This is a genomic window from Pseudoalteromonas distincta, from assembly GCF_005877035.1.
GTDB classification, from domain to species: Bacteria; Pseudomonadota; Gammaproteobacteria; order Enterobacterales; family Alteromonadaceae; genus Pseudoalteromonas; species Pseudoalteromonas distincta.
Window position 1 is genome coordinate 1,845,490 of sequence record NZ_CP040558.1, and the last position, 922,746, is coordinate 2,768,235.

General features: G+C 39.2%; 776 protein-coding genes, 32 tRNA genes, 4 rRNA genes, 1 other RNA gene, 4 pseudogenes, 2 riboswitches and 1 other annotated feature (2 of these 820 cut by a window edge). Of the genes and pseudogenes, 327 read left to right on the forward strand and 490 right to left on the reverse strand.

All coding sequences use genetic code 11. The annotated features are described in order from the left end of the window. Positions 1-347: the final stretch of a glycoside-pentoside-hexuronide (GPH):cation symporter gene (locus tag FFU37_RS08220; protein WP_138489231.1), read on the forward strand. It extends 976 nt beyond the left edge of the window; the window shows 347 of its 1,323 coding nt (coding positions 977-1,323); the start codon falls outside the window, past its left edge; it ends in the stop codon at positions 345-347. A 62-nt stretch (positions 348-409) separates the two neighbouring features. Continuing rightward, positions 410-1,414: a LacI family DNA-binding transcriptional regulator gene (locus tag FFU37_RS08225; RefSeq protein WP_002959786.1), complete on the forward strand. Its 1,005-nt coding sequence runs from the start codon at positions 410-412 to the stop codon at positions 1,412-1,414. A gap of 64 nt (positions 1,415-1,478) precedes the next feature. Here the strand turns inward: FFU37_RS08225 and FFU37_RS08230 are convergent, their stop codons facing one another. Both FFU37_RS08230 and FFU37_RS08235 read right to left on the reverse strand, forming a co-directional pair. Continuing rightward, positions 1,479-2,147: a DUF2987 domain-containing protein gene (locus FFU37_RS08230; RefSeq protein ID WP_175413895.1), complete on the reverse strand. Its 669-nt coding sequence runs from the start codon at positions 2,145-2,147 to the stop codon at positions 1,479-1,481. Then, positions 2,140-2,946, reverse strand: a complete 807-nt coding sequence (locus FFU37_RS08235) for a glucosaminidase domain-containing protein (RefSeq protein WP_039488203.1) — start codon at positions 2,944-2,946, stop codon at positions 2,140-2,142. The genes FFU37_RS08230 and FFU37_RS08235 overlap by 8 nt, the downstream gene beginning before the upstream one ends. Before the next feature lie 248 nt (positions 2,947-3,194). Here FFU37_RS08235 and FFU37_RS08240 point away from each other — a divergent pair, with 248 nt between their 5' ends. Then, a complete protein-coding gene (locus tag FFU37_RS08240; protein WP_138489232.1) occupies positions 3,195-4,487 on the forward strand; it encodes an anti-phage deoxyguanosine triphosphatase in 1,293 nt (430 codons plus the stop codon). Between the two features lie 84 nt (positions 4,488-4,571). Here the strand turns inward: FFU37_RS08240 and FFU37_RS08245 are convergent, their stop codons facing one another. Then, positions 4,572-6,728 (reverse strand): prolyl oligopeptidase family serine peptidase, encoded by a 2,157-nt coding sequence (locus tag FFU37_RS08245; RefSeq protein ID WP_138489233.1) that lies wholly within the window; start codon positions 6,726-6,728, stop codon positions 4,572-4,574. Between the two features lie 164 nt (positions 6,729-6,892). Between FFU37_RS08245 and FFU37_RS08250 the strand changes: the two genes are divergently transcribed. Further along, on the forward strand, positions 6,893-7,207 hold the full coding sequence (locus tag FFU37_RS08250; protein ID WP_138489234.1) for an Mpo1-like protein: 315 nt from the start codon (positions 6,893-6,895) through the stop codon (positions 7,205-7,207). Between the two features lie 716 nt (positions 7,208-7,923). Next, positions 7,924-10,494, forward strand: a complete 2,571-nt coding sequence (locus FFU37_RS08255; protein WP_138489235.1) for a TonB-dependent receptor plug domain-containing protein — start codon at positions 7,924-7,926, stop codon at positions 10,492-10,494. 81 nt (positions 10,495-10,575) lie between these two features. On the opposite strand, the gene FFU37_RS08260 is transcribed toward FFU37_RS08255, so the two are convergent. The 3 genes from FFU37_RS08260 to FFU37_RS08270 all read right to left on the reverse strand — a co-directional run bounded on the left by FFU37_RS08260 (position 10,576) and on the right by FFU37_RS08270 (position 13,861). Further along, positions 10,576-11,571, reverse strand: coding sequence for a branched-chain amino acid aminotransferase (locus FFU37_RS08260; RefSeq protein WP_002959777.1), 996 nt, complete (start codon positions 11,569-11,571; stop codon positions 10,576-10,578). Between the two features lie 197 nt (positions 11,572-11,768). Then, the gene (locus FFU37_RS08265; protein ID WP_138489236.1) at positions 11,769-12,821 is read right to left on the reverse strand and encodes a fatty acid desaturase family protein; all 1,053 of its coding nucleotides are present in this window, start codon (positions 12,819-12,821) and stop codon (positions 11,769-11,771) included. Continuing rightward, complete coding sequence (locus tag FFU37_RS08270) at positions 12,818-13,861, reverse strand: flavin reductase family protein (protein WP_138489237.1); 1,044 nt, start codon at positions 13,859-13,861, stop codon at positions 12,818-12,820. Before FFU37_RS08270 ends, FFU37_RS08265 begins: the two co-directional genes overlap by 4 nt. 266 nt (positions 13,862-14,127) lie before the next feature. On the opposite strand from FFU37_RS08270, the gene FFU37_RS08275 reads away from it, so the two are divergent. From FFU37_RS08275 to FFU37_RS08295, 5 genes are all read left to right on the forward strand, one after another. Beyond that, positions 14,128-15,303 (forward strand): PQQ-dependent sugar dehydrogenase, encoded by a 1,176-nt coding sequence (locus FFU37_RS08275; RefSeq protein WP_138489238.1) that lies wholly within the window; start codon positions 14,128-14,130, stop codon positions 15,301-15,303. Positions 15,304-15,456: 153 nt separating this feature from the next. Continuing rightward, entirely contained in the window at positions 15,457-15,636 is a 180-nt protein-coding gene (locus tag FFU37_RS08280) for a DUF6435 family protein (protein ID WP_002959772.1), read from the forward strand. 611 nt (positions 15,637-16,247) lie between these two features. After that, complete coding sequence (locus FFU37_RS08285) at positions 16,248-17,132, forward strand: HEPN domain-containing protein (protein WP_138489239.1); 885 nt, start codon at positions 16,248-16,250, stop codon at positions 17,130-17,132. 121 nt (positions 17,133-17,253) lie between these two features. After that, entirely contained in the window at positions 17,254-17,811 is a 558-nt protein-coding gene (locus FFU37_RS08290; protein WP_138489240.1) for a HEPN domain-containing protein, read from the forward strand. A 111-nt stretch (positions 17,812-17,922) separates the two neighbouring features. After that, entirely contained in the window at positions 17,923-18,540 is a 618-nt protein-coding gene (locus tag FFU37_RS08295; protein ID WP_217496776.1) for a hypothetical protein, read from the forward strand. Positions 18,541-18,588: 48 nt separating this feature from the next. Here the strand turns inward: FFU37_RS08295 and FFU37_RS08300 are convergent, their stop codons facing one another. The 7 genes from FFU37_RS08300 to FFU37_RS08330 all read right to left on the reverse strand — a co-directional run bounded on the left by FFU37_RS08300 (position 18,589) and on the right by FFU37_RS08330 (position 23,016). Then, positions 18,589-19,041, reverse strand: coding sequence for a GNAT family N-acetyltransferase (locus FFU37_RS08300; RefSeq protein ID WP_138489241.1), 453 nt, complete (start codon positions 19,039-19,041; stop codon positions 18,589-18,591). A 52-nt stretch (positions 19,042-19,093) separates the two neighbouring features. Next, complete coding sequence (locus FFU37_RS08305; protein WP_007375475.1) at positions 19,094-19,687, reverse strand: DUF2238 domain-containing protein; 594 nt, start codon at positions 19,685-19,687, stop codon at positions 19,094-19,096. Positions 19,688-19,748: 61 nt separating this feature from the next. Then, complete coding sequence (locus tag FFU37_RS08310; RefSeq protein WP_138489242.1) at positions 19,749-20,540, reverse strand: SDR family oxidoreductase; 792 nt, start codon at positions 20,538-20,540, stop codon at positions 19,749-19,751. Positions 20,541-20,599: 59 nt separating this feature from the next. After that, positions 20,600-21,103 (reverse strand): Mpo1 family 2-hydroxy fatty acid dioxygenase, encoded by a 504-nt coding sequence (locus tag FFU37_RS08315; RefSeq protein WP_138489243.1) that lies wholly within the window; start codon positions 21,101-21,103, stop codon positions 20,600-20,602. A gap of 84 nt (positions 21,104-21,187) precedes the next feature. Then, positions 21,188-21,595, reverse strand: a complete 408-nt coding sequence (locus FFU37_RS08320) for a hypothetical protein (RefSeq protein WP_138489244.1) — start codon at positions 21,593-21,595, stop codon at positions 21,188-21,190. 71 nt (positions 21,596-21,666) lie between these two features. After that, on the reverse strand, positions 21,667-22,341 hold the full coding sequence (locus FFU37_RS08325) for a Crp/Fnr family transcriptional regulator (RefSeq protein ID WP_010553509.1): 675 nt from the start codon (positions 22,339-22,341) through the stop codon (positions 21,667-21,669). A gap of 3 nt (positions 22,342-22,344) precedes the next feature. Beyond that, positions 22,345-23,016: a hypothetical protein gene (locus tag FFU37_RS08330; RefSeq protein ID WP_138489245.1), complete on the reverse strand. Its 672-nt coding sequence runs from the start codon at positions 23,014-23,016 to the stop codon at positions 22,345-22,347. Between the two features lie 676 nt (positions 23,017-23,692). Between FFU37_RS08330 and FFU37_RS08340 the strand changes: the two genes are divergently transcribed. The 3 genes from FFU37_RS08340 to FFU37_RS08350 all read left to right on the forward strand — a co-directional run bounded on the left by FFU37_RS08340 (position 23,693) and on the right by FFU37_RS08350 (position 29,792). Beyond that, entirely contained in the window at positions 23,693-26,659 is a 2,967-nt protein-coding gene (locus FFU37_RS08340) for a TonB-dependent receptor (RefSeq protein WP_138489246.1), read from the forward strand. A 102-nt stretch (positions 26,660-26,761) separates the two neighbouring features. Further along, a complete protein-coding gene (locus tag FFU37_RS08345; RefSeq protein WP_138489247.1) occupies positions 26,762-28,312 on the forward strand; it encodes a tryptophan halogenase family protein in 1,551 nt (516 codons plus the stop codon). Beyond that, positions 28,305-29,792: a tryptophan halogenase family protein gene (locus FFU37_RS08350; RefSeq protein WP_138489248.1), complete on the forward strand. Its 1,488-nt coding sequence runs from the start codon at positions 28,305-28,307 to the stop codon at positions 29,790-29,792. The genes FFU37_RS08345 and FFU37_RS08350 overlap by 8 nt, the downstream gene beginning before the upstream one ends. Before the next feature lie 326 nt (positions 29,793-30,118). On the opposite strand, the gene FFU37_RS08355 is transcribed toward FFU37_RS08350, so the two are convergent. Further along, positions 30,119-32,695 carry a glycoside hydrolase family 3 protein gene (locus FFU37_RS08355; protein WP_138489249.1) on the reverse strand — a complete coding sequence of 859 codons (2,577 nt, stop codon included), beginning with the start codon at positions 32,693-32,695 and terminating at the stop codon, positions 30,119-30,121. Between the two features lie 240 nt (positions 32,696-32,935). Here FFU37_RS08355 and FFU37_RS08360 point away from each other — a divergent pair, with 240 nt between their 5' ends. From FFU37_RS08360 to FFU37_RS08370, 3 genes are all read left to right on the forward strand, one after another. Further along, positions 32,936-34,264, forward strand: coding sequence for a GH1 family beta-glucosidase (locus tag FFU37_RS08360; protein WP_138489250.1), 1,329 nt, complete (start codon positions 32,936-32,938; stop codon positions 34,262-34,264). Positions 34,265-34,296: 32 nt separating this feature from the next. Beyond that, positions 34,297-35,823 (forward strand): MFS transporter, encoded by a 1,527-nt coding sequence (locus tag FFU37_RS08365; protein WP_138489251.1) that lies wholly within the window; start codon positions 34,297-34,299, stop codon positions 35,821-35,823. Between the two features lie 76 nt (positions 35,824-35,899). Continuing rightward, complete coding sequence (locus FFU37_RS08370; RefSeq protein WP_002961833.1) at positions 35,900-36,901, forward strand: LacI family DNA-binding transcriptional regulator; 1,002 nt, start codon at positions 35,900-35,902, stop codon at positions 36,899-36,901. Between the two features lie 19 nt (positions 36,902-36,920). Here FFU37_RS08370 and FFU37_RS08375 read toward each other — a convergent pair. Continuing rightward, a pseudogene (locus FFU37_RS08375) lies at positions 36,921-37,055 on the reverse strand (LysR family transcriptional regulator); the annotation flags it as partial. 243 nt (positions 37,056-37,298) lie between these two features. On the opposite strand from FFU37_RS08375, the gene FFU37_RS08380 reads away from it, so the two are divergent. Then, positions 37,299-38,468 carry an MFS transporter gene (locus tag FFU37_RS08380; RefSeq protein WP_138489252.1) on the forward strand — a complete coding sequence of 390 codons (1,170 nt, stop codon included), beginning with the start codon at positions 37,299-37,301 and terminating at the stop codon, positions 38,466-38,468. Positions 38,469-38,542: 74 nt separating this feature from the next. Here the strand turns inward: FFU37_RS08380 and FFU37_RS08385 are convergent, their stop codons facing one another. The 8 genes from FFU37_RS08385 to FFU37_RS08420 all read right to left on the reverse strand — a co-directional run bounded on the left by FFU37_RS08385 (position 38,543) and on the right by FFU37_RS08420 (position 48,512). Then, a complete protein-coding gene (locus FFU37_RS08385; protein ID WP_138489253.1) occupies positions 38,543-39,058 on the reverse strand; it encodes a M23 family metallopeptidase in 516 nt (171 codons plus the stop codon). A gap of 89 nt (positions 39,059-39,147) precedes the next feature. Next, complete coding sequence (locus FFU37_RS08390) at positions 39,148-39,414, reverse strand: YrhK family protein (RefSeq protein ID WP_002961829.1); 267 nt, start codon at positions 39,412-39,414, stop codon at positions 39,148-39,150. 152 nt (positions 39,415-39,566) lie between these two features. Further along, the gene (locus FFU37_RS08395) at positions 39,567-40,907 is read right to left on the reverse strand and encodes an SPFH domain-containing protein (protein ID WP_039488168.1); all 1,341 of its coding nucleotides are present in this window, start codon (positions 40,905-40,907) and stop codon (positions 39,567-39,569) included. Further along, positions 40,900-41,238: a hypothetical protein gene (locus tag FFU37_RS08400; RefSeq protein WP_024595217.1), complete on the reverse strand. Its 339-nt coding sequence runs from the start codon at positions 41,236-41,238 to the stop codon at positions 40,900-40,902. The genes FFU37_RS08395 and FFU37_RS08400 overlap by 8 nt, the downstream gene beginning before the upstream one ends. A 236-nt stretch (positions 41,239-41,474) precedes the next feature. Then, positions 41,475-42,962, reverse strand: a complete 1,488-nt coding sequence (locus FFU37_RS08405; RefSeq protein ID WP_138489254.1) for a hypothetical protein — start codon at positions 42,960-42,962, stop codon at positions 41,475-41,477. A gap of 591 nt (positions 42,963-43,553) precedes the next feature. Next, positions 43,554-46,637 (reverse strand): pilus assembly protein, encoded by a 3,084-nt coding sequence (locus tag FFU37_RS08410; protein WP_138489255.1) that lies wholly within the window; start codon positions 46,635-46,637, stop codon positions 43,554-43,556. A gap of 555 nt (positions 46,638-47,192) precedes the next feature. Continuing rightward, on the reverse strand, positions 47,193-47,603 hold the full coding sequence (locus FFU37_RS08415; protein WP_004336087.1) for a hypothetical protein: 411 nt from the start codon (positions 47,601-47,603) through the stop codon (positions 47,193-47,195). A gap of 501 nt (positions 47,604-48,104) precedes the next feature. Further along, positions 48,105-48,512, reverse strand: a complete 408-nt coding sequence (locus FFU37_RS08420; RefSeq protein ID WP_024609350.1) for a hypothetical protein — start codon at positions 48,510-48,512, stop codon at positions 48,105-48,107. 378 nt (positions 48,513-48,890) lie between these two features. Between FFU37_RS08420 and FFU37_RS08425 the strand changes: the two genes are divergently transcribed. Then, the gene (locus FFU37_RS08425; protein ID WP_138489256.1) at positions 48,891-49,439 is read left to right on the forward strand and encodes a hypothetical protein; all 549 of its coding nucleotides are present in this window, start codon (positions 48,891-48,893) and stop codon (positions 49,437-49,439) included. Positions 49,440-49,515: 76 nt separating this feature from the next. On the opposite strand, the gene FFU37_RS08430 is transcribed toward FFU37_RS08425, so the two are convergent. The 3 genes from FFU37_RS08430 to FFU37_RS08440 all read right to left on the reverse strand — a co-directional run bounded on the left by FFU37_RS08430 (position 49,516) and on the right by FFU37_RS08440 (position 52,627). Continuing rightward, complete coding sequence (locus FFU37_RS08430; RefSeq protein WP_002963249.1) at positions 49,516-50,766, reverse strand: cation:proton antiporter; 1,251 nt, start codon at positions 50,764-50,766, stop codon at positions 49,516-49,518. Between the two features lie 291 nt (positions 50,767-51,057). Then, positions 51,058-51,465, reverse strand: coding sequence for a hypothetical protein (locus FFU37_RS08435; protein ID WP_138489257.1), 408 nt, complete (start codon positions 51,463-51,465; stop codon positions 51,058-51,060). Between the two features lie 349 nt (positions 51,466-51,814). Beyond that, entirely contained in the window at positions 51,815-52,627 is an 813-nt protein-coding gene (locus tag FFU37_RS08440) for an alpha/beta fold hydrolase (protein WP_138489258.1), read from the reverse strand. A 113-nt stretch (positions 52,628-52,740) separates the two neighbouring features. Here FFU37_RS08440 and FFU37_RS20540 point away from each other — a divergent pair. Continuing rightward, positions 52,741-52,986 (forward strand): annotated as a pseudogene (locus FFU37_RS20540) (S24 family peptidase); the annotation flags it as partial. 15 nt (positions 52,987-53,001) lie between these two features. Beyond that, the gene (locus FFU37_RS08450; RefSeq protein WP_138489259.1) at positions 53,002-54,030 is read left to right on the forward strand and encodes a RelA/SpoT-related domain-containing protein; all 1,029 of its coding nucleotides are present in this window, start codon (positions 53,002-53,004) and stop codon (positions 54,028-54,030) included. Between the two features lie 79 nt (positions 54,031-54,109). Here the strand turns inward: FFU37_RS08450 and FFU37_RS08455 are convergent, their stop codons facing one another. Beyond that, complete coding sequence (locus FFU37_RS08455) at positions 54,110-54,331, reverse strand: hypothetical protein (protein ID WP_138489260.1); 222 nt, start codon at positions 54,329-54,331, stop codon at positions 54,110-54,112. Positions 54,332-54,452: 121 nt separating this feature from the next. On the opposite strand from FFU37_RS08455, the gene FFU37_RS08460 reads away from it, so the two are divergent. Next, positions 54,453-54,818: a LexA family protein gene (locus FFU37_RS08460; protein WP_138489261.1), complete on the forward strand. Its 366-nt coding sequence runs from the start codon at positions 54,453-54,455 to the stop codon at positions 54,816-54,818. 8 nt (positions 54,819-54,826) lie between these two features. On the opposite strand, the gene FFU37_RS08465 is transcribed toward FFU37_RS08460, so the two are convergent. The 26 genes from FFU37_RS08465 to FFU37_RS08580 all read right to left on the reverse strand — a co-directional run bounded on the left by FFU37_RS08465 (position 54,827) and on the right by FFU37_RS08580 (position 95,651). Continuing rightward, positions 54,827-55,279: a hypothetical protein gene (locus tag FFU37_RS08465; protein WP_239022689.1), complete on the reverse strand. Its 453-nt coding sequence runs from the start codon at positions 55,277-55,279 to the stop codon at positions 54,827-54,829. Between the two features lie 114 nt (positions 55,280-55,393). Further along, on the reverse strand, positions 55,394-56,044 hold the full coding sequence (locus tag FFU37_RS08470) for a thioredoxin domain-containing protein (protein ID WP_138489262.1): 651 nt from the start codon (positions 56,042-56,044) through the stop codon (positions 55,394-55,396). A gap of 274 nt (positions 56,045-56,318) precedes the next feature. Next, a complete protein-coding gene (locus FFU37_RS08475; protein WP_138489263.1) occupies positions 56,319-56,699 on the reverse strand; it encodes a hypothetical protein in 381 nt (126 codons plus the stop codon). Between the two features lie 38 nt (positions 56,700-56,737). Then, on the reverse strand, positions 56,738-57,061 hold the full coding sequence (locus tag FFU37_RS08480) for a hypothetical protein (protein WP_138489264.1): 324 nt from the start codon (positions 57,059-57,061) through the stop codon (positions 56,738-56,740). A 434-nt stretch (positions 57,062-57,495) separates the two neighbouring features. Beyond that, positions 57,496-57,744, reverse strand: coding sequence for a hypothetical protein (locus FFU37_RS08485; RefSeq protein ID WP_138489265.1), 249 nt, complete (start codon positions 57,742-57,744; stop codon positions 57,496-57,498). Between the two features lie 534 nt (positions 57,745-58,278). Further along, complete coding sequence (locus FFU37_RS08490) at positions 58,279-59,190, reverse strand: cell division protein FtsZ (RefSeq protein ID WP_239022729.1); 912 nt, start codon at positions 59,188-59,190, stop codon at positions 58,279-58,281. Between the two features lie 27 nt (positions 59,191-59,217). After that, positions 59,218-59,370: a hypothetical protein gene (locus tag FFU37_RS20405; RefSeq protein ID WP_239022690.1), complete on the reverse strand. Its 153-nt coding sequence runs from the start codon at positions 59,368-59,370 to the stop codon at positions 59,218-59,220. Between the two features lie 58 nt (positions 59,371-59,428). Beyond that, the gene (locus FFU37_RS20410; RefSeq protein WP_239022691.1) at positions 59,429-59,848 is read right to left on the reverse strand and encodes a WYL domain-containing protein; all 420 of its coding nucleotides are present in this window, start codon (positions 59,846-59,848) and stop codon (positions 59,429-59,431) included. Positions 59,849-59,860: 12 nt separating this feature from the next. Continuing rightward, positions 59,861-60,406, reverse strand: coding sequence for a hypothetical protein (locus FFU37_RS20415; RefSeq protein WP_239022692.1), 546 nt, complete (start codon positions 60,404-60,406; stop codon positions 59,861-59,863). A 193-nt stretch (positions 60,407-60,599) separates the two neighbouring features. Next, complete coding sequence (locus tag FFU37_RS08500; RefSeq protein WP_239022693.1) at positions 60,600-62,567, reverse strand: EH signature domain-containing protein; 1,968 nt, start codon at positions 62,565-62,567, stop codon at positions 60,600-60,602. After that, the gene (locus FFU37_RS08505) at positions 62,557-63,219 is read right to left on the reverse strand and encodes an OmpA/MotB family protein (RefSeq protein WP_007585891.1); all 663 of its coding nucleotides are present in this window, start codon (positions 63,217-63,219) and stop codon (positions 62,557-62,559) included. Before FFU37_RS08505 ends, FFU37_RS08500 begins: the two co-directional genes overlap by 11 nt. A 1-nt stretch (position 63,220) precedes the next feature. Next, a complete protein-coding gene (locus FFU37_RS08510; RefSeq protein WP_138489266.1) occupies positions 63,221-65,497 on the reverse strand; it encodes a hypothetical protein in 2,277 nt (758 codons plus the stop codon). A 3-nt stretch (positions 65,498-65,500) separates the two neighbouring features. Beyond that, positions 65,501-65,839 (reverse strand): hypothetical protein, encoded by a 339-nt coding sequence (locus FFU37_RS08515; protein WP_138489267.1) that lies wholly within the window; start codon positions 65,837-65,839, stop codon positions 65,501-65,503. 80 nt (positions 65,840-65,919) lie between these two features. Continuing rightward, positions 65,920-72,222, reverse strand: coding sequence for a DEAD/DEAH box helicase family protein (locus FFU37_RS08520; RefSeq protein ID WP_138489268.1), 6,303 nt, complete (start codon positions 72,220-72,222; stop codon positions 65,920-65,922). 7 nt (positions 72,223-72,229) lie between these two features. Then, on the reverse strand, positions 72,230-75,475 hold the full coding sequence (locus tag FFU37_RS08525) for an STY4851/ECs_5259 family protein (RefSeq protein ID WP_239022694.1): 3,246 nt from the start codon (positions 75,473-75,475) through the stop codon (positions 72,230-72,232). Between the two features lie 295 nt (positions 75,476-75,770). Continuing rightward, on the reverse strand, positions 75,771-77,033 hold the full coding sequence (locus tag FFU37_RS08530; RefSeq protein WP_138489270.1) for a DUF2130 domain-containing protein: 1,263 nt from the start codon (positions 77,031-77,033) through the stop codon (positions 75,771-75,773). Between the two features lie 176 nt (positions 77,034-77,209). Continuing rightward, positions 77,210-78,226 (reverse strand): hypothetical protein, encoded by a 1,017-nt coding sequence (locus FFU37_RS08535; protein WP_138489271.1) that lies wholly within the window; start codon positions 78,224-78,226, stop codon positions 77,210-77,212. Positions 78,227-78,252: 26 nt separating this feature from the next. After that, positions 78,253-79,581, reverse strand: a complete 1,329-nt coding sequence (locus FFU37_RS08540; RefSeq protein WP_138489272.1) for an McrC family protein — start codon at positions 79,579-79,581, stop codon at positions 78,253-78,255. Further along, positions 79,581-81,725, reverse strand: coding sequence for a DUF8426 domain-containing protein (locus FFU37_RS08545; protein ID WP_138489273.1), 2,145 nt, complete (start codon positions 81,723-81,725; stop codon positions 79,581-79,583). The genes FFU37_RS08540 and FFU37_RS08545 overlap by 1 nt, the downstream gene beginning before the upstream one ends. Before the next feature lie 152 nt (positions 81,726-81,877). Continuing rightward, positions 81,878-83,830, reverse strand: coding sequence for a tetratricopeptide repeat protein (locus FFU37_RS08550; protein WP_138489274.1), 1,953 nt, complete (start codon positions 83,828-83,830; stop codon positions 81,878-81,880). A 1-nt stretch (position 83,831) separates the two neighbouring features. Further along, the gene (locus FFU37_RS08555; RefSeq protein ID WP_175413896.1) at positions 83,832-86,690 is read right to left on the reverse strand and encodes an ATP-dependent DNA helicase; all 2,859 of its coding nucleotides are present in this window, start codon (positions 86,688-86,690) and stop codon (positions 83,832-83,834) included. 168 nt (positions 86,691-86,858) lie between these two features. Next, complete coding sequence (locus FFU37_RS08560; protein WP_138489276.1) at positions 86,859-87,275, reverse strand: hypothetical protein; 417 nt, start codon at positions 87,273-87,275, stop codon at positions 86,859-86,861. A 78-nt stretch (positions 87,276-87,353) separates the two neighbouring features. Then, the gene (locus FFU37_RS08565; RefSeq protein ID WP_138489277.1) at positions 87,354-88,823 is read right to left on the reverse strand and encodes a restriction endonuclease subunit S; all 1,470 of its coding nucleotides are present in this window, start codon (positions 88,821-88,823) and stop codon (positions 87,354-87,356) included. After that, a complete protein-coding gene (locus FFU37_RS08570; RefSeq protein ID WP_138489278.1) occupies positions 88,820-90,442 on the reverse strand; it encodes an N-6 DNA methylase in 1,623 nt (540 codons plus the stop codon). Before FFU37_RS08570 ends, FFU37_RS08565 begins: the two co-directional genes overlap by 4 nt. Positions 90,443-90,531: 89 nt before the next feature. Next, entirely contained in the window at positions 90,532-94,068 is a 3,537-nt protein-coding gene (gene hsdR / locus FFU37_RS08575; protein ID WP_138489279.1) for a type I restriction-modification system endonuclease, read from the reverse strand. Between the two features lie 62 nt (positions 94,069-94,130). Beyond that, positions 94,131-95,651, reverse strand: a complete 1,521-nt coding sequence (locus FFU37_RS08580; protein ID WP_239022695.1) for a sigma-54 interaction domain-containing protein — start codon at positions 95,649-95,651, stop codon at positions 94,131-94,133. A 346-nt stretch (positions 95,652-95,997) separates the two neighbouring features. Here FFU37_RS08580 and FFU37_RS08585 point away from each other — a divergent pair, with 346 nt between their 5' ends. Beyond that, positions 95,998-96,645, forward strand: coding sequence for a hypothetical protein (locus FFU37_RS08585; RefSeq protein ID WP_138489280.1), 648 nt, complete (start codon positions 95,998-96,000; stop codon positions 96,643-96,645). Positions 96,646-97,812: 1,167 nt separating this feature from the next. Here FFU37_RS08585 and FFU37_RS08595 read toward each other — a convergent pair. Beyond that, positions 97,813-98,022: a hypothetical protein gene (locus FFU37_RS08595; protein ID WP_007583396.1), complete on the reverse strand. Its 210-nt coding sequence runs from the start codon at positions 98,020-98,022 to the stop codon at positions 97,813-97,815. A gap of 809 nt (positions 98,023-98,831) precedes the next feature. Here FFU37_RS08595 and FFU37_RS08600 point away from each other — a divergent pair. Then, positions 98,832-99,710 (forward strand): hypothetical protein, encoded by an 879-nt coding sequence (locus tag FFU37_RS08600; protein WP_138489281.1) that lies wholly within the window; start codon positions 98,832-98,834, stop codon positions 99,708-99,710. Between the two features lie 291 nt (positions 99,711-100,001). Here the strand turns inward: FFU37_RS08600 and FFU37_RS08605 are convergent, their stop codons facing one another. The 3 genes from FFU37_RS08605 to FFU37_RS08615 all read right to left on the reverse strand — a co-directional run bounded on the left by FFU37_RS08605 (position 100,002) and on the right by FFU37_RS08615 (position 102,578). Continuing rightward, the gene (locus FFU37_RS08605; protein ID WP_231620124.1) at positions 100,002-100,469 is read right to left on the reverse strand and encodes a hypothetical protein; all 468 of its coding nucleotides are present in this window, start codon (positions 100,467-100,469) and stop codon (positions 100,002-100,004) included. A 199-nt stretch (positions 100,470-100,668) separates the two neighbouring features. Further along, a complete protein-coding gene (locus FFU37_RS08610; RefSeq protein ID WP_138489282.1) occupies positions 100,669-101,061 on the reverse strand; it encodes a hypothetical protein in 393 nt (130 codons plus the stop codon). A gap of 365 nt (positions 101,062-101,426) precedes the next feature. Further along, entirely contained in the window at positions 101,427-102,578 is a 1,152-nt protein-coding gene (locus FFU37_RS08615; RefSeq protein WP_138489283.1) for a hypothetical protein, read from the reverse strand. Positions 102,579-102,913: 335 nt separating this feature from the next. On the opposite strand from FFU37_RS08615, the gene FFU37_RS08620 reads away from it, so the two are divergent. Then, positions 102,914-103,126: a hypothetical protein gene (locus tag FFU37_RS08620; RefSeq protein ID WP_138489284.1), complete on the forward strand. Its 213-nt coding sequence runs from the start codon at positions 102,914-102,916 to the stop codon at positions 103,124-103,126. A gap of 93 nt (positions 103,127-103,219) precedes the next feature. Here the strand turns inward: FFU37_RS08620 and FFU37_RS08625 are convergent, their stop codons facing one another. Beyond that, a complete protein-coding gene (locus FFU37_RS08625) occupies positions 103,220-104,521 on the reverse strand; it encodes a tyrosine-type recombinase/integrase (protein WP_138489285.1) in 1,302 nt (433 codons plus the stop codon). A gap of 156 nt (positions 104,522-104,677) precedes the next feature. On the opposite strand from FFU37_RS08625, the gene sbcB reads away from it, so the two are divergent. Next, positions 104,678-106,117 (forward strand): exodeoxyribonuclease I, encoded by a 1,440-nt coding sequence (gene sbcB / locus FFU37_RS08630; RefSeq protein ID WP_138489286.1) that lies wholly within the window; start codon positions 104,678-104,680, stop codon positions 106,115-106,117. A 737-nt stretch (positions 106,118-106,854) separates the two neighbouring features. On the opposite strand, the gene FFU37_RS08635 is transcribed toward sbcB, so the two are convergent. Further along, complete coding sequence (locus tag FFU37_RS08635) at positions 106,855-107,736, reverse strand: NAD(P)-dependent oxidoreductase (RefSeq protein WP_138489287.1); 882 nt, start codon at positions 107,734-107,736, stop codon at positions 106,855-106,857. Positions 107,737-107,857: 121 nt separating this feature from the next. Here FFU37_RS08635 and FFU37_RS08640 point away from each other — a divergent pair, with 121 nt between their 5' ends. After that, positions 107,858-108,418, forward strand: coding sequence for a glutathione peroxidase (locus tag FFU37_RS08640; protein WP_138489288.1), 561 nt, complete (start codon positions 107,858-107,860; stop codon positions 108,416-108,418). A gap of 100 nt (positions 108,419-108,518) precedes the next feature. Further along, entirely contained in the window at positions 108,519-109,499 is a 981-nt protein-coding gene (locus FFU37_RS08645) for a 2-hydroxyacid dehydrogenase (protein WP_138489289.1), read from the forward strand. A gap of 95 nt (positions 109,500-109,594) precedes the next feature. Here FFU37_RS08645 and FFU37_RS08650 read toward each other — a convergent pair whose 3' ends face one another. Further along, a complete protein-coding gene (locus tag FFU37_RS08650; protein WP_138489290.1) occupies positions 109,595-110,917 on the reverse strand; it encodes a sodium-dependent transporter in 1,323 nt (440 codons plus the stop codon). Between the two features lie 141 nt (positions 110,918-111,058). Between FFU37_RS08650 and FFU37_RS08655 the strand changes: the two genes are divergently transcribed. Next, positions 111,059-111,817, forward strand: a complete 759-nt coding sequence (locus FFU37_RS08655) for a 4'-phosphopantetheinyl transferase family protein (RefSeq protein WP_138489291.1) — start codon at positions 111,059-111,061, stop codon at positions 111,815-111,817. A gap of 33 nt (positions 111,818-111,850) precedes the next feature. Here FFU37_RS08655 and lysC read toward each other — a convergent pair whose 3' ends face one another. Both lysC and nhaD read right to left on the reverse strand, forming a co-directional pair. Then, complete coding sequence (gene lysC, locus FFU37_RS08660; RefSeq protein ID WP_138489292.1) at positions 111,851-113,242, reverse strand: lysine-sensitive aspartokinase 3; 1,392 nt, start codon at positions 113,240-113,242, stop codon at positions 111,851-111,853. A gap of 75 nt (positions 113,243-113,317) precedes the next feature. Next, a riboswitch (Lysine riboswitch) is annotated at positions 113,318-113,490 on the reverse strand. A gap of 101 nt (positions 113,491-113,591) precedes the next feature. Then, the gene (gene nhaD, locus FFU37_RS08665) at positions 113,592-114,839 is read right to left on the reverse strand and encodes a sodium:proton antiporter NhaD (protein WP_101217585.1); all 1,248 of its coding nucleotides are present in this window, start codon (positions 114,837-114,839) and stop codon (positions 113,592-113,594) included. 222 nt (positions 114,840-115,061) lie between these two features. On the opposite strand from nhaD, the gene FFU37_RS08670 reads away from it, so the two are divergent. The 4 genes from FFU37_RS08670 to FFU37_RS08685 all read left to right on the forward strand — a co-directional run bounded on the left by FFU37_RS08670 (position 115,062) and on the right by FFU37_RS08685 (position 120,319). Beyond that, positions 115,062-116,333: an MksB family condensin complex protein gene (locus tag FFU37_RS08670; protein ID WP_138489293.1), complete on the forward strand. Its 1,272-nt coding sequence runs from the start codon at positions 115,062-115,064 to the stop codon at positions 116,331-116,333. A 3-nt stretch (positions 116,334-116,336) separates the two neighbouring features. Continuing rightward, positions 116,337-116,885: a condensin complex protein MksE gene (locus FFU37_RS08675; protein WP_010553432.1), complete on the forward strand. Its 549-nt coding sequence runs from the start codon at positions 116,337-116,339 to the stop codon at positions 116,883-116,885. After that, on the forward strand, positions 116,882-119,659 hold the full coding sequence (locus tag FFU37_RS08680) for an Mks condensin complex protein MksF (RefSeq protein ID WP_138489294.1): 2,778 nt from the start codon (positions 116,882-116,884) through the stop codon (positions 119,657-119,659). Before FFU37_RS08675 ends, FFU37_RS08680 begins: the two co-directional genes overlap by 4 nt. 108 nt (positions 119,660-119,767) lie before the next feature. Further along, positions 119,768-120,319, forward strand: coding sequence for a DUF4136 domain-containing protein (locus FFU37_RS08685; RefSeq protein ID WP_024595193.1), 552 nt, complete (start codon positions 119,768-119,770; stop codon positions 120,317-120,319). Positions 120,320-120,758: 439 nt separating this feature from the next. On the opposite strand, the gene FFU37_RS08690 is transcribed toward FFU37_RS08685, so the two are convergent. Then, positions 120,759-121,247, reverse strand: coding sequence for a peptide-methionine (S)-S-oxide reductase (locus tag FFU37_RS08690; RefSeq protein ID WP_138489295.1), 489 nt, complete (start codon positions 121,245-121,247; stop codon positions 120,759-120,761). Between the two features lie 340 nt (positions 121,248-121,587). Between FFU37_RS08690 and FFU37_RS08695 the strand changes: the two genes are divergently transcribed. Then, positions 121,588-123,441: a TonB-dependent receptor plug domain-containing protein gene (locus FFU37_RS08695; protein ID WP_138489296.1), complete on the forward strand. Its 1,854-nt coding sequence runs from the start codon at positions 121,588-121,590 to the stop codon at positions 123,439-123,441. Between the two features lie 160 nt (positions 123,442-123,601). Here FFU37_RS08695 and FFU37_RS08700 read toward each other — a convergent pair whose 3' ends face one another. Continuing rightward, on the reverse strand, positions 123,602-123,865 hold the full coding sequence (locus tag FFU37_RS08700; protein ID WP_007375812.1) for a YkgJ family cysteine cluster protein: 264 nt from the start codon (positions 123,863-123,865) through the stop codon (positions 123,602-123,604). A 169-nt stretch (positions 123,866-124,034) separates the two neighbouring features. On the opposite strand from FFU37_RS08700, the gene FFU37_RS08705 reads away from it, so the two are divergent. The 5 genes from FFU37_RS08705 to FFU37_RS08720 all read left to right on the forward strand — a co-directional run bounded on the left by FFU37_RS08705 (position 124,035) and on the right by FFU37_RS08720 (position 130,674). Continuing rightward, positions 124,035-125,213, forward strand: a complete 1,179-nt coding sequence (locus FFU37_RS08705; RefSeq protein ID WP_138489297.1) for an efflux RND transporter periplasmic adaptor subunit — start codon at positions 124,035-124,037, stop codon at positions 125,211-125,213. 2 nt (positions 125,214-125,215) lie between these two features. After that, positions 125,216-128,365 (forward strand): efflux RND transporter permease subunit, encoded by a 3,150-nt coding sequence (locus FFU37_RS08710; protein ID WP_138489298.1) that lies wholly within the window; start codon positions 125,216-125,218, stop codon positions 128,363-128,365. Positions 128,366-128,508: 143 nt separating this feature from the next. Beyond that, on the forward strand, positions 128,509-128,682 hold the full coding sequence (locus FFU37_RS20280) for a hypothetical protein (protein WP_175413878.1): 174 nt from the start codon (positions 128,509-128,511) through the stop codon (positions 128,680-128,682). Positions 128,683-128,720: 38 nt separating this feature from the next. Then, entirely contained in the window at positions 128,721-129,677 is a 957-nt protein-coding gene (locus FFU37_RS08715) for an alpha/beta hydrolase (RefSeq protein WP_138489299.1), read from the forward strand. Between the two features lie 106 nt (positions 129,678-129,783). Continuing rightward, positions 129,784-130,674 carry a dienelactone hydrolase family protein gene (locus tag FFU37_RS08720; protein WP_138489300.1) on the forward strand — a complete coding sequence of 297 codons (891 nt, stop codon included), beginning with the start codon at positions 129,784-129,786 and terminating at the stop codon, positions 130,672-130,674. A 68-nt stretch (positions 130,675-130,742) separates the two neighbouring features. Here the strand turns inward: FFU37_RS08720 and rhlP are convergent, their stop codons facing one another. From rhlP to FFU37_RS08735, 3 genes are read right to left on the reverse strand one after another with little or no spacing between them, the layout of a single operon-like run. Then, complete coding sequence (rhlP, locus tag FFU37_RS08725; protein WP_138490022.1) at positions 130,743-131,537, reverse strand: rhombotarget lipoprotein; 795 nt, start codon at positions 131,535-131,537, stop codon at positions 130,743-130,745. A gap of 48 nt (positions 131,538-131,585) precedes the next feature. After that, on the reverse strand, positions 131,586-131,930 hold the full coding sequence (locus FFU37_RS08730) for a VOC family protein (protein WP_138489301.1): 345 nt from the start codon (positions 131,928-131,930) through the stop codon (positions 131,586-131,588). 13 nt (positions 131,931-131,943) lie between these two features. Further along, complete coding sequence (locus FFU37_RS08735; protein ID WP_138489302.1) at positions 131,944-132,879, reverse strand: LysR family transcriptional regulator; 936 nt, start codon at positions 132,877-132,879, stop codon at positions 131,944-131,946. Between the two features lie 133 nt (positions 132,880-133,012). On the opposite strand from FFU37_RS08735, the gene FFU37_RS08740 reads away from it, so the two are divergent. Together FFU37_RS08740 and FFU37_RS08745 are read left to right on the forward strand one after the other, a co-directional pair. Then, a complete protein-coding gene (locus tag FFU37_RS08740) occupies positions 133,013-134,038 on the forward strand; it encodes a zinc-binding alcohol dehydrogenase family protein (protein WP_138489303.1) in 1,026 nt (341 codons plus the stop codon). Between the two features lie 362 nt (positions 134,039-134,400). Then, positions 134,401-135,057: a nitroreductase family protein gene (locus FFU37_RS08745; RefSeq protein WP_004335410.1), complete on the forward strand. Its 657-nt coding sequence runs from the start codon at positions 134,401-134,403 to the stop codon at positions 135,055-135,057. Between the two features lie 80 nt (positions 135,058-135,137). Here FFU37_RS08745 and ribB read toward each other — a convergent pair whose 3' ends face one another. The 6 genes from ribB to dapB form a co-directional block, all read right to left on the reverse strand. Beyond that, the gene (gene ribB, locus FFU37_RS08750; RefSeq protein ID WP_138490023.1) at positions 135,138-135,791 is read right to left on the reverse strand and encodes a 3,4-dihydroxy-2-butanone-4-phosphate synthase; all 654 of its coding nucleotides are present in this window, start codon (positions 135,789-135,791) and stop codon (positions 135,138-135,140) included. 245 nt (positions 135,792-136,036) lie between these two features. Further along, positions 136,037-136,208, reverse strand: a riboswitch (FMN riboswitch). 76 nt (positions 136,209-136,284) lie between these two features. Beyond that, entirely contained in the window at positions 136,285-137,343 is a 1,059-nt protein-coding gene (locus tag FFU37_RS08755) for a S66 family peptidase (protein ID WP_138489304.1), read from the reverse strand. A gap of 158 nt (positions 137,344-137,501) precedes the next feature. After that, complete coding sequence (gene greA, locus FFU37_RS08760; protein ID WP_004335404.1) at positions 137,502-137,978, reverse strand: transcription elongation factor GreA; 477 nt, start codon at positions 137,976-137,978, stop codon at positions 137,502-137,504. Positions 137,979-138,026: 48 nt separating this feature from the next. Then, positions 138,027-141,245, reverse strand: a complete 3,219-nt coding sequence (gene carB / locus FFU37_RS08765; protein WP_039487473.1) for a carbamoyl-phosphate synthase large subunit — start codon at positions 141,243-141,245, stop codon at positions 138,027-138,029. A gap of 16 nt (positions 141,246-141,261) precedes the next feature. After that, the gene (gene carA / locus FFU37_RS08770) at positions 141,262-142,398 is read right to left on the reverse strand and encodes a glutamine-hydrolyzing carbamoyl-phosphate synthase small subunit (RefSeq protein ID WP_004335400.1); all 1,137 of its coding nucleotides are present in this window, start codon (positions 142,396-142,398) and stop codon (positions 141,262-141,264) included. A 361-nt stretch (positions 142,399-142,759) separates the two neighbouring features. Beyond that, positions 142,760-143,563 carry a 4-hydroxy-tetrahydrodipicolinate reductase gene (dapB, locus tag FFU37_RS08775; RefSeq protein WP_004335398.1) on the reverse strand — a complete coding sequence of 268 codons (804 nt, stop codon included), beginning with the start codon at positions 143,561-143,563 and terminating at the stop codon, positions 142,760-142,762. 354 nt (positions 143,564-143,917) lie between these two features. Here dapB and FFU37_RS08780 point away from each other — a divergent pair, with 354 nt between their 5' ends. The 3 genes from FFU37_RS08780 (at position 143,918) to FFU37_RS08790 (ending at position 147,367) form a co-directional block, all read left to right on the forward strand. Next, the gene (locus tag FFU37_RS08780) at positions 143,918-145,231 is read left to right on the forward strand and encodes a Na+/H+ antiporter NhaC family protein (RefSeq protein ID WP_004335396.1); all 1,314 of its coding nucleotides are present in this window, start codon (positions 143,918-143,920) and stop codon (positions 145,229-145,231) included. Between the two features lie 132 nt (positions 145,232-145,363). Beyond that, positions 145,364-146,152: a nucleoside-binding protein gene (locus tag FFU37_RS08785; protein WP_138489305.1), complete on the forward strand. Its 789-nt coding sequence runs from the start codon at positions 145,364-145,366 to the stop codon at positions 146,150-146,152. Positions 146,153-146,350: 198 nt separating this feature from the next. After that, a complete protein-coding gene (locus tag FFU37_RS08790; protein ID WP_138489306.1) occupies positions 146,351-147,367 on the forward strand; it encodes an alpha/beta fold hydrolase in 1,017 nt (338 codons plus the stop codon). A 111-nt stretch (positions 147,368-147,478) separates the two neighbouring features. Here the strand turns inward: FFU37_RS08790 and FFU37_RS08795 are convergent, their stop codons facing one another. Further along, positions 147,479-148,276 carry a M48 family metallopeptidase gene (locus FFU37_RS08795; protein WP_138489307.1) on the reverse strand — a complete coding sequence of 266 codons (798 nt, stop codon included), beginning with the start codon at positions 148,274-148,276 and terminating at the stop codon, positions 147,479-147,481. A 197-nt stretch (positions 148,277-148,473) separates the two neighbouring features. On the opposite strand from FFU37_RS08795, the gene FFU37_RS08800 reads away from it, so the two are divergent. Beyond that, complete coding sequence (locus tag FFU37_RS08800; RefSeq protein ID WP_004335389.1) at positions 148,474-149,676, forward strand: Bcr/CflA family efflux MFS transporter; 1,203 nt, start codon at positions 148,474-148,476, stop codon at positions 149,674-149,676. Positions 149,677-149,702: 26 nt separating this feature from the next. Here FFU37_RS08800 and grpE read toward each other — a convergent pair whose 3' ends face one another. Further along, positions 149,703-150,314 carry a nucleotide exchange factor GrpE gene (grpE, locus tag FFU37_RS08805; RefSeq protein ID WP_024597391.1) on the reverse strand — a complete coding sequence of 204 codons (612 nt, stop codon included), beginning with the start codon at positions 150,312-150,314 and terminating at the stop codon, positions 149,703-149,705. Positions 150,315-150,372: 58 nt separating this feature from the next. Beyond that, entirely contained in the window at positions 150,373-151,338 is a 966-nt protein-coding gene (locus FFU37_RS08810) for an HrcA family transcriptional regulator (RefSeq protein ID WP_004335385.1), read from the reverse strand. A 154-nt stretch (positions 151,339-151,492) separates the two neighbouring features. Between FFU37_RS08810 and nadK the strand changes: the two genes are divergently transcribed. The 4 genes from nadK to FFU37_RS08830 all read left to right on the forward strand — a co-directional run bounded on the left by nadK (position 151,493) and on the right by FFU37_RS08830 (position 155,117). Next, positions 151,493-152,377 (forward strand): NAD(+) kinase, encoded by an 885-nt coding sequence (gene nadK, locus FFU37_RS08815; RefSeq protein WP_004335384.1) that lies wholly within the window; start codon positions 151,493-151,495, stop codon positions 152,375-152,377. A gap of 77 nt (positions 152,378-152,454) precedes the next feature. After that, complete coding sequence (locus tag FFU37_RS08820; protein WP_138489308.1) at positions 152,455-153,012, forward strand: hypothetical protein; 558 nt, start codon at positions 152,455-152,457, stop codon at positions 153,010-153,012. A gap of 75 nt (positions 153,013-153,087) precedes the next feature. Further along, entirely contained in the window at positions 153,088-154,761 is a 1,674-nt protein-coding gene (gene recN, locus FFU37_RS08825; protein WP_138489309.1) for a DNA repair protein RecN, read from the forward strand. A 32-nt stretch (positions 154,762-154,793) separates the two neighbouring features. Further along, positions 154,794-155,117 (forward strand): hypothetical protein, encoded by a 324-nt coding sequence (locus tag FFU37_RS08830; RefSeq protein WP_004335381.1) that lies wholly within the window; start codon positions 154,794-154,796, stop codon positions 155,115-155,117. Positions 155,118-155,130: 13 nt separating this feature from the next. Here FFU37_RS08830 and FFU37_RS08835 read toward each other — a convergent pair whose 3' ends face one another. Then, complete coding sequence (locus FFU37_RS08835) at positions 155,131-156,153, reverse strand: GGDEF domain-containing protein (protein ID WP_239022696.1); 1,023 nt, start codon at positions 156,151-156,153, stop codon at positions 155,131-155,133. Between the two features lie 266 nt (positions 156,154-156,419). Here FFU37_RS08835 and FFU37_RS08840 point away from each other — a divergent pair, with 266 nt between their 5' ends. Continuing rightward, entirely contained in the window at positions 156,420-156,956 is a 537-nt protein-coding gene (locus FFU37_RS08840; RefSeq protein WP_039487450.1) for a hypothetical protein, read from the forward strand. 36 nt (positions 156,957-156,992) lie between these two features. On the opposite strand, the gene FFU37_RS08845 is transcribed toward FFU37_RS08840, so the two are convergent. The 3 genes from FFU37_RS08845 to gltB form a co-directional block, all read right to left on the reverse strand. Then, positions 156,993-158,321 (reverse strand): IS4 family transposase, encoded by a 1,329-nt coding sequence (locus FFU37_RS08845; RefSeq protein WP_039588252.1) that lies wholly within the window; start codon positions 158,319-158,321, stop codon positions 156,993-156,995. A 133-nt stretch (positions 158,322-158,454) separates the two neighbouring features. After that, a complete protein-coding gene (locus FFU37_RS08850) occupies positions 158,455-159,870 on the reverse strand; it encodes a glutamate synthase small subunit GltD family protein (RefSeq protein WP_138489310.1) in 1,416 nt (471 codons plus the stop codon). 9 nt (positions 159,871-159,879) lie between these two features. Next, positions 159,880-164,337 carry a glutamate synthase large subunit gene (gene gltB / locus FFU37_RS08855; RefSeq protein WP_138489311.1) on the reverse strand — a complete coding sequence of 1,486 codons (4,458 nt, stop codon included), beginning with the start codon at positions 164,335-164,337 and terminating at the stop codon, positions 159,880-159,882. Positions 164,338-165,035: 698 nt separating this feature from the next. On the opposite strand from gltB, the gene FFU37_RS08860 reads away from it, so the two are divergent. From FFU37_RS08860 to FFU37_RS08885, 6 genes are all read left to right on the forward strand, one after another. After that, entirely contained in the window at positions 165,036-166,289 is a 1,254-nt protein-coding gene (locus FFU37_RS08860) for an efflux RND transporter periplasmic adaptor subunit (RefSeq protein WP_138489312.1), read from the forward strand. Positions 166,290-166,331: 42 nt separating this feature from the next. Then, the gene (locus tag FFU37_RS08865) at positions 166,332-167,042 is read left to right on the forward strand and encodes an ABC transporter ATP-binding protein (RefSeq protein ID WP_004335374.1); all 711 of its coding nucleotides are present in this window, start codon (positions 166,332-166,334) and stop codon (positions 167,040-167,042) included. Positions 167,043-167,045: 3 nt separating this feature from the next. Next, positions 167,046-168,359, forward strand: a complete 1,314-nt coding sequence (locus FFU37_RS08870; RefSeq protein ID WP_138489313.1) for an ABC transporter permease — start codon at positions 167,046-167,048, stop codon at positions 168,357-168,359. An 11-nt stretch (positions 168,360-168,370) separates the two neighbouring features. Beyond that, a complete protein-coding gene (locus tag FFU37_RS08875) occupies positions 168,371-169,579 on the forward strand; it encodes an ABC transporter permease (protein WP_138489314.1) in 1,209 nt (402 codons plus the stop codon). 71 nt (positions 169,580-169,650) lie between these two features. Then, the gene (locus FFU37_RS08880) at positions 169,651-170,982 is read left to right on the forward strand and encodes a sigma-54-dependent transcriptional regulator (protein WP_138489315.1); all 1,332 of its coding nucleotides are present in this window, start codon (positions 169,651-169,653) and stop codon (positions 170,980-170,982) included. Continuing rightward, the gene (locus FFU37_RS08885) at positions 170,982-172,295 is read left to right on the forward strand and encodes a sensor histidine kinase (RefSeq protein ID WP_138489316.1); all 1,314 of its coding nucleotides are present in this window, start codon (positions 170,982-170,984) and stop codon (positions 172,293-172,295) included. The genes FFU37_RS08880 and FFU37_RS08885 overlap by 1 nt, the downstream gene beginning before the upstream one ends. Before the next feature lie 89 nt (positions 172,296-172,384). Here the strand turns inward: FFU37_RS08885 and FFU37_RS08890 are convergent, their stop codons facing one another. After that, positions 172,385-172,723: a Grx4 family monothiol glutaredoxin gene (locus FFU37_RS08890; RefSeq protein WP_004335359.1), complete on the reverse strand. Its 339-nt coding sequence runs from the start codon at positions 172,721-172,723 to the stop codon at positions 172,385-172,387. 266 nt (positions 172,724-172,989) lie between these two features. Here FFU37_RS08890 and FFU37_RS08895 point away from each other — a divergent pair, with 266 nt between their 5' ends. From FFU37_RS08895 to FFU37_RS08910, 4 genes are all read left to right on the forward strand, one after another. Further along, positions 172,990-173,571, forward strand: coding sequence for a superoxide dismutase (locus FFU37_RS08895; protein ID WP_002960323.1), 582 nt, complete (start codon positions 172,990-172,992; stop codon positions 173,569-173,571). Positions 173,572-173,781: 210 nt separating this feature from the next. Continuing rightward, the gene (locus FFU37_RS08900) at positions 173,782-175,704 is read left to right on the forward strand and encodes a PrkA family serine protein kinase (RefSeq protein WP_138489317.1); all 1,923 of its coding nucleotides are present in this window, start codon (positions 173,782-173,784) and stop codon (positions 175,702-175,704) included. A gap of 31 nt (positions 175,705-175,735) precedes the next feature. After that, positions 175,736-177,019, forward strand: a complete 1,284-nt coding sequence (locus tag FFU37_RS08905; RefSeq protein ID WP_007375849.1) for a YeaH/YhbH family protein — start codon at positions 175,736-175,738, stop codon at positions 177,017-177,019. Positions 177,020-177,038: 19 nt separating this feature from the next. After that, complete coding sequence (locus tag FFU37_RS08910) at positions 177,039-178,553, forward strand: SpoVR family protein (RefSeq protein WP_138489318.1); 1,515 nt, start codon at positions 177,039-177,041, stop codon at positions 178,551-178,553. Positions 178,554-178,651: 98 nt separating this feature from the next. Here FFU37_RS08910 and FFU37_RS08915 read toward each other — a convergent pair whose 3' ends face one another. Continuing rightward, on the reverse strand, positions 178,652-179,623 hold the full coding sequence (locus FFU37_RS08915) for a sensor domain-containing diguanylate cyclase (RefSeq protein ID WP_024592692.1): 972 nt from the start codon (positions 179,621-179,623) through the stop codon (positions 178,652-178,654). Positions 179,624-179,626: 3 nt separating this feature from the next. After that, positions 179,627-180,631, reverse strand: a complete 1,005-nt coding sequence (locus FFU37_RS08920) for a response regulator (protein ID WP_024590825.1) — start codon at positions 180,629-180,631, stop codon at positions 179,627-179,629. 233 nt (positions 180,632-180,864) lie between these two features. Here FFU37_RS08920 and tpx point away from each other — a divergent pair, with 233 nt between their 5' ends. Then, positions 180,865-181,446, forward strand: a complete 582-nt coding sequence (gene tpx, locus FFU37_RS08925; RefSeq protein ID WP_138489319.1) for a thiol peroxidase — start codon at positions 180,865-180,867, stop codon at positions 181,444-181,446. Positions 181,447-181,534: 88 nt separating this feature from the next. On the opposite strand, the gene adk is transcribed toward tpx, so the two are convergent. From adk to FFU37_RS08980, 12 genes are all read right to left on the reverse strand, one after another. Continuing rightward, entirely contained in the window at positions 181,535-182,179 is a 645-nt protein-coding gene (gene adk, locus FFU37_RS08930; RefSeq protein ID WP_039487425.1) for an adenylate kinase, read from the reverse strand. A 191-nt stretch (positions 182,180-182,370) separates the two neighbouring features. Further along, positions 182,371-184,284, reverse strand: a complete 1,914-nt coding sequence (gene htpG, locus FFU37_RS08935; RefSeq protein WP_138489320.1) for a molecular chaperone HtpG — start codon at positions 184,282-184,284, stop codon at positions 182,371-182,373. Positions 184,285-184,402: 118 nt separating this feature from the next. Next, positions 184,403-185,140, reverse strand: coding sequence for an RluA family pseudouridine synthase (locus FFU37_RS08940; protein ID WP_138489321.1), 738 nt, complete (start codon positions 185,138-185,140; stop codon positions 184,403-184,405). A 4-nt stretch (positions 185,141-185,144) separates the two neighbouring features. Continuing rightward, positions 185,145-187,046 carry an MFS transporter gene (locus tag FFU37_RS08945; protein WP_138489322.1) on the reverse strand — a complete coding sequence of 634 codons (1,902 nt, stop codon included), beginning with the start codon at positions 187,044-187,046 and terminating at the stop codon, positions 185,145-185,147. 133 nt (positions 187,047-187,179) lie between these two features. Beyond that, positions 187,180-187,788 carry a recombination mediator RecR gene (gene recR, locus FFU37_RS08950; RefSeq protein WP_002962308.1) on the reverse strand — a complete coding sequence of 203 codons (609 nt, stop codon included), beginning with the start codon at positions 187,786-187,788 and terminating at the stop codon, positions 187,180-187,182. A 7-nt stretch (positions 187,789-187,795) separates the two neighbouring features. Next, positions 187,796-188,122 carry a YbaB/EbfC family nucleoid-associated protein gene (locus tag FFU37_RS08955; RefSeq protein ID WP_002962306.1) on the reverse strand — a complete coding sequence of 109 codons (327 nt, stop codon included), beginning with the start codon at positions 188,120-188,122 and terminating at the stop codon, positions 187,796-187,798. A 60-nt stretch (positions 188,123-188,182) separates the two neighbouring features. After that, complete coding sequence (gene dnaX, locus FFU37_RS08960; protein ID WP_138489323.1) at positions 188,183-190,708, reverse strand: DNA polymerase III subunit gamma/tau; 2,526 nt, start codon at positions 190,706-190,708, stop codon at positions 188,183-188,185. Positions 190,709-190,711: 3 nt separating this feature from the next. Then, positions 190,712-191,257: an adenine phosphoribosyltransferase gene (gene apt / locus FFU37_RS08965; protein WP_002962303.1), complete on the reverse strand. Its 546-nt coding sequence runs from the start codon at positions 191,255-191,257 to the stop codon at positions 190,712-190,714. 171 nt (positions 191,258-191,428) lie between these two features. Continuing rightward, the gene (locus FFU37_RS20480) at positions 191,429-191,551 is read right to left on the reverse strand and encodes a hypothetical protein (RefSeq protein ID WP_002962301.1); all 123 of its coding nucleotides are present in this window, start codon (positions 191,549-191,551) and stop codon (positions 191,429-191,431) included. A gap of 72 nt (positions 191,552-191,623) precedes the next feature. Continuing rightward, positions 191,624-192,376, reverse strand: a complete 753-nt coding sequence (locus FFU37_RS08970; protein WP_002962300.1) for an HvfC family RiPP maturation protein — start codon at positions 192,374-192,376, stop codon at positions 191,624-191,626. 36 nt (positions 192,377-192,412) lie between these two features. Beyond that, on the reverse strand, positions 192,413-193,270 hold the full coding sequence (locus FFU37_RS08975; protein ID WP_138489324.1) for an HvfB family MNIO-type RiPP peptide maturase: 858 nt from the start codon (positions 193,268-193,270) through the stop codon (positions 192,413-192,415). Between the two features lie 67 nt (positions 193,271-193,337). Further along, positions 193,338-193,835 carry an HvfA family oxazolone/thioamide-modified RiPP metallophore gene (locus tag FFU37_RS08980; RefSeq protein ID WP_024596351.1) on the reverse strand — a complete coding sequence of 166 codons (498 nt, stop codon included), beginning with the start codon at positions 193,833-193,835 and terminating at the stop codon, positions 193,338-193,340. 226 nt (positions 193,836-194,061) lie between these two features. Between FFU37_RS08980 and FFU37_RS08985 the strand changes: the two genes are divergently transcribed. Both FFU37_RS08985 and FFU37_RS08990 read left to right on the forward strand, forming a co-directional pair. After that, positions 194,062-195,042, forward strand: coding sequence for a tRNA-dihydrouridine synthase (locus FFU37_RS08985; protein WP_002961717.1), 981 nt, complete (start codon positions 194,062-194,064; stop codon positions 195,040-195,042). A gap of 61 nt (positions 195,043-195,103) precedes the next feature. Continuing rightward, positions 195,104-195,430 (forward strand): TraR/DksA family transcriptional regulator, encoded by a 327-nt coding sequence (locus FFU37_RS08990; protein ID WP_002961716.1) that lies wholly within the window; start codon positions 195,104-195,106, stop codon positions 195,428-195,430. Positions 195,431-195,446: 16 nt separating this feature from the next. On the opposite strand, the gene FFU37_RS08995 is transcribed toward FFU37_RS08990, so the two are convergent. The 9 genes from FFU37_RS08995 to pyrC all read right to left on the reverse strand — a co-directional run bounded on the left by FFU37_RS08995 (position 195,447) and on the right by pyrC (position 204,291). Continuing rightward, positions 195,447-196,490 (reverse strand): DUF885 domain-containing protein, encoded by a 1,044-nt coding sequence (locus tag FFU37_RS08995; RefSeq protein WP_138489325.1) that lies wholly within the window; start codon positions 196,488-196,490, stop codon positions 195,447-195,449. A 61-nt stretch (positions 196,491-196,551) separates the two neighbouring features. Further along, positions 196,552-197,811 (reverse strand): tetratricopeptide repeat protein, encoded by a 1,260-nt coding sequence (locus tag FFU37_RS09000; protein WP_002961712.1) that lies wholly within the window; start codon positions 197,809-197,811, stop codon positions 196,552-196,554. Between the two features lie 11 nt (positions 197,812-197,822). Further along, complete coding sequence (locus FFU37_RS09005; RefSeq protein WP_007583869.1) at positions 197,823-198,440, reverse strand: energy transducer TonB; 618 nt, start codon at positions 198,438-198,440, stop codon at positions 197,823-197,825. Then, the gene (locus FFU37_RS09010) at positions 198,440-198,844 is read right to left on the reverse strand and encodes an ExbD/TolR family protein (RefSeq protein ID WP_002961710.1); all 405 of its coding nucleotides are present in this window, start codon (positions 198,842-198,844) and stop codon (positions 198,440-198,442) included. Before FFU37_RS09010 ends, FFU37_RS09005 begins: the two co-directional genes overlap by 1 nt. Before the next feature lie 14 nt (positions 198,845-198,858). Further along, complete coding sequence (locus FFU37_RS09015; RefSeq protein ID WP_002961709.1) at positions 198,859-199,383, reverse strand: MotA/TolQ/ExbB proton channel family protein; 525 nt, start codon at positions 199,381-199,383, stop codon at positions 198,859-198,861. Then, complete coding sequence (locus FFU37_RS09020; protein WP_002961707.1) at positions 199,383-200,747, reverse strand: MotA/TolQ/ExbB proton channel family protein; 1,365 nt, start codon at positions 200,745-200,747, stop codon at positions 199,383-199,385. Before FFU37_RS09020 ends, FFU37_RS09015 begins: the two co-directional genes overlap by 1 nt. 6 nt (positions 200,748-200,753) lie before the next feature. Beyond that, on the reverse strand, positions 200,754-201,524 hold the full coding sequence (locus FFU37_RS09025) for a DUF3450 domain-containing protein (protein ID WP_024590812.1): 771 nt from the start codon (positions 201,522-201,524) through the stop codon (positions 200,754-200,756). 1,072 nt (positions 201,525-202,596) lie between these two features. Further along, complete coding sequence (locus FFU37_RS09030) at positions 202,597-202,800, reverse strand: cold-shock protein (protein ID WP_002961702.1); 204 nt, start codon at positions 202,798-202,800, stop codon at positions 202,597-202,599. A gap of 438 nt (positions 202,801-203,238) precedes the next feature. Then, entirely contained in the window at positions 203,239-204,291 is a 1,053-nt protein-coding gene (gene pyrC / locus FFU37_RS09035) for a dihydroorotase (RefSeq protein WP_138489326.1), read from the reverse strand. 294 nt (positions 204,292-204,585) lie between these two features. Between pyrC and FFU37_RS09040 the strand changes: the two genes are divergently transcribed. From FFU37_RS09040 to FFU37_RS09050, 3 genes are all read left to right on the forward strand, one after another. Then, on the forward strand, positions 204,586-206,955 hold the full coding sequence (locus FFU37_RS09040; protein WP_138489327.1) for a bifunctional diguanylate cyclase/phosphodiesterase: 2,370 nt from the start codon (positions 204,586-204,588) through the stop codon (positions 206,953-206,955). A gap of 410 nt (positions 206,956-207,365) precedes the next feature. Beyond that, positions 207,366-208,253: a LysR family transcriptional regulator gene (locus FFU37_RS09045; protein ID WP_002961689.1), complete on the forward strand. Its 888-nt coding sequence runs from the start codon at positions 207,366-207,368 to the stop codon at positions 208,251-208,253. A gap of 54 nt (positions 208,254-208,307) precedes the next feature. Further along, the gene (locus tag FFU37_RS09050; protein WP_138489328.1) at positions 208,308-209,072 is read left to right on the forward strand and encodes a YdcF family protein; all 765 of its coding nucleotides are present in this window, start codon (positions 208,308-208,310) and stop codon (positions 209,070-209,072) included. 76 nt (positions 209,073-209,148) lie between these two features. On the opposite strand, the gene FFU37_RS09055 is transcribed toward FFU37_RS09050, so the two are convergent. Further along, the gene (locus FFU37_RS09055) at positions 209,149-209,901 is read right to left on the reverse strand and encodes a Nif3-like dinuclear metal center hexameric protein (protein WP_002961686.1); all 753 of its coding nucleotides are present in this window, start codon (positions 209,899-209,901) and stop codon (positions 209,149-209,151) included. 150 nt (positions 209,902-210,051) lie between these two features. Between FFU37_RS09055 and FFU37_RS09060 the strand changes: the two genes are divergently transcribed. Continuing rightward, positions 210,052-210,393, forward strand: a complete 342-nt coding sequence (locus FFU37_RS09060) for a hypothetical protein (protein ID WP_002961684.1) — start codon at positions 210,052-210,054, stop codon at positions 210,391-210,393. A 138-nt stretch (positions 210,394-210,531) separates the two neighbouring features. Here FFU37_RS09060 and FFU37_RS09065 read toward each other — a convergent pair whose 3' ends face one another. The 5 genes from FFU37_RS09065 to FFU37_RS09085 all read right to left on the reverse strand — a co-directional run bounded on the left by FFU37_RS09065 (position 210,532) and on the right by FFU37_RS09085 (position 218,766). Further along, complete coding sequence (locus FFU37_RS09065) at positions 210,532-213,711, reverse strand: amidohydrolase family protein (protein WP_138489329.1); 3,180 nt, start codon at positions 213,709-213,711, stop codon at positions 210,532-210,534. Between the two features lie 105 nt (positions 213,712-213,816). After that, entirely contained in the window at positions 213,817-214,641 is an 825-nt protein-coding gene (locus FFU37_RS09070) for a M90 family metallopeptidase (protein WP_002961680.1), read from the reverse strand. A gap of 353 nt (positions 214,642-214,994) precedes the next feature. Beyond that, positions 214,995-215,633 carry a chloramphenicol acetyltransferase gene (locus tag FFU37_RS09075; protein WP_138490025.1) on the reverse strand — a complete coding sequence of 213 codons (639 nt, stop codon included), beginning with the start codon at positions 215,631-215,633 and terminating at the stop codon, positions 214,995-214,997. Between the two features lie 136 nt (positions 215,634-215,769). Next, on the reverse strand, positions 215,770-216,810 hold the full coding sequence (locus tag FFU37_RS09080) for a Leu/Phe/Val dehydrogenase (protein ID WP_138489330.1): 1,041 nt from the start codon (positions 216,808-216,810) through the stop codon (positions 215,770-215,772). A gap of 429 nt (positions 216,811-217,239) precedes the next feature. Further along, positions 217,240-218,766 carry a fumarate hydratase gene (locus tag FFU37_RS09085; RefSeq protein WP_138489331.1) on the reverse strand — a complete coding sequence of 509 codons (1,527 nt, stop codon included), beginning with the start codon at positions 218,764-218,766 and terminating at the stop codon, positions 217,240-217,242. Between the two features lie 155 nt (positions 218,767-218,921). On the opposite strand from FFU37_RS09085, the gene pabB reads away from it, so the two are divergent. The 3 genes from pabB (at position 218,922) to FFU37_RS09100 (ending at position 222,340) form a co-directional block, all read left to right on the forward strand. After that, complete coding sequence (pabB, locus tag FFU37_RS09090) at positions 218,922-220,280, forward strand: aminodeoxychorismate synthase component I (protein WP_138489332.1); 1,359 nt, start codon at positions 218,922-218,924, stop codon at positions 220,278-220,280. 6 nt (positions 220,281-220,286) lie between these two features. Next, positions 220,287-220,862 (forward strand): NUDIX hydrolase, encoded by a 576-nt coding sequence (locus FFU37_RS09095; RefSeq protein WP_033021652.1) that lies wholly within the window; start codon positions 220,287-220,289, stop codon positions 220,860-220,862. 101 nt (positions 220,863-220,963) lie between these two features. After that, positions 220,964-222,340, forward strand: coding sequence for an L-serine ammonia-lyase (locus FFU37_RS09100; RefSeq protein ID WP_138489333.1), 1,377 nt, complete (start codon positions 220,964-220,966; stop codon positions 222,338-222,340). A gap of 76 nt (positions 222,341-222,416) precedes the next feature. Here the strand turns inward: FFU37_RS09100 and cysB are convergent, their stop codons facing one another. Further along, positions 222,417-223,394 (reverse strand): HTH-type transcriptional regulator CysB, encoded by a 978-nt coding sequence (gene cysB, locus FFU37_RS09105; RefSeq protein ID WP_002961670.1) that lies wholly within the window; start codon positions 223,392-223,394, stop codon positions 222,417-222,419. Between the two features lie 324 nt (positions 223,395-223,718). Between cysB and FFU37_RS09110 the strand changes: the two genes are divergently transcribed. Further along, positions 223,719-224,477 (forward strand): hypothetical protein, encoded by a 759-nt coding sequence (locus FFU37_RS09110; RefSeq protein ID WP_024606544.1) that lies wholly within the window; start codon positions 223,719-223,721, stop codon positions 224,475-224,477. An 82-nt stretch (positions 224,478-224,559) separates the two neighbouring features. Here the strand turns inward: FFU37_RS09110 and FFU37_RS09115 are convergent, their stop codons facing one another. Beyond that, positions 224,560-225,852 carry an NCS2 family permease gene (locus FFU37_RS09115; protein WP_010555089.1) on the reverse strand — a complete coding sequence of 431 codons (1,293 nt, stop codon included), beginning with the start codon at positions 225,850-225,852 and terminating at the stop codon, positions 224,560-224,562. A gap of 118 nt (positions 225,853-225,970) precedes the next feature. Here FFU37_RS09115 and FFU37_RS09120 point away from each other — a divergent pair, with 118 nt between their 5' ends. From FFU37_RS09120 to FFU37_RS09130, 3 genes are all read left to right on the forward strand, one after another. Beyond that, entirely contained in the window at positions 225,971-226,435 is a 465-nt protein-coding gene (locus tag FFU37_RS09120) for a tetratricopeptide repeat protein (RefSeq protein ID WP_002961427.1), read from the forward strand. A 298-nt stretch (positions 226,436-226,733) separates the two neighbouring features. Further along, the gene (locus tag FFU37_RS09125) at positions 226,734-227,168 is read left to right on the forward strand and encodes a SulA-like leucine-rich domain-containing protein (protein WP_002961428.1); all 435 of its coding nucleotides are present in this window, start codon (positions 226,734-226,736) and stop codon (positions 227,166-227,168) included. Between the two features lie 38 nt (positions 227,169-227,206). After that, entirely contained in the window at positions 227,207-227,686 is a 480-nt protein-coding gene (locus FFU37_RS09130; protein WP_039487357.1) for a YchJ family protein, read from the forward strand. Positions 227,687-227,760: 74 nt separating this feature from the next. On the opposite strand, the gene FFU37_RS09135 is transcribed toward FFU37_RS09130, so the two are convergent. From FFU37_RS09135 to FFU37_RS09145, 3 genes are all read right to left on the reverse strand, one after another. Further along, a complete protein-coding gene (locus tag FFU37_RS09135) occupies positions 227,761-228,678 on the reverse strand; it encodes a GGDEF domain-containing response regulator (RefSeq protein ID WP_138489334.1) in 918 nt (305 codons plus the stop codon). 193 nt (positions 228,679-228,871) lie between these two features. Next, on the reverse strand, positions 228,872-229,174 hold the full coding sequence (locus FFU37_RS09140; protein ID WP_002961433.1) for a DUF6172 family protein: 303 nt from the start codon (positions 229,172-229,174) through the stop codon (positions 228,872-228,874). 179 nt (positions 229,175-229,353) lie between these two features. Then, entirely contained in the window at positions 229,354-229,881 is a 528-nt protein-coding gene (locus FFU37_RS09145; protein ID WP_138489335.1) for a VC2046/SO_2500 family protein, read from the reverse strand. A 112-nt stretch (positions 229,882-229,993) separates the two neighbouring features. On the opposite strand from FFU37_RS09145, the gene FFU37_RS09150 reads away from it, so the two are divergent. Next, positions 229,994-230,078, forward strand: a tRNA-Tyr gene (locus FFU37_RS09150). Between the two features lie 49 nt (positions 230,079-230,127). Next, positions 230,128-230,212, forward strand: a tRNA-Tyr gene (locus FFU37_RS09155). A gap of 102 nt (positions 230,213-230,314) precedes the next feature. Here FFU37_RS09155 and FFU37_RS09160 read toward each other — a convergent pair. Next, on the reverse strand, positions 230,315-231,013 hold the full coding sequence (locus tag FFU37_RS09160) for a M48 family metallopeptidase (protein ID WP_138489336.1): 699 nt from the start codon (positions 231,011-231,013) through the stop codon (positions 230,315-230,317). A gap of 316 nt (positions 231,014-231,329) precedes the next feature. On the opposite strand from FFU37_RS09160, the gene FFU37_RS09165 reads away from it, so the two are divergent. Together FFU37_RS09165 and FFU37_RS09170 are read left to right on the forward strand one after the other, a co-directional pair. Next, positions 231,330-234,662, forward strand: a complete 3,333-nt coding sequence (locus FFU37_RS09165; RefSeq protein WP_138489337.1) for an MHYT domain-containing protein — start codon at positions 231,330-231,332, stop codon at positions 234,660-234,662. A gap of 3 nt (positions 234,663-234,665) precedes the next feature. Further along, on the forward strand, positions 234,666-235,658 hold the full coding sequence (locus tag FFU37_RS09170) for a response regulator (protein WP_138489338.1): 993 nt from the start codon (positions 234,666-234,668) through the stop codon (positions 235,656-235,658). Here FFU37_RS09170 and FFU37_RS09175 read toward each other — a convergent pair. Further along, positions 235,655-236,095, reverse strand: a complete 441-nt coding sequence (locus tag FFU37_RS09175) for a VOC family protein (RefSeq protein ID WP_138489339.1) — start codon at positions 236,093-236,095, stop codon at positions 235,655-235,657. The two genes, FFU37_RS09170 and FFU37_RS09175, sit on opposite strands and share 4 nt — an antisense overlap. 1 nt (position 236,096) lies before the next feature. Further along, positions 236,097-236,753, reverse strand: a complete 657-nt coding sequence (locus FFU37_RS09180; RefSeq protein WP_138489340.1) for an HD domain-containing protein — start codon at positions 236,751-236,753, stop codon at positions 236,097-236,099. Between the two features lie 140 nt (positions 236,754-236,893). On the opposite strand from FFU37_RS09180, the gene FFU37_RS09185 reads away from it, so the two are divergent. Then, positions 236,894-238,084 (forward strand): class I SAM-dependent methyltransferase, encoded by a 1,191-nt coding sequence (locus FFU37_RS09185; protein ID WP_002961441.1) that lies wholly within the window; start codon positions 236,894-236,896, stop codon positions 238,082-238,084. A 30-nt stretch (positions 238,085-238,114) separates the two neighbouring features. Here FFU37_RS09185 and FFU37_RS09190 read toward each other — a convergent pair whose 3' ends face one another. The 11 genes from FFU37_RS09190 to FFU37_RS09240 all read right to left on the reverse strand — a co-directional run bounded on the left by FFU37_RS09190 (position 238,115) and on the right by FFU37_RS09240 (position 253,339). Next, the gene (locus FFU37_RS09190; RefSeq protein ID WP_007581065.1) at positions 238,115-238,411 is read right to left on the reverse strand and encodes a PilZ domain-containing protein; all 297 of its coding nucleotides are present in this window, start codon (positions 238,409-238,411) and stop codon (positions 238,115-238,117) included. A gap of 9 nt (positions 238,412-238,420) precedes the next feature. Then, positions 238,421-238,801 carry a response regulator gene (locus FFU37_RS09195; protein ID WP_024597850.1) on the reverse strand — a complete coding sequence of 127 codons (381 nt, stop codon included), beginning with the start codon at positions 238,799-238,801 and terminating at the stop codon, positions 238,421-238,423. Between the two features lie 75 nt (positions 238,802-238,876). Further along, positions 238,877-242,764 carry an ATP-dependent RNA helicase HrpA gene (gene hrpA, locus FFU37_RS09200; protein ID WP_175413897.1) on the reverse strand — a complete coding sequence of 1,296 codons (3,888 nt, stop codon included), beginning with the start codon at positions 242,762-242,764 and terminating at the stop codon, positions 238,877-238,879. A 194-nt stretch (positions 242,765-242,958) separates the two neighbouring features. Beyond that, a complete protein-coding gene (locus FFU37_RS09205) occupies positions 242,959-243,990 on the reverse strand; it encodes an isoaspartyl peptidase/L-asparaginase family protein (RefSeq protein ID WP_138489342.1) in 1,032 nt (343 codons plus the stop codon). A 127-nt stretch (positions 243,991-244,117) separates the two neighbouring features. Next, positions 244,118-244,822, reverse strand: a complete 705-nt coding sequence (locus tag FFU37_RS09210) for a SapC family protein (protein ID WP_024597622.1) — start codon at positions 244,820-244,822, stop codon at positions 244,118-244,120. A gap of 336 nt (positions 244,823-245,158) precedes the next feature. Continuing rightward, positions 245,159-245,869, reverse strand: a complete 711-nt coding sequence (gene pgl / locus FFU37_RS09215) for a 6-phosphogluconolactonase (protein WP_024606581.1) — start codon at positions 245,867-245,869, stop codon at positions 245,159-245,161. Positions 245,870-245,871: 2 nt separating this feature from the next. Continuing rightward, a complete protein-coding gene (gene zwf / locus FFU37_RS09220; RefSeq protein ID WP_024597624.1) occupies positions 245,872-247,344 on the reverse strand; it encodes a glucose-6-phosphate dehydrogenase in 1,473 nt (490 codons plus the stop codon). A 269-nt stretch (positions 247,345-247,613) separates the two neighbouring features. Beyond that, entirely contained in the window at positions 247,614-249,260 is a 1,647-nt protein-coding gene (gene pgi / locus FFU37_RS09225; RefSeq protein WP_039487336.1) for a glucose-6-phosphate isomerase, read from the reverse strand. Positions 249,261-249,660: 400 nt separating this feature from the next. Beyond that, the gene (locus FFU37_RS09230; RefSeq protein ID WP_138489343.1) at positions 249,661-251,916 is read right to left on the reverse strand and encodes an aminotransferase class V-fold PLP-dependent enzyme; all 2,256 of its coding nucleotides are present in this window, start codon (positions 251,914-251,916) and stop codon (positions 249,661-249,663) included. Between the two features lie 135 nt (positions 251,917-252,051). Beyond that, complete coding sequence (locus FFU37_RS09235) at positions 252,052-253,128, reverse strand: AI-2E family transporter (protein ID WP_138489344.1); 1,077 nt, start codon at positions 253,126-253,128, stop codon at positions 252,052-252,054. Next, positions 253,121-253,339 carry a sulfurtransferase TusA family protein gene (locus FFU37_RS09240; protein WP_002961455.1) on the reverse strand — a complete coding sequence of 73 codons (219 nt, stop codon included), beginning with the start codon at positions 253,337-253,339 and terminating at the stop codon, positions 253,121-253,123. Before FFU37_RS09240 ends, FFU37_RS09235 begins: the two co-directional genes overlap by 8 nt. A 145-nt stretch (positions 253,340-253,484) precedes the next feature. Between FFU37_RS09240 and FFU37_RS09245 the strand changes: the two genes are divergently transcribed. The 5 genes from FFU37_RS09245 to FFU37_RS09265 are packed head-to-tail and all read left to right on the forward strand — an operon-like array spanning position 253,485 to position 257,004. Further along, a complete protein-coding gene (locus FFU37_RS09245; protein ID WP_024597628.1) occupies positions 253,485-254,150 on the forward strand; it encodes a hypothetical protein in 666 nt (221 codons plus the stop codon). Between the two features lies 1 nt (position 254,151). Further along, positions 254,152-255,609: a beta-barrel assembly-enhancing protease gene (gene bepA, locus FFU37_RS09250; protein WP_039487326.1), complete on the forward strand. Its 1,458-nt coding sequence runs from the start codon at positions 254,152-254,154 to the stop codon at positions 255,607-255,609. A 53-nt stretch (positions 255,610-255,662) separates the two neighbouring features. Next, positions 255,663-256,010 carry an arsenate reductase (glutaredoxin) gene (gene arsC / locus FFU37_RS09255; RefSeq protein WP_138489345.1) on the forward strand — a complete coding sequence of 116 codons (348 nt, stop codon included), beginning with the start codon at positions 255,663-255,665 and terminating at the stop codon, positions 256,008-256,010. Further along, positions 256,010-256,564 carry an NAD(P)H:quinone oxidoreductase gene (gene wrbA / locus FFU37_RS09260; RefSeq protein WP_138489346.1) on the forward strand — a complete coding sequence of 185 codons (555 nt, stop codon included), beginning with the start codon at positions 256,010-256,012 and terminating at the stop codon, positions 256,562-256,564. Before arsC ends, wrbA begins: the two co-directional genes overlap by 1 nt. Continuing rightward, on the forward strand, positions 256,561-257,004 hold the full coding sequence (locus tag FFU37_RS09265; protein WP_039487321.1) for a DUF2069 domain-containing protein: 444 nt from the start codon (positions 256,561-256,563) through the stop codon (positions 257,002-257,004). Before wrbA ends, FFU37_RS09265 begins: the two co-directional genes overlap by 4 nt. Before the next feature lie 78 nt (positions 257,005-257,082). Here FFU37_RS09265 and FFU37_RS09270 read toward each other — a convergent pair whose 3' ends face one another. Both FFU37_RS09270 and FFU37_RS09275 read right to left on the reverse strand, forming a co-directional pair. Next, positions 257,083-258,420, reverse strand: a complete 1,338-nt coding sequence (locus FFU37_RS09270; protein WP_039487320.1) for an ankyrin repeat domain-containing protein — start codon at positions 258,418-258,420, stop codon at positions 257,083-257,085. Between the two features lie 357 nt (positions 258,421-258,777). Continuing rightward, positions 258,778-259,371, reverse strand: coding sequence for an MlaC/ttg2D family ABC transporter substrate-binding protein (locus FFU37_RS09275; protein ID WP_024595677.1), 594 nt, complete (start codon positions 259,369-259,371; stop codon positions 258,778-258,780). 245 nt (positions 259,372-259,616) lie between these two features. Here FFU37_RS09275 and FFU37_RS09280 point away from each other — a divergent pair, with 245 nt between their 5' ends. Both FFU37_RS09280 and FFU37_RS09285 read left to right on the forward strand, forming a co-directional pair. Then, on the forward strand, positions 259,617-260,153 hold the full coding sequence (locus tag FFU37_RS09280; RefSeq protein ID WP_138489347.1) for an acyloxyacyl hydrolase: 537 nt from the start codon (positions 259,617-259,619) through the stop codon (positions 260,151-260,153). An 89-nt stretch (positions 260,154-260,242) separates the two neighbouring features. Then, the gene (locus FFU37_RS09285) at positions 260,243-260,389 is read left to right on the forward strand and encodes a DUF2897 family protein (RefSeq protein ID WP_138489348.1); all 147 of its coding nucleotides are present in this window, start codon (positions 260,243-260,245) and stop codon (positions 260,387-260,389) included. A 52-nt stretch (positions 260,390-260,441) separates the two neighbouring features. Here FFU37_RS09285 and FFU37_RS09290 read toward each other — a convergent pair whose 3' ends face one another. Next, positions 260,442-261,812 (reverse strand): YjiH family protein, encoded by a 1,371-nt coding sequence (locus tag FFU37_RS09290; RefSeq protein WP_138489349.1) that lies wholly within the window; start codon positions 261,810-261,812, stop codon positions 260,442-260,444. 66 nt (positions 261,813-261,878) lie between these two features. Continuing rightward, positions 261,879-262,940 carry an NlpB/DapX family lipoprotein gene (gene bamC, locus FFU37_RS09295; RefSeq protein WP_039487313.1) on the reverse strand — a complete coding sequence of 354 codons (1,062 nt, stop codon included), beginning with the start codon at positions 262,938-262,940 and terminating at the stop codon, positions 261,879-261,881. Positions 262,941-263,298: 358 nt separating this feature from the next. Between bamC and FFU37_RS09305 the strand changes: the two genes are divergently transcribed. The 3 genes from FFU37_RS09305 to FFU37_RS09315 all read left to right on the forward strand — a co-directional run bounded on the left by FFU37_RS09305 (position 263,299) and on the right by FFU37_RS09315 (position 264,775). After that, positions 263,299-263,832, forward strand: coding sequence for a glycine cleavage system transcriptional repressor (locus tag FFU37_RS09305; protein ID WP_007583906.1), 534 nt, complete (start codon positions 263,299-263,301; stop codon positions 263,830-263,832). Between the two features lie 11 nt (positions 263,833-263,843). Then, positions 263,844-264,323 carry a thioredoxin-dependent thiol peroxidase gene (gene bcp / locus FFU37_RS09310; protein WP_002963124.1) on the forward strand — a complete coding sequence of 160 codons (480 nt, stop codon included), beginning with the start codon at positions 263,844-263,846 and terminating at the stop codon, positions 264,321-264,323. Between the two features lie 266 nt (positions 264,324-264,589). Next, complete coding sequence (locus FFU37_RS09315; protein WP_239022697.1) at positions 264,590-264,775, forward strand: hypothetical protein; 186 nt, start codon at positions 264,590-264,592, stop codon at positions 264,773-264,775. 43 nt (positions 264,776-264,818) lie between these two features. Here FFU37_RS09315 and FFU37_RS09320 read toward each other — a convergent pair whose 3' ends face one another. The 3 genes from FFU37_RS09320 to queE form a co-directional block, all read right to left on the reverse strand. Beyond that, a complete protein-coding gene (locus FFU37_RS09320; protein ID WP_138489351.1) occupies positions 264,819-266,399 on the reverse strand; it encodes an SNIPE associated domain-containing protein in 1,581 nt (526 codons plus the stop codon). A 247-nt stretch (positions 266,400-266,646) separates the two neighbouring features. After that, complete coding sequence (locus FFU37_RS09325) at positions 266,647-267,390, reverse strand: class I SAM-dependent DNA methyltransferase (RefSeq protein ID WP_138489352.1); 744 nt, start codon at positions 267,388-267,390, stop codon at positions 266,647-266,649. Positions 267,391-267,616: 226 nt separating this feature from the next. Next, entirely contained in the window at positions 267,617-268,282 is a 666-nt protein-coding gene (gene queE / locus FFU37_RS09330) for a 7-carboxy-7-deazaguanine synthase QueE (RefSeq protein WP_024591014.1), read from the reverse strand. Between the two features lie 145 nt (positions 268,283-268,427). Here queE and queC point away from each other — a divergent pair, with 145 nt between their 5' ends. Next, on the forward strand, positions 268,428-269,084 hold the full coding sequence (queC, locus tag FFU37_RS09335) for a 7-cyano-7-deazaguanine synthase QueC (protein ID WP_002960416.1): 657 nt from the start codon (positions 268,428-268,430) through the stop codon (positions 269,082-269,084). A gap of 93 nt (positions 269,085-269,177) precedes the next feature. Here queC and FFU37_RS09340 read toward each other — a convergent pair whose 3' ends face one another. Continuing rightward, positions 269,178-269,627: a methyltransferase family protein gene (locus tag FFU37_RS09340; RefSeq protein WP_007378935.1), complete on the reverse strand. Its 450-nt coding sequence runs from the start codon at positions 269,625-269,627 to the stop codon at positions 269,178-269,180. Positions 269,628-269,824: 197 nt separating this feature from the next. Between FFU37_RS09340 and FFU37_RS09345 the strand changes: the two genes are divergently transcribed. Then, positions 269,825-270,067, forward strand: a complete 243-nt coding sequence (locus FFU37_RS09345; protein WP_010553668.1) for a hypothetical protein — start codon at positions 269,825-269,827, stop codon at positions 270,065-270,067. 4 nt (positions 270,068-270,071) lie between these two features. Here the strand turns inward: FFU37_RS09345 and FFU37_RS09350 are convergent, their stop codons facing one another. The 5 genes from FFU37_RS09350 to FFU37_RS09370 form a co-directional block, all read right to left on the reverse strand. Next, complete coding sequence (locus FFU37_RS09350; RefSeq protein ID WP_138489353.1) at positions 270,072-271,094, reverse strand: hypothetical protein; 1,023 nt, start codon at positions 271,092-271,094, stop codon at positions 270,072-270,074. Positions 271,095-271,195: 101 nt separating this feature from the next. Next, positions 271,196-271,876: a tRNA (adenine(22)-N(1))-methyltransferase gene (locus FFU37_RS09355; protein ID WP_138489354.1), complete on the reverse strand. Its 681-nt coding sequence runs from the start codon at positions 271,874-271,876 to the stop codon at positions 271,196-271,198. Then, positions 271,877-272,815, reverse strand: coding sequence for a class I SAM-dependent methyltransferase (locus FFU37_RS09360; RefSeq protein ID WP_138489355.1), 939 nt, complete (start codon positions 272,813-272,815; stop codon positions 271,877-271,879). A gap of 2 nt (positions 272,816-272,817) precedes the next feature. After that, positions 272,818-274,812, reverse strand: coding sequence for an excinuclease ABC subunit UvrB (gene uvrB / locus FFU37_RS09365; protein ID WP_039487290.1), 1,995 nt, complete (start codon positions 274,810-274,812; stop codon positions 272,818-272,820). Further along, positions 274,809-276,188: an MATE family efflux transporter gene (locus FFU37_RS09370; protein ID WP_138489356.1), complete on the reverse strand. Its 1,380-nt coding sequence runs from the start codon at positions 276,186-276,188 to the stop codon at positions 274,809-274,811. The genes uvrB and FFU37_RS09370 overlap by 4 nt, the downstream gene beginning before the upstream one ends. A 1,051-nt stretch (positions 276,189-277,239) precedes the next feature. Between FFU37_RS09370 and FFU37_RS09375 the strand changes: the two genes are divergently transcribed. From FFU37_RS09375 to FFU37_RS09445, 15 genes are all read left to right on the forward strand, one after another. Then, positions 277,240-277,316, forward strand: a tRNA-Asn gene (locus FFU37_RS09375). A gap of 21 nt (positions 277,317-277,337) precedes the next feature. After that, positions 277,338-277,414, forward strand: a tRNA-Asn gene (locus FFU37_RS09380). 21 nt (positions 277,415-277,435) lie between these two features. Beyond that, positions 277,436-277,512 (forward strand) — tRNA-Asn (locus tag FFU37_RS09385). A 29-nt stretch (positions 277,513-277,541) separates the two neighbouring features. Next, a tRNA-Asn gene (locus tag FFU37_RS09390) sits at positions 277,542-277,618 on the forward strand. A gap of 148 nt (positions 277,619-277,766) precedes the next feature. After that, positions 277,767-279,710: an EAL domain-containing protein gene (locus tag FFU37_RS09395; RefSeq protein ID WP_039487283.1), complete on the forward strand. Its 1,944-nt coding sequence runs from the start codon at positions 277,767-277,769 to the stop codon at positions 279,708-279,710. A 212-nt stretch (positions 279,711-279,922) separates the two neighbouring features. After that, positions 279,923-280,504 (forward strand): electron transport complex subunit RsxA, encoded by a 582-nt coding sequence (gene rsxA, locus FFU37_RS09400; RefSeq protein WP_008172491.1) that lies wholly within the window; start codon positions 279,923-279,925, stop codon positions 280,502-280,504. Between the two features lies 1 nt (position 280,505). Further along, positions 280,506-281,060, forward strand: a complete 555-nt coding sequence (gene rsxB, locus FFU37_RS09405) for an electron transport complex subunit RsxB (protein WP_007585357.1) — start codon at positions 280,506-280,508, stop codon at positions 281,058-281,060. A gap of 8 nt (positions 281,061-281,068) precedes the next feature. After that, positions 281,069-283,603 (forward strand): electron transport complex subunit RsxC, encoded by a 2,535-nt coding sequence (rsxC, locus tag FFU37_RS09410; RefSeq protein ID WP_138489357.1) that lies wholly within the window; start codon positions 281,069-281,071, stop codon positions 283,601-283,603. Continuing rightward, positions 283,600-284,658, forward strand: coding sequence for an electron transport complex subunit RsxD (gene rsxD / locus FFU37_RS09415; RefSeq protein WP_138489358.1), 1,059 nt, complete (start codon positions 283,600-283,602; stop codon positions 284,656-284,658). The genes rsxC and rsxD overlap by 4 nt, the downstream gene beginning before the upstream one ends. Continuing rightward, the gene (gene rsxG, locus FFU37_RS09420) at positions 284,655-285,296 is read left to right on the forward strand and encodes an electron transport complex subunit RsxG (RefSeq protein ID WP_138489359.1); all 642 of its coding nucleotides are present in this window, start codon (positions 284,655-284,657) and stop codon (positions 285,294-285,296) included. Before rsxD ends, rsxG begins: the two co-directional genes overlap by 4 nt. Further along, positions 285,293-285,991 (forward strand): electron transport complex subunit E, encoded by a 699-nt coding sequence (locus FFU37_RS09425; RefSeq protein WP_010553676.1) that lies wholly within the window; start codon positions 285,293-285,295, stop codon positions 285,989-285,991. The genes rsxG and FFU37_RS09425 overlap by 4 nt, the downstream gene beginning before the upstream one ends. Positions 285,992-286,040: 49 nt before the next feature. Continuing rightward, the gene (nth, locus tag FFU37_RS09430; RefSeq protein WP_138489360.1) at positions 286,041-286,673 is read left to right on the forward strand and encodes an endonuclease III; all 633 of its coding nucleotides are present in this window, start codon (positions 286,041-286,043) and stop codon (positions 286,671-286,673) included. Between the two features lie 182 nt (positions 286,674-286,855). Further along, positions 286,856-287,041, forward strand: coding sequence for a hypothetical protein (locus FFU37_RS09435; protein ID WP_024594843.1), 186 nt, complete (start codon positions 286,856-286,858; stop codon positions 287,039-287,041). A 255-nt stretch (positions 287,042-287,296) separates the two neighbouring features. Then, a complete protein-coding gene (locus FFU37_RS09440; protein WP_138489361.1) occupies positions 287,297-288,298 on the forward strand; it encodes a hypothetical protein in 1,002 nt (333 codons plus the stop codon). Between the two features lie 541 nt (positions 288,299-288,839). Next, positions 288,840-290,750, forward strand: a complete 1,911-nt coding sequence (locus FFU37_RS09445) for an aminotransferase class V-fold PLP-dependent enzyme (RefSeq protein WP_033021837.1) — start codon at positions 288,840-288,842, stop codon at positions 290,748-290,750. 372 nt (positions 290,751-291,122) lie between these two features. On the opposite strand, the pseudogene FFU37_RS09450 reads toward FFU37_RS09445, so the two are convergent. The 12 genes and pseudogenes from FFU37_RS09450 to FFU37_RS09505 form a co-directional block, all read right to left on the reverse strand. Next, positions 291,123-294,086: pseudogene (locus FFU37_RS09450) on the reverse strand (TonB-dependent receptor). Between the two features lie 522 nt (positions 294,087-294,608). Further along, entirely contained in the window at positions 294,609-297,641 is a 3,033-nt protein-coding gene (locus FFU37_RS09455; RefSeq protein WP_138489362.1) for a TonB-dependent receptor, read from the reverse strand. Positions 297,642-297,966: 325 nt separating this feature from the next. After that, entirely contained in the window at positions 297,967-300,699 is a 2,733-nt protein-coding gene (locus FFU37_RS09460) for a poly(beta-D-mannuronate) lyase (RefSeq protein WP_138489363.1), read from the reverse strand. Positions 300,700-301,150: 451 nt separating this feature from the next. Continuing rightward, positions 301,151-302,113 (reverse strand): class 1 fructose-bisphosphatase, encoded by a 963-nt coding sequence (locus FFU37_RS09465; protein WP_138489364.1) that lies wholly within the window; start codon positions 302,111-302,113, stop codon positions 301,151-301,153. Further along, on the reverse strand, positions 302,110-303,192 hold the full coding sequence (gene fbaA, locus FFU37_RS09470) for a class II fructose-bisphosphate aldolase (RefSeq protein WP_138489365.1): 1,083 nt from the start codon (positions 303,190-303,192) through the stop codon (positions 302,110-302,112). Before fbaA ends, FFU37_RS09465 begins: the two co-directional genes overlap by 4 nt. 14 nt (positions 303,193-303,206) lie before the next feature. Beyond that, positions 303,207-303,824, reverse strand: a complete 618-nt coding sequence (gene eda / locus FFU37_RS09475) for a bifunctional 4-hydroxy-2-oxoglutarate aldolase/2-dehydro-3-deoxy-phosphogluconate aldolase (RefSeq protein WP_002962275.1) — start codon at positions 303,822-303,824, stop codon at positions 303,207-303,209. Between the two features lie 229 nt (positions 303,825-304,053). Next, positions 304,054-304,986: a sugar kinase gene (locus FFU37_RS09480; RefSeq protein WP_138489366.1), complete on the reverse strand. Its 933-nt coding sequence runs from the start codon at positions 304,984-304,986 to the stop codon at positions 304,054-304,056. Between the two features lie 74 nt (positions 304,987-305,060). Next, positions 305,061-306,368, reverse strand: coding sequence for an MFS transporter (locus tag FFU37_RS09485; protein ID WP_138489367.1), 1,308 nt, complete (start codon positions 306,366-306,368; stop codon positions 305,061-305,063). 2 nt (positions 306,369-306,370) lie between these two features. Further along, on the reverse strand, positions 306,371-306,715 hold the full coding sequence (locus FFU37_RS09490; protein WP_002962963.1) for a cupin domain-containing protein: 345 nt from the start codon (positions 306,713-306,715) through the stop codon (positions 306,371-306,373). Between the two features lie 5 nt (positions 306,716-306,720). Beyond that, positions 306,721-308,937, reverse strand: coding sequence for a heparinase II/III domain-containing protein (locus tag FFU37_RS09495; RefSeq protein ID WP_138489368.1), 2,217 nt, complete (start codon positions 308,935-308,937; stop codon positions 306,721-306,723). 5 nt (positions 308,938-308,942) lie between these two features. Next, entirely contained in the window at positions 308,943-311,201 is a 2,259-nt protein-coding gene (locus FFU37_RS09500) for a polysaccharide lyase 6 family protein (RefSeq protein WP_138489369.1), read from the reverse strand. A 147-nt stretch (positions 311,202-311,348) separates the two neighbouring features. Next, positions 311,349-312,227: an NAD(P)-dependent oxidoreductase gene (locus FFU37_RS09505; protein WP_002962960.1), complete on the reverse strand. Its 879-nt coding sequence runs from the start codon at positions 312,225-312,227 to the stop codon at positions 311,349-311,351. A 626-nt stretch (positions 312,228-312,853) separates the two neighbouring features. On the opposite strand from FFU37_RS09505, the gene gloA reads away from it, so the two are divergent. Next, positions 312,854-313,255 carry a lactoylglutathione lyase gene (gene gloA / locus FFU37_RS09510; RefSeq protein ID WP_024594782.1) on the forward strand — a complete coding sequence of 134 codons (402 nt, stop codon included), beginning with the start codon at positions 312,854-312,856 and terminating at the stop codon, positions 313,253-313,255. A gap of 284 nt (positions 313,256-313,539) precedes the next feature. On the opposite strand, the gene FFU37_RS09515 is transcribed toward gloA, so the two are convergent. The 10 genes from FFU37_RS09515 to FFU37_RS09560 all read right to left on the reverse strand — a co-directional run bounded on the left by FFU37_RS09515 (position 313,540) and on the right by FFU37_RS09560 (position 318,722). Then, the gene (locus tag FFU37_RS09515) at positions 313,540-313,806 is read right to left on the reverse strand and encodes a DksA/TraR family C4-type zinc finger protein (RefSeq protein ID WP_002962957.1); all 267 of its coding nucleotides are present in this window, start codon (positions 313,804-313,806) and stop codon (positions 313,540-313,542) included. A 247-nt stretch (positions 313,807-314,053) separates the two neighbouring features. Beyond that, a complete protein-coding gene (locus FFU37_RS09520; protein WP_039489400.1) occupies positions 314,054-316,921 on the reverse strand; it encodes a M16 family metallopeptidase in 2,868 nt (955 codons plus the stop codon). 282 nt (positions 316,922-317,203) lie between these two features. After that, positions 317,204-317,279, reverse strand: a tRNA-Glu gene (locus FFU37_RS09525). 181 nt (positions 317,280-317,460) lie between these two features. Further along, positions 317,461-317,536: transfer RNA gene (locus FFU37_RS09530), tRNA-Glu, on the reverse strand. Positions 317,537-317,629: 93 nt separating this feature from the next. Next, positions 317,630-317,705, reverse strand: a tRNA-Glu gene (locus FFU37_RS09535). A gap of 93 nt (positions 317,706-317,798) precedes the next feature. Further along, a tRNA-Glu gene (locus tag FFU37_RS09540) sits at positions 317,799-317,874 on the reverse strand. Positions 317,875-318,056: 182 nt separating this feature from the next. Beyond that, positions 318,057-318,132 (reverse strand) — tRNA-Glu (locus FFU37_RS09545). A gap of 181 nt (positions 318,133-318,313) precedes the next feature. Further along, a tRNA-Glu gene (locus tag FFU37_RS09550) sits at positions 318,314-318,389 on the reverse strand. 144 nt (positions 318,390-318,533) lie between these two features. Beyond that, positions 318,534-318,609, reverse strand: a tRNA-Glu gene (locus FFU37_RS09555). Positions 318,610-318,646: 37 nt separating this feature from the next. Next, positions 318,647-318,722: transfer RNA gene (locus FFU37_RS09560), tRNA-Ala, on the reverse strand. Positions 318,723-319,897: 1,175 nt separating this feature from the next. Here FFU37_RS09560 and FFU37_RS09565 point away from each other — a divergent pair. The 8 genes from FFU37_RS09565 to FFU37_RS09600 all read left to right on the forward strand — a co-directional run bounded on the left by FFU37_RS09565 (position 319,898) and on the right by FFU37_RS09600 (position 323,189). After that, positions 319,898-319,973: transfer RNA gene (locus FFU37_RS09565), tRNA-Val, on the forward strand. Between the two features lie 152 nt (positions 319,974-320,125). Next, a tRNA-Val gene (locus tag FFU37_RS09570) sits at positions 320,126-320,201 on the forward strand. Between the two features lie 162 nt (positions 320,202-320,363). After that, positions 320,364-320,439, forward strand: a tRNA-Val gene (locus FFU37_RS09575). A 152-nt stretch (positions 320,440-320,591) separates the two neighbouring features. Then, positions 320,592-320,667: transfer RNA gene (locus tag FFU37_RS09580), tRNA-Val, on the forward strand. Between the two features lie 48 nt (positions 320,668-320,715). Then, a tRNA-Val gene (locus FFU37_RS09585) sits at positions 320,716-320,791 on the forward strand. 32 nt (positions 320,792-320,823) lie between these two features. Beyond that, positions 320,824-320,899, forward strand: a tRNA-Val gene (locus tag FFU37_RS09590). A gap of 61 nt (positions 320,900-320,960) precedes the next feature. Continuing rightward, positions 320,961-321,036: transfer RNA gene (locus tag FFU37_RS09595), tRNA-Val, on the forward strand. A 506-nt stretch (positions 321,037-321,542) separates the two neighbouring features. After that, complete coding sequence (locus FFU37_RS09600; protein ID WP_138489370.1) at positions 321,543-323,189, forward strand: tetratricopeptide repeat-containing response regulator; 1,647 nt, start codon at positions 321,543-321,545, stop codon at positions 323,187-323,189. Between the two features lie 4 nt (positions 323,190-323,193). Here FFU37_RS09600 and msrB read toward each other — a convergent pair whose 3' ends face one another. From msrB to FFU37_RS09650, 10 genes are all read right to left on the reverse strand, one after another. Next, complete coding sequence (msrB, locus tag FFU37_RS09605) at positions 323,194-323,634, reverse strand: peptide-methionine (R)-S-oxide reductase MsrB (protein ID WP_002958586.1); 441 nt, start codon at positions 323,632-323,634, stop codon at positions 323,194-323,196. A gap of 147 nt (positions 323,635-323,781) precedes the next feature. Beyond that, positions 323,782-324,222, reverse strand: coding sequence for a hypothetical protein (locus tag FFU37_RS09610; protein ID WP_138489371.1), 441 nt, complete (start codon positions 324,220-324,222; stop codon positions 323,782-323,784). Positions 324,223-324,224: 2 nt separating this feature from the next. Beyond that, the gene (locus FFU37_RS09615; RefSeq protein WP_138489372.1) at positions 324,225-324,743 is read right to left on the reverse strand and encodes a DUF2919 domain-containing protein; all 519 of its coding nucleotides are present in this window, start codon (positions 324,741-324,743) and stop codon (positions 324,225-324,227) included. 9 nt (positions 324,744-324,752) lie between these two features. After that, the gene (gene ligA, locus FFU37_RS09620; RefSeq protein WP_039489397.1) at positions 324,753-326,771 is read right to left on the reverse strand and encodes an NAD-dependent DNA ligase LigA; all 2,019 of its coding nucleotides are present in this window, start codon (positions 326,769-326,771) and stop codon (positions 324,753-324,755) included. 80 nt (positions 326,772-326,851) lie between these two features. After that, positions 326,852-327,619 (reverse strand): cell division protein ZipA, encoded by a 768-nt coding sequence (gene zipA / locus FFU37_RS09625; protein ID WP_024596342.1) that lies wholly within the window; start codon positions 327,617-327,619, stop codon positions 326,852-326,854. Between the two features lie 74 nt (positions 327,620-327,693). Continuing rightward, positions 327,694-331,095: a chromosome segregation SMC family protein gene (locus FFU37_RS09630; protein WP_138489373.1), complete on the reverse strand. Its 3,402-nt coding sequence runs from the start codon at positions 331,093-331,095 to the stop codon at positions 327,694-327,696. 67 nt (positions 331,096-331,162) lie between these two features. Beyond that, the gene (locus FFU37_RS09635) at positions 331,163-331,894 is read right to left on the reverse strand and encodes an RNA methyltransferase (protein ID WP_039489393.1); all 732 of its coding nucleotides are present in this window, start codon (positions 331,892-331,894) and stop codon (positions 331,163-331,165) included. A gap of 76 nt (positions 331,895-331,970) precedes the next feature. Beyond that, positions 331,971-334,007, reverse strand: coding sequence for an FUSC family protein (locus FFU37_RS09640; RefSeq protein ID WP_138489374.1), 2,037 nt, complete (start codon positions 334,005-334,007; stop codon positions 331,971-331,973). A 10-nt stretch (positions 334,008-334,017) separates the two neighbouring features. Further along, positions 334,018-334,878, reverse strand: a complete 861-nt coding sequence (locus FFU37_RS09645; RefSeq protein WP_138489375.1) for an efflux RND transporter periplasmic adaptor subunit — start codon at positions 334,876-334,878, stop codon at positions 334,018-334,020. 168 nt (positions 334,879-335,046) lie between these two features. Further along, positions 335,047-335,250 (reverse strand): DUF1656 domain-containing protein, encoded by a 204-nt coding sequence (locus FFU37_RS09650; protein WP_024605434.1) that lies wholly within the window; start codon positions 335,248-335,250, stop codon positions 335,047-335,049. A gap of 392 nt (positions 335,251-335,642) precedes the next feature. On the opposite strand from FFU37_RS09650, the gene FFU37_RS09655 reads away from it, so the two are divergent. Genes FFU37_RS09655 through FFU37_RS09665 form a run of 3 tightly spaced genes read left to right on the forward strand, consistent with a single transcriptional unit; the run spans position 335,643 to position 338,169 of the window. Beyond that, the gene (locus FFU37_RS09655; RefSeq protein ID WP_002958576.1) at positions 335,643-336,752 is read left to right on the forward strand and encodes a YjgN family protein; all 1,110 of its coding nucleotides are present in this window, start codon (positions 335,643-335,645) and stop codon (positions 336,750-336,752) included. A gap of 9 nt (positions 336,753-336,761) precedes the next feature. Further along, positions 336,762-337,784, forward strand: coding sequence for a M48 family metallopeptidase (locus tag FFU37_RS09660; protein WP_175413898.1), 1,023 nt, complete (start codon positions 336,762-336,764; stop codon positions 337,782-337,784). Continuing rightward, the gene (locus tag FFU37_RS09665) at positions 337,771-338,169 is read left to right on the forward strand and encodes a DoxX-like family protein (RefSeq protein ID WP_039489383.1); all 399 of its coding nucleotides are present in this window, start codon (positions 337,771-337,773) and stop codon (positions 338,167-338,169) included. Before FFU37_RS09660 ends, FFU37_RS09665 begins: the two co-directional genes overlap by 14 nt. Positions 338,170-338,222: 53 nt before the next feature. Here FFU37_RS09665 and speB read toward each other — a convergent pair whose 3' ends face one another. The 6 genes from speB to FFU37_RS09695 form a co-directional block, all read right to left on the reverse strand. Continuing rightward, a complete protein-coding gene (speB, locus tag FFU37_RS09670) occupies positions 338,223-339,146 on the reverse strand; it encodes an agmatinase (RefSeq protein ID WP_008138249.1) in 924 nt (307 codons plus the stop codon). Positions 339,147-339,149: 3 nt separating this feature from the next. Continuing rightward, positions 339,150-341,063, reverse strand: a complete 1,914-nt coding sequence (speA, locus tag FFU37_RS09675; protein ID WP_138489376.1) for a biosynthetic arginine decarboxylase — start codon at positions 341,061-341,063, stop codon at positions 339,150-339,152. A 547-nt stretch (positions 341,064-341,610) separates the two neighbouring features. Beyond that, a complete protein-coding gene (locus FFU37_RS09680) occupies positions 341,611-341,943 on the reverse strand; it encodes a YnfA family protein (protein WP_138489377.1) in 333 nt (110 codons plus the stop codon). Between the two features lie 77 nt (positions 341,944-342,020). After that, entirely contained in the window at positions 342,021-342,890 is an 870-nt protein-coding gene (locus FFU37_RS09685; RefSeq protein WP_138489378.1) for an MYG1 family protein, read from the reverse strand. A gap of 232 nt (positions 342,891-343,122) precedes the next feature. Beyond that, positions 343,123-343,584: a GNAT family N-acetyltransferase gene (locus FFU37_RS09690; RefSeq protein WP_002958569.1), complete on the reverse strand. Its 462-nt coding sequence runs from the start codon at positions 343,582-343,584 to the stop codon at positions 343,123-343,125. Between the two features lie 211 nt (positions 343,585-343,795). Continuing rightward, on the reverse strand, positions 343,796-346,048 hold the full coding sequence (locus FFU37_RS09695) for a sensor domain-containing phosphodiesterase (RefSeq protein WP_039489373.1): 2,253 nt from the start codon (positions 346,046-346,048) through the stop codon (positions 343,796-343,798). 310 nt (positions 346,049-346,358) lie between these two features. Between FFU37_RS09695 and cysZ the strand changes: the two genes are divergently transcribed. Next, entirely contained in the window at positions 346,359-347,069 is a 711-nt protein-coding gene (cysZ, locus tag FFU37_RS09700; protein WP_175413922.1) for a sulfate transporter CysZ, read from the forward strand. Positions 347,070-347,143: 74 nt separating this feature from the next. On the opposite strand, the gene FFU37_RS09705 is transcribed toward cysZ, so the two are convergent. From FFU37_RS09705 to hemA, 14 genes are all read right to left on the reverse strand, one after another. Continuing rightward, positions 347,144-347,665, reverse strand: coding sequence for a hypothetical protein (locus FFU37_RS09705; protein WP_138489380.1), 522 nt, complete (start codon positions 347,663-347,665; stop codon positions 347,144-347,146). A gap of 1 nt (position 347,666) precedes the next feature. Beyond that, positions 347,667-350,975: a PKD domain-containing protein gene (locus FFU37_RS09710; RefSeq protein WP_138489381.1), complete on the reverse strand. Its 3,309-nt coding sequence runs from the start codon at positions 350,973-350,975 to the stop codon at positions 347,667-347,669. A 16-nt stretch (positions 350,976-350,991) separates the two neighbouring features. Continuing rightward, complete coding sequence (gene rlmM / locus FFU37_RS09715) at positions 350,992-352,077, reverse strand: 23S rRNA (cytidine(2498)-2'-O)-methyltransferase RlmM (RefSeq protein WP_002958564.1); 1,086 nt, start codon at positions 352,075-352,077, stop codon at positions 350,992-350,994. Between the two features lie 17 nt (positions 352,078-352,094). Then, positions 352,095-352,463 (reverse strand): DUF423 domain-containing protein, encoded by a 369-nt coding sequence (locus tag FFU37_RS09720; RefSeq protein ID WP_175413899.1) that lies wholly within the window; start codon positions 352,461-352,463, stop codon positions 352,095-352,097. Positions 352,464-352,482: 19 nt separating this feature from the next. Beyond that, a complete protein-coding gene (locus FFU37_RS09725; RefSeq protein ID WP_138489382.1) occupies positions 352,483-353,118 on the reverse strand; it encodes an alpha/beta family hydrolase in 636 nt (211 codons plus the stop codon). 2 nt (positions 353,119-353,120) lie between these two features. Beyond that, entirely contained in the window at positions 353,121-354,023 is a 903-nt protein-coding gene (locus tag FFU37_RS09730; protein WP_002958561.1) for a transcriptional regulator GcvA, read from the reverse strand. Positions 354,024-354,144: 121 nt separating this feature from the next. Continuing rightward, positions 354,145-354,999 (reverse strand): 3-deoxy-8-phosphooctulonate synthase, encoded by an 855-nt coding sequence (gene kdsA, locus FFU37_RS09735; RefSeq protein WP_002958560.1) that lies wholly within the window; start codon positions 354,997-354,999, stop codon positions 354,145-354,147. 9 nt (positions 355,000-355,008) lie between these two features. Continuing rightward, positions 355,009-356,262, reverse strand: a complete 1,254-nt coding sequence (locus FFU37_RS09740) for a DUF819 family protein (protein WP_024595290.1) — start codon at positions 356,260-356,262, stop codon at positions 355,009-355,011. Positions 356,263-356,276: 14 nt separating this feature from the next. Continuing rightward, positions 356,277-357,104, reverse strand: coding sequence for a tetratricopeptide repeat protein (locus FFU37_RS09745; protein WP_002958558.1), 828 nt, complete (start codon positions 357,102-357,104; stop codon positions 356,277-356,279). A 149-nt stretch (positions 357,105-357,253) separates the two neighbouring features. Continuing rightward, complete coding sequence (locus FFU37_RS09750; RefSeq protein WP_002958557.1) at positions 357,254-357,628, reverse strand: SirB2 family protein; 375 nt, start codon at positions 357,626-357,628, stop codon at positions 357,254-357,256. Positions 357,629-357,657: 29 nt separating this feature from the next. Further along, a complete protein-coding gene (locus FFU37_RS09755; protein WP_002958556.1) occupies positions 357,658-359,202 on the reverse strand; it encodes a response regulator in 1,545 nt (514 codons plus the stop codon). A gap of 54 nt (positions 359,203-359,256) precedes the next feature. Next, on the reverse strand, positions 359,257-360,096 hold the full coding sequence (gene prmC, locus FFU37_RS09760; protein WP_138489383.1) for a peptide chain release factor N(5)-glutamine methyltransferase: 840 nt from the start codon (positions 360,094-360,096) through the stop codon (positions 359,257-359,259). Positions 360,097-360,098: 2 nt separating this feature from the next. After that, positions 360,099-361,184: a peptide chain release factor 1 gene (gene prfA / locus FFU37_RS09765; protein WP_002958554.1), complete on the reverse strand. Its 1,086-nt coding sequence runs from the start codon at positions 361,182-361,184 to the stop codon at positions 360,099-360,101. 7 nt (positions 361,185-361,191) lie between these two features. Next, positions 361,192-362,448, reverse strand: coding sequence for a glutamyl-tRNA reductase (gene hemA / locus FFU37_RS09770; protein WP_175413900.1), 1,257 nt, complete (start codon positions 362,446-362,448; stop codon positions 361,192-361,194). A gap of 83 nt (positions 362,449-362,531) precedes the next feature. On the opposite strand from hemA, the gene lolB reads away from it, so the two are divergent. The 16 genes from lolB (at position 362,532) to FFU37_RS09850 (ending at position 369,212) form a co-directional block, all read left to right on the forward strand. Next, on the forward strand, positions 362,532-363,119 hold the full coding sequence (lolB, locus tag FFU37_RS09775; protein WP_033020640.1) for a lipoprotein insertase outer membrane protein LolB: 588 nt from the start codon (positions 362,532-362,534) through the stop codon (positions 363,117-363,119). Between the two features lie 2 nt (positions 363,120-363,121). Beyond that, positions 363,122-363,979, forward strand: coding sequence for a 4-(cytidine 5'-diphospho)-2-C-methyl-D-erythritol kinase (gene ispE, locus FFU37_RS09780; protein WP_138489384.1), 858 nt, complete (start codon positions 363,122-363,124; stop codon positions 363,977-363,979). Positions 363,980-364,067: 88 nt separating this feature from the next. Continuing rightward, positions 364,068-365,015, forward strand: a complete 948-nt coding sequence (locus FFU37_RS09785; protein ID WP_002958550.1) for a ribose-phosphate pyrophosphokinase — start codon at positions 364,068-364,070, stop codon at positions 365,013-365,015. A 149-nt stretch (positions 365,016-365,164) separates the two neighbouring features. Beyond that, complete coding sequence (locus tag FFU37_RS09790) at positions 365,165-365,776, forward strand: 50S ribosomal protein L25/general stress protein Ctc (RefSeq protein ID WP_002958549.1); 612 nt, start codon at positions 365,165-365,167, stop codon at positions 365,774-365,776. A gap of 19 nt (positions 365,777-365,795) precedes the next feature. Continuing rightward, on the forward strand, positions 365,796-366,380 hold the full coding sequence (pth, locus tag FFU37_RS09795; RefSeq protein ID WP_138489385.1) for an aminoacyl-tRNA hydrolase: 585 nt from the start codon (positions 365,796-365,798) through the stop codon (positions 366,378-366,380). Positions 366,381-366,433: 53 nt separating this feature from the next. Then, complete coding sequence (ychF, locus tag FFU37_RS09800; protein WP_002958547.1) at positions 366,434-367,525, forward strand: redox-regulated ATPase YchF; 1,092 nt, start codon at positions 366,434-366,436, stop codon at positions 367,523-367,525. Positions 367,526-367,979: 454 nt separating this feature from the next. Beyond that, positions 367,980-368,056, forward strand: a tRNA-Met gene (locus tag FFU37_RS09805). A 46-nt stretch (positions 368,057-368,102) separates the two neighbouring features. Then, positions 368,103-368,187 (forward strand) — tRNA-Leu (locus FFU37_RS09810). Positions 368,188-368,226: 39 nt separating this feature from the next. After that, a tRNA-Gln gene (locus tag FFU37_RS09815) sits at positions 368,227-368,301 on the forward strand. Between the two features lie 5 nt (positions 368,302-368,306). Then, positions 368,307-368,383 (forward strand) — tRNA-Met (locus FFU37_RS09820). Between the two features lie 88 nt (positions 368,384-368,471). Further along, a tRNA-Leu gene (locus tag FFU37_RS09825) sits at positions 368,472-368,556 on the forward strand. A 40-nt stretch (positions 368,557-368,596) separates the two neighbouring features. Then, positions 368,597-368,671 (forward strand) — tRNA-Gln (locus FFU37_RS09830). Between the two features lie 71 nt (positions 368,672-368,742). Next, a tRNA-Leu gene (locus FFU37_RS09835) sits at positions 368,743-368,827 on the forward strand. 39 nt (positions 368,828-368,866) lie between these two features. Then, a tRNA-Gln gene (locus FFU37_RS09840) sits at positions 368,867-368,941 on the forward strand. Positions 368,942-369,012: 71 nt separating this feature from the next. Further along, positions 369,013-369,097 (forward strand) — tRNA-Leu (locus tag FFU37_RS09845). A 40-nt stretch (positions 369,098-369,137) separates the two neighbouring features. Beyond that, a tRNA-Gln gene (locus FFU37_RS09850) sits at positions 369,138-369,212 on the forward strand. Positions 369,213-369,253: 41 nt separating this feature from the next. On the opposite strand, the gene FFU37_RS09855 is transcribed toward FFU37_RS09850, so the two are convergent. Beyond that, positions 369,254-370,837: a putative bifunctional diguanylate cyclase/phosphodiesterase gene (locus tag FFU37_RS09855; RefSeq protein ID WP_138489386.1), complete on the reverse strand. Its 1,584-nt coding sequence runs from the start codon at positions 370,835-370,837 to the stop codon at positions 369,254-369,256. A 155-nt stretch (positions 370,838-370,992) separates the two neighbouring features. Continuing rightward, positions 370,993-372,162 (reverse strand): FAD-dependent monooxygenase, encoded by a 1,170-nt coding sequence (locus FFU37_RS09860; protein ID WP_239022698.1) that lies wholly within the window; start codon positions 372,160-372,162, stop codon positions 370,993-370,995. Positions 372,163-372,418: 256 nt separating this feature from the next. Here FFU37_RS09860 and miaB point away from each other — a divergent pair, with 256 nt between their 5' ends. Genes miaB through lnt form a run of 5 tightly spaced genes read left to right on the forward strand, consistent with a single transcriptional unit; the run spans position 372,419 to position 377,877 of the window. Next, positions 372,419-373,867 carry a tRNA (N6-isopentenyl adenosine(37)-C2)-methylthiotransferase MiaB gene (gene miaB, locus FFU37_RS09865; RefSeq protein WP_002958544.1) on the forward strand — a complete coding sequence of 483 codons (1,449 nt, stop codon included), beginning with the start codon at positions 372,419-372,421 and terminating at the stop codon, positions 373,865-373,867. Between the two features lie 50 nt (positions 373,868-373,917). Continuing rightward, positions 373,918-374,976 (forward strand): PhoH family protein, encoded by a 1,059-nt coding sequence (locus FFU37_RS09870; RefSeq protein WP_002958543.1) that lies wholly within the window; start codon positions 373,918-373,920, stop codon positions 374,974-374,976. Positions 374,977-374,980: 4 nt separating this feature from the next. Then, positions 374,981-375,439 (forward strand): rRNA maturation RNase YbeY, encoded by a 459-nt coding sequence (gene ybeY, locus FFU37_RS09875; RefSeq protein WP_002958542.1) that lies wholly within the window; start codon positions 374,981-374,983, stop codon positions 375,437-375,439. A 22-nt stretch (positions 375,440-375,461) separates the two neighbouring features. Continuing rightward, on the forward strand, positions 375,462-376,346 hold the full coding sequence (corC, locus tag FFU37_RS09880; RefSeq protein WP_002958541.1) for a CNNM family magnesium/cobalt transport protein CorC: 885 nt from the start codon (positions 375,462-375,464) through the stop codon (positions 376,344-376,346). Next, the gene (lnt, locus tag FFU37_RS09885; protein ID WP_175413902.1) at positions 376,327-377,877 is read left to right on the forward strand and encodes an apolipoprotein N-acyltransferase; all 1,551 of its coding nucleotides are present in this window, start codon (positions 376,327-376,329) and stop codon (positions 377,875-377,877) included. The genes corC and lnt overlap by 20 nt, the downstream gene beginning before the upstream one ends. Positions 377,878-377,931: 54 nt before the next feature. On the opposite strand, the gene FFU37_RS09890 is transcribed toward lnt, so the two are convergent. From FFU37_RS09890 to FFU37_RS09900, 3 genes are all read right to left on the reverse strand, one after another. Beyond that, positions 377,932-379,197: a hypothetical protein gene (locus tag FFU37_RS09890; RefSeq protein ID WP_138489389.1), complete on the reverse strand. Its 1,266-nt coding sequence runs from the start codon at positions 379,195-379,197 to the stop codon at positions 377,932-377,934. A gap of 41 nt (positions 379,198-379,238) precedes the next feature. Further along, the gene (locus FFU37_RS09895; protein ID WP_138489390.1) at positions 379,239-380,249 is read right to left on the reverse strand and encodes an RDD family protein; all 1,011 of its coding nucleotides are present in this window, start codon (positions 380,247-380,249) and stop codon (positions 379,239-379,241) included. 152 nt (positions 380,250-380,401) lie between these two features. Beyond that, positions 380,402-381,487 (reverse strand): alkene reductase, encoded by a 1,086-nt coding sequence (locus FFU37_RS09900; RefSeq protein WP_138489391.1) that lies wholly within the window; start codon positions 381,485-381,487, stop codon positions 380,402-380,404. Between the two features lie 180 nt (positions 381,488-381,667). On the opposite strand from FFU37_RS09900, the gene FFU37_RS09905 reads away from it, so the two are divergent. After that, positions 381,668-382,444: a hypothetical protein gene (locus tag FFU37_RS09905; RefSeq protein WP_138489392.1), complete on the forward strand. Its 777-nt coding sequence runs from the start codon at positions 381,668-381,670 to the stop codon at positions 382,442-382,444. 67 nt (positions 382,445-382,511) lie between these two features. After that, positions 382,512-383,036: a CIA30 family protein gene (locus FFU37_RS09910; RefSeq protein ID WP_138489393.1), complete on the forward strand. Its 525-nt coding sequence runs from the start codon at positions 382,512-382,514 to the stop codon at positions 383,034-383,036. A 21-nt stretch (positions 383,037-383,057) separates the two neighbouring features. On the opposite strand, the gene FFU37_RS09915 is transcribed toward FFU37_RS09910, so the two are convergent. From FFU37_RS09915 to FFU37_RS09935, 5 genes are all read right to left on the reverse strand, one after another. After that, positions 383,058-383,594, reverse strand: a complete 537-nt coding sequence (locus tag FFU37_RS09915) for a hypothetical protein (RefSeq protein ID WP_138489394.1) — start codon at positions 383,592-383,594, stop codon at positions 383,058-383,060. A 146-nt stretch (positions 383,595-383,740) separates the two neighbouring features. Continuing rightward, complete coding sequence (locus FFU37_RS09920; RefSeq protein ID WP_002958531.1) at positions 383,741-383,995, reverse strand: hypothetical protein; 255 nt, start codon at positions 383,993-383,995, stop codon at positions 383,741-383,743. A gap of 25 nt (positions 383,996-384,020) precedes the next feature. Next, entirely contained in the window at positions 384,021-384,497 is a 477-nt protein-coding gene (gene bamJ, locus FFU37_RS09925; protein WP_138489395.1) for a BamJ family beta-barrel-assembly machinery protein, read from the reverse strand. A 2-nt stretch (positions 384,498-384,499) separates the two neighbouring features. Then, complete coding sequence (locus tag FFU37_RS09930; protein WP_239022699.1) at positions 384,500-386,923, reverse strand: Lon protease family protein; 2,424 nt, start codon at positions 386,921-386,923, stop codon at positions 384,500-384,502. Positions 386,924-387,000: 77 nt separating this feature from the next. Continuing rightward, positions 387,001-387,459 (reverse strand): zinc ribbon-containing protein, encoded by a 459-nt coding sequence (locus FFU37_RS09935; protein WP_002958528.1) that lies wholly within the window; start codon positions 387,457-387,459, stop codon positions 387,001-387,003. Between the two features lie 175 nt (positions 387,460-387,634). Between FFU37_RS09935 and leuS the strand changes: the two genes are divergently transcribed. The 13 genes from leuS (at position 387,635) to lipA (ending at position 400,341) form a co-directional block, all read left to right on the forward strand. Further along, a complete protein-coding gene (leuS, locus tag FFU37_RS09940; RefSeq protein WP_138489397.1) occupies positions 387,635-390,223 on the forward strand; it encodes a leucine--tRNA ligase in 2,589 nt (862 codons plus the stop codon). Between the two features lies 1 nt (position 390,224). Next, positions 390,225-390,716, forward strand: coding sequence for an LPS-assembly lipoprotein LptE (locus FFU37_RS09945; protein ID WP_024594704.1), 492 nt, complete (start codon positions 390,225-390,227; stop codon positions 390,714-390,716). Next, a complete protein-coding gene (gene holA / locus FFU37_RS09950) occupies positions 390,716-391,753 on the forward strand; it encodes a DNA polymerase III subunit delta (protein ID WP_138489398.1) in 1,038 nt (345 codons plus the stop codon). The genes FFU37_RS09945 and holA overlap by 1 nt, the downstream gene beginning before the upstream one ends. A 21-nt stretch (positions 391,754-391,774) precedes the next feature. Next, the gene (gene nadD / locus FFU37_RS09955) at positions 391,775-392,410 is read left to right on the forward strand and encodes a nicotinate-nucleotide adenylyltransferase (protein WP_138489399.1); all 636 of its coding nucleotides are present in this window, start codon (positions 391,775-391,777) and stop codon (positions 392,408-392,410) included. 55 nt (positions 392,411-392,465) lie between these two features. Beyond that, entirely contained in the window at positions 392,466-392,783 is a 318-nt protein-coding gene (gene rsfS, locus FFU37_RS09960; protein ID WP_002958523.1) for a ribosome silencing factor, read from the forward strand. Positions 392,784-392,820: 37 nt separating this feature from the next. Continuing rightward, positions 392,821-393,291, forward strand: a complete 471-nt coding sequence (gene rlmH, locus FFU37_RS09965; RefSeq protein ID WP_002958522.1) for a 23S rRNA (pseudouridine(1915)-N(3))-methyltransferase RlmH — start codon at positions 392,821-392,823, stop codon at positions 393,289-393,291. Positions 393,292-393,300: 9 nt separating this feature from the next. Beyond that, complete coding sequence (gene mrdA / locus FFU37_RS09970) at positions 393,301-395,169, forward strand: penicillin-binding protein 2 (protein ID WP_138489400.1); 1,869 nt, start codon at positions 393,301-393,303, stop codon at positions 395,167-395,169. Beyond that, positions 395,166-396,272 (forward strand): rod shape-determining protein RodA, encoded by a 1,107-nt coding sequence (rodA, locus tag FFU37_RS09975; RefSeq protein WP_002958520.1) that lies wholly within the window; start codon positions 395,166-395,168, stop codon positions 396,270-396,272. Before mrdA ends, rodA begins: the two co-directional genes overlap by 4 nt. Next, positions 396,272-397,036 (forward strand): septal ring lytic transglycosylase RlpA family protein, encoded by a 765-nt coding sequence (locus FFU37_RS09980; protein ID WP_039489313.1) that lies wholly within the window; start codon positions 396,272-396,274, stop codon positions 397,034-397,036. The genes rodA and FFU37_RS09980 overlap by 1 nt, the downstream gene beginning before the upstream one ends. Positions 397,037-397,089: 53 nt before the next feature. Next, positions 397,090-398,253 (forward strand): serine hydrolase, encoded by a 1,164-nt coding sequence (locus tag FFU37_RS09985; RefSeq protein WP_002958518.1) that lies wholly within the window; start codon positions 397,090-397,092, stop codon positions 398,251-398,253. A gap of 174 nt (positions 398,254-398,427) precedes the next feature. Then, a complete protein-coding gene (gene ybeD, locus FFU37_RS09990) occupies positions 398,428-398,706 on the forward strand; it encodes a DUF493 family protein YbeD (protein ID WP_138489401.1) in 279 nt (92 codons plus the stop codon). 19 nt (positions 398,707-398,725) lie between these two features. Next, positions 398,726-399,379, forward strand: coding sequence for a lipoyl(octanoyl) transferase LipB (lipB, locus tag FFU37_RS09995; RefSeq protein WP_010554695.1), 654 nt, complete (start codon positions 398,726-398,728; stop codon positions 399,377-399,379). Continuing rightward, positions 399,376-400,341 carry a lipoyl synthase gene (gene lipA, locus FFU37_RS10000; RefSeq protein WP_002958515.1) on the forward strand — a complete coding sequence of 322 codons (966 nt, stop codon included), beginning with the start codon at positions 399,376-399,378 and terminating at the stop codon, positions 400,339-400,341. The genes lipB and lipA overlap by 4 nt, the downstream gene beginning before the upstream one ends. A 79-nt stretch (positions 400,342-400,420) precedes the next feature. Here the strand turns inward: lipA and FFU37_RS10005 are convergent, their stop codons facing one another. Beyond that, entirely contained in the window at positions 400,421-401,707 is a 1,287-nt protein-coding gene (locus FFU37_RS10005) for a VCBS domain-containing protein (protein WP_138489402.1), read from the reverse strand. Between the two features lie 255 nt (positions 401,708-401,962). On the opposite strand from FFU37_RS10005, the gene FFU37_RS10010 reads away from it, so the two are divergent. After that, positions 401,963-402,202, forward strand: a complete 240-nt coding sequence (locus tag FFU37_RS10010; RefSeq protein WP_002958513.1) for an RNA recognition motif domain-containing protein — start codon at positions 401,963-401,965, stop codon at positions 402,200-402,202. A 106-nt stretch (positions 402,203-402,308) separates the two neighbouring features. Here FFU37_RS10010 and FFU37_RS20285 read toward each other — a convergent pair whose 3' ends face one another. Further along, positions 402,309-402,458 (reverse strand): hypothetical protein, encoded by a 150-nt coding sequence (locus FFU37_RS20285; RefSeq protein ID WP_175413903.1) that lies wholly within the window; start codon positions 402,456-402,458, stop codon positions 402,309-402,311. A gap of 142 nt (positions 402,459-402,600) precedes the next feature. Here FFU37_RS20285 and FFU37_RS10015 point away from each other — a divergent pair, with 142 nt between their 5' ends. Next, positions 402,601-404,220 carry a M28 family metallopeptidase gene (locus FFU37_RS10015; RefSeq protein WP_138489403.1) on the forward strand — a complete coding sequence of 540 codons (1,620 nt, stop codon included), beginning with the start codon at positions 402,601-402,603 and terminating at the stop codon, positions 404,218-404,220. A gap of 36 nt (positions 404,221-404,256) precedes the next feature. On the opposite strand, the gene FFU37_RS10020 is transcribed toward FFU37_RS10015, so the two are convergent. From FFU37_RS10020 to FFU37_RS10140, 25 genes are all read right to left on the reverse strand, one after another. Continuing rightward, positions 404,257-405,204, reverse strand: coding sequence for a PDC sensor domain-containing protein (locus FFU37_RS10020; protein WP_024603579.1), 948 nt, complete (start codon positions 405,202-405,204; stop codon positions 404,257-404,259). 220 nt (positions 405,205-405,424) lie between these two features. Continuing rightward, positions 405,425-405,640 carry an EF-hand domain-containing protein gene (locus FFU37_RS10025; RefSeq protein WP_024597051.1) on the reverse strand — a complete coding sequence of 72 codons (216 nt, stop codon included), beginning with the start codon at positions 405,638-405,640 and terminating at the stop codon, positions 405,425-405,427. Between the two features lie 95 nt (positions 405,641-405,735). Next, entirely contained in the window at positions 405,736-405,942 is a 207-nt protein-coding gene (locus FFU37_RS10030) for a calmodulin (protein ID WP_138489404.1), read from the reverse strand. Positions 405,943-406,111: 169 nt separating this feature from the next. After that, complete coding sequence (locus FFU37_RS10035; protein ID WP_002958507.1) at positions 406,112-406,324, reverse strand: EF-hand domain-containing protein; 213 nt, start codon at positions 406,322-406,324, stop codon at positions 406,112-406,114. A gap of 597 nt (positions 406,325-406,921) precedes the next feature. Next, complete coding sequence (locus FFU37_RS10040; protein WP_138489405.1) at positions 406,922-407,137, reverse strand: TIGR02450 family Trp-rich protein; 216 nt, start codon at positions 407,135-407,137, stop codon at positions 406,922-406,924. Between the two features lie 80 nt (positions 407,138-407,217). Beyond that, a complete protein-coding gene (locus FFU37_RS10045; RefSeq protein ID WP_138489406.1) occupies positions 407,218-407,571 on the reverse strand; it encodes a cupredoxin domain-containing protein in 354 nt (117 codons plus the stop codon). A gap of 20 nt (positions 407,572-407,591) precedes the next feature. Beyond that, complete coding sequence (locus FFU37_RS10050; RefSeq protein WP_138489407.1) at positions 407,592-409,838, reverse strand: heavy metal translocating P-type ATPase; 2,247 nt, start codon at positions 409,836-409,838, stop codon at positions 407,592-407,594. Then, on the reverse strand, positions 409,828-410,271 hold the full coding sequence (locus tag FFU37_RS10055; RefSeq protein WP_002958503.1) for a MerR family transcriptional regulator: 444 nt from the start codon (positions 410,269-410,271) through the stop codon (positions 409,828-409,830). Before FFU37_RS10055 ends, FFU37_RS10050 begins: the two co-directional genes overlap by 11 nt. A gap of 509 nt (positions 410,272-410,780) precedes the next feature. Further along, positions 410,781-411,278, reverse strand: a complete 498-nt coding sequence (locus tag FFU37_RS10060) for a DUF2059 domain-containing protein (protein WP_138489408.1) — start codon at positions 411,276-411,278, stop codon at positions 410,781-410,783. Positions 411,279-411,408: 130 nt separating this feature from the next. Then, the gene (locus FFU37_RS10065; RefSeq protein WP_138489409.1) at positions 411,409-411,741 is read right to left on the reverse strand and encodes a Na+/H+ antiporter subunit G; all 333 of its coding nucleotides are present in this window, start codon (positions 411,739-411,741) and stop codon (positions 411,409-411,411) included. Between the two features lie 9 nt (positions 411,742-411,750). Continuing rightward, positions 411,751-412,020 carry a K+/H+ antiporter subunit F gene (locus tag FFU37_RS10070; protein ID WP_007378493.1) on the reverse strand — a complete coding sequence of 90 codons (270 nt, stop codon included), beginning with the start codon at positions 412,018-412,020 and terminating at the stop codon, positions 411,751-411,753. Then, complete coding sequence (locus FFU37_RS10075; protein ID WP_002958499.1) at positions 412,014-412,550, reverse strand: Na+/H+ antiporter subunit E; 537 nt, start codon at positions 412,548-412,550, stop codon at positions 412,014-412,016. Before FFU37_RS10075 ends, FFU37_RS10070 begins: the two co-directional genes overlap by 7 nt. Further along, a complete protein-coding gene (locus FFU37_RS10080) occupies positions 412,550-414,067 on the reverse strand; it encodes a monovalent cation/H+ antiporter subunit D (protein WP_138489410.1) in 1,518 nt (505 codons plus the stop codon). The genes FFU37_RS10075 and FFU37_RS10080 overlap by 1 nt, the downstream gene beginning before the upstream one ends. Further along, positions 414,064-414,417 carry a Na+/H+ antiporter subunit C gene (locus FFU37_RS10085; protein WP_138489411.1) on the reverse strand — a complete coding sequence of 118 codons (354 nt, stop codon included), beginning with the start codon at positions 414,415-414,417 and terminating at the stop codon, positions 414,064-414,066. Before FFU37_RS10085 ends, FFU37_RS10080 begins: the two co-directional genes overlap by 4 nt. Continuing rightward, positions 414,417-417,209, reverse strand: coding sequence for a monovalent cation/H+ antiporter subunit A (locus tag FFU37_RS10090; RefSeq protein ID WP_024603510.1), 2,793 nt, complete (start codon positions 417,207-417,209; stop codon positions 414,417-414,419). The genes FFU37_RS10085 and FFU37_RS10090 overlap by 1 nt, the downstream gene beginning before the upstream one ends. 215 nt (positions 417,210-417,424) lie before the next feature. Then, positions 417,425-418,600 carry a hypothetical protein gene (locus FFU37_RS10095; protein ID WP_138490028.1) on the reverse strand — a complete coding sequence of 392 codons (1,176 nt, stop codon included), beginning with the start codon at positions 418,598-418,600 and terminating at the stop codon, positions 417,425-417,427. Next, positions 418,587-419,465 (reverse strand): lipoprotein NlpI, encoded by an 879-nt coding sequence (nlpI, locus tag FFU37_RS10100; protein WP_002958493.1) that lies wholly within the window; start codon positions 419,463-419,465, stop codon positions 418,587-418,589. Before nlpI ends, FFU37_RS10095 begins: the two co-directional genes overlap by 14 nt. 141 nt (positions 419,466-419,606) lie before the next feature. Further along, positions 419,607-421,733, reverse strand: a complete 2,127-nt coding sequence (gene pnp, locus FFU37_RS10105) for a polyribonucleotide nucleotidyltransferase (protein WP_138489412.1) — start codon at positions 421,731-421,733, stop codon at positions 419,607-419,609. Between the two features lie 621 nt (positions 421,734-422,354). Continuing rightward, positions 422,355-422,624, reverse strand: a complete 270-nt coding sequence (rpsO, locus tag FFU37_RS10110) for a 30S ribosomal protein S15 (RefSeq protein ID WP_002958490.1) — start codon at positions 422,622-422,624, stop codon at positions 422,355-422,357. Positions 422,625-422,777: 153 nt separating this feature from the next. Continuing rightward, positions 422,778-423,737 carry a tRNA pseudouridine(55) synthase TruB gene (gene truB / locus FFU37_RS10115; RefSeq protein WP_002958489.1) on the reverse strand — a complete coding sequence of 320 codons (960 nt, stop codon included), beginning with the start codon at positions 423,735-423,737 and terminating at the stop codon, positions 422,778-422,780. Continuing rightward, positions 423,721-424,203 carry a 30S ribosome-binding factor RbfA gene (gene rbfA, locus FFU37_RS10120; protein ID WP_002958487.1) on the reverse strand — a complete coding sequence of 161 codons (483 nt, stop codon included), beginning with the start codon at positions 424,201-424,203 and terminating at the stop codon, positions 423,721-423,723. Before rbfA ends, truB begins: the two co-directional genes overlap by 17 nt. 109 nt (positions 424,204-424,312) lie before the next feature. Next, a complete protein-coding gene (infB, locus tag FFU37_RS10125) occupies positions 424,313-426,973 on the reverse strand; it encodes a translation initiation factor IF-2 (protein ID WP_002958484.1) in 2,661 nt (886 codons plus the stop codon). Between the two features lie 25 nt (positions 426,974-426,998). Then, positions 426,999-428,498 (reverse strand): transcription termination factor NusA, encoded by a 1,500-nt coding sequence (gene nusA / locus FFU37_RS10130; RefSeq protein WP_002958483.1) that lies wholly within the window; start codon positions 428,496-428,498, stop codon positions 426,999-427,001. Positions 428,499-428,537: 39 nt separating this feature from the next. Beyond that, complete coding sequence (rimP, locus tag FFU37_RS10135; RefSeq protein WP_002958482.1) at positions 428,538-428,993, reverse strand: ribosome maturation factor RimP; 456 nt, start codon at positions 428,991-428,993, stop codon at positions 428,538-428,540. A 281-nt stretch (positions 428,994-429,274) separates the two neighbouring features. Then, positions 429,275-429,351 (reverse strand) — tRNA-Met (locus FFU37_RS10140). A gap of 435 nt (positions 429,352-429,786) precedes the next feature. Here FFU37_RS10140 and FFU37_RS10145 point away from each other — a divergent pair. Together FFU37_RS10145 and FFU37_RS10150 are read left to right on the forward strand one after the other, a co-directional pair. Next, the gene (locus FFU37_RS10145; RefSeq protein WP_138489413.1) at positions 429,787-430,248 is read left to right on the forward strand and encodes a globin; all 462 of its coding nucleotides are present in this window, start codon (positions 429,787-429,789) and stop codon (positions 430,246-430,248) included. 288 nt (positions 430,249-430,536) lie between these two features. Further along, positions 430,537-432,093: a cryptochrome/photolyase family protein gene (locus tag FFU37_RS10150; RefSeq protein WP_138489414.1), complete on the forward strand. Its 1,557-nt coding sequence runs from the start codon at positions 430,537-430,539 to the stop codon at positions 432,091-432,093. Positions 432,094-432,153: 60 nt separating this feature from the next. Here the strand turns inward: FFU37_RS10150 and FFU37_RS10155 are convergent, their stop codons facing one another. The 9 genes from FFU37_RS10155 to FFU37_RS10195 form a co-directional block, all read right to left on the reverse strand. Continuing rightward, positions 432,154-432,600, reverse strand: coding sequence for an Hsp20 family protein (locus tag FFU37_RS10155; protein ID WP_024595972.1), 447 nt, complete (start codon positions 432,598-432,600; stop codon positions 432,154-432,156). Positions 432,601-432,837: 237 nt separating this feature from the next. After that, the gene (locus tag FFU37_RS10160; protein ID WP_039489283.1) at positions 432,838-433,368 is read right to left on the reverse strand and encodes a peroxiredoxin-like family protein; all 531 of its coding nucleotides are present in this window, start codon (positions 433,366-433,368) and stop codon (positions 432,838-432,840) included. Between the two features lie 113 nt (positions 433,369-433,481). Continuing rightward, complete coding sequence (locus FFU37_RS10165; RefSeq protein WP_082007326.1) at positions 433,482-434,879, reverse strand: sigma-54-dependent transcriptional regulator; 1,398 nt, start codon at positions 434,877-434,879, stop codon at positions 433,482-433,484. A 9-nt stretch (positions 434,880-434,888) separates the two neighbouring features. Next, entirely contained in the window at positions 434,889-435,263 is a 375-nt protein-coding gene (locus FFU37_RS10170) for an Hpt domain-containing protein (RefSeq protein WP_138489415.1), read from the reverse strand. A gap of 108 nt (positions 435,264-435,371) precedes the next feature. Further along, positions 435,372-436,112 carry a putative bifunctional diguanylate cyclase/phosphodiesterase gene (locus FFU37_RS10175; RefSeq protein ID WP_039489281.1) on the reverse strand — a complete coding sequence of 247 codons (741 nt, stop codon included), beginning with the start codon at positions 436,110-436,112 and terminating at the stop codon, positions 435,372-435,374. Positions 436,113-436,611: 499 nt separating this feature from the next. Further along, on the reverse strand, positions 436,612-436,902 hold the full coding sequence (locus FFU37_RS10180) for a hypothetical protein (protein ID WP_039489278.1): 291 nt from the start codon (positions 436,900-436,902) through the stop codon (positions 436,612-436,614). 686 nt (positions 436,903-437,588) lie between these two features. Further along, positions 437,589-440,399: a PAS domain-containing hybrid sensor histidine kinase/response regulator gene (locus tag FFU37_RS10185; RefSeq protein ID WP_138489416.1), complete on the reverse strand. Its 2,811-nt coding sequence runs from the start codon at positions 440,397-440,399 to the stop codon at positions 437,589-437,591. Then, positions 440,392-441,006, reverse strand: a complete 615-nt coding sequence (locus FFU37_RS10190) for a cysteine hydrolase family protein (protein WP_234047852.1) — start codon at positions 441,004-441,006, stop codon at positions 440,392-440,394. Before FFU37_RS10190 ends, FFU37_RS10185 begins: the two co-directional genes overlap by 8 nt. A 19-nt stretch (positions 441,007-441,025) precedes the next feature. After that, positions 441,026-442,063, reverse strand: a complete 1,038-nt coding sequence (locus FFU37_RS10195) for a response regulator (RefSeq protein WP_239022700.1) — start codon at positions 442,061-442,063, stop codon at positions 441,026-441,028. A 258-nt stretch (positions 442,064-442,321) separates the two neighbouring features. Here FFU37_RS10195 and FFU37_RS10200 point away from each other — a divergent pair, with 258 nt between their 5' ends. From FFU37_RS10200 to FFU37_RS10210, 3 genes are all read left to right on the forward strand, one after another. After that, positions 442,322-442,585: a GrxA family glutaredoxin gene (locus FFU37_RS10200; protein WP_024605333.1), complete on the forward strand. Its 264-nt coding sequence runs from the start codon at positions 442,322-442,324 to the stop codon at positions 442,583-442,585. Between the two features lie 160 nt (positions 442,586-442,745). Then, on the forward strand, positions 442,746-444,590 hold the full coding sequence (locus FFU37_RS10205; RefSeq protein WP_024606656.1) for a DEAD/DEAH box helicase: 1,845 nt from the start codon (positions 442,746-442,748) through the stop codon (positions 444,588-444,590). A gap of 232 nt (positions 444,591-444,822) precedes the next feature. After that, positions 444,823-445,413 (forward strand): hypothetical protein, encoded by a 591-nt coding sequence (locus tag FFU37_RS10210; RefSeq protein WP_138489417.1) that lies wholly within the window; start codon positions 444,823-444,825, stop codon positions 445,411-445,413. Positions 445,414-445,489: 76 nt separating this feature from the next. Here FFU37_RS10210 and FFU37_RS10215 read toward each other — a convergent pair whose 3' ends face one another. The 9 genes from FFU37_RS10215 to prmB form a co-directional block, all read right to left on the reverse strand. Further along, complete coding sequence (locus tag FFU37_RS10215) at positions 445,490-447,043, reverse strand: AbgT family transporter (protein WP_039489264.1); 1,554 nt, start codon at positions 447,041-447,043, stop codon at positions 445,490-445,492. Positions 447,044-447,186: 143 nt separating this feature from the next. Further along, positions 447,187-447,462, reverse strand: coding sequence for a YfcL family protein (locus tag FFU37_RS10220; RefSeq protein ID WP_024596509.1), 276 nt, complete (start codon positions 447,460-447,462; stop codon positions 447,187-447,189). Beyond that, complete coding sequence (locus FFU37_RS10225; protein ID WP_138489418.1) at positions 447,459-448,622, reverse strand: ATP-NAD kinase family protein; 1,164 nt, start codon at positions 448,620-448,622, stop codon at positions 447,459-447,461. Before FFU37_RS10225 ends, FFU37_RS10220 begins: the two co-directional genes overlap by 4 nt. Beyond that, a complete protein-coding gene (locus tag FFU37_RS10230; protein WP_138489419.1) occupies positions 448,612-449,166 on the reverse strand; it encodes an elongation factor P hydroxylase in 555 nt (184 codons plus the stop codon). The genes FFU37_RS10225 and FFU37_RS10230 overlap by 11 nt, the downstream gene beginning before the upstream one ends. 118 nt (positions 449,167-449,284) lie before the next feature. Beyond that, a complete protein-coding gene (locus FFU37_RS10235; RefSeq protein ID WP_167334961.1) occupies positions 449,285-449,746 on the reverse strand; it encodes a zinc-ribbon domain containing protein in 462 nt (153 codons plus the stop codon). A gap of 61 nt (positions 449,747-449,807) precedes the next feature. Then, positions 449,808-450,455: a glutathione S-transferase family protein gene (locus tag FFU37_RS10240; RefSeq protein WP_039489255.1), complete on the reverse strand. Its 648-nt coding sequence runs from the start codon at positions 450,453-450,455 to the stop codon at positions 449,808-449,810. A 106-nt stretch (positions 450,456-450,561) separates the two neighbouring features. After that, positions 450,562-450,939: a DUF4112 domain-containing protein gene (locus FFU37_RS10245; RefSeq protein ID WP_024591638.1), complete on the reverse strand. Its 378-nt coding sequence runs from the start codon at positions 450,937-450,939 to the stop codon at positions 450,562-450,564. Positions 450,940-451,058: 119 nt separating this feature from the next. After that, the gene (gene aroC, locus FFU37_RS10250) at positions 451,059-452,156 is read right to left on the reverse strand and encodes a chorismate synthase (RefSeq protein ID WP_002962170.1); all 1,098 of its coding nucleotides are present in this window, start codon (positions 452,154-452,156) and stop codon (positions 451,059-451,061) included. 64 nt (positions 452,157-452,220) lie between these two features. After that, on the reverse strand, positions 452,221-453,156 hold the full coding sequence (prmB, locus tag FFU37_RS10255) for a 50S ribosomal protein L3 N(5)-glutamine methyltransferase (RefSeq protein ID WP_002962167.1): 936 nt from the start codon (positions 453,154-453,156) through the stop codon (positions 452,221-452,223). A 152-nt stretch (positions 453,157-453,308) separates the two neighbouring features. Here prmB and smrB point away from each other — a divergent pair, with 152 nt between their 5' ends. Both smrB and FFU37_RS10265 read left to right on the forward strand, forming a co-directional pair. Then, positions 453,309-453,866 carry an endonuclease SmrB gene (gene smrB, locus FFU37_RS10260; RefSeq protein WP_007377742.1) on the forward strand — a complete coding sequence of 186 codons (558 nt, stop codon included), beginning with the start codon at positions 453,309-453,311 and terminating at the stop codon, positions 453,864-453,866. 27 nt (positions 453,867-453,893) lie between these two features. After that, the gene (locus FFU37_RS10265) at positions 453,894-454,823 is read left to right on the forward strand and encodes an AEC family transporter (RefSeq protein WP_138489420.1); all 930 of its coding nucleotides are present in this window, start codon (positions 453,894-453,896) and stop codon (positions 454,821-454,823) included. Position 454,824: 1 nt separating this feature from the next. On the opposite strand, the gene FFU37_RS10270 is transcribed toward FFU37_RS10265, so the two are convergent. Genes FFU37_RS10270 through sixA form a run of 3 tightly spaced genes read right to left on the reverse strand, consistent with a single transcriptional unit; the run spans position 454,825 to position 456,413 of the window. After that, positions 454,825-455,562 carry an SDR family oxidoreductase gene (locus FFU37_RS10270; protein WP_039489246.1) on the reverse strand — a complete coding sequence of 246 codons (738 nt, stop codon included), beginning with the start codon at positions 455,560-455,562 and terminating at the stop codon, positions 454,825-454,827. A gap of 8 nt (positions 455,563-455,570) precedes the next feature. Beyond that, a complete protein-coding gene (locus FFU37_RS10275; RefSeq protein WP_002962161.1) occupies positions 455,571-455,924 on the reverse strand; it encodes a RidA family protein in 354 nt (117 codons plus the stop codon). Positions 455,925-455,942: 18 nt separating this feature from the next. Beyond that, a complete protein-coding gene (sixA, locus tag FFU37_RS10280; protein WP_024593905.1) occupies positions 455,943-456,413 on the reverse strand; it encodes a phosphohistidine phosphatase SixA in 471 nt (156 codons plus the stop codon). A gap of 191 nt (positions 456,414-456,604) precedes the next feature. Here sixA and FFU37_RS10285 point away from each other — a divergent pair, with 191 nt between their 5' ends. Then, positions 456,605-459,328, forward strand: coding sequence for an insulinase family protein (locus tag FFU37_RS10285; RefSeq protein ID WP_138489421.1), 2,724 nt, complete (start codon positions 456,605-456,607; stop codon positions 459,326-459,328). Between the two features lie 54 nt (positions 459,329-459,382). Then, positions 459,383-461,635, forward strand: a complete 2,253-nt coding sequence (locus tag FFU37_RS10290) for a sensor domain-containing protein (protein WP_138489422.1) — start codon at positions 459,383-459,385, stop codon at positions 461,633-461,635. Here FFU37_RS10290 and FFU37_RS10295 read toward each other — a convergent pair. Both FFU37_RS10295 and efpL read right to left on the reverse strand, forming a co-directional pair. Further along, positions 461,632-461,826 carry a hypothetical protein gene (locus FFU37_RS10295; RefSeq protein ID WP_024604473.1) on the reverse strand — a complete coding sequence of 65 codons (195 nt, stop codon included), beginning with the start codon at positions 461,824-461,826 and terminating at the stop codon, positions 461,632-461,634. The genes FFU37_RS10290 and FFU37_RS10295 overlap by 4 nt on opposite strands. 352 nt (positions 461,827-462,178) lie before the next feature. Beyond that, positions 462,179-462,751 (reverse strand): elongation factor P-like protein EfpL, encoded by a 573-nt coding sequence (gene efpL / locus FFU37_RS10300; RefSeq protein WP_002962153.1) that lies wholly within the window; start codon positions 462,749-462,751, stop codon positions 462,179-462,181. A gap of 194 nt (positions 462,752-462,945) precedes the next feature. Here efpL and FFU37_RS10305 point away from each other — a divergent pair, with 194 nt between their 5' ends. Further along, positions 462,946-463,332, forward strand: a complete 387-nt coding sequence (locus FFU37_RS10305; protein WP_039489238.1) for an MmcQ/YjbR family DNA-binding protein — start codon at positions 462,946-462,948, stop codon at positions 463,330-463,332. A 35-nt stretch (positions 463,333-463,367) separates the two neighbouring features. On the opposite strand, the gene FFU37_RS10310 is transcribed toward FFU37_RS10305, so the two are convergent. The 3 genes from FFU37_RS10310 to fadI all read right to left on the reverse strand — a co-directional run bounded on the left by FFU37_RS10310 (position 463,368) and on the right by fadI (position 467,469). Continuing rightward, positions 463,368-463,877: a GNAT family N-acetyltransferase gene (locus FFU37_RS10310; RefSeq protein WP_002962149.1), complete on the reverse strand. Its 510-nt coding sequence runs from the start codon at positions 463,875-463,877 to the stop codon at positions 463,368-463,370. A gap of 74 nt (positions 463,878-463,951) precedes the next feature. Beyond that, on the reverse strand, positions 463,952-466,159 hold the full coding sequence (gene fadJ / locus FFU37_RS10315) for a fatty acid oxidation complex subunit alpha FadJ (protein ID WP_138489423.1): 2,208 nt from the start codon (positions 466,157-466,159) through the stop codon (positions 463,952-463,954). Further along, positions 466,159-467,469: an acetyl-CoA C-acyltransferase FadI gene (gene fadI / locus FFU37_RS10320; RefSeq protein ID WP_004335629.1), complete on the reverse strand. Its 1,311-nt coding sequence runs from the start codon at positions 467,467-467,469 to the stop codon at positions 466,159-466,161. Before fadI ends, fadJ begins: the two co-directional genes overlap by 1 nt. 306 nt (positions 467,470-467,775) lie before the next feature. Between fadI and FFU37_RS10325 the strand changes: the two genes are divergently transcribed. The 9 genes from FFU37_RS10325 to FFU37_RS10365 all read left to right on the forward strand — a co-directional run bounded on the left by FFU37_RS10325 (position 467,776) and on the right by FFU37_RS10365 (position 477,069). Next, positions 467,776-468,732, forward strand: a complete 957-nt coding sequence (locus tag FFU37_RS10325; protein ID WP_138489424.1) for an AAA family ATPase — start codon at positions 467,776-467,778, stop codon at positions 468,730-468,732. 3 nt (positions 468,733-468,735) lie between these two features. Continuing rightward, positions 468,736-469,680 carry a DUF58 domain-containing protein gene (locus tag FFU37_RS10330; protein WP_007377763.1) on the forward strand — a complete coding sequence of 315 codons (945 nt, stop codon included), beginning with the start codon at positions 468,736-468,738 and terminating at the stop codon, positions 469,678-469,680. 2 nt (positions 469,681-469,682) lie between these two features. Further along, positions 469,683-470,117, forward strand: coding sequence for a DUF4381 domain-containing protein (locus FFU37_RS10335; RefSeq protein WP_138489425.1), 435 nt, complete (start codon positions 469,683-469,685; stop codon positions 470,115-470,117). Further along, positions 470,110-471,096 carry a vWA domain-containing protein gene (locus tag FFU37_RS10340; protein WP_138489426.1) on the forward strand — a complete coding sequence of 329 codons (987 nt, stop codon included), beginning with the start codon at positions 470,110-470,112 and terminating at the stop codon, positions 471,094-471,096. Before FFU37_RS10335 ends, FFU37_RS10340 begins: the two co-directional genes overlap by 8 nt. After that, on the forward strand, positions 471,096-473,027 hold the full coding sequence (locus FFU37_RS10345) for a VWA domain-containing protein (RefSeq protein ID WP_138489427.1): 1,932 nt from the start codon (positions 471,096-471,098) through the stop codon (positions 473,025-473,027). The genes FFU37_RS10340 and FFU37_RS10345 overlap by 1 nt, the downstream gene beginning before the upstream one ends. Beyond that, a complete protein-coding gene (locus FFU37_RS10350) occupies positions 473,021-474,679 on the forward strand; it encodes a BatD family protein (protein WP_138489428.1) in 1,659 nt (552 codons plus the stop codon). The genes FFU37_RS10345 and FFU37_RS10350 overlap by 7 nt, the downstream gene beginning before the upstream one ends. A gap of 103 nt (positions 474,680-474,782) precedes the next feature. After that, positions 474,783-475,298, forward strand: a complete 516-nt coding sequence (locus FFU37_RS10355; RefSeq protein WP_004335617.1) for a sigma-70 family RNA polymerase sigma factor — start codon at positions 474,783-474,785, stop codon at positions 475,296-475,298. Further along, positions 475,298-476,050 carry a DUF3379 family protein gene (locus FFU37_RS10360; protein ID WP_138489429.1) on the forward strand — a complete coding sequence of 251 codons (753 nt, stop codon included), beginning with the start codon at positions 475,298-475,300 and terminating at the stop codon, positions 476,048-476,050. The genes FFU37_RS10355 and FFU37_RS10360 overlap by 1 nt, the downstream gene beginning before the upstream one ends. Before the next feature lie 164 nt (positions 476,051-476,214). Beyond that, positions 476,215-477,069: a Tim44 domain-containing protein gene (locus FFU37_RS10365; protein ID WP_138489430.1), complete on the forward strand. Its 855-nt coding sequence runs from the start codon at positions 476,215-476,217 to the stop codon at positions 477,067-477,069. A gap of 47 nt (positions 477,070-477,116) precedes the next feature. Here FFU37_RS10365 and ggt read toward each other — a convergent pair whose 3' ends face one another. Continuing rightward, complete coding sequence (ggt, locus tag FFU37_RS10370) at positions 477,117-478,790, reverse strand: gamma-glutamyltransferase (protein WP_138489431.1); 1,674 nt, start codon at positions 478,788-478,790, stop codon at positions 477,117-477,119. A 98-nt stretch (positions 478,791-478,888) separates the two neighbouring features. Further along, on the reverse strand, positions 478,889-479,431 hold the full coding sequence (locus FFU37_RS10375; RefSeq protein WP_138489432.1) for a GNAT family N-acetyltransferase: 543 nt from the start codon (positions 479,429-479,431) through the stop codon (positions 478,889-478,891). A 51-nt stretch (positions 479,432-479,482) separates the two neighbouring features. On the opposite strand from FFU37_RS10375, the gene FFU37_RS10380 reads away from it, so the two are divergent. Beyond that, complete coding sequence (locus FFU37_RS10380) at positions 479,483-479,848, forward strand: hypothetical protein (protein WP_024596750.1); 366 nt, start codon at positions 479,483-479,485, stop codon at positions 479,846-479,848. Between the two features lie 101 nt (positions 479,849-479,949). On the opposite strand, the gene fabB is transcribed toward FFU37_RS10380, so the two are convergent. Further along, positions 479,950-481,161, reverse strand: coding sequence for a beta-ketoacyl-ACP synthase I (fabB, locus tag FFU37_RS10385; protein WP_004335606.1), 1,212 nt, complete (start codon positions 481,159-481,161; stop codon positions 479,950-479,952). A gap of 179 nt (positions 481,162-481,340) precedes the next feature. On the opposite strand from fabB, the gene mnmC reads away from it, so the two are divergent. The 3 genes from mnmC to FFU37_RS10400 all read left to right on the forward strand — a co-directional run bounded on the left by mnmC (position 481,341) and on the right by FFU37_RS10400 (position 484,559). Next, the gene (mnmC, locus tag FFU37_RS10390) at positions 481,341-483,350 is read left to right on the forward strand and encodes a bifunctional tRNA (5-methylaminomethyl-2-thiouridine)(34)-methyltransferase MnmC2/FAD-dependent 5-carboxymethylaminomethyl-2-thiouridine(34) oxidoreductase MnmC1 (RefSeq protein WP_138489433.1); all 2,010 of its coding nucleotides are present in this window, start codon (positions 481,341-481,343) and stop codon (positions 483,348-483,350) included. A 67-nt stretch (positions 483,351-483,417) separates the two neighbouring features. After that, positions 483,418-483,741 carry a hypothetical protein gene (locus FFU37_RS10395; protein ID WP_138489434.1) on the forward strand — a complete coding sequence of 108 codons (324 nt, stop codon included), beginning with the start codon at positions 483,418-483,420 and terminating at the stop codon, positions 483,739-483,741. Between the two features lie 182 nt (positions 483,742-483,923). Next, complete coding sequence (locus FFU37_RS10400) at positions 483,924-484,559, forward strand: SDR family oxidoreductase (protein ID WP_138489435.1); 636 nt, start codon at positions 483,924-483,926, stop codon at positions 484,557-484,559. A 178-nt stretch (positions 484,560-484,737) separates the two neighbouring features. On the opposite strand, the gene FFU37_RS10405 is transcribed toward FFU37_RS10400, so the two are convergent. Further along, complete coding sequence (locus tag FFU37_RS10405) at positions 484,738-485,496, reverse strand: sulfite exporter TauE/SafE family protein (RefSeq protein ID WP_138489436.1); 759 nt, start codon at positions 485,494-485,496, stop codon at positions 484,738-484,740. A 186-nt stretch (positions 485,497-485,682) separates the two neighbouring features. Between FFU37_RS10405 and FFU37_RS10410 the strand changes: the two genes are divergently transcribed. The 3 genes from FFU37_RS10410 to FFU37_RS10420 all read left to right on the forward strand — a co-directional run bounded on the left by FFU37_RS10410 (position 485,683) and on the right by FFU37_RS10420 (position 488,282). Further along, the gene (locus FFU37_RS10410; RefSeq protein WP_138489437.1) at positions 485,683-486,687 is read left to right on the forward strand and encodes a YHYH protein; all 1,005 of its coding nucleotides are present in this window, start codon (positions 485,683-485,685) and stop codon (positions 486,685-486,687) included. A 35-nt stretch (positions 486,688-486,722) separates the two neighbouring features. Further along, the gene (locus tag FFU37_RS10415) at positions 486,723-487,019 is read left to right on the forward strand and encodes a hypothetical protein (protein WP_138489438.1); all 297 of its coding nucleotides are present in this window, start codon (positions 486,723-486,725) and stop codon (positions 487,017-487,019) included. Positions 487,020-487,175: 156 nt separating this feature from the next. Next, positions 487,176-488,282, forward strand: coding sequence for a hypothetical protein (locus FFU37_RS10420; RefSeq protein WP_239022701.1), 1,107 nt, complete (start codon positions 487,176-487,178; stop codon positions 488,280-488,282). A 98-nt stretch (positions 488,283-488,380) separates the two neighbouring features. Here FFU37_RS10420 and ssrA read toward each other — a convergent pair. Continuing rightward, positions 488,381-488,737: a transfer-messenger RNA gene (ssrA, locus tag FFU37_RS10425) on the reverse strand. Positions 488,738-489,001: 264 nt separating this feature from the next. On the opposite strand from ssrA, the gene FFU37_RS10430 reads away from it, so the two are divergent. Further along, complete coding sequence (locus tag FFU37_RS10430; protein WP_039489206.1) at positions 489,002-490,627, forward strand: flagellar assembly protein A; 1,626 nt, start codon at positions 489,002-489,004, stop codon at positions 490,625-490,627. Here the strand turns inward: FFU37_RS10430 and rnt are convergent. Beyond that, complete coding sequence (gene rnt, locus FFU37_RS10435; protein WP_138489440.1) at positions 490,611-491,315, reverse strand: ribonuclease T; 705 nt, start codon at positions 491,313-491,315, stop codon at positions 490,611-490,613. The genes FFU37_RS10430 and rnt overlap by 17 nt on opposite strands. 202 nt (positions 491,316-491,517) lie before the next feature. On the opposite strand from rnt, the gene FFU37_RS10440 reads away from it, so the two are divergent. Then, positions 491,518-492,396: a flagellar protein MotY gene (locus FFU37_RS10440; protein ID WP_024595663.1), complete on the forward strand. Its 879-nt coding sequence runs from the start codon at positions 491,518-491,520 to the stop codon at positions 492,394-492,396. A 68-nt stretch (positions 492,397-492,464) separates the two neighbouring features. Here FFU37_RS10440 and FFU37_RS10445 read toward each other — a convergent pair whose 3' ends face one another. After that, positions 492,465-493,358, reverse strand: a complete 894-nt coding sequence (locus FFU37_RS10445; RefSeq protein WP_138489441.1) for a DMT family transporter — start codon at positions 493,356-493,358, stop codon at positions 492,465-492,467. Between the two features lie 216 nt (positions 493,359-493,574). On the opposite strand from FFU37_RS10445, the gene FFU37_RS10450 reads away from it, so the two are divergent. Further along, positions 493,575-494,777, forward strand: coding sequence for an aromatic amino acid transport family protein (locus FFU37_RS10450; RefSeq protein WP_138489442.1), 1,203 nt, complete (start codon positions 493,575-493,577; stop codon positions 494,775-494,777). 74 nt (positions 494,778-494,851) lie between these two features. Here the strand turns inward: FFU37_RS10450 and FFU37_RS10455 are convergent, their stop codons facing one another. The 4 genes from FFU37_RS10455 to FFU37_RS10470 form a co-directional block, all read right to left on the reverse strand. Next, complete coding sequence (locus FFU37_RS10455; protein ID WP_002962951.1) at positions 494,852-496,042, reverse strand: amino acid aminotransferase; 1,191 nt, start codon at positions 496,040-496,042, stop codon at positions 494,852-494,854. A gap of 80 nt (positions 496,043-496,122) precedes the next feature. Next, positions 496,123-496,782, reverse strand: coding sequence for a GAF domain-containing protein (locus FFU37_RS10460; RefSeq protein ID WP_138489443.1), 660 nt, complete (start codon positions 496,780-496,782; stop codon positions 496,123-496,125). Positions 496,783-496,838: 56 nt separating this feature from the next. Further along, positions 496,839-498,488 carry a SpoIIE family protein phosphatase gene (locus FFU37_RS10465; RefSeq protein ID WP_002962949.1) on the reverse strand — a complete coding sequence of 550 codons (1,650 nt, stop codon included), beginning with the start codon at positions 498,486-498,488 and terminating at the stop codon, positions 496,839-496,841. Next, entirely contained in the window at positions 498,488-498,793 is a 306-nt protein-coding gene (locus FFU37_RS10470) for an STAS domain-containing protein (protein ID WP_002962948.1), read from the reverse strand. Before FFU37_RS10470 ends, FFU37_RS10465 begins: the two co-directional genes overlap by 1 nt. A gap of 135 nt (positions 498,794-498,928) precedes the next feature. Here FFU37_RS10470 and FFU37_RS10475 point away from each other — a divergent pair, with 135 nt between their 5' ends. Beyond that, positions 498,929-499,258 (forward strand): SUI1 family translation initiation factor, encoded by a 330-nt coding sequence (locus tag FFU37_RS10475; RefSeq protein ID WP_002962947.1) that lies wholly within the window; start codon positions 498,929-498,931, stop codon positions 499,256-499,258. Between the two features lie 12 nt (positions 499,259-499,270). On the opposite strand, the gene FFU37_RS10480 is transcribed toward FFU37_RS10475, so the two are convergent. Continuing rightward, a complete protein-coding gene (locus FFU37_RS10480) occupies positions 499,271-502,285 on the reverse strand; it encodes a bifunctional diguanylate cyclase/phosphodiesterase (protein WP_138489444.1) in 3,015 nt (1,004 codons plus the stop codon). A 192-nt stretch (positions 502,286-502,477) separates the two neighbouring features. After that, positions 502,478-502,595 (forward strand) — a sequence feature (Phe leader region). Between the two features lie 44 nt (positions 502,596-502,639). Between FFU37_RS10480 and FFU37_RS10485 the strand changes: the two genes are divergently transcribed. Next, positions 502,640-503,797, forward strand: coding sequence for a chorismate mutase (locus FFU37_RS10485; protein WP_002962945.1), 1,158 nt, complete (start codon positions 502,640-502,642; stop codon positions 503,795-503,797). A gap of 62 nt (positions 503,798-503,859) precedes the next feature. Here the strand turns inward: FFU37_RS10485 and tyrA are convergent, their stop codons facing one another. The 6 genes from tyrA to ffh form a co-directional block, all read right to left on the reverse strand. Continuing rightward, positions 503,860-504,993: a bifunctional chorismate mutase/prephenate dehydrogenase gene (tyrA, locus tag FFU37_RS10490; RefSeq protein WP_002962944.1), complete on the reverse strand. Its 1,134-nt coding sequence runs from the start codon at positions 504,991-504,993 to the stop codon at positions 503,860-503,862. A gap of 248 nt (positions 504,994-505,241) precedes the next feature. Continuing rightward, positions 505,242-505,601 (reverse strand): 50S ribosomal protein L19, encoded by a 360-nt coding sequence (rplS, locus tag FFU37_RS10495; RefSeq protein WP_002962189.1) that lies wholly within the window; start codon positions 505,599-505,601, stop codon positions 505,242-505,244. Between the two features lie 33 nt (positions 505,602-505,634). Beyond that, a complete protein-coding gene (trmD, locus tag FFU37_RS10500; RefSeq protein WP_002962190.1) occupies positions 505,635-506,402 on the reverse strand; it encodes a tRNA (guanosine(37)-N1)-methyltransferase TrmD in 768 nt (255 codons plus the stop codon). Beyond that, complete coding sequence (gene rimM / locus FFU37_RS10505) at positions 506,402-506,938, reverse strand: ribosome maturation factor RimM (RefSeq protein WP_024596584.1); 537 nt, start codon at positions 506,936-506,938, stop codon at positions 506,402-506,404. The genes trmD and rimM overlap by 1 nt, the downstream gene beginning before the upstream one ends. Before the next feature lie 17 nt (positions 506,939-506,955). After that, positions 506,956-507,204, reverse strand: a complete 249-nt coding sequence (rpsP, locus tag FFU37_RS10510) for a 30S ribosomal protein S16 (protein WP_002962192.1) — start codon at positions 507,202-507,204, stop codon at positions 506,956-506,958. 260 nt (positions 507,205-507,464) lie between these two features. Then, complete coding sequence (gene ffh, locus FFU37_RS10515) at positions 507,465-508,844, reverse strand: signal recognition particle protein (protein WP_002962194.1); 1,380 nt, start codon at positions 508,842-508,844, stop codon at positions 507,465-507,467. 252 nt (positions 508,845-509,096) lie between these two features. Here ffh and FFU37_RS10520 point away from each other — a divergent pair, with 252 nt between their 5' ends. Both FFU37_RS10520 and FFU37_RS10525 read left to right on the forward strand, forming a co-directional pair. After that, positions 509,097-509,903 (forward strand): cytochrome C assembly family protein, encoded by an 807-nt coding sequence (locus FFU37_RS10520; RefSeq protein ID WP_002962197.1) that lies wholly within the window; start codon positions 509,097-509,099, stop codon positions 509,901-509,903. Between the two features lie 61 nt (positions 509,904-509,964). Next, positions 509,965-511,233 carry an HlyC/CorC family transporter gene (locus tag FFU37_RS10525; protein ID WP_002962198.1) on the forward strand — a complete coding sequence of 423 codons (1,269 nt, stop codon included), beginning with the start codon at positions 509,965-509,967 and terminating at the stop codon, positions 511,231-511,233. Positions 511,234-511,263: 30 nt separating this feature from the next. Here the strand turns inward: FFU37_RS10525 and FFU37_RS10530 are convergent, their stop codons facing one another. The 3 genes from FFU37_RS10530 to gshA all read right to left on the reverse strand — a co-directional run bounded on the left by FFU37_RS10530 (position 511,264) and on the right by gshA (position 515,055). Next, positions 511,264-512,592, reverse strand: a complete 1,329-nt coding sequence (locus FFU37_RS10530; RefSeq protein WP_039588252.1) for an IS4 family transposase — start codon at positions 512,590-512,592, stop codon at positions 511,264-511,266. Positions 512,593-512,718: 126 nt separating this feature from the next. Continuing rightward, positions 512,719-513,330: a transglycosylase SLT domain-containing protein gene (locus FFU37_RS10535; protein ID WP_002962200.1), complete on the reverse strand. Its 612-nt coding sequence runs from the start codon at positions 513,328-513,330 to the stop codon at positions 512,719-512,721. 147 nt (positions 513,331-513,477) lie between these two features. Then, on the reverse strand, positions 513,478-515,055 hold the full coding sequence (gene gshA, locus FFU37_RS10540; RefSeq protein ID WP_138489445.1) for a glutamate--cysteine ligase: 1,578 nt from the start codon (positions 515,053-515,055) through the stop codon (positions 513,478-513,480). 589 nt (positions 515,056-515,644) lie between these two features. Between gshA and FFU37_RS10545 the strand changes: the two genes are divergently transcribed. Beyond that, positions 515,645-517,192: a methyl-accepting chemotaxis protein gene (locus FFU37_RS10545; protein WP_138489446.1), complete on the forward strand. Its 1,548-nt coding sequence runs from the start codon at positions 515,645-515,647 to the stop codon at positions 517,190-517,192. Positions 517,193-517,243: 51 nt separating this feature from the next. Here the strand turns inward: FFU37_RS10545 and clpB are convergent, their stop codons facing one another. From clpB to rluD, 3 genes are all read right to left on the reverse strand, one after another. Beyond that, on the reverse strand, positions 517,244-519,820 hold the full coding sequence (clpB, locus tag FFU37_RS10550) for an ATP-dependent chaperone ClpB (protein ID WP_138489447.1): 2,577 nt from the start codon (positions 519,818-519,820) through the stop codon (positions 517,244-517,246). A 96-nt stretch (positions 519,821-519,916) separates the two neighbouring features. Then, positions 519,917-520,648: a peptidoglycan editing factor PgeF gene (gene pgeF / locus FFU37_RS10555; protein WP_138489448.1), complete on the reverse strand. Its 732-nt coding sequence runs from the start codon at positions 520,646-520,648 to the stop codon at positions 519,917-519,919. Further along, complete coding sequence (gene rluD / locus FFU37_RS10560) at positions 520,648-521,625, reverse strand: 23S rRNA pseudouridine(1911/1915/1917) synthase RluD (protein ID WP_002962209.1); 978 nt, start codon at positions 521,623-521,625, stop codon at positions 520,648-520,650. Before rluD ends, pgeF begins: the two co-directional genes overlap by 1 nt. A gap of 141 nt (positions 521,626-521,766) precedes the next feature. On the opposite strand from rluD, the gene FFU37_RS10565 reads away from it, so the two are divergent. Next, the gene (locus FFU37_RS10565; protein WP_002962210.1) at positions 521,767-522,531 is read left to right on the forward strand and encodes an outer membrane protein assembly factor BamD; all 765 of its coding nucleotides are present in this window, start codon (positions 521,767-521,769) and stop codon (positions 522,529-522,531) included. Positions 522,532-522,589: 58 nt separating this feature from the next. Here the strand turns inward: FFU37_RS10565 and glnB are convergent, their stop codons facing one another. After that, positions 522,590-522,928, reverse strand: a complete 339-nt coding sequence (gene glnB / locus FFU37_RS10570; protein ID WP_002962211.1) for a nitrogen regulatory protein P-II — start codon at positions 522,926-522,928, stop codon at positions 522,590-522,592. Between the two features lie 160 nt (positions 522,929-523,088). Between glnB and FFU37_RS10575 the strand changes: the two genes are divergently transcribed. Both FFU37_RS10575 and FFU37_RS10580 read left to right on the forward strand, forming a co-directional pair. Continuing rightward, a complete protein-coding gene (locus FFU37_RS10575; protein WP_138489449.1) occupies positions 523,089-523,652 on the forward strand; it encodes a GspH/FimT family pseudopilin in 564 nt (187 codons plus the stop codon). A gap of 79 nt (positions 523,653-523,731) precedes the next feature. Continuing rightward, the gene (locus FFU37_RS10580; RefSeq protein WP_024596577.1) at positions 523,732-524,262 is read left to right on the forward strand and encodes a GspH/FimT family pseudopilin; all 531 of its coding nucleotides are present in this window, start codon (positions 523,732-523,734) and stop codon (positions 524,260-524,262) included. Between the two features lie 6 nt (positions 524,263-524,268). On the opposite strand, the gene FFU37_RS10585 is transcribed toward FFU37_RS10580, so the two are convergent. From FFU37_RS10585 to murJ, 13 genes are all read right to left on the reverse strand, one after another. After that, entirely contained in the window at positions 524,269-524,685 is a 417-nt protein-coding gene (locus tag FFU37_RS10585; protein WP_024596576.1) for a type IV pilin protein, read from the reverse strand. 9 nt (positions 524,686-524,694) lie between these two features. Continuing rightward, positions 524,695-527,916: a pilus assembly protein gene (locus FFU37_RS10590; protein WP_138489450.1), complete on the reverse strand. Its 3,222-nt coding sequence runs from the start codon at positions 527,914-527,916 to the stop codon at positions 524,695-524,697. 1 nt (position 527,917) lies between these two features. Continuing rightward, on the reverse strand, positions 527,918-528,421 hold the full coding sequence (locus tag FFU37_RS10595) for a hypothetical protein (protein ID WP_024596574.1): 504 nt from the start codon (positions 528,419-528,421) through the stop codon (positions 527,918-527,920). Then, on the reverse strand, positions 528,409-529,386 hold the full coding sequence (locus FFU37_RS10600) for a PilW family protein (protein ID WP_138489451.1): 978 nt from the start codon (positions 529,384-529,386) through the stop codon (positions 528,409-528,411). Before FFU37_RS10600 ends, FFU37_RS10595 begins: the two co-directional genes overlap by 13 nt. A gap of 1 nt (position 529,387) precedes the next feature. Next, positions 529,388-529,948 (reverse strand): type IV pilus modification protein PilV, encoded by a 561-nt coding sequence (gene pilV / locus FFU37_RS10605; RefSeq protein WP_024596572.1) that lies wholly within the window; start codon positions 529,946-529,948, stop codon positions 529,388-529,390. A 184-nt stretch (positions 529,949-530,132) separates the two neighbouring features. Continuing rightward, positions 530,133-530,834, reverse strand: coding sequence for a LytR/AlgR family response regulator transcription factor (locus FFU37_RS10610; RefSeq protein WP_138489452.1), 702 nt, complete (start codon positions 530,832-530,834; stop codon positions 530,133-530,135). Beyond that, positions 530,831-531,865 carry a sensor histidine kinase gene (locus tag FFU37_RS10615; protein ID WP_138489453.1) on the reverse strand — a complete coding sequence of 345 codons (1,035 nt, stop codon included), beginning with the start codon at positions 531,863-531,865 and terminating at the stop codon, positions 530,831-530,833. Before FFU37_RS10615 ends, FFU37_RS10610 begins: the two co-directional genes overlap by 4 nt. 29 nt (positions 531,866-531,894) lie before the next feature. Continuing rightward, positions 531,895-532,824: a 4-hydroxy-3-methylbut-2-enyl diphosphate reductase gene (ispH, locus tag FFU37_RS10620; RefSeq protein ID WP_138489454.1), complete on the reverse strand. Its 930-nt coding sequence runs from the start codon at positions 532,822-532,824 to the stop codon at positions 531,895-531,897. After that, on the reverse strand, positions 532,824-533,264 hold the full coding sequence (fkpB, locus tag FFU37_RS10625) for an FKBP-type peptidyl-prolyl cis-trans isomerase (RefSeq protein WP_002958231.1): 441 nt from the start codon (positions 533,262-533,264) through the stop codon (positions 532,824-532,826). The genes ispH and fkpB overlap by 1 nt, the downstream gene beginning before the upstream one ends. Continuing rightward, complete coding sequence (gene lspA, locus FFU37_RS10630; protein ID WP_002958230.1) at positions 533,261-533,761, reverse strand: signal peptidase II; 501 nt, start codon at positions 533,759-533,761, stop codon at positions 533,261-533,263. The genes fkpB and lspA overlap by 4 nt, the downstream gene beginning before the upstream one ends. Before the next feature lie 12 nt (positions 533,762-533,773). After that, positions 533,774-536,602 carry an isoleucine--tRNA ligase gene (gene ileS / locus FFU37_RS10635; RefSeq protein WP_138489455.1) on the reverse strand — a complete coding sequence of 943 codons (2,829 nt, stop codon included), beginning with the start codon at positions 536,600-536,602 and terminating at the stop codon, positions 533,774-533,776. 5 nt (positions 536,603-536,607) lie between these two features. Continuing rightward, on the reverse strand, positions 536,608-537,558 hold the full coding sequence (gene ribF / locus FFU37_RS10640) for a bifunctional riboflavin kinase/FAD synthetase (RefSeq protein WP_138489456.1): 951 nt from the start codon (positions 537,556-537,558) through the stop codon (positions 536,608-536,610). A gap of 84 nt (positions 537,559-537,642) precedes the next feature. Further along, a complete protein-coding gene (gene murJ, locus FFU37_RS10645; RefSeq protein ID WP_039487232.1) occupies positions 537,643-539,181 on the reverse strand; it encodes a murein biosynthesis integral membrane protein MurJ in 1,539 nt (512 codons plus the stop codon). A gap of 295 nt (positions 539,182-539,476) precedes the next feature. Here murJ and rpsT point away from each other — a divergent pair, with 295 nt between their 5' ends. After that, a complete protein-coding gene (rpsT, locus tag FFU37_RS10650) occupies positions 539,477-539,737 on the forward strand; it encodes a 30S ribosomal protein S20 (protein ID WP_002958225.1) in 261 nt (86 codons plus the stop codon). Between the two features lie 108 nt (positions 539,738-539,845). Here rpsT and FFU37_RS10655 read toward each other — a convergent pair whose 3' ends face one another. Next, positions 539,846-540,229: a response regulator gene (locus tag FFU37_RS10655; RefSeq protein ID WP_002958224.1), complete on the reverse strand. Its 384-nt coding sequence runs from the start codon at positions 540,227-540,229 to the stop codon at positions 539,846-539,848. Positions 540,230-540,342: 113 nt separating this feature from the next. Here FFU37_RS10655 and FFU37_RS10660 point away from each other — a divergent pair, with 113 nt between their 5' ends. Together FFU37_RS10660 and FFU37_RS10665 are read left to right on the forward strand one after the other, a co-directional pair. After that, the gene (locus tag FFU37_RS10660; protein ID WP_024603734.1) at positions 540,343-540,786 is read left to right on the forward strand and encodes a hypothetical protein; all 444 of its coding nucleotides are present in this window, start codon (positions 540,343-540,345) and stop codon (positions 540,784-540,786) included. A gap of 106 nt (positions 540,787-540,892) precedes the next feature. Then, complete coding sequence (locus FFU37_RS10665; protein WP_002958222.1) at positions 540,893-541,138, forward strand: hypothetical protein; 246 nt, start codon at positions 540,893-540,895, stop codon at positions 541,136-541,138. A 194-nt stretch (positions 541,139-541,332) separates the two neighbouring features. Here FFU37_RS10665 and FFU37_RS20290 read toward each other — a convergent pair whose 3' ends face one another. Both FFU37_RS20290 and FFU37_RS10670 read right to left on the reverse strand, forming a co-directional pair. Beyond that, positions 541,333-541,479, reverse strand: a complete 147-nt coding sequence (locus FFU37_RS20290; protein ID WP_002958221.1) for a hypothetical protein — start codon at positions 541,477-541,479, stop codon at positions 541,333-541,335. 96 nt (positions 541,480-541,575) lie between these two features. Beyond that, positions 541,576-542,496 (reverse strand): 2-hydroxyacid dehydrogenase, encoded by a 921-nt coding sequence (locus FFU37_RS10670; protein ID WP_138489457.1) that lies wholly within the window; start codon positions 542,494-542,496, stop codon positions 541,576-541,578. Between the two features lie 129 nt (positions 542,497-542,625). Here FFU37_RS10670 and olsF point away from each other — a divergent pair, with 129 nt between their 5' ends. Continuing rightward, positions 542,626-544,332: a bifunctional ornithine lipid synthase OlsF gene (olsF, locus tag FFU37_RS10675; RefSeq protein ID WP_002958219.1), complete on the forward strand. Its 1,707-nt coding sequence runs from the start codon at positions 542,626-542,628 to the stop codon at positions 544,330-544,332. 411 nt (positions 544,333-544,743) lie between these two features. Further along, a complete protein-coding gene (locus FFU37_RS10680; RefSeq protein ID WP_039487096.1) occupies positions 544,744-545,397 on the forward strand; it encodes an OmpW/AlkL family protein in 654 nt (217 codons plus the stop codon). Between the two features lie 80 nt (positions 545,398-545,477). Here FFU37_RS10680 and FFU37_RS10685 read toward each other — a convergent pair whose 3' ends face one another. Beyond that, entirely contained in the window at positions 545,478-546,011 is a 534-nt protein-coding gene (locus FFU37_RS10685) for a thioesterase family protein (RefSeq protein WP_138489458.1), read from the reverse strand. 106 nt (positions 546,012-546,117) lie between these two features. Between FFU37_RS10685 and FFU37_RS10690 the strand changes: the two genes are divergently transcribed. Continuing rightward, positions 546,118-546,612: a hypothetical protein gene (locus FFU37_RS10690; RefSeq protein WP_138489459.1), complete on the forward strand. Its 495-nt coding sequence runs from the start codon at positions 546,118-546,120 to the stop codon at positions 546,610-546,612. Positions 546,613-546,640: 28 nt separating this feature from the next. On the opposite strand, the gene tyrR is transcribed toward FFU37_RS10690, so the two are convergent. From tyrR to bcsE, 3 genes are all read right to left on the reverse strand, one after another. Beyond that, positions 546,641-548,197 carry a transcriptional regulator TyrR gene (tyrR, locus tag FFU37_RS10695; protein ID WP_002958215.1) on the reverse strand — a complete coding sequence of 519 codons (1,557 nt, stop codon included), beginning with the start codon at positions 548,195-548,197 and terminating at the stop codon, positions 546,641-546,643. Between the two features lie 188 nt (positions 548,198-548,385). Further along, positions 548,386-549,966: a cellulose biosynthesis protein BcsG gene (gene bcsG, locus FFU37_RS10700; RefSeq protein ID WP_138489460.1), complete on the reverse strand. Its 1,581-nt coding sequence runs from the start codon at positions 549,964-549,966 to the stop codon at positions 548,386-548,388. Positions 549,967-550,135: 169 nt separating this feature from the next. Beyond that, positions 550,136-551,758, reverse strand: coding sequence for a cellulose biosynthesis protein BcsE (gene bcsE, locus FFU37_RS10705; RefSeq protein ID WP_039487103.1), 1,623 nt, complete (start codon positions 551,756-551,758; stop codon positions 550,136-550,138). A 114-nt stretch (positions 551,759-551,872) separates the two neighbouring features. Between bcsE and bcsR the strand changes: the two genes are divergently transcribed. The 12 genes from bcsR (at position 551,873) to FFU37_RS10765 (ending at position 571,859) form a co-directional block, all read left to right on the forward strand. Next, entirely contained in the window at positions 551,873-552,052 is a 180-nt protein-coding gene (bcsR, locus tag FFU37_RS10710) for a BcsR/BcsP family cellulose biosynthesis protein (protein ID WP_002958211.1), read from the forward strand. A gap of 32 nt (positions 552,053-552,084) precedes the next feature. Then, positions 552,085-552,801 carry a cellulose biosynthesis protein BcsQ gene (bcsQ, locus tag FFU37_RS10715; protein ID WP_138489461.1) on the forward strand — a complete coding sequence of 239 codons (717 nt, stop codon included), beginning with the start codon at positions 552,085-552,087 and terminating at the stop codon, positions 552,799-552,801. A 1-nt stretch (position 552,802) separates the two neighbouring features. Next, positions 552,803-555,472, forward strand: a complete 2,670-nt coding sequence (gene bcsA / locus FFU37_RS10720) for a UDP-forming cellulose synthase catalytic subunit (protein WP_138489462.1) — start codon at positions 552,803-552,805, stop codon at positions 555,470-555,472. Next, positions 555,465-557,711, forward strand: a complete 2,247-nt coding sequence (bcsB, locus tag FFU37_RS10725; protein WP_138489463.1) for a cellulose biosynthesis cyclic di-GMP-binding regulatory protein BcsB — start codon at positions 555,465-555,467, stop codon at positions 557,709-557,711. The genes bcsA and bcsB overlap by 8 nt, the downstream gene beginning before the upstream one ends. Beyond that, on the forward strand, positions 557,711-558,841 hold the full coding sequence (gene bcsZ / locus FFU37_RS10730) for a cellulose synthase complex periplasmic endoglucanase BcsZ (RefSeq protein WP_138489464.1): 1,131 nt from the start codon (positions 557,711-557,713) through the stop codon (positions 558,839-558,841). Before bcsB ends, bcsZ begins: the two co-directional genes overlap by 1 nt. Beyond that, positions 558,832-562,647, forward strand: coding sequence for a cellulose synthase subunit BcsC-related outer membrane protein (locus FFU37_RS10735; protein ID WP_138489465.1), 3,816 nt, complete (start codon positions 558,832-558,834; stop codon positions 562,645-562,647). Before bcsZ ends, FFU37_RS10735 begins: the two co-directional genes overlap by 10 nt. A gap of 247 nt (positions 562,648-562,894) precedes the next feature. Next, a complete protein-coding gene (locus FFU37_RS10740; protein ID WP_024598453.1) occupies positions 562,895-564,388 on the forward strand; it encodes a peptide MFS transporter in 1,494 nt (497 codons plus the stop codon). A gap of 147 nt (positions 564,389-564,535) precedes the next feature. Continuing rightward, positions 564,536-567,265 carry a metallophosphoesterase gene (locus tag FFU37_RS10745; protein ID WP_138489466.1) on the forward strand — a complete coding sequence of 910 codons (2,730 nt, stop codon included), beginning with the start codon at positions 564,536-564,538 and terminating at the stop codon, positions 567,263-567,265. A gap of 318 nt (positions 567,266-567,583) precedes the next feature. Beyond that, positions 567,584-568,630, forward strand: a complete 1,047-nt coding sequence (gene hppD / locus FFU37_RS10750; RefSeq protein WP_002958202.1) for a 4-hydroxyphenylpyruvate dioxygenase — start codon at positions 567,584-567,586, stop codon at positions 568,628-568,630. Between the two features lie 136 nt (positions 568,631-568,766). Beyond that, a complete protein-coding gene (gene fahA, locus FFU37_RS10755) occupies positions 568,767-570,080 on the forward strand; it encodes a fumarylacetoacetase (RefSeq protein ID WP_039487124.1) in 1,314 nt (437 codons plus the stop codon). Between the two features lie 143 nt (positions 570,081-570,223). Beyond that, on the forward strand, positions 570,224-571,387 hold the full coding sequence (locus FFU37_RS10760) for a M23 family metallopeptidase (RefSeq protein ID WP_039487126.1): 1,164 nt from the start codon (positions 570,224-570,226) through the stop codon (positions 571,385-571,387). Then, the gene (locus FFU37_RS10765) at positions 571,377-571,859 is read left to right on the forward strand and encodes a bactofilin family protein (protein WP_002958196.1); all 483 of its coding nucleotides are present in this window, start codon (positions 571,377-571,379) and stop codon (positions 571,857-571,859) included. Before FFU37_RS10760 ends, FFU37_RS10765 begins: the two co-directional genes overlap by 11 nt. Before the next feature lie 21 nt (positions 571,860-571,880). Here the strand turns inward: FFU37_RS10765 and FFU37_RS10770 are convergent, their stop codons facing one another. Then, complete coding sequence (locus FFU37_RS10770; protein WP_002958195.1) at positions 571,881-572,354, reverse strand: hotdog fold domain-containing protein; 474 nt, start codon at positions 572,352-572,354, stop codon at positions 571,881-571,883. 183 nt (positions 572,355-572,537) lie between these two features. Here FFU37_RS10770 and FFU37_RS10775 point away from each other — a divergent pair, with 183 nt between their 5' ends. The 3 genes from FFU37_RS10775 to FFU37_RS10785 all read left to right on the forward strand — a co-directional run bounded on the left by FFU37_RS10775 (position 572,538) and on the right by FFU37_RS10785 (position 574,909). Beyond that, a complete protein-coding gene (locus FFU37_RS10775; protein ID WP_002958193.1) occupies positions 572,538-573,737 on the forward strand; it encodes a multidrug effflux MFS transporter in 1,200 nt (399 codons plus the stop codon). After that, the gene (locus FFU37_RS10780) at positions 573,734-574,378 is read left to right on the forward strand and encodes a LysE family translocator (protein ID WP_024589445.1); all 645 of its coding nucleotides are present in this window, start codon (positions 573,734-573,736) and stop codon (positions 574,376-574,378) included. Before FFU37_RS10775 ends, FFU37_RS10780 begins: the two co-directional genes overlap by 4 nt. A gap of 66 nt (positions 574,379-574,444) precedes the next feature. Further along, positions 574,445-574,909, forward strand: coding sequence for a methylglyoxal synthase (locus FFU37_RS10785; protein WP_138489467.1), 465 nt, complete (start codon positions 574,445-574,447; stop codon positions 574,907-574,909). Between the two features lie 19 nt (positions 574,910-574,928). Here FFU37_RS10785 and yegD read toward each other — a convergent pair whose 3' ends face one another. The 6 genes from yegD to FFU37_RS10815 all read right to left on the reverse strand — a co-directional run bounded on the left by yegD (position 574,929) and on the right by FFU37_RS10815 (position 582,090). After that, positions 574,929-576,293 (reverse strand): molecular chaperone, encoded by a 1,365-nt coding sequence (gene yegD / locus FFU37_RS10790; RefSeq protein ID WP_138489468.1) that lies wholly within the window; start codon positions 576,291-576,293, stop codon positions 574,929-574,931. 62 nt (positions 576,294-576,355) lie between these two features. After that, a complete protein-coding gene (locus tag FFU37_RS10795) occupies positions 576,356-577,198 on the reverse strand; it encodes a DNA ligase (protein WP_138489469.1) in 843 nt (280 codons plus the stop codon). Positions 577,199-577,231: 33 nt separating this feature from the next. Beyond that, positions 577,232-577,888 carry an HAD family hydrolase gene (locus FFU37_RS10800; RefSeq protein WP_138489470.1) on the reverse strand — a complete coding sequence of 219 codons (657 nt, stop codon included), beginning with the start codon at positions 577,886-577,888 and terminating at the stop codon, positions 577,232-577,234. A gap of 238 nt (positions 577,889-578,126) precedes the next feature. Continuing rightward, positions 578,127-578,426, reverse strand: a complete 300-nt coding sequence (locus FFU37_RS10805; protein WP_002958185.1) for a hypothetical protein — start codon at positions 578,424-578,426, stop codon at positions 578,127-578,129. 105 nt (positions 578,427-578,531) lie between these two features. Next, positions 578,532-580,814, reverse strand: a complete 2,283-nt coding sequence (locus FFU37_RS10810) for a TonB-dependent receptor (protein ID WP_138489471.1) — start codon at positions 580,812-580,814, stop codon at positions 578,532-578,534. A 415-nt stretch (positions 580,815-581,229) separates the two neighbouring features. Beyond that, a complete protein-coding gene (locus FFU37_RS10815; RefSeq protein WP_138489472.1) occupies positions 581,230-582,090 on the reverse strand; it encodes a mechanosensitive ion channel family protein in 861 nt (286 codons plus the stop codon). Between the two features lie 196 nt (positions 582,091-582,286). Between FFU37_RS10815 and FFU37_RS10820 the strand changes: the two genes are divergently transcribed. The 5 genes from FFU37_RS10820 (at position 582,287) to FFU37_RS10840 (ending at position 588,022) form a co-directional block, all read left to right on the forward strand. After that, complete coding sequence (locus FFU37_RS10820) at positions 582,287-582,493, forward strand: hypothetical protein (RefSeq protein WP_002958182.1); 207 nt, start codon at positions 582,287-582,289, stop codon at positions 582,491-582,493. A gap of 214 nt (positions 582,494-582,707) precedes the next feature. Next, positions 582,708-584,843 (forward strand): M3 family metallopeptidase, encoded by a 2,136-nt coding sequence (locus FFU37_RS10825; RefSeq protein WP_138489473.1) that lies wholly within the window; start codon positions 582,708-582,710, stop codon positions 584,841-584,843. A 114-nt stretch (positions 584,844-584,957) separates the two neighbouring features. Then, positions 584,958-585,809, forward strand: coding sequence for a carboxylate/amino acid/amine transporter (locus tag FFU37_RS10830; RefSeq protein WP_175413904.1), 852 nt, complete (start codon positions 584,958-584,960; stop codon positions 585,807-585,809). A 69-nt stretch (positions 585,810-585,878) separates the two neighbouring features. Continuing rightward, positions 585,879-587,204 (forward strand): glycerophosphodiester phosphodiesterase family protein, encoded by a 1,326-nt coding sequence (locus tag FFU37_RS10835; RefSeq protein ID WP_138489475.1) that lies wholly within the window; start codon positions 585,879-585,881, stop codon positions 587,202-587,204. A gap of 83 nt (positions 587,205-587,287) precedes the next feature. Continuing rightward, positions 587,288-588,022: a dienelactone hydrolase family protein gene (locus tag FFU37_RS10840; protein ID WP_138489476.1), complete on the forward strand. Its 735-nt coding sequence runs from the start codon at positions 587,288-587,290 to the stop codon at positions 588,020-588,022. 19 nt (positions 588,023-588,041) lie between these two features. Here FFU37_RS10840 and FFU37_RS10845 read toward each other — a convergent pair whose 3' ends face one another. After that, entirely contained in the window at positions 588,042-588,965 is a 924-nt protein-coding gene (locus FFU37_RS10845; RefSeq protein ID WP_039487155.1) for a LysR family transcriptional regulator, read from the reverse strand. A gap of 157 nt (positions 588,966-589,122) precedes the next feature. Between FFU37_RS10845 and FFU37_RS10850 the strand changes: the two genes are divergently transcribed. From FFU37_RS10850 to FFU37_RS10875, 5 genes are all read left to right on the forward strand, one after another. Next, complete coding sequence (locus FFU37_RS10850; RefSeq protein ID WP_007581292.1) at positions 589,123-589,806, forward strand: type 1 glutamine amidotransferase domain-containing protein; 684 nt, start codon at positions 589,123-589,125, stop codon at positions 589,804-589,806. Positions 589,807-589,922: 116 nt separating this feature from the next. Then, positions 589,923-590,504: a rhomboid family intramembrane serine protease gene (locus tag FFU37_RS10855; RefSeq protein ID WP_010555361.1), complete on the forward strand. Its 582-nt coding sequence runs from the start codon at positions 589,923-589,925 to the stop codon at positions 590,502-590,504. A gap of 87 nt (positions 590,505-590,591) precedes the next feature. Further along, a complete protein-coding gene (yghU, locus tag FFU37_RS10860) occupies positions 590,592-591,437 on the forward strand; it encodes a glutathione-dependent disulfide-bond oxidoreductase (protein ID WP_138489477.1) in 846 nt (281 codons plus the stop codon). Between the two features lie 259 nt (positions 591,438-591,696). Continuing rightward, positions 591,697-593,637 (forward strand): putative bifunctional diguanylate cyclase/phosphodiesterase, encoded by a 1,941-nt coding sequence (locus FFU37_RS10865; protein WP_138489478.1) that lies wholly within the window; start codon positions 591,697-591,699, stop codon positions 593,635-593,637. Positions 593,638-594,139: 502 nt separating this feature from the next. Beyond that, a complete protein-coding gene (locus tag FFU37_RS10875; protein ID WP_138489480.1) occupies positions 594,140-595,519 on the forward strand; it encodes an FG-GAP repeat domain-containing protein in 1,380 nt (459 codons plus the stop codon). 88 nt (positions 595,520-595,607) lie between these two features. Here FFU37_RS10875 and FFU37_RS10880 read toward each other — a convergent pair whose 3' ends face one another. Both FFU37_RS10880 and FFU37_RS10885 read right to left on the reverse strand, forming a co-directional pair. Next, positions 595,608-596,063, reverse strand: coding sequence for a hypothetical protein (locus FFU37_RS10880; RefSeq protein ID WP_138489481.1), 456 nt, complete (start codon positions 596,061-596,063; stop codon positions 595,608-595,610). Positions 596,064-596,075: 12 nt separating this feature from the next. Then, positions 596,076-596,351: an EF-hand domain-containing protein gene (locus FFU37_RS10885; protein WP_007581281.1), complete on the reverse strand. Its 276-nt coding sequence runs from the start codon at positions 596,349-596,351 to the stop codon at positions 596,076-596,078. 301 nt (positions 596,352-596,652) lie between these two features. Between FFU37_RS10885 and FFU37_RS10890 the strand changes: the two genes are divergently transcribed. Beyond that, positions 596,653-597,510: a PA4780 family RIO1-like protein kinase gene (locus FFU37_RS10890; protein ID WP_002958167.1), complete on the forward strand. Its 858-nt coding sequence runs from the start codon at positions 596,653-596,655 to the stop codon at positions 597,508-597,510. A gap of 24 nt (positions 597,511-597,534) precedes the next feature. Here FFU37_RS10890 and FFU37_RS10895 read toward each other — a convergent pair whose 3' ends face one another. The 6 genes from FFU37_RS10895 to FFU37_RS10920 all read right to left on the reverse strand — a co-directional run bounded on the left by FFU37_RS10895 (position 597,535) and on the right by FFU37_RS10920 (position 604,554). Then, complete coding sequence (locus tag FFU37_RS10895) at positions 597,535-598,209, reverse strand: response regulator (RefSeq protein ID WP_138489482.1); 675 nt, start codon at positions 598,207-598,209, stop codon at positions 597,535-597,537. A gap of 38 nt (positions 598,210-598,247) precedes the next feature. Next, on the reverse strand, positions 598,248-599,693 hold the full coding sequence (locus FFU37_RS10900) for an ATP-binding protein (RefSeq protein ID WP_024598252.1): 1,446 nt from the start codon (positions 599,691-599,693) through the stop codon (positions 598,248-598,250). Continuing rightward, positions 599,693-600,223 carry a hypothetical protein gene (locus FFU37_RS10905; protein ID WP_002958164.1) on the reverse strand — a complete coding sequence of 177 codons (531 nt, stop codon included), beginning with the start codon at positions 600,221-600,223 and terminating at the stop codon, positions 599,693-599,695. Before FFU37_RS10905 ends, FFU37_RS10900 begins: the two co-directional genes overlap by 1 nt. Before the next feature lie 9 nt (positions 600,224-600,232). Continuing rightward, entirely contained in the window at positions 600,233-601,894 is a 1,662-nt protein-coding gene (locus tag FFU37_RS10910; protein ID WP_138490031.1) for a YHYH protein, read from the reverse strand. Between the two features lie 76 nt (positions 601,895-601,970). Beyond that, positions 601,971-603,902 carry an alpha/beta hydrolase family protein gene (locus tag FFU37_RS10915; protein WP_024598254.1) on the reverse strand — a complete coding sequence of 644 codons (1,932 nt, stop codon included), beginning with the start codon at positions 603,900-603,902 and terminating at the stop codon, positions 601,971-601,973. 43 nt (positions 603,903-603,945) lie between these two features. After that, positions 603,946-604,554, reverse strand: a complete 609-nt coding sequence (locus tag FFU37_RS10920) for a flavin reductase family protein (RefSeq protein WP_138489483.1) — start codon at positions 604,552-604,554, stop codon at positions 603,946-603,948. 120 nt (positions 604,555-604,674) lie between these two features. Here FFU37_RS10920 and FFU37_RS10925 point away from each other — a divergent pair, with 120 nt between their 5' ends. From FFU37_RS10925 to FFU37_RS10935, 3 genes are all read left to right on the forward strand, one after another. Beyond that, positions 604,675-606,192 carry a cryptochrome/deoxyribodipyrimidine photo-lyase family protein gene (locus tag FFU37_RS10925; RefSeq protein ID WP_138489484.1) on the forward strand — a complete coding sequence of 506 codons (1,518 nt, stop codon included), beginning with the start codon at positions 604,675-604,677 and terminating at the stop codon, positions 606,190-606,192. Positions 606,193-606,194: 2 nt separating this feature from the next. Next, positions 606,195-606,335 (forward strand): DUF2256 domain-containing protein, encoded by a 141-nt coding sequence (locus tag FFU37_RS10930; RefSeq protein WP_002958154.1) that lies wholly within the window; start codon positions 606,195-606,197, stop codon positions 606,333-606,335. A 124-nt stretch (positions 606,336-606,459) separates the two neighbouring features. Next, positions 606,460-606,897, forward strand: coding sequence for an OsmC family protein (locus FFU37_RS10935; RefSeq protein WP_024593544.1), 438 nt, complete (start codon positions 606,460-606,462; stop codon positions 606,895-606,897). Between the two features lie 76 nt (positions 606,898-606,973). Here FFU37_RS10935 and FFU37_RS10940 read toward each other — a convergent pair whose 3' ends face one another. Beyond that, positions 606,974-607,156: a 2TM domain-containing protein gene (locus FFU37_RS10940; protein WP_138489485.1), complete on the reverse strand. Its 183-nt coding sequence runs from the start codon at positions 607,154-607,156 to the stop codon at positions 606,974-606,976. A gap of 217 nt (positions 607,157-607,373) precedes the next feature. Here FFU37_RS10940 and FFU37_RS10945 point away from each other — a divergent pair, with 217 nt between their 5' ends. Then, entirely contained in the window at positions 607,374-608,150 is a 777-nt protein-coding gene (locus FFU37_RS10945) for an EAL domain-containing protein (protein ID WP_138489486.1), read from the forward strand. Between the two features lie 47 nt (positions 608,151-608,197). On the opposite strand, the gene FFU37_RS10950 is transcribed toward FFU37_RS10945, so the two are convergent. Further along, positions 608,198-609,685, reverse strand: a complete 1,488-nt coding sequence (locus tag FFU37_RS10950) for a dipeptidase (RefSeq protein WP_138489487.1) — start codon at positions 609,683-609,685, stop codon at positions 608,198-608,200. 136 nt (positions 609,686-609,821) lie between these two features. On the opposite strand from FFU37_RS10950, the gene FFU37_RS10955 reads away from it, so the two are divergent. After that, on the forward strand, positions 609,822-610,013 hold the full coding sequence (locus tag FFU37_RS10955) for a DUF2986 domain-containing protein (RefSeq protein WP_138489488.1): 192 nt from the start codon (positions 609,822-609,824) through the stop codon (positions 610,011-610,013). A 2-nt stretch (positions 610,014-610,015) separates the two neighbouring features. On the opposite strand, the gene FFU37_RS10960 is transcribed toward FFU37_RS10955, so the two are convergent. After that, complete coding sequence (locus FFU37_RS10960) at positions 610,016-610,978, reverse strand: TDT family transporter (protein WP_138489489.1); 963 nt, start codon at positions 610,976-610,978, stop codon at positions 610,016-610,018. Positions 610,979-611,189: 211 nt separating this feature from the next. Beyond that, on the reverse strand, positions 611,190-613,355 hold the full coding sequence (locus tag FFU37_RS10965) for a TonB-dependent receptor (protein WP_138489490.1): 2,166 nt from the start codon (positions 613,353-613,355) through the stop codon (positions 611,190-611,192). Between the two features lie 404 nt (positions 613,356-613,759). Between FFU37_RS10965 and FFU37_RS10970 the strand changes: the two genes are divergently transcribed. Further along, the gene (locus FFU37_RS10970) at positions 613,760-615,679 is read left to right on the forward strand and encodes an alpha/beta hydrolase family protein (protein WP_039487201.1); all 1,920 of its coding nucleotides are present in this window, start codon (positions 613,760-613,762) and stop codon (positions 615,677-615,679) included. A gap of 219 nt (positions 615,680-615,898) precedes the next feature. On the opposite strand, the gene FFU37_RS10975 is transcribed toward FFU37_RS10970, so the two are convergent. Beyond that, complete coding sequence (locus FFU37_RS10975) at positions 615,899-617,197, reverse strand: methyl-accepting chemotaxis protein (RefSeq protein ID WP_138489491.1); 1,299 nt, start codon at positions 617,195-617,197, stop codon at positions 615,899-615,901. A gap of 360 nt (positions 617,198-617,557) precedes the next feature. Here FFU37_RS10975 and FFU37_RS10980 point away from each other — a divergent pair, with 360 nt between their 5' ends. Further along, positions 617,558-618,763 carry an MFS transporter gene (locus FFU37_RS10980; RefSeq protein ID WP_138489492.1) on the forward strand — a complete coding sequence of 402 codons (1,206 nt, stop codon included), beginning with the start codon at positions 617,558-617,560 and terminating at the stop codon, positions 618,761-618,763. A gap of 76 nt (positions 618,764-618,839) precedes the next feature. Here FFU37_RS10980 and FFU37_RS10985 read toward each other — a convergent pair whose 3' ends face one another. The 4 genes from FFU37_RS10985 to FFU37_RS11000 form a co-directional block, all read right to left on the reverse strand. Continuing rightward, positions 618,840-619,886 carry an NAD(P)-dependent alcohol dehydrogenase gene (locus tag FFU37_RS10985; RefSeq protein WP_002958143.1) on the reverse strand — a complete coding sequence of 349 codons (1,047 nt, stop codon included), beginning with the start codon at positions 619,884-619,886 and terminating at the stop codon, positions 618,840-618,842. 141 nt (positions 619,887-620,027) lie between these two features. Beyond that, positions 620,028-620,741: a DUF1499 domain-containing protein gene (locus tag FFU37_RS10990; protein WP_138489493.1), complete on the reverse strand. Its 714-nt coding sequence runs from the start codon at positions 620,739-620,741 to the stop codon at positions 620,028-620,030. A gap of 106 nt (positions 620,742-620,847) precedes the next feature. Further along, complete coding sequence (locus FFU37_RS10995; RefSeq protein WP_138489494.1) at positions 620,848-622,188, reverse strand: DUF1501 domain-containing protein; 1,341 nt, start codon at positions 622,186-622,188, stop codon at positions 620,848-620,850. Positions 622,189-622,197: 9 nt separating this feature from the next. Further along, on the reverse strand, positions 622,198-624,105 hold the full coding sequence (locus FFU37_RS11000) for a DUF1800 domain-containing protein (RefSeq protein WP_138489495.1): 1,908 nt from the start codon (positions 624,103-624,105) through the stop codon (positions 622,198-622,200). Positions 624,106-624,275: 170 nt separating this feature from the next. On the opposite strand from FFU37_RS11000, the gene FFU37_RS11005 reads away from it, so the two are divergent. Next, the gene (locus FFU37_RS11005; RefSeq protein WP_138489496.1) at positions 624,276-624,491 is read left to right on the forward strand and encodes a hypothetical protein; all 216 of its coding nucleotides are present in this window, start codon (positions 624,276-624,278) and stop codon (positions 624,489-624,491) included. A gap of 49 nt (positions 624,492-624,540) precedes the next feature. Here FFU37_RS11005 and FFU37_RS11010 read toward each other — a convergent pair whose 3' ends face one another. The 4 genes from FFU37_RS11010 to hrpB all read right to left on the reverse strand — a co-directional run bounded on the left by FFU37_RS11010 (position 624,541) and on the right by hrpB (position 629,844). After that, positions 624,541-626,106: a diguanylate cyclase domain-containing protein gene (locus tag FFU37_RS11010; protein WP_239022702.1), complete on the reverse strand. Its 1,566-nt coding sequence runs from the start codon at positions 626,104-626,106 to the stop codon at positions 624,541-624,543. 395 nt (positions 626,107-626,501) lie between these two features. Next, positions 626,502-626,846, reverse strand: coding sequence for a hypothetical protein (locus FFU37_RS11015; RefSeq protein WP_138489497.1), 345 nt, complete (start codon positions 626,844-626,846; stop codon positions 626,502-626,504). A 15-nt stretch (positions 626,847-626,861) separates the two neighbouring features. Then, the gene (locus tag FFU37_RS11020) at positions 626,862-627,326 is read right to left on the reverse strand and encodes a nuclear transport factor 2-like protein (protein ID WP_138489498.1); all 465 of its coding nucleotides are present in this window, start codon (positions 627,324-627,326) and stop codon (positions 626,862-626,864) included. Between the two features lie 91 nt (positions 627,327-627,417). Continuing rightward, entirely contained in the window at positions 627,418-629,844 is a 2,427-nt protein-coding gene (gene hrpB, locus FFU37_RS11025; protein ID WP_138489499.1) for an ATP-dependent helicase HrpB, read from the reverse strand. 285 nt (positions 629,845-630,129) lie between these two features. On the opposite strand from hrpB, the gene FFU37_RS11030 reads away from it, so the two are divergent. Continuing rightward, positions 630,130-630,327 carry a CsbD family protein gene (locus FFU37_RS11030; protein WP_002958133.1) on the forward strand — a complete coding sequence of 66 codons (198 nt, stop codon included), beginning with the start codon at positions 630,130-630,132 and terminating at the stop codon, positions 630,325-630,327. Between the two features lie 62 nt (positions 630,328-630,389). On the opposite strand, the gene FFU37_RS11035 is transcribed toward FFU37_RS11030, so the two are convergent. The 8 genes from FFU37_RS11035 to metA form a co-directional block, all read right to left on the reverse strand. Beyond that, positions 630,390-632,651, reverse strand: coding sequence for a xanthine dehydrogenase family protein molybdopterin-binding subunit (locus tag FFU37_RS11035; RefSeq protein WP_138489500.1), 2,262 nt, complete (start codon positions 632,649-632,651; stop codon positions 630,390-630,392). Continuing rightward, complete coding sequence (locus tag FFU37_RS11040; RefSeq protein WP_007376163.1) at positions 632,648-633,145, reverse strand: (2Fe-2S)-binding protein; 498 nt, start codon at positions 633,143-633,145, stop codon at positions 632,648-632,650. The genes FFU37_RS11035 and FFU37_RS11040 overlap by 4 nt, the downstream gene beginning before the upstream one ends. A gap of 187 nt (positions 633,146-633,332) precedes the next feature. Further along, on the reverse strand, positions 633,333-634,088 hold the full coding sequence (locus FFU37_RS11045) for a hypothetical protein (protein WP_138489501.1): 756 nt from the start codon (positions 634,086-634,088) through the stop codon (positions 633,333-633,335). A gap of 318 nt (positions 634,089-634,406) precedes the next feature. Beyond that, positions 634,407-634,775: a hypothetical protein gene (locus FFU37_RS11050; RefSeq protein WP_039487230.1), complete on the reverse strand. Its 369-nt coding sequence runs from the start codon at positions 634,773-634,775 to the stop codon at positions 634,407-634,409. A 189-nt stretch (positions 634,776-634,964) separates the two neighbouring features. After that, complete coding sequence (locus FFU37_RS11055) at positions 634,965-636,293, reverse strand: IS4 family transposase (RefSeq protein WP_039588252.1); 1,329 nt, start codon at positions 636,291-636,293, stop codon at positions 634,965-634,967. Positions 636,294-636,442: 149 nt separating this feature from the next. Continuing rightward, positions 636,443-639,073: a methionine synthase gene (metH, locus tag FFU37_RS11060; protein ID WP_002958120.1), complete on the reverse strand. Its 2,631-nt coding sequence runs from the start codon at positions 639,071-639,073 to the stop codon at positions 636,443-636,445. A 9-nt stretch (positions 639,074-639,082) separates the two neighbouring features. Beyond that, complete coding sequence (locus FFU37_RS11065; RefSeq protein ID WP_039486821.1) at positions 639,083-640,156, reverse strand: homocysteine S-methyltransferase family protein; 1,074 nt, start codon at positions 640,154-640,156, stop codon at positions 639,083-639,085. Further along, positions 640,146-641,093, reverse strand: coding sequence for a homoserine O-acetyltransferase MetA (gene metA / locus FFU37_RS11070; RefSeq protein ID WP_002958117.1), 948 nt, complete (start codon positions 641,091-641,093; stop codon positions 640,146-640,148). Before metA ends, FFU37_RS11065 begins: the two co-directional genes overlap by 11 nt. A gap of 222 nt (positions 641,094-641,315) precedes the next feature. On the opposite strand from metA, the gene ettA reads away from it, so the two are divergent. From ettA to FFU37_RS11090, 4 genes are all read left to right on the forward strand, one after another. Further along, positions 641,316-642,989, forward strand: coding sequence for an energy-dependent translational throttle protein EttA (gene ettA, locus FFU37_RS11075; protein ID WP_039486820.1), 1,674 nt, complete (start codon positions 641,316-641,318; stop codon positions 642,987-642,989). A gap of 154 nt (positions 642,990-643,143) precedes the next feature. Next, a complete protein-coding gene (locus FFU37_RS11080; protein ID WP_002958114.1) occupies positions 643,144-643,509 on the forward strand; it encodes a PilZ domain-containing protein in 366 nt (121 codons plus the stop codon). A 53-nt stretch (positions 643,510-643,562) separates the two neighbouring features. Continuing rightward, positions 643,563-644,471, forward strand: a complete 909-nt coding sequence (locus tag FFU37_RS11085) for a histone deacetylase family protein (RefSeq protein ID WP_138489502.1) — start codon at positions 643,563-643,565, stop codon at positions 644,469-644,471. A gap of 62 nt (positions 644,472-644,533) precedes the next feature. After that, complete coding sequence (locus tag FFU37_RS11090; protein WP_138489503.1) at positions 644,534-645,037, forward strand: TlpA family protein disulfide reductase; 504 nt, start codon at positions 644,534-644,536, stop codon at positions 645,035-645,037. 1 nt (position 645,038) lies between these two features. On the opposite strand, the gene FFU37_RS11095 is transcribed toward FFU37_RS11090, so the two are convergent. Continuing rightward, positions 645,039-646,040 carry an AraC family transcriptional regulator gene (locus FFU37_RS11095; RefSeq protein ID WP_138489504.1) on the reverse strand — a complete coding sequence of 334 codons (1,002 nt, stop codon included), beginning with the start codon at positions 646,038-646,040 and terminating at the stop codon, positions 645,039-645,041. Further along, entirely contained in the window at positions 646,024-646,944 is a 921-nt protein-coding gene (locus FFU37_RS11100) for a GGDEF domain-containing protein (protein ID WP_002958110.1), read from the reverse strand. The genes FFU37_RS11095 and FFU37_RS11100 overlap by 17 nt, the downstream gene beginning before the upstream one ends. A 296-nt stretch (positions 646,945-647,240) precedes the next feature. On the opposite strand from FFU37_RS11100, the gene FFU37_RS11105 reads away from it, so the two are divergent. From FFU37_RS11105 to FFU37_RS11120, 4 genes are all read left to right on the forward strand, one after another. Then, on the forward strand, positions 647,241-649,544 hold the full coding sequence (locus FFU37_RS11105; protein WP_138489505.1) for a TonB-dependent receptor plug domain-containing protein: 2,304 nt from the start codon (positions 647,241-647,243) through the stop codon (positions 649,542-649,544). Positions 649,545-649,605: 61 nt separating this feature from the next. Beyond that, positions 649,606-650,580: a metallophosphoesterase gene (locus FFU37_RS11110; protein ID WP_138489506.1), complete on the forward strand. Its 975-nt coding sequence runs from the start codon at positions 649,606-649,608 to the stop codon at positions 650,578-650,580. Positions 650,581-650,591: 11 nt separating this feature from the next. After that, positions 650,592-652,574 carry a phytase gene (locus FFU37_RS11115; protein WP_138489507.1) on the forward strand — a complete coding sequence of 661 codons (1,983 nt, stop codon included), beginning with the start codon at positions 650,592-650,594 and terminating at the stop codon, positions 652,572-652,574. Between the two features lie 174 nt (positions 652,575-652,748). Continuing rightward, complete coding sequence (locus FFU37_RS11120; RefSeq protein ID WP_138489508.1) at positions 652,749-653,414, forward strand: hypothetical protein; 666 nt, start codon at positions 652,749-652,751, stop codon at positions 653,412-653,414. On the opposite strand, the gene pdxR is transcribed toward FFU37_RS11120, so the two are convergent. Further along, a complete protein-coding gene (pdxR, locus tag FFU37_RS11125) occupies positions 653,415-654,872 on the reverse strand; it encodes a MocR-like pyridoxine biosynthesis transcription factor PdxR (protein WP_138489509.1) in 1,458 nt (485 codons plus the stop codon). Positions 654,873-654,978: 106 nt separating this feature from the next. Between pdxR and FFU37_RS11130 the strand changes: the two genes are divergently transcribed. Together FFU37_RS11130 and FFU37_RS11135 are read left to right on the forward strand one after the other, a co-directional pair. Continuing rightward, the gene (locus tag FFU37_RS11130; protein ID WP_138489510.1) at positions 654,979-655,554 is read left to right on the forward strand and encodes a GNAT family N-acetyltransferase; all 576 of its coding nucleotides are present in this window, start codon (positions 654,979-654,981) and stop codon (positions 655,552-655,554) included. Continuing rightward, positions 655,554-656,141 carry an FMN-binding negative transcriptional regulator gene (locus FFU37_RS11135; protein WP_138489511.1) on the forward strand — a complete coding sequence of 196 codons (588 nt, stop codon included), beginning with the start codon at positions 655,554-655,556 and terminating at the stop codon, positions 656,139-656,141. The genes FFU37_RS11130 and FFU37_RS11135 overlap by 1 nt, the downstream gene beginning before the upstream one ends. Before the next feature lie 61 nt (positions 656,142-656,202). Here FFU37_RS11135 and cyoE read toward each other — a convergent pair whose 3' ends face one another. From cyoE to FFU37_RS11220, 17 genes are all read right to left on the reverse strand, one after another. Further along, a complete protein-coding gene (cyoE, locus tag FFU37_RS11140; RefSeq protein ID WP_002958102.1) occupies positions 656,203-657,087 on the reverse strand; it encodes a heme o synthase in 885 nt (294 codons plus the stop codon). Positions 657,088-657,096: 9 nt separating this feature from the next. Continuing rightward, a complete protein-coding gene (gene cyoD / locus FFU37_RS11145) occupies positions 657,097-657,453 on the reverse strand; it encodes a cytochrome o ubiquinol oxidase subunit IV (protein WP_138489512.1) in 357 nt (118 codons plus the stop codon). After that, entirely contained in the window at positions 657,453-658,079 is a 627-nt protein-coding gene (cyoC, locus tag FFU37_RS11150) for a cytochrome o ubiquinol oxidase subunit III (protein ID WP_002958100.1), read from the reverse strand. Before cyoC ends, cyoD begins: the two co-directional genes overlap by 1 nt. Then, the gene (gene cyoB, locus FFU37_RS11155) at positions 658,076-660,064 is read right to left on the reverse strand and encodes a cytochrome o ubiquinol oxidase subunit I (protein WP_138489513.1); all 1,989 of its coding nucleotides are present in this window, start codon (positions 660,062-660,064) and stop codon (positions 658,076-658,078) included. Before cyoB ends, cyoC begins: the two co-directional genes overlap by 4 nt. Before the next feature lie 2 nt (positions 660,065-660,066). Then, complete coding sequence (gene cyoA / locus FFU37_RS11160; protein ID WP_039486806.1) at positions 660,067-661,026, reverse strand: ubiquinol oxidase subunit II; 960 nt, start codon at positions 661,024-661,026, stop codon at positions 660,067-660,069. Positions 661,027-661,348: 322 nt separating this feature from the next. Continuing rightward, complete coding sequence (locus FFU37_RS11165; protein WP_002958097.1) at positions 661,349-661,768, reverse strand: hypothetical protein; 420 nt, start codon at positions 661,766-661,768, stop codon at positions 661,349-661,351. Positions 661,769-663,074: 1,306 nt separating this feature from the next. Beyond that, positions 663,075-663,287, reverse strand: coding sequence for a (Na+)-NQR maturation NqrM (gene nqrM, locus FFU37_RS11170; RefSeq protein ID WP_007376137.1), 213 nt, complete (start codon positions 663,285-663,287; stop codon positions 663,075-663,077). 101 nt (positions 663,288-663,388) lie between these two features. Continuing rightward, positions 663,389-664,420: an FAD:protein FMN transferase gene (locus FFU37_RS11175; RefSeq protein WP_138489514.1), complete on the reverse strand. Its 1,032-nt coding sequence runs from the start codon at positions 664,418-664,420 to the stop codon at positions 663,389-663,391. A gap of 109 nt (positions 664,421-664,529) precedes the next feature. Then, positions 664,530-665,759, reverse strand: a complete 1,230-nt coding sequence (nqrF, locus tag FFU37_RS11180) for an NADH:ubiquinone reductase (Na(+)-transporting) subunit F (protein WP_002958895.1) — start codon at positions 665,757-665,759, stop codon at positions 664,530-664,532. A gap of 18 nt (positions 665,760-665,777) precedes the next feature. Beyond that, the gene (gene nqrE / locus FFU37_RS11185) at positions 665,778-666,386 is read right to left on the reverse strand and encodes an NADH:ubiquinone reductase (Na(+)-transporting) subunit E (protein ID WP_002958896.1); all 609 of its coding nucleotides are present in this window, start codon (positions 666,384-666,386) and stop codon (positions 665,778-665,780) included. Positions 666,387-666,396: 10 nt separating this feature from the next. After that, positions 666,397-667,029 carry an NADH:ubiquinone reductase (Na(+)-transporting) subunit D gene (locus tag FFU37_RS11190; RefSeq protein ID WP_002958897.1) on the reverse strand — a complete coding sequence of 211 codons (633 nt, stop codon included), beginning with the start codon at positions 667,027-667,029 and terminating at the stop codon, positions 666,397-666,399. After that, positions 667,029-667,781 (reverse strand): Na(+)-translocating NADH-quinone reductase subunit C, encoded by a 753-nt coding sequence (locus tag FFU37_RS11195; RefSeq protein WP_002958898.1) that lies wholly within the window; start codon positions 667,779-667,781, stop codon positions 667,029-667,031. The genes FFU37_RS11190 and FFU37_RS11195 overlap by 1 nt, the downstream gene beginning before the upstream one ends. Continuing rightward, positions 667,774-668,976 carry an NADH:ubiquinone reductase (Na(+)-transporting) subunit B gene (locus FFU37_RS11200; protein ID WP_002958899.1) on the reverse strand — a complete coding sequence of 401 codons (1,203 nt, stop codon included), beginning with the start codon at positions 668,974-668,976 and terminating at the stop codon, positions 667,774-667,776. Before FFU37_RS11200 ends, FFU37_RS11195 begins: the two co-directional genes overlap by 8 nt. Positions 668,977-668,980: 4 nt before the next feature. Then, positions 668,981-670,324 (reverse strand): Na(+)-translocating NADH-quinone reductase subunit A, encoded by a 1,344-nt coding sequence (locus FFU37_RS11205; protein WP_024596562.1) that lies wholly within the window; start codon positions 670,322-670,324, stop codon positions 668,981-668,983. Between the two features lie 677 nt (positions 670,325-671,001). After that, entirely contained in the window at positions 671,002-672,195 is a 1,194-nt protein-coding gene (fabV, locus tag FFU37_RS11210) for an enoyl-ACP reductase FabV (protein ID WP_138489515.1), read from the reverse strand. A 113-nt stretch (positions 672,196-672,308) separates the two neighbouring features. After that, positions 672,309-672,620, reverse strand: a complete 312-nt coding sequence (locus FFU37_RS11215) for a BolA family protein (protein ID WP_024596564.1) — start codon at positions 672,618-672,620, stop codon at positions 672,309-672,311. A gap of 61 nt (positions 672,621-672,681) precedes the next feature. After that, a complete protein-coding gene (locus FFU37_RS11220) occupies positions 672,682-673,293 on the reverse strand; it encodes an alpha-ketoglutarate-dependent dioxygenase AlkB family protein (RefSeq protein ID WP_039486798.1) in 612 nt (203 codons plus the stop codon). A 42-nt stretch (positions 673,294-673,335) separates the two neighbouring features. On the opposite strand from FFU37_RS11220, the gene FFU37_RS11225 reads away from it, so the two are divergent. From FFU37_RS11225 to FFU37_RS11240, 4 genes are read left to right on the forward strand one after another with little or no spacing between them, the layout of a single operon-like run. Further along, complete coding sequence (locus FFU37_RS11225) at positions 673,336-674,478, forward strand: methyltransferase (RefSeq protein ID WP_024604970.1); 1,143 nt, start codon at positions 673,336-673,338, stop codon at positions 674,476-674,478. Continuing rightward, positions 674,479-675,039: a YajG family lipoprotein gene (locus FFU37_RS11230; RefSeq protein ID WP_002958905.1), complete on the forward strand. Its 561-nt coding sequence runs from the start codon at positions 674,479-674,481 to the stop codon at positions 675,037-675,039. Between the two features lie 2 nt (positions 675,040-675,041). Then, entirely contained in the window at positions 675,042-675,662 is a 621-nt protein-coding gene (locus FFU37_RS11235) for a peptidylprolyl isomerase (RefSeq protein ID WP_138489516.1), read from the forward strand. A gap of 49 nt (positions 675,663-675,711) precedes the next feature. Continuing rightward, on the forward strand, positions 675,712-677,091 hold the full coding sequence (locus FFU37_RS11240) for an AmpG family muropeptide MFS transporter (RefSeq protein ID WP_138489517.1): 1,380 nt from the start codon (positions 675,712-675,714) through the stop codon (positions 677,089-677,091). 70 nt (positions 677,092-677,161) lie between these two features. Here the strand turns inward: FFU37_RS11240 and FFU37_RS11245 are convergent, their stop codons facing one another. Beyond that, a complete protein-coding gene (locus tag FFU37_RS11245) occupies positions 677,162-677,401 on the reverse strand; it encodes a helix-turn-helix domain-containing protein (protein WP_002958908.1) in 240 nt (79 codons plus the stop codon). 446 nt (positions 677,402-677,847) lie between these two features. Here FFU37_RS11245 and FFU37_RS11250 point away from each other — a divergent pair, with 446 nt between their 5' ends. Continuing rightward, a complete protein-coding gene (locus tag FFU37_RS11250) occupies positions 677,848-678,036 on the forward strand; it encodes a hypothetical protein (RefSeq protein ID WP_024596569.1) in 189 nt (62 codons plus the stop codon). 49 nt (positions 678,037-678,085) lie between these two features. On the opposite strand, the gene erpA is transcribed toward FFU37_RS11250, so the two are convergent. After that, a complete protein-coding gene (gene erpA, locus FFU37_RS11255) occupies positions 678,086-678,424 on the reverse strand; it encodes an iron-sulfur cluster insertion protein ErpA (RefSeq protein ID WP_002958911.1) in 339 nt (112 codons plus the stop codon). A gap of 321 nt (positions 678,425-678,745) precedes the next feature. Between erpA and FFU37_RS11260 the strand changes: the two genes are divergently transcribed. From FFU37_RS11260 to FFU37_RS11280, 5 genes are all read left to right on the forward strand, one after another. After that, entirely contained in the window at positions 678,746-680,428 is a 1,683-nt protein-coding gene (locus tag FFU37_RS11260) for a chloride channel protein (protein WP_002958912.1), read from the forward strand. A gap of 15 nt (positions 680,429-680,443) precedes the next feature. Then, positions 680,444-680,878: a CopD family protein gene (locus FFU37_RS11265; protein ID WP_002958913.1), complete on the forward strand. Its 435-nt coding sequence runs from the start codon at positions 680,444-680,446 to the stop codon at positions 680,876-680,878. A 114-nt stretch (positions 680,879-680,992) separates the two neighbouring features. Next, entirely contained in the window at positions 680,993-682,009 is a 1,017-nt protein-coding gene (locus FFU37_RS11270) for an aspartate carbamoyltransferase (protein WP_002958914.1), read from the forward strand. Between the two features lie 33 nt (positions 682,010-682,042). Next, a complete protein-coding gene (hemL, locus tag FFU37_RS11275) occupies positions 682,043-683,323 on the forward strand; it encodes a glutamate-1-semialdehyde 2,1-aminomutase (RefSeq protein WP_024596268.1) in 1,281 nt (426 codons plus the stop codon). Positions 683,324-683,502: 179 nt separating this feature from the next. Continuing rightward, positions 683,503-685,344, forward strand: coding sequence for a methyl-accepting chemotaxis protein (locus tag FFU37_RS11280; protein ID WP_138489518.1), 1,842 nt, complete (start codon positions 683,503-683,505; stop codon positions 685,342-685,344). 230 nt (positions 685,345-685,574) lie between these two features. Here the strand turns inward: FFU37_RS11280 and mrcB are convergent, their stop codons facing one another. From mrcB to FFU37_RS11300, 4 genes are all read right to left on the reverse strand, one after another. After that, complete coding sequence (gene mrcB, locus FFU37_RS11285) at positions 685,575-687,917, reverse strand: penicillin-binding protein 1B (RefSeq protein ID WP_138489519.1); 2,343 nt, start codon at positions 687,915-687,917, stop codon at positions 685,575-685,577. 150 nt (positions 687,918-688,067) lie between these two features. Next, positions 688,068-689,297 carry an ammonium transporter AmtB gene (locus FFU37_RS11290; protein ID WP_024596272.1) on the reverse strand — a complete coding sequence of 410 codons (1,230 nt, stop codon included), beginning with the start codon at positions 689,295-689,297 and terminating at the stop codon, positions 688,068-688,070. Between the two features lie 9 nt (positions 689,298-689,306). Further along, positions 689,307-689,645 (reverse strand): P-II family nitrogen regulator, encoded by a 339-nt coding sequence (locus FFU37_RS11295; protein ID WP_004587162.1) that lies wholly within the window; start codon positions 689,643-689,645, stop codon positions 689,307-689,309. A gap of 211 nt (positions 689,646-689,856) precedes the next feature. Further along, positions 689,857-691,080: a diguanylate cyclase domain-containing protein gene (locus tag FFU37_RS11300; RefSeq protein ID WP_002958922.1), complete on the reverse strand. Its 1,224-nt coding sequence runs from the start codon at positions 691,078-691,080 to the stop codon at positions 689,857-689,859. Between the two features lie 365 nt (positions 691,081-691,445). Between FFU37_RS11300 and FFU37_RS11305 the strand changes: the two genes are divergently transcribed. Then, positions 691,446-692,963, forward strand: coding sequence for a S10 family peptidase (locus tag FFU37_RS11305; protein WP_138489520.1), 1,518 nt, complete (start codon positions 691,446-691,448; stop codon positions 692,961-692,963). Positions 692,964-693,002: 39 nt separating this feature from the next. Here FFU37_RS11305 and FFU37_RS11310 read toward each other — a convergent pair whose 3' ends face one another. The 4 genes from FFU37_RS11310 to FFU37_RS11325 form a co-directional block, all read right to left on the reverse strand. Beyond that, entirely contained in the window at positions 693,003-695,234 is a 2,232-nt protein-coding gene (locus FFU37_RS11310) for an ATP-binding protein (protein WP_138489521.1), read from the reverse strand. Continuing rightward, the gene (locus FFU37_RS11315) at positions 695,221-696,030 is read right to left on the reverse strand and encodes a phosphate/phosphite/phosphonate ABC transporter substrate-binding protein (protein WP_024589294.1); all 810 of its coding nucleotides are present in this window, start codon (positions 696,028-696,030) and stop codon (positions 695,221-695,223) included. The genes FFU37_RS11310 and FFU37_RS11315 overlap by 14 nt, the downstream gene beginning before the upstream one ends. Positions 696,031-696,117: 87 nt before the next feature. Beyond that, the gene (locus FFU37_RS11320) at positions 696,118-696,783 is read right to left on the reverse strand and encodes an START domain-containing protein (RefSeq protein WP_138489522.1); all 666 of its coding nucleotides are present in this window, start codon (positions 696,781-696,783) and stop codon (positions 696,118-696,120) included. After that, a complete protein-coding gene (locus FFU37_RS11325; RefSeq protein WP_024596277.1) occupies positions 696,784-698,307 on the reverse strand; it encodes a CYTH and CHAD domain-containing protein in 1,524 nt (507 codons plus the stop codon). A 307-nt stretch (positions 698,308-698,614) separates the two neighbouring features. Between FFU37_RS11325 and FFU37_RS11330 the strand changes: the two genes are divergently transcribed. After that, positions 698,615-699,220, forward strand: a complete 606-nt coding sequence (locus FFU37_RS11330; RefSeq protein ID WP_138489523.1) for a TIGR04211 family SH3 domain-containing protein — start codon at positions 698,615-698,617, stop codon at positions 699,218-699,220. 31 nt (positions 699,221-699,251) lie between these two features. Here FFU37_RS11330 and FFU37_RS11335 read toward each other — a convergent pair whose 3' ends face one another. The 5 genes from FFU37_RS11335 to FFU37_RS11355 form a co-directional block, all read right to left on the reverse strand. After that, entirely contained in the window at positions 699,252-700,313 is a 1,062-nt protein-coding gene (locus FFU37_RS11335; protein WP_024598984.1) for a DUF21 domain-containing protein, read from the reverse strand. A gap of 55 nt (positions 700,314-700,368) precedes the next feature. Continuing rightward, positions 700,369-701,721, reverse strand: a complete 1,353-nt coding sequence (locus FFU37_RS11340) for a magnesium transporter (protein ID WP_024589298.1) — start codon at positions 701,719-701,721, stop codon at positions 700,369-700,371. 314 nt (positions 701,722-702,035) lie between these two features. After that, positions 702,036-702,785 carry an RIO1 family regulatory kinase/ATPase domain-containing protein gene (locus FFU37_RS11345; RefSeq protein WP_138489524.1) on the reverse strand — a complete coding sequence of 250 codons (750 nt, stop codon included), beginning with the start codon at positions 702,783-702,785 and terminating at the stop codon, positions 702,036-702,038. A gap of 133 nt (positions 702,786-702,918) precedes the next feature. After that, positions 702,919-703,434, reverse strand: coding sequence for a MarR family winged helix-turn-helix transcriptional regulator (locus tag FFU37_RS11350; RefSeq protein ID WP_223231670.1), 516 nt, complete (start codon positions 703,432-703,434; stop codon positions 702,919-702,921). A gap of 106 nt (positions 703,435-703,540) precedes the next feature. Then, positions 703,541-705,208 carry a methyl-accepting chemotaxis protein gene (locus FFU37_RS11355; RefSeq protein ID WP_138489525.1) on the reverse strand — a complete coding sequence of 556 codons (1,668 nt, stop codon included), beginning with the start codon at positions 705,206-705,208 and terminating at the stop codon, positions 703,541-703,543. Positions 705,209-705,693: 485 nt separating this feature from the next. Between FFU37_RS11355 and FFU37_RS11360 the strand changes: the two genes are divergently transcribed. From FFU37_RS11360 to pelG, 7 genes are read left to right on the forward strand one after another with little or no spacing between them, the layout of a single operon-like run. Beyond that, positions 705,694-708,402, forward strand: a complete 2,709-nt coding sequence (locus FFU37_RS11360) for an endo alpha-1,4 polygalactosaminidase (protein ID WP_138489526.1) — start codon at positions 705,694-705,696, stop codon at positions 708,400-708,402. After that, positions 708,402-711,689, forward strand: coding sequence for a tetratricopeptide repeat protein (locus FFU37_RS11365; protein WP_138489527.1), 3,288 nt, complete (start codon positions 708,402-708,404; stop codon positions 711,687-711,689). The genes FFU37_RS11360 and FFU37_RS11365 overlap by 1 nt, the downstream gene beginning before the upstream one ends. Positions 711,690-711,703: 14 nt before the next feature. Continuing rightward, a complete protein-coding gene (locus FFU37_RS11370) occupies positions 711,704-712,219 on the forward strand; it encodes a hypothetical protein (protein WP_002958938.1) in 516 nt (171 codons plus the stop codon). After that, entirely contained in the window at positions 712,216-713,514 is a 1,299-nt protein-coding gene (locus tag FFU37_RS11375; RefSeq protein ID WP_138489528.1) for a PelD GGDEF domain-containing protein, read from the forward strand. Before FFU37_RS11370 ends, FFU37_RS11375 begins: the two co-directional genes overlap by 4 nt. Then, entirely contained in the window at positions 713,511-714,494 is a 984-nt protein-coding gene (locus FFU37_RS11380; RefSeq protein ID WP_138489529.1) for a HEAT repeat domain-containing protein, read from the forward strand. Before FFU37_RS11375 ends, FFU37_RS11380 begins: the two co-directional genes overlap by 4 nt. Then, positions 714,487-716,004, forward strand: coding sequence for a GT4 family glycosyltransferase PelF (gene pelF, locus FFU37_RS11385; protein WP_138489530.1), 1,518 nt, complete (start codon positions 714,487-714,489; stop codon positions 716,002-716,004). The genes FFU37_RS11380 and pelF overlap by 8 nt, the downstream gene beginning before the upstream one ends. Beyond that, a complete protein-coding gene (pelG, locus tag FFU37_RS11390; RefSeq protein ID WP_010554451.1) occupies positions 715,992-717,356 on the forward strand; it encodes an exopolysaccharide Pel transporter PelG in 1,365 nt (454 codons plus the stop codon). The genes pelF and pelG overlap by 13 nt, the downstream gene beginning before the upstream one ends. Before the next feature lie 269 nt (positions 717,357-717,625). Here pelG and FFU37_RS11395 read toward each other — a convergent pair whose 3' ends face one another. From FFU37_RS11395 to FFU37_RS11405, 3 genes are all read right to left on the reverse strand, one after another. After that, complete coding sequence (locus FFU37_RS11395; protein ID WP_138489531.1) at positions 717,626-718,627, reverse strand: D-Ala-D-Ala carboxypeptidase family metallohydrolase; 1,002 nt, start codon at positions 718,625-718,627, stop codon at positions 717,626-717,628. A gap of 11 nt (positions 718,628-718,638) precedes the next feature. Further along, a complete protein-coding gene (locus FFU37_RS11400) occupies positions 718,639-719,964 on the reverse strand; it encodes a L,D-transpeptidase family protein (RefSeq protein ID WP_138489532.1) in 1,326 nt (441 codons plus the stop codon). Between the two features lie 210 nt (positions 719,965-720,174). After that, complete coding sequence (locus tag FFU37_RS11405; protein WP_002958945.1) at positions 720,175-721,152, reverse strand: DNA topoisomerase IB; 978 nt, start codon at positions 721,150-721,152, stop codon at positions 720,175-720,177. A 313-nt stretch (positions 721,153-721,465) separates the two neighbouring features. On the opposite strand from FFU37_RS11405, the gene FFU37_RS11410 reads away from it, so the two are divergent. Next, entirely contained in the window at positions 721,466-723,352 is a 1,887-nt protein-coding gene (locus tag FFU37_RS11410; RefSeq protein ID WP_138489533.1) for a hypothetical protein, read from the forward strand. Between the two features lie 206 nt (positions 723,353-723,558). Then, positions 723,559-724,389, forward strand: a complete 831-nt coding sequence (gene purU, locus FFU37_RS11415) for a formyltetrahydrofolate deformylase (protein ID WP_002958947.1) — start codon at positions 723,559-723,561, stop codon at positions 724,387-724,389. A gap of 100 nt (positions 724,390-724,489) precedes the next feature. On the opposite strand, the gene FFU37_RS11420 is transcribed toward purU, so the two are convergent. Both FFU37_RS11420 and acs read right to left on the reverse strand, forming a co-directional pair. Then, positions 724,490-725,140 (reverse strand): response regulator transcription factor, encoded by a 651-nt coding sequence (locus FFU37_RS11420; protein ID WP_002958948.1) that lies wholly within the window; start codon positions 725,138-725,140, stop codon positions 724,490-724,492. A gap of 104 nt (positions 725,141-725,244) precedes the next feature. Next, positions 725,245-727,185 (reverse strand): acetate--CoA ligase, encoded by a 1,941-nt coding sequence (gene acs, locus FFU37_RS11425; RefSeq protein WP_039486744.1) that lies wholly within the window; start codon positions 727,183-727,185, stop codon positions 725,245-725,247. A gap of 442 nt (positions 727,186-727,627) precedes the next feature. Between acs and FFU37_RS11430 the strand changes: the two genes are divergently transcribed. Both FFU37_RS11430 and FFU37_RS11435 read left to right on the forward strand, forming a co-directional pair. Then, positions 727,628-728,794, forward strand: a complete 1,167-nt coding sequence (locus FFU37_RS11430) for a DcaP family trimeric outer membrane transporter (protein WP_024600614.1) — start codon at positions 727,628-727,630, stop codon at positions 728,792-728,794. Between the two features lie 267 nt (positions 728,795-729,061). Further along, a complete protein-coding gene (locus FFU37_RS11435; protein WP_138489534.1) occupies positions 729,062-731,170 on the forward strand; it encodes a TonB-dependent siderophore receptor in 2,109 nt (702 codons plus the stop codon). Between the two features lie 255 nt (positions 731,171-731,425). Here the strand turns inward: FFU37_RS11435 and recA are convergent, their stop codons facing one another. Next, positions 731,426-732,469 (reverse strand): recombinase RecA, encoded by a 1,044-nt coding sequence (gene recA / locus FFU37_RS11440; protein WP_002958952.1) that lies wholly within the window; start codon positions 732,467-732,469, stop codon positions 731,426-731,428. Positions 732,470-732,536: 67 nt separating this feature from the next. After that, positions 732,537-733,025, reverse strand: coding sequence for a CinA family protein (locus FFU37_RS11445; RefSeq protein ID WP_039486736.1), 489 nt, complete (start codon positions 733,023-733,025; stop codon positions 732,537-732,539). A 21-nt stretch (positions 733,026-733,046) separates the two neighbouring features. Here FFU37_RS11445 and mutS point away from each other — a divergent pair, with 21 nt between their 5' ends. Next, positions 733,047-735,632 carry a DNA mismatch repair protein MutS gene (gene mutS / locus FFU37_RS11450; protein ID WP_138489535.1) on the forward strand — a complete coding sequence of 862 codons (2,586 nt, stop codon included), beginning with the start codon at positions 733,047-733,049 and terminating at the stop codon, positions 735,630-735,632. Between the two features lie 91 nt (positions 735,633-735,723). Here the strand turns inward: mutS and rpoS are convergent, their stop codons facing one another. From rpoS to FFU37_RS11505, 11 genes and pseudogenes are all read right to left on the reverse strand, one after another. Then, positions 735,724-736,698: an RNA polymerase sigma factor RpoS gene (gene rpoS / locus FFU37_RS11455; protein ID WP_138489536.1), complete on the reverse strand. Its 975-nt coding sequence runs from the start codon at positions 736,696-736,698 to the stop codon at positions 735,724-735,726. 35 nt (positions 736,699-736,733) lie between these two features. After that, positions 736,734-737,559 (reverse strand): annotated as a pseudogene (locus FFU37_RS11460) (peptidoglycan DD-metalloendopeptidase family protein). A gap of 41 nt (positions 737,560-737,600) precedes the next feature. Continuing rightward, a complete protein-coding gene (locus FFU37_RS11465) occupies positions 737,601-738,179 on the reverse strand; it encodes a YqaA family protein (RefSeq protein WP_002958957.1) in 579 nt (192 codons plus the stop codon). A 9-nt stretch (positions 738,180-738,188) separates the two neighbouring features. Further along, complete coding sequence (locus tag FFU37_RS11470) at positions 738,189-738,827, reverse strand: protein-L-isoaspartate(D-aspartate) O-methyltransferase (protein WP_002958958.1); 639 nt, start codon at positions 738,825-738,827, stop codon at positions 738,189-738,191. Next, positions 738,817-739,581 (reverse strand): 5'/3'-nucleotidase SurE, encoded by a 765-nt coding sequence (surE, locus tag FFU37_RS11475; protein ID WP_024600608.1) that lies wholly within the window; start codon positions 739,579-739,581, stop codon positions 738,817-738,819. Before surE ends, FFU37_RS11470 begins: the two co-directional genes overlap by 11 nt. After that, positions 739,562-740,614: a tRNA pseudouridine(13) synthase TruD gene (gene truD / locus FFU37_RS11480; protein WP_039486727.1), complete on the reverse strand. Its 1,053-nt coding sequence runs from the start codon at positions 740,612-740,614 to the stop codon at positions 739,562-739,564. The genes surE and truD overlap by 20 nt, the downstream gene beginning before the upstream one ends. Then, positions 740,611-741,108 (reverse strand): 2-C-methyl-D-erythritol 2,4-cyclodiphosphate synthase, encoded by a 498-nt coding sequence (ispF, locus tag FFU37_RS11485; protein ID WP_024604077.1) that lies wholly within the window; start codon positions 741,106-741,108, stop codon positions 740,611-740,613. Before ispF ends, truD begins: the two co-directional genes overlap by 4 nt. Beyond that, positions 741,105-741,806: a 2-C-methyl-D-erythritol 4-phosphate cytidylyltransferase gene (ispD, locus tag FFU37_RS11490; protein ID WP_138489537.1), complete on the reverse strand. Its 702-nt coding sequence runs from the start codon at positions 741,804-741,806 to the stop codon at positions 741,105-741,107. The genes ispF and ispD overlap by 4 nt, the downstream gene beginning before the upstream one ends. Then, positions 741,796-742,083 carry a cell division protein FtsB gene (ftsB, locus tag FFU37_RS11495; RefSeq protein WP_002958963.1) on the reverse strand — a complete coding sequence of 96 codons (288 nt, stop codon included), beginning with the start codon at positions 742,081-742,083 and terminating at the stop codon, positions 741,796-741,798. The genes ispD and ftsB overlap by 11 nt, the downstream gene beginning before the upstream one ends. A gap of 37 nt (positions 742,084-742,120) precedes the next feature. Further along, on the reverse strand, positions 742,121-742,756 hold the full coding sequence (locus tag FFU37_RS11500) for a hypothetical protein (protein WP_138489538.1): 636 nt from the start codon (positions 742,754-742,756) through the stop codon (positions 742,121-742,123). A 75-nt stretch (positions 742,757-742,831) separates the two neighbouring features. Further along, complete coding sequence (locus tag FFU37_RS11505; protein ID WP_002958965.1) at positions 742,832-743,311, reverse strand: DUF2947 domain-containing protein; 480 nt, start codon at positions 743,309-743,311, stop codon at positions 742,832-742,834. A gap of 60 nt (positions 743,312-743,371) precedes the next feature. Here FFU37_RS11505 and FFU37_RS11510 point away from each other — a divergent pair, with 60 nt between their 5' ends. The 3 genes from FFU37_RS11510 (at position 743,372) to FFU37_RS11520 (ending at position 745,963) form a co-directional block, all read left to right on the forward strand. Beyond that, the gene (locus FFU37_RS11510; protein WP_138489539.1) at positions 743,372-743,611 is read left to right on the forward strand and encodes a DUF1653 domain-containing protein; all 240 of its coding nucleotides are present in this window, start codon (positions 743,372-743,374) and stop codon (positions 743,609-743,611) included. Between the two features lie 52 nt (positions 743,612-743,663). After that, positions 743,664-744,509, forward strand: a complete 846-nt coding sequence (locus FFU37_RS11515; RefSeq protein WP_138489540.1) for an AAA family ATPase — start codon at positions 743,664-743,666, stop codon at positions 744,507-744,509. 266 nt (positions 744,510-744,775) lie between these two features. Further along, complete coding sequence (locus FFU37_RS11520; protein ID WP_138489541.1) at positions 744,776-745,963, forward strand: vWA domain-containing protein; 1,188 nt, start codon at positions 744,776-744,778, stop codon at positions 745,961-745,963. 209 nt (positions 745,964-746,172) lie between these two features. On the opposite strand, the gene FFU37_RS20295 is transcribed toward FFU37_RS11520, so the two are convergent. The 7 genes from FFU37_RS20295 to tkt form a co-directional block, all read right to left on the reverse strand. Further along, the gene (locus FFU37_RS20295) at positions 746,173-746,868 is read right to left on the reverse strand and encodes a hypothetical protein (RefSeq protein ID WP_175413905.1); all 696 of its coding nucleotides are present in this window, start codon (positions 746,866-746,868) and stop codon (positions 746,173-746,175) included. Between the two features lie 35 nt (positions 746,869-746,903). Continuing rightward, positions 746,904-747,314, reverse strand: coding sequence for a GNAT family N-acetyltransferase (locus FFU37_RS11530; RefSeq protein WP_138489543.1), 411 nt, complete (start codon positions 747,312-747,314; stop codon positions 746,904-746,906). Between the two features lie 19 nt (positions 747,315-747,333). Continuing rightward, positions 747,334-747,789: a GNAT family N-acetyltransferase gene (locus tag FFU37_RS11535; RefSeq protein ID WP_138489544.1), complete on the reverse strand. Its 456-nt coding sequence runs from the start codon at positions 747,787-747,789 to the stop codon at positions 747,334-747,336. A gap of 64 nt (positions 747,790-747,853) precedes the next feature. After that, positions 747,854-749,029, reverse strand: coding sequence for an NRAMP family divalent metal transporter (locus tag FFU37_RS11540; RefSeq protein WP_138490034.1), 1,176 nt, complete (start codon positions 749,027-749,029; stop codon positions 747,854-747,856). A 202-nt stretch (positions 749,030-749,231) separates the two neighbouring features. Next, on the reverse strand, positions 749,232-749,588 hold the full coding sequence (hpf, locus tag FFU37_RS11545; protein WP_007376058.1) for a ribosome hibernation-promoting factor, HPF/YfiA family: 357 nt from the start codon (positions 749,586-749,588) through the stop codon (positions 749,232-749,234). Between the two features lie 177 nt (positions 749,589-749,765). Continuing rightward, positions 749,766-750,080, reverse strand: a complete 315-nt coding sequence (ppnP, locus tag FFU37_RS11550; RefSeq protein WP_002958974.1) for a pyrimidine/purine nucleoside phosphorylase — start codon at positions 750,078-750,080, stop codon at positions 749,766-749,768. A gap of 184 nt (positions 750,081-750,264) precedes the next feature. Further along, entirely contained in the window at positions 750,265-752,256 is a 1,992-nt protein-coding gene (tkt, locus tag FFU37_RS11555; RefSeq protein WP_138489545.1) for a transketolase, read from the reverse strand. A gap of 304 nt (positions 752,257-752,560) precedes the next feature. On the opposite strand from tkt, the gene metK reads away from it, so the two are divergent. From metK to FFU37_RS11585, 6 genes are all read left to right on the forward strand, one after another. Continuing rightward, positions 752,561-753,712 (forward strand): methionine adenosyltransferase, encoded by a 1,152-nt coding sequence (gene metK / locus FFU37_RS11560; RefSeq protein ID WP_002958976.1) that lies wholly within the window; start codon positions 752,561-752,563, stop codon positions 753,710-753,712. Positions 753,713-753,887: 175 nt separating this feature from the next. Then, positions 753,888-754,436, forward strand: a complete 549-nt coding sequence (locus FFU37_RS11565) for a hypothetical protein (protein WP_024595234.1) — start codon at positions 753,888-753,890, stop codon at positions 754,434-754,436. 18 nt (positions 754,437-754,454) lie between these two features. Further along, positions 754,455-755,051, forward strand: a complete 597-nt coding sequence (locus FFU37_RS11570) for a 5-formyltetrahydrofolate cyclo-ligase (RefSeq protein WP_138489546.1) — start codon at positions 754,455-754,457, stop codon at positions 755,049-755,051. Positions 755,052-755,104: 53 nt separating this feature from the next. Beyond that, positions 755,105-755,758 carry a ribose-5-phosphate isomerase RpiA gene (rpiA, locus tag FFU37_RS11575; protein ID WP_138489547.1) on the forward strand — a complete coding sequence of 218 codons (654 nt, stop codon included), beginning with the start codon at positions 755,105-755,107 and terminating at the stop codon, positions 755,756-755,758. Positions 755,759-755,767: 9 nt separating this feature from the next. Next, complete coding sequence (gene serA, locus FFU37_RS11580; protein WP_024595232.1) at positions 755,768-756,997, forward strand: phosphoglycerate dehydrogenase; 1,230 nt, start codon at positions 755,768-755,770, stop codon at positions 756,995-756,997. Between the two features lie 123 nt (positions 756,998-757,120). Continuing rightward, entirely contained in the window at positions 757,121-758,449 is a 1,329-nt protein-coding gene (locus FFU37_RS11585; RefSeq protein ID WP_138488897.1) for an IS4 family transposase, read from the forward strand. A 38-nt stretch (positions 758,450-758,487) separates the two neighbouring features. Here FFU37_RS11585 and panP read toward each other — a convergent pair whose 3' ends face one another. Further along, complete coding sequence (gene panP, locus FFU37_RS11590) at positions 758,488-760,113, reverse strand: pyridoxal-dependent aspartate 1-decarboxylase PanP (RefSeq protein ID WP_002958981.1); 1,626 nt, start codon at positions 760,111-760,113, stop codon at positions 758,488-758,490. Between the two features lie 266 nt (positions 760,114-760,379). Here panP and FFU37_RS11595 point away from each other — a divergent pair, with 266 nt between their 5' ends. Next, a complete protein-coding gene (locus FFU37_RS11595; protein ID WP_033020723.1) occupies positions 760,380-762,260 on the forward strand; it encodes a bifunctional diguanylate cyclase/phosphodiesterase in 1,881 nt (626 codons plus the stop codon). A 6-nt stretch (positions 762,261-762,266) separates the two neighbouring features. Here the strand turns inward: FFU37_RS11595 and trmB are convergent, their stop codons facing one another. The 5 genes from trmB to mpl are packed head-to-tail and all read right to left on the reverse strand — an operon-like array spanning position 762,267 to position 766,612. After that, positions 762,267-762,938, reverse strand: coding sequence for a tRNA (guanine(46)-N(7))-methyltransferase TrmB (gene trmB, locus FFU37_RS11600; protein ID WP_039489682.1), 672 nt, complete (start codon positions 762,936-762,938; stop codon positions 762,267-762,269). After that, positions 762,938-763,705, reverse strand: coding sequence for an ABC transporter permease (locus FFU37_RS11605; protein WP_002961025.1), 768 nt, complete (start codon positions 763,703-763,705; stop codon positions 762,938-762,940). Before FFU37_RS11605 ends, trmB begins: the two co-directional genes overlap by 1 nt. Next, on the reverse strand, positions 763,706-764,635 hold the full coding sequence (locus tag FFU37_RS11610; RefSeq protein ID WP_024595485.1) for an ABC transporter ATP-binding protein: 930 nt from the start codon (positions 764,633-764,635) through the stop codon (positions 763,706-763,708). Further along, a complete protein-coding gene (locus tag FFU37_RS11615) occupies positions 764,635-765,255 on the reverse strand; it encodes a flavin prenyltransferase UbiX (protein WP_002961027.1) in 621 nt (206 codons plus the stop codon). The genes FFU37_RS11610 and FFU37_RS11615 overlap by 1 nt, the downstream gene beginning before the upstream one ends. A gap of 1 nt (position 765,256) precedes the next feature. Continuing rightward, positions 765,257-766,612: a UDP-N-acetylmuramate:L-alanyl-gamma-D-glutamyl-meso-diaminopimelate ligase gene (gene mpl, locus FFU37_RS11620; protein ID WP_138489548.1), complete on the reverse strand. Its 1,356-nt coding sequence runs from the start codon at positions 766,610-766,612 to the stop codon at positions 765,257-765,259. Between the two features lie 251 nt (positions 766,613-766,863). On the opposite strand from mpl, the gene FFU37_RS11625 reads away from it, so the two are divergent. Continuing rightward, positions 766,864-767,652 carry a hypothetical protein gene (locus tag FFU37_RS11625; RefSeq protein ID WP_002961030.1) on the forward strand — a complete coding sequence of 263 codons (789 nt, stop codon included), beginning with the start codon at positions 766,864-766,866 and terminating at the stop codon, positions 767,650-767,652. An 88-nt stretch (positions 767,653-767,740) separates the two neighbouring features. Here FFU37_RS11625 and FFU37_RS11630 read toward each other — a convergent pair whose 3' ends face one another. The 3 genes from FFU37_RS11630 to folB are packed head-to-tail and all read right to left on the reverse strand — an operon-like array spanning position 767,741 to position 769,386. Continuing rightward, positions 767,741-768,541, reverse strand: a complete 801-nt coding sequence (locus FFU37_RS11630) for an undecaprenyl-diphosphate phosphatase (RefSeq protein ID WP_024604058.1) — start codon at positions 768,539-768,541, stop codon at positions 767,741-767,743. Continuing rightward, positions 768,538-769,026, reverse strand: coding sequence for a 2-amino-4-hydroxy-6-hydroxymethyldihydropteridine diphosphokinase (gene folK, locus FFU37_RS11635; RefSeq protein WP_024604057.1), 489 nt, complete (start codon positions 769,024-769,026; stop codon positions 768,538-768,540). The genes FFU37_RS11630 and folK (FFU37_RS11635) overlap by 4 nt, the downstream gene beginning before the upstream one ends. Beyond that, entirely contained in the window at positions 769,027-769,386 is a 360-nt protein-coding gene (gene folB, locus FFU37_RS11640) for a dihydroneopterin aldolase (protein ID WP_024604056.1), read from the reverse strand. A gap of 230 nt (positions 769,387-769,616) precedes the next feature. Between folB and plsY the strand changes: the two genes are divergently transcribed. Beyond that, positions 769,617-770,228, forward strand: coding sequence for a glycerol-3-phosphate 1-O-acyltransferase PlsY (plsY, locus tag FFU37_RS11645; RefSeq protein ID WP_002961038.1), 612 nt, complete (start codon positions 769,617-769,619; stop codon positions 770,226-770,228). A gap of 20 nt (positions 770,229-770,248) precedes the next feature. Here plsY and tsaD read toward each other — a convergent pair whose 3' ends face one another. The 3 genes from tsaD to FFU37_RS11660 are packed head-to-tail and all read right to left on the reverse strand — an operon-like array spanning position 770,249 to position 772,237. Further along, positions 770,249-771,262: a tRNA (adenosine(37)-N6)-threonylcarbamoyltransferase complex transferase subunit TsaD gene (gene tsaD / locus FFU37_RS11650; RefSeq protein ID WP_002961039.1), complete on the reverse strand. Its 1,014-nt coding sequence runs from the start codon at positions 771,260-771,262 to the stop codon at positions 770,249-770,251. A gap of 38 nt (positions 771,263-771,300) precedes the next feature. Further along, the gene (locus FFU37_RS11655; protein WP_002961040.1) at positions 771,301-771,891 is read right to left on the reverse strand and encodes a YjaG family protein; all 591 of its coding nucleotides are present in this window, start codon (positions 771,889-771,891) and stop codon (positions 771,301-771,303) included. After that, positions 771,884-772,237 (reverse strand): putative signal transducing protein, encoded by a 354-nt coding sequence (locus tag FFU37_RS11660; protein WP_002961041.1) that lies wholly within the window; start codon positions 772,235-772,237, stop codon positions 771,884-771,886. The genes FFU37_RS11655 and FFU37_RS11660 overlap by 8 nt, the downstream gene beginning before the upstream one ends. A 75-nt stretch (positions 772,238-772,312) precedes the next feature. Between FFU37_RS11660 and FFU37_RS11665 the strand changes: the two genes are divergently transcribed. The 3 genes from FFU37_RS11665 (at position 772,313) to FFU37_RS11675 (ending at position 774,709) form a co-directional block, all read left to right on the forward strand. After that, complete coding sequence (locus FFU37_RS11665; RefSeq protein ID WP_002961042.1) at positions 772,313-772,735, forward strand: DUF2721 domain-containing protein; 423 nt, start codon at positions 772,313-772,315, stop codon at positions 772,733-772,735. 377 nt (positions 772,736-773,112) lie between these two features. Continuing rightward, positions 773,113-773,997: a LysR family transcriptional regulator gene (locus FFU37_RS11670; protein WP_138489549.1), complete on the forward strand. Its 885-nt coding sequence runs from the start codon at positions 773,113-773,115 to the stop codon at positions 773,995-773,997. Between the two features lie 91 nt (positions 773,998-774,088). Continuing rightward, complete coding sequence (locus tag FFU37_RS11675) at positions 774,089-774,709, forward strand: 2OG-Fe(II) oxygenase (protein ID WP_002961046.1); 621 nt, start codon at positions 774,089-774,091, stop codon at positions 774,707-774,709. Between the two features lie 38 nt (positions 774,710-774,747). On the opposite strand, the gene ubiA is transcribed toward FFU37_RS11675, so the two are convergent. Together ubiA and FFU37_RS11685 are read right to left on the reverse strand one after the other, a co-directional pair. After that, on the reverse strand, positions 774,748-775,626 hold the full coding sequence (gene ubiA / locus FFU37_RS11680; protein ID WP_138489550.1) for a 4-hydroxybenzoate octaprenyltransferase: 879 nt from the start codon (positions 775,624-775,626) through the stop codon (positions 774,748-774,750). Beyond that, entirely contained in the window at positions 775,623-776,162 is a 540-nt protein-coding gene (locus FFU37_RS11685) for a chorismate--pyruvate lyase family protein (protein WP_002961048.1), read from the reverse strand. Before FFU37_RS11685 ends, ubiA begins: the two co-directional genes overlap by 4 nt. 154 nt (positions 776,163-776,316) lie before the next feature. Between FFU37_RS11685 and FFU37_RS11690 the strand changes: the two genes are divergently transcribed. After that, positions 776,317-776,715 carry a flagellar basal body-associated protein FliL gene (locus FFU37_RS11690; protein WP_002961049.1) on the forward strand — a complete coding sequence of 133 codons (399 nt, stop codon included), beginning with the start codon at positions 776,317-776,319 and terminating at the stop codon, positions 776,713-776,715. 3 nt (positions 776,716-776,718) lie between these two features. Here the strand turns inward: FFU37_RS11690 and glpG are convergent, their stop codons facing one another. From glpG to FFU37_RS11720, 6 genes are all read right to left on the reverse strand, one after another. Further along, on the reverse strand, positions 776,719-777,537 hold the full coding sequence (glpG, locus tag FFU37_RS11695; RefSeq protein WP_039489665.1) for a rhomboid family intramembrane serine protease GlpG: 819 nt from the start codon (positions 777,535-777,537) through the stop codon (positions 776,719-776,721). After that, a complete protein-coding gene (gene glpE / locus FFU37_RS11700; RefSeq protein ID WP_010554397.1) occupies positions 777,534-777,851 on the reverse strand; it encodes a thiosulfate sulfurtransferase GlpE in 318 nt (105 codons plus the stop codon). Before glpE ends, glpG begins: the two co-directional genes overlap by 4 nt. A gap of 68 nt (positions 777,852-777,919) precedes the next feature. Continuing rightward, positions 777,920-778,945, reverse strand: coding sequence for an L-threonine 3-dehydrogenase (gene tdh / locus FFU37_RS11705; RefSeq protein ID WP_024595694.1), 1,026 nt, complete (start codon positions 778,943-778,945; stop codon positions 777,920-777,922). Positions 778,946-778,995: 50 nt separating this feature from the next. Then, positions 778,996-780,189 carry a glycine C-acetyltransferase gene (locus FFU37_RS11710; RefSeq protein ID WP_002961055.1) on the reverse strand — a complete coding sequence of 398 codons (1,194 nt, stop codon included), beginning with the start codon at positions 780,187-780,189 and terminating at the stop codon, positions 778,996-778,998. A 159-nt stretch (positions 780,190-780,348) separates the two neighbouring features. Beyond that, positions 780,349-780,912, reverse strand: a complete 564-nt coding sequence (gene gmhB, locus FFU37_RS11715; protein ID WP_138489551.1) for a D-glycero-beta-D-manno-heptose 1,7-bisphosphate 7-phosphatase — start codon at positions 780,910-780,912, stop codon at positions 780,349-780,351. Beyond that, complete coding sequence (locus FFU37_RS11720) at positions 780,912-781,970, reverse strand: glycosyltransferase family 9 protein (RefSeq protein ID WP_039489662.1); 1,059 nt, start codon at positions 781,968-781,970, stop codon at positions 780,912-780,914. Before FFU37_RS11720 ends, gmhB begins: the two co-directional genes overlap by 1 nt. Positions 781,971-782,092: 122 nt before the next feature. Here FFU37_RS11720 and FFU37_RS11725 point away from each other — a divergent pair, with 122 nt between their 5' ends. After that, entirely contained in the window at positions 782,093-782,821 is a 729-nt protein-coding gene (locus FFU37_RS11725) for a 3-deoxy-D-manno-octulosonic acid kinase (RefSeq protein WP_138489552.1), read from the forward strand. A 31-nt stretch (positions 782,822-782,852) separates the two neighbouring features. Here FFU37_RS11725 and FFU37_RS11730 read toward each other — a convergent pair whose 3' ends face one another. Then, the gene (locus FFU37_RS11730; RefSeq protein ID WP_138489553.1) at positions 782,853-783,938 is read right to left on the reverse strand and encodes a glycosyltransferase; all 1,086 of its coding nucleotides are present in this window, start codon (positions 783,936-783,938) and stop codon (positions 782,853-782,855) included. After that, positions 783,935-785,008, reverse strand: a complete 1,074-nt coding sequence (locus tag FFU37_RS11735) for a glycosyltransferase (RefSeq protein WP_024604042.1) — start codon at positions 785,006-785,008, stop codon at positions 783,935-783,937. The genes FFU37_RS11730 and FFU37_RS11735 overlap by 4 nt, the downstream gene beginning before the upstream one ends. 211 nt (positions 785,009-785,219) lie before the next feature. On the opposite strand from FFU37_RS11735, the gene FFU37_RS11740 reads away from it, so the two are divergent. Continuing rightward, positions 785,220-786,725: a capsule assembly Wzi family protein gene (locus FFU37_RS11740; protein ID WP_002961063.1), complete on the forward strand. Its 1,506-nt coding sequence runs from the start codon at positions 785,220-785,222 to the stop codon at positions 786,723-786,725. 99 nt (positions 786,726-786,824) lie between these two features. Here the strand turns inward: FFU37_RS11740 and hldE are convergent, their stop codons facing one another. Further along, positions 786,825-788,264 carry a bifunctional D-glycero-beta-D-manno-heptose-7-phosphate kinase/D-glycero-beta-D-manno-heptose 1-phosphate adenylyltransferase HldE gene (hldE, locus tag FFU37_RS11745; RefSeq protein ID WP_002961064.1) on the reverse strand — a complete coding sequence of 480 codons (1,440 nt, stop codon included), beginning with the start codon at positions 788,262-788,264 and terminating at the stop codon, positions 786,825-786,827. Next, the gene (locus FFU37_RS11750; RefSeq protein WP_002961065.1) at positions 788,264-788,854 is read right to left on the reverse strand and encodes an SIS domain-containing protein; all 591 of its coding nucleotides are present in this window, start codon (positions 788,852-788,854) and stop codon (positions 788,264-788,266) included. Before FFU37_RS11750 ends, hldE begins: the two co-directional genes overlap by 1 nt. 182 nt (positions 788,855-789,036) lie before the next feature. Between FFU37_RS11750 and waaA the strand changes: the two genes are divergently transcribed. Next, on the forward strand, positions 789,037-790,320 hold the full coding sequence (gene waaA, locus FFU37_RS11755) for a lipid IV(A) 3-deoxy-D-manno-octulosonic acid transferase (RefSeq protein ID WP_138489554.1): 1,284 nt from the start codon (positions 789,037-789,039) through the stop codon (positions 790,318-790,320). Next, positions 790,317-790,865, forward strand: a complete 549-nt coding sequence (locus FFU37_RS11760; protein ID WP_138489555.1) for a DUF1415 domain-containing protein — start codon at positions 790,317-790,319, stop codon at positions 790,863-790,865. Before waaA ends, FFU37_RS11760 begins: the two co-directional genes overlap by 4 nt. A 48-nt stretch (positions 790,866-790,913) precedes the next feature. On the opposite strand, the gene FFU37_RS11765 is transcribed toward FFU37_RS11760, so the two are convergent. From FFU37_RS11765 to purL, 4 genes are all read right to left on the reverse strand, one after another. Next, on the reverse strand, positions 790,914-791,243 hold the full coding sequence (locus FFU37_RS11765) for a YdbL family probable chaperone protein (protein WP_002961068.1): 330 nt from the start codon (positions 791,241-791,243) through the stop codon (positions 790,914-790,916). Between the two features lie 11 nt (positions 791,244-791,254). After that, positions 791,255-791,452 carry a YnbE family lipoprotein gene (locus FFU37_RS11770; RefSeq protein WP_007378800.1) on the reverse strand — a complete coding sequence of 66 codons (198 nt, stop codon included), beginning with the start codon at positions 791,450-791,452 and terminating at the stop codon, positions 791,255-791,257. Positions 791,453-791,454: 2 nt separating this feature from the next. Then, positions 791,455-793,905, reverse strand: coding sequence for an intermembrane phospholipid transport YdbH family protein (locus FFU37_RS11775; RefSeq protein WP_138489556.1), 2,451 nt, complete (start codon positions 793,903-793,905; stop codon positions 791,455-791,457). 277 nt (positions 793,906-794,182) lie between these two features. Then, positions 794,183-798,073, reverse strand: a complete 3,891-nt coding sequence (gene purL / locus FFU37_RS11780; protein ID WP_138489557.1) for a phosphoribosylformylglycinamidine synthase — start codon at positions 798,071-798,073, stop codon at positions 794,183-794,185. Between the two features lie 211 nt (positions 798,074-798,284). Here purL and mltF point away from each other — a divergent pair, with 211 nt between their 5' ends. Further along, positions 798,285-799,793: a membrane-bound lytic murein transglycosylase MltF gene (gene mltF / locus FFU37_RS11785; RefSeq protein WP_138489558.1), complete on the forward strand. Its 1,509-nt coding sequence runs from the start codon at positions 798,285-798,287 to the stop codon at positions 799,791-799,793. Positions 799,794-799,957: 164 nt separating this feature from the next. Next, entirely contained in the window at positions 799,958-800,125 is a 168-nt protein-coding gene (locus FFU37_RS20300; protein WP_002961076.1) for a hypothetical protein, read from the forward strand. A 2-nt stretch (positions 800,126-800,127) separates the two neighbouring features. On the opposite strand, the gene tadA is transcribed toward FFU37_RS20300, so the two are convergent. Beyond that, on the reverse strand, positions 800,128-800,643 hold the full coding sequence (gene tadA / locus FFU37_RS11790; RefSeq protein ID WP_138489559.1) for a tRNA adenosine(34) deaminase TadA: 516 nt from the start codon (positions 800,641-800,643) through the stop codon (positions 800,128-800,130). Positions 800,644-800,821: 178 nt separating this feature from the next. On the opposite strand from tadA, the gene FFU37_RS11795 reads away from it, so the two are divergent. Next, positions 800,822-802,126: an inosine/guanosine kinase gene (locus tag FFU37_RS11795; protein WP_138489560.1), complete on the forward strand. Its 1,305-nt coding sequence runs from the start codon at positions 800,822-800,824 to the stop codon at positions 802,124-802,126. Positions 802,127-802,162: 36 nt separating this feature from the next. On the opposite strand, the gene glsB is transcribed toward FFU37_RS11795, so the two are convergent. The 6 genes from glsB to FFU37_RS11825 form a co-directional block, all read right to left on the reverse strand. Continuing rightward, positions 802,163-803,086 (reverse strand): glutaminase B, encoded by a 924-nt coding sequence (gene glsB, locus FFU37_RS11800; protein ID WP_138489561.1) that lies wholly within the window; start codon positions 803,084-803,086, stop codon positions 802,163-802,165. 382 nt (positions 803,087-803,468) lie between these two features. Further along, positions 803,469-803,583 (reverse strand): 5S ribosomal RNA (gene rrf, locus FFU37_RS11805). Positions 803,584-803,645: 62 nt separating this feature from the next. Next, positions 803,646-803,760: ribosomal RNA gene (gene rrf, locus FFU37_RS11810) — 5S ribosomal RNA — on the reverse strand. A gap of 145 nt (positions 803,761-803,905) precedes the next feature. Further along, positions 803,906-806,795 (reverse strand): 23S ribosomal RNA (locus FFU37_RS11815). Positions 806,796-807,094: 299 nt separating this feature from the next. After that, a 16S ribosomal RNA gene (locus FFU37_RS11820) occupies positions 807,095-808,630 on the reverse strand. The 16S, 23S and 5S rRNA genes sit together here, the layout of an rRNA operon. Positions 808,631-809,249: 619 nt before the next feature. Beyond that, positions 809,250-810,107, reverse strand: a complete 858-nt coding sequence (locus tag FFU37_RS11825; RefSeq protein ID WP_138489562.1) for a tetratricopeptide repeat protein — start codon at positions 810,105-810,107, stop codon at positions 809,250-809,252. 111 nt (positions 810,108-810,218) lie between these two features. Here FFU37_RS11825 and FFU37_RS11830 point away from each other — a divergent pair, with 111 nt between their 5' ends. Next, entirely contained in the window at positions 810,219-811,529 is a 1,311-nt protein-coding gene (locus FFU37_RS11830; protein WP_039490437.1) for a M20 metallopeptidase family protein, read from the forward strand. Positions 811,530-811,596: 67 nt separating this feature from the next. Here FFU37_RS11830 and FFU37_RS11835 read toward each other — a convergent pair whose 3' ends face one another. The 4 genes from FFU37_RS11835 to pomA form a co-directional block, all read right to left on the reverse strand. Continuing rightward, complete coding sequence (locus FFU37_RS11835) at positions 811,597-813,537, reverse strand: DNA topoisomerase III (RefSeq protein ID WP_138489563.1); 1,941 nt, start codon at positions 813,535-813,537, stop codon at positions 811,597-811,599. A 42-nt stretch (positions 813,538-813,579) separates the two neighbouring features. Further along, positions 813,580-814,095: a hypothetical protein gene (locus tag FFU37_RS11840; protein ID WP_024603830.1), complete on the reverse strand. Its 516-nt coding sequence runs from the start codon at positions 814,093-814,095 to the stop codon at positions 813,580-813,582. Positions 814,096-814,299: 204 nt separating this feature from the next. Next, entirely contained in the window at positions 814,300-815,220 is a 921-nt protein-coding gene (locus tag FFU37_RS11845; protein ID WP_024597196.1) for a flagellar motor protein MotB, read from the reverse strand. A gap of 2 nt (positions 815,221-815,222) precedes the next feature. Further along, the gene (gene pomA, locus FFU37_RS11850; RefSeq protein WP_024597197.1) at positions 815,223-815,990 is read right to left on the reverse strand and encodes a flagellar motor protein PomA; all 768 of its coding nucleotides are present in this window, start codon (positions 815,988-815,990) and stop codon (positions 815,223-815,225) included. A 321-nt stretch (positions 815,991-816,311) separates the two neighbouring features. On the opposite strand from pomA, the gene FFU37_RS11855 reads away from it, so the two are divergent. The 3 genes from FFU37_RS11855 to dxs all read left to right on the forward strand — a co-directional run bounded on the left by FFU37_RS11855 (position 816,312) and on the right by dxs (position 819,412). Beyond that, complete coding sequence (locus FFU37_RS11855; RefSeq protein ID WP_002961738.1) at positions 816,312-816,554, forward strand: exodeoxyribonuclease VII small subunit; 243 nt, start codon at positions 816,312-816,314, stop codon at positions 816,552-816,554. A gap of 2 nt (positions 816,555-816,556) precedes the next feature. Then, complete coding sequence (gene ispA / locus FFU37_RS11860) at positions 816,557-817,444, forward strand: (2E,6E)-farnesyl diphosphate synthase (RefSeq protein ID WP_024597198.1); 888 nt, start codon at positions 816,557-816,559, stop codon at positions 817,442-817,444. A gap of 105 nt (positions 817,445-817,549) precedes the next feature. Beyond that, positions 817,550-819,412, forward strand: coding sequence for a 1-deoxy-D-xylulose-5-phosphate synthase (dxs, locus tag FFU37_RS11865; RefSeq protein ID WP_138489564.1), 1,863 nt, complete (start codon positions 817,550-817,552; stop codon positions 819,410-819,412). Positions 819,413-819,485: 73 nt separating this feature from the next. Here the strand turns inward: dxs and FFU37_RS11870 are convergent, their stop codons facing one another. The 14 genes from FFU37_RS11870 to FFU37_RS11935 form a co-directional block, all read right to left on the reverse strand. After that, a complete protein-coding gene (locus FFU37_RS11870; protein ID WP_002961745.1) occupies positions 819,486-822,572 on the reverse strand; it encodes a ligand-binding sensor domain-containing diguanylate cyclase in 3,087 nt (1,028 codons plus the stop codon). A 37-nt stretch (positions 822,573-822,609) separates the two neighbouring features. After that, complete coding sequence (locus FFU37_RS11875; RefSeq protein WP_002961747.1) at positions 822,610-823,095, reverse strand: phosphatidylglycerophosphatase A family protein; 486 nt, start codon at positions 823,093-823,095, stop codon at positions 822,610-822,612. Then, positions 823,092-824,066, reverse strand: a complete 975-nt coding sequence (gene thiL, locus FFU37_RS11880; protein ID WP_024596289.1) for a thiamine-phosphate kinase — start codon at positions 824,064-824,066, stop codon at positions 823,092-823,094. The genes FFU37_RS11875 and thiL overlap by 4 nt, the downstream gene beginning before the upstream one ends. A 46-nt stretch (positions 824,067-824,112) precedes the next feature. After that, positions 824,113-824,523 (reverse strand): transcription antitermination factor NusB, encoded by a 411-nt coding sequence (nusB, locus tag FFU37_RS11885; RefSeq protein WP_002961751.1) that lies wholly within the window; start codon positions 824,521-824,523, stop codon positions 824,113-824,115. 15 nt (positions 824,524-824,538) lie between these two features. Then, positions 824,539-825,003, reverse strand: coding sequence for a 6,7-dimethyl-8-ribityllumazine synthase (gene ribH, locus FFU37_RS11890; RefSeq protein WP_002961753.1), 465 nt, complete (start codon positions 825,001-825,003; stop codon positions 824,539-824,541). A gap of 100 nt (positions 825,004-825,103) precedes the next feature. Then, positions 825,104-826,216 (reverse strand): bifunctional 3,4-dihydroxy-2-butanone-4-phosphate synthase/GTP cyclohydrolase II, encoded by a 1,113-nt coding sequence (ribBA, locus tag FFU37_RS11895; protein WP_024603846.1) that lies wholly within the window; start codon positions 826,214-826,216, stop codon positions 825,104-825,106. A gap of 29 nt (positions 826,217-826,245) precedes the next feature. After that, positions 826,246-826,899, reverse strand: a complete 654-nt coding sequence (locus FFU37_RS11900) for a riboflavin synthase (protein WP_002961757.1) — start codon at positions 826,897-826,899, stop codon at positions 826,246-826,248. Positions 826,900-826,915: 16 nt separating this feature from the next. Beyond that, positions 826,916-828,049, reverse strand: a complete 1,134-nt coding sequence (gene ribD, locus FFU37_RS11905) for a bifunctional diaminohydroxyphosphoribosylaminopyrimidine deaminase/5-amino-6-(5-phosphoribosylamino)uracil reductase RibD (protein WP_039490424.1) — start codon at positions 828,047-828,049, stop codon at positions 826,916-826,918. Between the two features lie 166 nt (positions 828,050-828,215). Next, the gene (gene nrdR / locus FFU37_RS11910) at positions 828,216-828,665 is read right to left on the reverse strand and encodes a transcriptional regulator NrdR (protein WP_002961761.1); all 450 of its coding nucleotides are present in this window, start codon (positions 828,663-828,665) and stop codon (positions 828,216-828,218) included. Between the two features lie 415 nt (positions 828,666-829,080). Continuing rightward, positions 829,081-830,337: a serine hydroxymethyltransferase gene (gene glyA, locus FFU37_RS11915; RefSeq protein ID WP_002961763.1), complete on the reverse strand. Its 1,257-nt coding sequence runs from the start codon at positions 830,335-830,337 to the stop codon at positions 829,081-829,083. A gap of 269 nt (positions 830,338-830,606) precedes the next feature. Further along, the gene (thrC, locus tag FFU37_RS11920) at positions 830,607-831,890 is read right to left on the reverse strand and encodes a threonine synthase (RefSeq protein WP_138489565.1); all 1,284 of its coding nucleotides are present in this window, start codon (positions 831,888-831,890) and stop codon (positions 830,607-830,609) included. An 11-nt stretch (positions 831,891-831,901) separates the two neighbouring features. Continuing rightward, on the reverse strand, positions 831,902-832,837 hold the full coding sequence (gene thrB, locus FFU37_RS11925; RefSeq protein ID WP_138489566.1) for a homoserine kinase: 936 nt from the start codon (positions 832,835-832,837) through the stop codon (positions 831,902-831,904). 9 nt (positions 832,838-832,846) lie between these two features. Further along, the gene (gene thrA, locus FFU37_RS11930) at positions 832,847-835,264 is read right to left on the reverse strand and encodes a bifunctional aspartate kinase/homoserine dehydrogenase I (RefSeq protein ID WP_138489567.1); all 2,418 of its coding nucleotides are present in this window, start codon (positions 835,262-835,264) and stop codon (positions 832,847-832,849) included. A gap of 228 nt (positions 835,265-835,492) precedes the next feature. Continuing rightward, complete coding sequence (locus FFU37_RS11935) at positions 835,493-835,861, reverse strand: response regulator (protein ID WP_024596295.1); 369 nt, start codon at positions 835,859-835,861, stop codon at positions 835,493-835,495. A 355-nt stretch (positions 835,862-836,216) separates the two neighbouring features. Between FFU37_RS11935 and FFU37_RS11940 the strand changes: the two genes are divergently transcribed. Beyond that, the gene (locus FFU37_RS11940) at positions 836,217-837,986 is read left to right on the forward strand and encodes a sensor histidine kinase (RefSeq protein ID WP_039490417.1); all 1,770 of its coding nucleotides are present in this window, start codon (positions 836,217-836,219) and stop codon (positions 837,984-837,986) included. A 462-nt stretch (positions 837,987-838,448) separates the two neighbouring features. Further along, the gene (gene rdgC, locus FFU37_RS11945) at positions 838,449-839,366 is read left to right on the forward strand and encodes a recombination-associated protein RdgC (RefSeq protein WP_002962662.1); all 918 of its coding nucleotides are present in this window, start codon (positions 838,449-838,451) and stop codon (positions 839,364-839,366) included. A 355-nt stretch (positions 839,367-839,721) separates the two neighbouring features. Here rdgC and FFU37_RS11950 read toward each other — a convergent pair whose 3' ends face one another. Continuing rightward, entirely contained in the window at positions 839,722-839,958 is a 237-nt protein-coding gene (locus FFU37_RS11950; protein ID WP_002962663.1) for a YgjV family protein, read from the reverse strand. A 287-nt stretch (positions 839,959-840,245) separates the two neighbouring features. Between FFU37_RS11950 and FFU37_RS11955 the strand changes: the two genes are divergently transcribed. Then, positions 840,246-840,902 carry a Crp/Fnr family transcriptional regulator gene (locus FFU37_RS11955; protein ID WP_002962665.1) on the forward strand — a complete coding sequence of 219 codons (657 nt, stop codon included), beginning with the start codon at positions 840,246-840,248 and terminating at the stop codon, positions 840,900-840,902. 65 nt (positions 840,903-840,967) lie between these two features. Here the strand turns inward: FFU37_RS11955 and FFU37_RS11960 are convergent, their stop codons facing one another. Continuing rightward, complete coding sequence (locus FFU37_RS11960) at positions 840,968-841,534, reverse strand: phosphoribosyltransferase (protein WP_002962666.1); 567 nt, start codon at positions 841,532-841,534, stop codon at positions 840,968-840,970. A gap of 183 nt (positions 841,535-841,717) precedes the next feature. Continuing rightward, positions 841,718-843,013 carry an aminopeptidase PepB gene (gene pepB, locus FFU37_RS11965; RefSeq protein ID WP_138489568.1) on the reverse strand — a complete coding sequence of 432 codons (1,296 nt, stop codon included), beginning with the start codon at positions 843,011-843,013 and terminating at the stop codon, positions 841,718-841,720. Positions 843,014-843,136: 123 nt separating this feature from the next. Between pepB and sfsA the strand changes: the two genes are divergently transcribed. The 8 genes from sfsA (at position 843,137) to FFU37_RS12005 (ending at position 849,565) form a co-directional block, all read left to right on the forward strand. Continuing rightward, positions 843,137-843,856, forward strand: coding sequence for a DNA/RNA nuclease SfsA (gene sfsA / locus FFU37_RS11970; RefSeq protein ID WP_002962670.1), 720 nt, complete (start codon positions 843,137-843,139; stop codon positions 843,854-843,856). Positions 843,857-844,163: 307 nt separating this feature from the next. Then, a complete protein-coding gene (gene dksA, locus FFU37_RS11975; RefSeq protein WP_002962671.1) occupies positions 844,164-844,607 on the forward strand; it encodes an RNA polymerase-binding protein DksA in 444 nt (147 codons plus the stop codon). Positions 844,608-844,627: 20 nt separating this feature from the next. Then, the gene (gene gluQRS / locus FFU37_RS11980; protein WP_138489569.1) at positions 844,628-845,572 is read left to right on the forward strand and encodes a tRNA glutamyl-Q(34) synthetase GluQRS; all 945 of its coding nucleotides are present in this window, start codon (positions 844,628-844,630) and stop codon (positions 845,570-845,572) included. A gap of 78 nt (positions 845,573-845,650) precedes the next feature. Then, positions 845,651-847,132 carry a polynucleotide adenylyltransferase PcnB gene (pcnB, locus tag FFU37_RS11985; RefSeq protein ID WP_239022703.1) on the forward strand — a complete coding sequence of 494 codons (1,482 nt, stop codon included), beginning with the start codon at positions 845,651-845,653 and terminating at the stop codon, positions 847,130-847,132. A gap of 4 nt (positions 847,133-847,136) precedes the next feature. Next, complete coding sequence (gene folK, locus FFU37_RS11990) at positions 847,137-847,622, forward strand: 2-amino-4-hydroxy-6-hydroxymethyldihydropteridine diphosphokinase (RefSeq protein ID WP_002962677.1); 486 nt, start codon at positions 847,137-847,139, stop codon at positions 847,620-847,622. A gap of 30 nt (positions 847,623-847,652) precedes the next feature. After that, positions 847,653-848,447, forward strand: coding sequence for a 3-methyl-2-oxobutanoate hydroxymethyltransferase (gene panB, locus FFU37_RS11995; protein WP_002962679.1), 795 nt, complete (start codon positions 847,653-847,655; stop codon positions 848,445-848,447). Beyond that, entirely contained in the window at positions 848,447-849,295 is an 849-nt protein-coding gene (gene panC, locus FFU37_RS12000) for a pantoate--beta-alanine ligase (protein WP_138489570.1), read from the forward strand. The genes panB and panC overlap by 1 nt, the downstream gene beginning before the upstream one ends. A gap of 33 nt (positions 849,296-849,328) precedes the next feature. After that, on the forward strand, positions 849,329-849,565 hold the full coding sequence (locus FFU37_RS12005) for a hypothetical protein (RefSeq protein ID WP_002962684.1): 237 nt from the start codon (positions 849,329-849,331) through the stop codon (positions 849,563-849,565). A gap of 233 nt (positions 849,566-849,798) precedes the next feature. Here the strand turns inward: FFU37_RS12005 and FFU37_RS12010 are convergent, their stop codons facing one another. The 12 genes from FFU37_RS12010 to FFU37_RS12065 all read right to left on the reverse strand — a co-directional run bounded on the left by FFU37_RS12010 (position 849,799) and on the right by FFU37_RS12065 (position 863,893). Continuing rightward, positions 849,799-850,767, reverse strand: coding sequence for a PstS family phosphate ABC transporter substrate-binding protein (locus FFU37_RS12010; RefSeq protein WP_002962686.1), 969 nt, complete (start codon positions 850,765-850,767; stop codon positions 849,799-849,801). 115 nt (positions 850,768-850,882) lie between these two features. Further along, complete coding sequence (gene phoR, locus FFU37_RS12015) at positions 850,883-852,190, reverse strand: phosphate regulon sensor histidine kinase PhoR (protein ID WP_138489571.1); 1,308 nt, start codon at positions 852,188-852,190, stop codon at positions 850,883-850,885. 65 nt (positions 852,191-852,255) lie between these two features. Beyond that, positions 852,256-852,945, reverse strand: a complete 690-nt coding sequence (gene phoB, locus FFU37_RS12020) for a phosphate regulon transcriptional regulator PhoB (RefSeq protein ID WP_006791869.1) — start codon at positions 852,943-852,945, stop codon at positions 852,256-852,258. Between the two features lie 1,038 nt (positions 852,946-853,983). Beyond that, the gene (fba, locus tag FFU37_RS12025; RefSeq protein ID WP_002961523.1) at positions 853,984-855,048 is read right to left on the reverse strand and encodes a class II fructose-bisphosphate aldolase; all 1,065 of its coding nucleotides are present in this window, start codon (positions 855,046-855,048) and stop codon (positions 853,984-853,986) included. Positions 855,049-855,249: 201 nt separating this feature from the next. Further along, positions 855,250-856,425 carry a phosphoglycerate kinase gene (locus tag FFU37_RS12030; protein ID WP_002961525.1) on the reverse strand — a complete coding sequence of 392 codons (1,176 nt, stop codon included), beginning with the start codon at positions 856,423-856,425 and terminating at the stop codon, positions 855,250-855,252. A gap of 64 nt (positions 856,426-856,489) precedes the next feature. Beyond that, entirely contained in the window at positions 856,490-857,506 is a 1,017-nt protein-coding gene (gene epd, locus FFU37_RS12035; RefSeq protein ID WP_002961528.1) for an erythrose-4-phosphate dehydrogenase, read from the reverse strand. A 178-nt stretch (positions 857,507-857,684) separates the two neighbouring features. Further along, positions 857,685-858,347, reverse strand: a complete 663-nt coding sequence (locus FFU37_RS12040) for a peroxiredoxin-like family protein (RefSeq protein WP_138489572.1) — start codon at positions 858,345-858,347, stop codon at positions 857,685-857,687. 79 nt (positions 858,348-858,426) lie between these two features. Continuing rightward, positions 858,427-859,155, reverse strand: coding sequence for an SIMPL domain-containing protein (locus FFU37_RS12045; RefSeq protein ID WP_138489573.1), 729 nt, complete (start codon positions 859,153-859,155; stop codon positions 858,427-858,429). Positions 859,156-859,293: 138 nt separating this feature from the next. Next, on the reverse strand, positions 859,294-859,917 hold the full coding sequence (locus FFU37_RS12050; RefSeq protein ID WP_138489574.1) for a 3'-5' exonuclease: 624 nt from the start codon (positions 859,915-859,917) through the stop codon (positions 859,294-859,296). A 15-nt stretch (positions 859,918-859,932) separates the two neighbouring features. After that, positions 859,933-861,771 (reverse strand): DUF294 nucleotidyltransferase-like domain-containing protein, encoded by a 1,839-nt coding sequence (locus tag FFU37_RS12055; protein WP_138489575.1) that lies wholly within the window; start codon positions 861,769-861,771, stop codon positions 859,933-859,935. Between the two features lie 123 nt (positions 861,772-861,894). Beyond that, on the reverse strand, positions 861,895-863,619 hold the full coding sequence (locus tag FFU37_RS12060) for a sodium:solute symporter family protein (RefSeq protein ID WP_002961534.1): 1,725 nt from the start codon (positions 863,617-863,619) through the stop codon (positions 861,895-861,897). A gap of 10 nt (positions 863,620-863,629) precedes the next feature. Further along, positions 863,630-863,893, reverse strand: coding sequence for a DUF4212 domain-containing protein (locus tag FFU37_RS12065; RefSeq protein ID WP_002961535.1), 264 nt, complete (start codon positions 863,891-863,893; stop codon positions 863,630-863,632). A 414-nt stretch (positions 863,894-864,307) separates the two neighbouring features. Here FFU37_RS12065 and FFU37_RS12070 point away from each other — a divergent pair, with 414 nt between their 5' ends. Next, complete coding sequence (locus FFU37_RS12070) at positions 864,308-867,748, forward strand: PAS domain-containing hybrid sensor histidine kinase/response regulator (protein WP_138489576.1); 3,441 nt, start codon at positions 864,308-864,310, stop codon at positions 867,746-867,748. 132 nt (positions 867,749-867,880) lie between these two features. Here FFU37_RS12070 and FFU37_RS12075 read toward each other — a convergent pair whose 3' ends face one another. The 4 genes from FFU37_RS12075 to FFU37_RS12090 all read right to left on the reverse strand — a co-directional run bounded on the left by FFU37_RS12075 (position 867,881) and on the right by FFU37_RS12090 (position 873,750). Beyond that, entirely contained in the window at positions 867,881-870,511 is a 2,631-nt protein-coding gene (locus tag FFU37_RS12075; RefSeq protein ID WP_138489577.1) for a DUF2339 domain-containing protein, read from the reverse strand. A 126-nt stretch (positions 870,512-870,637) separates the two neighbouring features. After that, positions 870,638-871,999, reverse strand: a complete 1,362-nt coding sequence (locus tag FFU37_RS12080; RefSeq protein ID WP_138489578.1) for a hypothetical protein — start codon at positions 871,997-871,999, stop codon at positions 870,638-870,640. 163 nt (positions 872,000-872,162) lie between these two features. Next, positions 872,163-873,068, reverse strand: a complete 906-nt coding sequence (locus FFU37_RS12085) for a GGDEF domain-containing protein (protein WP_138489579.1) — start codon at positions 873,066-873,068, stop codon at positions 872,163-872,165. 97 nt (positions 873,069-873,165) lie between these two features. Further along, positions 873,166-873,750 (reverse strand): YqaA family protein, encoded by a 585-nt coding sequence (locus tag FFU37_RS12090; protein ID WP_138489580.1) that lies wholly within the window; start codon positions 873,748-873,750, stop codon positions 873,166-873,168. Positions 873,751-873,944: 194 nt separating this feature from the next. Here FFU37_RS12090 and FFU37_RS12095 point away from each other — a divergent pair, with 194 nt between their 5' ends. Beyond that, positions 873,945-875,180: a TMEM143 family protein gene (locus FFU37_RS12095; protein WP_138489581.1), complete on the forward strand. Its 1,236-nt coding sequence runs from the start codon at positions 873,945-873,947 to the stop codon at positions 875,178-875,180. 76 nt (positions 875,181-875,256) lie between these two features. On the opposite strand, the gene FFU37_RS12100 is transcribed toward FFU37_RS12095, so the two are convergent. The 5 genes from FFU37_RS12100 to FFU37_RS12120 all read right to left on the reverse strand — a co-directional run bounded on the left by FFU37_RS12100 (position 875,257) and on the right by FFU37_RS12120 (position 882,256). Beyond that, positions 875,257-878,394, reverse strand: a complete 3,138-nt coding sequence (locus FFU37_RS12100) for an efflux RND transporter permease subunit (protein ID WP_138489582.1) — start codon at positions 878,392-878,394, stop codon at positions 875,257-875,259. Between the two features lie 8 nt (positions 878,395-878,402). After that, entirely contained in the window at positions 878,403-879,638 is a 1,236-nt protein-coding gene (locus FFU37_RS12105) for an efflux RND transporter periplasmic adaptor subunit (protein ID WP_138489583.1), read from the reverse strand. Beyond that, the gene (locus FFU37_RS12110; protein WP_138489584.1) at positions 879,635-880,897 is read right to left on the reverse strand and encodes a TolC family protein; all 1,263 of its coding nucleotides are present in this window, start codon (positions 880,895-880,897) and stop codon (positions 879,635-879,637) included. Before FFU37_RS12110 ends, FFU37_RS12105 begins: the two co-directional genes overlap by 4 nt. 150 nt (positions 880,898-881,047) lie before the next feature. Continuing rightward, entirely contained in the window at positions 881,048-881,356 is a 309-nt protein-coding gene (locus FFU37_RS12115) for a hypothetical protein (RefSeq protein ID WP_039490315.1), read from the reverse strand. A gap of 81 nt (positions 881,357-881,437) precedes the next feature. Then, positions 881,438-882,256: a helix-turn-helix transcriptional regulator gene (locus FFU37_RS12120; RefSeq protein WP_138489585.1), complete on the reverse strand. Its 819-nt coding sequence runs from the start codon at positions 882,254-882,256 to the stop codon at positions 881,438-881,440. A 112-nt stretch (positions 882,257-882,368) separates the two neighbouring features. Between FFU37_RS12120 and FFU37_RS12125 the strand changes: the two genes are divergently transcribed. Further along, positions 882,369-885,455: a beta-galactosidase gene (locus tag FFU37_RS12125; RefSeq protein ID WP_138489586.1), complete on the forward strand. Its 3,087-nt coding sequence runs from the start codon at positions 882,369-882,371 to the stop codon at positions 885,453-885,455. A gap of 52 nt (positions 885,456-885,507) precedes the next feature. On the opposite strand, the gene FFU37_RS12130 is transcribed toward FFU37_RS12125, so the two are convergent. Further along, a complete protein-coding gene (locus FFU37_RS12130) occupies positions 885,508-885,954 on the reverse strand; it encodes a DoxX family protein (RefSeq protein ID WP_039490309.1) in 447 nt (148 codons plus the stop codon). Between the two features lie 483 nt (positions 885,955-886,437). Then, positions 886,438-887,583 (reverse strand): iron-containing alcohol dehydrogenase, encoded by a 1,146-nt coding sequence (locus tag FFU37_RS12135; RefSeq protein WP_002962851.1) that lies wholly within the window; start codon positions 887,581-887,583, stop codon positions 886,438-886,440. 185 nt (positions 887,584-887,768) lie between these two features. On the opposite strand from FFU37_RS12135, the gene FFU37_RS12140 reads away from it, so the two are divergent. Continuing rightward, complete coding sequence (locus tag FFU37_RS12140; RefSeq protein WP_138489587.1) at positions 887,769-888,665, forward strand: AraC family transcriptional regulator; 897 nt, start codon at positions 887,769-887,771, stop codon at positions 888,663-888,665. A gap of 50 nt (positions 888,666-888,715) precedes the next feature. Here FFU37_RS12140 and FFU37_RS12145 read toward each other — a convergent pair whose 3' ends face one another. After that, entirely contained in the window at positions 888,716-889,135 is a 420-nt protein-coding gene (locus FFU37_RS12145; protein ID WP_138489588.1) for a VOC family protein, read from the reverse strand. Positions 889,136-889,408: 273 nt separating this feature from the next. Here FFU37_RS12145 and FFU37_RS12150 point away from each other — a divergent pair, with 273 nt between their 5' ends. The 6 genes from FFU37_RS12150 (at position 889,409) to FFU37_RS12175 (ending at position 894,992) form a co-directional block, all read left to right on the forward strand. Continuing rightward, the gene (locus tag FFU37_RS12150; protein ID WP_002962854.1) at positions 889,409-889,714 is read left to right on the forward strand and encodes a hypothetical protein; all 306 of its coding nucleotides are present in this window, start codon (positions 889,409-889,411) and stop codon (positions 889,712-889,714) included. Next, complete coding sequence (locus FFU37_RS12155; protein ID WP_002962855.1) at positions 889,711-890,100, forward strand: hypothetical protein; 390 nt, start codon at positions 889,711-889,713, stop codon at positions 890,098-890,100. The genes FFU37_RS12150 and FFU37_RS12155 overlap by 4 nt, the downstream gene beginning before the upstream one ends. Positions 890,101-890,270: 170 nt before the next feature. Next, positions 890,271-890,753 (forward strand): DUF3015 domain-containing protein, encoded by a 483-nt coding sequence (locus FFU37_RS12160; RefSeq protein WP_002962856.1) that lies wholly within the window; start codon positions 890,271-890,273, stop codon positions 890,751-890,753. 79 nt (positions 890,754-890,832) lie between these two features. After that, positions 890,833-892,671 (forward strand): Lnb N-terminal periplasmic domain-containing protein, encoded by a 1,839-nt coding sequence (locus FFU37_RS12165; RefSeq protein ID WP_138489589.1) that lies wholly within the window; start codon positions 890,833-890,835, stop codon positions 892,669-892,671. Positions 892,672-892,877: 206 nt separating this feature from the next. Next, positions 892,878-893,642 (forward strand): substrate-binding periplasmic protein, encoded by a 765-nt coding sequence (locus tag FFU37_RS12170; RefSeq protein WP_138489590.1) that lies wholly within the window; start codon positions 892,878-892,880, stop codon positions 893,640-893,642. A 252-nt stretch (positions 893,643-893,894) separates the two neighbouring features. Then, positions 893,895-894,992, forward strand: coding sequence for a polysaccharide lyase family 7 protein (locus tag FFU37_RS12175; protein ID WP_039490305.1), 1,098 nt, complete (start codon positions 893,895-893,897; stop codon positions 894,990-894,992). Here FFU37_RS12175 and FFU37_RS12180 read toward each other — a convergent pair whose 3' ends face one another. After that, entirely contained in the window at positions 894,993-895,394 is a 402-nt protein-coding gene (locus FFU37_RS12180) for a nucleotide triphosphate diphosphatase NUDT15 (protein ID WP_024589726.1), read from the reverse strand. A gap of 186 nt (positions 895,395-895,580) precedes the next feature. On the opposite strand from FFU37_RS12180, the gene FFU37_RS12185 reads away from it, so the two are divergent. The 3 genes from FFU37_RS12185 (at position 895,581) to FFU37_RS12195 (ending at position 899,564) form a co-directional block, all read left to right on the forward strand. Next, entirely contained in the window at positions 895,581-897,464 is a 1,884-nt protein-coding gene (locus tag FFU37_RS12185) for a propionyl-CoA synthetase (RefSeq protein ID WP_138489591.1), read from the forward strand. Between the two features lie 187 nt (positions 897,465-897,651). Then, positions 897,652-898,509: an MBL fold metallo-hydrolase gene (locus tag FFU37_RS12190; RefSeq protein ID WP_138489592.1), complete on the forward strand. Its 858-nt coding sequence runs from the start codon at positions 897,652-897,654 to the stop codon at positions 898,507-898,509. Positions 898,510-898,616: 107 nt separating this feature from the next. Continuing rightward, positions 898,617-899,564: an alpha/beta hydrolase gene (locus FFU37_RS12195; protein ID WP_138489593.1), complete on the forward strand. Its 948-nt coding sequence runs from the start codon at positions 898,617-898,619 to the stop codon at positions 899,562-899,564. A gap of 237 nt (positions 899,565-899,801) precedes the next feature. Here FFU37_RS12195 and FFU37_RS12200 read toward each other — a convergent pair whose 3' ends face one another. The 6 genes from FFU37_RS12200 to FFU37_RS12225 form a co-directional block, all read right to left on the reverse strand. Further along, on the reverse strand, positions 899,802-901,094 hold the full coding sequence (locus FFU37_RS12200) for a sensor histidine kinase (protein WP_175413906.1): 1,293 nt from the start codon (positions 901,092-901,094) through the stop codon (positions 899,802-899,804). Further along, positions 901,091-901,774 carry a response regulator transcription factor gene (locus FFU37_RS12205; protein ID WP_024596691.1) on the reverse strand — a complete coding sequence of 228 codons (684 nt, stop codon included), beginning with the start codon at positions 901,772-901,774 and terminating at the stop codon, positions 901,091-901,093. The genes FFU37_RS12200 and FFU37_RS12205 overlap by 4 nt, the downstream gene beginning before the upstream one ends. Further along, entirely contained in the window at positions 901,774-904,962 is a 3,189-nt protein-coding gene (locus FFU37_RS12210) for an efflux RND transporter permease subunit (protein WP_138489594.1), read from the reverse strand. The genes FFU37_RS12205 and FFU37_RS12210 overlap by 1 nt, the downstream gene beginning before the upstream one ends. Then, on the reverse strand, positions 904,962-906,107 hold the full coding sequence (locus FFU37_RS12215) for an efflux RND transporter periplasmic adaptor subunit (RefSeq protein ID WP_138489595.1): 1,146 nt from the start codon (positions 906,105-906,107) through the stop codon (positions 904,962-904,964). The genes FFU37_RS12210 and FFU37_RS12215 overlap by 1 nt, the downstream gene beginning before the upstream one ends. Continuing rightward, complete coding sequence (locus FFU37_RS12220; RefSeq protein WP_138489596.1) at positions 906,104-907,465, reverse strand: TolC family protein; 1,362 nt, start codon at positions 907,463-907,465, stop codon at positions 906,104-906,106. The genes FFU37_RS12215 and FFU37_RS12220 overlap by 4 nt, the downstream gene beginning before the upstream one ends. 133 nt (positions 907,466-907,598) lie before the next feature. Continuing rightward, positions 907,599-908,516: a LysR family transcriptional regulator gene (locus FFU37_RS12225; protein WP_217496772.1), complete on the reverse strand. Its 918-nt coding sequence runs from the start codon at positions 908,514-908,516 to the stop codon at positions 907,599-907,601. An 80-nt stretch (positions 908,517-908,596) separates the two neighbouring features. On the opposite strand from FFU37_RS12225, the gene FFU37_RS12230 reads away from it, so the two are divergent. The 3 genes from FFU37_RS12230 (at position 908,597) to FFU37_RS12240 (ending at position 911,417) form a co-directional block, all read left to right on the forward strand. Further along, positions 908,597-909,736, forward strand: coding sequence for an alkene reductase (locus FFU37_RS12230; protein ID WP_138489598.1), 1,140 nt, complete (start codon positions 908,597-908,599; stop codon positions 909,734-909,736). 245 nt (positions 909,737-909,981) lie between these two features. Beyond that, entirely contained in the window at positions 909,982-910,746 is a 765-nt protein-coding gene (locus tag FFU37_RS12235; RefSeq protein ID WP_138489599.1) for a DUF6515 family protein, read from the forward strand. A gap of 170 nt (positions 910,747-910,916) precedes the next feature. Further along, positions 910,917-911,417: an RDD family protein gene (locus FFU37_RS12240; protein WP_002962012.1), complete on the forward strand. Its 501-nt coding sequence runs from the start codon at positions 910,917-910,919 to the stop codon at positions 911,415-911,417. 80 nt (positions 911,418-911,497) lie between these two features. Here the strand turns inward: FFU37_RS12240 and lptG are convergent, their stop codons facing one another. Next, positions 911,498-912,565 carry an LPS export ABC transporter permease LptG gene (gene lptG / locus FFU37_RS12245; RefSeq protein WP_024603537.1) on the reverse strand — a complete coding sequence of 356 codons (1,068 nt, stop codon included), beginning with the start codon at positions 912,563-912,565 and terminating at the stop codon, positions 911,498-911,500. Continuing rightward, on the reverse strand, positions 912,562-913,674 hold the full coding sequence (gene lptF / locus FFU37_RS12250; protein WP_138489600.1) for an LPS export ABC transporter permease LptF: 1,113 nt from the start codon (positions 913,672-913,674) through the stop codon (positions 912,562-912,564). The genes lptG and lptF overlap by 4 nt, the downstream gene beginning before the upstream one ends. A gap of 309 nt (positions 913,675-913,983) precedes the next feature. Between lptF and pepA the strand changes: the two genes are divergently transcribed. The 3 genes from pepA to FFU37_RS12265 all read left to right on the forward strand — a co-directional run bounded on the left by pepA (position 913,984) and on the right by FFU37_RS12265 (position 919,000). Then, entirely contained in the window at positions 913,984-915,495 is a 1,512-nt protein-coding gene (gene pepA / locus FFU37_RS12255; RefSeq protein ID WP_039490278.1) for a leucyl aminopeptidase, read from the forward strand. Between the two features lie 149 nt (positions 915,496-915,644). Then, positions 915,645-916,091 carry a DNA polymerase III subunit chi gene (locus tag FFU37_RS12260; protein ID WP_002962020.1) on the forward strand — a complete coding sequence of 149 codons (447 nt, stop codon included), beginning with the start codon at positions 915,645-915,647 and terminating at the stop codon, positions 916,089-916,091. A gap of 53 nt (positions 916,092-916,144) precedes the next feature. Then, positions 916,145-919,000: a valine--tRNA ligase gene (locus FFU37_RS12265; RefSeq protein WP_138489601.1), complete on the forward strand. Its 2,856-nt coding sequence runs from the start codon at positions 916,145-916,147 to the stop codon at positions 918,998-919,000. Positions 919,001-919,110: 110 nt separating this feature from the next. Here FFU37_RS12265 and FFU37_RS12270 read toward each other — a convergent pair whose 3' ends face one another. Beyond that, positions 919,111-920,352: an outer membrane protein transport protein gene (locus FFU37_RS12270; protein WP_002963222.1), complete on the reverse strand. Its 1,242-nt coding sequence runs from the start codon at positions 920,350-920,352 to the stop codon at positions 919,111-919,113. Between the two features lie 283 nt (positions 920,353-920,635). Here FFU37_RS12270 and FFU37_RS20420 point away from each other — a divergent pair, with 283 nt between their 5' ends. Then, positions 920,636-920,959 carry a hypothetical protein gene (locus tag FFU37_RS20420; protein WP_076914930.1) on the forward strand — a complete coding sequence of 108 codons (324 nt, stop codon included), beginning with the start codon at positions 920,636-920,638 and terminating at the stop codon, positions 920,957-920,959. Here the strand turns inward: FFU37_RS20420 and FFU37_RS12280 are convergent. After that, on the reverse strand, positions 920,919-922,133 hold the full coding sequence (locus FFU37_RS12280) for a cyclic di-GMP phosphodiesterase (RefSeq protein ID WP_039490270.1): 1,215 nt from the start codon (positions 922,131-922,133) through the stop codon (positions 920,919-920,921). The genes FFU37_RS20420 and FFU37_RS12280 overlap by 41 nt on opposite strands. Before the next feature lie 336 nt (positions 922,134-922,469). Between FFU37_RS12280 and FFU37_RS12285 the strand changes: the two genes are divergently transcribed. Next, positions 922,470-922,746, forward strand: partial view of a bifunctional lysophospholipid acyltransferase family protein/GNAT family N-acetyltransferase gene (locus FFU37_RS12285; RefSeq protein ID WP_138489602.1) — the start only. 1,487 nt of this gene lie beyond the right edge of the window; only the first 277 of its 1,764 coding nucleotides appear in the window; it begins with the start codon at positions 922,470-922,472; its stop codon lies off the right edge, out of view.

The window sequence follows — 922,746 nt, forward strand, 5'->3', positions numbered from 1 at the left end:
AGTTCTTTTTAGATATGGCAACCCCGTTGTTGTGGGCAAAAATGGCCGACACCATAGATTATGGGCATGAAAAAACAGGTGTACGCATTACGGGTTTAGTTTATTCAGGCGTTATATTTTTTATTAAAATGGGCGTGGCGGTAGGCGGCGCAATTGCAGGCTGGTTATTATCTTTTTACAGTTATCAGGCCGATGTAGTACAAACACTTGATACCCAACACGGTATTTTACTTTCATTCACTGTACTACCTGCTTTTGGCTCATTATTTGTTGCCTACATAATGAAAAAATATACACTGACTAATCAGGTTGTTGAAAATATTCAATCTAAACTAACAACTAGTTAAGATATATACTCTAAGGTATTATTTAGCCGAAGTAGTTAAGGATAAGCGAGTGAACAAATAACATGGCAACAATTTATCAAGTCTCAGAGCTTGCGGGCGTATCGTTAGCCACCGTTTCTCGCGTGATGAACAAAAATACCCGTGTAAGCGATAAAACCAAACAAAAAGTGCTTGATGCCATGGAGCAGCTTGGCTACAAGCCTAACTCAATAGCGCAATCTTTAGCCTCTAACTGTACTAACAGTGTCGGTATTTTAGTGTCTGAGTTACATGGTCCTTTCTTTGCCCAAATGATGGCAGGTATTGAGTCGGAGCTTCGAGCTGCGGGTAAACACGTTATTATTACCACCGGGCACAGTGAAGAAGACAAAGAACAAGAAGGCATTGAGTTTTTAATTAGCAGACGCTGCGATGCTATTATTTTGCACGTTGAAGCCGTCTCAGACGACTACCTAATAAAACTAAGTAAAGGCTCTACGCCCGTTTATTTAATGAGCCGTTACGTAGAGCAATTAAAAGATAACTGTATCAGTTTAGATAATCAATTAGGTGGCTACCTGGCCACTAAATCGATATTAAATCAAGGCCATACACAAATAGCGTACATTGCAGGTCCGCAGTTCAAAGCCGATGCTTTTAACCGCTTAGAGGGTCATAAACAAGCACTCACAGAGGCTGGTATTAAATTTGATCCTGCGCTTTATTACATTGGGGACTTTAACGAAACCGGTGGTAGTAAAGGCTTAAAACATTTTATTGATGAAAAGCTCAGCTTTACTGCACTAGTGTGCGCCAATGACGAAATGGCTTCCGGTGCTATGAAATATGCTCGAGAGCACGGTTATAATTTACCAAACGATTTATCGATTGTTGGATTTGATAACGTTATTTTTGCAAACTACCTGTACCCTACACTCACGACCATAGATAATCCGATCGGAAAAATGGGCGAAATGGCTGCTAAATTAGTGCTTAAAGATGTTTATCAAAATAAAAACCTTGTTATAAATCGCTTTTTTGAACCTACTTTAATGCAGCGCGATTCATCTGCACCACTTATCAAGTAAAAACTAAAAGCGAATACTAATTTTGGTACAAAAAAGCGGCTAAATGCCGCTTTTTATATGTGAGCTACTTAACAATCCAAGGTGTTACTTTAATAACGTTCGATATATCGCCAAGCACTGCGCTATCATCTTCCCAGTTATCTTCAACTGCAAAATAACACACTGACTTTTCACACGTTATGCTCTTATCATCAAATTGCATTGGGCTTTTAAATGTAACTGCTACGCCCTTTTGCTCTGGTAATAAAAACCACATTAATTTACTTACAAAAAAGCCCGATAAATCAGTTAACAGCTCATCAAGTTCTTCGTTAATGGTATATAACGACTGCTTTGAAAACGTTAAATCTTCAAGCTCGTTTGCTTCTATTTGAAGTTTTAATTGGCAATCATGATCTGGATTTTGTGGCTGCACCACGATAACAGCTTTATCTGTATCAAGTTGCTTATCGAACGGTAATAGTAATTGTGCTTTATCTGTAAAGTTAAGTGGGTACTCGTTTCTTTCAGTTAAAATAGTGCCGCTTTTAATGGCACACGCTTCGTTAGTTGCTATATCACTTATATAAAAATTAACTCGCGCATATTGAAAGTCGCCTTTGTTAACAACTTTTAATCGGTCATAAAAACCGTCATACGACATCACAAATTCTCTTGCATTAACATTAAATGCACTTATGCCCAGCAGCACTAACGCAATGGCGTTGGTGCAATTAAAAATGTATTTATTCATCAAAGTAGGCTCTATTTTGGCTAATCATCGTGTTTAGCTCTTCTATATACGCTTCACCGCGCTCAGAGTAAGACATTAAACCATGTGTAAGTTCAGTCGCTAAAATTGGTTTTTGCTCAAGACGTAAGTTTTCACGTATTGCGCGCAAATCTTTATAAGCAGGATGCGTATTTATGTTTTTAAAGTAAGAGTTTATAGCAGCTCTTACCGATTTAAACGCAGCAACTTCGTGTGCCGCTCCAGTATTACGGCGTTTTGGTACCATGCCACAACCTTTTGTGTAACACCACTGACCAAAAAAGTTAAGGCCAATACGTGCAAAACGCGATGTGCCCCACGCAGATTCATTCGCAGCTTGCATAAGCGCTAATTCTTTAGGAATTATATCAACACGGCGTAGTGCTTGCGTAAGTATTAGCGTATCAATGGTGGTTGGTAAGCCGTACGACTTTAATATTGCTGCAATATCTTTGCTTTGCTTTTTTTCTAAAGGTAATTCGTTTTGTAGCATCATGCGTGCTATTTCAAGCTTAGCGCGTTGCTGTAATATTTTTTTGTTTTCGGCTTCAACGTGCGGACGAATAAAGCTAAAAAATGCATGTTTTTTTTCTTTAACATCACTAAATTCTGAAAACTTTGGCAGTTTTACATTATGTAATGGTTTTTCTTTTTTCTTCACTTTTTTTGGTTGTTCTGACGTTTGTTCATCTAGCTCAACATCGTCACTTTGTATAAACGGGTAAGCAAGCGCCCATACAAAAAACACGGTTAGTAAAAGCTTAAAAATCGTTTTTAACATGTATTCTCTCTTTGAAACAACAACTATGCATGGTTAATACACAAGCATACGAAGGCGCATTATACCTAAGCCACTTTATAAACGCGAATAACTGGGGTTTGATGACCTTTTACGGTTGAATTTTCAGCAATGTATTTGGGTTTTAGATAAAACAGAGCCTATGTAGTGCATTTGTTCATTCGCAATTTATAAGTCCATGGGTATACTGAGCAAAGTTTAATAATATTAACTATGTGTGAGTAAGCAGTATGGATAAACAATGGCAAAGCCGAATAATAGAGCAATATAAACATCGCCCTAACGATAACCGCTCGCCGTGGCAGGTCGATCGTTCGCGCATTATTCATGCCGCTGCATTTAGGCGTTTGCAAGCTAAAACCCAAATTATGGGCATTGGCCTAAACGACTTTTACCGCACTCGCCTTACCCACTCTTTAGAAGTATCGCAAATTGGTACCGGCATATTGCGCCATTTAAAAGCGCAACATAGCGACTTTACGCACTTTCCATCAACTGGACTGCTCGAAACACTCTGTTTGGCGCACGATATTGGCCATCCGCCTTTTGGCCATGGTGGTGAAATAGCGCTAAATTACATGATGCGCGATCACGGTGGTTTTGAAGGTAACGCACAAACACTGCGCATAGTTGCAAAACTTGAGCCCTACAGTAATGGGCACGGCATGAACCTAACTCGTCGTACTTTATTAGGTTTTATAAAATACCCCGCGTTTATTAATACGCTTTGGCATACCATTCCCGATGCCACAACCGGTCGTGCATTTATAAAAGCAGATGATTGGCGACCTGCCAAAGGGTTATACAACGACGATGCAGCCATATTCAATTGGATAGTAGAACCACTGAGTCAAAACGATAAAACGTTGCTGGGTAACAATGCTGCTATTGATAAGTACCGCGCTAAAACAACGTATAAATCGCTCGACAGCGCCATAATGGAGCATGCCGACGATATAGCATACGCCGTACACGACTTAGAAGATGCCATTGCAACCCACGTACTCACATTAGACGATTGGCAAACTCATGCTCTGCCCCATTTAAAAACACTAAACTTTGACTGGCTAAACGCCATACTTGAATCGCTGACCCAGCGCTTGTTTTCAAAAAATGATTATGAGCGAAAAGATGCCATAGGTGAGCTGGTTAATACCTTTATTATTCATATACATTTGGATATTCAAAACGATAACTTTGAATGCCCTATTTTAAAGTACACCGCTAAATTAGATGCCCAATACGACAGTGTATTGCAAATACTTAAGCATTTTGTGTTTCAACGTTTAATACGCGACCCCGAAATGCAGCAAATAGAGTTCAAAGGTCAAAACTTACTAATAGAGTTATTTACCGCATTTGCTAGCGATCCGCTGCGTTTATTGCCCGAAACAACACAAGCACAATACATAGAAGCGCAAAAGCAAAACCAAGGGATGCGTATAATTTGCGATTATTTGAGCGGAATGACCGACGAGTACGCTTATAAAACATACCAACGATTGTTTTCACCTATGCAGTAGCTAACTGCTAACTGCTAACATTGAAAAGGCCGAGTAAATTTAATTTACTCGGCCTTTTTAGTTTTTATATTTAGTTGGAACGTTTTATAACGACTCTACGCCCATGTTGTATAACGTAAAACCAAATATATCAGCGTACTGCTCAATTGTTTTACTCGTTGGAGTACCTGCACCATGCCCCGCATTGGTTTCTATACGAATAAGCGTTGGATTATTACCCGTTTGCTTTGCTTGAAGCTCAGCGGCAAACTTAAACGAATGCGAAGGGACAACGCGGTCATCATGATCGCCAGTTGTGATCATAGTAGCTGGATACTCAACACCTGCTTTTACATTATGAAGTGGTGAATAACCTTTAATGTATTCAAACATTTCTTTGCTTTGCTCACTGGTACCGTAGTCGTATGCCCAACCAGCGCCCGCAGTAAATGTATGGTAGCGCAGCATATCAAGTACGCCTACAGCAGGTAGAGCCACTTGAAATAAGTCTGGGCGCTGCGTCATCACTGCGCCAACTAACAAACCACCATTAGATCCACCGCGAAGTGCTAAACGCTTTTTAGACGTGTACTTTTTATCTTTTAAGTACTCAGCTGCGGCAATAAAATCGTCAAACACATTTTGCTTTTGCAATTTAGTGCCTGCATTGTGCCAGTCTTTACCGTACTCACCACCACCGCGAATATTAGCAACGGCGTACACACCACCTTGCTCAAGCCATACTGCATTAACGGGGCTAAAGCTTGGCGTTAAACTAATATTAAAACCACCGTAACCGTATAAAATTGTAGGGTTTGAACCATCAAGCTTAATGCCTGTTTTATAGGTAATTACCATCGGTATTTTAGTACCGTCTTTTGATGTGTAAAACACCTGCTCAGACGTGTAATCATCACTATTAAAATCAATAGCCGACTTACGATAAACACCCGATTCACCCGTAGCTACATCAAACGTATAAGTAGTACCTGGTGTTTTGTAGTTAGTGAACGAATAATAAAGCGTTGTTTGATCTTTTTTACCGCCAAAACCACGTGCTGTACCCACGCCTGGCAATGTAATTTCGCGAATTAGCTCGCCTTTTTTGTTGTACTGTTTTACCTGCGAAATCGCGTCAACCATGTAGTTGGCAAAAAAGGTATCGCCGCCTTTTGTAAGGTTTAGTACGTTTTTGGTTTCAGGAATTAAATCAACCCAATTTTCTGGGCTTGGGTTGCTTGCATCAACCGTCACTACTTTTTTGTTTGGTGCATTAAGGTTAGTAACTAAAAACAGCTTGCTGCCTTCGTTATCAATAACTGATGTATCTGAATCAGTATTTCCCACAACCGTTACAAACTCACTGTTTTGCTTTGTTAAGTCTTTTATAAACAGCTTATTGCCTGAAGTAGACGTACTTGCTGAAATAAGTAAGTAGCGGCCGTCATGAGTTACATCAGCGCCTACATAGCGATGTTTTTGCGCATCAGTTTCACCAAATACAACACTATCTGCAGATTGTGCAGTACCTAGCTTATGGTAATACGCTTTATGCTGATCTGTTTTAGCCGAAAGCTCACTGCCTTTAGGTTTTTCGTAACTTGAATAATAAAAACCTTCGTTGCCTAACCACTCTATGCCACTAAATTTAACGTCAACAAGCGCTTCTTCAACTTGCTCTTTAGTATGTGCATCAATAACTATAATTTTTCGCCAATCGCTGCCACCTTCAGATATTTGATACGCGAGTAATGAGCCATCTTTTGAAAACGATAAACCCGACATAGACGTCGTACCATCTTCACTAAACTTGTTTGGATCTAAAAATACTTCAACGTCGCCGCCATCTTTACTGCGGTACAAAACATATTGATTTTGCAGACCATCGTTTTTATAAAAATAGGTGTAATCACCTTCAGTAAAAGGAGGGCCTATTTTTTCGTAATTCATTAGTTTTTCAAGGCGCTGCTTTAACTTATCGCGATAAGGAATTTGTTCTAAATAAGAAAACGTTAAATTGTTTTGCGTTTTAACCCAATCAGCAGTTTCGTCGCTCATATCATCTTCAAGCCAACGATATGGGTCACTAACGGTTTCTTCAAAGTAGGTATCTACTACATCGCCTTTTTTTGTTTCTGGGTATATAACTGCGTTAACTTGCTTCATAGGTGCTTTTACTTCTTCTTGAGTTACCGTATTAGTTGGCTCTGAACAGCCGCTAAGCGCTACAATTACAGCACACGCTAGAGTATGTTTAAACATCCCGAGTTCCATTCTTATTTATTAATAGTGCACCTAAGTTATTAACTTTTAGCCCTTTTGTCTATTTAGATGCGTTAAGCGCCATTTATCGCTGTAAACAAATGTAAACTTACGCTTTAATAGCACGACCCTCATTAAAATAAAAAACAATAAAAGAGCACACTATGCAAAGTACAAACCCCACGTTTAAAAGCTTTAAAGCTTTCTATCCTTATTATTTAAAAGAGCACCGCAACGTGACTTGCCGCCGCTTACATTTTATAGGAAGCACCCTTGTTCTTGCTGTAATCGCAATAGCATTATTAAGACAACACTACAGTTTATTGTGGCTATTACCTGTTATTGGATATGGGTTTGCGTGGGTCGGGCATTTCTTTTTTGAAAAAAACCGCCCTGCTACTTTTAAACATCCTTTTTACAGTTTGTGGGGAGATTGGGTAATGTTTAAAGACATACTTATTGGAAAAATTAAATTTTAACACTATTTCTAGCACTCTTTTTTATACCAATTACTTATAAAAACAAAATTACTTCATGCTTTAAAGTATAGGTTCTAATAAGTAGTACATAATTTATAATACACCCATTAAATGTTAATTTAGTTAACATTTAATGGGTGTATTTTTATTTTATATTTTTAAAAATATTTATAGCTCAACAGTTGTTTATCGCCAGCCCAATAAAAATGGCTTCCTACAAATAATTAGTTAAATCTACCAACCTCATCTTACCAGTTAATTAAACGTTAAATTTAATTTTTAAATATAATTCATTATCCATCAATTACTTAGCAATCACCTTCGCTATATAACTAAAACAATGGTCATTATAAAAAACAACCAAATATAATTATAAAAAACCTTAAATTAATTGAATGTTATTCAATTGACTGACTTTGTTAATTAAGTATATGTTCAAGGTAACAAAAAAGTTTATACCAATCCGCTTAATTAAGTGATCTATTTTGAGGATGGAAAAACGTGTTGATAGCTAGGCAAAAAATTCGCTATTTAGTTGTTCTCGGCAATTGCTCCTGCATTGCTCTACCTTCTGCATCCATGCAGTCGTAAATGAGAATTTTTTAACGCAGGTAACGGCACGTTTAGCCCCTAAAAATGATTAAGTATTATTGCGGGTTGGTATTAATCTTTTTGTGCAAAACTAAAATAATTCAATGGGTATGGGGAAATACAGCATGAATAGAAAACCGTTATTTAAATTACAGCAGTCGGTACCACAAATATTACTCGCCATGAGTGCATCAGCTGCGCTACTTGGTTCGCTCTCAGTAAATGCTGCAGAGCAAGACACCAAAGCAGAAGAAAACATCGAACAAATAAGCGTAATTGGCTCTCGCCGATTAGGCCGTACAGTAGAAGACAGTGCAGTACCCATCGATATAATTGGTGCAGATGCACTTAAAAACTCAGGCTTTACTGAAACGAATGCCCTACTTAGCAATTTATTACCTAGCTTTAACTTCCCGCAAGCATCACTTACTGATGGTAGTGACCATGTACGCCCTGCTCAACTTCGTGGTTTAGCACCCGATCACACTTTAGTGCTTGTTAATGGTAAACGCCGCCACAGTAATGCATTACTTAACTTAAATGGCTCAACGGGTCGTGGTTCATCATCAGTTGATTTAAATGCTATTCCAGCAAATGCTATCGACCGCATTGAAGTATTACGTGATGGTGCAGCAGCCCAATATGGCTCTGATGCTATAGCCGGTGTTATTAATATTGTGCTTAAAAGTGCCAGCAGCGGTGGCTCAGTGGCGGCTATATATGGTGCTAACGTAACCGAAATGGACGGTGTACCACAGCTTGAGTCTGTATCTGAAGGCAGTGATGGTAATTTAGCCTTTACCGAAGGGGGCGATCGCTCTTTAACAGACGGCCGAACACTAACGCTGCAAGGTAATATGGGTTTTGAACTTGGCGATAATGGCTTTTTAAACATTTCAACAGAATACCGCGACCGCCATTCAACTAACCGCTCTGACTACGATAATCGTGAAAACTACGCACGATTAGATGATGGCTCTCTCGATCCACGTGAACTTACCGTAAATCGATATAACCATAACTTTGGTAATGGCGATGTAGAAGACTTTTCAGTGTTTTATAACGCGGGGTATCAATTAACAAACGAAGTAGATTTATATTCGTTTGGCTCTTACAGCAAACGCGAAGGCGAAGGCGGTGGTTTTTATCGCCGTGCAAGCGATAGCCGTAATATAGAAGAAGTTTACCCTGATGGCTTTTTACCTGTTATCACCTCAGACATAGATGACTTTTCACTGGCACTTGGCGCTAAAGGTTTTGTAAGTGAATGGAATTACGATGTATCGGCTGTATATGGTCAAGATGCATTTGAGTTTGGTGTTATAAATAGCTTAAATACCTCATACGGCCCTACTAGCCAAACAAGCTTTGATGCAGGAACACTTACCTACGATCAACTTACTTTAAACGTTGATTTTAGCCGCGAAGTAGACGTCAGTTTTTTAGAAAGCTCGGTAAGTGTAGCTGTAGGTGCTGAGTATCGCCGCGAAGGATACCAAATAGATGCAGGCGAAGAAGCTTCATATGCACAAGGCACATTTGGCCCAGGAGGCGCAGTAACCGACCCTGTTGATGGCCCATTTGGCGCAGCGGGCGCACAAGTATTCCCAGGGTTTACACCCGAATCAGAGGGCGATAATAGCCGCCATAACGTGAGCTTGTATATAGACCTTGAAACCTACCTAACCGACGATTGGAATTTAGCGGTTGCCGCCCGTTATGAAGATTACTCAGACTTTGGCGATACACTTAACGGTAAAGTTGCGACTCGTTATTCATTAACTGAAGACTTAGCGCTGCGCGCCTCTGTATCAACTGGTTTTAGAGCACCTTCTTTGCAGCAACAATACTTTACCTCAGTAGCCACTGTATTTGTTGATGGCGAACCAACCGAAACAGGTACGTTCGCACCAAGCAGCGATGTAGCAAAAGCACTGGGCTCACCGGGTCTTGATGCTGAAGAAGCAACAAACTACGGCGTAGGTTTTACATGGTCTACCGACTTTAATTTCAGCTTATCGGTTGATTACTACCAAATATTAATTGATGACCGCATTGTGTTATCAAACAACTTATCGGGCGATGCTATTGCCGATTTACTTCAAGGCACAGGTGCTAACCAAGGTCGTTTCTTCTTAAATGCAATTGACAGTAAAACCCGTGGTGTGGATGTGGTTGCCTCTTATAATGTAGCAACTGATGGTTATGGCGATTTAGCCTTTAACCTAGGTTACAACTACGGTAAAAATGAAGTAACAAATATTATCGACCCACCAGCAGAGCTGCAAGGTGCAGGGTTTGATCAAGACAACTTGTTCTCAGGCACTGAACTGCGTCGTTTTGAAGTAAGCACACCGCGTAATAAGTACAACTTAAGCGCAACGTGGACTAACGACGACATACGTACAACGCTTAGAACAACACGTTACGGTGAAACTCAAGACCCTTCAGATATCCCAGAACGTAACGAAGTGCTTAAGCCTAAATGGATAACCGACTTAGATGTCGCCTACTCGCTTAGTGAAAACTTATCGCTGAGCTTAGGGGCTAATAACATTTTTGATGTTTACCCAGATGCAACCCGTGAAAATGTTGACGATGTAACCACCTTCTCTCGTTTATTTGCTTACTCTAGCTTCTCGCCGTATGGATTTAACGGACGCTACGTGTACGGCAAAATAGAAATGAAGTTCTAATAAGCGCAGCTTAAAGTAACCAAACACACAAAAGCCACCGATTAGGTGGCTTTTTAATGCAAGTTGATATTAAATCTATAATTAGATTTTAGTTAACCAGCCGTGTTTGTCTTCACTTTTACCCCATTGAATATCGTTCAATGCTTGGCGAAGGCGTGCAGTAGTTGGGCCTGGCTCGCCAGTACCTACTTTGTATTCTTTATCGTTATGAATAAAAGTACCCACAGCAGTTAGCACAGCAGCAGTGCCTGAAAGCGCCGCTTCAGTACCTGGTTTAGCAGCACGCTCTAATAGCTCAGTAACGCTAAAGTTACGTTCGCTTACCGTCATACCTAAATCTTTTGCAATGGTTAAAATACTATTACGCGTTACACCATGTAAAAACGTGCTATCAAGCGCTTTAGTAATAATTTCGTTGCCATCAATAAGTATAAAGTTAGCAGCACCGGTTTCTTGTACGTCGCCACCTGGGCAAAATAAAATTTGATCTGCTTGATACTTAGTTCGTGCAGCACTAATAGGTGCTAGAGCACTGGCGTAGTTACCACCACTTTTTACCATTCCCATGTGCGGGGCGCAGCGCATGCCATCTTCTTCAAGCAGTACACGCAGTGCAGTTGCACCACCGGCAAAGTAATCACCTACTGGCGATAGTAACGTGTACAAAAGCGAGCTCATTGATGGCGCTGCTGCTTTACCAATTGCAGCCTCAGTACCAATGTGCGTTGGACGAATATACATAGAGCCCGGCGGTAGTGGCGTTTCATCTGCGTATTCGCGCATAATATCGATAATCATCGTTTTTAGCATATCGCTGTCAAAACTCGGTAAGCTTAATAGCGCTGAGCTTTGTTGCATGCGTGCAATGTTTGCATCCATTCTAAAAAGATAAACAGAACCATCTTCATGGCGAAAGGCTTTTAAGCCTTCAAAACATGTACTTGAATAATGAAGAACGTGCGCACCAGCATGAAGTTCAAGTTTATCGGAAGGGACAATTGAGCTTTCGCTCCATTTATTATCAGAAAAACGAGCTTGAATCATCTGCGGCATAAACACGGTACCAAATGCGGCCATTTTAATCTCTCTTGTGTGGTCTATTTTCCTCCATTGTATGACAATCACACGCTGTTTAACCATAGCTAAAGTAAGGCTTTTTTAATTAACTATGAGAAATTTTTGCAAGTGCTGTTTACTAATCAACCGCATTGGGTGCTATAAACAAAAAAATCGGCTAATACAGTTGCACTAGCCGATTCTTAAAGGTAAATAATTTACTTGAACGAATATCTAATAATACGTTTTAGCACCGAGGTATACTGTTTAAAAAAGCTACCTGTATGGTAATCAATACCGTGTTTTTTCAAAACGGCTTGTACTTGAGGTGCAACTTCTTGATAGCGCGAAGACGGCATATCAGGAAATAAGTGATGCTCTATTTGGCAGCTCAAATGCCCTGTTAAAACATGAAACCAATGCGACCCTTTAATATTAGACGAGCCCAGTACTTGGCGATAATACCACTGCCCTTGCGTTTCGTTTACGCAGTCTTCTTGTTTAAAAGTTTGCGTTTCTTCTGTAAAGTGACCACAAAATATTATGGTTGATGTCCATAAATTACGGATTAAGTTTGCCAGTAAATTACCCGCCAATACCCATAAAAATAAAGGCCCTGCAAGTAACGGAAATATCGCATAATCTTTAATTAACTGGCGAGCGCCTTTACTAAAAAAGCGCTGCTTTAATGTAGAGTGTGATACAAGCCCTTCACGGTTTTCTTTCTTTTTACCAATAAAAACACGCTCTGCAGCCAACTCGTGGTACGACACGCCCCACTGAAATAACACACTTAAATTAATATACGTAAAAAACTGCCATACATTTTTAAAGCGCCACTTAAAATCATCGCTTAAACGCAACAAGCCATAACCAAAGTCTCTGTCTTTACCAATAATATTAGTATAAGTATGGTGCTCAAAATTATGAACGCGATGCCAACTTTGTCCATCGCACGCTATGTCCCATTCATAATGTTGTGAGTTAAGTTGCTTGTCGTTCATCCAATCGTATTGACCATGCATTACATTGTGGCCAATTTCCATATTGTCTAAAATTTTAGCAAGCGCTAATAGCAACACACCTGCAACCCACAATAATGGCTGAATAAAACCAAGCATTAGCAAAATTCGCCCGATCCATTCACACACTCGCTGTTTGCGCACAACAGAGCGAATATAGTCAGCATCTTGTTGGCCTACTTTGCCAAGGGTGTCCATTTTAATGGCATCTAGCTCGCTTGCGAGCATGTCGTAGTTAATGTTTTTCATAATTGTAACTCCAAATCACTAACAGGTTGGCTTACGCAAAGTTGTATTAATTGCTCGCCGTTGTCACTCAATTCACCTGTTTTTAAATTACGTACCACGCCTGACTTTTTAATACATTGGCATTGATGACAAATACCAATACCGCAACCACGTTTAACGGGTAGCTTTTTTTCTTCAAACTGAGGTAGTAAAACATCGTTGCCCGATACAACATGGGCACTGGCGTTAATTTTTACATTAAATTGGCTGTCGTCGTTTAAGCTAGGCAGCGCTAAACCAAATGCTTCTTGGTAGTAATTTAGCTTATGCGTTTTAGCAAAATCGCTCACCGTTTGCATAAATGCTGCAGGGCCACAGCAGTAAATGTCTGGGTTTTCCCACGGCTTAATATTGCTGGTTATATCGCTTGATTGCTCGCGCGTTAATAATAAAAACGAAAAATGCTCAAATTGCGCTGCCAACTCACTTAGCTCATCAACACATTGATGCTCAGTGGCTTTTGCGTAATACACCAACGACACTTTTTGCGTAGTTTGGCTTAAGTAATCATCAAGCATAGCCAGCATAGGTGTTATACCCGAGCCGCCTGCAATAAAAGTGGCTGGCGTGTGTGTGTTTTTAAACACAAAGTCGCCGCTTGGTGCAGAAATATTGCACCACAACCCCGCTTTTAATGCACTGCTGAGTAAGCCTGTAAAGCGCCCTTGCGCATTTGTTTTGATTAGTAAGCGCACCAAACCTGTATTTTTAAATTGCTGAGCGCTTGAGGCCACGGTAAATACGCGTGTTAATAATCGCCCATTAATTTCAACCGTTAAACTTATATGCTGCCCTGACGTATGTACCTGCCATTGTTTGCTTGGCTTAAGTTGTACACTTAAAAAACCGCCATCAAGTACAGCTGTACTAACTACTTGCGCTCTAAACTGCCCTGCACGCCACGCAGGTTTAAACACCTGCATTACGGGCTCTATGTAGCCTGCAAAACTTTGATGGTGTAAAAACCATTTTGAAAATTGGTTTAATACTTGAGTCATCATGGTTAAATCTCTATCAAATCTTAATTACTTTGAACTTACACGTGTACGCCCAAACTTCAGCGCACAAGTGTACGCTGAAATTTTTAGTTTTCAACCCCAATAGAGTAATTATTCAATTTTTATTAGCGCAATTTGCTAAAACAATTTCCTGTGAAGAAGTAATTTTAAAATATATAAGTGTGCATTTTTCATTCAACTCAACGCTTAACAAATTTATTTATGCCATGTTAAGGTTATGTAAGATTGGATTAATTTTGGAAGCCATAATGATAAATTTAATGTCACATAACACACTCCCTAAACTAATAAGTGCAGGCTTAGTCGTTGCTATATTTGCTATTAACGCACCCGCGCATGCAAAAAGCGATTACGTAAAAAACTATAAACAGCTCGATACTTTATCGCTTAGCGTTAACGCAGTAACAGCGGCAGAAGGTGTGGTTATACCTTGGGCTATTGAGCCTTTAGCTAATGGTGATTTACTAATATCTGAGCGCAGTGGAGCGTTATTTTTATTACCTAAAAATACCATTAAATTAACTAAGGTTTCAGGGCTTCCCGAAATTGACGCTAATGGCCAAGGTGGATTACTTGATTTATCACTACACACCGATAGTAAGCAAAACCAATGGCTGTACTTTAGTTACTCAAGTAGTGAAGGCAAAGTAAGCGGAAGTAACACCGCCTTAATGCGCGCCAAGCTAAGTAGCGATCATACGCAGCTATCTGATCAGCAATTGCTATACAAAGGCGAGCATAATAGTACCAAAGGCCAGCACTACGGCAGCCGTATTGTGTTTGATAATGAAGGTTATGTTTATTTTTCAATTGGCGATCGCGGCTCGCGCGACATAAACCCACAAGATCTCACCCGTGATGGCGGTAAAATTTATCGCTTACACGAAAATGGTAATATCCCAAGCGATAATCCGTTTGTTAAACAAAAAGATGCAAAACATGCGGCATGGTCTTATGGGCACCGTAATCCACAAGGCATGTGGTTTGATAATCAAAATAATATTTTATGGTCTCACGAACACGGACCACGCGGCGGCGATGAGCTTAATATTATAAAAAAAGGCGCTAACTACGGATGGCCTTTAGTCAGCTATGGCGTTAACTACAGCGGTACCAAGTTTACCGACCTTAAAGAAAAAGACGGCATGCAATCGCCCGTATTACATTGGACTCCTTCAATTGCCCCTTCCGATATGTTGTATGTAACGAGTGATAAATACCCAAAGCTTAAAGGTAAGCTATTATTAGCATCAATGAAATTTGCATTCATTAGCGCACTAGAGCTCTCAAAAGGTAAGGTTGTTAAGCAATATAAAATACTCGATGGAATTGGCAGAGTACGCAGCTTAGCCCAAGGCAGTGATGGTTTTATTTATTTAGGTATTGATGGTCAAGGTATTAAACGCCTAGAGCCAGAAACGTAAACACTAGAACTAGCACACAGTACGTTAATAATTACACCGTGTTTACTGTGCGCTTTAAAAGCGCAAAGTAAACATTTTCACCAAACAAAGAACTATTAAGCCCATTAATGCGTACACTAACTACATATAATTTAACAAATTAAGAGAATACTAATGTTTTCATTTTTAAAGCCTGACCCAATAAAAAAACTGCGTAAAGAATACGACGTAAAACTAGAACAAGGCATGCAGGCACAAAGAAAAGGCGACATTAAAAGCTTCGCCATGTTAAGTGCAGAAGCCGAAAAAATTTGGAGTGAAATAGAAACTCTAGAGGCTAAAAAAGCCAAATAATACCAATCGTGTTAAGTTATTAGACATTTATAGCGACGGATAAATAGAGTGATAACAAGGCATGAATTTCGACATGCCGTGTTCTACATGAGAAATTTATAACGCCGTTAACGCTTTATTTAGCACGCTAGAAAGGCTAAATATTTAAGTCGATTGGTATCAGTATATTTAAACGCGTCTGCCCTGTTTTAAAAGCAGGAAGACGCGTTTAGTAAATAATTTATGACCTCGTTTTTTACAGCTTCCAACATCCCTAAACCCCCTTTTATAATATGCTTACACAAACAAGCGTGCTTAAAGCGGTTACTTACGTTATCGCTGGCGTTTTTTAGTGACTATTAAATGATTTAAAATCAGATTTGGTTTTCATTTTAAATACTTAATTGCTGCATTTATATACCGCGCTGGAGCTTTTCCTCCTAAGTCAAAAAATGAGGACGTTTTCCTCTTTTTTGCATATTATTAAAAGAACAGCCCGACTTAAAGTTTAATACTCGCAATGTGTTACAGGATTTGTTATTAATATTAAAAATAATTAAGAGGACATACATTGCTCATAAAAGAGGAAAGTGTCCTCTGATAAAGCTTTTAGAATTCTTTAGAGTATAAATATGTCGCATTATTACGATCTTCCTGAAGAAGAGAAAACCATAACTTTAGCTGATTTAGAATCTAGACCAGTAGAGTTTCAAATTGAAGTCATGAGAACTTGGTTTTTCAGTAACTACCAAGATCCCGTGCACGAGTGCCCTTACAACGGACGAGAAGGTGGGTATCAATATATTTATGGTGGTCCTTATATAGCTGGAGAAGAACTATCTGAAGAATTTGCAAATATAATCGATGACGATGTTATTGAAAAACTTGCCAGTGAGCTTGAAGATGAATGTTATGAGTGGTCTGGCGTCTCAAGAGCAGAAAACTATGATGATTATCTTTTTGATCTTGTTGGAACAGTTGATAATCCTCATAAAGATCTTCTGGAATCTATTGAAAATTTAAACTCAATGATCTCAATGGATTTTGATCAAAAACATCAACAAACTATGTTGAAAATGGTTTTTACAAGTGCCATTACTTCTCTTGAGGCATATCTGTCAGAGTATTTCATAGGTCGTATCGAAAAGGATTCTCATTGCTTACGAAAGTTTGTTGAAACAAACACTGACTTTAAAAAAGAAAAATTCTCTTTATCAGAAATCTTTGCTAGAAAAGAAAGCATAGAAAAATATGCAAAAGAATATTTGGTTGATTTACTTTGGCATAATCTTCCTAAAATAAAGCCTATTTTTAAAAAAGCTTTAGATATTGAGTTTCCAGAGTCAATTGAAAATCTTGTAAAGGCAACTCACTTAAGGCATGACCTAGTACATAGAGGTGGTAAATCGAAAGAAGGGAAAGTCATTCTTTTGCACAAAAATGATGTAATTGAGTTAATAGCAGAAATTTTAGCTTTAGCTGAACATATTGAAAAAGCTGGTACTCCAGAATTCTAACAAGCACTTTAAACGGAACAAAAACAGTTGCCTACGTTCCGCTCCACTCCACAATTTTAGTTCGCTTAAGTGAGCGTTAGCCAGCAAGTATCAGTATTCAAAAATAAAATAGAGGTAATAAATGGAACTGGATTTCAGAAGACCACCAGTCTATCACTTTAAAAAACGTCTTCGCCGAATTAACGTAATTAAGCATATTAGTACGGATATCAGAGTAAACGAATGTAGTAAATATCAGTACAAAGATGCTGTATTAAACCAGTTTTACATTCTTTCAATGGTTGCTCTGTGGCAGGGGCATATTGAGTATACGACTAAATATTATTTAGAGAATATGTTAAAAGGCGAAAAAAACTCACGACTTTTGAGTGTGGTACATGAACGAAAAAATAAAATTATTCGCCAGTTCAATACACCGAGTGCAGAAAGTATAAATACAGTTTTTAAAGAGTTGTTTAATATTCCTAAAGTATTTAAAGGATTATCGAGTCAAGGGCTTGATAATAAGGCTACAAAAGATAAGTTAGAGCTGATTCTTGATTGTCGTCACGAGATAGCGCATACGGCGTTTTGTACATCGGTAGAGCTCACAGAAGAGGTACGCTTAGATTTTAAAGACTTCATCATCGAACTTGCTGAGAATCTAGAGCAGGTGCTAGTGAAAGAGTTTTCTGGCTAACAAGCCAATCCTGCGGGGCTAAAAACAGTTTGCTCAGTTTCGCTTCGCTACACATTTTAGCCCCTTATTGGGGGGTAGCAGTTCACAATTAACTTAGAGTTGAGATTTACAATGAGCATGGATTTATGGGAATGCCAACAAGATGAAGCGATGAGTGAATACTACGAAGAATTGTATTTAACTGAATTTAGAGAGCGTGCTATTGATGAATTTACTGCTGAAAGACTTAGTTCTTATTATATTGAAAACTCAAGTCTGTTAGCCGATTCATTTAGTGCATTAGAAGAAGCCAAAAAAGTATCTTCACTTTCTCCAACATCGGGTTTAATAATGGCTGCAATTTCTATAGAAATTGCACTTAAAATAGGCTTACTTAAACCTATTGTTTTTGGGTTTGTTCATAGTGAGGCTGTTGCCGAATCAATATCGAATACAGTAATTAAACAAACTGGCATTGACCGTTTTAAAGCTTTATTGGTTACTTTGTTAAAAGACATATCACAGGTTGATATAGCAACATATAAAAGATCTGGGCTGCAACTATCGCTTTGGGATGAGCGTGGGAAAGTGCAAAAATTGCGAAATATGATTTCTCATAAAGGCACTCTTAGTTCAGCGCAGGACTGTCAGTTTGCAATTGATGTTGCTGAAGAAATTCTCAATGGGCTTTTACCTAATGTATTAAGCTCTTTAGGTTTACGTTTGCAAAATAAAGTAATCGTCGAATAAAACTGCTAACAAGAACACTAGACGGAATTTGTTCTTCGCTCCCGTTTATTAGGTCTCACGATTATTTTTTTCATACACATTTTCAGGGTTTATTTGCATTAGTAGCCCTGGGTTATCTATTGGCTTAAATCCGTATTGTGTATAAAGGCTATGCGCATCAGAAGTTGCTAATAAAAAGCGCCTGAGCCCTTGCAGCTCAGGGTGCTCTACTATCGTTTTAATAAGTAACTTACTCAGCCCATTACCTTGCAAATCTGGGGTAATAAATACATCGGCTAAATAGGCAAAGGTTGCGTTATCAGTCACTACTCGGGCAAATCCAACTTGTTCGTTATGAGCGCTGTAAACACCAAAGCACATTGAGTTATCAATAGCTGATTGCATCACGCTTTTAGGAATGCCTTTGGCCCAATAGCTATTAGCAATAAAGTTATAAATAACGTTAAAGTTAAGTTTGCTTTTGTCTGTGCTAATTGAGTAATCACTAGTGTTTACTGTCATAAGTTAATAGTCTTTTTTACCAATGTTTTTATAAGCGTTTATATAACTTTTTCTATAAATAATCTTTAACGTTTTTTAGCTGTTTGTCGTGTACTCTTGAAAGTACTAATAGCGAGCAAATAGCCCCAAATAACGCCAGTCCCATATCTGATTGGGTATCCCACACGTAACCTTGCGTGCCTAAAAACGCTTCTGCGTTTTCGCCGCTTAATACTGCAACCCACCACTCTATTAATTCGTAAAAGGCGCTAAATGCTAAACATACCGAAATAACAAAGGTGATTAGCCAGCCTCGACCATTTACTACTTTTTTGCGCAGTAAAATTTCGCGTGCTAGTAGTGCAGGTACAAAGCCTTGAAAAAAGTGCCCTACTTTGTCGTAGTTATTACGCTCGCTACCAAATAGATTATCGAAAAAAGGGACTTCGGCGTAGGTGTAATGCCCGCCAATCATCAACACAATGCAATGCGCTAAAATAAATGTATATAAAATAGGAGTAAGTTTAAAGTGGCTATAGGTACTTGCTAGCAGCACTAAACCAATAATTGCGGGGATAACTTCAAGCAGCCATGTAAATTGATCTTTTGGGTTAATACCAGACCAAATTAATACAATAAAAAACAGGCTCAGCCATAAATACTTCATTTAGAATCCTTTTCTAAATTGATCAAATTTACGGCATTTTACGCCTTTGAAATAAACGACGCTACCTATAGTTTGTTTTTGCGGTAATGCGATTAAACAAAGTAGGGAAAAAGCGCTTAATTGTAGGCGCCCAACCACTTAAACCTTTGCCAATAATCACTTCGTCTTTTTTATTACTAATGGCACGAATCATTTTTGAAGCAGCTACGCTTACATCCATGCCATTTTCTATCGACTCTTCTGGTTTATTTTGCGCTATGCCTTGCTCGTTTAGTGAGTTATGCGCAATTGCTGTTTTAATAGAGCCAGGGCAAATTGTTAAGCAATGAATATTATGTTGTGCTACTTCTGCACGTAGGCAATCCATAAAACCAACCACCGCATATTTAGAACCCGAATAACCTGTTCTAAATTTTGAACCAACTTTACCCGCCACACTACTAATGGACACAATTGAACCACTGCGCCTTGTCACCATAGTAGGCAATACAGCTTTAGTAAGTGCAATTAAGCCAAAGTAATTAACCTCCATTAATTGGCGATACACGTTAAAGTCGTTTTCTAAAAATAAACTGCGCTGCGATACGCCGCCGTTATTAATTAAAATATCAACTGCAGGAAGCTCGTTCATTTTTGCTGTTATTGTACTCAGTACATGCTCTGGCTGGGCTAAGTCCAGTGGCACAACTAAGTGCCCTTCGCCTTTAAGCGTTGATTTTAAATCGTTTAGTTTATCTACATTGCGCGCCGATAAAATAACGCGCGCGCCAAGCTCGGCAAATTGTATAGCAAGCTCTTTACCAATACCTGATGATGCGCCGGTGATCCACACGGTTTTATTATTATATTGCATGCCCTATCTGCCTTTTATTATTATTTATTAAGTTTTATAAAGGTACTTAGAAAAGTATTTTACGCCTTTGTAGGGCCTGCTATTGCGTTTACTTCATCTTCTAATGTTTTGTAAAAACCCATTAAAAATAGTAGTTCAACAGTTACGTACAAAGGGCCAATAATTAAACCAATTAGGTCATCTACAAACGCTGGTTTTTTACCTTCGTAATAGTGCCCAATAAACTGCAGTACCCAACCAAATACAAACACACCTAGGCCAATACTCAACCAAGGCCAAAACGACATTGCCGCAATAGGCTGAGCACCAACAAGGAGTAAAGTGAATATCACGGCCATAATAAAGCCAAGCGAAAAGCTCAGCATAAAATAATAAACAACCGACGCTAATACAAAAAGTTGTGCACCATCAATTACAAAGCTACCAAGGGGTATTTGAATACGCGCAAGTAAACACAGCGCCGCAAATACAATGAGCGGAATACCAATAAAGTGCGTTAGTACATTGCGCTTAGAACGATGATACAAACCATATTTACCAAGTTGCTGTTGAAGTGTTTTCATTGTTTTGCCTTTATTTTTATCTATAAAACTAACTTTAACAAAAGTAAGCACAGCAACAATGTCAGGTATCCGACACTTTGTAAATTAAACAAATGCAGAAACTATTTTACCTAGCTCATGCTCATCTTGCATATCCGCTCGCTCGCGCCCTTTTTGATACTCTTGTTCAAGCATTTTTTGAAGTTCCTCTATTTTATCAGCAATTGTGCTAGGGTCTGCGCCCTCACTTTGCTGTTCTTTCATGAGATCTTCTATTGTTGCTTTTAGCTCGTCTATTTTGTTTTTGTTTACACCTAAGCGCTGATAAACCAGCGCTTCTTGAGCACTTTCTAAAAACGTTGGTTCTTTAGGGGCTGAGGTAATGCCTTTAACATCATTTGTTTTTTCATTAGGAAGGGTATTAGTTGCCGCAACTTCGCTTGGACCTGCCGCTTTATTTATACTCGATGAGTTATAGTTACTATATTGACTTTTAAAGGTTATTGTAGTCATTAGCTCAAATCCATTGTTGCGTTACATTATCTGTAGCAATTTTGGTTCCAACTAAATAAAGCAGCCTTTATTTAAGCTTGTGTAGCACGGGCCTGTAACTTTTGTTTATCTAAAACAGTTATGCGTTGATACCCCAAACTAATAGCTTGTAAGCTAACAAGCTGTTGCAGAATTTGATTAATAGTTTGGCGCGTTAGGTAGGTCATATCAGCAAGTTGCTGCTGAGATAAAACAAGTGGTGTTAAGTGCTCTGTATGTTCGCTAAGCATTAAAAGTCGATTGCATACTTTTTGCTCAGCACTAAGTAATGCGTGATCTTCCATTGAGGTAAACATTAGGCGTAACTTTTGTGCCAGCAATAAACCAAACTCTTGCCAATATTGTGGCTGTTCGTTTAATAGCTGTTCAAGCTCGCGTTGGGGCACGTAAAAAAGCACAACATCAGTTTGTGCATATACATCATGAGTACGTAGGCCACCATCAAACAAGGTAACTTCGCCAAACCACAGTGATGAATCAATAAAGCTCAGTACGGCTTCTTTGCCTTCGTTACTTACGCCACTAATACGTACCACGCCGCTAAGCACTGCATAAATTCCATCGTGCTTATCACCTCGCAAAAATAATGATTGCTGAGCCTTTAGCGAAAGCGTTTTGCCCTGCGTTAATAAAAAGCTTTTTAAGTAAGCGCTACGGTTTTTAAACCAATGCCCTTGCTCTATTACGTTTTGCTGCTGTGGAGTCATTATTTACTGCATTTGCTTATTAAACGGCTGTTTTTCGCTAACCAATTTTTTAGGGAAATTTAAATCGGTTGCTATAACAAAATCATCGTAAGGATCATTACCCGAAAACAACTCAGTAATTAATGTATCGTTTTTATAAACATTAACGGTTACACCACTGCCCATACCGCCTGAGTTAATAATATAGTAGTGATATTCGCCGTTACTAAAAAATAAAATACTCTCGCCAATACGTCCTACTTGCCTGTAGTAACTGCCAAATGGTGAATCTGGTGTAGCTTCTTTTTCAAGCCCTATGTCATTAACTCTACCAAATCGATAACTAAGCGATGAGTCATCTTTTGCAACGCAAATAGAAAGCACTTTATCGGTAGGCTCTAACTTGTAGGCTGTATTTTCATCTGGGTTACGCACAACTTTATTCATTTTTGCGTTAATGTAGGCTGCTTCATTACTTTTACAATGTGTTGCTAGCATACCGACCACTAAAGCGGGTTCGTTTGTTTGAGCTGCTGAAGGCGTGTTTACTTTGAGATTAGAGGGTGAGTTACTTACATTATTATTTAGCTGAGGACTACCTTGAATTGCCATACTTTGATCGTCACAACCAAACAGAGCAAACAAGAAGAAAGAATAAAAGCTCGCTAAAAATTTAATGCGCATAATAAAATCCATCTATGAGAGAGCCTTTAAAATAGCGATAAAACTAGCGACTCGCAACACCTTATGCGCAATACTTTATAAGTTTATTTTTAAACCATCTTCTGCAAAAACTACGTTACTTTTTAGTGATTTAATTAACGATTTTTTAAACAACTACTGGTTTTTAATGACCGATACATAAACTGAGATAGAACCGCCGCTTGATGCGTTTTCATCAATTGCGTTATACATAATCACTACATCGGCATTTTCGCTAAGTTAACAAATGTACCTATTTTTTGTTGAGTGACCAACGGCCAATTTATTAATTTTAGCTAGTATTAAAAGCTGATTTAAACACCTTATAAAAGTGTGTAAATAACTAAATTAATCAATAATTGGTTTTCTTATAATAAAATGTTGTTACCGCACTATTTCAAACGGTTTTTTATAACCAATTGTAATTTATAATTTAAATAAAATTAAATCCAAAAAACATACATTTTAAAAACAATTTAGTCTCATTTTATTAAAACAACAGTTGACCCTATTCAAAATATAAACTAGCATTTCTGGAAGCGCTTCCACAAATTCTAGTCAAACAGATCTTTCTGGAAGCGCTTCCACACATTTGACAATGTTTATAACTACACAATAACAGCCCCATACAAGCTGTTAATAATAATGATAAAAGCGCGAGGGAAACCGAATGTCCAACCATATTGTAAGAAAAACAAAGATAGCGACCAGCCTATCTCTGATTTTAGGCGCATCAATCTCTTTGCCTGTATATGCACAAGAAGCAAATACAGATGTTGAAGTAATCCAAGTTACTGGTTTTAAAAGCAGTATTAAAGAGTCGACTCGTTTAAAACGCGACGCCGCCGGTGTTGTAGATGCTATATCAGCTGAAGATATTGGTAAATTCCCAGATACCAACTTAGCCGAGTCGCTACAGCGTATTACGGGTGTGTCGATTGATCGCTCAAATGGTGAAGGCTCTAAAGTAACGGTTCGTGGTTTTGGCCCCGACTACAATATGGTAACCCTAAACGGGCGTACAATGCCGGCGGCATCTTTGCCTGCAGGCGGTGGTACACCCAGCTCTCGTGCTTTTGACTTTGCAAACTTAGCGTCTGATAGCGTTAAATCGGTTGAAGTATATAAAACTGGTAAAGCTAGCATTGCATCAGGTGGTATTGGCGCAACAATTAATATTAATACGGCTCGCCCGCTCGACAATCCAGGCTTTGTTTCAAGCATTGGCGTAAAAGCATTACACGACTCAACAAACCGCGTTGGTGATGACATAACACCAGAGCTTTCGGGCTTAATTAGCTGGACCGACAGTGAAGCTAAATTTGGTGCCTCGTTAACTGCAAGCATGCAACAGCGCGATAGCTCATCAACAGGTGCGTTTGTAAATCAATGGAATACATCAGCTTTTGACGGCACAATCCCACAAGCTGCAGACGATATTGTTTTAACTAATGCACCCGCCGTTGGCCAGCTTTATTCAATGCCATCAGATTTGCGCTACACCATTGCCGACAGAGAACGTACTCGTACAAACGCGCAATTAACGCTGCAATACAGCCCTATTGACGATTTAACAGCCACGCTTGATTACACATATTCTAAGCAAGATTTATTCGAAGCCCGTGCTGAGCAATCAATTTGGATGGATAATTACAAAAGCGCGCTAACATTTGACGACAACACAGTAAAAACTCCTATTTATTACCGAGAAGAACGTCGCGATCAGCAAACACGCGATTTAGGTTTAGCGTTTCAAGAGCTAAACCAAGTTAACCAAAACGACTCTATTGGTTTAAACGTTGAGTACTATTTCAACTCAGAATTGAGCTTTATGTTTGATGCGCACAATTCAAAAGCCACTAGCAAACCAGATGCACCTTACGGCAGCTGGGTAAACGCAGGCTTGGGCGCAAACGTAGTTAACGCACAAGAAGTTGATTTTAGCCGTGAACTTCCATCAATGAGTATCGATTTTGATGATTGCCGCCGAGACAACCTAAATTGTAATAACACATTAGATGCCTCTGATGTGGGTACGTCTATTTTAGATTCTAACTTTGCTCGCCAAGAATCTGAAATCACAGAATTTAGAATCCATGGTAAATACGAAATTGAAAACGGCGCAATTGACTTTGGTATAGAGTCTCGCTCTATGGAAAGCCATTCACTGCAATCACTTACACGTAATACAATGGGTAACTGGGGTATAGAAAACCCAGGCGAACTACCTGATGGCTACCTAAACCCAACAAACTTTTTAGCTGAGTTTGACGACTACGATACATCGGGCTCGTTCAACCAAGGTTATACTGGCAGCGCATCTCAAATTGGTTACTGGGCAGGTGAAGAATACGGTTTTAACTTTGCAGCCGATGGCGCATTTGCAACAAACCGCACCATTGAAGAAGACATAACCGCTGCGTTTGTGCAATTTACTTACAACGGTTACATTGGCGATATGCCATACAACATTGTAATTGGCGCGCGCCAAGAGTCTACCGACATTACTTCAACGGCTAATATCGATTTACCTAACGCAATAGCGTGGGAAGGTAATAACGACTTTAACGTTCGTTTTGGCTCGGCTAAAGAAGATTTCACGCTTAAATCTAGCTACGATCATTTTTTACCAAGCTTTGACTTTGACATAGAAGTAATCGAAAACGTAAAAGCGCGTTTTTCTTATAGCACGACAATTGCTCGCCCAACTTACGACAACTTAAGTTCAGCAGCGACTGTTGGTGTACCGGGTGCCCCTACTCTTTTAGCCGGTTCTTCACCGGCTACTGCGTCAACAGGTAATCCTGGTTTAGTGCCGCTTGAATCAGATAATATTGATGTATCGGCTGAGTGGTACTTTGCAGAAACAAGTTATGTGTCGGTAGGTTATTACACTAAAGACATCGAAAACTTTATTGGTTTAACACCCATGACGCAAAACTACTACGGATTACGTGATGCAACAGCGGGCCCTCGCGCTCAAGCTGCCATTGCTGAGCTAGAATCTCGCGGACTTGCTCTAACCGATTCAAACTTATTTCAAATGGTTGCCGCAACAGAAAATGGCGTTGACTTTGACTCTATGACTTACGAAGAGTTTGAAGCCGCTTACGATGTAATTGCCAACAGCGATGACCCATTACTAGAGTTTACAGCGCAAGTACCTACCAATAATAAAAATGCCACTATTGATGGTTTCGAAATTGCCTTTCAGCACTTTTTTGGTGAAAGCGGTTTTGGTGTGCAAGCAAACTACACCACAGTTAATGGCGACATAGACTTTGATGTAAACGCTGACCCTACTACAACACAATTTGCACTAGTGGGTTTAAGCGATACAGCTAACTTTATTGCAATGTACGAAAACGATGATTTTCAAGCACGTATTGCTTACAACTGGCGTGATAAGTTTTTAAATAGCGCAGCTCGATACGTAAACGAGCCAGGCTTTACTGAAGAATATTATCAAATCGACTTTAATGTTGCGTACAACTACAGCGAACAACTATCGTTTTTTGTTGAAGGCCTTAACATTACCGAGCAAAACAGCCGCGAACATGGCCGTACGTCAGTACAATTGTGGAACCTACAACAGCTAGGCGCACGTTACAATATTGGTATGCGTTACAACTTCTAAAGGTAATACAAAGTAAAGCCGTTAGTTTTTACTAGCGGCTTTTTTGTATTTAAAACAGTATTAATGCTAGTTTAATTGTTATCAACTTTAGGGTGTTAACTCATGACCAAACCAATAACAAAAATAGTCGTTTTAGGTGGTGGTACTGCCGGCTGGCTAAGCGCAGGCTTATTAGCCGCCGAACACCCGCACCTTAATGTAACGTTAGTGGAGTCGGAAAATGTGCCTATATTGGGCGTGGGCGAAGGCACATGGCCGTCAATGCGCAACACGCTACAGCGCATTGGCATTAAAGAAATTGATTTTATAACCCAGTGCGACGCGTCATTTAAACAAGGTTCTAAATTTATAAATTGGCGCAACCTCAGCGAGGGAGAAAACTACTACCACCCTTTTATGAATCCACAAGGCTACGAGCACACTAATTTACACGCCAGCTGGCAACGTATTGCACCTAATCAAAAATTTGCCGACGTTGTTAATATGCAAAGCTTTGTATGCCAAGCAGCACTTGCACCAAAGCAATTACAAACACCCGAATATGCAGCGGTCACCAACTATGGCTATCATTTAGATGCGGGTAAATTTGCTGAGTTTTTAAAAAATCACTGCGTTAAAAACCTAAACGTTACACATATTATTGACGATGTAACCGAGGTTATTAACGACGTACATGGCTATATTGCTTCATTAAAAACAAATAATAATGGCGATATAACAGGTGATTTATTTATAGATTGCTCAGGCTCTCGCGCTCGTTTAATTGGTGATCATTTTAATAGTGAGTTTATAGCGCAAGATCATATTTTATTTAATAACAGCGCTGTTGCGGCGCAAATACCTAATGCACACATCAATCAACCAATTGCCTCTGCTACGCTATCTACAGCGCAAAGTAACGGCTGGATTTGGGATATAGCCCTGCCAACACGCCGTGGCACAGGTTATGTATTTAGTAGTAAATATCAAAGTGATGAAAGCGCAACAAATACTCTAAAAAGCTACATAGCCAAAAGTACCAGTGAGCAACAAGCTGAGCAACTTACCTACCGTGTATTAAAATTCAGCCCTGGTTACAGGCAAAAATTTTGGATTAAAAACTGTGTTGCCGTAGGTATGTCAGCTGGCTTTTTAGAGCCTCTTGAAGCGTCAGCACTTGCCATGGTTGAGCTTTCAATTAGCATGATAAGCGAGCAACTCCCGCAAAACCGCACCCACATGAGCCAGCTTGAAACGCGTTTTAATGAGCGTTTTAGCACTCGTTGGCAGCGCGTTATTGAGTTTTTAAAACTTCATTATGTGCTAAGCGAGCGCGACGACACTCCTTATTGGCAAGATATTAGTAATTTAAATACCGCGCCCGAGCGCCTGCAAAACTTACTTAAACTTTGGCAATTTCAGCCCCCTAGCCGCTTTGATTTTATTGAAAACGAAGAAGTGTTTTCATCAAGCAGTTATCAATACGTTTTATATGGCATGGGCTTTAATACACAAACAGTATCTGCACAAAATACATTTAACGACCCACGTGCTGGGGATTACTATTATCAGCAAAATCGCGAAAAAATAGCGCAGTGTTTAAATGGACTGCCAAGTAATCGCGCGCTTTTAAATCACCTTTTATCAAATAATGGGCAGCCACATAATGACTAAAACAAACGCTGTTAAAAACGTAGTAATTGCTGGAGGCGGCACCGCTGGTTGGATGGCCGCAGCAGCACTTGCTAAACTAGTTGGTAACAATATAAACATAACCCTTGTTGAATCTGACGATATTGGCACTGTAGGTGTTGGCGAAGCAACAATTCCGCCGATTCGTACATTTCATAAATTGCTGGGTATAAACGAGCAAGCATTTATGAAAGCCACTCAAGCAAGCTTTAAATTAGGTATTAGCTTTGAAAACTGGGGCGATGAAAACACGCATTATATTCACTCATTTGGCGCAACGGGCAAAGAATGTTGGGCGGGTGAATTTCATCACTTTTGGCTGCAAGGTAAAACTTTAGGAATAAACAACCCATTTGGTGATTACTGCTACGAGCTGCAAGCGGCTAAAGCCGGTAAGTTTGCGTTTAATCAGCAAAACCCCATTAACTATGCCTACCATATGGATGCTACGCGTTACGCGCAGTTTTTACGTGAATTTTCAGAGCCATTGGGTGTAAAACGCATTGAAGGTAAAATACAAAAAGTAGTAAAAAGCACTAAAACGGGCCATATAGAATCATTGATTTTAAATAATGGCGAGCATATTAACGGCGACTTTTTTATTGATTGCACCGGCTTTAGAGGCTTATTAATAGAGCAAGCATTGCATACTGGCTATGAAGACTGGTCGCATTTACTACCGTGTAACAGCGCCATTGCGGTGCAAACAAAATCAACCAGCGATACCGTATTGCCACTTACCCGCTCTATTGCCCACAAAAGCGGCTGGCAATGGCGTATACCGCTGCAAAACCGTGTCGGCAACGGATTAGTTTATTGCAGCCAATATATGGATGACGAACAAGCCAAAGCGCTCTTATTAAATAAGATTGAAGGTGAGGCGCTTACAGAGCCCCGTATTATTAAATTTAAAACAGGGCGCCGCTTAAAAGGCTGGAACAAAAACTGCTTAGCGCTTGGCCTTGCTAGTGGTTTTGTAGAGCCACTTGAGTCCACCAGCATTCACTTAATTATGTCGGGTATTATTCGCTTTATGCGTTTATTTCCGTTTAATGGCATTACCAATCACGCAATTGACGAATACAACAAACAACTTAAAAGCGAAATTGAAAATATTCGCGACTTTATTGTGCTGCACTACAAAGTAACTAATCGCGATGACAGTGAGTTTTGGCAGCATTGTAGCGCCATGGAAGTGCCAAAAACACTTCAGCATAAAATTGATTTGTTTAAACAAACCGGCCGTGTATTTTTAGACGATGGCGATATTTTTAGAGTCGATTCGTGGGTGCAAGTTATGCTTGGTCAAGGTATTGAGCCTAATCAACATCACTTAATAGCCAGCATCATGAGCGCTGAAGAACTCACCCGTTTTTTACACGGTATTAAGCAACAAATAGAGCAACGCGTAAGCCAATTACCATCTCATCATGAGTTTTTAAAACAATATTGCCCAGCATAAAAAAAGCCCTTACTAGGGCGTGTTGTTCTTTGGTGGTTGAATTTGCAGCAGCATATTTGGTTTTTAGGCAAGGCAGAGCCTATGTAGTGTGGTTATTCCCCATAAATAGGCGATAACGTAGCATAAATGCCAAACATGCGCTGCCCGTAGGGTTCTGCCTAGGGGCAATTTATTCTTTGTTGCTCGGTTTTTACTTAGCCTATAGGTTACAAACCTCGCGCCGCGATTAAATTGCCCCTAGATTGAACAAATTTCAATCCACAAAGATCAACACGCCCTTAGGGCTTTGAGACAACACACAATAAACTCAACTTATAAACACGCTATTATTCACACTTAACCACGGCGCTTTTAGCGCTTTGTGGTTCAAAGCTAATATCTGCAACTGAAACGCTAAGCTCTCCTGCCGTTTTAATAATAAAAGGGCTGGTTACTCTGGCAAAATCAACGCCCTTTTTAGCAAAGCACGTTAAATCAATACTCATGGTTTGCCATGTATTTAAATCCGCATTTTTAAGCTCATTGGTAATATTAAGCTCGGCGCCACAGCCTTGTTCGCACTTCATTGCAAGGTATGTTTGTGAGCTAGGTATTTGGTTTACTTTATAGCTAAAGCTAAGGGCTGAATTTGCTTCAATGTAGGCCACTTTGTCTTCGGTAAAGTTACTATTAATTTCGATATAGCTGGCTGCAGTGCCATCAAAATTAAATTGCATCGCATCTTCTTGAATCGCTTTGTCTTCAGTGCGATAAGTAATGCCGCCAAGCTTTACACTGTTACTTGCTACTTGGTGCTGCTCGCTGTTTGAATTTAAAAACAAACGCCACGGTGTTTTAAAACTGCCATTAAATATAGATAACGGCGCAAGGTTACTAATATCAACACCTGAGTCTTCATTTAGATTATTGGCAAGCGTACTTTCGTCTTTATACGTTAAGCCAAAGCCATAGGGTAATAATGGCGAGTAATCAGCATCGCCCTTATTTACTGCGGTTTGAAGTGGCGATTTAGGCCACGAGAAAGACAATTTACCTTTAAAGTCATACTGTACCTTCCCATTTTCATCCGCTAATAAAACATCAGCAATGCCTTGTCCTTCAGTGCCAGGAAGCCATGCTGCTACAAATGCATCTGACGCGTTTAGCTCGCTGTTAACCCACATTGGTCTGCCTGATATAAACACAGAAACAACCGCAATACCTTGCTGCTTTAATGTTTTTAATATTTTAAGAGAGCGTTTATTGTTACGTTCAAACTCAAGGTTGTCTTTATCGCCATGTCCTTCTGCGTATGGTTCTTCACCAAATACAACAATGGCTACATCGGGTTTGGTATTAAATTCACCCGCTGGGCTTAAAATAGCGTTACCGCCAGCAGCCTCTATTTGCGTTTTTAGCCCCGCATAAATAGACGTTGCCCCAGGGAAATCTGCATTTTGATTATTAGTTCCCTGCCACGTAATGCTCCAACCGCCCGATTGCTTGCCTATGTTATCGGCCGCATCGCCTGCAATCAGTATGTTGCTTGATGGGTTAAGCGGTAATAAATGGTTGTTGTTTTTAAGCAGTACTAGCGACTCTTGTACCGCTTGGCGGGCAATATCGCGATGTGCTGGCGCACCTATTAGTTTTAATTTACCTGAATATTTTCGATTTGCGGGGCTTGGTTTATCAAATAAACCCGCGCGTAATTTAACGCGTAAAATACGTGCTACGGCGTCATCTATTCGCGTCATTGTTATTGTGCCCGCTTTTACTTGTTTAATTGTATTTTCATAAAGTGGCTTCCAAGCACCCGTTGGCACCATAAAAATATCAAGCCCCGCATTAACAGCTTGCGGGCAACTTTCATTTGTACAGCCTGCAACTTGTCCGTGTCCGTTCCAATCTCCTACAACAAAGCCATCAAAACCCATTTTTGTTTTTAATACATCGGTAAGTAAGTATTTGTTGCCGTGATTTTTTTTACCATTCCAGCTATTAAACGATGCCATAACCGACTGACTACCTGCGGTTAAGCCACCTATATAACCTTGCGCATGAATGTTATATAACACCTCTTCGCTATCAATGTTATCGCCTTGATCGTCACCATCTACTGTGCCGCCATCGCCTAAAAAGTGCTTAACGGTACTAATTACGCGTTTATCACTTAAAAAGTCTTCATCGGCTCTGCCTTGCAATCCGTTTACAATTGCGGCTGAATACTCACGTACAATTGCAGGGTCTTCTGAGTAGCCTTCGTACGTTCTGCCCCATCGGTCGTCGCGCACAACCGCAACAGTTGGTGCAAACACCCAATCTATGCCTGTTGCCATTACTTCTATTGCCGTAGCTGCTGCAATTTGCTCAATTAATGCAGGATTATTTGCTGCACCTAAACCAATATTGTGCGGAAATAACGTCGCCCCAATCACATTATTATGGCCATGTACGGCATCGGTGCCCCACATGGTCGGAATTTTACTGCCATCAATTGAGTCATCAACCGAGGCTTGGTACATGCTCTCAGCAAGTGTTATCCAATCTGCAGGCGTTGCATGCTTATTAGCATTCGGGAACGAGCCACCGCCATTTAAATACGAACCAAAACCGTATTTGCGCATATCTTCAACACTAATATCGCGAATTTCAGGTTGGATCATCTGCGCTACTTTTTGCTCAAGCGTCATTGTTTTTAAATACTGTGCAATTGTATTTTCAATTTCAGGGGTTTTAACTACCTTACTTTTAAGGGTTGGCCAAAGTGATAAATCACCTTGCTCGTGCTCAGTCTTTTTGACTACGGCGCTTTGGCTATTATTTGCGTTAATCTCTTGTTTATTACACCCACTTAAAACGCACAATCCTCCAATTAAAATGGGGAGCATGTGTAACCTGTTAGTGTTTAAGCTTTTTTTCATTTTTATAGCCCTGTGTTGTGTCAGTGTGTTTTTGTAAAACGCCTATTTGTTATTTAAATTTAACTATTGACCTGCTTAACAATAGCCACTAACCTAAATATGGAAGCGCTTCCTTAAAGTTATTAAATACCATACTTAGTGATTAATCAAATTAAATATGGAAGCGCTTCCAATGATGAATTTAATATACGCTCTATACAAAGCAAACTTTACCAAAAAAGAAGCAGAGGTTTTCTCTTAATGAAACAATTATCTTTACCTAGTGGCTCACCACTTTTAGCCAAAAATTTTACTTATGGTGTAGCTACGGCCTCATTTCAAATTGAAGGCGGCGCAGCTGATCGCCTGCCATGTATTTGGGATACCTTTTGCAGTAAAGAAGGAAAAATAGTCGATAATTCAAATGGCGATGTAGCCTGCGAGCACTACACTCGCTGGAAAGACGATATAAACTTAATTGAATCATTAGGTGTAGACGCTTACAGACTTTCGATTTCGTGGCCGCGCGTAATGACTAAAAGCGGTCACTTAAACCCGACAGGCGTTAAGTTTTATACCGACATTTTAGATGAATTAAAACGTCGTAACATTAAAGCTTTTGTAACGCTGTACCACTGGGATTTACCACAACATATTGAAGACGAAGGTGGCTGGCTTAACCGTAACACCGCTTACGAATTTGCACATTACACAGATTTAATTACCAAAGCTTTTGGGGAACGTGTGCACTCTTACGCCACCTTAAACGAGCCTTTTTGCAGCTCTTACTTAGGTTACGAAATAGGCGTACATGCACCTGGCATAGTAGGTCGCGAATTTGGTCGTAAAGCCGCGCACCACTTATTACTGGGTCACGGTTTGGCTATGCAAGTACTTGCTAAAAATAGCCCAAATACGCTAAACGGTATTGTACTTAACTTTACGCCTTGTTACTCAGTTACCCAAAGTGAAGACGATTTAAAAGCCACTGCATTTGCTGATGACTATATAAACCAATGGTACATGCAGCCTGTAATGCAAGGTAAATACCCTGATATTATTAAGCAATTACCTAAAGCCCACCGCCCAGATATTTTAGATGGCGACATGGAAATAATTGCTCAACCGCTAGATTACCTAGGGGTTAACTTTTACACCCGCATGCATTATCAAGCAAGCGAAACCGACTTTTACCATGAGCTGCCACATAAAGCGCCAATGACCGATATAGGCTGGGAAATTTATCCTAAAGCGCTGACAGAATTACTTGTATCGTTAAACGAAAAATACACCCTACCGCCTATTTATATTACCGAAAACGGCGCAGCCATGGCTGACGAATTTAAAGACGGTGAAATCAAAGACAACGACCGTATTGAATATTACCACGAGCATTTAAATGCCCTGCATAACGCAACCGAGCAAGGCGTAAAAGTAGATGGTTACTTTGCCTGGAGCCTAATGGATAACTTTGAATGGGCAGAAGGATATTTAAAGCGCTTTGGAATAGTACACGTAGACTACAACACACAAAAACGAACTGTTAAAGCCAGCGGTAAAGCGTACAGTAACCTAATAACTAGCCGATAATTTATCGGCTTATAACAATAAGAACACACACTGTGAACAAACTCCCTTTATACGAAAAAGTAGGTTACGCCATGGGCGATGCCGGCGCTAACTTAGTATGGCGCGGTGCGCTTGCTTATTTAGCGGTGTTTTACACCGATACATTTGGCATATCGGCAGCCGCCGCTGCCATGTTGTTTTTGGTGGTAAGGCTATCTGATGGCGTAACCGATATTATTATGGGTATGATTGCCGACAGAACGCAGTCGCGCTTTGGTAAATTTCGCCCGTGGATACTCTACTCGGCACCGTTTTTGGGCTTGTTTATGGTGTTGTGTTTTACTACACCCGACTTTAGCACCACCAATAAACTTATTTATGCCTACATAACTTACATAGGTTTAACGCTTGCTTACACCGTAAGTAACGTGCCCTACTCGGCACTTATGGGCGTAATGACACCAGACGATACAGAGCGTACAAAGCTCTCTGGTTTTAGGTTTGCAGGTGCGTTTACTGGTGGCTTATTGGTTATGGGTTTTTTACCTGAGCTAGTGGCATTTTTTGGTGGCGGCAACAACGCCAAAGGCTATCAGCTTACTATGTACTTATTTGCCAGCTTACTTATTATTTTAATGATTATAACGTTTGCGACTACCAAAGAGCGTGTAACACCGCACGCCTCAAATGAAGGGGATTTAAAATCAGAGTTGTTTGATTTAACCAAAAGCCTGCCATTTATAATCCTACCTCTACTTGCTACCACCCTGTTTTTTTATTACCGCGATTTATACAGCGGTGTATTTTTTGCCCTTGTTATGGCTGCAATGACATTCGTTATTAAAAAATTACTCAATAAAGATAAACAAAGCTTAACGGGCTCACAACGCGATATGGTTGATCTTCTGACCAACAAACCTTGGTTGGTATTACTCGGCATTGGTTTTTTAACCATGATGTTTAATGGCATAAAATATGGTGTAATTGCGTACTACTTTAAGTACCACGTAGCTAATGAACTCATGGCTGGGCAATACTTTATCGCTTTGCTGGTTGTATCTATATTAGGCGCACTTGCCACAGGTAAACTGGCCGAAATTATGGGTAAACGAAACCTATTTATTGCATCATTAATGCTAAGCGGCATACTCACTACTGCATTTTACTGGGTACCTAGTGATAACCTGGTTGCTGTATTTACCTTTGGTTGCGCTGCTGAATTTTTTGCCGCGATGATGCCAACATTATTTTTTAGTATGCTTGGTGATTCAGCCGATTATTCAGAGTGGAAGAACAAACGCCGCGCTACAGGCTTAATTTATTCAGCGGGTACATTTGTACAAAAAACCGGTGGTGGTTTTGCCGGTGCATTAGTATTAGTGGTACTTGCAGGCTACGGCTATAACGGTATGGATGAGCTAACAATTACGCAAGCTCTACCTGGTATGCAGTTACTTATGAGCTGGATACCTGCCGCATTTGCTTTTTTAGGCGCCGCATTGATGCTTATTTATCCGCTTACTTCAGCGATGACGCAAAAAATAACAGAAGACTTAGCAATTAGACGCAGTAATGTGTAAATTAACTTTTAATGACCCTTCGCATTTTATATTTTTTATAAAGCGCGAGTAAAAATACATATAAGCTAGGACATCAATGGCGACAATTTATCAAGTATCAGAAATGGCAGGTGTGTCTTTATCAACTGTTTCAAGGGTACTTAACGACAACGACTACGTAAGCAAAAAAACTAAAAAAAAGGTATTAGAAGCAATGAAAGAGCTAGGCTATCAGCCAAGTTCTATTGCTCGCTCTTTGGCGTCTAGCACTACAAACAGCGTCGGTATTTTAGTTTCTGAGTTGGATGGTCCGTTTTTTGGTCAAATGATGTCAGCCATTGAAGAGCACCTTCGTATTGCAGGTAAACACGTTATTATTACCCCTGGGCACAGTGACGAGAAAAAAGAAAAAAGCGGCTTTGAATTTTTAATAGGCCGTAATTGCGACGCTATTATTGCCCACGTAGAAGCGGTATCAAACGAGTACCTAATTGAGTTAAGTAAAGGCAAAACCCCTATTTACTTAATGAGCCGCTACGTTAAAGAAATTGAAGAAAACTGCATTAGCCTCGACAACGTAATGGGTGGCTACTTAGCCACTAAAGCCATGATAAACAAAGGTCATAAAAACATTGCGTACATAGCAGGTCCGCAGTTTAAAGAAGATGCGTCAAATCGTTTAAAAGGCCACAAAAAAGCCCTAGCAGAATACAACCTAACCTTTGACGAAAACCTATTTTACATAGGCGACTTTAAAGAAACTGGCGGCAGCGACGGCTTAAGGCATTTTATTCAAAATAAAGCGCAAATAACCGCCCTTGTATGTGCCAATGACGAAATGGCATCGGGTGCTATGAAATACGCCCGCGAACACGGTTTTAACCTACCAAAAGATTTAGCCATTATTGGGTTCGATAATGTAATTTTTACCAATTACCTCTATCCAACACTGACTACTATAGATAACCCAGTTCCCGAAATGGGCCGAGCTGCGGCTAACTTAGTACTTAAAGACATTTATAAAAAAAGCGGCATAACAGTAAAGCACGTGTTTCAGCCAAAGCTTATTTTAAGAGACTCAACACCGGATATTAATTAACTTTAAACCGAATTTAAATCTAGTTTAAATCTAAGTTATGTAATTCATTACGCACCCACTGCGTATTTAAATATTGCTCTACGTGCTGCTGCGAAAACTTTAAAAAGTGACGTGCAGCATGCGAGATGCGCCTATCTGCTTGCATTACAAAAAACTCTATTCAGACATAAATGCTCACAAATATAAAACAATATCCACATGAAAAAACTACAATAAAAAGCATAATAGATCCGATAATTTACCAAAGTGATCGTTTTAAAGTTTATTTATATTGTTTAATAAAAAATCACTTTACTTATTTTTAATTTGGCTCTAAATTCGCGCAAATTTTATTATTAAAGTAACCTCTCAAACTCTAAAACAGTGGTTATTTACCTTGATGAGTCGATAAACACACATGGCCGAATCAGCCGCCACAAGCACCTCTAATAACCCTTTAGCACCCGTTATCGGGCTGTCATTTTTTGCTATTGCATCAGGCTTTTTAATGAGCCTTATTCCGCTGTCGTTACCTGCATTTAAACTTGATGAAAACCTAGCGCCTTGGCTTGCGAGCATTTTTTACTTTGGCTTACTTATTGGCGCCACCACAATAGAGCGCATTGTGGTAAAAATGGGTCATCGCTTCGCCTTTATATTATTTTTAAGCTTATTAATAGTAAGTGTGCTTGCACAACTTGCACTACCAAATACCGTTAACTGGTTAATAGCACGATTTGTAGCAGGTGTTGCTGTTGCCGGTGTGTTTGTCGTTGTTGAGTCTTGGTTATTAATGACCAACACAGCAAAGTCGCGGGCTAAACGTTTGGGTTTATACATGACCTCACTTTATGGGGGCAGCGCGGTTGGTCAACTTGCTATAGGGCCGCTTGGCACCGAAGGTTCAACGCCTTATTTATTTGTAGCCTCGTTATTATTTTTAGCTATTTTGGCGCCTTTATTAATAACTAAAGGTCAGCCCGAAAAACAGCACCTTGAAAAACTACCACTAAAAGAAATAAAAACATTAAGCTACCCAGCTATGCTCGGATGCTTAGCATCGGGCTTATTACTGGGCCCTATTTACGGCTTAATGCCGGTGTATATTTCAGCACAAGCTGATCAAGCTCAGTACACAGGAACACTTATGGCGGTTATTATTTTAGGCGGCATGGTCGTGCAGCCGCTTGTGAGTTACTTATCTACTCGGCTTGAAAAAAGCTTATTGATGGGTATGTTTTGTTTAGTAGGCGCAGCCGGTGCTGTGGGTATACTACAAGCAAACACTTTAGCAGGATTAATAGTAAGCTACTTAATACTAGGCGCATGCAGCTTTGCACTTTACCCTATTGCTATAACACTTGCGTGCGACTCATTGCCAATGGCAAAAATAGTATCGGCAACTGAGGTAATGCTTTTGAGTTACAGTATTGGCTCGGTATTTGGCCCTATGCTTGCTGCAAATTTATCTGATGCACCCAATGGTATTGTGTTTTATTTAGCAGGCTGTTTAATCACTACCTGTATTTATATGTTTATTAAAAGCATTAAAAATATTCGCGCGGGTAAAACCCCAGTTGCAGGCTAATTTTTAGCTTAAATACACGCTTGCTTATTAACTAATTCTAGCTGTTAAACATCTTGATTTAACAGCTAAAACTATTATTTAGCAGTGAGTTTTTTATGTGGGCTCAAAAAAAACATCTTCTTCCACCCTTGGTTTTGCGTTGTAAAAAGCCACGGCATAGGCACTAACGATAAAATAGAATAATGCACATGAGGCTGTTTTCCTGCGGCATTTCCGGTATCGCCCAGTAAGCCAATTTGACTGTTTATGCTTACTACATCACCTGTACTTACCGAGTAGTCATTTAAATGTGCAAAATAATGCACGCGCCATTTAGGCCCAAGCACCGCAACCACTTTACCACCTCGGCTTAACTCACCTGCAAATATAACAACACCATTTGTTGAGGCTACTACAGGAGTGTTCTTTATGCCAAAAATATCAATTCCTTTGTGCACACCCGACCTACCCCAAGGCTCGTACCAAAACGTGTTATGATTCCAATCTTTACTTGTGGCACCTTGTACCGGAATCATTATTTTTTCGGGAATTAGTAAGCCTATAATTAGTAAAGTAGCTATTCCAATTGCAATCCACTTAAGTACTTTCACTTTTCTATCCTTGATATTTAAATAACTTATACTGGTAAATTATTAGCCATAATAACTGAACTCATCATGAGTCGTATTTATGGTTTTATTTATGAAGTTTTATTTGAATGAAATACCCGACTAACATGTACTAAGCTGATCAACTTCAAAACAGGTTTTATAAGCAATTGAGCACTGCCCGCTATAAACAGCCATGTGCCACTTTCTATTAGTGAGTCATTTAAAAAGAAAAAACTGCCAATTAAAAACCACACAGCAATCAAAAAATCGTTAAACGCTCCCAGCGCTTCATATCGCCGCTGAATGGTAATATGCTCTTGTCCTAAATCTAAAATAAACTGATTACTGGGGTCCATAAGTACTGCTCACTCTTTTATTTCATAATTTAAAAAGCTTGTTTTCACAAGCTAAGCCGCACCATACAATAACAAAATTTACGCAATAAAAAACGCTGGCCAATGCGAATCAGCCAACGTTTTTATTGTTTGTGCAATACTTAACTAATCGTTTATTTTTTCTCTTTTTCTAAACGCTTTTTAAGGCTTAATGCAGCATCGGCGGCTAATAAACGCATAAATTCAGAGCCATTACTTTGATCGCCTTGGCCTGCGCCTATTACAATTTCAGGCACTAAACGGCTATTACCTAGGCTTGTAAATAAAGCGGTTTGAATTTTAACTTCTGCTTTTAGCGTTTCATCAAATACATACTTTGGATCAAGTGCAGCAGACTTAGCTCTTAAACGAGCCTCAGCTAAAACGTCCATACCTAATGCTTCTAAACGTTGTTGCTTTAAAATCTCTTCTTGTTCTTTTGCAAGCTCCGCTTTTACAGCCACTCGTTGCTGTGCAGAAATAATGGCATTTGCCTTAATTCGTTCAGCATCAATTTGCTCTTTTATTTTTAGCTTTTCAGATTCAGCACGTTGCTTAGCAATTGCTTGCTCACCTAAAGCCACTTCAGTACGCGCTTGTTGCTCTGCTTTTTTAAGGTTTTGACGCGCTAGCGCTTCATCAGCAGCAGCCTGCTTTTGGGCTTCAAGGCGAGCATTTACTTTGCTTTCGTAGTCAATATCAATAATGCTGGCATCAACTACTGTAATACCGTAAGCGCCTAAAATAGGTGCGTTACGCAGTGTATTACCCTCATCATCCATTTTAATATTAATAGTGACGCGCTGCTGTTTACTTAAATTACCTAAGTCGTCAGATTTATCGCGCTCACCTGTACTAATAATTTGTTCAGTAACAAAAATACCGTTGGTTAATTGATCAGCAAAATCTTGGCTTAATTGACCATTACCACCAGAGTAATGTTGCTCTACAGACATCATACGCGCCGACGCTTTTACATTTTCAGTGGTTGCACGCATTAATAAATTAGATATTAATGTTTCTTGTGAACCAAACTCTTCGTGTATTTTAAGTAAACCACGTAGAGCACCCGACTCTGCTGCAGGTACATTGCCTGGTAATCTAAAACGAGAAACACCTCGTGCTCCACCTGTTGTGGTATCTAAAAATCGAATTGGTATTAGCGGTACAATTGCGCTTGCTGTTGCACCGGCATCGCCCGTAAAGTTAATCGAAATTACTTTTTTATAAGCAGATGTACTACCAAATGCTTTTAAGTAAGGGCCGGCTTGATTTATTACGGTTAAGTTACCTGTAAAAGCCGATTGATGTACTAAACGTTCATCTGCTTCATTCCACGAAACAACTTGCGATGTAAGGGTTGCTATCACTACCAATACAACAACAATTGATGACACTATAATTACATTACGACGACCAAATCGACTCATAAATGAGTCACTTTTTACTGCTGGGACTGCTTTTTCGCTATCCATTTTTATTACTCTCCATGTTTAATTTCTTTTTAACAAAGTAAATAATTTCCTGTTCACTCAAATGTGCGCAAAAGCTACCAGAGCGATGTAACTCAACAAATGTTGCAAGGATTTCTTCTTTACCTTTAGCTGTTTTATCTTGGTTTTCTTGTGTTTGATTTTTTTCTGTTAGTTGAGTGATTAGTTCATCAACTATCGTGTCTTTATCAAACAGTACGTTGTATTCCTTGGATTTTCTTACCCGACTTTTATGTACGTTGCTGTAAATTACATAAAGTGCAACGCATAAAATAATAACAAGTAAACTTAACCCTATAATATAAAAAATCATAAGCTCTACTTAAATTAGTTTAAATACTTAATGAGCAATAACAATTGTAAGCATCGCTTAACAAATGTTAACCCAGTAATTTTACAGTAAACCCGAATAAAAAACAGATTAAAAATAAAGTTCATCAGGTATACAGTTATAACCGCACATAAAAGTAAGCTTTTTCAAACAAAAAAATGCCAGTCAGTTATTAACTGACTGGCACTAAGCTAATATTTATTAAAGTGCTTTTTAAATTATTCGCATTGCACCCAGTCAACACCATTTTCACCGCACTCATGCAGCATTGTTCCATCTTCTCGGCGGGTATCTCTAAACCATTTCCCTTCAATTGTTTTAATAATACGTACGTTGTCTGTGGTTTTGTATTTACGCCAAAAGCTAGCATCAATAGATGTTTCGTCATCAAACTTATAGGGCATAGCAGCGAGTACGGTCACTAAATCTTGAGTTTCTAAGTCAGCAGCTTTGTCTTTAACATTTACCCAATTAGATAATGTTTGAAAGTCGGCATTTTCCTCCCTAAAGGCAAAGTCAGTTTGGTAAAACGATCCTGACTCAGTATAGCTAATGCTAAAACCTCGCTCGAACGGTGTATCTAAATTAGCACTAACGCATTCATCAGCTGTAGAAAAGTTAACCGATGGGCTTGTATTATCAACGCCATAAAGCACATTGCTTTGCTCAAAACTAACGTTCTCAATGCTAGAGCATCGGTAAGTACGATCGGCGTTAATGTAAACATTGTCTCTAACTGTTAATTTTCCATTTAACGATTCTTCGCCCCAAGGCGTATCTATTGAATCCAATCGAGACAAAATAACATCAATTTTGTCGAGTTCGTCTGTATTTTGAAGCTTTACTTGCTCATAAATAAGTTCAGCGCCTGCAAAAATAACTTTATCGCGGTACCATGCATTTTCAAATCCATACTCTGCATCTTTTGCTGTGTCCTGGTAAATTACTGCTCTTACTTCTTCTGCATCAGGATACTGAGCATCTAGCTCTTGCTTGAATTTATAGGCCGCTTTTAGTCCCTTAACAATTGCTTGTGCTCTGTCGTAAGCGTCGCTGTCGTTAGTAGCGATAAAATCTGAGTAAATTTGCTCTGTCGACAAATTATAATGCGCAACCAAGTTTTGCATAACATTTGTTATTTCGCTTTGAAGGTTTGCAAGTAGCTCAGTATTTTCTTTAAGTGCATCACAACTTAAATTATTGTTACCACTTTTTTGTAATTGAAGGCTCAACTGCTCCCAAATAACGGTTGTTAAAGGCGATATATTTCGAATATCTTCATCAGTCAAAGCCTCAATTGAGGGTGGAAATGACATTTGATACGCTTGTGTTACCTCTCCTAAATCCTCGTCAATTGCGCCAACAGGTACATCAACATACATAGTTGAATACGGCACACACAGCGCCTGCTCTTCTGTAAAATTAAAACTATAATTACCCGATTCTTCAGAGACTACAGAAGGTTCTGATTGCTCGTCAAAAGTACCATCGCCATCAATATCCAGCCATACTATTGCACCAGATACATAACCATCAATGACCTTTCCAGTAAGAGAGATAGTGTTAACTTCTACGGGGTCTACTTTTACGGGATCAGGCTTAGCTACAACTGGCTCTACAACGGCCGCTTTATCACCGCCACCACATCCAACAAGGCCTAGCGTAAACGCTAATGAAATAGCTAACTGACTTTTTTTAAAAAACATACAAAGACTTCCTTTTTTGCACTTTAATTATTATTAAAAATCATATTGTTATAAGTTACTTTAATACAGAATAAGTAATGCCAATCTGCTTATATATGGGTTCTAGTTAACGTTAAGAAAATTACGCTAGAACGAGGCAAAAATTTTTGTATCTAGTTGTTCTAAATAAAATTTTAACGACGTTATAGTGCAATTTAATTTGTTAAATTACTCAAAGATTTATGCAGGTTGGTATAAATTTAAACAACAGAAATTTATTGAATTTTTATGGGGGGATGGCAACAAGTTAACATGCCCTGTACCTATATAGTGACACAGCATGTTATATTTAGCTCTTACATTTGTTAATTAAATATAACAAATGCCAGCTATTCTTAACTAATATGGACTACAGGCACTCAATCTAAAGGGCTTGAGTGATAGGCAGTATTTTGTAAATGAATGTGTATTATACATAGGTTGGTTTAGAGCCATTCGAAAACTCTAAACCAATTATATAAGCAAACCATTAGCATTTTTGATTTGCTCTTAAAATTGAAAAGCCACCTAACTAAGGTGGCTTATGTTTATTGCATTGTGTTTTTAAAGTGCCTAACTATCGTTTTCTTCACGTTTATAAATATATGTTTGTTGGGTTTTAAAGCCAAAACCAATTGGTTCAGCGCCATTTACTAGCTTAACTTTTCCACCCTCAACATTTAAATTTGGTCCAAGTATTTCAATAGCTTTTATCGGCTTATCAGAACCTTTAACCCCAGGGCCTATTAAATAAAACTGACTAACTTGCGTTACATCCGTTGCATCATCCCAATCGCACTTACCATCCGCATCATTATCTGCACACGACGGGCCTTCCCCAAAAAATAGTTTCGGTGTATCTGGTACATCATTACTTGTTGCAAATTTCACATCGTCATAAACCTTCGTTCCATAATGCAAATGAAAGGCATAAAGCGAACCACCGCCACCTGTTAACGAACATTGGTTTTGCGTTGATGATGAAGATGCAGGCGTAAAGGAAGTAAAGTAAGCAACCCCTCCAACGACCGTTGCTGCAGCAAGGGACTTTTCGCCCGTCCCTAATTCATATCGCCATCCTTTAAATTCGGCTAACTTAACTTCAAGATTAACAAATTTATCTACGTCATCAAGTGCATTACCAAATGGGTCTTCATTCATTTTCATTAAATCATCTGGCACTATTGGGGCTGGAAATTCAGTAAATATTTTTGTTAGGGTGTTTTCATCACGGATCATATACAGCTGATCTTGCTCATTAGTAGCAAGTGGGTTTGAACGATTTCCGCTACCTATAACTATTGCGTCGTACGGGGTATCTAAACGGGTGGTGATCATTTCACCACCATAATTGGTTTTAGTGACTTTACTAAACAGCGTTCTAGCAACTAATGGTTTGTAAAAAAAACGTCTGTCTTGCGACGCTAATGTACTGCCAAGCTCCGCAAGTTTAAAATGGGTAATATCACCTTCATCTTCACTAGGAATATCTACTCGCCAAATATTACCGCCAGTATCGGTTGCATAAATTCGGTCGATATACCCGTCGTAATCTGAGTCAAGCGTAGTTACATCCGCTGCAATACTGTGCTCTCCGGTAAAACCATGTTCATCTGGAGTCAGCGCCCATACCTTTTCGCCAGTTTTAGCATTAACAATGTAGATACCTAGTCCGGTTTCATCTGTTGTTCTAATCGCATTATCTTTGTTTGTATCGTAGCCTGCGCCAAATATTAGCAGTGGATCCTCACCAAAGGCTTTAATGTATGCAATTTGAGGCTTAGACCATGTTTGCGCTAAATATTTAAATTCTTCTGAGCCACCAACAATAGGCTTATTCCATAATTTTTTAGGTTCGTTAGGGTCACTTATATCAAGCGCGTAGTAATTTTTACCGCCTCTGCGCATACCTGCAAATGCCCACACTTCATCACCATCACTTGCTCTAATAACACCATCGTTTAACCCTTCGCTATTTGAGCCTTTATTATTAAAGAACACACTTATAGGCCCATCCATGCCATACACTTTTGTATTTGCAAGATTACTACGCAAAGCAGGAATGTTTTTTAATAAGGCAGCAGGTGTAAAAGCCCACTTTTCTTCAACAGTATCGCCTTTGTCTTCAAACATATGTAAAAATCCGGCATTAGTACCAACAAGTATGTGAATACTTCCATCGCCGTAATCTATAGATACCGGCTTTGAATGCAAAGGGTCACCAAAAATATTGATTCGCTGATCTACTGATGAATTATCACCATCTTCATTGTCAACATCAACTCCTCGTGCCCAGCTAATATCACTCTCCTGTAAAGTTAGCCCGATATTAGGAATCAAATCAGGGGCAAGATCGGTAACTGTACCTGTCGCTAAATTTAAAATGGTTTGTACTTTATCAAAAGTAAAATCAATAATACTGCCCGTTTTATCTATGTAAATTTTACGGCTGTCAGGGTCTAGAGTTGATAAAAGTAAGTTTACGCCACCCTGGGCTACTAAATTCCCATCTGCAGGCTTATTAGTTGGCAGCCAAAAAGTTCGCGCTTTCTCATCAATTAACCCATTTTCATCAAGGGCTATTTTATCAGTTGAATCGACTATATTTGCGCCTGACACTTTTAGCTTTTTTAAATTCCCGCTCCAACGTGCGCCTGTTTCTGGGTAAAACATCGCAAAGTAAATTGACTCTCGGCTACGTGTTTGGTCAACATTATTACTTGCTACCGTAGGAGATGAAAAACTATCGTTAACTTCGCGTATTTTCGATATTGTATTATTAAGCGCTTCAGAAAGTTCAGTCGATGTATCGGCATGTAAGTACTCGCCGCCGCCCAATAAAGCGGTTTTTTCTAATAACTTTTTACCATTTGTGCTCATGCCACTACCAAAACCGATAGTAAAAACTCGCCCCGTATCGGCAACCTCTGGCGTAGTCTCGTACAAGTCAACTTCAACATCTCTTGTACCGTGTATTATTTGAGCTAAAGCGGCTAAATAGCTATTACTTGTAGTACTAGGATATGAACCAAAAGTAGATTTGTATAATGATTTGATATCATCATTTCGAGTAATATCTTGTGTTGGATCACCATCAGTCATTAATATTAAGCTAATTGAGTTATCACAACGCTCATCTGCACCAACAGCCTGTTGAAAAGGAGAAACATAACGAGGTATATCAGTACCACTTTGCTCTCTCTCAATCGTAGTATCTCGTTTGTCCGTATTTTGCCCATACCAAACCGTCTGCCCCGTCATATATAGGTAAGCTTCCCATAAGGTCTCAGTGATAGGTGTATTCCCGCTAGCAGGCAGCTTTTTTATTTGACCCAATATTTTGTCATGTGAGGAGCCTAGGCCAGCCATAACATAGCCACCATCATTGCCATTAAAACGCATCAAACCAAAATCAATCGAGCTGTTATCATTTACTAATTGGGTCATCGCGCTTATACCAGCATCAATTTTTCTAGGTCCACCATTAGGCAACTTAGTTTTCATACTTCCTGAAGTATCAAAAATAATAAGTACACGAGGGTTTTCGTCGGTTTCAACATTATGATTTACGTATAGTTCTATATCTTCGGCAAATACAGAAACGCTAATACCTACCCCGAATAACAAGGCAGCTATTTTTTTTAGTTTAAATTGCATTTTTAAATCCCTTTATTTGCGCTTTTTATTTTTATTGCGCAAGTTAATAACTACTCTATTCCCTGTTTAATTTTTAGTAATATTGAGGTGGGACTAAAAATAAAACAAAAGCCATATCTAGCTATTCATCACAAAACAGTGATTAGCATCCACGTGGCGTCAATGCTATAAAATATATATTACTTCGATTTTTAAATAAAAACAGGCTAAAGTCAAAGACATTAGGCTTTATTATCAATTAAAAACAACAGCTTAAATAAAACAATCCCGTTTTACTGCACAGTTGAATCATGCTAAAAAACTATATTTTTACCTATGTTTCTATATTTATAGATCTATGTTTTTGCTAACAAGTACTTACCAATATAAATTAGTCACGTAAGGCTCTAAAAATCACCTTTAAAAACACTATTATTCAGTAAAACTGTTTTATTAAAAGAAGTGTATTTATAGGTAACTACGGTTATTCAAACATACAAAAAAGCCCATATTAGGTGCTACCTAATATGGGCTTTTATACTCTCGCTAAATTATAAGCGCTTTATACAAGCATTCTTATAAAGATAACTCTTTTTTAGCGCGAGTTAAGTTATGTGTTACAAGTGAGTTTTTAGAAATTTGAACCGCTTCATATAAATCAGAAATACCAGCAGTGTCTTTTTGAGCCTTAATACGTGCTACACCACGGTTACTTAATGCAAACGATGTAAGTTCACGTACTTTTAAACGCGGACCATGGCTTTGCTTAAGCAATGCAATAGCTTGTGTACAAATAGCTTCTGCTTCTTCGTAGTTTCTTGCTTCAACATTTAAAGCACAGCTATTAAATGATTTTTCAAATGCGGGTGCTGCAGTTACAGAGTCTTCAATAACCATTAATTTATAATCACCTTGATTAGCCATTGCAGCAGCTGAGCAAGTTAATAATGAGCCAAGAGCGATGGTTTTTAAAAGTGTAAATTTCATGATTATATTCCTAATTAGTTAAGTCGTACTTGTTGCCGACAACTAAACTTTAGAGTGTTAGCTCAATTACCACAAACGATAAAAACAAACCTAATAAGTGAATAAATCTAACCTATAGACTTTAGTCTAACACCTGTAAAAATACTTAGTAATTACAATTAGTTAAAAACCATGAAAATCACTAAACAATAAATAGCAAAATACATTTTTTTATTTTTTAATAATACCAATTCGCTTAATTAAGTGATCTATTTTGAGGATGGAAAAACGTGTTGATAGCTAGGCAAAAAATTCGCTATTTGGTTGTTCTAAATGAGAATTTTTTAACGCAGGTAGCGACACGTTTAGCCCCGCAAAATGATTATGTATTATTGCGGATTGGTATTAACACAATACAAAGTTAATAAACACGAAAAAGCCGATGTTGGGGTTTAATCCAACATCGGCTTTATTACTCTCGCTATTTTATATTATGCTTTAGTAAGCACTTTATAAAAGACCTTATAGAGATAATTCTTCTTTAGCGCGAGATAAGTTGTGCGATACCATTGAGCTGTTAGACAATTTTGATGCCTCGTATAAATCAGCAAGTGCAGCTGTATCGTTATGCGCTTTTAAACGTGCAACACCACGGTTGCTTAATGCGAATGACGTAAGTTGGCGTACTTTAAATTTAGGGCCATCTGCGTCTTTTAAAAGTGCGATTGCTTTAGTACAAATTGCTTCCGCCTCAGCGTAATTTTTTGACTTAACATTTAGTGCGCAGCTATTAAATGATTGCTCAAGTGGCTGTGGCGCTGTTGCAGTTTCAATAACCATTAATTTGTAATCACTTTGATCAGCCATTGCAGCAGCTGAACATGTTAATAGTGAGCTAAGAGCGATAGTTTTGATAAGTGTAAATTTCATGATTAATTTCCTGTAAGTTAAGTCGTACTTGTTGCCGACAACTGAACTTTAGAGAATTAACACAACTCCGACAAACGATTAAAACAAACCTAATAAGTGAAGAAAATTAACCTATAGACCTTAGTCTAATACGTTTAAACTTTTTCTATATATTTAAATAACTTACGCATCAACAATCGTGCCTAAAATCGCTACTTTACGTTTTAAAATGTATATAATTATTTATGCTTTTTTTTAGTTGGTTTTATTTTAAACACCTTACTTTGGCATAGCTGAGTAACTATCAAACAAATTTGTACATTTAATTACATGCAATACTAAGTCATGTATTTATAATTACAGCTCTGGTAACTTTTCATCATTAATGGGTTAACTTTTTTGAAACACATACTTTCTCTTTTTGTTTTATTAAGCACGCTTTTATCATTTAGCCAAAATGCTAACGCAAGGCTTTTGCTCGGTAATGACATGCCTAACACCGGTATGTTTATAAAATCAGAATTTAATGGCGATAGCAGCATTACATCTGCGGGTGTAGAAATGATGGTTAAACAAAATTACAGTAACTTTGGTGTTGTTTTTACAAGCGCAATTGGCGCGGCTGTAATCGATAATAAACAAGGCGAGCAAGAAGAATTTATAACGTGGGACAATGGCATGAAGCTTGGTTATTTTAATGACTTTTTTATATACGCCGAGCTTGGCTTAGATCTGTTCGAACTCGCCTTTAAAAACGATAGAGGCGATAACACCTACCAAATAGAAAAATCGAACAACGACATAGACGGTTACGCAGGTATAGGAGCGGGTTATCACTTTAAGCCATTTAAAATAGAAGTATTTACTCGAGCACGCCAATTAGATGGCGACTACTGGGAAGCACAAGAACATATTTACAGCGGTGTGCAGCTCAGCTTTACGTTTTAATTGCCCTTTTTTTTATAAGAAAAATAAAAAGCGTGTGAAATACAGCTATTTCACACGCTTTTTAAAAAAATTATATTTAACGGATAGTTTTGGCTACTTTACCAATACTCAAACCCTGAATTAAAATAGAAAACACCACAACCGCATAAGTAAGAGCCAACAAAATATCGCGCTCGTTCCCATCAGGTAATTGCAATACCAGTGCCACCGAAATACCACCGCGCAAGCCACCCCAGGTTAAAACTTTCCACGCGCCAGATGGCAACTCTAATTGCTTATTAAATGTAGTGGTTGTTATACCCACAACAATTAAACGTGCCATTAACGCTATTAAAATTGTTAAGCCACCAGCAATAAACAAATTACTCGAAAATGCAATCATGACGACTTCAAGCCCTATGAGTACAAATAAAATGGCATTTAAAATTTCGTCAATCAGTTCCCAAAATAAATCAACGTAGTGGCGTGTTTTATCGCTCATAGCCATACTACGACCATGATTGCCCACCATTAGCCCCATCATTACCATTGCAAGTGGGCCCGACAGATGCCAATGGCTTGCAAGTGCATAACCACCAATAACGCCCGCTAAAGTAAGGAGTACTTCTTCTTGGTAACTATCAATACTTTTAAGTAAGTAATATAAAATACCACCTAATACCAAACCAAAAACAATACCGCCACCGGCTTCTACCGCCAGCGTGTGCGCTACATAATAAGTTGTAGGAATATCACCACTTGATAAAACACCCAATAAAAGCACAAAAATAACCACGCCAATACCATCGTTAAACAACGATTCACCCGCAATCACGGTTTCAATACTTTTAGGCGCACCCGCAGATTGTAAAATCCCCATTACCGCAATCGGATCGGTTGGCGAAATTAATGCGCCAAATAGTAAACACCAAATAAACGCTAAATCAAAACCAAGCAAAGGAAGTACTAAATAAAGCGCACCAGCAATAATAACCGTTGATAGCAACGTACCAACACAGGCCAAAATACCTATTGGCAATTTATAGCGCCTTAAGTCGCTAACATTTACGTGCAGCGCCCCAGCAAAAAGCAGCATTGAGAGCATGCCATCGAGCAAAACTTCAGTAAAATCTAACTGATCGAGCAAGCTCACTTCGTAATCTATAAGATCATCAAACCCTAAAAAGCCCAAAAATATAGCGCCGATAGATAAAAGCATCGAAATAACCATAACGCCAATGGTTGTTGGCAAGCCAATAAAGCGATGGTTTACATAGGTGAGTAACGCGGTAATTGATAAAAATATCGCACTTATTTCAAGTACGCTTAGGCTGGTTCCTGGTGCCATGGTTTAAATCTCAATATTTATTTAATGATGCCTTGCTCAAAATAAGCAAAGCAGAAGGGTTATTATTTTTTATACGGTTATCTCGCATTATATTCGCGTAGCCTAAACAAGCATACCCAAAATATTAATTATAAATACACCCTACTCTGTTAACGTATTTAAAGTATTAACTCACGCGTTAAATAAAACAAAAAAACCCATGTTAGGAATTAACCTAACATGGGCTTTTTTACTCTCGCTATTTTATTACATGCTTTTGGTAAGCACTTTATAAAAGCGTTTATAAAGTGCTTATAAAGAAAGCTCTTCTTTAGCGCGAGTTAAGTTGTGCGATACCATTGTACTTGTCGACATTTGGTTTGCTTCGTATAAATCAGCAAGGCCAGCAGTGTCGTTGTTCGCTTTTAAACGTGCAACACCACGGTTGCTTAATGCGAATGACGTAAGTTGGCGTACTTTAAATTTAGGGCCATCTGCGTCTTTTAAAAGCGCAATTGCTTTAGTACAAATTGTTTCAGCTTCTGCATAATTTTTTGACTTAACATTCAGTGCACAGCTGTTAAATGATTGCTCAAGTGGCTGTGGCGCTGTTGCAGTTTCAATAACCATTAATTTGTAATCACTTTGCTCAGCCATTGCAGCAGCTGAACATGTAAGTAGTGAGCTAAGAGCGATAGTTTTGATAAGAGTAAGTTTCATGGTCGTAGTCCTGTTATGCCAATTGTTTAAATTAGTGAGCTTTTTTAGCGTCAAGAAAATAGCTTAATAACAAGGCAAAAATTATGAAATATAGTCGTTCTATATAAGTAATTTTTAACGCAGTTAGTGAGTTATTTAATTAGCTAAAATGATCATGTTTTAATAAAATTGGTATTAGTTAAGCCGTGCTTGTTGCCGACAACTGAACTTTAGAGAATTAACACAAAACCGACAAACGATTAAAACAAACCTAATAAGTGAATAAATCTAACCTATAGACTTTAGTCTAATGCCAAATTACTAATTTACGGCAATTGGTATTTATACAATCAGCAAACAAACCAACACCTTATTTAGTGCGTTCAAGTAACTTAACTACTTGGGCTACAACCATTTCTGGCTCATCTTTTTGCGGGTAGTGATAGCTTTTATTTGTTATTACTATTTCACCTTGAGGAAATGCATTAGCCCACTTTGAATGTAAGTCGCCCCACATTTCACGCGCTTTGTCGGTAAAAAATAATACAGATGGCTTTTTATACTTTTTAACTGAGGCAATTACTGTCACGGGTATATCAGTAATTTGTGGATAATTAGGTAGCGAGCGTTTTGCCCAAAAATCTAAATACTGATTCGACATTCCATTTTTCATATCGTCGAGCTTTATTACTGCAATTTCTTTTTCAGCGCGTGGCAAATCAATCGCGCGCATAATATCTACATCGTGCTCTGATGCAGGCTCAATTAACATCAACGCTTTAATATGATTAGGGTATGTTGCAGCAAATACACGCGCAATATAAGCACCATAAGAATGCGCAACATACACAACAGGCTCTTCTATTTTCAGTGTTTTGAGTAATAATACAGCCTCAGCTGCATATTCTTCTGAGCTATAGTTTTTCTTTACTTGTGCAGAATCACCATTACCAATACGAGAATACCGTATAACTTTACCGTGCTTGGTAAGTGATTCAAAAACCGGGTCCCAATCACTTAAACCAGCAGAACCGCCCGCTTCAAGTAAAATTGTATGTTTACCTTTACCAGCTAGCTCGTATTCAAGGTCAAAGCCATTTACTTGAACTTTAGCCAGTCCAGCTAAGGCGCTATGTGAGATTAAAAGTGAGCAATAAATAATAACTTTTATTAATGATTTCATTGTTATAAATAGGAAGTGTCATTGAAATAATCTTACAATATTAAGCATTTTTATGTATAGTTTCTAGTAATATTAGGTACAAATAAAATTAGATCCTTTAGAGTTTAAAATACGTGAGCATGGTACTTAAGTTTAATGAGCATGATGTGGGTTTGTAGACCTTGAAGCAAAGTACTTTCTCGGTTCGTATGTACTAGCCCCACCTAAACGATAACTAAGCTACTTTTAAACAACTCATTATTGAAAATGGCCACAAGTTCCTAAAAGCCGCCAACCCCAACTGGCCAGAGCAACTAATACCGATTAATGGTAATTGCACGTTGGTGGGAAAAGTTATATTTACGGGTAAGTCACTTTGAAAATAAGGAAATAACATGAATATTGCAGAGATGGAATTAGACGTTTTTTTGTCGCGACACAATATTACTGCCGAAGATTTTGAAAAATGCGAACTTGACTGGGAATTAATACAAGCAATTGGTGCTGACCATCAATCAAAAGTACAGGGACTTGAAGATCTTGCGGATTCTTACGCAAAAAAAATTCAAAGCTTTAATAATGTTCACTCTGTTCGTTGGAGAATTAAAGATCCTGAGCACTTGATGGTAAAAATCATTCGTAAAACTACAAAAGATTCAGGCTATTACAAAGAAAAATATCTAGCTATATCTGTTGAAAATTATTTTAATGAAATTACTGATTTAATAGGTATTCGCGCATTACATCTATTCAAACAAGACTGTTTCGAAATAATTGATTCACTTGATGAAACATGGGAAAAAAAAGAAAATATTACAGTATATATTCGTAAAGGTGATCAAGATGACGATTTTAGTGATTGGAATGTAGAGCATCATAAAGCTGGTTATCGTTCAATTCACTTTATATTCTCAGACAAGCCATATAAAAAACTAGAGGTTTGTACTGAGGTTCAAGTTCGAACAATCTTTGAAGAAGGCTGGAGCGAGATTGACCATAAAATTAGATATCCAAATTTTTCTGATAACCAAGATATTGCCACTTTTCTTAACATATTTAATCGTTTAGCTGGTAGTGCTGACGAAATGGGCTCATTTGTAAAAGCTTTGAGCACTATGATTCAAGATAGAGATGCTGAAGTTAAAAAACTAGAAAATGAAAATACCAAGCATAAAGATAAAATTACAGAGCTATTAGATGAGCTCAAAGAAAAGACAAAATCGCCGGAAGTCTCTAAATTAGTGAGTAATTTAGAGACAGAACTTGTAGCTTCTAATATCTATAGCTACATGCATAATAGTGCTAACTTAAACTCGATTGTTAAATCAGGTAAAGATATGGCTAATGCCTTCCAATCATTCAACAAATATAAATCCGTAGTCGATCAAATAACAGAAATGTCTAACTTGAAGCGTAACTTATAAATCTGTTGTATTTTTATCAATAAAATATCTATTCTTTTACCAAATAAAGATACAAAAGGCCCGCTAAATGCGGGCTTTTTTAAGCTACATCGTAAATGTTTAATGCGTCATAAATTTTTTGTAGTAACTTCTTATCTACTTGTTCATTGTTTATAATTTCTATCAACCTATGCTCTTGAACTTTCATCACCGTTAAAAAATCCCACTGCAAATCGACTTCCTCTTTTGTAATTGGAGCGTCTATATATTTGCCATCGAATATTTTGCGAATCGCTTTTCTCGCTCTTACACTATTAGACATTGTTTTACCTCAAACATTAAAAACATATTTTGTCACTTATCTTTATTGCAATGAAGCATGAGCACTGCTTTTATATACAGTTAAAGCTATAATTAGCTTAGTTATAGCTTTAAGAAAGAATATGCTTATTCAAAATGTATTAATTGGCCCTGAAGTAAATAAGTTAGAGAAAACAATCGATGCTAACTTTTTAAGTAATTCAACATTTGTTGGCCGCGCTAGCGGTAGAAGTATGGAAGGCGTTGGGATATTTGATGGCGATGTACTCATTATTGATAGAGCAAAAATAGTTAAAAATTACGATATAATCGTAGCCTGCTTAAATGGTCAATTTATTTGTAAAGTTGCTGACTTAAAAAACAATTTATTGCTTTCAGCTAGCTCTGACCACAGTCCTGTTAAACTAACTAAGTTTGACCAGTACAATATTGAAGGTGTTGTAACTCAATCAATTAGAATGCACAGAGTTAACTTAAAACTAGGTTAGGCTACTACTTACATAAGCTTTAAAAAAGGCTTCTCTTTTACAATCACTTTTGTTCTATCTAATTCATTAAGCTCATTCGTATTTATGTTTAGTAAATTAGCTTCAACTTCAAATATGGCTTTTTGTGCTTCTTTATCAACACTCAACACTTTAACTTTTGCAAAAGTTTCGGCCTGTTGAGATCTAACAAGCGCCTCACCATCAAGATCACCAAATACAAAAAAGTTAGCATTATTTTTTGATTTTGATACAAACTCAACACCCTGCTTCATATCTTTCTTTTTTATCGCAAATGCATGAAAGTCGTTGTCGTTTTTACCAAATGAAATAACGACAGACTCATCTGGGCCTTGTAACAAATTTAATGTATCAACGCTTATATAAAGTATCTTCTGTTGAAAATCATAAATCTGGGAATAAATTATCAAAACTATAAATATTACGGAGGTAATTATTTTCATGGGAATGCGCTCTAATTAATATATTTTATACTATTTAGAGCATAGTTCATGAAAGGAAGAGTGTTCGTTGATGTCAGGAAAGTGTTAGAAACAGATAGTGGCTACCTTAAAAATTTACTGGGAGAATTTTTTAGATGCTAGGTTTTTCCGAAACACCACACTAGCACCTAATAATGAGATGCCAATTGCAAAAGCTATTCTTAGTTTATGTGAATTTAATTTTTTAATTAAATCAGGGTTTTCTAAAAGGTAATTTATTGCTTCATTGCTATTAGGGAAGATCTTTTCTGTCATATCAATAGGATGGTTTAAATCTAGCATTTTTGATACAGCTTGTTCTATTAAAACAGTTTCGCTAGTGTTCATCATTACACGGATAAGATTGCCGTTCATTTGAGAAAAAATGGTGTAAATTTCATCAACATGGTTTTCAAATTTGAAAGCCATAACTTCGTGTGCAATCAAATTTCTTAGTTTTCTTAGTTCATGTACTGCTAGATAGAGATCTTTTGGAATCAAATGACACAAATAAGCGATGTCAAGTTTAGATGACAATTCACCAAGAACCCCACGACCATCAAAAATGCGTTTTTTAATTTTAGTATTGGCATCATTTGGAGTAATAGTGTCGAATAGTGAAGTAAGTTCTTGATCGATCGCAGAAGCCCCAATTAGAACACACCCCATATCAGATTCATTAACCAATAAAGAATAATGCCTATGGAAAAATGCATCTGCTTTTTTATCATCAAATAAGTATGCCAAACTTGAAAACTCCTCGGTACGCCTACTAGACTGTAGAATAAGACCTATAGCAAAATTCAATTAAAAAATGAGTTCCTGTAATTTACTCTAAGCGTCTTTAAAGCATTAGGTAATGCATTTGGAACCCATAAAACAGTCTATTTTCTTCAACAAGAGTAACTCTACAGCCTCAACTCCTTGCTAAGCTGAAAATAATGGTTGGCTATAATCGCGAGGCGATGGCCAATTGTTATTTTTCCGTTTAAGCAACTTGTCACATTGCTGTTTATAAATGTTATTTTGTATCAATAACTTCAAATACGTATTTAAGATATTCTGAAAACTTTAAACTAGAAGAACACTCAGTATCTCCATAGTATTCTTCAGCAAAATCACCTAAACTTTGTATGTTTGATAAATCAATACCACCAGTTTTTTTTTCAAGACTAGCTTCGAGTTTATTAGGATACAGGTAATAATAGTTAATTAATTCAATGTCTAATTTAATCTCTGCTACAACAACTCGTGTTGCAGCATTTTCAATATATTCGTAAGTATAATAATCTTCATTTTTCAAAATTGTTTCATAATTGACATTTGCAACAGTTAATTCATCTTGTGAGGAATTAATAAGTTCATCCATCATTTCATATTCATTGGGGTATGACTCTGACATATATTTCCTAGATAATGATGCCAATGGAGGCGTTATGATTAAATTGCTGGATAGTTAGGGCAATCATCGCTCACAACCGACATCATAGATTTTAACATTTTAAAGTGCTCAAATCGCTTTAGACCCCACATAACAGCATAGTTATGACTGATTGTATGTGTATAAGCATTTTGCAAAATTAACAATTCCATCCCATCAGCTTTAACGTAATCACTCATTCTGATCCCGTAAACTAATGAATTTTGAGCCGTTAATTTTGCCCCATTGTGTTTAACCATGTGATTGACGGCAATACAACTTGCTATTTTTTGGACTTTTCGATTTTTGACCTTAAAACCTTCAGAAGCAAAAATAGATTGCACTTCCTTATGTAATTATCATTGGATGAAGCTTCATTTGAAAGAGCTGAAGCAGATAATATTAAGAACGCCAAAACTAGATATTTACTTATGATTATCCTTTAATCATAACAGCTTTATCAGAGGACAATCTCTCTCTTTTAACAGAAAACGTCCTTATTTTGTGAACTTATATCAATAACAAATAGTGTAAGTTATTGCCAGCTTTAAATATTATGCTTACTGCCGCTTATTTAAACATGTGGAAAGGGGTGAGTTTCCTCTTATTATTACAAAATTAATGATTATTATCTTAATGGACGGTTACCGCTGCCAGTTCGACCAAACTAGTTTTTAACAAGCTCATTTCCTATTGCTTTATCTATTAACTGGCAATAAAGCTCGTACTCTTCTAACAGCTCTTTTATCCAATCCTGTTTGTTGTATGTGGCAATTACTCAGCGCATTGTATGGCCTAACATTTTTTCGGACAAATGTGTTGCCACTCCATTCTCACTGAGCAATGTTGAAAGTGGGCGGCGTGCATCGTGCGATAAATACTTAGGCATTTTGTATTTTTCAAATAAGTGATCCCACATTCGGCAACAATAATGATTAATATTGTAGATGGTCATTGATTTGTGTGGATTACCACCTAGTATTAAATACCATTTGCGCCTATAAACCACTGCCAGTTTACCTATCATGTTTTCCATCTTGGCTGAACTTAGCCTGCGGATAGCTTTGTTTGTTTTTGAGCTTTCAGGAGGTACTGTCCAAGTGTTTTTAAAGTCGTAATGCTCTCTCTTAGCTAGAGGAACTCCAGATTGCCGTGCCTTTGTTATATGAAATTAACTTTAGTCATATTTCATACTCCGGTGGCTTTAGATCTTTCGATTAATTATCAATTTCACTCTAAATAAACCCAACTAAAACATCATTTCTCACCCAAACCTATAAACTCCCTCGCCCATATGCCATAATCTAAATAATTCAATATTTTAGTAACTTGGCGCGTATTTAGGCGCTTTTAAGTTAACTACTCAGGGTTTTCAGCATGGCATATCAAGAGCAAAATCAAGCAACAATCTATTGGCACGATTATGAGACCCCCAATAAAAATAAGCACCTCAAGGGTCATAAGTAATTTCTGCACACATTTCTGTACGCAGAATTATTTTTAACAATTTTAGAGCTACTTAGAGCTGTAAACTTTATAAAATAAGAGTTATAAGAAAATTTTATAACTCTTTTCGTGGGGCTGGCGATTTTGTCCTGATATAAGCAGGGATGTCAAAAATATCAGATGGCTTTGGCCTAGCTTTGTTAGCTTTTTCCTCAGGCTTTTTATCTTTACTAAAGTTATCAGTAACCATTTTAGTACTGGCTCCCGTAGCAATTACCATTAACTCATAGTTAGTCGCTAGGCTTTCTATTTTTGAAACACCACAAATAACTAACGCGTTTGGGCTTACCTGCTGGCGAACGGTGTCGGTAATAAAGTTATAACTACCTAGTGAAATTTCATCTTTACAGTTCACTTGTATTATCACACCCGTACTTGATGACATATCTACTTGATTAACCAGCGGATTGTTAAGTGCCCCATCAAGTGCAGTAGTAAGCTCGCTTTCTTCATCGCATTTACCAACACCTAGTACTGCATCACCCTGGCAATCCATAATTTTCGCAAAATCGTTTAAATCAACATTAATAAGTCCTTGAAAACACAACATATCGATTAATGATTTTATCAGTGAATGGAGTATTTGGTTTGAATGTTTAAACGCATCGAATAATCCTATATCGTTACCAAGCACTTCAATCAGTTGATCGTTTGGGAGTGTAATAACAGCATTAGCATGCTCTTTTAGATCATTTAGGCCGGTTTGCGCTATATTGCTTCTAAACTGCCCTTCACTACTAAATGGCAATGTAGCAACAAATATAATGGGCTTACCTTGCTCACTCGCAAGCTCTGCAATATACGGGCTAGCGCCAGTCCCAGTACCGCCACCCAACCCTGTTGCACACAGTATTATATCGCAGCCATTAATAAGCGTTAAAAGCTGCTCTTTACTCTCTTCCGCTGCTTGCAGCCCAACTTTAGGGTCTGCTCCAGCACCGTAACCATGAGTGAGCTCTGCACCTATAAGTACCGCTTCATCACTTTGCGTATGCTAAAGCACCACTTTGTCGGTATTAACGCTGTACAAGTGCGCCTGTTCAGAATCGCGCTGCTCAAAAATACTGTTAAGGGTATTACAGCCACACCCACCAATACCAAATACACCGATTGATAAACCATCATTTTGCTGAATTAATTGAAACATAACTACTCCTTAACTTTTAAAGGAGCATAACAAATAGGTGCGTCAATTTTTGACGCACCTACAAGTTGGAGTTATTTATAGATGTTAGCGGCCGCTTTAAGCTTTGTAGTGATTCTTTGCCGCAGCTTTCAGGTTTAATAACCTCAAGCCAATGGGCACATTTAAATAGCTCATCGACTAGTTGTTCAGTATCAATAGTTTGGTAGGTAAGTAATACACTTTTTTCATCAATATGTTGCTTGTCAGTCAGCTCACCAAGCTCAATAAACCCTTGATTAACTGCAGAGTGGCTAGGCACTTTTACAATTAACTCGATCGCTTCTTGCTTCATACCTTTATTAATCGCACTGCGTAACGACTTTAACTGCTCAGTGCTTGGCTCTCGTCGTATTTTTTGCAAAATTCGTACATTACGAATGCGGTAAACCGGCATCTGGTAACACTTATCGTGAAGCGTCCCCACCATAAACTGCGCCATTAAAACACCGCCTTAGTTGTAAAAACTCAACTCAGCAAACTTCAACCAATGTGCCTCATCGTAAAGTACTCTATAAAGCTCAGCGCTCACCGCACGCTTATGCTTAATCGCATGCTCAATTTGCGCCACTAACTGAGAATCAATATTCACTTTTAACGACGGTTTTGGCAGGGTTGCAAGCCAGTCAGGCACATGGCCATTAAAACGCTTAAGAGCCTGCTCTGCTTTAGTATGCACAGAGCGTTTCACATCGCTCGGTACAGATTGCGGTAGTAATTGCTCCAACAACAAAGAATGCTCTGCAACTTCAGTACTCATTACTTTTGAGTTACCACCTCTCCACAGCACATTAATAGACCAACCAAACGGTTTACTGCGCGTGTCTTTTTCAAGTCCAAAACAACCTTGATCGTAGAGTGATTGCAGATCACGTTGCAGCATGCGAGTTGAAATATCAAAGCCCCGCTCACTTAATCTGTGTTGTAATTTGTGAGTTGAAATAGAGCTAGGCGCTATTGGCACAAGCTCTAAAATTGATAAATGGCGGTGTGAAATCATTAAATTAAGTCGTGTGGAGTCACTTTTGAATTACTCTAAAATACTACTCTTAAATACCTTGTCCAAATATTAAAATTTTGACTCTTTTATAATTAACTTTTCTGGCTGAGTCTTCTGGTAATAACTGGACTTCCCAGGTTTCACTAGACAGTTTTTAACTCAGAATAGTACGCTTCCTCAAAAATAAACCGTCCTATAACTCCATTTTATTGAGTTTTTCCTCAACTTCAGCTTTAAGTTTAACTAATCGATTTGAATTTTTTCTCCGGCTTATTTCATCTAACAAATTATCGAACTCAACTTTCTTTGATAAAATTTCGTGACAAAGATATTCTAATTCATCTATTTTGAATGATAAAAATGGTCTTGGCCTTTTCAAGTTATCCTTAAACTTTTCCAAGACTATTCTATCTAACCCCTCACTTTCTGGTTTAAGCTTAAGGCCATATTTAGTTGCTAAATTAATAGCTAACTCGTAACCACAATCAGCCGACTTAATAACCCAGCCTTCTCCATCACGCTTTAAATCAGGAGAGTTTTTAGGATTATTAATAATATTCATCCCTAAGAGGTACATTGCTTCTGGGTTTCCTTTATTAGCGGATTTATGTAAATAAGTTTCATATACGTATTTATTTCCGTCTAATAAAGCATTTTTAGCTATAGCTAAATCACGATAGCTCTTTTTAACTAAAGGTGATACCCCTGAGTACTTTTCAGTTTTCTCCTCTTCATTCCAGAACCTTTCATTCCACTCAATTAAACGACTTTGTCGCTTCATCAAGCTTTCTTCAGATGGTTTTGCCATACCGTATTGATGATCGTATTTACCAATACTCTTTGGTAACCCTAAGAAGTGAGTAATGTATGAATTAGGAGTAATATTTAATTTTGTCCTGAGTAGCTTTTCAAATGCGAACTGCCATAAGTACTCGTGATCATGCACATACCCATAAGTCATGTTACGAATATCTTTTAAAGATAAGTTCTTATTTTCTAATAGCCTTGCAATATTTCGCTGAGAACGCTCAAAAACTCTAATTTCACTAGCTTGTCCTCGTAAAATTTCTACAATAATGTGCTCACCAATTTCAAAAATGCATGCTTCCGAATTTTCATTCGGCTCATCAGGTAGTATTATTAAATTTCGAGAATTAACAACTAGCCCTTCACTAATTACTTGATATGTATGCTTAGGCAAAAGTATTTTGATTTGATTAAATTTTTGACTATAGTTTTTCCAAAATACAGAACGAGCTCTTAATTGATTACTTTGGGTATCATCAATATTAAGGGCTGAGCTATTGATATCCTTGCTAAGTAACTTAACCAGTAATTCAAACAAGAAATAATTACTTATTTCATATTTTTCCTCTAACACCTTTCGCGAGGCAGGTTCTAATTCATACCAGAGGCTTTGATCTTCACTTGGTAAGCAATTCTCTTTTATCCATGTATCTAATATATTAGAAAACTGAATGTGGCTTTGGACCAGTTCATTGATTACAGATAACAGTTCAAATCGAGTTAATGGCGAAAATGAAGAAATTAACCATTCAGAACTAATAGTATCGAGTGCTTTAGGTAAACTATTAATAAGATTATTAATTAAACCTTTTCTTGTTGCGTTAGGTTTCGCAAGTTTAAGTTTATTAATAAAACATAACGTTTGACTATTATTAGCCAACGCAAGCTTATTGCAGGAAATATAGTCTGCTTTATAAATATTTGTAAGCCACTCAACTCTCCGATGATGTCTTTCATGTAGAAATGGCTTCACGATCGATAAAGTATCAAGTAATAACACAGGGTAAGATTTACGTTCTTTTTCAATGAACTGACTGGCTAAAAAGAAAGCCATATTTGCTACTACATCATAATTATTTATACACTTCCAAAGTAGTATGCTTATTTCTTGCTTTTCCAGTTCATCATCAATATAAATATCATTACAAAAAAGCATTAACCATTCACTTAATGTAATAGCATCTGCCATATCGTTTTTGATAACGTTTATTATTTGAGTATATGTTAGAGGGGGAAAGTTAGGCTCTATATTTGATACGTTGCTCTTTTCAAGACTTGAACTAGTGGGTATATTTTTCAAGCTATTTTCATTAGGTATGATAGGTGCCCTAAATTTAATACCGCTACTCAACATTTTTTAGACCACTCTGCTCAAATGACCCTAATAACTCCTGACCTTTAAACTGGAACCTAAACATTACTTTTCTATCAGCAGCATTATCAGAGTTTTTATCTGCATCAAGCGGCCCTCTGCCAGCTAGTAATGTTTTGTCAAAAAACTCCTGCTTCTTATCAAAATCCATATTATAAATATAATATGAAACACTATTAGCTCTCTTTACACTCAACTCCATATTGTAGCTAAATCCACCTTCGCGGCTTGAATGCCCCTCTACAATAATTCGAGAAACTTCCTCAGCTATATCTTCACTTTGAAAAACTACATTACTGTATATAGGAATAAACTTATCTAAAAATGTTTTGCCGCTATCTTTTAACGTATAGTCACCTTGCTCAAAAAGGACGGAGTCTAATATTGAAATATCACCAGTTACAGGATCTGCCTCTACCTCAATATTTGCTTCATTAAGTGCCTTATTAATTCCTTGAATAATTAGGATGCGCTTATTCTTACTGCTCTCTTGAGACTCTGATATTTGCACAAGTGCGCTTATTAATAATAATGCAAATATCATCAACAAAGCAGACATTAAATCACCTATGGATAACCATGCACCACTGTCATCTATTTCATCAATGTGTTGAGTACGTACAGAAGAAAGCATATTAAGCCTCACTCTCTGAAACTGATTTCTCTAGAGCTTTAGCTTCAATTAAAAAATCTGCGGCTTGAGCTAATCGATTATGTATTTTACTAGCGGCTTCATCAAACCCTTTAAAATAAAGCTCTGTACTTTGGTTTGCTTGCTCATAATACTTATGCATAGCTTTTGGTAAACCTTCAGTTATTTCTTTAAATACAGCACTTGCTTCTGTGTATTGCTTTTTAAGATCTCCTACTTGAATACCCGTGTTTCTTGCTATATCTTCAAGTTGAGAGAATGTAGATGACTCAGTGAGTCCAATAGCTTTTACCAGTCTTTCAATCGTAACAACACTGCTCTGTAAATGTTGATATTGTGCAGTAAGCTCTTGTAGTAAATTGTGGCGGGTTTGATACTCTTGCTCAAACACACCTTTAAACCTATCTACCACTTCTATTAAGTTGTTACGTTGCTTACCGAGTGTATCCTCTAGCAGGTTATTTTGTTGATTAAAGAAATCATTTAAATTTTCTTGATACTGAGATCTAAATGACTCAAGTTCACTTTGAACTGTCCTAGACATATTGAGAACTTTTGTATCTATATCACCCAAACCTATTTGTAATTGCTCTCGAGCGTTATTCATTAGTAGGCTAGCACTTTCACCTGTTTGACTAATAACCTTTGTTTGTTCTTCAAACGAAGCATTTGTCTTATCTAATAATGCCCCTAATCTATTTTCAATTTCTAGATATAGTTTAGCTTCCTGTTCTATCCTAGAGTCTAACGTTGCTTCTAAATTTTCACCCATTTTTTCAAATGCATCTGCCGCTTTTTCAGTACTACTATCAAATGCAGCCCTTTGCTCTTGCATACCAGTAACCGCAATTTGAAGTACTGAATCTATTTGATGGGTAACTTCAGACACTGCTTTTGACTGTGCTGCAAACGAATCACTTGTTTTATCTAATAAACTTTCTAATCTAAGTTCAAAATTTTGGTATAGGCTACTTTCTTTCTCAGCCCTTGTATCCAGTGCGCTTTCTAAATCAATGCTCATCTTCTCAAAAGCCCCTGCTGCTTTCTCACTGCTACTGTTGAAAGCAGCTCTTTGTTCCTCCATACCTTTAACCGCAACAGATAATATTGAATCAACTTGGGTCGTTATTTCTGTCATGGCAACCTGAGTTTCAGATTTAAATGATGACAAAACATCTTTTAGAGACAGTGCAAATTCTTGAAGTTTTTCCATTGTATTTTGATTAAAAGTATCAATTGTGGAAACAGTATTAGCTACTTCTGCCAAGGTTTTTTCAACATTTGTATTTAGTTGCTGATTAATTTCATTACTTTGTTTAACGGTATTTGCTGTATCGCGAAGCTGCTCTGTAACTGGCCTAATAAGCTTCGATTCCATTTCATTTATCAAGGATTCAACCAACTGCTTATGATTTAATTCATTGTCAGTTTTCAAAGTTTTCAATTCTTTAGTTAAATCGTTAAACACCGGCGCTATATTCTCTACCAATGAGTTATTAACTGCAGAAGATATTTTTTCAGAAATGACATTTCCATTAAACGACTCAGCTAATTGATTAAACTGCGTTAATTGCATGGACATATTTTCATTTAACTTATTAAAAGCACTACTTAAATCAACTTGTCCGCCAGAATTGGTATTGCTTGCGATCTCATGTAAAACATCTAAAGGAGTGGCTTCCAAGCAATTTTTCGAAAGGAAATGAGCTACATTTTTACGAGCTTTATTTGTACTTGATATGCGCCATTTAAGTATTACGATCATGAAAGCTGATGTAACAAGACCAGCTAACGAAGTCGCAAAAGCAGTTTTCATACCTGTAAGTAAAACAGCAGCAGAATGGAGTAAGGCTGTAGAGTCGTTACCTACATTCCCTAAATCAAAATCTGAGAGACCTATGGTAATGCCTAAAAAAGTACCTGCAACACCTATGCTTGTAAGGAGTGCTGGTATTGTTTTATTAGACGAGTCATAGTAATCACCTGCAATATGGTTTAGTGGTACATTCGTAATCAATAAATTATTACGTTCTAATAATCTGCCTTTCTCACTTACAAAGCAGTTTTTCAACCATGATTCATTATCAAAGCTTTTTGAGTTTACTAACCTTCTTAACTCTTCAAGCTTACTATTTTGGTTCTTAATGTAATTATTACTTTTAATCACTTCGGATACGGCTACATAAAGAAAAAGAAAAATTATGCAGGCGCTAAAAATTGCCGTTAGTGGGTCTTGAATAAAGAGCGAAAAAAAGCTCATATTTTATACTTCCTTATTAAAATATTTGTTTAACTCTTGGTTTGTAAATAATGATTCAGCCAACCTTTTAGGAATATGCTCTGCATCACTTTTAAGGCCGATACTTGTTTTAACTGGCTTAATCAGCCTAACACTGTAGAGAGCTTCATCGTGCATATTAGAATCTGTTGCTAAAGCCAAAAAGCTAGCCTCAGGATAAAGCCTGAGTAAATTAGCTTGCCAAGAAGATTTTTGCTCTCTTAGCGATATAGTGATTGGGCTACCTTTACCAAAATCATCCCGAGCCAGTTTCCATGCATGGTTAATAGCAATAATACGCTCAATAATTTGTTCGAACTTCATAACTCTCCCCCCCTTTTTTCAAAAAGGGGCTCCAATTTAAACCAAAAACAAAATAACTGTCAGAGTAATGCTGAACTTGTTTATTTTACTGAGCTAACTGTAAACCACGTTTCCCAATCAGCACTGTTAGTTACTTTTGCTCTTTCAAAAGCTTTGCAAAGACAAGCTAGCTGTTCTTTTGGATCTCTTTTAAAGTCAAGTTTATGCAACCCCCTATCAACCTCAACTCGCCAATACCCGAGTCCCTGATCAAAGGTAACTGTTACTTTATCACCAGAATCAAATTCTAGAGTAAGCGTTCTTCTATGCGGCACTTTATGTTTATCAGTTATTATAAGCTGTGCCTTTGGTGAACAGTTATGTTGCAACCAGGCACCAAAAATTGATTTGTAATCATCTTCATAAGCCCAATCATGTTGAATTGCATAGCCAAGTTGTCCTTTTTTATCTGCAAAACATGTTTTCACCTCAATAGTTGCTTCTTTACCTTTAGCTAATGCAGAGAGCAGCTCACAGAGCATCATCATGCTTGTCGGGCTTTGAATATAACGGTCGGTATAAGTGATGTTTTGCAATGAGCTCACACTCAATAGGTTTTTTAAATGATCATCTAAATCGGTTAAACGGTTTAATAACCGCACACCAAACCCAGCTAAGGGCCCATTTAATTCGCGAAGTGTGGGTATCTCTACGGCACCTGCTTCACCTATCAATTCAAAAGAGAGTGATTGCCCTTTTATTTCAGAAAAAGAGTTAGTTTGTACCGTTATATCATTACTATTTAACCAGTTTTCACCTGGTCGCGTTGCCTCTTCGTCAGCATTAGCAACTGTCGTACAAACGTCACCTTTGATCGATTGAAAAATAACAGGGTATTTAATATCAGCAATAAATATTTTAACGCCTATTTTATCTAACTCCGCTAAAAAATTATTTATACCTTCATTTAATTTTTCATCGGGAATAATTATTTGAATGTTAACTTCTTCAGCTAAGCAACTGTGGAATAGCGACTTAAAGTATGCCAGTGAGGTATCCCAATCATCACTATCTTTAGAGAAAACAAACTTTAATGTATCAGGTTTCATCCGTATTAATTCACTCAGTTTTTCTTTAAGTGAACTCGCCACATATTTTACAGTGATGTCACTGCCCAGCATTTTTTGGCAATTAACTGGCAATGCAATATAATCTCGTATGCTTTTATTTATCCAATCGAACGCTAACTTACGGTTTAGCTGATCAATATCATGGCGAGAATCAGACTCTAAAAGACACTTATGGCAAAAGCGTTCACAATTATCAACGCAATCCAAAATAGCGATTGTTTTCTCTAATATTTTTGCAATGTGCTCTTTTGCAGATGTTGCAAAGCCAGCCCCACCACTAACCATATCAAACAATTGAATAGCATAAGCTTGCTGACTTTTTTCTATTAAAGTTAATCTTGTGCTATAGCCTACCTCATTCACTGAGATACCTAACGTTTCGACCAATGCTTTTCGTATAGCAACGGCAATTGTTACTGCAATTGACTGTTCTGCGAGATATTCACTTGTATTTGGATTTCGTAAAATCAACTCAAATACATCAGTAGTTGAGTTATAACCTAAATGAATACCTTCTAAAATTTTACCTGTTGAATCACATTCAGGTTTACCTTTCTCATCTCGCTGAAATTTATTCGGCATCGGCGGCCTATGTGCCTTCTGTAGAGAAAGTTCTGGGGGAAGTTCGCTCGTAGAAGTCATTGATTCTGCTTTACCACAACTCAAGCAGATTCCATAACCTTTACCATGTAAACCTGAGCAATAATGAAATACGTGTCCAGCGTTATCATTTACCATATAGCCTAATTCAGGATTAGGAAGAGGTATATGTGCCCCCTTACCTATAACCCAAGGCTGTTGTACAGGTACATAATGTGTGTTCGCAATATTATTTGTAGGTGGATGATAATAATCAACGACAAAGCCCGTTGGTTGAATAACTCTGCGTTGGTTCTTTAACTTAATATTTGATGCGCACTGGGAGTTTGAACAGATTATCTCTGATTGTTTGGCTAAATCAGCTTCATAGCCTGTTTGCCCACAGCAATCACACCTCCATGCAATATCAAATTTTTGAGAGTCTTTTCCTCCTTCTACATGAATATTTTGCCAATTAAGTGAAATCCCCGCTGATTTATGCACCCGCCCATCTAAAACAAGCTCTGTTCCAGGCGCAAACTCGCGAATAGCTACCGCTAAATTCCTACTTGGCATTCCCCTGCTAAGTGAAACATTATCTTCACGCCCTATTTTATCTTTAGAGCGACTATTTTTTTGTTCTTTTTGGCGAATATAATCCGTTAAAGAATCTACCGAAAGATTAACTACATCTGTAGGAAAGCCATATCCAGGTAAGAATCCTCTAGTGGCCAGATCTCTTAGCAAGTACTCATTTTCAAGACGTTTCAAGTCATTACTTAATTTATACCCATAAGGGCTTTCTGCCTCGGTGCCATTCATTTCAGTTTGAATATAACTATGTTCATTTAACCAGCGAGACGCCAACTCTTGAACTTTAAGGTTTGTGTCCGCACATAATTTAACTTCTGAACTATCAGATAAAATAGTACCTTGTACCAATATAGATAGTTGATTTTTTAATGTCTTCTGACCAGCCTTAACCCAATCTATAAACTGCTCGTAAACTGCTTTATTTCCATCTTGTCTTAAATAGAACCAACTCAAATTTAAAAACAATTTTTCTTTTTTGGTAGTGCCAATTTTATCACGTAAAAAAGTTCCTAAAAGTAATGAGTTAACATGGCGTTGCACCAGCTTTTCTGAACTAAATGTAACAGTAGGAGCTTGAATTACCGTTATAAATGGCCATAGAGGTTGATTAAAAACGTACTGATCGTGCGGATTATTTTTGCAGATAGTAAAACCTATTGCTCTTGACTCGCTTGAGCGACCTGCACGCCCTGCACGCTGTAAGTAGTTGGCGGGGTGAGGCGGTACATTATTCATTACAACAGCAGAAATCCCGCCAATATCGACTCCCATTTCCATTGTGGTTGAACAATTTAAAACGTTTTTCTTTCCTTGTTTGAACATTTCCTCATAGCGCTCCAAATTATCGGATGATTGCTGCGCAGAATGCTCTGCAGTTGTATAGTAAAAACCGCCTTCTAAAGCTCTATCATTAATATCAGTCCACAAGTTTTGCTCACGCAGTTGCTTTACCTTAGAGTCTCCTGCTACATTTTTTCGTATATCATCAACAAAATTAGATACATCAGAGCTGGTATCAAACTCCCAAATTGAAGGTAGCTCTATAAGCTCACATGTATAATCTGATAACTCTTTATTCCACGGCAAGTAAGGCGTAATACCAGAAAATACAGTATCTATCAGTTTATTTGTAATCGGACATATATATGCATGTGTCAATAAACTAAACTCAACACTACTTAAATCTAGTTGATATTGCTTACCTGCATATTCATTCAATGTTTTCGTTTTTACTAAATCAATCCAAGCAGCCCTTAGCCAAGTATTTAATGTGTCTTCTTCTATTTTATTTATTGCTTTAAAGCTTGCAGCTTTAGCAAGTAACATCACTATACGCTGCTGGCGCTTTTTACCTGATTTGACCAATGGCCAACTTTTTACCCTATTTTCGTCTTTATCTTTTGAATCAGGGCTAATTAGTGATTTAGGATAAAAATGCATACCTACCCAGCGCGATATCTCACTAGAAACAGATACATAAGTATTTTCTCTTACAAAAAAATCCATACATACTTTCAAATAGTCTTTCCAATCTTGAAGTGTAAAATTATGCTCTGCCCACTTTTCAGGTATCTCCTTAATTGACTCAATCCCTGGATAGATAAGCTTAACTAATCCTTGTGTCTCAACGTTATTTCTATTTTTAGGTCTGCGTGCAATTTCACGAGTTAAAATCATTTCTGATAATTTTGTGGCATCACCGAGCTCAAAGACCTCAGGAGCAAAATAATGATTTTCCTGGGTCATCGAATTAGCAATGTTTTCATCATTCTTTAAAACATTAATGAGCTCTTTCCAAGAGAATGACATAGGCACTGGCTTAGTCTGTTTTCCAGCTTCTAAAAAGCTAAAGTATGTATCAAGAGCGACCGCATCTTCTGGCTTAACTTGTTTGATTTGAGGTAACACAAGGCGAAGAGTCTCAATTGACATAGATTGATATTCTTTTACTTTGTCTAATAGTTGAGGATCTATATTTAGCTTTTCTTCAACATGTTTACGTAACTCTCTAACAAGGGTTCCTCTAAAGTGAGACCTTTCAGCTTCTTGCTGCATACTCACTGAGATTTTCGCTGTTCCTTGGCGGCTATCAGTAAAAGTAATTAATCTACGGCCTCTTGCTGGCAATTCATTTGGCCCAAGTTGCTTTATGTCACTATATTTGTCGGGTTCAAAATCAGGACAATATTCTAAAATTGTGGGCACCGCATTGGTAGTATAAAAAGGAGCACCTAACATGGCACGTCTAAACGCATTAGCGTATTTATTTTTACCTTTAAAGCCACAACTAACACATTCTTGCCCATCAAGATCACGCATAGCTAAGACAATTTCACAATGCTCAACAGCTTTATCACTTTCTTTAGATATTTTACCATCTTTGCTTACATCGATTTCGTAGTAGTCATGCTCTTCATTGCTATGACCGCTAAATACAACTACTTGGGATGTTCTATCAGCAGAAATAATATCACTCTCATCATTGCTATCACTTATCTGTAAATCTTCTCTTTCGCCTTCTGTGAGTGCAAACTCATCTGTATGCCTATTCACCCATTGCTGAACATATGATTGATTATCATACACTCCCAGTAAGTGCGGCTCATTACACTCGTTACAAAAAGTTAACTCCAATACTGGCGCACCACAATCACAGTGCATTTTATGTTTTGAATAGACAGTACCAAAAGGCCAATTATTTTTTAGTTCAGAATGCTTTTTGTGTTCGCAATTTTTATCAATGCAAGACCATAAGCCTTCAAGCGTTCGTTGAAAATAATGCGCCCTAAGTTTTAAAAATGCTTCAGCATTAGAACTTGGTTTAGTGCCTGTACAAACATCAATCCATTTATAAATATTGTTTTCGCTTAAATCAAACTTTGATAGCGCTTGTTTTAATTCATAAATAGTTTTTGGAGGAGTATTATGTGCAGTTAACATTTCACGTATTGCTACGGCTACCTCGCTACTTTCTAGTGCTAAATATCTGAGTTTAGAAACGTGAGGATCTTGTTCCTCTTTTTTGTTATCTGGTAAGACCCCCTGAGGTTCAATTTGCTCAATTTCTTCTAGCGTTAAATTCTCCATACTCATTGAATTTAAAGCGGGTACTACACGTCTTCCACCTATTACATCAACCTGATCAACTGAGATATTTGCCAAGCTCGCTAGATATTTTTTTAAGTTATCCTCTGCTGCAGCTCCTGCAATAGTTGCTGACGTAGCTACAAAGCGAATATCTTCTGCTTTCACTTCAAATGCTTGCATTACGCGTCTCAACTGCAAAGCTAATTCTGCAGCTTGTGATCCTACATATGTATGTGCTTCATCAAGTATTATCCAACGCAATTTACCTTTAGACTTTTCAATAATAGGCGCATCAGTTTGCCTCACAAGCATGTACTCCAGCATAGTGCCATTCGTAACTAAAATTGGCGCAGGGCTTTCGCGAAGTCCTTCTCTACACATAACTTCCTGAGGTCTGCTTTTTTGTATTTGACGAGCTTTGCTTGATAAGTACTCTGGTGTTTTACCATTGAATAAACAAAAGCGGATATCTCCGTTAAAATGTTGTGTCCATGCATTTAAACGTTCTTGTTGTGAATTAATTAATGCATTTAAAGGGTATAAGAATATTGCATGGACCCCTTCAAGCTGTTGCTTTGAGGTTTTTACCTCACTATATAAATCTTCTAAAACAGGCACCATAAAACATTCCGTTTTACCCGAGCCTGTACCACTAGTAATAATTCTTGACTGAATATTAGATGATAATAAATCGTTCCATGCTTTATATTGATGTTTAAACGGGCTCCAAGTTTTATCAAATACATAGCGCCCATTATTCTTAGAGTCTAATGCATCAACAACTTCTTGAGATAACAAGCCTTTTTGCACTAAATCCTGCATTGTGTAATCAGTATTACGCTCCCAACTAAACATTTGCTCAAAAACAGGGCCGTGAATAAATTGCTCGTCTGTTTCCATTTTATTATTTAAGTGGTTTCTTAAATTTGGGTTATTAATGCCTAGCACACTCAAAGTAGCTTCTTTAGCACGTGAGTTTGCTTGTTTTTTTAGTGTTGAAAAAAATACATTCATCTAATTACTACTCCGAAATAAAAAAGCACAATGAGCATTGATATACTGAGTTAAACCAGTTTCGGTCAAACTCCATTAATTGCCGTAAAAGAAAATAATTAACATCGTTACTACTAAATACCTCCTCCCACGTTGTATCAGTTGAAGCAACGACTGCTGCAGCGAGTGGAAAATACATAACAGCACGCTGAAAATCATTTGGGACATTAAATATTGCTAGCTCAGGAAACTTAGCTGTCACCCAGCTGTAAAGTTGTTGGTTATATTGCTGTGGCCATCGAACACTAATATCTGCGTTTTCCCTTAGTAACTCTTCTCGCCAAATATTAATAAGTGCGTGGTACATAGCTTTTTTATCAGGTTGTAATAAAAAGATATCCGGCAGTGATATAAAATTACTAATATTTGCTGTTTTCTCATTTACATATTTAGTTATTAACATCTCTGGTAAGCCTATTTTTTCCAAATTTTTCTGGTATAGATCTAACCCACCACGCCACATTTCCAAAGGAATGAGTTCCCACACAATATTAAATTCAGTCTGTAAAACTTGGAGTACACTCGCGACATTTAGCTTTGTCGCAAATGGCAGTACAGCTAAACACTTAGGATGTCGGGCTAATGCTTTAAACGCCTCAAATGTTAGCATTGGCAAATGTGAATATTTATCTAAAAAGCAATCAAAATAACGCCACCCAGAATGTTCAATATCACTTGTCATTGCATCAAGTACTTTATCAAATGCAAACTTGTTATAAATCGGGTGAAAAGTTTCAGCAGATTTGCCAAGTGATTTAACTGATTTATGATCTAAATTACTTGTAGTTGGGGGAATAAATACAGGACGAAATTGAACACGAGAGCTTTCCTCAGGTACCGCGAGTTGTGGTGATTCACTTACTAACGGTAACTCAAATTTTCCAATACATGCCCCTGCCGATATTCTTTGCGCTAATTGCGTAGGCTTTTGCTCAGGATTTCCTAAATTAATTAATTCAGCTTTTAAGCCGGAAAAATCAATATTAGCTTTAGCTTCAAATGTAAGTAAATTTTCATCTTTTATACCAAATAAAGCAAACCAACCTATAGTGTATTGTTTTGTTTGCATTCCTGGGCCACTGATAATCATTCTTACAACTTCATCCAGTTCTGAAGATTGAGCGGTTGCTAATAACTCTTTTATTTTTTCTCGAAGATCAAATAGATTCACTTCTTCAATAAATTTATTTACTTGGTAATGGAATACATATGAAGCATTTCCCGAGGCACTAGTAGGGGCTTTTAATTCAATTTCAAATGAACTGCTTACTTTACCTGGTTGTTTAAAAAGATTAATCCTTGCACCTAACAAGCCATCAACTGAAAAGTGAAAAGGTAATTCACGTCCATTGCCATCAAATAAAATAGCGCCTCGGCTTGGAAAAGGTATCTTTAAATCAATAGGGTCAGAAATTAAATTAGCTTGAATCGTCATTTCAAAATGTGGAGGGGGAATTCCATCAGCGATTAAATTAATACGCTTACCGCCCTCTATCGATACAGCCTGCACTTTAAGATTATCCCCAACTTTATAGATAAACGCTTTTTCGCTATGTATCGATACACTACCTTGATTTGATTTTTGCCCAGCGAACAACTCCATATCAAAATCTTTTGGTAAAATTGCCAACTTACGCCTACAGAGCGTTTTATCACCATTTTTTACTCTTAAAACTTGTCGGCCATAAAAGTTGGATAAATTATTAACTTTACTTACTTCATTATCACCAATAAGAATACTGGTATTTGGAAAATCACAGCTAATTTGTGGAAGACCTTTAAATACTGGGTAACCTTTATCTGTTTCAAACTCGAACATTTCACCAGATATAGTAAGTAACTCTTTACTAAAACTGTCTTCTTTTGTAGATAACTCATATGTATCAGTATGATTATCAAAACTATAATCAATACTTAGCTCACCACTAAACGTTAGAAATCGATAATTACCTCTTTGTACATCAACAAATAGTTCAGCATTTTCTGAGGTTAATTTTGCATTTTTAGAAATAATAAGGTCTAAATTTTCAGACTTTTTACTTGTAGTACCACTACCAATTACAATATGCTTATCTTTACTTTTTTTAAGTAATATAGGCATTTCATCATGAGGTAACGAAGATTCTGGAATTTCCTCAATATGTCGAACCCGTCCTGCCTGCATTATTACAAGTTTTAATGGTGACTCATTTACAAAGCGCCTAAATACTGTATTTAGTTTTCGCATATGTAAAATAAGATTATCATCAAAAACCTCTGCTCGAGCTATGCCCAAATCAGCTATTTGAGAATGACCTTCGTACACTAAGACTTCAACTATGGGAGCTGACAAATCTTTCTTTTTTAGTGCGACAGGTAATTTACTATTTACTGTAATACTTGCAGAAAAAGAAAGCTCATCACTATCTATGAACCATTGCGAAAGTTTAAGCCGCTGCTCTCTCTTTTTAGATTCTTTACGCTGCTGCGCTGCAGAATGTAATAAACCCGATAAGAAAATATCTCCCGTTTTATTGTCTAGCGGAATAGGAAAGCTAATTCGCCATTTTGGCATCATTGAATCAAGATATTCGGGCGGGTTTGTTTTGTTATCTAACTCATAGGTATCAATTAAACCGTATAAATTACTCACCATGTCGTGAAGTAACGTTACGGTACTTTCTTCTTTAAATGCGTCCGGCATTCTGAGTAATTGTCGCTCAATTAAAGGTATTGGTGATTGGCCAAAAGTTTTTGCCTTATCAAATTCAATAAGCAATTTTTTAAACAATGTTTGAAAACGGCTACCTTCTGAAGCTAGCAACCCAAAAGGTAACCCTCCTTCAGAATATACTGAGCCTAAATAATCATTTCTATCGCTGCTATGTTTATTTATTGGGCGCTTCCAAAAAGTTAGCCCTTTTATAACGACAGTTGATCTATGATTAGCATCTAGTTCATAACCAAGTTGCTCAAAAATACCCAACCAAGCCCAACCAGATTTATACTCCCTGCGATACCATTCTGCACTAAACAAACAAAAACAAGCACACCAGTCTCTATCTTTAAAGGTTACTGTTGATGGTTTTCGGTATTTTAAAAATGACTTTAAATTAAAATATTCATTTTCAGATACGTGGAGCGTAAACAAAGGTCCGCCAGTTACTGAGTCTAAATTGCGAGAAGAAAGAAACTGAGAAATCCATTGAGATGGAGTTAAAAAATCATTTTGCACAGGGGATTCCCTCATCAATTGATGCATTAGCTTTATATAAAGCTACGGGTAGAAGGATGATTGGCTCGTTTGATATTTTTATTATCCGAGCAGAGCTATAAATAGAGGGGTAACGCTGGGGTATTATCACTGCAATTCCTTTTTACTGCTTCCCGACCTTGGGATAGTTATATACTACTAGTGTTAATCTACCATTCATTTTACTCAAATCAAGTGGTTAAGTGATTATTGAGACAAATCACCTTTTTTGAAGCTCAGTTAAGAGCAAAACATGCTCTTAACTGGTTTTTGTTTATTACTCTATAGCAGCTATCTCATCCAACATAGGCATACCACCATGCGAGAGGCCTTGCAGCTCACCGCAAATTGACATCATTTGCGCTGTGATACCTGTAATTTGCCCTTCACGCTTTTTCCAGATCCTTTGCATTGCGTTTCTTTCTTTATCAAGTTCAACTTTCATTTGTTCTTGATGATCTACAACAGCTTTTAAACGATGAACAAATTGAGGGCTGCATATGTAATCATAAATAGCTTCCATTTGTTCATTTTTACCCGCACTAACCGTTTTTTGGCGCTGTGACTCTAAAAGTACGATTCTAAGCGCCTCACTAAGCCCTTTTGCTAAAGCAGGTTTAACTAACCAAACTCCATCAACCATTAACATAGGTTCATTTGTATTTGCAGGAAATACGGTTGTTACTAGCACTCCAATATCACCAGCAGCATTTTGTACATCTGTTTTAAGTTTGCTGACCCAGGCGTTTGACCAATTTTCAGCTCGCTTTGTTTCCCACACTATTTTTCCGCATACAGTACCCGAGCGCATGCAAACCGTTTGTATAACATCTGCGCCTTTAGCTCCTTTTTTTACAGGTTCAATAAAATCTACTGGGTATAACTGAGCCAATGTAGTCTCTAGCTCAAGCTCTAAAACTTCACCTTGTAACTGTTGTGACCCTTGCTCTAGCTTGCGCTTAAGGTCGTTATTAGCTTTTGAAGCATCATCAATTTTTTTACGGTACTCAGCTTCTATCAATTTGAACTCATTTGCAGCATCATCACGAAGTAACTGCTTTTGCTCTTCAACTTTACGTGCTAATTCAAGCTCAAAGTTTTTTTGTTTATCTTCAAGCTCTGTTTTAGCTTTTCTGAGTTTAAGCTCTTCGTTTCTAAATTGATCTAATTGCTCATCTTTAGATTTAATTGACTCTTCTAGGCTTTGTTGTTCTAAACTGACAGCCTCTCTCACGCGCTGCTCTACTTTTGCTTTTTCAGATTCAATCTTAGCATTTAGTATTTCTGCACTTTGCTTACTATCTTCTAACTGCTCTTTTAATTGGGTTAATTGCTGCTGAAATATTTTTGACGCTGATCTTTCTGCCTCTTTTGTGGCTTGAGCTTTAAGGGAAGTTAATTGCTGGTTGAGTAGTTGCTCATACTCGTTTTCATGTTGCTCAATTAAATGCTTTGCTATCGCATCTTTTACATGAAAATCAGTATCACAATGAGGACAGGTTATTGAATCGTTTGCATTAAGGATAATTTTAGAAGTCATGGCTAAGCCTTATAATAGTTAAATACAAATAAACTATTACAAGCTTAATGCCAAAATATAAAACATTGTTTTATAAAGATTTAATCAAATAACTACATTGTGAAATGGTAATTAAATTACTTTTATGTGAATAAAATTACCATCAAATTAGCTATAGATATAAATTTATTTATTCGTTATGTCCTTTCGTAAATTTGTGTTCTGCTTAAAGTTTGAACGGTTTGATAAAGAGCCATATTAAACACACTTAACTCGCCAATTACCCCAGGACCGATATCTGCACTATAAATTGAGAGTGAATTTCTAAAATCAATTAAATTCACTTCAATCTTATTATCAACTACAACCTGAATATATTGGCTTTTATTCACTTCGTTTATACATTTGAGAAACTCACTAGAATCCACCTCAAATAGCACACCTAAATACCTACATAGTTCAAATGTGTGCCTGCCTTCAATAACTATATCGTTATTTAACACCGCATCTATAAAGTCTGGAGCTAACTTATTGTGTGGTTCAAGTGCATGATGATGATTTTTAACCAAGCTAAAAAATACATCACGGAGACAGAGCAAATGCTGATAAACATAAGCCGACATTTTCACCTGACTTTGAAAAGGTCGCTTAAACATTGCTTGAATGTTTATTTCTTCTGTTAACTCAACGCCTGAATTTAGCTCTAATACTAATTCATGCTTAGCATTTTGCTGTCTAACTTTAACTGCTCTGACGTAAGGCCTAACAAAAGTAAAATTAAGTTCAATAAACTCCTCTGTAATGTCTATTTCTATAAATTTTTTATCGTTACTAACAATCGAAGTAAGGTCTAACCTTTTGAAAAAATCACTCTCCGAAACCGCATCAGCTAGTTCATCTTCTAATCGATCAATTTTGTCCTGCTGGTCTTCAAACTTAGCAATTAGCTGACCGATAAGTTCTTCTATACCTAGTTCTTTAATTAGTGACTTAGCATAAACTTTATCTTTATTATCAAGTAAATCTATTAACCAAGGCTCATTGCTTTGAAGTAATGTATTGTTAGCAACGTTACCAAATTTATTTAATATGCTTAGGTTTCTGACTGTTGGGTTATTTTTGTAATTCCAATATAAAGTTCCCACATTGCTGCAACCAACGTTATCTAAGTCATGTACTCTCAACTCTTTGATCATTTCTTCTATTGGTTGCATCGATTGCTCCACTCGCAACGTTAATATTAAATAAGACCTATATTTAAACAGCTCAAATCTATTCTACTCTTACATTCAGCTTTTATATCGAAAGGAACAACCCAGAGCTTTAAAGCACCATCCTCATAGTTAAAGCTATGCGGGAATGCGTCACTAAACGTATCAGTTTTAGGGTAAATCAGGACTAAATCTCCTTTACCATTTAAGTAAGTATGACCATAGCCAAGCATTTGATAAAAATCAGCTTGAGAAAGCCCAAACTTGTCTTTCCGTTTAGAGTTTTTCTCGTTTATTAATTTCCATTTTGTATCAAGCACAATGTCATTATTTTTATCAATATCACCTTTGTGTGAGATATATAAATCCGGTTTTAGTAAAAAATAAGGCGTATTTCCATAATCAACTAAAGACTTACTGCTCACCTGGGCAGAGACCTCACCCAAACCTGTAATATGCTTTTTTAAATACTGAGCTACATAACTTTCAAACACCGCTTCCATAGGAAACAACAACGAAAATGCATTGCTCTTGCCCTGCAAAGTTAACGGAGAAAACCCATCAATAATTAGCTTTGTCCACGCCAGTGGGGCTTCATAATACTTCATCCCCCTATCTAGCTTAACGCTAGCAAAGTCATTTTTAACATTATTACTTAGTGGTATGTCTGCAAAAGCAAATAACAGCTCTTGCAGTAGTTTTTGGTTATTAGCACTGCGGCTATAGCCTTTCACCTTTACAAGTGCGGTGTGTATTAATCGATTAACCGGCCTGTCTTGTAAATACTCTTCGTACTCAACATAAAACTTATGTTTATTAATAAAGTTATGCTTAACTTGTTTACCTACCAAAAGCTTACCTTTTAAAAAGGCAACGTTATCTTCTTTTAGTACATAGTCACTTTTAAGCCCGCGCTTTATTAAGGTATTTACAGAGGCTAAAAACTGGCTAATAAAAACCTCTAGTAAAGGTATTTTATTTTCAGCTAAATTAGCGTTATTAGTTTGTAAGTGCCTAAACTGCTTAAGTGACTTAAGCATCATGAGTAATGACGCGCGAGAGGCGCTGTCATCACTATTTTTAGCTACTTTAGGTAATACTTCTATTTGGGTTCCATCGGGAGTAAAAATCACACCTGCATAGTTTTTAACTTGTAATACCTCACAGTTATCAACTTGTCTTAAGCGCATAAATCGACTTTCTGAGTCATCACATAAACATAATTTTTTTAAATAATTATATGCTTCTCCAGAAATAGGTTTTATCTGGAGCGATGCTTGTACTTTGCCACTTTTATCATCACTATTACCCAAATAGCCAAACTCAAAAACAGTAGTTTGCTTTTTAACTTCCGACATTACTGAGCACTCGAAGATGTAACTTCACCTGCATCAGCACTAATGCTCGTAGGGCTTTTAAGCAATGTATCGTCATAAATAGCTTGATAAGCTTTCGGGCTATTCCATGCTGAATCTTGAGCATTAAAATCAGCTAAAGTGAAAGTTGTTTTCGTGTCTTCGTAGGTTTCTAAACCATGATTCTCACCAAAAATGTCGTTATATTTTTCGTTTTTCGATTCCACAAAAATATATTGTTTTAATCCACTTTTTTCTTTTCGGTTGTCACCTAAAACTAAGCGAATTTTATTCCAGTCTTCAAAAAAGTATTCTTCAAGTAGCGGGATGATTTTATTTTTAAACGTGTTTTTTAATTCTCTAAATGCATTATTTTGTGCATTGTCGCCACCAACATTTAAAGCATCTAAAACAGGGATTAAAAAAGCATGCCCTAATGTATGCTCTCGGTCATATAGCACCTCAATACGCTTATTCATTATTTCAAGCAATAATTCAAGGTCAATACCTTTTACTTCTTTACCTTTAAACAATTCTGGCTGTGGCATCATTTCTATAAAGTCAAAACGGCGTCGCAATGCTGTATCCATCATTGCCAACGACCTATCAGCCGTATTCATAGTGCCAATAATATAAAGGTTATCAGGGACTGAAAATGGGTTTCCTGAATGAGGTAAAGTTACTTTTAATGTTTCTAGATTATTTTTCCCTTCTCGCTTAGATGGCTCAATAAGCGTAATAAGTTCACCAAATATTTTTGAAATATTACCTCGATTAATCTCATCAATAATTAAGACATAATTATCTTTAGTCTCTGGAACTGGCTTCTGGCCAAATGATATTTCATTTTTTTCCATAAGCTGAAAAAAGTCTGCTTCTGAAAACCTATCAAGCTCATAAACCGTTTTTTGAACTAGATTGGTATTACCATTTAAAGAATAAATATCAAGGTCAAGATCCGTTTTCAACCATTCAACAGGCAGAGTATGGCGAAAGTCATTTCTATCTAAAATCCCTTGTTCTTTATATTCGTAATCACCCTTAACAACACCAACAGCCTGAATAGTCTTCGCGCTACTTATACATAATAATAAGTCACCTTCATTAATTGCAGAACAAAACTGAGTAATAGTATTTTTATTTTGGCTAGTTAGCCCTTCAAAGTAAGCATTTTCTTCAGGAGAGCGCTCATCTTGTGCCATATCACCGGTATACCCCCAACCTATTGCAGCAACTTTATTTTCAAAACAATAGTTTTTAACCGTACTAGGCTTTACACCATCAATAGATATCTTCCAAATTCTCGGATTAGCATTCAGTTCCAAGCTTTTCTTAATATTTGTGTTCGCAGCATCATCACTGATTTTTTTAAATATACCTGGTAGAACTTTATATTCTATTTGCTTTTCTTCATTTGTAAGAGCACGCAACCCCTCTACAAACTCTTCATAACCATAACTTTGGTGGAAAGTTACAAAACGAATACGATCATCATCTACCAGAGATTTGTAGAGCTTTATGAGCTCTTCTCTTTGTGATTTTGCTGTACTCAATGCGGGGTTTCTTTTTAGCGCTTCGTATTTCTCTGGCTCAGCGGCTCTTACTGAGGCTTCAATTGTATGATAAGTCTTACCTGTTCCTGGAGGACCGTATAGGATTTGGTTTAAAGGAGAAGGTTGCATTTCATTAGCACATTTATCCGTGTCATTTGTCATAGCCATATCTGAACCCTTCTCACTTTTAAAATAATTAATTGGAGTATTTTTACTACCTTCCATTTTATGTCTAAGTTTACTTTTTATGCTGTCTAAAATAGAGCGAAGCTGATCAATGGTTACTAGATTTAAGACCCTATTTTCTTCTTTTACAACACCTTTCTTTAAAGAAACTCTCAAAGCTTCTTTAGTAAATTTTATTGTGATTTGTGGAGTCCCTTCAATTTCTTCTGAAGTCTTAATCCCGAATCTAAAGGCATGATTATAATTACCTTTTTCGTTATTAATTGCGTAACAATCGCATTGTGGAAAATACTCACGAATCAAATTAAAAGAATCAACAAACAATTTTTTTTGTTGATCGCTTTTAGATAATAAAAATGTCTTACTGTTGTCATCCATACATATTGTTAAAAACTCTTCAAATTCCATTTTTTATCCTTTTATTTTGCGTGCGTTGTACAAAAAAACACCTTTGCAAATAAATAGCGATGCGTGTAATACATCGCTATTTTTATAATTTACATTCTATAGTTCGTTTGAATTTTGCTCGTTTATTAACTGTTAACAGCTCTCATAGTTTGTTAGTCAACACCATCTATTGTTAGCGCCTTCCATCCCCATGTTGAGCGCTTTTTATTAAAGTTTAAAATAGCTTTACCTCTAACAATAAGCCCATCTTGAATATTAAATTTATCGACAAGATTTCGGTCAATAAATACATCTGTATCAGTAAAGCCAAGCCCATTTGAAACTCGCACCGCTTCGCTAAAAGGTTTAAGAATTTTTAAGCTAGGAGTTTCACTAGTACTGGAAATTTCTACAGAATAATATTTAATGCCATACTTAGTTTTACTTTTAGATAACTTGACGGAGATTGAATCCCCCACCTCATACTTTTGTGGCAACCGAGAAAAAGGAATAACAGTGTCTACATCCCTATCAAATATCACGTGTATTAATTTTTTATCTTCATTAACATTATCAACAACACCAACAACTAAAGAAAAAACATCCCAATGTGAACCATGTCTGTCTTCAAATTGAAATGCAGTAAAGTGATTCGTTGTTGGATCTAACTCGCCTTTAAACTGTATAGGCGTACCTTCACTAAATTTATTAAAAGGAAATCTGCGCTCTGGTAGAGTTATCTCTGTTGGAACTTGGCTGGCGGGGTTATAAAGGTATATTTTTCTTCTTTTTTTATTAGGTTTATCAGGTAACGAAAATGCCCCACCGAGGTTTGCTTTTATCCACGGCAAGTTTTGGAAAAGTACTTCTTCAGCTTGACTCGCAAATTTTTTATATAAGTCATCATTATTTTTTGTGGCTACAACGTCATCAAACCAGGATTGATTCAAAAACTCATTAACTTTTTCAGGTATGGCCCACCCCTCTTTATTTCTGCTTTCAACAATAGAGTTCACTTCATACTTAGCAGCAGAAAAATCTCCCTTTTCGGTTAATAACCGCGCCAGCTTCAACCTTAAATTAGCAATAAATTTTTCTTCAGGATTAGATGATAAAGCACGGCAATAACAATTAAACGCCTTATTAATATCTAAGTTTATTTGTATATCACCTAATAACTCCCACACCCAATAGTCGCCAATCTTTTGTTTGGCCACTTTAACAGCAAGTTCAAAGCTACTTTGGTAATCACCTAATAGGTTTAATGCTCTAGCTTTATTTAATTCTAACCAGATTTTCTCTTCTGATGTCTCTAAAACTTTATCAATCAGAGGCAACATCTTAGATAACAAATCAAGTTCACTCTGTTCAATAGCTTGTTTACTCGCATGTTGTATAACTTTAGCCGCTAAACTCGGATATACATTACCTGTGTTTATATCGTGATATCCCTCAAAGTCCTCATCACGAAGGTTCTCTATACCCCATACTTTAATAAAGCCCACTAAACTAAAGTTATTTTCCTTGGTTAATTTATCAGCAACGCCTAGTGCTAAAGAGTGTAACAACGAAGGTTTTTCACAATTAAGTTTTAAATAATCATTAAGTAATTTTTTAACAGCAAATACATTAAGGTTTTCAGAGTTAAATTGAAGCTTAGCTAATCTATAAAGCTCCCAACCGATGCTAGTCATTATTTCTTGGTTATCAGGCTGCTCATGAAGAACTTGCCTGTAGATGTTTATAGCTAGCTGATGTTGACCGTCTTTACTGGCTTTTTTGGCTTTTTGTAATTCTTTATTTGCTGGGTTTGATAAGTTATTAACAAAAGCAATTTGGTCATTTATTATTTTATCGCTTGGGTCAAACGAAAGATTATTTAGCTGAGTAAGATAAACATTTACCGCTTCAAAATTGTTGGCTTGTGATTCTCTTTTTACTAAATCAATCAAGCACCATCCTAAAGCTTTAACGTTCCATTCATCATTTGGTAAAGATTGAACCAATTTAAACCCTATTTGATACGCCTCATCTAAATCGCCAGCTTTTCGTTTGGCAAATACATCTTTACTTGTGAATGATGCAGAGTTGTTTAAGGTGTCACCCCCATGATTAATGCTGGCCATCTTATTTCAACGCCTCTTTAATCAGGTTTTCAACTGTGTCTAAAAACTCTAGTGAACTAGAAAGATTTTTCTGGCCCATAAATTTAGTAAATTGGCTTTTGCCATTATAAAAAACATCAACCACAGCAATCTCATTAAATTTTTGAAAACAATAACGCTGGGCAAAGCTTCTGGCTCTCACTTCAGGAATAGAAATATCATTTAGCGTAAATACTTCTGATAATTTTTCATGAAATTCCTTCAAAAACTTTTCAGGAAACTCTAACTGCGAAGGCTTGGTTTCCGTATACCCACTTATCAATATCCCCTCTAAATGGTTAAGGCGTGCTTTTATTAGCTCATCCAACGGGCTAGCTTGATTAAATGCAATTGAGCTAATCTTTTGTCTTGAATTATAAGCAATATGTGCAGTAGCGTACTCTTCAGCAAGCTGAAATAAATACACTTCCTGATACTGGTTATGAGTTATATTTTGTATCTCTACATTTGTGCCAATCAAAGCACTTTTAACCTCTGCAAATAACCGCGCTAAAAACACATTACCTTCAGGTATAATAACGTTTGGTTCCAAATTTTCATCATTAATAACTGAGCTATTACCTTCAGCAGCATTACTTTTGCTAACTGATTCAGCTGTCTCTACTTTTACTTCAGTTGATTTTTGTGTTGGATTATAAGAGTTATCTCCTACGTTTTTAAAATCATGCCAAGGCGTAACGTTAGGCGGGTCAATAACATAAAGCTGAGACGAGGTACGAGTTATTGCAGTGTAAAGCCAGCGGAAGTAGTCTGGGCTCAGTGTTTTAAGGTGAGAACTGCACTTCACAAATACATTTTGCCATTCACTACCTTGTGCTTTATGACACGTAATTGCGTAACCAAATTTAACTTTAAATGCGTTAAAGTAAGGGTCCGATAACAAAGCCATACGAAACTCATTGCGCTTAGCTTTTGTGCGCAAATCAGCATGGCGATTGCAAAAATCAACGTATAACGCTTTGTACTCGTCAGAACTCAAGGCTGGTTCATCGCTATAAAGTAAGTTTTCTACAATTTTAGATTTAAAAAAGCTCGCGTTCCCATATTCATCCCTAAAACCAAGTTCAACATCTCTAAATTGCAGTTCGACACTAATGGTAATGGTTTCGCCATCTTCTCCTTTTTTACGCAATACAACGTTTCGTATTTCAGGCTCAGACAAAACTTGCCTTACCATGCCAAATTCACCATTGGCAATGACCTTCTGATTTATATAATGATTGGCAACCGAAATAATTTTATCGCCTGAAACCACTTGCAGCTGAGATGGGAAAAAGTGTTCCCTCACCACTCTATTATATTGGCTTACTTGAGCATTAGAAGACGCAATTAAAATAGCGTTTTTAGTATTTGATATCTTATGGTTACAAACTTTCAAAAAGGTTTTTAACAAAGCATCCGTTGGTAAAACTTGTACATCTAGGTTGTTAACTTGAAACTCAAGTTTATTAAATAAGTTTGCATGCATAGCTTCACGTAAGATTCGCGCATTATTCATTACGCCGCTTTCAGCTTTTTGCCTAACCACCTCTGACAATTCACACTCTTTTGATGCTAACTGGTATTTGTCAAATAGGTATTGCTTACTCAATGCAGGTGAAAAACCCATACCTACTGGCGGCAACTGTGCATTATCACCAATAAATATGACTTTTTTCTGGTGATCGTTATGATCAAGGTTAATGTAGTTAAGTAAATCTTTTAATAAATAACCTGAGCCAAAACGGAAGAACTCTGAATCAGAATAGGTATCAGACAACATCGATGATTCATCAATAATGTATACAGCCTCAGAAGTATTCTGATTAACTTTTATTTCGGCATAGCACCGAAACGTTTCCGACCCTTCTATCCCCTCTAACTTATATTCTTTAACGTTTTCATAGTTATAAATAACACGGTGAATAGTGGACGCAGCTTGGCCAGTTTTATCACTAATTACCTTTGCTGCTTTGCCAGTCGGAGCCATCAATTCAAATTGTCGCCCAATCGCATTCAGGTATTGCGTTAGTCCTTCAGTGATGAAAGTTTTACCCGTACCTGCATAACCTTTTAACAAAAAAACTGACTCATGACTTTGATTCAAAAACTCATTTAACTGCTCAACTAAGTTACGCTGCCCTGCAGTTAGCGAGTGTTGTTTATAGCAGTCAAATATGTTGATATTTTTGCGAGTTACATTCATTTGCAAATCAAAACTAGACGCTGACTCGCTACTCGCAGCTTTAAACGCTGCTAACTCATCATTGTTATGCCTGGCAACAACATTCTTTTGAACCGTTTCAAGCTCTGTACGCAATGCTTCTAATTCTGTTTCGGCCTCAGCTAATGCCGCTGAGTTATTAGTAAGTTTTACTTGTAAGGCTTCATTTTTAGCAAACACCTCATTGTGATCGCTTTCAATAGGCTTTGGCTCAACATAATCAGGTAATTCAACTGGGCTATTAAGCATGGTTCGTACAAACCACTTGCCCACTAAAAAAGCTTCTTTAACTAGCCACAGAACCTGTTCAGTAGAGTGTTCTATATTGTCATGCGCCGCTTTATTACCGTGCATTCTTAAAGCGTGTAATTTAGCGATAATAGAGTGATCTACAACATCTTTAAAATCATAATGATTTAAGCGTTTATACAAATCGGCTTGCGGTTCAATCTCAATCGACAAAATTGAATATATATGCCCAACTAATGACTCTGTAAAACATCTTAGTTTAACCAGTGCAGCCTGAGGGTCACTGTAAACATAAGCTTCTGCCGAATACCCTAACTTTGCTAGCCTTGTATAATCTTTTTCTAAAAACTTAAAGTTTGAACCTGACATATCAACGTCCTTATTTCTTGGCCGAACTACTTTAAAACACATTCAGCTATATTCATCACAGCTATTTTTTTGCAGCACTTTCTAGCTTTTCGCGTAGTAGATCGCTTTGTGCCCATCAATGGTTGTTTATTCGCAACCATGTCGACAACAATGCCGACCTACAAAGTTCTATAACATTTCACCTTTAGTCACAAAAGCTTCAAACACTTTATCGGCTCTATTATCTGATAAAATATTTTTAATTGTTTCAATAGCTTTTAATTTTGAACGTTTATTTTTTATCATATAGGCATATACCAGCATTGCATGTCTGATATGCGTCATAGGTATGTCTACAGCTGAAAGTACGTCCAGAACAGTTGTAACAGCATTTGAATAACTAAAATCAGCCTCTTTTATCAGTGTTGTAACGGCTAAGTTTTTTACCTTTTGTTCCTGAGTATCAAAGTTAGTAGCACTCTTAGACGTATTATCATTTAAATAGTCATAATGTGATGACTCTGAGTAGCGGCCATCAGGTGAGTAACTTCCATTATCAATGTGTCTGCGTTCAATCTCAGCTTGATGTGATAGCTTTCTCGACATGTGCTTCCTCTAATTGTTTCTAATTTTGATTAAAATACTTAACCATGTCGGCATAAATGCCGACCTACAAATAGCGTGTTACTTCTTACTGGCTTTTGCTGCTTTTTTGGCGGCTTTTTCTAGCTTTTCGGCTTCAAGTCGGGCTGCTTTTATACGCGCTAATAACTTATCGGCGGGTTCGTCGTTTGGGTCTTGAGGTACAAGTTCACCGCGAAAGGCTTTGGCTAATATCGATTGCGTTAAGTTATCAACACGCTGTTTGGCATTCGCGAGGTTTTTTTCTAAGGTATCGGCTAAAGCGAAGTATTGTTCGACAAGACGGACGATTTCGGTTTGTTCTTCGATTGGAGCGAATGGAATCGCTAATACTCTCATATCTCTTAAATGTAAGTTTTTTATGGCTGTTCCCACAACTCGACTCGAAATATCAATGCCATTTACCCACTTACGAAGTGCTAAATCGACAAAGTGCATGTTTACTTCACTTGACGCTGGTTTAATCAATGCAACACTTACAAAAAGGTCAAATATATCATCCGTTTCTACAATTGCAGTTCTTCCAATAGTGCCACTTTTTGTAATTAATAAGTCACCTTTTTCTGGATTACATCTAGGGTGTATTTCTTTATGGGTTTCCTGACTAATGTACTTGCAAAAATCAAAGGTAATTTTCCCATTTTTAATATCTTTAACAGACATAAATGGGACGCCTTCCTCTGTATAAACAGGTTTGTGATGTACACCATCAACTATTTTTGAAGCTAATGAATCAAGCGAAACCCATTTCCAATTATCTGGAATTGGATACTCCTCATCTTTTAAGTGAGGTTGAGGAAATTTAGTTCTGGCAGTAACTTTTACACTTCTATCATTCAATATTTCTTTTATCGAATCCTCCACATCCGTCACATTATTTTCAATACGCCATTGCTCGGTGAGTTTACCGGAGACGGCGGCGGCGAGGACGGATTGGCGGAAGCGTTTGATGATATCCGGTAAATTGTTGAGGCGTTGTTGTATAGTGTCGACCTGCGCCAATAAGCTATCAAGCTTTTCAACAATGCGCTTTTGTTCTGGGAGTGGTGCCAGTATGAAGGGGGCCTTTTTACCATCCTTTGTGCCTAGCCTTGGCATATTCACACCATAACTAACCTCGTCAACATAAGCTAAAAATTTAGAGCTTTTAAGCCAATTAAACATGTAACGTGAATCAATCAAGGAATCATCACATCTAATAGGAATTATTTCGGACGAGCAAACACCACTATCATCCGCAATCACAACTTTATTCAAATAAGGGCGTAATTTCCCGTATAGTACATCGCCTTTTTCAAATTTATTTTTTGAACTCTTAGATTGCCTTGCTTCAAAAGTTAATCTTTTGAGAACTTTAGAAGATTGCTTTTCAATATCTTCGAGCTCCAATACCCAAGTATCCTTGTTGATTGATGAAACATCTGCCTTTTGTGTACTTCCATAATCTATGACATCACCTAGGCTACAACCTAGCCAATTACTAGGAAGCTCTAAAAAATTACCTTGTATCATTTCTCGGCCCCCGTAATGACTTTTTTCTCTAACCCAAACTCTTCTGCTAATAACGCAACTTGCCCTTCTGCTTGATCACTTGCCCCTAGCTCTATCATCAATTGGTTCATCTCTCGTAGCGCTTCGGTGAGCTCTGTCATGGCTTGTGTCGCTAATACATCGGGCTCAGGCAAATTTGCTGCATCGGTTACTGTGTTATCTTTTAGCCATGTTATGTCTAAGCTGTCGTTTTTAGCTTTAATAAACTCACGTGAGAATTTGCGCCAGCGAGCGTTTTCTATTAGCTCTGGGCTGTCAGTGTTTTTAATATCTTCATCGTTTACAGGTGTGGTGCAACCTAAAATATTGTAAACGCCTTCTTCTCGCTCTGCTTGGCCGTTAGCATCACTGCCGTAAACCGCCTCAAAGTTTTCAAGGTATTTATGAGTAAATGGGCTGCGCTTACCAAAGGTTTGCATGTTGGTACGTAAATCGTAAACCCACGTGTTTGTTGTACAGTCTTTATCTTGATGTGGGTTATCAACCGTGCCTTTTTGGAAAAACAACACATTGGTTTTAACACCTGCGGCGTAAAATATGCCGGTAGGCAAGCGTAAAATTGTGTGCAGGTTACATTTGTGCATTAAGTCGGTACGTATTTCAGCACCTCTGCCACCTTCAAATAATACGTTATCGGGTATGACCACTGCAGCACGGCCACCTGGCTCAAGGCTATTGTATATGTGCTGCATAAAACACAGTTGCTTGTTTGATGTTGGGTATACAAAGGTACGGGTAATATTAGTGCTGCTTGCCGAGCCAAACGGTGGGTTTGTAAGTATTACGTTGGCTTTTGGCAGGTTTTCGCCATCGTTACCTAAGCTGTTACCAAGGCGTATTGCACCGCCAAGCTCGTCATTGCCTTCAATGTCGTGTAATAAACAGTTCATTAATGCAAGGCGGCGGGTTTCGGGTACTAGCTCAAGCCCAACAAAGGCACGTTTCATTTGGAACTCTTGGGTGTCGTCGTCTAGGTCGTCTAAATCGTTGGTTTGGCTTTTAATGTATTTGTCGGCCTCGATTAAAAAGCCTGCGGTGCCTGCTGCGGGATCTTGAATAATTTCGCGCGGCTGCGGCTTTAGTAAACGCACCATTGTTTCTATTAGTGGCCTTGGTGTAAAGTATTGGCCAGCGCCCGATTTAGTTTCGTTAGCATTTTTTTGTAATAAGCCTTCATACATGTCGCCAAAGTCATCACGGGTTTTAACGATGTTTTCGCCCTCGCCGCTTTGGTACCAATCTAGGCTATCCATTGTGGTTACGAGCTCTGTAAGCTGCCCTGCATTGGTAATAGTGGTATTTACGTTTTGGAATATAGCACGCACAATAGCGTGTTTGTCATTACCTAGTTGTACTAGCATGTTGCGGTAGAACTGTAGTTGGTCGAGCCCTATTTTGCCTTTTAGGTCGTTCCAACGCATACCTTGTGGTAGTAAGTCGGTTTCGGTGCCTGTTTGCTCGGTCATTTTTAAAAACAGCAATGTGGCCAGCTCGTTTACGTAGTTTTGATACGACACGCCGCCATCGCGCAGGGTGTCACACATTTTCCAAAGTTTGGCTACTAAATCATTGTTGTTCATAGTGTCTCTTCATTTGTAGGTTGGCATTAAGGCCAACGCTTTACAGTGTTTGGTATTGTAATATAAGGGTTAAGGTAAACCTGCATTAATTAAGCAGGTTGCTCCCACATATAGTTATTAAATTGTTCTAACACTTGGTTAAGCTCGTTATTAAAGATAGCATCGAGCTTGCGCTTACCACCTCGGCGGCGGTAATTACCGGTTTTAAAGGTGTCGTCGTCAATGGCTACTTGCTCTTTTAAGCTATTGGCTAAGCGCTCTAACCACTGTAGCTGTTCGTTACTCCACGGTTTTTGCTGCTTTATTTTAGCCAGTGCATTATTTACACGCTCATCAAACGGTAGTAGAGCATCGCCCAATGCTGCGCGGCGAATATGCCCTATTAACCTTGCGGCAATATCTTGGTTGGTGGTTTTTTTCCATGCAACCCTAAGTGTTGACTCGTCAAACGATTGCGCATCAAACCATTCTTGCAGCTCTATTAATGCTTTACGGGTTAAGTCTTTTGGTTTGGTGATTACGGTTTGCAGCGCAGCTTGGCTGTTTTCGCTTTGCTCTACGAGTTTGTCGAACGCGTCTAAAAAGTCTGCGGCGTTGTCGTAATCGCCATAGCCTTCTTTAAATTCTATTAGCTCGTCTTCTATGTCGGTAAAAATAGGCTCGTGGCGTAGCTCGTTTATTTGCTTTTTAAGGTGCTCTAGGTTTTCGACCAGCTTTGGAAGTTGTGTAAAAATTTCGGCGCTTTGCTCTGGCCCTTTGGTTTTGAGGGTTTGAGCAAGGCTTGCAAAGTCGCAACCGGCAGCACCGGCCAATACGGTATCTAAGCGTTTTATTGATTGATCAATTTGGGCTGACTTGTCTTGATTAAATACACCATGACCGACAATGCGCTGTACTTTAGCAACCAGTTGCTCGTGGCTGTGATGTGCAAACGAGCGGCCATCGGCCTCTAATGTTTTATAAGTTTGTGAGTCGGTTATTTCGTTTACTAAGGTGTTTAACTCAACTTTTGGACGCACAACGACTGGGCGCATTGTATCTACCGATTCGAGCGAGTCGTATAAATCAACGGCATCGTAAATAGTAAAGTTTACTTTGCCAACCTCTGGGCATAAACGTGTGGCGCGCCCTTTCATTTGCTCGTACAAAATACGGCTTTTTACTTTACGTAAAAATACCAGATTACAAATGCTCGGTACGTCTATCCCTGTAGTGAGTAGATCTACCGTTACCACAATATTAGGTAAACGCTCTTTGTTGTAGCGGGTGATCATACTTTGTATTTTTTTAGGATCTTTGTCGCTTTCGCCGGTTATTTTAATAATGGCGTCGTGCTCAAGGTTTGGATAGTGCTTTTTAAAAGCTTCACGCAGCTCAATCACCATGTTATCGGCATGGGTGTTGTTTACACAAAATATGAGTGTTTTTTGCTTACCTGTTGGGTCGAGCTTTGTAGCTAATGACTCGGCAACTATTTTATTAAAGTTTGATGCAATAATATCGCGGTTAAAGCTGGCTACTTCAAAGTCGCGTTCGTCTTCAAGGGTGTCTTGAATTAGCTCCCCTTGAGAGGTTAAGCGTGTTACCTCTGAGCCTTTATCGATATAAATACCATTTTGGTTAAGTTTGGTAATAATTTTTATAGGCGGTGCTTGGTCTATTAAGTAGCCGTCTATCACCGCTTTGCGGTAGCTGTAACGGTATACAGGTAAACCAAAAATGTCGGTTGTGTGTAATGCGGGTGTTGCAGTAAGCCCTATTTTTACTGCATCAAAATGGTCAAGTATTCTGCGGTACGTTGATACGTAGTCGAGCTGGTTTCTAAATTCCATTTCGCCATCGGTTTGTTCTTTATCAAGAATATAACCACGGTGTGCTTCGTCTACTATTATACAGTCGTAGCGCTCTATTGGCATAAACTCATCGCTTTGTAGCGTGCGCTTAACTAGCGATTGAATAGTTGATACATGTATTTTAGTTGCGTCTGACGGAAACTTATCGGTCAGGCCTTTTATATTAAAAATGGTGTTAAAAGGCACATCGTTTATGCGTGTGTCATCAAAGGAGTTTAATGCTTGCTCACCCAATGAGCGCCTATCGACCAAAAACAAAATACGATTAAATCGACGTGACTGAATTAACCTGTACATTAGCGCAATAGCGGTACGAGTTTTACCTGTACCGGTTGCCATAGCAAGTAATATATTTTGCTGACCTTTTTTAATGGCTTGCTCGGTGGCTGTTATGGCTTCTTTTTGAAAATAACGAAGCCCTAGTCCTGTTGGTTCGTTAGTTTCGAGCCATTGCTGCGCGGCATCTATGTTGCCATCGAGCTTAGCTTTTAGCTCGCCAGGTGTATGCCATGCAGGTAATGCTTTAGCTTGGTTACTCACTTTACGAACATCGCGATACCAAATACCGCTTTTACTTAATGACTGGCGACGGTACTCTCGCCCGTTTGTTGAAAATACAAACGGTATTTTATAGCTTCGTGCGTTTGGCTCTTTGGATTCTTTCCACGTAATATGGTAGCTGTATTGAGTTTGTAGTTGCTCTGCTACTTTTTGATGCTCTGCATCGTTTGCAGCTCGCGCTTGAATTTCGGCGTTTAAATGTTCAAGGTTAAAGTAAATACTGTAGCGCTGCGCCTCGGCTAATTTGCCGCATACGTCGGTATTTATTTTTTTAGCCTCAACAACCCCTACCGGTTGTAAACCCACAAACAATACATAGTCGGCAAAGCCTGTTTTACCTGTTTCGTCGGTATCGGTTGGCCACTCTGCTATGGCTAGGTTTTTACCTATTTGTGGGCGCGTACCGTTTGCATAATTTAAAACAGGCGTGTCGGCAGACCAGCCTGCATCACGCAGTTGCTGATCAATAAGAAAGCGCGTTTCTTTTTCTGATAGATCTAAGCGGCGCGCTGCTGCACGTTGCGTGATTTCTTGCTTGTAGGCTTTGCGCTCTGCTTGTGTTTTTTGTGCAAGCTCTGCTTCTTTGGCTTGTAGCTGTGCTTCAAGCGCGTTTACTCGGTCTTGTGTTTGCTGCTCGGTTTCTTGCTGCTTGCCTTCTAAAATAGCAATATAGCCACTTAGTGCGGTAAGTTGATTTTTGTTTTGGGCAAGTTCGCTATCGGTTTGCGCGTTACTATTTAATGCTTGTTGTAGTGCTTGCTTTAGCTCTGTTACTTGGTGCTGATATTCGTTTTCTTGTTGGCCGTCTGGTAGTACAAATATAGGCGCTGCAAAATCAACGTCTTTTTTAATTAGCCGGTAATACCAAATGCTTAAACGAAATGCTAAACGCAGTGCCATTTCGGCATCGTCTAAATCGTTGTGATAGTCGTGAACAGCTTGATTGCCTACTTTACGCAGCATATGGAAAATATTGATTATGGAGTCATCAACCCACGATATTTTTGCAAGCTCTCTGATAAGGTCAACTTGCGTAGGGGGGAGTTCTAAATCAAGAAGTTTAGCAATGTGCTTGGCTGAGGCTTCTCCAAACATACGCAGTTTTACTAATGTGGTATTAGGATCGTCAGGAAAATTCTTTTCCGCAGCAAACGCTATGCGATAAAGAATATCGTTCACACCTTTTAAGAATTCAAAGTTTGATTTTTTCACTGGCTACTTCTCCTTTTACTCAATAGGTATTGGCAACTTATATACCAACACTATTGTCCTTTTTATTTTTCGTGTTTGATCTTTAGGCGCTTCATCCAATTGCTAAGCGTTTGGTGATCTTTTAAATTAAGCATTTGGGCCGCGTGGCTTTTAACATTCCCACTTGCTTTTAAAGCAGCTAAAACATAAGCTTTTTTATATTTATCAACTAATTGTGTAATATCTATTTTGTCGTCGTATGACAGTGTAACATCTGTAAAGCTTTCATTTTTAGCGCGGTTAATCATGGCATTTGCTAAGTCATTTTCAGTTATTGTTTGTGAGTCAGACCATAAAAATGCACGGTTTAATGTACTCCAAAGCTCTCTAATGTTCCCTTGCCAAGGCTGAGATAAAATAAACTTCATTCCCTTTTCGGAAATATTTTTACTTGTGTAGTCGGGATGTTTGCTACCGACTTTGTTTATTTGCTCTACAAGTTGATTAACAATAACAGTGATGTCTTCAATCCGCTCTCGCAGTGCTGGCATTTGAATTATGCCCACTGCTAAGCGGTAAAATAAGTCTTCGCGGAACTTACCTTCTTCTACTAGCTTTGATAAATCTTTATGTGTGGCTGCAATAACTCGAACATCGACATTAGTGGTTTGGGTGTCACCTAAACGGTTGATCTCGCCTTGTTGTAATGCCCTTAAAAGCTTTACTTGAATTTCGGGGGTTAATTCACCAACCTCATCTAAAAATAAAGTACCGCCGTCGGCCTGTTCAAAAAGCCCTGGGTGGTCTTTTTCAGCTCCAGTGAAGGCCCCTTTTTTATGACCAAACAAGGTTGAGTCAACGAGGTTTTCTGCAAATGCTCCGCAGTTAATTACTTTTAATGGCTTATTTGCTCGTAAGCTTCCTTTATGAATGGCGGTGGCCATTAGCTCTTTACCGGTTCCGGTTTCGCCAAGGATAAGTGCGGGTACTTCTGAGGCTGCAATTTTTTTAGCTTTGTTGACTACATTTTGCATTTGCACTGATTTTGCTGTGAGTGCTGAGAAAGCTTGCTCAACTTTAGGCTCAGAGGTTGCCGTATTCGCTATGTTTTTAGATGCCGACTTTACATACTCTTGGCCAAAATCAATGGGGATATCAACGTGTAGCAACTCATTATTTGGAGATGCTTGAAGGAATTGAACGTTCGATTTACCTTTACCGATAAGCACAGATAAAGTGGTCATTGCTGGCGTGCCAGAGGTCAGATTTATTGATAAGGAATCTGCCTCTTCACTTAATTTATTGATCCAAAGCGCTGTTACTTGGTGAATAGACTCATAATCAATTGGGCTGGCTATATTGGCTTTATGTACCTGAATATCTTGATGAGGCCTTCCAATTGTAGCCATTCGCTTTTTTACAAAATTTTCAAACTTTTCCCAATACTTATGCTGATGATTAGAAAGTATTACAATTTTATCAAAAGGAGTTTGAGAGTTAGTAGCGAGAGTTGATATTGAAGCATTTTTTTCACCATCGAGCATATTATCAATGTCTTTGGTGCCCAGCCAAGAAAGAAGTATATTCACAGTCCGTTTGCTCATATTGTTACTTTGTAAAGTATATTACATTAAATAATATAATTTACCCATAAAAAATAGCTACTTAACATTCTTTTTTATACAAAGATTAATACAAATGGATTGGTAAATTGTTTAAAAGCTTAGCTGGCTTGTTTTATGCCAATACAGCCTTTTTATGCGTTTTAATAAAAGAGGTTGCGATCCTATTTAATTTATTTAATAACCTTTTCAGAGCTTTACTGATGAGCTCGTTTCGCCCACTTTAAGCGCAGTCCTGTCGGATAATCATACTCTCAAATAAAAATAGTTAAACATTTAATATGCGTAATGTTAGTGGGCGGACGTAAGCATATTTAAGGTTTACACTATGAATCAGTTAGAACAATACTTTCCTTCTGGCCTGTCTATTTCTCGCGCCAAAAAAGATGCAAAAAAACTAAAAAAAGCAAAGGCAATCCCTTTAAACCAAGCACTAGATGAAATTGCTCAAAGTGAAATGAATTTAACTTGGGAGCAAGCATTAAAGGCTTTGTCGTCCAACGATTATGGACAAAATGAGCCCCTGAACGAGGAAATGTTAACGTTGCCAGAAGCAGTATTAAGTGCAGAACAAACATCGTCTGAAACAATGTCCGAAGAAAGTTGTGGACAGGCAGATACATTTATTTATCCTGCAAACGAAGTTTTCATTCAGGGTAATGGAAATGGTACTAAGCTGTGGCCGTCACCATTGGCTGCAACCGAAAGCAATGCAGACCTCTTCTGCGATATGCTTAATAAGTTCAGCCTACGTATTTTTGAGTATGACCTAATAGATACAATCTATGAAGACGAAATTGGTGAAACTTCTTATGGAATGTGGTATGAATCAAACTCTCCAATCTATGAATCTAGTGACTGTGAGCGCGAAATTACCGCAGACCCAGACTACATACATGTTAAATCACAGCGTTCACTATATTTCGTAATAAATATGGTTCGCTCCACCCTGATAAGCTGGGAATTAGAAATGTAGCTAGCGTAAATTTGCTGGCTTTACTTTCTCTATATTTTAATAAAGTAAAGCCATATGAATCGTATTACTGATATCTGGGAGCGAGATGATGCTCCCTTTATAAAAAAACACTTAAAAAAACAAAAACACAGTGTAATTTTGCTTTTAATGTTAATAAAACGACTGGACTAAATTTAAACATTGCAATTAAAAATGCCTATCTACTTCGAAAAAACCATTAAAAACCTACAAATATTGCCGTTCGTGTTATTTTTAAATTAAAAACAACTAAAGGCTTGCATTATAAAACAGGAGCATTTAAAGTTCGAAACATAAGAGGTTAGCAATGTTATTCCTCTGCAGTCTCCGTGGTAAATGGAGAATAATAAAAATATACAATTAGTTCATAAAAAATTAGTTAGCCTGTTGTGCTACTAAGTTGGGTTCCCCGCTTTGGCGGGGGTGAGCGACAAAACAATGTAGTAAAGAAAGTTTAGCCAGACAGTCGTGCTGCTAAATTGGTTTCCCCGCTTTGGCGGGGGTGAGCGACAAAACACTGTAGTAAAGAAAGTTTAGCCAGACAGTCGTGCTGCTAAATTGGTTTCCCCGCTTTGGCGGGGGTGAGCGACAAAACACTGTAGTAAAGAAAATTTAGTTAGCAATTGTAACTACTAATTTTTACCCTTTGCGTAAGCAGAGGTATATGAAAACTAATTTGTATATTCCTTGTGGTTGGTAGGTATTTTTACATACCTATCGACTCATTGACCCCCCCCTCTCGCTAAGTTACCCTCTCCTATTCAGTCGTATTTAATAGTTTTAAAAACTCATTTTTATATAAACCTTTATCTTTTTTATATGGTGACAGTCTAATTAATGCTTTCAACAAAAAAGCGCCCTAATAAAATCAGGACGCTTTGCGTTTAGGACAAATGAACAAGGATTATACAAATTTAAATAACAAATATTTGAGCGCTACCTTCATACTACGCTTATTACTTTGACAATATTTCTCGTAGTTAATTATGCCAATAGCAATTTTAGTGCAAAACAAACTCAGGGCGATAAGCCAAGCAAAATTTTGAGTCGACTTGTACTGTAAAAACAATATAGATGAGCCACTAAAAGTAATAGTCGAATAAACAATTTCTATTCGATATCGACTAATAGCTTTCAAAATTTTGGGCATTAAAAGCCGTCATCGAACGGGTCAAAAGCATCAAAACAGTCATCATTGTTTGAATCGGCTATCGAATCTTCAATCTCATAAACAGTCATTACTCTATTAGGCTGGCCTATCACATTGCCGCCAACGTCTACGATATTAGCGCTCGCATTTGTGATAGGTAATCCTGTTGTTGGGTTAATAGCTATGTCAGTAACGTCATTCTTTTTCATTTTTTAGACCTTCTTAATTATTAATTACACTTCACAATTTAATGATTTCGTGATAAAAAACAAACTCGTTTGACTGCGCAGCTCAGCAACAAACAGTTTGTATAAGGCATTAACTCCTCTTCTATTTTTACTTAATTTTTTTTAAGCAAAAAACCTTTCCTATTTATCTAAAAAATTCATTAATAAGTTTAATTTGAAGACGTTTTTTGTCTGAAAGACGCTCTTAAAACGCATTTTTCGGCACGAAAAACTGCAAAAAAGCGCCTCAGAATGAGGCCAACAAGCGCGTAATGTGTTGTAGGCGAAGCCGTAAATACATGGAGAAAGCGCGAATGTACAGGCTGGTCTGTACTAACCGCGATAATGTTTCGCATCAGCGAAATTCGATATTAATTTGGCACAAATTGATATCGAACCATCTATTTTCGTCAGAAAATAAAAGCGAAGAAAAATGCGGATAATGGGGCACCCATCGCATTGTCTGAAGCGGCAGTATGGCGGTTAGTACGGAGCGTAGCTCGTACATTCGCGCTGGGTCTACAACGCTAGCGCGATAGCGCGTCGAGTCAGCTCGTTGCGGAGCAACACCAGAGCTGGCGGGCGTTTTAGTCCCTATGGTTAAACAACGAAGTTGAGAGACCATCCGCTGAAAGCGGCTTTTGTTGCGATAATTATCGCGACAATGTTTCCGTGCATGCTGTCAGAGCATCTCGGAATGAAAAACGGCAATGTAATTATAAAATGATGATAATTTTTGTGTTGCGGTGCTAGTTAATTTTACTAATTAACTCATCAAAAGGACTTTTGAATTGACTCAGAAACCATCAAAAGATTTAGAAACGAACAACCTACTCCTCACTCACTACCCTCGCTATTTTGATATTGATATGCGGTATTATCCAGGCGCAAACAATCATCAAAAAGGGGTTAACCGAACACGATTAACCGTTTTAATTGCTATTCGGTTTTCTATTGTTACACCAGGCATTGTACGTTGGCTATATGCCATCAATCATCGGTTAGCTTTAGAGCATCTAAACCGGCTAGAAAAAGATGGGTTTTTGCGGGTGGTAAAAACACACCGAAGCCCTGATGGTCGCGTCTATGTACCCACGTATACTGCTGCCAAATTTGCCGAGGAGTTAATGGGCATCGACGTGTATTTTAGGAGTAATAAGAACCCTGCTCTGCAGTTCAATAGTAACCATATAATGCATAATCTGATTAACGCATTTGTCATGTTGCGCGGTATACATAATTATCACAGTGATGAAACGTACGCCCCAATGTGGAAGGGATTTATTACCGAGCCAGAATTTCAACGAATTAACGGCCTATCCGCTGCACGAACAGTGGATGGCGCTGTGCTACTTCCTGATGGCTCAATAGCCGCTATTGAGGTGGAGCACTCTTTTAAAAATAAAACTGCACGGCAGGTCATTTTGCTAAAATATTTGGCCTCGTTAAAAAAACGCGATTACAGTAAGATTTTTTTATTCTCTCAGTCGGTCAAAATTTTTGATGACATTAAACGACTCCACGAACAGTTATTTGAGGAGATGCCACAGCGTTTTGATAAAAAAACGCGAGCACCACTTCTCAGTGAAAGCGATGCTGAATTACTTCACTCATCTATTATTTTCCGTACTAAATTATGTGAAGAAATTAATGAAATGTTTTATCAATAAACGATAGATAAGCAAAGGGGGAATGGATGTTAATCTATTCCCCCTTTGCTTTTGGCCTATTTAAAGCCTTGCCAACATTATTATTAAATACACGCTTTTGTGAAGTAATAACAAGGCGCTATATTTGCATCACGCCTTCCCCTAGAGGTGTAATCTCTATTAATGAGATTGAGCTGCTTAAACCAGATTCCAGCTTAAGCAGTGAGCCTGCAAATAATGACTCATGGCATATTTTAGGGGTAATGATTAGGCAGTTATTTTATTATTAAAATAACTTATATTTGTCCTTTATTATTTATTTAGAAGACTGTTTATTGAATCTTGGATATTACGATCAATACGATCTTGCTCAAACTCGTCAACAAATTCATTTTCAATATCATTTTTATAGTGGTCTTCAAATTCATCCTCAAACTTGCTATCAAAAACTGAATCAAAGCGGTCCTCTGGCGCATCACTAAAGGCTTGATCTGGCTCTTCATAAAACTCGTCATCATAATCAGGATATGCTGTTACGGGTTGGTGTACATCGTTTATTAAACAAATCATTAATTTATATATCAGAACTTTTACGCCACGATAATTAAGGTGCTTTTTATTAAAAACTTGAGGCTCTACAATAGCCCATAAACCCTTAAAGTTTGGGTTGTCGGCACTTAGCATGAGTTTGTTTATTTTATGATCGTTATCCCTTACAACCGTTTTGACATCTTCTAACAGGGTGATAATGTCTAGAGTAGAGGTATATCTGCAAGTCATAGAATTTCCTTATCGTAAATTAATTTTGATAATTATTATCCGTTAATAATTACTTACTCCCCTTATTATGAGGTTATTTATAAATAGGCACTCTCAGGGAGAAATAGTGACTTTTTTTGTGAGTTTAAATTATTTATTTAAAACACAATTGGATCAGAATCTTTAAAACTAAAAAGCGAGCCTAAAGGCTCGCCAGAGTTTATGAGCTTTCTATTAACCGTAACCAACTGTCTTCTGCAGCTGCAAAATATACGTTGGGTTTTAGCATAAATAGCTGCTCAAATTCTGCACTAAACAAGCTGCAAAAGTTTGTTATGTCTTCAATATGTATGAGTAAAAAAGCATACATCTCAATACCTTCCAAATACCTCTCCGAGAACTCAGGATTAGCAGCTAGTAACTGTTGAGAAATACTAATACCCAGCACACTCCCCACGCTATCGCGGTGTAAATAAATGTAGTTTGTAAAGCCCAGCTCTAGTGTTTGCTTATCAACAACATCAGCTAGTAGCAAAATTGTAGAGCTGTCATCCCACGGTGATCTACTAGCGCGTACATATTGGCGAATAAACGGCGATTTTTGGTCTTTCATGGCTTTTCCTCGTTAATTTGTCCTAAAACTAACTAGGCATAAGTCAGGAGAAAAATTGAAAGATAATAGATAAACGACTTAAATTTGCAAAACACATCAAAATCATTAAAGTTGAAGTACTACTTCAAATATTGAGAATTTAAGATGAGTGATCTTATATGGTTATTACCGGCCGCTGTGCTGACGATAATTTTAATTAGACTTTTTAAGCCATCGAGTAGCAAAAAATAGAAGTTTTGACGTCAAGCTGCAATATGCTTAAGTAAAATTAGTTATACCCCACAAACGAAGTGCTAGCTCTTCGTTTGTGGGAATTGATGTAAGTTAACTTATTAAAAAGCTTTTAACTTCAGAATCTAACGTTGCTAAATATTAAAGTCGCAAGTTGAAACAGAATCTTTAGATACCCAAGTAACGTCATTAATAGACGTAAATTCATAGTTCATGGCACCACGTATTTTTCTATCCATTACCGAAAATGGTAAATTACCAAATGCAAAACCATCTTCACTTATAATTTTAGCTTTCCATAATACTTTCACTTTATCTTCAACAATATCTTCAATGAAGCCAACTTTATTATCAATATAACTGCATATTTTGTCACCTCTATTACTAGCATTTAATACACTGATACGGTTTTCCCAAACTTTTTTGTTAACTTTATTTTGTGAGGATAAAACGTTTATTTGGTGATTATTAAACTTTTCTTGAGCTAATTTTTCTAAACGAATTTTTTCTTCCGTTTTTAACCTCAGCTTCTCTTGCTTCCTCAGACGAAGGTTTTTTTGCTCTTCTTTATGCTTCTCACTACTTATTTTTTCATTCATTTTTCTTTTGTATCTAGTAATAAGTGTTTGCTCATCAGAAGACTCTTCAATAATAGAAATTAACTTCTCTAAAGAAAAATTATTATCTGGCTCTAAATGTATTCGTAATAAGTCTAATTTTGAATATTCAGGTCCTAAATTTGTATAAACTTGTTTATTTAATTTTTGATATTTCTTGGCCGCGGAGCTAACTCTAATAATATCTTCTCTATATTTTTCCCAGAATGGTAGTGTAACTATTGAAGTTCTTGCTACTTTTTTTTGATTTGTTGTTTCGCTGTAACGATAAGCCTTAGTTGTATAATAGTTCTGCAAGCTAAAAGTTGCGGTAAAATTATGCCCACGATCGTTTTTTTCATGATTATCAAACCGATCTTCATAATAACTAGCATAAGTAATACCGACGTCACAATAGTAATAATAGATTTGAGGGTATGCGGGGTTACAGTTATTACCTCTTATATTCTCTGGCACTACTTTAATATTAGTTATTTCTATTTCTTCTGTTTTAAATGGTTCAAATTTACCTGAAACATTAAAAACAATTTGAGGGTTAGATGGTATTATTTTGCGTATAGGTTTAATAGCCAAGCGAAAGTATTCTTCTTGTTCTTCTATATGAATATCTTTCATTACACCACAACCAGTTAAGGTCACTAATATAAATAAAACTACAATGTTCTTCATTACTTATTCCACGTTTAAAAAAATCGGCTCATTTTACTTAATACACGTTAACATTCAAACTATTACTTTAAAAGCAATCACTTAAACGATTAAATTTAAAACAAAGCTTTAGTTTATTGAATCAACATGCCCTCTAAAAACCGCACACAAGACGTTCATCAAGGTTATTAAAAAATTAATTTAAATAATTTTATACAAACCGTAATAGTTTGTTTAAGCCGAAACTACCTAAGCTGATTCGAAATTAATTTAAGAAATTAGCAAAGAATCACAAAAGTTCGCCTGGGTAAAACCTACTTAGGGCGAGGAAAAATTACTTTATGTGAGGATAGAAAATGAACTTATCTGAATTATTCGGCCCTACTATGTCACTGAAGCAACTATGCCAAGTTTTAAATATGTCTAGAACTAGTTATTACAATTACACACAAAGCAATCAAGACAATTCACAGTTTAAGCATGGCTTCCCTAAGCCTTTACAGAATCACAGAAAGAGAATTTTTATTACCGCACAAGTTGAAGAGTATATTTTGGGTCAGGCGGGTTAGTTATTGCCGGCAATTAAAATTAGTAAAGTTAACTTTAATTTAATAAGAGCTACTAACATCTATTTTTGTAGCTCTTATTAATAACAGCATTATTTAGCTATTAATTTTTTCAATTTCTACCTTTAACTTTGACCAAAGTAGTTCATAAGCCTCTAATTGCTCATCTAAATAATCGGCTTTGTTGTAGTGCTTCATAGTCCCTTTGAGTTTATGGCCTAACATACGCTCTGTTATTACTAACCATTTTGAATCAATTTCACAGAGCGTAGTTTGTAACATGCGCCTAAAGTCATGCGGAACAATTTTAGATATTTGGTGCTTCATAAATAGTTTAGAAGACATCCTTGTGCAAAAACGGTTTAAAGCATGGGTAGTAATTTCTTTATTGCTGTTGTCACCATCACCTTTAAAAACATACCCCGTTTTTCCATAAATAAGAGCTATTTCTTCTAGCAGTTCTTTGACTTTGCTTGGGATTGGATGCCTTTCTGGCCTTTGAGAGCTCACATCGCCTTCAAGAGCTCCCCGCCGAGTTGCTTGCTTTTGCCCCTTAGGCACAGGGATAGTCCAAATCATATTTACTAAATCTAAGTCTTCCCATTTCATATTACGCACTGTGCTATTTCTAGCGCCAAGCAAAATTATAAGTTTCAGACAGATTTTTGTTTGTGGTAGAGCTTTAGATTTATCAATTTCTAACCACATCATGGCTGCTTCGTATAAACTGGGAGTTCGCTCCCCAACATTAGGGGCTTTACCTACATCTTTTACTTTAAATAGTAGTAGGTTTGAATTTGATACTAACTCCCATTTAACACCCCAGGTAATAACAGATTTTAATAGTTTAAAGACTACGCCTGCCATGTTGGCGCTTTTTTCAGACTTTACCCATTCAAAAAAATCCATCCAATTTTGACTAGTGATCTCATCAAACGGCATATTAAGGTTTTTCTTGACCCACTTCTCTTTTAGCGGCTTTTTTATAGGTTCATTTAAAATCCACTTTCTTACAGTTGTGGCATGAGTTGCTTGCGTGTTTTCTTTGTGTTCAATAGCAGAAACTTTTTCTAACCACATTAAGCACAAACCTTCGAGAGTCATAATTTTTTTGCTTTTAGCCTGACGACTCTTGCCCATTACAGATTTAGGGTTTTTGCCTTCTTGAATACACTGCCTTAAGTCAGGAACCAAAGCTCTAGCTTGTGACAACGAAATTGCAGGGTAATTTCCAAGCGAAAGTCTGTCGGCCTTTCCGTTGTATCTGAACCTGTATTGCCAAGCAATTTTACCCTTCTGGGAGACTCGTATACTAAGCGAGTCTCGATCTGCAAGCTCAAAAGGCTTATCATGTGACTTATTAAGAAACTTTTTTAATTTACTGTCTGTTAAACTCATTTTTTTGTACACACCAAATCTTTTATCTGCACACGATAGTGTACACAAATTCAATTAATAGAAAAGCTATAAAATAAAGCTTTGATGAATTATATTTTCAAAAATTTAAAAATTATTCAGTAAATTCAAAAGATTGAAACACAAGGCTTTACAACTATGAACTTGAATGAACAAGCAACTATTTACTGGCACGACTACGAGACGTGGGGGGCAAGCCCTCAAAAGGATAAGCCAAGCCAATTTGCGGGTATTCGTACCGATCTTGATTTAAATATTATTGGCGAGCCGCTTATTGAATATTGTAAGCCGCAAGCGGATTACTTGCCCCACCCTGAGGCGTGTTTAATTACGGGTATTACGCCACAAGTAGCGATGAAAAAAGGCTTAGTTGAAGCTGAGTTTATAGCAAAAATTCATGCCGAATTTAGCGTGCCAAACACCTGTGTTGCCGGTTATAACAGTATTCGATTTGATGACGAAGTAAGCCGTTATAGCTTTTACCGTAACTTTTACGACCCATACGAGCGTGAATACAAAAATAATAATAGTCGCTGGGATATTATTGATTTAGTACGTGCTTGTTACGCGCTGCGCCCTGAAGGCATTGAATGGCCGTTAAAAGAAGACGGCAGCCCAAGCTTTAAGTTAGAGCATTTAACGGTAGCCAATGGTATTGAACACGCCGCAGCGCACGATGCACTAAGCGATGTAACCGCCACTATTGCACTGGCTAAACTAATAAAAGAAAAACAGCCAAAGCTATATAACTTCTTTTTTGGGCTGCGTAATAAAAAAGCCCTTGCTGAATTGGTTGATGTATTTAACATGACGCCGCTGGTGCATACCACGTCGCGCATACCTGCAACACAAGGCTGTACAAGCTGGGTTGCACCAATGAGCTTTCATCCGGTAAATAAAAACGCGGTTATTTGTTTTGATTTAACTCAAAACCCGCAAGTACTCATTGATTTAAACGTAGAAGAGTTACGCAAGCGTTTATACACCAAACGTGTTGATTTAGCCGAGGGTGAATTACCTGTTGGCTTAAAATTAGTGCATTTAAACAAGTGCCCTATTTTAGCCCCAGCTAAAACATTATTGCCTGAAAACGCCGCCCGCCTTGGGATTAATCGCGAGCAGTGCTTAGCTAACTTAGCTATTTTAAAAGCCAATACCGACCTTCGCGATAAAGTGACCGAAGTGTTTAACGAGCAAGGCGATTACAGCGCAACCACTAACGTTGACTACTTACTTTACGATGGGTTTACAAGCCATGCTGATAAAGCTAAATTTGCGATTATTCGTGATGCAAAACCAGATGAGTTAGCTGGGTTGAAGTTAGACTTTGAAGATAAAAAGTTTAATACGTTGTTGTTTAGATACCGCGCCCGTAACTGGCCTGAAACGCTAAACCAGCAAGAGCTTGATCAATGGCGCCAGTATTGCCAAAACAAGTTAATGCACGGAGAAGATCAACCGTCGATTAATGCGCAAGATTTTATGATCACCCTTGAAAACCTAGCGCATGAACATGACGACAGCGAAAAAAATCTTACAATTTTAAAGGCACTATATAACTACGCACAAAGCATGTAATTTTGTTTGTATAACGCATTAAAAACGCGACGCTTTAGCAATAAAGCGTCGCGTTTTTTGTTTATAAATATCTGTACCACTTCAAACAAAGCAAAATCTATTTCACAAAGAGAAGCGAATGAGGAGTAAATAAGAAGACATAAAAACAATAATTTTTTAGATCTATTACTTCCTCTAAAAGCGCAGCGTCTCATAACCTCTTTGTGAATAAATTACTTTACGGGCTTTGCCCGTCACGCAAGCAAGCTTCGCGTCTACAAGTAAAACTGATATCTACAGCTTGCTCACGTGAAAAGCACCGCTTTTAATTACTTAAATAAAACTCTATTCACAAAAAAAGAGCAAGAGGAGTAAATGAGAAGACATAAAACAACAATCTTTTTTATCTATCACTGCCTCTAAAAGCGCAGCGCCTCATAACCTCTTTGTGAATAAGTCACTTTTACGGGCTTTGCCCGTCACGCAAGCAAGCTTCGCGTCTACAAAAACAATCATAAATCTATACTTTGACGGTAGACGTTGAGCTTGCTCACGTGAAAAGCACAGCTTTTAATTACTTAAATAAAACTCTATTCACAAAAGAAGCGAATGAGGAGTAAATGAGAAAACATAAAGACCAACAACAATCTTTTTTATCTATCGCTGCCTCTAAAAGCGCAGCGCCTCATAACCTCTTTGTGAATAAGTCACTTTTACGGGCTTTGCCCGTCACGCAAGCAAGCTTCGCGTCTACAGCGTTACTTTTTATGTAGCGCTTCAATGCGTGCTAGTAAGCTTGAGGTGTCGTATCTGCCGCCGCCAAGTGCTTGTACGTCGGCGTAGTATTGATCGACCGTTGCGGTCATTGGTAAAGTAGCGCCGTTATTTTTAGCTTCATCGAGTGCAATGCCTAAATCTTTACGCATCCAATCTACGGCAAAGCCAAATTCGTACTCACCCGCCCACATTGTTTTGTAGCGGTTTTCCATTTGCCACGAACCGGCTGCACCTTTAGAAATGGTTTCTATAACTTTTTCACCATCAAGCCCAGCTTGCTTGGCAAAATGTAAGCCTTCGGCTAAACCTTGCACTACACCAGCAATACAAATTTGATTAACCATTTTACAAAGTTGTCCCGAGCCAACGCCGCCTAACAGTTGGCTAAAACGGCTAAACGCCGCCATAACTGGCTGCACTTTAGCAAATACGGCTTCGCTGCCACCCGCCATAACCGTTAATACGCCGTTTTCGGCGCCAGCTTGTCCGCCCGATACAGGCGCATCTATAAAGTCGATATTTTGCAGAGCCGCTTTTGCAGCCACTTCACGTGCTACTTCGGCAGAGGTTGTGGTGTGATCAACCAAAATAGTGTGCGGTAACATGCCCGCTAACACGCCGTCGTCGCCATACACTACTGAGCGTAAATCGTCATCGTTACCAACACACATAAATACAATGTCGGCATTACTGGCAGCTTCGCGCGGGGTTGATGCAAAGCTTCCTGAATGTTCTGCAGTCCACGTTTGAGCTTTAGCTTGAGTGCGGTTATAAACGCATACGCTGTGCCCTGCTTTTGTTAAATGCCCCGCCATTGGGTAACCCATTACGCCTAAACCTATAAATGCGACTTTCATTGACATAAAAATGACCTATTTAACTGATAACTTAGAAACTAGACCTCGATTATGTCAACCGGTCGATAAAAAAGCGAATGAAAGTCTTTATAAAATTTCCTTAACGGGAAAGGTAAGTAGGTAACCTATGGACAGTATTTATCAATTTAATGCACCACTTTATAACAGCGAAAATTTTCCTCTTAGCCAGTTACAGGGCAAAACCGTCCTTATTGTTAATACAGCGAGTAAGTGTAATTTTTCGGTGCAATTAAACGCACTCGAAAAGCTCTACCAGCAATACAAAAGCAATGGTTTTACTGTGCTTGCGTTTCCTTGTAACCAGTTTGGCCAAAATGAGCCGCTTGATAATTTAGCCATAAAAGACTTTTACCAAGATCAATTTAATATCTCGTTTGAGGTATTTGGTAAGGTAATGGTAAACGGACCAGAAACACATCCGTTGTTTAATTATTTAAAGTCGCATACGCGGGGTATTTCGCAAAACCGTGCAATTAAATGGAATTTCACTAAGTTTTTAATTAATTCACAAGGGCAACTTGTTGCACGCTATGCACCACGTACTAAGCCCGAAACACTTATACAAGTAATAGAAAATAACTTACTGCAAGCCGCAAAGTTAAGCGCTGCAAGAGGTGGTAAAAAGGTAGCATCAAAAATACCTTTGTTTACGTCGGCTAAGGCATAAATTAGGGCTTAATTTAAATCAATAAAATGCGCGTTACTAAAGCACAGGTTTATAAAGTAGTTTATTGTATTGATACTTATTAAGCGTTGAGGCTATTACCATGAATATTGCTTTTTTTAGTACTCAAAAGTACGAACTGCCTTTTTTTGAACAAAGTACACGCGATCACCGTGATATAAAAATAACGTATTTTGAGCAAGCTCTGAGCGAACAAACGGCTATTTTAGCAAACGGGTTTGATGCCATATGCGTATTTGTAAACGACACCGTAAACGCCACTGTTATTGAACAACTGGCAAGCCAAGGCATAAATACTATTTTGCTGCGTTGTGCAGGATTTAATAACGTTGATTTACCTGCAGCAAAAGCACATAACTTAAAGGTATTGCGCGTCCCGGCTTACAGCCCTGAGGCCGTAGCCGAGCATTGTATAGCACTTATGCTAACGCTTAGCCGTAAAACCCATAAAGCGTATAACCGCGTACGCGAAGACAATTTTGATTTAAACGGATTACTAGGCTTTAACTTGCACAATAAAACAGTGGGTATTGTAGGTTGCGGTAAAATTGGCCTTGCGCTGTGCAATATTTTAAATGGCTTTGGCGCTAATGTATTAGTGTGCGACCCATACGCACAACTTGGCAATTATACAATTACCGATATAGACACCTTACTTAGCCAAAGCGATGTGATTTCTTTGCATTGCCCTTTAACGGAGCAAACTCATCATTTAATAAATGATGAGGCGTTTAGTAAAATGAAAACCGGCGTTATGCTTATTAACACCTCACGAGGTGCACTGCTTGATAGCAAAGCATGCATAAATGCGCTTAAAACTAAAAAATTAGGGTATTTAGGGCTCGACGTTTACGAGCAAGAGTCGGAGCTATTTTTTAAAAACCACAGTGACGAAATAAACCAAGACGATATATTTTCGCGTTTAGTGAGCTTTAAAAATGTATTGGTAACGGGGCATCAGGGCTTTTTTACCCAAGAAGCACTAACCGAAATAGCAAACACAACCCTACTTAACGCGCTTGAAGTAAGCGAAGGTAAACCTTTAACTAATGAGGTTTTATAAATACTTTAGCTGTACCTAAATAATAGGCACAAAAAAAGCGAAGTGCGTTTTAAACTCACTTCGCTTTATTAATTTATTTTAGGGCTTAGATAAAATTAACCAAAGGCAACGTTTGCAAATACTAAGGTCATTAATATTGGGCAAACAAAACGAATATACTGAGCAAACCAATAATGTACGCCTGTTGTTGCTTGGTGTAATTTATTACCACGCTGCCACATCCACCCTACTGTAATAAAGTAAAATAAACCCATAAGCGGTAATTGGTATTGAGTAAATAGCATAATTACCAAACCAAATAACCAATCAAAATTTAATATAATTGCGCTTGCACACACAAGTACAACAGCGCTTACTGCCCATGTTGCTTTGGTGCGGCTAACGTTATGGTTTTCGACTAAAAACGCTACCGGAATTTCGGTGGTCGATATTGTTGACGTAACCGATGCGATAGACATTAATACAAAAAACAATAAACCAACTAATAAACCAATTTCGCCCATGGTGCTAAATAACTCAGGTAAAATAGCAAAAATTAGCTGCCCTTCGCCAATCAGTTTACCGCCACTAAATACTTCAACACCGTTGTGCTGCGCCACATAAATAGCAGGAATAATGAGTAAACCCGCTAAAAAAGCAACGCCAGTATCAAGTAGTGCAACACCTGCTGTGAGCTTTGGTAAATTAGCATCTGGTTGTAAATACGAGCCGTAAATCATCATACAGCCCACACCTAGTGAGAGCGAAAAGAACGCTTGCCCCATTGCCGCAATAATTAAATTAGGGTCGAGTATTTGGCTAAAATCAGGGATTAAATACGCAGCAAAGCCTTTGCTTGCGCCATCAAGTGTTGCAATGTAGGCAATTAAACCAACAAGCAGCACAAGCAACAGTGGCATTAAACGGCGCGACCAGGTTTCTATTCCCGATTTAACCCCTTTTAAAATAATACTGGCAGTTAAAATAAGCATAAGCGGCGTAAATACAAAATTACGCAGCACTGAGTCACTATGTAAAAATTCGCTTGCGCCTGTGAAACCTAAAAAGGTTGTTATGGGTTCAATAGCGTACGAAAGCATCCACCCTGCCACTATTGAATAAAAACTTAGCATAACAACTGCGCCCGCAAGACCTATGTAACCGGCTGCTGCACCTACTTTACGGCTAGTGTTTTGCCATGCATCGCCCAATGCTTTTACCGGGTTAGCTTGTGCTTTGTGACCTAAATAAAGTTCGGTATACAGCGCAGGAAGCGCAAGTAAAAATATAACAATAAAATAAACCAGTAAAAAAGCACCGCCGCCATGGTTGGCCGCTTGCGTAGGAAAACCCCAAATATTACCCAAACCCACTGCTGCGCCAGCAGCGGCTAAAACAAAACCAAGTCGGCTTTGAAACCCATCACGCACTTGTGCCATACATCTACAAATCTGTTATTATTTTGATTATTGTGAATTAAACCATATTTCATGCCAGCTGAGTAATAAAATTGTACCCAGCCTTTATTAGTGGCGTTAACCGCTCACAATATCAGCGACTTCTTTTGCTTTAGGGCTTTTATGACTGAACACTATTTTAAAAACGCCTTGAGTATTACTTCAACTCAATTGGCAAATTTGTCTTTAGCGAGTAACAGTATTTTATTATTTAATGCTAAAACACTTGAGCTTAGTGACTTTAATTTGCCCGATTGCTTAAGCCCATTTGAGTTAAACATTATAAACCGCCGTAAAAGCCCACAGGCTAAGCAAGAGTATTTAGCTACGCGGTTATTGTTAAAACACCTTATTAAAGTAACGCAGCCGCAACATACGCACGTACCCCTTAATAAAATGAGTACCGAATTTGACGAAGCAAGCTCAAAGCTGCAAATACATGTAAGTGGTGATGTTATAAATACCTGTATTTCGCACTCGCATGGTTTAGTTGGGGTCGCGCTAAATTTTGATAAAAGTGAGTTTGGGTTTGATATTGAAAAAGTAAGCCTAAAGCGCCCGTTTGAAAAGCTCGCTAAGCATTTTTATCATAATGATGAAATTACACTTATTACCGAGCCTACTAATACCCAAGCCCAAGCAGATACGTTTTTTAGAATTTGGACATTAAAAGAGTCACTTGCTAAAGCCACCAGCCGCCCTATTGCAAAATTACTTAGCCCTAATGTGTTTGACGAATTACATAGAGCAAAGCTGAGTGCTTGCAGTAATCGCGTTACTGTAGTTGATAGCAGTGACAACAATGTTTGTTTTGATGTGAGTGTGGTGCATAAAAAAAGCACCGACTGGCGATGCTTTTTATTAAATGACTTTATTAACTGATTTTACTCGTTAATTTCCCTGAATAACGATTACTTACGCAGCAAAATCGTTTTCTAATAAACGGCTATGGATAGACTGTACTACGTTATCTGACTCAGTTTGCTCTACTAAAAAGCACAGGTTGTGCTTACTAGCACCGTGACAAATTAATCGAATGTTAAAGTCTTTTAGTACACTCATTAAGTTCATTTCGTGTTGGCGTAATTGAATCTCAGAGCCAATAAGTGCCACCAATGTTAGGTTGTTTTCTACCGAAACATGGCAAAACTCTGCAAGCTTATCTAGGCATTCTTGATCAAGCTCTGGGCGCGAGGCGTTTTGCGCGTTATCAAGCGTTATAGCCACACTGATTTCTGATGTAGTTACCAAATCTACCGATATATTGTATTCACTTAATAGTGTAAATACGCGTGCTAAAAAGCCGCTTGCTAGTAGCATTTCTGGGCTTTTAAGGGTAAGCAATATTTGGTTTTTACGTTGCGTTACTGCGCGTATACCTGGTTGCTGCGATTTTTCACGCTCAATCCACGTACCGCCACGCTCAGGCTCTCGGCTAGAACCTACAAACACGTTAATGTGGCTACGACTCGCTGGTAAAATAGTTGCTGGGTGTAATACTTTTGCGCCAAAGGTTGCCATTTCAGCGGCTTCGTCAAAACTTAAGCGTGCAATAGGCGTCGCTTTTGCGCACAAACGCGGGTCGGTGCTAAAAATGCCCACTACGTCGGTCCAAATATGCACACTTTTAGCGTTAATCGCTTCTGCTAATAATGCAGCGCTGTAGTCTGAACCACCACGTCCTAGCGTTGTGGTGTGACCGTATTCGTCACTACCAATAAATCCCTGAGTTACAATTACCTGAGCGTCTAATAACGGAATTAAATGATCTTTAGCAGCTTGCGCTGTGGCTGCAACATTGGGCGTTGCTTTGCCAAATTGGCTGTCGGTTTTAAGCACCTTGCGCACATCAAAGCGATCGGCATTTAAACCTTGTAAACGCAGTACCTGAGCAAACAAATACGACGATAAACGCTCACCAAAGCTAAGTAGCTCGTCGTGTTGCTGATCGGTTGTTAGTGGCTCTTGAGCCAATGTTTGAAACGCTTTTAAGGTTTCGTTAAAGCCAACCGCTAAATCGGCATCTAGCGATAATTCATCTAAAATAGTTTGTTGAATAGCAAGCACGCCGTTTATGTGTTCTTGGCGCTCACTTGAGGTAATGCTTGATTTACACAGTGCAACTAAGTGATTAGTTACGCCGGCACTGGCGCTCACGGCAACAATACGTACGCTTTTATCTGCAACAATAATTTCGCTACAGCGACTCATCGCTTCAAAATTTGCAACACTGGTTCCGCCAAATTTGGCAACGATGTAATCTGATTTTGCGCCTGATACTGTTTGTGGCACTGATTGGGTAGTCATTTAGTCTCCTTTCGCGGTATCCAAACCGCAATAAAACAAGAAGAACTTGGCAAAGGAATGCTTGAAGATAAGTCCACTGCCAGAAGCTCTCCACCTATATTGGTGACAGTTTTGAGGATTCAGCCCCATAAACCGAAAAACAATGACGACGTATCATTATTTTCCTCGGCGAGTACTTCCCTCCTTAATGATCATCGGCTTTCGTCGCCTAACATTAAGTACCTAAGTATCGCACCTCTTCTGAATGCTTTATTAACCAGTGGCTAATAAAACAAAACCCCACTAAGTAGCGGGGCTTTGAAAGTTATCGTTTAGACGTCTAGCTGTCAAGCATTTAATAATTTATGAGTTAAATAAAACTGCCCATGTAATACGAGCCCGCATATCCAACCGTGTAACAAATTAATAAATGTAGCGATAAACGCAAGTAGCTCATAAAGGTAAGCGCTTTAACTTTACTCATGGCAATAATGCCCGCAGCCGAACCAATAATAAGCATTGAACCGCCCACCCCCGTTGCATACGTAAACGACAACCAGTGTTGTTGGCTCATTACTATATTGGCTTTTAATAATGCAGCGGTAAGCGGTACGTTATCGACCCCTGCTGATAATATGCCCATTAAGTAGTTTGCGTACTCAGGTGCCATTACCGTGTATAGGTCGGTAAATTTACTTAGCATACCAATTTCTTTAAGTGCGCCTACAAGTAAAAGTACGCCTACAAAAAACAATAATGTGTCGTATTCTATATCGCGAACAAAATCGATTATGTCTTTGTTTATGTCTTTTTTGCGCATTAAAAATTGCGCCACTAAAAACATCACTGATAAGCCAAACAAAAAGGTTAAGAGAGGCGGTACGCTGTAAATTACACTCAGCGTAAGTGTGCTCACTACGGTAGATAAAAATATAACAGCAATGGTTATGTCGGTTTTTTCAATGCGGGTTTTACCTGCACTAGCAAACTCAACACGCCCTTTCATACCGATAGACAGTAACGCGGCAAGCAGCATAACGCTTGCAAGTGCTGGCGCTATAAGTAGTAATAAATGAGCAATGGTTACTTTGCCATCTAAAAATATCATTAGTGTGGTTACGTCACCGGTTATTAGCGATACCCCACCTGAGTTAACTCCAAATACAATAAGCGTGGCGTATTTAACGAGCTTTTTAGGTTCAAGTTTTAACGACATAACAACCGCAAGCGATATAAGCGTCGCTGTTACGTTGTCTGAAATCGACGAAAACAAAAATGCAAATCCACCCACCAAAAACATGAGCTTTTTTTCGCTAATACTTTTTGGCATAACGCGGTGCACAATATTTTCTATAAACCCCTTTGAATTTAAATACGCTACAAAGGTCATTGCAGCCATTAAAAATAGCCATAATGAGGCAATTTCTAAAATATTTTCATTTAAAAGATGTTGAATCGTATCGGGGCTTTGCCCGTGTAGGGGGTATATAAAAAGAAGAATCCAGCAAAGCGTACCAAAAAACAGCGTGGTTTTAGCTTTATTTACGTGGATTATATCTTCTATAACGATCAGTAAAAATGCAATCGCTATCAGGGTTAGAATAATCGAGGAAACCATGGTAGTTAAACAACCTTTGATATAGTTTTAAAGAACACACAAATAACATTCCATTTCATGTGCCTATTTTCGGCGCGAATTTTAGCACTGCCTCTATGCAAAAACTATTATTAAATGGTCTTAAAAACGAATACTATATACAGACAAGGTTAATTAAAAATACGTAATAATGAGTCTTCTAAAAGAACTCAATAATAAAATACTAGGATGTTGTAACCCCTTATGATCCCAGCTAAAAAGCTGCTAAACACCATAACCGAACATTGGGGTGTATTAGCGCTATTATTTAAACGTTTTAAAATGGCTGACTTTAGCCTAAAAGACGTACAAAACGCGATTAAGCAAAAGCAGCCTACGTGGTCAAACGAACGCATTTATAAAGAAACAAATCGTTTGTTAAACCAAGATATTTTAATTCCGCTGGCTAAATCCTCTCAGCTTGAAATAAATCGTGCTATTGCTGATTTTGCTACTTTTTTACTGCAAGAAGAGCATTTAGGTTTAGCGCAAGAAATTAGCGTACTAGTAGAGGACCTAGCTCGTTTAGGTAACCGCCTAGATAACGCTGGCGAAATAGAAGACTTTGACGATTTACGCCGCTACAGCCGCATTATGGATGATCGGGTGCGTAAAATAATGAAGCTCTATACGCACAACGAAAACGCTATTTTAAATATTGTTGAACAAGCCAAATCAAATAATGCAGTGCAATCGCTGCAAAAGCGTTATAAAGCGGTAATAGAAGCCTTTGATGAATACATAGAGCCAATGCTTGAAATGGTTGATATTCGTGGTGAATTTCATGCGTGTTTTACCCTCATTGAAGAGCAAATAAGTAAGCAAATACTGCACATTGAGCGCTCAGGTAAAGCGTATAACGATAAACGTATGCTGGAGCAATTACGTACCCGTATACTCGAAATGCATTTAATAGGCCGAGAAAGCTTACGTAAAAGTGCCGATATGCTTATGCCACTGCGCGAGGAGCTACGCCGTAATAACTTAATTACTCGCCAAGCAGCCAAAGTACTTGGGCTTGTACGTAAAAATGGCGTAGACAATATGCTAAGTGCTGTACAGCCACACTTTGTGAGCGACGCACAGCGATATTCGCTTGGTCAGCAACGCCATATTGTGGCTTACATGGCAAGCTTGGTTGAATTTGAACACGAAGAATACCAATTGCCTGACCAGCAAGACGTGCCTGCATTTGTTACGCCTAATATTCCTGACTACAACGATGTTAAAACCAGCTTTGCTAAGCGCTTTAATAAAAAACGCAAAAAGCCGCAGCCCTTGCTGCAATTTTTAGACGAAAGCTATCCAGATCTCGATGCAGACGAAATGCTATTTTTGTATCAAAAATTAGTTAGCGACAGCGATATTAAAATAATTCAAAGCGATGAAAAAGCCCGCGTAAAAATTGCCGGTCAGCACTTTTCTTTATATCCATTTAATTCAGAGCCTCAGCCAGATTCAAAGGCAGGTAAATAAACCATGACACACATAAACTTAGACGAGCTAACCCATCTACAAGCCATTAATAAAAAATTAGTAGCGGGTTATCACATTTGCGAGCAAGACAACGTAATGTGGCAAGAGCTTGACCAACACATAGAAGACTACACCGCCCTATTTACCGCTTTAGGTAACGATTTAAAACGCGACAGCCGTGGCTTTTATTACTTTGGTAGCGACGAAAGCACACCCAATATGGGCAAAATATCTCGCGCTATCGCACTCACCATTTACATTTTAATTGAGCACTACGCCAATACGGGTAAAGATCCAATGCGTGCATTGTTTGACGACGTAAACGATTTAGAGCTTATGCAAACGCTGGTGCAAATTAACAAACATTTGTTTGATCAGCTTGAGATATTTTCGGGATCGGACCTACGTAAAGACGTTTACCTGCGCATGGTGCGCTTAGGTTTAGCCCGTGAAGTAGAAGGTGGCTTTATGCTACAAGCGCCAATTCACCGCTATATAGATGCACTCATGGAAGTAAACGAAGAAACCTACATTACAGAGGACGAGGAATGAAAAATCTATATGGACTAAGTAAACTCGCCCTACTTAACACCGCAGGCTATGCAAAATGTGTGATCCCGCTTGATAAAAGCAGCTCTATTTGCGCGCCCAATAACACAGGTAAAAGCTCGGTTATTAACGCCCTGCAGTTCCCGCTTATTAACGATTTACGCTTAACAGAATGGGACGGACACGATTTAGATGAAACCCGTAAGTTTTATTTTTCATCCGATCAGTCGTACATTTTACTCGAAGCTAACTTGCCTCATGGCTCGGTAGTAATAGGCGTTGCGGGACTTGGTAAAATTGCCGGTTACGCGCATCAGTACTTTTGTTATCAAGGAAAGCTTGATTTAGAGCAGTACACGCAAGGTAAAACTATTATTAAATTTACCAAGCTGTTCAACCATTTAAAATCGCTTAATTACAATCCTATTGAGCTTAAAGCACAAGAGCTCAACGCGCTACTTACTGGCGGCGCAACGCCTTTTGACGGCGACATTAACCTAAAAATGATCCCGCTTAATAATGTACAAGACTCCTCTATTTATAAAGAAATATTTAGACGTATTCTTAACTTACACAAATTAGGCGCAAGCGACGTAAAACGCTTTATGCTACGCGTGTTTGAACGCCATATGTCGAACTCTAAGGTCGATTTTTATGAAGTATGGCGTCGCTCATTTGATAAAGTAAACCGCTCAAAACGCGAATTAAAAGCCCTTGAGTCAATGCAAGAGCCAATAGCCGCGCTTGAATCAATGCTTGAAAACCAAACCGTGCTTAAAGGTAAATTAGCGGCGTACGCACCTAAAATTGACCAAGCATTGATTGATTTTGATACCTATCAAGAATCGCAACTTAATGAGCTGGGTATAGCGCTTGAAGATATAGAGCACGAAAAACACGAGTTTGAGCAAAAGCAAAGCCTATACGTACAGCAATCGCGTGATATAGAGCGTAGACAAACTCAAATTGAGCAGTGGTTTTTAGATTACGATGCGCTTAAAAGCGAGTTTGAACTGGTAAATAAAGCCACGCTCAAAACCAGCCTGACTCAGTTAAAACAAGATTACGAGTCGCTTTCGCACTCTATAACCAGCGCACAAGGACAAAGCCTACACACGCTTGACTACCGCATCAGCGAAACACAAAAACAAATTAAGAGCTTAAAGCTGCAACTTAAAAATCTTGAGTTTAATTTGTTTACCCGTATGCGCGAAGACCTCTCGTTAAAAGAAGTAGAGGAAATATCGCGCATTTTAAACCCAGATATTCTCTCGTTTGCGACCACCACTAATGGCGATATAACCATTGATGACGAAGATGCATTTGGGGAATTTTTATCGCTATTGAGTGAAAACGTAAAAGGCGGTGTACTAACGCTACCTGGCGCGAGTATTAAACTTAAAAAACTCTCCCCTGTGCAAATGCAAAGCGGCGAGAACAAAGAGCAATTAACTGCTCAGCTAAGCGCACTTGAGCATTCACTTAAAGAGTTTAAGCAACAACGCGATGTTGCTGCAAACGTTGCCGACAAGCAAAAAGAAAAAGACGCGCTATACGATGAGCTAATGAGCGCTGAGAGCGCGCTAAAACGCTTAGAACAGTTTGATGTAATGCAGCAGTCGGTTGAAGCGCAAGCCATGCTCAAAGAGCAATTATTAGCTGAGCGCGAACAAGTTGACGACTACTTGCAAGATATTCAAAAAAATAGTGGCTCAATTGCCGATCGTCGCTCGTTAATTAAATCGAAACAAGAGCAAATTAATCGCCAAACTGAGCGCTTACGCCAAGTTAAAAGCGAGCGAATTGACCACACGCTTGATTTATACAGCGGCAAAGTGACCCCGTACATGATTGATATTACGGTCGACTTTGATAACTTAAGCGACCTTGTTCATCACTTTAATAAAGACTGCCAGGAGCTGCGTAATTTTGACATAAACGTGCGTAATACCTATTTGCATGTATATAACGCGGGTATTACTAAATTCGACAACGAAAATGACGAATACACTAAATACCAAAAGCTAATAAGCGCCTTTCATAATATTGATAACGAACGCGATGCTGTTGAGCGCCAAGCTCGTGTTGCGCTTACAGAGGTTGCCGCAACTATTAAAGGCTTGCGAGAAGATTTAGACCGACTTCGCCGCGAAATGAACAGCTTTAATAAAGGCATAAGCCAGCACCGAATTTCAAACCTGCAAGCGTTTAAAATTAACGTAATACCGCGCAAAATGCTGGTTGATAGTATAGATACCATTATCAGCACGTCGCATCAGTTTGAACAAGGTGACACGCTTGATTTACTGAGCCAAGAACCGTACAGCGAAAGTGCAGTAAACGAAGCGAAAGATCACTTAATTAAACTTGCCTCAGATAAAGCGGGTTTAACACTTACCGATTTATTTGATATTCGATTTGAAGTGGTTAACCGCGCAGGTGAAACAGAGCACTTTGAAAAAATAGATTCGGCGGGTTCAAACGGCACACGTATTACGATTAAGTTATTGTGTGGCATGTTGTTTATTCGTTACTTATTAAGCGATCAAGAACAAAACCTATACCGTATACCTATTTACATAGATGAAGCGGCCGACATTGACCCGCAAAATCAAAAAGCGATTATAGAAACCGCACTAAGCTTTGGTTTTGTGCCTATATTTGCCTCAGTTAAGCCACAAATAAGTTGTGACTACATTGTGCCTATTCGTTCAGTAAAAGACGGTGCACAAAACTGGGTGGATGAAAAAGATTGGATTGAAGTTGAACACAATTAATTGGCCGTTAAGGCAAACCAACTAAACTAAAATATAGGACGTTTAAATAATACACATTTAAACGATGTGTGTTATTTTAAATTAATGCATTTTATTGGAGCAAACGTAATGAAAAATATACTTATTGTTGCAGCGCTAGCACTACTTACAGCCTGTACACAAACCCCTGATTGGGATTACGATAAATCAGCCAACTTTAGTAATTTTAAAACATTTGCTTGGGTAGAAAACGCCAGCCTAACTAAAGACACAAATAACTACCAAATTAATGGCCTAATGGAAAAACGTGTTCGCACTGCCGTTAACGCAGAACTGAGCCAAACACTAGGTATGAGCTTAGTTGATGCAGCAAATGCTGATGTACTTGTTAACTATCATGCATCGGTTGATAAAGAGCTTGAAGTAGATACATTTAATGTAAACTACCGCCCGCATTGGGGTTATTGGGGTACTGGTTTTCAACGTGATACAACCGCGCGTGAATACGAAGTGGGCACACTGATTATTGATATTGTAGACCGTGAATCTAACCAGCTTGTATGGCGCGGCGCGAAAGAAGGTCGATTAAAGAAAAATCAATCGCCAGAACAACGTGAAGCATCAATTAATAAAACAGTGAGCGAAATTTTAAGTAACTTCCCGCCGCAAAAGCAGCAGTAAATTAAAATTAGCTATAAGTAAGTTTTAAAAAAGCTCACAGTACGTGAGCTTTTTTGTGGATGTGTATTTTTGGGACTTTTAAAATAAAGTAATTACGAGCTACGCTCGTCACGTCAGCAAGCTGCACGTCTACAAAAAAACACCGCGTCAAACTTTACCTGTAGGCGCTAAGCTTGCTTGCGCGAGAAGCGATAGCTTCTAATTACTTTGATAGCGCTATATTCCATCTTAAATTACGAGCTGCGCTCGTCACGTCAGCAAGCTACGCGTCTACAAAAAAACACCGCGTTAAACTTTACTCGTAGGCGCTAAGCTTGCTTGCGCGAGAAGCGATAGCTTCTAATTACTTACTTTTTATAGCGCTATATTCAACCTTAAATTACGAGCTGCGCTCGTCACGTCAGCAAGCTGCACGTCTACAAAAAACACCGCGTTAAATTTACGATTTATACTTATGCAGTAACTCAAGCGGTATATGGCAATAGTCATCAGGGTGATTAGTTAAGCGGTCTTGATGCTCAGGATCGCTTGGCACGTAGTTAGTTAACAGCTCTACCCCTACCACAATTTTATCGGCATCACTGCGCTTGTTTATATAATTGCTTGCTGCATCTAAATGGCTTTTGTTTTTGCTGTAAATAGCAGTGCGGTATTTAGGGCCTACGTCATCCCCTTGTTTATTAATACTGTATGGGTCAATAATTTCAAAAAAGTAGTCATACAGCTTATTTAGGCTAACGACTTTTAAATCAAAAATGACTTTTACGCATTCGGCATAACCATCGTATTCGCCGTCAGTGGTTTTGCTTGTACCATTAGCGCGACCTGCTTCAGTACTTATTACGCCTGGTAAGTGCTTTAAAAACTCTTGTACGCCCCACAGGCAGCCACCAGCAAAGTAAATAGTATTATATTCTTTAGTATCCATTATAAATGTTACCTAATAAGTAATTATACCGATTGCATTAAAATAGTGTTCTATTATGGCGCCAAGAAAATAGCGCAATAACAAGGCGAAAATTATGACATATAGTTGTTCTATATAAATAATTTTTAACGCAGTGAGTGCGCTATTTAATACGATAGAATGACCATGTTTTTAATAAAGTCGGTATTACGTAAATGGTTATCAAATGCAGTTATTAACAAATTGATGTACAATCGCGCACAAAATGACTGCTGTTACATTTAGTTATTTTATCATGCTCAAATATAAGCTTTGAAATTAATTGTAACCGCAGCTACAAATAAAAAATGATGAGAAACACATGAATCGCACACCACACATTATAATACCTGCAATATTATGCAGCGTTACTGCATTTGCTAATGCTAATACGCTATCTGATGAGTCGGCAATCGAGAAAATAACGGTTGAGGCCTCACCCACTGCAAATAAGTTGCCAGTAGGTACATTCGACTCGCCTATTTCTAATTTAGAATATGACCCGCGTGTTGACCTTCAATCGCGTAATATGGCTGAGGCGCAAGCTGATGTAACTATTCGTGGTGGGATTTTTGAAAACACCGGTTTTAGAGTAGGAAGCGTTACCCTGCTTGACCCGCAATCTGGCCATTATTTTGCTGAAATACCCATTGCACCACAAATGCTAAGCAGCCCAGATGTTTTAACCGGTGCCGATAACGCACTTTACGGTATGAATAGCTCTGTAGGTACGGTTTCATTTGGTTGGAAACCGATTATTACTGGCGGTAGTGTTTCCCTTGGTACTGGTACAAACGACTTTAATCTGCAAAGTATTCACGCTGCTAAAAACACACAACTTGATAGCTTAGCTAACTATACTCTGGGCTTTGAAGGTGAGTATTCTCATTCGCAAAGTGATGGCACCATTGATAATGGCGATCATGACTTCTCGCGCGCCTCAGCTCGCGTGCAATTAGCAAGCGAGCACAGCCAAACAGATTTGTTTTTTGGCTCACAAGATAAGTTTTTTGGCTGGCCTAACTTGTACACCCCTTTTGGCGTTAACGAAACTGAAGATTTAGAAACCCGTCTTTGGATGCTTAATCACAAGCAAAACTACTCTGATAACAGCAACTTTGAAGTATCTGCTTATTATCGTACCCATGACGATCACTATATTTACTCGCGCGAAAATCCTAGTGCATTTGAAGCTTTTCATAAAAGCGAAGTTAAATCGCTTGGACTTTCGGGTCGCCATGCACAAAGCGATGCACTGGCAATAAATTACTCTGCACAGTTTATTGACGACTCGATTGAATCAACCACACTTGAAAACAACTTTACCTCTCGTAAGTATTATAAATTAAGCGTATTGCCTGAATACAAAATGGCGCTTGAGGATAATAAACAACTTACATTTCGTTTAGGCGCAGCCTATGACGATACAAATCGTGATGATGCTGAAGTATCAGCTATTGGTGACATAACCTTAAACACCCAAAATAGTGACGGCACAGCACAAACCCTTTACTTATCATACGCGCAAGCGAGTCAAGTTGCAGGCTACACAGCCATTGGCGGCAGTGATTCAGGCGGGTTATTTAGAAGTAACTACAACCTTGAGCGCGAAACCACATCAAACTTGGAGCTAGGTTTATTACTTGAAGAGCAAAGCTGGCAGTTAAACTCGGCTATTTTTTATCGAAAAGATAATAACTTAACCGATTGGACCTTTAATTTTGATTCAACCTCAGCGCGCTTTGCAAACCCAGTTGATATTGATACAGCAGGGGTTGAATTTTTAGCGACTAAGCACTTTGATACAGCAAAACTTATAGCAAGCTACACCTATTTACATAAATCAGAAAACTACGGCGCAGCCGATATTGATGCCAGCTTTTACGCGTTAAACTTTCCTGATCACCGTTTAACACTTGGCGCTGTGTACAACCCAACTGATATTTTAGAATTTAGAATAGATAACGAATGGCGTACACAACACAAAAATTCACTTAGAAACGGCAATGACAACGCGTTATTTACCCAGCTAACACTTAAAATAACGCCGCCACAATTGAGTAATTTATTTATCACCCTAGCGGCAGATAACTTATGGGATGAGTCGTTTGAAGAAATACCAGGTACACCAGGACGCGGTGAGCAATATACGTTAAGCGCAACGTATAGCTGGTAACTAGTAACGTAAGCAAGCTTCACGTCTGCAAAAACAGACACAAACCTACACTTTGGCGGTAGACGCAGAGCTTGCTCGCGTGAAAAGCGCAGCTTTTAATTACTTAAAATAAATACTCACTAATAGATAAGTGTAAATAGATGTGTATTTTGATAGCTCATTAAGTGAGCTCTTCAAGCTCTGTAATAAGCGCTAGAGCTTGTGCATTTGTTGATCCGCACACATCAAGCGTGGCGCTAAAATCGCTACATACTTTTGGGCGACTTTCATCACCAAATAACTTACATAAATTACGTTCGTCTAGCTGAATACAACGCTCTCCGGCTTTCTTACCATTTGGCATACCTGGAATAGGCGAACTAATACTCGGCGCAATACAACATGCGCCGCAGCCTAGCCTGCAATTCATCGATTCGGTTTTCATAATTTCCTCTGAATAAAAAACGCTTACTTTATTTTCTTTTTAGGCACTTAATTAGTCGCATAGTGAGTTGTAACACACACATGTAATGCTTTGTTACATCTTAAAACAGCTTGTAAACACTTTATTGCGTATTATTGCTCTGTCACCACCAATTATGAAGGAATGCCTTGTGGCTACTACAAAACAAATAATACTCCCAATCGCTGTTTTAGCAGGCGGTATTGCTTTAGCTTTCGCCTTTATGGCAATGAAAAAACCACCCGAAGAAAAGCCAGAGCAAGATTTACGTCCTTTAGTAGCAACACAAAGCGTACTTTTAGATTCTATAACGCTCGATGTTAAATCGTACGGCATTGTTAAACCAAAGTATCGTACCGAGCTAATCGCACAAGTTAGCGGGCAAGTTATTTCGGTATCAGATCAATTTGTTGAAGGCGCGTTTGTAAAGCAAGGCGATATTTTAGCACGAATTGATGCAAATGATTACGAGGCAGACTTTATTGAAGCGCAAGCGGGTTTAGCACAAGCAAGCTCAGCACTTGAAATAGAACGCGCGCAAGCACATGTCGCTCAAGCTGAGTGGGAGCGCATTAAGTCAGATTCAAGCGACGCTATCGCATCAGAACTTTATTTACGAAAACCACAGCTGGCCGAAAAATTAGCGCGTTACCGCTCTGCTCAAGCAAGTGTTAAACGTGCTAGCCGCAATCTTGAGCGTACTTATATTAAAGCCCCTTATGATGCCATTATTAATGAGCGCACAATTAGCTTGGGTTCAGTAGTAAACCCAGGTAATAGTTTTGGCGCACTAAGCGCAACCTCAGTTGCAGAGGTACGTTTACCGGTTGCCGATCAAGAACTGCAATATTTAAAAAATGGCGGCGTAGGCTCAAATGTTACATTTAGCGCAGAATACGCGGGTAAGCAAACAATGTGGCAAGCCAAAGTAATTCGCACCGAAGGTGTGGTTGATCAAACAAGCCGTATGAGCTACTTGGTTGCACAACTTGCAACACCTTATGGCGATAAAACACGTCCTCTTCGTTTTGGCTCATACATTAACGCTACCATTGAAGGTCGCCCGCTTGATAACGCAATTATTGTTGCGCACCACTTAGTTAAAGATAATAAAATTGTAATTTTAAATGACGATTTAACATTGTCGTTTAAAACCCTCAATATTATACGCGAACAAAACGGCATGATTATAGCCAGCCAAGGATTAAACAATGGCGAGCAAATTGTTACCTCAGCGCTTGAATACCCAACTGAAGGTATGGCAGTAAAAATTGAAGATATTGCGCCTGATAAAACTGATGTAACTCAACTTGCGCTGAAAGAGGAATAATCATGAACACTCGTGAAACAGGGTTAATAGCATGGTTTGCCCGAAATCCCGTTGCAGCCAACCTACTAATGATATTTATATTAGTGGGCGGTATTTTAATGGCGATGACCATTCGCAAACAAATGTTCCCACAGTTTGAAAGCAACTGGATAAGCGTACAAGCAGTTTACCCAGGTGCAGCCCCGCAAGAGGTTGAAGAAGGCATAACCATAAAAGTTGAAGAAAACCTCGAAGGTATTGAAGGCATTAAACGCCTAATTACGTACTCTAACCGTGGTTTTTCACAAGCCTGGATTGAAATAGAAGAGCAATACAACCCACAAGAAGTACTTGATGAAATTAAAGTACAAGTTGATTCAATAAACACCTTTCCTGCGGGGATGGAGCGCCCTGTTGTACGTCGTGATAAGTTTGAGCAAGAGGTAATGATACTCGCGCTTTACGGCGACATGAGTAACTACCAGTTAAAAGAGCTTGGCAACGATATAAAAGACGAGTTACAAGCACTGCCTCACGTTAACCTTGTTAATTTTAACGGCGGCTTAGAATACGAAATTGGTATAGAAGTCAGCCCTGATAAACTACGCGAGTACGGATTAACATTTAGAGATATTGCAGGCGCGGTGCAGAACTTTTCGGCAAATATGTCGGCGGGGCAAATACGCTCTGAAAATGGTTATATTTCGATGCGTGTTGAAAAACAAGCCTACCGTGGTTTTGAGTTTGAAAGACTGCCACTTATTACCCTTGCTGATGGCGCACAAATTTATTTAGGCGATGTTGCAACTATTAATGATGGCTTTGAAGAAGGTCTACAATATTCAAAATATAATGGTAAAAATTCACTCTCGTTTGAAGTAAACGCATCAAAAGATCAAGACATTACCGATGTAGCAAAAGTACTTAAAAGCTACATGGCAACTAAAGAGCCACTTTTACCTGCAGGCGTTAAGCTATCTCCTATTGTTGATTTAACTTACTACCTTGAAGGTCGACTCGATATGATGGTCGATAACATGATTTGGGGTGGCTTGTTAGTAATGATAGTGCTGGCACTATTTTTACCGCTACGCTTAGCATTTTGGGTAATGATGGGCTTACCGGTGTCTTTTCTGGGCGCCTTTTTGTTTATGCCTATTGGCTTTTTAGATGTAACAATTAACCTAGCCTCTCTTTTTGCCTTTATACTTGTACTCGGGATTGTTGTTGATGACGCCATAGTTGTGGGCGAGTCAGCCAGTGCCGAAATAGAAAAATACGGCCACACACTTGATAACGTAGTACGCGGTGTTAAACGCGTTGCGATGCCAGCAACCTTTGGTGTACTAACGACCATTGCGGCATTTTTACCTCAAACACTCGCAACCGGCCCTGGTGCTGCTTTTTCTAAGGCCATTGGTGGCGTTATTATTTTATGTTTGATTTTTTCACTCATTGAATCAAAACTAATTTTACCTGCGCATATTGCAGCAATGAACCCACGTAAACCAAATCCTAAAAACCTATTACATCGCTTACGTATGGTGATTGATAGTGGTTTAAAAGGCTTTGTGAATAACTACTACCTTCCTTTTGTTAGCCGCTGTATTCATTATCGCTATACAGTGATTGTCGGCTTTATGTGTTTGCTTATTGTAAGCGCAGGTATGTTTGCAGGTGGTTTAGTTAAGTTTGTACCAAACCCAAAAATACCGCACGACTTTCCGCGTATTGATATAGAAATGAACCTTGCCTCATCTGAGCAAGCAACGCTTGAAACCGCACGTAAAATAGAAAGCGTGTTGTTACAGGTCGATCAGCAACTACAAGAGCAATACGGTAAACCGATGATCCGCGATTTATCGGTAAGTCTGCGCGGACGAACGCAAGCAAATATTATGGCCATTTTGGTAGAGCCTGATTTACGCCCTATCGATACCTTTGCCCTGAGTGCGTTATGGCGCGAGCAAATGCCCGCCCTACCAGGCATTAAAACCATGACCATTCAAGACAGTATAATGAATGGCGGTCGAGATGATGGCGACGTTAGCTTTAAACTTGAAGGCAAAAATGCTGACGAGCTAAAAGAAGTGGCTGGTAAATTAAAAGCCAAATTACAAACAATGGAAGGCGTTGGCGACGTAAACGATTCAATGCAAAGCGCTACCGACGAAGTGCAACTTGATTTAAAACCACTCGCTTACAGCATGGGTTTAACGCTTGCTGATGTAGCGTCGCAAGTTAGCTTTAGTTACTACGGCTTAGAAGCGCAGCGAATATTGCGTGAAGGCGAAGAAATTAAAGTCATGATCCGCTATCCAGAAGACGAACGTAACTCAATAAGTGACATAGCAAGTGTGCGTATTATCACACCTACAGGCGCTGAAGTACCGCTAAGTGAGGTAGCCGAAGTTAAGCTGGTTGACGGTGTAAACCGTATTCGCCGCGAAAACTCTAAACGCACTGTAAACGTATGGGCTGCGGTAAATACCGACAAAGCCGAACCATTTGCGATTGCTGAGGAAATTCGTGACGAATACTTACCAACATTACTTAAAAGCTACCCTGGCGTTACAAGTGATGTAGCTGGGCGCATTCAAGAAGAGATGGATAGCGCTTCAGAGCAGCTTCGTGATTTTGGTATATCAATGATGATTATATTTGCCTTATTAGCCATTCCGCTTCGCTCTTACTCGCAGCCACTTATTATAATGTCGGTTATTCCGTTTGGTGTAGTAGGCGCGATGTTTGGCCATATGATTTTAGGTATGACTATGAGCAGCTTATCTATGTTTGGCATTATTGCGGTAGCGGGTGTGGTCGTAAATGACTCCCTCGTTATGGTTGATTTTGTAAACAAAGCCCGCGCCGAAGGTGTTGCAATTAAAGATGCAGTAGTACAAGCCGGTGCTCGTCGCTTTAGAGCAATACTACTCACCTCAATCACTACCTTTATTGGTGTAATGCCAATTATTTTTGAAACGAGTTTACAAGCTAAAATTGTTATCCCGATGGCTGTATCACTTGCTTTTGGTGTGTTATTTGCCACAGTAATTACACTGATACTTATACCGTGCCAGTATGTTGCACTAGAAGATGCTAAACGATTAGTTCGTAAAATGCGCGGCAAGCCGCCACTAGTAGATGCCCAACCAGCGCCTACAAATAGCTAAATTAAGTAACATCCCAACCAAAAAAGCTCGGCATATTATATGCCGAGCTTTTTATTTTTAGCTTAAAAATAATATTCACCTATTTGCCAAGTCTTTATCTTACTGATAGTTTAACTCTATAAATATAACCCTCAAAAGGAATAATGATGGGCACACTTCAACTTATTTTATTTATTGTTTTTGCTGTACTAACCACTCTTGGCTACAAAAAGAATAACCGCAACTTAATGCTATTAGGCGCCATTGCAATATCGTTTGCGTTTGTAGGGCTCGACTTTTTAATTGGCGTAGATGAAGGGATATCAGGCATTAATTAATCAATAAAAATTTCAGCTTGAAAATTAAAGGGACTTTAATGCGCTTATACATACTGATTATTTCTTTAGTTATTTTTTTAAGTGGTTGCCAGAGCTATATTGCTTATCAAATAACTAAGCCTCCGGAGAAAATTCTCCCTAAAGAATTTGAGAACTCCATCGCTTTATCTGGAGCACAAACCCATTACTGCAGCAGCGAAATAGGTTGTCTTGATTTTAGGATTATTTCACCTAAGGATATTGATAATTATCTACTAAGTGGCAATACGTTAACATTAACTTTAATTAGTAAAGGAAGCACTGAAGACGATACTTTTGAATATCAACTCAATGCTGATAATTTACCGAGTAAGTCAAACGATGGGCTTTTAATTATTTTTCCGGGATATGGCGTAAATAGTTTGGTTTATACCATGCAAGCCCGATGGCTAAGCCATATCACTGGAAAGAATGTAATAGTGATGCCTGCAAGTAATCAATACGATGAATTTAAGTATGGCTTAAACTCCCTTGATTTATTAGTAAAATATATAAATGAACACCAATACACCGACATTTCATTGCTTAGTTACTCAATGGGTGCAGTTGCAAGTATCGACCTCACAACCAAACTCAATATTAATAAGCATATACTTTTTGCTCCAATGATTAATTTTAAAGCCGCACTAAGAACAATTGCTAAGTTATCATACCCTGTTTATAGCAAACTGTTAGGTGATGATTATATAAACGAAGTCGCGGCTAAGGTAATTGAAAACAGTAAAGTACCTCTTAATAAACTCGACATATTAAATAATCTAAATAAGACCCCTTATGCAAGGCAAACTTACATCTTTTCAAGTAATGCAGACAAAGTGAGTCCATATAATGGGCTGCTTACTCTTAGTAACCCAAAAGTGAGCATTTATGAGATAAAAGATTTAAATCACCTTGAAATGGTTTCTTTAATATCCGCACAACAAAGGAATGTGCTCCTTTCCTTGCTTGATGGATAACTTTGGCAACAATCCTAATAATTGAGAGAAATATTGCTCGTTTTTTATCCCTAATACGTTATGGTATTTAAATAATAAATAGACATAATAAAGTTAAGGAACAGCCATGAATACATCCCCCTCTGATCACATTCCTCAAGAAGCCTTTGATTGGTATGACGAATACGCCCACGGTTTAATGGACCGACGTACTTTTATGAAAAAACTCGGTAGCCTTGCTGCACTTGGCTTTTCGATGGCTGTACTTACATCAGCATTATTACCTAACTATGCACTTGCTGAACAAGTGTCGTTTAATGACGATGATATTAAAGCAACATACGAAGAATTCGATTCGCCAGACGGGCACGGTAAAGGCAAAGGTTACTTAGCAACCCCTAAAAACATAGAAGGTAAGCTCCCTGTTGTTCTTGTGATACACGAAAACCGTGGATTAAACCCATACGTAAAGGATGTAGCAAGACGCTTAGCGAAGGTAGGCTTTATTGCATTTGCACCCGATGCGCTATTTCCACTGGGTGGCTACCCTGGTAATGATGATGAAGGACGCGCTATGCAAAAAACTATGGATCGCGCTAAAATTCAAAACGATTTTGTTGCCGCAGCGCACTTTTTAAAATCACATGCTAACAGTAACGGTAAGTTAGGCGCTGTCGGTTTTTGTTTTGGTGGCTACATTGTTAATTATTTAGCGGCAGTAGATAGTAATTTAATCAGCGCTGGCGTGCCTTTTTACGGCACTCCCGCCAGTGAAAGTTTACGTAAAAATATTAAAGCACCGTTAATGATTCAATTAGGCGAGCTGGATAAACGTGTAAACGCGTCGTGGCCACAGTACGAACAAGATTTAAAAGCTAATAATGTTGAATACACTATGCATATGTATAAAGGGGCAAATCATGGTTTTCATAACGACTCGACAGGTCGCTATGATAAAGACAATGCCGAACTTGCATGGCAACGTACCGTTGAGTTTTTTAATAAAAAGCTAAGTTAACGAATAAAAAATAATGCCACCAGCTCTAAGCCGGTGGCACTATTAAAAATACTTGGTTTTTATTAACTTTAATTTTTTTTGCTACGCATAACTAATAACGACAACAAAACGAGTAAATAAATACTCAAAGAGCCACCGCTACTAGAGCCATCTTTATTTTCGACTTTTGCAATTTTTTCTTCTTTAACACGTGTTTTAAACCTTGATAGCTCTGCATCTAAATTAGTAGTCATATCACTAACTGCTAGATTAAAACCTTCAGCCGACTTTTCAGATAACGTTTCATCAATACCTATTGCTGTTGTTCTTTTTTCAAGTTTACTTATACCTGGTGCTCTAAATAGCATTTTTCTACTTTTAATATCAAAAACAGCTGTATCCACAAAGGTTTGAATTGTATTTTCATTACCTGGAATAACGTACATACCCACTATTGTCCAATAAAGTAAGGCTGCATTATTTTCATACGATTGCGTAACTTGATCATATGAAACCAGTGCCATTACATCTACATCGTAAAGCCTCCCGACTTGCTCGAGTGTTGCAAAACCTTCACCTCCTTTTAAATAGGTACTTGGTATAACTTCAATGCGGTCAATGTAATCATATTGTAGAAATGACTTTTTTACTTTTTCGAGTAACTCGACTTGGTTTTGGGTCTCTAACCCGTCTGGCTGCCAGTTTTTAGACGGTACAAATGCAATTCCGACGGTAACAGGGAGTTTTAAAACAGGTATCTCAGGTTTATAGGTAGAGCGGCTTTGTTGATCAGGATATAAGAAGTCCATTAAGCTACTAGATTGCGTATTTTTACCTGTATTGTTACTCACAAGCGAACTACAAGAAGCAAGTAAGGTCGCCATAAAAATAATTATATATTTATTAAATTTCACATTTATTCCTTTTTATTTTTAATTTAATTCAGTTACGTGCCAAAGCTCACCCGATGGTCCCCATAAGTAAATAACGCTACCCCAAGGTTCTTGTTTTATACCCTCAAAGCGGATATCAAAACCGTTTAGGTTACTAATGAGTTCATATGCTTCATCTATATTTAACACACAAAGTTGCAGCATTAAGTTTTCAGCAAACGTTTTATTATAATAACGCTGTAAAAAGAACGTACATTCGCCAAAGGTACACACACATAAATCATTTGAGGCATCTTCAATCTTAAATCCAAGCGCTTTATAAAAACACTGAGATTGTTCATAATTTTTACAGGGAATAAAAACTCTAATATCATCAACTTGCATAACTCTTCCTTAATTAGCTCAGTACGCTTTTATCAATAATTCCTTTATTTACCAACTGCTGCAAAATAGCTTGGGATTTTGCTCTGCATGCATCACGTAGTAAACGCACCGCTGGGGTTATTGACTGCCTACTTGGGCAAATAAGCCAAAGTTCACCATTAACATGTTGATAATCTTGCATTACAGTAACCACCCTGTCATTGAGTAAATCATCGGCTATATCAAGGGCTGATTTTACAGCCAAGCCTTTACCCGCAACGCACCAGCGCCTTACTAAATCGCCATCGTTTGAGGCGCGCCTGCCGTTCATTTTAACTTTATATTTTGACTCACCATCGGTGAATTCCCACGTATTATTTATAATATCCTGCAACTGATAAAACAAACCTTGATGCGACGCTAAATCATCGGGATGCATGGGAGCCCCGTTTTGTAAGAGATATTCGTCAGTTGCACATAACAAGCGCGGTACGTTACAAATTTTGAATCCATAAACGCTAGCATCATTAGGTGAGCCATAACGAAGCGCTATATCAACTGAGTCACGGTAAAAGTCGATATTACTATCACTTATATGCGTTCTTAAACTTAGCTTTGGATAAGTGTCCATGAGTTCATCAATCCATGGGATCACTAAGTTACGGCCTAAGTCAGATGAAAGGGCAACACGCAGCTCGCCTTCTATTTCGTCGTGTTCACCTTTTAGATTTTGCTTTGCAAGCTCAAGTACAGCTAAAGCCTGCTCACATTGTGGTATGTAGCGCTCCCCAGCAGCCGATAACCTTAAATGACGTGTTGTACGAACAAATAGCTCACTACCAAGGGCTGCCTCAACACGTTTAATAGCAGCGCTTGCTGTGGCTGTACGCATATCTAACTTAGCAGCTGCGAGCGTAATACTTCTAAACTCAGCTACTTTTAAAATAAGTTTTAAATCTTCTATGTTCATATTATCTATTTTTATTTGATAATGATTCAACAATTATGCGGTTTATCTATATTAAAGCAAGGTCTACTATATATCCATCAGCTAGCCAAAGCATGGCTTGCACCTTATATGTAAACAAATTAGGACACTTATTATGAAAGCCATTGGTTATAAAAAACCTCTTCCTGTTTCTAATCCTGAATCGTTAATTGATGTTGAATTACCACAGCCAGTTGCAACAGGTCGTGATTTATTAATTAAAGTTAAAGCTATTGCAGTTAATCCAGCAGATTACAAAGTGCGTGCATCTATGCCCCCTGCTGATGGTGAAATAAAAGTTATTGGTTGGGATGCTGTTGGTGAAGTGGTTGCCATCGGCGATGCTGTAACGGCATTTAAACCGGGCGATGCTGTTTACTACGCAGGTGATATTACCCGCCCAGGTAGTAATGCAGAATTTCAATTAGTGGATGAGCGCATTGTAGGGTTCAAACCACAAAGCTTAAACGATGCTGAAGCTGCTGCATTACCCCTTACTGCAATAACAGCGTACGAATTATTATTTGAGCATTTAAACATTGTAAAACAAGCAGCTGATTCAACAACAAAATCAGACGACGTTATTTTAGTAACAGGTGCCGCAGGCGGCGTTGGTTCTATTTTTATCCAGCTTGCTAAAGCGATTACTGGCGCAACTGTGATTGCCACTGCATCGCGTGAAAGCTCACAAGCATGGGTTAAAAAACTAGGCGCAGATTATGTTGTTGATCATACAAAACCATTACCCGCTCAAATTGATGCATTAAACATTGGCTCGGTAACACATGTAGCAAGTCTGCACAGTACTGATACTTATTTTGAAGCGTATACAGAGGTACTTGCACCCTTTGGTAAAATTGCAATGATTGACGATCCTGAGTCATTAGATGTGAGTAAATTAAAAATGAAGAGCTTATCGCTACATTGGGAATTTATGTTTGCCCGCTCAATGTTTAATGCCAAAGATTTAATTGAGCAAAGCAAGTTACTAAATCATGTTGCTGAGTTAATTGATCTGGGCCATATTCAAACAACGATTGGTAAAAATTTAGGCATTATAAATGCGGCTAACCTGCGTATTGCACACGCAGAACTTGAAGAAGGTCGCTCTATTGGCAAAATAGTGTTGGAAGGTTTTTAATTCCATAAATACTAAATACGCGCTGCCTGAATTAATTGAAGGCACCAATGTAATTGGTGTCTTCAGCCAATATTTCGGGGTGGCTATGGCTGTATTTATATTTATTAAAGAAACTATTACCTAATAATATTTGATAATGATTCAACCATATACCTGTTTATCATATTGTAATAACCCACTACTATCCGTACCTAGCTATATTGATAGGCCTTACTTTACGTAGATATCAATTGAATTAAATAAGTAGAGTGATTTAAAAACACGATATTATTTTTGTAATAAATTTTTAAAAGGGTTTGTTTTTACTAAAACTGACTCAACATAGTAAATACTGGTAAAACACCTACTCAATGGAGAAACTAATGACTCACCCTATTATTAATGACTTAGAAAAGCGTTACACAGCAAAACGTTACGATGCAACGAAACGTGTATCTCAAGACGATTTAGCCGTTATTTACGAAGCTATGCGCCTATCTCCATCATCTATTAACTCGCAGCCTTGGAAATTCATCGTAATTGAATCAGATGAAGCTAAAGAGCGTATGCATAGTACATTTGCTAATAAATTTGCGTTTAACCAGCCACATATTAAAACAGCTTCGCATATAATATTATTCGCTCACAATCCTAAATATACCCGCGATGACTACGCACAAGTTATTGATGCAGATATTAAAAATGGCCGTACTAAAGCAGAAAATCGCGAACAAGCTTTTGGTGCTTATGCGTTTGTTGATATGAATACTGATGAGCAAGGCGTTAATGAAGAGTGGACTAAAGCACAAACTTACATTGCACTGGGTAACACTATGCATGCCGCTGCACGTTTAGGCATTGATTCAACCCCAATGGAAGGCGTAGATGCCGAGCTGATTGGCGAAGTCTTTGAAAAAGAACTTGATGGTTACGTATGCGACGTGGCATTAGTACTTGGCTATCATGATAGCGCTGAAGATTATAATGCTAAATTACCTAAATCTCGCTTAGCAAAAGAGCAAGTTATTCAGGTTTTATAAGTAATACGTTATAAACTTAAATGATAACAATATTAAAAAACCACTTATTTAAATAAGTGGTTTTTTTGCTTTAAAGCAGTTTAACTTACTTTGCGCTGTGCAGCCTGAATGTATTGCACTAAATCTTCAATAGAAACAACGGCCATACTATGTTTATTAGCATAATCACTCACCTCAGGTAAGCGCGCCATTGAACCATCTGGATTTGTTAGTTCGCAAATTACGCCAAATGGTTTTAAGCCGGCTAGTTGCATTAAATCAACGGATGCTTCGGTATGACCACGACGAACTAATACGCCACCCGTTTGTGCTTTTAAACCAAATACATGCCCTGGGCGCGATAAATCACTTGGTTTTGCATTATCCGCTGTCGCTGCTTTTATAGTAGTTACTCTATCAGCAGCAGACACACCTGTTGTTACGCCATGCTTAGCTTCAATAGTGACTGTATAAGCGGTGTTATTTTGACTCGTATTGTTAGCTACCATTTGCGGTAAGTCGAGCTGTTTAATGCGTTCCTCCCCCATGCATAAGCAAACAATGCCGCTGCCTTCGCGGATCATTTCGGCCATTTGAGAAGTCGTTAAATGCTCAGCTGAAAAAACAAAGTCGCCTTCATTTTCACGGTTTTCATCATCAACAACAAGTACGCCTTGGCCTTGCTGTAGTGCAGTGATTGCGCTTTGTACGCGGGTATGGCTTTCGCCGAATTGAGTAAGTAGAGACTGAATCATCATTATATTCCAAATAAAAATAATAGATTCAGGACTGTGAAAGGATCAGTAATACATCACTTAAATTTAAAGCGATCACTACCAAAACAGCTTAAATAAAATAACAAAAAGCACGCAGCAAAATGCAGCGCACACTGTTATACCAATAACATTAAATTAGTGACTAATTATAGCGCAAAGAAAATAGCTCACTTAACGCGATACAAGGATCATGTCTTTAATAAAATTGGTTTTAGTATAATAAGCCATATTCTCTTTCATCCGGACTGTAACCGTCGGCTCTGGCATCTCACCAGATCTGCTTGACCTTTACTTAACCTAAAATAAGTTAAATAAAGCGCTCGCGGGCTCGTTTAAGTCATAAAAAACATTAAACATACCGCCGGTGGGGAATTTCACCCCGCCCTGAGAATTTACAGTAAGCATTAGCACTTACTGTAGGCATATTATACGCTTGTATTTATTTGTTTTTCAAAACTAAATACAATAAAAACTACGATAGTTGAATATTTAATGATGCGCGATCTACTATACCTTCGTTTATATCAGCAACTAGCGTACAGGTAGCACCATTGACCAAATTTAAGTTAGGTTGAACGTGCCCTATATCCGCATCAAAAATTACAGGAAATAAACACCCACCTAGCGCTACATCTAACGCATGGCGATAATCAAAGGCATCGTAATGACCTTGTGTTATTTCACTTCGCCCTAAAACCAAGCCATTGATATCATCAAATATACCGGCTAATTTTAATGACAGTAAAAATCGTGCAACGGTTGTTGGTGTAAGTTCTGAGTTTTCGAGGTATAAAATAAGCCCTTCGGGCGCACTGTCCTTTTTAAACTCATGCAGCGCTAAAAATGGCGAGTCGAGCAATAAACCTACGGTATCTAAACACCCACCAAATAACCGACCAGACATTTCTATGGTACGTTTATCTGTGTAGTTTAAACATTGCCAGTTTGTAGGCTCACTCGGGCTGAGTAATTCGTTCGGATTTTGCGCGTAATTAGGCTTATTTTTTTGGTATAAAGAAGAAGGACCTTGCTCAAATTTACTACCGGCTTCGTAGGTCAGAGTTTCAAATATTTGTAAGCTATACGGATTTTTTTCATCTGGGTGTAACTGCATAAGATTGGCGCTGTGTAGGGTTGCCCATTGGCACTTAGCAGTGAGTGCACATGCAATAGTACTCACATCAGAAAAACCAACTAACCACTTAGGCTTTGCTTCTTTAATGGCGTTAAAATCAAGTAGTGGCAGTATTTCCATTGCCAGCTCTCCACCCATTGGCGGCATAATCGCATCTATTTCATCATCTAATAAAAAACCCATTAGCTGCTTAGCATGCGCTTTAGCATTAAGCTGTTCACGTGGTTTGTTTTGACGTAAAAACTCGCCTTCAACAACATCATACCCTCGTTGTTGTAGTCCATTTATAACTATATCTAATCGTCCGTGATACTTTTCTTTTAGCCCAGATGAAAGCGAGCAAATAGCAATTTTAGAGCCTACTTTTAAAGGCGCTGGGTAAAGTATATTAGCCATTGAGTGTTCCTTTTAATGAAGTGATTATGTACCTATATCATCATGCTCACTCTTTATGCAATATGAACACCCTTATCAGTATAGTGATTTATTTAGGGCATAAAAAAACCGATGTAAATACATCGGTTTTTATTTAAAACGTTAAAGTGAGTTATGCGTTAAAGATACTCAACTTCAATGATTTCGTACTCAACGATACCTTTTGGCGTTTGGATAGACACTGCATCGTCTACTTGTTTACCAATTAAGCCACGTGCAATCGGTGAATTAACAGAAATTAAGTTGTTTTTAATATCTGCTTCATCATCGCCTACAATACGGTATTTTACTTCAGCATCCGTATCTACATTTACTATAGTTACTGTGGTACCAAAAATAACTTTGCCCGTATTTGGCATTTTAGTTACGTCGATTATCTGAACATTTGAAAGTTTAGCTTCAATTTCTTGAATACGACCTTCACAAAAACCCTGTTGCTCACGTGCAGCGTGGTACTCAGCGTTTTCTTTTAAGTCACCGTGTTCACGCGCAACAGCAATGTCGGCGATAATTTTTGGACGGGTAACTGTTTTTAATTCGTTAAGCTCTTTGCGCAGTAAATCTGCGCCACGAACTGTCATCGGAATTGATTGCATACTTTTCTCACTTAACACCAAGGCCCTAGTTGGCCTTGGCACATTTCCTTAGTTCAATCGCAGGTGTAGCTCTTGAACTGACGTTACTTTACTACGGTCATCTGCTTTGTTAGCAGTACAGTTAGCAAAAGCCGCGTTCAAGGTTGTCGTATAGTTGGTTTTATTTTGCAATGCACCACGACGTAACACCTTCGAATCTTCGATCGCTTGGCGACCTTCGGTGGTATTAACGATATAGCTGTACTCTTTATTCTTGATATAATCAAGAATATGCGGGCGGCCTTCATATACTTTGTTTACACGTCGTACTTCAATGCCAGCTTCTTCAAGAGCTTGTGCCGTGCCACCCGTTGCGTCAAGTTCAAAACCTAAGTCGGTCATAATCTTGGCTAATTCAACAATGCGTGGCTTATCGCTATTACGAACAGATAATAACGCGCGGCCACCGCGTGGTAAAGTGTTGCTTGCACCTAATTGTGCTTTTGCGAATGCTTCGGCGAAAGTATCACCAACACCCATCACTTCACCCGTTGAGCGCATCTCAGGGCCACGAATTGGATCCACACCCTGAAACTTAGCAAATGGTAAAACAACTTCTTTAACGCTGTAATAAGGAGGGATCACTTCTTTAGTGATACCTTGGCTTGCCAAAGACTGACCCGCCATACAACGAGCCGCCACTTTTGCAAGCGCTACACCGGTTGCTTTTGATACAAACGGTACAGTACGAGCGGCACGCGGGTTAACCTCAATTAAGTACACTTTGCCATCTTTTACAGCAAACTGTGTATTCATTAAGCCAACAACACCAAGCTCAAGCGCCATATCGGTTACTTGCTTGCGCATTACATCTTGCACTTCTTGCGATAAAGAATGTGCTGGTAATGAACATGCTGAGTCACCAGAGTGAACACCGGCTTGCTCAATGTGCTCCATGATACCGCCAATAATTACTTGCTCGCCGTCGCAAATTGCGTCAACGTCAACTTCAATTGCGTTATCTAAGAAACGGTCCAGTAATACAGGTGCTTCGTTTGATGCAGATACAGCTTCGGTCATGTAGCGACGTAAATCGTCTTCATCGTATACAATTTCCATTGCACGACCACCTAGTACATACGACGGACGTACAACGAGTGGAAAACCAATTTCGACTGATTTAAGTAGTGCTTCTTCAGTTGAAGTTACTGTTGCATTTTCTGGCTGAAGTAAATTTAAACGCTCTACAAGTTGTTGGAAACGTTCGCGGTCTTCTGCACGGTCAATCGCATCAGGTGAAGTACCAATTACTGGAACACCATTCGCTTCAAGCTCACGTGCTAATTTAAGTGGTGTTTGACCACCGTACTGCACAATAACGCCTTTTGGCTTTTCAACACGTACGATTTCGAGTACGTCTTCAAGTGTAATTGGCTCAAAGTATAGTCTATCAGATGTATCGTAATCGGTAGAAACCGTTTCAGGGTTACAGTTAACCATAATGGTTTCATAGCCGTCTTCGCGAAGCGCAAGCGAGGCATGTACACAACAGTAATCAAATTCAATACCTTGGCCGATACGGTTAGGACCGCCACCAATAACCATGATTTTGTCTTTATCTGTTGGGTTTGCTTCACACTCTTCATCGTAAGATGAGTACATGTAAGCTGTGTCTGAGCTAAATTCTGCAGCGCACGTATCAACACGTTTGTATACTGGCACGATGTTTAATAGGTGACGTTTTTTACGAATTTCAGCTTCAGATACACCAGCAATTTCAGCTATACGTGGGTCTGCGAAACCTTTGCGTTTAAGTTTACGTAGGAAGTCAGCATTTAAACCAGCCATACCTACTTCACCAATTTTTGCTTCGTCTTTTAAAATATCTTCTATTTGTACTAAGAACCAGCGATTAACTTTAGTCAGCTCATAAACATCATCAACGCTCATACCATGGCGCATTGCATCGGCAATGTACCAGATACGCTCAGCACCAGGCTCGCGTAATTCGCGGATGATTTTTTCTTTAGCTTTAGGGTCATCAAGTGCAACTATTGGGTTAAAACCTGTTGCGCCCACTTCAAGACCACGTAATGCTTTGTGTAATGATTCTTGTTGGTTACGACCAATCGCCATTACTTCGCCAACTGATTTCATTTGCGTAGTTAAGCGGTCGTTAGCACCGGCAAATTTTTCAAAGTTAAAGCGAGGAATTTTTGTTACAACGTAATCGATTGAAGGCTCAAAAGATGCTGGAGTTTTACCGCCAGTAATATCGTTTTGAAGCTCGTCAAGCGTATAACCTACTGCTAGCTTTGCAGCAATTTTAGCAATTGGGAAACCCGTTGCTTTTGATGCAAGTGCAGATGAACGTGATACACGTGGGTTCATCTCAATGATAACCATACGGCCATCTTCAGGATTAATACCAAACTGCACGTTAGAACCGCCAGTTTCTACACCAATTTCACGTAATACCGCCATAGAGGCGTTACGCATAATTTGGTATTCTTTGTCGGTTAGCGTTTGCGCTGGTGCAACGGTGATTGAATCGCCAGTGTGAACACCCATAGGGTCAAAGTTTTCAATGGTACAAACAATAATACAGTTATCGTTTTTATCACGTACAACTTCTGTTTCGTACTCTTTCCAACCAATCAGTGATTCATCAATCAATAATTCGTTTGTTGGCGATAAGTCTAAACCACGTTCACAAATTTCTTCAAACTCTTCCATGTTGTAAGCAACACCGCCACCGGTGCCACCCATGGTGAAAGAAGGACGAATGATACATGGTAAGCCAATTCGGCTCATTGTATCTTTAGCTTCTTCCATTGAGTGAGCAATTTCAGCACGAGGACATTCAAGGCCAATGTTTTTCATTGCTACGTCAAAGCGTTCACGGTTTTCTGCTTTGTCGATTGCATCCGCCGTTGCACCAATTAGCTCAACGCCATGCTTAGCCAATACACCATGCTTGTCTAAATCAAGTGCACAGTTTAATGCTGTTTGACCACCCATTGTAGGCAATACTGCATCTGGCTTTTCTTTTTCAATAATTTTTTCTACCACTTCCCAGTGAATTGGTTCGATGTAGGTAGCATCGGCCATTTCAGGATCGGTCATGATAGTTGCAGGGTTTGAGTTAACTAATATAACTCTATAGCCTTCTTCTCTAAGTGCTTTACACGCTTGAGCACCAGAGTAGTCAAATTCACAAGCTTGACCAATTACAATTGGGCCTGCGCCTAAGATAAGAATGCTTTTTATGTCGGTACGTTTTGGCATTATTACTCCAGTTAAATTAGTGTTTACGCGCTTGCATCAAATCGATGAAGTGGTCAAATAATGGTGCTGCATCGTGTGGACCTGGACTTGCTTCAGGGTGACCCTGGAAGCTAAACGCAGGCTTATCAGTACGATGAATACCTTGAAGCGTTCCATCAAATAACGATTTATGCGTGGCACGAAGCGTACTTGGTAGGCTTGATTCTTGAGCTGCAAAACCATGGTTTTGAGCTGTGATCATAACTACATTACGGTCTAGGTCTTTAACTGGGTGGTTACCACCGTGGTGGCCAAATTTCATTTTTTCTGTTTTAGCACCTGAAGCAAGGGCTAATAACTGATGACCTAAACAGATACCAAAAATAGGTGTGTCGGTTTCTAAAAAGGCTTGAATGGCTTCAATAGCGTAAGTACATGGCTCAGGATCACCAGGGCCATTAGATAGGAAGATACCATCAGGGTTTAAAGCAAGTACGTCAGCGGCAGAAGTTTGCGCTGGTACTACTGTAAGTTTACAACCACGGTCTACAAGCATACGTAAAATATTACGTTTTACACCGAAGTCGTAGGCAACAACATGAAACTTTTCATCAGCAGCGTCAAGGGTTTTAAATCCTTCACCTAATGTCCAGCTTGATTCGCGCCACTCAAAATTTTCCTTGGTTGAGACAACTTTTGCTAAATCCATACCTTTTAAACCTGGGAAGGCTTGCGCGGCTTGTAACGCTTTATTTTCGTCTAGCTCGTCACCGGCAACAATACACCCGTTTTGTGCGCCTTTGTCACGCAAAATTCGAGTTAGCTTTCTGGTGTCGATGTCCGCAATACCTAAAATATTACGTTCTTTTAAGTAATCATCTAACGATTGCTCGTTACGAAAGTTACTTGCTAGCAGTGGCAAATCACGGATCACTAGGCCTTTAGCCCAAATTTGATTCGCTTCTTCGTCTTCGCTGTTGGTACCCGTATTACCGATATGTGGGTACGTCAAAGTTACGATTTGTTCCGCGTATGATGGATCAGTCAAAATTTCTTGATAACCAGTCATAGACGTATTGAATACCACTTCACCGACTGACATGCCGTCAGCGCCGATTGCAGTACCGCGAAACACTGTGCCGTCTTCTAGGACTAACAGAGCGGATTTAGTCAAGTTAAACCTCCTAACAGTAAAAAACGGGAGTAAGCAATTGCTTAACACCCCGCCAATACCCAGAGGGATCGTCAAAACCAGATTTTTGTGAGCTTAAATTGTTTTACGCAGTCTTAAATGATGCAGATGTAAAGCATTCAACCTTCAATCATTTTTCTTGCCTAAAACTATTTTCATTCCCACTGAAACCCTGGATTTACTAGCCACTTGGGTATAATTGGAAACACGCATTTAGTAATTTTTGGCAAATTGGCTGCATATTACATGAAGTTGCTATTTAGGTCTAACATTATTTGGTTAATTGTTACAAATAAGTCACTGTAGGTGAAATTAGACCCAAACAGTTAAAATAGTAACTAAACTACTTAAGATCTAGCACATCTTGCATATCATAAAGTCCAGCAGGTTTGTTTTTTAACCAGCTTGCAGCCCTTATAGCACCTAGAGCGAACGTCATTCTCGAACTTGCTTTATGTGTTAATTCAAGCCTTTCGCCCATTGTAGCGAAGTATGCGGTATGTTCACCTACTATATCGCCCCCTCTTAGGACAGAATAACCAATCTCATTTTGAGATTTCGCTGTTTCTACTTGGCTTCGGTCATATACCGCAACCTCGTCGTGATCCCAGCCTTTCGCTTGCGCGATTGACTCACCTATTGCCAGTGCAGTACCCGATGGTGCATCTATTTTATGACGGTGATGCGCTTCAAATATTTCGATATCTAAATCGTCACCAAATTTAGTCGCTGCAGTTTGCACAAGGTTAAGTAATACATTGACACCTACGCTGTAATTTCGCGCAAATACAATAGGGATATGTTTAGCGGCATCGTGTAATAGCGCCATATCATCATTTGTTAAGCCTGTTGTGCCAATTACCATAGGAATTTTTTGTGCAACAGCTGTTTTTAAATGGTTTTTCATACCCGCTGGCAGCGTAAAGTCGATTAAAACATCTACATCATCTATTGTACTTTCGTCGCTAAAGCTAACACTGTTATCGGCTGCGCTATTTACTTGATTTACATTAATGCCCAATAGCGATGAACCACTACGAACATATGCGCCTGTAAGTTGTGTTTGCTCTTTAATTGTCGCGGCTTCTAATAGGGCTAAGCCCATTCTGCCGTTAGCACCAAAAACACCTATTCGATTTGTAGTCATGGTTTTTACCTAATTTAATTTGAATCCGTTTATTAGCCATATATCCGGGCATTACAAAATACGCAGGTGGGTATTTTTATGCAGTTGGATAAATATTAATCGCTGAAAATCGCGTTGCTTTATAGATATTATCTAAAAGTCATGCAATAGTCAGGTGACCTTTTAATTTAATAATAATAACAATACCAGTTTACTTTAGCCATCTATACATTTAAACTTCTCTTTCGCGTCGATTTGGTCTTTGGCTTGCGGACGCTGCGGCTAACAACTTTTTAAAATAAAAAGTTGTACTGCTAAATTCAGCTAAAAGAGGAGTTTTGGCTGTGATAAATTTTACTGGTTATGAGGATTATGATGCAGCCATCATTTAATAAAAATAAAGCAATACTTTCTTTACTTCCCCTACTTACCTTTGTAGCGCTATTTTTAGGCTCCGGTTTGTATTTGCAATCGCAAGGGGTTGATTATGCTTTTTACCAACTACCTGCACCTGTTGCTATATTGCCCGCCATCATGCTTGCGTTTATTTTAAATAAAGGCACGGTAAACCAATGTGTAGAGACCTTTATTAAAGGTGCCGGACACAACAATATTATTACCATGTGTTTAATCTACTTACTTGCAGGTGCTTTTTCGGCTGTGGCAAGTGCAACCGGTGGTGTAGATGCGGTAGTAAATGCAGGCTTATCGCTTATCCCACCTTCGTTATTGCTCCCTGGTTTGTTTTTAATTGCGGCCGTTGTTTCTACTGCAATGGGAACGTCAATGGGAACAATTGGCGCCATTGGCCCTATCGCTTATGCGGTATCAATTAAAACAGGTATAGACCCAGCATTAATGGCAGGTACGATTGTATCTGGCGCTATGTTTGGCGATAACTTATCTATTATTTCAGACACCACTATTGCAGCTACGCGCACGCAGGGCTGTGAAATGAAAGACAAGTTTAAAGAAAATCTTAAAATTGCAGTCCCTGCAGCCATTCTAACAATCGCCCTGTTGTTTTATTTAACACCTGCTGCACAAGTAGTTGAAACTAAAGACTATGATATTTGGTTAGTACTTCCTTATGCCTTTATTTTAGTGTTAGCAGTTGCTGGCTTGAACGTATTTGTAGTGTTGTTTAGCGGTATTATTTTTGCCGCATTAATGGGCTTTACAGGAAGTTACGAAGGCGCAAGCTTTGTAAAAGACATTTACAAAGGCTTTACTGATATGCAGGAAATATTTTTACTTTCTATGTTTATTGGTGGCTTATCTGAATTTATTCGTATTAACGGTGGTCTTGATTACATTGCTCAAAAAATTCAAGCGATTACTAAAATCATTGCAAAATGGCACCGTAAAGTGGCAGACCAATTAGGTATCGCTGCGTTAGTTTTAACAAGTAATGTATGTATTGCTAATAACACAGTGTCTATTATTGTGGCCGGTCCTATTGCTAAAAAGCTAGCAGATGACGGTGAAATAAGCGGTAAACGCTCTGCCAGTTTACTTGATATATTTGCCTGTGTTACACAGGGTTCATTGCCATACGGTGCCCAAGCATTGTTATTAGGTGCTACGTTTAAAATTAGCCCGTGGGAAGTATCAACGTCTTCTTATTACTGCTTTATTTTAGCATTTACAGCCATTGCAGTTATTTGCTTACGCCGTAATAAAGCATAATTTAAACACCGATACTATGTTGCAGCTTAATAAGTAAGCTGCAACATATGTTAAAATAACACTCTACATATCAATCACTTTTGCTATAATGCGCGCCTTCGCGTGTCACTAAAATTATAGTTAAATACAGATATGAAATTTAAAAAATTACTTCCTCTCGTTACTTTTACATCAATTGCTTTATCGTCTTCTGCTTTTGCGGCTAATTGGAGCAGCACAGCACTACATATTAATAATGGCGACCAAAAAAACCCATTCACTGAGCAAGAGTCAAACACAACTGTTTACTCGGTTCAACATGCATCGGGTTACGATTACGGCGATAACTTCTTTTTTATCGATTACAGTAAAGACGATACCGATGATGGTTACCAAGATGCTGATTTTTATGGTGAGTGGTATTCAACGGTAAGCTTATCGGCCATTAACGGCGAAAAAATTGGCGCAGGCGCATTATTAGATGTGGGCCTTACCGGTGGTATTAACGTTGCTGGCGACGCTAAAGTAATGAAATACTTGCCTGGTGTTAAATTAAGCTGGGATGTACCTGGGTTTAACTTTTTTCAAACGCTGTTCACAGCTTACATTGACGATAGTGAAGGTGTAGCAAAAGGCGGGGCTCCTATTGAAACAAATAGCTGGATGCTTGATGTTGCCTTTGAATACCCTTTTAATATTGGCTCACAAAAATTTAGCTTTAAAGGCCACGCTGAATACATTGCAGAGCGTGAAGATGAATTTGGTAACGATGTAGAGGCGTGGATACTCGCACAGCCTATTTTAGTATGGGATATGGGCCACGCTCTTCAAATGAAAGAGAACACACTACTGTTGGGTATGGAATTACAATACTGGCACAATAAACTAGGTACTGAAGTCACTGAGTCAGTGCCACAAATCCATATTGAGTGGACGTTTTAAGCTTTAACGATACTCGTTTTACCCTACATTAATAAGCGAAGCTCTATTTTAGCTTCGCTTTTTTCATCTCCAAATTAAACAACGTTGAGCATGACAAAGCCTCAATTGAATAGTACTTAATGTTTGGTTACTATAATGAATTATTCTGAGTTTTATATATTAGAGCTCATATTATTTGTCCTTAATTGGAGTAACCAAATGTCGTCGATTAAAGTTATTTGCTTTTCTACTTTATTGTTATTAACAAACAATGCATTAGCGAGCACAACGCAAGATACCTCTTCACTTTCTTATGATGCACTTTTAAGCAGTTACCAGTACGATTTTAAAGTAAATTACTTTAACATTGAGTCACAAAAACAATCTCTTAAAATGGCCTATATTTACTTAAAGCCTACCAAATCCGACATGCCTACAGTGACGCTTATGCACGGCAAAAATTTTAATGCAGATTACTGGACTACCACTGCGCAATACTTGCAATCTTTAGGCTACGGCGTATTAATTCCTGATCAAATTGGTTTTGGAAAATCATCTAAACCAACTAATTACCAGTATTCATTTGCGGCTCTTGCTCATCATACCCATGCGTTAATGGACTCACTTAATATAGAAGAGTCAATTGTATTAGGGCACTCTATGGGTGGGATGCTAGCGAGTCGTTTTGCATTAATGTACCCAAACACAACAAGTAAATTAATTTTACTTAACCCTATTGGGCTTGAAAACTATCTGCAGTATGTTGATTACAAAGATACAAATTTTTTCTATAAAAACGAGCTTTCAAAAACGCCAGAAGGCGTAAGAAAATACCAACAAAAAAATTACTACGATGGTAAGTGGAATGCCACATATTCAGCCTTAACCGACTTTATAACAGGGCAAATACAAGGCCCAGATAAAGAACAAATGGCATGGGTAAATGCAAAAACATACGATATGATTTTCACTCAACCTGTAATAACCGAATTTAAAGATTTAGCAGTACCGGTTAAATTAATTATTGGTACACGCGATAGAACCGGCCCTGGCCGTAACTGGAAAAAAGACGGTGTTGATTACGAGCTTGGTCGATATGATAAATTAGGCAAACACGCTGCAACACTTATACCTGACGCACAATTATTTGAACTGGATAATTTAGGGCATCTGCCGCACATTGAAGATTTCGAACGCTTTAAAAATGTATTTAAACAAGCACTTGCTGCTGAATAACCACGCTTAAGAACTAAAATAAAACCCCTGTAGGTAAAATACTTACAGGGGTTTTATTTTAATTACGCATTAATACTAAACGCACACTACTTCAAATAGTAAAGCGCTTAACTACAGTGTGCATTGTGGGTTTTTACCCTGTGCTTTAGCAGTGCTTTGCTCGCTAAGTGCTTTACTCATTTGCGCTTGTAGATTTTTAATACGGTTACTTGGCGCTGGGTGAGTAGATAAAAACTCAGGGGTTGTACCGCTGCCCGCTGCACTCATATTTTCCCAAAGTGTAACCGACTCTTGTGGATTAAAACCCGCCTGTGCCATTAAATCCAGACCTATAGTATCGGCTTCTGATTCGTGAGAGCGGCTAAATGGTAAAACGACTCCATATTGTGCGCCCAAACCTAAGCCTTGCATAATTTCGTTACGGTATTGAATATTACCCATTTCAAGTGCAGCACTACCAAGCTGCATACCGGTATCTAAAATAGAGCTTTGTGAAACACGCTCATTAGAATGCTCAGCAATTACGTGCCCTACTTCGTGCCCTAGTACTGTTGCTAGTTGGTCTTGATTGGTGGCTATTTTTAATAAGCCCGTATGAACCCCAATGTAACCACCAGGTAGTGCAAAAGCGTTAGCAGATTCATCTTCAAATACCACTACTTCCCAATTTTGCGACGCGTATTCTTTTGGTAATACAGCGACTACTTTTTCAGCAATGCAATTTACATATGCATTTGTTTTTGCATCTTTATTAATTGGTTGGCTTTTTTTCATATCTGCAAAGCTAGCTGTACCCATTTCACTCATTTGTTGATCTGAGTAAAGCGCTATTTGAGTACGTCCTGTTGGTGACGTTTTACAACCGGCTAAAACGGCTGTCGCTAATACTGCAAGTACTAGTTTTTTCATGATAATTCTCTTAAGTAATGAATTTTTTATTGCTTGTAGAATAGCAAACACAGTACCAATTTAAAATATTTGCTTTATGTACCGTTATATTAAAAAAAAGCAATATGACGATAAACTTAGCGGGCAAACTAAGTTTATCCAAATACAATGCCCTGTTACACTATAGCCCTTGTTTTTAGTGATTGTTGAGTTTACACATGGACGCCTCAGCCTCGTCTTTTAATACCCGTATTTTATTGCCTTTATTAGCCAGTATCGTGGCGATTACGCCATTGGCGATAGATATGTACTTACCTGCCATGCTGGTAATTGCAAACGATTTACACACTAATATGCCCAATGTACAAATATCGTTGAGTATTTACTTAGCGGGCTATTCATTAGGGATGCTATTTTTTGGCCCCATTGCCGATCAAATTGGCCGCCGTAAGCTTGCACGTATTGGCTTAACCTTATTTGGTGCAAGCTCTCTTGCACTGGCATTTACCACCGAAATCCATGCTTTTTGGACTCTTAGAGCAGTGCAAGCATTTACGGGAGCGGCAGCAACGGTAGTAGTACCGGGTATTATTCGCCATATTTATCAGCAAAATACAGCTAAGGGAATGTCGTATGTGTCGATGATTATGATGGTAGCGCCGTTAGTTGCCCCTTCTGTTGGTTCGTTTATTTTAGGATTTTCTGTTTGGTCAACCATATTCTTGGTTCTTGCTGGGTATAGCTTTTTAATATTAGCATTTGTGCAAGTGTATCTAATTGATATTCCTATTCACAAAAACGAAAAAAAGGGTCTCGCTCTGTTTTTTGACAGCTATAAAACAGTACTCAGTAATAAAGATGCACGTGCCGACATACTCAGTTCTATGTTTGTATCGTTTGGATTTTTTTGCTTTTTAACATCAGTACCTTTTATATATTTAGATTTATATGAAGTGTCAGAACAGTTATTTGGTGTGTTATTTGCCTTTAACGTAATGGCGCTGATGTTTGGTAACTTTTTAAATACGCGAATTGTACCAAGGCTGGGCTCTCGAAAAATGCTCTATATTGGGCTTGTATGTGGGTTTGTATCGGGGCTGGCTTTGTTGACATTTAGCTTATTACACTTATCACTTTATTATATTGTGGCTGCTATTGCGCCATTAATGATGAGCTTAGGCGTCACTGCAAGTAATGCTGACTCGCTAATATTAATGAAGTTTGAAAAAAACACAGGCACGGCAACGGCCGTAATTGGCACACTTCGTTTTGGCAGTGGCGCGTTAGTTGGCCCACTACTCGCTATTATGCATGCAAAAAGCGCAGTGCCATTTTCAAGTCTAATGTTTAGCGCTGTGTTGCTTACTATGCTCGTACAGTTAATTCACTATAAAAAAGACAAAAAAAATGCCTCAATATGAGGCATTTTTTAAAACTAATAATTCAATTAAGCATCAGCAGCTTTAGAAACCATAACCATTGCAGGGCGTAATAAACGACCATTCAATGTGTAACCTTTTTGCATAACAGCAAGTACTGTATTAGGTGTTACATCGTTACTTGGTTGAATTGACATTGCTTGATGAAAATCTGGATTAAACTGCTCACCTTGTGGGTTTACAATTTCAACACCAAACTTTGCAACAGCATCGTTAAAGCTTTTAACTGTCATATCGATACCTTCAAGCAACGGCTTTAAAGTCTCATTTTCTTTATCAGAAAACTCAATAGCACGCTCAAGATTATCAATTACAGGTAGTAATTCGTTAGCAAATTTTTCTAGTGCAAACTTATGCGCTTTTTCTACATCTTGTGCTGCACGACGACGAATGTTGTCTACGTCTGCTGCAGCACGAACAACACCATCTTTTTGATCAGCAATAGTTTGTTTAGCAGCTTCAAGCTCTGCATATAGCATAGCTATTTCTGCTTCAGGGCTTTGCTCTTCTTCTGCATGTTGATCAGCGGCTTCTACTGCTGCTTCTACATCAGCCTGCATTTTAGAAATTTCTTCGTTTAATTCTACTTCTTGCTCAGGGTTTTGTGTCTGCTCAGACATAAAATACGTGCTCCAATTCTTTACAACTGCGGTAATTATGGGGATTGAATAAAAAGATTCAAGAGTTAGATGCCTCAATTAATTTAAATTCTCGAATTATTTCTTCGATTTGCGCTGATTTAGGGCAAATTATACAAAAGCGGCTTTGGTATTCTTGATTTTGAAAGTACGGCACGCTTATTACAATCAATTCATCACACTCAGTAAAAGGCAATTTTTCGCTATTAAGTACCGAGACACCGTTTTTAAAAGCGAGTTTATCTTCTACATAATTTAAAAACGAAACACCAATATTTAAACTTTGCTCACAATCGATTTGTTTATAGAGGTAATTTTCGCCAACTACAATACTATTATCTGAGCCTAATTTTTGACTTAGCTGTCGCGTCCATTGATTAAGCGAATCATGACAATTTCGAGGCGCTGTATTTGCCATCGCCTGCATACGATACAAACCCTCCATAAGAGTTTGTTGGCTAAATACGGTATTCAACCATGTTGCAAACTGATAACGAACAGAATCTGACGAATCATGAGGTTTATCAATACAAATGTTGTGGCTCTGCCCAGCCCTGTCTATTAATAGAATAAGCCAGTCGGTAGAATCAAAATCAAGCACCTCTACTCTAAACACTTGCTGCGAGCTGGCTTGTGGTAAACCAACACAACAACATATTTGGTATTTTTGGCTCAAACCATGTGCTAGTTCAACGAGTTGTGATTGCTCTGGTTGCCAATAATTAGCAATGTCAGCGAGTGGAAAAAACTCATCAAACCAATAATCAAACCCTTCATTTGTGGGCACTCGTCCTGCAGATGTATGAGGTGAATACAATAACCCCACTTTTTCTAAGCGAGCCATAGCATTACGAACCGTAGCCGAGCATACTGCCATGCCTTTGAGTTTGGCAATTTTTGTTGATGGAACAGGCAAGCCTTCACCATTACAGTACATGTTCATAACAGCTGAAAAAATTTGCTGATCTCGTGAGTTTAGTTTCATGGTATCTACATCTTGTTGCATGAAAGAGATATCGGGGCGTTTAGTTGTTTTTCAAGTCGTGCAGTTAACTCACTGCGAATAAAATTGAAGGTTTATAATATTGCTATAATCTGTATTTTCAAACACTTCTGTTTTGAGTTACTCTACAATTATTAAATCTTTTTGTGCGTACATTATGGACTCTCCTTTTAATACCATAGGCCTAATTGGCAAACCTAATCACCCGGGAGCCGCTGCTACCCTTCAGCGCTTACATACATTTTTACTTGCGCTTGGTTTTGAGGTAATAGTAGAAAAACGCACAGGGAGTCAATTAGACGATATCCCGCATGACAAACTTGTTAAGTTAGTCGACTTAGGAGAACAAGCCGATTTAGCTATTGTTGTAGGCGGTGACGGTAACATGCTTGGTGCTGCACGCGTGCTTGCGCGCTTTAACATTGCTGTTATTGGTGTAAATAGAGGTAACCTTGGCTTTTTAACTGATTTAAACCCTGAAGGGTTTGAAGCGAGCTTAGAGCAAGTCCTCAGTGGTGAGTACCTTGAAGAAAAACGCTTTTTATTAGAAGTAGAAGTATATCGCCACAACGAATTAAAGAGTGCAAACTCAGCCGTTAACGAAGCGGTACTTCATGCCGATAAAGTAGCGCATATGATTGAGTTTGAAGCTTTTATAAATAATGACTTTGTGTTTTCTCAGCGCTCTGACGGTTTAATAGTATCAACCCCTACTGGCTCTACGGCATATTCACTTTCAGGTGGCGGGCCAATTTTAACGCCAGAGCTAAATGCAATATCGTTAGTACCTATGTTTCCTCATACCTTATCTAGCAGACCTTTAGTGGTCGATGCCGATAACGAAGTACGCTTAAAGCTAAGCCTAGAAAATACAGATAGCCTACAAGTAAGTTGCGACAGCCATGTTGTGCTTGCCGTATTACCCGGCGATGAGGTAGTAATTAAAAAAGCGGATAAACAATTGCGCTTAATTCATCCAAAAAATTACTCGTACTACAACGTTTTACGTACAAAACTAAATTGGGGTAGTCGTTTGTACTAATTTTATTGCCAAAAGTTAAACGATAGAGCAAAATATTAGTAACAACTAAAAATTAAACATTTCAGGAACAAACGGCAATGACTTATGTAGTATTCTTTGCTTTACTGCTATTAATTACACTTTTATACAGTTACCTCAAAATTGAGAGTAATCGCAAAAAAGCAATCGAAGCTAGAAAAAAGCTATTTAATGAACGTGTTTCGCATGTAAATTCACGCCTTAAAGCAAAGCTTAATGATCTTCTTGATGCTAAAATAATTCGCCCAAAATACGCTCCTCGTATTCAAGCTATTGTAAATAATTTTTTTGTTGTGCAATCGCATACAGACGAGAATTTGCAACAGCTTGAAGATACCGCTGACCTACTAATTAATACGTTGTCCAATGAGTTAATTAAAGCTAATCAAACGAATGTAATCCAACCATTGATTGATAATATACAGTACTTTGTATCTGAGTTACCTCAGCAAGGAATTTTATACAATAAGAGTTTTTACCTAAATACTTTACCTCCACTTATCGGGCTACTTAAAACCGAAGACGTTATACAAGCTACTGATATTGTTGATGATCAAATTGATACCTCCCCAAAAACTTCTGACACACAATTTACTCAAGATGTAAGCGTTGCATAAATAATAAAAAATTAATTTGCAAAAAACCAAAACACTGTATAAATTAACAGTTAATTGACTGGATGGATAAACAGTATGTTAATTGGTTTAGAAGTTAAAAATTTTGCAATTGTTAGTAATTTAAGCACAGAATGGCGCAGCGGTATGACCGCAATCACTGGCGAGACAGGTGCTGGTAAATCTATTGCTATTGATGCGCTATCATTATGTTTAGGTGAACGAGCTGAAGCATCAGCAGTGCGCCCAAGCTCTGATAAAGCAGAAGTATGCGCTCAATTTGACCTAACAGATTTACCGCTAGCTCAATCGTTTTTAGAGCAACATATGCTAAACAATGACGATAATGAATGTCTATTGCGTCGTGTTGTTTGCAAAAATGGACGCAGTAAAAGCTATATTAATGGCAGTGCCGTTACCGCATCACAATTAAAAGAACTTGGTCAATATTTAATATCTATTCATGGACAACATGCCCACCAACACTTATTAAAAGCTGAGCATCAGTTACAGCTTTTAGATGCCTATGCAGGGCATCACAACTTAGTAAATGATGTAAATAACAACTATAAACAGTTTGCTAACTTACAAAAAGAATTTAAACATTTAGAGCAACAACAGCAGCAACAAGCAGCGCAAAAACAATTGTTAGAATACCAAGTTGCAGAGCTCGATGAGTTTGCCTTACAAGAAGGTGAATTTGATTTAATTGAGGCCGAGCATTACAAACTTAGTAATAGCCAAACAATATTAGAATCGTGCCAACGTGAATTACAATACTTATATGAAAGTGATCAACAAAATGCTTGTTCAATGCTGCAGCACAGTGCCCAACAATTCGCTGAGCTGGCTCAATACGACGAAAGCTTAGCGGGCGTAGCAGCGCTCCTTAGTGAAGCCGCAGTACAAGTTGAAGAAGCAAGCCGTGAAGTTCGAAATTATACTGAGCAAGCAGATTTAGATCCTGCTCGTTTAGGTGAAGTAGAAAATAGACTAAGCGGTGCGATGGATTTAGCGCGTAAGCATCACATAAAACCACAGCAGCTAGTTGAGTTTCATCAATCGATTGCTCAGGAGCTTGAGTCAATAAGTAATAATAGTAATCGTCTGGAGCAACTAGAGTCAGAAATAGAAAGCGCGTTACTTAGTTATAAGCAAGCTGCCGATGAACTAAGTAAAAGTCGCTATGAGTATGCTAATACACTTAACACACTAATAAGTGAAAGCATGGCTAATTTATCGATGGAAAACGGTGTATTTGAAATAGCTTTAACTCAAGAGAGTAGCCGCGTACCTAATAGCTTAGGGTACGATAATGTGTCGTTTTTAGTATCAACTAATCCTGGGCAGCCACTTCAGCCGTTAGCTAAAGTAGCCTCAGGTGGTGAGCTTTCGCGAATTAGCCTTGCTATACAGGTAATTATTGCCCAAAAAGTAACAACCCCAACGCTTATTTTTGATGAAGTTGATGTAGGTATTTCTGGCCCTACAGCATCAGCCGTAGGCAAACTATTGCGCCAGTTAGGTAAGTCTACTCAAGTGATTTGTGTTACTCATTTACCGCAAGTTGCTAGTAGCGCACACCAACAATTTTTTGTAGCTAAAGAAATAGCACAAGGCGAAACGTTCACTCATATGCTGCCTTTGAATAAAGATGGTCGTATTAATGAAATAGCTCGCTTACTTGGTGGTGATAATATTAGTAAAACAGCTAAAGCGAATGCTAAAGAACTAATAATGGCCCATGCCTAATATTGGTTAATAGAGCTTTGAAGGATTAAATAATGCACAGTACTTTAGTTAATTTTTGTATCATTTTAAGTTGGTTTTTATTAGCGCTAAGCAGCTGTTTAATAATTTTTAGTAAATATAAGCATACTTACTTTAAACAGCGTTTACTGAGGTTTTTAAATAGCTTTTTAGTTCTTCAGATAATCGCCGTAGCCTATTACTTTACTAGCGAAAAAATAAATAACCTAAGTGACTTAGGCATCAGTTATTGGCTATTAATTACAATGCAGATTGCCTGTAATGCAATGTGTTACATGAGCGTAAAGCGCAGAAAGGCTAAAATAAAGCCATCACTTGATTCGTTTTCAATGGATTAAAGTAGATAAACCTTTAAGAAGAACACGTTCTGTTTTTACCTTGCGCTTTTGCTTTATAAAGTAGTTCATCAGCACGCTTGATATCAAGATCAATTGAGCGTTCGGCACTTGCAGAGATAACACCAATACTTAGCGTAATATTGGTACTATCTGAAAATAAGCTCACAACTGAAGCTTTAAGGGCGTTGTGGATTTTTTCTGCAACTTGCTCCCCCTGCTCAACTGTTGCATCTGGAATAACAATTAAAAACTCCTCTCCGCCCCAACGTGATGCAATCGCATTTTTTGGAATACTTTTATCAAAGGTTTTAGCTAACTGAATAAGTGCTTCATCGCCAAAATCATGGCCGAATTGATCATTAATTTTTTTAAAATTATCTACATCAGCTAATAAAATTACAAAAGGAGTATTATTATCTTTCAGCTCACTTTTAAAAGCCACAAGCTTATTCATGGTATAGCGACGGTTTGGCAGGTTGGTGAGTGGATCTATAGTTGCTAAAAATTCATTCTTTTGACTCAAAGCAATTATTTTATTGCTGTATTTTTCTCTTGAACACTCGTAGTAGCCACTCAGCGACGCGACAATCATAAAGGCAATTATTATTCTTATAGGAAACTGTTCCGGACTATAGTCATATATGTTGAATATATCAGCACAGTAAAAGCCTAAAACAATCGCTAATAAAAACAAAATTATATCAAATGTACCTCGTTTAAGTCCGCGTATTGAATAAGTAACAGGAGACACTATGAATATCCATATAGGCCCTGTTCCTTGTGCTCCCCCAGTGAGAACTAGGTAAAACATTAGTGCATAAAGGTTGTATAAAATTATAGTGCCTGACTTCTCTACTCCCCTACTTATGCTAAATGCCAATAAATAAACAAACGAAGAAACAACCAGGGTACACGCTAATAAATAACTGCTATTAATAAATGCTAAGCTAGCCATCGAAAACGTTGCTATAAACCCTATTGAAGAGAAGAATCGAACAATGAGTTTCCTTTCCGATTTGTTTGAATATTCGTACATAATTTCTATTTATTTTATTAATGTATAAAAGCCTACTTGTATGTAAAAAGTAAGCAAACCGTAAACAGCGTGCGATAATGAACCAACTTTATATTTAAATCAACTCCAAAGATTAGTTATTTAGGCTTGATAAAAGCGTATATTTTAGTCATTATTTACCTTTATCAGGGATGAATACGGTTATTGTAATGTATGATCCCATGATGTAATACGCTTTATTTAAAAAAATAAAGCCTAGGATAAAACAATAACGTTAAGGATTAAAAATGAATAAACTTGCTCTTCTTGTTCCTGCACTAATAGTACTGAGTGGCTGTAAAAGTAATGATATAACTCGCGCAGTTAAAGATGGTATTAACGGTGCTGTAAATAGTGTATCTAGCTCTAGCAACCAATCAATTAACTCTTCAAATCAAAGTGCTTATACAACGACGCAAACAAAAGTTTTAGCGTATAAAGCAACAAAAGAAGCTAGAGATTATGGCCAAATAACGTTAGCTAGTACTGCTGAAAATCCAAAAAAACAAACTCGAGTTGCTATAAATAAGTGCCTGCATCCTCGTGTAGGTGAAGTAAAATGTAAGGCTTATATGTATGAGATTAGCCCTCAAGGCTGGTTAATAGATGCCCAAAGCAACCGTATTTGGCTCGAAACAAGAACAACCCACTATGACAAGGTAGTTCCTTCTGGTAGTTACTATATGAAAGTAAGAACGGAAGGTGTCGCTAAAGAAAGCTATGCTACAGGTGATATTAATATAATACCGTTTGTTACTAACTACGTTGACATTACATTCGAATAAAACAAATAAAAAAGCAAGCCAGTTGGCTAATGCCAGTCAGTTAAGCTGACTGGCATCTTTCTTTTTATGGGGATACTTAGATGGTTTTGGCTTAACCCATCGGGGATATCTTCTATCCTCTCGTCTAGCTGGAAGCTTAAATAAGACCAGTGTATCGAGTAAGTGCTGCCAGTGTATTGGAATGTTCCCTGGGCTCATTATAGATACTGACGAGAAATACTGAATGACAGCCATCGAACTGCTAGAGAAACTAAGCTGGTTAGGCCATATCCCTGTGACTGTCGCCGCCATCGTCATTATTCTTCGTATTAAATTATAGGCGAGTAACACGGCCCATAGCTCCTGACGCACCATGTCTGGACGCTTACTTCTTAAATGGTATGCGCTATCAAGCATGGTTTGTTTGATTTCTCTAAACCCAAGTTCTATCTCCCAACGATGACAATATAATTCAACAATTTCATTACCTGGATAACGCAATCTATCCGTCATCGAGGTTAATATACGGTAGCTTTTGCCCTTTATTGTTTTGCTGATTAATCTCGCTTTAATCGTTTCAGGAACATCGGGAAAGTTTTTTTGTGCATGCTTTGTGGTTTTCAATTCAATGATATGGTCATTTTTACCCGCGCTGGAGATGATTTCATACTGTAAGTCGGGCCTTGCTGGTATCAGCCAGTGCCTCATCTCCCCAGTTTGATGCCAACGGTTTAACAGGCCTAAAGAATAATATCCTTTATCAAACATAGTCAGTGAATTATCTGGTGTACGTTCAATTAAACGCTCAGCTAATTTCATCTCGTTGGTTTTATAGTTATCAAACTCGCTACTGAGAAGTTGATGGCTGGTCAATTCCATATGACAGACCATGCGTATTTGAGGAAAGGCTGTATCACCGTATTGGTTGCTACCTGAAGAGAAGGCTTTACGATTATCAGGCGTGTCGGCTGTTCGCCACACAACACCGTCAACAGCTAATAGGTTCAAACCATTCCATGTTTCGAATGACTGTTGCTTATACATTGATTGAGCAGATTTATTGAAAACGTGTTTAACGGAATCATCACCTAACCTTTGTCTAGCCTGTACCATCGCACTTGGAGCAACGAGTTGGTTCTTGCCAGGTAACATGATATCTAGCTTATTAGCGATATTCCAAACTGATTCTTTTCGAAACAATGCCATGCCAATAACTGACCACAAAACGGCTTCAAGCGGTAATCTTCGCTTACGAACGGTTGCAATCCCTGCTTGTTGAAAACCTTGTTCAATGATTTCAGGGTCAAGAATTTCTGATAATTTTTCAAAGGTATGGTATCGGCTGCTTTCTTCAAGTGTTGCTTGCAGTGCTTGTTCTATATTCACAAAAAAATCCGTAGTTAGTTTCCTAACTACGGATTTTGCATGATCGTTTGGATCGGTCAACCGGTCATTTTCTTAACTGATCGGCATTAAGCCAGTTGGCTTGCTTCTTACATCACTTTATTAATACGAACAATTAAACTTTTAAGTAATCCATAATACCTTCTGCAGCATTACGTCCTTCAAAAATAGCGGTTACCACTAAATCTGAACCACGCACAATATCGCCACCAGCAAATATTTTAGGGTTCGTTGTTTGATGTGTAAATTCACCTTGTTCTGGAGCATTAATGCCGCCCCAGTGGTTTACTTCTACATCGTATTTTTCTAACCAATCCATTTTATGAGGCTGGAAACCAAATGCCATAATAACTTGGTCAGCTTCTATCACATGCTCTGAACCAGGTACTTCTTCAGCACGACTTCTGCCATTTGCGTCAGGTTCGCCTAATTTAGTTTTAACCATTCTAACGCCAGTTACTTTACCTTTATCGTTCAATACAATGCCTTTAGGCTGAACGTTATAGGTAAATATAACGCCTTCTTCTTTGGCGTTTTTAACTTCACGTTTAGAACCAGGCATATTTTCTTTATCACGACGATAAGCACACGTTACTTTTGCAGCATTTTGACGAATAGACGTACGCACACAGTCCATCGCTGTATCACCACCACCAAGTACAACTACTTTTTGGTTAGCCATATCAATACACGGCTGCTTAGTCTCGTCATAGCCCATTACACGGTTAGTGTTACCAATCAAGAACGGGAGTGCATCGTGAACACCTGGTGCATCTTCATTTTCAAGACCTGCACGCATACTTTGATACGTACCAACTCCTAAAAATACGGCGTCGTAGTCTGCTAAAATTTGATCAAGCGTAATATCAACACCTACTTCAACATTTAACTTAAACTCCACGCCCATTTCAGTGAAAATCTCACGGCGCTTTTGCATCACTTCTTTTTCAAGTTTAAAAGAAGGAATACCAAACGTGAGTAGTCCGCCAATTTCTGGGTGACGATCAAACACTACTGGTTTTACGCCGTTACGAACTAAAATATCAGCACACCCTAAACCAGCTGGGCCCGCACCAATAATAGCCACTTTTTTGTCGGTCCATGTTACATAAGACATATCAGGCTTCCAGCCCATTTTAAATGCCTCATCGGTAATATACTTCTCAATATTACCAATTGTTACAGCACCAAACTCTTCATCTAATGTACACGAGCCTTCACACAAGCGATCTTGTGGGCAAACGCGACCACACACTTCTGGTAAACTGTTTGTACGATGAGAAAGCTCAGCTGCCTCTATAATACGACCTGTGCGTATTAACTTTAACCATTGTGGAATGTAGTTATGTACTGGGCACTTCCACTCACAATACGGGTTACCACAATCTAAACAACGATCAGCTTGTGAGTTAACCTGATTCTCTGAAAAGGGTTCGTAAATTTCTACGAAAGATTTTTTACGTGACGAGATTGGTTTTTTGCGTGGGTCTACACGCTGCACGTCTATAAATTGATATACATTTTCGCTCATACTGCCCCCTTATTGCGCCTGAACACGTAGTTCGGCACTACTGCGAGCGCGATGCCCGAGTAAACTTTTTACGTCGCTTGATTTTGGTTTTACTAATTTGAACATCGGTAAGTACAGTTCAAAGTTAGCTAAAATGCTTTCTGCTCTGCACGAACCCGTAAGCTCTAAATGCTCAGCAATTAAGCCGCGTAAATGCTCTTGATGCGACGTTAGTTCGTCTAGTGTTACTATTTCGACAAGCTCTGGGTTAATGCGTTTTTCAAAATCATTTCGCTCATCTAAAATATAAGCAAAACCACCAGTCATGCCCGCGCCAAAGTTAACACCTACATTACCAAGTACACACACAACGCCACCGGTCATGTATTCACAACCGTTGTCACCTACACCTTCAACAACCGCTTGCACACCTGAGTTACGAACTGCAAAGCGCTCACCGGCACAACCCGCTGCAAAAAGTTTTCCGCCTGTAGCGCCGTACAAACATGTGTTTCCGGCAATGGTTGCTTTATGGCTTTCAAAAGATGAGCCAAGTGGTGGACGAATAATTAACTTACCGCCTGCCATGCCTTTACCTACGTAATCGTTAGCATCGCCAACCAATGTCATTTCAAGACCACCGGCATTCCAAACACCAAACGATTGACCCGCCGTACCGTGTAATTCAATTGCTACTGGGTCTGCCGCCATACCTTGATTACCGTGTTTATCAGCAATATAACCCGAAAGCATTGCACCTACAGAGCGGTCAGTATTACAAATACGACTCACAAGCGAGATACCGCTTGACGTATCAATTGCCTCTTGCGCTTTAGCTAATAAACTTTCGTTTAACTTACCTAGGTAATGCGAACTGTTAGGCGCACTACAATACAGCGTTTCGCCAGTTGGGTTGTTCGGCTGAGCAATAACAGACGATAAATCAATTTTCTTCTGCTTTGCAGTTTTGCCTTCAATTTCTTCTAATAAATCTAAACGGCCAATTAAGTCAGTTAAATTTGCAACGCCTAGGCTAGCCATAATTTCACGCGCTTCTTGCGCTATAAACTTAAAGTAGTTCATCGCCATTTCTGGTAAACCGTGATAATGCTTTTGACGAAGTGTTTCGTCTTGTGTTGCAACACCGGTCGCACAGTTATTTAAGTGACAAATACGTAAATATTTACACCCAAGAGCAACCATTGGACCAGTACCAAAGCCAAAGCTTTCAGCACCTAAAATTGCCGCTTTAATAATATCTAAACCTGTTTTTAAGCCACCATCTGTTTGCAGGCGAATGCGATGACGAAGGCCATTTTCAACCAGTGCTTGCTGTGTTTCAGCAAGTCCAAGCTCCCATGGGCTACCCGCATATTTAACAGAAGTAAGTGGGCTTGCGCCTGTACCGCCGTCGTAGCCAGAAATAGTAATTAAATCGGCATATGCTTTAGCAACACCTGTTGCAATGGTTCCCACACCTGGCTCTGAAACAAGTTTTACAGAAATAAGTGCTTTAGGGTTTACTTGTTTTAAATCGAAAATTAGCTGTGCTAAATCTTCAATTGAGTAAATATCGTGATGCGGTGGTGGCGAAATTAACGTAACACCTGGTACCGAATAACGAAGTTTAGCAATATACGGCGTTACTTTTTCACCTGGTAATTGTCCACCTTCGCCTGGTTTTGCACCTTGCGCTACTTTAATTTGAATAACGTCAGCACTGCGTAAGTAATGAGGCGTTACACCAAATCGACCTGAAGCGACTTGCTTAATACGCGAGTTTTTCTCTGTTCCATAACGCAGTTTATCTTCACCGCCTTCACCCGAGTTTGAACAACCACCTAAGCGGTTCATTGCAATTGCTAGCGCTTCATGCGCTTCTGGTGATAACGCACCAATACTCATTGCAGCTGAGTCAAAACGCTTGTATAGGTTTTCTGCAGACTCTACTTCATCAATGCTTATACCTTGCTCAGGTAATTTAAGCGCTAACATATCGCGCAAAGTCGCAATTGGACGATTATTAACTAAATCAGCGTACGCACTGTAGTCTTTATAATCACCTGATCGAACCGCTTTTTGCAGGGTTTGAATAACATCTGGATTGTAAGCATGATACTCGCCGCCATGTACGTACTTAAATAAACCACCGTGGCTTAATAATTTACGCTTACTTAAAGCAAGTTTGTGCAAACTTTGCTGATCGTCATCAAAGTCGGTAAAGCATGCACCTTGTATACGACTTGCAACGCCTTTAAAACACATTTCAATAATCGCATCAGATAATCCCACCGCTTCAAACAACATTGAACAACGATAAGACGCAACCGTACTTATGCCCATTTTAGACATAATTTTGTATAAGCCTTTATTAATGGCTTTACGATAAGCAAGGGTCACTTCGCAATACGACTTATCAATAATTTTGCTGTCGCTCATCGCAACTAACGATTCATACGCAAGGTATGGATAAATTGCCGTAGCACCAAAACCTAATAGCACAGCAAACTGGTGCGCATCTCGCACGCTGCCAGTTTCAATGATAATGTTTGATTCACAGCGCAAGTTGTTATCAACTAAGCGTTTTTGTACCGCACCTACAGCCATAGCTGCTGGAATTGGTAAATTTATTTCATCAAAGTTACGGTCAGTTAAAATAAGCATGATACAGCCCGCAGCTGCTTTTTCTTGTGCTTGGTCACAAATACGCGTAACCGCGTTTTCTAAACCCTCTTCAACTATGTAGGTAATATCAATTTTACAGTAGCTGTAGTGCGCTTCATCAGCATTTAATAGCTGCTGCATGTCTGCGTACATTAAAATTGGTGTATCAAACTGTAGGCGCTTAGCGTGGCCCGTTGTTTCGTTAAATACGTTTTGCTCACTACCAATACAGGTTGCAAGCGACATTACATGGTTTTCACGTAGTGGATCGATAGGTGGATTTGTTACTTGCGCAAATTTTTGGCGGAAGTAATCATAAAGTGAACGATGCCCTTCACTAAGCACAGCAAATGGCGTGTCATCACCCATTGAGCCTGTCGCTTCTTGGCCGTTTTCACCCATTACACGAATAACGCTATCAAGCTCTTCGTTGGTATAACCAAACATTTTTTGATATTTAGCTAGCGTTTCGTCATCAAATGAGCGATTACCGGCGTCTTGCTCAGTAAGTTCTTCAAATGGAACTAAACGTTTAACGTTTTCTTCAAGCCATGACTTGTAAGGATGGCGAGATTTTAAATCCTGATCGATTTCATCCGAGTGCCAGATTTTGCCAAGTTTAGTATCAATAACTAATAATTCACCTGGACCAACACGGCCTTTTTCAACCACTTCATCGGCAGTGTAATCCCAAATACCCACTTCTGATGCAAGCGTAATAAAACCATCTTGTGTAATTACATAACGTGCTGGGCGAAGTCCATTACGGTCAAGGTTACACGCCGCAAAACGACCATCCGACATAACAATACCTGCCGGGCCATCCCATGGTTCCATATGCATAGAGTTAAAGTCGTAAAATGCACGTAAATCGTCGTCCATTGCACGGTTTTTCTGCCATGCAGGCGGAACGAGCATACGCATAGCGCGGAATAAATCCATGCCGCCAGCTAAAAATAGCTCAAGCATATTATCTAGGCTTGATGAATCAGAACCGGTTTCGTTTACAAACGGCGCTGCGCTTTGTAAATCAGGAATAAGCGGTGACGCAAACTTATAAGAACGTGCGCGTGCCCACTGGCGGTTACCTTCAATAGTATTAATTTCACCATTGTGTGCTAAATAGCGGAAAGGTTGAGCTAAAGGCCAACGCGGCTGAGTATTAGTAGAAAAGCGCTGATGGAAAACACAAATCGCACTCGTCATACGAATATCAGCTAAATCTAGGTAAAAATTAGGTAAATCCGCAGGCATCATTAAGCCTTTATAGATAGTTACCAAACCAGATAAACTTGCGATATAGAAAGCTTCATCATCAACAATGCGCTTTTCAGCGCGGCGGCGTGCTACATATAAGCGACGCTCTAAGTCTTTAGAACGCCAACCTTCTGGCGCGCTAACAAAAATTTGTTCAAAACCTGGTAATTGCTGTACAGCAATAGGACCCAACATAGATGGGTCGGTTGGTACAACACGCCAACCTAAAATGTTTAGCGTTTCTTTTTCTAATTCTTCGCTAAGTATTTGTTTTGCAGCTTGTGCTAAAACAGGGTCTGAATTTAAAAATATCATACCCACTGCGTAGTTTTTGCCTAAGTGCCAATTATGTTCACTGGCAATTGCACGGAAAAAGCTATCTGGTTTTTGTAATAATAAACCACAGCCATCACCTGTTTTACCATCGGCAGATATACCGCCACGGTGCTGCATGCGATCAAGCCCCGTAATAGCAGTACGAATAAGCCTATGACTAGCTTGACCATTAACTTGGGCTATTAAGCCAAAGCCACAATTTTCTTTTTCTAACTTTGAGTCGTATAACATAGACCCCTCCCCTTGCTGCACTGTTAGCGTGGATGAACTGCTCGACGATTTGCTAACAGACGGACAAAACTAGCCTCTATCTTAAATAGAGTCAATAGCACTTTGAATACATATTCACATTCTTGAATATTTCTCACTTCATAGCAAGATTTCTTTTTATCATTATTTTTAACATTTAGCGTTATTTTAACCACTATTTTTTCATGACACTGGTGTCAAGTTTAACATATTGTAAAAACACAAGCGTTAAAAGTCGCAGCTTACGTAAACGTAAAGAAGAGCTAAAGTGAATAAGTATTCAACGCATGAAGGGCTATTCAGTTAACATTTAGATAGTTTTATGCTATTTCATTACTTTAATGGCTTAACATCCCCGATTATTGCTGCTCATTAGTATAGTTATGAAAGTTCATGTCCTTTTTTGTACATTAATAGTGAATTTTTATTTAAAGCGGTGTCCGATGCGGACATAAAAACTGTCCGCGGACATCATTTTAAAGAACAAAAAATAAAAAGCACTTTAATATCAATGCGATAATAGTTGGCATATTAATCGTATAGCTTTACATATAATCGCTAATTGGAATTACCATGTTTACTCTAAGCTTATTTTTGCTCTCTCCTATTGCCGCCATTTGCACCGCAGCTTTATTACTGCTGTGCGAAAAATACATAAAAGCAATGTAGGGGGGAATTAAATGATTAAAGATACCAGCGCACAAGACGTACAAGTAAAGGCACCTATAAGCTATAAAAAATACGCGATAATCACTGCGGTTATTTTCATTGTGGTCTCAACAGTTGCTTATATTTTTTTAACGAGTCATAGCGCTAAAAGCTCTATTAGCCGCTCAAAAGTACAGGTTGCCAAAGTACACGTTAAAGCGCTCATTCGAGACATTGCCGCCAGTGGTAAAATTGTTGCTGCTAATGCTCCTAAAATCTACAGTCCAGAACGTGGATTTATAGATTTAAAAGTAAAGGCCGGCGATACAGTAAAGCAAGGCGATACACTTGCCCTGCTGCAAAGCCCTGAGTTAACTAACGAATTAAAGCAACAGGAGTCTGTACTTAAACGACTACAAGGCGAGCAGCAAAGGCAACATTTGCAAGCAAGACGCCAAACACTCACCTTAAATAAAACACTCGATATGGCACAAGTTGAGCTTAACGCCGCTGAGCGCGAAAATCGTCGCGCACAGTTATCAATTCAAAAGCACTTGATTAGCCAAATTGATCTTGAAAAAGCAGTAGATGATTTATCACGTGCAAAGCTCTCATATAAACATGCACAACAAGAGGTATTGCTTGCCAAAGACACGCTCGCTTTTGAACTACAAGCTGCTAAAAGTGATGTGACCCGCCAACAACTTATCGTTGATGATTTAATCAGAAAAGTAAGCAACCTATCTATTAAGGCTTCCGTTACAGGGATCGTGGGTAACCTATTAGTGCAACAAAAAGCCGCAGTGACGCAAAGCCAACCTCTTATGACACTCGTCGACTTAAGTAATTTCGAAGCGGAACTTCAAGTACCTGAAAGTTATGCGAACGAATTAGGACTCGGTATGGAAGTAGAGCTTAAGTTAGGCAATGAAACAGTGATGGGGAATTTATCCGCCATATCCCCAGAAGTTAATAATCGTGAAGTAACAGCACGCGTCCGATTTAAAGGTGTTACTAACAACATTCGTCAAAACCAACGCTTAACTGCACGTATTTTACTCGACAACCGAGAAGGTGTAATGCAGGTAAAACGCGGTGCTTTTATGCAGCAAGGCGGAATTTTTGCTTATAAGGTAGAAGGCAATATTGCAAAGCGCATACCTATTACAATAGGCGCCACCAGCATTAATGCGGTTGAACTTTTAAGCGGACTAAAAGAAAACGATGAAATTATTATTTCAAGCTACAGCGACTTTAAGCAAGCCAACACGATTTTATTAAATTAAACAGACGTTCTCAACCAACGCTAAAAATAATTAGGAACAACCATGTTACAAATGAACAATGTAAGTAAAGTATACCAAACAGAAATGGTACAAACCCATGCGCTTCGAGACTTTAACCTGCAAGTAAACGAAGGCGAATTTATTGCTGTTACCGGTCCTAGCGGCTCAGGAAAAACAACCTTTTTAAATATTGCAGGTATGCTCGAGCCTTTTAACGAAGGTGAATACCTGTTGGATGGCGTTAATGTTGGCAGCCTAAACGATAACCAACGTGCTGATTTACGTAATCAAAAAATTGGCTTTATATTCCAAGGCTTTAATTTAATCCCCGATTTAAATTTATATGAAAACATAGAAGTTCCTCTTCGCTACAGAGGGATTAAAGCAAATGAGCGAAAACGTCGAATTGAACAATGCCTTGAACAAGTTGGTTTAGCATCTCGCGCTAAACACTTACCTCAGCAACTCTCTGGTGGCCAGCAACAACGTGTGGCAATAGCTCGTGCGCTTGCTGGTGAACCTCGTTTTTTACTTGCCGATGAACCAACAGGTAACCTTGACAGCTTAATGGCGCGCCAAGTTATGGAGTTACTTGAACAAATCAATCGCGACGGTGCCACTATTGTAATGGTAACGCATGATAGTGAATTAGCCCGCCGTGCTCCGCGTAATATTCAAGTAGTTGATGGGCAACTTGCCGACTTTACACTTTATCAAGGCGCGCAAACTATAAAAACAGCATCGGGGGTTTAACTAATGTTTATTCATTATTTAGATTTAAGTTGGCGCAGCTTCAAGCGCACCCCACTGGTTAGCTTTTTAATGGTACTTGCCATTGCGATAGGTATAGGCATAACAATGACCAGCCTTAGTGTTTATCACATGATGTCGGCCGATCCTATCCCAGAAAAAAGCAGCCAACTTTACAGTGTGCAATTACAAACAATGGACGATGGTAGTACGTGGTGGACAGAAGATAACATGCCACTGCAACTGACCTATCAAGATGCAGAGAACTTATTAAACGCACCCACGTCAGAGAAAAAAGTGGCTATGATGCGTACCGGCTTTTCAGTTTATTTAGACTCCGACAAAATAAAACCTTTTATAGGTAATGCTCGCATGACAACGCCTGACTTTTTTAGCATGTTTAATTTGTCATTTCTATACGGAGGGGCTTGGAGCAAAGAGCAAGAAGACTCAGCCGCACCTGTCGTTGTTATTACCCAAGAGATAAACGATAAACTATTTGCAGGAAAAAACTCCGTCGGAGAACTGATTTACTTAGATGATGCAAGCTATCAAGTAGTGGGTGTTATTAACCATTGGCCTCTCAATATTAAGTATTATGATTTAAATAACGGTGCATTTAATCAAGTAGAAGAGTTATTTATGCCCTTTAGCTTAATAAAGGCAAAAGAGCTCGTAAGTTGGGGCAATAGCAATGGATGGAAACACGAAAACACACCAACCTTTGCAGATAAACTGCAATCTGAGCAAGTATGGATCCAGTTTTGGGCAGAGCTAAATACGCTTGAACAAAAACAAGCCTATCAAAATTACTTATTAGCCTATATGCAAGAACAACAAAAACGTGGTCGATTTAATCGTAAAGAACTTGAGTATAAACTTCGCGATGTAAACCAATGGATGCAATACAACAACGTCGTCACCGAAGACAATAAAATTTTAGTGGGCCTGAGCTTTATGTTTTTAGGTGTCTGCTTAGCCAATATTTTAGGTTTACTTTTAGCTAAGTTTTTACGCAGAGCGCCAGAAGTAGGTGTAAGGCGCGCATTAGGTGCTAGTAAAAGGCAAATATTTTTACAGCACTTAGTTGAGGTCGCCATGCTTGGCTTTATAGGTGGCATGCTAGGAATTGTACTAGCACAACTTGGCTTAATGGGCGTAGGGCAAAGCTATGACTACTATGAAAATTTAGCGACAATGGATTTAACCATGCTATTGAGCGCCCCATTGATTGCAATTACAACCTGCATTTTGGCTGGTTTGTACCCAGCTTGGCTAGTGTGTAAAACCAACCCTGCTATTTATCTTAAGAGCCAATAAGGAATGTCACAATGTTAGAAATAAAACCTATATTTAACGCCTTATGCCGCTCAAAGGTGGGCGCTGTATTACTGCTAATTCAAATTGCAATTACCACAGCCATAGTCAGTAATGCTGCGTTTATTATTCAAGATAGAATTAGTTATTTAAACCAAGAAACGGGCTACCCTGAACAAGATATATTTAAGTTTAATGTAATGACCTTTGGTACTGATATTAACTTAAGTCAGCAGTTTGAGCTTGATGAAAGCATGCTTAGAAAAATGCCAGGCGTGGTCGATGCCGCATTAAGCAGTAGTATTCCGCTATCAGGGAGTGGCAGCGCTTCGAGCTTTAATTTAAAACCTGCTCCACAAGAAGGCCTAAGTGTCAGGACCGCTTATTTTTTTATAGATGACCACGCAATTAATACCTACGGCGTTAACTTAATTGCAGGGCGAAACTTTACCGAAGATGAAGTGCTAGTTACAAACGAAATTACACAAAAGCGCACCAACGTCACTATAGTCACTAAAGCCTTACTTGATGAGCTCTACCCTGATGGAGATGGTTTAGGAAAAATAGTTTATTTTGGTGACCTACCACTTAAAGTTATTGGCGTAATCGGAAAAATGAAAGGCCCGTGGCTCAAAGACAGTAAACCCGATAATCTTGCGTTTATTCCTTATATTAAAGCAGCAAGTTATGCACAAGTTGCCGTTCGTACTAAGCCTGGTCAGCGAGCAGCTGTAATGAAAGAAATAGAAAATGCTATGCTCGAAAATTACAGCAAACGCGTTATTAACAACATTAAAGGGCTTGATGAATTAAAAAATGAGTATACCGCTCAAGATCGCCTTATGATGCGAATGCTCATAGTGTTAATCACTATTTTAGTGCTTATAACCGCTCTCGGTATTTTTGGCTTAACCTTATTTAATATTAGCAAACGTACTAAGCAAATTGGTACACGCAGAGCACTTGGCGCAAGAAAGTCAGCTATTGTTAGCTACTTTTTAGTAGAAAATGCATTAATTTGTAGCCTAGGTTTAGCCTTAGGTGTAGTAACAGCAATACTACTTGGGAAAATGTTAATGCAGTATTTTTCTGTAGCCGCACTACCGCCAAGTTATATAGCCGTTACCGCCATTGCCGTATTTTTAATGAGCTTACTTGCGGTATTAGCGCCGGCTAAACGCGCTGCTAATATTTCGCCCAGTATCGCAACTCGCACTATTTAATAATATGTAAATCACTATGCTACACTGCTTAGTAAGGCAGTGTAGCCATTAAAAAATTATAAAAATAACCTATGACTCATAAAATACTCATTGTTGATGATAACCAAGCAGTACTCGACGCACTTTCATTGTTGCTCGAGATCCACGACTTTTCGGTAGTCACTGCAACAAATCCGTTTGATGCTCTGCAAATAGTTCGCTATCAGCGAATTGAGCTTGTAATTCAAGACATGAACTTTACCAGTGACACCACCTCTGGTGAAGAAGGTAAAGCCTTGTTTTATGAACTACGAGAAATAAACCCACACCTCCCTATTATACTTATTACAGCCTGGACCGAACTTGCCACCGCCATTGAGCTTGTAAAAGCCGGTGCTGCTGATTACTTACCAAAACCCTGGGATGATGCAAAACTACTAGTTTGTATCGCTAACTTAATAGAGCTAGGCAGTGCTAAAAAAATAGTTGCTACACATAATCGCCATCAACAAGAGCGTGAAGGTACATTTAAAAGCGCAGACCTTGCCGGGCTAATATTTAAAAGCACGGCTATGGAACGACTGGTCACTATGGCGCTACAAGTAGCTAAATCTGATATATCTGCATTAATTACAGGCCCTAATGGGAGTGGTAAAGAGTGCATTGCGCATATCATTCAAAAAAACTCCCCACTTGTATCGCAACCTTTTATTAAGGTAAACGCCGGTGCACTACCGCAAGAACTTATAGAGGCCGAACTTTTTGGCGCTGAAGCCGGAGCATATACAGGGATAACCAAACAACGTATTGGTCGATTTGAAGCAGCTGATGGCGGTACGTTATTTTTAGATGAAATTGGTAATTTACCACTTTCAGGACAAATAAAATTACTACGCGTACTACAAACCGGCGAGTTTGAACGTTTAGGCTCAACACAAACACGAAAGGTAAATGTGCGGGTTATATCGGCCACTAACGAAAACTTACTACAAGCAATTCAACAAGGTAGATTTAGGGAAGACTTATATTATCGCCTTAATGTAATTGAGCTCAATGTGCCTGCCCTAAGCGAAAGACAAGATGATGTTTTAGCACTTATTAGCCATTTTTTACCTCACCGAGAGCTGACTATAAACACAGAGCAAGCACTTCAACATTACAAATGGCCGGGTAACGTTCGAGAGCTAGAAAACGCTTGTAAACGCGTAGCGGTACTAAAACCTACAGGTGCGCTTACAGTCGATGACTTTGTACTTTCGTCACCGGTTACTGCTCAACAAGAAGCAAAAGCAGAGCCGACCAAACAAGAAATAGAACACGCAATGCGCGCTCATCAAGGTGTTATAGCCAAAGTGGCCCGTGAATTTGGTTTAAGCCGACAAGCACTTTACAGGCGGTTACAAAAAATGGGTATTGATTATTAATGCCGAGCATTATTAGCAACTTTACCCTAAGCCAAAAGGTTGTATTAATTTGCGGGTTTTGTAGCGCGCTGCCTGTTGTTATTATTGCCGCGCTAAGTGGCTTTGATATTTACTACACTCTGTTTTTAATATTACTAACGCTTACATTTAGCACCCTGCTTTCAAGAGCTCTCTCCAAGCCAATAAAGCTTGGCATGCAATCGCTCGAAACCGGGTTGCTTAATTTTAAAGATGGTGAGCTCTCCAGTTTGCTTGCGTATAAAAGTAATGATGAACTTGGAAAACTATGCCAAATTTATAATCAAACCGCAAAACAGCTTCGCCAAGAAAAACAATGGATTTACCAGCGCGAGTTAATGCTTGATAAAGTATTGCAAAGCTCGCCGCAAGCGTTATTGCTGGTCAATGATAATAATACGGTGGTATTTAGTAATTTAATTAGCCGTAGTTTATTTAATAGCGCAACTCGCCTTGAAGGTATGCAGCTAAGTAAATTGCTCGAAAATTCGCCTCTGCAATTAGTAGCAGCTATAGAGCACGGTATTGATGGCCTCTTTAATATAGAAATAGAGAATCAAGACTCGCAAACTTGGCATTTAGCCACTGGGGAGTTTTTACTTAATAATCAAAAGCATCATTTATATATATTTAAACAGTTAACCCGTGAACTTAGTCGCCAAGAAGTTGCGGTGTGGAAAAAAGTAATACGCATTATTAGCCACGAATTAAATAATTCACTCGGCCCTATGTCATCCATGCTACACAGCGCACAATTGCTCGCAAATAAAGTTGATGAGCCTCGCCTTGCCCGTGTATTTGCAACTATTGATGAGCGAATTAGTCACTTAACTGAATTTGTACAAGGCTATGGCAAGTTTGCTAAATTACCTCAGCCACAAAAAACGCGGGTTAACTGGCAAAACACCCTCAATAATTTAAAAAATCACTGGCAATTTAGCTACGAAATAAAAAATTCACACAATGAATTACAAGCTGATCAAACACAACTCGAGCAGCTGCTGATAAACCTATTAAAAAATTCACACGAGTCAGGCTCCAACGCCAATGAAATACATATTCAGGTCGAGTTTGTACCCCAAGCATGTGTTATAAATGTAAGCGACTGCGGCAAAGGAATGAGCGAGCAAGTAATGGCAAATGCTTTAGTGCCCTTTTATTCAACAAAAAGTACGGGGAGTGGTTTAGGGCTAGCCTTATGCAGAGAAATAGCAGAAGCGCACCAGGGGCATATAAGTTTACATAACAAAATAGAGGGCGGCTTAAACGTACAAGTGAGCCTTCCTTATTCGTAAATTCACAAAAATTAAAAACAACAAAGCCACTTAAAAAGTGGCTTTGTGTTTAAAGAGCTTAATAACCTGAGTTCAGGTTGAGTAATAAATTACTCTGCGTCAGCTTCTTTGTATTTAGCAGCAGTTTCTGTAATTAACGGCTGTAATTCACCGCGTTGAAACATTTCGATAATAATGTCACAACCACCAACTAATTCGCCATCTACCCAAAGTTGTGGGAATGTTGGCCAATTTGCGTATGCTGGAAGCTCAGCACGAATGTCTGGATTAAGTAAAATATCAACGTATGCAAATGGTTCACCACATGACATTAACGCTTGCGATGCTTGTGAAGAAAAACCACAATTTGGTAATTTTGGTGACCCTTTCATGAAAAGGATTATTGGATTTTCTGAAATTTGCTGTTTAATTTTATCAATGGTTTCCATCTACAACCTCAAAGTAACGATAGCTAAATATATTTAGGTCTTGAAAATAACTCATCGTGACCACAAATATATAACTTAAAATGGGCAAATAAAGCCGCAATTGAAATAGTCTTTCGCAATAGCATTGCTGTTTGCTTAAACTTGAGTAAAATACTCAACAATTATAGTAACACTATATTACCGCTTGGTATAGGTAACTGCTCTGTTTCAACAGGCATTACGTATTACCAAATGGACTATCAACCAAAGAAGATGGAGATAAAAAAATGGCATTTGAACTACCGTCACTACCATATGCAATCGACGCACTTGAGCCACATATTTCAAAAGAAACGCTAGAGTTTCACCATGGCAAACACCACAACACTTACGTGGTTAAGCTTAATGGTTTAATCCCTGGTACTGAGTTTGAAAACAAATCTCTAGAAGAGATCGTATGTTCATCAGAAGGCGGCGTATTTAACAACGCAGCACAAATCTGGAACCATACTTTTTACTGGAACAGCTTATCTCCAAACGGCGGCGGCGAGCCTACTGGCGCAGTTGCTGATGCAATCAACGCTAAATGGGGTTCTTTTGATGCGTTTAAAGATGCATTAAATGACAAAGCAGTAAATAACTTTGGTTCAAGCTGGACGTGGTTAGTTAAGCTTGCTGATGGTTCACTAGACATCGTTAATACATCTAACGCTGCTACACCATTAACTGATGATGGCGTTACTCCAATCCTTACAGTGGATTTATGGGAACACGCTTACTACATCGATTACCGTAACGTTCGTCCAGATTACCTTAAAGGTTTTTGGTCGCTTGTTAACTGGGAATTCGCGAACGCTAACTTCGCTTAATTAGCCTTTAAACGCTAATGTAAAAAAGACGCTTAGGCGTCTTTTTTTGTTTGTTGTTTATCACACCTAAGCGCCTCATCATTTAATAAAACGCTTTTAGTAACATGATCTTTTTTCACTTAAATTTTTAATTTTATTGCACAAAAATACACATTCGTGACTAGACTTTAAAAGGTAAGCACCTTTTTACAGCGGGTTTCGGAGGTTATTATGACGATTTTTGAGCATTACCAAGCACGATACGAAGCGGCACAGGAAGAAGAATACAGTATCGCTGAATTTCTTGAGATTTGTAAAACCGATAAGTCTGCCTACGCCAGCGCACCAGAACGCCTACTCATGGCAATTGGCGAACCACACATGGTAGATACCGCAACGGATGCACGACTAAGTCGATTATTTTCAAATAGAGTAGTTGCGCGCTACCCTGCCTTTGCTGATTTTTATGGTATGGAAGACGCCATTGAGCAAATAGTCTCTTATTTAAAACATGCGGCTCAGGGGCTAGAAGAATGCAAACAAGTGCTTTATTTACTTGGACCTGTTGGTGGGGGTAAATCATCCATTGCTGAAAAACTAAAGTATTTAATGCAACAAGTGCCTATTTATTCAATTAAAGGGTCTCCTGTAAACGATCACCCCCTCTGCTTGTTTGATCCTATCGAAGATGCAGACGTACTCAGCAAAGAATACGGTATTAAACCGCGCTACTTAAAAACCATTATGTCGCCTTGGGCTGGCAAACGCTTAAAAGAGTTCAATGGTGATATTAGCCAGTTTAGAGTGGTTAAACGCTACCCTTCTATTTTAAACCAAATAGGTATTGCCAAAACCGAACCAGGAGATGAAAACAACCAAGATATTTCAGCACTGGTTGGTAAGGTCGATATTCGCCAGCTTGAGCACTTTGCCCAAAACGATCCTGATGCATACGCCTACTCTGGCTCTTTATGTTTAGCTAACCAAGGGCTGATGGAATTTGTAGAAATGTTTAAAGCGCCTATTAAAGTGCTGCATCCTTTACTTACCGCAACCCAAGAAGGTAACTATAACGGCACAGAAGGCATTAGTGCCCTGCCTTTTAATGGCATGATCCTCGCTCACTCGAATGAGTCTGAGTGGCAAACCTTTAAAAACAATAAAAACAACGAAGCATTTTTAGACCGTGTTTATATTGTAAAAGTCCCTTATTGCTTACGTGTAACTGAAGAAATTAAAATTTACGACAAATTACTTGAGCACAGCGAGCTATACAACGCGCCATGTGCACCGGGTACACTTAAAACTTTGGCGCAATTTACGACGCTATCACGTTTAAAAGAGCCAGAAAATTCAAGTATCTATTCTAAAATGCGGGTATACGATGGCGAGACCCTAAAAGACACCGACCCTAAAGCAAAATCGTATCAAGAATATCGTGATTACGCAGGTGTTGATGAAGGCATGACGGGGCTCTCTACTCGCTTTGCGTTTAAAATTTTGTCCCGAGTGTTTAACTTTGATACCACTGAGGTTGCTGCAAATCCGGTGCATTTATTCTATGTGCTTGAGCAACAGATAGAGCGCGAGCAATTTTCAAGTGAAATAGAAGAGCGTTATTTAAGCTTTTTAAAAGGCTATTTAATTCCACAATATGTCGAGTTTATAGGTAAAGAACTGCAAACCGCTTATCTAGAATCGTACTCGGAATACGGACAAAATATTTTTGACCGTTATGTTATTTATGCAGATTTTTGGATACAAGACCAAGAATATCGCGACCCCGATACAGGACAGCTATTTGACCGCGCAGCGCTAAACGCTGAACTTGAAAAAATAGAAAAGCCAGCGGGTATTTCTAATCCTAAAGATTTTCGTAATGAAATAGTGAACTTTGTACTGCGTGCCCGTGCACACAACAACGGTAAAAACCCACTATGGACAAGCTACGAAAAACTACGCACGGTGATTGAGAAAAAAATGTTCTCTAATACCGAAGATTTACTCCCTGTTATTTCGTTTAATACTAAAACGTCTGCAGAGGATCAGCAAAAGCACGAAGACTTTGTGAACCGTATGGTCGAAAAAGGCTATACACAAAAACAAGTTCGCTTGCTTTCTGAGTGGTATTTACGGGTTAGAAAATCGCAATAACCTTCATAGTCGTATTATATAGGAGGTCAATATGGCGCATTTTATAGATAGGCGTTTAAACGGAAAAAATAAAAGTACGCTTAATCGCCAGCGCTTTATTAGGCGCTATAAAAAGCAAATTAAAGAAGCGGTTTCAGATGCGATTAACAAACGCAGCGTTACCGATTCAAGCTCTGGTGAGAGTATTTCTATTCCACAACGCGATATCAGCGAACCTACATTTCATCAAGGGCAAGGCGGGAATAGAGAGCAAATTCACCCTGGTAACGATCAGTTTTCTACAGGTGATAAAATTGAGCGCCCTAAAGGCGGACAAGGCGGTGGTGCCGGTGAAGGTGACGCCAGCGATTCGGGCGAGGGACAAGATGAGTTTGTATTTTCAATATCAAAAGATGAATACCTTGATTTACTGTTTGAAGATCTAGAACTTCCTAACTTACAAGAAAACCAACTTGATAAGTTAGTGCAAATGAAAACCCATCGCGCAGGATTTTGTAGCGACGGCATGCCAAGTAATATTGACATTGTCCGCTCTCTTCAAGGCTCGCTTGCGCGGCGTGTTGCCATGAGTGCAGGTAAAAAACGCCGTTTAAAAGAGCTCGAAGAACAACTTGCTCTGCTGCTTGCTGGTCCACATAACGATAAAGCGGCAATTGCTTTGTTACAAAAAGAAATTGCAGCATTAAAAGTGCAAATTAAGTCGGTTCCGTTTATTGATAACTACGATTTACGTTTTCGTAATTACGAAAAGCGCCCTCACCCCACCAGCAAAGCCGTGATGTTTTGTATTATGGATGTGTCAGGCTCAATGGATCAGCCAACAAAAGACATGGCAAAGCGTTTTTATATTTTGCTCTATCAATTTTTAACCCGCAGTTATAAAGACATAGAAGTTGTTTATATTCGCCACCACACACAAGCTAAAGAAGTAGACGAACAAGAGTTTTTTTACTCCCAAGAAACTGGCGGCACTATTGTTTCAAGCGCACTTAAATTAATGAACGAAATAATAAAAGAGCGTTATCACGCAAATGAGTGGAATGTATACGCCGCACAAGCCTCTGATGGCGATAACTGGGCGGACGACACCCCGCAGTGTGGTGAAATATTACGTAATAAGCTCTTAAGCGCAGTACGTTATTTTGCTTATATTGAAATAACCACTCGTGCTCATCAAAGCCTATGGCGCGAATATGAATCTATAACACACAGCCATAATAATTTCGCCATACAGCATATTCAAAGCGTTGAAGATATTTACCCAATTTTTAGGGAGCTATTTAAAAAAGGTCGTCAACAGCAAAACTCTGCATAGCCAAAAGCGAGGTAGTATTATGAATGATAAACGATTGAGTGATGGCCCAGATTGGACCTTTGATTTATTAGATGAGTACCAAGGTGAAATTGCCCGTGTTGCAGCTCACTACAGGTTAGACACCTACCCTAATCAAATTGAAGTGATAACCGCAGAGCAAATGATGGATGCTTATTCAAGCGTTGGTATGCCTATTGGCTACAGTCATTGGTCTTACGGTAAGAAATTTATCCAAACAGAGCAAAATTATAAGCGCGGACAAATGGGTCTCGCTTACGAAATAGTGATAAATTCAGACCCTTGTATTGCGTACTTAATGGAAGAAAACACCCTACCTATGCAAGCGCTTGTAATGGCACATGCGTGTTACGGACATAACTCATTTTTTAAAGGTAATTACTTATTTAAAACCTGGACCGATGCAGGTTCAATTATTGATTACTTGGTATTTGCTAAAAACTACATAAGCCGCTGTGAAGAAAAGCATGGTATTACACAAGTAGAAGCCCTACTCGACTCATGTCATGCATTAATGAATTACGGGGTCGATCGCTACAAACGTCCACAACAAATATCGCTATTTGAAGAGCAAAAACGCCAACAAGAGCGCGAAGACTACCTTCAATCGCAAGTAAACGAATTATGGCGAACTATTCCTGAGCAACAGCAAGAAACCAAAAAGAAAGTCCGCCATTTCCCTTCTGAACCTCAAGAAAATATTTTGTATTTTATTGAAAAAAATGCCCCATTACTCGATTCTTGGCAACGTGAAGTGATACGTATTGTACGTAAAATTTCGCAATACTTTTACCCACAAAAACAAACTCAAGTAATGAACGAAGGCTGGGCAACTTTTTGGCATTACACCATCCTTAATCACTTATATGATGAGGGAAAGCTCACCGACTCTTTCATGTTAGAGTTTCTACAAAGCCACACCAACGTAGTTTATCAGCCACCTTATAACAGTAAATATTATTCAGGCATTAACCCATATGCTTTAGGCTTTAATATGATGGTTGATATTCGCAGAATATGTGAACACCCAACTGAAGAAGATAAACGCTGGTTTCCTGAATATGCAGGTAGTAACTGGCTAGATACACTGCATTTTGCAATGGAAAACTTTAAGGATGAGAGTTTTATTAGCCAGTTTTTATCGCCTAAGTTAATTCGTGATTTTAAATTATTTACTATTATTGACCATACTAATAATCCCCATCTAGAAATTGGCGCAATACATAACGACAACGGCTATAAGGCAGTGAGAGAAGCACTCTCAGCGCAGTACAATTTAAGTAATCATGAGCCTAACATTCAGGTATATGACGTTGATATTAGAGGTGACCGTTCATTAACCCTACGCTATGTACCTCATAACAATATTCCTTTAGCAAACTCGCACGAGGAAGTGCTTAAGCATCTTTACAGATTATGGGGCTTTAAAGTAAAACTAGAACAAGAGTTAAATTCTGGTGAGGTTTCAATGATTGGTCAATGCCCAATAGATGACTCTCGACACACAACACAATAATGAAGGGCAATACAATTTCCATACTGATTGGGTTTGCTCAGCAAATTGTAAAAACACGGTATTATTTAACCCTAAATTCTGGATATAAAAAATGACGCTTAAGCGTCATTTTTTATATCTTCGTAGGCTATTACTTTATTTCGCCCTGTATTTTTAGACTGGTACAGTGCTTTATCTGCAGCCTCTATCCAGCGCTCATGATTTTTAAAATCATTACTGCTACCAGCCAGCCCTATACTTACCGTCATTGTTATTTCAAAGTGTTTATACTTAACAGGGTTAGTTTCAATCAATACCCTTAAACGCTCAGCAAATACAAAAGCGCCTTCTTTATCTGTATCAAGCAATGTCACTGCAAACTCTTCACCGCCATAGCGCCCTGCAACATCAGTCTCGCGCAGCGTCGTACGTAGTAAGTTAGATAAATGACGAAGCGATTCATCACCACAGCTATGACCATATTCATCATTTATTTTTTTAAAGTGATCAATATCAAACATTAATAATGTACTACAGCCACCACTTCGCTTAACTCTTAAAAACTCTTGGCGTAGCGTACCTTCCCAGTGTCCACGGTTTGCAAGCTGCGTTAAGCTATCTGTTTGACTTACTTGTTCTAATTTTTTATTTAACTCTTCAAGCTCTTTTTTATTTACCGCGACATCTGTTACATCATACAAAATAATACAAATGTGGCTAACTTCGCCCATCGTATTGGTAAGAGGGATGAATGTCGCATTTTGATACATGTAATCAGCTTTACCAGTAATAGGTCGATAATTTTTAAACCTAAAAATGTATGGCTGCTGCTCCCAAATCGTAAAAGAGCGGTTTTTTAAAACAAAAACCGACTCAGATTTACTTCTAAACCATTTTTCGTCTATTGCAGGAAATAAATCAAATAGATCTTTATCTTTTACTGCGCTTGGTAGAAGCCCTGAATGGTTTTCCATAAAACCATTCCATACACACACCTTATAATCCCTATCGAGTACCACAAGGCCTACATCAACGGTATTAAACATATCCATTAACCAATGGATCTCATTCATTTCTAAATCAGCGGCCATAACTTAATCTTCTAATAGGTAAGCAACTTTGTATTTCAAAGTTTTAAGTGAATCTTCAGTAAATAACAGCATGAGGTCGCAATTTATATCATGGTTTTCAATACCGTAACTAATCTCTATTGCAAGGGTGCGTTGCCAACGTGACTTGTTTGATTTAACCAACTCAGATACATCTCTGTGTTGGCCAAGTACAATCGGGTGCCCTTGACTAAATGACATATCGAGCTGTTTTGAAAGACCCGTTAAAATCGCGCCTATCAAAATATTACTAATATCCATAAGCAGCTCAAGTTCAACTTTATCGTTTAACTCGCCGTCATAGTTCATCAAAGAAGCTATTTCTTTAAAGCTTGAATCATTTAAAAGTAATAGCGCCTCGCCCGAAATACCACCGCCAATAAAGCCCTGGCACACACCCGATGTAGCTGCGTTATTATCTATAGACTGCAGCGCCATATCGAGTTCATTAACTTCCAAAATATTCACATTAGGAATTGGTAGCTCTACAAATACATTAAGAAGACGTGCAAGTAAATCTCCAGCCTGCCCCATAGCAACGTTAGTTAGCTCTTGGTATATATCCCGAACATCAGGGTCGACTTGCTCTCCTAGCGAATGAGAGAGACGCTCACGCATGGCTTTATCTTTAATCCCATGGTGTTCAATTATGCTGGCTAGTTTTTCGGGGGAACATGGTTTTTGAATAAAATCGATAGCACCAAGCTCAAGTACTCTTTGGTGTGCACTTGGTTGTATATCACCAGAGACAACAACAGTGAGAATATTAAGCCCCTGTTCTTTCATAGCGATTAATACTTCATAACCGTCCATTTCTGGCATGTTTAAATCGAGAAAAAGTATCTCTGGTTCAATTAACTTTATTTGCTTTATACAATCAACGCCGTCAAGTGCAAATTCAACTTTAATATCCCAATCTTCAGGTAATGAGCGAGCCAACTGACGTCTAGCTAATTTCGAGTCATCACATATTAATACCGATGTTGACATATTATCTCTCTGTTTCTAAACCAGTAATGAGCATTAAAATCATTTTATGATGGTTTTTATTTTTATTATTGAAGATATCTTTTGTAACTTCATGTTAATCAAAGTTTAGCATAGTTACAATTTTTATATTTCAGAGCTAATACCCACTCTATTAAGCAGGTTTAATCACTTGGTAACTAAAGCCCAGTATAATACACTGACGCCCATTGCGTTAATTTAAAAGGAAATACCTTATGTTACGTTCACTTGCCTTTGCTTTGAGTGCATTTTGTTCTGTGGCTATTGCAGCCGACTATCCAGAAAACACACTTGATGCAGGAAAAGTATCCGCACAAGGCAAACCAGTCACTTTATTAGGTCAAGGTATCTCAATTGGAGATAGTGCGCCAAACTTTAAAGTTGTTGATGGCAACTTTATTCCAGTGAGACTTGAGGATTACAAAGGCCAAGCTGTATTAATAAGTGTAGTACCCAGCCTAGATACCGGCATTTGTAGCCTGCAAACTAAGCACTTTAATGAAAAAGTAGCCTCACAATTCCCAAGTGTAGTTATGCTAACAATTAGTGCTGATTTACCATTTGCTCAAAAGCGTTTTTGCAAAGCTGAAAATATCGATAAAATCACTACGTTATCAGATTCTGTTTGGCGTGATTTTGGTCAGAAATACGGATTGATTATTAAAGATATGGGCTTACTAACGCGAACAGTCTTTATTTTAGATGAAAGCCATAACGTCATTTATAAACAGTTAGTTAGTAGCCTTTCAACTGAACCAGAATACAACAGCGTAATTGAGAAACTTAAAACATTGTAAAGTCCATTAAGTAGCACTAATTAAGCAATGCTAAATAGCCTTAAAACAAAAAACCGCCAATTGGCGGTTTTTTAATGTGCTTTTATAATTAACCTAAAAGTTCACCAAGTTGTTGGCTAACAGTTTCAACAGCTTGTGTACCATCTAGTTTATGGTATTGAGTATTACCAGCAGCCGCTTCTGCTTGATAGTAATCAACCAATGGCATAGTTTGCTCGTGGTAAATACCTAAACGTTTACGTACTGTTTCTTCAGTATCATCAGCGCGAACAATTAAGTCATCCCCAGTTTCGTTGTCTTTACCTTCCACTTTTGGTGGATTATAAACAACGTGGTAAACACGACCAGAACCAGGATGAACGCGACGTCCGCCCATACGCTCAACAATGACTTCATCAGCCACGTCAAATTCAATAACGTGATCAACCACTACGCCATTTTCTTTCATTGCATCCGCTTGCGGGATTGTACGCGGGAAGCCATCAAGTAAAAAACCTTTCTCACAATCCGCTTTAGTAATACGCTCTTTAACTAAACCAATAATAATATCGTCAGAAATTAGTTGACCAGCATCCATTACTTTTTTTGCTTCTAGACCCAGTGGCGTGCCTTCTTTAATTGCCGCACGTAACATATCGCCAGTAGAAATTTGTGGAATACCGTATTTGTCCATTAAAAACTGAGCTTGAGTACCTTTACCTGCACCCGGCGCGCCCAAAAGAATAATGCGCATATTATTGTCCCCTAGTATGGATATTTATTTTAAAGCCTGAATTCTTCCACAAGCGCCGCCGATACTCAAGCAACTTATACTAATTGATGAGCCGTTGGGGTGTTTACAGGGCATTAAAAAAGGGAACACACGTTCCCTTTTATTTAAAGTACATAATTTATACTTTATTAACTGAGTAAATAGCTATTTGCTTATTTACTTAGTTCAAGCATCAATTTATTTAAGCGAGTAACAAATCCTGTTGGATCTTTAAGTGTACCGCGTTCTGCAAGTAGTGCTTGATCTAGTAAAACGTGTGACCACTGCGCAAACTTATCTTCATCTTGTTCGTCATTTAAGTGCTTAACAAGTTGATGCTCTGGGTTTAGCTCAAACACAGGTTTTGCTTCAGGGGCTGCTTGACCAACAGATTCCATTAGCTTTTGCATTTGTGAGCTCATGTCGTTGTCGTCGCTTACAACACATGCTGGAGAATCTGTTAAACGATGCGTAAAGCGCACTTCTTTAACGTCATCACCTAGTGCTGTTTTAATACGTTCAACAAGCCCAGCCATTTCTTTTTCAGACTCTTCTTGCGCTTTTTTAGTTTCTTCGTCGTCAAGCTTACCTAAATCTAAGTCACCACGTGTGATCGACTGTAGCTGCTTATCAGCGAATTCAGTTAAGTGACTCATCATCCACTCGTCAACACGGTCACTTAGTAGTAATACTTCAATGCCTTTTTTGCGGAAAATCTCTAAATGCGGTGAGTTTTTCGCAGCGGTGAATGTATCAGCTACTACGTAGTAAATTTTGTCTTGGCCTTCGTTCATGCGTTCAACATATTGCTCAAGCGACACATCTTGTGTTTCTGAGTCAGTGTGTGTCGAAGAAAAACGAAGTAGCTTACAAATAGCTTCTTTATTTGCAGCATCTTCAGCTGGGCCTTCTTTCATTACTTGACCAAACTCATTCCAAAATACTTGGTAATCGTCAGCTTTGTTTTTAGCCATACGCTCAAGCATTTTAATAATACGCGATGTACACCCTTTACGAATAGCTTGCGTTACTTTGTTGTCTTGTAGAATTTCACGAGATACGTTCAGTGGTAAATCGTTTGAATCTAGTAAGCCTTTTACAAAGCGAAGGTAGCTTGGCATGAATTGCTCAGCATCATCCATTACAAACACACGTTGTACGTAAAGTTTTAAACCACTTTGACGTTCACGGTTCCATAAGTCGAAAGGTGCTTTTTTAGGAATATATAAAAGGCTAGTGTATTCAGTTTTACCTTCAACCTTATTATGTGCCCAGCTAAGTGGCTCTTCCCAATCATGGCTTACATGCTTGTAAAACTCTTTGTATTCATCATCAGAAAGCTCTGATTTATCGCGTGTCCACAATGCAGTTGCACGGTTAATGCTTTCCCACTCACCTGGTACTGCTGGAATTTTTTCGCCGTCTTCACCTTCAGATTCTGGCACTTCTGCTTTAAACATTTGTACTGGCGTTGAGATGTGATCAGAGTATTTAGTAACGATACTACGTAGGCGCCAGTCATCAGCAAATTCTTTTTCTTCATCGCGAAGATGTAAAATAATGTCGGTACCACGGCCTTCTTTTTCAATTTCTTGAAGTGTGTATTCGCCTTCACCTTGAGATTCCCACTCATAAGCGGTTGTTTCACCGGCTTTGCGTGTACGAACAGTTACTAAATCAGCAACAATAAATGCAGAGTAAAAACCTACACCAAATTGACCAATTAACTGTGAATCTTTACTTTGATCACCCGTTAAGTTTTTGAAAAACTCAGCAGTACCCGACTTTGCAATAGTACCTAATGAGCTAATGATTTCATCGCGTGTCATACCAATACCATTATCTGAAATGGTAATTGTATTTGCTTCTTTATCTGCACTAATACGAACACGTAAATCGGCATCACCTTGGTAAAGGTCGCCTTGAGATAGCGCTAAAAAGCGTAACTTGTCTGCTGCATCTGATGCATTTGACACAAGCTCACGTAAAAATATTTCTTTATTAGAATAAAGAGAATGAATCATTAAGTTTAATAATTGTTTTACTTCTGTTTGAAAGCCTAATGTTTCTTTTTGTGCTGCAGTCATTTATATATCTCCAATTTGCAAAGTGTCTGCGTTATGCACTTAATATGGGGTGAGGTGTTAGAACTTCAAGGGAAAAATTTAAAAAAGGTGAAACGAAAACAAAGAACCATTAATTTGTTTAAAACGAATGCGGACAATTAATATGAATCTTTTCACCTGTTGTTGGATGTTCAAAATATAAATCGCTGGCATGTAATTGTAACCGCCCTGCCATATATTCACTTTGCGCACTTTTATATAAATCACAGCCTAAAATTGGGTGCCCTATAAACTGGCTGTGTATTCGTAATTGATGGGTACGCCCGGTAATAGGTGTAAATTGCACTAAGGTTCTGCACGGCTGCCTGAGCCGCTCAAGTACTTTATATTCACTCAGCGCTGTTTTACCTGTCGATTGGCAAATTTTAACACGCGGAAAAAGCAGTTTATCTTTTGCAATTGGCGCAGTAATTTGCCCATCATCAACAGCCAAGCATCCCTCTAACATGGCTACATAACGCTTTTGAATAGTGCGTGCCTGAAATTGCTTATTAAGGTGCTTTGACGCAATCGCGTTTAATCCAACAATCATAATGCCCGATGTGCCAAAATCTAGCCGATGCGGTAACTTAGCCTCTGTAAATGTAGCTGTTAAGCCCTTTTGACCATGTACTAAGCGGTAATGTACTGAGTCCCAATTAAGCGGATTTTTACCTGATAAACTTAGTAGTCCACTGGGTTTATTGATCAGTAGAATATCGTCATCTTGATATAATATTTCAATAAACCCGTCGCACTTAGGGGCTACAAAATCATCAACTATAGTGGGTTGTTCTGAAGGTGTATGTGATGTTGAGTTAGCCATTAAGTTAATCATTAAATTAGTCACTATCTTTTGAATGAAGCACTTTTAAAGCCAATACTTTTTCACGTAAATCATCTGCTACTACATTATCAGCAGCAATCGGGGCACCGACTGCAACCGACACCAAAGACCATTTAAATCGAGGCAATTGCCATTTAGCTTTACGACTAAACATGCTGCCCCATAACCCCCCTAAGTGCACAGGAATAACGGGCACAGGTGAGCGCTCAATAATACGCTCTATTCCACGGCGAAAAATATCCACTGAGCCGTCACTGGTTAGTTTTCCTTCAGGGAAAACACCAACAAGTTCGCCTTTATTAAGCGCAGCAGCCACTTCATCAAAGGCTTTTTTAAACGCTTCTGGATTGGTTTTTTCACTGTTAATGGGAATAGCCTTAGCCATTTTAAATAACCAATGTAGGGCCGGCGAATAATAAATAGGGGCAAATACCATAAACCGGATAGGCCTTGGTGATGCGGCTAGAATAAACATCCAATCAACAAAGCTGACATGATTACACACGACAACCGCAGCGCCTGCATCAGGTATATTACTTTCACCTTTTGTACGCACTCTGTACATACAAATACCTAAAATATATATAATAAATCGTAAAAAGAACTCTGGTACTTTGGTATAAATATAAACAGAGATAAGCAAGTTTAGCCCAGCAAGTAACAGTAGCAACTCTGAAATACTCCACTGAAAAACAGACAGCGTTACAATACTTAAAACAGCACTGCCCACCATAAACAGTGCATTTAATACATTGTTAGCCGCTATAACTCGTGAGCGACTCGACTCTTCAGTACGCTGTTGAATAAGCGCATACAGCGGTACAGTGTAAAAACCTGAGCCAATACCAATGCCTGCCATCCATACAAAGTGCCACACCATATCGCCTGTTTTTAATAGCTCCTGAAGCGTCATTAACTCAAGGTTTTGCGGTAAATAAGAGCTAATGGCTGGCTCTTGGCTCAGTAAGTATAAAAACAAGGTAATTAAAATAGCGCCAAAAGGCACAATTCCTAATTCTATTCGAGAGCGGGAAAGCTTTTCACACAGTAACGAACCAATCGCAATACTTAGTGAAAACACAACAAGCGCGCTAGTTACAACCAGTTCATCGCCGCCCATTGTGTGTTTTACATAATTTGGTAGGGACGTTAAAACGATGGCGCCAATTAACCAAAACCAACTGATCCCGAGGACTGATTTACCAACCGATTCTGTTTGCGAATTAAGTGCTGAAAATACGTTTTTTGTCGATGAAAATATATTATAGGTAAATTTTAAGTTAGGCTCGTTTGCTTCACTAGTGGGTATAAAGCGACTGCTCACATAACCCATCACGGCCAATACTAATACTGCAATACTTATAAGCGTAGGCCCTACTGATTGAGTAATATAATAAGTGCCAAAAATTGTACCCATTAGTATCGCCACAAACGTGCCTGATTCAACCAAACCATTCGCTTTTGTTAATTCATTCGGTGCTACGTGCTGCGGTAAAATAGAATATTTTAATGGACCAAAAAACGTACTTTGCACGCCCATTAAAAATACGGTGGCTAACATTAGCCACACATACTGCGTTAAAATAGAAACTGCCCCTACAACCATAATAGGGATTTCACATAGTTTTACGATTCTAATCAATTTTGATTTTTCTGTTTTTTCTGCAAGCTGCCCTGCCATCCCTGAAAATAAAAAGAACGGAAGAATAAATAACCCAGCAGCAATATTTGAATAAAGTGCGCCATCTGCAAGCGTTGCAGCCTGAAATATTAATAGAATAAGCACTGATTGCTTATACACGTTATCGTTTATCGCTGAGAAAAACTGCGTAATAAAAAGCGGTAAAAAACGCTTACTACCGAGTAATGCACCTTGATAGGGTTGGTTATCTTTCATTGTATTCCTTACTAATTAGAGACATAGCCCAAAAATAAATTAGATTGTTTTTAAGCTTACCTTAAAAACGAAAAAGCCTACATGATTTAATCATGTAGGCTTTAGTAATTTGTTTTCAAATAGTGACTTAGAGCTAGTCTTGAGTAACTAGGCGCCTGCCGCTAAAGGCATGCATAAGTGTTCTACCATCTACTAAATCAAGCTCACCTCCCACAGGAATACCATGGGCAATACGTGAAGCGCCTACTTTGTATTTATGACAAAGCTGAGCAATATAATGTGCGGTAGTATCGCCTTCAACGGTAGGGTTAGTCGCTAAAATAACCTCATTAATATCGCCTTGAGCAAGCTTTTGCTCTAAAACATCTAAGCCAATCTCTTTAGGACCAATACCGTCTATTGGCGATAAGTGACCCATTAATACAAAGTATAGGCCTAAATACTGACCTGTTTGCTCGATGGCAAGTACGTCAGTAGGCGATTCTACAACACATAATATACCGCTGTCTTGGCGTTTTGTACTTAAACAAATATCGCACTGAGCTTGTTCGCAAAAAGTACGACAAGACTGACAGTGCCCTATGGCGGTCATTGCTTTAGTGAGTGCATTGCCCAGCTGAGTGCCTCCCTTTCGGTCGCGCTCAAGCAGGTGAAAAGCAATACGTTGCGCTGACTTTGGACCAATGCCCGGTTGACAGCGCAGTGCTTCTATAAGCTGATTTAAACTATCTGAAAGTTGCATTATTTACTTAAAACGGCATTTTCATACCTGGTGGTAATTGCATACCGCCAGTTACTTTACCCATACGCTCTTGTGTTTCTTCTGCAACACGGCGAACAGCATCGTTACATGCTGCTGCAAGTAAGTCTTCAATCATGTCTTTGTCGTCTTCCATCAAGCTCTCATCAAGCTGAACACGACGTACATTGTGGTTACCAAGCATAGTTACTTTAACTAAACCTGCACCGGCTTCACCAACAACTTCAAGAGTTGCGATTTCGTCTTGGGCTTTTTGCATGCGATCTTGCATTTGCTGCGCTTGCTTCATCATGTTGCCCATTCCACCTTTAAACATAACTTTCTCTCTTTCTTTTAATACATTAATTAACATGAACATAAGGGCGATTGTAAGTAATTACAATGCCTGAATACTGTTTTCGTCAATTTCGGCGCTAAATACTTGCTGAAATTGTACTATGTTTTCATCCGATGTGATCACATCGATTGCTTGTTGATGACGTCCTGCATCTATTTTTTGCTGAATAAGATAAGGGGAATCAATAACTCCCTTAGCAAAATTAATACTTAACGACACGTTATGCTCATAAATACTCGACAATGCGGCATCTAATCTTTGGCGAAGCATCGGTGTATCTAGATGCTTTTGTGATTCATCAACGTCTATATGTAAGCTGTTGCCTTGCTTGGTAAATATTGAATGCAACGCAAATTGGCGCATACGACCACCCAGTCCCATACGTTTAATTAAATAAGCCCATTCATCTTGTTGATGTGCAAATCTAATTTCACTAATTGGACTTTGAAAATCATCAGGCACGGGAATGCTAATTTCCTCGGGCGCTGCTTCAGGTACTTTTTGAGGGTTTATTTGCTCAAGTAGCTCTGGCGCTAGATTTTCGGTAATTGTTTGATGTTTTTCTTTAAAATCAACTTTTCGTGCTGGTTTTGTATTAGCGTGACCATGTGCCTGGCTTTCGCTCCCTGTTGGTGGGAGCTCATGCTTTTTTTCACTTGCACCTGCACTATCAGTCACCCAAGGTGGGGGATCGCTAGGTGCTATGCTTGAAACGCTGTTGAGCTCGTTTGTATTTTCAGCGGTGCTACCTTGGTTAACACTTTGAGCTTTAGGCATTCTTGCGTGATGTTCTGGCTTTTTAGCGGGCGCTTGGTTTGGCTGCGCTGCTACATTATTTGCAGAGGTGCTTGTACTCTTGCTTGATAACCTACCCGCACCGGATATGTTTCTGTCACGTAAAATACGAGCAATGGCAGATTGCGCCTGCGCTTCTTGTTCAGCTATTGGCGTACTTGCATTGTGATTTGTTAAGGGCTCTGATTGAGGTTCTGAGTTTGTATTAGTTACAGGGTTAAAGCCCTGATCTACAGCGCTACTCATTATATCGTCAAATTGCGAGGCCAGCGTTTGTTCAGCATCACTATGGAGCATATAAGCTTCATCTTCGCTTTGTCGCTGGGCTTGAGCATCTGAAACAACATTAGTTTGTGGTTGCTCTTTAGCTAAAGCCTGTTGCTTTGAAGCGTTTTCACTTTGTTGAACCGGTTGCTCTACTGCAACTTGGGCAGGCTCATTATTACTTTGCACGACTTCATTATTTGATGACTGAGCGGCAGCGTTAGCTGAAGGCTCTATCTCAACGGCTTTAGGCTGCTCTGCATTGCTAACTGGCTTAGTATTATTTACAGGTACACTACTTTGGCCAGCTACGGTGTTTTGCGATGTTTTATTTTTATTTAATATATCTCGCAGTGCATTTGCACGGCCTTGTTTATTTGGGGCCGGCTCTTCGTTTGCTGTGTGTACAGTTTGTTGCACATCTGAAGGCTTAAATGCTAATAATCTTAGCATTATCATTTCAAAACCTAAGCGAGGCTCTGGTGCCCATTGTAAATCTTTTTTACCATTTAACAGTAACTGATAATAAATTTGAATTTGTTGTGGGCTCGTATGTTGTGCAACATGAGCAATATAATCTACATTTTTTTCATCTAGCCCTGCCGCTTCAGGCACTAACTGGGTTAGTTGAGTCAAATGCGTAAGTGCAATTAAATCATCAAGCAATGCCACATAATTAGGATTACGACTTGCTACCTGCGCAATCTCATCCATTAGCGCAGCGCCATCTTGTGCAAGTATTGCTGCAAGCAAGCTTTGGCTATAATGAGTATCCATTAAACCAAGCATTGTTTGTACTGCTTGATTATTAATATCACCATTTGTTTGCGCAATAGCTTGGTCGGTTAAGCTAAGTGCATCACGCATACTGCCATCAGCGGCTTTTGAAATAATGCTAAGTGCATCGGTATCAAAGCTAAGCTGCTCTTGAGTAAGTACGTGTTCAAGCTGTGTTTTAATTTCACTTTGCGACAAGGCATTTAAGTTAAATTGTAGACAGCGAGATAATATAGTAACTGGTAATTTTTGAGGATCGGTGGTCGCCAATAAAAATTTCACATGCTCTGGTGGCTCTTCAAGCGTTTTTAAAAGCGCATTAAAGCTGTGCTTAGAAAGCATGTGAACTTCATCGATTAGGTATACTTTATAACGTCCACGCGTTGGTGCATATTGAACATTATCAAGTATTTCGCGAGTGTCTTCTACTTTTGTACGAGAAGCCGCATCTATTTCGAGTAGGTCAATGTAGCGCCCTGCTTCTATATCCAAACAGCTGCTACATTGTCCACACGGATTTGCAGATATACCTTCATCGCAATTTAAGCTTTTAGCAAAAATACGTGCAATGGTGGTTTTACCTACACCGCGGGTTCCAGTGAATAAATAAGCGTGATGCAGTCTATTTTGCGTAAGCGCATTTACAAGCGCTTGCTTAACATGAGACTGCCCAACCAATTCATGAAAGGTTTGAGGACGCCATTTTCTCGCTAGAACCTGATAACTCATCGATTACTCGCCTTCGAATTCAACCAATTTTAGGATTTTAATACCCATTTTTTTGATGCGTTGCTCGCCACCAAGTTCTGGTAGTGATACAACAAATGCTGCATCTGTGGCTTCGCCACCTAGTTTATTAACTAACTTAGCAGTGGCTTCAATTGTGCCACCAGTTGCTAATAAGTCATCAACTAGTAATACTTTGTCGCCAGGTACAATTGCATCTACATGCAGTTCTAGCGTGTCTTCACCGTACTCAAGTAAGTAATCTTGGCGAATAACTTCGCGTGGTAACTTACCTGGTTTACGTACTGGAATAAACGGAATGCCTAACGCATAAGACAATGGCGCACCAAAAATAAAACCACGTGATTCTGTGCCTATGATTTTAGTAAAGCCCTGATCTTTATATTCTGCGATAAACGCGTCAATAGTTGCTTTAAAGGCTTCTGGATTTGCCATTAAAGTGGTTACATCGCGAAACATAATGCCCGCTTTTGGATAATCAGCAATTGTAGTTATGCTGTTTTTGATAATTGCTGGTGTTACTTGAGTCATAATTTTAACTGCTCAATTGTTTATATTACAAAGCAGGTGATTATAACCTTAACTAACCTTTAATTGCGAGTTTGGCGTTATTATAAAAGAAGTATTAAATATGGACGGGGTAATTAAAATAAAGTGGTTCAAGGCTGAAGTTAGCAACAGCCTTAATAAACGCTATACATTTTACGTTAAGCTAGTGATCCAGCCTAATATTGCATTTAAACAACCAATCCCTGCAAATACAGCTAAAAAAGCAAGAAAGTAAGTAGCGTTGAACGGATCTTTAAAGTCTTTATCATCTGACATTGGTACAACCTTTTATTAAGCACGGCAAATAAGGCTGCCATAATAGACGATGTAAAATCATCAATAAAGACCTTAGTCTTGATTTTTTGTCACAATTACTCCTCGTTCAACCATAGCATTAAGAGTAACCAGTGCACCTTGAGTAATTTGCTCTGCATTAAATTGTGGTGCATGAGCTAATACCTGTTGGCAGACGTTGTCAAATGTCGCGCCTTCGCTTGCCTCTATGATTGACAATAGCAAAGCTGTCATCGCATTCGTAGCCAGAAATTGAACGTCATCATCTTCATCTCTATATACAACAAAATAATTAGGCTGAGGTGATGGCTCTTTTGGTTTAAAGCGATTGCTAATATTTTGAACCGGAAATTGATAACTTAAATTTCTTGCCGTTTTCGATAAATATAAAGCTGAACTAGTAAGCGCTGTTGTTTGTAATTTTTTCTCTTGCTCATCTTCGTGTGCAATGGATACATCTAGCTCTACCCATTCATAATGGGCAAGCTCTAGCATAAACACGGGATCGTATTTTTTCATTTTATAATCACTTGATAAGTAATTAATAAACTCCCCTGCTATGTCTAAAAAGTACGGCGAATGACAATCATATTCGCTAAAAAACTGGCGTACGAGGGCTTGCCATTGCTTCTGGGTATATAACGTTTTTAATACCGGAAAACCTGATGATATAAAACCTTCAATGTTATTAAAAAATAGGTCGCGGTAAATAGCCATACGCCTGTCTTCGATACCGCTGGGCTTTTTATTTTTTTGAGGCTCGCGAATATGCGCCATAAATTCGTTTTGTATTTCAATAAAGCTCATAACTAGGCACTCTTTTAATGTTGATAAAGGCTTATATTAAGCTCGTTGTTTTGAAACAGTTGAATCAAAGTGTTTAGCTTGCAACCCATGAATTATATCTAACTCTTTGGTTAAAACATTCATGGTAGGAATATTAAAATCGCGCTCAAGCAAGGTTGGAAATACGCCATGCACTTCGTATGCTTTATCGAGTAGCTCCCAGACAGGATCAATCACATCAGCGCCATGTGTATCAACAATTAAGTCATCAGCCTCATTATAATGGCCAGCAACATGCCCATAGGCTATACGATTAGAGGGTAAACCAGTTAAAAATGCTTGCGCGTTGTAGCCATGATTTATCGAATTAACATAAATGTTATTCACATCAAGTAAAAGCTTGCAGTCAGCTTGCTCTAAAATAATATTCGTAAATTCAAGTTCTGATAATTGCTGTCCAGGAGCGCCATAATAGGAAACATTTTCTATCGCAATTTGCTGCTCTAGTATGTCTTGAACTTGTTTAATACGAGGTACAACATGTGCTATGGCATCTTGTGTAAACGGAATGGGCATTAAGTCATACATATGCCCTGTACCCGAGCAGTAACTTAAGTGCTCACTAAAAATTTTTATATTGTGCTCTTCAAAAAACACTTTTAAAGACTTAACAAATTCAACATCAAGAGGTTCTGGAGAACCGATAGACAGTGATAACCCATGACACACAAAATTATTAGCATCGGTTAATGTTTTAAATTGTTTTTTAAAGCGTCCACCTAGTTTTAACCAGTTCTCTGGCGCAACTTCTAAAAAGTCTACTTGATTAGGTACATGCTCAAGCAGCTCATCAAGCATTTCTCGTCGTAGGCCAAGGCCCACCATCCCAAAATCTTTACTTTGAGTTTGTATCATAACTACCTCTAACTTAACAAAAAAGGGCCTTAGGGCCCTTTTAGCATAACTTATTTAGAATAAGATATTAACGGCCACCACATTTACCTTCGCCGCACTTACCTTCTTTTTTAGTTTTTTTAGCGTCGCCGCCACATTTACCTTCACCACATTTGCCTTCTGTTTTAGCTTTTGCGTCTTTTGCATCGCCGCCACACTTACCTTCGCCGCATTTACCTTCTTTTTTATCTTTTGCGTCGCCACCACATTTGCCTTCGCCGCATTTACCTTCTTTTTTACCTTTTGCATCGCCGCCACATTTGCCTTCGCCGCATTTACCTTCTTTTTTATCTTTTGCGTCACCACCACATTTGCCTTCGCCGCATTTACCTTCTTTTTTATCTTTTGCGTCGCCGCCACATTTGCCTTCACCGCACTTACCTTCTGCAGCATCTAATTGGTAACCTGTTACTAGTTGTTGAAACTCAAATGGGTTAGCTTGTACATCTGCAGATACAAAACTTGCAGAGCCAACTACTACTGCACCTAAAGTTAACGCGATTGTATTTTTTTTAACTGTATTCATTTTATGACTCTCTTTAATCAAGGATTGTAAATCTCAGCAATAAAAATGTATTTTTAAATTGCTTGTATGCTTAAGTAGACCCGTACAAAAATAAAAACTTTCATTTATTTTCATAAAATTTACTTTTGCAATTTCTACATTAAATATGGTCGGTAATTACAGATTTATCAATGTGTGATTTACAGGTAAACTATGCCTCCAGTTTTTTATCAAAATTAATCTCTTTATGAAACTTGTTTTAGCACCTATGGAAGGTGTCGTTGATTTTAAAATGCGCCAATTACTCACAGACATTGGTGGGTTCGATTTGTGCGTTACAGAGTTTGTAAGAGTGGTTGAAACATGCTTACCTGACAAAGTTTTTCATCGATTTTGCCCTGAACTACATAATAATGGATTTACACGAGCAGGTACTCCTGTGCGTGTTCAATTACTCGGTCAAGAAGCAAATCCGTTAGCCGAAAATGCAATAAGAGCAATCGCATTAGGGTCCCATGGGGTCGACCTAAATTTTGGTTGCCCAGCAAAAACAGTTAATCGTAGCCGAGGAGGGGCTGTACTGCTTAAAGACCCTGACCATATGTATACGATTATTAAAGCAGTCCGAGATGCTGTAGATGATGAACATGAAGTAAGTGCAAAAATTCGCTTAGGCTTTGATGATGACAGTAACAGCCAAGAAATTGTTGATGCTGTGGTAAGCGCAGGTGCAAATAGTGTAGCTATTCACGCCAGAACCAAACGTGATGGTTATAACCCGCCAGCTTATTGGGAAAAAATTCCACCAATAATAAAAGGTAAGAATATTGCCGTTGTTGCCAATGGTGAAATTTGGCAAGTAGAGGACGCAATGCTTTGTCAAAAACGAAGTGGGTGCACTGATTTAATGCTTGGTCGTGGCGCCCTTTCGCACCCTGATTTAGCAAAAAAAATTAAAGCTCATGTAAATAATGAGCAATATGATGGCCTTGAGTGGGAGCATATTATTTATCACTTAATTCACTCAGCTATTCATCAAGACCCCGCGAAGGATGAAAAATACTTTGCTTCACGTACTAAGCAATGGCTTGGTTATCTAAAACGCCAGTACCCACAAGCTATCGATTTGTTTGACGAAATCAGACGTTTAAAAAGTAAAGAAGATGTGGCGAGCGTATTAAATAAATATGCCAAAGCACCGCAACTTGATTCAAATCATAACGACTAACTTAAAGACTCTAGATAATATCAGTATAACGTAAAGCCCATTTAATAAGGTTGTACTGATAATGCATCATCAAAAAAGACTTAACGATGAAATAGCACAAGTTAAATTAAATATATTAACCATGCTTTCTAAATCAGCTTACCCTGCACATCACCATTTAATACAAATTTTAGCTGATACAGCAAATAATGAATGGTTAGACTGCGCAGCAGAGAAGTTAGGCCCTGAGTATGCACTTTTAATCAGTCGCATGACCAAACTAGAAGCCGCACTAAGTCAAATAGAAATTGGCCAGTATGGCTACTGCTGTGATTGTGAAGAAAAAATATCAGCTGAGTCACTTGAACTAGACCCCGCAACTCAACGGTGTACAAAGTGCGCACAATAAGCGCACTTTCAAATCATTATATAATGTGTTGTATGAAGCTAAATGATTGCCCAGGGTAGAGAATTATATCTTCAACCAAGTACTGTGCTTCTTCTGGACTCATTTGTAGGCGCTTTATAAGGTTCACCTTTGCTTGAGGCAAAGTCCACGCATGGTAGTGAATACCTATATCTGATTCCATCATCGCAAGCATCAATGTTTTATCTTTATCAGACATATCCATAGCGCTCGCCATTGCAGGTAAGTCTTGATAGTTAGCTTGCCAATCTAAGCCTTCTATTAATTTTTCATCAGATAAATACTGAACTAAAAACGATTTTTGGTGAGAAGTTGGCAGCTTACTGTCGAATTCAACACGATCTAATACTTTTATTTTTTCGTTTAAAAGAGTAACCCATTCTAACGGTGAATGTACTTCGCCACTAAAGTAATTAAGTTTACTCTGATACCACTGAGTGCCATTTGGCAGACCTCTTAGACCCACACTTCCTCTTGGCTTATAACTAGCTAAATAATCGCTAAAAGCTCTTATATGGCTTTTAAGCGCTGGTTGAACATCGTTACTTGCTATCGCACTTAATAAATAGCTTTGTAACAATGTAAGTTCAACCTTGTTCAGCTTTAAATTGCTTTGTTGAGCACTGTCTAGGGTATCTTGGGTTAACTTGAGCCAAGTAATAACATTATCCGGTGTGTTTTTTGAGCCTTCAAAAGCAAGCATGTTTTTTAACACATTTACTTGGGCCGGCCAATTAAAGTAGCGTTCAGGGAAACGCTCTGCAATTACCAAATAGTTCACTTGCGCAATTTGATTTAGATTAAGCTCCATACCCATTAGGCTCTGATAAATAGTATGGCGTTTTGTTAAGTAAGCATCAGAGAAAACCAATTGATCTTTTTCAATGTTATTGCCTTTAGTCGCACCTGTTTGTACAAGCGCCATGTTTAAAGCTTTTAAAGCGACTTGTGCGTCCTCAAACGACTCATAAGGTTGAGGCTGCTTTGAACATGCAGCTAAAAATAGGCACAGTAATGATGATAAAAAGAGCTTCTTATACATAGTAGTTCCAATAAAAAAAGCCCCAGAGGGGCTTTTTATAAGTTGCTTAAGCTAATTAAAATTAAATTTTAACACCGTTGCGAGCGGCTTTATCTTTAATATATGTAGACCAACCTTTTGCAAACTTACGTGTGCGAGGGTCATCCATAGCTTTAGTAATTGCAGCATATGCTTGCTTATACTTACCTTGGTAGTAATACGCTTCAGCTAAATCTGAATAAATTGTGCCTTTTTTGTCAGAGCCAAGCTCTAATGCTTTGTTCAAGCGAACAATAGCAGCACTGAATTTTTCAGATTGTAAAAGTAATGAACCAGCTTTGCGGTAAAGCTCAGCGTCGTCATCAAATTTAGCAGCATCTTCGTAGTACTTAGCAGCTTTTTCTAAATCTTTAGAACGATGGTAATTACTCGCGATCGCGCTAACATTCTGCTTTGTACGTTCTACTTTTTCACTCTTAATAGCCTTTTCTAGCGTTACAGCTGCTTTATAAGGGATCTCATTTAGAGAGTAAAAGTTAGATAAGACTTTATACTCAACTTCATTTTCAAAGTAACCATTCTTGTATGCAACTTCCATAGTTGCTAAACCTTTAGAATAATCTTCAGTTTGTAGGTAATACTTACCTAAGCTAACCCAAGCTTTTTTATCATCAGGCCATACACGAACAATTTCTTCGCCAATTTTAACCATGTTTGCATAATCTTTAAGCTCAAAGTATGCGCCAAGTTTTAATTGGTAAGGGCCTTTGTTAGGCTCTTTTTGAAGTTTTATTGCCTTATCTGCTGGTTCAAAAACATCACGGTATTGCTCTAACTGATAGTTAGCTTGAGCAATACGTGTATAAACCGTAGGGTCCTCTTCACCGGTAAAGTCCATCCAAGCTACATATGCTTTTTTAGCTTCTTGGAACTTTTCTGTACCAGCGTATAAGTCACCTAACAACTTAAGAGTTTGTTCTTGATCAGCAAAGTTTAAAACATCAGGTGCAACGGCTTGCTTAGAGTACTTGATCGCTTCGTCATACTTTTCTTTTTGAGCGTACATGCTACCTAAGTAACGATTTACGGTCGCTTTATCAAAGTCATTCGAAGGCTCGATTTCTCTAAGCAAAACAATTGCTTCATCAACTTTTTCTTCGTTGTACAAATCAAATGCTTTAATTACTTTTTTACCAGTACGCTCGCCCATGATTTTAGTTTTTGCTTTTTTACGCTCTTCAATCTTTGCGTAATCCGGCGCTGCTAAAACAGATGCACTTAAAGTAGCACCCGACACAGACATAAGAATTGCAAGAGCAGTTACTTTAGAAAAATTTCTCATTACTCGCCTCCTTAGTTGCCTTGGTTAAGTTTAAAGTCTAATTGAACTTGTAAACCTGGTTGTTTCTGTGGTTTTCCGTCAATGATCTTAGGACGGTACTTCCACTTACGCAGTGCACGTTTAGCTTCACGGTCAAAGATACGTTTCGGATCTGCGTCAATTACTTCAACGTCAGTTACTCCACCTAGCTCATCAATTGTGAATGAAAGTTGAACCCAACCTTCTTTACCATCACGTGCTGCTTGCGTTGGATATTTTGGTTCTATACGAACGATAGGTGTCGCATCACCATCTCGTCCAAATGCACCAGGACCACTTAGTCCACCTGCCGAACTACCAACATCAATGCTTCCCATATTAAATGACATAGCACCAGGATTTGGATTATTATTTTCCGGCTGTGGCGGCTGCGGTTTAGGCGGCTGCTTTGGCGGTGGCGGAGGAGGAGGCGGTACACGCTTCCTCTCCTGCACCTTAGATTCAGGCGGATTCGTCATTATTTCGACTATGATCTGCTCTTTTTGTTCCGTATTACGGTCAGCCCCACCAGAGATGAGGAATGCCATGAAGTAGAACAAGCCGAAAGTAACTGCCCCACCTGCAATCAGTGAAAACAGAAAACGAATCATTACTGATCTCCAGCTATTGAAATTCTCAGGTTATCACCCGTCGCTTTAATCTGGTCCATAACTTTAACCACTACGCCGTGTTTTGCTTCTTTATCAGCTTGCAAAATTACAACTTCAGTAGGTTGTTCTGCTAATAAACTTTCGATTTTTGCTGAAATACGTTCAACATCAACCTGCTGTTTATCAATCCAGATCTCGCCGTTACTACGAATAGCAATAAAAATGTTAGCATTTTTTTGCTTAGTAGCTTGAGCCGCTTTAGGTTTATTGACCTCGATACCAGCCTCTTTAACGAACGATGTAGTTACGATAAAGAAAATAAGCATGATAAATACGATGTCAAGCATTGGCGTCATATCAACCGCTGCTTCTTCTTCTTCACGAAAACGTTGTTTACGTGCCATATTTAATTCTCTCTCTAGTGATGAGGCATACTATCAATAAGTTTGGCTTTCACCATTTTAGCTTTTGTCTCAAGACGTGAGCTAAAAAATACTCCAGATAATGCCGCAACCATTCCAGCCATTGTTGGGATTGTTGCCATTGAAATACCTGATGCCATTAAACGTGCGTTACCCGTACCCTGGTTGGCCATGGTTTCAAAAACCGAGATCATACCAGTAACAGTACCAAGTAAGCCTATTAAAGGACAAACAGCTACTAATGTCTTAATCAACAACATACGCTGATCTAATTTTTCAGACGCTTCAGAAATCCATGCTTCACGGATTCTGTGTGCGTACCAAGACGTAGTGTCTTGGCGGGCATCCCACTTTGCTACAATTTCTTTCGCTGTGCGAGGAAATTCTGCAAGTAGGAACCAATAGCGCTCAATCATTAAAACCCACATAAGAAAGAGTGCTATCGCGACCACGTATAAAACCTGGCCGCCTGTGCCAACAAAATCCCTGATAGATTCCCATATCTCCATCAGGACTAGCATTAGGCTTTCTCCTTCTCCGCGTGAGTAGCAACGATACCCGCGCTTTGCTCATCAAGGATGTGTAATACCGACTTACTACGACCAGCTACAAGAGCATGAAGTAGAATTAGTGGTAATGCAGCAATTAGACCTAGCGCTGTAGTTACAAGTGCTAGAGAGATGTTACCTGCCATGATCTTCGGATCACCCGTACCGAACAATGTGATTGTTTGGAACGTTAAGATCATACCGATTACTGTACCTAGTAGACCTAGTAACGGTGCGATTGCAGCAAGAATCTTAATTATATTGATACCAGCTTCAATGCGTGGCGTTTCACGTAGAATCGCTTCATCAAGTTTAAGCTCAAGGTTTTCAACATCTTGGTTCTTGTTGTCATGGTACACTTTAAGAATACGACCCAGTGGGTTATTTGTATTCGGTGTAGCAACATTTTTAAGCTGGCTCTTAATCTTACTAGTAGTAAGTGTAAGGTCAACAAAGCGGATTAGAGTAATTAGCATACCTAGGCCAAGTAAAGCCGTGATGATATAACCAACTACGCCACCTTGATGGAAGTATTCCATAAGGGTCGCTTTTTGAGTGTTGATACGTAAGATAGCACCACGAGTCGGATCTATGTAAACACCAGCGTAGTTATCTGGTGATGTATTTTCTAGAGCCGTGATACCGTCTAAGATATAACCGTCTGGTTGCTTACCTAGAGGCTGGATAGACTTAGTCTCTGGTGAATAAATTAAGTAACCATCGTCTGTAACTAAGTTAAAGTTACCGATACGTGTTACTTTTTTCATTGACGGGTTACCGTCAAGACCAGCAACTTCAGTTTCAAAAGTTGAAACTTTAGCTGATTCTGTCATTTCAGTTTGAAGTGAAATCCAAAGTTCTTCAAGTTCGCGAACTGTAGGAAGTTCTTTAGCAGCTGCTAACGAACGTAAGATTTCAGCACGACCTGGTTTTTCAGCACTAACTAGTGACGCTTCGATAGAACCGATAGCATCTTGAGCTGCACGACGTACAACACCAAACATCTCACCTAAAGTACCTTGGGCACTTTGAAGAGCTGCTTCTTTTTCAGCTAGCGTATTTTCGTTTTGTGCATATTGCTTAGCTAAGCTTTCACCACGAGACTTCTCAGAAGCAAGTTGGCTTTTAGCTTTGTTAAGTAATGCTTGCTTGTCAGCACGTTCTGATAAGAACTCTTGCTCACGTTGCTTATTGATTTTACCTTCAGAGATACGCTCTTGCTTTACTTGCTCAAGAATTTTATCTAGAGCTCCAGTATTTGCATGTGCATTAAGCGCGGTACCTGCAGAAACAGTTAGTACTGCTGCAACAGCAAAACCTTTAAATAGTTTCTTCATTATTGATTACTCCGCGCCAAAGATAGGTAGTTTAACAAGTTCTAATGTCGCTTGCTTACGCGCCATACGAATAACTTCTTTAACAGGTTTTAGGTATTCTTCGCCTAATTCTTTCCACTGTTTAGTGTTGTTATCCCACACCCAAGCATGTTTCAAGTCAAAAGACTGAGCAACGTAAGTGATACGACCTAACTGACCGATATCAACGTTAATGCTTTTACCATCAACTTCTAGAGTACCTTGTGAAGCAGATACAAGAGAGCTGTATGCTGTTTCAATAGTGTAAGCTTCAAGTACTTGACGGAATTTTTCAGACGTCGTTACAGACGCAGAAACCATGATCTCACGTAGTCTTTCAACACGTCCTAAACGCGTTTCAAGATTAAATGGAACGTCCGCTTTGATGAATTGCTCAAGCGTATCGATCATGCGATACATCAAAGGCACAACGTTTTGTTTAGTGTTATCAATAGTCGCGATTTGACGATCAAACGATTCAATTGAAGCGTTTTGGCTATCAACCAAGCGCGACACGTGATCGTTATACACTTTCATAAGTTCAGTCTCATCAACAACGCTACGGTACTCAGCGATTAGCTCCTGAGTTTGACCATATACATTGTCAATTTTAGTTTGAGACTTAACCGCAGCCTTTTGAATTTGTTGACCTGCTTTTTGCACGTCATTCAAAGGATCTGCAATCACATTGCTGCTTGCAAATGCAAATGCGCCAACCAACGCAGTTGCTACAAGACTCTTTCTGATTTTAACAGACATAGTTCCCAACCAATTAAGTAATGTTACTTTTATAATTTAATTATCCTCCGAGGAGAACAACCCTGATATCTTTTAATAGATATCAACCTTCCAATAATGCTAAATGCAATTAGCGCTGTCAACTTGATGTTTACTAATCTCAGTAAATAAATAGCTAAGTTAATGCTTAAACGAAAGTACCAGCCCACAACAGTTAACATTATTGCAACGAAGCTTTTTCTTAATATTTCTATTAAAGCCTTTTAAGGGGTGTATTTATTCGCACTGCACTGACATAAAACAACATTATTGCAACATTTAGCTAAAGCTGAATTCGCACTGAAAAAAAACTAAAAAAAATATAAATTGATATAACAAAAGTTATTTTTTACACGATTTTATCGTGTTTTATCACCTCAGTTACACTTCATCTGAAAAAACAAACCATTTGTCGCACAAAAAAACAACACTGGATAATATTTAATATCGGATACTCAAGCTTTATATACATAACTTTTAAAGCTATTTTAAAACGTGTTTTTCCATAAATAGTAATAATAAACTCAACAGTGCATTTCTCTTTTAGCAGCACAAAAGCTTTTAATAATTAAACAGGTCGTATTTACAGCTTTAAAGTATTCTTTAATACTATTTTAACGTTAAGGTTAATTCAGTAATTAAGTTAATCATGAAGAGTTACCCTACTTTATTAGTAATACACTATAAATGAAGCTTTACATTCACATAATAAAGTAATAGAAGCACCTAGAAGCCCTTCTCAATGAGTAGCCTTCGTCACACAGAGTAAGCTTGAAACAGAATTTGCATGGATTGATATTGAGCATCGATTTTATTTAAGCTGGTATCGGGCCCATTGAATAAATTCTTATGAATGGTTTTTAAAAGTATTAGAAGATTGTTTTGTTCGTTAGATTATTAGTTGTTTAGCTTTGCAAAGATAGAATGTTTGAGTAGTTTTTTAGATTTAAAAAAAGGAGAATTTGAGGTATTAAAATAAATAGATTTAAGGAAGGGGAATTATGGTGAAACAGAAACCTGCTTCACCAAGATGAACTAGAGTTCACATAATAAATTATGCTGCTTCTACGTTCTCAGCTTCAGGGCCTTTTTGACCTTGTTTGATGCTGAATGTCACTGCTTGACCTTCGCTAAGAGTGCGAAAACCAGAACCAGTGATTGCGCTGAAATGTACAAACACGTCAGGACCATTTTCTTGTTCAATGAAACCAAAGCCTTTAGCTTCGTTGAAAAACTTTACTTTACCAGTAACCGACATACTAAATTTTCCTGTAAGTCAATAATTAAAATTCAGCCATATTATTATGGCAATATCCTCCCTGAGTCAATGCTCAAAAATATGGAGGTACAGTACAGGAACAAGTAATAACCTAACCGGTAACCTTAAACGCAGCACAATATCCGTAAATTCAATACATAAAAACTCAAAGCAAGGTAAGATTAACACATTATATTTTTTTTCGCTCTATTAATTAGGAATTATTTCTTAAAAATATAAATTTGTTTTAAATCGCCTTTAACTGACTAATTTACAAGCAAAAAACTATAAGTATTATTGTAATATTTATTGCTGTAAGCGAGTTCAAAAGCCACCTACAACCACCCTGTCGTCGATTTACGCTTCAATAATATCAAAAGCACAAACAAAAAAGCCGCATTAAAAATTAAGCGGCTTTAGATTTAAATATATTATTGGTTATTCGACAGACCAATCCATTGTATTTTCAGCCTTTATAGGCACAACTTCAGAGTCGCCCAATGTATAACTTGCAGGTACTTTCCACGGCTTTCTTTGTAATGTAATTGTATCTGTATTACGCGGCAATTCGTAAAAATCAGGGCCAAAGTGGCTTGCAAACCCTTCAAGCATGTCCAAAGCTCCTGCATCCTCAAATGCTTCAGCATATAATTCAATAGCAGCATGAGCCGTGTATGCACCAGCACACCCACAAGCAGCTTCTTTTTTATCTTTATAATGTGGTGCAGAGTCAGTTCCTAAGAAGAATTTTTTATTTCCACTTATTGCTGCAGCCATTAATGCTTGCTGGTGAATGTTACGCTTGAGAATTGGCAAACAGTAATAATGTGGGCGAATTCCACCCGCTAACATATGATTGCGGTTATAAAGCAAGTGATGCGCTGTAATTGTTGCCGCTACATTGCTAGGTGCATTAACTACAAACTCTACTGCATCTTTAGTCGTAATATGCTCGAGTACAATTTTAAGCTCAGGAAAGTCATTTACTACATCTCCTAAAATCGTATCCAGAAATACTTTTTCACGGTCAAAAATATCAATCGACGAATCTGTCACTTCCCCATGCACTAACAGCAACATGCCTACATCTTGCATTGCCTTTAAAGCTGGATAAATATTTTTTACTGATGTAACACCCGAGTCAGAATTAGTGGTAGCGCCAGCAGGGTAAAGCTTAGCTGCTACTATTTTACCTGTCGCTTTAGCTTTTATTATTTCATCTGGTGTCGTTTTATCCGTGAGATACAAAACCATTAATGGCTCAAAGTTGCCTTGAGGATTTGCAGACATAATGCGTTCTCTGTACGACAATGCCGTATCTGTGCACGTTGCTGGCGGAACAAGGTTTGGCATAACAATAGCGCGGCCCATGTATCTGCTAATATCGCGTACAGTGTCTTTTAACTGGTCACCATCACGTAAATGTACATGCCAGTCATCAGGGCGAGTGATAGTAAGGGTTGTTACAGAGTTTGTATTATTGCTTGTCATTACTTTGTTCCACGGCTGAATTTATCCGATCATAGGCATATGATGTTTTCGAGTAAAGATTTTATTAAAAATAAAGTTTTTATATGGATAAAATTACTGAGGTACTATTTAAAAGCATCAATGAACAAATTCAATGTTATTAGCTTATTGTAATGATTTATGATTAATTAAAACTCGCTATCTTAAAACTTTACAGTGTATTGAAACCACTCATCGCTTTAATTTGTACAAAAACCCAAGATTAGGTTAACTTAACTGCGAATTTAAAAATAACAAGAATAATATAAATTGCCTATGTCTTATAAAACTGATGCTACTAGAGCACTTGAGATAAAAACTGATCAACTAAGTATCATTAATCAATTTTCATCGAGCCTATTGCAACTCGATACATTAGAAGAATTATTTAAGTATGTTACAACACATGTTGTAAATCGCTTAGGGTTTGTTGATTGTGTCATATATCTAGCTGACAATAATGCAAATACATTAAACCAAGTTGCATCAATGGGTATTGCACACGCGCGGGACAAATATCAAGCGGAACGTAAAATAATACGTTTTAGTGAAGGTATAACGGGCGCTGTTGCAACGACCGGAAAAGCGGTAATTATTAACGATGTAACGAAAGACAGCCGTTATATCGCTGATGAACGCCCTGCTCAATCAGAACTATGTGTCCCCCTCATATATAAAGAACAAGTTTTAGGTGTTATTGATTGTGAGCACCCTATCAAGGGTTATTTTACCAATGCACACCTTGAAATTCTTACAACCGTTGCTCACTTACTCAGTGCCAAAATTAACCAGGTTAATACAGTAAACAACTTACAAAAAACAGTTGAGCAACTCAACAATGCACAAAAATTAGAAAACAGCTTATTACAAATCGCTAACCTAACTTACAAAGCGAATGACCTAGATACATTTTTTAAAGCCTTGCATTCAATCATAAATAACTTACTTCGAGCCGATAACTTTTTTATCGCTCTATACGACAAAAAAGTAGATATACTTGACCTCGTTTACATAGTCGAAGAAGGCATAAACACTAAAACTCATCAAAAAATATCTAAAGAACAACTTAAAGATACCGCTTCATATTACCTTCTAAAAACAGAGCAAACCCTATTACTTAACAAAGATGCCTTTCAAAGTCACATTAATAACGGTGATTTTAAAATGGTAGGTCGGCAATCTGAGTCTTGGTTAGGTGTTCCATTTCAAACAAGTGATCGTATAAGCGGGGTTATCGTTGTACAAAGCTACGATAAAACACTGCATTACAACGAACACGATAGTGCTCTTCTAACGTATGTAAGTCGCCAAATAAGTATGGCAATTGATAGGCAATTAGCCCGCCAAGAACTTGAGCACAAAGCATTACATGACGAGCTTACAGGCCTTGCTAACCGCTCACTACTCATTGAACGTATAAAACATGCTATTTTACGTTTAACGCGTGCTAAAAAGAGTACTAGTCATGCCCTGTTGTATCTAGACTTTGACCGTTTTAAAAGTATTAATGATTCGCTCGGGCATGAAGTTGGGGACCACTTCCTTATAAAAATATGCGACTTGATTAAAGGTACAGTACGAAGCACGGATACATTTGCACGTTTAGGCGGCGATGAATTTGCAATTTTTATGGAAAACATCACGCATAAAAACCAAGTTAATGAAGCTTTAAACCGCATTAAAAACGCATTATCAAAACCTTTAAATATAGATAACCACTTACTCCAAGCATCAACGAGTATTGGGATTGCCTATACAGATAACGTAAACGACAAAGCTTATATATTACTGCAACAAGCCGATGCCGCTATGTATGAAGCTAAGTCAACCGGACGTGGTCAGGTAAAGTTTTTTAATAACACGATGCGTAAAAAACTTAAAACCCATGCCGATATAGAAAACGACTTACAACACGGTATTGAACACAACGAGTTTGAACTCTATTTTCAGCCAATTTTCACAATTAATACCAGTGAAGTTATCGGCTTTGAAGCACTTGTTCGTTGGCACCACCCTACAAAAGGGTTTGTACCCCCTAATGACTTTATACCGATAGCTGAAACTACAGGGCAAATTATAAATCTTGATTTACATTTACTTGATTTGGCGGCCCAGCATATTTCAAATTGGCACCAACAAGGCCATCGCTTTTTAAAAGTCACCGTTAATGTATCGTCACGACACTTTGCAAGCCTCGATTTTGTAGCGCAAATACATTCCATTTATAATAAGTACCAATTACCTCTAGGTTCTTTATGCTTAGAAATTACCGAATCTGGCTTAATAGAAAATCTAGAACTCGCCACTCAAATAATTGAAGGTCTTTCACCTTTAAAAGTAAAATTATGCCTTGATGATTTTGGAACAGGTTATTCAGCACTAGGCTACTTGCACCAACTGCCTATTCATATTTTAAAAATAGATAAAAGCTTTATTGACCATCTACAGGATTCTACTAACCCACTTGTTGAAGCCATTTTATCACTTGCGCAATCATTAAAACTTGAAGTTGTAGCTGAAGGAATAGAAACAGTTGAGCAATTAACTATTTTGCAATCCACCGCGTGCGACTATGGCCAAGGCTTTTTAAAATCGAAACCTGTTACTGCCAAAGAAGCCATATTACTAATTAATAAACCCTTATAAAAAGAGCCAGCGAGTAGGTCGCTGGCTTTGGTACTACGCATATACTCACCCATTGAGCTAAACTTAAGCTATAAGGCAAAACGACTCTAGCTTTTAAACCACAATCTAAATTATGCATTCAACAAATCTCACCTCATACCGTTATCAACATGGTTAAAACTCACGCTGAGCTAAAACACACAGCAATCGTTATATTTAAAATACAACATGAAGCAAACTCATCTAAAACTCATCAAACCAGTTTTCAAATGACTTTTATCATTACTAACCCTAATATTTTCACGATTCATAGCGATAAACTGCAATAAAATGCATTACTTTAGCCATCTAGACGTTGAAACGTTTTTTATATAGGCGTAGTATGTAATTAATCTGAGCTGAACTCACTTTTTCCATGAGAATTTTTAAAGATGATTGGTATTAAACATTTAAAAACCATAGCAACCCTAAAAGAAACAGGATCTTTGGTTAATACAGCACGAGAGTTATTTTTGACACAGTCTGCTTTATCTCATCAAATCAAAGATTTAGAGAATAAATTGGATTGCCAATTATTTGAGCGTAAAACTCAACCAGTCCGCTTTACCCCTCAGGGAATGCTATTACTTGAATTAGCTCACGAAATATTGCCAAAAATGGAAGCGACTAAATGTCGTTTAAAAGAAAGCTTAAACCAGCCTATTTCTCAACTGCGTTTGAGCGTGGAATGCCATGCATGTTTTCATTGGTTATTACCTACTATTAAAGAATTTAATAACTTTTGGCCTGATATAAAAATTGATTATGAACGTGGCTTTAGTTACGACGCTATTCCTGACTTACTAAGCGATGAGCTCGATTTAGTTTTAACGTCTGACATACGCGAACCCGACACATTAGAATACGCGCACTTATTTGATTTTAAATTGAAGCTTATTGTGGCGCCGGATCATGAACTTGCTAAAAAAGCGTATGTAACAGCGCTTGATTTAAAAAACGAAACTATTATTTCATACCCTATTCCGCGTGAACGCCAAGATATATTTAAGCATTTCATTCAAAATGCTCGTTTTGACGGTACATTAAAAACGGTTGATCAAGGACTCCTTATTTTTCAATTAGTGAGTGCTGGAATGGGCGTTGCCGCTTTACCTGATTGGCTAGTTACACCTTATGAAAGCCAAGGCTTAATTAAATCAATTCCTTTGGGCGCTCTTGGTCTTACTCGCCCTATGTATTTAGCGATGAAAAAAGACATGAAAGATAACCCTGTTTATCGTCACTTTTTAAATACCTGTAAGCTAAATAACGGTCGATAATCATCAATATAATAAGTAATATCGCTGTAATTAACTCTACAGCGTTTAACTCTTATGTTTGTTATTAAAAAAATGATTGGTGGTTTACTTATGCCACTGCCTCTATTTGGTTTATTTGCGTGCCTGATGCTCCTACTGGCATTTAAAGGCCGCAAATCAGCTCTCTTCTTATCTACTTTAAGCTTAATTCTATTACTTGCATTGAGCACACCCTTTATCGCCAATTTAATTATCCAAAATAATGAACCTGCGTCGCTTGCGTTTAATACTCTAAAGCATCCAAAAATAGACAAAATAGTTGTACTAGGTTGCGATATAAACCCAAATTCGGCTTTAAGTTCAAATAATCAATTAGGTAATTGTGCGCTAACGCGCTTAGTCGAAGGTGTAAAACTAGCGAAACACTACCCTAATGCAGAGCTTATCGTTTCAGGCGGGGGTTATAAAAATACCACTAATAGCGGGCTTATGTATCAAACGGCAATTAGTTTAGGCGTTAATAAGAGCCGTATTTTCCAAAATCCAAAAGCAATGGGTACAGGTGAAGAAGCTAAATTACTGGCATCAAAATTAGTCGACTTTAAAGTTGCACTAGTAACATCTGTACTGCATATGCCACGCGCAAAAGACTTATTTAATGCTCAAGGTATTGAAGTCATAACCGCAGCCACTGATTATCATAATTTTGCTGCACTGCCGTGGAGCAAACAGTTTATTCCCAATGCTCATGCCTTAGTTGTGGTTACGCAATACAGTCACGAAGTAGTAGGAAATATATGGATAAGTTTGCGCCGCTGGATAGATCCAGAGGCGCTGTAACTTATAGCCCTAACCTGAACTCTGGACAATAAAATCTATTTCAACCAAAGTTCAGGTTAGCTAATAGATAGCCTAATTAAACTGGGTTATCTATGTCTATAAATGTCACATCAAAACCATGCTCTTGAGCAAGTAACTCACCTAGTGCTTTTACGCCATAGCGCTCTGTTGCATGATGCCCAGCTGCAAAAAAATCAATGTTTTGCTCACGAGAACTATGAATTGTCTGCTCCGATGCTTCACCCGTTAAATAAGCATCAATGCCTTGATCTGCTGCTAAGTCAATATATCCTTGCCCACCACCAGTACACAGTGCAATGGTTTCTATTTTAGCTGAACGTACTAAGCTTGTGAGCGGGGTTCGATTAAGCACCTTTGCAATTTTATCTGCAAAATCTTCACCACTTAATGGTGTTTTTAAACGCCCTTTCATTGCTACGCTATTTGGAGTTGGCTCTAGCCCTGTTTCAATTTCAATATCTAATAACTTTGCAAGTTGTGCGTTATTGCCAACTGCTGGGTGAATATCGAGTGGTAAGTGATAGCCGAATAAATTAATATCGTTTGCTAGTAGCGCGCCTATGCGACGCTTTTTCATACCCGTTATTGGTTGAGACTCCCCTTTCCAAAAAAAACCATGATGAACCAAAATAGCATCTGCTTGTTGCTCAATGGCAGCTTCTATTAAGGCTTGACTTGCGGTTACACCCGTCACAATTTTTTTAATTTCGTTTTTACCTTCGACCTGTAAGCCATTTGGGCAAAAATCTTTTATTAAATGAGGTTTCAAAATGTCATTTAGGAGTTGGTTAAATTCTCTACGTTGCATACAACTTACCTTACTTAGCACTGAATTTTGTGCAAATTTTGGCGTTTATAGGCCTAAAATGGAAGGAAAATCGCAAAAAATTGAAAAACTGTTTTAAAATAGGTATAAATACCTCTTCTTTATCTGTGTTCACAACGTATAGGGTCTCTGATGAGCAAACTAGACAAAACAGAAGTGTTATCTGCCTTTGAAGCAGCGTACGAAACTGCCAATGGTAAAAAACCTGAAATCACAACCAAACCTGGTTGGTACAGCATTGATGGCGGTAAAAATTTACGCCTAGCTGACGTAGCAGAGCTTACTAAAAAATTAAACTCTGGTAAAACAACTAAAACGAAAAAACCAAAAGCAGCTGCTCCTGTTAAAGCACAGAAAAAAGCGCCATTCACTGTTGTTACCGAAAATGAAGAAGGTTACACAGCGGAAGAACTTTGGATTGTAATTTTAGCTCGTAAAGATCATGACTGTCGCTTACCGCGCGGTGTTGTTTAATCAACATTTATGATTTTTAAAAGAAACCGCGTTAAGCGGTTTTTTTATATCCGTTATTTGCCAAAAACATAAAGCTTTATAAGTTGTGTAAGGCTAAAAAAAGCGGCTATGTAGCCGCTTTAAAAAGTTTAAAATAAATTACAGTTCTTCAAAATAAAGTGGTTCGCGTTCTTTTTTACCCACTTCATTCATTGTCTCTGCATTGAATAGTCGACCATTGATCATGGTGTAATCTACTTTATCCGAATCTCGAATATTTTTAAGCGGATCGCCATCTATAACCATTAAATCAGCCAGTTTGCCCACTTCAAGCGAGCCTACGTTTTTATCAAGTCCTAAATACTTAGCCGGATCGAGTGTTGATGCACGTATTGCCTCAAGCGGTGTCATTCCGCCTTGTGCAAACATCCACATCTCCCAGTGTGCACCTAAGCCTTCACGCTGACCGTGAGCACCTAAGTTAACTAATACACCTAGGTCTTGCAGCTCGGCAGCAACGCGTGCGTTATTAAAGTGATTATAGTGATGATCGGGCGCTTTAATGCGGCGCATAGAGCGTGGTAATAATTGATTTTTTGGAACAAATTTACTTAAACGTGGATGATTCCACACATCAGTTTTATCATACCAGTAATTTTCACCCCAAATGCCACCATAAGCCACTACAAGTGTTGGTGTGTAACCTACATCACTTTGCGACCATAACTGCTTTATATCGTCATATATGTTCTCTACAGGGATTGAATGCTCAATACCTGTGTGTCCATCTACAATCATACTTAAGTTATGTTGTAATAATGAGCCACCTTCAGGGACAACCATCATTTCAAGTTCACGGCCTGCTTCAATAACTTGTTGGCGCTGCTCTCGACGTGGCTGGTTATACGATTTAACACTAAACGCCCCTACTTTTTTAAGGCGCTCTAAATGAAATTTAGCATCGTCTAACGAGTCAATATGCGACGTATAACCTGGCATATTTGCGCCATATAAAATAGTACCCGTTGAGAAAATACGCGGGCCAACAATCATGCCTGCCTTTTGCATTTCGCTTGCGGTAAATATTTCTGAGGTATCGTTTGATGGATCGTGAATTGTAGTTACACCCAGCGCTAAACCTGCAAAGTTTTTCCAGTTTTGCTCAGGTATAATTTCACCGCTTGCTTGCGAGCCATGTGCATGAGCATCAACAATACCAGGCATAATAGTTTTACCTGTTACATCAATAACCTCAGCACCTTTAGGGATGCTTATATCGCTTGCTGTACCAATTGCTTTAATATGCTTGCCATCAGTGATAATAACACCATTTTCAATAACCTTTTCGCCGTCCATAGTTATAATTTTTGCACCAGTGAGCGCAATCATGCCTTTAGGCTCTGCCATTTTTTTACTGAAACCGATATTATCGCCACTTTTCACTTTAAAGTCGGCATCTTCGGCTTTGTTAATGGCAAACATCCCCTCAAGGCTTGCATGATAAAGCTCAGGCCCTAATGTCCAATAAAGTTTGTTGCTCTTAGCACTCCAACTAATGTTTTCACCAGCACGTACCGATAACTGCTCTATTGGAAATTGACTATCTTTAGGCCCAATATTAATTGTTTTACCACTTTGAACAAACGGCGTTACAAATACTTTAAATCGCTCAGCAAAAGCGAGGTATTGCCCATCTGGTGATACTCTAAATTCTGTCGCATGTTCTGACTCGTACAGTTTACGAACTTTTTTACTTTCAAGCTCAACTACGCTAAGCGTTGGTTTTGGCCAAGGACTCATTATAAAAACGCGATCGTTTGCATCTCCAAATTGTGGTTGATAACCACTTTTTGAAATAAGCTCACTTTTACCGCCTTTTGCGCTTACGCTATAAACCCCCGGATTAAGTGACCACTTAGGGTTTAAAATACTGCCGCCAGTGGCTTTTCGATAAACAACCGTCTTTCCATCTGGGCTAAAAGTTGGCTCTACATACTTGCCTGGCTGCGTTGTAATGGTATCGCCACGGCCACTGCGCGCAGACACAACCCTTACAGACCCTTGTTTGTTATCATCCCATGTGGTGTAAACTATTTTTTTACCATCGCGAGAGTACTGTGGAAATAATTCGTAATGATCAGTTTGCTTTGTTAAACGCTTAATTTTACCTGACTCTAAATCGCGTTTATAAATATGCCCAAGCGCTTCAAAAATTGCCGTTTCGCCATCTGGGCTTACTTGTACATTACGTAGCATTTTTACATCAAACTCATCAGTATCTAAGTTTTGTGTAAAGCGCACCGCTTTTTGAATTTTTTTACTTGTTTGCACTTTAAAAGGAATGGTTTTAACAGATTTGTCTGCAACATCTAGCTTGTGAATTGTACCACCAGCCCAAAACACCAGTTCTTCGTTATCTGGTGTCCATGCAATGGTTGGGTATACACCATGAATAGCCCATGTTTCTTGCATATCTCGCTCAAGCTTATCGTAAAGCTTAGTGTGCTCACCGCTGGTTAAGTCATATAAATAAAGACTAGTTTGAAAGTCATCACGCTTTATATAAGCAAGCTTTTTACCATCAGGTGACGGTGTAGGCCTAATGGCACCGCCCATCGTATCGATTATGGTTTCAATTTCACCCGTTTCACGGTCGTAGCGCTTAATTTTATAAATGCCCGCTACAGAATCCTTTGAATAATGAAAGGTTTTACCGGGTGTTGCATCATGCGAAAAGTATACATAACGACCATCCGGTGAAAACATTGGCTCACCTAAATCTTTTTGATCGTTCTCGCGTTTTGTAAGCTGTACGCCCTTGCCACCCGCTTTGTGATACAACCACACTTCACCTGCTCCCAATGAGCGGCTAGCTGTAAAGTGTTTACGCGCAACTAAGTAGTCGCCATCAGGACTCCATGCAGGGCTATTTAGTAATCTAAAGGTTTCATCGGTAACAGCGTGTTGGTTTTCGCCATTTAAGTCCATTATCCAAATGTTATCGCCACCACCTTGGTCGGAGGTAAACGCAATACTTTTGCCGTTAGGACTAAAGCGTGGTTGCATTTGCCATGCAATATCAGAGGTGAGCTTTGTAGCTGTACCACCACTCATTGGCATAGTGTAAATATCGCCAAGTAAGTCAAACACCACGGTTTTACCATCAGGGCTAATATCTATATTCATCCATGTGCCCTGCTCAACGCTAATTGCAGCGTCAACAAATTGCCCCTTAGGTGAATCTACTTGCCATTTTTGTTCGTCTTTTTCAGCGGCATTTACCTGCCCTATCGCTAATGACACCGACACCGCCAATACTGTATGAAGCATTTTTTTCATGCGTTTCTCGCTTGTTATTGTTGCAGTAAAAACTATTTCACATGATTGCAACAAAAACAAACACAACTTGCCAGCGTTATATGATAAAGCGCGGTTTATGTAGGTTTAATGCCAAACAATAGGGTCAAATTGATAGTAATTAACGAGCATACTATAAATTTCAGGATCGTACCGGCGAAGCTCTGCGGGTTTTTCGAGGAAGGTTTCGGTGAGTACAGCAAAAAACTCAGCTTCGTTAGTCGCACCATAGCTGTGAATAACATGCGGCATGCTATAAGCAACATGACTTTTTAACTGGGTGAAAGCACGGCTAAATACTCGGCCCCACTCTTTGTAATCTGCTGAGCTTTTTAAAATGGGCGTACCCGTTGTTTTACCTGTTTCTTGATCAAGTTGATGCGCAAACTCATGAAAAACTAAATTATGTCCATCACTTGGCAAGCGGTTACCTTCAAGCACGTCATGCCAACTGAGTACAAGTGTGCCGCCAGGCCATGACTCGCCTAGTCTTACCGTATTGTGGTAACTCACAAGTCCTGCACTATCGCGAGTTGATTGCGGAGCATAATAAGCACTTGGGTATAATAAAATTTCTTTTACATTTCTATATAACGGCCACGGTTTATTAAGCACTAATACACACGCATCGGCGGCTACAATTAACTTCATTGCAGACGTTAGCCTTAAGCCATCACAACCGACAAAGCGTTTTTCGTTTAAAAACCACGTAATATGTCGCTCTAACTTTTCTCTGTCAGCGTCGGTCATTTTTTTATAGATGGGCATGCAACGCAGTAAAATATCTTTTTGCTGTGAATTTAAAGCAAAGTCTTTATATTTACTGCGCCATAATCGGTTTTGAATTGATGGCCAACGCCAGAAAATCACCACAAAAAGAATTAAAACAACAATTAACAGTCCATTTATCATGGGGATTTCCTGAGCTAAGGTATGGTATATAAATATGTCCAGCACACGTGCTTTTCAAGCATATAAGGTTATGCATTTGAATATAAAGTAATTCACATCGCATTGCTTATAGATTACTTAACCTGAACTTTGGTTAAGAGATTTACTAATGTATTGGATCATGGTGATATTTAAATTTATTTTCTCTAGCCAGAGATTTTTAGTGAAAACAAGGCGAATTTACGCGTCAATAGCGGGCCTATTGCAAGTAAATTCAACGCAGTTAGCGCTAAAAATAGCTGCTTGAGATAGATTTATTATCCAGAGTTCAGGTTAATTACTGCTTGCACTGCCGTTAAATGACGTGTTTAAGGTTAACCTTTGCAAAAGGAGTCAAATGTACCCTGCAATGTGTTTATAAATTTCGCTACGTGCAAACCATCCATTAATGAGTGGTGTACATCGATAGCTAAAGGTATTGTACCTGTGTGTTTATCAAACTGACCAAATACAAATTTAGGAATGCCTAAACTCTCCCCTTCACTAAATGCATGCGAAAACGCACTAAAATTCAGCCACGGCAAAACAGATATATGAATTAAGTCGGCCTGCCCTTCTGTTTGAGCAAATGCATCAGAAAATAACGGCTGTAATTTCGCTTTTTTGCTTACGTCACTTGCATGATTTGCAAACTCTTTAAAATCGCTTGCGCTGTTAAAATAACTAAAAACAAACGTATCGTTTTCAGACAACTCAACCACACTTGCGCGAACACTATTAAGTAGCCATGGCTTACTATCTATTATACGTAGCATTATTGAATCGTACTCATGGCACGCTTTTAAGGTGCAATATACATACGCTTGAAAAAAAGAAAATTGATTGGTTTTGCAATAGTTGTAAAGTGCTTGAGCATCTAAACGCACACACACATTAAAATAAGGCTGAGAAAAGTGTTTAAATAATTCAAAGTGTTGCTTTCTAGGCCAATTATCTAAATCGATAGGCTGCATGAGAGAAGTTGAGGGAGTCATAATTTGCCGCACAAAATTAAAAATAAAGTGTACCGCTGTTCAGTAACAATTGCATTAACTTAGAGATAAACAAAAGGCGTGCAATTGCACACCTTTATTGCATTTTAGCTTAAATTTATAAACCGTTTTTAATGATCTCTTGCGCTAATTCGTCAGCAATTAAATGCGTTGATTTTTGCTCTTTTTCGCTACGGGCAAAGATTTCAGTTAACGTATTAAAAATACCTTCAACATGTTTATTAGACGCTGCTGCACTGTAACCTTCTGGCGCTGTTTCGTAATAAACATTAATAATACCACCGGCGTTAATTACGTAATCTGGTGCATATAAAATGCCTTTTTCACGAATAACTTCACCGTGGCGAGATTCAGCTAACTGATTGTTAGCACAACCCGCAATAATAGTCGCCTTTAAACGCGGTATCGTTAAATCGTTAATAGTTGCACCTAATGCACAAGGTGCATATACATCAACATTTAAGTCGTAAATTTCATCAATGCCAACCGCAGTTGCGCCAAACTCATTAACAACACGATCAATAGCTGCTTGGTTAATGTCAGTTACAAACAACTCAGCGCCGGCATCATGTAAATGTTTACATAAACCATAAGCAACAGCACCTAGACCTTGAACAGCCACTTTCACACCTGCAAAATTTTGATGGCCACGTTGATGCTGTAGCGCTGCTTTAATTCCTAAAAAAGTACCGTATGCTGTAAATGGCGATGGGTTACCGCTTTTACCTTCAAGACCCAGTACGTAATTAGTTTCTTTATTCATAATAGCTACATCAGCACATGTGATGTTTACATCTTCTGCTGAGTAATAGCTGCCATTTAATCGCTCTAACTGACGGCCAAATGCACGAAATAATTGCTCAGATTTAATTTCTTTCGCATTACCTATAATTACAGATTTACCGCCACCAAAGGGTAAGCGCGCAACTGCATTTTTATAAGTCATGCCCTTTGATAAACGTAGCACGTCGTAAACAGCATCTTCGTCGTTTGCATAATCCCACATTCTACATCCACCAACTGCAGGACCTAGGTTGGTATTATGTACAGCAATAATTGCTTTTAAACCCGACTCTTCATCAGAACAAAAAACCACTTGTTCATGGTTATCAAATTCAACTCGATTAAACACAGCCACTTAAAATACTCCGAAATAGTTAACCCCTGAGAGGGTATGCGCGCTGGAAATTGCCGAGACTTTATCACTTCATATACGTGTTCGCTATACTCACAGATGATAAAACCAATGAAAACATTAAGCTTAAATTAAATAACCTAATTAAAACTTTTATATAGATAAAAAATTCACAAAACCGTCATTTGTAAGTTTTAAATACTATAAATATAAGAACCTCACCAACTTACGTTTACGTGAACGTAATACAATTGTTGCATGTAAAGTTTAATATACAAGTGCTACTTGGCCGCTACGTACCGCTGCCTATAGGTTTTTATCAAAAAGTGAGCTTTTTCGCAAACTGGTCAGAGCTGTAAACTTGCTAATAACTCTATTTAAAAAACAAAAAAGCGAGCACTAGGCTCGCTTTTTAAAAATACAAAACGTACGTTATTTTAGCTTGCTATCAAGCTCTTCTATTTTAGCTTTCCAGATTGCAGGGCCTTGTGTATGCGCATTGGCGCCTTCACTGTCTACTGCAACGGTCACTGGCATATCTTCTACTTCAAATTCATAAATAGCTTCCATACCTAAATCTTCAAAAGCAACTACGCGTGCTTTTTTAATCGCTTTAGATACTAAGTAAGCTGCGCCGCCTACAGCCATTAAATAAACAGATTTATGCTCTTTAATAGACTCAACAGTTGCAGGTCCACGTTCAGCTTTACCAATCATGCCTATAATGCCTGTTTTTTCTAGCATCATATCGGTAAATTTATCCATGCGAGTAGCTGTTGTAGGGCCTGCAGGACCTACTGCTTCATCGCGTACCGCATCCACAGGGCCTACGTAATAAATAAATTTATTATCAAAGTCTACGCCTTTTGGTAAACCTTCACCTGAGTTGATCATATCTTGCAAACGTTTATGCGCTGCATCACGACCGGTTAAAATAGTGCCCGAAAGTAAAACGGTTTCGCCCATTTTCCATTCTTGAACATCTTTTTTAGTCAGTGTATTTAAATCAACACGACGTGTGCCTTCGCCCACTTCAAATGTTACTTGTGGCCAATCTTCTAGTTTAGGTGCTTTTAAATTAGCAGGGCCAGAACCGTCAAGCGTAAAATGTACATGGCGAGTTGCCGCACAATTTGGGATCATTACTACAGGTTTTGAAGCTGCATGCGTTGGTGCTGTTTTAATTTTAACATCAACAACCGTTGTTAAACCGCCTAAACCTTGTGCGCCAATACCTAATTTATTAGCACGATCAAAAATTTCTAAACGCAGTTTTTCTTCAGTTGTTTCTGCGCCGCGTTCCATTAATTCATGGATATCAACCGGATCCATTAACGACTCTTTAGCCATTACTGCTGCTTTTTCAGCCGTACCACCAATACCTATTCCTAGCATGCCTGGCGGACACCAACCAGCACCCATTGTTGGTAGTGTTTTTTCTACCCATGCAGCAACATCATCTGACGGGTTTAACATAACCATTTTACTTTTGTTTTCAGAGCCGCCGCCTTTAGCCGCAACCATTACTTCTACTTTTCCACCCGCTACTAAATCAATATGCACAACCGAAGGCGTATTATCTTTAGTATTTTTACGCGTACCAGCAGGGTCTGCAACAATAGATGCACGTAAAGGGTTATCTGGATTTAAATATGCACGACGAGTACCTTCATCAACCATTTGTTGAACGGTTAAATCTGTTTTATCCCACTTAACATCCATACCTACTTTAACAAAACAGGTAATAATACCGGTGTCTTGGCAAAGTGGACGCTTGCCTTCAGCCGACATGCGTGAGTTAATTAAAATTTGTGCAATGGCGTCTTTAGCCGCTTTACTTTGTTCTTTGTTGTAAGCTTTTTCGAGAGCTTGAACAAAATCAAGTGGGTGATAGAACGAAATATATTGCAATGCATCTTCAATGCTATCAATAAAGTCTTGCTGACAAATTGTACTCATAGTGGTTCCTTAAGTTACCGTTACGCGTTGTCGCGTAATCTAAATCAAACCGGTGACGGTGGTTTGCACTGTTTTTTACAGCTTAGTGCTGCCAAAAAATTTGACTTATGATACCCTCCCAGCCCGTTTCGAGCCAGTTCTTAAAGGGGCAGTAAATGCTAAACAATAAAAAAAATTGTATTAAATTAGGCATAACACAAAACTGCATTGACGTTTTTGCGCATTTTTCACATTTGCCTTATGCAATTCTATTAGATTCTGCAAATAGTAATCATATAAACAGCCGTTTTGATATTATTGCCATTGAGCCGCAAAGTACCCTTGAAGTAAAAAATAATAAAAGCTTTTTAAATAATATAGAAAGTAGTGATAACTGCTTTGAAATTATGAATAATGAGCTTTCGCATCTTGATAAAACAAAAGCCGATTACGATTTACCCTTTAACGGCGGCTGGCTTGGCTACTTTGGCTACGACTTAGGGCGTACAATTGAAAACATCCCCACTCGTGCTATTGAAGACATTAATCTTCCCCAAATGGCTATTGGCCTTTACTTAGATGCCCTTATTTACGACAAGCAGCAACAAAGCTGGTTTTATGTATCGCAGCCAAACACCGATCGATTAGCGCTTTATGAGCAATACTTAAATACGCACGTTAACTCCCAAGTTAATACGCAGTCCTTTGCCCTAAACAGCGACTGGCAATCAAATATGAGCGAAACGGAATACGCTGCAAAGTTTGCCCAAATTCAGGAGTATTTAAAAAGTGGCGATTGTTACCAAATTAATTTAGCGCAGCGCTTTAACGCTCAGTTTGAAGGCTCCCCTTGGGCAGCTTACATTAAACTACGTGAAGCAAATAAAGCGCCATTTTCGAGCTTTATAAATCACCCTCAAGGGGCAATTTTATCAATTTCCCCTGAGCGCTTTATATCAGTAAATAATAACGTTGTAGAAACCAAACCTATTAAAGGCACACTGCCGCGAAAAGCGGATGCGCTGGAGGATCAACGCCAAGCCCAAATACTCGCAGCATCAGCTAAAGATCGCGCTGAAAATGTCATGATTGTTGATTTACTGCGTAACGACTTAGGCAAAGTGGCAAAACCTGGCAGCGTTCACGTCCCTTCCCTTTTTGCCATTGAAAGCTTTCCGGCAGTGCATCATTTAGTAAGCACGGTAACCTCAGAACTTGATGAAGGTAAAACAGCGGTCGATCAGCTAGAAGCGGCTTTTCCGGGAGGCTCAATCACCGGTGCGCCCAAAATTAGGGCGATGGAAATAATTGAAGAACTAGAACCACATCGCCGCAGCATTTACTGTGGTTCAATTGGTTATTTAAGTGCATGTGGAAATATGGATACGAGTATCACTATTCGTACCTTGGTATGCCACAAAGCGCAAATTTACTGCTGGGCTGGTGGCGGAATAGTCGCTGATTCTAAAGTCGAATTGGAATATCAAGAAACTTACGATAAAGTAAATAAAATCCTCCCTTTATTAAAACAGTAGGTCGTTTTGAATAGTGAACACATTATGGCGCGGTTTCTGTTAAGCCCTACAGCTGCGCCAAACCAGTTAAAAGACACGCGTAAAAAACGTGCTAGCGCTGTTATGCTGCCAATTATTGATATAGACAACCATGCACATATTTTACTGTGTAAACGCCCTACTTATTTACACCATCACCCTGGGGAGATTTGTTTGCCCGGAGGTAAGTTTGAAGTAAGCGACATTACCCTTCGCGCCACAGCCCTTCGCGAACTAAAAGAAGAGCTAAATATTGCCCAAAACAACGTTAATGTATTAGGTCACTTACCTGAGTATTCAACATTAACGGGTTTTAGTATTAGCCCCTATGTGGGTTTACTTAATAAAGGCACCACCTGGGAAAATGATTATAATGAAGTACAAGCGAGCTTTTTGCTCTCGGTCACTGAGCTAAATAACGAAGCTAACTGGCAACCCTTACCTTTTCAACGATTTGGGAAAACGGTTATTTTGCAAGGTTTTAAAACACCACATGGTTTACTTTGGGGTGCGACTGCAAGCATTATAAAAAACTTTACAAAACAACTCGCCTTACCAGTTTAAATCTTCGTTATTAGTAGTTACACAATCACAATTCCACGTTATCATGCTCGACCGTTCAAAGAGCAGCTTCGTGCTGATAAAACAAAGTAGAGACACACATTATGATCAGTGCATTTGATATGTTTAGCATTGGTATTGGCCCTTCGTCATCACACACCGTTGGCCCAATGCGCGCATCACGCTTATTTGTTAATGACCTACAAGAACAACAATTATTAGCAAATGTTACCGATATTAAAGTAGAGCTTTATGGCTCTTTGGGACAAACAGGTGTTGGCCATGGATCGGGTAAAGCCGTAATTCTTGGTTTAGCCGGTTATGACCCTGAAACTATAGATGCCGATTTAGTCGACGACATTTTAGCGACCATCGAAAAAGATCAGGTTATTTATCTAAACAAAACACACAAAGCTAAGTTTCCAAAACAAGGCGCTATTGTTTTTCATCGTCGCAAAACGCTGCCTAAGCACTCTAATGCAATGGAAATTATCGCCTCAAACAACGGCGAAAAAGTTTACAGCAAAGTATATTACTCTATTGGCGGTGGCTTTATTGTTACTGACGAAGAGTTTGAAAACGAAAAACAAGCAGCCATTGATATTAGAGAAGAAAACCCAGCCCCATTCCCTTTCAGTAGCGCAAAAGAGCTACTAGAGATGTGTAAAGAGTCAGGGCTTAGTGTTTCAAGCTTAATGATGAAGAACGAAAAAACACTGCGCACTGAAGATGAAATAAAAGACACGCTGTTTCATATTTGGAAAGTAATGATGGCCTGTATTGAGCGTGGTATGCGTACCGAAGGTATCCTACCTGGCGGCTTAAAAGTAAAACGCCGTGCGCCAAGCCTATACTTAAAACTAAATATAGAGGTCAGTAACGACCCACTTCGTGCAATGGACTGGGTTGATTTATTTGCCCTTGCCGTAAACGAAGAAAATGCGGCAGGTGGCCGTGTAGTTACCGCACCAACTAATGGTGCTGCGGGTATTTTACCGGCTGTGCTTATGTACTATCACACATTTGTGAAAGAAGTAGACCGCGATATAGCCACACGTTATTTATTAACGGCTGCTGCTATTGGTATTTTATATAAAAAGAATGCCTCTATATCGGGTGCTGAAGTAGGTTGCCAAGGTGAAGTTGGCGTTGCGTGCTCTATGGCAGCAGGCGCATTAACAGAAATTGTTGGTGGCAATGTTGTGCAAGTAGAAAACGCAGCAGAAATTGGTATGGAACATAATTTAGGCCTCACGTGCGACCCTGTTGGTGGCTTAGTACAAGTACCGTGTATTGAACGTAATGCAATGGGCGCGATTAAAGCAATTAATGCCTCACGTTTAGCTATTCGTGGCAGTGGCGAGCAAAAGGTATCACTTGATAAAGTAATTAAAACCATGCTTGAAACCGGCAACGACATGAAAACCAAATACAAAGAAACCGCTCGCGGTGGATTAGCAGTTAATATTATCGAATGTTAATCAGCTCGCTATAAAAAGAAAAAGCTGCCTATTTTAAAATAGGCAGCTTTTTTATTGTTCGTTCAATGCAATCACCTTATTTAACGGGTAACTCTATATCTGCAAATAACTTATCTACGTCATCTTGGTTACGTAACAAACTTGCTCGCTCCACGCGTTCTTTAGTTAAGTGCGGTGCAAAACGTTCAATAAAATCATACATGTAAGTACGTAAAAAGCTGCCCTTTCTAAAACCAATTTTGGTCGTGCTAGCTTCAAATAAGTGGCTTGCATCAATACACACTAAATCGGTATCGCTCACTTGATCTATCGCCATTGAAGCGACAACACCAACTCCTAAACCCAGTCGTACGTATGTTTTTATAACATCAGCATCGGTTGCAGTAAATACAATGTGTGGTTCAAGCCCGTGTGCGCTAAACGCTTTATCTAACTCTGAGCGGCCCGTAAAACCAAATACATATGTAATGAGTGGATATTGGGCAATGTCAGCAACAGTTAAACTATTTGCCTTTTTAGCGAGAGGATGGTCTTTAGCAACAACAATACTGCGGTTCCAATGGTAGCAAGGCAGCATAACTAAATCTGAATACAAATGCAGTGCTTCTGTTGCAATAGCAAAGTCGGCATCACCGCGTGCTGCAGCATCCGATATTTGCTGTGGAGTACCTTGGTGCATATGAAGCGACACCGCAGGGTATTTTTTCATAAACCCTTGAATAACGTTAGGCAAAGCATAACGGGCTTGGGTATGTGTTGTGGCAATATTTAACTTACCTTGATCAGGTAGCGTATGCTCATTAGCAACGGCTTTAATACCTTCTACTTTGGAGAGTATTTCACGAGAAATATTAATTATATCTTCGCCAGCACCGGTTACATGCGTTAAATGTTTACCACTGCGACCAAAAATTTGTACACCCAACTCATCTTCTAACATGCGTACTTGTTTAGAAATTCCTGGCTGCGAGGTAAATAAACTCTCAGCAGTCGCTGAAACATTTAATTTATGATTTTGTACTTCTACGATGTATCTGAGTTGTTGTAATTTCATGGCTGCAAATTTTAACGTTATTATTCATATTATTTATAAAGGCAATACCGCTTAAAACCAAGTGTTATTTGCGTAAAATATCACTTTAGGTCTTTAGGTGTGCAATTATCTGATTAGAGCTCAAGGCTAGCATAATAAATATGCTTCAGGTAGCGATGTTTATTCAGCTTTAGTTTATAAGCCCTTAGGGTGACTACGGTTTATAAAGAGCTCAACCTATCAATTTTTTGGTGTATTTTTTAAGTTAATCGGCGCAAAGCTACCCTGTTAACGTATATTTAATGTAAGATTAAATAATTAGGTTATATATCCGAGAATTACACCATGATCGTTTCTATTATAATAGTGCTTATAGTTGCATTGATTGTGATTGCACTTTGGGTAAGTGCTGTACAACAACACAAAGAAAAACAAGAAGCGGAACGCCGCAAAGAGCTAACAAAACAAAAAGCTATAATAGAAGAAACAGAAGAAGCACTAATGAATAGTGCCAATATACCTCTTTCTGAAAATATAATCCGTGTATTGCAACGCCGTATTTACGAAGCATTAAACACGATGGTTACTAGTTCGCCAACATCCAAAGCACTCAAAAGCCGCTTAGGTGAGGCTAAAACGCACCTCACCAATGCAGTTCTAGACAACAGCAGTGAAGCCCTAACGTTACCCAATAATGACAAACAGCTTGTTGGCCTAATTCAAGGTATTAAAAAATTACGCTCAATTTTACGCTCTGAACATAATAAAGGTCGTATTGATAGCCAAGTTTTTGTTTTAGAAGATAAACGTCTTGAAAAACTACAACTACGTATTAATATCGAAAGCCAAATAAAACGTGGCTTATCTGCCCGCTCAGCAAGTATGGTTGGCTCTGCAAGGCAGTATTTTGAAAAAGCACAGGCAACGCTCAATGCAGTTACATACACCGATGAATATGTAACAACAAAACGCCAAGAAGTTGAAGGTTACTTAGAAGCAATTAGTGTTGAACTTAGAGCTTCTAATGCAAGCGCACTTAAAAAGAAAACAGAAGAAGAGCAAGACGACTTAGATATATTGTTTGCTCCTAAAAAGAAATGGTAGCGTTTTTATACTAAAAATAAGTATTAAAAAAGCCTGCACAAATTTTAATTTGTGCAGGCTTTTTTGTGTTTTTTGTTAGCTATTAAGACAAAAATGCAAACTTGAAAACAAACAAGGCTGTTAATATCCAAACACTAATACTGACTTGATCTTGCTTACCACACAAGACTTTAACCGCCGTATAAGATATAAAACCAAGTGCAATACCGTGCGCAATCGAAAACGTTAATGGTGTCATTAGTAATACCACAGTAACAGGAATTGCATCGGTCATATCATCCCAATTTACAAACTTTAAATTTTGCAGCATCAGCACAGCGACATATAAAATAGCGCCTGCCGTAGCATAAGCCGGTACCATTTGTGCAAGCGGTGCAAAAAACATCATTAGTAAAAAGCAAATACCTACAACGACAGCCGTTAAACCAGTACGTCCGCCAACAGAAACACCAGCAACCGATTCTATATACGATGTAGTCGTAGACGTGCCTAGCATCGCACCTGCAATTGTTGCTGAGCTGTCAGCACTTAGTGCTCGTCCTAAACGAGGCATGTTACCTTTTTCATCAGCTAAACCAGCTTTTTGAGTGACCGCAACTAATGTACCCGAAGTATCAAAAAGATCGACAAACAAGAATGCAAAAATAACACTCATCATTGATATATCAAAAGCGGCGGCAAAATCTAGTTGCATAAAAGTAGGCATTATTGATGGTGGCATAGCCATAACACCGTGATATTCAACTAGCCCTAAACTTAGTGCAATGCCTGTCACTAATAAAATACTAATAAGTACACCGCTTTTAAAATCGCGGTATAAAAGCGCTGCAATTACAAAAAAGCTTAATATAGCTAATAATGGGCCTGGGGAAGTAATGTCGCCCAATTGCACTAGTGTTGCTGGGCTTGAGACAATAATGCCTGCATTTTTAAGGGCAATTAAGGCTAAAAAAGCACCAATACCTGTTGCGATAGCTCGCTTGAGTACCAGAGGTATGGCATTAATAATCCATTCTCTGACTTTAAATAAACTTAAAAATAAAAATATACAACCCGACATAAAAACAGCCCCTAATGCGGCTTGCCAGGTATAACCCATTCCTAATACGACGCCATACGTAAAAAAAGCATTTAGTCCCATGCCAGGCGCTAATGCTAATGGATAATTAGCCCATAAACCCATTATAAAACAGCCTATCGCAGCTGCTATACAGGTAGCTACAAATGCAGCCCCTTGGTCCATCCCTGCCTCAGCAAGCATAGCCGGGTTTACAAATACAATGTATACCATAGTGATAAAGGTCGTTAGGCCAGCAACGCATTCGCGTTTAACTGTTGAGTTATTTTCGCTGAGTTTAAATAAGGCTTCAAACATAATAAACTTGTGATAGTAAAAAGTGGCGAGATTTTAACATAAAAATTATCTTTTACAGGACATTTTACCTTGCTATATACTAAACTGTTAAAGTAGTTAAAATAATAAATGAACCAATATGCTTAAAACAACACCTTGTGAGCAAGACTTAGAGCAACAGCTAGACAACATTTTAGGTTTTGTTACTCAACCAGAAAGCAGCCCCGCGCCCATTGATAATAAAAAAGATGAGCAAAGTACTATTAATAAAGCCCTATATTATTTAAAAAATAATCAAGCTCCATTGGCTGCAAAATGGATGCGCCTTGCTGCAATGGCAGGAAACCATAGAGCACAGTTTTATTTAGGTTTATTTTTTGTAAAAGGTGAAGGCGTGCCACAAAGTGTATTTCATGCTGTAGCGTGGTTGAGCTTAGCGAGTAGCCAAGGGTACGCACCTGCCACTGCAGCGGTTACAGATATACGCAAACATATCGAAACTAAGCGATTTAAAGATGCTCAATGTTATGCAGCAAGTTTGTACGAACAAATCCACCAACTCCAGTTTTCTCATATGATCCCTCGCACCAGTGAAAACACATAAACTAACTAAGGTATAAGTACTGTATACAGTGTTGAAAAATACTGTATATAGTTACAAAGATACTCCTACACAGTATAAAACCCACAAACGAAAACATGACTCAAAAATTTATTTTAAAAATACCCTCTCAAAAACAAGCCTATAACAAGTTGATTAATAAAGAATTATAGATTTAAAAACAAAAAACAATGATCAAAAGCTGAATAACTGTACAAATAAATAGCATAAAATGCTTGCACGAAAGCACTGTATAAACTACTGTATATGAATACTGTATAAAAACCCAGTGAGTGAAATTATGTTACAGCCTATTACCGTAAGAACAGTTAAAAGTTACCAACAAGACGAGCAAAGCGATTGCGTAAATTTGATCCAAATTGAAGATGAAATTTCAGCGACCTTTGAGCTTTTAAAAGTATTACACCAATATAATAGCTCTAATGCATGGACGTTATTAATTGCGCCAGATCATGTACCGAGCAAAGCTTTACTTGACTCATGCTCTATTGATACAAGTAAATTACTTGTTATTAGACAGAAGCACCTAGTAAATCTAGAGTATGTATTAAATTCTGCATTACATAATGGAAACTTTGCAGCTGTAATTACCTGGACCGATATAGTTAATAACCAACTACTTACAAATCTATCGTTCGATTTAAGTAAAACGAATACAAAACTATACTGTTTTACTAAAAACGCTCAAACAACAGAGATACCACTCGCTCAATAAGCTTGTTAAACTAATGTTTTAGACTTTGTATTATTATTATGACTTCACTCAATACCACATTATGTTTTTGCAGCAGTGGGCACAATTATGCCGATTGCTGCGAGCCGCTTCACTTATCTGTTAAGCAAGCTGACACTCCTGAACAACTTATGCGCTCACGATTCAGCGCTTATGTTATTAAAAATGCAAAATATGTTTATCAAACCTACGCAAAAGAAAAACAAGCTGAGAATCCGGTTAAAGAAATCAATGATTTTGCTAACAGCTGTCGATTTATAAATCTTGATTTAATTGACTCAAGCCATGATGGCGATACTGGAACGGTAGAATTTAAAGCCCAATATTTTTATCAAAACTTATTTTGTGAGCTTCACGAAAAGTCGCTGTTTATTAAAGAAAACACTCAATGGCGTTATTTAGATGGCACTATATATCCTGTTGAAGATATTAAAGTAGGCAGAAATGATGACTGCCCATGCGGTAGCAATAAAAAGTACAAAAAATGTCATAGCATGTAATCAATAATCTTATTTAATATTTATTACCTAAAAGGTGTTTTTAAGTGGCAGAGTGATTTATTAGCTAACTAAACTTAAAAACACACTTTGTTACGCCCTTGCATTTTAGACTCATACATTTTTTCATCTGCGATCTGCAACGTGTTTTTGTTATTTACGTATGGTTGTAGGGTTGCACCGCCAATACTAATAGTCACAAAATCATATTCTGAATATTTGTGTAATATTCCTAAATCGGCCACATTCTGTTTAATTTTATCAGCAACACAAATTGCACCTTCAGTGCTTGTATGCGGTAGAACAACTACAAACTCTTCGCCGCCATAACGCGCAACAAAATCGGTTGGCCTTTGCAAACTATTAGTAATAGTTTGTGCTACTAGGTTTAACACCGTATCCCCCTGCACATGACCATAGATATCATTGTATTGCTTAAAGTAATCTATATCGATGAGTAATAATGCATAGTCAACTTTTTCTCGTAAGGCGCTTCGTTCCATTTTAGAAAAATGTGCATCAAAATAACGGCGATTGAATACTTTAGTTAAATCATCTAAAAATACTTTTTGATTGAGTAAGTCGTGTTGTAATTTTAACGTTATATGGGCACGAACCCTTCTAAATAGTGTTTCTTTTACAATCGGCTTTTTAATAAAATCAACAGCTCCGGCTTCCCAACACTCTTCTTCTTCGTTTTCAAAGGATGTAACAAAAATAACTGGGATATCCTGTGTTTCAGTATTATTTTTTAATTTTAAACATGTATCAATACCACTCATTCCACCCATACTAATATCGAGTAGGACTATATCGGGTACATTTACATTACAAATTTCAATTGCTTCTTCACCACTTCCAGCTGTTGTCACATTAAAATGCTCAGATAATATTTTTTTCAATACGATTAAGCTTAATAACTGATCGTCAACTATAAGTACTTTAGAATTCTTTAAACTTAGTTTTAATTGATGGTCAGAGTAATTTATTGGCATAGTAAAAATGTTTTGTTTTTTTAATTAAAAACAGCCTATAGCATCACATTTTGTTATGCAAATGTTAATTAAGAGGGGTTCTACTTATTGGTTACTAATAAAAATACTTTTTAGTAAATCTTTACTGCATAAAAACAAAAAATGAGCCACTTGGACTCATTTTATAACTTTGAATACTTAATTTAGTTAAGTATTATTCGTCATCATCTAAATCTAATTGCTGACGTTGAGCAGGTCGAGCTAAAATCTCTACGTAGAAAGAGGTCAAACCTTGCTTTTCAATTTCGCCAATTTGGTTACTTAATTCAGCAACGTGCACAACTTGCGCATCTTCAGCTGTGTTACCAAACTTACAGTCAAATGCCCAATAGTCAGCATCTTCAGGTAGCGTTTTATTACGCTCTCTTTTCAAATATTTTTTCACTTCGTGCTTTGCAGCATCAACCATACGAGGGTATTTGATTTTCTCGTGATTTAGCGTGAATGTTTTCTTCATTACGTTCCTAATTACCTTGGTTTAATGATAATGGCATTTCATGTCATACCATTTGACGCCATTATAGCAATTGCATTTAATTTTTGGATGCTTTTTTTTCATTAAATCAATTATTAGCAAATATATAAAGCAGACCCGTTATAAAGCATATATTAACTGATGATTATTACAATCATATATCACACCGCAATAAGCTGAAGTGGTTGATGTATTGCATCATTATTAAGGCTGTCGTAAAAAGCAGCTGCATCTATAGGAGGATTAGCAAGTTGTGTTTGTTCGCTTTTAATTCTTCTTCTGACAGCAAGCTCACAGTTATCTATTATATTAAGTGGAATATGCTTATCATCATTTCTAATCGCAAGTGGTTCAGGGCTTAAGCATTGCCTTAACTTAATACTTGTCATACCACAGCGCTCCCCTTCTTGAGATATTAATGAGGCATTAAACTGTCCAACCAACATATTGTATTCATCAGGGGCTAAAAGTTGCTTTGGACCTGCGCCAAATTGCTTTCTTAATGCCTCTTCTTCTATAACTAAATTATCTATTTCAGTTTTTGGTAAATGAAATTGGCTAAAGTCGAGTGCGTCATGTGACAGCATCGCTAATAATAGAGAAAATTCGCCACGGCGATTTTCATGCACACTATTATTGAGCCTACTGTTTAACTGACTCTCTGTGATTAACAAATCATCTATTTGCATAGTCTTTAGTCGATTGTGGTAACTGATAGATATTTATCGGCTTTATTTCAATTTTCTTTAGCTTTTTTCTTTACTTAAATACGCAATTTGCTATTATCAGCGCCGTTGCATTGGAGGGGTTCCCGAGCGGCCAAAGGGATCAGACTGTAAATCTGACGGCTCAGCCTTCGCTGGTTCGAATCCAGCTCCCTCCACCACTTTTCTTACCGCTAAGTTAAGTGGGGCCAAATGCAATAAAATTAGTGTGGAGGGGTTCCCGAGCGGCCAAAGGGATCAGACTGTAAATCTGACGGCTCAGCCTTCGCTGGTTCGAATCCAGCTCCCTCCACCACTTCTCTACTATTCCTATATTCCTATATTCCTATATTCCTATATTCCTATATTCCTATATTCCTATATTCCTATATTCCTATATTCCTATATTCAGGTAACTTCAAAATACCCATTGTAAACTCATACTGTTTTTCTTTAGCCATGTTGATGATGCTTTATAATTAGGAAAAAAACGATCAACGTGTTGCCAAAAAGCTTTGCTGTGGTTTAAGTGACGTAAATGCGCTAACTCGTGGACAATCACATAATCAATAGCATGATAAGGCGCTCCGATTAAATGCAAATTAAATGTTAGCTCTCGCTTACTATTACAACTTCCCCACTTTCGCTTATAAATAGCTACTTTTAGACTCGTAGGTAATTCTTCATCCATTTGTGCGCAGAAGTACGCTAAACGCATTTCTATATATGCAGTTAGTTGCTCTTTTAAATATTCTTCAAGAAGTTGCTGATATTTTTGCGAAGTATTTTTAACGCGCGAAGAGTGTGTAATAAGCAAGCTGTCGTTACAGTTTAGTGCTTCGGACTTAGTACCTTGCTTAAATTCTATGTTTACAATGCTATCAAAGATTAAAATTTGTTTGTCTTTGAACGGGTTCTGTCTGCTATCAGCAATATTGTGCTGTTTAGTTAATTGAGCATTTACCCACACCTGCTTGTCAAAAAGCCATTCTTGGATGTGTTTATTACTAACAAACTGAGGGGCATATACAGTCACCTTCTTGTTATGTACTTTAATGGCAACCGTTTTACGTTTTATACTTTTCTTTAACTGATATTCAAACACTTTCATACTCATTAATGATATTGCTACGAGAAAATTCACCAGCAACTAATAAAACCAAATAAGGTGTACTTTTCGCTTAGTTAAGCCAATTCATTAGTTTTCTTAAGGTTACTCGATAGAAACTTAAATATGACCATATAAATCTAACTTAGTCCTGTGACAGGCAATACATTAGAATAAAAAACACCAACTAAAAAACTAATCCCTGATAAATAAAAGAAAACTAAAAGTAATAAATTCGTTATTTTATTCACTTCATTGAATTAACGGTTTATTTATTAATTAATTAGATTAAACTTAATAAATAAAGATTATATTTTGAGCCATTATGTTATCAGCTTTTTTTATCACAGACCAAGATCCTAGCTTAATCATTAATGGCGTTTACGATCCTCTATTAGTTTCAATGTCATTGCTAATTGCTATTTTTGCAGCCTTTTTCACCATTAGACTTATAGATCTCGCAAAAGAAACTCAATTTCCTAGCTACCAACGTTTAGCAAATGTGACCGCTGCTACTGTTTTTTCGGCTGGTATTTGGAGTATGCACTTTATTGGTATGCTTGCCTTTTCACTGTGTACTAATATTGATTATGATCCAACAATCACTCTCCTTTCTTTTATACCAGCATTTATTGCATGTCAGTACGCTGTATCAATGCTAGTAAATAGTAAAGGGAATCTAAAAGTATTGTCGATTTGCTCCGTGTTACTAGGAGCCGGCATTGGCACTATGCATTATAGCGGCATGGCTGCAATGGATCTTGCTCCTTTACTTAGATATGATCCATTGATATTTGCGTTATCAATCATTGTTGCTGTAGCCCTCTCCTTTATAGCCCTTTACAGTCGCTTTAATCTTGAGCGTTTTTTACCCTCTTTATCACCTCTTCAAAATAACTCAATTAGCGCTGTTATTTTAGGGTGTGCTGTTGCTGGTATGCACTATATGGGTATGGCCGCTACACGTTTTGTAGCTACATCGCCACTAATCTATGATGATGCTAACGCAACCGCAGGACTAACTTTTATCGCCATTGCAGTCGCCACAGCAACTATCGCGATTACAAGCGTGGTTGGTGTAATAAATGGTATGGTTCGCTATCGCATGCTACTTGAGGATAAGTCGGCAAAAGAATCCCGTCTAAATGCTATTTTAGGCACCGCTATAGATGGCATTGTTACCATTGACCATACTGGTATTATTTTAAGTTTTAATGAAGCCGCAAGTAAAATTTTTGGCTGGCAAGAAAACCAAGTTCAAGGCAAAAACGTAAAAATGCTAATGGACGATAACATTGCCAAGCACCACGACGAATACCTCTTAAATGCTCACAATGTTGATCTAGGTAAAATAATAGGCATAAACCGTGATGTATATGCAAAACACATGAACGGACATGTTTTTCCTATTCGCTTAGGTATAGGCGAAGTAAATCAGCCGGGCCATAACCCTTTATATGTTGGCTTTATCACCGACTTGACCGAACAACGCGCTTTGCAGCAAAGTTTAGAAGAGAAAGAACAAAAATACCGCTCTCTTATCGATAACATGCCCGGAGTCGCGTTTAGATGCAAGTTTGATGACAACTGGACTATGTTATTTATTAGTCCAAATATAATTGAGCTTACAGGGTATAACCCAAATGAGTTTACAGAGCATTGTATCGAGTTTAATGACTTGGTCTTGAAATCAGATCAAAAACAAATAGTTGATGAAGTCACTAAAGCTGTTGATGCAAAGTCTCAATATTCTATTGAATACCGAATTAGACATAGAAACGGCAAAATTTTGTGGTTGTTAGATAAAGGGAGTATCGACTTTGATGCTCAAGGCAACCCAAAGTGGATTGATGGTGTTTTAGTCGATATTACTGAACGCAAAGAATATGAAGAAAAACTAGAGCAAGCTAAATTTAAAGCTGAAGAAGCTGCTCATGCAAAGCAATCTTTTATGGCTAATATGAGCCATGAAATACGCACCCCAATGAATTCTATAATAGGTTTTAGCGATCTATTAATGGATACCCCACTTGATCAAGAACAACAAAAGCACTTGGTTACCGTAAATAATGCAGCGCGTTCATTGCTAAGATTGTTAAATGAAATTCTTGACTCTGCAAAACTAGAACGCGGTAAGCTCACCATTGAGCCAGTCCACTTTAGCTTAAAACCAGTGATAGACAGTATTATTTCTACTTTTTGGCTAGAAGCTAAAAAGAAAGATTTAGAACTTAAACTCCATATTAAAGAATCAGTAAGTTCTACGTACTACGGCGACCCAGATCGACTCAGACAAGTACTCACTAATCTAATTGGTAACGCGATTAAGTTTACCGAAGAAGGCTCTGTCACGGTCACCGTTGGCATGACACAAAATCAGCATCTGTTTTTTGAAGTGCAAGATACCGGAATTGGTATTGCAAAAGATCGTATTCAAGCTGTATTTCAACCTTTTGAACAAGCCGATGGCACTACTACCCGCCGCTTTGGTGGTACAGGCCTTGGTACAACCATAAGTAAACAACTTGTAGAGCTTATGGGCGGAACAATAAACTTAGTAAGTGAGCTAGGTAAAGGCACCTGTTTTTACTTTTCATTGCCGCTTACTTTAGGTGACGAATCTAAAATAGATTATTTTGATGGTCTACACACCCAACTGCCTGCACTTAGAGTGCTAGTAGTTGATGATATAGAGCAAAATACAGAACTACTGTCTTTGCTTCTGTCACGCGATCAGCATTCAGTTACCAAAGCGTCAAACGGACTTGAAGCGATTAAAGTATTTGAAGAGCAAGACTTTGATGTCATATTAATGGATATACATATGCCATTGTGTGATGGCATACAAGCAGCACAAAAAATAAGAGCAATAGAAAACCAAAGGCAGCTTAAGTACACGCCAATTATCGCGCTCACAGCAAGCGTATTACAGCAAGATAAGCTTACGGCTAAAAAAGCAGGCATGAATGGCTTTGCCAATAAACCCGTCGATATAAATCAGCTTAACCAAGAAATAGCGCAAGTGCTGGGGCTTGGTATTGCAAAAGAAATGGTTATATCGCAAAGCGATCCTAAAGCGCAGCATATAGATTTTGAAAAAGGATTAGCACTTTGGGGTTCTAAGTGTAAGCAACTTACAGAGATTACTAAGTTTGTTAGTGATAGTGATAAGCGGTTTGAGAGATTATTTAATGATAAATTATCAAACATAAAAGATGTCGATAGCCTCATTCACACACTCAAAGGTGTTGCTGGTAACTTAGGGCTAACAACGTTAATGAAGTTATTAACCGATTTAGAGCACAAGCAAAGTGATGCTAAAGTTATTAGTCTTTTAGACGATATCAAAAACGAACTACTTATTATAACGCAACTGCTGTCATCAAATACTTGCGATGAGCCAAATAGCAAGCCTGAAGATAATAGCTCAGACACTCTATCAATTGATGAAATTAAGTCACTGTGTGAAACACTTCATCAAGATGCGCAAAACGCAGAATTAAATGATGAACTACTCGCAAAGTTGCAACGCGGCGCACCTTCTACCTTTCAAAATGAAGTTGATGATATAGCCGAAGCCTTTGATGAATTTGATTTTGATAAAGCACACGTAATACTAGAAACCTTACTTGAAAAACTAACAAACAATGAGTATTAATTAATGGATTTTACGACAGATAGGCCACGGGTATTAATTGTTGACGATGAGCCTGCAAATCTAAAAGTAATGCGCGAAGTGTTAGGTAATCAATATCGTATGTCGTTTGCTAAATCGGGTGATGCCGCACTAGCACTACTTGAAAAAGAGCTACCAAAGCTAATTTTGCTCGACATAATGATGCCAGATATGAATGGCTTTGAAGTATGCCAAATAGTTAAGAGAAATCCTAAAACATCACACATCCCAATTATTTTTGTAACTGCGCTTGGCGATGAAAGCGATGAATACAAAGGTTTTGAGTTAGGCGCAGTAGATTATATTACTAAACCAATAAGCCCTGCCATTGTAAGAGCAAGGGTTAATACTCACTTGTCGCTAGTACAAGCAGAGCAATTAAAGCAAGCTCATGTAGATTTAGTAGAACGTCTAGGCCGTGCAGCGGAATATAAAGACACCGACACGGGTGAACATATTGTGCGCATGAGCCAATACAGTAAAGTATTAGCGTTAGCACTCGGTATGGATGAGCAACGAGCAGAACTTTTACGTCAAGCTGCCCCAATGCACGATGTAGGAAAAATAGGTATTCCTGACGCTATCCTACTCAAACCTGGAAAGTTAACCTCTGAAGAGTTTGATCATATGAAAGAACACGCCACCATTGGCGCGCAAATTTTAGCAAACTCATCATCTCCTTTACTACAACTTGCACATACGCTTGCAATTGAACACCACGAAAAATGGGATGGCTCAGGCTATCCTAACGGGATCAAAGGCGAAAAAATATCAGTTGAAGGTAGAATTGTTGCTATAGCTGACGTATTTGATGCACTTACCTCAAAACGCCCTTACAAAGAGGCTTGGAGTGTAGAGAAAACAGTTTTGCATATGCAAGAGCAAGCAGGAACTCATTTCGATCCCGCTCTAATCGAACTATTAGTAAAAAACTTAGACGATATTATTGCTATAAAAAATGCAAATCAAGAAAGCTAATTCTTTTTAGCAGTGTGAGAGCCAAGCTCAATATTTGGGTAACAAGATTTTATATAACGATAGTCATGTGACGTAATTTCATGGCTATTGCCACTTTCGTCTTTAAAGTACATAGAAAACGTTACACCATGATCTGCTAAAACTACTTTTATATTTAAACTCTCAAGATGAATACGCCATTGAATAAATTGATCCCCTGAGGCCAAAAATGCAATCCCTTTACTGCGCCCCTCTCCTTCAAACAATGCTAAACGAGTGGTGAAACAAGCATCCTCAAGCGTTAAAGGGCCTCGCCCATGCTCATTCCAAAAGGCAAGCTCTGGCACTACGCTAAAACCTAAAACCCGCTCATACCACTTAACGGCATTAGCTAAGTTATCAACATTTAAATGGCAATGATCAATGCCAGATAATTTCGGTATGCTTGTATTATTCACGTTACTCACCAATTTCTGACTTTAATTGCTCTAAAAACTCATGCATATACCTTGTTCGTCTATTCGCCTCTGCTTTAGCTGATGGGGTATTCATACTATCGGCAATATGTAATAACTTTATGAAAAAATGATCAAGCGTGTATGTTTTATCATCAGCCTCGCGTTCAACACAAAAAGGGTCATTTGGGTTATATAATAACCGAGAAATTGAGCCACCAACTTTCATGCATCGGCTAACGCCAATAGCGCCCAACGCATCCATTCTGTCGGCATCTTGTACTATTTGCGCTTCAACTGTTTTAATTTTTATATTTGCGCTGAAGCTATGCGCTGCAATTGCATGATGAATCTCATCAAAAAGTGACTCGTCATAATTAATCGATTTTAAAAACTCCAATGCCTTATCAGCTGCCATAGTAGAGGCTTTTGCACGATCAGGGTGGTTTTTAGCCACCGCCACACAGTCGTGCATCCACGCTGCAGGTAATACTACTGACATGTTTGCCTGCTCCGCATTACATAACTGTATTGCAACGCGCACCACTCGCTCTATATGAGTAATGTCATGAGCAACATCGGCATGCACTAAAGAGGCGATAAACTCTCTACATTGTGAGTTAAGTATTTCTAAATCAGGGCTTAAAGCGACGTCAGACAAAGTTAGGTTCCAAAAAGCTAATTAATCAATGAATTATCCGTACTTTACCGTGCTTTATGCCCCCCTTGCAAAACATTCATTGTATGTTGCTCCTTGCTTGACTAAAATACAGCGCTTATTTATTACTACTGAGAAGCCTTATGTCATCTGCCGTTTACCTACAAGCTGGTCGCGATAAATCATTAAAAAGAAAACACCCTTGGTTATTTTCAAAAGCCATCAAAAAAATTAAAGGTAAACCTGGATTAGGCGACACAGTAACGATTCACGACAGCGAAGGTAAGTTTTTAGCAACTGCTGCGTATAGCCCTCACTCACAAATTCGTGCACGTGTTTGGAGCTTTGACGAAAAAGAAGTCATCGATCAACACTTTTTTGAACGCCGTTTACGTCGCTCATTAGAAGCCCGTAGCCAAGTTATTGAAGAAGGCGGATTAACAGGGTTTCGCTTATGTGCTGCTGAGTCTGATTACTTACCAGGCGTTACAATAGATAAATTTGACAACGTATTAGTGTGCCAGCTATTAAGCGCCGGTGCCGAGCGCCATAAAGGCGAGATTGTAGGCGCATTGATGTCTATTTTCCCCGGCTCTAGTATATATGAGCGTTCTGACGTAGATGTACGTACTAAAGAAGGCTTAGAACCAATTAAAGGCGCACTTTGGGGCAATGAACCAAAAGAGCCTGTGCTTATTGAAGAAAACGGCTTAAAAATCGAAGTTGATATAATTGAAGGTCACAAAACAGGGTTTTACTTAGATCAGCGTGACAGCCGTGCTGCACTTGAGCGCTTCTCAAAAGGTAAAACTGTCCTTAACTGCTTTAGTTACACAGGTACATTCTCGTTGTATGCCCTGCGTGGTGGATGTGAGCATGTAACTAACGTAGATGTATCGCAACCCGCTTTAGATACAGCAAAGCGTAATGTTGAGCATAATAACTTAGATTTAAACAAAGTGAGCTTTGTTAAGCAGGATGTATTTAAATTATTACGCCAATACCGCGACGAAGGTAGACAGTTTGATACCATCGTAATGGACCCACCAAAATTTGCTGATAATAAAGCGCAGTTAACGGGCGCGTGTCGTGGCTATAAAGATATCAACATGATTGCCATGCAAATACTAAAACCAGGTGGAACACTATTAACATTCTCATGCTCTGGTTTAATGGAACAAAACTTGTTTCAAAAAGTAGTAGCCGATGCAGCACTTGATGCAGGTAAAGACCTACTGATAATGGAGCGATTAAACCAGGCAGCCGATCACCCAATTGCTGGCAGCTACCCTGAAGGCTTTTACTTAAAAGGCTTAATCTGTAAGGTTTTTTAATATCTACTATTGAGTTTAACTGAATTCGATTTAGTTAAACTGAATGATTTCAAGACCTGCTGTTACCGTGCCATCATCTTCTTTGCTGGCACGTATTACTTTTGCTGTTGCATTTAAAGGCGCAATACTTGGATGAGTCGAATCAATGTTCACCGTCAGTAAGGTATTAGGTTCAAGCAATTCATCTAAATGAATTGATAAACCTGTTGCACTTAAATCCACGCACTCTGCGGCAAAACTTAAACCCGCTATTGGTTCTATCGTTGTTAAATTTGCAGGAGTGTTAATCTGCATGCGTCTAAAATTTCGCTTATCATCAGTAAACATATGCTACCTCTAAACAACCGTGTTAATTTCTTCCAACAAAGCACCCACTGAAAATGGCTTTACAACATACGCGTTACAACCAGCATCAAACCCTGCTTGTTTTTCAGATGGGGACTCTAGGCCCGATACCATAACAACAGGAATATTTTTTGTTTCAGGTGTGTGCTTTAGCATTCGGCATGTATCATAACCATCAAGACCAGGCATACAAACATCAAGCAAAATTATATCTGGCGGACTCGCAATTGCTGACGCAAGGCAGCTTTGCCCTGAATCTGCGTAACTAACATCAAATTTCGACGCTAGTGCGGCTTTGAGCATTTCAAAATTAAAATACTCGTCATCTACCACTAAAAGTCGCTTTGTTTTATGTTCAATCGATGAGGACATAACTATGTCGCTTCCTTTTCAAAACAAAAATAAATCCTTCTATTAAGGTACTAAGCTTAATAGAAAATGCAAGTTTTATTCTATCTCTTTTATCGCATTAAGTACCCGCTTGGCTGAAATTGGGTAAGGCGTTCCTAGTGTTTGAGCAAATAGCGACACTCTAAGCTCCTGTTGCATCCAAAAAATAGCGGTTACCTCTTGTGGTATAGGCAACCCTTTAGGCGTTTTATTAACTACTTTTTTATACTCTTGCGCAACTTTATCTAGCTCTAGTACGCATAACCTATCACGATTTGGATCCACTGGCAGCTTTTCTAAACGTTTTTGAATCGCTTTTAAATAACGAATTAAATCCGCTATTTTATCTGCGCCATGCGCGCTCACAAAACCTTTAAATATAAGTGACTCAAGCTGTGACTTAATATCGCCGTGCGCGGTTATCATGGTTAAATCAACGCGCCCTTTCATTTTTTTATGCAGCGCATGAGCAATACTTAATACTTGCTCAACTTGCGTTGCAATCGATACAACGGCATCACCCAGCTCACCGCGTATTTGCTCTTTTACTGTTTCAAATGCTTTTTCGTCGCGTATATCACCGTGTTTTACTAATAAGCTATCAACACCTGCGGCAATACAGTCATCAATTAAATCAGCTATTTTACCAAATGGGTTAAAGTACAAACCCAGCTTTGCCTTATTCGGTAAGTTTTGTTGTAAGTACTTAATTGGCGATGGCACATTTAATAGTACTAAACGGCGCAAACCTTGTTGATGTGCTTGCTGCGCTTTTGCTTCGCTATCAAAAAGCTCCACTGCAGCGGCTGATTTTTTATCCACCAGCGCAGGGTATGCTTTTATCTCATATTGACCTTGTTTTTTAACGTATGAAGCGGGTAACTCACCAAAATCCCATTGTGTTAGGTCTGATTTTTCAATGCCTTTATCGGCTACTTTAGACAGTGTTTCGGTTACTTCACCTTGCAGCTCTGCTTTGAGCTTGGCTAAATCAAGTCCTCGTGCAAGTAACTTATCGCTCTCATCACGTACTTCAAACTGTAATCGTAAATGCGGTGCTAATGCACTTAAATCCCATGCCTCGGGATCAACCCTCACACCTGTCATTCTTAATAAACGCGTGGCTAAAGCATCAATTAAGCTACCTTGCATTGGCTCAATAGCTGCCAGTACTGCATCAGCATAATTTGGTGCTGGCACAAAATTACGACGAAGCGATTTAGGCAATGACTTTATAAGCCCACTTATTAGCTCATGCCTAAATGCTGGTATGTGCCAGTCAAAACCACTTTCTTGTACTTGATTTAAAAGCGCTACTGGTATTTGTACCGCAACGCCATCAACTGCTTGGCCTGGGTCGAAATGATAAGCAAGCGGCAATATAATATTGTCTTGCTGCCATGTGTCAGGGTAGTCAAACTCAGTGATATTACTTGCACCATGCTGCATTAGCTCTTCACGAGTCATGTGTAGGTAATGCTTATTTTGTTGTTTTTGTGTTTTATACCATTTTAAAAATGCAGCGCGGTTATTAATTTCTTTGGGTATTTTTTTATCGTAAAACTCAAATAACGTTTGCTCATCAACTAAAATATCACGACGGCGTGACTTATTTTCCAGAACTTGAATATCTTCTATTAGCTCACGGTTAAACGCTAAAAAGCCCTCGTTTAAGCCCAGTTCTTGCTCAACTAATGCAGTGCGCACAAAAAGCTCTCGACTCACTTTAGGGTCTATGTTGCTATAAACACAGCGGCGTTTATTTACAACAAGTAAGCCGTATAAAGTTTGCTGTTCAAACGCGATTACCGCACCTGGCTTTTTCTCCCAATGAGGTTCTGTGTAACTACGTTTAACTAAGTGCTGTGCTAATGGTTCTACCCAGTTAATGTCTATTTTTGCATTTGTGCGGGCATATAATTTACTGGTTTCTACCAGCTCTGCCGACATAATCCATTTAGGACTCTTTTTAAATAAACCTGAACCCGGAAAAATATGAAACTGACTATTACGTGCACCTTTGTATATTTGCTTCTCATCTTTAAAGCCAATGTGGCTCAGCATTCCACTTAGTAACGCTTTGTGAATGAGTTCGCCATCAGCCGCTTGGCTGGTTGCTTTCATGCCCATTTCGTTACACACAGTACTTATTTGATAAACAATATCTTGCCACTCACGCAGGCGCATATAGGCTAAGAAGTCTTTTTGACACAGCTTTCTAAACTGGCCGTTAGTCAGCTCGCTTTGCTGCTCTTCTAGGTAATTCCATAAGTTTAAAAAAGCGATAAAATCAGAATCTGGATCATCAAAACGACCGTGCTTTTCATTGGCAGCCGCACGTTTTTCCTGTGGGCGTTCACGTGGGTCTTGAATAGACAACGCCGCCACAATAATAATCACTTCACGCAATGCGCCAAGTTTATGGGCTGTTAGCACCATTTTTGCTAAACGTGGGTCAACGGGTAATCGACTAAGCTCCCTGCCCGATTGAGTTAGGCTGGTTTCACTATCGCGTTTAGCTGGTTTTACCGCTTGTAGCTCTTCAAGCAATGTTAGGCCATCATTAATATTGCGGCTATCTGGCGCTTGTACAAACGGAAATTGCGCCATATCACCAAGCCCTAGCGCCAACATTTGTAAAATAACAGACGCAAGGTTAGTACGCAGTATTTCAGGGTCGGTAAACTCTGGGCGCGATAAAAAATCATCCTCAGAGTACAACCTAATACAAATACCCGCTTCAACACGTCCACAACGACCCATACGCTGATTAGCACTTGCTTGTGATATAGGCTCTATTGGTAGGCGCTGTACTTTTGTACGATAGCTGTAGCGACTTATACGCGCAGTACCTGGGTCTATTACATAACGAATACCCGGCACGGTGAGTGACGTTTCGGCTACGTTAGTCGATAAAATAATATGACGACGAGAATGCGGCGCAAATATACGGTTTTGCTCTGCGTTAGATAAACGCGAATAAAGTGGCAATACATCGGTGTGTTTTAAATTACGCTTGCTAAGTGCATCTGCGGTATCGCGTATTTCACGCTCACCATTTAAAAATATGAGAATATCGCCAGGGCCTTCAGTGCACAGCTCATCAACGGCATCAAAAATACCTTGTAGCTGATCGCCCTCCGCTTCCATATCATCTTTATTAATATCAGTGATAGGGTTGTAGCGCACATCAACAGGGAAAGTACGACCCGATACTTCTATAATGGGCGCATCATCAAAGTGCTTTGAAAAGCGCTCAGGATCAATAGTCGCTGAGGTAATTATTATTTTTAAATCAGGGCGTTTTGGAAGCAGGTTTTTTAAGTAACCTAAAATAAAATCAATATTTAAACTACGCTCATGCGCTTCATCAATAATAATCGTGTCGTATTGATTTAAAAAACGGTCTTGCTGAATTTCAGCCAGCAAAATACCGTCGGTCATTAATTTAATATACGTATTATTAGATACCTGATCGCTAAAACGAATTTTAAAGCCAACTTGCTGACCAAGTTCACACTTCATTTCTTCAGCAATACGATTAGCCACCGTTCGTGCTGCTAATCGGCGTGGTTGCGTATGACCAATTAAACCATCAACACCGCGACCAAGCTCTAAACACATTTTAGGTATTTGCGTTGTTTTACCTGAGCCCGTCTCACCGGCAATAATAACCACTTGGTTATTTGCAATGGCGTCTTTAATTAATTCCTTTTTTTGACTTATCGGCAATTGCTCAGGGTAAGTCACTTTAGGGAGGCCAGCTAAGCGTTTATCGCGTAATTCTTGGCTACGGGTTATATCAGCCGCTATTTTTTCAAGCGCGTTGGCATGCTTGTTTTCATCGGTTATTTTTTTTACGCCATGTAAGCGTTTTTTGAAAATGAATTGATCTTTTTTTAAGCACGTTTTTAGCTCGCCAAACAACTGACCTAGGTTTACCACCCGCATACCTTATAAAATTAGTTAAAGAGCCGTAATTGTATCAAATTAAACGGCTGGGGTTAATCCTACAAAATGCATAACGCGGGGTTGTTTGTTATATAAACGCTGCTATTGAACTAAACTGTGAATAATAAATTTATTTTAAACAATTATTTTCAGGGCTAACTACATTGAATAAATTAAATGACGTTGGCTTATTCGTCACTAAAAATGCCCACGTAGGTCGCTTGGGTATTCGATTTACTTGCCCGATACATGCCAGAGGTATTAAACGGTAAGCTAATATTACCCTTTGTATCAATAATAATTACGCCACCCGTGCCACCAATAGGCTTAAGCACACCGTTTATAACTTCATCCCCAGCTTCGGCTATGGTTTTACCTTGGTACTTAACTCGCGCACATATATCGCTCGCTACATTATAGCGAATAAAGTATTCACCATGCCCTGTTGCCGATACCGCGCACGATTCATTTTCAGCAAATGTTCCGGCCCCAATTACCGGCGCATCCCCCACACGACCATAACGTTTTGCGGTCATACCACCTGTTGATGTACCTGCCGCTAAATTACCATTTTTATCAAGCGCCACAGCGCCAACCGTGCCCATTTTGTAAGAGTTAGGTAATGCTTTGTGCGCGGCTTGGTACTCTTTACTGGTTGCTTTGGCTTTATCTAATTTTTGTTTTGCTTTTAAAAGCGCTTTGTAGCGAGGCTCGGTATCAAATAAGTTATTTTCGACAAGCTCAACACCTTGCTCTTTAGCAAACTCTTCAGCGCCTTGCCCACTAAGCATTACGTGTACAGAGTTATCCATTACCAAACGCGCTAAGTTAATTGGGCTCTCAATATGCTTTACACCCGCAACTGCGCCTGCTTCACGGTTTCGACCATCCATTATGGATGCATCAAGCTCATGCCCGCCATCGTAGGTGTATACCGCTCCACGCCCTGCATTAAAATAAGGGGATTGCTCTAATACTGCAATTGCTGCAGTCACCGCATCTAAACTTTCACCGCCTTGGTGTAATACTTTATAACCTGTCTCTACTGCTTGCGTTAATTTTGCCCGATACTCTTTTTCTTGAGCGGGTGTAAATCGTGCTTTTTCAATTGTCCCTGCCCCACCATGAATCGCAATGGCAAAAGGAGTCTCTGCAGCTAATGCACTATTGCTTAAAGCAACAAGGCTGCTCGCAAAAATGGCTAATAATGGTGTTTTCATAATGAGTTCTTTTATGGGGAAGTTATAAACTAATGTGAATGGTTACGGACTTAATTTCAACTAAAGTGAGTTTAATGGCATAAAAAAAGCGCCTTAAGGCGCTTTTTAAAATTTTACGTGTTTGTAATTAAGCTTGTTTAGCTTTTAAACGCGCTAAACGTGCTACTTGGTGAGTAGACGTTAAGAACGAGTAAATTGGTGCTAAGTAACCACGTTTACGAAGCTCTAAGAAATCAGCATCGCTTAACTCGTTTAGTTTTTTCTCATCGATAAGGTAAATACCGTTGATGTCTTTTTTCTCGCCTTTAATGTCTACTGTTAGCGTTTGCGCAATTAGTAGCTCTTTATCAGCAAGGAATTTAGTGAACGCTTCAGTTACTTGAGAAAACTCAATAAATGATACTAGCGCTTCTTTACGACGTTTTAGGTAATCTGTTTCTTCGCCGTTTTCAAATAATGCGTTACCTTCGTCTTCACCAACAAGCGCACTTGCTTCATCAATTACGATACCGTATTGATCTTGATCTGGGTGTTTAACTAAACCAAGTGGGTAACGAGTAGATGCCATAGGTGCAAATGCTGCAGTCCATTTACCATCTTCTACAAAAAGGTTTTCGCCTGGCTCAAGACCAAACATAGCAACTGCTTGAAAAGTGCCTGTTTCGTTGTTTTTAACGAATGACATTGGAAACTCGTTTGCTACACGTGCAAACTCATGTGCAACTACTGGCACTAAGTGTTGAGTTTTCATGAATTCTACATTGATGCCGTTTTGAATTTTAGTGTTGGCATGTTTTTCGTTGTGTAAAGGCTGTACTTGTTGCTCCGCCATGTTACTGCTCCGTTTATTTTAATTTATATGTTTCATTGTTAATGCCTTTAGGCTAATGCTTTTGAGCTAAAAAAGGAAGGGAAACTTTTATGACAACAACCATGAAAAAATAAAATTTAACTAAATCTGAACGTTGCTAAAAAACATACAGCTCAAACTCATAAACTTTGTTCAAAAACAACACACTTCGTGGTTGATTTTAATACAAACCAAAGTTATTCATTAACATTGGTTAACAGTTCAAAGCTATTTTTTTGCAGTGTTTAGGCTTAAATTTAAGCAAATAAAAAAGGCCGCTTATATAAGCGGCCTTTAAAAATTAAATTGGCATCTAAATTAAGGTGCCCAATATACTTCAATATTGATACTTGGGTGATTAAGCACAGCGCGTAGTGGCATGTCATTAACATCGCCGCCCGCTTTTGCTTGCTTATAAACAGCGAGTTTTTCTTCACCGCTAATTAAAAGCTTAACCACTTTAGATTGCGCAATGGCATTTAAAGTTAATGTCATTCTCTCAGTAATACTACCCGTCACATCACTTTGTATCGCATTAATTGCACATACTGTTTGCTCAGTTGTTAAACCATGCTCCAAACCGTCTGCATTTGGGAATAACGACGCTGTATGGCCATCTGGGCCCATACCTAAAATAGTTACATCATATGGGCTTTTTAGCTCGCTATAAGCCGCTTCACACTCTTGTGCGCCCTGTTGAGCCGTGGCTGCAGCGTTCTTCATAGTAATAAAGTTGGCAGCACTACCATGATTTTGTAATAAAGTACTTTTAATAAATGCTTCATTACTTTTTTCATGGCTTGGGTCTACCCAACGCTCATCAACCATAGCAACATCAACATGTTGCCAATCTAAATCAAGCGTTGATAAATGCTTATAAGCGGGCGCAGGAGACGAGCCGCCCGACACCATTAATACAGCACGGCCATCGTTTTTAATGCCATCACGTAATGATTGCTCAAGCGTTGCAGAAAGCTCAGCTGTTAACGCGTCTTTATCATCAAAAAACTTTTCAACTAGTGTTGCCATGCTTATACCTTATCGCCTGTGTTAAACCATACATGATTGTTTTCTGCCAATAATTCATCAGCATCATCAGGTCCCCAGCTACCAGCACGGTAAAGCGCAGGCTTGCCTTTGTCTTGCCAACGGTCGATGATTGGATCAATCCACTTCCACGCTTGACGAACTTCATCACGGTGAATAAATAACGACGGGTTATCAGCAGCGGCATCAAGCATTAAACGCTTGTACGCATCTGAGTGGAAACCATTGCTGTAAGCTTGTGAAAGCTCAATATTCATTGTTACTGGCTCAAGTTGCATTTGAAGATTATCAAGGCGCTTAGACATAAGCGTTAGTTGAATTGTTTCCTCTGGCTGCAAACGAATAACAAGACGATTTGGCTCGATATTACCCACGTTATCTTCATATATATTGTGAGATACTTTTTTGTATTCAACCACAATTTCTGCACAGCGCTTAGCCATACGTTTACCCGTACGAAGGTAAAATGGAACACCTGCCCAGCGCCAGTTATCAATATGCGCGCGAATAGCTACAAACGTTTCTGTTTTACTAGAACCTTCATTTAGCTCTTCTAAGTAACCCGGTACAATTTTACCGTTTAAGTCACCTGGTACGTATTGACCACGAACAATATTTTCATCAACATCACCATCTACCAGCGGGCGAAGTGCTTCTAATACTTTTAGTTTTTCGTTACGAATGCTGTTAGCGTTAAGCTTATTAGGCGACTCCATTGCAACTAAGCAAAGTAGTTGTAATAAGTGGTTTTGAACCATGTCACGAAGTGCACCGGCTTTATCATAAAAACCAGCGCGGCTTTCAAGGCCAACCGTTTCTGATAAGCTAATTTGAATATTATCAATAGATTTAGCATCCCACATATTTTCAAACAATGAGTTTGAAAAACGCAGCGCCATTAAGTTTTGTACTGTTTCTTTACCTAAGTAATGGTCAATACGGAAAATTTGCTCTTCATTAAAAAACTCTGCAATTTTTCCATTAATTGCTTCAGCAGAATCACCGCAATAACCAATTGGCTTTTCAACAACAACGCGTGATGTAGGGGTAATTAAACCTTTAGTCGATAATATTTCACAACATGTGCCGTAAACAGCAGGCGGAAGCGATAAGTAAAACACGCGAGACTTAGTGCTTTCGTGCTCATCTAAAATGCCTTTTAGTACATCCCAGTTGTCGTCTGCTTCTGTAACATTACTTACCACTGGCACTAAAAAAGTAGAAAACGCTTTCCAATCTTTAGCGTTAAACTCACCTTTGCTTAAAAATTCTTGTAATGCTTTATGCGCTGTTTCTATGTATTCAGCACGTTTCGATTCTTCGCGCACTGTTGGTAGAATACGTGAGCCTTCAGGTAAGTTACCTTCTTGATATGCTCTGTACATTGCAGGTAGCAATTTGCGTAACGCAAGATCACCACCGCCCCCAAAAATTATAATATCAAAAGGATTAAGCATAGTTACTCTCTACGTTGTGATACCCAGTACATTTTGTAAATGCGCGGGTATGCCTATTTATTGCTAGATTAGATGGCTTTTATAGCTGTATTTAAATAAAAGCCTGCTGAATTGTTCTGTATCGATGATTTATTATTATTGTTTATCATTGCGCTTATTAAATGAGCCTTAGGGGCCCTGTATCTCCTCTCACAAAAATACAGACCCTAAGCACTCCAGCGCTACCCGTTCAAAGGTACTCGGTTTACTTACTTGCGTAAGCGAATTTTTTACTGCGTACGGTTTTGTTTGTAGTACGCCATTAAGCCGTTTGTAGAACTATCATGAGCGTGTTTCACGCTATCATCAGTGAGTTCACTCTCAATTTTAGATGCTAAACCTTTACCTAGCTCTACACCCCATTGGTCAAACGAACATATTTCTAAAATAATGCCTTGGCAAAATATCTTATGCTCATACAGTGCAATTAAACGGCCCACTGTTTTAGCATCTACTGTATCTAATAGCATAGACGTTGTAGGACGATTGCCTTGATGAATTTTATGATTTAATAACTCATCAATCTCTGCTTGCGATTTACCCTTAGCGGTTAAATCAGCTGTAACTTGCGCTGCATCTACACCACTCATCATCGCTTCTGTTTGTGCAAAGAAATTCGATAATAAAATATCGTGATGCTTATCAACATTCACTTGTGGCTTAACTGATGCAATAAAATCTGCAGGTACAATTACATTACCTTGGTGTAAACACTGATAAAATGCGTGCTGGCCATTAATACCCGTCATGCCCCAAATAATTGGAACCGTAGTATAAGGTACCGTTTCGCCTGCAAAGTTAACGTGTTTACCGTTACTTTCCATTTCGCCTTGCTGTAAATACGCAGGCAACATATGCAGTGCTTGATCGTACGGTAATATAGCTTGCGCTGTATAACCTAAAAAGCTCGTATTCCATACACTAAGCAATGCCATAATTAATGGTATATTTTGCTCAAACGGCGCAGATTTAAAGTGCTCGTCTATTTCAAACGCACCTTCTAAAATTGCTTCAAAGGCGTCGTAGCCTAAATATAAAGCAATTGGTAAGCCTATTGCACTCCAAAGTGAAAAGCGACCACCAACCCAATCCCACATAGTGAATACGTTTTCGTCGCTGATACCAAAGGCTGCCGTTTTTTCTAAATTTGTACTTACTGCAACAAAATGCTTTGCAATTGTACTTTCATCTTTTGTTGTTTGTAAAAACCAGTCAACCGCCGTCTTTGCGTTTGTCATGGTTTCTGACGTCGTAAATGTTTTTGACGAAATAACAAATAATGTTGTTTCAGGGTCAATGGCTTTTAATATAGACGAAATCTGTACACCGTCAGCATTAGATACGTAGTGAACATTTAACGTATCATCAGCAAGTGCTTTTAATGCCTCAGTTGCCATTTGTGGACCAAGGTTAGAACCACCAACACCAATACTTACAACATCTTTTACCGCTTTGCCGGTATAGCCTAACCATTTACCGCTACGAACTTTTTCTACAAACACTTTAATTTTAGCTAATTCGTTGTCTACGGCTTGTGTCACGTTTTCGCCATCAACAATTAATGGAGTGTGAGCACGATTACGAAGTGCCGTATGCAAAACTGAGCGGTCCTCAGTGATATTTATTTTTTCACCGCTAAACATTTTATCGCGCCACGATGCAATATCGCATTCTTTAGCAAGCGACATTAAGTTAGCAAAAACATCGTTATCAATAAGTTGCTTAGAATAGTCGAATAATACGCCTGGTACTTGAGTAGAAAACTGAGAAAAGCGCGTGTCATCTTGTGCAAATAACGTTTTTAGATGTGTTTGTTTCATCTTAGCTGCACTTTGTTCTAGTGCTTGCCAACTTGCTAGTTGCGTTCGGTTAGACATGGAAATATCCTCTATTTTTTTCAATCAATTGATTTAAAAATGTTTTTTATAAAAGCAAAACTCTTAATACTACTTATTCACACTAAATTAAAGCGCAAATAGTATAACTAAAAATGCAAAAAAAGTGCTGTTTTTATAATTTTATGTGCAGATGATAACGCAATTTTTAGCTTTTGACACCGGTATCATAAAAATTTTATAAATTAATTTACCTGTAATTTTAAAGGCAACGGCATAGCTTAATCAATCAAAATGAAATATTAATGAATTTTTATAAGCGCTGCTAATTACTTTTCATAGTTATTCACTAATTACTGTAATTGTTTGCCTTGCAAACAAATAAACCTTAAAAACAAAAAATCGGCTCTAAAGCCGATTTTGTATAAATTAAAATCTTTGCTTAATTACTAAGCGCTAGCCCACCACTTAGGTTATAAACAGTTTTGTACCCTAGCTGCATTAAATTACTCGCAGCAATCTTTGAGCGGTTACCACTGCGGCATAATAAAATATATTTGTTATTTTTACTTAACTGCCCTTCAAACACCGCATTTGCCATTCTGCTAAGCGGTATATTTAATGTTTTTTCATCTAGTGTATTAAATAACTGAGCAACATTATTTGCTCCATGTTCATACGGCTCCCGAGTATCTATTAAATATGCATCGCTGGTGTTTAACATTGCTTTAGCGTCATCAAAATTTAATTGCTGTGTATCAATCTCAGGCAATGCATTTACATAACCACACAATTGCGTGTTATTTACTTGCTTTGAAGCGTCGTACTGCTGCTTTTGTATTGTAAATTCATCAACTGAAATACTGCCGCTTACTAACGCATTGAGTAATGGCGTTTGGTTTTGTTGTACAGCCCAGTTCATGGCAAAACATTGTTGGTAGTCGTGCCCTGAGCAAATAATACTGGTGCTATTTAGTTGCTCGCTTATTGCTAAAATAGAGCGAGCCATAGCTTTTGCATCCCCACCTATAAGCGATGTATTGCCAAGCCCTGCAGGCAAAATTAAATCACCACAAAAACAATAACGCGTTTCGCCATTACTATTTTTTAATAAATAACTTACGCTATCTTTGCTGTGCCCAGGTGTCGCTACTTTTTCAAGTACGTCATTTGCTAAGCTAATACTTTCTGCATTTACTGGCCAACCTAAAGCATCAACCTCACCTTTTACAACTCTTGATGCAAGAACACTGGTTAATAAATGAGTCGCTGACTCTCGCTCTTGATGCAGATGAGTATTAAGCACCGCTGATATAGTTAAGTTTTGTGTATTGGCTATTTTTTCAAAGCGCGGAATAAGCTCAACAATCGGGTCTATTATAACTGCGTATTTATCATCGCTTACATAAAGCCAACTACATGCTCCTTGGTGCCTAAACTGAGTAAGGCCAAGTGCGCACACTTCTTGTTGTGGTGTAGTGCTATCAGATACAATTAAACAGTTAGCCTGTAGTATTGCTTTAAGAGCGCGAATACGCACACAAGCATCATCAATATCGTGTTGTGTTGCTGCAGGTCCAAACGATAGCCTAATCGCGTTTTCGCTTTGCCACTTACTTGCACCCATTGCATCTAAAACAAAACTTGTTGATGCGCCCGTACTACAAGCCGAGCCACCACTTACGCGAATGCCCGCAGCATCAAATAAATCAATGACTTCTTTGCTCGTTAAGTCGTTTACCGCAAAGTTAAGTGTGGTAGGCACGCTATAAGCAAAATCATGATTGAATGTAATATCGCCAAAGGTGTCTTTTATCGCGCTTTGTAGCTGGCTTCGATAAGAGTTAAGTATGCTAATTGGTTTAAATGTATCGTCTGATTTATCAAGCAACATACTAAATAGTTTATTTAACCCTGCAATACCGGGTAGATTTTCGGTGCCTGAGCGCATTCCACTTTCTTGACCGCCACCCGCTATAAAAGGTGTGTACGCACTGCCACTACGAATATATAAAAAGCCAATACCTTTAGGTGCGTAAAGCTTATGCCCCGAAAAAGGAGCGTAATCAATAGTTGTATTACTCAGTGCGAGCGCTTGTTTACCGAGTGCCTGCACGCAATCCACCATCCACGATACATTTTTGTTACGGCTACGAATTACCTGCTCTATAGCGGGTAAATCTTGATATACACCGGTTTCGTTATTAACGGCCATGGTGCAAATCATCAAAGCGTTATTAATATGCTCTGCGATAAAATCTAAATCTAAAATACCGTTGCTATCAACCGGAATAGCAAGCACCTGAGCATTAACATCAAGTACGCTATTCCAGTGCTTGAGTGTATTTGGCACCGCTTTATGCTCAGTAGCGCCATATAATAATACAGGGTTTTTAATAGACTGCTTTTTAGCATTAATTAATGTAGAAACCACCGCAGTTTGAATACCCTCCGTTGCACCAGAGGTAAATAGGATATCGCCATTAGTTGCGCCAATAACCGTGCGTGCCTTTTGACGTGTTTGTTCTAATAAATGCTTGGCTTGAATACCTGTGATGTGCGGGCTTGAAGGATTACCAAAACATATTTGCATGGTATGAGAAACAACATCAGCAATACAAGGCAACACAGGGGTCGTTGCATTTGCATCAAGGTAAACTTGTTTTACTGGCTCATCGTGCAATAAAAACTCAGACATTAAAAAACGCACCTTATTACTAAAAAATATATCTTATTACCAATAGTACATAAATTTACAGGTAATGAGTAATAATCAATTAGCACTAGAGGTGCGTTTACTATGCTTTTTTAAACTAAAAGTCTGTTTGCTTAACTATTCACTGAGCTCTTTGCTGATCTCTTCGTGCGTTGACGACCAAGCTGTTATTAGCGCTTTTACTAATGAGGCCAACGGGATGGCAAAAAATACACCCCAAAATCCCCATAAGCCACCAAAAAATAATACCGCGACAATTATAAATACCGGATTTAAATCAACTGCCTCAGAAAACAACAGCGGTACAAGTACATTGCCATCAAGCGCCTGAATAATTCCATAAATAATTAAAATGGTCCAAAACTGCGTTTCTAATCCAAACTGAAACAGTGCAACTGCCGCTACCGGAATAGTGACGAGTGCCGCGCCAATAAATGGAATTAATACCGAAAAGCCAACAAGCACACCAAGTAAAGCTGCATAGCGCAAATCTAAAACAGTAAATGCAATGAAAGACACACCACCAACAATTAAAATTTCGAATACTTTACCGCGAATGTAATTCATAATTTGTTGGTTCATTTCGTTCCACACTTGTAAAATCAAGCGTCGTTGCTGCGGGATCAGTTTAGCTATACTCCCTGTCAGCTCCAGCTTATCTTTAAGCATAAAAAACACCAGTAATGGCACAAGTACCAAATATATAAGCCAAGCAACAACATCTTTTAAAGACGTAAGTGAAAACGATAATACCGCTTGGCCAAACTCAATAATTTTAGCTTCTACGGTTGCAACAATAGCTTGTACTTGTTCTATATTAATTAAACTTGGGTATTGTTCAGGTAAAGCCATTAAATAAGACTTCCCCTGCTCTAGCATATGCGGTGTTTCTTGCACTAAGTTACTGGTTTGCTTCCAAAGCACTGGGCCAATAACTAAAATAAGGGTGAGCATAATGCTAATAAATACCAACATTACAATAACTGTTGCAGTAAAACGTTTTAAGCCAACACGCTCTAAATGAACAACCGGCCAATCTAGTAAATAAGCGATAACCAGTGCAACAAGCACAGGAACAATTAACGCACCAAAAAAGTAAAGTAAGGCAACTGATACCAATAATAAAAATAATAAGGTAGACGAGTGAGGATCCGAGAACTTCCTTTCGTACCATGTTTTTACGTATTCAAACATGTAATGGCTCCACTAATAACAACCCACGTTGTTTATCAAAATTGTAACTATAAGCATTTTTTTGCAAAAAACGTTCAATGTCGTTCGCACTTTCACCTTTATTAAGACTAAAAGTGATGCGTTGTTTTGATGATTGCGCACTTCGAAGCGCAAGCTTGAACTGCACAAATTGCTGAGGACACTTAAACTCTTTTAAATCGCGCTCTACCATAACTACTTTATCCGTATAGTAAATGAATAATAAGTCGCATATTTACGGTCTACGTATTTATATACTCAAACCGTTGTAACTTTTTGTTAAAACAATTCCTGCAATAGTTTATCCTTATAACATAACTAGCAGTAAGGATAAGTTAATGCCTGGCACGCATAATAAAGCGCAACTACCAAGTAATCCAACACTCAAAGAGATTAATTGGTTTAAAAAGCAGATTAATTGGGGCGAACTACCTCCTTTTTATCACCTTGTTGCCTCATCAATAAGCGAATCAGAAGGAATTTTAGATCATGGGTTCGACAATGCAGTTAAACAACTTTTAGATAAACGCAATTGGAACTTAGATTTATTAGAAGGCTATGAAGATAACTTAGGTGAAATACATACCAAACATAAGCCACGTATTGCGCTGCACCAAGTATTTACCGACAGAGGCTTTGAGCTATGGGCACAGCCTTATGCTAAAGATGTTATTGTTGATCAATACATAAAAAATAATCGCTTTATGGAGTTTAGAGTGTGGGACCCACATTCAATGAAAAACTTGATCAGAATAAGTCAGTTACATAAGTTTATTGGCTTTTATTTTGAACGAGGCGACAAAGCAGATAAAGCCATTATTTTACATGCACACAAAGTAGTACATAAAATTATTACTTTTTTGCAGCGAGAATTGAACGTTGTAAAGCTTGATGGAGTCACAATAAAAGAACTATACCAATTGTGCGAAAAAGACAGCCGTGCAAGCAGTGACGAAATAGACATAGCCAAAATTGCAATTGGCGAACAAATTAACAAGGAATAAAATGCAGCTAAAATCAGCATTTATCACTTTATGCAGTGCTGCGCTTACGTTTAGCTTATTAATAAGCGAACCTTTAAAAGCGCAAACCAACTTTACGCTTCCTGATTTAGGAACATCTGCATTACAAGCACTGCCACTCGAAAAAGAACAAGCCATTGGCGAAGTAATGATGATGCAAATACGAGGCTCATCACCAGTTATAAATGACCCAGTGCTTGATGAATACCTCACAACTATTGGCCGTAAACTCGTTGCTAATGCTAATGACGTGCGCTTTCCGTTTTCGTTTTTTTGGATAAACAACTCAGAAATAAATGCCTTTGCCTTTTATGGCGGCCATGTAGGCGTGCATACAGGATTAATAGCGCAAGCCGATAACGAGAGCCAGTTTGCCTCAGTGCTTGGCCACGAAATTGCTCACGTAACACAGCGCCACTTAGCACGAAGAATACAGCAACAACAAGATAACAGCGCGCTGACTATTGCCGGTATGATAGCCGGAATATTAGCAACCGTTGTTGCACCAGATGCGGGTATTGCCATTATATCTGCCAGCCAAACACAATCTGCTTTTAGTCAGTTAACGCATAGTCGCTCAGCCGAGCAAGAAGCTGACCGCATAGGCATGCAAACGCTTAACAATGCAGGCTTTGATGCACGTGCATCGAGCGAATTTTTAACTAAACTTGCCGCGCAAATTCGTTATAAATATAAACCACCTGCGTTTTTACTTACTCACCCATTACCAGAGAGCCGAGTATCTGATGTACGTTTGCGTGCAGAGCAATTTCCTGTGCGTCATATGAGTGCCAGTCTTGAGTTTAATTTAGCTAAAAGCCGCGTGCTTGCGCGCTACGACAACAAACCAGAAAACGCCGAAGACCTATTTAGAAAACGACTACGCGAGAATAGCTACGATAACACCGCTTTAAAGTACGGTTTAGCTATTAGCTTACTTGATCAAAAAAAGCTTGATGAAGCAGCCCCAATACTAGATGAGCTTTTAAAAAACGATCCTAAAAACCTATTTTATATAGATACCCATACCGATTTACTCATCGCGCAAAAAAAGGCAGATGAAGCCGTAAAATTTTTAGCTGATTTAAATCAGTATCGCCCTAATAATCAGGTGATTACGCTTAACTATGCCAACGCAGCACTTGAAGCTGAGCAATATGAACTAGCCGAAAATATTTTGAAGAGTTTTTTACTCGAAAAGCCAGATCATAACCTAGGCAAGCAACTTCTTGCTGATGCGTATAAAAAACAAGATAAATTAGCCTCATATCACGAAGCGAACGCCGATGTATTGGCTCAATACGGTGCTTATTTAAAAGCCGCAGACGAAGTACAAAAAGCACTTAACTTCGTAGAGCCAACCGAACTTGTAAAGCAACAACGTTTAAAAGCACTACTTACCCAGTATCGACTTTTACAAAAAGAGCTTGCAAGACTTTAAGTCTGCAAGCGCTTACCCTAAAATAGACGCAATTCACACTTTGGAATCATTTTATGTCTGTTACTATTTACCACAACCCACGTTGTTCTAAATCACGCGAAACGCTAGCGCTACTGCAAAGTAAAGCGATAGAGCCAAGTGTTGTAGAGTATTTAAAAACCCCTCTTACTCACGAGCAAATTTCAACGCTTGTAATCCAACTTGGTTTTTCATCCGTACGTGAAATGATGCGCACAAAAGAAGATGACTACAAAGCGCTTAATTTGAAAGATGAAAAAAATGAGGACGCACTTATTAACGCTATGGTTAAATACCCAAAATTGATTGAACGCCCTATCGTAGTTAATAACAATAAAGCAGCGATTGGTCGTCCACCAGAAAACGTACTAAGCGTTTTATAATGAGTGCAACCATAGTGGTGCTTTATCACTCAAGCCATGGCTCAGTTGAAGCAATGGCTCACGAGATAGCAGAGTCGATAGAGCAACAAGGTGCTAGTTCACTACTTCGCACCTTTGTGGCTAAAAATGCGCACGATATTGTGATCACCAAAGATGATTTAATAAATTGCGATGGTTTAGCATTTGGTACACCAACCCGATTTGGCATGATGGCCTCTCAAGCAAAAAGCTTTTGGGAAACCACCAGCGACTTGTGGCTAAAAGGCCAATTAATCGATAAGCCAGCGTGTGTATTTTCGTCATCAAGTAGTATGCATGGTGGAAATGAAGCAACTTTACTTAACTTATCTTTGCCACTATTACACCACGGTATGATGCTTATGGGCGTGCCATACGATGTGCCCGAACTACTTGCAACACAAACCGGTGGAACACCATACGGTGCAACACACGTCGCTGGCAGCGCTAATAGTGCACAGCTAAGCAAAGACGAAATTAAAATATGCCAAAGCGTTGGTAAACGCCTTACTCACATTGCGAGAAAACTTAAATGACTACAGCTGACAGTCCAGCTAAAAAGCCGATTACGGTAAAATTTCAACGTGCCGCACTATTTGGCTATGTTGGTTTACTTGTTCTGATTCCTTTGTGGATGTATTTTGTACCCCCTCTAGACGGTAATACTAGTTGGGTGTCATTGTTTTTTCCTATCATTCCTTTACTGCTGCCGCTAAGAGGCATAATTAAAGACAACACATACACCTATGCGTGGGCTAACTTTATTGTAATGCTTTATTTTATCCACGGGCTTACTATGCTGTGGGCCGCTCCTGATGAATTAATTTGGGTGTTGTTAGAGCTGGTATTTGCATCATCTATGTTTATTGGTTGTACTTACTACGCAAGACATCGCGGACAAGAACAAGGTTTAAAAATCCGTAAGCTTAAAGAAGAATTAGCTGAAGAAAAAGCAGCAAATGAGCACGGTAAATAAGGCTTAACAATAACGCTATATACAAAAAACGCGCTTAAATTACTTTAAGCGCGTTTTTTATTAACTGTTTAAAACTAGCTAAACTAAATCGCTCAAGGCAGCTAGCACCACAATACTCGCCAACCCTATTTGAGCAATTAAGCTAATAAACGAAAAGCCTCTAAGCACAAATAAACCCCAAGGGTGTTTAATATGTGGATATAGAGCACAGCGTTTTAAAGTGGTCGCAAAGAAAAAACAAATCACCGCAGTCATAGTTAAACCCAGCGTCAGCTCACTTTTAATTGAGAGGGTTTCATCAAAAAAGAAAAACAACTGTAAAGGCAGCAATATAGTCACAATAGCATGTAGCACATGCACTTTTTTAATGCGATCGAACTGCCCTTCTGGCGAAAGTTCTTTAATACCAAAGTCACGCTCTAAACATTTAACTAAGTTATTAGCTTTAATACTCACCGCTAAACGGTAACAGCTTAAACCTTCTTTATTACGTGCTCTAAAATCGTATCCGGCTTTAATAAGCAGCACCATTAACGACTCATTTTTAGCAAACACAGCATAATGAAGCGCAGTATTACCTAAGTTATCTGTCGCTTTTTTGTCTTGCTTTGCAAGTAGCGTTTCAACCACATTTACAAAGCCTTTTTCGGCGGCCCACATAAAGGCTGTTTTATTGTTTTCATCAGCAAGTACACCAGTAGCGCCTTGTTCAATAAAACGCATAGCCATTGTTTGCTTAGCTGTTTTTTTACGTAAATGAGTAAGCAAAGCTTTTTCTAAGAGAACAACAGAGTCAACATCAGGAGAAACCTGCGTCAGCAGCGTAAAATAGTCTTTACCCGCAGCTACTTTTTCGCTGGCAAGTTCAGAGAGAGTATCTAAATCAGCAATAGACTCTGGTATAAACGCACTTAGGCGCTCTCTAAAATCAACTTCTTTCCAAAGCGCTAATGTGTCCTTTGCCGAGAGTTTACTTTTATTATTTAACGCATGCTCAATTAAGGTGAAGTAGCGTTTACTAAAAAATAAATCGACTAAAGACAGTGGCGTATCTATGGTATTTTGTGCAGCCACGCTTGCGTATTTTTCAAGGCGCTGGCACAGCATAAGTACTAAGCTTTCAGGGGTGTATTCATTATCGTAGTAATGGCTTTTAACCGCACTAATATACGCTTGTGCGTCTTCGTCATATTCAGAGATATGTTGAAAGTAACATTCTTCAAATGGCTCCAGCGGGGTTAGCCATGCCAAATAATAAATAGGTGGCAGCACGGTGGTGCATACACCATCGTCTTCATTTGTAGAACGACAAGCAGGCCAAGCTTCCAAAGCATCTAAAATAAAGGCACCGTTTTGTTCTACCAGTCCTTTAATAAGTAATGGGTATTCCTTTGGCCAAATCAGTACATTTTCCATTAAAACAACACAACTCCAGTGTGGCTTGGGGGTGGTAAGTTATATCAGTTTTAAGCTGACACCACGCTTAATCAAAGTGCCGATATTCTAGCACACCTTTGTTTTGCTGCTAGCGCAAAATTACGCAATAACAACAATCCTTTAGGATTATAACAATTCGCTTAATTAAGTGATTTATTTTGAGGTAGAAAACCGTGTGATAGCAAGGCAAAAATTTCGTTATTTAGTTGTTCTAAATGATTAAGTATTACTGTGGATTGGTATTGTCCTTAGCAAAAATATAAAAACGGCCAAGTACATAAGTAATTGGCCGTTTTTGAGGTTGGAGTTGGGCTTAATCAGAGCCAGACAAATAGCCTATTTACTTTTTAACTCGCTAATAACTTGCTCTAAACCCACATCAGAAATGCGTTGAATAATCTCTTTTTGTTTAGCACTTAATAGTGAAATGCCTTCAGCAACAATATCGTATACTTTCCACTCATTGTTTTTACCTAAACGAAGCTTAAAGCTTAAGTCGATAGTAGGCGCATTTGGCTCAATAATTTGCGTATTAACTGTTGCGTACTCAGAGTCACTTTTTGCGTTATTACGCTCAAATACTACTTTTTGACCCGTGTACTTCATTAGTGCACCGGCGTATGTGCCTGTTAAGTAATGCTCTACTGCATCTATAAATTGAACAGCTTGCTCGCGCTCAATACCTTTAATGTGTTTACCTAATAATTTAAACGACACAAACTTAACGTCAATATGTGGCATTAAACGTTTTTCAACAATGGCAGCCATCGCGTCTTTGCTGGCTGTACCTTTTGAGTTTACTTGGCCAATATCTGCAAAAAGCTTGTCGGCTACCGATTCAAGTAACTGATCTGGTGATTGCTGAGCTTGTGCAAATAACGAACTGCTAAAAAAAGCAGTGGCTAAAACGAATAGTTTAAAGAGTTTCATAATTGTATATGTCTGTGTGATTAAGATGGCTGTAATTTACGCGAACTATACGCAATAAAAAAGGCACAAATAAGCAACTTATTAATGCTCAATTAGCACCAATCAAATAAATAAAATAAATTCAAGCAGTTAGAAAACTCCATTAACAGCTCATATACAACCGGCATTTTGTCCTCATTGTAATTGTTAACAGGCCGCCCTTATCATTTAGTTATCAACTTAAATCAAACAAACATTTGGCACCTATGAAAACGTCACTTAAAACACTTATTATCTCTTTTGTATTAGTAGTTTCACTTTTTGGCAAGCTTGCTTTTGCTCAATCGGACCACGGTTATGCCGTTGACTTTCTCAAAGGCGAAGGTAACGTAAACGGCGTTAAGCTTGCGTATCAGTATCATGCACCTGGTATGCAAAACATTATTGGTGATGCACGCTTTTACTTTGAAACCAGCGTAAACATGTGGGAATACCGCCACGGCGATGAAACACAATCAAACCTAGTACTTGCTATGTCACCTGTACTGCAATTTCCTGCTTTTAGTTTTAACAACACCCCATTTTATGTAGAAGCAGGCATTGGTGTATCACTGATTGATGAAACGCAGTTTGCCGGAAAAAACATAAGTACTCACTACCAGTTTGAAGACCGCATAGGGCTTGTAGCCGATTTTGGCCACACCAATGTTGCCCTTCGCGTTATTCACTATTCAAACGCAGGCTTTAAAGAGCCAAACCCTGGGCTTAACTTTTTAACGCTTTCGGTAGCGAGACGTTTTTAACGTTATTGATTGTATTTTTGAGTAAATTAATTGCTGTTATAGCGCAAAGCGGTCACACTTAAACGTACTAAATATTAAGTGATACTGCGATGCAAACTTGGCATATTGTAATTATTGTCGCTGTTGTTCTTGCCATTATCATTGGTAATATTGCGCTGATTAGACTCTCTGCAAAACAGGAGTTTATAAAGCCCAACGCCAATATAAAAAATACAACAGACACAAAAAAGCCCTGATCAATCAGGGCTTTTTCAATAATACCAATTCGCTAAATATATTTTTGCTAATTTAGCCTACTAGCCAATGCGCCATTAGCGCAATAACAGGTAAAGTAATTAGCGTTCGCAAAATAAATATAATAAATAGCTCTAAAATATTTACCGGTATTTTACTGCCAAGTAAAAGTGCACCTACCTCAGACATATAAATAAGCTGAGTTACACTCATTGCGGCAATAATAAAGCGCGTTACGTCACTTTCGATAGTCCCTGCTGCTAATATTGACGGAATAAACATATCAGCAAAGCCTACCATAATAGTTTGCGACGCTGCGGCTGCTTCGGGTACTTGCAATAGCTCTAAAAATGGCACAAACGGCATACCTAAATACTGAAATATAGGCGTATGCTCAGCAATGATCAGTGCAAATGTGCCTACCGCCATAACTACAGGTAACACACCAAACACCATATCAAGCGCGTTATGTACGCCCTCTTTTATAGTGCCTTTAACACCCGTTGAATTATCTGCTTTAGCTAGTGCAACATCTAACGAATGGCCAAATAAAGTTTTATGACCCGGAATTGTTTCTGCGTCTCTATCTGGCTCAGTGCCATCAATGAGTAAATCTTTTTTAAAGCGCAGTGGCGGTAATCGCGGCACAATAATAGCGGCAACAATACCGGCTAAACATACCGTTGCGTAAAACGGAGCAAATAGGTATTCAAGTTTAACTTGCCCAAGCACCACTAAACTAAATGTAATTGAAACCGCTGAAAACGTAGTACCAATAATAGCCGCTTCGCGTTGTGTATAATGCTTTTGATCGTACTGCCTTGCAGTCATCAAAATACCCACACTGCCATCACCTAACCACGACGCAGTACAGTCAACCGCGCTTCTACCTGGTACACCAAATACAGGGCGCATTACTTTGGTCATTAACGTACCAGCAAGCTCTAATAGACCAAAGTTAATTAATAGCGGCAGTAATAAGCCCGCTAAAATAAATACCGAAAACAACACAGGCAATAAGTCATTTAATACCAGCGCGCCAGTATTGGCCGAGGTAATCATCTCGCTGCCTAGGCTTAGGTACGTCATTAAACCAAACGCCATACCAAATAAGCGCACCACCAGCCATGTCCAGCTCACATCAAATAAATGCTTTAACAAAGGTGAGTTACATATAGCGGCGGGTTTAAACACTTTAGTAATTACAGAAATAACCCCTGTAATACAAATAATGAGGGTAATAATTGCTTGAGCAGAGCCAAGCATCATTGCTTGAACCGCTTTTGCCATAACGGCAATAGGAATGGTCATCCCTTGCGAAGTACTAATGGGTGTCATAAATAAAAACACACCAATTAACGAAGGAACCAAAAAAGTAAACCAAGTGCGCCACGTATAGTGTGAACGTTCAGGTAGCTGAGACATATTGTTTAACCTATAAAAACCACAAAAAGAGCATAGCGCTCTTTTTGTGGTAAAACTTATTATTATTTAAATTTTAATGCCGCGCTGAATGAGTGCTGCTTCTAATGCTTGTTGTAAACCATTCATAGTACCTGGCTCAAGCGTTTCGCCTTTATCATCCATCCACGTTAAGCTAGTACCGCCTTCTTTAGTTTTGCTTACTAAAATTTGGTATTGGCCTTCATCAATAGGTAGTTGAGCTACGTCATCACCCCAAATTGAATCCCAAACGCTTGTTTCTGGTTTAGTATAATCTGCAGTAATTAAGCCCGTATCTGGGTTAATTTCAACAATAGAGAACGACAAGCGCTCTAAGAATCCAGAGAAACGGTCAAACACAGCGTCGTAAGATTGCTCAGTTACAAGTGCTGCATTACCTTTATTATCAAAGCCCATTTCAAGAGAAATAATACCTTGGCGTTTACGCATATCAACTTCAAGTTGACGGTAACGGTAATCAAACTCGCTCACTACTTGGTTAAGCGCACGTACTTCTAGCTGCTGCTTGAGTAAGTCTGTTAGCGTTTTATCACCTTTAAAATCAATCAGCTCTACACGTAAAGACGCAGTGCGTTGATGTGATTTTTCTTCAATAGTGAATCTAAACTTTTCTAAATCATCGTTAACTTCATCGCCCCACCACCAAAAACCTTCTTCGGTTTTAATGATTGAGTACCAATCAGTTTCAATAATACCAAGTAGCTTATCTTCTTTAGTAGTTCCTGCATTATTATCAGCGAGGACAGATTTAATCGTATCCCAAAGAAACTCATCTAAATCAGCAATGCCATCGTTTTTATCAAAATAAATACGCGCTTGTTTATCTGTCTCTTCTACCCAACTGCCTTTCGCAATTGTTAATACTTGTGCCGGTGGGCGGTAATTTGTAGCTTCAGGATTATTGTCGTATTGACCTACATCCATTTTATAAACTGGGTCTTGAGCTGGTTGAGATAACGACGCTGGTGCTTTTACAGGCTCATGCGTACGATAATTACGCTCGTCATGTGCCTTATTAATAAATACACTACACCCTGATAAACTTACCAATACACTTACTGCAAGTGCTTTTGGGATCCAATACTGCACAGATATTTCTCCTTAGCATACCCTTTAATTGTTTTAACAAATATATGAGTGGGTAATACCGATTTGGTTCAGTGTAAAATCAATATTAACTTTACATTTATTATTTGGCTGCCTAAATGCAATAAAGTTCAGCACTTCAACTTAGTAAGCAACTAAGCGCAAATAAGCAAATTTTAGCTATGGTACTTTCCCGTGCCAGTAAAAACAAGAAACACCGCACTTTAAAAGCGCTTAATTAGCGTGTGCTGTAGTTTAGAGCCCTTTTTGTGTTAAACTTCGCCGCCGTGCAACTTCTCGTGTGTATTTTTGGTGTTGCCAACTCGGTTGATATAATCCAAGTAACAAGGTATTTGAACTCATGACTGCATTTTCAAATCATCAAATTGTTTTAACAGCGATTGGCGAAGACAGACCCGGTATAGTAAGTGAACTAACCCAACTGGTTAGCGATTGCCACTGCAACATTATTGACAGCCGTATTGCTATTTTAGGCTGCGAATTTACCTTCATAATGCTACTTAGCGGCGACATGTCGGCAATAAGCCGCATAGAGCACGTACTGCCCACTAAAGCCATGGAACTTGGCCTGCTAACCATGATGAAGCGTACAGCAAGTCATACTCCTAGCGAGTTTTGTGCAGGTTACACACTAGAATACACAGGCATAGACACCCCTGGCACATTGAGCAAAGTAACGCGCTTTTTTGCCGACAATAATATTAGTATTTGCTCACTTAAGTCAGACACTTATTCCCAAGAAGACAACATTAAAATGCGTTGTGAACTTGAATTCAACATACCTGTTGATGTAGACATAGATCAATTTAAAATTAGTTTTGAGAGCCTTTCTCACACGCTAAACGTAGATTATATTTTTAAACGAATTCGTTAAGGATGCTAAACATGAACACAATTAGTCCATTACAAGCTGGCGATACTGCACCCGCTTTTAGCCTACAAAACCAAAACGACGAAACAGTAACATTAAGCGAGCTGTTAAAAGAGCAACAAGTGCTTGTGTACTTTTACCCTAAAGCGTCAACGCCGGGCTGTACTGTACAAGCCGAAAACCTACGCGATGAGCAAGCACAGCTTGCTAAATTTAATACCCGCGTTGTAGGTATTAGCCCAGATCCAATTAAGCGCCTTAAAAACTTTGAAACTAAAAAAGAGCTTAATTTTGATTTATTAGCCGATGAAGACCACGCCATTGCAGAAGCATTTGGTGTATGGGGCTACAAAAAGTTTATGGGTAAAGAATACGATGGTATTCACCGCCTAACGTTTTTAGTAGGCCAAGACGGTAAAATAAAACACCTATTTGATAAGTTTAAAACCAAAGATCACCATCAAGTAGTTTTGGACTATTTAGCTGCAGAATAAGCTAGCGGCACAGTAAGTTAGCTACCAGCTATTAGATAAATACAGAAAAGCGTTGCTCAAGGGTAACGCTTTTTTATGCCTATACATTTGCGCTATATAAAAACTTAAATAGTAATTGAGTAAATAATTTGTTAAAACTGCCAAAGCACTTATTATTAGCACCTTGCCAATTGGATATTTAAATCTTGAATAAAAGCCTAAAATTTAAACTTTATTTAACTGCCTTAATCATCTGTATTATCGGTTTTAACTTTTCAGAGCCAAGTATGCAATTTTACTCAAACCCGTTTTATATCGGTAGTTTTGTTTTTGCTATTGCGCTTATAATCTCTGTAATTAATTACGCCTGCCCTGCCTGTAAGAAAAACCAAGTAATGCGCTCTATTTCTAGTTATAAGCTCCCAACTAACGACTGTTATAATTGCGGGAAAGAGATTGATGAGAAAAACTAATTCACCTACTCTGTCTTAATACATGAAACTAAATAAGAAATAGTTAAGCAACCGCATTACATTGTAAGTTTTTCTCTATTGCTAAACTCTCACGGTACTCAGAAGCTTCAGCTTTTAAAGTCCAATGAACGTCTTTAATCCCATTGCCCTCTACAGCTTTCTTAACTTCTGATATTGTAGTTTTGAAAAATTCTTTCCTTGAATTTATCTTATTCACTGAGTAAATATCAAAACGGCGATGGAGTTCTTTTTCTAAAGATGGCGCATCTTCACTAAATATCATCGCATGAACATCAAAGGAAAAAGGAACAGAAGCATCGCCCAGTTCTTTGACACGATCCATAGGCTCAAGTCTTCGGGTCATACCAATTTTGAATACCTCTTCACCAAAACTGCCTACATTGCTTATTACGTATACATGCCCTCTTCGGGTTTGCTGTGCCATCGACATAGCTCTTTGACCTTTATCTTCCGCTTCTTTTAATTGTTTCTCTAGATCAAGTAATTTCGCTTCATAATCGGCCCGCTGCTCATCATTTGCAGTAGAAAGTTCTTCTCGTGCTTTTTTCAAAGCTTTCTGAAGTAAGCGTTCTTCTTTTTCGGCTTCTCTCTTTGCTTTCTCAATATCTCTTAGAGCCTTTTCTTCTTCCCTAATTTGAGCTTTAATTTCTGCTTGCTCTTCACGTTCGATTTTTTTTAATTCACTTGTAGCTACAGCCCACTTTAGTTCGATTAAACGTGCATTAAGGTATTTTTCATTAATTCTAGCTTTTCTAAAAGGAACGCCATTGTGGTTAACTAATGCGAACGCATCTAGTATTTCTTGGTTTATTTTCCCAAAATTATCATGTTTTACTTTAGATAAAGCACTATCTACTTTCCCGTTAAATGCATCTACTACAAAATGGATTGCATATGTTTTTCTATGTTGTTCAACATAGTCACAATCTCCAGCAAATCCTTCTTTTATCATTTGTCTAATATTTTGTCGTATTGACTTTAGCTCTGCTCCAGCTTCTTTATGACCAAAATCCTCAGCTAAATCATCTAAAACTGAGTGATTAGGAATGATATAGTCGTCCTTATAGCCTTCGATGGTATTTCGCATTGCTTTTATTGCTTGCTCGTAGGTATTAGCTTTTTCTTTCGCTTCATAAGCATCACCCGCAATCTCTTTAGCCCTTTGCTCTGCGAATAAAGTAATACGGTCAGCTTCTTGATTAGCATCCAACCTAATTTTTTCTGCTTTTTCCTTCGCTTCTCGAAGTCTTAAGCTCCCCTCTAACCTTTGTTCCTTTAATGACTCACTTAAAGTAATAGATTCATTTTTAACTTCATTAGCTAAATTTTCAGCAGTTTGCTTTATAGCATTTGCTTTTAGTTCCGCTTCATCTAATAAAGTTTGAGAGTAAGCTTCAGCTTGAATGATTGGGCTATATTTCTCAGTTAGTTCTTTATTTTTCAATGATTGCTTTTTAGCTTCTTCTCGCGCTAAAGCTAAAGAATCAGTTAATGCCTTAATATTTTTTTTAAACTGTATTTTTAAATTTTTTGTATGGTTGTACCAACCAAGACAAATCAATATGGTAATTATTAGTAGAAGAATTGATGCAGAGAGTTCCATTTTAAATTCCTTTTATCATTATTTAATCCACTATTTGAAAGTAGCATATATTTTAGAGTCGATGAAACTGAAATTAATATACAGAATTTTACGCGCCGAAACTCAAATAAGTTACTGTGTCTGATGGCGCTTCGCTTATCCGACCTACGCTTTCAAATATATAATGCGGGGGTTATTGGGTGTGGGTATTGGAGGTCGTTGGAGCTCGTTGGGTTTCGCTACGCTCTACCCAACCTACGCGTTTGCCTTAAATTTTTACGCAGACAAAAATGGCGTTGCCTGAGCGCTGTGCCCATGGGGTTATTTTGTCGTAGTCATGTTCAAATATGTGGATTTCGAAGTACGGTTTTAAGGCTTCTTTAAGCTCGGTATAACTAAAAGCCACCATTGGGTGCTCGTCGTGCCATACGAGTGTTTTATCTGCGGTGGTTTTTTCTATGCTGAGTTTTAATAACTGTTTACTACCGCTGCCACTATAGTGCCAGCCAGAGCGAAATGTGAAGAAGCTATTTTCGCTTGTTGCTGTGTGCTCTACAAATGAATCGCTGTAGATTTTGTTTTTATCAACCGTGTTAAAGCAAAATATTCCACCTACGTTTAATGCGCTGTGTATGCTGGCAAGGTATTCTTTTAGCTTATTAATGCCGTCGCAGTAGTGGATTGAATACAAAAAGCAGGTAATCAAATCCACGTGCTCAGTTACCTTAAATTCACTCATGTTTTGCAACGAAAATTGCGCTTCTGGGCAGCGCGTTTTTGCTTTATCTAGCATTGGCTGGTTTAAATCAAGCCCACTACTTTTATAACCGTTATCAATAAAGTGGCGCACATGCGGGCCGGTGCCACACGCTAAATCGAGATGGGTGTTTGCGCCATTACCAAAAATTTGGTGCAGCCTGTGAATAGAATTGCTTTGGGCTTGATAATTAATATCTGCACACATTAAGTCGTAGTAATCAGAAAGGTCGGTGTAAAGCGCATTTGCGGACATATAAGCCTAGTGGTAAGTAGTAGAATATTTTTAAGTCGCGCATAGTAAACTAGTTATGGCTATTAGCGAAGAAGATATGAGCTTTAAGGTTGTCGGGTGGTGCTTCGCTTATCCGACCTACGTATTTAAATATTATAAAACGTTATTAGAAAATGGTGCGGAAGTAGAGGTTTGTTGGGTTTAGCTTCGCTCTACCCAACATACGTAATATAACTTTAAGCTGGCTTTAACTAATTCCTAAATACTTATGTACTTGTATTGATAGGCGCCAGTTTTTGGCAATACAGGTGTCGATTGCTAATTTTGTTGCTGATACTTTTTGGCTAATTGGCTGTAAATAAACAAGCTTTGGGTTAACGCCTGTTTTAGCAAATAATTCTTCTAGCTCTTCTACGTGCTTTTGCATGGCAACGGGGTGTTTAATTTCGTTGGCACGCTTCATCGCGCTGGTAAGTACTTCATAACCGCCGCGCATATTGATTTTTGGCGATACCGTTACCCATGTTTGCTCTGGGGCGAGTATTTCAAACGTGCCGCTGGTTTCTATTTGTGTGCTAAAACCGTGTTCATGTAATAAGTTACATACTGGATTTAAATCAAACATGCATGGCTCGCCGCCAGTAATTACAACATGCTTTGCGGTGTAACCACGTGATTGAAACAGCGCTAAAATTTGCTCTGCACTGGCGTTAGCCCAATGATCTGAGTCGGCTTTTTTTTCTACGGTTTCATCCAGCGATACTTTATATACATTATCAACATCCCACGTTTGCTTAGTGTCGCACCAAGAGCAACCTACTGGGCAGCCTTGCAGACGTAAAAATATTGAGGGTGTGCCAGTAAAGCTAGCTTCACCTTGAATGGTTTCAAACACTTCATTAATTTTGTACAAAAGAGATCTCACTTACTACCTAGCAGCCAAATTGCTACTATTAAAAAACCAAAAAGCGCTGTGCAAAAATTGTTATTTAAGCTGCGGCCGTGTAGTATATCGCGCCCTGATATAAACCTCTATTAAAACTAAGAGCAAAACAGATATGACGCAAAAAGTAGTTGTTATTTATTCCGGCGGTATGGACTCATTTACCGTATTAAATAAAGCCCTGCAACAAGGCCATGATGTATATGCCCTTTCATTTGACTATGGTCAGCGTCATGTAAAAGAGCTTAAAGTAGCGGCAAGTGTGTGTGAAAAATTAAACGTTCCACATAAAATTGTTGATATTTCGGCGATTAACCAACTTATTGGTGGCTCATCACTTACTGATGATATTGACGTACCTGAAGGCCATTACGAAGAAGAAAGCATGAAAAGTACGATTGTACCTAATCGTAATATGATTTTGCTCTCGCTTGCTGTTGGCTACGCGGTATCACTTAAAGCTAGCCAAGTTTATTACGGCGCTCATTCTGGGGATCATGCTATTTACCCTGATTGCCGTCCTGAATTTGTGCAAAAAATGGATGATGTGTGTCGTATTGCTAACTACGACGCGGTAGAAATTTTTAGCCCGTATTTAAATAATACTAAAATTGGTATTTTAACCGACGGTATTGAAATGGGTTTAGATTACAGCCAAACGTGGACCTGTTATAACGGCCGTGAAAAGGCCTGTGGTAAATGTGGCGCGTGCCAAGAACGCCTTGAAGCATTTGCACTAAATAACATTACAGACCCGTTAGAATACGAATAAGCCGCAATTAATTAGTAATACAATTGCTGCAAACAAAAAAGGCTATCATCGATAGCCTTTTTTGTTTGTCCGGTTTTAAGTCAATGATATTGATTACAGCCAGCGTTTTACGCGCGCTTTGTAAGCGGTAAACTCTTCGCCAAATAATTTAGTGAGCGCACGCTCCTCGGGTATTATTTGAAAAAATGTTAAATAGGCAATAAACCCGATAATACATAAAAGCGCCCACAAGGAACTTAACCAAACACCCCACCCTGCTAAAATAAATGCAAAACCTACGTACATTGGGTTACGCGAAATTTTATAAATGCCGCTCGTAATAAGTTTTGATGCTTGCTCAGGTTTATTAGGATTTACTGTGGTGTTTGCTATTTTAAAGCTCGCCACACCTGCAATACAAAAAACACACCCAATAATGACCAAACTTGCTGCTAAGTAGGTAATAAATGCGGTAAAATCAATAACACTGTAATGCGCAATAAGCGCCATTATGCCTGCAAAAAACAGCACAACAATAACGGGAGGTATTTTATTATTTAACATGGCAACTCACTGTATTAACTAAAGTATGTTTATTTAAGTAGCTATTAAACAATATCTTAAGTGTATAAATGATGAACACGCTCAAAGCTGAATTAAATAAAGTATACAAATTAAGTTACAATTGTCAGCTTTATCAAAAGCGCTTAAAGGTTATACTTTAACCATAAACGAATAATAAAATGATAAGGAATGAGGTTATGTCTGGAACTACGATGATTGTACTTATTGTGCTAATTTCGGTTGGCTCAGGAGTAGTTTACGATATGTATAAAAAGCATCTTGAGTTTAAGCATAAAATGCAAAACAACAACAGCGATGCCCATAAACAACTAGCTGAAACAAACGCACAAGTGCTTGCATTAAAAGAGCGTGTACAAACACTTGAGGCTATTGTTACTGATTCAAGCTTTAACGTTAAAGATGAAATTAATAAACTTTAAGTTGTTATAAGTAATTTGGATATAAATGCGCATTTTCTGGCTGCTCAATGCCGTGGGCAGCTAAAAACCCACCAATAGCTTGCCCGCAGCCCTGTGGTGCTCGCCCACTGTCTATCTCAAAATTTAACTGATTAGCATGTTGCTTACCCATAGAGCAAAGCCCTACGGTACTTGGCGAGCGCATAGCGATACTTAGATTACCTATTTGTTCAACTGCAACGTGCTTACTAAAGCGGGCAAAACCTTTGTATTTAAACTGCTCGTTTACGTAGTCATTACTTGTGGCCACCAATGCCGCAATTAAGCCGTGTAAAAAACTATTAGCGGATGAGTCTGCTGTTAAAAACGCAATTGTTTTTTTATTAAACTCGCTAAGCTGGCAATCCTCACACAACAGTTCAACAGTATATAAATGTTGCTCGGCTACTTGCTGCTGACTTTTAAGCTCAATACTTTTTCCTGCAAATACAATACGTTTAAGCACTTCATCAACGTTACTTGTAACCGCTTCGCTTTTAACAAGTTCAGGGTTTTGCGCCATTACAGGTAAGTCGTGGTGATTGTTAAATGGCGTGCTTGTTGCGCCGCTTTGCATTAACTGAAAAAGCTCTCTTACTTCATGTTCTCGCGCTACTTTTAACGCTAAAAATGCGGTTTGAATAAGCTCTGAGGTAGGTAAGTTTTCCTCTACAATCCAGCGTCTGCCAAATAATAGTTTTTTAGCTTTGACTTCATTAGTAGATGCGCTTTTTTGGTAGTTATCAGGGCTCAGCACTGCTACTTGCAGGTAAATTTCTTCACCTTTTTGTGCAGCAAGCACTCTAAAGTGAGCCGAAAATTCAATACTCTCAAGTACTTCGTTTACGCTTTGAAGCGTGTGCTTGTAACGTAAAAAATGCTGTGGCACCACCCAATTACTATTAGCCAATTGCACAAGGGGTGCATAAGAAATAGGTTGCTCGTAACTGTGTTGCCATTTTTGCTCATTGCTAAGCAAATGATTAATGTGACTCTTGTTATCTGACATAAATAAACCAAATAAACTCGCGTTGTGCGATATAAACTATGAACACATTACGTCGTCAATGTCGTAATTAGATCACATGTACGCCCTACTTTTGGGCTTTTTTAACTATCGGTGAGTTCTTGATAGTCTGTTATAACTTTTTGATAGTATGGCTTATCTTTATTGAGCATTTTATTATAATGATTTATGAGTTGCCGTTGATACATAACGTGCTCTGTACTAGCAAAGTCCCACATTTTTTTGCCGGTATGGCTAATCCCATTATTGGTACTAAAGCTCACTTCAATCACTTCATAAAAACGTTTGTTGTCGTAAACTATTTGTTCACTTATAAGCCCTAAACCAAGTTGTTTTAAACCTACTCGCAACTTATAAGTGTGATGCACGGGGCATAAAATAAACCGAACATTATTTAAATGCTCCACTGCGTTATTAGCAATAATTTGTTGTACTAAACTTAACAACAGCTCACCGCCAACACCAGCTATTACAACTACTTGGCTTTTACTTTGAGCAATTTCTATTTTGCCTACATCCTGACATAAGACCTGCCACTGCGGGTTTTTATCACAGGTTTTTTGTAATTTATTAATAGATGATAATTGCGCTTCTAAATCGTTCATTAAAGTGGCGACTATATCTACAAAAATAACGTGGTTTGCAGCTGCGCGTTTTAATAGCGCCATGCCTAAATAACCATGGTCGCAGCAACAATCCCAAATAATATCGTGATGCTGCGAAATTAATGTATCAATGGCAGTTAGGCGTTTACTGAGCTTCATTTAAGCAGGTATTTGTGACGTTTTATAGACAAGCGCTTTTAAACTTTTGTCGCTGTCTACTTCAATAAAACGCTCGGTGGGGGCTAGGCGCTCAACAAATTCAATTGCGCCTTGGGTGTTCTCGTTTATTAATGCTTTAAACGCATCTTCGCTAAGCTCTGGGCTATTCGCACACAATAGCAATTGTGTGGTATCGCAAAGTAGCTCTGGCAACCTGCGCAGCACTTTTTGATAGTCTTTAGTTAATATAAAGCTGCCTTTTTGAAAGCTTGGCGGATCAACTATTATTAAATCAAACGGGGCTGCTTTTTTTAGTTTTCCAAACGATTTTAAAATATCGTGAGGTAAAAAACTGACGCCGCGCTCAAAACCATTTAGTTGATGGTTTTGCTTGCCGACTTTAAGCACGCCTTTGCTCATATCCATGTTCATCACATGATCTGCACCGCCTTGCATGGCGGCAAGCGAAAACCCACATGTATACGAAAACAAATTAAGCACTTTGCCATGCTTGCTGTTAGCCATTACAAATTCACGGCCGCTACGCATATCGGGAAATATTCCGGTATTTTGGCGGCTCTGTAAATCAACCAAAAAGCGAATGCCATTTTCGGTTACAACATGTGGGTTAGGTAATTGCCCATAAACCACAGTGTTTTGGCTTTGTACGCCAGCACGTTGCTGGTACACAAGTGACGTAATAAGCTCTGGCTGGTTTTCTTGCGCCCACTGCCACACAACATTGGTGAGCTCGCTTAGTGTTTGCTCGTCAATTTCGTCGTACGAAACCAAAAATAAACTTGGCGGGTAAAAGTCTAAATTAATATGGCTTAATGCTTCGACGCTGTGGCCTCGGCCATGAAAAACACGACACAGTTCATTTTTTAAAATTGGCGCGTCTTCAAGCGCAGTAATAAGAGGTGTAAAGTTTGCTGTCATTTTTAATTAATCAACTGTTGTTGTAGTTCATGTATTTCATCGCGAACAGAGCCCGCTTTTTCAAATTCTAGGTCGCTTGCGTATGCATGCATTTTGGTTTCAAGCTGCTTAATTTGCACGGCAATTTCTTTCGCACTAAGTACCTTTTTAGACTCTTTACGAATAAGTTTAAGGTTGTCTTTAGGAGCCGCTTCTTCGCCTACATCCATTACATCAAGTATTTTTTTAGCCAGAGCATGAGGCTCTATACCGTGCTCAACGTTGTATGCATGCTGAATTTCGCGTCTGCGTGCTGTTTCGTCCATGGCTTTTGCCATTGATTTTGTAATTCTGTCGCCATATAAAATAGCGCGGCCATCTAAGTGACGCGCAGCACGGCCAATGGTTTGTATCAGCGAGCGAGCCGAGCGTAAAAAACCCTCTTTGTCAGCATCAAGTATGGCAACAAGTGCCACCTCTGGCATATCAAGGCCTTCTCGCAGTAAGTTAATGCCCACTAACACATCAAACACGCCAGCTCGTAAGTCACGAATTATTTCTACGCGCTCAACGGTATCAATGTCTGAATGTAAGTAACGTACTTTTACATTATGCTCGCTTAGGTAGTCTGTTAAATCCTCAGACATACGTTTAGTAAGTGTAGTTACCAGTACGCGTTCGCCCTTCTCCACACTTTTGTATATTTCTGAGAGTAAATCATCAACCTGATCGCCCACAGGACGTACTTCTATAAGTGGGTCGAGCAGCCCTGTTGGGCGAATTACTTGCTCTGCTATTTCACCCGCACAGCGCTCTAACTCAAAGTCGCCAGGCGTTGCCGATACATAAATAGTTTGTGGTGCTATGGCTTCAAATTCTTCAAAACGCAGTGGCCTATTATCCATTGCGGATGGCATTCTAAAACCATACTCAACAAGGTTTTCTTTACGGCTTCTGTCGCCTTTATACATTGCACCAATTTGCGATACGGTTACATGCGATTCATCAATAATCATTAATGCGTCATCAGGTAGGTAATCAAGCAATGTTGGCGGTGGATCGCCTGGCGTACGCCCCGATAAATAGCGGCTGTAGTTTTCTATACCCGAGCAATAACCTAGCTCGGTCATCATTTCTATATCGTATTGCGTTCGCTGTGCTACACGTTGCTCTTCTACTAACTTGTTTGCACTGAGTAACTGGGCGCGTCGCTCTTTTAGTTCTTCTTTTATTTTTTCGATAGCGCCAAGTATTTTTTCACGCGGGGTAACATAGTGCGTTTTAGGATAAATAGTAGCGCGCACTATGTGCTTTTCAATTGCACCGGTAAGCGGGTCAAAAATACTTAAGCGTTCTATTTCATCATCAAACATTTCTACACGTACAGCAAAAGTGTCTGATTCTGCTGGGAATATATCAACTACTTCGCCACGTACACGGTATGTACCTCGGCTAAAATCTATATCATTGCGGGTATATTGTATTTCAGCAAGGCGGCGTAGCATGTCGCGTTGATCGACTTTTTCGCCCACTTTTAAAAGTAGCATCATTTTCATGTACGATTTAGGGTCACCCAAACCATAAATAGCCGATACCGATGCCACAATAATGGTGTCGCGACGCTCAAGCAATGCTTTGGTCGCACTTAAGCGCATTTGCTCTATGTGCTCATTTATCGAAGCATCTTTTTCAATAAATGTGTCGCTAGATACAACATAGGCTTCTGGCTGGTAGTAATCGTAATACGATACAAAGTATTCAACCGCGTTTTTAGGAAAAAACTCTTTCATCTCGCCGTATAGCTGCGCAGCCAATGTTTTATTGTGCGCCATTATTATTGTTGGACGATTTAAATCGCTAATAATATTGGCCATAGTAAAGGTTTTACCTGTACCGGTGGCACCTAATAACGTTTGGTGTGCAAGCCCCGCTTCTAACCCTTCGCATAGCTGTTTAATGGCGGTAGGCTGATCGCCTGCTGGTTTGAAATGTGATTTTAACTGAAAATGGTCGCTCAATTATTGCACTCCTGTAACGATTCGCCGCTCAGCGCTTCTAGTTTTTTCATAAACCATTTATATGCCACTATTGCTGTAAATAAATTACCTATGGCAGCGCCTATAAATAACCCTAATAATCCGGCTATTTCGTTGCCGATATAAGCAAATGGTACATAAAATATGAATAAACGAATAACGCTTAGTACCAATGCGTTCATTGGTTTGTGTAAAGCATTAAACGATGAGTTTGATAATATGATCACCCCTTGTAAGCCATAGCTTAGTGGGATGGTATAAATAAAGAGCTTAATTACATCTATTACGGCTTGTTCTTTACCAAATAATTGGCTTATTACACCTGAAAATGCAATTAGTAATACGTAAATGGCAAATTGCCATACCATCACAAATTTTAGTGTGCCGGTATACGCTTCTTTAACACGGCATAATTTGCCAGCCCCAAAGTTTTGACTCACAAATGGCGGTAATGTCATCGATAGCGCAAGTACTAATATACTTGCAATAGATTCTATCCGGCTTCCCACTCCAAATGCGGCCACGGCTTCTGGCCCATGATGCGCTACTAAGGCGGTCATTACAGCCATTGCAACGGGTGTAAGCATGTTAGCACCTGCAGCAGGTAAACCAATTTTTAATATTTTACGAATAGCGCCAGTTACAGTTTGCTTGCCCGCTTTGAGACTCAACAAACGTTTTTTAACCGCTAATATATATAAAATAATAACCACAGCGACCGACCATGCCACAACACTTGCAATGGCAGCGCCTTGAATTCCTAACGCGGGTACCGGCCCAAAGCCAAATATAAGTATTGGGTCAAGCACGGCGTTTATCAGCCCGGCTCCGCCCATTACTATACTTGGCGTTTTGGTATCACCGCTGGCACGCAGTACCGAGTTACCAATCATTGGAGTTATTAAAAATACGCTACCGATAAACCATACATTCATGTATTCGTGTATTAACGGCAATACTTGCGCCCCCGCTCCTAGCAAAGTAAATATGGGGTCAATCAGTAAATATCCAACAGATGACAACACAATAACCAGAACCACACCAACCATTAAAGAAATACTGGCATCAAAACGTGCTTCATCAATTTTATTACTGCCGAGCGCTTTCGCTATTACTGCTGATGTACCGATCCCCAGCCCTATTGCTAAGCTGATAACGGTAAAAGTAACCGGAAATGTAAAGCTCACGGCAGCTAGTGGTTCGGTGCCAAGTAAGCTTATAAAAAAGGTGTCTACAATATTGAACATCATTAGTGTGATCATGCCGAATATCATCGGTATGGTCATCGTCTTTAATGTAGGCAAGATAGGATCGTTTAGTAAATCTGGGCGAGTCTGAGATTTTGAAATTGCGCGCATGAAATAAATAGGCCTCTTTTACTGAACGGATCATTTTAAAGCATCAAGGCAGTTCAAGCCACGGATTTATCACTACAATTGATGTAATTACGGAAGTAAATATTCTAAAAAATAGTAAAACTTAGTTTTTACATCTTTTTGTTAAAATAGAGCCTAAACACGCCAAAAAACAATTAAAACACATTTTTATAACTTTTTTTACAAACACCCTGTGTTATCTGATGCTTTTTTACACAAAGCAACTACTTGGTTTATCGTTACGAAAAAATTCATTCATGGAGTTACATCTATTAGCCACCAAAACATAACCTACTGTTTTACAATGAATAAAAAATAGTGATTTAAAAGCTTGAAATCGTTGTAGCTCCCTAAAACATTGGTGCCGATGATGTTCTTAAACTTTCATAAACAGAGTTATCCACAGAAACCGTGGATAACTCATTCAAAGCCGCATTTATAAAGGCCTTGAGAGACTCGCAATTTTCGCTGAGGTCCAACCAATTGTTGATTTGCTAATTGTGGCATTTTTATAAACTCACACTGAAAACACAAGCTTGCCGATTTTTCTTCTTAACATAGTTATACGTTAGTAAATAAAAAACGTTTAATACAAAGTTAAGTTATTGATTGTTCTATTTTTGAGCGAAGATAATAAATGCTCAATTTATAGATCAAAATTGGATCACTATTAAGGGGGAAAATACTTTTATGACTATTCGTGCAGGTATATTTTTAGAAAATTAAAATAAAAAAGTAAATAAATACGAAGAATACCCCAAAGTAAAAAATGAAATTTTATGTTTTTGAGTTGTTTTTTAATTACAAGTGGCTTTAATGGCGTGTTTAATTTAACCAATTTAAAGACTCAACAATAATAAAACTCGCATTAGTATTCTTAAATTCTCAAAAAAATAGCTTTAATAGAGCTATAAATCACGCAGATCGAACACAAAAACAACGAATAAACCTCTTTTTTCAATTTATGACTTTTATATGTTGACACTTTGCGGCTCGGTCATTAATATTTCGCCCCGTTGAAAGGCAAGACGCTTCCCCCTTAGCTCAGTTGGTTAGAGCGACGGACTGTTAATCCGCAGGTCCCCCGTTCGAGTCGGGGAGGGGGAGCCAAGTTTTTCAACCATAAACGATTCCCCCTTAGCTCAGTTGGTTAGAGCGACGGACTGTTAATCCGCAGGTCCCCCGTTCGAGTCGGGGAGGGGGAGCCAAGTTTATGTTTATGATGTAGTTCCCCCTTAGCTCAGTTGGTTAGAGCGACGGACTGTTAATCCGCAGGTCCCCCGTTCGAGTCGGGGAGGGGGAGCCAAATCATCATAATAATATCAGCACTTTAGTTCCCCCTTAGCTCAGTTGGTTAGAGCGACGGACTGTTAATCCGCAGGTCCCCCGTTCGAGTCGGGGAGGGGGAGCCAATTCTAAGAATTTCATAGACATTCCAAGCTATTTCCACTACTCTTCTTTATATAACTAAAGCATTAGTTTAATTCTTTAATGCGCTGTACTTAGTTTATTAATCAAGGACTTGATTCCTTCCCTTTTGATTATTAAAAGACTGAAAACATGGCTGGATTTAAAAAACTTATTTTTATACAAATTATCTCTTGGTTATTGTGTGTTGCAGCAGGAAGCTACTTCATATCTATAAGCTTTGATACTGCGGTAAGTGATGCACAAAAAAATGCACAAACAACTGTTACTAAGTATATTAATGACCTTTCTTTAGACGATATTTCTGCTCAAAATTTAAAACAATCAATTGCAGATGGTAATACGTTTTCAAGCTTTACTCTAAGAGATTACCAAGGTGCTGAAGTATTTAGCATTAACCCCCCTACTCAATTACCAATGTTTGCTGATTTTGTACTCTCTAACTTTAACTCTGTACGCCCACAGTTTGCTGTAAACGATGCCGCAGATATAAAAGTTGAATTTGTACTTAACATTGAGCATTTAGCGTCGCAGCTACAAACGTCCCTTTTTATTGTTATTTTGATTTCTGCCATTTTAGTTATTATTCCAATAATTCTAATGAAATCTATTTTTTATCATTTAAATAAAAATATAAGTACAACAGTTGCTGACATTATCGATATTTATATCAATCAAAACCAACTTGATAATGATTTAGAAACAGCACTAGATGGCACTCGATTGAAAAAAATGGGAAAAGATTTAGTACCTAGTTTTAATCGGTTATCACATTTTTTAAAAAACAAAAACGAAGACATACAAAGCGCTGCTATGACTATCAAGCATGAAGCGTACAAAGATGTAATTACCTCGCTTGGTAATCGTAATATGTTTGTTGAGTACTACGAAAAAAATATTGAAAACACTGAGCAAAGTACATTTGGCTCTTTAGCTATGGTTCGTTGTAGCGAACTACAAGCTATAAACCAAAGCCGTGGTTATCAAAAAGGTGACGAGTACGTTAAAGGCGTTGCTGATATTATTAAGCACATAAGCGGCACTTACACGGGTAGCCAAGTATTTAGATTAAACAGCTCTGATTTTGCGGTAGTACTCCCCCACATTCCTTTAAAAGAAGCTGAGCGCTTTGGTGAAAACCTGCAATCGCGCTTCACGCAGTACCAACAAAACCAAGAGTTAAGCTCGGTAGCTAATACGGGTATTGTAGGTTACGAAAAAGGTAAACCGTTAGGCGAACTACTTTCTGTTGTTGATAACGCGATGAGCATGGCGCAGTCAAAGCAAGTTAATGCATGGCACGTACAACGCGAAACCGATTTAGTTAATAACGTAAGTGCGGGGTTTGGTAATCAAAACTGGCGTAAGGTTATTAAGGAAGTTATTGAATCTAAGCGTGTGCATTTAGTGATGCAAAACATTATGCCGCTTGGTAAAAGCATAAAAGCCTACGCTGAAGTACAAGTTCGATTTAAAACAGAAGACAATCAAGTACTGCCTACCGCTTCTTTTTTAGCAATGGCCGAAAAACTTGATATGGCAATAGAAATTGATCGCCTGATCATCGACTCTTCTCTTGAAAAAGTTAAAAGCCGTAATTTATCTGAAAAGTTTTTTGGTTTAAACGTAACAGCCTCAAGTGCACACAACGATCAGTTTGTAATTTGGCTAGAGCGCCGATTATTGAAAGATACGCATATTGCATCTAAACTAGTATTTGAGGTGAGCGAGTTTGGTTTACAGCAAAACATCAAAGCTAGTAAGCGCTTTATCGACATGGTTCACCGTGTTGGCGCACGCGTAACTGTTGAACGTTTTGGTGTTGGCTTAACTTCATTTAAGTTTTTCCGCGATTTAAAACCTGATTTTATTAAAATGGATGCAAGTTATACTCGCGGCCTAGAAGATGATAAAAATAATCAGTACTTTATGCGCTTAATGGTCGATTTAGCCCACCGCATTGGTGTTAGCGTATTTGCTGAAGGCGTTGAGAGCCAAGAAGAGAAACACATTATAGAAACGTTGTGTTTAGATGGCGTTCAAGGTTATTACATAGAAAAACCTAAAGACATTTAATTAGTTTTCAATTAATACAAAAAAGAGCATTCGTTGCTCTTTTTTTGTTTCTGCTATTTGACTAATCCCTTACATCAAAATCACATTAATTTTACAGCCTTGTGATCAATATGTTTGTCCTTGCGTTTATTTAACTGATAACGACTCGCAAATGTTGTTTATCGGGGCAGAAAAAAGGATAATAAGCAGGACTTTAATAGCGTGAGGCACACATGACAGAATATGTCTTGTTATTGATTGGAACCGTTCTGGTTAATAACTTTGTATTAGTACAATTTTTAGGCTTATGTCCGTTTATGGGCGTATCAGGTAAGCTTGATACGGCGATTGGTATGTCTTTGGCAACCACGTTTGTGCTTACCCTTGCCTCTGTAACTAGCTATTTGGTTAATCAATATATTTTAATCCCTCTGGATATCGCCTTTTTACGCACCATGAGCTTTATTTTAGTGATTGCCGTTGTAGTGCAATTTACCGAAATGGTTGTGCGTAAAACCAGCCCTACTCTATATCGTTTATTAGGCATATTTTTACCGCTGATCACCACTAACTGTGCGGTATTAGGTGTGGCTTTATTAAATATCAAAGAAGATCATTCGTTTTTACAATCTGCGGTATATGGTTTTGGTGCTGCGGTTGGTTTTTCTTTAGTGCTTGTATTGTTTGCAGCACTACGAGAGCGTTTAGCAGCTGCTGACGTTCCTACGCCTTTTAAAGGCGCCTCTATTGCAATGATCACTGCAGGCTTAATGTCGATGGCGTTTATGGGTTTTACTGGATTAGTGAAGTTTTAATATGACCTTGTTTTATGCCTTGATAGCGATTGGTTCGCTAGCACTCATTTTTGGACTTATTTTAGGGTTTGCAGCAATTCGCTTTCGCGTTGAAGGTAACCCTATTGTTGAGCAAATAGATACGATTTTACCGCAAACTCAATGCGGACAATGTGGCTACCCGGGCTGCCGCCCTTACGCCGAAGCCATAGCTAATGGCGATGAAATAAATAAATGCCCACCAGGCGGCGAATCTACCATGAAAAAGCTTGCCGGCTTAATGGGGGTTGATGAAAAACCACTTGCCGGTGGCGAGCAAGCAGAACCTATAAAAACAGTGGCTTATATTCGCGAAGATGAATGTATTGGCTGTACCAAATGTATTCAAGCCTGCCCAGTTGACGCTATTTTAGGCGCAACTCGTCAAATGCATACCGTGTTAATTGATGAATGTACTGGCTGTGATTTATGTGTTGAGCCTTGCCCTGTAGATTGCATTGATATGCTACCTGTAGCCGAAACTAAACAAAACTGGAAATGGCAGCTAGACGCTATTCCTGTTACACAAATAGATTAGAGGTTTGAGTGGACAAGTTACTTGAACAAATAAAAAAAGGCACCGTGTGGGCATTTCCTGGCGGCATACACCCACCACAACAAAAATCACTCTCTAATAGTGCGAGTATCACTCGCCTACCTTTGCCCGACAAACTCATTGTTGCGCTTAAGCAGCATATAGGCGCAAATGGTAAGTTACTTGTAGAAAAAGGCCAACACGTATTAAAAGGCCAACCACTAACAGAGCCTGCTGCTAACTGGTCGGTACCTGTGCATGCGCCAAGCTCTGGTGTGGTTACTGATATTGCACCTATGCCATCAGCACATCCATCGGCCCTGCCTGAACTAAGTGTTATTATTGAACCAGACGGCAAAGACGAATGGGTAGCTCTAAATAAAAATAAAAATCCTGCTGAGCTTAGTCATGACGAGCTTATAAATATTATTCACCAAGCCGGTATTAGCGGTATGGGTGGTGCTGGTTTTCCTACTTATGTAAAAGCAGATACCAAGCAACCTATCGAATTTTTGATTGTAAATGCAGTTGAGTGCGAACCTTATATTACTGCCGATGACGTTTTAATGCGCGAACACGCTAAAGAAGTTATCCAAGGCATTGAAATAATGCAGCAACTTTTAAACCCAACACTGTGCATTGTGGGTATAGAAGATAACAAGCCTGAAGCTATTGCAGCAATGAAGCAAGCAGCTGAGCATAACTCAAAAATTATTATTCAAACGGTGCCAACTATTTATCCATCTGGCGGTGAAAAGCAATTAATTAAATTACTTACTAACCGTGAAGTTCCTAGCATTGGTATTCCAGCCGATATTGGTATTTTAGTGCATAACACGGGTACTTTGTTTGCCGTACAACAAGCCGTTTATGAAGGTAAACCGCTGATTGAGCGTATAGTTACAGTAACAGGCAACACTATTCATAAACCTGGAAATGTATGGGCACTACTTGGTACTGAAATAAAGCATTTACTAGATTGCCAAGGCTTTTCACCTGTGCCGCAGCAAAGTGTTGTGATGGGCGGCCCAATGATGGGCTTTACACTACCCACAGTACGTATTGGCATAGTTAAAACAACCAACTGTATTTTAGCGCCTGATCATAAAGAGCTAGCGGAACCCGGCCCTGAAAAAGCCTGTATACGTTGTAGCGCCTGTGCTGATGCCTGCCCTGCTTCTTTACTGCCACAGCAATTGCAGTGGTTTGCTAAATCAAAAGAGTACGACAAACTACAAGAGCACAATTTATTTGATTGTATTGAATGTGGTGCTTGTGCATACGTGTGCCCAAGCGAAATCCCTCTTGTACAGTACTACCGTATAGCCAAAGTTGAAATTAAAGAACAACAAGCTGACAAAATTAAAGCCGACAGAGCAAAAGAGCGTTTTGATGCCCGAAAAGAACGTTTAGAGCGTGAGCAAGAAGAACGCCAAAACCGCCATAAACGCAAACCTGCTGCTAAATCTGCTGACGAAAAGCAAAAAGTAGCTGAGGCACTAGCCCGTGTTAAAAATAAATCAGATAACGGCGATGAAAAATCTGCTGTTGCTGCCGCTATTGCACGCGCTAAAGCTAAAAAGCAACAAGGCGAAGAACTAGAGCCAGACAACAGCGAAGTAGCAAAAGAGCGCGCACTACGTAAAGAACAAGCGCGTAAATATAAAGAGCAAAAATCGCAAACAGATGAATCGGCCGAGACTACACCCGTTGATGATAAAAAATCAGCAGTCGCTGCAGCCATTGCTCGCGCTAAAGCCAAAAAGGCAGCACAAGCATTAGATAACGCTGAACAAACAACAAATGAAGAGCCACAAAGCGCGGCACCCGTTGATGATAAAAAAGCAGCGGTAGCTGCAGCCATTACGCGTGCTAAAGCCAAAAAGGCAGCACAAGCATTAGATAACGCTGAACAAACAACAAGTGAAGAGCCACAAAGCGATACGCCTGTTGATGACAAAAAGGCAGCAGTAGCGGCGGCCATAGCTCGTGCAAAAGCTAAAAAAGCGGCTAAAGCATTAGAAGAAGCTGAGCAAACCCTGAGTGAAGCGCCACAAACTGATGCCCCTGTTGATGACAAAAAAGCAGCTGTAGCGGCGGCTATAGCTCGTGCAAAAGCTAAAAAAGCGGCTAAAGCATTAGAAGAAGCTGAGCAAACCGTGAGTGAAGAGCCACAAACTGATGCCCCTGTTGATGATAAAAAGGCAGCAGTAGCGGCAGCTATTGCGCGTGCTAAAGCTAAAAAAGCAGCTAAAGCATTAGAAGAAACCGAGCAAACCACAAGTGAAGAGCCACAAAGCGATACGCCTGCTGATGCTAAAAAAGCAGCTAAAGCACTAGAAGATACTGAACAAACTCAGCCCCAAGAGCTACAAGTTGATAGCGCAGCACCTAAGAGTGCAGAAAGTAACACCGATGACTCATCAGATCTTATTAACGCAGATAAACCTAAATCAGCCGACGATAAGAAAAAAGCCGCCGTGGCTGCTGCAATTGCGAGAGCAAAAGCTAAAAAGTTACAAAAAGAAGGAAATAATCAGTCATGAAATTAACCATGGCCAGTTCGCCGCATAATCACAGCCATAAATCGTTAACGCGATTAATGCTTAGCGTTATTGCTGCGTGTATTCCTGGGCTAATTGCTCAAGTTTTCTTTTTTGGAACAGGTGTACTTATTCAACTGGTACTAGCGCTTGTTGCTGTAAGCGTATTTGAAGCTGCAATAATGCTAATACGAAAGCGCCCTGTTTGGCCTGCATTAAGTGATGGCAGTGCGTGGCTTACTGCCGTGTTATTGGCACTGAGTATTCCACCACTTGCGCCTTGGTGGATAATCGTTATTGGCTGTTTATTTTCTATTGTTATAGTTAAACAGCTTTATGGCGGCCTTGGGTTTAACTTATTCAATCCAGCAATGGCGGCTTATGTACTGCTTTTAGTTTCGTTTCCGGTACAAATGACCGCATGGTTGCCTGTTACCGATTTAATAAATACGCCAATAGGCTTTGCTGATCAGCTAAGGCTAATATTCACCGATTTTACGGCCTCTGGGTTTAGCCTAGATCAAGTACGTGCAGGGGTTGATGGCCTAACAATGGCAACACCGCTGGATACTGTTAAAACAGACATAGCCCACGGTTTAACCGTTACCGAAAGCATGCAAAAACCATTATTTAACGAATGGGCTGGCCTTGGTTGGGTGTGGGTTAACTTAGGCTTTTTAGTGGGTGGTTTATACTTATTAAAAGCAAAAATAATTAACTGGCATATTCCTGTAAGTTTTATCGCAAGTTTAGCTATATGTAGTGCTATTGGTTATATCGCATCACCTGGTACAGAGCCGGGCACCCTATTTCACTTATTAAGTGGTGCCACTATGATGGGGGCCTTTTTTATAGCAACCGATCCGGTATCTGCAGCAACAACTAACAAAGGGCGCTTAATATATGGCGCGCTAATTGGCTTACTAATTTATTTAATTCGTACCTTTGGTGGTTTTCCTGATGCCATCGCATTTAGCGTATTATTGATTAATATTGCAGTGCCACTAATAGACTACTACACACAGCCACGTACTTATGGCCATGGAGCAGTAAAATGATCATTTCGTCAATGGCTAAAAATGGTGCTATTTTAACTGCGTTTGCATTAGCAACAACAGGCTTAGTTGCCTCGATCAATGCACTTACTGCCGATAAAATTGCAGAGCAAGAACAGCTACAACTTACTGCGCAGCTACAAGAAGTGCTCGACCCAAAATCGTACGACAATCAATTATCACAAGATTGCGTAGTTATTACTGACGAAAAACTAGGCCCACACGCAAACCAAGTAATTTACCGTGCTCGTAAAAACAATAAACCAGTCGCTGTTGTTATTAGGCATGTTACGCCAAACGGCTACAGTGGCGATATTAACTTATTAACAGCTGTATTGAGCGATGGCACTATTGCTGGCGTTCGTACGACTAAACACGAAGAAACCCCTGGTTTAGGCGACAAAGTAGAAGTTAAAAAATCACTTTGGATCACAACATTTAAAAGCTTAACGGTTGAAGGCGAAGAAGACGCTCGCTGGGCTGTAAAAAAAGATGGCGGCCAGTTTGATCAATTTACAGGCGCGACCATAACGCCACGTGCTGTTGTGGGCTCTGTTAAAAATGCCGTATTGTTCGCACAAACTAATTTTGATGATATTTTTGCAGCACCTAATGCCGAATGTATGGAGGTAGCTAAATGAGTGAGTTAAAAACATTATACAAAGAAGGTGTATGGGTAAATAACCCTGCCCTTGTGCAGCTTTTAGGTTTATGTCCACTGCTTGCCGTTACCTCAACTGTAACAAATGCCTTAGGTTTAGGCTTAGCAACTTTACTCGTACTAATAGGCTCTAATGTTACCGTATCAATTGTGCGTAACTGGGTGCCAAAAGATATTCGTATACCTGTATTTGTAATGATCATCGCGGGCTTTGTAACCATAGTTCAATTACTTATGAACGCTTATACCTTTGGTTTATATCAATCATTGGGAATTTTTATTCCGTTGATTGTAACTAACTGCGCCATTATTGGCCGCGCCGAAGCATATGCCTCTAAAAACCCTGTTCATTTATCAGCATTTGACGGCTTAATGATGGGCTTAGGCTTTATGGCTGTACTGTTAGTATTAGGTACTATGCGCGAATTAATTGGCCAAGGTACGCTGTTTGACGGTGCCGACTTATTACTTGGCCCATGGGCACAGAGCTTGCGCATAGAAGTATTTAACTTTGATAACCAATTTTTACTCGCAATTTTACCACCGGGTGCCTTTTTAGGACTTGGGCTGCTTATTGCTGCAAAAAACGTAATTGACGCACAAATAAAATCAAAGCAAATTGCACCGCCAGAGGCTGAAAAAGGCCCTCGAGCACGTGTTACTAGCTTAACTTAAGGGGAAAACGTATTAGAGCAACAATTAGCACTAATACGTTTTAAGTTGCATGAATAAAGAAAAACGTCACCAAATACTGTCGCGCCTGCGCGACGATAATCCGCACCCAGTTACTGAGCTTGAATATTCAAGCCCGTTTGAGTTACTAGTAGCAGTAACACTCTCAGCGCAAGCAACCGATGTAGGCGTTAATAAAGCCACTCGAAAGTTGTTCCCTGTTGCTAATACGCCACAAGCCATTTTAGATATAGGTCACGATACACTGCGTGATTATATAAAAACCATCGGCTTATTTAATTCTAAAGCTGCCAACGTTTACAAAATGTGCCAAATTTTGGTGGATGAACATAACAGCATCGTGCCAGAAAATCGTGAAGCCCTAGAAGCCCTACCAGGCGTTGGCCGTAAAACCGCTAATGTTGTACTCAATACCGCCTTTGGCTGGCCTGTAATAGCCGTAGATACACACATATTTCGTGTATCTAACCGTACAAAGCTTGCCATGGGTAAAGATGTTGTAGCTGTAGAACAAAAGCTTGAAAAGGTTGTACCAAAAGAATTTAAAGTAGACGTGCATCATTGGCTGATACTACACGGGCGCTACACCTGCGTAGCACGTAAACCAAAGTGTGGCAGCTGTATTATTGAAGACTTATGTGAGTTTAAAGATAAAACAGAGTAACTACAGGCTGCCTTGAGCGAGGAGCGGTCATTGGAAAAGTTAAATTTATTCTAGTGCTTTGAGTAGAAATCTAATTTTGTCCAATAACATTATTAGACGCCGTTTTGGTGTGTTATAAGCCGCCAAAATGGTGTTTAATAAGCTGTTAGTAAGACACGAATATTTTGCATATGGAGTTGCCAATGAATAACGAAACAAATAACCCTCGCATTAAAGAAGATGTTGAGCCAAAAGACCTAATTAAAATGCAAACTGAAGTCGGTTTAATTGAATCAATGCTTCAATCGAAGACGCTCACAGCTATAGTCATCATTGCAATTATTCTGTTGGGTGGCTTTTTCATGTTCTTGTCCAAGGTGACAGGTTAGCCGCAACAGAATGTATTGCTAACAAGCATCTAAATCCGACATTGCCAGCTGCCACACTTTTAGCAAGCAACGCAAAAAGCCCGCCAGTGCAAGGCGTATTAGCCGAGCGTTAACAATGTCCGCAATTGGCACTTTTGCGAAGATCGGCTGTGAGCGAAAAACAGACACTAAAAAAGTTATAGTTATTTCGTTTTGATGTGTTATGAACCACAAAAATGGTGTTCAATAAGCTGCTATATAAATGGAGGTGTTTCAATGGGTTTCGTGATCTATTTAGATCAAAATACATTGAGTGATTTACGTCAACGTAAAATAGATGAGTCTCCAAACGACTTATTCAGACTACTTAAACATGCTCTCAAATCTGAACAAATAACGGTCGTTTATTCTCATGTTACTCTTGATGAAATTTTGCAAATTCCAAAGGCTGAATATCGCCAAGAACATATCGATATTCTAGCTGAATTAGATGCTAAATATATTGAGCCATTACAACATACACTTAGCAACCAAGAGCCAGATAATATATGGTACGCACACCTAGAAAACAAAAAATCAAATGCAGACCTCGGTATTACTAGTCTAATGGAGATTAGCCAGTTATCTTCTCGTAAAATTTCGGGGTTGCCGATTGATGAAAGCTTTTCCGAAATCAACGAGAAGTTAAAGGTGAACTTGGGCACTTTAATTTTTAATTGTGAATCGCAATTGGATTCGATTGACCTCGAAAAACTTAATGAACCGTTAAGAAGCTATTTCGTAAATATGCATAGTCAACTGGATGAGTTGAGAACAAAATTGTCCTCGTTACAAGCGCCTAATATTGCTAATGAGCAACAATTAGGGCCTCAACAATTTAGAGAGATGCCGAGCATTAAAGCATTGGAAGTAAAAAGCATTGAGATCAAGGATGTGGTAAATGCTATTGAAGCAACGTTTAAATTGGAAAATAATAGTTTTGATTTTGCAGATTACTTTGAGGACACACCGCAAAATGCCGTTGCGCGTGCATATAGTCTAATGAATTGGGCTGGTTATCACGCTGATGATTTTACCAGAACCAAAAAGGGTAAAGATCGTTTCAATGCTTCAAATAATGATATGCAACATGCAGTGTCAGCTTTGGGGGTAAGCTTCTTGATTTCAGGTGACATAAACTTTGTCAAAAAGGCTAAAGCGTGTTTCGCATACGTTGATTGTTCGACAGTCGTGTGTAATCCGCAAGAGTTCATCGAGAAGCATTGCAACTTCATATAGCAAGAACATCATGCCGCATATGTTGGCGTTGAAGATTAGCTTCTGGCGCATATACGACAGTTAGATTTGATTGAGATCTGTTAAACAAATCTTAAAGTTTAATTTAAGACTTATTCATATTTCGAAATCCGCAGGGGTCGCGTCATGCAATGTACATTGTATAGATGACCAATGTCCGATCATGGCACTCTCCAGCCACTCGACAACATGAAATGCTGATAATAATTGGTAAGGTATTTTACTGTGTCGGATGGCGTTTCGCTTATTCGACCTACACTGGCACAAAACTACCCATCAAATAAGTATGATTTTTATACTTTAGTGGTATAAAACTTTAAGGGAGGTATATTGTCGTTGATAATGATCAAAATCTGTATGCTTACGATGCAAACAGAAAACACATGAATTTCATTGCGCCTCTTATTTGTAGTAGCCAATGAAATAAAACAATTATTAGAATATTATCAAAGTATTAATTTCACAAGTTACATTCCTTTGGTTATGCTAGTGAGCATTATAAAATTATATTGCGAAACCCTCTATGCTACCTCTACTTCGTATCTTGATAATTGAGCAAGACCCAGCCACCTTACAAGGGCTTTCAACTAATCTGTCAAAGACCATTCCTAACTTTGAGCGAGATGATATTCATATCGATATTATTGAATGCCTCGAGCTTAAACACGCGCTGGAATGTGTAGAGGAAGATGGTGATATTCAAGCCGTAGTTCTAAGCTGGGATATGCACAACAAAGTGGGTGAGCGGATGTATAGCCGCTTTATCGAGGATTTAAAGGCAATTCGTCTTGAGTTACCGGTTTATGTTATTGGCGACGACACTAAAGGGCTGGAGATCGTAAACGAATCAGAAGAAATCGAATCATTCTTTTTTAAAGATGAAGTGATTTCTGACCCAGAAGCTATTTTAGGTTATATGATTAACGATTTTGACGACCGCTCTGAAACCCCATTTTGGACGGCGTATCGTCGTTACGTTGGTGAAGCAAACGACTCTTGGCATACACCGGGTCATAGTGGGGGTTCTAGCTTTAGAAACTCACCTTACATCAAAGATTTTTATCAGTTTTACGGCCGCAATGTATTTGTTGGCGACCTGTCGGTTTCGGTAGACTCGCTAGGTTCATTATCAGACAGCACCAATACCATTGGTCGCGCTCAAGAATCAGCAGCGGCGACGTTTGAAGTTAAGCACACCTACTTTGTTACAAATGGTTCATCTACCTCAAATAAAATCATCTTGCAGACGCTCCTGCGTAAAGGAGATAAAGTAATTGTCGACCGTAATTGCCATAAATCAGTACACTATGGCATCTTGCAATCAGCTAGTTACCCCATTTACTTGGCGAGTATCTTAAATCCAAAATATGGCATTTTCGCGCCACCATCGTTGGCCGACATCAAGTTAGCAATTGAAAACAATACTGATGCTAAATTACTAGTGCTTACCGGTTGTACTTACGATGGCTTACTTAGCGACCTAAAACAAGTCGTAGATTATGCTCATCAATATGGTATTAAGGTATTTATAGATGAAGCCTGGTTTGCATACTCTTTGTTTCATCCTAGCTTTCGTCATTATTCTGCGATACATGCAGGGGCTGACTACATTACGCATTCGGCGCATAAAGTAGTATCGGCGTTTTCTCAAGCGTCTTATATTCATATTAACGATCCCGATTTTGATGCCGATTTCTTTCGAGAGATTTATAGTATCTACGCTAGTACATCGCCTAAATATCAGCTTATTGCATCGCTTGACGTGTGCCAAAAGCAATTAGAGATGGAAGGCTATAAGCTGCTCAATGCGCTGCTAAATCATGTTGAGGAGTTTAAACAACAGATGGCCTCGCTTAAGCAAATTAAAGTATTAGCTAAGCAAGACTTTATGGAAATATTCCCGCATTTTAGTGGTGATAATATGGGCCACGACCCATTAAAGATCCTTATTGATATTAGTGAGCTACCTTACTCATTAAAAGATATTCATAAATATCTACTGGATGAAATTGGGCTAGAGATAGAAAAATACACACACAGCACCATTTTGGTTTTACTGACGCTTGGCGGCACGCGCTCAAAAATAATTCGTTTGTACAATGCATTGAAAAAACTAGACAGCGGTAAAGTAAAACTATCGAAATCGACGCGTAGAGCTCGCTTACCTGAAAATTTACCAGCCATAGACTTGGCGTGTATTCCAAGCGATGCTTTTTATGGCGACCGCGAATCTGTGCCTATTAGCAAAAGTAACAACCGCATTTGTGCAGGTTTAGTTACTCCATATCCACCGGGCATTCCGCTTTTAGTCCCAGGTCAGCATATTACTGATGATCATGTTGAATATTTGCAAGAGTTGGCAAGCCAAGGACTGACTATTCAAGGCAGTTTCGATGGTGAAATTTATGTTCTTAAGGGTAAGGTTAAAAAATAAAGGTATTGGTTTAATACTATCTCGATAATAATACCAATCTGCTTATATACGGGGTCTATTTAACGTTAAGAAAATTGCGCTAGAACTAGGCAAAAATTTTTGTATCTAGTTGTTCTAAATAAAAAATTTTTAACGACGTTATAGTGCAATTTAATTCGTTAAATTGATCAAAGATTTATGCAGGTTGGTATAATTACTGGTGGCAGTTTCGCAAGACATTGCCGCTGTAACGGTATTGATAAGTAAAATACAAAGTGGAATAAATCATTTTTGTAAATGTTAACTAATTATAGTTAAAAAAAAGCAAGCCAGATGGCTTGCTTTTAGCGTCTTTAAATACACACACTTATAGACTCGATTTAACTATAACTTTTAAAATCTATAGCTTGCGCCAAATGTAATACGGCGGTCTGTAATACCTTGGAAACAAAGTAAAGCACCTTCGTTCACACAAGACTGGCTAACTTCTGACTCAGTTAAGTTAACGGCTTCAATACCGATATTTAGCTGATCGTTCACATCATAACTTATGCTGGCATTAAGCTGCCCTCTGTCTTCTTGTACAACAGGGAAACCCCATGGGAAGCTTGAAGTGCTACCAAAGTCAGTTGAACGGTACCCTTCGCGCCACGTGTAACGCGCTCGAGCAGATAGACCGTATTTCTCATAGTAGAATGTGATGTTATATGCGTTTTCTGACAAATCAATGAGTGATTGCTTAGCACTTATGTCTGCATCCGGGTTACCGGTTGTTAATGCAAAAACAGCATTTGCACGACTCGTTGCGGTGTCAAATGATTCACCACCAGAAAATTCTTGATAAGTATAGTTAGCAACCACACCAAAACCTGATGCCCAGCCTAGCTCTTTTTCAAAATTTGATAAGTCGTATTGAGCTGCAAGCTCGATGCCTTGCTGTGTTGTTTCACCAGAATCATTAATAGTAGTTTGTGTTGGTACACATAACCCTACACCAGCATCTGGGCCAAATACGTTTATGTCAGCAATTGGGTTAAATATGCCGCCGCCTTCACATTCTGGACCATTTGTATCGCGAAAGCCTGTGCTTGGGTCTTCAAATGGGTCAACTTGCTGTGTAACGTGCAAATCGCTACGTGTTTTATGAAAGTACCCCACACTTAATAAAGCAGCGGGTGCAAAATACCAATCAGTGGATATATCGAAAGAGGTTACTTCTTCTGGCTCTAAGCCTGAGTTACCTATTGAAACTGCACTATTAGGGCTGGTGCCAAACGTAACAGACGTAGATAGGTCATCAAAATCTGGGCATCTGATATCTTTTGACCAACCTAGACGAACAATCACATCTTCACTTACATTCGCGGCTAAATTAAATCGCGGTAAAAAGAAATCGTAATCACCTTTTGACGTTACTTGAGTCACCAGTTCGTTGCCACTTCCATCTTGAGTAACAGAGTTACCTAGCGATGTAACTTCAGTCTCTAAATAACGTAGGCCAAAGTTACCGCGAAACATGCCATACTCAAAATTAGCTTGTGCATATAAGGCATGTGTTTCTTCTTCAATATCAAAAAACGCATTTACTTGAGACGTTGGTGAACTTATTGGACCACGATCAGAACCCGTTATTGCATTATTAGCTTCAATCGCTTGGTTAAGTGCTGCTAATACAGCTTGTGGATCAGAGGATGCAAGCTCTGGGTTTATAAGTAAGAAATCACGAATATAAAGTGCTCGCCCATCACCATCGTTAAAGTTATCTGGGCCCGCTGTTAATAATTGTGCAAATAAATCACCCGTTGGACTATCAGCCATATTTCTTAAACCAACGTTAGAGCGAACTTGATCCGACATACTGCTCGTTTTGCTGTAGCGGTAACCAAAATCGACTGACGTTATTACATCATCTAAGTAATATGTAAAATCTGTACGAAACGCATCTTCTGTATTTTCTGACTCGTCTTGCCCTTGGTTTACATCACGTAGAACAACATTTGCAGGGTCGAGTAATTGAGCCATTGTTGGCGCGTTTGCCTCCCCCGTTGCAATACCAAATGTAAGTGCATCACCTGTAAGATCATACTCAAAAGGAGTACCGTTTTCATTTGACGAATTAGTAGCGACATTTGGATTTATAAAATTAAGCGTTGTATTAAAGCTTGGTGTAGTTGAATCAGAACGAGAGGTTGAGGCTTCAACACTTGCAAATAATCTATCGCCTTGCCATTCGCCCCCTATTCTAAATATTTTGCTCTTTGTAATGCGTGAATTAGTATCGCTAGAAAAACGTAAGTTAGGATCGCCACCACCGTCTTCAACTGGAATAACGCCTCTTACGGCCGCTTGTATGCTGCCTAGGTTTTGTCCGTCAAGTGAACCAAAATTAACTGTTTCAAATTCACTCGGTATTGATACATTTCTAAGATCACTTAGGCCAGATGCTTGTACTCTTGAGCTTTCTTGGCGGCGCTCTTGATCATTAACAACTGCATCAAAAAAGAATTTCATATTATCGTTTGGTGCATATTCAAATGTACCTGCGAAGTTTTTTGTCTCGTATTCGTAATTATCGTAATCTTGAATTAAAAATTGTACTGGTAGAAAATCAAACGATTGTGCACTTGCAGCACCACTATCAGCGGCTACCGAATTATCTCTATCAGCACGAGGACGAAATGCGGTTACGTCTTGCTCACTGTAACTACCACTAAATACAACACCAAACTTACCGCCCGAATCAAGCTCCCAGTTATCACCCCAAGCACCCGATACCCTAGGAGTAACACCATCTGTTGATAAGCTACTATCTTCACCTTGAACTCTAATTGAGCCTAGAGTTTCATTTAACTGTAACGGGCGAATTGTTTTAAGGTTTATTGTTGCGCCCACAGAGCCTTCGATTGTTTTTGCTTCAGGTGATTAAATTACTTCTACACCAGAGATGATTGCAGCTGATACATCTTCAAAACTAATGCCACTTCGCCCAGACCCAGAGCCAACTGTTGATACGCCGTTCACTTCTGTACGATTAGCATTGGTACCACGAATTTGAACGCCCGTACCTACCCCTGCTTCACGGGTAATTTGAATCCCCGTTACATTTTCAAGTACTTCTGCGAGGTTTTGATCTGGTAGCTTACCAATATCGACTGCCTCAATAATCTCAACAAGGCTATCTGCTGAACGCTTTTGTGCAAGTGCATTTGTAAGCGATTGTCGAATGCCTGAAACCTCAATCACCTCAAGATCGTCTGCAGCTTTTTTTGGAGCTTCTTGCGCCTGTGTAGACAAAGACATACCAAGTGCGGTTGCCGATATAACTGCCAGTGTAATTTTAGATAACTTGTGACTCATAGTTTTTTTCCTGTGTGTGTGAAATGCTATGTTTAACCAGCTACTTTATTGTTTTTATTAAAAGCCCTTAATTATTACAAACCCTTAACTTTATATTTACACCCAACTATAAAAAGGTCAACCTTTTGGTAGTAAATTTAGATCAAATATTATGCAATATGTTATTACCAAAATAGAAAAACTTAACTAACCTATAAATTAAAATCATAAGATGGATTTTAAGTTCATGTTATTTATTGATTTTAAATTTAATTAGAAATTGAGCTATCAATTACAAGGATTAAAAGAGTTAGTGTTTTAAAAATGAAATAATTTAGGCAGGAGAAACCGATGATGTTGTACGCGCTTAATAAATGGCATTATTGGTTAACCAATTTATTTTTGAGCCAAGAAGCGTTATTAGAGAGCGAGCTGTGTTGAGTGCTATTTATTAGCGTTATCAAAAATATAAAATTGAAGAATTTAGGGATCAAAAAAGGCGGTAAAACCGCCTTTTTAATGAGATTTAATGTTTAACCATTATTACAGCTTGTAGCTTAAGCCTAAGAATAAGCGTGGGCCGTAGTCATTCACTTCACCTAAGTTTCCTTCAACAAAGAAATCTTGTGATTTAGGTGCGCTGAACAAGTTAATTGCTTCTGCTTTAACTCTAAAGTGCTCATCGATTTTGTATGATGCGCGCATTTCCCACACACCTACGCCATCAACATAACGAAGTCGAGTACCGTTTGTAGTATATGGTTGGAAATACTCACTACGATATTTGTAAATAACGGCAGTATCAAACCCACCAATTTGGTAGTACAGCTGACTGCTAAATACATGCTTTGAGAAGCCAGGTACTGAAGCCGACTCAACAATACCGTCAGTTAATTGTGTAGTATTACCGTCTACATCAGTAACAAACGTATCGCCGTATAGGCTATCTTGGAACTCAAAGTCAGTGTCTGCATAGTTGTAACCAAATTTCATACCGATGCCATTATCCCAGCGGTAAGAAAATGAAGCTTCTAGGCCTAGTATTTCACTGTCCTCGTCTGACGTAACAGAGTTGGTGATTGGTAGTGAAACTGTTTCACCACCAACAGTAAATTCTTCAATTACGGTTTGTTGTTGAAAACCGCCATTGAACTGTTTGTAGTATAGGCTTAACGCTAAGATTGAATCTTCGTTAGGGTACCATTCAAACGCAGCATCGTAGTTCCACGACATAAGTGGTTGAGTGTCTGGATTACCAGAACCATTTACACCCACTAATAAATCGCTGATTGATGTTGCTGTACCTTCTGTATCTTCTTGGAATGTACGGCTATAGCCTAAATCAGATGGATCTGCGCGTGACATACCACGGTATATACCTGCACGGAATAAAATATCTTCACTGTAATCAATAACTAGGTTAAAGCTTGGTAAATACTTAGTGTAATCGCCACCACTTTTTATTTTATCCAGTGAACCGTTATCAGACTCAACTAGAGACAGTATACCTGTGTCGCTTGTTACTACGTCAAAGCTATTTCTAAATCCAATCGAAGTTACTTCTGTGTCTACAATACGAAGACCAAAGTTACCGCGAATGAATTTGCCAAACATTTCAGTATCGTAGTTAGCCATTAAGTACACTGATGTTGTTTTCTCTGTTACATCAATTGTACCTGCATTTTCATATTCCACTTCTGGGTAAGCAAACACACCATCAGCGTTAGAACCAGCTACAGCTTGTGAGAAACATACGTTGTCGTATGTAGCCCATGATGAGCCTGTACCGCTAGCTACAACGTTACCGTCGCTATCAATATTTGTTACGATATCACCATCAGATACACTCGATAAAAAGCCTGATTCAGGGAAATCGATTTGACAACCTTGTAATACGTCAAGCGCTTCAGTACCAGAGTCTAGTGTAAATTCGTTTCTTGAACCGTTACCTTGGCTACCACCATACTGTAGGAAGGTCATTTCAGATGTTCTAATGCCACCTTGAATACTTGTAAAAACGTTGCCATCTAGCGCATAGTCAAAATCTAGTCGCGCTGAGATAACTTCGTTTTCACGAACATTTTCACGGTCAAGTCGTGTTCTTAGGCTATCTGTAAAGTTTGAAATATCTGTTACGTCAAAATCTGTCAGTGTGAAATGAGGAATTTCATCGCCCATGTCCCAAGAAAAGAAATTACGACCTGATGTTCTACCACGGTTAGATATTTGAAGTTCTTCACGTTCAGTTTTTGAATACGCTAAATCTAAGTCAACAGTTAATCTATCGGTAACTGTATGTTCTATATTTATGCCATAACCTTGGTAGTTTTCTTCACGAGAAAATTGCTCACCCGCTGATTCAATACGCTCTTCACCTTCCCAATGTAAAATACCGCCTACATCGTTAGTTACAAGTGTTGGACCGGTTACACCTGGTGTTGCACGTTTTTGTAAAAAGATTAAATCGTGGCGTGCTTCTTGTTGTGTTCTATCTGAAATTTGTGCATCAAAGTTAACATCCCAATCAGCTGACGGTTGGTATTGCAGTGCAAAAAATACTGCATCACGTTCATCAGATGTCTCGTTTTGACGAAAGCTTCGGCTACTGCCAGTCCAAGCATAAGGAGTCCCATCACTTACTGCTTTACCTGTTTCTGGATCAATTTCTGTATCGTAACCTTGGTTACTACTGCCATTAACTTGGTCTTCACAGTCGCCTGCGCTGCTGCGATAAAAACCTTCATTGGTATTAGTCGGATCGTTTAAACACGCCCACAATGAAGAACCTGATGGGCTAGAGCTTCTGTATTCAGCCTCTGGTTGACTAATTTCTTGGCGCTGCACACCAAAAGACACACCAACGGCTTGGCCGTTATCAAATTCAAACTGATCAACATAACTAAACGTGCCACGGTAACCCGCGTCACTTTGTAGCGAGTTATCTACATTACCTTCATCAGGGTTGTAATTTAGTTTAACTTCAGCTGATACACGTTGTTTGCCAAAATCAAGTGGAGTTATAGTTTCAAGTGCAATAACACCTGCAACACCACCTTCAATCATTGAGGCATCTTGCGTTTTATATATCGCTACTTTTTTTACAAGTTCAGAAGGAAACTGCGAAAAGTTAACTGAGCGGTCACCACTACCATTAGTCGCTTCACGACCATTAATGTGTGTTGCACTTAAAAATGGACCAAGACCACGGATAGTGATTTCTGTAGCACCACCGTTTTCACGATGAGATGCAGCACCTGTAATTGATTCTAGTGCTTCACCGATAGACAGTGCTGGTAAATCACCAATATCTTCAGATGACAGGCCATCAACTACCGTTGTTGCTTCACGTTTAATTGCTATTTGGTCTTGAATCGTTCTACGTGTACCTGTAACACTAATTATTTCAACGTCTTCTTCAACTTCTGTCGCTTTTCCCTGATCTTCCTGTGCGCTTGCTGTAAATACGCAAGAACTTGCCATACCTGCGATGACCGCTGTTCTTACCCATTTTGCAACTGGGCGCATTGCAAACTGCCCTGTTGTAGAATTATTGTTATCTCGTGACTTCAACGACATTTGAATTCTCCGCTGGTTGTTGTTGTGTGATTTTAGTGTGTTAGCTTGTTATGCTGATGTATATTTTATGTGACCTTTGACATTAATATACTTAAACCCAGCACGATGATCAACCAATTTGACGTTTTAATATTACCATAAGGTATACCAATTTTAACTTAACGGCATTACCAGTAGGTCAGGCAGGTTTTTTACTAGAATATATATAGATCTAAACTAGTCGATAAATGGGTAATGTAGGTTGAGAAAAGTGTGGTGATTATTAATAAATAATAAAAAAGCCCCAAATTTGGGGCTTTTAAAAGTTAACTGATTATTTGGTTACTTAATCGTTTTGTATTTTCCATGTAGATCCAACACCTACTTCAGATGATTGAATATAATGAAGACCTTTAGCACCCGCCTCTGCCTGAAGGCCTGCAGGGTCAGTTTCTAATAACGTACTTGCTGCTGTAACGTACTCAAGCACTTCTTTACCATTAGTTGCTGGGTCTTGGTCAATTGCACCATCAGTATCGAATGCGCCATTACCATTTAGTTTTCTAATTTCAACCCAGTCACCGCTTGCATCGCCTGATACTCGACTATCCATATAACCAAAGTTGTTACTTAGCAGCGAGCTGTCATGATTAATTAAGTCACAGTCATATTCAAAAGCATGGTCACTATCAAGTGTATTTGGGTAAAATAGGCCTTGAGTTGTAGCACTGCTGCTTATTGTATCTGCGTCTGTTTGATCACCTAAACCGTTTGCAATTAAATTTCCATTAAAGTTTATAACAAACGCATTTTTGGTCAGCCCATAGAGTACCGGCGCATTCGCTGCGGTTAACTCATCACAGTCAGCAACAGGAGCGCGAGAACCAATTTCCGTACTAAATACAATAGGTTGCTGTGAATTCAAAACCGTATTATTTGTTACATTTAGTGTAAAGTCGCCAGCGCTATCAAGCACAGCTTGGTTACCCGAGTTTGGCACACCGCCGTCAGCTTGCGAAAATGGATTTGCCGTAAATACAATACCGCCCGCTTCTTTATTACCAGAACGAATACCAGCAATGTAGTTGTTACTCACAGTATGACCAAGTGGTGTGATCAATACCCCAGCAGGTCTATCACTTGAGCTTGCAATATCTGTAGTACGAATAATAATGTTGTCTGTAACACTATTAAATCCACCATCTTCTAATGAAATACCACCATTAGGATTTACGATTGTATTGCCTTTGATGGTTGCGCCAGAAGTTTGTACACGCATTAAACGACGACCCGTTACAAAGTTTTCTACGCGGTTATACTGAATAGTAAAGTTTGCGTTATCAGCTGCACCACTACCCGTTGTACTACCTGCATTGATTAAGTATAAACTTGATTGATCAAAGTTTGGATTATCACTGTCACTAAATAAATTATATTGAATAACGTGATCAGAGCTTGATGATGATATTTTTATCACAGACCCTTTTTCTGCTACATTTCGATTAGAGAACGTATTTCGCTCAACCAACGCACTTTGACCTTTTATCATCAGCCAATGATATTCAGAGTTATTGAGTGTCGCTTCTTCTCCATCCATCGTGTTTTGCGAAAAAGTAAAGTTATCCCCTTCTGAGTAAATAACAGCACCTTCTTCGGTTTCACAAAATGCACCCGCTTTAGTATCTATATTCTTAAAGGTAAGCCCTGTTAACCCAGCGCCATCTACTCCAGCAGCTACATGCACACATACTTCACCACTAAGTACAGGAGTTTGACCTTCTACAGCGCGAAGCGTTACTGCACTGGTTAATAAAATTGCGTCCATATCAGCATAAACACCGGTGTTTAAACCAATAACATCACCGTCAGCTAAACCGCCACTTATAGCACCAAGGAGTGCTTCAGGGTTACTAACTAATTGAGTGTAAACCAGTGTATCAAGTGAGTTTGTAACCTCACTCGCAAAGCCATCATTATCTGTATACGTGGCTTTTACTGACATTATTGAGCCAGCGTAATCAGAAGGTGTAAATGTTTTACTATTGCTCCCTGCTATTTCAACGCCATCAGCAGACCAAGTATAAGTAACGTTTGCCTCTTCAACGCCGTTGTTATCAGTTATCTCAGCGGTTAACTCGCCAGTTGTTAAATAAGGCACTACGCCCATAATGGCTACGCTACCGGCTTCGTCAACCGCAATAGCAGAAACAGCAATTGTTTCCTCTGATGTATTATCCTCGATAAACCCATTATCATCTGTATAAGCAACCTGAACACTTATCTTTTGACCTAAAAGTGATGCATCAACTGTAAAGGTGCTCTCTATTGCGCCATCTATCTCTTGTGCGTCAGCAAGCCATTGATAAGTGATATCTCCTGTTGCCCCATCGGTATCAGCAACTTCTGCTGTTAATATATTACCAACGGTTGGCGTGCCACTAATTGTAACTTCGCCTTCTGAGTTTGTTCGTGCTACAACCTCTGTACCGGCTGAAGTTACAGACTCGTTAAACCCACGGCTATCTTCAAAAGATGCACTAACTGTAATAACTGTACCAAACTGTGCGTCTGTTAACGTAAGCGTTGAAAGTGCTTCATCTGCAATCTCTATGTCATCAGCAAACCATTTATAAGTTACTGTATCGCCATCAAAGCCATTTTCGTCAGCTACATTGGCTGTTAGTTGCGAACCAACTAGAGCGTCGCCCGTAATAGTTAAACTTGCAGGGAATGCGATTGCGGCAACATCTGCGGTTGGATCTGTAATATGCGATTCATTGATACCGCCATCATCGGTATAAAGCCCTTGAACTGTAATTGGTAACCCTATCTGATCGTCAGTCAGTGTAAACGAAGCGCTATTTGCACCAGCAATTGCCTCACCATCTGCATACCAGTAGTAAGTCACGTCACCTGAGATACCATCAGGGTCACTAACTTCAGCTGTTAATGTTTGTCCGCTTGTAACAGTTCCACTAAGAGCAATAGAGCCCAAGTTGTTGTCATTGTTGTTTGAGTTTGTGTCACAACCAACGATTGCTGCTGCAATAGCGCATAGCGCAAAATGTTTGAATTTCATGGTGGCTCTATTCTCCAAATTTATAGTTTTAATATTTGGCTATCTATTGTGTGTGTTACCAAATAAATCATGTGTTTATTACCAAATTCATTTAAATTGCAAATGAATTGTTAACCAACTTGGTAATATAACCACAATAAAATAAGTTTTTCCACTATCCCCACCTAATTAAATAACAATAAATAAACACCAAGTTAACCTTGGGCTTTTATTGTTGGTTAAAAATTGAATTCAATTGTGAAAAATAACGTTGAAGATACATAGCGTTATAGTAAAAACTTAGTTTTATATAGGGTTTAGTAGGTAATATTATTAAATATATGTGAAGTATTCTTATTTGAAGACAATAAGAAAAGAAGTGAGTTTGTATAAAGAGGATGATTTACAAAGAGAATTAAAATTAAGGGTAAAACAAGGGGCAATTTTCTTACCCCTTTTTTTGAGTGCTGTTTTATAACATGGCGTTATTATAAAACTCTACAGGCTCATTTGAACCCAAAGCAACAGGCACACGCTGGTGCAAGCTAGTTGGCGCAATATCTAAAATTCGCGTTCCTCTAGAGGTTGCTTTACCACCTGCGTTTTCAACTAAAAGTGCTAACGGGTTTGCTTCATAAAGCAGTCTTATTTTTCCGTTATCGTTACCACTGCGTTTATCTTGTGGATACAAAAATAACCCGCCTCGGCATAAAATACGATGAACGTCGCCTACCATCGCTGCATTCCAACGCATTGAGCTTTTTTCAAAGCTTTCACAGGTGTATAGCAATTTATCAAAATACACTTGAGTTGGTTCGTCCCAGTAACGGTAGTTAGCCATATTTACGGCAAATTCACGACTTTGTTCTGGTACACTTAACTGCTTATTTGTCAGTAAGTAACCGCCGTGTGTTGAGTCTAACGTATAACAACGCGTAGGACCGCCAGTACTCATTACAAGTAATGATGAAGGGCCGTATAACACATAGCCTGCACATACTTGATTTACACCGGGCTGACTAAATTGCTCGTCGCTGTCAAAAGGAACATCATCACGGGCTAAGTAAATAGTAAATATAGTGCCTATTTGCCCATTAACATCAATATTAGAAGAGCCATCTAACGGGTCAAAAGCAACAATAAACTTACCTTCAGGGTGGCCACCTACCGCATGATCTTCTTCCTCTGATGCAACAGATCGTACACTGCTATCATCAAGTAGGATGTCTTTAAGTAGTTGGTTTGCGATTACATCAAGCTTTTTTTGAACTTCACCTTGAACGTTTTCATTCAAAGTTGAGCCTAAAACACCGGCTAATTCACCTTGGCTTACTCGAAAAGCAATTTCTTTACTGGTCGCTAAAATTGTGCGAATAAGTAAAATAAGATCGGTATCTATACCGTCTTCTTTCAATACTGTATTTAATCTTTTCATGCGCTATACCTGTTTACACAATTTAGATCGTCAAAGCATTGCTCTAACCTTGCAACCATACTTTGCTCTGAATGACGCAACCATACACGAGGGTCATAGTATTTCTTGTTTGGCTTATCATCCCCGTCAGGGTTACCAATTTGCCCTTGTAGGTATGCTTGCTTGTCTTTGTAGTAATCTAAAATACCTGTCCAACACGCCCACTGCGTATCGGTATCAATATTCATCTTCACTACGCCATACGTTAAAGACTCTGCAATTTTACTGTACTCAGAACCACTACCACCATGAAAAACAAAGTTAATTGAGTTACTTGGTAGATTAAATTTTTCTGATACGTAAGCTTGTGAATCTTTTAAAATAGTTGGCGTAAGAACAACGTTACCCGGTTTATATACACCATGAACATTGCCAAAAGAGGCTGCAATTATAAAGTTAGGGCTAATACGACTTAAGCGTTCGTAAGCAAATGCAACATCTTCAGGTTGAGTGTATAAAGCAGAACTATCTAAGTGTGAGTTATCAACACCGTCTTCTTCGCCACCCGTGCAACCAAGCTCAATTTCAAGCGTCATACCTATTTTTGCCATACGCGTTAAGTAACGTTCACAGATTTCGATATTTTCTTCTAAAGGCTCTTCTGACAGATCAATCATATGTGAGCTAAACAATGGTTTGCCAGTCAGTTCAAAGTGTCTTTCACCTTCATCAAGCAAACCATCAATCCAAGGTAGTAGCTTTTTAGCTGCGTGATCAGTGTGAAGCATCACTGCTACTTCATAATGTGCTGCCACTGAATGTACATATCTTGCAGCACTTACCGCCCCAAGCACAGCTGATTGTTGCTCTGGTAAAGATAAGCTTTTACCACAAAAAAATTGTGCTCCACCATTAGAAAGCTGAACAATAACGGGCGAGTTTTTCTTTTTAGCAGCTTCTAGCGTCGCATTAATAGATGTTGTACTAACAACATTTACCGCTGGCAACGCATATTGATGTGTACGTGCATGCTCGTACACAGCACTTACTTCGTCACCAACGATTACGCCTGGTAGTATTGTTGGGGCTAAATAATTCATTTATGAAATCCTTTCTATTTTAAAGCCTGGATACAAGAATCAGTAATTGCTTGCCAATTTTCTTGTTCAACCCATTCTTTTTTCGCTATCCAAGTACCGCCAACGGCGAATACATTATTTAAAGAAAGATAGTCCATTTTGTTACTTTCGCTAACGCCACCTGTAGGACAAAAGCTGACTGCTCTAAATACTGACGACACAGCTGACACAAAAGGAGCGCCACCGGCAAGCGATGCTGGGAATAATTTTTGCTCTTCAAAGCCATATTCAAGCGCCATTAAAATATCACCGGTGTTTGATACACCAGGAAGTACCGGCACATTACATTTAGCAAGTGCTTCAAGTAACGCAGGAGACACCGCTGGGGTTACAATAAAATCAGAACCCGCTTCAAGTGCTTGCTCCAAAATATCAGTATTGATGACTGTTCCCGCACCTACTTTTAGCTCAGGCACCTGTGCTTTAATAGCTTTTAATGCCTCTATTGATGCCTCTGTTCTTAGCACTACTTCAACTAAAGTAAGCCCAGCATTGGCCATAGCTTTCGCTATTTGAACACCTTGCTCTGGAGTATCTGCTTGAATTATAGGTAGCAGTGTTTGTCCTGCCATAAGTTCAGAAAAGCGAGTCATAACGTTGTTCCTTTATAAAAAGTAATGCGGCCGAGGTATGGCGGCCTTTAATGTTTAATTATTTTGTTATACCAATTGCATTAAATTAATGAGCTATTATAGCGACAAGAAAATAGCTCAATAACAAGGCTAAAATTATGATACATAGTTGTTCTATATAAATAATTTTTAACGTAGTTAGTGAGTTATTTAATACGCTAAGGTGATCATGTTTTTAATAAAATTGGTATCAGATCCCAGCTTCAGCCATTGCTAGCTGAAATATATCTTTTGGAGCAATAGCACCTGGTTGCTGTATAACAGTCCCTGCCGCTTTTGCAGCAAGTTGTACAGCACTTGAAATTGATTTATCAGATAAACGTGCACCTAAGTAAACACCGTTAAAGGCATCCCCTGCTGATGTTGTATCTACAACGTTTTTGACCGGTACAATAGTGTGGCTTTGAAGCGTATCGCCCTCTTTTGTCACTACCGATTCAGGGCCATTTTTAACAACAATTTCTTCAATTTGGTAAGGTTTTAAATATTCAACAACTGCTTCTACGCTATGAACGTCATAAAGTGTTGTTAAATCTTCAACGCCTGGTAGAGTAATATCTGCAAACGTAAAGGCTAAATGATACTGCTCTTTTGTTTCCTCTACACTATTCCACAAACGTGCTCTGTAATTAGGATCAAAAACGATTTTAACCCCAGCATCTTTAAGCTGCTTTACCACTTTCCAAAAGTCTTCACGTGCACTTTCTTCAATTATTGCTAATGAAATTCCTGAAAAGAAAAACATATCACCTTGGCTAAGCTGCTCGAGTGCATCAGCATCTAAAAAATCAACAACCTTTTTAGCTGCAGAATCATTGCGCCAATAAATAAAGCTACGCTCACCATGCTCATCAGTTTCTATGTAGTACATACCAGGTACTTTGGTGTCGTGAGCAAATACAAGTTGCGTATTTATTTGTTCACTTTCAAAGCGTTCTAGCATTTTTTTACTTAAATTATCTTGACCTAAAGCCGTAACAACCGAAGTAGTAACCTGCGGGAAGCAACGTTTTAAATACACTGCAGAATTATAAACATCGCCTGCAAATGATTGGTGCAGTGTTGCCGCGCTCATAGCTCTAAGCTCGACCATGCATTCACCGATAAAGTAAATATTTTTCATCTTGGAAGTTACCCTATGTAGTTAACTGCTATGCACTTATACAAAATATGTTGGCATAGCAGTTATTATCTAGATTATTGAGGCTTTTTAAGAGGTTCTATTTTTGGAATTAAAATCCAAACAGCTGCCATTGCTATGATGGCTAAAGAAGCACCAATTACAAATGCTGGTGTGTAGTTACCATCAGCAGTAAGAAAAGGTACTAGCGATGTAAGACCTACAGCACCAAGCTTTGCCGCCATACCAGAAAAACCTGATAATGTACCCACTGCTTTTTTACCTAACAAATCACTTGGTAGTGTTTGCACGTTACCAATTGCAGTTTGAAAACCAAATAAGATAACAGCCATAATTAGTACTGCTGTTGTTGGTCCGCCTGGATTTGCCATTGCAAGTAGCGCTGGTAACATAATTAAACAACCCAGCGTAATAGTAAGCTTACGTGTTTTATCTGTATTCCAACCTGCTTTAAGCCTGTTTTGTGCCAATAAGCCACCAAACCAAGCACCAAACATAGCGCCAACATAAGGTACCCAACCATATATACCAATAGATTTAACATCCATGCCGTATACTTCGTTTAGGTAAATAGGGATCCAAAATACAAATAACCACCAAATTGGGTCAATTGCGGCAGAGGCAATGATTACACCCCAGCTTTGCTTACGAGAAAGTAACTCAGCAGTTGTAGGGTTATATTCCTCTTCGTCTTCACCAGTTACATCACCGTTGTCATCAACACGTCTTTGACCCGTTAAGATATATTCACGTTCTTCGTCAGTCAGCCAAGGATGTGAGCTAGGCGGTGCTTTAACTAAAATTAACCATGGAACTAACCAAAGGAAACCTAATGCACCAACAAAAACAAACACCATTTGCCAGCTAAAGTAGATAGTTAAATAAGCAATTAAAGGAATAGCAATAATGCCACCAATTGCGGCGCCAGAGTTAAAAATACCCTGTGCTAAAGCACGTTCTTTAGTAGGGAACCATTCTGCGTTACCTTTAGCTGCACCAGGCCAGTTACCGGCTTCTGCTACACCTAAGATTGCGCGAAAAATACTAAGACTAAGTACACCTTGTGCAAATGCATGCGCAACGGTTGCAATAGACCAAACACCTATTGATAGTACAAAACCGAAGCGTGTGCCCACCCAGTCAAATATTTTACCAAAGATTGCCTGACCAAATGCATAAGCAAATACAAACACAATAGAAATATTAGCGTATATTTGTTTGCGTTCTAGCGCTGATTCATCAGGAAATAAATCTTCAACAATGTCCGGCCAAAGCACACTAAGTGCTTGGCGGTCGATATAGTTAATAATGGTAGCTAGCGCTATTAGCGCTATAACCCACCAACGTAAGCCTTTAAGTTGCATAATTAATCCTCAAGAAAGTCTTCACGCGCTGGGCTAAAAGTATCAATCAGGATTCCGCCTGTTGGGCAGGTAGCTCCATGATCAGCAAATGGTGGGATTAAGCAGCTATCACCCGGTTTTAAGATTTTAGTTACGCCATCAATGTTAAAGTGAAACTCACCTTCAACAACATACGTTACTTGAGAATGTCTGTGAGCATGGTTATAACCAATAGCCCCTTTCTCAAACCAAATTTTAACAGCCATTAGCTCTTCGTTATAACCTAGCATTTGACGTTTTAGACCATTTCCTAAGTCTTCTATTTCGGTCTCGTTACCAAATGAAAAGTTTGCGCTTTGCTTTTGCATCCTATTTACTCCTGATTATTGTTCATCATATAAACGCCTAATCGGCCATTTAAAGTGAACTCTTTATTTTGATAATTGAATGTGTTTTTAGCTGATGTTTGTGCTTTATTAATAGCCACTAAATATGAGTTGCCTTTAATATCAAGTTCAACAAGTGTTAAATCGCCCTGCTGACTATATTCAAGCTTTGTAACTCGACTAACAGCTTCTAGGGTATATTCTTTACTTGGGTTGTACTCACCATGTGGCTCTAATACAGATATAAACTTATGTTGCTTTTGACCCTCAACACGACGAATAAAACCATTTTCGTTGCGTAAATTAAAGTGAGGGTCATTTGCGCCTATTTGAGTAAACAAGAAAGACTCATCACCTTTAACCAAGCTCGTTTGCGTATAAAAACGACCATTTTCGTTTAGCCACGTTACTTTAGCTAAACCACTTTGAGGTTGCGCTTGAGCTTTAAGCCATAAATGTTGGTAGCCATTTTTAGTACCTAGCGCAGACAGCTGTGCTGCATTTGCTTTTAACTCAAAGCTGGTATCGATAAGCTGACCTTTATAATGCAAAGGCAGGTCAAGCTGATGCGCTTTATTTGCAACAACATCAAATATATCAAGTGCAACTGTGCTTTGTAGTTCAGGTAAGTTAATAAGTGCAAGCGTACGCTCAAGATCAACGCCTTTATAAGCTGTGCTTATTTCGCCGCTTGAAACCGTGCCATATTCATTCGTTTCGAAAAAGTTAAGTGTAGGGTAATTACTATTTCCTACTTCAACATTTGCATTAAAATGCGTTGTTTCGTCAACCACTACCGTATTGTGCGCAACAGTGTGTTTAGCGTAAGTTTCGTTTTCAGGTAAATAACGACCGCCGTATTTAGCTTCTACATTTAGAAAACGTGCTGCGCCATAATCAGATACAATTTCATTTCCGTGGTCATAAAACTGCCATGTTAATTTATCAAAATGACCATGGCCCAAACCTTGTGCAGCAGGTTTAAACAGTAGCGCTTGATCGCCACCTACCTGCGTTCTCATTACAACTAAAGCACCTTGTTTACCGTCATTACCATCACCGAAGGCAACAGATTTAAACGAATAAGGTTTTGTCATGTTGTTATCAAGTGCTTGAGCTACTTTTAGCCCATCACCAGAGAGAATTATTTGGTCTTGTTGCTTAGCAATATCTAAATAACCTGCATCGTTGGTTAAGCCGTACGCTGCCGTTACACCATTTACTAACTCAATGGTATCGATGCCTTTACTTTTTATTGCATCGTTAATTGGGAAAAACAAACCGTTGTAGCTAAGTTGAATCGTCGTATCAATCGCTTTTAATAATATGCCATCGCGATATTCAAATATTTTTCGTTGTGGTTCGTTGTTTTCAATCGCTTTAGCAAACGTTACAAATGGTAATAGTGCAAAGCGTTGATAGTAAGGACCTTCGTTATAGTAACCTTGTGGTGAAAACAGCATCTCTAGCTGCTTAATAAAGCCACCCTTACCCGATTTTTCTAAATCGTATAATGATTTTTCTACCCACTCAGGTTCGCCTAATACATACCCTGCCATGCCAACACCCGCTGTTGCCCATGTTCCATGGTTATGTACTTTATTAAATGTAGACGGTTGTCCTACAGATGTGAACAACGAAACAGGACGGAGTAAGTCATTCTCGATTGTTTTAATATTATCGGCATTTAACGAGTCATAAATTAGATCATAAGCTTGTATTGTGTACACAAGCCACATTGCTTCATTTAGGCTTTGCCAAAAGAATTTCCCTGGGTTTTGCGAGTCCATTTTACGTTTTGGATGCAGACCAAGCGTTGGGTATAATTTTGCATACTCAAGCAACATATCACGTACATAGTTTGCGTATTTATCATCTTGGCTTAATTGATAAATAATGCCCGCGTTGTACATAAGTTGGTAATTCTTCTTATGGCGCTCATGTGTATAACCACCACCGCCATCTTTTGGAACGGGTACAGTGATAGGCTGTGCAATTTGTTCATCTACTTGCGCTTTTAGCGATTCAAACGCAGTAGCAAACTTTGTGCTACCTTTGCTACTAATTGCTTGGCGCATTTGCTTAACATCATCAGTAGTAATCACTAAGTTTGGGTGCGCTGCATGCGCCCCCAATGATGTAAGTAATGTAATTGCAGCTACAGCAGCTATTTTAAAACGTGTTTGGCATTTTAATAAGTACATAGTATTTACCCTGCCTTATTTAAAATGTTGTTATTTTTTAATACTGCCGTGTGTGGGCCTTTAACTCTTAACTCTTTAACGCTTGGTGCTTTAGTTGCATTAAATGTATTGCCTGAGATTTCAGTTTTAGGCTCGCCTACTGTGTGCTCTACAACAATAGGAGCAGATTTAACAAATTTATTATCTTTAATATTAGTAACCTGAACACCGTGAACATAAATGCTCGCTTGCTCTTTGTTACGCTTACCAAGGCCAACGTTATTAAGCGTGTTATTTGTCATTTCAAAATGAGGACCAAATGTACTTTCATCAGTGCCACCACGGTAAAGCTTAAGTACACCGCCTTCTACATTATTAAATGTATTATTATTTACAATGACGTATTCCGCGTTATAAACACCTAAGTCTTCAATTTCAGTATTTAGACGTAAAATGTCACCTGTTACTGTATTAAAGGTATTACCTGTAACAATAATTTCGTCAGCCATTGCACCTTTACCAGTGATAAAGAAATGGAATGAATGATTAATATCTAAAGCATTTAACTCTGAGTTGGTCATTACAAAGCGGTAATTATCAACCATACCCCATTTTTGCGTACGAACAATGCTGTTACCTATTGCATCTGGCGCGTTTTCACCTGAAATTGATAAACCATCTAGTTTTAAGCTGCCGCCATCATGTATTTCAAACAAGGTAGAGCGTTGAAAAGTAAGTTTAGACTTTGTGTTCTGCTTTGCTTTAATTGTCAACGTTTTATCAATTTTAACCAGTTTAGACACATCATACTGGCCAGGCGCTAGCTCTAGAACATCGCCTGACTCTGCATTATCAATAGCGTCTAGTAATGCACTTACATCAGCTTTAACAGAATGTGTCTTACCAGAATCAAAATCAACTAAAGCAGGTACTTTTGCATACCAACTAACACCGGTATCTTCTTTTTTAAGTACTTTTAAATCGCGCTTTGCACCTACATTTAAACTTTTAGATGTTGGGTAAAGTAGACCATTACTTGCTTTTTCAAGCGTGATCTTATCTTTTTTTACACCGTACGTTAGCTCAGAAAGCACTTTTTTATCTGCAATGTTGTTACTTAATACTAACCCACTTACATCGTCGAATGTTGTAAATGGCTGTTCACCATCTTGGTTTATGATTAAGTTGTTTTTCATTACGCTATTTTTTGGGGCTGCGCTACGCTCAGCATCGCTACCTGCAGCAAGTTGAATATGACGCACATTTATAAATGTGTTGTTTTCAATTGTCGCATTTTCTACTTGGTGATAACGATTAATAGATGAATTTGGTACGCCGTTCATCACAGTAAAACCACTGCCAAAACGATAGCCTGTTAGGCCTTGTAGGTAGTTATTTCTTACAATTTGATCTTTATTGATAACGCGGATACCACCTGTGTGATCAACACCATTACCAATGAAGATATTTTCTTCTATAAGATTGCCGTTACCATGGCGCAGCGTTAATGTACCGCGCGCTTCATAAAATACGTTATTACGAAGGATATTTTTACCTGATTTAACCGAAACAATTTCGACTTCACCATTGGTACGTTCAAAGTAATTATTTTCAACCAATGTATGCGAATCAGTTAGTGAGTAATGGCTTGTGCCAATACGCAGGGTTTCACCACCGTTAGAACCAAAAGTAGGACGGTAGCCAAAATAGTTGTTATCTATACGATGATAGTTTTCCTGGCTTGCTTTAGTGTTTAAACGAACAGCAACTGTCACACCTTTATTTCGTTTGCCAACTAAATGACTATGATCAAAGCGGTTATGTTGTCCATATAAGGCAACCCAATAATCAGACTCTCGTTTGTCTGGATTACTGTAATTATCGATTACTATTTGAGTAACTCGTGAATTGTAGGCTAATTCATTTTTATTTTTACGAAATTCTATTACAGCTGAGCTCGGTGTGTAGCCGTCTTTAAATACTAAACCAGAAGCTTCAAGGTATTTACCTGCAAGTCTTAGGTTAGATTGACCTGATAGAATTACTTTTCCGTTAGTTTCAGCGGTTAATATAATAGGAGAGTTTTTTGTACCTTGGCCTTCAAGTAGAATTTCGAAGTCAGACCAAGTACCATTTTTAAGTACTACTTTGTCGCCAGCAACTAGATTAGCTGCGATATCATTAAAAGCTTGTTTATTTTCTATAAAATAATCTTTGGCCGCTACTTGTGTGGATATGCAACCGATGAGAACTAGACTAAGCTTTATTGTATTAATCAAACGCATAGTTAACTCTTTTTCGTTGTGACTGAAAGTAGTGCTTCATCAGAATTAAAAAAAGCTGACATTGCACAAAGACTTTAGTCAATTGGTGTCATGTGTGTTAAAGCGCTTTAAGTTAAAGCTCAAAGCGCTCAATAAGGTCGAGAAGTATTACTTTTCTAACTTTTTGAAGTAATCAAAAATTTCAGGAACGTTACCTTGACCCATACCAGCGTCAAACGCTGCTTGTAGGTTAGCTGATGAACCTTCAGCGATTTTTGATTCAGTACCTAGGTCTTCTACCATTTGTAGGAAGTAGCCTAAATCTTTGTTTGCATTAGCAATCGAGAAACCAAGGTCGCTAACATTATCAACTGCATAGTTTTTACAAAATTGCATAAACGGTGAGTTAGATGGGCCAGTCGACATAATGTCGAAAAGTTGTTGACGGTCAACACCAGCAAGCTCTGCCACTGCAAATGCTTGTGACATAGCACATACTGTCGTCATGCCCATGAAGTTATTGATAAGCTTAGTTGTATGACCTGCACCTAGCTCACCAAGATGGAAAACGTTTTCACCTTGATCTTCCAGTACTGGTTTAACTTTATTGAATGTATCAATATCGCCTGCAGCCATAATGTTTAAAAGACCGTCTTTAGCATGTGCTGGTGTACGACCTAGTGGCGCGTCGATCATGCCTGCGCCTTTAGCTGCTAAATCAGCACCAATTTTTTTAGTAGATGATGGGATAGAAGTACCAAAATCAACTAATACTGCACCTTCTTTAATACCCGCTAGGATACCGTCTTCTGCGTAAACAATTTTTTCTACAACGGCAGACGTCGTAAGACAAAACATAACAATATCTGAACCTTCAGCTAGCTCTTTTGCAGTGCTTGCTGTTTTTGCGCCTCTAGCAACACATGCTGCAACCGCATCTTTGCTAAGGTCCATAACAATTAGCTCATAGCCTTTGTTTTGTAAATTTTCGGCCATGTTGCCGCCCATTAAGCCTAAGCCGATGAAACCGATGACTGGTTTTGACATGAATAACTCCTAAATATGTGGCGCATACTTTTATAAGAACAAGTAAAATTTACTCTATAAATACGCTGTGTCTTTTGTTTCAATTTGTAGAGTAACTTTAAGCTTGAGTTATTTATAAATTAACCTGTGCAAAACGTAACTCTGATTAATTACCAATACATTGTATTCACTCAAACCAAGCAACTTACCAATTGGTATGCAAAAACTGTATTACCATACAGCTTTTTTGTCAACCAATAAGTTAACCAAGCAAACGCCATATTTTTACATATCACACAACAATAAATTTAATAACCCTATAAAAACAGATAGTTATATAGCAAAGACACAATTAAGCAAAGGTTAACTTTTGTTGAACAATCAGTAACTTTTTTTATACTAATAGGTTGACCAATAATCGAGTACTGGTTATTTAAATATTCAAAATTTAATAAAATGATTCATTAATTGGTAATTTATAAAGGTCGAACTCAAACTGTTTTAAGCCCACTCTCATATTAAGGTTGTGATTTATATATAATGCCTACATATATGGCTAATACATATAAACCCCCTAAAACGCGCTTAATAATAGCGCTTAATTAAAAATACCCTTAACTTTGAATAAATAACTAAAGGAACTAAAAATGCGTTTATTACATACTATGCTTCGTGTAGCCGATTTGGATAAATCAATTGCTTTTTATACTGAAATATTAGGTATGAAAGAATTACGCAGAGCTGATAACAGTGAATACAGATACACTCTTGCCTTTGTTGGATATGGCGACGAAGCAGATAACACAGTATTAGAGCTAACTTATAACTGGGACGAGGATAGCTACGACCTAGGTAATGGGTATGGTCACATTGCTATTGAGTTTGATGATATTTACAAAGCATGTGCAGATATTAAAGCTGCCGGTGGCAATGTAAGCCGTGAACCAGGGCCTGTAAAAGGCGGTACTACTGAAATTGCTTTTGTAAAAGACCCAGATGGCTATGCAATTGAGTTAATTCAGAAAAAAGAAGACATGAGTAAATTTTAAATTACTTAACAACTAATTCAAGTTATAACAATTTGCTTAATGCCAATCTGCTTATATATGGGGTCTATTTAGCGTTAAGAAAATTACGCTAGAACTAGGCAAAAATTTTTGTATCTAGTTGTTCTAAATAAAAATTTTTAACGACGTTATAGTGCAATTTAATTCGTTAGATTGATCAAAGATTTATGCTGGTTGGTATAACTATGGAGAGGTTTAATTTTATTTATTGTTCAAATGGTTATGCAGATTGGTATTAAATAAAAGGTGCTTTGCAGCACCTTTTTTTAACGCAACTGACTATCTTTGCTACCACGCCTATTAAACGATTTAGCGCTGGCACCATTACCTTCTATTGCAGCTTGGCATGCAACACAGTAGCGAACTCCTGGTAGCGCCAGCCTTCGTGCTTGTGGGATTTTTTCATCGCACTCGTCACATAGCTCAGCACTTGCACCAGATATTAAATTGCTTCTTGCATACTGTACGGCGTCGTTAACACTTGCATCAATTTGATCTTGAATTGCACCGTCTCGTGCCCATCCACTTGCCATAAATCCTCCTAATAAAGTTGGATGTTTAAATTTATGCTACCAAATTGAATCTTTATAAGTACTGAATAATAAAGCTAGGCATGGGGAGTTATTTGAAGGTTTAAACTACAAAATTATATTTTATATCTAAAGAAAGACGCTGTAGTTGCTCCTTGTAATCTACTTTCAAAAAGCTCAACACTCTAAAATCAGGCAAAAAAAAGCAGCTAAAAAAGCTGCTTTGTAATTCTAATTATTTATTTAAATATTAAAGGCTGTAATCAACAACCTTCATGCCTAATTTTTCAAGCTCTGGGCGAAGTGTTTTAGCATCACCCACTACTAAATAAATCATATCTTTAGTGTTTAAGTGTTTTTTAGCTAAGGCGTTAACTTCTTCTTTGCTAATATTGCTAACAATCTCATTTCTTTCTTTTACAAAGCTAGGTTTTAAATCGAACTCTAATATTTGTGCTAAAAAGCCAAGTTTTGCATTAGGCGTTTCGTATTTAAGCGCATCTTTTTGATTGATAGCTTTACGCATAAACATAAGCTCTTCATCAGTGACACCGTTTTGAGCATAGTTATTAAGCTCATTAGTAAACTCTGTAATAGACGCTGCAGTAGAATCGGCTCTCACCGCTGCAGAAGCTGTAAAGCCACCTGATGTTTTATCACCCCAAAAACGAGAGCGAGCACCGTAAGTGTAGCCTTTATCTTCTCGTAAATTTAAATTGATACGGCTGTTAAACGTGCCACCAAATGCAAAGTTCATTAAGTTAGCTTTAAAAAACTCACCTGTAATGTCTTCAACCATATCGCGTTTACCAATACGAATTTCTGATTGAGGGGCATCTGGTTTATCTACAAGATAAATGACATTAGTTTCGACTTTAGGTTCGCTGAAATCAACAGTAACTGGGCTCGATTTACCTTGCCAGCTTGCAAGGGTAGCTTTAACCTTTGGCTCAATTGTTGACTCTTGTAAATCAGAAACAATAATGACTTGCGCGCCCTGTGGTTTAAAGTTTGCGTTATAAAAAGCTTTAACGTCATCTAATGTAATAGCCTCAATACTATTAAGCGTTCCAGTACTTGGAAGTGCAGCTATATTGTCGCCATATAGTAATTTGCTGTATGTATTAGATGCTAAATACCCTGCATCCTTCATTGAATGTTGAATATTTTGAATGATTTGCTTTTTATTACGCTCAAAGTCATCGGCATTAAATGCAGGTTTAAATAATTTCTCTTCAACAAGCTTTAGCGTTGCATCTACATTTTTGGTTAAGCTAGAAACATACACATTTGTATGTGTTTTATCTGAGTAGATACTTACCTGGCTACCCAGTTTTTCAAGCGCGTTACTCATTTGCTCTGTAGTGTAGTTTTGCGTTGACTCGCTCATTAACGATGCAGTCATTGACGATAAACCCACTTTACTAGCTTGCTCATTATACAAGCCACCCGGAACTTTAATGAAAATAGCGGTGGTTGGCGTTTCTGTACTTTGCGTACCTAATATTTTAATACCGTTTTCGGTCTTAGTTTGCCAAAGAGAAGGAACATCAACAGCAGGATTTGCGCCGGCTACAGGGTGAACACTTCGATCAAATGTATCAACAGCTCTTCGTGCCACTAAATCATCAGCTGAAGTTGTAGATGGACCTCCAAAATCATGCGCTTTAGGCGTAAAGTTGTCTGGGGCAGCTATAAGTTGAGTTTGACCTTCTGGCACAACACTCATAATAACGGCAGATTTACCTTTGATATATTGATTAAAAACACGCATAACATCAGCTTTTGTAACTTTGTTATAACGTGCAATCTCATCTTTAGCTGAGTTTGGGTTACCTGTAAACGTTTCAGATGCGGCTAGTTGAGAGACTTTTCCTGATACGCTTTGCAGACCAAAAATTGCACCTGACTCTATTTTAGCTTTTACTTTATCTAAATCATCTTGTGTAACGCCACGCTCTTCAAATTCAACAAATGAATCACGAATGATTTTTTCCATATCAGCTAACGTTTTCCCTGCTGTAGGATTTGGTAAAGCATAAAGACTAATTGAACACGCTAACTCTTGGCATGGATGATTTGCACTTGCTTGAACAGCAAGTTGAGTTTTAACTAGGTTTTTGTATAGTAGTGAATTATTACCTCCACCTAATATTTCAGCAAGTATATCAAGAGGTGCTTCATCTTCAGAGCGAGCATAAGTCGTTGGGAAACTCATGCTTAATAAAGGTAAGTGAACCTTATCTTCCATTGAAATATATCTATCGGCATCTAGTATTACAGCTGTTTTTTCAACTTTAGGTATTTCAGGACCTTTTGGGATTGGTGCAAAGTATTTAGTAACTAATGGCAGTATTTCATTAGCGCTGATGTCACCACCAATGGTAAGCGTTGCATTATTTGGTCCGTACCATTTTAAAAAGAATGCTTTTAAATCATTTACATTTACGCGATTTAAATCGTCCATAAAACCAATTACAGGCCATGAATATGGATGGCCGTCTGGATACATCGCTTGAGCAACACGTTCACCTAAACGACCATAAGGGCGATTATCAACACGTTGGCCGCGCTCATTTTTTACTGTTTCGCGTTGTACTTCAAATTTTTCTTGGGTTACAGCATCGAGTAAAAAGCCCATTCGGTCAGCTTCTAGCCACAACATCTTTTCTAATTGATTTACAGGTACTGTTTCAAAATAATTTGTTCTATCAGAGTTAGTAGTACCATTTAAGGTACCGCCTGCTTCAGATATTATTTTAAAATGTTCCTCATCAGCAACATTCTCTGATCCTTGAAACATCATATGCTCAAAAAAGTGAGCAAAGCCTGACTTACCCAACTCTTCGCGAGCAGAACCTACGTGGTATGTTACATCAACGTGTACTAAGGGATCTGAATGATCCTCATGCACAATTACAGTTAAACCGTTATCTAGTTTATATTTTTTATACGGTATGTTGATTTCACCTGCATTAGATTTCACTGATTCAATAAGTGTAACGCCAGGAATTGATGTTTCTGTAACAATATTTTTATCAACAGCTTGAGTTGAGCTATTACATGCAGCCAACCCTGATGCAAGTAAAACAGCAAGTGCAATTTTTGTGAGTTTCATTTTTTAGTCCATATTTAAATTAACTCAATGAGTTTAAAGACTAATTAAAAGTACAACAAGGAATATGGAGTGATTATGGGTTTGGTTTTGTAACAAAGTGTAAATAGATTGATATAAAAATGAAATGTAAAATGAGGGTATTAATTTGTAGTTTTATTCTAATAACACTGCACTTTCCTATCTAAGTAGTAAATGACATATCTAAGAGATTGGTACTCTTGATAACGTCGTGCAAAAAGAGTGTTATGTAACACTGCTTTATACAATACTTAAAATAGTAAGTGGCGTCCCCAAGGGGATTCGAACCCCTGTTACCGCCGTGAAAGGGCGGTGTCCTAGGCCTCTAGACGATGGGGACACATAAATGTGTCACTAGGACAACTGAATTTTTAGACTCGTTTCAGGCGAGCTTTCTTAATAACACTACACTTTCCTATTAAAAGAAGTAAGTAGCGCCCCCAAGAGATTAGTACTCTTGATAACGTCGTGCATAGAGAGTGCGGTGTCACACTGCTTTACACAATACTTAAAATAGTAAGTGGCGTCCCCAAGGGGATTCGAACCCCTGTTACCGCCGTGAAAGGGCGGTGTCCTAGGCCTCTAGACGATGGGGACACATAAATGTGTCACTAGGACAACTGAATTTTTAGACTCGTTTCAGGCGAGCTTTCTTAATAACACTTCACCTCCCTATTAAAAATAAGTAAGTGGCGTCCCCAAGGGGATTCGAACCCCTGTTACCGCCGTGAAAGGGCGGTGTCCTAGGCCTCTAGACGATGGGGACACATAAATGTGTCACTAGGACAACTGAATTTTTAGACTCGTTTCAGGCGAGCTTTCTTAATAACACTTCACCTCCCTATTAAAAATAAGTAAGTGGCGTCCCCAAGGGGATTCGAACCCCTGTTACCGCCGTGAAAGGGCGGTGTCCTAGGCCTCTAGACGATGGGGACACATAAATGTGTCACTAGGACAACTGAATTTTTAGACTCGTTTCAGGCGAGCTTTCTTAATAACACTTCACTTCCCTATTAAAATAAGTAAGTGGCGTCCCCAAGAGATTAGTACTCTTGATAACGTCGTGCATAGAGAGTGCGGTGTCACACTGCTTTACACAATACTTAAAATAAGTAAGTGGCGTCCCCAAGGGGATTCGAACCCCTGTTACCGCCGTGAAAGGGCGGTGTCCTAGGCCTCTAGACGATGGGGACACATAAATGTGTCACTAGGACAACTGAATTTTTAGACTCGTTTCAGGCGAGCTTTCTTAATAACACTACACTTTCCTATTAAAAGAAGTAAGTAGCGCCCCCAAGAGATTAGTACTCTTGATAACGTCGTGCATAGAGAGTGCGGTGTCACACTGCTTTACACAATACTTAAAATAGTAAGTGGCGTCCCCAAGGGGATTCGAACCCCTGTTACCGCCGTGAAAGGGCGGTGTCCTAGGCCTCTAGACGATGGGGACACATAAATGTGTCACTAGGACAGTTGATAAGTTTAACTCACATCATGAGCTTTAAGGTAATTGCGTTTAATACAAGTAAAGACTCGAGCTTTAATTGTGACGCTATTTTCTCGGTAAAACCGCCTTTAACTAATAAAAGTTAAGTGGCGTCCCCAAGGGGATTCGAACCCCTGTTACCGCCGTGAAAGGGCGGTGTCCTAGGCCTCTAGACGATGGGGACACAGAAAACTGCTACCCTAGGACAAAACACTAATTTTTGGTGGAGCCATGCGGGATCGAACCGCAGACCTCTTCACTGCCAGCGAAGCGCTCTCCCAGCTGAGCTATGGCCCCAACTTAATCAATACTCGTCGTGATAAACACATCGTGTATCGCTTAGTGCGGGGCGCATTCTATGCACCACCCAAAATAAAGTCAACAGTTTTTTACCTAGCTTTATTTAAATGGTTTAATTTTCAACAAACTGGCTATCAAGCGTGCTAAAAAATACAATTTGAATAAGATTCTAGCCCTACTGCTTATAATAACATCACCATATTGCAGCGAATACTCAATAGCCCTCACTCCCCCATTTAATGAAACAAAATTGCATCAAAGCAAAGGTATACATTTATATGCAAATTAAACTTATCTAAAAGCTACCAATTAAGGCCCCGCCAATCGCCTTAATCTTTTAAAAGTTACAATTGCTTATAATAACCAAAACTTAAATGTAGATTTGAGAGTACCCGCAGCCTTTACTTGCTTAACAACCAGCGTAACTCGTACTAAAAAATTCGATTATTGTTTGAAGAGCATTTTTAAAAGAGCACTGTTGCTTCGTAATTCTATGTATAAAACTTCAAGGCGTGTTGATCTTTGGTGGGTGAAGCGGAAGCTTTGCTCGGTTTTTACTTATTCTTACATGGATGTAAGCCATTAGGGTAACGCAGGAGCAGTTACCGAGCCCACTAGGTTACAAACCTCGCGCCGCGATTTAATCGTCCCTAGATTGAACAAATTTGAATCCACAAAGGTCAACACGCCCTAGTTATATGTGATCTATTTAGTCTTAACCCGAAGGCTAGTAGCGAGGAATACATATTTACGAGATGGCTAGGTTGGCTTATAAAAATAAAGTAGGTACAAAATAGAGTTTAGAATGTTGAAAATAGTATTTGTTTTGGGAAGTTTAGATTAAATTCATTTTTAAAGGACCGCTCTATTCACTAAATAACTCGCCCTAATATTAATCCATCTTGCTCATAATCATAAAAACGACTCCAGTAAAAAAACAATGAGTATCGTAAAACTAAATTTAAGGTTAATAAAATACAATTCCCTACTCACTTTTAGGTGCTTAATTGAACTGCAATATCAAATTTGATGATAAAATAGACTTCAACCATATCCTATTGTTTATAAAACCTTCATTCAGCACATTTTTATCATTCAAGTGTTGACACATTTCCAACTCTATCTATAATAGCGCCCCACAACAACGCAGCAATGCAATGTTGTTTAGATGTGGGTGATTAGCTCAGTTGGGAGAGCATCGCCCTTACAAGGCGAGGGTCACTGGTTCAAGTCCAGTATCACCCACCACTTTTTAGTTAAAGTATTCACATCTAAATTCTATATGGGTCATAAGCTCAGTTAGAAAATAGAGAGCATTACCGCTACTTACAAGTAACGGCAAAGTTCACTGGTTAAAGTCCAGTACTATTTATTTAATAGTAGCGTTTTAATTTATATGTGGGTGATTAGCTCAGTTGGGAGAGCATCGCCCTTACAAGGCGAGGGTCACTGGTTCAAGTCCAGTATCACCCACCACATATAAAACCTATTACTATATTAATAGTCGTGTTTTAAAATTGTAATATGGGTCGTTAGCTCAGTTACAAGAAAAGAGAGCATCACCGCCTTTTATAAAAGATGGCGAAGTTCACTGGTTAAAGTCCAGATACTATCTATATCGGTAGTAGCATGTAATATGGGTCGTTAGCTCAGTTGGGAGAGCATCGCCCTTACAAGGCGAGGGTCACTGGTTCAAGTCCAGTACGACCCACCATTTTTTAAATGGTGCATATTACAAAAAATCTAAATGGTTCGTTAGCTCAGTTAGAAAAAAGAGAGCATCACCGCTATTTACAAGTAACGGCGAGGTTCACTGGTTAAAGTCCAGTACTATTTATTTTAATAGTAGCGTTTTAATTTATATGTGGGTGATTAGCTCAGTTGGGAGAGCATCGCCCTTACAAGGCGAGGGTCACTGGTTCAAGTCCAGTATCACCCACCACATATAAACCTATTATTATATCAATAGTCGCGTTTTAAAATTTAATATGGGTCGTTAGCTCAGTTGGGAGAGCATCGCCCTTACAAGGCGAGGGTCACTGGTTCAAGTCCAGTACGACCCACCATTCCTAGAATGGTGCATATTAAAATGTAATTTGGGTGATTAGCTCAGTTGGGAGAGCATCGCCCTTACAAGGCGAGGGTCACTGGTTCAAGTCCAGTATCACCCACCAAATTACATCAAGCGGTTAATTGATAATAAAGAATTAAATAACAGGCATACCTATTATATGTGGGTGATTAGCTCAGTTGGGAGAGCATCGCCCTTACAAGGCGAGGGTCACTGGTTCAAGTCCAGTATCACCCACCACATATAAATACCATTAAACAACTTCTCTAGTAATAACTATTCCTTCTCATATTAAACACATTTACGAACTTTATAAAAACTCAATATATAAATCGCATGTAATTAACTTAGCCGTAAGAAAAAGAGCATCACCACCCTTTACAAATAATGGCGAGGGTCACTGGTATCAAGCCAAGTAATCACCAACCACATATAAATACCATCAGACAACTTCTCTAGTAATAACTTTTTCCCATATTAAATACGTTTAACTCCTATTTTTACCTTAAATACATTTCATATTTTTATTAAAATCTAAATTTCCATATCAAAGCACTCATCAAATATAGCGTTTCCATTTTACTTATTTGGTTTTTAATTATGTTATTCGGCTCAGTACTTTCGTAGTGAGATAAACGTATTAGGCAAAGTTAAGTACCTAATAAATACAGCTATCATTTAAATTCCCTTGTAAGGAGTTAAACTGTTGATTATAGTCTGTGTTAAATACAATTACGCTTAAGCCAATGCCAACTAAGATCTATTCAAAAGCCAAAATACTTATAGTAGAGGAGCAGCCACTTGCTCAAAGCTATATGAAACAATCGTTAGAAAGGCTTGGCTTTCGGCAGTTGCGCTTTGCTGATCATGCAAACTCTGCAAAAGAGCAGTGTTTAAGTGAAGAATTTGATTTAATCGTTTGCTCATTCAACTTAAACAAACACCAAGATGGCTACCAGCTTTATGAAGAGCTACGAGTAAAGCAGCTCATAAAAAGTTCGACTGGCTTTATTTTTATCTCAGCAGAAACAAGTGGCTCACTCGTTCATAGTGTTCTTGAGCTGCAGCCAGATGACTTTTTAGTTAAGCCTTTTACAGTACAAGAGCTTAAAACACGCATTGAACGAATCTTAAAGCGTAAACACGACTTACAAACAGTGTATTCATTAATTGATGATGGTAACGATTCAAAAGCTATTAAATTTATTGATACCGCTCTGGATAAAAAAAATAATAATTACAGCCCTATCCTACTTCGCTTAAAAGGCGATGCCCTACTTCGCTTAAAGCGCGCTCAAGATGCAAAAGACTTTTTTAAGTCTGTTCTCGATATTCAAAAATTTGCTTGGGCAAAAGTAGGTTTAGTAGAGGCACTTATAGCGAATAACGAACATATTTTGGCGCAGCGAATGCTCAAGACAATGTTAGAGCGCCAAGAAACTCGTTTAGTAGCCCTTGATTTGTTGGGCAGATTAGAAATAAAGCTAAATCAGTTTGAACTAGCACAAAGCTTTTTAAGTCAAGCTGCAGACATTGCACCGCGAAACATCACACGCCAAAAATCGTTAAGTAATGTGTCGCTAATTAATCATGACTACGAAAAAAGCTATTTAACTCAAAAAGATATAGCCACCTTTGCAAAGCACTCAATACACGACCACCCCGATGTATATTTGAATGCAGCACGTGCCGGTATCGACTTTGCGTTAACGACTGATCAAACTGATCAAATTCAACGAATTTCTAGACAAACAAATCAGTACATTAATGATTTAAAAAAACAGTTTCCTAATAATGCAAATCAAGCTCAAATTGATGTACTTAATGCACGACTTCATTACTTAAAAGACGAGCATCAAAAAGCGAAAAAGCTAATTGAGCAGCTTGATGACGACGATACTCATATCCGATCGGTTGATGGAGCACTTGATAAAGCAAAAGCATTTCATGAACTGGGGTTTCATCAGAAGGCGCAAACCTTATTCACCCAAATAATTAGCCACTGTGAAAGACACCCTGCAGTTAGCGACACAACTTACTTGCGTTATATTCAGCAGCAGCAAAGTGAGCGACGCGATATTAAAATGGGTCCAAAAGAGCTTAATAATCATGCCGTTAATCAATTTAATAAAGGGCAGTTAAATACTGCGCTGGAGGCTTTTACGCAAGCGTTTAGAGTCATGCCTCGCAATCAGAGTATTGCACTTAATTTATTACAGTGCCTATTTGATTTAACCAAGCAATCTGGCAGCTCATTTAATATGGATCTTGCTAGAAGATGCTACGCCCTTCTTGATAAAACTAAATTACAAGCAGATCAGACGCAGCGTTTAGATAAGATTTTACATATAGCAAAAGAAATGAATTTAGATATTCAAAGCGCTAGTAAATAAAATATTAGAGCTTTTTCATTGCTGCGGCATTAACGCAATAACGTAAACCTGTTGGTAATGGGCCATCTGGAAAAATATGGCCTAAGTGCGAATCGCACACATTACAAACCACCTCTATGCGCTCCATACCATGACTTGTATCGTTTACATAACCAATCGCTTCAATTGTTGCAGGTTGCGTAAATGACGGCCAACCAGTACCACTATCAAACTTTTCATCGGCATCAAACAATAGGTTATCACAGCAAATACACACATACTTGCCAGGTTCGAGTAATGTACAACTACCCGAGCTATCTGGGCGCTCTGTTCCCTTCTTGCGTGTTACGTAATATTCATCTTCTGATAGTTGCATCCGCCACTGCTCGTCAGTTTTGACTACTTTTTTACTTGGGGTAGGATTGCCGTTGGTGGCAAAGTTAATAACATCATTCCACTTCAACATAATAGCCTCATTGAATAGTTGATTAACCGTACTTAATAAATTTATAAGAAGTACGGTTAATTATTACGTTATTTAATACACTAGAGATCAGCTAAAGAGTGTTGAGCGTTTAAAACTAAAACTCGTTCAATCTTAAAGGTAATCTCCTCAGCTAAAGGTAATATTTTGTTTTTCTGAGTCGGTAAGTATTCGTTTAATAAAACTATCTAGCTCTGCTTTTTTTACAGGTAAACTAACACTCATTTGGCGCTCGTTATTACTGTAAATTATTAGCTCATCATCCTTTGTTGTTATGCGTTCAATACTCTCAATAACTAACCAATTTGGACCATGCTTTTTATCAAAAAATCCCATCAAACTAAAAAGTAGTAAATGTTGGGCATCTCGCTGAATAAAATCCTCTAGCCTATTTCTTGATTTAAATAAGGGCGTTAGCCTATAAACGCTTGAGCAAAAAACAAATACCCACAACCCAAATAGCGCTTTAAACCACATAGACTCTAAAAGCTCAGTGCTAATCATTAAAATAATAAGCACTAACCCTATTAACGATATAGCTATCGCTATTTTTTTATTTACAGCGTCCACAACTAATCCCTTTTAAGTCGCTTTTTTTCTTCTGATGCTTTTTCTGTCGGCTCAGGCCAATCATTAAAAAAAACGGTTAAATAACGGCTTTTCACCAAATACCACAATACCCATAAAACAATCATCATTTGTACTGCTAAAAATGATGAAAATCGATAATGGCTATGCGCGGCTTGAATACTTAACCATGTTAAATCAACAACAGCACATACAATAAGGGGCCAGCGCATATGCCGCCATATTTTTGCTAACTTATCGCTCGCACTGTGTGAATCTCGTGGTCTGCGTAAACAAAATAAAATAGTCGGTATTATTGCGATACTTCCAATTGCTATTGCAATAAAAAAATCATTTTTATTTTTAAAAAATAACGACATTAAATCAAGTTCAGGCCTGCGACTTAAAGCCGCAATCACCCAAATAAAATAGCCACGTAATAGCACAAGCAAACTTAAGTTAAATGCAATAGGAGTTCGGTAACTTCCGTACTTATCCCAGTATTCTGGACCGTATCGGCTCATTGTTGCGTCCTAACCATTATGCTTTTGAAGCAGCTCAATTAATTCATCTTCCGTGAGTATGTCGATACCTAAATCTTGGGCTTTAGTCAGTTTTGAACCTGCTTTTTCACCCGCGACTAACGCATCAGTTTTCGCTGATACGCTACCAGATACTTTAGCACCTAGTTGCTGTAAGCGTGCTTTTGCGTCATTACGATTAAGCGTATTTAGCGTACCAGTAAGTACATAAGTAAGCCCAGCAAGCGGTTGTTCTTCTTCAGAAGGTGCACTCAACGCTGGCCAGTTTACGCCTTGCTCTATAAGCGCATTAACAACTTCTAAATTATGCTCTTCATCAAAAAAACCACGAACATGCGTTGCAACTATTTCGCCTACATCACTTACCTGCGTTAAACTATCAATGCTGGCATTTATTATATTTTCAAGGGTAAGGAAGTGATTAGCTAAATTTTGTGCTGTTGCCTCACCTGCTTCGCGAATACCTAATGAATATAAAAACTTAGCAAGCGTAGTGCCTTTCGCCTCTTCAAGGGCTGTTACTAAATTTTTGGCTGACTTAGGTCCCATTCGTTCAAGTGACTCAAAATGTCCTTGTTTTAAAATAAACAAATCAGCGGGCGTTTTTATAAGCTCTCTGTCTACCAGCTGATCAACAATTTTATCGCCAAGGCCGTCTATATCCAGCGCTTTGCGTGACGCAAAGTGTTTAATTGCTTGTTTGCGTTGTGCAGGACATACAAGTCCACCCGTACAACGAGCGACAGCTTCGCCTTCAACCTTTTCAACATGAGAGTCACAAATAGGACAAGTTACTGGAAATTCGATATCTCTGGCATCATCAGGGCGGCGCTCAAGTACAACTTGCGTTATTTGGGGGATTACATCTCCAGCACGGCGAATAATAACTGTATCACCTACTTTTACACCCAAGCGTGCAATTTCATCACCATTATGTAGTGTTGCATTTGATACGGTAACACCACCAACAAAAACAGGCTCTAGGCGTGCAACTGGGGTAATAGCGCCAGTACGGCCCACCTGAAATTCGACATCTAGCAGTTGGGTTATTTCTTCTTGCGCCGGAAACTTATACGCAATAGCCCATCGAGGAGCGCGTGCCACAAAGCCTAAACGCTCTTGTAAGGCCTTTTGGTTTATTTTTATTACTACGCCATCAATTTCATATTTAAGCTCGCCACGGCGCGTTAAAATGTCGCTGTAGTACTCAAGCGCGGCTTTAGGACCTTCAACTAATTTTGTTTCTGGGCACAGTGGCAACCCCCAGTCAGTTAACTTTTCTAATTGCTGATAGTGATCCTCAGGAATACTGCCATCAGCTACAAGCCCGGTACTATAGGCATAAAACATGAGTGGGCGTTTAGCTGTAATTTTAGAGTCGAGTTGACGCAAACTCCCCGCGGCTGCATTACGCGGATTAACAAATACTTTTTCACCGCGTTTTTGCGCTTCAGTATTTAATTTATCAAAGCCAGCGCTGTCCATAAATACTTCGCCGCGCACTTCAAGCTCTTTTGGGTAATCACCACGTAACTTAAGCGGTACATTACGAATAGTTTTAACATTTTGTGTAATGTTTTCACCGGTAAAACCATCACCTCGCGTAGCCGCTTGTACAAGCACACCATCACGATAAATAATTGATACGGCTAATCCATCAAGTTTTGGCTCACAACAAAAAGTAAGCTCATCAGTACTCATTAAACGCTCTTTTATACGGCGATTAAACGCAGTGAATTCTTCTTCACTAAACGCGTTATCAAGCGATAACATGGGTACTTGGTGCGCTACTTGCTCAAATTTACTCAGTGCGGCACCGCCTACTTTTTGTGTCGGAGAGTCGGCGGTTAAAAATTCAGGGTGCTGCATCTCTAGTGCGCTTAATTCGCGTAATAACCTATCGTATTCAGAATCAGGAATACTGGGGGTGTCGAGCACATAATAGTTATAGTTGTGTTGCTCTAATGTAGTACGAAGATGATTAATTTGCTCACTAATGCTGCTAGACATTTAAACCTCAATAAACATAAAAAAAGCCACTTTGACGATTCACCGTCCAGTGGCTTATAAAAATATAATGTATGCGTTATTTACGCTGAAAAAGAACGAACCTGTTCAACATATTGCCTGATGCGCTCTACTGTCATTTCATTGCGCTCAGCATCTAAAATTTGTGCACCAAATTCATCCGCTAACTTTTTAGCTGCGCTGTGCAACATATTAAATGCCGCTAGACCATCGCCGTCGCACGGTAACGTCATAAATAAACTTACCCCAGCGGTACTAAATTGTTCCATATTATCAATATCAAACGTACCTGGGTTGTACATATTTACTAATCTAAATAAAACAGGGCCTTGGCCAGCCGGATCTAAGTGGCGATTAAAAAAGCCTTCCTCTGAATATTTAAAACCTAAAGTATTAACTGCTGGTAATAGTTTACTGCCCTGCATACTAAGCTCTTCTGGCATTTGAATATGCACAATAACAAAGTCAGACATTTGAGCAGGCGCTTCTTCAGCACTTTGATCTTTTGTTTCAAGATCATCAACTATTTCTAAGTCATCTTCAATCGGTGTTTCTGGCACGCTTGTATCAATTTGCGGCTCATTTGCATCAAAGTTAAGCTCGCCAAATTGTGGCTCATCACGTTCGTCTTGCATTGGCTCTTTTGGCTCAGCCTCAGTACGAAACGGTTTAGATGAAGCTGGTGCGCTTTGTTGTAATGGCTCAACCCGTTCATTATCCGATACTTCTGGGCGGTCTTTTTTTCTAACTGACCACAATCCATGTATTAATAAACCACCAATGACAATTACACTGATAACGATTAAAACCCATCTTAATTGTTCGGCCATCCCCTCACCTTTTATTATTTGATATGCCTAAAACCTGTATATTAATGAAAAACTAATACACTTGTTATAAAAATTTATGCGTGTGCAAGTTGCACAGCTTGCTCTATATCTACAGCAACCATACGCGATACGCCAGGTTCTGCCATAGTAACACCTGTTAATCTACCTGCCATTTCCATCGCAATTTTATTATGACTAATATAGATAAACTGCACTGATTGTGACATTTCTTCAACCAAACGGCAAAAACGCACAACGTTGGCATCATCTAATGGTGCATCTACTTCGTCCAGCATACAGAAAGGAGCTGGATTGAGCCTGAATATAGAAAACACTAATGATAATGCGGTCAGCGCTTTTTCTCCACCACTTAACAAATGAATTGTTGAATTTTTCTTACCCGGTGGTCGTGCCATTATACTAACACCACTTTCGAGTAAATCGTCACTGGTTAATTCTAAATACGCGCTTCCACCTCCAAAAACTTTAGGAAATAGCTCAGCAAAGTCTTCGTTTACTTGATCGAACGTCGCTTTAAAGCGTGTTTTGGTCTCACTATCAATTTTACGAATTGCACCTTCAAGGGTGCTTAACGCTTTTGTTAAATCATCTAATTGATTATCAAGATAATCACTACGTGCTTTGGCTAAATCAAATTCTTCTATTGCCGCTAAGTTTACTGCACCTAATTTATCTAGCTGATTAGTAAATCCGGTTAACTGATTTTGTGCTGCACTTAAATTTAATGAATCTGGTAATTCATCAAGTATTGCTTTTAAGCTTTGTTTCAACTCTTCTAATGGCTCAAGCGCAACTTGCGCTTTTATTACTAAGCTTTGTTCTTCAATTGTTAGCTTTTGGTGTTGCTCTTGCAAGCCCACCAGCTCACCTTGTGAATTTTTAAGGCTTATTTGCTTAGTGTTTAAGCTCTCTTTCGCCTGAGCTAATTCTTTTTGTAGCAATACTAATGCCTGCTCACCTTTTTGATGCTGTGCTAAGAGCTGCGTAATTTTATCGCTAAGTTCTTGCTCTGGTATCAGCAGCTCTTCTATTTCACTAAGTAGTTCTTGCGCACCTTCTGATGCACTCACGTGCTCTTGCTCTGCATGGCTCAATTTGGTTTGGCTTAACTGCCATTCACTGCGTGCCTTTTGCTCTGAGAGCGTTGCCTTATGTGCTTGTGTTTTATATTGCTCAAGCATGCTTAATGCTTCGCTATAACTTTTATCACTTTGTGAGCGCAAGCTATTTGCAGCGTCTACTTCATCCGCTAAGTTAAGTTGCTGCTCATCCAACACTTCAAATTGCTCTGTTTGCTCATCAAGCACGGTACTTAATTGTAAAAGCTGATTTGTTAATTGCTGTTTTTGTTGTTGTAGCTTTTCTAGTTGTAACTTAAATTGTGCTACTTGCTGTTTGAGCATATCGCTGCGCGTACTGGCTACCGCTATATTTTGCGCAAGCTCATGTATGGCTTCTTTTAGCTCGCTTTGCTCGTTAACTAACTTTATTTGCTCAGCTGTATGTTCGTCACGAGTGTGTGTTACTTGTTGTAGCTCGTCCTCGGCATTAGTTAACTGCTGCGCTTTATCTTGCAATTGCTTATGCTTTAAAAGTAATGAGTTTTCTGCATTACATTCAGCATTTACATGCCAATTACGACCATATAAAGCACCGTTTTTATCCATAACGGCTGTATAAAAACTATCTTTTAGTATTTCTAAATCACCGCTTTCACTATAAGCAATACGTGCTAAATACTCTGGATAAACACCGCTTGTTATATATGTAGCTAAGCTATTTGTTGGCACACTTTTATCACTATTTGGCCACACACTGTTATCAGCTTGCTGCTCACTTACATTTAAGTGCTCTAAAGATTTAAGTGCTTGCTCTATTAGAAGCTCAAAGCCTTCTTTAACACTTAGCTGATTAAACAAACCATTAGTACGTTCACTTTTTTCATCAAGCCCTAATGTACTTTTAAGCCCCGTTATACTGGCTTTTAACTCGTTTATTGTTTGAGTGAGCGTCGAATATTGTGTTTGTGAATTATTAACAAGCTCATTTTGCACCTCAAGCTTAGCAGTGCACTTCGTATGTGCTGTTTGTTTAGCGGCAAGTTCTTGAGTTAAGGTTTGTGTTTGCTGTGATTGCTGTATTAACTGCTGCTCTACATCACTACTTTGTAGCTCGCTAAGCTGAACAGTTAACTGATCAATTTGCTCGTTAACGTGGCTTATTTGCTGCTGAGTTTGTTTAATATGACTACTATGTAGTTGCACGTTATTATTAAGCTGTTGCTGTTGCTCACACAAAGCTTGCCAATGAGTATGGTGGCGCTGCTTAAGTGTTAATAATTCCTCAAGTTCATGCGTTAACCCACTAACTTGCTCTTCACATATTAAGGCATTTTCACTTGCCTCTTGCAGGGCTTCGTTGAGCTGCTCGCACACAATTTGCTGCTGCGATTTTACCTCAGCACTTTGGATTTGGCGTTGCTGTAATTTAATTAAATTTTGTTTTAGCGTTTGGGTTTGCTGCTTTATATTTATTTGTTGTTGCTCAGCGCGAGTAAGCTCTGTGTGTATTACATGTTGCTGATGCTGTGCATCGCTTAGTTTATCTTGCTGGGCTTGTACTTGCCCCTCTAGGCTTGCAAGTACATCGTCATGCCCTGAGTTAGCGGTTTTAAAAAACGAAATTTGATCATTAAGTTTTTTAATTTTGGCGCTTTTTTCAAGTTGCTGCTGATGTAACTTTTGCCATTTTAAAACGGCAATTTGGCCTTTTAGCGTACGTTCTTGTGCTTTTAATTCGCGGTATTTTTTTGCATCAACCGACTGCACAGCCAATTTATCGAGCTGGCTTTGTAATTCTTTACGCACATCTAACAAACGTTCAAGATTTTCGCGAGTGCTCTTTATACGAGTTTGAGTTTCGCGGCGGCGCTCTTTGTATTTAGAAACGCCAGCGGCTTCTTCTAAAAATACGCGCAGCTCTTGTGGTTTACTTTCTATTAAGCGCGAGATCATCCCTTGCTCAATAATTGCGTAACTACGAGGACCAAGACCGGTGCCTAAAAATATATCGGTAATATCACGCTTACGGCATTTACTGCCATTTAAAAAATACAGTGACTGTCCGTCGCGCGTTACTAAACGCTTAATAGCAATTTGGTTTCGATCGGCAAATGTGTTTGAAGGACTTCCTTTATCGTTATCAAAAACAAGCTCTACAGAGGCTTGTGATATGGCTTTTCGATTAGTTGAGCCATTAAAAATAACGTCGGTCATGGCGTCGCCACGCAGGTTTTTAGCAGAGCTTTCACCTAGCACCCATCGTACTGCATCAATAACGTTAGATTTGCCACAGCCATTGGGGCCAACAACACACGTCATTTGATCAGGAAATGGAATTTTAGTGGGCTCTACAAAGGATTTAAAGCCCGCTAATTTAATAGTGCTTAAGCGCATCTTATTGTTATTACCGATTATTATTGTTATTGATTACAAACAATTTAACTCATTAACAGTTAAATTGTTAAGCTTGTCGTTTAAAATTATCTAAAATAATACCGGTCGCCATTGCCACATTAAGCGATTCTGCACCACCAAAAGCGGGGATGGTGATTTTATTAGTTACTAACTTTGCACATGTCTCGCGTATTCCATGCGACTCACTGCCCATTAGTAAAACGCCTGAGCCCGTAAATTGGGTTTTATGCACGCTTTGCCCATCTAAAAAAGCACCGTAAACAGGTAAATTTAAAGACTGTAGGTAATCAGGTAAATCTACTTGGCTTACCGATACCCTTACAAATGAGCCCATCGTGGCGCTAATAGTTTTTGGGTTGTAAGCGTCTGCGCTGTCGGTGCTAGTTACTATATGTTTAATACCGTACCAGTCTGCCACTCTTATTATTGTGCCTAAATTACCAGGGTCTGATACGCCATCAAGTGCGAGTATTAAGCCACTTGCTTGTGGTAAAGCTGCCTTTGGCATATCAACAATAGCAATGGCTGCATTATTGCTAACTAGGGTGCTGGCTTTGGTGAGGGTCTCTTCATCAGCTTCTATAAAGTTAGCTTGCGGATACTTACCTTGGTACGCATTTATAAATTCGTTTGTAGCAAAAATATTAACCACATTTAATGGGCTGTTTAATAACTCAAGTACGTTTTTCTCACCCTGTACAAGGTATTGATTATATTGCTTTCGGTACTTTTTTTGGCCAAGTTGGCGAATAAGTTTGAGTTGGTTTTTTGAAATCATAACAGCCCCATAAAATTATCCAGCAAGTATAACAGATTTCGTTATAACATCTGAACTCGAAAAGCAGCGAATGGGGCTAATTTATCTTACTCGCACTTCTTTCAAAGGTCAGATTAATGCGAATAAACATGCCTTTTATTGCTTCTAATTGATTTGAATCGTCAACCGTCTGAGCCAATTCCCCATAAAGATTATCTGACGCTTGCTTAAACTTATTATTAAACTTGCCCTTGGTTGCCAACATAAATGCATCGGCTAATGTACGCTGCCACTCATTTAAATACTTTAGCTTTGTATTACCAGCCAAATTTTCACAAATTGAGTTTAATCGAACCGACGCATGCCCTAAATTTAGAGCGGTTAGTGCAAGATCTGTAATAACGCGTGAGTGTGAACCTTGATCGTAATTAGTTAAGCGTATTAGCCTATCGGCCATGCGGCGGTTATACCAAATACTTGGGGTTGGATGGTTATTTATTTCGAGTAAATCTTTATAAGTAGCCTTAAAAACACGATGAACAAGTAATTGTACACTCGGACCTGTGAATAACTGAAAAATCCAAAATAAAATACTCACCCCCGCAAAAATTGCCATTGCAGAGCTAAGTGTGTAATCGATTGAAAACGCAAGGCTCATATCGGTACTGGGTCTTACCAAAATCGTAAATGGGATACAAAACCCCAAGCCATATGGCAATGTTTGTTGATCAGCTAGCAGCAGTAAACCCAGAAAATAAGGCCCTGCTAATACAAGTAGTAATATTTCTAATTGCCCACCACTTTGTGATAATAAATTGAGTGCGTAAAAAATAGTTACAATAGCAGCAACCACCACGCCTACCAATAAACGCTTTATTACCACCTGTAAAATAGCTAACGGTATTCTCGCCAACATTATCGAAAATATGACCGGTAAAATCATAATTAATAATGCAGCAGAAGAGCCTGTATTAATCCAAATAAATGCGCCGATAGAAAACACCAAAGCAGTTCTAAATCCAACAATTATGCCAGCTAATGGGTCTCGATATGTAAGCATACTGGGTGCATTTAATAATGTTTTATCACGCTCTTCTAACGCTCTGTATGCGCGTAGTAAAATTGTTAAGTCGGCTGCTACTTCTAAGCTCACATTGAGCATGTGAGATTCAAATGGCGAATCACACACCGTATTTGCTCTATAGTCGGTTAGCTCTTTACGCAGCGTTTTAACTTGTTCGGCGCAGTAATCAAAATCGTCAGACTCTTTAATTTGCGCAAATACTTGCTTAAGTTTACTTATTAATTTATCTAAAGTAGGTGTAATAAGGTCTTCGTGGTTTCGCTGTAGGCGACCAATTATTTGAATTAAGGCCAATAAAGAAAGTACTTTTTGCGACAACTGATTTGCAGCACGCGAGCGCCCTGGACCTTTTGGTCCTTCGTACCTTACTGCGCTGGAATCTTCGTTTATTGATCCCAGTGTTGCCATAATGCCATCTATTTGCTGGTGACGGTTTTCGTGAGAGCCCTTAGAATCAAGCTCAATAACTAAATAATGTAACGTTTGATTTATAACCGACCGCGCTTGTGTTTGCAGTAAATGTTTAACCTTTACAGGCCAAAATAGATGACTCACAAGCCCAGCACATACAGACCCTATTATTATTTCGCTTACTCGCGCTTGTGCAATATCAAATATACTTTGGCTGCTCACCATTGCCGGAGTAACCATGACTAAAAGTACAATAATGGCGGCTGTTACACCGGCCATAGCAAACGCATACACAAAGTTTGCTTGGCGTACCATTGCCGATAACGCAGAGTTCACCCCCAACCATAATGCAAGTGCACCGAGCGCTAAATAAGGGTAAAGAATTAGCTGAGTTAAAAGCAATATGCCAAATAAACCGCCCACTATGGTGCCTATTATTTGGCAAATTGCTTTTTCAATAACCAATCCGCTTTGCGGGCGTAATTGCAAAAAAATAGCCGAGACTAACGCCCAATAAGGCCTTTCAAGATTAAGCGACATAGCAATAGTCAGCGCCATCACCATGGCTATAACACCCTTAGTCGCAAAAATAATTGCCTGTTTTTTAGGAAAAAACAAATTTTGGAATACTACGCCCACTGTATTCCCCTTAGCGCGTAGCGAGATGTATAGTGGCGGTCATTCCTGCGCTAAGCTGTGTATTTTCGGGCAATGAATCTAACTTAATATCAACAGGAATACGTTGCGATAAACGTACCCAATTAAATGTTTGTTGCACTTGCGGTAAAAGCTGTCCGTTACTTTGTGTATTCGTATTTGCAATGGCTTTACCTACACTCACTACATGCCCTGTTAATTGCTTACCACCGCTTAGAAGCGCTATTTTAGCTTTTTGATCAGGATAAATAAGCGGTATTTTACTCTCTTCAAAGTAACCCGTTACATAAAATGAATCTGACTGAACAATAGCAAAAACAGGTGTGCCTTGAGCTACATAGTTGCCTTGGCGTAAATTCAAATTAATTATTTGCCCTGATGCAGGCGCAACAATTTTAGTCCGATCAACATTTAACTGCGCAATTGTTTGCTCTGTCTTGGCTAGGTTATAATTTGCCTCAGCAATTTTAGTATTAATACGTGTTGATTCTAGCGTTTCTTCACTAATTGCCTGTTGAGTGTTTAGCTCAACACGTCTTTCGTATTTGTGTTTGGCAAGTTCCCATGTATACAATGCGTTTTCTGTGTTTGCTTTACTTTTATCAAGCGCTGCTTGATAACGCTTTTTATCAACATTAAAAAGTACTTCGCCTTTTTGTACGTTTTGACCATCTTTAATATTTAAAGCAGTTACCCAACCCGACACGTCTGGAGCAACTGTAACTATGTCTGCTCGAATGCGACCGTCGCGCGTCCAAGGGGTATGCATGTAGTCAGTCCATACCCAACGCCCAGCAAAAACCGCAGCTATAACAACCAAGATAGTAAAAGTAATACGCAGATATTTAATCATTCAATTTATCTTCCACTTAGTAATACCAACCCGCAATAATACTTGAGTAATTTGAGGGCTTAAACCTGACGCTAACTGTGTTAAAAACTTCTGATATAGAACAACTAAATAACGAAATTTTTGCCTTGTTATCGACACGGTTTTCTTGCCTCAAAATAGCTCAATTAATTAAACAGATTGGTATAAATAGACGGCGAGTGCCAAGTAACAAACAAATAGTGACACCTCAAACCAAGCCACTTTCCAAATACGGTCATGCCAATCTAGTCGATGCAAAGCAAAACGAGTCAACGCCGTTAAAATAAATGCAATTGGGAAGTAAACAATCAGCGGGCTAAACTCTAATCCCCCTAACACGACTGCTTGAAACATAATAAATATCCTAATGTTATTTAAAGCGGTGATAAAAGCTGTAAAACCTAAATAAATTTACATCCGCACTACTCTTACAATCTATTATTTTGGCATATAAATCAATTAGCTTAATTGTACGTAGGTGTGCTTAATACATAATTAATGCCATTACATTTAAGCAGCACTAACTATGTATAGTAGCTAAATCGCATATTAAAAAGCTAAAGACCCCAGTTACCAGCCAAATACATAAACCAGCGAGGTTTATTTATAAAAAAGTATTAGAGTATTCAACTTAATACTTAAAACGCCTATTTATAGCTGCTTGCAGAAGGGTTGGATAATTATAAACATTGAGTTTTGCACTAAAAATGGGTAAATTAACAAAAAAACAACATGGATATAATTTAATGGAATCAATACACCCTACCCCATCTGAAACAACCCCACCAATAAATGAGCCTGCTGAACCAATTTTTAGCGGAAAAGTGCAATTTAGTGGTAAAGGCGGTGAGTTTTTTGGAATTTGGATTGTAAATATATTACTTAGCGTTATTACGCTTGGCATATATTCGGCGTGGGCTAAAGTACGTACGCATCGCTATTTTTACGGCCACACCCGTATAGATGGTCATAGCTTTGACTACTTAGCAACACCAATACAAATTTTAAAAGGTCGGATTTTAGCGGTTGTTGTATTTTTTATTTATACATTTTCTATTAGCTTTATGCCTATTTTAGGCCTGTTTATTGCTCTTGGTTTTATCTTTTTAATGCCATGGATTATTAACCAAGGTTTACGTTTTAATCTGCGTATGACCCGCCATCGTAATGTTCGCTTTGCTTTTAAAGGCAGTTATGGCGAAGCCTTTGTTAACTTTATACTTTTACCTATTGCAAGCATATTTACGCTTTATTTATTAATGCCTTACGTTATAAAGCGTATTGATAGCTATATACATAGCAATATTAGTTATGGCGACAAACCGCTTACTGTAAATCTAAAAGGCGAGACCTATTACCTCACAGCGCTTATTTGCTTTGTAGTGAGCTCTATCACCATGGTGGTATTTATGGGGATTTTAGGATTATTTGGCCTCAACTTAGTAGATATTGAAAACCAACAAAATTTAGAAAACTCTGCAGCTATGGTTATGCTTCCTATCTTTATGATGATTGCCTATGTGCTAATGATTGCCATTGTTTCTGCTGTATGGCACGCCGCTATTAGAAATCACATTTTTGATAACAGCCATTTTGAAGGCGTTGCTACATTTAAATCAGAGCTAAAACCAATTCCTTTCGCTGTTTTACTATTAACTAATATGTTGGCTATTGTATTTTCTTTAGGGCTTGCATACCCATGGACAAAAGTACGTACATCAAAAATGCTCGCTGATGTAACTAACGTCACTATTTATCCTGGTGCATTAAACCTAATTGATACCGCGCAAGAACAGCAATCATCGTTTGCTGAAGAAGCTGCAAACGTATTTGATATTGACCTTTCTCTAACTTAAGAGCTCACCATGCATGTAAAGGGACATTTTTTCCCCATAGCATCGAGTAACTATCAAGTGTGTGTTGCCACTATTAGCGACACACACATTGAGGTTATCAACGATGAACACGTTATCGCTCGCCACGTAATCTCAAGTCTTAAATTAAGCTCGGGGATGGCAGGACTTGCCGACGAACTAAACTTTGAAGATGGCAGTCGTTTTATTCCTCAAGATGTAAGTTACAGATGGCCATTTAAAGAAAATAACCATCACATAATGGAGCGCCTTGAAAAAAGTAAATGGGCAATTTTAGCCGCAGTAATATTTACACCGCTTTTTATGTGGTTAGTACTTTATAAAGCGGTACCGGCCATTGCTGTTTACAGTGTTGATACCCTGCCACGTAATGTTGTGGAACAGATGGGGGAGCAAAGTTTTACACTAATTAAAAAGATTGCGCTTGACCCAAGTGAGCTGCCCGCAGAGCAGCAAACTAAAGTACAAGCACATTTTACAAGTATGCTTAATGCGTTATCGCTTGATCAATCGGTTTATAGGTTATCGTTTTATAAATCAGACAGCTTTGGTGCTAACGCGTTTGCACTACCCCATGGCCGTATCGTGGTAACCGATGATTTAGCAAATTTACTTGCCGATAAACCCAATGCCTTAAAAGCGGTATTACTACACGAAATGGGCCATGTAGTCCACCAGCATAGCGTACGTATTACAGCACAGTCTGCCGCAAGTACAATTGTGTTAGCGGTTGTATTTGGTGATTTAGAAGGGGTTGCAGAGGTTGCGTTAGGTACAGGTGCATCGTTTGCTCAGCAAGGGTTTTCACGAGATATGGAACGCGAGGCAGATAGCTTTGCACTCACTCAATTAGAGTCGCTTGGGTATTCGAGTAATGATTTTGCTGATGCAATAGAAGCGCTGCAAGAAAGCCATACCAGCGAAAACGAACACCTAGAAAAAGTAAATGACTTATTAGAGTACTTATCTAGCCACCCAAGTGCACAAGAGCGTATTGACAATGCTAGGAAATAATCGCGGTTATATTCAACTTGCTCGCTACATAGTGAGTTTAAGTTGGATATACCACGGCTTTTTTCCAAAGCTTTATCACGTAGCTCCACTTGAAAAATTAATGACTGGCAGTGCTGGTTTTTCAGCCGAAGTGTCTGACTTAATTACACGTTCGGCGGGTGTTGGCGAAATTATATTTGGCTTGTGTTTATTTGTGTTTTATAAACATAAGCATTTGGTAGCTTTAAATATATTGGCGCTTATGGGGCTTTTACTTGCTGTAGTTGTAATGCAGCCACAATTGCTTATTGAAGCATTTAACCCTGTAACTACTAACCTGCCTCTTATTGGGCTAAGCGTTATTTGGTTAAAAGAAATTAAGCAGTTGAATAATCGATATCTCTAAATAAAAAAGGGTATGCAAATGCATACCCTTTTTGTAGTACAAAATTTGTAAAATTAGTACTTATTTTTATGCGTCCACAAATGCAGTAATTCGCTCGCAATGGTTGCTGCAGCAATTGCGGTAAGCTCACTTTGGTCGTACGAAGGTGATACTTCTACCACATCCATACCTACCATGTTTATGCCTTTTAGCGCACGCAGTACTTTAAGTACTTTATCTGACGTTAAACCACCACACACAGGAGTGCCTGTACCAGGCGCAAACGCAGGGTCTAAACAATCTATATCAAACGTTAAGTAAACAGGTAGGTCACCTACTCGCTCAAGTATTTGCGCTGCAATTTCATTTGCATGTAAATCGTTGGCTTGCATTGCATCAATCACAGCAAACTCATGTTTACTTTGATCAAAGTCGGTACGAATACCTATTTGTATACTGTGCTCAACATCAATCAGCCCTTCCATTGGTGCATGATAAAACATAGTGCCGTGATCAAATCGCGAGCCATTGCTATAAGTATCGGTGTGCGCATCAAAATGCACTAACGCCATTTTGCCATGTATTTTTGCATGAGCACGTAATAGCGGAAGCGTTACAAAGTGATCGCCCCCTAAACCTAATAGTGTTTTACCTTGGCGAAGTATTTGATCAGCAGCCATTTCTAGTTGCGCAGTAAAATACTCAGGATCCCCGACAGGGTAAGTAAAGTCCCCTGCATCTGCCACTTTTAAGCGCTCAAACAACGGGAAAGTCCATGGGTATTTAGTGTCTTCCCATGCTAAATGAACCGATGCACGACGAATTGCATCAGGGCCTAAGCGCGCACCAGGGCGGCCCGAGGTCGCTAAATCAAATGGTAAGCCTAAAACCACTACGTCTGCATCAATTGCATTAATGTTTTGCACCATAGGACGACGTAAAAACGTCATCCCATTTGAGTACAATGAGTGATCTGCGTGACCAAACAAAGTTGACATTGCTTATAACTCTTCTAAATAAGTGTAGCCATCAAGGCCGCTTTGCAACTCGTCTAAAACGCTTTGCTGTTCGTGTTTTTCAATTTTAGTGCTTACTAACTGCTCGTATGATTGCTGAAAACTTTCAACATCTAAATGTACATAGCGCATCATATCGGCAACAGTGTCACCTTGGTTTATCTCGGTAATACTTGCAACGCCTTGCTCATCCATATTAACAATTGCGCTGTGCGTATCGCCAAACAAGTTATGCATGTCACCTAAAATTTCTTGATAAGCACCCACCAAGAAAAATCCCATTAAATAAGGTTTATCAGCACTAAACTCTGGCACTGGTAGTGTACTTTCAATACCTTGTCCATCTACGTAATGCTCAAGTGCGCCGTCTGAATCACAGGTTATATCAAGTAATACGGCACGTTTTTTTGGCGCTTCAGTTAAGCCACTTAATGGCAATACCGGAAACACTTGATCAATGCCCCATGCATCTGGAAGCGATTGAAATAACGAGAAGTTTACAAAAAACTTATCGGCTAAACGTACGTTTAACTCGTCAATAATCGGACGATGAAAACGGTTTTTATTATCCATGTGCTTGTTGAGTTCATAACAAATACGAATATTAATTTGTTCAGCCCATGCACGCTGCGATAAGTCTAATAAACCGAGTGCAAACTGGTTATGCGCTTCAGCTAAGTCACCTTGGCTATCGTGATAAATTTCAATTAATGCACGGTCATCCGTTAAATCAGTTAACTGTACAAACGATGCCCACATATTTTTTAATAACAGGGGGGCATCTGCCGCTGGAGCTACTAACTCTTCTGGCGTGTAACTTTCAGTACCAATAACATTAGAAATAAGCACAGCATGATGCGCCGTAAGCGCACGACCCGACTCAGAAATAATAGTCGGCATTGGTTGCTCATATTGCTTACATGTATCACCAATGGTGTACACAATGTTATTCGCATATTCAGCTAAACTGTAATTCATAGAGTTATGTGACTGGCTACGCGTGCCGTCGTAATCAACAGCTAAACCACCGCCTACATCAAGACAATTAATTTCTGCGCCTAATTTACGTAGCTCACAGTAAAAACGCGCAGCTTCGCTTACACCTAAACGTACGTCACGAATGTTCGCCATTTGTGACCCTAAGTGAAAATGCACTAGCTGCAATAAATCAAGCTGGTTTGCGCCTTTTAAACGATTAACTACATGTAAAACTTGCGATGCAGATAAACCAAATTTTGATTTTTCGCCGCCACTCGCTTGCCACTTACCTTTACCTTGCGACGCTAAACGTACACGAATACCAATGCGTGGTTTTACGTTAAGCTCTTTTGCTTGGCTAAGGACCATGTCTAGCTCAGAAAGCTTTTCAAGTACGATATACACTTTATGACCTAGCTTTTCGCCAATAAGTGCTAAACGTACGTACTCTTTATCTTTGTAGCCATTACATACAATAACAGCGCTGGTTTTTTCAGCCAGTGCTAGTACCGTTAGTAATTCAGGCTTGCTGCCGGCTTCTAAACCAAGTTGCTTTTTTTCTACTTGTGCTTGGCTTGCTACTATTTCTTCAACCACTTCACGTTGTTGGTTTACTTTTATTGGGTAAACTAATAGGTAGTCTTTAGGGTAACCATAGTTTTCAATCGCAGTATTAAATGCGCCGCATAAGCTGTGTACACGATGGTGTAAAATTTGCGGAAAACGAACTAAGGCAGGTAAGCTTAAACCTTTATCTTGTAGTTGCTTTGCGATATCTGTTAGTGCAATGGTTTGCTCTGGGGCATGAGCCTTGGGCGCAACATACACATCACCTTGATCATTAATACCAAAAAAACCTTGGCTCCAATGACGAACATTGTAGCTCGTACGAGCTTGTTCTAGTGATGTTGTCTCTTTCATTTATCTTTCTCTTTTATTTAATTAATGCCGACTCGGCTAGTGCCGCGCATTAAAAGAAAAATAGAGATTCAAGTCCAACAAGTATTTTTACTCGTAACGAGTGATTTTTGATGTTAAAAAAATAACCAAACAACTATTGCCCGCTAGCATATATAAAACAGGACTTTGATGATTTTTAAAGATAAGAAAAGTTATAAAAAATGGCTATTTTTAAATGACTCATTATAAATTTTATTAGTAAAAATGAATGAGCTCGTTCAATAAAATTCATCTTGAGTTACTTTGTTTATAAAATTTACTTTTGATCGGTTAGAGCAAGGCGTTCTCAACACCTCAATTACTTACAGTTTAGCCAACGTGTTGTGGCCAAGTAATACCTATGTATTCTGCAAAGTGAATAAAAACTGCACGTCAAAAACGCTTAGCATACATCCACCAGCTTCAATCATTACTTGGCGCATATGTAGCGTTAGGTATTGCCTGTGGTATTGAAAGTGGGAAATTGCAGTAGTGTATAAGCGAATTCGATTAATTGAGTATAAGCTAGCTATGCACTTTTTGGGGCGAACATAATTATAGACATACCTAGCAGTGCAACTAGACCACCGATAATATCCCACATAGTAAGCTTTACGCCATCTACAACCCATAACCATAATAGCGCAACGCAAATATATACGCCGCCATAAGCTGCATACACACGCCCGGCAGCAGTAGGATGTAAAGAGAGCAACCATGCAAATAGTGCCAAACTTAACGCTGCAGGAATTAAAAGTAAAATGCTCTTATCTTGTTTTAGCCAAAGGTAGGGCAAATAGCAACCCACTATTTCTGCTAAGGCTGTAATAGTAAAAAGTGCGATTGTTTTTAATTCAAACATAATGCTCCGCGCAAAAATAACAAGCATAACAATCAATACAAATTGTTATGCTTAGTATTCGTTATGAATCTGCGTTGTTATTCGCTAAGCGCCATGGTGGCAAGTTTCATTGTGCTTTCAAACGACTTAGTGCCCGCTATAAATAAACCATTATGGCAAAACACAGCGTCATCAATACCTGTTTCATCTACGAACGCTTGATCAGATAAACCAGACCATGCTTTAGGAAGCGATTTTCTATCTTCAAACGAGCCAGGCTCAACGGGTACTGTTTGTAATATCCATTGCCCAGAATGCGATGGGTAAACCATGTATAGCGCCTCACTTGATAAAATATGCACTGTTTTTTTCCACGGTGTGTACTTTTCAAGCACGATTACTCTGGCATCGTCTGCATTTTCAATTGCTTTGGCGACAATCTCTTTTGCATTAACACTACCGTGAGCTGAGGCGATAAAACGAATGAGCATACGTGCTGCAAATTCAACGGCTTCATCAAAGCAGGTATCAAAGTTACTTTCTTCTTCCCATGTAGGGTTAAACATTGAAATTGTTTGGCTCAAGCTTATCCCTTTTGATACACCTTCAACATGACCACAATCAATGGCGTCAATAGTTGAAACTAAGCCTGAATCCACTCTATCAGCAACGGCCTGGTTATCATCACACAGTGCTAAGCCGTATTTTTTCCACACTAAACCAAATGATGAAAAAGGAATGCCATTTTCTCGCTCGCCTGCACCACCACGTTGATGATGATCAAAGCGATTAGTTTCAGGATCGTATTCCCCACCTACATCTATTACGTAGTCGGCACTTTCTATAAGCGCTTTATCGCGTGTGCGTACCAATTTAAACGTTGGCAAAACATGTTTAAGTACCGCAATACTAAAAACGTCATCTGCATGAAAATTACCATTGTGGGTTACTACTGTTATTTCGCTCATTTGTTTATTGCTACTTTTAGAAAAGATAAAAATTCTCGCTTTGTAAGTTAGTCACTAATTATCGAGGCAGATTTTATACGAAGACAGGTGTTAAAAACAGTGAAGTATTTTTGCATCACTATAAAAGCTGCTTTTATAGTTACTAGTTTGAGTATGACTTTTATTACAAGATAATAATGAAGGCAGATATTTACGACACATTAAGCTTTAACATGTCGCAGCGTTAATGAACTTATTTACTAAGCCCTAATTCCATAAAAACACTTTGTGGATTATCTACATATGAGCCAAAACTGCTACAGCGTTTAAAGCCTAAATTTTCATATAAATTGATTGATTTTATTTGTTTTGGGCCTGTTTCTAAGCGTATTAACGGGATTTGTTTTTCGCCAGCTTGATGCAATAAAATCTGCATAATACGTCTTGATAGCCCTTTACCACGATGACTTGGTTTTACATATAAACGTCTTATTTCGCCATAAGGCTGAGTATCAAATTTCTCTACAATCGCACCGCAGGCAATAATACCTTCTTCAGTTTTTAAACCAATAGCGTACACATTAGGTAAGGTTAATTCGTTTAACTCCAGAGACTGTGCGGTAGCAACAGGATATAAAGAGTTTATAAGTCGGTCTATATCATCAAATACATTTACCACGTCGGGATCATTCGGGTTCAAATCGACTAACTGCATAAAGCTTCCATTCATTGTTATAAGTTTATTAAGCTTTAAATAATATATTTAAGCGGTCATAGCTTAGCATTGTTTAATTAAAAAATCTTTACTCCTTATTTAGCATATGAGTTATAACATTTCACCAGCTAAAAGAGCAAAAGTGGCCTAGCAAGTGTGTGAATTTTGCTAGGTTATTACTAATTAATTAATAAATAGTAGTCTTCAAGTATTATTGCGCATTGGTATTAGCGCTATGCCATTTTGCATAGCCTTCTTTATCCATCGGCCTTGCAATTAAGTAGCCTTGCATGGCGTCAATATTCATTTTTTTAAGTAAGTCATATTGTTCTGTTGTTTCTACGCCCTCTGCAACTACCTCTAAGTTTAAGCTTTTTCCTAAACTGATAATTGTTTGCGCAATATTAAAGCCAACCGTGCTATCTAAAATTTTATCAATAAAGCTTTTATCTATTTTTAATTCTTTAACAGGAAACGCACTTAAGTACGCTAAGCAGGAGTAACCGGTTCCGAAATCATCAATCGAAAATAAAAAGCCAGCGGCAATGAGTTCTTTCATTTGTCTAATTGTATAATCTATATCGCTTGAGAGCATTGACTCAGTTATTTCTAACTTAATTTGCTGCGCTCGAATATCAAATTTATTGATAGTGCTAAACAGCTCTCCTTTTAAATTTGATGAATTAAACTGGCTTTGACTAATATTAATTGAAACACTAAACGAGTCGTCAATTATGTTATCTGCTTTAAGTTCGTTTATTAAAATACATATATCATGTAAAACAATATTTTGTAGTTTTTGAATAAGCCCGTATTGCTCTGCAATTGGTATGAATTCGTTTGCCGCTATTAACCCTTTTTGAGGATGGTTCCACCTAATGAGTGCTTCAGCACCAATAACATCACCATACGTATTTACCTGAGGCTGAAAATAAGCACAAAACTCATCAGATGCAATCGCTCTGACTATATCGGTTTCTAGTTCAGTTTGTTTTTCAAGCAGTGTTTGTAAGGCTGGATCGTAAAAGCTACTGCTATTCCCCCCTTTATTTTTAGAACGATACATAGCCGTGTCTGCAAATTTTAATATATTGCCTGCCTGCGCATTTACGCTATCAATTAGACAAATACCTATGCTGCAGCTTACTTGAAATGCAAGGTTGCCCACTTCAAATTTATCATGAAAAGCTCTTTGAATCTCTTTGGCTACTATTTTGCACTTGATGCTCGCCTGCTGTGTATTTTCTCCAACGTGTTTTAGTAAAATAATAAACTCATCGCCACCCGCTCTGGCCAACGTATCAGATCCTTTTATTATTGCGCTTAACCTTTTTGATAATTCCACAAGTACTTCATCACCCGCACTGTGCCCAAGTGAGTCATTAATACGCTTAAAATTATCTAGGTCTAAAAATAATAACGCCCCTATATTTTTATCTCGCTTAACACTCTCCACACACATGCTTAATCTGTCGCTAAGCATTCTTCTATTTGGAAGATTCGTTAATGGGTCGTAAAAGGCAAGCTTATGTACTTCTTGTTCGGCCTTTTTCTTTATTGAAATATCTCTGGCCATCCATACTACGTGCCTTTTTGTAGGACTATTGGGGTGGTAATGATCTAATGCAGCAGCCCTGCCTTCAAAAACTATATTGCCCTTTGGTACAGCTAATTCATATTCAAAAATTTGCGTCTCGTTAGTCGAGAGTGTTTTTTTAATAACGTCCATTATCATTTGTGCATCGTCTTGGGAGAGCAGGTCCTTAACACTTTGACCAATAAGGTCCTTGCTTGAATCAAGCAGTAACTCATTAGAGGTACCATACACATCGGTATAAATTCCCTCTTCACTTAAAATAAGGATGAGATCGGGCATTACCTTAGTGAAGGCTTTAAACTTTTCATTACTTTGCTGTAAATTCGCGAGAAGCTGTTTTGCTTTGTTAAATTCGTTACTTTTTTCAAGAGCGATACTAGAAAAGTGCACAAAAAAATCGATTAACTCTAAATCTTGCTTTGATGGTGATTTAGGAGTGCTGTGATAGATAGCAAAGGTGCCTAATAAATCGGCTTGAGTTGAAAAAATAGGCGTTGACCAACATGACTTAAGACCAAACTTTAGTGCTAAGTCTTTAAAGTCCTCCCACAGCGGTGAAGTTTCGATATTTTCAACAATAGTGCGCGATTTCGAAAATGCAGTAGTACCACATGAGCCCACTTTTGGCCCTATATAGACTCCATTAAGCAAACTACAGTACTCTGGATGAATATTAGGAGCTGCGCAATGAAAAAGCTGCTGGCCTTTAACTGATAAGATTGAACACCTAGCGGATTCATCATCAATAATCTGCTCGATTGATGAACAAATTTCAGTAAGCACCTCACTTAAAGGTACCCCTAATGCTATTTTAGATAAAATGCCTTGCTGGTGAGATAATAACTTTTTTAACCTATCCGTACCCATTTTCCTTTACCCGTATTATTTATACACATTGAAACAACAAAAGCTTTAATCAAGCGCTTTTTTCTTACGCAGTAAAGTTCAGTATAGTCATGATTAGTAAGTTTTTTATTTTATTGGCAAAAAATAATCGGGCCTGTCTTAAATAATCATAGTTGCATATTACTGAACACCTATTGTTACTATATAAACAAAACCACAATATTAAAGCTAACACTTTGTTACTTAAAAGTACTGTTCAAAATTTTTAAGCTATTTATACTATAAGTAATGGTAAATATTTTTTGAGGTTACAGTGCAGATCACACAAGGTATGGAATACTTTTTTTCGGGGTTTAAATTAATTAGCCAAAAAGGGCTAAAGCGTTTTGTCCTTATTCCGCTATTAATTAATATTTTGCTGTTTGGTAGCTCGCTGTTTTTTTTAGTTGGCTGGTTAAGTGATAGTTTTAGCTACATAAACATCATGCTCCCCGAGTGGTTAAGCTGGTTAGAGTGGCTAATGTGGCCTATTGCTGTATTAGTTGTTTTGTTTAGCTATAGTATGCTCTTTACAGTTATCACTAATTTTATTGCAGCCCCTTTCAATGCGCTCTTGAGTGAAAAAGTTGAGCTTCACCTAACAGGTCAAAAAATTAACGATGACGGCTTTACCGAACTAGTTAAAGATATACCTCGCATGCTTGCCCGTGAGTGGACAAAACTATGCTACTACCTTCCTCGCGCAATTGGCTTTTTTATATTGTTATGGGTTTTACCGGTCATTGGTCAAATACTATGGGTGTTGTTTACTTGTTGGATGTACGCAGTTCAATACGAAGACTATGCGTTTGATAATCATAAAATTGACTTTAAGCAAATGAAAGACGATTTAAAATCTAAGCAAGGTTTATCATACGGATTTGGTTTTGCTGTTATGTTGTTAACTGCTATCCCTTTTATAAACTTAATAGTTATGCCAGTCGCAGTGTGCGGCGCAACACGTTTATGGGTAGATAACTATCGTCCAAAATATCGCAGTTAATTAAAAGGTTGCTAACTTTTTTAATATCCGAAGGACACCGCACCCTAGATTAAAAAGCACCTAAGGTGCTTTTTTTAATCTATTTTTAAAGCAATAAACTCAAGCGATGCACGCCTTGGTAATGCATTGCTTTGTTTATCTACTTCTTCAAATTTTTTAATCAAAATACTAAAGCGCTGATTATTAATATTAACGGCTGTAACTTCACCAATTTTTATACTGTAGTTTTGCTGCTGATCAAACAGCTTTAGTATTTGACCTTTTACACGCTCTACGTATAAATAAGGTGTTTGGTCTGGCATCTTTAAACGAATGACATTGATTTTACTTAGTTCATGTACCGCGACCCAATGCTGACTCTGCATTAACGTATTATAACGGCTAATACCCTCAGGCTGATAAACAACATCTTGGCTTATAACGCATGTATTACAATCCTTTACTGATTCAATTCGCCAGTCAACAGCTGTATTTTTATAATACAAATTATCATTTTTTAGTAACCACTCACGTGCATTGTTAGTATCGCTACACGCTATTAGTAAGCTAAAAAAACTACTCAAGATAATAAACTTAGTGCTTAGCATTGGCTTCATACTATTGCTCTTTAATTGCTTTTAATTCAGCAATAATTGCACTACTTGGCTGTGCTTCTTTTATATAACTGGGCAGCGTTTCAATATTAGCAGGCGAGCTTTGTAAATTATGCACCTTACTGTTATTTGTATTTGGCACGCCAAATCGATTACCTGCACTTTGCATATAAAACTGTAAATTAAGCACGCTCCACTCATCTACATCACTCAGTATTGATATTGTATTATCTTGGTTAGTATCAAAGCTGGTTAAGCTTTCGGTGTTAATTGCATTACAATTAAAATCAACTGGTAGTGAGCTATTTCTATTTAACCCCTGTACTTCAAGTATGGTGCTTTCATTTAAATCTGCTGAACTACCATTTGAATAATCAATAATAAAATCATCCGTAGAGCCTAAATGACTATTAGTATTTGGTGCAATATCGCAACTAGCATTGCCTGGGTAAAAACGCTCATAGTAGCGATCGCCTTCGTTATTACCTATTGTTGATAAACCCGCTAATTGATATAAATAGTTCATAGAGCTTAAATGATTAGGCTTAAAATTAACTTCTTCATCACCGCCATGGTATAAACCTAAGTTATGACCTAACTCATGAAATATTGTTGATGCTTGATAATTATAAGTTACATTGGTTGCTACTTGCGTATCAAGCGTTAAACCCCAGCCTCCCATAGTTACCATTAAATCATTACCGCTTATCTCAGCAATACCCGACCCACTAATACTACCGTCTTCGTTACCACTACTTGCCATTAATAAATAATGGAAAATGGGCCTGCGAGTTATATCGCTAAATTCCATTTTATAAGCAAATAAATTAGGGCTACTTAAATCGTATTCAAACGGGGTATAGCTGTTAAAAGGGACAAGATTTCCGCCACCTAAATCAAAGTTTTGCGGTGCTGTATTTGTATTTCGATCAAACAAATCACCTACGTCAAAGTGGACTGTATAGCCTTTTCCTGCAAAAACAGTGGCTACTTTTTCAAGTGCAGTTCGATGTGGAGTAATACCTACATCAGTGCTGTCCATATAATCAACTTCAATAAATATATCTTTTTGTGAGGTACGCGCCCCCCACTCATAAAGTGGTAAACCCGCGAATGTTGTACCCTGTTGCTCAGCGCAATCAGGAATACCATCCTCATCATCATCTATTGTGCAATTTATATTGTTTGGCCCAGCGGGTGTGTTAAACACAGAATAACTCCAATCAGTACTTTGATTAGTGTCTGTCGCATTAAGCTCGCGCTTTAAGCTGCCTCCTTGCTCGGAGATGATTTGCTCTGCGTTACCACCTTGCCATTGTGATGGCGTTACTGGTTCTTGTACTGAGTTACCAAATTTTACAAAGTCGATTGTTTGTGTACCTGCACTATTAAGTAATTCTACGAAACCGTTTATGTACCAATAAGGTCTAATTTCATCACTAGCATTACCCACAAGCGCTATTTTAGGATTGTTAACTGATGCATTGACTAAAAAATCATCTCCAAACTTGCTTTGTAAAATAAGGTACTCACCATTTTCAAGCTCTTTATTGGGCAGTGAAAAAGTTGTCTGCGCACTAGTCGAGCTATTAATCATATTAATACTGCGGGTTTTAAGCGAATAACTCTGTAAGTTTACAGCAGCCCCTGTGCCGTTATAAATTTCAATCCAAGGTAAGTCGTTACTAAATTGCACAGAAGAAACTTCAGTTATTTTTATATCTTGGCTAGAGGTCGTAAAAGAAGTAGCTGTTTGCGTTTCAATGGCCGTATCATCAAAATTAGTTAAATCAGCTGTAACACGGACAATATATTGGCTATCTTCATTAAAGCTTGCGCTTACATTTACAGTATGAAAATAAGTACTTGTGTCACTAGTAGTACCCGACAAACTTTCAATATTTAAGGCCAAGCAAGTAGTAAAATCATCTACGGACACTTGTACACTTCCTGTACAAGCACCACTACTAGAATTAACTGCTAAAGTGCTCGTTAGCATAATATCTGAAAATGTAATACTAACAGGGCTATCTACAAGGACTGGGTCATTATTATTTTGGGGTGTTACATTACTAATTGTTGCGGGCGTTGAATCAACCACAGTAATATTCAGGGTAAATTCGGTTGTGTCTTTTGAATCAGACGCAGTTAACGTATAGCTTTGTGAAGTGATACTGTTTGCAGGAGGCGTGTAGCTAAAAAGTAAGGCTTGTGCATCAATAACACTAATTTGTGCACCATTTAAATCATCACCAAAATCAATCTGAACGGTATCGTTATCAGCATCGCTAACTACTAAACTAAATTCTGTGGCTTGATTATATTGCACGCTAATACTTACATCATCTGCAGCTGGTGGATTGTTTGGTGCTAATACTACAACTGTTTTTTGAGCGCTATTTGTAGCGTTATCGTCATCGGTTACAGTAACCACAAATGTAATATTGGTATTTTGTGCAACAGTGGGCGCATTAAAGTTAATGCTTGTTTGTGTTTGAGTAAGTTCAACTACAGGACCACTTATTTGCTGCCAAGTTATGCTATTAATACTACCATCGCTGTCTTGTGCATCTGCAACTAGGGTTACGCTGTCATCTTTTTCAGCTTCTTCCGGGCCTGTAACAATGACTGTTGGCGCGCTATTTACTTGATTAATTAAAACCGTTTTACTCGCTTGAGCGCTTTTACCTGCATTGTCAGTTACGGTTACGCTAAAACCTAGCGTTGTATTTTCAGATACATTAGGGGCGGTAAAACTAAGGACTCCATCAGTTTGTGAAAACTCAACATTGTCCCCAGCAGACTGAATCCAATTAATATTACTTATAGTGCCATCTGTATCTTGAGCGTTAGCAACTAAACTAACTAGTGTGCTGGCAAGTGCGCTACTTGGGCCTGTTATATTAACTGTAGGAGCATTATTTTGAGAGGTGATAGTGCCTGAAAAAACTTGTTGTGCAGTAGCACCTGAGTTGTCAGTAACTGTAACCGAAAAGCTAAAGGTCGTATCGGTTGTTACACTAGGTGCAGTGGCTGTAAGCGTGTTACCGTTAGAGGTAAACGTAAACTCGGGCCCGCTAAGTTGTTGCCATTGATAGCTGGCAATTTGTCCGTCGCTATCACTTGCAAGCGCTGTAATAGTAAATGATTGATTAGAAGTAATAACGTTACTGCTAACCGAAAGCGTAACACTGGGCGCAGTGTTACCAGGGGCCGTAGTTGAATCACTACCTTCGCCTCCCCCGCCACAACCTGTGATTAAAAGTGATAAAAAAAGTAAACTTAGCCATTTATTAATATTGTTTTTTACCACTTTTAGCCTCTACATATTAACTATACAAATTTTGTGGCACCTTAGTAACGTTTAAATGAACGGTTATTTCCTCACGATCATGATATAGATGTTTAGCTTGCAACTCATAATTGATACCTTGTTTCTCAAGCTCTTTTCTGATCATCGAAAGACATTCATAAACACTATCAAAGCGTTTTTTCATAGGCAGCTTTAAGTTAAATATAAACTCTTTTGCGTATGCATTTACTGCCCAGTCAATCATTAGCGTAGTCACTTTGGTCGGTTTTTCCACCATATCGCACACTAACCAAGTAATATTTCTTTTTTCTGGGCGATATTTAAAACCGTCGGCTCTAAAATGTTTAACTTGCCCAGTTTGCATTAAATCGTCATTCATTGGGCCGTTATCAATAGCACTTACAAACATACCACGGCGTACAAGCTGATAAGTCCAACCACCAGGGCATGCACCTAAATCAACACTGCGCATACCGGCAGCTACGCGTGACTCGCGTTGTTGCTCAGGTATAAATACGTTAAATGCTTCATCGAGTTTTAACGTTGAGCGACTCGGTGCATCGCTTGGCATACGAAGGCGCAAAATACCCATGAAAAATGGAGAATTATTAAAGCTATACGAGTAACCAACATAAGCCGTATTGTTTGTTAAAAACATGACATGCATTACTGGGCGATTTGCTTTTGGCTCACGTAGTACAGTATTTTGTTTTTCGAGGGCTTTTTTAAGCGGTGTTGAGATTTTTTTACAGAACGTTAAAAGCTCTTTGCCTTCGTTTGTGTCTGGCGTTTCAACGCGCAGTTCTGAGCACAATGTAAAATCTTTAGCAGCTTCAACTACTGCGCCCACACGGTCCTCTACTGGCATGTTTTCAAGTAATGTGCCGGCAAACCATTGACGTGCAAACACCATGTTTTTAAAATCAACTTTTTTGATTATTTCGTCGCTGTGATGCGCTTCAAAACATTCGTAAACAACATAACCTGTATTTGGTTTTGCTTTTACATACCCTGCAAAACCTTGCTCTGCAGCATGAAACGTTATTTCTGCAGCGGCATCGTTTTCAAAACCACTACGACAAAAAATCACAACACTAGACATATTACCCCTTAAACTCTTTAAAACTTAAATCGTGCAACTTGCACTAAAATAACAATCCAACCAATAATAAAGCACAACCCACCAAGCGGTGTTATAGGCCCAAGCCACTTCATTCCTGTTAGAGCGAGTAAATATAGACTACTACTAAAAAGTAGTGTGCCCGTTATAAAAAAGCCACCAGCCCAACTCAGGTTTATACCCCATTTAATTAAAATAGCCACCGCAATGAGTGCAAGCCCATGCACCATTTGATATTCAGCAGCCGTTTTAAAAACGCCTAATGAATACTCCGATAAGCGGCTTTTTAAACCATGGGCAGCAAATGCACCTAACATCACCGAAAGCATACAAAAAATACTACCGGTCATTAAAAATAATTTAATCATCTAACCCCCTGCTCGAGTCTTAACGTATCTCAATTTGTTGCTTAATAAATTCAACGGCACTTAACGCTGCTGTTTCTCTATTTTGCAGTTCAGTTACGCCACTTTTTTTACGTGGTTTTAATGAGTGATCGCCATCACTCAGCCAAGTAAACAAAGGCTGCTTTGGCATTTTCATAGTAAGAAGTTCTTCACGTGTACCAAATGTATCTCGCTCGCCCTGTAAGACTAAAAAAGGGCAAACAATATTAGCAAAATGATCGGTGCGCAATTTTTCTGGCTTACCCGGCGGATGAAATGGATAACCAAATGCTATAACACCTGAAAGGCTTTGCTCTGTACTACATGCAAGCATTGATGCCATGCGACCGCCCATCGATTTACCGCCTATAAACAACGGTAAATCTGGCTGCGCATTCGTTAGCACTCGTTCATAATAAATAAGTAACTTTGGTGCTCGCTCAGGAGGCCTGCGTTTATTAGTTTGTTTAGCGATTTGCATATATTCAAAATCAAATAAACCAACATCAACCCCCTGCTCGCTTATTAATTTTGCCATGTGCTGCATAAAGTCAGAATCGCTACCAGCACCTGCGCCATGTGCAAATATAAACTGTGCTATTGCAGGTTGCTCCGTGCTTTTAAACCATTCAATCATTATTAATACTCATGTTCTTGCTCATGCTCTACTAAGCTCAGCATCCACTCTTTAAACGAAACTATTTTACCAAGCTCTGTTTGCGACTCACGAAGCACTAAGTAATACGCATTTTTACTCTCTAGGCTATGATTAAACGGAATTACCAAACGCCCTGCGTCTATGTCGGGTTTAGCTAATACACTATTGCCAATTGCCACACCTTGTCCATGTACAGCTGCTTGTAACACCATAGAGGAGTGGCTAAATATAGGCCCTTGATTTACCTGGATGTTACGCACGCCTGCGGTTTTCATCCACGTTTTCCAGTTTTTACGTGTAGTGTCGTGTAATAGTGTGTGATGCGCTAAATCACTAGGTTGATCAAGCGGCTTTAACCCGCTTAATAACATAGGACTACAAAGTGGTACTAAATATTCGGTATGAAGCTTGTACGCTTGTACGCCATTCCAATGACCCCTTCCATAATAAATAGCAATATCTACGTCATCAGTGAGTGAGTTTTCATCTTGGTCTTGTGCTTTTATTCGCACATCTATCTCTGGATGTAACTCATTAAACAAACTCAAACGAGGCACTAACCACTGAATAGCAAAACTAGGGGTTAGGCTTACCGTTAGTGAGCCCTTAGCGCCACGAGCTAATAGCTTTTCAGTTGCATCAATAAGCTGAGTAAAAATCTCTTTAATATCTAAAAAATAGCCTTGGCCTTCTTCAGTTAATAATAAAGAGCGGTTTTTACGTAAAAACAACTTCAGCCCTAAATGCTCTTCAAGTGTTTTTATTTGATGACTTACTGCCGCCTGCGTTACATAAAGCTCTTCTGCAGCTTTTGTAAAACTTAAATGGCGTGCAGCCGCTTCAAAGGCTTTTAATGCGTTTAATGGAGGTACCCGTCTTGACATAATAACCAAGCTTAGAATTAGTTTTTCTTATGCGTGAGATTATATACATCATATAAGTTTGTGTATATTAAAGGCATAAAAAAAGCGACCTGAGTCGCTTTTTAATAAACATCATGCTTAATTATAAATCGCTTGCACTTGTATCAAGTGGGGCAAAACTTTTAATTAAATCATCAACCGCTTTCATTTGCGTTAAGTACCCTTCTAACTTGCTAAGCGCTAGCGCACATGGGCCATCACATTTAGCTTCGTTAGGATTTGGATGCGCTTCGATAAATAAACCAGCAATACCCAACGCCATACCACTGCGCGCAAGCTCTGCAGCTTGTGCACGACGACCATCAGCAGAGTCAGCTCGTCCACCAGGGCGTTGTAGCGCATGTGTTGCATCAAAAATAACAGGTGCCATTGCCTTCATGTCATCCATACCAAGCATATCAACCACAAGGTTGTTGTAACCAAAGCTAGAACCACGCTCACAAAGGGCTACGTTGTTATTACCAGCTTCATTAAATTTAGTAATGATATGGCGCATTTCGTGTGGCGCTAAAAACTGTGGTTTTTTCACATTAATAATTGCACCTGTTTTAGCCATCGCCACAACTAAATCTGTTTGACGCGCCAAAAAAGCAGGTAACTGAATTACATCAACAACTTCTGCAACAGGTGCAGCTTGATGCGGTTCATGTACGTCAGTAATTAGTGGAATTTTAAACGTGTTTTTAATTTCTTCGAATATTTTTAAACCTTCTTCCATACCTGGACCACGGTACGAATTGATTGAAGAGCGATTAGCTTTATCAAATGAGGCCTTAAATACATAAGGAATATTTAGTTTCGTCGTAACTTCTACGTAATGCTCTGCAACACGCATTGCTAAATCGCGAGATTCTAATACGTTAATACCACCAAACAATACAAACGGTTTGTTGTTTGCAAGTTCAATTTCATTAATTTTAATAATTTGGTCTTTCATTTAAATTCCTTAAGGTGCAACTGCTTGCATCATTAATCCACAAATATAAGCCATATAAGTACCCACACCGTAGCCTAGTACAGCTAACAAGACACCAACAGGCGCTAATGACGGATGAAACGCTGATGCTACAACAGGTGCTGACGCTGCGCCGCCCACATTAGCCTGAGAACCCACTGCCATATAAAATAACGGTGCTTTAATCAGTTTAGCCACAATTAACATGATGCTTGCATGCACTAACATCCAAATTGCACCCACTAAAAATAGCCCAGGGTTATTGAAAATAGCGGTTACATTCATGTGTAAACCAATCGATGCAACCAAAATATATAAAAAGCTAGAAGCTACTTTTGAAGCGCCAAACGCTTCTATTTGCCTCACTTTAGTAAACGATAAGCCTATACCAATCGTTGTTGATATAACAATTAGCCAAAAGAATTTACTGTTTAAGCTGTATTCTTTTGCCCATTCATAAGTAGTGCCAAAGTACGGCCCCAAAAAGTCAGCGCAAAAGTGTGCTAAGCCAGTTATACCAAATGCAATTGCAATCAGCGTCATGTAATCATTAAGAGTTGGGATGCGTGCATGTTCTGCGTGATATTCTTCTACACGCTTTTTCAAGTCTTCAATTGCGCTTGTATCAGCACCCGTCGCTGCATCAATCTTTTTATGATTTGCTGCCATTAACAATAAAACAGCCATCCAAATATTAGCGACAATTACATCTACTGTAATCATCACTGAGAATATATCACCACCAACTTCAAACATTTCTTTCATTGATGCTTGGTTAGCACCGCCGCCAATCCAGCTACCTGCAACAGTTGTCATACCGCGCCATACGGCATCTGGGCCATGCCCACCAACAATACTTGGGTCAAATGCGCTCACAACTAAAATAGCTAATGGCCCACCAATAACAATACCTAAAGTACCCACTAAAAACATAATAAGTGCTTTAGGGCCTAAGTTAATAATCGCTTTTAAATCAATACTAATGGTAAGTAGTATTAAACAGGCAGGTAGTAAGTAGCGCGAAGCCACATAATAAACATTAGATTTATTACCATCTACAATACCAAAGGTATTTAATAACGAAGGTAAAAAGTAACACAGTAATAAAGCAGGTACGTATTTATAAAATCGTTTTAAAGCTGGACGCTCACTGTTTGAGGTTTTAAAAATAAACCCCAAAATAATAGCAAGCAAACCAAGCACAACGGCATCATTTGTAATTAATGCGCTTTGAGTTTCAACCATAATTATTCCTATTCTTAATGGTGCGTTTTATTATTATCTTCTAGTTCTTCTATTTGGTGTTGAATAATCTCTATTGCAGGATCGTCCGGACACTCATCTACAAAAAACTGTAAATCATCACGTGCCATTTTAGGGCAACCGAGCTGATTTAATAAGTAACCTCTGTCGCGTCTCTCATACGGGTCGTCGCCTATTAACTCCATTAGCATCTCTACACAGGTTAAAGCATGACCAAATTTATTTTCGCTAATGAAAGACCATTTTTGCTGAGCTAAAAATAACTTATATACTTCGTCATCAAAAATCAGTTCTAGTGGCTCTTGCTCTTGACCATCATCTTCATCTGCGTTTTCAGGGATAATATACCAACTTTGTTGTCCACTGCTTGGCTCTATTATGTAGCCTTCTTCGTCACTAATCGCCACATGTACGCCAACATCACCTTGGGTAAGACTAAGGTTCGCGTCACAGTTAGCTTGTTGTAAAAAATGACAAAGTATAATTGCCAGTGTTGTAGGTGAACCACTGCGCATAGAAAGCGTATAGCTTAATGTATTTAATTTATATTCAGGCACTTTTAGACCTGATGCACTAAATAGCCAATCACTGTAAAACATATCTAATAATTTTTCGAGGCGATCGTGCTCATCACTCACTTTTAAACACAGCGCTGAAATTTGCTGTTCAAAGTCAGTTAAAGTTTCATAACATGGTGTTAAATCTATCTGAGGGTCCCACTTTGACTCTGCTTTAATACAGCGGTAAATCGCTGGAGGTGTAAATTCATCGTAAGCATCATCAAGATAAGATTCATCGTGTTCGTCAAACCCGAGGGTAGTCATTAATACTGCAACATTTTAGAAAACGAAGGCGTAGTTTACCTAACTTTAAAGCTATATACCAATATAGAGGTGTATTTGAATATTTTCTGAGAGGGAGTTGTATTTGAGCTTTACAAAACAACTATAAAGCTCAAATAGTCAGGTATTACTTAAAGCAAAAAAGCTGATTTAGACGTCGCTAAATAACCTATCGCTAAAATAACAGCAGTGTTAACTAAAACGTAAGCAACTTTAGCCGCCATTTTAGTTTGTCGGGCGCTTTTAGCCCCAATACCAATGTATATAACCACTAAAACTATTTTTTCTAATAGCCAATATTGTTCAAACGGATTAATTTTAGCCATAAATATAAGCGTAAGTGCAGACACTAATAACAAAGTATCTATACTGTGACTACCAATCATTATCGCTTTATTTTTTGCTAATTTACCACTGCCCATTCGCGAAAAAGCGCGAACATAAAATAATATTACACTTAACATCGCAATTGCCATGTGCGAGTGCTTTACTGCTAAATAATCCATATGCCCCTGTACTTCTGTTTTATAAAAATCTAATCAGGAAAACGGCTAAGAACCGCCTCTAACTCATCAAGCTTTTCGTTAAATACTTCAACCATTTTTGGTTCAAAATGTGTGCCTTTTTGAGCATTAATTTCATCAACCACATTTTGTAATGTCCAAGGCTCTTTATAACACCGTTTATGGCGAAGTGCATCGTATACATCAGCAAGTGCGACTATACGGCCAAATACATTAATTGCGTTTCCGCTTAGACCTTGTGGGTAACCAGACCCATCCCATTTTTCATGATGCTCTTTTGCAATAATTGCACCTGTACTCACAATTTCATGGGGAGAGTCTTTTAAAATAGTATAGCCTTTATCAGTATGGGTTTTCATTACTTCCCATTCTTGAGGTTCTAACTTTGCTGGTTTGTTTAAAATCGCATCAGGAATGCCCACTTTACCTACATCATGAAGAGGCGACGCCAACCTTACTAAATCTGCATCATGTTTAGATAAACCATAGCCCTCAGCTAAAATATGACAAATATGTGCTACACGTTTAACATGATTACCTGTCTCGGTTGATCGCTGCTCAACTGCTTCACTTAACCTATAAACAAGCTCTTGTTGTGTCGCTTCTATTTCAGACTGAAGCTGCACATTTTCAAAGGCAAGTTGCACATTTTGAGAAAATATTTTGATTAAATGACGCTGAGTATCCGTTAAATCCTTTGGGACACCTGATATGAACAGCATTGAGTTATGATTGTACTCACTACTGCAGTACGCAAATAAGTAATTATCTTTATAAATGATACTTTTATCATTAAGCGCCTGATGACACGCACTTAACTGCTCAGCTTGTAATACCTCATCAAGCTCTTTACCTTCACTTTTTTCAAAATCGCCAGTGCCAGAGCAAACTATTAGCTTTTTATTTTTTTCATGTTCTGGGTTTTGTGCAACTAAAGTGGTGGCATACATAGCTTGATCAGCAATACCCAATAAAGATGTTAATTGCTGCATAACGCCTTCAATAAAGTGCTCTATTGAATGCGCAGAAAAAATATCACGAGACGCTATAATTATTTTCTCAAGCCCTTCGCGTGATTGCTCAATCGAAATAATATCCCGATACGAGCGTAGGCTCGACATAATAACAGTAAATAATTTTTGAGCCGTTAGCTCCGTTTTCGATTTGTAATCGTTAATATCATAATTAATAATGACTTGACGTTCAGGTGCCTGGCCAGGTTGGCCTGTTCTTAAAATAATCCGTATATGATTATTTTTAGCTTCTTCACGAATAAACTTAGCAACCTGCAAACCAGCGTCGTCGGTTTCCATTACCACATCAAGAAGCACAATAGCGGCATCTGGATGCTCTTTTATGAGCTCTTTCGCTTCAGCACCTGAGTAGGCACTAATAAACTCTAAGCGTTTATTTTGAAACTCAAAATCACTCAGTGCTAGTTTTGTAACAGCATGAACTTCAGGTTCATCATCAACGATTAATACTTTCCAGGTACCGTGTTCAATCTCATCGATTGTTTCTTCTGGTTCATCTGAAAATAAAAAATCACCCATCATAGTCGAAATTCCTTCATGGCATTATTTAACGCACTAGTAGGCAATTATTATTCTCTAGGGCCACAGTGCAAGTGTTACACGGTCATTGTTACCAAGGTCTTTCACTGTTTTAATATTAACAAACGCCATTTTTTCAAAGAAATGACGAACAGCTTCACCTTGCTCAAAACCGTGTTCTATTAAAAGATAGCCATTAGATGACAAATAGTCACGTGATTGTGTAATTATTTGTTTAATATCAGACATTCCGCAATCATCAGCCACTAATGCAGATAGAGGCTCAAAGCGCACATCACCCTGATTTAAATGTATATCGCTACTTTCTATATAAGGAGGGTTAGTGACAATTAAATTGAATTTTTCGCCATGCAACTCACTAAACCAGTTACTCTGTTTAACATGTACATTATTAATCGCTAATCGCTGCTGGTTACGTGTAGCAAGTGCAACTGCATCGCTTACTCTATCTACTGCAGTAATTTGCCAACTAGGCATTTCACTACCCAGTGCCAACGCTATTGCACCAGTACCTGTGCCTAAATCAAGCACCTTTGCTGTAGCGGGTAGCGCTATTTCAAGTGCTTGCTCGACTAATGTTTCAGTATCTGGTCGAGGTATTAGGGTCGTTGCGTTAACTTCAAGCGATAAGCTCCAAAATTCACGCAGCCCAGTTATATGGGCTACGGGCTCACCTTTCAAACGTCTTTGGATAAATACATTAAACTGCGATTGTTGCTCATCACTAAGCGCATGTTCTGGCCAAGTAAAAAGGTAACTGCGAGGTTTTTGAAGTATATGAAGAAGTAAAACTTGTGCATCTAATTTAGCACTTTCGCTGCTAAGTGCTAATAAGTCAGCACCTGCAGCAATTGCTTGTTCAAGAGTGTGAGCCACAATTACTCGTCGCCCATGGCCGCAAGTAAGTCAGCTTGATGCTCTTGCATTAATGGGTCAATAATCGCACTTAAATCACCGGCTACCACTTCGTTTAAACGATAAAGTGTTAAGTTAATACGGTGATCGGTAATACGACCTTGCGGGTAGTTATAAGTACGAATACGCTCAGAACGATCGCCACTACCTACCAAGTCACGACGTTCAGAAGCTTCTGCCGCATGGCGTTTTTCATCTTCAGCTTGTTGCAGTCGAGCTGCAAGTACTGACATCGCTTTAGCGCGGTTTTTATGCTGCGAACGCTGATCCTGACACTCAACCACAACACCGGTAGGTATATGTGTAAGTCGAATAGCAGAATCAGTTTTATTTACGTGCTGACCACCTGCGCCTGATGCACGAAATGTATCAACTTTTAAATCTGCTGTATTAATTTGTATCGCTTCAGCTTCTGGTACTTCTGCCATAACCGCAACAGTACACGCTGAGGTATGAACACGACCTTGTGATTCAGTCTCTGGCACACGTTGTACGCGGTGTACGCCTGATTCAAACTTTAATTGACCGTAAACGCCTTCGCCACTGATATTTGCAATAACTTCTTTGTAACCGCCATGCTCACCTTCATTGGTGCTTACAACTTCTACTTTCCATTTTTTATTTTCTGCGTAGCGGCTGTACATACGAAATAAGTCACCAGCAAAAATAGCCGCTTCATCGCCGCCCGTCCCTGCACGTACTTCAACAAACACGTTGTTGTTATCTCGCGGATCTTTTGGCAACATTAATACTTGAATTTGATCTTCAATCACTAGTATTTGTGCTTTTGCTTCTTTATATTCTTCTTGCGCCATTTCACGCATTTCAGGGTCAGAATCTTTAAGCATTTCTTCTGCACTGGCTAAATCGTCTTGCGTTTCTTTATAGTTTAAAAACGTTTTTACAATCTCTTCAAGCTCAGAATACTCTTTTGAAAGCGCACGAAAACGGTTTTGATCACTAATGACCGACGGGTCGCTTAGCAGCGCTTGTACTTCTTCGTAACGCTCTACTAAGGTTTCTAATTTATTATAAACAGACTCTTTCATTTAACGGTTATTCCTGATCAATACCTAACATTTTTTTCAACTGGTTTAGCTGCGCCACTTCACCTTTTTTCGCTGCATCTTGTATTGCACGGGTAGGCGCGTGCATTAAGCGATTGGTTAATTTATTGGCGAGCTCTAATATAATTTTTTCTGCATCTTTACCTGTATTGAGCTGACTAACAGCACGCTCTACAAGTTCAGACTTAATTGTTTGTACATCATTTCGATAATGGCGGATTAAATCTACCGAATCGAGTGAACGCATCCACATTGCAAATTCTTTGGTGCGTTCAGTAATAATTATTTGCGCTTGCTGTGCAGCTTGCTCGCGCGCTGCCATATTCTCGCTTACAATGGTTTGTAAGTCATCAACGGAATATAAATAGGCAGCATCTAGCTCCCCAACTTGGCTTTCTATATCACGGGGAACCGCTATATCTATAAATAGCATAGGTTTGTGACGTCGCTGCTTTAGCGCTTGCTCAACCACCCCTTTACCAATAATAGGTAAAGTGCTGGCTGTAGAACTAATCACTATATCGGCTTTATGCAAACGCTCAGGCAATTGCGCCAAAGCAATCACATCTGCCGACACTTCGTCAGCTAAGTTACGAGCTCGCTCAATAGTTCTATTTGCAACAGTGATATTTTGAGGCTCATTTTGGTATAAATGTTTAGCAACCAATTCAATGGTTTCACCTGCGCCAATTAATAACACATTGGTCTTATCAAGCTTGCCATAAATATGCTTTGCCAAGTTAACTGCAGCAAACGCTACCGATACCGCACTTGCGCCAATATCGGTTTCAGTTCTAACTTGTTTCGCTACCGAAAATGTTTTTTGAAACAATCTATCAAACGTAACACCTACTGCATCGTGGTTTTTAGCACTAAAAAACGATTGCTTTATTTGCCCCAGAATTTGCGGTTCGCCCAACACTAAAGAATCCAACCCACACGCCACGCGCATTAAGTGATTAATAGCATCGTTATCTTCGTAACAATAAATGTTTTTGCTCAGTTCATGTTCATCCAAACCATGGAAACTGGCAAGCCAGCTCAACAGTGTTTGGGAATTTTGCTGAGCGAGGCTACAATAGATCTCGGTTCGATTGCAGGTAGACACAATAACCGCTTCATTAAAGTCGGCATGGCCACTTAATTGTTGCAACGCCTCTGAAATTTGCTCAGGCGAAAAAGCCACTTTTTCACGTAATTCTACGGATGCGGTTTTGTGATTTATACCTAGTGCTATTATGGTCATATTTGCCAAATATTGCTGAGCCCTACTTCAAAGGCGGTAATTTTACCAAAAATCAGCGGAATATGGAAAGTAAGGAACAACATTTGATTCGACAATATTTGATTTTATTCATGTTTTTTTTGTTTTTAGGTGGCTGTGCTCATCAAATTGATACAAAAACAACACTTTATGATGATTGGAAACCACGTTTAGCTGCTCAAAAAACTTGGCAAGTAGAAGGTAAACTAGCATTTATTAGCCCTGAAGAGCGTCAATCTGCAAACTTAAATTGGCAGCAAACAACAAATTCCAATAATTTAATACTGACTACTTTTATTGGTACTCGTATTTTGTCGCTTAAACAAACAGCTAACGGTGCTGAATTAGAGTTTGACGGTGAGCAATACTTTGATACTAACGCTGCAGAGCTTTTAAAACGATTAACGGGTTTTACACTACCGGTTGATAATGCCGATAACTGGCTTAAAGGCACTATTGACGATGAAAGTTTAATTGTTGATGAGCTTGGGCGTGCAAAGCAAGTATTATGGTTTGATAATACAGGCAAAAAATGGCAAATAGATTATGGCACTTATGTACAAAACGCAGGTTACTGGTTACCTACTAAACTGACGTTAAAGCACCAACAAATAAAAATTAAAATTCAACTATACGATTGGCAGTTTAAATAAGTATGAATAACAAAACCTCTTTTTCACTTATTGCTCCGGCAAAACTCAATTTATTTTTACATATTAATGCTCGCCGAGAAGATGGCTATCATGAACTTGAAACCTTATTTACTTTTTTAAATTTTGGTGATGAGCTGCATTTTGAGTTAACAACAGATGGGAGTATTTCTGTCGGTGGTGATACTAAAGACATCCCTCTAAATGATAATCTTATCTATAAAGCGGCTTTATTATTACAAACACACTGTAAAACCTCTTTGGGTGTAAAAATAAATTTAATTAAGCGCTTGCCGATGGGGGGCGGTGTTGGAGGAGGTTCATCTGACGCAGCGAGTACTTTATTAGCCCTAAATAAGTTATGGAAATTGGCACTAAATTTAGAAACACTAGCACAATTGGGGCTCAAGTTAGGGGCAGATGTTCCAGTGTTCATACAAGGTCAAAGCGCCATAGCGCACGGTATTGGTGAAAAACTACACCAAGTAACACTTGAACAAAAATGGTACTGCGTTGTACACCCTAACCAACATGTAAGTACCGCAAAAATATTTACACATCCAGATTTAAAACGCGACACACCAAAAATAATAGGCGACTGGAAACACCATACTTTGACCAACGATTGTGAGCCTTTAGTTAAAAAGCTTTGCCCCGAGGTTGAAAAAACCCTCCAGTGGTTGCTAAAATACGCCCCGTCGAAGATGACCGGAACAGGTTCATGTTGTTTTGTCGAATTTGCTAGCCAAGTTCAAGCACAAGATGTACTTGAAAATCTCCCCCATACTTGGCAGGGTTTTGTGGCTTCAAGCGCAAATGTCTCACCTGCTCATACGGAGTTAACCGCCATATTCGATCAATGAAGTAACGTACAAGTAATCATAAGTTAACCCGCAGTGATATTTATCATTGCCCGTTAGTCCAAATATTCAGTGCCTGAGGAACCCTACCGTGCCTGACATGAAGCTCTTCGCTGGTAACGCAACACCTGAGTTAGCTCAAAAAGTTGCAAAACGTTTATATATTGAATTAGGCGATGCTGTTGTTGGCCGTTTTAGCGACGGTGAGATCAGTGTTCAAATAAATGAAAATGTTCGTGGCTCGGACGTTTTTATCTTGCAATCAACCTGTGCCCCTACAAACGATAACCTGATGGAACTTATCGTTATGGTTGATGCTCTACGTCGTGCATCTGCAGGTCGTATTACTGCCGTCATTCCTTATTTTGGTTATGCGCGCCAAGACCGTCGTGTACGTTCTGCTCGTGTTCCAATTACCGCTAAAGTTGTTGCAGATTTCTTATCAAGTGTTGGTGTTGACCGTGTTCTTACGGTTGATTTACACGCTGAACAAATCCAAGGCTTCTTTGATGTACCTGTAGATAACGTATTTGGCAGCCCTGTATTACTTGAAGATATGAAAGAACGCGACTTTGAAGACGTCGTTGTTGTATCTCCAGATATTGGTGGTGTTGTACGTGCTCGTGCAATTGCAAAACTACTAAACGATACCGATTTAGCAATCATTGATAAACGTCGCCCTCAAGCAAATGTTTCTCAAGTAATGCACATTATTGGTGACGTTGAAGGTCGTGATTGTATTATCGTAGATGATATGATTGATACCGGTGGTACATTGTGCAAAGCCGCAGAAGCACTTAAAGAACATGGCGCTAAGCGTGTATTTGCATACGCAACGCACCCTATCCTTTCAGGTAAAGCAGCCGAAAACTTACGTGACTCAATGATTGATGAAGTAATTGTAACTGACTCAATTCCGCTATCTGATGAGCTTAAAGCCCTTGATAAAGTTAAGGTACTTACGCTTGCTGACATGTTAGCAGAGACTATTCGTCGTATTAGTAACGAAGAATCTATCTCAGCGATGTTTGAACACTAAAATTAAACATTCCTGAATATAAAAGCGCCTTTTGGCGCTTTTTTTGTAAGCGATGTTTATTTTATCTGGGCGTGGTGGTATGATAGCGCGCCTTTTGGCTAGGGACCTTGGTCGCAAAGGCCCTACACATTTAAATAACTGGAGACATCATGTCTAACAAAACTTATACGTATAACGCTGAACTTCGCGTAGAAACTGGTACTGGTGCGAGCCGCCGCCTACGTCGCGAAGACAAAGTTCCTGCAATCCTTTACGGAGCTGATAAAGAAGCTTTATCTCTTACTTTTGCTCATAAAGATATGATCAAAGCTCAAGAAGACGAAGGTTTCTACACGCATATCCTTACGCTTAACGTTGATGGCGAAGCTGTTGAAGTAATCTTAAAAGATATCCAACGTCACCCATTCAAGCCTAAGCTTACTCACCTTGATTTCCAACGTGTAGATGCTACTCATAAATTTCAAACTAAAGTTCCTCTACACTTCATCGGTGAAGAGATTGTAACTAAAGCTGGCGCAACTGTTGTTCACCAGTTAACTGAAGTTGAAATTACGTGTCTTCCAAAAGCACTTCCAGAATTCATTGAAGTAGATGTTTCTAAGTTTGTTGTTGGCGATTCAGTTCATATCTCTGACCTAACTTTCCCTAAAGGCGTTAGCTCTGTAGATTTAGCTAAAGGCGAAGGCCATGATCAGTCTATCCTGACTATCAAAGCAAACAAAGCAGCTCCAGTTGAAGACGACGCTGCAGCAGCAGAATAATATTTAAGGTCTCGCAACCTTGAATTCTATTCAAATGCTTGTGGGCCTGGCTAATCCAGGCCCCGAATACGCAAACACACGCCACAATGCAGGTGCTTGGTTCATCGAGCAAATCGCTGCACGCTATAACTGCACTCTAAAACACGCTCCTAAATATCACGGCCTTACAGGCAAAGTGATCATTCAAGGCCAAGAATTCAAATTATTGATCCCCACTACTTACATGAATTTAAGTGGTAAAGCGGTCAGTAGTTTAGCTAATTTTTTCAAAATCCCTGTCGAGGACATTTTAGTTGCCCATGACGAATTGGATTTAGACCCAGGCGTTGCCAAATTAAAAAAAGGTGGCGGGCATGGCGGTCATAATGGTTTAAAAGACATTATTGCAAAAATGGCAAATCAAAAAGACTTTATGCGCTTGCGCATTGGTGTAGGTCATCCGGGGCATCGTGAAATGGTAACTGGTTGGGTGCTTGGAAAAGCGGCCAAAGAAGACCAAGAAAAAATGGATGCTGCTGTTGATGAAGCAGTTCGTTGCATGGAAATACTTGCAAAAGATGGTGTGTTAAAAGCACAAAACAGACTACATTCGTTTAAACCCTAGTAACTTGGGTCCAAGTACACCGTTTAAACGAATTCTAAACAAGGTATCTTACTATGGGTTTTAAATGTGGCATCGTTGGCTTGCCTAACGTAGGTAAATCAACGCTTTTCAATGCACTAACTAAAGCGGGTATTGAAGCCGCTAACTTTCCTTTTTGTACCATTGAGCCTAATACAGGTGTGGTACCTGTGCCAGATCCTCGTCTAGACGAACTTGCTAAAATTGTTAATCCTCAACGAGTTCTTACCACTAGTATGGAATTTGTAGACATTGCTGGCTTGGTAAAGGGCGCATCTAAAGGTGAAGGCCTTGGTAACCAGTTTTTAGCTAACATTCGTGAAACCGATGCAATTGGCCACGTAGTTCGCTGTTTTGAAGATGAAAACATCATTCACGTAGCAGGCACTATTGACCCTGCTGACGATATTGACGTAATCAACACTGAGTTAGTACTTGCTGATATGGATAGCGCTGAAAAAGCCCTTTTCCGTAACGCAAAAAAAGCAAAAGGTGGTGATAAAGACGCCAAAGAGCAAAATGCCGTACTTGAAAAAGTAAAAGTGCATCTTGATGAAGGCTTAACTTTACGCGCTTTAGCATTAACTAAAGAAGAAAAAGCAGCAATCAGCTCTATCAACTTCTTAACTATTAAACCAACTATGTATATTGCAAACGTTGCTGAAGATGGTTTTGAAAATAATCCATACCTTGACCGTGTACGCGCTATTGCTGCAGCAGAAGATGCGATTGTCGTTCCTGTATGTGCTGCTATCGAATCTGAGCTTTCAGAATTAGATGACGAAGACAAGCTTGAGTTTATGGCTGATCTTGGCTTAGAAGAGCCCGGCCTTAATCTTGTTATTCGTGGTGGTTATGAATTACTACAATTACAAACTTATTTCACTGCGGGTGTTAAAGAAGTGCGTGCATGGACAATCCCTGTAGGTGCAACAGCGCCACAAGCAGCGGGTAAAATCCATACCGACTTCGAGCGTGGCTTTATTCGTGCGCAAACGATTGCTTTTGACGACTTTGTTGCCTTTAAAGGTGAAAGCGGCGCAAAAGAAGCAGGTAAGATGCGTCAAGAAGGTAAAGAGTACATTGTTAAAGACGGCGATGTAATGAACTTCTTGTTCAACGTATAAGTCAAATGAAACCAAATTAGTATTGGTAATAATTTTAAAGGCTCGTTTTTACGAGCCTTTTTTGTACCTCCAACGTTATAAACTTATAAAATTGATATAGCCCCAACCTAAATACCTACGTTTAATCTAAAAATACACCCTAAGCAGAAGATCAAACCTCAAAAATAAGTACCTCTTAAACAAATTAATGTTAAGATTTAACCAGAGCGTAATAATTTGTTGAATAATCAAACAGCTTCAAACGATTGGTTTTTGCTTTTTTTATTTAGCGACAAATTTTGTATGTGAATTGCACTCAAAAAATCATCATTTTTATTAAAATTTAGCCGCTTAGCTTAATTTTCCTGCAAACAAACACAGTTAAGTGTTTTTTTGCAAAAAAGGTGTTGACGAATTTGGGTCATATCAGCATAATACGCCCCGCACTCAGCGATGAAGTGCTAACAAAAAAGATGGCTAAGTAGCTCAGCTGGTTAGAGCACATCACTCATAATGATGGGGTCACAGGTTCAAATCCCGTCTTAGCCACCATATTTTTTTGTTGCTCAATGAAGAGTTTAAAATAACTACTTTGTGTGCGGGAGTGGCGGAATTGGTAGACGCGCTGGATTTAGGTTCCAGTATCTTAGGATGTGAGAGTTCAAGTCTCTCCTTCCGCACCATAATTCTTGATAAGAATTAAAACTATCAATTGTTATTGTTGGGATATCGCCAAGCGGTAAGGCACCAGGTTTTGATCCTGGCATTCCCAGGTTCAAATCCTGGTATCCCAGCCAACAATGGCTAAGTAGCTCAGCTGGTTAGAGCACATCACTCATAATGATGGGGTCACAGGTTCAAATCCCGTCTTAGCCACCATTTCTTTTTTAGAAGTGGCTCTGCAAGAGTTAAATTGCACTCAATGAAGAGTCTAAAATAACTACCTGTGTTTTATAACACAAACGATGCGGGAGTGGCGGAATTGGTAGACGCGCTGGATTTAGGTTCCAGTAACTTCGGTTGTGAGAGTTCAAGTCTCTCTTTCCGCACCATGTTCTTGATACGAACTAAAAATATCAATTAATTCTTTGTTGGGATATCGCCAAGCGGTAAGGCACCAGGTTTTGATCCTGGCATTCCCAGGTTCAAATCCTGGTATCCCAGCCAACTTCTTCTACCAAGGAAAGTTGAATAAAAGAATAACTCTTGCCTAGAGGTTAAATGAGCAAATTAGTGATGCGGGAGTGGCGGAATTGGTAGACGCGCTGGATTTAGGTTCCAGTATCTTAGGATGTGAGAGTTCAAGTCTCTCCTTCCGCACCATGTTCTGATAAGAACTAAAATTATAAAAGAATTCTTTGTTGGGATATCGCCAAGCGGTAAGGCACCAGGTTTTGATCCTGGCATTCCCAGGTTCAAATCCTGGTATCCCAGCCAACTTCTTCTACCAAGGAAAGTTGAATAAAAGAATTACTCTAGCTTAGAGGTTAAATGAGCACATTAGTGATGCGGGAGTGGCGGAATTGGTAGACGCGCTGGATTTAGGTTCCAGTATCTTAGGATGTGAGAGTTCAAGTCTCTCCTTCCGCACCATGTTCTTATTAAGAACTAAAATTAATATCAAATTTATAGTTGGGATATCGCCAAGCGGTAAGGCACCAGGTTTTGATCCTGGCATTCCCAGGTTCAAATCCTGGTATCCCAGCCAATTTGACTTCCTTCTCTAAAACTTCTCAATATTCATTAAATTCAGCTTACTTTTTCTGTACTTAAATATACATTTATAAATTCGTCTATATTTATTGGTTTGCTATATAAATACCCTTGTAAATAATCACAGTTCATACTCAATAGCGCTTGCTCTACTTCTTTGGTTTCTATTCCTTCAGCTACTACATCGCAATTTAATCGGCTCGCCAAAAACAACGTAGATTCTACAATAGCGTAATCAGGCGGATTAATGAGCATATCTTTGATAAACGATTGATCTATTTTTATCTGGTTTATGGGCAACTCCCTTAATAACGACAGTGACGAAAACCCCGTACCAAAATCATCAACACTAAATTTAAATCCACGCATACTTAACTGCTGCATCATTTTTCTTGCTGCGGGTATGTTTGTCATCATTGCCCCTTCTGTAATTTCAAATATTAGTGAATCACTTAAAGTCGGGTCAGTAGTAAGTAAGCTAATTATAAATTCGTAAAACTCGCTGCTTTCAATATCTTTCGTTGATAAGTTGACATGAATAGTACCGGTAAACCCAAACAGTTTAAGTTTTCTAATATGGTTAACTGCTTCTTGTACAACACATTTCGATAAAACAAAAATAAGCCCTGTACGCTCAGCTACACTTATAAACTTTTCAGGACTAATAAAGCTACCATCAGCTTGCGGCCATCGGATCAGCGCTTCTAGGCCATGCAATTGAATATCTTTGGAGTTCATTATTGGTTGTAAATAAAGCTCGAACTCCCCTTTGTGTAACGCGGCTTTAATTTTGACTGATAAATCAAAAAAGTCCTCAGCTCGTTTACCTATTTCAGATGAGTAATTTACTAAAGGTTGAAATGTCTTTTTTGCTTCATGCAGTGCCAAGTTGGCTTTTTTTAATAACTGGTCAGGTAATCGGCTATCATCTGGGAAACGGCTTACGCCTATACTTAATTGTATTTTAACCATTTGCTCATGTGTACAAAACGGAGCTTTGACGGCTGAGTTTATAATATTTACACAGTGAGCCATGCTTTCATCAGTATCGGTATTCAATAAGAACGCAAACTCATCCCCCCCTATTCGATATAATTTAGCAATGCCACATAGTTCTTTGCTTAACTTATTAGCAAAAGCAGCCAGTAGTTGATCACCACATTGATGACCAAACGCATCATTAATTTGTTTAAAATTATTTAAATCAATATAAAATAATGCAAATGAAGAAGGGTAATCGACTTGTTTACTCAAGGATTTAAAAAAGTTATTGCGGTTAGGTAAGGTTGTTAAGTTATCGTGCTCAGTTTGATATTTTTGATACTGCGTTGCTTGCTCTATTTTAAGGATGCTTTTTAAACTCAGTTTGACAACTAAGAAAACAAACCCTGCACCACCAAATAATATTGTGGCAACTGCATTTCTTATTATTGGTGCCGTATCGTAATTTGAAAAGTAATAAAGTATCCACCAATACCCTAAAATAAAACAGACAATAGCGCATAACAGTACACTCCACGCTCTTTGCGATGTTTTTTTACAAACTTTAAAGGTTGTTTTTAAGCTAGCAACTAGCAGTAGCGCACCTAAAATAATTATTACTGAAAAAAAATTATCCACACATAGGCTCTTTAAAATTATTAAATTGCGGTTTAGTGATATAACCCTAGTCAAATTAAAATTTCATTTAATATAACTGGGTCACTATTTGTTCACTTAAAAAACAGACATAAAAAAAGGCTCATAAATGAGCCTTTTTAATCTCTACTTTAAATTTAGCCTAAATCACCGCTAATTGCGTATTTTAAAACCCAGTTTTTTATAGGGCCTGTATTATTAGCCATTTTTAAAAACTGGCTACGTGCCCATTTAAGTGGCGCAACTTGGTTAGAAAAGCCAAAGTAACAGGCATCCATCATGCTCATCATTAATAAATTAGCCTTACGGCGAGCTCGCTCATATTCTTTAAGTTTTAGTGGGCAACCTATATCCCCTGCATTGTCTAAAACCTCAGCAAGTGCCACTACATCCTGAAAACCTAAATTTACACCCTGCCCTGCAAGCGGATTTATTGTATGAGCTGCATCGCCTACTAAAACTAAGCGCCCTTGTGAATAGTTGTTAGCATGTTGGCGAGTAAGCGGAAATATTGCATGAGTTTGTACTTCAAAGTCTCCAGCAAGTTCAGGAAATTTATTAAGTATGTGCATTTTTAGCTCAGCTGGGTTTAGCCCTTTAAATGCTTGCAGTGTATTTGCATCGTCGTACCAAATTAAATTAGCGTATGGTGCCTGCATTGGCAAAAATGCGAGTGGCCCACTTGGCGTAAACTGCTGCCATGTTTTAATTTGTTGCGGCGCATCGAGTTTAATTAATACCCCCATGCAATGTTGCTGATACTGCCAGCCGGTAATTCCTATATTAGCTTTAGCACGCAGCTGCGATTGTCCGCCATCGGCTGCAATCACTAAATCAGCGGTATAGGTTTGAGCTCCATACACAAGCGTAATTAAATCATCCGTTTGCTCTATTTTAGTAATAGGTGTGGCTTGCTCAATAACCTCAATTTTATAATGATCAAATTGCTGCCATAAACTTGCTTGAATTAAACTATTTTCAATTAAGTGGCCTAAATGCGTGGTGTTTATATCGGCGCAGTCAAACAATAAATTATCACCACCGCGCTCAAATGCCTCTAATTGCTGATAAGGCGCTATGCGGTTTTGCCTTAAAAGCGGCATTGCTCCTAATTCATCAAGTAAATTTTCTGAAAAACGATTAATAGCCGACACTCTAATATCAACCTTATCACTACTAAGAATCTGTGATGGGTCTATTAGGTGTTTTTCGATTATGCGTACGCCAAAGCCCTGTTGAGCAAGCTTTATCGCCATAGCCGCGCCAACCATGCCACCACCAACTACTATCACATTATTTTTAGTCATGTTTTTCATCATTTTATTATTACTTGAGTCTGTTTTGATTGTATCAAAATTAATTTGTTTTATACCAGAGGATATCCCTAACTGCTGATTAAACTCGCCTCGTATTGATTTGAGATCACAAACATGAAAACTATACTTGGATCTGGACGGGTATCCAGCTAAAATACGCCTCCTTTAAGTGAGCATGCTTGCTCCTTAATCCTGTTTCAAGCACATTTTTGTGCCACTATCGAATTGAACACGAGGCTATATTTCAATGAGCAAAAAGCTGCATATTAAAACTTGGGGTTGTCAGATGAACGAATACGACTCTCAGAAAATGGCTGAACTTTTAGATGCCACCAACGGCTACCAGCTAACTGAAGATGCAACAGATGCCGACGTAATCTTACTTAACACCTGTTCAATTCGTGAAAAAGCACAAGAAAAAGTATTTCACCAATTAGGTCGCTGGAAGTTATTAAAAGACGACAAGCCAGATTTAATCATTGGTGTAGGTGGTTGTGTTGCCTCACAAGAAGGTGACTCTATTCGCCAACGTGCGCCATTTGTAGATGTTATTTTTGGTCCGCAAACGCTACACCGTTTACCAGAAATGATTAAACAAGTGCAAGGCGACAAAGGCTCATCGGTTGTTGATATTTCATTCCCAGAGATTGAAAAATTTGACCGCCTGCCAGAGCCAAAAGCAGATGGCCCATCTGCTTTCGTATCAATTATGGAAGGCTGTTCTAAGTACTGTACTTTTTGTGTTGTACCTTATACTCGCGGTGAAGAAGTTAGTCGCCCAGTAGATGACGTACTACTTGAAGTTGCACAACTTGCAGAGCAAGGCGTACGTGAAGTAAATCTTTTAGGTCAAAACGTAAATGCATACCGCGGCGATACGCACGATGGCGAAATTTGTTACTTCTCTGATTTAATTCGTCTTATAGCAGCTATTGATGGTATTGACCGTATTCGTTACACCACATCGCACCCGGTAGAATTTACCCCAGATATAATCGACGTTTACGCCGATGTACCAGAGCTTGTAGATCACTTACATTTACCAGTACAAAGTGGTTCAGACCGTATATTAAACCTAATGAAACGTGGCCATACGGCAATTGAATACAAATCGACAATTCGTAAGTTACGTAAAATTCGTCCTAACTTAAGCATGTCGTCAGATTTCATTATTGGTTTCCCAGGCGAAAGCAAAGAAGACTTTGAAGCAACCATGAAGCTTATTAGCGACATAGGTTTTGATATGAGCTTTAGCTTTATTTACAGCGCACGCCCAGGTACGCCAGCGGCAGATTTGCCGGATGACGTAACAGAGCAAGAGAAAAAAGAACGCTTATACTTACTACAAAACCGTATTACACAAATGGCGCAGCAAATTAGTCGTCAAATGTTCGATACAGAGCAACGTATACTTGTTGAAGGTCCTTCTAAGAAGAACCCTATGGAATTACGTGGCCGTACCGAAAACAACCGTGTAGTAAACTTTGTTGGCCCGCACACAGTGATCGGACAGTTTGTTGATGTACGTATTACCGAAGCACTACCTAACTCTTTACGTGGTGACTTAATTCGTACAGAATCAGAAATGAATTTACGACGTGAAGTCGCTCCTTCAGCTATTTTAACTAAAGCTGCAGCTGCAGAGCCAAAACCAGACACTGTTAACGAAATTGGCGTAGCTACTTTCGTTCCTTAGTCACACAATTAGCGCCAGTTAACGCTGGCGCAGTACTATAGGAAGCAATTTTGAGTAATCAGTTAAAAACATTAGAGATTTATTTAGAACCTGCCGATAACAAACGCCTATCTTCTTTATGTGGCCCGTTTGACGAAAACATCAAACAAATTGAACGCCACCTGGCTGTTGAAATAATTCACCGTGACAACTTTTTTAAAGTAACCGGTAAACTACACAACTGCGCCGGCGCTGTAGAAATCTTAAAAAACCTTTATGTTGATACTCAGCCAGTTCGTGGTGTTTTAGGCGAAATAGAACCCGACGCCGTTCATTTAGCTATTACCGAATCAAAAGCCTTAGAGCAAGATGCATCCAGCAGCGCTTATGGCAAAGAAATGGTTATTAAAACCCGCCGGGGTGTTATTAAACCACGTAACGACAACCAAGGTGTTTATGTGGCTAATATTTTAAACCACGACATTACCTTTGGTATTGGCCCTGCAGGTACTGGTAAAACTTACCTTGCAGTTGCAGCCGCCGTCGACGCTCTTGAGCGCCAAGAAATACGCCGTATATTACTAACGCGCCCTGCTGTAGAAGCTGGCGAAAAGCTTGGCTTTTTACCTGGCGATTTAAGTCAAAAAATAGACCCATACCTGCGCCCTCTTTACGATGCTCTTTTTGAAATGCTAGGTTTTGAAAAAGTAGAAAAGCTCATCGAAAAAAATATCATCGAAGTCGCACCGCTTGCTTACATGCGCGGACGTACTTTAAACGATGCCTTTATTATTTTAGATGAAAGCCAAAATACCACCGCCGAGCAAATGAAAATGTTTTTAACCCGTATAGGGTTTAACTCAAAAGCGGTGATTACAGGCGATATTACACAGGTCGATTTACCTCGTGGGACACGCTCAGGCCTTCGCCATGCAATTGAAGTACTTGATGGCGTAAACGAAATTAGCTTTAACTACTTCAAAGCCCACGACGTAGTACGCCACCCTGTTGTAGCACGCATAGTTGAAGCCTACGAGCGTAACGACGAAAGCGAGCGACTTAAGCGCATTGAAAAGCAAAATGCAAAAGACGCACTCGCTGCTCTTCAACAGCCTACTACTAAAGAGTAATACTTTGACAACCGAACTTGATTTACAAATAGCCTGTGAGTTTGACAACCTCCCAAGCGAAGAACAATTTGCACTATGGGCCGACAAAGCCCTTAGCCAATACCGTGACGAGTCCGAACTCAGTATCGTTATTAGCGACGAAGCGCAATCGCAACAACTTAATAACGACTATCGCGGTAAAAATAAACCGACCAACGTACTGTCGTTCGAATTTGAAGCACCACCAGGAATAGATATTCCTTTGGTTGGTGATTTAATTATTTGCCCAGCCATTGTATTAGCTGAAGCAATTGAGCAAGAGAAGTCATTTCATGACCACTTTGCTCACATGGTTATTCACGGATGCTTGCATTTGCTTGGATTTGACCATATAAAGAGTGACGATGCTTTAGAGATGGAAAGCATCGAAAAGCAATTACTTGCAGAGCTAAACATAGCAGACCCATACCGGGACGATATTTAAATTAACGGAGCAATTAGACGCAATGAGCGACGGTAACTCGCAATCTAGCCAGGGTTCTTCTGGCAAAACGTGGTTGGGCAGAATAGCCCAAATGTTGCAAGGGGAACCCCAGAATAGAGAAGAGCTGGTCGAAGTTATTGCCGATGCGCAAGAACGAGACGTAATCGATCCAGAAACAAAAGAGATGATAGAAGGTGTGCTTGGCGTGTCTGAGCTTAAAGTGCGAGACATAATGGTTCCGCGCTCACAAATGATCACTCTTGAGATCGACAGCCCGCTTGAAGAACTAATTCCAATGATGGTTGACTCAACTCACTCACGTTTTCCAGTGGTGATTGAAGACAAAGATCATGTAGAAGGTTTTTTACTCGCTAAAGATTTATTGCCACTGATCTTAAATAAAGACGAGCATTTACCATCAATACGCGATTATTTACGCCCAGCAATGGTAGTACCTGAAAGCAAACGTGTTGATACATTGCTAAACGAATTCCGTCAGCAACGCTACCATATGGCTGTTGTTATTGACGAATACGGCGGCGTATCTGGCTTAGTAACGATTGAAGATATTCTTGAAATAATTGTTGGCGAAATCGAAGATGAGCACGACGAAGAAGAAGAACATCAAGATATTCGTCAACTTGCTAAACATGTCCATGTAGTGCAAGCACTCACACCTGTAGATGACTTTAACGAGCATTTTAAAACAGGCTACAGCACAGACGAAGCCGATACTATTGGCGGAACTGTACTGCACGCATTTGGCCATATGCCAAGCCGTGGTGAAACGATTGACATAGAAGGTTACCAATTTAAAGTAACCAACGCCGACAATCGTCGTATTTTGCAACTGCAAGTCACCGTTCCTAAGGCTGATGATAACGACAGTGAAGAAACTGCTAACTAGACTTACCCTATTAGCAAAAGATAAAAAAGCATGGCTCGCACTCGTTGCGGGCCTTGTTTTAACTTTTGGCTATGCCCCTTTTGAAATTTGGCCCATCGTATTTATTAGTCTTGGCGCCATAATTTTTTGCATTAATCCCAATAGTACCGGTAAAGCACACGCAAAAACCGCCGCTAAATATGGCTTTATATTTGGCCTAGGCTGGTTTGGTGCAGGTATAAGCTGGGTACATGTTTCTATTGCCACCTTTGGCGGTATGCCGCTTATAGCGTCGCTCTCGTTAATGGCTTTTTTGTGCTCATACTTAGCATTATTTCCCGCACTTGCCTTTTGGGCAACTACACGCTTTGCCAGTGGCCCTAAAAGCTTTGGCGCATTACTAATTGCCTGCTTTGCAATTAGTGAGTATTTACGTGGCACCGTACTTACCGGTTTCCCGTGGTTAAGTTTTGGCTACACACAAACCGATGGACCTTTAAGGCTGCTTGCCCCTTATATTGGCGAGTTTGGCTTAACACTAACGTGTGTGGCTATTGGCTTTGCACTATATAGACTTACCCAAAAAGATTTTAAAACCCCGGCGGTTACTGCGACAGCTGTTGCGCTTATTTTTACAGGCGCAAATACCACAGGCAGCATTCATTACACAGATAAAAACATGTCAGTATTGCTCGTACAAGGCAACATACAGCAACACCTGCGCTTTGAGCCAAGTGAGTTTTGGACCACAATGAGCAAATACCAAGACATGACACGTCCACATTGGGATGCCGACTTAATAGTATGGCCAGAAGCCGCAGTGCCTGAAATAGAAATGCTTGCCGATTCCTACCTAGCCAATTTAGACAGTGCCGCCTCGTTTAATAAAACCGCCCTTGTAACCGGTATTGTTGACTACCAGCGAGACACCAAAAATATATTTAACACCTTAATTGTTGTCGGTAATAAAGAGCGCGGCGACGAGCATGGGCATTACCATTACCTTGATAAAAACCGCTATCAAAAACACCAGCTACTACCTATTGGCGAATTTGTACCATTTCAAGACTTTTTGCGCCCTATTGCCCCATTATTCGATTTGCCTATGTCATCGTTTACCCGTGGCGACAAAGTGCAAAACAACTTACGCGCCAATGGCTATAACTTACTCCCTGCTATTTGCTACGAAATTGTTTTTGCCGACTTAGTACGCGGTAATTACAAAAGCGACTCTGACCTACTCTTTACTGTAAGTAACGATGCCTGGTTTGGCGACTCCATTGGGCCTTTGCAACACATGCAAATAGCCCGTATGCGCGCGCTCGAACTACAACGCCCTCTAGTGCGTGTTACAAACAATGGTGTAAGCGCCGTATACGACCCTATAAGCCACACTCAACAAACCATGCCTCAGTTTGAAGCTACAACATTGAAAGCCAATATTAAGCTTATAAAAGGCGACAGCGTGTACAGTCAATACGGCAACATGTTTGTATGGGGATTTGTGTTTTTGATGGGTCTTGGTGGTTTTGGGGTTAGGTTTAGAAGTTAAGCTCGCTATTTAAGATGTAGGGCCTACATATTTAGCTCTACATTTTTAAAGTGTTTAATTAGCTTCTAAAGCCATTTCTTCTAAAGATAACCTTAGTAAGTAGCTACACCATTCCCTTAAATTTAGCAGACTAACTTGGTAGTACTCTCTAGCGTTACTCATTGTATTGCTATCTAATAGTGGTACCACACTGCCTGAATATGAATTATCGACAAACCTAGTTCCTTGGTGAAGGTATCTTGATCTTAAACCGTAATATGAATTAATTATTTTAACTAATGGGTCATTATTGCTATCTTTTCCCACATAACTTCTCACTCTATTTGAGATTGAATGTACTTGTTGACCACAACTATCACACTTTTTACTCTTCGAAGCTCCAATCAACGACGCAACTTCTAATGAAGACATATAAAGTATCATTGCATCTTCACTTGATGATGGATGAAGTTTAGCTGCATTAGAGAATCTTAAATCGCTCTGAAAGTCAGTATTCCCCTCATCACTTGCCTCCCCTATTCTCGGAGTTGGGGAATATGTATCTAAGGTAAATGAATCTAAAGATCTGCCTGATGAAAAATGAGCATAAGAATTCAAGAGTAATTGAATTTCATAAGAGTAAATATCATTACTCAGTATGTAATCAATAAGGAAACAGGTTTTTTCTGAGATTTGAACTAAGCCATCAGCTATTGGTTTAGCATCAATCCAATTTATATCTTTAGAATATTTATTAATTTCTACACTAGAAAGCGATGAATCATTGTCACCCTGAGTATCTCGAATAATCAAAAAGTTTGTACTAACAGTTAAAATTTCAATAACCGTTTTAATTTTTTCTGATGCTTTAGCTTCTGCATCTACAGCATCATAACCATCAATATCAACTATCAATTCAATTGAACTATTACCTGTTGGTTGTAAAACAAAACTTTTACCTGAGTATGCGGCAATAGAGCCCCTAATAACTTCTAGAGAAATACTAAAGCTAAATTTAGAAATCAGTTTTTTATAATCTAAACTATTTTTAACTAGCTCTCTAATAACTTTTAGGTCGCTTATAATTTCATCACTTTCGATATAATCAGAGAACATGACCGCGACTAAATTTCCTTTTTGTTTATACCTGACCGAAACCTCGAAAGAACCTTTAGCTTTATAGTCCATACGTCCTAAAATTATTTGTTTAGAACCTAGCTTTTTATACGGAGAGTAATGCCAAGCACACTTACCAAAGTGATCTCTAATACTTGCCCATAAAGATCTCAAAAAATGATTACTTTCATTTTCATTATTTAATCCTTCAAGTAAGACTTCCAAATAGATATACCTATAGTTTAATTAAATTATGTTAATTGGAGTTAGTCCTTCACTGCTTCTTCTACCGTTTCAACATTTACAACTTGATTCAAGTTACCTTTAATAACCACAGTCGCTGATATTTTATCTTGAATGGCTTGTCTATTTGGGTCCCAATATATTTGTAAAAACCCTAACAAGCCTGTGGCAAAGCCTGCGCCGTAGCCGCCGTAGCGACCAAAACAATCTAATAAACCTAATGGCTCACCGCTTAAGGCAACCACACGAATATTACATACCTTTTTACCCGGTGTTTGGCCTCGCCAAAGTAACGAGAACAACGTAAAGTAAACAGCAGCCCAGCCAAAACCTAAGCCTAAGTCTTGAATAATGCCTTTGCTCCACTGCAAAATACTATTTGTGCTTGTTTGTGCAGGTTTTTCTTCTATTAACTGTGCAGGCTTTATTTCGTTATTTTCACTGAGCACTAATAGTTGTAAAAGTACGGTAGCAAGTTGTGGGCTTTGTAGGTCGTCCATTTCTGCTAATTTGGGAACTTGCCCAATTAAATTATCAAACGCGTTTTGTTGGCAAGGTTGCTCACAGCTTTCATCAGCTGTTTGCGCTAAATAAGTATTTACCCGTTGTTTTTCTGTGGGAGTAAGCTGAATTTCATCTTGTATTTTTACGCCCTGAACAGCTAAACCTTGATCAGCGTTATCGTCTTCTAGGTAATCAATGCCAATTGAAAGCACAGTAAGTGCGCTTACAAATAAAATACTTGCTGCCGTTATTTTTAAGATTCTTCGCCACACATTCGACATTTTTGGAAGGTATTGCTGTGCCGTACCTTTATAAAAAGCCATTGCAGCAACAAACGCTATTAAAGCAGCGCTGAGTTTGGCTGCTAAAAATATCAGTGCAACATCAATAATAATCGCTAATGCACGCTGAATAGGTGTAGCTAAAGGCAAGCCCAGTAAAGCACTGTCAATTTTAAAAGCGTAGGGTGTAATAACTTCTCGGGTTTCAGAATTTGATAATTCTAATTGTTCTATCTCTTTGGCTTTCATTTATTTTCTTGTTATTAAAATAGGTAACCAGGTTAACTTACGCGTTTTTTATTTTTTGCTCAAGGTAAAGCGATTAGAATCAATGCACAAAAAAGGGCTGCATAAAATGCAGCCCTTGATGTTTTTACTCAATGTTAATTACTTACTAGCAATTATACCGTTGGATAATCGGTATAGCCTTGTTCTGCGCCACCAAATAAGGTGTCGGGGTTGTGGCTGTTAAGAGGCTTGCCTTGCTTTAAGCGTGCTGGTAAGTCTGGATTTGATACAAACGGGCGACCAAAGCCAATCATGTCGGCCCAGCCTTCGCTAAGTGCTTTGTCTGCGCGCTCTTTGGTGTACTTGCCTGCGTAAATTAATACACCACTGTAGGCTTTGCGAATCGATTTTTTAAATTCAACACTCATTAAAGGTGCGTCATCCCAATCGGCTTCGGCTATATGCATGTAACCTACACCGGCTTTATTTAATGCCTCAGAAACCGCTAAGTAAGTTTCCTCAGGGTTTTCGTCTACTGTGCCATTAAGAGTTGTTAATGGGGCAAGTCTTACGCCTACTTTACTGCTACCAATTTCGTCACTAACAGCATCTACCACTTCAATTAAAAAGCGTATGCGGTTTTGCACACTGCCACCATATTCATCGGTGCGAGCATTTGACTCTGAGTCTAAAAATTGATTAATAAGGTAACCATTTGCAGCATGAAGCTCTATGCCATCAAACCCTGCATTAACTGCATTTTTAGCTGCTTGGCGAAATTCACCTATGACATGCGTAATATCTTGTTTGCTCATTTCGCGTGGGAGTTGGGTGTCTACAAACCCCGGTGCGCCGTTTGTATCTACAAATACTTTTACGTCTTTTGCAGCAATGGCCGATGCAGAAATAGGCTGCACGCCACCGGTGTTGTCACTATGAGTTACACGGCCAACATGCCAAAGCTGAGCAAACATCACTCCACCAGCGCTATGTACTGCGCTTGTTACTTTACTCCAGCCTGCAACTTGCTCATTTGAATAAATACCCGGAGTCCAAGCGTAACCTTTACCAAGCTCACTAATTTGTGTGCCTTCGCTTACAATTAGTCCGGCACTTGCGCGCTGTGCGTAATATGTTGCCATTAAGTCGTTAGCTATATCGCCAGGCTGTGTTGAACGCGAGCGAGTCATTGGGGGCATAACAATACGGTTTTTTAATGTTTTACCTGCAAGTTCTATTGGTTCAAAAAGTAATGTCATAATGCCTCCTAAGTTTGATTGCGCTCATAATAACGTAACCAAGCACATGCAAAAACAACAAAAACTGCAAAATAGTTTTGTTGTATCTGCAATAAAGCCACAAAGTAAAACACATTAACTTTAGGTGAACTAAATGTATTTTATTGACTCTTAACAGCACTATTAAGTTGAGGGTTTGATGTGAATAAAGGGAATGCATGGCCGTGGGTTATCTCGTTGTGTATACACGCTATTGTGTTGTACTTTTTGTTTTCGCAATCTATTAAAGTTGCGCCGCCAAAGGAGGAAAAAAGCGAAATAATACAGGCCTATGTTACGGTTAATTTAGCAAGCCTACCTAAGCCAAGCTCAGTTGTTACAACAACCAATGCGCCTGATATAAAAACTGTAAACACTAAAACTGATGCACCAAATTCAGCGACCTCTAACACTACACCTATAAAAAAAGATTCTACAAAAGCCAAAGTAAGGGTAACTAAAAAAACGCAAGCCAAAACCATCACGTTACCAAAGGCACAAACAGAGCTTAAAAAAGACCCTGTAAAACCTGTTGCTCCCCAGGTAGCCGCGCCTTCAGAGCCTACAACAAAAGCCTCTCAAACATTTAAAAAGCTTAATCCATACGCGCCGCTATTTGGCTCTCCTGTAAATAATATGACTCATAAAAAAATGGTCTCCTTTGGTGAAGATAAAAACTCTGAAAATGAAGAGATAAACAATGAGCCTACAATTAAAACACCAGTAAAATCTGATAATTCAGAAGTTATTAGCCAAAATACAACAGGCACACGACGATTAGAAAAATTTAACGGTAAATGCTATTTAATTGATACTTCCACCGTATTTGGTAGCAATGGTATGCCTCTAGGTAGCGGTAAACCCTGCCCTGAGGATAAAACTGATAAAGAAATTATGTTTGAAAAAATCATGAAAAAATGGAGCCGTAAAAATAATTAGCTTTAAATAAGTGAACAAATAATATGTTTATCCGTATTGATAAGCTTAAAGTAATTAGGAGTAAGCCATGATCACCAAACAACTATCCTCACTTTTTGTATTTAATTTGTTAGTTGTAAGTGCACAAGCGAATGCAAACCAGCGCTGGTACGTTATTAACGACTCAGTAATGGGCGGTGTATCTAATAGCCAAGTAACACAAACTCAAGAAAGTTTGCTTTTTACAGGCAATGTTTCGCTTGATAATAACGGCGGTTTTGCATCAATACGTACAGAGCTAAGTACACAAAGCCAAAATACTAAAGCTATAGCGCTGCGTGTTAAAGGTGATGGACAAACCTATCAGCTTAGGCTCAGAACAACTAATTACCTTGATGGCGCAGCGTACACTCACTCATTTAAAACAGTAAAAAATGAATGGGTAGATATAAACTTTGCTCAGAGTGATTTTACTTTAACGTATCGCGGTCGCGTGCTTGAGCAACAACCGATTATTGATTTTGATGATATAAAACAGCTAGGCTTTATGATTGCAGGCAAGCAAGAAGGTAAGTTTAAACTTGAAGTGGGTAAAATTGAGTTTAAAAGCTAACCCACCAACATGTTGGTCGCGCTAAATAGTATAGTCGTCGCCCCGCCTCTTTAGTTCACTAATAACCAGTTCAACCATTTGTTGCTTTATTGCCGCTTGCTCTGATTTTAACTCCCCGAGTTGCAGCTCTAACATATCTATTTGTTCTTGCTGTTGTGTGTTTTTATATTTTTTTGCACCTAGGTGCTCTGCATCTAAAGTTAAACTCGCATCACTTTTATTCAACTCACTTGCAGAAGTGTTTATAGTTAAACTACGTTGTACGGGGCTTTGTTTAAGTTTGTTAATTTGTTCTTGCAGCGCAATAACTCGCCCAGTGAAGTGCTTGTATACTTTTTCTAGGTTTTTATATTGATTGCCAAACGTAGCGTTATCTTCACTATACTCTTCGGCTTTGGTATCTAAAAACTTTGATAACGCATATTTTGGCTCTTCCTCATTCTCTTCCTCGCTCTTTTCTTCACTCGCTTTTTCAACAGTTAGTTTATCTGATTGCGCTAAAGGATGAGTATTTGAGCTGTGTACTTGGTATGGAATGGAAGCCGCTAAAATCTTCATTATTTTATCCCTAAAATAGCTTTGTAACTATTATGGGTATCGACCTCGTATTAAAATCCTTGAGTAAATTTTATTGTTAGCTAAAAGCAAAAAACCCCACTTTAGTAAAGTAGGGCTTATACCAATTTATTAAACTAACTCGTTGCTTACTTAGTGCTTTGGTTGTCTTGTGAGAGCGCAATAAGAGCAAGGGCTGCATTTAGACGAGTATTTAAATTATTATAAATAGTCATTCCAAACACACCGATAATACAAACTATTAAACCCATTTGTAGGTTAACGCTCATCTCCAGTAAAAAAACAGCTGCAACTAGTAAGCATAGCGCTAATGCATAAATAATAGATTGAAAGGTAAAGTTAATATCACCTTTGGCTATTTTAAGTAATTCATCTTTATTCATAATTTACTTCCTTGTTATTTAATCACTAAGACTCAATTGCCAGTAACTCTACTTCAAAAATAAGTACTGAGGCAGGAGGAATACTTCCTACACGTTTTTCGCCGTATGCTAATTGGTGCGGTACATAAAAGGTGTATTTATCGCCTGGGCTCATTAGTTGTAAGCCCTCAGTCCAGCCTTTAATCACTTGGTGCAAGCCAAAGCTAATCGGTGTTTTACGCTCTACTGAGCTGTCAAACACCGTGCCGTCGATTAGTGTGCCGTGGTAATGCACGTTAACCATACTTGTTGGGCTTGGTGTGTTTTCACTCTCACCTTTGTGTACTACTTTGTACTGCAAGCCAGAAGCTGTTTCTACTACACCTTCTACTTTTGCGTTAGCGGCTAAGTAATCTGCCCCTATTTGTGCATTTATGCCTGCTTGTTGTTTTGCTTTTTTACTATTTTGAAATATTAAAAAACAAAAAATGGCGATAACCACCGCCAAAATTATATTGATCATTATTAACCTTTTTCGTTATCTAGTTCTTCGTCTTTTTCGTCATCGTTATCGCCATTTACTATGTCGGCAATTTCTTTAAGGCGAGCAAGCGCAATTCCGTTTACTGAGTTTTCTGGATACTGGTCATCAATAATATCGCCAGCTTCTATATCCATTAACAGGTTAAGCGCTTGGTCTACGGTTTCAACTGCGTAAATATTAAATTTACCCGCTTCAACCGCATTAAGTATTTCGTCATCAAGCACTAAGTTAACTTGGTTTGATTTAGGAATGATAACGCCTTGCGAGCCTGTTAAGCCACGCATTTTACACAGTTTGAAAAAGCCTTCTATTTTTTCGTTTACGCCACCAATAGCCTGTACATCACCATGTTGGTTAATAGAGCCTGTCAGTGCAATTGATTGGCTAATAGGTAGGCTTGTAATAGACGAAATAAGCGCACACAACTCTGCCAAAGATGCACTATCGCCATCTATATAACCGTAGCTTTGCTCAATAGCGATATTAGCGCTAAGCGTTAAGCTAAAGTGCTGTGCGTATTTATTACCTAAATAACCGGTAAGTAGCATTACCCCTTTTGAGTGAATTGCTTTACCAAGCTCGGCCTCACGTTCAACATCTATTACGCCATCGGCGCCAGCATAAACTGTTGCCGTAATACGCGCTGGGGTACCAAAAGAGGTATCGCCAATGTGTAATACGGTTAAGCCATTTACTTTACCAATGGCTTGGCCGTCGGTTGCAATAAGTGTATGACCTTCTTTTATATCGCTTAGCATGTTTTCACTAATTTGGCCGGTACGGTATTGCTTACCTTCAATGGCTTCATCAATATGATGCGCATCTATAACAGTTAATTTATCCTGTTTTGCGTAGTAACTTGCCTCTGCAACTAATTCAAGTACATCAGCAAAACGCGCAGAAAGCTTATTGTGATGCTCTGCTTGGCGGTAGCTAAACTTAAGTAAACGCACCATAGCAGCTTGCGTGGTAGTGCACTTTAATGTTTGCTCGCAGTACTCGGTAACTTTAGTTATAAATTGGTACTGTAATTTATCGCTACTTGGTAAGTAGTAATCAAAGTCAGCTAATACTCTAAATAACTCTGCAAACTCTTCATCGTATTCACCTATGGTGTAATACAGTTCGCGCGAGCCTAATAAAATAATTTTCACGTCAAGCGGTATAAGCTGCGGGCGAAGTGTAAAACTACTGCCTACTGAGCTATCTTGATACGGTAAGTCGTTTTTAATTTGATGCGTTTTAAGCGAAAGTTTTAAACCATCCCACACTTGAGGGTTAGCCATTACCTTTTCAGCATCCATAATTAAATAACCGCCATTAGCACGGTGCAATGCGCCCGGCTGAATAGAGCGATAACTGGTAATTAAAGACCCTTGCGATGTGGAATACTCAATTTTACCAAATATATTACCAAATGTTGGATTGGGCTCGTACACCACGGGTGCTGCATCGTCTTCTTTAAACTCAACTAAAATATTAGGTGCAAAAAAGTCGGTAAGCATGCCTTTACGATCAAAGTCTTCTTTGCTTTCTTCGCTTTCGTCTTCGTCATCGAGCCATTCAAGTACCGCGTCTATAATTTCAACGCGTATATCTTTTAAATAACGCAGTACACCAATATGAGTTGCATATTTATGTTCTAAGTCTTTTAAAAGCGGTTTTGTGGCCTGCTCTGCAGTCGACTTTTTAAGATTACGCTGTTTTTCTTTTGATTCGCGCTTCCAGCGTGGCAGCTCAATTAACGCTTCTATTAATGCATCTTCTAGCTTTTCAATTTTTTCAAAAAACTCTTCGCGTAACGTTTCTTCAAGTTCGCCAAATTCGCCATCGCTTAATTGTTTACCATCTACAAGCGGTGCAAACCCAACTGAATTTTTTTCTTCGACTAATGCAACACTTTGCTCAAATGCCGCAATTTCTACTGCGGTAATAGCACTGTCGTAGGCATCGTTAAATTCACGATCGATTGATTTTTTTTTGCGTTGGTATCCTGGGTTATCAAATGCAGCAGGAAATGTGTCGAGTACTTCATCTAAAAATGAATCTATGTCGTCACTAAGTTGCTTGCTTTGCCCTGCATGCATAAACAATGCGATAGGCTCTCTGTGATCATCGTAATTATTTACGTATAACCATTCGTTTGGTGTTGGGCGGTCTTTTGCATGTTGCTTAAGTTTATCTTTAACAAGCGTAAAGCGCCCATGGGCAGCCTCGCCCATTACATAAACGTTATAACCCGGCAGTTCCATCCCTAAAGAGAAATCTAAGGCACTTTGGGCGCGTTGTTGGCCTATAAATGTTAGTTGCTCGGGGTATGGATTGCTCATACACGTATGTACGTGATTAGTAGAAATACTCGGTGCGAGCTTTGAAACAGATAGTGGCAGCAATTTTTTCGTCATTCTAACTTCTTTTTTTACCAACATATTCGCTGGCCTTTGGGCGTATTAAGTGGCCCGCAGCCACTTAATACTTATATTTAAGGGTGCAGCGCCTTACGACTAAAATAGATTCCATCACATTCAATACACGGTGTAATTTGTGTCGCGTGATAAACATCGTAACTATGGGTGCAATTCTTACATACTAATGTGCCCATGGCTATCCATTCGCCTGCGTGATACACACCATTGTGCTTAAAATCTTGACTAAGAGATTGCCACTCAAGCTGAGTTTTATCTTCTATGTGCGAAAGCTCAAACCATAATGATTCTTTAAGCTCTTGCCATGCAAGCGAATTATAGTGCGATTCGTTTTCTTGGACATGTTCTATATCGCGCTGTAAATAACTTTTATATAAAGCGTATCTTTCTTGCCCTAAATCTTTAAGTGCCTGCTCAGATTCAACAAATCGAGTAACTGCGTCTTTTACTTCATGATCTTTTACATCTTTTAGCCATTTGGTTAAATCGCCAAGCCATGCTTTATAATCTGCCATTTTTTACTCCTTCAAAATTGCTGTTAAATCACCCTATAACTTAGATAAGTATAGGTTAACCTGAACTGAAGGTTAGAATTTATCAAAACCGCGTTTTTGACGCTGTGAATAGCACTTTATTTGGGGTATCCTAATGGCAATTTTTTATTAGTTTGCAAGAAGTCTGGAACCATAGATGCAAGAGCAATATAACCCGCAAGATATAGAGTCAAAAGTACAAAGCTACTGGGAAGAAAACCAGGTATTTAAAGTCACTGAAGATGAGAGCAAAGAAAAGTATTATTGCCTTTCTATGTTTCCTTATCCGAGTGGTCGACTGCATATGGGTCATGTACGTAACTACACCATTGGTGATGTTGTTTCTCGTTTCCAGCGCCTGCAAGGCAAAAACGTAATGCAACCTATGGGTTGGGATGCGTTTGGTTTACCTGCAGAAAACGCTGCTATTAAAAACAAAACAGCACCTGCTAAGTGGACATACGAAAATATTGATTACATGCGTACACAGCTTAAGCAATTAGGTTTTGGTTATGACTGGGATCGCGAAATTGCGACATGTCATCCAGAATACTACAAGTGGGAGCAGTGGTTTTTCACTAAGCTTTACGAAAAAGGCTTAGTGTATAAAAAAATGTCGACGGTTAACTGGGATCCAGTGGATCAAACAGTATTAGCTAACGAGCAAGTTATTGACGGTCGCGGTTGGCGTTCAGGCGCTGTGGTTGAGCAAAAAGAAATTCCACAGTGGTTTATTAAAATTACCGACTACGCACAAGAACTACTTGACGATTTAGACAAGTTGGAAGATTGGCCAGAGCAAGTTAAAACAATGCAGCGTAACTGGATTGGCCGCTCTGAAGGGTGTGATATTGAATTTAAACGCACCGATAACGACGAAACTTTTAGCGTATACACAACTCGTCCAGACACCTTTATGGGTGTTACGTATGTTGCTGTTGCTGGTGGTCACCCTATTGCACAAGAAGCCGCTAAAAATAGCGATGCTGTTGCAATGTTTGTTGAAGAATGCAAAAACACCAAAATTGCCGAAGCAGACATGGCAACAATGGAGAAAAAAGGCATAGCAACAGGCTTTTACGCAACTCACCCATTAACGGGCGAGCAAGTACCAATTTGGGTCGCTAACTTTGTATTAATGCATTACGGCTCAGGCGCTGTTATGGCGGTACCTGCACACGACCAACGCGATTTTGAATTTGCAACGGCTTACGGCCTAGATATTAAACAAGTAATTGCACCGGTTGAAGGCTCAGATCTTGAAGTAAACCTTGAGCAAGAAGCATTTACCGACAAAGGTGTACTTGTAAATTCAGGTGAATTTGACGGTCTTGATTTTGACGCTGCGTTTAAAGCTATTGCCGACAAGCTTGAAGCACTCGGTGTTGGGGAGCGTAAAGTAAACTTCCGTCTACGTGACTGGGGTGTGAGCCGTCAGCGTTATTGGGGTTCTCCAATCCCAATGCTTAGCGACGAAGAAGGCAAAGAACTTGCAGCAACAGAAGATATGCTACCAGTTCGCTTACCAGAAGATGTGGTAATGAACGGTGTAACGTCACCTCTTAAAGCAGACCCAGAATGGGCTAAAACAACAGTAAATGGCGCACCTGCGTTTCACGAAACTGATACGTTTGACACCTTTATGGAATCATCTTGGTACTACGCACGCTACTGTAGCCCACGCTACGACGAAGGCATGCTAGATCCAGCGGCTGCTAACTATTGGTTACCAGTAAACCAATACATTGGTGGTATTGAGCACGCTATTTTACACTTATTGTACTCGCGATTTTTCCATAAATTATTACGTGACTTTGGTTTAGTAAATTCAGACGAGCCGTTCGACCGCTTACTTTGTCAAGGTATGGTGCTTGCTGAAACATTTTATCGTAAAGATGAAAAAGGCGGCGATGTATGGATTTCGCCAAGCGATGTAAATACCGAAACCGACGACAAAGGCCGCGTAACTAAAGCATGGCATAAAGAAGACGGTGAGCCAGTATTCTCATCAGGCATGAGTAAAATGTCGAAGTCTAAAAACAACGGTATAGACCCACAACAAGTAATTGCCCAATACGGTGCAGATACAGTGCGTTTATTTATGATGTTTACAGCACCACCAGAGCAAACGCTTGAATGGTCAGACTCAGGTGTTGAAGGCGCACATCGCTTCTTAAAACGTGTATGGAAATACGCAGTAGATGTTAAAACAGTAGGTTACCAAGCACTTGATAAATCAGCGCTCACTAACCCGCAAAAAGTACTACGTCGTGACTTACACAAAGCAATTGCTAAAGTGACTGATGATGTTGAACGTCGTCAAACCTTTAACACCGCTATTGCAGCCATTATGGAGCTTTCTAATAAGTTATTAAAAGCACCACTGAGCGACAAACAAGATGTAGCGATTGCTAACGAAGCACTTGAAGCATTAGTTATTATGCTTGCACCTATTACTCCGCATTTATCACATGAGCTTTGGAAAGAGCTTGGTAAAGAAGGCGAAATTTTAGATGCGCAGTGGCCAAAAGTTGATGAGTCGGCACTTGTTGAAGATGAAAAACTAATCATCGTTCAAGTAAACGGCAAGCTTCGCGCTAAGTTAACGGTTGCAGCTGATGCCACTCAAGAGCAAGTAGAAGCCCTTGCGTTTGCAGAATCTAACGTAACTAAATTTACGGATGGCGCAACTATTCGTAAAATCATTTACGTACCAGGTAAACTACTTAACGTGGTAGCTAACTAATATGGCTGCATTTAACGCCATTAAAAATGGACTAGCCTTAGTGCTAGTCTGTTTTTTGTTATCAAGCTGTGGCTTTCATTTAAAAAAAGCCTCTAGCTTGCCTGATAACTTAAAACAGCTAACACTTGTAGGCGATGATGAAAAATCGACTTTATTTACTGAGCTTAAAAAAGAGCTTAAAGCGAGTAACGTAGAGCTTGTATCGTCAGCTAAAGATAAAGCCCAATTGTATTTACGCAAAGAAAGTATTGAACGCCAAACACTTTCGCTGTTTCAAAATGGTCAGGTTGCTGAATACGAACTTGCTTATGGCGTGTCGTATGTAGTTAAACTCCCTGGTGAAAAAGCGATAGAAAAACGTTTTGAGCTTTACCGTAATTACCAAGACGATCCGGATCATGCATTAGCAAAAGCAAAAGAGCTTGAGCTACTCATTAGCGAGATTCGTGAGCAAGCCAGTCGTCGTATTGTTAGAGAGCTGTCGCAACTATAATGCGCTGCTACGCTAATCAACTACCGAATGAATTAAATAAAGGGCTAAAGCCCTTTTATTTAGTATTTGGTGAAGAGCCTTTTCAAGAAGCGCAATGCGTACAACAAATTCGCGACTGTGCTAAGCAACAAGGTTTTGATGAAGTAATTAAATTTACTTTAATGCAAGGATTCGATTGGCAAGAAATCATAGCCCAGTATCAGAGCATGTCGCTGTTTAGCGCCCGCACTATTATTGAGCTTGATTTAAACCAACAAAAGCCAGGCGTTATTGGCAGCAATACCTTTAAAAAAGTAGTTGAGCTGGTTAATCCCGATACTATTTTAATTGTTAAAGGCGCTAAAGCCAGTCAAGAAGTACAACGCGGTGCATGGTTTAAAGCCCTTGATAAACTAGGCGTGTTCGTACCTTGCTACCCACTTACGGGCTCTCATGTAAAACGATGGCTTGATGAGCAATGCCAACGTTTATCACTTAATATGCAAAGCGACGCCAAAGTCAGCTTAATAAATGCCACTGAAGGCAACTTATTAGCCTGTTTTCAGGAGCTTGAAAAGCTCTCGCTACTACACGGCAATGCATTAATTACTCAGCAACTAGTTATGCAAGGGCTGTTAAATCAAGCCAAGTTTGATATTTTTGATTTAAGCGATGCACTATTAAATGGCCACGCTAAACAAGCTATAAAAGTACTAAACAAACTTGCCAGCGATAACACCGAAGTGGTGAGTATTTTGTGGGCTATAACCAAAGAGCTTAATACACTTATAAGTGTGCAACTTGGTTTATTAAATGGCGAACCCATAGCAAATTTATTTAAACAAAAAGCAATTTGGAAAAACCAACAAGGTCCAGTTCAAAACGCAATTAACCGTTTAAATATGCACACACTAGAACAAATAAACAGTGATGTTGCGTTGTTTGATGCGAGTTACAAGCAAGGTAATTTAATTGCACCTTACCAAGCGCTTGCTCATATTTGTATTAAATTTTGCCAGCCGCTCAACATTCCTATGCCGTGCCACGCGGTTAATTAATAAATAACTAATGGGTGTTAAATGATCGCAATTTTTGGTGGCACTTTCGACCCCGTCCATTTAGGCCATCTAAATATGGCGCAGCAATGCGTTAATGCGTTTAAATTAGATACGCTTTATTTTATGCCCTGTGCACTCCCTGCACATAAAGCAGCGCCGGGAATTAGTACCCAGCACCGTATTAATATGCTCAACGCAGCCATTGCACCTTATCCTCATTTTGAACTCGATTTAAGAGAACTTAACCGAGCTGGTCCATCGTATTCGCTACTTAGTTTGCAAGAACTTCGTAAAGAGCACCCCACTACACCTATTTTATTTTTAATTGGTATGGACTCGTTTAACAATCTCGATAAGTGGTTTGAGTGGAAGGCAATAACGCAGCTTTGCCATATTGTGGTGTACCAGCGCCCTGCTCAACATTGCACTGTAAAAGGTGAGCTCAAAAGCTATATGCAACACGCAAATGCTGGCGAAGTAGCGGCACTTAAACACTCACTTGCAGGTAAACTTTATTTTTTACCGGGTGAAATGCTCGATGCGGCCTCAAGTACAATTCGCAAGCAGCTAAAAAAAAGTAATAAAAAGAATGAACTATTGCCCGACGCAGTGAGTCATTACATAGAAGTGCATCAGCTCTATCAAATTGATGCTTAAAAACTCCTAGCGTGTTAAAATGCGCGCCATTAAATTTTTAAATTGAGACAAAACCTTGGATTCAAAACAACTACTCGCCTTTGCTATGGACAAAATTGACGATATGAAAGCGCGTGACATCGTTCATATTGACGTAACTGAAACATCAGATATTACAGATTACATGGTAATTTGTTCTGGTACTTCTAAACGCCACGTACAGTCAATTGCCGATCACTTAGCAAAAGAAGCGCGTCATGCAGATTCAGAGCCACTAGGTTATGAAGGTGAAGGCGACGGCGAATGGGCACTGGTTGATTTAGGTGATGTGGTTGTACACGTGATGCAAAACGAAGCACGTAGCTATTACGATCTAGAAAAACTGTGGGGCTAAACGCTCACTCATTTTAGACAATGCTTGGAAGTAATACGTGAAAATACAAATGATTGCTGTTGGTACTAAAATGCCAGCATGGGTAGAAACGGGATTTGCAGAATATCAGCGCCGTTTCCCTAAAGATATGGCGCTAGAGTTAATCGAAATTCCAGCCGGTAAACGTGGTAAAAATGCAGATATAAAGCGTATTTTACACATTGAAGGTGAAAAAACATTAGCGGCTATTCCAAAAGGCAATCGTATTGTAACGTTAGAGGTAACAGGGAAAGCACTGGATACTCACCAACTTGCTAAAAATATGGAAAAATGGCAACTCGATGGCCGCGATGTAAGTTTACTTATTGGTGGACCTGAAGGACTTGCTCCAGAGTGTATTGCAGCGTCTGAGCAAAAATGGTCGTTATCTAATTTAACATTGCCGCATCCTTTGGTGCGTATAATTGTTGCAGAGAGCCTTTACCGAGGCTGGAGCTTAAATAACAACCATCCTTATCATCGCGAGTAACCTCTTGCCATGCTAAAACATAGACCCACTATTCGTGACCACTCCGCAGAAGCAAACTTATTTGCTAGGCGAGCATTCGTGGGTTTTGTTTTTGTATTAGGATTAGTCGCAGTATTGCTTTCTAATCTTTATACTATTCAGGTCGAAGATCACCAAGACTACCAAACCCGCTCCAACGATAACCGCATTAAAGTTATTCCTATTGCCCCCAACCGTGGTTTAATTTACGACCGTAACGGTGTGCTACTTGCTGAAAACAAACCTGTTTACAACCTTGAGGTCATCCCCGAAGAGGTAGATGACCTTGACGAATCGCTTGATCAAATAAGTAAAATAATTGCGATTACAGAGCAAGACAAACAAGACTTTTTAAAAGATATAAAACACACCCGTCGTTTTAAATCACAAGTATTAAAAGCTCGCTTAGACGAAACAGAAGTGGCGAAATTTTCGGTTAATCAACATAAATTCCCTGGTTTTAGCATTGAGGCACGCCTTGCACGCTACTACCCATTTGGCGACACACTAACGCATGCGCTCGGTTACGTTGCCAAGCTTAATAGAAAAGAGCTAAACCAATTAGAACAAGAAGACCGTGCAACCAATTACCGCGCCACACATGATATTGGCAAACTCGGCATAGAAAAATATTACGAAGAAACACTGCACGGTAAAGTAGGCTCACAACGGGTAGAAGTTAATAACCGTGGCCGTGTAATACGCACCCTGAGCATGACCCAACCGCAACCTGGTAGCGACCTAGTACTTACTTTAGACGTGGGCTTGCAACAAATAGCACAACACGCGCTAAAAGATATGCGTGGCGCTGTTGTAGTTATGGACGCCAAAGATGGCGGCGTGCTGGCACTTTATTCAAACCCAAGTTACGATCCAAACTTATTTGTACACGGCATTAGCAGCAAAAATTATAAAGCGCTGCTTAACCAAGACCGACCATTAATAAACCGTACTACGCAAGGTCGTTATGCGCCGGCCTCTACTGTAAAGCCTTTAATGGCAGTATTAGCGCTCGAAGAAAATATAGTAAATGAGTCAACATCAATGTGGGATCCAGGCTTTTTTGAAATACGAAACGTAGAGCATAAATGGCGTGACTGGAAACGTTGGGGCCATGGTCATGTAGATGTATACAAAGCCATTGAAGAGTCGTGTGATACCTATTTTTACGATGCGGCTTATCGATTAGGCATTACTAAAATAAGCGATTTTATGGCCCGTTTTGGCTACGGTGATTTGTCAGGTATTGATATTCACGAAGAAACTACTGCTATTCTACCTTCAAAAGAATGGAAAGAAGGACGCTTTAAAGAGTCTTGGTGGCCTGGTGACACAATTTCTGTAGGCATTGGCCAAGGTTACTGGACTGCCACACCAATTCAAATTGCAAATGCAACTAACATATTAGTTAATCGTGGTATTAATCATCCCCCTCATTTGGTGCAAGTGATAAAAAAAGATAACGATATAACGCAAATTAACAACGAAGAAAAACCCCCTGTTATTTTAAAAGATCCGCGTCATTGGCAAGTATCGTTAGATGCAATGCATAATACAGTACAAAAAATATCAGGCACAGCCCACAAAGCATTTAAAGGGACTAACTACGACTCGGCTGGTAAAACCGGTACCGCGCAAGTAGTTAGTATTGCCCAAGGTGAGCGTTACGATGCAGAATCTCTTAAAGAACGCCAACGCGATAATACAATTTATGTAGGCTTTGCACCTTATAGCGATCCTAAAATTGTGGTTTCTGTTGTGTTAGAAAACAACCACGGCGGCATTCAAATAGCTCGCCAACTTATGGATTACTACTTTGCAGCCAATCCTGTTAATCTTGCAAGGAACGAGACACCATGACCGCTTTGCACGATAAACGCTCTATTTGGATGCGTATGCACCTAGACCTACCGCTGCTTATTGCACTACTTATAATGATGGCTGGCAGCATAATGGTTGTTTACAGCGCAAGCGGGCAAGAGTCTTCTATGATGATTAGGCACATGACCCGCATGGGCGGTGCGATTGTTGCTATGATTGTTTTAGCCCAGTTTTCGCCTGCCACGTTAAAGCGGTTAGTGATCCCACTTTATTGTGTTGGGTTATTAATGCTAGTCGGTGTACTTTTATTTGGAGTAAGCTCAAAAGGCGCGCAGCGTTGGCTCAATTTAGGGGTGACACGGTTTCAACCTGCAGAATTAATGAAGTTGGCAGTCCCGATGATGGTCGCTTGGTATATAGGTAGAAATCACTTACCACCTCGCCCGCTACATTTAATTATTGGTTTTATGATTGTAATGCTCCCTACATTATTAATTAAAGAACAACCCGATTTAGGTACCGCTATACTTATTGCAAGCTCAGGTATATTTGTATTATTTTTGTCTGGGTTGAGTTGGCGTTTAATAGGGTTTTTAAGCTCGATTGTAGCGCTTGCTGCATGGCCATTTTGGCACTACGGTATGCACGATTATCAAAAACAACGTGTACTCACCTTTTTAGATCCTGAGAGCGATCCGCTTGGTTCGGGTTATCATATTATTCAATCGAAAATTGCTATTGGATCAGGCGGCATAGAAGGTAAAGGCTGGTTGCTTGGTACACAATCGCAATTAGAGTTTTTGCCAGAGCGCCACACCGACTTTATATTTTCGGTTTTAAGCGAAGAATTTGGCTTATTCGGCGTATGTGTTTTACTTAGCCTGTACTTATTTATTATTGGTCGTGGTTTATACATTGCTGTTAATGCACAAGATGCATTTGGTAAATTGCTCGCAGGCGCACTCACCCTCACCTTTTTTGTATATGTATTCGTAAACATAGGCATGGTATCGGGTTTATTACCTGTTGTAGGCGTACCTTTACCACTGATTAGTTATGGTGGTACATCGATGGTGACGTTAATGGCAGGATTTGGCATTATTATGTCAATCGCGACAGATAAAAGGATGCTTTTAAAATAATGCGACACACAAATCAGCTTATATTTACCACGTTATTAATTTTGCTTTTAAGTGCTTGTAGTAGTGGGCCAAGTAGCCGTTATAGTATGCGTCATGATGCAGCGCCATTAAGAGCCCCAACGACACTTGAGATGCAAGACGCTATAGTTACCGAAACCACTAAAAGTGCTAGCGCTAGCCGCCCATACACAGTGCTTGGTAAAAGCTATTCGCCCATGCTTGATGAGACGGGTTATAGTGAGGAAGGCATTGCCTCTTGGTATGGTCGTAAATTTCATGGTTATCACACCTCAAATGGTGAAACGTATGATATGTTTGCCATGACCGCAGCGCATAAAACGCTGCCACTACCTAGCTTTGTTAAAGTAACCAATACAGCAAATGGTAAATCGGTAATCGTACGCGTGAACGACCGTGGCCCATTTCATGACGATAGAATAATTGATCTTTCGTACGCAGCCGCTTATAAGCTTGGCTACTATACCCATGGTACAGCAAAGGTTAAGCTAGAGGCCGTTACGCTTGCGGGCGCAACTGCGCGTCAAACCTATATTCAGGTAGCTGCAGGTAGTACACTTGCTAATATTGAAGCACTTGCCAGCACATTGCGAGAGCAATACAAATTACCAACAAATATTGTGCAAAAAGACGATATTTACAGACTGCATTTAGGGCCAATAAAAGATACCCCTCATGCAAACGAAGTATTAAAAAAATTAAAAGAAAATCAATTTCAAAACGCGTTCTTGCTTTACACTCAGTAAGGCCTTTAGAATGGCGTAACGCGAATCTTTAACTTTAACCATTAATGAGTATGATGAAATCTATTAAACATAAAATCCTCAAAGGTGTATGCGGCCTAGTTTGTACAGCCGCCGTATTCTCAGCCAGCGCCCAAATTATTCCGGCACCACCTCAAGTTAATGCGAAAGGTTATTTTTTAGTCGACTTTACAACAGGTAAAGTTATTGCTGAAGGTGAAGCCGATACACAGCTTGCACCTGCAAGTTTAACTAAAATGATGACCAGTTATGTAATTGGTACTGAAATTAAAGCAGGTAATATTGCCACTACCGATATGGTAACGGTAAGCGAAAAAGCATGGGCTAAAAACTTTCCAGAATCTTCAAAGATGTTTATTGAAGTAGGTAAACAAATTAGTGTTGATGAGCTTAACCACGGTATTATTATTCAATCAGGTAATGATGCATGTGTAGCAATGGCTGAGCATATTGCTGGAAGCGAAAGCGCATTTGCTGATTTAATGAATGCCCATGCTGCTAAATTAGGTATGAGCAACAGTCACTTTATCAACAGCCACGGCCTTGATACTGACGAGCACTTCACAACTCCACGCGATATGGCGACACTTGGTGCTGCTCTTATTCGTGATGTGCCAGATGAATATGCACTTTATAAGCAAAAGTCATTTACTTATAACGGCATTAAGCAATATAACCGTAACTCATTATTATGGGATGAAAGCTTAGATGTTGACGGCATTAAAACAGGGCATACATCAGAAGCTGGTTACAGCCTAGTTACCTCAGCAACTAAAAACGATATGCGTTTAATTGCTGTTGTTATGGGTACCTCAAGCGAACGAGCTCGTAAAGTAGAAAGTAAAAAGCTACTTAACTATGGTTTTCGTTTTTATGAAACAATTACTCCGTACAAAGCAGGCGATAGCTTTGCAGAACAACGTATTTGGATGGGTAACAAAGAGAACGTATCTTTAGGTATTTTAGAAGATACACCAATTACTATCCCACGTGGTCAGCATAAAAACCTTAAAGCTAACTTTGAGCTAGATAATACGCTTGAAGCACCACTTGCTAAAGGTACTAAAGTAGGTACGTTATTCTTACAACTAGAGGGCGAAGATATTGCTCAATACCCACTAGTTACACTTGAAGAAGTGGAAGAAGGCAGCTTCTTTAGCAAAATTTATGATTACTTACGCTTACAGATCATGCAGTAATTTATATCTCCCCTATTAACTAGGTAACTAATTTAAACGTCTCCACTGTGAGGCGTTTTTTTTTGCTTGAAAAATGTTAGAATGCGCCCCATATAAGCAAGACTGCTAATTGCCTATCTGTATTAAGCTTCAAGCTTGCATAGAGTCCACACTTTTGTATGAGGAGTCACCGTCGTGGTTCAACCTGTTAAAGATACTAAATTTGATGAGTACCTAGAGTACCCTTGCCCATTTACATTCAGAATAATGGGTTTAGCTAACGTAAACTTAACTGATCAAATTTTAGCTAAGTTACAACCAATAGCACCTGGCGATTACGCCCCTAAAGTAAAACCAAGCAGCAAAGGTAATTACGAGTCAGTAAGCCTTGTAGCAACAGTTACTAGTGGCAATCACATTGAAGAAATTTACAACGTGATCAGCAATATTGATGACGTACGCCACATGCTTTAATCCATAGTTGAGATTTGTTGTGAACGAAAACACTTTGATCGTACGCCAACTGGGTCGTCAGCGTTATATGCCAATTTGGCAAAAAATGCAGGACTTTACCGACACCCGTGATGAAAATACGCCAGATGAAATTTGGCTTGTAGAGCACGAGAGTGTATTCACCCAAGGTCAGGCTGGTAAGGACGAACACTTACTAGCTCCTGGCGACATTGAGGTGATTAAAGTTGACCGTGGCGGGCAAGTAACTTACCACGGCCCTGGCCAGCAAATGATGTATGTATTATTTAATCTACGTCGTTTAAAGATTGGTGTACGTGAACTGGTTACGTGGCTTGAAGAGTGCATTATTGAATCACTCGCCGAGTATGGTATTGAAGCTTATGCTAAAGCTGATGCACCAGGTGTATACGTTAATGACAGTAAAATTGCATCCCTTGGTTTAAGGGTTCGTCGTGGTTGCTCGTTTCATGGCTTAGCATTAAATGTTAACATGGACCTAAGTCCATTTTTACGCATTAACCCATGTGGTTATGCGGGCATGAATATGGTGCAAACTAAAGAATTAGATGGTCCTCAAAACCTAGAAAGTGCGGGTGAAGGATTGGTGAAACACATGATCAAGAAGCTTAATGCAACACAGGTTAAGCATACTGAAGGGTTTGAAAACGAATGAATAAACCAGTCAAAATGGAACCAGGTGTAAAACTACGCGACGCAGAAAAAATGGCGTTGATCCCAGTAAAAGTTTTACCTACAGAAAAAACTGAAATGTTGCGTAAGCCAGAATGGTTAAAAATTCGCTTACCTAAATCAACCGATCGTATTGACGGTATTAAAAAAGCGCTACGTAAGCATGGCTTACACTCGGTATGTGAAGAAGCTTCGTGCCCTAACCTATCTGAATGTTTTAACCACGGTACAGCTACCTTTATGATTTTAGGTGCAATTTGTACTCGTCGTTGCCCATTTTGTGATGTTGCTCATGGTCGCCCATTAAAACCTGATGCCACTGAACCTGAAAAGCTAGCACTTACTATTAAAGATATGAAGCTAAGCTACGTTGTAATCACTTCAGTTGATCGTGATGATTTACGTGATGGTGGTGCACAGCATTTTGCCGATTGTATTCGCGAGATTCGTAAACATAATCCAACTATTACTATCGAAATTTTAGTACCTGATTTTCGTGGTCGTATGGACCGCGCACTAGAGATATTAATCGAGACGCCACCAGATGTGTTTAACCACAATCTTGAAACTGCGCCACGTTTATACAAACTAGCTCGCCCAGGTGCTGACTACAAATGGTCATTAGAATTACTTCGTCGCTTTAAAGAAGCTCACCCAGAAGTAAAAACTAAATCAGGCTTAATGGTTGGTTTAGGTGAAGAAATTAGCGAAATTGAAGAAGTACTTCGCGATTTACGTGCTCACAACGTTGACATGCTAACTGTAGGCCAATACCTACAACCTTCTAAGCATCACTTACCGGTTAAGCGCTACGTGCCACCAGTAGAGTTTGACGGGCTAAAAGCGTATGCAGACGAAATTGGCTTTACTCACGCGGCTTCTGGCCCGTTTGTACGTTCAAGCTACCATGCTGATCAACAAGCAGCGGGTAAAGAAGTGAAGTAATCACTTTCTCAAAAAATTAAAAAAGCCGTTAATGATGCATAATCATTAACGGCTTTTTCATGCTAATTGATAAAATAGCTTACTGCGCTATCTTACCTTTTGTAATAGATAAATCAGCAAACCTAACACGTTCTTCATCAGCGCGAAGGCTGTCGGTTTCAACAATTGAGCGGTAAATTCCCCACTTAGGACGAGCAAAATCATCATCACTAAAGCCGCGCCACATATCTATGTTTTGCTCGCTTATATTAAATATCTCTGCATTATCGCTTAAGCGCGTTAACGTCATATCAAACTTGCCATTTTCACTAAATGTAGCTTGTACAAATACCTCGACCCATTCATCTGTAATGAGTGACCAGTCGGTTTCAATGAGGTTTTTATCAAGCCCTGTGCTGTTACCGTTTTCATCAAAGCCTGCACTATACCGCACTTGCAACTGATTACCTGTGCTGTTTTTTTGAGCCCCAGAGAGCGTGATAATAGGCTGGTCGTCATTACCATTGGTGTTGTCGTTGCTATCATTTCGGGCTTTTATTTGAAAAAAATGGCTAAACTTACTCGTAAGCTCAAGCTCGCTGCTTACTTTAAATTTCCAGCTATATTGAAATGTCCCACCCTCAAACGCCAGTGTTTCTTGTGGTGATTTATCGTAGGTCTTTATTTCGTTACGTTGTCTATCACTTACGCCTTTGTCTTTATCTTGGTCATCATCTCGGTGAGCTAAAAAGACAAAATGGTTACCAATTATCGTATCGGTATCTTCGATAATATGGACAACACTTTGATGATTGCCAGCATATAGGTCTGGAGATTCAATTGACCCTTCGCCGAAGGCATTTTCAATAAGTGTGTATGCGTCAAGCCCCGAATCTACGCCATCTGAACGCAATAAAACGTGTGATATTTTCTCAAAGCCATCAGCTTGAGCTATTGGTGCACCTACAATTGTTATGATAATTTGTGCGCTAGTACCATCTACAGAGTTTACTGTTATTGTATCTTGTAGTGTTTCACCTTCACTTAAAGATGTTATTGATGCGTTTAAATCGTCAAGTGTGTATGACCAATCTCCACCAGCATTTAAGCTAAAAAAACCATAGCTTGTAGCGCTATTTTCTTGTGCTACAAAAGCAGCTTCACCTGATTGTTGATCCGTAATAGTTAATGAGCCTGTTATTGCATCATTACTATCGCTAATAACTTCACCTAGAGTGTTACCAGCAATTGTTGCAGGAGTTTGTGAAGAAATCGCTTCATTATTTTGTACCGTAGTATCAGAGCCTGAGCTGCCACAACCAGCAACTAAACAAGATAGAAGTATAGCTGTAACTGTATTGCACGGTTTAAAGGTATATTTAGACATGAGTAGCTCTGTGGTTAATAGTAAGTTAATTAAATATGAATTTACCAATTTATTGTACAAATAACCACAATTCAATTACCAATTAATATTACCAATTTACTGGTGTTTCAAATTTAATTATAAAATCTATTATTTTCATAATGATACAAAAAATTATTTCTATAGAGCGTTTATTTATATTTGTTTTAAAATAAAATTAGGTTAAACCTGAGTTACTTGAGATAATTAATACTGACATAATTATTTAGGTTCATTATGAAACTATTAGTTCGTAACTTGTCTCGTGCTACCACTGAGCATGAGCTTCGTACTTTATTTGCAGAGCACGGTAAAGTGACTACCTGTAACTTGGTACTTGATAAAGAAACTGGTCAATCTAAAGGTTTTGCCTTTGTAGAAATGCCAAACGACATAGAAAGTAAAAGCGCAATTACTGCACTTAACCAATCTACTGTTGATAAAAGTAAGATCCGCGTAAAACTTGCAGACGCATAAAGCTAACTGCAACTTATGCTAAAAAACCAGCTAATGCTGGTTTTTTGCTTTTAGTGCCAAGTATCGTATTTAAGCTTTATATTTAGCTAAAAAAACTAAGCGGTTATTAAATCGCTTTTTTTATACTTATAGTGCCCAGTATTATAAAAGAAGCAGACAGCACAAAAAATGTCTCCTGCTCAGCTAATATTGCAGCAGCAAAAAGTGCAATGCCACTAGCTATAAATAAATACCCACTTTTTTTACATTGGCCCATTATGTGCTCCTTTAGATTGTTCGTTATTTATACACCTTATAAAATCAATCTGCAATTGAATGAAAAGTTCTCTATAAAAATTCGACATCGCTGCGGTGCTTCCTTTATATTGAAAGCCTAATTAAATAACAATATGAAGACTATGGCATCTACTCTTATAAAAAGCGCTAGCCTCAGCTTGCTAGTTGCCCTCTTTGGCTGCTCAGAGCCTGCAAGCGAGAAAACTCCATTAGAAAATACAGCAGGTGTAAGCCTTAGCAATATTAAACAGCATATTAGAACGCTAGCCTCTGATGACTTTGAAGGCCGAGGCCCACTTACTCATGGTGAAGTAAAAACCGTAGGCTACTTAAGCGAGCAATATAAAGCGCTGGGTTTAACCGGTGCTTATAAAGGTAAATACTTACAGCCTGTAAAAATGGCAATGGTGACAGCTAATCAGGATATGCAGTTAAAGGTAGGTGATTTAAGCTTTGAATCAGGTAAAGACTTTACCGCACGTACCGAGCAACTTCAGCCATTAATTGATGTACGCAATTCTGACATTGTATTTGTTGGCTATGGTATTAATGCACCAGAATATAACTGGAATGACTATAAAAATATCGATGTAACTGGTAAAACTGTGGTTGTGCTAGTTAACGATCCAGGCTTTGCTACTCAAAACGACGCCCTTTTTACTGGTAATGCAATGACCTACTACGGTCGTTGGACTTATAAATATGAAGAAGCCGCTCGCCAAGGTGCAAAGGCTGTATTTATTGTTCATGAAACAGCACCTGCGGCATATCCTTGGGGCGTAGTTGAAAGTTCAAACACCGGCACTAAATACACGTTAATGGATAACAATTTAAACGCGTCTAAATTACCGGTTATGGGCTGGCTAACACTTGATGCGACTGAGAAAATGTTTAACGCCGCAAAGCTTAACTACCAAGATTTAAAACAAGCAGCATTAAATGATGACTTTAAAGCGACGCCACTTAACTTAAAAGCAAACCTTGCCTTTAAAAACGAAGTATCACATGCAAAATCGCATAACGTAGTTGCACAAATTACAGGTAGCGAATCACCTGACGAATACGTTGTTATTAGCGCTCACTGGGACCACTTTGGTACTAAACAAACTGATACCGGCCCTAAGATTTATAACGGCGCAGTAGATAACGCTTCAGGCACTGCAGCCACGCTTGAAATAGCACGTATAATGAGCAAAATGAACAAGCAAAAACCATTTAAACGCTCAATTATTTTTGCTAACTTTACAGCAGAAGAAACGGGGTTAATTGGTTCTGAAGAATTTGCATCGGGTGCGGTTGTACCTACAAAACAAATGGTCGGTCTATTAAATATTGATGGCATGAACGTGCTTGATGGCACTGACTATATTTTACAATACGGTAAAAATTTATCGACAATGGAAAACTATTTAGCAAAGGCTGCAAAATCACAAGGCCGTGTTGTTAAAATGGATCCTCGCCCGCAAAATGGCTTGTTTTTTAGATCAGATCATTTCTCACTTTCTAAGCAAGGCGTGCCTAGTTTATTATTTATGAGCCTGGGCGATACCGATCCTGAGTACATTGCGCATAAATACCATAAAGAAGCAGACGACTACTCAGCTGATTGGTCGTTAGGTGGTGTTAAGCAAGATATAGATCTTATTGTTGATATAGCCACACAGCTTGCAAATAATGGCGATTGGCCAAAGTGGACGAGCGAGTCTGACTTTAAAGCCAAACGCGCGCAAGATAAGCAATAAATAGCTATTAAATAGTTATGTAATATAAAAATCCTCCTACTTGGAGGATTTTTGTTTTAAACGAGCGCGCATTAATAGCGTTTCGGCCTTTGCCCCTAAATAAACATAAATAGCCAGTGCAATTAAAAGCCCTACCACTGCCAGCATCATCGCTATGGCCGGCATTAAATATTCCGATTGCCCCAACGCCGCTTTAAACATAGTTAACAGCGCCTCAATTGATATAGCAATCAACACAGTAGAGATAAACCGTGTAATAGTGCGCCGCGTAGACGAGTGCCTAAAAATATCCTTATGCATAAGGATTTCTTCTTCGAGTATTGTTTTACCTAAGTCGAATACTGCTAATGCTAGGGTGATGTAAATAATGATACTAAAGGGTTCAAGTGGGTCTGATGAGGTATCTACATGAGTTAATAGCGCGTATATATCACTAAAAACGATATTTAGTAGAAATAATACTAAACAAAATAAGCACGCCACAATAATACCGTAACCCGCTTTGAAGTAAGGCGACATATTAGCGCGCGCAGTATCACCCATTACAAACTCAATAAGCTGCGTTAAGCTCACATCAACGACCAAGTAATGCTGATTATTAATTGGTTTTTTTAGCTCTTTAATCGCCGATATACATAAATGGTTAGTCGCTATAGAAATATAGGGATCAGTAAAGCACACTTTATCACTTGCTTTAGCGTTCAAAAAATAGGGTCGCTCACTTAAATCTTGTTGATTACCACTTTCACCTAATTTTTTGCTGTATGCGCGTTTAAAGCAGACGTTATTACCCTGCTGCAAACCTTCTGCATTTAAACAATATTGTAATTCTAAAAATGGGTACTGCTTAATCAGATAGCGAGTATCACGTTCTTTAGTTAATCCGTCCTCAATACTCATTAAAATAGATTCAAGTAAACTGTGTATTACATGCTCATATTCGTGGTAGCGTTCAACACTACTGATATAACTCATTCGCGCCATTTTAAATACTCATTAACCTAAGTTATAAATAGATTTGCAAGTTTAAAACCAACAATAAAATAACTTAACAATCAGTAACTTGACACTATTCAAACTCAACTTTTGCACTACTTTGGTGACTAAAAAGTAATATATTAAATTAAATGCACAAAAAAGCAGCTAAGTATTAATTACTTAGCTGCTTTGTGAGTATGACTAGTAAGGTTCTACATAGAGCTTATTACTGAACCTTCGAAAACTCTTCTTTAGATAACTCGCCATTTCCATCTGTATCTAATTGATCAAAAAGCTGTACTAGTTGCGAGTTTACTTGGGCTTCTGTTTTGCTAATTACGCCGTCGCCATCTGTATCAAAAGAATCAAAATCTACCGCAGCAAACGCCGCTGAAGAAGAAGCTAGGGCTACAAGTGCTAAAGTTTTGTGTAATGTTTTCATAATCGTTTCCTTAGGCTTTGAGCCTGATTAGGGGTGACCTGATTAGAGGTAAGAAGTCCTTTTCAAAGATCCTTTAGGAGTAAAGTGTTTATAAATTAATATTCAAAAAAATCATTTTCTGTCGGGCCACCACTACTTTGAACATTCAGCTCGTCAAATTGCTCTATAACTTGCACCGATTCTTCAGAGCGACTAATTGAAGCGTTGTCGTCTGCATCGAGTGTTTCAAAGTCTGTGTTTGCAAAAACTACTGACGAAGAAACAATAGCCATAAGTACAAATGTTGATTGTAGCTTTCTCATAATTTAATCCTTCAAAAGTATGCGGTGTCCTAAATAAATTTGCTCTATAGTGCTCTCTAGTCACTTCCTGGTTATTCTTTTTAGTAGGCTCCCTTGCCTACTTAGGTTGTCTTTGGCAACTCAGAATTTAGATAACATCACAGAGCATTAACTGCTTAAGGCTTTAATTTTAGGCCTTAGAAAACTCATCTTCAGATAGCTCACCATCTTGGTTTGTATCGAGTTCATTAAACTTGCTTAAAAGCTCAGCATCTACTGAAGCTTCGGCTTGGCTGATTGCGCCATTACCATCTACGTCTAGCGTATCAAAATCTGTTGCTGCAAAAGCCGCTGATGAAGAAGCTAGCGCCATTAGTACTAATGTTGATTGAAATGTTTTCATAATAGTATTCCTTCATTGGGTTGTTGCGATTAAGGCCTTTGGCTTTCATCACGTTTTGCTTAATACACTCTAGGTATTACAACTTCGGTGCCACTTTTTATTTATTATTTAAAAACAATGAGTTAAATGATATAAAGCGAGAAAAGCTTAATTTGAGGAGGTGTTATTGTTGCTATTTAGCAACAGTCATTTAACTAAAAATAATAAACCATTATAAATCAATTGGTTAAGTTTAATTAAAAAGACACACTTTTGCTAAAAAGCCAGTAAGGGGGCGTTTAGGTTAGTCTTCAAAATAAACTGAATATGAACATGGAAATTACATCGGATTTATTTGCGGCTATTAAATAATTAATTTACTTATAATCAGTAAGTTACATTGTTTTTGAAATTTATTATAAAAATTTTGGAAGGATATTTTGAAATTAACTGTTTTGTTGCCAAATGGCGAATTTATTTAGGAAGGTTTCAATGCTAAAGCTAAGTTGTAGCATTAAACTCATAATTTAATGCGCTGTAAAACATAGGTTCGCTTGAGTTAAGCAAACCTACATCGTGTGCCAGCTATTGGAGTGAGGTAAATTATATAGATTTAAACTACTTCCACCCTTGCAGCCACTTTTGGTTATCTTTTAAATCTCGCCAACTAATTGGATATTGATTTTTTGACATAACAGCCTCGGTAATACATTCAATTACATTACCGTCTTCATCAAATTCCACCTCAACAATAATGAAGTGTTTTTCTTTATTTATAGCAGGTTTTGCGGTCCATTTACTATTCAATAATTTTTTAGGGTTTAGTTTATTCATTTAGTATAACGACTCCTACTCATCTATTTATACAGCTTATATAAGGCAATTATACGACCCCAACACCTACTTAGTTCAGGTTACTGAGCAACTAGCTTGCCCTTATACATTTGCATTTGGCAATGAAAGTCGTATTCACCGGCTTCAAGCGCGGGTAGTTTAACTGTATTGCCATCACCCATTGCCAGCGTTTTACTTATATCAAGCTGTGGAAATACCACTGTTTCGGCGCACGGCGCGCTGTCTTTTCTATCAAAGGTAAGTACAACCTCTTTGTTGGCTGCCACTATAATATGTCCTGGCTTATAAACACCGTTATCAACGACTATCGTTACTTTGTTGTCATCACTTTGTGTTTGCTCTGGTTTGTATAGCCAAAACCAATAAACAATTGCGGCTATTAACAGTGCACCACCTATATTAATCATCAACATAATGTACTCCTTAGCTTAAATTACGATTTATTTGGTTTGAAAAAACGTAAGCGATTAGCGTTACTTACCACCGTAAGCGATGAAAGTGCCATAGCTGCACCTGCAACAACAGGGTTAAGTAGTATGCCAAAAAATGGATACAACACGCCGGCTGCAATCGGAATACCCGCCACGTTATAAATAAAGGCACCAAATAGGTTTTGTTTAATATTTGAAATAGTTGCATTACTCACTGCAATTGCATCAGCAAGACCATGTAATGAACCACGCATTAAGGTAATGTCTGCACTTTCTATTGCAACATCGGTACCTGTACCAATTGCAAATCCTACGTCGGCTTGTGCAAGTGCGGGAGCATCGTTAATACCGTCACCTGTCATACCCACTATTTCACCGTTTGCTTGGCGCTTTGTTACTTCGTTTACTTTGTCATCGGGCATTACTTCTGCAATAAAGTCATCAATACCGACTTGCTTAGCAACGGCTTGTGCAGTGGCTTTGTTATCACCTGTTAGCATAACTAGGTGGATACCTTTATCTTGCAGGCGTTTAATAGCTTCAACTGAATCCTCTTTAATTGGATCGGCTACTGCAATAATAGCGTGGAGCTTATTATTACTTGCAAAATACATGGGTGTTTTAGCATCACTGGCAAGTGTTTGAGCTTGCTCGGTTGCATCACCAACGGCCACGTTGTATTTATCCATTAGCGCTTTATTGCCAAACAACAATGTTTGCCCGTCAACACTGCCAGTGACACCTTTACCTGTAATTGCGTTAAAGTCGGCTACTTTACTTAAAGCTAAGCCCTGCTTTTTAGCGTGTGCCGTAATTGCTTGGGCCAGTGGATGCTCTGAGCTACTTTCAAGGCTTGCAACAAGTTGCATTACTGTATTTTCATCACTGTTATTAAAGGTAACTACATCGGTAACTTGCGGTGTGCCTTGAGTAATAGTGCCTGTTTTATCTAAAATCATGGTGGTGATTTTAGATGTTGTTTGCAGCGACTCACCATTTCGAATTAATATTCCTGACTCTGCAGCTTTACCAATACCCACCATAACTGACATAGGGGTTGCGAGTCCTAACGCACAAGGACAAGCAATAATAAGTACAGTGGTAACCGCAACAACGGCATAAGCAATTGATGGCTCAGGTCCAAAGTTTAACCATGCAAGGCCCGCAAGTACTGCAATAATCATGACCGTTGGTACAAATATTCCTGATATAACATCAGCTAAGCGCCCTATTGATGGCTTAGAGTTTTGTGCACGCTTTACCATATTGATAATATTGGCAAGTGTGGTTTCGCTACCAATGTGCGTGGCTTTAAATAATAAAGTGCCACTTTTATTAATACTTCCGGCAACGACTTTGTCGCCCGTTTTTTTGCTTACAGCCATTGGCTCACCAGTAAGCATTGACTCATCAACCGTACTGCTGCCTTCAATAACATCGCCATCCACAGGGATTTTTTCACCCGGGCGTACGCGTACTTCATCATTTTTTACAACATCACTAATGTCGATGTCTTGCTCTTGACTATCGCGAATTACGCGTGCAGTTTTTGGTTGCAGGCCAATTAAGCGTTTAATTGCTTGTGAGGTGCGCCCACGTGCTTTTACTTCAAAAGCGAGCCCTAAACTAATTAAACCGATGATCATCGATGATGCTTCGAAATATACGTGTCTTGCAACTTGTGGTAATAAGTTTGGTGCTATTACCACAAACATTGAATACAGCCACGCAGTACCTGTACCAAGCGCTATTAATGTATCCATATTGGCAGCATGGTTTTTAAATGCCTGCCATGCACCGTTGTAAAATTGTTTACCTGATATAGCCATAACCACAAGCGTGACTATACCCACTAAAAACCATGCTATTCGTTGTGTGTCGGTGGTCACACTCATGTCAAAAATAAGCCCGTATATCATTAACGGCGCACCGACCCCTAACGCTAATATCATATTACGCATTAGCTTTTTATAATGTGCCTCATCCGACTTTGCTTTTTCATCAAGTGCATCTTGATCAGACTCGTTACTCATTGGCTTAGCTGAATAACCAATGTTTTCGACTGCTTTAATAAGCGTGCTTTCGCGGGCTTTACCTTCTACACGTACAGTACGCTGTGCAAAGTTCATTTCCACGTTTTGCGCGCCTTGCACGCTATTAAGAGCTTTTTCAATTTTAGCCACACAACTGCCGCAATTAGCACCTTCAATAATAAAGTTTTGCGCGGTGTCTTTTGTATTAGTCGTCATTACGCTGCTCCTTATTTGCAGAATCGTTTATTGGATCAACAAAAGATTCTATTAAACTACATACGTCACTGGCATTTGCACCATCGGCTGATGTATCCCATTGCGCCAGAGCTGCATGCATTCTGTTTCGTAATTTTAATGTTTCTTGAAATAGTGCTTCGGTTTCTTCTAGGCGTTTAGTAATGAGTTTACGCGTTAACGGACAAGGACAATTCCCCTGCTCAGACTCGCCTATAATGTGTTGAATATCTTTAAGTGAAAAACCAAGTTGACGAGAGCTAATAATAAACTTTAAACGCTGCTGGTCTTGCTTTGTATACTCTTGATAGCCATTTTCTTCACTGCGTATTGGGTTAAGTAACCCAATACGTGTGTAATGACGAACAGTATCGGCAGTCACGCCCATTAACTTAGCGAGTTGTTTAACATACATAATTTAGCTCCGTCGTGTTTCAGTAGCTTCATAATAAACCTAGGTGCAACACATAGGTCAATGACTATTTTAAAACTAATAAAATAATACCAATTCGCTTAATTAAGTAACCTATTTAAGACAATAAATCGAGTGAATAGCAGAGCAAAGGTTTCGTTATTTAGTTGTTATTATTAATTGCCTCTGCATCCATGCAGTCGTATATCAAAAATGTTTAACGCAGTTAACGCCGAATTTATTCCCTCAAATTGATTATGTATTGTTGCTCATTGGTATAGTGACACAAACATAATTAACTTAAGCTGATATTGGCCGTGTATTATCTGAAGGGGATGTAATTTAGCACAGAAGCGCCTAAGTAAGGCGCGTATTAATCTAAGGGCGTGTTGATCATTGGTGGTTTAATTTACAGCAGACTGTTTGGTCTTTAGGCAAGGCAGAGCCTATCTAGTGTGGTTATTCTCCATAAATAGGCGATAACGCAGCATAAATACCAAACATGCGCTGCCCTAGTTTGATTCGCTACGGCTTTGCTCTAATTCGTCGCTTAGTTGCTGCGCTAAAGTTTGTATTTTAGGCATAGCATCTTTCATTAAGCTTTGTGACATTTGCATAGACTCTTGCATTACAACAGGCATTTTTTCAAGTATTTTTTGCCCTGTATCTGTTTTATAAAACGCTAGCATATCGGCAATTTCTTGCTCACTAAAATGTTTGTCGTACACGCTAATCATCATCGGCTGCATTTTGGCCCAGCTCATTTCAGTTTTTAATACCGTCGTCATGTCGCTGTAGTATTTATCAAAAATTGCCTGTTCAGAAGGCTTAACGCCCATTTGGTCTGACATGCCTTTCATCATACCTTCAACCTGGCCGTACATAGAGTCAACCATTGAATCTAAATTCATTACATTAATGAGTTCATCTATTTTTTGCTGCTTAGTACTTTGTTCAGCATATAAACTACTAGAAAAAATTAGCAATGATAAAAGTAGTACCTTACCCATAATAATATCCTTTCATATAAATAATGGATTTATAGTCACATGAATAATTTGTATTGTAAAGGGTACAAGCAATCATTAAAAAGGCCGAATAAAATGAACTTATTCGGCCTTTTATAAATTAATTTTTGCGTTAGTCGTCTTCTACATTATCTAGGCCTTTAGTGCCTTCTTTGGCTTTTAGCTTATGATGAATAGCTGACTTTATTAGCATGTAACCACTAATCGGTGCCGTAATTAGTAAAAATATAGTAATGAGTATTTCTTTAACACTTAGGCCATGCCCTGAATGTGCAAAATAAACCATAGCAGCAATTAACATACTCGCCATGCCCAACGTGGTTGCTTTAGTTGGTCCATGTAAACGCATAAAAAAGTCAGGTAGTTTAATTAAACCTATTGAGCCAATTAAAATAAACGTACCACCAAATAACAATAATATTGATACAACCCATTCGCTGATCATGTTTTCACCTTATTCAATTATATCGCCACGTAGTAAATACTTACACACTGCAACCGTACTTATAAAACCTAGCATGGCAATAAGCAGTGCAGCTTCAAAATAAAGCCCTGTATCCATACTAATGCTGTATAAAATAATCAGTGCGATGACGTTAATGTACATAGTATCGAGTGCTAAAACACGGTCAGGCACTGACGGACCGATGATCAATCGCCATAAATTAAGCAATAATGATAAGCCAATCATCGAAAAAACAATGAGTAATACAGTATCTAACATTGAAATATCTCCTTTAGTGGAGCTTCGTAGCGTTGTTTTATTTGTTTGATAAGTGCTTCTTCATCTTTAAGATCAAGCACATGTATCAGTAAGTAGCGTTGCGTTGGCTCTTCACCTTCAGGTAGCGACTCAGCAATTGGATAAACCTCTGCACTCACAGTACCAGGTGTAAGCGATACACAACTAGCCAATATAGTAATTGGCATGTCGTGTGTTAAATCTATAGGAACTTTTATAAAGGCCGGACGCAATTTTTTTGATGGTCCAAGTATAAGTAAAGCCACTTGTAAATTTGCAACAACAATATCGTACAGCACTATAAGTAACTGCTTAAGCGCCAAGCCTGGCTTTAAAATCAGTGGCTGAGGGTCTCGAAACGAAAAACTTAGAATAGGGATAAGTATCGCAAAAATAGTCGCTAATACTAAGTGCCCTACCGATACGCTATTGTTTAACAATAACCAAACCATAAACAAAAATAAGCTACGAAATGGCGTTGGTAACCAACGAAAACGGGCTTGTAATCTCATCACATGCCTCCTTTAAGTACAGCATTAATACCGCCGCTTAGATCATGTAACTGAGTAGCAGCATTTAGCATATATTCACTTATTGGTCCGCCCAAAATAACGAGCAATGGCGAACATGCAAGTAAAGCTATAATTACTGTTACCTGCAACGGGTGTGCATTTGCACAATCGGCATTTTCGCTATTTTTGCTTCTATGCTCCCAGAACAAAGTTGTGCCAGCGCGCGAAAGCGCTACTAACAACGCAAAACTTGTTACTAAATATACTGGCCAAAATAGTAAAGCTTGCTCACTATTTAATGTCGCTTTAAGTATCCAAATTTTACCTACAAAGCCTGACAGTGGTGGCATACCAACTACCGTTAAGGACGCAATAATAAAGCATACACCTAATAAAAATGGCTGTTTTACAGAGCGACCAGCTACTAGTCTATCGCCAACTTTACCGCGCTGGATTGAAACTAAGTCTGCTAGTAAAAATAGTGCGGCACTAACAAGTGTTGAATGTACTAAATAATATAAAAGTGCAGCAGTGGCATTTACATTTTGCAATGCTATTAGCGCAACCAGCGTACCTACCGATACTAATACTAAGTTAGAGGTGAGTTTACGTAAGTCTTGCGCTGCCATCACACCAATTGCACCTACTATAATGGTCGCAATTGCTAAGCCCCAAAGCCAAGGCTGCGCCATGTGTTCAAGCGCTCCGGCTTGTTCACCAAATATCACAGTGTAAACACGAAGCATGGCGTAAACGCCTACTTTGGTCATAATCGCAAACAATGCAGCAACCACAGGTTTAGCACTTGCGTAAGTATTTGGAAGCCATAAATGCAGAGGTAATAGTGCGCCTTTTAAAGCAAATACTATTAATAGTAGTAAGCCGCCTGCTTTTGCTAGATATACATCATCACCTGTAAGTAGTGATACCTTTTGCGTCATGTCTGCAATATTAAGCGTACCAAGCACACCGTACAAAATACCCAAACCAATTAAAAATACGCTTGAGCCAACTAAATTCAATATTACATATTGCAATGCCGCGCGAGTATTTTGTTTATCACCTGCGTGCATTAACAATGCATAAGATGCAATCAGTAGCACTTCAAAAAATACAAATAGATTAAATAAATCGCCAGTTAAAAACGCACCATTTACACCCAATATTAAAAAGTGGACAAGTGGATGATAAAAGCTGCCTTTTTCATCATCGCCAGCACTACCATATAAAATAGCGCCCAAACCTAAAAATGAAGTTAACGTAACCAATAAGGTAGACAACATATCGGCTACTAAGACTATTCCAAATGGTGCAGACCAATTACCAATAGCGTAAACGTTAATACCTGTATTATTAACATGTACAAGTAAAAGCACACTAATGGCAAAAGTAGCTATTGCCATTACAATTGAAACTAAGCGGCGAATTTTGACGCTTTTACCACACGGCGGCAGCAATAAAATAACGGCCGTCAGCATAGGTAATAAAATAGGTAGCGAAGCTAAATGTTGGATCATTTTTGCTCCTTATTATCTGCCGAGGTGTTAGGCACATAACCATCAACATGGTCGCTACCTAAATCGGCGCGTCCACGTATTGCCAAAATAACCACGAATGCGGTCATCGCAAAACCAATAACAATAGCTGTAAGCACTAAAGCTTGAGGTAATGGATCGGCGTATTCTATACCAGTACCAAGTACTACCGCTTTATTAATAGTAAGGCGACCTGCTGAAAATAAAAATAAGTTAACAGCGTATGAAATCATAGTAAGCCCAAGTACTACAGGGAACGTACGAGCTCTTAGCAGTAAAAACACACCGCAACTGACCAATACTCCAACGCAAGATGCGTACAATAATTCCATTAAATATTTACCTCTTTTTTCTGGGTATCTGCCGTCATATTACCTAAGCTTGCTAAAATCATTAACGTAGCGCCTACAACAGTTAAGTAAACACCTAGGTCAAATGCAATCGCGCTGGCAAGCTCTGTTTTACCGACAAACGGAATATCAAAGTAGTCAAACCAAGTTGTTAAAAATGGCTTATCAAAGAACCAACTACCCACACCAGTGAACAGTGAAATACCAATGCCTGAAGCTATAATTTTGCGATAATTAACATCAAAACGTCCGTTTATCCATGCTGTACCATGCGCCATGTATTGCAAAATAAACGCGATTGATGTTACTAACCCAGCAATAAAGCCACCACCAGGTAAGTTATGCCCGCGTAAGAAAATATATGCAGAAACCAATAACGCAAGCGGTAATAAACTTTGTGAAATACTCGCCAGTAATATTGGATGGCGCTCTCGTGCCCATGGGCGCCCTTCACTGTCACTTGCTGGCATAAATAATGGGATTCGAGAAAGTACTTTAAATATACCTAATGCGGCAATGCCTAATACGGTAATTTCACCAAGCGTATCAAAGCCCCTAAAGTCGACTAAAATAACGTTAACTACATTAGTACCACCGCCACCAATTTTAGCGTTAGCAATAAAGAAGTCTGAGATTGAATCTAATGGACGTGTAAGTAATGCATAACAGATACTCGCTATAACTACACCTAACGTAGAGGCAATTCCTAAATCTCGAAGTACGCGTAATGAACTTGATTCTTTTGGCGTATGCTGGGGTAAGAAAAACAATGCCAGCATAAGTAAAATAATAGTAACAACCTCAACAGTTAGCTGTGTAAGTGCTAAATCAGGAGCAGAAAAGCGTGTGAATACAACCGATACCATTAACCCTACGATTGAGAGCATTAACAACGATACCATTCGAGAGCGATGCCAAATAACGGTAGCAAGAGCACCAATAATCAATAAGCCCGCACCAATTGCATTGTGCACATCAACAGGAGTGAGTGGCATGCTGCCGGCAAGTTGTTGCATTTCAAATAATGGCCAACCGGCACACAGTAAGACTACCGCTAACATAATTACTAGGTAGCGCTGCAGCGATCCATTTTCGATACTGCTTACCTTTGACTGACACCAAGCAACAACACTTAAAATTACACGTTCAAAGGTTTTTTTAGCGTTTAAAGGTGGTAATGACGCTTGAAACTGAAATAAATATTTACGATTAATATAAATAAATAAACCGCCAGCAATCGCCATTGCACTCATTAATAGAGGCAAGTTAAACCCGTGCCAAATAGCCAATTCGTAAACTGGCATTTCTTTTCCAAGTACAGCTAAAGAGGCCGCAGATAAAATGCCATCAATTGTAAAGTGTGGGAACATACCCACTAGCAAACAAATCACAACTAATATTTCTATTGGTACTCGCATATAACGTGGCGGTTCGTGCGGCGTGCGAGGTAAATCAATTGGTTCACCATTAAAGAACACGTCATGAATAAAGCGTGCGGAGTACGCAACAGCTAATGCGCCTGCAACCGTTGCCAGTACTGGAATTAACCACGACATAGAACCAAGCACTTGCTGATGCAGCGTTTCTGCAAAAAACATCTCTTTAGACAAGAAGCCATTAAGTAATGGAACCCCTGCCATTGCAGCCGCCGCGACCATTGCAAGCGTTGCAGTGTATGGTAAGTATCGCCACATACCATTTAATTTACGCATATCGCGCGTGCCTGTTTCATGATCGATAATACCAACGGCCATAAATAACGACGCTTTAAACGTTGCATGGTTAATTATATGAAATATAGCAGCAACAGTCGCAAGCTCAGTATCAAGCCCGAGTAATAGCGTTATTAAACCCAAATGGCTTATTGTTGAGTAGGCTAACAATCCTTTTAAATCGTGTTTGAATAATGCTATGTAAGCACCAAACAACAGCGTAGCTAAACCTGTTAATCCAACAAGTAAGAACCACGTATCAGTGCCAGCTAAAGCCGGATGAAAACGTGCTAACAAAAATATACCGGCTTTTACCATGGTTGCAGAATGTAAATACGCGCTCACTGGCGTAGGCGCTGCCATTGCATGAGGAAGCCAAAAATGAAATGGAAATTGTGCCGATTTAGTAAACGCACCCAATAGCACCAATACTAATGCTACTTCGTATAAATCGTGAGATTGAATTATCGCTTTACTCGCTAGGATAACATCTAGGTCATAACTACCAACAATATCACCTAATAGCATTAAGCCTGCAAGTAACGCTAAGCCGCCCGCGCCTGTTACAGCAAGAGCCATACGAGCACCCTTTCGCGCTTCAGACTTATGCCACCAAAAACTAATTAATAAAAATGAGCTGATGCTCGTTAATTCCCAAAACAACCACAGCTGAATAACATTGTTAGACATAACAATGCCAAGCATTGCGGTCATAAACAGCATTAAATAACTATATAACTTAGCCATTGAGTCGTTGGCACTGAGGTAGTAACGCGTGTAGAGAATAACGAGCAAGCCTATGCCTAAAATCATAAACATAAACAATAAACTGAGGCCGTCTAACCGCAGGGATAGGTCGAGCCCTATTGACGGGATCCAAGCGAAAGAGTAACGAATGGTTTCGCCCGCTAAAACTGCAGGTGCATGGTATAAAGTTATTCCCAAAGCCGTTAGAGGCGCAAGAGCCGTTAAACTAGTGCTTAAATTGCGGGATAACTTACCTGTGCATGCAGAAATAACACTGCCAATTAAGGATAACAAGGGTATCCAGAGCAAAGTCATAATGTAGGGCCTTTTATAATCATAAGTTTATCAGGGCATCTCTTTTTAATACTAAGGGATGCTTTTACTGCCTGTTTTTAAACGACATTAATGACTATAGTTATACTGAAAAACACTGATTTTGTCTATAAAAAGCGGTTCTGTATGGGTGTTTTTTAAACATGAACTAACAATTTATTAAGCCTACAAAAACAATTAATTAATACTGATAATTGTTAATTTAATATGGCCTTATTTGCAAATGTAAGCGCGCTGGAGTGGCGATAAGAATTACCATTGGTCATATCTAAATGCTTCAACCAAATCTCTCTATACTGCGCCGAGAGCCCTAACTGCTGATATTGCATAATAGACCAATTTTCACTAGGTTTATATGCAACACCACCTATCTGGCAACTCTTTGCTTTATGCCAGCCTATTGGGGGCGACTCATCATGAGAAATAAATAAATTAGGTGCCACAAAACCCGTTTTTGCACACAACCATGCTTGTTTAGCTTTAGGTAACGCATATTCATCTTCAAAACCGTTAAAATGCATCAACTCATGCAAAAACACACTGTATTTTGCTTTTGAGTTTATTAGCATTGTTCCTTTAGTAACATTAGCCGTTCCATCTTTTGGCATCATTACTATAAAATCAAAATTGTTAGGAAGCTGGTTATTGAGTTTAGCTGATTGCCAGTCACACTTTGCTATTTGATTAATGCTACTTTTACACTCAAGCATACCTGCAACGTAAACTGGTTTTGAAAAGCAAAAAATATTTTCACGGGGCTCTGGCTGTTTATTATAAGCATTAATAAACTCGGTGAGTTTATATAAGCCACTACGATGATCGCTCATAGCCAGCACGTTAAACATACATTGCTTATTAGGTTTGCTTATATTTCTTAAAGATGAAAAACCGAGAGCGTGGATAAACTCACTAGATACTTTACTCTGTGGTGTTTTTAACTGAAGTTTTAGATGATTTAGCACATCCCCTGCTGGTAATTTATTTTTACTAGCGAGTAACTTTAAATCGCCCCAACGTGAGTGCTCAAGTAACTTTGTTGCTAATATTTTACGCTCTGGGATTGTTAAGTCATTTATAGCGGAGAGCCAAAATTGTTTTGCAGTATCGCTCTGACTGTTTTTAATAAGCTTAAGAGAATACATATATTGGGCTGAAGAAATTTTACTGCGGGCGAGTATAGCTAAAGAAGTATTTGGTAACTGCTCTAAGTGATCAGAAAAATAACCAGGTGATTTCCAATAACTTTGTAGCACATTAGCTTTTGCGTTTAAAACATGCCAAAAGCCAATAGCGCCTAGGTGATTACTCGAGCCTGTAATTAACAAACAACATAGTAATACACCTATTAATTTAAAACGCTTAACTTGCGTCAACACCTTGCATCAACTCAAGCTCTAAACGCGCATATTTGTACTCAATAAACTCGTGTACATTAGTTGCTAGCGCAAGCCTAAAGTAGTCTGATGCTAAATACAGCTCACCTGCTGCCTGATGCATTTTAGCTAAATAAAAATAAGCTTCGCATAAACGCTGCGCATATTCTTGCTCAGTTCTAACACCATCACTAATGCCAGATAAAAATGCATGTTCACTCATATCACCCGTATAAAGAGAAATTAACTGGTACGCCCATTGTGATTCATCAAGCGCAGTGGCATTTTGTTTAAGTGCATCAAGCGCAACGGCTTTATCCTCTTGTGCTTGTGCTAAATAAACCCATAAAACTCGGTACGGATCTTTTGGAGAGCGAGCTAAAAATTCATTAAAATCATTTTTAGCAAGGCCTGCTCTGTCGCCGTAATACAGTGCGATACCACGATTTAAATAGGCGTATTCATGCTCTTCATCAAGCTCTAGGGCAGAATCGAAAAACTCATAGGCTTTTTCATACTGCTGCATAAGCGTATGTTGAATACCTAAAAAATTATACACTTCAGCTAAATCAGGCTTAAGCTTTACTGCGCGATTAAAATCAATACGCGAAAGAGTTGTCATACCTAGACTATCAAAAAGTACACCACGGTCGTAATAAAGTTTAGCTTGTTGTTCTTCGCTTAAGTCGGCTCTATTTAATAGCTCTGAGTAGCGTGCAATAGCAATTTCACTTCTAAAGTCAGAAGCTAAAGGTGCAGTAAATGGCACATTAACAATCGGGGTTGGTTCTGATTCTGTTGTAGTTTGGCAAGCGCTTAAAGACAAAATAGCAAAAGATGCCAAAGCTAAATGTTTGAGTATCATTAAAATCCTTAATACCAAGATATATCGCGATTAATATAAGACAGACCTTGTCCAATAAGGTTTCATTAAAGCATAAAAAAAGGGGCTAAACAGCCCCTTTTTTACTATCTAGCTAATATAACTAGATTAATAAGTTAGCAATTACGCGTCAGTTGGCGCGTCAGCTGCAGGTGCTGCTGATTCCATTGCTTCTTTAATACTTAGACGTACACGGCCTTGGCGATCTACTTCTAGTACTTTAACTTTAACTTCTTGACCTTCAGAAAGGTGATCAGCCACGTTATTAACGCGCTCAGTACTAATTTGAGAAATATGTACTAGACCATCTTTGCCAGGAAGAATGTTTACAAACGCACCGAAGTCTACGATACGTACAACTTTACCTTCGTAGATAGTACCTACTTCAAGTTCAGCTGTTAATTGCTCAATACGGCTAATTGCATTAGCTGCACTTTCGCCATCTGTAGCGGCAATTTTAATTGTACCGTCGTCACCGATTTCAATCGTGGTACCAGTTTCTTCAGTAAGCTGACGAATAGTTGCGCCACCTTTACCAATAACTTCAGCGATTTTCTTCTGTGGGATTTTCATTGTGTATATGCGAGGAGCAAACATTGATAGCTCTTCAGAAGGAGCAGAAATCGCTTCATCCATCACTTCTAAGATATGTAAACGTGCAGCTTTTGCTTGTTTAAGCGCAATTTGCATGATTTCTTGAGTGATACCTTCGATTTTGATATCCATTTGAAGTGCAGTAATACCTGCAGCAGTACCAGCAACTTTAAAGTCCATGTCACCTAAGTGATCTTCATCACCTAAAATGTCAGAAAGAACAACGAATTTATCGTCTTCTTTAACTAGACCCATCGCAATACCGGCAACAGATGCTTTAATTGGTACACCCGCGTTCATAAGTGCTAGAGAAGTACCACAAACAGACGCCATTGAAGAAGAACCGTTTGATTCAGTAATTTCAGATACTACACGGATTGAGTAAGGGAACTCAGTAAGTGTAGGCATTACAGCTGAAATACCACGCTTAGCAAGGTTACCATGGCCGATTTCACGACGCTTAGGAGAACCAACAAAACCAGTTTCACCTACACAGAATGGAGGGAAGTTGTAGTTAAGCATAAAGTGGTTTTTATGAGTACCAGTTAAATCGTCGATTAACTGTGAATCACGTTCTGTACCAAGTGTCGCTGTTACTAACGCTTGAGTTTCACCACGTGTAAAGATAGCAGAACCGTGAGTACGCGGTAATACGCCAGTCATTACGTCTAGTGCACGAATCATATCTGGTTCACGACCATCGATACGTTTTTCGCCAGCAGCGATACGGCCACGAACGATTTTCTTCTCAAGTGAACCGAAGATTTTGCCAATTTCTTGCTTGTCTAAAGACTCGCCTTCAGCAAGTTCAGCTGTTAATACTGCAACAACTTCATCTTTAGCTTCACCAAGAGCTTCTTTACGCGCTACTTTATCAGTGATTAAGTAAGCTGCGCCTACTTTTTCAGCAGCAATAGTTGCTACTTTAGCTTCTAGTGCAACATTTTTCTCAGGTGCAGTCCAATCCCAAGTAGGCTTGCCTGCTTGCGCTTTAAATTCTTCGATTGCAGTAATGATCGCTTGAGATTGCTCATGACCATATACAACAGCGCCAAGCATTACGTCTTCTGCAAGTACGTTAGCTTCTGATTCAACCATAAGCACCGCTTTATCAGTACCGGCTACCACTAAATCAAGTTGGCTTTCTTCAAGCTCTTTTAATGTAGGGTTAAGTACGTATTCGCCGTTGATGTAACCAACACGAGATGCACCAATTGGACCACTGAACGGGATACCAGAGATAGCAAGTGCTGCTGAAGTACCAATCATCGCAACCATATCAGGTTGGATTTCAGGGTTAACAGAAACAACAGTAGCAATAACTTGTACTTCGTTTACAAAGCCGCTTGGGAAAAGTGGACGAATTGGACGGTCAATAAGACGTGCAATAAGAGTTTCGCCATCGTTAGGACGGCCTTCACGCTTTAAGAAACCACCAGGGATACGACCAGCAGCGTACATACGCTCTTGGTAGTTAACTGTTAGTGGGAAAAAGTCTTGACCAGGTTGTGCTTCACGCTTACCAACAACAGTTACTAAAACTGAAGTGTCGCCAATGCTTGCAAGTACAGCGCCGTCTGCTTGACGAGCGATTGCACCAGTTTCTAGAGTCACTGTATGTTGACCTAGTTTGAATTCTTTAATAATTGCTTGCACTTAAAATATTCCTTAAATGTATTCTAATAAGTTGTCATCAAAGTACCAATTACAGTACATAATTGTATTCAGTTGGAAATCAATTAAGTACTACAATTGGCAATGATGTGAATAATTGCAGATAAACCTTTTTACCTACGCGCATAGTATATACCAAAGCTACTTCAAAATGCGAGTCTAGGGTGTGTTGATCTTTGTGGATTGAAATTTGTTCAATCTAGGGGCGATTTAATCACGGCGCGAGATTTGTAACCTAGTGGGCTAAGTAAAAATCGAGCAACAAAGAGTTAATCGCCCCTAGGATGAAACCGCAGGGCAGCGCATGTTTGGCATTTATGCTGCGTTATCGCCTATTTATGGGGGAATAACCACACTACATAGGCGCTGCCTTGCCTAAAGACCAAACATACAGCTGCAAAATTAATCACGAAAGGTCAACACACACTAGCTACTAGATTTAAGCTGGGCTAATGAGCGGGTAAATACAACGATGCTTGATAAGCTATGAAATAGGAGTTTTATAATATAATTCAATAAGTTTATATATTTGTTTTATTTTCAAACACAAATTTTAGGCACAAAAAAAGGAGCTAAAAAGCTCCCATTTCTATAATCTAGTTCTTAACGACGTAGGCCAAGTTCTTTGATTAGTGCAGTATAACTAGTGATATCTTTACCTTTAAGGTAATCAAGTAGTTTACGGCGAGTGCTTACTTTACGAAGCAGACCACGACGTGAGTGGAAGTCATGCTTGTGATCAGCAAAGTGACCTTGAAGCTTGTTGATATCATAAGTAAGTAATGCTACTTGTACTTCTGATGAACCTGTATCGCCTTCTGCACGTGCAAATTTAGCAATGATATCGATTTTTTCTTGATTGCTTAGTGACATAGTAACTCCAAAAATTAAATTTAAAAGGTGTCTTAGCCGATCACTAATTCAGCCAAAACGATTAAGCCGGCGTATTCTACCAACTGTGGGAATAACTACAAGTTAATTATTCCCATCTACAACTAATAAGCCACTGCTGGGCACACTAATTGCTTATTCAGGCTTTACGTAATCATCTTGCTGGCTAGCAAGACCACGTTTAACCTTTAAATGGCCACTTGAGTTGCGCTCGCCAGTACCAATAAACACACCATCCGCAACAACTTTAATTGCCCCCTCAGGTAAAGCTTCAGGTAACTCGACTGCTTGCCCATGACTAAATACTTTGCCCTGCTCTTTCGAAATTTCAATAACAGGTAAATCAGTTAAAGCAGTGTCTATAGGTAATAACAACGAGTCTAAATAAGTAGAAGGCGCAAGCTCTTCTGCTTTCGCTTTAGCAAGCAACGCTTCAATTTCATCAAGCGAAACCATTTTATCTGCCGGATACTGACCAACAGCAGTTCTGTGAAGCATTATAACGTGTGCGCCACACCCTAGGTTTTCGCCTAAATCATCAACGATTGTACGAATATACGTCCCTTTTGATACATGAGCCGTCATTTGTAATACGTTGTTTTGTTCATCAAATTCGTCAAACGATAAGCTAAACACATTTATTTTTCTGCATTTACGAGGGACTTCAATACCCTCTCGTGCGTATTTATATAATGGTCTACCTTGATACTTAAGTGCTGAGTACATTGATGGATATTGATCTGACTCTCCAACAAAAGCTGCAATTTCTTTTGTTAACTGCTCACGCGTCACATTCACATCTTTCGTGCTTACGATTTCGCCATCAGAATCTGATGTCGTTGTACGCTCACCCAGTTTTGCACGAACAATATAGGTTTTATCTGTATCGAGTAAAAACTGCGTAAACTTAGTCGCCTCACCAAAACAAATTGGCAGCATACCTGTAGCAAGCGGGTCTAAAGCCCCAGTGTGGCCAGCTTTTTGTGCAAAATAAACACCTTTCGCTTGCTGCAGAGCTTTATTTGATGAAATGCCTTGCGGTTTGTTTAACAACAAAATACCGTCAACTGCACGGCCTTTACTGCGCTTTGCCATCTGTATCAGTGCCTTCTTCGCTATCTGTATCTTCTACGTGCTTAGTACTTTGTTCACTATCTGAAATATCAGCATCAACACTTTCTACATCTTCATCGACATGCTTTGCGTTATCTTCGCGGATAATAGAATCCACTAAATTAGAAATACGCATACCTTCCATCAGTGAATTATCAACTACAAACTTTAACTCAGGCATTATACGAGCACGAATACGCTTACCAAGTAACGAGCGAATATAACCCGTTGCTTCATTAAGTACTTTAGCGCTTTGCTTAGCTGCATCTTCATCTTGTGTGTTAAACACAGTGATGAAAATTTTGGCATAAGATAAATCACGCGATACTTCTACCGCTGACACTGTCACCATACCTAAGCGTGGATCTTTAATTTCGCGTTGTAAAATTACAGCAATTTCTTTTTGGATTTGCTGTGCAACACGATCAGTGCGAGAAAATTCTCTCATTGCATTTGTCCTAAAATCATAACTTATTGAAATTTAATAATAAGCTAATTAAATAATGGATACACAAATGGGGGCTAAGCCCCCATTTATTAGTTTAGCGAGCTAACAATTAAAGAGTACGTTGTACTTCAACTGTTTCAAATACTTCGATTTGGTCACCAACACGTACGTCATTGTAGTTCTTAACGCCGATACCACATTCCATGCCGTTACGAACATCAGCAACATCGTCTTTGAAGCGACGAAGTGACTCAAGTTCACCTTCATAGATAACCACGTTTTCACGTAGTACACGGATTGGAGCGCTACGTTTAATAACACCTTCAGTAACCATACAACCAGCAATTGCGCCAATTTTTGGAGACTTGAATACGTCACGAACTTGCGCAAGACCAATGATTTCTTGTTTAAACTCAGGTGCTAGCATGCCTGACATTGCTTGCTTAACTTCTTCGATTAAGGCATAAATTACGCTGTAATAACGAAGGTCTAAGTTTTCAGTATCAATCACTTTACGAGCAGATGCATCAGCACGAACGTTAAAGCCAACTACAATTGCGTTAGACGCTGCAGCTAGTGTCGCATCAGTCTCAGTAATACCACCAACACCAGAGCCTACAATCTTCACTTTCACTTCATCAGTAGAAAGTTTAGTTAGTGAATCAGAGATTGCTTCGATAGAACCTTGAACGTCTGCTTTAAGTACCACGTTAACTTCAGAAACATCACCTTCAGTCATGTTAGTAAACATGTTTTCAAGCTTAGCTTTTTGTTGACGTGCTAGTTTAACATCGCGGAACTTACCTTGACGGTATAAAGCAACTTCACGCGCTTTACGCTCATCTTTAACTACAGTTGCTTCGTCGCCCGCAGCTGGAATACCAGAAAGACCTAAAATCTCGACTGGAATCGATGGACCTGCCGACTTGATGTCTTTACCGTTTTCATCGCGCATTGCACGAACACGGCCATACTCAAGACCACATAATACAATGTCACCTTGGTTAAGCGTACCAGATTGAACAAGTACTGATGCAACTGGACCACGGCCTTTATCAAGACGAGATTCAATAACAACACCTGCAGCCATACCTTCGGTAGGGGCAGAAAGCTCTAAAAGCTCAGATTGCATAAGTACGGCTTCAAGAAGGTCATCAATACCTAGACCAGTTTTAGCTGAGATATGAACGTACTGCGTATCGCCGCCCCATTCTTCAGGGATAACGTCTAGCTGAGCTAGTTCGTTTTTAACGCGATCTGGATCTGCGCCTTCTTTATCCATTTTGTTTACAGCAATGATTAAAGGAACGCCAGCTGCACGTGCGTGCTGTACCGCTTCTTTAGTTTGTGGCATAACACCATCATCTGCTGCAACCACTAAGATTACGATATCTGTCGCTTTAGCACCACGAGCACGCATTGATGTAAATGCAGCATGTCCTGGAGTATCTAAGAAGGTAATCATATTGCCGTTTACATCAACATGGTATGCACCGATATGCTGTGTAATACCACCGGCTTCGCCAGAAGCAACCTTCGCAGAACGAATGTAATCTAGAGTCGATGTTTTACCATGGTCAACGTGACCCATTACAGTTACTACTGGAGCACGAGGCTCTGACTTACCATCTTCATGGCGGTCGTTAAGTACTGTTTGCTCTAATTCGTTTTCTTTAACAATGATAACCTTGTGACCCATTTCTTCTGCAACTAGTTGTGCAGCTTCTTGGTCGATCACTTGGTTAATAGTAACCATGTCACCCATTTTCATCATTGTTTTAACAACTTCAGCGCCTTTAACAGCCATGCGTGATGCAAGCTCAGCTACTGTAATTGTTTCGCTAATACGCACTTCATTTTTAACATCAACAGTTGGTTTTTGGAAACCATGCTGCAGCGATGCTGGTGCTTTTAATTTAGACTTGTTACGGCCTCTTGACGCTGCAAATTTATCTTTTGCTGGCGCTTTTTTCTTTTTCTTAGCACGGCGAGTGCCTTGCTCATCACGAGCATCGGCAACATCTTCTGCTTCACGTGCATAAGTCGAAGTCGTAAGATGGTGATCCGCTGTTTCTTCGCGTTTCTTACGTTCTTCTTCTTCTTTCTTCCAGCGTGCTGAATTCTCTTCAGCTAGCTTTCTTGCCTCTTCTGCTTGACGTTTCGCTTCTTCTTCAGCTTTCTTCAATGCGGCCTCTTCTGCTTCTTTTTGCAGACGCTCAGCTTCTATGCGATCTTTCTCAGACTTAGCACTTTGCTCTGGGGTCATCTGCTTTTGTTTCGCTTTACGCTCTGCATCAGCTTTGCGTTTAGCTTCTTCTTTGGCTTTACGGTCAGCTTCTTCTTTCGCTTTACGTTCTGCCTCTTGTTTCGCTTTTAATTCTGCGGCTTCTTGTTCAGCTTTTTGTTGCTGTTCAAGACGGGCTTTTTCTTCAGCGGCTAAGCGTGCTTGCTCTTGTTCTTGTTCCATTGCGCTTTTCTTCACGTAGGTACGTGTTTTGCGAACTTCAACTTGAACATCTTTAGCTTTACCCGTAGAACCAGTCACACTTAATGTGCTTTTGCTCTTACGTTGTAAAGTCATACGCGCTGGGCCATCTGAACCTGTACCACCATGATGCTTGCTTAAATGATCAAGTAACGTTGCTTTTTCAGCTTCTGTTACGTTATCAGTTGCTTGCTTAGTGATACCTGCTTGTGAAAACTGCTGTAGCAATTTATCAACAGTTGTACCTATATCGCCGGCTAGTTTTTCAACATTTACTTCTGCCATAGTGTGTAATACCTCCGTTAATAAATTACTCGTCTGCAAACCAACAAATGTTTCGTGCAGCCATAATCAGTTCACCCGCTTTTTCAGATGAAAGTTCTGTGATATCAACTAATTCGTCAATACCTTGCTCTGCCAAGTCTTCAAGTGTAACAACACCTTTGCTTGCCATAACAAATGCTAAGTGACGCTCTAAGCCTTCAAGCGCAAGTAAGTCTTCAGCTGGCTCTGCGCCATCTAAGCTTTCTTCCGTTTTAAGTGCTTTAGTTGTCAATGCATCTTTTGCGCGTGAACGCAATAAATCTACAGTCTCTTCATCAAGACCATCAATTTCTAAAAATTCAGACGCAGGTACATACGCCACTTCTTCAAGTGTCGAGAAACCTTCGTTAATAAGTAATGATGCAAACTCATCATCTATATCTAAATTTTCAGTGAATAAGTTAAGTAACTTATCAGATTCAGCTTCATTTTTAGTACGCATGTCTTCAACAGTCATTACGTTTAGTTCCCAGCCAGTTAATTGGCTTGCTAAACGAACATTCTGACCATTACGACCAATTGCTTGCGCTAGGTTATCGGCTTCTACAGCGATATCCATTGAGTGAGTGTCTTCATCCATTACGATTGAAGCAACTTCTGCTGGCGCCATTGCATTGATAACAAATTGTGCTGGGTTGTCATCGTAAAGTACGATATCAACACGTTCGCCACCAAGCTCAGACGATACAGCTTGAACTCGTGCGCCACGCATACCAACACATGCACCGATTGGATCAATGCGTTTGTCGTTAGATTTAACAGCAATTTTAGCGCGTGAACCTGGATCACGTGCAGCTGCACGTAACTCAATCATCTCTTCGCCAATTTCTGGCACCTCAATGCGGAATAATTCCATTAGCATTTCAGGTTTAGAGCGCGTTACAAATAATTGTGCACCGCGTGCTTCAGGTTTAACTTCATATAAAAGACCACGGATTCGATCACCCGGGCGGAAGTTTTCACGTGGCAACATGTCATCACGGTAAATTACCGCTTCTGCGTTGTTACCTAAATCAAGTACGATTGCATCGCGAGTTGCTTTTTTAACAACACCCGTTACCAGCTCGCCTTCTTGATCTTTGTATGCTTCAACAACTAAAGCGCGCTCAGCTTCACGTACTTTTTGTACGATAACTTGCTTAGCCATTTGTGTTGTAATACGGTCAAATTTGATTGAGTCGATTTGTTCTTCAACATAATCACCCATTTGCAAATCAGGTTCTTCAACCTGTGCTGCTTCTAGAGTGATTTCGCTGTATGGGTTCTCTAATGAACCATCTTCTAATACAGCGGCAATTTGCCAGCGACGGAACGTATCGTAATCACCGGTTTTACGGTCAATTGCTACACGTACTTCAATTTCGCCATCGTGTTTTTTCTTTGTCGCTGTCGCTAGAGCGAACTCTAGAGCTTCAAAAATCTTTTCTTTTGGAACCGCTTTCTCATTGGAAACGGCTTCAGCAACCAATAATATCTCTTTTGCCATGGGTAATGCCTCGCTTGCCCTATTCCTTCGCACTCGAATTTAAAACTTCGCGATTAAATTCGCACGTTCGATGTTACTAAGCATGATCAGATGCTCTGCACCATCGCTAGATAGTGTGATCATATCGCTGCTAACTGCTACTAAGTCGCCTTTAAAATTACGACGACCATCCTGTGGAAGTTTAGTACGCACGCGTACTTCCTCTCCTTGCGCCTGCTCGTAGTGATCTTGTTTGAATAATAGACGATCAACACCAGGAGACGATACTTCCAAATCATATTCATTTGTAATTGGGTCTTCGACGTCTAAAATCGCACTAATTTGGCGACTGGCATCCGCACAGTTATCAACTGAGATCCCATCCTCATGAGCAATATATACTCTTAAGGTAGAATGGCGACCCGCTTGTACAAATTCAAGACCATGCAACTCAAAGCCTAACATTTCTACCGCAGGCGTTAACATGGTTACTAAATCTTGTTCAAGTTTTGTCACGAAAATCCTCCATACAAACAAAAAAAGGGCTTATAGCCCTAAAATACTGAGTTTAAATTTTAATTTGATAGCAATTGCCACAAATCGTAAGGTGCAGATACAACAACGCCCCGAACCAAGCGGGGCGTCACACCAATAAAGCATAAAACTGTGTGGCCGAGGGCCAAGCTTGGTTGCGAGTCAGTAAACTGACCTAATTAAACTACATAGCCTAAAACGCAAAACGCGCATTACTTAGAATGCGCGATATAAATTAGTAAGGTAATACCTACTAGTAGAATTGGTTGCGGGAGCCGGATTTGAACCGACGACCTTCGGGTTATGAGCCCGACGAGCTACCAGACTGCTCCATCCCGCGCCAATAGATATCAAACCTTAAATTTAATATCGCTGTTAGCTGTTATACAACACGCTAAACAATGGCCGCTATTATAAGGATGTACAGGATAATTAGCAACTATAATACGCAATTAGTTTATAAAATTTGCAATTCGTCAAGATGCTAATTTAATGTATATGTAAGTAACATAAGTAATCAGCCAACTTTATAAAATTCCCATACTTGAGTCATAAAATGTAGTAGCTTATTATTTCAGGATAAAAATCAGATAAACTGAAGTTTAATAACTCTTAAAATACGTTTTAAAGGCTCACTAATTACCAGAAAGTAAATAGATATAACAAAAAGCCATACTTTCACACTAAAAAAACGTGCAGAATTTGAACTGCCCGCTATAATCAACATTATTCCTACTTGATAATAATAGTTATTACTCACTGCAACGAGATAAAAATGAATCAACAACAATCAGCATTATTAAATAACTTAACAATTATTAAGCCTAACTTTCATGCGTTTACTGCTAAGTTTCATAGTAAATTAGCCCAATCTAGTATTGAGATGAATTACCCGACGGCCTTACAGTTTAACGAAAAGAGCTTTACCCTCTTTTGCGTATTAGAACGAATTGTTAAGCATTTAGATAAACCAGCATCGGTAGCTCCTTTTTTAGCTCACCATTTAATGTATCTAAAAAAAAGCGGCGCTTCACACAGTGACATTGCCCTTTTATCTAACGCTTTTTACGAAACCCTTGAAGAGCACCTTGGTAAACATTTTAATACTGAGAGTCAGCTCGCTTGGAAAAAAGCGCTTAGGTACTTTGAAAGCTTTGCAAGCAATGTTCTTTTCAACGTTACCAATGTGGTTTCGTTACAACAAAGAATGCAGCAAAAGCAAAGTAATAAAATTTAGATATTCAATTGGGGGGAGACTTAATTTACTTAATCTCCCCTTAATCAGGAACGCCTTGATATGCGGTTAAACTTTTTTGCCCTATTGCTAACAGCACAATGTATTGCGTTATTTACCGCCTCTATTCGTTTTACTAATCTATTATTAAACTCAAGAAACAAATAATCCCCAGCATTAAAAACAGCAAACTATTGTCGTTATGCACTTAATTACTCCTATTTGCTTGTTGTAAAATATTAAAACGATCGTTTAATTAACTATGCCCGTATAAAAAAATTTGGCTTTACTATGACCCATCATAAAACACTTAGATTAATACTAGGCGATCAGCTAAACCCATCTCATTCATGGTATAAACAAAAAGACGACGACACGCTTTATCTCATCGCAGAATTAAAACAAGAAACCGACTACGTTAAGCATCACATTCAAAAACTGTGTGCTTTTTTTAATGCTATGGAAAACTTTGCAACTGCATTAAAAACGGCAGGTTTTAATGTTTTGCATTTGACACTTGACGATACCGCTGACGACAAAGACTTAATTGAATTACTCAAGCGAATTGCCGATAAATACCAATGCGAAACTATTGAATATCAATATCCTGATGAGTTTAGGCTTAAGTCTCAATTAGCTAAGTTTAAAAGTGATGGCTCATTTGATGTAATTGCCACAGATACTGAACATTTTTTATTACCGTTCACCGATATAAAAACACGCTTTACAAAAAACAAGCATGTGACAATGGAGCACTTCTATCGTGCTATGCGTAAGCAGTTTAATATATTAGTTGATGATACTAAGCCAACCGGTGGCAAATGGAATTTTGACAGTAATAATCGTAATAAATTTTCCAAAGCTGACTTAGCGTGTATACCAAAACCTAAGCTATACAATAATGATGTTAAGAGCATCATTTCTCGCTTAAATAAGCACAAAATCGTTTACTTTGGCGAAATAGCCGATCAGAGACTAGAGTGGCCAACAACGCGTAAACAAGCTATTGAATCTCTCGAATACTTTTGCGAGCATTTACTTAGTTGCTTTGGTCACTTTCAAGATGCGATGACAGATCAAAGTAAAAATAATACCAGCTTGTACCATAGCCGATTATCGTTTGCCCTAAACGCAAAAATACTCCACCCGTTATATGTAATCAAACGTGTAATAAGAGAATACGAACAAAGACCAAGTGAAATATCCCTCTCCCAAGTAGAGGGCTTTACTAGGCAAATATTAGGTTGGAGAGAATATGTACGTGCCATTTATTGGATTAACATGCCCGACTACGCTGTTAAAAATCAACTACAAGCCAAAAACACACTACCATCTTATTTTTGGAACAGCTCAACAAAAATGAATTGCCTAAGCCACTCATTAAAACAAAGCCTTGAAACCGCTTATGCCCACCATATTCAACGCCTAATGGTTATTGGAAACTTTTGCATGCTTACAGGAATAAACCCTGATGACGTAGATAACTGGTACCTAGGTGTTTATATCGATGCCATAGAGTGGGTAGAGATGCCCAACACCCGAGGAATGAGCCAGTTTGCCGATGATGGAATAATTGCGACTAAACCTTATGCTGCAAGCGGTAACTACATTAATAAGATGAGCGATTACTGCAAAAGCTGTCAGTACGATGTTAAACAAAAAGTAGGTGATAAAGCTTGCCCGCTAAATAGCCTGTACTGGCATTTCATGAATAAACACAGAGACAGGCTAGAAAAGAACCCACGTATTGGTATGGTATATAAAAACTGGGATAAACAAGAAAAAACACTCCAAGAACAAACGCTGCAACAAGCAACCTACTACCTTAATAATTTAGAAGCGCTGTAAACAAAAAAGCCGCCTCGAATGAGGCGGCTAAGTAATCAGGGGAACATGTACTTTAGAAGATTATTTACCTTCTATTAGATTGCTATTACCAATTTCAATTTTACGTGGTTTTAGCGCTTCAGGGATTTCACGTTCTAAGTCAATACTTAGTAAGCCATTGGCTAAATCTGCGCCAAGTACTTTTACATGATCTCCTAACTGGAATTTACGTTCAAAGTTACGCTCAGCAATACCTTGATGAATAAATTTACGCTCTGCGTTTTCATCTTTATTTGCTTTAGTACCTGTAACTTTTAATGTGTTATTTTCTGACTCAATGGTTAATTCGTTATCGCTAAAACCGGCAACGGCCATAGTGATTCTGTATTTGTCTTTATCGAGTGCTTCTATGTTGTAAGGAGGAAAACTTGGCTGCTTATCTGTATTAGCTGCCGCATCCATAAGTGATGCTAAATGTTCGAAGCCGATAAATGAACGATAAAGTGGTGATAAGTCTACTGTACGCATAATAATATCCTCATATTTAAGCGATATTTTGCATGTGCTTTTCTATTGAACAAGCTCAAGCAAAGTTTAATTAATAATATAAATTTCAATTATTTAAGTTTAATTTAGGACCCATCAGGCGTCCTACTTAACTATATATGGACGGTAAAATTGTTTTCAAGAGATTAATTTTAAAAAAATTAAAAATAAATAAAAAAAGGCACTAAAAAGTGCCTTTTGAAACCATGAAAATGAATGTTATTTAATAAATGTGCCTCGGATTGGGTAGTCGTTTTCTCTAGAAAACTTAATTCCACCTAGCAGTTGCTCTAAATCAGGACGAACAAATGGGCTGTTTGATATATCGACCATTTGAAGCTGATTTTTTTCATTAAGTACAAAAATGCCTGGCTCAGCAAATGGATGATCAGTTTCTGCATCACTGCGAGGCTCGCTAATATGTAGCCCTAAATCGGTCATTTGTTCGATTGTTAAACCATAGTAAATTGGGAAGTTAATATCTATTTTTTCAAGATGTTTATTAAGCTGCTCATGGCTATCACCACTTACTGCAACCACTTCAACACCAGCATCTTTAAAGTCTTTATGAACTTTAGCAAGTTCGTTAAGTTGCGCAGTACATTTAGGGCAATGCTGACCTCGATAAACAACAATCATTTTCCAGGGAGAGTCACTTACTCTATCAACTAAATCTACCTTGTTCTCATCAACATCACTCACAACTAGTGATGGCATAATATCCGCAGGTTTTAAACTAGTGTTACTCATTGCGATCTCCTTTTACTGTTTCAGATTAAAAATTAATTTGCTCTTACCCATAGAGCTTAGGGTAACTTTTATTAATTCAACCTGAAAAGTGTAATTAAAAATCGATTATAACTTTAAGACCATCCCTTTATTTTTCTATAAATGGTAGATGCACTAACCCCTAGATAAGCAGCAGCAAGAGGAATATTGTCTTCACAGCTTTTAATTGCATTTTCAATCGCCCTTTTTTCAACTTGCCACAAAGGTTCTATATCGTGAACAGACATAGGCGATAATTGAACACTCTGCTCGTTTGTATTGTGAACTGACTTAGCGGATATCGAGTGCTTCACAGCGCCTAACCCAAATGAGCTTGGTAGCATGTCTTTTTCAATTACATCGCCATCATTAATAACGACGGTGTTTTCAATTACATTTTGTAGTTCGCGAATATTTCCTGGCCAATCGTAATTACAAAAAAGCGCCTTAACTTCATCAGAAAAACCAGTGAAATGCTTTGCATTACTATCGCTTTTTTGTTTCAAAATATACTCAGCAAGCAGTAATATATCGCCTCCGCGTTCTCTTAAAGGGGGGAGCTTTACGGGGATAACATTTAAACGGTAATATAAATCTTCTCTAAAACGCCCTTCTGCTACCTCTATGATTGGGTTTCTGTTTGTTGCACAGACTAAACGAACATCGCTGTGTAATACTTCACTACTACCCACCTTACTAAAAATGCCTGTTTGTAAAAAGCGTAATAACTTTGCTTGTAAGTTAAGTTCCATTTCACATAATTCATCTAAAAATAAGGTACCGCCGTTGGCCACTTCAACAGCCCCTTTTCGATCGCTTAATGCCCCACTAAACGCACCTTTAACATGACCAAAAAATTCTGATTCAAATAGCTCAGCAGGGATAGCTGCACAGTTTATGGCAATAAATGGTCCTGTATTTCTCGGGCTTGTATCATGAAGGGTTTGTGCGCAAACTTCTTTACCGGTTCCACTTTCACCTGTGATAAATACACACGCTTTACTTCTAGCTGCACTATCAAGTAATCTAAAAACGGTTTTCATTGCCAGAGATTCACCAACAAAATCTTGATTTTTATCCCTGTTTTTAACCAATGGTTGAACTTTAACTTGCTCTTTTGGCGTCAACGCACTTTCTACTGAGCTAATGAGTCGTTGGCTTGTGAAAGGTTTTTCTAAAAAATCAAAACCGCCTAAACGCATTGCTTCCACTGCAATATCAATAGAGCTGTTTGAGGTGATCATGACTACATTAGCAGGATTTTTCTGCTTATTTACAAATTGTAATACCTCAAGCCCACTTATATCTGGCAAGCATACGTCTTGTACTATGACCGCTGGCATTTTTTCTTTAATACCTACTAAAGCAGAGTACCCATCTGTAAAGTGTTTGCATTGGAAACCAGCCTGTTCAAGCTGACTTGCATATAAAGCACCACTGGCAATGCTATCTTCTACAATATAAACAAGACCTTTATCAATTATATCTGACACGGCTTTCTCCTAGATAGCTATACTATTACTCATTATTTGATACGCATCTCGGGTTTTATCCAAGTTGTGTTTAATAACAAGCGCTGCGTGCAAGTTTTCTTGTGTAGTTGACGGTGGCGAATCGTGTAATTGTGTTGCTAACGCAGCTAAAGCAGATGCACCATATAAAGCTGCTGAATTTTTTAAGACATGCATTACTTCTTTAATTTTTATAGTATCTTCACTACTAATTGCCGTATCTAATTGGTTAGCCATAGTAACTAATTCATCAATAAATAATTTAATTAAACGAGCTAACACAGTTGTCCCAACATCCTTTTCGAGTTGAGTTAATACATTTAGATCGGTAATACTTTTATCGACAAACTGCTCTGATATGGGCATAGATAACCTTCGTGTAAGTTAAAACTTCGTACACTAATAAAATGTAAGAGTTGTAGTTTAAGAGTAATTTGTTTTTTGCATTTTGCAAATCAAAATGAATATAAACATTTACAAAGCCCAAGTATCAATACTTTTAGTTAACGTTTGCGGCTTATCTAGCAGGTATCCCTGAGCTATATCGCAACCAAGTTGTTCTAATATTTGTAATTGCTCATTCTCTTCAATACCCTCTGCTACCGTTTGTAAACCCAATCGTTGAGCCATCGCAATAATTGCGCTACATAACGTAAAGTCTTCATTATTAGTTGCAATACCACTTACAAAACTGCGATCAATTTTTAAACCATCAATATCAAATTGACGAAGTAAACCTAAAGAGGCATACCCAGTGCCAAAATCATCAATCCACACCTTTACGCCTTCTTTATGGAAGTTTTCAAACGCCTTAGCTATTTTATCAGGACTATGAATGAGCGCTGTTTCCGTTAATTCGACTTTAATAGCCTGTGGTGGTATTTGGTGCTTTTCTAGCAAAGACATTACTTTTGAAAACACATCACCATCTAAGATTTGTACCGGTGAAATATTTAATGAAACAGCAATATCTGTCATACCAAACTGCCGCATATGTTTTAAATCAGACAAACATTGCTCAAAAATCCAGTCACCTAATTCTAAAATCATTCCCGATTGCTCTACATGAGGGATAAACTCATCAGGGCCAACAATGCCAAAGCGCGGTGATTGGCACCTTACTAGCGACTCAAAGCCGACCAGCTTTCCAGATCCCAATGATACAAGTGGTTGATAAACCATTTTAAAATAATTATTTTGCATTGAATCAGACATGATTCTCTCTAACTCATGCCATCTTGCTAGATTGACTGGTTTTTCCGATTCTAGGTATTTAAACGCACTCATGATTTTGCTCCGGTTTCACTATTAGTGACTTATTATATTAAAGAGCAATTTACAGGCCATTTTAAATACAAAAAAACAGAAATAAAAACCAATATATTCAAGTAGTTAAACTAGAAGATTAAATGGCTTTACTTCTCCCATTTCATTCGCATTTTGCAATTCAGTTTGCAATGCAGCTAAATTGGCAAGTGAGCGCTTAATCGAGCTTATAAAACACAGATAAGCCAGTTAATAGATACTGACCAAAGCTAATATTAGCAATTGTATATGAGAAAAGAGAAAGCTTTGATAAAACCCTGTTTAGGTTAAGCACCATCTAAATTTAAGAGAATATAAATAATTTTATGGGGAGGGATAAAAAATTAAATTGGTGCTAGGAACATAAAAAAACGCAGGCAACTATAAATAGTTACCTGCGTAAAAGTCTCTAGTTTGGAAGAGTGTCGTTATTTTCGTTTTTAGAAGCTGTTACATGTTGTGCATAGTTGGTATTTTGCGAGTCAAACGTATTACTCATCAACTGCGCGTTTTCAACATCAGCCTGTGTAAAAGTAATTGGCTGAATATCTGCCAGCGGTTCAATCGAATCGCTACCTCGTAAAACTGTTATACCTATTACTAAAGTGGCAACAAGCAAAATTGACAAAACCATAATTTCAGGTGTTAGTACCCAATTGTTACCTTTAGGCTGTTGTTTGGCTTTTGTGTTTGTTTGCATATTGCACCCCTTAAAAATTTAACTAAATTCGTCTTGATTTGATAATTAATATATTGCGAAAGTCGTGCCAACCAGATAACAACTTTACAAAAAAGTAAAAACCTTACAAAATCATGTCGTTAAAATAAATTAAAGGTATGATTGAGTATTTAAATAAAGTTCATAACATTTTATTTTTATTTTGAATTGCAATTTGCGAATCAAATTAAAAAAAACACACTAAAAACACTCATTAATTACTAAAAAATAAATTTAACTTACCCCTAAAATACTAGGTTAATTTCTCCGTTTATCAAGTTTTATGCAACACAAACCCACTTTTTATATTGTCTGTTGATTTTGCGGATTAAAATTCGTTCAAACTACAGGCGGTTTAATCGCGGCGCGAGGTTTATAACCTAGCGGGCTCGGTAGCTGCTCCTGCGTTACCCTACTGACTTACATCGATGTAAGACCGAGCAAAGCTTCTGCGTCCCGCACACGCCCCTTACCTACATCCATGTTGGCAACAAAGAGTAAATAGCCCCTGGGAAGATCCCTTTGGGCAGCGCCTGTTTGGCATTAATGCTACGTTATCGCCCATTTATGGAAAATAACCACACTGCATAGGCTCAACTTTGCCTAAATACCAAACACACTGCTACAAACTTAACCCTAAACGTTTAACAAACCCTAGCCTTCATTGCTCAACTCAGCTTTTCCCACACTTGCGCTAAACGAGAGAGCTTTAAATGTTTAGATTCAATAACCTGCTCTGGGGCATATTTATCAAGTAATAAATAAAGTGTCTCACTTACAATTGGCTTAGCTAAATAGTCATTCATCCCCGCGTCTATAAATCGCTCTTTATCACCATGAATCGCATTTGCAGTGAGTGCTATTATGGGGGTGGTTATACCTAACTTTCTGATTGCTTTAGTTGCAGAAATCCCATCGAGTATTGGCATTTGGATATCCATAAAAATAATATCAATTTCATCGTTTTGCGCCTTTATTATTGCCTCTTGACCATCACTAACAATATGCACACGGCAACCTTTTTGTTCTAAAAACTGCCGAATTACAATTTGATTATTCGTATTATCTTCAGCAACCAATACCTTGGTTCCGCTTAACTGAGTTAACCCTAAGGGGCTTTCTAAAGTTTCTTTTTGCTCACGATTGGTAAATATAATATCCAAATGAAACAGCTGCTCTTCTAATAAACTAATTGCCCGTAGTACATGCGATACTTTATAAGGGCCATTTAACCTGAGCTCTCTGTCGTTAATATTTTGTGGTAATAAGCTTTTACCTAGCAAATCTAGGATGAGTAAACACGGTGAATTAAGGGAGTTGTATGTATTTATACGCTCGCGTGTTTGGGCTAACATTTGAGGATCAGTTAGTACAATTGCATCAGGAAAACTATCGTACTTGGGTATATCTGGGCATACTTCGTAATGTTCAAAAGTGATAGAAAACCGAGTGAGCGTATGCTCCAAGGCTGTTTTTAGAATTTCGTGACTTCCTACTATCCATACTTTTGGCTTTTTACTTCGTGCTGCAAACCCTTCTCTTAAAATTGAGTCAGTTGTGTCTATTTGCAGCGGGTAATTAACTATAAACTCGCTTCCTTTATTAAACTCAGAACTAACCGAAATATCTCCACCTACCACATCACAAATTTGCCTACATATCGCAAGCCCTAAGCCACTACCACCATGCTTTCGAGTAATTGAATTATCGGATTGAATAAAAGGCATAAACATACTGTCAATTTTATTTTTTGCAATTCCCATACCCGTGTCTTTTACAGATATATAAAGGTTTAAATTATTACCTTCAATATGAGTGCACTTAACAGTAACCGTTATTACACCATGTTGAGTGAACTTAATCGCATTGGCTAATAAATTTATGACTATTTGTCTTATACGGGCATGATCACCAATTACTTGAGCTGGTACATCAGGATAAAAATCAAAAATAACCTCAAGCCCTTTTTGTAAAGCGCTTTGGGAAATTATATCTATTGCTTCTTCAATACACGTATCAATACTAAATGGCTGATTATTTAGTGTTATGGCTTGTGCTTCAAAACGTGAGTACGTTAATACATCGTCCAATACACTTAATAGCGCGTCAGAACTTGTTTTAATCATTTGTGTATAGCGCATTTGTTCAGAAGTTAAACCGGTATGATGCAAAATATCTGCAGATCCAATCACAGCATTTAATGGCGTGCGAATTTCATGGCTAATATTTGCCATGAATCGGCTTTTTGACTCCGCTAGGGTTTCTGCCTGATGTTTAGCATCAAGTAATATTTGCTCGCTTTCAATACGCTCTTGTATATCCACAAGTGTCGCAGCAATTGATGATAAATCACTTTCGTAGCCACCAACAATTGGAGTAAGTGTAATTTCGACCCAGTTATTTATACCTTGTGCATTAATTAAACGTATATCAAAGCGACGAATGTCACGCTTACCTTGTTTGTAATCAAGTAAAGTGCTACTAATTTTTTCTACATCTTCTTTTGCTATAAACTTAATTATAGGTAAGCCAAGGCTCTCATCTACCCTGCTGTGTAGCACTCGCTGCCATGCTTGATTTATAAATAATAGATTGCCAAATGTATCAAGGCGTAAAACAATATCAGGGATATTATCAACGACAGAGTGATAATTATATTCTATCTCTGCCATTGCTTGTTCGGCTTTAACTCGCTGCGTAATATTAGTTTCTATAGCGATAAAGTGCTTTACTTGGCCTTCATCATCCCGCACTGGGTTTGCATCAATAGCAACCCAATAAATATTACCGTTTTTATCGTAATTTGTAGTTTCAACTTGAAAAGGAAGTCCATTTTTTACGGCATGAGACATGACCTTACGGCTTTTTTCACATGTTTTTGGCCCTTGCAGTAATTGACCAGGACTGGTGCCTATAACCTCATCACAGGTGTAACCTGTAAGTACTTCAAAACTATTGTTAACCCACTCAATTACGCCAAATTTATCTGTAATTATCACTAAGTTATTTGTATGGCTCGCAACAAGCGATAAGCGTTTTACATATTTTTGCTGTTGTGTAAGCAAAAGTTGTGAGTCTTTATGACGTTGAATGTCATAGAGTGAACCTATAAAACCGCTTTTTTCATCATAAACTAGCCTCAACTCAAACCAGTTTAAGAGTCCGTGACTATTTTTTATTTGTATTTCTACACTAGGAGTCTGCTTTCCTTCAAGCAAACAACAACTGTATGCAACAAAATGCATAATATCATCGCAATTCATTAACTTAGTAATATTAGAACCAATTAATGAATCGCTTGAGTAACCTAGTTTCTTCTCCCACGCTTCGTTAATATAGGTAAGATTTAAATGTGTATCACACTCAAAAATACATTCATCTAAAATAGCTAATAGCTTTGCTTGACGTCGATTACTATTGGAGAGCTTTTCAACCAATGCATATTGAATTTGCACTTGTAGTTCATCGTAGTTATCCATGCTCTCTCCAATGCTTAATAAGAGTTTTGCTATCACAAACTCGCGCATAAAGAGGAAAAACCTCTTCACAGTAAAAAGTTTGTTCAAAAGGAGTGCGACTCGATGTGCAGTCACTTAAAATAGTGACGTTAAAACCAAGTTCAACAGCCGTTCGCGCAGTTGAGTCAATACAAATAGAAGTCACCGTACCGGCTAAAATTACATTAGTGACACCATGTTCTTTGAGCTTTTGCGCTAGAGCAGTATGTGTAAAAGCATTTAAACCTCTTTTCCCAGGCACCACTTCTATAACATTGCTAAAAAAATCTAGCTGCTCAATGGTTTGAGCGCCGTACGAACCTGCTTTAAATGCGCCCACATCTGCAATAGCTTTTAATATGCCAATAGGATTTTTAAGCTCACTGTAGTTTTGTGTAAAATGAATGGGTGTATTAACAACTAACGCAAATTGCTCTGCACAGGCGGCCAATAAAGAGAGTGTATTTTCTACCACGCCAGTAATTCTTGACGACTCTTCAACCACGTCATACAAAATACCTTTTGGTGAAAAGTAATCATTTTGAAAACCAATCAAAATAAGCGCTGTTTTAGAAAAGTCATGCATCATTGCCACCTTATTAACCAATTTAAGACGCTAATTGCCAAGGTTTAATAAACTTTTCGAGCACTGCTTTGGTCACTGGTTTTTGTAAATAGTGCGTAATACCTTTTTCAAATAACTCAGCTATCTGCTCATCCCCTGTTAGCCCCGTTAAAATAACTTTGGGTGTATTATTATTAGGGGTATTTTGACGCACCAATTGCTGTGCGACGTCACTGCCAAACATTCCTGGCATGCGCTCATCTAAGAGCAATAAATCAAATGGTTCATTTTGAGCAAGCGTTAAAGCACTAGCGCCATTTTCTGCACATGTTACTAAGCAGCCCAGCATTTCGAGCATCACTTTTGTTGCAATTTGGCTTGGTAAGCTGTCATCCGCCACTAATACAGATAAACGTGTTTGCGTATGAAATGTTGTTAAAATGGTAATGAGATCAGTATCAAAAAATGGCCAACCTAATATTTTTTTAGATAGTTTATTCTCTTGGCTCAGCTCACTGATGTCGCTAATAGTGCATAACTTTATGTGTCTATTTATGCTGTCACCATTTAGTTTATCAGTTAGCGCGTCACCACTAAGGTGACGTAAATCCTCAATCTGTACCGTTTCCTTAAAAGTGCTATTGAATAATTTAAAATTTAAGCCAAAGCGCTCATGGGTATTATCCGATGTTATTAAACAACTTTTAAATAACGCCTCACAATCAGTTAGAACGTCTATATTTTGGCTAATATCAAGTGCCAAACTAACAGACTCTTTTGTTGCTAAAAGCCCATGAAAATCCAGCGTGCTTACTTGCTCAGAATCATCAATCTGGTAATGAAGGCTAACGCCTTGTATATTTGCTTCTAGGTTAAGTAAAAAGCTCTGCTTTACAGATGCTAGCGCTGGAATCAGAAATTCCTCGCATTGCGCAATCATTTGCTCAAGAGGAATTTGCAAACAAACGTAGTTACATTGCAACTTGTTAATTAAAGTAACTGAAAAATTTCGATTTTGGGTTTCACAATATTTACCGATTACCCCTTGGATAATTTCTAAAACGTGACTATTAATATTCATAAAGTATTCTCGTTAACCCAATGTATACCTCTTAATCATCAAGTTATGTGCCACAAATTAATTCTTGTAAACACACTCGCATTCATATACTTAAGTATTAGACAGACAGCGCTTTAGTTTCTCATTCGCATTTTGCAAATCATATTGCTATGCAATATATGATTTATGGTTTTTATTAGAATGGTGCAATCGATTTTTTTTGCTTTAAATAATTTTTCAATCATTTAAACTGATTTTAATCAAATTGAGGAGAAAGCTATGTTAACTGTAATTTTTGGCCGTGAAGGTTGTCCATATTGTGTTCGTGCAAAAGATGTTGCGCAGCAACTATCAAATGAACGTGATGACTTTAAATTTCGCTACATCGATATAATTAAAGAAGGCATTAGTAAAGCCGACCTTGAAAAGTCAGCTGGTAAACCTTGCCCTACCGTTCCACAAATTTTTGTGGATCAAAATCACATCGGTGGATTTACAGAATTTGAAGCTTACGCAAAAGAAAACCTAGGCTTGTACAAATAAGCGTTGTATTAAATATGTTAACCAGTTTAATAAACCCTAAATTAAGCTGGTTAAATTCCGACCAACATCAAACACATAGAAATTAGTTTCAATTTATACAAGCATTTGCCTCGCGAATCCTATATAATGCGCGCCTCTTTAAATTCGTTGAGGCGTATTAATGTCAGAACCAGTCACGTTTGAATCTCTAAATCTTTCTCCTGCAATTTTGAAGGCAGTTGAAGAGTTGGGTTACAAGACACCATCTGAAATCCAAGCTCAATGTATACCGTTATTGCTAGAAAGAAAGGACGTACTGGGACTAGCTCAAACGGGTACAGGTAAAACCGCAGCATTTGCACTGCCATTACTAAATAATATTGACCCGTCTGTGAAACAGCCACAGATCCTTGTACTCACACCAACACGTGAGCTTGCGATCCAAGTTGCTGAGGCATTCGAACAATATGCTAAACATGTTCGTGGTATTGAAGTATTGGCACTCTATGGTGGCCAAAGCTACAGTATCCAATTAAGCGCACTTCGTCGTGGCGCTCAGGTTATTGTTGCAACTCCAGGTCGTTTAATCGATCACATTAACCGTGGCACTATCAAGTTTGATGCTCTACAAGCACTTGTACTTGATGAAGCCGATGAAATGTTACGTATGGGCTTTATCGATGATGTAGAAAGCATCATGGAAAAAACACCGCGCGAAAAGCAAACATGTCTTTTCTCTGCGACTATGCCTAAGCAAATTCAAAACATCAGCAGCAAGTATATGAACAATCCTGAACAGGTTCATATTTCTGCGCGTAACTCGACAGTATCATCTGTTGAGCAAGTGTTTTGGAATGCAAGCGTACATAAAAATAAAGCAATTGTTCGCTTCTTAGAAGCTGAGCAATATGAAGGTGCTATTGTTTTCGTACGTACGCGTAACGATACAGTACAACTTGCTGAGTTATTAGAGCGCGAAGGTTTCTCTGCTGCTCCACTTAACGGTGACATGAACCAGCAAGCACGTGAACGCACTGTAGATCGCTTAAAAAGTGGCATGCTAAACATTGTTATTGCAACAGATGTAGCGGCACGTGGTCTAGATGTTGACCGTTTAAGCTTAGTTATCAACTACGATATCCCACAAGATTCTGAAGCCTACGTTCACCGTATCGGCCGTACAGGTCGTGCTGGTCGTACTGGTAAAGCAATCTTATTCGTAAAACATAACGAACGTTATTTACTTAAAAATATCATTCGTCATACGAAGTCTGAAATTGCTCAAGTTGAATTACCTACAGCAAAAATTGTTGAAGAAAAACGTATCGAAGCGTTACAAGCAAAATTAACTATTGCGCTTGAAAACAAAGACATCACGTTCTTCAATGAAGTAGCTACTAACATGGCTGAAAAACTTGACCTTCCTCTTGAAAGCTTAGCGGGTGCGTTACTGTGTTTAGCACAGCAACAGTCGCCAATTAAAGTTGAAGAAGTTAAGATTCAACCTCGTGAACGTAACGAGCGTAACGACCGCAATTCACGCAACGATCGTGGTGACCGTGGACGTCGTAACGAACGTGGCGGCGAACGTGGTGGAGAGCGCGCTGAGCGTAAACCTCGCGAACGTAACAGCCGTGATGCAGGTCCTATGGATACGTACCGTATCGAAGTAGGTCGTGAACATGGTGTTCAGGTTAAAAATATTGTTGGCGCTATCGCTAACGAAGCTGACATCTCAAGCAAGTTTATTGGTGATATTCGTCTACACGACAATCACAGCACGGTTCAATTACCGCAAAACATGCCTAAAGATGTACTTGATCACTTCCAAAAAGTGTTTATTTGTAAACGCCCTATGGGCTTAACAATTACAACTGATCAAGGTCCTGCTGAACCACGTGGCGAACGCTCTGAGCGTCCAGCTGGTGATAAGAAACGCAGCTTTAATAAAGATGACGGCGCACGCGGTGATAAGCGCAGCGGTCCTCGTAAAGAACGTCGCCCTGTAAGCTTCACAGCTAAATAAGCAACGACTCTTTAATAAAAAAACCTTGCCACGAAAGTGACAAGGTTTTTTTGTTTTTAAGCTGCTACAGTGAAAAAAAGTAAACTTTCGCGTCAATTCAATAGCGGCTTGAGATAGTTTTTTTAGCCTGAGTTCGGGTTGCTTAATGCCTATAAATACATTTCTCTGATTTTTAAAATAACAAAAATTCTGTAAACTAGACAAAGGCTATAGTTCACGGACGAATTAAAAATTGAAAAAGATTTACGACAACTTGCTCTTTGTAGCAATAGTACTCCCCATTTTATTATGCATCACTATACCTATTTTAATGGACTTTACAGATCCACCATTCATCTCAAATGAACTATACGACGCTGTTTTCTTTATAACCCTCCCTATTATCTGTTGTGCACTATTTATCTATTTAAATATACTTATATTCAATAAATATAAACGCTGCAGTAAATATAGAGAATCACTTAAATACAATTTCTCAGATACTAAAATAAAATTAGCATCCATTTTCATGTACCCATTATCCCCTTTATTAATCTTTGGAACACTCTATGTTTTTATCTCTGATCCTATTAAATTATGGGCTTACTACACACAAGGCGACTATTGGTATAAAGAATACATCCTGACCGATGTACAAGAGTGTGGCACTGAGTATGAAGATAGCTGTACTCGTTTATACTTCAAAGACCCTAAAACGAATAAGATTCATGATTTTAGGTGGTATGACGATAAGTCTACAATAATGAACAACAAAAATGATTATGTGTATATTGTTGGAGAGGCCAGCTTATTTGGCTATATAGTGAGAGATTTAGAAAGGTAACTTAGACTTACTTTTACATTACAGGACTTTTATTTAAAAACCTCACTCAAGTGAGTGAGGTTCATAAAGGTTTAGGTTAAGGCAATGCTGGATAAATGTAGCTTGCATCTAAACCTAAAGGAATACCAAGTGCCCAATAACCTAATAAAAAGATACTCCAGCCAATCATAAAGGCGATTGAGTACGGCAGCATAATAGCAATTAAAGTGCCTATACCGGTGCCTTTGACATACTTTTGACAGTACACCACCACCAATGGGAAGTATGGCATTAACGGTGTAATAATATTAGAGCTTGAGTCACCTACACGATAAGCGGCTTGAGTTAAGTCTGGCGAAATACCGAGTTGCATTAACATCGGTACAAAAATGGGGCCAAGTAACGCCCATTTTGCTGAACTTGAACCTACAAACAAGTTAACAAAGCCAGTTAAAAAGATAATGCCTACAACCGTTACTGCACTTGGCAATTCCATCGCCTTTAATAACTGCGCACCTTCAATTGCGAGCAGTGCACCTAAATTTGATTTACTAAATGCAGCAATAAATAGCGAACAGAAAAACGCCATGACGATATAATATGCCATGCCGCTCATCGCTTTACTCATAGCATCAATCATATCTTTTGAAGTTTTAAAGGTACCTACCGTAAAGCCATATACAGTGCCCGGGATCCAAAAAAGTAAAAATATTAGTGGTACAATTGATTGCATTAAAGGAGAGCTAAAATTAGTAAGGGATCCATCACTACTGCGCATTGCAGAATCGTCTGGAGCAGAGACAAATGCTAATAACGCAAGTCCAGCAATCATCACGGTACTGGCTATATAAAAGGCACGTTTTTCATCACTACGTGCATCTTCAAATACAGGTAAATCCTCTTTAGCACCATCAACTGCTGTTTTTTGTAAACGTGGTTCAATAATTTTATCGGTAATGTACCAGCCTAATGCCACAATAAATAAGCTAGATGCTGAAGCAAATGCCCAGTTATTTAACGGGTTAATTGTTATTGCAGGATTAATTATTTGCGCCGCACTTTGGGTAAAGCTTTGTAGTAATGGGTCGATACCCGATGGAATAAAGTTAGCCCCAAAACCACCACTGACTCCTGCAAATGCAGCTGCAATACCCGCAAGCGGATGGCGTCCTGCAGCATAAAATATAACACCGGCAAGTGGAATAACTAATACATAACCTGCATCAGTAGCGGTATGGCTCACAATAGCCACTAAAATGATTGAAGGCGTTAATAGCTTTTTAGGAGTAACTTTAAGCATTAACTTAAGGCCGGTATTAATAAAGCCCGAATGCTCTGCAACACCGACACCTAACATAGCTACTAACACGACACCTAAGGGAGCAAAGCCAGTAAAGGTTTTTACCATAGAGGATAAAAAAGTAGCGAGCGAATCACTTGCCAGCATATTATTAATAATAATCGCTTCACCGGTACGTGGGTCTATTGCATCAAAGCTCACGCCTGAAAACCACCACGACAAAAACCAAATTAATAACATTGCAAATAGAAATATTACGGCTGGATCTGGAAGCTTATTTCCTACTCGCTCAACAAAATTTAAAAAACGCGCTACAACCCCTGAAGGTAAAGCGTCTTGATTATTATTCATTTTTATTGTTCCTAAAATTTATTTTAGTAACAATATCGCATAAAAACAAAACAGTAAATTAACATGGGAATGTGCTTTAAAAGTTTTGGGCACAAAAAAACACGATAGTGATAAACAAATCGTGTTTTTTTTGCCACTTAGGGTTAAGCGAGGGCTTTAACTTCATCCCACAAGCGTGCAACTAATGCCTTGTCTTCTTCGTTAAGCTCGCCGTTGCGATATGCTTTAACTAAGCTTTGCTCTACAGTTTCGTTTAGCTCATCTATACTGATTGTCAGCTTTTCTACTTCGGCATAACCAACTGCAAGATCAAAATGACCTCGTAAATAGCCGCCAGCAAATAACTCATCGTCAGTTGCTTTTATTACTAAATCATCGAAGTACTGCTGGGCTGCATCGATATAGTTCACTAAACTCATTTATTAATCTCCTGGTTTTGCAAAGCACCTGTATTTTCAAGGTTTTGGTGCCCTACTGCATACATAATATGGTCGTTAAATCCGGTGGTTACTTTAATATAACCGGTTAATTCATCATCTAATTCGCCATCGCCGGTGTCACAAATAAGGGGGCGGCTATTAAGCGCTTGTAGTTTTGTTTTTGTTGCTACTACAATAATGTTTTCTTTGCCAATTGCACGTATAAGCGCAGGGCTCAATTGCTGATTACCACGGCCAAAAATATGCCCTTGCCCGCCAATGAGCGTAATGACTAACTTAGTACTTTGATCATGTGTAAGCTCAAGTAATTGCTTAGCCGTTAAATCTTGGGCAACTAAGGTTTGATCTTTTATTAAATCAACACCAAGTAACGTATTTTCAAGCCCCATCTCTTCCATTATGGCTTCAACCGTTGAGCCGCTACCCATAATATAAAATGTGTCTTCATCCATTTGCGATACAACATGCGCTGCAATGTCGGCAAGTACGAGTTCGTCGGTTTCTTTACCGCCATTTTTAACCGCTTGCATATAGCGTACTTCGCTAGGTGTTTGCATTTCGCCGTAGCGTTTGGCTTTTACTGTGCCTTGCCTGAAAGCATCTTCATCTATATCCATTACATCTGCATCGGCTAAGGTAACTAACTCACCCTTAACCAGCATTTCGACTACGCGCCCTGCAGCCTTTGGCGTGATAGCGTAAACACCAGAATGAATTTTACAACCTGCGGGAATACCAAGTACGGGAATGGTATCCTCTATTGCATGGCAAATGTTACGTGCTGTACCGTCGCCTCCGGCAAATAAGACTAAATCAACACCAGAGTTTTTAAGTATTTTTGCGGCTTGTTCTGTGTCATCTGGGGTTGTTATTGCAGAAGTGTTATATACAACCTCTACATTAAAGCCCAAAGCTTTTGCTGTTTGCTCACCCATGTCACCGTTAACAGTGTAAATAGTTAAGCGTTCTTTATAAGGTAATAGCACCTCAAGCGCTGCTTTTGTTCGGCTATTTGCTTTTGGCTCTGCACCTAATTCAATTGCTTTAGCGGCTGTGTGCGCGCCATCACTGCCTTTTAAGGCAACTGTGCCACCTAAACCTGCTACAGGGTTTACAATTAAGCCTAATTTAAACGCCATTACAAAGCTCCTTTGGATGTTGCCAATTAAATTGCTGCGCTGTTAATGGCCACTGTGTATTGTAAAAATCAGACAGTGCTTTTAAAAATGACTCTGTACGAGAGTTAAAGCCATTTTCGATTAGCGATAATACCCGTGCATGTACGCGCTGCTGAAAATCAAACCGACACGTTTGTTCGCCGTTTAAGTTATCCACCGACACATTAAAATTAAACCCTGCTGCGGTGCTTAATAACCACTCTATAGCTTGGGGCTTTATTTCTACCTTTTCAAACTCAGCTTGTTTTTGTTTGTCGCGCCCGTCTGGGCAGTACCAATAGCCGTAATCTTCTAATAACCGACGTGCATCACCGGCCACCAGCCAGTGTGCTATTTCATGTAATGCACTGGCATAAAAACCATGCGCAAATACAACTTGGTGATATGGCACCTGCTCTGTTGCTGGTAAATACACAGGCTCACAATCGCCTTTTATCAGTCGTGTATTGTGACTTTGATAAAAAGTGCGCTCAAAAATTGAAATTAGATCAGCTATTTGATGCATAAAAATTGATTAATTCGTCTCGGTTACAGCGCCATATTAGCGCACTAAAAACGAGACGAATTGTACGGGCTTTTACAACTAAAGTAAAAATAAGGCGGGATAGTAAAATATAAGCGGATTAATCTTTCACTTTATTGATATTTTTAATAATACCTAAACAGTAAAGCGTATTGGCAAGTTCTTTACGCTGTGTTTTTTCACTTGAGGTTTTATTGGCTAAGCTAGTTAACATATCGTACCGTTTACGTAGAGTTAGTATATATCTGGCATGCTTACGGCATTCAAAACAACGTGTACAGTGTGAATCGACCCAAAAATCAAGTACCTCAAACCAATATTGCTGCTCTTGAGCAAAAAAAATAAATGCCTTAGAGCAACTTTCGCACTTCTCTTCAATATCAACATAAAGTGCCCGAGGGTCAATGGCATAGTTTTGCTTTTTTATATCTGCCAATATTACCGTATCAGGGAAGTATTTAAGCCTCGAGTAACGCCAGTGCGCATTCTCTATCGCCTCTATTGTCACTGAGGTATTGGTAGTTATCGGTTTATTGCCATACCTTGGGTGATTTAGATACATGAGCTGCCTAGTTTAAACTTATGATTTTAAGGCATAGAACATGCCATATGAAAAACAATAATTATACAGGCGTTCCTGCTTCATCACACTCTACAATATCGGTTTCGGTTAATGCCTGAGTGATCCATGCTTGCAATACGGGGCAACGCATAACAAAGTCACAATATTGTTGCGCCTCTGGCGATAACGTAATTTGATACGTTTTTAAACGCAATACAATAGGTACGTACATGGCATCAGCAATACTAAAGTCACCAAAAAACCACTCATTTGGAAACACATCTTGTTGCTGTGCAAATATCTCGTCTATACGGGCTATGTCTTTTAATGCTTCGCTCGATAGGTCTACTTTACGGGTAGCTCTTATATTCATTGGCATTTCGCTGCGCAGCGCCATAAAGCCTGAATGCATTTCAGCGCTTAGCGCACGCGCTTTAGCTCTTTGGGTAATATATTTTGGCCATGCAGCGCCCGATAAGTAAGCATCGTTAATATATTCACAAATTGCTAGTGAATCCCATACCTGTAAATCGCCATCAATTAACGCTGGAACTTTTTGCACAGCAAAGGTCTTTTTTAGTTCATTGTAAAAATCAGGGGTGTCGAGTACCAGCTGGGTTTCACTAAACTCAACATCAAATTTACTCATTAAATACCATGCGCGTAATGACCAGCTGGAGTAGTTTTTATTACCGATGAATAATTGCATATTGTAAATACCAAAGTGAATAGACGCTCCTACCTTACTAGGTGATTAAACAACCAACAACATTTTGTTTAAAGTCTCTTTGCTAACGGTTACTTAAAGCTATTAATTACTCACTTAACTGCTTGTTTAAATGTTTTTTCAATAGTTGAGTATTACGCGTGTTAGCTTTAAAAAACGCATCAAATATATCGCCAAAAAATGGCACTAAGCCGCCCACAAAATCTATGAGCATATTAATGATCATCTTAGTCTTTATACGTTTACTCACACCTAAACGCTGCGCTTCTATCAGCACATAGCTTGATAAAATTAGCCCTGCGGCATCACCTATTACAGGGATTAAACCAATCACCGCCTCCAAACCTATATTAAATTTAGTAAAAGGAATACCAATGCTGCTATCCGTTAACTTACTGAAACGTTCTAAGCGGGCTATTGCAGCTTGGGCTTTTATTTGTGAGTGTTCATTAATATTATCGTTCATGATTACGACCCTCCTTCTTGCAGTATATAGGGCTTACTTGAACAACTCCTGAAAGGCTTTAAACTAAATTACAGACATAAAAAAACGCGGTAATCCGCGTTTTTTATAATTATAAATACTTACACTGAGCCGTTAATTGGCCCGTGCTGATGATTTACATGCGGATTTTGTCCGCGTTGACGCAGTAAGTGGTCCATTAAGGTAATGGCCATCATTGCCTCAGCAATCGGGATTGCACGAATGCCCACACACGGATCGTGACGACCTTTAGTGATCATCTCTACCGCTTCGTTGCTTGTATTAATACTGTTACCTGGGATGGTAATGCTCGACGTTGGTTTTAGCGCAATAGAAGCAATAATATCTTGCCCTGTCGAAATACCCGCAAGTACGCCACCTGCATGATTTGATGTAAAACCTTCAGGGGTTAGCTCGTCACGATGCTCAGAGCCTTTTTGCTCAACTACGTCAAAGCCATCACCAATTTCAACGCCTTTAACTGCGTTAATACTCATTAATGAGTGTGCAAGTTCAGCGTCAAGGCGGTCAAATACTGGCTCACCAAGACCAACAGGTACATTGCTTGCCACTACTTTTACTTTAGCGCCAACTGAGTCACCTTGCTTTTTAAGGTCACGCATATATTCATCAAGCGCTTCAAGCTTACTTGCATCAGGGAAGAAGAATAAGTTATTTTCCACTTCATCCCAGTCAAACGTTTCCGCCTTGATAGGACCAAGCTGACTTAAACATGCTTTAACTTCAATACCATGAAATTGCTTTAAGTATTTTTTAGCAATAGCACCTGCCGCTACGCGTATCGCGGTTTCGCGTGCAGATGAACGACCGCCACCGCGATAATCGCGCAAGCCGTACTTATGCCAATACGTGTAATCGCCATGACCTGGGCGAAATACATCTTTAATTTTGCCGTAATCTTGCGAGCGTTGATCGGTATTTTCAATCAATAAACCAATGCTGGTACCTGTGGTTTTACCTTCAAAAACGCCTGCTAATATTTTTATTTGATCGCTTTCACGGCGCTGCGTTGTGTAACGGCTTTGGCCTGGTTTTCGGCGATCTAAATCAATTTGTAAGTCGGCCTCTGTGATTTCAAGACCTGCGGGAGTACCATCAACAACGCCGCCTAATGCAACGCCGTGGCTCTCACCAAAGGTGGACACTTTAAATAACTGCCCAATGCTATTACCTGCCATTAACTTTCCTCATTCCTAATGACTACCAATAGCCAAGCACAGGGCTTGGCTATTCATTTTTTACTTATTTTGCAAAATACTCGTCTAGCTGCTTTTTGCTAATTACAAATACACCTAAGCCGCCTTGTTCAAATTCAATCCATTCAAACGGCGCGCCCGGATACAGTGCATCCATATGTACCATAGAGTTACCAACTTCTACAAATAACAAACCGTTATCAGTTAGATGTTCACTCGCTTCGCTTAATATAGTACGGGTTACATCTAAACCATCGTGGCCTGATGCAAGCCCAAGCTCTGGTTCATGATGAAACTCACGTGGCAGGTCAGCCATATCTTCTGCATCAACATACGGTGGGTTTGCTACTATTAGGTCGTATTTTTGACCTGGTACACCGCTAAATACATCAGATTGAATAGGTAACACGCGCTCAGTTAACATGTAATCGTTAATGTTTATGTCTGTCACTTCAAGCGCTTCATACGATATATCTACCGCATCAACTTGTGCCTGCTCAAAAGCTTGCGCAAGTGCGATTGCGATACAACCCGAACCCGTACATAAATCTAATATACGGTTTACCGATTGTGGCTCTTCAAGCCACGGCGTAAAGCGATTACTAATAAGCTCGGCAAATGGTGAGCGAGGTATAAGTACACGTTCATCCACATAAAACGGCATACCCGCAAACCATGCAATGTTTGTTAAGTAAGGTACTGGTGTGCAGTCGTTAATACGTTCTGCAATAAGACCCGCAAGTCGGTTTTTTTCTGTGCTTGTTAAACGCGCGTGCATTAATTCTTTTGGCGCATCAACAGGCAAGCTAAGCGCAGGCAGTAATAAGCTTACAGCTTCATCCCATGCGTTATCTGTACCGTGTCCAAAAAATATACTACTACTTGCAAATTGGCTTGTAGTCCAACGTAACCAGTCATGTAAAGTTGACAGTTCTGCAACGGCTTCTTCGAGTGTTGCTTCTTCTATTTGTAAATCGCTCATATATTTTTACCTGTATTAGCTTACTGACTGTTTTGAGTCTTTAAGACGATTGCATTGCCTATCTGCGCTGGGCAAATTACAATTGCCCCTCATTTAAGTATTGTACCGCCTTTTGCGCTGCGTTTTTACGTTTTTTTGTTTAGGTAATAGTTATGAAAAAAGACACTCCATCACATTCGTCCCTAAGCAATGACGACATAAGCTTATTTCGTCAAACGATCACAGGCGCCAAAGTATTTAAACAAGATACTCATCGTTTTGATACAAAGCCTAAGGTGTCACAAGCTAAGCAATTTGCCCAGCAAAAAAAGCAGGCTCAATCTGAATTTTTCTTCTCAGACGTTTATATTCCCGATATAGACACCCACGGCACGGTTAAATATGTAAAACCTGGCCAAGATACTTTCCTAGCTAAACAGCTTCGCCGTGGTGACTTTGCACCCGATTTGACGCTAGATTTACACGGCTTAAATAAAGAACTTGCTAAAGACGAACTCGCTGGGCTCATTCACGAATGTAAAAAGCAGCATTATTATTGTGCATGTGTAGTGCATGGTATTGGTGGCGGCGTACTAAAGCACAAAGTGCCTCAGTACTTAGTACAACACCCTGACGTAATAGCGATGCACCAAGCCCCTCTCGAATATGGTGGAAGAGGCGCTGTACTCATACTAATTAATTTACCGCAAAGTGATGAATTTAGACGCTAACTTTAGCTATTACCAGGATGTAACTACGTGCATATTTTTTCAATTATTTTTCCGCTCATTTTTATTGTTGCGCTTGGTTATAGCTGTTGCCGATTAAAATTTTTCGACAAGCAGCATATCGCAGGCCTGAGTAAGTTTACTTTTTATATTAGTTTGCCTGCTTTTTTATTATTAAATATGTCGCAAATTAACTTACAGCAAAGTATTAGCCTTTTTGCATTTTTGAGCTTTTACATACCTGTTTTGAGTGTATTTGGGGTGGGTATATTAATTGATCGCTTTTATTTAAGTAAAAAACATTTAAAAAACTACCAACAACACGGTGTATTTGGACTTGCTTCTAGCTATTCAAATATGGTGTTAGTGGGTATTCCTATTGTTATTGCCTCGCTTGGCAAAGAAATGATAGCCATTGCATTTATGATCATTACTTTTCATAGCACATTGTTATTTGCACTTACATTTTTAATAGGCGCTAAAGGTAGCAGCGATAAATTTTCGTGGTCGCACTTTGGAAAAAGTATGGTGTTAAACCCAATAGTACTGAGTATTGGATGCGGGCTTATATTAAACATATTAGGAGTTACACTGTTTACCGACTTAGCAAATAGTTTGGAGCTATTAGCTAAACCAGCAATTGCCTGTGCGCTATTTGTACTTGGTGCAAATTTAGCTTTTTATAAAATAGCTGCAAATTGGCAACCGGCGTTAATAGCATCAGTTTTAAAAATATTTTTATTGCCTGCGTTAGTTTTATTGGTAGGCACTTATGTATTTAAGCTAGACACGCAAATACTTAATGTATTGGTACTTTTAAGTGCGTCCCCTGTTGGCGTAAATGCTTATCTTATTGCGACTCAAATAAAGCAGCATGAAGCCACGCTTGCTGGGGCTGTCGTACTTTCTACTATCTTAAGTGTTATTAGCTTTACGTTTTGGCTAGCTTTATTACTTTAGCTTACAAACCGCCGGCTACATCAACAAAGCTACCCGTTGTAAAAGAAGCGTGCTCTGAAGCTAAAAAGTAAATTGCTGCAGCAACCTCTTCGGGTGTACCGCCTCTGCCAAGGGGTAGTTTACTTTTAAGACGATCGACTCGATTTTCTTCACCGCCATCGCTATGCATATCAGTGTAAATAAGCCCAGGTCTAACCGAGTTAACTCGAATACCTTTACTTGCCACCTCTTTTGCCAAGCCAATAGTAAATGTGTCCATTGCACCTTTAGATGCTGCATAATCAATGTACTCATTAGGAGAGCCCGTTTTAGCGGCCCCCGATGAAACATTAACAATACTACCACTATTTCCCATTCGCTTTATTGCCTCACGGCTACATAAAAAAGCACTGGTAATATTTGTAGTCAAAACTTCGTTTATGCGCTCAGCACTCATTCCTAACAAAGGCATTTGTGGTTTTAAAATACCGGCGTTATTTATTAGTACATCAAGTTGACCAAAGACTTTATCTATATGCATAAATAAAGCTAAAACGTCAGCCTCTAGTGACACGTCACCTTGAATTACTTCAGCCTCAACTCCTAATTGCTTTACTTTTTCTGCCACCAATATTGCACTAGCTAAATCAGCTTTATAATTAATGCAAACATCATAACCATGCTTTGCAAAATATAGTGCGGTAGCTGCGCCAATACCTCGGCTAGAGCCTGTGATAAGTACAACGGGGGAGCGATTCATTAAAGCTATTATTCTTTTAAAGCTGCGACTACTGAAATTTCAACAAGTAGTGCATCACGTGCCATTTTAGCTTCCACGCAGGCACGTGCTGGTGCATAACCCTCGGGTACCCATGCATCCCATACTGCATTCATATCAGCAAAGTATTCCATGCTCTTTACATAAATAGTCGCGCTAAGCATGTGTTCTTTTGAACTCCCTGCTTCATCAAGCAGCGCCTCTACTTTATCAAGCATAGTTTGAGTTTGCTCTTTAATACCTTTTTGCGCGTCGGCGCATACCTGCCCACATAAATACACAGTGCCATTATGTTTTACTATGCGGCTCATGCGCGCACCTGTTTGTAAGCGTTCTATCGTCATATTACTTTTCTCAATTATTTAAAGGTTTTCTGGGGCATTTATACTTATATAACTACTACGCTGGGTTTGCTCATCATAACTAATAACAGCAACAGCACCTGTATTAAAAATTGGCATATTACCAGGGCTTAATTGATCCACTAAATAACTTACAATAGGCATGTGTGCCACTATAAGCCATGTATTGCATTGGGGATGAGTAGCAATAAGCGTTTCAAGATAGTCAGCAGCAATTTGAGGTTTGCCTTCGGGGATAATATCGGACGTGGTTTCGCTAAATTTAAATACGTTATTTTTAGCCACACCTGCAGCTGTTTGCTGTGCACGAATGTAAGGACTAACTAACAGTGCATCAGGGCAATGTGCTTTACTGAGCCAAAGGCCCATTTTTTCAGCTTCATCGTGCCCTGCTTGGGTTAAATTTCTACCTGCATCATCAGCCTGCATGGGTGTTGCTTCGCCGTGGCGCATTATTAGGATTGTTTTCATAAAAAATCAACCGATTAAAGAATATAAAACAGTAGCCAGTTTGCCCATTTGTCAGCTATATTAACTACATAAATCTATTTATTTCTAAATAATTCTTTCATGAGATTCAGGTAAATCTTTAAGCTGTATTTCGCTTTCCTGAAGCCATCATCTGTTGTTAACAAGTAAACGTTTAGTTTCAGGAGCATCATTTGAATATCAGCCGCAATGATAACAGAGCATACCGCGCCTTTACACTGGACAATGGTCTAAAAGTACTATTAGTGCAAGATAAAGATTCTACAAAAGCGGCAGCATCAATGGCAGTTAACGCCGGGCATTTTGACGATCCTCTTGATAGGCAAGGCCTAGCACACTTTTTAGAGCACATGCTTTTTTTAGGCACTGACCAATACCCAGATTCAGGCATTTTTAATAATTTTGTTTCACAAGCTGGCGGGAACACTAATGCGTGGACTGGCACTGAGCATACCTGTTACTTTTTTGATATTAATAACCAAGAATTTGAACAGGCGCTTACCCAATTTAGCCGTTTTTTTATTGCGCCACTTTTAAATTCAGCCGAAACAGAAAAAGAACGCAACGCAATTGAAGCCGAGTTTAAACTAAAAATAAAAGACGATGGTCGCCGTATTTATCAAGCCCACAAAGAAACGGTAAATCCAGCTCATCCATTTGCTAAATTTTCTGTAGGAAACCTACAAACCTTAGCTGACAGAGAGCGCTGTATTAGTGATGAGCTTCGCGACTTTTTTAATAGTCAGTACCAAGCTCAGTGGATGACTTTAGTTATTTGCGCAAACGAAACATTAGACACACTACAAAGCTGGGCACAAACTTACTTTGGCGCAATTAAGGGTAATAAAAACCTCAAAAAGCCAGAGATCAGTGAGCCACTCTATCGCAAACAAGACATAGGAAAAATACTTCATATTGAGCCGCATAAGCATATGCAAAAACTTATCATAAGTTTTGCTATGCCTAATATTGACGACTTTTATCGCCACAAAACAGTGAGTTTTATTGCCCATTTACTTGGCTATGAAGGCGCGGGTTCTCTTTATTCTATTTTAAAAGAGCAAGGCTGGATAAACGCGCTTTCTGCTGGCGGTGGTATTAATGGCAGCAACTTTAAAGATTTTAATATTAGCTTAGCGCTTACCGATGAAGGTATTGAATACTTTGAAGACATTATTGAAATGGTGTTTGAATACATTTGCTTAATTAACGATAACACCGAAAAATTGCCGCGTTTATATCAAGATAAAAAAAATCTATTACAAATAGCATTCGATAACCAAGAAAAGTCACGCTTGATTGATTGGGTCAGTAATTTAAGCATTAATATGCAGCATTACGATGAAGCAAACTACGTGCAAGGCGACTATTTAATGGAAGGCTTTAAAAAAGCGACCCACGAAATGGCCATGCAGTGGTTAACGCCACATAATATGCGCATCGTACTTATACATCCAGATGTAGAGCCTGAACATAAAACCGCATGGTACAACACACCATATAAAGTAGAACATATTTCACCTAGTTGGCTTGATGCACTTAGCGAGATAAATAAACCGCTGAGCGAAATGCTGCTGCCTACCGCTAATCCTTATTTAACAAAAGAAGTGGTGTTATTTGATGTCATAAAACCACAAACAAAACCCGAGTTATTAGTAAAAGAACCCGGTTTTGACTTCTGGTTTAAACAAGACAACACATTTCGTGTTGCTAAAGGTCATTTTTATTTGGCCATGGATTCTGATTTTGCCGTAAAAGATGTAAAACATATGGCACTCACCCGCTTATTTACAGATTTATTTATGGATAGCGTGGGCGAGCAATTTTATCCTGCAGAACTTGCGGGACTTAGCTACCACTTAACCTCGCATCAAGGTGGGTTAACTCTACATACCGCAGGGCTTTCATCCAGTCAGTTAGAGCTTGTTGATCAATTAATAGATGCTTTATTTAATGTAGAAATTTGTGCAAAACGCTTTGCTGAATATAAAAAACAACTTGTAAGGCATTGGCGCAATAGCAACCAAAACAAACCAGTCAGTGAGTTGTTTAGTATTTTAGGCGCAAAAATAATGCCTTGGAACCCTCAACCTGGGGAGCTTGCATCGGCATTAAAAAACACCTGTTTTCAGCAATTTAATGAGTTCAGAACAGACTTTTTTAAAGCACTACATGTTGAATCATTTTTACATGGTAACTGGCAGCAAAGTGATGCATTAGCCTTTCAAAAAAAGGTCGCCGAACACCTAAAAAACGCAGCCATAATTGAAGATTTAAGACGCCCTCTTTTTGAAATTAAAAAAGTAACTCGCTACGAGTTAGAACTTCCTTGTAGCGACCATGCCATGGTTGTTTACTATCAAGCGCAAACGGATTACGTGGCCGAAAAAGTAAAAATGATGGCGTTAAATCATTTAATTAATCAAGATTACTTTAACGAGTTACGAACAACACAACAGCTAGGTTATTTAGTGGGCGCAGGTTATGCACCTTTTAATACTCGTGCTGGAATAGCATTTTATGTGCAGTCACCTAAGTTTGATGCAAAAACATTATTGCATCGTCATAACAGCTTTATTAAAAAATACCTTGATAACATTGATGCACTTGATGAAAACGATTGGCAACAGCAAAAACATGGCCTTAGTACTCATATTGCAGAAAAAGATAAAAACTTGCGCCTGCGCTCACAACGGTTATGGCTTGCTATTGGTAACAGAGATCACGAATTTCATATGCAGCAGCGACTTTTAGATGCCCTAAACGCACTAACACTAAGAGAAGTAAAAGTTTATGCTCTAAGCCTATTTGATGATAATAGACCAAGATATGAGCTTTTAAGCTCGGCAAAAGTCAGTAAATCTCAAAATATGCCCGTTTACTCTCAATCTCTTTGACTCTAGGTTTAGCTTGTTTTAAATTATCATTTGTAAATTAGAAGTAATCAAAAAATGATAAAAACAATAATAAAACTAAGCATGCTTGTAGTACTTGCTTACTCATTTGAGCTTTTTGCCTTTGAGTCATCACTTAATTACAACTCAGACAATATACTTATACTAGCAAGCGCCATTATAGCGCTTGCTTTGCCCTACCTGTTATTTGTAATCCACAAACTTAGACGTTCACGCCGCCAACTTCGACTTTCGGAAAAACGCCTTAAAAGTACCGTAGAAGGTAGCGGCGATACACTTTGGGACTGGAACATAAAAACAGGCGAAGTTATTCGTATTAACGATAAGTATTTAATGGACTCAACTACGTTAATGGGGTTTCCACCAAATAAAGGCCTTATCCATCCTCACGATATTAATAACGTTGAGCACTTGCTAAAAGTGCACTTTGCAGAGCAGTCTGCTTTTTTTGAAGCCACCTACCGAATCAAAGATACTTTTGGTCGTTGGCACTGGGTGCTCGATCGCGGAAAAATAATTGAAAAAGACGCCAACTTATCACCCCTTAGAATGACAGGTACCGTTCGCGATATATCACAGTTAAAATCAACTGAAGAGCGGTTAAACCTTTTTGCAAAATGTGTTGAGTCGCTTACTGACGCCTTAGCAATTTACGATAAAAACTTTAAACTGGTTGATATAAACCCTAGCTTTTTAACCTTGTTTGGTGGCGTACGCGAACAATACTTAGGAAAAGATTTTAGCCTATCTGGGTATGAGCCAAGCTACACAAACAGAATTATTGAAATAGTAAAAGAGCGCGAACATATTCAACAAGAAGTGAAGCTTCGTAATAGTGAGCGTATTTTATTACCGATTGAAATATCCATAGATGAAATTAAAAACGATCAAAATCAAATAACTAATTATGTCGTTGTATATTCAGATTTAACAGAGCGTAAAAAAGCAGAATCGCAGTTACATAACTTATCGAATCGAGATCGCACAACTAGTCTGCCTAACCGAAATTTATTTTTTACTGATTTGCAAAAGCTAGTAAAGCTCAACTCGCATCACGCCTTGCTTGTATTCGATTTAGATAACTTTAAAAAAATAAATGACTCGTTAGGACATCAGCTAGGCGACAGCTTATTAGCTAAACTAGCAATGCGCTTAAATAAACTAACCCGCGAAAATGATGTGTTTTATCGTTTAGGCGGCGATGAGTTTGCTCTGGTAATGTCTGACACTAACGACATACATGTAATTACACGCATGGCTAAACAGTTTTTAGCAGCCATTGCTACACCATTTAAAATGGCAGGCCACGAACTAGCAATCACCTCAAGTGTAGGTATTGTATTATTCCCTGAAGACGGTAATACACCTGAACTGCTTTTAAAAAATGCAGATACCGCCATGTATCATGCTAAAAAGAAAGGTAACAGCTACTTATTTTTTAACGACACGATGAACCGCCAAGCCGTTAAACGACTGCAAATTGAAAACCTCATGCGCTTTGGTTTAAAAGAAGACCATTTTGAAGTGTACTACCAACCAAAAATGAATATTCGCACAGGCAAGCTAACCGGAATGGAAGCATTAGTTCGCTTTATAACCCCTAAAAAAGGCATTATTAGCCCTGGTGTATTTATACCTATAGCTGAAGAAACAGGCCAAATAATTGAAATCGGTGAAGTGGTATTAAACAAAGCCTGCGGAGACGTAAAAGAATGGCTAGATAGCAGTTTATTTAGCGGTCGAGTAGCTGTCAATTTATCAGCAAAGCAATTTAGCCTCCCCGATTTAACCTCTCGTATTGACGTTATTTTGCAAAAAAATGAATTACCTTCTTACTTTTTAGAGCTTGAAATAACAGAAGGTACTGTAATGGATGACCCTAAAGAAGCCATTGCAATTATGCGTTCGTTAAGTGCCCGAGGTATTCATTTAGCAATGGATGATTTTGGTACTGGTTATTCATCATTAGCGTATTTAAAGCAATTTCCGCTTAATACACTTAAAGTAGATAAAGCATTTATAGATGACATGACCAACGAACGTGGCCGTAATATGGTCGACTCAATAGTCACTATTGCGCATAACCTTGATTTACATGTAGTTGCTGAAGGTGTAGAACAAGCCCATCAAATTGATATACTCAAAAAGCTTAATTGCGAAACAGTACAAGGTTATTACTATTCTAAGCCTCTATCAAAAAGTGAATTTACTGAATTTTTAAAGCAACAACAAACTAAAGCAGCCCCAAGTTTAATTAGAAAAAATAAAAATGTGGCATCGATAAATTAAGGGCGCCATATACACGCATTTATTCCTACATTTCTTACTAAAGCACGACGATAATGTAGATTAAACAAGCACCAGGCTACAGGTCCAAGTAAACCGCCTAAAATCAGCCATCGCTTAATTGGCATGCCTTTTTTAATGGTTTCTAAATACATTAAAGCTATAAATGCACTGCTTAGTAAAACTATAAACAAAGCTACCCCTTAAAGTTGCTCAAAAATACGGCGCTTATTCTAACGCTAACGTGATTAAATTTAAAGCAACAAATCCCCCGCGCGCACAAAAAAGCCGAACCTGTTAAACACAGATTCGGCTTTTAAAATTATAATTTATACCAATCTGCTTATATATGGGGTCTATTTAACGTTAAGAAAATTACGCTAGAACTAGGCAAAAGTTTTTATATCTAGTTGTTCTCGGCAATTGCTCCCTGCATTGCTCTACCTCCTGCATCCATGCAGTCGTAAATAAAAAACTTTTAACGACGTTATAGTGCAATTTAATTCGTTAAATTGATCAAAGATTTATGCAGGTTGGTATTACAAGTTACTTTTCAGCACGACCCATAAATTTGTGTTCAACAGTATTAATACGGATACGGTCACCTGTTGAAATATGCTCTGGCACAGAAATATTTAAGCCAGTAGACATACGTGCAGGTTTTGAACGAGCACTTGCAGATGCACCTTTGATAGATGGGTCTGTTTCTTCAACAACAAGTTCAACACTTGACGGTAAATCAAGTCCTACTGGCGCGCCATCAATAACAATGACGTGTACGCCTTGCGTTTCTTCATTAACAAATAAAATTTCTTCGCTAATAGCATCTTTGTTTAAGTTGTAAGGCGTGTAATCTTCATTATCCATGAACACATACTCGTCGCCATCAATGTACGATAGCATTACTTCACGGCGTGTTAAATCAGCCAGCGTTAGCATGTCACTGTCTTTGAATGTTTCGTCAACTTTACCACCGGTTACCACATCGTATAAACGCATACGGTATAAACTACCACCAGCACGACCTTGCGGCACAGAGCGCACAATATCTTTTACAACTAAAACGCGGCCATTGAAGTCAATAGCAGTACCTTTTTTAACATCACTCGCCTTTGGCATGTGTGAATTCCTATTATTTTTTTGATTGGCAGAAACATACCACGAACTGGATTTTGTTCAACTAAAATTACGTTGGTTTTACGCTACATGTTGTATTAGCTTGTAAAATTTTAATTTATACTAAAATACATATAATCAAATGTGAAAAAAACTGCTATGGTAGCTTTACCGAGTATGACTTCAAGGAATGGATCATGGACCAGAAAAAAGTACATGAGTATTTAGTTAAAAAACCACTTGTTCAGGTTACAAAACCATTTGCGCAAGAGGTTGATGTATATAAAGTGAATCATAAAATGTTTGCGACTCTTGCTATTGGCAATGACGGTCAAACTAATGATGATGGTGAGGTTATTTGGTGGCTTAACTTAAAGTGCGATCCTGATGAAGCAATATCATTGCGTGATACTTTCCCGGCAGTGATCCCTGGTTACCATATGAATAAACGCTTATGGAACACAGTAATTTTAGACGGCACAATTGCACAAGGTGAAATTGAGAGAATGATTGATAACTCATTTAATTTAGTCGTAGAAAATATGCCAGAAAAAGACCGCAAAGCTATCGCACTTCACTTGTAGCACTTTTTGGGCTAGGCTACTAGCCCATTAAAACCTTAAACCTTAAGCGTATAAATTAAATCGTCATATAACTTTTCGCCTATTGTATGCACTTTAAAAAGTGTATCGGTATGGGTTAAGCCGCACTTACTAAGCACCTTTTCAGAACCAATATTGCCACGCGTTACAACTGCTTTAAACTGCCTAATACCACATTCTTTCCAAGCCCAATCAATTACAGCTCTTAACGACTCTGTCGCGTAGCCTTTATTAAAATACTCTGGCAATAATAAATAACCAAGCTCTGCGGTTTCTCCGTCATAGGCAAAGCCTGTAACACCCACTGGTTGTTTTGTTTTATTATTAATAATGAGTAAGCACAGTGGATGGCGTGATTTAGTATTCCACTTAGGTAAGCGTATCTCAAAGCGGTTTCTTATCAGTGACTCCATTGGCATATCAAAACAATACTTAAGGACCTGAGGATCGCGATGAAGCGCTAGAAAAAGAGGCCAATCAGACTCTTCTATTTGGTACATGCTCAATCTTTGTGTAAATAATGTCATTAAGCTCCTCATTTAAATATTAAAAATCATAAAAAAACCGCATTTAAATGCGGTTTTTATAAACAGTAGAAACTTTATTCTTTTGTTTCAACCTCTTTAGTAACTTCAGGCTCAGTGACACTTTGCTCTTGTGGCTCAGTGCTTTGTACTTCAGGAACTACAACCTCAACAGTTGCTGCATTATAAAAGGTAGTACCAGAGCTTGCCATTGTTACCAGTGACTCACATGGAGCAAAGTTAGCATCGCTGTTAGCTAATGTAGACATATCAGAGCTTATTTTACTTGCACCTAATTTATCCATATAGCTAAACGGGCCACCTAAAAATGGTGGGAAACCAATACCAAATATTGCACCAATGTCGCCATCACGAGGGCTTGCAATAATGCCATCATCTAAACAGCGTACTGCTTCGTTAAGCATTTTCGATACACATCGCTTAGCAATTTCGCTTTTGTTTAAACGTGGAGCTGGGGTAACACCCAACAGTTCGTAAACTGACTCATCAACCTTTTTGCCTTTTTTGTCGTATTCATAAAAACCACGACCCGACTTACGGCCAAGGCGTTTTGAATCAATCATACGCATAAATGCATCAGGGCCTTTAAAACGCTCACCTAATTCTTTTTCAAGAATTGGAGCAATTTTAGAGCCAATATCAATCCCTACTTCATCAAGTAGAGCCAGCGGTCCTACCGGAAAGCCAAACTCAACAAGCGCTGCATCAATCTTTTCAATTGGCTCACCCGCAAGCATTAAATTAGCAGCTTCATTTAAGTAAGGCGCTAAAATACGGTTTACGTAAAAACCGGCCATGTCTTTTACAACAATTGGCGTTTTACCTTGCTTACGTGCAAAGTTAACAACGCGAGCAATGGTCTCTTTAGATGTACCTTCGTGTGGAATAATTTCCACTAATGGCATTTTTTCTACTGGTGAAAAGTAATGTAAGCCAATTACATTTTCAGGACGAGCTGCCTGCGCTGCAATTTGCGAAATTGGTAATGATGACGTGTTACTAGCAAAAATTGTATTTTCTTGGCATTGCTGCTCTACGTCTGCAACCATACCTTGCTTAAGCGCAAGATCTTCAAACACCGCTTCTATTACTAAATCAATGTGTTTAAAGCCGCTGTAGTCTGTTGTACCTGTAATACGGTTCATTGTTAACTGCATATCAGCTTTAGACATAATACGGCGCTTAAGGCGCTTGTCTAAAATTTTGTAGGTGTAGCTCATTGCATTACTAATGCCCTGCTCTGCTACATCTTTAATACGTACCGGTACTTTAGCTTTAACAGCACTTACATGCGCAATACCTGCGCCCATTAGTCCACCACCTAAAACAGCAGTTTTGCTAATTGCGGGTGCGTCATCATTGCGCCACTCTTTTTTCATTTCAGTGGTTGCAAAGAAAATACCGCGAAGCGCTTTCGATTCATCACTCATTACAAGTGTTGCAAAGCTTTCAGCTTCTGTTTTATACGCTTTTAGCTCATCAAGCTCTACACTAGCACGCACAGCCTTAATAATAGCGAGTGGTGCTGGGTAGTGCCCGCCCGTTTTTTTAAGTACGTTTTCTTTAGCTTTTTTAAAGATAAAGTTACGACCAAACGGGTTTGACTCTAGTAATTTACTAATATTGTCGAGCTTTGGCTCTTTTGCTTGTGGCTTTTTCTTAGTCGCAAATTCTTTTGCAACTTTTAACAGCACACTGTGCGGTACGCAATCATCAAGCACGCCTGCTTTTTTAGCTTGCTTAGGGCGAATTTGTTTACCTGTTAGCATCCACTCTAGTGCTTTTTGAATACCAACAATTTTAGTTAAACGCTGCGTGCCGCCGCCACCTGGTAGTAAACCAAGTTGCACTTCTGGTAAGCCAATTTTTGTTAAATCGCTGTCGGTACCAACACGGTAGTCACACGCTAAAGCAAACTCTAAACCACCACCTAATGCAGCGCCATGAATCGCACTTACTGTAGTGTATGGCAGTTTTGTCATATCAAAAAATGCTTGATGACATAGTTCGCTAATAGCTAAAGCATCATCACGCTTTTGAACGCTATCGAGCATTTTTACATCGGCGCCCGCGATAAAGTTATCGCTTTTTCCGCTTATAAATACCATGCCTTTTACATTTTGCGACTTAGCGTCTTCTAATAATGCTTTTAAGTCATCGGCAAAACTACTGCGCAGGGTATTCATTTTCTCCCCTGGCACATCAATCGTTACTACGGCAATTTTGTTTTCATCTACCGCTAAATTAAATACTGAATCAGTCATTACGCGCTCTCCAATACAAAGGCTGCACCTAAACCACCAGCAGCACACGCTGTTGTTAATGCCAAACCGCCACCACGACGTTTAAGCTCGTGTAAGCTTTGCGTAATTAAGCGTGCACCTGTTGCTGCAAATGGGTGACCATATGCTAAAGAGCCGCCGTTAACGTTAAACTTATCCATGTTAATTTCGCCAATTGCTTTGCTGCGACCTAAATGCTCTTGTGCAAATTTGTCTGAGGCAAACATTTTCATATTGGCAAGTGTTTGCGATGCAAACGCTTCGTGCATTTCAATTAAATCTAAATCAGCAAGCGTAATACCCGCTCTATCTAGTGCAATAGGCGTTGAATGAGCTGGGCCCATTAACATGTCTTTTTCTACGCCAATTGCCGAAAATGCAAAGCTACGTACGTAACCTAGTATTTCATAGCCAAGTGCTTTTGCTTTGCTTTCGCTCATCATAAGTACGGCCGCTGCACCATCAGTTAATGGTGTTGCATTTGCGGCGGTAACAGTACCGTGCTGACGGTCAAAAACAGGTTTAAGCTTGGCGTAGCCTTCAACCGTTGAGTTTTTACGAATGTTGTTGTCTTCTGAAATAAAGCTTTTATATGGCGGTAAATGCGCCGTCATTACTTCATCTTTTAACTTTCCATCAGCCCATGCTTGCGTTGCAAGTGAGTGAGAACGATGCGCTAACGCATCTTGATCTTCACGGCTAATATTATGTGTTTTAGCCATTTGCTCAGCAGTTTGCCCCATTGAAAGGCCTGTTGAGTACTCTGCAACTGCAGGAGGCACTGGTAATAAGTCTTTTAAACGCAGTTTTGAAAATATTTTTAAACGTTGACCAAGCGTACGCGCTTTATTTAAATCAACTAAGCTGCCTGCTAGCTTTTTACTAACACCAATTGGTAGTACTGATGACGAGTCTGCGCCGCCTGCAATACCTACACTTACAGATCCCGCCATAATAGACTCAGCTACATTAGCAATAGCCTGAAAGCTGGTAGCACATGCGCGCGATACAGAATATGCATCAACCGATACCGGCATACCTGTGCCCAATACAATTTCACGTGCAATATTTGGCGCTTCTGGCATTTGTACTACTTGACCAAATACAAGTTGATCAATTTCTGACTTATTGAAATTTAATCGTTCAAGCATTTCGTTAACCACCAATTTACCCATATCAAGTGCTGGTACATGGTGAAACGCTGTTGCTTGTTTTGCAAAAGGTGTACGTAAGCCGCTAACGATGGCAATACGGTCGCCCTTTGGTGTTTTTAGTATGTTTTGCTCAGACATTTATGCTCTCCCGCTGACAGGTCTGACCTGTTTGTTTTCCTCGATTCTAAACAACCCGTGCCCTAAAGCCAATAGATAAACACAAATTTATATAAACAGTGTTTAATTACGACTATCACAATAGGCTTTTTTAGACGCATTTACAAAGTTTTGTGGTACGCTAAAATTCGTTAAAAAATAACGAACTATTTTAAAAAATACAGTCTAACTCTTGAGTTACCCAATTATAAACCTTATAAATAGGTCAGTATTTATCACCTAACACTATTAGGTACAAACCCAGCTGACGAGGACAGTCCACTTATTATGGCAGCTAACGCATTTTCACAATTAAAAACGTACTTAGATACACAAATCATTGGCCAGCCAGAGCTTACACAAGCGCTACTTATTGCTATTTTAGCTGATGGTCACTTATTAGTAGAAGGCCCTCCTGGGCTTGCAAAAACACGTGCAGTTAATGCACTTGCTAAAGGCATTGAAGGCTCATTTCAGCGCGTACAGTTTACGCCAGATTTATTACCAGCTGATGTAACAGGTACCGATATTTACCGCCAACAAACTAGCGAGTTTGTATTTGAAAAAGGCCCTCTTTTTCACAACCTAATTTTAGCTGACGAAATTAACCGCGCACCAGCCAAAGTACAATCAGCACTATTAGAAGCCATGGCAGAGCGACAAGTTACCGTGGGTAAAAATACCTATCCGCTTAGCGAACTGTTCTTAGTTATGGCAACACAAAACCCGCTAGAGCAAGAAGGGACTTACCCGCTACCAGAAGCCCAGCTGGATCGCTTTTTACTACACCTAAGTATTGGCTACCCTGGCGCAGAGCATGAGCTTGATATACTGCGTTTAACACGCGGCGAAGCGCTTAATGAACAACAACCAGTATTGCAAAAAATTAGTCAAAGCGATTTATTTTCAGCGCGTAAAGAAATATTAGGCCTTTATTTAGCAGAGCCGCTTGAGCAATATTTAGTACAGCTTATTATTGCCACCCGTGAAGGCGCTAAATTAGACGCGCAACTAGGTAGCTGGATTGAGTTTGGTGCAAGTCCGCGTGCAACAATAGCACTTGATAAATGTGCTCGTGCTCATGCATGGCTTCAAGGCCGTGACTTTGTAGCACCTGATGACATTCAAGCTGTTGTGCATAACGTACTGCGTCATCGCATTATTTTAAGTTACGAAGCCCAAGCCGATGGCATTACTAAAGATCAAGTAATAAGCCGTATAGTTGAACTTGTAGCCGTACCATAAGTTATGCAAAAACAATTAGAAACCCAAGCATGGCTCAAACAGAGCCATAGCCACGGTGTTAATTTAGCACTCAAAGAGCTGATGTATTACAAAGCCAAAGCGCAATTGCTTGAACTTGCCCCTAAGGTAAAAATAAAAAATACCTTAACAGGGCAATACCTTGCACCGCACAAAGGCCGAGGAATGGAATTTGCCGAAGTGCGACATTATCAGCAAGGTGACGATATTCGCTCTATTGATTGGCGAGTTACTGCGCGTACCGGCGAGACTCACACAAAGCTCTTTCAAGAAGAAAAAGAGCGCCCTGTGTTTGTGTTCACTGATTTTTCAAACTCAATGCTGTTTGGCTCAAAGTTACTGTTAAAGTCGGTGCAAGCTGCGCATATAAGCGCCCTTGTTGCATGGTCGGCGTGTCAGCGCGGCGATAGAATTGGCGGTATTGTGTTTAATCAGCACTCGCATTTAGAGCTAAAACCCAGCGCCCGTGAAAAAGCAGTCCTTAAGCTTTGTCATAATTTATGCGACAACCACCAGCAAGCGCTCAACAATATTGATAAAACAGCCCCTAACAACTTTAGCGATAACCTAAAGCGCCTTAATCATTTAGCAAAACCAGGTAGCTTAGTGTATTTAGTGTCTGATTTTAATGCTCTGGATGATGCCAGCTTTAAGCAACTTGAAATATTAAGCCGCCACTGCGAGCTCATTGGTTGCCACATAAGCGATCCGTTTGAGCATCAGTTACCTGCGTTTAAGCAAGCCGTTACTGTTAATGCAAATGGTCAAGATTTTGCCCTACCATTAATGGATAACAGCTTTAGAGAACGTTTTGCTAAAAATGCTGAGCAAGCATTTAGCGCACGCTTTAATCGCCTAACTAAATCGGGTCTTAATTTAATATCATTCAATGCAGCAACACCCCTTGAGCTGCAATTAGTGAGAAAATAACCATGCAAACCAATCCACTCGATGGCCTGCACGATATAATAGCGCCAAGCCAAGTTAATTGGTGGCCACTCGCCCCTGCTTGGTGGGTTATTATTGCACTGCTGTTTTTAGTACTGTGCGCAGCTATTTATATATTTTATAAAAAACATAAATTTAAAAAGCCTAAACGCTTCGCAATACAATTGAGCCAAAGTGAGCAAAACCCTCAGCAACTGCATATTATTTTAAAACGTTTAGTGATTGAATATTACGACAAGCGACTTGCTGCGCAATCTACCTCTAAATGGTGCACAACACTTAATACACTCACCGGTTTAAGCTTTACAGAACAAGAAATACTAAGCTTGTATAACCCCAACCAAAAAGATATAACACTGTGCGAAAAATTTCGCCAAGGTATTAAGCAATTTAAAATAAAGGAGTCAGTAAATGTTTGAATTTAGCTGGCCATGGTTATTTTTATTACTACCCTTGCCTTTGTTACTTTTACTATTAAAACCCGCTGCAAGTAATGCCAGTACGCGTTTACGTATACCCAGTTTTGCAAAGCACAATTTAACCAGCCAAAGCATTGAGCCACACGCACGACGTTTAAATCCCCTCGAATGGATAATTTGGTTATTACTTGTTACTGCCGCTGCTAATCCAACATGGTTAGATGAGCCAATCTCATTACCAAATGAAGGACGCGATATAATGTTAGCAGTCGATTTATCAGGCTCGATGACCGAACAAGACATGGCTTATAATGGCCAATATGTTGACCGCCTTACCATGGTAAAAGCCGTACTCAGTGATTTTATAGAACAGCGCCAAGGCGACAGGCTTGGGCTGATATTATTTGGCGACACCGCGTTTTTACAAACCCCCCTTACGCGCGACGTTAAAACAGTAAGTAAAATGCTCAGCGAAGCGCAAATTGGTTTAGTGGGGCGCGCAACAGCCATTGGTGATGCATTGGGTCTTTCGGTAAAACGCTTTGCCAATAAAGATGAAAGTAACCGAATTGTGGTGCTGTTAACCGACGGACAGAATACCGCTGGTAATTTAAACCCAGAAGATGCCCTACTGCTAGCTCGCGAAGAAGGTATTAAAGTGTACACCATTGGTGTTGGCTCAGATAATCCGCGCGGCTTTAGTCTCTTTAATGTGGGTGGCTCTAGTGGCAGTAATTTAGATGAAAGCTTACTTAAAAAGATTGCCGAGCAAACTGGCGGGTTATACTTTAGAGCCAAAGATGTAGCTGGCCTTCAACAAATTTACGCAGAGCTTGATAAGCTTGAACCTATTAGCGCTGACGAACAAACATTTCGCCCACAAAGCTCATTATTTTACTACCCATTACTTATCGCTATTTTACTGATTAGCTCAAAAGTAATGCTTAGTACACTGCGTGCATTAAAGGAGCCTAACTAATGGATTTTGAATTTATTCGCCCCGCTCTTTTATGGTTACTCATACCTGCTGTGGCATTATTTTTTGTTGCCTTAATTAAGCATAAAAAAACGACTAGTGAGCAGCTAATTGCACCTCATTTAGCACAATTTATAATGAGCGAAGCAAATACTAAAGCCAGCCAGCCACTTTGGTTAGTTGCTTTGTTTTGCAGCCTTGGCATTTTATTTAGTGCAGGGCCTAGTTTTGAGAAAAAACAAGTTCCTGTATTTCAAAGTAAAAGTGCCCGTGTAATTGTTATGGATATGTCGTACTCAATGTACAGCACCGATATTTTGCCAAATCGTTTAATGCAATCACGCTTTAAAGCGCTTGATATGATTGAGCTATTTAAAGAAGGCGATACCGCGCTTGTTGCTTACGCAGGCACGGCCTATGTAATTTCACCACTAACAAACGATGCCACAACACTCAGTAATTTAATTCCAAGCTTAAGCCCTGAAATAATGCCAGACAAAGGCTCAAACGTTTTAGCGGGTCTTGATATGGCCAAAGAGCTATTAACGCAAGCGGGTTATATTGATGGCGACATTATTTTAGTGACCGACGGTATTGACCAACAAGAACAAAGCGACGTGAGTAACTTTACCAGTAACACCCAATATAGATTAAATATATACGGTGTAGGTACCGCTCAAGGCGCACCAATTAAGTTACCTGAAGGCGGCTTTTTGAAAGACAGATACGGCCAAATCGTAGTACCTACAATTAATGCCTCTCAGCTTAAAAATTTAGCATCAAGCAGCGGTGGTAAATTTGCTAGTTACCAACCTAGCAATAACGACATAAATACGTTTGCCCCAAATGCGCAGAGTGAATTATTGAAAGACGAAAAACAAAGCCATGCGCTTTGGCGAATAGATGCAGGTATTTACGGACTCTTGTTATTACTGCCATTTGGTTTGTATTTATTTAGACGCGCTGCCTTGCTAGGCGCATTTTTAGCTTTTGGTTTTTTACCGCAGCAAAATGCGTATGCCGTAGAGCTCCCTACTCTTTTGCAAAATGCAGATCAACGTGCATTAGAGGCTTACAATAATAAAGAATACGATGCAGCAACACAGGCGCAATCGAGTGAGTTAAAAGGCGCGGCGCTTTACCAGCAAGGTAATTTTGATGCTGCACTTAATGAGTTTAGTAATGATAAGTCGGCTACCGGTTTATACAACTACGGTAATGCCCTTGCCAAAGCTGGTAAACTTGAGGACGCAATTGAGGCGTACAAACAAGCCCAAACCTTACAAGATGACTTTACGCAAGCAGCCGATAACCAAGCCTTAGTTGAGCAATTACTAAATCAACAAGAGCAACAAAACCAGCAAGATCAGCAAAGCGACGGCGACGACTCTCAAGACCAAGATGATAGTCAGAAAAAAGATGAGCAGAACCAAGGGCAAAATTCTGATGAGTCAAAACAGGATCAGCAACAAAATGGTGATAAAAGCGATTCTGAAAAAGGCGAAAACGAAAGTCAAAGCTCGAGCGATGAAAAATCAGATAAAGAGTCTGAACAATCAAAAGATCAACAAGGTGAGCCTGGCGAGCAATCAGATAAGCAAAATGAACCTGATATGCAAGCCCAGCCACAAAGCGAACAAGGGCAAAATAAAGACGCTGACCAGCCTAAAGAGGATGAGCAGCAACAAAGTAAGCCACAAGCAATAAGTGAGCAACCTGCCACTGATGAGCAAAAACAAAATGCTCAGCAACAAGCGATGCAAGCCCAAGCAAGTGAGCTCACTAATGAAGAAAAAGAAAAAGCACAACAGCTTAATCAACTACTTAGAAAAGTCCCGGACGATCCGGCTATTTTGTTACGGAATAAAATGCAATTAGAAGCCCAAAAAAGACAATACAAACGTCGCCCTACAGGAGTCGAAAAATCATGGTAATGCGATTATTTTGCTGTTTATTGCTATTAAGTGCGATGCCTTCGTGGGCTGCCACCAAATTAGAAGCCAGCGTAGATAAAAACCCTGTATTAGCGGGTGAATTTTTTATGCTTAATATATCGGTAGACGATACAGTTAAAGGCGAGCAACCAGACACCTCATCGCTGTTAAAAGACTTTGTTGTAGGCCCGACGAGCTTAAGCTCTCGTACCAACATTATTAATGGCAGCATTAATAAACAAACTACGTGGTCAGTTAAACTAATGACCCGTACAGAGGGTGATTACACGATTCCGGCATTTAGCGTTGCAGGGTTAACCTCACAACCTATTAAGTTAAAAGTGGCAAAACGCTCAGTTGATGCAGACAAAAATAACGAAATATTTTTAAAAACGTCACTCTCGAGTAATTCATTATTTGTGCAAGAAGCCGGTGTTTACACTGTTAAGCTCTACCTTGCCAAAGAACTGCTTGATGGCAGCTTAAGCACACCAAGTATGGAAGATGCTCAGCTAACCCAATTAGGTAAACAAACTGAGAGTTATGAGCTAGTTGATGGCAAACGCTACCTTGTTATTACTCGTGAGTATTTAATTCAGCCACAAAAAAGTGGTGCCTACACGATTGCAGGCCCCGCTTTTCAAGGGCGAGTACAGCAAAATTACCGCCAACTGGAGGTATCTGCTCTTGGCGATGATCAGCAAGTAGAAATAAAACCAATCCCGAGTGACTATAAAGGCGCATGGTTACCAAGCGAATTGGTTAACCTTGATGAAGAATGGCAACCTAACGACAACACAGTAGAAGTAGGTACGCCTATAACACGTACTATTACGCTTACCGCGCTTGGAGTTACCAAAGAGCAATTACCTGAAATCTCTATGCCTACTATTGATGGCATACGCAGCTATCCTGATAAAAAAGAAAATAACAATGCAGTGCGAGACGGACGCGTTGTGTCGCAGCAAACGGCATCATATGCCTTACTGCCGCAAAAACCAGGTACTTATACTTTGCCTGAAATAAAGCTGCCTTGGTTTAATACCAAAATGAACCGTATTAGCGTAGCCACATTACCAAAGCGTACTATTACAGTAACGCCAAGTACTACCGCGCCTAATACAGCCATAGCAAACCCACAACCCAGCACAAATAATTCACCTACTCTTGAAAATATTTCGAATCAAGCAACTGGCACACAACCTATTGAAACTAAAAGTGATACTCCTCTTTGGTTAATAGTTGTTGCCGCTTTAGGGTATATTTTATGGATTGGTACTGTAATTTTTTACTTAATAAGCCGTTCTACTAGAGATACGACTGAAAAATTACAGCTAAACACCCGTGGTACTTCTCAGCCAAGCTTAAATGAGCTTAAAGCATTAGCCAAAACACACGATGTGAAAGCCTTTTACACCGCATTAAATAACTTTTCTGTAAAGGTGACCCATAAAAATGTTGGCGCGATTGATGAGCTCTGCATCCGCGTAAACAGCAGCGAGCTTAATGGTCTCATTAGCCAATTGCAGGCACAACTTTACAGTAATAAAGGCGCAAACACGGATCTTAATGCTATTATTAAAATTCTTGAGAACTATCAAACTCAGGCATCAAAGTCGCAACAAGCTGTATTAAAAGACCTTTATGATTAATAACTACGAACCTTAGGTCTTTTTTTGCAATAACTAATAATTTTTAATTAAAAAAGTGCTTATGCTTGGAAAGAAAAAATCAAACAATCAGGTCTTAATCGATATGGCAGAGAAACAAAAGCGTTATGAAGCCTTGGTCCACGTTTACAATAAAGAGCTTTATCGCTTTGCTTATTGGTTATGCCGTGATCCACACATAGCAGATGATTTAGTACAGGAGACGTTTTTACGCGCATGGCGTTCACTCGACTCTTTACTTGATCAAAAAGCAGCTAAACCCTGGCTGCTTACTATATTACGAAGAGAAAACGCACGCCGATTTGAACGTAAACAGTTTGATTACAGCGACGTAGAAAACGATACGCTTGTTGATGAAACCAGCCATTCATTAGACGATGAAATGGAACAAACGGTAATTCAACGCCAGATTGCACTGCTATCTGATGAATACCGAGAACCATTATTACTGCAAGTTGTAATGGGCTGCTCTGGTGAAGAGATTGCAGGCATACTTAATTTAAATAAAAACACGGTAATGACTCGTTTATACCGTGCCAGAAATCAACTAAAAGAGGCTTTAAGCCGTGATGATGAACAACTTAAAGGGGCATCAAAATAATGGATGAACTTGAGTTTCGTCGCCGCACTATTGCGCAGCCAAACGACATTGACAAGGAGCTTATGGAGTTTGCTGACAATAACCCAGAGCGACAAAGTTTTATTAACGATATGAAAGATTTTGATAAATTCATTCAAGATTCTTTAGATATACCTGTGCCTGAAAATCTTGCAGACCGCATTCTTTTAAACACATCGTTAAAAGAAAAAGCACTCCAAGAAGAACAAGCAACTGGTAAAAACGTGGTTGATGCTCGATCGCGTTTTAAGTTTGATCGTGTACATCTTGCGTTAGCAGCGTCTTTTGTAGTGGCGATTAGTGCCTTCTTTTTTAGTACAGAGCAAAATATTGCACACGAAGCGGGTGAGCATGCGCTTGCCCATGTGTACTACGAAATTAATGCGCTTGATAAAAAAGAGCCCATTAGCCTGCAAAGCGTCAACGACAAGCTTGCAGTATTAGGTGGTCATCTTGATGAACTTCCTGGCGCTGTAACTTATGCCATGTTTTGTGATTTTAAAGGCGAAAAAGGTCTGCATTTAATATTTGAGTCTGACTTTGGTCCTATGACGGTATTTATAGTGCCTTCTGAAAATAAATCATTCGGTTTTGGGGATGACAACTTCCGTGATGAACGCTTTGAAGGTCACATTAATCGTGGCTCACAAGCTGATACTATTTTAGTGGCAAGTCTTGGAGCACCTCTAGATACATATAACGAACGCGTTACTGGCGCAATTCGTTGGCTTTAAAATAGACAAATTTACCGCTTAGTTTCTACTGAGCGGTTTTTTTATTAAACACCCTCTAATAAACCCTCCCTTTTATACCCAAAACCTCTGATTTTTAAAGTAATTAATTAAATTCCTAAAGAAAGTAAATTATAATCGCGGCTCGATTTTAATTAGGGAATTTCATGAAGAACATCATCGTTATTTTTTCATTATTGGCATTATTATGTACTGCCAGTTTTGATGCACACGCACGTAAAAAGTTTGGCAGTAGTAAACGCGGACAGACACCTGCAACACAACAAACAGCGCAAAAACAACAAACAGATACAACAACACCTAACGCTACACCTAAAGCCACATCAAATAAAAAAGGCATTATGGCAGGCGTTTTTGGAGGGCTTTTAGCGGGTGGCTTAATTGCAGCAATGTTAGGCGACGATTTTGAAGGTTTTCAGCTATTAGAAATGATTTTATTAGCTGGCGGACTCTTTATTTTATTTAAGCTAGTAACGGGCTTTTTACGTGCTAATCGTGCCCCACAACTTGCCAGTGCAAATACAAGTGCTCAGCAAAATGCTTTTAAACAAGCACCTATCGAGCAACCAACAAGTACAGGCTTTGCAAGCAATGCACCACAAGGTGAAAGTGTGCCTTTTAATTTACCACCTAACTTTGACGTTAATGGCTTTTTGCAAGGTGCCCGTAGTCATTACCATACGCTACAAACTGCATGGAACAATGCCGATTACACCACTATGGCTGAATACTTAAGCCCTGCACTTGTTGCCGAGTTTAAAGCTGAACGTGAAGCTATACAAAGCGTAGAAACAGAAGTGATGTTTATTGATGCCGAACTTGTGCGCGCAGATACAAACGCGCAATCGTGGCAGGTTAGTGTTCGCTTTAAAGGTAAGTACCGTGATTTAGGCGATAAAAAAGAAGAGCCTATTTTAGAAATTTGGCACTTAGAGCGTCTAATTTCAGACGACGCTCCATGGCTAATAGTGGGTGTTGAAGATTTAATTGATACTCAATAATTTTGTATTGTTTAAAGCACCGCGCTTTTAGCGCGGTGTTTTTTTATTTAAAAAACAATTGATTTACCACGTCCTGATGCTTCAGAAGCGGCATCTAATTGGCCCTCTTTATTAATAATAACGTGTAAGTCACCAAAGTGGTTCTCATCTATGGTGTAACCCATTTTTGTAAGCTCTGCTTTTACGCTATCGGTTAAACCTATGTGTGTTCTAATTATATTTTTAGGCCACAGTTGATGATGAAAACGAGGGCTATTTACAACCTGCTCTGCAGTCATATCAAACTCTACCGCATTTAAAATAGATTCGTACACAGAGCTAATAATGGTTGTGCCACCAGGCGAGCCTGTCACCATTTTAACGGTGTTGTCTTTAAGGAGTATTGTAGGCGTCATAGAGCTAAGCATACGCTTGTGCGGCTGTATTTCGTTAGCTTTACCGCCTATTGCACCAAACACATTCATAACGCCTGGTTTGGCGCTAAAGTCGTCCATTTCATCATTTAAAATAAATCCCGCACCTTCAACAACTACACCGCTACCAAACCCTAAGTTTATTGTGGTGGTATTTGCGACAGCGTTACCCATTTTATCAACGATTGAAAAGTGTGTAGTTTGCTCACTTTCTTTAAGGCCCGGTTTAATATTTTCGGTAGTAGAGATGGCGGTTAACGAAATGCCATTACTGCGCTCTTTGAGGTAGTTAATATTAGTTAATGCGTTGACTGGTACATCAAAAAAATCAGGATCGCCTAAATACTCCGCCCTATCTGCAAATACACGTTTACCTATTTCAGAAAGTAAGTGTACATACTGAGTAGAGTTATGCGCTAAGCCCGCATCTGGTTTTTGTAACTCATACATTTTAAGCCACTGTAAAATAGCAATACCACCTGAACTCGGCGGTGGAGAAGTAAGTACTTCATAATCATTCCAACTCGCTTTAATAGGTGTACGTGATTTAGCGGTGTAACCTTTTAAATCATCTTGATTAATTATACCGCCATGTTGGTGCATAAATTTAGCAATAATATTTGCAGTTTCGCCTTTATAAAACCCATCTTGGCCGTTATCACGGATACGCTTTAGCGTTGCCGCTAACTCGGGTTGCTTAAATACTTTATTAGCTTTTACATCAGCAAAGTATTTTTCGAAGTTTACATTTATTTTTTGCTCTTTTAGATGGGCTATATAATTGCTCACACCTTTTGCTAACTTAGGCGGAACTACAAACCCTTGCTCAGCCAACGTTACAGCAGGCTGTACTAGTGCTTCCCATTTTAAAGTGCCATGTTTTTGATGGGCAAGCCACATACCCGCTACACTGCCAGGTACACCGCTTGCATGAATACCATATATTGATTTGTTTGCAATAACATTGCCTTGCTCATCTAAATACATATCACGATGAGCCGCTGTTGGTGCTGTTTCGCGATAATCTATAAAATCGCCCTTGCCATCTTTTTGAATAAGCATAAATCCCCCGCCGCCAATATTGCCGGCTTCAGGAAGCGTTACTGCAAGTACAAATTGTGCCGTAATAGCCGCATCAACAGCATTACCACCTTGCTCTAATATACTTTTAGCAGCATCGGCACTGAACGAGTCAGGCATTGCTACCGCGCTTTGCGATGAAGGCTGCGCTAAAACACTAAAAGCAGCGAACTGTAAAACCAGCACACTTTTGACAATTAATTTACTTGGTGAAAAAAGCAATCCCATACAACATCCTTAATTTATTATTTTTTAGTTACGCATTCTTATTAATGCACGTCACTTAAGGACAGGTCAATATTTATACTGTTGATATTTAATCATCTTTAAACACTTTTTGAATAAAGCACCGCAGGTAAGCCGCCTTGCTCGTCTGTATGTGTATAATTTTTTATAAATTGCAGACCTAGCTTTTTCATTATGTTTATAGAGGCCGTATTATCTTTTAGTGCCGTTGCACTTATCGCCTTAACGTCATCTTGCTTTATAAGTTCATCACATAATGCTAAAGCCGCCTCGGTTGCATAACCATGCCCCCAACTTGCTTGCTTAAAGCGCCAGCCTATTTCAATATCACTGTAGTTTGGTGCATCAGTAAAAAAGCACATAGGCCTTATTAATACCCAACCTATAAATCTATTAGTTTGCTTTATAGTGATACTCCACAGCCCCCAGCCTTTAAGCTCATTTCGATATGCGAGCATACGAGGCACTCCCTCATTTTTTATTTGCTCTAAAGAGGTAGGTTCACCTCGTGTTAAATACTGCATTACAGCTGGGTCTTGGTCGAGTTCAAATAATTGAGGCCAATCATGCTCATTCATTAATTTAAAATTTAATCGTTTTGTTACGGGGGCGTTCATTTTCATTGTTGTATAGTCTGCCTCGAATTAATTATCAGTCTCTAAAGGAGATAGCACATGAATAAATTAGCAGGTTTAGCTTTATTAGGCACTTTAATTACATTAACTGGTTGTGAAGATGCCAACGAAGTAAAAGAAGATGCAAAAGATAAAAGCGCACAAATGCAAGAAAAGCTTGGTGATGCATGGAACGACGTTAAAGAGACAACTAACGATCTTAAAAATGACGAGTCTTTAAACGAGCTATTAGAGCAAAGTAAAGCAATGGGCTTAGACATGTACGACGACGGCAAAGAGATTGCGGTTGACGCATGGATTAAAAGCAAAGAAGCTGCTGGCGAGTTAACTGAAAAAACTAAGCAAAAAGCGCAAGAAATTGCAGACGAAATTGAGCAAGCGCGTCAAGAACATAACGAAGGTTAATTAAACTTTCGATAATAAAAAAGGAAAGCCTCGGCTTTCCTTTTTTGTTTTGGGCTATTTAGCCCAGTTATGCGTTTGCATATAGGGCTTATAAGCTCAAATTAACCTTTGTACTTACTCATAACTAAAGTCGCGTTTGTGCCACCAAAGCCAAAGCTATTAGACATTACAGTATTTAACTCAACATCACGACGCTCAGTAATAATATCTAAACCTGTCGCTTGCTCATCTAGCTCATCAATATTAATTGAAGGTGCTACAAAGCTGTGCTCTAGCATTAATAATGAGAAGATAGCTTCGTGAACACCTGCAGCACCTAGGGCATGCCCAGTCATTGCTTTAGTTGCACTGATCATTGGTGATTTGCCACCAAACACTTCTTGTATCGCACCTAACTCTTTAACATCGCCTACAGGCGTTGATGTGCCGTGCGTATTTAAGTAATCAATACTGTCTACATCTTGCATAGCTTGGCGCATACAACGTGCTGCACCTTCGCCAGATGGAGCAACCATGTCGTAGCCATCTGATGTTGCACCGTAGCCAACAATTTCAGCGTAAATGTGCGCGCCACGTGCAAGTGCATGTTCAAGTTCTTCAACTACAACAATACCGCCGCCGCCAGAAATAACAAAACCATCGCGATTAGCATCGTATGTACGAGATGCTTTTTCAGGTGTTTCATTGTATTTAGTAGAAAGTGCGCCCATAGCGTCAAATTCCATTGCCAATGTCCAGTGTAGCTCTTCACCACCACCAGCAAACACAACGTCTTGCTTGCCAAGTTGAATTTGTTCTACGGCATTACCAATACAATGCGCAGATGTTGCACACGCAGAGCTAATTGAATAGTTAACACCTTTAATTTTAAATGGTGTTGCTAAACAAGCAGATGTAGTGCTCGCCATAGTGCGTGGCACCATATAAGGCCCTACACGTTTTACGCCTTTTTCACGTAAAATATCAGCAGCTTCTACTTGCCATTTAGACGAACCACCGCCAGAGCCAACAATAATACCCGTGCGCTCATTTGATACTTGGTCGTCAGACAAACCTGAGTCTTCAATTGCTTGCGTCATTGAAATATAAGAGTAAGCAGCAGCATCTCCCATAAAGCGCATTGCTTTGCGGTCAACGTGTGCTTTAACGTCAATATCAATTTTACCCGATACGTTACTACGTAACTTATAATCGGCAAATTCTTGATTAAAAGCGATGCCGCTTTTGCCCGTTTTTAACGATTCTAATACTTCTTCTTTGTTGTTACCTATACTTGATACAACACCGATACCTGTAATTACAGCTCTTCTCATGGGTAATTCCCTTAGCTTAATACTTAATTGCATTCTATTTTACGCGAATTTAATCACCTAAGTGGTCAGCTTTCTAGCGTACACTTGTACTCTGAACTGCTAGCTTATAAATAACGCCAGACTATTTCAAAGAAAACCCGTAAAATAATTAAAAAATATATCTATAAAATTAAAAAATCATGATCAAAAATGCACATATACACTTTAATAATTTAGGTACACCTTTCGCTAATGACTTCGGTGATATTTATTTTTCTAATGACGATGGCTTAGCTGAATCGCATTATGTGTATTATGAGCAAAATAATATAGATGCACGATTACAAAATCATGACCAGCCACATTTTGTTATTGCCGAAACCGGCTTTGGTACAGGTTTAAACTTTTTAAATACATGGCAACGCTTTACTGACCACCTTGCACGTCAACAAGTTCAAAATCAATTAGATAATGGTGTTAAACGCTTACACTTTATTTCATTTGAAAAATATCCTCTGCACATAGACGATTTAAACAAAGCACTACAGGCATGGCCATCATTAAGCGCCTTTAGTAACAAATTATCTAAACAATACCCAATTAATTTAGAAGGATGCCACAGACTCGAATTTGACAATGGACTTGTTGTTCTCGATTTATACTTTGGTGATGCACTTGAATCAATACAAGCAATGAGCTATCCGCAAACAGGAATTGTTGACGCTTGGTATTTAGATGGTTTTGCGCCAAGTAAAAACCCCGAAATGTGGCAGCAAAGTTTATTTAATTCTATGGTCAATATATCAAGGGCAAGTGCAACCTTATCAACATTTACTTCAGCAGGTTTTGTTCGCCGTGGATTAATTGATGCAGGCTTTAATACTAAAAAAGCCAAAGGCTTTGGCCAAAAAAGAGATATGCTTGTTGGCCAACTAGATTGCGTAAATGATGCTCAATCAGCTCCTGCATATTTTCATCAAGATAGCAGCGCTTTAAAAAATGTAGCGGTCATTGGCGGCGGTATAGCCAGTAGCTGCATTTTATATAGTTTGGCTAAACGAGGCATAGCAAGCCAATTATTCTGCCAAGATGAAAAACCAGCTATGGGGGCATCGCACAATGTGCAAGGTGCTATCTACCCTCACCTACAAGCTAAAAATTCACCGCACAGTGAATTGTTCGCACATAGCTTTTTATACGCAAAGCGCCTATATAACAACTTACTTAGCAGTGGTTTTAATTTTGATTACGATTGGTGCGGCGTATTACAACACGCAGTAAAAAGGCCTCTGGCCGATAAACATGAAAACTTAGCACAAAAACAACTGTGGCCAACCCAGCTAATGCACAACGTAACCGCAGAGCAAGGCGACGAAATAGCCGGCGTAGAAACAGGTTATTCGGGCGTGTTTTTTGAGCAAGGCGGCTGGGTTAACCCTCCGCAATTAGTAAACGCCATGTTAAGCGCTGCAAATAGCATAAACCCATTTAAAAGCATATTTAACTGCAATATAAAACAGCTTAAAAAAACTGACAGCGGTTGGTTTTTATTAACGAATGATGAGCAGTTAGGTCATTTTAGTGATGTAATTATTTGTGCAGGCGAGCACAGTGATGCATTTGAGCAAACAAAAGCGCTACCAATAGTAGGCGTACGCGGGCAAGTTTCACATATTGAGGCAAGTGAGCAATCACGCAAACTTAAAACAGTGCTATGCCATAAAGGGTATTTTACCCCAGCCTATTTAGATCATCACTGTATGGGAGCCACGTTTGAAAAAAATACCAAAAGCCGTCAAGTTACAGCGCTCGACAATCAGTTAAACCAAGAGCAACTACTTAGCTTTTATCAGCAAAGTGAATTTGCCTCAACCCTTGGCAATATTACCTCGGCAAAAGCAGCTGTACGATGCACATTTATAGATCACCTACCAATGGCAGGGCAATGGTGCGAACAAAGTGATTACACTATGGCTTTTGCTAACCTACGTTTAGGTAAACGCTATCAATATGAAAAACTTAATAAGCCACAACAAGGCCTACATATTTTTACCGGCTTTGGCGCCCGCGCTTTATGTAGCGCACCGCTAAGTGCAGAACATCTCGTAAGCTGTTTAAATAACGAGCCTCGCCCATTAAGCGAACGTGTAAGCCAAGCTATTCACCCTGCTCGGTTTATAGTACGAGATTTAATTCGTAATAAAATTTAAATGACAAAGGTGCTTATTGAGGTAAAATGAGTACCAATAAATGGAATTTATTATTTAAAGGACTTTAATGAAAACTTTAGCATTTTTAATAATACTGCTATGCACTCTATCGTTTAATGTACTTAGCCAAAACGTCACTGAAATCCCACTTCCTGAAGAGTTTGTTACAACAATGGATGTAGCCGGCGAATATCCAATGGTTCGCACTGGTTATTTAACAGATTCAATTTCTGATATCGCTCGCTTTTATCAGCAAAAATTAGGAGAGCCGTTAAAAACAAACTGCAATAATACATATCGCACTTTGTTTTATAATTACCAAGAACATAAGGTTCGTATTAGTCTATATCGCCGTAGTTATGTGACCGAAGTGAGTATAATGGTTGAATAAAAAGTTCTAAAAAACACGCCAAAAGCAGCTAATTTTAATACTCAGTTAAGTATTGAATTTTAATTAAAGTATTTTTTGAAATTAGCTCATTTAAACTCTTTTTTACCCTTTAAAAATTATCCCCTACCCCAAGGTCTGTTTGTAAGCACATTACTTTTACTATTTATTGGAAGGAGTTAATTATGAGTAAGACCCTAATTATTGGCGCAAGCGGACAAATAGGTAAAATGGCAACTGAGCTACTTTTAGAAAATGAGCAAAACGTTGTGGCATTAGTGCGCGACAAGAATAAGCTAAGTGATTTAAACAGCTCTTTTTTAACTATTGTTGAGCAAGATCTTGAAGGCGATTTTGGTGATGCAATGAAAGGCTGTGACCAAGTGATTTTTGCTGCAGGTTCTGGCGGAAGTACGGGCGATGATAAAACTGTACTTATTGATTTATGGGCTGCAACTAAAGCAGCTACCTTTGCTAAAGAACATGGCGTTAAACACTTTATTATGGTCAGCTCAATCGGTGCAGACGACCCAGATTCGATTCAAGGTGATTTAAAACCTTACTTAGTTGCTAAGCACATGGCTGACGAGCACTTAATCAATAGTGGTTTAAATTACACCATTGTTCGCCCTGGTACACTGACTGATGATAGCGCTTCAATGCAAGTAACGACGCAGCGACCAAGTGATCGTTCTGAGGCTAAAATTAGCCGCGAAAACGTAGCCAATGCATTATTACATATTGCGACTAACTCATTTATTAGTAACCGCATTTTTGAGTTGTTTGATGGCGACAAACCAATTAAAGCCGCTGTTAAATAAGCTTTAATACCAATTTAATTAAACGTATGAACAATTATTGCAGGTTAGTATAGTTCATGGATAAGGCAAAAAATTACAGTGTAGTCGCTCTATATCAGTAACTTTTTGGCGCAATGAATTATTTAATCCGCTTAAGTGATTTATGTTTAATAAAATTAAATTTACTCCACTAATTAAATTAGTGGAGTAATATTTTAATACCTTGCCAACCGAGCTGTAGCGTTAATAACGTTAAAACGACTCTAAAAATACGCTTAAATTTATCCCCAGACATACTTTTAAGTAATTTAATTCCAAACCAAGTACCTACAGCACCACTTATTACCATAGCAATTACAAGCGGCATCCATTGCCAAAAGCTGAAGCCAACAGCACCATAAATTACCGCTTTTAATAAATGCTGCACACTCATAATGCTCGAAAACGTTGCCGTAAATTTTAACTTTTCGTAATTATTTATATATAAACAGCTACCAACTAATGGCCCGCTTGCCCCCACAAACATAGAAACAAAAGTCGTTATGCCACCGGCGACCATACGCCATAGCTTAGAGGTTAGTTTTACTGGCGGCGTTTTACCCCACAGTAAATAAATAACAAAAATAGCGACCACTAACTTCATAGCATCAAGCGATATATCATCAATAACAAAACTTGATAACCCCGCCCCTACTAAGCCGCCTAACGCAAAATATACAAACATGCTTTTATCAATATGCTTAAAGCTGAGTAAAAACCTATTTGCATTAGAGCCAAGCTGTACTAAACCATGCACAGGCACAACAACTGCCATAGGCATAAACGACGCCATAACAACAAGCAACATTAGCCCGCCACCCGCACCAAATGCAGCAGATATAAAAGAAGTAAAGCCAGCGGTGATCATCATTAATAGAAACAAAAATAAAGACATACTGTCGGGAAATAAAAAGTCCATAAAACTCCACTGCCTATTTAGGTACTTTAAAGTCGCAGTATTTTAAACAATAAAAGGTACAACATACACTTATAGCAAGCGTTATAAGCCTCTATTTCAGGCAATGTATTATGTTGCGTTGTTTTTGCACTTTGTTTGCACATTTAACAAATATTATACATTCAACTTCATTACCGGATATTTCTGATGAGAAAACTTAACGCACCAATTTTAGCACCGCTTGCAGTGTGCATACTTGCACTGAGTTTAGCTGCCTGTAACGGTAGCGATACTCAAAGTACCGTCGTAACTGAAACAACCACCGATGAGGGCACTACAACAGATACTTCAACCGATTTTGTTGTAGAAGTTGACCCTTTTAACTTTGAAAGCGATGCGCTCATTTCATCAATTACCACTCAAACATGTACGCTAAGTAATGGCGATGAAGCTTCATGCTACAAAATTGATATTGCCGGTGCGCCTTCAAATTACGAGATTGGTGTATTTTGCCCTCAAAATATCACCTCAACAGCTGACGAAGCCGGTATTTGGTTTGATGGTACCGGTGAGGTTTACGATATAACCGGAGACTTTATTTTAAATCTACCAACATTATATAACGATAGCCATTGGCAGCTATACGACGAAGGTACAGGCCTTGTAAATGTAACAGACACACAAGAATCGTGTGATGGTGCTGCACGTCCAAACGTAGAGGAGCAATACCAAAACCACTGCGTAGAATGCTCTATTGATTATGTTGATGGCGGTATATCAGAATCATTTTTAATACCAATAACGCCTGTTGCAACCACTCAAAATAGCAGTATTGGTAACGCTAATGTGGGTGTTGCTCTCAATGGTGTTGTACTTGCTGCACCCGCCCCTGTTGAGGCTATTTTAGGCGCATACACTATTGCAGCCTTTGATGATTGCGCAGGGCATATTAACTTAGTAGCAGGTTATCACTACCACGGTGAAGCTGGTTGTAGCCAAACACAAATCCAATCAGACGGTCATGCCGCCATGATGGGTTATGCACTCGATGGATTTGGTATATTTGGCATGCTTAACGAAGATGGATTAGAACCCACTGATTTAGACGAATGTAGAGGCCACACCGACGATACACGCGGTTACCACTACCATGCTGCCGATGTATCTGAAAACATGTTTATTGGTTGTTTTAAAGGTGCTACCGCAAGATAACTCGCATTCTGGCCAAATAATTAACTGAGATACTAATGAAAATATTTAACGTAATAAAAGCACTAACCACTGGCTTTTTACTTGCAACCTCATGCTCAGCGCTAAGTCATGCAGGCCACGGCTCAAAAGCGCCTTGGGAAGCATGTGAAGAAAAAGCCATTAATGAAGATTGCAGCTACACAAGCCATGATAAAAAAGCGACAGGCACATGCCAAGCAATGAACAAAGTACTTATGTGCGTTCGAAATAAACCACTTGAAACATTAATAGACAAAGCAACCCAACCAGCAAGTGATCAAAAGCAATCTGTAAAATCACTCGCTAAACGATAAAGTAACAGCTACACGCCAAAGCCTTAACGCTGTTTGTTAAGGCTTTTTTAATCGCAAATCATTAGAAAGCATACCCTTTATCTGTTAAGTTAGCTTTGTGTATCAAATAATAAAAATAAAATTCCAAAAATGGAATTACACAAGCAAGGTACTAACGTGAGCGCTACATTTAAAATTGTTTTTAATGGTCAGTTATATCAAAATACTGACCTTACCTCTGCCCAAGAACAACTCAGCCAACTTCTTAATATTCCTCATAATATTGCTGTTCAGTTATTTGATGGAAAAGCTTACGCTTTAAAAAAAGACTTATCGAGTATTGATGCTGTTAAAACAGAATCCTCACTTAAAAAGCTAGGATTAATTACTAAAGTAGAACCGCAACTCTCTACTGTAACCTCTCAATCTAAAAATAATCAAATAGCACTCACTGAGCACAACAAAAATACAGATAAACACATTAGTGAAAGTACTGACGGCAAAAGTATTTCAATACAAAACGAACGCCTAGATACAAACGAAGCCCCAAATACAGCTGCAGCTATTAAGCAAAGTTATAATAAATATAAATTACTGCGTAACACTTTAAAAAGCGCATTGTACTTTTGCTATTGCGCACTTTGTATTATTACCATAATGGGCGTAGTGATCAGCTTTAATGCACTTAAAAACAACTTTGGCATTCTAAATAATGGAACTACAAATAACACAACTACAAACAGCTTAAGTTACCAAAACTATAAACAATATTTGATTGATCAAAATAGCCTAAATCAACCAACACAAAAAGTAACAAACGAGCGAACAGCTAACCCTACACAGCAAAAAAGTAATGAATACTTTAGTCGCTTTTCATCACTAATAAATAGCTACGCGCAAAGTACAGGACAAACTGATATAAAAACGATGGGGGGTGATAAATTACAACAGCACCTACAAGAAATAGACGACCTAGGCCCTAAAAATGAATTTTGGCAGCAACTGATACAACTTTCAAAAGGCTTAGATAACGATAAGCATGTAATAGGGATGCTAAACAATACTGATCCCGCCAAAGTACAATGGATAAACGCGGTAGATTGGAGCAGCCAAAGCTATATTAGGCAACATCAAAACTCGCAAACTACAAACAACTCCCCTGTCACTACCTACGAGCCAAGTAACCCTATACTTAACCTAACGTTGTTAATAAGTATGCTGTCGTTATTTAGCCTGCTTGTGATTGCAATAAAAATGAAGCTACGCGCAATAAGACATTCTTAAACTTTATTTTATAAATTCCATAAAAAAACCCGCAAATTTGAATTAACAAATTTGCGGGTTTCTTATGGTTTTCGAATAACGAGTTCAAAAACCTTTATTGGTGGAGCTGGGGGGATTTGAACCCCCGTCCGAAAAGCCTCGACCGTCGGTACTACATGTTTAGTATTGTCATTTAATTAACCTTTAAGTCCCGGACAAACACGGTAAATAAAGGCGAGGCCGCTTAGTTTTAACGCTTCAACCCCGGCCAGGGTTTCCGTCGCGATCAGGTGTTAGGGTGACACTCCAAAATCCAGTCCACAAGAATACATGGAAGGAGCGCTAGCCAGCCTAAGCTGCTAGAGAGTAGTTATCGTCGTTTGCGATTACTTTAGGTTGCGGCTGTTTAACGAGGCAAACCGCACCTCGACATGCACCTTGGGCTTCTTGAATTCCGTCGAATCCTAATCAGCCCCTGAATTAGTAACTCAATTCAGAGCGTGCAAACAGTATAACTGAGTAAAGTACTGATACTCAAGGCCTAGTAACGCTTTATTTTAATTGCGTGCACTAACCGAGCATTAAGTAACCAAAATTTAGTTTATGCAAGCCCATATAAACATTTGCTTAACAATGTGTTTAACCTGTGTTCAAATAAGGAGTTAAGGTTTTTGTCATTTCTAAACCTTTAGTTGTAAAAAAACAAAAATAATAACAGGCATAGAGTAGGGAATTAATAAATGTCGGTTTTTTCATTTGATCAAAATACAGGGTTTGTCTCTTTAGTTAGTCACCCTATTGATAGTGGCTTTCCTGTTACGAGTACTCAGCTTACGCAAATGCTCGAACAATCTGAGTTTAGTGAGTACGAAGCTGTCATTGCCAATATTGGAAAGCTTTTTGCGCCAACTAAAAACTATCAGGAAGTATCACTTGTCGTTGCTAAAGCGGTAGATGCGTCGCTTGTCATTAATATTGATGAAAAAAACATGGTCGCAGAAGCAACATTAACTACCGCTAAAGGTGGTGCGCTTTTGTCTATGGAAGGTGCGCAAAAAGCGCTTGCTAATGCAGGTGTTAAAAAAGGAATAAGCCCACGCGCGCTTGATACCTTTTTAGGCCAGCAATTTGAAAAACCAGCAGGAAGCTCTTATAGCGCCATAATTGCACATGGGCGTAATCCTAAAAAAGGCAGCGACGCTAAATTTGTGCGTTTATGCTCAACAGCCCAAGACCGTGTGCTTAGCCCACAAGCTAAGGAAGGTGGTAAGGTTGATATGAAAAACCTTGGCGCTATTATCACCGTAAAACCTGGTACTCCCTTAATGCAGCGTATTGCCGCTACCCCTGGAGAAGATGGTTATACGGTATTTGGCGATTCAATTAGTGCAAAACCAGGTACAGATCACCAACTCCAGCCTTTCGAAGGTACAAAAGTAGATCCTAATAATCCTAATATGCTTATTGCCGACTGCAAAGGTGTGCCCGTTGCCCTACCCCGCGGTATGCGTGTAGATGACGTTTTGTGCTTTGATAACGTAGATGTAAGTACAGGCCACGTTGATTTTGATGGTAGCGTAATTATTACTGGCGATATTAAAGACGGCATGCGTGTAAAAGCCAATGGTGATATTACGGTACTGGGTTTTGTAGAATCAGGAGCTGTTGAAAGTAAAAGTGCGGTAACCATTATGCTTGGCGCAATTGGTAGAAAACGTGAAGGCGAGGAAGCATTTACATGCTCTATAACCGCTCAACGAACTATTTCTATTGGTTATGCTCAGTACTGCAATATTAAATCAGAACAAGATTTATTTATTGAACGCCAAGCTCTACATTGTGATTTAAGCGCTAGGCGATTAATACGTGTAGGCAAAGCAAACGATCCGCGAGGTAAAATTATTGGCGGTAATATTTTAGATGCTATGCGCATTGAAACGGGTGAGCTAGGCGCGCCAGCCGGTACTAAAACGCGCGTATTTTTAGCGCAACTCTGGTTTGAGCTTCGCCAAAAGCAAACACAAATAACCGATTTTGAAAAAGTACTTGCGACTAAAGTAACCGCTTTACAACAGGCTCGTGAAAAAGCGAGTAAAATTGCGGGGGCTGCTCAGCGCCAGCAATTCATGAATAAGATAACTGAAAATGAAAAGCATATAAAAATACGCTCTGCACATATTCATCGTCAAAAACTACTTATTAAGCAAAAAATAGTGCAATTACTTGCCAGTAGTCGTTTAAAAGTAAATGAATTAATGCACCCTGGTGTGGAGCTTAAAATAGCGAAAGATTCTAAACAATTTTCGCGTATTTACCCGCCCCACCTAGTTAAGCTAACTGAGGGTAAAATTACTCAGACGTTTTAGTTTCTTCGTTATTTTGTGTATCAGTTTCAACTTCGCCATTTGCGTCGCAATCATCAGTTGGCGCTAATGGCCAACCACCTAATTGCTGCCAGCGATTTACTATTAAGCAATAAAGCTCAGCTGTACGTTCTGTGTCGTAAAGCGCTGAGTGTGCTTGGCTGTTATCAAACTCGATACCTGCCGCTCTACATGCTTTTGCTAATACAGTTTGCCCTAACGCTAAACCCGCTAAAGATGTTGTATCAAAGCTTACGAACGGATGAAATGGCGTACGCTTAATGTTATTACGCTCTATTGCTGCATTTAAAAAGCCATGATCGAATGCGGCATTATGCGCCACAATAACTGAGCGTTGGCACCCAGCGGCCTTTTGCGCTTTGCGTACTACTTTACATATTTCTTTAATTACTTCGTCTTCAGGTACTGCGCCACGTAATGGTGAAAACGGGTCTATACCGTTAAAGTCGATGGCTGCTTGTTCTATATTAGCGCCTTCGAATGGCTGAACATGAAAATGAACAGTATGATCTATGCTGAGCAGTCCTTCGTCATCCATTTTTAAAACAGAAGCTGCTATTTCTAACAAGGCATCTGTCTCTTTGTTAAAACCTGCAGTTTCAACATCAATAACAACAGGAAAAAATCCACGAAAGCGTTTTGCGAAAGGTGTTTGCTCAGTATTTGCCATAGTCTTCTTTGTTTATACGTGTAAGCTAGCTATTATGTCAAAATTGATGCCCCCTAGGCTAGGGGATTTAAGTATTTATTGCTTTAAAATTGTAGGCACATAACTTGCTTTAACTTATAAGTTAGTTACGTAAAGAACAAACTAATCATTGCAGTCGTTAATTTGCCAAATTATTGGCATTCCCGGATAGCTGGAGAGCACCATGAAGTATAAGTTGTTATTTATTAGCCTTAGTATAAGTGCAGTGCTTTGCAGTACTCACTCGCAAGCTGCTATGCGCCAATACACAGCAACCCAAGACAACTCCAACTGGGAAGTCGTTAAAACAACGCGCTTACAATGCCAATTAAATCATGAAGTTCCTTATTATGGGGAAGCTATTTTTAAAGCTTCAGCAAGTAAAAATAAAAACTTAACGTTTAATTTAGATATGGTTGTACGCCCAGATAATTACGCAATTGCTGGTTTAAAAGCCGTGCCACCGTCTTGGCGAGCAGGCTTACCGGCCCGTGATATTGCAAATATGAAATTACTTAAAAAGTTTGATGGTGAGCTGGGTAATAAAACCGCATGGGAGATGCTTAGCGAGCTTGAAAAAGGCTACTACCCTACTTTTTATTATCAAGACTGGCAAAACAGTGCCGATAAAATTGCCGTTGGTATATCGAGTGTAAACTTTAAACAAGCTTACTGGGCTTTTTTACAATGCCGTGATGAGCTACTCCCTTACAGCTTTGAAGATATTTCGTTTACTGTAATGAACTATCAATCTAACAGCAGTAAATTAACTAAATCGTCGCAACAACGCCTTGATAAAATTGCTGAGTATTTAAAAAATGATGCAAGCATAGAGTCCATTAGTATTGACTCATACACTGATAGCTATGGCGGCCGCTGGAATAACTTAGATTTATCGCGCAAGCGCGCCAAAACTATAAAAGATTATATGGTGAGCTTGGGTGTCGATGAAGCAAAAGTGCAAACCACCGGCTTAGGCGAAAAACGCTTTGTTGATAATAACGATAACATTTTAGGCCGAGACAAAAACCGTCGTTTAATTATTCAAATAGAGAAAATGTAGTAAAACTAATTGTGTTTACTTTCTTTAGCTTTAAAAACTTATCATCAAATTGAAAAAATGCAGTAAAACTAATTTGCGCTTACTCTCTTTCGCTTTAAAAATTTATCACCAAATTGGAAAAAGCCTAGGCTAATTAAAATAATAACCGCACCAATTATTAGCTCCTGGCTTAATGGCTCATTGTTTAGCCAAGCTCCTAAGCCTAACGCAAAGCTAGGAGTTATGAGCGTAGTAAGTGATACCGTACTCGCATTTAGATTTTGCAGTACATGAAAATACGCCAAAGCCCCAACTAAAGATCCAAACACACCTAAATAACCAATTGCCCACAATGATTTTGCACTCCAGTTCTGTATATGCAACTGACCATCTAATAACCACCAAGCAATAAAAAAGAGTGGGGTTACAAAAACTAAGGCACCAAATGTTGTCGCCATAGGATGAATCGCAATCTGTACACGCTTGATCATCACACCACTTAAGCTAAAAAAGCAGACAGCCATAAACACATAAAGTAACCCGAGGCCTTGAGTTTGCGAGTTTTGTACTTGGTTATAACTAACAAAATATAAGCCGATTAAGGCGCACGCTAACGCCACTAATTTAATCGGGCTAAATTTAGGTTCATTTAATAACTGCTGAGCAAGCAACCCCGACAAGATAGGTGCAAGGCCAAACATAAGCGAAATAATACCCGAAGGGACTGTTTTAGCTGCCATATAGCTCAGTAACATACCGCCAAAAATACCTATACTCGAATAAAAATAAAGTAAGCACGCATTTTTGCTCCAAGGTACTCTAATGTTTGTTATGGCAACAATTAAACCACCTAAAAACAACCCCACCAGCATACGCATTAATACAGCAAGCGTTGGCGATACTGTTTCACTACTCCACACTATACCCAGTGGTGTAGTAGACCAAATGAGAACCATTAAAAAATACGATACTTTTACCGGCACATGCCAATCCTTAGCGTTTTATAACGCAATCCAACGTACATAAAATTATACCCTCACCACCCTATTTTAATACTTTTAAATGCATACAAGTCCTTAATAAATACAGTTGTAAATTGTAAGTTACATTTTAATACAGCTCTTTTATTACAAAACTATTTGAGATTTGAGTAACTAGTTATATCGTGCATGTATATTAATAATAATTAAGGTAATTAAGTGCTTAAAAATAAAACAACTGGAAGCATGTTAATTGTTGCAGGCACAACTATTGGTGCAGGTATGTTGGCATTGCCAATAGCATCTGCCGGGCTTGGGTTTAGTACTGCACTTGCATTAATAATTGCTAGCTGGTTACTAATGACCTACACCGCACTACTCATGCTAGAGCTACACCAATATGCACCACGCGATGCAACGTTAAATACGTTGGCTAAATTATGGCTTGGAAAGCGCGGACAATACATCGCGAATTTTTCGATGGTTTTTTTATTTTACGCTTTATGCGCTGCTTATATAGCAGGTGGTGGTGCACAACTTCAAGCGCGTATAAATATAGGCTTTGATGTAAATATAGCCCCACAGTTTGGCTCTGTGATCCTCGCTGTTATTATTGCAAGTGTGGTAACGCTGGGCACTAGCAAGGTAGATAAACTAAATAGAGTGTTATTTACAATAAAAATTATTGTATTAGCTAGTTTGTTTTACATGCTAACCCCTTATGTACAAGGTAAGCATTTATTAGAGATGCCTGTAGAGCAAGGGTTAATCCTTTCAGCTATACCGGTTATATTTACTTCGTTTGGCTTTCATGGCTCTATTCCTTCTATTGTTAAATATGTTGGTGTAGAAATAAAAGTACTGCGCAAAGTAATGATTGCTGGAGCCGCCCTGCCTTTAGTCATTTATATTTTTTGGCAACTACTTAGCCAAGGTATTATGAGCCAAGTTGACTTACTCAACAGCCAAGGCCTTAGTGGCTTTGTATCAAGCGTGGCAAGTATTGCGCATAACCCAGGTGTAGCAACGGCCGTTAAGTTATTTGCTGATTTAGCACTTGCGACATCATTTTTAGGGGTGAGTTTAGGGTTATTCGATTTTTTTGCTGATACATTTAAAAAAGGTGACAATAAAACAGACCGAATTAAAACGGCCTTAATTACGTTTATTCCGCCGCTTGGCTTTGCATTATTTTATCCTCAAGGCTTTATTATGGCTTTAGGTTACGCTGCAATAGCACTTGTCGTACTTGCAATATTTTTGCCCGTAGCAATGGTTTATAAACAGCGTACAACATCAAATAAAACAGGCTACAAAGTTAAAAGTGGGAATGTTGGGCTTGGTATAGCAGCTATATGTGGCATAACGATTATTGCTGCGCAGTTTATGCAAATGGCGGGGCTAATTCCTGCTATCGGTTAAAGCTTTTTTTTTAATTTAGATAATAAAAAAACCGCACATCATTAGATGTGCGGTTTTTTTTATATTAACTGCGTTTATTTACAAACGTCAGCTACAGCATTTGAAAAGTATTCAATATTTGACTGGCTAACACCTGCAACATTTACGCGGCTAGAACCAACAATGTAAATGCCGTATTCTTTTTGTAGGCGAGCAATTTGCTCTTTATTAATACCTAAGAAAGAAAACATACCGTTTTGGCGTTCAATAAATGAGAAGTCTTGCGCAATATCTTTAGTTGCTAAGCTTTCTTTAATTAAGCTACGTAAGCCATTTATGCGGCTACGCATTTCATCAAGCTCAGAGTGCCATAATTGTGTAAGCTCTGTACTGCTTAAAATAGTATTAACAATATCAGCACCATGCGCTGGCGGCATTGAGTAAATACTACGTACAACGCTTAGCATTACAGAGTTTGAAATATCTGCTGTTGCGCTATCTTTTGCAATTAGTGAACATGCACCAATACGCTCGCGGTATAAGCCAAAGTTTTTAGAACATGAAGAACAAATAATTAGCTCTTCTACTGCATCAGCTAAAATACGTAAGCCACGTGCATCTTCTTCAAGTGAAGCACCAAAGCCTTGGTATGCAATATCAACAAGTGGTGTAAAGCCAACTTCTTTTGCAAGTTCGGCAACTGTGTTCCACTGTGTTTCGTTTAAGTCCATACCGCTTGGGTTATGACAACATGCATGCACTAAAACCACATCACCTTTAGGCACTTGTTTAAGTGTATTGATCATTTCATCAAACAGTAAGTCTTTATTTTCGTAATCGTAATACGGGTATTCTTTTACTGTTAAGCCTGCAGCTTCAAACAAGCTAATATGGTTTGCCCATGTTGGGTTAGTTACCCATACTGTTGCATCTGCATTGCAACGCTTAATAAATTCAGCTGCAACGCGAAGTGCGCCCGTACCACCTGGCGCTTGCGCAGTACGTACGCGATTTGCTAGCAATGCTTGATGTTCGCCTAGTAGTAACTGCTCCATCTTTTGGCAGTAATCTAAGTTACCCGCTAAACCAATGTAAGATTTGCTCATTTCGTTTTCAAGACGAAACGCTTCAGCTTTTTTAACCGCTTTAAGAACCGGTGTATTGCCTTGCTCATCTTTGTAGACACCTACACCTAAATCAATTTTATTAGGGTTTGTATCTTGTTTATAGGCCGCCATAAGGCCAAGAATAGGATCTGTTGGTAATGGTTTTAATACTGAGAACATTGGCTATCTCTTATCGTTATTTAGGGGTTAGCTGTTAAGCTAAGCTTAACATAAAAGCACATCATGTTGACTAGCGTTATTTACACTAGAAAGTGAGGAATTTTAATACAACATGCAATTAAAACGGCAAGCGTCTTTTCATCAAAAAAATCATTTTTAAAGGCTTCAGCATCTACAATACCAACACATTCATTTTGTGTATTAAATAAAGGTAAGCAGGTTTCTGATTTAACTTTAGGATCGCATGTGTAGTATTCACCACCTTGTGATAAGTACTCTTCAACGTTATTAATAATACGGCCCTTGTGAGACAGCGCAACCTGTACGTTATTACTACCTGCCGCAAATGCTTGCGTTAAAGGGAACAACGGACGACTAGGCGCACCATGATAAGCCAATTTTAATAGTTGCTTACCTTCACTAGTATTAGTTGATTGATAAATACCATACCAATCAACACTTGTTTGTAGCTCAATGTAGCTCACAATACTTTGTAAATTAGCTAGCTTGAACTGGGTTTGCTCATCATTTTTAAGATAGTCAGTTAATTTGAATGGCTCATCTTGTAGGTAACCAAATAAACTACACGCACCGCCCTCGCCAAGCTCAGGTATTTGATACTCCCAACATACATCAGGCAAAGCTGTGTTTGCTAAATGTAGCTCAAGCTTTTCAAGCTCTGTTGAAATCAAAGCTGGATTAGCACTTAGTTGTGCTTTTTTTAGGTAAGAAGAAATCATTTGGCCATCCATACATCTAAAGTTTCGAGAATAATAGCATGGATATTTTTGCAGAGCTAGCTCAACTTGTAGCACATTTCAACTTGGTTACCGCTGGCGTTATAAGTTACTTTTTCGGCTATTTCTTCTAGTAAAGACACCCCTCTACCAAATTCATTATTAACCTTTGCCAACTCATCGTGCTTACTACTAAACCCTCGGCCTGAATCACAAATAATGAAATATAAACTGAGCGTGTCGGGGCAATAGCGCATATCAATAATAATCATCGCATCTGTAAGTTTAGCAAGAGCTGCCTCTCTTAATTCGTAATATCGAAAAAAGCCGTCTTCTTGTTTTTTAATCTCTGAGTTAAGCCCTAGTACACCATGATCAAGCGCATTGTTATAAGCCTCAGACAACAGTAAAAATATATTAGAACGATGGGCATTTAGCCCCCCAACACTGCTTAAAATATTAACAACGTCGTAAACGGGGTCTGTTTTTTTTATTTGTTCTGAGTTTAAACTCAAAGATAAATTAAACGCTAAAGTTGAGAATGCTTCTCGCTCTTGCTCCTCAGGAACTAAAGGCAGGCAGTTTAGTAAAACAATGCTTAAATCATCTTGCTGTTTAGTGCCATCTGCAAACTTAGTAACGTCAGCCACTATATCTTCGCTACTAATCATCGATTTACTTTTTAAGGTTTGTAAAAAACGCTCTTCCCCAAAAAATGTATCTTCTTTGTTTGCTGTTTCTATAATACCGTCGGTTGCTAATACTAGGCGTGTATTACTATTTGTTTCAAAGTGAATAACTTCATATTCAAATTCTTGATCGTCTAAAATCCCCAGCGCCATATGTTGCGACTCTAATGTTTGTTTTACATTACCGTCTTTATCTATTAGGTACGCATCTGGCAGGCCGCCCATCCATGCAGAAATACTTTTACCGGATGCACTAAGCTCTATAATGGTGGCAGCACAAAACATGTGTCCAGGTAGAAGGTTGTAAAGCAATGTATTTAGCTCACAGGCAATATCATTAATCGCCATGCCTTTTTGTACCATAGTATAAAAAACACGAGAGATAGGTAATGCACCAATAGCTGCCGCTAAGCCGTGCCCTGTAAAGTCTCCCAACATGCAATACAGATTGCCTATTGGACTTTGCGCCACTAAAAACATATCGCCGTTAAACATAGACGCCGGCGATAAATTAAAATCGAGGTATTCTTTAAACTTACCCTGATTCTCTAATGAGTTATTAAAAATATGCTCAATTATTTCGTGTTCACGTTCAATTTGATTGTGATGATATTCAAGCAGTTTTTTTTGTTGATTTGATTTTTTACTCAGCTCTCTGGTGCGGCTATGTGCTTTAATTTTTGCGTGCAAAATAACTTTTTCAAATGGTTTATGAATAAAGTCATCACCACCGACTTCGAGGCACCGCTCAAAACTTGCTTGATCGTCTAAGGAGGTTATAAAAATAATCGGTAAGTAAACTTCACTATACTGCTGCTTTATTTTTTCAGCGGCTTCAAAACCATCCATTACGGGCATTAAAACATCGAGTAATACAATGTCTATTTGCTCTCTTTTAAGTACATTAAGTGCATCTAGCCCATTGTAAGCCACTGAAATTTTGTAGCCTTCCTGCTCAAGCATTTTACTTAGTAAAATGCGATTGAGCGCCTGATCGTCAACAATCAACACATGTATCATTAGCTAATATCAAACTTTTTATCAAAACGTGAAATTTGTAGGATTTTTCTAAGCTGAGGCTGGCAATTACTTATTTCGATGGTTTTTACTTGGCTATCAATGGTTTTTTTCATGTTAAGTAACATGCCAAGTGCTGAACTATCCATATAATCAGTCTCTCTTAAATCGATAATAACCTTTACTGTTTTTTCGCTCATTTGAGCATAAGCTTGGCGAAAAGATTGCACTAAATTAAAATCAAACTTACCTTTAATTTGTATTGTTAATGTAGTGCCATCGACTGATTCATTCTTAGTTAAACTCATAGTAAACTCCAATAATATTTCCTTTGAACTAAATATAACCTGTTAAAAGTATTTAGCAAAAAGAAAAACACACAACTTCAAATTTGCTATCATTTACACCAGCATTTAATTCATTTTTATCCACAAAGGTAAGGTATGAGTGATAGTCACTTAGTATATTCAACCAGTACGGGTCGCATTGACCAGCCGAAACCAGAAAAAGAGTTGCACGCTAAACTTTTTAAAGATGGTTTTATTCGCATTGAGCGTCAAACAAAAGGGCGTAAAGGCAAAGGCGTAATGCTAGTTGTTGGCATTGATCCAAAAGATCACGATTTAAAAAAGTTAGCTAAAACTATAAAAAGCAAAATGGGCCAAGGCGGCGCAGTAAAAGAAGGCATTATTGAAGTACAAGGTGATGACCGAGATAAACTAAAAGGCATTTTAGAAGCGTTAAAATTTAAAGTTAAAATTGCGGGTGGTTAACCCGCAATTTTATTAACTAGTTACTTCGCTATTTGCGAGTTCATTTAACCTTTCATACAAATTCGGTAGTTCGTGCTCAGCAATTGGCTTACTAAAATAATAGCCTTGCACAACGAAGCAATTATTATTTTGTAAAAACTGCATCTGCTCTATTGTCTCAACCCCTTCTGCGACCACGTCTAGCTTTAACTTTTGCGCCATGGCAATAATAGCTGCAGTGATTTCCATATCATTTGTATCCTCTGGGATATCTTTTACAAATGAACGGTCAATTTTCAATATATCAACCGGGAATCGTTTTAAGTAACTGAGCGACGAATAACCTGTACCAAAGTCATCAATAGAAATAGATATACCTAATGCTTTAAGCTCGTGCAATTGTGTAATGGCTGCCTCTACATTACCCATTAGCATGCTTTCGGTCAGCTCTAAATGAAGGCGCTTTGCTGAAACACCCGACTTAATTATCATTTTGCTCAGTGTTGTAACTAAGCTTGAGTCTTTAAACTGGCGGGCCGATAAGTTTATCGATATATTATTTTCTAGACCTTGTTCTGCCAATCTTACGGCAAAATCACAAGACTCTTGAAGCACCCATTCACCTAATTCAACTATAAGGCCTGTCGCTTCTGCAATAGGAATAAATTTATCTGGAGGGATTGCGCCTTCAGTTGGGTGGAACCATCTTAATAACGCTTCATAACCAACGACCTGATGAGTACGGCTATCAACTTGAGGTTGGTAGTAAACTACAAATTGCTTTTCTTTGAGCCCTATACGTAACTCATTTTCAATAAATAAACGCTCATTTGCGGCCGCATTTAATTCTTGGCTATAAAAGTGGAAGGTATTACGTCCTTTTGCTTTTGCCTCATACATTGCCAAATCAGCATGTTTGAGTAACTGATCTTCCTCTAAGCTATCGTAAGGAGCCATAGTTATACCAATACTTGCACTGACAATAACTTCATTGCTACCTAGTTTTATAGGCACGTTCAGTGTTTTTTGAATTGTATTGGCAACATCAGCCGCGTGAGCTTGGCTTTCTATACCACTGAGCAACACTGCAAATTCATCACCACCTAAGCGCGCTATGGTGTCCTCGGCTCGTAAACGTTTTTTAAGTCTGTTTGCCACTTCAATTAATAATTGATCGCCAGCATCGTGGCCTAATGTGTCGTTAATACGCTTAAATTCGTCTAAATCAAAGTAAAACAAAGCAAATGCATAATGCCCGCGCTCTGCTAATGCCATTGATTTACGCAATTGCATTCTAAAAAATGTTCTGTTGGCAAGTCCCGTAAGGGTGTCAAAGTAAGCCAGTTGTTCCATTTTACGCTGGCTTTCTTTTACAAACGAAATATCTTGTGCTGATGCTACATAACTGGTTATTTCACCGCCCTCTTCACGAATTGGCGAAACACTTAAAGACACCCAAATTGGCTCTTTGTTTAAACCAGCTATTAATGTGTCCCCGCGCCAGTAATTACGGCTGCGTAGATCTATGTCTATATCTTCAACTAAAATAGACATTTCTGAGGCAATAATATTAAGTAGTGGTGCTCTATTAAAATGGCTTTCTGGATAGCCTGTCATTTCGAGCATTTTGGGGTTTACGTACTCAATGACAAAATTTTCATCGGTGATCACAACCCCGGTGCCCGAGAACGCGACCGCTTTAGATAAACGATTAGCTGCTTTTTCAGCAATTTCTTTTTCTGTAATTCTTTGGTTTAAACCATCAATAAGCTTGCGGATTTCTACCGTCATGTCTCTAAATGAGCCATTAAGGGTACCAATCTCATCTTTGTTTTCTGGCGGAAACTCTGTTGTTAGCTGACCTTTACCAAAGCTTGTTACTGCATAAACTAAAGTATGTAAACGGCGAAGTACTAGTTGATAAAGCGCCTGATGCAGCAATAAGGCAACTAATATTGCGTATAAAATAAAGAGTCCAAAAAACTTCAGTTTTAAATCTTGTAACGCAGATAACGTTGATGAACGTTTTTTATAAACCCCTATGTACCAATCTAAATCATCAATTTTACGAATATTAATAATGTGAGCTTCATCATTTTGTTCAAATGAATTGGCATATTCTGGTAACTTCACCGCAATTGCATCGTCAATAATTGACTGCAGTTCTGGGTTTACAAATTCGTTAGTAGCGAGTGCTTTATTGTCACTACCATAGTCAGCTAATAATGCAGGGTTTAGATTGGGATGGGCTAACAATTGCCCTTTACTATCAAATACAAGTAAGTGTTTTTCTTTATCGCCAACAGGTAAAAATGAAATAAGTTTGTTAAGGGAAATATCGCTTCCCGTTACACCTAAAAACTCGTTATCAACATACACCGGCACTAATAAGCTAATAACCCACTTTCGCCATACTGTATCGTAATAAACTTTTGACCATGCAGGCTCTCGCTCTGACCCCAACATACTTTTAATATATTTATACGTTGTACCTTGCGTAACTCTAAACTCGGCTGGTGCATTTAATGCCCAGTTTGGAGGAGAAACACGAATGAAATCGTCATCGGTAATTAAATAAAAGTTAAAAAAGTCGTGTACCAAAGTCGGAGAAATTATACGCCATAACATTTCAGAATCATTAAATAGGCGTTTATAAAAAGGTGAGTAATTTTGCTGTGGTAAAAATGCTGCTGATAATCCGTCAGCCGAGGCACTTCGAATCGTACCATCGCTATTAAACTGTAACTGTGATTTATTACCTAAATTAATTGGTGAATTAGATTGAAAAAGCTGCTCTGTCACTACGTTATTAGCTTGCTGAGCAATATTTATTTTTGTTTTAATACGCTCATTAAACTGCTTCACTAATAAATCTGTAGAGCTTTTTAACACCTCATGTTCTTCAAAAACAAGTTGTTTCTCTTCAGATTTAAGCATTAAGGCAGCCGCACATACCCCTGCTATTAAACAAATAGCAGATATAAGCAGTGAAAGTTTTACACTTAAAGAATTCAATCCAAAACGAGATGGAGGCCGTCTGTAAACCACGGGTCAACCTTAATTATTAATAATTGTTATTATTTGAACCAGTTAACGAAATATACCAGATCCGCATTCATATTTATAAATTATTTGTAAAGTTTCTATAATAACCACCTAAGGTAAATAAATAGTACCCTAAGCTTATTTAGATCTTTATTGACATTGTTGGCAACTCTCCATACATTAACCGTATGAACATATTTATCTCTCGCACTTTTATTTCGTTTTTTAGCTTCTTTATATAGAAGAGGCTTCCCTGTTTGTGAGATAAAATCAATCGAATAGTAAAGCCTCCCAACCGGGAGGCTTTTTTGTTTTTGCTGTGTAATAACAGCCTACTTTTGGAATGAGGATACCAAAATGACAAATGATGTATTAAATGCATTAAGACACGATATAAATGAGATAGACTCCGACTTACTCGTGTTATTAGCTAAACGCCGTCGCATTAGCCACGGTGTGGTTGAATATAAAATCGCCAACAACAAGCCAATTCGCGATGAAGCACGTGAACTCGCGCTTCTAGAAAAATTAATTGGTTATGGTAAGTCACTAGGTTTAGATGCTTACTACGTGAATAATGTTTTTCAAACTATTTTGGAAGACTCTGTTTTACACCAACAAGCAATGCTACAAAAAAACCTGAATCCAGATGCCCTTAGTGAAACACACCGTGTAACTTACTTAGGTGGCCAGGGTTCCTATAGCCAACTAGCATGCCATAAATATTTTAGCCGCCGCCCGGGGAAATTAATTGAAATTGGCTGTACATCGTTTGACGAAATAACAGGTAAAGTAGAAAACGGCCAAGCTGATTTTGGTTTATTACCGATTGAAAACACAAGCTCTGGTAGCATTAACGAAGTATTTGACTTATTACAGCACGCACAAGTCTCTATTGTTGGAGAAGTCACTCACAGTGTAGAGCATTGCTTACTCGCAAACCCTGATACTGAACTTAGCCAACTAACAAAAGTATTTGCACACCCACAACCATTTGCACAGTGCAGCCGTTTTTTACAGGGCTTAGGTGATTTACAACACGAAACATGTGACTCTACATCAAGCGCATTACAATCAGCTCTAAACACACCAAATAGTGCTGCAATTGGCTCTGCACAAGCAGGAAAAAATGTCGGCCTTGAAGTCATCAAATCAAACCTTGCTAATCAAAGCGAAAACCATAGCCGCTTTATTGTTGTTGCGCGTAAACCTCTGCAAGTGTCTAACCAAATTCCAACTAAAACTAGTTTAATCATGTCGACAAAACAGCAAGCGGGCTCACTAGCCGATGCGTTGATGATTTTTAAACAGCATAAGATTAATTTAGTAAAACTTGAGTCGCGCCCAACTCCGGGTAATCCGTGGGAAGAAGTATTTTATGTAGATCTTGAAGCAAACTTAGCTGATAGCCAAGTAAAAGAAGCGCTAGAAGAGCTTAAAGAGCACACCCAATATGTGCGTATTTTAGGCTGCTATCAAAGCGAGTCATTACAGGCAGTAAGCGTTAATACCTAATACACACTTCCATAAAATAAAAAGGGCCGATATCGGCCCTTTTTAGTAAAAAGTGACAAGTATTAGTCTAAAACTTTTGAATCATTCGCTTTATTTAATAAGCTTCGGCTTTGTGTTAAAAAGTGCTCTGTTGAGTCAGAAAAGTAAACTTTTGCCTGCGCAAAAGAATCTATAAGCGCTGCTTTATCTCCTGCTTTTAATTTTTCCAATGTACTTGCAAAAGTGTCTTGGTACTGTGCGAGCAGGCTCTCTACATCATCGAATTGCGCTAACATAATATCTGAGTACAACTCCGGCGACTGCGCAAATAAACGCCCTACCATCATTAGCTCTAGTTGATATATAGGTGACGAGCAACTACGTAACTCTTCTAGTGTATGACTTTGTTTTGCTAAAAACTGTCCGTACACAAATGTTGTTAAATGGCGCATAACCTGAATGATTTGCATTGCTTCGTCGTGTTTTTTAGCATCAAGCTCAACAAGCTGACAACCCCATACTTGTAACTGCTGTAACAAGCCTTTTGCCGCTTGGTGCTCTCGCCCTTCACATACAACGACTGTTTGTTTTACCCAGTGTGATATGTCAGGGCCAAACATAGGATGCAAACCAACCACAGGGCCACTATGCGCAGCTTTTAGTGCTTTGATAGGCGATTGCTTTACCGATGTAATATCAACTAGTAAACAGTCATCATCTAGTTTAGGTAACTTAGCAACTACTGCGTCCAATGCATTAATTGGTACGCTAATCATTACTAGCTTGGCACCTTTTAAAATATTTTGCGCATCGTTTTGCTGATCTTTATCTAAAACTTTAACTTCGTAACCTGAGCGAATAAACTGCTGAGCAAATAGCTGCCCCATAGCACCTTGGCCACCTACAATAACAATTGGCGAAAGCTCTGGCGCTGCACATGCAAGTTTTGCTTGTTGGTTTTGATAGGCTTCTCGCATCATGCGTCTTAGTATATCTTCAACTAGATCGGGGCTTACATTTTGATTTATTGCTTCTTGTCTTCTTGCCGCTAATAGCTCTGCTTCACGATTAGGTGCATGTAAAGGCGCGCCTGTTTGTTGTTTTATCTCACCAATTTTTTGCGTAATACCATTACGTTTAGCAAGTAAAGCAACAAGTTGTGCGTCGCATTCATCTATACCTTCTCTCAGCTGTGCTAAATCACTTATGTCAGCCACGTTCATACCACCTTAAAAAACAAATAACGTAAATATAAATTTACATAAAAGTAAACTAATCAATACGATAAATACTAACAGGATCAGCTAACTGATAAAAGGCTAAAGCTTAAATTTTACTAATAAGGAAATAAGAATTGAGAATTGAGAATTGAGAATTGAGAATTGAGATAATAATATTCTAAAACCAAAACGGGTTGCAACCCGAAGGATGCAACCCGTTTTTTTGCGTTGATAAACAGCGCGTATTAGTTAAGTTTTTCTCTAATACGTGCAGATTTACCAGAACGCTCACGTAGGTAGTAAAGCTTAGCACGGCGAACTGCACCGCGACGCTTAACTGCTACGCTATCAATAAGAGGGCTGTGCGTTTGGAATACACGCTCAACACCTTCACCGTTCGAAATTTTACGAACTGTGAATGCTGAGTGAAGACCACGATTACGCTTAGCGATTACAACACCTTCAAAGGCCTGTAGACGCTCTTTAGCACCTTCTTTTACTTTTACCTGTACAACCACTGTATCACCAGGGCCAAATGCAGGTACGTCTGTTTTAAGCTGCTCATCTTCAAGCGCTTTAATAATATTTTGGTTTACTTTTGCCATTATGTTTCTCACTTTCCTAGGTGTAACTGTCTTCTAGCCACAAGCTTTTTGGTACTCTTGCTGAAATTCTGCGAGTAATACCGCTTGCTCCTCAGTCAGAGCTAGGTTATGCAACAAGTCAGGACGTCGTAACCAAGTTCTACCTAATGACTGCTTAAGCCGCCACTTTGCTATCTCTTGGTGGTTTCCACTGAGTAATACAGCAGGAACCTGTTTGTCGTCCAATGTTTCTGGTCGTGTATAGTGTGGACAATCTAACAAGCCATCCGAAAACGAATCTTGTTCTGCTGACTGGTTATGACCTAACACACCTGGCACTAATCGCGCTACTGCGTCAATTAATGTCATGGCAGGTAGTTCACCACCACTCAAAATAAAATCACCAATTGACCATTCTTCGTCAACATATGATTCTATTATTCTCTCATCTATACCTTCATAGCGACCGGCAATCAAAATCAGTTTATTAGAGTTAGCGAGTTCGCTAGCGCCCTGCTGATCAAGTTTGCGCCCTTGCGGGGACATATAAATTACTTTAGCGCCATCACCAGCTGCTTTTTTAGCTTCGGCAATCGCTTTTTTTAATGGCTCAACCATCATTAACATACCTGGTCCGCCCCCGTAAGGACGGTCATCTACGGTTCTATGCTTATCTAAAGCGTAGTCTCGCGGATTCCAACAGTTAAAATCAATTAAACCATTTTTTACTGCGCGACCGGTAACACCTTGGTCTGTAATAGCGTCAAACATGTCTGGAAAAAGGCTTATCACCCCTACCCATAATGAACTAGTTTGCGTCATTAAAACCCTGGATCCCAATCTACGGTAATTTCTCTTGCGTCGTATTTAACTTCTTTAATAACTGAATCAGTTAAAAAAGGAATCAAACGTTCAGCTTGACCAAATGCGTCTTTACTATTTGCTTTCACAACTAGTACGTCATTTGACCCTGTCTCCATAAGGTCATCAACAATGCCTAAGCTATAACCTTTATCGGTTACAACAGACATGCCAATGAGATCTCGCCAATAGAACTCACCTTGCGGAAGTTCTGGTAAATGCGCTGCATCCATTGAGATTTCAGCATGGGTATAAGCCATTGCTTCGTCTCGGTCGTTTATCTGCGCAAATTTAGCGATAAAGCCTTTGTTGTGGCGACGCCAGTCGACCACTTCTAAGGACTGCCATTTACCTTGCTGCCCTATCAACCACGGGCTGAAATCGAAGATCCCTACGGGATCATCAGTAAATGAATGTACCTTAAGCCAGCCCTTTATACCATATGGGGCACCGAGCTTTCCTACGACAATTATTGATGAGGTGTTCTCTTGACTCATGGTTACACTTACGCCTATTAAGCCGCTTTACGAGCGTCTTTTACTAACTTAGCTACGCGATCTGAAAGAGATGCGCCCTGACCTACCCAGTGTTCAACACGTGGTAAATCTAAACGAATTTTTTCTTCTTGACCTGAAGCAATTGGGTTAAAAAAGCCTACTTTCTCGATGAAGCGACCGTCACGCGAGAAACGGCTATCCGCAACCACAATTTGATAGAAAGGGCGTTTTTTAGCGCCACCACGTTGCAAACGAATAGTTACCATACCGTCCTCTATAAAGATTGACTGTTTTCATTAATAAGATTTACTCCCCAGAATGGGGAGCTGGGGAATTGTACGAGTTTTTGGCAATAACGCAAGTAAGAAGTGAAGCAAAAAGACAGTTTAGTAGGTTAAACCGTGATCTCAACGACAAATTAGGGTTAAAGGTGTATTACATGCATAATTTATTCAACAAAAAAGGAGCTATTTGCTCCTTTAAATATGATTCGCTATTATTTTAAAAAATAACTCAAAAGTATTTTTTAAAACTTAGGACCACCGCCACCCATCATTCCAGGTGGTAACATGCCTTTCATACCGCGCATCATTTTAGTCATGCCGCCTTTACCTTTCATCTTTTTCATCATTTTTTGCATTTGCGTAAACTGCTTAAGCAACTTATTAATCTCTTGTACTTGTGTACCAGAGCCAGCTGCTATGCGTTTTTTACGCGAACCTTTAATGATTTCTGGGCGTGCACGCTCTTTTTTAGTCATAGAGCTAATAATAGCTTCCATTTGGATAAATGTTTTATCACCCATTTGACCTTTAACAGCATCTGGTAAGTTAGACATACCAGGGAGCTTATCAAGCATCGACATCATCCCACCCATGTTTTTCATTTGCTTTAATTGATCAGCAAAGTCGTCAAGGGTAAAACCGGCACCTTTAAATACTTTTTCAGCAACTTTGGCAGCTTGCTCTTTATCTACTTTCATTTCGACTTCTTCGATTAATGAAAGTACATCACCCATACCTAAAATACGCGACGCTATACGGTCTGGATGAAAAGGCTCAAGTGCGTCAGTACGCTCACCCACACCCATAAATTTAATTGGTTTGCCTGTAATATGACGAATAGATAAAGCAGCACCACCACGTGCATCACCATCGGTTTTTGTTAATATTACACCGGTTAGTGGCAGGGCTTCGTCAAATGCTTTAGCTGTATTTGCCGCATCTTGACCCGTCATTGCATCAACAACGAATAAAGTTTCAATTGGGTTGATTGCTTTGTGAAGATCTTTAATCTCGTCCATCATGTTGCTGTCAACATGTAAACGACCTGCGGTATCAACAAGTACTACATCTATAAATTTCTTTTTAGCATGAGAAATTGCAGCGTTTGCAATATCCACTGGCTTTTGCGAAATATCACTTGGAAAGAAATCAACGTCAACTTCTGTAGCAAGCGTTTCTAGCTGCTTAATCGCAGCGGGGCGATAAACATCGGCACTTACTACAAGCACTGATTTCTTTTTGCGTTCTTTTAAAAACTTAGCAAGCTTAGCTACACTGGTGGTTTTACCCGCACCTTGCAGACCCGCTACCATAACAACGGCTGGCGGTTGTGCATTTAGGCTTAGCTCTTCATTGGCCTCACCCATTGCTTTTTCTAGTTCTTCACGCACTATTTTTATAAATACTTGGCCTGGGCTTAAGCTTTTTGTAACTTCAACCCCAACTGCACGTTCTTTAACTTGTTTTACAAACTCGCGAACAACAGGCAGTGCCACATCGGCTTCTAAAAATGCCATACGCACTTCGCGAAGTGTGTCTTTTATGTTGTCTTCAGTCAGACGGCCACGGCCACTGATATTTTTTAAGGTTTTACCTAATCGTTCTTGGAGGTTCTCAAACATGTAACGGTTCCGATAAGACGTTTATATCAATCCATTAAAATTTTACGGTTAGTTTGATTTTCAATTAACCAGGATTGACTTATTAAGTTTCAATTAAAAGTAGTATACCGTATATGGCGTCTTACAATACAGTGTTCAAGTGCACCTTGTTGAGTTTCTTTTTTTAAGGTCTATGCATTTGCTTTGCTATAAAATACAATGGCTATATAACAACAAGGATTATTTTGTCTCAAATTAAGTGGCCCAAGCACAATGCTGATTATTAGTTTAACTATTATTGCCAGTTTATTTTATGTGTTAGCAACGTCTCACGTGCTCTCACGCCTGTTTCATCAACAAGGCCCTAGCCAAAAGGTAACCGTCATATTGAGCACGGTTGCTATAGTGGCGCATATGCTGCTGTTAGTTAACTCTGTTTTTAGATCCGACGGTCAAGACTTAAGTATTGTAAACGTCTCCCTTTTAACATGCTGGGTTATTGTAGTTTCAGTAACAGCTGTGTCGCTAAAGTTCCCTGCCACTTTATTATTGCCCGTTGTTTATGGTTTTGGTGCTTTACTTACAATTGCCAGTTTGTTTATTCCTCATCATATTTTACTGCAAAGCATTAATATTGAGGTTGGCTTAGTAACACACATTTCCTTATCCCTATTGGCCTACTGTATTTTAATTATTGCTACTTTATATGGTGTACAGTTCTACTTTATTGATAAACGTTTAAAACGTAAAGATTTAGCAATTGTGCATAGTCACCTTCCGCCTTTGATGGTTGTTGAGCGCCAGCTTTACCAACTCCTTAATTTAGGCACCATATTACTCACGTTCGCATTACTCTCGGGGTTTGTATTTCTTGATGGGATGTTTGCTAAAGAGTTCATTCATAAAACGATATTGTCGTTAGTTGCGTGGGCTATTTTTGCCATTGTAGCCATCGGGCATATGAAAAAGGGTTGGCGCGGTAAACCTGTGGTTATTACGATCATGGTCGCTGCATTTGTCCTCACACTCGCATATTTTGGCAGCCGTTTCATACAAGAAGTGATACTAAATAAGTTTTAACTTGACTCTGCTTGCTCACTCTAGCTTAATACGCATTGATTTATAAGAAAAGGATCCATCGTTGGACGACATATCGACAAGTACCCTATTTATCATTTTAGGTTTTTTGGTGCTTTTTTCTGCTTATTTTTCTGGTTCAGAAACCGGAATTATGTCAATCAATCGTATACGCCTGCGACACCTCGCTAAAGAGGATCATCGTGCAGCTAAACGAGTCAGTAAATTACTTAGCCGTCCAGATAGGCTCATCGGTTTAATCTTAATTGGCAATAATCTTGTCAATATAGCTGCAGCTCAAGTTGCTACCATTATAGGTATTCGCCTTTACGGTGACCTTGGTATTGCTATCGCTACGGGTGTGTTAACTTTAGTCGTGCTTATATTTGCCGAAGTAACACCTAAAACTCTTGCTGCCCTCTATCCTGAAAAAGTTGCTTTTCCAAGCTCAATAATACTTAAAGGGTTACTAAAAATTCTTTTTCCTTTTGTTGTTATCGTTAACTGGATGACCAACGGGATATTGCGGTTATTTGGTATTAGTGCCGCTCAAATCGACGAGCACAGCATGAGCAAAGAAGAATTAAAAACAGTGCTCAATGAGTCAGGCGCACTTATCCCTGCTCGCCATCAAAGTATGCTGACCTCAATTTTAGATTTAGAGCAAGTAACCGTTGAAGATATCATGATCCCACGCAACGAAATTGTGGCTATTGATATTAATGATGATTGGAAACTAATTAGTCGTCAGCTTACCCATGCACAACATACTCGCGTGTTGTTGTATCGCGACAATATAGATGACGCAGTAGGCTTTATTCACTCTCGAGATGCACTTCGTCTACTTACAAAAGAGCAATTTGATAAACCATCGTTGCTGCGTGCTGTACGCGAAATTTACTTTATCCCAGAGGGAACATCACTTAACACTCAGCTGTTAAAGTTTCAGCAGTCTAAAGAGCGTATTGGATTAGTAGTAGACGAGTATGGCGATATTCAAGGTTTAGTAACGCTTGAAGATATTTTAGAAGAAGTTGTTGGCGATTTTACAACTACACAAACTCGTACGCCAAGCGAAGAAGTAGAAACTCAAACTGATGGCTCTTGTATTGTAGATGGCGGCGCTAACGTACGCGATTTAAATAAAGAGATGGGTTGGGATTTCCCACTAGACGGCCCAAAAACTTTGAGTGGTTTAATTGTTGAATACTTGGAAGATATTCCCGATGCAAATATTAGTCTACGTATTGCGGGCTACCCTATTGAAGTACTCGAAGTAAAAGAGAATATGATAAAACAGGTGAAGATTCAGCCTAATAAGCGTTCTCGCTAAGTAAAAAAGGAGCCGATTGGCTAATGCCAGTCAGTTAAGCTGACTGGCATCTTTCTTTTTATGGGGATACTTAGATGGTTTTGGCTTAACCCATCGGGGATATCTTCTATCCTCTCGTCTAGCTGGAAGCTTAAATAAGACCAGTGTATCGAGTAAGTGCTGCCAGTGTATTGGAATGTTCCCTGGGCTCATTATAGATACTGACGAGAAATACTGAATGACAGCCATCGAACTGCTAGAGAAACTAAGCTGGTTAGGCCATATCCCTGTGACTGTCGCCGCCATCGTCATTATTCTTCGTATTAAATTATAGGCGAGTAACACGGCCCATAGCTCCTGACGCACCATGTCTGGACGCTTACTTCTTAAATGGTATGCGCTATCAAGCATGGTTTGTTTGATTTCTCTAAACCCAAGTTCTATCTCCCAACGATGACAATATAATTCAACAATTTCATTACCTGGATAACGCAATCTATCCGTCATCGAGGTTAATATACGGTAGCTTTTGCCCTTTATTGTTTTGCTGATTAATCTCGCTTTAATCGTTTCAGGAACATCGGGAAAGTTTTTTTGTGCATGCTTTGTGGTTTTCAATTCAATGATATGGTCATTTTTACCCGCGCTGGAGATGATTTCATACTGTAAGTCGGGCCTTGCTGGTATCAGCCAGTGCCTCATCTCCCCAGTTTGATGCCAACGGTTTAACAGGCCTAAAGAATAATATCCTTTATCAAACATAGTCAGTGAATTATCTGGTGTACGTTCAATTAAACGCTCAGCTAATTTCATCTCGTTGGTTTTATAGTTATCAAACTCGCTACTGAGAAGTTGATGGCTGGTCAATTCCATATGACAGACCATGCGTATTTGAGGAAAGGCTGTATCACCGTATTGGTTGCTACCTGAAGAGAAGGCTTTACGATTATCAGGCGTGTCGGCTGTTCGCCACACAACACCGTCAACAGCTAATAGGTTCAAACCATTCCATGTTTCGAATGACTGTTGCTTATACATTGATTGAGCAGATTTATTGAAAACGTGTTTAACGGAATCATCACCTAACCTTTGTCTAGCCTGTACCATCGCACTTGGAGCAACGAGTTGGTTCTTGCCAGGTAACATGATATCTAGCTTATTAGCGATATTCCAAACTGATTCTTTTCGAAACAATGCCATGCCAATAACTGACCACAAAACGGCTTCAAGCGGTAATCTTCGCTTACGAACGGTTGCAATCCCTGCTTGTTGAAAACCTTGTTCAATGATTTCAGGGTCAAGAATTTCTGATAATTTTTCAAAGGTATGGTATCGGCTGCTTTCTTCAAGTGTTGCTTGCAGTGCTTGTTCTATATTCACAAAAAAATCCGTAGTTAGTTTCCTAACTACGGATTTTGCATGATCGTTTGGATCGGTCAACCGGTCATTTTCTTAACTGATCGGCATTAGCCGATTGGCTCCTTTTTTATATCCATTAATAACTCTCTAGCCAAATATAAGACGTTCAAACCAACCTTTATCAAGCTCGTCTTCACAGCGCTTTAATTGCGCGCCATAACGGCTCGCTCTGTGTTTAACTTTGTTTGCTACACCCATTAACCACTTTTTCTTTTTATATGTGCCACGCTTATAGCCACCCCAACCTTCATGATAATTAAGGTATTGTGCGTAAGCATCCCATTTAGAGATTTTATTTACTTTATGCGTTTTATAAACAAACCACGCCATAAAGTCGATTGCATCGTCAAAGTCGTCTCTATCAGCACCATTGTTGCCTGTTTCACGAATATAATCTGACCATGTTGGTGTTTTAGCCTGTGAGTAACCATAAGCATCACTTGCGCGACCGGTTGGAATTATCCATAAGAAGTACTCCATAGGCGGAGCAGCATCATGCTTAAAAGAGCTTTCCTGGTACATCATACTCATGAGTACATGCTTAGGAGAACCCCATTTTTCTTGCGCATCTTTTGCGTCAAAATACCAATCAGGTTTTTCTTCAAAGATTTTACATAGATCGTTAGGTTGCTTTGGAGGCGCTGTTGCACAACCAGCTAAAGTAATGGCAAGAGATAAAATAATTGCATTTTTTTTCATTTTTCTAAGATCTCACAGAACTTTTCTAAAAAGTGTGGGTCTGACTCAATGAATGCAGCAGTACAGCATTAGTTCATCCCTGAATATATATTTACGCAGCCTACTTAGGCTGCGTTTTTTTTGCTTAAATTTTACTAAGTATTAAGATTATTTACCGCCAAAATACGCATCTAAAAAGGCGGTAAATGACTGAGTATCTGCTTGCTCAATTGCAGTTTGTGCTTCGTTAGACTCTACAACTTGTTGTTCCAGCCAAGGCTTTAAAAACTCACTGTAATCAGTGTCAGCGTGGCTTTGTTTGTATTTATTAGCCAGTGCTAGTGCAAAGTGACCGTTGTCTAAACCAGACTCTTTTAATTGCGACACGTAACGTCCAGAATAAGTAAGCTCTGGATTATGCACCCATGTTGCCATGCGCTTTATAGTATCGGAGTAATAATTAACACCATAAGCATTATCCATCCATTTAGCGACATCAGTGAGCTGTGCAAATATTTCATCGCCCCACGACTGAAGACTACGCCGTGTGTTATTAAAGTTAAGCATTAGCCCTTCTTCTCGACCTTGATTGACTACTGTGTCGAGGTTTTCAGTACTGCGTGCTTGTTCTTTCCAATCCATTGGAGCTGAATCTTTTAATAAACAATACGTTAAAAACACATCTAAAAAGTGAATTTGCTCAATATCAATACCAACTTCGCTAAACGGATTAACGTCTAATGCGCGAATTTCTACGTATTCAATGCCTGCTCGAAGCAGTGCATCCGTTGGCGTTTCGCCACTTTTAGCATTACGCTTAGGACGAATTGGCGAGTAAAATTCGTTTTCAATCTGCAGAATATTTTTATTTAACTGCTTAGGGTTTTCACTCTTATAGTCATCAAGATCACCATAAATTTCTGATGGTGTGTTGATTGCTTTTTTAAGGCCTGCTACATATTCATCTAACGAGTTATACATTACGCGTAGTGACGACTGAGCGCTATTCGTATAACCTAAATTTCCTAAACGCAGTGCCGTACCAACTTCTAAGTAAAGCGTACCTTTACCTAGTTTTTTAAATGGTAAATCGGTTTTTCGACCTTGTAAAAATGAGTTACACAATGCTGGCGATGCACCAAACATGTAACTTATTAGCCATAGTTCGCGTTTAAAGTTACGAATAAGCGCTAAATAACCTTCTGAAATAAAATCTTGAAGGCTTGCATTGCTTTTTTGTAACGAATGAAGCGATTGCCAAAGCGTATCTGGGAATGAAATATTAAAGTGAACACCTGCAATTGCTTGCATCATACTTCCGTAACGATTTTTTAACCCTTCACGGTATAGTGTTTTCATTTGACCAGTATTTGAACTACCAAATTGAGCTAAAACAATATCATCTTGGTGTTCAATAAAGCATGGCATACTAATAGGCCAAAGCAGTTCATCGTCCATCTTTTCTAGAGTGAACTTTTGAAGATCTTTTAATTGCTTAAGAGTTTGCGTTGACGACTCACTAACTGGAGTAATAAATTCAAGTAAAGATTCAGAAAAATCAGTTGTGATATGGCCATTAGTTAACGCACTGCCCACCCCTTTTGGATGACCTTTAGGTGATATAGCACCATTCTCTTGTATTCTTAGCGACTCTCGCTCTATGCCACGTTTAATGCCTTTAACTGCATGTTGGTGCTCATTTACTGATAACGCTTCAAGTGCGCTAGCTAAATCATGTGTTGTCAAAAAATCTTTCCTCGGGCCACGTGGCTTAATCATAAGGTTATGGGGACTAATTACTTAGACTCAAGATTAATACCAATTTTTATTGAAAATATGATCATTCTATCGCATTAAATAGCGCACTCACTGCGTTAAAAATTACTCATATAGAACAACTATATGTCATAATTTTCGCCTTGCTATTGTGCTATTTTCTTAGCGCTATAATAGATCACTTATTTAATGCAACTGGTATAAATTGCTAAGAACTATATAACTTTTCAAATTTAATAATTATTTCCCCACTCTATACATGCGCTTAATATGACCAACATCATTATATTAAGTCGTAATATTGCCATTGCTATGTGCATTATACAAATGCTTTAAATACGTATTTAATTATAAATCAAATAAGTAAAATATCAGCTTAAAGTAATAGACCGGAACTTATGCAAAATCAGTTCAATTTAGCTGTCCCGTATTTAAACTTGATCTAGATCAATAAATACAATTATTTGTCTTATGAGCATAGAAGGAAGGACGCTATTTTTTGCTTTGTAGAGTGTAAGCAATATAATGACTGCAACAATAAAGGATGATAATAAATACAATGCACAATGATAAAAGCTTAAAAAATGAAGAAGTATACTTTGATGAATCACAAGAGCTGGTTTCCACTACTGATCTTAAAGGTGTAATAACATACGTCAATCAAGCGTTTTGTGCTGTAGCAGGATATAGCGCACAAGAGCTTATCGGTCAGCATCATAATATTGTTCGCCACCCTGATATGCCAAAAGCAGCCTTTAAAGAAATGTGGGCAACATTAAAACAAGAACACTCGTGGCGCGGTATGGTTAAAAACCGCTGTAAAGATGGCCGCTATTACTGGGTAGATGCCTTTGTAACCCCCATTTTTGAACATGGCCGACTTGTTGGTTATCAATCTGTAAGAACCAAAGCAAGCTCTCAACTTAAGCAACGTGCACAAACACTTTACAACAAAATAAATACCAACAAGTCATTATTTAAACTACGAGAACACACCACAATACGACAAAGCCTTACTTTTATAAGTCTATTATTTTGGCTGATTTTTATTGCTGTCGCGGCATCAATCACCATTGCTGCAATTAGCCTATTTATTTGTGCTTTAGTTATTGTGCTAAATTATGACGAACTCATTGTTACCCCTAAAATATTACGCGAACAAAAAGCAAAAGCCGATTCAATCTCTCGTTATATTTACAGCGGCCATACACCGCACAGTGTAAGTGATTATAGAGAGCAAATGCTAAGTGCAAAATTGCGCACAGTTCTTGGCCGTATGAAAGACTCAACATTAAGCTTTAATGGCATCGCGACTGATTTAGACAAACAATCAACACTCACCGAAAAAGGCATTTCTTCGCAAGGTGAGCGTTTAGAACAAATTGCATCAGCGATGACTCAAATGAGTTCTACCATTGGTGAAATATCAGTAAATACCGCTCAAACAGCTGATAAAGTGAATAACACCCATCAAAGTTGCTCAGAGATAAAAGACCACATTGCAGATAATAGTAAAATGGTATCTGACTTAGCTTCTCAAGTAGAACAAGCAGCAAATACAGCCACCAGCTTAGCCACTGAAGCAGATAAAATTGGTAAGGTAATGAGTGAAATAGAGGGAATTGCCGATCAAACTAACTTACTTGCTCTTAATGCAGCGATTGAAGCAGCTAGAGCGGGAGAACATGGTCGAGGCTTTGCAGTAGTCGCAGATGAGGTAAGGACTCTTTCGTCACGCACTCAAAATGCTACGACACAAATCCATAGTTCTATTAAAGAAATACAAGACACTTTATTTAGCTGGTCCAAAGTAATGCAAAGCACTAAAGCACAAGCCGATAACTGTGTTTTGACAACCGATAAAACCCAAGTTGAATTAGAGGGTATTTTTATCCAAATCAGTGAAATATCTCACTTGGCAATACAAATATCATCCGCTGCAGAAGAGCAACAAATGGTTAGTAACGACATTAGTAATAATGTTTCGCAAATTAAAGACTTTGGCGATAACAACTTAAGTTTAAGCTTTAATGTGGCAAAAGGTGCAGCTGAGCTTGTTGAAGGCTCACGTAGAGTGAACGATTTATTACTAACTTTTAAAGTTTAACAAACATAAAAAGCCGCTATTTTAGCGGCTTTAGAGTTTAATTATTTACAATCAGCGTTTGGTAAATATCAAAGCGTCGTCATTTGCATCAATAACAATCACGCTACCTGGTATGTAGTCCCCATTAAGTAGCTTTTGTGCTAGCGGATTTTCAATCGTTTGCTGAATAGCACGCTTAAGCGGGCGTGCACCGTACACAGGATCAAACCCACTTGCTGCAATTCGCTCAAGTGCAGCATCGCTTATTTCAAGCAGATACCCCATCTCTGTTAAACGCTCACGTAATTTCATTAACTGAATATCAGCTATTTCTTTTATATGCTCGTTTGCTAACGGGTGGAATACAACAGTCTCGTCAATACGGTTAATAAACTCAGGTCTAAACTCATTAATCAATACTTCCATTACTTTAGCTTTAAGGGTCGTATAGTCATTATTACCCGCTTGTTCTTGGATAATATCTGAGCCTAAATTTGATGTCATGATAATAACCGTATTTTTAAAATCAACGGTTCTACCTTGTCCGTCAGTTAATCGGCCATCATCTAACACTTGCAGTAAAATGTTAAACACATCTGGGTGTGCTTTTTCTATTTCATCAAGCAATATAACTGAGTAAGGTTTACGACGAACAGCTTCTGTTAAATAACCGCCCTCTTCATAACCCACATAACCTGGAGGTGCGCCCACTAGGCGTGCAACTGAGTGCTTTTCCATAAACTCAGACATGTCGATACGCACCATGGCATCTTCGGTATCAAACATAAAACCAGCCAGTGCTTTTGTAAGCTCGGTTTTACCCACACCAGTTGGACCTAAAAACAAGAAAGAACCAATTGGGCGATTAGGATCTGCAAGTCCTGCACGTGAGCGTCTTATTGCGTTAGCAACAGCAACGACCGCTTCATCTTGCCCTATTACTTTACTGTGTAACTTATCTTCCATTTGCAGCAGCTTTTCACGCTCACCTTGTAGCATTCTTGCAACAGGAATACCTGTCCAGCGAGATAAAATTTCAGCAATTTCATCCTCACCTACTTGGTTTTTAAGCAGAGTCATTTCTTGCATTTCGGCTTGTGAGGCTAAATCAAGTTTTCGTTCAAGCTCTGGAATTCGCCCATATTGCAGCTCTGACATACGCTGTAAATCACTTGCTCTTCGCGCTACATCTAAATCTAATCTTGCTTGTTCAAGCTCGGCTTTAATTACTTGTGTACCTTGAAGCGATGCTTTTTCAGCATTCCAAATTTCGTCTAGCTCACGATATTGCCCATCAAGGTCGGTGATCAACTCTTGCATTTCGGTGCGACGCTTTTGACTCGCCTCATCTTTTTCTTTAGCAAGTGCATTATCTTCTAATTTTAATTGGATAATACGACGCTCAAGCTTATCTAACGACTCTGGTTTTGAATCAATTTGTAATCGAATCGAAGAACCCGCTTCGTCTATTAAATCAATTGCTTTATCTGGTAACTGACGATCGCTAATGTAGCGGTGAGATAACTGCGCCGCAGCAACAATCGCGGGATCAGTAATTTCTACTGAATGATGTAGCTCATATCGCTCTTTTAAGCCACGCAATATTGCAATGGTATCTTCAACCGACGGCTCTTCAATGAGTACCTTTTGGAATCGACGCTCAAGTGCTGCGTCTTTCTCTATATATTTACGGTATTCATCAAGCGTGGTTGCGCCAACACAGTGTAACTCACCGCGTGCTAAAGCTGGTTTTAGCATATTACCCGCATCCATTGCGCCATCACTTTTGCCTGCACCCACAATAGTGTGTATTTCATCAATAAATAAAATGACTTGGCCTTCTTCTTTAGCCAATTCGTTTAACACTGATTTTAAACGCTCTTCAAATTCACCGCGATATTTAGCGCCCGCAACTAGTGCTCCTAAATCAAGCGATAAAACACGTTTGTTTTTTAATCCTTCAGGTACTTCACCATTAATAATACGCTGTGCTAAACCTTCTGCTATTGCTGTTTTACCAACACCTGGCTCACCGATTAATACAGGGTTATTTTTAGTACGGCGTTGTAGTACTTGAATCGTGCGGCGAATTTCGTCATCACGACCAATAACAGGGTCAAGCTTACCTTGCTCTGCTCGCTCAGTTAGATCAATCGTGTACTTTTCAAGCGCTTGGCGTGTTTCTTCGGCATTTGGGTCATCAACTTTTTGACCACCGCGAATCGCTTTAATTGCGGTTTCAATTTTAGTGGAGGTAATATTTAACGATCTGAATATATCGCCAAGTGGACCTTTATCGTCGCATGCTGCCAGTACAAACAATTCACTTGATATGTATTTGTCTTTGCGTTTTTGCGCATACTTGTCACATAGGTTAATAAGTGAAGCCATATTATTTGATAGCTGCACGTCGCCACCTACGCCTTCTACTTTAAATAGTTTTTCTATTTCTTGAGAAAGCTTGGTGTTAAGTTCATCTGCGCTGACCCCCGTTTGGGCAAATAACGCACGCACACTGGAGCCGCTTTGCTGCAGTAATGAGTACATTAAATGTACGGGTTCAATAAATTGATGGTCGCGGCCAAGGGCTAGCGATTGCGCATCAGAAAGCGCAGATTGAAATTTACTTGTAAATCTATCTAAACGCATGGTGTTACCTATTAAATAATCTAATTGCTTAATTAATGGGTATGTTTAGGTGTTTGTTCAAGGTGTAGAGAGAAATATAATAGCTAAAGGTGCTAATTACTTGCGCCAGATCAAACTTGCCATACGTCCGGTTTGTCCATCCCGTCGATAAGAAAAAAATAAGTCACTTTGAGAGACTGTACAATAGTCGCCGCCTGTAATATTTTTAACGCCTTGCTGGGTAAGTAAAGTACGCGCAATGCCATAAATATCAGCAAGATATTTGCCATTAGCTTGTGGTGTAAATGCTTGAATAAATGAAGAAGACCTTTTTTGAAATAACTCAAGCACTTCAGCCCCAACCTCAAATTGAGTTGGCCCAATTGCAGGCCCTAGCCAAGCATTTATATTTTCATACTTTGAGCTAAAACATTCTAAAGTATTTTTAATAATTCCCTGCTCAAGCCCTCGCCAGCCGCCATGTATAGCTGCAACTTCCTTCTCATCGTCACTCACTAATAAAATAGGTAAGCAATCGGCAGTCATTATAGCCAAAGGCTGATTTAATAACTGAGTATAAAGCGCATCAGCATTGTGTAACTTATTAGAGTCAAAATGTTCATCAACAATAACAACATCAGAGCTATGAACTTGATTTAGCCACACGGCAGGTTTAGGTAAGTGTTTGGTTAATAGTGAGCGGTTTTTTGATACATGATCTTGATTATCTCCAACATGGTATCCCAAATTGAAACTTTTAAATGGGGTTTTTGAAACACCACCTCCACAAGTAGTACTTAACGTTCCTACTTTATGAAGGTTTTGCCATGTCGCTGACAATAAGTGCATTATCTATCGATATCAGGATTAGCTTTAGTATCTTCACGTAGTGCATGTGTCATAGCAACCATATCATCAGGGATAGGTGCTTGCCATGTCATCATTTCACCCGTGATTGGATGCGCAATGCTCAATTTTACAGCATGTAGTGCTTGGCGTCTAAAGCTACGAAGTAACTCAAATAACTCAGGTGTTGCACCTTTAGGTGGACGCGGACGGCCGCCATAAGATTGATCGCCAATTAGCGGATGATTTAAATGCGCCATGTGGACACGAATCTGGTGAGTACGGCCTGTTTCTAGGCGCAGACGTAAACGAGTATGAGCACGAAATTTTTCAGCAACACGATAATGTGTAATTGCCGGTTTACCCAGTTCATGTACGGCCATATGCGTACGCTGAGTAGGATGACGGCCAATCGCTTTTTCAACCATACCACCTGCAGTCATAGTACCATTACACAGTGCTTCATATTCACGCGTAAAGTTTTCACGCTTTTGCAGCGCTGTTACTAAATGCGTTTGTGCTGGAATCGTTTTAGCTACAACCATTAAACCGGTCGTGTCTTTATCTAAACGATGCACAATACCTGCGCGTGGCACGTTAATTATTTCAGGGTAGTAATGTAGCAATGCGTTTAACACTGTTCCATTAGGGTTACCCGCACCTGGGTGAACCACTAGGCCCATTGGTTTATTAATTACCAAAATATCATCGTCTTCATAAACAATGTTTAATTTGATATCTTGTGCTTCATATTCGCGTGGTGCTTCAATTGTTGTTTCAACACTTACAACTTCACCACCTAGTAGCTTTTCGCGTGGAGTGTTGAAAATTTCACCGTCTACAGTGATTTTATCATCCAAAATCCACGTTTTTATACGAGAACGTGAATAATCAGGGAACAATTGTGCTAATACTTGGTCTAGACGTTTACCACCTAATTCGGTTGGAACGTCGGCTTGAAGAGAAATTTGCTCTGACATTAGTAACTTTACCCAATTTACCAGTGCAAGCTTTGCTCGACTGGGTTAGAATCGCTTTTAATAAAAGCATAATATAATACGCATAGTTTACTCGGTTTTACCGACTTGGCCTAGCCGAAGACATCGAAGGTAACAAATAAAATGATAAATAAAATAGGGAAACGTGCATTTGCCATTGTTTTTTCAGTTTCTGTACTTAGTTTAGGCGCTTGTTCGTCTGCTCCAGACCAAGAAGACATTCAACGTGTACCGAATAAGTCTGCACACGCTTTATATGAAGATGCAAAAGAAACGCTAGATTCTGGTTTATATGCTCGTGCAATTGAACTTTTGAGTGCAATAGACTCTCGCTACCCGTTTGGCCCATTCTCTAAGCAAGTACAAATGGACTTAGTCTATGCACATTATCAATCAGGTAATACTGAACAAGCGCTTGCAACCATTGACCGCTTTATTCGCTTAAACCCAAATCATAAAGACTTAGACTACATGTATTACATGCGTGGTTTAGTAAACATTAAAGCAGATAAAAATGCGTTCCAAGAGTACTTTGGTGTAGATAGAGCCGACCGTGATGCTAACCGTACTCGTGTTGCATTTACAGATTTATCGACATTAGTAAAACGTTTTCCAAAAAGTGATTACGCGCCTGAAGCTAAGCGTCGTTTAGTGTGGCTTTTAAACCGCATGGCACGTTATGAATTAAAAGTAGCAACTTACTATTACGAACGTGAAGCTTATTTAGCTGCCGCTAATAGAGGTAAGTTTGTTGTTGAGCATTATTCACAAAGCAGTTACTTAGATCCCGCGCTTGAAATGATGGAGAAAAGTTACGACCAATTAGGTTTAACTGAGCTTAGTGAGCACGCAAAGCAAACACGAAAACTAAATAAAAGAACTAAATAAAAGCACTAAATAAAAAAGGCGCTTACTAAGCGCCTTTTTACTACATAGAAAAACAAGCTTAAATCGCTTCTTCATCTTCCTCTGCAGTACGAATACGTATTACACGCTCAACATCTGTGACAAATATTTTACCATCACCGATTTTTCCTGTTTGCGCCGTTTTTACTATTACTTCAATTGCACGGTCTACATCTTCATCAGTCAATACAATATCAAGTTTTACTTTAGGTAAAAAATCGACCATATACTCTGCGCCACGATATAGCTCAGTGTGACCTTTTTGACGCCCAAAGCCTTTAACTTCGCTTACCGTCATCCCCGTAATACCTACATCAGACAACGCTTCACGCACATCATCTAACTTAAAAGGTTTAATAATTGCTTCTATTTTTTTCATATTAATTACTTTTGAAAGCTTCAGTTGCCTCGATTTTAGACAATCATGATGTTCATAGCAAACAAAGCGATTGAATTACGGTGATAAAACAACCGATCGTGGTATAATTTATTATATAAAAATAGCTATACTTAAATGACTAGCAGTAAATGAGATTAATATGAAAAACAAACAAAACGGGTTCACCCTTTTAGAACTCATGGTAACCGTAGCTATCGTTGGCATTATTGCATCAATTGCGATTTGGAATAGCAGCGATATGCTAGAAGAAAATAGAGCTGAGAATTTTTTGTTGGAATTAAAAAGAAATATTAGCTACGCCCGTGCTCAAGCTGCAAGTACGGATGAAATTGTTATCATATGCCCTGCTCCTATAAGTAAAGTTGAGATTAATCGATACTTTAAATGTCAAAGTTCATGGGGGGAGGATTCAATCATAACTCTCTTTGTAGATACTAATAATAACGGAATATATAACTGGAAAAAAGATACTATTTTACGCACCATGGAGCAGATAAATAGTATAGACAAGGTTAAATTTACTGGTGATAGTAGCCTTCGCTTTAATACTAGTGGGCGCATTACAACAAACCTAAACACCAGCGGTAACTTTGCTGGCTTTGTATACTGCCCCAATAATGACAATGAAAACAATAAAGCGCTGAATGTATCAGTATCTGGTACTGCTTTTTACCTTGGTGACACCACTGAAAAGTGTGATTAAAAAACGTACAATTATATCTTGTCATATTTGTATCATTTACTAGACTGAGTTAATCATTTATTAACTCAGGTCTTCAAGGATGAGATTATCAATATCAAAAAGTAAGGGAGTAACACTTCTCGAATTAATGGTATCTATGGCTGTTGTCAGTATTATCAGCCAATTATCTATGTGGTTTTACCCAGATTTTTTAGCTAAAAACCGCTTAGATAACCACGTAAACCTCCTACACCGAAATATAAATTATGGCCGTTTATATGCCATTGAAAATACTACTTACGTCACGCTATGTGCACTAAAAGACAGTCAATGTACTAAAGACGAGTGGAATGGCCAAATGTCACTCTTTATCGACAAAGATAAATCAACCTCGTTAGATGATGATGAACTACTCTTGAGTACTTTTGAGGAGATCCATGAAGCTGACAGTCTTAAATACCCTCGCAGCGCAATTACGTTTCGTCCTGATGGTTCTTTGAATGGTTTTCAAAATGGTACTTTTATATATTGCCCCAACAGCAATAAGGCCAACCTCGAGGGGTTGGCCTTATCAGTAAGTCAAACTGGCAGAATACGTATTAAATCAACTGATAAGTGCCAGAAGAAGTAATCTAGGCTATCGACCCCAGCAATAACCAATATCGGTGTCTCCTTTAGACCCTTTTGCACCTTTGAGACCAATATCAGTGATTGAAAGCTCTTTACAATCAGTATCTCCTTTTACAGCACCGTCTATAGGCTTAGCTGTAATAGTGAAGGTATTACTATCAACTACGCTGATAGATAGTTCAAAGTGACCATTTTCGGTTTTACTTTGTAGCCCTAAGTCAGTAAAGGATTGCGTATACTCACGATTATCTACAAAATATTGCTCCTCTTTATTTGCAGCATCTAACAATGCTGCAGCAGCTTCAGCGCGCGAAGCACGCTTTACATATTCTGTATAATTGGGCAATGCAATTGAAGCAAGTATGCCTACAATTGCAACCGCTATCATCAGCTCAATTAAGGTAAACCCATGTTGTTTCTTCATTTAATTTCCTTAATTATTAACTTCGTCATTTTCTTCACGTTTATAGATATATGTTTGTTGAGTTTTAAAGCCAAACCCTACTGCATTGTCATTAACCAATACAACTTTACCATCAACAATTGTTAAGCCAGGGCCCTTTATCTCAACAGGCTTCATTGGGTTTTCAGCATTTTCACCTTTGATACCCGGCCCAATTAGATAAAACTGACTTTCTTGTGTTACGTCAACTGTTGGGTTGTCATCACACTTACCATCTCCATTACCATCTACGCATGAAGGGCCTTCGCCAAAGTATAACTGAGGTGTATCTGGTACATCATAGCTGGTTGTAAATTTAAGGTCGTCATACACTTTCGTACCATAATGTAGGTGAAATGCGTATAAAGAACCACCACCACCACTTAGTGAACATTGGTTTTCAGTCGATGTATCTGATGCAGGTGTGAAACTTGTAAAATAAGCAACACCTCCAACAACTGTAGCAGCAGCTAGTGATTTTTCACCCGTTCCTAACTCATATCTCCAACCATTAAATTTAGCCAAGTCGACTTCTAAGTCAACAAAATCATCAACGTCATCTAGAGCATTACCAAATGGGTCTGAATTCATTTGCATCAAATCAGCAGGTACAATAGTATCCGGTGCATTCGTTTTATATGATTTAGTAACTGTATTTTCATCTCTGATCATAAACAGTTGATCTTTTTCATTGGTACCGGTTGGTTTTGAGCGGTTACCACTACCAATAACTATTGCATCATACGGCGTATCTAAGCGTGTTATAACGGTACTACCATCAACTGTTGTCTCGCTTACTTTACTATAAATGGTTCGTGCAACGAGTGGTTTGTAAAAAAAGCGTCTGTCCTCAGTTGCTTTATTACTGCCAAGCTCAGCTAATTTAAAGTGACTAAATTCACTAGTACTAGTGCCTGGCATATCTATACGCCAAATATCTCCACCAGTATCTGCCGCATAAATTCGGTCTATATATCCATCATAATCTGAGTCAAGCGTGGTAATATCTGCAGCAATACTATGCTTACCTTTAAAGCCATTAATATCGGGTGTTAATGCCCATACTCTTTTACCTGTTTCTGCTTCAACAATGTAAATACCTCGCCCTGTACTATCTTCACTTTTAATCACCGCATCTTTGTTTGTATCGTACCCAGCACCAAAAATTAATAAAGGCTTGTCACCAAATGCTTTAATGTAGGCTATTTGCGGTTTTGACCATGTTTGCGCAAGCTCTTTAAAATCACCTTTTCCGCCTTCTATTGGTGCGCTCCATAGTTTTTTAGGCTGATCGGGATTTGTTATATCCAGTGCGTAGTAGTTTTTACCACCTCGACGCATCCCTGCAAAAGCCCATACTTCATCATCACCACTCGCATCAATAATCCCGTCGTTTAAACCATCGCTATTTAAGTTTTTATTATTAAAATAAACGCTGATTGGACCATCCATACCATATTTTTTACCCGTTTCTTTGTTGCGCAGCGGTTGAATAATGCTGTACAGATCTGAGGGTATAAATGCCCAGCTTTCAGATACTTCATTATTTGTATCATCGTCTTTAAACATATGCAAAAAGCCAGCATTGGTACCAATAAGAATACGAATATCATCATTACCGTAATCAAGCGCAACAGGCTTTGAATGCAGAGGATCACCAAAAATATCATCTCTTTGATCCGTGGTATCGTTATCGTTATCTTCATCATCAACATCAATACCCATAGCCCATTTAATATCTGAACTAGATAAGCTAATTGGGTTATTAGTTATTAAATCAAGAATGTCACTAACAATCGATGTAGTAAATCGTACTATATCGCCTTGTTTATCTGTATATAGTGTTCTTCGTTCTTCTGCGTTGGTTCCTGTTAAGGTACTTAGTTGATAATTAACGCCACCTTGTGCTACTAAGTTCCCATCTGCTGACTTACCATCAGGAAGCCAAAATGTTTTTGCATCAGTGTCTATCAAACCATTAGAATCAAGCGCTACATTGCCTGCTGAATCAACTATGTTACTACCCGATACCTTTAACTTTTTTAAGTTACCGCCCCAGCGGGTATTTGTCTCTGGGTAAAACATTGCAAAATAAATAGCATCTCGACTACGGGTTTGATCTACGTTGTTACTAGCAACAGAGGGAGATGAAAAGCTATCATTTACTTCACGAATACGAGAAATTGCACTGTTTAATGATTCAGAAAGCTCATCTGGCGTACTTGCGGGCAAGTTTTCACCACCACCTAAAGAAGCAGCTCTGCGTAAAAGCTCTTGTCCGCTCGCACTCATACCAGAGCCAAAACCGATAGTATATAAACGGCCTGTTTCATGAATATCGGGAGTCGATGGGTATAAATCAACAGTAGTGTCGCTTGTACCATGAATAATTTTAGCCATTTGGTGTAGGTAACTACTGTAGTAACTATCCGTATTCCAGTTTAATCCTTCCCCAAAGTACTTCTCATGCTCTGCACTAATTTGGCTGTCACTATCATTATCACCAGATGGGTCGCCATCGGTCATATAAATGATATTTATCGAGTTGTCGCAGCGCTTAGCCTCAGCGGTGCTATCTGCAAAAGGCGATATGTAAGTATACTCATAATTATTTGTAGTTACATTTTCACACTCATAACTCCAGCGGCCTCTATTTCTAACCCAACCACATTCAAGCTGTGTAAACTCACTTCCAGTTCTTAACTCGACACTCGTATCACGTTCAAGAATTGTGGCCTCTAAGCCATATTGAACTTTTTGCCCTGTAATATATAAATAAGCTTCCCATAGAGTCTCAGTAAGCGGGGTTCCACCATCTGCAGGTAAAGATGCAACCGACGAACGTACAACTGATGAATCACTACCAACACCGTTAACAATGTAACCACCGGTCGTACTTTTAAAGCGCATTAAACCAAAGTCGATAGTATCTTCGTTATCAGAAATGACTTTATTCATCGCAAACTGCGCAGCAGCAAGACGGCTATCAATACATAAATTATATAAGTTTAAAAAATTATTAAAACCACAGTTACCACCACTTGAAGATGAAAAAGCCATGCTTCCTGATGTATCAAAAATCAGTAATACTCGGGGCTTTTCTTCAACATCCACATCATGATTAACATAAAGCTCTATATCTTCAGCATAAACTGACGCACTTATTGTTAAGCCAAGTAAAGAGGCTAACACTTTGTTTAATTTTAATTTCATATTAAATCCCCTTACTTATGCTAGCCATTTCTTGCGCTACACCTGTAACAATGGTTAGTTCATGCTTACTTTTAGAGCCATATTCTATTGTCGTGGCGACCTGTAACATATTGCACGATATACCTGCTGTAAAATTAAAGCGTCGAGGACACTCTAGGTCAAGCGCACCTTTGTTTAGATTAACCATTTTGCTTTGCATACCATCATGTGTTGCGATCACCATGCCTTCTTTATCAGAGGCTGCAATCGAAGTGACTTCATCTGGACTCAAAAAAAACTGATTATTCGCACCTTTATTTGCTTCATCAGAAATCATGCGCTGTACTTCGCCAATAAGTTCATTTTCGGCCACTTCACGCTCTTGCGCTGCATTGGTAATTTTAATATCAATACTACTACTGCTCATAAGAGTCACCGCTATACCCGTCACTGCAATTACCATTATTAGAGCAGTGATCAGTACTACACCCTGCTGCTTTTTCTGTGATTGTTTTAAATACGCCATAAATTTGATCCAACATTATTTAATCGAATAGTCGTGGTAAACACTGTGCGTCTGAAACTATCTGTGAATTTCAATTCACGCTTGTCTTCATCTTCACCTAATATGTAAGTTTGGTTTTTAATTTTAACCCCAGGGTCTGGCTCCAATGCGCGTATTAATAAAAATACCTGTACTGTTAAAATACCCTTTCGATTTTCCCAATCAGTGTGCTCCATACTTTTAATACTTCGGTATGTATCTACACGATTGTCGCTGTTTGTATCGAGACCAAAAACAAACCGCATGTTCTCAACGCCTTCCATAATAGTTTCTGTGGTGATATTCCCACCAACTAAGCGCTTTCTCATTAATGCAGGTACAGTTAGGTTCTTGTTATTTACTTTATATGTTTGCTCTGAAATATAATAAACATGATGGCTATACGGCCAAATAGAGGCATTAACAGAACTTCCTGTAATTTCACCTCGCTTGAATTGGGCTCTCTCTTGCTCCGCTATGAAATAGTTTTCACTCGTTTGAGTCTCAGCTTCAGTTAATTGATCACCTTGTAAAAACTTTAACTGAATAATATCGGTACCTTTTACTGGACTCGTTACGCAGTTTAGTTCTTTTGAAGCATCTGCAACCTTCGCATAAATAGTTCTAAAGTTACTCGCAGTTGCCAAATCAGGAAAACTACCGTTATTTAGTCCTTCAAAACAGTCATTTAGCGGGTTTGATAATGCTTCTGTGTTTACCGAAGTAAAAGAATCATCATAATAAGTGCCCCAAAAGCCAATTTGTTCAATATCACGTTGCATTATGTTAATTGCAAGGCGTCCTGATTCTTGAAGTTCACCAATAGTCATCGTATCTTTAGTGGTTACTTTCATACCTATATAGGTAAACATAACGCCGCCTAAAATTAACCCACCAATAAATAATGAAATCATCATTTCTACAAGTGTAAAACCTTTTTGCTTCATGTTAGCTCCTAAGGTAAATATAACTAGTTAAAACAACTAAACGGCGCTTTTTATCAGCCGTTCCACACTTGATGTCTCCAGTCGTACTATTTGCATTAAACTCTTGACGCCCTTGCCAAGATACAACGACCTCTAAATTAAATGCTTTACCACCTGTACCTGCAACTGCAGTAGCCGCAATACATACAGTTGCGTCATCTAAAGAGCCTGTGTTTTCCCTTGCTTTTATAGCTCTTTTCCATTGCTCAAGGTCTAGGGCTGCAACTTGCGCTGCGCTACAAGTGCTTGTAAAACACGTCTGTGAGGTTTTAGTTGAGGCTTCGCTATTAAATGTTTGGGTATATAGGCTCGCTATTTGCGGGGTATCGTTAGCACGGATACGCTGCACAATATCATTACCAAGTGCAACTGCAGCAGCACGCTGCATAGAATCAAAGCTTGCTTGCTTTGCTTTTGCTTGCAAAGCAACTGCGCCTAAAAGGCCAAAACTAAGAATAATAAATGCAATTAGCACTTCAATCAGAGTGAAGCCTCTTTGCACTTTTACGTGAGGTGATTGCATAATAAAACCAAATAAAAATTATCTGATTATAAGTTTATGTTATTTATTTGAGGAATCAATGAGGACTAAGACAAGCGGTTATATTTGTTGATAAACGGTTAATTAAACCTGTTTATTCAATAACACCGTTGATAATTAAGACTCAAATATATTTAAATCAGGGGGAGGTAATTGCAAGGTAAGCCTAAAGCGAATTTTTTACTAATTTAAGCTCACGGCGGCTCACTGGCAATAACTCACTGCACCCTTGTAGCTCAATCATATGATTGCCATTCGCTTTTGAATGCAAAGCAATTACTTTTTGTTTATTAACCAATGTATTGCGATGAATTCGCAAAATATGTGTAGGATATTGTAACTCTAATTGTTTTAGACTTTGTTCAAGTAAAGCTTCTCCACCACAGAATATCATTTTGGTATACTTTTCTTCTGCACTAAAGTACAAAACATCATTTATATCAACACTACGTAGAGTACCAGCTAGCTGATAAGAGATTTTTACATTTTGTTGTTTTTGAATATGTACTTTATTTAAACGCCCGACTTGCTTAAGCACCTTTTGCAATGATTGCTCTGAAATAGGTTTAACTAAATAGCCTGCAGCGCTTAATTGTAAAGCATCGAAGGCATGCTCAGGGTGAGCAGTTATAAAAACAATAGCAGGAGGTAGAGTTAAACTATTGAGCTCATTAGCAACTTGTAAACCATTCATACCAGGCATATCAACATCTAAAAAAATCAAATCCGGCGTTTGCTTTTTAGCCAGTACTAGGGCTTCATTACCATTACTTGCCTCGCCTTGTACAACTATGCTTTTATCATGTGCCAACAAACGAATTAAGCGCGATCTCGCAAGAGGTTCATCATCAACAATGAGTACGTTCATACACTGCCCTCAATTAACTTAGGAATAACGACCTTGACCCTAAACACATCATTTTTATTAGTAATTGTTAGCTGCGCTTTATTTTTATAATAAATATTTAATCGCTGGCGAATATTTTCAAGCGCCATGCCGTTATTAGGCCTAGTTTGAGCATTAGAAATTGTTATAGGGTTAGAAACAATCATGGTTATATAGCCGGTAGTTATATGTAGCTCTACTTTTATTTCTGCACCATGCTCACTTGTTTCAACACCGTGGCATACTGCATTTTCAATTAATGGCTGCAGGGTTAAACAAGGAATGTTCAATGCAGGTAGTTCATTGGGTATTTGCCAATCAACGCTTAAGCGATTACCGAAACGCCATGTTTCAAGTGCTATATATTGCTTACTCAGCGTTACTTCATCGTCAAGAGATACATTTTTCCCTGAGTGCATCGCAGCCTGCGATAAGGCGGCTAGTGCTAAAATAGCCTGCTCTGCCGCATCGGCATCATGATGGGTAAGCTCTGCAGCGGTGTTTAAACTATTATATAAAAAATGAGGACGTATTCTAGCTTGCAAGGCATCAAGCTCAGCTCGAGAAAGTGCTTTAGTTTGTTGCTCTTTTTCAAAATGAATTAATAAAAATTGGACGAATAAAGCCGCCAATAAAGCCACTATAATACAATTACGAAGTGTGAAATAAATTAAGTTATCTGTATCATCTATATCAAAAGCAAAATGGGAAAATAAAATACTAAAAATGCATGTAGATAATAAAAAAAAGATAAAAAACAAACTTAACTGAAAAATTTGAGTGCGCGTTTGTAAGAAAAATCTACAAAAGTATAAAGAAGAGGTACCGACTAAAACAATTAAATGCATAAATAAACTGATGATCCCAAGTCGAAGCCAAATATCTCCTTCTACATTGGGTGCAAAGGCTAAAACAATAGCAATAACTTGAGAAACAATAAGCGAAGCTAGTACGCCTCGCTCATTAAAAAGAGCCGAAAAAAGCAAACCATCATTTTTTAGTGACTTGCTCATAACGACTCTCCTATAATCTAAATTTTAAATTAACGTAGCTCTACAGGAACAGCAAATACGATATTCTCTTCTTCGCCTGGGTTTTCAACAACCTGCGTACCACCAAGATCTTTTAATCGGCTTATAACTTGTTGCACAAGTACTTCTGGCGCAGATGCACCCGCAGTTACACCCACTGATTTAGAACCTGAAACCCACTGCTCTTGCACATCAGTTGCATCATCAATTAAATAAGCAACAGTGCCCATTTTATCTGCAAGTTCACGTAAGCGATTAGAGTTAGAGCTGTTTTTAGCGCCAACAACTAATAGCACATCAACTTTGTCAGCTAAGTCACGAACAGCATCCTGACGATTTTGCGTTGCATAACAAATGTCATCTTTACGAGGTCCGTCAATTGATGGAAACTTATTGCGTAGTGCGTCAATAACATCTGCTGTGTCATCAACTGAGAGTGTTGTTTGGCTGCAATAAAAAAGGTTTTCAGCATTTTTTACATTAAGCGCAACAACATCATCAACGGTTTCAACAAGATAAATGCCACCGGCTGAGTTATCATATTGTCCCATTGTTCCCTCTACTTCAGGGTGGCCATGGTGTCCAATTAAAATACACTCAATACCTTTACGACTCGCACGTGTAACTTCCATATGCACTTTAGTTACCAGCGGACACGTTGCATCAAATACTTTTAAATCACGACGTTTAGCCTCGCTGCGAACCGCTTGCGATACGCCATGTGCGCTAAAAATAACAATACTGTCGTCAGGTACTTGATCAAGCTCTTCAACAAATACCGCACCACGGCTTTTTAGTCCATCAACCACATAGCGGTTATGTACTACTTCGTGGCGAACATAAATTGGCTTTTCAAAAATATCTAAAGCGCGCTCAACAATACTAATAGCACGGTCAACACCAGCGCAAAAGCCGCGAGGATTAGCTAGTAATATTTCCATTAACCTTCCACCTCAATAATATCAACTTCAAACGTTAAACGCTGGCCAGATAAAGGGTGATTAAAATCAATCGTTACCGACTCACCTTGCACTTCGCGGACTAAACCAGGAAGCTCAGTGCCATCAGGTTGAGTAAACGCAATAATTGCACCTACCTTAGCTGGTGTTTCTGGACCAAATTTACTACGGTCAACGTAGTAAATATTATCTGGGTTTGGCTGACCAAAAGCATCTTCAGGTTCTAATTCAAACGTTTTACTTTCGCCTGCAGTTAGCCCTAATAAACACTTTTCGAAGTTTGCCGTTAAGCTGCCATCACCCATTGTTAATTTAGCAGGTTTGTTGTGCACCTTGGTAGAATCAGCGGCAGAGCCATCTTCTAATTTAATAGAAAAATGAAAAATAACTTGCGAGTTTTCACCAATTACAGCTTGGCTCATGCTTTATGCTCCTTTGGACTCTCGCCGGTGAAGGCGTCAAATAACAATAATGCTGCGCCAATACAAATAGCGCAATCGGCAATATTGAATACAGGAAAATGTGAGTCTTTATAAAAAACGTGAATAAAGTCGATTACATAACCATACGCAATACGATCGTATAAATTACCAATAGCGCCAGCAAGTACCAATGCATAAGCGCCGCATAGTACTTTATTTGTAGCAGGTAAGCGTTTTAGCCACCATACAAGCAAAGCACTAATAGCAACGGCAATTGCACTTAAAAACCAACGCTGCCAACCACCCGCTTCACTTAAAAAGCTATAAGCAGCACCATAGTTATGCACATAAGTAATACTAAAAACAGGGAGTAAGTTTATAGACTCTTGATAAGCCATAGTCCCTACAACAAGTGTTTTACTGGCAAAGTCTATTACTAAAAGTAATAGACTCAACCAAAGCCACACTAAACCACTTTTTTGGGCTAGTTTGCTCACTAAGAATAACTCCTAAGCGAATTGACGCTTTTCACCTTCGCCGTCAACATTACTTACACAACGACCACAAATTTCAGGATGAGCAGGCTCAACACCTACATCTTCGCTGTAATGCCAACAACGCTCACATTTAGCAGCATCTGTTGCAGCAACGCTAATGAACAAACCTTCAATTTCGGTAGCTTGTGTATCTGCAGGCTGGCTATCAACTTCAGTAACATTCACCGCTGATGTTAACAATACAAAACGCAGTTCATCACCAAGCGCGTTTAATTTAGCGGCAAGCTCTTTACCCGTAAATAAATTCACCGTTGCTTGAAGTGTTGCACCAATTACTTCTTCTTTACGTGCAGCTTCTAATAAGCGGTTTACTTCGTCACGTACAGTTAAAATCTCTAACCAATCATCGTTACTAAATTGGCTATTTGTTGGCGCTTGTAAGCCATCGTACCAAACTGATGTAAATACGTAGTCACTACGCTCACCCGGTAACGCTTCCCATATTTCTTGTGCGGTAAAGCTCATAATAGGTGCCATCCAACGCGTCATTGCTTCTGCGATATGATAAAGCGCAGTTTGACAAGAACGACGTGCATGGCTATCACTCTTAGCTGTATATTGACGATCTTTAATAACATCTAAATAGAACGAGCCAAGCTCACCCGTACAGAAGTTCATTAGCTTTTGAGTTACTAATAGCATTTGGTAGCTGTCGTATGCGGCTAAAATCTCGTCTTGCAACTGAGCTGCGCGGCCAACAATCCACTTATCAAGCTCAACCATATCATCAACAGCTACTTGATCTGTTTCTGGATTAAAACCATTTAGGTTAGCAAGCAAGTAACGGCTAGTGTTACGAATACGGCGGTAACGATCGGCTGAGCGTTTAAATATTTCATCCGACACAGTCATTTCTGCCGTGTAATCGGTAGAAGCCACCCACAAACGTAGAATGTCAGCACCTAGTTTATTCATCACATTTTGTGGTGAAATAACATTGCCTAACGACTTAGACATTTTACGGCCGTTTTCATCAACGGTAAAACCATGCGTAAGCACTTGCTTATATGGTGCATGTCCATTAATCGCAACTGATGTCATCATTGACGACATAAACCAACCACGGTGCTGATCAGAACCTTCAAGGTATAAGTCAGCTGGACCAACCAAGTCTTCACGTGCATCTACTACACAAGCGTGTGACACACCTGAGTCAAACCATACATCTAGCGTATCTTGCACTTTCATGTATTGCTTGGCGTCTTCTTCACCAAGTAAAGTAGCTGGTTCTAAATCGTACCATGCTTGTATACCAGACTTTTCAACAAGCTCTGCTGCTTGAGCAATTAGCTCTTGTGTATTTGGGTGAAGTGCACCGGTGTCTTTATCAACGAACAATGCAATAGGAACGCCCCAAGTACGCTGGCGAGAAATACACCAATCTGGGCGGCTTTCAACCATGTTAGAAATACGGCTTTCGCCCCACTCTGGTAACCACTGCGTGTTTTTAATCTCAGCAAGAGAATCTTGACGTAAGTTAGCCTGATCCATACTTACAAACCATTGTGGTGTAGCACGGAAAATGATTGGTGTTTTATGACGCCAGCAATGCGGGTAACTATGCGTAAGCGCATGATGATGCATAAGCGCACCACGCTCTTGTAATACTTCAATTACGCTCGCATTTGCCTTAAATACGTGCTGACCTGCAAAAAGTTCGGTATCTGGTAAATAAACACCATTTGCACCAACAGGGTTAGCCACTTCAAGGTTATAATTTAAACCAGCCACGAAATCTTCTTGACCATGGCCTGGGGCGGTATGTACAACACCAGTACCTGAATCAGTAGTTACGTGTTCTGCAACAATCACTGGTACATTAAAATCATAAAAAGGATGGGCTACTTGCAAGTTTTCAAGCGCTGCACCTTTTACATACCCTAGTACGTGAAAGTGATTAAAACCAAAACGGTCCATAGCATCTTTAACAAGCTCAGAACCTAAAATTAGACGTTGTTGTACGCCTTCATCTTCAACCTGTACTAACGCATACTCTAAATCGGCATGCACAGCCACAGCGCGGTTTGCAGGAAGCGTCCACGGTGTTGTTGTCCAAATAACAGTACCAACACTGCCTTCACCTTTATGACCATCAGCCAAATCAAAGGCACTAACAACAGCACCTTGATCAACAAATGTAAAACGCACATCTATTGCTGGAGACTGCTTATCTTGGTATTCAACTTCTGCTTCTGCTAATGCAGAGCCACAGTCTGTACACCAATGCACAGGCTTTGCGCCTTTATGCAAATGACCTTTTTCAATAATACGACCAAGCACACGAATTGCATTCGCTTCAAAGTCAAAGTTCATTGTTAAATATGGCTTATCCCAATCTGCAAATACGCCTAAACGTTTAAAATCAACTTTTTGACCTTCAACTTGTTTTTTAGCGTATGCACGGCATTTTTCACGAAACTCACTCGCAGTAACTTTTACACCCGGCTTGCCTACTTTTTTCTCAACCATTAACTCGATTGGTAAACCATGACAATCCCAACCTGGAACTAATGGTGAATCAAAGTCAGATAATGTTTTAGACTTAACAATAATATCTTTTAATATTTTATTAACTGAGTGGCCTAAATGGATATCGCCATTTGCATACGGAGGGCCGTCATGCAAAATAAAGGTTTTTTTACCTTTCTTAGCGCTGCGAATTTGACCATAAAGGTCGTCCTCATACCATGCTTTAAGCATTTTTGGTTCACGTTGTGCCAAATTGCCACGCATTGGAAACGGTGTTTCCGGTAAGTTCAAAGTATGTTTATAGTCGCTCATTTATCCTACATTCCGTCTCTATCGGCTACCTGATTTAAACCAAAACACTGCTTAGCGGCAGCAACATCAGTTGCTATTTGCGCCGTTAATTGTGTTAATGTCTCGAATTTTTTCTCATCGCGAAGTTTTTCTATTAACTCCACATGCATAAATTGTCCGTAAATATCCTGTGCAAAATCAAAAAGGTGAACTTCTAATAATGCACGAGTTCCATTAAATGTCGGCTTATTACCTACATTTGCAACTCCAAAAATCTGTTTTCCTGCAATCGTTGCTTGCACTGCAAACACTCCGTTGACAGGACACACTTGACGTTTTAGGGCAATATTTGCCGTTCTAAAACCGAGTTCACGTCCTCTTTTCCAGCCATGTATAACACGCCCAGAAATAGCATAATCGTGACCAAGCATTATTTTAGCACTCGCTAAGTCACCGGATGCTAAAGCATCTCGTATTAAAGTGCTGCTTACTCTAGCATTTAATTGACGAAAGCTCGCGGTGCTTTTTACATCCATGCCCGCTTGCTTACCCATGCTAGCAAGTAAGTGAAAGTTACCTTGGCGTTGCTTTCCAAACTTAAAATCATCACCAACAGTAAGTGCTTTAACACCTAACTTTTTAATCAAAATCTCATTAACGAATTGCTCAGCATGCATGTTTGCAAATTGCTGATTAAAGCTAATGCAAATAACTCGCTCAATACCTAAATCACTCAATAAACGTAACTTATCTCGTAAGCGCGTTAACCGTGCAGGGGCATTGTTTTTAGCAAAAAACTCTTGTGGCTGGGGTTCAAACAGCATTACAGTGCTAGGCAAACGATGCGCTTTAGCATCGCTAAGTAAACCTTTTAATACTTCTGCGTGACCTAAATGAACGCCGTCAAAATTACCAATAGTTAACACACAACCAAAATGGTGTGGGCGAATATTGTGTATACCTCTAATTAACTCCATGCCACCTAATGCCTTGTTTAGCGAGCTATTAATTACGGCTAAAAAATGATTAAAGCCGCAGAGTTGCCGATTATAATCTTTTTTTTAGTTTGATTCAGTAATTGCTACACTTTTTATCGTATTTAGTCTAACGCCCATCACAAATAGCATTGCAAAGTAGCTAATACCTGCCAAAGCCACTAGCGCTACTAATAATATTACTTGCTGTGTAAAGGCCCATGTAGCCCAATAATAGTAACTGCTCACAAACCATGTGACAGCTCCCATAACAATACTTGCAACAACACATTTAAGTGTAAAACGCATACTCATTGATGAGAACTGGTATACATTTTCTTTTTTAAGCTGTCTGTATAATAAAAATGCATTGCAGCTAGCCGATAACGAAGTAGCAAGTGCCAACCCTAAATAACCAATGAAAGGAGCCAGCATAATGTTAAACACCATATTAAGTACTAAGGTAATAATACCAATACGCACCGGTGTTTTTGTATCTTGACGAGCATAAAAGCCAGGAGCGAGTACTTTTATTAGCATAAAGCTTACAAGACCGACCGAATATGCGACTACGCCTAAGCTTACAGCTTTGACATGATCAATACTGTCTTCTTTAAATGCACCGTGGTCGAACAACACGGTAATAATAAGTGGACTGATGATCATTAAACCTACCATTGCTGGTAGGCCTAAAAATATAACAAAACGAACTCCCCAATCGAGAGTATGCTGAAAGTCGCTACTTTTTTTACTGCTATGTAGTTTAGAAAGCGCAGGTAAAATAACTGTCGCAATACCAATACCAAATAATCCCAGCGGAAATTCAATTAAGCGGTCAGAATAATAAAGCCACGCAATTGAACCCGTCATCAGTAATGACGCAATCATGGTATCGAGCAACAGATTAATTTGACTAATAGAGACACCAAACAAAGCCGGTAGCATAAGTTTTCGTACTTTTTTTACGTTTTCGTCTTGCCATGCCCAGCGCGGACGCGCCAACATTTTAGCGCGATACAAGAACGGTAATTGAAATAGTAGCTGCACTACACCACCAACAAATACACCTATGGCAAGTGAATAAGCACCTACCGAAAATTTATCATGTAAAAAAATTGCACACGTAATAATAGAAACATTAAGTAAAACTGGTGTAAATGCAGCAACAGCGAAACGGTTATACACATTCATTACCGCACCACTAAGTGCAACTAAGCTTACAAAAAATAAATAAGGGAATGTAAGTTTAAGTAGTGAACTTGCAAGTTCAAATTTTTCGGCATTAGGTCCGCCTTGCCACCAATCTATAAACCAACCGGTACCAAATAATGCTGCAATAACAGGAGAAGCAACAACACCTATAATAGTGACAATTAGTAAAATGGTTCCTAATGTGCCTGCGGCTTGTGCAACAAAAAGTCTGACTTTGTCGTCTCCTTGCTGTTCTTTAATTTCACTTAGCACAGGTACGAATGCTTGTGCGAAGGCACCTTCTGCAAATAAACGGCGTAAAAAATTAGGAATACGGTTAGCAAATAAAAAAACATCAGCCGCTGCACTTGCGCCTAATAAATTGGCAACGACAGCATCTCGAACGAGCCCTAAAATACGCGATATCATAGTCATACAACTAACAATCATACCAGAGCGAAATAAACCTTTTGACACCTTAAACCTACTCAAAAATCCTCAAGATAGGCGATTATGCCACAGTCTTTTTTATAAATCGCTTTAAAGCACTAGGCTGGGGGTCTGTGCTTTGTTACAATGTCTATATTAACTGCTAAAGCGGCAAATTGATGCTCGTTATATGGTGCAGTTTTTCTTGGATTGTTAAATTTAAATTGACATCCATGATAGAAACAGGCATATTCCACGGCCTTTAATTTAAGCTTTATTTTAAGATTGTTAGGAGCAAACCTTGGCTAACATCAAGTCTGCAAAAAAACGCGCTATCACAAGCGAAAAAAACCGTCAGCACAACGCAAGCCGTCGTTCAATGATGCGCACTTACTTCAAAAAAGTAATTGTTGCTATTGAAGCGGGCGATAAAGAAGCTGCACAGCAAGCTTTTTCTGTTGCTACACCTATCCTAGACCGTTACGCAACTAAGGGTCTAATTCACAAAAACAAAGCAGCTCGTCATAAGAGCCGTATAGCAGCTAAGATTAAAGCTCTATAATTTGTTTTTGATAGAATATAAAAAACCGGCTTTTGCCGGTTTTTTTTTATCTAAGATTTAATCTCGTACTTTAATAACAGTCGACATAAATATTTAAACAGATTGGTGTCATACATTTTCCAAGTCTGGATAAAATTTCTTAAGCATTGCCGCTATTTTTTTAGGTGTAAACGGCTTCACTACAAATCCTTTAGCGCCTTTATCAATTGCATCCTTAACATTTTCAATACCTGAATGCGCAGATACCATTACCACATTTGTCTCAGGGCTTAATTCATTGATTTGTGCAATCAAATCTTTGCCATCGCCGTCCGGCAGTTCTATGTCTAAAAAAATGATATTATAATTTGCAGCCTGGCACTCACTAATACATTGTGAGGCAGTAGATGCTTCCTTTACGTTATCTATCCCTAAGTGCATGAGCGTTTGACTCAAAAAACTACGCACTGTGCTAACGTCATCTACAATTAAAATTGATAGCTGCGTATTCATCTTTATTCCTCGTAGGCTATAAGCTAACTTTAAGTTATCATAATAATTAGCTTAGTATATAAATTTGCTCATTTAATTATAGAGACCTACGGAAAAAAGGCCAGATTTGCTTTATGTCTAAAACCCCAAATAAACAGTCGTTGCTAGGTAAAGCACCAACAAGAAAAAAAACAGCGCAAAAAAGAAAGCCGCAACGCCCTACTCAGCGCTCTATACCCGCAGAGGAAAAAACAAACATAAACAATGGCACTAGCCAAAAAACAAAGTCAAAAAAGGGGCTATTTATATCTCTGGCCATTGTTATTGTAATAATTTTAGCTTTTCCAAAACCAACCTTGCTCACCTATAAAAAATTAGGGATGGTAAGTGAGAGTGTTTACTGGCCTGGACTTTTGGGTTACGGAGCTACTTTAATTGATTCCAACTTGCACCCCAACTATGATTCTAGCCGTGAATCCCTTTATTTATGCAGTGATTTACAAAAACCACAGAGCTGTCAAAAGTATCAAGTAATTGCTGACAATGGTTTGTTTTCGGCAATTGGCAGTTACTTTTAGCATTAAAAAAACTAATCTGAAAATTTAAAATTACTTGGTTGAAAGGTGTGCAAAAGATCAACATAATGGCGCTCCTTTTTTCAACAACTGAACTATTGAAACGACCATGCTAAACGAGCTAGATTGGCTTTTAAATACTACACTACTTGCACTAGGTTTAGGTGCATTCTTTATTAACCAGATAACACTGCTGCGCGTTGCCGCCATTAGTGCATGTGGTTTATTGTTCTTATCATTTAGCCTAGATCTTATGTCGTCGAGCGTTATTTCAAATATGAGTTTAGTGTTGATCAACACTTTTTACTTGTTTAAAGTTTATACATTTGGGCAATTTAATGTAACCCAAAGTTAACAACTTTTCCTTAGAATATTTAATAGCCCAGCATTGCTGGGCTTTTTTATTGCTAATTTTTAAAATATTAGAAACACGTTAGATCAGGACAGTATTAAACGCCACTAAAGCACCACTGCAATAATGGTGCTGTGCATGTACTGTTGAGTGAAACGAGAAGAAAGACGAAAACTGAAAATACCTAATAAGCTAGGTTAATCTGCTATTGTTAATTCACTTTGGGTTTGTGTTTTAGATGGGCTATCTTCAGCGTTAGCCTGATTAAACCAAGCTGAAACACCTAGCACGATAATTGAAATAACAACGAGGCTTAATTTAGCCCCACTTTGACTGGATTTCATAACACCCTCTTTATATTTTTATTAGTGAGAATATCTTTTACACTAATGAAAATTACAAATGTTAACAAGCTGTTTTTTAAACTAATTAGCTATCAGCTAATAACCTTTAGTTCTATCCACTGAATTATTGAGTGCTAAGCCCTTATTCAAACGTTCAATATTATCGGCTATTTGGTCTATAACGCTATTTAAATCAGATAGCGCTGCACAATGTGGTGTAAGTGTTATTTTGGGGTTTCCCCAGTAAGGGTGGTTCTGCGTTAAAGGTTCTTGGTCAAAAACATCCAAGGTAGCAGCGCGTAAGCTATCGCTATTTAATGCATTTAATAAATCTTGCTCAACCACATGAGCGCCACGTGCCACATTAATAACAACAGCATGTGAAGGTAGCTTAGCGAGCATTGAGTGATTAATAATACCCTTCGTTGCCTGCGTAAGAGGTAATAAGCACACAAGATAATCAATCTTGCAAAGCATATCGCTAAGTCCTTCATCGCCATAATAAACCTCGACATTAGTCGTGTTTTTATTACTTTGCGCCCAAGCACTTACTTTAAAGCCATTAATTACAAGTTTTTGCGCACATGCTTTACCTAATTCGCCAAATCCAAGTATACCAACATGTTTATTACTAAAAGCTCGTTTTGGCTTCCATGTTTGCTGTGTTTGTTTAGTGTAATACTCTTTCAAGCGTGATTTTTGAGCTAAGACATGTGTAAGTACATATTCCGCCATATCTTCAGCTAGTTGCATGTCCACAATACGTACTACTTCAACACTTTCGTCGAGTAATGTTAAATCGATACTGTCTACGCCAGCACCAAATGACGACACAGCTTTTAAGTTAGGCAGCTGCGGCCACATAGATTCTGGCGCTTTCCACGCAAGTACAAAATCCACATTATTTGCGTTTTTGCAATCAGGCCATTGCTCTATCAATGTATTTGGTAATCGCTCTTGTAACTTCGTTATTAGCTTTTCGTTGTTGCGCCCCGTTATAGCCACCAATACCGACATAAATTCTCCTAGCAATTCACAGTTTATAATTTAGTACTTTAAAAAGTCACACTACTGCAAAGTAACTGTCACACCCTTTTTTTAATCTTACATGTATAGCGAATAGACCAAACGGAATATGAGGTTAATATGATAAGTGTTGATAAAGTAATTGCAGCAAACTTACCACAACTAGAGAACTCTCCAAAAGTAAAAGGTTTAGTAAAAAAGGGCTTAGGTTACTTATTGCATGAACAAGAGTTTATCACCTTTGGTAATACCTACCCTCACCTACAAGGATTAGAATTTGTTGAGCAAGTACTTGATGAACTCAATTTTGATACGCGCTATAAACCTAAGCAGATAGAACATATTCCTAACGAGGGTAAACTTGTTATTGTTGCTAACCACCCTATTGGTTCATTAGATGCTTTAGCACTTATCAAAGTACTCTCTACAGTAAGGCAAGATTTAAAAGTAGTCGCAAACCGCATGTTAATGTCGGTCAGCGCAATGCATTCTCTTTTACTCCCTGTTGATAACTTATCTGGTATGAGTAAAAAGCAAGAGCTTAGTAATATACAAAACCATTTAAAAGGTGGAGGTGCCTTACTTATATTTCCTGCAGGGGAAGTGTCGCGCCTAGGACCAACCGGCATTAAGGATTGCAAATGGAATAGCGGTTTTTTACGTATGGCAAAAAAAGCCAACTGCCCCATTTTACCTATTTTTATTAAAGCCAAAAATAGTCCACTTTTTTATGGTACATCAATGATTTATAAACCTCTGGCAAGTTTATTATTAGTGACAGAAATGTTTAAGCAGCGCAAAAAATCTTTAGAGTTTGAGATTGGTGCTTCTATCCCTCCTGAGTCCTACTTAATAGAAAACCTTAAAGATAAAGAAATTGTAAACCTCATACGTAAACAGCTTTATAGGCTTACAACTAAAAAAACACTGCCGCTAAAAACACAAACACCTATTGCTGTGCCTGAGTGTAGAAAAGAACTAAAAAGAGCAATTGAGCAATGTCAGCTTCTGGGTAAAACACACGATGGCATGCACATTCATCTATATCAATATGTAGGTAGTTCACCTATTTTTAGAGAGCTAGGACGCCTCAGAGAAATAGCATTTAGAGCAGTAGGTGAAGGAAGCGGTAAGCGTCGTGATATAGATAAATACGATATGGATTACCAACACCTTGTACTGTGGGACCCTATGCAACTAGAGCTAGTAGGTGCTTATCGATTAGCCTGTGCACAACAGATAATACAAAAGCATGGACGTGAAGGCTTATATACCGATAGTTTATTTTCTTACACCGACGCTATGACACCCTATCTACACCAAGGAATTGAGCTTGGTCGAAGTTTTGTACAACCTAAGTATTGGGGACGTAAGAGTCTTGACTATTTATGGTACGGTATTGGTGCTTTTATAAAAAACTACCCACAGTATAGGTATTTATTTGGGGCCGTAAGCGTGTCCAACGCTCTACCTGAGCAAGCCAAAGCCATGCTCGTTTATTACTATCAACATTACTATAAAAGCAGCATAGAACTAGCTACACCTAATAATGAGCTTAAATTAACTGAGCAACAGCTAACTCAATGCAATATTCTTTTTAATGGAAACGATGTTAAAGAAGATTTTGTAGAGTTAAAGCATGTGTTAGCTAATATGGGCGCTCAAGTCCCTACTTTATTTAAACAATATACTGAGCTTTGCAATCCTGGCGGCGTACAATTTTTAAGCTTTAGCATTGATCCCGATTTTAATAATTGTATTGATGGATTGGTATTAGTCGATCTTAAAAGTGTTAAAGAAAACAAAGCTAAACGTTATTTGGAATAACTATTGATAAGTAAAGTCAGTGCACCGAGTATTTTATGCCTTATAAAGTACTCGGTTTATATTTAATTATAAATACCGACTCAATCGCATTTAAGTCTTCCAATACTTTTTTAAGTGTCGGGTGTTTAAATTATTTTCGTTCCCTGCTAAAAAGATATTTTCTTGTTTATTAAGGCCCTTGGTTAAACACGAGATTATGGCAAGGCAGTGCCTGCCTTAATATATTCATGTGACTGTTAATTAAATAAATATGTCAATCTTTACAAAAGCATAACGACACTAAAATTAATCTAAATCAATAAAACATTTTATAAGCTTCAAATGCTTTTTAAACTTTGATCTAGAACAGGTTTTCATATTTATTGCTCGGTAATAATAGCGCCAATCAAACAGTAGTTCTTGGAGAACAACATGAAAACTCAAATTAGCATCGCATTATTAACCTCTTTATTAGCACTCTCTCCAGCTGCACACGCTAACTTTAGCGTAAATGTTGGCGCTATTAACGTAAACCCTGATAATAGTAGCTCAGCGATTAATGAAGCACCTACGCTAGGCCTTAAAGGTGATTCAGATACTCAACTAGGTATCACCGTAGATTATGCATTTAACGATCAATGGGTGTTAGAGCTGATAGCAGCCACACCGTTTTCACACGATGTAAATGGCGCAGGCGGCTTAGCAGGCAACAAAATTGCAGATATAAAACAACTTCCACCGTCATTGGTTGCACAATACCACTTTTTAGATACAAGCTATGCGCTAAGACCTTTTATAGGCGTAGGCATAAACTACACTGCATTTTTTGATGAGCAACCCTCTCAAGCACTTAAAGCAACACTAGGAACAGACGATGTAGAAGTAAAGTTAGATGATTCGTTTGGCTTTATGGCTCAGGTAGGTGCTAACTATAAAATTGATAAAAACTGGGGTTTACACGCTATGGTATCAATTATGGATATTGATACCGATGCCACTGTTTATGCTAATGGTGCAAAAGCGCTTACATCAACTGTTGAGCTTGACCCTGTTGTGGCTATGTTTGGTGTTAGGTACAGTTTTTAAAGCAAATATAAAGTAGTACATAGCTACCCAATTACAATGTGTGTTAAAAGGCCAAAAGGCCTTTTTTTCATTTGTAGAGATTAGGGCTGGTTACTTAACTTTTTCTGCTCTAACATTTCTTTCCAGTGCATTACTTCACTTGGCAATATAGGTGTTTGCCCATCAAAACCAGCAACTTCAAGCATTTCTTCAATACTTATAATACCCTTTTTACTTTTAAATACACCGCGTACATAAGCAATAGCATGTAAGCCTCGCTCTGAATGAAACTTTTGCTCAATATAAAAGTATTTATGATCCCAGCCAACTAACTTAGTACTTATTGTATATCGCTGCATAGGTTTAATATCGCGGATATAAGTAATAGCAGTTGCGTTAACAATCGGAAACCAACGACGCTTCATTATTTGCTTTAGTAAGCCAACACGCTCCGTCATCCACGTGCGAGATAAATCCATCATCGCAAGATAGCGTGAGTTCGTTAAATGTAGATTAATATCACAATCAGTCGGCAAAGCTTTGTAATCAATATCTACTGTATCAAGTAGATTTTGATATTGCTTATTGCGTTTAATTTTGAAAAATAATAATAAAAGTCGAATATATAAGTTCACAAAAAAGGTCTTACCAGTTTAATTTATTCGAGTGTAGCATAGCCCCTTGCGAAGACGAATATTCTACTTTAATCTTAAATCATTATTACAATAAAAAAGATAACTAATGAAATCAAAACTAAAAATCATCGCTGCACTGGCCCTATTAGTCCCCAGCTACAATGCTTTTGCCGATTTTTCGTTACCAGGTAAAGGCTCAGTAACTTACCCTACTGGTATAGTTAAAGAATTTAAATTTGGTTTTGAATGGCAGCAAAAAGCTGAGAAATTCACTATTGGATCTAAAAGTTACAATATGGAGCAAATTCCTAGCTCTTATTCTGTCGCCATCACGCTTTCAAAAGATGACAGCCAAGTATGGGTTCAAGAATTTAATAACGGGTTTATTGAGGAGTTTGAATGGCAAATTGGCGAACATACAGTCACTCTAGAAAAGCAGCAGTTTAGCGACCCGGTAAAAGGTGACTATGTTATTGAGCTAAATGGCCGTAGCTATTTTTTCACTCGTAATAACGCCAGTATCGTAATGAACTTTAACGAAGAAGGTATTGAGACGATTGCAATTGATGGGGTAACAAAAAATATGGGCACTAAAAATTAGTCCCCATATTTTAATTTCTTTAAGTCAATTACACTTTTACTGTTTTTCGATTAATCCCGTAATCACGTAACTTATTAGCTACAGCGGTGTGACTTAGGCCCAATCGCTTAGCTAACTGACGTGAGCTTGGGTAAGCAGGGTAGAGTTTGCGAAGTAAAGTCGCTTCAAAACGTTTAACAGCTTGATCTAGTGAGCCTTCAAAATCAGACTCTAAATACCCTAAATCATGGGTAAAAGTTGGTAACTGTAAATGCTCTACGCGAAGCTCGCTATCATCTAGTAACGACACTGCACGGTAAATTGCATTTTCCAGCTGACGCACATTTCCAGGCCACGGATACTCTTGTAAAAAGCTTAAACATTCTTGTGATAAAACAGGAATTGCATGACCATTTTGTTGTGCGTATTTTTGAATAAAATGCTCTGCAAGTGGCCCTACATCTGCTTTTCTATCTCTTAGTGGCGCTATTTCTAAAGTAAGCACGTTTATACGGTAATATAAGTCTTCTCTAAAAACCCCTTCTTGTACCATTGCAGGTAAGTCTTTTTGAGTAGCGGCAACAATACGTACATTTACTTTAACTTCGTTCTCATCGCCTACTTTTCTAAACGTACCATCTTGTAAAAAACGCAGTAACTTAGTTTGTAGTTGAGTCGACATTTCGCCAACTTCATCTAAAAATACAGTTCCACCATCAGCTTGCTCTAATACACCACGCTTTGGCGCTGCGTTTTCTTCGTACCCGGCATAACCAAATAATTCAGACTCAGCAACATCATCAGGAAGTGAAGCACACGATAGCGCAATAAAAGGCTTAACAGAGCGATTAGATGCGTAATGGCACGCTCTAGCTAATAACTCTTTACCTGTGCCAGTTTCACCAGTAATCAAAATAGGGGCTTCTAGTTGAGCCATTTTGCGTGCTTCGCGCACAACTCGGCGCATTGCCGTACTAAAGTTATGAATAGTAGCAAAGCTTTCTTGCCCGTAGCGTCTAAATGCACTGACCTGCTGCCCTAAGCGGCTTTGCGATTTAATGTTAATAACCGCACCCGCAAGCACATCACCCTCACTACCTTGAGGGACTGCAATTGGTAAAATGTCTGCAATAAAATCCTCACCCGCCACTTCAACGCGTGTGGTTTGCCCGAGCACTTCTTTACCTTCTAGCCAACGTGTAAAGTTAAACCCTTTAAGTAAGTTATTAATATTTGCACCAATAACTTCTTTTTCAATTAACTGTAAGTCCTTACATGCTGCATCGTTGCATAAGCGCACCCAACCTTTGGCATCAATAGAGATAACGCCATCAGGCAATGCGCGTAGCAAAGTATTTAATTCGTTGTGTTCACGCTCAGATGGTAAAAACGCAGTGGTACGCACGTCATGTACGCCGTCGATTAAACGTATCGATGGCATAATCTTTTGAAATTGTTCAAATTCTATTTCGGGAAAACTAACGTACATACGACAATTTACAGAATCAACTTCAATTCCTTTTAGATCAACGCTGTAGTTAACTAATATATTAAGGATTTCTTGAGCAATACCAATTCGATCAGCACAGTGAATATCTAGACGCATACATCCTCAAAGAAGGAAAAACTATATTAGCTGAATAATACGCTAAGTCGCTTTGAGAAGGTAGCTTATTGTAAACATTTTTGGACGAAACAGACTGCGAAAGCGATAAGTTGAAATGTAATTAAATGAAGAAAAGTAGCACTGATATTTAACTATACCAGTGCTATTTGTTAAATTTTATTATGTGACTACTTACCTTGTGGGTAAGCAGACCAATCACCACCATCTAATTGTATAAATGGTCTTTGGTTAACATACATCATTATTGTGCCTTCGTTTTCAGCAACCTTAGGTGCTGTAGGTAGGTTTTCAAGCAAATTAGCAACACTATTATTCCCACCAAATACATCAGTTTGCAGCGCCTTGCTTACCAGCTCTGAAAGCGCAAAGTAACTTGTTGAATCATCAACCACAATTTGCGAGTAGTTTTGTACGTCTGGGCCTATAAATTTAATTGCTACAGGTACCGACACAATTGCAGGGCTTGGGATTTCACGTAAACCTGCAAACTGTACTTTGTCACCTTTTAAATTAGCGCCGTGTTCAGGCACTATCATTAACATAACGTTGCGGCCACGCTTTTCTAATTTTTTTACAAATTGGTTAATATCAGCAAACAAGTTTTTATGTCTGATTGGGTATGTCTCTTTACTATTTACCCTTGGTTGATTCTCTAGCTGATTACCATCATGTAAACTTGTGGTGTTGTAGTACATCGCACACGGCTTACAATCATCAGCTTGCTCTAACCAACCATCCAGCACAGCTTCATCTGAGTAAATAGGACTATTATCAAAACCTCGTAGCGCCACTGGCATTGAATCGATATTAAATGGCGTGCTATCTAGACCACCGTACTTATTTATTAAACCTTTAAACTCATCAAAATGTCCGTCGTGATTCATCACGACATTATTTTGATAACCTAGTTTCTCTAGGTTTTTAAACAAGTGGCATTGTTCAGGTGCCTCTTTAAATAATGCTGTTTGACTCGTTTGCCCACAACTAGCGCGCAGCAGTCTTACCGCAGCGGGTCCACTGTATGACGTAGCCGAGTTAAAGTCTGAAAACACCACATCAAAGTCTTTATACATATCAGTAACACTTACACCAATAGCATTTAAATCAGCAACAGCCATTGAGCATATGTTCAAAATAATGACATCAAACAGCTCACCATTCACTTGGTTTGGAAAGTGGCTCATTAGTAAGCTTTGTTGTTGGTAAAAATCAGCTAATTTTTGATCAGGAGATTGCGCTGCCTGAGTGATCACTTGTGTTTGAGGATTACTTTGATTTTGAGTAACCGGTTCAGGGGTTGCCACATTATTAACGAATTGTGATTGAGAGTTATCTCCTTGCCACCCTACAACTAACAGCCCAACAATAGTCACGGTTGTAAAGCGTATCCATTGCGATGTATACCAAAAACACACACTAATTACGAACAAAGCCAACAACATATCAACGCTAATAACTCGGGTTAATAGCTCGATAAAGTAACCAAAACTAAAATCTTGAACGTTACCTGCTTGTTTAGTCAACCTGTTTATTGGTGGCAACCATGAGTCTTGATAAAGTAATACCACAGCAAACACAGCACCTAGTATATGTTTTGCCTTCTCTATTAATGGCTGTTTAAATTTAATCGCAAGCAATGCAGCAAAAGCGGCATTAGTTAGTACGTTAAAATCAATTGCACCGTAATAAAACAGAGCAAACTTAACTAAAAAATAAAGGTTCCAAACCCCTAAACCTGATAATTTCACTGCTTATCCTTTTTTACTGTATTTGGTGTATAAGGCTCTAGTACTTCATGTTTAAAAGTAAGCTTATAATAATATTTTGTTATTTGAGATAAAATGTATTTGCCTAGCATACAAAGCACCGCGCCAAGCACCATTGCAAGAAACACGGTAATTAAAAGCTGATTCATACTCATAAGTTATCTCTTAGTTTCATTATAAAAGGCTTAGCATCTGGGCGGCTTTTACTAGAAAATTCTGGGGTGTTAATATTTTCAGTAACGCTATTTGCTATATCAGGTGCAAATTTATAGCTATCATTCTCAGCAAGTTTTTGCGAGAAATCTACAACACTCTTACCTTTATAAAATCGCCTTAACTGTTTACATTCTTGTTGAATGTAAAAGTGGTCAGAAATTATATTTTGCTGTACAAAAAAATCACTCGTTTTTAATTTAAACAAATGCTTAATTGCATTATCAACGTCATTTTCTCTACAAGCATGCAAATATAAATAAACTGTATTATCTGCAATGCTAAATACATCACCTTCGCGCTTGATATGAAATAAATGCAAAGGATGAATAGGGTCAATTCTTGGTAGTAGCTCAAGTTTCACTAGCACACCACTAACACCTAAATTAACGGCTGAGTCACTATGAATTTCTACTTGTTTCGTAAACTCGATGAAAGGTAAATATCCTTTCGAAAAGGTATTTTCAGTGTATTTTAAAACATCCTCAACTGAGGAAGGTAAAGGCCTTGAAAACTTAAAACCTTGAATAGATTGCACTTGTGAAAGCAAACGCGAAGGCTCTGAAAAGCTATACAAAATTAGATTTACACCCAAGGTTAAAAATAAGCACTCATCTTGATGACGAATAACACCATCAACATTTTGAATAACAAGCTTTAACCATCGTCCGCAGTTTTTTCTAAGTTCAAAACACTGCTTACCCAATAGCGCCAAATCGGTGTAACGCGTAACTGCAAAAATTAAGGTGGCTGCTTCTACTTTTGGGCCTTTATTAAATAAATCATTATTATCTTTTACGCTTTTATAATGCATCGGTAACTTAGTACCTTCGGGCACAGCACTTTGCACGAGCCAAACATCGTCTTCATCGGCAAAGTCTGAGTGTTTAAGTGTTTTACTTTCGCTTGCCGTTCCAGTTTGAACAACAAACTGATTACCACTTAATAATATTTGGTAATGTTCACCAGCAATAACCCCCCTACTGTGACGCCAATAATCATATTCAAGTACTCGAACCGCAGAGTCGTTATCAACAAATACCAGCCCATCAAATACATTGTTTAATCGTCTAAATAAAAAGCGATAATTTGCAATATCAGGTCCCGAAATTAAAAATAATAATGTAGCTCCCGTACTACGAACAAAATCGTTGTACTGCCTCATCATCAACTCTAAGCTTTTCTCGTCAGTACTGCTTAACTGTGCTGTATTAAAATGAACAAAAATAAGCGCTTTGCTTAGGCGTTTATAAGCACTTATTTCTTTTATAATACCTGAATTAATTTTCTCTATAGAATGATTCTGTGTTTCTGAGGCCAACGAAAAAGGGTGTACTCTATTATGCTTATAAGCATAATTTAACGATGCAGAAAAAGAAGAATCAAAAAATGATTCAACCTCTTGGGAAACTATATATATATCATTAACCAAGCTTTGGTTAATTGAATGTAACGCCAATTCGATTACAAAATTGTCTAAAGGGGCTAAAACAGCATAACTTGAAGCCGATTTTAACTCTTTTGCAGCAGGCTCTAATCCCGTTATGTTAAAGTTATGCACTTAAAACGCCCTATAAAAAATACTTTTTTACTAGTTTTAACCGTTATTCTATATATAATAGCCAAATATTGTCCACTTTTAATCAAAATAATTAAAGTAACTGTAAAGGTAAGAATGAATAACTTGACGCCTAAAAACTCACAAACGTTAACATCAAGTGACATAGAAAACCTTGCACTACGTTTTGGTGGAAAGAGTGATGACTACATAGAAATTGTAAACAAGCAGCAAAATAATAATACAATTAATAAGTACGCATTACTTAAAGAAATAAACAACGAACTAAACACATAAGTTAGTTCAATTAAAGATAGGTAAAACATCCGTTGCAAAGAGTTTTCGTTAAAGGTATCAAAGGCGGTTTAGGCACTACCTCTGTGGTTGCAAATTTAGCGTGCGTGCTAAAAAAGTCTGACGTTGACGTTATTGCAATCGATCTAGATGCAAAAAGTGACCTAGGTTTACATTTTGGCTTGCCATGGAAATATACCAAAGGCTGGAGTAATGAAGCGAGCTTTGAAGATGCACTTGTGCATTTTCATCAAGATGACGATGGCATTATATTTTTACCATTTGGTGACAACACTGATACTAGCATCGATAACATCACTAAAATGGTAAATAGATGCAAAAACCTAAATTATAGCCAAGAAGCGTGGGTAATTTTTGACTGCCCTGCACATATTAACCTTCCGCACTATCCGTTAGAGAAAAACGATATTGTAATTGAACTGGTTAATTGCGACGCTATTTGTCACAGCTTAATTTATAGACGCCTACAAACACTCAAAAATTCAGATACTGATTGGAAGCATTACTTTTTAGTTAACCGCTATAACTCTGCATCTACGCTAGAATTTGACTTGTTTTCTCTTTGGCAATCTACGCTCCCCCTTATGGCTCCGTTTTTTATCAACAGTGACGAAGTTATTAAAGAGTCAACCGCATACAGAAATGTAGCGCTTAATTGCGCGCCATATAGTGTCGCAAACGATGACTTTGAAACACTAGCTGGTTGGCTAGTTAGTAAAGCGACCTTATAAAATGAGCATTACATTATTTTATCAGCGCCCTATTCACAGCACTTTATACTTGCTGCTGAGCATTTTATTTACTGATAAGTTAGTCCGGTACATTTTATTCAAGTTTCATAGCTACTTTAATCAACATAAAGTAAATGTTATTGAAGCTTTTATAATGCCTTTTATTACGCTTTTAAGCTCACTGTTTATAAATATTAAAAAGCACAAAATCAGCTTTGAATATACCCTTTATGACTACTACCCTCATTTAAGGTTGCCTTACCGAACCTACATTTACTCAAATATATTACGCTTTATTATACAAAGTGTTTTTTTAGTGTTTTTTAAAAACCAGCTTAAATCTAGTTCTGTAAAAGAAGATGCTGTTAATTATTTTTATGACGGCGTTAGCTACCTTTTAAGGCAATTACGTTGGTTTGATTTAAAGCTAGGTAGATTGTTAAAGCGCCTACTATCAAAAAACAAAAAAGGCCCTAAAAAAAGTGCGTTTAAAACCATGGCGGATGCGCGTGTATGGCAAAATAAACTAGTCAAATACGTCATTCTCGCGTTTATTCTATTTTTATTAGCAATATTTATTACAATTCCTTTTAGCTTGGAAGCTCAAGCCGTTTTTATAAGCTTTATTTTACTAGTTGCGTATGCGCTTAAACGAGTAAAAGGCCAAATGGCAACCATTGTCATGATTACTCTGTCAGTAACTACGTCTTCTCGTTACTTGTGGTGGCGTTACACTGAAACTTTAAATTGGGATGATCCACTTGCACTTGCACTAGGTGGTGGCTTATTACTTGCTGAAACGTATGCCTGGCTTGTACTGATTTTAGGTTTTTTCCAAACAATTAACCCGCTTGAGCGAAAACCAGTGCCTTTACCAAAAAACACTGACTTATGGCCAACAGTAGATGTATATATTCCAACTTATAATGAGCCGTTAAGCGTTGTAAGGCCCACTACTCTGGCTGCTCTAAGCATCGATTGGCCTGTGGATAAATTAAATGTTTATATATTAGATGATGGTAAGCGCCCAGAGTTTAAGGAATTTGCAGAGGAAATTGGAGTGGGCTATTTAGCTCGTTCGGATAACAATCATGCTAAAGCCGGCAATATGAATAGCGCTATGCGTTATACCGATGGCGAATATATCGCAATTTTTGATTGTGACCACGTTCCTGCTCGCTCGTTCTTACAAATGACGATGGGGCAGTTTTTAAAAGACAGTAAAGTATGCTTGGTGCAAACACCGCATCACTTTTTCTCTGCAGATCCGTTTGAGCGAAACCTTAACAACCATAGTCAAATTCCTAACGAAAACATGTTGTTTTATGGGCTTATTCAAGACGGTAACGACATGTGGGATGCGACCTTCTTTTGTGGCTCTTGCGCCGTATTAAAACGAGCTGCGCTTGATGATATTGGCGGTTTTGCGTTTGAAACAGTAACGGAGGATGCTCACACAGCACTTCGTATGCAGCGCGCTGGTTATAAAACTGCTTATATAAATATTCCACAGGCAGCAGGTCTTGCAACCGATAGCCTGTCAGCGCATATAGGTCAACGCATTCGCTGGGCGCGTGGTATGGCGCAGATATTTAGACTTGATAATCCATTAATGGGTAAGGGTTTAAGCATTCCTCAACGATTATGCTACATAAACGCAATGCTGCACTTTTTATCGGGTATTCCTCGTATTGTATTTTTAACAGCCCCTTTAGCGCTAATATATTTTAATGCATACATAATTTATGCCCCATTTTTAGCTATTTTTATTTATGTAGTGCCGACATTAATTCAAATAAAAGCGACTAACTCACGTATTCAAGGCAAATATCGTTACTCCTTTTGGGGTGAAGTGTATGAGTCAGTACTTGCTTGGTACATATTAAAACCAACCACCGTCGCTTTATTTAATCCCAATAAAGGTAAATTTAACGTAACCGAAAAAGGCGGTTTAAATGATGAAGAGCATTACGATTGGGGTATTTCTAAACCGTATTTAATTCTCTTACTTATTAATTTACTCGGTATATTAGTGGGTGTATTACGTCTATTTTTAGGTGACCCAAGCCAGATTGGCGTACTTATAATAAGTATGGGTTGGGCTTTTTATAATATTATAATTTTAGGTGCTGCGGTTGCTGTTGCTGCTGAAGCTCGTCAAGTGAGGCACTCGCATCGTATAAAGGCAAACTTTCCTGCCGGCGTTCGTTTAGCAAATGGTCATACTTTGAAAGTAAAAATAACGGATTATTCAGATAACGGCGTGGGCATAGAGACAGATCACGCGCATTTATGTCGTGTTAACGATAAAATTGAATTGTTAATGAGTCGTGGTAATAAGCAATTTTCGTTTACAACGTATGTATGTAATACCCGCAAAAAACAAATTGGCCTTACACTTAAAGATTTATCTCTCGAAAAACAGAGAGCTTTTATACAATGTACCTTCTCAAGAGCAGATGCTTGGCTAGATTGGCAAAATAACTTTAGACATGACCGTCCATCGTATAGCTTCAAAGAAGTACAAAAAACCAGTTTACGGGGCTTTAGTAATTTATTATTTCATGCTCCAAGAGCGTTACAACCAGTTATTAAGTTAATGACTAATATTGTCATTTACATAAATTCATTTACTCCAAAAAAACCGATAGTGCATAATAATTATGATTAAAAAGTTACTTAATACATTTCTAACATTGTTACTTATTAGTAGCGCATCTAAAGTGCTCGCTATCGAGCCTATGCACGACAAAACCCTGTTTGTAAATGGCTACCCTGAGAGTGCCCAGGTTTCTAGTTTACGCCTTAGCTTTGAAAAATTAGGATTCAATGACTATAAACTCGACGGCGTGAATAATAATTCTCGTGTCGATTTCACAAATAGAATTGATAAATTAAGCACTAATTTAAAGCTTAACTTTTCGTACACTAACTCACCTTCATTGCTGGCTAATGTATCGCACTTAAAAGTTTATTTTAACGATAACTTAGTAACAGTATTACCTATTAATGAACAGCTAAGTGTTGTAAAAAACACGGTAAGTCACAGCCTTGACCTAAATGCTAAATACATTCAAGACTACAACCAAATTCGCTTTGAACTAGTTGGTTACTATGATTTACGATGCCAAGATTACTTTAGCCGCTCAATTTGGACTGAAATAAACAAATCAAGCCACATAACGCTTGATCAAAAACAGTTAGCAATTGATAGCCGCCTTGAATATTTACCAGAACCATTTTTTGATGCTAAAGATTACAACAAATTAAACTTACCTTTTGTATTTGCAAGCACACCTAATACACAAGCAATAGAAGCGGCAGCCACTTTATCTAGTTGGTTTGGCGCACAAGCAGACTGGCGTGGCGCTAACTTTCCCGTAGTTTTAAATAAAGCACCAGAGCAGCACAGTGTGGTGTTTATTACTAATGACTCAAAACCTGATTTTTTAAACGATTATCCAGATGTTGAAAAGCCAACCGTCGAGCTAATTTCAAGCCCTATTCACAGATACAATAAAATGCTGCTAATTTTAGGGCGTGACGAAAAAGACTTAAAAACAGCGGTTACTGGTCTTGTGTTTGGTCATAAAATTATGACTGGCCGAAGTGCAAGTATCGAAGCAATTAACAAACTCCCACTGCGTAAAGCTTATGATGCGCCGAGATGGCTTAGAAACGATCGTCCCGTGCACTTTGACGAGCTTATTGACTATCCAACTCAGTTACAGGCTGAGGGACTTAACAACGGTCCTATAAAACTAAATGTTCGTTTTGCACCTGATTTATTTACTTGGCGTGAAAAAGGTATTCCTATTACTTTGCAATACCGTAATACGCCAGAGAGCGAAACCTTAAATTCACGTTTAAACATGTTAATAAACCAAGAGTTTATAAGTGGTTTTTTACTTGATAAAAAAGACACATCGTTAACTACCGCTAAAACCTTGCTGCCTTTAATCGCTAATACAGACACAACGCAAAGCGCTGAAGACTTTTCATTAGACGGTATTAATCTTGCCAGCCGAAATGAGTTAAATTTTGACTTTAGATTTGCAGTACTTAAAAAAGGCGAGTGTGCCATTGCTCCACCTGGTGGCGAATACGGCGTAATTGATGGAAACTCCAACATTGATGTAAGTGGGTTTGACCATTACATAGCTTTGCCTGATTTAAATGTATTTGCAAACAGCGGATTCCCATTTACAAAATACGCAGACTTACAACAAACTTTAGTATTGATAGATGAAGTTCCATCATCTAAAGCGCTATCTGTATTGTTTAATTTAACAGGCCACTTTGGTGCTATCACAGGTTACCCCGCTCATAGAATAAGCGTTGCTCACTTAAATGAAGATGCCAACTTAGATGATAAAGACATCTTAGTAATCGCCAAACCTAATAGCATTGCTAATAACTTAGATGAAGATGCGCAAACTAATATCTTGCTTGATAACAATCAGCGCGCTATTAAACAAGCTATATACAATGGTGCTTACGATGAGCAAACAACAGATAAAGTTCAAGTAAGTATAAAAAGTAGTGGTGATATTGCCGTTATTACAGGCTTTCAATCACCGTTTGATTCAGAGCGCTCAATAGTATCGCTCAGTGCAACATCACAAAAAGCCTTTACTCTACTAGATGATGCGTTAATGAGTTCACAAGCGCTTGCGCAAATTAAAGGCAGTGCTGCGGTCATAAACTCTCAAGGCATTAAAACAATTAAAACTGATGAGCAATATTTTGTTGGTCACATCCCTGTGCATACCCTAATTTGGTTCCATTTATCCGATCACCCGTTTGTACTGGCACTGTTGTCTATTTTAACACTACTGCTGATCTCATTTATTATATGGCGATTACTGCAAGCATTAACATACAAGCGCTTAGCTGAAGGAGATAAGTAATGAAGTCACTCATTAATGTATTTTTTACCGTGATTGCATTATTTACCTTTAATGCCAGTGCACAAATAGAGCAATGCCAACCATGGGATGCATGGCAAACGTTTAAAAGTAACTTTATAAGCCAAGATGGCCGCGTTATTGACTTGGGGAGTGAACAAAAAGTCACAACCTCTGAAGGCCAATCCTATGCGTTGTTTTTTGCTGTTGTAGCAAATGACAAAGCAATGTTTGACTTAGTGCTTGATTGGACGCAAGAGCATTTATCAGAAGGTGATTTAAGCACTCGTTTACCGGCATGGCAATGGGGTGTTAATAATCAAAATGTTGGCGGAATTTTAGATTCAAACCCTGCGTCTGATTCTGACTTATGGATAGCATACAGCTTATCGCAAGCAGCTATTCTTTGGGATGAGCGCCGCTACAGCATATTAGCAGCTGTACTTGCACAGCGAATAATGCGTGAAGAAACCGCTTATATCTCGGGCCTAGGTTTATCATTACTACCCGCTCCTACAGGTTTTGAATTTGATAATGAACGTTTTAAGTTAAACCCGAGCTACTCACCATTATTTATTTACCAGCAGTTTAAAAAGCTCTACCCACACTCGCCTTGGCATCAATTACACGAAGGCTCAGCAAAGCTAATTTTAGATACAGCAAAGCAAGGTGTTAGCCCTGACTGGGTAATGTTTGATGCGAATAATGGCTTTTACTACGATAAAAAAACGAGCGACTTGGGCAGTTATAACGCCATCAGAGTATATTTATGGGCAAGCATGATGGCAGACGACGCGCCTTATAAAAAAGAGCTATTAGCGCAATTCAACCCTTTTATTGAAACAATTAATAAACGTGGTTACGTGCCTTTAAATACCTTTGCTAAATCTGGAAAATCTGAAAAAAGAGGCCCTTTGGGCTTTAATTCAGCTTTATTACCTTTACTGGCGACTAATAACGATAATTCTACGGTAATGGCGATTCAGCAAAAACTAATGATTGATAAATCATTTACCCAGACTCGTTATTACGACAGCGTGCTTAACTTGTTTGGTACAAGTGCTTTAAATAAGCGTTTTTCAATTACAGCAGATGGGACGCTACAACCGGTATGGAGCACTGAATGCCGTTAAGGTTTGCCCTCGCTTGCACATTAGCACTTAGCTCTGGATTAAGCGCTAACACAGTCAACGATATTGATACGCAATCTGTTGATTGGTTACTAAGCCAAATAGGTATTGGTGAAGCACAGCAAAATAAAAAACTAGTTGAAGATAGCTTACGAAAGCTAGTCGCCATTGCCCCTGCCCGAATAGAAACGCAGTGCGCAGTAGCGCGTTATGATTTTGCCAATGGCGAATCAGTGAAAGCCAACCAGTTATTAAGCAAAATAGATAACGGGCTTACCAAACAGGCTCCGTGCGTTGAAAAGCTTAAAATACTCTCTCGTATTGAGGGTAAAGATAAGTCTTTAATTCATGAAGCTAGGCTACTTTCTCGAGCTGGACGTTATGAACAAGCCCGTGAAATATACAATAAAATATTTAAAAACACCTACCCTACACTTAATTACGAGCTTGAGCATTTAAGCTGGTATGGACAAGACAGCGACCAATGGGAAAGTGTTAAAAAAGGCTATGAAAAGTTATTAAAAAGCTATTCTAATATCGCTCAAGTAGAAATACCTTATGCTCGCCATTTACTGAGGAAAAACCCAGCAAATAGTAAAGCGATAGATATTTTAAGTAATTACGGAACTAGCCCTTCTTTTATTAATGAAGTTGAGTTTATTTGGCTTGCAGCTCTTAAGAGTATGGATCTTACTCAAAATACAGTTGAGCAATACCAACGTTACTTCTCTGTGTATCCATTTAGTAGTAAAGGTAAGTTACAATATGAAGATTTCCAACGAGATTTTAAAGTAAGACAAGCATTACTTGCCGATCCCGCGTATCAGCTTTGGCTCAAAGGCGATCGTTTACTTAATAATAAAAAATTAAAAGAAGCTGAGCCCCTACTATTAAATGCTTTAAAAGGGCGGCCAACCGATAAAGAAATTATGCGCAGCTTAGGGTATTTGTATTTAGCGAAAAGCGACTACAAAAAATCATATTACTATTTTTTTACCGCGCAAAAATATACACCTAACTTTGATGAGCGTGAAGGACTTAAAGAACTCGCGACAGTTGCGAAGTTTTGGCTGTATATGTCTGAAATGGAAGATGCTATAGAGCAATCTGATTTTAAAACAGCACAATTAAAACTAAATCTAGCTGAGCAATTAAATCATGACCAAGAAGCTTTTCTTTATAACAAAGGCCTATTATTAGTAGCTCAAGGAAATTACACACAAGCAGCTACCGCCTATCAAGCAGCCCTAAAAACCAATCCTTTGTATGAAAATGCCTTACTTGGCTTATTAAATATCGCGCAACTAGATCAAAACCAAAAATCAATTCGCAACTTTTATAATTCATTAAACGCAAAGCAACGAGATTTAATCTACCCCTCATATGCACTAGCTACCAGTAATACTCTAAGGGATAAAGCAAGCCAGTATACTAATGGTGGAGAGCTAGAAAAAGCAGAAGAATTACTTAAGCAAGCTATTGAGCTTTCACCTGAACAACCTTGGTTATATTACGATTTAGCTTTTATATACCAACAAAAAGGCCTGACTCAACAAGCACGTGATTTATTTAATAATGTATTGTGGCAGTTCCCGCTAAACCCCCAGATTAGATATAGCCATGCTTTATTTTTGCGCTCTATAAATGATTATGAAGGAGCTTTGGATACACTTAAATATATTCCTTTTAAAAATCGAGATACCGACATTATTGCTTTAGAACAGCAATTGTTGCTTAACGAGTCTCTTACTCAAAGCCAGCAATATCTTGATTTAAAAAACAAATCTGTCGCCATCTATCATTTAAGTAACTTAGAAGCGAGAGAGCTAACACCTGAAATGCAAGCTGAGCTTTCTAATAGTTGGTACAAAATTGATGAAAAACGACATGCTCTTAAATTGCTTTCAAGTGCCCTTTCATCTGACTCATCTTTGTCGCCTTATTGGCACCTTTTACAAGGCCAGTGGATACTAGAGCAAGATAACCAAGTTGAAATAAAACGCTGGTTTGAGGATTACGTGTTACCAGAGAGCGCTTCTGAAAACGAAACGGCTCAATATGTGCAGTTACAAAATAACTACCTCAACCAGTTTTATACCGGCAGTGACTTAATTGCTAAGCTCAATCAGCTTGATCAAAAATATAAAGATATTCCAGCAACAACAACTGCCCTTATTAATGCAAACTTAGCGCTAGAACAATATGAAGCAGCCGTTATCTTATATCAGCGAAAAGTACAAAGTAGTCAAACTATTGAGCCTCAAGCGCTTCTCGCTATTGCTAATGCATACATAGAACTTGGAGATGACTTTCAAGCAAAAGAAGTTACGCAAAAAGCGATAGCGCAAACCACATCGCAAGAGGGTTATTTACAACGCCAAATCATGTCATCTCTTAATGAGTTTAATTACTCAGGGGATGCACTTTATTTAGCTAAGCAACTTATTGAAAAGTCACCAAACGATCAAGAGTTACGCTATTTAGGTGCTCAAGTAGCCAGTAAGTTTAATGAAACCGAACAAGCACAATCTTGGTACGCACAAACCCTGTCACCTAATCGTACTTTAAACGAAAAAGAGCTTTACGCAGCGCTTTTAAAAATAGATGAAAACGATCAATGGTATGTAAACGGTGCTAAACGTGAGCTAATAAACGAGCAAAACAAAAACCAAGCATACATTGCCATTGGTGTTAACTTTAGTGGACAAACAAGCACCGAAAGTGAAGCAACACTTGGTGCGGGCTTAGTACCAATTGAAGCTTACTTTCCACTTTGGCAAGGCCAAGGTTTTATTAAAGTAGACCCGACTACTATTAGCGCACAAACAACTCGCTTTGATGAGCAGTTCGCTGGTAGTCGCTACGGACAAGGTGCTTTATGTATTTTCACTTGTTCAGTCGATGAAGTGACACCAGAGGAAAGTGGTGTAGATATAGGTATTGGTTGGCAAAACGAAAACTGGCGTGTAGATGTAGGCACTACCCCTCTTGGCTTTTTAATTGAAGACTTTGTGTGGGGTGTAAATTACGCAGACAGTTTTGGCGACTTTGGATACAGCCTAGAACTTGAAAAGCGCCCAGTTACAAATTCAGTGCTTTCTTATGCGGGCTTGAAAGATGTAAATACAGAAGTTTGGGGGGGCGTACGCTCTACAGGCCTAACAGCTAATGTATCACACGACTTAGGCGGAAAATGGGGTTTTTGGTCAAGCGCCGACTTTACTCTCTATAAAGGCCAAAATGTAAAAGACAACCAACGCTATCGTATGATGGGCGGTACTTATTACCGTGTAATAAGCAATCAAAAGCGTGAATTTATCGTAGGCGCTAGCTTATTACATTGGGCATACAAGTATAATTTAAGTGAAGAAACATGGGGCCATGGTGGTTATTACAGTCCGCAAAACTATGTTGGTCTATCCGTGCCTCTCACTTATGACGCGCGTTGGGGCGATGATTTTGTTTATCGATTAAAAACCGGTGTTTCGTACTCGCAAACAAAAACTCAATCTATTGATTTCTTCCCTAACGATAGCGATTTGCAAATAGCTGCGTATGATAGAGAATCAATAACAGGTGTTGACCCTGTATTTGAAGGTGAAACAAGTTCTGGTGTTTCATATAATCTTGAAGGTAGTTTTGAGTATAGAATAACGCCGAATTGGTTTTTTGGTGGCTACTTAGCCATCGATCGTTCTGACTTTTACGAACCAAACTTTGGTCAACTTTACATACGTTACTATTTTAACCCTGTTTATGGAACGCTTGAGTTCCCAGGTACCCCTATTGTTCCTTATGCTGAGTTCTAACTTGGCATAAGGTGATACACCGCGCAATACTTCCCCTAGCACTAAGGTATATGTATACTTGTGCCCAATTGTAACTAGGATAAGGGTGTGTCTCTTACCTTCTGGTGTTACTACCATATAGCAAATCATTATCTTAGCTACAAATAATAAACTGATGGTCGAGCATTTTAGTATGACTAAATACTAAGATAGCTAAAGCAAAAAATTATAAGGCCATTACAACAATTCTTAAAGTTAGGAAGTAAATATGAGTTCAGCTCCAGATAGTGGTTGGTTTGGCCACCCTAAAGGACTTTCGACATTGTTCTTCACTGAAATGTGGGAACGAATGAGTTATTACGGTATGCGAGCTATGCTCGTATTATTCATGACAGCAAGCTTACAAGAAGAAGGCCTTGCCTTTACTGTTGCATCAGCTGCTGCAATCTATGGTTTGTACACAGGCGCAGTATACTTTTTAGGCTTACCAGGTGGGTGGCTAGCTGATAGATTGTTTGGTGGTCAAAAAGCAGTTTGGTATGGCGGCATAATTATTATGATTGGCCATATTATTTTGGCTATTCCACATGATTATTCTTTCTTCGTTGGCTTAATATTTGTAGCAACAGGTACTGGTTTACTAAAACCAAATATCAGTGCAATGGTAGGCCAATTATATAGCGATGCTGATGAGCGTCGTGATGGCGGTTACGCTATTTATTACATGGGTATTAACATGGGTTCTTTAATAGGTTACTACGTATGTGGTTACTTTATGGAGAACGTAGGCTGGCACTGGGCATTTGGTGCGGCAGCTGTCGGTATGGCCATTGGTTTAGTGCAGTACAAACTCACACTTAATAACTTACCAAAGCACAGTGCTTTACCGGCTAATCCATTAGGCTCTAAAGGTACTTCACGTGCATGGGGCGGTATTGCTGCATTTGTAATTGCAGCTGCTGCAGTTACTACGGCTGCAATGACCGGCGCTATTGTTATTAATCCAACTGTAGTTGCAGGTTACACAGCCATTGTATTTACTATTATCTTTTTTGTTTATTTTGGAGTTATTTACTTTACAGGTAATTTAACAGATGCCGAAAAACAAAGAATGTGGGCACTATTTTTAGTATGTATTGCATCTGCATGTTTTTGGTCTGGCTTTGAACAAGCTGGTTCATCATTAAACTTATTTGCTCGCGACTATACTGACCGTCTTATTGGTACTTTTGAAATCCCTACAACGTGGTTTCAATCATTAAACTCACTGTTTATTATTGCTTTATCGCCATTTTTTGCAGCGCTTTGGATTAACTTATCTAAAAGCTTAGTATCACCTAGCTACAGCGTTAAATGTGCAATTGGCTTAATTATCATGGCATCAGGCTTTTTAGTTATGTTTATGGCGGCTCATTACGCAGCTGAAGGCTTAAAAGTTGCGCCTTACTGGCTTGTTACTACGTACTTTTTACATACAGTGGGTGAGCTTTGTTTAAGCCCTGTAGCATTAAGTGCTGTAAGTAAGTTATCGCCTAAACGTTACACTGGCCAAATGATGGGTGTGTTTGTATTAACTTACTCAATCGGTAACATCATCGCAGGTTTACTTGCTGGTAATTTCGATCCGAATAATGTTGATGAAATTCCTAACTTATACTTACAAATTGCATTATTTAGCATTGGTGTTGGTGTTGTTTTAGTACTAATGACTTTTAAAGCTAAAGTATGGGAAAAACAAGGTTTAGAAGAGAAAGTCTCTTAATTATTGTTTATTTCAAATGTAGCAATATAACCTAAGACAATTCCTCCATAGCTTCTATGGGGGAATTTTTTATTCAACTTTGCCCTGCCCCCGTTAACTGATATTATATCCTGATTGGTTATTGAATAGACTCAGGGACATCCGTAGATGCAATCGTTAACGATATCACGTGTTATTATATTTATATTTCTTAGCTTTATTCTAACTGCCTGTGGTAGCGGTGATGAAGTGACGGTTAATCCAAACGATCCTGTTGAGCCTGAACCTAGCAAATTAACGCTATCAAGCGCTAATGGTTTAGACGCTACTTTAGACGAAGGCAATTTTATATTTAATGCACCTTCCAGTGCTATTTCTAGTGATGTAGAGCTTACCTACGAGAAAACATTATTAGATGAGACGAATATACAACAAAATATAATTTCTGATTTACATGCGCTTACGCCCTCCACGCTTACTCTTGAAAAACCTATTACCATCACAATAAAAATCCCTGATGACTATGCATTAGGCGGACAACTGTTTATCGCAAAACTATCGGGCGCTAATTGGGATACTGTTACAAATTCAATAGTTTTAGATGGATTTGTTAGCGCTCAAGTAACAACACTGGGCACATATGCAATACAAATGCAGCGCAATGAAGCTTTTGCAAATATCGGCCCAACTTGTGACGCTAATGCAACAGAGCAGTCGGTAAGGTTTGTTCACGTTGCCGATTTACATGCTCGCTTTGGCTATGAAGAGCAATATTTCAGCCGGATAAAAGCCTACTACAACCAAGTAGCAAGCCAAACTCCGCACACCTTATTTACAAACGGTGGTGACGACTATGAAAAAGGCACCGTTGCTGAGCAATTATCACAAGGTACCGCGACAGAAGAAGCTATAAAAGCAATGCAGTTTGACCTGCGAGTCGTTGGAAATCATGATTATGCTTGGGGCCCTGAAAAATTACTAAGTTATTCCCAAGACGAGAATGCAATTGTACTTGCTAGTAATACTCGTTATGAAGCAGAGCAACTACAAGATTTTGCAGGCGTAGGATTTGCAAAAGTACAAGTAGGGTGTATTACACTTGGTGTCTTTGGCATGACCTCAGTGCCATGGAATGAGCTAGATGAACCAATTCAAGATGATCCGATCCCTGATTTTATTAAACAATTTAAAATGAGCTGGCAATGGCAACAAATCGCACAAAGCATCGTAAACCAATACAGTGATGATGTAGATTACATGATTATGTTGAGCCACTTAGGTGTAGGCCAAGATACTGATATGGCAACAAACGTACCCGGTATAGACTTAGTACTTGGCGGCCATACACACGGTGGGGAAAGCTACACAACCCTTGATAACGGCGCTATTGTTTTACAACCGGACTTTTACGCTAAAGGTATTACGGACTTAACGCTTAATTTTAATTTAGCTGATAAATCATCCCCAGTTGTTGATTACAAAACGATTGAAACCGATACAATTGATGAACGCGATGAGGCAACAAAACTAGCTATAGATGAGATAATGGGGCGTTATGCTCCCGATGCAGAAACGGAAATCGCTATTTCTGAAAACTATCCAACTGATGCGCAGCTAGCCGAAATCACCGCCTTAGCCGCAAAACATTCAAGCACAATTAGCGCAGCATTACTTAATCCTGAACTAGTACAAAAGCGCTGGACACCCGGCACACTTACTCAAGAAGACTTCCATAAAGCTTTTTACGTAGAAAGACAGCCATCAAATACGCCAGGGTTTAACTCTATTTATAAAGTAACAGTATCGGGAAGCGACTTAACAACGATGTTTGCAAGTCAACCAGATTGGTTTTTACTTAAACCTGAAGATATACAACCCACAAATAATTACGAAGTTGCACTATTTAAAGGAGCAGCTTTGAATCCTGATTTATTTTTTAATAGTGTTACATTCTCAAACGTAGAACCAATAGCTGAAGCTTGGTGGCTACTTGATAAATATGCACGTGCTAGAACAAGTCAGTGCCTACACCTTGACACTGACACCGAACTTTATTCATGCAACAACTTAGCAAATGTAACCGTATGGAACTTTGACGATACTAACAACCCGTTAGCAGCTGATTTTGGACCTTCGGTACTTAGCTACTTTGATCCAGATGAAACAAACTGGGGCACTGCAGAGACACAATATAGCACCACTACTCAATTAAATATTGATGATTTAAGTGATGGTCCTTCAGGTGTTATGGCGTTTTCTCGCCACGCTCCAACAGAAGGCTTACTTATTGATTTAAACACACCAGCAAATGGTGACTTTGCAAATGAAGGAATGGTGTCTGACTACACCTTGGTTATGGATTTATACTGGCCCGCAGAAGGTAAAGATATTTACCGTGCAATTATGCAAGCCAATACAACTGATTATCTTAATGATGACGCCGATATGTTTATTGACCCAAGCGGCGGCTATGGACAAGCAACTAGCGATAGCGGCTATTTTGGCAACACACAACCTGACTCTTGGCATCGTATAGCTTTTGTATTTTATACAGCACCAACCAACGGGGTATTTGAAGTCTATATAGATGGAGAACTTGCTGGCGTAAAAGAAGATGGCGAAATCGATAGTCGCTGGGCACTCAATCAATCTGTATTGCTTTTTACAGATAACAATTACGAAACAGTACCAGGGTACTTAAACTCGCTGCTTTATGCAGGACGTGCTATGACCAGAGATGAAATTAAAAGTATGGGCGGCGCACAACAAAAGCTGTCTTTTGAGCAACCGACGCGAGTGCTAAATCAAACCATTGAGCGCCATTACCAAGCAGCTCCAGCAATTAAAACTAACGTGTGGATAGAACAACGGAACAAGTTCTTTGGTAACGGCTCTTAAAGTGTAAACAATTACATACAAAAAGGCTTTTGCTTATTAATTGTAAAAGGAGGTTTAGCGCAGGTTAAACCTCCTTTTTAGTATTTAAATACAATAACTTAAAAACAAGCACTCCCACTTGAATTTATACCATATAACTTCATTTTACTTAACTGTATTACAAACACGTAACTTTATAATAACCGTCCTATAAAATTTACACATGCGCTACATACTAAATAGCGCCCTCCTCTTCCCCAAATTAAAAATCTGGTTGATTATCTACTGCAATATGACAACAACACATAATCGCAGTGCTTAATTGCGGGAGTAATAATAATGAGTGAAGTAAATAACTATTTGGGTTTAGTCGGTATTGAATTTACCGAGTACGCAACACCTGATGCTGATTATATGGATAAAGTATTTACTGATTTTGGCTTCTCTAAGCTTAAAAAATTCAAAGGTAAAGACATTGTTTATTACAACCAAAACGATATTCACTTTTTACTGAATAACGAGCGTGAAGGTTTTTCTGCAGAATTTGCTAAAAGCCATGGCCCTGCTATTTGTTCAATGGGTTGGCGTGTTGAGAATGCGCAAAAAGCATTTGAAACTGCAGTAGAACGTGGTGCAAAACCAGCGACCGACTCAACGCATAAAAATATGCCTTACCCTGCAATCTATGGTATTGGCGACAGCCTAATTTACTTTATTGAACAATTTGGCGACAAAGGCACTATCTACGAAAGTGATTTTGAAGACTTAGAAACGCAAAATGTTGTAGAAGATAAAGGCTTTATCCGAATCGATCATTTAACCAATAACGTTTATAAAGGCACCATGGAAAAATGGGCTAACTTTTATAAAGACGTATTTGGTTTTACTGAAGTACGCTACTTTGACATTAAAGGTCAAAAAACAGCGCTTATCTCCTATGCACTTAAATCGCCATGCGGCACCTTCTCTATTCCAATAAACGAAGGTAAAGGTAACGATAACAACCAAATTGATGAATACCTTGGTGAGTACAACGGCCCAGGCGTTCAACATTTAGCGTTTTTAACAGATGACTTAGTAAGCTCTCTTGATAAGCTTGATAAATCAACAATTGCCACTTTAGATATTATCCCAGAGTACTACGATACTATTTTTGACCGTGTACCTTGGGTTGCTGAAGATAAAGAAAAAATTCGTGAGCATCAGATACTCGTAGATAGCCAAAGTGAAAATTGTTATTTATTACAAATTTTCTCTAAAAACTTATTTGGTCCAATCTTTATAGAAATGATCCAACGCGTTGATGATGGTGGCTTTGGTGAAGGTAACTTCCAAGCATTATTTGAATCAATCGAACGTGACCAAGAGCGTCGCGGCGTTTTATAAAATATTTGAGTAAATTAAAAGCAGCGAACTTCGCTGCTTTTTGTCGTTTTAATATTTAAAAAGTATGGCGCCAAGTACAAGTATGATTAAATAAACTATACCTTGTAGCCATACAGTAAAATCCAAAGGAAATGTAATGAGCCTAATTAACGAAACCCACGATATTAATTTAACCAGCTGGGTAGAATCAGCTAATGTTGATAATTGCGACTTCCCGATTCAAAACTTACCGTTTGCAGAATTTCGTCGTAAAGGGTCTGATGAGGCCTTTCGTGGTGGTGTTGCAATTGGTGACCAAGTAATCGATTTAGCAAAACTGAGTAAATTAAATGTTTTAACAGGTGACGCTAAAACAGCCGCAGATGCAGCAAGTGAAGCAACCTTAAATACATTTATGGGTTTAGGAAAGCAGTATTGGTCAGCTCTTCGTTTAGCGCTTTCAAAAGCACTAAGAGCAGGCTCTGAGCACCAACAAGCGCTTAGCGATACATTGGTTGCACAGTCTGATATAGAGTTTTCTTTGCCTTGTCGTATCGGTGATTACACCGACTTTTACACTTCTATTTATCATGCTACTGCTGTGGGTAGTTTATTTCGCCCTGATAACCCATTACTACCTAACTATAAATGGGTACCTATTGGTTATCATGGTCGCTCTTCATCTATTGACGTATCGGGTCAAACATTTCATCGCCCTAAAGGCCAAACTAAAGCGCCTGATGCAGAAGTGCCATCATTCGGTCCTTGTAAACGCCTTGATTACGAACTAGAGCTGGGTATTTACTTAGGTAAAGGCAATGCACTGGGCGATGCAATCGCTATCGAAAATGCTGAAAACCATGTATTTGGCTTTTGTGTATTTAACGATTGGTCAGCACGTGACTTGCAAGCGTGGGAATACCAACCGCTTGGTCCATTTTTAGCTAAAAACTTTGCCTCAACTGTATCGCCTTGGATTGTAACAACCGAAGCATTAGCGCCTTACAGAACAAGCTGGACACGTGATGAAAACGATCCACAGCCTATGGACTATTTAGAATCAAAAGCGAATCGCGACCAAGGTGCTTTTGATATTCAAATGGATGTTAGAATTCAAACGCAAAAAATGCGTAGCGAAGGCCATAACCCAACGCGCGTATCAACATCTAGCTTTAAGCACTCTTACTGGACTGTGGCACAAATGGTTACTCATCACACAGTAAATGGCTGTAACTTTATGCCAGGTGACATGCTAGGTTCGGGCACTCAGTCAGGTCCAACGCACGAAGAAGCAGGTTCATTACTTGAGCTTTCTCGTGGCGGTAAAGAAAAAATTACGCTAAGTAATGGCGAACAACGCAGCTTTTTAGAAGATGGCGATAACGTTATTATGCGTGGCTGGTGTGAAAAAGAAGGCTATGCACGTATAGGTTTTGGCTCTGTAGAGAGTACTGTACTGCCGGCAAAATAATACGCATATTAAAAAATTTATTAAAAGGGCTGCTTACTAAAAGCAGCCCTTTTTTATTAATTTTTGAACAGTTACAATTTTTTTCTAGCTTTTTTAACTCAAATTGCTATCTTAATTCGGTTAATAGCCAGTGTTTATATGCCATGTCAGTATTTATAAAGTCTTTTTATCATAAATTTTTCCCTGCTCGTCAGCTACTTATTCGTCAAAATGGCGAAGTTAAGCATGTTGTTTTAGCCTCTTGGTTTCAACTTCTTGTAGCGTTGCTTATTTTAGTCACTTTTACTTGGCTGAGTATTTCGAGCTTTCGTGTTTATACACAAACAAATAAAATCTCTGACATAAAACAAAATCAAATAACCGAGCAAACGCTGTGGCAACAAAAAGTCAGTGAGCAACAAGCCCTTCAAGCAACGCAGTTAGAGCAACTTGCAATTCTTGAGCAAAAGCAGGCGCTACTGCAAAGCATGATAGAATCCCTTCCTGCTTCAATTAGCAAAGATGTTATTAAGCTTGATACAGAACTTGATGTACCTATTAATGAAAATGGCAATGAATTTCATGAACCATTAGTCGATGAAAATCAAAAAGGTAAACAAGCACAGTTAATCGCTCCAATTACATTCGCAACAAGAGTGGCCAACTTAAATAATCATTATGAGCAAAGCTTTACCTATTTAGATAACCAAATTAGTGAACGTCACCAAGCCATTTTAGCTATGGTCAAAGGCGCAGGAATTGAGTCTGCGCTTGAGCAACACCTAATATTAAGCGCCCAGACAACTGCGCAAGGTGGGCCACTTGATATTTTTAACGAAACAAAAATTCCAAGCCACTTTTTAGCCATCGTTGATAAGTTATTAATATTAAATAATTTAGAAAACTTTTTAACTGAGCTACCAAACACCCTGCCTTTAGCTAAAGCTAAATACTATATTTCGAGTAATTTTGGCCTTAGAAAAGATCCTATGAATAGTAATCATGCCTTTCATAAAGGAATTGATTTAGCCGGTTGGCATAAAACCGAAATATTCGCTCCAGCAGACGCTGTAGTTCTTCGTGCCGGTCGTAATGGTGGTTATGGTAACTTTATTGAGCTTGAACATAAAAATGGCTTAGTGACTCGATTTGGACACTTAAATAAAATTAAAGTAAAAAAAGGTCAATCAATCACTAAACATGATGTAATCGGACTAATGGGTAGCACCGGCCGAAGCACAGGCACACATTTACACTACGAAGTATTACTTAATGGTAAACAAGTCAATCCTCTAAAAATAACAAAGGCGCTTTCTCGTGTTTGGTAGAAAAAAACAAAAAACAGTTAGCTCTAATTTAAAAAGAGTGAATCACACACCGTCTATTATTTCTGAAGACGTACGTCTTACAGGCACTTTAGTTAGTCAAGGTGAAGTACAGCTTGATGGCCGTATTGATGGTGACATAAAAGTGGAGCATTTAGTTATTGGCTCAGCGGGAGTTGTTGAAGGTATTGTTGAAGCTAAAAGCGTTATTGTTAAAGGTAAAGTTATTGGGTCTATTAATGCCAGTGAAGTAAAAGTACAAAGTGGCGCTCATGTTCATGGCGACGTATTTCACGATACATTGAGTATTGATGCAGGCGCAGTAATTGAAGGCAGTTTAAAGCAACGCTTTGAAAAAGAAGAGCCGGAACTAATTTCGAAAGAACTAAAACCCGCAAAAGAAGTTAAAGCATTATTGAAAGAAGATGGCAGCGACTTATCATTTGTAAATAAACAAGCCGCTGATAAAAGCTAAGTCAAATCAGCTTTACGTAAGTTACCTTTTCTCAGTAATGTACATAGTAATATCTGCAGTGAAAACAAGCTCATTGCGGGTATTATACAGTTTCACCGGTACTACTAAGTCTTCTTTATCAATCCACTTGTGTGGTAAATCAATTTCAGCGACTGCTCGTACATCTGTATCTACTTTAGCCAAATACCTAACTGTCATCCCTTTTGGGATCCAACGGTGCGTTTTAACTGGCACTGTTGCATCAACCATTACACCTGCACACAATTCAGCTAAATTACACTGCGCAATAGCATGAATAGTTCCAATATGATTATGAACGCTGCGACGGTTTTTAACCACCGCACTACAATGGCCCTCTCTCAAATCGAGTACGTAAGGTTTCATCGAACCAAAATATGGCGCTTTAAAGCAAACAGCTTTAGTAAAAAGCCAATTCCCAAAAGGTAGGCGCTTAAATTTATGCCATGTTTGTACAAGTGCAGATTTATTACTCATTATTATTTTCCATCAACAGTTACTTTTTTAAAATTAACACATCAGACCAGTTTTAAAAAGTCCATTTATGCTGGCTTTTTAGCTTAATCCAATCAAAAAGTAAGAATGACGACCTATGTAGGGGTCATAAGCCCTTTCTTTTTTATGAGTGCCCACCTAAAATACTCGACAAAAGGAGACTCAATGCAAACACAGCCCGCTAAACCTAATATGACTTTGTTACTTATCTTAGCGTTACTCGTTATATTTTGCCCTATGGCAATCGATATTTACCTACCTGCTTTTCCAACTATTGCAGAACAATTTGCAGTTACTGAACAACAAGTACAGCAAACCGTTGCTATTTTTATGCTAACAGTGGGTTTAGGCCAATTAATTGCGGGCCCTTTAGCTGATAGATTTGGCCGAAAACCAGTGGCAGTAGTGGGCATTAGTTTGTATGCAAGCTCTGCATTACTCGCATACTACTCGCCTTCTTTTGAGATATTACTAATAGCACGTGCTTTTCAGGGATTTGGAGCGTGTGCCACATTTGTTGTCGCATTTGCGATAGTGCGTGATAAATATGGCAGTGAACGAAGCGGACAAATGATCACCTACCTTAACGGGATTGTGTGCTTTATTCCGGCAATGGCACCTATTTTAGGGGCTTGGCTTACCGTACAGTTTGGCTGGCGTATGAACTTTATGTTTTTAACCGCGTTTGCCATTTTGGGCCTTATTGTTACCCTATTCTTTTTTAGAGAAACGCGCCCTGCTGATAGTCATTATCAGGGGCATATTTTAGATTTACGTCGCTTTACTCCGATTATTAAAACACCGGTATTTTTGTTTAATAGCCTAATTTGTATGGTCTCAATGTCAGCCATATTAGTGTATGTAACGCTCGCACCAGGCTGGCTTATTACACATTTAGGGGGCACCGTAGCCGACTTTACTTTTTGGTTTACGTTAAATGCCGTAATAAGTATTGTCGCAAGTTTTATTTTACCAACCTACATTAAACGAAATAGCCAACGTGCTTTGCGTGTCGGTGTGAGTGTACTGGTTTTCTCAGGTATTTTAATGCTAGCCTTGAGTCATATAGAAACAGCATTTGCGCTTATGCTACCTATCTTAATTGCAGCATTAGGGTTTGCTTTAAGTTTAGGCTCTGCAGCAGGAATGTCTCTGTCTAGCTTTCCTAAACAAGCAGGCACAGCCTCTGCATTACTCGGTGCAATGCAAATGAGTGGCGCAAGTATACTCGTCGTTTTAACCCAATATTTAGGGCTAAGCACACCGTGGTTGATTGCTTTTCACTTATTATTACTAGTTCCGCTTTGGCTTATTTTAATGAGCAAAAAAGCACATACTTTACACCCAGCTAAAAGTACTCAATGATCAATCCTGACTTTCTAGTCTCGTTTTTATTAGCCAGCTTTTTAATGGCAGTAGCGCCTGGGCCATCAAATGCATTTTTGATGGCGCAAACATTTGCTAATGGTCGAAGTGCTGGTATGCAAAGTGCTTTTGGTTTTGCATTAGGTGGGGTTGTTCATACGCTATTTGCTGTTGTAGGCCTAAGCGCAGTACTGAAAGCTTCCCCTAGTGCCTATGCCGCAGTGCAATATGCAGGCGCAGCATACTTATGCTATTTAGGGTTTATGATGATTAAAGGCACGTTAAAGCAGCCAGAGCCGACACCTGATGACAAGCAAACCGATAAACCGCATATAAGTACCAGTAAAAAAAGTAATGTCATGTTTCAGGCCATGATGACTGAAGTATTAAACCCTAAAGTAGCATTATTCTTTATTGCATTTATTCCACAATTTGTAGATCCAACGCTTTCATCGGCTACTTTTCAGCTCGCGTTTTTTGGCTTACTTTACCCTCTTTTTGCTTTTCCGATTGACTGCACGTATATTTATTTTGGCGACAAAATTGCACAGTTTTTTAGACGTAACCCAAATAGCCAACTTTGGATTGATAGGATCACTGGCATTGTATTTATTGCCCTTGCTATCAATCTATTATTTTAACTAACCTGCACTTTGGTTAAGAGATTTATTCTTCCGAGTTTAGGTTCATCAATAAAAAGAATTAGCATGGAACAAAAAAAACAATCTCTTCCCGCACAAAAAAATATTGCTTTAGTGGCACACGATGGTAAAAAAGCAGCACTAAAATTATGGTGTGAAAAGCACAAAGAAATACTAAGTAAGCACACTTTATATGGCACAGGTACTACGGGGCATTTAATTCAAAAAACTACGGGGCTTGATGTAGTTCAGCTTTTAAGCGGTCCTATGGGCGGCGATCAACAACTTGGCGCTAAAATAGCAGAACATGAGATACATGTTTTAATATTTTTTTGGGACCCATTAGCATCACAGCCTCATGACCCTGATGTTAAAGCACTACTGCGTTTAGCAGCTGTTTGGAATATTCCGGTGGCGTGTAATGAGGTAAGTGCAGATATGTTATTAAGCTCACCGCTTATGGACGTAGAGCTTGAACGTACATTGCCAGATTACGAAAAATACCTCGCAACCCGACAAATAGATCTTTAAACCTCAATTGTAATCTAGGTTATTTATAAAGCATGCTGGCCCATTTAGTCAGGCCAGCGGTTACACTACCAAAGTGATCCCCGTTAACCATTTTTATATCGCCTAAGTGCTCACTTAAAGCCGCTTTAATCAATGGTGATTGTGCACTACCGCCTGTTAAATAGATAATGTCTGGCGTGGTCGCAGCGTCACTGATTGCTTGTTTTGCTAAAGTAACTATTTGGCTAATACTACTCTCAACGGCAACAGCTAAATCGCTTACCGATACATTTTTATTCAACCCACTATCTAAAAAGCTTAAATCGCAATCAAACGCACTAGCAGACGAAAGTGCTATTTTAGCCGCTTCACCTTGTTGTACTAACTGATGGCCTTGCTTGTTTTGCTGTAAATGTATTAAACGCTTATAAAGCTCAGGTGCACTTACATCACGTAATTGTGCGTTTAGCTCTCGGGTATGGCTTTCACTATAAAATTGGCTTTGTAAGTTTACATCGTTAATTTTACACGCTTGCCAAAACGCTTGATTAGGCAAAGGCAAACCCGATTTAAACGTACTACCTAAACCCAATAACGGCATTAAACCATGAAAGCTCAAAGCAATATCTAAATCGTTTCCGCCAACACGTTTACCACTGTGAGATAAAAAATCACTATCGCGCTGACTATTTCCTCTAAAGCTTGGGCCCATTTGTACAAATGAGCAGTCACTTGTACCACCACCAATATCAATAACGAGTACTTTTTGATCCTGAGTTAAATCACTCTCGTAGTCGATACCCGCAGCAAGTGGCTCATATAAAAACTCTACGTCTTTAAAACCAGCACGTTTAGCAGCACGCTCTAAAATACCGACCGCTTGTTGATTTGATTGCTCACCACCCACAGCTTGAAAGTTTACTGGACGACCAATCACTGTTTGTGTAAGTGTTTTACCTAAAGAGAGCTCAGCGCGTTGCTTAATTTTTAAGATCATCGCAGTTGCGATATCTTCAAAAAAGTTAATTTGACCTTGCTTTAAACCTGTTGCACCAAAAAATGATTTAGGGGACTTAACAAAATAGCCTTCTTCAGGAAACTGCACGTACTCGCTAATCGCTTCACGACCAATAAATAATGTTTCATCTGAAGGTTGTAAATCAAGGTCTGACTTAATACGAGGTAAGGTATTTAATAATGCTTGGCGCTGAGTTAAAAAGTCATGCTCATGGGCTGTGCCATGTAAATGCTTAGCAACAAAATCCACAACCAACGCACTGTGATGAGTGTAAAGTGTAGACGGTAAGTAATGTTTTCCTTGCTCTAGCGGTACTAATTGAACATTACCCTCGCTCATTACACCCATAGCACAATTAGAACTACCGTAATCAAAACCTACAAACATACTTCACCACACATTACCAAAAAGGCCGCGCAATTTAGCACACTTTGTAAAATTTATAAATGTTATAAACTATCTCTGACCCGTAAAAAACTGGCAAAACGCGGTAACCCATTTTTTGTTAAGCCATGAAATCGGTACGTTACAGTACTACCAATCTCCGGTGGGATAGAGCGCTGTGCATCATTAAACCCAGTACCAATAGAGAATACCTGCCCCTGCGCTGTTTTTACCCTTAATGCCCCTAACATACCTTGATATTTACCTTTGCCTGGTAAGTGCGCAATTACAACCGCTTCTGCATCTAAATAAGGTTTTAATTTTAGTAATACATTACTCCTTCCATTGCTGTGCTTAGCGCTGGCCAAATGAAGCATTACGCCCTCGCCGCCCTGCTTAGTTATGTTCTCAAAATACTCTGTAAGCTGCTCATTATTTGTAAAACTATATTGAACTACAGCACTAATGTGCGGCGAGTTTAGGCTAGTAATAAGCTCATTATAGTTTTTATAGCGAGTGCTAAAAGGCAGATTTTTATCTGGCATATCAAATACTTTATAAGTAATAGTTTGCCAATCATGATTATTAGGTTTTTTAGTTCTGACTATGCCACTAAGCGCAGAAAAGTGCTCACGTTTAGTCCACAGCTCACCATCAAGCCATACATTTGGCAATGGCGCTGTAAACCAACTTGGCGCATTGATAATATTACCCTTACGAGTGACAAACTCCGTGCCGGTCCAGATAGCTCTTACGCCATCATATTTTTCACTGACTAAATATTTACTTACATCATAATGCTTCGTTTCGTCATATACTTTAGCCAGTAAAACTGACGGTTGTGCTGCACTTATGCATTGCGTAAAAAGTACAATAACAATTAAAAGCAGGTGTTTAATAGTAAACATTGGCGCATCCAAGCACGTAAAAGTTGGCTTAAACTATAGTTGAGATTGCGCCCATTGCCAAAACTCATCTAAGTTGCTCATTTGATAGGTAGCTTGGCTAAAGTCGTGATCTTTAGTATGGCTATTGGCAATGGCTACAACACGTAACAAAGCATTGTTGGCCGCCGTAACGCCGGTAAATGTATCCTCAACAGCAATTGCATTGCCTGCCTGTATATTTATCTGCTCAAGTGCCAGTAAATATGGGTCCCCTGCAGGTTTAGGATTAGTTACATCATCTTTTGTAACCACCGTATCAAACAGCTCATAAAACCCTAAGCCTTTCAGTATTGGCATAGCTTCACTTTTAGCACTGCCTGTTACTAGCGCCATTTTTAAGCCACTCGCTTTTACAGCTTTCAATGTTTGCTCTGTAAATGGCATCAGTGGTGGTAAATGTGTTACTACATATTCACCAAATAAACGGTATTTTTCATCTGCTAAAAACTGTGCACTTACCGATAAGTTATGCTCTTGCTTAATTTCGATTGCGGCTTCTAAAGTGGGCCGTCCCGAAAAGCGCTGACAAAAATCATTTTCTAAATAACTAACACCGTAGGGTTTAAGTAATTTACTCCAGCATACAAAGTGCATGCTTTCTGAATCAACTAATGTGCCATCCATATCAAACAATATTGCTTTTAAAGTCATACTCATTCCTTATACCAACCTGCATAGATCTTTGATCAATTTAACGAATTAAATTGCACTATAACGTCGTTAAAAATTTTTTATTTAGAACAACTAGATACAAAAATTTTTGCCTAGTTCTAGCGTAATTTTCTTAACGTTAAATAGAACCCTTATATAAGCAGATTGGTATTATTTAACCTAAGCTAAATTTTGACAATAAAAAAAGGCGCCTTAAGCACCTTTTAAATAAATACAGTTATTGCGTTAAGCCTGCTGGCGGCTCACCCGTTGCTTCCTCACCCGTTTCAACATCAACAAGCTCGTAGCCACGCGTTTTACGTACAACTTTAAGTACTGGTTTATCAAATGCAGTTTTTAAACGCTCAGAGTCATCTTTCAACTCATCTAAGGTTGTTCCAAAAGGGGCTGCGCCAGTTTCTGACCAGTTAGTTACTTTACCATTTAGGTTATATTCTACTTCGTGTATTTGATATTGCGCTGCTTCGTCTTTCGTTGCTTCACAAAAAATTACACGGTAATTCCAAAATCCAGCCATCTTTTTATCTCTTTAAATTAATTAACGCTACTTTACCAGCTTTATAAAAACATAAAAGCCTGCACAAGGCAGGCTTTTAAAAATTAATATAATTTAAAGTTATCTTTAGAAGAAGTTAACTTTAAATTCAGCACCAACATAACGTTCTTCGTTAACCATTGCAGTGTTGTTATTAAAGTCGATTGCACCAATAGCAACTTGCTCATCAAATAAGTTGCGAGCAAATAAAGCTACTTCGTACTCATTATCATCTTGAGCCCATGTGTAACCGGCGCGCACACCTACTTCTGTTAACGGTTTGCCTTCAAACTCAACCGCTTCATATAAGAAGAAGTTAACTTTACTGCGGTACGACACATCTGTGTAAGCGTAGAAATTACCATCAGCTAATTCTTTAGAGTAGCGAAGTGTTAAGTTAGAAATAAACTCAGGAGCATTTGGTAAACTATTTCCGTCAATGATTGCTCTGCCATCAACTGTAGTGTCAGTTATATGAAGCGTGTCACGTACGGGGACCGGAATAGTAATGCTGTTATCTTTTAACTCAGTTTTATTATAACTAAAGTTAAACGTGGCATTAAGCTCATCGGTTAATACCCATTCTGTATCAAGCTCAAAACCATAGCCAGTGGTTTTATCAGCATTAAGTAGGCTGGTTGTATTTGCAGTACCACCAACAGCCGTTAATTGCTGATCGTCCATAGTAAAGTAATAAACGCTTGCATTTACACGGCCACGACCATCAAGTACGTCTGATTTAATACCCGTTTCGTACGATGTAACCGTTTCTGAATCAGCTGTAGTAACGTCGTCAGAGAACGTAATACGGCCTTGAATACTTGGTGCACGGAATGTATTTGCAACTCGTGCATATAAATTAACATCATCATTCAATTTATAAGACGCTGAAATATCCCAACTTACATGATCATCACTTACTTCTGTTGTACGTGTGATATCAGTTGTACATTGCATTAAGTTGTTTAAACAATCATCACTTATTGTTTTACGCACGGCTTCGAAGTCTTTTTCATCGTCAGAGTAACGCAAGCCAGCTGTTAGTTTTAAATCGTCTGATACCGTGTAATCTACAGAGCCAAATACAGCCCAAGCTTTCGTATCTTGCTGCTGGTTAACGTAACCGTTTAACGCGCCGCCAGCTAGAGTGTTATAGCCATAGTTTTCAATAGTTACTGACTCGTCGAAGTAAAATAAACCAGTTTGAAAGTTAATATCACCGTCGTAGTTACTTGCTAAACGCAACTCTTGAGTATATTGGTCATGGTCAGGCATTACACTTTCGCTTTCTGAAGGGAATGGAATTGAGCCAGGGCCATGGTAATCGCCTAGGAAATCAGCGCCATAACCACCATCAATATCACCGCGCGAGCTTACTTCTGCGCTCTCCCAACCAGATATAGAAGTAATGGTGTAATCATTAAAATCATACTCAAGCTTTAAGCTCATACCCTCTGCATCAACAGCTTGCTTTTCACGTGCTGCTGCATCGTGATAAACAACTTTGTAATCAAAGTCATCAACTAGATCGTTAGTGCCACTTTTGATTGCATTAGCACGAAATGGAATTGGTGTACCATCCATGTTACGTACGTGGTAGTTAAGAAGAGCACTGAAATCATCTTTTTCGTATAAAAATTGAATACGAGCAGCACGGTCTGTATATCCGCCAAGTACGTCTTCTTGTTCAAAGCCTGGTGCACGATTATCAATAAAGTTATCTTTATCTTGCCATAAAACAGAAACACGTGCAGAAAGGTTATCCGTTAAGCCACCACCTACAGCACCTCTAAAATCTACAGCACTGTCAGTGCCGTATGATACTGAGCTAAACCCTTCAAATTCTTGGCTTGGCTTAACCGAATCAAACTTAACAAGGCCTGCCGGCGTATTACGACCAAACAATGTACCTTGTGGGCCACGTAATACTTCTACGCGTTCGACGTCAAATACCGGGAAACCTTTTAAAATCGCATTTTCTTGTACAATATCGTCAACAACTAACGATACTGGCTGAGATGCATTCAAATCAAAATCGGTATTACCTAAGCCACGTACATAAAAACGCGGAAAAGTACGGCCATACGAAGACTCAATTGCTAAGCTTGGAATTTTCGCATTCATAAAGCGAATATCCATACCTGCAGAGCTATATGCATCAAGGTTATCACCTTGTAATGCAGATACAGCTACAGGTACTTCTTGTGCATTTTCTACGCGTTTACGGGCGGTAACTTGAATAACTTCTAGTTGATTGCTTTTTTTAGCCGTTTCTTCTTCAGCGGCGAATGCTGAAATAGATGTGCCAGCAGCAGATAGTAGTGCAGCGTTAATAATTGTCGCTATTGCAGATTTCTTTAATGATTTCATGTCGGGTATTAACCTTTAGTATGCACTCTTGTTCAACGGTTTTTTGTGTTGCGCAATGTATTCATTGCGGGCTCGTACAATTTTTCGCGACTTGCTATATGGCGCGCGGACCTCATCACCGAGAGTACAAAACGGAGTAACAAGGCTGAACGAACGATTAAGATTATACCATTGTGTAATAATTTTACTGCATAAATATGAACATAAATGGAAACTTTTTTGCAACATTTAACTACAAGATTACGTGTTTTTATCAATATTTAGATGCAAAAACCTAATAATGAGGACATATGTCCTTTATTGAAGATCGCGAAGTAAAGTAGGAAAAATGGATTGCTTTACATATTAACCCAAAATAGAAACGTTATGGTTACTCATAAAAAAAGTCACCCGCAAGCGACTTTTTTTATTAGAACTACGACCTTTTAAAAGCAATTTCACCATCTATATGAATATCGCGCTGTGGAAACGCAATCACTACATCATGCTCTTCAAATACAGCATAAATACTAAAACGAATATCACTGCGCACTTTTCTAAGCATGGTTTCAGACTCGGCGCATACCCAAAAAATAGCATTAAATACAAGCGAGTTATCTGCAAAGTCATCAAATAACACTGATGACTTTGGATTAACCAATATTGCATCATGATCATCAAGCACTTGCTGGATAAGCTTTTTAACCAGTATAACGTCTGAACCATACGCAACGCCGACACTGACCGATGAGCGTGCATTGCCATCTATCAGCGTCCAGTTTGTTACTGTATTTTCGAGCAATTGAGAATTAGGTATAAGCATATGTACGCCGTCATTTCGGCGAATACGTGTAGAACGCGTATTAATAGTTTCAACTACGCCCTTTGCGTTACCTACCTCTAAAAAGTCACCAATGCGAATTGGACGTTCCCACATCAATATCCAACCGCTGATAAAGTTATTAATAATGTTTTGTGCACCAAAACCTACACCAATAGCAATCGCACCGGATACAAAAGCAAATGCCGTAAGCGGGATGCTGAGCACTTCAAGCGATGTAAAAATTAAAATTGCGATACTTAAAATAAAGTAAATTCGAGTAAACAAATGCACTGCATCTTGGCTTATTTTTTTAGCGAGTAATGTTTTTTTAATAAGCTTGCCAATACGTGTGACTACAAACCACATAGCAAACAATATAAGTGGCACTTGAATTACTTTTGCTACTGTAATATTCACATCGTTATAAGTGAATATTACAAAGGCTAAGTATTGATTAATTTGTTCGAGGGTCATAAGTGTTCCCAATATTTTTTTTGATTGTTATTTGTTCACTAAAAATAAGTGTGGTTCAGTTTTCGCTAAGCTTAGCACGTCATAATATAACTAAAACGCCAAGTTAATAAGTTCAATATGAATTTTATAAACAATTTATTAACTCTTTATTGCACCGAGTGCTATATAAATAGTGTACAAGCACTGGAGATCACATATGACACAACTTACTCTAAATCAAAGACTCGCTACTTTGCAGCCGCAGGTAGATTTAAAATTGTTTGAAAGCAGCCTAGATTACCGAAATAAAGTTTTGTGCTTGCTCGCCGAACAAGAGCAAACTCTAGCAACTATTAATAAAGAGTTTGGGCAGCAATCTAATAGCTTTGGCTCAGAGAAAAAATTTGTTTTAGGTTATAACTAACCCCCCTCTCAAGCACACAATCGTATAATTAAGTAGCTTTAACGTTTAATTTTAGAGCTACTTTTACCCACCTTAATACTAATTATTAGCTAATTTGCGTTCAAATCCCCCTTAATACCGATAAACTTTATTGTATAAACCCACAAATTTGATAAGTTAACTAGGTTTTTCGACTCGCAAAGCCTATTTCGGCTAATCTTTTTATGGAGTTATTATGCGTAAAACCCTGATCGCCACGACTATTGCTAGTGCCCTAATCCTATCGGCTTGTTCTTCTAACGAACCTCAAGACATGGCAAAAGAGAGCGCAGCACAAGTGCAAGACATGAACGCAAACAATGTTTTATTCAAACCAAGCCCATTACAATACATGGCACCTGAGTTTGATAAGTTTGGTACAAAAGACTACGAAGCCGGCTTTGATGCTGGTATTGCTCAGCATACTGCGCAAATACAAGCTATTGCTAACAACCCAGCTCCTGCAACTTTTAAAAATACATTAGTTGAAATGGAAATGTCTGGCGAGCTATTAAACCGTGTATCAGCTGCTTTTTATAACCTTTCAGGTTTGATTTCTGATGACGAATACCAACGTATAAGTAAAAAAATGGCGCCGGTATTATCTGCTCACTCTGACGACATTTACTTAAATGGTGCATTATTCAAGCGCGTACAAACTATTTACGACAACAAAGACTCGCTTAATGCTGAAGATCAACGCCTTGTAGATTTTTACTATAAGCAATTTGTAAAAGCAGGCGCTAAATTAAATGACGCTGAAAAAGCAAAAATGCGTGAAATCAACTCACAACTTGCAGAGCTTTCTACTGCGTTTTCTCAAAACATTTTAAAATCGTTTAAAGAAGATGTCATTGTCGTTACCGATAAATCTAAACTTGCTGGCCTTTCTGAAGGTGAAATTGCAGGCCTTGCGGCCGCTGCTAAAAAAGCAGGTAAAGACGGCTACATGATCACGCTAGTAAATACGACTCAACAGCCAATTTTATCAAGCCTTGAAAACCGCGACCTACGTGAGCAAATATTTAAAGCCTCTGCTAACCGTGCAGCAAAAACTAACGGCCCAATTATTATTGAAGAAACAAACCTACGCGCTCAAAAAGCAGAGCTACTAGGGTTTAAAGATTGGGCATCGTATGTAATGACTTCGCGTATGGCACAAACAACTGACAACGTGTACGGCATTTTAGATGACCTAGCACCAAAAGCAGTTGAAAAAGCTAAAATTGAAGCAGCTGCTATTCAAAAAGTAATTAACGATTCAGGTGAAAGCTTTGAGCTTAAACCATGGGATTGGGCTTTTTACGCAGAAAAAGTACGTGCTGAAAAGTACGACTTAGATCCTGCCCTTGTTAAGCCTTACTTTGAAATGGATTCTGTAATTCACGATGGTTTATTCTTTGCAATGAACAAGCTATACGGTATTACATTTAAAGAGCGTAAAGACTTACCGGTTTATCATGAAGATGTTACAGCCTACGAAGTATTTAACGCTGACGGCAGCGCCATCGGTTTATTTTACCTAGACCCATACGCACGTGAAGGTAAGCGTGGCGGTGCATGGATGAGCGCTTACGTAAGTCAAAGCGGCTTAAAAGGCACTAAACCAGTTATTTACAATGCGCAGAACATTCCAAAACCTGCTGCAGGCGATCCAACGTTAATGACGTTTGACGAAGTGTCAACTATGTTTCATGAGTTTGGTCATGCGGCGCACGGTTTATTCTCTGACGTTAAATACCCAAGCTTAGCGGGTACTGCTACAGCACGTGACTTTGTTGAGTTTCCTTCGCAAGCGAATGAAGATTGGATGATTGAACCTACGGTACTTGCTAACTACGCCAAACACTACAAAACAGGTGAGCCAATTCCACAAGCTTTACTTGATAAAGTACTTGCATCGCAAAAATTCAACCAAGGTTTTGGTACCACTGAATATTTAGCAGCTGCTTTACTTGATATGGAATGGCACTCGTTTGGCTCAGATAAAAAAATTACTGATGTTCAAAAGTTTGAAAGCGATGCGCTAAAAGCACACGGTATTGATTACTACCCTGTACCACCGCGTTATAAATCAAACTACTTTAGCCATACATTTGCCGGTGGTTACTCTGCGGGTTACTACGCATACCTTTGGACTGAAGTATTTGCAGCCGATGCCTTTGCACACATGGAAAACAACGGCGGCTTAACACGTAAAAATGGTGATAAGTTCCGTAAAGAAATCCTATCTAAAGGTAACAGCCGCGACTTAATGCAAAGCTACATTGAGTTTAGAGGTCAAAAACCAACTACCGACGCATTACTTAAGCGCCGTGGTTTAGTTGAGTAAATAACTTAATTTATTAAGCTCACTTTTATAAAAGCCCGCTTGCGGGCTTTTATTGTTTATACCCTCACATATAACAGATAAACTTAGCTCAATATTTATTAAAAGATGATGGTTATGCAGTACTTATTTGCAGTCACTTTGCTTTGGGCGTTTTCGTTTAGTTTAATTGGTGTGTATTTAGCAGGCCAAGTTGACGCTTGGTTTAGCGTATTAATACGCATAGCACTGGCAACACTGATTTTTTTACCTTTTTTAAAGCTCAAACAAACGCCTAAACCTTTAGCCTTAAAGCTTATGCTGATTGGCGCTATACAACTTGGTGTTATGTATAGCTTTTACTACCACTCATTTTTATTTTTAACCGTTCCCGAAGTGCTGCTATTTACTGTAATGACTCCTTTGTACATTACCCTGCTAAATGATGGATTGAACAGACGCTTTAACCCACGCTTTTTTATAGTCGCACTTATTGCTGTAATCGGTGCAATTACTATTCGTTACGAAAACCTAAATAGCGATTTCATAATCGGCTTATTAATCGTTCAAGGGGCGAATATAAGTTTTGCTGTAGGCCAAGTTACCTACAAACGCTTAATGAATAACAATCAGCTTGATGACAAAGCCGTATTTGGATGGTTTTTTATAGGCGCACTTATTATTGCCACAATTTGCTATGCATTATTTGGTAACTCAAACAAATTACCAACCACTTTCACACAGTGGGGCATACTAATTTATTTAGGGTTGGTTGCATCAGGACTTGGTTACTTTATGTGGAATAAAGGCGCAACCCTTGTCAACGTAGGTGCTTTGGCAGTTATGAATAACTTGCTTATCCCAGCTGGGATTATAATTAACGTGCTGATCTGGAACCGAGATGCCGATATAGTTCGGTTAAGTATTGGGGCTGCTATAATGTTAGGTGCATTATTGGTCAATCAAATGCTTAATAAAAAAGTAAATTAATAAGCTTGTAGCAAAATCGTCATTAATAATCATTAAGGTAGTACAAATTTTACTTTTTAAGGATAAACAATGAAACGTATTACCTTACTTACAAGCTGTATATTGTTAGCCACACTTGCTGGCTGCGACGACGATGTAGAAATAGTAGAAAAAGAAGTGGTTGTTACCAACACCGAAGTGGAAATTGTTGAAGTACCTACACCCATTGTTGTAGAGGTTGCTGAAGGAGTAAATATTCAGCTAGGGACTCGCCCTGACTATTTAATTAACGATATGGCGCAAAGCACACTAAAAACAAAATTAGAGTCATGCAGCGAAGGTCCTTTTTACCGCACCGATTTTTCAATTGGTCATCGCGGTGCATCAATGCAATACCCAGAACACACTAAAGAAGCCTACATTGCGGCAGCAAGAATGGGCGCTGGCATTGTTGAATGCGATGTTACATTTACAAACGACAAAGAGCTTGTTTGTCGCCACTCTCAATGCGATTTACATACCACAACTAATATTTTAGCCATTCCTGAACTTGCAGCTAAATGCAGTGTGCCATTTACACCAGCCGACCCTGCTAATGGTATTACCGCTTCTGCAAAATGTTGTACCAGCGATATAAGCTTAGCGGAGTTTTTAACCCTTGAAGGTAAAATGGATGGTGCAAACACTAATGCAACGACCGTTGCCGATTACATGGATGGCACACCAAGTTGGCGCACTGATTTATATGCCACCAATGGCACATTGATGACCCATAAACAAAGCATTGCACTGTTTAATGAGCTAGGTGTAAAAATGACACCAGAGCTAAAATCGCCACAAGTAAGTATGCCATTTGATGGAATGACACAAGAACAATATGCGCAAAAAATGCTAGACGAGTACACGCAAATGGGTGTGCCAGCCTCAAAAGTTTATCCGCAATCATTTAACCTTGAAGACGTAAAATACTGGATTAACAATAACCCTGACTTTGCAGATAAAAGCGTTTACCTAGATGGTCGCGACAGTGAAGCCGGATTTGATCCAAGTAACCCACAAACATGGCAACCGGGTATGGATGAGTTAGTGGCTGACGGGGTGAAGATTTTAGCTCCTCCAATTTGGATGATGCTAACAATAGATAACGAAAGTAATATTGTGCCATCGCAATACGCTATTGACGCAAAAGCAGCAGGTTTAAAGCTTATTGCATGGAGCCTTGAGCGCTCGGGCCCGCTTAATGAAGGTGGAGGTTATTACTATCAATCAATTGCTGATGTTATAGATAACGATGGCGACATGATGACAGTAGTCGACGTACTCGCAAAGGACGTGGGGGTAATGGGTATTTTTTCAGATTGGCCGGCTACGGTAAGTTACTACGCCAGTTGTAATAAAATGCCTGCAAGTATTTAAATACTCGACAACAAAAGTCGTTTATTTTATCGCGCTCAGTTACCATATCAGCATGTATAATTTTATTTTACTGAGCGCTTTTTATGATAATCCAACAACATAATGCTGACTTGCCAACACCGACCGGTTTAATGCGAACAACTGTATATCGCCCTCAAGCGCAAGGACAGTTCCCTGCTATCATTTTTTATTCTGAAATATTTCAGCAAACTGCCCCCATCGCACGCAGCGCAGCTATTTTAGCAAGCCATGGCTTTGTAGTGTTAGTGCCTGAAGTGTTTCATGAGTTAAACCCTATAGGCACTGTGCTTGCTTATGATGATACAGGTAAAGACAAAGGCAATGCCGACAAATGGGCAAAGCCACTTGAGCACCACGACAGTGACACACAAACTATGATCGACTTCATTAGATTACAAAGCTATTGCACAGGCTCCGTCGGCGCAATGGGCGTATGTATTGGCGGTCACTTAGCTTACAGAGCGGCACTAAACCCTGAAATTAATGCGGCTTTTTGTTTATACGCAACTGATATTCACAGCAATACATTACCTGCGCAACCTGGAAATAACTCATTCGAGCGTATGGCTGATATACAAGGCGAAATTCACTTTATATGGGGCAAACAAGACCCGCATGTGCCAAAGGAAGGCCGCGCTAAAATATACCAACAATGTGTAAGCACGGACATCAATTACCAGTGGCAGGAAGTTAACGCACAGCATGCCTTTATGCGTGATGAAGGTGAGCGATACGATGCAGCACTTGCGATAAATATGTATCAACAAGCGGTGGCATTATTTAGCCGAACTTTATAAATGCTGTAAAAACTACTCATTAAGTACTTTTCAGCATACCTAAAGCGGTATGCTGTTTTACAAAGTATGCTTTTAAGTAATCAATAAACAATCGTAGCTTTTTAGAGCCCGCAGCCCCTGGCGGAAATACCCCGTAAAGCTCAATATCTTTGCTTTTATAATCATCTAATATTATTTCAAGCAACCCAGCTTGTACTTTTGGCCACGCATCGTAAAGCGGAATACGCCCGATGCCATGCCCCGCTTCAACAAAAGCAGTACGAGCAGCGGCATTATTGGTGCTTAAGCCGCCTTGCATTGTAATATCGTGTTTTTTGCCATCTTTTTGAAGTGTTAATGTTTTACTGCCCAATTGATAAACGACCCATTGGTGCTCTGCTAACTCTAAAGGCGTTTTAGGTTTACCAAAATGTGCAAAGTATTCCGGCGCGCCACAAATACAAGTGCTCATTGTAGTCAGCTTGGTTGCCTGCAAGTTAGAGTCACTCAGTGCCACGCCCCTAATTGCAAAATCAAACCCATTTTTAATAATATCAACCACATCGTCAGTAAGCTGTAAGTCTATTTGAATTTTAGGATATTGGCGCTTAAACGTATTTATTGCAGGCACAATTAACTGCATTCCCACATTTACTGGGCAACTAATTTTAAGTAAACCTTGTGGCTCGCTCTTTATATTTTCTATTTGCTGATTAGCCGCATTAGCTTGTTCGGTAATTATTCTACAACGCTCATAATAAGCAATACCTGCTTCAGTGAGCGCCATGGTACGGGTTGAGCGATTTAGTAAAGTAACTTCAAGCTGCGTTTCTAATTTTTTTAAATGATAACTTGCAACTGCTCGCGTAAGCCCTAGCTGTTTGGCAGCAGCGGTTAAACTGCCCTGCTCTACAATTTGTGCAAATACAACCATGCTCTTTAACTGCTCAAACGACACTTTCATAAATGCTCCGTAGTATGTTTTAAATTCAACCTTTTTATTGTATCAATTATTAAACCAATAAAGTTAAATTTATCATCGTTGTTTAAATCAGTGTTAGTGCATATAGTAATTGGTAGGCAAGATAAACTAATTTAAATCATCAGAAGGAATATATTCAATGTCTAAAAAAATACTTATGGTTCTTACATCTCACGCAGAACTTGGTAACACTGGCGAAAAAACAGGTTTTTGGGTAGAAGAATTTGCAGCCCCTTATTACGCCTTCGTTGATGCAGGCGTTGAAGTAACATTAGCGTCTCCAGCTGGCGGCCAACCACCCATTGATCCGACAAGTACACTTTCTGATTTTCAAACAGATGCAACTAAACGTTACGACGCAGACAGCGCGGCGCAAACATTAATGGCAAACACTAAAGTGTTGAGTGAAGTTAAATCTAGCGATTTTGACGCTGTATTTTACCCAGGCGGTCACGGTCCATTATGGGACTTAGTTGATAACACAGATTCAATTTCGCTTATCGAAAGCTTTGTAAAAGAGCAAAAACCTGTTGCTGCGGTATGTCATGCAAGTGCTGCATTTTTAAATGTTAAAGATGCCGATGGCAATGCACTAGTAGCGGGTAAAAAAGTAACTGGTTTTACTAACTCTGAAGAAGCTGCAGTGCAACTTACCGATATCGTGCCATTTTTAGTTGAAGACGAGCTAATTAAAAAAGGTGGCGATTATCAAAAAACTGACGACTGGGGTGTATTAGCACTAGAAGACGGTTTAGTAATTACCGGCCAAAACCCAGCAAGCTCTGAACTAGCTGCAAAAAAACTATTAACTAAATTAGGTTAATAGTGAGTAATAATTAAAATTAAGCACAGCATTTTATGCTGTGCTTTTTTAATTGCTTTTCATTAGCAAATACAATTCCTATACTGGCAACTCTTAAAGTCAATTAGGGCGATTATATGGCAACCAAGCCAACCACACTGTCATTACTAACTAGTACCCGTTTCGCAATATTTAGTATTGTTGTTATTTGCTTCGTACTACAGGTGATCAATAGTCTACCTGGCATAAATCTTAATGGTTTAGGCATATATCCACGCAGTATCCAAGGATTAATTGGCATACTATGCGCACCTTTTTTACATGGTAGCTGGTGGCACTTTGCCAGTAATATGATCCCATTTGTAGTATTAAGTTGGCTAATTTGCCAGTACAGCGTAAAACGTTTTTATAACGTATTTATTTTTACCGCTCTAGTCGGTGGACTTTTAGTTTGGGCATTTGGGCGCAGTAACATACATGTTGGTTTAAGCGGTGTTATATATGGTTTATGGGGCTTTATTCTATGCTACGGCTTAGTAAGACGCTCATTAAAATCAATTATAATTGCAGTTGTAGTGGCTATACTTTATAGCGGTTTTATATGGGGTGTTTTACCTCAGCGCTATCATGTATCGTTTGAAAGCCATTTATTTGGAGCGCTAAGCGGGTTGTTTTTAGGTTATAGATTAGCAAAAGCCGATAAATTAAAAGGTCGGTAAATTAAATATTTAGGGCCTTTAATTAATTTTTTATGGCCACATTTATGAGTAAGTATTAAACATTTCCATTTAACATTGAGGTTATTTATGAGTGATCAAAACGAATACACGCCACCAAAAGTATGGACGTGGGAAAGTGAAAGTGGCGGTAAATTTGCCAGCATTAACCGCCCAATTGCAGGCGCGACTCATGACAAAACTCTACCTATTGGCGAGCACGCATTTCAGCTTTATTCTCTTGCTACACCAAATGGCCAAAAAGCTACAATCATGTTTGAAGAGCTTTTACAGCTTGGTTGCACCGATGCAGACTATGACGCATATTTAATAAACATAGGTGATGGCGATCAGTTTGGATCTGACTTTGTTGATATTAATCCAAATTCAAAAATCCCAGCGCTAATGGATCATTCAACCACACCACCTACTCGCATCTTTGAATCAGGTTCTATTTTACAGTATTTGGCTGAAAAATTTGATGTACTCATCCCTAAGGATTTAAAAGCTAAAACAGAGTGTCGTAACTGGCTATTTTGGCAGATGGGCTCAGCGCCATACTTAGGTGGTGGGTTTGGTCACTTTTATAGCTACGCACCAAGTAAAATGCAATACCCTATTGATCGTTTCACCATGGAAACTAAACGCCAACTTGACGTGTTAAATCGTCATTTAAGCGAAAATGAATACATGGCGGGTGATGAATACTCAATTGCCGATATTGCAATTTGGCCCTGGTATGGCTCGCTTGTTTTAGGCGACTTATATGATGCAGCTGAATTTTTAGATGTTGCCTCATACACTCATGTTGTTCGTTGGGCAAAACAAGTTGCTGATCGCCCTGCTGTAAAGCGCGGTCGTCGCGTAAATCGCACATGGGGCCCTGAAGAAGATCAAATGGCAGAGCGCCATAACGATAGTGATTTCGAAGGCTAAATCTACTAAACAGCAAGTAAAGTCGTTAACACTTTAACCTGCTTAATAATTTTAAGGCTCATAATAATTATTTATTATGGGCCTTTTTACTGCGCTAACTTTTTTTTTTGCTTTCATAAACTATATTTATTCCTATACTCAGGATTAGAGCCTAACTAATCGATGTTTAATACGCTTTTGTTCATCTGGAATATTTGCAGTATTTCTTGAACGTTTCTCCATCGCTAGTTGGAGTGACTTTTGTATAAGGTTTTACTTAGTGCCATATAAAAATCTAAATAGTGAAGAACGCAGAGAATCCGTTAAAATTTTATACTCCAATGCCATCTCTGGCATTGCCATTTCGATTGTAGTCAGTTTTATATTAGTGTTTGCTTTTGATTTAAATAACCAGAAAATATCCTACGAAAAAAGTATCTGGCTAAGCATTATGGTTGTCTTATTAGCAGCTCGCGCTATTGATGTAATGTGGTTTTATAAAACCAAAAAGGATAGCCCGTTATTTAATGCTGACACATACTCAAAAAGATTTTCAACCGGGTGTATTTTAACTGCGCTATCGTGGTGTGGGTATGCACTTTGGTTTCATAGCACCTCATCAGCAATAGAGACGACGACCACGATTGCTATTTTATCTGCCTTCGCAGGAGGCTCTGCAAATCTGCTTTCAGGAAGCCGAGTAACCGCTGTACTCTATAGCATTATTTTATTGGCGCCTTACTCTTTTTTATTAACCTTTTCTAACGAAAACTACAACTCTGTCCTCGGTATTTTAGGCCTAGCATTTACTGCTATTATGGTGGCTTCATCGTACAAATCAGCCACATTTACACACAGCGCAATCAAGCTCAAAAACCAAAACAGAGAGCTGCTTAACGAAATGGAAAACAAGGTTGAGCAACGCACAGAAGAAATTTACCGTTTATCGAATACCGATCCACTCACAAATCTATTAAACCGAACCGCATTTTTAAAAAATGCAAACAGACAACTAGCAGACAACCCTCAAGAACCCTTTGCTTTATTATTTGTAGATTTAGATGGGTTTAAACAAATAAATGATTCGTTGGGTCATAAAGTAGGCGATAAAGTATTAAAAGAAATAGCACGAAGAATTAGTAATGTATGCAATCAACAGCTATTTAAATGCCGATGGGGCGGGGATGAGTTTTTAATTTTAGCAACGTATCAAAAACAAGCTGAGCTTATCGAGTTTGCAGATAAAGTACTTCAAAGCATTGGTGCCGAGCATGAAACATATAAATATCAAAAATGGGTATCTGCAACTATTGGTATTGCCATGTATCCTGAGCACGGGAGCGATTTTAATACTTTAATTCGCTCTGCTGATACTGCAATGTATCACCAAAAACGCATCGCGAAAGGCAATATCAATATTTATAGCGATTCACTCAAATTAATACAAGAAAGAGAGTATCTTTTGAGTCAACGCCTAGCCAGTGCCATAGAAGAAAATAGTTTAAGGCTAGTATTTCAACCAATTGTTGATAGCAAAACCTCAAAAGTAACCTCTTTTGAATCATTATTACGCTGGCAACTAGATGGTGAAAATATTTTCCCTGATGAATTTATAGCTATTGCCGAGCAATACGGTTTAATAACCGAGTTAGGTATTTGGGTAATAGAACAGGCATGTATACAAGCAACAAAATTAAGTCACTTACAACCACAAATTGCTATAAGCGTAAACGTATCGGTTATTCAGCTACAAGATCCTGATTTTGTATCTAAGGTATTAAAAATAGTAAATCGCCACCAGGTAGAACCTAAAAACCTACACATAGAAATTACTGAGTCAGTATTTGCCGAGGATAAACTCACATTTTTGACAGCCGTTAAAGCACTACAAAAACAAGGCTTTTGTATTTCAATTGATGATTTTGGTACAGGCTACTCATCACTATCAAGCATGCTTGATATTGGTGTAGATATAGTAAAAATAGACAGAAGCTTTATTCAAAATATGGATAAAAGAGGGTTAAGTATTATTCATGCAATTGTACAAATGGCCTCTACTTTAGATTTTACTGTTGTTGCAGAAGGCGTTGAAACTATTGAGCAAGCAAACACACTCACTAAAATTGGTGTATCTCACCTACAAGGTTATTACTTTTCAAAACCGATGGAAGTAGGTTTTGTAGATGCTTATTTAAATGAGCAAAATAAGCAATGTAGTTAATAACCAAGCACTTCTAAAAGCGCTTAGCTACCATATGAGTTATGCGCTACCTTTCTTATTAGGGCCTGTTTGTTTTTTGAGGTTAAATTTGCAGCAAACTGTTTGGTATTTAGGCAAGGTAGAGTCTATGAAGTGTGGTTACCCCCCCATAACCAGTTGATAACGTAGCATAAATGCCAAACATGCGCTGTCCGAAGGGTTCTGCCTAGGGAGATTGACTCTTTGTTACTAGGTTACAAACCTCGCGCCACGATTAAATCGTCCTTAGATTGAACAAATTTCAATCCTTAAAGGTCAACAGCCCCTCCCTAAAACATAATCTTACAATTGCTTACACCCAGTACATAGTAATTAGCGTAGGCTAAATATAATCCAACTTACATATGTATATTACGTTTAAACGAAAAAGCCCCAGCGCTGGATAGTAGGTGAAATTATGCGCTGATGCTGCTTAAATAATAAAAATTTTAACGATACAACTAAATATAAAAAAGGAATTTGCATGATAAAACCACTTTGCTATTCACTCATCACTTTACTTACCCCCATAAGCGTTATAGCTCAAACAATGGCAATAAAAACAACGGATGAATTAGTATCAACCGATTCAGAGATTTTATTTGCATATAATAAAGAATCAAAACAATTAGAAGCCATCAATTTACTTACATCACTTAGTAGTGAACTTGCTTTACCAAAAAACGCCATCGGGTTTGATGTGGCAACACTTGCTAACATCACCGATAAACAAGCACTCGTACTAACAAGTGATGGCGTATATAAAGCCCAAGCAGGTAAACCAACATTGTTGTTTAATTATGAGTCGGTTCTAAATCAATTAAAAATAGATAAATTTGAAAAAGTAGACTTTGTTTTCGATGCTAACAACGACGGTCTAAGCGATATTTTTATCCCTGGGTTAGCAAGCAGTACTTTATACATTCAAAATAAAGATGGCAGCTTTAAGCCTAACAAATTTAAACAAACGCCTAAGTATGAAGGCCGCTTTTCAGGAAAAGGGCTTTCTTTAGAAGTTAATATTAACAATAAACCTGTCGTTATCGATTTTAACCACGACGGATTAAACGACCTGGTTTTTTCAAATGACTTTGGAGCAGATGTACTACTTGCTAATTCAGAGGGCTTTGAGAAAAAGCTCACCTCAATTGATTTTAACATTGAGCTCGGCGAGCTAAGCAATGGCGAGACTCGCAAAATAAAGCAAATTATTGATATTAATAACGACGGATTTCTAGATTTTACAACCAGACAGTTTAAGCCAACACAAGGTATGGATTCGTTAGATATAAAAATAGCACATACTTTGTACCTAGGGAGTGCTAAAGGTTTTGCTAATACGCCCATTACCTTATTTGAAACACAGGGCCCTAGTGAGTTATTGCTCAAAACTGATTTTAATAATGATGGCTTAATTGATTTACAAAAAATGGACTTAGATATTGGCTTAGGTACTATCGCATCTATGGCATTAGGCGGTGGCAGTACTGATGTAGATGTAGAAATGAATCTTTATAAGCAGCAACCCGACGGCTCATTTGCCAATAAATCGAGTATTGAACTTGATTTAGAAATGGAAGTGGGGATGAATGGCGATGAATCAGAACCGGCTCTCTATTTAGGTGACATTAACGGCGACAGCTATATTGATGCGGTATACAAATACAGTAAAAAAACGCTGTATATTTATTATGGAGAGCAAGACTCACTGCTAAATGATAAACGCAAAAAATTAAAGCTAACGCTGCCTAAAAATAATAAAGATATTCTTCTAGTAGATATAAACCAAGACGGTAAAAAAGATTTTGTATTTAAATTTACCGAAGAAGATGGCACCAGCAAAATAGAAACACAGTTAAATTAAGCCAATAAAAAAGCCCAACAGAATTAACCGTTGGGCTTTGGACTTAAGACTTTCGAGTAACAGTCAGCTTTACTCTAAGTAATAACACCTAAGCAGTTACATTTAGCAGTGAATCGCCTTCACTTAAACCAAACTTCTCTTGCACTGATGCAAGGATTGATTCTTTATCTTCATCAGACAACTGGTTTGAATGTTCAGTTAAGAGCTCATCTAAATAACTCACTACCTCGTCTGTATCGACTGATTCTAATGAGTTTTGTGGCGGTGGCGGCGGTCTTTGACCTTCTGCTCTTCCTGCATCACCAATGCTTTTAGCATCAAACTCGAGTTCGCCCATTAAATCAGCAAGCTCTTTTGTTGGTTCAATACCTTGTTCTTTAAATGCCGCTTGAATACTTTGCGCATCGTCGCTAGTTAAGTTTTCGGCATCAAACTGTGCAAGCGTTTCTTTAACAAAATCACTTTGCTCTGTTGTTAATTTTGCAGCTTGATTACTTTGTTGCGGCACAAAACTCGCAGAGCTGCTGCCAATATTATTAATCATTTTAGTATCCTTTCAACGTTCACGACGAGGTGGTTTATGATCGCTAAGCTCTTGCTCACTAATTTCGCCATTACCATCGGCATCTATAGAATCAAAAATTGTTTGTGCATCACCGTGCGGTGGTTTTTTAGCACTAAACTCTTCAAAGCTGATTACGCCATCACCATCAGTATCAATAGTTGAAAAGTCAGGTTTTTCAGGAGGATTGTCACCGCCTCGAGCAGCTACATTAGCTGAAAAAGCAATAGATAATATTGCCACAGTGGCAAGAGTTGAAAAATGCTTCATAGTAATAACCTCGTATTTAAGAATTAAACTAAGCTTACGCTTTAAAAACGCAAACAATGTGCAAATAATGAGGAAGTAATAAATTATTTTTAATAAAAACTGATGATTCAAAAAAGTTCTGGTTGATTGCTTTGCAATCAATATATAAGCTAATAAAATAATACGATTAATTACTCTCTGGCAGTAGTGTTACTGCCCTTAATTCTCAAAGCTGATATACTGCTTGAGCCAATTAAACAAACAAATACAGAGCACTTTCATAAATAATGATTAATAACCAACCCTACTTAGCAGGCAATCTGTGAAAATACCTAAACGCCTACAACCTCTTGTTGATGATGGCCTTATTGACGAAGTAATAAGCCGACTAATGAGCGGTAAAGAAGCCGATGTATTTATTGTGCGTTGTGGTGAACATATTCGCTGTGCGAAAGTGTATAAAGATGCGGTTAAACGTAGTTTTAAAAAAGCGGCACAATATCAAGAAGGCCGAAAAGTACGTGGTGGACGCCAAGCGCGTGCAATGGGTAAACGCTCTAGCTATGGCCGCCAATTAGAAGAAGAAATTTGGCAAAATGCCGAAGTTGATGCGTTATCTCGTTTAGCTGGCGTGGGTGTACGTGTTCCTGATACTTACTTTTGTATTGATGGCGTGCTGCTTATGGAGCTCGTCTCTGATGAAGATGGTAACGTGGCCCCTCAACTAGGACATGTCGTTTTTAGTGAAGAGCAAGCGATTGAGCAGTATAAACTCATGATACATTACATTAAGCTTATGCTTTGCGCAGGTATAATACACGGTGATTTATCTGAGTTTAATGTACTTGTAGATAATAACGGCCCTGTAATTATAGATTTACCGCAAGCCGTTAACGCTTCAGCAAATAACAGTGCACAAGCTATGTTTGCACGCGATGTAAATAACATACGCCGCTACTATGGTGAATTTGCGCCAAGCATACTAAAAACTCAATACGCTAAAGAAATGTGGGCACTATTTGAAGAGGCCAATTTAACGCCTAATTCAACGCTTACAGGTGAATTTGAAGACAGCGACGAACTTGCTGATGTAGATTCTATTCTTGATGAAATTCAAGCAGCAGAATACGAAGAGTTTGACCGTTTAGAGCGAATTAAAAATGCTGACGATGATGAGTAACTCATCGTCATAGCTCATTTCACCTTACTGTGGATGCACAAACCGGTAACCAACCCCATAAACAGACTGGATAACACTTTCGGTTTGTGTCACTTCATCTAGTTTTTTACGCAACTTTTTAATATGGCTATCAATAGTACGGTGGCTCACAATACGCTGATCGGCGTACATAGTGTCCATTAAGCTATCGCGCGAATAAATACGATTTGGGTTGTTAAACAAAGGTTTAAATAGTTGAAATTCAAAGTTCGTCAATTCTATACTGTTTGATTTATATTTTACGCTGTAGCTGCTCTCGTCAAGCTTCATTGTTGACTCTGTAACGTCACTTGCGTTATTTAATCGCCTTAAAATAGCTTTTACGCGTGCCACCAGCTCAGCATAACTAAACGGCTTACAAATATAATCATCTGCACCTAATTCAAGCCCTAGCAGCCTATCTATTTCTTCTACTTTTGCCGATACCATAATAATAGGCACGTTTGAAAAGCGCCTGATTGCTTTACACAGTTCAATACCACTTTGACCTGGTAACATTATGTCTAGCAAGATTACACTCGGCCTGTTAATTTCAAGCCAAGGTAATACTTCATTCCCGTGATGTATTTGATGAGTAATAAAGTGATGGCTGCTTAAAAAGTCACTCATTAAGTTAGCTAGCTTTACTTCATCTTCCACAATTAGTATTTTTTCACTCATAGGCATCTCTGTAAGTAACCTTAACTTTATTTTATAAGCTAAATAGTTGGCAATCTGATAATAATAGCAAGGCCGCCTAAGCTGGCTTTTTCTGCAGCTATTTCACCTTTATGACCTTTAACTATATGCTGGCAAATAGATAAACCTAAGCCAGAACCGCCCTCCTGGCGATTACGCGAACTATCTACTCGGTATAAATACTCAAATAAATGCGATAAATGCGACTGCTCTACACCTACGCCATTATCTTCGATTATAAGCTCTAAATAAGTTTGCCCTTTAATACTTATATTTTTAGCCGTTAAAGAAATAGTTGTACATTGTGCATAGTGTACTGCGTTCATTAGAATATTATCGAGTAGCTGCAAAAGGCGTGTTTTATCTGCTTGTACAGTTATGTGTTTAGCGCTATTTAGTAGATATATTTTTATATTATGTTGTTCAAGCAAAACCTGATACTTTTGCTCAATAGTATTTAATAATAACGCCATATCAGTAGGTTGCATAGTGTAGTGCATACCTCCTAACTCTGCGCTATTGAGCATATGCAAGTCGTCTATTAAGCGTTTTAAATGTAGGGCTTCATCGTTAGCCGAACTTATATTTTTTGCGTTCGGTTCTCGTATACCAAGTAGCATAGCTTCAAGTTCACCGAGTAAAATACTCATTGGCGTCCTAAGCTCATGAGAAATATTAGCAAGCCAACGCTTACGTACTTGCTCATCTTTAGCGAGTGTAAATGCAAGCGTATTAAAATCTTCGCTCAACTGTCCTAGCTCGTCTTTTCGCTCAAGCGTGAGTTTGGTCTCGTAATTACCTTGCGTTAAGCGATGCATACCGTTAGCAATTTGCTTTACAGGGCTTACTAGGTGACGAGACAATAAAAAAGTAACCATTAATGTTAGCAATACCGCAGCTAAAGCAATAAACCATAAGTAGTTAGTTTGCTGCTGTAAAAAATCAAGCTCATAGCCATCAACCAAGCTATCTCTTTTAGAAACTGCTAAGTAACCCACTATTTTATCGTTAACAATAATTGGGGTTGTTATATATTTTAAATCGCTGAGGTATTTACCCACTACTCGCTGTTTATTTTCGTCAAGCAAAGCGTAGTGAGCAATATTTTCTGGCGGTGGGCGGCGATCTTCCTCTAAACGAATATGATCTGGCGGCGGTCGTCGCATCATTCGCCCACGCGGACCTGGGCCTTCTTGTGGCCTAGGCAAAAACTGGCTATTTTCTAATTGCGATTCAACACGTTTTCTAAAGCTTTCGCCATTGCCGACAACACGCTCCCATGAGGGTGTTTGTTCGTATTGCTTTGCAAATTGCACAACAAGTGGTTCAAGCGCTTTCACCTCTTTTGCATTAACAAAATCAATTACGCCTTGCCCTATGCTCCACTGTATAAGAACCACCAGCCCTGCAATAACACTAAAGGTAAAACTAAATAGTATTAAAAAAAGTTTATTATGAATTTTCATTAATGCGTGTTTTCAACCTTGCTAGGAAAGCTTTCAAATCGGTATGTTATAAACTCTTTGGTTTGGTCGTTAACATACAGCGTAGCAACTATTTTTTTACCTTGAGCGGTCCAATACATATGACCATGATTATTTAAAGTAACCGATACGGTATTTATACCAGTTTTAAATAAGTTAGCAGGTAAATGCAACGCTTGTCCGTAAATTCGCTGTATTTTAACCCCATTAATGTATAAATGAGCATGACCTTGTAAAAAACCGGTGTCCTGGTTTGTTGTCACGCCCATCATTTGTTGCATGTTCATCGTGCCCTCTGGCGGCACAGACAAATCATAACGCTGTGTATCTAAAATTAAGTTATAACCCGACATACTATCTTTTAATAACTTAAGGCTTAATGCCGGGGTTGGCGCATCATTTGGCACTGCTATAGGCATATGGCTATGATCCATCATTTCCTGCTGCGCAAACAGCTTGAAGCTCAATAGCGCAGCAGTTGTTAGGATCAATGCGTATTTAAAATAACGCATAGTTACTCCTTACATTCCCGGTGGTGGACCCATTGTTTCGCCAGTATCACAGCGACCAATTGAATTATCGGCTAATTGACCTTTAAAACGAGGCCCTATTTGATAAGGAAAAGAAGGCTGTAATTTACCATCACTGTCTAACGTTAGTGTTATATGGTAGTGATAACCCTTACCATCATTAGTATCGTGGCCGTTATGCTCATCTAATTGAGCACCGGTTACTGTTTTTTGTGCGTAGTAATAATCTTCAAAGTAATACCCATCGTCGGCATTTAATGTATTACCAGAGAGCGTCGTCACTTGTGCGCCAATAGCAGGACCTGCATCACTTGTTTGTGTACCTTGGCTAACATCGTATTGATCAACTAAGGTACAGCTTCGCTCACCCTCAGTACCACAACCGCCTTCACTTGTAGGTGCACCGTAATCTCGCATTTCCCAGCCACTTAATGCTAGTTGTCCGTTACTTTCATAAGGACCATAAAGCGGATAGCCATCAGCTGCAAAACCATAAATAGGTGAATGTGCATCGCCATCATCTTCAAGTAAATCAGCTAAGCAACTCGTATAAAAATGATGATGATATTCACCGTTAGCAGCATGTCCGCCACACACATCAACATCATATTGCTCAGCAATGGGCGCTAATGTATACCAAATATTATTTCCGTAGCTCATACCATCGCCCCAGTTAAATATACTGGTGCCATTAACCATTAAGCCAACTGTACCTAAACCTGTTTCGCAAGTTTCAGTGTCAGATAAATCGGTAGGTGTTAGCGGAAAATACGCTTCAACCGCTTGTTCTGTTGGGCAACCCGGTCCTGGAGGCCAATAACCTGCACCGCCTGTGTCATCGCAGTTTTCAGTGCTGCTGTTATAGCCAATATCTTCACCAAAGGAAATGGTTTGCCCTACTGCTGCAGAAGTTACACCGTTATAAAAATCGGTAGCTGCACGCGGGCGGTTATTTAACGCGTCTACTTGGTCTTGTGTAAGCGTTACATCATATTTAGGAATGTCAGTTGTTTGCACGTACATGTATTCAACGTCAGCATCTTCCTCAGTAACGCTAACAACCTCAACTGATTGAACATCTTCAACCACTGCACCATTATTTTGTATGTATGTAGAAGTTGTATCGTTGTTAATTAACCAGCTGGTAAGTTTTGCACTATTATCAACTGTATCTGAGTTTGAGTCTGATGAAGCAATAACATTAACTATAACTGTATCTACAACGACATCGTTTGTGCCATCATCTGCACTGATTTCAAATACAAGTGCTTCATCGGTTAAAACTTCAGGTGCAACAAACTCTGTAGACGTTGCAGTACTTGAAGATAAACTAACGGTAGTGCCTGATGTTTGTGACCAACTAACCGATACTTCACCGTCATCTTCAACCGTTGAACTTAAATAAACGGTATCGCCCGCATTAACAGTTTGGTCAATACCAGCATCAACCGTTGGAGCACTATTACTGACTGTATCGCCGACTGTTGCAGTACTTGTTGAATCGCTATTACATGCGCTTAAAGCGATACAAAGCGCACTTAACGCAAATAACTTAGTTGCATTAGCGGCTTTTGTTTTAAGAAGTGTTTTCAATGCTTGAACCTTTACTTTAACGTTTAATAAAACAAAGTTAACAAGTAAAAGTGCAAACAATGTGCACAAACAAAGGAAAATTGTGATCAAAAAAAGACAACCTAAGTTGTCTTTTTGCTATTTAACTGGAGTCTGGCTATTTATTTTTTTTCAAATGTTTATCAAAAAAGTCTAAAAATGCCTGAAGAGTTTTAACTCTGTGCTCTTGATAAGATAAGTAATGATCGCCATCCTCAAGCTCAATATAAGTAACATCTTTTGCTTCATCATCAAGTTCATCCTGCATTTCTCTACTATGATAAACAGGTACCACACTGTCGTCAGTTCCATGTACAAGCAATATTGGTCTTGTTATTTTTTTAGCAAAATTCACTGGAGAATTAGCTTCTAGTAAATCATCATCAGTTCCAAACTGCTTTCTAACGATATTTTTGTTTGTAAAGTGTCGTGCTTTACTCACTAAATACTGTAAATCACTTACCCCAGCAAAACTAGCTGCACATTTAAACGTTTCTGGGTGCTTAATTACAGCCATTAACGCTGCATAGCCACCATAGCTAGCACCACCAATACAAATGCTATCTGCTTGTGCTATTCCTTGGTCAATTAACCAGTTTGCACCGTCTTGCAAGTCATCTTGCATAGCCAAACCAAAACCTTGGATTGACTGCATTAAAAAGTCGTGCCCATAGCCACTCGAACCACGGAAATTAGGCTGTAAAACAGCATATCCGTTATAGGCTAATAAAGCTGTCCAGTAATCAAAATTAGCATAATCCCTTGCCATGGGGCCGCCATGTGGAAATATAATTGTTGGTAACTTATCACCTTCTTTATATTCTACTGGTAGAGTTAGATAGCCTTCTATTTTCAAGCCATCTCTTGCCTTGTAGCTAATGCGCTTTTTGCCTCTGTATACAGAGGCATCTATTTGCGGATAAACATCAGCAATTGCACTCACCTGCTTTTTTACTCTATCCCCAAATAAATAACTACCCGACGTTTTGTCTGAGCTAATATAGAGTATATATTTTTGCTGATCTTTACTGGTACTTACAATGTCTAATTTATATTCATCTTTAGGGAGCGATACGCGCAAAGAACGATGTAATTTATCTAAGTCTTTATCCCAATATTTAATACCATCATCTAAATGGGAATCAGTAAAGCCTGCAACTTCGCCAGTTTGTTGTGAATAAAAAATAGACCCATCAAAATCATATTTACTATTACTGTAAATTAGCTCGCGAGCTTTAGTCGTTAAATTGAGTTTAAATAATGCATCGCGCCCCTCATGTAACGCAGTGATGTATAAAAAATTAGAGTCTTTATCAAACCCTAATATAGAAATACTTTGCTTACTAAAAACCTCATAATCAAATAAAGTTTCCCACGACTGTTTATTCTCATCAAAATAATCGTAAGTAAATTGCGTATCGTCCATTTTTTTTGCAATACGAACTTTACCTTGCCTATCGGCAAACCAAGTAACAACATTACTGCGTGGCCTTTGTATTTGGGTCTTACGTAATGTGGTTAAATCTAACTCATAAACTGCTGGGGTATTTGCTATTTTAAAATCCCCTTGAACTAAAATTTTATTTTCTTTTTCAGGTAAAAAACTAACAATTCGGTCTGAATATTGTGGCTGGATTTCATCTCTTACTGTGTTGGCTTTAAAAGCTAATTTAAGACCTTTATCATTTTTAAAGTTATACGCATACATAAGCGTTGATGTATATTTAACTCCGCCAAACTGATATTTTATATAGCGAGCACCAAGTAATAGTACGTCATCATTTGCCCAGTTATACCAATCAAAAAACACTGTATGGTTATTTGAGTTTATAATTGGTGTAGTAACCCCCGTCTCCAAGTTTTTAACCATTAAGATTAAAGTACCTTGATGATTTCTTACAAAAGCGAGGTTCTTACCATTGGGAGATAGCTTAACTTGGCTAAAATCTTTTAAGCCTGCAAAAACTTCTATAGGTAGTTTTTTATCTTGTGTGGCAAAAGAGCCAAAACTTTGCAAAGCAATTAACAAAGTGAAAATGAACTTAAACATTCGTAAATCCTTTTATTATTGTATTCCTAAGTAAACGATTATTTCACAACTGTGGCCTTTTAAGCAAAAACTTATCTTTGGTTGTACTAAAGTAATCGCCGCCCATTTTGCCCACTGCATTTAATAATTCAGGGTCAATATAGCCACCACTCATCACTTCATCGTCTATACAAATACCCACTACATCCAGCAACATCATTTTTCCGCCGCCAGGCTCATTTGAAATACTAATAACTTCGCGTAACTTACATTCAAACCGTACTTTTGAATCGGCAACGCTTGGCGCGTTAACTAACTTACTTGGAGCTTGGGCAATGTTAGCTGCATCAAATTCGCTTATATCACTAGGATAATTTGCACAACTTTGATTCATTTTTTCAACTAGCTCTTGGCTAACTATATTAACCACACATTCTTTAGTTGCCATTAGATTACTGAGCGTATCTTTATTCGTTTTATCACTAGGGTTTACTTGCGTAACACTTAAAACAGGTGGCTTGCAGCTAGCCACAGTAAAAAATGAATAAGGCGCAATATTTGCAATACCTTCGCTATTTAATGTACTTATCCATGCGATAGGCCTTGGGCTGATAGCGCCTACTAAGTAAGAGTAAACATTTTGGTTGGTATTTTCGGTGAGATCTAAAAACATACATTTCCTTTTAATACATTAAAACTAAATCTTAATTCAAGGTAGTTACGTATAGGTTTGGCTAACTCAATTAAATAACAAGTTAATTTTTATTTCTATTTAAAGCAATAAACCAATTATATGAAAATAAACATCGTGTGGTTTAAACGTGATTTACGTCTTAGCGATCATCAACCATTAAAAAATGCATTTAGTAATGGCTTACCGACCCTGTTACTTTATAACTTTGAGCCATTACTGCTCGAAGATGCACACTACAATGAGCGGCACTGGCGCTTTGTGTATCAATCAATAGTTGAGTTAAATAATCAGCTAGCGCGTTTTAACGCCTGTGTTTATATATTTAATTTAAATATGAACGATTTACTTGAGTCGATAAAGGCGCAGTTTGAAATAGTTAATATTTTTAGCCATCAAGAAATAGGCTTAAACAACACCTTTGAGCGCGATAAAGCTATTAAAACTTGGTGCCAGAGTAACCACATTAACTGGCAAGAGTCGCAAACAGGCGCGGTAATTCGCGGCAAAAAAAATCGTAATAATTGGAACGAACGCTGGCAGCAAACAATGCAAGCACCTATTGCAGTTCCTAATTGGAAGAGTATAAAAACAATTACTCTTAATAACTATCAAGCACCTGAGCTGCCTAGCGCTTTCACGCAAGATCACGACAGCTTTCAACAAGGCGGTCCGCTGCATGCGCGAACTGTAATGCAGAGCTTTTTTGCCGAGCGTGGTAAAGGTTATCAAAAAGGAATATCGAGCCCAAGTTTAAGCCAAACCCACTGCTCTCGGCTTTCCCCGTATTTAGCGTGGGGGAACATTAGCCTTAGGCAAGTGTATCAAATGGCCATTGATGAATATCATTCAAAACACCCTGACAAAAGAGGTTGGAAACGCCCACTAGCAGCGTTTGTATCGCGCTTGCATTGGCACTGCCACTTTATGCAAAAGTTTGAAAGCGAGTGCTCCATGGAGTTTTTAGCCCTTAATCCGGGTTATCACGTATTTCCGTATCGTGATGATGACCGTGTGAAAAACGATATTGAACGCTGGGCGCAAGGTCAAACCGGTATTCCCATTATTGACGCTTGCATGCGCTGCTTAAAAGCCACCGGTTATATCAACTTTAGAATGCGCGCCATGCTTGTAAGCTTTGTCACGCATCATTTAAATATAAGTTGGCAGCAAGCAAGCTTTCCGCTCGCTAATTACTTTTTAGATTTTGAGCCAGGGATTCATTATCCGCAAATTCAAATGCAAGCCTCGGTCACAGGTATTAATACCATTAGGCACTACAACCCAATTAAACAATCAGAAGATCAAGACCCAACAGGTTCGTTTATTAAAAAGTGGTGCCCAGAGCTTGAAAAACTCCCTATTGAATATTTACATCAGCCTTGGGAGCAAACTCCGATGGAAGCACTCTTTAACGACTTTAAGTTAGGGGAGGATTACCCTGAACCCATGCTTGATTTAACAGCGGCTTCAAAAGAAGCACGCGAGCGCTTATGGCAATACCGTGAGCGAGCCGATGTTAAACGCGCCATAGGGAAAATTCTTAGAAGGCACGTAGCAATTACGCCAAAAACAACCCAAGTAAAAAATAACACTAAAAGTAACAGTAAGGCTAAGTAAGCATGGCGCACAAAAAACTAAACTTACCTCAAAAAATATGCCCTATTTGTAATAAACCTTTTACGTGGCGTAAAAAATGGCAGCGCGACTGGGATAACGTTATTTACTGCTCAGAGCGCTGTAAACGAAATAAACAGGGATAACAATTAACTGGCGCCTATTTTGCAGCATCATCTGTAATTAGTGCTTTTAAGGCTTTATGTAAGCTTATTTTGTAAATAACGCTTATCTAACCTGAAAAGCTTACACTCAAGCAAGGAGAAGATGATGACGATTAAAAAAACGGCAAGTTCAACATGGTCTGGCGACATTAAAACAGGCAAAGGTAGCATATCAACTCAAAGTGGCGCGCTTAACAAACAACCTTACGGTTTTAATACCCGCTTTGAAGATGAGGCAGGCTCAAATCCTGAAGAATTAGTAGGTGCAGCGCACAGTGCATGTTTTAGTATGGCGCTTTCACTTGCATTAGGTGATGCAGGCTTTACCGCAGATAAAATTGATACTAAAGCCACTGTAAGCCTTGATGAAGTAGATGATGGTTTTTCGGTGACGCATATTGCCCTTGAGGTAAAAGCACGTATTGATGATATTCAAAACGAGCAGTTTCAAGCCTTATGTGAGCAAACCAAAAAGAGCTGCCCTATTTCAAAACTCTTAAATACCGAAATATCACTAGATGCGACACTTCAATCAGCATTTTAAATATTCAGGTTTAGGCTATTGTAAGTAGAACACATTAAATTAAAGTCAAGTAAATTATTACTTGGCTTACTAATCATCAAGATACCTTTTTAGAGCTGCTTATACCTAAGATTTCAGACAATAAAGCGATCCCCATGCCAAGCGCGGGCCAAATCACCCATAAGGTGTTTGGTGATGTAATTAAATTAATTAATCCTAAAAACACTAAAGCAACTGCATACTGTTTAAAACTTTGAAATATTGTTGTTGATGTATTCATGTTTATCCTCCTGTTAATGCATAAATCTATTTTTATATAAAAAAGAAATACAAACCCCTGCCAAATGTCATTAAATAGCATGACATTAGTCATCATATTACTCACATATAAATAATTACTTATTACGTTAAAAAAAATACAAACTAATGCTTTAATCTGTTTGTGTTAGCATCTACCCTCAACTAACTTTAAAAATAAACATAAGAGGATGAACTAAGTGATCGAAAAATCAAAAGATTGTGAAAAAGTGACATGTAGTAATTGTGCTGACGCCAACGATCTTGAATTTGATTTTTCTATGGCTTTTCAACCGATTATAAACTGTAAAACTCGCCTAATTTATGGCTATGAAGCATTGGTTAGAGGTTTAAATGGCGAGTCTGCTTATTCAATTATTTCAAAAGTGAATGAAGACAACCGCTATGCATTTGATCAGCTTTGTCGTATTAAAGCCATTCAACTAGCCGCAAAGCTGGACATAACATCAATGCTAAGCATTAACTTTTTACCTAATGCTATTTATAAACCAGAGCGATGTATACGCACCACACTAGAAGCTGCAAAAAAGTATAACTTCCCAATTCAAAATATTATGTTTGAATTTACTGAAGTAGAAAAAATAGAAGACACCGCACACATTAAACGCATTGTTGATTACTATCAGTCTCTCGGATTTAAAACCGCCACCGATGACTTTGGTGTAGGTTATTCTGGTTTAAATCTACTGGCTGACTTTCAAACAGATATTATCAAGCTGGATATGGCGCTCATACGCGATATTAACAACGACAAAAAACGCCAACTAATAGTAACTCATTGCTTAAATATGTTTCGCGATTTAAACATAACCGCACTAGCTGAAGGCATTGAAAAAGTAGAAGAATATAAGTGGCTTAAAAACGCAGGTGTTGAGCTTATGCAAGGGTATTTATTTGCCAAACCAAGCTTTGAAAACTTGCCTGAGGTAAATTTTAAGGACATAGGTGCTGATTAGTACTCAACACCTATTATTAAACCTTATTGAGCCTAAGTACGTTTAAACTACATATTACCTAGCTCTATCATCATCGCTGTGTACATACGTAAATTAAGCTCAAGTTGCTCAAGTGTCATAAATTCATGCTCTGAGTGACCTGTGTAGCGCTTACCCGGCATTGAAGGACCAAACGATACCGCATTATCAAACAGCTTTGCGTTAGTGCCACCACCTATTGATACAAAGTCAGCTTTTTCGTCGCCCGTAAAATGCTTAAAAATATCAAGCAGCTTTTGCGCATGCGGCGCGCCATCAAGTAGCATAGGTGTGCCAATAATTGTTTCTATGTTGGCAAGCGTTACATTGTTAGTGGCTTGCCAATTAGCGAGCGCATCATCAATTTGCTTTTGTAATACAGCTTCGTCTTTACCCATAGGGCGACGTGCATTTACAGCAAGTGTTAGCGCATTACCATCGCGCTCAATAACTGTTGGTGCCACTGTCATCGGGCCCATAAAGTCGTGCTTGTAAGCTATTTCGCCAAACTGTTTACCGTGAATGTCTAAACCTATTAACTGATTCACAAAGTCGATTAGCTCGCCGTCGCTGTTATTTTCAAGCTCGATACCTTTAAATAATTCGGCTAAATAAGCAATGGCATTTATACCCGACTCGGGCTCTGATGAATGCGCCGACATACCTTTAACACTTATTGCTAAGGCATCATTTTGCTCACTAAAGTTAAACTCAACTTTATTTAATGTTTTGGCTTTTGCTTTTAATGTATTAATAAGTGCCGCGTCTGCATTGTGAAGTACTAAGCTGGCGTCTTCTGGAATTTGGCTTCTAAACGCACCGCCAGTTACATCCTTTACATATAAACCCGTCTGTGGTGATGTTGCATTAAAAGTAGGTGCAATTAAGCTCCAGCCTTTCTCGGCAACCACTACAGGATATGATGCATCAATCGTTACTGCATATTTTGGTTGTTCATACGTTTTCATAAATTGAGTAAGCGGTCCCCAATCAGACTCCTCAGCAAGGTAAATCATAAGCTCAATTCGGTTATTAAGGGTTATGCCTTTATCTTTAATTGCTTTCATGGCGTAAAGCGCTGTTGCTATTGCACCTTTATCGTCTTCCGTACCACGACCAACTAATTTTCCCGGTTCAGATGTATCAATAATAAAAGGACTTTGTTTCCATTTGCTTGCATTAGCAGGTTGCACGTCGCCGTGGGTTACTACCGTTACTTTTTCGCTTTGCTCGCCCATACCAATTAATACGGTGTAGCCTAAATCTTGGTAGTCAAAACCAAGCTCTGCGGCTTTCATTTTTAAAAGTGCTTTAAAGCCAATAAAATCGGGATTTTGAGGAGTGCTAATGTCGCTTTTATTAACCGTCGGAAAAGCCACTAAGTTAGTTAGTGTGTGTATTTGAGCATTTTGGTAGGTATTTACTGCGTAATCGGCAACGCTATCAATATTTTTATTTAACTGCGCATGAGCGCTAAATGCAAATAAAGCAATACTGGCTAAAGCTAACTTTTTCAAAACAATTCCCATTTAATTAATAACTAAGAGCGGCAACTATAACGCTTGGAAGAGTTTACATATAGCACTTTGCGGTAAACGCACAAGTTACCTGAGTTAATATTTATATAGCGGCTTTTATGTGGATGGCTGTATAATGCGCGACTTAAAATTAACAGGGTATTTAATTGTGAACCGTCGTAAAAAAATCGTCACTAAATTTCAAAAGAAAGATAAACGCACTAACGCTAAATTGCATAAAAGCAACAAACCGTCTTATGTATCAAAAGCTGAGCGCGAAAAACTAGCTGAACAAGAAAGTAATGAGCCACAGGTAATCCAAGAGTAGCTTTATGTTACCTGTTGCTTTGATAATTTAAAGTGGCAAAAGTACCGACCACATACATAACCAACTACTGCCGTGGCAACTATAAGCTCAAACGTAGCTAAGTAATTAACCGCATCTACGTATGGTATTGCGAGGTTTATACTTTGCATCCAATCAGCCATTTTAAATAATGCAGTTGCCCCAATAACCATTGGAAACGTAAAGGCAGCGTAGCTAGGCGTAAAAGGTCTGCGTAATAACTTTATAAATAACACATAAACAATCAGTGTTTTTATTATCGCTAATATAAATAATGCCCCCACTATAACAAGTGATGGATTAGCTACAACATGAAAATACCCCGCTAATGTTAAACTGGCAGGCGCAGCTAAAATGGCAAGTGTTGGCTGTATTTCGTAGTCACTTTTTAATGCTAATAAAAAACGATAAAACATAATTGGCAGCATTATCGCGTACGTTGATATACCAATAATCAGCGCACTATAAGCTAACCACGCTAATGTCGGATTTCCCGAAAAAGTAATGTCTGCAATAATTATCCCTACTGGTGGCACAAACCAGCTGGGCGCCATATCCTCAAAGTTAAACTTTTTTGCTCGCTGGTATAAAAAGCTCACCAAAAATGTGAGATGCAGCACAAAAGCTAAAACCCACATAATATCACCAGCCAATGGGTTAAATTGCCCAATTGAGTTTGAAATAACAAGATTAGCCATTGCAAATGTAGGGATCACACTTCCTGCAACTGGGTGTGCTAAATCGGCTTTTAATAAATGGGGGTGTAGTAAAAACTTAGCAGCCAAAAGTAAAACTAATACGCTAGCAAAAACAGCTCCCAAAAATTGCCCGTAATAATTTAAATTAAAAACGTTTTCCCATGTCCACCCCATACTGGCAATACCCAAAGCTAAACCGGCCATAGCTGTTGGCGCACCCATCACTTTATTTTTAAATTGCTTAAACACTGTATTTCCTAATCATTGGGTGATGAACAAGTTACTGCTTTTTACTGCATTGCCTTAAAATAACGCTGTAAAATTAGTACAAGCGTGCTTAATAGAACGCTTTTTGCGTACAAATATTTCATAAAAATAAGTTTACGGCTTACATATTAAAGCGTATGAAAAAAGCCATAACACAGTTATGGCTTTTACTTTATTTTAAAATTTAATTTAGTTAAAACGCGTAACTAATGCTTACATTAAATGAACGACCCTGCCCAGCAAGTTGTTCAAACCCGTTGCTGCTATCTTGTTTAAGTGCTGCAATACTTACGCCGCCTAGTGGGAGTTGGTAGTACTCATCAAACACGTTACTCACTTCTGCGCTTAGCGTTAATGAATCCCATGTGGCTTTAGAGCTTAAATTAACCAAGCTGTAGCTGTCTGTTTGGTTTTCAAAACGATTATTATCTACACGGGTTTTAGTATCTACCCACTGCCAAGATAACGCATTTTCAAATCGACCCATTTGCTGGCTAATACCTAGCTGGGTTTGCAGTGGTTTAATTTGATAAAGCGGTTGGTTAGTATCGTCTCGCTTACCTCTGGTATTAGTAACATTAGCGTGTAACTGCCAGTTACCTAATTGCTTAGATTCATAAATGTTGGCTGTTAAATCTATTTTTGCACCATATAAAATGGCATCTACATTAGTAAACTGCAAAATGTTACGCGCTGTGTTGTCCAAGTCATAACTATTGAAGCTTCTTACAATATCAGCATCAATATAATCATTCACATCTGTATACCAAACATTGGTGCTTAATCGCCAACGGTCATCTTTAGCCTGCTTAATATAAGTAGCACTTAAAGTATGCGCTGTTTCAACGTCTAAATCAGGGTTACCAATATAGCCATTACCATCGCCATACCAACCAATCATGGTGGTTGCCATATTACTTACGCCCCAGCTGTATCGCTCGTATAAATTAGGCGCGCGGTTTTTACGGGCAAGACCAAATTGCAGCTCATCATAATTTGTTATTTGGTAGTTAATTAAAAAGTTAGCATCAACTATAGTGTCGGTTTTATCTCTGTCGCCAGCATTAAAGTTCTGTGCAGCAACTGTATTATCTGTAGACGTATCGCTCATGGTCATACTTTCCATACTGCCCATATCGCTCATATCGTCCATATCCATCATGCTCATACCGTCGTTGTAAGGCTGAACCTCTCCAACGTGGGTATTAATACTTTCAATACGTACACCTGCGTTTAGCCACAGTTTTGTATTTATTTGGCTCTCATATTCAGCAAATGCTGCTATGCGCTCTCGTTTGCCATTATTTATATTTACGTAATCGTTTGGTCCCATCATGGTTGAGCCTTCAATACCTGGCCACCAATCATCAATGCTGTAATTGTAATATTCTTGGCCGAGTAAAATACTGCTGTTTTTATCAAGCGCGATACGCCATTTAAGCTGCGTACTTATATCTTGTGCATCGGTTTTCATTCGCATCATGCCTGTTTTTTCTTCACCGAAAAAACCCATTTCGTGCTTTACGCTATGCCAGTTAACTTGCCCTTCAAGCTCGCTGCTTTCAAAGGAGCGCTTGTATTGAGCTATTGCACCGTAACTGGTGTTATCGGTCATATCCATATACTGATTTGCAAATCCTTGATACGGGATTTTTTGATGCGTTAGCTTTATCACTAATTGCTGTTTATCATCGCGCATAGCGGCGGTTAAACTATGATTTTGTGCTCGATACAATGTATCTAATACTACATCGCTGTTACCGTCTTCATAACTATCTGCGTCACTAAACGAGCCCTGATAATTAAGGCTAAACGTGTCACTAGCTAAACGTGCACCTATGCCAAGTTTACGTCCGTTATCAACGCTGCTGTACTTTGCTGACACATAACCTGAGTGCCAACCCAATTCACTGCTATCGCTATACTGTGGTGAAATAGAATTAACGCTTATTACGCCAGCAATATTATCGCCGCCCGCACTCACTGGCGACACGCCTGCAGCCACATTGTAAGACGAAATTTGATTAGCCGAGATATACGACAGTGGCGGGTTCATGTGATTAGCGCATGCAGCGGTTACATCTGCACCATCAACTAACACTTTAACTCTGTCGCCCATTAAACCATTTAAAATAGGGAGGTTAGATACGCCGCCCGCATCTGAAAAGTCGACGCCTAAATCACTTAATAACGATTCTGAGGAACCAAGTGCTAAATGCTTATTTTGAGCATGTCCGTGTACTTCAATTACTTCTAAAGACGTATCGTCGGAAAATGCAAAAGGAGATAGCACACAGCTAATAAAAAGTGCGACAGGGGAAAGTAAGTAAGTTTTTTGAGTTTTGCTTTTATAAACCATTGTTAATTTATGCCACTGTAATAATTGGCGTAATTATAGTGTGAACTACAAAAGCAAAAGCGCGACATATTGTCGCACTTTATCAAATTAGCATGATCTTAAGTGCTTTTATTATACGAATCGACCTAGGTTTAATTAAAAAATTGGAGTGAAAATTTTATCTATTTTATTAATTTTTGACTAATGGCAGAACATAAGGCCCATTACATTTAGTTATATTTTTAATTAACTCCCAGAAATACAGCTCACTTTACAATAGCTAAAAGTATTTTATTTATATTTAATTTACAAAGCATTACAATTAAATTCACAAAAAAGAGGAAAAAAGAGGAAAAACACAATAAAATAGAGTTGTTAAATAAAGGTTACTAAAAACACAAGAACACTGTAAAAAAGGAAGTGAAATGTTAACAAGAAGTTTTATAGCTTTGTGCTTAATGATATTAAGCTTTAATTTACATAGTAAAAATACATTAGAAGATTTTTTTGATGTAAGTGGTTATGTTGAAGTGAAAATATCTCCTGGCGGTCAATTTTATTCTATAACTTATAATGAAGACACTGAAGTAAAGCTAGTTATTCTAGAAAAAGATACAGGTAAAACGACTGCCGCATTTTCTTTCGGAGAATATCAAAAAATACAAACGGTTACTTGGCTTAACGACGAAAGATTTATGATGTCAGTCGCAAAAACTGTAGGCTACTTAGATACAAAAGGAAGTCGTCCTTATTACGTTGCAGCTAATTTTGATGGTTCTAACCGCAGAGAAATTTTATTTTCAAACACTTCTTTTATTAATATAATCAGTATATTACCAAACGATAAAGAAAACATTCTAGTCACTAAAGGCCACTATAATGACGATTTTGCAGTAAAAGTTCATAAACTTAATATTTATAACGGGAAAATGGACTATGTAGCAGGTCAGCCAAAAGAAGATGTTTTTGGTATAACTACAGATATTAGTGGTAATCCACGAATAGCATTCAGCTACAAAGAAGATAAAGAACAAGAGCTAGGTAAAGGTGACCTTAAAGCTTATTTTAGAAAGACAGTTAAAAGCGAGTGGCAGTCTTTAGATCTTAAGAAATTAAATTACAATAAAGGCGATCGACTGAATTTTCTAGGAATGAACTTAAAAGGTAATAAAGCTTTTATACTCAATGATTCAGGAAGAAAAACAATTGCAATTTATGCTCTTGATTTAGTCAATGAAGAACTTAGCCTTCTCGCCGCAAACGATAGCGTAAATATTACAGACGCAATTTTTGGGCCTCAAGGTAATGTAATTGGGGTAACTTTTGACCCTGATTACCCTCAATATAAGTACTTTGATTCAAACGATGAAAACGCTATTTATAAAAGCTTAAGCGACACTTTTAAAAACTATAGATTAGAATTCACAAGCCACTCTAAAAGTAAAAACTTAGCTGTTTTTAAAGTAGAAGCAGATACTACTCCAACTACATTTTATTTATATGATATTGAAAAAAAACAAGCATCATTTATTGCTTCAAGCTCACCTGAAATCGATAAAAAAAGTTTATCAACAATGGAACCATTTAAAATTAAAGCTCGTGATGGCGTAGATTTAAGTGGGTATTTAACAATACCAAAAGGGCTTGCAGATAAAAACCTACCTACTATCGTAGTGGCTCATGGCGGCCCTCATGGCCCAAGAGACTTTTGGGGATACAATAAAGAGGTGCAATACATCGCGTCATTAGGTTATGCCGTTATTCAAATAAATTTCAGAGGCTCTGGTGGTTATGGAAATGAATTTGAAAAAAGTGGTTATAAAAAGTGGGGGCGTGAAATGCAAGATGATGTCACAGACGCTACTTACTGGGCAATAAACCAAGGAATAACAGACAAAAACAGAATCTGTATATATGGTGGAAGTTATGGTGGTTATGCCGCATTAATGGGCGTTGTCCGAGAGCCAGATCTTTATAAATGTGCAATTGGCTACGTAGGTGTTTATTCAATACCGGAGATGAAGAAAAGTGGCGATATTCCGACTAGAGAATCTGGCAGAAAATATTTAGATATGGTGCATGGCACCGATTTAGAAGATATGCAAAATCGCTCACCATCTTTCAACGTTGATAAAATAAAAGCAAAGCTGTTTATTGCTCATGGTAAAGATGATGTGAGGGTCCCGATGGAGCAATATGAAGCTTTAACTAATGAACTAGATAGAATAAGTTACCCTTACGAGTCAATGGTTAGAGATGAAGGGCACGGCTATCATAAGCCAAAAAATCGCACCGAGTTTTATACAAGAATGGCTGTTTTTTTTGAAGAGAATTTAAATAAGTAAAATAAATTGGTACCAACTATTTTGTTGGTACCAATTCATTTAATTAAAAGGTCAATTTTGAGATAATAAATTGGGTCAATGATGTAATAAAAAACCTCCTTATTTAGTTGCTCTAGGTAATTACTCTTGCAAACACATGTCAGAATTTTTTAACAAAGTCAGGTTTAGTCTCCCAAGTTCATTAAGTATTACTGTAGATTGGTATAAATAAGATAAGTTCTATACATTTAACTCAGCGACTGTTTGAGAGACAATATCAGCCCCTCGCTCAATCTCTTTAATAACCTCAGATACATTCGCAATAAGCTCTCGGCCTTGCTCTGAAGAGTCTGAAACCGACGTAATTTGCCTTGATATATCATTAGTGAGCTCTTGGTTATTTTTAACAACGGTCGCTATTTCATTAGTTGAACTACTCGTACTGGCTGCAAGTTGCCTTACTTCGTCAGCTACTACGGCAAAACCTCGACCGTATTCACCAGCACGTGCAGCTTCAATAGCAGCATTGAGTGCAAGTAAATTAGTTTGATCAGCAATGCTGCTTATTGTAGAAACAATGGAGCCTATTACAGCTGATTGTTCATTAAGATTTTTAATTAAATCAACTGACTTAAGAACTTGGCTTACAATGGCATCTGAGTTTGCAACAGAGCTTTGTAATATTTCAGAACCTTTTTTAGCGGTTTGCGCTGTAGCTACCGCCGATTCATACGCGATTGCAGCGGCTTCAGTCACTGCATTATTATTGTGTATACGATCAGTAATATTTGATGCAAACTTAATTATTTTAATTACATTACCTTTGCTATCTAATATTGGGTTATAAGTAGCTTCTAGCCAAATTTCTGAACCGTCGGCGGCAATACGTTTAAATTTTCCTGACTTAAACTGCCCCTGCGCTAATTCATTCCAAAAGCGTGGATTTTTCTCATAAAACACTTTGGTACAAAACATTTTATGATGCTTACCTACAATATCTTTTAAGCTGTAGCCTACTGTTGCTAAAAAGTTTTGGTTTGCCTTTAAAATATTACCTTGTGGGGTAAACTCTATTGCAGCTAATGCTTTATCGAGTGCGTTTGCAATAGCTTCTTGTGCCTTTCGTTGTATATAACTGGTCGTAATATCAGAGGCTATTTTAATAACTTTAGTTACTACGCCGCGCTCTTCTACAGGAAAATAAGTTGCCTCAAGCCAAAGCTTATCGCCATTAGCTTTGTATCTTAAAAAAGAGCCTGCTTTAGACTTTCCTGCTTTTAAAGCTTGCCAAAACTGGCTGTATTCGTCTGATTTTGCATATTCAGGCTCGCAAAACATGCGATGATGCTTACCAATTATTTGCTCTTTTGTGTATCCAATTGTTGTTAAAAACAATTGGTTTGCATCTAATATTATTCCTTCAGGTGTAAATTCAATATAAGCCACATGCTTGTTAATTGCAGACAAGATAGACTCTTTTTGAATTAATTGAAGTTCCAGTTCTTCAATTTTTGCGTTCTTTTGGGAAATACCAAACATATAAAAAACCTTAAGGAGTAAATTAGCAAAAAATTAGTAAATTAATGCGATATCAATATGTAACTGTACTGTAAATATAAGCTTTAAATAACCTTTCGGCTAATATTTAATATCTTATACATATATGCTTTATAAATAGTTTTTTTATTTTATAAATATTAGGTGGTGTTTTCTTCTAATTAACATTTTAAAAACCTAACAAAAACACTAATTTATGCATGACTCTGTACTTTTTTTAACTTAAAATAGCGCTCTCACAGACTACCCTCTCACACCAAAGTTTAAGCATACATATAATATTTTCTATTCAGAATTTATTGTGCTGTTTCACTTTTAAAATTAAATCTTAAGGGATCATCTATGACATCAGATGTAACGTCGGCATCTAGTCAACTTAACAGAACCGCTATTTTACTCGTATTAGCGCTAGGCACATTTATTTTAGGATTATCTGAGTTTTCGATGATGCCTATGCTGCCACTAATTAGCGAAACATTTGGCTCAACGCCATCACAAAGTGGTTACGCAATTAGTGCTTACGCCATTGGTGTTGTAGTTGGCGCCCCTATTTTAATGCTCACTACTGCTAATATGAGAAAGCGCAAAGCATTGCTCATTTTTATAAGCTTAATGTTTATTTCAAATGGGTTGAGCGCGATGTCAACATCGCTTGAGCAACTTGTCATATTTAGATTTTTAAGTGGTTTACCTCATGGTGCATATTTTGGCGCGGCTATTTTATTAGCATCTGATATTGCCCCAAAAGGTAAGCGTGCTAGTTTTATGTCTAAGGTGTTTATGGGTTTAACTGTTGCCACTATTGTTGGTGTGCCTATTGTTACACTTGTTGGACAAAACCTAAGCTGGCGATACTGTTTAGCCGGCGCTGCAGTACTGGCCTTTATCGCTTTTATTTTTGTTTACAAAGTAGTTCCAAATATCGATAACGCTAAGCCTTCCAACTTACTAAACGAGTTTGGCGTACTTAAAAACAAACTGGTTTGGTCTATTTTGGGCATTGTGATTATTGGCTTTGGCGGAGTGTTTTGTATTTATACTTACATTGCCGACACCATATTAGTGGTAACAAAAACAGCCCCGTATACTATTTCTATCGCAATGGTAATGTTTGGTATCGGTTGTACACTCGGTAACTATGTACTAGGTAAAGCTGCCGATAAATCAGCAATTAAAACGACTGGCCTTGCGCTTGTATGTACTATTGTATTTGCCTTTGCATATGTAACGGCAAGCCATAATATTTGGGCTCTTTACGCGGTGATCTTCTTTATTGGTTGCAGTGTGGGCTTGGCTACGCTGATTCAAACGCTTTTAATGGATGTTGCGCCCGAAGGCCACGCTATGATTGGTGCCTTAGTACAGTGCGCATTTAATACTGCCAATGCTATAGGTCCTTGGGTTGGCGGAATTGCAATAGCGCAAGGTGCTGCACCAAATCAAACAGGTTACGTAGCAGCTGCATTGTTTTTAGGTGGTTTGGGTATGTGGCTATTAAGTTATTTACAACTAAACAAACAGCAACCAACAGCGCAAGCAGCTAATTAACTTGAGTTCTGGTTAATTTAAAATACAAAAAGAGCCGCTAATTAGCGGCTCTTTTATTTTTAATTTACCTAGTAAATTAAGCGTTTAACGATGCCATATCAATAACAAAACGGTATCGTACGTCAGATTTTTCCATACGCTCGTATGCCGTGTTAATTTCGTCAATGTTGATCATTTCGCACTCAGGTAGCACGTTATTTTCACCACAAAAGTCGAGCATTTGTTGCGTCTGTGCAATACCACCAATAAGTGAGCCTGCAATACGACGGCGACCCATTAACAGTGGCACCGTGCTTAGCTCATCTACAGGGCCAACTTGGCCAACAATAACTAATGTACCATCTACATCAAGTAGCGGTGTGTAAATAGATAAATCATGTTTTACAGGGACTGTATCTATAATGACGTCAAAGGCAGATTGCGAGTCTTTCATTTCGTCATCATTAGATGACACTAAATAGTGCTGAGCACCCAATTTAACCGCATCATCTTTTTTAGACTCACTACGACCAATTACCGTAACGCTTGCGCCCATTGCAACTGCATTTTTAACGGCCATGTGACCAAGCCCGCCTAGACCAACAACACCAACACGGCTACCTTTTTTTACGCCCCACTTATGAAGTGGCGAATACGTAGTAATACCTGCACAAAGTAGCGGTGCAACGCGAGAAAGGTCTAAATTTTCTGGTACAGAAAGTACAAACTCTTCGCGTACAACAACATGTTTAGAATACCCACCTTGGGTCATTTCACCACTAACGCGGTCTTTGCCTGCGTAAGTACCAACCATGCCTTCGCGGCAAAATTGTTCTTCGTCGTTATCACATTGATCGCAACTTTGGCACGAATCAACCATACAACCCACAGCAACTGTGTCGCCTTGCTTATATTTTTTAACGTCGCTACCTACCGACATAACTTTACCAACAATTTCGTGCCCAGGTACTAGCGGATAGTCACTGCCACCCCAATCATTTCGTACGGCGTGTAAATCTGAATGGCACACACCACAGTATAAAATTTCAATTTCTACATCGTTATTTCGTAAATCGCGGCGCTCAAAAGAAAACTCTGTCAATTCAGAACCTTGGCTTTTTGCTGCATATCCTACTGTTTTCATAATAACTCCATAGTGGTTAAAAATTTAAATCATCAACAGCATAGTCCATAACCTGTGAATAGAACCTGACAATATAAAATAGGCACAAAAAAAGCCCAAACAGTGTTCGGGCAATCGTTAGTACTAAGGCACTAAATTTAATTATTTTGCAAGTAAGCTGTTTAGTTCATTAATAATTGAATGAATGCGCTCTGCATTTTTTCCTAAATCACTACGCCCTACTCGCGATTTACTACGAATATCAACAAAACGTTGGCTGCCTTCATCTTTAATACGAATTACCACATCGTCTTTAAAACCAAACCATGTGGTTGTATCAGTAGCTTCTACAATACCTGTAGCCGTGTTTGCACTTACCACTGCAAAACCAAGATTTTTAACTGCTTGTTCGCTTGCTGCCATCAAATCGGCTTTAGATTGTGCAAAGCTTAACGTTGCCAGTTCAGGGTATGCTTTGCGTTGCTGTACTGCCGTTTCTTCACCCGCGTACTCTACTGGGTTTGGTGCTTCAGCACGCAGTGGCGCAATTGCTACAAATTTTGGTGGGTTAACTAAATCTGTTGAAATATCATGAATTGCCGGTACGCTTTTAGCTTTGTTCATCATGTTAAGTGGCATAGCAATAGCCACAACCGAAAGCACAAGCGCAATAACACCACTGCTTAGCGTTAACGTTTTACGCATAAATAACGCTTGTATTATAAGTAGTACCAATGCAGCGCCACCAGCGTAAACACCAAATTTAAAACCAGCAAACGCAGTTCCTAGCTCTACAATACCAAATTTATACAAAGGCCCTGGCAGTATGACGAGTAAAAAGGCGATTAGACTAACTAAGCTCACTAAAACTTTCATTTTATGATTCCTATATTGTGTGATTTTTATTATTAAAACAATTAAGCACTATTAACCAGTAGCTTATACTACTAACAAGTGCTTTTAGATTACTATTAGCGACTAATTACACAAAAAAGTCCAATGTTGTGTGATCAAAGTTACTCAAGTTTGGAAAAATATCAACAAGCTCAGAGCTTGGCACACCAAACCACTGAGCCAATGTGGCAAAGTACTGCTCATTAGCAACACTTGGAATTAAACGACCGCCACCGGTATCTTGTGGGCCATCCAAATGTTGAGTTAATAGCTCGCCATATATATTGCCGCCCTTTACTGCGCCGCCCATTACTATTTGGTTTCCTGCCCAACCATGGTCAGTACCATCGCCATTTGAGGTCAACGTGCGACCAAAATCAGACATAGTAAACGTAGTCACTTTATCAGCCATATCAAGCTCTTTCATCGCACTATCAAATTCATTTAACCCTTGAGCTAACGTACTTAATAAAGCAGGGTGCGTTGTTAATTGGTTGTCGTGGGTATCATACCCCCCCATAGAAACAAAAAACACTTGGCGCTGAGTACTCAATTTTGCCTGTACGCTAATTGTTTTAGCAACGGCGGCAAGTTGCTCACTAAGGCTATTATCGCTAAATGGGGTAATAAGTGCAGGCGCGCTTTCTAACGCGCTGTTCATTGCTTGAGTGTTATTTATCGCACTTGTTAAGCCATTGGCATAAGCTGTACTTAACGGATGGCTCGTATTGCCTAGTAAGCGGTTCATAATAGCGGTTACGTGCTCGCTACGAGGTTGATACCCTCCAAACGCGTTAATACTACTAATGCCGCTTTTGTTAAGCGCAAATGCATTGCTAGCACTTCCCGTTTGCCATAAATTAGTACCGTCGAGTGATACATTAGCTGCAAACTCATCTTGTAACTCTAAACGATCTAAAAGTCGTGCGCCCCACCCGCTATTAAGTGATTGCTTTTCTCGACCATACATCCACGCAGCTTGCTGATCGTTATGCGAAAACAAATGCTTAGGCAAACCTATTGGTTTATTTTTATAGTCATTCAATGTTGTGGGAGCGAGTAAAGTACCTACCCCACCTATAAATGCTAAATTTTGGGATTCAAATACATTTTGTATAGGTTCAAGTGAAGGATGAATACCGACTCCACCGGCAAACTGGCTTTTAATGCTTAGCTCAAGTGGGCTCTCTACCGCTAGGTTTTGCCTGCTTTGCTCATACAAACTCCGTTGCTCGCCTTCAAGCGGAACGAGCATATTTAACGAATCATTCCCCCCGTACAAATACACACACACTAATGCTTTGTAATCACCTAGCTCAACAGCATTAGTCGCTCCAGTTAATGCTTGTAATTGCAGGCTCGTTAACGCGGCAGCCGATACGCTGCCTTTTACACATAACGACAAAAACTCTCTTCTATTAATGCTCATTATGCGCTCCTAATACTGCACGTTGAATTCAGGTGAAATAGCAATCATATATAATAAATACGAAACCCGTTCACGGTATTGCTCTTCATTAAAGTAGGCATCTAAATCAAGTAATGCTTGGCGTGTGTCACTGCTCATTGCGCCTGCAAAATATAGCGTGTTGTACTGAGTTAATAGCGCGTTAACACCGTTTTTCTCTAAAACATTCATGTCGTCTTGAATATAAACATAAATACCATTTGAATTTAAATCACTGTGTGCTTCAGCGGTACTCCACACTAAACTTGCGTAAAGCGCATTCATGGTGCCAATCAGTGTTGCATCGTTTGCTATTTGCAACTCTGGTGCAACAATACCTTCATTTCGCAAAGCTGCGGTTTGATAATCAGGCCTAAAAAAGTTAAATACCGAAGCCGACTGCATGGGTCCTTGCCCGTAGCTATTTATTAAATTCCATGTTTTATAGTAACCAGCCAAAGATTTAGCATCGAGATTTCGCCAAAACTGTACGGTTTTTAAAATAGGCTCTTTAATTTTACCTTGATAGTTAAGCACTGAGCCAAAGTGGCGAGCTTCATCATCTAAATATATAGCCTTTACTACAGCCGCTAAATCGCCGCGTACACCAGCGCCGTTATCAATAAATATATTAGCTACTCGTTCAACGTATTGGGGGGTTGGATTTGACGTAATTAATCGCTGAATAAGTTGCTTAGTAATAAATGGCGCAACATTTTGATGGTTAAATAAATTATCGAGCGCTATTTGCAATGACTCTTCTGCTGTATAACCTTGTGGTATAACCTCGCCATTTAGTAAGGTTTTTTGTTTACTAGAATGGTACTCGTCAAATGCTTCCATTGGCTTAATATAGTCACGACTTTTACGCTTAAATGTTTCACTATCGGCAAACGTCCAACCAGTAAATACGCGTGCAAAACCCTCTATTTCGACCTGTCCGTAAGTAGCAATAGTATTACCTTGTGCATCAAGCTTAGCGCTGCCGTCTAGGTTTAGCTCTTCAAGGCCAATAGTAAATAACTGCATTACTTCACGTGCGTAATTTTCGTCTGGGCGAATATTAAGTGCATCGTCTGCTTTTTCGTTAGCCAAATGGCTTAAGTAAGTTCCCATAATAGGCGAAAGCGTGACATCTTCGAGTAAGTCACGATAATTACCAAAGGCATGCTTTAGTAGCAAATCGTAATAAGTGATCATGCCCTCAGGTTGGCCTCTTAAGGCACTGTTTTCATCCGACACTACCAATATTTCACTTAACGCAAATGCAACACGTTGACGAAGTTGATCGTCACTTTGCATTACTGCCTTCCACCATGCGTCTATGCGGCTTATGTATTTAAAGTCGTCATCGTCATTTAACTTTACTAAATAATCACGGTGATAATTAATAGGTAGCGCTATTTGTTTATCAAGCCATTGCTGCTCGCTTAAACCTTGTGCGTTTTGTATTTCACTAAGCTTAGGTCCCATTGTTGCTTGATGTAGTAACCGTGCGGCGCTAATGTCATCCATATTATTGCGCGCTATAAAGCTCAGCGTTTTTACATTGCTTGCCCCTTCGTTATCGGTTGCTGTGACCGAAAAAGCGTAATCAACAGGCTTATAACTTTGCGCATTTAGCAGTGTTACTGAAGTAGTTGTTGCCTCTAAAGGCCCACTAATTAGTTCAGGCCCTTGCGTTTGTTGCCACACAACAGATGTAATAGTGCCGTCTTTGTCACTGGCTATTGCTGTTAGCTCAATTGTTTGGCCTTTACTTAATTCACTAGGAATATCAGCGACTGACAAAATGGGGATTTTATTTCCGTTAACGGTTGGCGTATCATCGGAGCCTGAACCACCGCAAGCGCATAGTATAAAAACCGAGCTTGCGATAAGAGCAAATTTATAATGCATGTAAAGTCGTCATCATTTGTTAATTAAAGTACGTTAGTGTGTACCGAGTTTAATGCATTTATTGAAACACAAAATTTACAATTTAACTCTTTATTTTTTGTAACCGAATCATGAACGCCCCATTAATAATGCGCTAGCAGCTGGGGTAAACAGCCAGAGCTTTATTATTTATGAAAACAGAAATTCGCTATTGTTTTGAATCATCACAAGTTGCTAACCGGTTTTTACACGAGCTCAAAGACTGGCCGGTTAACGATGTAAAAACACGACTTTTTAATGGCGGCGATAGTGTAAAAGTGACATACGAATACGACGAAAGTGGTTTTGATTACACTTGCGCCGAACTTGATGACCTTGCACATAGCCATGGCGGGAAAGAGGTTTGAGCGTTTAATAATAAAAAACAGCTGATGCATCTTTAATAATTGACTTAAATTATATAGATTTGATTGATGTTTTATCTCTACCTGAGTTTTTCGCTTCGTAGAGCATTATGTCGGCTTCTTTAATTAGTGATTGAATAGACACATTATTACCACTTAAGGTTTCTTTTGTAGCAAATACACACCCAGCACTAATTGTTAAATATTTACGTACAGGCGACGCTTCATGAGGTAAATTTAACTCCCGAACCGCCAAAAGCAATTGCTGAGATATATTTACAAACTCTTCATAAGAAAGCTCTTTAAAGAATAATATGAACTCTTCGCCGCCATAGCGCGCAACTGTTCCTGTGTTTTGCTTTGCCATTTTTTGTAATTTACCAGCTAGGAGCTGTAAAGCGTTGTCTCCGCCTTGGTGACCATAAAAATCGTTATAATTTTTAAAGTGATCTACATCAAGTAATATTACTCCAAAGGCATTTTGTTGCTGTTGAGCCTGCTCCCACTGAGCCGCTATAATTTCATCAAAGGCACGCCTGTTGTAAATTTGGGTTAACCCATCAATTTTACTTATTTTTTCGAGCTTAGAATTTTGCTCTTTTACTTGTTTAATTAACGCATTAAAACCGCTAATTAAAACGCGCATTTCTAAAAATTGATTAGTGAACCTTAAAGGCTGTAAATCGTTTTTAACCAACATTGAATTAATAGCGGACGCACCACTAATAAGCGGTTCAATAAAATAACGATTTACAATATAAAAACCTAATAATGACATTACAAAAAACATTAACAAAATAAGCTTTAAATAATGATCAAATAAAACTGGCAGTGTTTGGTGATGGTGCTTAATGTTCAAAGCAAGCAATGGCTTACCATTTGCATCTAGAATCACCCTCTTCCTTTGAGTGGCAATGTCCTCTTCTTGGAGGCTCCCTTTAAGCGTCGCAATATCGTTTAAAGAACTACCGTGTGCTATTTGTGTATAGCTAAGCTCCACTTGTGCAATTTCCGCTAAGGATTTGATCAACGACGGTCTTACTTTTTTTATAAAAACAATACTACCAACAGGCTCACCTGTTTTATCTGTTCGCTTTATTACATGCGATGCAAACATAACAGGGCCGCCCGCTGTTTGTAAAAAACCAGAATGGCTTAAACTATTGTCGTCATTAGCAGCTTTTGGATTAGGAATAATTGCGCGGTTTAATTTATTAACCTGTAAATCTAAATCAGGCGCATCAAACTCCGTATGCTTCATATAATCATACGCTTGTCCGTACACCATATTAAAGTTTACATCGTAGATAAACACACCATCAATTTTGAGAGAATAGAAGGTATCCCCTACAAAGTTTGAATCTACATATTCTGCGTCAAAATCTGCCATATAATTATAGGTATCATCCCATACGGCGTAGTCATAATTGAGTGTTTCTAAAAATATAAACTCTTTATCAAGCGCAATTTTAAGACTCAGTAATTCACGATTTTGATAATCTTCAATACTAGTGTTTATAGTCGGCAGGCTAAAAAAATAGCGATACCCAACTAATAAACTTGTTACAAAGCACATTAAAATTAAAGTACCTATTATTACAAAAAATCTTAATGTCATAGTCTCTATCTAATCGTGTAGAATTAAGTCAAAGTAGCTTACGTTTTATGTTTTAGACTTCTGCATCTAAATTATAAATAATTAGCTTCTTACTAAAGCGTAGTATAAATTCATGAGCAGGAATAAACAAAGCTTACTATTAAGTTTTATAGCGTTAAAACTTTAGCACTTTCAATAATATATTTAATATAGACATAAAATCATACCAATTCGCTTAATTAAGTGGTCTATTTTGAGGGCAGAAAAACGTGTTGATAGCTAGGCAAAAAATTCGCTATTTAGTTGTTCTAAATGAGCATTTTTTAACGCAGGTAGCGACACGTTTAGCCCTGCAAAATGATTAAGTATTATTGCGAATTGGTATTACACATTTAATGTAATACAAAAAGCTGGAACTATTTCGCTACCGAAACTTCCACTTTCGATGAAGATGTACTCGCAAGCTCCAGTACTTCATAATAATTTAAGCCATCAATTTTTTTACCAATAATAAAGTAATTCATTTCATTCATCATGGTTGGGTCGCCTAAAACATCTTCTGCGCTTTGCACATCAGAAAATTGAATTGTAATTAAGGCGCCTATAAAGCGCATTACATCTTGAGATTTTAATGTCTTTAAAACTTTATTAACTCCGGCCTGAGTTGACTCAGGTGTAGAACCATCAAATCTAAAATCACTTTTTGTACTAGCGCATGCACTAAGCATTAATATTGATAGTGCGATAAGTAAATGTTTCATATATATCCTTATTTGTTATTTGTGATACTTGCGGATCATCGCCACTTTACCGTTTTCAACTTCTATTACTTCCATCATTGTGGAGGTGTATTCTATTGGCTGCTTACTTTGCGGGTGAATGCCCTTTGCATGACTCTTATAACGAATAGCAAAGCCCGTATCATTAAACACAAATGTATTAAGCAGTGTGCTTTCAAACAACGTGTGTGCACCTAAGTAAAAACTCATACCTTTGCGCATCTGCTTTTTACCATCAGGAATACGTGAGTCATCCGGTTGATACGGAATGTGCTGATTGCCAATATCATCGGTTAACAATGCAAGGTAAGCTTCAAGCTCTTTAGCACCTGCGTTAGGTGCTTGTGTGGCGGTCATTGTTTTATAATACTGCTGCGCAAACGCATTTAAGTCGAGTGGCTTTTCAGCATACGCCGAAAAAGCAGTTACTAAAGCCAAACCTAATGTTAAAAGTAACCTCATTGACTATTCCCTGTAGCTAAAAATATTTTATAGGTACATTACCTTAGTAAGTTCAATAATCAAACAAAATCAGTTTTAAGTAAATTAACACCTACATTTTGCTCTTTACTCTATTTGTTGCAACGCTGTTGGCAGGGTCGTCTGGCCAAAAATGTTTAGGATAGCGGCCTTTCATTTCCTTTTGCACATCGCGGTAACTGCTAGCCCAAAAGTGGGCTAAATCTTGAGTAAGTTGCAATGAACGTTTACCTGGCGATAGCAGCTCCATAAGCAATGGCAATTTACCGTTGGCAAGCATAGGCGTACTGGTCAAACCATAAACTTCTTGCATACGCACGCTTAGCTTTGCGGGGCCATCAAGTTGGTATTCTATCTTTATATTTGAGCCACTGGGCACCGTTAAACGCAGAGGTAACAAAGCTTTTAACGTGGTTTGTTGTTGCCAATCAAAGCAGTTTTGTAATGCTTCAAAGTAGTTAAACTTTTTAAGCTGCGTGAGCGTTTTAATATCTTCTAAAAACACGCCTAGCCACTGCGCTGCATTTTGAATAAGTTGTTGCTCGTTTATTTGCGGGAATTTATCGGGCATTAAATTACTTGCTAGGCTCATACGTATCAGCAATTGTTGCGCATCAGGTTGCTCGTTAAATAAAGCAAAACCGTGTTTAGCAAATAAGCTAAGCCACGCTTTAGCACGCTCGCTCTTATCTAGTTTTTGTTTACTAGGCTGGCTGCTGAGCGTTATAGCCCCGAGCTTTACTTCATCTTGATGAATAAAGCGCGCTGATTTTTCATCAAACTCACAACGAGTAAGTTCACTAAATAAATGCGGTAAAAATTCTTGTAACTCAAATGGGTTAAGCGCGGTGGCTGTAAATATACGCCCTCCTTTGTGCCCGCCCATGGTTGCTATAGCTAAGTAATCGTCGTTGTGCCAGTAATCTGCATTTAACTCAGCACCTGCACCATTGGCAAGTAGGTAACCATTACCGCGTTTTTTAGCAATACGATCGGGGTATGCCAATGCCACCAGCAAACTTATATAATGCGTATTTAATTCGCTGTTTTCGTCTTTTACTTTTAAGCGGCTTTGCCAATACTTTAACTGTTGTTTAAATACCGGATGCGGACGTTGCTGTTGGCTATGTAGCGCTAAACTCAACTCGTTTGCGCTATTTACTCGGCTCTCAAGTAATGCCACTAAATAAATAGCGAGCCTAAAAATACCAGGGAGTTGGTCATCAAGTATTTGTGCTTTCAATAGCATATGCGCCAAACGAATATCAGCACCAAAACCTAACATTTTACTGCCAAGCGGTGTGAGCTTACCTTTGCTATCGATAGCTTCTAGCATGTTAAGCAGGTTACTTGCTTGCTCACATTGTTGCTCAGTGGGCTTATCAAGTAGGGTTAGCTCATCAATACTGGCTCCCCATTGCTTTGCCTCAAGCATAAGTTGGCTTATGTCTGATGTGAGTATTTCGGGATTGTCGTGGCTATTACGTCGCTCAAAGGTTTGCTTTGAGCCAATTCGATAAACAATGCCCGGCTCTATTCGTCCTGCACGCCCTGCACGCTGCACAGCAGACGAGCGCGATATACTTTGTGTTGTGAGCTCAGTAACCCCTGTTTTTAAATTAAAGGTGGCTGCACGGCGCTTGCCGCTGTCAATTACAATGCGTATGCCTTCAATAGTTAAACTGGTTTCGGCTACATTGGTGGTAAGCACTACTTTGCGCATACCGTTAGGTGCAGGGGCAATAGCAGTTTGCTGATTAGCTTTATCTTGCTCGCCAAATAGCGTTGCAACTTGGCAGTTACTGGGTAAATCGCTTAGTGCTTGTTGCACGCGTAATATCTCAAACTGCCCAGGTAAAAACACCAACGCGCTGCCTGTTTGCTCATTAAGTGCTTGTTTTATTATGTTAGGAATTGCATCAAGCCAGCGACTTTCATCTTTTATAGGTATGTATACTTCGTCTATTGGGTAGCTGCGACCGCTTGATTGAATTACAGGGCAATCAAAAAACGCAGTGTAACGCTCAGTATCAAGAGTTGCCGACATAAGCATAATGGTTAAATCGTCGCGCAGTGCACTTTGGGTCTCGAGCGCAAAGGCAAGTGAGGTATCGGCTGCAATTGAACGCTCATGAAATTCATCAAATATCAGTAAATCTATATCGCTTAATTCAGGGTCGTTTTGCAGCATGCGCGTTAGCATGCCTTCGGTAACTATTTCGAGGCGCGTATTAGCGCTTACTTTACTCTCGCCCCTAATCCGCAGGCCCACACTTTGCCCAATACTCTCGTTTTGGCACTTTGCTAAATAACTGGCAATATTACGTGCAGCTAAACGGCGAGGCTCTAGCATTACAATACGTTTAAAATGCCCATCGCGCATAAGCTGTAGCGGCAACCACGTAGATTTACCCGCACCAGGCGGCGCTTGTAATAACGTAATAGGATTACTTTGTAATGTAGTAACGAGTTGTTGATATATGTCTTGAACCGGCAGCACTGCTATTTACCCAAAATTACTTTGCGTGCATTGTAACAAAAACCAAAAATAAACGCGCCGCTAAAGCTGTGTGGTTATAAAGGATTTAATTAAGGGTTACATAATCAGAAATAATTACAGACCGCTCTGTACATTTTTTAAGGATGTGCTCACAGCATTAATTATTACTGCCTCAATAAAAACATAACACACTGATTATAAATACAAAAATTAAATTTAACTTATTGGTACACGCCTTGCTCCTTTTATACTGAACGTTAATTAAATCTAAGTAAGGAGAAACTTATGAACAGCGATCGTATGAAAGGTAATTGGAACGAACTTAAAGGTAAGGCTCAACAAAAATGGGGCGATCTTACTGACGACGATTTAGACAAAATTGAAGGTAGCCGTACAGAGCTAGTTGGTAAAATTCAGCAGCAGTATGGTAAATCTAAAGAAGAAGCAGAGCGTGAAGTTGATGAGTTTGAAAAAACTCATTAATCGTTAACTTCTAAAAAAACCGCCATTTGGCGGTTTTTTTGTTTAAGCTGTAGGTTATTTAGCTACGCTTTTAATTGGTTACCAATCGGTAACTGCCTAATACGCTTTCCGCACGCTGCAAAAATAGCATTACATAATGCTGGCGCATAAACTGGTGTAGATGGCTCGCCTACCCCTGCTGGTGGTGCATCGCTTTGTACAATTTCAACGTCAACTTCAAGTGGTGAGTCGCTCATACGCGGTACGCGATAATCATGAAAGTTACTTTGCTGCACGCGGCCTTTATCAAAGGTAATACCATCGCTGATTGCAGTTGTAATCCCATAAATAGAGCCACCTTGGGTTTGATTTTTAACGGTGTCGGTGTTTACAACCGTACCCGCATCAATGGCAACCCACGATTTAATTACGTTTAAATCGCCAGCATCCGACACTTCTACTTCAACTACCGTAGCTACGTAAGTTAAAAAGCTTCTGTGTGCTGCTATGCCTAAACCTCGCCCTTTAGGAAGCTCTCGCCCCCATTTACTCATGTCAGCTACTTTTTCAATAACATGACGCAGTCTGCCAATATCTAAAGGGTAAACCTCTTTATCGCCACCGTAATTATCGTATGTGGCATTTTGCTCTGTTACATCAACAATACGACTCGGACCTATAGTGTCTAGTAAATAGTCTTTTTGGTCGCGACCGGCTTTGTGCGCTGCTTCGCCAATAAATGACTGAATAGCAAAGGCATGAAAAATATTTGATACAGAGCGCATCCAACCAATTCGTGCTTTGGCAGGCGCATCACCGTTTTCTAACTTCATGTTAGGTGTGTTAATTGGGTTATCGGTAAACCCTAAGCGCAGTTCAAAGCTTCCTGGCGTAGTCGCCCCTTCTGAAAAGGTAGAGGTGATCGGTGAAAACGCGGTGCGGTGTAAATAAGATTCTATAGCGCCATTTTTATCTAGCGATGCTTCAATGTGCTGAGCCGAAACTGCATGGTAAAAACCATGTTGTATGTCGTCTTCACGCGTCCATTGTACACGAATAGGCTTGCCTACTTTCATTGAAAGGTAAGCTGCTTCTGCTGAAAAGTCAGGTTTTGACTTACGCCCAAAACCGCCACCTAACATGGTAACGTGAACATTAATTTTACTCTCATCCATGCCAAGCATTGCCGCCACTGTTTTCATATCAGCTTGTGGATTTTGCGTAGCAGCCCATATATCAACACTGTCTTTGTTGTACATAGCTGTTGCACAAGGCGGCTCCATTGGTGCTTGAGCAAGATGCGGCGCGTAATAATCAGCTACCAGTTTATTGCTCGATTTAGCCAACACGCCCATCGCATCGCCTTTATCACGTATGTTTGCCTGTGGAGTTTGTACTGTTTTTAGTAATGACTTTTTAAATTCTTTTGAATTGTAATCGCCATTTTTGCCATCATCCCACACTACTTTTAATGCCTTACGCCCTTGCCATGCAGCCCATGTGTTTTTAGCTATAATCGCAATACCGCCTTTTGGCTGAAACTGCGGCGCGCCTTTTGGTGCAGGTATTTCAATAACATCTACAACGCCGTTTATCGCTTTTGTAGCACTGGCATCAAATGACTTAATAACACCGCCTACTACCGGCGGGCGTTCAATTATAGCCACCAGCGCTTGTGGTTCGCGTACATCGGCTGCAAATATAGCTTTGCCTGTTACTAAATCGGCTAAATCTATGTGCGCCATGCCAGTATTAATGTAGCGCCATTCTTTGCGTGTTTTAAGTGTTAGTTTGTCAGCTTCTGGTGGCGTTATTGTAAGCGCTAAGTCGATTAAATCTTTATAAGTAAGCGATTTACCTGAGCTGTGTGTAACAACGTGTTGATTAGCAGTACAGGTCTGCGGGTCAACTTTCCAATACTTAGCGGCAGCATGCTGCATCATGTAACGTACACTTGCGCCCATTTCACGCAGGCGCTGCATGTTGTAGCGAATACTGCGTGAGCCATCGGTATTTTGATCGCCGTATTTAGGGTCGCCCTTACCCTGAATAACAATAACCTTATCCCACGCGGCTTCCATTTCATCGGCAACTATTTGTGCAATCGCGGTGCGAATTTGCTGACCCATTTCAGAGCGATGGCAGGTTATTTCAACCATGCCGTCTGGGCGCAGTGCAATAAATAAGTTTGCGCGCTTTGCTTGCTCAGATGGCTGCTCTAACACACCCGCAATCGCTCTTGGCGCACTGCCTACAAAATAAGTACCAAGTACCAATGCACCTATTGCGCTAGTTTTTAAAAACTTACGGCGGTTTAAATCAAAGTATTTGTTATCTTGGTTCATACTTCTTCCCCTTGTTCATTTGGGTCAAAATATTGAACACTCGCCATTGTTTTAGCAGCTGATTTAATTGCTTTATGAATACGCGGGTATGTACCACAACGGCAAATATTTCCCGACATATTACTTACTATTTCATCGTCGGTTGGGGTTGGGTTTGCAGCTAATAAGCTTGCAGCTTGCATCATTTGACCGCACTGGCAAAAACCACACTGCGGTACTTTATGCTCAACCCATGCTTGTTGCACGGGATGGTCGCCCTGCTCGCTTAACCCTTCAATTGTAGTAATTGAACGCCCTGCTGCTGCCGCTACAGGTAATACACACGAGCGCTGAGCTACCCCATCAATATGCACGGTACACGCACCGCACTGTGCCATACCACAGCCAAATTTAGGCCCAGTTAAATTCAATTCGTCTCGGAGATACCATAATACTGGCGTTGACGGATCGCCAGAAAACTCATGTTTATTACCATTAATGGTAAGCGTGATCATACTAAACTCCTTGGCAAAGCGCTTTACAGGAGGTTTCCTTGTTGCGCGAGAACTATTTTTAATTACTTACTATTTTATACTTACTACTTTTAGCCTACCACTTAGATCTGTTTTATAAAAATACTAATTATTAGAACGTTTAACTGTTAAAAACAGATCTACATTATCAAGCATACTAAAACATACATTAATGAGTGCTTATAACATCTTCAAATAGTAATCGCTCATCGTCTTTATAAACTTCAAGCCAACCCGGTGGTGATGTATCACAGCCAATAATGGTTACATGTAGTATGTAACTATAACGCCCATTTTTAAACGTATAATAGTGATTACTGCCACTGCCACTAACCGTTACATCGCCGTTAAATAAAACCATATCAGGCTTATCCTTTGCTCTTTTATCAATATTCCACACTGCATATCGATAATTATGATCGCCTAAATCATCAACACGAATATGGTAGTTAGCCGTTTTCCAATCGAGTATTGGTTTTTTAAAAGTATTAACACTTGAATGCAGGGATTGCTTATCGTGTTCAATTAAGCGTTTAGCAAGTGCCTGCTCTTTAGCATTTTGGGTATTTACAGCAATAATTTTACCTTCGGTATCTACCCACACCACGCCGTTATTTAGCATAATGCCGCGCCAACCACCGCTTTCCCAATCGGTATCAATGTTTGAACTGGCAATAACTGCTACTAACTCATCATTAAATACTTCATCAAAGCGGTTAATAAACTCAGTTTCATTTTTAATGTCAGGTATGGGGTACTGTCGTTTTAATGGGTAGCTAATAAGTGCAGCAATTGTAGGTTTATCGTGAGCTGCAAAGGCAGTAATAACAGGTAAAACGAACTCGTGATATTTTTGCTCAAGAGCAAATGTGCTAGATGTGAAAAGTAGAGATAGGCACAGTAGAATGTGGCTTAGATATTTCATTTATAGTCCTTCAATTTGGGCTTTTATTATATTTCTAATACTTTGACCTAAAATCTTAGAACATACTTTTCTGCGTCGTAAGACAAGCTCGACAACTCATTTTCTAACTCGTTAACCCTTATAGTTGATAGCATAATTTTTTCACTTTGCTCACTTTGTGCAGTAACTGTTTCGATAGACTGAGCGTATGCCAATGATGTACTTGTAACCTATATAATAAAGCAAAGAATAAATTTCATTGTATTCCTTTAAGTTGTTTAAACTTCATTTAGTTATTAACCAAATTACGCTAATTGTGGTTGAGATAAAAACCAGTATTTAGAGCTTCTCTTTGTTTATTAAAGCTCTTTCTTTGACTGCGGCTTGGCGAATAAAGAACATTATTACGCAGCTTGCAATGTTTCCACCTATTAATAAGCTGAGTATTGCTAAAATAGTTATTTGATTAACTTTTCTCTTGGATACAGCCCATAAATGCCACAAAGCATAACTACAAAGGCCAAGCACTGCCAAAGCTAGCGCTAAGGGATGTACACTTCCCTTTTTGAGAACAATAAAAACCATCCCACCAGCAGCAACAAGTGAAAAAAGACATAGCCCGACCAGATAAAGCTTTACGAAAAAACCCAGAGTCGAAAAGCTAAATTCATGTTTAATTTTGTTTGATTGATTAATTTCTGCAGTCATAATATTCCTTATTGATAAAGTATAAAAAGCTTATCAAATACCATTTGAGGGAGGCCTCAAAATGATTTCCATTTCTTCACTCAATAATTTCATTTAATAAACTTATTGTAAACAAGTAATTACCTAAATTAAAAAAGATATTAGATAGTGCTTTGTAATAAAAAACGAGCCTAATTAGGCTAATGCCAGTCAGTTAAGCTGACTGGCATCTTTCTTTTTATGGGGATACTTAGATGGTTTTGGCTTAACCCATCGGGGATATCTTCTATCCTCTCGTCTAGCTGGAAGCTTAAATAAGACCAGTGTATCGAGTAAGTGCTGCCAGTGTATTGGAATGTTCCCTGGGCTCATTATAGATACTGACGAGAAATACTGAATGACAGCCATCGAACTGCTAGAGAAACTAAGCTGGTTAGGCCATATCCCTGTGACTGTCGCCGCCATCGTCATTATTCTTCGTATTAAATTATAGGCGAGTAACACGGCCCATAGCTCCTGACGCACCATGTCTGGACGCTTACTTCTTAAATGGTATGCGCTATCAAGCATGGTTTGTTTGATTTCTCTAAACCCAAGTTCTATCTCCCAACGATGACAATATAATTCAACAATTTCATTACCTGGATAACGCAATCTATCCGTCATCGAGGTTAATATACGGTAGCTTTTGCCCTTTATTGTTTTGCTGATTAATCTCGCTTTAATCGTTTCAGGAACATCGGGAAAGTTTTTTTGTGCATGCTTTGTGGTTTTCAATTCAATGATATGGTCATTTTTACCCGCGCTGGAGATGATTTCATACTGTAAGTCTGGCCTTGCTGGTATCAGCCAGTGCCTCATCTCCCCAGTTTGATGCCAACGGTTTAACAGGCCTAAAGAATAATATCCTTTATCAAACATAGTCAGTGAATTATCTGGTGTACGTTCAATTAAACGCTCAGCTAATTTCATCTCGTTGGTTTTATAGTTATCAAACTCGCTACTGAGAAGTTGATGGCTGGTCAATTCCATATGACAGACCATGCGTATTTGAGGAAAGGCTGTATCACCGTATTGGTTGCTACCTGAAGAGAAGGCTTTACGATTATCAGGCGTGTCGGCTGTTCGCCACACAACACCGTCAACAGCTAATAGGTTCAAACCATTCCATGTTTCGAATGACTGTTGCTTATACATTGATTGAGCAGATTTATTGAAAACGTGTTTAACGGAATCATCACCTAACCTTTGTCTCGCCTGTACCATCGCACTTGGAGCAACGAGTTGGTTCTTGCCAGGTAACATGATATCTAGCTTATTAGCGATATTCCAAACTGATTCTTTTCGAAACAATGCCATGCCAATAACTGACCACAAAACGGCTTCAAGCGGTAATCTTCGCTTACGAACGGTTGCAATCCCTGCTTGTTGAAAACCTTGTTCAATGATTTCAGGGTCAAGAATTTCTGATAATTTTTCAAAGGTATGGTATCGGCTGCTTTCTTCAAGTGTTGCTTGCAGTGCTTGTTCTATATTCACAAAAAATCCGTAGTTAGTTTCCTAACTACGGATTTTGCATGATCGTTTGGATCGGTCAACCGGTCATTTTCTTAACTGATCGGCATTAGTCTAATTAGGCTCGTTTTTGTTTTACTGATAACTGACAGCTAAAAACTGATCACTCCTCTCTACTCCGGATCATACCCCAAATTAGGCGATAGCCATCTTTCAGCCTCTTCAAGCGTCATATTGGTTCGTTTAGCGTAATCTTCTACTTGATCCTTTTGCACAGCGGCTACAGCGTAGTACTTAGCTTCGGGGTGTGAAAAGTACCAACCCGAAACAGCAGCACCTGGCCACATGGCGTACGAGCTAGTTAGCTGCATACCAATGCGCTTTTCGGTATCGAGCAACTGCCAAATTTTCTTTTTCTCGGTGTGCTCTGGGCACGCTGGGTAACCTGGCGCAGGGCGAATACCTTGGTAGTTTTCGCGTATTAGCTCATCGTTTGCTAGGTTTTCGTCTGGTGCAAAACCCCAATACTCTTTACGTACTTTTTCGTGCAGGTATTCTGCAAACGCTTCGGCGAGCCTGTCGGCTACGGCTTTAACCATTATTTTGTTGTAATCGTCTTGCTGTGCGTCAAACGCATTTGCTAAGTCGTCTTCTTCTAGGCCGCCCGTTACTGCAAACGCGCCAAAGTAATCAGGCGTGCCTTTTGGTGCTATGTAGTCGGCTAGGCAATAGTTAGCAAAGTCGGTTTTTTCGGTTTGCTGGCGTAAATGGCACGAAGTAGTTAATACTTCTTTGCGTGTTTCATCGGTGTATATTTCTATGTCATCACCCACGCGGTTAGCCGGGAATAAACCAATTACACCAAGTGGTTGCAAACTGCCTGCTTTTTCAAGGTCGTCTAACATATCGTTAGCGTCTTTAAATAAGCTTTGCGCTTGCTCGCCTACGACTTCATCGTCCATTATGCGCGGGTATTTACCGGCAATTGACCACGTCATAAAGTATGGCGTCCAATCTATGTATTTACGCAAAGTCGCGATTGATACATTTTTAAACTCGGTGACGCCCAGCTTTTTAGGCACTGGTGGTGTGTAGTTATCCCAATCAAGCTTTGCTGCGTTATCGCGTGCGCGCTGGATTGTAACAGGCTTAGAGCGTGGTTTTTTACGCGCTTGTTGCTCGCGTACTTTTACATATTCAGCTTTAGTTTTAGCTAAAAAGTCAGGTTTAATGTCTTTTGATAATAAGTTTGAAACCACACCAACTGCACGGCTTGCGTTATTTACATACACAACGCCTTTGTCATATTGCGGCTCAATTTTTACTGCGGTGTGCGCTTTAGAGGTAGTTGCACCACCAATGAGTAGTGGCAGTTCAAAACCACGGCGTTTCATTTCTTTTGCTACGTGTACCATTTCGTCAAGCGATGGGGTAATTAAGCCCGATAAACCAATAATATCGGCTTTTTCGTCGATGGCGGTTTGCAGTATTTTATCGGCAGGTACCATTACGCCTAAATCAATAACTTCATAGTTATTACATTGTAGTACCACGCCTACAATATTTTTACCTATGTCGTGTACGTCGCCTTTTACGGTCGCCATCACTATTTTACCATTGGTTGAACCTTCTTCTTTTTCGGCTTCAATGAATGGGTCTAGGTAGGCTACGGCTCGTTTCATTACGCGCGCCGATTTAACCACTTGTGGTAAAAACATTTTACCTGCGCCAAATAAATCACCTACCACGTTCATGCCATCCATTAACGGCCCTTCAATTACGTGAATAGGTTTATCGGCAGCAGCGCGGCACTCTTCGGTATCTTCATCTATAAAGGTAGTAATGCCTTTTACAAGCGCGTGCTCAAGGCGTTTTTCTACAGGCCATGTGCGCCACTCTAAATCTTCTACTCGCTCAGCTTGTGCCATACCAGAGTATTTTGGTGCAAGCTCAACTAAACGCTCGCCTGCGCCTGGGTCTGTGTTAAGTATTACGTCTTCAACGGCTTTACGAAGCTCCTCTGGTATGTCGTCGTAAACGGCGAGTTGCCCTGCATTTACAATACCCATGTCCATACCCGCTTTTATGGCGTGGTATAAAAATACCGAGTGAATAGCTTCACGTACTGGGTTATTACCCCTAAATGAAAACGATACATTTGACACCCCGCCCGACACTTTACAGTGCGGTAAGTTTTGTTTAATGCGGCGTGTGCCTTCAATAAATTCTACAGCGTAGTTGTCGTGCTCTTCTATACCGGTGGCTACGGCAAATATATTAGGGTCGAATATAATATCTTCTGGTGGAAAACCAATATCTTCTACTAATATTTTGTAGCTGCGGGCACATATTTCATATTTGCGGTCTGCTGTATCAGCTTGTCCGTCAGTATCAAACGCCATTACAACGGCAGCTGCACCAAAGCGTTTTATTATTTTAGCTTGGCGAATAAACGGCTCTTCGCCCTCTTTTAGCGATATAGAGTTAACAATGGCCTTACCTTGAATACACTTTAAGCCTGCTTCTATTACTTCCCATTTAGAGGAGTCGACCATAATGGGTACGCGTGAAATATCAGGCTCTGAGGCTATTAAGTTTAAAAACTTAACCATAGCGGCTTTTGAGTCCAACATGGCTTCGTCCATGTTTATATCAATAACCTGTGCGCCATTTTCTACTTGTTCGCGGGCCACTGTTAGCGCGGCTTCAAAGTCTTCTTCCATGATTAAACGTTTAAACATGGCAGAACCGGTTACATTGGTACGCTCGCCGACATTAGTAAATACTGCTATTTGTTGGGTCATGTTGGCTCCTTAATTTAAGTTACAGGCTTCAAGGCCTGATAAACGCATGCGTACTTCAAGCTCTGGCAGTTGGCGTGGTTTAACGCCCGCTAGACCTTTTGCAAAAGCACGAATATGCGCAGGCGTGGTGCCACAACATCCACCTACTATATTAATAAAGCCCGATTTACCCCAATCGATAATTTCGGTTGCCATTTCAGGCGCTTCTAAGTCGTATTCACCAAACTCATTAGGCAAGCCCGCATTAGGGTGTACCGATGTAAAGGTTTCGCACACGCGCGATAACTCTTCTACATACTGGCGCAGTAAATCAGGACCAAGCGCGCAGTTTAAACCAATCGAAATAGGCTTAATATGGCGAATAGAATTATAAAATGCTTCGGTTGTTTGCCCAGAAAGCGTACGTCCAGAGGCGTCGGTAATAGTGCCCGAGATCATAACTGGTAATGTGCGCCCTGCTTGCTCAAAGGCTTCTTCTACACCAAACGAGGCGGCTTTTGCATTAAGCGTGTCGAATATAGTTTCGATTAGTATTAAATCGGCGCCGCCTTCCATTAATGCAAGGGTAGACTCTACATACGCAGTAACTAGCTTATCAAAGGTAACGTTTCGGTAACCCGGATCGTTTACGTCTGGCGAAATTGAACACGTTTTAGAGGTCGGCCCTAAAACACCGGCTACATAGCGCGGTTTTTCTGGCGTTTTAGCCGTAAATTCATCGCAAATTGCGCGTGCTAATTTAGCCGACTCTAGGTTTATTTCACGGCTTAGGTTTGCCATGTCGTAATCTTCCATCGAAATAGTGGTCGAGTTAAACGTGTTGGTTTCAATAATATCGGCGCCCGCTGATAAAAAACCACGATGAATATCAGTGATTAAGTCGGGCTTGGTTAGGCTTAATAAATCGTTATTGCCTTTAATTAATACATGCCAGTCTTTAAAACGCTCTCCGCGATAGTCTTCTTCTTCTAGCTTATGATCTTGGATCATGGTGCCCATAGCGCCATCTAAAATTAAAATGCGTTCTTTTAATGCGGCACTTATTTCGGCTTGTTTATTATTTGTAGGCGCGTTATTCGGCATAGTTGTTAGTCCTCACGTCTTGGCTAACTAAATTAATATCATACGGTGTGGTTTGGTACACGTAGTAATTTAACCAGTTCGAAAAAAGTAAAAAAGCATGGCTTTGCCACGTTTTTGAAGGTTGTTTGGTTGCATCGTCATCCGGAAAGTAATTTTCGGGCTTTGGTGCATTAGGGCTTTTTTTACAATCGCGCTCGTATTCTGCTTTTAGCGAGTCGGCGTCGTACTCTGGGTGGCCGGTTATAAACACTTGGCTACCCGATTTATTTTTAAGTAAGTAAGCCCCTACTCGCTCAGAACCTGCCAGTACAACGAGTTCTTCACAGGCATTTATTTTATTTATATCAATGTGGCCGTAGCGTGAGTGCGGTACTAAAAAGGTATCGTCGAATCCACGAGTCAGTGCACCGTGATCAAAATAACACTGGTGAGTAAATACGCCACACAGTTTATCGTCTTTTAAATCACGCTTTAAATTGTAACGATGATATAACGCTGCATGCGCTGCCCAACACGAAAATAACGTAGAGGTAACGTGTTGCTCAGCCCAATCAATAATGACTTTTAGCTCATCCCAATACGCTACATCGTCGTATTCTAAATGCGCAAGTGGCGCACCGGTTACTATTAATGCATCGTAATTGTTGTCTTTAACCTCAGAAAAGTAACGGTAAAAGGTATCAAGGTGCTCTTCTGAGTTGCTGCTACTGCGGTGAGTGTCGAGGCGCAGTAGTTCTACGTTTACTTGCAAAGGCGAATTGGCAAGTAAGCGAATAAACTGAACTTCGGTTTCTACTTTATTAGGCATTAAGTTTAAAATAGCCAAACGCATTGGGCGTATTTCTTGCGTTTTTGCACGACTTTTTGGCATTACAAATACGTTTTCTTGACGTAAACGTGCAATTGCCGGCAACTCGTCTTTTACTGTAATTGGCATACTTTACTCCTGCTCATAAAAACCGAGGCTTAATTATGAACTGAAAGTAAAAAATATCAACCTCTAGATGTATAGATGTCCAAATGAAATTTATTCATGATTTTATATTTTACTTACAAGCATGCTTTGGTGCTTTAAAACCCGCCATTCGTTGACTGTTTCACCCGTCAGCCACTACAATACAACATTGAAATTTTTATTATTATTTGAAGGCTTTCCTCCATGGTTTTACCTGATAAATTTATATTCTCGATGAGTCGAGTATCTAAGGTTGTGCCACCTAAGCGCACTATCTTAAAAGATATTTCGTTGCACTTTTTTCCTGGCGCTAAAATTGGTGTGCTTGGTTTAAACGGTTCTGGTAAATCTACGTTACTGCGTATTATGGCCGGTGTTGACCAAGATTTTGAAGGTGATGCACATCCTCAGCCTGGTACTAAAATTGGTTATTTACCGCAAGAACCTATTTTAGACGAAAGTAAAACAGTACGTGAAACTGTTGAAGAAGCTGTTGGCGAAGTTAAGCATGCACTTAAACGTCTTGACGAAGTGTATAACGAATACGCCATGGAAGACGCTGACTTTGACGCACTTGCAAAAGAGCAAGGCGAGCTTGAAGCTGTTATTCAAGCGCACGATGGTCATAACATCGACAACGTTTTAGAACGCGCAGCTGATGCACTTCGCCTGCCAGAGTGGGATGCTAAAATTGAGCACCTTTCAGGTGGTGAGCGTCGTCGTGTTGCTATATGTCGATTATTACTTGAAAAACCAGACATGCTTATTCTTGATGAGCCTACTAACCACTTAGATGCTGAGTCGGTTGCATGGTTAGAGCGCTTCTTACACGATTACGAAGGCACTGTTGTGGCAGTAACGCATGACCGTTACTTCCTTGATAATGTAGCTGGTTGGATATTGGAGCTTGACCGTGGTGAAGGTATTCCATGGGAAGGTAACTACTCTTCTTGGCTTGAACAAAAAGATGCGCGCTTACAACAAGAACAAAAATCTGAAAAAGCTCGTCAAAAATCAATTGCGCAAGAACTTGAATGGGTTCGTTCAAACCCTAAAGGTCGTCAAGCTAAGTCAAAAGCACGTATGGCTCAGTTTACTGAAATGCAGCAGTCTGATTACCAAAAACGTAACGAAACTAACGAGATGTTTATTCCACCTGGCCCGCGTTTAGGTGACCAAGTACTTGAAGTAACTAATCTTCGTAAGAGTTTTGGCGATCGTGTTTTAATTGATGACTTAAGCTTTAGCATGCCAAAAGGTGCCATTGTGGGCATTATTGGTGCGAATGGCGCGGGTAAATCAACACTGTTTAAAATGATAAGCGGTGAGCAAACGCAAGACAGCGGTAGCATCAGCGTTGGCGAAACAGTACACCTTGCGACTGTTGATCAGTTCCGCGACGGTATGGACGAAAGCAAAACTGTTTTCCAAGAAATATCAGACGGACAAGACGTACTGAAAATTGGTAACTTTGAGTTCCCAAGCCGAGCATATGTAAGTCGCTTTAACTTTAAAGGTAACGATCAGCAAAAGTTTGTTAAAGACCTATCAGGTGGTGAGCGTAACCGTTTACACCTTGCTAAGTTATTAAAAGCTGGCGGCAATGTGTTACTACTCGATGAGCCAACCAATGACTTGGACGTTGAAACACTACGTGCACTGGAGAACGCTATTTTAGAGTTCCCAGGTTGTGTAATGTGTATCTCGCATGACCGTTGGTTCCTTGACCGTATTGCTACACATATTTTAGATTACCGCGACGAAGGTCAAATTAACTTCTTTGATGGTAACTACACTGAATATGAAGAGTGGCTTAAAAAGACCCTAGGCGCTGAGGCAACTCAACCTAAACGTATTAAATACAAAAAAATTGGCTAAAAATATTGGTTAATTTTATGTTTGTATAACTTAAGCCCTGCACTTTGCAGGGCTTTTTTATGCCACCAGCATTACAGGAGAATATCCTGCTAGCATGTAGAGAATTACCCGCTATGCTTAATTTATTATAAAAACAGTAAGGCTAAATTAGGTTATGCAAAATCGTCGACAGTTTTCTCGTGTGCTATTTTCAACTAACGCCCTGTTATGTTTTGATAGCCAACAGTATCCGTGTAAATTACTCGATCTATCTTTACATGGCGCGTTGGTCACTAATTGTGATGCATTTATTGGCAGCCACAATACGCAAGCAATACTGCGTTTTACATTGCCTCAAAGCGATATAGAAATAAAAATGGAAGTAGTGATTTGCCATATTGAAGCCGATCATATTGGTTTAAAATGCCATCACATTGATATAGACAGTATTACTTATTTAAAGCGTTTAATAGAGCTAAACTTAGCCGATGATGAGCTACTGCATCGCGAATTAGCGTCACTTATTAATGACTCACAATAGACTCATTCTCTTAAGTTGATTACCATAGCGCAAACTTTATAAAGCTTGTAAATATGCGCTTAAATCCTCATTTGCCTTTGGTATACCATCCTAACTACTCGTTTAGCTTTGATCCTAAGCATCGCTTTGTAATGAGTAAATTTGCACATTTATATCAACATGTTGCAGAGCTTGGTTTAATCGGCAGTAACCTAGTTGAGCCAATATTAGGCACGCCAGAGCCGCTTGAGCTTGTGCATTGCGATAATTATATCCAAGATTTATGGCACAACCGCTTAGATGAAAAAGCAATGCGTCGCATTGGCCTACCTTGGTCAAAAGAGCTTATGGCACGTACATTTACAGCCCCTCAAGGAACGCTACAGACAGCCCGCTTAGCACTTAAACACGGTATAGCGTGTCATCTTGCTGGTGGTACACATCACGCACATAATGACTTTGGATCAGGTTTTTGTATGGTTAACGATTTGGCCTTTACCACGCAAACTTTAATTAAATCGGGTGAGGTAACTAACGTACTTATTTTTGATTTAGACGTGCACCAAGGTGATGGCACAGCCGCAATGTTACAGCATCAACCCTATGCGTATACTTGCTCTATCCATTGCGAAAAAAACTTCCCCTTTAGAAAGTCCGCTAGCGATTTAGACATTGGCCTGGCAAATAATATGAAGGACGACGAATACCTTGCCATAGTTGACGAAACTCTAAGTTATTTACTTAAAGAGCTAAACCCAAGCTTAGTACTTTACGATGCTGGCGTTGATATTTGGCAAGGTGATGGCTTGGGTAAGTTAGATATTAGCTGGGATGGCATAGCTAAACGTGACCATTTAGTGCTAAAACGCTGCCTTGAACACAATACACCTGTAGCTACTGTGATAGGCGGAGGTTACGATAGAGATCACCTACGCCTCGCTAAACGCCACGCTATTGTTGTTGAACAAGCTGCTGGCTTTTAGTTTGAAAGAAAAATGTTAAATTATCGTTCTTGTTTAATATGTAAAATAAAAAAGAGCATATTATGAAACAGCTATTTATTACCATCACGCTAATTTTATTAAGCTTTACAGCTTACGCACAAGATACAAGCTCAGAAGCAACATATCCTAAATTGCCTACATTAAATTTACAAATGGCTGATGGGTCGCCACTCAATACTCAAGATTTATTAGGTCAACCTTACGTTTTACACTTTTGGGCAACGTGGTGCCCGTACTGTAAAAAGCTGCAGCCAGCACTTCAAAAAATTGATGATATGGGCTTAAAAGTTATTGCCGTGAGCTTTAAAGAAGATGACGATGCTACTCCCGCTAAAGCACTTAGCGAAAGAGGTTATACTTTTAAAACAGCTGTAAAAGCCGATGCAATAGCACAGCAATTAGGTATACGAGGCACACCTACTACATTGTTTGTAAATAAAGAAGGCAATGTAATTTGGCTGACTAATACGTCAAATCCAGAAGATCCAAACCTTCATTTAAATGCACGAACATTGTTGCACTCCATCGACATGGCAACTGAGTAACTTATTGCGCTTTTAACTGATTAGGTGTTAAGCCTGTCCAGCGCTTAAAGGCGCGCCGAAAGTTAGGTATATCGTAAAAAGCTAAATGCTCAGCGACTTGTTCGTTATGTTTAGCGCACAGAGTAAGTAGGTAAATAGCTTTGTGCTTATTTTGCTCATCTATTAACGCTGAAAAGCGTACCCCATTGAGTTTGAGTCTGCGCTTAAATGTAGCTGAGCTCATAGCAAAGTGCTTTGCGGTACACTCTAAATTAGCACTTGGGTGAGAGTATAAGTATCTGCAGACGGCTTCAATAAAAGTCATGCTAACTACGCTTTTATTATGTAGCTGCGACTGCGCTTGCATAAATCGTAATTGACTCGCATGCGGGTTTTTAGCCCTTAACATGGTTTTATTTAATACCCAGCGAGTACATGGCTTATCAAAACTTACCTTTAGCCCTAAATTTTGCTCGTATTCTTGAATATGCCGAGGGCGTTTAAAAGCAAAGTCGAACTGACAATGCGGGTAACTTTCGCTCACTCGTTTAAGTAAACTATAAAATGCAGTGCTGTATATCTCTAGCACATAGTGGTAAAGGCTTTCATCAAACCCATGTGCAGGCTGAATATAAATATAAACATTATCGTTTTTAATATACGTTTGACTAAACAGCAAAGGCGCTAATTGCATTCTTAAAAGTGATAATTGCTTTAATACTTGAGCTAAATTATTGCTATATATTAATGCCTGAGCTTCGGCTCGCGTGTCGTTAATAAGTTGGCTACCGAGTAAAAAACCACTGTCAGTACTTTTCATCAACAACTTAAATTGAGCTAATAAACGCACCTGCTGAGACACACTAAATGTATGCTGAAAATTAAGTAAGTCTTGTTCAAAAATACCGGTACCGCGTAGCAGCTTATGTAAATTTATGTTTCGGCTTTGAGCAAGCTCTACAGCTGACGTAATAAGCCCTTGAGCGCTTAAATATTTATCGTCTTGGCTAACAAACGTGTGCACGGTGCGCTACTTTTTGTTGATGCTTTTTTTGTTGTAATTGACTATGCAGTTGGCTTGTTAGTTTATCTGTACTGCTATGCTTATTACCTTGTATTAAGGCGGTAGTGACATATTGAAACTTTGCTTTTTTAGATGCTTCAACTTTAAAGGCACAATGCTTTAGAGCTCCTTTAATTTGTGCCATCAACTCTTTAGCTTGCTGCTCTGTAGTGGCTGGCATTAGTACCATAAAGCAATCTCCGGCGTAGCGGCACACTACATCACTTAGTCGGCAATTCATTAACAATAGCTCGCTAATTTCACGCAGTAACCGGTCGCCCTCACTAAAGCCAAACTCACTATTAAAATGCGAAAAATCACGAATATCAATAGCCCCAAGCCAGAGTGGTTGTTTGCTCGTAAGTTGCTCTTTAATTGCTGAATCTAAGTACTGCGCCTTATAAAGGCCCGTTATTGGACACACCTTATCGTGCTCACGTAAATGCGCTTCACGGCGGCGTAGCTGACGATTTAATACGTACTGCTCTTGATGCCAATAATACAAACCCACACTCGTTAACAACATGCCTAAAGGTGCTGGCAGAGATTCAATCCAACTGAGCCATTGATGGGCGGGGTGCATTAGCCATTCATCAAGTAAATCGAGGGTTGCCGAAAACATAAATAACCCAACTCCTATCACTAAGTAAGTGGTTACTTTACTCGGCGGTCTTGAAATTAATAACGCGGCAATCCATACAAGGGTCATTAATACAATACCGCCCTCCCCCATAATATCGAGCCACTGAATACTGGCGTAAGTTTTTAATACACCTAAATAACTACTTAAAAATACAGCGCTAAAAAACATCGCAATAATAGCGTTTATTAATAATCGGTGGCTGATAAAGGGGTTAAATCGCATGTGCGGTATCTCTTTATAAATGAGTTTTAAAGTTAGTTCATACAAGTTTTTGTTAGCAGGGTCATATTAGCTCAGCTATATGACAACGAGATGATACCTACTTTAAAAACAGCCCTGCACGGTACATAACACCTGACTTTACGAGGAGTGATAAAAGCTCAATACGCTCTACATATTGCTCAAACACCTCTAAATACATGTATTTAAACTAAACACTGTCACATATACGTAATCAAATATCTTTAGCTTGCTCGCCATACCAAGAAACAACCCAGCAATAACCAAGAGCAAATACAATGAAAGACTTTAAAATAAAAGCACTGGTAGCCGCATTAGCCTTATGTAATTTGACGGCTTATGCAGAGGATAATGCAAAAGAAACCACAAAAAAAGATATCGAAGTTTCTGACAAAATTGTTGTATACGGTGAAATTGGCTACAGAAACCGCTCAGACGAACTCGCACCAACCTTAGAATATTCACAAGAGTACTTTCAACGTTTTGAACCATTGACCGCAGGCGATGCATTAAAACGAGTACCCAGTGTTACATTTTTATCGGATGTGCTTGAATCGGATGGTGCACGTATGCGGGGGTTAAGCCCTGCTTATACAAAGGTGCTTATAAACGGTGAAGAAGTACCTGGCGCTGGTGCCGATCGTTCATTTTTTGTTGACCGAATTCCGGCTGAGTTAATTGAACGCGTTGAAATAATTCGCTCATCAAGTGCTAACCGCTCAGCCGATGCTATTGCGGGCACATTAAATATTGTATTGCGCGATGGTTACAGTTTAGATGGCGGTTACTTGCGTGCTGGTGGCTTGCTTTATGACGATGGTGAATTTAAAGAAAGTTTGGCTGCTGTGTACGGTACTGAATTTGCTGGTGGGCGCTTATTACTTGGTGCAAATTTACAAGGCAGATATAACCCAAAACAAAAAACTAGTTTGCGCTACGGCGATAGCCCTGAAAACAATATAAACTTTCAAACAGAAGAATTTGATAACCGCGAAGACCAATCAGACACTCGCGATGGTGATGACACGTCACTTAACTCCAGCTACGAAATTGTTTTTGACGACGATAGTCAGTTTAATATTAGCGCTATGTGGGTTGATACAGAGCGTACTGAGGATGAGCGTTCATTTGAATACAACAACCCAACTGCAACCAATAACGATATTGTAAATGGCGGTAACTTAGAAACAGATAATGCCAATGTTAAATATATTGACCAAACTAATTACAACATCAATACCGCTTATGAATTTCCACTACTAAGCGGCACAAGTAAGTTTAAATTTGGCTTTGCTCGGTTTGAAGAGTCTGTTTATGAGGAAGAAGTCGAATTAGATACCTCAGAGCTGCCTATGGTATTTGAAGAAGAGCAAACTAAAAGTGAAATAGATGATAAAGAATGGACTCTACAGTGGCAACACAGCCAACCTTGGGGTGACAGCAAAGAAATTCAGTTTGGTGCATTTTTACAAAATAAAAAACGCGACAGTGAAATTTTAGAATCGCAAAACGAATTAGAACTTGCACTTACCAGTTGGGATCAATACGCAGCAACACCTTTAACGCTTGCTGCATTTAATAGCGAGTACGAAGCGGTTACTGGTGGTGTAAATACTTTAGAAGAAGATCGCTTTGACTTATTTGCCCTTGTTAAGCACAAAGATGATTTATTTGCTTGGGAGCTGGGGGTTCGCTGGGAGTCTACCGATTCTAAAATTAATGATAAAACAATTGGCGTGACCGAAAATAATAGTTACGACTTTATCCTCCCCTCGGCACACTTTCGTTATAACGTTAGCGAAAATGGCCGTATAAGTGCATCGATTGCGCGTAGTTTACGCCGCCCTGAGTTTGATTTTTTAACGCCAGCACTTATCGAAAAAGAGCTTGGCGATAACGACCAACTAGGGAACCCTGAATTAAAACCAGAATCAGCTTGGGGTATGGACTTAGGCTACGAGTATCGCTTAGGAAAAAGTGGCGTTGTAGGTATTAATTTATTTTATCGCAAAGTAAATGACCTAATAGAAATAGCAAATACAGGACAAGAAGGCTCTGAGGGCGAAGGTACGTTTGTACTGCAACCACGCAACACAGGCGATGGTAATGTTAAAGGAGTTGAGCTTGATTTATCTACTCCACTTGGCGCATTTAGCATGCCTAATACGGGTGTATTTTTAAACTACTCATGGCTTGATAGTGAAGTAACCGATTTTTTTGGAACTCGCAAATTTAACGACCAATCAGACTACGTTTATAACGTAGGGTTTATTCAAGACTTACCCGAACTCAAAGCTGCATTTGGCGTAACTTACCGTAAGCAAGGTGATGCCTATGGACGTATTGTAGGTGAAGAAATAACTACATCTTACAGTGCCGACTTTGAAGTGTTTTTAGAAAAACGTTGGGAAGATGTAACGCTACGCTTGGTGGGTTCAAACCTACTTGATGCAAGTAAAGACGAAACCTTTAATAAATTTGATACCGTTGAAGATCAGTTTAGTAGAAGCTTTGATGAGTACGAAATTGAGTCTGAAGAAGCGGGACCGGTTTATCAACTTATGCTGCGTTACGCGTTTTAAATAAGTTTATGAGGTAGTGCTAATCACTTTATTTAGCGCTACCAAACATGGGAGAACAATAATGATAAAAAAAACATTACTGCTAATAACACTCGGCTTATGCAGTATACAAAGTGTATTGGCAAACGTAACGTACACAGGCGTATTATACGAGCAACAAAAAATTGCCAACTTGACGGTGCTGCCTAAGAGCTTAAATTTTACGGTTATTGGTGATTGGGGTCATAACGGGCACTTTTATCAAAAAGACGTAGCACACCAGTTAGAAATAGCGATGTTTCAAACGAATGGTGATTTTACTATTTCAACTGGCGATAACTTTTATCCCAATGGCGTGGCAAGTGTTAACGACCCGCTTTGGCAAAGTGCCTATGAAGATATTTACCATGGTCCACATACATTCGAGCCTTGGTATGCAGTACTGGGTAATCATGATTATTTAGGTAATGCGCAAGCACAACTTGATTACAGTAAAAAAAGTCAGCGCTGGAATTTACCTGCACGCTATTACAGCAAAACCTTTACTTTAAAAGGTGGCGAGCAGATATTAATGGTGTTTTTAGACACTAATACTTTAAATCCTGAATACAAAACACGCGAAAAATACAAAGCAACTCAAGGGCAAAACAGCCAAGCGCAATTAACATGGTTAGATAGCCAACTATCAAATAGCCAAGCACGATGGAAAATAGTGGTTGGTCATCACCCACTTTATAGCAGTGGAAAACGTTACGGACTTACTGAAGGTTTACGTAATTTACTCGAGCCCATATTTGAGCAAAATGGTGTGCAAGCATACATAGCTGGACACGAACATGACCTGCAACATAACCAAATAGATGGCAGTAAACTCGACCACTTTGTATCTGGTGGTGGTAGCGAAGCGCGTTACGTAAAACAACGTGAATTTACGCGTTTTGCAGAAGCTACTCCAGGATTTTTGAGCTTTTCGATTAACTATGAAGCACTAAAAGCAACGGCTATTAACTATAAAGGCGAAGTGCGTTACAGCACTCAAAAGCGCTTTGACCAATAAAGGGTTACAACATGAACTTTAAATTAAAAACATCTATTAGCTTAATTGTAAGTAGCTTAGTGCTTAGTACATTAAGTGCATGTAGCAATAGTAACATGGCTACAAATACGGCAGTAAAAAACACATCCGATAAAGTAGTCATTAATAGTACTGAATTTGGTCCAACAGATAACATGCAAGGCTCACAAGCGGCATGGTTAAATAATAACAATTGGTTGCTAGCAAGCGAAAGCAAAGGCTTAGTGTTAGTTGAAAGTGAAACGCAACAAAGCCGCATTATAAAAAAAGGTAACTTTGAAGCGCTTGCTGTCACTAAGCTAACAGCACACTCATTTTTGGTTGCAACTATTGATAACAATCAAGATAACGTAGTTATATTTAAGCTTGAGCACACTCAAAGTGGCTGGGATACAATTGAACTAACCCGCATTAACCCACCACAAGCACAACCCGATACAGTGTGTTTATTTGCTAATAAAGCGAGTGAATCAATATCAGCATTTGTACCTGATGTACGCGGGCTAATTACCGAAACTATTATTTTTGATACAGCGAATAATAAAGCGGTTAACGTAAATGTACGCGAATTTTCTGGCGTGAGTGAGGCATCAGGTTGTGCTGTAAGTACAACAACAAATACCTTATATGTAAGTGAAAGCGAAGTAGGCATTTGGGCAATAAACGCGAACGCGGAATCGCAAGCAGATAAAAAACCGATTGCTTTAGTCGCCCCCTTTGGAAAGTTACACAGTGAACTAGGAGCTATTTCAGCTTCGCAAGATGGTATTATCTGGTTTACTAGTACCAAAAACAATACTGTGTATGCTTATGATCCAATTAGTAAAATTCTTAATAACTGGATGTTAAATGGTGACTTGAGCTTGGAATCGGTAGCGGTAAATTACACAAGTAACAACGCGGCAACGGCAGTGCTGTATAACGATGAAACAGGCGCTTATATTAAAAGTACATTACCTGTAACACCTATCAAAAAATCATTAAAAACCAACACTCAATCAATCACTCAAATAAAGGCAAGTGCACAAACGGTCCCCGTTCAAGCATTTGGTGATGCAGCAGACGATCCGGCAATTTGGGTTAACCCTAAAGATGCAGCAAACAGCTTAATTTTAGGCACCGATAAACGCCGTGGACTAATGGTATACAGCCTAAATGGCAAGCTTGAACAGTCACTTGAAGTTGGTCGTTTAAATAACGTAGACCTGCGACAAAATAGCACGATTAAAAACAGTACCAATACATTGATAACTGCCAGTAACCGAACGCTTAACGGTATTAGTGTATTTACAGTACAAGCTAATAATAGTGTGAAGTACATTGCTGATATTCCTACCAATCTTGATGAAATTTATGGCTTATGTATGTACTCGTCAAATACGGGGAACTATGTATTTGTAAATGATAAATCGGGGCTATATCAGCAATATAAAATCAGTGAGAATAACGAAAAAATAACAGGCAAACTTGTTCGCGAGTTTAACCTACCAAGCCAACCAGAAGGCTGTAGTGCAGATGATGAACTAGGACAATTATTTGTAGGCGAAGAAGATGCCGGTATTTGGTTTATAGGTGCAGAGCCAACGGCAGGCAGTACACCGGTTATGCTACAAGGTATAAATGAGCAACTTGTTGGTGATGTTGAAGGTATGGAAATTTACCACAGCGACAAAACACGTTATTTAGTTGTTTCCAGCCAAGGTGATAACAGCTACGTATTGTATAAAATAAAGAATGGTACTGCGGGCATTAAAACACCTAGCTTAGAGTTTGCAGGTAAGTTTAGTGTAATAAGTGATTTGGTTAATGGTATTGATGGCACATCAGAAACCGACGGATTAACAGTAACAGCTAAGTCCCTTCCGGGTTATCCTGAAGGTATTTTAGTTGTACAAGATGGTTATAACCGTATGCCACAGCAGCCTCAAAACTTTAAAATAATAGATTGGCGAGAAGTAAAAAAAGCAATTAAGTAGTGCTTATTTAGTCGCGATTATTTTAATGTCGTTTTGAGATTACCTTGAAATTGTATAAAAGGCTCATTTGAGCCTTTTATACAATCCTTTGCAGTTAAGTATTAAGTGTAATTAACTCAATGTAATATATATTTTTATACTACAATTTAAGCTCATAAATTAATTGAGATTATAATGCGCCTACTACTTACTTTATTACTAGTTACTTTAAGTGGCTTTGCTGTAGCAGAAGATGAAAAAACAGAACTACCACCGGTAGACCCCGCTTACAATGCTGAGCATCCTATGGCTTTGGTTAATCAAGGCTCGTCTATTATTGCGATTAACTTACCTAGTTATAATTCTCCAGATGATGTGCAAGTTGTTTATAAAATAGGAAACCCAGATGTCGCACTCTTAAACTTTGTTAGAAATGCTGAGCTAATCACGGTTAAGCCACAAGCGTTTAATATTCAACATTTAATGCGTGGTGAAGAAATTACGATTATTGCCGATATTTACGAGGGTGATTATAGAAAAGGTGGCAGCTTAATTTACTCAAAAAAAGAGCTTGAACTGAGTAAGCAACTGTATGCCAGAGAGCTAAAAGATTTAAGTGAATCATCGCAATGGCAAGATTACGACATGATTAATCTAGGCGGTACTGAACGTATTTATATTCATAAAATTCAACAAGCGCCGAGCTATAACCATCTTATTTTTGTTGATTTAGTTAACGCATGTATGCAAAAGCTTCGTACCTCAAAACGTGTCCCAGCTGAAAATGAGCTTACCTATAAATTTATTAACTGCGGCACGCTTAAACCACTTTATTACAATGTTGATGATTTTAAAAAATAGTTACTTATATTCAGTTATGAGTTTGATCCCTTGCTTCATTGCCTCAACTGATTGCCCTGCAAAGCCTAAGCGAACATAACTATATTGTTTAGGCATTAAACTTCTCACTGAATCAGCAAAGTAAAACTCAGATTCTGCTTGTAAATACACGCTTTTACTTTGCATTGCTTGTTTTATATTACTCGTATTTTTATTTAAGTTAACCCACATTGCCATACCGCCGTCTGGCTTTTTATACTCTATTGGTAAACCCTGTGATTGCAGCAACGATAACGTGTTGTCCATTGCTTCATAACGTTGTTTATAGTGTTTAGTCATGCGTTTTAAGTGGCGCTCAAATCCACCTTCTTGCATAAAGTGCGCAACGGCTAGCTGCATAACCACATCATTTTTATGATTCATTAACTGCTTCCATGCGGTTAACTGTGCTAATACTTCAGGAGCTGCACAAATGTAGCCAATTCTAGCGCCTGAGAACATGATTTTAGAAAAAGTAGATAAGTAAATAATAATCCCAGCGGGATCGTCCCCAGCCATAGGTTGCAATGGCTGACAGCGATAATGAAACTCGTGATCGTAATCATCTTCAACAATCATTACGCCATACTCATAACATAGTTGATAAATTTGCATGCGCCTTGTAGGCGAAAGCGTAACGGTAGTTGGGTATTGATGCAGCGGGGTTAAGTACAGCATTTTTATTGGATATCGTCTAAGTTGCGCTTTTAAATCATCAACACATAAACCATATTCATCTTGTTTTATATCTATTAATTGCGCGCCACAAGCAACAAAGGCTTTGCGTGCTGGTGGGTAGCCTAAAGTCTCAACGACTACGAAGTCATCTTTACTTATAAAGGCCTTAGAAATTAAAAATAAAGCTTCTTGTGAGCCATTACATACAAGTAAGTCTGATACTTTTAAACTTCTAGTTTTATGTAAGTAATCACTTATCTGAGTTTTTAGCTCACTCACTCCACCTATATCACCATAATGAAGTTTACTGGTATCTAAATGATTAAATACATGGCTCATAGAGCGTTTAAATTCTTTATAGGGAAAGCTATTTAAATCAGGAAGTCCACCTGCAAAATTATATACGTAGTCTTTTAAATTCATTGCCGGAATAGGCACGGCTAACTCTGTAGCAAATTTATAAGGTTTTGGTGTTAAAACTGGCGTGTGCTCACAGTTAGCACTGCTTTGAATTGGTAGTGTTTGAGTGACGCTATACCCAGAGCGTTCATGGGATTCTAGCCATCCTTCGGCTACTAATAACTGCAATGCGTTCATTATTGTATGGCGATTTAACTGATACGTTTGCGCCATAACTCGAGCAGAACTGAGTTTTATACCAGGTGCAATATCTCCCTTTACGATAGAACCACGCAAAGCATCTGCAACTTGTATGTACTTAGCTTTGTTTGAGTCATTAAATTCAATATTAAGCGGTTGCATGTTATCCCTTTATAACTGGTATAGCTAAAAAGCCAATTCTGGTTGTTTTTACCAAACCAAATTAGCGTACATTTGTTGCTCGTAAATAGCAAAGCATAGAGGCAACATGTTTACTCAACAGATACATAAAACAAATAAGGTAATTTTAGAGCCATTAAATTATGAGCATTTAAAAAGCTTATATAAAGCAGGGCAACATCCAAAAATATGGGAATGGGTATTAAGCAACTATACAAAAACACCCGAACAGTTAAAGGAATGGTTTACCACCAGTGCACAATTTAATAAAAAAGAACAAATTGTATTTGCCATAGTAGACATAGCCAGCAAAGAGGTTGTAGGCACTACACGACTATTCAGATTAGATACGCATAACTTAAGTGCTGAAATTGGTCATACATTTATAAGTCATCACTGGCAGCAAACTTATATTAATACTCACACTAAATATTTACTGCTTAGCTATGCTTTTGACGCGTTGAATTTAGTGCGAATAACGTTTAATACCCACGCAAAAAATCAAAAATCTCGAAATGCAATTACTCGACTAGGCGCCCGATTTGAAGGTATAGCCCATAAAGATAGATTGCTAAGTGATGGAAGTTACAGAAGCACTGCAAAATTTAGCATTATTGACGAGCATTGGCAGAGCATTAAGTTGCAGTTAGAGGAGAAGCTTTAATGCACCCACCCACACATTTTCAAGAACATAATATTGAACGTTTGCAAGCATTAGTTGAGCAATTCCCTCTAGCGAGTATTTTAATACCCTGCTCGCAAAGTGACTTAAATAACATATGCCAAGTACCTGTATTATATGAGCCCTCACGTAATGTATTTATTGCACACGTAGCAAAACATAACCCGCTAGCGCAATGTGATAAACAGTCAGTAAAATTACTATTTAGTGGCGATAACTGTTATCTATCTCCCTCGTATAGTAATAATAAAACACTGCCGAGCTGGCTTTTTTCATCAGTACAAGTAACTGCAAATGTGAATATTATTGAAAGCGATAATGAGAAAGACAAAATAATGCGACAACTAACGAGCCATTTTGAGCAACCCTTTAAGCCAATGTGGAGTATTGATGAGGTGCCAAAAAATCACCGTGAAGCTATGTATCAACAATTAAGCTTTATAGAATTTACTCCCACTCATTGGAGTGGAAACTTTAAGCTAAGCCAAAATAAATCACCAGAGGTGAGAGCACGAATAAAACAAAGCCTAGAACTTGCCAATAAGCGCTCTATTGCACAGCTATTTTAGGTATAAAAAAAGGCCCTTTCGAGCCTTTGGATTAACTTTGGAATAGTTAAAAACTTTTAAATTAGGTAAGCGTTAATAGCTGTGGAGCAACGCTATGATAGTCAACAGCCATAGCAATACTTAGCGCTGTAATATTAATAATTGAAAATGCGAATACTTTACGTGCCCAGCTGCTCATATCAATATTACGACGATAACCGCGCAGCGCCATTAGCAACCACCAAAAGCTGGTAATACAAGCAACAGCCATAAAAGCAGCACCTGTGTAGCCAGTAATTGGCAGTAACATCACCACTAATGCGTATACAGCAATGTAAAGTACGATATGGCGCTTTGCTTTATCAATACCTTGCGCTACTGGTAATACAGGAATACCTGCCGCTTGATAATCTTTAAAGCGAAAAATAGCAATAGCGTAAGAGTGCGGCATTTGCCACAAACTAAACATAACTAGCAGTATTAATGCGCCCATATCGAACTGCCCTGTTACGGCGCAATAACCTACTACTGGCGGTACAGCGCCAGAAAGGCTACCTACAAAAGTGCCATATACTGAGTTGCGTTTCATGTAGAGGCTATAAACCCCTACATAAATTACGTAGCCAAAGGCTGCAAAAAATACTGCGGCTTGAGTGGTGTAGGCGATAAGTAAACCAAAGCCCACAACACCCAATAAAATACCGTGACTAAGTGCAGCAAAGGCCGACATTTCGCCTGTTACTGTTACTCGCGTACGAGTACGCGCCATGGCCACATCTATGTCTCTATCTATAACATTGTTGATAGCACAACCTGATGCAACCACTAGCGACAAACCAATTAATGTGGCAATCATTAACCATGGGTCTATATCACCGCGCGAGGCAAGTAAAAACCCGCCCGCTACGCTGATCAAATTGCCCATAATAATACCCGGCTTTGTCACTGATAAATAACGACGAAACATCTTCAACTCCTAGTACATCATCATTGCGTTAGATTCATAAATGATCCAAACAGATAATCCAACAACCATTACGATGATCAGAGCACTGAATAGGAATGAGAAAGTACTTGCACGGCCATCTTCGGTGGTAAAATTAAGGTGTAAAAAGTATTTTAAATGCACCCAAATTTGTACGATTGCTAAAGTAACAATGCTCCAAAGCGTTGTTGCTTTTGAGAAGTCACCTTCCATTACCATGTAAAACGGTATAGCAGTTAAAATTACCGATAGCACAAAGCCAATTAAGTAAGTTTTAACACTTCCATGAGATTCATCATGATGATCACTTTGCGTTTGCTTTAACGCGCGCGTTTCGCTGTGGCTCATTACATTGCTCCCATTAAATAAACAACGGTAAATACACAAATCCAGACAATGTCTAAGAAGTGCCAAAATAGGCTTAAGCAGCTTAAACGCGTTACGGTTGCTTTACCTAAGCCGCGTTTAGCAACTTCAATCATCATTATGGTCATCCAAATTAGACCCGCAGTTACATGTAAACCATGTAAGCCAACTAATGAGAAAAACGATGTTAAAAAGGCACTTTGTTGTGGACCATTGCCATGCACAATTAGGTGATGAAATTCGTATACTTCCATGCCAATAAACACAGCACCTAAACAAAACGTAACAAATAACCAAGTCAGTGTTAGTGCCTTTTTTTGCCCTTGAGCGGCAATCATGGCAAAACCAAAAGTAATACTACTAATCAGTAGTGCTGCAGTTTCTACTGCTACAAAGTCGAGTTCAAAAATATCTTTACCCGATACGCCACCGGCTGTGTTCATAAATAACACAGCGTAAGTGGCAAAAAACGAGGCAAACAGTAGGCAATCGGTCATTAGGTATAACCAAAAACCAAATACGGTATCACCCGAAGTATCGTGGTGATCATGCGCGTGGGCATGATCATCGTGTGATACAGAGTCTAAATTTGCAGAAAGTGTACTCACGCTTTTAACTCCTTAACGCCACTTGAATTATATGCAGCTTCAATGCGTGCAATTTCATCAGGTTGTATATAGTAATCTACATCGCTGGTGTAACAACGTTTGATAAATACGGCAATTCCGCCTACTAGTCCAACAACAGCTAACCACCAAATATGCCAAATCATTGCAAAACAAAATACTGTTAAACTTGCTGCCATTAACACGCCAGCTGATGTATTTTTAGGCATATGAATAGGGCTGTAGTTTGCTTTATCTTGATATGCTTGACCTTTTTCTTTCATATCGGTCCATGCATCAATATCATCGATATGTGGAATTGTTGCAAAGTTATAAATTTGCGGAGGTGAACTTGTAGCCCACTCAAGTGTGTGGCCGTTCCACGGATCGCCTGTTGTATCGTCAAGCGCTTCACGGTCTCTAAAGCTCACATATAATTGAATTACTTGGCTGATAATACCAAACATAATAATTACAGCACCGCCTGCGGCAATGTATAACCACATGTTCCAATCTGGGTTGTTAGTGTGGTTTAAACGACGTGTCATACCTAAGAAACCAAGTACGTACAGCGGCATAAATGCTACGAAGAAACCAATAATCCAACACCAAAATGATGCTTTGCCCCATTTTTCATTAAGTTTAAAGCCCATTGCTTTAGGGAACCAAAATACAAAACCGGCCAGGTAACCAAACACAGCACCACCAATAATTGTGTTATGGAAATGTGCAATTAAGAATAAGCTGTTATGCAGTACATAATCAGCGCCAGGAATGGCAAGTAATACACCGGTCATACCGCCTACGGTAAAGGTAACCATAAAGCCAAGAGTCCAAAGTACCGGTACGCTTATACGTAAACGACCTCGGTAAATGGTAAATAACCAGTTAAACAACTTAACCCCAGTTGGTACGGCAATAACCATGGTCATTACCCCAAAGAACGCGTTAACGTTAGCACTTGAGCCCATAGTAAAGAAGTGATGTAACCAAACAATAAAGCCTAAAATTGAGATTGCACCGCTGGCATAAACCATCGATTTGTAACCAAACAAACGTTTACCGGCAAAGGTCGAAATAATTTCAGAAAAAATACCAAACGCTGGTAATACTAATATGTATACCTCAGGATGACCCCATGCCCAAAACAGGTTGATGTACATCATGGCGTTACCGCCCAATTCATTGGTAAAGAAGTGGAAGTCGAGATAACGGTCAAGCGTTAGCATTGCAAGTACAGCAGTTAAAATTGGGAATGATGCTGCAATTAAGATGTTTGCCCATGTACATGCCCATGTGAAAATTGGCATTTTCATTAGGGTCATACCTGGTGCACGCATTTTAAACACGGTTGCTAAAAAGTTTACGGCTGTTAGAAGTGTACCGAGCCCGGATATTTGCAAGGCCCAAATATAATAATCGACCCCCACCCCAGGGCTAAAGGTCAGCTCCGAAAGCGGCGGATATGCCACCCAACCTGTTTTTGCAAACTCACCAAACACAAGTGATAAGTTAATTAAAATTGCACCACTGGCTGTAAACCAAAAACTTAAATTATTTAAAAATGGAAAAGCAACATCGCGAGCACCAATTTGAAGTGGTAAAACAATGTTCATTAGACCAATCATAAATGGCATTGCCATAAATATGATCATGATTACGCCGTGGGCAGTAAATATTTGGTCGTAGTGTTCTGGTGGTAAATAACCTGGCGCACCACTGGTAGCAAGTGCTAACTGCGCACGCATCATTATTGCATCAGAAAAACCACGAAACAGCATTATTAGTGCTAAAAGAATATACATTACGCCTAAGCGTTTGTGATCAACAGACGTGATCCAGTCGCGCCAAAGCACGCCCCATTTTTTATACTTTGTAATAAGCCCGGCAATAATAAGCCCAGCTATCGCAATAACCGACATCGTGAACACAAGAATTGGCTCATGAAACGGAATTGCGTCGAGTGAAAGATTACCTAATAACGACATTATTATTCCTCGCCTTGGCTGTGAGATGAAGGCATTGAGTGCTCACTCATTTCATGATGCTTTTTACTCATTTGCCCATGTTCGCCCATTGCATGGTGTTTTTTGTTCATATCGCCATGCGCCTGCATATACTTCATAACAATGGTATGAAATAAGCCGTCATCAACTTTTCCGTAATATGCTACTGGGTTATTTTCACTTGCTTTTGCAAGCTCAACATAATTTGCATGAGTCAGGTTATTAGCGCTTGAATTCGCTTTCACATCACTCACCCACTTATCAAAGTCTGCTTGAGTAGGTGTAGCAATGGCATTAAATTTCATGCCAGTGAAACCTGCACCGCTGTAATTTGCTGAAAAGCCTTTAAACGTACCTGGCTCATTTGCAATTAAGTGAAGCTTGGTTTCCATCCCAGCCATTGAGTATATTTGACTACCCAATTGCGGAATAAAAAATGAATTCATTGTGCTCTCTGAGGTGATTTTATATTCAACAGGTACATTTGCTGGGAACACTAATTCATTAACCGTAGCAATACCTTGCTCAGGATATATAAATAGCCATTTCCAGTTTAGTGAAACCACTTCAACAGTAAGATGTTCACCTTTACCTTCAATGGGTTTATAGGGGTCTAAGTCTTGGGTAGACTGCCAGGTAATAACACCTAAAATGATTACAATAACAATAGGAACAGCCCAAACAACGGCTTCAATTTTATTTGAATGAGCCCATTTTGGAGCATAAATTTCTTGGTTTTGAGTGTCTCTATATTTCCAAGCGAAATACAAAGTCATCACAATAACGGGAACGACTACAAGCAACATAAGCACGGTTGCGATGATGATTAAATTTTTCTCATCAATGCCTATTTGCCCTTTTGGATCGAGTATCCCGCCTTTACAGCCTGACAACGCCAGCACTGTACTAGCTAAAGCAATATTACAAAGGTTACGAATTAACAAGGGAGTATCCTACAAACCTAGAGTTTCAATTTGCTGCTTAAAATAAAAACCAAAGCAACGATTTTTCAATAAAAACCCAAGTTAACTAGAATTAAATTATAAAAATAAGGGGGCTATTCAAAAAAACCTAAAGCTCATGCCATTAATGACCTAGCAACAAACCCAGCTTTCTAAACGCATTTATATAACGTAATAAAAGTTAACTTGGGTGAGTGGTGGTTGGCTGAAATGTGTTTAAAAAAACACGGAGCTACTTTGTTTTAGCTAACCTTAATTATTTACAGCAAGAACAAATAATTAAAACCAGCAACAAGATGCAGCGTTACAGGCAACCTGTAAAGCTAGGTGGAGCACGACAACCATGTGAAGAGATCACAGGCTGAAGAACTTTAGCCTCGCTAAAAGCAAAGGCTGCTTTACGGAGGATTATGCCAGCACGACGTGCTGGACAAATATGGAACAATAACCAACAAAGGCCAATAAGTAACTGACTTGATATGATCGGATGAGCTAAAAATTGCGCAAGGTTAAGTAACAGTGGCTCTACAATAAACCCATCACTTAATAGCGCTTCAAGCTTGAAGGCATCCTCTAGTGCACCGCTTAGCAACATTACAGTATTAAACACTAATAAAGTTATAGCTACACACACGCCCTTGCCTGCTTTATTCAAGCGTTCACACGTCTGCGGCTCGCCAGAGGCAAGTTCCGTAGCTGTATGATGCAAAGAAAGTGTGTTCAAAGACATTAACCTACTAAAATGACTATAACAAAATTAGAGTAATACAGTTTGCAATGGAAAAATTTAAAAAACATTGCTGTTGTAAACCCTAAAACCAGGTGCTAAATACAATCAAATCCAGCTAGCACATATTTACCTAGCGAAAATTGATCCGTATCAACCAAACTTTCAAAACTTACTGAAAGTTCGAACGTGAGTATAACAAAGAGAATTTTCTGTTCAACTAAAAATCAATTAATTTGAGTTAAGCTTTCGAAGCTATTTTGTTAATAAAAAATAACACGATAAAAAACATTTGCTTAGCTAAAATAAAAAACAATTTAAAGAGAAATATTTAATAGGATTATAGGTTTTTAGGAGGGAGTAAAAATTGTGTGGCACAAATAAAAACAGCCCAAATTCAGTCACCACCGAACTTGAGCCGCCTTTCACACTGACAACATCTTCACACACAATATAAAGATTCTTGGTTTACACTGCATGGCAATTGTAGGGAATAAAAACAACTCAAGCTAAGTCACCACCGAACTTGAGTTGCCTTTCACACTGACAACATCTTCACACACAATATAAAGATTCTTGGCTTACACTGCGTGGCAATTGTAGGGAATAAAAACAACTCAAGCTAAGTCACCACCGAACTTGAGTTGCCTTTCACACTGACAACATCTTCACACACAATATAAAGATTTTTGGTTTACATTACGTGGCAATTGTAAGGAATAAAAACAACTCAAACTCGTTCTTTATGGAAGTGAATCCACCGAACTTGAGTTGCCTTTCACACTGACAACATCTTCACACACAATATAAAGATTCTTGGTTTACACTACGTGGCAATTGTAGGGAATAAAAACAACTCAAACTCGTTCTTTATGGAAGTGAATCCACCGAACTTGAGTTGCCTTTCACACTGACAACATCTTCACACACAATATAAAGATTCTTGGTTTACACTGCGTGGCAATTGTAGAGAATAAAAACAACTCAAAACCAGTCACCACCGACCTTGAGTTGCCTTTCACACTGACAACATCTTCACACACAATATAAAGATTCTTTTAAGCGAGGCTAACTTTATGCCTCAAGCTTATGACGAGAGCCTTGCTCTTTGTCTATGGTTAAACTTTAGAGTGTTAGCTCCAATTTGACAAACGAGAAAAATAAACCTAATAGGTGAAAAAAACTAAACTATATACCTTTGTCTAATACATTTAGATTGGATTGCTTTGGAAGCTATGATGCGAAGGCGTTTTACAGGCACAAAAAAAGCGCTATAAAGCGCTTTTTAATATTTAAGACAGGCTTAAATAATTTGGTTTTCTTTCCAGGCTTGCTCTTTTGCTAAACGGTTTTTGCGTTTATCACATGGATCATCGCAATCACAGGCTTTATCAATACCAACCGAACCTAAACCACCACAGCTGCTTGCCATAGATTTTTTTTGCACGATCATACCAACGGCCATAGCCGAAACTATCAAAATTAGTAAGCCAAAAGTAAGAAGAAAAAGTGACATTGCTTAGCCCCTATTGATCAGCAATAAATTAAACTCAAATATTTTTGAGCGACTGCTATTATATACCCAAATAACACGGAAATAAACAAGTCAGCACCATACTATAAATAAGACTTAAATGCTGGGCTTGAGTAGGTAATTAAACCCTCTTTTGATTTACCTATTAAATAAACCGGTAAATCATGTTGCTCAGCATAAGCTTGCGCTTTTTGCATCCCCATTACAGTAAGTGCCGTCGCTAAACCATCTGCCGTCATAGCGCTTGGATGAAGCACAGTTACCGACACTAAGTCGTGCTTAATAGGCATACCTGTTGCTGGATCAATTAAGTGGGTATAGATCTCGCCATCCATTTTATAAAAAATACGATAATCACCCGATGTCGCTATACCACTTGTACCTGGCGATAAAACACGGTGTACCTTACGCTCTCCAGGTTGTGCATCTGGTTGCTCAATCGCGATTTTCCAATCCTGATTATTTGGCTTTTCACCCGCTATACGCAGCTCACCACCAATCTCAACCATGTAATTAGTAATGTCGTGGCTTTCTAATAACTGGGCAACTTTATCAATACCATAGCCCTTAGCTGTTGCCGAAAAAGAAAGCTCCAGTCCATTAACTGTTTTAGCCAGTCCTTGCTCATTTAAGATAAGTTTATCAATGCCTATTTTTTCAACCATACTTGCAAGCTCGTCATCACTTGGGCGATTAGTTGGTTTTTTATCAGGCCCAAAGCCCCATAAATCAATTAAAGGCCCCATTGTTACGTCGAGTGTTTTAGTCGATTCACCTAAGCGAATAGACTCGCTTATAACAGCCCTAAAATCTTCGCTAATTGGCATAACTTGATTTGCAGGTAATCTGTTAAATGTATTTATTTCAGAGTCTTCTATGTAAGTAGACATAGATTGGTTCACATCTTTTAAAACAGTGTCTATTTGCAGCTGTAGTTGTGAAGCCGATAGCTGGGCTTGCTCATCATAATATTTAATATGATAAGTGGTACCCATAGTCTTACCTTCTAAAAAGGTTTCTTTTAACTCTGGCTTTTCACCACACCCAGACAATAATAAAGTCAGTGTAATTAGTAAAAAGGCCATTATGCCCTGTGAAGTACTTACTCGATTCATAACAGCTCTACTTAATAGATTGATAAAATTAAAGAATAAAAAAAGCCTCGTAACACAAGTGCTACGAGGCTGGTATTTTAACCAAAACTAAACTGTTTTGGTATTAGTGTTAGCCACCGAAGTCATCTAGTAAGATATTTTCGTCTTCAACACCTAAATCTTTAAGCATAGTAATAACTGCCGCATTCATCATTGGAGGACCACACATGTAGTACTCACAATCTTCAGGCGCTTCGTGATCTTTAAGATAGTTCTCAAATAACACGTTATGGATAAAGCCAGTATAGCCTTCCCAGTTATCTTCAGGCTGTGGATCTGAAAGTGCTGTATGCCATACGAAGTTAGGATTTTCAGCGGCTAGGCCGTCAAAATCTTCTACGTAGAACATTTCACGCTCAGAACGTGCACCATACCAGAAGCTCATCTTACGTTTAGAGTTCAAACGTTTAAGTTGGTCAAAGATATGAGAACGCATTGGCGCCATACCAGCACCACCACCAACAAATACCATTTCTGCGTCAGTGTCTTTAGCAAAGAACTCACCAAATGGACCCGAAATAGTTACCTTGTCGCCTTCTTTAAGTGACCAAATGTACGAAGACATTTTACCACATGGCAAGCTAAGGTTTCTTGGAGGTGGAGCAGCAATACGCACGTTAAGCATAATGATGCCTTCTTCTTCTGGGTAGTTAGCCATTGAGTAAGCACGAATTGTTTCTTCGTCTACTTTTGACTCCAGATCGAAGAAACCAAAATGGTTCCAGTCGCCACGATACTCTTCAGGAACATCGAAATCTGCATATTTAACATGGTGAGGTGGAGCTTCGATTTGGATGTAACCACCCGCACGAAACGGCACTGACTCGCCATCTGGAATTTGCAGCTTAAGTTCTTTGATGAACGTTGCTTTGTTATCATTAGAGATAACTTCACAATCCCACTTCTTAACACCGAAAATTGACTCTTCAAGCTCAATTTCCATGTCATTTTTAACATTTACCTGACACGCTAAACGACAGCCTTCACGGGCTTCACCTTTAGATATGTGATCAAGCTCAGTTGGCAGAATATCACCACCACCTTCTTTAATATGTACACGACACTGACCACAAGAGCCACCGCCACCACAAGCAGATGATACAAATATACCTGACTCAGATAGTGCGCCTAAAAGCTTACTACCTGCTGATGTTTTAATGGCTTTATCTGGGTCGCCATTAATGCCGATGATAATATCGCCACTTGCAACTAACTGAGATTTAGCACCAATGATGACTAAAACCAGTAGTACAACGATAGCGATAAAAACACCAACGCCTAAGAAAATCTGATAATCCATGATTTATCCTCGCTACCTTTACAGTGAAATACCAGAGAATGACATAAAGCCAAGTCCCATTAAACCAACAGTGATGAAGGTAATACCTAAACCACGTAAGCCGTCAGGTACGTCTGAGTATTTCAGTTTCTCACGGATACCTGCAAGTAATGTAATTGCAAGTGCCCAACCAACACCAGCGCCAATACCATAAACAACAGACTCGCCGAAGTTATAGTTACGCTCAACCATGAATGATACCGCACCAAATATTGCACAGTTAACTGTGATAAGTGGTAAGAAGATACCTAACGCGTTGTATAGTGCAGGGAAAAACTTATCTAATGCCATTTCAAGAATTTGCACAAGTGCTGCAATAACACCAATGAAAGTTAAGAAACGTAAAAAGCTAAGATCTGCATCTGGGTAACCTAACCAAGTTAGTGAACCAGGTGCAAGTACCGCATGATAAACCAAGTTGTTTACAGGTACAGAAATACCCAATACAACTATAACCGCTATGCCTAGGCCAATTGATGTAGTTACTTTTTTAGATACCGCTAAAAAAGTACACATGCCTAAGAAGAATGACAACGCTAAGTTCTCAATAAAAACGGCTTTTACAAATAAACTAATATAATGTTCCACTATTTGCCCCTTACGCTTTAGCTTCTACTTGGTCTTTCTTATAAGTACGCAGTACCCATATGAATAAACCAATGATGAAGAATGCACTCGGTGGTAAGATCAATAGACCCATAGGCTGATACCAACCGCCATCTTGTACTAATGGGATAATATCAACACCGAATAGTGAACCCTTACCAAATAGCTCACGAATGAAACCAACAGTAAGTAGTACTACAGAGTAACCTAAGCCGTTACCAATACCGTCAAGGAATGACATAAGTGGTGGCGACTTCATCGCGTATGCTTCAGCACGACCCATTACGATACAGTTAGTAATGATTAGACCAACGAATACAGAAAGCTCTTTTGCAGTAGCATAAGAAAATGCCTGTAATACTTGGTCAACAACGATTACCAATGATGCGATAATTGTCATTTGTACGATGATACGTACAGATGATGGGATCTGGTTACGAATAAGCGAGATAAAGAAGCTCGAAAACGCAGTTACAAGTGTCAATGCAATTGACATAATTAACGCATTTTTTAAGCTAGACGTTACCGCTAGCGCAGAACAAATACCAAGTACTTGCAGCGCGATTGGGTTGTTAGCTAAAACCGGACCAAATAGGACCGCCTTCATTTCTTTAGTATCAGCCATTATTTCAATGCTCCTTTACGTACTTTCGCAAGGAAAGGGCCAAAGCCATTTTCGCCAGTCCAAAAATCAACTGCATGATCAACACCGTTAGACGTTAATGTAGCACCTGAAAGACCATCGATCTTATGCTCATCATTGCCCGCAGTACCTTTAACAATTTGAATTGGAAGTTCTTTACCTTCCCATGTAGCAGTCCACTGTGGATTTTGGATTTCGCCACCAAGACCTGGGGTTTCATTATGCTTGTAAAAGATAATGCCCTTAACTGTTTCACCATCGCTTTCAAGCGAGATAAAACCGTACATTAAGCCCCATAAGCCGTAGCCTTGGATAGGAAGAATGATTGCATCAACTGAGCCATCTTCTTTTTTAGAGATATACACCGGTGACTCTTTAGTCACACGTTGAATACCAGCAATATCTTTAACGCCTTTCTCTTGAAGAGAAACACTTAGCGCTGCATCATATTTGCTTTTTTCAAAGTCAAAGATTGTTGGGTCTGTATCTACAAACTCACCTGTAGTCATGTTTACAACGCGCGCTTCGATTTTTGCATCAAATGTTTCAAGAACATTTTCAACTTTGTCGATGCCCGCAGCAGCTAAGATATTGCTTTGAATATCTTTGTTTTTATTAGCTTGCTGTAAAGGACGAAGCTGTACAGAAGCAAACGATACAATGATTGCACACACTAAACATAGTGCTACAACAACTGATAACGTTTTGCCGATTGATTCGTTATTACTAGACATTACGTGCCAACCTCCGCTTAATATTAGCCTGCACTACAAAGTGATCGAACAGTGGAGCGAACAAGTTAGCAAATAAGATTGCTAGCATCATGCCTTCTGGGAAAGCAGGATTCACAACACGTATCATAACCACCATAAAGCCAATTAATAGACCATATGCTAATTTACCTTTGTCAGTAAATGCAGCTGATACAGGGTCAGTAGCCATAAAGAACATACCAAACGCAAAGCCACCAAGTACAAAATGCCAATACCAAGGCATTGCAAATACAGGGTTAGTTTCTGAGCCAACAGCATTTAATAAAAATGCAGTTGCTACCATACCTAGGAATACACCTAGTACGATGCGCCAAGAAGCGATACGAACGTAAATTAAGAACAAACCACCTACTAATAATGCAAGTGTAGATGTTTCACCTACAGAACCTTGAATGAAACCATAAAACGCATTCCACCATAATTCCATGTTTGCAAAGTCAAGTGTGCCAGCAAATGCTTGGCCTAGCATAGTTGCACCAGAGAAAGAATCTACTGCTGTCCATACTGTGTCACCTGAGATTTGAGCTGGGTATGCAAAGAATAAAAATGCACGACCGGCTAAAGCAGGGTTTAAGAAGTTACGGCCAGTACCACCAAAGATTTCTTTAGCGATTACTACACCAAACGTAATACCTAACGCAACTTGCCATAAAGGAATAGTTGCTGGCAAAATAAGTGCAAATAATACAGAAGTAACGAAGAAACCTTCGTTAATTTCATGCTTACGCACTGAAGCAAATATAACTTCCCAGAAACCACCTACTGCAAATGTTACAGCGTAGATAGGTAAGAAGAAACATGCTCCATAGAACATCTTAGCGCCCCAGCCTGCGTCAGCGGTTAACTCGCCACCGAATAACTGGAACAAACCAACTTGCCACGTGTTTGCTAGTTCAAAACCTTGTGCTAAAGCACCAGCGGCCTGATGACCGATATTGAACATACCAAAAAACATAGCTGGGAACGTCGCCATCCACACTAAAATCATCATACGTTTTAGGTCGATGTTATCGCGTACGTGTGTCGCGCCTTTATTTACGTAGCCTGGTGTATAAAAAATAGTTGCAGCTGCTTCATACAGTGCATAAAACTTTTCATATTTACCACCGGCTTCAAAATTCGGCTCGATATCTTCTAGATATTTTTTTAAACCCATCTCTCTAGCCTTCCTTCTCGATCGTAGTTAAGCAATCGCGTAGGATAGAACCATACTCGTATTTGCCTGGACAAACGAAGGTACATAACGCTAAATCTTCTTCATCAAGTTCAAGCGCGCCCAATGAAATTGCACTGTCTAAATCACGTGCAATTAAGTCACGTAATAATAAAGTAGGCAAAATATCTAACGGCATTACGCGCTCGTAGCTACCAATTGGTACCATGGCACGTTTTGAACCACCTGTTGACGTTGTCATTTTAAATAAACGACTTGGTGCAAGGTGAGAAAGGAATGTACGCGTTACAGAGAATTTATCACTACCTGGTGCAATCCAGCCAAACAATTCTTTTTCGCGACCTTCAAGTAAAACAGATACTTGAACGTGGTAACGACCTAAGAATGCATGAACACCGTTTGAAATAGAACCCGATAGAACAGAACCAGAAATAACGCGGTTATCTCCGTCTTCTAACTCACCAGCCACTAAATCATCCAATGAAGCACCTAATTGTGTTTTCACTAAACGTGGGTTTTTAACGCGAGGACCTGCAAGCGAAATAACACGATTTGTGTAAATTTCACCAGTAAGGAATAAGTGACCATACGCAATAACGTCTTGGTAACCAATATGCCAAACTTGTTTGCTAACAGAAACTGCATCAAGATGATGGATATGAGTGCCAACGAGGCCAGCCGGATGCACACCACCAAACTCATGTACTTCTACTTGAGCTATAGATGAGCTAGGAACTTGGCTGCCTGCTTTTTTACACACAAATACTTTGCCATCGGTCAAACGCGAAACAACTGCAAGACCCGCTTCAAATGCTTGCGCATTTTCTGCAATAATTACTGCAGGATCTGCAGCTAATGGGTTTGTGTCGATTGCGGTCACAAAAATAGAACTAGGATTTGCATCCACAGCCGCTACTTTGCTGAATGGGCGAACACGAAGTGCTGTCCATTGACCAGACTGGATAAGTACTTCTTTGGCTTTTTCGCGCTCTAAGCTCGGAAGCTCGTCTGCTTTGAAAGAGTCAAAGGTGATTTGCTCACTGCCTGCTACTTCAATAACAACAGATTGCAGCACACGTTTAGCACCACGATTTATTTCTTTTACTGTACCAGAAGCTGGAGCAGTAAATAGGACGCCTGGGTTCTTTTTATCTTCAAAAAGTACCTGGCCTTTTTTGACTTGGTCATCCACACGAACATGCATGGTTGGACGCATACCGATAAACTCTTCGCCAAGCACAGCTACACGTTTGACAGCAGAACCGTCATGTATAACTTGCTGTGGCGCGCCCTCTAAGGGTAAATCCAGACCTTTTTTTATGTTGATCATACGCACTTGCATTACATTAAAGGAAAGAAACTGAAAAATCGTATCAACCACGTCGCCATTTGAGTTATTCCAAGTTATATCAAGGTACAAAAGAGCAGCTTGCTAGAGATATCAAACAAGCAACGTAGTAAAACTCATCACATATTGTCGAGATTTTAACATCATTTTAGATGACTATGCGAGTGTATTTATGAAAATTATACGACAGAAACACTTATTTAGTTTTGTTAAGTGAATTAAATAAAAATCAAGCTAGACCAAAGTGGTAGCCTAAGCAATTATCATTCCTGATTTCATTGTAAATTCAACAAATCGCATAATACAAAAAAAGCCGCGATAGCGGCTTTTTATAACTAGGGCCTGTTGACCTTTCAGGATTAAAATTTGTTCAATCTAGGGGCTATTTAATCGCGGCGTGAGGTTTGTAACCTAGTGGGCTAAGTAAAAACCGAGCAAAGCTTCCGCGTCCTGCTCACGCCCCTTACCTACATCCATGTAGGCAACAAAGAGTAAATAGCCCCTAGGCAGTACCCTTTGGGCAGCGCATGTTTGGCATTTATTCCACGTTATCGCCCCATTTATGGGGAATAACCACACTACACAGGCTCTGCCTTGCCTAAATACCAAACAGACTGCTGCAAATTTAACCTCGAAAGATAAACAGGCCCTAAGTTCTGTTAGTCAATCATATTGGCAATTGGCTTAACTGAATCTACATCTTGATCGTAGTCAACACTATCTATACCAAAACCAAATAAGCGTAAAAACTCATTATGGTAACCAACATAATCTGTTAGCTCATCAATGCTGCTTGTATCTACTTTATCCCAAACAGCTTGCACGCGAGCTTGCACGTCGTCTTCTAGCTCTTTGTAGTTTTGGAATAAATGTCCACCGTCGTCAAAGCGAGGTGATTCACCATACAAGTTTTCACTAAATAAAGCGTGAATTTGCTCAATAGTGCCTTCGTATGTGCCATCTGCTTTCATAACTTTAAATAAAGCAGAGATATATAACGGCATAATAGGAATAGCAGAACTTGCTTGCGTTACCACAGCATTAAGTGATGAAACATATGCCTCACCATTTAAATCTTTTGTTGATTCTTTAATAGCAGCGGTTGCACGGTCTAGATCTTCTTTAGCCTTACCAATAGTAGCGTGTCCGTATATTGGCCATGTTAGCTCTTTACCAATATAAGTGTACGCAGTCGTTTTAAAGTTATCGGCTAATACATCCGCTTCTTTTAATGCGTCAATCCACATTTCCCAATCTTCACCGCCCATTACTTTAATGGTGTTGTCGATATCGTCTTGGTTTGCAGCTTCAACAGTAATTTCATCAATTTCACGCTTTGATGTATTTAAGTTTTTAGTAGTAACGGCATTTCCAATTGGCTTAAGCGTAGATGAGTATACTTCGCCCGTATTTGGGTCTGTACGACGAGGAGACGCTAAACTGTAAATAATACAATCTACTTTGCCCAAATCTGCTTTAATAGTGTCGATTGCTTTTTGTTTAATTTCGTTAGAAAACGCATCGCCATTAATATTTTTAGACCAAAGGCCTGCTTCGTCTGCTGCATCTTGAAAAGCAGCGGTATTGTACCAACCAGCAGAACCTGTTTTGCGATCTGTACCTTCTTTTTCAAAGAAAATACCTAATGTTTTAGCACCACCACCAAACGCAGCTGTAATGCGCGAAGCCAAGCCGTAGCCTGTTGATGCGCCAATAACTAATACATTTTTTGGTGCATTTTTTAATGCGCCTTGTTGTTTTACATAGTTAATTTGTTCTTGAACATGCTCTGCACAACCAGCTGGATGTGCGTTTGTGCAGATAAATCCACGAATTTTAGGCTTAATGACCATTGATCATCCTATATCTTTTACAATAAAAATTAGCGCTAGTTTAAAGGCTAATACTAAAAACACTGATCTGATCAGTTAACCACAAGTGTAACAATCAAATCGCTATTAATTATTTAAGCTAATTTAGAGCCGCCCATACAATTAGGTGAATCAGGTGCCTCGCCGCCCTGCTCTGTATACTCATCGGGTGTATATGTATGAATTGCGAGTGCATGAATATGATTTGCTAATTCATCTTTTAGAATTTCATTAATTTCACGATGGCGCTGCAATAAACGTTTACCTGTAAAACCTTCGCTAACCACTATTACTTTAAAGTGTGATTCAGTGCCCGCACTGTGCATATGGCTTTCGTTAATTACGTTTAAATGTTTACACGCAATAGCGTTGCTTATTTTTTCTTGGATCTGTTGCTGCATTGACATAAAAGACCGTTTTAATTAGCTAATTTATACACTTACTATAACAATTTAACGCAGCGCTTGGCTAACTAAATTGCTTTTGTTTAATGTGCTTAATAAATCGGTAAGTTAAACTTATTCGGGGATGTGCAAGCGTTGTTTGCTTAGGTATTGCATGTTGATAATCTCGCTGGCTATGTCCATTCATTATTAAACAGCTGCCACTTTGTAATTTTAAGTCGGTTACTTTATTGCTCGCCTTGTGCTTTAACTTTAGAATCCGATCAGCTCCTAGAGAGACACACACAATTGTTGGTTTATCACCAAGCTCTATTTCATCATCACTGTGCCAGCCCATCGTATCATTACCATCTCGGTAGTAATTAACGAGTAATGAGTTTAGAGGCTGATTTAAGTGCGCCTCTAAACGCCTTCTCATATTAAGTAACAATTCATCCCATGGCTCTACTATTTGCTTACTACTTGAATAGCCGTATTCAATATTTAAATCGCTCATGAAGCATTGTAGCCGTGGAATAGGCCCCGTTTTACCATAAACAGTTACATCGGGTTGCTGCCAACGTAGGTTTTTTTGCAAATAATAAAATAGATCGAGGCTTTTTTGTGCACTAAGTGCCCTACTTTGATAAGAAAAGCCATTTGGTAACTGTTGGGGGTTGGCGTTTTGCCGTTGCATGTTAGAATTTACCTACATTAGATTACTGATCAACGAACCATTATGACGACGCAAGCCCAGCTAGGCGATAAAACCTTTACTCTTGAACGCTTTCCTTTGGATCAAAAAAACCGCAGCTTACAAGCGTGGGATTCGGCAGATGAGTACCTTATCAATTATGTTAACGAACATCACCCTGATTGTCGCTCATTGCTTATTTTAAACGATAGCTTTGGTGCACTTGCTTGTTATTTTAATAAGTTAACGGTTTGTTCAGTTAACGATTCTTATATTAGCCACCAAGCTGCGGCTTATAACTTACAAGAAAACAAACTGCCTACAGCAGATTTTACACAATTAGATAGTTTGTCTGCATTACCGCAGGATGTTGATTTAGTACTTATTAAAATCCCTCGTAATGTAGGTTTTTTACAGTTTCAGTTAAGTGAACTCAGTGAAGTCCTTGCACCTGGTACGCCAGTAATTGCCGCAGGTAAAACAAAAGAAATTCATAACTCAACAATAAAATCATTTGAGCAATTTATTGGTGAAACAAAAACTAGCCTAGCAGTTAAAAAATCCCGTCTTATATTAAGTACAGCTAAAGGCGGATATAAAGCAGCAGACTTCCCTGTAACGTGGGAGCTTGAAGGTACTGAGTTTAATATAACAAACCATGCAAATGTGTTTTCGCGTGATTCGTTAGATATTGGTGCACGCTTCTTTTTTAACTACTTACCAGAAACACCAAAAGCTAAAAGCATTATTGATTTAGGCTGTGGTAACGGAGTTGTTGGATTAATGACGCTTGCTCGTTGCCCTAATGCATCAGTTACCTTTGTTGATGAGTCTTACATGGCAGTAGAGTCGGCTCGGTTAAATGTAGAAATTAACCTAGGCGATAAATTTGATAACTGCGAGTTCATCGAAAACGACTGTTTAACAGGCTTTGAAAGAGACAGTGTAGATATGGTGCTTTGTAACCCTCCATTTCACCAAGCTCAGGCCGTTACCGACCACATTGCTTGGCAAATGTTTAAACAAGCAAAAGATACTTTAAAAGAAGGCGGCGAGCTGCGTATTATTGGTAATCGTCATTTAGATTATCATGATAAATTAAACCGTATGTTCGGCAACTGTAAGTTGTTAGGTTCAAACAAAAAGTTTGTCGTTTTAAGTGCAACAAAAAATAGTGGAATGCTATAAATGAAAATAACAAACATTATAATTGGGTGTTGTGTATTACTGATACTTGGTGGCTGCGCGAATCAGCCTAGCCAAGTAATACTTAACCCTGTTTATAAAAATGGTCAAATAAGCACTATAAATAGTAGCTTAAGTACTAGTGTAATTGATTTACGTGGCGATACATCAACACTTAAACTTATTGAGTCAGACAAAACTAAAACCTTTGCAAGCCAAGGTATTACCAGCTCTATTAAAAGTGTGTTAGACAGCGCCCTTAGCCGCAATGGAGCCAGTATTTCTAACTTAGCAACGGTTCGCTTTGAAGTAGATATTCATGCATTGCAAGCTGTTGTAACCGAAAAGCTAGTGAGCCATACCAGCGAAGCCCACATAGAACTTGGCGTGCGTGTTATTCGCGCCTCAAGTAACTTTAGTAAAGTGTATAGAGGTAGTGCTAATTTAGAAGGCCCATTTAGTCATGAGCGAGCAAAAATAGAAGGTCAGCTCAATAAGTTGACTGAGCAAGTTATTACCCGCATTGTATCTGACCCTGAATTAATAGAATTTTTAGAAGGTTAACTATGAAACGACTTTTTTTAATCTGCTTAGGCCTATTCTTTAGTGTAAGTAGCTTAGCAGCCCAAGAAGGCCGCTTTGTGCAAAAGGACAACATTTTTCCACGCGTAGAAATTGTAACCTCAATGGGTAGCATCGTGGTTGAGCTAGATCGTTCTAAAGCGCCCATCACAGTCAATAATTTTTTAACTTACGTGTCAGATAAAAGTTATCAAGGTAGCGTTTTTCACCGTATTGAGCGCGATGTAGAAAATGATCGCGACTTTGTTATTCAAGGTGGCGGTTACGATAAAGACTATGATGGCCTACATGAAAATGACCCTATTTTTAATGAAAGCGGTAACGGTTTAAAAAACGATATGTATAGCATTGCTATGGCCTATCAAGATAGACAACCGCACTCAGGAACTCGCCAATTCTTTTTTAATATGGATAATAACGATCACCTAAATCCAGGGAAAGATTGGGGCTTTGCAGTATTTGGTAGCGTAATGGATGGTTACGACACGCTTGATAAAATTATGACTGTTGAAACCGGTTTTAATGAAAAAATTGGCTACGATTTCGTACCTAAAAAACCTGTTGTCATCTTAAATATTAAAGTGCTTGAACAAATCCCACTATAATTTTTTAAGAGCAGCTTAGCTGCTCTGCATCAAAGCCAATGAAGGCCCTATGAGCAAATCTCTCTCTATTAGCGAATATTTTTCTTACTTTAAAGACAAACGCTTAATCCACATTTTCATATTTGGTATGAGTAGCGGTTTTCCGTGGGTTTTAATTGGCTCTGTTATGTCTGCTTGGCTAAAAGATGAAGGGCTAAGTCGCAGTATGATAGGCCTATTTGGCATTGTATTTGGCGCTTACAGCATAAACTTTTTGTGGTCACCACTCATTGACCGTACAAAACTTCCTATTTTATATAAATGGCTAGGCCAACGTCGCAGTTGGATACTATTTTGCCAAAGTTTTATTTTTATTGGCACCTTGCTATTAGCAGGGCTTGATTTAAAAGCTAATTTGGCAATTGTTGCTGCGATTTGTTTATTAATCGCCATTGCTTCGGCTACTCAAGACATTGCTATTGATGCCTTTAGAATAGACACCCTAAGCGAAAGCGAATCACACAAAGCAACCGCTGCAGCCGCCATGGCAACTTCGGGTTGGTGGACAGGTTATGCACTTTTAGGCGCCATTCCATTTTACATGGCCGATATCCCCTCGCTCGACTGGCCACAAATTTATTACTTTTTAGCTGCCGTAATGCTGCTGTTAATGAGTGGAGCACTTTTTGCAAAAGAGCCCGAAACTAATCGCGAAGCAGTACATGCTGAACTTGAGCGTGTGTACCTTAAAAAACTGTCCTCTACAAAACAAACTCCTTTAACAAAAACTGTTGCGTGGCTTGCGGTAACCGTTATTGATCCCTTTAGAGCTTTTTTTACTAAAAATGGCGTTAAAACAGCACTAGCATTACTTGCGTTTATTTTCTTATTTAAAATAGGCGAAGCGTTTTTAGGGCGCATGTCGATTGTGTTTTATAAAGAAATTGGTTTTAGTAATAGCGATATAGCTACATTTTCGAAGGTAGGTACAGCGGTACTTACAATCATATTTACCTTTGTTGGCAGTTTATTTAATCAAAAATATGGCATTGTTAAGGGTTTATTTGTAAGTGGTATTGCAATGGCTGCTTCAAACTTAGCCTTCTCGTGGATTGCTTTAGTTGGCCCTGACCTAAGGCTGTATGCCTTTGCTATTGTTATTGATGGCTTTACGCAAGCGTGGTCGTTGGTCGCTATGGTGGCCTTTATATCGATGTTATGCGATAGAGCATTTAGTGCAACGCACTATGCATTACTGGCGTCATTAGGGAATTTAGGACGAACATTGCTTTCAAGCTACAGTGGTGTAGTAATTGATGATTGGTTAATGGGAAATTGGTCGCTGTTCTTTATTTTAACAGCCTTAATGGTTTTACCTTCGTTGATATTTTTATATCTGATTAGGCATAAGTTGTATGAGCTTGAGAAGAATTACCACAAAAATATTTAATGCATCCCTGCATTAACATATTGCTTAGCACTATCAAGTGCCCCTTAAAGTGTACTAAGCAATTATTGAGTTAATCTACTTTTAGCAAGCTAAGTGCTTCATGTGGATCAACTTCTAGAGCTGTACAATAGCGAACAAACTCAATGACATCTAAGCGGCGTTCTTGATTTTCAATCTTGCCGATAAACGAATGAGGCGTTCCAAGCACTTGTGCTAGGCTTCGCATTGTATGACCCTTTTCATGGCGCTTAGTTTTAAGCCACTTTGTTAGCTTTGCATTTTCTTCAGAAGAAACTGTTTTGCCCATCATTTTACATCTCCTACTAGATGATTTGACGTACCTATTAAAGCAGTAGTTTCTATCAATAGCCGTAGGCAGGTAAGCAGTCATACTTTCAATAGCAAGCTATTGCTTAATAAAGCATGTGTTGCTACTCACTCCACCAACACAGCTAAAAACTACGCTAATAATATGGTAAAAATTTGTTTTTATTGAGAATGAAATTTTGCCCGTCTCATTCTTGGATACATTATATACTATTAACACTTTGGTTAAATAATTAATTACATACTCGGTACAAAATCAACCTGAACGAACATTTATAAACACTGAATATTTAACCTAAGTTATCAGAAAATATTAAAAAAATAATATTACCTTCATAAAACAGCTTAAAAATATTTATAACATATTTGTTCCTTTTTAATGTTACACGTTTATTATTAAGCAATAATTTGCACTAAAAAGGCCAAGTAATGTTCAGACTTCTTTTTTTATTACCTATCGTGTTGTGTTTAGGTTGGTACTTTTTTTTGCGCCACAACGGCGTACCAATTAAACAAGGTAAAAAAGGCTTTATGTATATTTTAGCGTTTTCAGCCTTTGTGCTCGGCTTTTTTGTATTGATAATGCAAATTACCGAATACGCACCAACTGATTTGTAGGCATTAAAAAAGCCGCAAAAGCGGCTTTATTCTATTTAGCGTTTGGCGGTTAAACGCTAAAGCTTGCACCACAACCACAAGTTGTTGTTGCATTTGGATTAGATACAAAAAAGCGTGCGCCTTCTAATCCTTCAGTGTAATCAACCTCACCATCAACCAAATATTGAATGCTCATTGGATCAATAACGAGTGTTACACCATTTTTTACAATTTCTAAATCGCCAGGATTCGCTTTTTCATCAAAAGTAAAACCATATTGAAAACCAGAACAACCACCGCCTGTTACATAAACACGCAGTTTTAAGTCTGGGTTTTCTTCTTCGTCGATTAACTGTTTAACACGAACAGCAGCTGCATCGCTGAACTTAATTGGTAATTCTTCAGACATTTTAAAACCCTCAATATCGCAATGGCGTGATTATCTAATACCCGAGTGTTTTAATCAAGTATAGTAAAACAACTCTTTCCTCTAAGTTATATCTATAAATTAGTAAAAAAGTGGCCAAACATTAACTAGCTAAAATAATACTTAAGCAAACTAAAAGCGACCTTTATACGCTATAAACTCATTAAATATTTTAGTTATAGGCAATAGGTCTTAATCTTCATTGCAAATTGTTAATATAAGTTACGAAAATTTCAAAATCACAAGGACTTAGCTAAACTCTTTTGCTAAAATGCTGATGAAAAATACAGCGAGGAATTATGCATGTGGCTTGAGCAACTCAGGCGTCGGCTGGCAAAACCTAAAACATCTGTACAATTATGCTTATTAGGCGTAGTTGCCGGATTAATTGCTGCATTTTTTATTATTTTATTTCGCTTAACCATTCTGTTTTTCCAAAGCTTATTTTTAGAAACACCTGACGACTTTACTACCCTACCAACACTTGAACGTGTACTAATGCCTTTAGTTGCTGCATTACTAATAGCCACGTTTGCTGCCTTTACTGGGTTTAAACATTACCGCTTGGGTATCCCCTTCGTTATACACAGAATTAAACGTCACTACGGGCAAATGCCTTTATACAATACGGTTAATCAATTTGTTGGTGGCGCACTTGCTCTCATTAGCGGTTTTTCAGTTGGCCGAGAAGGGCCTTCCGTGCATATGGGCGCAACGGGGGCGAGTATTTTGGCAGATAAGCTGCATTTACCGCATAATGCCATGCGTACTCTAAGTGGTTGTGGAGTAGCGGCAGGTATAGCCGCGTCGTTTAATACTCCACTTGCAGCCGTTATTTTTGTAATGGAAGTGGTACTTCGTGAATATAAAGTACACATATTTGTACCTATCATGCTTGCCGCTGTTACTGGCGCACTGGCCACACAGTTTGTTTTTGGTGAAGGTTCAGAGCTTGCACTCATTACCATAGCGCCATTGAGTGGTTGGCATTACCCTTATTTAATATTATGCGGCATGGCGCTGGGTGCTATTGCATTTAGCTTTAATCAAAACTTAATGCTAATTATTAAAACATTTAAACCTTTAAGTATGTTCCCTCGTTTATTAATTGCAGGATGCATTGCCAGCTTAATAGCTTACGCAGTACCTCATGCTATGGGCTCTGGTATGAGCGCAATAACTATCGCGGTTGAATCTCCTGATGACGTAAAGCTACTCACAACTATTTTAATCGCTAAACTACTTGCTACATTGTTTGCTATCGGTTTGGGTATTCCGGGCGGTTTAATTGGTCCGGTAATTGGACTTGGCGTATTAATTGGTACATTAATGGCTTTTTTTGCTCAGTTTATTAGTCCTGGCACTGATATAGCGGGTACTTATGGCGTGTTAGGTATGGCTGGATTAATGGCCGCCACATTGCATGCGCCACTAGCTGCTTTAACAACAGTCATGGAGCTTACATCGTCACCTGAAATAATTGTTCCAGCTATGCTTGTGATCACCACGGCCTATGTAACAGCATTACAGTTTTTTGGAAATCGCTCCATATTTTTGCAGCAACTAGATTTTCAGGGATTACCGTATCATGTATCTCCCGCTACCGAAGCATTACAAAAAGTGGGGATAATGGATGATATGGATGAAGACTTTAAATTGCTTTATTCAGACGATAAAGTGCAAATAAAAAGCACATTAGATGCCATGGATAGCCAAACTCCGTTAATTGTTTTTGACGAAGAAAATGGCTATCGTCTCGCTGAATACGATTTAACTCTAATGTCTAATGAAACAATAAATATAAATTATATTAGCTTGCAGGGCATCAGTAGTCAGGCCACCCTAGCCGATGCTTTCGATATCCTAAAAGATAAAAGAAGTGGCGCGCTTTACGTTTATAACCTTTTAGATAATCAACAAATTATGGGGCTATTACGCTGGGATCAAATTCATCATATTTTAACCATTCGTAACAGCTTACTTTAAACAATAAGGACTATTATGAGCGCATTATTGATTTATAAAACACTCCACATATTTTTTATGATTGCGTGGTTTGCCGGTATTTTTTACTTGCCTCGATTATTTGTATATCACGCTATGAGCGAGGAAAGATCATGCAACTCTATGTTAAAAGTTATGGAGCGCAGACTACTTTATTTCGTTACCCCATTTGCTGTATTAACCGCTGTATTTGGTGTATTAACCATTGTTGAATATGGTCGTGATTGGTTTAGATACAGTATGTGGTTGCACTATAAACTAGTGCTGGTGATCATATTATATATATACCACGGCTACTGTTTTAAGTTATTAAATGACTTTAAACATGACCGCAACACTAAGACAGACCGCTTTTACCGTATTTTTAACGAGCTCCCAGTTATTGCGTTGCTCATCATAGTGGCGCTTGCGGTAATAAAACCTAATTTATAAGCTTTGCGGCGCATGTTAAACTTCGCTGCAATTTACAATACTTGCTTTAACACGCGCGATTGCGTGCTCCATTTATGGATTATCGCGCCCATTTGATTGATTAGGAATAACCCCATGTTAAGTTTCCAAGGTGAGCATATACTGTCTGTAAATCAGCTAGACAGAGACTGCATTGAACGTATTTTTGCAGTAGCAAAAAAAATGGAGCCTTATGCTAAAAAGCAAAAGCAAACTACGGTGCTAGAAGGCGCTATTTTAGCTAATTTGTTTTTTGAACCAAGCACTCGTACACGAGTTAGCTTTGGCACCGCCTTTAATTTACTTGGCGGTGGCGTACGTGAAACTACAGGTATGCAAAGTTCAGCCCTTGCTAAGGGTGAGTCTCTTTACGATACCGCCCGCGTTATTTCAGCTTATGCTGACGCTGTTGCTATGCGCCATCCTGATGCAGGCTCAGTTAGTGAATTTGCTGACGGCTGTACTGTACCCGTTATTAATGGCGGCGACGGCCCAAATGAGCACCCTACTCAAGCATTGCTTGACTTATTAACCATTGAGCGCGAATTACATCGTTTTGGTCAAAATATTGATGGTATGCATATAGCGCTTGTGGGCGATTTAAAGTATGGCCGCACAGTGCATTCTTTATCTAAACTATTGTGCCATTATAAAAACGTAAAGTTTTCGATGGTCGCGCCTGACGGCTTACAAATGCCAACAAGCATTTTAGATGCAGTAGAAAATGCTGGCCATAAAATTGAGCTAGTAAATAAGATGGAAGGTAATTTAGCAGCCGATATTGTTTACCAAACACGTATTCAAGAAGAGCGTTTTCCTTCGCAAGAAGAAGCAAATAAATACCGTGGCGGCTTTAGGATTAGCCAATCTATTTACAGCGCCCACTGTAAGCCTAACTCAGTATTAATGCATCCTCTTCCACGTGATAGTCGCTTAGAAGCCAACGAGCTTGATAACGACTTAAACAGTAACGACAATTTAGCAATATTTCGCCAGGTACAAAATGGCGTATTAATTCGTATGGCACTGTTTGCTTTAACACTCGGCGTAGAAAACAAAGTCGATAAGTATGAAGTAGACGTACCTTGGTTTAGCCGCAAACGCGACAGCTAACCCCCTTTTAAGTGACAATTTATAGGATTTTTCATGACAATTAGCCAAGACTTATTTGAACGCGCCCAAGCTTCTATTCCTGGTGGCGTAAATTCACCAGTTCGTGCTTTTAATGGTGTAGGCGGTACGCCACTATTCATTACAAAAGCAGAAGGCGCGTTTACATTTGATGCCGACGGTAATCGTTACATTGATTATGTTGGCTCTTGGGGGCCTATGATCATGGGCCATAACCACCCTGCAATTAAACAAGCCGTACACGAAGCTGTAGAAAATGGCCTTAGCTATGGCGCACCAACTGAAGCCGAAATATTAATGGCTGAAAAAGTAAAAGAGCTAGTTCCATCAATCGAAAAAGTACGCATGGTTAGCTCAGGCACTGAAGCGACAATGAGTGCAATTCGTTTAGCACGTGGCTTTACCGGTCGCGATAAAATATTAAAATTTGAAGGTTGTTACCACGGTCACGCTGACTCGTTATTAGTTAAGGCAGGCTCTGGTGCACTAACAATGGGTGTGCCTAATTCTCCAGGTATTCCTGAAGACTTTGCTAAGCATACACTTACAGTTTCGTTTAATAATCTAGATGAAGTAAAAGCTATTTTTGCAAAATACGCAGACGAAATTGCCTGTATTATTGTAGAGCCAGTAGCCGGTAACATGAACTGTATTCCACCAGTGCCTGGATTTTTAGAAGGTTTGCGTGATGTATGTGACGAATATAAATCAGTACTTATTTTTGATGAAGTAATGACAGGCTTTCGTGTTGCACTTGGCGGTGCACAAGCTTATTACAACATTAAACCAGATCTTACGTGTTTAGGTAAAGTAATTGGCGGCGGCATGCCAGTTGGCGCGTTTGGTGGTAAAACTGAAATAATGGATTACATTGCGCCTGTAGGACCAGTTTACCAAGCAGGTACTCTTTCTGGTAACCCTATTGCAATGGCTGCAGGTTTAAAATCACTTGAGCTATTAAGTGAGCCTGGCCTTCACGATAAGTTAGAAGCTATTTCAAAAGCAATTTGTGAAGGCTTTGAAGCTGGTGCTAAAAAAGCCGGTGTTGCGCTAACAACTAACTATGCGGGCGGCATGTATGGATTCTTTTTTACTGATGCTGAAAAAGTAACAACCTACAAGCAAGCAACTGAGTGTGACCTAGAGCGCTTCAAACGTTTTTTCCACCTTATGCTTGAAGAAGGCGTTTACCTTGCCCCATCAGCATTTGAGGCTGGTTTTGTATGTGCTGCGCATACTGAGCAAGAAGTAAAAGACACAATAGCGGCAGCGGAACGCTCGTTTGCTAAACTTTAAGCTAAAAATTACTATTTATACATTTGTAACCACTTGTTTTTAAGTATGTAATTAAGACTAAAGATTGAAAAAAGCCCGAAAGGGCTTTTTTTATTTGTAATGTACTATAAATGAATGATAATTAAGCATAACAAGGTCTATTCACCTTTACCCTATTACAAAAAATACAAGAGAGCCTTATGTCAGGATTACGCCAATTTTCTTTTCCCGCTATCCAGCTAATGGCAAACTTAAAATACAAAACTAAAATCAGCTTAATGTTTGGAATTTTACTCGTTCCTCTAGCACTTAGTTTGTTTTTTTTAGTCTCGTTATTAAGTGAAAGTATTGCTGTTTCAAAAATGCAGCAGCAAGGCTTAAAAGGCTACAGAGCTATACTTTCAAATCAAATGCAGGGAGATACGAATCAAAATATAAAAATAGCTCGTTCACTCGGCTTTGATATAAAAGACACTCAAGCCAATGAAGTACTTGAACTTGTTTCTATTCAGTCTAACTTAGCATTAGATAGCCAGTTAGCTAGTGCTTATGTAAACCGCTCTTTAGTCACGCCAATTCCTGCACTTATAATGCAAATAAACTCAACAGCGCAAAGCGCTAATACTGTTTTAGCTAGTAACCGTTTTACGCCCGATACGTTTATAGCACTTTCAAATTTTAGTAAGTCACTTCCTTTATACGAAAAACAACTCGATAAAATACTCAATGTAGCCACCAATGCAGATAAATCAGTAAACAAAGCGCTCATGCCTCCTTTAACTAATTTACACAGTGCTGTGGGTGCATTTAAAAGAGCGATAGATGAAAAACTACTTGAGCCAGACGATATTCTATTAACTCAAGCAGAGTTCACTAAGCTAACAAACAACGTTCACAGTAGTATTAATCAACTTGTTAGTAAGAGCATTCCAACACTTGAGAGCCTTATTGAGGCAAAACTACAAACTCAGCAGTGGACACGAAATCTTGTTTTAGCTGCTTCATTAATCAGTTTGCTATTTGCTTTTTATTTGATGATTGGTTTCTATTTTGCAGTCGTTGATACTATTAATCGCTTTGCTGATGCCGCGAATAGAGCCGCGAATGGCGACTTAAATGCCACTATCGATTCGAGCACTAATGATGAAATGGGAATTATTGCATCGCGCTACAATGCATTACTTAATGCATTTTCACATTTATTATTTGATGTTAAAGCAAGTACAGAAGAGCTATGCGGCGCAACTAAATCGCTATCACATGCGAGTAGCGAAACAAGCAATGATGTTTCAAAACAGCAAATTCGAGTAAATGCTATTTATAATGCACTAAGCGATATGGCTCAAAACGCACTTGCAGTTGAAGAGTCTGCGCATCAAGCTACGCTCACCGCGCAAGATGCTGCAGCTCATGTGAAACAAGGTTCAGACAATACAATGGAGCTTGCTAAATATATGCAAGACCTCCAAATTGAATTTGCAGAGAGCCAACAAGCGCTCGATAAACTAGCACAAGATAGCCAAGAAATTAGCAAAGTAAGTAAAGGGATCAGTGAAATAGCCGATCAAACAAACTTGCTTGCACTTAATGCCGCTATTGAAGCCGCGCGAGCTGGCGAGCATGGTCGTGGATTTGCCGTTGTAGCTGATGAGGTAAGAACACTTGCTCAGCGTACACAAACACAAACCCAAGAAATACATCAAATTATTAGCTCTTTACAACAAGCATCTGACGACACCCAGCAAAAAATGCGCTCAAGTGTTGAAAAAATGGAGCAATCAGTAAAAGCAGCCAATCAAACCAATGAAGTATTGCAAAGTGCAGAGCAAAGTATGGGCGATATTAAACATCAAGGAGAAGTAATTGCAGAGCGTGTTAAACAGCAATCAAATGCAACAACACAAGCATTAAATGATTCGCAAGAAGTGAGTAATTTAGCAGATCAAACGCTAACATCGGCTCAATCAACGCTACAAGATGCACAGCAATTAAGTCGCTTATCTAATGATTTAACCAAATCAATGCAGTTTTTTAAATCTTAATACCAATTCGCTTAATTAAGTGATCTATTTTGAGGGAAGAAAATCGTGTCGATAACAAGGCAAAAATTTCGTTATTTAGTTGTTCTATATCAGAAATTTTTAACGTAGTTAACGTCAGATTTAACCCCTCAAATTGATTAAGTATTATTACGGATTGGTATAATTACGTTAACTACAACTTACAACAAAGCCGCTTATTTAGCGGCTTTGTTGTTTAAAGTAATCTTAAATTAACGAATACATTGTGGTCTTGGCTCGAACTCACTCGCTCTAAGCGGTAGCTGAATCACCTTGCCACATCCTGGTGGTGCCTGCTTACCCGTTTGCTCATTTACAAATGCCCAGCGTATTGATGGTGGACGAGTATCTGCTATTGCTTGTGGGTTAAGCGGCTTTAAGTAACGAATATACGCTTCTAATGCGCCTACGCTGCCTGTTAAGCCAGTGCTTTTGTTGTCATCTCGACCAAGCCACGCAACAGTCACTGTATTTTGATCAAAGCCTGCAAACCAACTATCACGTAAATCGTTACTGGTCCCTGTTTTACCAGCGAGCTGGATTGACGGAAAGTGTAAATTTAAGCGTTTAGCAGTACCATCTTTCGTTACGCGTTTCATCGCGTATTTGGTCATATACATTGCAGATTTATCAAAACGAGGCTCTGCATTTACTTTATGCTTATAAAGTACTTTACCAACCGAGTCAGTTAATGCCGAAATTGCAGTGAGCTTTTTATATTCGCCATCTGCGGCAATTGTTGTATAAAGCTGAGCCACTTCAAAACTCGACATTTCAACAGCTCCTAAAAGCAGCGATGGGTATTCGTCTATCGCCCCTGTTGCACCTAAACCTTTTAATGTATTTACTACTTTATCAACACCTACATCGAGGCCTAAATTAACCGCTGGGATATTTATACTGTTACTAAATGCTTTATAAAGAGGGATTGCACCACGGTATTGGTGGTCAAAATTTTCTGGTTGCCATACTTTACCTTGCTCATTTGTGACCTGTACTGGCGAGTCATCAAGCAAAGTAGCTAAATTATAATGTGGCAATTGCAGTGCGGTTAAATACACGGCAGGTTTTACAAGCGAGCCTATATTACGTTTTGTGTCTAAAACACGGTTAAATCCTGAATAGCGAACATCGCGACCAGCAATAAGTGCAGAAACACCGCCTTTTTCTACATTAACAGAGATCATGGCTGCTTCTAGTTTTTCAGTTCTAGGGCGATTTTCCAAGTACGGTAAACTCTTTTCAATAGACTCTTCCATTGCTGTTTGCTTTTGCAAATCAAAATAAGTAAATACTCTTACGCCTGCATCAAGTGTTTGCTGATCTGGTAATAATTCATTTAATTCTCTGTTTACTAGCTCTAAATAGCCTGGGTATGATTTTTGTAAACTGGCTTTCATTGGCGCAATATCAATTGGGCGATTAAGCGATGCACGGTACTCTTTTGTGCTAAGTAACTTATTTTCGACCATTAGACGCAGCACTAAGTCCCTGCGCTCCATTGTGCGCTCTTTATAACGACGTGGGTTGTAATAAGATGGGCCTTTAACCATTGCCACCAGCAGAGCAATTTGATCGTACTCAAGCTCGTCTACAGGCTTTGAAAAGTAAAAGTCAGAGGCAAGCCCCATACCATGGATGCCTTGGTTGTATGACTGCCCTAGGTATACCTCATTTAAGTAAGCTTCTAATATCTGATCTTTTGAATAGCGATAATCTAAAATAAGGGCAATAAAGGCCTCATTTATTTTTCGTACTAAAGAACGCTCACGCGTGAGGTAAATATTTTTAGCTAATTGCTGAGTAAGCGTACTGCCACCTTGAACGGTGCGTCCCGCTTTAATATTTGAATAAAGCGCACGTAAAATAGAAAACACCGACACACCATGGTGCTCATAAAAATCACGGTCTTCAACTACCAGTAGCGTATCTTTAAGCATGGCTGGGAACTTATCTAGCGGTACAAATTCTCTATCTTGTTTAGAGTCGTTGCCAATTCGCGCTATTTGCACAGGTTCTAGGCGAGCAGAGTTTAAACGCCTGCCGAACTTATCTTTAATGGTCGCAACTTTTTGCCCTGCAAAACGAAGTTCAATAATATGTGATTCTTCAAGGCCATCATAAAATTCAAAATCACGGCGATAAATCTTGATGCTATCTGCTGTTTTAACAAACTGCCCTGTTCTGCTTAATCTATTAACAGATGAATAATGTAAACGCTCTAATTCAAACACAACTTCTTGGCTTGATAAAAATTGCCCCGGATAAAACTCCATAGAACGAGCATACACTTGCGCTGGAAGTTGCCATTTATTACCTTCAAATATACGTGTTGTTTTTGAATCTAGATAAATGAAATACATTGCCATTGCAATAAAAACAGCCAAGCTGAATTTCCAAAACACTGACCATGTTTTTCTCATAAAAGAGCGTTTAACAGTGGGCTTCACTGTTTTTTTACTGCCCTTTGATGTGCTTTTTTTTGTCGTGCTTGACGATTTACTAGCACGTTTAGCTGCAGGTTTGCTGGTAGGTGTTTTTTTATTGTCGGCCATTTAAGTGTAATTTATTCCAAGGGTTATTCACGAGTGTGAGCTTAGCATATTGGGCATATCCTAACATCCGAAAAGTTAACCCCCCCTGAAACAAAAAAAGCCCTACCGAAGTAGGGCTTTGTGTAAACACACTATTATTTAAATAAACTATTAGCTATTTCGAACAGAAACAAACTCTGGGTAGGCTTCAATACCACAATCGTGTTGATCCATACCGTTTAGTTCTTCCTCTTCAGTTACTCGTATACCCATTGTTTTGTTAAGCACTGTCCAAACAATAAATGATGCTACAAATACAAAGGCAAGAATACACACTAAACCAATTAACTGATTAACAAAGCTTGCATCACCATTGGTTAGCGGTACTAACATAATACCTAATGCACCACACACACCGTGTACAGAGATAGCACCTACTGGATCGTCAATCTTAACTTTATCAAGTGCTATAATGCTAAACACAACTAATGAGCCACCAAGTAAACCTAGTAAACATGCCATTAATGGTGAAGGTGAAAGTGGGTCAGCAGTAATTACAACTAAACCTGCTAATGCACCGTTTAATACCATGGTTAAATCTGATTTGCCCCAAAGTATCTTACATACAAACAGTGCAGCAATAGCACCCATTGCAGCAGCTGCATTAGTATTAAGTAATATTTGACCTACCGCAGTTGCGTTTTCTTTATCCGAAAGTAGTAATTGAGAACCACCGTTAAAGCCAAACCAACCCATCCATAAAATAAATGTACCTAGTGTAGCAAGTGGTAAGTTTGAACCTGGAATTGGGTATATTTCACCGTTTTTACCATATTTGCCTTTACGAGCACCTAGGATTAATACACCTGCTAGTGCAGCAGCTGCACCTGCGCCATGTACAATTGCAGAACCTGCAAAATCTACAAAGCCCATTTCAGATAAGAAACCACCACCCCATGTCCAGTAACCTTCAATAGGGTAAATAAAACCAGTTAGTACTACAGCAAAGCCAAGAAAAGCCCATAGCTTCATACGCTCAGCAACAGCACCCGATACAATCGACATAGCCGTTGCAACAAATACTACTTGGAAGAAAAAGTCAGATTCTAAAGAATGGTCAGCATCAGCAGCTTGTGTGCCAATTAAAGCGCCTATTGAAGGAATAAAACCACCTTCGGCATTGTCTACATACATAATGTTGTAGCCAACTAATAAAAACATCGTACATGCAATTGAATATAGCGCGACATTTTTAGTTAAAATTTCAGCTGTGTTTTTAGAGCGAACTAAGCCCGCTTCTAACATGGCAAAACCTGCTGCCATCCACATTACTAATATACCTGATATTAAAAAATAGAAGGTATCGAGTGAAAACTTTAGTTCTATTATTGTATTTTCCATGAGACCCCCTTAAATTGCTTCTTCGTCAAGTTCGCCAGTACGGATACGAACAATTTGATCTAAGTCGTACACGAAAATTTTCCCGTCACCGATTTTACCTGTTGATGCAATTTTAGTAATTGCTTCAACAACGCGTTGACAATTTTCAGTACGAGTTGCAATTTCAAGTTTGATCTTAGGAATAAAATCTACTTGGTATTCTGCACCACGATATAACTCAGTATGACCTCGTTGACGTCCAAAACCTTTAACATCAACTACTGTCATCCCCTCAATTCCTAAATCAGCGAGTGCTTCACGCACGTCGTCTAATTTAAATGGTTTTATGATTGCACTAATCATTTTCATAGCGGCCCCCTCGGACTCTTTATTGTTATCCTGTTGGGTTAAACAATCCAACCTTTGTGCCACTATTTTTATATTTTTTAAAACAATAAGTTAGTGAAAAACAGAAACTAAATAACAAAAAAAACGCACCAATTAGGTGCGTTAATTTAACAAGTTATCTACATTGGTGCGTACAATATATTAATTGCATGCTTAGCTTTATATAACAGAGTTATACCACGCAGTTTCTACCTTGGTTTTTAGCTTCGTATAATGCTTTGTCAGCAACACGCATTGCCTGCGTCAAGCTAGTGTCTTGAAAGTCTGCCAAGCCTATACTTGTAGTAATTTTAATTGATTTATCGCTGATAGAAAAATCGTAACTAGCCAGCTTTTTTCTAAATGCTTCAAAGTATTCACGACCACGTTCAAGCTCTATCTCAGGTAATATTATGGCAAACTCTTCTCCACCAACCCGTGCAACTGTAAACTTTGAAAACGTAGTACGGATTAATGAACCAACCTGCTTTAAAGCCTGATCGCCACCCTCATGGCCTAATGTATCGTTAATATTTTTGAAAAAATCGATATCTAACAATGCGAGAGTATTTTTCTGGTTTTTACTTTTAAGGAGCTTTTCTGCATATTGATAAAAATAGCGTCGATTATGAAGCCCTGTTAAATGATCCCTATGCGCGCTTTCTTTAATATCTGAAATTAACGATAGTTGCTCCATTGTTTGAAGTACTCGACAATGAAACTCCTCATTCATAAATGGCTTTGTTAAAAAATCATTGGCGCCATATTTAATAAATCGCGCTGATAGCCCATGTTTCCCAGCGCCCGACAAGCCAATAATTGCTAAGTCGTCTCGGCCTCTAAAGTTACGTACCGCTTTTACAAGCTCAAAGCCATCCATAGAAGGCATAGCGTAGTCTGTCATAAGTAGCTTTATATCAGGATTAGCTTTTAATATTTCGAGTGCTTGTTGTCCATCGTGGGCATCTGTCACATCAAACAACTGCTTTTCAAGCATTTGCTTCATTAACGAGCGGCTCAGTAATGAATCATCTGCTACTAATGCTTTACAACCTTGGTTTCTTAGCAATTGCGCAACGAGTTTAACGGCGTAATGGTAAGAGTCGCGATTATCTTTAATAACATAATCAACTACACCTAATTCAAGCATTTGTTGGCGCTTGTACTCATCTATTTTTGAGGTTAAAACAACCGTAGGAATCTTTTTAGATAAAGTATATTTTGCGACTTCACCGTGAGGAGCATCTGGCAAGGTTAAATCAACTAACGCAAGCGTGTAGTCGTATTTTTCTACGTAAGTGGCACATTCAGCTAAAGACCAAGCAAAATCGATTGCCACATCAAGGTATTGTGCAGTTAAGTGGCGAAGTACCTGCTGCACTACTTTACTGTCTTCAACCACTAATACTCTTTGCATAAAGCTTCTCTTTACCTTTAATTAGTTTTACCACAAAACGACAAATACAACGCTATTACTGCAATAGCATTAGTCATAAACATCCGGTGTAAAGTGCACTTATTGTGCTTGAAAGCGTAATCCATTAGATTTTTTTGGTGATAGCCTGTATAAAAAATCAATACAAGTAGGCCGCAATATACCTGAATTTTGCAATTAACTAAATAAAGAAAGTAAATCCAAAATAACTATAAAAGCGATTAATACGCGTCTTTCAATGTATTAATACCTTACTTAACCAGTATTATCGGCCACTAGTCTCAATACTTTTGTTATTTAACTCATTTTTATCTTTAATGATGTATCAACAATAATAAGGACACCTAATGAAGCTTAGTCGTATTATCAGTTTACCGATAACCGTTATTGCATTAATAATTAGTACAAGCACGCTTGCCGATAACCAACGTCGTGTTGATGTAGACAGCAAAGTAGTTACCCAACATAAGGCTAAAATTAATGGCCAGCGTTTTAGTTATACCGTAGCTACAGGCACACAACCTGTATGGGATGATAAAGGCGACGCGGTTGCTACACTACAATACACCTACTACACACGTGACAAAGTTGACGACAGAACAACTCGCCCATTACTTATTTCATTTAATGGCGGGCCAGGTTCGGCTTCTGTATGGATGCATCTTGCTTATACTGGCCCTCGCGTATTAAAAATTGATGACGAAGGCTATCCAATTCAACCTTATGGCGTAAAAGACAATCCATATTCCGTACTTGATATTGCCGATATTGTTTACGTAAACCCAGTAAATACAGGCTATTCTCGCGTACTTGAAAACGAAAAAGGCGAACTGCCTTCTAAAGCAAAACAAAAAGAGCTATTTTTTGGTGTTAATGCCGATATTAAATACCTTGCTGAATGGTTAAATACTTTTGTAAATAGGGCTGAGCGTTGGCGCTCGCCTAAATTTTTAATTGGTGAAAGCTACGGTACAACACGTGTATCTGGACTCGCTCATGAGCTTCAAAACAGCCAGTGGATGTACATAAACGGTGTTGTTCTCGTATCACCTACTGATATTGGTATTAAGCGCGACGGTCCGATTAAAGCCGCTAACCGCCTACCTTACTTTGCAGCGACTGCTTGGTATCACAAAGCACTTAACGCCGATTTACAAGTTAAAGATCTAGATGAGTTATTACCTGAAGTTGAAGAATTTACTGTAAACGAGTTAATCCCAGCGCTTGCTAAAGGTGGTTTTATTAATGCTGATGATAAGCGACGCATAATTACAAAAATGGCGCACTACGCTGGCTTATCAGAAAAATTTGTTGAACAAAATAACTTAGATATTCCAACTCAGTTTTTCTGGAAAGAGCTACTACGTGAACGTGGTCAAACTGTGGGTCGCTTAGATTCTCGTTATTTAGGAATAGATAAACGCGACGCAGGTGAATCCCCAGACTACTGGGCTGAACTTACCTCTTGGTTACACTCTTTCACTCCTGCAATTAATCACTACTTACGTGAAGAGTTAAACTATAAAACTGATGTAAAATATAACTTATTTGGTAATGTCCATCCATGGGATAGAACCGGTAATAATACAGGCGAAAATCTACGTTTAGCAATGGCGCAAAACCCTTACTTAAACGTGATGATCCAATCAGGATACTTTGATGGCGCAACCAATTACTTTGACGCTAAATATACGTTATGGCAATTAGACCCAAGCGGTAAAATGAAAGACCGTTTGAGCTTTAAAGGCTACAGAAGCGGACACATGATGTACCTTCGCCACGCTGATTTAGAAAGCTCTAATAACGATTTACGTGACTTTATACAGCATGCTTTACCCAAAAAAGGGCAAGCGGCTAAATACTAAAATACCTAAAACAAAAAATGGCTCTTTAAGAGCCATTTTTTATGTGCGTTTTTCATATCGTAAACAATAGCTTTTAAGTTGTGTGACTACAGCGTTAAAGCGCTCTTCCAGCTGCTGTATATATTCATTTTTGACTGTTTCGTTTTCTGCCTGCGTTTCTATCTGCTGGCATATATTTGCCAACTCAATAGCCCCCACAGACTTTGAAGATGACTTTAATGCATGAGCCTGAAAAGCTAAATCAACATAGTTTTTACTCTTAGCATACGCGTTAGCTAATTTAATTTGCTCCCCTGCTGTTTGTAAAAACGCATTAAATACCATGCAATGTACGCTAGGATCATCACCAAGCATTGCTTTTAGTAGCGTAATATCTAATTGATCAAAACTATCTGAAGCTATATTTTCACCATCAGATTTTTCTGATCGCGTGTTGACCACTGTTTGAGAATGCTCCATCAATAACGACTTTAATTTAACAAGCTCAATAGGCTTGGTTAAAAAGCCATTCATTCCACAAGTATAACAATTATCTATGTTGTTTTTGGTAATGTTGGCCGTAATTGCAATTATAATAAGTTTATCAAAATGAGTGTTTTCGCGTATTTTTTTGGCTAACCCTAACCCATCGAGTAAAGGCATTTGAATGTCGGTTAGTAAAACATCGAAGTGTTTATTTTGCAGAGTTTCCCAGGCTTGTTCCCCATTACTTACAAAAGTAGAACGCACTCCAAGCATGGTTAATTGCTGCCTTAACACTTGCTGATTTGTAACTTGATCTTCTGCTACTAAAACCTCAAGCGTAGGAAGAGTTACTGTATCTAAACTTTGAAGTGTTATTTGAGGAGATTGCACTTGTGCTGGCAAGTCAGTTTGATCAAAGCTGTTAAAGTTTAGTGTAAAACAAGAACCTTTGTGCTGCTCACTTTGCGCGCTTAAAGAACCCTGCATACGCTCTACCAGCTGCTTAGTTATCACTAAACCAATACCCGTTCCATTTACTTTACTGGTTTCAGCGCCTAAGCGGTCAAAAGGTTTAAATAGGCGAGAAATATCATCTGGAGCAAATCCACATCCGGTGTCTGTTACATCTATTTCGCATTGTTTATTACTTAACACCCGGCAATTTATATTAATGCTGCCATTTGGTTTGTTGTATTTAATCGCATTTGAAAGCAAGTTAAGCATCACTTGTTTAAAGCGGCGCTGATCAATATAAATACTCAACCCTTCTAAGGACTCAAAACCGTGAGTTTGCAGTGTTATTGATTGCCCTTTAATAAGCTCAGTGACAAGCTCTACTGACTCTTCTAATATGCTTTTAATAGGCACATAAGAAAAACTAAACTGCATATTACCCGACTCAATAGCCGTTAAATCAAGCACATCGTCTATGAGTAATAGTAAATGCTCTCCAGCTTGATAAATGCTTTTCGCGTTTTCTTTTTGTACTTTATTAGCACTCTCATCATATCCATACAGCTGGGCTAAGCCTAAAATTGCATTTAATGGAGTTCTTAATTCGTGGCTCATACTGGCCATAAAATCTGACTTTGCTTTACTTGCAGACTCAGCTTGAATTCGTAATGCATTTAATTTTTGATGGTTATTCGCAACCTCATCAACCATATTATTAAATGCATTTATTACACTGCCCACTTCATTTTGTTGTTGTTTATCTATATGGCAATCAAAGTCGCCTTTGGCTAAACGTGAAAACCCAAGTTTTAGCGTCCTCAAAGGCGATGTAACCCTGTAATCCACCAGCCAAGCCAAACCTATAAAAACGATAACTAAAATAATAAATTGTATATATATTAAGGTGTAATGAAGTTTTGAAGATTCGTTAATTTCATTAGTAAAATTAACAACCAAGCTAATATTAGCCAGCGGTTTGTCTAAAAATATCACCTGTTGAGATAACAGCATGTCGCCGTTTTCATTTGCTCCAACCCAATTCTCAAGCGGATACAATTGGTTTTTTGAATCAACATCAACAATTTTAATACTTTTCCAATTTGGGCGAGTTTGAAGTTGACTGTCTATCTCTTCATATAGCTCTGCATATTGCCTAGTTAACAACGGAGTCGTTATAGAAGTCGATAACTGCGCTAAAGAACGCTGAGCAGCCTTTGAAAGGCCATCGTTTACCCAGCGCGCTTGTTCCGGTAAGGCGTAAAACATAAAAAGACAGGCCATAAGCAAGCCACAAAGCAATACCACAATAAAGCTTTGTGCTCTTAGGCTACGAAACCCTCTAATTTTCAACATAAAAAGAACGTAAGCCCCACTGAGTTAACTGCTGATACTCAGCTAAAGTTGCAATATTAGGTTTAATAATTGGGATACCTGCAAGCAAATGTTTATGCTCTGGGCTTTGCCCTATATCTAAAATAGCTTGTTGCACTTTTAACTGTATTGCAGCATCAACCCTTGGATGGGCTACAATTGGGTGGCGACTAATTTCACGCGTTTTATAAAGAATTTTGAGTTTATTTTGTAAGCTTTCTGGTTGTTGTTTAAATGTGCCCATTACACCACCGCCCGCCATTGTTGAGTGCAGTGCTACATTTAAATATACCGATGGATGAGTTTGGACATATACAGGCTTTATTGTTAGCCCGTATAACAATGCTAAATCAGCTCTCATTAATAATGACGCACCTAATGCGTTAGGTGCAGGGAATGCTATTTCAGCGCCCTCTAGTTGGCTTAAATTATCAATATCACTGTCTTTGTTTACGAGCAAAATACCTTGCAGCTTTCGCCCTGCATCTTTTATTAGTGGTAAATATCCCTGTTTTTCGTATGCTACAACACTATGCCATGGGTTCATGTATGCAAAGTCGTACTCGCCATTAGCAAAGGCTTTTTCAAATACAGGAATAGACTCAACTGTAATTAGCTTTATTGTTACTCCTGTTTGCTTACTTACTTGCTTTAACAAAGGTTGCCAAATAGTATTTAGCTTTTGCGGCTCGTATTGCGGCACTACACCAAAGGTATATTCTTGAGCTAATAAGAATGAGCTGTGTATCAAACATAATATAGCCACTAAATACTTCATCAATTCTCCAAATAATAGCGTGTCATTATTGCTTAAGCGTAGTTAAAGACTACTCAACACACCATTAAATTATTATATATTCGATATTTAGCATTGACCTGCTTTGATTACAGGTGGTTTTGGAGTGTATTTTTTATCTGTGAGCATATGATGCAAGTTCATAAATGTGGTGTAAGTACTTTTCAATCCGACCTTATTGCTTAGCCAAGTAGGTATTGCCCCATCAGGCAAAGCATATACTTGGTACTCAATATCAAGGCGGCCTTTGTTCTCGCTCAGTAGCCAGCGTGCATTTAAAGTAGTAATTCTTATGACGCCATTATTTCTGGGCTGCTTATTAGGGCGAGCATTAATAAGCAATTGGCTTTTATTTGCAGTTAACTGTGAATAACAAGAATAAGTAATGCTATCTCTATCTCTAACAGGCCAAGGAGAATTAAAATAACTGTACACTAAATTTTCTGATGGGCTTATGTGCTCAATAACCTTTACCTGAGATATATTTTCGAGCCATTGGGGTGCGGCATCGGTATCACTAAGTAATTCTAAAAACTCATTGGTGGATACGCCTTTCACGCTCATCTGCGCTTTTACTTCAAAGGTATTATCACTGTGGCTTTGATAATACACACTTACGCCATTTTTGTTTTTATACAAATGCCATATGGGCTCAGCGTAAGTGTTAAAACTAACTAATAAAAAAATAACGAATAAACACTTTTGCAACTGAATTTCATTACAAAAGCGCATCATTTATTTTTGCCAGTAAGGTTCTATGTCAAGTGAAGCAAGGCGACTTTGCTCCATCGCACTCACCAAATATTCAGACTTTTGTTCAAGCCATGACTGGATTTTAGCAAGCTGTTCGTCTTCTTGCCCTGCACATAATTGCTTTAAATACTCAAGCGTACTTAATTCATAAATACCATGAGAAATATCAAGCCAAGGCAATCTAAACTCTAGGCGTTCTTCTTTATCAAATAACGATCCTAAACAGTTACCGCTCAGTAGGCTATTTTCAAGTTGAGTGCGCAGGTTTAAATACGAAGCGACATCGAGTGTTTGCTCCTTTGGAAGCAACTCGTGCAGGTTTTTCCAGTCTTTATTAAAAAGCCTATTGGCAATAGACGACACATTTTGCTCAGCCGCTTGAAGCTCTGCTTGCCCCCAGTCTTTACGCCATTGCTTATCGATTAACCAGGTAGTTAACGATAGTAATAAACGATTATAACGTGCGCTGTGAAACAGTGCATTTATATCGTCAATGCTTGGCTGTAACTCTTTTAAGTCGCCAATGACTTGAGCAAGTGCTGGCGCCGCATTAATTTTTTTATAAAAAGCATGGCGTTTAGACGTGTACGTTTTTAATTGAATCGCGTTTTCTACCCACGCTAACTCACTTAATAACCATTTAAGTTCGGTACGTAAGTGCTCTGTACTTTCTTTAGATACTATATCGTCGTATAGCCAAAAAGTATGGCGGATTAAACTGATGCCGTCAGTTACGCGTTTAAGTGTTTTTAAACTTGGCTTATCGAAATAGCATTGCTCGTGCTTTTGTACAAAGCGAATGCCAAAGTTCATGGCTTCAACTAAAGCGCGCTCTTGAGTAGTCGACTTTGGTAATTGTACAAAACCAATAGATTTGCTTGGCATTAAAGGTTTTTCATCAGCAAGTCGATAACCACGCGCGGCCTTAGAATACAAACCTAAGCGTATGCAGTTTTGGCTAACTAGTATATCTGCAAATGCAAACAGCTCATTACGACTGCCCTCAACTAGCTCAATTTCTAGCTCGCTAATAATTTCAATTTTACCCGAAGCCGCAATTTCACCTTTATCGAGCACAACTTCAATTTTAGCGCCACTTTCGGTTTCAATTAACCAAGTACGACGAATAAAGTTAGTACTAAATATTGGATACAGGTTTTTTGAGATGGCGCTTATTTGCATGCCATGAGGCCAAATATCAGCATCAAACGCCATTAAATTAGGGCGGCTTGATTCAATTGGTAAATTGTACTCTGGACGTTGGTGTAAACCACCTACCACTTCACCTGCAAGCTTTATAGTTTGCTCGCATTCGCTGTCAGAACAACGCGTTCGAAAGCCTATATCAAGCGCTCTAAGCTCTCTGCTTGGCGTATCGTAGTATGCATTTTGTAAGCTGCGAGACGGTTTATTCTTCACCGTTTTTGCAAATTGAGTAATTAACGAGGGGATCAGTGGAATAACGGCATCTGATACCAAAAATTTCAGTTCTATCTCAGTATCCATTCGGTTTGCGGATTACCTTTAAAATAAATAAGTGCTCAAAATAAACAAAGCGCCTTAACAATGCAAATTTTTTAACCTTATTTTAGGGCCTGATGACCTTTGCGGATTAAAATTCGTTCTATCTAGGGGCAATTTAATCACAGCGTGAGGTTTGTAACCTAGTGGACTCGATAACTACTCCTGCGTTACCGTACTGGGTTACAATATCAGTCTTGCTATTGATCTATTTAATCCATACTATCTAACTACTTATGTGAAATAAAAATCACGTTCATAACGGACGCAGTTAGATCAACAAGGTAGATAAATGCTAAAACATTGTTTATTAGGGCTACTTTTAACAGCCACCACATTCATGAGTTATGCACAAGAAGCACAACCTGCAAATTCAACGAATGCAAACATCGCTTATATTATCGATAATCTATACACTTTTATGCGCTCTGGGGCGAGTAAAAATTATCGACTACTCGGCTCTGTAGATGCTGGAACAAAGTTAACCTTGTTATCAAATGAAGAAAACGGCTTTATAAAAATTAAAGATGATAAAGACCGCGAAGGCTGGATAGAAACTAAGTTTATTACTAAAACAGCTGGCTTACACCAACAGTATAAAACACTAAGTAGCGAAATGAGCACTATGCAAGAAAAGCTACGTCAAGCTCAAATAGAACTTCCACAGCTACAAGAACAAAACCAAACTTTAACAGATCAAAATCTGCAGTTATCTGCTCAAATTACTAAGCTTAAAACAACGCTAGAGCAAGAGCGCACTCAAAAAGAAGCTGCTAGCTCAAAAGAGAAACGCCAGCTACTTACTTACGGTGGTGCTATTGCGTTTTTAGGCCTGTTTTTAGGTATTATATTAACGATAGTGCTGTCACGTCGTAAGCGCTACGAAGGTTGGGCGTAAAGCTCCACCAACTAAATACAAAAAAGCCGCTTTATAGCGGCTTTTTATTCTCTGTATTTTCATGCAGTTCGAGTTTTGGTGCACTCATACCTTTGAGCAACCGACCAAATATATCAGCGCCGGTAATAATGCGTTTCACGTCGCTCCACACTAATACCACATCGTGATCAATGGCCCCATCAAACGATTTATCTAAAGAATGATTAGCCCGTATTTTTAAAATCACTTCACTCAAACGCATCGCTTCATCAGCAACAATTATAGGTCTGTGACAATAATGATAAGGGTCAAACGTATCTGGCTCAAATAACGCTGATCTTAAAAAGCCGTCAGCATCTACCACTAATAAAGGCCAACCGTCTTCATTGGTAATGATCACCCAGTTATAACCTGACTTATGTAGTTTGCGTAAAAACTCATTATCAGTTGTTAATGTAAGGTCTGGGAAAATAGGCAAATCAAGCTTAGTAGGCAAAGCAATAATAGAGTCTGGATCAATTACCTCACCCTCTTTGGTTACGCTTATTTCATCTAAGCTAAAAAAGTTAAGCGCGCCTATTCCCTCAACGTGTTGAACATCAGCTTCTTCAGCCTCTATGTGTTTGCGAATAATACCCCTGAGCTCACTTTCAGCAAAGTACGTAATCCCCTCTTTACCTAACCATGCATCGAGTATTAAAGCCGTTGGCTTAGCAACTATATAAAACAGAATCTGATAAAACTTAATTAACGGCGAAAGTAGGCTCGCCATTTTTAACGCATTACGCGAAAAATAAGCCTGTGGTGTTATTTCACCAATAATAGTAATTGCAATAGTTGAGAATAAAAACGAGCTTGCGCCCATTAATACCGAATCAGAAAGTAGTGTAAGTAGTACGTTAATACCTACGTTACCCCACAAAATAGTCGACAATAAAAAGTTAGAGTCGTTTCGAAGGGCCATTACTTTTATGGCCGCCTCGTTCCCTTTTGCACTTTCCATTTCAAGCTGAAGCCTACTTAGTGAAAAAAACGCTAAGTTTAAGCCCGAAAATATTGCCGATTGTGAAATACACAAAGCAATTGCACACCAAATCATGACTTCAAAGGTCATTGTATTTTCCTGTTAGTAATACCAATTCACTTAATTAAGCGAATTGGTATAAGGCTTATAAAAGCAATAAACTGCCTAAACCTAAAAAGGTAACAAACCCAACAATATCGGTAACGGTAGTTAAAATTACCGAACCAGATAACGCAGGATCAATTTTCATTTTGTCTAAAATAGACGGAATAACAACACCTGCTAGTGACGCGGCCACTAAATTCAATAATATGGCTACCGTAATCGTAATACTAAGCATTAAGTCGTTAAACCATAAAAAGGTTAGTAGGCCTATTACAAACGCCCATACCAAGCCATTTACAGCGCCAACACGCAGCTCTTTTTTAAGCAACGCATTACGGTTTGAATCTGTAACCTGTCCGAGCGCTAAACCTCGCACAATAACGGTTAATGTTTGACTGCCAGCAATACCCCCCATAGAAGCGACCACTGGCATTAATACAGCTAGTGCTACAACTTGTTCTATCGTTGCGCCAAATAAACCGATAAACCACGACGCTAAAAAGGCAGTAGCTAAATTAATACCTAACCAAATGCCACGGTTTTTAGCACTTTTTCGCACACTTGCGAACAGGTCTTCGTCTTCACGTAAACCACCGGCTTTAGCGGCTGCTTCATCAGCAATTTCTTGTCGTAATTCATAAGCAGAGGCAATGGTTAATCGCCCAAGTAATTTGTTATCAGCATTAACCACTGGCAGTGCCATTTTTTCACTGTGGATCACCACCTCTGCCGCTTCATATAAATCATCATCAGCATGGAGCAATGAAAAGTCATGATTTGCCAATGTCATTAAGTTATCGGTGTCGCTGGCTTTTATTAAATCATTTACCGCAACCTCACCTATTAAACTACCCTTGCGGCTTACTAAATAAATAACTTCACTGTATTGCGGTAAACCTTTGTGTAGCAATTTTTTAGCACCACCGGCTGTTAGCTTCTCCGATACTTTTAAAAAGTCAAAACCTAACCAGTGACCTAATTGTTCTGGCGGGTATTGCTGCGCTAAATCATATTGTTTGGTTTGCGCTTCATCGAGTTGCTTTTTTGCATACTCAACAAATCGCTCTGGTATAACTTCTTCAAGTTCCAGTAGCTCTTCTACATTAACTTCATCAAGAAGTTTAAAAGCCTCAGTGTCTTCTAGCGTTTGCAGCAACCACAAACAACTATCTTCACTTAAATTAACAAAAATTTCGTGTTGTGTGTCTTCATCAAGCAACTGCCAAATTTCAAGTCGTTGTTCTTTTGGTATCGCCTCAAAAAGTAATGACAGGTGCTCTGTTGAAAGCGTTAACTGCGCATCTGCTAATAATTTATTTTTGCGTTCTGTTGTATCGCATTGCAATAAATCATTTATGAGCTGTGGAAGTTGGTCTACCGGATACTCAATCATCTTAAAACCTTAAAATTTAAAAGCGCACATTATTTATAGTCTACTTGAACAATAAAAAATTGCAGAAAAAACGTGAACTTATTAAGCATGCGCAAGCTATTTTTGCGCATTGTATGGGCAAACTAAATGCAGTACTAATATTTATTTTAAAAAATTAAAAAAACAGTAAAAGGAATTGTTTTTGAGGGATTAAACAACAAGTAAGCAAACCAAAGGGATTACTTATAATAAAAAAAATCCCATATTAGCTAGGCTAATATGGGCAAAATCACACAATGAATTAGGTGTTTTTAAATTACGGTTTATGCTTTAAATTAAAGTCTATCAGTAATATTTCGTACTAAGTCAGAATCTACAAATTGAGTAATAAGTGCAGCGCCCCACGCATAGCCTCGCTGTATTGGGTAACCTTTAAAAATCCAGCGTTTACGCACGTGATTAAAGCGCTCCAAATAGTCTTGCTTTTTTTGTGGCAGAGGTTGCTCACCCAATTTATTCCATGCTTTATATACGCCTGACATGTCAGACCCTCGCATAAAGCGTTGCAACCAACGTGGAAAACGAGAAAAGCTAATAGTGGACTGAAAATCAATAAAATAAGGTTTACCGTCTGCGCCGCATAAAATATTACCCATATTACGCAAGTCTAAATGCACGATGCCTTTGCGATGCATTTTTGCTACTTGACGCTCAAGCTCACTAAAAAAGTTAACAGGTAGTGTTTTGTCTTCATGAATTAAAGCGCGCAGTGGCGTGCCTTCAATATAGTTATAAGCAACCGCTATCGGCGACAATCTACAAAAGCGGTTAGCAACTGCGTTAAGCTCTGCTAAACGGCTCAACCCTTTATACTCTTGATTTACCGACATACGTGCAAATGTTTTGCGGATAAACCAGGGGCTTTGGCTAAAATCTTTAACGATTAAATCAAATTCATTATCTTTATATCGATACACAATCGCGTTAGCAAAACGTCCCTTATGGACAACACTTAAGTGATGTTGCATAAACGTATGTTCTGGAAATTGCTGTTGTAATTGTACTAACAAATTATTTTCAATCATAACAAACCTAACAAGATGATAACTTTAATTGCCTAGGCAACTATATTATCAAAGTTAGATTCTGCGCACAATCAGATCAACTAATTAGCACGCTAACTTTCTATTGAAACAGTATCGCTATTTTATTGATAATCTACTTTTGGGGGGAGTCTGGCAGTGAATCAAGATTATTTATAGCTTTGAATAGTAAGTCGATTATTTGGTTTTTTTCTGGCTCTGAAAAACCATTTAATGCTTGCGCATAGACTTCGTTCACTACAGGCATAATTTCAGGACAAAGAGCTTTACCTTTTTCACTTAAACACAAAATAGTTGAGCGCTTATCAAGCTCACATTGCGTTTTAATAATGAGTCCTTTTTCTTCAAGTCGGTTTAGTAAGCGGCTCATAGCGCCACGATCATAAACCATATATTCGCAAAGTCCTGCAAGCGTATTAACCGACTCTCTCGCAAGTAGTACAACCACAATATATTGCGCAGAAGTTAAGTCCATAGGAAGTAACTTGGCATCAACATGAATGGCTAATCTCGAACGTAAAAAAGAGACTAAACGCCCCAAATCTTGCTCTGGCGCTAACTCTTCTCGAGTACAACGTTTAATTGATGGCATGTTTTGCATGGTTATTTCACTGTATAGGTATATTTGCATGCTGATAGACCTTAACGCATGCAAAAAATTCAATAATTTTTATAAAAAATCGCCCACAAAAATAAAGCCGCTATTAGCGGCTTTTAGTGTAGGGCTTTGAGCTTTGTTAAATCTTAAACTGGCCAACTAAGTGTCCTAAGCTTTCACCACGCCCAGCTAAATGCTGACCAACTGAAGAGGTGGTTTTACTTGAAATAGTTAGCTCATTAACTATTTCTTGAATAGCAAATACATTACGGTTTATTTCTTCTGTAACGCTACTTTGCTCCAGCGCCGCTGTCGCAATTTGCGTACTCATGTCGTTAATTGATCTAACTGAGCTTGTTACCGCGCCTAAACTTTCTGAAATAGCACGAGAGGATTCAACAGAGCGATTACAACTACTTTGGCTTGCTTGCATTGCTGCAACTGCATCTGATACTAAGTTATGTAGCTCACTCAACATTTCACTAATCTCTAATGTGCTAACTTGAGTACGACTTGCTAGGCTTCTTACTTCATCAGCAACAACTGCAAACCCTCTGCCTTGCTCACCTGCTCGCGCAGCTTCTATTGCAGCGTTGAGTGCAAGTAAGTTTGTTTGCTCAGCAATTCCACCAATTACACTTAGTACGCTATTAATCTTTTTAGATTGATCACTGAGTGAATCCACTTGTTCAGCAGCTAGGTTAATTTCGCCCATTAAGTTTGAAACCTCACTGAGTGAAATATCAACACACTCTTGAGCTTTAGCAACTTCTTGCGTTGCCGCTTGAGTTGACTCTGCCACTTGGTTTGTATTTTGAGCCACCTCATGAGAAGTAGCCGACATTTCGGTAATAGCCGTCGCAACAAGATCTGTTTCATGATTGTGATTAAGTAACTTGTCTTCAATTAATCGTGTTTGTGTATTTATGTCACCAGAAGCTGTCTTTACATCGTGTGTTACATCAACCACATTAGCAATAATGCCATGTAACTTACTTACAAACATATTAAATGCTTCGCCAAGTTGACCTATTTCATCGTTAGTATCAATGTCTAGACGCTTAGTTAAATCGCCCTCACCTTTTGCAATATCGTCAAGGCTTTGCGCCATGCGCTGTATCGGTTTTACCATTGTGTTTGCGGCAACTAACGCACATATAATTGTTAAAACAACCCAAAACAAAGCAATTAATAATAAGGTCATTACCTTATCATTCATGTGCTCTTGCATTGTTGTTTGGTATTTAAGTAGCTCTGCATCTATATCATCCATATATGCGCCAGTACCAATCATCCAGTTTGTGCCTGGTATCATTGCTGCATAGCCCATCTTTTCAACTAAGCCTGTGGTATTTGGTTTTTGAAAATGATAGTTAAAAGCGCCGCCGCCTTTTCTAGCTTGCTCTAATAAGCCCACTATTATTTTTTTACCGTTAGGGTCAGTCATCCCTATTTTATTTTGTCCTTCAATAGCATCACCTAGTAATGCATGAAAAACACTAATGCCATTGGTGTCGTATATAAAAAAGTAACCACCTTGGCCAAATGTTAAGTCTCTTAAAGCGTTTTTAGCATCTTGCTCAGAGCCATTTGCTAATTGATAACGAACAATTTTGCTAGCAATTTCAATTTCGGTACTTAGTAACCTTTGCTTGTCACTTATTAACTTAGTTTGAAATGCTTCAAAATTTTGTTGCTGATTTTTATTCTCTAAATAATAAGAACTCAGCATTAAGCTGATCAAAAGTAGCATTAGCGGTAAAATAGCTAGTAACAGCAATTTGTTTTTCAAGCTTAAATTACTCATTTTTTCTCCGGGGTGTATAAATGCATATATAACGACAATTGCCAAAGTTAAATTACGACTGTTTACTATGTTTTATTGGGTTTAAAACATAGTAAATAAAAAATTTGGTGGGAGTATACTCATACCATGCTCTGCGTGCTGATATTATAGTCACAAGGGAGGTATTTGAACACTAAAAACACTGCGACCTTTGTATTAATCAATATATTATTTACCACCCTTTTTGTTATATTCAAAATTCTAACGACTGTATTGATCTAAAATTAATTTGATAGCGTACTGAACCGCTCGATTGCTTCGTATGTAATGAGTTAACTCATTAGTCATGTTAGTATTGGTTTTAGGTTCATATAAATAATGAATATATGGATATTAAACTTCCATTAACATATAATAGTCCTATATTCCTAATACCAAACAACTAGATCAAAATTGGAACACATCACTTTGAGCCACAGTTATAATCTAATAAAAATGAATTATTAATGAAGTATATTTTATACCTTGCACTTTTAGTGTCGGCACACGCATTCGCAACGCCTGTAAATAATAGTATCGCTTTTTACTACTCAGCGCCGATGCCATTAGCCGAAATGACCTTTTATTCTCGCGTTGTAGTTCAGCCTGACCTTGTGACTGAGCACGAACTCAATTGGTTTAAACAGCGTAACATAGCTGTTTATGCTTATTTAAGTGTTGGTGAGTCGTTTATTGAAAGTGAGTCCTCACTCGCAGTTAACCCTAACTGGAATAGTCACATTGCCGATTTAACATCTACGCATTGGCAACAACGTGTGCAAAATAACGCAGCTGCTTTAAAAGCACGAGGCTTCAGTGGCTTGTTTTTAGATACTCTAGACAGCTATCAACTTTTAGATGACAAGCACAGTAAATCAGAACAAAAAAATGGCTTAGTCGCAATTATAAAAAGTCTGTCTGGCACGTTTAATAAACACCTTATCCTCAACCGAGGCTTTGAGTTACTACCTAGACTTACTGGTTTAGCCAGTGATTTAGTGGCTGAAGGTTTATATAGCCATTACAACCCAATCAATAATAGCTACAAATTAACCACCGAGAACGATCAAGCTTGGCTAAGTGCACAATTAAAAACGGCACAAAAGCTTGGTTTTAAAGTACAAGTTATTGATTATGCACAGCCTGACAACCGTCTTGCTATGGCGCAAAAAATAAAACAGGCAGGTTTTATTCCCTGGGTAACTGATGGGCACTTACAAACATGGGGTACATCAACTATATCACCAGTACCAAGACGCATCCTCATTCCGTACAACAGTAACGTTAAGCCACTCATTTACACTACCGTACATTTAAAGCTTGCGACCATGATTGAGTATTTGGGGTATATACCTGATTACATAGATATGGCAAAGCGCGATTTACCTTTAGTTGATCCTAGCTTACATGCTGGTATTATTTCGTGGACCTCAAGCGACGCATTTTACACACCCACACTAAACAATTGGCTTGAAGCTAATTTAGGTGTGGTGCCAGAGCTTATTTTAGGCGAGTTACCACAATCAACTAAATTATTATTAAGCTTAGGTATTGAGTCGTTAAACACACTACCTGAAGGTCCATATAAACAAGATAGCTTTGCACCTTGGCTTAAAGGGGAGTCCACAACACCTCCCCCTATTGTTAAACCATACTTACTCAAATTATCAACTGATGCGACTCCTTTAATTACAATAAAATCATCGGATGACACAATAGTTGTACAAGCTGCTAAAACTAAATATGGTGCAGTAGTAGTTGCTCCTTGGCTAATTGATACATTTCCGATGGAAGGCAGCAAATGGGTTATTGATCCGCGTACATTGCTTACTCAAGCAATGGGATTACCACCTATATTAGTGCCAGATACAACCACCGAAAGCGGCAGGCGAATGCTTACTTTGCATATCGATGGAGATGGATTTACAAGTGTTGCCCACTACGCAGGTAAGCCTTATTCAGCAGAAGTAATTCGAGATGAAATAATTAAACACTACAAACTACCGTTAACGTCATCAGTGATCCAAGCTGATATTGAAGAAGGCGGTATTCATTCTAAACAAAGTGCCAAACTCGAAGGCATTGCGCGTAGTATTTTTAACCTGCCTTACGTAGAAGTTGCTTCACACACTTATAGTCATCCCTATTTTTGGACAGCACTATCTGGGCAAAAAAAAATAGATGAAGACGACACAGATTACGGTTTTCATCTAGACGTGCCTGGCTACAACACAATTAGCCTTAACAAAGAAATTACCGACTCGATAAAGTACATTAATGACAAGCTCGCACCTAAAAATAAAAAAACAGTAATGATGCTATGGTCTGGTGATGCAACACCTGGCCCAAAAGCACTTGAACTTGCTCGTGACGCTGGTGTGTTAAATGTCAACGGTGGTAACACTGATGTAAATGCTGATAACCCAAGCCTTTCTCACATCTCCCCTATCGGTCGCCCTGAAAGAGATTTGCTGTATCAAATTTACGCCCCCATATTAAATGAAAATGTTTACACAAACCTATGGCATGGCCCTTATTACGGCTTTAGACGTTTAACCGAAACTTTCGAAATAACAGAAAAACCATATAGGTTAAAGCCTTACACTATTTATTATCACTTTTACTCAGGCGAAGTTCTTGCGGGCTTAGACGCTCTTAAACACAACATTGATTATGTTTTAGCAAGGCCAAATACACCGGTGCATTTAAGCCACTATGCAAAAGTAGCAAAAGACTTTTACTTTTCTGCACTTGCAAAAAACAGTAATAATGAATGGTTATTTAGCTCAAAGTACATTCGTACTCTGCGCATACCTACCGATTTTGATGTGCCAAACATATCTCAAAGTGAAGGTGTATCTGGTGTAACTGAAAAAGGTGACTACATACATATTATAAATAACATAGCTCGCCTTAGCTTTGATCATAGCCAAAATAGTAAAAAACCTTATTTAGCATCTGCAAATGTTGTTATTGATAACTGGCAAGTTAACGGACCGGTTAGTTTTAAAGCATGGGTGCCCGCTTCACTTGATTTAATTAATGCACGCTCATGCGAATTTGTATCTAATTTGGGTGAACACTTTAAAGGTGTAACACGCACTAATGTGACGCACTTTAATCTGCCAAAAGGTCAATTTTATGGTTACCTTAACTGCAACGGATCTGCTCTATAATGAATACTAAAAAGCGCCCTCAGTTAATTTCTATAAAAACAATATTAGCGATACTAGCTGTAAGTTGTTTTGCACTTTATGCGTTATTTCCCCATACCTTATTTTTTGAAGATGATGCACTTTCACAAGATTATACTTTTGAGAAATCTTACCTTAATGCAGCACTCAATGCAGAGCCCGACAACGAAAAGCTTCGCGCAAAATTGGTTGAGCTACATATAGGGCTTAGTGAGTATTCACAAGCCACTAACGAGCTTGAAAAGCTACCTAGAGGCGAGCGCAAAGCAACACTTGAAATAAAGCTGCTTTACTCATTATGGCTAGCAAGTGGTGCTAAAGTTGACGACCGCTTTGAAGAGCTATCTTTAAAAATAGGAGCTCATAAAAATTGGAACGAACAAATACTGACTATTGCAAAAGCCGTTGGGTTAAACGCAAAAGTTGCTCAGTATTATCAAAAAAATAAACAGCCACTCCTTGCAGCCGATTACTGGTTAAGCGCAGGGGAACCTGACAAAGCATTCGATATTTATAAAACAAATATAAATGCTGACATTGCAGCTAAAGCGATTGAAACTGCACTTGGCGCAAATAATCCGATTCAAGCTTATGCATGGTGGAACACCTACGGTGACAAAGCCGATGTTAAACGCACCCTTTATTTAGCAAACTTGGCTGGCAACACAGAAGATGCAGCTCAAGCGGTTGAAAGCTTATTAAAGAGCGACCCAAATAACAGCGAGTACTTAACGCAAGCAATGCACCTGCGTTTAGCAAATGGAAATGCAAAAGGGGCTGAGCAATTACTTGCAAAGTTATTACTACAAAGCCCAGATGACAAAGAGCTACATTTATTAAATTGGAAGATAAAGCGCTGGCAAAACAAGCCTAAAGAGGCACTTCGAGAGTTTAAATGGCTAATGTCTAACAAAGCCGTAACCCCTGCGATGCTTACCGATAGTATTAACGATGCCACCGCTTTATATTTATACCAAGATGCTAATGATATATACGAATATAAAGCCCAAAATAGAAATCTAAAAGGAAATGGCTTTGCTAATTGGATGCAAGCTAACGAATTTATTGGTAACACAAAGCAAGAGTTAAATAATATTGAACGCTTTGAGCAAATAAATGGTAAAAGTGCATTATCACAATATTGGAAAGCAAAAGTACTTCACGATACTGGTAATTTAAAAGCCTTAAGGGTCTTGTGGCCTACATATAAAGGGCCTAAAAATGAAGAAGATTTACTTTGGATTGCCCGCGCATTTTGGCTAGAAGATGACTTTTCTACAGCTCTGCAAGTACTAAAAAACAAACATGAAAGTTCTGACGATGAGTTTTGGAGTGCCAATGTAGACATGGCAATGCGAGTCCAAGACAAAGCTCATGAGCTATATGCATTAGAGCAGTTGCAACAAATAAGCCCTTTAAGCGTAGGCGACATGCTGCACTACCAACAATTGCGCTTTGAAGGTAGGCCTCAGGGGCTTCTTGATTATTTATGGAAAAGTGAGTCGCAAACTGACCGTCAATTGATTCAAATTGCATTATTAAGCACACAAGTAAATGATGCTAAATCAGTTGCACGTATTCATGCTGAACTTGATAAACAACGATATAATAAAGCTCTCTATCCTGCTTGGTTAATTCTTTCTAATTGGTATCAAAACCAAAGTGATTTAAATTCAGCTTATACAACTTTAAACCGCGCTGCTAAATTAAGCGAATATGACTCTGATGTTGTGCTTGCACAAGGTTGGTTAGCGCTGCAAATGCATGACACTGTAATGATTGGCCGCATTTTAGCTCGCTATTTTCAAAGCGACACTTCCTATGCGTGGACGCAGCTTTTAGCTAGCCTATCTATTTATGAAAAATCATATAACAGTGCCTACTTTTATTTGCGTAAATTGGCCATTGCAGAGCCAAGTGACTTAACAACACTGGTTAACTTAGCCGATGTAATGAAGCAACTTGGTTATTATGCAAATGCTGCTGAACTTAATCACTATTTACTGCAACACTTACCTAAAGATAAATATGCATACAGAGGCCTAATGTTCCGCTGGGCGGGCGCGATGGCTGTTCCTCATTTAATGCAATTAAACACAATGGAAGAACTTGCCCCCGACACTATTGGTGAACCTCAAACAAACTGGTGGTTAGCGCGCAGGGCTGCACAAAAATTAGAGCCATGGCAAAAGCTACAACTTTATATGACCAACGGCGAGTTTAATAAAGCGAAACAGCTTATAGCTGAAGGTTCACTAAGCAAATTAGATGAGCTAAACGCCCTACTCTATTTAAAACAACCCTATGCCACCATGCAACGTTGGTACGAAGAACTCACTGAAGAACCAAGTCAATCGCAATTGAGTTTACTTAGAAATGCACGCGCATCCTATTTTAGAGCGCTTGAAATTAACCTATCGCCAGAGGCTGGTTTAAACAGTAGCCAGTACGATGTAAACGTTTATTTTCCTTATGCTAATGGGCAATGGAAATTAAGTTTAAGTAATCAGCAAAACCTTGATAACAACGGATTACTGTTTGCGATAGAAGATAAAATGACCTTTGGTCGTTGGTATTTTGATGCAAAAATAGATTCGCACCAAGGCAGCTTAGTTAGCCGCCAAGGTCTTAGCTTAGACTCTCGTTATCAATGGGATTCACGAACACAGGTAGGTTTAAAGCTTGAATATAATGTTGAAAACCGCCAATCAGAAGCACTACTTAGCTATGCTCAGCTAGATAAAGCCACGGCCTATGTTAACTACAATATTGATGGTAGACAAAACGTACAGCTATCAGCAGCAGCGATGTCTTTTTCTCGAAGAAGCGATGGCAGCTCACTAATAAACGGCCAAGAATATAATGCTCGTTACCAATACAGCATTTTAAAAGACCGCCCAATTTGGAACGCTTATTTTAGTGCGCAATGGCAAGACTTTGAACGTGTTAATGCATTAATAAATACAGATGCAAGCAGAAGACCGCTAAGAGTTGACCTTCAACCATTTAGACGTTTTGCACTAGGGACCTCATTTGCTTCAACTGGTTCATTAGAACCTCCTTATTTAGGCGCAAGCCCTTCGTGGTTATTTGATATAAGTACTGGCTATCAAACACTTAACGATACAGTAGATGTATCAGTTTCAAGTGGCGCTGGTTGGTCTGTACTGGGCGATGATTTATTTAAATTACAGCTAGGTTACCAAAGTAGTAATAAAGTGGGTAACTCAGATACACAATTACAATTAGGTTATTACGTACATTTTTAATGTTAGGAGAGAGTATGTTTCGTTTAATTATACCGTGTTTGGTATTACTATTATCAGCATGTACCACCAGCAGAGTTGCTGATGATATAGAGCTTAGCCCTTCAAAAACAGTGGCACTAATGCCGCTTGTTAATCATGCTCAAACACCGCTTGCCGGTGAGCGTGCTGAAGATATTTTAGCCAGCATTTGGCAACAAAATAAATTACCAACTCTTATACGTGCACCTCGCGTAAACAGCAAAGAGCTTCCACCGCTGGATGATCAATACCGTTTAGACAATGCTATGCAATGGTTAAGCACTCAACAAGCTGACTATGTACTAACAGGCAGCATTGAAGAGTGGCGCTATAAAGCAGGCCTTGATGGCGAACCTGTTGTTGCACTTACATTATCACTCACTGTAAATGGACAAACCACACCAGTTTGGACAGGTACTATTGCTAAAAGTGGCTGGGGCCGCGATAGCATTGCAGCAACAGCACAAGATGTGATTGCCGATTTAATTTCTTATATAGAGGTTAGTGAGTGAAAACACATTTCCTTAGACCAAGAGACGTTCCTGAGCTACAAATATGGGCTGAGGTATTTATATTTACCGCGCTTGCTTTAGGGCTGCCTGTATTATTTAACGCACAGGACCCATTTTGGACTGAGGGAGGGTTTTCGTGGCCTGTACTTGGCCCTCTTTTAGTTTCTTTACGCTATGGCTTTTCAAAAGGCTTTATTAGTATTTTATGTTTGCTTGTTGGCCAACTTTTTTTACTTCAAGCAAATATTTTATCACCGCAAAGCGACTTCAATATTAACGCTATGATTGGCTACATTATTGTAATTATGATCACAGGCGAATTTAGAGATGTGTGGGAGCGTACTAATCAGCAGCAAAGTATTCAGCTTGAGTACGTAACAGATCGTCTTGAAACTTTTACTCGTCAGTATCATTTAATTAATTCATCTCACGATAGAATTGAGCAAATGCTAGCTGGGCATACGTTAAGTTTACGTGAATCACTACAAGCAGTAAGAACCTCTATCGGGCTATTAAAAGAAAGAAGACTTGATAGCGCAGCGCAAAAAATAATCGACTTATTTGTTGAGTACGGTTCGCTAGAAAGAGCGGGATTGTATAAAGTTGAAAACGACAGTGTTTTAGAGCCACCACTTGCCTCTATAGGTAAGATGAGTCAAATAGCTAAAAACGATCCTCTTATATTAGCAATGATCGAAGAAAAAGAATTAGTATCGGTAAAAGACGAAAAAGCATCATCGGGTATAAGTAAATACCATATAGCAATCCCACTTATCGATGTAAACAATACTATTTACGGCGCTATTTTGGTTGAAAGAATACAATTTTTTGCGCTTAAAAATACAACTCTGACATTACTTGCTGTAATGGCTGGGCATATAGGCGATTTACTTCGTCATGAAATAACAAACCCAGTAATGACGTATGAAGAGTCTCCATACTTTATTCGCCAAGTTAAGCGCGCAAATAAAGAAGCAAAACGATACAACATTCCATCGCAGCTACTAAAAATAAAAGCCAACAATATTACTGATAAATCGACTCAGCTTATGAGTTATTTAAGTGAAGCCCGTCGTGGTTTAGACATTTATTTATATGATGATAAAAATCAGATATTACTGCTATTAATGCCATTAGCTGATGAACTTGAAAAAGCAGGCTTTATTGCCCGAATGAACACTTGGTGTAAAGAGCGCACTGGTAGCACTTTAGCTGAGCTTGATATTGCTATTGAGCAACAACTTGCTCTACCAATAAGCTCAGATGACATAAAGAGATTGGTTTCACTTTCATGATTATAATTATTGTAGCGGCTATTTTAGGGTGTATTTGTCAGTACTTTGCACTAATAGAAGTACTGGAAACACCTAATTGGTTTTTAGCTATACTATTGCATGCTATTGCTAGCATCCTTTTTGCTTTTGTTAGCTATTTCCTGATACCTAAAAAATACAAAACGACTCCTTATAGCTCTTTAGTACTCATGTTTTTATTGTTGTTTACATTGCCTGTACTTGGAATTATAGGCGTTGTAGTAGCGCTTACGTTTGCTCTGTGTAAACCTCTCAAAAACGATGACATAGAAATTGAAGAGCATAAAATACCTGAGCTTCCTTTTGAAGCCAGAGCAATATCAGCAAACCCGACCTATTCTATGGGCGGACTTAAAGCAATTTTGAAGCACGCGAGTGAACCAAATAAACGTCTAAGTGCCGTAATGGCGGCTCGTCACATGAGTGACTCACAGGCTATTCCTATTTTAAAGCTAGCACTTAAAGATTTAGAAGATGATATTCGCCTACTCGCCTACTCAACCCTTGATGGTAAAGAAACCAAACTCAACGAAAAAATCAGTTTGTACCAGCAAGAAATAGCCATTACGACTAAGCAGCCAAAGTTAAGTAATTTACAAAAACAACTAGCCGAACTTTATTGGGAACTTAGCTACTTAGGTTTAGCACAAGGTGCGCTTCGTAAATACGTTTTAGAAAAAGCCGAAGCACTTGCACAGCAAAGTATTGAGCACGTAAAAACACCTGCAACTTTTATATTTTTAGGGCGTATATCTTTAGCCTTAAACAAATACGAAATAGCCCATGAGTACTTACTAAAAGCAACTGAGTCGGGCATGGCAAGGCGTCATGTTCTCCCCTATAAAGCCGAAGTTGCCTTTTGTATGAACAAGTTTGACGACTGTAAACGCTACTTAAAAGAACTCCCAGAACAACCTAAGGGCAGTGAATTACGTCATTTACAGGAGTATTGGCATGAGTAACAAAAATGCAGACATTTTACTGCTTTTAGAAGGTACTTACCCTTATGTGCGTGGTGGCGTATCTAGCTGGGTCCATCAAATAATTGAAGGGTTACCTCATTATAACTTTGAGCTTGTTTTTATAGGTGGAGCGCCAGAGCATTATGGCGATATTCAATATACCTTGCCTGAAAACGTTACCAAGCTGCATATTCATTATTTAGTACAAAATGATACCTCTGAAATAAAAGCTAAGCACGGGGTTAAATATAAAAAAGAACTCTTTGATTTTTGGCAGCAACTACAAAATTATTTTAGAGATTGTAACGAGCCAATCCCGACTGAATTACTAAAGTTTGCATTTGAAACTTTAGCTAAAAAAGACGGTATTAACGAAGCCGACTTTTTATATAGTGAATCGTCATGGCAAGTACTCACTAATTATTATTCAACTTTTTGTGATGAATCCTCTTTTATTGACTTTTTTTGGTCATATCGCAATTTATATAAGCCGCTATTTAAAATAGCCGAAATTGCACGAGGGCTTCCTAAAGTTAAACTTATTCACTCAATATCTACCGGGTATGCGGGTATTTTAGGATCCGGCGCCAGTGTAATAAGTAATACTCCCTTTTTGTTGACCGAGCATGGTATTTACACCAAAGAGAGAAAAATAGATCTTATTCAAGCCAGTTGGATCAAAGAGTCAGAACAAAGCCTAGGTAAAAACTTAAATACCGAGATGGGCTTTATTCGCCGAATGTGGATCAGCTTTTTTGAGCAAATTGGCCGAACAACATACCAAGAAGCAGATAAGATCATTTCGCTATACGATGGTAACAGGCAGCGCCAAATAAAAGATGGTGCAGCGCCAGAAAAAGCATTTGTTGTGCCTAATGGCATTAAAACAGTGCGCTTTATTGAAGCGCTTGATCAGCGTCCAAAACAGATACCACCGGTTGTTGGATTAATTGGACGTGTAGTGCCTATAAAAGATATTAAAACCTTTATACGTGCGATTAAAGAAGCGCAATCGATATTACCAGAGGTCGAAGGCTGGATCATCGGCCCTTTCGAAGAAGACCCACAATACTACAAAGAGTGTGAGCTACTGGTAGGCAGCCTTGATTTACAAAACAGTGTTAAGTTTTTAGGTATGCAAGATATTACTAAAATTTTGCCTCAGCTCGGAATTGTAGCTTTAACCTCGATTTCTGAAGCGCAGCCTTTAGTGCTTTTAGAGGCAATGGCGGCTGGAGTGCCTGTACTTGCTAGTGATGTTGGCTCGTGCCGCGAAATAATCGAAGGCGGAACTGATGAAGATAAAGCGTTAGGTAAAGCCGGTGAAGTTGTCCCAATTGCTTCTCCGAGCGAAACTGCAAAACAAATATCAAACATGCTAACAAATGAGCAAACTTGGCTTGAGTATCAAAAAAGTGGTTTAGACCGCGTACAAAAATTTTATGACGAGAGCCACATGTTTGCCCGTTACGATAAACTTTATAAGGATACAATAGCATGGCTGGAATAGGTTTTGAGATACGAAAAATTCTCAAAAAAAATACCCTGCTCTCAGTTTTTGAAGCATACGGCTACGCAGGTTTAATAGGCTCAGGGCCTTGGCTGCTCTCTATTGTAGCGTTAATGCTTATTGGTATTTTAAGTTTAGGAATTGTATTACCTAAAGTACTTATTATTCAATTTTTAACGCTTGTTACCTACATGATGGCCGCCTCACTTATTTTAACGGGTGGTTTGCAGTTATTACTAACTCGATTTATTGCCGATTTATTTTTTCAAAAAGAAGAGGCAAAGGTACTGCCTAATCTACTCGGTGCACAGCTTATAACAACAATAGCCGCGCTATTGGTAGGCTTGGCTGTATGGCCTATGCTCCCTATACCTGTTGTTACTAAGATTATAATTTTAGGTGCCTTTGTAAGCTTATGTAATCAGTGGCTTGGCGCTATTTTTCTATCAGGTATGAAAGAATACCGGTTAATTTTAATAACCATGCTAAGTGGTTACGCCTTTATGGTATTACTTGCATACTTATTAAGAGACTGGCAGTTAGACGGCTTATTTTTTGCGTTTTTTGCAGGCGAAGCTCTGCTCTTTTTTAGCTTTTTGTTTATGATTATTCGCCGCTACCCGGGTGAAAAACTTATAAGCTTTGACTTTTTAAGCAATAAAAAAGTGTATTACAGCCTATTCTTTTGTGGTCTGTTTTATAACATTGGTGTGTGGGCTGATAAAATCATTTTTTGGTATTCACCAAGCACATCAATTCAGATTATTGGCACGTTAAGAGCCAGCCCAATTTACGACTTACCTATATTTTTAGCCTATTTGTCTATTATTCCCGGTATGGCTGTATTTTTAGTAAAAATGGAAACCGACTTTGTAGAAGAATACGACCGTTTTTACACAGCTATTCGAGAGGGTTCATCGTTAGAAGAGATTTACTATTTAAAAGACAATATGATCCAAACTGCACGTGCCGGTTTATACGATATATTTAAAATTCAAGGTATTACCGTTGCCTGCTTATTATTATGGGGCGAGCAAATACTTACCTTTATTGGTATTGATCCAAACTATAAAACGCTTTTATTTATTGATGTAGTTGGTGTGGGTGTACAAGTTATATTTTTGTCTATTTTAAATATTTTGTTTTATTTAGATAAACGCTCAACCGTCCTGTTTTTAGCGGGACTATTTTTGGTAATAAACGTTGTTTTAACTTTGCTATCAATCGCTTTTGGGCCGCAGTTTTATGGTTACGGCTTTGCTCTCTCAACTATTATTACCTCTGTTGTTGGCTTATTTTGGCTTTCTAAACAATTTGAAGATTTAGAATACGAAACGTTTATGCTGCAATAGCATAATATAAAGGCTGCTGATGCAGCCTTTATATTTAAAGCTTTTCGTACAAAATAAAATAATTAAATATTGGAAAGCGGCTGATACACACCATGTTTATAGCTCATATAAGCGCCTCAGTTTAAAGTAAAAAAGACTAGCTCAGTAAAGATATAAAATGGGTATAAAACAAAGGGCTTATAAAAACCAAGCTACCTTGGCTTAGCTAATCTCTTGTACAATTAAACTTAGCTAGTTTAGCTTTATGCTAAATGAGGTAGCCGTTGCAATTACTTACTCACCCATCGCGCTTTAAAACCACGCGTATCAACATGTATAAATGCGCCTCTGTGCGACTTAGGCCCATAAATACCTAAACCACCTAGCAAACCTTTAAATGATTCACGTCTAGCTAACGACTCCACTATATCGGCCATCGCTTTAGCGTCACCAATTGAATGCTTACCGTCATTATTTATATCATCCATACGGTAGTTGCCATCGTTATCTATAAAAATATCGGCAGCATCACCAAATACATGTCGGCTAAGTTTTACATTGCCAATTGATTTGTTGTAGTACGGAGTTCTATAACCGCTCATAACCACCATATTACTAACCGGTATACCTTCTAAAATCAGTTCTTTGCGTATTTTTTCTAGTTTAAGTAGCAACTTATTTTGTAAAAATAAATACTTTGGGTACTTACTTCGCTGCTTACTAACAAATTCTTTTAGTGAAAAGTGAGGTGATATTTTTACGTTTTCATTTTCAGGCGTTACCTTAACAAAGCCATCGGGCACTATGTAGTGTGAAGCGTCTTTAATCTGTGAAGGTTTAGGATAGTGCCCAATGTGGTAATACTTGAGCTTTCCTCCTTCAACATTGTCTGCCGGTACTTTTACAAATACGTTGATTTTCATACGCTGTTTTTTATCGGGCGACTCAATAATTACCGTTGTTAAACCTGGCTCTTTGGGTGCTTGCCATTGCCAGCGGTTGGTGTCTGTAAGCTTAGATTTCCCTTGAGTGTTAATTAGCGTGTAAGCATTTTTTGATTGCGCAAAAAGCACTTCAAACTCAACTTGCTCTTTGGGCATTACAAATACTGAAAACACCGAATATGGCATAACTATATCGTTAATTTTTAGGCTAAATTCTGCATCTTCAAAGTTGGCTTTGTTTTTTATATCAACTACCTGATGTGCAGGCTTTATAGGCGCGGCAGCAAGTACACTATTGCTAAATATAATTGTGAATATGGCGATAGAAATATAATGAATAAATTGCATAAACCCTCTCATTATTTATTTTTTAATAAAGCGGCAATCACCGATTGTTCGTCATTTTTTAATAGCGCTTTTTTATCGCGTTGATATATGTCATCTCTAAAGTTAACCAGCTTATTTTCGTCAACCCATGCAGTCCAATAAACTAAATGAATAGGAAGAGGCTCATCTAAATAAAACGTCTGAGTACTATTTTGAGCAAGTGCTGTGTCCATATTATTGAGTGTTTGCGCTTCTCCTTCGTACTTAATAATTTCACGCGCTAACGAAAAAGGCTTTTCTATTCTTATACAGCCATGCGATAAAGCTCGATTTGCTTGGCTAAAACGGTGCTTTGCTGGTGTATCGTGAACATAAATTGCTTCGGCATTGGGGAATAAATACTTAACCTCCCCTAGGGGGTTTTCTTCACCAGCACGTTTTACTAAAAAGTGATCAAATTGGTACGGCTTAATAGAATCCCAATCAATGTTGCTTGGATTAACAGTTTGTGAGTCTAGGTAGCTGTTTTTTCTAATTTCAATATTATTTTTTACAAGGTAGTCAGGATCCTCGGCTACCTTTGGAGCAATTTCTTTGGTGGCAATTGAGGTGGGTATACGCCATTCAGGATTAACTACAAACTTTTCTATTTCGTCGCTAAATGCAGGTGTTTCCCAACTTGGTTTACCTACAATTACGTTATTTTTTAATTTTACATCGCCAGCTTTTACAAATCGTAAGCTGTATTCAGGAATATTTACATACACATATTGCTCATCACTTGCGCCTGCAAAGTTAGTTATTCTATAAAAGTTAAGTTTTAATTTATCGAGTTTTTGCTGTGCGGGCACATTAAGCGATGCAAAAGTACGCTTACCCACTCGGCCATCAACTTTTAAACCATGGCGGCTTTGAAATTGCTTAACAGCTTGCTCTATATCTTTATCAAACGTGCATATAACTTCGTCGCACACATTAGTTTTTAAGTCACGCTCTTGGTATAAACGCTGTGCAAGTAAGCTCACTTGTTTATTATTACTGCCTAGTTCAAGCAATTCATCGTTATATAAGTGTGTAAAACCACCTTTGTTAACTATTTCTTGATACCAATTAATGGCTTTTTCTGTACGTTCAATTAACTGCGCTGAATATTGGTCAAAGTAGTAGGTGTCATCAGCTTGCATGTAACTTTGTGAGTTGTAAGCAGCTAGTGAAGAGTTAGCGAGTACCACACTTTCAAGCTCATTGGCAGCGAGTGTTGGTGCTGAGCATAAACCGCTCATGCCAATAAACAATGCAGTTATTAAAGTAAAACCCTTTGCTTTAGTATGCGCTTGATTTGAAAATGACCCCTTCACTGTGTACCTCCTCGCTAAATATCGTTGATAAATGCTTTTGTACTTACCACTAAGTAGTACTCTGGAGGTGCAACGGTAATGCCAAATTAAAGTTTCAAAATAAACAATTGAAATTTAATGACTTTTTAAAAACCCTTATTCTAAACGTTAATAAATTAAACTAGAGAATATGTAATTAATATGCTCAAGTGTGTAAAGTTGCTATGGCAATTAATCTTTTAAAAAAGCTAAAAAACCACGTTCATAACGACTCAAGTACTTTGTTTTTCGTGGTAATGAAAGGGACTCTCTCCACGCAGTTTGAGTATCTTCATCTTCTTTACACAGCGTAATTAAATCGGGATGCACATAAGATTTGCGTGCTATAGCGGGAGTATTACCAAGTTGCTCAGATACGCTATCAAGCATGCTTTTTAAACTAAGCGCCCCTTTAGCTTTAGCTAATTGTTTGAATGCAATAACGCTTGCTCGCCAAGTTCTAAAGTGTTTTGCACTAAACTCCTCACCCATTATTTGCTGAATGTATTGGTTTATTTCACTTGATGTAACATTTGTGCGCTCACCTTCATTTATATACTGAAATAAATGCTGCCCGGGTAAATCTTGTAAGTCTTTTATAACATGGCTAAGCACCCTGTCGGTTATATTTACTTCACGTTCTTTACCTGACTTGGCACGATATTTTAGCTGAATATTTTTGCCCGTGAGTTTTGCATGGCGTGTTCGTAATGTTGTAGCACCAAAACTTTTATTTTGCTTTACGTTACGCTCGTTACCTACCCTCAGCGCACCTAAATCCATAAGTCTTACAACTGCTGCTAAAGTGCGCTCAATATTAAGTTCATCGCCTTGTAAGTCTGTTTCTAAACGCGCTCTTAACAAAGGGAGTTTATTACCAAATACTCCACATGCTTGGTATTTTTTTGCTTCTTGTTGCGCCCTAAATTCAGGATGGTAGCGGTATTGCTTTCGCCCCTTACTATCAAATCCTGTCGCTAAAATATGCCCGTTTTCTTCTGGGCAAAACCAGGCGTTTTTATAGGCAGGCGGAAATGCCAATCCATTCAAACGATCAATCACATTTTGCTCTTTTATTTGCTTACCGATTGGATCAAAGTAAAGCCAACTTTTATGTTTAAGTTTACGAGTGATCCCTGGTAAATTATCGTCTACATAAATTAGCTTCATTAACCCTCCAGTTATATTTAAGCATGCGTCGGAATATAAAATGTATCACTTTAAAATAACCTTAAACTGAACAAGATTATTGATATATAATAAAAAACCAACAACAATTATAAATACTTAATATATATTAATAATTCTATTTAGGTTTTCGCAAAAGTAGGTCTAACTTACGCGCCAGCAACAAGTCTATTACGATTAAACTCGATGCACTTAGCGCTAAAATAAAGCTACTTGAGATAGATTTATTATCCTAAGTTCAGATTAATTACACTTTGTCCCCCGCAATTGGGGTGCTGTTTAAATGGAGAATTCAATGGCTTTTGATTATGGATCGATTGATCTTGGACTAAAAAACCCCTTCAAACTGGAAGGTAAAGTAACAGCATTAAGAGGACTCATTGAGTCTATAGCAGGTATTAGTTTACTTGTTATTGCTGCGGGCTCTGTGAAAGAAGATACAACCGCAGGTTGGATTTTAATGGTGTTTGGCATGCTTATTTTAGCATTCGGCATTCGCTCACTATCGTCAGGTATTTATGCAACACTTAAATACTTTGTAGGTAGAAACCACCCAACTTCACTTGCTTATAACTACAGTAAATCGCAAGCATCAACCGCTCAAGAAGAACAAAAAGAAGTAGCCTACACAGCGCAATCACTTGAAGAAATGCTGGTTGGTCGTAAAAACAGTACATTTAAAGAGCCTAATGGTTTTTTATCACGCTTACTTCACAGCTTAATCCCTAAGTTATTGTTTCTACCATATCCAATTCGAAATGTTGCCCAGCGATTATTTGGCTCATGGGTAAGCACCTTTGTCGCCCTTATTGCTTATGGCCTTGTTGCATTTGTATCTTTGTCGGGCTTTACCGGTGAAGCTGGGGAATTAGCATTTCCGGTTTATAGTGCAATATTAATGTTTTACGTGCTTTTTTCTTGGCGCTCTACAGGTAAACCTATCTCTCGAAATGCAGAAAAGAATATTGAAGCACTTGGTACTGGTGCACTTGCTAAAATTATTTCGTTATCTTTTATTTTACCCATCGCTATTGGTCTTTCTATGTCATGGTTGATGAAAGAGCAGCACATTAGTAAACAAGAAATAGATAGCTGGCTTGAGCAACTGCCTAGTCTTCATGCTGGAATGTACTTAATTGCAATTATTATATTAGCAACTCTAAGCTGTGCGCTTGCTTTTATCATGATTAAAGCGCGTTTAAATTCAGTTACCCCTTCAGCTGAAGTATCTGAACTACGTGAAAACTGGCAAGAGTCTGTTCATCCAGACGAGATTTTCATAAACCTCGATAACCTAGTAATGGCTAATCGCCGTTATAAAGAAGTACCTAACAGAGTTTACAGAGAATTAGACCCTAAGCTTCAAGAACAAATAGAAGGTAAAGGCGGTTTTAAAGGTGAAATGATCCAAGAGATTCAGCCTAAACTGCACTCAATGGACTTAGGTAAAAACTTTACACTCGCGAGATTACTTGCTTTGGTGAGCGGTAACTTACTTTATATTGTAGCGTTAGCATTTACTGTACTTTTAGCGTATTCGTTTATTAATATTTACCATTACATTGATGCGGCAAATATTAATAGTTTTAAACAGGCATTTAATAACCAACATGTTATTCAATTTAGTGAGCTATTAATGACAAGCTTTCACTTATTGCTAATAGGCGTACTTATTAAAGCATTTGCGCAATTACTTGCAAACACAGCGCATCTATTTTTTGCAGAAATGCAATTTGAGTCACTGCTTGTGTACTTTAAATGTGAAGGCACTTTTACTGAGTCTAAAATATCAACAGGTACTGGTATTCACGATAGCACCCGTTCAGAAAATACTTTAGTACGCAGTAGCATAACGCCTTGGATTATTGTTTCTCGTGTTATCTCTACTACGTTTGCTGCAACAGGTATGAAAAACCTTGAACATCCTCGCCACATTATGGAAATGCATAAAGACGAAGGACAATTACAAGCAATCAAAAAAGACGTTATTGCATTCTTAAAAGACCGCGAATCTATCGCCTCAATCACCAGTGAGCGCGATTTAGGTAATGCGTCACAGATACATCAACTAAACCAACAAACGCGCGCTATACCTACTCAGCAAGCGATAGCGAAAGATGATGAAGAAGCTGCCGGGTATTTAAGACAAGAAGAAAACTTATCTCCCGAGCCCAAGAGTTAATTAACCTCAAACCTAGATAATTTTTATTAATGCCACCTTGTTAACTTAGGTGGCATTTTTTTTAACCTCTATTCAATACTTTTTAACTTTATTACCTCTTTTGCACTCAACAACATGATTAATATTGGATTAGTTCACAAAGCCCTTGCTTTATGTGCCAAAACACAAATAATGAAAGGATTAATTACAGGGTAAGAATGAGGACAATGAGCTATATACTAACCACCCAATGTGCTGATGATGTAGGCTTAATAGCTAAAATTACAGGGCTTTGCCATAAAAATAATTTAAACATTACGCGTAACAACGAATTTGTAGATAAAGACGCGCAGCGATTTTTTATGCGTACAGAGCTTACAGGCGAGCCACAAAGCGACTTTTTAGATCAACTACGCGCACTGTTGCCACAAGGCGCTAAACTTGCGCTACATTGCGGCGCAAAAACTAAAGTAGTTTTACTGGCAACTAAAGAAGCTCATTGTTTAGGTGGTATGCTGTTAAAGCAATTTGAACAAACTCTTAATATTGAAGTACTCGCTGTAATTGCTAACTATGCTGATTTAGAGCCGCTAGCTAAAGGGTTTGGTGTGCCATTTCATGTTGTATCGCACGAAGGGTTAACCCGTAGCGAGCATGATGAAAAGGTAGGCGATTTAATTGCCAGCTACAACCCTGACATTATTGGCCTTGCCAAATACATGCGTATTTTAAGTCCTGAATTTGTGGGTCGGTTTGAAGGTAAAATAATTAATATTCATCACTCATTTTTGCCTGCATTTATAGGTGCTAAACCTTATCATCAAGCATTTGAGCGCGGCGTAAAAATTATTGGTGCTACCGCTCACTTTGTTAATAATGAGCTTGATGAAGGTCCTATTATTTTGCAAGATGTAACCAGCGTTACACATGCGAATACCGCCGAAATGATGGCTAAAATGGGCAAAGATGTTGAAAAGACTGTGTTTTGTAAAGCACTTCAACTTGCCTCAGAGCATAAGCTATTTATTAATGGTAATAAAACCGTGGTGTTTTCTTAGCATTAATCCAACTGCTTAATTATTCTACATATAAAAAATGCCAGCATTGTTGCTGGCATTTTTTTGCTCATAAATAAGCTAATAACTTTTTAAATGTAAATTATGCCTGCTCTATTGGTTCGAGCTTTAATTTAGCGGCAATTAAAACGGCTTGGGTACGATTGTACACACCGAGTTTTCTAAATATGGCTGTAATGTGTGCTTTCACTGTCGCTTCTGATATGTGTAGTTCATAAGCAATTTGCTTATTAAGTAAACCTTCGTGCAGATATTGCAGCACTCGGTATTGTTGAGGCGTTAATGAGGCAACTTGCGCTGCTATTTCTCTATCTTCACCTTCAATTTCAGCTACTTTGTTTTTTAGCTCTTTTGGTAGCCATGTATCGCCTTCAAGTATTTGGTTAATTGCACTGGCAATATCATCAGACGATGATGATTTAGGAATAAAACCCATAGCGCCGTAACCCATTACTTTAGAAACGATGTTCACGTCTTCACTACCCGAAACAACGGCAATAGGTAAGCTTGGGTATTCTTCTCTAATACGAATAAGACCATATAAATCACCATTACCTGGCATGTGAAGGTCTAGCAGTAATATATCAAGATCCTCTTGCTCGCTTAACACTTGCAGTGTGCTGTCAAAATCGGATGATTCAAAAACCTCTAAACCCTCAAATTTTGCGCTCAGTGCGCCCTTTAGTGCTTCACGAAATAACGGATGATCGTCCGCTATTAAAAACTGACTCATGGTTCACTCCTAATAAATTCGGCTGCCAGTTAGGTTTTAAACCTTTACTGACAGCCGATATACTACGTTTAGAATCAACTTGTAATCAAGTTTTTAACGCACATTTAACGATTTAATCTGTTCTCGATTAGTTCATCGACAACTGAAGGATCGGCAAGCGTTGACGTATCACCGAGTTGTTGGTGCTCATTTGCAGCGATTTTACGTAAAATACGACGCATAATCTTGCCTGAACGTGTTTTTGGCAAACCCGGTGACCATTGAATCATATCTGGAGATGCAATTGGGCTGAGCTCTTTACGAACCCAATTACGTACCTCTTTAGTTAATTCATCGCTTACTGTTATACCTTCGTTAGGCGTAATGTAAACATAAATACCTTGGCCTTTAATATCATGGGGGTAACCTACAACAGCAGCTTCTGCTACCGCTTCATGCGCAACTAACGCACTTTCAATTTCGGCAGTACCAAGGCGGTGCCCAGACACATTAAGTACATCGTCCACACGACCTGTGATCCAGTAATAACCATCTTCATCACGACGACAACCATCGCCTGTAAAGTAAACTCCTGGGTAGGCGCTAAAATAAGTTTGTTCAAAACGTTCATGGTCGCCATAAACAGTTCGAGCTTGCGATGGCCAACTATCTAAAATAACTAGATTACCATCTACGGCACCTTCGAGTGTATTACCTTCAGCATCAAATAATGCAGGCGCAATACCAAAAAATGGATGTGTTGCAGAACCCGGTTTTGTATCAGTAGCACCCGGAAGTGGTGTAATCATAATGCCACCGGTTTCTGTTTGCCACCATGTATCAACAATCGGGCAATTAGATTTACCAATACTCTCGTAATACCATGTCCACGCTTCTGGATTTATTGGCTCACCTACTGAACCTAAAATACGTAAACTATCGCGATGTGACGAAGCTGTAGGCTCATCACCTTTAGCCATTAATGCTCTAATTGCTGTAGGGGCGGTATATAAAATAGTAACACCGTGTTTATCAACTACTTCGCCCATACGCCCTGCAGTTGGATAAGTGGGTACACCTTCAAATAAAACCTGAGTACAACCGTTTACTAATGGCCCGTACGCAATGTAACTGTGGCCTGTGATCCAACCTACATCGGCACTACACCAATACACATCATCTTCTTTTAAATCAAATACGTATTCATGTGTCATTGATGAGTAAACTAAGTAGCCACCTGTAGTATGTACAACACCTTTAGGCTGACCAGTAGAACCTGATGTATACAATATAAACAAAGGATCTTCAGCATTCATTGGCTCTGGCTCACACTGTGCTGGTAAGTCAGCAACTAGCTCGTGCCACCATATATCGTGCTCATTCCAATCAACTTCACCGCCTGTTAATTGGTGCACAATAACGTGTTCAATTGTGGTTACAGTTTCTTGCGCTACCGCTTCATCTACATTTGCTTTTAATGGAACACAATTTCCTGCTCTGCGTCCCTCATCAGAAGTAATAACAACCTTAGCGCCAGAATCTCTAATACGATCAGCAATAGCCGATGGTGAAAAACCACCAAATACAACAGAATGAATAGCACCAATACGTGCACAAGCTTGCATTGCATACACCGCTTGTGGGGTCATTGGCATATAAATAGCTACGCGGTCACCTTTTTGTACACCTAGTTTTTTTAAACCATTGGCAAATTTAGCCACTTCGTCATGAAGTTTTTGATAAGTAATGTTCTCACTTTGAGAAGGGTCATCACCTTCCCAAATAAGCGCAATTTTGTCTGCTTTCGTTTTTAAGTGGCGGTCAATACAGTTGTAAGACGCATTTAAATAGCCATCTTCATACCATTTAATACTGATGTGGCCTTTATCAAAAGAGGTGTTTTTAACTTTAGTGTAAGGAGTAGACCAATCGAGGCGTTTGCCATGCTCACGCCAAAAACTTTCAGGGTCATCAATAGATTGCTTATAAAGCGTATTATATTTATTTTTATCAATGAGAGTCGCATCTTTAATATGCGCAGGAACTGGATAGATACTTTGTGACATCTTCGTCTCCATTTAAATTACTTGCCTTAAGCTTTTATCAAGGATTACTCAGCAGTACTTTATTAAGTATTAGACCTTAGTTGTACTCTACTCCAATTTACTCATTTGTAGTTTATAATCCACCTGCTTTCAATTTTTTTACATAAATAATACAACGCGTTAAATGTAAGTAAATGCAAACTAATCAACTCTAAAACCTTAGTCTTATAGACCAATAGGTAATTGAGTAAATATTGCACATATTCAAAAGTGTTTGTGTACTTTAATAAAGATATTTGCGGTATTACTTGCCAAAGCTTTATTTAACGAATGAAAACAATATGTGTATTGAAAAGCCAAACTAACACCCTTTTTTATTCGTAAGTAATACTAGTAGCAAGTAATACAACCTTACATGAAAAAAAAAGCAACAAACAACAAGTAGCCTATAAAGGACACCACAATGAAATTTACCCCATTAAAAACATTAGCAGCAAGCGCTGTATTATGTGCACTATCAAGCACTGCTTATGCAGCGACTGCCGCAAAAATTGGTGATACGGAATTTACTTACGGTGGATACATTAAACTAGACTCTATGTGGAGTGATTATTCAGCGGGTGCGCCTGCAGGCTCAAACGTAGGTCGTGACTTTTACGTACCAAGTACGTTAACAGTTGGCGATGATAACAGCTCAGATGCTGTATTTGATATGCATGCTCGTGAGTCACGTTTTAACTTTGGCACAGCCACTGTTATGGATAACGGTAAAACCGTTAATACTAAAATTGAAATTGACTTTTTGGCCTCGGCTGCTGGCGGTAATGAGCGAGTTTCAAATTCTTACGCCCCGCGTATTCGCCATGCGTTTGTGACTTACGATGGTTGGTTATTTGGTCAAACATGGTCTAACTTCCAAAACGTGGGGGCGCTTGCTGAAACGCTTGATTTTGTAGGCCCTGCTGAGGGCACTGTGTTTGTGCGTCAATCGCAAATTAAATACACCACTGGCGCATGGTCGTTTTCATTAGAAAACCCAGAAAGTACAATTTCTACTACTAGCGGTATGGTAGTAACTGATGATGCATCATTGCCTGACTTTACAGCTCGTTACACACACAAAGCCGATTGGGGTAACATTGTGGTTGCAGCGCTTGCTCGCCAACTTACTTATAAAGTAGGCAGTGTTGATGCAGATGAAACTTCTTTTGGTATTAGTGCATCAGGTAAAATAAACCTTGGTGAGGACAACCTTAAATTTATGCTTACTCAAGGTAAAGGCTTAGGCCGTTACGTAGGCTTAAACGTTGCTCACGGTGCAGTACTTAATGGCGATGAACTAGATGCAATTGATTCGACTTCTGGTTTTGTTGCTTACCAGCACAAGTGGACAAGCCAATGGCGTTCAACGTTCTTATATTCATTCTTCAGTGCTGATAACAACACTGATTTATTAGCTATTTCTGGTGATCCGACTGAATCAAGCCAAAGCTATAGCGCTAACATTCTATACTCACCGGTTAAACGTCTAACTTTTGGTGCTGAGCTAAAGCATGCTGAGCGTGAAACTGAAAGCGGCGTTGATGGCGATTTAGACCGCTTACAGTTTTCTGTTAAGTACTCTTTTTAATAATTAAAAAGCTAACTACTTTAAAAAGCGGCCTAGGCCGCTTTTTTTATGATTCAATTTAAGTTAAAAAAACAACCATATTTTTATAAGCCATATCGTTTATCCTAATCATAATATTATTTACAGACTAAGTAATTTCCCCTAAAACAGCACAAACGCGCCTACAAATGATAATTGTTTTTATTTGAGTTTGTTAATTCTAAATAGTAGAATGTCCCAACTATTTAAATAAACTCAAATAATATTAAATATTAATTAAGGGAAAACATGAAACTCAATCGTACTTTTGCACTTTCTTCATTAGTTTTAGCCATGGGGTTTTCAGCTCAAGCACAAGAAACACAAACTAAGAATACAGTTGAAAATAATAATGAAAAAATGGAAGAAATATTAATAGTAGGTGTACGCCAAGATCGCGTTAGCAAAGGTGCTACCGGTTTAACTATGGAGCTTAACGAAACACCACAATCTATTAGTGTAATTGGCGCAGAACAACTTCAAAACTTTGCAGCAAATAGTATTAATGATGCATTGAAAATGGCTACGGGTATTACTGTAGAACAAGGTGAAACTAACCGCACAAGATATACATCTCGTGGTTTTGATATTAAAAGTACTCAAGTAGATGGTGTTGGTCTACCTAATAACTGGGGTCTTGTTACTGGTGCTATGGAAAGCTATGGTTATGAAAAAATAGAAGTTATTCGTGGTGCTAATGGGCAATTAACAGGTGTAGGTAATGCTGCGGGCACTATTAACTATGTTCGAAAGCGCCCAACAAATGAAAATGAAGGTGAAGTGGGTATATCTGTAGGTTCTTATGGCTTAAAACGATTGCAAGCAGATTATTCATTTTTATTAACAGACTCAGGCAGTTGGGCAGCTCGATTTGTTGCAGCCGCAGAGGATTCTGATTCCTACCTAGACGGCTTAGAAAACGATCGCACTTACCTCTCTGCAGTAATTGACGGACAGCTTACTGGTAATTCAACACTTTCATTCGGTGCCTCATATCAAGATGCAAATACAGATGGGACAATGTGGGGAGGTTTGCCACTATCTTATGCCGATGGTACGCAAGCAGAGTGGGACGTAAGTGCGAGCCCAACTCAAGAATGGACTAAATGGGACACTCTTAATACCACTGCTTTTATTGAATATACTTATGTATTTGATAATAATTGGGAAATTAAAACAACTTATAATTACCAAGACTCAGAAGATCAAAGCAAATTACTTTATCTTTATGACCCTTATGGAATGTTTGATAGTGGAACTAATTTAGGTTTAGTCAGTATTCCTGGACGATATGATACAGAGTTCTCAGCTGACTTATTTGATATAACGGCTAAGGGTGAATACAGCTTGTTTGGTCAAGAGCATGAGTTAATGTTTGGTGGAAGTATTTCACAAAGCACATCCTACTCTTTTACTAACTCTTACGATGCTGCAACGACAGAAGCTTATGGTTTAGCTCCTGCTTTTCCATATGCTTTAGATGCGATCGCTGAACCTATTTGGGGCGAGCAAACTAAATATGCTGATATTGATGTTACTTTGAAGCGTTTTTTTGGTTCAACTAAATTAAATCTAACAAGTGACCTATTTGTTATTGCAGGCTTTAACGCTATTGATTATGAGCGCTCAGGATTTAGCCAAGGCGTTGATATAGATAATAATGAGAGTGAAGTAAGCCCTTACCTAGCAACAACGTATGCAATTAATGATGATGTTAACTTGTATGTAAGCTACTCCGATATTTATCAACCACAAGAACAATACGACTACGATGGTAACTTTTTAGATCCAAGTAAAGGTGTTAATTACGAAGTAGGTGTTAAAACTCAATGGTTTGATGATCACCTACTTGCAACCTTTGCAGTATTTAGCGCAAAACAAGATAACATTGCAACATATGCTGGGCTAAATGCATCTGGGTTTACTTACTATAAAGGAGCCGATCAAGATACGCAGGGTTTTGAATTAGAATTAACAGGACAAATAACTGATGATCTAAACGCTGTATTTGCTTATACATACTTAGATATTAATGATGATGCTGGCGATAGCTCTCATGAGTGGGAGCCTGAAAACGTTGTTAATTTTTCATTAGATTATACGCTACCTCAGCTACCTGAGTTTCAATTTGGTTTAGCCGGGAAATGGCAATCTAAAACAGAAAATATAGCCAGTAATGTTAAACAGGATTCTTATTTACTTATGAACGCATTTGCTCGATGGGATGCTAGCGAAGACTTATCAATTCAAGCTAACATTGATAACATCACAGATGAAAAACATATTACTAGCTTAGCCAATGTTGGTTTTTATGGCTCTCCTATTAGCGGAAAAGTTAGCTTAACTTATCGCTTTTAAAGTTCTATTTTAATTAGGGCGCATTCTTAACTATTAGAGGATGCTTTTACCTGATTGAAACGTATAGCGTATGATCGTTCTGCTCTTCATTTAGTATAATAATTACTAATGTAGTGCCTGCTCATGCGCTATGTAATCGTAGATTTTTATTTTATCTACTTTAAGTTTTTAATAACAAAAAAGCGCTAATCATTACTGATTAGCGCTTTTCAAAGCTCGGGTCAAATCAAGCTTAAAAACTCATTTGGGTGCAGTTTAAAGGTCTGGATCGTCGCCTAACTTATCTTCACCGTCTTCAGGTTCAATAGTTGCTTTTAGTAAAAGCATTTCGCGTAACTTACCTTCAATCTCATCTGCAATTTCTGGGTTTTCTTTCAAAAACTTAATTGAGTTAGATTTACCTTGGCCAACCTTGTTGCCACTGTAACTGTACCAAGCACCTGCTTTTTCAACAATTTTATGCTTAACACCTAAATCAATTAACTCGCCTTGCTTAGAAATACCTTCGCCATACATGATGATAAATTCAGCTTGTTTAAATGGCGGCGCTACTTTGTTTTTAACAATTTTAACGCGGGTTTCGTTACCAACAACTTCATCACCTTCTTTCACAGAACCAATACGACGAATATCAATACGTACCGATGCGTAAAACTTAAGTGCATTACCACCCGTTGTTGTTTCTGGGTTACCAAACATAACACCAATTTTCATACGGATTTGGTTAATGAAAATACATAACGTGTTAGAGCGTTTAATATTACCAGTAAGCTTACGTAATGCCTGTGACATTAAACGTGCTTGTAAGCCCATGTGCGAGTCGCCCATGTCGCCTTCAATCTCAGCTTTTGGTGTAAGTGCAGCAACCGAGTCAATAATAACAACGTCTACCGCGCTTGAACGTACTAACATGTCACAAATTTCTAGTGCTTGCTCACCTGTATCAGGTTGAGATACAAAAAGGTCATCAATATTTACACCTAGTTTTTGTGCATATACAGGATCTAGAGCATGCTCAGCATCAATAAAGGCACATGTTTTACCTTCTTTTTGAGCTTCTGCGATAACTTGTAAAGTAAGCGTTGTTTTACCAGATGACTCAGGACCATACACTTCAACAATACGTCCCATAGGTAAGCCACCTATGCCTAAGGCAATATCAATACCTAGTGAACCTGTAGATACAGATTCAATGTTTAACGCTTTGTTGTCACCCAATTTCATAATTGAGCCTTTACCAAATTGACGTTCAATTTGTGATAGTGCTGCGTCTAACGCTTTTTGTTTGTTATCGTTCATTTTGTTCTCCAATCCAGCTAATGCGAACAAGTATACTGTATGAAATCACAGTATCAAGCTAATTTTTTCATTTTATCTCATCTATTACACTTTTTAATGCAAATACAATAGCTTGCAGTCTTACTTGAGCCCTATCACCAGTAAATATTTGTTTAAAGGTCAGTACTTTGTCATTAATTTGTATGCCAAACCATACAAGTCCAACAGGTTTACCTTCTGTTGCCCCGCCAGGCCCTGCAATGCCCGATACAGCTATAGATATATTAGCGTTTGTTGCTTTAATAGCACCTACTGCCATTTCATGGACTGTTTGCTCGCTCACAGCACCGTATTGATTTAATGTATTAGCACTAACATTGAGCAAATCTTGCTTTGCTTGGTTACTATAAGTGACAAATGCACGGTCGATATAAGCTGAACTTCCAGGTGTATCGGTAAGCGCATAACTCACTCCGCCACCAGTACATGACTCAGCAGTAGTGATCCATAAGCATTTATCCGTTAAAATAGCGCCTAATTGCGCAGCAAGTGTTTTAATCTCTTGATGTAATTCCATATTCAGCCTTTGGGTAAATACATGTCGTTTGATCTTTATGCACCACACACTATAAAACAACAAACCCCTATGATGCAGCAGTATCTAAAAATAAAATCAGAGCATCGCGATATTTTATTGTTTTATCGTATGGGCGATTTTTACGAACTTTTTTTTGATGACGCTAAACGCGCCGCTCAATTACTCGATATTTCGCAAACTCATCGTGGTAAAGCTGGCGGCGATCCTATCCCTATGGCGGGTGTACCTTACCATGCGGTAGAAAACTACTTAGCACGTCTAGTCCAAATGGGTGAATCAGTCGCTATCTGCGAACAAGTGGGAGACCCTGCAACCAGTAAAGGCCCTGTTGATCGTAAAGTAGTGCGTATAGTTACACCCGGTACAATTTCTGATGAAGCACTTTTACAAGAACGACAAGACAATCTCCTTACCAGCGTTTGGCAAAGTAAAAAAGGCTTATACGGGATTGCTTATTTAGACATTAACTCTGGTCGTTTTAATATTGTCGAGGTAAATACCGACGAAGCCTTTAGCTCAACTATTCAGCGCCTATCACCAGCCGAACTTCTGTATAGCGAAAGCTTTGAAAACGTTCATTTAATTGAACATATAAAAGGTGCTCGCCGTCGCCCAGAGTGGGAGTTCGACTTAGATACGGCTCAGCACTTATTATGCGATCAGTTTGGTACTAAAGATTTAGTTGGCTTTGGTGTTGATAAAGCCCATAGCGCGCTTGTTGCTGCAGGTTGCCTAATGCAATACGTAAAAGATACACAACGTATTGCACTGCCACATATTCGTGCAATTACGCTTGAGCACAACGAACACGCTGTTATTTTAGATGCCGCTACCCGTAAAAATTTAGAATTAACGGTTAATTTATCGGGCGGGTTTGAAAATACACTTGCTCAAGTACTTGATAAAACAGCAACGCCAATGGGTTCTCGCTTACTTAAGCGCCGTATTCATACACCAATTCGTAATAAAGACGAGCTAAATTCTCGCTTAAATGCAATTAGCGCTATTTTAGATGCGCAGCTTTGCGGTGAACTACACGAATCATTAAAAGAGATTGGTGATGTAGAGCGTGTTATTGCACGCCTAGCTTTATGCACAGCTCGCCCGCGCGATTTAACTCGCCTTCGCAGTGCATTGCAAGCACTTGCACCACTGCATACTTTGTTAGATGATGCTAACGATCCTCGTATAGCGGGTATTATCAAGCACTCGCCTGAGCTCCCTGATTTACAAGAGTTATTAGAACGTGCAGTGATAGAAAACCCACCAGTACTTATTCGTGATGGTGGCGTTATTGCTCCAGGTTACAACAGTGAGCTTGATGAGTGGCGCAACTTAAGCAAAGGTGCAACCGATGTACTTGATCAACTAGAGTCACGTGAACGCGAACGTACGGGGATTAGTACGCTTAAAATTGGTTATAACCGCGTACACGGCTTTTTTATTGAAGTAAGCCGTGCAAATGCGCATTTAGTACCCGCTGACTACATTCGTCGCCAAACGCTTAAAAATAACGAACGTTACATTATTCCAGAGCTTAAAGAGCACGAGGATAAAGTACTCGGTAGCCAATCAAAAGCTCTCGCGCTTGAAAAACAACTATACGAGGAGCTGTTTAGATTTATTGCTCCACATATTGAGCAGTTGCAAATGATGGCAGCAGCATTGGCTGATTTAGACGTGTTAAACAATTTAGCTGAGCGTGCATTCGCACTCAATTATGCAAAACCAGAATTGTGCGATAACGACAATATAAGCATTAAGCAAGGTCGTCACCCTGTTGTTGAACAAGTAATGAAAGAACCGTTTATTGCTAACCCTGTTGAATTAAACAGCCAACGTAAAATGCTAATTATTACCGGTCCAAACATGGGCGGTAAATCAACCTATATGCGCCAAACGGCACTTATTGTTCTAATGGCTCACATTGGCAGTTATGTCCCCGCTGACAGCGCTAAAATTGGTAATATCGACCGCATATTTACACGTATTGGTGCAAGCGATGATTTAGCATCAGGGCGTTCAACCTTCATGGTAGAAATGACCGAAACAGCGACTATTTTAAATAATGCCACGGCGCAGTCTTTAGTGTTAATGGATGAGATTGGTCGCGGTACAAGTACTTACGATGGACTCTCTCTTGCGTATGCAACAGCCGATCATTTAGCATCAAAAATATCTGCTAAAACATTGTTTGCTACGCACTACTTTGAATTAACAGAACTTGCTGAGCAAACCACGGGGCTTGTAAACGTGCACCTTGATGCAATAGAGCATAACGACACTATTGCGTTTATGCATACAGTTCTCGACGGTGCAGCAAGCAAAAGCTTTGGTTTACAAGTAGCCGCTCTTGCAGGTGTGCCAAAAGCTGTGATTGCACAAGCGAAGCAAAAACTTAAGTTGCTTGAAAATCATCAAAGCGTTACTGCACCAAATACAGAGCAACAAGCCTTTACTTTTAATAACGAAATTGCACAAAGTACACCTTCTGAAGTTGAAGAGCAGTTAAGCGCAATCGACCCTGATAATTTATCGCCACGCCAAGCGCACGATTTGTTATATAAACTAAAAGCATTGTTGTAATTTATATCATCTAATTTACAAGCATAAAAAAAGCCGAAGAATAAATTCTTCGGCTTTTTAACACACATAGTCTCTTATACTATTTAACTAGTTACGAAAACTGATTAAACAAGCTATCTGTACTTAAACCTTCTTGTTGCAAAATGTCTTTTAAACGACGTAATGCTTCTACCTGAATTTGTCTTACACGCTCACGTGTTAAGCCTATTTCACGACCTACATCTTCAAGTGTAGATGGCTCATAGCCAAGCAGTCCAAATCGACGTGCTAATACTTCACGTTGTTTAGGGTTTAATTCTCCTAACCAATCTACAATATGTTTATTAATATCATTATTTTGTACTTCACCTTCGGGCCCAAAACTTTTTTCATCAGGGATGATATCAAGTAAAACACTATCGTTTTCACTGCCAATAGGCATATCTACTGATGCAATTCTTTCGTTTAAACGTAGCATTTTAGTAACGTCTTCAACGGGTCTATCTAGGCAAGCTGCAATTTCGTCAGCTGTTGGCTCATGGTCAAGCTTTTGAGTTAACTCACGCGCTGTACGTAAATAAACATTAAGCTCTTTAACTACATGAATAGGTAAGCGAATGGTACGCGTTTGGTTCATAATGGCACGTTCAATTGTTTGACGTATCCACCATGTAGCGTAAGTAGAGAATCTAAATCCACGCTCAGGGTCAAATTTTTCAACTGCGCGAATTAAGCCTAAGTTACCCTCTTCAATTAAATCAAGTAGAGCAAGGCCGCGATTATTGTAACGACGTGCTATTTTAACAACCAAACGTAAGTTACTTTCAATCATACGTTTACGTGAGGCTTCACACCCTCGAAGTGATTTGCGAGAAAAAAACACTTCTTCTTCAGCACTTAGCAAAGGAGAAAAACCAATTTCGCCTAAATAAAGTTGAGTTGCGTCAAGATTTTTAGTTACTTCTTCTTTAGCAAAGATTTCATCGTCGTCTACTTTATCTAGTAGAGCTGTGCTTTCATCAACATCGATGTCATCGAATTTTTCGTCAGTCGTAGTATGTTTGTCAAGTTTTGCTGCGCTAGCCATAAGCCTTCTCCCGAGCAATTATCAATACCTAAAAATTAGGGTAGGTATTTAGCAGGATTGACAGCTTGCCCTCGGTAGCGAATTTCAAAGCGAAGCGCGGTGACCGGAGATTCTGAATTACCAATTTCTGCTATTTTTTGTCCTGCCTTAACCTTCTGCTTTTCTTTAACAAGTAATTTCGAGTTATGTGCGTAAGCACTTAGGTAATCATCATTATGTTTCAATATGATTAAACTGCCATAACCTCGAAGGGCGTTACCCGCGTATACCACTGTTCCTTGTGCCGCAGCTAAGACTGAAGCCCCTTTGCGATTAGTAATCTGTAAACCTTTATAACCGTTTTCCTTATTAGAGAAGCGTTTGGTAATTTTGCCCTTTGCAGGCCAAAACCACTTAACTTTACTGCTCGACAAACGTTTAGTATTACTAATTTTGTTACTGGCTTGTTTCTGAACATACTCTCGTTGTTTTGGGGGATCAAGCTCTTTCTTTAAAATTTTGTTATTTTTTTTGTGAATTTTTTATAGACTTTTTACTCGGATTCGTATATTTTTCATCCCTTTTTGTTTTTTCGGGCTTGGGGATTAAGGAGATGTTTTGCCCTGGGAAAATTGTGTAAGGTGATGAAATTGAATTGTTTTTTGCCAACTCCCTAAAGTCTTGCCCAGCACTAAAGGCAATAGAGTAAAGTGTATCCCCTTTTTGCACTTTATAACTACTCCCATTAATGTTAATAGTATGGCCTAAATCATTAACATTATTATTTAGGCTGCTAACAGGTGCAGGAACATGGCGAGAAGAACAACCAAAGAGAAAAATACTAATAAATATAGCTATATACAGTAAGAACTGCTTACTCATTGTATTTTTCCTTTATATTAGACAATTAATATTTTTTACGCTTAACGCAATAAAAAGTAAGCTAGCGCAATTAATACCACTAATCCCCAACCAAGTATTTCAATATACTGACGTAATTTTCGCTCCATTTGAGCCCCGCCCCACTTCATTAAGGCTGAAACTAAAAAGAATCGCGCACCGCGCCCAATGGCTGATGCTATTAAAAATGGCAAAAATGCCATTTGTAAAACACCTGCGCCAATCGTAAATACTTTATATGGTATTGGCGAAAAACCAGCTAAAAACACAACCCAAACACCGTAATCCTTAAACCAGTTTAGCGCTATATCAAACTTTTCTTGCCAGTGCATTTGTGCAATCAATGGCTCTACAACGGGTTCAAATAGCCAAAAACCAAGTAAGTAACCAACCACTCCACCAATAACCGATGCTATTGTGGCAAAGCTTGCAAATCGCCATGCTTTGTTTGGTTGCGCAAGCGACATAGGTGCAAGCATTACATCGGGTGGTATCGGGAAAAAAACTGATTCTGCAAAGCTCATAGCAGCTAAGTAACGTTCCGCATGACGGTGTTTTGCCCACACTAGGGCCATATCGTATAACTTGGTAAACAACTTCAAAATGAATTCCTATTCAATATCGCCAGGTACTAACGGCACAAATCTAACGGGAGCAATAACATGCTCTTTATAATTATCGCCTTTGCGGATAACCATTACTAATTTTTGATCGCTCTCACCAATTGGGGCTAATAACACGCCACCATCGGCCAACTGAGCAAGTAAGTCTTGCGGAACTTTAGAGGCCGCAGCAGTCACTATAATACCATCAAACGGTGCTTGTGATTGCCAGCCTTGCCAACCATCGCCATGCTTCATGGTTACATTATATAAATCGAGTTGCTGCAAACGTCTTTTTGCCTGCCACTGAAGTGTTTTAATACGCTCTACCGAGTAAACCTTTGTAAACGTTTTGGCCAATATTGCAGTTTGATACCCAGACCCTGTACCTATTTCTAACACTTTATTGCGCACACCAGCTAAACGAAGTAGCTCTGTCATGCGCGCTACTATGTAAGGCTGAGAAATTGTTTGCCCTTGCCCAATAGGGAGCGCTGTATTTTCATAGGCTTTGTGTTTTAGCACATCATCTATAAAAATATGGCGCGGAATATCAGCTATAGCACTAAGTACTTGCGTATCTTCAACACCTTCACGCTTTAGTAAGTCAGAAAGCGCTTTTGCACTGCGGGTATAATTAGCGAGCACGATTAATCTCCAAATCGGCTAACCATTCTCCTACTGCCTTTAAGCTATCTTTAGCTGTCATATCAACACTCAGTGGCGTAACTGAGGCATAGCCATTATTAATTGCGTAAAAGTCGGTGCCTTCACCAGCATCGCTTTCGGTGCCAAGCGATCCGTACCAATAAATATCACGGCCCCAAGGATCGGTTTGTTTCGTCATCGTTTCGGCTTTATGACGAGCACCTAAACGTGTTACTTGCACCCCTTTTAATTCACTTAATGGAATATCTGGCACATTAATATTTATTATTTGATCTTTTGGAAGCGGATGCGAAGCCAAGCCTTTAATAATATTTACGGTAACTGCAGCGGCTGTTTCAAAATGATCGCCATTATGTGAGCAAAGCGATACCGCAATTGCAGGCAAACCTAAATGGCGACCTTCAGTTGCAGCGGCAACAGTACCGGAATAAAGCGTATCGTCACCTAAATTAGCACCATGGTTAATACCTGCAACAACTAGATCTGGCTTTTCATCAGCTAACTGATTTACGCCTAAATGTACACAATCAGTAGGTGTGCCATTAACTGACATAAAACCATTTTCGAGTGTAGTCGCTCGTAGCGGGTTCATAAGTGTTAAAGAATTACTCGCGCCACTACAGTTGCGATCAGGTGCAACAAGGGTTACATCTGCAATTTGTATAAGCGCCTGATATAAAACCGCAATGCCTTTAGCATTTACGCCATCATCGTTACTTAACAGTATCTTCATTTATGCCATTATCCTTTTCTTTGCGCTCTCGAGGGCTAGCATCAGTGTAATCCACCAGCTCACGTAATAATGCGGTTGCAAAACACCCTTTTGGCAAACCAAAGCTTAGTTTTAGTGTGGTTTCATCAAGTGTTTCAACAGTTAAGTTTTGTGGAATTAAGCGCAGCATTCGGCGCTCATTTTTAAGGCCTAATTCACCTAAACCATCACACCATGTTTGGAAAGGTTCGAGCCATACTTTTTCTTGCTCGGTTAAGCCTTTTTCACTTTTACCCACCATAGGTGCCGACATCATAATATCGCCAGTGGCTAATCGCTCTATGTTTTCGTCATTAATTGCATCTTCAAAAAATGCATTGCTGCCGCTGAGCATAAATACTTCACGGTGCATTGTTTTAGCTAAACCATGCTCTTTTACACGCAGGCTCACTAACTGATTAAATACATGCGATCGTGCTGCTGAAATAATAATACCGCGCAACTTTTTATCGCGAATACGCTCACCGGCAAACATTTTTTCAGCCATAACTAAGTTATGACCGCCATGCCCAAAGCGCTGCTCGCCAAAGTAATTTGGCACACCTGCGCGCACGGCATTAATACGGCATAGAATATCAAGAGGCTTGGTTACATTACGAAGCGTAATAGTAAATTTATTACCTTTGTGGCAGCCCGTACGTAACTTACGGTCGTGGCGCTGTTGCGACACAATAAAAATACTCTCACTATTTAAATCACTAAAATCGATAGGCTTTTTAATTGGTACTTTTACACTAAACCACTGCGAGCACACACCGTGGCGATCTTTCATGCCTGCATAGCTTACGTCTCGCGGTGAAACACCCGCACGCTGCGCAATTAGCTTTGCAACGTATTGCGTGTTTTCGCCTTTTTTAACCACCTGCAAACACACGTGTTCGCCACTGCCGGTAAATTCTATACCTAAGTCTTCATCAACCATAAAGTCTTCAGCTGTGGTTTTAAAATCAGCTTTAGAAAGCGGCGCACCGTATAAATAATTTAAATCGCTCATGCGTTTTTTGTACTCGCAAGCTCTTTACTCATAATAACCACCGCATGGCTAGAAATACCTTCTTTGCGCCCTTCAAAGCCTAGCTTTTCGGTAGTAGTGGCTTTAACGTTAATTTGGCTAAGGTCGCAATTTAAATCGCTGGCTAAATTAGCGCGCATAGCTTGAATATGTGGCAACATTTTTGGTGCCTGAGCAACAATAGTCACATCGCCATTACCAAGTACATAACCTTGTTCTTTAGCTAAGCCCACCACATGGCGAAGTAAAATACGGCTATCGATATTTTCATACTCGCTAGCTGTATCGGGAAAGTGCTTACCAATATCACCCATTGCAAGTGAGCCTAAAATAGCATCGCATAATGCATGAATAGCAACATCACCATCTGAGTGCGCTAAAAAGCCCTGTGGGTAATCAATTTTTTCACCACAAATAGTTAACGGGCCTTCGCCGCCAAATTTATGTACGTCAAAACCATGGCCAATTCGTATCATAATCCACTCTCGTTTTGTTGTTTATGTAATAAAAACCCAGCCAGGTCTAAATCCTCTGGCGTGGTTATTTTAATATTATCGCTACGGCCTGCTACAAGCTTAACCGGTTTACCCGCCCACTCAATTGCACTGGCTTCATCGGTAATAGTAGCCCCACTTGCTAATGCGTTTTGCAGTGCATTTTTAAGCTCGTCATATTTAAAAAACTGCGGGGTAAGTGCTTGCCATAAATCATCTCGCGGCACAGTTTGTAGGGCATGATTGTGGCCGCGTTTTATGGTGTCTTTTACTTTACTAGCTAAAATACCGCCTTCATCAGCGCGTATACATTCATCAATTAAACGTTCTATATCACTGATATTAACTAATGGACGAGCAGCATCATGCACCAATACCCATGTTGGTGGGTTAGGCGCTAAAAAAAGCAGACTGTTAAGCACCGAGTCGGCTCGCTCTTTTCCGCCACTGGCTCGCACAATGCGCTTATCAAGCAATGGGAGTTCGTCAAAATAGGGGTCGCTGTCGCTAAGGGCAACAACAATAGTGCGTAATTGAGGTAATTGAGAAAGTTTAGCTAAGGTGTGTTCTAAAATGGTTTTACCGGCTAATTGTATATATTGCTTAGGCGCATTGTGCTGCATTCTACTGCCAACACCCGCAGCAGGTACAATTGCTGCAATAGTCTGTTTATTTGTCATATTGTTTGCCCGGTAAAACACGAATAAATGTTTCGTCCGGTTTAATCATTCCCAATTCGTTGCGTGCACGCTCTTCAATGCCTTCTTGGCCAAGCTTTAAGTCTTCAATATCTGCTTTAAGTACTTTATTACGTTTAATGAGTTTTTCGTTGGTTTGATGATGCGACGTTACTGCACCTTTTAGTCGTGTGTAGTCTTGTAAACCATTATGACCAAACCATAACCTGTATTGTACAAACAGTGCTAAGCACAGTAAGCCAACTTGAAAAATACGCATTTAACACTCCTTATTTTAAATTCCAAATACCTTAACTTTAATACGCTAAGGGGCGCTTTAAATTGCGCCAATTAATACTACCCGCTAAAAGCATTTCGCGTAGTGATAAAACCCGTGGCATACAACGCTTCGAAAATTGCCACTGATGCCCGCAACATGCAGCGGTTAAACTCACTTTACTTGGCTTTATTAGCTGAGCATTTTGCTGCTCTAGCCCATTTCCTAAAAAATCAAACCAACCAAGCTCGTTACAATGCAGCTTATTTTCGCCTAACTGATCGATACTGTCTATTCTAAGACTCACCTGATCGTAGCCATGCAATATAACGGGCACTATAAGCCCCACTTTGGCATACGTTTGATAAAAAAGTTCATTAGCTTGAACATTCACATCGGGTGGGGTCGGTTTTTGCTTTTCAAGCCACGTACCATTTTGTGCATCAAGCGTAAAAGGCGTGTCACCATTGGCAACAAACGTTGCCGCTCGCTCAATATAATAAGGTAGGCTTTTTAACTGGCGGCGCAGTTTATCGGCATTAGGCTCTGCAACTAATCGCTGAACTTCACGCTGATAAAACGCATTGCACAATTGTGCATACAACACTTTTTGTGCATCAGTTTGCCAAATTTCAACTTGCTGTTGAGCACCAAGTGACTGATTTTTAGCGACCAAAAGCTGTACTCAAAAATATTCAGGTAAATGTTTTATAACACAGTATTGAATATTTTTTAAGCGCAGCACACTATTTTAAGCGCTTGGCTTTTCACCTAATTTTGCTTTACCTGATTCTAAAAATTGCACAACCGTATTACGCTTTTTACCAATCAATAAACTGCCATCAGCTAAAAACATAAAGTTTTGCCAATTGCGTTTAAATACATCAAACGTCGTTTCGATAATATTATCGCGTGCCATACAAAAATAAACCGTGGTGTTAGCTTCCCAATCTAAAAACGTTAAGATAGCTTCTGGTGGTAACGCATCGCCATTTTCCCACGCATCTTGCCAATCTACTTCTTGGCTAAAGCTTTTTTCTTGACCACACCAATCGGTGTCTTCAAAAAAATCAGGGTGATCAAACTCACGGCTCACCATGGTTGTCCAAAGTACGGCTGCGCGCTCGTCGCTCATAGGCTTTATTTTTGCTGCGTCTTCATCAGATACAGGTAAATCTTTGTGGCGAAAAACCCACGCCTTTTTGTAATCATCTAAAGAAATATAGTTCATAGTATTGGCAAATTAGTTAACATTAAAAGTGCAAAGCCAAATTATACAAGAGATCAAAACATGACTACAGCAATAAAACCACTTTCCCTAAAACCAGGCATATACCAACACTACAAAGGCCCGCAATATAAAGTTATTCATGTTGCCACCCATAGCGAAACCGAGGAACAACTTGTGATTTACCAAGCACTTTATGGTGAATTTGGTATATGGGCGCGCCCACTTAGTATGTTTTTAGAAACTGTTGAAAAAGAAGGTGAGGTCAAACAGCGTTTTGCTTATATTGGACCTGCTGCTTAACTATGGCATTATAACAAAATAACTTACTGCTCAGACCAGACAAGGGTACACCGTGCAATTTAATTCAACTGACAATTACATAGCGAGTAGCGCGCTTAAACAAGCTGTAAATGCTGCCATAATGCTCGAAAAACCACTTTTAATTAAAGGCGAACCAGGTACAGGTAAAACCATGCTGGCTGAGGAGTTAGCTAAAAGTTTAGATACCACACTTATTCAGTGGCATATAAAATCGACCACTAAAGCGCAGCAAGGCTTATACGAGTACGACGCGGTTTCGCGCCTGCGCGACAGCCAACTAGGTGACGAGCGCGTACACAACATTAGTAACTACATAGTTAAAGGTAAGCTTTGGCAGGCATTTACATATGCAGAGCTTAACGGCAAACGCCCAGTGCTTTTAATTGATGAAATAGACAAAGCCGACATAGAGTTCCCAAACGACTTACTACTTGAGCTCGATAAAATGGAGTTTCATGTTTATGAGACTAACGAGCGTATTGTCGCTAAAGAGCGCCCTATTGTGATCATCACATCAAATAACGAAAAAGAATTGCCGGACGCATTTTTACGCCGCTGCTTTTTTCATTACATTGATTTTCCTAGCAACGATGAAATGCAGCAAATTATTGACGTGCACTACCCTAACGTTAAACAAGATTTAGTACGCCAAGCACTTGAAGTGTTTTTTAACTTACGTGAAGCCAACGGCCTTAAAAAGAAACCTTCTACCAGCGAATTACTCGATTGGTTAAAGCTTTTAATGGCTGAAGACATAGACGCTAAAACACTGCACGACAAAGCTAAAAAAGGCGGTTTAATGCCCATGTTTGGCGCATTACTTAAAAATGAGCAAGATATAAGCCTAATCGAAAAGCTCGCGTTTATGAGCCGCTAGGGCCTGTTGACCTTTGTGGATTAAAATTTGTTCTAACTAGGGACGATTTAATCGTGGCGCGAGGTTTGTAACCTAGTGGGCTAAGTAAAAGCCGAGCAACAAAGAGTTAATCGTCCCTAGGACGAACCTTCAGGCAGCGCGTGTTTGGTATTTATGCTGTGTTATAGCCTATTTATGGGGAATAACCACACTACATAGGCTCTGCCTTACCTAAATACCAAACACACTGCTGCAAATTTAACCTCGAAAGATAAACAGGCCCTTATATGTTGATTGCATTTTTCTTCAAACTGCGTGAATACCGTTTACCGGTGAGCCTTCGAGAACTACTCGATTTAATAAACGCCTTAAAAAAAGGCGTTATATTTGCCGACGTAGACGCTTTTTACCATTTAGCACGCACCATAATGGTAAAAGACGAAACGCACTTTGACCGATTTGATAAAGCCTTTAGCGACTACTTTAGCGGTATTGCCGATCTTGATTTGCTCGAGAGTTTAAAGCAACAGCACAACTTACCTGAAGACTGGCTACGTAAAGAGTTTGAAAAAAGCCTAAGCGATGAAGAAAAAGCCCAACTTAAAGCTATGGGCGGGCTCGATGAGCTTATGAAAACCCTAAAAGAGCGTTTAGAAGAGCAACAAAAACGCCACGCTGGCGGTAATAAATGGGTAGGTACTGGCGGCACATCACCTTTTGGGGCATACGGCTATAACCCAGAAGGCGTGCGTATTGGGCAAGACGGCAACCGTAACCGCCAAGCAGTAAAAGTGTGGGACAAACGAGAATACAAAAACCTCGACACCGACAGAGAAATTAGTTCGCGCACAGTTAAACTCGCCCTTAAAAAGTTACGTAAGTTTGCCCGCACAGGCGCAAGCGACACGCTTGATTTAAACGAGACTATTCGCGCTACTGCAAAACAAGGCGGCATGCTTGATGTAAAAATGGCGCCCGAGCGCCACAATGCAGTAAAAGTATTAATGCTGTTTGATATTGGCGGCTCAATGGATGACTACATCCACACCTGCGAAGAATTATTTAGCGCCGCTCACAGCGAGTTTAAACACTTAGAGTTTTACTACTTTCATAACTGTTTATACGAGCACGTCTGGCAAGACAACGCGCGCCGACATTCAAACGTAATAGACACCATGACGCTGATTAATAAATTTACCAGCGACTATAAAGTAATATTTGTTGGCGATGCCACTATGGGACCTTACGAAATAGCCTACCCTGGCGGCTCCGTAGAACATTACAACGAAGAGCCCGGCAGTGCATGGTTGCAACGTATAACAAACCACTTTGATAAAGTCGCCTGGCTCAACCCACAACCCGTTGAACACTGGCCGTACTATCAATCAATTGGCTTTATAAAAGAGTTAATGAACAACCGCATGTATGCGCTGAGTTTAGATGGGATAAGTAAAGCGATAAAAGAGCTGAGTTAGATGCGAATTAACGACAGTTTAACTCCAGTAGCGGACCCTCAAGGCGTTTATATGAAACTCTGTTGGGTGACGCCTTCGGCTTAACCAACCTACCTTTTGACGTAGGTCGGATAAGTGGCAAAGCCACGCCATCCTACAAAAATGATGAATTGACTAGAAATAACTCGACTCGCCGCGTTTTAAATCACCTCCTGAGTACGACTTCGTTATTACTCAGGAAGCACTTCAATATTTACAATATCGTCTTTTGTGACTGCGATAGATTGATAACCATCCTGATCAAAAATACAAGCCTCAGGGTTTATAAGCTTGTGATAAGATGAAACTAAAATTTTACCCCATGGGTACTCCGTAAAAGTTTTCACTTTTGATGGATTTAAAGCACATCGAATGAGAAGAGGTTTACCAATTTCCGACAACTTCATACCAATAGAATCGTCGAAATCAAAACACATCATAATCTGCTCACCGCCATATAAACCGATTAAAAATTTCGAACTACTATTGCCTAGTGCTACTTCAGTAAAATTAAAAAATATTCGTTTATCTCTAGCTGGGCAATATTCTTCAGTGAAAAAATCGCTCCAACATCTCTTAATGAAGTCAATTTCATTTAAAGAAAACCGATGACCATGTTCCGTTAAGAAGGTGTTCCTAATCTCACCTCCATCCCTGACAAGGAGTCCTCTTTCTTTTATTTGCTCAGGAATAGCCCTTGTATAATGAATACCGACAACTTTTCTTTCCGAGCAGTGTTTATCAATATCTTTTACTAACTCGAGGACACAACTGTATTTAAACATACTTTCCAAGTAGTCATATTTACGGCATAGCTCGTCTAATGTTCTTAATCTATCAGTAAATGCCTTTGGTAATCTTAAGGGCTTAGTAAGGTCAATAACCATATAAAAAAATTAGTTCCTTTAATCCATAATATTAACTAAATAAACTTACACATTCCGAGACCTAAAACATCGCCATCACGCTTTACATAACCATATTGTGTATAAAAGCTTTCTTTACCGTGAGCACTTAATAAACCTATAGTAGCGCCATTAGAGCAGGTGTTGCTTAGGTAGTCTTCAATGTGGGTCATAACTAAATGACCAATGCCTTGTTTTTGATAGCTTGGCGCAACAATTACATCTTGAATATAAAAATACATTGCGCCATCACCGATTATTCTACCAGTGCCTATTAACTTATCAGTGTCGTACACTGTGACCCAAAACAATGAATTTTCAATGCTTACTTTTAATGTTTTATCGTCAGGGTTTTGCCACTTTACTTGTGTGCGTAAATTTGCAAATGCGTCTGATACTGGAGCGGTATGTTCAATTTTATATTTCATAATCTCCCCACTCTCACTTTTAAAGTGCTTTACTCATAAACAAGCTGTACGGATCTAGCTCATAATAACCAAATGGTTCGCATTCTTTAAAACCAAACTGAGTGTAAAGCTTTTGTGCGGGTAAAAATGCTTCAGCAGTGCCGGTCTCTAAACTTAGCTTTTTATAACCACGAAGTGTTGCTTGCTCAATAATATGGGTGAGTAACTTAGCGGCTATGCCTTGGCGTAAATAGCTGCTTGATGTGCGCATTGATTTAATTTCGCCATGAGTGGCACTGAGCGCTTTTAATGCGCTAACACCCGCTAAATTATTATCAATCCATAAGCTATAAAAAGTTATATCGGGCTGAGTGAGTTTGCTCACATCTAGTGCATGTACGCTTTCAACGGGTGAGTGTTTTAACATATCGTTATGATGCGCTTGTAGTAACTTTATAACGTGTGGGTTTGAAAGCTCGCCTGTTCTAATATCCATTTATACCTCATTTAAACTTTAAGCTTTAGGGCTTTAATTAAAACCCTAAAGTAAGTGGCTCTATTTAGGCTGCTAGTTTCCATACTACAAACGCAACAGCAAAGCCTACTAAATACACCAAACCTAACCACGTTAAACTACGTAATAGCACGCTGTGCTTTATAACAGGCTCTGAGCGCACAAGGCTAAAGTTAAGCCATGCAAATACAGGCGTTGTAACAAATGAAAGCGTCATGGCAAACGTAAGCATGGGGCCAAGGGCTGATTTAAAAAATAAAATAACGGCCATACCGGCAAGTGCTTGTAGTATTAACCAAATATTTAGACTGTGTTTTGATTGCCCAAAGCCAAGTAGTTTATGAGATTCGTTAAGCGTACGGGCGTAGCCATCTAGCACGGTGAGTGTAGTGCCAAACATACATAAAAAGGCGATTGCTGATACAAGCGGCCTTGCCCACTCGCCTATTGTTAATGCGTACATATCAATAAGCTGCTTGGCAAACGCGACACCGCCGAGTTCTATACTACTGGTTTGCCCGTACTGCACTAATACACCTAAGCTAAAAAATACCAAGGCTAAGCCAGCTGTAAGCCAGTAACCTACGTTAAAATCGAACAAGCCTTGGCTTTTAGAAACTATTTGCTGCGCTTGTTTTTCTTTTAGCCATAAAGAACTTAATGCAGATATTTCGATAGGGGCTGGCATCCAACCCATTAAAGCCACCATAAAGCTCAGCATAGCCAGCTCATACGGTGAAGGCCCTACATAGTCAGCAGGCGCCATTGGGCCGTTACTAAACGCGATAACTAACGCAATAACGGTAGCCAGTGTTAATAATCCCATTATGCCTTTGGCCACACTGTCGAGCGCTTTAAAGTGCCCTAACAATAATATGGCTAAGCACACTCCTAATAATATCCAACATAGCAGTGTTACCTCTATCACTACAGGCAGCGCGTAATGCAGTAAGCTTGCGGTAAGCAGTAATACGCCAGCGGTATTAACAACAGCGGCTACAATGTTTAAGCCAATAAAACTGTAAAAATAAAACGGGCCTTTACTCTTATAGCCCTCCACTAGGCTATTTTTAGTGGCGAGTGTGTATTCCATACCAAAGCGAAAAAATGGGTACTTTAAAACATTAACAACAAGGATTAGCCAAAATAGTTGCCAGCCAAATATTGCTCCAGCCTGCGTAGAGGCAACTAAGTGAGAACCGCCAATAGCGGCTGTTGCCATGAGTATTCCAGGTCCAAGCGCACCTAGTCGAGACTTCCATACTGCTTTTGTTGTGTGCATTATTTTCTCAAAATATGTGTGTTGTGTGTTCTTTTTATTAATTTTTTTAATTAATAAACGGCAAGAACGCATAACTTACCTAAATTACAGGCAATAAAAAAGAGCCATACGGCTCTTTTTTACAATACTTTGTGACTAAATTTTATTTAAGATCCATCTCTTGGATGATCTCGTGTGCGATTTCAGGTGTAGTGCTAACAGGCTTTTCGTGTAAGTTTGCTTTTATCTGCCCTTTTCGATGTTTTAGTGCCGCATCGAGTTTTTTAGCTGCGCTTGCAATGGCAGGGTACATAACTTCGTTTTCCCCTTTTACCGATATGCGCGTGCCTTCGTAATTAGTGCTAATTTCAGCTTGGATTTTATGATGCTCTTTAGACAAAATAATATCGAGTGCAATAAGCGATGGAAAGTGGCTCTCGATTTTTGAAAATTTTTCGTTGATGTGCTCTCTAATAGAGTCAGTAACTTCAACATGGTGACCAGAAAGATTAATTTTCATAGGGTATCCTTTTATTTGTTACCTCATAAATAGTATTGGGGGCTATTTAGATTAACACAAGGAAAAAAGAGAGATATTTGAGGTTTATTTGCGGTTTTTGGTGATTTAAATCATGCGTTGTGCAAAGTTTATGCAAAGCCCATAGTGCATGGGCTTTCAGACGTCTAGCTGTATTGATTAATCTGTGTACGAACAACAGTAGTCAGCAAAATCAGATACTTTTACTTTAAAGCTTACATTTGCATCAACATTAAACGATTCACCCGCGTTAAATGTTTTCCACTCACTTGCCCCTGGTAATAAAATATCCCATTGGCCAGCTAAAAGCTCCATGCATTCTTTTTGGTTTGTATCAAAAACAAACTCACCTGGTTGCATAAAGCCTAACGTTTTCGCTTCGCCATCACCTAAAATAACGGTACGGCTCGACACTTTTCCGTCAAAATATACATTGGCTTTTTTTACTACACTCACGTTATCGAACTTTGGCATTTTTAGCTCCTGCTATTAATTTAAGATTTTTATTTATAAATTTTATCGCACTACCTTGCCTGATAGCTTACTTTCTTGCAAGGAAAGCAGCATTGTTCAAGGTGAAGTTGCTTCATGTTAGGGCATAAAAAAACCCGCAACATGTGCGGGTTTTTCAATTACTTACTTTATTTAATCAAAGCGATTAAAAAAGCTCGTTTGCTTTGCTCACAATGTTTGCCACTGTAAAGCCAAAGTGCTCAAACAGCTCACCAGCAGGTGCCGACTCACCAAAGGTAGTCATACCTACTACTGCGCCATTTAGACCTACGTACTTGTACCAGTAGTCAGCAATACCTGCTTCTACTGCTACGCGGCGTGTAACAGATGCCGGTAATACGCTTTCTTTGTACTCTGCGCTTTGATCTTCAAAGGCATCAGTGCATGGCATAGATACAACACGTACCTTTTTACCTTGGCTGCGTAGCTCAGTTGCTGAATCTTGTGCTAGCTGCACTTCAGAACCCGTTGCAATGAAAATAATCTCAGGGTTGCCGTCACAGCTAAGGATGTAACCACCCTTTTTAACATCGCTTAATTGCTGTGCGTCACGCGCTTGTTGCTCAAGACCTTGGCGAGTAAAGATTAACGATGTAGGACCGTCTTTACGCTCAATAGCTTGTTGCCATGCAATTGCCGACTCAACTTGGTCACATGGGCGCCAGTTGTATAAGTTAGGCGTTAAACGCATGCTTGCAATTTGCTCTACTGGTTGGTGAGTTGGACCATCTTCACCTAAACCGATTGAATCGTGCGTGTATACAAAAATGCTTGGTTGCTTCATTAATGCAGCCATACGTACGGCATTTTTTGCATATTCAACAAACATTAAGAACGTAGCACCGTAAGGAATAAAGCCTTTATGAAGGGCAATACCATTCATAATTGCCGACATACCAAACTCACGTACACCGTAGTAAATGTAGTTACCGCTTGCATCGTCGTGTGTTAAACCTTTAGAGCCATCCCAAATTGTTAAGTTTGAGCCTGCTAAATCGGCTGAGCCACCCATAAATTCTGGTAATAACGGACCAAATGCGTTTAATGCATTTTGCGATGCTTTACGAGACGCTGGGTTTGCAGGGTTTGCTTGTAATTGCTCAATGTACGCTTGAGATTTTTCAGCCCAATCGCCAGGCAGTTCGTTATTAATACGACGCTTGTATTCAGCTGCAAGCTCTGGGTATGCTTTTGCGTATGCTGCAAATTTTTCGTCCCAGCTTGATTCAAGCTGCTGACCTTTTTCTTTGCTATCCCATTGTGCGTAAATATCGTCAGGAATTTCGAACGCATCGCCAGTCCAACCTAAAAATTCACGAGACGCTTTAATTTCGTCATCACCTAGTGGTGCACCGTGACAATCGTGGCTACCAGATTTATTAGGTGAGCCGTAACCAATAATTGTTTTACAACAAATTAGTGATGGTTTATCGGTAACACTTTTAGCTTCTGCAATTGCAGCACTTATAGCATCGCTGTCGTGGCCATCAACACCACTGATTACATGCCAACCGTATGCTTTAAAGCGAGCTGGCGTGTCATCTGTAAACCAACCTTCTACTTCACCATCGATTGAAATGCCGTTGTCATCCCAAAATGCAACAAGTTTACCCAGACCTAATGTGCCTGCAAGTGAACCAGCTTCATGAGAAATACCTTCCATAAGGCAGCCATCGCCCATAAATGCATAGGTAAAGTGATCAACAATGTCGTGACCTTCACGGTTAAACTGTGCAGCTAGCGCTTTTTCAGCAATTGCCATACCTACGGCATTTGTGATCCCTTGACCTAATGGACCCGTAGTAGTTTCGATTCCTGGTGCATAGCCATATTCAGGGTGACCTGGTGTTTTAGAATGCATTTGACGGAAGTTTTTAATTTCGTCCAGTGGTAAGTCGTAACCACTTAGGTGCAATAGAGAATAGATAAGCATTGAACCGTGGCCGTTTGAAAGAATAAATCTGTCACGGTCAGCCCACTCTGGATTTGTTGGGTTGTGTTTTAGATAATCGCGCCATAATACTTCTGCGATATCAGCCATGCCCATAGGGGCTCCAGGGTGACCAGATTTGGCCTTTTGTACTGCGTCCATTGACAAGACGCGAATAGCATTTGCAAGTTCTTTGCGAGATGGCATGAATTCTCCTACCTTTATGTGTATTTGCGCGGGTATTTATGTGTTTGTTTATGCACCCAAGTAACTTGGGTTTGTTTATATCGACCATTCTTACTTATTGTGGGGGCTGTGTGCAATTAAAAACCCTATAAAAGTGAGGCATTATGAATATTTTTTAAGACCAAAAAGTTATTAGTAATTTTATTTAGACGTCTAGGCGTAAAAACACTATGCAAGGTGTTTTGTTTTCGATAAAATACGCCCCTTAATTTTTTAGCGCTAATACCGACGTTTGTGAAGCGCAATATTTGTGAGCAGAAATACAATGGCAAAACATTTATTTACTTCTGAATCAGTTTCTGAAGGTCATCCGGATAAAATCGCCGATCAAATCTCTGATGCGGTACTTGATGCTATCCTAGAGCAAGACTCTCATGCCCGTGTTGCGTGCGAAACTTACGTAAAAACAGGTATGGTTATGGTTGGTGGTGAAATCACTACTAGCGCATGGGTTGATATTGAAGAAATTACACGTAAAACAGTACGTGAAATTGGCTACACGCATTCAGACATGGGTTTCGATGCAGATTCATGTGCAATTTTAAACACTATTGGTAAACAGTCTCCTGACATTAACCAAGGTGTTGACCGTACTAGCCCAGAAGAACAAGGTGCTGGCGACCAAGGTCTTATGTTTGGTTACGCTTGTAACGAAACAGAAGTGCTAATGCCTGCGCCAATTACTTACTCACACCGTTTAGTACAGCGCCAAGCGCAAGTACGCAAAAGCGGCGAGCTTAACTGGTTACGTCCAGATGCAAAATCTCAAGTTACTTTTGCATACGAAAATGGCAAGCCAGTAGGTATTGATGCAGTAGTACTATCTACTCAGCACAGCGAAGACATTTCGCAAAAAGATTTAGTAGAAGCGGTGATGGAAACTATCATCAAGCCGGTACTTCCTGCAGAGCTTATTACAAGCGCGACTAAATTTTTCATTAACCCAACGGGTCGCTTTGTAATTGGCGGACCAATGGGCGATTGTGGTTTAACAGGTCGTAAAATCATCGTTGATACATACGGTGGTATGGCTCGTCACGGTGGTGGTGCTTTCTCTGGTAAAGATCCATCAAAAGTTGACCGCTCAGCTGCATACGCTGCACGTTACGTTGCTAAAAACGTAGTTGCGGCTGGCCTTGCTGATAAATGTGAATTACAAGTTTCTTACGCAATCGGTGTTGCAGAGCCTACATCTATCAGCGTTGAAACGTTTGGTACAAGCAAGTTAGAAGAAAGCCGTTTAATCGAACTTATTCGTGAACACTTTGACCTGCGCCCTTACGGCTTAATTCAAATGCTTGATTTAGAGCGCCCTATCTACCTTCCTACAGCGGCTTACGGCCACTTTGGTCGTGACGAATTCCCTTGGGAACGTACAGATAAAGCTGATGCACTTCGTGCAGCTGCTGGCCTTTAAGCTAAAAGTGTTGAAGTAAATTAAAAACGGCCCTTAATAGGGCCGTTTTTGTATCTAAAACTTATCCGTTACATTGTTTGTAGTGCCTCTACAAAATAACTATAAAATCGACCTCGAATTCTTTTGTACTTTAGGTATATACTCATTTCATTATAAAAGCTTTAGGGATAGTTCAATGGCCGATAACTTTCGCGTTATATTTGCAGGACTTGCCGATAACGTTGACATAAAAACAGCGTGCGCAAACTTAGCTGCAAAATTAAAAACGTCAGATGAAAAAGTAGCTCTTTTTTTTAAAGGTAAGCCGCTGTTTGCGCCAAGCGATAAAGACAAAGCGTTAAAACAGACTAAGTTATTAGCAAGCCTAGGTATTAAAAGTAAGCTGCAAGCTGTTTCAAATGCGATTCAAAATAGCTCCCCCGCAGCTGCAAATAACAACCAACGTGATGAACGTATTTTTGATGCACTTGATTACATCACTAGCAGCTTAATACGCCTTGAAGAAAAGCTAGATGAGCTAGAGCAACGCCTTCCTGAAGCTCAATTAAATACACCAGACGAAAGTGTAGACGAATGGCAAAATGACGACCTAATGCTAGATGAGGATTTAGCGACTCCTAAAAAACGCAGTAACTTACTTTTATATTCATTGATTGCAACTGCCACCATTTTGCTAGTCGTACTGGCTGTTTTTTTGATTTTTCCCGATTTATTCTCTTTTTAAAAATGGCTAATTAGTTTAATGAGCAATAAACGCGCACAAATAAGAGCTGAAATTCGTAACACCCGTAAAAACTTGTCAAATAATCAGCAAATAATTGCTGCGCAATCGCTAAAAATGAATTTTATTCAACACTTAAAAAGCGAAAATACAACGAATTCAAAGCATATTGCCATTTATTTAAGTAACGACGGAGAACTAGACACTTCATTGTTAATTAAAGAATTGTGGAACTTAAACCATGCTGTTTATCTACCTATAATACACCCATTCAATGGCGCTAATTTACTATTTCAGCGCTATGAGAAAAACTCACCCATGAGGGCAAATCGCTATGGTATCTTGGAGCCTAAGCTGAACTGCTCTCAAATATGCCCATTACCAGCGCTTGATTACCTCCTTATGCCATTAGTTGCATTTGATAAACAAGGTAATCGCCTAGGAATGGGAGGTGGGTTTTACGACCGGACATTGGCGCGTTTACACGAACAAAATTGGCAAAAACCACAACTAATTGGCCTTGCACATGAATGCCAAAAAGTTGATGCTCTGCCAATCGAGTCGTGGGACGTACCACTTAAAACCATTATCACCCCAGATAAAACATACTGTTGGTAACATTTAATTTTGGTTACTAACCGCATATTTCTGACATACATGAGCACAAAGCAATGACACAAGACGAATTAAAAGAAGCAGCTGCTTGGGCAGCACTCGAGTTTGTAAAAGAAAACACCATTGTAGGTGTCGGTACTGGCTCTACTGTTAATCACTTTATTGATGCCCTTGGCTCAGTAAAGGACACTATTGTAGGCGCTGTATCAAGCTCAGAAGCGTCAACTGCACGTTTGGAAGCGTTAGGTATTGAAGTGTTTGAACTTAATAACGTTGATGCTTTAGATGTATACGTTGACGGCGCTGACGAAATAAACGCTCAAAACGAAATGATTAAAGGCGGCGGCGCAGCGCTAACACGTGAAAAAATAGTAGCAGCAGTTGCAAAACAGTTTGTGTGTATTGTTGATGACACAAAGCTGGTAGATACATTGGGCGACTTCCCGCTTCCGGTAGAAGTTATTCCAATGGCGCGCAGCTACGTTGCACGAGAATTATTAAAACTTGGTGGTGACCCTGTTTATCGCCAAGGCGTAGTTACCGATAATGGTAACGTTATATTAGATGTATTTAACTTAAAAATTACCAATGCCAAACAACTTGAAACACAAATAAATTCAATTGTTGGCGTAGTTACCAACGGCCTATTTGCGATGCGAGGTGCTGATAAAGTGATTATCGGTACCAAAAATGGGCCACAAATTAAATAGGATGAGGTTATGAGTAAGGTATCGTTAGCAAAAGACAAAATTAAAATTCTCTTGCTTGAAGGTGTTCACCAAAGCGCTGTTGAAACGCTAAAACGTAACGGTTACAGCAATATCGACTACGTTAAAACATCCTTACCTGAGGACGAGCTTAAAGAGCGCATTAAAGATGTTCACTTTGTAGGACTTCGTTCTCGTACTCATATTAACCAAGCCGTATTAGACTCAGCTGAAAAGCTAGTTGCTATTGGTTGTTTTTGTATTGGTACAAACCAAGTTGATTTAGATGCAGCACGCGAACGTGGTATTGCTGTATTTAACGCTCCATTTTCTAATACTCGTTCAGTTGCTGAACTTGTACTTGGCGAAATACTACTTTTATTACGTGGTATTCCAGAGCGTAATGCAGCGGCTCATCGTGGTGGCTGGTTAAAAACAGCAAATGGTTCGTTTGAAGCACGTGGTAAAACATTAGGTATTATTGGCTACGGTCACATTGGTACTCAGCTAGGTATTATGGCTGAAAATATCGGTATGAACGTGGAGTTTTACGATATCGAAGATAAGTTATCACTGGGTAATGCAACACAAGTTCATAACCTTACTCAGCTGTTACAACGCTCTGATATTATTAGCTTACATGTACCAGAAACACCGCAAACTAAAAACCTTATTGGTACAGCAGAGCTTGCAGTTATGAAGCAGGGGTCTATTTTGATCAATGCCTCACGCGGAACTGTTGTTGATATTGATGCTCTTGCAGAAGCGCTTACAGAGAAAAAACTAAGTGGTGCAGCAATCGATGTGTTCCCTACTGAGCCAAAATCTAACGATGAAGAATTTGTATCGCCACTGCGCCAATTCGACAATGTTATTTTAACGCCGCACATTGGTGGTTCTACACAAGAAGCGCAAGAAAACATTGGTATTGAAGTAGCGGGTAAATTGGCTAAATATTCAGATAATGGCTCAACTATTACTGCGGTTAACTTCCCTGAAGTATCGCTACCTGAGCTTGCTAATCGTAGCCGTTTATTACACGTACACCACAACCGCCCGGGTGTACTAACGCAAATTAACCAAGCGTTTGCACAGCACGGTATTAATATTGCTGCGCAATACCTACAAACAGACGCATCTATTGGTTATGTAGTTATTGATGTTGATACAGATCAATCTGAAGTAGCACTTAAAGAACTAAGCGCTGTTGAGGGTACAATTAGAGCACGTATTTTACATTAACCATTCTTTGATATTAAAAAAGGGTCCTTATGGACTAATGCCGATCAGTTAAGAAAATGACCGGTTGACCGATCCAAACGATCATGCAAAATCCGTAGTTAGGAAACTAACTACGGATTTTTTGTGAATATAGAACAAGCACTGCAAGCAACACTTGAAGAAAGCAGCCGATACCATACCTTTGAAAAATTATCAGAAATTCTTGACCCTGAAATCATTGAACAAGGTTTTCAACAAGCAGGGATTGCAACCGTTCGTAAGCGAAGATTACCGCTTGAAGCCGTTTTGTGGTCAGTTATTGGCATGGCATTGTTTCGAAAAGAATCAGTTTGGAATATCGCTAATAAGCTAGATATCATGTTACCTGGCAAGAACCAACTCGTTGCTCCAAGTGCGATGGTACAGGCGAGACAAAGGTTAGGTGATGATTCCGTTAAACACGTTTTCAATAAATCTGCTCAATCAATGTATAAGCAACAGTCATTCGAAACATGGAATGGTTTGAACCTATTAGCTGTTGACGGTGTTGTGTGGCGAACAGCCGACACGCCTGATAATCGTAAAGCCTTCTCTTCAGGTAGCAACCAATACGGTGATACAGCCTTTCCTCAAATACGCATGGTCTGTCATATGGAATTGACCAGCCATCAACTTCTCAGTAGCGAGTTTGATAACTATAAAACCAACGAGATGAAATTAGCTGAGCGTTTAATTGAACGTACACCAGATAATTCACTGACTATGTTTGATAAAGGATATTATTCTTTAGGCCTGTTAAACCGTTGGCATCAAACTGGGGAGATGAGGCACTGGCTGATACCAGCAAGGCCCGACTTACAGTATGAAATCATCTCCAGCGCGGGTAAAAATGACCATATCATTGAATTGAAAACCACAAAGCATGCACAAAAAAACTTTCCCGATGTTCCTGAAACAATTAAAGCGAGATTAATCAGCAAAACAATAAAGGGCAAAAGCTACCGTATATTAACCTCGATGACGGATAGATTGCGTTATCCAGGTAATGAAATTGTTGAATTATATTGTCATCGTTGGGAGATAGAACTTGGGTTTAGAGAAATCAAACAAACCATGCTTGATAGCGCATACCATTTAAGAAGTAAGCGTCCAGACATGGTGCGTCAGGAGCTATGGGCCGTGTTACTCGCCTATAATTTAATACGAAGAATAATGACGATGGCGGCGACAGTCACAGGGATATGGCCTAACCAGCTTAGTTTCTCTAGCAGTTCGATGGCTGTCATTCAGTATTTCTCGTCAGTATCTATAATGAGCCCAGGGAACATTCCAATACACTGGCAACACTTACTCGATACACTGCTCTTATTTAAGCTTCCAGCTAGACGAGAGGATAGAAGATATCCCCGATGGGTTAAGCCAAAACCATCTAAGTATCCTCATAAAAAGAAAGATGCCAGTCAGCTTAACTGACTGGCATTAGTCCTTATGGACCCTTTTTTGTATTTAGATTACATATACTTTCTCAAGTATTTTTTGAATACCGGATCTGTTGCAGCCAACTCCTTTTGCTCAGCTAATATCTCTTTTAAAATAGCGCCTGAGGTAAGCGGGTTAGCAAGGACCACTCTAAATACAACCGTTGGTTGATTGTCGTATTTAGAAGGCGTTAAGCGTGTACGTGATACAAATGAGCGACCTGACTCGCGTTGACGCTTTTGCATACTGGCAGTAAAACGGTTCAGTGAAGCAAAAATATCTAACCGAGTTGCTGCATCAGCATCAGCTATTGCTTGTTTAATTTGCTTAGGTACATAACGATACGTTAATAAGCACAACTCAGGCTCCGAAATAAGCTCAAAGTCTTCATCAGCCTTAATTAAATCAGCAAAGTAATGTGCTTTTTTGATGCTTCGATCAATCAGCATTTCGTAACCTTTACGACCAATAACACGTAAGCAAGCATGTACTAACATTGCCATACCCGGTCTGCTGCCTTCAAGCGTGTGGCTACCTAAGTCTTTTGAACCTTTACGTAATATGTACTCAGCGTGATGCTCTATTGCATCTGTGGCAGCGGGGTCTTTAAATAAAACCAAACCCGCTCCCATTGGTACATACATTTGTTTATGTGCATCGATGGTAATTGAATCTGCTCGCTCAATCCCTTTTAGTAAAGGACGGTGCGTACTCGATAAAAGGGTCGCTCCCCCCCATGCAGCATCTACATGAAAATGGCAGTTAATGTCTTGTGCTAAGTCGGCCATTTCATCAAGTGGGTCAATATTACCGGTTTCGGTTGTCCCCGCGACCCCAATAATCGCCATTACTTTAATGCCTTGCGCTTCAAGCTCACGTGCTTTTTCGCGCATAGCTGTTACATCGACTTTGTTATTTTCACAGGTTTTAATACCAATTAAGTTATCGCGACCAATGCCGAGTAAATCAACCGATTTACCTAACGAGTAATGCCCGCGTTCTGATATTAATACCGCTAAACCTTTATAGCCGTAATGCAGCATACCAGCAATTAAGCCTTGTGCGCCGATACCTCTAAAATCGCCATCAGGTTTTAATAAGCGGTTTCGCGCAATCCAAAGCGCAGTAATATTAGCAACCGTACCACCAGAGCAAAATGCACCTAATGAGGTTTTAGCACTGTGCATCCATTTAGAATAAAATGAGTCTTCTTGCCCATAAGCTAAATGATGCATCATCCCAAGCACTTGACGCTCAAGAGGCGTAAACGCTTTAGATGTTTCTATTTTTACTAGATTTTGATTTAGCCCTACCATCAATTTTGACAGCGGTAATAAAAAGTGCGGCAAGGCAGAGGTCATGTGACCAATAAAACTAGGCGCAGCTGTATGCACAGAATGTGCAACAAGCTGCTCCATTATGTCTTGGGCATAAGCAGAGACAAACGTTGGATCTTCTGGGATCACTGCCGATTGAAAATCTTTTTCTATTTCATGTAATGGTTTTTCAATTGCCGCTATATTTTCGTTTAGAAAACCTGCTAAATTACTCGAAATTTCAAGCTCGATTTTGCTTAAAGTTGAGTCTGGCGCTTCAGGTACAGTAAATATACGCTTAAGGCTTTCTTTAGAGGCGACGGCACAACGCTTTTGATCCATCTTAATACCTAGTGTGTGTGTAGCTAAAACACGCGCTTACCCATCAAAAACGCCTACTTATTAGGACATTTGGAGCAATCGTGTTTCTTTAAAAATTGCGCTAACTTTACTGCAATATAACTAAAATGTCTCGTTTAAACCTATAAAAGCAATCAAAGCGATGACAAAAAAATGATAATTTAATTAAAACTCTACCAAACCTAATTATTTATTGGGCATTTACTTATTTTGGGTATAATAAATTTGATAACAAAAAAGGGACACATATGCCAGAAGGAAGAGTCAAAGTTAGTTGGATAGTGGCAGGCTTTAGCTTGTTTTTAATAAGCTTGCTAACCTACGTTTACTACACTTACCAAACCACGCGTGCTGAAATAATGCAGTCGGTTGATAATCGCTTACTTAATGCCGCCACCAGCGTTAAACATATTTTAGGTGACGATTATTTAAGTGCGGTTAATCAAGGCGATAATATAAGTTTTTCTTACTATCAAGATAAAAGTAAACAACTCTCTGAGTTTGCTCAAGCACTTGATATTGCTTATGTCTATTCAATGATTTTAAAAGACGGTAAGGTGCTTTTTAGCTCATCAAGCTACACGCAAGACGATCAGAATAATGGCAAGGTAACTCAATTTTTAGATCTCTACCCTGAAGCTACCGATGCAAATATAAGTGCTTTTTATTCAACAGAGCCAGTATTTGAAATATCGAGCGATCAGTGGGGCCACTTTAAAACAATTTTTATTCCTTACGTTGACCCAATCAACGGCAATACCTATTTAACGGGTGCCGATATAACTATTTATGATTTAAACGAGAAACTTAAAGAAAGCGTATCAAAAGCTGCTGCAATGGCTAGCTTCTTCTTTTTTATCGCGATACTCGTTGCCGCCATATATATTTATTTACTAAAACGGTCTTTAGCAACTGACTCAAGTACTGGTTTTTCAAATCATATTGCACTTGAGTACTTTATTAAAAAAAGTAATGCACATCACATGCAATTAGCCGTTATTTGGGTTAATGAAATAGAAGATATAAACAGTTTTTACGGCACGGAAGTGGGTGACAAGGTAATGAAAAACTTGCTTATTCACTTTAAACTTAGAAGCTCTACGCATTGCCATATATACAGACTAGCAACAAATAAAATAGTATTACTCGCGCCTAAGGAAATGAGTAATGACGAATTTACCGACCTCGTAAAAACATATAACTTTAATACACCGGTGTTAACTGACCCTTTTATCTACATAACCCTATGTGCAGGTATTGCCAGTGGTAACAAATCGCTACTACTTGAAAACGCTCATATAGCAGCGCTGCAAGCTAAACAAGGCAGGCATAGTGTAGTTAACTACTCAAAAGCGCTACACGATGTAAAAACGCAATATCAATACAATGTAGAAATGGCTAAAGAAGTGCGAGAAGCGTTTGATAACAATCGTATAGTGCCTTACTTTCAACCCATTATTGACACAAATACCAATAAGGTCGTTCAATACGAATGTTTAGCTCGAATGGTAACAGCGCAAGGGGAAGTATTAAAACCTGATGCATTTTTAAATGTTGTTACCCGCTCAAGAATGGACGGAATACTTACCCGTACTATATTTTCACAATGTGTTAGTCGCTTTAGAAAAACCGATATTTGCTGGAGTTTAAATATAACAGCACAAGATATGCTCGACCCTAATTTAAGTGAGTTTATTGCGGACGAACTTAAGCGCTACCCGCATCCTGGTAATATCACATTAGAGCTTTTAGAAACCCAAGCTATTGCCAACTTCTCTGAAGTAAAAGCATTTATTGGAATGGTTAAAACAAAAGGCGTTAAGGTTATTATTGATGACTTTGGTAGTGGTTATTCAAATATATCAAACGTACTTAAGCTTGAAGTAGATGGTATTAAATTAGATGGCGCACTAATAAAGCAAATAGTGAATGACAAAGATATCTACTTGTTTATAGAACATATAGCCAGTTTTGCCAATCAACTTGGTTTACAATTAATGGCAGAATCGGTAGAAAATACAACCATAGTAACCGCACTTAAAAAGGCGAATGTGACACTAATGCAAGGCAACTATTTTGCCCACCCAGTGCCACATGTTAATACGGTTACAGAAGAATTAGCACTTTAACTTACTTTAGCAAGGTAAGTTTATAACGAGTCGGTGGCTTTGCTGGCCACTGGCCCAGTATTTACGCTCAAAAGGCGTAATTGCATCGTCTGACTCATAAAGTGTTACATCGCAAGGGTTGCCTGTTAATTCAAGCGCCCGAGCAAACTCCTTAACGTAAATATCCCAATTGCTGCGCACTTCTAATTTTCCACCTAACTTAACGATAAATGGAAAAATAGCTGCGCCATGCCAGCGCCTACGAATATGCTTAGATTTAGGCCACGGGTTTGGATACAACAAATAATGGTGCGTAGGTTGCCAATTGGCGGCTACCGCTAAACGCCAAAAGTCATTTAAATCTGCTTGCACTAAGATGTACTGACCACTGTCGGTTTGCTTATATTCAACATCGTGCTTATCTAATCGGTGCGACGATTTATCAATACCAATTATAAGTGCATCAGGGTGGCGCTTAGCTAAGTTAGCTGAGCTTTCACCCACGCCACAACACGAGTCCAAAATAAGCGGGCCACTAAAGGCTTGTACTTTAGCATTAACCTCGTCAAATGCGGCTTGGGTATGCGCTGCTATTGGCTTTTTAAATTCAGCATCTAAGTGCTTATTTACTATTTCATCAAGCTTTTCGTGAATACCCGCTTGATTAGATACAATACTACGTGAATTTGCATCACTCATTAGTGTCTTAGCCCCACACCTTTTTTAATTAAAGTTAGCGCTAAAGTAAATAACACCGTAATAAACACCAAAATAACACCTAGCGCTACACTTAAATCAACATCCGACACACCTAAAAAGCCATAGCGAAATGCATTTACCATGTAAATAATAGGATTTATTTGCGATACGTTTTGCCAAAATTCTGGCAATAACGTTATTGAATAAAATACACCGCCTAAGTAAGTTAATGGCGTTAGTATAAAGGTGGGAATAATGCTTATATCGTCAAAGCTATTTGCATAAATTGCATTAATTAAACCACCTAAAGCAAACACAGCTGAGGTTAAAATAACGGTCGCCATAATTACAAAAATATTATGAATTTGAATATCAACAAATAATAACGATACACAGGTAACTATAAAGCCCACCATAATACCACGCGTCATACCGCCGCCCATATAACCCAGTACAATGATGTAATTAGGCACAGGTGCAACTAAAAGCTCTTCAATGCTTTTTTGAAATTTTGTTGAGTAAAAACTAGAGGCTACGTTGGAATAGGAATTAGTAATAACCGACATCATTATAAGGCCAGGTACAATAAACTCCATATAACTAAAGCCGCCCATATCACCAATACGTGAACCAATTAAGTTACCAAAAATAACAAAATATAAGCTCATCGTAATTGCTGGCGGCACTAAGGTTTGTACCCAGATACGTAAAAAACGAATACACTCTTTAATCCATAAACTCTTTAAGGCTACGCCATATTTAAACATTTATTCGCCCCGCCCTTGCTCTAGTAATCCTACAAATAACTCTTCTAGTCTGTTTGCTTTGTTTCGCATACTCAATACTGTATTTCCTTGGGTTGTTAATGCGCTAAATACCGCATTTAAGCCCTGTGATTTAGCGACTTCTACTTCAACAGTATGATCGTCCGTCATCGTAAACTTATAACCTTCAAGCGTGACAGGGTTTGCTGGCATCTTTAAATCTAAAATAAAGGTTTCTTTATCAAGTTTTGCAAGCAGTGCTTTAATGGTGGTGTTTTCCACAATTCGACCAGAATCAATAATCGCTATGTTTTTACACAGTAACTCAGCTTCTTCAAGGTAGTGTGTGGTTAAAATAATAGTAACGCCTTGCTCATTTATTTGGCGCAAAAAATCCCACATTGAACGACGAAGTTCTATGTCTACACCCGCTGTTGGCTCATCAAGTATAAGTAATTTTGGCTCGTGCATAAGGGCGCGTGCAATCATTAATCGACGTTTCATTCCGCCTGAAAGCGTACGAGCTTGCTTGTCTTTTTTCTCTAATAACCCTAGCTGCGCTAGGTATTTATCAGCACGTTTATGGGCTTCGCCACGTGGCACACCATAATAACCGGCTTGGTTAACCAGTATTTGGCTAAGCGTTTCAAACTGGCTAAAGTTAAACTCTTGCGGCACTAAGCCTAAATGCGCTTTTGCAGCTTCTAAATCAGTATCAATATCACAGCCAAATACTTCTACTTTGCCTTTTGTTTTATTAACAAGTGACGAAATAACACCAATAGTAGTTGATTTACCAGCTCCATTTGGACCAAGCAAAGCGAAAAAATCGCCCTCTTCAACTTGTAAATCAACGCCTTTAATAGCCTCAACACCATTTTTATAAACCTTAGTAAGGCCTTCTATATTTAAAGCAATATTTTGCTTATTCATTACTTACCCTCACCATAACCCCAACGTTTTGTTAGGTTATGCTCAATATTTAAATGATCTAAAATTCTCGCCACCATAAAATCAACTAAGTCTTCAATACTTTGTGGCTTATGATAAAAGCCAGGCGCGGCTGGCATAATTGTTACCCCTAAACGGGATAACTTAAGCATGTTTTCTAAATGAATCTCGTTAAATGGTGTTTCGCGCGGCACTAAAATGAGCTGTCCGCGTTCTTTAATTACCACATCAGCGGCGCGCTCTAATAAATTATCAGACGCCCCTACTGCAATTGCAGAAACCGACCCGGCACTACATGGGCATACTACCATTTTTTTAGGAGCAGCAGAGCCCGAAGCCACAGGGCTAAACCAGTTATCTTTACCGTATACTTTTAGCTGTTCAGGTTTGGCATTAAACAGCGTACTTAACTGCTCAGTGGCTTTATCTTCATTACCTGAGAGCTTTATGTTTGATTCTGTATCAAGCACCACGCGTGCTGCACTTGAGATGAGAACGTAGACCTGAAATTGCTGCTCTAGTAATACTTCAAGTAACCTAAGCCCATAAGGCGCACCTGATGCACCGCTAAAAGCGAGCGTAATTCTATCTTTAAATTGCACACTATTCTCCGCTGTATTTATCAGCTAAACCATCAACAAGGTGTTGATGAAGGCCATTAAAGCCGCCATTGCTCATAATTAAAATATGTTGATTAGGCTCAATATTTTCAAGCACCGTATCAATAATTGTTTGCGTGCTGCTAAAGCACTGCATGCCTGCTTTGTCTGCTTGCTCTTTTAACGACCAATTTAGATTCTCTGGTTCAAAAAGGAGTACCTCGTCAGCATCACGCAGTGAATCTAATAATGTATGTTGGTGTACGCCCATTTTCATGGTGTTTGAGCGCGGCTCTAAAATAGCGATAATTTTTTCATCGCCTACTTTTGCGCGCAGTCCTGCAAGCGTAGTTTTAATTGCTGTTGGGTGATGCGCAAAGTCGTCATACACTTTAATATTATTTATATCCGCCTTTAGCTCCATACGCCTTTTAGGGCTAATAAACTCTCCTAAAGCATCAATACTATGATCAATGGCTATACCCACATGGCGCGCTGCTGCAATAGTCATAATCGCATTTTTAACGTTATGCTCGCCTATTGCTTGCCAACAGACAGTGCCCTGCTTTTCGCCATTAAGTAATACATTAAACTCACTTCCATCGGCTTTTATTAATTCATAGCTCCAATCATCGCCTAGCGTTTCGCTTTCACTCCAAAGCCCTTGTGCTATTACGTCATTAAGCGCTACGTCTTGCTTTGGCCAAATTACCTTGCCGCTTTGAGGTAATGTACGCATTAAGTGATGAAATTGTTTTTTTATTGCGTTTAAATCTTCAAAAATATCAGCGTGATCGAATTCAAGATTATTTAAGATAAGTGTACGCGGGAGGTAATGCACAAACTTACTGCGCTTATCAAAAAAAGCAGTGTCGTATTCATCGGCTTCAATAACAAAAAATGGCGTTTCACCCACTTTTGCCGATACACCAAAATTTTGCACTATGCCGCCAATTAAAAACCCTGGTTTTAAACCTGCGTACTCTAACACCCACGCAAGCATACTTGCTGTGGTTGTTTTACCATGCGTACCAGCAACCGCAAGCACCCAAGAATCTTGCAGTAAGTTATGCTTAAGCCATTCAGGGCCAGATGTATAAGGTAGGCCTTTATCAAGCACATACTCTACACACGGGTTACCACGGCTCATTGCATTACCAATAACGACCATATCTGGCTTTGGCTCTAACTGAGATACCGCGTAGCCTTGAGTTAGTTCAATGCCAAGCTCTTCAAGTTGCGTACTCATTGGTGGGTAAACGTTTTGATCGGAACCCGTTACTTTATGATCCAGCGATTTAGCAATGGCTGCAATACCGCCCATAAACGTGCCACAAATGCCCAAAATATGTATATGCATATACTTTCCTTAAATCGTATGCTCACTCTACAGCTATGCAAAGTTTAATGGCGCTATAATGCCAAAATTCGTGCTTAGTTACTATGTACGTCTGCACAATTCACTCGTGCCAAAAACACGTTAATTAGTTTTTTAAACGCTAAAAATCAAAAAATAGGCACGTTCACCTACCCTGCATTGCTTTTAATCAATTATTATCAATGTTATAAACCAGCTTGCTATATAACTTTAAAACTTAAAAAGGACTTAATATGAAAAAACTATTCTTTATAGCCTGTATTTTACTTAGTCAAAAAAGCTTTGCTTTGGAATTTGCTAAGTACCCAATAGAACTAAGTTCAGGCGAAGGCGTTAATGTTGTTATTGCCCCAACAACAGATAAAAAACAAGCTTTAGTAAAAGTAACAGGCATAAATCATGATATTGATGGCATTGTATTTTTAACCGATTTAAAGCCCCACGGTAGTAATAAAGCGTACAAATATACTTACGATGGGTCACAAAGAAGTTTAGTAAGTGTTGAAGAAGGCTATCGCTGTTGCTCTTACACCCTTTATATTCCAGACACTCGTGATGGAACTTACTTATCAAAAAAAGAAGAATCAAACCCTGCCATTGTTGAAGATTTAAAAGCGCAATACGATCAACAGTTGAATAAAGGTACTCAAGCTAAACTAGCGAAGTTTAATCGTGAAAAGCATTTAGGGTATCAACAAAAAAATATAGCTGCCGCTAATAACGAAATAGATAAGCAATGTGGATTAAAAATAAATACCAATGTAAATTGGGAAGGCATTGATGATGAAAACTTAAAAAAATATGCCGTGGGTTCATTTTGTGCACAAGTTGCAAACGAAATGGCTTACATGTGCGAAAAAGATCAAAGCTTTAAAAATGACATTGCACAATTTAACGCTATTGAATGTAAATTTACTAATGAGCTAAAGTTACGTAAAAATGGTAATACTCTGATATTTAAAACAGCGCCAAAAGCAGCTAACCAACGTCAGTTTATAGAATCTTATTTGTTAAATTTGTAAGCTGAATTTAAAAATCAAAAAAAGCACCTAAAGGTGCTTTTTTGGCTTTGTGTATAGCAGTTACATTTAATTAGTGGTTAACGACTACTTACATCATTAAAAATACTATTAAACCTATACCGAGCAATAAACGATATATCACAAATGGCAACATGCCCATTCGCTCTATTACTTTTAAAAACATAAATATACATGCATAAGCCGATAAGAACGATAGCACCACACCTAGTAATAATGTATTCCAATCAACCACATGGTCACCCAAAGCAAGCTCTGCAGTATAATAAAGCCCCATCATAGAAATAATTGGAATTGCCAGTAAGAACGAAAAACGCGCTGCGCTTTGCTTATTCATTCCAAGCATTAAACCAGCAGTCATCGTGATACCTGAGCGAGAAGTTCCCGGGATCATTGCAACAGCTTGTGCAAAACCAATAATAAGTGCTGTTTTCCAATTAAGCTGATAAATAGTTTTAATTTGCTTACCTTTTACATCCGCGTACCAAAGCAATAAACCAAACACAATTGTGGTAGTAGCAATTACCCAAGCGCTTCGTAGGTACAACTCTATAAAGTCTTTTAAAAGTAAGCCTAAAATAGCGGCAGGCACAGTGCCTAAAATTATCCACCAACCTAGCTTACTATCATCAGTAGTACCCTGTGCTCCAAAGGATTTAAACCACGCACTGAGTATGTCGACGACCTCTTTGCGAAAATAAATAACAACGGCAATTAAAGTACCAACATGTACTGCCACGTCAAACGCAAGCCCTTGATCTTCCCAGCCTAAAATTTGCGATGGGAGAATTAAGTGCGCAGAACTAGATATTGGTAAAAACTCAGTAAATCCCTGTATGAGGGCTAAAATAATTATTTCGATGATACTCATGGGTTAGAAAACTCCACCTTCCATAGCTTTTGTTGAGGGTTATTATATTCATTCCATAACTGCGCAATCGTTTGTTTAGCTACAGGATGATAGAAATCTGGGGCAACCTCGCTAAGAGGTTGTAATACAAATGCGTTTTTAGTTATTTCATCTCGTGGTAATTGTGCTGGAGAAGCGCAAATTACATCATCATAAAATAGTAAATCTAAATCGAGCGTTCGTGGACTAAATTTTTTATCGTTCGCTGTGCGTCCATTATCACGCTCTATTTGTTTTAATAAAGCGCATACATCAACAAGCGACATATCAGTTGTAGCGCCAACGACTGAATTATAAAAATTATTGCCAGCAAACCCAACTGCTTCACTTTCAAAAACAGACGAGTGTACAATATGTTCAAAGTGCTGCTTAAGTGCAATTAATGCACATTGTATATAATGCGCTTTATTTATATTTGACCCTAGGCTGATATAAATTTGAGCCATTTAGTCAGTTGCCTTAACACGTGTAATTTCAACACCTACAGTTTGCGCTTGTGCTACTGCTGCTGGTTTACTTACTCTTATAGTAACTTGTGGAGTATTAAACTCGCTTAAAATAATATGCGCTAATTGTTCAACTAAAGTTTCTAGCAACTCTACAGGTTTTAAAGTGCAGTGCTCAATAACTCGCTCACTGACTTTTGAGTAATCGAGTGCTAAATTAATATCGTCATTTTCAGCTGCAGGCTTAATATCGCTTAGCATTTCAATATCAAAATAAAGGCTCTGTTTACTTTCTTTTTCAAAGTCGTACACTCCAATAATAGTGTCGACGTGCAATTGAGATATAAAAACCTTATCCATTGATACTCCAAATAACAACAAACTACTAAGCAACTATACTAAGCATCAATAAAATTAATACTGTATATGGTTTAGCCAGTGTTTAAATATGTAAAAATAACTTCTACAATAGCAAAATAACTAAACTAGCTATTAAATAGCCTGTTAATAATTTTTACGATAAATTTTGCTGCCAATAATAGCCTAAAAGCACTATCAATTGGTATAGCAATTAAAAAATAAGGAAGCGCGTGTTAGCCACTATAATGTTTGTTTTAGCTTATTTACTTGGGTCTATTTCGTCGGCTATTTTAGTGTCGCGGTTGTTCAAACTCCCAGACCCTCGTAATAGTGGTTCTAACAACCCAGGAGCTACAAATGTTTATAGATTAGGCGGAGCATTTCCGGCTTGCTTGGTTCTAGTGTTTGATATTTTAAAAGGCACTATTCCGGTATGGGGGGCTTATTTTTTAGAAGTTGAACCTTTAGAGCTTGGTTTAGTCGCAGTAGCTGCTTGTTTAGGCCATATGTACCCACTGTTTTTTAGCTTCAAAGGCGGTAAAGCCGTAGCAACGGCATTTGGCTCATTATTACCTATTGGCTTATCATTGGCTGGTTTACTTGTGTGTACTTGGTTAGTTATAGTGGCAATAACACGCTATTCATCACTGGCAGCGCTTGTAGCTGTATCTTTAGCGCCCTTGTATACATGGCTAATAAAGCCACTTTATACTCTTCCCGTTACTTTTATCACGCTGTTAATTATATTTCGTCACCGTACTAATATTATTCGATTATTTAGTGGGGAAGAACCAAAAGTGGGTGCTAAAAAAGCACCCACCGATGAAAACAAAAATATCTAAAATATCTAAAATATGAGTCATTAAATCGGCTCAAGGCTATCTATAGGCCAACGAGGTTTTGTTTTCATATCAAGCGTGGCAAATTGCCCTACTTTTAAACGTTGCATTCCGGCATAAGCAATCATTGCACCATTGTCGGTACAAAATTCAGTACGCGGATAAAACACTTCGCCTTTCATACCTTTCATTACGCGTTCGAGCTGCAGTCGAAGCTGTGTATTTGCACTCACACCACCGGCGATAACCAAACGCTTAATACCTGTTTGTTTAAGCGCACGCTTACACTTAATAACGAGGGTATCAATAACCGCAGTTTGAAATGCATGCGCTATATCAGCTTTGGTTTGATCGTCGTCGTCATTTTCACGAATCGTGATTGATGCCGCTGTTTTTAAACCACTAAAACTAAAATCAAGACCTGGCTTGTCGGTCATAGGGCGAGGAAATACAAAGCGCTTTGCTACGCCTTGTTCAGCCATTTTAGCTAAGCGCGGGCCACCGGGGTAATCAAGACCAAGTAACTTAGCCGTTTTATCAAAGGCCTCGCCTGCGGCATCATCAACTGACTCACCTAGTACTTCGTATTGTCCAATACCCGCTACTTTAACCATCATGGTATGACCGCCCGATACAAGCAATGCAATAAACGGAAACTCAGGGGTATTTTCCTCAAGCATCGGAGCAAGTAAATGCCCTTCCATGTGATGTACTGCTACCGCAGGTATATCCCAACCGTATGCTAATGAACGACCAATAGACGTACCTACCAATAATGCACCAACTAGACCTGGGCCTGCAGTATAAGCAATACCGTCTAAATCTTCAGGGCCACAACCTGCTTGTGCAAAAGCTGCATCTATAAGTGGTAATGTTTTACGAACATGATCGCGCGATGCAAGTTCCGGCACTACACCGCCGTAATCAGCGTGTACTTTTACTTGGCTGTATAATTGATGAGCTAACAAGCCTTTTTCGTCATCATATATTGCAATACCCGTTTCATCACATGACGATTCAATGCCTAAAATTCGCACTGTACTTCTCCTGCCTTTTAAATTCTACTTTGCTACTTTTATAACGTAAGACCAATATTTGTTTGGCCATCTTCAAGGGCAAACTTTTTTAGTGCCTTTACGCTATCAGAGGTAATACGCCCCATATTTTCTACAAAATCAATTAGCTCACCTAATACTTCAATTTCGTACTGCATTAATGGGTGCTCTCTAACGGCGGTATTATCTGCGATTTCACCTTCAACTGTCATTTGGTATTCAATAAAACGCGCAACGGTCGCTTGCGATATTTTACTTACACTAATGAACTCTTGCTCATCTTGCGCCACTAAACCGTGCATTAAGCTAAGTAAAGACGTTGCAGCATCAATAGCAGGATAAGTACCAAACATATCAAAATCAGCAAGTTCAGGAACATTTGGCTCTATTTTTTCAACTTGTTTTTCGAGATCTATTTTACTTTTAGGCAGTAATATTTTTTCCCAACAAACATTAAGCGAATTACGTAATAAGGTTTCATCACCAAAACCCGTTGCTTCGCTAAATAAACCGTAATTTGGCAGCATTCGCTCTATTAAAGCACTTGCTAAGACGGCCTTTTGTAAATAGTTAAGCTCTCTAATACGCTGAAAATTATTTGCTTTAGTCATTCTTTAACGTCTCACACGACCAACAAAAATCAAATGTTGATCCATTATGCTCATTACAATTAGGGCATACCCAATCTGGAGCGGATTGTTTTACTTGTTGATAGTTTACCAATATTTGCCGCGCATGGCGCTCTTTTATCGCATAAACCTGCACACTAACTTGCGCCTGATCATATGGAATTTCTCCAAGCGCCCCTTGGAGCATCTCGCCTTTAATTTTACACTCTATTCCAGCAGTTTGTATTAAGCCTTTTACGATATTCGCTTCCAAGGTATTTTCAGCTTTATAAATTGTAACCCATTGAAAAGAGCTATCTGTTGAATTGTTATTATTAATATTTTGCAATATTCACCTCATTTATTTTGTGTTAACAATATCCTGCGCTAGATTATTAGCATGCTGTACTTTTAAGGAATAAACATGACACTAACAACCCCTGGCTTACTTTTCCCGGCCATATCGCTGCTATTACTCGCCTATACAAACCGATTTTTAGTTTTAGCGCAATTAATTAGGGAGCTAAATGCACGTGAAGGTGAATCTATTCGGCCTGTTGTAGTGGCTCAAATCACTAACTTACGTAAACGTATTAAGCTAATTAGAACGATGCAAGTGTACGGGGTAGCCTCTTTTCTACTGTGTACACTATCAATGTTTGCATTATTTATTGAGTTTAATGCCACAGGAATTATTTTATTTGGCATTAGCTTAGCTTGCTTAAGTTTATCGTTATTAACGTCTTTATTTGAAATACATATTTCCTGTGATGCAATCGAGATAGAACTACAAAGCATTGAAAATAAACCACTAAGTAGCCGAATAAATAGAAATTTTGTAAAATAGTTTATTATAAATAAAACACTCTATTATTTGTCACAATCATGTTGTATGAACGCCCCTTTTTGGGGCGTACTTTTTTATTAATTAGAACAATTTAATCCAAATATACTAACTAACTTACTGACTACAAATAAGTTTACTTAGCTAGCCCATTGCAAAAACATAGATAAAATACAATAAACAACTAGTTATGAATTTAAAAAGTAATACTATTTGGTCGCTTTTCTCTTTAATTAATACTAAAAGGGGGGTATCCTGCTGGAAACACGTATGAACTTGCAACCGTATTTCAATATAGAATTTTACTAAACTTTAGAATAAAAATTAATATATTTGATGTCCGTGGTATCTGCGACTTACTTATAAAAAGGGACTATAAAGTGAGATTTGAACAATTAGAGCAATTTGTAGCACTTGGTATATTACGTCATTTTAGACAAGCTGCTGAACAAACCCAAATTAGTACTTCAGCGCTAACGCGCAGCATTCAAACACTTGAAGATGAAATGGGATATGAGTTAGTAAAACGCTCAACACGCTCTGTTAAATTAACGCCAGAAGGCGAGCTTTTTCTAGAATATGCTAAAACAACCCTATCGGAACTTGAGCTAACTAAAAAGCGGATTTTTCAATCAGTAAACGGTAATGCCAATGAAAAGCTCGTTATTGGGTATACCAATAAGGCAAGCAGCATAGTCCCTATTTCTTGTGGACAGTTTTTAGCTCAATACCCTCATATAAAAATTGAGATGCAGCTACAAGATCAGCAAGAGCTAACACGCAAACTCCAACAAGGTGAAATAGACATTAGCGTATACTCTCAAGCTATTAATAGTATTGGCAGTGACATTCACTTACCTGATCAGCTTGTGTTATTTGTTTCAAAAAATCACCCTCTTGCCCATAAAAACGATATAAGTAAACAAAACCTTGATAGCTACCCGATGTTTGGCTGTTTCTCTGAGTCTAAACAAGTACAAACTATGCTTAATGAAGCAATTGATTCTTTAAATAAATCATCAAGTATTAAAGTGGGCAGTATTGAGCAAGTAATGGCAGGTGTAGTTAAATCAGATCATTTTGCTATTGCAAGCATTGAACATGCTAATGCAATCGCAGAGAATTCTGAATTAGTACAACTTAAAACAAATAAAGATTTAAACCACGAACAACTCGTTGTACAAACAAGCCAACAGACGTCGATTACTGAACATGTAGAGCATTTACTATCGCTTATAAAAAAAGCGGGTGCTGCATTTAGCTAATCTGATGTTTCAAAAAGTGCGGCACAATAAACAGTAGCTTTTAACAGCTTTTCGGCTACACTGTCGCACCTTTTTTAAACAGCTGATGTGAATGAACACACTTTTTGGTCCTGATGTCTATTTAGATGATATAGAACGCCAAGGATATACCGTAATTCATAACGCGCTTATTGCCGATTTAGTTAACGATTTAGTTGCAGACTGCCACCGTATAAACCCTCACTTTAGCCTTGCTGGTATTGGTCGATTAAATGACTTACAAATAGATAAAACCGTACGTACTGATAAAACCTATTGGTTTGACGGCAGCTCTCAAGCACAGCTTACCTATCAAGCAATAATGCAAAGTATAAAGACCACGTTAAATCGCAGTTTTTTTATGGGGTTATTTGATTACGAATGCCATTATGCAAAATATACACAGGGTGATTTTTACAAAAAGCACTTAGATGCATTTAAAGGTCGCTCTAATCGAGTATTTACAACGGTACTTTATTTAAATACGCCTAAGCAAGGTGGCGAACTTGTTATTTATAAACCTAAAAGTAAAGAGATAGAAATAACAATTAAACCAACTGCTGGCACATTAGTAATGTTTGAAAGCGAACGCTTTGCCCACGAAGTACTTCCCGCCGTTGACGATCGCTATTCTATTGCAGGCTGGTTTAGAAAAAACGCCTCTATTAGCGGCATTATTGATCCCCCCCGATAACTCCTAATAGAGCATTTTAATAGCCTTTATTGAGGCTTTTAAAATGCTATTGGGTATGAAAGTAATAACCCTATAAAAATAGCCAAACCCACGTAATGATTATTTAAAAACGCTTTAAAACAGGCATCTCTTTCACGTTTATGAATAAGCGTTTGTTGGTATGCCAATAGGCCCGCAGCAATACTTAAACCAACGCCAAACGCGACACTTAAATGATTGCTTATACCAATAAAAGCAACCAACGCTATAAATACAGCATTAAGTAAAAAGATAATATGGCGGTCGTATTTACCAAATAAAATAGCGGTTGATTTTACCCCTATTTTTAAATCGTCGTCCCTATCAACCATCGCATACATGGTGTCGTAAGCCACTGTCCAGCAAATATTGGCTATAAATAATAACCATGCCTGCTGTGGTAGTGCATTAATTGAAGCCATATACGCCATAGGAATAGCCCAACCAAATGCAGCCCCTAAAACAACTTGAGGTAACTGTGTATAGCGCTTCATAAAGGGGTAACAAAAGGCTAAAGCCAAAGCTCCAAAAGAAAGCAAAATAGTATTAACGCTAAGCATTAATACTAAAATGAACGCAATAACTATGAGTAGTAAAAATAGACTAAGTGCTTCACCACTACTCACCTGCCCTGAAGCTAGCGGCCGTTGAGCTGTGCGTTTTACCGAGCCGTCTATTTTTCTATCTGCAAAATCATTAATTACACACCCTGCGCTACGCATAACAACAACGCCCAGCGTGAATATAATAAAGTTGAGTAAGCTCGGCATCCCACTATTAGCAAGCCATAAAGCCCAGTATGTTGGCCAAAGTAATAACAAGGTACCAATGGGCTTATCTATACGCATTAACTGTATATAATAAGGAATATGTTTTGGCTTTAAAGCGGCTAATTTCATGAGTATAAATATGCTCCAGGTAAAAACACTTCACACACTAAAAACTTATATTCTTTGAGTGAGAATACACTTCGACGCCCTAGTAAGTTTTTCTCGGGTAAGTTCAATTTTGTAACTAATTGCTGAATAGGGTGCGTGTCATCAAAATAAGCAATTTCTATATCCGTTCGTTTTAATGCTGGGTCTTGAAAAATCACATCACCTAAAGGACGCTCGCCCATATTGTGCAAAGGATTAATAGAATCATTTTTCGGAAGCCAGCTTTGTGCGTACACCACAGGTTTGTTATCGCACAGTAAGAGAACTTCTCGATTAATAGCTGTTTTAGCTGTGCTGTTTAGTAGTAAGTTTTGCTCTGGGCTTAAAGTAAATAACTGCTCACTTAATACCTTTACATTAAAAGTTTTTGAGTTACTTTTTAATTTAGCCGTTAATGAATTCTGTTCAAAAAGCCACTCTTGCTCTAGAGGAGATAAGTCACTTATATAAGAAGTGGACTGCCAATTAGCAGATATAGACAGAGGATAAGTAATCACAATAGCTCAACAAAATAAAAAACAACGAGATGATACCATTGCCAAAGCTTTTGAAAAAGTGATGTTTTATAACCATAAATAATTGCTTGGCGCTGTTTATTACCTACTATTAAGTATAAACTATTTGTAACAAGTTTTAAGAAACGCTTTAAATATGAAAAAAATAGTATACGCAGGTCTTTTTACGTTCTTTGTAAGCGTTATAAGCTTTACAGCTCGTGCTGAATCCACAGTTGGTTATTTTGGTTTTGAGCCAGATATAATCACCAACTACATTGGCGCATCAAGTAAAAAAATGGGCTATGTACGTGTAACTATTGATTTAATGCTTACTGATACTTCTGATATTGCAGTGGTTGAACACCACACGCCATTACTTCGTGATGCCCTAGTAGAGATTTTATCTAAAGAACCAGAAGAAAAAATAAAATCACTTACTGGCCGTGAAGAAATACGTGCAAAGTGCGCCGAAAAACTAAAAAGCCTGCTAAAAGAAGAAACAGGTCAAGAGATCATCCGTGAAGTCTTGTTCACTAAATATTTATATCATTAGTATTTAACGTTTAGCGTTAAATATTTTGGCGGTATAAGCAAAAGCCATACCGCTAACTAACCCACCTAAGTGCGCCCAATTAGCCATACCTACAAACAATACATCAGCAAACCCAAGCACCAACCAAATCAACATAAAACCAACAATAGCCGTACTAACTAGGGCAGGTTTGTTCGGATTTAAAAAGCTATGAATCCAACAAAAACCAAGTAATCCATATACTACGCCACTCAAACCGCCAAAGTTAGGACCAACCATTAGGTATTGCGCCCAATTACTAATAAGTGCAGTCACTAAAAACAAACCTATTAGGCTGAGTTTCCCGCATTGCTTTTCTATATTGTCACCAAGCGACATCCACCAAATTAAGTTAAACACTATATGCATCGCACTAAAGTGAACAAGTGCGGGAGTTAACCAACTTAAAGGCTGCGTAGGTTTAAACTGCATCATGGTGTAAATGGTCTCAAAACCACCTAGTAAAAAAGCAAAATAAATTATAACGCTTACAATGCTTACGGTTTGATTTAACCAGCTGAGCGCTTTAAATCGCGTCATTAGATTAAGTGATTGCCCTTGATATTTAAGCGGCGATTGTGTGCTACCTACATCCCATGAAGCTTGTTGATAGCGTTCATGGTTAGGGTTTTGTGTAAATTCGGCCCATAACGGCTGAACTTGATGAAAGTCCTCCTCAGTCACGCTAATAATGACATTACTGCCATCTGCCGAGTGTATCTTTGCATCTAGGCCTTGGCTTTTTAAATAATCTATAAAGCCTTGTGCGGCGCGCGGGTTATTTAAACTGCCAAGCTCTATCATCGCTCTACTTTCTCGCTGTAAGCAGCTTCCCAAGCTGTAAAGCCGCCATCCATACTGTAAACGTCTTCAAAACCTTGCTCAACTAGATAGCTAGCTGCGCCTTGTGAGCTCATACCGTGGTAGCAGACAATAATAATTGGCTGATCGAATTCTTTTTCCATCATAAATTGTGCGATATTACCGTTAGAAAGTGCTTCTGAGCCTGGAATGCGACCGGCTTGATACGAATTAGGATCGCGAATATCTGCAATTACCACGTCTTCTTTATCTAAAAGCTCTAACGTTTGCGCTATAGAAATATGTTTAAATGCCATTGAAATCTCTTTAATTAATAGTATAAAAAAGGCGGCTAAAGCCGCCCTTCTTGTAATTTAGTGAGGAACTAATCCCAGTTTAAAATTACTTTACCTGACTGACCTGAAATCATCATATCAAAGCCAGCTTGGAAGTCATCCACAGAATATTGATGTGTAATGATTGGGTTTAAATCTAGGCCAGATTGAATCAAACTTGCCATTTTGTACCACGTTTCGAACATTTCGCGACCGTAAATACCTTTAATCACTAAACCTTTAAAAATAACTTGGTTCCAGTCAACAGCCATATCAGATGGTGGAATACCTAGCATGGCAATTTTACCGCCGTGGTTCATATTATTAAGCATTGAATTAAACGCGCTTGGCACACCTGACATTTCAAGGCCAATATCAAAACCCTCTGTCATACCTAGCTCTTTCATTACATCTTCAAGCTTTTCATTGGCAACGTTTACAGCCCGTGAAGCCCCCATTTTACGTGCTAAATCTAGGCGGTATTCGTTTACGTCGGTAATTACAACGTGGCGAGCTCCAACATGTTTTGCAACAGCTGCTGCCATAATACCAATTGGGCCTGCACCAGTGATAAGTACATCTTCGCCAACTAAGTCGAACGATAATGCGGTATGAACTGCGTTACCAAATGGGTCGAAAATAGAAGCGAGTTCGTCAGAAATATTATCTGGAATTTTAAATGCGTTAAACGCAGGAATAACTAAATATTCGGCAAACGCACCTTCACGGTTTACACCTACCCCCGTTGTATTACGGCATAAATGTACACGCCCTGCACGACAATTTCGACAATGCCCACACGTAATATGCCCTTCGCCAGATACGCGGTCGCCAACCTGAAAGCCACGAACTTCTTGACCCATATCAACAACTTCACCAACATATTCATGGCCAACAACCATAGGCGTTGGAATAGTTTTACTTGCCCATTCGTCCCACTTATAAATATGTACGTCGGTACCACAAATAGCTGTTTTGCGAATTTTAATCAGTAAGTCGTTATGACCTACTTCTGGCTTTGGTGCATCTGTCATCCAAATGCCCGGTTCTGCTTTTAATTTAGATAATGCTTTCATAATCCACACTCAACTAAAAAACCGAAGCGAGGCTTCGGTTTAAAATAAAATTAAATAACGCCCATTTCTTTACCAATACGGGTAAATGCATCGATAGCTGTATCGAGTTGCTCAATACTATGTGCCGCTGAAATTTGTGTACGAATACGCGCTTGCCCTTTTGGTACTACAGGGAATGAAAAACCGGTTACGTAAATGCCTTCAGCAAGTAATTTATCAGCCATTAACGAGGCTACTTTGGCATCTCCTAGCATTACAGGGATAATTGCATGATCTTTACCTGCACACGTAAAACCAGCAGCTTCCATTTGCTCACGGAAGTATTTAGCATTTGACCAAAGTTTAGCGCGAAGCTCGCCGCCATTTTCAAGCATTTCAAGTACTTTAATTGATGCAGTAACAATTGAAGGCGCTAATGAGTTTGAGAACAAGTATGGGCGTGAACGCTGACGTAACCATTCAACAATTTCTTTTTTACCTGATGTATAACCACCTGAAGCACCGCCCAGCGCCTTACCTAATGTACCGGTGATAATATCTACACGGTCTAATACATTACAGTACTCAGGTGTACCCTTACCGTTTTCGCCAACAAAGCCAACTGCGTGAGAGTCATCTACCATTACAAGCGCATCATATTTATCGGCTAAGTCGCACACAGCTTCTAAATTACAAATAACGCCGTCCATAGAAAACACGCCATCGGTAGCAATTAGTTTAGTTTTAGCACCGGCTTCATCTGCTGCAATAAGTTGCTTCTCAAGATCAGCCATGTCGTTATTTGCATAACGAAAACGCTTAGCTTTACATAAACGTACACCGTCAATAATTGATGCATGATTTAATGAATCAGAAATAATAGCGTCTTCTGCGCCTAAAATAGTTTCAAACAAACCTGTGTTTGCATCAAAACATGAAGAATATAAAATAGTATCCTCTGTTTCTAAAAACGCACTGATTTTTTGCTCTAGTGTTTTATGGATATCTTGCGTGCCACAAATAAAACGTACTGAAGCCACACCAAAACCATGATTATTTAAACCATTCTGCGCCGCTTCAATTAACTCTGGGCTATTAGCTAAACCTAAATAGTTATTAGCACAAAAGTTGATTACTTTACCTGATGCAACTTCGATTTGAGCTTGCTGCTGGGACTTGATAATACGTTCGTTTTTATACAAACCTTCGGTTTTTACGTCTTCAATTTGCTGTTGTAGCTGGCTAAAAAAAGCAGATGCTCTCATCTAGGTTCTCCATATATTTGAACGGGTAAACAACCGCACTTTCGCGGCTGTTTATTATGCGGGGTATTGTAAAAGTTTAATGGGTAAAATGCACGGTTTGCAGTTCGTCGCAAACGCCCTAAGTTGGAAGGAATTCCTGCCAGTTTACAGGCTGTTTATTTATGTGTTTAAAAGTGCAGGTAAACTACTTATAGAATCGATAATTAAATCAGCTTCTTGCTTAGCGCTTTCGTCAAAGCTTTGACCTGAACGCACTAAAACACGGGTAGTGATCCCTGCTTTTTTCGCAGCCTGCATATCACTGAGTTTATCGCCCACCATAATACTGCAAGCAGGGTCGATGTTATGCTCTTGTATGCCTTGTAATAACATACCTGGCGCAGGCTTTCTGCAACTGCACTCTTTCAAATATTCAGGGTGCGCTTTTTTTGGGTGATGCGGGCAAAAATACACATCGGTAACTTCAATGCTGTGGGCACTAAACTGGTCTTTCATCCAGCCGGTCAGTGCTAAAAAATCAGCTTCGGTGTAATAACCTCGACCAATTCCAGATTGATTAGTGACGATTATGATTTTATAGCCTGCATCATAAAATGTTTTACAAGCGCTAAAAACACCGTCAATAAATTCAAATTTATCGCTTTGATACACATAACCATGATCAACATTTACCACGCCATCTCGATCTAAAAAAAGCGCTTTATTTTTTTGTTGTGTATTCATTACAAAGACTCTTTTTGTACAACATGGTCAAACATCGCTTTTACATCATCAACTGTAATTTGGCTCATTAAATCATCGCCTTTTACGCGTGTCCCCCACGAGACTTGCTCAGCCGTTTTACCTGTTTGCTTAAACAAGTTTTGATGATAAACCTCTACCACGTAGTCTTGATATAAATAAGGACCTGTGCGTGCTGGATTTGAATGTGCATATAAACCAATAACCGGCGTACCAACTGTTACTGCCATATGCGCAGGACCCGTATCGGGCGCGAGCACTAAGCTGCCACGCTTTAACACGCACAACAACTCTTTGAGTTTTGTTTTACCGACTAAATTTAAAATAGGCGTGTTGCTGTGCTCAATAATGCTATTTGCTAGGTTAATCTCAAGCTCTGTTGGGCCACCCGTCAATACCACCTTAAAGCCTTGCTCGCTTGCATAATCAGCCAATGTGGCATAACGATCAGCGAGCCAATTACGCTGCGCTTTACTAGCTGCGGGCGATATTACTAATAGTTTATTAGTTAGGTATTCTGATGTTAATAACTCATCTGCAACCGCTTGGTCTTGCTCGGTATATGGCATGTCCCAACTCGGTTTATAATCAGCTACACCAATGGCTTTTGCAAAACCTTTAAAGCCTTCAAGCACATGCGCCTGGGCTTGTGGGTCTATTCGTTTATTAATAAATAAGCTGTGCAATTCTTTTGAACGTGCCCAATCGAACCCTATTTTTACTTTTGCAGGAATACAGCGCGCTACAAACCCAGCCCTTAATGCAACTTGCATATTAAGAAGCACATCAAACTTTTGGTTGTTGAAGCGTTGCTTTAAGCTTTTAAGCGCTGCTTTGCCTTGCTTTTTATCAAATACCACCAGCTCAACACCCGGTAAGTCAGCAAGTAACATGGCTTCTATTTTGCCAATTACCCAGGTGATTTTTGCATTCGGGTGTGCTTTTTGAATGGCTTGTACAGCACTCACACCATGACATACGTCACCAATGGCAGAGAGTCTTAATATACAAATAGATGAATAATTAGGAGCTTGAGTCACACATTCCCTTAGGTATTAAATACAAAAGCCGATCTTAAATTATAATCACGCTATTGCAAGCACTTATCCTGCGCTTTAAAACGCGCTAATATAGACACATTATTTAGCAATTACACAGAGCTATGTTTAAACAACACGTGCAAGGCAACCACACTGTATTAAGGCACCCTAAATACACAAGCCAAATTACCCTCGATTGGTTTGATGCAAATTATTGGCAACAACAAAATAAAATTGTGGGTGCTAAAAAAGGTCGAGCAACTGCGTGGTTTTTTAAGCAAAACGAATTAACAGCCGTACTTAGGCATTATTGGCGCGGTGGTTTAGTGGGTAAATTGCTAAGCGATCAATATTTATACCCAGGGCTTGAAAAAACCCGTGTGTATAAAGAGTTTAGCTTAATGAGTAAACTTATAGAGCTTGGTTTAAACGTACCCACCCCTATTGCAGCTAAAGTAACCCGCAGCGGGTTAATTTATCGTGGTGATATTATTACCGAGGCTGTTAAAGGCGCTAAAAGTGTACTCGATATATTAATTGAACGCCCATTGACTGAAGATGAGTTGGAGCGCATTGCTAAAACAATCGCGCTATTTCATTCAAAAGGCGTTTACCACGCTGATTTAAACATTAATAACATTTTATTTAATGATATTGGTGATGTGTATATTATCGACTTTGACAGAGGTGAAATAAGAATGCCTAACCCACAGTGGCAACAAAGTAATATAACACGCCTTGAGCGCTCATTTTTAAAAGAACAAGGTCGAAATGATGCATTTAATTGGCAAGCGAATGACTGGCAAACTCTGCACAGCAACTACTTCAAAGCGCTCGCCAATATCAGTTAACCTAATATCAGTTAACCTAATATCAGTTAACTTAGTTAGCCAAGGCTAAATACTGCAGAGCAACTTGCTCTGCCTGTACTTGTTTTAGAATTTCTGCGTTTTCTACATTTGGCTTATCTGCTAGCACCTGCTCAACGGCATTGGCTAATGCCTCACTTTGTTGAACGGGTACTAAATATTTACTCAGCTCGCCTGTTAATATCTCGCTTGGTCCAAATGTACAATTAGTGCTAACTACCGGAGTACCCACCGCTAAAGCCTCAATTAATACCGTTGGCAGCCCTTCAAAATCAGAGCTCAAAACTAAAGCTTTGGCATGCTGAATCCAGTTGTACGGGTTTTGTTGAAATCCAGGCACTACTAACTGTTTATCTATGCCATATTGCTGTGCAAGCTTTAACGCTTTTGCAGGTTTATTACATAAAAGGACTAACTTGTATTTTTTATCAAGCTTTGCAAATGCTGCAAATAATATATCGTGGCGTTTTTGTTTGGCGAGCCTTCCTACATGAATTAAGTAAGGCTCATTTGGGATATTGTTATTTTTCTCATTTGCTTGTTGGTTTATTTTTTCAAAATCGAACGGGTTATAAATAGTCGCGATTGCACTTGGGTTAATTAAATCCCCTTGTGTTATTTCTTTTTCAACACCCTTTGATACGCAAATAAGTGATTTACCATTTAAGTTTTGCTTACTTTTTTTAAGGTATAAATATGAAAATGGACCTAACTTTTTTTGACGGGCAAGTTCTGCATTAACTGAGTTATGAATAACAAAATGAACATTTTTGATATTACTACGTGCAAGTAAATTATTACTTCTATCAAGGTTAGAAAGCACTAGATCAATATTGCCAATCTCGCTTTGTTTTTTTTCAAACCACGCTTCTAATCGCAAAATACTGTTTTTTCGCTGCCAGAATCTATCTACTTTAGATGCTCTATCAGGAAAAAGGCTATCAACTTTAACTATATCAGGAATGTCATACTCAGCGTTGCTCGCAAGAGATAATATAGTGACGTTGTGCTGTAGTTTCGCCATTTTTTCAGCCAAAGTAAGCATTACTTTTTCAGCACCACCACCTACTAGTGAATCAATTACAATCACTATATTCATAAGCGATCTCCTACAAGCATATTTTTTATACCAGTAGTGATCACGTCGAAGCTATGTGTGCTATCGAGTTGCTTATACTTACCAATAAATTCACTATAAAAAGGCTCGGTAATAACTTGAGCTATTTTCGTTGTAATTTCATCAATATCAAGATTCGCTTTTATTACAACACCTGCATTAACGCAATGATCCAATCGTGTATTTTGATCTTTTGAGATAGCACATGCCACAACAGGGGTTTGAACTGCAATTGCTTGCAATAAGGTATCTCCACCACTAAGTAATGCGACTTTAGCTTGGCTCATTAATGCCAAAAATTCGGTTCCTTGCAGGCTTGATAAACAAGTAACCTCATCACTTTTAGGAATTGCTTTATTATAATTTGCACCAAACACTACAACTGCTTTTAAACCAGTATGCTTAGTAATTTTAAGCGCGGCTTTAAAGTAAACCTCAGCACAATTAAGATTATTTAATATATGCCCGCCAGAACCCGCATTAACAATAAAATAGCCATCAGATACTAAGTTATAGCGATTTAAAACATCACGTTTTTGCTCACAAGAAGCAAATGGAACAAAAGGGCCTACATTACGAGGGTGTGCCAAGGGAAACATGTCTAACTTCGCACTTTCAGCCCATGTAAGTGGCTCAATACAATAATCAGGCTGTACAACCCAATGTGTATCAATTAAATTAATCCTGTTTAGCTTCAAGCCCTTAGCGCGTTTTTTTGCATGCTGAGAAATAAATACAACTTTAGCGCCTACTTTTTTAGCCGCTTTCATATGCCCTGCACGTCCTGCACAATCAAAAACAACGACGTCAGGTTTAAATTGCTCTATAAAGTCGCAAACAGAATCAAGCTCTTTAGTCGCTGAGTGTTCAAGCAATGTGGCTTCAAAAGGACACTTTTTTGCGTAGCTTGTATGCTTGTTTAGTATGAAGTGAATATCGAGAGAATCAGTAAGTTCTGCCTTTAAACTTTGAGCCAACAACAACGAGCGCATATATTCACCAATGCCTTCTGGTGATGATACGGGAATAAATAAAAGTCGTTTGTTGCTCATTACATTCTCAATTTCCTATTTGAACTCCAGTATACCAATCAGATACTTATTACGATAGCTAGGTTACATTTTAATATATTAAATTAGCCCTATAAATTTGATTATTTACTGCAATAACAAGCTTAGGTTGATAAACTTAGCCGCAATCTAAATCACAAGGATCTGAACTTTGCGAAACAGAATTTTTCTTCTTTCTTCTCTTTTTTGCGCTATGAGCGCGTCAGTTAATGCTGAGCCATGGGTAAAACCCGATGATTACGGTCTTAGAGCTGATATTCAACAATTAGCTGATGCCGGTGTTATTTTAGCTCCTGTAACTACCTATCCGCTTATGTGGAAAAGTTTTATAAGTGATGTGAAAAGCATGCCGCTTGAGCAATTATCTCCAAGCTTGCAAGATGCTTTACTTCGCGTTAAGCATCGATATAAATCAGAAAATAGCAGCTCGCATAGTCTTCAATTATCAGCTTTTGCAGCCACAGATCCTATTGTAGCAACAAGCTTTGGTGCAACAAATACACAAGAAACAGAGCTTTCAGCAGCTTACGCTTATTTAGGCGATAACTTTGCAGCTAAAGTAGCTATAAATTACAGAAAAGACGGTAAAAAATGTTTAGTTGATGGAAAAACGACTGACGATATAGTTACCGATGAGCAAGCTTTAACCGATTGTAACGATACCTCACTTGACGATAGTTACTTAGCTTACCGTTTAGGTAACTGGATTTTTAGAGCCGGTGCTGTTGAGCAATTTTGGGGACCTGGTGTTGATAACAGCTTAATTATGTCTGGTAATGCGAAACCTTTACCTGCACTAAGTGTAACCAGAGAAAAAAGTACTGCTTTTGAATCACCATGGTTAAGCTGGATTGGTCAATGGGGCTTTACCGCACAAATGGCTAAACTTGAGTCTACACGTGTAATTCCTGATGCTTTACTTTGGAGCAGTAGATTAAATATACGCCCAATACAACAATTAGAAATTGCTGTTAGCTGGTCTGCGCAATGGGCAGGTGACGGACAACCGGGCTCTGCGGGTGATTTTATTGATGTCATAACTGGGCAAACAGCATGTATTGATGGCAATGTTAGTTGCGATAGCCAATTAGAGTCAAAAATAGGTAATCAATTAGCTGGCATAGATATTCGCTGGTCAGATACACTTTTCAACCAACCTTATGCTGTTTATGCCAGTACGATTGGCGAAGATGCCAGTTCACAATTTAAACCCGCTGATAGAGCCTACTTATTTGGTGTACAGACAACACAACGTGTATATGATCAAAACTTATTAATAAATGTAGAGTACATAGACACAGGTGTTTCATGTTCAGCAGAGTCTACCAATGAAAATTGCTACTATGAGCATTCAGATTACAAATCGGGTTACCGTTACCACGGTCGCACTATTGGCTCTACTTATGATAACGATGCACAGTCAGTTGTTTTAACCCTGTTAGGTCAGTTATCTAATGGAGACGATTGGCAGGTAAAATTACGCAGTGTTGATTACAACAGCGATAACCGTGACCTTTATCCTAACAATCCAGACTTAGGAAATACAATTACTAAAACAGGGTTTAATAGTAAGCAATTAGAGCTTCGTTATAGAATGCTTTCGATGGGAGGGCGAGTCACTTTAGGTGCTTTTGCATCTAACAACGACGGTGCTGAAAACGATACATCAGCATTTGCTAAGTACGAATATAACTTTTAATACGTTACTATTAATAAAGTAACGTATTAAATGTAAAAAAGGGATGAAAACAGTGTTTTCATCCCTTTTTTGTATTTGTTAAGTAAACTTAATCTGTAATTACTGTTTAATTTTACTAATTACTTTTGATGTTGAGCACCCATCTAAAAATTCAAGCACTTCAACTTTTCCGCCATGGCGAAGTACGTGCTCAGCACCCGCTATTTGCTCTACGGTGTAGTCGCCACCTTTAACTAAAATATCAGGGCTTATTTGCTCAATTAATTTAGCGGGAGTATCGTTTTCATCTAAGCTACCAAACGGAATAACCCAATCAACTGATGAAAGTGCGCTAAGTACCATCGCACGCTCATCTAGTGGGTTAATAGGACGTTCAGCCCCTTTTAAACGCGTAATAGATTCATCATTATTTAATCCAACAACGAGTCTATCGCCTCGTGCTTTAGCTTGCGCTAAATAACGTACATGCCCGGCGTGTAAAATATCAAAACAGCCATTAGTGAATACAATGGTTTCGCCGTTTTGTTTTGCAAATTCAATATGCTGAAGTACATCATCAAATGGTGTTTGGTAATGCTCACCCGTAGTATGTAAATACTGACCAAGCTTGCGGCTTAGCTCTTCTGGCGAGACAGTTGCAGCCCCAAACTTACTCACAACGATGCCTGCGGCTAAATTAGCAATTTCGACAGCATCTTTAGGTTCCATGCCCGCGCCAAGCATAACAGCGAGTGTAGCTATAACCGTATCACCGGCCCCGGTTACATCGCTTACTTCAAGCTCTTGCGCTGCAAAATCAAATTTTTCATCTGCACTAATAAGCGACATACCTTGCTCAGAACGCGTAAGTAACATAGCTTTAATGCCATTTTTGCTTATTAAATCACGCGCACTTGCTGCTAAAGCCTCTTCTGAATCGGTTTGACCACCCGCTAACTTAAACTCATGTAAATTAGGTGTAATGTAATCAGCACCTTCATATAAATGTAAATCTGGCGATTTAGGGTCGATTAAAACCGTTTTTCCGGCGCCCTTAGCAAGGCTTACCATTTCTTTAATTAAACTCAAAGATCCTTTGCTGTAATCAGAAAACACAATAAAATCGTATTCATCAAGTACAAGCTCTAAACGGTTTAATAAAAGTTGGCTATGTTGCTCGGTAAATGTTTCTTCTAAATCAAGACGAACCAGTTGTTGGTGGCGGCTAATAACACGCATTTTTGAAATAGTCGGTAAATCACATACACTGACTAATTGTGAACTTATTTTTTCACCTTTTAGAATAGTCTCTAAAATCTGCCCGCTTTCATCTTCACCAATTAAGCCCAGTAAGCCAACTTTTGCATCTAACCGCGCTATATTTTTTGCAACGTTAGCTGCGCCGCCCGCTTTGTCTTCAAATTTACTCACTTTAACAACCGGTACTGGCGCTTCTGGCGAAATGCGACCTGTATCACCATACCAATAGCGGTCTAGCATTACATCGCCAACAACTAATATTCGTGCCGCTGATAAGTTTTTTAATAACGATAAATCCATTACTGCTGCTCCGCAACAACCATATCCATGGCTTCACATAACCAGTGACCTATAAACATGTGAGCTTCTTGAATACGTGCTGTTTCGTCATTTTTTATAATAATAGGTAACTTAGCAATATCTTTTACTTTGCCGCCATCACGTCCAGTTAATGCCACAGTAAAAGCGCCTAGTTTATTTGCAGCTTCCAATGCTAAATTAATATTGTTACTAGTACCTGATGTGGTTAAACCAATTACTAAATCTTCTGGCTTACATAACGCTTGAACTTGGCGTTCAAACACCGTATCAAAGTGATAATCGTTGCTGTGCGCTGTTAAAATAGAGGTGTCGGTAGTCAATGCCATTGAAGCAAGCGGACCACGTTCTAATTTATAACGCACTACAAATTCTGCTGCTAAATGCTGTGCATCTGCTGCACTACCACCGTTACCAAACCAAACAATCTTGCCACCAGCTTGTAATGCACTATGGCATGCTTCTAACAATTGCATAGATTCTTGATGATAAGCCTCCATCGTTTCAAATAATGCCTGATGACGGTTTAATGTTTCAACGTAGCTAGTTGCCACTGAATCGATAATTGACATGAAAAAATTCCTCTTGGAACTGAAATGGCAGGAAAAATTAAATTCATTATTCCATAATTTTATTTAATTGTGTGTATTTTATCGGGTTATAACTGAACCCAGACCATATTTTATAACGAGTCTGTTTAGAAAACGGCTATTTCACGGTAAACTAACGCCACTTCCCTTTAAGAAAGATCAGTATGGCACGCATTTTTTACTCATTCGCATTAATTATTATTAGCCCACTGATTGTATTTTATCTCTATATTTTACGAGGTAAAAAAAACCAAGGCTATCGTGCACACTTTAAAGAGCGCTTTGGGTTTGTCAGTAAGTCTTTATTTACGGTTAAAACTAAACCTTTAGTTTTTCATTGTGCTTCTGTTGGTGAGGTACTTGCCGCAACGCCACTTATTAAAGCTTTGCAAAAAGCGCATCCAAACTTAAATATACTTATAACCTGTAATACTCCAACAGGCAGAGAGCAAATACTTAGCCAGTTTAAAAATACTGTAGCGTGTAGCTATTTACCAATCGATTTTCCGTTTGCGACGGCTCGATTTTTAAAGCGTATAAAGCCACAAGCATTATGTATCTTAGAAACCGAGCTATGGCCAAATTTAATGGCGATAAGCCACAAAAAAAACATACCAGTACTTGTCATCAATGCAAGACTCTCTGAAAAGTCGCAGCAGGGCTATCAAAAGGTCGCTAAATTAACGCATATTATTATGCGCTCAATTACAGTACTTGCGAGTCACAATAAAACAGATGCTAAACGTTTTATAGAGCTTGGTCTTGAGACTTCAAAAAGCCATGTAACAGGCTCAATAAAATTTGATATAACACCAAGTGAAGAGCAACTAGCTAAAGTACTCAACCTTAAACAGCTTTATAGTAATAATGAACGCTTTATGTGGGTGGCAGGCTCAACACATCCTGTTGAGCATGAGCTGGTACTTTCAGCCCATCAAGAGTTACTAAAAAAACAACCGAACGCATTACTTATAATTGCCCCGCGCCATCCAGAGCAATTTGACAAAGTGGCAGAGCTTTTAACGCAAAGCCCACTTAGCTTTAGCCGTCGTAGCCAAAATAACTATAATAATGAGCAAGTACTTCTTGCTGATACGCTTGGTGAATTACAGTATTTATATGGCGCTGCAAATGTGAGCTTTATTGGTGGCAGCTTAATTCGCAGAGGTGGGCATAACCCACTGGAATCAGCAGCGTTTTCGGTAGGTGTAATAACAGGTCCACACACATACAATTTTGACCATGTTTATCCCGAGCTAACAAAGCTCAAAGGTGCTGTAGTGGTTGATAGTAACGACGAACTCGCAAAGCAGCTTATAACGTTTAGCCAAAACACAAAAGCGTGCCAAACCTTAGGTATTAAAGCTGCGCAATGCGTAACTAAAAACCAAGGTGCTATACAAAAAACACTTACCATTATTAATCAATATTTAGAGCCAAAACCGTGACCAACATAGCTATAATCCAAACCCGCGAATGGGTATCATCTGTTATTGTTAAATATAACTTTTGCCCGTTTGCTCGAAAAGAAGTAGAAAATAACTGTATTCATTACATAGTAAGTCCAGCAGCAAGTGTGGATGATGCTGTAATGGATATGCTTGAGCAATGTGTTGAGCTTGACCGTGAACTAGAGCGCGAAACAACCCTTATCATGTTTGACAATGGCTTTAGTGACTTTGAAGACTTTTTAGACTTGGTCGATTTAGCTAATGCACTTTTAGTCGCGCAGGGCTTTGAAGGTAAGTATCAAATCGCTAATTTTCATCCTGACTACGTATTTGCTGATAGTGATGAAACCGATGCCGCAAACTACACAAATAGAGCGCCCTTTCCTACATTGCATTTAATCCGCGAAGCAAGTATGAGCGAAGCACTTGATAGTTATAACGAGCCTGAATCTATTCCTGAGCATAATATAAATCTAGCAAGGCGTAAGGGGATTGATTTTTGGCAGCAGTTACTTGAAGGCTGTAAAAAACCGAGCGCTTAAATGCTCGGTTTTATTTTGGTTTGTGCAAAACAAGACAATAACAAACGCTTATTTTTTAACCCAGTTACCATTTACTTCAACGTAATGACCACTTTGGGTTTTTTCAATTGTTTTAGCAGCAGCAAGCGCTTCTACTTGTGAAAGTGACAAGTTATTCTTTTTAGCCAACTTTAAGTACTGCGCTTTACGCTTTGCATTTATATCATCAACAACGGCTTTTGCTTCTGCGTTTTGTACAACAAGCCCTAAATAACCAGAGCTATCTTCACCTACTAAACCTTGGTTTTTAGCGTCATCAAGGCTAATAGCCCACGCAGAGAACGACATACATACTGCACTAACTAACGTAATAATGTTTAATTTTTTCTTCGTATTCATGTTCTAGCTCCTTAAAATAACTCACTGTCGTCACTAAATAAATTGTCGAGTTCTTTATCTACTTTTACGCGAATTTCGTGATCGACCTTCACATTTAAATTAATAGTAATGGGCTCTTTAGCAGACACCTCAACACGATGCGTGCAAGCACTTAGTGCACTAATAGCACTCAGTGCGAGCAGTACTTTTATCAATAACGACTGTCTCATTATTAGTTTCCTTTTTGTGAGTATTGTTGCTCAACTTTTTGTGTAATTTCGTCACTTAAACGCAGTGCACGCAAAAGTGTAAATACGTTTTCTTCGTGGTTATAATTAAAGTTAACCTGCTGCTGCTCTGCTTTATTATAGCCTTGCAAATTAACCCCTAGTTTTAACCAACCATCATTTTTTAGTGCCACACTGCTATTCAGTTTTTGAATATCTAAATTAGTTAATAGCCCTAACACAGGTTGTAACTCTTGCTGTTGCTGCATTACTGAATCAAACGCGGCATTATTGGTAATTTTTAAATTACCTGTTCCTTGGCTAAATAAGCTACCGTCAATTATTTCAATTTTTCCACTATCAAAGTGAACTGGTAAAGACCCCGCCAAGCGCCCCGTTAATACAATGCCCGACTTATCGTCGAGTGTAACGAGTTTACTTGCATCAATGTTTTCAAACTTAACATTAGCAACTTGGTTTGGCTTCCCTACTGTGTAGCTATCTAATGAAAACTCGCCACCAAACACACTTCCTTTTACATCATTTATAAGCGCGGTATTGTTATTAACTTGCCATTGACCTTCAATCGCTTTAACTACAGCACCTGCTCTAAATTCATTTAAATTAAAGGTAGTTGGTTTTACATTAAGCTTACCTGAATTATATTCCCCGCTAAATACACTGTTTAAATCACTCGCAAGGTAATCGTTATACAGTGCACTTGCATGACTAATCCCTATATTGAACAGTGCATTTTGTAAGTTTATATCGCCACTAATATAGCCATTAAATTCGCCCTCTGTTAACTGTGCAAGTGGCTCAAATTGACTAATAAACGCATTTAACGACAGCGCACTTTGTTCAGGAATAATGACTTCAAACGGATGAGCTTGCGACGACATATGATGATTTATAACTAACTCAACATCGTTTATAAATGCGTGATGCGTGGCTTTTAGTGCACGGCTTTGCAAGCCCGTAGACTCTATTTTTATATTATTAAGTTTTATGTCGGGGCTATTAACAGCCTTTATATTCGTTTTTGCTGTTAGATCCGCAAATAACTCACCTACGCCTAAATTAGCATTTGCTGTTAATGTGTTACTTATATCTGTGACTTTAAATTCTTTATATTCTGCGCTTTTTAATTGCTGCGTTAACGCTACCTCTGCGTTTAACTGTTTATCCATTTTTGCTGTTAAATCACCTTGATATTGCACTGCACTTATATCAAACGCATCTACACTATTAAGCGTTAATTTAGCATTTATAAGCCCAATTGGTTTTGAGTCTATAAACTCACTTATATTAAAGTGACCACTAAGGCTAAGCCCATTCGCTGTTGCAGGTGCAAACTCAGGTAAATTTTCAAGCATAACGGCGTAATCGCCTTTAATTGCAGCGTCAGATAACTGAGCATTAACGTTAATATTATTTATATCAGGTGTATTTATTTGAGCTGACAAAGTTGTCTGTAAGTCTTCAAATGGAGATGTAATATTTAGTGTTGTATCTGTTATTAAAATATCAAATTGCTTATCGCCCACGCTTACCAAATTAATTACAGGTACACTGAGCTCACTAGCCTCTAAGCGAATTGATTGAGGGAGTTTAAGTTGCCAATTTAAAGGCACTTGTTTGCTAATAAAGCCCGCATATTCACTTGGTGGAATTAACTCAGTACAGCTTGGTGTTAAATTAATTTTGTTATTAAGCAAATCGGTATTAAACATTAACGCTTGGCTATTTAAATTAAAACGCGTCGCCAATTTACCAGTGGTTAATACGTTAACTTTGCACTGCTCATACGTGTGAGCAAACTGGGAGCTAATATCGCCATTTAACTTAAGCTCTATACCATCAAAGCTAAATGCTTGCTGAGTATTAAAGTTAAAATCTGCTATTAATGTATTTTTAGTGTTTATAACGTGCTTTAAAAAAGTGTCATTAATTTCAAACTGACCACTTACTTTATTAGCAGTCAAAATTGCACTTGCGTTTATATCACCTGAGACATTAAATTTATTTAGTTCGGGTTCTAATATGCTTATTTTAAGTGGCTTATTGAGCTCATCACTTTTTACTACAAGCTGTTTAATATTGATTAATGGGCGATTTAAGGGAAGTGCTAAATCGAGATTTTTAGCAAGCTGATTAGCATTATCACTTTTAGGGAGTGGATTAACTGTTAGCACTGCATTTTCAATATATACACGCTTTGTATTTGCAGTAATACCAGTGAGTTGTAATTGTTGATTTTGATAATTTAAACACACTCTATCAGCATGAATATTTAAGCTAGACGTAATTGAAAAATCGAGACAACTTAACGTAATGTCTGCTTTTTTGAGCTCAGGCGCTATAACCCATTGTAATAACGGCAAGCGAAATACATAACTAAGCAGCAAGGTACTTAGTAATACAGCTCCAACAATTAAACCAATTCGCTTAAACATACTATCCTTAAATGCTTTGTGCTTTTAGCTAAACTAATACCAACCTGCATAAATCTTTGATCAATTTAACGAATTAAATTGCACTATAACGTCGTTAAAAGTTTTTTATTTAGAACAACTAGATATAAAAACTTTTGCCTAGTTCTAGTGTGATTTTCTTAACGTTAAATAGACCCCATATATAAGCAGATTGGTATAATCAAAAAAGGCTGCACAATGCAGCCTTTTTTATTTTACAGTAAGATTATGAATCTAACTTGTATAAACGTAAATATAATTAACCTACGTTTTTACGTGCGTTACGGAACATACGCATCCACGGGCTATCCTCGAGCCACTCATCTGGGTGCCAAGAGTTGGCAACGCTTCTGAATACACGTTCTGGATGCGGCATCATTACAGTGGCGCGACCATCAGTTGACGTAATACCTGTAATACCTTCTGGAGAACCATTAGGGTTAGCTGGGTACTGCGTTGTAGGGTTACCGTAGTTATCTACAAACTTAACCGCTACAGTGCCGCTATCAAGCGCCGCTTTAGTGGCTGCATCGTTTGCAAACTCAGCATGACCTTCACCATGAGAAACCGCTATAGGCATACGCGAGCCAGCCATTCCATTAAAGAACACAGACGGATTCTCTTGTATTTCTACTAAACTAAAGCGTGCTTCAAAACGCTCTGATTTATTAGTTACAAAGCGCGGCCAATGTTCAGTGCCAGGGATCAACTCTTTTAACGTTGATAACATTTGGCAACCGTTACATACACCTAAGCTGAAAGTATCTTCACGGTGGAAGAAGTTTTGGAACTGATCGCGTGCCATGTCGTTAAACAAAATAGACTTAGCCCAACCTTCACCCGCACCAAGTACGTCACCGTATGAGAAACCACCACAGGCCACTAAACCTTTAAATTGCTCTAGTGTTAAACGACCTTCTAAAATGTCGCTCATGTGCACATCAACGGCTGCAAAACCTGCGCGATTAAACGCTGCCGCCATTTCTAAATGAGAGTTAACACCCTGCTCACGTAAAATAGCCATTTGCGGTTTAGCACCGGTTGCAATGTATGGTGCAGCTATATCTTCGTTTAAATCAAAGTTAAGTTTTACGTTTAAGCCTGGATCTTTTGCATCAAATTTAGCATCAAACTCTTGCTTAGCACACTCAGGGTTATCACGGCGTGCTTGCATTTGATACGTTGTTTCAGCCCAAATAGTACGAAGCTCAGTACGCGTATGATTAAGTACCGTATTTTCGCCACGGTTAAATATAATCGTATCGTCACTGTTAAGCGTGCCAATGTTGTGGCTAATTGCTGCTATACCATGTTGTTCAAACACCGCATTCACTGCATCTAAATCAGCATTTGCAACTTGAATTACCGCACCTAGCTCTTCGTTATAAAGCGCTTCAATGTCAGAACCTATTAAAGCTGCTAAATCAACAGTTACACCGGTATGACCCGTAAACGCCATTTCAGCTACTGTGGTAAATAAACCACCATCTGAGCGGTCATGATAAGCAAGTAACTTACTATCAGCCACAAGTGCTTGCATTGCGTTATAGAAGCCTTTTAATAACTCAGGGCTATCAACATCAGGGGTTACATCACCTAATTGCTTATAAACTTGTGCAAGGCTTGATGCGCCCATGCGGTTTTTACCCGCACCTAAATCAACTAATATAAGCGATGTATCGCCTTTATCTGTGCGCAGTTGTGGAGTTACTGTTTTACGTACGTCGTCAACACGACCAAACGCAGTTATAACCAGTGAAAGCGGCGATGTTACTGACTTCTCTTGTGAGTCACCTTCATCTTTCCATGTCGTTTTCATCGACATAGAATCTTTACCTACTGGAATCGTTAAACCAAGCGCAGGACAAAGCTCTTCGCCTACGGCTTTAACAGCTTCATATAAACCAGCATCTTCACCTGGGTGACCCGCTGCTGCCATCCAGTTTGCCGATAACTTAATGTTTTCAAGGCTACCGATGTTTGCACAGGCAATATTAGTTAACGACTCCGCTACAGCTAAACGAGCAGATGCACCGTAATTAAGTAATGCAGCCGGAGTACGCTCACCAAGTGACATGGCTTCACCGTGGTAAGTATCATACGTTGCCGCAGTTACTGCACAATTAGCAACAGGTACTTGCCAAGGACCAACCATTTGGTCGCGCGCCACCAAACCAGTAACTGAGCGATCGCCGATTGTTATTAAGAATGTTTTTTCTGCAATGGTAGGTAAACGCATTAAGCGCTGCGCTGCATCTGCTGCATTTATTGATGTGATATCAAGCGCTTTGCCAACAACTTGCTTTGACGTTACATCGCGGTGCATTTTAGGTGCTTTACCTAATAATACGTCCAGCGGCAAATCAACAGGGTTATTTTCAAAATGGCTGTCTGACACTGTTAAGTGAGGTTCAGCGGTTGCTTCACCAATAACAGCGTACTGGGCACGTTCGCGCTTACAAATTGCTTCAAAGCGGTCAAAGTCCTCTACGCCAACAGCGAGTACATAACGCTCTTGTGATTCATTACACCAAATTTCGTGTGGTGCCATGCCTGGCTCATCGTTAGGGATGCTACGTAATTGGAATTTACCACCACGTCCGCCATCATTAACAAGCTCAGGAAACGCATTAGATAAACCACCGGCACCTACATCATGGATGAATGCGATTGGGTTTTCATCGCCTAGTTGCCAACATTTATCGATAACTTCTTGGCAACGACGTTCCATTTCTGGGTTTTCGCGCTGTACTGAAGCAAAGTCTAAATCTTCGTTTGACTGACCTGAGGCCATACTTGATGCAGCACCACCGCCTAAACCAATGTTCATTGCAGGCCCGCCTAGCGCAATTAATTTAGCGCCTACAGGAATATCACCTTTTTGAACATGATCAGAGCGAATATTACCTAAACCACCGGCAAGCATAATTGGTTTATGGTAACCACGTACTTCTTCACCGTTATGGCTTGTTACTTTTTCTTCGTAAGTACGGAAGTAGCCTAATAAGTTAGGACGACCAAACTCATTATTAAATGCAGCGCCACCTAGTGGACCTTCTGTCATTATATCAAGTGCGTTTACAATACGACCCGGCTTACCAAAATCGCTTTCCCACGGTTGCTCGTAACCTGGAATACGTAAATTTGATACAGTAAAGCCAACTAACCCTGCTTTTGGCTTAGAGCCACGACCCGTTGCGCCTTCATCGCGAATCTCACCACCAGAACCTGTAGCAGCACCTGAGAATGGCGCAATAGCGGTTGGGTGGTTATGAGTTTCAACTTTCATTAGTATTTCAATGTCTTCTTGATGATACGCATATTCACCTTGCGCATTTGGGAAGAAGCGACCCGCTTTTGAGCCTTTCATTACTGCCGCGTTATCTTTATAAGCCGACAATACATTTTCAGGATTTAGCTCAAACGTATTTTTAATCATTTTAAACAGCGATTTTGGCTGCTCTTTACCATCGATTGTCCAGTCAGCATTAAATATTTTATGGCGACAATGCTCTGAGTTCGCTTGTGCAAACATAAACAATTCGATGTCGTTAGGGTTACGTCCTAACTTTGTAAAATTTTCTACTAAGTAGTCTATTTCATCATCAGCAAGCGCAAAGCCTTGCTCAACATTGGCTGTTGCTAGTGCTTCACGTCCACCACCTAAAATATCGACAGACGACATTTGGCGTGGGGCATCACTGCGAAACAGCTGAGCCGCATCTTCAAGTTCATTGTGTGTGGCTTCAGTCATGCGGTCGTGCAATAACGCAGTTACTTGTGCAAGTTGTTCTGCGTTTAAATCACCTTCAACATAATAAGCAATACCGCGTTCAACACGGTGAACCTGCTTTAAACCACAGTTGTGGGCGATGTCGGTAGCTTTAGATGCCCAAGGTGAAATGGTACCTGGGCGAGGTGTAACAAGTACAAGTTTGCCAGCTGGGGTATGCTCTGCAATAGTTGGACCGTAAGTTAATAGTTTTTCAAGCTTGGTTTGCTCAGAGCTACTCAACGGCGATGTTAAATCGGCAAAGTGAGCATACTCGGCGTATACGTTAGTGACTGGAAGTTGCGATTGTTGGCAACGCGCTAAAATTTTATTAACTCTGAACTCTGAAAGTGCTGGTGCACCACGAAGGATCAACATAGGTAATTTCATCCGGGGTTAGGGATTGAACGATATTTTAGGCACGCATTATAGTCCAATTAGCATTCAGATTTAACTCAAAATTACGCTTTTCATAAAATTAACTTTTTAGCTTTATTTATAGCCTCTTTTGGTTAATAAAATAAAAGGTAAAGTGACGCGATGGCTTAGTTTTGCTATAACGGTGGCTGGCGAGCTTAAGGGGCACTCAATGTTCAAAGAAAAACTAATAATAATCATTACTTTAGTTATGCTGTTATGTGCATGTGATATGCAAGAGCAGCCAACTCAACTCGCCCAAATAAAAGAGCAAAACAAAATACGTGTGGGTACACTTGCAAGTGCTAGTAATTATTATCAAGCCGTTCAAGGTGAACAAGGCTTTGAATATGAGCTATCTCAAGCATTTGCTGAATATCTAGGTGTAGAGCTTGAAATAGTGCCATTTTTTAACTTATCCGATATGTTTGAACGCCTTGAAAGCGGTGATTTAGATTTAATTGCCTCAGGACTTACCTATAATAAAACCCGTGCAGAGCAATACCGTTATGGTCCAACTTACAGAACCATCAGCCAAAAATTAGTTTATAAGCAAGGACGTGTTCGTCCTCGAGAGTTTGCCGACTTAGATGGCAACTTTACTGTTATCGCTAAAAGTAGCCATTCGCTTACTCTGCAAAAAATGAAAAAAAACAATCCAGATCTTAATTGGATAGAAAGCGAAGAGTTTGATGAAGAAGAACTACTTCAAGCGGTTATTGATGGCGAAATAGATTACACACTCGCTGATACACATACACTATCGTTATTTCGCCGTTATCATCCAAATTTAAGTATCGGTTTTTCTGTTAGTCATAACGATCCGATTGCATGGATACTTAATAAATCTAAAGACGACTCTTTATATGCGTTGTTGGTGCCATTTTTTGGTGACGTTAAGCAAAGTAACCAGCTCTATGTACTTGAAGAAAAATACTTTGGTCACGTGCGCCAATTTAACTATGTAAATACCCTAGCCTATATAGAAGCAATTAAAGAAACCTTACCAACATACCAACCATGGTTTGAACAATATGCTGGTAGCCTTGACTGGCGATTATTAGCGGCACTTAGCTATCAAGAATCTATGTGGAATCCTCGCGCTAAATCGCCAACAGGCGTTCGCGGTATTATGATGCTAACCCGCAGTACAGCAAAACAAGTAGGTGTTACCAACCGCTTAGAGCCAGAGCAAAATATTCGCGGTGGTGGTAAGTATTTAAGTAAACTGATTAAGCGTATTCCTGATAGAATTCCTCAACCTGATAGAACATGGCTTGCACTAGCAGCTTACAATGTAGGTTGGGGGCACGTTAACGACGCGCGTATAATTACCGAGCAGCAAGGCGCAAGCCCTGATAAATGGGCTGATGTAAAAAAACGCTTACCGCTGTTAATTAAAAAGCGCTATTACCGTAAAACTCGCTATGGTTATGCGCGTGGCGATGTAGCGGTTAAATATGTTGATAATATTCGTCGCTATTACGATGCACTTGTTTGGCTAGATGAGAATAATGCTATTGCTGTAGAACCTGAACCAGAACCAATCACAGAGCAGAGCACTGATACCGAGCCAAAGCTAAATGAAGAAAGTGACGAAAAAAGTAACAAAGATGAAGCGCAAACAGAAAAACAACAGCCTATAATTGAGCCCGAACAACCGAGTAAAAACAATAACTAAGATTTGTATAGGTATCAGTTTTTTGAGCAAGCAAGTAAGCAAACTTTAAGTAAATTAAATATCTGTTTACTTGTCATCAAATGATCACTAATGTGTATTACTTGTATATTATTATTTTATAAGATATACCCTGCGCCTTTCTCACTCTTGCATTAGGAGAAAACATGCTAAAACGTAGACGCACACAAAAATTAAAACGCAATGTGATTTATTCAACAGCCACACGTCGTCGTGTTATGCTAAGAAAACTGCACAAAAAAATCATCTGGCGCCGCCGAATGTTTGCTATGCAACAAATGGCTGAAACAGAAATAGAGCCAATCGCTAGTTAACTCTAGCTAAGTTTATTTATTTGTTCATCACGAGCAGCTTTCTTAGCTGCTTTAATTTGCGCTCTTCTACGTTTAAAAAAATTCGAAATAGTATCACCGCACTGTTGTGCTAAAACACCACCGCATACCTCTACTTGATGATTTAACCTCGGCTCTTGTAATAAGTTCATAATTGAACCTGCAGACCCAGTTTTAGCATCGAGGGCACCAAATACTAAACGCTTTATTCTGCTATGCACTAACAATCCCGCACACATAGAGCAAGGCTCTAACGTTACATATAGTGTGCAATCAATTAAGCGGTAATTGTTAAGGACTTTTCCAGCTTCTCGCACTGCAATCATTTCGGCATGGGCTGATGGGTCGTTATCGGTTATTGAACGGTTGTACCCGACTGAAATTAGCTGGTTATCTTTGACTACAATCGCTCCAACAGGAATTTCATCAAGCAACTCTGCTTGCTTTGCATACAAAAGCGCTTGCTCCATCCAGTAGGAATCATTAAATGGCTCGTTCATTCTTTCTACTTAAATAACTTTTTATGCTGTAATTATACCTAGTTAGCACTCTAAAGTGCGTCATTCATTACTTTATTGCAAAAATAAAACGATATTTACCTGTTTGTAATGGCTCACTCGTGTGGATTTACGCTATAATCTCACGCTTTTTTTATTTAGCTCACAACACGGGTAGCAAATGAAATTTCCTGGACGCCGCAGGCATAAACATTATTTTCCAGTGGAAGCCAAAGATCCACTTACCAATCAACTTAACGCAACAGAGCGATTACAACGTAGTTATATTACGGGTATCGATCAGATCGTTGTTGATATAGAGGCAAAAGTTGATCAAGCTTTCCTTGACGAATTTCAACTACGTAGAGGTATGTCACAAGTTATTGATAGCGACATAACGAACGCCTTATACGATCGTTTAAAATTAAACGATATGGTTGATTTTGAGTTTGCCGGTGGGACCATTGGTAACACTATGCACAACTACTCTGTACTTGCAGATGATCGCTCAGTTTTATTAGGCGTAATGAGCGAAAATATAAAAATAGGTAGCTATGCTTACCGCTTTTTATGTAATACCTCAAGCCGTGTAGATTTAAACTATCTTCAACCAGTAGATGGGCCTATAGGTCGTTGTTTTACATTAATTGATGAAACCGGTGAGCGTACTTTTGCAATAAGTGCGGGCCTAATGAATCACTTACGCCCTGAATCTATCGATAAAAACCTTATTGAAAATTCATCAGCATTAGTGATCAGTGCCTACCTCATGCGTACGCAAGGTAGTGAAACGATGACTGAAGCGACTATGCAAGCGGTAAAATACGCTAATGATGCAGGTGTGCCAGTTGTTCTTACACTCGGCACTAAATTCTTAATTGAACAAGACCCGGCCTGGTGGGCAAACTTTGTTGAAAAGCATGTTGATATTCTTGCTATGAACGAAGAAGAAGGGTTAGCTATTACAGGTTTTGAAGACCCTCTCCTAGCTGCCGATAAAGCACTTGATTGGGTGGATTTGGTAATTTGCACCGCTGGCGAAAAAGGCTTATTTATGGCCGGCTACGTAGACGAAAGCTTAAAGCGTGAAACCGAATACCCGTTATTACCAGGCGCAATACCTGATTTTAATCGATACGAATTTTCACGTGCTATGCGTAAAACCGAGTGTGATGAGCCTATCAGAGCATATAGCCATACAGCCCCATTTATGGGTGGACCTGACTCAATCAAAAACACCAATGGTGCAGGCGATTGTGCTTTAGCGGCTGTGCTACATGACTTATCAGCAAATGTTTATCATAAACTTAATGTGGCAAACTCAGCTAAGCATCAGCAACAAGCTATTACTTACTCGTCACTATCGCAAATTAGTAAATATGCTAACCGAGCTAGTTATGAAGTGTTAGTTCAGCACTCTCCTCGTTTATCTCGCGGTTTACCAGAGCGCGAAGACTGCTTAGAACAGGTTTATTGGGAACAATAATAACGGTGGGAGCAAGTATTGCTCCCTATCAACTTCCTAAAAAATAGAAATATCGAGCTTTTTAGATAGCAGTTCCAACGCTGCAATTCCTGCAACCGAATTACCAAACGAATTAAGTCCCGGAGAATAAACAGCTACCGTAAACTTATTTGGTAACACGGCTAAAATAGTCCCTGACACTCCCGATTTACCTGGCATACCTACTCTGTAACCAAAATCCCCCGCAGCATCGTATAAGCCACTGGTAAATAATAGCGAATTAAGCTGCTTATTTTGACGGCTACTTAAAACACGATCGCCCGATCGATTATCAACACCTTTATTTGCTAGAAAATTATAAGCTTTGGCTAATTCAATACAGTTGAGCTCAATAGAACAAAAGTTAAAGTAAGACCATAAAACATCATCGACTTCATTTTCAAAATTACCAAACGACTTCATTAAATGCGCCATAGCAGCATTACGATGCCTAAATTCATACTCAGAATTAGCGACTTTTTTATCAATCACTATCCCTCTATTACCAGCTAACAACCTAAAGGTCTCGAGCATAGAGTGCATTGGTGCAGATAAGCGGCTGTACAACGCATCACACGTTACAATTGCGCCTGCATTTATGAAAGGGTTACGAGGAATCCCTTTTTCAAACTCAAGCTGTGTAAGCGAGTTAAAAGCAGTACCTGAAGGTTCCTTTCCAACTCGATGCCAAAGCTCATCACCATAACGTTGCAGTGCCATAGTAAGTGTCATAACTTTAGAAACTGATTGAATAGTAAAACGTTGGGAGCAATCCCCCGCACACACAGTTCCACCATCAGTTGTATAAATAGCAATAGAAAATTGCTCAGGATCGACCTCTGCAAGGGCCGGTATATAATCAGCTACTTTTCCTTGTGATAATAAAGGGCGTACTTCATGTGCTATTTCATCAAGCACCTTTTGGTAATCAGCTGTAGGCAAACTAGACCTCTATATCATCATTCATAAAAATTGGATTTTAGCACGCGCGAATAGACGCACCTAGTTTTGTTGATGAATTCAAAGGTGAGATTTTTAAATTGAAAGCAAAAAACCGTTAAATCACTGTAACGGGTTTCTCTTAATTAATTCCTTGTAATGTCGTAGTGCCCACAGCGGTGGAGAGGCACATAGCAAATGCTACACTATCATTGGTCGGGCTCGTCTTCGAGCTATTCGTTGATGTATAGGAATACAAACGCCGCGGCGTACAGGGTGTGCAGAAGCGGCCACTACTGCATTCGGCATGGGGTATTGCTATTTATATCAATCTCAGACAGCAAAAAACCCGTTACATTGCTGTAACGGGTTTCTCTTAATTAAATCCTGGTAATGTCCTACTTTCACATAGCAAATGCTACACTATCATCGGCGCTGTTTCGTTTCACTACTGAGTTCGGCATGGGATCAGGTGGGTCCAAAACGCTATTGTCACCAAGAAAATTCTTTTCAATTTTCTTATTTTAATTATTAAGGTTAAAGTCCTTCGACTGAATTTGAAGCCTGGTAATGTCCTACTTTCACATAGCAAATGCTACACTATCATCGGCGCTGTTTCGTTTCACTACTGAGTTCGGCATGGAGTCAGGTGGGTCCAAAACGCTATTGTCACCAAGCAAATTTGGGCGTTAATACGTATTTCTGCGTATTAACTGAATTTGGAAAATATCTGATAATATTTTTTAAGTTTTTCTAAGTAATATCTACTTTAGTTATATTAACTTCTGTCTAAACTGTCGCATAAAACGCGTTTGGCGTTGTATGGTTAAGCCTCACGGGTAATTAGTACAAGTTAGCTTAATGGCTCACACCACTTCCACATCTTGCCTATCAACGTTGTAGTCTTCAACGGCCCTTCAGAGACTTTAAAAGTCTAGTGAGAACTCATCTCGAGGCCTGCTTCGCGCTTAGATGCTTTCAGCGCTTATCAGTTCCGAACGTAGCTACCGGGCAATGCCATTGGCATGACAACCCGAACACCAGCGGTTCGTTCACTCCGGTCCTCTCGTACTAGGAGCAACCCCTCTCAATTCTCAAACGCCCACGGCAGATAGGGACCGAACTGTCTCACGACGTTCTAAACCCAGCTCGCGTACCACTTTAAATGGCGAACAGCCATACCCTTGGGACCGACTTCAGCCCCAGGATGTGATGAGCCGACATCGAGGTGCCAAACACCGCCGTCGATATGAACTCTTGGGCGGTATCAGCCTGTTATCCCCGGAGTACCTTTTATCCGTTGAGCGATGGCCCTTCCATTCAGAACCACCGGATCACTATGACCTACTTTCGTACCTGCTCGACGTGTCTGTCTCGCAGTTAAGCTGGCTTCTACCATTACACTAACCGTACGATGTCCGACCGTACTTAGCCAACCTTCGTGCTCCTCCGTTACTCTTTAGGAGGAGACCGCCCCAGTCAAACTACCCACCAGGCACTGTCCGTAACCCCGATTCAGGGGCCAACGTTAGAACATCAAAACTACAAGGGTGGTATTTCAAGGTTGACTCCACAACAACTAGCGTCGCTGCTTCAAAGTCTCCCACCTATCCTACACATGTAGGTTCAATGTTCAGTGCCAAGCTGTAGTAAAGGTTCACGGGGTCTTTCCGTCTAGCCGCGGGTACACAGCATCTTCACTGCGATTTCAATTTCACTGAGTCTCGGGTGGAGACAGCGTGGCCATGGTTACACCATTCGTGCAGGTCGGAACTTACCCGACAAGGAATTTCGCTACCTTAGGACCGTTATAGTTACGGCCGCCGTTTACCGGGGCTTCGATCAAGAGCTTCTCCCTAAGGATAACCCCATCAATTAACCTTCCGGCACCGGGCAGGTGTCACACCGTATACGTCATCTTGCGATTTTGCACAGTGCTGTGTTTTTAATAAACAGTCCCAGCCACCTGGTCACTGCGGCTCCCGTCCGCTTAGAGAGCAAGTCTCATCACAGATAGGAGCGTACCTTCTCCCGAAGTTACGGTACGATTTTGCCTAGTTCCTTCACCCGAGTTCTCTCAAGCGCCTTAGTATTCTCTACCTGACCACCTGTGTCGGTTTGGGGTACGATTCCATATAATCTGAAGCTTAGAGGCTTTTCCTGGAAGTATGGCATCAACAACTTCATCACCTTAGTGACTCGTCTCGTGTCTCAGTCTTAATAGCAACCCGGATTTACCTAAGTCGCCAACCTACTCACTTTCACATGGACTACCAACGCCATGCTTGTTTAGCCTGCTCCGTCCCCCCATCGCAATTATATCGAGTACAGAAATATTAATCTGTTTCCCATCGACTACGCCTTTCGGCCTCGCCTTAGGGGTCGACTTACCCTACCCTGATTAACATGGGATAGGAACCCTTGGTCTTCCGGCGTGGGAGTTTTTCACTCCCATTATCGTTACTCATGTCAGCATTCGCACTTCTGATACGTCCAGCATACCTCCCGGTACACCTTCAACCGCTTACAGAACGCTCCCCTACCACTCAGAATAAATTCTGAATCCGCAGCTTCGGTGCATAGTTTAGCCCCGTTACATCTTCCGCGCAGACCGACTCGACCAGTGAGCTATTACGCTTTCTTTAAAGGATGGCTGCTTCTAAGCCAACCTCCTGGCTGTCTGGGCCTTTCCACATCGTTTCCCACTTAACTATGACTTTGGGACCTTAGCTGGCGGTCTGGGTTGTTTCCCTCTTCACGACGGACGTTAGCACCCGCCGTGTGTCTCCCGGATATTACTTTACGGTATTCGGAGTTTGCAAAGGGTTGGTAAGTCGGGATGACCCCCTAGCCTTAACAGTGCTCTACCCCCGTAAGTATTCGTCCGAGGCTCTACCTAAATAGATTTCGGGGAGAACCAGCTATCTCCCGGTTTGATTAGCCTTTCACTCCTAGCCACAGGTCATCCCCTAACTTTTCAACGTTAGTGGGTTCGGTCCTCCAGTTGATGTTACTCAACCTTCAACCTGCCCATGGCTAGATCACCGGGTTTCGGGTCTATACCTTGCAACTAGTCGCCCAGTTAAGACTCGGTTTCCCTACGGCTACCCTATTCGGTTAACCTCGCTACAAAATATAAGTCGCTGACCCATTATACAAAAGGTACGCAGTCACCCAACAAGTGGGCTCCTACTGCTTGTACGTACACGGTTTCAGGTTCTATTTCACTCCCCTCACAGGGGTTCTTTTCGCCTTTCCCTCACGGTACTGGTTCACTATCGGTCAGTTGGGAGTATTTAGCCTTAGATGATGGTCCACCTATATTCAGTCAAAGTTTCACGTGCTCCGACCTACTCGATTTCACTTAAAATGTCTTTTCATGTACGGGACTATCACCCTGTATCGTGGCACTTTCCAGAGCCTTCCATTAACACATAATAAGCTTAAGGGCTGTTCCGATTTCGCTCGCCGCTACTTTCGGAATCTCGGTTGATTTCTTTTCCTACGGGTACTTAGATGTTTCAGTTCTCCGCGTTCGCCTCGTTAACCTATGTATTCAGTTAACGATACCTGCAAGCAGGTGGGTTTCCCCATTCGGAAATCCTAGTCTCAAGCGCTTTTTACTAGCTTGACTAGGCTTATCGCAAGTTAATACGTCCTTCATCGCCTCCAACTGCCAAGGCATCCACCGTGTACGCTTAGTCACTTAACCATACAACCCAAACGGGTCTTTGTTTTGTGACAGTTTAACTTCGCCAGAAGTTAATATTGAATACTAAAGTAGATACCAATCAATCAACGTAAAACGTTAATTAAATGGCACTGAATGGTACTGCTACCATTCTTTTTTTACTTTTGAAAACTCTTGATAAATAACAATGTTATCTATCAGAATTTTATTATCAGCTTTTCCAAATTTTTAAAGAGCATATTAATTAGTTATTCCGAAGAACAAGCACTAATTAACAATCATCTGTGTGGACACTACGAACAAATAAGTTCTAAATCGCATAAGGAGGTGATCCAGCCCCAGGTTCCCCTAGGGCTACCTTGTTACGACTTCACCCCAGTCATGAATCACTCCGTGGTAAACGTCCTCCCGAGGGTTAGACTATCTACTTCTGGAGCAACCCACTCCCATGGTGTGACGGGCGGTGTGTACAAGGCCCGGGAACGTATTCACCGCGTCATTCTGATACGCGATTACTAGCGATTCCGACTTCATGGAGTCGAGTTGCAGACTCCAATCCGGACTACGACGCACTTTAAGTGATTCGCTTACCTTCGCAGGTTCGCAGCACTCTGTATGCGCCATTGTAGCACGTGTGTAGCCCTACACGTAAGGGCCATGATGACTTGACGTCGTCCCCACCTTCCTCCGGTTTATCACCGGCAGTCTCCTTAGAGTTCTCAGCATTACCTGCTAGCAACTAAGGATAGGGGTTGCGCTCGTTGCGGGACTTAACCCAACATCTCACAACACGAGCTGACGACAGCCATGCAGCACCTGTATCAGAGTTCCCGAAGGCACCAAACCATCTCTGGTAAGTTCTCTGTATGTCAAGTGTAGGTAAGGTTCTTCGCGTTGCATCGAATTAAACCACATGCTCCACCGCTTGTGCGGGCCCCCGTCAATTCATTTGAGTTTTAACCTTGCGGCCGTACTCCCCAGGCGGTCTACTTAATGCGTTAGCTTTGAAAAACAGAACCGAGGCTCCGAGCTTCTAGTAGACATCGTTTACGGCGTGGACTACCGGGGTATCTAATCCCGTTTGCTCCCCACGCTTTCGTACATGAGCGTCAGTGTTGACCCAGGTGGCTGCCTTCGCCATCGGTATTCCTTCAGATCTCTACGCATTTCACCGCTACACCTGAAATTCTACCACCCTCTATCACACTCTAGTTTGCCAGTTCGAAATGCAGTTCCCAGGTTGAGCCCGGGGCTTTCACATCTCGCTTAACAAACCGCCTGCGTACGCTTTACGCCCAGTAATTCCGATTAACGCTCGCACCCTCCGTATTACCGCGGCTGCTGGCACGGAGTTAGCCGGTGCTTCTTCTGTCAGTAACGTCACAGCTAGCAGGTATTAACTACTAACCTTTCCTCCTGACTGAAAGTGCTTTACAACCCGAAGGCCTTCTTCACACACGCGGCATGGCTGCATCAGGCTTGCGCCCATTGTGCAATATTCCCCACTGCTGCCTCCCGTAGGAGTCTGGGCCGTGTCTCAGTCCCAGTGTGGCTGATCATCCTCTCAAACCAGCTAGGGATCGTCGCCTTGGTGAGCCATTACCTCACCAACTAGCTAATCCCACTTGGGCCAATCTAAAGGCGAGAGCCGAAGCCCCCTTTGGTCCGTAGACATTATGCGGTATTAGCAGTCGTTTCCAACTGTTGTCCCCCACCTCAAGGCATGTTCCCAAGCATTACTCACCCGTCCGCCGCTCGTCAGCAAAGTAGCAAGCTACTTTCTGTTACCGCTCGACTTGCATGTGTTAGGCCTGCCGCCAGCGTTCAATCTGAGCCATGATCAAACTCTTCAATTAAAAAGTTTTATGTCTTTCGACAGCTCAATGAATTCTGAATTTATTTTAATATCTTTCGATATTGAATTGACTGTGCCGAATAATTACCGAAATAACTATTCTGTTGGTCACTCAGTTTTCAATTGAGACTCTAATTTGTTTGCCTTACTACCTAAGTAGCTTGGCTGTTAGAACTCAATCTGTACGAGTGCCCACACAGATGATTGCTTTATATTGTTAAAGAACGTTTTGAGTCGCTTTAGCGTCTCAAGGGATGCGAATAATACACCCTTTATTTTTCGAGTCAACACTTTGTTTTAAATTTTCTTTTGGAAGATTTAAAACCGAAGTTTTATTTAACTCTCTGAGTAGTTCGTGCCTCGCTATGCTTCGGCGTTTCCCGTCTCAGTGGGGTCGCATTATAGGGAGCGGCGGATTTTACGCAAGCGTTATTTGCATAAAATAGTAATTAAAATTAAGCCCCAAGCAAGCACACACGATAAGCACAAGTTACCCACAAAACCCTGTTGATAACTCTTGTTTTTACATAGCTAAACCATACTAAAGCTGTTAATTAAAACCTTAAAAATGCAAAAAGCACCTTATGTAGGTGCTTCTCAAAAGTAATAGTTATTAGAATCTAGTATAAAATACTATATAACTTGCGGCGATACTTAGCTGCGAGTGCGTCGCCATCAGGTAAAGAGGCAATAATGGCTAAAAAGCTTGGTTTTGCTTCGTTGAAGTTCAGATCTTTTTGTAGAACTGTAAACAGTACATCCAATGCTTCTTCTTTTCTGCCTGCTTCATTAAGTAATGCACTTAACTCCTCTTTTAACGCTAAGTCATTTGGATACTTTTCTACTTGCTGTTGCTTTTCTTTAATCTCTGGTGAATCTTTTGCTTCAAGCGCAGCTTCGCATTTTGCTTTTATATTATTAAAGTAAGCATCTTGCTCTTGTACATCGATTGTATTTATAAGCGCTTGCGCTTCATCTACTTTATGAATTTGGATACATATATCTGCAAGTACCAATTTAATACGCGCGTTATTATTGTCGATTTCATAAGCTTGCTTTGCATAATTAAATGCAGCATTTAAATCTGACTTTAATAACGCTTGCTTTGCTTGTTCTAATAGTAAGTCTTGTTGCGCAGGTAAATGCTTTGCTAGGGCTTCGCGTATTTGCGCTTCGCTTTGAACACCTGCAAGTAAATCTACTGGTGCGGAGTCTTTTAATAATACAAGCGTAGGCAGTGTTTGCAGACCAACTTGTTGCGCAAGTTGAGAAGCGAGTGCTTGTTCTGCATCGCAATCTAGGTTTGCTACTACTATATGGCTTGCATATTCTGCTGCTACTTTATCTAAAATTGCAGCCTGTCCTATACAGTCAGGACTTTGAGGAGAGAAAAAGTTAAGCAACACCAATTTTTGTTGTGATGTTTCACCGAGTACTTGTTGAAGGTTTTGCGCATTAATACTAACTATGTTGCTCATTGAATTGATTGCCATATTCGTCTATTTAGGTTTTTATATGGTGGTGAACATAATAATTACAAGTCATATACCTAAATCACTCGGTATACATATTCAACAATAAGGGAAAATATGAAATTAACTTACCTAAGTGCAATACTTTTATTAGCAAGCCCATTAGTACAAGCAAATGGACTCGATTTGAATTTAAGCAAAGCCATGCCAGCTATTGAAAAGTTTTACCTCGACTTACACCAATCCCCAGAGCTCTCTTATCACGAACAAAAAACAGGTAAAAAGATAGCAGATAGATTAACTCAGCTGGGTTTTAAAGTAACAAGTAATGTAGGTGGCTTTGGTGTAGTTGGTATTTATAAAAATGGTGAGGGGCCGACAATAATGATCCGCACTGATACTGATGGCTTACCTATTATTGAGCAAACAGGAAAATCCTATGCCTCAAAAGTCAAAGTAATAGATGAGCACGGTGCAAAAGTAGGTGTAATGCACGGCTGTGGCCACGATATCCACATGAGCTCTTTTATTGGAACTGCAGAGCAGTTAATTGCTCATAAAAAACAGTGGCAAGGTACATTAATGATGGTTGCACAGCCTGCAGAAGAAGTAGGTGGGGGTGCTAAAGCGATGTTAAGCGAAGGACTATTTAGTAAATATGCAAAACCTGATCATATAATTGCTTTACATGTAAGCGCTAGCGTCCCCGCTGGTAAGGTATCAATGAAAAATGAATACACGATGGCAAGTGTAGATTCTGTCGATATTACAATTAAAGGTAAAGGTGGTCATGGTGCTTATCCGCATACAACTATAGACCCAGTGGTTATAGCTGCACGCACTGTACTTGCTTTGCAAACAATCACAAGCCGAGAGCTTTCACCGCTTGAGCCTTCTGTTATTACAGTGGGGTCTATTCATGGTGGTTCAAAACATAATGTGATTTCGGATGAAGTAAAACTACAACTCACTCTTAGAAGCTATAACCCCGATGTAAGAAGCGCTCAAATAGCAGCAATAAAACGAATCACCGCAGGTATTGCACAAAGTGCTGGCTTAAATGAATCTAACTACCCTGTAATATATGTACATGAAGATGAATCTATTCCATCTACTTATAATAACCCTGCACAAACAGACATTGTTAGAAACTCTATTGCCAGCGCAATTGGCGATACTAATGTACTTGAAACACAAGCTGTAATGGCGGGTGAAGATTTTGGCCTATACGGACGCACCGATGAAAATATCCCTATTACCCTCTTTTGGCTAGGAGGCGTAAACCAAGCACAATATGCAGATTCAATAAAAACAGGTGAGGTACTCCCTTCTCTACACTCTAGTAAATTTGCACCTGATTATAAAGTTGCTATCCCTACTGGAATAAAAGCAATGAGTAACGCTGCTGTTGCCTTATTTAATAAGTAATCTGAGTTTAGGTTAAGTAATACCAATTCAACATTAAGCAATATGGTTTAATAAAATGGCACTGTTGCTAACTAGCAACAGAGCTTTTTTTATAATTCGACTTTTTAAAGGTCGCTTTTCCACCTCGTTTAGCAAAACGTTTTTTAGGTGAGGTTTTTGGTAACTTCGCAAATGCATTGCTATCGCAGTTTGCTGCTAATTGAACAAACCCATTTAGGTCAGCAAGTAAAGGCTGTAAAAATTGCTGATAACTCATTGCCTGCTGTGCAATATCACCTAAGCTCGACTCCCACTTTGCGGTTAAATCAGGACTCGCTAAACCTTGTGGTAATACGCTAATAAGAGCAAGTCCCGTTTCGGTCGCTCTAATTGACTTACCTTCACGTTTTAAAAAACGCCGCTTAAATAGCAACTCGATTATTCCCGCACGTGTTGCCTCCGTACCTAAACCATCAGTGTCTTTTAATACCTTTTTAATTTGTGGATCTTTAACATAACGGCTAATGCCCGTCATCGCAGCCAATAATGTGGCATCGGTAAAATAAGCAGGGGGTGATGTATGCTTTTCGACTACTTCGCCTTTATCGCAAAAAAGAGGCATACCTTTTGTTAAAGGAGGTAGCGAGGCTTCATCTTTTAATTCAGATTTACCCATTAACACCTTAAAACCCAAGCTTACATCTTGCTTTGCATTTGCCTTAAAAAGCCCACCAGCAATAATTACCTCAGCTTTAGTTTCGTTATATATATAGTCGGGATAAAACTGAATTAAGTAATGACGGCTTATTAATTGATATACCTTTGCTTCGTCACCGCTCAAACTCGCTGACTTTAACTGTTTAGCCGTAGGAACAATGGCATGATGGGCTGCTACTTTTGAATCGTTAAAACATTTACTACGCTTTTTTACATCAGCCCCGTTTACTAATTCACTGCTTTGCCCACCATTCTCACTTATAGCTTTTAAAATAGCAGATGCATCTTGATGGTGATCTTTAGGTAAATAACGATTATCTGAGCGTGGGTAAGTAATTAGTTTATGACGTTCGTAAAGTATTTGGCAAATATCCAATACTTTTTGAGCTGGCATACCAAATGCTTTAGCAGCATCTATTTGCAGAGCAGATAAATTATAAGGTAATGGAGCACTTTGCTTTTTTTGTTTTTGGTCGAGTGAAGTAAGCTCAGCACTTTGCTTTGTAATACGTGAAGCAACATTTTCTGCAAGAGCTTTGTTAAGTATTCGACCTTCTTCATCTTGATGTGGCTCACATGCTTTGCTTGGAACCCACTTAGCTATGAATGGTTGATTATCTGGAGTAAGCAAATGCGCCAATACATCGTAAAAAGGCTTAGATACAAAATTCGCTATTTCGTTATCTCTATTAACAACAAGACCTAAAATAGGGGTTTGTACTCGCCCTACCGAAAGCACATTACCAAACCCTGCTTTTTGCCCAGCTAGTGTGTATGCACGTGTTAAATTCATACCAAATAGCCAATCAGCACGAGAGCGCGCTAAAGCAGATACACTTAACGGAATAAAATCTCGATTAGAACGCATTGCGCCCAATGATTTCTTTACCGCCGATAAGTTTAAATCACTAATGAGTAAACGTTGCGTACTTTGCTTTTTAGCCTGACTTATTTTAGCTTCTTCTATTACTTGGTCGACCAGAAGCTGGCCTTCACGGTCTGGATCGCCAGCGTGAATAAGTTGCGAGGCTTGTTTAATTAATTTTTTTAAAACAGTGAGCTGTTTGCGAGTTTTGGTTTTGGCTTTTAATTTCCACTGCTCAGGTATTATAGGCAAGTGATCAAACTGCCACTTTTTAAAGCGCTCATCATAATCATCGGGCTCTGCTTGTTCTAGTAAATGCCCTATACACCATGAGACACAATCTCCGTTGGCGACTTCTATATAGCCATCGTGTTTTTTATGTGGTTTTGGTAACGCATCAGCAATAGCGCGTCCAAGTGAAGGTTTTTCTGCAATGTAGAGTTTCATAGCTTGCTCACCACTGTTTATATAAACAGTAGTTTAGCACAGCTATTTTAAAGGAGGGGCTTTTTTATGATTATTACCAGTTACTGTCTTATTATTTTTAATTACAATATAAATTAGCGGAAGATAACACACCACTACGGTGAGCGTATTAATTAAAGGTAAAAGCGTTTTATACATTAACGTGCTATAAGATAAATCCCAAAGGTGGCGATCAACAACGCGAAAAAGTTGTAAAATTGGTGCCATTATAACAACCAACTGACCTAACACACATTGCCATAAATAAACTTTATCTTTTATCCCAAGATAGGCAATTAAAGCCATCCAAGCTATGTCATTAAACGCCCAGACAAGATATCTATATATATAAATATCTTTATCAAACTCTTTTAAAGAATCGTATATAAGTGCACCAAATAAGAAAAATACACCTGTGACACATACAAATCGTAATGCTAAAAAATCTTTACGCAAATAGAAAACAACAATAGCTGGGATTAAAAATAAAACCCAGCTAAGTTCAAGAAATGTAATTACCTTATCAACCCATAAAGGCATTGTTATTCTTTCGTCTTATCGTCATCTCCGCCAGTACCATTTCCAGGCATATCGCTATACTTATATTTTTTATTCACGGGCATTCCATTACATATGTTAAGGAAATGTACTGTAAGCTAAAATGATGAAATTGCCAAGATGCTTAGGCAATTAAGTACCCTAAATTAAAACAAAAAGTAGTGAGATATAATACCAAGCAATAGCTTAACGTACATCAATAGGCGCTGACTCTTTTGCTTTACCTTGTAATATAGATATTTCTACTCGGCGATTCCTGCGGCGATCTTCATTTGAATCGTTTGGAACAAGTGGACGGGTATCAGCCCGACCCACTACCATCATGCGGTTTTTATCAAACCCTTGCACCGTTTGCAGCTCGCTTGCGACTGCTACGGCACGCTTTGATGATAAGTCCCAGTTGTTAATATATAACTCATTCGATACCTGAAAATCATCTGTATGGCCAGATACAGTTATTTCGCCAGGTACATCTTTTAACAGTACACCAATATCTTGAATTATGGGTTTAAACTTAGGTTGTAAAAATGCACTACCCGAAGGAAATGAACCATTCTCTCTAATACGAATAATTATTTGCTGCCCTAAAGATTCAAGCTCAATTGCACCATCTATTATTTGCTTTTCAAGCTGCTGCGCGATTTTTTTAACGAGCTCGTTAGTTTGTTCCTGATCGGCCGCTGAAGTTGCTTGCTCTGACGATTGCTCTTGAGAAGTACTACGAGATTCGCCACCACGTTTGTCCCCGCGCTGTTCTTGCCTGCCGCCAGCTGAGCTTTCATCTCCAGCCTGAAACTCTAACATTTGTTGAGTCATTTCTACTGTTTGTTGTTGAATAGTTTCTATTGGAGTGGGTTCTGGTTTGCCTGGGGTAAACTCCATAGCAATAACCGAGGTACCTTTAGGGATATCTTTTACTTCAATTTTATTCTGCACACCAAAAGCAAACTTCATAGAGCCCGCAATTTGTTTAAACTTAAGTACATCCATTTCTGAAAACGCAAGCAAGAGTACAAAAAAGCACATTAACAGTGACATTAAATCGGCAAATGTTCCCATCCATGCTGGTAGGCCTGGTGGTGGGCATTTGCACTCTTGATCAGACATAATTACTCCTCGGTATCTACTTTGCGTTTAGATTCAGCTAAGTAATTTTTCAAAATACCTTCGATTACTTTTGGATTTTGGCCATCTTGTATACCTAAAATAGCATCTAAAATTAAACGCTGATTCATAGCCTCTTCGTCTTTACGCAGTTCAAGTTTTACCTGAATAGGAATTGCCACAACATTGGCTAAAAACGCACCATATAAAGTTGTTAAAAGCGCTACCGCCATTGCCGGGCCAATTGCTTTTGGGTCATCCATGTTAGATAACATTGCAACTAAGCCAATTAGAGTACCAATCATCCCCATTGCTGGTGCAATATCGGCTAATGACTTAAATAAGCCTGCGCCCATTTCATGTCGAGTAGTGGTTAAAGAGATGTCTTTTTGAAGTGTGGCGCGAACAACATCTGCGTCATGGCCATCAACAAGCATGTCGACGCCTTTGCGCATAAATGGATTTGGGATTTCAGCTTCTTCGAGTGCTAAAAACCCCCCTTTACGAGCTGAATCAGCAAGTTCTACTGCTTTTTCAATAAGTTCTTCTGGCGTTTCAATTTTAAACATAAACGCTTTAGCAACAACTTTACCTATACCCAAAAACTGCGACATGGTGAAATTTGATAAAACAATGAAAAGTGAACCACCAAATACAATTACACTAGAAGGAGCATCGGCAAACATAGCCATTTCACCGCTACTACTCATAAACATAGACATGACAATTAAGCCAATTGCGCCTAGGATCCCGATTATGGTTGCTAAATCCACATTTCCTCCAGAAGTTTCATGCTTAATGGCCTTATCATAAACTTTTATTATTAACTGCTTATCGGCAACATATTGAATTGCTTAAGCCATTTTTATAAATAAACATAAAAAGCAGCCTTTAGCACTATTTTAGATCAAGTTATAAGGGCTACCTAATTATCAATTGATTTATTAAACTAACAGACCGCTATTAAGGCTTTATTAATACACTTGAAATATAATTTAACGTTATAAAGGTAAAAAACCAATATCATCCTTTGACCTAGTTTAGCATTCCCCCTAAAATTGACCCCTAAATTTATTATGTAAGCTGAAATAAAGATGGCGACTAAAAAACCTGAAAACTTAAGTTTCGAACAAGCACTAGAAGAATTATCTACAATCGTTAGTGACATGGAACAAGGTGACTTATCGCTTGAGCAATCGTTAAAGCAATTTGAGCGTGGAATTGCATTAGCAAGTGCTTCATCAGGTAAATTACAGCAAGCAGAACAAAAAGTATCAATTTTGATGGGGAATGGCGAAAAGTCAGTTCTTACGAATTTTGATAATGATATGGAATAGCTGTGAGCATAAATAATTATATCGAACGTGCTCAAAAAGATGTAGTAGCGACCTTACAACAGCATTTTAAACAGCCTCTCGATACTGAAGAAACAGTCAAGAACGCCACCCAGTATGGATTATTTAATGGCGGTAAAAGATTACGTCCATTTTTAGTTTATGCCACAGGTAAAATGCTCGGTGCAAACCAGCAAGACTTACATGTACTTGCAGCTGCAATTGAGTGTATCCATAGCTATTCACTAGTTCATGATGATTTGCCCGCTATGGACGATGACGACTTACGCCGTGGCCGCCCTACTTGCCATATAGAATTTGGCGAGGCAAATGCAATTTTAGCTGGTGATGCCCTACAAACACTCGCCTTTGAGCTTATTGCGAATCACAAATTTACATGCTCGTCGCAAACACAAGTAAAAATGATTGCTACGCTTGCCAACGCATCAGGCCTTGAGGGCATGGTAGGCGGACAAGGTCTTGACATAGCAGCAACAGATAAAGTAATTACCGTACAAGAGCTTGAGCGAATACATAAGCTAAAAACCGGAGCTTTAATTAATTGTGCAATTACACTTGGTGCACTGTGCAGTGAAAAGGCAGATCAACAAACCTTAGAAAATTTAAGCATTTTTGGGTATGCTATAGGGCTGGCGTTTCAAGTACACGACGACATTTTAGATGTTGAAGGCGATACGGTTACTTTAGGTAAACCACAAGGCTCCGATATTGCCGCGAATAAAGCGACATATCCGGCGTTATTAGGTATGCTAGGCGCTAAAGAAAAGGCGCAAAATTTAATACAACAAGCCCATGAAGCGTTGGCAAATATAGATGCTGACACAACACTTCTTGCGTCGCTAGCAAATTACCTAATTGAGCGTGACCACTAATTTTTGCTCATACGTATTGCAATTAGCACTGACATTATTACTCAACATTAATTATTCGTAAAAGCTTTGAATGAATTAATGTTAGCGAAGGATATATATAAAACCATGACACTTGATAGTAGCAAGTATCCATTACTTAATTTGGTTGACGAGCCAGCCCAATTGCGTGACTTAGCGCAAGACAAACTCCCTGCATTTAGCAATGAGCTGCGCGATTATTTACTCAACTCAGTATCGCAAAGTAGCGGTCATCTAGCGTCTGGTTTAGGGACGGTTGAACTAACCGTTGCGCTACATTATGTTTATAACACTCCAGACGATCGCCTAGTTTGGGATGTGGGTCACCAAGCTTATCCACATAAAATCCTTACAGGTCGTCGCGACCAAATGCACACTATTCGCCAAAAAGACGGTTTGCACCCTTTTCCTTTTCGCGATGAAAGCCAATACGATACGTTTAGCGTAGGCCATTCAAGCACCTCTATTTCAGCTGCCTTAGGTATGTCTATTGCCGCCCAAAAAGAAGGCAAAGGTCGAAAATCTGTAGCCATTATTGGTGACGGAGCTATCACCGCAGGCATGGCATTTGAAGCGATGAATCATTTAGGTGATGTAAAATCAGACATGCTTATTATTTTAAATGATAACGAAATGTCGATTTCTGAAAATGTTGGCGCATTAACAAATCACTTTGCCCGAATTCTATCAGGTAGCTTTTATACTAACATTCGTGAAGGCAGTAAAAAGTTACTCTCAGGTGTGCCTCCGGTAAAACAACTTGCCAGTAAAATGGAAGAGCACATTAAGGGCATGATGATCCCGGGAACCTTCTTTGAAGAATTAGGCCTAAATTACATAGGCCCAATTGATGGTCACGATGTAAACATGCTTGTAGATACATTACGTAATATGCGTAATTTAAAAGGCCCACAGCTTTTACATATAAAAACGCAAAAAGGTAAGGGCTATAAACCGGCTGAAGCCGATCCTATTGGCTACCATGGTGTACCAAAATTCGATCCGAGCGCAACTAGCCTACCTAAATCTAAACCTAGCGCTGCTACTTTTTCAAAAGTTTTCGGCGATTGGTTATGCGACATGGCAAAGCAAGACAGCAAGTTAATGGCTATTACGCCAGCAATGCGTGAAGGCTCTGGCATGGTACGTTTTTCTAAAGAGTTTCCAGATCAATACTTTGATGTAGCCATTGCAGAGCAGCATGCTGTTACTTTAGCGGCTGGTTTTGCTTGTGAAGGTTTAAAGCCTGTTGTTGCTATTTACTCGAGCTTTTTACAACGTGCGTATGACCAATTAATACATGATGTTGCACTGCAAAACTTACCTGTATTATTTGCCATTGACCGCGCTGGTATTGTTGGAGCCGATGGTGAAACTCACCAAGGTGCGTACGATTTAAGCTTTATGCGCTGTATTCCAAATATGGTAATTATGGCACCAAGCGACACCAACGAATGCCGCCAAATGCTATACACCGGTTATAAAGCAAACTGCCCTGTTGCTGTTCGTTACCCTCGAGGTAGCGCAGGTACTGCAGACATCGAAAGCACTATGCAACTGCTTGAAATAGGTAAGGCAGATACAATTAAGAAAGGCAGTAAAATTGCAATTTTATCATTTGGTACATTACTTGATAATGCACAGCTTGCTGCAAATGAATTAGATGCAACGCTTGTTAACATGCGTTTTATTAAACCTCTTGATACTGCACTTTTAAATGAGCTTGCTACTAGCCACGATGTAATTGTAACCCTTGAAGATAATGCTATTGCTGGCGGTGCCGGCTCTGCAGTTAATGAATACTTGGCAACGCAAAAGGCTGATATTAATATCCTTAACTTAGGTATTCCTGATGAGTTTATTAAACACGGCACGCAAGATGAAATGCACGATGAAATGGGATTAGGCGAGCAAGGAATATTAAACGCGATTAAAACGTTTATTAATTAACTTCCTATACATCTAAAGTTGAGCATATTAAAAAAGGAGCCTAGGCTCCTTTTTTAATATCAAATATTGCTCATCAGCGCATCCACACTTTAATATCAGCTAGGCCATTACTTTGTAAAATACCTAACTGTTGATCAACATTAGAGTTTTGTTCAAACTCGAATGCATCGAGCTGATCATCAAACGTAATATTAGCCACGCCATCACCACCGCGTTTTTTAACTTGATGAAGCGCTATATCGGCCAAGTTAATAGAGGTTTCCCAGCTAATTACCTGCCCGCCTAATAAAGGTAATGGATAAAATGACCAACCAATTGATGCCGTGATATTAGTTGTTTTTCCATTTGGTAATTGGAACGAATTAGCCGCTATTACTTTGCAAAGTTCTGAAGCGTAGCTGTCTATTTTATTGCATTTAAAGTCACGTAATAATAATAAAAACTCATCACCACTCCAACGTGCCACATAGTCAGAACCCTGCGTACGCGAATTTAACAATGCAGCCATTTGCTGTAAGCAGCTATCACCTGCAATTGGGCCATACGCATCGTTAATACGGCTGAAGTTATCAAAGTTAATAATTACCAGCACCAGTGACTTACCTTGTGCCTGCAGCGACTGTGAATTACGTTGAAAGTGCTCAATATCTTTAGGGAGTTGATCAAACAAAAAGCGGCGACTACGTAGCCCTGTTAGCTCATCTGAGTGACTCACTAATTTAAGCTGTGAATTCACTTGGCCTAATTTATCATTAGCTTGGCGAAGCTCTAAGGTACGCTCAGTGATTAAGCCCTCTAATGCTTCTTGCTTTCTGCGTTCTTGTGCTCTAAACACCCAAAAAATGAGATAAAAAAGCAAAATAAAACCACTGGTAATTAAAAGCCTAAAGTAAATTGTTTCGTCAAAGCGCTCAGGCACTACAAAACCGTACTCTACATCTTGCGCTTTAGCCCAGTCTTCACCTTGGCGCTTAGCTTCTAATTGAAACAAAAACGAGCCAGGAGGCAAGTTAGTATAAATAGCTTCACGTCGCGTATTTGCATAGCGCCAGTCACTATCTAAGCCACTTAGTTTATATCTAAATTCAATGCTGTTTGGTGCATAGTAATCAATAGCTGTGTAAGTTAGCGTTATATCACGCTCGTCTGTTTCTAATGATGGTTTTTTACCAAGCGCAGCGGTAGTTAAATGACGAAGTGGCGTTGTTATTGTCTCTATTGTTGGCTTTAATGCAAGCACACCAAATAGCTCTACATTTTTAGGTATTTCAACAACACCTTGTAAGCTTGGGTACCAAATAGAATTTCCGGTGTCTGCTACCGCATCATGCCCAAGTCCGCTACAACATTGATTCGCTTTACCATCGAGTTGACGGTCAAAAGATGAAATTACTTCTTCAACTTTTAGGCTTTTTATTTCTGTTTTAAATTGCTCTACAGGCATTCTGTAAACACCTTTCATGGTGCTTACCCAAACATGCTTTAACTTTTCATCATATTCTAGGCTAAATATAGAACCATACGGTAAACCATTAGCTGCATCGAGCTGACGCCATTGTCCTTGCGTACTTCTGTAAAAAAGCCCGTCGTTAAGAGAGCCGATTAAAATACCCACGCCATCTATATGTAGCACGCTAGTAACGTATGCGCTTTCAAGTGTTGTTTGGTCGCCAATTTTTTCAATGCCACGGTCTGTAAAGTAATATGCGCCCTTACTAGTACCAATCACACCAAAGTTTGTTTTATCTAATACGTAGGTAATAAACTTACTACCTAAAAAAGCGTTATAGGCAAAAGGCGTTAAACCAGCATAATTTAATCGATATAAACCGCGTCCGGTACCAATCCAAAAGCCGCCTTTACTAGAGCGACTTATTGCAAATACCGGATTATCGCGAAGTGCTCGACCAGGGACGGTGTAAAGTGTCTTGTTTTCAAAAACAAATAAGCCGCGCCCTGTGGCTATATATAATCGCTCACCATCAAATTGTAGATCGTGTACTGATGCGTATCCATATTTACTACTTGGGACTAAATTAATAAAACTTTTATCTAAATCGAAATAACCAATGCCGCTTTTATTCGCAACCCACAGTTTACCATCGGGTGCTTGGCTAATAGCCATAACAGATTCGGTCATGTTTGAAACTGCTGAATGCCTTTCGACTCGTCCTTCATGAGCAAGCCACAAGCCTTCACTAAAGCTTGCTAACCAAACGTTATTTTTATCATCTCTAAAAATATCAGCAAACCATATACTTTGATCGAGTTGGCTAGGCTCTACCCATTGCCACTCACCGGTTTTATCTCTGAATAATAAGCGTCCATAGGTCGAAACCCACAAGCCACCATCGGTATCACTCATAAACTTATAAACGGCTGAGTTATTTGCATTAGGTAAAGGAAAAGGTCTTAGCTCGTCATCTAAATCTAAAAAGTATGCACCTAGCTCAGAAGCTATATACAGATTACCATTTAAAAATGATAAATCGTGCACTATGGTTTGCGCTAAGCGCTCTGGTAGCGATATTTTAGCGGTAAGCTCTAAACGTAGTTTAGAAAAATCTGATGAGTTTTTTGTAAGGCGTAATAAATGACGATCATTAACCAGCCAAATGCCTTCAGGAGAGAGTGCCATTTGGCTAACAGAGCCAACTATTTGTGTGATCACAGTAGCATTAACAATAGGTAGAGGACCATTTACTTCAGTGCGTAAATCAACTTGCCCCCTATCTACATAGTATAAGCCGTTGGCCGCAATCCATATGCTACCTTTAGAGTCCTCAAGAATATCTCTCACTGGACCTTTAATATTAAATTCTTGTGCTGCAAATGTGGCTGGGTTAATAACTACCAAGCCACTTTTAGTGCCTACCCATAACAAACCACTAGAATCGACTAAAAGCTTATTAACACCATTACTAGGCAAGAATGGGCTATTTTGCGTGTTGTAATTTGTAAATGTTGTACCATCAAAACGGCTTAAACCAAATTGCGTACCAAGCCACATATAGCCTTGCTGATCTTGCACAACACTTTTAAGTGATTGTGACGGTAGGCCATCTTTTATATTCCATTGCTTAACTACGTAATCAGTAATTGAAGCCCAACTTGGCGTCGCGCACAACATAAGTACACAAACCAGTAAAAATCGCATCATATTGCTGCCACCTAGTTAAACAAATCAAATATAAAAATTAAAAGGGCAGTAAACCCACTTTTATTAACGCTTGTAAACATATAAGCGAAAAAACACCCGCAAGTATATCGTCGGCCATTATACCTAAACCGCCATGTACTCGCTTGTCTAGCATACGGATTGGGCCGGGCTTTGCTATATCAAAAAAGCGAAATAACAAAAAACCTACGAGTAATGTTTGCCAGTTAAGTGCTGCGCCAATCATAGTGATGTAATAACCCGCCACTTCATCCCATACAATAGCAGGGTGATCGTGCACGCCTAAATCATCAGCCGTTTTACCGCACGCCCATATACCAAATATACTGATCACAACGGCAAATACAATTTGCAGCCATAACGGATAATACATGGTCATAAAAATGAATGGCAAGGCAGCAAACGTACCAAATGTACCGGGCGCTTTAGGGGCAAGCCCTGTCCCAAAGCCCAGACCAAAAAACTGATGTGGACGCTTTAAATTAAACTTGCGGTTATTGTTCAAACCAGCTCCTTTGCAAAGTGCTCAAAACCCTGCGGTTCAAAATCAAACTTTTCACCGTTGTGTAAAAGCTCAATTTGGCCATCGCCACTTTTAACTTGGCCAATGCATGTTGCATCTACACCATACTGGCGTAGCTTTATTTCTAACATACTTTTATTGCTATCAGGGACCGTAAAAATTAATTCGTAATCATCACCGTAACTGAGAATAAATGGCAGCTGCTGATTAAAATCAAGGCTTGCTTGCATCGCATCTGAAGTTGGAATACTTTCAATATTCACCACTGCACTTACTTGTGACATATCTAGTATATGACTTAAATCAGCGATTAAGCCGTCCGACACATCGATAGCCGATGATGCAAGGCCTCGTAATACCTGCCCTGCAGCAACACGTGGGGTTGGAAAGTCAAAGCGTTTATTTACGTACTTTAAATGCTCTGGCTCAATACTTATACCTTGTTTGCGAGACTCAATTGCAAGTCCAGCGTCACCTAGCGGACCCGTAACATAAATCCAATCACCCACTTTTGCGCCACTACGACGAAGTGCAGTACCTTCGGGTACAGTCCCTTTCGCACAAATAGTGATGGTTAATGGGCCCTGAGTTGTATCGCCACCTATAATCTGCACATTAAAATATTCAGCAATTTCATGCATGCCATCAGTAAACTCTTCAATCCACTGTGGATCAATACTTGGCAAAGTTAACGCAACTGAAACCCAAGTCGGCTCAGCGCCCATGGCCGCTAAATCACTTAAATTAACAGCAAGCGCTCTGTGACCTAATGCACGAGGGGAAATATCATCAAAAAAGTGTACGCCAGCAACAAGAGTGTCTGTTGTAACGGCAAGTTGGCAGTTTTGTGGAACGGTTACTAAAGCGCAATCATCCCCTATACCTAGGTTTACATCACGACGGGTGATACCGCGACCTTTAAAGTAGCGGTTAATTAATTCAAATTCCTTCATACACAAAAAAGCCGGCCTATGCCGGCTCCCCTCTTTAACGGTTTACTTACTTGCGTAAATGCTTAACAGCTTTATCAAGTACACCGTTTACAAATTTATGGCTGTCTTCAGCGCCAAAAATTTTGGCCAGCTCAATACCTTCGTTAATAGCAACTTTATAAGGTACGTCTTCACGGAACTTAAGCTCATAGCTGCTTAAACGTAAAATTGCACGCTCAACCATATCTAAGTCATCAAACGGACGTGTTAAATGTGGTGATACAGCTTCGTCTAGTTGCTTGTAATTTACAGCAACACCCGTCGCTAGATCTTTAAAGTATTCAACATCAATTTTAGTAACGTCTGTTTCGATCAACATTTGTTGTTCGATATCGGCAATTAAATTGCCACTTATTTGCCAAGAATAAACGGCTTGGAGTGCTAAGATACGTGCTTTACGTCTTGCTGCTGGTTTCACAAAAATTCCTTAAACTTAAATTTTATCTAACACATTAACCATTTCAAGCGCGCCTAAAGCAGCTTCGCCGCCTTTATTGCCCATTTTGGTGCCAGCACGCTCAATTGCTTGTTCAATGCTTTCTGTGGTTAATACGCCAAATGCAACCGGGATATCATACTCAAGTGATACTTGCGCAAGACCTTTGTTTGATTCGCCAGCAACTAGGTCAAAGTGTGGTGTACCACCTCTGATCACTACGCCTAATGCGATGATTGCATCATACTCTTTTTTTGCCGCAACGCGTTTAGCCGCTAAAGGTAATTCTACCGCGCCTGGCACATAAATAACGGTAATGTCGTCATCTGATACGCCACCTGTGCGTTTTAGCTCATCAACAGCACCTGCAAGGAGGCTGCTACCAATAAAGTCATTAAAACGAGAAATGACAATGGCAAATTTTTTGCCTGGAGCGTACTTATTACCTTCAATAATTTTCATTTGATAACCCTAAAAATAAGTTCAAGCGGTTGCGATTGCGCAAAAATTGCTGCGCATCATACCATAAAAATAAAATAATAGCCTAGTTTAAGCGTGATGCTTATTGTGGCTCAACGTAATCAACAACTTCTAAATGAAAGCCCGAAAGTGCATGGTACTTTTTAGGGCGACTCATTAATCGCATTTGTTTAATTCCAAGATCGGCAAGTATTTGCGAACCTACGCCAACAGTACGAGATGTACCTTTGAATTTACGTGGCGTAACGCTTTCGCCGGCATCAGCTGCTGCAAATGCTTTCACAGTTGCCTCTAGCTCTTCAGTGCTTTCTTGCTTACCTAAAATAACTAAAGCACCTTCATTTTTAGCAATGTAGGCCATTGCTTCAGAAAGACCCCAGCTACGGTCAGCACTTCTGTCTGAAAGTAGAATATCGTTAAAGGTACTTTGCAAATGTACACGTACATTTGTCGGCTCTTGATCTTTTATATCGCCTTTGAGCAATACGTAATGTAACTGGCCGTCAATTGTGTCTTTGTAAGTAACTAAATCAAATTCACCATGAACAGTTGGTAACTTACATTTTGCTACTTGCTCAATTGTTGTTTCGTTTAAGTTGCGGTATTCGATTAAATCAGCAATGGTGCCAATTTTAATATCGTGCTCTTTCGCAAAAACTTCTAAATCAGGGCGACGTGCCATAGTGCCGTCAGCATTAAGTATTTCAACAATAACAGATGATGCTTCAAGTCCAGCTAAACGCGCTAAATCACAGCCAGCTTCAGTGTGTCCTGCGCGAGTTAATACGCCACCAGGTTGCGCCATAATAGGAAAAATATGTCCAGGCTGAACAATATCACTTGGGACTGCGCCTTTAGCTATAGCCGCTTGCACTGTACGCGCTCTATCTGCTGCTGAAATACCGGTTGTAACACCTTTTGATGCTTCTATCGACATTGTAAAGTTAGTCGAAAATGCTGCACCATTGTTTTTAACCATTAACGGTAAATCAAGTTGCTCGCAACGCTCTTGCGTCATGGTTAAACAAATTAAACCACGGCCATGGGTAGCCATGAAATTAATCGCTTCTGCGCTAATATGCTCAGCAGCTATTATTAAATCGCCTTCATTTTCTCTATCTTCATCATCCATTAAAATAACCATTTTACCGGCTTTAATATCGTCGATGATTTCTTGCGCACTGTGTAAATTCATAAATTTGCTCGTGTAAGTTGTCAGTTTCGTTATTTAATAAAACCCGCTTTAGCGAGTAAGCTCATCGAAATATCAGAGCCCGTTGGTTGCTCTGCACCCTTTATAAGGCGCTCTAAATAACGTGCAATTTGATCGACTTCTAAATTAACTTGGGTACCTACTTTAAAATGAGCAATTGTGGTTTGCTCACTCGTGTGTGGGACAATTGTTAATTTGAATTTATTGCCCTCTACAGCGTTTACTGTCAGGCTTATACCATCAATACATACCGAACCTTTGTACGGAATGTATTTCATTAAATTTTCGTCTGTTGTAAGCCAATATTCTGTTGCTCTGGCGTTTGCTGTAATACTTGTAATTGTTGCGATACCATCAACATGGCCAGACACTAAATGACCGCCTAAACGAGAAACAGGTTGCATGGCTTTTTCAAGATTCACCGTTTGTCCTAAAGCATAGTGAGCAAAACCGGTCAAACTAATCGTCTCATTAGATAAATCCGCACTAAAACCATCAATATGTTTATCAACTACAGTTAAGCAAACACCATTAGTTGCAATGCTGTCACCTAACTTTACGTCTGTCATATCAAGATCAGCACTTTGGATACGAATGGCTAAGTCGCCTTGTTTTTTTTGTAATAAAGCAATTTTGCCTGTGGCTTCTATTATCCCAGTAAACATAGCACTACTCTTTTTATTAAGTGATTTTAATGAGTTTTGACGCGGTGATACGTAAATCGTCACCAATGCGCGCACATTCATTAAATGTTAAATCAACGGTGTTTTGCATACTCGTCAATTCAGGAAAATTAACTAAACTTTTTGCATCATGGCCCATTAGTTTAGGCGCTAAATAAAAAACAAACTCGTCAACTAAATTAAGCTCTGTCATTTTACCAGCAAGTGTTGCGCCAGCTTCAAGCCAAACATTATTAAACTGCAGTTGCCCAAGTTTTTCTAAAACGGCTTGTAAATCAACTTTACCGTTACTTTCACTGACTTCAATATGCTTTACAAAATGCGGCCATTGCAATGATTTATCAACCTTAGTCGTAAATATTATTACATCACTTTGGATTTCAAATAAAGCAAGGTCAGGTGTTAAACGGTTTTGAGAGTCAATTATAACACGCACGGGCTGGCGAAGCGGCAAATCAGTAGGCAGTGTGCAAGGCAGCTCACTTAGTCGCACATTAAGTTTAGCATCATCGACTAACACTGTATCGGCACCGGTTAAAATAGCGCAGCTTTTCGCTCGGTATAATTGTACGTCTTGTCGAGCAGCAGGACTTGTGATCCACTTACTTTGCCCATTTTTAAGCGCTGTTTTACCATCAATACTCGCTGCCATTTTGCAAATCACATAAGGTAAGCCTTGCTCCATACGCTTAAAAAAGCCAACGTTAAGTGCGCGAGCTTGTGATTCGAGTAACCCGTAAGCAACGTCAATACCCGCGTCGCTCAGTATTTTAAGGCCTTTGCCAGCAACTTGTGGATTTGTATCAACCATAGCAGCAATTACTTTTACCACACCGGCAGCTTTTAAGCCTTCGGCGCACGGTGGCGTACGGCCATAATGACTACACGGTTCAAGCGTTACATAAGCCGTTGCACCTTGTGCATTTTTTCCAGCGACAGCCAGTGCATTTACTTCTGCATGACCTTGACCAGCTAATTGATGGAACCCCTCACCAATTATTTGATTATTTTTAACTAAAACACAGCCAACATTAGGGTTAGGTGTGGTAGTAAACCGACCTTTTTTGGCAAGCTCTATGGCGCGTGCCATATACATTTCATCATGTTCAGTAAAAGTAATTTGGTTAAGCATTTATTATACCAATTGCGTTAAATAAGTGGTCCATTATAGCGCTAAGAAGATAGCGCAATAACAAGGCGAAAATTATGACATATAGTTGTTCTATATGAATAATTTTTAACGCAGTGAGTGCGCTATTTAATGCGATAGAATGATCATATTTTTAATAAAATTGGTATTACTCCCCTAAGCGGGCAATTTCTTCGCCAAATTCGCGTATATCTTCAAACGAGCGATAAACAGAGGCAAATCTTACATACGCTACTTTATCGAGCTTTTTGAGGGCTTCCATAATGCATTCACCAACCAAATGGCTTGAAATTTCTCGCTCACCTGTAGCACGCAACTGCGATTTTATTATATTCACTACTTCGTCTACTTGCTCTGTGCTCACTGGGCGTTTTTCGAGTGCGCGATTTAAGCCATTTAATAATTTATCTTCGTTAAATGGTTCGCGGCTGCCGTCTTGTTTAATAACACGAGGCATAACCAGTTCAGCGCCTTCAAATGTAGTAAAGCGCTCATGGCAGTCGTTGCACTCACGGCGCCTGCGAACTTGATGGCCTCCACCAACAAGGCGTGAGTCAATAACTTTAGTATCTTTTGCGGTACAAAATGGACAATGCATAGCTCGGTACTTCCGTTTTAAAACAAAAAAGGCCGCTATTTAGCGGCCTTTAATCTTAGCAAAAAAATAGGGTCTGTTGACCTTTCAGGATTAAATTTGTTCTATCTAGGGGCGATTTAATCGCGGCGCGAGGTTTGTAACCTAGTGGGCTAAGTAAAAACCGAGCAAAGCTTCCGCGTCCTGCTCACGCCCCTTACCTACATCCATGTAAGCAACAAAGAGTAAATAGCCCCTAGGACGAACCCGAGGGCAGTGCATGTTTGCCATTTATGCTGCGTTATCGCCTATTTGTGTGGAGTAACCACACTACATAGACTCTGCCTTGCCTAAAAACCAAACATACTACTGCAAATTAAACCTCGAAAGATAAACAGGCCCCTATCCTATGTGATCTAAATTACTGCTGCTTATGCAATTAAGCGTAAACAGGTAATTTTGCACAAATTGCTTTAACTTTTTCTTTAACTTGCGCCTGTACAGATTCATCAGTGATGTTATCTAGTACGTCACAAATCCAGCCAGCAAGCTCTTTTGATTCTTCTTCTTTGAAACCACGACGAGTGATTGCAGGAGAACCAATACGCAAACCAGATGTTACAAACGGAGAACGTGGATCGTTTGGCACTGAGTTTTTGTTAACTGTGATGTTAGCGTTACCAAGGGCTGCATCTGCATCTTTACCAGTAATATCTTTATCGATTAAATCGAGTAGGAATAAGTGGTTTTCAGTTTTGTCAGATACGATTTTGTAGCCGCGCTCTTGCATTACAGCAACCATTGCTTTTGCGTTTTTAACAACTTGTGTTTGGTATACTTTAAATTCTGGTTGAAGCGCTTCTTTAAATGCCACTGCTTTTGCTGCAATAACATGACATAAAGGACCACCTTGGCCACCAGGGAAAACTGCGCTGTTAAGCTTTTTATAGATTGCTTCGTCGCCACATGCAGAGATAATTAAACCACCACGAGGACCAGCAAGTGTTTTATGCGTAGTTGTAGTTACAACATGTGCATGAGGAACTGGGCTTGGGTAAACGCCTGCCGCAATTAAACCTGCAACGTGAGCCATATCAACAAACAGGTAAGCACCTACTTTGTCAGCAATTTCACGGAATTTAGCCCAATCAACAATACCTGAGTACGCTGAGAAACCACCAATAATCATTTTTGGTTTATGCTCAAGTGCTAGTGCTTCAACCTGTGCGTAATCAATTTCGCCCGTTGTTTCATCTAGTCCGTATTGAATTGCATTGTAAAGCTTACCAGAGAAGCTTACGTGTGATCCGTGAGTTAAGTGACCACCATGAGCTAAGCTCATACCAAGTACAGTGTCGCCTGCTTCTAATAGCGCTAGAAAAACAGCAGCATTAGCTTGCGAACCAGCATGTGGTTGTACGTTTGCGTAGTCAGAACCAAATAACTCGTTAGCACGGTCAATTGCTAATTGCTCAACAACATCAACGTGCTCACAACCGCCATAATAACGTTTGCCAGGGTAACCTTCTGCGTATTTATTTGTAAGCTGTGAACCCTGCGCTTCTAGTACGCGTGGGCTACAGTAGTTTTCTGAAGCGATTAGTTCAATGTGCTCTTCTTGGCGAGCAGTTTCTTTGTTTATCGCGTCAAATAACTCTGGATCAAAATCCGAAATATTCATGCTACGTTCTAACATTGGGGTCTCCTAGGGCAACGTGTATGGTGTTTTTTAGAGGCTTTATTGTACGCTTTAAACGACTCTTTGCCTACGCTCTTAAGTTGAGGATATTTAAACAGGGATTGAAACTATTTCACAGACTTTTTAAGATGATATTTTCTTATAAAACCATAACGATTTTAAATGAATGCTATTTCCTACATTTAATTAGTAAATACAACTCACTAGATTTAATAGCCTAAAGTTATAAAAAAAGGCGGCTTAACCGCCTTTTTGAATTAATTAACTTAGCCAAGTTTAGCAAGTATTTCTGTACGTAATGCGTCGTAATCGGCCTTTATATCGCTTGCTAGGCATGGTTTTGCTAGTGCGTCGCTAAGTGGTTTTGGCATACCTAATTCAATATTTAAAATACCCTCTACGCTTTCTTTAAACTTAGCAGGATGAGCTGTGGCTAAAAAGATACCCGCTGCACCAGGCGCTCGATTTTCAACAAGACCTTGGTACGCAATAGCAGTGTGAGGCTCTGCAACATAACCCGTTTGTTGAATTTTTTTCATCACCGATTGTGTGTCTTCTTCGTTTACGCTAGTTGAATAAAAGTTATCGTAGCTAAACCAGTTATAATCTAACATTGTTTGCACACGCGGCCAGTTGTTTGGCTTACTTACATCCATTGCATTTGAAAGCGACTCAAGTGTTGCGTTTGGCGTCCAGGTTTTATCAAGCATAAAGCGCGGCACAGTATCATTTTGGTTGGTTGTTGCACTTAATTTACCTACAGGTAAGCCAATAACCGCACCAATCATTGCAGCACATACATTACCAAAGTTGCCACTTGGCACTGATATATGCGCTGTTGCGCGTTTTTCTTTTGGTAGTTGTGCAATGGCCTCAAAGTAATAACAAACCTGAGCAACTAAACGGCTAATATTAATTGAATTAGCAGAATTAAGCCCAAGTGTTGATTTAACTTCTTCATCTAAAAAGGCATTTTTAACCAACTCTTGGCAATCATCAAAACTGCCATCAACTGCGTAACAATGAATATTGTTACCTAACGTAGTAAATAGCTTTTGCTGAGCAAGTGAAATTTTGCCTTTAGGATATAAGATGACAACATCGATATTCGGCTTGTTATAAAAAGCATGTGCAACGGCTGCACCAGTATCGCCCGATGTTGCGGTTAAAATAGTTACTTTTTCATCTTTATTAAATTGCGCTAAACACTCAGCCATAAAGCGACCACCAAAGTCTTTAAACGCAAGCGTAGGACCATGAAACAACTCTAAGCAGTATGTATTCTCTTCAACTTCCACCAGCTTAACTGGAAAGTTAAATGCATTTTCAACCATTTGTGCCACAGTGTCGCTTGGCAGCTCATCACCAATTAGGTGAGATAATATTTTGCCACTGCGTGTAACAAAGTCCATATCAAGTAAAGCATCAACATCGGACAGTGGGGCAAGGGATTCAGGGAAAAACACACCTTGATTACGACCCAAACCTGTTTTTACGGCTTCAACGAACGACACTTTTTGTGAGCTATCTTTTAAATTATGTAATTGCATGACTACCTATCCTATAAAACTGTTAATTGACGCGTGCCGTCGTTATCTAATTTACAAATGTGACAAAAGCCTTGCTCGTTAATGTAATTTGCCTCTAACCACTGCGCGCATTGCTGTGCAGCTTCAAGTGTTTTACATACACTAAACAAGGTGGGTCCTGCGCCCGAAATACTCACTATTTCAGCACCCAGCGCTGGTAAGTTTGCTTTGGCTTCACTAAAACCTTCAATAAGCGGTGCGCGGTAAGGTTCTGCTATTTCATCTTTCATTATGCTTAGCGCATCGTCAAAACGATTCGTTAACAGTAAGCTACTAAATGCCGACAAACGCTGTGCAAACTCAACACTTGCGTGCATGCTCAACTCTTTTGGTAAAACCGAGCGCGCTTTTGCAGTGTTGAGTGAAAAACCAGGGAACGCAGCAACGTAGTACCAATTTTCATCAACAGGCAGTGCAATCGATTTATCAGGGATTAAATCACCTGTTAATTGCAAACCACCTAGATAGCATGGCGTGATGTTGTCGTAATGACGACCACCGCTCACTACAGCTTCAAAGTCAGCCATAAGCTCAATAAGCTCAACCTGACTTAAGTTAGTTTGTGCAAACTTATCAAGGGCAGCAAAGGTAGCCACGACCGAGCATGCACTAGAACCAAGTCCAGATCCAATTGGTAAATTCTTTTTAAGCTCGAGCTTTACGCTTGGCATATCAGGCGCAACATGCGCTCTAAAATGTACTAAACACTGGTACGCTAAGTTTTCATTCGCATCACTTGGTAACTTGTGAGCGTAGTCGCCAGTACAAATAAATTCGTCACTTGGTGCTGCACTTACAACAGCTACATCGCCCAATAAACTACCATCAATTGGCGCAAGCGCTGCGCCAAGAGCATCAAAACCCACTGCAAAATTACCAATAGACGCCGGGGCATATACTTCAATCATAACGAGCTCCTAGCGCGATAGCGTTTTTAAAATATCAGCAAATACACCCGCTGCTGTTACTTCAGAGCCGGCACCATAACCACGAATTACAAACGGACGTGGCTGGTAGTATTGGCTTAAAATAGCAAGCGCGTTTTCGCCATCGCGAATTACATTAAGCGCATGTTTTTCATCAACAGCCTCAATACCTACTTTACAGTGACCTTCTTTAATTGTACCTACATAACGAAGTACCTTTCCTTCGCTCGCAGCACTTTGAATGCGGTCATTAAAATCAGCATCTAGGCTTGGTAGTTTTGCCATAAACTCATCAACGCTATCACCTTGTGCAAAACCTTGTGGTAATACTGACTCAACTTCGATATCGCTTAGCTCCAACTTCATACCGGCTTCGCGAGCAATGATCAGTAACTTACGTGCTACATCGGTACCCGATAAATCATCACGAGGATCTGGCTCAGTAAAACCGCTTTCTTTGGCTTTAATAGTTGCCTCAGAAAGTGATAAACCATCTTGAAGTGCGCCAAACATATACGAAAGTGAGCCTGATAAAATACCGCTAAACTCTAGTAACTCATCACCGGCACCAAATAATGACTGCAAGTTATCGATTACTGGTAAACCTGCACCAACGTTAGTTTCGTATAAAAATTTACGATTATTCTTTTGCGTAGCAGCTATTAAATCTTGGTAATACGTGTATGAGCTTGTTGTCGCTTTTTTATTAGCTGCAACCACATGAAAACCTGCATTTAAAAAGTCTACATACTGCGCAGCAAGTGCATCTGAAGATGTACAATCTACTAGTACCGGATTCACTAAGTGGTTTTGCTTAACAAATTGCTCTACTAATTTTAAATCAAATGCTTGCTCAGATGAGGCCAATTTTTGCTGCCAATCACTAAAAGCGATGCCTTCGTTATCAAGGTGTAATTGACGAGAGTTAGCAACACCATACAAGTTAAGTTTAATATTACGCTTTTCAAGCCAAGCTTGCTGACGTTCAAGCTGATTAATAAGCTCTTGCCCTACTAAGCCACAACCTAGTAAAAACACATCAATTGACGGCACATGCGTGAAAAAATTTTCATGGCATATTTTTACAGCGTCATTACATAACTCACCATCAATTACCGCAGAAATAGCACTTTCTGTAGAATCCTGTGCAATTGCCACAATATTTACTTGCGCTTGTGCAAGCGATGCAAAAAACTTAGCCGCTAAGCCACGGTGTGCGCGCATGTTGTCGCCCACTAAAGTAACAATAGCTAAATTACGCTGTACTTGTACAGGCTCAATAAGCCCTGCTTGTAATTCAAGCTCAAATGCAGTTTGTAGCGCATCGAGTGCAAGTGCTAGGTCTGTTTCGTGCACACAAAAACTAATGCTAAATTCACATGATGATTGCGTGATCAATACAATTGATACGTTATCGTGAGCAAGCGCGTTAAATACCTTAGACGCCATGCCTACTTTACCTTTCATGCCAGGGCCTGAAACAGTTAACATTGCAAGGTCTTGTAAGCTAGAAAGCGCTTTTACGGGCTCATCAGATGAATAATCATTACCAATTAATGAGCCTTGTGCGTCTGGGTTATGCGTATTTTTAATTTCACATGGCACGCCTGCTTTAGCACACGGTAAAATTGTTTTTGGGTGAAGTACTTTTGCACCAAAGTAAGAAAGTTCCATCGCTTCTTTATAAGATAAAAAATCGACTTTAGTGGCTTTTTTAATATAACGAGGATCAGCGCTATATACGCCATCAACGTCAGTCCAAATTTGGCAAATCTCAGCTTCTAAACATGCCGCAGCAATAGCTGCTGAGTAATCTGAACCATTACGGCCAAGCGTTGTAAGCTCACCTTTATCATTACTCGCCGTAAAACCAGGCATAATATAAATAGTTGCAGGGTTTTCTTTAAGCACAGCTTGAAAGCGAGCTTTACTTGCCACTAAATCAGCTTCTGCATCAATGTAGCCACCAGTTGAAGCAATACAGCTTGTTGCTTCTAAGTACCTTGCATCTTGTGAGCTCAATAAAGCCTGCATTAAAGAAACGCTAACGCGCTCTCCAAAGCTAATTACAAATGCGCGAACTTGATCAGGGCAACACTGTATAAGCGACACGCCATCTAATTTATTTTTAAGCTCGCCTAGGTCTGGCCAGCTTGTAACTACTACGCCACTTTTTTCAACGTCAGCTTTTAAGCCTTCACAACGACTCGCTAATGCTTGCCATTGCTGCGAAAAATCTAAGCCTTGCTCTGCAGCACTTGCAAGTGCAACTAGCGAATCGGTCATTCCACCTGGAGCAGAAAGCACCAATAACATTTCATCTTTTAACTGTGCTTTAACTAACTGAGCTACCTGTTGTAAGCATGCATAATCGGCAAGTGAAGACCCACCAAATTTTAAAACTCGCATTGTTTATGTTCCTCATCCCATAAAACGAAAAAAGGCCTGTGTTCTAAGTGAACACAGGCCTTTAAATTTGTTGCACCGACCTATGCCACTATCCAGTAAGAATGATGGTTGTAATAATAATGGTCAGTACGCGATTAATTGTTTTCATATGTTAAGACTGCCTTAACAAAGGCTATGCTGTCAACCCTAAATTAAAAGATAAAACAGCCTTTTTTAACATGAAAAAACCTAATGAATGCCAAATTTATGCAATATTTCATTCAAGCTTGATTTATTAATAGGTTTATCAATAAAATCAATTGCGCCAAGTTGGGCGACTCGTTGCTTCATTTTTTCCTGTATATCAGCAGAAATAACCAACACAAAGCACTCTATTTTTTCTGTTTTTATAGTTTCAAGTACTTGTATACCATCAACCTCTGGCATGGTGAGGTCTAGGCACAGTAAATCAAAGTTTTGTGCTCTTAAAAGATCGAGGGCGTTTGCTCCATTTATAGCTTGTTGTATATCTGCGTCTATACACTCATTTAAACACCGCACGACTTGTTTACGAGCAACAGCAGAATCATCACAGACTAATATAGAAAATTTCATCATGTTTACTACTACACAACCATCAAAGTTATTAAAAGACCATCTTTCTTTGCACTCAGGACACTTTAACACGCATCTAAATACTTAGCGCATTAATAATTCAATGCAATGATAAATATAGAATTAACTCATTTAAATATGATTAACGAAACTAAATTCTAATCAAACTTACAAAACTTAACGTCTAACAAATTTACTAATTCATAGCTGAGTTTAATTACATTAATACTACATACCAACTTAATTAGATTTATCTTATTAAATTTTAACTTTTTTATTTATTTTTAGAGGTTTATTGACTAACTTTTAAATTACAATAGTAACGTTACAAAAATAACAAAGGATGAACAAGTCACTCATGTTACAAAAAAGCCTTTCTAAGAAGCTACTGACAAGCGTTTTATCCGTTTATTTTTTGCTTACCTTCGTAGTGACTTGCGGACAGGTGCTTGCTGAATATCTCAATACTAAAGACTATATACGTGATGAATTAAGTACATTACAAAAAACCTTTAGTCGTAGCTTAACACGTGCAATTTGGGAGCTTAATACCAAGCAAACAATTACAACAGCAGAAGGTTTACTCGCCATTCCCATGATTGAAGGGATTATTGTTCGAGATGACAGCGGCGAAATTATTTCACAGTTAGGGCGCTCGCTCGACATACATAAGCTATATAACCAACAGTTAGTTCAAGAAGAAGCTATTTTAGAAGACGCGAAATCCGGTCTGTTTGGTTACACCTTTCCACTTATTTTTGAATTTTCTGGCCGTGCTACCCAAGTGGGCGACGTTACCTTGTTCTCTAGCCGAGAAGTTGTTTTCAGCCGAATTATGGTATCAATCTACTTTTTGATTGGTAATGCGATGATTAAAACCACCTTTTTAATCATTTTATTTTTAATGGCATTTAGAAAGCTTCTTACAGATCCCTTAGCTGAGCTTACTGAGCAACTAGAAAACCTAGAATTAGATGAGCTAGAAGGACAGCACATAGAAATAGAAACAGAGGAGCATAACGAACTAAAAGTAATGGAGCAGTCGTTTAACAAACTAATAGATAAAGTGGTTCAGTACAGAAAAGAGCTTGAGCACACCCAAAAAGAACTCATTATTAGTAACGAAAAGCTCGATCATCACAACATACAACTAGAGCAAGACGTAGCCCGTAAAACATCAAACTTAAGCCAAGCAATGATGGAATTACAACAGCAAAAATACGAACTTGAAAAGCAAAAAATTGTGCTCACTGAAGAAATAGATTTACGCCGCAGCACAGAGCAAGAGCTAATTACAAAACAAACTGAATCTCAGCGTTATATAGAAGAGTTAAGCCTTGCACAGGAACGTTTATTGGGCACAGAGAAGATGGCCGCACTAGGCGGACTTGTGGCGGGTATTACACATGATATAAACACCCCTATTGGTATAGGTGTAACGGCAATATCGTTTTTGCAAGAACGCTTGAATAAACTCGAAATTGCTTACAGTGAAAAAACACTTTCACCAAAAGCACTAGAAGAATTTATTAACGAAGCAAAACAAAGTACAAGCTTGTTAACCACTAACTTAGATAGAGCCTCAGAGCTTATTGCTAGCTTTAAGCAAATAGCGGTCGATCAGGCCAGTGAAGCTGTAAGAACTATTAACTTTAAAGATTACACTAACGAAGTAATACGCTCACTGCATCCAAAACTAAAAAAGACATCCCATACAATAAAATTAGAATGCCCTGATGATTTAGTTTTAAATTTACCTGCAGGCGCCATCAGCCAAATTTTTACTAACTTAATTATGAATTCACTCATTCATGGCTTTGAAGGTAAAAGCAACGGTGTGATGGATATAAAAATAAGCGCAGATGACACTAACTTAACGATTGATTACAAAGATGACGGTAACGGAGTTACCAGTGAGCAATTGAAAAAATTGTTTGACCCATTCTTTACGACTAAACGCGATGAAGGCGGAAGCGGATTAGGTACCCATATAATGTTTAATTTAGTTAAACAAACTCTTAGTGGATCTATTGATGCAACGAGTGAACCAGGCAAAGGTCTGCGTTACTATATTCAATTTCCAAAGAACATGGCTAAGCCAATGCCTATTTTTGATAAATATGAATAAAAAAAGTATATGCATTAAATTATTAGGGCGTGTTGATCTTTGGTGGTTGAATTTGCAGCGACATGTTTGGTTTTTAGGCAAGGCAGAGCCTATGTAGTGTGGTTATTCCCCATAAATATTTGATAACGCAGCATAAATACCAAACATGCGCTGCCCTTTGAGCTCGATCTAGGGACGATTAACTCTTTGTTGCCTACATGGATGTAGGTAAGGGGCGTGAGCAGGACGCGGAAGCTTTGCTCGGTTTTTACTTATTCTTACATGGATGTAAGCCTGTAGGGTAACGCAGGAGCAGTTACCGAGCCCACTAGGTTACAAACCTCGCGCTGCGATTTAATCTTCCTTGGATTGAACAAATTTCAATCCATAAAGTTCAACACGCCCTAGTAACAAATCAGTCATTTCGAGATGCTGTTTTTATTGCTATGATTGGACAAATTTTTCAAATGGATCAATTCCCCTATGTGGTTTAGTAACCTTATTTGTTACCGCTTTAAGCAAGACGTTTCATACACCCAAGAAGATTTTGATAAAGCATTAGAGCAAGATTTATTTCGCCCATGTACTGGTCAAGAGCTTGCAACATTTGGTTGGACGAAAGCGTTTGGAAAGCATGGCGAAACACTATCGCATTTTTCTCAAAAAAGTATTTTAGTTTGCGCAAAACGTGAAGAAAAAGTACTCCCAGCTTCTGTTATAAACGAACTAGTTGCTGAGAAAATTGATCAGATAGAAGCCGAAGAAAACCGCCCTGTTAAAAAGAAAGAAAAAGACGAATTAAAAGAAAACATTCTTCATACTCTTCTACCCCAGGCATTTAAAAAGTCGAGCTTACAATTTGCCTTTATTGACCAAGAAAATGGCTGGGTGGTTGTAAATAGTGGCAGCTTTAATAAAGCTGAAGAGCTACTGGCACTACTTCGTAAATCGTTAGGAACGCTCCCAGTTGTACCTGCGTTTGCTAACTACGACCTAGATGTATTCTTAACTGATTGGTTAACTAACTTTAGTACACCAGAAGGCTTTGCTATTGGCTCTGACGCTGAGCTTGAAGAAGCTGACGACAGCGGTGCACAAGTAAAACTAAAAGGCCATGATCTGGCATGTGATGAGGTTAAATCGCACTTAGAAAGTGGTAAACGCGTAACTAAACTGGCACTTGATTGGCAAGAACGCCTCAAGTTTATGCTGCAAAACGATGGCTCTATCAAGCGTTTAAGCTACTCTGAAACTCTAAAAGAAGAGAACGCAGATATTCCTAAAGAAGATATGGCTTTAAAACTTGATGCTGACTTTATTTTAGCTTCTGAGGAAATAAAGCAATTACTTGAAGAACTAACTGCTGGCTTAGGTGACGTTGAAGATTTAGAAAAAGCGTAAATACCACAACCTACATAAATATTTAAGCGCTTTGAAGCATTAAATAGATTCATATATAAGCAGGTTGGTATAACAGATAGAAATCCGATAGCAGTTTACTGCTATCGGATTTTTTAATGGAATTTTTAGAAGCGCTTATTTATATATTTGTTATCCGCGAACAGAATTTAGCTAACGTTCGGCGTATTAAAACCTAAGGTAATCATCTTTCAAGTAAGAGCTTACAGCAAAGTTCAAAGGAAAGTTATGTAGAGTGATATGAGATTATCTGTATTCACTTCAAGCCGGAATGCACAAAAAACTGAAGTTTTGATTTTAATTGAAATCATTAACTTATTTGTGCAGATAACTTATTTTAGCTTTTAGCGTCTTCAACCTTAGGTTGGCGATATATTTTTATAATGTGGTATAAATTTACAAGCGACAATAAGCCGTTGGTAAAAATAACAGGTACTGCGCCAATGGCAACACCGTATGCAGTAAATACAATACAACCAAACATGTTGTACCAACGCAGTTTTACTACATCTGTCATTGTTAACGATGCAACCAATAAAGCTGATGCAATATAGCCTAAATATTCCCAACTCAATTGTTCTCTCCTAGCCTTTAGGTTAGCATTACATGTACTGCTAACTTATGGCACTTATAAGTATTGCAAAGTTACAACAAAATAAAAAAGCTAACTTGCTTAAAAACCTGAAAAAGTTTGCCGGAAAATACCAGCAAATTCTTAAATCATTACACGGGAAATGAAGGTAAAATAATACTATTAGCAAAGCTAATAATATTAGTAGCAAGTTAGCGTAAATTCTTAGTGTCTTAATGCTAACGTCATTAAGATGTAATAAATAGGACAAATGTCCGAAGAGCACATTGATGTTTCAATACCATTTTTCTAGTTACCTTGTTGATCAGCTTTTAACCTTTGCCGGTAGTAGCTATCAACAATCAAAAAAAGAAGTTCTGATCCATCAAGATCAGCCTTTAAGCAAGCTTGTGCTTGTACGCAGTGGCACTGTGTCGTTTAGTTACGACGTAGGTAATGGACGACGCCTGCTGTTAGGACAATTGGATTGTAACAACACCCTTATTGGTGAAATAGAAGCGCTAAATAATAATCCGTGTATTTATACGGTAACGTGCTTTAGCGATGTAACTTATAATCTTATTGAATTAAGACATTGGCGTGCTCTGCTGCTTGAAAAACCAGAACTGAGTTTATACACCGCACAAACTATTGCGGCTAAATTTCAGGAAAACCAAAAAATCAATTTAGATAAGCTACTACTACCACTGAGCTACAACATAGCCAAAGATTGCTTACTAAGAGCCGAGAACAACAACCCTACGCTACTTAGAGCCTATCCAACTGTAAATGCTGAAGCCGAACGCTTTGCTACCACTGAGCGAGCTTACAGACGTGTTGTTACAGAACTTGTCGAAAAAGGCTTGGTACTTAGAAGTAACGATGGGTTACAAGCAGTCGATATACCAAAGCTAAGTGAATACGTAGATAGCTTTGCTCAACTTTAAGTTATTTAAAATTTACCCATAAAAAAAGGCCTTAACGGCCTTTTTCTATTTATACAAATTACTGGTTACTTCTCTAGTAAAATGTCATGAATTTTCACAAGATCAGATTTACCTGCAATAATTTCATCCGGTGTTAAACCCGATAGTTCATGCGGGAACACTAACCACTCTTCAGACTCATGAATATAATAATCTGGAACAGTGTCTACTTTTGAGTTTTTTGGCTTGTAGTACGGACATGCAATACGAATATCACGTGGCAAGTTTAAGCGCATAAGCTCTGAAAGCTTTTCTTTTAATGCAACAATACTACGACCAGAGTCAAATACATCATCAACAATTAATAATGAGTCGCCTGCATTTGCGTTCTCAACAATGTAATGCAAACCGTGGACTTTAATTTCTTTAGATTGTTTACCAATACCGTAATAAGACGATGTACGTACTGCAATGTGGTCAGTCTCAATGCCTTTATAATCGTAATATTCTTGAACAGCAATACCGATCGGTGCACCACCTCGCCAAATACCAATAATAAAATCAGGACGAAAGCCATCTTGGTATACTTGTGCCGCTACGCGGAACGAATCTTCAAGCAGCTGTTGAGCTGTGATGTAGCACTTATCTGACATAATTAGAAACCCCAGTGGTGGATATAAGATTTGAGCGCAGCTTAGAGTTAAGCAAAAATTAAACTCAAACAGGTATTGGCGACGGATTTTACCGCAAATGAAATAAAATTGCTTGCCTGTAAATTAAAAAATAGGCACCCAAGGGTGCCTATTTTTAGTGTAAAAAGCATAATTTAGTAAATATTATGCTTTTTCTTGTAGGGTACGAGCAACCGTACGCATACCTTGAGTTGTTGCGCCCGCTGCCCATTGGCTTGTACTGCCCATGTTAAAAGCAGCAGCTAAATCTATGTGCACCCAGCCTTTGCCATCGTTTGGCACAAAGCGTAATAAAAAGCCTGCAGCATTCGATGCACCGCCGTAACCGCCCCCCTTTTGTGCACGGCTATTTGCCGTATCAGCATATGGAGATGGGCAGTTTTGTTGATGCCATTTTTCAAGAGGCAGTGGCCAAGCAGCTTCCATTTCTTGAGATGCAAAACTTTCAACTTCACGTGCAAGTTCTTTATCAAGTGCAAATAATGCATTGTACTCTTGGCCAACAGCAACAAGCGCTGCTCCAGTTAGTGTTGCTGCATCAATGATAAGTGGAGCGCCAGTCTCTCCTGCTGCCATTAAGCCATCAGCAAGTACTAAGCGACCTTCAGCATCCGTGTTTACAATTTCAACTGTTGTGCCATTTTTATAAGTAAGAATGTCACCTAATTTGTATGCATGACCCGAAATTAAGTTCTCAGCACAACATAAAAACAGCTTAATACGTTTTTCAATACCACGGTTAATAGCCAATGCTAAACCTGCTGTTACTGTTGCAGCGCCGCCCATGTCGCACTTCATACCAAGCATACCTTCGCTTGATTTAATTGAGTAACCACCTGAGTCAAACGTAATACCTTTACCTACAAGCGCAGCACTTACTGGTGCATTTTCGTCGCCTGTTGGGTTGTAATCAAGCTCAAGCAATACTGGTGGGCGAACACTGCCGCGACCAACTGCATGAATACCAATCCACTGTTGTTCTAGTAACGCATCACCTTTAATAATTTGGTAACTTACGTGTTCAGGCGCTAATGATTGAATAAACTCAGCTGCTTTTTCAGCTAGGCTTTCTGGGTAAATGTCATCGGCAGTACCGTTAACCATTTCACGTGCCCAAATTGCTGACGTTTTTAAGTGAGCAAGTTCTTTAATATCTGATTGTGCGTTATCAACAAACTCAACACCGTTTAACGATTTTGGTGTTACAAAGCCTTGGTAAAAAGCCCACTGGCTTTCTGTACACCAAGTATCACCTGCTAATTCAACATTTTTAACGCCTTGGCTTGCGATAGTACGGCCTGCTTTTTGAACATTTTTTAATGTGTCTTGCTCAGATAAATGAACAGTTGCACCGCGCTCGTTAAAAGATAATGACGCATTATCGCCCCAATGACTCGCTGCTGCTTGTTCGCTTAGTTGAACAACAAATTTTTCACTCATGTTAGAATTCCCTTGCACTTAAATGTGCCACCGAGTTTACTATAGAGCGCTTAAGTTCCCAACAGCTTGAGATAAATAACATAAATCACACTGCTGAGCAGTGTTTACGCTTTGGAAGCTATTATGAAGTACACGCCAGCGCTGCAACCAGCCATATTATTAAAGCGCTACAAACGCTTTCTAGCTGATTTACAATTAAGTGATGGCAGCGAATTTACCGCCCACTGTGCAAATACAGGTAAAATGACGGGATGCGCTGAGCCAGGCTTTACTGCTTTTTATTCAACGAGCGATAACGCAAAACGAAAATACCCGCATTCATTAGAGCTTACGCAAAATAACTTATCGCAGCTTATTTGTGTAAATACAGCGGTGGCTAATAAAGTAGTAGAAGAAGCAATAAACAATAATGTCATAAGCGAGCTACTCGACTACAGTCAATTGCAAAGCGAAGTTAAGTACGGCAGCGAAAACAGTCGTATCGACTTTTTACTCACAGACGAAAATAAGCCCGATTGCTATGTAGAAGTTAAGTCAGTCACATTATTAAGCGAAGATGCACCACAAAGCGGGCAAGGCTACTTTCCTGATGCGCAAACACTGCGTGGACAAAAACATATCCGCGAACTAATAGAAATGATCGAACAAGGCCACCGAGCAGTATTACTGTTCGCTGTTTTGCATGAAGGAATAAATACCGTAAGTGCAGCTGCGCATATTGATAAAAAATACGCCACGTTATTAAACCAAGCAATAATAGCCGGTGTTGAAGTATTAGCATACAAAGCCAAAATTTCAGCTAATGGAGTCTTACTTCATAAAAGAATAGCATTTATAGAATAGTGTAATAAACCAAGAGATTGAACTAAGCGTAATTTACAAAGCACTCCAATTATAGAAAGTGGTAAAAAGTGAATTATAAAAATTAACTTGTTTTTGAAGCTTTTGCCCATATAACAAGGCAAGTTTTAGAAAGCGAATATGTGAATTAATTAAAAGTGTAAATAAACTATTAATACACTTTTTACTCAGTAAGCATGGTTGAAGCTAATTCGATTAATTAAAAATAAATTTGCCTAGGGTATAAGATTCTGTTATTTATACCGCCGGCTAATGCTGAGGCATTAAATTAAGGATTTAGGAGAGAGTTATGCCAGACCAAAAGAAACATGGTTTATTGGCTCAAGCCGGTTTAGAACCATACCAAGAAAAACCAGGCGAAGAGTACATGAATGATGCACAACGTGCTCATTTTAGAGCAATTTTAGAGACTTGGCGTAACGATTTACGTAACGAAGTTGATCGTACTAAATCGCACATGCAAGACGAAGCTGCTAACTTTCCTGACCCAGTTGACCGCGCTGCACAAGAAGAAGAATTCTCTTTAGAACTTCGTACTCGTGACCGCGAACGTAAATTAATCAAAAAAATTGAAAAAACAATTAATTTGATTAAAGAAGATGATTTTGGCTTTTGTGAGTCTTGTGGCATCGAAATTGGCATACGTCGCTTAGAAGCACGTCCTACTGCCGATTTATGCGTAGACTGTAAAACACTTGCAGAAATCAAAGAAAAGCAATCTGGACGCGGCTAATTAAAACTTATTAGTTAGTTATGTCTCCTACAGCCGTTACTGCGCCTATGCGTAAATATCGCGGTCGTTTTGCACCGTCTCCTTCTGGGCCATTACATTTTGGCTCACTTGTAGCGGCTGTGGGTAGTTATCTAGATGCAAAAGCTAATCAAGGAAAATGGTTAGTTCGTATAGAAGACATTGACACTACGCGCGTGGTTAAAAACGCCGACTCCGATATTCTAAATACCTTACAAGCCTACGCCCTTTACTGGGATGAACCTGTTGTATACCAAACGCAGCGCCTGTCTTTATATCAAGATATTACCCACTCACTTTTAGAGCAAAACCTTGTTTATGGTTGCACCTGTACTCGAAAGCAAATAAAAGCCATTGGCGGTATTTATCAGGGGCATTGCAAAGCACTTAATCATCATACTCAATCCGGCGCACTTCGTTTAGTTCAGCAACATCCAACGACCCAATTTAGTGATTTAATTCAAGGTGATATATCGGTAAATAGTGCATTATCCCACGAAGATTACTTAATTAAACGCAGTGACGGTTTATTTGCATATCAACTTGTTGTGGTCGTCGATGATATCGATCAAAGGATAAATCGAATTGTAAGAGGCGCAGATTTAATTGAACCAACAGCTCGGCAAATTAGTTTGTTTAAACAACTCGACAGCCCCGTACCTGAATTTGCTCATTTACCTTTAGCGGTTGCCAAACCCGGTTTTAAACTATCTAAACAAAATTATGCCCCCGCCATTTGTAAGCAAAATCCAAAGCCTGCTTTACTTAGCGCTTTTGAATTTTTAGGGCTACCTGTTATAGCTGATTTAAGCGACTTAAATATAGAACAATTAATCGATTGGGGAATTAAAAACTTTAGCTTAAAACAGGTCCCCCAAGTATCCGAAATACAAATTTCTCAACATCCACATAGCCAGAAAGTCCAATTTACACATTTAAGTAAATAAAATAGCTAAAAACGGCTTAATTTCAACACATCAACTTAATTTTTAAACCCTGCTGGTATATGATAGCCGCCTAAATATATGCTAATTACGTCAAACAGCTTGTACTGGGTTATAACCGCCCTATTTGCTGTAACTTTTGATTGCGATGCAGAGTCAATCACACCTTCTAGGAGACAGACTATTATTTCCAAGCTTTTTCAATTTTGCCGACAAATAATCGGCCCGAATACCAGTGCCGAAAGCGCTTCTGTAAGCAGTGAACCTATTGTTGTCACTCGTGGTGAGCATGGTATTTCTCGCAAACAATTTAGCCCAAATGCAATCAAAGTATTATACCGCTTAAAAGACGGTGGCTACGATGCCTACCTTGTTGGTGGTTGTATTCGCGATATATTGTTAGGCCAACAGCCAAAAGATTTTGACGTAGTTACTAATGCAACTCCAGATCAGGTAAAAAAACTATTTAGAAACTGTCGCCTGATAGGTCGTCGCTTTCGTCTAGCACACATTGTATTTGGCCGTGAAATTATCGAAGTGGCAACAATGCGTGGCCACCACGAAGCGCAAGAAGACAAAAATCAAATAAGCCAATCAAGCAATGAAGGTCAATTACTTCGTGACAACGTATTTGGCAGTATTGAAGAAGATGCAGAGCGCCGCGACTTTTCAATCAACGCACTTTATTACTCAATTAAAGATTTTAGTATTCACGATTACGCCAACGGCTTAGCGGCAATTAAAGCTAAACAAATCGAGCTTATTGGCGATCCTGAAACGCGTTACCGCGAAGACCCTGTTCGTATGTTACGTGCAGTACGTTTTGCCACTAAGCTTAATATGAGCATTGCGCCTAAAAGTGAAAAGCCAATTAGCGAGCTTGCAAGCTTGCTTGACAACATTCCGCCAGCACGTTTATTTGAAGAAATTCTTAAGCTGTTTTTAAACGGCAAGGCCGAAGCTAACTTTTTAATGCTGCGTAAATACGGCTTATTCCGCTCACTTTTTCCTGAACTTGATAAAATTTTAGATAAAAACCCAAGTGGCTTAGAGCACACGCTTATTCAGCAAATGTTTCAAAATACCGACAAGCGTATTAATGCCGATAAAAAAGTAACACCGGCGTTTATTTTTGCAGCCCTACTTTGGTTCCCACTGCTTGAGCGCACTAAAAAAATTCAAAGCCAAGAGCAATTATCTGAATACGATGCTTTCGCACAAGCAATGAATAAAGTACTAAGCGATAATTCACAGCATATAGCTGTTCCTAAGCGCTTTACTTTAGGTGCTCGCGATATTTGGCATATTCAGCACCGCTTAGATAAACGTGCTGGCCAACGTGCATACAGGCTAACGCAACAGCCTCGCTTTAAAGCCGCTTACGACTTTTTATTATTACGCGTAGATGCAGGCGAAACTCAGCATACAGAGCTTGCTCAGTGGTGGACACAATACTTAAGTAAAGATATAAACGGCCAAAAAGAGATGGTTAAAAGCTTAGGCCATCAAGGTGGTCCTAAGCCGCGAAAGCGCCGTCGTCCTACTAAAAAGCCAACTGAGTAATAACATGCATTGTGTTTATTTGGGTTTAGGTGCCAACCTAAACTCACCAAAAGAGCAGCTTGATAACGCGATAATTGCGCTTAAAAAGCTGCCTAATTGTGAATTTGTAAACGTATCGCATTACTATGCAAGTAAGCCTATGGGCCCACAAGATCAACCAGACTATATCAATGCCGTAGCCTGTATTAAAACGACCCTTGATCCAGAGCAATTACTTGATTTAACACAAAGCATTGAGCTTGAGCATGGTCGAGTAAGAAAAGCTGAGCGTTGGGGTCCACGCACACTTGATATCGATACCCTATTATTTGATGATCAAATCATAAATACGGCGCGCTTAACCGTGCCTCATTATGGTTTGAGTGATCGCGAGTTTGTGGTTTACCCACTATTAGAGCTTGCACCTGAACTTATTTTACCTAGCGGCATTGCATTAAAAACCATTGCAAATAACTTACCGCTCAACGACTTACAACAATTACCTCTGTAATTAACCTAGGCTTTTGCCTGCGAGGATATTATGTCTAAAATAACCGTTTCTACTTTAAATAAAATGAAAGCAGAAAATAACAAAATTACTGCATTAACAGCCTACGACGCTAGTTTTGCAAAGTTATTTCATGATAACGGCGTTGAAGTTATTTTAGTAGGCGACTCATTGGGCATGGTACTACAAGGCGGCGATGACACCCTTGGCGTAACAAATCAAGATATTGCATATCATACCCGCTGTGTACGCGCTGGTAGCCGCGAATTATTTGTAATTGCTGACTTACCTTTTATGACCTACTCAAGCGTTAGTGATACCTGTAAAAATGCAGCTGAGCTTATGCGCGCTGGCGCAAACATGATTAAACTTGAAGGCGGAGAGTGGCTTTACGAGAGCATTAAAGCACTCACTCAACAAGGTATCCCAGTTTGCGGGCATTTAGGCCTTACACCACAGTCAGTTCATGTATTTGGTGGCTTTAAAATACAAGGTCGCGAAGAAGATAAAGCACAAAAAATGATTGATGACGCGAAAGCACTTGAAGCTGCTGGCGCGCAATTATTAGTACTTGAGTGTATTCCAAGTGCCCTGGCAAAACGCATTACAGACGCTCTAAGTATCCCAACTATTGGTATTGGTGCAGGCAGCTTAACTGACGGCCAAATACTGGTAATGCATGACCTGGTTGGTATTTCGGCAGGTTACATTCCTAAATTTTCTAAAAACTTTTTGCTCGAAACAGGCAATATGCCTGCTGCCGTTCAAAAGTATTGTACAGATGTTAAAAGTGGCGCATTTCCAAGCGCTGAACATGAGTTTAAATAATGCAATCAATAACTGAAATCAGATCGTTACGTAGTCAAATTAAAGCATGGCGCCAAGCAGGTCTTAGCGTGGCGCTTGTGCCAACAATGGGCAACTTGCACCGTGGGCATTTTTCGCTAGTAGAAAAAGCAAAAAACTTGGCCGACAAAGTCGTTGTAAGTATTTTTGTAAACCCAATGCAATTTGGCGCTAACGAAGATTTAGATAACTATCCTCGTACGCTAAATGAAGACAAACAAGGCCTTGCTGAACTAGGCACTGATATTGTATTTACCCCAAGTGTAGAAACAATCTACCCTAACGGACTAGGTGCACAAAGCTTTGTAGATGTGCCTGACATTTCATTAGGCTATTGCGGCGGCTCACGTCCAGGTCACTTTAGAGGTGTTGCAACAATCGTGACTAAGTTATTTAACTTAGTGCAACCAGATTACGCCTGCTTTGGTGAAAAAGATTTTCAGCAACTGCAAGTAATCAAAACTATGGCACGCGACTTATCAATTCCAGTTGAAGTTATTGGTGTACCTACAATGCGAGAAGTTTCTGGCCTTGCTATGAGCTCACGTAATGGTTACTTATCTGATGATCAAAAAGCGACTGCAACCGTATTATTTAAAGCCCTTAATACGTGCGCTGAGCAACTTAAAAGTGGCGAGAAAGACTTCGTAAAACTTGAAAGCTTAGCTAAACAAAGTTTAGAGCAAGCAGGCCTAAAACCAGACTATTTTGAGATTGCTCAACGAGATACATTAAAAACTGCTACAATCGAAGATACTCAATTTGTTATTTTAGCCGCAGCCTATTTTGGTGGTGTTAGATTGATCGACAATATCCAAGTCGAAATTTAATATTATTGCGACTCCATTTTAAGGATAAGAAGCATGCACTCTTTAATAAAAACAAGCGTAGTCGCCCTTACTTTTGCACTATTAGCAGGTTGTCAAAACCAAGTTGAAAACCCTGAAATGAATCAGTGTGCTCAACAAAACTACCAGTGTGAAAGTAGTTGTGAACAGCAAACAACTGCTGAGGGCTTAAAGCAACAAGTATGCTCTGGAAAATGTGTTGAGAGCTATAATCAATGTAAAGCACAAGCCGAAAAATTAGGTAATATTTAATTCCTTAAAGTTTTTAGTTTTAGGCAATAAAAAACCGCTCAATGAGCGGTTTTTTATTGCTTATAGTTTATCATACCAATTTTATTAAAAACATGACCATCCTAGCGTATTAAATAACTCACTAACTACGTTAAAAATTATTTATATAGAACAACTATGTATCATAATTTTAGCCTTGTTATTGCGCTATTTTCTTATCGCTATAATAACTCACTAATTTAATGCAATTGGTATTAGTTCAAACCAAGCTTCTTAAGTTCTGTTTCTACTAGCTTTGCAGAAAGTGGTACATAACCATCTTTTTCTACAATTTGCTGACCATCTTTTGAAAGTACCATTTTTAAGAATTGCGCTTCCATTGGAGACAACGGCTTGTTTGGGTGCTTATTCACATAAAGGTATAAAAAGCGAGATAATGGATATTTACCTTGTGCAACGTTATCAAGTGTTGCATCAACAAAGTTATCGCCTTTTTTAGCTAGCGGTACTGTACGTACGCCCGATGTTTTATAACCTATACCTGAGTAACCAATTGCATTTAATGAAGATGAAATTGACTGTACTACTGATGCAGAACCCGGTTGCTCATTTACGTTATTACGGAAATCACCTTTACACAGTGCTTTCTTTTTAAAGTAACCATACGTACCTGATACTGAGTTGCGTCCGTAAAGTTGCACATCTTTAGCTGCCCAATCACCTGTTAGACCAACATCGCTCCAACGGTTAACTTGCTCTGGTGCGCCACATTTACGAGTAGATGAAAAGATAGCATCTACTTGGTCAATACGAAGACCTTCAATTGGGTTGTCTTTATGTACAAATACAGCAAGTGCATCAATAGCTACACGAACTTCTGTTGGCTTGTAACCGTAACGTTTTTCGAACGCTTCGATTTCTTTAGATTTCATTTTACGGCTCATTGGACCTAGGTTAGCTGTACCTTCGGTAAGTGCCGGTGGAGCAGTAGAAGAACCTGCTGCTTGAATCTGAATATTTACATTTGGGTAAATACGTTTGTACTCTTCAGCCCAAAACGTCATCATGTTGGCTAAAGTGTCAGAACCTACTGATGAAAAGTTGCCTGAAACACCACTAATTTTTTGATACTCAGGAATATTTTGATCTAGAGCAACTGCTTGTGCAGATACGAAAGTTGTAACAGCCACACCCATTGCGGCAACTAAGTTTTTAAATTTCATGTAGAGTTCTCCGGTTTGTTCGTTCCATTTTCTAACTGCTGCCCACTCTAAAGTGAGTACATGACAATTACATTACTCTTAAATGACACTTTTATGACTTAACCTATTAGCTTAATTATTTAGTCAGCGAAACTATCTTATCTATTGAAAAATCAAAAGAAAAACACGAACCTTTGTTAACTTCACTACGAATATTTAATTTACTATCATGGCGAGTTAACACATGTTTTGTTATAGCGAGCCCTAAGCCTGAGCCACCTGTTGTTCTACTGCGAGCTTTGTCAACACGATAAAAACGCTCAGTTAATCGGTTAATATGCTCAGGCGCAATACCATCACCATTATCGGTAACACTAAAACACGCTTTATTGTTTTTGCGCTGCCAGCATACTTCTACTTTACCGCCTGGTTTTGTGTAATGAATCGCGTTGAATACTAAATTAGAAAACGCACTACGCAGTTCATCCTCAGAGCCTTTAATATCAAGGGTTTTATCAATATCAAAAATAAGTTCGTGGCCTTTGTCTTGATTAATTGAGTTTGCTTCAGTGTGAATATAACCAAGTAATTGCGGTACATTTATAGCTTTATCATTGTCTTGGCGACGAGCACCTTCAATACGCGAAAGCGATAGTAATTGGCTGACTAAGCTATCCATGCGCTTGCATTGTTCAAGCATAGTATTCTGCGCTTTGTTCCACATTGCTGGCGGCGGCATCATGTCGCCATCCATCATCTCAAGATACCCTGTAACCACTGTAAGCGGTGTACGTAGTTCATGCGACACATTGGCTACAAAGTCTTTACGCATCTGTTCTAGCTGTTTTAAGCGCGTTACATCACGTACCACAACCATAAGTTGCGTACTTGCATATGGCATTACCCTAAACTCAAGCACCTGCTCAATACTGTGACCGTTATCCAGCTCAAGCGCATCGTCAAATTCGCCTTTGTGCATGTATTTAGCAAACTTAGGTTCGCGAATTAAATTATCAAGGCGCTGACCATGATCGGTAGGCCACTGCAAACCAAGCACTTTAAGGGCTAATTGATTACACCACACAATACTTAAATCGTTTTGTAATACCACTACCGCATCAGGTACCGCTTCAGCCCCATCGCGAAAGCGACGAATTAAATCTGCAAGCTCATTACGTTTTTTACGATTACGATGCTGGAGATGATAAATACCTTCGAACACCTGCTCCCATGCACCCTCACCCTCTGGCGGGTTAAAGCTGCGTTGATTAAGTAGCCAATCGCTCAAACGATAAAGTTGATGGTAGTGCCAAATAAGGAGAGAAAAAGATCCTAAAAATAAAAGCAAAAATGGCGCGCCAACCAGCACACCAATTAATAGTAAGGGTAAAAAATAGATAAACAGGCGTTTAACTAACGCCTGTTTATTAACAACTCGATACATACACTCACTTTACCTTAGAGTAGTAATACATGCGTATTTTACACATTAGCTAAGCTTTAAGCTGATCACAGCTTACTTGAAAAACGATACCCAGCGCCACGTACTGTTTGCACCAAACGGTCATGTCCAAGTGGGCCAATTGCTTTACGCAGGCGACGAATGTGCACATCAACCGTGCGATCTTCTACGTAAACGTTAGTTCCCCACACATGATCAAGCAGTTGTTCACGGCTATAAACACGCTCTGGGTGAGTCATAAAAAAGTGCAGTAATCTAAATTCGGTTGGCCCCATATCGAGCTCGTTACCTTCTGAGGTAACACGATGAGAAATAGGGTCTAAACGCAGGCCATGTACTTCAATAGCTTCTTCTAATGAGGTTGGCGATACACGGCGAATAACCGCTTTAATACGTGCCATAAGCTCTTTAGGAGAAAACGGCTTAGTGACGTAATCATCTGCACCTACTTCAAGGCCGCGTACTTTGTCTTCTTCTTCGCCGCGAGCTGTAAGCATAATAATTGGGATTTGGCGGGTGTGTTCGTTTTGCTTAAACTTTTTAGCAATTTGAATACCGCTTCCACCTGGTAACATCCAATCAAGTAAAACCATATCTGGGTAAGGTTCAACCATAGCTGCAATAGCAGAGTCGTAATCTTCTGCTTCAATTGCTTGAAATCCATTTTGCTCTAAAACAAAAACCAACATCTCCCTGATAGGAGCTTCGTCATCTACGACTAGTACTTTACGTGACATTCCAATTTATCTCTTACGCTATCGAATTAGTTTTCATTATTATGACTAAGTATGACATTTTTATGAAAGTGTAACGTGTAAATTAAAATGGTGGTAAAAAAAACACAAATTAGTGACAAAAAACCTCATTAACGTCATATTTTTAAAACCTTTTTAATATTTAACGTAATAAAAAGAGATTTACGATAAATTTATGTAATAGCTAACTTTTTGAAATTATCTTTTTTGTATCGCTATTTAAACCACTAAACAATATTAAACTAGCTGGGATCATTGTTTTACTAACCAAGACATTTTTACAGATCGATCGTTTAAAAGTAGCTTTAAAGCCATTTTAAAATCAACAAACCCGCCTGTGTACCAAACAATACGTTCAAAAATAGATCTAAATTTTACTAAGCCCCGAATAAAGGATCAGATTTTTACCAAGCCGATCCCCCTCAGATCAGAGTTGTACCTAGTCAAAGCCATAAGTTGTTGATTGTTTATACAAATAAATAACGATCAAATTATCTCAGAGCCCGAAATAGCATTAAAGTGTATTCTGCTTAGTAAAGTAATGATCCGAAAAAGGCTGTGTTAGTAAATGCGTGATCCCAAAATTCCGCGTTGGTAATGCAGTGATCTGATCAAAAAACCGTAATCTGTAATATAAAAAGGGCTGACATTAAAAAAGCCAGCAACAAAGTTACTGGCTTAGGGCCTGTTGACCTTTCAGGATTAAAATTTGTTCAATCTAGGAGCGATTTAATCGCGGCGTGAGGTTTGTAACCTAGCGGGCTAAGTAAAAACCGAGCAAAGCTTCCGCGTCCTGCTCACGCCCCTTACCTACATCCATGTAGGCAACAAAGAGTAAATTGCCCCTAGGCAGAACCCTTTGGGCAGCGCATGTTTGGCATTTATTCCACGTTATCGCCTATTTATGGGGAATAACCACACTGCATAGGCTCTGCCTTGCCTAAATACCAAACATACTGCTGCAAATTCAACCTCGAAAGATAAACAGGCTCTAATAATGATCAATTATAAATTTATCTATTATCTAATTTTAGGGTCTAGTTCGCCGCTTAAGTATTTAAGGTGCATTTCATCAAGTGAAATTGGCTTAATTTTACTAGCCTGACCAGAAGTACCAAACGAGTTATAGCGTGCAACGCAAATCTCTGTCATTGCTTTAGTCGCTTCAGCTAGGTATTTACGTGGATCAAAGTTAGATGGGTTAAGCGCCATATGACGGCGAATTGCACCGGTAGATGCTAAACGTAAATCGGTATCAATATTTACCTTGCGAACACCAAACTTAATGCCTTCAACAATCTGCTCAACTGGCACACCATAAGTTTCTGGAATTTCGCCACCGTACTGATTAATAATTTCTAACCACTCTTGAGGAACTGAAGATGAGCCATGCATCACTAAGTGCGTGTTAGGAATACGAGCATGAATCGCTTTAATGCGATCAATCGCTAAAATGTCATCTGTTGGTGGGCGAGTAAATTTATAAGCACCGTGTGAAGTACCGCAAGCAATTGCAAGCGCATCAACGTGTGTTTTATTTACAAAATCAGCCGCTTCTTCAGGGTCTGTTAGCATTTGATCCGTTGTTAATAACCCTTCTGCGCCAACGCCATCTTCTTCGCCAGCTTCACCTGTTTCAAGTGAACCAAGTACACCTAGCTCGCCTTCAACCGATACGCCACAGGCATGCGCCATCGCAACTGTTTCGCGCGTTACTTCTACATTGTATTCGTAGCTTGAAGGAGTTTTGCCGTCGCTCATTAACGAGCCATCCATCATTACTGATGAAAAACCAAGCTGAATTGAACGCTGACATACACCTGGCGATGTGCCGTGATCTTGGTGCATTACAACTGGGATATGTGGCCATTCTTCAACGGCTGCTAAAATCATATGACGAATAAATGGAGCACCAGCATAAGCACGTGCGCCAGCTGATCCCTGAACGATTACTGGGCTGTTTGTTTTGTCAGCCGCTTCCATTATTGCGCGCATTTGCTCTTGATTGTTAACATTAAAAGCAGGTACGCCGTAACCATGCTCTGCTGCATGATCTAAAAGTTGTCGCATACTGATTAAAGCCATTGGGTATTCTCCAATTTATCGACAGTAGTTCCCTACCATCTAGTTTGAACGGATGTGTTAGTTTGGCGTTATAACAACGCCACGAAAAACCACTGCTTTGCAGTAATATTCCGTCTAAATTAACGACTAAATTAGGGTGAGAGGTATTTAGTAATTAATTGTCGGTGAGGGCTATTACCCCCTCACCTTACGCCACTAAAATTACTTAGCGCGCGACTCTAGCATTTCAACTGCTGGAAGTTTTTTGCCTTCTAAAAACTCTAAGAACGCACCACCACCAGTAGAAATATAAGATACTTTATCGGCAATGCCGTATTTATCGATTGCGGCTAAGGTATCACCACCACCCGCAATTGAAAACGCATTTGAGTTAGCAATTGCTTGTGCAATAGCACGTGTGCCATTACCAAACTGGTCAAACTCGAACACGCCAACTGGGCCATTCCATACAACAGTGCCTGCATTTGCAATAATTTTTGCAAGCTTGCTCGCTGTATCAGGGCCAATATCAAAAATCATATCATTGCTTGTTACTTCGCTTACATCTTTAAGCGTAGCTACAGCAGATTCAGAAAACTCATTACCAACCACTACGTCAGTCGGTACCGGAATTTCACCATTATTAGCAATCGCTGCTGCACATAAACGATTCGCTTCATCCATTAAATCAGGTTCGTAAAGCGACTTACCAACTGGGCTACCTGATGCAGCAATAAAGGTATTTGCAATACCGCCGCCGGTAACTAATTGGTCAACAATTTTAGAAAGTGAATCTAAAACGGTTAGCTTAGTAGATACTTTAGAACCACCAACAATCGCGACTAATGGACGTGCTGGATTATCAAGTGCTTTGCCTAACGCTTCAAGCTCAGCCGATAACAGCGGACCTGCACATGCCACATCAGCAAATAAGCCAACGCCATGGGTAGACGCTTGTGCACGGTGAGCCGTACCAAATGCATCCATTACATATACATCACACAGTGCTGCTAGTTGCTTAGATAACGCTTCGTCGTTTTTCTTCTCGCCTTTGTTAAAGCGCACATTTTCAAAAACAACCACTTCGTTATCAGCAATATCAACACCGTTTAGGTAATCTTTTTCTAAACGTACAGTTTGCTCTAGAGCATCGTTTAAGTAATCAGCTACAGGTGCAAGCGAAAACGCTTCATCGTATTCCCCTTCCGTAGGACGGCCAAGGTGTGACATAACCATTACTTTAGCGCCTTTCTCAAGGGCTAGTTTAATAGTAGGTAGTGCTGCACGAATACGCGCATCTGACGTCACTTTACCTGCTTTAACTGGTACATTTAAATCTTCACGAATTAATACGCGTTTGCCGTTTAAATCTAAATCTGCCATTTTTATGACCGACATGAACATCTCCTTAGTTAACGATACTGAACCTGAAAAATACGTTTAAAATTATTATATTAATAAATTACTTATTCACTGCCATCATAGCACGCGCTGTGTCGAGCATACGATTAGCAAAACCCCATTCGTTATCACACCATACTAATAACTTTATCAGTCGTTTATGACTAACACGTGTTTGTGTGCCATCAATAATACAAGAATGTGGGTCGTGATTAAAATCAACCGATACAAGCGGCTCTTCGGTATAACTTAAAATACCTTCTAAGCGGTCTTTTGCTTGTGCTTTAAGTGCATTATTTACTGCATTTAAATCTACATCGGTATTAACCGTTACACTTAAATCCATTGCCGTGACATTTATAGTCGGTACACGTACAGCTATGGCTTCAAAACGGCCTTTAAATTTAGGTAAAATACGGTCTATACCACGGGCGAGCTTTGTATCAACTGGAATAATTGATTGGCTTGCAGCGCGAGTACGGCGTAAATCATGATGATAACCATCAATCACTTGTTGATCGTTCATCGACGCATGAATCGTTGTAATAGCGCCCGACTCAATACCAAATGCATCATCTAATACTTTAATAACCGGCACAACACAGTTAGTTGTACACGATCCGTTAGAGACAATTGTGTGCTCGCTTTTAAGCTCATCGTCGTTAATGCCATATACAATCGTAGCATCAACATCGTTATCGGCAGGATGCGAAAACAACACCTTTTTAGCGCCTGCGGTAATATGTAACTGCGCATGTTCACGCGAGTGATAAACACCCGTACATTCAAGTACAACGTCTACATCGAGCGTTTGCCAAGGTAATTCAATTGGGTTTTCTTCACAAAAAAGTGCAATGGTATCGCCTGCAACACTAATGGTGTCTTCACCAAGTTTTACAGGAAAAGAAAAACGACCGTGGGATGTGTCGTATTTTAATAAATGAGCAATAGCTTCAGGATCAGCAAGTTCGTTAATCGCAACAATTTTTATATCGTCGCTCAAACCAGACTCGTATAACGCGCGGACAATATTTCGACCAATACGACCAAAACCATTAATTGCAAGTTTGATTGCCATGAAATATAAAATCCACTCTTTTAGCGTGCAGATAAAGGCAATACGCCTTTTAGATGTCTGTATTGTAATCGACCTTGCATCTGATTATAAGAGGGAAGCATTAGAAACTTTAAATTAAGGTTAAAGAGCTTAGGCATTGCAAGCTCTTCGAGGGGTCAGGCTTTTAAAATTAAGTTTTTTATACTAAATTTTTCAAAGCGTTAATTATATCTTCTGGCTCAGAACGAGTACGATAATCAACATCAACATAACGCCAAGTCACTTTACCTTGTTTATCTAAAACAAAGGTGGCAGGGATCGGTAAAACACTACTATTGCCATTGTTAACCGACTCTAAATCTAGGCCTCGGTCTACTCGCATATGCTCGAGTAAAAATGTGGGCACTTGCCATGCTACGCCGTAGCTTGCTGCTACATCGGCATTTTGATCACTCAGCACTAAAAAATCCATGTTACTTATATCGCTTTCGTTCATTGAGCCATCGGGTACTTGCGGGCTAATAGCCACCAATTGTGCGCCTAATGCGTGAACTTCAGGTAAACGTGCTTGAAGCGCTTTGAGCTGTAAATTACAGTACGGACACCAACTTCCACGATAAAAAGTAACAACCACAGGCCCTTTAGCAAGTAACTCAGTTAACTGCACCGATTGACCATGTTGATTTGGTAACTCAAAACTTGGTGCGATTTGGTTTAAATCAAGTGCATTAGCACCTTGTTGAAACGCTTTTGCTTGTGCAATCGTTTCATCAACACCTTTCATAAAATCAGGATTACCTTTACGCCCTGCTGCTATTTTTGCCTCAGTTTGTGCTTTTAATGTGTTGCTTTCATCGCTCATAGTATCGCTACCTTCAAATTAATCAAAAACGTAAAGCCAGCTTACATTATGAAAATGTATTTGAAATGAAAATTTTAACTTAATCATTTACTTCTAAATCAAACACCACGTTTATTGATGATTTAAAGCTTACCGTTTGTTGTAGATAATTTTTGCGAGCTTTAGGAAAAGAATCGCTTATTGGATTTACTCTATCTATTTTTTTAACCGCTGCACCAAAACCACTGTAAACACTTTTTTGAGTTGAGCTAATAGTGCGTACTTCACCCACTTTTGTACCAAAGGAGTTAGCAAGCATATTTGCTTTTTCTTTTGCGTTATTAAGTGCTTGTTGTGTAGCTTGTGCTTGTAACAGCTCAGCTTTTGAAGATAAAAACTCAGTATTTTGAATCGCATTTACTTTTAAATTCAATAAAAAATCACTTAAATCATTCACTCTTTCAATATTTTTTAGTGTTACTTCAAAGGTCCTTATAGCTGCGTATTCAGCGGGAGTCTGATGCCCTGTTTCAATGTAATCCATACCCGTTTTTTCAACTTTAACACTTGAGGCAACTACATCATCGGCAGTTATTTCAAATTGATTTAGTCCATCAATTAGTAAATTAACTTTATTATCAAGATCGTTCTTAGCTGCTAAAGGTTCGTTTTTAATACTTATAATTTGAAATAGTATTTTAGCGATATCAGGATTGGCAAGCACCTCTGCAGTCCCTTGAACCGAAATTTGACGGCTTGTAGGCAAACTTGAATTAGCAAAAGTGATGAGTGGGAATAAGGTTAAGAAAATGGCAGTGATGAGTTTCATGATCGTCCTTGAAGTGATTAGTTAGATAATGATTACGTAACTGTACCTATAATTATACGGATAACAATAAAAGTAAACTGCTCTTTATTGTAGGTGGGAGTTTATCTCGCGCGGCATAAAGCCCCGCCTACAGCCAACCTACACCAACTCGCCTACTTTTAGCTCTTTGCCACGGCTTATTTGATGGCACTGGGCTAGCAGTAACTCGGCAGTGGCTTGTGCATCGGTCAGTGCGTGATGGCAATGATAGCTTGGTAACTCATAACGTGTGCGGCAAGCATTAAGGGTTAAATCATCTTGTTTTATTTCAGTTGAATGATGGAGTAAGCGCTTTTGCTCAATATGCAGTGTGTCGAGTATCAGTTTAGGCCGTATTGTTATATTGGCATTTTTAAGCGCTATTTTTAAAAAACCCCAGTCGAGTATGGCGTTATGAAACACTAAAATACAGTCGCTAAAATGGTTACTTAATTGTATTAATATACTGTTTAGGCTTAGCCCCTTTGTTATAGCATCGTCGCTAATCCCATGAAAAACAGGACTTTGCTCAAGGCTTTTTACGTCTTTATTTATAAGGTGCTGCGACTCGCTCATTTTTATACATTGGTTATCTATTATCACCCACGCTACCGATACAATTTCGTGCTGTTTTGCATCAAGGCCAGTGAGCTCTAAATCAATCACCAAATAACGTTGTTGTAAGGCATTTTTGCCTAGTAATTTACGGCGCTTTAAATACCGAGTGAGCAACTTTTTTACCATGTTAGTAATCCATCATTATAAACTGCCACGAGCAAACTTAAACGCAGCGGCTTGCTGCGCTTGTTTAACAAGGTAAAACGCTTCTTTTAGCTGATGGCGCTCTAGTGAGTTTAATTTATTAGGATTAATACAATTACTCGGTAAGCCTTCTTCGTTTATTTGTGTACTCAAGCGAAGCTGCGTTAAGAACCGCCAACAGTCTTTTAGGTTGTATATATCTTCTTTGCTGATCAGTTTATGTTTTAATAGTGCGTCTAATCGCTCTTGCGTGTTGGCGCGCCTAATACCCGCTTTTAAAGCGTATAACCGCACTATGTCATTTATAATTACAACACCGCGTTTTTTTAAATCTATGTATTTATTATTTTGATCTGTTTTTTCGGTTTTAAATTTATTAAATAAACCAATTGGCACGCTGTTGCTGCTTATGTCGGTTGCCATTGCGGCATAGAATAAGTCGTTACGCGATATACGAATTAGTTGCTCGCAAAAATCCGTGTATAAAGCGTTTGAACCTTCAATAAATCGCAGGTCAAAAAATATCTTACAGTTAAGCATTGCATTGGGTGTGGGGCTTTTTATCCATTTAAAAAAGCGCTCGCTCCAGTCGTTTACGCTCATACGGCACTCATCACTGCTTGCCATAATATTACCTGGGCAACGCCTAATGCCGCACTCAACTAAATTCTCGCATACAAACTCCCCCATACTTTTAAAGTAAGCGTGTTGCTCGGTGGTTAAGTCGTTAGGGAGTAATAAGCCGTTATCTTGATCTGAATGCAGGGTTTGTTCTTCGCGTGCTTGCGAGCCAAAGCAAATAAAACTAAAGCTGGTTGGCGCTGCGCCATGCTCTTCTTGAAATAAGTGAATCAGGCGCGATGTAAGCGCATCGGTTAAACCACTGAGTAATTTACCAATTAGCGATATGTCGTCAATGTTGTACGAAAAACTACGCAAAAGTTCGGGAATTTCTTTAGCGTAGCGTTTTAAATCAGTAACAGTGTGCGCTTTATATATGCGCCCAATAAGCTGTACGGGGTCACTTTTTTGTTGGCGCAGTAAATCGGTGCTGGTTATCATCCCTATCGGGTTATGGTTTTCGTCAAGCACGGGCAAATGGTGAATATTGTATTTAAGCATTAAGTGCAGCGCCGAAAACACCCGGTTATTTTCAAATATAAACTTAGGTTTGGCGGTCATAATACTGCTTACTGCGTCTTGTGGATCTACCTCGTCGGCAAGTACTCGGTTGCGTAAATCGCGGTCGGTCACCACCCCTACTAAGTGCGCGTGCTGCGTTATCATTATTGACGAGACGCCATGCTCTTTCATTTTTTTAGCGCTTTGCCTAATACTTGCATCGGGCGTAAGCGTAATTGCTGTGCGCGTCATCAGCTCTGATATTTTACGTTCCGACCAGCTATCGTTTTTACTTTTATAATGCGATGACAACAACCGGTTAGCATGAGCGCGTACAAAGTATTGCTCAAACGATTTATATTCTCTGCGTAAAAAATCAAAATGCGTTTGAGAGAGCATATACACTATGCCCTCTTTTTGTACTTCTAATCTATTTTGAATTGCCTCACCGGTTAACAGCGACGGAAAACCAAAATAGTCACCTTGCGCTAAGCGCGTAACAACATCGCCCTTGCCATCAACTAGGTCGTACAAACCAGAGCGAATTAAAAATAGTTTAGGGTTTTCACTTTGTAACCACTGAGTTTGGTTTTCGCGGGTAAGGTAAATAATATCAAGATGATTTACAAAATATTCGTATGCGCTGCTATCAAGCATACTAAAAGGCGCTTGCAAACAAACGTATTGGGCTATTTCTTGTTGTTCTACACTCATTGTATTCGCTCTTTAAATGGTGATGTACCAATCTAATGTACTTATTTATTAAACAAATAAAAAGCCCGACTAAAGTCGGGCTTTGGGTGCTTTATGTTTTTTTACTATATCTATAAATGTTGCCTAGTGATCGTGCGCTTCAGCTGACCCTTTAGGGTTACGAATACCTTCTACCATTTCTTGAATTTCAATAGGTGTAGCTTGAGTAAATTTAAGAACAACTGCGGCTACTACAAAGTTAATAATCATACCAATTAAGCCAATACCTTCAGGCGAAATACCTAAAAACCAATGTTCAGGGTTGTTAAGCTCAGGGCTTACAAACTTGAAGAAGATAATATAAGCAGCGGTAAAGCCAATACCCGTTACCATACCTGCAATTGCGCCCTCTCGGTTCATTGTTTTAGAGAATATACCCATAATAATTGCTGGGAAGAAACTCGCTGCCGCCAAGCCGAATGCAAATGCCACTACCGATGCCACAAATCCAGGCGGGTTAATACCAAAGTATGCGGAGATAACAATAGCGACCATGGCTGCCAACCTCGCTGCAAGTAACTCTTGCTTGTCGGTAATATCGGGCTTGAGGGTTCGCTTGAGTAAATCGTGCGAAACGGAGGTCGAAATAACCAGTAGTAAACCTGCTGTTGTAGACAGTGCAGCGGCAATACCACCGGCAGCTACAAGTGCGATTACCCATGCTGGTAAATTAGCAATTTCTGGATTTGCTAATACCATAATATCGCGGTCTACATTTACTTCGTTAGCACTGTTCGGATCGGTGATTTTACCCGCCGTGTAGAACATTTTGCCATCGCCGTTTTTATCATCAAATGTAATTAAACCTGTGCGTTCCCAGTTTTTAATCCATCCTGGTGCTTCTGCGTAAGCTGTACCGCTACCGTCTTTACCATTAATAGTATCAACCATGTTTACGCGAGCAAAGGCTGCAACCGCAGGTGCTGTAGTATAAACAATCGCGATGAACACAAGAGTCCATGCAGCAGAAATACGTGTGTCTTTTACGCGAGGTACAGTGAAAAAGCGTACAATTACATGTGGTAAACCAGCAGTACCTACCATTAACGCACCAGTAATAGCAAATACGTCAATCATGCTCTTAGAGCCTTCGGTATATTGCGCAAAACCAAGTTCAGCACTTAAGCCGTCTAGTTTATCAAGTACGTACACGCCATCGCTGCCAATCAATGTGGCACCAAAACCGGTTTGCGGAAAGAAATGACCCGTCATCATCATCGAGATAAAAATGGCTGGTACAAGGTAGGCAAATACAAGTACACAATACTGCGCTACTTGTGTGTAGGTAATGCCTTTCATGCCGCCAAGTACCGCATAAAAGAATACAATCACCATACCAATGTAAACACCGGTTTCAATTTCTACTTCTAAAAAGCGTGAAAATACCACGCCTACGCCACGCATTTGCCCTGCTATATAAGTGAAACAAATGAATATGGCACAAAAAATAGCAACTAAACGCGCGGTACGTGAATAGTAACGGTCGCCAATAAAGTCTGGCACAGTAAACTTGCCGAATTTACGTAAGTAAGGCGCTAAACACATGGCTAATAGTACATAACCACCTGTCCACCCCATTAAGTAAACACTGCCATCGTAACCTGCAAACGAAATAATACCCGCCATTGAAATAAACGACGCGGCGCTCATCCAATCGGCAGCTGTTGCCATACCATTAGCAAGAGGAGGTACGCCGCCGCCCGCTACATAAAACTCTTTGGTTGAACCCGCTCGGGCCCATATTGCTATGCCGATATAAAGCGCAAAGCTTAAACCAACAATTAAAAACGTGAGTGTTTGAACATCCATTGCTTAGCTCCTATTCGTCTACGCCGTATTTTTTATCTAACGTATTCATTTTGAAAACGTACACAAAAATCAAAGCAACAAAGGTATAAATCGCGCCTTGCTGGGCGAACCAGAAGCCAAGTTTAAACCCAAAAAAACGTACTTCATTAAGTACATCAACCAGTAATATGCCAAAGCCAAAAGACACGACAAACCACACTGCTAACAGTTTAAATAACAGCGAAATGTTTTCTGCCCAATAAGCTTTTGCTTGTTCTTCATCTTTAAAAGCCATTTTTGTTTTCCCCTTTAAGCACCGCAATATCGCGATGAGTGGTTTTTTATCTTCGCTTACCAATTTAGCAACGCTGGTTACATATTGAATTGAGACCATAGTCGTAACAGCCTGTTAACGTTTACGTAAACTGTATTTATCATTCAAGCGTGTTTTATATATTTTTATATTATTTCAATTGCTTAGGCTATTTTTGTAAGCTGGCTTTATGATTAAATTGATAAGTTGGTCATTAATGCGACATTAGTCTAATGCTCAAGGGTGTTTTATTTTTACTGTTAATATTCAATAAGATATAAATAAAATAAAAGTTTTATTTTAAATTCAACCCTCACACTTAACCCCAGTTCTGGTATTGTGTTAATCCCTCATAGGGATGAGGGACTATTTAAAATAATAAGGTTTAATAACAACATGACTGCCGTACTCATTATTGTTGCTTTAAGTTATATAGGTGTGCTGTTTTGGCTTGCCAATTGGGGCGATAAAACGACCCCTTTGGCAAAGCGTATTAGCCATCACCCTTTTGTGTATTCACTCTCACTCGGGATTTACTGTACCTCTTGGACTTATTACGGTTCGGTGGGAACAGCCGCCACCAGCAGTTGGAGTTACTTGCCAATATTATTAGGCCCTGCGTTGCTGTTTTTATTCGGCCAAGGATTTTTACGTAAGCTGGTACTCGTAAGTAAAAAACAAAACATAACGACTATTGCTGACTTTATTTCAGCTCGTTACGGCAAACGTCAAACTACAGCAATAATGGTTACTGTAATCGCATTACTGGCAACCATTCCCTACATTGCACTGCAATTAAAAGCGCTTAGTACAAGCTTTTTACTTTTGCAAAACAGTAATAAAATATCCGGCGATATGCTCGCGCTTTCTGCCACACTAATTATGGCTTTATTTGCTATATTTTTTGGTACTCGCAAAGTTGATGTAACTGAATATCGCTCTGGCTTAATGCTCGCTGTTGCATTTGAATCTATGATCAAACTTATTGCTCTTATTGCCGTTGCGGGGCTTGCAGTATTTACACTTTTTAATTTACCCGAAGCCACCACGAACAAAGTAACTGAGTCTATTTGGGGTCACTGGAGCGATTTTAACTTTTTTAGCTTTAACTTTATTGGTCAGTCTTTAATGGCTGCGGCAGCTATTATATGTTTGCCTCGCCAGTTTCATGTAACCGTGGTCGACAACCAAAACAAACGCCACTTACTTACCGCTCGCTGGGCTTTTCCGCTGTATTTACTACTAACAGCCGCAATGATTTTACCTATCGCGACTGCGGCCATTCATCCTGAAATTGGCAGCGGCTATTCACCCGACAGCTTTGTACTTGCCCTACCACTAATTAACGACAATGCATTCTTAACCACTTTTGTATTTATAGGTGGACTATCGGCCGCCACCGCAATGATAGTGGTAGCAACGCTTACATTAAGCACGATGATTTCAAACGATGTGGTACTGCCGTTAATGCTACGTAGAAAGTTTAAACGTAACTTAATTACCAGCAGTTATAAGTCTCGTATATTACTTGTAAGGCGCTTTGCTATTGCAGGCATATTAATTTTGGCCTATTTCTATCAGCAATGGTTTGGCCATAGTAGCGCACTGGCCAGTATGGGCTTGGTGGCGTTTTCACTTGTTACCCAATTGCTGCCCTCTATTGTGGGTGGTTTATATTGGCGAAAAGGTCATGCTTATGGGGTGTATGCAGGTTTAGTAGCAGGCTTTATTTGCTGGATACTATTTTTAATGCTGCCAATACTCGATGCCGGCACAACCCTTGATAGCGAGCTGCAACAAACGCTTATAACGCGTGGAACCTTGATAGCTTTGTTTGCCAATATTGGTTGTTATATTAGTTTTTCACTTGGGGCTGAGGAGCGCTTAATTGATAAAATTCAGGCCGCTGCTTTTGTTAACCCTAAAGATCAGGCTATTTTATCAAGGCGCTTAAATAAAGACGTAAAAGCCACCGTTTACGACTTTAAAATACTACTGCAAACATTTCTAGGTATTCAGCGCAGCCAACAAGTACTGGCCCATTACGCACTCGCCCATCATTTAAGTGATAACAACGCACACCCAGAGCCTGAATTTATAGCTTACTGCGAACGCGCATTAACGGGCGTGCTTGGCGCATCGTCAGCGCAAGCGTTAATACATACGGTATCGTCGGGTAAACGTATGGCGTTTGAAGAAGTAGTAAACTTTTTTGACGAAACCACACAAGCGCTGCAATTTAATCAAAATCTGTTATTTACCTCACTCGAAAATTTAAGCCATGGTATTTCAGTTGTTGATAAAGATTTAAAACTCGTTGCATGGAACAAACGCTACAATGAAATGTTTGGCTACCCTGAAGGCTTTTTAGAAGTAGGCCAACCCATAGAAGACATTATTAGATACAACGCTAACCGTGGTGAATGTGGCCCTGGTGAAATAGAACGCCAAGTAGAAAAACGTGTACAGCATTTAAAATATGGCAGCTCGCATCATTTTATTCGCCACCGTCGTAATGGCCAAGTATACGAAATGATTGGTAATCCGCTGCCCGATGGCGGATTTGTTACCAGCTTTTCAGATATTACAAACCACATAAGTACGCAAAATGCGCTTGAAGAAGTAAACATGGATCTTGAAAACCGCATAGAAGCACGTACTCAAGAAGTGCAAACTATTAATAAAGACTTACAAGCTCAAATAGATAGCCGTGTACAAACCGAGCAAGCACTTACCTTAGCTAAACGAGAAGCAGAGCAAGCCAACGACAGTAAAACGCGCTTTTTAGCACTAGCGAGCCACGACATTTTACAGCCGTTAAATGCAGCACGTTTATACCTTGCCGCCATTGACGAAAAACAGCTCGACAGCACTAACCAAAACAGCTTTGAAAAACTAGGCGACAGTCTCGATTCAACCGTGCATTTAATGTCGGCACTGCTTGAAATAGCTAAGCTTGAGCAAGGCGCTATGACCCCTACCCCTCGCCACTTTTATATTGAAGATATTTTAGCCCCACTACAAAGTGAATACGCTATTTTATCAAGTGATAAAGGCCTTAAACTTAGTGTGCGTTCAAACCAGCAAATTGTGCACAGCGATATAACCTATTTGCGCCGAATTATTCAAAACTTGGTCTCTAATGCAGTTAAATACACCGATAATGGCCGTGTATTAATTGCCTGTAGGAACCGAAAGCATAATTTACGAATAGAAGTATGGGATACAGGCCCAGGTATTAGCGAAGTAGAGCAAGCTAAAATATTTAACGACTTTTACCGTGTTGAGTCGGGCGATAACAAAGGTGTAGGCTTAGGCTTAGGTGTTGTAAAACGTATGGCTGACTTGCTAAGTTTGCCGCTTGATGTGCATTCTGAGCCAAATAAAGGTAGCCGTTTTAGCATTGAGGTACCTTATGGTGACGAGCAATTTGTACAACAAAAAAGTACTACAAATAGCCTAATAGAAAACCGTGCAGCAATTAATATTGTTGCCGTAGACGACGACCCTGAAAATTTAGCAGCAATGGCAAGCTTACTTAAAAAGTGGCAAGCTAATTACACCCTTTTTGATAACGTAGATAATGTACTGGCGCATGCTAAGCAAAACGGTGCACCCGATGTTATTTTAATGGACTATCAATTAGGTAGCGACTGCGATGGCATAACGCTAATTAAAACCCTGCGCGAAATTTGGCAAAGCCAAGTCCCTGCTATTTTAATTACCGCAGTGCGCGACACCGAGCTTAAACAAGAAACCAAAGCCGCTAATATTCATTATTTAAGTAAGCCAATTAAACCGGGCAAACTAAAGGCACTGCTTAATCACAGTACATAATAAGCTAGTAAAAAGTATTCTAGTTAAAAGTGTTCTAGTTAAAAGCTATCAAGTAATAGCGTAAAACAAAAAGCCCAGTATCTTCACTGGGCTTTGCTTTATAAAGTATTCATAAAGTTAAACTTGATTTACTCAGCTTCTAAGCTTTTGGAACAACCAACTTAACCCCACCAACGAAAGCCCTAATCCAATAAACGAAAGCGCTTTAAGTAAGCCCTCCAAGTTAGCCATATCAATTAAAAACACTTTAACAATAACTGCAGCTAGTATCCCTAGGCCTACTTTTTGTATTAATAATTGATTTTTTAAATGACCAAAAATAACAGTACCCGCACCCAATACTAACCAAATAACAGAGTAGCTATAGAGCTCTGCATTGCTTGCGCCTTTTGATAAGTAAATGTAAGGACCTTGCCAGTACTGACGAATAAAGCTGTTTATTGCCAATAATATAAAGCCACCCGCAACGGCCAATATAAATGGCGTAGCTTTAGCATTTATTGGTTTTACAAGCTTGGCCAGCCAAAGCGTTAATCCTGCAGGTACTAACCACAATAGTAATAACCAGTTAAATATTGGCAGCTCACCTATGTAAAGTGATTCAAATAATGGGTTATCGTCAAGTAGTGTTTTAATAGCAAAAAGCCCTGCTAACCCCGCAAGTGAAAAACCCGCCACTTTATATAACTTAGCTAAAGTACCGGCAAGTTTTGCTCTGTGTAAATACACACACCCTAATGCCAGCCAGTTACAGGTAAGGAGTATTTGTTCGTAAAAGTTAAGTGAATCAAATTGCGGATAATGCCCTACTAACTGATAACTTGTTTCGGTAGTAATAAAAAGCGCTAAACAATGAAGGGCTGCACCTTCGAGCCATATTTTAAGTTTTGATGAGTCAAAGCACTTAGCTGCGGCAAAAAATAACGCGATACATAACGGATAAACCACAATACTCCAATGCAAACCAAATACCGTTAACGCATCGTAGCTTGGTGTCCAAGGCGCAAGCGTTAAGCGCAGTAATAACGCAGCAACCAAGGCTTTTATAGGCCAATGCGGCATAGGCACGCTATAACGTTTAATAAGTACGCTTATAAGTAATACTTGTACAGCAAGAGCAATGGTTAGGCCGCTGTCACTTAGTAGCATGGTAATTGCTAACGTAATATTGGCATTAGCCCCTACCCAATAAGTAAAACGCTGAAATAGCGTTGTATTATGCTGCGCGAGATTTATTAAAATAGCTGCCACTATAAACAATACAACGGCCCAAAGCGGATACGCTGTACTTAACGCAGAATTAGGAATAAGCGTATATAAAGTCGCTATCATTACAAATGCACTAAATGCTCCCGTAATATGAAACGCTAAACGCTTAATCTGTTTTTTACCATAATAGAGCCCAAAAGCGGTAAGTAACAATCCGAGTAATAAACCCAAACCGTATTCATTTTTGAATATAAAGAGTGCGTCATCAAATAGATTTGGCGAAAGATGCGTGCTTTCAGCACTTATAACTAATAGCGTTGAAATAACTAACGCTACGCCCTGCCAAATATCCCAACGGCTATTTTTAAGGACTAAAAACAACACCAATACAATACTTAACACGCCGATTGCTTGCCACTGCATATCAAAGTGACTGATCAACATAGTAAATATTAAGGGCGCTATAAAAGCGAGTAGTAATGCATGATCTGGAAGCACTTTAATTAAGCGTTTTAAACTGTGCGGGCGATGTTCAATAACATTCAGTTTTAGACCTAAGCGCGGTATAGCAATTAACCCTACAATACTAAGTAAAGCAAATGCCCCCATTAACCAAACGGTATTAGCTTTAAGTAGCGTAAAACCAACTAAATACCAGCCAATGTGCCCAGCCCATAGTAAATACCATAGCCAAATACGTTGTACTTTATGTGCAACTAACGCGGCTGACAAACTTACAAAACCAACATACATAAATAATGCAAACAAGTTACCACTGCCTGTACTAACCCATATTGGTACACTATAAGCGCCAATAATACCTAATACAGCCAATAATGGGCCTAGCCTAAGCGCCATTGCACTTGCACTAATCGCAATAACAGCCAGTGCAAAAAATGCCACGGTAGGGCTAAGCATAGCGTAGCTACTGTAAGCTAAAAGCGTTAAAGCAAAACAGGTAATAAACCCGCCGCTGGCAAGCGCTGCGGGTATGTAATTATTAAAGCCTTCAAATACAATGCGTTTATGGTGTAAATAAGCTGCGGCTGCAATTAAGCTAAGTCCAAATAATCCACCTAAACTCAGCCTCATCACAGGCGATAGTAATCCCGCTTCTAGGCTGTATTTAGCTAAAAATATGCCACCAAAAGCAAGTGCTATTGCGCCAATCCAGGTCATCCAGTTCTCTTCAAACCCTGCGCGTAATTTATTAAATAGTAATTCTGTGGCTGATGCTGCAGCTGGTTTGGCTTTTTTAGGAGGCGCTGATGGCTGATTTATTAAAGGTGGCGACGCGTTTTGGGACGTTAAGCTTGGCTGTGCTTTATGAGCAATTGGCTCTGATCTTGAAAGCGCTGCCTGAGCCGTAGATGCTTCACTTTGAGGTTCACTTTGCGATATCGATTTATGTGTTTGTAGATGTGTTATTTTGGCCCTTAAAACAGCAACTTCTTGTTTTAATCCATTTAACTGCACTAGCGCTATTAAGCCGCAAATAGCACCGGCAACTACAACCAGTATTACTATGACGGCTAACCCAACTAAATCATCCATGGCACACTCTTATTAATTATTATGCCCTGAGTGTACCTAATTATTAATGAGTAGGTAAATTTTGTTCAATAAAAAAGCCTAAGTACTTAAAGTGCTTAGGCTTTATGCTACTTAATATGTTTAGGTTTATTCAACACTATCGGTAATAGTGCGCTCTAGGGTCATTTTATAACCTGAGCTTGTTGTTTCATCATGCTCTAAAATCAATATGTAGTTACCCTCTTGTGTAAAGTCCATATCGCTTTGTTGAATAAGCACAATTTGCTGGCCGTTGTCTTCATATACAACATAAACTGTGTAAATTTCGTTATCTACAACCTGCTCTTCTTGGTCATACTTATCTAGGCCATCGACTAAGTTACTGGTGTCGTCTACCGTTTCGCCGTTAAGTGTAAAGTACACATCTACATCTGAAACCGACTGCCCTGCGTAGCTTTCAATTAGATTTACAACCGATACCGTATGGCTGTAACTGCTTGGTGTTAGATTTTCTTCAACGCTCATCATACGTAAACCGTTATCAACGTCGTTATAAAAAATACCCACCGCACTTTGCTCGCGCTCTAGCGTCATTAAAAAGTTATCAGCTAGTTTTGTACCTTCTTCGTCGTACATCGCTACGCTGTAACTATTAGGCGAAAGTTCAACATAATCGGTATAAGAGTCACTAGCGACTGTATTTGTTGTATTTACAGTTGTACCGCGTGTAGCAGAAAAGCTTACTGGCGAGTAGTCATCAACGGTATTTATAAAACGTAATTGCCCTAGGGCAGATTGATGTTTAAGCTCAGTAACGTAGTTATTATCGGTTACTACATCAAGCGTAATACCGCCTTCTTCTGTTGCATAACTTGGGCGGATCATTGCTACATAACTTGCTTCATCGTATAAATAAACAGATGACGACTCGTACACAACATCACTGCTGCCCGCTTCTGTTATGTAAATAGTGTAATAACCTTCATCAACGCTTTGCAGATCTAACTCACTTAAATATTGAGCCGATGAAAAAAGTGTCGCGCTTTCAAATACGCCATCATCAGTTGCTAAGTAAATATCGTAGTTAGTATCCTCACCTGCAATATTGTAAAACCCTAAGTTAAACTCACCCGTATCGCTTGAGATAGGTACGCTAAGCTCTGTAAATGTAGGCTCATCAAAGTTACCACTCATTACTACTAACTGTGTTTTGTCACCCTTAATAGAAATTTCTTGATCGCTAATTGTTATATAGCTGTCGTTAGCATCTAGGTACTCAAAACTTACATCATAAGTGTCTGTGCTGTAGTTATGGCGAGTAGTTACATCAGCAAAATCAGCGCCTGAGCGCTCTGTTTCTTCAACAAACAAACGTGTGTATGGGCTATTGTAAGAGCCGTTATACAATTGGATGTAACCTGTAGAGCTTGAGCTATCGTCAGAGCCACAGCCCGACAAAATAGTAATTAGACTTAAGGGTAATGCAGCTTTTAAAAGGGAGTTGGTCATTAAGGTTATTCCTTATTATTAATATCCCCATTATGACCCAAACATTCTATTTTAATTTCATGATTTACAAAGCATTACCCTCACTGACATTTCCTTACGAAAACGTTAAAAAGTGTAGTAAATGTGCAAACAATAAGGACGTGTTTTTATATAATTAAGATGCTTACGGGGCAATTTCAAAACGATCTCGGCCACTCTTCTTAGCTAAATATAAAGCTTGATCAGCGCGCTTCATTACTTTATCTAAAGGCTCATTAGGCGTTTGCATTGCAACACCTATACTTACTGTTAGGTGACGAGAATTTTGAATATTTATGGTGTGCGCAAGGTCAATTAATTGCTGCGAAAAATCACACGCTTGCGTCATATTATTTGTAGGCAAGTAGCCACCAAATTCTTCACCACCGAGGCGAGCAAATTTGTTTTGGTGCGTAAAAGCATTGTCGTATTTAGTTGCTAGTTCTTTAAGCATTACATCACCAACATCATGACCAAACTCATCATTAATTGCTTTAAAGTGGTCTATATCGATAATTAAAATAACGTAAGGTGAGTGCTGAGCATCTTTAACGTGCTGATAAAAATAACGTCTATTATGTACCTTGGTTAAATCGTCAATAATGAGCTCACGCGCTAATCGGTTATTAATACTTTGTACAAAGCGCATAGTTTTAAATAAACCATAGGAAGTTAAAAGCATGCCGCTGGTTCTGCATAAGTCCTCAAAATAAATACTTATCCAATAAGGTTGCACAACTAACTCATCAAGCACGTCTGCCGTGGTGCCAATGCTCCATAGTAATAAACCAAAACTAGAAAAAATATATGCTTTTTTAGATAGCTCAGAGCATTGAACCATCCAAAACAGAAATATAATGACAATTAAATTAATGAAATCGGTAGTAAAACCGTACACATTGTTTTGAACTTGTAAGGGAAGAAAGTTAGTTAGGGAGTAGGCTGAAAAAATAGCAATATAGATCAATAAAGCTAAACTTAAAACTTTATTGATCAAAGGCATTTTATAAAAGTTAGAAAGTTTAACGGTAAGTTTTACTGTTTCAATCATATTAATTGCTAGGTTTTTCAGTACTTCATTTGAAAACTATAGCACAATAATAAAAACCATCACGAAGATGAAAACCGTAATCCCCCCAAATTTAAACTTAAACTACGGTACTAAGTCCCCACAATCCCAACACTAAAATAGTTAAACCAACCATTGCCTTCGTTTTATGTTTACTAATAATTCGCTCAGCTTCATTACCGGCATAATAAACAATAATAGCCAGGCCAAAGTAACGAATAGAACGCGCAATACCTGAGGCCAATAAAAATAGCCAAATAGAGTACTTAGTCGCGCCCGCTGCAAGCATCGCTATTTGAAATGGAATGGGCACAATGCCCAGTGTTATTACAAACCAAAAGCCTTGATCTTGCATTTTTTGTTTAACGTTTTCAAATTGCTCAGGGCTCGAGAGTGTATTAACAATCCAATCGCCTACTGCATCAAATAAATAGTAACCCAATGCATAACCAAACAATGCCCCCACTATGCAGCCCAAGGTCGCCATTAATGCTATAAGCCATAGCTTTTCTCGACGAGCCTGCATAAGAGGCACAAGCACTGCTTCAAGTGGAATAGGAACTATGGTTGACTCTAAAAACGACGCCACTGTAATACCGCTAAGCATATGCTTAGAGTCAATAAAATTACGCGTTTTTTCTTTTAGCTTTTTTTGAATGGCCATAGTAAATCCTTTTCACTTATCAGTAAGAACAAGATTATTCAATGAGCTAATAATTACATATTTAGGTTAATACACGCTGAAAACAGCGTAGTAAATTTATCAGGTCCTACTGCATTAACAAATTAGTAATATCTATAAGAATATTTTATTATGTGTCAATGCAGTTAAATACCTACCAAAGCAGTTAAAAACTTATGCAAAATGCACGTTTTATTCCCTTTAGAAAACAAGATATTGTCGATATGTGTAGCGAAGAGCTTAAAAGCAGTACACAAAAAACATCGTTTAAACAATTTTGTGGTTTACTAGCAAGCCTTATTCATTACGATTACCACTCAACACTTGAATCACTTAAAAACAACTACGCACCCTTTGATCCCAACAGTGACACGCGATCATTAGCTCCAGTATCGGAGGATCAAAAAGCGCAGTGCCAACGAGATTTTGCTAAAGATTTTGCTAAGGTACTTAATGCAGCTAACTTTGAAGTGATCACCAATGAAGACTTACAAGATGCATTAAACGAAGAGTCACTATTTAAAGTGCGCCTTGAGGTTGAATTTGATGACTTTGAAGAAGTGGTTTTTTATCGCCGTGGCGAGTCGCAACTCACTGAAACCATAACCAGCTTTTGGGGCCTTCGTAAAAAACCGCTGCACTTTACTAATTACGACCGAGTAGCCGTGTTTATTCGCTTTAAAGATAGCGCTTATTTTGAAGCTAAAAATAAAATGCCTTTAGGGTTTGAGCCAAGTTCGACCATAGTTAAGCTGTTTCAAAATGTGCCAAAAGCCGATCTCGAAATGCTATTTCCTAATAGTGAAGTGCGCATGCGCCCTATTGATAAAGCAATTATTGGCTCATCGGCTTTAATAGGCGGTGCGGTGGTACTTATAACTAAGCTTGGTGCATCAATTTTATTATTGCTTGCTCTGTTTGCTTTTTGGGGTGGCTTTAGAAGTGAAGCTGTCGAAATGACGCAACAACACTTTATTACCTTTGCTATTGGCATGGGGGTATTTGGCAGCTTTATTTTTAAAGAATGGAGTAAGTTTAAAAACCGTAAAATTAAATTTATGAAAGCGCTTAGCGATAACCTCTACTTTAAAAACCTTGATAACAACGCCGGTGTTTTTCACACTCTTATTGACGCCGCCGAAGAAGAAGATATAAAAGAAGCGCTGCTTGCGTATACGTTTTTACTAAAATCAGAAAGCGGCTTAACCGCCCAAACGCTTGATGAGCAAATAGAGCATTGGTTTAAAAGCAAATACCAGTGCGATCTTGATTTTGAAATTAGCGATGCGCTTGAAAAGTTGGAGCGTATGCGCTTAGTAACGTGCACTAATGATGTGTATAGCGCAATAAATTTGGAACACGCAAAAACTATTTTAGATGAGCGCTGGGATAACTTGTTTCAATATAATTAACCTGCAAAGTTTACTTAACAACAAAAGCAGCTGAAATTTCAGCTGCTTTTTACGTTATGTATTGAGCTTCAACTGGCTAAGCTGCTTGATGCCTATTAAACTTTGCATGCACTAATTTATAAAGTGCAGGCAATATTAATAGCGTAAGTAAGGTTGATGAAATAATCCCTCCTACAACAACCGTTGCCAATGGCCTTTGTAGCTCAGCGCCGGTGCCAGTATTTAGCGCCATAGGAATAAACCCTAAACTTGCCACTAAAGCGGTCATAAGTACTGGGCGCAGGCGCGAAAGTGCACCTGTTTGTATCGCATCTATTAAACTAAGCCCATCGGCTCTTAATTGTTTAATAAACGACAGCATAACCACGCCATTTAATACCGCTACACCACTTAGCGCTATAAATCCCACGCCTGCCGATATTGATAACGGCATATCGCGTAATAGTAACGCAAGCACACCACCGGTCAGTGCAAGTGGTACGCCGCTAAATATAATTAACGAATCACGCAGCGAATTAAACGCACTGTAAAGCAGGCCAAATATAAGTAATAAAGTAACTGGCACTACCAGCGATAACCGCTTACTTGCCGATTCTAATTGCTCAAATGTGCCGCCGTATTCAATCCAATAACCACTTGGTAAATTAAGATCTGAATTTAAAGCGGCTTGTGCATCACTTACAAAGCTTGCTAAATCACGCCCTTCTACATTTGCAGTTACGACAACATTACGCTTACCGCTTTCGCGGTTTATTTGATTAGGCCCTTTATCAATACTAATATTTGCAACTTCGCCAAGCGGTACAAATGCAAGGTCGGGGTTAGCACTTTTGGGCACCGCTACAGGCAAACGCGCAAGCTGTGATACATCGCTTGACCAGCGCTCATCTAAACGCACTAATAACGAAAAGCGTTTATCGCCTTCATAAATAAGCCCGGTTTGTACACCGCCTACCGCAGCACTTACACTTTGCTGTATATCAGTTACTGTTAAACCTAACAGCGCCATATGATCGCGAAGCGGCGTTACCGAAAGTGTAGGCAAACCTTGTATTTGCTCAAGGCGTACATCAGTTGCGCCAGTAATGTTTTGCACCAAGGCTGTGGCTTTTTCGCCATACTGTTTTAATGTTGATAAATCATCGCCATAAATACGCACAGCCACATCGGCGCGCACGCCTGCTATTAACTCGTTAAAACGCATTTCTATAGGTTGTGTAAACTCATAGTTGTTACCTGGTACTTCATTTACTAAATGGCGAATTTGCTTAACCAGCTCTTCTTTACTTAAAGCAGGATTAGGCCATTGTTCGCGCGGCTTTAGCATTAAAAAGGTATCGGCAACGTTAGGTGGCATAGGATCGTTTGCTACATCTGGAGTGCCAATTTTTGAAAATACTTTTTCCACTTCTGGCTTTGCTAAAATGGCTTGCTCTAGCTCTTTTTGCATTTTTACCGATTGTTCAATACCGGTGCCGGTAATGCGCAGTGCGTGCATGGCTATATCGCCTTCATCAAGCTGCGGTAAAAATTCAGCGCCCATATTTTTAACTTTAAAGCCAAGTGAAATTACAAGCACAGCAGCAATGCTTAACATTACCCACGGTAGTTTTAGCGATAAACCAAGTAGCGGTTTATAACCTTTTTTAATACCGCGCATAACGGCATTTTCGCTCTCGCTCACCTTGCCACGTACACATACCGCAATAGCGGCAGGTACAAAGGTAACAGCAAAAATAAGTGCGCCAACTAGTGCGGCTACAACCGTAAATGCCATTGGCTGAAACATTTTTCCCTCTACACCACTAAGCGCAAACAGCGGCAAATACACCAGCATAATAATTAAAATGCCAAACACCGCCGGGCTAAATACTTCTTTGGTTGCCGCAGTTACAACACTTAAACGCTCATTTAATGTAAGTAGCCGACCATGTTTATGCTGCGCTAGGCCTAATTGCCTTAAACAGTTTTCAACCACAATTACAGCGCCATCAACTATTAAACCAAAATCGATTGCGCCTAAACTCATTAGATTACCCGACACACGATTACCTACCATACCGGTAATGGCAAATAACATGCTAAGCGGAATAACCATTGCCGTAATAAGCGCGCCGGTTACATTACCTAATAACAGCAGCAAAATAACAATCACTAATACAGCGCCTTCAAACAGGTTAGTTTTTACAGTGTCTATGGTTTTATCAACAAGGGTTGTGCGGTCATAAACTGCTTCTACCACAACACCTTCAGGCAAGCTTAGCTGTACGTCTTTGAGTTTATCAGCCATGGCTTTTGCCACTACGCGGCTGTTTTCGCCAATTAGCATCATGGCGGTGCCGAGCACGGTTTCTTTACCATTATAAGTAGCAGCGCCAGTTCTGAGCTCTTTACCTAAGCGCACATTTGCTACATCTTTAATCCGTACTGGTGCATCATCGCGCTTAGCAACTACGGTATTGGCTATATCATCAATGGTTTTTAATTGCCCTGGTGATCGCACTAAATATTGCCCGTCAAAACGCTCTATAAATCCTGCGCCTTGGTTACTGTTATTTAATTTAAGCGCGGTAATAACATCACTTAGTGTGAGCTTATAAGCCAATAGTTTTTCAGGCATGGGCGCTACTTGATATTGGCGCTCAAAACCCCCTTGGCTGTTTATTTCGGTAACCCCTTTTACTTTTAATAGTTGCGGGCGAATAACCCAATCTTGCAGGGTACGTAAATCCTCTGCGTTAAATGGCGTGCCATCATCTTTTAATGCACCGTTATTTGCATGCACAGAATAAGTAAAAATCTCCCCTAACCCGCTGGCAATTGGCCCTAAGTTTGGTTCAATATTGGCTGGTAAATCTGATCGAATACTTTGAATGCGCTCTGATATTTGCTGGCGCGCCCAGTAAATATCAGTGCCTTCGTTAAAAATAACGGTAACTTGCGAAAGCCCATAACGTGAAATAGAACGGGTATAATCAAGCTTTGGTATGCCCGCCATAGCGGTTTCAATTAAATAGGTTATACGCTGCTCTGCTTCAAGCGGGGTAAACCCAGGCGCTTTTGTATTTATTTGTACTTGCACATTAGTTATATCGGGTACGGCATCAACGGCTAAATTTTGGGTGTTGTATACACCAAACCCAGCAAATAAAAGCGTGAGCGCAAGCACCATCATGCGGCGTTTAACCGCAAAAGAAACTATCCAATCAATCATGCTGCCTCCTAGTGTGAGTGGCTTGCGCCGCTTTTTAAAATATCGGCTTTAATTACATAACTGTTTTGCGTTACGTACTCACTATTTGGCGAAAGCCCCTCAAGTACCTCTACCCACTCGCTGTTTTTAGCACCAAGCTTTACAGGGCGTACTTCAAATACATTGCCGCTTTTAATAAACACACTAGGTTTGCCGTTAAATTCCTGCACAGCTGTAGCCTTTACTCGCACTGCAGCATCTACTTTTGCAGTACTAATGTCGCTATTAACATGCATACCAGGACGCCAATGACCATTAGGGTTTTTAAGCTCGATTCGCGCACGCGCAATATGCCCGCCGCTCATCATAGGGGCTATGTAAAACACCTCACCTTGCGCATTTAAATGATGATGTAAATCGTACACTTTTGCGCTTTGTCCTAAGGCGAGCTTTTCAATATTTTCAGGAAAAGCCGAGAGCTCGACCCATACGGTTTCAAGGTTTACTATTTGCATTAATGCGCTATTGGCAAGCTCACCGCGCTTTAAATATTGCTCGGTAATAACGCCTGTAATTGGGCTTTTTATGGTGTAATTTTGCAGTGTTTCGCGGTTGGTTATACTGGCAAGCTTATCGCCTTTTTTAACGTTTTGACCAATGCTTACAAAAATATCGTTAACTAAGCCGGTATAAGGCGCCATTACTTCAACGGTGCCGTGCGCGGTGGGTGCTATAACACCAAATAGAGTATCTGTTAGTTCAACGCTACCTGCTTTTGCTATCTCGGTTTTAATTCCTGCGCGTTCAATTGCTTGGGAGCTTAGCATTGTGCGCCCTTCTTCTTGCTCATAATGATAATTTATTTCAACGCCTTTATAGCGTGCCATTACATCAAGCTTAAACGAATGCGGCTCGTTTACGCTCACGGTACTTACTAAATAGTCATCTTCAGCTTTAAAACGAATAAGCTGTGGCTCTTCACTTAAACGCTGCACATTTATGGTTACGTCTAACTGATTTATATCCACAGCTTTATCGTTATTAAACCCATATATTCGCAGCTCGGTATTACCTGCAAACTGGGTTAACTTAAGCTCTAAATCAAGCGCGTTATTGGTTAGTAAAAACCCGCCGTGTGGGCCTTTTTGTGTGTGTTCGTCTTTGTGGCCTTCTTCGTGATGGCTATCAGATGCCATAGCCGTGCTACTTAAAAATGGGAGTGTAAATAATTGCGTTATAAATAATGCGATAAGAGTGTTATTCATGATTGATGAGTCTCAATTAAAGGTTGGCCAGTTAAACGCTCAAGGGTAAGCAGCACTTGGTATAGCTCGCTATGGATGTTGATAAGTGCCCGTTTAGAATCAAATAAAGCTTGCTGTGCGTCTAGCAATTGCAATATCGATATTTGCCCTTGTTGGTAGCTCTTTAAGCTTTGTTCTATAAGCGTTTTCGCTTGAGGAATAACGTGCTGCGCTAAAAGTTGTGCTTGCGCAGTTTTACCTTGGTAATACGCATACAAAGTGCGTATTTGCTGGCGTAGCTGAATACGTAATTGCCCTTGTTGCTCATTAAGTAGCGTAAGTTGATGCTTTGCAGCCTCAATATTACCGCTATTAGAATTGCTTAACTGCAGCGGCATTGAAAACGAAAACACCAACGAGCTGGCATCAGTTTGCTGGTTATATCGCACGCCCCCCCCCAGGGTTAAATCGCTTTGCCCGCTTGAGCGTTGCAGCGACAAATTAGCCGTTTGCTGCATATATTGCTGCTGTAGCAGTGCAAATTCAGGTGCTGTATTTACCGCATCAAGTAGCGCTGCTTCACTTTTAATAGCAGCTATTTGTGATAAATCGCCAGCATAGTAATCACTCACTTGCGGCTCTTGCCAAAGCTCGGTTAGAGCTAAGCGCGCACGCTCAAATTCGCTATTTAGCATCAGCGTATTTAAATCTACTTGGCTTAATGCATAACGCATGCGGGTTACATCAGCACTTGAGGCTGCACCCGCTTTAGCGCGTTTTTCAATTGCGTTAAGTGCCTGCTTAACGGTGTTTTTACGCTCACTATTTAAAGCAATTAACGCCTGAAATTTAAGTATTTGGTAATAGCGCTCAGCGGTGGTTGCTAAAAGTGCTAACCGAGTATTTTTATACTCAATTGTTTGCGCTTTTATATTTGCCGTGGCGTAGTTAATGCGGTTTTGGCGTTTATTACCCAGCTCTATTAATTGGCTTAAAGCCAGCGTGTACTGCGCCCCCGAAAACGCATGGGAGCCATGGGTTCCTAAAAAGTTTTCAGCTTCAAAACTCAGCTCAGGATTAGGTGAAAGCGCAGCTTGGGTTTTAAGCGCCGTTAATATTTTTTGATGATACGGGTAGCGTTTAAGCTCAGCATTTTGCTGCTCGGTATTTTTAAGCGCTTGCTCTAGCGTTAATACGTTTTGAGGCTCATTTTTTGCCAAAACGCTCATTGCTGGTAATGCGCACAGTAGCGCCACCAGCATAAGTGGTTTTTTGTTCATATAGCATGTCCGTTTTTTAACAAACAGAGTTGACTTAATCACTACGCCTATTTTAAAAACAAGCGCAATTAAGCAACCTAAATATGTACATAACTAGCCTTTTAGCGCACAGGCGCAGGCCGTTATTTACAAAGTGTTTAAAATTAAAAACTAGCTATAAAAATTTGGTGGCGGAACATCTGGTGGATAGTTTAAACCGCTATAGCACGCAGGCAGTGTAGCTTGGCTTTGCTCAGGGCTTATAGAGTGATTTAGCGTACTGTAGTAACCACAGTGGCAATGCTGATGGGCATGTATTTCAGTAGGTGATTGCGCATCTTCATCGTTTGCATTTGTTTGAGAATGAACATGCGTAACGTGATCAACTTCTTCTTGCAGGTGATACGCCGCCGCATCACAGCTAATAAAGCTGTGCACAAGCACTAAAAGTATCACGACTAAAAAGTAGTTTGAGCGCATTACCTACCTAAAAACTCTAAAATGCAATTTAAGAAATCGCACAATACCTTAAATTTATTCAAATGTAGAGAGCCGCTTACGTTATTTTCTAAATTCACTTGGTGATACACCCACTGACTTTTTAAACCGTTTAGAAAAATTAAATATATTAGGATACCCCACGTAAGCAGCAATATGGGCAACAGGCCATCGGGTATTTAGTAGTAAGCTTTTAGCTCGTTTAATGCGTAAATAAATAAGCTGCTGCATAGGGCTTTTACCAAATTGCGCTTGGCATAACCTATGTAAATGCGGTGCTGAGTAATGCACGTGCTCGCACATAACCTCTATAGTCCAATCAAACTGTAAGCGCTCTTCTACCTCTAAAAACAAGCTGGTTAATCTGGTTTGCCCGCCTTTTTGCTGCTCGCTTTGAAGCGTAGTGTTTAAATAGTGGCTTAAAATAGGCATAACACCTTCGCGCAAAGTAGCATTACTTTCGCTATATAAAAGCTCCATAGCTAAATGTAATGGCGCTAATTGCTGATTAGTTAATACCTTAGCCTGTGCTAAATTTAAATGTTGCCAACGTTTAGTGTTTGCAAGGTTTAGCCAAATCACATCCCACTTTTCGCTTGCTATTTTAACCTCAAAACTTTGCCTTGCAGGCAATATAGCTAAGCTATTTTCAGTTAATGAGTATTCGTTATTAACTGTTTTAAGTGTGCCCTGACCAGCCAAAGTATAAAAAAGAGTGTGTTCAAGCGGGTTAGTACGTGCAACACAATAGTCACCCAATAAATTAGAGCAACCTGCCAGCTCTATTTCAAGGTTTGGCATTTGCGAAAGCGTGGTTAAATCAATAAACCGCTCTGTACACTCTGGGCCAATATCGAGTACATCTACAATAGTGTTACGCATAATTTAAAATGATAGTTTTGGATAAATAAAAGAGAGCTTTAAGCATAACCTCAACGTATTATTTTAGCTATATTTAAGCCACTATAATTGCCATACATGCAATAGGACACCAATGAACTCACTACAACACATAATTAACCGCCGTGATTGGGAAAACCCAATTTCAGTACAAGTTAATCAAGTAAAAGCGCACAGCCCACTCAATGGATTTAAGAGCGTTGACCATGCCCGTACTAACACACAATCACAAAAACAAAGTTTAAACGGCCAATGGGATTTTAAATTATTTGATAAACCCGAAGCGGTTGATGAATCACTGCTAAGTGAAACACTAAACAGCGACTGGCAAAATATTACAGTGCCTTCTAACTGGCAATTACACGGCTTTGATAAACCTATTTACTGTAATGTTAAATACCCATTTGCAGTTAACCCGCCATTTGTACCAAGCGATAACCCAACAGGCTGTTACCGCACTGAATTTACTATTACAGCGGATCAATTAGCGCAGCGTAACCATATTATTTTTGAAGGCGTAAACTCGGCGTTTCACCTTTGGTGTAACGGTCAATGGGTGGGCTACTCGCAGGATAGCCGCTTACCGAGCGAGTTTGATTTAAGCGAACTGTTAGTAGTAGGCACCAACCGCATTGTCGTTATGGTTATTCGCTGGAGCGATGGCAGTTATTTAGAAGATCAGGACATGTGGTGGCTAAGCGGTATTTTTCGCGATGTTAACTTACTTACAAAACCACAAAACCAAATACGTGATGTGTTTATAACCCCAGATTTAGACGCTTGCTATCGCGATGCAACGCTACATATAAAAACCACGATAAATGCGCCAAATAACTACCAAGTAGCAGTACAGGTTTTTGATAATGAGCAAGCATTGTGTGAGCCACACATACAAAGCACTAACAATAAACGCGTTGATGAAAAAGGCGGCTGGAGCGATGTTGTATTTCAAACCATTGATATACAAAGCCCTAAAAAGTGGACCGCCGAAACCCCCTACTTATACCGCTGTGTTGTAAGCTTATTAGATGAAAAAGGCAACACAGTAGATGCAGAAGCCTATAGCATTGGCTTTAGAAAAGTAGAAATGCTTAACGGGCAGCTTTGCTTAAACGGCAAACCGCTACTAATTCGCGGTGTTAACCGCCACGAGCATCACCCAGAAAACGGCCACACAGTTACTACCGCCGACATGATTGAAGATATTAAGCTGATGAAGCAAAATAACTTTAATGCTGTACGTACTGCTCACTATCCTAACCATCCACGCTTTTACGAGTTATGTGACGAGCTAGGTTTATACGTAGTGGACGAAGCCAATATAGAAACCCACGGCATGTTTCCTATGGGGCGTTTGGCAAGCGATCCGCAGTGGGCAGGCGCATTTATGTCGCGCTATACACAAATGGTTGAGCGCGATAAAAACCACGCCTCTATTATTATTTGGTCACTGGGTAACGAATGCGGACACGGCGCCAACCACGATGCTATGTACGGATGGTCAAAAAGCTTTGACCCTTCTCGCCCAGTGCAATACGAAGGTGGCGGCGCAAATACCACAGCAACCGACATTATTTGCCCAATGTATGCCCGTGTAGATACGCATGTTGCCGACGACGCCGTACCAAAATATTCAATTAAAAAATGGCTAAGCCTACCGGGTGAAACGCGCCCGCTTATTTTATGTGAGTACGCCCATGCAATGGGTAACAGCCTAGGTAGCTTTGACGATTACTGGCAAGCATTTAGAGAATATCCGCGCCTACAAGGTGGCTTTATTTGGGATTGGGTAGACCAAGGTTTATCTAAAACTGACGAAAACGGTGAGCATTATTGGGCTTACGGTGGCGATTTTGGTGATGAACTAAACGACCGCCAATTTTGTATAAACGGCTTATTATTTCCAGATCGCACACCGCATCCAAGCTTGTTTGAAGCTAAATACAGCCAGCAACATTTACAATTTACGCTGCGCGAGCAAACTAAAAATCAATACACTATTGATGTATTTAGCGATTATGTATTTAGACACACAGATAACGAAAAACTGGTTTGGCAGTTAATGCAAAATGGCATCTGTGTTGAACAAGGCGAGCATGTACTTAATATTGCTCCTCAAAGTACACACACGTTAACAATTAAAACTAAAACAACGTTTGAACAAGGTGCGCAATACCACCTTAATTTAGATGTAGCACTAATTAACGATTGTAGCTTTGCAAGTGCCGAGCATGTATTAAACACCGAGCAGTTTAAGCTTATAAATAGTAATAATTTAAACAGTGAATCATTTGCACCAACTACAGAGCAAAGCGCTACAAGTGTTAACGAAACCGACTCTCAACTAAGTATTGAAAACGATAAATTTAAACTTGTTTTTAGCAAGCAATCAGGGCTTATAGAGCAGTGGTTACAAAACGATACTCAGGTTATTAGTAGCCCACTGGTTGATAACTTTTATCGCGCCCCGCTTGATAACGACATAGGCGTAAGCGAAGTAGATAACCTAGACCCTAATGCATGGGAGGCACGTTGGTTACGTGCAGGTATAGGGCAATGGCAGCGCACATGTAGCTCAATTCACGCAGTGCAATCAAGCGTTGATATACGTATTACTTGTGTATTTAATTACGAATTTAATGGCGTGCTACAGGCTCAAACACAGTGGCTATATACACTAAATAATACCGGTAATATTAGCTTAAATGTTGATGTGCACTTAAACGATACACTGCCGTCAATGCCGCGTATAGGGCTAAGTACAACCCTTAACAAGCAAAGCGATACAAAAATAAACTGGCTAGGTTTAGGGCCTTTTGAAAACTACCCAGATCGTAAAGCCGCAGCACGTTTAGGTTATTACAGCTTGAGCTTAAATGAGCTACATACACCGTATATATTCCCAACCGATAACGGCCTGCGTAGCGATTGCCAATTACTGCGTATTAATAATTTAACCGTAACCGGTGCGTTTTTATTTGCAGCCAGTGAGTATTCGCAAAATATGTTAACGCAAGCGAAACACACTAACGAACTCATTGCTGATGATTGCGTACATGTACACATTGATCATCAACATATGGGGGTTGGTGGCGATGATTCATGGAGCCCAAGTACCCATAAAGAATATTTACTTGAGCAAAAGCAGTACAGTTATTCTTTAACATTATCTGCTGAATAATTTAAACAAAAATAGCGGCCAAATTGGCCGCTATTTTTTTAATTAACACACACTATTTATTAGCGAGCTTTTTAGCTAATACGTTATCAAGAGAAAAGCTTCCTGCTCCTTGAATTGCTAAAACTACAGTTACTACAAGTAACGTTAATGCGTATTCATAGCCATTGTTTGCCATAAATAAGCCATTACTAATATGTACGCTAAAAATAGCAATCAGCATAGTAAAGCCGGCAACTACAGCTGCTGGGCGAGTTAACAAACCAATTGCTAATGCAATGCCACCAAAAAACTCAGCGCTACCTGCCATCATTGCTAACCAATAGCCAGGCTCTAAACCAATACTCGCCATCCATTGGCCTGTACCTTCAAGCCCGTAACCGCCAAACCAAGCAAATAGTTTTTGTGCACCATGCGCCGCTAAAATAAGGCCAACTGGTACTCGTAAAATTAATGCTGCTACGCCTGCTTTTGAGCTAAGTAATGTGTTTAGTAATTTCATGAGTTTTAGTCCTGTTTTAATTTATTTAATCGTTAGGTTTTTCCTAACCGTTGAACACAGTTTACTATCATCATTAAAAAACATTAATATGGGATTTATTGGTTAATTAGCAACGCAGTATTTATAATAATCCATAAAAAAATCGCCAACCCAAAGGTTGACGGTTTTTTATTAACGTATTACTTAGGGCGTGTTGATCTTTGTGGATTGAAATTTGTTCAATCCAAGGAAGATTAAATCGCGGCGCGAGGTTTGTAACCTAGTGGGCTAAGTAAAAACCGAGCAACAAAGAGTTAATCGTCCCTAGAAAGAACCCAAAGGGCAGCGCATGTTTGGTATTTATGCTGCGTTATCGCCTATTCATGGGGAATAACCACACTACATAGTCTCCGCCTTGCCTAAAAACCAAACATACTGCTGCAAATTCACCCACCAAAGATCAACACGCCCTAGTATATTTAAGTAAGCGCTTAGCTTTGAAAATTAAGCAACCGCTTGCTCTAAAATTTCGCGGCTTTCTTTTAGCGTAATAGCTTGGTTTTCGCCTAGAGCAACCATGCCGTGAGCTTCAAGTTTGCCAATAATATTGTCAATAGCAGCGGCTTTATCATCGCCATGTTCAGTAAGCTGGGTCGCTACGTCGAGGCTATGGTAAAACGCCTCAATTGCTGCAATTGTTTTCTCTGCTAAATCTTCAGATTGCTCAAGACCAAATACGTTTTTACCCATTTGCTCAAGCTTTGCTTTTTTAACTGCAAATTGGTTACGTAATAAAGAAGGCTGAACAATAGCAAGTGAACGTGCATGATCAACACCGTAAGCGGCTGTAAGCTCGTGGCCAATCATGTGTGTTGCCCAATCTTGCGATACACCAGAACCAATTAAACCATTAAGTGCTTGGTTAGCAGCCCACATAAGGTTTGCACGCCATGCGTCATCTTGGTTTTCAAAGTTATCACCTAAAGTTTTAAGCGTTCTTAAAAGTGCTTCAGCGTAACCTTCTTGAACTAATGCTGTTTCAGGGAATGTTAGGTACTGCTCACAGGTATGAACCCATGCATCTACTAAACCATTCACAAGTTGGCGCTGCGGTAATGTTTTCATTACATCAGGGTCCATAATCGCAAACTTAGGAAGTACTTCTGGTGATGCAAACGGTAGTTTTTGCTTCGTTGCTTCTTTGCTCACAACTGAGTTTTGGTTAGACTCTGAACCCGTTGCTGGCAATGTTAATATTGCACCGATTGGTAATGCGCTAGTAATAGTATGCTTACCAGTAGGAATATCCCAACCTTCGCCATCATAAACGGCTGATGCGGCAATGTATTTAACGCCGTCGATCACTGAACCGCCGCCTACGCCTAATACGAAGTCGATATCTTGTTCTTTACAAATTTTTACTGCTTGGTCTAGCACTTCAATTGTAGGGTTAGCGCCAACGCCCGAAAACTCAACCCAATCAAAGCCTTCAAGTGCTGCTGCAACTTGGTCGTACACGCCGTTCTTTTTAATTGAACCGCCGCCGTACACTACAAGTACTTTTTGATCTTTTGCGATCAAATCAGATAGTGCCGCAATTTGTTGCTGACCGAATTGGATAAGAGTTGGATTTACGTAGCTAAATTTCATTATTTTGCTCCTAGGTGACGGTTAAATACTAAATAGAATGCTTAGTTACTAGCTAAGCCAAATTCCAATGAGTGCATATTAGTAGCAAAACAAACATAAAAAAAGCCCAATAACTCGCAAAAGCTTGCCTAAAACTACCAACATTGTTATTTTACGCAAAATACACTCAATTAAAGATGCCTTTTATGCCCACCATAGCCAATATGTTGCAACAATACGCCGAGCATAATCAATTACTCAGCTTTGAAGGCACCATGGAAACTATCATTCCAGGCGTGTATTTTCATCGAGCAACTAAAAGCTCGCCGCGCCAACCGCTTATATATAACTCAGGTATTATTATTGTTGGGCAAGGTCATAAAATAATTCACTTTCCTGAACATCAAATAAAATACGGCGCAGGCGACTACTTAGTCCTTGGCGTACCGGTGCCATTAGAGTGTGAAGCATTTACTGATAACGACTTACCCGTTATGGGCATTGCCATAGATATAAACCCTGCAATGCTACACAAACTCGTTAATCAAATAATGCAGCATAAGCCTCTTTCAGCGTCATCGTCTTCTGCACAAGTTGGCGCAGTACAGTCGGCAACTTTAGATACAGCAATGGAGCTCGTTACTCATCGGTTATTAACTGTTTTAAATAACCCCATTGAGGCTGACATTTTTGGCGAGGATATAGTAAAAGAATTGGTATATCGCGTACTTTGTGGTCCACAAGGACATACTTTAATAGGGCTTGCTATGCATGATGGGCATTATGCACGTATCGCCCGCACGCTCTCAACTATGCATAGTAGTTATGCCAATCAAATTACGGTTGAAGGGTTAGCTGAAGATGTAAACATGAGCGTATCGTCGTTTCATCGTGCTTTTAGGCAAGTAACGTTTGAATCCCCTCTACAGTATTTAAAAAAAGTACGCTTAGCTAAGGCTAAAGAACTTATAACCACTAGTGGAAGTAAAGCCAACGAAGCTGCATTAAAGGTTGGCTATACCAGCCCATCGCAATTTAGCCGCGAATTTAAACGCCACTTTAATAAAACACCTAGCGAAGTATTAACTCAGTTACATAGCTAGCCCACAAAAAAGCCACTATAAAAGTGGCTTTAAATAGCACGAGTGAAAAACTATACTTTTTTAAACAAAACCTCTGGGTTTACCATGGTTTTCATTTCAAGCACATTGCCATTTGGATCTTCAATAAAAAACGTTTCTTGCTCAAACTCATCACCAATAAAACGGCGGTATGGTTTATCTAGGTATTCAATACCCGCATCTTCAATACGCTTTTTTAACCCGCTAAACTCATCTTCAGATAAGTGAATACCAAAGTGAGGTACTGCTACGGCTCCCATATCAACATCATGGCGAACTGTTGGTAAGCGCTCAACACTTTGGTGCAAGGTAAGTTCATTGCCCCAAAAATCTATATCTACCCAGCGACCTTCTTCACTATTACCCGTTTTACAGCCTAGTACGTCACAATAAAACGCTTTAGCCACTTTTAAATCGCCAGCCGGAATAGCCAGATGCAAACAGTTAGACATAAATAACCCTTGGTTAACACTTTAATACATTAAATTATCGCCATTATACATAATTTGTGATTTATAGAACATTAACAGCAACGCTATTAAGCATATTTAATACCTAAAAGTAGTTTAAAAAACACGCTTTTTAAATGTGTAATTACTTATAACATTTATTTGTTAGAGAGTATTAGAAAGCGCAAAAGGATTAGTTTAAAATGCGCCGCTATGATTAAATTCTTACTTTTAAAATTCATTACTTTCTTTTTAGGCTTTGTAGCTTGCTTTGCTATGCACACTACTTTTGCACTGCCTTTAGTAATTTCTGCCGCGCTAACGGGGCTTATTGGCTCTTTTATTCCTTTTCCTGCGCGTTATAAAAACCATCCTTATGCTGCAATTTATGCTGGTAGCTTTGCCGGTATGTGCTCAACTCATTTAATTACCAGTTACTGGGAAATTGCTATTATTTCGCTTATTGGCTCAAGTTTGTATGTGCTTACTATGAATATGTTTACAGGCTTTGGTGGCAAACTTGGCAGTGTCGCTTTTGCAAGCGTGGCACTTTTTGTATTAGCTAAAGGAATCGTACTATGAGTATTGAATACCCATTACTTGTACTGCTTGGTGCTTTTTTAACGTTTTACTTAGCTAAACATAGTCGCTTTGATGGTATAAGAGCATCCTCTTCACTTTCTATTATTGCTTACTTAATTTTTAGCGCATTGAATTTAAACCCCGATTTATACGCGATTATATTTTTTGGCGGTACATTTATTGGCATGAGCGCCCCGCATCGTTTTGGTATTTATACCGTAGCAAGCTCATCTGTTTTATTTTCAATATTATTTGAATTTCTTGTACCAAAACTTGACGGCTACGGTGGTGCACTAGGTATTAGTGCATTTTTATCTGTATGTATTTGCCATACCTGTATTTTGTTAGGTGCCCCAAGAAGTAAAAAACCACCGCCAGTTCAATAAAAAATTATTGAGCTGGTCTAGTTTCTCCCAGCATTCGCTTTAATATAGTAGAGAAATTAGAGTGTAAAATATTCATGTTTTAAGCTGTTCTTTTTCTCTGCAAGTCTGTTAGAATCTTTCGCGAACTTTATTTACCCTAAATAAAGACAATCATATATGGATTTATGAAAATGAAAAAACTAATCGCAGTAGCTGCACTATCTTTACTTCCTTTCTCAAACGCAATGGCTGACCAAGATATTGGTTGTGGTCTTGGTTCTATGTTATTTGCAGGTCAGCAAGGTAAAGGCGTTAAAATTTTAGGCGCTACAACAAACGGTACTTCTGGTAACCAAACTTTTGGTATCACTTTTGGTACTTTAGGTTGTGATGGTACTGGTACAGTAACGTCTTCAGAAAAAATTGCTTTATTCATCGACGGTAACATGGAGCAACTTGCTCGTGATATGTCAAAAGGTGAAGGCGAAACTTTAGCTACTCTAGCTGAAGCTTGGGGTGTTGCAGATCAAGATAAAGCAGCATTCAACGCGCTTGCTCAAGCACAGTTTTCTTCAGTATTTACTTCTGAAAACGTAACTTCGCAAACAGTTTTAGAAAACCTAAACACTGTTCTTGCAAGTAACGCACAACTTGCTTCTTATACTCTTTCTTAATCAGCTAAATTAGCCGGTTTTATACGTATAAATAAAGCCGCTGGAGTATTTCTCTAGCGGCTTTTATTGTTTAGTGATTATGAAAAAAATATTCTTTGTTTTATCAATTGCGCTGTTTAGTACTTACGTAAACGCTCAAAGTTTTAAAAATGACACCTTAGCAACCGACCCTTACTGGCTCAAATTAGGTCATTACCGTGGGGCCACATTAGGTGGTTGGAAAAGTGAAGTAGATAGTGCTGAGTTTTTTTTATCTCCTATAGGTAAAACAAGTCCACTGGACGAACTTGAAGCCACTATAGCCGCATTTAGTGGTAAAAATACTGACCCAAAAACAACACAATCTCGTTGTCGGTTTCCAGCACGCTATAAATGGCTAAAAACAAAAATTAAAAATAACTGGCCCGCGCTTAATTGCCCAGAGCTTCAGGCGTGGCAAAAAATAATAAACCCAAAAGGGGTTACGTTAGTTTTTCCTACTGCATTTATGAATAGCCCATCATCAATGTTTGGTCACACCTTACTTCGTATTGATGCAAAAGATCAGACCCGCCATAAAGAGTTGCTCGCATTCGCAGTTAATTTTGCAGCAGAACCAGACGGCTCAGACAATGCAGCTATGTACGCACTAAAAGGCCTGATTGGCAGCTATCCTGGTAAATTTTCGCTTATGCCGTACTATAAAAAAGTACGCGAATATAATGATTTAGAATCTCGTGATATTTGGGAATACAAACTTAATTTATCTGAGCCACAAGTAGAGCTTATTTTATTGCACTTATGGGAGCTACAATCAGCTACATTTGATTACTTTTTTATTGATGAAAACTGCTCTTACCAATTACTTGCATTATTACAACTCGCACAAGAGGACCTTGATTTAACATCGTCATTTAATATGCAAGCTATTCCATCAGATACCGTTGCAGTACTAAGAAATAACAACTTACTACAAACACCTAATTACCGCCCTGCTTTTGGCACTAAGCTTTACCATTACTCTACTCAAATGACTAACGAACAACTTGATGATGCAAGAGAGTTAATGCAAGGTGGCTCCCTCAATACTCGTAATTACTCACAGTCGCAATTAGTCGCAATATTAGAAATGGCGTATGAATGGTTAAATTTTGAATTTTACGATAAAGCATTAAAGCGTGAAGAAATTGCACCGCGACTAACTAAGCTACTACTAATGCGCAGCAAATATAAAGTAGCTTCGCCATTTACTAAGCCAAGTCGTCCTATTGCTTCTCCAGAGCAAGGTCATGGCTCTTCTAAAGTAACGCTTGGAAGAACTGAGTATGCCCATCAAAGTGACTTAACAAGCTTTGCGTATCGCCTTGCATACCATGATTTATTAGATAGCTCAGCTGGATTTATTCCTGGTGCTCAAATTAGCTTTTTTGATATTGAAGGTGCCATAAGCGACAAGGGTAACACTCGACTTGAGCATTTTTATTTATTGGATGCCATGTCACTTGCGCCCGATAACCGAGTTTTTGACAGTTGGTCGTGGAATTTTAAAATGGGATTTGATCGTCAGCCTAATAATAATATTCAACAAGGTCGTTGGTTTGCTAAAGGTGGATACGGAAAATCAATCGGTAACCCAAACACGTTACACGGCTATTTACTTGGCCAAGTTGAATTTAATAATGGTGACATAACAGACAACCTAACAACAGGCATTGGTAGTGAAGCTGGTGCAATATGGCAAATAAATAACAGTCATAAACTCGCTCTTACGGCAAACATAACATGGTTAATAGATGGCCAAGCAGATAAACACAGTGACTTTGCAATAAAGTGGAATTACTCCTTATCACGTAATTTATCTATACGTACTGAGCTTAAAAACCAACATTGGTATACAAGTAGTACATCGGCTAAATTTGCAATTCAATACTACTTTTAATCATTGCATATACCCACAAGGGCTTAATTATTTTTACAGCGCTTGTGGGTATATAAAACTTTACTCAATACACGTTCAATTTTCACTTCTTTAACTATGCAATAGACTCTCTACATACCTATTCATTTACTTATTTTATACATTTGAGTATGTATTTCAGGCAAGACCCTTTAAACTCAAAGTATTGTAGTTAGAAAGATTCTCTTATGTATCTGCGTGTTGTAGTTTTCATTTTCGTTTTTATTTTTTGCAGTAATGTAAGGGCAGTAAGCTCTCTTACTTTTATTGCCGAAGATTTACACCCTTACCATTTTAAAAACAAAAGCGGTGAAGCTGACGGAGCTTCCGTTGATATTGCTAAGGCTGTTTTAAAAGAAGCAAAGCTACAAGCTAAATTTGAAATAATGCCAATGGCACGAGCCTTTCATCAGCTAGCAGCTAATCCAAACACAATTATGCTCTCTTTATTAAAAACTCCCGCTAGGCAAAATCAGTTTAAATGGTTAGGAGCGGTATATTTTACTGATGCCTACCTAGTTAGTTTAAAAAGCCACAAAGACGAAGTAACTCATTTAAATCATGCAAAATTTTATAAAGTAGGCACTATTCGTGGATATTTGAGTGCCAAATATTTAATAAAAATGGGGTTTGAAGAAGATAAAAATTTAATACTAGCTAGTTATTATCAGCAGGCATGGCAAATGCTTTATAAGGGTAGAACTGACTTTGTCCTTATGAATACACTCACCTTAGATAATGAACTAAAAATGTCAGGGCTCGACCCAGACTTAATAACTAAACGACTTCATTTAGCTGATTTTCCTTCAATACTCTATTTTGCTGCTAATAATCAGCTTGACGATAAAACAGCAAACTTAATCTCGCAGGCATTAAAAACTATAAAAGTAAGTGGCGAATACCAAGCCATTTTAAAAAAGTGGCAACTCCCTCTTCCTCCTTCTATAAATTAAACCTATTTAAATAAGTATATTAGCAAACATCAAGCGCTACCAAATATGATGAAAAACACCTCTGTTTAACAATTTTAAATAACATAATAACGTTAACCAACCCTATTGGTTAACCAAAATACCGTCATTAAAATAACAATTAATTATAAAAAACTACAAATTGGTAAGTTTTAATTTTTAAATTGGTATGTTAGATTGAAGTTAAGCGACGCCTGTACCGCGCAATTTTTACTTCATCACACAGAGACAATAATGATAAAAAATACATCCACATTTAAACTTACGGCTTTAGCCGTTATCACACCTCTACTTTTTACGGCTTGTTCAAGTACCCAAAGCACTAATCAGCAAAGCGATGCGCCGGTACCAGCAACAAAGTTTGATTTATCACACTGGAAAATAAATGTACCAGTTGATTTAAACAACGACGGTAAAATTGATGAAATAGATGTAGAAGAAATTCAGACTTACGCACACCCTGATTTTTTCTATCTTGATGATAAAGGCTACATGGTATTCACCTCGCCTAATAAAGCGCTTACAAGTGCTAACTCTACTAATACCCGTAGTGAACTTAGACAAATGATCCGTGGATCAAATACTAAGATTAAAACTAAACACTCTAAAAACAACTTTGCTTTAGCTGTTCACCCGCTATCAGACCGATTTGGTTCTGTTGGTGGAAAAATGGAAGCAACGTTAAAAGTAGATCACGTTGCGCTACGTGCAACTGATCCTGATAAAAAAGCGGCTTACTCGGTTGTTGTAGGGCAAATTCACGCAGGTAAAGATCAGGCACTTATTGATACCAAGCTTGGTTATGGCTGGGGGAATGAACCACTTAAAATATATTACAAAAAATGGCCAGGGCATAAAACAGGCTCAGTTTTTTGGAACTACGAACGTAATTTACCTAAAACCAATCCTGACCGTAAAGACATTACTTACCCAGTTTGGGGTAATACATGGGAAAACCCTAACGAGCCTGGCAGTGCCGGTATTGCACTAGGTGAAGAATTTAGCTACACGGTCAATGTGTATAAAAATGTTATGCACCTTACATTTAGCGCACAAGGCAAAGAAGACGTTAACTACTCTATTAACTTAGGTAATAACGTAGATGCTTATGGCAAAGTGGACGAAAAAGACCATCCACATGGTTACGCTGCAGATTGGCATTACTTTAAAGCCGGCGCTTATAACCAATGTAGTACTAAAAGCGCGAAAGGTATTTGGTACCCAGGTTGTTTAGGTACTGGCGATTGGTCTACAGATAAACAAAATGGCGATTACGCTCAAGTAAGCTTTAGTAAACTAGAGTTAAGCCCAGCGACACCGCCAACAAAATAACTAGGCTAGTACAGCCTCAGATAAGTAATTTTTTAGTGATGTAAACAGTGGCGTTGGTAGATTATTAATATCGCACCAGCGCCACTTTAAACATTTATTAGGCTCTTTAAGCTCAGGCTCTCCGCCTTCAAAATCAGCTTTTACATACAACGTAATATAGTGTTTGTTCTCTGCTGTAAAAATATCATTGGTAAAATCAAGCTTAGTAATTTTACTTACCTTTAAACCTGTTTCTTCAAACACTTCTCGTATTGCACATTGCTCAACACTTTCACCAAACTCTAAATGTCCACCAGGTGTTGCCCATGTATTAGCACCATGCGCGCCAATACGCTCACCTAGTAAAATTGTGTTTTGGTGCTTTATGATAACCGCAACTCCTACTCTTACTACGTTACTCATATCGTATTTTCTCTTATTTTTACTGCCCGCCATGCTGAACCACACGCTTTGTATTGTCAATTTTGTATTTTTAAAACCAGTGTATTGATTAACTTTTAGCCGACCAAGGTCGAATAGCTTGCTTGCTAAAAAAAGCCTACATTTTGTAAGGTCTCTCACACACAAATTTAGCTTTAGGAGCCTTACATGTCAGGCAAATATAAACAGCAATATAATGCCTTTAAGCAAAACCCAGCCCAATTTTGGCTCGAACAAAGTAAAAATATTCCGTGGTATAAAACCCCCACAAAAGCATACACACAAGACGACGACGGGCTTTATCATTGGTTTAGCGACGGGCAATTAAACACTAGCTTTTTAGCGCTAGACCAGCACGTTATTGCCGGATTTGGCGAGCAAACAGCACTGATTTACGACTCCCCAGTCACTAATACAAAGCAAACTTACAGCTACTCACAACTACAACAAGAAGTTGCTAAATTTGCAGGCGTAATACAATCGTTAGGCGTTACAAAAGGCGATCGCGTTGTTATTTATATGCCAATGATCCCACAAGCGGTTATTGGTATGTTGGCGTGCGCTCGCCTTGGTGCTATTCATTCGGTGGTATTTGGTGGGTTTGCTGCACACGAATTGGCTGTACGCATTGATGATGCCAAGCCCAAACTTATACTTAGCGCCTCATGCGGTGTTGAAGTAAACAGCGTTATTGAATACAAACCACTCATTGATAACGCAATAGAGCTTGCTGCGCATAAAGTAGAACACTGCGTTATTTATCAGCGTCCACAAGTAACCGCCACTCTTAAGCCTAAACGAGACATAGATTGGACTCAGGCAATGCAAACGGCTGCAAGCGCAGATCCGATGCCTGTAAATGGAGATGATCCGCTTTATATTTTATATACCTCAGGCACGACAGGCACACCCAAAGGCGTAGTACGCGAAAATGGCGGTCACGCAGTGGCAATGCAATACAGCATGGCAACCGTTTATGGTATGAAGCCCGGCGACGTATTTTGGGCAGCGTCTGACATTGGCTGGGTGGTTGGGCACTCTTATATAGTTTACGCACCGCTAATGTATCGCTGCGCGACCGTATTATATGAAGGTAAACCCGTTAAAACGCCCGATGCTAGTGCATTTTGGCGCGTGGTAGAAGAATATAAAGTAAATGCATTATTTAGTGCCCCCACCGCATTTAGAGCAATTAAAAAAGAGGATCCAAATGCCGATGGTTTTAATCAATACGATACCTCAAGCTTAAAACGTTTATTTTTAGCTGGCGAGCGGTTAGATCCTCCCACTTACGAGTGGCTTAAAGAAAAAACCAAACTGCCAGTGCTCGATCATTGGTGGCAAACAGAAACCGGCTGGGCTATTGCTTGTAACCCTGTAGGGCTTGAGTACTTAGCAACAAAACCTGGCAGCTCTACCGTGCCTACTCCAGGTTTTGACGTGCGAATATTAGATATGGATGGCAATGAATGCGCAGCTAACGAGCAAGGCGCCGTGGTAATTAAACTGCCACTTCCACCAGGTTGCCTACCAACTATTTGGCAGGATACCACGCGCTTTAAAGCAAGCTACCTAAATGAATACGAAGGTTATTATTTATCTGGCGATGGTGGTTATATTGATGAAGACGGCTACCTATTTATTATGGGCAGAACCGACGACGTTATAAATGTAGCAGGACATAGGCTTTCTACCGGCGAAATGGAAGAGATAGTAGCCGCGCACCCTGCTGTTGCTGAATGCGCTGTTTTTGGTGTGAACGATCCTCTAAAGGGGCAACTTCCTATGGGAATGATCGTGCTTAAAAATGATTTTATGGGCTCAAGTACCGACGTGGAACAAGCGCTTGTTTTAAGTGTTCGTAATCAGATTGGCGCTATTGCGTGCCTTAAAAATATAGTTAGCGTAGATAGGTTGCCCAAAACACGCTCGGGTAAAATACTGCGTAAAAATTTGCGCCAACTGGTTGATGGCGAAGAGCTACAAATACCTTCAACCATAGATGATGCCAGTATCTTTGAAGAAATAAACCAACAACTAACACAAAGATAAACCCAACCAACCTATCTAAAGCCATTTTTATAATGGCTTTTTATTTCATCCTTATATTTGATCCTTTTACTTAAGCTTTGGTTAGAGTTTAAGCTTTAATTTAACCAACAGCTGAAATTTTTTACGGCTTAATGCTTTCTTCTTTTGATAGCGTTATTAATTTAATCAATTTAAAAAGGAATGGTGTATGCCCCGCTTGCTACAAAAACTATTAACCACAGCCCTATTATTTATAGGCTTTGCCACACAAGCCTATGAAATAGAAGACTTAGGAGATGGCTTACACCGCTTTATAGACGACAGACACCGCTCAATATTTTTAATCACTTCTGAGGGCGCAATTGTTACCGACCCGCTTAATAAAAAAGCCGCCACCTGGTTAAACGAGCAAATTAAAACCCGCTATAACGTACCGGTAAAGTATGTAATTTATAGCCATAATCACAGCGATCATATTTACGGCGCCGAGGTATTTAAAAGCCCGCACACCACGTTTGTAGCGCATAAACTCGCTGCGCAAGATATTAAAAACACGCAAATGAAAACAGTAACGCCCAGCCTTACTTTTGATAACGAGCTACTACTTACCCTTGGTGATTCCACAGTAAAGCTTAACTACCATGGTCCAAACGATGGTCGTGGTTCGGTTAGTATATTATTCGAAAAGCAAAAAACACTATTTGTAGTTGATTGGATTGTTATTGGCAGAATGCCATGGCAAAAACTGTGGAGTTACGATATTCAAGGCATGATTAATTCAACCCAAGCGGTACTCAAATACGACTTTAATACCTTTGTAGGCGGACATGCCGATATGGGTAATAAAGCCGATGTAGCACGTTACTTAAGCTATTTAGAGCAGCTTTACAGCCAAGTAACCAAGGCTGCGCTTGCAGGGCAAAGCCTAGAGCAAATAAAACAAAACATTAAGCTCGATGAATTTTCAGATTTAAAGCAATACCAAGCCTGGCTGCCACTTAATATTGAAGGGGTATACAAGCGCCTCATGGAAGAATCCGGCATGGGCTGGCGCAGCGATTTATAAATTGTATGCGTGTGCATTTGTTGCTTGAATACAAGTGCATACGTATTCACATTGAATTAACAGTGCAAGCTTGTGATAGTGTACTTTTTGTATGCTAAGGCGCCACCATGAAATTAGTTGCTTTACTGTTTAGCTTATCAATATTTGTAGTGCATACCAGCTATGCAAACACGGCCACCATGCAAGTAAGTAAAGGCCAAATTGAGGTAATCGACAATATAGAATCACAGTTTGTAAAAAACCGCTTTTTAAATGTTTGGCTACCGCCAGGTTACAACAAAAACACCAACTACGACGTGCTCTACATGCATGATGGCCGCATGTTGTTTGATGCAAATAGCACATGGAACAAGCAAGAATGGCGCGTAGATGAAGTAGCCGGCACATTAATAGAGCAAGGCAAAGTACGCCCATTTATTGTGGTAGGCATTCCAAACGCCGTAGAAAACCGCCACAGCGAATACTACCCACAACAACCGTTTGAGGCCTTAAGCAAGCAAAAGCAAAACGCCCTTTACCAGTTAGAAAAATACCCAGGGCATAAATTATTTGCCTCTAAGGTTTACTCAGATAACTACTCACGCTTTTTAGTCAAAGAAGTTATTCCTTATATTGAGTCTAACTACAACGTAAACAAAGGCGCGCAGCACCGCTATATTGGTGGCTCTAGCATGGGTGGGCTAATATCGTGGTACACACTACTTAATTACCCTAACGAATTTGCCGGCGCTATTTGTATGTCGACCCACTGGCCAGGTATTTTTAGCCACGATGACGAAGTATTTGCCCAGTTTAAAAACTACATTGCCAACAACATCACAAAGCTAAGTAACCAAAAAGTGTATTTTGATTATGGCGATAGTACCTTAGATGCCATGTACCCTAAGTTACAAGCGCAAATTGATGATTTATTTATGGCGCAAAAATACCCAGCAAAACTTTGGCAAAGTCAGTACTTCCCTGGGGAAGATCACACCGAAAACGCATGGGCCAAACGCTTACATATTCCCCTTGAGTTTATGTTTAGAAAAACCAAGCAAGCTGCCCCCGAGTAATCATTTATACCAATCGGCTTAATTAAGTGATCTATTTTGAGGATGGAAAAACGTGTTGATAGCTAGGCAAAAAATTCGCTATTTAGTTGTTCTCGGCAATTGCTTCTGCATCCATGCAGTCGTAAATGAGAATTTTTTAACACAGGTAGCGACACGTTTAGCCCCTCAAAATGATTAAGTATTATTGCGGATGGTATTATAAGTAATACGCCCCATCATTAATCATAAAAAAGCGTATTAGCTAAAATCAACCACCACTTCATAACGCCCAGGCATGTCGTTTACTTCGTATACCCAACCGTGTCGTTTTATTATTTTTTCGCTTAACTCTAATCCTAAACCGTAGCCAATATTAGCGGGCTTGTCTGTGTTATTGGTGGCGTGTGGCGTATCAGTTTGTGCGCTGCTATTTACTATAATTACACGGCTACCCTGCTGAGTAATTCGCACTTGCCCTTGTTGCGTATGCTGATACGCATTACGTATTAAGTTAGTAAGCACAATGTGGCATGCGGTGGCTTCGGTATTAATAGTTGTACTTTGGTTATCGGTATTTATAAGTACATCAACTTGTTTTGAATTGAGTAAATAATCGAGTTCATTACTCAAGGTCGTTATTTTTTCGGCTAGGTTTACAGGCTCTGGTGCACTTTGCTGGTCGTCATTTCTGCTAAGCCACAATAACGTCTCGGTTAAATCGCTCATGGTTAAACCGGCGCGCTCTATTCGCTGCAGTGTAAGTTGCTGTTTATCACTTAACGGAGTTTTTTCGCTTAAGCGGTTAAGTAACTCAACGTTGCTGCGAATAACCGAAATTGGTGTACGTAACTCGTGGCTCGCATAACTTAAAAAGCGCTGCTCTCGCTCAAGGCTCTCGTGAGCAGAAAGCAAGCTACTGCGTATTAACGTTGCCAAGGTATTTAGTTCGTTATAGGTAAAGTCGGGCGGCGTGTTTTGTAAATTATTTTGATTTAACGACTTAGCCCAACCACGTAGCGATTCAACTGGCTTAGCTATTTTTTTCATTACCATAAACAAAAAGAAGGTAAATAAAGCAATTGCCGTAACCCCTGTTAACGCTATCCATGCCAACTTTTTTATAGGTTTATCGGGTGAGCTTTGTTTTTTAAGGCGCTCTTTTTCAAGCATAATGCGTGATACGTAACGGGGCTCCCCTGCAGGGTTTTGAAAATACGCTACAAAATAGAGGTCTTCCGGCATTGAAAAAAACGATGGTTTTACTTTGCTTTTTTGCAATACGCCAATCTCTGTAGGCTTTGTAAAGCGTTGCTGAATTTCGCTTGGCATGTCTTCCCAGCGACTCGCTATTTTAAAGCCAATCATTTCTGCAGGTTCACCGTTTTTAACCTCAGTAGATTGCGAAAGCGCATGCATTACGCCATTTAACCCTCGGTCTAAGCCATCAATAAAATAATTAACACTTAAAAACGAAAAACCAATTGCCATTAATGAACTTAAAAGCACCATGGTGGCAAAAAAATACAACCTCAGGCTGGGTCTAATTTTCATGCTTGAGTCCCATTTTTTAATTTTAGCGCAAACCCTACACTGGGTATTGTTTCTAGTACGGCTTGGCAATGCGCTTGCTCTAGCTGTTTACGCAAATGATGAATATGCACTTTTAAGCTATTGCTGTCTGGCTGATCGTCTCCCCATATTGCTTGCATAATTACCTGTCGGGTTACCGGTTTTTGCTGCTCTCGTACAAGCACTTCTAATAACTTAAAAGTAATGGGTGATAACTTTAAACTGTGCGCAGCCACTGTTGCTGTATGCGCGGTTAAATTAAGTGTTAAATTAGCAAAGGTAAGTCGCTTAACCTCTCCACTTTTACGCTTTGCTAATACTTGAACCCGCGCTACTAGCTCTTTCATCGCAAATGGTTTTACTAAATAGTCGTCACTACCGGCTGCAAACCCCTCAAGCTTATTGTCGAGGCTATCGCGCGCTGTCAGCATTAATACAGGTATATCAATGCCTTGCTCACGCAATGATTTACACATGGTTAAACCGTCCATTTTGGGCATGTTTACATCTAATATAATCATTTGATATTGATTACGTTCTATTAAATTTAAACCCATTACGCCATTGCTTGCATGGTCACACTCTATTGACTCAATTTCGAGATAATCAACAATGGTGGTTGCCAAATCTATGTCGTCTTCAACCAGTAGTACGTTTATCATTAAGAGGCTACTTCCTGCGTTTTATTTTTAGCACCTAGCGATATTAGCACAGCATCAATACCGCGTTTAGCATCGGTTTGAATCATCAATAATGCCGGTATAAGTATTAAGGTAATAACCGTGGCAAACAAAATACCGTAGCCAAGTGATGCCGCAGCAGGAATTAAAAACTGTGCCTGCATTGAGGTTTCGCTAAGTAGCGGCACTAAGCCTGCGTACGTCGTAATTGAGGTAAGTAATACCGCACGTAACCGGCTCGTACACGACTCAACTATGGCATCGTGCGTGCTCATGCTCTCTTCTTTTACTAGTTCGTTAAAGCGTGAAACAAGTAATAAGCTGTCGTTTACAACTACTCCACTGAGCGCCAAAATACCATTTAACGACAATATACTAATGGTTAAGTCGTTCCACCAATGTCCTAAAATAGCGCCCACAATGCCAAACGGAATTGCTACCATAATCAACATAGGTTGAATGTACGATTTAAGCGGAATAGCCAGCAACACGTAAATAACTAATAAAGCCGCTACAAACATAGTGCTCATTGAACTGGTGGTTTCGCTTTGTTGCTCTGCCTCTCCTGCAAAATACACACTTAAGTTAGGAAATTGCTGTGTTAACTCAGGAATTAAGTCGCGCTTTAAGTTAGCAACTAACTCGTTTGGAGCAATCACGTTTTTATCCACTTGGGCGCTTAAATAAATTGCACGAAGTCCATCAATGCGGGTTATTTCATCTTGCTGATATTCACTGCTTACTGTGGCTACGTTAACTAAAGGGACAACCGTGCCATCGGGTAGGCGAATACGCGACTGCATTATATCGGCAGGTGTTTTACGAGCATCTTCTGGGTAGCGTACACGTACTTTAACTTCGTCTTTATTACGTTGGTAGCGCTGTACAACTGCACCACCAAAGGCTTGCAGTACTTGCTTTGATAAACTGGCTGTATCCATGCCAAGCGCGCGCCCTTGTGCATTTAGGGTAAATTTAAGCTGTGGCTGACCTGGGTTTAAGTTGTCGTCTATTCCGTTAACGCCTGCGGTATTTTGTAAGCGCTCCTTAAATAGTGCGCCCGCCGCCATTACGGTTTCGTCGTCCCACGCTTTAAGCTCAACTTTAAAGTTATCAACCATTTTACGCGTGGCTAATATTTGTAATTTTTTACTGCCCTCAAGGCTACCTGCTACGCGCTGCCACTCTTGAGCAAATTCGCTTGCTGTATAAGCGCCTTCGTTTAATAGCTCAACGCTTACTTCACCGCTGGTGTCGCTGCTACTAATGACTTGTAGGCTGGTTATTTCGCTTTTGTCAGAGTTCAACTTAGTCATTAAGTTTTGCTCAGCTTGTAATGCACTTTGCTCAAGCGTTAGTAAGTTTTTGTTTGTTTGCCCATAAGCGGCGTCGTTTTGCATAACCAAATCGGCTGTTACGGTATCGCCTGCAATACTTGGGAAAAAACCAACTTTAACTGTGCCTGTCATCGGCATGCCAATAACTAATATAAAAAAGGCGATAAACGCAGCCACTACGGCGTATCTAAAGCGCAGTGAAAATTCAATAACCTTGCAGTAAATGTTTTTGCTAAACCAGCTTAAGCCGCTATCAGCACCATGTTGTATTTTTGACCACAGACCTGCTAAGCCTTTTTTAACTTGGCGTTTAGTACTAATGTGGGCTAAATGCGATGGTAAAATAAGTTTTGATTCAACAACTGAAAGCAGTAAACAAATGGTCACTACAGTGGCAAATTGAGAGTAAATTTTACCTAAGTTGCCCGACACATTCGAAAGCGCTACAAACGCAGCCACCGTGGTTAACACCCCAAATATTGTTGGCACAGCAACCTTCATGGTGCCTAAAACTGTATTATTTAATGTATCGCCATGTTTTTTACGTGTGGTGTAAATACTCTCGCCTACAACAACGGCGTCGTCTACCACTATGCCCAGCGCCATAATAAAGCCAAAGGTGGTCATTTCGTTTATGGTCAGTGCGGTGTAGCCATCGGTCATAAAATAAAGCGTGCCAAAAAATACAAACGGCAAGCCACCAGCCACCCATAGCGCTACGCGTACGTTTAAAAATATGGCAAGTATTACAAACACCATAATAATACCGGTCACCGCATTTTTAGTAAGTAGCGATAAACGCTCGGTGATCATGGTACTTTTGTCGTGCCAGCTTTCAAGCTCTACGTTTTGAGGTAATAAACCGCTTTCGTGCCATTTATCTATTACGCTATTAGCTTGTTCAACAATGGTAGTTATATCGCTGTTATCGCCCATTAAAATTTCAACGCCTACGGCATTTTGTTGGTTATAACGGCTTAATGAGTTGCTATCTTCGGCAAATGAGTCGGTAACGGTGGCTACATCGCCTAACTTAATTTGTGTGCCTGATGCAGTGCTCAACAATACAATATTGGCAAAGTCGCGCTGCCAGTAAGCTTGGTCGGCGGCTTTTAAGTGTATGATTTTACTGCTATCGCGCAAACTAGTCGAAAGCGGGCTTGATGACTCATTATTTATGACCTCACTTACATCACTAATAGTTAAGCCATACGCTTGTAATTTACCTTCGTCGATTTCTATGGACATCATCGGATCAATCACACCCGACTGCGCTACATCGCTAATGCCTGATTGCGCTAATAAATCGGCTTTAAGTTTTTCACCCAGATTTTGTAATGTATGGCGATCGGCATCCCCAAAAAGTTGCAGCGTTAATGCATGATCTTGCCTACGGGCTTTATCAATAACAGGTTGCTCGGCATCTGCCGGAAAGTTATTAATAGCGTCAACTTGGTTTTTAACGTCAACAAGTAACTCATCGAGTGAGTAATCAGTACTTTTTTCAATGCTTACATGGCTGCCGCTAGCATCGGATGTAGAGGTAATACGTTTAATACCTGATACGGTTTCGAGCGCTTCTTCAATTTTTAACGCTATTCCTTCTTCGGCTTGCAATGCATCGCCACTGTCGTAAACCACCGATACCGAAATAGTATCTGGCTCTAAACTAGGAAAAGCCTCTTTACGTAAAGTCGTAAGCGACATAATACCCATTACAATCACACTAACTAACAATAAGTTAGCGGCAACAGAGTTATTTGCAAACCAATTAATAATACCGTGCAGCGGGTTATTATTACTGGGTATTTGAGGTGGTTGATGAGGGCTCATTATTGTATCTCCTCAACTATTGGATTTACTTTCATGTCGTTTAAGTAACTAACAAGTGGGCGCGCCACCACTTTTAGATTTTTAGCACCATCTACTGGCGTAATATATACGTAATCCCCACGCTCAAATACTTTATTAGCGTGTGTGCTTACTAAGCTATTTTGATCATTTACGTACCAAATTAAGCCATCTTGAGATACCGCCGAAGCAGGCAGTTTTATTACGTTAGTTAACTGCTTACCGGCAATTTCTACCGCTAAAAATGTGCCAGGCAGTAACGGCGTTGTTTGCTCAAAGGGTTTATCTAAGGCAACAATTACGCTGCGCTGACGCGAGCTGTCATCAAGGTGTTGCTCAAAACGTGCAATATAACCGTTCCATTTAGTATTAGTGGTTACATCAGTTAAAATAACCTCGCCTGATTTATTATTTGCTAGGTTTTGCCACTGACTTAATGAAAGCGGCACCGTTATTTCTACTTTGTCAGTGCTGTTTAGCGTGGCAAGCGTATCGCCAATACTCACATAAGTACCTAAATCTATATCGCGCGATAAAATAACAGCGTCAAATGGTGCACTTAACTGGGTGTTATTTACATCACGCTGTGCGGTTTTAAGTGCATATTGTGCTTTATCGAGTGTAGCTTGCGCGGCTTCTAGTTGTAGCGTTCTAAATACAAGCGGCGAGCTTGGCGCTTGCGTAACGCCTGAGCGATCCCATTCACGTTTTGCTTGATTACCTAAATCTTGTTCTTCTTGCAGTGCTAGTTTTGCATCAGCCAATGTTGCTTTTGCGCTAGCTAGAGCTTGTAAGTATTCGGTGTCATCAATTTGTGCAAACACTTGGCCTTTAGTTATTAAGTTACCGGTCGCAAATTGCTCGCTCATACTGGTTACTTCGCCTTTAACTTGTGCTTTTAAGCTAAGTGACCAATGCGCTTTAGCTTCACCGTGGCCGCTAACATAAGCCTGATAAGTGCTCGGAGCTGCATTAATTACCGATACATTTGGGGCAATAGCTTTAATAGCGGCAGGTTGTGGACTATTTGCTTTTTCAGCCATTTTTTGACCGTTATACACAATAGCAAGCCCTATACAAACAATAGCAACAAGCGTTACAACAACCGGTGTTGGCGAAATTTTCATGACGATACTCCAAGGCCCAAAGCGAGGCCTAAATCTATGCGGTTAGTTAAAAGGGTGTAGTTTATTTGGCTAAGCTGGGCTTGCAGGTCGTATACTTTTTGTTGCACTGTTAGCAAATCTAAAATATCAACCAAACCTTGTTGATACTTACTTTGATAGTTACTAAAGCTGCGTTTAGCGCTAGCAAGTGCATTGCTAATTTGCAGTTGCTGCTCGGTTAATGATTGCTCCTGCCCGAGTGCATTTTCAACTTCGTTTACCGCACTTAGCAGCGTATCTTGGTACTGCCAAAACGCTTGCTCGGCATTTAATTTTGCAATATCAACTTGCGCACGCAGTGCTCCACCTTCAAATAAAGGGGCACTTAAACTGCCTAATAAACTCCACACTGGGCTGGTTAGTAATGCTTGGCTTGGCGTGCTTGCTAAATCACTCAGTGATGCCGAAAGCGAAATACTCGGTAGTAACTCTTTGTACGATACATCAACCAAGTAATGCTTTGCCTGAATGTTGTAATAGGCACTTTGTAAGTCAGGTCGGCGCGCCAAATCTTGCTCTGGTAATGTACTTAATGGCTCAATAACGCTTGGCAGTGTTAATGTACTTGGCAGGTTTTGAAGTTTATCAGTGCCTACAATTAGCATTAAAGCACGCTTTGCTTTTGCTATTTGTTCTTCGTAATCGGCAATGGTCGCGCGGGTAGATGCCGTGCTAGTACGGGCGGTATCAAGCGCTTCTAAATCACCTAATCCATATTGGTAGCGCTCTACAATACTTTGCTCATTATTTTGTAAAACAACTAAACGTTGCTGCTCTATATCGAGCAAATTTTGCTGCAAAATAATATTTAAATAAGTACGAATAACACTCGCTACTAATGTGTCTTTAGCGCCTTGATAAGTAGCTTGGTTACTGGCAATAGTCATATCTTGCGCGGCTACGTTGTCAGCAATTTTTTGCCATATATCGGCTTCCCAACTTATACCTACTGATGAGCTGTATTGCGTGCCTTCGGTTTTACTGCGCTGCGCGTCAAATCCTGCATCTACACTAAACCACTGACTTGCAGCAGTTACATCACGCTGCGCATAAGCTAGTTTTAATGCAACATGCACTTGATTAAACGATGGGTTATTAGTAACAGCTTGCTCAATAAGTGAATCAAGCCCTTCAATATCCACCAAATCGGTAATGTAATTTACGTGCTGCGCGTTACTTTGCGTGTACTGCCAGTTTGTATGTTGTTTTAGCGACTGCTCAGTACTATTACCTTGATAGCTTGGCTGACTACTACATGCAGCAAGCGTACAACTAAGTGCAAGTAAAAAACCTGTTGAGTGCTTTTTAAAATAAACCATTTAACTATGCCTAATTCGTACTATTACACATAGCTTATTAGGTCGAGGGTTAAGGAGGGGTTAAATGATTTAATCTAAATATTGGGTTGCTAATTTAACAGTAAAAAGTAGTCACTTTAGATGTTTTATATCGTTATAAGTTTTGTAATTGCTCTATCAACCATTTATGGATTGGGCTGTTATTGGTACGCGGATGCCATGCGGCTATTACTTTAAATGTAGGAGGCAGAGCTTCTATTTTTAGCTGTTTAACTTTGCTGTTTGGTAATAATCTTGATGGGTAAAACGCGAGCATATCGGTTGTATGTAAAATATCGGGCACCGCTGAAAAGCTCGGGACCGACATTACAATATTACGTTTTAGCCCTTGGCTTTCAAACCACTGATCGTGCGATCCGCGCAAATTAGCGCGTGATGGCGATACCACTAGCTGTGAATGCTTTGCAAATTGCGCCAAGCTCAAAGGTTCAGTGTAAGTAGTATTACCTATACCGGTAATACACAAATGCTGTTCTTCAAACAAGGTGATATAAGAAAGGTTGTCGGGTATAAATTCTGGAAAGCTTATCAGCAAATCTAGCTCGCCTGCCGTTATAAGTTGATTAACGTTATCTGATGCAAAGTCGCGCACAATCAGCTTTAAACCTGGCGCTTCGCGGCGGGTAATATTAAATAATTGCGGCAATAAGGCCTGCGTGGCGTAGTCGGTTGCGCTTATGGTAAACACACCTTTATAAGTTTGCGGGCTAAACTGCTCGGGCTCTAGTAACGACTCTAATTGCTTTAAAATATTATTAATAGGTGCCTTGAGCCCTTGCGCTTTAGGAGTAGCAACCATGTTATTGCCTTGGCGAATAAACAAGCGATCGTCAAATAAGTCTCGTAGTTTTCGTAGTTGCTCACTAATAGCCTGTTGCGTTAACCCCATTTTTTTGGCTACTTGTGAAAGATTTTTCAGTTCTAATAAGCTACTGAGTACTCTTAACTGCTTTATATCAAGCCGATTGATACCATTCATAATTGTATACTTCACAAAAAAGTGTTGTTTCAAATTGTATCTTTAAATCTCTATGCTGCCAATGTTGCTTAACCACTATTTAAGCCTTTGTTTGCTTTATAAGAGAATTTAAAATGAAATCAGATTTAGTTAATACCGCTCCTTTATTCTCATCAATTGAGCTTGGCCCTTTTACACTTAAAAACCGTATTGTGATGCCTCCTCTTACTCGCTCTCGCAGCACTCAGCCTGGCAATATTCCTAATGAATTAATGGCTGAGTATTACTCGCAGCGCGCATCGGCTGGTTTTATGGTTACCGAAGGCACACAAATAGAACCTTGTGGGCAAGGTTACGCTTGGACCCCAGGTATTCACTCGCAAGCACAAATTGAAGGCTGGAAAAAAGTAACACAAGCAGTACACGCTAAAGGCGGTGTTATTTTTGCTCAGCTTTGGCATGTAGGCCGCGTATCGCACGCCACACTACAACCAAATTCAGGTAAACCGGTTGGCCCTTCAGACATTGCAGCTGACAATGTAAAAGTATTTATTGAAACCGCACCTGGTGAAGGCGCATTGGCTGACCCAAGTGAGCCTCGTGCATTAAGTACTACTGAGGTTGGCGAGCTAGTAAACATGTATGCGCAAGCTGCACGCAATGCTCTAGAAGCTGGCTTTGATGGTGTGGAGCTTCATTGTGCTAACGGCTATTTAGTTAATCAGTTTATTTCTGAACATACTAATAACCGTGACGATCAATACGGTGGAACGCTTAGTAATCGCCTGCGCTTTTTAAAAGAGATAGTTGAAGCGGTAAGTGACGTTGTAGGCGCAAACCGTTTAGGTGTACGCTTTGCTCCTTTATTTGAAAGCACAGATGAAACACGAGTGTATTTAGGGCTTGTTGAATCAAACCCTCATCACACTTATATCCAGGCAGTTAAAGTGCTTGAGCAAGCAGGTATTGCTTACTTATCGATTGCGGAAGCTGATTGGGATAACGCTCCCGATTTACCACAAGAATTTTATAAAGCAGTCCGAGCTGAATTTTCAGGGCGCATTATTTATGCAGGTAAATACACAGTAGAAAAAGCAGTGCGTATTTTAGGTGAAGGTTACGGTGACTTATTTGCATTTGGTCGCCCATTTATAGCTAACCCTGATTTACCAGAGCGTATAGCAAATAATTGGACGTTTAACGAAGCTGATGCAGCCACTATGTATGGCGGTACTGAAGTAGGTTATAGCGATTATCCTTTTTATCAAAAGTAATTAACCAGCAAAGCCAAGGAAGGCTTAATTACTAATTTAATAGCCATTTTTTGTGACACGACTAATCATTTTGATATATTAAAGCGTTCCTATAATCGTCAAAAACTAGAGATTATGTCAAGAACCGTCAGTAAAATGTAAAAAGCTGTAAGCTTAACTCCGTTTGCTGTTGTATGTCAGTTAACATTCAGTTTGAGCCGCTAGTATTGAACCCAGTTATGTAAAAACATAAACGAGGCAATACTATGAAACTTACTTTTTTACTACCTGCCCTGCTCGCCATTGGCGCAGTATCAGGCTCTGCGCTTGGAGCACAAAACGAGCGAGAGAATGATAAAAGCTTTAAACGTGACCACGAAAAACGTGTTGAATATAAACGCGATGAACGCCGCCATGAAAAAAAGCAGCGTATTGAGCATAAAAAAGAAAAACGAGAAGACCGTAAGCAAGAAAAACGTAAACTTGCTAAGTACAAACAAAAAAAGCGTGAACTACACCGCTACAACCAGCGAAAATATAACTACTTAACAAGCCATCACAATTCAGTCGCTTACAGACAAAATCGATTTATAAACCATTTACCACGCAATAGCGCATCAATCAGATTTAATGGTATTTCGTTTACGTTTAACGACGGCCTTTATTACCGTAAAGCTAAAAGAGGCTACCATGTTGTTAAACCACCTAGGGGCCTGCGTATAAATACGCTACCAAGAAATTACAGGCATTTTAAACACCATAATACGACTTACTACACTTATCAAAATGTATACTACATTGCGGATAATGATGGTTATACGGTTGTTGATGAGCCATCAACTCGCCTTAATCAGGCAGTAAAAGTGGGTAATGTGAATGATTATAGCTTGGGCCAAACTTACGACTCACTGCCTCAGGCAGCACAGGCCGTAATAATTAACTCACAGCAGTATTTTAAATACGGCGATATTTATTTTTTACCGCAAATAAGTGGTGACGACATAAAATACCTTGCCATTAAGCTAGGTTAAACTCGCTATAAATTAAAAGGCCTTACTGTAAATAGTAGGGTCTTTTCCATTCCCCTCCGTAGGTAGTAATTTACAGCAATAAAATCAATTCTCTCTAAACATTAACATGTCTTAGTATTTGTAAGCTTTTTTGTTAAACTAGCTCGCATATTAATAGTGAGAGTGTATTTATGTCGGGTGAGTTTCCACGTGCTGGTTTTTGGCGCCGTTTTGCGTCGTTGGTCTACGATACGTTAGCCATTATTGCGTTTGCGATGTTAACTGTAGTGCTGTATTTATTTGCAGTACAGGGGCTTATTTCTCTCGATGTAATTAGTTTAAATGGCGCAGAGGATGTATCTGCATTTATTCAAAATTCAAATCTTCTTTCGGGTATTCGTACCGCTCTTTTAATTATTGTTAGCTTAGTATTTTTTGGCTACTTTTGGACTAAAAGCGGGCAAACCATTGGCATGCGTGCATGGCGTTTAAAAGTACAAACTCTTGAGGGTAATTTAATTAGCTGGCCGCAATCAATTATCCGCAGCGTTAGCGCTTTACTCGGTTTAGGTAATTTGGTGGTGTTAGTCGATTTTAAAAACAAAAAAGCACTGCAAGATTACATATCTAAAACAGAAGTTATTGCGCTTACTAAAGAAGAAAACAGACGTATTTATAGTGAGCTTGATTAATACCAGCTTTCCAAAACTGGTAATTAAAAAGCAAAAAGGGTGACCACTGGTCACCCTTTTTAATGCTTTGAATAGGTACTCTATACCCGTTTATTCATCAAATATGTCGCAAAGCCTATAAATATAATACTGGGTAATACCGCCCCTATAATGGCAGGTATTTGGTAAACCATAACTACAGGGCCAAATATTTCATTAGTTAAGTGAAACACAATCCCCGTTACAACACCCATAATAATACGTGCGCCCATAGTAACGGTACGCAGTGGGCCAAATATAAACGAGAGCGCCACCAGCAGCATTACCGCTACAGATACAGGCTGCATAAGCTTACGCCACAGAGCAAGCTCGTAGGTACTGGTGTCTTGTTCGTTTTGCTCTAAGTAAGTTAAATACGACCAAAGCCCAGTAAATGAAAGTGACTCTGGTTTTACCGAAACAACCCCTAACTTTTCAGCGGTCAATTGTGAAGGGTAAAACTCTTCTGGTAGTTGCTCTGTTGTGGTTTTTTCGCTCGTAATAATAACCTTATTTACATCACGAAGTAGCCAGCCTTCTTTTCGGCTCAGTGCATCTTTTGCTTTAGTGATTTGGGTAAGCTCTAACGATTTGTCAAAGTGGTACATGTGTACCCCGTTGAGCCTGCCGTTTTCGTCAACATCTTCAATATTAATAAAATTGCTGCCGTCTTTAGCCCATACACCTTTTTGTGTGTTAAATACATCGCCGCCATGTATTGCTTGGTTACGCATTTCTTTGGCGTGTAATTGCGCTTCAGGTGCACCCCATTCGCCAAGTGCCATCATGCATACAGCCATAAATATGGCCGTTTTCATCACAGAGCCAATTATTTGTAAGCGCGACATACCAGCCGCTTGCATCACTACCAGCTCACTGTTTGAGGCAAGTGCCCCCAACCCCGTTAAGCCACCAATTAGCGCAGCCATCGGAAAAAACACCACTAAATCGCCAGGTATTGTGTAAAGCGTGTAAAGCATTGCGGTCATTAAATCGTAACTGCCACGCCCTACCGACTTTAGCTGGTCGATAAACTTAATTAAGGTGCTAATACCAACAAGTACCAACAATGCAAAGCCGGTAGTTTGTAAAATACTGCGGCCTAAATACCAATCAAGCGTTTTCATCATGAGCCTAACTCCCGCTTAGTTACAACGGCTTTAAGCCAAGCGCCCAACGGTCGCCCTTTTATAATTAATAACCCACCTATAAATAAGGCACTTAGGTGAATCCACCACAAGCCAATTGAAGGCGGAATTTTGCCATCTTCAACTGCAAATTTAGCGGCATTTAGTAAAATAAAATAGCCTAAGTACAAGCTTATAGCAGGCACTAGTTTTGCAAATTTACCTTGGCGAGGATTAACCACACTTAGCGGTACTGCCAGTAAGGTAAGTAGCGGAATTGATAACGGAATAGCGAGTCGCCACTGCCATTGAGCAATAGATTCTGGTGTATTAATGGCGAGTAATTGATTAGTAGGCACAGCCTCTAATTTACGGCGTTGGTGCTCTATTTCTTGTTCTCGTATTTGTACGCTGTAACCATCAAATTCTGTTAAGTTAAGTGCAGGCGTTGCGCCATCTGTTTCGTAACGTTTACCGTCTGTTAGTACGAGCTGTTGCTCACCATTTACGGCTTCAACCACAACACCTTGCTCTGCATATACTAAGCGCGCTAAGTTGCCTTTTTCGCTATCGGGTAACTGTGCAACAAATACCTTATTGAGCTCTTTGCCACCCTTTTCAATATTATGAATAAACACCACGGCTTTTTCGTTACCGGTTTCTTGGAACCGCCCAGCTCTGAGTGCAGATAACCCCGCATCGGCTTTGGCTTGCTCTTTTAATTGATACTCTTGCTCGCTTGCCCACGGCGCTATATACATAGTCAGTGCTGCGGCTAATATAGCAAGCCCTACACTTGATATAAGCGTTACGCGCACAACATACCATTCACTTACGCCACAGGCTTTAAGTACGGTCATTTCGCTATCGGCGTAAATACGGCTGTAGGCTAAAATAATGCCTAAAAATATACTCAGCGGAAGTATTAGCGAGGCTAGTTGTGGAAGTTTTAGTGCAATCATCGATAACACTAATTTAGCAGGAATGCTGCCCTCAGAGGCATCACCTAAAATACCAACTAACTTTTGTGACAAAAATATTGTCATCAAAGTTAAAAATACGGCGACCTGCGATTTTAAAACCTCAGCGGTCAAATAACGGAAAATTAGCAATGCTCGCCCCTGTTAAACATGGAATTTCACTACGATAGTGAGAATTGAATAGTTAAATAGCTATTTTACCCAATTAATACCGGCAAATAGGCTATTATTATAAGCCATCAAAATTAATTATCCTACCTAAGTGCACGATATAATGTTGCATTAGTAGCCCTTAAGCATATAAAGTTCAATTACACAGTAAGAGTCTAGCAAAATCAGCTAAAATAAGAATTATCCTTACATAAGTTACGTAGATAAGACTAGAAAATACTTTTTTAGCCCCAACTTAGTAACTTAAACGACTCAAAACCAGGAGTAACAATGGAATTTAACGTAAAAAGTGGTAGCCCAGAAAAACAGCGCAGCGCATGTATTGTGGTTGGCGTTTACGAGCCACGTAGGTTATCCCCCATTGGTGAACAACTCGATAAAATTAGTGATGGTTATATCTCTAATTTACTTCGCCGTGGCGATTTAGAAGGTAAGCCAGGCCAAGTTTTATTATTGCACCATGTACCTAATGTATTAAGCGAGCGCATATTGCTTGTTGGTTGTGGTAAAGAGCGTGAGCTTGATGATAAGCAATATAAACAAATCATTTCTAAAACTATTAATACCTTAAACGAAACGGGCTCTATGGAAGCAGTCTGCTTTTTAACAGAGCAACACGTTAAAGGTCGCGACACCTACTGGAAAGTACGTCAGGCAGTTGAGACAACGCAAGACTGCCTATATACGTTTAACCAACTGAAAAGTAAAAAAGTAGACCCTCGTCGTCCACTTCGCAAAATGGTGTTTAACGTACCAACACGACGCGAACTAACTATTGGCGAAAGCGCTATTGAGCATGGTTTAGCCATTGCAGCAGGTAGTAAGCTATGTAAAGACGTAGCTAATATGCCACCAAATATTTGTAACCCTGTGTACTTAGGTGAACAAGCACAAGAGCTGGCAACTGATTTTGACAACATTACTGTTGATCTTATTGGCGAAAAGCAAATGGCAGAACTTGGTATGAATTCTTACCTAGCTGTTGGCCGAGGTAGTGATAACGAATCGATTATGTCGATTATTAACTACAAAGGCGCCGCTGATGACCAAGCCCCTATTGTACTTGTTGGTAAAGGTCTAACGTTTGATTCAGGCGGTATTTCATTAAAACCAGGCGAAGGCATGGACGAAATGAAATACGACATGGGCGGAGCAGCAGGCGTTATTGGCGCAATGCGTGCACTTGCACAAATGCAATTGCCGATTAACGTTATTGGTGTTTTAGCGGGTTGTGAAAACATGCCTGGCTCAAATGCGTATCGTCCAGGTGATATTTTAACAACAATGTCAGGGCAAACAGTTGAAGTATTAAACACCGACGCTGAAGGCCGCTTAGTATTATGTGACGCACTAACATATGTTGAACGCTTTAATCCAGATACGGTTATTGACGTAGCAACGCTAACTGGCGCGTGTATTGTAGCCCTTGGCGCGCATGCTACTGGTTTACTATCAAACCATAACCCACTTGCACACGATTTATTAAAAGCGTCTGAGCAAAGTGGCGACCGTGCATGGCAGTTACCGTTATGGGATGACTATCAAGATCAACTAGAAAGCCCATTTGCTGACTTTACGAACTTAGGTGGACGCTCTGCGGGTACTATTACTGCGGCATGTTTCTTATCTAAATTTACTAAAAAGTATAATTGGGCACATTTAGATGTTGCCGGTACAGCGTGGCGCAGTGGCGCTAAAAAAGGCGCAACGGGCCGTCCTGTTCCTATGCTTACTCAGTATTTATTAAACCGAGCGGGTGTAAGCGAAGCTACGCACGATTAATAATCTATTTAGCTATTTATAAGGCGCCATTTGGCGCCTTATTTATTTGTGTATTAATTGAAGCAAACCCCGTTATATGGCAAAATCTGCCTCTTAATTTGTGTATATCAATTTGGTATACATTCAATGTCATGGGAAACCCCGATACAATGAACATGAACGCTAAATTTTTCGTTCTAAAGCAACAAGATGAGTCTAAAGCGAAGGCTGACGATCATTTTGCATTGGCAGCTCAAATTGCAGCCGATCAGTATCGAAATGGGCAACGTGTGTTTATTTGTGTTAACGATAACGAAGCAGCCTGTGCCATTGATGAAATAATTTGGGCATTCGATCCAGATAGTTTTGTGCCACATAATTTACAAGGTGAAGGCCCTAAAGGCGGCGCACCTGTAGAAATTGGTATTACGCCACCTGTTGGCAATCGTAAAGTTTTAATTAACTTGGCTACTCAGTTACCGGATTACATTCGTCGGTTTAACCAAGTTTTTGATTTTGTACCCGTAGAACCAGCTGCTAAGCAAGCAGCCCGCGAGCGTTTTAAAAAGCTACGCCAACTCGGTGCCAATCTCACCACGCAAGATATTAATAGCTAGCCAATCAGGCAAACTAACCAACTAATTTAAGTACTTATTTAAGGTTCTGTGTAATGGATAAAACCTACAATCCGCAAGATATTGAACAGTCGCTATATCAAGACTGGGAACAAAAAGGCTACTTTAAGCCATCTGGCCAAGGCGTACCATATTCAATTATGATCCCGCCGCCAAATGTCACTGGTAGCTTACACATGGGCCACGCCTTCCAAGATACAATAATGGATACCCTAACGCGTTTTAAACGTATGCAAGGTAACAACACATTATGGCAAGTAGGTACTGACCACGCAGGTATTGCAACGCAAATGTTGGTTGAGCGTAAACTGCATGCCGAAGAAGGCAAAACACGCCACGATTTAGGCCGCGAAGATTTTATTAATAAAATCTGGGAATGGAAAAAAGAATCTGGCGGCACTATCACTAAGCAACTTCGTCGCCTTGGCGCATCGGTTGATTGGGATCGTGAACGCTTTACCATGGACGATGGCCTATCTGAAGCCGTTAAAGAAGTGTTTGTACGCCTTCATAAAGAAAACCTAATTTACCGAGGCAAGCGCCTAGTAAACTGGGATCCAAAATTACACACGGCTATTTCTGATCTTGAAGTTGAAAATAAAGACAAGCAAGGCCACATGTGGAACTTACGTTACCCACTAGCTGATGGCGTTACAACACAAGACGGAAAAGACTACATAGTAGTAGCAACAACACGTCCTGAAACCATGCTTGGCGACTCGGGTGTTGCAGTAAACCCAGATGATGAGCGCTACACAGATTTAATCGGTAAAGAGATTTTATTACCCATCGTTAATCGTCGTATTAAAATTGTTGCTGACGAACATGCCGATAAAGATAAAGGCACGGGCTGTGTAAAAATAACCCCAGCGCACGACTTTAACGATAACGAAGTGGGCAAGCGTCATCAAATGCCGATGATCAACATTTTCGATAAAGACGCCGCTATTCTTACCCAAGGTGAAACATACACCTTTGACGGTAAAGAGCTTGAGTTTGATGCACCAATACCTGAACGCCTACATGGACTTGATCGTTTTGCAGCGCGTAAAGCAATTGTGGCAGAATTTGAAGAACTAGGCCTACTAGAAAAAATTGAAGACCATGGTTTAACGGTTCCTTACGGCGATCGCTCTGGTGTGGTAATTGAGCCACTGCTTACCGACCAATGGTATGTACGTGTTGCACCACTTGCTGAACCTGCAAAAGACGCTGTTAAAAACGGCGATATTCAATTTGTACCTAAGCAATACGAAAACATGTACTTCTCGTGGATGAACGACGTACAAGATTGGTGTATTTCACGCCAGCTTTGGTGGGGTCACCGCATTCCAGCTTGGTACGACAGTGAAGGCAATGTATTTGTTGGTCGCGACGAAGCCGAAGTTCGCCGTGAAAACAACATTGCAGATAACGTAACGCTAAGCCAAGACGAAGACGTACTTGATACGTGGTTCTCGTCAGCACTTTGGACTTTCTCTACACAAGGTTGGCCTGAAAATACCGATGATTTAAAAACCTTCCACCCGTCTGACGTGCTGGTAACTGGTTTTGATATTATTTTCTTCTGGGTTGCGCGCATGATTATGATGACGCTGCACTTTGTAAAAGACGAAAATGGCAAACCACAAGTTCCGTTTAAAACCGTGTATGTAACGGGTCTGATACGTGATGACAACGGCGATAAAATGTCTAAGTCAAAAGGTAACGTACTTGACCCACTAGACATGATTGACGGCATTGAACTTGAAGACCTAGTACAAAAACGTACTGGTAACATGATGCAGCCAAAACTTGCCGCTAAAATCGAAAAAGATACGCGTAAAGTATTTGCAGGCGGTATTGAAGCACACGGCACCGACGCCCTTCGCTTTACACTTGCTGCAATGGCATCTACCGGTCGTGATATTAACTGGGACATGAACCGCCTTGAAGGTTACCGTAACTTCTGTAATAAATTATGGAACGCGAGCCGTTACGTATTAATGAATACAGAAGAGCAAGACTGTGGTTTTGCAAACGATGCACAAAAAGAGCTTTCATTAGCTGACCGCTGGATTTTAGGCCAATTTGAGTCAACAGTTAAAACGTACACTGAGCACCTTGATAACTACCGTTTTGACTTAGCTGCTAACACGCTTTACGAATTCACTTGGAACCAGTTCTGTGATTGGTACTTAGAGCTAACTAAGCCGGTATTATTTAAAGGTAATGAAGCGCAGCAACGTGGTACACGTAATACACTTATTACCGTACTTGAAAGCTTACTGCGTTTAATGCACCCAATGATGCCGTACATCACTGAAACTATTTGGCAACGTGTTGCACCTCTTGCAGGCCTTGAAACAACAAACACCAGCATTATGGTTCAGCCGTTCCCTGTATATAATGAAGCAAGCGTTGATGCTAAAGCGATGGACGACTTAGAGTGGGTTAAACAATTCATTTTAGCTATTCGTAACATTCGTGGTGAAATGGATATTAGCCCAAGTAAACCGCTTAGCGTATTACTTGCTAATGCATCAAGCGACGACGTGCGCCGCATTGAAGAAAACAAATCATTTTTAGCATCACTTGCAAAAATTGAAGAGTTTACAATGCTTGAAAACAAAGACGGGGCACCTGCATGTGCAACGTCTTATGTTGGCAACCTTGAGATCATGATCCCAATGGCAGGCTTAATTGATGTGGAAGCCGAGCTTTCGCGTATTAATAAGCAACTCGAAAAAGCAGAAAAAGGCCTAGCACAAGTGCAAAACAAACTCGCTAACGAAAAGTTTGTAAACAACGCACCTGAAGCCGTACTTGCTAAAGAAAATGCAAAACTGGCTGAGTTTAGCGATGCTAAAACTAAGTTACTTGAGCAAAAAACTAAAATAGAAAGCTTATAAGCTTTCATAAAATGCCTATTAACACTATTTAATAGGCATTAAAAAAGCCGCTCACTTTAATTAAAGTGAGCGGCTTTTTTGTGCCCTGTGATTAATCACAAGACACTTCTTTAAAACTTGTAGTTGTACTGAGCGCCAACTAGTACTGCGTGACCTTTAGATTCAAAAGCCCACTGACTACCTGAATCATCAGTTTCTGTAAACGTTTGTGTTTTACCACGGATAATACTCACACCAAGATCAACATTAGAGTTTTGATCAATCGTGTAGTTACCACCAAACGAGAACCAGAAACGGTCTGTATCAGGAATAGAGATTGATAGGTGCGTTTGTGATACCGGTGACTCATCAAATGCAACACCAGCACGAAGTAGTATGTCTTCATTTAACTGGTAATCAGTACCTACTGAGTAGCGGAAAGAGTCTGAGAAGTCTTCTGTTTTTTCAAAACTTTGCTCTGGTGGTAAACCAACTTCAGCTTCTAATTTGTCAAAGCTACTCCATCCAGTCCATAGTACGCTGTAGTGTAAACCTAACTTTTCATCTAACTGATGTGAACCAGAAAATTCAGCGATAGCGGGTAGAGTAATATCAACAGAACCTGAGCGCTCAGCGATACCACGTGCAGCGCTTGAATAAGTTCCTTCAAATGTTATATCTGTTTCTGTACGATAATTAAAACCAAAACGGCTATTTTCATCAAGTTGATACATTAGACCTACATTTAAGCCGTAGCCAGTATCATCACCCTCAAGATCAACAACGTTCGTTGAACTTGGAACGCCAAAAGGGTTTACACCTATTTTTCGAACTATAGTTGCATCAGCATAAATTACATTTAGGCCAACACCAAAACTAAACTGCTCAGTTACTTTATAGGCAACACTTGCATTCATATTAACTGTAAAAATCTCAGTCTCACCCGCAATCTGGCCTGCGGCGTAGTCATCATTAAACTTAGTTGATAAACCAAAGTTAGAAAATGCACCAAAACCAAGTGATACTTTATCGTTATAAGGCATAGTAAAGTAAGCTGCTGGTACCACTGCACTTGGGGCAATGCTATCGTCATCTAATGTAGATTGATCAATACCAGTTGGCGCGCCTTCACCTTCTAAGCTTACATCTGGGATTACACCAATAGCAGCAACACTTAGTTGTTTATCTTTAAATAAAGTCATTAGTGCAGGGTTACGTGCAACTACAGACGCATCGTCTGCGATAGAAGCTTCACCAGCGTATGCACGGCCTAAACCCGATGCATTTTGCTCTGATAATTGAAACGCAGCTGCAAAGCTATCAGCTGAAACAAATGCAAGCGAAGCTGCAATAAGAGTTTTAGAAAATTTCATTGTTGAGTCCTTAACCAAACTGACTGTCTGGGTACTATGTGTGTTGTTATTAGGATTTGAAACTTTGCTACACTACCTTAATTTTTTGTAAAAAACTCTATGAATGCGTCAAAAAACAGCAAAAAACATGTTATTTAACGACATTTTAACAACTATTTAAAACTCATCGGATGAGAAATGTGTTATTAGAGTTAAAGCTCTAATTGTAATTAATTATCATTTAGATTGACTTGAAATATATAGCAAATTACACTCACTATAAAATCGCAAAGGAAGTAAAACTGTGATCATTTTATTTATTATTACAGGGCTAATATTTTGTGGGGCGAGTGTATTTTGCTTTTACAAAGCAAACTACTGTGCATGCACTCAAGCAGGACAATGCGATAACCCCGTAAACCATTATTGGCTTGGAGCAATGTTAAATGCGTTGATCTCTTTAGGACTGTGTTGTTTTGCATTGCACGTAGAGTTAGGTACTTTGCTATGGCTAACACTGATGGGAAGTTGTTTTTTGGGTGCGTTTATTTCTGCAAAACAAACTAAAAAAAGGCAATGCAGTAAAACTAGTTCAACAAATGCTCTTTTAGCAGGCGAGACAAATTAATCTGATAATCAAGAGGCTTAACACTTGCTAGTATTTTCAGCTCTTGGGTGTGCTCACTTAAATCTATGTCTTTAGGTGTAACATGATGATTATGCTTAGCATTATAAAATAGCTTAATTTTAGGTTTAATAGGATTTAATACGTTCCCCTCAAGCACTAAGGCTAAACGTTCATTCGTTAATTTTACAATAGTTCCTACCGGATGGACCCCCAAGCATTTTATAAAGCGTTGTACTAGTTCACCATCAAACAAGTGTTTATTGGCTAATAAGTAGCGTAATGCATTAATAGGCTCATCACCCTCTTGGTGCATTCTATCGGCTGTCATAGCATCGTACACATCTACAATTGCCATTATACGCGCCGGGCGACTTAACTTTTCAGCCTGCAGGCCTCGCGGATAACCAGAGCCATCTAAACGCTCATGATGATTTACTATCATATCGAGCATAAGAGGAGTTATACCCTTCTCACCTTTAACTAAACCTAAACCTTGCGCAACATGCTTTTTAATTGCTGCTAGCTCGTTATTACTTAGTTTAGTTGGCTTGGAAAATATACCCTGCGGTAATTTAGCTTGGCCTAAGTCATGAAGTAACGCCCCCATTGCAAGCTCTTGTACAACAGCCTTTTCATACCCTAAGTATTTAGCAAATACAGCAGTAAAAATGGCGCAGTTGATCATATGCCGCCAGTTATAGCTATGTTTGTCTTTTATACGAGTAAGAATAGTCATAGCGTTAGCATTACGAAAAACTGAGCTGACTATCTCGCTAGCAATTTCATCAAGCACTTTTATATTAACACTCAGGCCAGATGTTAAATCACCATATAATGATTGTAACTTTCGGCCATGCTGATCGTAATTTACAGTCGCTTTAGCAAACTCCTGTTCGATAGAAATAGCTATAGGTGTTTTTTCTACTTTTTTTTGGCTATTAGATGTTTTAGGTGCACTTTGGGGCTTATATTTGGCAGGAACTGGCGCATCACCTTTAGTAAAATCTATAAGCAGCTCGAGCACCCCTTCAGACACTAAACGCTTAATAATAGATTTGTCGCGCACCAAGCCACTGGTCTTAATTTTTATGCTATTGATCCCCTCGTGTTGTTTAGTAACGCTATCAACGTACATACCAGGGGTGAGCTCAGACACAGGCAAAGTAATTAGCATAAAGGTGAGATTTTTTACATTTAAAGTAGATGTACCTTAAATAGCATTAATTAAGCTTAAAAGTCTAGTTTTTGAGTTGTAAGTAGTGATATATAACTACAAAGGATTACTTGCTGTATCACTCTTATTAGCTGTAGTGGGTAACCTTATTTTATGGATAATTAAAACCCTCTTCTATTTTCTTAATAACCTACAACCATTTAGCACTTAAAAGACTATTTGAGTATTATTTTTACGCTTTTAAACAAACTTAATTAACCTAATTTGAACATAATGTGGTTTTTCCTCGGTCTAAATATACACAACAGCTATAAAAATTTAAGAGCATCAACGTATATGACAAAATTAAACCACCCCGTATCAAACTTAAGTGTAGCGGCAATAAGCACCGTTTCTCCTTTGAGTCATATACTAAAAATAGCCGCTCCGCTGCTCGATAGCCTATTGGGCATCAATAAGCTGCGTGATATATACCTCTGTAATAATTTATCGGGTTTAGATAAACAAGAGTTTAGTGAAAAGCTGTTAAATGTATTAGGTATTAATGTGCTTGGTGCACAAGGTGTTATTAACAAAATACCAAAGCATGGCCCTTGCATAGTGGTATGTAATC

Coding starts and splice junctions, on each gene's coding strand:
- FFU37_RS09275 (WP_024595677.1), bottom strand. CDS start 259,371: ATGAAACTCTTTAAACTATTCGTTTTAGCCACTGCTTTTTTTAGCAGT.
- FFU37_RS12130 (WP_039490309.1), bottom strand. CDS start 885,954: ATGAAATTACTAAACACATTACTTAGCTCAAAAGCAGGCGTAGCAGCA.
- FFU37_RS12080 (WP_138489578.1), bottom strand. CDS start 871,999: ATGACCAACTCCCTTTTAAAAGCTGCATTACCCTTAAGTCTAATTACT.
- FFU37_RS11265 (WP_002958913.1), top strand. CDS start 680,444: ATGAGCGCATTATTGATTTATAAAACACTCCACATATTTTTTATGATT.
- FFU37_RS11795 (WP_138489560.1), top strand. CDS start 800,822: ATGAAATTTCCTGGACGCCGCAGGCATAAACATTATTTTCCAGTGGAA.
- FFU37_RS08820 (WP_138489308.1), top strand. CDS start 152,455: ATGACTTATGTAGTATTCTTTGCTTTACTGCTATTAATTACACTTTTA.
- FFU37_RS11520 (WP_138489541.1), top strand. CDS start 744,776: ATGTTGATTGCATTTTTCTTCAAACTGCGTGAATACCGTTTACCGGTG.
- FFU37_RS08700 (WP_007375812.1), bottom strand. CDS start 123,865: ATGAAAACCGAATCGATGAATTGCAGGCTAGGCTGCGGCGCATGTTGT.
- FFU37_RS10830 (WP_175413904.1), top strand. CDS start 584,958: ATGCAGTACTTATTTGCAGTCACTTTGCTTTGGGCGTTTTCGTTTAGT.
- FFU37_RS11190 (WP_002958897.1), bottom strand. CDS start 667,029: ATGGCTGATACTAAAGAAATGAAGGCGGTCCTATTTGGTCCGGTTTTA.
- FFU37_RS08550 (WP_138489274.1), bottom strand. CDS start 83,830: ATGGCCAGCATTAATCATGGGGGTGACACCTTAAACAACTCTGCATCA.
- FFU37_RS10615 (WP_138489453.1), bottom strand. CDS start 531,865: ATGAGCAAGTCACTAAAAAATGATGGTTTGCTTTTTTCGGCTCTTTTT.
- FFU37_RS08745 (WP_004335410.1), top strand. CDS start 134,401: ATGACTCACCCTATTATTAATGACTTAGAAAAGCGTTACACAGCAAAA.
- FFU37_RS08460 (WP_138489261.1), top strand. CDS start 54,453: ATGCTTATTCAAAATGTATTAATTGGCCCTGAAGTAAATAAGTTAGAG.
- grpE (WP_024597391.1), bottom strand. CDS start 150,314: ATGTCTGAGCAGACACAAAACCCTGAGCAAGAAGTAGAATTAAACGAA.
- FFU37_RS09745 (WP_002958558.1), bottom strand. CDS start 357,104: ATGACTACCCTCGGGTTTGACGAACACGATGAATCTTATCTTGATGAT.
- gloA (WP_024594782.1), top strand. CDS start 312,854: ATGCGTTTATTACATACTATGCTTCGTGTAGCCGATTTGGATAAATCA.
- FFU37_RS11015 (WP_138489497.1), bottom strand. CDS start 626,846: ATGAAACATTTACTTATCGCACTATCAATATTAATGCTTAGTGCATGC.
- FFU37_RS09650 (WP_024605434.1), bottom strand. CDS start 335,250: ATGTTTCAAGCAGTCGTGTTAGGGGGATTAGAGTTTAGCCCGCTGATT.
- FFU37_RS08980 (WP_024596351.1), bottom strand. CDS start 193,835: ATGAATACAGTTAAAAAAAATACAATCGCGTTAACTTTAGGTGCAGTA.
- FFU37_RS10430 (WP_039489206.1), top strand. CDS start 489,002: ATGTCGGTTTTTTCATTTGATCAAAATACAGGGTTTGTCTCTTTAGTT.
- apt (WP_002962303.1), bottom strand. CDS start 191,257: ATGACTCAAGTAACACCAGCAATTATCAAAAACAGCATAACTACAATT.
- FFU37_RS10405 (WP_138489436.1), bottom strand. CDS start 485,496: ATGGACTTTTTATTTCCCGACAGTATGTCTTTATTTTTGTTTCTATTA.
- FFU37_RS11020 (WP_138489498.1), bottom strand. CDS start 627,326: ATGAGGTTACTTTTAACATTAGGTTTGGCTTTAGTAACTGCTTTTTCG.
- FFU37_RS20410 (WP_239022691.1), bottom strand. CDS start 59,848: ATGGCGCAGTTTATGGTGGGGACGCTTCACGATAAGTGTTACCAGATG.
- FFU37_RS09445 (WP_033021837.1), top strand. CDS start 288,840: ATGCTACCTCTACTTCGTATCTTGATAATTGAGCAAGACCCAGCCACC.
- FFU37_RS08370 (WP_002961833.1), top strand. CDS start 35,900: ATGGCGACAATTTATCAAGTATCAGAAATGGCAGGTGTGTCTTTATCA.
- fadJ (WP_138489423.1), bottom strand. CDS start 466,159: ATGACTGATTCAGTATTTAATTTAGCGGTAGATGAAAACAAAATTGCC.
- FFU37_RS09705 (WP_138489380.1), bottom strand. CDS start 347,665: ATGAAGCCAATGCTAAGCACTAAGTTTATTATCTTGAGTAGTTTTTTT.
- FFU37_RS08280 (WP_002959772.1), top strand. CDS start 15,457: ATGTTTTCATTTTTAAAGCCTGACCCAATAAAAAAACTGCGTAAAGAA.
- FFU37_RS11445 (WP_039486736.1), bottom strand. CDS start 733,025: ATGGAATTACATCAAGAGATTAAAACACTTGCTGCGCAATTAGGCGCT.
- FFU37_RS08610 (WP_138489282.1), bottom strand. CDS start 101,061: ATGAAAGACCAAAAATCGCCGTTTATTCGCCAATATGTACGCGCTAGT.
- FFU37_RS11010 (WP_239022702.1), bottom strand. CDS start 626,106: ATGACATTAAGATTTTTTGTAATAATAGGTACTTTAATTTTAATGTGC.
- FFU37_RS10585 (WP_024596576.1), bottom strand. CDS start 524,685: ATGAAGAAACAACATGGGTTTACCTTAATTGAGCTGATGATAGCGGTT.
- ribD (WP_039490424.1), bottom strand. CDS start 828,049: ATGCTTAACCAAATTACTTTTACTGAACATGATGAAATGTATATGGCA.
- zipA (WP_024596342.1), bottom strand. CDS start 327,619: ATGGCCGAACAATTAAGATGGGTTTTAATCGTTATCAGTGTAATTGTC.
- FFU37_RS11295 (WP_004587162.1), bottom strand. CDS start 689,645: ATGAAAATGATTAGTGCAATCATAAAACCATTTAAATTAGACGACGTG.
- FFU37_RS10075 (WP_002958499.1), bottom strand. CDS start 412,550: ATGAGATTACAAGCCCGTTTTCGTTGGTTACCAACGCCATTTCGTAGC.
- FFU37_RS11215 (WP_024596564.1), bottom strand. CDS start 672,620: ATGTCAATGCAGCAACAGATCCAAGAAAAAATAAGCAACGCTATTGCG.
- speA (WP_138489376.1), bottom strand. CDS start 341,063: ATGAAAGAGACAACATCACTAGAACAAGCTCGTACGAGCTACAATGTT.
- FFU37_RS11855 (WP_002961738.1), top strand. CDS start 816,312: ATGGCGACTAAAAAACCTGAAAACTTAAGTTTCGAACAAGCACTAGAA.
- FFU37_RS10195 (WP_239022700.1), bottom strand. CDS start 442,063: ATGAATATTAATAGTCACGTTTTAGAAATTATCCAAGGGGTAATCGGT.
- FFU37_RS11405 (WP_002958945.1), bottom strand. CDS start 721,152: ATGAAGCTAATTTATGTAGACGATAATTTACCAGGGATCACTCGTAAA.
- FFU37_RS10055 (WP_002958503.1), bottom strand. CDS start 410,271: ATGTATGTTAAACAACTCGCTAAGTTAATGGGCGTGACTGCCGATACT.
- FFU37_RS10340 (WP_138489426.1), top strand. CDS start 470,110: ATGTTTGAATTTAGCTGGCCATGGTTATTTTTATTACTACCCTTGCCT.
- nth (WP_138489360.1), top strand. CDS start 286,041: ATGAATAAAGAAAAACGTCACCAAATACTGTCGCGCCTGCGCGACGAT.
- FFU37_RS12055 (WP_138489575.1), bottom strand. CDS start 861,771: ATGAGTGTAGAACAACAAGAAATAGCCCAATACGTTTGTTTGCAAGCG.
- hppD (WP_002958202.1), top strand. CDS start 567,584: ATGAGTGAAGTAAATAACTATTTGGGTTTAGTCGGTATTGAATTTACC.
- FFU37_RS11605 (WP_002961025.1), bottom strand. CDS start 763,705: ATGTTTAAATATGGCGTAGCCTTAAAGAGTTTATGGATTAAAGAGTGT.
- FFU37_RS09660 (WP_175413898.1), top strand. CDS start 336,762: ATGCATGTAAAGGGACATTTTTTCCCCATAGCATCGAGTAACTATCAA.
- FFU37_RS11110 (WP_138489506.1), top strand. CDS start 649,606: ATGATAAAAAAAACATTACTGCTAATAACACTCGGCTTATGCAGTATA.
- trmD (WP_002962190.1), bottom strand. CDS start 506,402: ATGACGCAAACTAGTTCATTATGGGTAGGGGTGATAAGCCTTTTTCCA.
- FFU37_RS09750 (WP_002958557.1), bottom strand. CDS start 357,628: ATGGATTATTTAGCAGTAAAGCACTCGCACATGGCAATTGCGATGTTA.
- FFU37_RS12230 (WP_138489598.1), top strand. CDS start 908,597: ATGAAATCAGATTTAGTTAATACCGCTCCTTTATTCTCATCAATTGAG.
- FFU37_RS08420 (WP_024609350.1), bottom strand. CDS start 48,512: ATGAAATTTACACTTATCAAAACTATCGCTCTTAGCTCACTATTAACA.
- FFU37_RS11080 (WP_002958114.1), top strand. CDS start 643,144: ATGCAAAATCGTCGACAGTTTTCTCGTGTGCTATTTTCAACTAACGCC.
- FFU37_RS08880 (WP_138489315.1), top strand. CDS start 169,651: ATGACTCATAAAATACTCATTGTTGATGATAACCAAGCAGTACTCGAC.
- recN (WP_138489309.1), top strand. CDS start 153,088: ATGTTAATTGGTTTAGAAGTTAAAAATTTTGCAATTGTTAGTAATTTA.
- FFU37_RS11360 (WP_138489526.1), top strand. CDS start 705,694: ATGAAGTATATTTTATACCTTGCACTTTTAGTGTCGGCACACGCATTC.
- FFU37_RS10535 (WP_002962200.1), bottom strand. CDS start 513,330: ATGAAAAAAAATGCAATTATTTTATCTCTTGCCATTACTTTAGCTGGT.
- FFU37_RS08545 (WP_138489273.1), bottom strand. CDS start 81,725: ATGGAATTTGAAGAGTTTTTAACAATATGTATGGATGACAACAGTAAG.
- pepB (WP_138489568.1), bottom strand. CDS start 843,013: ATGAGTGAAAAATTTGTTGTTCAACTAAGCGAACAAGCAGCAGCGAGT.
- FFU37_RS11050 (WP_039487230.1), bottom strand. CDS start 634,775: ATGACTGCAGAAATTAATCAATCAAACAAAATTAAACATGAATTTAGC.
- yghU (WP_138489477.1), top strand. CDS start 590,592: ATGAGTGATCAAAACGAATACACGCCACCAAAAGTATGGACGTGGGAA.
- FFU37_RS08475 (WP_138489263.1), bottom strand. CDS start 56,699: ATGTCAGAGTCATACCCCAATGAATATGAAATGATGGATGAACTTATT.
- FFU37_RS09315 (WP_239022697.1), top strand. CDS start 264,590: ATGCAATTTTACTCAAACCCGTTTTATATCGGTAGTTTTGTTTTTGCT.
- FFU37_RS10820 (WP_002958182.1), top strand. CDS start 582,287: ATGACACAACTTACTCTAAATCAAAGACTCGCTACTTTGCAGCCGCAG.
- FFU37_RS09655 (WP_002958576.1), top strand. CDS start 335,643: ATGGAATCAATACACCCTACCCCATCTGAAACAACCCCACCAATAAAT.
- FFU37_RS11260 (WP_002958912.1), top strand. CDS start 678,746: ATGTGGCTTGAGCAACTCAGGCGTCGGCTGGCAAAACCTAAAACATCT.
- acs (WP_039486744.1), bottom strand. CDS start 727,185: ATGTCACAAAGTATCTATCCAGTTCCTGCGCATATTAAAGATGCGACT.
- FFU37_RS08670 (WP_138489293.1), top strand. CDS start 115,062: ATGATCCCAGCTAAAAAGCTGCTAAACACCATAACCGAACATTGGGGT.
- FFU37_RS12105 (WP_138489583.1), bottom strand. CDS start 879,638: ATGAATAACACTCTTATCGCATTATTTATAACGCAATTATTTACACTC.
- FFU37_RS08895 (WP_002960323.1), top strand. CDS start 172,990: ATGGCATTTGAACTACCGTCACTACCATATGCAATCGACGCACTTGAG.
- FFU37_RS08790 (WP_138489306.1), top strand. CDS start 146,351: ATGTCGTCGATTAAAGTTATTTGCTTTTCTACTTTATTGTTATTAACA.
- phoR (WP_138489571.1), bottom strand. CDS start 852,190: ATGTATCGAGTTGTTAATAAACAGGCGTTAGTTAAACGCCTGTTTATC.
- FFU37_RS11195 (WP_002958898.1), bottom strand. CDS start 667,781: ATGTCTAGTAATAACGAATCAATCGGCAAAACGTTATCAGTTGTTGTA.
- FFU37_RS10815 (WP_138489472.1), bottom strand. CDS start 582,090: ATGACCCTCGAACAAATTAATCAATACTTAGCCTTTGTAATATTCACT.
- FFU37_RS08230 (WP_175413895.1), bottom strand. CDS start 2,147: ATGAATAAATACATTTTTAATTGCACCAACGCCATTGCGTTAGTGCTG.
- FFU37_RS12045 (WP_138489573.1), bottom strand. CDS start 859,155: ATGAAACTCATCACTGCCATTTTCTTAACCTTATTCCCACTCATCACT.
- truB (WP_002958489.1), bottom strand. CDS start 423,737: ATGGCAAAGCGCAGTAAAGGCCGTGCAGTTGACGGTATTTTGTTGTTA.
- FFU37_RS10785 (WP_138489467.1), top strand. CDS start 574,445: ATGGAACAAAAAAAACAATCTCTTCCCGCACAAAAAAATATTGCTTTA.
- arsC (WP_138489345.1), top strand. CDS start 255,663: ATGTCTGTTACTATTTACCACAACCCACGTTGTTCTAAATCACGCGAA.
- FFU37_RS08740 (WP_138489303.1), top strand. CDS start 133,013: ATGAAAGCCATTGGTTATAAAAAACCTCTTCCTGTTTCTAATCCTGAA.
- pcnB (WP_239022703.1), top strand. CDS start 845,651: ATGCTAATTACGTCAAACAGCTTGTACTGGGTTATAACCGCCCTATTT.
- FFU37_RS11955 (WP_002962665.1), top strand. CDS start 840,246: ATGTTTCAATACCATTTTTCTAGTTACCTTGTTGATCAGCTTTTAACC.
- FFU37_RS11655 (WP_002961040.1), bottom strand. CDS start 771,891: ATGACTAAAGCAAATAATTTTCAGCGTATTAGAGAGCTTAACTATTTA.
- FFU37_RS08505 (WP_007585891.1), bottom strand. CDS start 63,219: ATGCTTTCTTCTGTACGTACTCAACACATTGATGAAATAGATGACAGT.
- FFU37_RS11535 (WP_138489544.1), bottom strand. CDS start 747,789: ATGGATATTAGAACAGGCGAGCTTTCAAACCCACACGTTATAAAGTTA.
- yegD (WP_138489468.1), bottom strand. CDS start 576,293: ATGTTTGTAGGTTTTGATTACGGTAGTTCTAATTGTGCTATGGGTGTA.
- FFU37_RS10160 (WP_039489283.1), bottom strand. CDS start 433,368: ATGAGTAACACTAGTTTAAAACCTGCGGATATTATGCCATCACTAGTT.
- FFU37_RS08945 (WP_138489322.1), bottom strand. CDS start 187,046: ATGAAAGATAACCAACCCTATCAAGGTGCATTACTCGGTAGTAAGCGT.
- pdxR (WP_138489509.1), bottom strand. CDS start 654,872: ATGCAACCGCTTAATATTGAATTTAATGACTCAAACAAAGCTAAGTAC.
- FFU37_RS10580 (WP_024596577.1), top strand. CDS start 523,732: ATGAGATTATCAATATCAAAAAGTAAGGGAGTAACACTTCTCGAATTA.
- purU (WP_002958947.1), top strand. CDS start 723,559: ATGAGCTATATACTAACCACCCAATGTGCTGATGATGTAGGCTTAATA.
- FFU37_RS08710 (WP_138489298.1), top strand. CDS start 125,216: ATGAACACTCGTGAAACAGGGTTAATAGCATGGTTTGCCCGAAATCCC.
- prmB (WP_002962167.1), bottom strand. CDS start 453,156: ATGAGCGATTTACAAATAGAAGAAGCAACACTCGAAGAAGCCGTTGCA.
- FFU37_RS11300 (WP_002958922.1), bottom strand. CDS start 691,080: ATGCAAAGAGTATTAGTGGTTGAAGACAGTAAAGTAGTGCAGCAGGTA.
- FFU37_RS11005 (WP_138489496.1), top strand. CDS start 624,276: ATGAAAACAGAAATTCGCTATTGTTTTGAATCATCACAAGTTGCTAAC.
- FFU37_RS09210 (WP_024597622.1), bottom strand. CDS start 244,822: ATGGCGGAGCAACAAGTACAGCCTTTACACAACGAAAAACATGCCAAC.
- FFU37_RS12070 (WP_138489576.1), top strand. CDS start 864,308: ATGACTGCCGTACTCATTATTGTTGCTTTAAGTTATATAGGTGTGCTG.
- FFU37_RS11115 (WP_138489507.1), top strand. CDS start 650,592: ATGAACTTTAAATTAAAAACATCTATTAGCTTAATTGTAAGTAGCTTA.
- lptG (WP_024603537.1), bottom strand. CDS start 912,565: ATGATGAAAACGCTTGATTGGTATTTAGGCCGCAGTATTTTACAAACT.
- fahA (WP_039487124.1), top strand. CDS start 568,767: ATGAGCCTAATTAACGAAACCCACGATATTAATTTAACCAGCTGGGTA.
- FFU37_RS08900 (WP_138489317.1), top strand. CDS start 173,782: ATGACGATTTTTGAGCATTACCAAGCACGATACGAAGCGGCACAGGAA.
- FFU37_RS10655 (WP_002958224.1), bottom strand. CDS start 540,229: ATGAATACGCAGCTATCAATTTTAATTGTAGATGACGTTAGCACAGTG.
- FFU37_RS10170 (WP_138489415.1), bottom strand. CDS start 435,263: ATGCCCATATCAGAGCAGTTTGTCGATAAAAGTATTACCGATCTAAAT.
- FFU37_RS08320 (WP_138489244.1), bottom strand. CDS start 21,595: ATGACTACAATAACCTTTAAAAGTCAATATAGTAACTATAACTCATCG.
- ubiA (WP_138489550.1), bottom strand. CDS start 775,626: ATGAAATTAGCCGCTTTAAAGCCAAAACATATTCCTTATTATATACAG.
- nqrF (WP_002958895.1), bottom strand. CDS start 665,759: ATGGATTATCAGATTTTCTTAGGCGTTGGTGTTTTTATCGCTATCGTT.
- pgi (WP_039487336.1), bottom strand. CDS start 249,260: ATGTCTAACCGAACGCAACTAGCAAGTTGGCAAGCACTAGAACAAAGT.
- FFU37_RS11130 (WP_138489510.1), top strand. CDS start 654,979: ATGTTTACTCAACAGATACATAAAACAAATAAGGTAATTTTAGAGCCA.
- FFU37_RS11355 (WP_138489525.1), bottom strand. CDS start 705,208: ATGAGTAATTTAAGCTTGAAAAACAAATTGCTGTTACTAGCTATTTTA.
- FFU37_RS10905 (WP_002958164.1), bottom strand. CDS start 600,223: ATGCGTTATTTTAAATACGCATTGATCCTAACAACTGCTGCGCTATTG.
- bcsR (WP_002958211.1), top strand. CDS start 551,873: ATGAATAACTTGACGCCTAAAAACTCACAAACGTTAACATCAAGTGAC.
- purL (WP_138489557.1), bottom strand. CDS start 798,073: ATGTTGATCCTTCGTGGTGCACCAGCACTTTCAGAGTTCAGAGTTAAT.
- FFU37_RS10355 (WP_004335617.1), top strand. CDS start 474,783: ATGGCAGAGAAACAAAAGCGTTATGAAGCCTTGGTCCACGTTTACAAT.
- FFU37_RS11280 (WP_138489518.1), top strand. CDS start 683,503: ATGTCAGGATTACGCCAATTTTCTTTTCCCGCTATCCAGCTAATGGCA.
- rodA (WP_002958520.1), top strand. CDS start 395,166: ATGACCGCTTTGCACGATAAACGCTCTATTTGGATGCGTATGCACCTA.
- FFU37_RS08310 (WP_138489242.1), bottom strand. CDS start 20,540: ATGCAATATAATAATAAAACCGTGTGGATCACCGGCGCATCATCAGGT.
- FFU37_RS09895 (WP_138489390.1), bottom strand. CDS start 380,249: ATGAAAGCCAAAGAGATAGAACAATTAGAATTATCAAATTCTGAAACC.
- FFU37_RS10440 (WP_024595663.1), top strand. CDS start 491,518: ATGAAGTATAAGTTGTTATTTATTAGCCTTAGTATAAGTGCAGTGCTT.
- phoB (WP_006791869.1), bottom strand. CDS start 852,945: ATGTCACGTAAAGTACTAGTCGTAGATGACGAAGCTCCTATCAGGGAG.
- FFU37_RS10770 (WP_002958195.1), bottom strand. CDS start 572,354: ATGAGTAATAAATCTGCACTTGTACAAACATGGCATAAATTTAAGCGC.
- pgeF (WP_138489448.1), bottom strand. CDS start 520,648: ATGCACTTATTGTCAGCGACATGGCAAAACCTTCATAAAGTAGGAACG.
- FFU37_RS10610 (WP_138489452.1), bottom strand. CDS start 530,834: ATGAACGTACTCATTGTTGATGATGAACCTCTTGCGAGATCGCGCTTA.
- trmB (WP_039489682.1), bottom strand. CDS start 762,938: ATGAGTGATGCAAATTCACGTAGTATTGTATCTAATCAAGCGGGTATT.
- FFU37_RS10795 (WP_138489469.1), bottom strand. CDS start 577,198: ATGTTTACTATTAAACACCTGCTTTTAATTGTTATTGTACTTTTTACG.
- FFU37_RS10290 (WP_138489422.1), top strand. CDS start 459,383: ATGATAAAAACAATAATAAAACTAAGCATGCTTGTAGTACTTGCTTAC.
- FFU37_RS11380 (WP_138489529.1), top strand. CDS start 713,511: ATGATTATAATTATTGTAGCGGCTATTTTAGGGTGTATTTGTCAGTAC.
- FFU37_RS12120 (WP_138489585.1), bottom strand. CDS start 882,256: ATGCGTAACACTATTGTAGATGTACTCGATATTGGCCCAGAGTGTACA.
- FFU37_RS08940 (WP_138489321.1), bottom strand. CDS start 185,140: ATGATTAACTTAATGGCTAACTCAACATCACATACACCTTCAGAACAA.
- FFU37_RS11395 (WP_138489531.1), bottom strand. CDS start 718,627: ATGCAATTTATTCATTATATTTCTATCGCCATATTCACAATTATATTT.
- rpsP (WP_002962192.1), bottom strand. CDS start 507,204: ATGGTAACTATTCGTTTGCAACGTGGTGGCGCTAAAAAACGCCCTTTC.
- waaA (WP_138489554.1), top strand. CDS start 789,037: ATGGCACGCATTTTTTACTCATTCGCATTAATTATTATTAGCCCACTG.
- FFU37_RS11935 (WP_024596295.1), bottom strand. CDS start 835,861: ATGATGAAATTTTCTATATTAGTCTGTGATGATTCTGCTGTTGCTCGT.
- FFU37_RS08715 (WP_138489299.1), top strand. CDS start 128,721: ATGCGCTTATACATACTGATTATTTCTTTAGTTATTTTTTTAAGTGGT.
- aroC (WP_002962170.1), bottom strand. CDS start 452,156: ATGGCAGGTAATAGCATTGGGCAGTTATTTAAAGTGTCCACCTTTGGT.
- FFU37_RS09120 (WP_002961427.1), top strand. CDS start 225,971: ATGCTTAAAACAACACCTTGTGAGCAAGACTTAGAGCAACAGCTAGAC.
- FFU37_RS10840 (WP_138489476.1), top strand. CDS start 587,288: ATGATAATCCAACAACATAATGCTGACTTGCCAACACCGACCGGTTTA.
- FFU37_RS09320 (WP_138489351.1), bottom strand. CDS start 266,399: ATGGAACTCTCTGCATCAATTCTTCTACTAATAATTACCATATTGATT.
- kdsA (WP_002958560.1), bottom strand. CDS start 354,999: ATGAAAGACCAAATTATTAAAATTAATGAAATTGAACTTGCAAACAAC.
- FFU37_RS09160 (WP_138489336.1), bottom strand. CDS start 231,013: ATGAGTATGAAAGTGTTTGAATATCAGTTAAAGAAAAGTATAAAACGT.
- ispE (WP_138489384.1), top strand. CDS start 363,122: ATGAATAACAAAACCTCTTTTTCACTTATTGCTCCGGCAAAACTCAAT.
- hldE (WP_002961064.1), bottom strand. CDS start 788,264: ATGGATTTATCGTTATTAAAAAACTTATCAGCGGCACGAATATTAGTT.
- FFU37_RS12165 (WP_138489589.1), top strand. CDS start 890,833: ATGAAAAAAATATTCTTTGTTTTATCAATTGCGCTGTTTAGTACTTAC.
- FFU37_RS11250 (WP_024596569.1), top strand. CDS start 677,848: ATGTTCAGACTTCTTTTTTTATTACCTATCGTGTTGTGTTTAGGTTGG.
- FFU37_RS10975 (WP_138489491.1), bottom strand. CDS start 617,197: ATGTTTGGTATTTCCCAAAAGAACGCAAAAATTGAAGAACTGGAACTT.
- FFU37_RS10375 (WP_138489432.1), bottom strand. CDS start 479,431: ATGAAAATGAACGCCCCCGTAACAAAACGATTAAATTTTAAATTAATG.
- FFU37_RS08890 (WP_004335359.1), bottom strand. CDS start 172,723: ATGGAAACCATTGATAAAATTAAACAGCAAATTTCAGAAAATCCAATA.
- FFU37_RS09630 (WP_138489373.1), bottom strand. CDS start 331,095: ATGCGCTTAAGCACTATTAAATTAGCGGGCTTTAAATCCTTTGTAGAG.
- FFU37_RS11340 (WP_024589298.1), bottom strand. CDS start 701,721: ATGATTGAGTATCCGGTAGACCAACTTCCACAGCTCATAAATGATTTA.
- FFU37_RS08955 (WP_002962306.1), bottom strand. CDS start 188,122: ATGTTTAAAGGTGGAATGGGCAACATGATGAAGCAAGCGCAGCAAATG.
- FFU37_RS11350 (WP_223231670.1), bottom strand. CDS start 703,434: ATGCAAATATACCTATACAGTGAAATAACCATGCAAAACATGCCATCA.
- FFU37_RS09070 (WP_002961680.1), bottom strand. CDS start 214,641: ATGATAAATGGACTGTTAATTGTTGTTTTAATTCTTTTTGTGGTGATT.
- FFU37_RS11200 (WP_002958899.1), bottom strand. CDS start 668,976: ATGGGTTTAAAAAAATATCTAGAAGATATCGAGCCGAATTTTGAAGCC.
- rsxG (WP_138489359.1), top strand. CDS start 284,655: ATGATCATTTCGTCAATGGCTAAAAATGGTGCTATTTTAACTGCGTTT.
- FFU37_RS08910 (WP_138489318.1), top strand. CDS start 177,039: ATGAATGATAAACGATTGAGTGATGGCCCAGATTGGACCTTTGATTTA.
- FFU37_RS09515 (WP_002962957.1), bottom strand. CDS start 313,806: ATGGCAAGTGGATGGGCACGAGACGGTGCAATTCAAGATCAAATTGAT.
- FFU37_RS10660 (WP_024603734.1), top strand. CDS start 540,343: ATGTCTAAAACCCCAAATAAACAGTCGTTGCTAGGTAAAGCACCAACA.
- FFU37_RS09370 (WP_138489356.1), bottom strand. CDS start 276,188: ATGCGCGCAATTTCAAAATCTCAGACTCGCCCAGATTTACTAAACGAT.
- fabB (WP_004335606.1), bottom strand. CDS start 481,161: ATGAGAAGAGCTGTAATTACAGGTATCGGTGTTGTATCAAGTATAGGT.
- FFU37_RS11090 (WP_138489503.1), top strand. CDS start 644,534: ATGAAACAGCTATTTATTACCATCACGCTAATTTTATTAAGCTTTACA.
- FFU37_RS09240 (WP_002961455.1), bottom strand. CDS start 253,339: ATGGTAGAGCGCGATTTAAAAGAGTTTAAGTGTCCTCAGCAATTTGTG.
- FFU37_RS11430 (WP_024600614.1), top strand. CDS start 727,628: ATGAAATTTACCCCATTAAAAACATTAGCAGCAAGCGCTGTATTATGT.
- FFU37_RS11770 (WP_007378800.1), bottom strand. CDS start 791,452: ATGAGACAGTCGTTATTGATAAAAGTACTGCTCGCACTGAGTGCTATT.
- panB (WP_002962679.1), top strand. CDS start 847,653: ATGTCTAAAATAACCGTTTCTACTTTAAATAAAATGAAAGCAGAAAAT.
- FFU37_RS09455 (WP_138489362.1), bottom strand. CDS start 297,641: ATGTCGTTGAAGTCACGAGATAACAATAATTCTACAACAGGGCAGTTT.
- FFU37_RS11870 (WP_002961745.1), bottom strand. CDS start 822,572: ATGATGCGATTTTTACTGGTTTGTGTACTTATGTTGTGCGCGACGCCA.
- erpA (WP_002958911.1), bottom strand. CDS start 678,424: ATGTCTGAAGAATTACCAATTAAGTTCAGCGATGCAGCTGCTGTTCGT.
- FFU37_RS11940 (WP_039490417.1), top strand. CDS start 836,217: ATGTTACAAAAAAGCCTTTCTAAGAAGCTACTGACAAGCGTTTTATCC.
- nqrM (WP_007376137.1), bottom strand. CDS start 663,287: ATGTCACTTTTTCTTCTTACTTTTGGCTTACTAATTTTGATAGTTTCG.
- FFU37_RS11235 (WP_138489516.1), top strand. CDS start 675,042: ATGAAACGACTTTTTTTAATCTGCTTAGGCCTATTCTTTAGTGTAAGT.
- FFU37_RS10780 (WP_024589445.1), top strand. CDS start 573,734: ATGATCAATCCTGACTTTCTAGTCTCGTTTTTATTAGCCAGCTTTTTA.
- carB (WP_039487473.1), bottom strand. CDS start 141,245: ATGCCAAAACGTACCGACATAAAAAGCATTCTTATCTTAGGCGCAGGC.
- FFU37_RS11000 (WP_138489495.1), bottom strand. CDS start 624,105: ATGCATTATAAATTTGCTCTTATCGCAAGCTCGGTTTTTATACTATGC.
- FFU37_RS10475 (WP_002962947.1), top strand. CDS start 498,929: ATGAGTGATAGTCACTTAGTATATTCAACCAGTACGGGTCGCATTGAC.
- FFU37_RS08245 (WP_138489233.1), bottom strand. CDS start 6,728: ATGTTTAAACATACTCTAGCGTGTGCTGTAATTGTAGCGCTTAGCGGC.
- FFU37_RS11540 (WP_138490034.1), bottom strand. CDS start 749,029: ATGGCAACAGCCGCTATTGGCGGTTCTCACTTAGTTGCCTCTACGCAG.
- FFU37_RS11370 (WP_002958938.1), top strand. CDS start 711,704: ATGTTTCGTTTAATTATACCGTGTTTGGTATTACTATTATCAGCATGT.
- FFU37_RS10380 (WP_024596750.1), top strand. CDS start 479,483: ATGAATAAATTAGCAGGTTTAGCTTTATTAGGCACTTTAATTACATTA.
- FFU37_RS11220 (WP_039486798.1), bottom strand. CDS start 673,293: ATGCAACGGCAAAACGCCAACCCCCAACAGTTACCAAATGGCTTTTCT.
- mpl (WP_138489548.1), bottom strand. CDS start 766,612: ATGCATATACATATTTTGGGCATTTGTGGCACGTTTATGGGCGGTATT.
- FFU37_RS10565 (WP_002962210.1), top strand. CDS start 521,767: ATGATAAATAAAATAGGGAAACGTGCATTTGCCATTGTTTTTTCAGTT.
- FFU37_RS09345 (WP_010553668.1), top strand. CDS start 269,825: ATGTCTGGAACTACGATGATTGTACTTATTGTGCTAATTTCGGTTGGC.
- rpoS (WP_138489536.1), bottom strand. CDS start 736,698: ATGGCTAGCGCAGCAAAACTTGACAAACATACTACGACTGACGAAAAA.
- FFU37_RS12235 (WP_138489599.1), top strand. CDS start 909,982: ATGAAACTTACTTTTTTACTACCTGCCCTGCTCGCCATTGGCGCAGTA.
- FFU37_RS10175 (WP_039489281.1), bottom strand. CDS start 436,112: ATGTCTGATTCAATGCAAAATAATTATTTTAAAATGGTTTATCAACCA.
- FFU37_RS11135 (WP_138489511.1), top strand. CDS start 655,554: ATGCACCCACCCACACATTTTCAAGAACATAATATTGAACGTTTGCAA.
- FFU37_RS10775 (WP_002958193.1), top strand. CDS start 572,538: ATGCAAACACAGCCCGCTAAACCTAATATGACTTTGTTACTTATCTTA.
- sbcB (WP_138489286.1), top strand. CDS start 104,678: ATGAACTTGAATGAACAAGCAACTATTTACTGGCACGACTACGAGACG.
- FFU37_RS12140 (WP_138489587.1), top strand. CDS start 887,769: ATGCCCACCATAGCCAATATGTTGCAACAATACGCCGAGCATAATCAA.
- FFU37_RS09245 (WP_024597628.1), top strand. CDS start 253,485: ATGCCTGGCACGCATAATAAAGCGCAACTACCAAGTAATCCAACACTC.
- FFU37_RS08410 (WP_138489255.1), bottom strand. CDS start 46,637: ATGCAATTTAAACTAAAAAAAATAGCTGCCTTGTTATTCGGGGTAGGT.
- greA (WP_004335404.1), bottom strand. CDS start 137,978: ATGCAATCAATTCCGATGACAGTTCGTGGCGCAGATTTACTGCGCAAA.
- FFU37_RS08260 (WP_002959777.1), bottom strand. CDS start 11,571: ATGGCCGCATTTGGTACCGTGTTTATGCCGCAGATGATTCAAGCTCGT.
- rsxA (WP_008172491.1), top strand. CDS start 279,923: ATGACAGAATATGTCTTGTTATTGATTGGAACCGTTCTGGTTAATAAC.
- FFU37_RS10080 (WP_138489410.1), bottom strand. CDS start 414,067: ATGATCCAACATTTAGCTTCGCTACCTATTTTATTACCTATGCTGACG.
- FFU37_RS10995 (WP_138489494.1), bottom strand. CDS start 622,188: ATGAGCATTAATAGAAGAGAGTTTTTGTCGTTATGTGTAAAAGGCAGC.
- FFU37_RS11835 (WP_138489563.1), bottom strand. CDS start 813,537: ATGAAACTCTACATTGCAGAAAAACCTTCACTTGGACGCGCTATTGCT.
- FFU37_RS09305 (WP_007583906.1), top strand. CDS start 263,299: ATGACTGCATTTTCAAATCATCAAATTGTTTTAACAGCGATTGGCGAA.
- FFU37_RS08340 (WP_138489246.1), top strand. CDS start 23,693: ATGTCCAACCATATTGTAAGAAAAACAAAGATAGCGACCAGCCTATCT.
- FFU37_RS09270 (WP_039487320.1), bottom strand. CDS start 258,420: ATGGAAAATGTACTGATTTGGCCAAAGGAATACCCATTACTTATTAAA.
- FFU37_RS09190 (WP_007581065.1), bottom strand. CDS start 238,411: ATGTTTACTGATGATAAGCGAAATTTTAGACGCATGCAGATTAACACT.
- FFU37_RS11100 (WP_002958110.1), bottom strand. CDS start 646,944: ATGCGATTTAACCCCTTTATCAGCCACCGATTATTAATAAACGCTATT.
- FFU37_RS12040 (WP_138489572.1), bottom strand. CDS start 858,347: ATGAGCGATGAAAGCAACACATTAAAAGCACAAACTGAGGCAAAAATA.
- fkpB (WP_002958231.1), bottom strand. CDS start 533,264: ATGAGCCAAGCTGTAATTGGTGAAAACTCGCAAGTTATTTTTCATTTT.
- miaB (WP_002958544.1), top strand. CDS start 372,419: ATGAGCAAAAAGCTGCATATTAAAACTTGGGGTTGTCAGATGAACGAA.
- FFU37_RS08830 (WP_004335381.1), top strand. CDS start 154,794: ATGCACAGTACTTTAGTTAATTTTTGTATCATTTTAAGTTGGTTTTTA.
- FFU37_RS08435 (WP_138489257.1), bottom strand. CDS start 51,465: ATGAAACTTACTCTTATCAAAACTATCGCTCTTAGCTCACTACTTACA.
- ribB (WP_138490023.1), bottom strand. CDS start 135,791: ATGATTCAGTCTCTACTTACTCAATTCGGCGAAAGCCATACCCGCGTA.
- FFU37_RS09280 (WP_138489347.1), top strand. CDS start 259,617: ATGAAAACGTCACTTAAAACACTTATTATCTCTTTTGTATTAGTAGTT.
- thrC (WP_138489565.1), bottom strand. CDS start 831,890: ATGCAATTACATAATTTAAAAGATAGCTCACAAAAAGTGTCGTTCGTT.
- FFU37_RS09050 (WP_138489328.1), top strand. CDS start 208,308: ATGTTTGTTATTAAAAAAATGATTGGTGGTTTACTTATGCCACTGCCT.
- FFU37_RS11765 (WP_002961068.1), bottom strand. CDS start 791,243: ATGAATACGAAGAAAAAATTAAACATTATTACGTTAGTTAGTGCAGTA.
- FFU37_RS11345 (WP_138489524.1), bottom strand. CDS start 702,785: ATGATTGAAAATAATTTGTTAGTACAATTACAACAGCAATTTCCAGAA.
- FFU37_RS11625 (WP_002961030.1), top strand. CDS start 766,864: ATGAAAAAACTATTCTTTATAGCCTGTATTTTACTTAGTCAAAAAAGC.
- FFU37_RS09790 (WP_002958549.1), top strand. CDS start 365,165: ATGTCTAACAAAACTTATACGTATAACGCTGAACTTCGCGTAGAAACT.
- FFU37_RS10485 (WP_002962945.1), top strand. CDS start 502,640: ATGACAAATGATGTATTAAATGCATTAAGACACGATATAAATGAGATA.
- FFU37_RS08645 (WP_138489289.1), top strand. CDS start 108,519: ATGAATATTGCTTTTTTTAGTACTCAAAAGTACGAACTGCCTTTTTTT.
- recR (WP_002962308.1), bottom strand. CDS start 187,788: ATGCAACTTTCAGATAGTTTAAATCAGCTTATAGAAGCACTGCGCTGT.
- FFU37_RS12175 (WP_039490305.1), top strand. CDS start 893,895: ATGATAAAAAATACATCCACATTTAAACTTACGGCTTTAGCCGTTATC.
- FFU37_RS09185 (WP_002961441.1), top strand. CDS start 236,894: ATGTCATCTGCCGTTTACCTACAAGCTGGTCGCGATAAATCATTAAAA.
- FFU37_RS11505 (WP_002958965.1), bottom strand. CDS start 743,311: ATGAACTATATTTCTTTAGATGATTACAAAAAGGCGTGGGTTTTTCGC.
- FFU37_RS08840 (WP_039487450.1), top strand. CDS start 156,420: ATGAATAAACTTGCTCTTCTTGTTCCTGCACTAATAGTACTGAGTGGC.
- FFU37_RS20290 (WP_002958221.1), bottom strand. CDS start 541,479: ATGAAATCCAGTCAAAGTGGGGCTAAATTAAGCCTCGTTGTTATTTCA.
- FFU37_RS08920 (WP_024590825.1), bottom strand. CDS start 180,631: ATGTCAACATCGGTATTAATATGTGATGACTCGAAATTAGCTAGACGT.
- FFU37_RS10145 (WP_138489413.1), top strand. CDS start 429,787: ATGAATCAACAACAATCAGCATTATTAAATAACTTAACAATTATTAAG.
- FFU37_RS09720 (WP_175413899.1), bottom strand. CDS start 352,463: ATGATTAAATTATTTTTAATGACCGGTAGTATTTTTTGTATGCTTTCG.
- FFU37_RS08720 (WP_138489300.1), top strand. CDS start 129,784: ATGAATACATCCCCCTCTGATCACATTCCTCAAGAAGCCTTTGATTGG.
- glpG (WP_039489665.1), bottom strand. CDS start 777,537: ATGATAGAGCTTGGCAGTTTAAATAACCCGCGCGCCGCACAAGGCTTT.
- FFU37_RS08865 (WP_004335374.1), top strand. CDS start 166,332: ATGTTACAAATGAACAATGTAAGTAAAGTATACCAAACAGAAATGGTA.
- FFU37_RS12260 (WP_002962020.1), top strand. CDS start 915,645: ATGAACATGAACGCTAAATTTTTCGTTCTAAAGCAACAAGATGAGTCT.
- rimM (WP_024596584.1), bottom strand. CDS start 506,938: ATGAGTCAAGAGAACACCTCATCAATAATTGTCGTAGGAAAGCTCGGT.
- nadK (WP_004335384.1), top strand. CDS start 151,493: ATGGACTCTCCTTTTAATACCATAGGCCTAATTGGCAAACCTAATCAC.
- FFU37_RS08695 (WP_138489296.1), top strand. CDS start 121,588: ATGAATCGCACACCACACATTATAATACCTGCAATATTATGCAGCGTT.
- FFU37_RS10005 (WP_138489402.1), bottom strand. CDS start 401,707: ATGTCTAAATATACCTTTAAACCGTGCAATACAGTTACAGCTATACTT.
- FFU37_RS10025 (WP_024597051.1), bottom strand. CDS start 405,640: ATGAAAACATTACACAAAACTTTAGCACTTGTAGCCCTAGCTTCTTCT.
- FFU37_RS12150 (WP_002962854.1), top strand. CDS start 889,409: ATGCACACTACTTTTGCACTGCCTTTAGTAATTTCTGCCGCGCTAACG.
- FFU37_RS10240 (WP_039489255.1), bottom strand. CDS start 450,455: ATGCAATTATTCATCGGTAATAAAAACTACTCCAGCTGGTCATTACGC.
- FFU37_RS10735 (WP_138489465.1), top strand. CDS start 558,832: ATGCCGTTAAGGTTTGCCCTCGCTTGCACATTAGCACTTAGCTCTGGA.
- FFU37_RS10325 (WP_138489424.1), top strand. CDS start 467,776: ATGGCAGCTAACGCATTTTCACAATTAAAAACGTACTTAGATACACAA.
- FFU37_RS08225 (WP_002959786.1), top strand. CDS start 410: ATGGCAACAATTTATCAAGTCTCAGAGCTTGCGGGCGTATCGTTAGCC.
- FFU37_RS10680 (WP_039487096.1), top strand. CDS start 544,744: ATGAAAACTCAAATTAGCATCGCATTATTAACCTCTTTATTAGCACTC.
- FFU37_RS12075 (WP_138489577.1), bottom strand. CDS start 870,511: ATGGATGATTTAGTTGGGTTAGCCGTCATAGTAATACTGGTTGTAGTT.
- FFU37_RS09935 (WP_002958528.1), bottom strand. CDS start 387,459: ATGGCAGATTATAAAGCATGGCTTGGCGATTTAACCAAATGGCTAAAA.
- FFU37_RS08975 (WP_138489324.1), bottom strand. CDS start 193,270: ATGATACAAACTCAAAGTAAAGATTTTGGGATGGTGGGCCTTGGCCTA.
- FFU37_RS20280 (WP_175413878.1), top strand. CDS start 128,509: ATGATGGGCACACTTCAACTTATTTTATTTATTGTTTTTGCTGTACTA.
- glnB (WP_002962211.1), bottom strand. CDS start 522,928: ATGAAAAAAATAGAAGCAATTATTAAACCTTTTAAGTTAGATGATGTG.
- FFU37_RS08690 (WP_138489295.1), bottom strand. CDS start 121,247: ATGGATACTAAAGAATATAATACTATTTACTTTGCTGGTGGCTGCCTG.
- FFU37_RS09290 (WP_138489349.1), bottom strand. CDS start 261,812: ATGTCTCAGCTACCTGAACGTTCACACTATACGTGGCGCACTTGGTTT.
- FFU37_RS08785 (WP_138489305.1), top strand. CDS start 145,364: ATGAAATTTAAAAAATTACTTCCTCTCGTTACTTTTACATCAATTGCT.
- FFU37_RS10230 (WP_138489419.1), bottom strand. CDS start 449,166: ATGCATCAAATAGCTGATCTAATTTCAATTTTTGAGCGCACTTTTTAT.
- FFU37_RS08870 (WP_138489313.1), top strand. CDS start 167,046: ATGTTTATTCATTATTTAGATTTAAGTTGGCGCAGCTTCAAGCGCACC.
- FFU37_RS10835 (WP_138489475.1), top strand. CDS start 585,879: ATGAAACGTATTACCTTACTTACAAGCTGTATATTGTTAGCCACACTT.
- FFU37_RS08450 (WP_138489259.1), top strand. CDS start 53,002: ATGAATATTGCAGAGATGGAATTAGACGTTTTTTTGTCGCGACACAAT.
- FFU37_RS12030 (WP_002961525.1), bottom strand. CDS start 856,425: ATGTCGGTCATAAAAATGGCAGATTTAGATTTAAACGGCAAACGCGTA.
- FFU37_RS10020 (WP_024603579.1), bottom strand. CDS start 405,204: ATGGCGCGAATGAGTTATATCAGTAGTGTTGAACGCTACCACGAATAT.
- FFU37_RS11240 (WP_138489517.1), top strand. CDS start 675,712: ATGAGCAAATCTCTCTCTATTAGCGAATATTTTTCTTACTTTAAAGAC.
- FFU37_RS09490 (WP_002962963.1), bottom strand. CDS start 306,715: ATGCAAAAGCAAAGCGCAAACTTTTCATTTGGTAACGAGACCGAAATA.
- FFU37_RS10085 (WP_138489411.1), bottom strand. CDS start 414,417: ATGGAATTATTGTACGCATCTTGCGTTGGAGTATTGGTCAGTTGCGGT.
- FFU37_RS09065 (WP_138489329.1), bottom strand. CDS start 213,711: ATGAAAAAAATGCTTCATACAGTATTGGCGGTGTCGGTGTCATTAGCG.
- FFU37_RS08285 (WP_138489239.1), top strand. CDS start 16,248: ATGTCGCATTATTACGATCTTCCTGAAGAAGAGAAAACCATAACTTTA.
- metA (WP_002958117.1), bottom strand. CDS start 641,093: ATGCCAATTACAGTAAAAGACGAGTTGCCGGCAATTGCACGTTTACGT.
- dapB (WP_004335398.1), bottom strand. CDS start 143,563: ATGACTACAAATCGAATAGGTGTTTTTGGTGCTAACGGCAGAATGGGC.
- FFU37_RS09945 (WP_024594704.1), top strand. CDS start 390,225: ATGGCTGCATTTAACGCCATTAAAAATGGACTAGCCTTAGTGCTAGTC.
- FFU37_RS08315 (WP_138489243.1), bottom strand. CDS start 21,103: ATGAAAACACTTCAACAGCAACTTGGTAAATATGGTTTGTATCATCGT.
- FFU37_RS11330 (WP_138489523.1), top strand. CDS start 698,615: ATGCTAAAACATTGTTTATTAGGGCTACTTTTAACAGCCACCACATTC.
- ftsB (WP_002958963.1), bottom strand. CDS start 742,083: ATGCGTATTTTTCAAGTTGGCTTACTGTGCTTAGCACTGTTTGTACAA.
- FFU37_RS08455 (WP_138489260.1), bottom strand. CDS start 54,331: ATGTCTAATAGTGTAAGAGCGAGAAAAGCGATTCGCAAAATATTCGAT.
- recA (WP_002958952.1), bottom strand. CDS start 732,469: ATGAACGATAACAAACAAAAAGCGTTAGACGCAGCACTATCACAAATT.
- FFU37_RS20300 (WP_002961076.1), top strand. CDS start 799,958: ATGCTAAAACGTAGACGCACACAAAAATTAAAACGCAATGTGATTTAT.
- ppnP (WP_002958974.1), bottom strand. CDS start 750,080: ATGCCAAAGTTCGATAACGTGAGTGTAGTAAAAAAAGCCAATGTATAT.
- FFU37_RS12065 (WP_002961535.1), bottom strand. CDS start 863,893: ATGGCTTTTAAAGATGAAGAACAAGCAAAAGCTTATTGGGCAGAAAAC.
- FFU37_RS11325 (WP_024596277.1), bottom strand. CDS start 698,307: ATGGATACTGAGATAGAACTGAAATTTTTGGTATCAGATGCCGTTATT.
- dnaX (WP_138489323.1), bottom strand. CDS start 190,708: ATGAGTTATCAGGTTCTAGCGAGAAAATGGCGTCCTCAAACCTTTCAT.
- FFU37_RS10180 (WP_039489278.1), bottom strand. CDS start 436,902: ATGCAAACAAACACAAAAGCCAAACAACAGCCTAAAGGTAACAATTGG.
- FFU37_RS12090 (WP_138489580.1), bottom strand. CDS start 873,750: ATGGCCATTCAAAAAAAGCTAAAAGAAAAAACGCGTAATTTTATTGAC.
- FFU37_RS10415 (WP_138489438.1), top strand. CDS start 486,723: ATGAAAATATTTAACGTAATAAAAGCACTAACCACTGGCTTTTTACTT.
- clpB (WP_138489447.1), bottom strand. CDS start 519,820: ATGCGTTTAGATAGATTTACAAGTAAATTTCAATCTGCGCTTTCTGAT.
- FFU37_RS08875 (WP_138489314.1), top strand. CDS start 168,371: ATGTTAGAAATAAAACCTATATTTAACGCCTTATGCCGCTCAAAGGTG.
- FFU37_RS09485 (WP_138489367.1), bottom strand. CDS start 306,368: ATGCAACTTAAAGGCTTACGTTGGTGGGTTATAGCGCTAATAGCGCTA.
- FFU37_RS10065 (WP_138489409.1), bottom strand. CDS start 411,741: ATGATCAGCGAATGGGTTGTATCAATATTATTGTTATTTGGTGGTACG.
- ileS (WP_138489455.1), bottom strand. CDS start 536,602: ATGAGCGACTATAAACATACTTTGAACTTACCGGAAACACCGTTTCCA.
- FFU37_RS11320 (WP_138489522.1), bottom strand. CDS start 696,783: ATGATGCGCTTTTGTAATGAAATTCAGTTGCAAAAGTGTTTATTCGTT.
- FFU37_RS09010 (WP_002961710.1), bottom strand. CDS start 198,844: ATGGCACGTAAACAACGTTTTCGTGAAGAAGAAGAAGCAGCGGTTGAT.
- FFU37_RS08240 (WP_138489232.1), top strand. CDS start 3,195: ATGGATAAACAATGGCAAAGCCGAATAATAGAGCAATATAAACATCGC.
- tdh (WP_024595694.1), bottom strand. CDS start 778,945: ATGAAAGCATTATCTAAATTAAAAGCAGAACCGGGCATTTGGATGACA.
- FFU37_RS12050 (WP_138489574.1), bottom strand. CDS start 859,917: ATGGTAAAAAAGTTGCTCACTCGGTATTTAAAGCGCCGTAAATTACTA.
- FFU37_RS12160 (WP_002962856.1), top strand. CDS start 890,271: ATGAAAAAACTAATCGCAGTAGCTGCACTATCTTTACTTCCTTTCTCA.
- bcp (WP_002963124.1), top strand. CDS start 263,844: ATGAACACAATTAGTCCATTACAAGCTGGCGATACTGCACCCGCTTTT.
- FFU37_RS10825 (WP_138489473.1), top strand. CDS start 582,708: ATGCGTAAAACCCTGATCGCCACGACTATTGCTAGTGCCCTAATCCTA.
- FFU37_RS10345 (WP_138489427.1), top strand. CDS start 471,096: ATGGATTTTGAATTTATTCGCCCCGCTCTTTTATGGTTACTCATACCT.
- smrB (WP_007377742.1), top strand. CDS start 453,309: ATGAAAAAAGACACTCCATCACATTCGTCCCTAAGCAATGACGACATA.
- FFU37_RS08985 (WP_002961717.1), top strand. CDS start 194,062: ATGAAACTTGTTTTAGCACCTATGGAAGGTGTCGTTGATTTTAAAATG.
- FFU37_RS08465 (WP_239022689.1), bottom strand. CDS start 55,279: ATGAAAATAATTACCTCCGTAATATTTATAGTTTTGATAATTTATTCC.
- FFU37_RS08250 (WP_138489234.1), top strand. CDS start 6,893: ATGCAAAGTACAAACCCCACGTTTAAAAGCTTTAAAGCTTTCTATCCT.
- FFU37_RS09395 (WP_039487283.1), top strand. CDS start 277,767: ATGGCTGGATTTAAAAAACTTATTTTTATACAAATTATCTCTTGGTTA.
- ispF (WP_024604077.1), bottom strand. CDS start 741,108: ATGATACGAATTGGCCATGGTTTTGACGTACATAAATTTGGCGGCGAA.
- cyoB (WP_138489513.1), bottom strand. CDS start 660,064: ATGTCGTTATTAGGTAATCTTTCACTCGACGCAATTCCGTTTCATGAG.
- FFU37_RS11610 (WP_024595485.1), bottom strand. CDS start 764,635: ATGAATAAGCAAAATATTGCTTTAAATATAGAAGGCCTTACTAAGGTT.
- FFU37_RS08810 (WP_004335385.1), bottom strand. CDS start 151,338: ATGCAACAAGATGTAGATACCATGAAACTAAACTCACGAGATCAGCAA.
- FFU37_RS11040 (WP_007376163.1), bottom strand. CDS start 633,145: ATGATCACGCTTACCATTAATGGTAATAAACATGAGTTTTCTGGCGAT.
- FFU37_RS09505 (WP_002962960.1), bottom strand. CDS start 312,227: ATGTCAAAACCAGTCATCGGTTTCATCGGCTTAGGCTTAATGGGCGGC.
- FFU37_RS08405 (WP_138489254.1), bottom strand. CDS start 42,962: ATGTTTTTTAAAAAAAGTCAGTTAGCTATTTCATTAGCGTTTACGCTA.
- FFU37_RS10745 (WP_138489466.1), top strand. CDS start 564,536: ATGCAATCGTTAACGATATCACGTGTTATTATATTTATATTTCTTAGC.
- bepA (WP_039487326.1), top strand. CDS start 254,152: ATGCAGCTAAAATCAGCATTTATCACTTTATGCAGTGCTGCGCTTACG.
- rlmM (WP_002958564.1), bottom strand. CDS start 352,077: ATGTCTAGTGTTGTGATTTTTTGTCGTAGTGGTTTTGAAAACGATGCC.
- FFU37_RS10885 (WP_007581281.1), bottom strand. CDS start 596,351: ATGAAGCATTTTTCAACTCTTGCCACTGTGGCAATATTATCTATTGCT.
- FFU37_RS09015 (WP_002961709.1), bottom strand. CDS start 199,383: ATGCTAGTCCTGATGGAGATATGGGAATCTATCAGGGATTTTGTTGGC.
- FFU37_RS09500 (WP_138489369.1), bottom strand. CDS start 311,201: ATGCGTTTGATTAATACAATAAAGCTTAGTCTAGTTCTCATCGGTTGC.
- FFU37_RS11435 (WP_138489534.1), top strand. CDS start 729,062: ATGAAACTCAATCGTACTTTTGCACTTTCTTCATTAGTTTTAGCCATG.
- zwf (WP_024597624.1), bottom strand. CDS start 247,344: ATGCTTAATCCTTTTGATATTATAATTTTTGGGGGCGGTGGTGATCTT.
- FFU37_RS09690 (WP_002958569.1), bottom strand. CDS start 343,584: ATGCAGTTAGTCGATTTGAACCCGAATGATCCCGACGTGGTAAATGTA.
- sixA (WP_024593905.1), bottom strand. CDS start 456,413: ATGAAAACAATCCTAATAATGCGCCACGGCGAAGCAACACCCATGCAG.
- mnmC (WP_138489433.1), top strand. CDS start 481,341: ATGATCAAAAATGCACATATACACTTTAATAATTTAGGTACACCTTTC.
- FFU37_RS09060 (WP_002961684.1), top strand. CDS start 210,052: ATGAGCAAACTAGACAAAACAGAAGTGTTATCTGCCTTTGAAGCAGCG.
- FFU37_RS09235 (WP_138489344.1), bottom strand. CDS start 253,128: ATGTTTGAATACGTAAAAACATGGTACGAAAGGAAGTTCTCGGATCCT.
- FFU37_RS09725 (WP_138489382.1), bottom strand. CDS start 353,118: ATGATTGAATGGTTTAAAAGCACGGAGCAACCTGCAATAGCACAGTTT.
- FFU37_RS10090 (WP_024603510.1), bottom strand. CDS start 417,209: ATGACTTTGCTCTGGATACCCTTGTTATCCTTAATTGGCAGTGTTATT.
- FFU37_RS11710 (WP_002961055.1), bottom strand. CDS start 780,189: ATGAGAGCATCTGCTTTTTTTAGCCAGCTACAACAGCAAATTGAAGAC.
- FFU37_RS10810 (WP_138489471.1), bottom strand. CDS start 580,814: ATGAAATCATTAAAGAAATCTGCAATAGCGACAATTATTAACGCTGCA.
- FFU37_RS10875 (WP_138489480.1), top strand. CDS start 594,140: ATGATAAAACCACTTTGCTATTCACTCATCACTTTACTTACCCCCATA.
- FFU37_RS09340 (WP_007378935.1), bottom strand. CDS start 269,627: ATGTTAAATAATAAAATACCTCCCGTTATTGTTGTGCTGTTTTTTGCA.
- bcsA (WP_138489462.1), top strand. CDS start 552,803: ATGAGCATTACATTATTTTATCAGCGCCCTATTCACAGCACTTTATAC.
- FFU37_RS10850 (WP_007581292.1), top strand. CDS start 589,123: ATGTCTAAAAAAATACTTATGGTTCTTACATCTCACGCAGAACTTGGT.
- FFU37_RS09100 (WP_138489333.1), top strand. CDS start 220,964: ATGATCAGTGCATTTGATATGTTTAGCATTGGTATTGGCCCTTCGTCA.
- tpx (WP_138489319.1), top strand. CDS start 180,865: ATGTTACGTTCACTTGCCTTTGCTTTGAGTGCATTTTGTTCTGTGGCT.
- murJ (WP_039487232.1), bottom strand. CDS start 539,181: ATGACTATGATATCGCGTATTTTAGGGCTCGTTCGAGATGCTGTCGTT.
- FFU37_RS09440 (WP_138489361.1), top strand. CDS start 287,297: ATGGGTTTCGTGATCTATTTAGATCAAAATACATTGAGTGATTTACGT.
- cysZ (WP_175413922.1), top strand. CDS start 346,359: ATGGAATACTTTTTTTCGGGGTTTAAATTAATTAGCCAAAAAGGGCTA.
- FFU37_RS09425 (WP_010553676.1), top strand. CDS start 285,293: ATGAGTGAGTTAAAAACATTATACAAAGAAGGTGTATGGGTAAATAAC.
- FFU37_RS08905 (WP_007375849.1), top strand. CDS start 175,736: ATGGCGCATTTTATAGATAGGCGTTTAAACGGAAAAAATAAAAGTACG.
- FFU37_RS11120 (WP_138489508.1), top strand. CDS start 652,749: ATGCGCCTACTACTTACTTTATTACTAGTTACTTTAAGTGGCTTTGCT.
- FFU37_RS09030 (WP_002961702.1), bottom strand. CDS start 202,800: ATGTCGGTTACTGGTAAAGTAAAGTTTTTCAACGAAGCTAAAGGCTTT.
- FFU37_RS11750 (WP_002961065.1), bottom strand. CDS start 788,854: ATGTCAATTATCGATTCAGTGGCAACTAGCTACGTTGAAACATTAAAC.
- FFU37_RS12195 (WP_138489593.1), top strand. CDS start 898,617: ATGAAATTAGTTGCTTTACTGTTTAGCTTATCAATATTTGTAGTGCAT.
- FFU37_RS08510 (WP_138489266.1), bottom strand. CDS start 65,497: ATGAGCTTTTTTTCGCTCTTTATTCAAGACCCACTAACGGCAATTTTT.
- lysC (WP_138489292.1), bottom strand. CDS start 113,242: ATGACTACCCAATCAGTGCCACAAACAGTATCAGGCGCAAAATCAGAT.
- FFU37_RS08565 (WP_138489277.1), bottom strand. CDS start 88,823: ATGATACAAGGTAATTTTTTAGAGCTTCCTAGTAATTGGCTAGGTTGT.
- FFU37_RS08305 (WP_007375475.1), bottom strand. CDS start 19,687: ATGAAGTATTTATGGCTGAGCCTGTTTTTTATTGTATTAATTTGGTCT.
- FFU37_RS09265 (WP_039487321.1), top strand. CDS start 256,561: ATGACTACAGCTGACAGTCCAGCTAAAAAGCCGATTACGGTAAAATTT.
- FFU37_RS11630 (WP_024604058.1), bottom strand. CDS start 768,541: ATGAGTATCATCGAAATAATTATTTTAGCCCTCATACAGGGATTTACT.
- folK (WP_002962677.1), top strand. CDS start 847,137: ATGCATTGTGTTTATTTGGGTTTAGGTGCCAACCTAAACTCACCAAAA.
- ychF (WP_002958547.1), top strand. CDS start 366,434: ATGGGTTTTAAATGTGGCATCGTTGGCTTGCCTAACGTAGGTAAATCA.
- FFU37_RS09040 (WP_138489327.1), top strand. CDS start 204,586: ATGTCTTATAAAACTGATGCTACTAGAGCACTTGAGATAAAAACTGAT.
- FFU37_RS08350 (WP_138489248.1), top strand. CDS start 28,305: ATGACTAAAACAAACGCTGTTAAAAACGTAGTAATTGCTGGAGGCGGC.
- FFU37_RS09045 (WP_002961689.1), top strand. CDS start 207,366: ATGATTGGTATTAAACATTTAAAAACCATAGCAACCCTAAAAGAAACA.
- FFU37_RS11565 (WP_024595234.1), top strand. CDS start 753,888: ATGGCCGATAACTTTCGCGTTATATTTGCAGGACTTGCCGATAACGTT.
- FFU37_RS08390 (WP_002961829.1), bottom strand. CDS start 39,414: ATGGACCCCAGTAATCAGTTTATTTTAGATTTAGGACAAGAGCATATT.
- pgl (WP_024606581.1), bottom strand. CDS start 245,869: ATGGCAACACTAGTTGAAAAGTTTTTTGATGATAAAGACGCGTTAACA.
- corC (WP_002958541.1), top strand. CDS start 375,462: ATGAGCGACGGTAACTCGCAATCTAGCCAGGGTTCTTCTGGCAAAACG.
- FFU37_RS08640 (WP_138489288.1), top strand. CDS start 107,858: ATGGACAGTATTTATCAATTTAATGCACCACTTTATAACAGCGAAAAT.
- FFU37_RS11225 (WP_024604970.1), top strand. CDS start 673,336: ATGACGACGCAAGCCCAGCTAGGCGATAAAACCTTTACTCTTGAACGC.
- FFU37_RS09600 (WP_138489370.1), top strand. CDS start 321,543: ATGCCAACTAAGATCTATTCAAAAGCCAAAATACTTATAGTAGAGGAG.
- FFU37_RS11270 (WP_002958914.1), top strand. CDS start 680,993: ATGTTAAGTTTCCAAGGTGAGCATATACTGTCTGTAAATCAGCTAGAC.
- FFU37_RS10310 (WP_002962149.1), bottom strand. CDS start 463,877: ATGACATTATTTACACAAAGATTGAGCATGTACCAAATAGAAGAGTCT.
- FFU37_RS08605 (WP_231620124.1), bottom strand. CDS start 100,469: ATGACTTGCAGATATACCTCTACTCTAGACATTATCACCCTGTTAGAA.
- thiL (WP_024596289.1), bottom strand. CDS start 824,066: ATGAAGGAATTTGAATTAATTAACCGCTACTTTAAAGGTCGCGGTATC.
- FFU37_RS08540 (WP_138489272.1), bottom strand. CDS start 79,581: ATGTCGGAAGTTAAAAAGCAAACTACTGTTTTTGAGTTTGGCTATTTG.
- FFU37_RS09000 (WP_002961712.1), bottom strand. CDS start 197,811: ATGAGAAATTTTTCTAAAGTAACTGCTCTTGCAATTCTTATGTCTGTG.
- FFU37_RS09075 (WP_138490025.1), bottom strand. CDS start 215,633: ATGCAGCCTATCGATTTAGATAATTGGCCTAGAAAGCAACACTTTGAA.
- nadD (WP_138489399.1), top strand. CDS start 391,775: ATGATCGCAATTTTTGGTGGCACTTTCGACCCCGTCCATTTAGGCCAT.
- FFU37_RS10670 (WP_138489457.1), bottom strand. CDS start 542,496: ATGTCGGTATTGGTGGCTATAACGGGGCGCAACAACGAAAAGCTAATA.
- FFU37_RS08330 (WP_138489245.1), bottom strand. CDS start 23,016: ATGGATTTTATTATGCGCATTAAATTTTTAGCGAGCTTTTATTCTTTC.
- FFU37_RS12100 (WP_138489582.1), bottom strand. CDS start 878,394: ATGATTGATTGGATAGTTTCTTTTGCGGTTAAACGCCGCATGATGGTG.
- FFU37_RS09125 (WP_002961428.1), top strand. CDS start 226,734: ATGTTACAGCCTATTACCGTAAGAACAGTTAAAAGTTACCAACAAGAC.
- FFU37_RS08620 (WP_138489284.1), top strand. CDS start 102,914: ATGAACTTATCTGAATTATTCGGCCCTACTATGTCACTGAAGCAACTA.
- FFU37_RS09465 (WP_138489364.1), bottom strand. CDS start 302,113: ATGAAAAGATTAAATACAGTATTGAAAGAAGACGGTATAGATACCGAT.
- FFU37_RS11065 (WP_039486821.1), bottom strand. CDS start 640,156: ATGCCGAATAACGCGCCTACAAATAATAAACAAGCCGAAATAAGTGCC.
- cyoD (WP_138489512.1), bottom strand. CDS start 657,453: ATGAGCCACAGCGAAACGCGCGCGTTAAAGCAAACGCAAAGTGATCAT.
- FFU37_RS11825 (WP_138489562.1), bottom strand. CDS start 810,107: ATGAGCAACATAGTTAGTATTAATGCGCAAAACCTTCAACAAGTACTC.
- FFU37_RS20480 (WP_002962301.1), bottom strand. CDS start 191,551: ATGTCAGATGATAAAGACTTTAAAGATCCGTTCAACGCTACTTACTTT.
- FFU37_RS10215 (WP_039489264.1), bottom strand. CDS start 447,043: ATGAATAATAATCAAGACGCTTTACCTTCAGGGGTTGTAGCGCGTTTT.
- surE (WP_024600608.1), bottom strand. CDS start 739,581: ATGAAGATACTGTTAAGTAACGATGATGGCGTAAATGCTAAAGGCATT.
- FFU37_RS08440 (WP_138489258.1), bottom strand. CDS start 52,627: ATGAAATCATTAATAAAAGTTATTATTTATTGCTCACTTTTAATCTCA.
- FFU37_RS08515 (WP_138489267.1), bottom strand. CDS start 65,839: ATGAAGTTCGAACAAATTATTGAGCGTATTATTGCTATTAACCATGCA.
- FFU37_RS08300 (WP_138489241.1), bottom strand. CDS start 19,041: ATGACAGTAAACACTAGTGATTACTCAATTAGCACAGACAAAAGCAAA.
- ribBA (WP_024603846.1), bottom strand. CDS start 826,216: ATGAATTTACACAGTGCGCAAGAAATCATCGACGATATTAAAGCCGGT.
- FFU37_RS11735 (WP_024604042.1), bottom strand. CDS start 785,008: ATGAGCAACAAACGACTTTTATTTATTCCCGTATCATCACCAGAAGGC.
- FFU37_RS12240 (WP_002962012.1), top strand. CDS start 910,917: ATGTCGGGTGAGTTTCCACGTGCTGGTTTTTGGCGCCGTTTTGCGTCG.
- FFU37_RS11315 (WP_024589294.1), bottom strand. CDS start 696,030: ATGAAGTATTTAGTGGCTATATTATGTTTGATACACAGCTCATTCTTA.
- FFU37_RS12270 (WP_002963222.1), bottom strand. CDS start 920,352: ATGAAATTTTCTAAAACTCTTATTGCAGCTTCGCTTGCATTTGTTTCA.
- FFU37_RS10760 (WP_039487126.1), top strand. CDS start 570,224: ATGTCAGTATTTATAAAGTCTTTTTATCATAAATTTTTCCCTGCTCGT.
- FFU37_RS09325 (WP_138489352.1), bottom strand. CDS start 267,390: ATGTCCGCAAATGCGCTTTACACCGACCTTTCTGATTACTACGACTTA.
- FFU37_RS12185 (WP_138489591.1), top strand. CDS start 895,581: ATGTCAGGCAAATATAAACAGCAATATAATGCCTTTAAGCAAAACCCA.
- olsF (WP_002958219.1), top strand. CDS start 542,626: ATGATAAGTGTTGATAAAGTAATTGCAGCAAACTTACCACAACTAGAG.
- FFU37_RS11775 (WP_138489556.1), bottom strand. CDS start 793,905: ATGTTTAAGCGAATTGGTTTAATTGTTGGAGCTGTATTACTAAGTACC.
- FFU37_RS11420 (WP_002958948.1), bottom strand. CDS start 725,140: ATGAGTCAGTTTTTAATAGCGGACGATCATCCGTTATTTCGTGAAGCA.
- FFU37_RS12210 (WP_138489594.1), bottom strand. CDS start 904,962: ATGAGCCCTCATCAACCACCTCAAATACCCAGTAATAATAACCCGCTG.
- FFU37_RS08780 (WP_004335396.1), top strand. CDS start 143,918: ATGCAGCCATCATTTAATAAAAATAAAGCAATACTTTCTTTACTTCCC.
- FFU37_RS10590 (WP_138489450.1), bottom strand. CDS start 527,916: ATGAAATTAAAATTAAACAAAGTGTTAGCCTCTTTACTTGGCTTAACA.
- FFU37_RS10150 (WP_138489414.1), top strand. CDS start 430,537: ATGACCCATCATAAAACACTTAGATTAATACTAGGCGATCAGCTAAAC.
- FFU37_RS10985 (WP_002958143.1), bottom strand. CDS start 619,886: ATGAAAACAGTAGGATATGCAGCAAAAAGCCAAGGTTCTGAATTGACA.
- FFU37_RS10040 (WP_138489405.1), bottom strand. CDS start 407,137: ATGAATAAACTAAACCCTAAAAAATTATTGAATAGTAAATGGACCGCA.
- holA (WP_138489398.1), top strand. CDS start 390,716: ATGCGCTGCTACGCTAATCAACTACCGAATGAATTAAATAAAGGGCTA.
- FFU37_RS20295 (WP_175413905.1), bottom strand. CDS start 746,868: ATGGTTATTGACCTTACTAAGCCCTTAAGATTACCAAAGGCATTTACT.
- cysB (WP_002961670.1), bottom strand. CDS start 223,394: ATGAAATTACAACAACTCAGATACATCGTAGAAGTACAAAATCATAAA.
- FFU37_RS11030 (WP_002958133.1), top strand. CDS start 630,130: ATGAACAGCGATCGTATGAAAGGTAATTGGAACGAACTTAAAGGTAAG.
- FFU37_RS09920 (WP_002958531.1), bottom strand. CDS start 383,995: ATGAATAAAGATGAATTACTTAAAATAGCCAAAGGTGATATTAACTTT.
- lipA (WP_002958515.1), top strand. CDS start 399,376: ATGAATAAACCAGTCAAAATGGAACCAGGTGTAAAACTACGCGACGCA.
- FFU37_RS12085 (WP_138489579.1), bottom strand. CDS start 873,068: ATGATTGAAACAGTAAAACTTACCGTTAAACTTTCTAACTTTTATAAA.
- FFU37_RS09140 (WP_002961433.1), bottom strand. CDS start 229,174: ATGAAGAAAACATTCACGCTAAATCACGAGAAAATCAAATACCCTCGT.
- htpG (WP_138489320.1), bottom strand. CDS start 184,284: ATGACTGCAGCACAAAAAGAAACATTAGGCTTTCAAACAGAAGTAAAA.
- rplS (WP_002962189.1), bottom strand. CDS start 505,601: ATGGCAAAAGTAAACCAAAATATTATTAAAGCGCTTGAAGATGAGCAG.
- FFU37_RS10805 (WP_002958185.1), bottom strand. CDS start 578,426: ATGGCTGGATTTTGGAATTACCGTGTAATTTTTTGTGAAGCAACGAAA.
- hpf (WP_007376058.1), bottom strand. CDS start 749,588: ATGAAAATTAATCTTTCTGGTCACCATGTTGAAGTTACTGACTCTATT.
- FFU37_RS09360 (WP_138489355.1), bottom strand. CDS start 272,815: ATGACAGCAAACTTTACACCTCTTATTACTGCGCTTGAAGACGCGCCA.
- FFU37_RS10155 (WP_024595972.1), bottom strand. CDS start 432,600: ATGCGTACAGTAGACTTATCACCACTTTATCGTTCATTTATCGGCTTC.
- metH (WP_002958120.1), bottom strand. CDS start 639,073: ATGACCCAACAAATAGCAGTATTTACTAATGTCGGCGAGCGTACCAAT.
- FFU37_RS08990 (WP_002961716.1), top strand. CDS start 195,104: ATGCATCATCAAAAAAGACTTAACGATGAAATAGCACAAGTTAAATTA.
- FFU37_RS10935 (WP_024593544.1), top strand. CDS start 606,460: ATGACGATTAAAAAAACGGCAAGTTCAACATGGTCTGGCGACATTAAA.
- gmhB (WP_138489551.1), bottom strand. CDS start 780,912: ATGAATACACAACAAAAAAATAAAGCGCTTTTTTTAGATCGAGATGGC.
- hemL (WP_024596268.1), top strand. CDS start 682,043: ATGACAATTAGCCAAGACTTATTTGAACGCGCCCAAGCTTCTATTCCT.
- FFU37_RS20285 (WP_175413903.1), bottom strand. CDS start 402,458: ATGGGCCAATGTAAAAAAAGTGGGTATTTATTTATAGCTAGTGGCATT.
- FFU37_RS10330 (WP_007377763.1), top strand. CDS start 468,736: ATGCAAAAACAATTAGAAACCCAAGCATGGCTCAAACAGAGCCATAGC.
- FFU37_RS10895 (WP_138489482.1), bottom strand. CDS start 598,209: ATGAGTGAAAAAATACTAATTGTGGAAGATGAAGTAAAGCTAGCTAAC.
- tyrR (WP_002958215.1), bottom strand. CDS start 548,197: ATGCGTCTAGATATTCACTGTGCTGATCGAATTGGTATTGCTCAAGAA.
- thrB (WP_138489566.1), bottom strand. CDS start 832,837: ATGATTGAAGTATATGCCCCGGCGTCTATTGGTAATTTTGCAGTGGGT.
- FFU37_RS11740 (WP_002961063.1), top strand. CDS start 785,220: ATGAGCGCGTCAGTTAATGCTGAGCCATGGGTAAAACCCGATGATTAC.
- FFU37_RS10200 (WP_024605333.1), top strand. CDS start 442,322: ATGTTAACTGTAATTTTTGGCCGTGAAGGTTGTCCATATTGTGTTCGT.
- gluQRS (WP_138489569.1), top strand. CDS start 844,628: ATGTCTCCTACAGCCGTTACTGCGCCTATGCGTAAATATCGCGGTCGT.
- FFU37_RS10970 (WP_039487201.1), top strand. CDS start 613,760: ATGTTAACAAGAAGTTTTATAGCTTTGTGCTTAATGATATTAAGCTTT.
- FFU37_RS09685 (WP_138489378.1), bottom strand. CDS start 342,890: ATGAGCGAAATAACAGTAGTAACCCACAATGGTAATTTTCATGCAGAT.
- FFU37_RS10940 (WP_138489485.1), bottom strand. CDS start 607,156: ATGAATACATCAACAACAATATTTCAAAGTTTTAAACAGTATGCAGTT.
- FFU37_RS12220 (WP_138489596.1), bottom strand. CDS start 907,465: ATGGTTTATTTTAAAAAGCACTCAACAGGTTTTTTACTTGCACTTAGT.
- FFU37_RS09480 (WP_138489366.1), bottom strand. CDS start 304,986: ATGAAAAATATTTACTTTATCGGTGAATGCATGGTCGAGCTTAGAGCT.
- FFU37_RS10335 (WP_138489425.1), top strand. CDS start 469,683: ATGCAAACCAATCCACTCGATGGCCTGCACGATATAATAGCGCCAAGC.
- FFU37_RS08795 (WP_138489307.1), bottom strand. CDS start 148,276: ATGAAAAAACTAGTACTTGCAGTATTAGCGACAGCCGTTTTAGCCGGT.
- FFU37_RS09635 (WP_039489393.1), bottom strand. CDS start 331,894: ATGATTTCAAAAAACCAACTCAAACTTATTCGCCAACTTGGCCAAAAA.
- FFU37_RS12155 (WP_002962855.1), top strand. CDS start 889,711: ATGAGTATTGAATACCCATTACTTGTACTGCTTGGTGCTTTTTTAACG.
- FFU37_RS09110 (WP_024606544.1), top strand. CDS start 223,719: ATGATCGTTTCTATTATAATAGTGCTTATAGTTGCATTGATTGTGATT.
- FFU37_RS09350 (WP_138489353.1), bottom strand. CDS start 271,094: ATGTCAGATAACAAGAGTCACATTAATCATTTGCTTAGCAATGAGCAA.
- FFU37_RS09520 (WP_039489400.1), bottom strand. CDS start 316,921: ATGAAACTCACAAAAATTGCACTTGCTGTTTTACTTGCATCAGGGTTG.
- epd (WP_002961528.1), bottom strand. CDS start 857,506: ATGGCAATCAAACTTGCAATTAATGGTTTTGGTCGTATTGGTCGAAAT.
- bcsB (WP_138489463.1), top strand. CDS start 555,465: ATGATTAAAAAGTTACTTAATACATTTCTAACATTGTTACTTATTAGT.
- FFU37_RS08735 (WP_138489302.1), bottom strand. CDS start 132,879: ATGAACATAGAAGATTTAAAACTTATTTTAAAAGTAGCTGAGTTTAGA.
- FFU37_RS10030 (WP_138489404.1), bottom strand. CDS start 405,942: ATGAGAAAGCTACAATCAACATTTGTACTTATGGCTATTGTTTCTTCG.
- FFU37_RS11305 (WP_138489520.1), top strand. CDS start 691,446: ATGAAGCTTAGTCGTATTATCAGTTTACCGATAACCGTTATTGCATTA.
- queC (WP_002960416.1), top strand. CDS start 268,428: ATGACGCAAAAAGTAGTTGTTATTTATTCCGGCGGTATGGACTCATTT.
- FFU37_RS08580 (WP_239022695.1), bottom strand. CDS start 95,651: ATGAGCAAACGGACTGTGAATATACTTCTTTCTTGGCTGGGCACCAAA.
- FFU37_RS08360 (WP_138489250.1), top strand. CDS start 32,936: ATGAAACAATTATCTTTACCTAGTGGCTCACCACTTTTAGCCAAAAAT.
- FFU37_RS10455 (WP_002962951.1), bottom strand. CDS start 496,042: ATGTTCTCAGTATTAAAACCATTACCAACAGATCCTATTCTTGGCCTT.
- FFU37_RS10010 (WP_002958513.1), top strand. CDS start 401,963: ATGAAACTATTAGTTCGTAACTTGTCTCGTGCTACCACTGAGCATGAG.
- pabB (WP_138489332.1), top strand. CDS start 218,922: ATGCTAAACAATAAAAAAAATTGTATTAAATTAGGCATAACACAAAAC.
- FFU37_RS08835 (WP_239022696.1), bottom strand. CDS start 156,153: ATGTACGAATATTCAAACAAATCGGAAAGGAAACTCATTGTTCGATTC.
- FFU37_RS11105 (WP_138489505.1), top strand. CDS start 647,241: ATGAAAGACTTTAAAATAAAAGCACTGGTAGCCGCATTAGCCTTATGT.
- FFU37_RS09130 (WP_039487357.1), top strand. CDS start 227,207: ATGACTTCACTCAATACCACATTATGTTTTTGCAGCAGTGGGCACAAT.
- FFU37_RS10305 (WP_039489238.1), top strand. CDS start 462,946: ATGGACCAGAAAAAAGTACATGAGTATTTAGTTAAAAAACCACTTGTT.
- FFU37_RS11085 (WP_138489502.1), top strand. CDS start 643,563: ATGCGCTTAAATCCTCATTTGCCTTTGGTATACCATCCTAACTACTCG.
- FFU37_RS10665 (WP_002958222.1), top strand. CDS start 540,893: ATGCTAAACGAGCTAGATTGGCTTTTAAATACTACACTACTTGCACTA.
- gltB (WP_138489311.1), bottom strand. CDS start 164,337: ATGTTATACGACTCAAAGTTAGAAAAAGAAAATTGTGGCTTTGGCTTA.
- FFU37_RS08755 (WP_138489304.1), bottom strand. CDS start 137,343: ATGGCTAATATACTTTACCCAGCGCCTTTAAAAGTAGGCTCTAAAATT.
- nusA (WP_002958483.1), bottom strand. CDS start 428,498: ATGGCAAAAGAGATATTATTGGTTGCTGAAGCCGTTTCCAATGAGAAA.
- pilV (WP_024596572.1), bottom strand. CDS start 529,948: ATGCAATCACCTCACGTAAAAGTGCAAAGAGGCTTCACTCTGATTGAA.
- FFU37_RS08625 (WP_138489285.1), bottom strand. CDS start 104,521: ATGAGTTTAACAGACAGTAAATTAAAAAAGTTTCTTAATAAGTCACAT.
- FFU37_RS11410 (WP_138489533.1), top strand. CDS start 721,466: ATGGCTTTTGATTATGGATCGATTGATCTTGGACTAAAAAACCCCTTC.
- FFU37_RS12115 (WP_039490315.1), bottom strand. CDS start 881,356: ATGCGCTCAAACTACTTTTTAGTCGTGATACTTTTAGTGCTTGTGCAC.
- nhaD (WP_101217585.1), bottom strand. CDS start 114,839: ATGGTTTCCTCGATTATTCTAACCCTGATAGCGATTGCATTTTTACTG.
- FFU37_RS09645 (WP_138489375.1), bottom strand. CDS start 334,878: ATGATTAAATATCTGCGTATTACTTTTACTATCTTGGTTGTTATAGCT.
- FFU37_RS10600 (WP_138489451.1), bottom strand. CDS start 529,386: ATGAAGCAAAAAGGTTTTACACTTGTAGAAATGATGATTTCATTATTT.
- FFU37_RS10365 (WP_138489430.1), top strand. CDS start 476,215: ATGAAGAACATCATCGTTATTTTTTCATTATTGGCATTATTATGTACT.
- FFU37_RS10270 (WP_039489246.1), bottom strand. CDS start 455,562: ATGAATCGCTCCCCCGTTGTACTTATCACAGGCTCTAGCCGAGGTATT.
- FFU37_RS10520 (WP_002962197.1), top strand. CDS start 509,097: ATGCTGATTATTAGTTTAACTATTATTGCCAGTTTATTTTATGTGTTA.
- FFU37_RS10855 (WP_010555361.1), top strand. CDS start 589,923: ATGGCAACCAAGCCAACCACACTGTCATTACTAACTAGTACCCGTTTC.
- FFU37_RS10595 (WP_024596574.1), bottom strand. CDS start 528,421: ATGGCGTATTTAAAACAATCACAGAAAAAGCAGCAGGGTGTAGTACTG.
- bamJ (WP_138489395.1), bottom strand. CDS start 384,497: ATGATCAATATAATTTTGGCGGTGGTTATCGCCATTTTTTGTTTTTTA.
- rdgC (WP_002962662.1), top strand. CDS start 838,449: ATGTGGTTTAGTAACCTTATTTGTTACCGCTTTAAGCAAGACGTTTCA.
- FFU37_RS10880 (WP_138489481.1), bottom strand. CDS start 596,063: ATGATTAATAATATTGGCAGCAGCTCTGCGAGTTTTGTGCCGCAACAA.
- FFU37_RS12180 (WP_024589726.1), bottom strand. CDS start 895,394: ATGAGTAACGTAGTAAGAGTAGGAGTTGCGGTTATCATAAAGCACCAA.
- FFU37_RS09435 (WP_024594843.1), top strand. CDS start 286,856: ATGAATAACGAAACAAATAACCCTCGCATTAAAGAAGATGTTGAGCCA.
- FFU37_RS10920 (WP_138489483.1), bottom strand. CDS start 604,554: ATGTTTTTAGATCTCACCGAAAATACCAACCAAAATGTTTACTCTTAC.
- FFU37_RS10225 (WP_138489418.1), bottom strand. CDS start 448,622: ATGGCGTTTAAATTAGGCTTAATTGTAAACCCTGTAGCAGGTTTAGGT.
- FFU37_RS12095 (WP_138489581.1), top strand. CDS start 873,945: ATGCAAAATGCACGTTTTATTCCCTTTAGAAAACAAGATATTGTCGAT.
- FFU37_RS09205 (WP_138489342.1), bottom strand. CDS start 243,990: ATGAAAACACCATTATTAGCCATTTTTGCGAGCAGCCTTGTTGCTTTA.
- FFU37_RS10465 (WP_002962949.1), bottom strand. CDS start 498,488: ATGATACATGTGTTGATTGTTGACGATCAGGCGCTCAATCGCATTTTA.
- FFU37_RS09025 (WP_024590812.1), bottom strand. CDS start 201,524: ATGTCTGTTAAAATCAGAAAGAGTCTTGTAGCAACTGCGTTGGTTGGC.
- FFU37_RS09910 (WP_138489393.1), top strand. CDS start 382,512: ATGATCACCAAACAACTATCCTCACTTTTTGTATTTAATTTGTTAGTT.
- FFU37_RS11570 (WP_138489546.1), top strand. CDS start 754,455: ATGAGCAATAAACGCGCACAAATAAGAGCTGAAATTCGTAACACCCGT.
- FFU37_RS10980 (WP_138489492.1), top strand. CDS start 617,558: ATGACATCAGATGTAACGTCGGCATCTAGTCAACTTAACAGAACCGCT.
- FFU37_RS11675 (WP_002961046.1), top strand. CDS start 774,089: ATGAACACACTTTTTGGTCCTGATGTCTATTTAGATGATATAGAACGC.
- FFU37_RS10350 (WP_138489428.1), top strand. CDS start 473,021: ATGGTAATGCGATTATTTTGCTGTTTATTGCTATTAAGTGCGATGCCT.
- FFU37_RS09005 (WP_007583869.1), bottom strand. CDS start 198,440: ATGATTCGTTTTCTGTTTTCACTGATTGCAGGTGGGGCAGTTACTTTC.
- FFU37_RS09020 (WP_002961707.1), bottom strand. CDS start 200,747: ATGAAGAAACTATTTAAAGGTTTTGCTGTTGCAGCAGTACTAACTGTT.
- mutS (WP_138489535.1), top strand. CDS start 733,047: ATGTCGTTTGATCTTTATGCACCACACACTATAAAACAACAAACCCCT.
- FFU37_RS08535 (WP_138489271.1), bottom strand. CDS start 78,226: ATGCAACCAATAGAAGAAATGATCAAAGAGTTGAGAGTACATGACTTA.
- FFU37_RS08970 (WP_002962300.1), bottom strand. CDS start 192,376: ATGAGCTTTATTGAAATACAAAACGAATTTATGGCGCATATTCGCGAG.
- FFU37_RS09900 (WP_138489391.1), bottom strand. CDS start 381,487: ATGACATTACTTTTTGAACCAATAGAACTTGCAGGTAAAACATTAAAA.
- FFU37_RS08270 (WP_138489237.1), bottom strand. CDS start 13,861: ATGATGACTCAAGTATTAAACCAATTTTCAAAATGGTTTTTACACCAT.
- FFU37_RS10400 (WP_138489435.1), top strand. CDS start 483,924: ATGAGTAAGACCCTAATTATTGGCGCAAGCGGACAAATAGGTAAAATG.
- FFU37_RS08560 (WP_138489276.1), bottom strand. CDS start 87,275: ATGTCGAGAAAGCTATCACATCAAGCTGAGATTGAACGCAGACACATT.
- FFU37_RS11205 (WP_024596562.1), bottom strand. CDS start 670,324: ATGATCAACATAAAAAAAGGTCTGGATTTACCCTTAGAGGGCGCGCCA.
- FFU37_RS10045 (WP_138489406.1), bottom strand. CDS start 407,571: ATGTTGATGATTAATATAGGTGGTGCACTGTTAATAGCCGCAATTGTT.
- FFU37_RS10965 (WP_138489490.1), bottom strand. CDS start 613,355: ATGGTTTATAAAAGCAAAACTCAAAAAACTTACTTACTTTCCCCTGTC.
- FFU37_RS08395 (WP_039488168.1), bottom strand. CDS start 40,907: ATGGATAGCGAAAAAGCAGTCCCAGCAGTAAAAAGTGACTCATTTATG.
- wrbA (WP_138489346.1), top strand. CDS start 256,010: ATGAGTGCAACCATAGTGGTGCTTTATCACTCAAGCCATGGCTCAGTT.
- FFU37_RS20415 (WP_239022692.1), bottom strand. CDS start 60,406: ATGATTTCACACCGCCATTTATCAATTTTAGAGCTTGTGCCAATAGCG.
- FFU37_RS12110 (WP_138489584.1), bottom strand. CDS start 880,897: ATGAACAAAAAACCACTTATGCTGGTGGCGCTACTGTGCGCATTACCA.
- FFU37_RS10185 (WP_138489416.1), bottom strand. CDS start 440,399: ATGGATAACTACGATGAACTACAAGTGCAAATTCAATATGCATTGGTT.
- FFU37_RS10460 (WP_138489443.1), bottom strand. CDS start 496,782: ATGATTTCTTCTTACCTAAAAAAAGCACAACTAAGTGCTAATCCAGCT.
- pelG (WP_010554451.1), top strand. CDS start 715,992: ATGGCTGGAATAGGTTTTGAGATACGAAAAATTCTCAAAAAAAATACC.
- FFU37_RS08650 (WP_138489290.1), bottom strand. CDS start 110,917: ATGGCACAAGTGCGTGATGGGTTTCAAAGCCGACTTGGTTTTGTTTTA.
- FFU37_RS08655 (WP_138489291.1), top strand. CDS start 111,059: ATGACTGAACACTATTTTAAAAACGCCTTGAGTATTACTTCAACTCAA.
- panC (WP_138489570.1), top strand. CDS start 848,447: ATGCAATCAATAACTGAAATCAGATCGTTACGTAGTCAAATTAAAGCA.
- pelF (WP_138489530.1), top strand. CDS start 714,487: ATGAGTAACAAAAATGCAGACATTTTACTGCTTTTAGAAGGTACTTAC.
- FFU37_RS09980 (WP_039489313.1), top strand. CDS start 396,272: ATGCGACACACAAATCAGCTTATATTTACCACGTTATTAATTTTGCTT.
- folK (WP_024604057.1), bottom strand. CDS start 769,026: ATGGCTCAAATTTATATCAGCCTAGGGTCAAATATAAATAAAGCGCAT.
- FFU37_RS08570 (WP_138489278.1), bottom strand. CDS start 90,442: ATGAACAACAATGATTTAGTAGCCAAACTTTGGAAAATGTGTGACACC.
- ribF (WP_138489456.1), bottom strand. CDS start 537,558: ATGGAGTTAATTAGAGGTATACACAATATTCGCCCACACCATTTTGGT.
- FFU37_RS08530 (WP_138489270.1), bottom strand. CDS start 77,033: ATGACTTCTAAAATTATCCTTAATGCAAACGATTCAATAACCTGTCCT.
- ggt (WP_138489431.1), bottom strand. CDS start 478,790: ATGGGATTGCTTTTTTCACCAAGTAAATTAATTGTCAAAAGTGTGCTG.
- leuS (WP_138489397.1), top strand. CDS start 387,635: ATGCAAGAGCAATATAACCCGCAAGATATAGAGTCAAAAGTACAAAGC.
- FFU37_RS12005 (WP_002962684.1), top strand. CDS start 849,329: ATGCACTCTTTAATAAAAACAAGCGTAGTCGCCCTTACTTTTGCACTA.
- dksA (WP_002962671.1), top strand. CDS start 844,164: ATGCCAGACCAAAAGAAACATGGTTTATTGGCTCAAGCCGGTTTAGAA.
- ettA (WP_039486820.1), top strand. CDS start 641,316: ATGGTTTTACCTGATAAATTTATATTCTCGATGAGTCGAGTATCTAAG.
- FFU37_RS10915 (WP_024598254.1), bottom strand. CDS start 603,902: ATGTTTAAGTTCATTTTCACTTTGTTAATTGCTTTGCAAAGTTTTGGC.
- FFU37_RS10235 (WP_167334961.1), bottom strand. CDS start 449,746: ATGTATCTAAATCACCCAAGGTATGGCAATAAACCGATAACTACCAAT.
- speB (WP_008138249.1), bottom strand. CDS start 339,146: ATGTCAACTTTGTTTGGTCACGCAGATCACTCATTGTACTCAAATGGG.
- mrcB (WP_138489519.1), bottom strand. CDS start 687,917: ATGGCCGACAATAAAAAAACACCTACCAGCAAACCTGCAGCTAAACGT.
- tadA (WP_138489559.1), bottom strand. CDS start 800,643: ATGAACGAGCCATTTAATGATTCCTACTGGATGGAGCAAGCGCTTTTG.
- FFU37_RS10470 (WP_002962948.1), bottom strand. CDS start 498,793: ATGAGTTTAACTAAGAATGAATCAGTCGATGGCACTACATTAACAATA.
- FFU37_RS11035 (WP_138489500.1), bottom strand. CDS start 632,651: ATGAACCAAGATAACAAATACTTTGATTTAAACCGCCGTAAGTTTTTA.
- FFU37_RS08635 (WP_138489287.1), bottom strand. CDS start 107,736: ATGTCAATGAAAGTCGCATTTATAGGTTTAGGCGTAATGGGTTACCCA.
- FFU37_RS08885 (WP_138489316.1), top strand. CDS start 170,982: ATGCCGAGCATTATTAGCAACTTTACCCTAAGCCAAAAGGTTGTATTA.
- ispH (WP_138489454.1), bottom strand. CDS start 532,824: ATGGAAATATTACTAGCTAATCCTCGCGGCTTTTGCGCTGGTGTTGAC.
- FFU37_RS11830 (WP_039490437.1), top strand. CDS start 810,219: ATGAAATTAACTTACCTAAGTGCAATACTTTTATTAGCAAGCCCATTA.
- FFU37_RS09695 (WP_039489373.1), bottom strand. CDS start 346,048: ATGGGTACGGATAGGTTAAAAAAGTTATTATCTCACCAGCAAGGCATT.
- FFU37_RS11175 (WP_138489514.1), bottom strand. CDS start 664,420: ATGAATCGAGTAAGTACTTCACAGGGCATAATGGCCTTTTTACTAATT.
- FFU37_RS10395 (WP_138489434.1), top strand. CDS start 483,418: ATGAAAACTTTAGCATTTTTAATAATACTGCTATGCACTCTATCGTTT.
- FFU37_RS10410 (WP_138489437.1), top strand. CDS start 485,683: ATGAGAAAACTTAACGCACCAATTTTAGCACCGCTTGCAGTGTGCATA.
- FFU37_RS09985 (WP_002958518.1), top strand. CDS start 397,090: ATGAAATCTATTAAACATAAAATCCTCAAAGGTGTATGCGGCCTAGTT.
- FFU37_RS11530 (WP_138489543.1), bottom strand. CDS start 747,314: ATGAAATATAAAATTGAACATACCGCTCCAGTATCAGACGCATTTGCA.
- mrdA (WP_138489400.1), top strand. CDS start 393,301: ATGCTAAAACATAGACCCACTATTCGTGACCACTCCGCAGAAGCAAAC.
- FFU37_RS09740 (WP_024595290.1), bottom strand. CDS start 356,262: ATGGTTGAAACTCAAAGCGCATTAATTACAAATGATGCCGTTGTGCTT.
- FFU37_RS11245 (WP_002958908.1), bottom strand. CDS start 677,401: ATGATGGGCAAAACAGTTTCTTCTGAAGAAAATGCAAAGCTAACAAAG.
- FFU37_RS09730 (WP_002958561.1), bottom strand. CDS start 354,023: ATGTCAAGACGGGTACCTCCATTAAACGCATTAAAAGCCTTTGAAGCG.
- FFU37_RS12200 (WP_175413906.1), bottom strand. CDS start 901,094: ATGAAAATTAGACCCAGCCTGAGGTTGTATTTTTTTGCCACCATGGTG.
- FFU37_RS08255 (WP_138489235.1), top strand. CDS start 7,924: ATGAATAGAAAACCGTTATTTAAATTACAGCAGTCGGTACCACAAATA.
- FFU37_RS10930 (WP_002958154.1), top strand. CDS start 606,195: ATGGCGCACAAAAAACTAAACTTACCTCAAAAAATATGCCCTATTTGT.
- FFU37_RS11290 (WP_024596272.1), bottom strand. CDS start 689,297: ATGGAAAATACAATAATAGAACTAAAGTTTTCACTCGATACCTTCTAT.
- FFU37_RS09680 (WP_138489377.1), bottom strand. CDS start 341,943: ATGTTTGAATTAAAAACAATCGCACTTTTTACTATTACAGCCTTAGCA.
- FFU37_RS09665 (WP_039489383.1), top strand. CDS start 337,771: ATGCTAGGAAATAATCGCGGTTATATTCAACTTGCTCGCTACATAGTG.
- fabV (WP_138489515.1), bottom strand. CDS start 672,195: ATGGTCATTAAGCCTAAAATTCGTGGATTTATCTGCACAAACGCACAT.
- FFU37_RS09495 (WP_138489368.1), bottom strand. CDS start 308,937: ATGTACTTATTAAAATGCCAAACACGTTTTAAAATAGCTGCTGTAGCT.
- FFU37_RS09165 (WP_138489337.1), top strand. CDS start 231,330: ATGTTATCAGCTTTTTTTATCACAGACCAAGATCCTAGCTTAATCATT.
- FFU37_RS08585 (WP_138489280.1), top strand. CDS start 95,998: ATGAATCAGTTAGAACAATACTTTCCTTCTGGCCTGTCTATTTCTCGC.
- FFU37_RS08355 (WP_138489249.1), bottom strand. CDS start 32,695: ATGAAAAAAAGCTTAAACACTAACAGGTTACACATGCTCCCCATTTTA.
- cyoE (WP_002958102.1), bottom strand. CDS start 657,087: ATGTTTCGTCGTTATTTATCAGTGACAAAGCCGGGTATTATTATGGGC.
- FFU37_RS10990 (WP_138489493.1), bottom strand. CDS start 620,741: ATGAAAGTTTTAGTGAGCTTAGTTAGTCTAATCGCCTTTTTACTCGTC.
- FFU37_RS08400 (WP_024595217.1), bottom strand. CDS start 41,238: ATGATTTTTTATATTATAGGGTTAAGTTTACTTGTTATTATTTTATGC.
- FFU37_RS08380 (WP_138489252.1), top strand. CDS start 37,299: ATGGCCGAATCAGCCGCCACAAGCACCTCTAATAACCCTTTAGCACCC.
- FFU37_RS11510 (WP_138489539.1), top strand. CDS start 743,372: ATGACTACAGCAATAAAACCACTTTCCCTAAAACCAGGCATATACCAA.
- FFU37_RS08915 (WP_024592692.1), bottom strand. CDS start 179,623: ATGGCCGCTGATTTAGAAATGAATGAGATCCATTGGTTAATGGATATG.
- FFU37_RS11595 (WP_033020723.1), top strand. CDS start 760,380: ATGCCAGAAGGAAGAGTCAAAGTTAGTTGGATAGTGGCAGGCTTTAGC.
- panP (WP_002958981.1), bottom strand. CDS start 760,113: ATGGATCAAAAGCGTTGTGCCGTCGCCTCTAAAGAAAGCCTTAAGCGT.
- FFU37_RS09135 (WP_138489334.1), bottom strand. CDS start 228,678: ATGCCAATAAATTACTCTGACCATCAATTAAAACTAAGTTTAAAGAAT.
- FFU37_RS12190 (WP_138489592.1), top strand. CDS start 897,652: ATGCCCCGCTTGCTACAAAAACTATTAACCACAGCCCTATTATTTATA.
- FFU37_RS08730 (WP_138489301.1), bottom strand. CDS start 131,930: ATGCAAGTTGATGATATTAGAGTTTTTATTCCCTGTAAAAATTATGAA.
- fadI (WP_004335629.1), bottom strand. CDS start 467,469: ATGTCTGAGCAAAACATACTAAAAACACCAAAGGGCGACCGTATTGCC.
- thrA (WP_138489567.1), bottom strand. CDS start 835,264: ATGCGAGTTTTAAAATTTGGTGGGTCTTCACTTGCCGATTATGCATGC.
- FFU37_RS08275 (WP_138489238.1), top strand. CDS start 14,128: ATGATAAATTTAATGTCACATAACACACTCCCTAAACTAATAAGTGCA.
- rluD (WP_002962209.1), bottom strand. CDS start 521,625: ATGTCAGAGCAAATTTCTCTTCAAGCCGACGTTCCAACCGAATTAGGT.
- nrdR (WP_002961761.1), bottom strand. CDS start 828,665: ATGCATTGTCCATTTTGTACCGCAAAAGATACTAAAGTTATTGACTCA.
- folB (WP_024604056.1), bottom strand. CDS start 769,386: ATGGATAAGGTTTTTATATCTCAATTGCACGTCGACACTATTATTGGA.
- FFU37_RS08430 (WP_002963249.1), bottom strand. CDS start 50,766: ATGGCACCAGGAACCAGCCTAAGCGTACTTGAAATAAGTGCGATATTT.
- FFU37_RS10190 (WP_234047852.1), bottom strand. CDS start 441,006: ATGATGCATGACTTTTCTAAAACAGCGCTTATTTTGATTGGTTTTCAA.
- FFU37_RS08265 (WP_138489236.1), bottom strand. CDS start 12,821: ATGAAAAACATTAACTACGACATGCTCGCAAGCGAGCTAGATGCCATT.
- pepA (WP_039490278.1), top strand. CDS start 913,984: ATGGAATTTAACGTAAAAAGTGGTAGCCCAGAAAAACAGCGCAGCGCA.
- FFU37_RS08800 (WP_004335389.1), top strand. CDS start 148,474: ATGGACGCCTCAGCCTCGTCTTTTAATACCCGTATTTTATTGCCTTTA.
- FFU37_RS08595 (WP_007583396.1), bottom strand. CDS start 98,022: ATGAAAAAGAATGACGTTACTGACATAGCTATTAACCCAACAACAGGA.
- rsxD (WP_138489358.1), top strand. CDS start 283,600: ATGAAATTAACCATGGCCAGTTCGCCGCATAATCACAGCCATAAATCG.
- rbfA (WP_002958487.1), bottom strand. CDS start 424,203: ATGAGAGAATTTTCTCGCACTGATCGTGTTGCACAGCAAATCCAAAAA.
- FFU37_RS11725 (WP_138489552.1), top strand. CDS start 782,093: ATGTTTAAACAACACGTGCAAGGCAACCACACTGTATTAAGGCACCCT.
- FFU37_RS11840 (WP_024603830.1), bottom strand. CDS start 814,095: ATGCCTTTATGGGTTGATAAGGTAATTACATTTCTTGAACTTAGCTGG.
- FFU37_RS11845 (WP_024597196.1), bottom strand. CDS start 815,220: ATGTCTGATCAAGAGTGCAAATGCCCACCACCAGGCCTACCAGCATGG.
- FFU37_RS08860 (WP_138489312.1), top strand. CDS start 165,036: ATGATTAAAGATACCAGCGCACAAGACGTACAAGTAAAGGCACCTATA.
- FFU37_RS10900 (WP_024598252.1), bottom strand. CDS start 599,693: ATGAAAATTCATAATAAACTTTTTTTAATACTATTTAGTTTTACCTTT.
- metK (WP_002958976.1), top strand. CDS start 752,561: ATGGCAAAACATTTATTTACTTCTGAATCAGTTTCTGAAGGTCATCCG.
- FFU37_RS20405 (WP_239022690.1), bottom strand. CDS start 59,370: ATGTTTCAATTAATTCAGCAAAATGATGGTTTATCAATCGGTGTATTT.
- FFU37_RS09355 (WP_138489354.1), bottom strand. CDS start 271,876: ATGAAGCTCAGTAAACGCCTAACTGCCATTGATACATTAATTTCGCAG.
- FFU37_RS09930 (WP_239022699.1), bottom strand. CDS start 386,923: ATGACGAAAAAATTGCTGCCACTATCTGTTTCAAAGCTCGCACCGAGT.
- FFU37_RS10690 (WP_138489459.1), top strand. CDS start 546,118: ATGAAATCAAAACTAAAAATCATCGCTGCACTGGCCCTATTAGTCCCC.
- FFU37_RS08555 (WP_175413896.1), bottom strand. CDS start 86,690: ATGTCAGGTTCAAACTTTAAGTTTTTAGAAAAAGATTATACAAGGCTA.
- FFU37_RS10060 (WP_138489408.1), bottom strand. CDS start 411,278: ATGGGTAAGGTACTACTTTTATCATTGCTAATTTTTTCTAGTAGTTTA.
- prfA (WP_002958554.1), bottom strand. CDS start 361,184: ATGAAAGAGTCTGTTTATAATAAATTAGAAACCTTAGTAGAGCGTTAC.
- FFU37_RS08325 (WP_010553509.1), bottom strand. CDS start 22,341: ATGACTCCACAGCAGCAAAACGTAATAGAGCAAGGGCATTGGTTTAAA.
- FFU37_RS09115 (WP_010555089.1), bottom strand. CDS start 225,852: ATGTTTGAAGCCTTATTTAAACTCAGCGAAAATAACTCAACAGTTAAA.
- FFU37_RS09145 (WP_138489335.1), bottom strand. CDS start 229,881: ATGCAAATAGATGATTTGTTAATCACAGAGAGTCAGTTAAACAGTAGG.
- rsxB (WP_007585357.1), top strand. CDS start 280,506: ATGACCTTGTTTTATGCCTTGATAGCGATTGGTTCGCTAGCACTCATT.
- FFU37_RS10800 (WP_138489470.1), bottom strand. CDS start 577,888: ATGACTTTAAAAGCAATATTGTTTGATATGGATGGCACATTAGTTGAT.
- FFU37_RS11310 (WP_138489521.1), bottom strand. CDS start 695,234: ATGTTGAAAATTAGAGGGTTTCGTAGCCTAAGAGCACAAAGCTTTATT.
- FFU37_RS10205 (WP_024606656.1), top strand. CDS start 442,746: ATGTCAGAACCAGTCACGTTTGAATCTCTAAATCTTTCTCCTGCAATT.
- FFU37_RS08995 (WP_138489325.1), bottom strand. CDS start 196,490: ATGTATAAGAAGCTCTTTTTATCATCATTACTGTGCCTATTTTTAGCT.
- FFU37_RS09230 (WP_138489343.1), bottom strand. CDS start 251,916: ATGTCTGAGTTTTTATTGCACGATGAGCCAGTAAAACAAGTTTACCTT.
- FFU37_RS08675 (WP_010553432.1), top strand. CDS start 116,337: ATGACACACATAAACTTAGACGAGCTAACCCATCTACAAGCCATTAAT.
- FFU37_RS11900 (WP_002961757.1), bottom strand. CDS start 826,899: ATGTTTACTGGGATAATAGAAGCCACAGGCAAAATTGCTTTATTACAA.
- FFU37_RS08615 (WP_138489283.1), bottom strand. CDS start 102,578: ATGAAGAACATTGTAGTTTTATTTATATTAGTGACCTTAACTGGTTGT.
- efpL (WP_002962153.1), bottom strand. CDS start 462,751: ATGCCAAAGGCGAGTGATGTTAAAAAAGGTACTGCTATTGACTTCAAT.
- ispD (WP_138489537.1), bottom strand. CDS start 741,806: ATGACAAATAAACAGACTATTGCAGCAATTGTACCTGCTGCGGGTGTT.
- FFU37_RS11690 (WP_002961049.1), top strand. CDS start 776,317: ATGAAAAAAATAGTATACGCAGGTCTTTTTACGTTCTTTGTAAGCGTT.
- FFU37_RS10245 (WP_024591638.1), bottom strand. CDS start 450,939: ATGAACGATAATATTAATGAACACTCACAAATAAAAGCCCAAGCTGCA.
- FFU37_RS08415 (WP_004336087.1), bottom strand. CDS start 47,603: ATGAAATTTACACTTTTAAAAACCATCGCTCTTGGCTCATTATTAACT.
- FFU37_RS08685 (WP_024595193.1), top strand. CDS start 119,768: ATGAAAAATATACTTATTGTTGCAGCGCTAGCACTACTTACAGCCTGT.
- FFU37_RS09460 (WP_138489363.1), bottom strand. CDS start 300,699: ATGAAATTCAAACATTTTGCGCTATGCGCTATTGCAGCAGCAATCGTT.
- mltF (WP_138489558.1), top strand. CDS start 798,285: ATGTTCAAAGAAAAACTAATAATAATCATTACTTTAGTTATGCTGTTA.
- pyrC (WP_138489326.1), bottom strand. CDS start 204,291: ATGACAAGCAATAATACAAACTCTGTAACAACCCTTACTATCACTCGC.
- FFU37_RS12010 (WP_002962686.1), bottom strand. CDS start 850,767: ATGAAATTTAAAAACTTAGTTGCCGCAATGGGTGTGGCTGTTACAACT.
- FFU37_RS10360 (WP_138489429.1), top strand. CDS start 475,298: ATGGATGAACTTGAGTTTCGTCGCCGCACTATTGCGCAGCCAAACGAC.
- ffh (WP_002962194.1), bottom strand. CDS start 508,844: ATGTTTGAGAACCTCCAAGAACGATTAGGTAAAACCTTAAAAAATATC.
- FFU37_RS10955 (WP_138489488.1), top strand. CDS start 609,822: ATGCGCGACTTAAAATTAACAGGGTATTTAATTGTGAACCGTCGTAAA.
- fbaA (WP_138489365.1), bottom strand. CDS start 303,192: ATGAATTATTTAGCCCCAACAATACTACCAGGCGTAATCGTTGGTGAC.
- infB (WP_002958484.1), bottom strand. CDS start 426,973: ATGGCAGAAGTAAATGTTGAAAAACTAGCCGGCGATATAGGTACAACT.
- ligA (WP_039489397.1), bottom strand. CDS start 326,771: ATGTCTAGCAGCATTAGTGAGCAAATTAATCATCTTCGTACTACATTA.
- FFU37_RS11335 (WP_024598984.1), bottom strand. CDS start 700,313: ATGACCTTTGAAGTCATGATTTGGTGTGCAATTGCTTTGTGTATTTCA.
- serA (WP_024595232.1), top strand. CDS start 755,768: ATGAGTAAGGTATCGTTAGCAAAAGACAAAATTAAAATTCTCTTGCTT.
- tkt (WP_138489545.1), bottom strand. CDS start 752,256: ATGCCATCTCGCAAAGAACTTGCAAATGCTATTCGCGTCTTGTCAATG.
- FFU37_RS12135 (WP_002962851.1), bottom strand. CDS start 887,583: ATGAAATTTAGCTACGTAAATCCAACTCTTATCCAATTCGGTCAGCAA.
- FFU37_RS10275 (WP_002962161.1), bottom strand. CDS start 455,924: ATGACGATAGAACGCTTACAAACAGGTGCGCGCATGAGCCGCATAGTA.
- FFU37_RS11365 (WP_138489527.1), top strand. CDS start 708,402: ATGAATACTAAAAAGCGCCCTCAGTTAATTTCTATAAAAACAATATTA.
- FFU37_RS12265 (WP_138489601.1), top strand. CDS start 916,145: ATGGATAAAACCTACAATCCGCAAGATATTGAACAGTCGCTATATCAA.
- FFU37_RS12170 (WP_138489590.1), top strand. CDS start 892,878: ATGTATCTGCGTGTTGTAGTTTTCATTTTCGTTTTTATTTTTTGCAGT.
- sfsA (WP_002962670.1), top strand. CDS start 843,137: ATGAAGTACACGCCAGCGCTGCAACCAGCCATATTATTAAAGCGCTAC.
- bcsZ (WP_138489464.1), top strand. CDS start 557,711: ATGAAGTCACTCATTAATGTATTTTTTACCGTGATTGCATTATTTACC.
- eda (WP_002962275.1), bottom strand. CDS start 303,824: ATGACTCGCTTTTCTGAACTTATGGCAGGACAAACACTGCTACCTATA.
- glyA (WP_002961763.1), bottom strand. CDS start 830,337: ATGTTAGAACGTAGCATGAATATTTCGGATTTTGATCCAGAGTTATTT.
- FFU37_RS08235 (WP_039488203.1), bottom strand. CDS start 2,946: ATGTTAAAAACGATTTTTAAGCTTTTACTAACCGTGTTTTTTGTATGG.
- fba (WP_002961523.1), bottom strand. CDS start 855,048: ATGGCTTTAATCAGTATGCGACAACTTTTAGATCATGCAGCAGAGCAT.
- dxs (WP_138489564.1), top strand. CDS start 817,550: ATGACACTTGATAGTAGCAAGTATCCATTACTTAATTTGGTTGACGAG.
- FFU37_RS08485 (WP_138489265.1), bottom strand. CDS start 57,744: ATGATAGGTAAACTGGCAGTGGTTTATAGGCGCAAATGGTATTTAATA.
- FFU37_RS09195 (WP_024597850.1), bottom strand. CDS start 238,801: ATGTCCTCATCGATTGAACATAAAACAAAGCGACTTTTAGTGGTAGAT.
- FFU37_RS09615 (WP_138489372.1), bottom strand. CDS start 324,743: ATGAGCCGATACGGTCCAGAATACTGGGATAAGTACGGAAGTTACCGA.
- hemA (WP_175413900.1), bottom strand. CDS start 362,448: ATGACCATAATAGCACTAGGTATAAATCACAAAACCGCATCCGTAGAA.
- FFU37_RS12125 (WP_138489586.1), top strand. CDS start 882,369: ATGAACTCACTACAACACATAATTAACCGCCGTGATTGGGAAAACCCA.
- FFU37_RS09055 (WP_002961686.1), bottom strand. CDS start 209,901: ATGCAACGTAGAGAATTTAACCAACTCCTAAATGACATTTTGAAACCT.
- FFU37_RS08680 (WP_138489294.1), top strand. CDS start 116,882: ATGAAAAATCTATATGGACTAAGTAAACTCGCCCTACTTAACACCGCA.
- FFU37_RS10070 (WP_007378493.1), bottom strand. CDS start 412,020: ATGTTAGATACTGTATTACTCATTGTTTTTTCGATGATTGGCTTATCA.
- glpE (WP_010554397.1), bottom strand. CDS start 777,851: ATGGCATTTAAACATATTTCTATAGCGCAAACGTTAGAGCTTTTAGAT.
- FFU37_RS08290 (WP_138489240.1), top strand. CDS start 17,254: ATGGAACTGGATTTCAGAAGACCACCAGTCTATCACTTTAAAAAACGT.
- FFU37_RS09085 (WP_138489331.1), bottom strand. CDS start 218,766: ATGAGTACAATTTGTCAGCAAGACTTTATTGATAGCATTGAAGATGCA.
- rpsO (WP_002958490.1), bottom strand. CDS start 422,624: ATGTCACTAAGCAATCAAGAAAAAATCGATATCATTGCTAAATTTGCA.
- rpiA (WP_138489547.1), top strand. CDS start 755,105: ATGACACAAGACGAATTAAAAGAAGCAGCTGCTTGGGCAGCACTCGAG.
- FFU37_RS11045 (WP_138489501.1), bottom strand. CDS start 634,088: ATGAAATATCTAAGCCACATTCTACTGTGCCTATCTCTACTTTTCACA.
- FFU37_RS12215 (WP_138489595.1), bottom strand. CDS start 906,107: ATGAAAATTTCGCCAACACCGGTTGTTGTAACGCTTGTTGCTATTGTT.
- FFU37_RS12060 (WP_002961534.1), bottom strand. CDS start 863,619: ATGGATGTTCAAACACTCACGTTTTTAATTGTTGGTTTAAGCTTTGCG.
- FFU37_RS10925 (WP_138489484.1), top strand. CDS start 604,675: ATGAAAATAAACATCGTGTGGTTTAAACGTGATTTACGTCTTAGCGAT.
- FFU37_RS08345 (WP_138489247.1), top strand. CDS start 26,762: ATGACCAAACCAATAACAAAAATAGTCGTTTTAGGTGGTGGTACTGCC.
- FFU37_RS08520 (WP_138489268.1), bottom strand. CDS start 72,222: ATGAATGTATTTTTTTCAACACTAAAAAAACAAGCAAACTCACGTGCT.
- FFU37_RS10740 (WP_024598453.1), top strand. CDS start 562,895: ATGAGTTCAGCTCCAGATAGTGGTTGGTTTGGCCACCCTAAAGGACTT.
- FFU37_RS10015 (WP_138489403.1), top strand. CDS start 402,601: ATGGCATCTACTCTTATAAAAAGCGCTAGCCTCAGCTTGCTAGTTGCC.
- FFU37_RS11960 (WP_002962666.1), bottom strand. CDS start 841,534: ATGTCAGATAAGTGCTACATCACAGCTCAACAGCTGCTTGAAGATTCG.
- FFU37_RS11230 (WP_002958905.1), top strand. CDS start 674,479: ATGAAAATAACAAACATTATAATTGGGTGTTGTGTATTACTGATACTT.
- FFU37_RS08295 (WP_217496776.1), top strand. CDS start 17,923: ATGAGCATGGATTTATGGGAATGCCAACAAGATGAAGCGATGAGTGAA.
- FFU37_RS10050 (WP_138489407.1), bottom strand. CDS start 409,838: ATGACGACTAATACAAAAGACACCGCGCAAAACTTTATTATTGAAGGT.
- FFU37_RS08500 (WP_239022693.1), bottom strand. CDS start 62,567: ATGTTGAGTAGCGGTATTAAATTTAGGGCACCTATCATACCTAATGAA.
- msrB (WP_002958586.1), bottom strand. CDS start 323,634: ATGTTGAAGTGGAATGATGTTATTAACTTTGCCACCAACGGCAATCCT.
- FFU37_RS10035 (WP_002958507.1), bottom strand. CDS start 406,324: ATGAAAACATTTCAATCAACATTAGTACTAATGGCGCTAGCTTCTTCA.
- ribH (WP_002961753.1), bottom strand. CDS start 825,003: ATGAAAATTATTGAAGGTAATAAGTACGCTCCAGGCAAAAAATTTGCC.
- FFU37_RS12145 (WP_138489588.1), bottom strand. CDS start 889,135: ATGTCTAACTGTTTGCATCTGGCTATTCCGGCTGGCGATTTAAAAGTG.
- FFU37_RS10220 (WP_024596509.1), bottom strand. CDS start 447,462: ATGAGTTTAGTGAACTATATCGATGCAGCCCAGCAGTACTTCGATGAT.
- truD (WP_039486727.1), bottom strand. CDS start 740,614: ATGAGCGATTTAAATTATTTATACGGTGCGCCGCTTTCTAAAGCTGAT.
- FFU37_RS10575 (WP_138489449.1), top strand. CDS start 523,089: ATGAAAAACAAACAAAACGGGTTCACCCTTTTAGAACTCATGGTAACC.
- adk (WP_039487425.1), bottom strand. CDS start 182,179: ATGCGCATTATTCTTTTGGGCGCGCCGGGTGCAGGTAAAGGTACTCAA.
- FFU37_RS12205 (WP_024596691.1), bottom strand. CDS start 901,774: ATGATAAACGTACTACTGGTTGAAGACGACATAGATTTGGCAACCACC.
- FFU37_RS11665 (WP_002961042.1), top strand. CDS start 772,313: ATGACACTAACAACCCCTGGCTTACTTTTCCCGGCCATATCGCTGCTA.
- FFU37_RS09755 (WP_002958556.1), bottom strand. CDS start 359,202: ATGATGGGTGATTTTTTATTTTCAGATGAACCAGAAGAAACAATCGAT.
- FFU37_RS09915 (WP_138489394.1), bottom strand. CDS start 383,594: ATGAAGATTTTAGCGGCTTCCATTCCATACCAAGTACACAGCTCAAAT.
- FFU37_RS08850 (WP_138489310.1), bottom strand. CDS start 159,870: ATGAGCGAAAATGTATATCAATTTATAGACGTGCAGCGTGTAGACCCA.
- rhlP (WP_138490022.1), bottom strand. CDS start 131,537: ATGGCGACCTTACTTGCTTCTTGTAGTTCGCTTGTGAGTAACAATACA.
- FFU37_RS09285 (WP_138489348.1), top strand. CDS start 260,243: ATGCAAACTTGGCATATTGTAATTATTGTCGCTGTTGTTCTTGCCATT.
- FFU37_RS10845 (WP_039487155.1), bottom strand. CDS start 588,965: ATGAAAGTGTCGTTTGAGCAGTTAAAGAGCATGGTTGTATTTGCACAA.
- FFU37_RS09860 (WP_239022698.1), bottom strand. CDS start 372,162: ATGACTAAAAATAATGTGATAGTAGTTGGTGGTGGCATGGTTGGCGCG.
- FFU37_RS10545 (WP_138489446.1), top strand. CDS start 515,645: ATGCACAATGATAAAAGCTTAAAAAATGAAGAAGTATACTTTGATGAA.
- FFU37_RS09170 (WP_138489338.1), top strand. CDS start 234,666: ATGGATTTTACGACAGATAGGCCACGGGTATTAATTGTTGACGATGAG.
- FFU37_RS11730 (WP_138489553.1), bottom strand. CDS start 783,938: ATGAATATAGTGATTGTAATTGATTCACTAGTAGGTGGTGGTGCTGAA.
- FFU37_RS12280 (WP_039490270.1), bottom strand. CDS start 922,133: ATGCTAATTACTTTGCCTGTGTCTGAGCTCACCCCTGGTATGTACGTT.
- rnt (WP_138489440.1), bottom strand. CDS start 491,315: ATGGCAAATACTGAGCAAACACCTTTCGCAAAACGCTTTCGTGGATTT.
- nlpI (WP_002958493.1), bottom strand. CDS start 419,465: ATGATACTCAAACATTTAGCTTTGGCATCTTTTGCTATTTTGTCTTTA.